The 922,746-nt window shown below is 40.9% G+C and carries 895 protein-coding genes, 5 tRNA genes, 8 pseudogenes, 2 riboswitches and 2 other annotated features (2 of these 912 cut by a window edge); of the genes and pseudogenes, 159 read left to right on the plus strand and 749 right to left on the minus strand.

The window, feature by feature from the left end; genetic code table 11:
- The 12 genes from rpoD to ACOAOT_RS11385 all read right to left on the minus strand — a co-directional run.
- Positions 1-81, minus strand: partial view of an RNA polymerase sigma factor RpoD gene (gene rpoD, locus ACOAOT_RS11330; protein ID WP_420217055.1) — the beginning only. 1,062 nt of this gene lie to the left of the window's left edge; only the first 81 of its 1,143 coding nucleotides appear in the window; the start codon lies at positions 79-81; its stop codon lies off the left edge, out of view.
- A gap of 111 nt (positions 82-192) precedes the next feature.
- Positions 193-1,089 (minus strand): diacylglycerol/lipid kinase family protein, encoded by an 897-nt coding sequence (locus ACOAOT_RS11335; protein ID WP_420217056.1) that lies wholly within the window; start codon positions 1,087-1,089, stop codon positions 193-195.
- Between the two features lie 5 nt (positions 1,090-1,094).
- The gene (gene mutY / locus ACOAOT_RS11340) at positions 1,095-2,189 is read right to left on the minus strand and encodes an A/G-specific adenine glycosylase (RefSeq protein WP_420217057.1); all 1,095 of its coding nucleotides are present in this window, start codon (positions 2,187-2,189) and stop codon (positions 1,095-1,097) included.
- Positions 2,189-3,166: a biotin--[acetyl-CoA-carboxylase] ligase gene (locus ACOAOT_RS11345; protein WP_420217058.1), complete on the minus strand. Its 978-nt coding sequence runs from the start codon at positions 3,164-3,166 to the stop codon at positions 2,189-2,191. The genes mutY and ACOAOT_RS11345 overlap by 1 nt, the downstream gene beginning before the upstream one ends.
- Before the next feature lie 4 nt (positions 3,167-3,170).
- Positions 3,171-3,479: a DUF6637 family protein gene (locus ACOAOT_RS11350; protein ID WP_420217059.1), complete on the minus strand. Its 309-nt coding sequence runs from the start codon at positions 3,477-3,479 to the stop codon at positions 3,171-3,173.
- A 2-nt stretch (positions 3,480-3,481) separates the two neighbouring features.
- Positions 3,482-4,417, minus strand: coding sequence for an ornithine carbamoyltransferase (gene argF / locus ACOAOT_RS11355; protein ID WP_420217060.1), 936 nt, complete (start codon positions 4,415-4,417; stop codon positions 3,482-3,484).
- Positions 4,418-4,506: 89 nt separating this feature from the next.
- Positions 4,507-5,661 (minus strand): patatin-like phospholipase family protein, encoded by a 1,155-nt coding sequence (locus ACOAOT_RS11360; protein ID WP_420217061.1) that lies wholly within the window; start codon positions 5,659-5,661, stop codon positions 4,507-4,509.
- A gap of 73 nt (positions 5,662-5,734) precedes the next feature.
- A complete protein-coding gene (locus ACOAOT_RS11365; protein ID WP_420217062.1) occupies positions 5,735-6,664 on the minus strand; it encodes an SPFH domain-containing protein in 930 nt (309 codons plus the stop codon).
- Position 6,665: 1 nt separating this feature from the next.
- On the minus strand, positions 6,666-7,106 hold the full coding sequence (locus tag ACOAOT_RS11370) for an NfeD family protein (protein WP_420217063.1): 441 nt from the start codon (positions 7,104-7,106) through the stop codon (positions 6,666-6,668).
- 128 nt (positions 7,107-7,234) lie between these two features.
- Positions 7,235-8,014 carry a TrmH family RNA methyltransferase gene (locus ACOAOT_RS11375; RefSeq protein WP_420217064.1) on the minus strand — a complete coding sequence of 260 codons (780 nt, stop codon included), beginning with the start codon at positions 8,012-8,014 and terminating at the stop codon, positions 7,235-7,237.
- Between the two features lie 13 nt (positions 8,015-8,027).
- A complete protein-coding gene (locus tag ACOAOT_RS11380) occupies positions 8,028-9,938 on the minus strand; it encodes an NAD(+) synthase (RefSeq protein WP_420217065.1) in 1,911 nt (636 codons plus the stop codon).
- Complete coding sequence (locus ACOAOT_RS11385) at positions 9,935-11,302, minus strand: MATE family efflux transporter (RefSeq protein WP_420219416.1); 1,368 nt, start codon at positions 11,300-11,302, stop codon at positions 9,935-9,937. The genes ACOAOT_RS11380 and ACOAOT_RS11385 overlap by 4 nt, the downstream gene beginning before the upstream one ends.
- Before the next feature lie 178 nt (positions 11,303-11,480).
- Here ACOAOT_RS11385 and ACOAOT_RS11390 point away from each other — a divergent pair, with 178 nt between their 5' ends.
- On the plus strand, positions 11,481-11,909 hold the full coding sequence (locus ACOAOT_RS11390; protein WP_104438406.1) for an RrF2 family transcriptional regulator: 429 nt from the start codon (positions 11,481-11,483) through the stop codon (positions 11,907-11,909).
- Between the two features lie 80 nt (positions 11,910-11,989).
- On the opposite strand, the gene ACOAOT_RS11395 is transcribed toward ACOAOT_RS11390, so the two are convergent.
- The 8 genes from ACOAOT_RS11395 to ACOAOT_RS11430 all read right to left on the minus strand — a co-directional run bounded on the left by ACOAOT_RS11395 (position 11,990) and on the right by ACOAOT_RS11430 (position 19,765).
- Entirely contained in the window at positions 11,990-12,259 is a 270-nt protein-coding gene (locus tag ACOAOT_RS11395) for a hypothetical protein (protein WP_420217066.1), read from the minus strand.
- A gap of 80 nt (positions 12,260-12,339) precedes the next feature.
- Positions 12,340-14,706 (minus strand): ribonucleoside triphosphate reductase, encoded by a 2,367-nt coding sequence (locus tag ACOAOT_RS11400; protein ID WP_420217067.1) that lies wholly within the window; start codon positions 14,704-14,706, stop codon positions 12,340-12,342.
- Positions 14,707-14,835: 129 nt separating this feature from the next.
- On the minus strand, positions 14,836-16,107 hold the full coding sequence (hflX, locus tag ACOAOT_RS11405; protein WP_420217068.1) for a GTPase HflX: 1,272 nt from the start codon (positions 16,105-16,107) through the stop codon (positions 14,836-14,838).
- 12 nt (positions 16,108-16,119) lie between these two features.
- Positions 16,120-16,896: a tetratricopeptide repeat protein gene (locus ACOAOT_RS11410; RefSeq protein ID WP_420217069.1), complete on the minus strand. Its 777-nt coding sequence runs from the start codon at positions 16,894-16,896 to the stop codon at positions 16,120-16,122.
- Between the two features lie 34 nt (positions 16,897-16,930).
- Positions 16,931-17,368 (minus strand): dUTP diphosphatase, encoded by a 438-nt coding sequence (locus tag ACOAOT_RS11415; protein WP_420217070.1) that lies wholly within the window; start codon positions 17,366-17,368, stop codon positions 16,931-16,933.
- A complete protein-coding gene (scpB, locus tag ACOAOT_RS11420; protein ID WP_420217071.1) occupies positions 17,365-18,027 on the minus strand; it encodes an SMC-Scp complex subunit ScpB in 663 nt (220 codons plus the stop codon). The genes ACOAOT_RS11415 and scpB overlap by 4 nt, the downstream gene beginning before the upstream one ends.
- On the minus strand, positions 18,020-18,826 hold the full coding sequence (locus ACOAOT_RS11425) for a segregation and condensation protein A (protein WP_420217072.1): 807 nt from the start codon (positions 18,824-18,826) through the stop codon (positions 18,020-18,022). The genes scpB and ACOAOT_RS11425 overlap by 8 nt, the downstream gene beginning before the upstream one ends.
- Before the next feature lie 78 nt (positions 18,827-18,904).
- On the minus strand, positions 18,905-19,765 hold the full coding sequence (locus tag ACOAOT_RS11430) for a metallophosphoesterase (protein ID WP_420219417.1): 861 nt from the start codon (positions 19,763-19,765) through the stop codon (positions 18,905-18,907).
- A 184-nt stretch (positions 19,766-19,949) separates the two neighbouring features.
- Here ACOAOT_RS11430 and ACOAOT_RS11435 point away from each other — a divergent pair, with 184 nt between their 5' ends.
- Positions 19,950-20,201 (plus strand): helix-turn-helix domain-containing protein, encoded by a 252-nt coding sequence (locus tag ACOAOT_RS11435; RefSeq protein WP_277408084.1) that lies wholly within the window; start codon positions 19,950-19,952, stop codon positions 20,199-20,201.
- 72 nt (positions 20,202-20,273) lie between these two features.
- Here ACOAOT_RS11435 and ACOAOT_RS11440 read toward each other — a convergent pair whose 3' ends face one another.
- The 3 genes from ACOAOT_RS11440 to ACOAOT_RS11450 form a co-directional block, all read right to left on the minus strand.
- Entirely contained in the window at positions 20,274-21,506 is a 1,233-nt protein-coding gene (locus ACOAOT_RS11440) for a D-alanyl-D-alanine carboxypeptidase family protein (RefSeq protein ID WP_420217073.1), read from the minus strand.
- Positions 21,507-21,646: 140 nt separating this feature from the next.
- Positions 21,647-22,318 (minus strand): NUDIX domain-containing protein, encoded by a 672-nt coding sequence (locus ACOAOT_RS11445; protein ID WP_420217074.1) that lies wholly within the window; start codon positions 22,316-22,318, stop codon positions 21,647-21,649.
- Positions 22,319-22,342: 24 nt separating this feature from the next.
- On the minus strand, positions 22,343-22,822 hold the full coding sequence (locus tag ACOAOT_RS11450; RefSeq protein ID WP_420219418.1) for a COG2426 family protein: 480 nt from the start codon (positions 22,820-22,822) through the stop codon (positions 22,343-22,345).
- A gap of 226 nt (positions 22,823-23,048) precedes the next feature.
- On the opposite strand from ACOAOT_RS11450, the gene ACOAOT_RS11455 reads away from it, so the two are divergent.
- Positions 23,049-23,711, plus strand: coding sequence for a phosphatase PAP2 family protein (locus ACOAOT_RS11455; protein ID WP_420217075.1), 663 nt, complete (start codon positions 23,049-23,051; stop codon positions 23,709-23,711).
- Positions 23,712-23,753: 42 nt separating this feature from the next.
- Here the strand turns inward: ACOAOT_RS11455 and ACOAOT_RS11460 are convergent, their stop codons facing one another.
- Together ACOAOT_RS11460 and ACOAOT_RS11465 are read right to left on the minus strand one after the other, a co-directional pair.
- Entirely contained in the window at positions 23,754-24,773 is a 1,020-nt protein-coding gene (locus tag ACOAOT_RS11460) for a glycosyltransferase family 2 protein (RefSeq protein WP_420217076.1), read from the minus strand.
- Entirely contained in the window at positions 24,770-25,540 is a 771-nt protein-coding gene (locus tag ACOAOT_RS11465; RefSeq protein ID WP_420217077.1) for a CPBP family intramembrane glutamic endopeptidase, read from the minus strand. The genes ACOAOT_RS11460 and ACOAOT_RS11465 overlap by 4 nt, the downstream gene beginning before the upstream one ends.
- A gap of 195 nt (positions 25,541-25,735) precedes the next feature.
- Between ACOAOT_RS11465 and arcC (ACOAOT_RS11470) the strand changes: the two genes are divergently transcribed.
- Positions 25,736-26,674 carry a carbamate kinase gene (arcC, locus tag ACOAOT_RS11470; protein ID WP_420217078.1) on the plus strand — a complete coding sequence of 313 codons (939 nt, stop codon included), beginning with the start codon at positions 25,736-25,738 and terminating at the stop codon, positions 26,672-26,674.
- Positions 26,675-26,735: 61 nt separating this feature from the next.
- Here arcC (ACOAOT_RS11470) and ACOAOT_RS11475 read toward each other — a convergent pair whose 3' ends face one another.
- Positions 26,736-27,638, minus strand: coding sequence for a PhzF family isomerase (locus tag ACOAOT_RS11475; RefSeq protein ID WP_420217079.1), 903 nt, complete (start codon positions 27,636-27,638; stop codon positions 26,736-26,738).
- A 172-nt stretch (positions 27,639-27,810) separates the two neighbouring features.
- Between ACOAOT_RS11475 and ACOAOT_RS11480 the strand changes: the two genes are divergently transcribed.
- Both ACOAOT_RS11480 and pdaA read left to right on the plus strand, forming a co-directional pair.
- Positions 27,811-28,101, plus strand: a complete 291-nt coding sequence (locus ACOAOT_RS11480) for a winged helix-turn-helix transcriptional regulator (protein ID WP_420217080.1) — start codon at positions 27,811-27,813, stop codon at positions 28,099-28,101.
- Between the two features lie 66 nt (positions 28,102-28,167).
- On the plus strand, positions 28,168-29,025 hold the full coding sequence (gene pdaA / locus ACOAOT_RS11485; RefSeq protein ID WP_420217081.1) for a delta-lactam-biosynthetic de-N-acetylase: 858 nt from the start codon (positions 28,168-28,170) through the stop codon (positions 29,023-29,025).
- A gap of 52 nt (positions 29,026-29,077) precedes the next feature.
- Here the strand turns inward: pdaA and ACOAOT_RS11490 are convergent, their stop codons facing one another.
- From ACOAOT_RS11490 to ACOAOT_RS11600, 23 genes are all read right to left on the minus strand, one after another.
- Positions 29,078-30,712, minus strand: coding sequence for a SulP family inorganic anion transporter (locus tag ACOAOT_RS11490; protein WP_420217082.1), 1,635 nt, complete (start codon positions 30,710-30,712; stop codon positions 29,078-29,080).
- A gap of 93 nt (positions 30,713-30,805) precedes the next feature.
- Positions 30,806-31,474: a Crp/Fnr family transcriptional regulator gene (locus ACOAOT_RS11495; RefSeq protein ID WP_170822938.1), complete on the minus strand. Its 669-nt coding sequence runs from the start codon at positions 31,472-31,474 to the stop codon at positions 30,806-30,808.
- Positions 31,471-33,225 (minus strand): restriction endonuclease FokI C-terminal domain-containing protein, encoded by a 1,755-nt coding sequence (locus tag ACOAOT_RS11500; RefSeq protein WP_420217083.1) that lies wholly within the window; start codon positions 33,223-33,225, stop codon positions 31,471-31,473. The genes ACOAOT_RS11495 and ACOAOT_RS11500 overlap by 4 nt, the downstream gene beginning before the upstream one ends.
- Before the next feature lie 69 nt (positions 33,226-33,294).
- The gene (locus ACOAOT_RS11505; protein ID WP_420217084.1) at positions 33,295-34,458 is read right to left on the minus strand and encodes a DUF4317 domain-containing protein; all 1,164 of its coding nucleotides are present in this window, start codon (positions 34,456-34,458) and stop codon (positions 33,295-33,297) included.
- A gap of 91 nt (positions 34,459-34,549) precedes the next feature.
- A complete protein-coding gene (locus tag ACOAOT_RS11510) occupies positions 34,550-34,924 on the minus strand; it encodes a desulfoferrodoxin family protein (RefSeq protein ID WP_117417856.1) in 375 nt (124 codons plus the stop codon).
- 87 nt (positions 34,925-35,011) lie between these two features.
- Positions 35,012-36,757, minus strand: a complete 1,746-nt coding sequence (locus ACOAOT_RS11515; RefSeq protein WP_420217085.1) for an ABC transporter ATP-binding protein — start codon at positions 36,755-36,757, stop codon at positions 35,012-35,014.
- Positions 36,750-38,543 carry an ABC transporter ATP-binding protein gene (locus tag ACOAOT_RS11520; RefSeq protein WP_420219419.1) on the minus strand — a complete coding sequence of 598 codons (1,794 nt, stop codon included), beginning with the start codon at positions 38,541-38,543 and terminating at the stop codon, positions 36,750-36,752. The genes ACOAOT_RS11515 and ACOAOT_RS11520 overlap by 8 nt, the downstream gene beginning before the upstream one ends.
- A gap of 99 nt (positions 38,544-38,642) precedes the next feature.
- Positions 38,643-39,266, minus strand: coding sequence for a TetR/AcrR family transcriptional regulator (locus tag ACOAOT_RS11525; protein WP_420217086.1), 624 nt, complete (start codon positions 39,264-39,266; stop codon positions 38,643-38,645).
- A 139-nt stretch (positions 39,267-39,405) separates the two neighbouring features.
- Positions 39,406-40,284, minus strand: a complete 879-nt coding sequence (locus ACOAOT_RS11530; protein WP_420217087.1) for a cysteine ABC transporter substrate-binding protein — start codon at positions 40,282-40,284, stop codon at positions 39,406-39,408.
- Positions 40,285-40,302: 18 nt separating this feature from the next.
- Positions 40,303-41,055, minus strand: coding sequence for an amino acid ABC transporter ATP-binding protein (locus tag ACOAOT_RS11535; protein WP_420217088.1), 753 nt, complete (start codon positions 41,053-41,055; stop codon positions 40,303-40,305).
- A 2-nt stretch (positions 41,056-41,057) separates the two neighbouring features.
- Entirely contained in the window at positions 41,058-41,735 is a 678-nt protein-coding gene (locus tag ACOAOT_RS11540; RefSeq protein WP_420217089.1) for an amino acid ABC transporter permease, read from the minus strand.
- Positions 41,716-42,375: an amino acid ABC transporter permease gene (locus ACOAOT_RS11545; RefSeq protein WP_420217090.1), complete on the minus strand. Its 660-nt coding sequence runs from the start codon at positions 42,373-42,375 to the stop codon at positions 41,716-41,718. Before ACOAOT_RS11545 ends, ACOAOT_RS11540 begins: the two co-directional genes overlap by 20 nt.
- Before the next feature lie 369 nt (positions 42,376-42,744).
- Complete coding sequence (locus tag ACOAOT_RS11550) at positions 42,745-44,700, minus strand: methyl-accepting chemotaxis protein (protein WP_420217091.1); 1,956 nt, start codon at positions 44,698-44,700, stop codon at positions 42,745-42,747.
- A 203-nt stretch (positions 44,701-44,903) separates the two neighbouring features.
- Positions 44,904-46,661 (minus strand): methyl-accepting chemotaxis protein, encoded by a 1,758-nt coding sequence (locus ACOAOT_RS11555; protein ID WP_420217092.1) that lies wholly within the window; start codon positions 46,659-46,661, stop codon positions 44,904-44,906.
- Between the two features lie 25 nt (positions 46,662-46,686).
- Positions 46,687-48,741, minus strand: coding sequence for a methyl-accepting chemotaxis protein (locus ACOAOT_RS11560; RefSeq protein WP_420217093.1), 2,055 nt, complete (start codon positions 48,739-48,741; stop codon positions 46,687-46,689).
- A gap of 613 nt (positions 48,742-49,354) precedes the next feature.
- Entirely contained in the window at positions 49,355-51,043 is a 1,689-nt protein-coding gene (locus tag ACOAOT_RS11565; RefSeq protein ID WP_420217094.1) for a sulfate adenylyltransferase subunit 1, read from the minus strand.
- Positions 51,043-51,945 (minus strand): sulfate adenylyltransferase subunit CysD, encoded by a 903-nt coding sequence (gene cysD, locus ACOAOT_RS11570; RefSeq protein WP_420217095.1) that lies wholly within the window; start codon positions 51,943-51,945, stop codon positions 51,043-51,045. The genes ACOAOT_RS11565 and cysD overlap by 1 nt, the downstream gene beginning before the upstream one ends.
- A 13-nt stretch (positions 51,946-51,958) precedes the next feature.
- On the minus strand, positions 51,959-52,270 hold the full coding sequence (locus ACOAOT_RS11575; RefSeq protein ID WP_349670457.1) for a ferredoxin family protein: 312 nt from the start codon (positions 52,268-52,270) through the stop codon (positions 51,959-51,961).
- The gene (locus ACOAOT_RS11580; protein WP_420217096.1) at positions 52,251-53,939 is read right to left on the minus strand and encodes an adenylyl-sulfate reductase subunit alpha; all 1,689 of its coding nucleotides are present in this window, start codon (positions 53,937-53,939) and stop codon (positions 52,251-52,253) included. The genes ACOAOT_RS11575 and ACOAOT_RS11580 overlap by 20 nt, the downstream gene beginning before the upstream one ends.
- A 35-nt stretch (positions 53,940-53,974) precedes the next feature.
- Positions 53,975-55,039 (minus strand): sulfate/molybdate ABC transporter ATP-binding protein, encoded by a 1,065-nt coding sequence (locus ACOAOT_RS11585; RefSeq protein WP_420217097.1) that lies wholly within the window; start codon positions 55,037-55,039, stop codon positions 53,975-53,977.
- Positions 55,040-55,059: 20 nt separating this feature from the next.
- Entirely contained in the window at positions 55,060-55,896 is an 837-nt protein-coding gene (locus ACOAOT_RS11590; RefSeq protein ID WP_420217098.1) for a sulfate ABC transporter permease, read from the minus strand.
- Between the two features lie 12 nt (positions 55,897-55,908).
- Positions 55,909-56,760, minus strand: coding sequence for a sulfate ABC transporter permease subunit CysT (gene cysT, locus ACOAOT_RS11595; protein ID WP_420217099.1), 852 nt, complete (start codon positions 56,758-56,760; stop codon positions 55,909-55,911).
- 15 nt (positions 56,761-56,775) lie between these two features.
- Positions 56,776-57,807: a sulfate ABC transporter substrate-binding protein gene (locus tag ACOAOT_RS11600; RefSeq protein ID WP_420217100.1), complete on the minus strand. Its 1,032-nt coding sequence runs from the start codon at positions 57,805-57,807 to the stop codon at positions 56,776-56,778.
- A 190-nt stretch (positions 57,808-57,997) separates the two neighbouring features.
- Between ACOAOT_RS11600 and ACOAOT_RS11605 the strand changes: the two genes are divergently transcribed.
- Positions 57,998-58,885, plus strand: coding sequence for a LysR family transcriptional regulator (locus ACOAOT_RS11605; RefSeq protein WP_420217101.1), 888 nt, complete (start codon positions 57,998-58,000; stop codon positions 58,883-58,885).
- Between the two features lie 67 nt (positions 58,886-58,952).
- On the opposite strand, the gene ACOAOT_RS11610 is transcribed toward ACOAOT_RS11605, so the two are convergent.
- Together ACOAOT_RS11610 and ACOAOT_RS11615 are read right to left on the minus strand one after the other, a co-directional pair.
- Positions 58,953-59,735, minus strand: coding sequence for a CAP domain-containing protein (locus tag ACOAOT_RS11610; RefSeq protein ID WP_420217102.1), 783 nt, complete (start codon positions 59,733-59,735; stop codon positions 58,953-58,955).
- A gap of 147 nt (positions 59,736-59,882) precedes the next feature.
- Positions 59,883-60,758, minus strand: coding sequence for a LysR family transcriptional regulator (locus ACOAOT_RS11615; protein ID WP_420217103.1), 876 nt, complete (start codon positions 60,756-60,758; stop codon positions 59,883-59,885).
- Between the two features lie 130 nt (positions 60,759-60,888).
- Here ACOAOT_RS11615 and ACOAOT_RS11620 point away from each other — a divergent pair, with 130 nt between their 5' ends.
- Both ACOAOT_RS11620 and ACOAOT_RS11625 read left to right on the plus strand, forming a co-directional pair.
- Positions 60,889-61,611, plus strand: a complete 723-nt coding sequence (locus tag ACOAOT_RS11620) for an AzlC family ABC transporter permease (RefSeq protein WP_420217104.1) — start codon at positions 60,889-60,891, stop codon at positions 61,609-61,611.
- Complete coding sequence (locus ACOAOT_RS11625; protein WP_420217105.1) at positions 61,604-61,918, plus strand: AzlD domain-containing protein; 315 nt, start codon at positions 61,604-61,606, stop codon at positions 61,916-61,918. The genes ACOAOT_RS11620 and ACOAOT_RS11625 overlap by 8 nt, the downstream gene beginning before the upstream one ends.
- Positions 61,919-62,031: 113 nt before the next feature.
- Here the strand turns inward: ACOAOT_RS11625 and ACOAOT_RS11630 are convergent, their stop codons facing one another.
- Positions 62,032-62,856 (minus strand): hypothetical protein, encoded by an 825-nt coding sequence (locus ACOAOT_RS11630; RefSeq protein ID WP_420217106.1) that lies wholly within the window; start codon positions 62,854-62,856, stop codon positions 62,032-62,034.
- 523 nt (positions 62,857-63,379) lie between these two features.
- On the opposite strand from ACOAOT_RS11630, the gene ACOAOT_RS11635 reads away from it, so the two are divergent.
- Positions 63,380-64,546, plus strand: a complete 1,167-nt coding sequence (locus ACOAOT_RS11635; protein ID WP_420215797.1) for an IS110 family RNA-guided transposase — start codon at positions 63,380-63,382, stop codon at positions 64,544-64,546.
- A gap of 275 nt (positions 64,547-64,821) precedes the next feature.
- On the opposite strand, the gene ACOAOT_RS11640 is transcribed toward ACOAOT_RS11635, so the two are convergent.
- The 7 genes from ACOAOT_RS11640 to ACOAOT_RS11670 form a co-directional block, all read right to left on the minus strand.
- Entirely contained in the window at positions 64,822-69,846 is a 5,025-nt protein-coding gene (locus ACOAOT_RS11640) for a DUF6531 domain-containing protein (protein ID WP_420217107.1), read from the minus strand.
- A gap of 492 nt (positions 69,847-70,338) precedes the next feature.
- On the minus strand, positions 70,339-71,022 hold the full coding sequence (locus ACOAOT_RS11645) for a flavin reductase family protein (RefSeq protein WP_420217108.1): 684 nt from the start codon (positions 71,020-71,022) through the stop codon (positions 70,339-70,341).
- A gap of 73 nt (positions 71,023-71,095) precedes the next feature.
- Positions 71,096-71,707 carry an HTH domain-containing protein gene (locus ACOAOT_RS11650; protein WP_420217109.1) on the minus strand — a complete coding sequence of 204 codons (612 nt, stop codon included), beginning with the start codon at positions 71,705-71,707 and terminating at the stop codon, positions 71,096-71,098.
- A 208-nt stretch (positions 71,708-71,915) separates the two neighbouring features.
- A complete protein-coding gene (locus ACOAOT_RS11655) occupies positions 71,916-72,983 on the minus strand; it encodes a rhamnose ABC transporter substrate-binding protein (protein ID WP_420217110.1) in 1,068 nt (355 codons plus the stop codon).
- 61 nt (positions 72,984-73,044) lie between these two features.
- Positions 73,045-74,040, minus strand: coding sequence for an ABC transporter permease (locus tag ACOAOT_RS11660; RefSeq protein ID WP_420217111.1), 996 nt, complete (start codon positions 74,038-74,040; stop codon positions 73,045-73,047).
- Between the two features lie 2 nt (positions 74,041-74,042).
- Positions 74,043-75,041, minus strand: a complete 999-nt coding sequence (locus tag ACOAOT_RS11665) for an ABC transporter permease (protein WP_420217112.1) — start codon at positions 75,039-75,041, stop codon at positions 74,043-74,045.
- The gene (locus tag ACOAOT_RS11670) at positions 75,041-76,555 is read right to left on the minus strand and encodes a sugar ABC transporter ATP-binding protein (RefSeq protein WP_420217113.1); all 1,515 of its coding nucleotides are present in this window, start codon (positions 76,553-76,555) and stop codon (positions 75,041-75,043) included. The genes ACOAOT_RS11665 and ACOAOT_RS11670 overlap by 1 nt, the downstream gene beginning before the upstream one ends.
- Positions 76,556-76,746: 191 nt before the next feature.
- Here ACOAOT_RS11670 and ACOAOT_RS11675 point away from each other — a divergent pair, with 191 nt between their 5' ends.
- Together ACOAOT_RS11675 and ACOAOT_RS11680 are read left to right on the plus strand one after the other, a co-directional pair.
- Positions 76,747-78,303 carry a response regulator transcription factor gene (locus tag ACOAOT_RS11675; protein WP_420217114.1) on the plus strand — a complete coding sequence of 519 codons (1,557 nt, stop codon included), beginning with the start codon at positions 76,747-76,749 and terminating at the stop codon, positions 78,301-78,303.
- Positions 78,300-80,117 (plus strand): sensor histidine kinase, encoded by a 1,818-nt coding sequence (locus ACOAOT_RS11680; RefSeq protein ID WP_420217115.1) that lies wholly within the window; start codon positions 78,300-78,302, stop codon positions 80,115-80,117. Before ACOAOT_RS11675 ends, ACOAOT_RS11680 begins: the two co-directional genes overlap by 4 nt.
- Positions 80,118-80,345: 228 nt before the next feature.
- Here ACOAOT_RS11680 and ACOAOT_RS11685 read toward each other — a convergent pair whose 3' ends face one another.
- The 5 genes from ACOAOT_RS11685 to ACOAOT_RS11705 all read right to left on the minus strand — a co-directional run bounded on the left by ACOAOT_RS11685 (position 80,346) and on the right by ACOAOT_RS11705 (position 84,008).
- On the minus strand, positions 80,346-80,750 hold the full coding sequence (locus ACOAOT_RS11685) for a hypothetical protein (protein WP_420217116.1): 405 nt from the start codon (positions 80,748-80,750) through the stop codon (positions 80,346-80,348).
- A 302-nt stretch (positions 80,751-81,052) separates the two neighbouring features.
- A complete protein-coding gene (locus ACOAOT_RS11690; RefSeq protein WP_104438582.1) occupies positions 81,053-81,484 on the minus strand; it encodes an RrF2 family transcriptional regulator in 432 nt (143 codons plus the stop codon).
- Between the two features lie 58 nt (positions 81,485-81,542).
- A complete protein-coding gene (locus tag ACOAOT_RS11695; RefSeq protein WP_420217117.1) occupies positions 81,543-82,745 on the minus strand; it encodes a rhodanese-like domain-containing protein in 1,203 nt (400 codons plus the stop codon).
- A gap of 20 nt (positions 82,746-82,765) precedes the next feature.
- A complete protein-coding gene (locus ACOAOT_RS11700; protein ID WP_104438583.1) occupies positions 82,766-83,533 on the minus strand; it encodes a tRNA threonylcarbamoyladenosine dehydratase in 768 nt (255 codons plus the stop codon).
- Between the two features lie 130 nt (positions 83,534-83,663).
- Positions 83,664-84,008, minus strand: coding sequence for a metal-sensing transcriptional repressor (locus tag ACOAOT_RS11705; RefSeq protein ID WP_104438584.1), 345 nt, complete (start codon positions 84,006-84,008; stop codon positions 83,664-83,666).
- Between the two features lie 233 nt (positions 84,009-84,241).
- Between ACOAOT_RS11705 and ACOAOT_RS11710 the strand changes: the two genes are divergently transcribed.
- Both ACOAOT_RS11710 and ACOAOT_RS11715 read left to right on the plus strand, forming a co-directional pair.
- A complete protein-coding gene (locus ACOAOT_RS11710; protein WP_349670476.1) occupies positions 84,242-84,790 on the plus strand; it encodes a GNAT family N-acetyltransferase in 549 nt (182 codons plus the stop codon).
- A gap of 479 nt (positions 84,791-85,269) precedes the next feature.
- Entirely contained in the window at positions 85,270-85,527 is a 258-nt protein-coding gene (locus tag ACOAOT_RS11715) for a GNAT family N-acetyltransferase (protein WP_420217118.1), read from the plus strand.
- Between the two features lie 46 nt (positions 85,528-85,573).
- Here the strand turns inward: ACOAOT_RS11715 and ACOAOT_RS11720 are convergent, their stop codons facing one another.
- The 3 genes from ACOAOT_RS11720 to ACOAOT_RS11730 form a co-directional block, all read right to left on the minus strand.
- Entirely contained in the window at positions 85,574-90,901 is a 5,328-nt protein-coding gene (locus tag ACOAOT_RS11720; protein ID WP_420217119.1) for an RHS repeat-associated core domain-containing protein, read from the minus strand.
- Between the two features lie 17 nt (positions 90,902-90,918).
- Complete coding sequence (locus tag ACOAOT_RS11725; protein ID WP_420217120.1) at positions 90,919-91,974, minus strand: hypothetical protein; 1,056 nt, start codon at positions 91,972-91,974, stop codon at positions 90,919-90,921.
- A 663-nt stretch (positions 91,975-92,637) separates the two neighbouring features.
- Positions 92,638-93,111 carry a pyocin knob domain-containing protein gene (locus tag ACOAOT_RS11730; RefSeq protein WP_420217121.1) on the minus strand — a complete coding sequence of 158 codons (474 nt, stop codon included), beginning with the start codon at positions 93,109-93,111 and terminating at the stop codon, positions 92,638-92,640.
- A 341-nt stretch (positions 93,112-93,452) separates the two neighbouring features.
- On the opposite strand from ACOAOT_RS11730, the gene ACOAOT_RS11735 reads away from it, so the two are divergent.
- Positions 93,453-94,052, plus strand: a complete 600-nt coding sequence (locus tag ACOAOT_RS11735) for a YdcF family protein (protein ID WP_420217122.1) — start codon at positions 93,453-93,455, stop codon at positions 94,050-94,052.
- 111 nt (positions 94,053-94,163) lie between these two features.
- Here ACOAOT_RS11735 and ACOAOT_RS11740 read toward each other — a convergent pair whose 3' ends face one another.
- Together ACOAOT_RS11740 and ACOAOT_RS11745 are read right to left on the minus strand one after the other, a co-directional pair.
- On the minus strand, positions 94,164-95,036 hold the full coding sequence (locus tag ACOAOT_RS11740; protein ID WP_420217123.1) for an NAD-dependent epimerase/dehydratase family protein: 873 nt from the start codon (positions 95,034-95,036) through the stop codon (positions 94,164-94,166).
- 129 nt (positions 95,037-95,165) lie between these two features.
- Complete coding sequence (locus ACOAOT_RS11745) at positions 95,166-95,675, minus strand: NUDIX hydrolase (RefSeq protein WP_420217124.1); 510 nt, start codon at positions 95,673-95,675, stop codon at positions 95,166-95,168.
- A 552-nt stretch (positions 95,676-96,227) separates the two neighbouring features.
- On the opposite strand from ACOAOT_RS11745, the gene ACOAOT_RS11750 reads away from it, so the two are divergent.
- Together ACOAOT_RS11750 and ACOAOT_RS11755 are read left to right on the plus strand one after the other, a co-directional pair.
- Positions 96,228-96,425 carry a UDP-N-acetylmuramoyl-tripeptide--D-alanyl-D-alanine ligase gene (locus ACOAOT_RS11750; RefSeq protein WP_420217125.1) on the plus strand — a complete coding sequence of 66 codons (198 nt, stop codon included), beginning with the start codon at positions 96,228-96,230 and terminating at the stop codon, positions 96,423-96,425.
- Between the two features lie 78 nt (positions 96,426-96,503).
- On the plus strand, positions 96,504-96,965 hold the full coding sequence (locus ACOAOT_RS11755; RefSeq protein WP_420217126.1) for a DUF4624 family lipoprotein: 462 nt from the start codon (positions 96,504-96,506) through the stop codon (positions 96,963-96,965).
- 297 nt (positions 96,966-97,262) lie between these two features.
- On the opposite strand, the gene ACOAOT_RS11760 is transcribed toward ACOAOT_RS11755, so the two are convergent.
- The 13 genes from ACOAOT_RS11760 to ACOAOT_RS11820 form a co-directional block, all read right to left on the minus strand.
- Entirely contained in the window at positions 97,263-98,066 is an 804-nt protein-coding gene (locus ACOAOT_RS11760) for a ChbG/HpnK family deacetylase (protein WP_420217127.1), read from the minus strand.
- Entirely contained in the window at positions 98,059-99,249 is a 1,191-nt protein-coding gene (locus ACOAOT_RS11765; protein WP_420217128.1) for an N-acetylglucosamine-6-phosphate deacetylase, read from the minus strand. The genes ACOAOT_RS11760 and ACOAOT_RS11765 overlap by 8 nt, the downstream gene beginning before the upstream one ends.
- Before the next feature lie 17 nt (positions 99,250-99,266).
- Positions 99,267-100,085: a PTS system mannose/fructose/sorbose family transporter subunit IID gene (locus ACOAOT_RS11770; RefSeq protein WP_420217129.1), complete on the minus strand. Its 819-nt coding sequence runs from the start codon at positions 100,083-100,085 to the stop codon at positions 99,267-99,269.
- A complete protein-coding gene (locus ACOAOT_RS11775; protein ID WP_420217130.1) occupies positions 100,085-100,891 on the minus strand; it encodes a PTS mannose/fructose/sorbose/N-acetylgalactosamine transporter subunit IIC in 807 nt (268 codons plus the stop codon). The genes ACOAOT_RS11770 and ACOAOT_RS11775 overlap by 1 nt, the downstream gene beginning before the upstream one ends.
- 13 nt (positions 100,892-100,904) lie before the next feature.
- Positions 100,905-101,396, minus strand: coding sequence for a PTS sugar transporter subunit IIB (locus tag ACOAOT_RS11780; protein ID WP_420217131.1), 492 nt, complete (start codon positions 101,394-101,396; stop codon positions 100,905-100,907).
- Positions 101,397-101,411: 15 nt separating this feature from the next.
- Positions 101,412-101,819 carry a PTS sugar transporter subunit IIA gene (locus ACOAOT_RS11785; RefSeq protein WP_420217132.1) on the minus strand — a complete coding sequence of 136 codons (408 nt, stop codon included), beginning with the start codon at positions 101,817-101,819 and terminating at the stop codon, positions 101,412-101,414.
- Between the two features lie 130 nt (positions 101,820-101,949).
- The gene (locus ACOAOT_RS11790; RefSeq protein WP_420217133.1) at positions 101,950-103,923 is read right to left on the minus strand and encodes a BglG family transcription antiterminator; all 1,974 of its coding nucleotides are present in this window, start codon (positions 103,921-103,923) and stop codon (positions 101,950-101,952) included.
- 121 nt (positions 103,924-104,044) lie between these two features.
- The gene (locus ACOAOT_RS11795) at positions 104,045-104,449 is read right to left on the minus strand and encodes a hemerythrin domain-containing protein (protein WP_420217134.1); all 405 of its coding nucleotides are present in this window, start codon (positions 104,447-104,449) and stop codon (positions 104,045-104,047) included.
- A gap of 42 nt (positions 104,450-104,491) precedes the next feature.
- A complete protein-coding gene (locus tag ACOAOT_RS11800) occupies positions 104,492-105,040 on the minus strand; it encodes a hemerythrin domain-containing protein (protein WP_420217135.1) in 549 nt (182 codons plus the stop codon).
- The gene (locus ACOAOT_RS11805) at positions 105,040-105,648 is read right to left on the minus strand and encodes a hypothetical protein (RefSeq protein ID WP_420217136.1); all 609 of its coding nucleotides are present in this window, start codon (positions 105,646-105,648) and stop codon (positions 105,040-105,042) included. The genes ACOAOT_RS11800 and ACOAOT_RS11805 overlap by 1 nt, the downstream gene beginning before the upstream one ends.
- A gap of 16 nt (positions 105,649-105,664) precedes the next feature.
- Positions 105,665-105,847 (minus strand): DUF1858 domain-containing protein, encoded by a 183-nt coding sequence (locus tag ACOAOT_RS11810; protein ID WP_170823777.1) that lies wholly within the window; start codon positions 105,845-105,847, stop codon positions 105,665-105,667.
- Between the two features lie 15 nt (positions 105,848-105,862).
- Complete coding sequence (locus ACOAOT_RS11815; RefSeq protein WP_420217137.1) at positions 105,863-106,528, minus strand: anaerobic carbon-monoxide dehydrogenase catalytic subunit; 666 nt, start codon at positions 106,526-106,528, stop codon at positions 105,863-105,865.
- A 19-nt stretch (positions 106,529-106,547) separates the two neighbouring features.
- Positions 106,548-106,883 carry a cupin domain-containing protein gene (locus ACOAOT_RS11820; RefSeq protein ID WP_420217138.1) on the minus strand — a complete coding sequence of 112 codons (336 nt, stop codon included), beginning with the start codon at positions 106,881-106,883 and terminating at the stop codon, positions 106,548-106,550.
- 158 nt (positions 106,884-107,041) lie between these two features.
- On the opposite strand from ACOAOT_RS11820, the gene ACOAOT_RS11825 reads away from it, so the two are divergent.
- Positions 107,042-107,725, plus strand: a complete 684-nt coding sequence (locus ACOAOT_RS11825; RefSeq protein WP_104438605.1) for a Crp/Fnr family transcriptional regulator — start codon at positions 107,042-107,044, stop codon at positions 107,723-107,725.
- A 1-nt stretch (position 107,726) separates the two neighbouring features.
- On the opposite strand, the gene ACOAOT_RS11830 is transcribed toward ACOAOT_RS11825, so the two are convergent.
- The 5 genes from ACOAOT_RS11830 to ACOAOT_RS11850 form a co-directional block, all read right to left on the minus strand.
- Positions 107,727-109,115 (minus strand): HAMP domain-containing sensor histidine kinase, encoded by a 1,389-nt coding sequence (locus ACOAOT_RS11830; protein ID WP_420217139.1) that lies wholly within the window; start codon positions 109,113-109,115, stop codon positions 107,727-107,729.
- A gap of 5 nt (positions 109,116-109,120) precedes the next feature.
- Complete coding sequence (locus ACOAOT_RS11835) at positions 109,121-109,819, minus strand: response regulator (protein ID WP_420217140.1); 699 nt, start codon at positions 109,817-109,819, stop codon at positions 109,121-109,123.
- A gap of 74 nt (positions 109,820-109,893) precedes the next feature.
- Complete coding sequence (locus ACOAOT_RS11840) at positions 109,894-110,103, minus strand: copper ion binding protein (RefSeq protein WP_277408183.1); 210 nt, start codon at positions 110,101-110,103, stop codon at positions 109,894-109,896.
- A 23-nt stretch (positions 110,104-110,126) separates the two neighbouring features.
- Positions 110,127-110,846 (minus strand): hypothetical protein, encoded by a 720-nt coding sequence (locus ACOAOT_RS11845; protein WP_420217141.1) that lies wholly within the window; start codon positions 110,844-110,846, stop codon positions 110,127-110,129.
- Between the two features lie 7 nt (positions 110,847-110,853).
- A complete protein-coding gene (locus ACOAOT_RS11850; protein ID WP_420217142.1) occupies positions 110,854-113,331 on the minus strand; it encodes a heavy metal translocating P-type ATPase in 2,478 nt (825 codons plus the stop codon).
- A gap of 141 nt (positions 113,332-113,472) precedes the next feature.
- On the opposite strand from ACOAOT_RS11850, the gene ACOAOT_RS11855 reads away from it, so the two are divergent.
- Positions 113,473-113,835: a winged helix-turn-helix transcriptional regulator gene (locus ACOAOT_RS11855; RefSeq protein ID WP_420217143.1), complete on the plus strand. Its 363-nt coding sequence runs from the start codon at positions 113,473-113,475 to the stop codon at positions 113,833-113,835.
- Between the two features lies 1 nt (position 113,836).
- On the opposite strand, the gene ACOAOT_RS11860 is transcribed toward ACOAOT_RS11855, so the two are convergent.
- From ACOAOT_RS11860 to ACOAOT_RS11875, 4 genes are all read right to left on the minus strand, one after another.
- Positions 113,837-114,358 carry a DUF2318 domain-containing protein gene (locus ACOAOT_RS11860; RefSeq protein ID WP_420217144.1) on the minus strand — a complete coding sequence of 174 codons (522 nt, stop codon included), beginning with the start codon at positions 114,356-114,358 and terminating at the stop codon, positions 113,837-113,839.
- Between the two features lie 163 nt (positions 114,359-114,521).
- On the minus strand, positions 114,522-116,393 hold the full coding sequence (locus ACOAOT_RS11865) for an urease accessory protein UreH domain-containing protein (protein ID WP_420217145.1): 1,872 nt from the start codon (positions 116,391-116,393) through the stop codon (positions 114,522-114,524).
- Positions 116,394-116,562: 169 nt separating this feature from the next.
- Positions 116,563-117,348 (minus strand): shikimate kinase, encoded by a 786-nt coding sequence (locus ACOAOT_RS11870; RefSeq protein WP_420217146.1) that lies wholly within the window; start codon positions 117,346-117,348, stop codon positions 116,563-116,565.
- A 77-nt stretch (positions 117,349-117,425) separates the two neighbouring features.
- Positions 117,426-117,764: a winged helix-turn-helix transcriptional regulator gene (locus ACOAOT_RS11875; RefSeq protein ID WP_420217147.1), complete on the minus strand. Its 339-nt coding sequence runs from the start codon at positions 117,762-117,764 to the stop codon at positions 117,426-117,428.
- Positions 117,765-117,882: 118 nt separating this feature from the next.
- Between ACOAOT_RS11875 and ACOAOT_RS11880 the strand changes: the two genes are divergently transcribed.
- Positions 117,883-118,278, plus strand: a complete 396-nt coding sequence (locus tag ACOAOT_RS11880; RefSeq protein WP_420217148.1) for a pyridoxamine 5'-phosphate oxidase family protein — start codon at positions 117,883-117,885, stop codon at positions 118,276-118,278.
- 55 nt (positions 118,279-118,333) lie between these two features.
- On the opposite strand, the gene ACOAOT_RS11885 is transcribed toward ACOAOT_RS11880, so the two are convergent.
- The 6 genes from ACOAOT_RS11885 to ACOAOT_RS11910 form a co-directional block, all read right to left on the minus strand.
- On the minus strand, positions 118,334-120,004 hold the full coding sequence (locus tag ACOAOT_RS11885) for a HAMP domain-containing methyl-accepting chemotaxis protein (RefSeq protein WP_420217149.1): 1,671 nt from the start codon (positions 120,002-120,004) through the stop codon (positions 118,334-118,336).
- 500 nt (positions 120,005-120,504) lie between these two features.
- The gene (locus ACOAOT_RS11890; protein WP_420217150.1) at positions 120,505-121,716 is read right to left on the minus strand and encodes a DUF438 domain-containing protein; all 1,212 of its coding nucleotides are present in this window, start codon (positions 121,714-121,716) and stop codon (positions 120,505-120,507) included.
- A gap of 89 nt (positions 121,717-121,805) precedes the next feature.
- Positions 121,806-121,997, minus strand: coding sequence for a ferredoxin (locus ACOAOT_RS11895; protein ID WP_104438620.1), 192 nt, complete (start codon positions 121,995-121,997; stop codon positions 121,806-121,808).
- 171 nt (positions 121,998-122,168) lie between these two features.
- On the minus strand, positions 122,169-123,266 hold the full coding sequence (locus ACOAOT_RS11900) for a glycerol dehydrogenase (protein ID WP_420217151.1): 1,098 nt from the start codon (positions 123,264-123,266) through the stop codon (positions 122,169-122,171).
- Positions 123,267-123,400: 134 nt separating this feature from the next.
- Entirely contained in the window at positions 123,401-123,742 is a 342-nt protein-coding gene (locus ACOAOT_RS11905) for a hydrogenase maturation nickel metallochaperone HypA/HybF (RefSeq protein ID WP_420217152.1), read from the minus strand.
- A gap of 23 nt (positions 123,743-123,765) precedes the next feature.
- Positions 123,766-124,764 carry a DUF5692 family protein gene (locus ACOAOT_RS11910; protein ID WP_420217153.1) on the minus strand — a complete coding sequence of 333 codons (999 nt, stop codon included), beginning with the start codon at positions 124,762-124,764 and terminating at the stop codon, positions 123,766-123,768.
- Positions 124,765-124,969: 205 nt separating this feature from the next.
- Here ACOAOT_RS11910 and ACOAOT_RS11915 point away from each other — a divergent pair, with 205 nt between their 5' ends.
- Positions 124,970-125,674 (plus strand): GntR family transcriptional regulator, encoded by a 705-nt coding sequence (locus ACOAOT_RS11915; protein WP_420217154.1) that lies wholly within the window; start codon positions 124,970-124,972, stop codon positions 125,672-125,674.
- Between the two features lie 73 nt (positions 125,675-125,747).
- Here ACOAOT_RS11915 and ACOAOT_RS11920 read toward each other — a convergent pair whose 3' ends face one another.
- The gene (locus ACOAOT_RS11920; RefSeq protein WP_420217155.1) at positions 125,748-125,969 is read right to left on the minus strand and encodes a permease of phosphate ABC transporter; all 222 of its coding nucleotides are present in this window, start codon (positions 125,967-125,969) and stop codon (positions 125,748-125,750) included.
- A gap of 58 nt (positions 125,970-126,027) precedes the next feature.
- Positions 126,028-126,987: a pyridoxamine 5'-phosphate oxidase family protein gene (locus ACOAOT_RS11925; RefSeq protein WP_420217156.1), complete on the minus strand. Its 960-nt coding sequence runs from the start codon at positions 126,985-126,987 to the stop codon at positions 126,028-126,030.
- A gap of 142 nt (positions 126,988-127,129) precedes the next feature.
- Between ACOAOT_RS11925 and ACOAOT_RS11930 the strand changes: the two genes are divergently transcribed.
- Positions 127,130-129,040: a sensor domain-containing diguanylate cyclase gene (locus ACOAOT_RS11930; RefSeq protein ID WP_420217157.1), complete on the plus strand. Its 1,911-nt coding sequence runs from the start codon at positions 127,130-127,132 to the stop codon at positions 129,038-129,040.
- 48 nt (positions 129,041-129,088) lie between these two features.
- Here the strand turns inward: ACOAOT_RS11930 and ACOAOT_RS11935 are convergent, their stop codons facing one another.
- From ACOAOT_RS11935 to ACOAOT_RS11945, 3 genes are read right to left on the minus strand one after another with little or no spacing between them, the layout of a single operon-like run.
- Positions 129,089-130,513: a 6-phospho-beta-glucosidase gene (locus ACOAOT_RS11935; RefSeq protein ID WP_420217158.1), complete on the minus strand. Its 1,425-nt coding sequence runs from the start codon at positions 130,511-130,513 to the stop codon at positions 129,089-129,091.
- Positions 130,514-130,552: 39 nt separating this feature from the next.
- Positions 130,553-131,989: a PTS transporter subunit EIIC gene (locus tag ACOAOT_RS11940; protein ID WP_420217159.1), complete on the minus strand. Its 1,437-nt coding sequence runs from the start codon at positions 131,987-131,989 to the stop codon at positions 130,553-130,555.
- A gap of 42 nt (positions 131,990-132,031) precedes the next feature.
- Positions 132,032-133,273: a carboxylesterase family protein gene (locus ACOAOT_RS11945; RefSeq protein WP_420217160.1), complete on the minus strand. Its 1,242-nt coding sequence runs from the start codon at positions 133,271-133,273 to the stop codon at positions 132,032-132,034.
- Between the two features lie 304 nt (positions 133,274-133,577).
- On the opposite strand from ACOAOT_RS11945, the gene ACOAOT_RS11950 reads away from it, so the two are divergent.
- Together ACOAOT_RS11950 and ACOAOT_RS11955 are read left to right on the plus strand one after the other, a co-directional pair.
- Positions 133,578-134,558, plus strand: a complete 981-nt coding sequence (locus ACOAOT_RS11950; RefSeq protein WP_420217161.1) for a LysR family transcriptional regulator — start codon at positions 133,578-133,580, stop codon at positions 134,556-134,558.
- Between the two features lie 112 nt (positions 134,559-134,670).
- Complete coding sequence (locus ACOAOT_RS11955) at positions 134,671-136,668, plus strand: oxidoreductase (protein WP_420217162.1); 1,998 nt, start codon at positions 134,671-134,673, stop codon at positions 136,666-136,668.
- A 47-nt stretch (positions 136,669-136,715) separates the two neighbouring features.
- Here ACOAOT_RS11955 and ACOAOT_RS11960 read toward each other — a convergent pair whose 3' ends face one another.
- The 18 genes from ACOAOT_RS11960 to ACOAOT_RS12045 all read right to left on the minus strand — a co-directional run bounded on the left by ACOAOT_RS11960 (position 136,716) and on the right by ACOAOT_RS12045 (position 156,981).
- The gene (locus tag ACOAOT_RS11960) at positions 136,716-138,065 is read right to left on the minus strand and encodes a hypothetical protein (protein ID WP_420217163.1); all 1,350 of its coding nucleotides are present in this window, start codon (positions 138,063-138,065) and stop codon (positions 136,716-136,718) included.
- A gap of 139 nt (positions 138,066-138,204) precedes the next feature.
- Positions 138,205-139,407: an MFS transporter gene (locus ACOAOT_RS11965; RefSeq protein ID WP_420217164.1), complete on the minus strand. Its 1,203-nt coding sequence runs from the start codon at positions 139,405-139,407 to the stop codon at positions 138,205-138,207.
- 17 nt (positions 139,408-139,424) lie between these two features.
- A complete protein-coding gene (gene aroE / locus ACOAOT_RS11970) occupies positions 139,425-140,294 on the minus strand; it encodes a shikimate dehydrogenase (RefSeq protein ID WP_420217165.1) in 870 nt (289 codons plus the stop codon).
- 17 nt (positions 140,295-140,311) lie between these two features.
- The gene (locus ACOAOT_RS11975; RefSeq protein ID WP_420217166.1) at positions 140,312-142,234 is read right to left on the minus strand and encodes an oxidoreductase; all 1,923 of its coding nucleotides are present in this window, start codon (positions 142,232-142,234) and stop codon (positions 140,312-140,314) included.
- Positions 142,235-142,248: 14 nt separating this feature from the next.
- Positions 142,249-143,085 carry a sugar phosphate isomerase/epimerase family protein gene (locus ACOAOT_RS11980; RefSeq protein WP_420217167.1) on the minus strand — a complete coding sequence of 279 codons (837 nt, stop codon included), beginning with the start codon at positions 143,083-143,085 and terminating at the stop codon, positions 142,249-142,251.
- A 173-nt stretch (positions 143,086-143,258) separates the two neighbouring features.
- Positions 143,259-143,624: a DUF4180 domain-containing protein gene (locus tag ACOAOT_RS11985; protein WP_420217168.1), complete on the minus strand. Its 366-nt coding sequence runs from the start codon at positions 143,622-143,624 to the stop codon at positions 143,259-143,261.
- A gap of 5 nt (positions 143,625-143,629) precedes the next feature.
- Positions 143,630-144,475, minus strand: coding sequence for an alpha/beta fold hydrolase (locus ACOAOT_RS11990; protein WP_420219420.1), 846 nt, complete (start codon positions 144,473-144,475; stop codon positions 143,630-143,632).
- Position 144,476: 1 nt separating this feature from the next.
- Entirely contained in the window at positions 144,477-144,959 is a 483-nt protein-coding gene (locus ACOAOT_RS11995; protein WP_420217169.1) for a helix-turn-helix domain-containing protein, read from the minus strand.
- A gap of 266 nt (positions 144,960-145,225) precedes the next feature.
- Complete coding sequence (locus ACOAOT_RS12000; protein WP_420217170.1) at positions 145,226-147,367, minus strand: glycoside hydrolase family 95 protein; 2,142 nt, start codon at positions 147,365-147,367, stop codon at positions 145,226-145,228.
- 31 nt (positions 147,368-147,398) lie between these two features.
- Entirely contained in the window at positions 147,399-148,571 is a 1,173-nt protein-coding gene (locus ACOAOT_RS12005) for an efflux RND transporter periplasmic adaptor subunit (protein WP_420217171.1), read from the minus strand.
- A gap of 22 nt (positions 148,572-148,593) precedes the next feature.
- Positions 148,594-149,274, minus strand: coding sequence for an efflux RND transporter periplasmic adaptor subunit (locus ACOAOT_RS12010; protein ID WP_420217172.1), 681 nt, complete (start codon positions 149,272-149,274; stop codon positions 148,594-148,596).
- A gap of 14 nt (positions 149,275-149,288) precedes the next feature.
- Entirely contained in the window at positions 149,289-151,130 is a 1,842-nt protein-coding gene (locus ACOAOT_RS12015; protein ID WP_420217173.1) for an ABC transporter ATP-binding protein, read from the minus strand.
- Positions 151,127-152,857 (minus strand): ABC transporter ATP-binding protein, encoded by a 1,731-nt coding sequence (locus tag ACOAOT_RS12020; protein WP_420217174.1) that lies wholly within the window; start codon positions 152,855-152,857, stop codon positions 151,127-151,129. Before ACOAOT_RS12020 ends, ACOAOT_RS12015 begins: the two co-directional genes overlap by 4 nt.
- Before the next feature lie 24 nt (positions 152,858-152,881).
- Positions 152,882-153,379 carry a MarR family winged helix-turn-helix transcriptional regulator gene (locus ACOAOT_RS12025; RefSeq protein ID WP_420217175.1) on the minus strand — a complete coding sequence of 166 codons (498 nt, stop codon included), beginning with the start codon at positions 153,377-153,379 and terminating at the stop codon, positions 152,882-152,884.
- 174 nt (positions 153,380-153,553) lie between these two features.
- A complete protein-coding gene (locus ACOAOT_RS12030) occupies positions 153,554-153,856 on the minus strand; it encodes a DUF3892 domain-containing protein (RefSeq protein WP_420217176.1) in 303 nt (100 codons plus the stop codon).
- Positions 153,857-153,930: 74 nt separating this feature from the next.
- Positions 153,931-154,752 (minus strand): carbohydrate ABC transporter permease, encoded by an 822-nt coding sequence (locus tag ACOAOT_RS12035; RefSeq protein ID WP_420217177.1) that lies wholly within the window; start codon positions 154,750-154,752, stop codon positions 153,931-153,933.
- The gene (locus tag ACOAOT_RS12040) at positions 154,749-155,630 is read right to left on the minus strand and encodes a carbohydrate ABC transporter permease (protein WP_420217178.1); all 882 of its coding nucleotides are present in this window, start codon (positions 155,628-155,630) and stop codon (positions 154,749-154,751) included. The genes ACOAOT_RS12035 and ACOAOT_RS12040 overlap by 4 nt, the downstream gene beginning before the upstream one ends.
- A gap of 10 nt (positions 155,631-155,640) precedes the next feature.
- Positions 155,641-156,981 (minus strand): ABC transporter substrate-binding protein, encoded by a 1,341-nt coding sequence (locus ACOAOT_RS12045; RefSeq protein WP_420217179.1) that lies wholly within the window; start codon positions 156,979-156,981, stop codon positions 155,641-155,643.
- A gap of 197 nt (positions 156,982-157,178) precedes the next feature.
- Here ACOAOT_RS12045 and ACOAOT_RS12050 point away from each other — a divergent pair, with 197 nt between their 5' ends.
- From ACOAOT_RS12050 to ACOAOT_RS12065, 4 genes are all read left to right on the plus strand, one after another.
- Positions 157,179-158,987, plus strand: a complete 1,809-nt coding sequence (locus ACOAOT_RS12050) for a sensor histidine kinase (RefSeq protein WP_420217180.1) — start codon at positions 157,179-157,181, stop codon at positions 158,985-158,987.
- On the plus strand, positions 158,965-160,572 hold the full coding sequence (locus ACOAOT_RS12055; RefSeq protein WP_420217181.1) for a response regulator: 1,608 nt from the start codon (positions 158,965-158,967) through the stop codon (positions 160,570-160,572). Before ACOAOT_RS12050 ends, ACOAOT_RS12055 begins: the two co-directional genes overlap by 23 nt.
- A gap of 74 nt (positions 160,573-160,646) precedes the next feature.
- On the plus strand, positions 160,647-161,978 hold the full coding sequence (locus ACOAOT_RS12060) for an esterase/lipase family protein (RefSeq protein ID WP_420217182.1): 1,332 nt from the start codon (positions 160,647-160,649) through the stop codon (positions 161,976-161,978).
- A gap of 26 nt (positions 161,979-162,004) precedes the next feature.
- Positions 162,005-162,967 (plus strand): aromatic acid exporter family protein, encoded by a 963-nt coding sequence (locus ACOAOT_RS12065; protein ID WP_420217183.1) that lies wholly within the window; start codon positions 162,005-162,007, stop codon positions 162,965-162,967.
- Between the two features lie 2 nt (positions 162,968-162,969).
- Here ACOAOT_RS12065 and queF read toward each other — a convergent pair whose 3' ends face one another.
- The 12 genes from queF to ACOAOT_RS12125 form a co-directional block, all read right to left on the minus strand.
- Positions 162,970-163,467 (minus strand): preQ(1) synthase, encoded by a 498-nt coding sequence (queF, locus tag ACOAOT_RS12070; RefSeq protein WP_420217184.1) that lies wholly within the window; start codon positions 163,465-163,467, stop codon positions 162,970-162,972.
- 1 nt (position 163,468) lies between these two features.
- Complete coding sequence (gene queC, locus ACOAOT_RS12075) at positions 163,469-164,158, minus strand: 7-cyano-7-deazaguanine synthase QueC (RefSeq protein ID WP_420217185.1); 690 nt, start codon at positions 164,156-164,158, stop codon at positions 163,469-163,471.
- Between the two features lie 33 nt (positions 164,159-164,191).
- Positions 164,192-164,758 carry a GTP cyclohydrolase I FolE gene (gene folE, locus ACOAOT_RS12080; protein WP_420217186.1) on the minus strand — a complete coding sequence of 189 codons (567 nt, stop codon included), beginning with the start codon at positions 164,756-164,758 and terminating at the stop codon, positions 164,192-164,194.
- Between the two features lie 20 nt (positions 164,759-164,778).
- Positions 164,779-165,447: a putative 7-carboxy-7-deazaguanine synthase QueE gene (queE, locus tag ACOAOT_RS12085; RefSeq protein ID WP_420217187.1), complete on the minus strand. Its 669-nt coding sequence runs from the start codon at positions 165,445-165,447 to the stop codon at positions 164,779-164,781.
- The gene (locus tag ACOAOT_RS12090) at positions 165,434-165,871 is read right to left on the minus strand and encodes a 6-pyruvoyl trahydropterin synthase family protein (RefSeq protein WP_420217188.1); all 438 of its coding nucleotides are present in this window, start codon (positions 165,869-165,871) and stop codon (positions 165,434-165,436) included. The genes queE and ACOAOT_RS12090 overlap by 14 nt, the downstream gene beginning before the upstream one ends.
- A 704-nt stretch (positions 165,872-166,575) precedes the next feature.
- On the minus strand, positions 166,576-167,916 hold the full coding sequence (locus ACOAOT_RS12095; protein ID WP_420217189.1) for an FAD-binding oxidoreductase: 1,341 nt from the start codon (positions 167,914-167,916) through the stop codon (positions 166,576-166,578).
- A gap of 88 nt (positions 167,917-168,004) precedes the next feature.
- Entirely contained in the window at positions 168,005-169,381 is a 1,377-nt protein-coding gene (locus ACOAOT_RS12100) for a 6-phospho-beta-glucosidase (protein ID WP_420217190.1), read from the minus strand.
- A 126-nt stretch (positions 169,382-169,507) separates the two neighbouring features.
- Entirely contained in the window at positions 169,508-170,251 is a 744-nt protein-coding gene (locus ACOAOT_RS12105; RefSeq protein ID WP_420217191.1) for a MurR/RpiR family transcriptional regulator, read from the minus strand.
- A gap of 27 nt (positions 170,252-170,278) precedes the next feature.
- Positions 170,279-171,220 (minus strand): homocysteine S-methyltransferase, encoded by a 942-nt coding sequence (gene mmuM / locus ACOAOT_RS12110; protein ID WP_420217192.1) that lies wholly within the window; start codon positions 171,218-171,220, stop codon positions 170,279-170,281.
- Positions 171,221-172,639, minus strand: coding sequence for an alanine/glycine:cation symporter family protein (locus ACOAOT_RS12115; RefSeq protein ID WP_420217193.1), 1,419 nt, complete (start codon positions 172,637-172,639; stop codon positions 171,221-171,223).
- Positions 172,640-172,815: 176 nt separating this feature from the next.
- Entirely contained in the window at positions 172,816-173,385 is a 570-nt protein-coding gene (locus ACOAOT_RS12120) for an N-acetylmuramoyl-L-alanine amidase family protein (RefSeq protein ID WP_420217194.1), read from the minus strand.
- Positions 173,386-173,481: 96 nt separating this feature from the next.
- Complete coding sequence (locus tag ACOAOT_RS12125) at positions 173,482-174,381, minus strand: MBL fold metallo-hydrolase (protein WP_420217195.1); 900 nt, start codon at positions 174,379-174,381, stop codon at positions 173,482-173,484.
- 303 nt (positions 174,382-174,684) lie between these two features.
- Here ACOAOT_RS12125 and ACOAOT_RS12130 point away from each other — a divergent pair, with 303 nt between their 5' ends.
- The 8 genes from ACOAOT_RS12130 to ACOAOT_RS12165 all read left to right on the plus strand — a co-directional run bounded on the left by ACOAOT_RS12130 (position 174,685) and on the right by ACOAOT_RS12165 (position 183,188).
- Positions 174,685-175,440: an AIM24 family protein gene (locus ACOAOT_RS12130; RefSeq protein ID WP_420217196.1), complete on the plus strand. Its 756-nt coding sequence runs from the start codon at positions 174,685-174,687 to the stop codon at positions 175,438-175,440.
- A gap of 216 nt (positions 175,441-175,656) precedes the next feature.
- On the plus strand, positions 175,657-176,370 hold the full coding sequence (locus ACOAOT_RS12135; RefSeq protein ID WP_420217197.1) for a response regulator transcription factor: 714 nt from the start codon (positions 175,657-175,659) through the stop codon (positions 176,368-176,370).
- Positions 176,360-177,697, plus strand: a complete 1,338-nt coding sequence (locus ACOAOT_RS12140) for a HAMP domain-containing sensor histidine kinase (protein WP_420217198.1) — start codon at positions 176,360-176,362, stop codon at positions 177,695-177,697. The genes ACOAOT_RS12135 and ACOAOT_RS12140 overlap by 11 nt, the downstream gene beginning before the upstream one ends.
- Positions 177,694-179,199, plus strand: a complete 1,506-nt coding sequence (locus tag ACOAOT_RS12145) for an amino acid adenylation domain-containing protein (protein WP_420217199.1) — start codon at positions 177,694-177,696, stop codon at positions 179,197-179,199. Before ACOAOT_RS12140 ends, ACOAOT_RS12145 begins: the two co-directional genes overlap by 4 nt.
- Complete coding sequence (locus ACOAOT_RS12150; protein WP_420217200.1) at positions 179,196-180,386, plus strand: diaminopimelate decarboxylase family protein; 1,191 nt, start codon at positions 179,196-179,198, stop codon at positions 180,384-180,386. The genes ACOAOT_RS12145 and ACOAOT_RS12150 overlap by 4 nt, the downstream gene beginning before the upstream one ends.
- A gap of 4 nt (positions 180,387-180,390) precedes the next feature.
- Entirely contained in the window at positions 180,391-180,618 is a 228-nt protein-coding gene (locus ACOAOT_RS12155; RefSeq protein ID WP_420217201.1) for an acyl carrier protein, read from the plus strand.
- 3 nt (positions 180,619-180,621) lie between these two features.
- Positions 180,622-182,205 carry an MBOAT family O-acyltransferase gene (locus ACOAOT_RS12160; RefSeq protein ID WP_420217202.1) on the plus strand — a complete coding sequence of 528 codons (1,584 nt, stop codon included), beginning with the start codon at positions 180,622-180,624 and terminating at the stop codon, positions 182,203-182,205.
- A gap of 11 nt (positions 182,206-182,216) precedes the next feature.
- Entirely contained in the window at positions 182,217-183,188 is a 972-nt protein-coding gene (locus ACOAOT_RS12165; RefSeq protein WP_420217203.1) for a hypothetical protein, read from the plus strand.
- A gap of 45 nt (positions 183,189-183,233) precedes the next feature.
- Here the strand turns inward: ACOAOT_RS12165 and ACOAOT_RS12170 are convergent, their stop codons facing one another.
- Together ACOAOT_RS12170 and ACOAOT_RS12175 are read right to left on the minus strand one after the other, a co-directional pair.
- Positions 183,234-184,451, minus strand: coding sequence for an aminotransferase class I/II-fold pyridoxal phosphate-dependent enzyme (locus ACOAOT_RS12170; RefSeq protein ID WP_420217204.1), 1,218 nt, complete (start codon positions 184,449-184,451; stop codon positions 183,234-183,236).
- A gap of 55 nt (positions 184,452-184,506) precedes the next feature.
- Positions 184,507-184,744, minus strand: a binding site (T-box leader).
- Between the two features lie 43 nt (positions 184,745-184,787).
- The gene (locus ACOAOT_RS12175; protein ID WP_420217205.1) at positions 184,788-185,321 is read right to left on the minus strand and encodes a PadR family transcriptional regulator; all 534 of its coding nucleotides are present in this window, start codon (positions 185,319-185,321) and stop codon (positions 184,788-184,790) included.
- Between the two features lie 171 nt (positions 185,322-185,492).
- Here ACOAOT_RS12175 and ACOAOT_RS12180 point away from each other — a divergent pair, with 171 nt between their 5' ends.
- Positions 185,493-186,725: an L-lactate MFS transporter gene (locus ACOAOT_RS12180; RefSeq protein WP_420217206.1), complete on the plus strand. Its 1,233-nt coding sequence runs from the start codon at positions 185,493-185,495 to the stop codon at positions 186,723-186,725.
- 83 nt (positions 186,726-186,808) lie between these two features.
- On the opposite strand, the gene ACOAOT_RS12185 is transcribed toward ACOAOT_RS12180, so the two are convergent.
- From ACOAOT_RS12185 to ACOAOT_RS12205, 5 genes are read right to left on the minus strand one after another with little or no spacing between them, the layout of a single operon-like run.
- Positions 186,809-187,804 carry a Gfo/Idh/MocA family protein gene (locus ACOAOT_RS12185; protein WP_420217207.1) on the minus strand — a complete coding sequence of 332 codons (996 nt, stop codon included), beginning with the start codon at positions 187,802-187,804 and terminating at the stop codon, positions 186,809-186,811.
- Complete coding sequence (locus ACOAOT_RS12190) at positions 187,801-188,355, minus strand: beta-class carbonic anhydrase (RefSeq protein ID WP_420217208.1); 555 nt, start codon at positions 188,353-188,355, stop codon at positions 187,801-187,803. The genes ACOAOT_RS12185 and ACOAOT_RS12190 overlap by 4 nt, the downstream gene beginning before the upstream one ends.
- Positions 188,356-188,379: 24 nt before the next feature.
- Positions 188,380-189,753: a PQQ-dependent sugar dehydrogenase gene (locus ACOAOT_RS12195; protein ID WP_420217209.1), complete on the minus strand. Its 1,374-nt coding sequence runs from the start codon at positions 189,751-189,753 to the stop codon at positions 188,380-188,382.
- 49 nt (positions 189,754-189,802) lie between these two features.
- Positions 189,803-190,777 carry a peptide-methionine (R)-S-oxide reductase MsrB gene (gene msrB, locus ACOAOT_RS12200; RefSeq protein WP_420217210.1) on the minus strand — a complete coding sequence of 325 codons (975 nt, stop codon included), beginning with the start codon at positions 190,775-190,777 and terminating at the stop codon, positions 189,803-189,805.
- 4 nt (positions 190,778-190,781) lie between these two features.
- Entirely contained in the window at positions 190,782-191,414 is a 633-nt protein-coding gene (locus ACOAOT_RS12205) for an NUDIX hydrolase (RefSeq protein ID WP_420217211.1), read from the minus strand.
- Positions 191,415-191,549: 135 nt separating this feature from the next.
- Between ACOAOT_RS12205 and ACOAOT_RS12210 the strand changes: the two genes are divergently transcribed.
- The gene (locus ACOAOT_RS12210) at positions 191,550-192,443 is read left to right on the plus strand and encodes a DUF2935 domain-containing protein (protein ID WP_420217212.1); all 894 of its coding nucleotides are present in this window, start codon (positions 191,550-191,552) and stop codon (positions 192,441-192,443) included.
- Between the two features lie 49 nt (positions 192,444-192,492).
- Here ACOAOT_RS12210 and ACOAOT_RS12215 read toward each other — a convergent pair whose 3' ends face one another.
- The 4 genes from ACOAOT_RS12215 to ACOAOT_RS12230 form a co-directional block, all read right to left on the minus strand.
- Positions 192,493-194,220, minus strand: coding sequence for a GMC family oxidoreductase N-terminal domain-containing protein (locus ACOAOT_RS12215; protein ID WP_420217213.1), 1,728 nt, complete (start codon positions 194,218-194,220; stop codon positions 192,493-192,495).
- Positions 194,221-194,246: 26 nt separating this feature from the next.
- Positions 194,247-194,870, minus strand: a complete 624-nt coding sequence (locus ACOAOT_RS12220) for a gluconate 2-dehydrogenase subunit 3 family protein (protein ID WP_420217214.1) — start codon at positions 194,868-194,870, stop codon at positions 194,247-194,249.
- Between the two features lie 144 nt (positions 194,871-195,014).
- Positions 195,015-195,617 (minus strand): DUF6273 domain-containing protein, encoded by a 603-nt coding sequence (locus ACOAOT_RS12225; RefSeq protein ID WP_420217215.1) that lies wholly within the window; start codon positions 195,615-195,617, stop codon positions 195,015-195,017.
- A 79-nt stretch (positions 195,618-195,696) separates the two neighbouring features.
- Positions 195,697-196,557, minus strand: a complete 861-nt coding sequence (locus tag ACOAOT_RS12230) for an EamA family transporter (RefSeq protein WP_420217216.1) — start codon at positions 196,555-196,557, stop codon at positions 195,697-195,699.
- Positions 196,558-196,737: 180 nt separating this feature from the next.
- On the opposite strand from ACOAOT_RS12230, the gene ACOAOT_RS12235 reads away from it, so the two are divergent.
- On the plus strand, positions 196,738-197,232 hold the full coding sequence (locus ACOAOT_RS12235) for a MarR family winged helix-turn-helix transcriptional regulator (protein WP_420217217.1): 495 nt from the start codon (positions 196,738-196,740) through the stop codon (positions 197,230-197,232).
- 16 nt (positions 197,233-197,248) lie between these two features.
- Here ACOAOT_RS12235 and ACOAOT_RS12240 read toward each other — a convergent pair whose 3' ends face one another.
- From ACOAOT_RS12240 to ACOAOT_RS12260, 5 genes are all read right to left on the minus strand, one after another.
- Positions 197,249-198,205: a hypothetical protein gene (locus tag ACOAOT_RS12240; RefSeq protein WP_420217218.1), complete on the minus strand. Its 957-nt coding sequence runs from the start codon at positions 198,203-198,205 to the stop codon at positions 197,249-197,251.
- A gap of 106 nt (positions 198,206-198,311) precedes the next feature.
- Positions 198,312-199,877, minus strand: coding sequence for a nitrite/sulfite reductase (locus ACOAOT_RS12245; RefSeq protein WP_420217219.1), 1,566 nt, complete (start codon positions 199,875-199,877; stop codon positions 198,312-198,314).
- Positions 199,878-199,953: 76 nt separating this feature from the next.
- Positions 199,954-200,388 carry an SRPBCC family protein gene (locus ACOAOT_RS12250; protein ID WP_420217220.1) on the minus strand — a complete coding sequence of 145 codons (435 nt, stop codon included), beginning with the start codon at positions 200,386-200,388 and terminating at the stop codon, positions 199,954-199,956.
- Positions 200,389-200,499: 111 nt separating this feature from the next.
- Positions 200,500-201,141 (minus strand): TetR/AcrR family transcriptional regulator, encoded by a 642-nt coding sequence (locus ACOAOT_RS12255; RefSeq protein ID WP_420217221.1) that lies wholly within the window; start codon positions 201,139-201,141, stop codon positions 200,500-200,502.
- A gap of 159 nt (positions 201,142-201,300) precedes the next feature.
- Positions 201,301-201,930, minus strand: coding sequence for a hypothetical protein (locus ACOAOT_RS12260; RefSeq protein WP_420217222.1), 630 nt, complete (start codon positions 201,928-201,930; stop codon positions 201,301-201,303).
- A gap of 130 nt (positions 201,931-202,060) precedes the next feature.
- Between ACOAOT_RS12260 and ACOAOT_RS12265 the strand changes: the two genes are divergently transcribed.
- Positions 202,061-202,954 (plus strand): LysR family transcriptional regulator, encoded by an 894-nt coding sequence (locus ACOAOT_RS12265; protein WP_420217223.1) that lies wholly within the window; start codon positions 202,061-202,063, stop codon positions 202,952-202,954.
- Between the two features lie 157 nt (positions 202,955-203,111).
- On the opposite strand, the gene ACOAOT_RS12270 is transcribed toward ACOAOT_RS12265, so the two are convergent.
- The 27 genes from ACOAOT_RS12270 to ACOAOT_RS12400 all read right to left on the minus strand — a co-directional run bounded on the left by ACOAOT_RS12270 (position 203,112) and on the right by ACOAOT_RS12400 (position 222,685).
- Positions 203,112-203,300, minus strand: a complete 189-nt coding sequence (locus ACOAOT_RS12270) for a hypothetical protein (RefSeq protein ID WP_420217224.1) — start codon at positions 203,298-203,300, stop codon at positions 203,112-203,114.
- Positions 203,300-203,839 carry a flavodoxin family protein gene (locus ACOAOT_RS12275; RefSeq protein WP_420217225.1) on the minus strand — a complete coding sequence of 180 codons (540 nt, stop codon included), beginning with the start codon at positions 203,837-203,839 and terminating at the stop codon, positions 203,300-203,302. Before ACOAOT_RS12275 ends, ACOAOT_RS12270 begins: the two co-directional genes overlap by 1 nt.
- Positions 203,840-203,891: 52 nt before the next feature.
- Entirely contained in the window at positions 203,892-204,746 is an 855-nt protein-coding gene (locus ACOAOT_RS12280; protein WP_420217226.1) for a CPBP family intramembrane glutamic endopeptidase, read from the minus strand.
- A gap of 37 nt (positions 204,747-204,783) precedes the next feature.
- Positions 204,784-205,308 carry a GyrI-like domain-containing protein gene (locus tag ACOAOT_RS12285; RefSeq protein ID WP_420217227.1) on the minus strand — a complete coding sequence of 175 codons (525 nt, stop codon included), beginning with the start codon at positions 205,306-205,308 and terminating at the stop codon, positions 204,784-204,786.
- A gap of 39 nt (positions 205,309-205,347) precedes the next feature.
- A complete protein-coding gene (locus tag ACOAOT_RS12290; protein WP_420217228.1) occupies positions 205,348-205,992 on the minus strand; it encodes a Type 1 glutamine amidotransferase-like domain-containing protein in 645 nt (214 codons plus the stop codon).
- Between the two features lie 225 nt (positions 205,993-206,217).
- A complete protein-coding gene (locus ACOAOT_RS12295) occupies positions 206,218-206,565 on the minus strand; it encodes a hypothetical protein (RefSeq protein WP_420217229.1) in 348 nt (115 codons plus the stop codon).
- A 50-nt stretch (positions 206,566-206,615) separates the two neighbouring features.
- Positions 206,616-207,389 carry a TraX family protein gene (locus ACOAOT_RS12300; protein WP_420217230.1) on the minus strand — a complete coding sequence of 258 codons (774 nt, stop codon included), beginning with the start codon at positions 207,387-207,389 and terminating at the stop codon, positions 206,616-206,618.
- Between the two features lie 19 nt (positions 207,390-207,408).
- The gene (locus ACOAOT_RS12305; protein ID WP_420217231.1) at positions 207,409-208,302 is read right to left on the minus strand and encodes a phosphotransferase; all 894 of its coding nucleotides are present in this window, start codon (positions 208,300-208,302) and stop codon (positions 207,409-207,411) included.
- A gap of 93 nt (positions 208,303-208,395) precedes the next feature.
- Positions 208,396-209,031: a stalk domain-containing protein gene (locus ACOAOT_RS12310; RefSeq protein WP_420217232.1), complete on the minus strand. Its 636-nt coding sequence runs from the start codon at positions 209,029-209,031 to the stop codon at positions 208,396-208,398.
- A gap of 185 nt (positions 209,032-209,216) precedes the next feature.
- On the minus strand, positions 209,217-209,729 hold the full coding sequence (locus ACOAOT_RS12315; RefSeq protein WP_420217233.1) for a GNAT family N-acetyltransferase: 513 nt from the start codon (positions 209,727-209,729) through the stop codon (positions 209,217-209,219).
- Between the two features lie 399 nt (positions 209,730-210,128).
- A complete protein-coding gene (locus ACOAOT_RS12320; protein ID WP_420217234.1) occupies positions 210,129-210,641 on the minus strand; it encodes a hypothetical protein in 513 nt (170 codons plus the stop codon).
- Positions 210,642-210,681: 40 nt separating this feature from the next.
- The gene (locus tag ACOAOT_RS12325) at positions 210,682-211,521 is read right to left on the minus strand and encodes a GNAT family N-acetyltransferase (RefSeq protein ID WP_420217235.1); all 840 of its coding nucleotides are present in this window, start codon (positions 211,519-211,521) and stop codon (positions 210,682-210,684) included.
- A gap of 74 nt (positions 211,522-211,595) precedes the next feature.
- Positions 211,596-211,916 carry a hypothetical protein gene (locus tag ACOAOT_RS12330; protein ID WP_420217236.1) on the minus strand — a complete coding sequence of 107 codons (321 nt, stop codon included), beginning with the start codon at positions 211,914-211,916 and terminating at the stop codon, positions 211,596-211,598.
- A gap of 14 nt (positions 211,917-211,930) precedes the next feature.
- Positions 211,931-213,184 (minus strand): HAD hydrolase-like protein, encoded by a 1,254-nt coding sequence (locus ACOAOT_RS12335; protein WP_420217237.1) that lies wholly within the window; start codon positions 213,182-213,184, stop codon positions 211,931-211,933.
- Between the two features lie 26 nt (positions 213,185-213,210).
- The gene (locus ACOAOT_RS12340) at positions 213,211-213,789 is read right to left on the minus strand and encodes a GNAT family N-acetyltransferase (protein ID WP_420217238.1); all 579 of its coding nucleotides are present in this window, start codon (positions 213,787-213,789) and stop codon (positions 213,211-213,213) included.
- Between the two features lie 5 nt (positions 213,790-213,794).
- Positions 213,795-214,547, minus strand: a complete 753-nt coding sequence (locus ACOAOT_RS12345) for a methyltransferase domain-containing protein (protein ID WP_420217239.1) — start codon at positions 214,545-214,547, stop codon at positions 213,795-213,797.
- A gap of 42 nt (positions 214,548-214,589) precedes the next feature.
- Positions 214,590-215,225 (minus strand): CatA-like O-acetyltransferase, encoded by a 636-nt coding sequence (locus tag ACOAOT_RS12350; protein ID WP_420217240.1) that lies wholly within the window; start codon positions 215,223-215,225, stop codon positions 214,590-214,592.
- 56 nt (positions 215,226-215,281) lie between these two features.
- The gene (locus ACOAOT_RS12355; RefSeq protein ID WP_420217241.1) at positions 215,282-216,220 is read right to left on the minus strand and encodes a GNAT family N-acetyltransferase; all 939 of its coding nucleotides are present in this window, start codon (positions 216,218-216,220) and stop codon (positions 215,282-215,284) included.
- A 58-nt stretch (positions 216,221-216,278) separates the two neighbouring features.
- Positions 216,279-217,085, minus strand: coding sequence for an Nmad3 family putative nucleotide modification protein (locus ACOAOT_RS12360; protein WP_420217242.1), 807 nt, complete (start codon positions 217,083-217,085; stop codon positions 216,279-216,281).
- A gap of 60 nt (positions 217,086-217,145) precedes the next feature.
- Positions 217,146-217,658 carry a GrpB family protein gene (locus ACOAOT_RS12365; RefSeq protein ID WP_420217243.1) on the minus strand — a complete coding sequence of 171 codons (513 nt, stop codon included), beginning with the start codon at positions 217,656-217,658 and terminating at the stop codon, positions 217,146-217,148.
- Positions 217,659-217,671: 13 nt separating this feature from the next.
- Positions 217,672-218,100, minus strand: a complete 429-nt coding sequence (locus ACOAOT_RS12370; protein ID WP_420217244.1) for a GNAT family N-acetyltransferase — start codon at positions 218,098-218,100, stop codon at positions 217,672-217,674.
- A 90-nt stretch (positions 218,101-218,190) separates the two neighbouring features.
- The gene (locus tag ACOAOT_RS12375) at positions 218,191-218,781 is read right to left on the minus strand and encodes a nitroreductase family protein (RefSeq protein ID WP_420217245.1); all 591 of its coding nucleotides are present in this window, start codon (positions 218,779-218,781) and stop codon (positions 218,191-218,193) included.
- Positions 218,782-219,258, minus strand: a complete 477-nt coding sequence (locus ACOAOT_RS12380) for a GNAT family N-acetyltransferase (protein ID WP_420217246.1) — start codon at positions 219,256-219,258, stop codon at positions 218,782-218,784.
- 25 nt (positions 219,259-219,283) lie between these two features.
- Positions 219,284-220,333, minus strand: a complete 1,050-nt coding sequence (locus ACOAOT_RS12385) for a hypothetical protein (protein ID WP_420217247.1) — start codon at positions 220,331-220,333, stop codon at positions 219,284-219,286.
- A gap of 46 nt (positions 220,334-220,379) precedes the next feature.
- Entirely contained in the window at positions 220,380-221,078 is a 699-nt protein-coding gene (locus ACOAOT_RS12390; RefSeq protein ID WP_420217248.1) for a carbon-nitrogen hydrolase family protein, read from the minus strand.
- Between the two features lie 44 nt (positions 221,079-221,122).
- Positions 221,123-222,046 (minus strand): alpha/beta hydrolase family protein, encoded by a 924-nt coding sequence (locus ACOAOT_RS12395; protein ID WP_420217249.1) that lies wholly within the window; start codon positions 222,044-222,046, stop codon positions 221,123-221,125.
- A 39-nt stretch (positions 222,047-222,085) separates the two neighbouring features.
- Complete coding sequence (locus ACOAOT_RS12400) at positions 222,086-222,685, minus strand: histidine phosphatase family protein (RefSeq protein WP_420217250.1); 600 nt, start codon at positions 222,683-222,685, stop codon at positions 222,086-222,088.
- 277 nt (positions 222,686-222,962) lie between these two features.
- Between ACOAOT_RS12400 and ACOAOT_RS12405 the strand changes: the two genes are divergently transcribed.
- Positions 222,963-224,129, plus strand: a complete 1,167-nt coding sequence (locus tag ACOAOT_RS12405; protein ID WP_420215797.1) for an IS110 family RNA-guided transposase — start codon at positions 222,963-222,965, stop codon at positions 224,127-224,129.
- A gap of 252 nt (positions 224,130-224,381) precedes the next feature.
- On the opposite strand, the gene ACOAOT_RS12410 is transcribed toward ACOAOT_RS12405, so the two are convergent.
- Positions 224,382-224,960, minus strand: coding sequence for an AAA family ATPase (locus ACOAOT_RS12410; protein WP_420217251.1), 579 nt, complete (start codon positions 224,958-224,960; stop codon positions 224,382-224,384).
- Positions 224,961-225,014: 54 nt separating this feature from the next.
- A complete protein-coding gene (locus ACOAOT_RS12415; protein ID WP_420217252.1) occupies positions 225,015-225,806 on the minus strand; it encodes an RDD family protein in 792 nt (263 codons plus the stop codon).
- Between the two features lie 358 nt (positions 225,807-226,164).
- On the opposite strand from ACOAOT_RS12415, the gene ACOAOT_RS12420 reads away from it, so the two are divergent.
- On the plus strand, positions 226,165-226,920 hold the full coding sequence (locus ACOAOT_RS12420; protein ID WP_420217253.1) for a ferric reductase-like transmembrane domain-containing protein: 756 nt from the start codon (positions 226,165-226,167) through the stop codon (positions 226,918-226,920).
- An 8-nt stretch (positions 226,921-226,928) separates the two neighbouring features.
- Here the strand turns inward: ACOAOT_RS12420 and ACOAOT_RS12425 are convergent, their stop codons facing one another.
- On the minus strand, positions 226,929-228,242 hold the full coding sequence (locus tag ACOAOT_RS12425; RefSeq protein WP_420217254.1) for a hypothetical protein: 1,314 nt from the start codon (positions 228,240-228,242) through the stop codon (positions 226,929-226,931).
- Positions 228,243-228,511: 269 nt separating this feature from the next.
- On the opposite strand from ACOAOT_RS12425, the gene ACOAOT_RS12430 reads away from it, so the two are divergent.
- The gene (locus ACOAOT_RS12430; RefSeq protein ID WP_420217255.1) at positions 228,512-229,507 is read left to right on the plus strand and encodes a lipocalin-like domain-containing protein; all 996 of its coding nucleotides are present in this window, start codon (positions 228,512-228,514) and stop codon (positions 229,505-229,507) included.
- A 67-nt stretch (positions 229,508-229,574) separates the two neighbouring features.
- Here ACOAOT_RS12430 and ACOAOT_RS12435 read toward each other — a convergent pair whose 3' ends face one another.
- The 3 genes from ACOAOT_RS12435 to ACOAOT_RS12445 all read right to left on the minus strand — a co-directional run bounded on the left by ACOAOT_RS12435 (position 229,575) and on the right by ACOAOT_RS12445 (position 231,848).
- Positions 229,575-230,147: a hypothetical protein gene (locus ACOAOT_RS12435; RefSeq protein WP_420217256.1), complete on the minus strand. Its 573-nt coding sequence runs from the start codon at positions 230,145-230,147 to the stop codon at positions 229,575-229,577.
- A 201-nt stretch (positions 230,148-230,348) separates the two neighbouring features.
- Positions 230,349-231,353 carry a lipocalin-like domain-containing protein gene (locus tag ACOAOT_RS12440; RefSeq protein WP_420217257.1) on the minus strand — a complete coding sequence of 335 codons (1,005 nt, stop codon included), beginning with the start codon at positions 231,351-231,353 and terminating at the stop codon, positions 230,349-230,351.
- Between the two features lie 231 nt (positions 231,354-231,584).
- Positions 231,585-231,848, minus strand: a complete 264-nt coding sequence (locus ACOAOT_RS12445) for a CD3324 family protein (protein ID WP_420217258.1) — start codon at positions 231,846-231,848, stop codon at positions 231,585-231,587.
- A 260-nt stretch (positions 231,849-232,108) separates the two neighbouring features.
- Between ACOAOT_RS12445 and ACOAOT_RS12450 the strand changes: the two genes are divergently transcribed.
- Positions 232,109-232,900, plus strand: a complete 792-nt coding sequence (locus ACOAOT_RS12450; RefSeq protein ID WP_420217259.1) for a GntR family transcriptional regulator — start codon at positions 232,109-232,111, stop codon at positions 232,898-232,900.
- 59 nt (positions 232,901-232,959) lie between these two features.
- On the opposite strand, the gene ACOAOT_RS12455 is transcribed toward ACOAOT_RS12450, so the two are convergent.
- From ACOAOT_RS12455 to ACOAOT_RS12615, 33 genes are all read right to left on the minus strand, one after another.
- Positions 232,960-235,608, minus strand: coding sequence for an NYN domain-containing protein (locus ACOAOT_RS12455; protein ID WP_420217260.1), 2,649 nt, complete (start codon positions 235,606-235,608; stop codon positions 232,960-232,962).
- A gap of 137 nt (positions 235,609-235,745) precedes the next feature.
- A complete protein-coding gene (gene ilvN / locus ACOAOT_RS12460) occupies positions 235,746-236,231 on the minus strand; it encodes an acetolactate synthase small subunit (RefSeq protein ID WP_420217261.1) in 486 nt (161 codons plus the stop codon).
- Between the two features lie 17 nt (positions 236,232-236,248).
- Positions 236,249-237,970 carry a biosynthetic-type acetolactate synthase large subunit gene (ilvB, locus tag ACOAOT_RS12465; RefSeq protein ID WP_420217262.1) on the minus strand — a complete coding sequence of 574 codons (1,722 nt, stop codon included), beginning with the start codon at positions 237,968-237,970 and terminating at the stop codon, positions 236,249-236,251.
- Between the two features lie 88 nt (positions 237,971-238,058).
- A complete protein-coding gene (locus ACOAOT_RS12470; RefSeq protein WP_420217263.1) occupies positions 238,059-238,637 on the minus strand; it encodes a TetR/AcrR family transcriptional regulator in 579 nt (192 codons plus the stop codon).
- A gap of 58 nt (positions 238,638-238,695) precedes the next feature.
- The gene (locus ACOAOT_RS12475) at positions 238,696-239,124 is read right to left on the minus strand and encodes an N-acetyltransferase (RefSeq protein WP_420217264.1); all 429 of its coding nucleotides are present in this window, start codon (positions 239,122-239,124) and stop codon (positions 238,696-238,698) included.
- Between the two features lie 104 nt (positions 239,125-239,228).
- Positions 239,229-239,852, minus strand: coding sequence for a DUF4397 domain-containing protein (locus tag ACOAOT_RS12480; RefSeq protein WP_420217265.1), 624 nt, complete (start codon positions 239,850-239,852; stop codon positions 239,229-239,231).
- Between the two features lie 71 nt (positions 239,853-239,923).
- The gene (locus ACOAOT_RS12485; RefSeq protein ID WP_420217266.1) at positions 239,924-240,862 is read right to left on the minus strand and encodes a sensor domain-containing diguanylate cyclase; all 939 of its coding nucleotides are present in this window, start codon (positions 240,860-240,862) and stop codon (positions 239,924-239,926) included.
- Positions 240,855-241,487: a chemotaxis protein CheC gene (locus ACOAOT_RS12490; RefSeq protein WP_420217267.1), complete on the minus strand. Its 633-nt coding sequence runs from the start codon at positions 241,485-241,487 to the stop codon at positions 240,855-240,857. Before ACOAOT_RS12490 ends, ACOAOT_RS12485 begins: the two co-directional genes overlap by 8 nt.
- Positions 241,480-241,854 carry a response regulator transcription factor gene (locus tag ACOAOT_RS12495; RefSeq protein ID WP_420217268.1) on the minus strand — a complete coding sequence of 125 codons (375 nt, stop codon included), beginning with the start codon at positions 241,852-241,854 and terminating at the stop codon, positions 241,480-241,482. The genes ACOAOT_RS12490 and ACOAOT_RS12495 overlap by 8 nt, the downstream gene beginning before the upstream one ends.
- Before the next feature lie 244 nt (positions 241,855-242,098).
- Positions 242,099-242,932 carry an undecaprenyl-diphosphate phosphatase gene (locus ACOAOT_RS12500; RefSeq protein ID WP_420217269.1) on the minus strand — a complete coding sequence of 278 codons (834 nt, stop codon included), beginning with the start codon at positions 242,930-242,932 and terminating at the stop codon, positions 242,099-242,101.
- Positions 242,933-243,080: 148 nt separating this feature from the next.
- On the minus strand, positions 243,081-243,692 hold the full coding sequence (locus tag ACOAOT_RS12505; protein ID WP_420217270.1) for a helix-turn-helix domain-containing protein: 612 nt from the start codon (positions 243,690-243,692) through the stop codon (positions 243,081-243,083).
- A gap of 20 nt (positions 243,693-243,712) precedes the next feature.
- Positions 243,713-245,674, minus strand: coding sequence for a methyl-accepting chemotaxis protein (locus tag ACOAOT_RS12510; RefSeq protein ID WP_420217271.1), 1,962 nt, complete (start codon positions 245,672-245,674; stop codon positions 243,713-243,715).
- Between the two features lie 98 nt (positions 245,675-245,772).
- Positions 245,773-246,951, minus strand: coding sequence for an Acg family FMN-binding oxidoreductase (locus ACOAOT_RS12515; protein ID WP_420217272.1), 1,179 nt, complete (start codon positions 246,949-246,951; stop codon positions 245,773-245,775).
- Between the two features lie 11 nt (positions 246,952-246,962).
- Positions 246,963-247,610: a TetR/AcrR family transcriptional regulator gene (locus ACOAOT_RS12520; RefSeq protein ID WP_420217273.1), complete on the minus strand. Its 648-nt coding sequence runs from the start codon at positions 247,608-247,610 to the stop codon at positions 246,963-246,965.
- 73 nt (positions 247,611-247,683) lie between these two features.
- The gene (gene thiD / locus ACOAOT_RS12525; protein ID WP_420217274.1) at positions 247,684-248,466 is read right to left on the minus strand and encodes a bifunctional hydroxymethylpyrimidine kinase/phosphomethylpyrimidine kinase; all 783 of its coding nucleotides are present in this window, start codon (positions 248,464-248,466) and stop codon (positions 247,684-247,686) included.
- Positions 248,463-249,101, minus strand: coding sequence for a thiamine phosphate synthase (gene thiE / locus ACOAOT_RS12530; RefSeq protein ID WP_420217275.1), 639 nt, complete (start codon positions 249,099-249,101; stop codon positions 248,463-248,465). Before thiE ends, thiD begins: the two co-directional genes overlap by 4 nt.
- Positions 249,088-249,912, minus strand: coding sequence for a hydroxyethylthiazole kinase (gene thiM / locus ACOAOT_RS12535; RefSeq protein WP_420217276.1), 825 nt, complete (start codon positions 249,910-249,912; stop codon positions 249,088-249,090). Before thiM ends, thiE begins: the two co-directional genes overlap by 14 nt.
- Before the next feature lie 68 nt (positions 249,913-249,980).
- Positions 249,981-250,088: riboswitch (TPP riboswitch) on the minus strand.
- A 35-nt stretch (positions 250,089-250,123) separates the two neighbouring features.
- Positions 250,124-252,730, minus strand: a complete 2,607-nt coding sequence (locus ACOAOT_RS12540) for an HD domain-containing phosphohydrolase (RefSeq protein WP_420217277.1) — start codon at positions 252,728-252,730, stop codon at positions 250,124-250,126.
- Positions 252,731-252,914: 184 nt separating this feature from the next.
- A complete protein-coding gene (locus ACOAOT_RS12545) occupies positions 252,915-254,084 on the minus strand; it encodes an aldo/keto reductase (protein WP_420217278.1) in 1,170 nt (389 codons plus the stop codon).
- Positions 254,085-254,218: 134 nt separating this feature from the next.
- Positions 254,219-254,413, minus strand: coding sequence for a hypothetical protein (locus tag ACOAOT_RS12550; protein WP_420217279.1), 195 nt, complete (start codon positions 254,411-254,413; stop codon positions 254,219-254,221).
- A 126-nt stretch (positions 254,414-254,539) separates the two neighbouring features.
- Positions 254,540-254,974 (minus strand): RbsD/FucU family protein, encoded by a 435-nt coding sequence (locus tag ACOAOT_RS12555; protein WP_349670638.1) that lies wholly within the window; start codon positions 254,972-254,974, stop codon positions 254,540-254,542.
- Between the two features lie 56 nt (positions 254,975-255,030).
- Entirely contained in the window at positions 255,031-256,176 is a 1,146-nt protein-coding gene (locus tag ACOAOT_RS12560) for a substrate-binding domain-containing protein (RefSeq protein ID WP_420217281.1), read from the minus strand.
- A gap of 52 nt (positions 256,177-256,228) precedes the next feature.
- Complete coding sequence (locus ACOAOT_RS12565; protein ID WP_104437958.1) at positions 256,229-257,215, minus strand: ABC transporter permease; 987 nt, start codon at positions 257,213-257,215, stop codon at positions 256,229-256,231.
- Positions 257,196-258,719 carry a sugar ABC transporter ATP-binding protein gene (locus ACOAOT_RS12570; RefSeq protein ID WP_420217282.1) on the minus strand — a complete coding sequence of 508 codons (1,524 nt, stop codon included), beginning with the start codon at positions 258,717-258,719 and terminating at the stop codon, positions 257,196-257,198. The genes ACOAOT_RS12565 and ACOAOT_RS12570 overlap by 20 nt, the downstream gene beginning before the upstream one ends.
- A 122-nt stretch (positions 258,720-258,841) precedes the next feature.
- Positions 258,842-259,816 carry a substrate-binding domain-containing protein gene (locus tag ACOAOT_RS12575; protein ID WP_420217283.1) on the minus strand — a complete coding sequence of 325 codons (975 nt, stop codon included), beginning with the start codon at positions 259,814-259,816 and terminating at the stop codon, positions 258,842-258,844.
- A complete protein-coding gene (locus tag ACOAOT_RS12580) occupies positions 259,803-261,569 on the minus strand; it encodes a sensor histidine kinase (protein ID WP_420217284.1) in 1,767 nt (588 codons plus the stop codon). The genes ACOAOT_RS12575 and ACOAOT_RS12580 overlap by 14 nt, the downstream gene beginning before the upstream one ends.
- Positions 261,559-263,151, minus strand: a complete 1,593-nt coding sequence (locus tag ACOAOT_RS12585; RefSeq protein WP_420217285.1) for a response regulator transcription factor — start codon at positions 263,149-263,151, stop codon at positions 261,559-261,561. Before ACOAOT_RS12585 ends, ACOAOT_RS12580 begins: the two co-directional genes overlap by 11 nt.
- Before the next feature lie 138 nt (positions 263,152-263,289).
- Positions 263,290-264,297, minus strand: a complete 1,008-nt coding sequence (locus ACOAOT_RS12590; RefSeq protein WP_420217286.1) for an aldo/keto reductase — start codon at positions 264,295-264,297, stop codon at positions 263,290-263,292.
- A 21-nt stretch (positions 264,298-264,318) separates the two neighbouring features.
- On the minus strand, positions 264,319-265,200 hold the full coding sequence (locus ACOAOT_RS12595; RefSeq protein ID WP_420217287.1) for an aldose 1-epimerase family protein: 882 nt from the start codon (positions 265,198-265,200) through the stop codon (positions 264,319-264,321).
- Positions 265,201-265,202: 2 nt separating this feature from the next.
- Complete coding sequence (gene pfkB / locus ACOAOT_RS12600) at positions 265,203-266,138, minus strand: 1-phosphofructokinase (protein ID WP_420217288.1); 936 nt, start codon at positions 266,136-266,138, stop codon at positions 265,203-265,205.
- Positions 266,139-266,147: 9 nt separating this feature from the next.
- Positions 266,148-267,194, minus strand: a complete 1,047-nt coding sequence (locus ACOAOT_RS12605) for a galactitol-1-phosphate 5-dehydrogenase (RefSeq protein ID WP_420217289.1) — start codon at positions 267,192-267,194, stop codon at positions 266,148-266,150.
- Positions 267,191-268,717, minus strand: a complete 1,527-nt coding sequence (locus ACOAOT_RS12610; protein ID WP_420217290.1) for a xylulokinase — start codon at positions 268,715-268,717, stop codon at positions 267,191-267,193. Before ACOAOT_RS12610 ends, ACOAOT_RS12605 begins: the two co-directional genes overlap by 4 nt.
- An 18-nt stretch (positions 268,718-268,735) precedes the next feature.
- Positions 268,736-269,587 (minus strand): class II fructose-bisphosphate aldolase, encoded by an 852-nt coding sequence (locus ACOAOT_RS12615; RefSeq protein WP_420217291.1) that lies wholly within the window; start codon positions 269,585-269,587, stop codon positions 268,736-268,738.
- Between the two features lie 189 nt (positions 269,588-269,776).
- Here ACOAOT_RS12615 and ACOAOT_RS12620 point away from each other — a divergent pair, with 189 nt between their 5' ends.
- Entirely contained in the window at positions 269,777-270,649 is an 873-nt protein-coding gene (locus ACOAOT_RS12620; RefSeq protein ID WP_420217292.1) for an AraC family transcriptional regulator, read from the plus strand.
- A gap of 330 nt (positions 270,650-270,979) precedes the next feature.
- Here ACOAOT_RS12620 and ACOAOT_RS12625 read toward each other — a convergent pair whose 3' ends face one another.
- Complete coding sequence (locus tag ACOAOT_RS12625) at positions 270,980-271,903, minus strand: hypothetical protein (RefSeq protein ID WP_420217293.1); 924 nt, start codon at positions 271,901-271,903, stop codon at positions 270,980-270,982.
- Between the two features lie 330 nt (positions 271,904-272,233).
- On the minus strand, positions 272,234-272,368 hold the full coding sequence (locus tag ACOAOT_RS12630) for a hypothetical protein (RefSeq protein ID WP_420217294.1): 135 nt from the start codon (positions 272,366-272,368) through the stop codon (positions 272,234-272,236).
- 345 nt (positions 272,369-272,713) lie between these two features.
- On the opposite strand from ACOAOT_RS12630, the pseudogene ACOAOT_RS12635 reads away from it, so the two are divergent.
- Positions 272,714-272,803, plus strand: a pseudogene (locus ACOAOT_RS12635) (IS3 family transposase); the annotation flags it as partial.
- Positions 272,804-272,931: 128 nt separating this feature from the next.
- Here the strand turns inward: ACOAOT_RS12635 and ACOAOT_RS12640 are convergent.
- From ACOAOT_RS12640 to ACOAOT_RS12690, 11 genes are all read right to left on the minus strand, one after another.
- Positions 272,932-273,759, minus strand: coding sequence for an alpha/beta hydrolase (locus ACOAOT_RS12640; RefSeq protein WP_420217295.1), 828 nt, complete (start codon positions 273,757-273,759; stop codon positions 272,932-272,934).
- Between the two features lie 97 nt (positions 273,760-273,856).
- Entirely contained in the window at positions 273,857-275,956 is a 2,100-nt protein-coding gene (locus tag ACOAOT_RS12645; protein WP_420217296.1) for an ADP-ribosylglycohydrolase family protein, read from the minus strand.
- An 85-nt stretch (positions 275,957-276,041) separates the two neighbouring features.
- Positions 276,042-276,959 carry an ABC transporter permease gene (locus tag ACOAOT_RS12650; RefSeq protein ID WP_420217297.1) on the minus strand — a complete coding sequence of 306 codons (918 nt, stop codon included), beginning with the start codon at positions 276,957-276,959 and terminating at the stop codon, positions 276,042-276,044.
- Positions 276,956-277,996, minus strand: a complete 1,041-nt coding sequence (locus tag ACOAOT_RS12655; protein ID WP_420217298.1) for an ABC transporter permease — start codon at positions 277,994-277,996, stop codon at positions 276,956-276,958. The genes ACOAOT_RS12650 and ACOAOT_RS12655 overlap by 4 nt, the downstream gene beginning before the upstream one ends.
- Positions 277,989-279,539 carry an ABC transporter ATP-binding protein gene (locus ACOAOT_RS12660; RefSeq protein WP_420217299.1) on the minus strand — a complete coding sequence of 517 codons (1,551 nt, stop codon included), beginning with the start codon at positions 279,537-279,539 and terminating at the stop codon, positions 277,989-277,991. Before ACOAOT_RS12660 ends, ACOAOT_RS12655 begins: the two co-directional genes overlap by 8 nt.
- Before the next feature lie 31 nt (positions 279,540-279,570).
- Positions 279,571-280,719, minus strand: a complete 1,149-nt coding sequence (locus ACOAOT_RS12665) for a BMP family ABC transporter substrate-binding protein (protein ID WP_420217300.1) — start codon at positions 280,717-280,719, stop codon at positions 279,571-279,573.
- A 91-nt stretch (positions 280,720-280,810) separates the two neighbouring features.
- Positions 280,811-281,698, minus strand: a complete 888-nt coding sequence (locus ACOAOT_RS12670) for a nucleoside hydrolase (protein ID WP_420217301.1) — start codon at positions 281,696-281,698, stop codon at positions 280,811-280,813.
- A 1-nt stretch (position 281,699) separates the two neighbouring features.
- Positions 281,700-282,620, minus strand: coding sequence for a ribokinase (gene rbsK, locus ACOAOT_RS12675; RefSeq protein WP_420217302.1), 921 nt, complete (start codon positions 282,618-282,620; stop codon positions 281,700-281,702).
- Positions 282,617-283,648 carry a LacI family DNA-binding transcriptional regulator gene (locus ACOAOT_RS12680; RefSeq protein ID WP_420217303.1) on the minus strand — a complete coding sequence of 344 codons (1,032 nt, stop codon included), beginning with the start codon at positions 283,646-283,648 and terminating at the stop codon, positions 282,617-282,619. The genes rbsK and ACOAOT_RS12680 overlap by 4 nt, the downstream gene beginning before the upstream one ends.
- A gap of 132 nt (positions 283,649-283,780) precedes the next feature.
- Entirely contained in the window at positions 283,781-285,238 is a 1,458-nt protein-coding gene (locus tag ACOAOT_RS12685) for a sensor histidine kinase (RefSeq protein ID WP_420217304.1), read from the minus strand.
- Positions 285,235-285,921: a response regulator gene (locus tag ACOAOT_RS12690; RefSeq protein ID WP_420217305.1), complete on the minus strand. Its 687-nt coding sequence runs from the start codon at positions 285,919-285,921 to the stop codon at positions 285,235-285,237. Before ACOAOT_RS12690 ends, ACOAOT_RS12685 begins: the two co-directional genes overlap by 4 nt.
- Positions 285,922-286,097: 176 nt before the next feature.
- Between ACOAOT_RS12690 and ACOAOT_RS12695 the strand changes: the two genes are divergently transcribed.
- Positions 286,098-286,550 (plus strand): hypothetical protein, encoded by a 453-nt coding sequence (locus tag ACOAOT_RS12695; RefSeq protein ID WP_420217306.1) that lies wholly within the window; start codon positions 286,098-286,100, stop codon positions 286,548-286,550.
- Positions 286,551-286,623: 73 nt separating this feature from the next.
- Here the strand turns inward: ACOAOT_RS12695 and ACOAOT_RS12700 are convergent, their stop codons facing one another.
- From ACOAOT_RS12700 to ACOAOT_RS12725, 6 genes are all read right to left on the minus strand, one after another.
- Positions 286,624-288,543 (minus strand): glycoside hydrolase family 127 protein, encoded by a 1,920-nt coding sequence (locus ACOAOT_RS12700; RefSeq protein WP_420217307.1) that lies wholly within the window; start codon positions 288,541-288,543, stop codon positions 286,624-286,626.
- Positions 288,544-288,620: 77 nt separating this feature from the next.
- Entirely contained in the window at positions 288,621-289,919 is a 1,299-nt protein-coding gene (locus ACOAOT_RS12705; RefSeq protein ID WP_420217308.1) for a sugar ABC transporter substrate-binding protein, read from the minus strand.
- Positions 289,920-290,015: 96 nt separating this feature from the next.
- Positions 290,016-291,797, minus strand: a complete 1,782-nt coding sequence (locus ACOAOT_RS12710) for a cache domain-containing sensor histidine kinase (RefSeq protein ID WP_420217309.1) — start codon at positions 291,795-291,797, stop codon at positions 290,016-290,018.
- 26 nt (positions 291,798-291,823) lie between these two features.
- Positions 291,824-292,669 (minus strand): carbohydrate ABC transporter permease, encoded by an 846-nt coding sequence (locus tag ACOAOT_RS12715; RefSeq protein WP_420217310.1) that lies wholly within the window; start codon positions 292,667-292,669, stop codon positions 291,824-291,826.
- The gene (locus tag ACOAOT_RS12720) at positions 292,669-293,568 is read right to left on the minus strand and encodes a carbohydrate ABC transporter permease (RefSeq protein ID WP_420217311.1); all 900 of its coding nucleotides are present in this window, start codon (positions 293,566-293,568) and stop codon (positions 292,669-292,671) included. Before ACOAOT_RS12720 ends, ACOAOT_RS12715 begins: the two co-directional genes overlap by 1 nt.
- Positions 293,569-293,677: 109 nt before the next feature.
- The gene (locus tag ACOAOT_RS12725; RefSeq protein ID WP_420217312.1) at positions 293,678-295,201 is read right to left on the minus strand and encodes a response regulator transcription factor; all 1,524 of its coding nucleotides are present in this window, start codon (positions 295,199-295,201) and stop codon (positions 293,678-293,680) included.
- 336 nt (positions 295,202-295,537) lie between these two features.
- Between ACOAOT_RS12725 and ACOAOT_RS12730 the strand changes: the two genes are divergently transcribed.
- Genes ACOAOT_RS12730 through ACOAOT_RS12740 form a run of 3 tightly spaced genes read left to right on the plus strand, consistent with a single transcriptional unit; the run spans position 295,538 to position 296,840 of the window.
- Positions 295,538-295,885: a GIY-YIG nuclease family protein gene (locus tag ACOAOT_RS12730; protein WP_420217313.1), complete on the plus strand. Its 348-nt coding sequence runs from the start codon at positions 295,538-295,540 to the stop codon at positions 295,883-295,885.
- Positions 295,882-296,154 (plus strand): DUF2087 domain-containing protein, encoded by a 273-nt coding sequence (locus ACOAOT_RS12735; RefSeq protein WP_277408330.1) that lies wholly within the window; start codon positions 295,882-295,884, stop codon positions 296,152-296,154. The genes ACOAOT_RS12730 and ACOAOT_RS12735 overlap by 4 nt, the downstream gene beginning before the upstream one ends.
- Positions 296,155-296,171: 17 nt before the next feature.
- Complete coding sequence (locus ACOAOT_RS12740; RefSeq protein WP_420217314.1) at positions 296,172-296,840, plus strand: CatA-like O-acetyltransferase; 669 nt, start codon at positions 296,172-296,174, stop codon at positions 296,838-296,840.
- Here ACOAOT_RS12740 and ACOAOT_RS12745 read toward each other — a convergent pair.
- The 4 genes from ACOAOT_RS12745 to ACOAOT_RS12760 all read right to left on the minus strand — a co-directional run bounded on the left by ACOAOT_RS12745 (position 296,837) and on the right by ACOAOT_RS12760 (position 300,377).
- Positions 296,837-297,718 carry an SGNH/GDSL hydrolase family protein gene (locus tag ACOAOT_RS12745; protein WP_420217315.1) on the minus strand — a complete coding sequence of 294 codons (882 nt, stop codon included), beginning with the start codon at positions 297,716-297,718 and terminating at the stop codon, positions 296,837-296,839. The genes ACOAOT_RS12740 and ACOAOT_RS12745 overlap by 4 nt on opposite strands.
- A gap of 178 nt (positions 297,719-297,896) precedes the next feature.
- The gene (locus tag ACOAOT_RS12750) at positions 297,897-298,205 is read right to left on the minus strand and encodes a hypothetical protein (RefSeq protein ID WP_420217316.1); all 309 of its coding nucleotides are present in this window, start codon (positions 298,203-298,205) and stop codon (positions 297,897-297,899) included.
- A gap of 140 nt (positions 298,206-298,345) precedes the next feature.
- Positions 298,346-299,683 (minus strand): sensor histidine kinase, encoded by a 1,338-nt coding sequence (locus tag ACOAOT_RS12755; RefSeq protein ID WP_420217317.1) that lies wholly within the window; start codon positions 299,681-299,683, stop codon positions 298,346-298,348.
- Positions 299,676-300,377: a response regulator transcription factor gene (locus ACOAOT_RS12760; protein WP_420217318.1), complete on the minus strand. Its 702-nt coding sequence runs from the start codon at positions 300,375-300,377 to the stop codon at positions 299,676-299,678. Before ACOAOT_RS12760 ends, ACOAOT_RS12755 begins: the two co-directional genes overlap by 8 nt.
- 202 nt (positions 300,378-300,579) lie before the next feature.
- On the opposite strand from ACOAOT_RS12760, the gene ACOAOT_RS12765 reads away from it, so the two are divergent.
- Complete coding sequence (locus ACOAOT_RS12765; protein WP_420217319.1) at positions 300,580-301,404, plus strand: phosphatidylserine decarboxylase; 825 nt, start codon at positions 300,580-300,582, stop codon at positions 301,402-301,404.
- A 19-nt stretch (positions 301,405-301,423) separates the two neighbouring features.
- Here ACOAOT_RS12765 and ACOAOT_RS12770 read toward each other — a convergent pair whose 3' ends face one another.
- Both ACOAOT_RS12770 and ACOAOT_RS12775 read right to left on the minus strand, forming a co-directional pair.
- Positions 301,424-303,193 carry an ABC transporter ATP-binding protein gene (locus ACOAOT_RS12770; RefSeq protein ID WP_420217320.1) on the minus strand — a complete coding sequence of 590 codons (1,770 nt, stop codon included), beginning with the start codon at positions 303,191-303,193 and terminating at the stop codon, positions 301,424-301,426.
- 2 nt (positions 303,194-303,195) lie between these two features.
- Complete coding sequence (locus ACOAOT_RS12775; RefSeq protein WP_420217321.1) at positions 303,196-304,953, minus strand: ABC transporter ATP-binding protein; 1,758 nt, start codon at positions 304,951-304,953, stop codon at positions 303,196-303,198.
- A gap of 117 nt (positions 304,954-305,070) precedes the next feature.
- On the opposite strand from ACOAOT_RS12775, the gene ACOAOT_RS12780 reads away from it, so the two are divergent.
- Positions 305,071-305,895: a MerR family transcriptional regulator gene (locus ACOAOT_RS12780; RefSeq protein WP_420217322.1), complete on the plus strand. Its 825-nt coding sequence runs from the start codon at positions 305,071-305,073 to the stop codon at positions 305,893-305,895.
- 81 nt (positions 305,896-305,976) lie between these two features.
- Here ACOAOT_RS12780 and ACOAOT_RS12785 read toward each other — a convergent pair whose 3' ends face one another.
- From ACOAOT_RS12785 to ACOAOT_RS12835, 11 genes are all read right to left on the minus strand, one after another.
- Complete coding sequence (locus tag ACOAOT_RS12785) at positions 305,977-306,468, minus strand: DUF4367 domain-containing protein (RefSeq protein WP_420217323.1); 492 nt, start codon at positions 306,466-306,468, stop codon at positions 305,977-305,979.
- A 320-nt stretch (positions 306,469-306,788) separates the two neighbouring features.
- A complete protein-coding gene (locus tag ACOAOT_RS12790; RefSeq protein ID WP_420217324.1) occupies positions 306,789-307,475 on the minus strand; it encodes a hypothetical protein in 687 nt (228 codons plus the stop codon).
- Positions 307,476-307,631: 156 nt separating this feature from the next.
- Positions 307,632-309,017, minus strand: a complete 1,386-nt coding sequence (locus tag ACOAOT_RS12795) for a family 43 glycosylhydrolase (RefSeq protein WP_420217325.1) — start codon at positions 309,015-309,017, stop codon at positions 307,632-307,634.
- Between the two features lie 29 nt (positions 309,018-309,046).
- Positions 309,047-310,561 carry a carboxylesterase/lipase family protein gene (locus ACOAOT_RS12800; RefSeq protein WP_420217326.1) on the minus strand — a complete coding sequence of 505 codons (1,515 nt, stop codon included), beginning with the start codon at positions 310,559-310,561 and terminating at the stop codon, positions 309,047-309,049.
- A gap of 20 nt (positions 310,562-310,581) precedes the next feature.
- On the minus strand, positions 310,582-312,534 hold the full coding sequence (locus ACOAOT_RS12805) for a right-handed parallel beta-helix repeat-containing protein (RefSeq protein ID WP_420217327.1): 1,953 nt from the start codon (positions 312,532-312,534) through the stop codon (positions 310,582-310,584).
- Between the two features lie 23 nt (positions 312,535-312,557).
- A complete protein-coding gene (locus tag ACOAOT_RS12810) occupies positions 312,558-314,279 on the minus strand; it encodes a type 2 periplasmic-binding domain-containing protein (protein WP_420217328.1) in 1,722 nt (573 codons plus the stop codon).
- Between the two features lie 31 nt (positions 314,280-314,310).
- Positions 314,311-315,255 carry a carbohydrate ABC transporter permease gene (locus tag ACOAOT_RS12815; protein ID WP_420217329.1) on the minus strand — a complete coding sequence of 315 codons (945 nt, stop codon included), beginning with the start codon at positions 315,253-315,255 and terminating at the stop codon, positions 314,311-314,313.
- Positions 315,255-316,175: an ABC transporter permease subunit gene (locus ACOAOT_RS12820; RefSeq protein ID WP_420217330.1), complete on the minus strand. Its 921-nt coding sequence runs from the start codon at positions 316,173-316,175 to the stop codon at positions 315,255-315,257. The genes ACOAOT_RS12815 and ACOAOT_RS12820 overlap by 1 nt, the downstream gene beginning before the upstream one ends.
- A gap of 298 nt (positions 316,176-316,473) precedes the next feature.
- Positions 316,474-317,520: a LacI family DNA-binding transcriptional regulator gene (locus ACOAOT_RS12825; protein ID WP_420217331.1), complete on the minus strand. Its 1,047-nt coding sequence runs from the start codon at positions 317,518-317,520 to the stop codon at positions 316,474-316,476.
- 19 nt (positions 317,521-317,539) lie between these two features.
- The gene (locus ACOAOT_RS12830; RefSeq protein WP_420217332.1) at positions 317,540-318,031 is read right to left on the minus strand and encodes a YehS family protein; all 492 of its coding nucleotides are present in this window, start codon (positions 318,029-318,031) and stop codon (positions 317,540-317,542) included.
- 52 nt (positions 318,032-318,083) lie between these two features.
- Positions 318,084-319,535, minus strand: a complete 1,452-nt coding sequence (locus tag ACOAOT_RS12835; protein WP_420217333.1) for a DEAD/DEAH box helicase — start codon at positions 319,533-319,535, stop codon at positions 318,084-318,086.
- Between the two features lie 180 nt (positions 319,536-319,715).
- Between ACOAOT_RS12835 and ACOAOT_RS12840 the strand changes: the two genes are divergently transcribed.
- Entirely contained in the window at positions 319,716-320,621 is a 906-nt protein-coding gene (locus ACOAOT_RS12840; protein ID WP_420217334.1) for a hypothetical protein, read from the plus strand.
- 67 nt (positions 320,622-320,688) lie between these two features.
- On the opposite strand, the gene ACOAOT_RS12845 is transcribed toward ACOAOT_RS12840, so the two are convergent.
- From ACOAOT_RS12845 to ACOAOT_RS12905, 13 genes are all read right to left on the minus strand, one after another.
- Positions 320,689-322,425: an RICIN domain-containing protein gene (locus ACOAOT_RS12845; protein WP_420217335.1), complete on the minus strand. Its 1,737-nt coding sequence runs from the start codon at positions 322,423-322,425 to the stop codon at positions 320,689-320,691.
- A gap of 85 nt (positions 322,426-322,510) precedes the next feature.
- Positions 322,511-323,611, minus strand: coding sequence for a GGDEF domain-containing protein (locus ACOAOT_RS12850; protein WP_420217336.1), 1,101 nt, complete (start codon positions 323,609-323,611; stop codon positions 322,511-322,513).
- Between the two features lie 155 nt (positions 323,612-323,766).
- The gene (gene ytvI / locus ACOAOT_RS12855; RefSeq protein WP_420217337.1) at positions 323,767-324,840 is read right to left on the minus strand and encodes a sporulation integral membrane protein YtvI; all 1,074 of its coding nucleotides are present in this window, start codon (positions 324,838-324,840) and stop codon (positions 323,767-323,769) included.
- A gap of 25 nt (positions 324,841-324,865) precedes the next feature.
- A complete protein-coding gene (locus ACOAOT_RS12860; RefSeq protein WP_420217338.1) occupies positions 324,866-326,134 on the minus strand; it encodes a hypothetical protein in 1,269 nt (422 codons plus the stop codon).
- Positions 326,135-326,233: 99 nt separating this feature from the next.
- Positions 326,234-327,835: an arginine--tRNA ligase gene (gene argS, locus ACOAOT_RS12865; protein ID WP_420217340.1), complete on the minus strand. Its 1,602-nt coding sequence runs from the start codon at positions 327,833-327,835 to the stop codon at positions 326,234-326,236.
- Positions 327,786-327,932 carry an SH3 domain-containing protein gene (locus tag ACOAOT_RS12870; RefSeq protein WP_420217341.1) on the minus strand — a complete coding sequence of 49 codons (147 nt, stop codon included), beginning with the start codon at positions 327,930-327,932 and terminating at the stop codon, positions 327,786-327,788. The genes argS and ACOAOT_RS12870 overlap by 50 nt, the downstream gene beginning before the upstream one ends.
- 287 nt (positions 327,933-328,219) lie before the next feature.
- Positions 328,220-330,724, minus strand: coding sequence for a winged helix-turn-helix domain-containing protein (locus tag ACOAOT_RS12875; RefSeq protein ID WP_420217342.1), 2,505 nt, complete (start codon positions 330,722-330,724; stop codon positions 328,220-328,222).
- A 200-nt stretch (positions 330,725-330,924) separates the two neighbouring features.
- Positions 330,925-331,905, minus strand: a complete 981-nt coding sequence (locus tag ACOAOT_RS12880) for an ABC transporter permease (protein ID WP_420217343.1) — start codon at positions 331,903-331,905, stop codon at positions 330,925-330,927.
- Complete coding sequence (locus ACOAOT_RS12885) at positions 331,902-332,642, minus strand: ABC transporter permease (RefSeq protein WP_420217344.1); 741 nt, start codon at positions 332,640-332,642, stop codon at positions 331,902-331,904. Before ACOAOT_RS12885 ends, ACOAOT_RS12880 begins: the two co-directional genes overlap by 4 nt.
- A 15-nt stretch (positions 332,643-332,657) precedes the next feature.
- A complete protein-coding gene (locus ACOAOT_RS12890) occupies positions 332,658-333,596 on the minus strand; it encodes an ABC transporter ATP-binding protein (protein ID WP_420217345.1) in 939 nt (312 codons plus the stop codon).
- 100 nt (positions 333,597-333,696) lie between these two features.
- The gene (locus tag ACOAOT_RS12895) at positions 333,697-334,632 is read right to left on the minus strand and encodes a phosphotriesterase family protein (RefSeq protein ID WP_420217346.1); all 936 of its coding nucleotides are present in this window, start codon (positions 334,630-334,632) and stop codon (positions 333,697-333,699) included.
- A gap of 112 nt (positions 334,633-334,744) precedes the next feature.
- Positions 334,745-335,707: an alpha/beta hydrolase gene (locus ACOAOT_RS12900; protein ID WP_420217347.1), complete on the minus strand. Its 963-nt coding sequence runs from the start codon at positions 335,705-335,707 to the stop codon at positions 334,745-334,747.
- Entirely contained in the window at positions 335,691-336,668 is a 978-nt protein-coding gene (locus ACOAOT_RS12905; protein ID WP_420217348.1) for a helix-turn-helix transcriptional regulator, read from the minus strand. Before ACOAOT_RS12905 ends, ACOAOT_RS12900 begins: the two co-directional genes overlap by 17 nt.
- Before the next feature lie 181 nt (positions 336,669-336,849).
- Here ACOAOT_RS12905 and ACOAOT_RS12910 point away from each other — a divergent pair, with 181 nt between their 5' ends.
- The 4 genes from ACOAOT_RS12910 to ACOAOT_RS12925 all read left to right on the plus strand — a co-directional run bounded on the left by ACOAOT_RS12910 (position 336,850) and on the right by ACOAOT_RS12925 (position 341,466).
- Positions 336,850-338,589: an ABC-F family ATP-binding cassette domain-containing protein gene (locus ACOAOT_RS12910; protein WP_420217349.1), complete on the plus strand. Its 1,740-nt coding sequence runs from the start codon at positions 336,850-336,852 to the stop codon at positions 338,587-338,589.
- A gap of 203 nt (positions 338,590-338,792) precedes the next feature.
- Positions 338,793-339,437 (plus strand): flavodoxin family protein, encoded by a 645-nt coding sequence (locus ACOAOT_RS12915; RefSeq protein ID WP_420217350.1) that lies wholly within the window; start codon positions 338,793-338,795, stop codon positions 339,435-339,437.
- 109 nt (positions 339,438-339,546) lie between these two features.
- The gene (locus ACOAOT_RS12920) at positions 339,547-340,827 is read left to right on the plus strand and encodes an acyl-CoA thioester hydrolase/BAAT C-terminal domain-containing protein (protein ID WP_420217351.1); all 1,281 of its coding nucleotides are present in this window, start codon (positions 339,547-339,549) and stop codon (positions 340,825-340,827) included.
- An 84-nt stretch (positions 340,828-340,911) separates the two neighbouring features.
- Positions 340,912-341,466, plus strand: coding sequence for a MarR family winged helix-turn-helix transcriptional regulator (locus ACOAOT_RS12925; RefSeq protein ID WP_420217352.1), 555 nt, complete (start codon positions 340,912-340,914; stop codon positions 341,464-341,466).
- A 280-nt stretch (positions 341,467-341,746) separates the two neighbouring features.
- Here the strand turns inward: ACOAOT_RS12925 and ACOAOT_RS12930 are convergent, their stop codons facing one another.
- The 3 genes from ACOAOT_RS12930 to ACOAOT_RS12940 all read right to left on the minus strand — a co-directional run bounded on the left by ACOAOT_RS12930 (position 341,747) and on the right by ACOAOT_RS12940 (position 344,923).
- Complete coding sequence (locus tag ACOAOT_RS12930) at positions 341,747-343,597, minus strand: glycoside hydrolase family 3 protein (protein ID WP_420217353.1); 1,851 nt, start codon at positions 343,595-343,597, stop codon at positions 341,747-341,749.
- A gap of 99 nt (positions 343,598-343,696) precedes the next feature.
- A complete protein-coding gene (locus tag ACOAOT_RS12935) occupies positions 343,697-344,161 on the minus strand; it encodes a YaiI/YqxD family protein (protein WP_420217354.1) in 465 nt (154 codons plus the stop codon).
- A gap of 6 nt (positions 344,162-344,167) precedes the next feature.
- On the minus strand, positions 344,168-344,923 hold the full coding sequence (locus ACOAOT_RS12940) for a hypothetical protein (protein ID WP_420217355.1): 756 nt from the start codon (positions 344,921-344,923) through the stop codon (positions 344,168-344,170).
- A gap of 131 nt (positions 344,924-345,054) precedes the next feature.
- Here ACOAOT_RS12940 and ACOAOT_RS12945 point away from each other — a divergent pair, with 131 nt between their 5' ends.
- Positions 345,055-345,651: a TetR/AcrR family transcriptional regulator gene (locus tag ACOAOT_RS12945; RefSeq protein ID WP_420217356.1), complete on the plus strand. Its 597-nt coding sequence runs from the start codon at positions 345,055-345,057 to the stop codon at positions 345,649-345,651.
- A 71-nt stretch (positions 345,652-345,722) separates the two neighbouring features.
- Here the strand turns inward: ACOAOT_RS12945 and ACOAOT_RS12950 are convergent, their stop codons facing one another.
- Together ACOAOT_RS12950 and ACOAOT_RS12955 are read right to left on the minus strand one after the other, a co-directional pair.
- The gene (locus tag ACOAOT_RS12950; protein WP_420217357.1) at positions 345,723-346,268 is read right to left on the minus strand and encodes a rubrerythrin; all 546 of its coding nucleotides are present in this window, start codon (positions 346,266-346,268) and stop codon (positions 345,723-345,725) included.
- A gap of 78 nt (positions 346,269-346,346) precedes the next feature.
- A complete protein-coding gene (locus ACOAOT_RS12955) occupies positions 346,347-346,943 on the minus strand; it encodes an acetate uptake transporter (RefSeq protein ID WP_420217358.1) in 597 nt (198 codons plus the stop codon).
- A 198-nt stretch (positions 346,944-347,141) separates the two neighbouring features.
- Here ACOAOT_RS12955 and ACOAOT_RS12960 point away from each other — a divergent pair, with 198 nt between their 5' ends.
- Positions 347,142-347,570 (plus strand): YcbK family protein, encoded by a 429-nt coding sequence (locus tag ACOAOT_RS12960; protein ID WP_420217359.1) that lies wholly within the window; start codon positions 347,142-347,144, stop codon positions 347,568-347,570.
- Positions 347,571-347,653: 83 nt separating this feature from the next.
- Here ACOAOT_RS12960 and ACOAOT_RS12965 read toward each other — a convergent pair whose 3' ends face one another.
- The 7 genes from ACOAOT_RS12965 to ACOAOT_RS12995 form a co-directional block, all read right to left on the minus strand.
- Positions 347,654-348,286, minus strand: coding sequence for a PsbP-related protein (locus tag ACOAOT_RS12965; RefSeq protein ID WP_420217360.1), 633 nt, complete (start codon positions 348,284-348,286; stop codon positions 347,654-347,656).
- Positions 348,287-348,329: 43 nt separating this feature from the next.
- Positions 348,330-349,202 (minus strand): phosphotransferase, encoded by an 873-nt coding sequence (locus ACOAOT_RS12970; RefSeq protein ID WP_420217361.1) that lies wholly within the window; start codon positions 349,200-349,202, stop codon positions 348,330-348,332.
- A gap of 19 nt (positions 349,203-349,221) precedes the next feature.
- Entirely contained in the window at positions 349,222-349,815 is a 594-nt protein-coding gene (locus ACOAOT_RS12975) for a hypothetical protein (RefSeq protein ID WP_420217362.1), read from the minus strand.
- 94 nt (positions 349,816-349,909) lie between these two features.
- On the minus strand, positions 349,910-350,416 hold the full coding sequence (locus ACOAOT_RS12980) for a hypothetical protein (protein ID WP_420217363.1): 507 nt from the start codon (positions 350,414-350,416) through the stop codon (positions 349,910-349,912).
- Positions 350,417-350,562: 146 nt separating this feature from the next.
- Positions 350,563-351,861: an alkaline phosphatase family protein gene (locus ACOAOT_RS12985; RefSeq protein ID WP_420217364.1), complete on the minus strand. Its 1,299-nt coding sequence runs from the start codon at positions 351,859-351,861 to the stop codon at positions 350,563-350,565.
- Positions 351,862-351,880: 19 nt separating this feature from the next.
- Positions 351,881-353,110, minus strand: a complete 1,230-nt coding sequence (locus tag ACOAOT_RS12990; RefSeq protein ID WP_420217365.1) for an MFS transporter — start codon at positions 353,108-353,110, stop codon at positions 351,881-351,883.
- A gap of 15 nt (positions 353,111-353,125) precedes the next feature.
- Positions 353,126-353,323, minus strand: coding sequence for a YwbE family protein (locus tag ACOAOT_RS12995; RefSeq protein WP_277408382.1), 198 nt, complete (start codon positions 353,321-353,323; stop codon positions 353,126-353,128).
- Between the two features lie 122 nt (positions 353,324-353,445).
- Here ACOAOT_RS12995 and ACOAOT_RS13000 point away from each other — a divergent pair, with 122 nt between their 5' ends.
- Positions 353,446-354,045, plus strand: coding sequence for a DUF421 domain-containing protein (locus tag ACOAOT_RS13000; RefSeq protein ID WP_420217366.1), 600 nt, complete (start codon positions 353,446-353,448; stop codon positions 354,043-354,045).
- Between the two features lie 4 nt (positions 354,046-354,049).
- On the opposite strand, the gene ACOAOT_RS13005 is transcribed toward ACOAOT_RS13000, so the two are convergent.
- The 41 genes from ACOAOT_RS13005 to ACOAOT_RS13205 all read right to left on the minus strand — a co-directional run bounded on the left by ACOAOT_RS13005 (position 354,050) and on the right by ACOAOT_RS13205 (position 395,702).
- Entirely contained in the window at positions 354,050-355,477 is a 1,428-nt protein-coding gene (locus tag ACOAOT_RS13005) for a serine hydrolase domain-containing protein (RefSeq protein WP_420217367.1), read from the minus strand.
- A gap of 74 nt (positions 355,478-355,551) precedes the next feature.
- Complete coding sequence (locus tag ACOAOT_RS13010) at positions 355,552-356,118, minus strand: flavodoxin family protein (protein ID WP_420217368.1); 567 nt, start codon at positions 356,116-356,118, stop codon at positions 355,552-355,554.
- 156 nt (positions 356,119-356,274) lie between these two features.
- Positions 356,275-356,763 carry a MarR family transcriptional regulator gene (locus ACOAOT_RS13015; RefSeq protein ID WP_420217369.1) on the minus strand — a complete coding sequence of 163 codons (489 nt, stop codon included), beginning with the start codon at positions 356,761-356,763 and terminating at the stop codon, positions 356,275-356,277.
- A gap of 19 nt (positions 356,764-356,782) precedes the next feature.
- Positions 356,783-357,250 carry a metallophosphoesterase family protein gene (locus tag ACOAOT_RS13020; protein WP_420217370.1) on the minus strand — a complete coding sequence of 156 codons (468 nt, stop codon included), beginning with the start codon at positions 357,248-357,250 and terminating at the stop codon, positions 356,783-356,785.
- Between the two features lie 9 nt (positions 357,251-357,259).
- Complete coding sequence (locus ACOAOT_RS13025) at positions 357,260-357,730, minus strand: flavodoxin domain-containing protein (protein WP_420217371.1); 471 nt, start codon at positions 357,728-357,730, stop codon at positions 357,260-357,262.
- Positions 357,731-357,767: 37 nt separating this feature from the next.
- Positions 357,768-358,373 (minus strand): TetR/AcrR family transcriptional regulator, encoded by a 606-nt coding sequence (locus ACOAOT_RS13030; protein ID WP_420217372.1) that lies wholly within the window; start codon positions 358,371-358,373, stop codon positions 357,768-357,770.
- A 46-nt stretch (positions 358,374-358,419) separates the two neighbouring features.
- Positions 358,420-359,190 carry a flavodoxin family protein gene (locus ACOAOT_RS13035; RefSeq protein ID WP_420217373.1) on the minus strand — a complete coding sequence of 257 codons (771 nt, stop codon included), beginning with the start codon at positions 359,188-359,190 and terminating at the stop codon, positions 358,420-358,422.
- 137 nt (positions 359,191-359,327) lie between these two features.
- Positions 359,328-360,452, minus strand: a complete 1,125-nt coding sequence (locus tag ACOAOT_RS13040; RefSeq protein ID WP_420217374.1) for a GGDEF domain-containing protein — start codon at positions 360,450-360,452, stop codon at positions 359,328-359,330.
- Positions 360,453-360,462: 10 nt separating this feature from the next.
- Positions 360,463-360,858 (minus strand): iron chaperone, encoded by a 396-nt coding sequence (locus tag ACOAOT_RS13045; RefSeq protein ID WP_420217375.1) that lies wholly within the window; start codon positions 360,856-360,858, stop codon positions 360,463-360,465.
- Positions 360,859-360,896: 38 nt separating this feature from the next.
- Entirely contained in the window at positions 360,897-361,790 is an 894-nt protein-coding gene (locus ACOAOT_RS13050) for an EamA family transporter (protein ID WP_420217376.1), read from the minus strand.
- 27 nt (positions 361,791-361,817) lie between these two features.
- Positions 361,818-362,357: a GNAT family N-acetyltransferase gene (locus tag ACOAOT_RS13055; RefSeq protein ID WP_420217377.1), complete on the minus strand. Its 540-nt coding sequence runs from the start codon at positions 362,355-362,357 to the stop codon at positions 361,818-361,820.
- 195 nt (positions 362,358-362,552) lie between these two features.
- Positions 362,553-363,323, minus strand: a complete 771-nt coding sequence (gene ygiD / locus ACOAOT_RS13060) for a 4,5-DOPA-extradiol-dioxygenase (RefSeq protein WP_420217378.1) — start codon at positions 363,321-363,323, stop codon at positions 362,553-362,555.
- Between the two features lie 58 nt (positions 363,324-363,381).
- Positions 363,382-363,624 (minus strand): hypothetical protein, encoded by a 243-nt coding sequence (locus ACOAOT_RS13065; protein ID WP_420217379.1) that lies wholly within the window; start codon positions 363,622-363,624, stop codon positions 363,382-363,384.
- 113 nt (positions 363,625-363,737) lie between these two features.
- Complete coding sequence (locus ACOAOT_RS13070) at positions 363,738-364,946, minus strand: Ada metal-binding domain-containing protein (protein WP_420217380.1); 1,209 nt, start codon at positions 364,944-364,946, stop codon at positions 363,738-363,740.
- Complete coding sequence (locus tag ACOAOT_RS13075; protein WP_420217381.1) at positions 364,939-365,403, minus strand: methylated-DNA--[protein]-cysteine S-methyltransferase; 465 nt, start codon at positions 365,401-365,403, stop codon at positions 364,939-364,941. Before ACOAOT_RS13075 ends, ACOAOT_RS13070 begins: the two co-directional genes overlap by 8 nt.
- Before the next feature lie 138 nt (positions 365,404-365,541).
- Positions 365,542-366,057, minus strand: a complete 516-nt coding sequence (locus tag ACOAOT_RS13080) for a dihydrofolate reductase family protein (protein WP_420217382.1) — start codon at positions 366,055-366,057, stop codon at positions 365,542-365,544.
- 71 nt (positions 366,058-366,128) lie between these two features.
- A complete protein-coding gene (locus ACOAOT_RS13085) occupies positions 366,129-366,998 on the minus strand; it encodes a PhzF family phenazine biosynthesis protein (RefSeq protein ID WP_420217383.1) in 870 nt (289 codons plus the stop codon).
- Positions 366,995-368,797 (minus strand): ABC transporter ATP-binding protein, encoded by a 1,803-nt coding sequence (locus ACOAOT_RS13090; protein ID WP_420217384.1) that lies wholly within the window; start codon positions 368,795-368,797, stop codon positions 366,995-366,997. The genes ACOAOT_RS13085 and ACOAOT_RS13090 overlap by 4 nt, the downstream gene beginning before the upstream one ends.
- Complete coding sequence (locus ACOAOT_RS13095; protein WP_420217385.1) at positions 368,794-370,575, minus strand: ABC transporter ATP-binding protein; 1,782 nt, start codon at positions 370,573-370,575, stop codon at positions 368,794-368,796. Before ACOAOT_RS13095 ends, ACOAOT_RS13090 begins: the two co-directional genes overlap by 4 nt.
- Positions 370,576-370,628: 53 nt before the next feature.
- A complete protein-coding gene (locus ACOAOT_RS13100; protein ID WP_420217386.1) occupies positions 370,629-372,035 on the minus strand; it encodes a zinc-binding metallopeptidase family protein in 1,407 nt (468 codons plus the stop codon).
- Positions 372,036-372,059: 24 nt separating this feature from the next.
- Positions 372,060-372,677, minus strand: coding sequence for an HD domain-containing protein (locus tag ACOAOT_RS13105; RefSeq protein ID WP_420217387.1), 618 nt, complete (start codon positions 372,675-372,677; stop codon positions 372,060-372,062).
- 36 nt (positions 372,678-372,713) lie between these two features.
- Complete coding sequence (locus ACOAOT_RS13110; protein ID WP_420217388.1) at positions 372,714-374,834, minus strand: glycoside hydrolase family 94 protein; 2,121 nt, start codon at positions 374,832-374,834, stop codon at positions 372,714-372,716.
- A gap of 49 nt (positions 374,835-374,883) precedes the next feature.
- Entirely contained in the window at positions 374,884-375,108 is a 225-nt protein-coding gene (locus ACOAOT_RS13115; protein ID WP_420217389.1) for a hypothetical protein, read from the minus strand.
- Positions 375,109-375,113: 5 nt separating this feature from the next.
- Positions 375,114-380,918, minus strand: a complete 5,805-nt coding sequence (locus ACOAOT_RS13120; RefSeq protein ID WP_420217390.1) for a glucoamylase family protein — start codon at positions 380,916-380,918, stop codon at positions 375,114-375,116.
- Positions 380,919-381,130: 212 nt separating this feature from the next.
- Positions 381,131-382,540, minus strand: coding sequence for an MDR family MFS transporter (locus ACOAOT_RS13125; protein WP_420217391.1), 1,410 nt, complete (start codon positions 382,538-382,540; stop codon positions 381,131-381,133).
- Between the two features lie 24 nt (positions 382,541-382,564).
- Positions 382,565-383,026: a MarR family winged helix-turn-helix transcriptional regulator gene (locus ACOAOT_RS13130; protein WP_420217392.1), complete on the minus strand. Its 462-nt coding sequence runs from the start codon at positions 383,024-383,026 to the stop codon at positions 382,565-382,567.
- A gap of 159 nt (positions 383,027-383,185) precedes the next feature.
- Positions 383,186-384,010 (minus strand): acyltransferase domain-containing protein, encoded by an 825-nt coding sequence (locus ACOAOT_RS13135; RefSeq protein WP_420217393.1) that lies wholly within the window; start codon positions 384,008-384,010, stop codon positions 383,186-383,188.
- Positions 384,011-384,111: 101 nt separating this feature from the next.
- On the minus strand, positions 384,112-384,765 hold the full coding sequence (gene phoU / locus ACOAOT_RS13140; protein ID WP_420217394.1) for a phosphate signaling complex protein PhoU: 654 nt from the start codon (positions 384,763-384,765) through the stop codon (positions 384,112-384,114).
- 16 nt (positions 384,766-384,781) lie between these two features.
- On the minus strand, positions 384,782-385,543 hold the full coding sequence (gene pstB, locus ACOAOT_RS13145; protein WP_420217395.1) for a phosphate ABC transporter ATP-binding protein PstB: 762 nt from the start codon (positions 385,541-385,543) through the stop codon (positions 384,782-384,784).
- 10 nt (positions 385,544-385,553) lie between these two features.
- Positions 385,554-386,390 (minus strand): phosphate ABC transporter permease PstA, encoded by an 837-nt coding sequence (gene pstA, locus ACOAOT_RS13150; protein ID WP_170822053.1) that lies wholly within the window; start codon positions 386,388-386,390, stop codon positions 385,554-385,556.
- Positions 386,391-386,397: 7 nt separating this feature from the next.
- The gene (gene pstC, locus ACOAOT_RS13155) at positions 386,398-387,243 is read right to left on the minus strand and encodes a phosphate ABC transporter permease subunit PstC (RefSeq protein ID WP_420217396.1); all 846 of its coding nucleotides are present in this window, start codon (positions 387,241-387,243) and stop codon (positions 386,398-386,400) included.
- Positions 387,240-388,088: a phosphate ABC transporter substrate-binding protein gene (locus tag ACOAOT_RS13160; RefSeq protein ID WP_420217397.1), complete on the minus strand. Its 849-nt coding sequence runs from the start codon at positions 388,086-388,088 to the stop codon at positions 387,240-387,242. The genes pstC and ACOAOT_RS13160 overlap by 4 nt, the downstream gene beginning before the upstream one ends.
- Positions 388,089-388,163: 75 nt before the next feature.
- Positions 388,164-388,961: a phosphate ABC transporter ATP-binding protein PstB gene (gene pstB, locus ACOAOT_RS13165; protein WP_420217398.1), complete on the minus strand. Its 798-nt coding sequence runs from the start codon at positions 388,959-388,961 to the stop codon at positions 388,164-388,166.
- 323 nt (positions 388,962-389,284) lie between these two features.
- Positions 389,285-389,746 carry a hypothetical protein gene (locus tag ACOAOT_RS13170; protein WP_420217399.1) on the minus strand — a complete coding sequence of 154 codons (462 nt, stop codon included), beginning with the start codon at positions 389,744-389,746 and terminating at the stop codon, positions 389,285-389,287.
- 42 nt (positions 389,747-389,788) lie between these two features.
- Complete coding sequence (locus ACOAOT_RS13175) at positions 389,789-390,184, minus strand: VOC family protein (protein ID WP_420217400.1); 396 nt, start codon at positions 390,182-390,184, stop codon at positions 389,789-389,791.
- Positions 390,185-390,210: 26 nt separating this feature from the next.
- The gene (locus ACOAOT_RS13180) at positions 390,211-391,050 is read right to left on the minus strand and encodes an AraC family transcriptional regulator (protein ID WP_420217401.1); all 840 of its coding nucleotides are present in this window, start codon (positions 391,048-391,050) and stop codon (positions 390,211-390,213) included.
- 150 nt (positions 391,051-391,200) lie between these two features.
- The gene (locus ACOAOT_RS13185) at positions 391,201-391,953 is read right to left on the minus strand and encodes a GNAT family N-acetyltransferase (protein ID WP_420217402.1); all 753 of its coding nucleotides are present in this window, start codon (positions 391,951-391,953) and stop codon (positions 391,201-391,203) included.
- Positions 391,943-393,730 carry an alanine--tRNA ligase gene (locus ACOAOT_RS13190; protein ID WP_420217403.1) on the minus strand — a complete coding sequence of 596 codons (1,788 nt, stop codon included), beginning with the start codon at positions 393,728-393,730 and terminating at the stop codon, positions 391,943-391,945. The genes ACOAOT_RS13185 and ACOAOT_RS13190 overlap by 11 nt, the downstream gene beginning before the upstream one ends.
- A gap of 60 nt (positions 393,731-393,790) precedes the next feature.
- Positions 393,791-394,034 (minus strand) — a binding site (T-box leader).
- A 136-nt stretch (positions 394,035-394,170) separates the two neighbouring features.
- On the minus strand, positions 394,171-394,596 hold the full coding sequence (locus ACOAOT_RS13195) for a hypothetical protein (RefSeq protein ID WP_420217404.1): 426 nt from the start codon (positions 394,594-394,596) through the stop codon (positions 394,171-394,173).
- The gene (locus tag ACOAOT_RS13200) at positions 394,593-395,024 is read right to left on the minus strand and encodes a GNAT family N-acetyltransferase (RefSeq protein WP_420217405.1); all 432 of its coding nucleotides are present in this window, start codon (positions 395,022-395,024) and stop codon (positions 394,593-394,595) included. Before ACOAOT_RS13200 ends, ACOAOT_RS13195 begins: the two co-directional genes overlap by 4 nt.
- A gap of 228 nt (positions 395,025-395,252) precedes the next feature.
- Positions 395,253-395,702 carry a MarR family winged helix-turn-helix transcriptional regulator gene (locus ACOAOT_RS13205; RefSeq protein ID WP_420217406.1) on the minus strand — a complete coding sequence of 150 codons (450 nt, stop codon included), beginning with the start codon at positions 395,700-395,702 and terminating at the stop codon, positions 395,253-395,255.
- Positions 395,703-396,058: 356 nt separating this feature from the next.
- Here ACOAOT_RS13205 and ACOAOT_RS13210 point away from each other — a divergent pair, with 356 nt between their 5' ends.
- From ACOAOT_RS13210 to ACOAOT_RS13220, 3 genes are all read left to right on the plus strand, one after another.
- Complete coding sequence (locus ACOAOT_RS13210; RefSeq protein ID WP_420217407.1) at positions 396,059-396,994, plus strand: alpha/beta hydrolase; 936 nt, start codon at positions 396,059-396,061, stop codon at positions 396,992-396,994.
- Positions 396,981-397,163 carry an EamA family transporter gene (locus ACOAOT_RS13215; RefSeq protein ID WP_420219421.1) on the plus strand — a complete coding sequence of 61 codons (183 nt, stop codon included), beginning with the start codon at positions 396,981-396,983 and terminating at the stop codon, positions 397,161-397,163. Before ACOAOT_RS13210 ends, ACOAOT_RS13215 begins: the two co-directional genes overlap by 14 nt.
- A gap of 109 nt (positions 397,164-397,272) precedes the next feature.
- A complete protein-coding gene (locus ACOAOT_RS13220; RefSeq protein WP_420217408.1) occupies positions 397,273-397,719 on the plus strand; it encodes a DUF6194 family protein in 447 nt (148 codons plus the stop codon).
- A 3-nt stretch (positions 397,720-397,722) separates the two neighbouring features.
- On the opposite strand, the gene ACOAOT_RS13225 is transcribed toward ACOAOT_RS13220, so the two are convergent.
- From ACOAOT_RS13225 to ACOAOT_RS13260, 8 genes are all read right to left on the minus strand, one after another.
- The gene (locus ACOAOT_RS13225) at positions 397,723-398,400 is read right to left on the minus strand and encodes a M15 family metallopeptidase (protein ID WP_420217409.1); all 678 of its coding nucleotides are present in this window, start codon (positions 398,398-398,400) and stop codon (positions 397,723-397,725) included.
- Between the two features lie 158 nt (positions 398,401-398,558).
- Entirely contained in the window at positions 398,559-399,437 is an 879-nt protein-coding gene (locus ACOAOT_RS13230; protein WP_420217410.1) for a carbohydrate ABC transporter permease, read from the minus strand.
- A 14-nt stretch (positions 399,438-399,451) separates the two neighbouring features.
- Positions 399,452-400,351 (minus strand): ABC transporter permease, encoded by a 900-nt coding sequence (locus tag ACOAOT_RS13235; RefSeq protein ID WP_277408436.1) that lies wholly within the window; start codon positions 400,349-400,351, stop codon positions 399,452-399,454.
- A gap of 76 nt (positions 400,352-400,427) precedes the next feature.
- Positions 400,428-402,155 (minus strand): extracellular solute-binding protein, encoded by a 1,728-nt coding sequence (locus ACOAOT_RS13240; protein ID WP_420217411.1) that lies wholly within the window; start codon positions 402,153-402,155, stop codon positions 400,428-400,430.
- Positions 402,156-402,302: 147 nt separating this feature from the next.
- Positions 402,303-404,006, minus strand: a complete 1,704-nt coding sequence (locus tag ACOAOT_RS13245; RefSeq protein ID WP_420217412.1) for a response regulator transcription factor — start codon at positions 404,004-404,006, stop codon at positions 402,303-402,305.
- 1 nt (position 404,007) lies between these two features.
- The gene (locus ACOAOT_RS13250; protein WP_420217413.1) at positions 404,008-405,750 is read right to left on the minus strand and encodes a sensor histidine kinase; all 1,743 of its coding nucleotides are present in this window, start codon (positions 405,748-405,750) and stop codon (positions 404,008-404,010) included.
- A gap of 248 nt (positions 405,751-405,998) precedes the next feature.
- Positions 405,999-406,874 (minus strand): AraC family transcriptional regulator, encoded by an 876-nt coding sequence (locus ACOAOT_RS13255; protein ID WP_420217414.1) that lies wholly within the window; start codon positions 406,872-406,874, stop codon positions 405,999-406,001.
- A 114-nt stretch (positions 406,875-406,988) separates the two neighbouring features.
- Positions 406,989-407,336 carry a cupin domain-containing protein gene (locus ACOAOT_RS13260; protein ID WP_420217415.1) on the minus strand — a complete coding sequence of 116 codons (348 nt, stop codon included), beginning with the start codon at positions 407,334-407,336 and terminating at the stop codon, positions 406,989-406,991.
- A 235-nt stretch (positions 407,337-407,571) separates the two neighbouring features.
- Between ACOAOT_RS13260 and ACOAOT_RS13265 the strand changes: the two genes are divergently transcribed.
- Positions 407,572-408,642 (plus strand): epoxyqueuosine reductase, encoded by a 1,071-nt coding sequence (locus ACOAOT_RS13265; RefSeq protein WP_420217416.1) that lies wholly within the window; start codon positions 407,572-407,574, stop codon positions 408,640-408,642.
- 75 nt (positions 408,643-408,717) lie between these two features.
- On the plus strand, positions 408,718-409,161 hold the full coding sequence (locus tag ACOAOT_RS13270) for a MarR family winged helix-turn-helix transcriptional regulator (protein WP_420217417.1): 444 nt from the start codon (positions 408,718-408,720) through the stop codon (positions 409,159-409,161).
- Here the strand turns inward: ACOAOT_RS13270 and ACOAOT_RS13275 are convergent.
- From ACOAOT_RS13275 to ACOAOT_RS13330, 12 genes and pseudogenes are all read right to left on the minus strand, one after another.
- Entirely contained in the window at positions 409,144-409,986 is an 843-nt protein-coding gene (locus ACOAOT_RS13275) for a hypothetical protein (RefSeq protein WP_420217418.1), read from the minus strand. The two genes, ACOAOT_RS13270 and ACOAOT_RS13275, sit on opposite strands and share 18 nt — an antisense overlap.
- A gap of 37 nt (positions 409,987-410,023) precedes the next feature.
- A complete protein-coding gene (locus ACOAOT_RS13280; protein WP_420217419.1) occupies positions 410,024-410,632 on the minus strand; it encodes a sugar O-acetyltransferase in 609 nt (202 codons plus the stop codon).
- Between the two features lie 286 nt (positions 410,633-410,918).
- Complete coding sequence (locus ACOAOT_RS13285; protein WP_420217420.1) at positions 410,919-412,574, minus strand: ABC transporter permease; 1,656 nt, start codon at positions 412,572-412,574, stop codon at positions 410,919-410,921.
- Complete coding sequence (locus ACOAOT_RS13290; RefSeq protein WP_420217421.1) at positions 412,561-413,649, minus strand: ABC transporter ATP-binding protein; 1,089 nt, start codon at positions 413,647-413,649, stop codon at positions 412,561-412,563. Before ACOAOT_RS13290 ends, ACOAOT_RS13285 begins: the two co-directional genes overlap by 14 nt.
- Positions 413,650-413,679: 30 nt before the next feature.
- A complete protein-coding gene (locus ACOAOT_RS13295) occupies positions 413,680-414,765 on the minus strand; it encodes an ABC transporter substrate-binding protein (protein ID WP_420217422.1) in 1,086 nt (361 codons plus the stop codon).
- A 122-nt stretch (positions 414,766-414,887) separates the two neighbouring features.
- A complete protein-coding gene (locus ACOAOT_RS13300) occupies positions 414,888-415,655 on the minus strand; it encodes a response regulator transcription factor (RefSeq protein WP_420217424.1) in 768 nt (255 codons plus the stop codon).
- Entirely contained in the window at positions 415,648-417,357 is a 1,710-nt protein-coding gene (locus tag ACOAOT_RS13305) for a sensor histidine kinase (protein WP_420217425.1), read from the minus strand. The genes ACOAOT_RS13300 and ACOAOT_RS13305 overlap by 8 nt, the downstream gene beginning before the upstream one ends.
- Before the next feature lie 303 nt (positions 417,358-417,660).
- Positions 417,661-418,632 (minus strand): nitronate monooxygenase, encoded by a 972-nt coding sequence (locus tag ACOAOT_RS13310; RefSeq protein WP_420217426.1) that lies wholly within the window; start codon positions 418,630-418,632, stop codon positions 417,661-417,663.
- An 88-nt stretch (positions 418,633-418,720) separates the two neighbouring features.
- Positions 418,721-419,311 carry a TetR/AcrR family transcriptional regulator gene (locus ACOAOT_RS13315; RefSeq protein WP_420217427.1) on the minus strand — a complete coding sequence of 197 codons (591 nt, stop codon included), beginning with the start codon at positions 419,309-419,311 and terminating at the stop codon, positions 418,721-418,723.
- A 50-nt stretch (positions 419,312-419,361) separates the two neighbouring features.
- Positions 419,362-419,520: pseudogene (locus tag ACOAOT_RS13320) on the minus strand (helix-turn-helix domain-containing protein); the annotation flags it as partial.
- A 76-nt stretch (positions 419,521-419,596) separates the two neighbouring features.
- The gene (locus ACOAOT_RS13325) at positions 419,597-420,634 is read right to left on the minus strand and encodes an NAD(P)H-dependent amine dehydrogenase family protein (RefSeq protein ID WP_420219422.1); all 1,038 of its coding nucleotides are present in this window, start codon (positions 420,632-420,634) and stop codon (positions 419,597-419,599) included.
- A gap of 100 nt (positions 420,635-420,734) precedes the next feature.
- Entirely contained in the window at positions 420,735-421,568 is an 834-nt protein-coding gene (locus ACOAOT_RS13330) for a MerR family transcriptional regulator (RefSeq protein ID WP_420219423.1), read from the minus strand.
- A gap of 217 nt (positions 421,569-421,785) precedes the next feature.
- On the opposite strand from ACOAOT_RS13330, the gene ACOAOT_RS13335 reads away from it, so the two are divergent.
- A complete protein-coding gene (locus ACOAOT_RS13335; protein ID WP_420217428.1) occupies positions 421,786-423,192 on the plus strand; it encodes a helix-turn-helix domain-containing protein in 1,407 nt (468 codons plus the stop codon).
- A gap of 46 nt (positions 423,193-423,238) precedes the next feature.
- Here ACOAOT_RS13335 and ACOAOT_RS13340 read toward each other — a convergent pair whose 3' ends face one another.
- From ACOAOT_RS13340 to ACOAOT_RS13365, 6 genes and pseudogenes are all read right to left on the minus strand, one after another.
- Entirely contained in the window at positions 423,239-423,730 is a 492-nt protein-coding gene (locus ACOAOT_RS13340; RefSeq protein ID WP_420217429.1) for a pyridoxamine 5'-phosphate oxidase family protein, read from the minus strand.
- A 31-nt stretch (positions 423,731-423,761) separates the two neighbouring features.
- Positions 423,762-424,667 carry an AraC family transcriptional regulator gene (locus ACOAOT_RS13345; RefSeq protein WP_420217430.1) on the minus strand — a complete coding sequence of 302 codons (906 nt, stop codon included), beginning with the start codon at positions 424,665-424,667 and terminating at the stop codon, positions 423,762-423,764.
- A gap of 84 nt (positions 424,668-424,751) precedes the next feature.
- Positions 424,752-425,303, minus strand: a complete 552-nt coding sequence (locus ACOAOT_RS13350; protein ID WP_420217431.1) for a cysteine hydrolase family protein — start codon at positions 425,301-425,303, stop codon at positions 424,752-424,754.
- 162 nt (positions 425,304-425,465) lie between these two features.
- Positions 425,466-425,642, minus strand: a pseudogene (locus tag ACOAOT_RS13355) (winged helix-turn-helix transcriptional regulator); the annotation flags it as partial.
- Between the two features lie 10 nt (positions 425,643-425,652).
- Positions 425,653-425,901: a hypothetical protein gene (locus tag ACOAOT_RS13360; RefSeq protein ID WP_420217432.1), complete on the minus strand. Its 249-nt coding sequence runs from the start codon at positions 425,899-425,901 to the stop codon at positions 425,653-425,655.
- A gap of 9 nt (positions 425,902-425,910) precedes the next feature.
- Complete coding sequence (locus ACOAOT_RS13365; protein WP_420217433.1) at positions 425,911-426,489, minus strand: TetR/AcrR family transcriptional regulator; 579 nt, start codon at positions 426,487-426,489, stop codon at positions 425,911-425,913.
- Between the two features lie 181 nt (positions 426,490-426,670).
- Here ACOAOT_RS13365 and ACOAOT_RS13370 point away from each other — a divergent pair, with 181 nt between their 5' ends.
- Positions 426,671-427,309 (plus strand): Vat family streptogramin A O-acetyltransferase, encoded by a 639-nt coding sequence (locus ACOAOT_RS13370; RefSeq protein ID WP_420217434.1) that lies wholly within the window; start codon positions 426,671-426,673, stop codon positions 427,307-427,309.
- A gap of 77 nt (positions 427,310-427,386) precedes the next feature.
- On the opposite strand, the gene ACOAOT_RS13375 is transcribed toward ACOAOT_RS13370, so the two are convergent.
- From ACOAOT_RS13375 to ACOAOT_RS13405, 7 genes are all read right to left on the minus strand, one after another.
- Positions 427,387-427,797, minus strand: coding sequence for a C-GCAxxG-C-C family protein (locus ACOAOT_RS13375; RefSeq protein ID WP_420217435.1), 411 nt, complete (start codon positions 427,795-427,797; stop codon positions 427,387-427,389).
- Between the two features lie 152 nt (positions 427,798-427,949).
- Positions 427,950-428,648 (minus strand): nuclear transport factor 2 family protein, encoded by a 699-nt coding sequence (locus ACOAOT_RS13380; RefSeq protein ID WP_420217436.1) that lies wholly within the window; start codon positions 428,646-428,648, stop codon positions 427,950-427,952.
- A gap of 15 nt (positions 428,649-428,663) precedes the next feature.
- A complete protein-coding gene (locus ACOAOT_RS13385; protein ID WP_420217437.1) occupies positions 428,664-429,467 on the minus strand; it encodes an SDR family oxidoreductase in 804 nt (267 codons plus the stop codon).
- An 82-nt stretch (positions 429,468-429,549) separates the two neighbouring features.
- Positions 429,550-430,458 (minus strand): helix-turn-helix transcriptional regulator, encoded by a 909-nt coding sequence (locus ACOAOT_RS13390; RefSeq protein WP_420217438.1) that lies wholly within the window; start codon positions 430,456-430,458, stop codon positions 429,550-429,552.
- Between the two features lie 79 nt (positions 430,459-430,537).
- Positions 430,538-431,287, minus strand: coding sequence for an NAD(+)--rifampin ADP-ribosyltransferase (arr, locus tag ACOAOT_RS13395; protein WP_420217439.1), 750 nt, complete (start codon positions 431,285-431,287; stop codon positions 430,538-430,540).
- Between the two features lie 34 nt (positions 431,288-431,321).
- Positions 431,322-433,034, minus strand: coding sequence for an ABC transporter ATP-binding protein (locus tag ACOAOT_RS13400; RefSeq protein WP_420217440.1), 1,713 nt, complete (start codon positions 433,032-433,034; stop codon positions 431,322-431,324).
- Positions 433,034-434,773, minus strand: a complete 1,740-nt coding sequence (locus ACOAOT_RS13405; protein ID WP_420217441.1) for an ABC transporter ATP-binding protein — start codon at positions 434,771-434,773, stop codon at positions 433,034-433,036. Before ACOAOT_RS13405 ends, ACOAOT_RS13400 begins: the two co-directional genes overlap by 1 nt.
- A gap of 211 nt (positions 434,774-434,984) precedes the next feature.
- Between ACOAOT_RS13405 and ACOAOT_RS13410 the strand changes: the two genes are divergently transcribed.
- Complete coding sequence (locus tag ACOAOT_RS13410) at positions 434,985-435,878, plus strand: polysaccharide deacetylase family protein (protein WP_420217442.1); 894 nt, start codon at positions 434,985-434,987, stop codon at positions 435,876-435,878.
- Positions 435,879-435,963: 85 nt separating this feature from the next.
- Here the strand turns inward: ACOAOT_RS13410 and ACOAOT_RS13415 are convergent, their stop codons facing one another.
- A complete protein-coding gene (locus ACOAOT_RS13415) occupies positions 435,964-436,188 on the minus strand; it encodes a hypothetical protein (RefSeq protein ID WP_420217443.1) in 225 nt (74 codons plus the stop codon).
- Between the two features lie 258 nt (positions 436,189-436,446).
- On the opposite strand from ACOAOT_RS13415, the gene ACOAOT_RS13420 reads away from it, so the two are divergent.
- Complete coding sequence (locus tag ACOAOT_RS13420) at positions 436,447-437,169, plus strand: DUF5131 family protein (protein WP_420217444.1); 723 nt, start codon at positions 436,447-436,449, stop codon at positions 437,167-437,169.
- An 86-nt stretch (positions 437,170-437,255) separates the two neighbouring features.
- Here ACOAOT_RS13420 and ACOAOT_RS13425 read toward each other — a convergent pair whose 3' ends face one another.
- From ACOAOT_RS13425 to ACOAOT_RS13490, 14 genes are all read right to left on the minus strand, one after another.
- The gene (locus ACOAOT_RS13425; RefSeq protein WP_420217445.1) at positions 437,256-437,555 is read right to left on the minus strand and encodes an MGMT family protein; all 300 of its coding nucleotides are present in this window, start codon (positions 437,553-437,555) and stop codon (positions 437,256-437,258) included.
- Positions 437,556-437,573: 18 nt separating this feature from the next.
- Positions 437,574-438,818, minus strand: coding sequence for a flavodoxin family protein (locus ACOAOT_RS13430; RefSeq protein ID WP_420217446.1), 1,245 nt, complete (start codon positions 438,816-438,818; stop codon positions 437,574-437,576).
- Entirely contained in the window at positions 438,818-439,372 is a 555-nt protein-coding gene (locus ACOAOT_RS13435) for a PadR family transcriptional regulator (RefSeq protein WP_420217447.1), read from the minus strand. Before ACOAOT_RS13435 ends, ACOAOT_RS13430 begins: the two co-directional genes overlap by 1 nt.
- Positions 439,373-439,643: 271 nt before the next feature.
- On the minus strand, positions 439,644-440,690 hold the full coding sequence (locus tag ACOAOT_RS13440) for a lysylphosphatidylglycerol synthase transmembrane domain-containing protein (protein ID WP_420217448.1): 1,047 nt from the start codon (positions 440,688-440,690) through the stop codon (positions 439,644-439,646).
- A gap of 56 nt (positions 440,691-440,746) precedes the next feature.
- Complete coding sequence (locus ACOAOT_RS13445) at positions 440,747-441,367, minus strand: LysE family translocator (RefSeq protein ID WP_420217450.1); 621 nt, start codon at positions 441,365-441,367, stop codon at positions 440,747-440,749.
- 12 nt (positions 441,368-441,379) lie between these two features.
- On the minus strand, positions 441,380-441,820 hold the full coding sequence (locus ACOAOT_RS13450) for an Lrp/AsnC family transcriptional regulator (protein ID WP_420217452.1): 441 nt from the start codon (positions 441,818-441,820) through the stop codon (positions 441,380-441,382).
- Between the two features lie 233 nt (positions 441,821-442,053).
- Positions 442,054-443,499: a glycoside hydrolase family 1 protein gene (locus ACOAOT_RS13455; RefSeq protein ID WP_420217454.1), complete on the minus strand. Its 1,446-nt coding sequence runs from the start codon at positions 443,497-443,499 to the stop codon at positions 442,054-442,056.
- Between the two features lie 15 nt (positions 443,500-443,514).
- Positions 443,515-444,903 (minus strand): PTS transporter subunit EIIC, encoded by a 1,389-nt coding sequence (locus ACOAOT_RS13460; protein WP_420217456.1) that lies wholly within the window; start codon positions 444,901-444,903, stop codon positions 443,515-443,517.
- A gap of 316 nt (positions 444,904-445,219) precedes the next feature.
- On the minus strand, positions 445,220-445,921 hold the full coding sequence (locus ACOAOT_RS13465; RefSeq protein WP_420217457.1) for an ABC transporter permease: 702 nt from the start codon (positions 445,919-445,921) through the stop codon (positions 445,220-445,222).
- Complete coding sequence (locus ACOAOT_RS13470) at positions 445,909-446,835, minus strand: ABC transporter ATP-binding protein (protein WP_420217458.1); 927 nt, start codon at positions 446,833-446,835, stop codon at positions 445,909-445,911. Before ACOAOT_RS13470 ends, ACOAOT_RS13465 begins: the two co-directional genes overlap by 13 nt.
- 84 nt (positions 446,836-446,919) lie before the next feature.
- Complete coding sequence (locus ACOAOT_RS13475; RefSeq protein ID WP_420217459.1) at positions 446,920-447,789, minus strand: sensor histidine kinase; 870 nt, start codon at positions 447,787-447,789, stop codon at positions 446,920-446,922.
- A 4-nt stretch (positions 447,790-447,793) separates the two neighbouring features.
- A complete protein-coding gene (locus tag ACOAOT_RS13480; RefSeq protein WP_420217460.1) occupies positions 447,794-448,489 on the minus strand; it encodes a response regulator transcription factor in 696 nt (231 codons plus the stop codon).
- Positions 448,490-448,608: 119 nt separating this feature from the next.
- Complete coding sequence (locus tag ACOAOT_RS13485; protein ID WP_420217461.1) at positions 448,609-448,956, minus strand: hypothetical protein; 348 nt, start codon at positions 448,954-448,956, stop codon at positions 448,609-448,611.
- Positions 448,957-449,006: 50 nt separating this feature from the next.
- Complete coding sequence (locus ACOAOT_RS13490; RefSeq protein WP_420217462.1) at positions 449,007-449,360, minus strand: ABC transporter permease; 354 nt, start codon at positions 449,358-449,360, stop codon at positions 449,007-449,009.
- A 185-nt stretch (positions 449,361-449,545) separates the two neighbouring features.
- Between ACOAOT_RS13490 and ACOAOT_RS13495 the strand changes: the two genes are divergently transcribed.
- Entirely contained in the window at positions 449,546-450,442 is an 897-nt protein-coding gene (locus ACOAOT_RS13495; protein WP_420217463.1) for a helix-turn-helix transcriptional regulator, read from the plus strand.
- A gap of 73 nt (positions 450,443-450,515) precedes the next feature.
- Entirely contained in the window at positions 450,516-451,058 is a 543-nt protein-coding gene (locus ACOAOT_RS13500) for a ClbS/DfsB family four-helix bundle protein (RefSeq protein WP_420217464.1), read from the plus strand.
- 119 nt (positions 451,059-451,177) lie between these two features.
- Here the strand turns inward: ACOAOT_RS13500 and ACOAOT_RS13505 are convergent, their stop codons facing one another.
- The gene (locus ACOAOT_RS13505; RefSeq protein WP_420217465.1) at positions 451,178-452,884 is read right to left on the minus strand and encodes a S8 family peptidase; all 1,707 of its coding nucleotides are present in this window, start codon (positions 452,882-452,884) and stop codon (positions 451,178-451,180) included.
- Positions 452,885-452,904: 20 nt separating this feature from the next.
- A complete protein-coding gene (locus ACOAOT_RS13510) occupies positions 452,905-454,599 on the minus strand; it encodes a S8 family peptidase (RefSeq protein WP_420217466.1) in 1,695 nt (564 codons plus the stop codon).
- Positions 454,600-454,735: 136 nt separating this feature from the next.
- Between ACOAOT_RS13510 and ACOAOT_RS13515 the strand changes: the two genes are divergently transcribed.
- Positions 454,736-455,275 carry a rubrerythrin family protein gene (locus ACOAOT_RS13515; protein WP_420217467.1) on the plus strand — a complete coding sequence of 180 codons (540 nt, stop codon included), beginning with the start codon at positions 454,736-454,738 and terminating at the stop codon, positions 455,273-455,275.
- Here the strand turns inward: ACOAOT_RS13515 and ACOAOT_RS13520 are convergent.
- Positions 455,272-455,853 carry a TetR/AcrR family transcriptional regulator gene (locus ACOAOT_RS13520; protein ID WP_420217468.1) on the minus strand — a complete coding sequence of 194 codons (582 nt, stop codon included), beginning with the start codon at positions 455,851-455,853 and terminating at the stop codon, positions 455,272-455,274. The genes ACOAOT_RS13515 and ACOAOT_RS13520 overlap by 4 nt on opposite strands.
- A 165-nt stretch (positions 455,854-456,018) precedes the next feature.
- Between ACOAOT_RS13520 and ACOAOT_RS13525 the strand changes: the two genes are divergently transcribed.
- Both ACOAOT_RS13525 and ACOAOT_RS13530 read left to right on the plus strand, forming a co-directional pair.
- The gene (locus ACOAOT_RS13525) at positions 456,019-457,755 is read left to right on the plus strand and encodes an ABC transporter ATP-binding protein (protein ID WP_420217469.1); all 1,737 of its coding nucleotides are present in this window, start codon (positions 456,019-456,021) and stop codon (positions 457,753-457,755) included.
- A 3-nt stretch (positions 457,756-457,758) separates the two neighbouring features.
- A complete protein-coding gene (locus ACOAOT_RS13530) occupies positions 457,759-459,648 on the plus strand; it encodes an ABC transporter ATP-binding protein (RefSeq protein WP_420217470.1) in 1,890 nt (629 codons plus the stop codon).
- Between the two features lie 115 nt (positions 459,649-459,763).
- Here ACOAOT_RS13530 and ACOAOT_RS13535 read toward each other — a convergent pair whose 3' ends face one another.
- From ACOAOT_RS13535 to ACOAOT_RS13650, 24 genes are all read right to left on the minus strand, one after another.
- Positions 459,764-461,374, minus strand: coding sequence for a nickel ABC transporter substrate-binding protein (locus tag ACOAOT_RS13535; RefSeq protein ID WP_420217472.1), 1,611 nt, complete (start codon positions 461,372-461,374; stop codon positions 459,764-459,766).
- A 16-nt stretch (positions 461,375-461,390) separates the two neighbouring features.
- Positions 461,391-462,113: an ATP-binding cassette domain-containing protein gene (locus ACOAOT_RS13540; RefSeq protein WP_420217473.1), complete on the minus strand. Its 723-nt coding sequence runs from the start codon at positions 462,111-462,113 to the stop codon at positions 461,391-461,393.
- Positions 462,092-462,886 carry an ATP-binding cassette domain-containing protein gene (locus ACOAOT_RS13545; RefSeq protein WP_420217474.1) on the minus strand — a complete coding sequence of 265 codons (795 nt, stop codon included), beginning with the start codon at positions 462,884-462,886 and terminating at the stop codon, positions 462,092-462,094. Before ACOAOT_RS13545 ends, ACOAOT_RS13540 begins: the two co-directional genes overlap by 22 nt.
- A complete protein-coding gene (locus ACOAOT_RS13550) occupies positions 462,883-463,683 on the minus strand; it encodes an ABC transporter permease (protein WP_420217475.1) in 801 nt (266 codons plus the stop codon). The genes ACOAOT_RS13545 and ACOAOT_RS13550 overlap by 4 nt, the downstream gene beginning before the upstream one ends.
- Positions 463,684-464,625 (minus strand): ABC transporter permease, encoded by a 942-nt coding sequence (locus ACOAOT_RS13555; RefSeq protein WP_420217476.1) that lies wholly within the window; start codon positions 464,623-464,625, stop codon positions 463,684-463,686.
- Positions 464,626-464,775: 150 nt separating this feature from the next.
- Complete coding sequence (locus ACOAOT_RS13560) at positions 464,776-465,747, minus strand: helix-turn-helix domain-containing protein (protein ID WP_420217477.1); 972 nt, start codon at positions 465,745-465,747, stop codon at positions 464,776-464,778.
- Between the two features lie 95 nt (positions 465,748-465,842).
- The gene (locus tag ACOAOT_RS13565; RefSeq protein WP_420217478.1) at positions 465,843-466,220 is read right to left on the minus strand and encodes a metal-dependent transcriptional regulator; all 378 of its coding nucleotides are present in this window, start codon (positions 466,218-466,220) and stop codon (positions 465,843-465,845) included.
- A 36-nt stretch (positions 466,221-466,256) separates the two neighbouring features.
- On the minus strand, positions 466,257-467,987 hold the full coding sequence (locus ACOAOT_RS13570) for an ABC transporter ATP-binding protein (protein ID WP_420217479.1): 1,731 nt from the start codon (positions 467,985-467,987) through the stop codon (positions 466,257-466,259).
- Entirely contained in the window at positions 467,984-469,735 is a 1,752-nt protein-coding gene (locus tag ACOAOT_RS13575; protein ID WP_420217480.1) for an ABC transporter ATP-binding protein, read from the minus strand. Before ACOAOT_RS13575 ends, ACOAOT_RS13570 begins: the two co-directional genes overlap by 4 nt.
- An 81-nt stretch (positions 469,736-469,816) precedes the next feature.
- A complete protein-coding gene (locus ACOAOT_RS13580) occupies positions 469,817-470,437 on the minus strand; it encodes a TetR/AcrR family transcriptional regulator (RefSeq protein WP_420217481.1) in 621 nt (206 codons plus the stop codon).
- Between the two features lie 58 nt (positions 470,438-470,495).
- Positions 470,496-470,618 carry a hypothetical protein gene (locus ACOAOT_RS13585; RefSeq protein ID WP_420217482.1) on the minus strand — a complete coding sequence of 41 codons (123 nt, stop codon included), beginning with the start codon at positions 470,616-470,618 and terminating at the stop codon, positions 470,496-470,498.
- Between the two features lie 57 nt (positions 470,619-470,675).
- Positions 470,676-471,440 (minus strand): 2,3-diphosphoglycerate-dependent phosphoglycerate mutase, encoded by a 765-nt coding sequence (gpmA, locus tag ACOAOT_RS13590; protein ID WP_420217483.1) that lies wholly within the window; start codon positions 471,438-471,440, stop codon positions 470,676-470,678.
- Positions 471,441-471,453: 13 nt separating this feature from the next.
- On the minus strand, positions 471,454-472,338 hold the full coding sequence (locus tag ACOAOT_RS13595) for a fructose bisphosphate aldolase (protein WP_420217484.1): 885 nt from the start codon (positions 472,336-472,338) through the stop codon (positions 471,454-471,456).
- A 229-nt stretch (positions 472,339-472,567) separates the two neighbouring features.
- Entirely contained in the window at positions 472,568-474,430 is a 1,863-nt protein-coding gene (locus ACOAOT_RS13600; protein WP_420217485.1) for a glycoside hydrolase family 9 protein, read from the minus strand.
- A 170-nt stretch (positions 474,431-474,600) separates the two neighbouring features.
- Entirely contained in the window at positions 474,601-476,040 is a 1,440-nt protein-coding gene (locus ACOAOT_RS13605) for a CotH kinase family protein (protein ID WP_420217486.1), read from the minus strand.
- A 10-nt stretch (positions 476,041-476,050) separates the two neighbouring features.
- The gene (locus ACOAOT_RS13610; protein WP_420217487.1) at positions 476,051-476,722 is read right to left on the minus strand and encodes a DUF4956 domain-containing protein; all 672 of its coding nucleotides are present in this window, start codon (positions 476,720-476,722) and stop codon (positions 476,051-476,053) included.
- 28 nt (positions 476,723-476,750) lie between these two features.
- Positions 476,751-477,431 (minus strand): polyphosphate polymerase domain-containing protein, encoded by a 681-nt coding sequence (locus ACOAOT_RS13615; RefSeq protein WP_420217488.1) that lies wholly within the window; start codon positions 477,429-477,431, stop codon positions 476,751-476,753.
- Positions 477,432-477,602: 171 nt separating this feature from the next.
- Positions 477,603-478,448: a nucleotidyltransferase domain-containing protein gene (locus ACOAOT_RS13620; protein WP_420217490.1), complete on the minus strand. Its 846-nt coding sequence runs from the start codon at positions 478,446-478,448 to the stop codon at positions 477,603-477,605.
- The gene (locus ACOAOT_RS13625) at positions 478,445-479,233 is read right to left on the minus strand and encodes a MerR family transcriptional regulator (protein WP_420217491.1); all 789 of its coding nucleotides are present in this window, start codon (positions 479,231-479,233) and stop codon (positions 478,445-478,447) included. Before ACOAOT_RS13625 ends, ACOAOT_RS13620 begins: the two co-directional genes overlap by 4 nt.
- A gap of 11 nt (positions 479,234-479,244) precedes the next feature.
- Complete coding sequence (locus ACOAOT_RS13630; protein ID WP_420217492.1) at positions 479,245-479,499, minus strand: hypothetical protein; 255 nt, start codon at positions 479,497-479,499, stop codon at positions 479,245-479,247.
- A gap of 65 nt (positions 479,500-479,564) precedes the next feature.
- Positions 479,565-481,577, minus strand: a complete 2,013-nt coding sequence (abc-f, locus tag ACOAOT_RS13635) for a ribosomal protection-like ABC-F family protein (protein ID WP_420217493.1) — start codon at positions 481,575-481,577, stop codon at positions 479,565-479,567.
- A 428-nt stretch (positions 481,578-482,005) separates the two neighbouring features.
- Positions 482,006-482,932 carry an acetylxylan esterase gene (locus ACOAOT_RS13640; RefSeq protein WP_420217494.1) on the minus strand — a complete coding sequence of 309 codons (927 nt, stop codon included), beginning with the start codon at positions 482,930-482,932 and terminating at the stop codon, positions 482,006-482,008.
- A gap of 21 nt (positions 482,933-482,953) precedes the next feature.
- Complete coding sequence (locus tag ACOAOT_RS13645; protein ID WP_420217495.1) at positions 482,954-483,652, minus strand: helix-turn-helix domain-containing protein; 699 nt, start codon at positions 483,650-483,652, stop codon at positions 482,954-482,956.
- A 71-nt stretch (positions 483,653-483,723) separates the two neighbouring features.
- Complete coding sequence (locus tag ACOAOT_RS13650; RefSeq protein ID WP_420217496.1) at positions 483,724-484,284, minus strand: TetR/AcrR family transcriptional regulator; 561 nt, start codon at positions 484,282-484,284, stop codon at positions 483,724-483,726.
- Positions 484,285-484,443: 159 nt separating this feature from the next.
- On the opposite strand from ACOAOT_RS13650, the gene ACOAOT_RS13655 reads away from it, so the two are divergent.
- Positions 484,444-485,406, plus strand: coding sequence for a carotenoid biosynthesis protein (locus ACOAOT_RS13655; protein WP_420217497.1), 963 nt, complete (start codon positions 484,444-484,446; stop codon positions 485,404-485,406).
- Positions 485,407-485,520: 114 nt separating this feature from the next.
- Here the strand turns inward: ACOAOT_RS13655 and ACOAOT_RS13660 are convergent, their stop codons facing one another.
- From ACOAOT_RS13660 to ACOAOT_RS13670, 3 genes are read right to left on the minus strand one after another with little or no spacing between them, the layout of a single operon-like run.
- The gene (locus ACOAOT_RS13660) at positions 485,521-485,913 is read right to left on the minus strand and encodes a VOC family protein (RefSeq protein ID WP_420217498.1); all 393 of its coding nucleotides are present in this window, start codon (positions 485,911-485,913) and stop codon (positions 485,521-485,523) included.
- A 40-nt stretch (positions 485,914-485,953) separates the two neighbouring features.
- Positions 485,954-486,733, minus strand: coding sequence for a GNAT family N-acetyltransferase (locus ACOAOT_RS13665; RefSeq protein WP_420217499.1), 780 nt, complete (start codon positions 486,731-486,733; stop codon positions 485,954-485,956).
- A gap of 21 nt (positions 486,734-486,754) precedes the next feature.
- The gene (locus ACOAOT_RS13670; protein ID WP_420217500.1) at positions 486,755-488,836 is read right to left on the minus strand and encodes a glycoside hydrolase family 31 protein; all 2,082 of its coding nucleotides are present in this window, start codon (positions 488,834-488,836) and stop codon (positions 486,755-486,757) included.
- 160 nt (positions 488,837-488,996) lie between these two features.
- Here ACOAOT_RS13670 and ACOAOT_RS13675 point away from each other — a divergent pair, with 160 nt between their 5' ends.
- Complete coding sequence (locus ACOAOT_RS13675; protein WP_420217501.1) at positions 488,997-489,875, plus strand: AraC family transcriptional regulator; 879 nt, start codon at positions 488,997-488,999, stop codon at positions 489,873-489,875.
- Positions 489,876-489,906: 31 nt separating this feature from the next.
- Here the strand turns inward: ACOAOT_RS13675 and ACOAOT_RS13680 are convergent, their stop codons facing one another.
- The 4 genes from ACOAOT_RS13680 to ACOAOT_RS13695 all read right to left on the minus strand — a co-directional run bounded on the left by ACOAOT_RS13680 (position 489,907) and on the right by ACOAOT_RS13695 (position 493,028).
- Complete coding sequence (locus tag ACOAOT_RS13680) at positions 489,907-490,683, minus strand: SDR family NAD(P)-dependent oxidoreductase (RefSeq protein WP_420217502.1); 777 nt, start codon at positions 490,681-490,683, stop codon at positions 489,907-489,909.
- A gap of 255 nt (positions 490,684-490,938) precedes the next feature.
- Positions 490,939-491,832: a GNAT family N-acetyltransferase gene (locus ACOAOT_RS13685; RefSeq protein ID WP_420217503.1), complete on the minus strand. Its 894-nt coding sequence runs from the start codon at positions 491,830-491,832 to the stop codon at positions 490,939-490,941.
- Positions 491,833-491,972: 140 nt separating this feature from the next.
- Positions 491,973-492,674: an epoxyqueuosine reductase gene (locus tag ACOAOT_RS13690; RefSeq protein WP_420217504.1), complete on the minus strand. Its 702-nt coding sequence runs from the start codon at positions 492,672-492,674 to the stop codon at positions 491,973-491,975.
- 12 nt (positions 492,675-492,686) lie between these two features.
- Positions 492,687-493,028, minus strand: a complete 342-nt coding sequence (locus ACOAOT_RS13695; protein WP_420217505.1) for a cupin domain-containing protein — start codon at positions 493,026-493,028, stop codon at positions 492,687-492,689.
- A 154-nt stretch (positions 493,029-493,182) separates the two neighbouring features.
- On the opposite strand from ACOAOT_RS13695, the gene ACOAOT_RS13700 reads away from it, so the two are divergent.
- Positions 493,183-494,061 carry a LysR family transcriptional regulator gene (locus ACOAOT_RS13700; protein WP_420217506.1) on the plus strand — a complete coding sequence of 293 codons (879 nt, stop codon included), beginning with the start codon at positions 493,183-493,185 and terminating at the stop codon, positions 494,059-494,061.
- Positions 494,062-494,129: 68 nt separating this feature from the next.
- Positions 494,130-494,996 carry a GNAT family N-acetyltransferase gene (locus tag ACOAOT_RS13705; RefSeq protein ID WP_420217507.1) on the plus strand — a complete coding sequence of 289 codons (867 nt, stop codon included), beginning with the start codon at positions 494,130-494,132 and terminating at the stop codon, positions 494,994-494,996.
- 151 nt (positions 494,997-495,147) lie between these two features.
- Here ACOAOT_RS13705 and ACOAOT_RS13710 read toward each other — a convergent pair whose 3' ends face one another.
- The 6 genes from ACOAOT_RS13710 to ACOAOT_RS13735 form a co-directional block, all read right to left on the minus strand.
- A complete protein-coding gene (locus tag ACOAOT_RS13710; RefSeq protein WP_420217508.1) occupies positions 495,148-495,648 on the minus strand; it encodes a hypothetical protein in 501 nt (166 codons plus the stop codon).
- Positions 495,624-497,162 carry a TrkH family potassium uptake protein gene (locus ACOAOT_RS13715; RefSeq protein ID WP_420217509.1) on the minus strand — a complete coding sequence of 513 codons (1,539 nt, stop codon included), beginning with the start codon at positions 497,160-497,162 and terminating at the stop codon, positions 495,624-495,626. The genes ACOAOT_RS13710 and ACOAOT_RS13715 overlap by 25 nt, the downstream gene beginning before the upstream one ends.
- A gap of 83 nt (positions 497,163-497,245) precedes the next feature.
- Entirely contained in the window at positions 497,246-497,938 is a 693-nt protein-coding gene (locus tag ACOAOT_RS13720; RefSeq protein ID WP_420217510.1) for a potassium channel family protein, read from the minus strand.
- On the minus strand, positions 497,935-498,588 hold the full coding sequence (locus tag ACOAOT_RS13725) for a potassium channel family protein (RefSeq protein WP_420217511.1): 654 nt from the start codon (positions 498,586-498,588) through the stop codon (positions 497,935-497,937). Before ACOAOT_RS13725 ends, ACOAOT_RS13720 begins: the two co-directional genes overlap by 4 nt.
- 47 nt (positions 498,589-498,635) lie before the next feature.
- Entirely contained in the window at positions 498,636-499,031 is a 396-nt protein-coding gene (locus ACOAOT_RS13730) for a hypothetical protein (RefSeq protein ID WP_420217512.1), read from the minus strand.
- A gap of 503 nt (positions 499,032-499,534) precedes the next feature.
- Positions 499,535-500,095 carry a hypothetical protein gene (locus ACOAOT_RS13735; RefSeq protein WP_420217513.1) on the minus strand — a complete coding sequence of 187 codons (561 nt, stop codon included), beginning with the start codon at positions 500,093-500,095 and terminating at the stop codon, positions 499,535-499,537.
- Between the two features lie 160 nt (positions 500,096-500,255).
- Here ACOAOT_RS13735 and ACOAOT_RS13740 point away from each other — a divergent pair, with 160 nt between their 5' ends.
- The 3 genes from ACOAOT_RS13740 (at position 500,256) to ACOAOT_RS13750 (ending at position 503,241) form a co-directional block, all read left to right on the plus strand.
- On the plus strand, positions 500,256-500,432 hold the full coding sequence (locus tag ACOAOT_RS13740) for a hypothetical protein (RefSeq protein ID WP_420217515.1): 177 nt from the start codon (positions 500,256-500,258) through the stop codon (positions 500,430-500,432).
- Between the two features lie 112 nt (positions 500,433-500,544).
- Positions 500,545-502,806 (plus strand): ATP-binding cassette domain-containing protein, encoded by a 2,262-nt coding sequence (locus tag ACOAOT_RS13745; RefSeq protein WP_420217516.1) that lies wholly within the window; start codon positions 500,545-500,547, stop codon positions 502,804-502,806.
- Positions 502,807-502,818: 12 nt separating this feature from the next.
- On the plus strand, positions 502,819-503,241 hold the full coding sequence (locus ACOAOT_RS13750) for a MarR family winged helix-turn-helix transcriptional regulator (RefSeq protein WP_256149514.1): 423 nt from the start codon (positions 502,819-502,821) through the stop codon (positions 503,239-503,241).
- Between the two features lie 233 nt (positions 503,242-503,474).
- Here the strand turns inward: ACOAOT_RS13750 and ACOAOT_RS13755 are convergent, their stop codons facing one another.
- From ACOAOT_RS13755 to ACOAOT_RS13800, 10 genes are all read right to left on the minus strand, one after another.
- Positions 503,475-504,062: a cyclase family protein gene (locus ACOAOT_RS13755; protein ID WP_420217517.1), complete on the minus strand. Its 588-nt coding sequence runs from the start codon at positions 504,060-504,062 to the stop codon at positions 503,475-503,477.
- Positions 504,059-504,511, minus strand: a complete 453-nt coding sequence (locus ACOAOT_RS13760) for a MarR family transcriptional regulator (protein WP_420217518.1) — start codon at positions 504,509-504,511, stop codon at positions 504,059-504,061. Before ACOAOT_RS13760 ends, ACOAOT_RS13755 begins: the two co-directional genes overlap by 4 nt.
- 185 nt (positions 504,512-504,696) lie before the next feature.
- Positions 504,697-505,194 (minus strand): hypothetical protein, encoded by a 498-nt coding sequence (locus ACOAOT_RS13765; RefSeq protein ID WP_420217519.1) that lies wholly within the window; start codon positions 505,192-505,194, stop codon positions 504,697-504,699.
- Between the two features lie 165 nt (positions 505,195-505,359).
- On the minus strand, positions 505,360-505,965 hold the full coding sequence (locus ACOAOT_RS13770) for a hypothetical protein (RefSeq protein ID WP_420217520.1): 606 nt from the start codon (positions 505,963-505,965) through the stop codon (positions 505,360-505,362).
- Positions 505,966-505,993: 28 nt separating this feature from the next.
- Positions 505,994-507,718 (minus strand): ABC transporter ATP-binding protein, encoded by a 1,725-nt coding sequence (locus ACOAOT_RS13775; protein ID WP_420217521.1) that lies wholly within the window; start codon positions 507,716-507,718, stop codon positions 505,994-505,996.
- Positions 507,719-507,791: 73 nt separating this feature from the next.
- Positions 507,792-509,165, minus strand: a complete 1,374-nt coding sequence (locus tag ACOAOT_RS13780) for a radical SAM protein (RefSeq protein ID WP_420217522.1) — start codon at positions 509,163-509,165, stop codon at positions 507,792-507,794.
- Positions 509,166-509,304: 139 nt separating this feature from the next.
- Entirely contained in the window at positions 509,305-509,442 is a 138-nt protein-coding gene (locus ACOAOT_RS13785) for a hypothetical protein (protein WP_420217523.1), read from the minus strand.
- Positions 509,443-509,538: 96 nt separating this feature from the next.
- Positions 509,539-509,688 carry a hypothetical protein gene (locus tag ACOAOT_RS13790; RefSeq protein WP_420217524.1) on the minus strand — a complete coding sequence of 50 codons (150 nt, stop codon included), beginning with the start codon at positions 509,686-509,688 and terminating at the stop codon, positions 509,539-509,541.
- 51 nt (positions 509,689-509,739) lie between these two features.
- Positions 509,740-509,862, minus strand: a complete 123-nt coding sequence (locus ACOAOT_RS13795; RefSeq protein WP_420217525.1) for a hypothetical protein — start codon at positions 509,860-509,862, stop codon at positions 509,740-509,742.
- Between the two features lie 19 nt (positions 509,863-509,881).
- Entirely contained in the window at positions 509,882-511,207 is a 1,326-nt protein-coding gene (locus ACOAOT_RS13800) for a radical SAM protein (protein ID WP_420217526.1), read from the minus strand.
- A 120-nt stretch (positions 511,208-511,327) separates the two neighbouring features.
- Between ACOAOT_RS13800 and ACOAOT_RS13805 the strand changes: the two genes are divergently transcribed.
- Positions 511,328-511,564 carry a hypothetical protein gene (locus ACOAOT_RS13805; RefSeq protein ID WP_420217527.1) on the plus strand — a complete coding sequence of 79 codons (237 nt, stop codon included), beginning with the start codon at positions 511,328-511,330 and terminating at the stop codon, positions 511,562-511,564.
- A gap of 309 nt (positions 511,565-511,873) precedes the next feature.
- Here the strand turns inward: ACOAOT_RS13805 and ACOAOT_RS13810 are convergent, their stop codons facing one another.
- On the minus strand, positions 511,874-513,619 hold the full coding sequence (locus ACOAOT_RS13810) for an ABC transporter ATP-binding protein (protein WP_420217528.1): 1,746 nt from the start codon (positions 513,617-513,619) through the stop codon (positions 511,874-511,876).
- Positions 513,616-515,409 (minus strand): ABC transporter ATP-binding protein, encoded by a 1,794-nt coding sequence (locus ACOAOT_RS13815; RefSeq protein WP_420217529.1) that lies wholly within the window; start codon positions 515,407-515,409, stop codon positions 513,616-513,618. The genes ACOAOT_RS13810 and ACOAOT_RS13815 overlap by 4 nt, the downstream gene beginning before the upstream one ends.
- A 171-nt stretch (positions 515,410-515,580) precedes the next feature.
- Between ACOAOT_RS13815 and ACOAOT_RS13820 the strand changes: the two genes are divergently transcribed.
- The 4 genes from ACOAOT_RS13820 to ACOAOT_RS13835 all read left to right on the plus strand — a co-directional run bounded on the left by ACOAOT_RS13820 (position 515,581) and on the right by ACOAOT_RS13835 (position 519,226).
- Entirely contained in the window at positions 515,581-516,495 is a 915-nt protein-coding gene (locus ACOAOT_RS13820) for a helix-turn-helix transcriptional regulator (protein WP_420217530.1), read from the plus strand.
- 235 nt (positions 516,496-516,730) lie between these two features.
- Entirely contained in the window at positions 516,731-517,111 is a 381-nt protein-coding gene (locus ACOAOT_RS13825) for an RrF2 family transcriptional regulator (protein ID WP_420217531.1), read from the plus strand.
- Between the two features lie 96 nt (positions 517,112-517,207).
- Entirely contained in the window at positions 517,208-517,810 is a 603-nt protein-coding gene (locus ACOAOT_RS13830) for a class I SAM-dependent methyltransferase (protein WP_420217532.1), read from the plus strand.
- Between the two features lie 3 nt (positions 517,811-517,813).
- The gene (locus ACOAOT_RS13835; protein ID WP_420217533.1) at positions 517,814-519,226 is read left to right on the plus strand and encodes an MATE family efflux transporter; all 1,413 of its coding nucleotides are present in this window, start codon (positions 517,814-517,816) and stop codon (positions 519,224-519,226) included.
- A gap of 453 nt (positions 519,227-519,679) precedes the next feature.
- On the opposite strand, the gene ACOAOT_RS13840 is transcribed toward ACOAOT_RS13835, so the two are convergent.
- The 3 genes from ACOAOT_RS13840 to ACOAOT_RS13850 all read right to left on the minus strand — a co-directional run bounded on the left by ACOAOT_RS13840 (position 519,680) and on the right by ACOAOT_RS13850 (position 522,586).
- The gene (locus tag ACOAOT_RS13840; protein WP_420217534.1) at positions 519,680-520,396 is read right to left on the minus strand and encodes an MBL fold metallo-hydrolase; all 717 of its coding nucleotides are present in this window, start codon (positions 520,394-520,396) and stop codon (positions 519,680-519,682) included.
- A gap of 651 nt (positions 520,397-521,047) precedes the next feature.
- Positions 521,048-521,626 (minus strand): Crp/Fnr family transcriptional regulator, encoded by a 579-nt coding sequence (locus ACOAOT_RS13845; protein WP_420217535.1) that lies wholly within the window; start codon positions 521,624-521,626, stop codon positions 521,048-521,050.
- 9 nt (positions 521,627-521,635) lie between these two features.
- Positions 521,636-522,586, minus strand: a complete 951-nt coding sequence (locus tag ACOAOT_RS13850) for an aldo/keto reductase (protein ID WP_420217536.1) — start codon at positions 522,584-522,586, stop codon at positions 521,636-521,638.
- Between the two features lie 301 nt (positions 522,587-522,887).
- On the opposite strand from ACOAOT_RS13850, the gene ACOAOT_RS13855 reads away from it, so the two are divergent.
- A complete protein-coding gene (locus ACOAOT_RS13855; RefSeq protein WP_420217537.1) occupies positions 522,888-523,802 on the plus strand; it encodes a class I SAM-dependent methyltransferase in 915 nt (304 codons plus the stop codon).
- A 102-nt stretch (positions 523,803-523,904) separates the two neighbouring features.
- Here ACOAOT_RS13855 and ACOAOT_RS13860 read toward each other — a convergent pair.
- Positions 523,905-523,976, minus strand: a tRNA-Pro gene (locus ACOAOT_RS13860).
- A gap of 214 nt (positions 523,977-524,190) precedes the next feature.
- A complete protein-coding gene (rlmD, locus tag ACOAOT_RS13865; RefSeq protein ID WP_420217538.1) occupies positions 524,191-525,729 on the minus strand; it encodes a 23S rRNA (uracil(1939)-C(5))-methyltransferase RlmD in 1,539 nt (512 codons plus the stop codon).
- Between the two features lie 154 nt (positions 525,730-525,883).
- Here rlmD and ACOAOT_RS13870 point away from each other — a divergent pair, with 154 nt between their 5' ends.
- Positions 525,884-526,477 (plus strand): prolyl-tRNA synthetase associated domain-containing protein, encoded by a 594-nt coding sequence (locus ACOAOT_RS13870; RefSeq protein WP_420217539.1) that lies wholly within the window; start codon positions 525,884-525,886, stop codon positions 526,475-526,477.
- 60 nt (positions 526,478-526,537) lie between these two features.
- Here ACOAOT_RS13870 and ACOAOT_RS13875 read toward each other — a convergent pair whose 3' ends face one another.
- Positions 526,538-527,437 (minus strand): GGDEF domain-containing protein, encoded by a 900-nt coding sequence (locus ACOAOT_RS13875; RefSeq protein ID WP_420217540.1) that lies wholly within the window; start codon positions 527,435-527,437, stop codon positions 526,538-526,540.
- Between the two features lie 171 nt (positions 527,438-527,608).
- Here ACOAOT_RS13875 and ACOAOT_RS13880 point away from each other — a divergent pair, with 171 nt between their 5' ends.
- Positions 527,609-527,950 carry a helix-turn-helix domain-containing protein gene (locus ACOAOT_RS13880; RefSeq protein ID WP_491711669.1) on the plus strand — a complete coding sequence of 114 codons (342 nt, stop codon included), beginning with the start codon at positions 527,609-527,611 and terminating at the stop codon, positions 527,948-527,950.
- 23 nt (positions 527,951-527,973) lie between these two features.
- Here the strand turns inward: ACOAOT_RS13880 and ACOAOT_RS13885 are convergent, their stop codons facing one another.
- Genes ACOAOT_RS13885 through ACOAOT_RS13895 form a run of 3 tightly spaced genes read right to left on the minus strand, consistent with a single transcriptional unit; the run spans position 527,974 to position 531,985 of the window.
- Entirely contained in the window at positions 527,974-529,761 is a 1,788-nt protein-coding gene (locus tag ACOAOT_RS13885) for an aminopeptidase P family protein (protein ID WP_420217541.1), read from the minus strand.
- The gene (gene lpdA, locus ACOAOT_RS13890) at positions 529,758-531,191 is read right to left on the minus strand and encodes a dihydrolipoyl dehydrogenase (protein ID WP_420217542.1); all 1,434 of its coding nucleotides are present in this window, start codon (positions 531,189-531,191) and stop codon (positions 529,758-529,760) included. The genes ACOAOT_RS13885 and lpdA overlap by 4 nt, the downstream gene beginning before the upstream one ends.
- Before the next feature lie 8 nt (positions 531,192-531,199).
- Entirely contained in the window at positions 531,200-531,985 is a 786-nt protein-coding gene (locus tag ACOAOT_RS13895) for a Cof-type HAD-IIB family hydrolase (protein WP_420217543.1), read from the minus strand.
- 127 nt (positions 531,986-532,112) lie between these two features.
- Here ACOAOT_RS13895 and ACOAOT_RS13900 point away from each other — a divergent pair.
- Together ACOAOT_RS13900 and ACOAOT_RS13905 are read left to right on the plus strand one after the other, a co-directional pair.
- Positions 532,113-532,186, plus strand: a tRNA-Pro gene (locus ACOAOT_RS13900).
- A gap of 75 nt (positions 532,187-532,261) precedes the next feature.
- Positions 532,262-532,334 (plus strand) — tRNA-Val (locus ACOAOT_RS13905).
- Between the two features lie 541 nt (positions 532,335-532,875).
- On the opposite strand, the gene ACOAOT_RS13910 is transcribed toward ACOAOT_RS13905, so the two are convergent.
- The 8 genes and pseudogenes from ACOAOT_RS13910 to ACOAOT_RS13945 all read right to left on the minus strand — a co-directional run bounded on the left by ACOAOT_RS13910 (position 532,876) and on the right by ACOAOT_RS13945 (position 537,058).
- The gene (locus ACOAOT_RS13910) at positions 532,876-534,702 is read right to left on the minus strand and encodes a Kelch repeat-containing protein (RefSeq protein ID WP_420217544.1); all 1,827 of its coding nucleotides are present in this window, start codon (positions 534,700-534,702) and stop codon (positions 532,876-532,878) included.
- Between the two features lie 291 nt (positions 534,703-534,993).
- Positions 534,994-535,578 (minus strand): annotated as a pseudogene (locus tag ACOAOT_RS13915) (terminase large subunit domain-containing protein); the annotation flags it as partial.
- Entirely contained in the window at positions 535,571-535,807 is a 237-nt protein-coding gene (locus tag ACOAOT_RS13920) for a hypothetical protein (RefSeq protein ID WP_420217545.1), read from the minus strand. The gene ACOAOT_RS13920 and the pseudogene ACOAOT_RS13915, both read right to left, overlap by 8 nt.
- Positions 535,786-536,001, minus strand: a complete 216-nt coding sequence (locus ACOAOT_RS13925; RefSeq protein WP_420217546.1) for a hypothetical protein — start codon at positions 535,999-536,001, stop codon at positions 535,786-535,788. The genes ACOAOT_RS13920 and ACOAOT_RS13925 overlap by 22 nt, the downstream gene beginning before the upstream one ends.
- A 2-nt stretch (positions 536,002-536,003) precedes the next feature.
- The gene (locus tag ACOAOT_RS13930; protein ID WP_420217547.1) at positions 536,004-536,318 is read right to left on the minus strand and encodes a phage terminase small subunit-related protein; all 315 of its coding nucleotides are present in this window, start codon (positions 536,316-536,318) and stop codon (positions 536,004-536,006) included.
- A 155-nt stretch (positions 536,319-536,473) separates the two neighbouring features.
- Complete coding sequence (locus tag ACOAOT_RS13935) at positions 536,474-536,659, minus strand: hypothetical protein (protein WP_420217548.1); 186 nt, start codon at positions 536,657-536,659, stop codon at positions 536,474-536,476.
- Between the two features lie 61 nt (positions 536,660-536,720).
- Positions 536,721-536,876, minus strand: coding sequence for a hypothetical protein (locus tag ACOAOT_RS13940; protein WP_420217549.1), 156 nt, complete (start codon positions 536,874-536,876; stop codon positions 536,721-536,723).
- Between the two features lie 111 nt (positions 536,877-536,987).
- Positions 536,988-537,058, minus strand: a tRNA-OTHER gene (locus ACOAOT_RS13945).
- Between the two features lie 172 nt (positions 537,059-537,230).
- Here ACOAOT_RS13945 and ACOAOT_RS13950 point away from each other — a divergent pair.
- The 3 genes from ACOAOT_RS13950 to ACOAOT_RS13960 all read left to right on the plus strand — a co-directional run bounded on the left by ACOAOT_RS13950 (position 537,231) and on the right by ACOAOT_RS13960 (position 538,632).
- Positions 537,231-537,410, plus strand: a complete 180-nt coding sequence (locus tag ACOAOT_RS13950; RefSeq protein ID WP_104436332.1) for a hypothetical protein — start codon at positions 537,231-537,233, stop codon at positions 537,408-537,410.
- Positions 537,411-537,481: 71 nt separating this feature from the next.
- The gene (locus ACOAOT_RS13955; protein WP_420217550.1) at positions 537,482-537,910 is read left to right on the plus strand and encodes a GNAT family N-acetyltransferase; all 429 of its coding nucleotides are present in this window, start codon (positions 537,482-537,484) and stop codon (positions 537,908-537,910) included.
- A gap of 116 nt (positions 537,911-538,026) precedes the next feature.
- Complete coding sequence (locus ACOAOT_RS13960; RefSeq protein ID WP_420217551.1) at positions 538,027-538,632, plus strand: DJ-1/PfpI family protein; 606 nt, start codon at positions 538,027-538,029, stop codon at positions 538,630-538,632.
- 166 nt (positions 538,633-538,798) lie between these two features.
- Here the strand turns inward: ACOAOT_RS13960 and ACOAOT_RS13965 are convergent, their stop codons facing one another.
- Together ACOAOT_RS13965 and ACOAOT_RS13970 are read right to left on the minus strand one after the other, a co-directional pair.
- Complete coding sequence (locus ACOAOT_RS13965) at positions 538,799-539,218, minus strand: HD domain-containing protein (RefSeq protein ID WP_420217552.1); 420 nt, start codon at positions 539,216-539,218, stop codon at positions 538,799-538,801.
- Positions 539,219-539,335: 117 nt separating this feature from the next.
- Entirely contained in the window at positions 539,336-539,833 is a 498-nt protein-coding gene (locus tag ACOAOT_RS13970; protein ID WP_420217554.1) for a GNAT family N-acetyltransferase, read from the minus strand.
- A gap of 362 nt (positions 539,834-540,195) precedes the next feature.
- On the opposite strand from ACOAOT_RS13970, the gene ACOAOT_RS13975 reads away from it, so the two are divergent.
- Positions 540,196-540,561, plus strand: a complete 366-nt coding sequence (locus ACOAOT_RS13975) for an ACT domain-containing protein (protein WP_420217555.1) — start codon at positions 540,196-540,198, stop codon at positions 540,559-540,561.
- Positions 540,562-540,646: 85 nt separating this feature from the next.
- Positions 540,647-542,317 carry a S8 family peptidase gene (locus ACOAOT_RS13980; RefSeq protein WP_420217556.1) on the plus strand — a complete coding sequence of 557 codons (1,671 nt, stop codon included), beginning with the start codon at positions 540,647-540,649 and terminating at the stop codon, positions 542,315-542,317.
- Here ACOAOT_RS13980 and ACOAOT_RS13985 read toward each other — a convergent pair.
- The gene (locus tag ACOAOT_RS13985; protein WP_420217557.1) at positions 542,304-544,676 is read right to left on the minus strand and encodes an HAD-IC family P-type ATPase; all 2,373 of its coding nucleotides are present in this window, start codon (positions 544,674-544,676) and stop codon (positions 542,304-542,306) included. The genes ACOAOT_RS13980 and ACOAOT_RS13985 overlap by 14 nt on opposite strands.
- Positions 544,677-544,952: 276 nt before the next feature.
- On the opposite strand from ACOAOT_RS13985, the gene ACOAOT_RS13990 reads away from it, so the two are divergent.
- Positions 544,953-545,153: a cold-shock protein gene (locus tag ACOAOT_RS13990; protein WP_104436338.1), complete on the plus strand. Its 201-nt coding sequence runs from the start codon at positions 544,953-544,955 to the stop codon at positions 545,151-545,153.
- Between the two features lie 182 nt (positions 545,154-545,335).
- Here ACOAOT_RS13990 and ACOAOT_RS13995 read toward each other — a convergent pair whose 3' ends face one another.
- Positions 545,336-545,590: a hypothetical protein gene (locus tag ACOAOT_RS13995; RefSeq protein ID WP_420217558.1), complete on the minus strand. Its 255-nt coding sequence runs from the start codon at positions 545,588-545,590 to the stop codon at positions 545,336-545,338.
- Positions 545,591-545,946: 356 nt separating this feature from the next.
- Positions 545,947-546,084: a hypothetical protein gene (locus ACOAOT_RS14000; protein WP_170072273.1), complete on the minus strand. Its 138-nt coding sequence runs from the start codon at positions 546,082-546,084 to the stop codon at positions 545,947-545,949.
- A gap of 107 nt (positions 546,085-546,191) precedes the next feature.
- Between ACOAOT_RS14000 and ACOAOT_RS14005 the strand changes: the two genes are divergently transcribed.
- Positions 546,192-546,338, plus strand: a complete 147-nt coding sequence (locus ACOAOT_RS14005; RefSeq protein ID WP_314466169.1) for a hypothetical protein — start codon at positions 546,192-546,194, stop codon at positions 546,336-546,338.
- Positions 546,339-546,460: 122 nt separating this feature from the next.
- Here the strand turns inward: ACOAOT_RS14005 and ACOAOT_RS14010 are convergent, their stop codons facing one another.
- From ACOAOT_RS14010 to ACOAOT_RS14060, 11 genes are all read right to left on the minus strand, one after another.
- On the minus strand, positions 546,461-546,769 hold the full coding sequence (locus ACOAOT_RS14010; RefSeq protein WP_420217559.1) for a hypothetical protein: 309 nt from the start codon (positions 546,767-546,769) through the stop codon (positions 546,461-546,463).
- Positions 546,770-546,868: 99 nt separating this feature from the next.
- Positions 546,869-547,753 (minus strand): ROK family protein, encoded by an 885-nt coding sequence (locus ACOAOT_RS14015; protein WP_420217560.1) that lies wholly within the window; start codon positions 547,751-547,753, stop codon positions 546,869-546,871.
- 16 nt (positions 547,754-547,769) lie between these two features.
- Positions 547,770-548,705 carry a type I phosphomannose isomerase catalytic subunit gene (locus tag ACOAOT_RS14020; RefSeq protein ID WP_420217561.1) on the minus strand — a complete coding sequence of 312 codons (936 nt, stop codon included), beginning with the start codon at positions 548,703-548,705 and terminating at the stop codon, positions 547,770-547,772.
- A gap of 83 nt (positions 548,706-548,788) precedes the next feature.
- Positions 548,789-549,583 carry a carbohydrate-binding protein gene (locus ACOAOT_RS14025; protein WP_420219425.1) on the minus strand — a complete coding sequence of 265 codons (795 nt, stop codon included), beginning with the start codon at positions 549,581-549,583 and terminating at the stop codon, positions 548,789-548,791.
- Complete coding sequence (locus ACOAOT_RS14030) at positions 549,583-550,287, minus strand: GntR family transcriptional regulator (protein ID WP_420217562.1); 705 nt, start codon at positions 550,285-550,287, stop codon at positions 549,583-549,585. Before ACOAOT_RS14030 ends, ACOAOT_RS14025 begins: the two co-directional genes overlap by 1 nt.
- A 126-nt stretch (positions 550,288-550,413) precedes the next feature.
- Positions 550,414-551,220, minus strand: a complete 807-nt coding sequence (locus ACOAOT_RS14035) for a gluconate 5-dehydrogenase (protein WP_277408580.1) — start codon at positions 551,218-551,220, stop codon at positions 550,414-550,416.
- A 255-nt stretch (positions 551,221-551,475) separates the two neighbouring features.
- The gene (locus ACOAOT_RS14040) at positions 551,476-551,760 is read right to left on the minus strand and encodes a hypothetical protein (protein WP_420217563.1); all 285 of its coding nucleotides are present in this window, start codon (positions 551,758-551,760) and stop codon (positions 551,476-551,478) included.
- 81 nt (positions 551,761-551,841) lie between these two features.
- Positions 551,842-553,911, minus strand: coding sequence for a ribonucleoside triphosphate reductase (locus ACOAOT_RS14045; protein WP_420219426.1), 2,070 nt, complete (start codon positions 553,909-553,911; stop codon positions 551,842-551,844).
- Between the two features lie 18 nt (positions 553,912-553,929).
- Positions 553,930-555,975 carry a cell division protein FtsA gene (locus ACOAOT_RS14050; RefSeq protein WP_420217564.1) on the minus strand — a complete coding sequence of 682 codons (2,046 nt, stop codon included), beginning with the start codon at positions 555,973-555,975 and terminating at the stop codon, positions 553,930-553,932.
- A gap of 200 nt (positions 555,976-556,175) precedes the next feature.
- Positions 556,176-556,694 (minus strand): GNAT family N-acetyltransferase, encoded by a 519-nt coding sequence (locus ACOAOT_RS14055; protein WP_420217565.1) that lies wholly within the window; start codon positions 556,692-556,694, stop codon positions 556,176-556,178.
- Between the two features lie 240 nt (positions 556,695-556,934).
- Positions 556,935-557,285, minus strand: coding sequence for a VOC family protein (locus tag ACOAOT_RS14060; protein WP_420217566.1), 351 nt, complete (start codon positions 557,283-557,285; stop codon positions 556,935-556,937).
- Positions 557,286-557,614: 329 nt separating this feature from the next.
- On the opposite strand from ACOAOT_RS14060, the gene ACOAOT_RS14065 reads away from it, so the two are divergent.
- Positions 557,615-558,088, plus strand: a complete 474-nt coding sequence (locus tag ACOAOT_RS14065; protein WP_420217567.1) for an HIT family protein — start codon at positions 557,615-557,617, stop codon at positions 558,086-558,088.
- Between the two features lie 67 nt (positions 558,089-558,155).
- Here the strand turns inward: ACOAOT_RS14065 and ACOAOT_RS14070 are convergent, their stop codons facing one another.
- The 6 genes and pseudogenes from ACOAOT_RS14070 to ACOAOT_RS14095 form a co-directional block, all read right to left on the minus strand.
- Positions 558,156-558,635 (minus strand): DUF6773 family protein, encoded by a 480-nt coding sequence (locus tag ACOAOT_RS14070; RefSeq protein WP_420217568.1) that lies wholly within the window; start codon positions 558,633-558,635, stop codon positions 558,156-558,158.
- Positions 558,628-558,837: a helix-turn-helix transcriptional regulator gene (locus ACOAOT_RS14075; protein WP_104436355.1), complete on the minus strand. Its 210-nt coding sequence runs from the start codon at positions 558,835-558,837 to the stop codon at positions 558,628-558,630. The genes ACOAOT_RS14070 and ACOAOT_RS14075 overlap by 8 nt, the downstream gene beginning before the upstream one ends.
- A 161-nt stretch (positions 558,838-558,998) precedes the next feature.
- Entirely contained in the window at positions 558,999-559,403 is a 405-nt protein-coding gene (locus tag ACOAOT_RS14080) for a DUF3788 domain-containing protein (protein WP_420217569.1), read from the minus strand.
- A 607-nt stretch (positions 559,404-560,010) separates the two neighbouring features.
- A complete protein-coding gene (locus tag ACOAOT_RS14085) occupies positions 560,011-560,496 on the minus strand; it encodes a hypothetical protein (RefSeq protein ID WP_420217570.1) in 486 nt (161 codons plus the stop codon).
- 228 nt (positions 560,497-560,724) lie between these two features.
- The gene (locus ACOAOT_RS14090) at positions 560,725-560,976 is read right to left on the minus strand and encodes a TIGR04076 family protein (protein WP_420217571.1); all 252 of its coding nucleotides are present in this window, start codon (positions 560,974-560,976) and stop codon (positions 560,725-560,727) included.
- Between the two features lie 172 nt (positions 560,977-561,148).
- A pseudogene (locus tag ACOAOT_RS14095) lies at positions 561,149-561,580 on the minus strand (manganese catalase family protein); the annotation flags it as partial.
- A 147-nt stretch (positions 561,581-561,727) separates the two neighbouring features.
- Here ACOAOT_RS14095 and ACOAOT_RS14100 point away from each other — a divergent pair.
- Positions 561,728-561,943, plus strand: coding sequence for a hypothetical protein (locus ACOAOT_RS14100; protein WP_420217572.1), 216 nt, complete (start codon positions 561,728-561,730; stop codon positions 561,941-561,943).
- A gap of 57 nt (positions 561,944-562,000) precedes the next feature.
- Here the strand turns inward: ACOAOT_RS14100 and ACOAOT_RS14105 are convergent, their stop codons facing one another.
- The 34 genes from ACOAOT_RS14105 to ACOAOT_RS14270 all read right to left on the minus strand — a co-directional run bounded on the left by ACOAOT_RS14105 (position 562,001) and on the right by ACOAOT_RS14270 (position 589,643).
- Positions 562,001-563,824, minus strand: coding sequence for a Kelch repeat-containing protein (locus ACOAOT_RS14105; protein ID WP_420217573.1), 1,824 nt, complete (start codon positions 563,822-563,824; stop codon positions 562,001-562,003).
- A 247-nt stretch (positions 563,825-564,071) separates the two neighbouring features.
- A complete protein-coding gene (locus tag ACOAOT_RS14110; protein ID WP_420217574.1) occupies positions 564,072-564,863 on the minus strand; it encodes a CHAP domain-containing protein in 792 nt (263 codons plus the stop codon).
- An 87-nt stretch (positions 564,864-564,950) separates the two neighbouring features.
- Complete coding sequence (locus ACOAOT_RS14115) at positions 564,951-565,379, minus strand: phage holin family protein (RefSeq protein WP_420217575.1); 429 nt, start codon at positions 565,377-565,379, stop codon at positions 564,951-564,953.
- Positions 565,380-565,390: 11 nt separating this feature from the next.
- The gene (locus tag ACOAOT_RS14120) at positions 565,391-565,531 is read right to left on the minus strand and encodes an XkdX family protein (RefSeq protein WP_420217576.1); all 141 of its coding nucleotides are present in this window, start codon (positions 565,529-565,531) and stop codon (positions 565,391-565,393) included.
- Between the two features lie 2 nt (positions 565,532-565,533).
- On the minus strand, positions 565,534-565,929 hold the full coding sequence (locus ACOAOT_RS14125) for a hypothetical protein (protein WP_420217577.1): 396 nt from the start codon (positions 565,927-565,929) through the stop codon (positions 565,534-565,536).
- A gap of 14 nt (positions 565,930-565,943) precedes the next feature.
- On the minus strand, positions 565,944-566,774 hold the full coding sequence (locus ACOAOT_RS14130; RefSeq protein WP_420217578.1) for a hypothetical protein: 831 nt from the start codon (positions 566,772-566,774) through the stop codon (positions 565,944-565,946).
- 4 nt (positions 566,775-566,778) lie between these two features.
- The gene (locus ACOAOT_RS14135) at positions 566,779-567,228 is read right to left on the minus strand and encodes a hypothetical protein (protein WP_420217579.1); all 450 of its coding nucleotides are present in this window, start codon (positions 567,226-567,228) and stop codon (positions 566,779-566,781) included.
- Positions 567,229-567,627, minus strand: a complete 399-nt coding sequence (locus ACOAOT_RS14140) for a hypothetical protein (protein ID WP_420217580.1) — start codon at positions 567,625-567,627, stop codon at positions 567,229-567,231.
- Entirely contained in the window at positions 567,605-569,851 is a 2,247-nt protein-coding gene (locus ACOAOT_RS14145; protein WP_420217581.1) for a hypothetical protein, read from the minus strand. Before ACOAOT_RS14145 ends, ACOAOT_RS14140 begins: the two co-directional genes overlap by 23 nt.
- Positions 569,851-570,228, minus strand: a complete 378-nt coding sequence (locus ACOAOT_RS14150; RefSeq protein ID WP_420217582.1) for a hypothetical protein — start codon at positions 570,226-570,228, stop codon at positions 569,851-569,853. The genes ACOAOT_RS14145 and ACOAOT_RS14150 overlap by 1 nt, the downstream gene beginning before the upstream one ends.
- Positions 570,229-570,243: 15 nt before the next feature.
- The gene (locus ACOAOT_RS14155; RefSeq protein WP_420217583.1) at positions 570,244-573,426 is read right to left on the minus strand and encodes a phage tail protein; all 3,183 of its coding nucleotides are present in this window, start codon (positions 573,424-573,426) and stop codon (positions 570,244-570,246) included.
- A gap of 207 nt (positions 573,427-573,633) precedes the next feature.
- Complete coding sequence (locus ACOAOT_RS14160) at positions 573,634-573,951, minus strand: Gp15 family bacteriophage protein (RefSeq protein ID WP_420219427.1); 318 nt, start codon at positions 573,949-573,951, stop codon at positions 573,634-573,636.
- Positions 573,952-573,964: 13 nt separating this feature from the next.
- The gene (locus tag ACOAOT_RS14165; RefSeq protein WP_420217584.1) at positions 573,965-574,264 is read right to left on the minus strand and encodes a hypothetical protein; all 300 of its coding nucleotides are present in this window, start codon (positions 574,262-574,264) and stop codon (positions 573,965-573,967) included.
- Positions 574,265-574,365: 101 nt separating this feature from the next.
- Positions 574,366-574,803: a phage tail tube protein gene (locus ACOAOT_RS14170; protein ID WP_420217585.1), complete on the minus strand. Its 438-nt coding sequence runs from the start codon at positions 574,801-574,803 to the stop codon at positions 574,366-574,368.
- On the minus strand, positions 574,775-575,215 hold the full coding sequence (locus ACOAOT_RS14175; RefSeq protein ID WP_420217586.1) for a phage tail terminator protein: 441 nt from the start codon (positions 575,213-575,215) through the stop codon (positions 574,775-574,777). The genes ACOAOT_RS14170 and ACOAOT_RS14175 overlap by 29 nt, the downstream gene beginning before the upstream one ends.
- Positions 575,215-575,595, minus strand: a complete 381-nt coding sequence (locus ACOAOT_RS14180) for a hypothetical protein (protein WP_420217587.1) — start codon at positions 575,593-575,595, stop codon at positions 575,215-575,217. The genes ACOAOT_RS14175 and ACOAOT_RS14180 overlap by 1 nt, the downstream gene beginning before the upstream one ends.
- Positions 575,595-575,933: a hypothetical protein gene (locus ACOAOT_RS14185; RefSeq protein WP_420217588.1), complete on the minus strand. Its 339-nt coding sequence runs from the start codon at positions 575,931-575,933 to the stop codon at positions 575,595-575,597. Before ACOAOT_RS14185 ends, ACOAOT_RS14180 begins: the two co-directional genes overlap by 1 nt.
- A gap of 4 nt (positions 575,934-575,937) precedes the next feature.
- A complete protein-coding gene (locus ACOAOT_RS14190; protein ID WP_420217590.1) occupies positions 575,938-576,324 on the minus strand; it encodes a head-tail connector protein in 387 nt (128 codons plus the stop codon).
- A complete protein-coding gene (locus tag ACOAOT_RS14195; RefSeq protein WP_420217591.1) occupies positions 576,325-576,651 on the minus strand; it encodes a hypothetical protein in 327 nt (108 codons plus the stop codon). It abuts the gene before it with no gap.
- 14 nt (positions 576,652-576,665) lie between these two features.
- Positions 576,666-577,553 carry a capsid protein gene (locus ACOAOT_RS14200; RefSeq protein ID WP_420217592.1) on the minus strand — a complete coding sequence of 296 codons (888 nt, stop codon included), beginning with the start codon at positions 577,551-577,553 and terminating at the stop codon, positions 576,666-576,668.
- Between the two features lie 19 nt (positions 577,554-577,572).
- Positions 577,573-578,193, minus strand: a complete 621-nt coding sequence (locus ACOAOT_RS14205) for a hypothetical protein (protein ID WP_420217593.1) — start codon at positions 578,191-578,193, stop codon at positions 577,573-577,575.
- A 236-nt stretch (positions 578,194-578,429) separates the two neighbouring features.
- Complete coding sequence (locus ACOAOT_RS14210; protein ID WP_420217594.1) at positions 578,430-578,561, minus strand: hypothetical protein; 132 nt, start codon at positions 578,559-578,561, stop codon at positions 578,430-578,432.
- Positions 578,558-580,198: a phage minor capsid protein gene (locus ACOAOT_RS14215; protein WP_420217595.1), complete on the minus strand. Its 1,641-nt coding sequence runs from the start codon at positions 580,196-580,198 to the stop codon at positions 578,558-578,560. The genes ACOAOT_RS14210 and ACOAOT_RS14215 overlap by 4 nt, the downstream gene beginning before the upstream one ends.
- A 4-nt stretch (positions 580,199-580,202) precedes the next feature.
- Positions 580,203-580,418: a hypothetical protein gene (locus tag ACOAOT_RS14220; protein ID WP_420219428.1), complete on the minus strand. Its 216-nt coding sequence runs from the start codon at positions 580,416-580,418 to the stop codon at positions 580,203-580,205.
- Positions 580,348-581,910, minus strand: a complete 1,563-nt coding sequence (locus ACOAOT_RS14225) for a capsid protein (RefSeq protein WP_420217596.1) — start codon at positions 581,908-581,910, stop codon at positions 580,348-580,350. Before ACOAOT_RS14225 ends, ACOAOT_RS14220 begins: the two co-directional genes overlap by 71 nt.
- A gap of 293 nt (positions 581,911-582,203) precedes the next feature.
- Positions 582,204-582,401, minus strand: a complete 198-nt coding sequence (locus ACOAOT_RS14230; RefSeq protein ID WP_420217597.1) for a hypothetical protein — start codon at positions 582,399-582,401, stop codon at positions 582,204-582,206.
- The gene (locus tag ACOAOT_RS14235; RefSeq protein ID WP_420217598.1) at positions 582,398-583,765 is read right to left on the minus strand and encodes a terminase; all 1,368 of its coding nucleotides are present in this window, start codon (positions 583,763-583,765) and stop codon (positions 582,398-582,400) included. Before ACOAOT_RS14235 ends, ACOAOT_RS14230 begins: the two co-directional genes overlap by 4 nt.
- Positions 583,765-584,292, minus strand: coding sequence for a terminase small subunit (locus ACOAOT_RS14240; protein WP_420217599.1), 528 nt, complete (start codon positions 584,290-584,292; stop codon positions 583,765-583,767). The genes ACOAOT_RS14235 and ACOAOT_RS14240 overlap by 1 nt, the downstream gene beginning before the upstream one ends.
- A 663-nt stretch (positions 584,293-584,955) precedes the next feature.
- Positions 584,956-585,843, minus strand: coding sequence for a hypothetical protein (locus ACOAOT_RS14245; RefSeq protein WP_420217600.1), 888 nt, complete (start codon positions 585,841-585,843; stop codon positions 584,956-584,958).
- A 331-nt stretch (positions 585,844-586,174) separates the two neighbouring features.
- Complete coding sequence (locus ACOAOT_RS14250) at positions 586,175-586,627, minus strand: hypothetical protein (RefSeq protein WP_420217601.1); 453 nt, start codon at positions 586,625-586,627, stop codon at positions 586,175-586,177.
- 6 nt (positions 586,628-586,633) lie between these two features.
- A complete protein-coding gene (locus ACOAOT_RS14255; RefSeq protein ID WP_420217602.1) occupies positions 586,634-587,098 on the minus strand; it encodes a hypothetical protein in 465 nt (154 codons plus the stop codon).
- A complete protein-coding gene (locus ACOAOT_RS14260; protein WP_420217603.1) occupies positions 587,088-587,444 on the minus strand; it encodes a hypothetical protein in 357 nt (118 codons plus the stop codon). The genes ACOAOT_RS14255 and ACOAOT_RS14260 overlap by 11 nt, the downstream gene beginning before the upstream one ends.
- Positions 587,445-587,505: 61 nt before the next feature.
- Positions 587,506-588,870 (minus strand): restriction endonuclease, encoded by a 1,365-nt coding sequence (locus ACOAOT_RS14265; RefSeq protein WP_420217604.1) that lies wholly within the window; start codon positions 588,868-588,870, stop codon positions 587,506-587,508.
- Between the two features lie 98 nt (positions 588,871-588,968).
- Entirely contained in the window at positions 588,969-589,643 is a 675-nt protein-coding gene (locus tag ACOAOT_RS14270; RefSeq protein WP_420217605.1) for a DNA cytosine methyltransferase, read from the minus strand.
- Between the two features lie 138 nt (positions 589,644-589,781).
- Here ACOAOT_RS14270 and ACOAOT_RS14275 point away from each other — a divergent pair, with 138 nt between their 5' ends.
- The gene (locus ACOAOT_RS14275; protein WP_420217606.1) at positions 589,782-589,931 is read left to right on the plus strand and encodes a hypothetical protein; all 150 of its coding nucleotides are present in this window, start codon (positions 589,782-589,784) and stop codon (positions 589,929-589,931) included.
- 32 nt (positions 589,932-589,963) lie between these two features.
- On the opposite strand, the gene ACOAOT_RS14280 is transcribed toward ACOAOT_RS14275, so the two are convergent.
- The 11 genes from ACOAOT_RS14280 to ACOAOT_RS14330 all read right to left on the minus strand — a co-directional run bounded on the left by ACOAOT_RS14280 (position 589,964) and on the right by ACOAOT_RS14330 (position 598,632).
- Entirely contained in the window at positions 589,964-590,194 is a 231-nt protein-coding gene (locus ACOAOT_RS14280; protein WP_420217607.1) for a hypothetical protein, read from the minus strand.
- Positions 590,191-590,589 (minus strand): RusA family crossover junction endodeoxyribonuclease, encoded by a 399-nt coding sequence (locus ACOAOT_RS14285; RefSeq protein WP_420217608.1) that lies wholly within the window; start codon positions 590,587-590,589, stop codon positions 590,191-590,193. The genes ACOAOT_RS14280 and ACOAOT_RS14285 overlap by 4 nt, the downstream gene beginning before the upstream one ends.
- A gap of 279 nt (positions 590,590-590,868) precedes the next feature.
- A complete protein-coding gene (locus ACOAOT_RS14290) occupies positions 590,869-593,100 on the minus strand; it encodes an AAA family ATPase (RefSeq protein WP_420217609.1) in 2,232 nt (743 codons plus the stop codon).
- A gap of 13 nt (positions 593,101-593,113) precedes the next feature.
- The gene (locus ACOAOT_RS14295) at positions 593,114-594,697 is read right to left on the minus strand and encodes a DEAD/DEAH box helicase (protein ID WP_420217610.1); all 1,584 of its coding nucleotides are present in this window, start codon (positions 594,695-594,697) and stop codon (positions 593,114-593,116) included.
- Between the two features lie 2 nt (positions 594,698-594,699).
- Positions 594,700-595,149: a hypothetical protein gene (locus ACOAOT_RS14300; protein ID WP_349669978.1), complete on the minus strand. Its 450-nt coding sequence runs from the start codon at positions 595,147-595,149 to the stop codon at positions 594,700-594,702.
- A gap of 15 nt (positions 595,150-595,164) precedes the next feature.
- A complete protein-coding gene (locus ACOAOT_RS14305) occupies positions 595,165-596,295 on the minus strand; it encodes an ATP-binding protein (RefSeq protein ID WP_420217611.1) in 1,131 nt (376 codons plus the stop codon).
- Positions 596,295-597,569 (minus strand): AAA family ATPase, encoded by a 1,275-nt coding sequence (locus ACOAOT_RS14310; RefSeq protein WP_420217612.1) that lies wholly within the window; start codon positions 597,567-597,569, stop codon positions 596,295-596,297. The genes ACOAOT_RS14305 and ACOAOT_RS14310 overlap by 1 nt, the downstream gene beginning before the upstream one ends.
- Positions 597,570-597,615: 46 nt before the next feature.
- Positions 597,616-597,867, minus strand: a complete 252-nt coding sequence (locus tag ACOAOT_RS14315) for a hypothetical protein (RefSeq protein WP_420217613.1) — start codon at positions 597,865-597,867, stop codon at positions 597,616-597,618.
- Positions 597,868-597,882: 15 nt separating this feature from the next.
- Positions 597,883-598,029: a hypothetical protein gene (locus tag ACOAOT_RS14320; protein WP_420217614.1), complete on the minus strand. Its 147-nt coding sequence runs from the start codon at positions 598,027-598,029 to the stop codon at positions 597,883-597,885.
- 40 nt (positions 598,030-598,069) lie between these two features.
- The gene (locus tag ACOAOT_RS14325; RefSeq protein WP_166432511.1) at positions 598,070-598,228 is read right to left on the minus strand and encodes a hypothetical protein; all 159 of its coding nucleotides are present in this window, start codon (positions 598,226-598,228) and stop codon (positions 598,070-598,072) included.
- A 197-nt stretch (positions 598,229-598,425) separates the two neighbouring features.
- On the minus strand, positions 598,426-598,632 hold the full coding sequence (locus ACOAOT_RS14330; RefSeq protein WP_420217615.1) for a hypothetical protein: 207 nt from the start codon (positions 598,630-598,632) through the stop codon (positions 598,426-598,428).
- Positions 598,633-598,801: 169 nt separating this feature from the next.
- On the opposite strand from ACOAOT_RS14330, the gene ACOAOT_RS14335 reads away from it, so the two are divergent.
- The 3 genes from ACOAOT_RS14335 (at position 598,802) to ACOAOT_RS25235 (ending at position 601,691) form a co-directional block, all read left to right on the plus strand.
- Entirely contained in the window at positions 598,802-599,278 is a 477-nt protein-coding gene (locus ACOAOT_RS14335; RefSeq protein ID WP_420217616.1) for a helix-turn-helix domain-containing protein, read from the plus strand.
- Positions 599,279-599,351: 73 nt separating this feature from the next.
- Positions 599,352-599,915, plus strand: coding sequence for an OB-fold protein (locus tag ACOAOT_RS14340; RefSeq protein WP_349669874.1), 564 nt, complete (start codon positions 599,352-599,354; stop codon positions 599,913-599,915).
- A 183-nt stretch (positions 599,916-600,098) separates the two neighbouring features.
- Entirely contained in the window at positions 600,099-601,691 is a 1,593-nt protein-coding gene (locus ACOAOT_RS25235) for a recombinase family protein (protein ID WP_491711670.1), read from the plus strand.
- Between the two features lie 24 nt (positions 601,692-601,715).
- Here ACOAOT_RS25235 and ACOAOT_RS14355 read toward each other — a convergent pair.
- A pseudogene (locus ACOAOT_RS14355) lies at positions 601,716-601,835 on the minus strand (manganese catalase family protein); the annotation flags it as partial.
- Positions 601,836-601,887: 52 nt separating this feature from the next.
- Positions 601,888-602,049, minus strand: coding sequence for a hypothetical protein (locus ACOAOT_RS14360; protein ID WP_420217617.1), 162 nt, complete (start codon positions 602,047-602,049; stop codon positions 601,888-601,890).
- Between the two features lie 142 nt (positions 602,050-602,191).
- Here ACOAOT_RS14360 and ACOAOT_RS14365 point away from each other — a divergent pair, with 142 nt between their 5' ends.
- The gene (locus ACOAOT_RS14365; RefSeq protein WP_420217618.1) at positions 602,192-602,872 is read left to right on the plus strand and encodes a DUF3298 and DUF4163 domain-containing protein; all 681 of its coding nucleotides are present in this window, start codon (positions 602,192-602,194) and stop codon (positions 602,870-602,872) included.
- 15 nt (positions 602,873-602,887) lie between these two features.
- Here ACOAOT_RS14365 and ACOAOT_RS14370 read toward each other — a convergent pair whose 3' ends face one another.
- Complete coding sequence (locus ACOAOT_RS14370) at positions 602,888-603,067, minus strand: hypothetical protein (protein ID WP_420217619.1); 180 nt, start codon at positions 603,065-603,067, stop codon at positions 602,888-602,890.
- A 96-nt stretch (positions 603,068-603,163) separates the two neighbouring features.
- Between ACOAOT_RS14370 and ACOAOT_RS14375 the strand changes: the two genes are divergently transcribed.
- Complete coding sequence (locus tag ACOAOT_RS14375) at positions 603,164-604,621, plus strand: recombinase family protein (RefSeq protein ID WP_420219430.1); 1,458 nt, start codon at positions 603,164-603,166, stop codon at positions 604,619-604,621.
- On the opposite strand, the pseudogene ACOAOT_RS14380 reads toward ACOAOT_RS14375, so the two are convergent.
- The 3 genes and pseudogenes from ACOAOT_RS14380 to ACOAOT_RS14390 form a co-directional block, all read right to left on the minus strand.
- A pseudogene (locus ACOAOT_RS14380) lies at positions 604,621-604,716 on the minus strand (manganese catalase family protein); the annotation flags it as partial. The gene ACOAOT_RS14375 and the pseudogene ACOAOT_RS14380 sit on opposite strands and share 1 nt — an antisense overlap.
- Complete coding sequence (locus ACOAOT_RS14385) at positions 604,716-604,991, minus strand: spore coat protein CotJB (RefSeq protein WP_349673049.1); 276 nt, start codon at positions 604,989-604,991, stop codon at positions 604,716-604,718. The gene ACOAOT_RS14385 and the pseudogene ACOAOT_RS14380, both read right to left, overlap by 1 nt.
- On the minus strand, positions 604,991-605,200 hold the full coding sequence (locus ACOAOT_RS14390; protein ID WP_420217620.1) for a spore coat associated protein CotJA: 210 nt from the start codon (positions 605,198-605,200) through the stop codon (positions 604,991-604,993). Before ACOAOT_RS14390 ends, ACOAOT_RS14385 begins: the two co-directional genes overlap by 1 nt.
- A gap of 92 nt (positions 605,201-605,292) precedes the next feature.
- On the opposite strand from ACOAOT_RS14390, the gene ACOAOT_RS14395 reads away from it, so the two are divergent.
- Entirely contained in the window at positions 605,293-606,114 is an 822-nt protein-coding gene (locus tag ACOAOT_RS14395) for a hypothetical protein (protein ID WP_420217621.1), read from the plus strand.
- Between the two features lie 83 nt (positions 606,115-606,197).
- On the opposite strand, the gene ACOAOT_RS14400 is transcribed toward ACOAOT_RS14395, so the two are convergent.
- Positions 606,198-607,532: an FAD-dependent oxidoreductase gene (locus ACOAOT_RS14400; RefSeq protein ID WP_420217622.1), complete on the minus strand. Its 1,335-nt coding sequence runs from the start codon at positions 607,530-607,532 to the stop codon at positions 606,198-606,200.
- Positions 607,533-607,706: 174 nt separating this feature from the next.
- Between ACOAOT_RS14400 and ACOAOT_RS14405 the strand changes: the two genes are divergently transcribed.
- Entirely contained in the window at positions 607,707-609,059 is a 1,353-nt protein-coding gene (locus ACOAOT_RS14405; RefSeq protein ID WP_420217623.1) for an EAL domain-containing protein, read from the plus strand.
- A gap of 58 nt (positions 609,060-609,117) precedes the next feature.
- On the opposite strand, the gene ACOAOT_RS14410 is transcribed toward ACOAOT_RS14405, so the two are convergent.
- The 11 genes from ACOAOT_RS14410 to ACOAOT_RS14460 form a co-directional block, all read right to left on the minus strand.
- A complete protein-coding gene (locus ACOAOT_RS14410; RefSeq protein WP_104436368.1) occupies positions 609,118-609,567 on the minus strand; it encodes a CBS domain-containing protein in 450 nt (149 codons plus the stop codon).
- Between the two features lie 110 nt (positions 609,568-609,677).
- Entirely contained in the window at positions 609,678-610,433 is a 756-nt protein-coding gene (locus ACOAOT_RS14415) for a peptidoglycan DD-metalloendopeptidase family protein (protein WP_420217624.1), read from the minus strand.
- Between the two features lie 40 nt (positions 610,434-610,473).
- Positions 610,474-611,394 carry a SpoIID/LytB domain-containing protein gene (locus tag ACOAOT_RS14420; protein WP_420217625.1) on the minus strand — a complete coding sequence of 307 codons (921 nt, stop codon included), beginning with the start codon at positions 611,392-611,394 and terminating at the stop codon, positions 610,474-610,476.
- Between the two features lie 101 nt (positions 611,395-611,495).
- Positions 611,496-613,949: a glycogen/starch/alpha-glucan phosphorylase gene (locus ACOAOT_RS14425; RefSeq protein WP_420217626.1), complete on the minus strand. Its 2,454-nt coding sequence runs from the start codon at positions 613,947-613,949 to the stop codon at positions 611,496-611,498.
- 21 nt (positions 613,950-613,970) lie between these two features.
- Positions 613,971-617,084, minus strand: a complete 3,114-nt coding sequence (gene ileS, locus ACOAOT_RS14430) for an isoleucine--tRNA ligase (RefSeq protein WP_420217627.1) — start codon at positions 617,082-617,084, stop codon at positions 613,971-613,973.
- A 376-nt stretch (positions 617,085-617,460) separates the two neighbouring features.
- A complete protein-coding gene (locus ACOAOT_RS14435) occupies positions 617,461-618,006 on the minus strand; it encodes an accessory gene regulator ArgB-like protein (protein WP_420217628.1) in 546 nt (181 codons plus the stop codon).
- 13 nt (positions 618,007-618,019) lie between these two features.
- Positions 618,020-618,166: a cyclic lactone autoinducer peptide gene (locus ACOAOT_RS14440; RefSeq protein ID WP_104436374.1), complete on the minus strand. Its 147-nt coding sequence runs from the start codon at positions 618,164-618,166 to the stop codon at positions 618,020-618,022.
- A gap of 86 nt (positions 618,167-618,252) precedes the next feature.
- Entirely contained in the window at positions 618,253-618,909 is a 657-nt protein-coding gene (locus tag ACOAOT_RS14445; protein ID WP_420217629.1) for a 3-oxoacid CoA-transferase subunit B, read from the minus strand.
- A gap of 3 nt (positions 618,910-618,912) precedes the next feature.
- Complete coding sequence (locus ACOAOT_RS14450; protein WP_420217630.1) at positions 618,913-619,569, minus strand: CoA transferase subunit A; 657 nt, start codon at positions 619,567-619,569, stop codon at positions 618,913-618,915.
- Positions 619,570-619,587: 18 nt separating this feature from the next.
- Entirely contained in the window at positions 619,588-620,331 is a 744-nt protein-coding gene (locus tag ACOAOT_RS14455) for an acetoacetate decarboxylase (protein WP_420217631.1), read from the minus strand.
- A 29-nt stretch (positions 620,332-620,360) separates the two neighbouring features.
- Positions 620,361-621,545, minus strand: coding sequence for an acetyl-CoA C-acetyltransferase (locus tag ACOAOT_RS14460; protein ID WP_420217632.1), 1,185 nt, complete (start codon positions 621,543-621,545; stop codon positions 620,361-620,363).
- 279 nt (positions 621,546-621,824) lie between these two features.
- On the opposite strand from ACOAOT_RS14460, the gene ACOAOT_RS14465 reads away from it, so the two are divergent.
- Positions 621,825-622,991 carry an IS110 family RNA-guided transposase gene (locus ACOAOT_RS14465; protein WP_420216021.1) on the plus strand — a complete coding sequence of 389 codons (1,167 nt, stop codon included), beginning with the start codon at positions 621,825-621,827 and terminating at the stop codon, positions 622,989-622,991.
- Between the two features lie 355 nt (positions 622,992-623,346).
- On the opposite strand, the gene ACOAOT_RS14470 is transcribed toward ACOAOT_RS14465, so the two are convergent.
- On the minus strand, positions 623,347-624,654 hold the full coding sequence (locus ACOAOT_RS14470; RefSeq protein WP_420217633.1) for a GHKL domain-containing protein: 1,308 nt from the start codon (positions 624,652-624,654) through the stop codon (positions 623,347-623,349).
- 8 nt (positions 624,655-624,662) lie between these two features.
- A complete protein-coding gene (locus ACOAOT_RS14475; RefSeq protein ID WP_420217634.1) occupies positions 624,663-625,406 on the minus strand; it encodes a LytR/AlgR family response regulator transcription factor in 744 nt (247 codons plus the stop codon).
- 879 nt (positions 625,407-626,285) lie between these two features.
- On the opposite strand from ACOAOT_RS14475, the gene ACOAOT_RS14480 reads away from it, so the two are divergent.
- On the plus strand, positions 626,286-627,749 hold the full coding sequence (locus ACOAOT_RS14480; RefSeq protein ID WP_420217636.1) for a nicotinate phosphoribosyltransferase: 1,464 nt from the start codon (positions 626,286-626,288) through the stop codon (positions 627,747-627,749).
- Positions 627,750-627,981: 232 nt separating this feature from the next.
- On the opposite strand, the gene ACOAOT_RS14485 is transcribed toward ACOAOT_RS14480, so the two are convergent.
- Entirely contained in the window at positions 627,982-628,164 is a 183-nt protein-coding gene (locus tag ACOAOT_RS14485; RefSeq protein ID WP_104436381.1) for a DUF6472 family protein, read from the minus strand.
- A gap of 12 nt (positions 628,165-628,176) precedes the next feature.
- Entirely contained in the window at positions 628,177-629,235 is a 1,059-nt protein-coding gene (locus tag ACOAOT_RS14490) for an acyltransferase (protein WP_420217637.1), read from the minus strand.
- A 146-nt stretch (positions 629,236-629,381) separates the two neighbouring features.
- Between ACOAOT_RS14490 and ACOAOT_RS14495 the strand changes: the two genes are divergently transcribed.
- Positions 629,382-629,453, plus strand: a tRNA-Glu gene (locus tag ACOAOT_RS14495).
- 120 nt (positions 629,454-629,573) lie between these two features.
- Here ACOAOT_RS14495 and ACOAOT_RS14500 read toward each other — a convergent pair.
- The 10 genes from ACOAOT_RS14500 to ACOAOT_RS14545 form a co-directional block, all read right to left on the minus strand.
- Positions 629,574-629,996: a flavodoxin gene (locus ACOAOT_RS14500; protein ID WP_420217638.1), complete on the minus strand. Its 423-nt coding sequence runs from the start codon at positions 629,994-629,996 to the stop codon at positions 629,574-629,576.
- Positions 629,997-630,029: 33 nt separating this feature from the next.
- Positions 630,030-630,584, minus strand: coding sequence for a DUF3793 family protein (locus tag ACOAOT_RS14505; protein ID WP_420217639.1), 555 nt, complete (start codon positions 630,582-630,584; stop codon positions 630,030-630,032).
- Between the two features lie 512 nt (positions 630,585-631,096).
- The gene (locus ACOAOT_RS14510; protein WP_420217640.1) at positions 631,097-631,861 is read right to left on the minus strand and encodes an SDR family NAD(P)-dependent oxidoreductase; all 765 of its coding nucleotides are present in this window, start codon (positions 631,859-631,861) and stop codon (positions 631,097-631,099) included.
- A 12-nt stretch (positions 631,862-631,873) separates the two neighbouring features.
- Positions 631,874-632,896 carry an alcohol dehydrogenase catalytic domain-containing protein gene (locus ACOAOT_RS14515; RefSeq protein ID WP_420217641.1) on the minus strand — a complete coding sequence of 341 codons (1,023 nt, stop codon included), beginning with the start codon at positions 632,894-632,896 and terminating at the stop codon, positions 631,874-631,876.
- Between the two features lie 32 nt (positions 632,897-632,928).
- On the minus strand, positions 632,929-634,179 hold the full coding sequence (locus ACOAOT_RS14520; protein ID WP_420217642.1) for an enolase C-terminal domain-like protein: 1,251 nt from the start codon (positions 634,177-634,179) through the stop codon (positions 632,929-632,931).
- Positions 634,176-635,177, minus strand: coding sequence for an ABC transporter ATP-binding protein (locus ACOAOT_RS14525; protein WP_420217643.1), 1,002 nt, complete (start codon positions 635,175-635,177; stop codon positions 634,176-634,178). Before ACOAOT_RS14525 ends, ACOAOT_RS14520 begins: the two co-directional genes overlap by 4 nt.
- Positions 635,177-636,145 carry an ABC transporter ATP-binding protein gene (locus tag ACOAOT_RS14530; protein WP_420217644.1) on the minus strand — a complete coding sequence of 323 codons (969 nt, stop codon included), beginning with the start codon at positions 636,143-636,145 and terminating at the stop codon, positions 635,177-635,179. The genes ACOAOT_RS14525 and ACOAOT_RS14530 overlap by 1 nt, the downstream gene beginning before the upstream one ends.
- Positions 636,146-636,161: 16 nt before the next feature.
- The gene (locus ACOAOT_RS14535) at positions 636,162-637,016 is read right to left on the minus strand and encodes an ABC transporter permease (protein WP_420217645.1); all 855 of its coding nucleotides are present in this window, start codon (positions 637,014-637,016) and stop codon (positions 636,162-636,164) included.
- A gap of 12 nt (positions 637,017-637,028) precedes the next feature.
- Positions 637,029-637,958 (minus strand): ABC transporter permease, encoded by a 930-nt coding sequence (locus ACOAOT_RS14540; RefSeq protein ID WP_104436391.1) that lies wholly within the window; start codon positions 637,956-637,958, stop codon positions 637,029-637,031.
- Between the two features lie 22 nt (positions 637,959-637,980).
- Positions 637,981-639,564, minus strand: a complete 1,584-nt coding sequence (locus ACOAOT_RS14545; protein WP_420217646.1) for an ABC transporter substrate-binding protein — start codon at positions 639,562-639,564, stop codon at positions 637,981-637,983.
- Positions 639,565-639,829: 265 nt separating this feature from the next.
- Here ACOAOT_RS14545 and ACOAOT_RS14550 point away from each other — a divergent pair, with 265 nt between their 5' ends.
- The 15 genes from ACOAOT_RS14550 to ACOAOT_RS14620 all read left to right on the plus strand — a co-directional run bounded on the left by ACOAOT_RS14550 (position 639,830) and on the right by ACOAOT_RS14620 (position 652,467).
- Complete coding sequence (locus ACOAOT_RS14550; RefSeq protein WP_420217647.1) at positions 639,830-642,133, plus strand: helix-turn-helix domain-containing protein; 2,304 nt, start codon at positions 639,830-639,832, stop codon at positions 642,131-642,133.
- Positions 642,134-642,235: 102 nt separating this feature from the next.
- Positions 642,236-642,520, plus strand: coding sequence for a hypothetical protein (locus tag ACOAOT_RS14555; RefSeq protein ID WP_420217648.1), 285 nt, complete (start codon positions 642,236-642,238; stop codon positions 642,518-642,520).
- Positions 642,521-642,585: 65 nt separating this feature from the next.
- The gene (locus ACOAOT_RS14560) at positions 642,586-642,876 is read left to right on the plus strand and encodes a hypothetical protein (protein ID WP_420217649.1); all 291 of its coding nucleotides are present in this window, start codon (positions 642,586-642,588) and stop codon (positions 642,874-642,876) included.
- Positions 642,877-642,913: 37 nt separating this feature from the next.
- Positions 642,914-644,632: a motility associated factor glycosyltransferase family protein gene (locus ACOAOT_RS14565; protein WP_420217650.1), complete on the plus strand. Its 1,719-nt coding sequence runs from the start codon at positions 642,914-642,916 to the stop codon at positions 644,630-644,632.
- A 41-nt stretch (positions 644,633-644,673) separates the two neighbouring features.
- Positions 644,674-644,838, plus strand: coding sequence for a hypothetical protein (locus tag ACOAOT_RS14570; RefSeq protein WP_420217651.1), 165 nt, complete (start codon positions 644,674-644,676; stop codon positions 644,836-644,838).
- A gap of 27 nt (positions 644,839-644,865) precedes the next feature.
- Complete coding sequence (locus ACOAOT_RS14575) at positions 644,866-645,192, plus strand: peptidase associated/transthyretin-like domain-containing protein (RefSeq protein ID WP_420217652.1); 327 nt, start codon at positions 644,866-644,868, stop codon at positions 645,190-645,192.
- Positions 645,189-645,485 (plus strand): hypothetical protein, encoded by a 297-nt coding sequence (locus ACOAOT_RS14580; protein WP_277408635.1) that lies wholly within the window; start codon positions 645,189-645,191, stop codon positions 645,483-645,485. Before ACOAOT_RS14575 ends, ACOAOT_RS14580 begins: the two co-directional genes overlap by 4 nt.
- Before the next feature lie 15 nt (positions 645,486-645,500).
- A complete protein-coding gene (locus ACOAOT_RS14585) occupies positions 645,501-645,737 on the plus strand; it encodes a hypothetical protein (RefSeq protein WP_420217653.1) in 237 nt (78 codons plus the stop codon).
- A gap of 11 nt (positions 645,738-645,748) precedes the next feature.
- Positions 645,749-646,729, plus strand: a complete 981-nt coding sequence (locus ACOAOT_RS14590) for an NAD-dependent 4,6-dehydratase LegB (RefSeq protein ID WP_420217655.1) — start codon at positions 645,749-645,751, stop codon at positions 646,727-646,729.
- 22 nt (positions 646,730-646,751) lie between these two features.
- Entirely contained in the window at positions 646,752-647,900 is a 1,149-nt protein-coding gene (locus ACOAOT_RS14595; protein ID WP_420217656.1) for a LegC family aminotransferase, read from the plus strand.
- 21 nt (positions 647,901-647,921) lie between these two features.
- Positions 647,922-648,968 (plus strand): nucleotidyltransferase family protein, encoded by a 1,047-nt coding sequence (locus tag ACOAOT_RS14600; RefSeq protein ID WP_420217657.1) that lies wholly within the window; start codon positions 647,922-647,924, stop codon positions 648,966-648,968.
- Positions 648,965-649,612: an acetyltransferase gene (locus tag ACOAOT_RS14605; protein WP_420217658.1), complete on the plus strand. Its 648-nt coding sequence runs from the start codon at positions 648,965-648,967 to the stop codon at positions 649,610-649,612. The genes ACOAOT_RS14600 and ACOAOT_RS14605 overlap by 4 nt, the downstream gene beginning before the upstream one ends.
- Entirely contained in the window at positions 649,605-650,600 is a 996-nt protein-coding gene (neuB, locus tag ACOAOT_RS14610; RefSeq protein WP_420217659.1) for an N-acetylneuraminate synthase, read from the plus strand. The genes ACOAOT_RS14605 and neuB overlap by 8 nt, the downstream gene beginning before the upstream one ends.
- Positions 650,597-651,760, plus strand: coding sequence for a UDP-N-acetylglucosamine 2-epimerase (gene neuC / locus ACOAOT_RS14615; protein WP_420217660.1), 1,164 nt, complete (start codon positions 650,597-650,599; stop codon positions 651,758-651,760). The genes neuB and neuC overlap by 4 nt, the downstream gene beginning before the upstream one ends.
- Positions 651,760-652,467, plus strand: a complete 708-nt coding sequence (locus ACOAOT_RS14620) for an acylneuraminate cytidylyltransferase family protein (RefSeq protein WP_420217661.1) — start codon at positions 651,760-651,762, stop codon at positions 652,465-652,467. The genes neuC and ACOAOT_RS14620 overlap by 1 nt, the downstream gene beginning before the upstream one ends.
- On the opposite strand, the gene ACOAOT_RS14625 is transcribed toward ACOAOT_RS14620, so the two are convergent.
- From ACOAOT_RS14625 to ACOAOT_RS14685, 13 genes are all read right to left on the minus strand, one after another.
- Positions 652,462-653,607 (minus strand): M20/M25/M40 family metallo-hydrolase, encoded by a 1,146-nt coding sequence (locus tag ACOAOT_RS14625; RefSeq protein ID WP_420217662.1) that lies wholly within the window; start codon positions 653,605-653,607, stop codon positions 652,462-652,464. The genes ACOAOT_RS14620 and ACOAOT_RS14625 overlap by 6 nt on opposite strands.
- 18 nt (positions 653,608-653,625) lie before the next feature.
- Positions 653,626-655,602 carry a glutathione S-transferase C-terminal domain-containing protein gene (locus ACOAOT_RS14630; RefSeq protein WP_420217663.1) on the minus strand — a complete coding sequence of 659 codons (1,977 nt, stop codon included), beginning with the start codon at positions 655,600-655,602 and terminating at the stop codon, positions 653,626-653,628.
- 50 nt (positions 655,603-655,652) lie between these two features.
- On the minus strand, positions 655,653-656,144 hold the full coding sequence (locus tag ACOAOT_RS14635) for a GNAT family N-acetyltransferase (RefSeq protein ID WP_420217664.1): 492 nt from the start codon (positions 656,142-656,144) through the stop codon (positions 655,653-655,655).
- Positions 656,145-656,157: 13 nt separating this feature from the next.
- Complete coding sequence (locus ACOAOT_RS14640; RefSeq protein ID WP_420219431.1) at positions 656,158-656,916, minus strand: amino acid ABC transporter ATP-binding protein; 759 nt, start codon at positions 656,914-656,916, stop codon at positions 656,158-656,160.
- 9 nt (positions 656,917-656,925) lie between these two features.
- Positions 656,926-657,651 carry an amino acid ABC transporter permease gene (locus ACOAOT_RS14645; RefSeq protein WP_420217665.1) on the minus strand — a complete coding sequence of 242 codons (726 nt, stop codon included), beginning with the start codon at positions 657,649-657,651 and terminating at the stop codon, positions 656,926-656,928.
- A 23-nt stretch (positions 657,652-657,674) separates the two neighbouring features.
- Complete coding sequence (locus ACOAOT_RS14650; RefSeq protein ID WP_420217666.1) at positions 657,675-658,613, minus strand: transporter substrate-binding domain-containing protein; 939 nt, start codon at positions 658,611-658,613, stop codon at positions 657,675-657,677.
- 31 nt (positions 658,614-658,644) lie between these two features.
- Positions 658,645-659,622, minus strand: coding sequence for a glutathione S-transferase family protein (locus ACOAOT_RS14655; protein WP_420217667.1), 978 nt, complete (start codon positions 659,620-659,622; stop codon positions 658,645-658,647).
- A 145-nt stretch (positions 659,623-659,767) separates the two neighbouring features.
- Positions 659,768-660,700 (minus strand): cysteine synthase A, encoded by a 933-nt coding sequence (cysK, locus tag ACOAOT_RS14660; RefSeq protein WP_420217668.1) that lies wholly within the window; start codon positions 660,698-660,700, stop codon positions 659,768-659,770.
- Between the two features lie 345 nt (positions 660,701-661,045).
- On the minus strand, positions 661,046-662,230 hold the full coding sequence (locus ACOAOT_RS14665) for a MalY/PatB family protein (protein ID WP_420217669.1): 1,185 nt from the start codon (positions 662,228-662,230) through the stop codon (positions 661,046-661,048).
- On the minus strand, positions 662,223-663,377 hold the full coding sequence (locus tag ACOAOT_RS14670) for a trans-sulfuration enzyme family protein (protein WP_420217670.1): 1,155 nt from the start codon (positions 663,375-663,377) through the stop codon (positions 662,223-662,225). The genes ACOAOT_RS14665 and ACOAOT_RS14670 overlap by 8 nt, the downstream gene beginning before the upstream one ends.
- Positions 663,378-663,515: 138 nt before the next feature.
- The gene (locus ACOAOT_RS14675) at positions 663,516-664,424 is read right to left on the minus strand and encodes a LysR family transcriptional regulator (RefSeq protein WP_420217671.1); all 909 of its coding nucleotides are present in this window, start codon (positions 664,422-664,424) and stop codon (positions 663,516-663,518) included.
- A 73-nt stretch (positions 664,425-664,497) separates the two neighbouring features.
- Positions 664,498-665,805: an O-acetylhomoserine aminocarboxypropyltransferase/cysteine synthase family protein gene (locus tag ACOAOT_RS14680; protein ID WP_170819897.1), complete on the minus strand. Its 1,308-nt coding sequence runs from the start codon at positions 665,803-665,805 to the stop codon at positions 664,498-664,500.
- Positions 665,806-665,947: 142 nt separating this feature from the next.
- Complete coding sequence (locus tag ACOAOT_RS14685) at positions 665,948-666,406, minus strand: HIT family protein (RefSeq protein WP_420217672.1); 459 nt, start codon at positions 666,404-666,406, stop codon at positions 665,948-665,950.
- A 160-nt stretch (positions 666,407-666,566) separates the two neighbouring features.
- On the opposite strand from ACOAOT_RS14685, the gene ACOAOT_RS14690 reads away from it, so the two are divergent.
- Positions 666,567-667,208, plus strand: a complete 642-nt coding sequence (locus ACOAOT_RS14690) for a superoxide dismutase (protein ID WP_420217673.1) — start codon at positions 666,567-666,569, stop codon at positions 667,206-667,208.
- A 159-nt stretch (positions 667,209-667,367) separates the two neighbouring features.
- Positions 667,368-667,859, plus strand: coding sequence for a hypothetical protein (locus ACOAOT_RS14695; RefSeq protein ID WP_420217674.1), 492 nt, complete (start codon positions 667,368-667,370; stop codon positions 667,857-667,859).
- Positions 667,860-667,927: 68 nt separating this feature from the next.
- Here the strand turns inward: ACOAOT_RS14695 and ACOAOT_RS14700 are convergent, their stop codons facing one another.
- Positions 667,928-668,305, minus strand: coding sequence for a hypothetical protein (locus tag ACOAOT_RS14700; protein WP_420217675.1), 378 nt, complete (start codon positions 668,303-668,305; stop codon positions 667,928-667,930).
- Between the two features lie 212 nt (positions 668,306-668,517).
- Between ACOAOT_RS14700 and ACOAOT_RS14705 the strand changes: the two genes are divergently transcribed.
- Together ACOAOT_RS14705 and ACOAOT_RS14710 are read left to right on the plus strand one after the other, a co-directional pair.
- Positions 668,518-669,240: a LytR/AlgR family response regulator transcription factor gene (locus ACOAOT_RS14705; RefSeq protein WP_420217676.1), complete on the plus strand. Its 723-nt coding sequence runs from the start codon at positions 668,518-668,520 to the stop codon at positions 669,238-669,240.
- Between the two features lie 102 nt (positions 669,241-669,342).
- Positions 669,343-669,519, plus strand: coding sequence for a hypothetical protein (locus ACOAOT_RS14710; protein WP_420217677.1), 177 nt, complete (start codon positions 669,343-669,345; stop codon positions 669,517-669,519).
- 83 nt (positions 669,520-669,602) lie between these two features.
- On the opposite strand, the gene ACOAOT_RS14715 is transcribed toward ACOAOT_RS14710, so the two are convergent.
- The 8 genes from ACOAOT_RS14715 to ACOAOT_RS14750 all read right to left on the minus strand — a co-directional run bounded on the left by ACOAOT_RS14715 (position 669,603) and on the right by ACOAOT_RS14750 (position 677,876).
- Complete coding sequence (locus ACOAOT_RS14715) at positions 669,603-670,613, minus strand: GGGtGRT protein (protein WP_349668091.1); 1,011 nt, start codon at positions 670,611-670,613, stop codon at positions 669,603-669,605.
- A 74-nt stretch (positions 670,614-670,687) separates the two neighbouring features.
- Entirely contained in the window at positions 670,688-671,380 is a 693-nt protein-coding gene (locus ACOAOT_RS14720) for an iron-sulfur cluster assembly scaffold protein (RefSeq protein WP_104436424.1), read from the minus strand.
- A 178-nt stretch (positions 671,381-671,558) separates the two neighbouring features.
- On the minus strand, positions 671,559-672,806 hold the full coding sequence (locus tag ACOAOT_RS14725; RefSeq protein WP_420217678.1) for a C40 family peptidase: 1,248 nt from the start codon (positions 672,804-672,806) through the stop codon (positions 671,559-671,561).
- Positions 672,807-672,892: 86 nt separating this feature from the next.
- Complete coding sequence (locus ACOAOT_RS14730; RefSeq protein ID WP_420217679.1) at positions 672,893-674,257, minus strand: MATE family efflux transporter; 1,365 nt, start codon at positions 674,255-674,257, stop codon at positions 672,893-672,895.
- Between the two features lie 61 nt (positions 674,258-674,318).
- The gene (gene gltA / locus ACOAOT_RS14735) at positions 674,319-675,707 is read right to left on the minus strand and encodes an NADPH-dependent glutamate synthase (RefSeq protein WP_104436427.1); all 1,389 of its coding nucleotides are present in this window, start codon (positions 675,705-675,707) and stop codon (positions 674,319-674,321) included.
- Complete coding sequence (locus ACOAOT_RS14740; protein ID WP_170819887.1) at positions 675,707-676,597, minus strand: sulfide/dihydroorotate dehydrogenase-like FAD/NAD-binding protein; 891 nt, start codon at positions 676,595-676,597, stop codon at positions 675,707-675,709. Before ACOAOT_RS14740 ends, gltA begins: the two co-directional genes overlap by 1 nt.
- Positions 676,598-676,739: 142 nt before the next feature.
- Positions 676,740-677,237, minus strand: coding sequence for a dihydrofolate reductase (locus ACOAOT_RS14745; protein ID WP_349668086.1), 498 nt, complete (start codon positions 677,235-677,237; stop codon positions 676,740-676,742).
- Positions 677,238-677,252: 15 nt separating this feature from the next.
- Complete coding sequence (locus tag ACOAOT_RS14750) at positions 677,253-677,876, minus strand: hypothetical protein (RefSeq protein WP_420217680.1); 624 nt, start codon at positions 677,874-677,876, stop codon at positions 677,253-677,255.
- Positions 677,877-678,102: 226 nt separating this feature from the next.
- Between ACOAOT_RS14750 and ACOAOT_RS14755 the strand changes: the two genes are divergently transcribed.
- A complete protein-coding gene (locus ACOAOT_RS14755; RefSeq protein WP_104436431.1) occupies positions 678,103-678,423 on the plus strand; it encodes a helix-turn-helix domain-containing protein in 321 nt (106 codons plus the stop codon).
- Between the two features lie 60 nt (positions 678,424-678,483).
- On the opposite strand, the gene ACOAOT_RS14760 is transcribed toward ACOAOT_RS14755, so the two are convergent.
- The 7 genes from ACOAOT_RS14760 to ACOAOT_RS14790 form a co-directional block, all read right to left on the minus strand.
- On the minus strand, positions 678,484-681,648 hold the full coding sequence (locus tag ACOAOT_RS14760; RefSeq protein ID WP_420217681.1) for an AAA family ATPase: 3,165 nt from the start codon (positions 681,646-681,648) through the stop codon (positions 678,484-678,486).
- Positions 681,645-682,814, minus strand: a complete 1,170-nt coding sequence (locus ACOAOT_RS14765) for an exonuclease SbcCD subunit D (protein ID WP_420217682.1) — start codon at positions 682,812-682,814, stop codon at positions 681,645-681,647. Before ACOAOT_RS14765 ends, ACOAOT_RS14760 begins: the two co-directional genes overlap by 4 nt.
- Positions 682,815-682,884: 70 nt before the next feature.
- On the minus strand, positions 682,885-684,168 hold the full coding sequence (locus ACOAOT_RS14770; protein ID WP_420217683.1) for a hypothetical protein: 1,284 nt from the start codon (positions 684,166-684,168) through the stop codon (positions 682,885-682,887).
- 128 nt (positions 684,169-684,296) lie between these two features.
- The gene (locus tag ACOAOT_RS14775) at positions 684,297-684,812 is read right to left on the minus strand and encodes a chemotaxis protein CheW (protein ID WP_420217684.1); all 516 of its coding nucleotides are present in this window, start codon (positions 684,810-684,812) and stop codon (positions 684,297-684,299) included.
- A gap of 28 nt (positions 684,813-684,840) precedes the next feature.
- A complete protein-coding gene (locus tag ACOAOT_RS14780; RefSeq protein WP_420217685.1) occupies positions 684,841-686,187 on the minus strand; it encodes a methyl-accepting chemotaxis protein in 1,347 nt (448 codons plus the stop codon).
- Between the two features lie 621 nt (positions 686,188-686,808).
- Positions 686,809-688,086: a 2-hydroxycarboxylate transporter family protein gene (locus ACOAOT_RS14785; protein WP_420217686.1), complete on the minus strand. Its 1,278-nt coding sequence runs from the start codon at positions 688,084-688,086 to the stop codon at positions 686,809-686,811.
- A gap of 1 nt (position 688,087) precedes the next feature.
- Complete coding sequence (locus ACOAOT_RS14790) at positions 688,088-689,257, minus strand: NAD(P)-dependent malic enzyme (RefSeq protein WP_420217687.1); 1,170 nt, start codon at positions 689,255-689,257, stop codon at positions 688,088-688,090.
- 188 nt (positions 689,258-689,445) lie between these two features.
- Here ACOAOT_RS14790 and ACOAOT_RS14795 point away from each other — a divergent pair, with 188 nt between their 5' ends.
- Positions 689,446-691,062, plus strand: a complete 1,617-nt coding sequence (locus ACOAOT_RS14795) for an ATP-binding protein (protein ID WP_420217688.1) — start codon at positions 689,446-689,448, stop codon at positions 691,060-691,062.
- On the plus strand, positions 691,034-691,714 hold the full coding sequence (locus ACOAOT_RS14800; protein WP_420217689.1) for a response regulator: 681 nt from the start codon (positions 691,034-691,036) through the stop codon (positions 691,712-691,714). Before ACOAOT_RS14795 ends, ACOAOT_RS14800 begins: the two co-directional genes overlap by 29 nt.
- 26 nt (positions 691,715-691,740) lie before the next feature.
- On the opposite strand, the gene ACOAOT_RS14805 is transcribed toward ACOAOT_RS14800, so the two are convergent.
- The 56 genes from ACOAOT_RS14805 to ssnA form a co-directional block, all read right to left on the minus strand.
- Positions 691,741-692,877, minus strand: a complete 1,137-nt coding sequence (locus tag ACOAOT_RS14805; RefSeq protein WP_420217690.1) for a TRAP transporter substrate-binding protein — start codon at positions 692,875-692,877, stop codon at positions 691,741-691,743.
- A 116-nt stretch (positions 692,878-692,993) separates the two neighbouring features.
- Positions 692,994-694,826 carry a DNA helicase RecQ gene (gene recQ, locus ACOAOT_RS14810; RefSeq protein WP_420217691.1) on the minus strand — a complete coding sequence of 611 codons (1,833 nt, stop codon included), beginning with the start codon at positions 694,824-694,826 and terminating at the stop codon, positions 692,994-692,996.
- A 48-nt stretch (positions 694,827-694,874) separates the two neighbouring features.
- The gene (locus ACOAOT_RS14815) at positions 694,875-695,045 is read right to left on the minus strand and encodes a hypothetical protein (protein ID WP_420217692.1); all 171 of its coding nucleotides are present in this window, start codon (positions 695,043-695,045) and stop codon (positions 694,875-694,877) included.
- A 393-nt stretch (positions 695,046-695,438) separates the two neighbouring features.
- Positions 695,439-697,439, minus strand: a complete 2,001-nt coding sequence (locus tag ACOAOT_RS14820) for a glycoside hydrolase family 31 protein (RefSeq protein ID WP_420217693.1) — start codon at positions 697,437-697,439, stop codon at positions 695,439-695,441.
- 180 nt (positions 697,440-697,619) lie between these two features.
- Positions 697,620-698,573 carry an AraC family transcriptional regulator gene (locus ACOAOT_RS14825; protein WP_420217694.1) on the minus strand — a complete coding sequence of 318 codons (954 nt, stop codon included), beginning with the start codon at positions 698,571-698,573 and terminating at the stop codon, positions 697,620-697,622.
- A 217-nt stretch (positions 698,574-698,790) separates the two neighbouring features.
- On the minus strand, positions 698,791-699,567 hold the full coding sequence (locus ACOAOT_RS14830) for a hypothetical protein (RefSeq protein ID WP_420217695.1): 777 nt from the start codon (positions 699,565-699,567) through the stop codon (positions 698,791-698,793).
- Positions 699,568-699,635: 68 nt separating this feature from the next.
- On the minus strand, positions 699,636-702,254 hold the full coding sequence (locus ACOAOT_RS14835; protein WP_420217696.1) for a molecular chaperone: 2,619 nt from the start codon (positions 702,252-702,254) through the stop codon (positions 699,636-699,638).
- 50 nt (positions 702,255-702,304) lie between these two features.
- Positions 702,305-702,856, minus strand: coding sequence for a hypothetical protein (locus ACOAOT_RS14840; protein ID WP_420217697.1), 552 nt, complete (start codon positions 702,854-702,856; stop codon positions 702,305-702,307).
- Complete coding sequence (locus ACOAOT_RS14845) at positions 702,841-703,374, minus strand: hypothetical protein (protein ID WP_420217698.1); 534 nt, start codon at positions 703,372-703,374, stop codon at positions 702,841-702,843. The genes ACOAOT_RS14840 and ACOAOT_RS14845 overlap by 16 nt, the downstream gene beginning before the upstream one ends.
- 12 nt (positions 703,375-703,386) lie before the next feature.
- Positions 703,387-704,631 (minus strand): tetratricopeptide repeat protein, encoded by a 1,245-nt coding sequence (locus ACOAOT_RS14850; RefSeq protein WP_420217699.1) that lies wholly within the window; start codon positions 704,629-704,631, stop codon positions 703,387-703,389.
- A gap of 432 nt (positions 704,632-705,063) precedes the next feature.
- Entirely contained in the window at positions 705,064-705,627 is a 564-nt protein-coding gene (locus ACOAOT_RS14855) for a hypothetical protein (RefSeq protein ID WP_420217700.1), read from the minus strand.
- A 294-nt stretch (positions 705,628-705,921) separates the two neighbouring features.
- A complete protein-coding gene (locus ACOAOT_RS14860) occupies positions 705,922-706,485 on the minus strand; it encodes a hypothetical protein (RefSeq protein ID WP_420217701.1) in 564 nt (187 codons plus the stop codon).
- A gap of 32 nt (positions 706,486-706,517) precedes the next feature.
- The gene (locus ACOAOT_RS14865; protein WP_420217702.1) at positions 706,518-707,036 is read right to left on the minus strand and encodes a hypothetical protein; all 519 of its coding nucleotides are present in this window, start codon (positions 707,034-707,036) and stop codon (positions 706,518-706,520) included.
- Between the two features lie 93 nt (positions 707,037-707,129).
- The gene (locus tag ACOAOT_RS14870) at positions 707,130-707,300 is read right to left on the minus strand and encodes a hypothetical protein (protein ID WP_420217703.1); all 171 of its coding nucleotides are present in this window, start codon (positions 707,298-707,300) and stop codon (positions 707,130-707,132) included.
- Between the two features lie 19 nt (positions 707,301-707,319).
- Entirely contained in the window at positions 707,320-707,868 is a 549-nt protein-coding gene (locus tag ACOAOT_RS14875; RefSeq protein ID WP_420217704.1) for a hypothetical protein, read from the minus strand.
- Between the two features lie 45 nt (positions 707,869-707,913).
- Positions 707,914-709,569 carry an N-acetylmuramoyl-L-alanine amidase family protein gene (locus ACOAOT_RS14880; protein WP_420217705.1) on the minus strand — a complete coding sequence of 552 codons (1,656 nt, stop codon included), beginning with the start codon at positions 709,567-709,569 and terminating at the stop codon, positions 707,914-707,916.
- A complete protein-coding gene (locus tag ACOAOT_RS14885) occupies positions 709,569-710,159 on the minus strand; it encodes a hypothetical protein (protein ID WP_420217706.1) in 591 nt (196 codons plus the stop codon). The genes ACOAOT_RS14880 and ACOAOT_RS14885 overlap by 1 nt, the downstream gene beginning before the upstream one ends.
- 161 nt (positions 710,160-710,320) lie before the next feature.
- Positions 710,321-711,313 (minus strand): hypothetical protein, encoded by a 993-nt coding sequence (locus tag ACOAOT_RS14890; RefSeq protein WP_420217707.1) that lies wholly within the window; start codon positions 711,311-711,313, stop codon positions 710,321-710,323.
- Between the two features lie 110 nt (positions 711,314-711,423).
- Entirely contained in the window at positions 711,424-711,759 is a 336-nt protein-coding gene (locus ACOAOT_RS14895) for a hypothetical protein (protein WP_420217708.1), read from the minus strand.
- Positions 711,760-712,060: 301 nt separating this feature from the next.
- On the minus strand, positions 712,061-712,633 hold the full coding sequence (locus ACOAOT_RS14900) for a hypothetical protein (protein ID WP_420217709.1): 573 nt from the start codon (positions 712,631-712,633) through the stop codon (positions 712,061-712,063).
- A 21-nt stretch (positions 712,634-712,654) separates the two neighbouring features.
- Positions 712,655-713,926, minus strand: coding sequence for a hypothetical protein (locus ACOAOT_RS14905; RefSeq protein ID WP_420217710.1), 1,272 nt, complete (start codon positions 713,924-713,926; stop codon positions 712,655-712,657).
- Positions 713,927-713,950: 24 nt separating this feature from the next.
- Positions 713,951-715,339, minus strand: coding sequence for a phage baseplate assembly protein V (locus ACOAOT_RS14910; RefSeq protein ID WP_420217711.1), 1,389 nt, complete (start codon positions 715,337-715,339; stop codon positions 713,951-713,953).
- Between the two features lie 54 nt (positions 715,340-715,393).
- Entirely contained in the window at positions 715,394-716,710 is a 1,317-nt protein-coding gene (locus tag ACOAOT_RS14915) for a PdaC/SigV domain-containing protein (protein ID WP_420217712.1), read from the minus strand.
- A 39-nt stretch (positions 716,711-716,749) separates the two neighbouring features.
- The gene (locus tag ACOAOT_RS14920) at positions 716,750-717,925 is read right to left on the minus strand and encodes a PAAR-like protein (protein ID WP_420217713.1); all 1,176 of its coding nucleotides are present in this window, start codon (positions 717,923-717,925) and stop codon (positions 716,750-716,752) included.
- A gap of 12 nt (positions 717,926-717,937) precedes the next feature.
- On the minus strand, positions 717,938-718,489 hold the full coding sequence (locus tag ACOAOT_RS14925; RefSeq protein ID WP_420217714.1) for a hypothetical protein: 552 nt from the start codon (positions 718,487-718,489) through the stop codon (positions 717,938-717,940).
- A gap of 32 nt (positions 718,490-718,521) precedes the next feature.
- The gene (locus ACOAOT_RS14930) at positions 718,522-719,214 is read right to left on the minus strand and encodes a hypothetical protein (RefSeq protein WP_420217715.1); all 693 of its coding nucleotides are present in this window, start codon (positions 719,212-719,214) and stop codon (positions 718,522-718,524) included.
- Entirely contained in the window at positions 719,211-720,524 is a 1,314-nt protein-coding gene (locus ACOAOT_RS14935; RefSeq protein WP_420217716.1) for a hypothetical protein, read from the minus strand. Before ACOAOT_RS14935 ends, ACOAOT_RS14930 begins: the two co-directional genes overlap by 4 nt.
- Before the next feature lie 62 nt (positions 720,525-720,586).
- Positions 720,587-721,162: a DUF2628 domain-containing protein gene (locus ACOAOT_RS14940; protein WP_420217717.1), complete on the minus strand. Its 576-nt coding sequence runs from the start codon at positions 721,160-721,162 to the stop codon at positions 720,587-720,589.
- 62 nt (positions 721,163-721,224) lie between these two features.
- Positions 721,225-721,689, minus strand: a complete 465-nt coding sequence (locus ACOAOT_RS14945; RefSeq protein ID WP_420217718.1) for a hypothetical protein — start codon at positions 721,687-721,689, stop codon at positions 721,225-721,227.
- Entirely contained in the window at positions 721,658-722,305 is a 648-nt protein-coding gene (locus ACOAOT_RS14950) for a hypothetical protein (RefSeq protein WP_420217719.1), read from the minus strand. The genes ACOAOT_RS14945 and ACOAOT_RS14950 overlap by 32 nt, the downstream gene beginning before the upstream one ends.
- A 36-nt stretch (positions 722,306-722,341) precedes the next feature.
- On the minus strand, positions 722,342-723,928 hold the full coding sequence (locus tag ACOAOT_RS14955) for a hypothetical protein (protein WP_420217720.1): 1,587 nt from the start codon (positions 723,926-723,928) through the stop codon (positions 722,342-722,344).
- 65 nt (positions 723,929-723,993) lie between these two features.
- Positions 723,994-725,262, minus strand: a complete 1,269-nt coding sequence (locus ACOAOT_RS14960) for a tetratricopeptide repeat protein (protein ID WP_420217721.1) — start codon at positions 725,260-725,262, stop codon at positions 723,994-723,996.
- A complete protein-coding gene (locus tag ACOAOT_RS14965; protein WP_420217722.1) occupies positions 725,168-726,901 on the minus strand; it encodes a PAAR-like protein in 1,734 nt (577 codons plus the stop codon). The genes ACOAOT_RS14960 and ACOAOT_RS14965 overlap by 95 nt, the downstream gene beginning before the upstream one ends.
- Before the next feature lie 10 nt (positions 726,902-726,911).
- A complete protein-coding gene (locus tag ACOAOT_RS14970) occupies positions 726,912-728,267 on the minus strand; it encodes a phage baseplate assembly protein V (RefSeq protein ID WP_420217723.1) in 1,356 nt (451 codons plus the stop codon).
- Entirely contained in the window at positions 728,254-728,844 is a 591-nt protein-coding gene (locus tag ACOAOT_RS14975) for a hypothetical protein (protein WP_420217724.1), read from the minus strand. The genes ACOAOT_RS14970 and ACOAOT_RS14975 overlap by 14 nt, the downstream gene beginning before the upstream one ends.
- 118 nt (positions 728,845-728,962) lie before the next feature.
- Entirely contained in the window at positions 728,963-730,849 is a 1,887-nt protein-coding gene (locus ACOAOT_RS14980) for a PP2C family protein-serine/threonine phosphatase (protein WP_420217725.1), read from the minus strand.
- Positions 730,850-730,878: 29 nt separating this feature from the next.
- Positions 730,879-731,724: a PP2C family protein-serine/threonine phosphatase gene (locus ACOAOT_RS14985; RefSeq protein ID WP_420217726.1), complete on the minus strand. Its 846-nt coding sequence runs from the start codon at positions 731,722-731,724 to the stop codon at positions 730,879-730,881.
- A 54-nt stretch (positions 731,725-731,778) separates the two neighbouring features.
- A complete protein-coding gene (locus tag ACOAOT_RS14990) occupies positions 731,779-732,309 on the minus strand; it encodes an FHA domain-containing protein (protein ID WP_420217727.1) in 531 nt (176 codons plus the stop codon).
- Positions 732,310-732,384: 75 nt separating this feature from the next.
- A complete protein-coding gene (locus ACOAOT_RS14995) occupies positions 732,385-732,939 on the minus strand; it encodes an FHA domain-containing protein (RefSeq protein ID WP_420217728.1) in 555 nt (184 codons plus the stop codon).
- Positions 732,940-732,958: 19 nt separating this feature from the next.
- Positions 732,959-733,399 carry a DnaJ domain-containing protein gene (locus tag ACOAOT_RS15000; RefSeq protein ID WP_420217729.1) on the minus strand — a complete coding sequence of 147 codons (441 nt, stop codon included), beginning with the start codon at positions 733,397-733,399 and terminating at the stop codon, positions 732,959-732,961.
- A gap of 125 nt (positions 733,400-733,524) precedes the next feature.
- Complete coding sequence (locus ACOAOT_RS15005; protein ID WP_104436486.1) at positions 733,525-733,953, minus strand: membrane-associated protease 1; 429 nt, start codon at positions 733,951-733,953, stop codon at positions 733,525-733,527.
- 27 nt (positions 733,954-733,980) lie between these two features.
- Positions 733,981-734,412, minus strand: coding sequence for a hypothetical protein (locus ACOAOT_RS15010; RefSeq protein WP_104436487.1), 432 nt, complete (start codon positions 734,410-734,412; stop codon positions 733,981-733,983).
- 46 nt (positions 734,413-734,458) lie between these two features.
- Positions 734,459-736,642, minus strand: a complete 2,184-nt coding sequence (locus tag ACOAOT_RS15015) for a transcriptional regulator (RefSeq protein WP_420217730.1) — start codon at positions 736,640-736,642, stop codon at positions 734,459-734,461.
- A 41-nt stretch (positions 736,643-736,683) separates the two neighbouring features.
- Positions 736,684-738,525, minus strand: a complete 1,842-nt coding sequence (locus ACOAOT_RS15020) for a vWA domain-containing protein (RefSeq protein WP_420217731.1) — start codon at positions 738,523-738,525, stop codon at positions 736,684-736,686.
- Between the two features lie 201 nt (positions 738,526-738,726).
- Positions 738,727-740,229, minus strand: coding sequence for a hypothetical protein (locus ACOAOT_RS15025; RefSeq protein ID WP_420217732.1), 1,503 nt, complete (start codon positions 740,227-740,229; stop codon positions 738,727-738,729).
- A gap of 226 nt (positions 740,230-740,455) precedes the next feature.
- Complete coding sequence (locus ACOAOT_RS15030; RefSeq protein ID WP_420217733.1) at positions 740,456-740,791, minus strand: hypothetical protein; 336 nt, start codon at positions 740,789-740,791, stop codon at positions 740,456-740,458.
- Positions 740,792-741,185: 394 nt separating this feature from the next.
- The gene (locus ACOAOT_RS15035; RefSeq protein WP_420217734.1) at positions 741,186-741,908 is read right to left on the minus strand and encodes a LytR/AlgR family response regulator transcription factor; all 723 of its coding nucleotides are present in this window, start codon (positions 741,906-741,908) and stop codon (positions 741,186-741,188) included.
- Positions 741,909-742,247: 339 nt separating this feature from the next.
- Positions 742,248-743,990: a sensor domain-containing diguanylate cyclase/phosphohydrolase gene (locus ACOAOT_RS15040; protein WP_420217735.1), complete on the minus strand. Its 1,743-nt coding sequence runs from the start codon at positions 743,988-743,990 to the stop codon at positions 742,248-742,250.
- 135 nt (positions 743,991-744,125) lie between these two features.
- On the minus strand, positions 744,126-744,701 hold the full coding sequence (locus ACOAOT_RS15045) for a nucleotidyltransferase family protein (protein ID WP_420217736.1): 576 nt from the start codon (positions 744,699-744,701) through the stop codon (positions 744,126-744,128).
- Positions 744,698-745,513: a selenium-dependent molybdenum cofactor biosynthesis protein YqeB gene (gene yqeB, locus ACOAOT_RS15050; protein WP_420217737.1), complete on the minus strand. Its 816-nt coding sequence runs from the start codon at positions 745,511-745,513 to the stop codon at positions 744,698-744,700. The genes ACOAOT_RS15045 and yqeB overlap by 4 nt, the downstream gene beginning before the upstream one ends.
- Before the next feature lies 1 nt (position 745,514).
- On the minus strand, positions 745,515-746,549 hold the full coding sequence (locus ACOAOT_RS15055; RefSeq protein WP_420217738.1) for a molybdopterin-binding protein: 1,035 nt from the start codon (positions 746,547-746,549) through the stop codon (positions 745,515-745,517).
- Positions 746,546-747,376 (minus strand): selenium cofactor biosynthesis protein YqeC, encoded by an 831-nt coding sequence (gene yqeC, locus ACOAOT_RS15060; RefSeq protein ID WP_420217739.1) that lies wholly within the window; start codon positions 747,374-747,376, stop codon positions 746,546-746,548. Before yqeC ends, ACOAOT_RS15055 begins: the two co-directional genes overlap by 4 nt.
- Positions 747,376-748,752, minus strand: a complete 1,377-nt coding sequence (gene hydA / locus ACOAOT_RS15065) for a dihydropyrimidinase (protein WP_420217740.1) — start codon at positions 748,750-748,752, stop codon at positions 747,376-747,378. The genes yqeC and hydA overlap by 1 nt, the downstream gene beginning before the upstream one ends.
- A gap of 137 nt (positions 748,753-748,889) precedes the next feature.
- Positions 748,890-751,457 carry a selenium-dependent xanthine dehydrogenase gene (xdh, locus tag ACOAOT_RS15070; RefSeq protein WP_420219432.1) on the minus strand — a complete coding sequence of 856 codons (2,568 nt, stop codon included), beginning with the start codon at positions 751,455-751,457 and terminating at the stop codon, positions 748,890-748,892.
- A gap of 16 nt (positions 751,458-751,473) precedes the next feature.
- Positions 751,474-754,464 carry a putative selenate reductase subunit YgfK gene (gene ygfK, locus ACOAOT_RS15075; RefSeq protein WP_420217741.1) on the minus strand — a complete coding sequence of 997 codons (2,991 nt, stop codon included), beginning with the start codon at positions 754,462-754,464 and terminating at the stop codon, positions 751,474-751,476.
- A 63-nt stretch (positions 754,465-754,527) separates the two neighbouring features.
- Positions 754,528-755,862, minus strand: a complete 1,335-nt coding sequence (ssnA, locus tag ACOAOT_RS15080; protein ID WP_420217742.1) for a putative aminohydrolase SsnA — start codon at positions 755,860-755,862, stop codon at positions 754,528-754,530.
- 321 nt (positions 755,863-756,183) lie between these two features.
- Between ssnA and ACOAOT_RS15085 the strand changes: the two genes are divergently transcribed.
- The 7 genes from ACOAOT_RS15085 to ACOAOT_RS15115 are packed head-to-tail and all read left to right on the plus strand — an operon-like array spanning position 756,184 to position 763,493.
- Positions 756,184-756,834 carry a helix-turn-helix transcriptional regulator gene (locus ACOAOT_RS15085; protein ID WP_420217743.1) on the plus strand — a complete coding sequence of 217 codons (651 nt, stop codon included), beginning with the start codon at positions 756,184-756,186 and terminating at the stop codon, positions 756,832-756,834.
- Between the two features lie 56 nt (positions 756,835-756,890).
- Positions 756,891-758,096 (plus strand): diaminopropionate ammonia-lyase, encoded by a 1,206-nt coding sequence (dpaL, locus tag ACOAOT_RS15090; protein WP_420217744.1) that lies wholly within the window; start codon positions 756,891-756,893, stop codon positions 758,094-758,096.
- 29 nt (positions 758,097-758,125) lie between these two features.
- A complete protein-coding gene (locus ACOAOT_RS15095) occupies positions 758,126-759,439 on the plus strand; it encodes a YgeY family selenium metabolism-linked hydrolase (RefSeq protein WP_420217745.1) in 1,314 nt (437 codons plus the stop codon).
- A 27-nt stretch (positions 759,440-759,466) separates the two neighbouring features.
- Positions 759,467-760,663: a knotted carbamoyltransferase YgeW gene (gene ygeW / locus ACOAOT_RS15100; RefSeq protein ID WP_420217746.1), complete on the plus strand. Its 1,197-nt coding sequence runs from the start codon at positions 759,467-759,469 to the stop codon at positions 760,661-760,663.
- Between the two features lie 17 nt (positions 760,664-760,680).
- Positions 760,681-761,625, plus strand: a complete 945-nt coding sequence (gene arcC / locus ACOAOT_RS15105) for a carbamate kinase (protein WP_420217747.1) — start codon at positions 760,681-760,683, stop codon at positions 761,623-761,625.
- Positions 761,626-761,651: 26 nt separating this feature from the next.
- Positions 761,652-762,977 (plus strand): uracil-xanthine permease family protein, encoded by a 1,326-nt coding sequence (locus ACOAOT_RS15110; RefSeq protein WP_420217749.1) that lies wholly within the window; start codon positions 761,652-761,654, stop codon positions 762,975-762,977.
- Between the two features lie 51 nt (positions 762,978-763,028).
- Positions 763,029-763,493 carry a TspO/MBR family protein gene (locus ACOAOT_RS15115; RefSeq protein WP_420217750.1) on the plus strand — a complete coding sequence of 155 codons (465 nt, stop codon included), beginning with the start codon at positions 763,029-763,031 and terminating at the stop codon, positions 763,491-763,493.
- An 89-nt stretch (positions 763,494-763,582) separates the two neighbouring features.
- On the opposite strand, the gene ACOAOT_RS15120 is transcribed toward ACOAOT_RS15115, so the two are convergent.
- From ACOAOT_RS15120 to addB, 7 genes are all read right to left on the minus strand, one after another.
- Entirely contained in the window at positions 763,583-764,977 is a 1,395-nt protein-coding gene (locus ACOAOT_RS15120) for an NCS2 family permease (RefSeq protein ID WP_420217751.1), read from the minus strand.
- Between the two features lie 21 nt (positions 764,978-764,998).
- Positions 764,999-766,279 (minus strand): amidohydrolase family protein, encoded by a 1,281-nt coding sequence (locus tag ACOAOT_RS15125; protein ID WP_420217752.1) that lies wholly within the window; start codon positions 766,277-766,279, stop codon positions 764,999-765,001.
- 135 nt (positions 766,280-766,414) lie between these two features.
- A riboswitch (purine riboswitch) is annotated at positions 766,415-766,510 on the minus strand.
- Between the two features lie 171 nt (positions 766,511-766,681).
- Entirely contained in the window at positions 766,682-766,918 is a 237-nt protein-coding gene (locus ACOAOT_RS15130; RefSeq protein ID WP_420217753.1) for a putative Se/S carrier protein, read from the minus strand.
- Positions 766,919-766,929: 11 nt separating this feature from the next.
- Entirely contained in the window at positions 766,930-768,075 is a 1,146-nt protein-coding gene (locus ACOAOT_RS15135; protein ID WP_420217754.1) for an aminotransferase class V-fold PLP-dependent enzyme, read from the minus strand.
- Positions 768,072-769,127 (minus strand): selenide, water dikinase SelD, encoded by a 1,056-nt coding sequence (selD, locus tag ACOAOT_RS15140; protein ID WP_420217755.1) that lies wholly within the window; start codon positions 769,125-769,127, stop codon positions 768,072-768,074. Before selD ends, ACOAOT_RS15135 begins: the two co-directional genes overlap by 4 nt.
- Positions 769,128-769,159: 32 nt before the next feature.
- Positions 769,160-772,849 carry a helicase-exonuclease AddAB subunit AddA gene (addA, locus tag ACOAOT_RS15145; protein ID WP_420217756.1) on the minus strand — a complete coding sequence of 1,230 codons (3,690 nt, stop codon included), beginning with the start codon at positions 772,847-772,849 and terminating at the stop codon, positions 769,160-769,162.
- Positions 772,809-776,276 (minus strand): helicase-exonuclease AddAB subunit AddB, encoded by a 3,468-nt coding sequence (gene addB, locus ACOAOT_RS15150; protein ID WP_420217757.1) that lies wholly within the window; start codon positions 776,274-776,276, stop codon positions 772,809-772,811. The genes addA and addB overlap by 41 nt, the downstream gene beginning before the upstream one ends.
- A 139-nt stretch (positions 776,277-776,415) precedes the next feature.
- Between addB and ACOAOT_RS15155 the strand changes: the two genes are divergently transcribed.
- Both ACOAOT_RS15155 and ACOAOT_RS15160 read left to right on the plus strand, forming a co-directional pair.
- On the plus strand, positions 776,416-776,856 hold the full coding sequence (locus ACOAOT_RS15155) for an FMN-binding protein (protein WP_104436514.1): 441 nt from the start codon (positions 776,416-776,418) through the stop codon (positions 776,854-776,856).
- Between the two features lie 76 nt (positions 776,857-776,932).
- Positions 776,933-778,312: an MATE family efflux transporter gene (locus tag ACOAOT_RS15160; protein ID WP_420217758.1), complete on the plus strand. Its 1,380-nt coding sequence runs from the start codon at positions 776,933-776,935 to the stop codon at positions 778,310-778,312.
- 115 nt (positions 778,313-778,427) lie between these two features.
- On the opposite strand, the gene ACOAOT_RS15165 is transcribed toward ACOAOT_RS15160, so the two are convergent.
- The 7 genes from ACOAOT_RS15165 to ACOAOT_RS15195 all read right to left on the minus strand — a co-directional run bounded on the left by ACOAOT_RS15165 (position 778,428) and on the right by ACOAOT_RS15195 (position 785,212).
- On the minus strand, positions 778,428-778,685 hold the full coding sequence (locus tag ACOAOT_RS15165) for an HPr family phosphocarrier protein (protein WP_420217759.1): 258 nt from the start codon (positions 778,683-778,685) through the stop codon (positions 778,428-778,430).
- Positions 778,686-778,698: 13 nt separating this feature from the next.
- Positions 778,699-780,624 carry a BglG family transcription antiterminator gene (locus ACOAOT_RS15170; RefSeq protein WP_420217760.1) on the minus strand — a complete coding sequence of 642 codons (1,926 nt, stop codon included), beginning with the start codon at positions 780,622-780,624 and terminating at the stop codon, positions 778,699-778,701.
- A gap of 92 nt (positions 780,625-780,716) precedes the next feature.
- Positions 780,717-782,159, minus strand: a complete 1,443-nt coding sequence (locus ACOAOT_RS15175) for a glycoside hydrolase family 1 protein (protein WP_420217761.1) — start codon at positions 782,157-782,159, stop codon at positions 780,717-780,719.
- A gap of 1 nt (position 782,160) precedes the next feature.
- Complete coding sequence (locus tag ACOAOT_RS15180; RefSeq protein ID WP_420217762.1) at positions 782,161-782,505, minus strand: PTS lactose/cellobiose transporter subunit IIA; 345 nt, start codon at positions 782,503-782,505, stop codon at positions 782,161-782,163.
- Positions 782,506-782,526: 21 nt separating this feature from the next.
- Positions 782,527-783,774, minus strand: a complete 1,248-nt coding sequence (locus tag ACOAOT_RS15185; protein ID WP_420217763.1) for a PTS sugar transporter subunit IIC — start codon at positions 783,772-783,774, stop codon at positions 782,527-782,529.
- 20 nt (positions 783,775-783,794) lie between these two features.
- Positions 783,795-784,106 (minus strand): PTS sugar transporter subunit IIB, encoded by a 312-nt coding sequence (locus tag ACOAOT_RS15190; protein WP_420217764.1) that lies wholly within the window; start codon positions 784,104-784,106, stop codon positions 783,795-783,797.
- Between the two features lie 233 nt (positions 784,107-784,339).
- Positions 784,340-785,212, minus strand: coding sequence for a YitT family protein (locus tag ACOAOT_RS15195; protein ID WP_420217765.1), 873 nt, complete (start codon positions 785,210-785,212; stop codon positions 784,340-784,342).
- A gap of 403 nt (positions 785,213-785,615) precedes the next feature.
- On the opposite strand from ACOAOT_RS15195, the gene ACOAOT_RS15200 reads away from it, so the two are divergent.
- The gene (locus ACOAOT_RS15200) at positions 785,616-787,025 is read left to right on the plus strand and encodes a spore germination protein (protein ID WP_420217766.1); all 1,410 of its coding nucleotides are present in this window, start codon (positions 785,616-785,618) and stop codon (positions 787,023-787,025) included.
- Between the two features lie 43 nt (positions 787,026-787,068).
- On the opposite strand, the gene guaB is transcribed toward ACOAOT_RS15200, so the two are convergent.
- From guaB to ACOAOT_RS15240, 8 genes are all read right to left on the minus strand, one after another.
- Positions 787,069-788,523 carry an IMP dehydrogenase gene (guaB, locus tag ACOAOT_RS15205; RefSeq protein WP_420217767.1) on the minus strand — a complete coding sequence of 485 codons (1,455 nt, stop codon included), beginning with the start codon at positions 788,521-788,523 and terminating at the stop codon, positions 787,069-787,071.
- 291 nt (positions 788,524-788,814) lie between these two features.
- The gene (treC, locus tag ACOAOT_RS15210) at positions 788,815-790,467 is read right to left on the minus strand and encodes an alpha,alpha-phosphotrehalase (protein WP_420217768.1); all 1,653 of its coding nucleotides are present in this window, start codon (positions 790,465-790,467) and stop codon (positions 788,815-788,817) included.
- A 3-nt stretch (positions 790,468-790,470) separates the two neighbouring features.
- Positions 790,471-791,877 (minus strand): PTS system trehalose-specific EIIBC component, encoded by a 1,407-nt coding sequence (treP, locus tag ACOAOT_RS15215; protein ID WP_420217769.1) that lies wholly within the window; start codon positions 791,875-791,877, stop codon positions 790,471-790,473.
- A 134-nt stretch (positions 791,878-792,011) separates the two neighbouring features.
- Positions 792,012-792,392, minus strand: coding sequence for a UTRA domain-containing protein (locus ACOAOT_RS15220; RefSeq protein ID WP_420219433.1), 381 nt, complete (start codon positions 792,390-792,392; stop codon positions 792,012-792,014).
- On the minus strand, positions 792,364-792,726 hold the full coding sequence (locus ACOAOT_RS15225) for a GntR family transcriptional regulator (protein ID WP_420217770.1): 363 nt from the start codon (positions 792,724-792,726) through the stop codon (positions 792,364-792,366). The genes ACOAOT_RS15220 and ACOAOT_RS15225 overlap by 29 nt, the downstream gene beginning before the upstream one ends.
- A 170-nt stretch (positions 792,727-792,896) precedes the next feature.
- Positions 792,897-793,406: a DUF6106 family protein gene (locus ACOAOT_RS15230; RefSeq protein WP_420217771.1), complete on the minus strand. Its 510-nt coding sequence runs from the start codon at positions 793,404-793,406 to the stop codon at positions 792,897-792,899.
- A gap of 52 nt (positions 793,407-793,458) precedes the next feature.
- Positions 793,459-795,078: a chaperonin GroEL gene (groL, locus tag ACOAOT_RS15235; protein WP_420217772.1), complete on the minus strand. Its 1,620-nt coding sequence runs from the start codon at positions 795,076-795,078 to the stop codon at positions 793,459-793,461.
- A gap of 97 nt (positions 795,079-795,175) precedes the next feature.
- The gene (locus ACOAOT_RS15240; RefSeq protein ID WP_097005136.1) at positions 795,176-795,466 is read right to left on the minus strand and encodes a co-chaperone GroES; all 291 of its coding nucleotides are present in this window, start codon (positions 795,464-795,466) and stop codon (positions 795,176-795,178) included.
- A 266-nt stretch (positions 795,467-795,732) separates the two neighbouring features.
- On the opposite strand from ACOAOT_RS15240, the gene ACOAOT_RS15245 reads away from it, so the two are divergent.
- Positions 795,733-796,287 (plus strand): hypothetical protein, encoded by a 555-nt coding sequence (locus tag ACOAOT_RS15245; RefSeq protein ID WP_420217773.1) that lies wholly within the window; start codon positions 795,733-795,735, stop codon positions 796,285-796,287.
- 87 nt (positions 796,288-796,374) lie between these two features.
- Here ACOAOT_RS15245 and bioB read toward each other — a convergent pair whose 3' ends face one another.
- The 6 genes from bioB to rhaB form a co-directional block, all read right to left on the minus strand.
- Positions 796,375-797,331: a biotin synthase BioB gene (bioB, locus tag ACOAOT_RS15250; RefSeq protein WP_420217774.1), complete on the minus strand. Its 957-nt coding sequence runs from the start codon at positions 797,329-797,331 to the stop codon at positions 796,375-796,377.
- Positions 797,332-797,355: 24 nt separating this feature from the next.
- Positions 797,356-797,898 carry a biotin transporter BioY gene (locus ACOAOT_RS15255; RefSeq protein WP_420217775.1) on the minus strand — a complete coding sequence of 181 codons (543 nt, stop codon included), beginning with the start codon at positions 797,896-797,898 and terminating at the stop codon, positions 797,356-797,358.
- 94 nt (positions 797,899-797,992) lie between these two features.
- Positions 797,993-798,820 carry a rhamnulose-1-phosphate aldolase gene (gene rhaD, locus ACOAOT_RS15260; RefSeq protein ID WP_420217776.1) on the minus strand — a complete coding sequence of 276 codons (828 nt, stop codon included), beginning with the start codon at positions 798,818-798,820 and terminating at the stop codon, positions 797,993-797,995.
- 12 nt (positions 798,821-798,832) lie between these two features.
- A complete protein-coding gene (locus tag ACOAOT_RS15265) occupies positions 798,833-800,083 on the minus strand; it encodes an L-rhamnose isomerase (RefSeq protein ID WP_420217777.1) in 1,251 nt (416 codons plus the stop codon).
- A gap of 23 nt (positions 800,084-800,106) precedes the next feature.
- Positions 800,107-800,421 (minus strand): L-rhamnose mutarotase, encoded by a 315-nt coding sequence (gene rhaM / locus ACOAOT_RS15270; RefSeq protein WP_104436530.1) that lies wholly within the window; start codon positions 800,419-800,421, stop codon positions 800,107-800,109.
- Positions 800,422-800,447: 26 nt separating this feature from the next.
- Positions 800,448-801,878: a rhamnulokinase gene (gene rhaB / locus ACOAOT_RS15275; RefSeq protein WP_420217778.1), complete on the minus strand. Its 1,431-nt coding sequence runs from the start codon at positions 801,876-801,878 to the stop codon at positions 800,448-800,450.
- Positions 801,879-802,418: 540 nt separating this feature from the next.
- Between rhaB and ACOAOT_RS15280 the strand changes: the two genes are divergently transcribed.
- On the plus strand, positions 802,419-802,913 hold the full coding sequence (locus ACOAOT_RS15280) for a CarD family transcriptional regulator (RefSeq protein ID WP_420217779.1): 495 nt from the start codon (positions 802,419-802,421) through the stop codon (positions 802,911-802,913).
- A gap of 338 nt (positions 802,914-803,251) precedes the next feature.
- Positions 803,252-803,452, plus strand: coding sequence for a cold-shock protein (locus ACOAOT_RS15285; RefSeq protein WP_349667102.1), 201 nt, complete (start codon positions 803,252-803,254; stop codon positions 803,450-803,452).
- Positions 803,453-803,764: 312 nt separating this feature from the next.
- Here ACOAOT_RS15285 and ACOAOT_RS15290 read toward each other — a convergent pair whose 3' ends face one another.
- The 12 genes from ACOAOT_RS15290 to ACOAOT_RS15345 form a co-directional block, all read right to left on the minus strand.
- Positions 803,765-803,998 (minus strand): hypothetical protein, encoded by a 234-nt coding sequence (locus ACOAOT_RS15290; protein ID WP_349672002.1) that lies wholly within the window; start codon positions 803,996-803,998, stop codon positions 803,765-803,767.
- A gap of 188 nt (positions 803,999-804,186) precedes the next feature.
- Positions 804,187-805,176, minus strand: a complete 990-nt coding sequence (locus ACOAOT_RS15295) for an AraC family transcriptional regulator (RefSeq protein ID WP_420217780.1) — start codon at positions 805,174-805,176, stop codon at positions 804,187-804,189.
- Positions 805,173-806,078, minus strand: a complete 906-nt coding sequence (locus ACOAOT_RS15300) for an MORN repeat-containing protein (RefSeq protein ID WP_420217781.1) — start codon at positions 806,076-806,078, stop codon at positions 805,173-805,175. Before ACOAOT_RS15300 ends, ACOAOT_RS15295 begins: the two co-directional genes overlap by 4 nt.
- On the minus strand, positions 806,075-807,517 hold the full coding sequence (gene pdxR, locus ACOAOT_RS15305; RefSeq protein ID WP_420217782.1) for a MocR-like pyridoxine biosynthesis transcription factor PdxR: 1,443 nt from the start codon (positions 807,515-807,517) through the stop codon (positions 806,075-806,077). Before pdxR ends, ACOAOT_RS15300 begins: the two co-directional genes overlap by 4 nt.
- Before the next feature lie 86 nt (positions 807,518-807,603).
- Complete coding sequence (locus tag ACOAOT_RS15310) at positions 807,604-809,277, minus strand: glutamine--tRNA ligase/YqeY domain fusion protein (protein ID WP_420217783.1); 1,674 nt, start codon at positions 809,275-809,277, stop codon at positions 807,604-807,606.
- Between the two features lie 84 nt (positions 809,278-809,361).
- Positions 809,362-809,880 carry a transcription repressor NadR gene (locus ACOAOT_RS15315; protein ID WP_420217784.1) on the minus strand — a complete coding sequence of 173 codons (519 nt, stop codon included), beginning with the start codon at positions 809,878-809,880 and terminating at the stop codon, positions 809,362-809,364.
- A gap of 6 nt (positions 809,881-809,886) precedes the next feature.
- Positions 809,887-811,578: an ABC transporter ATP-binding protein gene (locus tag ACOAOT_RS15320; protein ID WP_420217785.1), complete on the minus strand. Its 1,692-nt coding sequence runs from the start codon at positions 811,576-811,578 to the stop codon at positions 809,887-809,889.
- Positions 811,565-812,341 (minus strand): energy-coupling factor transporter transmembrane component T family protein, encoded by a 777-nt coding sequence (locus tag ACOAOT_RS15325; protein ID WP_420217786.1) that lies wholly within the window; start codon positions 812,339-812,341, stop codon positions 811,565-811,567. Before ACOAOT_RS15325 ends, ACOAOT_RS15320 begins: the two co-directional genes overlap by 14 nt.
- A gap of 16 nt (positions 812,342-812,357) precedes the next feature.
- Complete coding sequence (locus ACOAOT_RS15330) at positions 812,358-812,960, minus strand: ECF transporter S component (RefSeq protein WP_420217787.1); 603 nt, start codon at positions 812,958-812,960, stop codon at positions 812,358-812,360.
- A 14-nt stretch (positions 812,961-812,974) separates the two neighbouring features.
- Positions 812,975-813,721, minus strand: coding sequence for a nucleoside phosphorylase (locus ACOAOT_RS15335; RefSeq protein ID WP_420217788.1), 747 nt, complete (start codon positions 813,719-813,721; stop codon positions 812,975-812,977).
- Between the two features lie 112 nt (positions 813,722-813,833).
- A complete protein-coding gene (locus ACOAOT_RS15340; protein ID WP_349667113.1) occupies positions 813,834-814,109 on the minus strand; it encodes a GNAT family acetyltransferase in 276 nt (91 codons plus the stop codon).
- Positions 814,110-814,124: 15 nt separating this feature from the next.
- Positions 814,125-815,828, minus strand: coding sequence for a L,D-transpeptidase family protein (locus ACOAOT_RS15345; protein ID WP_420217789.1), 1,704 nt, complete (start codon positions 815,826-815,828; stop codon positions 814,125-814,127).
- Between the two features lie 191 nt (positions 815,829-816,019).
- Between ACOAOT_RS15345 and ACOAOT_RS15350 the strand changes: the two genes are divergently transcribed.
- Positions 816,020-816,523, plus strand: a complete 504-nt coding sequence (locus ACOAOT_RS15350) for a hypothetical protein (protein ID WP_420217790.1) — start codon at positions 816,020-816,022, stop codon at positions 816,521-816,523.
- Positions 816,524-816,581: 58 nt separating this feature from the next.
- Here the strand turns inward: ACOAOT_RS15350 and ACOAOT_RS15355 are convergent, their stop codons facing one another.
- The 14 genes from ACOAOT_RS15355 to ACOAOT_RS15420 all read right to left on the minus strand — a co-directional run bounded on the left by ACOAOT_RS15355 (position 816,582) and on the right by ACOAOT_RS15420 (position 831,136).
- Positions 816,582-817,991, minus strand: a complete 1,410-nt coding sequence (locus ACOAOT_RS15355; protein ID WP_420217791.1) for a L,D-transpeptidase family protein — start codon at positions 817,989-817,991, stop codon at positions 816,582-816,584.
- Positions 817,992-818,091: 100 nt separating this feature from the next.
- Positions 818,092-818,706, minus strand: coding sequence for an HD-GYP domain-containing protein (locus ACOAOT_RS15360; protein ID WP_420217792.1), 615 nt, complete (start codon positions 818,704-818,706; stop codon positions 818,092-818,094).
- A 45-nt stretch (positions 818,707-818,751) separates the two neighbouring features.
- The gene (locus tag ACOAOT_RS15365) at positions 818,752-819,243 is read right to left on the minus strand and encodes a transcriptional repressor (RefSeq protein WP_104436549.1); all 492 of its coding nucleotides are present in this window, start codon (positions 819,241-819,243) and stop codon (positions 818,752-818,754) included.
- A gap of 54 nt (positions 819,244-819,297) precedes the next feature.
- Positions 819,298-819,435, minus strand: coding sequence for a FeoB-associated Cys-rich membrane protein (locus ACOAOT_RS15370; protein WP_420217793.1), 138 nt, complete (start codon positions 819,433-819,435; stop codon positions 819,298-819,300).
- A gap of 59 nt (positions 819,436-819,494) precedes the next feature.
- Entirely contained in the window at positions 819,495-821,678 is a 2,184-nt protein-coding gene (feoB, locus tag ACOAOT_RS15375; RefSeq protein ID WP_420217794.1) for a ferrous iron transport protein B, read from the minus strand.
- A 72-nt stretch (positions 821,679-821,750) separates the two neighbouring features.
- The gene (locus ACOAOT_RS15380) at positions 821,751-821,969 is read right to left on the minus strand and encodes a FeoA family protein (protein ID WP_104436552.1); all 219 of its coding nucleotides are present in this window, start codon (positions 821,967-821,969) and stop codon (positions 821,751-821,753) included.
- A 16-nt stretch (positions 821,970-821,985) separates the two neighbouring features.
- Entirely contained in the window at positions 821,986-822,201 is a 216-nt protein-coding gene (locus tag ACOAOT_RS15385) for a FeoA family protein (protein WP_104436553.1), read from the minus strand.
- Between the two features lie 194 nt (positions 822,202-822,395).
- Positions 822,396-824,453 (minus strand): M13 family metallopeptidase, encoded by a 2,058-nt coding sequence (locus ACOAOT_RS15390; protein ID WP_420217795.1) that lies wholly within the window; start codon positions 824,451-824,453, stop codon positions 822,396-822,398.
- Between the two features lie 93 nt (positions 824,454-824,546).
- Positions 824,547-825,647: a 30S ribosomal protein S1 gene (gene rpsA, locus ACOAOT_RS15395; RefSeq protein WP_420217796.1), complete on the minus strand. Its 1,101-nt coding sequence runs from the start codon at positions 825,645-825,647 to the stop codon at positions 824,547-824,549.
- Complete coding sequence (ispH, locus tag ACOAOT_RS15400; protein WP_420217797.1) at positions 825,628-826,479, minus strand: 4-hydroxy-3-methylbut-2-enyl diphosphate reductase; 852 nt, start codon at positions 826,477-826,479, stop codon at positions 825,628-825,630. The genes rpsA and ispH overlap by 20 nt, the downstream gene beginning before the upstream one ends.
- 3 nt (positions 826,480-826,482) lie before the next feature.
- A complete protein-coding gene (cmk, locus tag ACOAOT_RS15405; protein ID WP_420217798.1) occupies positions 826,483-827,169 on the minus strand; it encodes a (d)CMP kinase in 687 nt (228 codons plus the stop codon).
- On the minus strand, positions 827,166-828,422 hold the full coding sequence (locus ACOAOT_RS15410) for a BaiN/RdsA family NAD(P)/FAD-dependent oxidoreductase (RefSeq protein WP_420217799.1): 1,257 nt from the start codon (positions 828,420-828,422) through the stop codon (positions 827,166-827,168). Before ACOAOT_RS15410 ends, cmk begins: the two co-directional genes overlap by 4 nt.
- 66 nt (positions 828,423-828,488) lie before the next feature.
- A complete protein-coding gene (gene pap / locus ACOAOT_RS15415) occupies positions 828,489-829,988 on the minus strand; it encodes a polyphosphate:AMP phosphotransferase (protein WP_420217800.1) in 1,500 nt (499 codons plus the stop codon).
- A 26-nt stretch (positions 829,989-830,014) separates the two neighbouring features.
- Positions 830,015-831,136, minus strand: a complete 1,122-nt coding sequence (locus tag ACOAOT_RS15420; protein WP_420217801.1) for an aldo/keto reductase — start codon at positions 831,134-831,136, stop codon at positions 830,015-830,017.
- Between the two features lie 176 nt (positions 831,137-831,312).
- On the opposite strand from ACOAOT_RS15420, the gene ACOAOT_RS15425 reads away from it, so the two are divergent.
- On the plus strand, positions 831,313-831,846 hold the full coding sequence (locus ACOAOT_RS15425) for a GNAT family N-acetyltransferase (protein ID WP_420217802.1): 534 nt from the start codon (positions 831,313-831,315) through the stop codon (positions 831,844-831,846).
- A 109-nt stretch (positions 831,847-831,955) separates the two neighbouring features.
- Here ACOAOT_RS15425 and ACOAOT_RS15430 read toward each other — a convergent pair whose 3' ends face one another.
- The 6 genes from ACOAOT_RS15430 to ACOAOT_RS15455 all read right to left on the minus strand — a co-directional run bounded on the left by ACOAOT_RS15430 (position 831,956) and on the right by ACOAOT_RS15455 (position 836,293).
- Complete coding sequence (locus tag ACOAOT_RS15430; RefSeq protein ID WP_420217803.1) at positions 831,956-833,275, minus strand: aspartate kinase; 1,320 nt, start codon at positions 833,273-833,275, stop codon at positions 831,956-831,958.
- A 111-nt stretch (positions 833,276-833,386) separates the two neighbouring features.
- Complete coding sequence (locus ACOAOT_RS15435) at positions 833,387-834,142, minus strand: arginase family protein (RefSeq protein ID WP_420219434.1); 756 nt, start codon at positions 834,140-834,142, stop codon at positions 833,387-833,389.
- A complete protein-coding gene (locus ACOAOT_RS15440) occupies positions 834,139-834,732 on the minus strand; it encodes a hydrolase (protein ID WP_420217804.1) in 594 nt (197 codons plus the stop codon). Before ACOAOT_RS15440 ends, ACOAOT_RS15435 begins: the two co-directional genes overlap by 4 nt.
- Before the next feature lie 26 nt (positions 834,733-834,758).
- Positions 834,759-835,220, minus strand: coding sequence for a 2-thiouracil desulfurase family protein (locus ACOAOT_RS15445; protein WP_420217805.1), 462 nt, complete (start codon positions 835,218-835,220; stop codon positions 834,759-834,761).
- Positions 835,221-835,307: 87 nt separating this feature from the next.
- On the minus strand, positions 835,308-835,898 hold the full coding sequence (locus tag ACOAOT_RS15450; RefSeq protein ID WP_420217806.1) for an ATP-dependent Clp protease proteolytic subunit: 591 nt from the start codon (positions 835,896-835,898) through the stop codon (positions 835,308-835,310).
- A complete protein-coding gene (locus tag ACOAOT_RS15455) occupies positions 835,895-836,293 on the minus strand; it encodes a helix-turn-helix transcriptional regulator (RefSeq protein WP_420217807.1) in 399 nt (132 codons plus the stop codon). The genes ACOAOT_RS15450 and ACOAOT_RS15455 overlap by 4 nt, the downstream gene beginning before the upstream one ends.
- 187 nt (positions 836,294-836,480) lie before the next feature.
- Between ACOAOT_RS15455 and ACOAOT_RS15460 the strand changes: the two genes are divergently transcribed.
- Complete coding sequence (locus ACOAOT_RS15460) at positions 836,481-837,686, plus strand: FprA family A-type flavoprotein (RefSeq protein WP_420217808.1); 1,206 nt, start codon at positions 836,481-836,483, stop codon at positions 837,684-837,686.
- 75 nt (positions 837,687-837,761) lie between these two features.
- On the opposite strand, the gene ACOAOT_RS15465 is transcribed toward ACOAOT_RS15460, so the two are convergent.
- From ACOAOT_RS15465 to ACOAOT_RS15550, 18 genes are all read right to left on the minus strand, one after another.
- On the minus strand, positions 837,762-838,517 hold the full coding sequence (locus ACOAOT_RS15465; protein WP_420217809.1) for a LamB/YcsF family protein: 756 nt from the start codon (positions 838,515-838,517) through the stop codon (positions 837,762-837,764).
- Positions 838,518-838,546: 29 nt separating this feature from the next.
- Entirely contained in the window at positions 838,547-839,356 is an 810-nt protein-coding gene (locus ACOAOT_RS15470; RefSeq protein ID WP_420217810.1) for a putative hydro-lyase, read from the minus strand.
- A 26-nt stretch (positions 839,357-839,382) separates the two neighbouring features.
- Positions 839,383-840,411 (minus strand): 5-oxoprolinase subunit C family protein, encoded by a 1,029-nt coding sequence (locus ACOAOT_RS15475; RefSeq protein ID WP_420217811.1) that lies wholly within the window; start codon positions 840,409-840,411, stop codon positions 839,383-839,385.
- A 4-nt stretch (positions 840,412-840,415) separates the two neighbouring features.
- A complete protein-coding gene (pxpB, locus tag ACOAOT_RS15480) occupies positions 840,416-841,102 on the minus strand; it encodes a 5-oxoprolinase subunit PxpB (RefSeq protein WP_420217812.1) in 687 nt (228 codons plus the stop codon).
- A complete protein-coding gene (locus ACOAOT_RS15485) occupies positions 841,080-842,180 on the minus strand; it encodes a DUF4392 domain-containing protein (RefSeq protein WP_420217813.1) in 1,101 nt (366 codons plus the stop codon). Before ACOAOT_RS15485 ends, pxpB begins: the two co-directional genes overlap by 23 nt.
- Positions 842,181-842,215: 35 nt before the next feature.
- Positions 842,216-843,082: an aminotransferase class IV gene (locus ACOAOT_RS15490; RefSeq protein WP_420217814.1), complete on the minus strand. Its 867-nt coding sequence runs from the start codon at positions 843,080-843,082 to the stop codon at positions 842,216-842,218.
- The gene (locus tag ACOAOT_RS15495; RefSeq protein ID WP_420217815.1) at positions 843,079-843,741 is read right to left on the minus strand and encodes a cytidylate kinase-like family protein; all 663 of its coding nucleotides are present in this window, start codon (positions 843,739-843,741) and stop codon (positions 843,079-843,081) included. Before ACOAOT_RS15495 ends, ACOAOT_RS15490 begins: the two co-directional genes overlap by 4 nt.
- Positions 843,742-843,752: 11 nt before the next feature.
- Entirely contained in the window at positions 843,753-844,451 is a 699-nt protein-coding gene (locus tag ACOAOT_RS15500; RefSeq protein WP_420217816.1) for an ABC transporter ATP-binding protein, read from the minus strand.
- Positions 844,435-845,250, minus strand: a complete 816-nt coding sequence (locus tag ACOAOT_RS15505; RefSeq protein ID WP_420217817.1) for an ABC transporter ATP-binding protein — start codon at positions 845,248-845,250, stop codon at positions 844,435-844,437. The genes ACOAOT_RS15500 and ACOAOT_RS15505 overlap by 17 nt, the downstream gene beginning before the upstream one ends.
- Positions 845,217-846,251 carry a branched-chain amino acid ABC transporter permease gene (locus tag ACOAOT_RS15510; RefSeq protein WP_420217818.1) on the minus strand — a complete coding sequence of 345 codons (1,035 nt, stop codon included), beginning with the start codon at positions 846,249-846,251 and terminating at the stop codon, positions 845,217-845,219. The genes ACOAOT_RS15505 and ACOAOT_RS15510 overlap by 34 nt, the downstream gene beginning before the upstream one ends.
- A gap of 10 nt (positions 846,252-846,261) precedes the next feature.
- Entirely contained in the window at positions 846,262-847,152 is an 891-nt protein-coding gene (locus tag ACOAOT_RS15515; protein ID WP_420217819.1) for a branched-chain amino acid ABC transporter permease, read from the minus strand.
- A gap of 88 nt (positions 847,153-847,240) precedes the next feature.
- The gene (locus ACOAOT_RS15520; protein ID WP_420217820.1) at positions 847,241-848,455 is read right to left on the minus strand and encodes an ABC transporter substrate-binding protein; all 1,215 of its coding nucleotides are present in this window, start codon (positions 848,453-848,455) and stop codon (positions 847,241-847,243) included.
- Positions 848,456-848,717: 262 nt separating this feature from the next.
- Complete coding sequence (locus tag ACOAOT_RS15525) at positions 848,718-849,929, minus strand: 4Fe-4S binding protein (protein ID WP_420217821.1); 1,212 nt, start codon at positions 849,927-849,929, stop codon at positions 848,718-848,720.
- Positions 849,922-850,866: an FAD:protein FMN transferase gene (locus ACOAOT_RS15530; protein WP_420217822.1), complete on the minus strand. Its 945-nt coding sequence runs from the start codon at positions 850,864-850,866 to the stop codon at positions 849,922-849,924. Before ACOAOT_RS15530 ends, ACOAOT_RS15525 begins: the two co-directional genes overlap by 8 nt.
- A 217-nt stretch (positions 850,867-851,083) precedes the next feature.
- The gene (locus tag ACOAOT_RS15535) at positions 851,084-851,779 is read right to left on the minus strand and encodes a CTP synthase C-terminal region-related (seleno)protein (protein ID WP_420217823.1); all 696 of its coding nucleotides are present in this window, start codon (positions 851,777-851,779) and stop codon (positions 851,084-851,086) included.
- Between the two features lie 68 nt (positions 851,780-851,847).
- Positions 851,848-853,197, minus strand: a complete 1,350-nt coding sequence (locus ACOAOT_RS15540; protein WP_420217824.1) for a HAMP domain-containing sensor histidine kinase — start codon at positions 853,195-853,197, stop codon at positions 851,848-851,850.
- A complete protein-coding gene (locus ACOAOT_RS15545) occupies positions 853,175-853,885 on the minus strand; it encodes a response regulator transcription factor (protein WP_420217825.1) in 711 nt (236 codons plus the stop codon). The genes ACOAOT_RS15540 and ACOAOT_RS15545 overlap by 23 nt, the downstream gene beginning before the upstream one ends.
- Positions 853,882-855,108 carry an APC family permease gene (locus ACOAOT_RS15550; RefSeq protein WP_420217827.1) on the minus strand — a complete coding sequence of 409 codons (1,227 nt, stop codon included), beginning with the start codon at positions 855,106-855,108 and terminating at the stop codon, positions 853,882-853,884. Before ACOAOT_RS15550 ends, ACOAOT_RS15545 begins: the two co-directional genes overlap by 4 nt.
- Before the next feature lie 153 nt (positions 855,109-855,261).
- Here ACOAOT_RS15550 and ACOAOT_RS15555 point away from each other — a divergent pair, with 153 nt between their 5' ends.
- Positions 855,262-856,143, plus strand: coding sequence for a LysR family transcriptional regulator (locus tag ACOAOT_RS15555; RefSeq protein WP_420217828.1), 882 nt, complete (start codon positions 855,262-855,264; stop codon positions 856,141-856,143).
- Between the two features lie 22 nt (positions 856,144-856,165).
- Here ACOAOT_RS15555 and ACOAOT_RS15560 read toward each other — a convergent pair whose 3' ends face one another.
- From ACOAOT_RS15560 to ACOAOT_RS15570, 3 genes are all read right to left on the minus strand, one after another.
- The gene (locus ACOAOT_RS15560; RefSeq protein WP_420217829.1) at positions 856,166-856,693 is read right to left on the minus strand and encodes a GNAT family N-acetyltransferase; all 528 of its coding nucleotides are present in this window, start codon (positions 856,691-856,693) and stop codon (positions 856,166-856,168) included.
- A 103-nt stretch (positions 856,694-856,796) separates the two neighbouring features.
- A complete protein-coding gene (locus ACOAOT_RS15565; RefSeq protein ID WP_420217830.1) occupies positions 856,797-857,579 on the minus strand; it encodes an EFR1 family ferrodoxin in 783 nt (260 codons plus the stop codon).
- Between the two features lie 38 nt (positions 857,580-857,617).
- Complete coding sequence (locus ACOAOT_RS15570; RefSeq protein ID WP_420217831.1) at positions 857,618-859,084, minus strand: MDR family MFS transporter; 1,467 nt, start codon at positions 859,082-859,084, stop codon at positions 857,618-857,620.
- Positions 859,085-859,222: 138 nt separating this feature from the next.
- On the opposite strand from ACOAOT_RS15570, the gene ACOAOT_RS15575 reads away from it, so the two are divergent.
- Positions 859,223-859,777 (plus strand): TetR/AcrR family transcriptional regulator, encoded by a 555-nt coding sequence (locus ACOAOT_RS15575; RefSeq protein WP_420217832.1) that lies wholly within the window; start codon positions 859,223-859,225, stop codon positions 859,775-859,777.
- A 52-nt stretch (positions 859,778-859,829) separates the two neighbouring features.
- Here ACOAOT_RS15575 and ACOAOT_RS15580 read toward each other — a convergent pair whose 3' ends face one another.
- The 5 genes from ACOAOT_RS15580 to ACOAOT_RS15600 form a co-directional block, all read right to left on the minus strand.
- Entirely contained in the window at positions 859,830-860,516 is a 687-nt protein-coding gene (locus ACOAOT_RS15580) for a response regulator transcription factor (RefSeq protein ID WP_420217833.1), read from the minus strand.
- A 72-nt stretch (positions 860,517-860,588) separates the two neighbouring features.
- Positions 860,589-860,738, minus strand: a complete 150-nt coding sequence (locus tag ACOAOT_RS15585) for a YIEGIA domain-containing protein (protein WP_420217834.1) — start codon at positions 860,736-860,738, stop codon at positions 860,589-860,591.
- Positions 860,739-861,005: 267 nt separating this feature from the next.
- Positions 861,006-861,257 carry a hypothetical protein gene (locus ACOAOT_RS15590; RefSeq protein ID WP_420217835.1) on the minus strand — a complete coding sequence of 84 codons (252 nt, stop codon included), beginning with the start codon at positions 861,255-861,257 and terminating at the stop codon, positions 861,006-861,008.
- A complete protein-coding gene (locus ACOAOT_RS15595; RefSeq protein ID WP_420217836.1) occupies positions 861,235-862,398 on the minus strand; it encodes a M56 family metallopeptidase in 1,164 nt (387 codons plus the stop codon). The genes ACOAOT_RS15590 and ACOAOT_RS15595 overlap by 23 nt, the downstream gene beginning before the upstream one ends.
- A 3-nt stretch (positions 862,399-862,401) precedes the next feature.
- Complete coding sequence (locus ACOAOT_RS15600; protein WP_420217837.1) at positions 862,402-862,809, minus strand: BlaI/MecI/CopY family transcriptional regulator; 408 nt, start codon at positions 862,807-862,809, stop codon at positions 862,402-862,404.
- Between the two features lie 335 nt (positions 862,810-863,144).
- Here ACOAOT_RS15600 and ACOAOT_RS15605 point away from each other — a divergent pair, with 335 nt between their 5' ends.
- Together ACOAOT_RS15605 and ACOAOT_RS15610 are read left to right on the plus strand one after the other, a co-directional pair.
- Positions 863,145-863,783 (plus strand): hypothetical protein, encoded by a 639-nt coding sequence (locus tag ACOAOT_RS15605; RefSeq protein ID WP_420217838.1) that lies wholly within the window; start codon positions 863,145-863,147, stop codon positions 863,781-863,783.
- 15 nt (positions 863,784-863,798) lie between these two features.
- Positions 863,799-864,074: a hypothetical protein gene (locus tag ACOAOT_RS15610; RefSeq protein ID WP_420219482.1), complete on the plus strand. Its 276-nt coding sequence runs from the start codon at positions 863,799-863,801 to the stop codon at positions 864,072-864,074.
- A gap of 54 nt (positions 864,075-864,128) precedes the next feature.
- Here the strand turns inward: ACOAOT_RS15610 and ACOAOT_RS15615 are convergent.
- Positions 864,129-864,346, minus strand: a pseudogene (locus tag ACOAOT_RS15615) (group II intron reverse transcriptase/maturase); the annotation flags it as partial.
- An 83-nt stretch (positions 864,347-864,429) separates the two neighbouring features.
- Here ACOAOT_RS15615 and ACOAOT_RS15620 point away from each other — a divergent pair.
- Complete coding sequence (locus ACOAOT_RS15620; RefSeq protein ID WP_420217839.1) at positions 864,430-865,323, plus strand: LysR family transcriptional regulator; 894 nt, start codon at positions 864,430-864,432, stop codon at positions 865,321-865,323.
- A gap of 62 nt (positions 865,324-865,385) precedes the next feature.
- Here ACOAOT_RS15620 and ACOAOT_RS15625 read toward each other — a convergent pair whose 3' ends face one another.
- The 6 genes from ACOAOT_RS15625 to ACOAOT_RS15650 all read right to left on the minus strand — a co-directional run bounded on the left by ACOAOT_RS15625 (position 865,386) and on the right by ACOAOT_RS15650 (position 873,409).
- Positions 865,386-866,444, minus strand: coding sequence for a tripartite tricarboxylate transporter substrate binding protein (locus ACOAOT_RS15625; protein ID WP_420217840.1), 1,059 nt, complete (start codon positions 866,442-866,444; stop codon positions 865,386-865,388).
- 17 nt (positions 866,445-866,461) lie between these two features.
- Entirely contained in the window at positions 866,462-867,982 is a 1,521-nt protein-coding gene (locus tag ACOAOT_RS15630) for a tripartite tricarboxylate transporter permease (protein ID WP_420217841.1), read from the minus strand.
- A gap of 11 nt (positions 867,983-867,993) precedes the next feature.
- The gene (locus tag ACOAOT_RS15635) at positions 867,994-868,491 is read right to left on the minus strand and encodes a tripartite tricarboxylate transporter TctB family protein (protein WP_420217842.1); all 498 of its coding nucleotides are present in this window, start codon (positions 868,489-868,491) and stop codon (positions 867,994-867,996) included.
- Between the two features lie 17 nt (positions 868,492-868,508).
- Positions 868,509-869,858, minus strand: a complete 1,350-nt coding sequence (locus ACOAOT_RS15640) for an enolase C-terminal domain-like protein (protein ID WP_420217843.1) — start codon at positions 869,856-869,858, stop codon at positions 868,509-868,511.
- A 144-nt stretch (positions 869,859-870,002) separates the two neighbouring features.
- Entirely contained in the window at positions 870,003-871,331 is a 1,329-nt protein-coding gene (locus ACOAOT_RS15645; RefSeq protein ID WP_420217844.1) for an enolase C-terminal domain-like protein, read from the minus strand.
- A 170-nt stretch (positions 871,332-871,501) separates the two neighbouring features.
- Complete coding sequence (locus ACOAOT_RS15650; RefSeq protein ID WP_420217845.1) at positions 871,502-873,409, minus strand: sigma-54-dependent Fis family transcriptional regulator; 1,908 nt, start codon at positions 873,407-873,409, stop codon at positions 871,502-871,504.
- A 147-nt stretch (positions 873,410-873,556) separates the two neighbouring features.
- Between ACOAOT_RS15650 and ACOAOT_RS15655 the strand changes: the two genes are divergently transcribed.
- Positions 873,557-874,477 carry a LysR family transcriptional regulator gene (locus tag ACOAOT_RS15655; RefSeq protein ID WP_420217846.1) on the plus strand — a complete coding sequence of 307 codons (921 nt, stop codon included), beginning with the start codon at positions 873,557-873,559 and terminating at the stop codon, positions 874,475-874,477.
- 9 nt (positions 874,478-874,486) lie between these two features.
- Here ACOAOT_RS15655 and ACOAOT_RS15660 read toward each other — a convergent pair whose 3' ends face one another.
- A complete protein-coding gene (locus tag ACOAOT_RS15660) occupies positions 874,487-875,377 on the minus strand; it encodes a LysR family transcriptional regulator (protein ID WP_420217847.1) in 891 nt (296 codons plus the stop codon).
- Positions 875,374-876,357 (minus strand): LysR family transcriptional regulator, encoded by a 984-nt coding sequence (locus ACOAOT_RS15665; RefSeq protein WP_420217848.1) that lies wholly within the window; start codon positions 876,355-876,357, stop codon positions 875,374-875,376. Before ACOAOT_RS15665 ends, ACOAOT_RS15660 begins: the two co-directional genes overlap by 4 nt.
- A gap of 199 nt (positions 876,358-876,556) precedes the next feature.
- Between ACOAOT_RS15665 and ACOAOT_RS15670 the strand changes: the two genes are divergently transcribed.
- On the plus strand, positions 876,557-877,840 hold the full coding sequence (locus ACOAOT_RS15670) for an SLC13 family permease (RefSeq protein ID WP_420217849.1): 1,284 nt from the start codon (positions 876,557-876,559) through the stop codon (positions 877,838-877,840).
- 16 nt (positions 877,841-877,856) lie between these two features.
- Entirely contained in the window at positions 877,857-878,780 is a 924-nt protein-coding gene (locus tag ACOAOT_RS15675) for an alpha/beta hydrolase fold domain-containing protein (RefSeq protein ID WP_420217850.1), read from the plus strand.
- Between the two features lie 54 nt (positions 878,781-878,834).
- Here ACOAOT_RS15675 and ACOAOT_RS15680 read toward each other — a convergent pair whose 3' ends face one another.
- The 29 genes from ACOAOT_RS15680 to ACOAOT_RS15820 all read right to left on the minus strand — a co-directional run bounded on the left by ACOAOT_RS15680 (position 878,835) and on the right by ACOAOT_RS15820 (position 909,401).
- Entirely contained in the window at positions 878,835-879,698 is an 864-nt protein-coding gene (locus tag ACOAOT_RS15680) for an aldo/keto reductase (protein WP_420217851.1), read from the minus strand.
- 47 nt (positions 879,699-879,745) lie between these two features.
- Positions 879,746-880,723: an AEC family transporter gene (locus ACOAOT_RS15685; protein WP_420217852.1), complete on the minus strand. Its 978-nt coding sequence runs from the start codon at positions 880,721-880,723 to the stop codon at positions 879,746-879,748.
- Positions 880,724-880,735: 12 nt separating this feature from the next.
- Positions 880,736-881,878, minus strand: coding sequence for a glycerate kinase family protein (locus tag ACOAOT_RS15690; protein ID WP_420217853.1), 1,143 nt, complete (start codon positions 881,876-881,878; stop codon positions 880,736-880,738).
- Between the two features lie 84 nt (positions 881,879-881,962).
- Complete coding sequence (locus ACOAOT_RS15695; RefSeq protein WP_420217854.1) at positions 881,963-882,862, minus strand: dihydrodipicolinate synthase family protein; 900 nt, start codon at positions 882,860-882,862, stop codon at positions 881,963-881,965.
- Positions 882,863-882,885: 23 nt separating this feature from the next.
- Complete coding sequence (gene garR, locus ACOAOT_RS15700; RefSeq protein WP_349670092.1) at positions 882,886-883,776, minus strand: 2-hydroxy-3-oxopropionate reductase; 891 nt, start codon at positions 883,774-883,776, stop codon at positions 882,886-882,888.
- 189 nt (positions 883,777-883,965) lie between these two features.
- On the minus strand, positions 883,966-885,846 hold the full coding sequence (locus tag ACOAOT_RS15705; protein WP_420217855.1) for a PrpR N-terminal domain-containing protein: 1,881 nt from the start codon (positions 885,844-885,846) through the stop codon (positions 883,966-883,968).
- A gap of 150 nt (positions 885,847-885,996) precedes the next feature.
- The gene (locus ACOAOT_RS15710) at positions 885,997-887,277 is read right to left on the minus strand and encodes an SLC13 family permease (protein ID WP_420217856.1); all 1,281 of its coding nucleotides are present in this window, start codon (positions 887,275-887,277) and stop codon (positions 885,997-885,999) included.
- Between the two features lie 28 nt (positions 887,278-887,305).
- On the minus strand, positions 887,306-888,142 hold the full coding sequence (locus ACOAOT_RS15715; RefSeq protein WP_420217857.1) for an MBL fold metallo-hydrolase: 837 nt from the start codon (positions 888,140-888,142) through the stop codon (positions 887,306-887,308).
- A gap of 262 nt (positions 888,143-888,404) precedes the next feature.
- Positions 888,405-890,444 (minus strand): beta-galactosidase, encoded by a 2,040-nt coding sequence (locus tag ACOAOT_RS15720; RefSeq protein ID WP_420217858.1) that lies wholly within the window; start codon positions 890,442-890,444, stop codon positions 888,405-888,407.
- An 81-nt stretch (positions 890,445-890,525) separates the two neighbouring features.
- Positions 890,526-891,332, minus strand: a complete 807-nt coding sequence (locus tag ACOAOT_RS15725; protein WP_420217859.1) for a carbohydrate ABC transporter permease — start codon at positions 891,330-891,332, stop codon at positions 890,526-890,528.
- Positions 891,325-892,218 (minus strand): carbohydrate ABC transporter permease, encoded by an 894-nt coding sequence (locus ACOAOT_RS15730; protein ID WP_420217860.1) that lies wholly within the window; start codon positions 892,216-892,218, stop codon positions 891,325-891,327. Before ACOAOT_RS15730 ends, ACOAOT_RS15725 begins: the two co-directional genes overlap by 8 nt.
- A 24-nt stretch (positions 892,219-892,242) precedes the next feature.
- Positions 892,243-893,559 (minus strand): ABC transporter substrate-binding protein, encoded by a 1,317-nt coding sequence (locus ACOAOT_RS15735; protein ID WP_420217861.1) that lies wholly within the window; start codon positions 893,557-893,559, stop codon positions 892,243-892,245.
- Between the two features lie 141 nt (positions 893,560-893,700).
- Positions 893,701-894,627 (minus strand): helix-turn-helix domain-containing protein, encoded by a 927-nt coding sequence (locus ACOAOT_RS15740; RefSeq protein WP_420217862.1) that lies wholly within the window; start codon positions 894,625-894,627, stop codon positions 893,701-893,703.
- A gap of 117 nt (positions 894,628-894,744) precedes the next feature.
- Positions 894,745-895,257, minus strand: a complete 513-nt coding sequence (locus ACOAOT_RS15745; RefSeq protein ID WP_420217863.1) for a ferritin — start codon at positions 895,255-895,257, stop codon at positions 894,745-894,747.
- A 320-nt stretch (positions 895,258-895,577) separates the two neighbouring features.
- Positions 895,578-895,667 (minus strand): putative holin-like toxin, encoded by a 90-nt coding sequence (locus ACOAOT_RS15750; protein ID WP_420217865.1) that lies wholly within the window; start codon positions 895,665-895,667, stop codon positions 895,578-895,580.
- Positions 895,668-895,857: 190 nt separating this feature from the next.
- The gene (fsa, locus tag ACOAOT_RS15755; RefSeq protein ID WP_420217866.1) at positions 895,858-896,511 is read right to left on the minus strand and encodes a fructose-6-phosphate aldolase; all 654 of its coding nucleotides are present in this window, start codon (positions 896,509-896,511) and stop codon (positions 895,858-895,860) included.
- A gap of 32 nt (positions 896,512-896,543) precedes the next feature.
- Entirely contained in the window at positions 896,544-896,921 is a 378-nt protein-coding gene (locus tag ACOAOT_RS15760; RefSeq protein ID WP_420217867.1) for a VOC family protein, read from the minus strand.
- Between the two features lie 10 nt (positions 896,922-896,931).
- Entirely contained in the window at positions 896,932-897,570 is a 639-nt protein-coding gene (locus ACOAOT_RS15765) for an RpiB/LacA/LacB family sugar-phosphate isomerase (protein ID WP_420217868.1), read from the minus strand.
- Positions 897,567-898,502, minus strand: coding sequence for a transketolase family protein (locus ACOAOT_RS15770; RefSeq protein WP_420217869.1), 936 nt, complete (start codon positions 898,500-898,502; stop codon positions 897,567-897,569). The genes ACOAOT_RS15765 and ACOAOT_RS15770 overlap by 4 nt, the downstream gene beginning before the upstream one ends.
- Before the next feature lie 2 nt (positions 898,503-898,504).
- On the minus strand, positions 898,505-899,317 hold the full coding sequence (locus tag ACOAOT_RS15775; protein WP_420219435.1) for a transketolase: 813 nt from the start codon (positions 899,315-899,317) through the stop codon (positions 898,505-898,507).
- A 36-nt stretch (positions 899,318-899,353) separates the two neighbouring features.
- A complete protein-coding gene (locus tag ACOAOT_RS15780; protein ID WP_420217870.1) occupies positions 899,354-900,361 on the minus strand; it encodes an ABC transporter permease in 1,008 nt (335 codons plus the stop codon).
- Positions 900,355-901,863, minus strand: coding sequence for a sugar ABC transporter ATP-binding protein (locus ACOAOT_RS15785; protein ID WP_420217871.1), 1,509 nt, complete (start codon positions 901,861-901,863; stop codon positions 900,355-900,357). The genes ACOAOT_RS15780 and ACOAOT_RS15785 overlap by 7 nt, the downstream gene beginning before the upstream one ends.
- A 51-nt stretch (positions 901,864-901,914) precedes the next feature.
- On the minus strand, positions 901,915-902,922 hold the full coding sequence (locus ACOAOT_RS15790; RefSeq protein WP_420217872.1) for a sugar ABC transporter substrate-binding protein: 1,008 nt from the start codon (positions 902,920-902,922) through the stop codon (positions 901,915-901,917).
- 297 nt (positions 902,923-903,219) lie between these two features.
- Positions 903,220-905,382, minus strand: coding sequence for a protein translocase subunit SecF (secF, locus tag ACOAOT_RS15795; protein ID WP_420217873.1), 2,163 nt, complete (start codon positions 905,380-905,382; stop codon positions 903,220-903,222).
- A 21-nt stretch (positions 905,383-905,403) separates the two neighbouring features.
- The gene (locus tag ACOAOT_RS15800; RefSeq protein WP_420217874.1) at positions 905,404-905,847 is read right to left on the minus strand and encodes a hypothetical protein; all 444 of its coding nucleotides are present in this window, start codon (positions 905,845-905,847) and stop codon (positions 905,404-905,406) included.
- A 141-nt stretch (positions 905,848-905,988) separates the two neighbouring features.
- On the minus strand, positions 905,989-906,684 hold the full coding sequence (locus tag ACOAOT_RS15805; protein ID WP_277408856.1) for a FadR/GntR family transcriptional regulator: 696 nt from the start codon (positions 906,682-906,684) through the stop codon (positions 905,989-905,991).
- A gap of 167 nt (positions 906,685-906,851) precedes the next feature.
- Complete coding sequence (locus tag ACOAOT_RS15810) at positions 906,852-907,385, minus strand: hypothetical protein (RefSeq protein WP_420217875.1); 534 nt, start codon at positions 907,383-907,385, stop codon at positions 906,852-906,854.
- Between the two features lie 119 nt (positions 907,386-907,504).
- A complete protein-coding gene (locus ACOAOT_RS15815) occupies positions 907,505-908,296 on the minus strand; it encodes an ABC transporter ATP-binding protein (RefSeq protein WP_420217876.1) in 792 nt (263 codons plus the stop codon).
- 1 nt (position 908,297) lies between these two features.
- The gene (locus ACOAOT_RS15820; RefSeq protein WP_420217877.1) at positions 908,298-909,401 is read right to left on the minus strand and encodes a FecCD family ABC transporter permease; all 1,104 of its coding nucleotides are present in this window, start codon (positions 909,399-909,401) and stop codon (positions 908,298-908,300) included.
- Between the two features lie 257 nt (positions 909,402-909,658).
- Between ACOAOT_RS15820 and ACOAOT_RS15825 the strand changes: the two genes are divergently transcribed.
- Positions 909,659-910,723: an ABC transporter substrate-binding protein gene (locus ACOAOT_RS15825; protein WP_420217878.1), complete on the plus strand. Its 1,065-nt coding sequence runs from the start codon at positions 909,659-909,661 to the stop codon at positions 910,721-910,723.
- A gap of 47 nt (positions 910,724-910,770) precedes the next feature.
- Here the strand turns inward: ACOAOT_RS15825 and ACOAOT_RS15830 are convergent, their stop codons facing one another.
- The 6 genes from ACOAOT_RS15830 to ACOAOT_RS15855 all read right to left on the minus strand — a co-directional run bounded on the left by ACOAOT_RS15830 (position 910,771) and on the right by ACOAOT_RS15855 (position 918,389).
- Positions 910,771-912,438, minus strand: coding sequence for an alpha-glucosidase (locus ACOAOT_RS15830; RefSeq protein ID WP_420217879.1), 1,668 nt, complete (start codon positions 912,436-912,438; stop codon positions 910,771-910,773).
- An 18-nt stretch (positions 912,439-912,456) separates the two neighbouring features.
- On the minus strand, positions 912,457-914,139 hold the full coding sequence (locus ACOAOT_RS15835; RefSeq protein WP_420217880.1) for a glycoside hydrolase family 13 protein: 1,683 nt from the start codon (positions 914,137-914,139) through the stop codon (positions 912,457-912,459).
- A gap of 16 nt (positions 914,140-914,155) precedes the next feature.
- Positions 914,156-915,046 (minus strand): carbohydrate ABC transporter permease, encoded by an 891-nt coding sequence (locus tag ACOAOT_RS15840; RefSeq protein ID WP_420217881.1) that lies wholly within the window; start codon positions 915,044-915,046, stop codon positions 914,156-914,158.
- A complete protein-coding gene (locus ACOAOT_RS15845; RefSeq protein ID WP_420217882.1) occupies positions 915,043-916,083 on the minus strand; it encodes a carbohydrate ABC transporter permease in 1,041 nt (346 codons plus the stop codon). The genes ACOAOT_RS15840 and ACOAOT_RS15845 overlap by 4 nt, the downstream gene beginning before the upstream one ends.
- A gap of 70 nt (positions 916,084-916,153) precedes the next feature.
- Positions 916,154-917,494 carry an ABC transporter substrate-binding protein gene (locus tag ACOAOT_RS15850; RefSeq protein ID WP_420217883.1) on the minus strand — a complete coding sequence of 447 codons (1,341 nt, stop codon included), beginning with the start codon at positions 917,492-917,494 and terminating at the stop codon, positions 916,154-916,156.
- 280 nt (positions 917,495-917,774) lie between these two features.
- Positions 917,775-918,389, minus strand: coding sequence for a peptidase E (locus ACOAOT_RS15855; RefSeq protein ID WP_420217884.1), 615 nt, complete (start codon positions 918,387-918,389; stop codon positions 917,775-917,777).
- Positions 918,390-918,482: 93 nt separating this feature from the next.
- On the opposite strand from ACOAOT_RS15855, the gene ACOAOT_RS15860 reads away from it, so the two are divergent.
- Positions 918,483-919,433 (plus strand): helix-turn-helix transcriptional regulator, encoded by a 951-nt coding sequence (locus ACOAOT_RS15860; RefSeq protein ID WP_420217885.1) that lies wholly within the window; start codon positions 918,483-918,485, stop codon positions 919,431-919,433.
- A gap of 92 nt (positions 919,434-919,525) precedes the next feature.
- Here the strand turns inward: ACOAOT_RS15860 and ACOAOT_RS15865 are convergent, their stop codons facing one another.
- Positions 919,526-920,539, minus strand: coding sequence for a LacI family DNA-binding transcriptional regulator (locus tag ACOAOT_RS15865; RefSeq protein WP_420217886.1), 1,014 nt, complete (start codon positions 920,537-920,539; stop codon positions 919,526-919,528).
- Positions 920,540-920,641: 102 nt separating this feature from the next.
- Positions 920,642-922,746: the 3' portion of an alpha-mannosidase gene (locus ACOAOT_RS15870; RefSeq protein ID WP_420217887.1), read on the minus strand. 1,045 nt of this gene lie beyond the right edge of the window; 2,105 of the gene's 3,150 nt are visible here — the last part of the coding sequence; the start codon falls outside the window, past its right edge; its stop codon occupies positions 920,642-920,644.

Consider the following 922,746-nt stretch of genomic DNA (forward strand, 5'->3'; position numbering starts at 1 on the left):
TGTAACGTCCAAAGCATTATGCTTTGTTTTTGCAAGTTCGACTAGTTTACCCAGCTTATCTAAAAAATTATCTTTTTCCACTTAATAACGTCCTTTCGCTAAGAAGTATACATAAAGCCCACACAACTTTTCATTATATACTACCAGACCCCATATTTCAACATATTTCTTCCGAAACAAGCAGTTTTATTGTTATTTCGTCTGTTTTCTCATAATATGGATTTTCTTTTCCAGGTTTGTGATAGAGACTTCTCTTTTCGCACCCCCGAATTCTCCGTCAAGCACCCAGTCTATCGGTTCATCGGAGATGAGTTTCAAGGACCGTGTCCGAAATTTATGGACATATTCGTTGGGTTCTTCTTTTAAAAACATATAATTTATGATATTGGTAAAATCAAGAGCAGTTTTAGGTGACCGTATTAAAAGAACTTCAAATTCACCATCGTCAAGAGCCACATCCTGAGTGACAAGACCTTTAAAGCCTCCTACACTGATGGTATTGGTAATCATGCCAAAAATGAATTCTCCTTCCAGCGTAAGCTCATCACATTCAACCCGCATGGAGTAGGATTTAATAGAGGTCAGGCTCTTCATTCCTTCCAGCATATAAGCCTGATGACCCAGAACATTTTTCTTATCCTGGGGAGTCAGATAGGACACCTCTGTAAAGGCTCCAAACGCAGCGATGTAAATAAAATACTGATCTTCACAAAAGCCACCGATATCAATGGGAAAGGATTGTCCACAAACAGCAGCATCCGCTGCTTTTAGCATATCCTTGGAGATCTTTAAACTTGAGGCAAAATCATTGGTGGAGCCTGCAGGAATATAGCCAAGCTCCGGATACTGAGGCAGCTTCATAAGGCCACTGATGGTCTCGTTTAAAGTACCATCTCCACCGCTGCATACCACCAGATCTTTGTTTTTCCCATAGCGGTAAGCTGCTTCCCTGGCATCTCCCTGACGCTGTGTTACATGAACTGTCAGTTCATAACCGGCTTTCGTAAAAATATCCAGAATATCCACCAGCTTATTTCTGATCTGACCTTTTCCGGAACGCGGATTAAATATAAAAAGCATCTTCTTCATTATTATCACCTAATTAACTTTGTATACGCCTTGAATGCCCCAGGCAGGGAATAAGTTTTTTTTATTTCTTCGGGAGTGACCCACAGATAGTCACCTTTTGGTACTTCAGTCAGTTCCACCCGATAACCAGTCATATGCCATTCCACATGGCTGAAAATATGCTTTGCCTCAGGAAGAGGTGTAATCTTTGCCTCTTTCACGCCAAGAATATCCTTTATCTGTTCCTGGGGAATCCTTCCTTCAAGTCCCGGCAGCTCATATAATGAAGCCAGAAGTCCTGTGTCATCTCTTTTGCGGATCGCCACGCGTTCGTCCTTCGTCAGAATAAGAATGGTTCTATGCTCTGTTCTTCGTTCCTTTTTAGGAGCTTTTACAGGTATGACTCCTGTAAGATCCTTCTGCCTGGCTACGCATAAGGAAAAAAGAGGACAACTGCCGCAAAGGGGAGCGCCATTGGGCACACATACAATGGCTCCAACCTCAATAAGCGCCTGATTATAGGATCCTGGGTCTTCTCTTGGCATAACGCCTTTTATCAGCTCTTCCATATCCTTTTTTACAGACTGCTTTGTAATATCCTCCATACTTCCGGTCAGCCTTGATATGACTCGAAGTACATTGCCATCTACGGCTGGAACCGGGATCTGAAAAGCGATGGAGGCAATGGCTCCGGCTGTATAGGAACCAATCCCCGGAAGTGCTTTAAGCTCCTCATAGGATGACGGAAGCTTTCCTCCGTACTTCTCTACAAGAAGCTCAGCCGCTTTTTTTAAATTCCTTGCCCTGCTGTAATAGCCCAAACCTTCCCAAAGCTTTAGAAGACGGTCTTCTGACACTTCCCCCAGCGCTTCCACTCCGGGTAACGCTTCCATAAAACGGTCGAAATACGGCTTCACGGCTTCCACTCTTGTCTGCTGAAGCATGATCTCCGATATCCAGACACGATATGGTTCTGGATTTTCCCGCCATGGAAGAATCCTTCTGTTTTGGTGATACCAGCTTAACAGGGGACGGCCGGCTGCACTCAGACGTTCTTCCTTATCCATAGCCTGACCAGCCGGCTCTAAAACCTGTAATTTATCATAGAGGGAATGATTCATTATACATATCCATAAATTCCCCGGACAGACACTTCACCTGAAATCACATGTCTGACCTCTCCATCTGGCATCTCTACAAGGAGTTCTCCTTTTTCATTAATTCCCAAAGCTCTCCCTTTGTATTCACCGGATGGTTCAAGAATTCTTACTTCCTTTCCTGCATTGACCATATTCTTATTATAGACACTTATCAGCCGGGATAAATCACCCTGGCTGATAAATTCTTCATAATAATGCTCAAATGCTTCTAAAACTGCTGCAATCAGCTGACTTCTGACCACTTTCCCTCCTGTTTCAAGAAGCAGGGAGGTTGCCATGTCATGGACTTCCTGGGGAAACTCTTCCAGGTTCACATTGATTCCAATTCCAACTACCACGTAATGGATTCCTTCCAGCTCCGCACTCATCTCAGTTAAGATACCACAGAGTTTTTTTCCATTTGAAACAATGTCGTTGGGCCACTTGATTACAGGAGAAAGTCCGGTTACGGACTCAATACCGTCTCGAACAGCCAATGCAGCTACAAGAGTCAGCATGGAAGCTTTTGTGGGAAGAATATCGGGTCTTAATATCAGACTCATAAATATATTCTTTCCCGGAGGAGATACCCAGCTTCTGCCTCTTCTGCCTCTCCCTGCTTCCTGGGCATCTGCAGCCACAAGAGTCCCGCTGCCTGCACCTTCCTCTGCCAGACGCCTGGCTCTTAGATTGGTAGAGTCAATGGATTCATGAAAATCCACAACCCGGCCAAATTGACCTCTGATGCAGCTTTCTATCTCCGTTTTCGTCATTATATCACAGGATTCGAGTAAATGGTATCCTTTATTTCGCACTGCTTCGATTTGATATCCTTCTTCCTGAAGCTGACGGATCACCTTCCATACAGCCGTCCTGGAAACATGAAAGCGCTGGCATATTTCCTGACCTGAGATATATTCGTCACTTTCCTTTAAAAGTTTTAAAATCTCGGTTTTCAATTAATCACCCCCACCAGATGCTTACTGCACTGATCACTGCAAGGGCAAACAGCAGACACCCTGCAATTATGGAGGCGATGCCAGCCGCTTTTTTCCTTTTTTCCCTGCCGCTGAGCCTGATTCTGTAAATTCCGTTTATAAAGTTCAAAGCTCCTGCCAGAAAAAATATGACCGGGAACATCAGCATATTGTCTTCCGGATTCAAAAAAGAAATAACCGCCAGTACCACAATTAAGATTCCTACCACAATGTGTACAAGATCCACCATCATGGAAGCATTTCTCAAATTTTTTCCTCGTTCCTGTAAATACATCTCTATTCTCCTAACGTCGCCACCATCACTGCCTTAATGGTATGCATTCTGTTTTCCGCTTCATCAAATACTACCGATACACCGGATTCAAAGACATCCTCTGTCACTTCGTTGCCTTTTACCGCCGGCAGGCAATGCATAAATATAGTAGTATCCTTGCCTGATTTATTCATCAGTTCCTGATTCACCTGATATGGTTTTAAGAGTGCAACACGCTCTGCCGCCTTTTCTTCCTCTCCCATAGAGCACCATACATCGGTGTAAATAACATCTGCATCTTTTACCTTTTCACAGTCTTCTGTTAAGGTAATGGTGCTTCCGCTTACATCTGCATACCCCTGGCAAAGTTCCACCAGTTCCTTGTTTGGCCACAGGCATTCCGGTGCAAGAATGGTAAAATGAACTCCCATCTTACTCATACCAATCATCAGGCTGTTGGCCATATTATTACGTCCGTCTCCTGCATAAACAAACTTCAGTCCTTTTAAGTATCCAAAGTGCTCCCTGATGGTCAGAAGATCTGCAAGAATCTGAGTGGGGTGATAATCCTCTGTCAGACCGTTCCAAACCGGAACACCTGCATATTCAGCCAGAGCTTCCACTGTTTTATGCTTAAAGCCCCTGAATTCAATGCCGTCAAACATCCGACCCAGAACCCTTGCTGTATCCTCCACGCTTTCCTTATGACCCAGCTGTATATCATCTTTCCCCAGATATTCCGGATGAGCTCCTTCATCTACGGCAGCTACTACAAATGCACACCTGGTACGGGTGGATGGCTTTTCAAAAATAAGTGCAATATTCTTCCCTTTTAAAGAGTCTCCGGTCATTCCCTGCTTTTTCTTAGCCTTTAAATCCGCAGACAGATCCAGTAAGTACTGAATCTCATCCGGTGTATAATCCTTTAATGTTATAAAATTTCTTCCCTTCAGATTCATATGATTTCCTCCGTTAACTGTATTTTTATTCATTATTATAGTATATCATGTATATTCATGCAAGCTATATTTTTAAAAATACAAATTTATTAAAAGGAAGCCCCGTCTCCCAGGGAATGGATCTTTTTTCGGATTTCAAAAAGAAGTGCTTCTACGGTATAGATCCGGAACCGTTTCACTTTTAGCCGCTTTGCCAGGTCTTCTAAAAGACCAAGATACATATCCTTGTAGTCCCAGCCTTCTTTCAGTTTAAAATCCAAAGCAAGCTTGGGAAAAAGCGTCTCTGTAAATACCCGGTATCCGCTGAGAGCCTCCAATCCATTCTCACCGATCATATCCTTCATATACAGTTTTAAAAGTTCCATCTCAGACATCATCTTATCAAAATAATAAGGTTCTGTCCTTGGTGCATCAATATAATAGATCCGTCCGGCAAGGTCATATAAGAACCGCATAGCATCAAAGTAGCCCAGTGTTAAATTCTTTCTGGCCTGTTTCTTATCAAATTCCAATATTCCGCCAAGATCCTGTCTGGGAGCGATATGGTAGACTTTGGTTCCATCGGGTATCTTCACCACCCGTTCCTTATCAGCCCCCCAGCCATAAATCCGGATTACAATAATATCTTCATAACCATGATCAATCAACACATCCAAGGGGACATTGTTAAAACCACCCCCATCCATATACCGTTTTCCACCAAGCTTTTCATTTTTAAAAGCGAGAAAATAAGCACTTGCCAGAAGCATATCCTTAACTGTGCCCATTTCTCCCTTTCTTAAATCAACTACCAGCTCTTTTCGGTCGGAAACGGAATAAGTTACGGAATAAAGTTCTCTGTCAGAATCAACAATTCTCGCTTCATCCCCAACCACATTGGCAATCAGATCCTTCAGGGGAGTAATGTCAAATCCGCCGTCTTTAACAAGCTGGAAACCTTTGGCAATTAATTCCTGTAAATTCAAAGATTTAAAATCCTTCTTTTTCAGAGCTTCCATGGTTTCGTTGCTGACCGACATTACCTGAGAGTAATCGATGTTCTTCCAGATTTCCTCTGCCCGGTCTAAGTCATCCATGCAGATTAAGGCACCGTTTAAAGATCCGACAGACGCACCTGCAATCCCTTTTATCTTTACTCCCGCTTCCCGAAGTGCTTTCCACGCCCCAATCTGGTACGCACCTTTGGCGCCTCCGCCTTCTAAAACAAGCCCATATTCCCGGTTCAAATCAAGTTTAAGCTCCATAAAGACCCCCAACTTCCCGTCTTTGTCTGCAAAAACCGCAGCAAGAAGTCATAAGACATCCGCTGCGGTTAACTCATTCTTTGGGTAATTCAGTAATAGAGGAAACAAGTCCTGCCAATCCCTGAATCTCAGACGGTATAATGATTTTAGTTGCCTTACCATCAGCTGCAGCCTTAAACGCTTCCAGACTTTTAATAACAAGGACAGCCTGATCCGCTCCAGCTTCTTTTAACATGCGGATACCATCGGCATTGGCCTGCTGAATCTTTAATGTTGCTTCTGCCTCACCCTCTGCCTCACGGATTCTCTTTTCTTTCTCGGCTTCTGCACGAAGAATCGCAGCCTGTTTTTCAGCTTGCGCATCAAGAATTACTGATTCTTTTTTACCTTCTGCCACAAGCACCGTAGCCGTCTTTTCTCCTTCTGCCCTTAAGATTGATTCCCGTCGTTCACGTTCCGCCTTCATCTGCTTTTCCATGGCATCCTGAATGGCTGCCGGTGGCATAATATTTTTCAGTTCTACACGGTTTACCTTGATCCCCCATGGATCTGTAGCGATATCCAGAGTTTCTCTCATCTTCGCATTAATGGTCTCTCTGGAAGTAAGAGTCTGGTCAAGCTCTAAATCACCGATAATATTACGGAGAGTAGTTGCCGTCAGATTCTCAATTGCCATAATCGGATTTTCTACACCATAAGCATAAAGCTTTGCATCTGTAATCTGAAAGAATACAACTGTATCAATCCTCATGGTAACGTTATCCTTAGTAATAACCGGCTGGGGCGGGAAATCCGCTACCTGTTCCTTTAAATTCACTCTCTTTGCCACCCGATCAAGAAAAGGCAGCTTAATGTGCACACCTACTGTCCACGCATCCAGGAATGCTCCAAGCCGTTCCACAACAAGCGCCTGGGCCTGCGGAACAATTCTGATACAGGATGACAATATTGCCAGAATAATAACCAAAATAATAATAACTGCTGAAAATCCAATTGCTCCCATCTTACATTTCCTCCTGTTTCCTGCTTACAATCAACTTGACACCTTTAATTTCCTTTACTTCTACCATGGCTCCAACCGGATAGATCTTATCATCATCCTGAGCCCTTGCAGTCCATTCCTGTCCGTTCAAAACTGCAGCGCCCTTCCCTTCCGAATTATTAATCTCTGCTGTAACTCTGGCATATTTACCAATCAGGCTGTCCGTATTGGTCTTCACAGTATACCGGTTTACATATCGTAAGGCAAAGGGTCTGGTAAAAAACAAAAGTATAAAAGATACAATAACAAATATTGCGAGCTGCACCTGTGTATTAACACCAAATAAGGCTAATACAAATGCTACCAGTGCTCCTCCTGCAAACCAGATGGTAGTGAGCGCCATCGTAGCTGCTTCAATTCCAAGGAGTACCACAAAACCTATAAGCCAATAGATCGCTGCCATTATCTCATTCCCCTTCCCTGCCATATCAGGCAAAGCACCACGGCAAATCTATCCGTTGACACTATCATACTATATGTTCAGGCATTTCTCAACATTCCCGCAGTAAAAAGCCTGATTTTTTGAAAAAACTAACCTCTGCGCTGTCTTGCGGTTTCAAACATCAGAACAGATGCAGCCACTGCCGCATTTAAAGACTCCACACTTCCCATCATAGGAATCTTAATGTAAGCATCTGCAAGCCCTGCAGTATCTTCCATAAGTCCATTGGCTTCATTGCCAATTAAAAACCCTGTATCAACAGTATAATCTTCTTTTTCATAATTATTCCTGCCATTTAAGTGTGCTGCATACAACTTAATCCCTTTATTCTTTAACTGAAGAATGGAGGCAGCCAGATCATCTGTATAGGCGAACGGAACCCTGAAAACAGAACCCATGGTAGATCTGATCACCTTGGGATTATAGATATCCGCAGTGGTGCTGTTCATAAGCACTCCGGTGATTCCTGCTCCTTCTCCTGCCCTTATAATCGTCCCTAAATTTCCCGGATCCTGTATGTTTTCCAGAATCATTAAAAAAGCAGGTCCGGGGACACGGGTAAGATCCTCCAGGGTATAAGCATGCTGTTTTACAAGGGCTAAAATCCCCTGGGGCGTCTTTGTATCTGACATCACCTGGAATACCTCATCGGTAAGAACTTCATACTTCATTCCGTCTATCAGGTGTTTTCTCTCTTCTTCCTTTAGAAAGCTTTCCGAGACAAAGATGCTGTCAATCTGTTCACGGGGGATTTCCTTAAATATGCGAAGCCCCTCTGCCACAAATAATCCGCTTTCATTTCTGGCTTTGGCCTTCTTTATCAGGTTCATCACCTGTTTCACTTTCCCATTGGCACTGCTTGTTATCATATGGTACCTCTCTTTATAAATTATCCAGTTCTAAAAGCCACAGGCTGCTGACTGCATCACTTGGCATACGCAGATCCCCTCTTGGAGAAACTGCTACAGAACCCACCTTGGGGCCATCAGGCATACAGGAGCGCTTAAACTGCTGGCTGAAAAATCGTTTGTAAAATACCTTCAGCCATTTTAAAATGACTTCCGGTTCGTATTGCTTGGCAAAGGCAGCAAGAGCCATTCGGTAAACTTTGGAAGGCCGGGTACCGAATCTTAAAATCTGATAGAGGAAAAAGTCATGAAGCTCGTATGGTCCTACAAGGTCTTCTGTCTTCTGGGCGATTTCTCCATCCTTTGGAGGCAGCAGCTCCGGACTTACAGGAGTATCAAGAACATCCATAAGCACTTCCTTTAACGCTTCCTCCTCACAGGTATCGGCATAGTAACGAACCAGATGGCGTACCAGCGTTTTTGGAACTGATGCATTGACTCCATACATGGACATATGGTCTCCATTGTAAGTGGCCCAGCCAAGTGCAAGTTCAGACATGTCTCCGGTACCGATGACAAGACCTCCAAAGCGGTTGGCCAGATCCATAAGAATCTGGGTTCGCTCCCTGGCCTGGGAGTTTTCATAGGTAACATCGTGTTGGTCCGGATCATGTCCGATATCACGGAAATGAATGGATACCGCTTCTCTGATATTGACCTCTGTTAATTCTGCCTCCAGCTTTTCTGTCAGTATGCAGGCATTCTGATAGGTCCGGTCTGTGGTTCCAAAGCAGGGCATGGTGATTGCATGAATACGATTTCTGGGGATTTCAAGCATGTCAAAAGCCCGGGCAGTCACTAAAAGGGCAAGTGTGGAATCAAGACCTCCAGATATACCAATTACCACATCCTGGCAACCTGTATGTGCCAGTCTCTTTTTTAAGCCCATGGCCTGTATAGACAGAATCTCTTCACATCTGCGGTTTCGCTCTGCTTCTCCATCGGGTACGAACGGCCTTGGATCAATCCTTCTTTTTAAATCCAGCTCCACCTGTTCCATTGCAAACGGAATTACCAGATAATTCTCCCTGTCAGCTGCCGGAAACGTGGTCATTCGTCTCCTCTCATGAATGAGCCGTTCCAGATCCATATCTGCATAAATGGTTTCATTGCCGAACCGTTTTGATTCTGCAAGCAAAAGCCCGTTCTCGGCAATTAAATTCTGTCCCCCGAATACCAGATCCTGTGTGGATTCTCCTTCACCAGCATTGGCATAGATATAACCGCAGACAAGACTGGCAGAATGTCCGGTAATCAGACTTCTCCGGTAAAGATCTTTTCCAGTGGTTTCATCACTTGCAGAGCAGTTTACAATGACAGTGGCTCCTGCAACTGCATGGCGTATGGAGGGAGGATTCGGCACCCATGCATCTTCGCAGATTTCTGTTCCGATTACCAGGCCGGGGATATCTTTACAGGCAAAAAGCAGATCTGTTCCCATGGGGATTTCATATCCCTCCCAGGAGACCATAACCGGCTTTTTGTTTCCTGGCTCAAAATACCGCAGTTCATAAAACTCAGAATAATTAGGGAGATTAGTCTTTGGTATGAGTCCAAGTATTCTGCCGTTTTGTACTGCAGCAGCCGTATTATATAGCTTTCCGTCTCTCTCCCATGGCAGTCCGATAAAAGCAAGTAAGTCGCTGCCCTGGGTCTCTTTCACAATCACCTTTAACTCTTCTTTCGCTTTGGTAAGCAGAGCATCCTGTCCAAAGAGATCTGCGCAGGTATAGGCAGTAAGACATAGTTCAGGAAATACCATGATTTTTGTATTGCTCTCAATTCCCTCCCGGATAAGTCTTACAATATTTTCTCTGTTAAACTGGGGGTCTGCAACTTTTACGTCTGGAGTGGCTGCTGCAACCCTGATATATCCATGTTTCATTGACTTTTTTCTCCTATCTGTTCTTCTTTCCCTTTTGGTATCCATTTTGCCTTCCATGAATAGATACAGTCCATTCCCATGGTAGTAAGCCATGTTATAGGATAACACCACATCACCGCTTCAAAACTGGGGAAAAATGGTACCAGTAAATTAATATAAATCATTCGGAGGATACACATGTTTCCAACTCCGATGAGCATGGTCACCATAGTTCTTCCGCTTCCCCGAATACTGCCCATTAAGATCTGATGAATTGCCATGGTCCAGTAAAATGGAAGCAGAATCAGCATGGAGGAATAACCATATGCGATTACGTCCTGATCCGGTGAAAATACTCTTAAAATACGTTCCGCATTCAGATAAAGAATAATGGAAATAAGAATGGTATAAATCATACTGATTACAAGACCCTGAAATACACCCTGCTTCACACGCCTGGACTTTCTGGCACCGATGTTCTGTCCGGTAAATGTGGTCGCTGCCATGCAGAAACTTTGTAGTGGCAGCATGGCAAATCCATCAATCTTACTATAAGAGCCAAAACCTGCCATGGCAGCAGCGCCAAAACTGTTGATATTAGCCTGAACGATTACGTTGGATAGGGATATAATTGACTGCTGTATTCCGCTTGGAATTCCTATTTTTAATATCCTCGCCATCATGCGCCGGTCTATTTTTATTTTACTCAGTTCCAACCGGTAACTGTCATCGGTCCGAACCAGTGCTCTGACTGTAAGAAAAGCGGATACTCCCTGTGCAGCCACAGTCGCATAACCAACGCCTGCAGTTCCCATATGAAAAACCACCACAAACAAAAGATCGAGAACAATATTAATGACAGAGGAAATGCATAGAAAAATCAAAGGCCTCTTTGAGTCTCCCACAGCCCTCAGTACACCTGACCCCATATTATATACCAGATTAAACAAAGACCCACAGAAAAAGATCCGCAGATATGCAACGGAACCTGGCATAACCGATTCCGGAGTTCCCATTAAAACAAGGATAAGCGGGGATAAAAATAATCCAAGTGCAATCAGTAAAAAGCCCCCTATCATGCTTAATGCCATGGTGGTATGTACGGCCCAATGCAGTTTTTGCTTTTCATCTGCACCGTAATACTGGGATATTATAACTCCTGCTCCTGTTCCGATACCCATAAACATACCGATAATTAAATTAATCAGTGAATTGCTGGATCCTACAGCTGCCAGCGCATCACTGCCGATAAAGTTGCCCACTACGACTGAGTCCACCGTATTATAGAGCTGCTGAAACAGATTTCCAACCAGGAGCGGCAGGGAAAAGGCAAGAAGCTGTTTCCAGATTACACCTTCTGTCATGATCACCTGATTCGCATGCATTTTTTTACTCACAAATAATCCTCCTACTTTTTTCCAATCTCCCAATGAGTATTAGTATACATCCTTTTTCGACAATTTGGAAGCCGGATAATTTAAGGTTTACTTTTTAATCCCAATCGTGTAAAATATTTTAATATCCTACTAAACAGATAAGAATAATCAGGGGGGATTTACAGTGATGAAATTTTCTACCAAGGGACGTTATGCGCTCCGCATGATGATTGAGTTTGCACTTCGTCCCGGTGAATGCACGAAGATCAACCATGTCGCAGAGCGGCAGGACATATCTGACAAGTACTTAGAGCAGATTGTCACCATTTTAAGCCGAGCCGGATATGTGAAAAGCCGCCGGGGCGCCCAGGGAGGCTATTATCTTGCAAAAGACCCTTCCGAATACACCGTGGGCATGATCCTCAGGCTTGCGGAAGGCAGTCTGGTACCGGTATCCTGTATGGAAGAAGAAATTAATTCCTGCAGCAAAGCTGATACATGCGCCAGCATGATGGTCTGGAAGAAACTGGACAAGGCAATCTCTGATGTGGTGGACAGTATCACACTTGCCGACCTTGTCACAGAACAGAAGCGGCTGGAAGGAATAGAAGACTGACTAGTCCGTGATCAACAACAAAATCCGTTGGATTACAGAAGCATCTTAGCTCTGCAATTCAACGGATTTTAATTTATCTGTCAGATCCGGTCTGCAATTTCTTCAAACAAACGGGCCTTTTCACGAAAATAATCTCTTGCAAATTCATCGGCTTCCTGTAAGGCTTCTTTCAGTGTTCCTGACTTAAGTTCTACGGACACCGCTTCTATTCCAGCCTCTATTACCAGTATATAAACACCGTCTCCATGCGTCTGCATCTGCAGGCTGATATAGTGATGTTCTGCTTCAATACTCTTTCTGGCTGCTGCTCCCCCATCGCCATACAGGACCCACGTATTCTCATATTCCATCTGCGATACCCCTTTCTGTCTGAAACGCCAAAAGATTCTGTATTATTATAACACAGAATCTTTTGACTGACTACTATTTATCAACAAGGGATGCTCTCTGCAAATTTACGAATATCAGAAGCATTGGTGATTTTCTGGATCAGACCATCCTTAACTACCACAAGTGTGGGTGCCTGCATAATTCCAAGCTTATGAGCCAGTTCAGCATTCTCCTCTGCGTCCACTGTTTCATAATCCACATTCTGAAGGAACTGTTTTGCCAGCTTGCAGTTGGGACAGGTTTTCGTAGTAAATAAATATGCGCCTGCCGGCATCTCCGGTTTCTTATCTATTCCTTTTTCAGACTTCTGCTCCTGAGTGGCATTTTTAAGAACGGAACCGGTAATGTTATAGGTTGTACGGTTTTTATACTCCTGGGTCTTTCCCTCATTCCAGTTTTGTACCGGGCGGTAATAGCCGGTGATACGGCTGTAAACTTCTGCTTTTCTGCCGCAGACCGGGCAGACATGATGCTCTCCTGCCAGATATCCATGATCTGCACAGATAGAATAGGTAGGAGACAGGGTGTAATATGGCAGCTTATAATGATCTGCAATGGTTTTAACCAGCTTTGCAGCCGCTGCCCAGTCAGGCAGCTTTTCACCCAGAAATGCATGAAATACAGTTCCTGAAGTATAAAGCGTCTGAAGCTCATCCTGAATATCCAGTGCATCAAAAATATCGGCTGTGTAATCTACAGGCAGATGGGAGCTGTTGGTGTAATAAGGGGTATCTCCCTCATGACCAGCAGTCTTAATGTCCGGATAGTACTTCCTGTCGTGCTTGGCAAGACGATAGGTGGTAGATTCCGCCGGAGTCGCCTCCAGATTATAAAGGTCTCCATACAGCTCCTGATAATCAGATAGCCGTTCCCGCATATAATTTAAAACTGTTTTTGTAAACTGCTGTGTCTTTGTATCGGTTAAATCTTTTCCAAGCCATTTTGCATTAAGACCGACCTCGTTCATACCAATCAGCCCGATGGTGGAAAAATGGTTTTCAAAGCTTCCCAGGTAGCGTTTGGTATATGGATAGAGTCCCTGATCCAAAAGCTTCGTAATCACTTCTCTCTTGGTCTTTAAGGATCTTGCCGACACATCCATCATACGGTTTAAGCGTTTATAAAAATCTGCTTCATCTTTTGCCAGATAAGCGATCCTTGGCATATTAATGGTAACTACGCCAACAGAACCTGTACTCTCTCCTGATCCGAAGAAGCCTCCGGTCTTTCTTCTTAATTCTCTTAGATCCAGTCTGAGACGGCAGCACATACTTCTTACATCGCTTGGTTCCATATCGCTGTTGATGTAATTGGAGAAATAAGGTGTTCCGTATTTGGAGGTCATCTCAAACAACAGGCGGTTGTTCTCTGTGTCACTCCAGTCAAAATCTCTGGTGATGGAATAAGTGGGAATCGGGTACTGAAAACCTCTTCCGTTGGCATCCCCTTCGATCATGGTTTCGATAAAAGCCTTATTGACCATATCCATCTCTTTTTTACAGTCTTTATATTTAAAAGCCATCTCTTTTCCGCCCACAATGGCATTTAATTCAGCCATATCAGAAGGAACGGTCCAGTCCAGAGTGATATTGGAAAATGGTGCCTGGGTGCCCCAGCGGCTGGGGGTATTCACACCATAAATAAAGGACTCAATGCACTTTTTTACTTCCGGATAGGATAACTGGTCACTCTTTACAAAGGGAGCCAGATAGGTATCAAAGGAAGAAAATGCCTGAGCACCTGCCCACTCATTCTGCATAATTCCAAGAAAGTTAACCATCTGGTTGCAGAGTACGGATAAATGCTTTGCAGGAGACGAAGTGATTTTTCCAGAAATTCCTCCCAGACCCTCTAAAAGCAGCTGTTTTAACGACCAGCCTGCACAGTAACCGGTTAGCATGGATAAATCATGGATATGAATGTCTGCATTCCTGTGGGCTTCTGCTATCTCATGATCATAGATCTCTGAAAGCCAGTAATTAGCCGTCACTGCACCGGAGTTGCTTAGGATCAGTCCTCCTACAGAGTACGTAACGGTTGAGTTCTCTTTTACACGCCAGTCCTCAACTTTTACATAGCTGTTCACCACATCTTTATAATCCAGAATGGTGTTCTTCATATTCCGTATCTTTTCCCGTTGTTTTCTATATAATATGTAGGCTTTTGCCACATCTGTATATCCTGCATGTTCCAGTACATGTTCCACACTGTCCTGGATCTGTTCCACTGTAATCATACCTTCATTCATTTTCTCCTGAAAATCTGCCGTCACACGCAGAGACAGAAGCTCTAAAATTTCGTTATTGTACTCCTTTCCGGTTGCCTTAAACGCTTTTTTAATGGCTTCCGTGATCTTCCCCAAACTAAATTCAGCTTCTTCCCCATCTCTTTTCACTACCTGGATCATTAAACCTTTACTCCTTTCACAAAAACCGTTATGACTTTTTTAGCACACAGATGTATTATAGCAGAACAAAAAAGAAAACACAATATCTAGATTTTGTTTTTGTCCAAAATTCTAGATATTGTGTTTTTGTCATTCGTCAATAAATTCCCGGTTTTCTGCCAGACCAGCAAATAATTCTGCGGGCACGTAAGCGTTGACCAGTATTCCATCTTCTAAGTATTCTTCTTTTAAAAGCTGACCGTATTTACGGATCTGCTGGATCTTACCTGCATCTTTGTAAGAGTAGACTTTTTCCAGATATATTCTTCTGCTTCTAAGAATGGATTCCAAAAGGTTCTCCAGCTCATCAATCCCTTCCCCTGTACGCGCAGAAATCCGCACCTGAAAATCCGAAGAGAAATCTTTAAGCGTGTTATCAGGTTCGGCAGCATCGATCTTATTAAATACCGTAACCATCACCTTGTCTGTAACCCCTAACTCCCGTAACGTCTCGTAAACCACATGCATCTGGATCTCCATCTGTGGGTTGGAACAGTCCACCACATGAAGAATAATATCACTGTATTTGGCTTCTTCCAGCGTACTTTTAAACGCTTCAATCAGATGATGAGGCAGTTTTCTTATAAATCCTACCGTATCGGTCAATAAAATCTGCTGACCACCTGGCAGGCTTAAATTCCTTGTGGTTGGATCCAGCGTAGCAAACAGCTTGTCCTCCGCCAAGATCCCGGCATCAGTCATACGGTTTAACAATGTGGATTTTCCAGCATTGGTATAACCCACAATTGCAGCTACTGGCATATGATTTTTATCTCTCTGCTGTCTGGCCACCTCTCTGTGACGCTTCACATCCTCTAAATCAGACTTTAAAACACTGATCCGGTCATGAATCAGTCTTCGGTCTATCTCAAGCTTCTTCTCGCCCGGTCCTCTGGTACCGATTCCTCCGCCCAGCCTTGATAAGGAACTTCTTAGTCCCACCAGCCTTGCAGAACGGTACTTTAACTGGGCAAGCTCCACCTGTATCTTACCTTCTCTTGTGGTAGCTCTTGCTGCAAATATATCAAGAATCACCATGGTGCGGTCCATCACCTTAATTTGCAGTGCATCCTCTAAATTGCGCATCTGGGCAGGGGAAAGTTCATCGTCACACACCACTCCCGTTGCTCCAAGTTGGAAGGCTCTCTCCCGGATCTCATCAATCTTACCTTTTCCCAGATAAGTTCCCGGATGAATCCTCTCCCTGTTCTGTATGACCTTATCCACAGTAACAGCCCCAGCTGTTTTAACCAGCTCTTCCAGCTCATCTAAGGAGGCACTTACATCTGTGCCGTCTCCCGTACTCACTGCTGTTAAAATAACCTTTTCTTCTATCTCTTTTAACTCGATCAGTTCTGCCATTCCCTCTCCAAACTATCTAGATTCCAAAAATGTAATTTCCCGTTGTGCTTCCTCATCTGGCCCATGCGCTGAAACATACTGTTCCATGGTATCCAGTGCTTTCTTAAACTCTCCCTTTCGTTCATAAACTACGGCAATGTTAAATAACAGCTCCGGTACACCATTGGCTTCAGGTGCTGACAGTCCTTTCTGGAAGGATTCCAGGGCTCCATCCCAGTCTTTTTGTGCCATTTTGCACAAGCCCATTCGGTTGTAGATCATGGGTCCGGCCTCTCCTCCAGCTGCAGCACTTTCATAGAGCGTCATGGCATCCGATGCTGATCCTGCTTTTTCCATAGCTGCACCAGCTGCCATAAGAGCATTCATTCTTCCCGGGGCCTTGCCATTGGGATCAAGTTCATTGCTTCGGTTATAATCAGCAATGGCTCCGTCATCATCTCCTGCACCAGCTTTTGAAGCACTCCGCATATTATAATACTCCGGTTTATCCCCATCTACCTTGATCAGGATGTCATAGGTTCCTACAGCCGCCTCATAATCACCGGATAAATACTCTGCTTCTGCCCTGTATTTTAATACATCCATATCAAATTTTCCTACCAGACCCTTTTTCGAATCAATTGCCTGGTCAAATGACTGTATGGCGTCTTTGTAATTACCTTCACCCAGAGCCTTAATTCCATCAGCCCGGTAAGTGTACCGATTCTCTTTTTTGCCGCAGCCCGCTGACATGGTAAGAATCAGGGTCAGAACAATTAAAAGTGTTCCATATCCGGTTTTTCTTTTCATTTTAATATCTCCAACTTTAACAAAACTATAAATGTTATTGTATTCCAGTGCTGCCGTGTCCGCCTCTGTCTTCATGATCTAACGAGTCAACAGCCTCAAAACAGATAGCTGGCTGATGCTCCATAATACGAAACTGGCAGATCCGGTCATTGACACGGATCACGGTATCCCGAAGTGCATAAGCCGGGAAAAACCACTGGTCATTGTCCCCGCAGTAAGTCTCATCAATAATTCCCATGCTGTTGGTCTGAATAATGCCATAATTTTTATAGGTACTGCTTCTTGGAACCACATGGGCTTCGTAGCCGGCAGGAAGTTCCATGGCAATGCCAAGAGGGATCAGTTTAAATTCACCTGCTTTTAACTCCACTTCCTTCGCCGCCCGCAAATCAATCCAGTCGGATTTGCCATCTATGTATCTCAGTCTTTCTATTTCGTCTGTAAAGTATTTAATTTTAATGTTTGCTGTCACTGTATGTCCTCCTGATGCCTGTCGTCGTTGTTTTCTTCCTCCGTAAGCAGTATTCCGCTTCCGGAAAGTTCTTCTTCCACTTCCATACGAATCTCCGCTGTTACCAAAGGATCTGCAGCCGGTAAATTCTGAGTGGAGCCAATGCCAAATCTTCTTAAAAATTCTTCTGTTGTTGCAAAAAGTGCCGGGCGTCCAGGTGCATCCAGCCTTCCAACCTCATACACCAGATTATATTCTACCAGTTTGTTTACCGCATGATCGGATTTTACTCCACGGATCTTTTCAATCTCAAGCTTTGTAACCGGCTGTTTGTATGCAATGATGGAAAGTGTCTCCAGAACCACTTCCGATAATACCTGCTTTTTCGGAGCGCAGGCAACACGGATTAAGTTCTCATAGTATTCCGAGCGGGTACACATCTGATAGCTGTTTTCCAGTGCAATGATCTGCATTCCCTTTTTCCCTGTCTCATACCGCTTCATCAGACGAAGAACTGCTTCCCTGGCAGTTTCCTCATCCTGCTCAATGGCTGCAGCCAGTCTGCTAAGTTCCACCGAATTACCCATGGTAAAAAGAACTGCCTCAATGACCGCTTCCCATTTCTTTTCTTCTTTCGCGCTCTTTGCTGACCCGTCTGCTGTCAGAGTTACTTTATCCATTAACTTTTTCTTCCTCTCCCAGATCCGAAAAATCCAGTTCCCCTTCCTCGCCTTCCGGCTCCAGGGTTTCAATCATCATATCATCAAATAAATGCTCCTGGGTCAGGGTGATCTTGCCGATCTTCATGAGTTCCAGAAGCGCTAAAAAAGTGACTACTACTTCTATCTTGTCAGGCTGTCCCTCAAGCATTCTGCGAAAGGAAAACCTCCGGTTTCGCCTGGCAAAATCCATCACTGATTTTATCTTATCTTCCAGGCTTACCGCTTCCTTACGGATATTACCAAACCGGCTTCTGATGGGATCCACCCTGTCTTCTGTCCGTTTTGTCACCGCACGGAAAATTTCCTGCAGCTTTGCCAGGGTAAGCCCGTCAAGGAGCTTGTCCAAATCTACTGGCGGCTCATATTTTGCCACCTCGGCAGGCACGGTAGGCGTCTTAAAAAACAGGCGGTCTGCTCCAACTTCCCTGTCTTTTAATTCCGATGCCATATATTTAAAATATTTGTACTCCAGAAGGCGGGCAACAAGTTCTGCCCTTGGATCTTCTTCCTCCCCTTCTTCATTGACCTCTTTGGGAAGAAGCATACGTGCCTTAATATCAATGAGAGTTGCCGCCATGACTAAAAATTCACTGACGATATTTAGATCCTCGGTCTCCATATGATTCATGTAATCTAAATACTGTTCCGTAATTATCACAATGGGAATGTCATAGATATTCACTTTATTTTTATCAATCAAGTGAAGAAGCAGATCAAGCGGTCCTTCAAAATTATCCAATTTATAAGAGATTCCCATATCTTCCTCCAAAGCAGATTAAAACATACCAAAAAGCAGTATACCAAATTGAGACCGATCTGTAAATATATGGAAGGTTCAATTTGAGGATTTGGGTTTTAAATCCACAACTACCAGCTGGGGTTTGTTATTCAGCCGGATATTAATGGAGTGGGTTCCAAGTCCTCTGCTTACTATCATATATTTTTCATCTTTTTGAAACGTCCCTCCACAGTAGGGATTAAAAAACTGGTACTGGGGAGTCATCACTCCTCCCAGAAACGGAAGGCGTATGGTTCCTCCGTGAAAATGACCGGAAAGGGTTAAATCAGCGCCCCAGTCCCGGTAAGTGTTAAAATAAAGGGGGGAATGGGACAATAGTATCTGAAACCGTTCATCTACTGCCTTCCCTGCTTTTTGCTCCAGTTCTTCGGGAAGAAGGCGCTCAGGAACAAAATCCTTATAACAGCCTTCTTTTAAATCCACACCTGTAATGGCAATATCCTTCCGGTATAATTCCGTCCGGTCACTTAATACAATCACTCCAAGCTTCTTTAAGCTGTTTTCATACGTATCATACTGATCACCATAGACCTCCCGTTCCCGGTTCATCCGATTTTCGTGATTTCCGTTTCCGTAAAAAACCGGATAACGATTTGTCAGCTTCTCCATCAGTTTTAAACTGACCCCGGTATCTGCTGTCTTCTTTACAACCATCATATCACCGCCGACAAGCACTACATCCGGATTCACATGGTCAATCGCCTTAAGAAGTCTTTTATTGTCTTCTCCGAAGCAATGACTGTGAAGATCCGAAAGGAATACAAGCCTCAAGTTTTTTCCGATCTTACTGCTTTTAATAACAGTTCTCTCAACGGAAAGCTGTTCTCTTTCGTATTCAGAACGCAGTAAGGATACTGCGCCTGCAGCAGCACAAAAAACTCCGGCAGCAAACCACATCTGTTTATACCTCATCTTCTCTCATTCCTTCTTTTGCTGTCCCTCCATCATACAATGAAGAACCTGTCCCCGTCAAGTAAAAGGCTTTCTCTTTTACCTTCCCCTTATGTATAATGAAAACCAATTATGGATAATATGCAATACTGGATAATCACGGTTTAATAAGAGTGTGAGGTGACTAACCATGATTGTTTATGACAGACTGTGGGAAACCATGAAAAAGAAAAACGTCAGCCAGTATCATCTGATCAAATATTGCAAGGTCAGCGCCGGGCAAATCGGACGGCTTAAGAAAAACAATTTCGTATCTACTCATACAATTGATATGCTGTGCAGAATTTTAGACTGCAGCGTAGATGAAATTATGGAATATCGGGCCGATATTTGCGAGGCAACAAGTGTGACCTGTAATACTGACCCTGAGGAAAATAAATAACAGGCTTTTCCTTCAGAGGATTTGGCATAGAAAAAGAGCCGCAAGGCTCTTTTTTTCTATGTTATGTTCCTCTTAGGATATCCAGACACCAGCTCCGTCCAGGCGGTAACCATCGGGTGTTACCGTATCCTTTAACATGGCGCCGTCACTGCCAAGATAATACCACTTCTCCTTGGTTTTCACCCAGTAATTACATGCCTTGGTTCCATCTTCCCGGTAATAAAACCACTGATCCCCTGACTGCACCCAGCCGGAGGAAGCATTGGCTTTTACACTGCTGCCGCCTGACCCCTTTAAGGCAAAACCATAATCCAAAAGCGCTTTGGTATCGTTATAATGGGTGGACTTGCTTTTCATAATCACTACAATTAAGCGTGATCCATTCTTCTCTGCATAAGTTACCAGGGTATTGCCAGCCGCAGAGGTAAAGCCGGTCTTTCCTCCTATCACTCCAGGGTAATAACGGGAGTCGGAAGAATTGATCATCTTATGCCCCATGGTTACCGTTCTGGCTCCCGCTTTCTTCGTGGCCGGAATCTGGTAGCGGACAGTAGAGCACACTTTTCTAACCACACCATTTTGAAAAGCTGCTTTTGCAATCAGCGCCATATCATGGGGTGTTGTATAATGATTGGAATTATTAAGACCGTTGGGATTGACAAAATTTGTATTGGTACAGCCAAGTTCTCTGGCTTTGGCATTCATCAGCTGGGCAAAGGAGCCGACGCTGCCGGATACATGCTCAGCAAGACCATTGGCCACATCATTGGCTGACTTAAGCATAAGACCATAGAGACTCTGCTCCACCGTCAGCTTATCACCTTCTGTCATATTTAAGGTAACCGCCCCTGCTTCCAGATTGGTAGTAGCTGCCTTGGAAAAGGTAACAGTATCTGAAAGGTTCGTCCGCTCTGCCACTAAAAGCGCAGTCATCAGTTTGGTAATGCTGGCCGGATAATACTTCGTCTCACTGTTTTTAGAATAAAGAAGTGCTCCGGTATCGGCATCCATTAGCACAGCTCCCTCAGAAGTGATCTGGGGCACGTTTACTGTAGTGGTGGCTGTGGAGGCTGCTGTAGTGCCCGCTGTGGTGGTAGCTGTGGAATCCGCTGCGGTTTTATTGCTGTCTTGGTTCTGATCTGCCTGTCCGCTTTTAGAAGCACCTGGACCAGCTGCCGCCCTGGTCTCCTGCGTGGAACCCGGGAAGGGCGAAACCGTAGGTATATCGGTTGCATAAGCAACAGTTGATGCCAACATGGAAAAGCCAATGATAAGACTGATTAATCTGCAAGTTTTTTTTGTCATAGCCAATTATCTCCTGTATTTTTCTACCAGTTCGTTCTTCCATCAGTATAACATAAAATCCAGTAATTACCGCTTAAAATTTTCTTACAAATCAAAAATGCACCACTCATAAAAGTGATGCATCGTCTAAAGTGACTGTATTAATCTTCTTTTTCCAGCTCTTCCAGCCTGTCCATGGCAATATTTAAAATTTCCGCATGGTCAAATGCCAGCTTCTCCTGGTCAAGCATGTCTATTGCAGGCAGAAGTTCAATGTCAATGTCTCTCTTCCACATCATGCCATCCCGTTCAAAGGTTTCCGTAATCCGATAGCTGATAAATATATGTTCTTCCTCGTTCTCAATGGTAAGTGCATATGTCGCTCCATTTTCAAGATCTGAAAGCTTCTTTTTCTTTACCTCAAACCAGCACGCTTTGCCGGCATCGTCACCAGCCTCTACGTTTAAATCTTCCTTTGGAACTGCCGCTAAATAAGAAACGGAAATCACTCTTGTTCTGGGATCTCTTTTTACATTTCCCCAGGTATAAAGCTGTTCCATATAGATTCCCTTTAATCCGGTTTCTTCAAACAGTTCTCTGGCTGCTGCCTCCTCCAGGGATTCATCCATGTTAACAAATCCTCCCGGAATCGCCCACTGACCGATGCAGGGGTGGTTTTTCCGTTTAATGAGAAGAATATCTGTCTTTGATTCTTCCTGGTCATATGCAAATATCAGCATATCCACCGTTACCGACGGGCGTTCGTAATCTCCCGGACGGTATTGTAAAAGAAATTCTTTTTCCGTCAGCCCTTCTTCATTCTTTCGTTCCATTCTGCCCTTCTTCCTACCAGTTTTTTAAAATACAATGGACTGAAGCGCTCCAAGAACACCTGCACTGGCAAGTCCCATAATGATTCCTGCCAATAAAACTCCACCCATCACAGCTAAAATACTGGATTTAAAATCAATATCAAGCAGGCTGGCTGCCAATGTGCCAGTCCAGGCACCGGTGCCTGGAAGTGGGATACCAACAAATATCAATAGAGCAATGAACAATCCCCTTCCGGCTTTCGCCTGCAGTTTTTCTCCGCCGCGTTTTCCTTTTTCCAGACACCAGGTAAAAAAACCGCCTATTACCGGCTTATCTACTCCCCACTCCAAAACTTTTCTGGCAAACAGATAGATAATGGGTACGGGAAGCATGTTTCCGATTATTGCAATTATATAAGACTGAACCAAAGGCAGTCCCATTACTGCAGAATAGGGAATCGCTCCCCTTAATTCAATAAGCGGAACCATGGAAATAAAAAACACTGTTATATATTTTTGTAACATCATCCATTCCTTTCATAATAAAAGTCTGCCTTTATACTATACACAAAGATGGACAGTCTATCAACTATTTTATAAAAAGATTATATTTACATACATGATTCCAAACCTTTCCTGAATAAAATATTAACATTTCTGAAATACTATTGTACTGACAAAACGAGTGTGATATAATCCTCAAAAGTTGATTATTATAATCCCACGCATTAGTTAAGAAGGGTGTCTTTTTATGAATATCAAACAGTTTCTAATCAAGTACAGGCATGCCTGGATCCTCAGCTACGCCTTCATTTACCTGCCATGGTTCGTGTACCTTGAAAAAACAGTGACGAGTAACTACCACATCATGCATATAGCCATTGATGACTATATCCCGTTTAATGAATATTTCATTATTCCCTACCTGATGTGGTTTGGTTATGTGGCAGTCTCTGTCGCCTATTTTTTCTTTCATGATGTGAAAGAATACTACAGGCTTTGCACCATGCTTTTTACAGGAATGACCATAAGCCTGGTGATCTGTACTGTCTTTCCTAACGGAACGGACTTTCGGCCTGTCGTTGATGCCAATAAGAATATTTGTGCTACAATTGTTAATCTTCTTTACTCTGCAGATACCTGCACCAATGTATTTCCAAGCATACACGTGTATAATTCCATTTGTGTCCACATTGCCGTATGCCGGAGTGAACGTCTTAAGAATCGCACACAGTTAAAAACAGCATCTCTTATTTTAATGGTTTTAATCTGTCTGGCTACTGTGTTCTTAAAACAGCATTCTGCTTTCGACGGACTTGGCTCATTAGCTATGGCATATATCATGTATCAGTTTGTTTATTCAGATTCTCTTGTTCCTAACAGAAAAAAGGTATCCGAAAAAGCAATCAGTTAAAAAAAGACCTTCCCTGCCGGGGAGGTCTTTTCACATCCGATTCTAATTAAATCCAAAAAATTTCTGAGTCATCTTATAAATGGCGATGGGGAATTTCATTCCACCCTTACCAGGCAGATTGACTCCCTGTCCTAAGAATCCGTAGCGAAGCCTTAAATAAAGCTTCAAATTCTGTTTTCTCAGACTCTGCCACAGTTCTTCCTTTTTCTCCATATTTTCCTCTGTACCGGACTTAATAGCCAGAATGGAGGAAATGACCATCATAATTTCTAAATACCGCACCATATAACGCCGTAGCTTACGCTGCTTAATCTTCATTACGTCATAATAGGAAAGCATCAGCTTTGTCACGCGAATCTGCTGGTCAATCCGTCCGATCATAACCTGTTCATTGACAGACTGATCGTCTCTGCCTATGAAATAGCGGTAAAAGTTTACATTTAAATAATACATGGTTTTCACATGAGGAAGAGGCTGATATACAAAAATATTATCCACATAGAAGGTATGCTTTGGCAATTCCAGACCGCATTGCCTTAAAAGCTCTGTCCTGTAAATAACAGAATGCATCAGAATGTATTGTCCCAGAATAAAAACCTTCACATCATCCCAGTCAATCAGCTGGTTCTCCGGAAGTGCAGTCCGGTAATTCATTACTTTCTTACGATTGGAGCCCTGTTTTTCATAAACAAAATTACTTACCAGCATATCAAGTGTCTTTTCGCCGTAAACGAAACGTCTGAGGGTATTAAGAATCTCCATATAAGCGGATTCATCCACCCAGTCATCACTGTCCACTACCTTAAAATAAATCCCGGACGCATTCCTTAATCCTGCATTAACTGCTTCTCCATGTCCGCCATTCTCCTGATGGATCGCCTTGCAGATTCCCGGATAATTCCGTTCATATTCATCTGCAATTTCGGCTGTACGGTCTTTTGTCGAACCGTCATCTACAATAAGGATCTCAACCTCATCTCCGCCTGGAAGCAGGGATTCGATGCAATGCCTCATATAGGATTCTGAATTATAACATGGAATTGCTACAGATAAGAGTTTCACACAATATCCTCCTTTAGGTTGTTTTTCCAATAAATCCGGATAATACAAATTACAGTTACAACGACTGATAACACTACCACAGATGCAGTCACTCCTGCATGTTCTCTTTGAAACAGAAGCCCGGACAGCTCCGTGTTGGTTATAAAAAGCGAAAGTAAATTAGCCGAGATGTGAAGCATGATAGGTGCCGACAGGGCTTTTGTTCTCTCATAAAGCCATGCTGCGGTAAGACCAATGATAAATGCATAAACCCCCTGGGGAAGATTTCCATGATAAAGACCAAACAAACCGGCTGATACAACTGCCGATAAAGCAAAAGAAAACTTGTCCCGGATGGAAGCAAAAATCATTCCTCGAAATATCAGTTCCTCCGCTACAGGTATGATAAGTCCGGAGGCCAGAAGCTGAAGCGCAAATGGCGGAGAATACAGTGCATTGGCCGCTTCCTGATACGTCTTTGAAATTCTGGTCAGTCCCATAACTTCCACAACTGAATTTCCCAGAATGCAAAGAGCGGCTCCAAGCAGCCAGATCGCAATCAGACTGTCAGCTGGTTTCAGACTCTCTGTCATGGAAGATCCTCTGTTTTTCTGATCGTAAGAATAAAACCACAGCAAAACCGGAATATTCAGTAATGCAGATACTCCCGTAGCCAGAAGTGGTTCAAGAGGCACCGCCAGATATAGGAACGTGGTGACTAACGTGTAGGTAAACAAAGGAAGAATCAGATGCAGAATCATTACTATCATAAGTACCTGTCCTTTCATTTTCTGTATCTTCCTAAACATTATACCACCTGAATTCAGGATATCCACTTAATTTTTTTAAAATTATTTCTAAAAACAAATGAAATCTTTTCTCATATCCCCCCATGCCCGAAAGCGGTTGCTTTTTTTATCTGCTGATAATATAATATCCTTATATTTTCTGATTAAAACTACATGAAACTGAGAGGAAATAATATGGCAAAAAAACGTATTGTGATAGCTTTGGGGCACCATGCTTTGGGAACAAACCTTCCGGAACAAAAGACGGCAGTAGCCAGAACTGCCAAAGTAATTGCAGATTTTATTCAGTCCGGCTGGCAGGTGGCCGTTACTCACAGCAACGCTCCCCAGGTTGGAATGATCCACACTGCAATGAATGAATTCGGAAAACAGCATGACGGTTATACCTCAGCTCCCATGTCTGTCTGTTCTGCCATGAGCCAGGGATACATCGGCTATGACTTACAAAACGGAATCCGTGCAGAACTTATGACACGGGGCATATATAAGTCCGTGGCTACGATTTTAACCCAGATGATGGTGAATCCATATGACGAGGCTTTCTATACCCCCATGAAGCCCATCGGCCGTTTCATGACTGCAGAGGAAGCAAAAGAAGAAGAGGATAAGGGGAACTATGTAGAAGAAGTTCCTGGCAAGGGATTTCGAAGAGTCGTCGCTTCTCCAAAGCCAGTTTCTATTGTTGAGATTGATATCATAAAAGCCGTTATGGATGCAGATCAGATTGTGATCGCCTGCGGAGGCGGCGGTATTCCTGTTATGGAGCAGGGCTGCTATTTAAAAGGAGCCAGCGCTGTAATTGAAAAGGACAGGGCTGCCGGGCTGCTGGCAAAGGAAATTGATGCCGATGTGCTGATGATTTTAACAAATGTGGATAACGTAACCTTAAACTTTGGAAAGCCGGATGCAAGACCGATCAGCCTTATGAGCAAAACGGAGGCGGCTTCTTATATTGAGGACAATCAGTTCGAATCCTCTTCCATGCTTCCAAAGATTGAAGCATCGCTTGATTTCATTGAACATGGACGGAATCGCAAGGCGATCATTACTTCCCTGGAAAAGGCGGAAGAAAGCCTTGAGGGAAAAGCCGGTACTATTATAACAGAAGCATAAGTATAAAAAGGATTTTTGTCCTGTCGTAAAAACAGAGGACAGAAATCCTTTTTTTCTATTATTATAGAACCAGTTCCGTTTTGAAAACTGTCACAGCTTCACCGGTGATTTTTACCTGAACCGGATTGCCGCCTGCAATTTTTACAGAAACCAGAATTTTTCCTTTACGCCCAATGGCCTCTCCCTGTACCGCTTCAAAAGAAAATTCCTCCATACCTTTCCCAAACAGTCCATAGGTGATAAAATAAGCGCCTAAAGGGCCGTTGGCATTCCCAGTTACGGGGTCTTCCGCAATTCCAATGGCTGGCGCGAACATTCTTCCATGAACCAGCGCTTTTCTTTCCGGATGAAGTGTAAATACATAATATCCGTTACAACCAATGCGACTACTTAATTCTGACAGCTTTGCAAGGTCCGGCTTTAAGCTGTGAAGCAGGTTCTCCTCTGTTATACCAACCATTACCTTGGAATGTCCCGTTGATGCTATGGCAATTGGACAGTCCCTTCTGTGTCTCTCTTTTGGAATCCCAAGAGCTGCTAAAATATCCTCCTGAACAGGTAAAGGCAAAGGCTCTCCCACTATCACTTCTCCCTGAGTCATGGTAATCGTATAATCTCCATTCTCAGACCGGATTTCAACCGGAAGGATTCCTGCCCCGGTTTTCTGAATGACCACCCCGGATGCCATATTTTGTTCCAATGCTCTGACATAGTGGGCTGCAATTGTGGCATGGCCACAGATGGGCACCTCGCACAGGGGTGTGAAAAACCGCACCTGAACGTCATACTCTCCTTCCGATCCGGGAAACAGGAATGCCGTTTCCGAATTATTTAACTCTCTTGCTATTTTAAGCATCATGCTGTCACTTAGCCCCTCCCCATTGGTCACTACTCCTGCCGGATTTCCGGTGAATTGCTCTCTGGTAAATGAATCAACCTGATAGACTCTATATGTTTTTTTCATGAATAATCCTCCTGTTTCTTGTTTTCTATATCTTAATACCATGAGTTTCTCTTGACAAGTAATTACATTTCCGTTATATAATTACACAAAAGATACTAACTATCAAAAGAATAGCTGTGAGGCAGAAAAACCATGAAAAATAAAGAAATAAAACCAAAAACCCTGGAATGCCATGTGGAAAAAATGTTTAACATTATCGGTGGGAAATCGGTCCTTTCTTATTGTAAAAAATCTTTTTGCAGGTACAAGGCGCTTTGGAGAGCTCCGAATGAGCTTACACGGAATCAGCCCCAAGACTTTAACCGCCTGCCTGCGTTCTTTAGAATCCCATGGCATATTAACAAGGGAAGTTATCCCCACCATACCGCCTGAAGTCCGTTACACGCTGACAGAGAAAGGTATGGATTTACAAAACGTGGTCAATCAGATGAAAATCTGGGGAGAAAAATGGTCTGAACGTTAATCCTACAGCATATATTCCCGAAACTCCGTCATATATTGAAACAAATGGACTCGACGGAGTATTACTATGAAATGGTTCAACCGATTAAGACTGGCGGAGAAAATCAGAACATTTTCCATATCGCCGGAAAATGGAAAGAAAGGCCTGAAGATATTTCTGTTCCTTTTATGTGCCTTTTTTGCCGGGCGTCTGGGAGCTATGCTGATGGAACATCATCGTGCTGTGGAAACTGCTGCAGAAGGAAACTGGGGATTAAGCTTCCAGCAGGAAGGGCAGCCTCCTGTTGCCAATGCCACCATGGATTATCTAAAGCAGTTTAATGCTTATTATGCACAAAAAACCCCGGATAAGGTCTTATATCTCACCTTTGATGCAGGATATGAAAACGGAAATACTGCTGCGATTTTAGATGCACTGAAAAAGCACCATGCACCTGCAACCTTTTTCGTTGTGGGCAACTACATAGAGACTGCACCAGAACTGGTTAAACGGATGATTGCGGAAGGTCACACAGTAGGTAACCACACCTATCATCATCCGGATATGTCAAAGATGAGTTCAAAGGAATCTTTTGAAAAAGAACTGGGAGACTTGGAAACTTTGTTTGAACAGACCACTGGGCAGAAAATGAGAAAGTATTACCGTCCACCGCAGGGCAAATACAGTGAATCCAATCTCCAGATGGCAAAGGATATGGGATATAAAACCTTTTTCTGGAGCCTGGCTTACGTGGACTGGTATCAGGATAAGCAGCCTTCAAAGGAAGAAGCCTTTAAAAAGCTGTTAGGCCGGATTCATCCCGGTGCTATCGTTCTTTTGCACAGTACTTCCAGTACCAATGCCCAGATTCTTGATGAACTGCTGACTAAATGGGAAGAGATGGGTTATCAGTTTAAATCCCTGGATGAATTAGTAAGCCAATAAAAAAAGAAACCGAAGCTCATGGATTGAACTTCGGTTCTTTTTTATTAATGGTTTAAAGATCTGCTGCAAAAGAAAGCGCTTCATCAATGCAACCCGCCAGGTTTTCTCTCCCCACGGACTCCAAAAAACCCGCCCTCTCCATCATGGACATGGGCTGGTCATTGACATGGGATAAAATAAGGGTCACATGCTTTTTCTTTAAATTGTGATACAGTTTTTCCAGACTTTTTAAAGCCGTTGCATCCATAGCCGGAACACTTCTCATTCTAAGAATCAGAACCCGTTTCCCCTCTTCTATAATCAGCTGGGAAATCTTTTCCGCTGCCCCAAAGAACATGGGACCGCTTACTTCAAAGACTGCAACATGCTTTGGCACAGGTTTTAAGTCTATGGATTCGCTGCTGTTTTCTTCATCCTCTAAGTACTTCCAGCTGCTTACTTCTGTCACGTCAGCCATACGTTTCATGAACAGCAGGGAAGCAAATAAAATTCCAACCGCAATAGCTGTCACAAGATCAAAGGCAACAGTAAATACAAAGGTCACAAGAAGCACAGACCAGTCACTTTTGGGAGCTGTCTTTATGATGGAAAGAAAGACTCTCCACTCACTCATGTTATAAGCTACCATAAAGAGAATAGCTGCTATAGCCGGCATGGGAATTAATGCGGCATAAGGCATTAAAAATACTAAAACCAGAAGAAGCATTACTGCATGAACCATGCCTGCTACAGGCGTTCTTCCGCCGTTTTTTATGTTTGCAGCAGTTCTTGCTATGGCTCCAGTGGCTGGAATTCCGCCAAAAAGAGCGGAACAGATATTACCGGCGCCCTGGGCAACCAGCTCCATATTGGAATTATGTCTGCTTCCTACCATTCCGTCTGCAACTACGCAGGACAATAAGGATTCTACCGCTGCCAGGACGGCTATGGTCACTGCATCCGGCATTACCTTTTGTACCATGGCAAGAGAAAATACAGGAAGATGAAAGGTGGGAAGATCCGATGATATGGTGTATAAATCCCCAATGGTATTTACCGGAAGATGAAACATTTTTACAAGACCCGCCGTAAAAATGACGGCAATCAGTGACGGCGGTATGGTTTTGAAAAATCTGGGCCATACAATTAAAATGAGGAGCGCTGTAAATCCCACTGCAAGAGCCATAGGATTGAGGGTACCAATGCTGTGTACCACCTCACTGACTTTTTCAAGAGTTTCGATTGGGGCATGTTCAAAGGTAAGTCCCATAAAATCCTTGATCTGGCCTATGAATATGGTAACAGCGATTCCTGTGGTAAATCCTGTGGTAATGGTATATGGAATGAAGCGAATCAGGCTTCCCATCCGCAAAAATCCCATGATAAGCAGAAAGATTCCCGCCATAATGGTTGCCATAACCAACCCATCAAAGCCGTTTTTCGCTGCAACCCCTGCCACGATAGATGCAAATGCAGCGGTGGGGCCTGCAATCTGAACCTTGCTTCCTCCCAGAAAAGAGATGACAAAACCAGCTGTAATGGCGGTGTAAAGCCCCTGCTCCGGTGTAACACCGCTTGCTAATGCCAGGGCTATGGAAAGCGGAAGGGCAATAATAGCTACAATGATTCCGGAAACGAAATCTTTTAAGAACTGCTCCTTCGTATAATGCTTCATTGATAAAAAAAACTGAGGTACCAAATCTTTCATTTCTTCATCCTTTGTCTATTATAAAATTTTTATAAACTTTTTATAATATAACGTTCCAGATAAAAGAAAGCAAGTTTATTTTTCCATACAAGTTCATCTTAAACTATGGGCAGCCAGCACCTCTAACCCCTTTTCATCAAGAAGTTCTACGGTCCCTCTTGTAATCTTCACCAGACTCTCGCCCTGAAACAGACGAAGCAGACGGGTTACCACCTCTCTGGCAGTGCCTAAGTGGCGGGCGATCTGCTCATGGGTAATGGAAAGTTCCATCGTATCATTGAGCCTGCACTCCTCCAGTAAGAATGCAGCCAGTCTTCCATCCATCTTTTTGTTCATCACCTGATCCATCAGCCACATTACATCAGAGAATCTGGATGCCATCAGTTCATTGGTGAAGTTTGAGACTACGGCTGATTCTTCCATTAAATCACGATAGATATCAGCTGGAATCTGGAACACTACCGTATCCTGTTCTGCTTCCACAGTTACATCAAACTGAATGTTCTTCACCATACAGGACCCGGAGAACAGACAGATATCCCGTTCAAACAACCGGTATAAAGTCAGTTCCCGGCCTTCATCCGATATGGTAAACACTCTTAACTGACCTTCCGTTACAAGAAGAAAACCGCTGCACTCATCGGATTCCCCATGTACCAGCATTCCCTTTTCAAATCTTATTTTTTTCGATTTGGAGGACAGCTTTTCTCTTTGTTTCTCTGTAAGTTTGTTCCAAAAAGGAAGATAATCTCCCAGTGTCATAGTATCAAACCTCCCTGTAATGATAGGTGTGGAAATATAATCTCATCGTTATGATCAAACAATTGGAAAAATTCCTCATAACTCATTGTACCTGATTTTAACTGTTCTGCCATGATAAGCAGATTTGCAGAATTCACTGCTGCCCCTTTGATACCGGAACGCATGGAGATATGATTTAATCTGTCCTTAAAACCTCCGGTAAATTCTCCTGACAGGAATGCGAAGTGAAATGTTTTCACGCCTTCATCAAAGATGTTCCACCAGCAGTTAGGATTAAGCAGCTCACTTCGTTCCTTATTCTCTTCTATATACCGGTACATCTCATCGGCTTGCTTGATGGGTAGGGAATATCCCTTTCCATAAGCCTTGTTGTCGATGATCAGACCGTTGTCTTCGTAGTAAATGCAGACATCCGGCTTTCTGGTATCTCCAAGTCTTCCTCCAAGAAAGGACAGCTCCGCAGTAAGAAGCTGGGCTGTCTGTATCTCGTAATCCCGGTCGGAGGTGCCGTCAAAGCCTAAATCCAGCAGAATTAAATACTTATGGTCCACATGTGACAAGTAGGATCGTAAATAATCCTTCAGTATGGATACCTGGGATTTTACTGGAAGGAAAGACTGGGTTTCCGGAAATAAAAGTCCCGTAATCTCATCTGTAATCCGGTATGTATCTCTGGTCTTTTGGACCTGCAGCCCGATATTTTCCAGACTCTTGATATCATCAAGTATGGTTTCTGCCTCTTCCTCTATCCCCTTCTGCCTTAAATATTCCTGAATCTGCAAAGGGGTGAGGGGCGACTTTTCCAGACACGTTATAATATGAGCCCGCCGGTTTCTTAAGTATTCCCGGTCTGCTGCCTTGGTGGCCAGCATATCCCACATCACCCGCTTTGGTACTTTTTTGTATCTGGATACTCCTGTTATATGATTGCATATGGTTCTTCCCTTTAGTGTCAGCTGATATGACTGGGGAATTACCTCTGTCTCTTCCTTGTGCCCGTAAAGACCGGGTATCTCTTTTGGAGCCTTCCTTACCCAGCCTACAGAAATCAGCCAGCTGCAAATGGTTCTGACGTACTTGTCGCTGGTTCCTTCCGTATCCTGAAGCAGCTTTGTCTTTTCTTCCTTTTCTTCCGCTGCTGCAAGTCCCTCTAAAATCATGGACTGGGGAATGGAGGTAAAACCGGCTTCTCCGATAAAACCAAGCCTGGCACCTATCTCAAATTTGGTCATATGCCCTTCCTTCATCAGAAGAGACAGCACTCTGCATACCGGAGGGTAGGAAAGAAGGGCATCTTTTAATACTTCTTCTTCCTCTTTGCTTCCCACCTCTGCTTTTGCATACTGTCTTCCTAAATCAGATAAAGAGCACTCATCTGACGTCCTGTCATAGTCCAGAAAACCAATACTGACTGCCCATCTTAAAAAGGAATCCGCCGGCCAGTCAGACTGATATTCTTTTCTCTGCCCAGGCAAAACCGCCTGTATAATGCCGGAGCAGGGGGCGTTGCTTCTGGTATAGCCTTTTGGTGTTCCTTTTCCTTTTAAATGGGTATAGGGAATGCGGATTTCCTCCTGGTCCAGTTCTTTTATAAACTCATCTCTTTTATCTTCTTCCTGAATGAGTCTTGGAATCTTATCCGTTTTCAGCAGCCGGTTTATACTGGAATCCGGTACAAATACGGATACCACATTTTTTAAATTGTCCAGGGTATAGGCCTCCTGTACCCAGCCAAATGTTCTCTCAGCCACGTTTCATTCCTCACTGTAGTTTTCTTACAGTATAGCATAGCCATAACAGATAGGCAAAATATTTTGTCCCTATTCTTCTGCCTCTTCTTCGTAAGAATGCTGGGCTGCGATTGGTCTTACTGTGATTCCATTGATTTCCACATGCTCACTGATGCCGATTACAATACAGGGACGCCCCTCGATCATCCGGTTTTCCACAAGATACGTTTTATCCGGCGCTACCTTAATACTCACATCTGTGGTCTTGATTTCAAAGCTCCTTGCATTGACAATATTGGAGGCGAGAAATCCCGGATTTTTCTCCTGTTCATCCTGAGTGAACCGCTGTTCTAATTCCTCAAGCTTTTCCTGGGATGCGCCATTGTTCTCCAGAAGCTTCTTCATCTGGTATTTATCAATGGTGAAGGGAGCTGGTTCATCTTTTGTCTCTTCCAGCATCTCATTGATGGTATCATGAATGTTCTTTACTGTCTCAAAATCACAGTTTTCTCCCAGAGTCTCCTCAATTATAGTCTGGAAGGTCTCCTTCTGGCTCTTTGCTGTCATTGGAATTACGCAGCCTAAGAGTTCGTCGATCAGACGTTCCGGCAGCAGTTCCGGATTCTTGGAATAATAGACAAGTCCATGAATATCCGTATTGCGGTCTGTAAATGCAGGAAATAAAAATCCGGTCTCCGGAGCTTCCACGATCCAGTCTCTGTTTCTGTTCTCAATTACATTGGCCTGGGAGTTGTAACAAAGACCTGCCTTTGACAGCTTCACCGGACAGATGGTGCACTGGATAAATTCATAGACAAAATCTGAGGCATCGTACATCTCCAGTCCATCGGAGGATCTTGCCGGTATGTCATAGGCACAGTGAATCAGGATTATGTAATAGTTCTCACCGTAATCATAACTTGCTATTACCTTATCGTAAAATTCTTCAATCAGGCCGTCATCCTTTAACTGGCTGTCCCTTAGTTTTAACAGAAAATTCTGTGTTCCCCCCTCTTCTTCTGTATGGAGAGGAAATTCCATATTTACCAGATTTTTTCCCAATGTACCGGAAAGGGCGCTTTTAAAAATGGTAAAATATTTAAATGCCTCCTCTTCCGGAAGAGAGAGGAAGGCCTCCTTTAGTTCTGTCCGCTTATTCTTTTCTGCGTCTACATAGCAGCCGCAGATCCGGCTGATGGCGCAGTTGGCCGGGGTAAAAAGCTTTTTTAATTCGCTTGCTTCTTTCTTGTTCATGAAAGGTACTCTCCTGTCTTAAAGCTGTCTGTTTCTTTGGATACGACCAAAAAGCCCACGGACCAAAGGTCTGTGAGCTTTTTAATTCTATTTATTTCTCTGCTTTCCACAATCCATGAAGATTGCAGTACTCATAGGCTGCCAGAACCTCGTCGCCTTCACACATCATGAATTTAGCAACTGGTTTGTCACCAGGATTTAAGATCTTTCTCTGGTTGCCCATCTTTGTCTCTAATACAATCCAGCCAATGAAATGTTCAGGCAGCATCGGATGCTCTACAGAACCAACCGTAACCGTAACGCTCTGGCCATCAATTTCGATAACCGGCACATGTTTCTCAGTGGCTGCATCTGTGGTATTGGCTTTCATCTCCTGCATGTTATCTCCGCAACAGGTAATTGTGCCGCCTTTTTCTTCTACAACCGCTACAATATTTCCGCAATGATTACACTTTAAAAACTTCATGTGAATACCCTCCTTTTTCTTATGACTGCTGTGATTTTGCATGGTAATTATACCATAAATCCCACAATCTTACAACACAATCCTCCTCTATCCAATTGACCAGTTCTGGCTCTGATTCTGTAAGTCCGTCATATGACGGTAGATTCCGCCTTTCTTATATAGAACCTCCGGACTCCCCTCTTCAGCCACTTTGCCGTCTTTTAATACCACAATTTTATCTGCCTGAGCAACCGTTCTCATCCGGTGGGCGATAATAAGAACGGTCTTATTCCGAATCAGATTTGATATGGCGCTCTGTATGAGAGATTCATTCTCTACGTCCAGGGAGGCTGTGGCTTCATCAAGTATAATAACTGGTGCATCCTTTAATAACGCCCTTGCAATGGACAGCCGCTGCCGCTCTCCACCAGAAAGTGCTGACCCGTTCTCACCGATCCTGGTCTGAAAACCTTCCGGCAGCCGTTGGATAAAATCCATGCACTGAGCCGCTTTCGCTGCTTCCATGACTTCTTTGTCAGTTGCATCCTTTCTGCCGATCCGGATATTTTCCATAACTGTATTGTTAAAAAGCATCACATCCTGAAATACCACAGAGATATGCTTTAAGAGATATTCCGGATCAATCCCCTTTACATCCATTCCCCCAATGGTAACGCTTCCTTTTTCCACATCCCAGAAACGGGCTGCCAGTCTTGCGGCCGTACTTTTTCCGCCGCCGGAAGGGCCAACCAGCGCGGTAACCTGCCCCTGTCTGGCGCAGAAAGAAATATCCTCCAGCACAGTTTCATTCTGATGATAGGAAAATCCCACATGATCATACACGATATCATATCCACTCAGTTTCCTGATTTCATCACCTTCCTGTACCGGTTCCTCTTCAATGGATCTCATACGTTCCACCTGCAGCAGGGTGGAATACACAGCCGATAAATTATTTAAGCAGCCGGTCAGGGGACCGTAGATACGGGTAGCCGCAACCATGAACATAAGAAATACCATAAGATCCAGCTTTCTCTCTGTCATGAGAAATGCACCCGTAAGAACGGTTGTTGCCATTCCAAGGCGTAATACCATCTGGGAAGCCGTTACAAAGCTGCCGTTTAATACCTCCATCCGGACAGTCCCTTTCTCAACCGCAATGATTTTTGAATCCAGATCCTTTAAATAAGTCTCCCGCTGGTTATTGGCTTTTATATCCTGAATATTTTCAATACACTCCTGAATTCCATCGGAAGCTGCCAGTTTCTTGGTCTTTTCCTTCCGTTCCATTCGGTCAATGAGAGGTCTGGTTCCCGCCGAAAGCATAAATGCCGCAGGAATCACCCATAAAAGTGCCAGAGCCATTTTCACATCCAGAAAAAACATTCCCAGTCCTACTAAGGCAGTGGAAAGCAGGGCGCCGATCAGTTCCGGTATGAAGTGGGAAAATGCAGTCTCCATCCAGGCGCAGTCCCCCATTATGGTAGTGGTTAAATCTGCCAGATCTCTTTTTCCAAAGAAGGAAAGAGGGATTTTTCTTAATTTTTCTGCCAGCCGAATGCGCAAATTGGCGCTTTCCTGATACGAAGCAAGAAAGGTTTTATTATACTGTAAATATTGAAGTATAAAAATAAGAATCAAAAAGAGAATGCTAAGCCCGATAAATCCAAAAAGTCCTATTTGTACTCCCTTTCCTCCTGTTACAGGCAGCAACAGTTTTTCAAGAAATAGAATTAAAAGTCCCATAGGAAAAATAAGTCCCAGATTTGCTGCCGTACAGGCAAGCACTGCCTTAGTCAGATCTTTTCCTCCCTGTTCACTAAGAGCAAAACGTCTCTGTAAATATTTACTCATGTTTTTCACCTACTTTCCATGATACCGAAGTCTGATAGTCCTTCCACATAGAAGCATACAGCCCCTGTTTTTGAATCAGTTCCTCATGATTTCCTTCCTCTTCGATCCGTCCCTGATTCATCACTAAAATCTTGTCTGCTCCGCGGACAGTGGAAAGACGGTGGGCAATCATTAAGACTGTTTTTCCTTTAACCAGGGTTTCAAATGCCTTCTGAATCTGATATTCATTGTCAGGATCAGCAAATGCCGTGGCTTCATCAAGAAGAACAATGGGGGCATCTTTTAACACCGCTCTTGCTATGGCGATTCTCTGGCATTCTCCCCCTGATAAGTAAACACCCTTGGTGCCCACCACAGTCTCATAACCATCCGGGAATTTATCAATAATGTCCTGGCAGCAGGCTGCTTTTACCGCCAGTTCCACTTCTTTTTTTGTTGCCTGAGGCCTTGCAGCCCGGATATTATTAAGAATGGTATCTTTAAAAAGATGGCTGTCCTGGAATACAAAGCTGATCTTCTCCATCAGTTTTTCCGTATTCATATCCCTGATATCGACTCCACCCACGCAGATGCTTCCGCTGTCAACGTCATAAAACCGGGGAATGAGACTGGCCGCTGTGGTCTTTCCTCCACCTGAGGGTCCCACAATCGCCACAGTGGCGCCCTGGGGTATTTGAAAAGATACATTATTCAAAGCGGCTTCCTTACCTTTTTCATAGGAAAAAGTAACATTCTTAAATTCCACAGATGAATCTTTTGGTATTCCCCCATGTTCCGGTTCATTTAAAGGCGGTTCTTCTATTATAAGCATCACCCTGTTTAAGGCATCCTTTGCTTTTAACGTATTCTCACTGGTCCACATGATTTTATCCATCATGGTAACGCAGACAGGGGTAAATAAGACATAAAACAGAATGTCCAGAACCACCTTAAGATAAGAAGTTCCATAGCTTAAATCTGCGGTCAGAATCAGGCCTGCCGGAATGAGAAAAGCAAAAATACCATTGATGCTTACGGTATAGGCACACATGGGAATCCGCAAAGAAACAGTATAGTTAACTGCCCAGTTTTTATAACGGAGTATGGACTCATGAAAGTTTTTAAAGGAAAAAATACTCTGTTGAAATGTTTTTACAACCGGAATTCCTCTCACATATTCTACGGCCTCATTGTTCATATCCTCCAGTGCATTCTGATACTGTGCCATGGAATTTTCCATATCTCCCATCAGCACACGGGTTAAGACAAAAAGCCCCACTGCCATAGGCAAAAGACTGATCAGTCCAAATCTCCAGTCAAAAAATAACAGGAGAAATAAAACAGCTACTGGGGTCACCATTGCACCCGCCAGATCGGGAAGCTGGTGAGCCAGATAGGTCTCGGTCTGCCCGGCTCCATCGTCAATGATCCGGCGCAGTTTCCCACTGCCCATACGTTTCACATACCCCACAGGCAGCTTTGTTAAATGATGAAGTGCGACTGTCTTCATGTTCCTGGCTGTACGGAACGCTGACAAATGAGTGCATAAAAGTGCGCCGAAATAAATCAGCATACTTCCAAGTGCTGCCCCAACAGCGTACCAGCCATAAGTAATCATCTCTTCTGCAGCCCGGACATCCGGCCAGGCGGTTACTGCAGCTTTTACCGCCTTCCACATAAATACATAGGGAAACAGCCCGATTACGGCACTGATTCCGGACAAAAGACATCCCAGCCACGTTAAATATTTGTAACTCCCTGCAAATGTAAGGAGCGTGACCTTCCCGGTAACCGGAAGTTCTGTCATCAGATTCTTTTTTTCTTCCACCTTTTTTTCCTCCTCTGGCTGAATTTAATCAGTCATTAGTTAGTTAATACTAATTTCAAATCAAAATAATATGGAGCATTAAAGCCCCATAATTTTTTTCCAGCCCGCATGCTGGAAGGTTCCAAGTACCAGCCCATAAGACAGAGCCTTCTCTCTGGGAACATCATGAGCTACAAACTCCCAGAGCTGTTGGAAAAACGACCGTGCTAAAATATGAATGATGGTGCTGTCAATCTCCATCACATCATGCCCCAGTTCCTTCATTGCCTCTACAAACTCCCAGGTTGAGGCTTCTTCAATCTCCGTCAGCTCACTTAAATAACTGTCACAGTATTCTTTGCTGCTTTTGCAGAAGATTAATTTAAACAGATCAAAGCGGTCATAAACATAATTCACCATCCATGGAACATTATCATCGGAGATCTCATCAAGGGCTGCCGCCTGTTTTTCCGGGGGCAGTGCGGCAAATTCCACATGTACTGCTCTGTATTTTTCCATCAATCCCTCTGCTGCATCTCCGGTCAATTCCTCGAAAAGCGCCTCCTTGCCTGGAAAATACCCATAAATCGCTCCTGTTGTCACACAAGCCTCTTTTGCAATCCGTCTTAAGGAAGCACCTTCATAACCATACTTTAAAAATTCCTGTTTGCCCGCTTCCAGGATAGCGAGGCGTGTATCATTTCCATTTACCTGAGTACTCATTTGTTCTCCTTTATAACACTGTTATATAACGATGTTATTATCATACAAAAAATGCAGGGCGTCAACACGCCCTGCCGGTTATTTTTTCTCAATAACGAATATTTCTTCTTTCATTGGTAAAAATTATCATCTGCCAGATCTAAACCTGACCGCCTTCCACTACCAGATTCTCCGGATCAATTTCATCTCCGTATACAGGTTCTAAGGTTTCTTTATAATCCTGATGGAAGAACTGCTCTCCTGCTAACGATTTAATTTCCCCATTGAGCCATTCTAAAAGTTCCGTATTGCCTTTCTGCACGGCGGGAGCGATGGTGTCAAGATTTCCAATGGATTCAATTCCTACTGTAAATCCCTTGTTTTGAATCGCCCATGCAAGTACTTCCGTATTATCTGTGGAGAATGCATCCCCTCTTCCGTCGGCAAGAGCATCATACGCTTCCTGGTACTCATCAAACTTTAACAGCTTTACTTCCGGGTGATTCTGGGAGAAATAAGTCTCTGCAGTCGTGCCTTTTACTACAATTAAGGTTTTATCTTTTAACTGGGAAACATCAGAAATCAGAGCCTTATCCGGTGATACCACTCCCAGCGCAACCTTCATGTAAGGAAGTGCAAAATCTACCTGTTCTTTTCTTTCATCAGTCACTGTAAAATTAGCAAGGATGACATCAACCTTGGCAGATTTTAAGTATTCCACACGGCTTGCAGCTTCCACATAGACAAATTCCACTTTATCTTCACTGCCAAACAAATCTTTTGCAATTCTTTTTCCAAAATAAACATCATATCCCTGGATCTTACCATTGGAATCCACATATCCAAATGGATTTTTATCGCTGAACACTCCAATGCGTATGGTACCGGCTTTCTTAATCTCATCAAGAGATCTGGCTTTTGCTGAGGGAGAAGCTTCCTGTGCCGGTGCTCCTGCCGGTGCTTTTGCCTGACTGCAGCCTGCTAAAAGCCCCGCTGCCATGGTAATTCCAAGTAATGCGCTTAATAATCCCTTTTTCATAAATAATATCCTCCTTTTCTATCGAGCTTCATAATGAAACATATTTAAAAATTGCTTTGCTCTCTCTGTTTGGGGTGAGTGAAAGAACTCCTCCGGACTTCCCTCTTCAACCACTACTCCCTGATCCATAAACAAAACCCGGTCTGCAACTGCTTTTGCAAATTCCATCTCATGGGTTACAATCACCATTGTCATTCCCTCTCTGGCAAGCTCCAGCACTACCTGCAGAACTTCCCGGACCATCTCCGGATCCAAAGCAGCCGTTATCTCATCGAGAAGAAGGATCTCCGGATGCATCATAAGCGCCCGCACAATGGCAACTCTCTGTTTCTGCCCGCCTGACAGCTGTCTTGGGTAGACATTTGTTTTATCTGACAGACCGACCCGTTTTAAGAGTTCCTCAGCTTCTTTTGTCACTTCTGATCTTTCCCTCTTTTGAACCTTAATGGGAGCCAGAAGTATATTATCCAGAATGGTCAGATGAGGAAATAAATCATAGCTTTGAAATACCATTCCAATTTTTTGCCTCAGCTCATAAACATCTTTATTCGCCCGGTCAATGACACGGTCTTTAAAACCAATGGTGCCGGAATCCACTGGCTCCAACATGTTTAAACATCGTAAAAAAGTGCTTTTTCCACAGCCGGAAGGGCCAATTATTACAACCACCTCTCCCTTTTTCAGAGAAAATGTAATGTCGTTTAAAACCTTTAATCCATTTTCATAGGATTTATTCAGCTGTTCCGTTTTTAAAATTTCTTCCACATTCATAATCAATCCCTCAATTTCTTATCTAACAGAGCCGCTGCCCTGGAAAATGGGTAACAGACTGCAAAATACATGATAAAGATAACGCCGTAAACCCAAAGAGCTGCATCCGGAACTGTATAGCGGGAAGCGTCAATAATCTGCTTTCCTACTTTGACCACTTCAATTACGCCGATCAGAACCACTAACGATGTGGTTTTCACCATTCTAGTCAGAAGATTCATCATGGACGGTAAAAGCCGGCGAATGGTCTGGGGTATGATGATATGCCGGTAAACGCCTATCTTACCAAAGCCAAGGGCATAACCGCTTTGATACTGATGAACAGGGATGGACTCCAGTGCACTTCGCACCAGATCCCCCATCTCGGCGGTTCCCCAGAAGGTGAATACCAGCACTGCGGCAGTTCCTCCTGTAAAATTCACATTTAAATGCTTTGCCGCTCCAAAATAAACCAGAAATAACAGTACCAGCTGGGGCATAATCCGTACTGTCTCAAGATACAATCGGCAGAGAAACCGTACAAGCTTATTTGTGCTGGTCATTACCATGCCAAACAGCATTCCAAGACAGATGGAAAAAAACATGGATATCACCGCAAGCTTTAGTGAAACCCATAAGCCTTCCCACAGCCTTAAAAAGTTATTTCCCTGAAACAGGATCTCAATTCCCAAATTCTGCATACCGCACCCTCCTTTCCAACAAGGTACAAAAAGCGGATACTGGCAGAAGAATCAGTAAATACGAGATGACCAGCATGAAAAGTGCCTCGTCTGTCTTATAGTAAATACCAATCAGATCCTTTGCCACAAACATAAGATCTGCAAGAGCAACTGCGCTAAATACAGAGGTTTCCTTAATCAGGAAAATAATATTTGCACAGAAGACCGGAACGCTGGTTGCGATTGCCTGGGGAAGTAGAATGAAACGGAATATCTGAAACCCCGTCATACCCAGGCTTAAACCGGAATCTGTCTGAATCTTTGGAATCTGTTCAATTCCCGTACGGAATGCCTCCGCCATATAACTTCCTCCCAGGAAAGCCAGACCTGTAATGGCACAAGTCTCAGAGCTTAGTACAATTCCAATCTTAGGCAGACCAAAATACAGGAAAAACAGCTGAATTAACAAGGGTGTATTTCTTGATATCTCTATGTACCCGTTCACAATGGCTGTTACTACCGGTATCTTAAAAATCTTTACCAGACTGCACAGCAGACCGATCACAACTGACAGCAAAATTCCAAAAAATGCTATGGTCAGTGTTAAGCCTGCGGCACTGGCGTAAAGCGGCGCATACGCTCGTATAAATTCAAAGTCCATATTGGTATCTCCTTTGATTTCATGAAAAAAGGAAGCAGATGAACGCCCATCTGCCCCCTTTTTTCCATGTCTGGTCTGTCACAGGAATTTGCAGGAAATCAGATATTCATATGCGCACTGGAAAAAACCGTATCTCTTCTTGCGAAGCATCTACAGCAAAAACAACACAGCCTCATATTTTCCCGTACGACCATAAATAAATGATTCATTTTTATTTCTCCTATAAACATACTATTTATATATGTATAATACTATGATGAAAACTATTTGTCAATTATTTTTTATCGGAAAATAACAGACACAAAAAAATACCCTGGTAAGCAGCTATTAACCGCTTATCAGGGCATATCTTATTCATTTAGAAAGAATTTAAAGCTGGTCACTTGTATCAGAAAGCTGGAATTGCATAATCAGCTCTTTTAACATCTGCATCTGGCTTAACAATTCTTCGCTGGTAGCAGCGCTTTCTTCTGCTGTCGCTGAGTTAGACTGGGTAACCATGGAAATCTTCTGCATACCTCCCTCTAACTGGGCTACACTGTCTGCCTGGCTCTTTAATGACTGTGATACCTTGGACACAAGGGTATCGATTGTATTGGTCTGCTCCACAATCTTTTTAAATACTTCAGCAGTGGACTCAGTATTTCGTTTTCCCTGTGCCACGGATTCCATGGTACTATGGATTAAATCGGTTGTCTGCTTTGCAGCATCCGCACTTTTTCCAGCCAGCTCTCTCACCTCATCTGCAACAACGGAAAATCCTTTTCCTGCTTCCCCTGCACGGGCTGCCTCTATGGCTGCATTCAATGCCAGGATATTGGTCTGAAATGCAATATCATCAATAATATGTATGATTTCCTGAATTTTCTTGGAAGAGGAATCAATGGTTGCCATGGATTCCTGAAGCTTTTTCATCTCTTCATCTCCCTGTCTGGTCTCGAGGATTGCGGATTCGGTCATATCCTTTATGGTAAGGGAATACTGGGCATTATCCTTTATGTGGCCGGAGACCGTCTCCAGAGAGGAAATCAGGCTCTCTGTTGTTGCCGCCTGCTCTGTGGAATTGGCAGCCAGATTTTGTCCTCCCAAAGCGACCTGGGCGGAGCTTGCACCTACCTGATCAGCAGAACAGGCGATGTTTTTTAATGTAATGTTAAGTGATGAAAGAATCTTTAAAAGTGCAGTCTGAATGGGAGCAAAATCCCCCATGTACTCCACAGAACTTGTAACAGTCAGATCATTATTGGCCACAGCATCCAGTACATGGGAAATGTCCATGATATAAGACCGAAGCTCTCTGATGGTATTGTGAAGCGCAAGTATCAGACGGGCGCTTTCATCTTTTCCTTTGGTAATCTCTACATCATCCTGTAAATCGCCATGAGCCAGACGTTCAATGCGCCTGGTTGCCTCAAGAATGGGCCTGGTTATCCGCTGTGCAAATACTCTTACTATTAAAATAGAGCCTAAAAGAAGAAGCAGACCAGTAATCACACTCATCAACAGGGTATTGCGGACATTTCCTTCAATCTGTGTCAGCGGAGTCGTCACTGCCACAGACCAGCCCTCGGGGCCGCTAAGAGGAATGTATCCCACCAGACGGCGGACCCCCTTGTAATAACTGAATCCCGTTCCTGTCTTTCCGTCCATCATAGCCTTAAAAATCTTAGCGGTAGGCTCAAAGGAAGAATCCTGCTTTGCCAGTTCAATGTAATCCTTTGGATTACTTACGTTGCCGGCATCTGGATGAATCACAGTTTTTCCTTCCTTATTTACCACAAATGCATATCCGCTTTCTCCAATTTTAATCTTTGTCAGTTCATCGCTGAACGCTTTATAAGGGAGAAGACCGTAAAGCACTTTTCCTGTGCTGCCAATGGGCGCTCCGATATAAAATACTAAATTATTATCTTCCTTGACAAACGGACTGGAAATATAAGCAGCTCCGTTAACCGCCTGCTTAAAAAACTCCTGATCCCCAATCTGGTCCCCTTTATCATTGTTTCCCTTGGAATCAGCGATTGTAATATAAGCAAACCCAGAGGCTTGAGCTTCTTCTTCCAGAAGACGCTTCTGTTCTGCTGCAGAAGTTTTTCCGTCTGTCAGAAAACTCTTTGATGCAGTGATCTTAATCTGGTTCCGGTAAATGTCAAGTACAGAATCAATTCCCTGCTGATAGGATGCCGCCAGATAGGATGAATTTAACTTTGCTTCTGTAAGAGAACTCTGATAATAAAAAATAGAAGTGATGGCAGTTAGAAATCCAACTGTTAAAACTAATAACAATGAAACAAAAACTATAAGCTTGCTTTTTAAGTATTTCATAAATACTTACGCCTCCTCCGTTAAATAATCCGGAAAGTAAACATCCTGGTGCTTTAAATCTCCGGAGCAAAAAAGAGGGAGATCACTCCCCCTTCTTTTTTACATCCAGTATATTCCTTTTTTTCAAATGTGTCAAAATGGTTTTACAATTTTCGACAAAATTATTGATAAGATCTATCAACAGAGGAGGACAAACATCTGGTTTAATACTTATCGCTGCTATAATCAATCTTTGCAGAGGTAACAAAAGCAGGGCTCTCATACCGTTTTATTACCGGTTCACCGTCACTAAGACTGAATTTTCCGACTGCCTGATTGAGCATTTCTGCCTGTGCTGCCATCTCTTCACTGGAAGCAGAACTCTCCTCAGCAGTTGCCGCGTTGGTCTGTACGACAGAGGACACCTGGGTAAGACCCTGGTTAATCTCTTCAATGGCCAGAACCTGACTGGATGAAGCCTCTGAGATCTCATGAATGGCAGAAACCGCTAAAGATGCTTTTTCGGATACTACTTTTAAAATCACAGCTGTTTCCGATGCATATTTTTCTCCATCTGTAATTCTGTTAACAGACTGTTCAATCAGTTCTGCCGTCTGTCTAGCAGCCTCAGAAGATTTGGTTGCAAGATTGCGGACTTCATCCGCCACCACTGCAAACCCCTTTCCTGCACTTCCCGCTCTTGCAGATTCAACTGCCGCATTGAGAGCAAGTATATTGGTCTGAAACGCAATATCTTCAATTACCTTTGTAATGCTGGAAATCTTATGAGAAGAAGCTCCGATCTCTTTCATCGTATCATTGAGCTTCTGCATATGTATGTTTCCTTCATTTACACCATCCCCTGCTTCCCGTACGTAAACAGTGGCTTTTTCCACATTTTCGGCATTCTGTTCCGCCTGTCTGGCCACACCTGTTACAGAGGCATTTAACTCTTCTATGGTAGCCGCCTGTTCCGTAGCACCGGAAGCTAACGCCTGGGCACCGGAAGATACCTGTTCGGCTCCGGTGTGAACCTGCTGGGCAGCTGTGCGAATAGTAAGCAGTGTCTGATTCAAATCATTTTTAATCCGTTCCAGTGCAAGCCCCAGGACATCACCTTCTGATCTTACGGGAACTTCCTGGGTAAAATCACCCCGGCTGATGTTCTCTGCTGCAGCGGTCTGGCTGCGGATGCTCTCTAACATACGGTTAAAAGAATCTGCAAGTTTTCCTGTCTCATCCTCTGAATCAATGTCACCCAGATTCACATCTGTATACCCCAGTGAGATTCTGTCTGCTGCTTCCACAACATGACCAATTGGTTCACTGATCATCTTGGAAATCCTCATTCCAAGATATATGGCTGCTGCGGCTCCCATGATTACAAAAGCAATCAGAATAAAAGAAGCAAATGCTGCAGTCCGGTCGTTGCTTTCACTGGTAGAACGGATTCCGTCCATACGATTGCTGATCAGGGTATTAAAGTTATCATAAATGGTCTGGATCTGGTCAGAACTCTCTGTAAGTGCGGCAGATGAGGTTTTCTGATTGCCTCCCTTAGCAGCCTCCAGGCATTTTAAGACTGCAGGATCGTAAGTATCCGTAAACAGCTTCACACCCTCGTCAATAATTCCGTGAGATTCTGAATCCGCCGGATCAATGGATTTTTTGTATGCTGCTGCATGATTCAAAAATTCTTCTTTTTGTGTTTTATAATTTTGCTCCAGTTCACTTAATTTCTGGCTGTCTCCTGTCTGGATCACCATATCTCTGGAATCAGTTTTTATCTGATATAAGTTCTCGATGGCAAGAATCAGATCATTCATGGGAGCAGTTTTTACTTGATACATGTAGGTATCCATTGCATCAATGCGCGCCATACCAAGGAGCCCCACTGCACCAACTAAAAGCATGATAAAAGTGACGGTCAGGAATGCGGTAATGAGTTTTTTTGAAATACTGTAGTTTTTAAATTTTTTCATTTGTATCCTCACATTAGTAATATTCTCAGCTAAGTTTAAATCTTCCCACTTCATCCCGAAGTGTCTGTGCCTGAGCTGCCAGTTCCTCACTGGAAGCAGAGCTTTCCTCTGCAGTTGCAGCATTGGATTGTACCACTGATGATACCTGGCTGAGGGCCTGGTGCATCTGGATTGCTGCTTCCGCCTGTGATTTGGCGGAAGCAGCAATTTCTCCAATAACCGTTTCTACAAAACCAGAGTTTACCGCAACTTCATTTAATGTTTCTGCAGTAATACCCACCAGTTTCTCTCCCTTTGATACGGTTTCTGAAGAATGTACAATAATGGCTGCCGTCTGTCCGGCTGCTTCGGCCGACTTTTCAGCAAGACTGCGGACTTCATCCGCCACTACTGCAAATCCCTTTCCTGCGTCTCCTGCCCTTGCAGCTTCCACCGCTGCATTCAGCGCCAGAATATTGGTCTGGAAAGCAATGTCTTCAATTACTTTTGTAATGCTGTTTATTTTATCGGAAGAACTGCTGATCTCCCTCATAGCTGAGCTTAACTGTTCCATAAATTCATTACTCTTTAAAAGTCCCTGTGAAGATACTAAAACAGAACCCGCAGCTTTCTTTACCTGCTCTAAATTCTGTTGCGCCTGATCAGACATCGATTCAATGGAAGCGCTTAATTCTTCAATGGTTGCCGCCTGCTCCGCGGAACCAGATGCCAGAGTCTGGGCTCCCTGAGATACCTGATCTGCTCCAATTCCCACCTCATCTGCACTGGCCTGTATGAGCTTTAATGTCCTGTTCAAAGACTGGGAAATGGTTAAAAGCGCTTCTTTTACCGGAGCAAACTCACCTTTATAATCCTGATGAAGTTCTATCTGCATAGTTCCGTCCGCCATTACCTGAAGCACCTGAGTGATCTCATGGATATATCCGATATACCTGTTTAACTGAATCACTGTGCGGTTAAGTGCAAGAGCCATCTGCCCTGTTTCATCATTGGATCTTACATCTGCCGATATATCCAGTCTGCCGTCTGCAATCAGATTGGCAGTTTTCGTCAGCTTTTTAAGAGGTGCAACAATCATATTTGAAATAATCAGAATCATGACAATTACCACAAGTAATGCAACGGCAAAAACTCCGATCATCGATGCCGTAATCGCCCTGTAGCCCTCATAAAACTCTTTTACCGGAAGACCTGCGGCTACTGTCCAGCCGGTATCCCCTACCTTACGTACATAACCTTCTGCTTCCGACTGATTGGAAGTAAAGGAAAGAAATCCTTCTGTGGAAGAAGAAAGGGCCTCTTTCATGTTCTGGGAAATATTAAGATCTGCAATCTTTTTATTTACCATGTCTTTGTCCGGATGAAAGATTACCTGTCCCTCTTTTGATGTCAATATGTAAAATCCTGTTTCTCCAAGCTGGTATGAACCAATGGTTTTTACCAGTCCATCAAGAGAAAAGTCAATTCCCACTGCTCCGATAAGTTCTTTCCCATCTGCTGCAAAGACAGGCGCTATAATACTTACAATCTGAGCCTTGGTGGCAAAATCCTCAAAAGGCTCCGTCATAATCGTACTCCCGGAATTCACCAGTAGCTGATACCACGGACGTTCCTTCACACGATATGTCTGATCTGATACAAAGCCATCTGACTGGGCCAGCTGGCTGGAATCAATATCTGCTACCCAGAATGCTACCACGGATTCTTTATCTTTCTCATATGACCGTACCATAGTCTGCTTGATATCATCAAACCCAGGCGCTGAAGATATGTTTGTGCCAGGCTTTAAATCCTGAAAGAACTTTTGAAATGCGACTGTGTCTGACAGCTGTCCGGCTTTATGTTTATATTGATTAAAGTAACCTTCCATCTCCTCAGCCGCTGCCTGGGTTCTTGCAGTCAGTTCTTTTTCTGTCATTTCTTCCACACTGGATTTAACCAGAAACAAGATGACAGCACCTACGATGCAAAAAGATAAAATGACAGGGATTCCAACAAAAAAAAGTATTTTAGTCAGCAGGCTTTTCAAACCATATTTGTGAACCTTTTTCCCGCTTTTTTCAGAAGTATGCTCCGACATAGTTTTCTCCTTTTTTTCAACTTATTTCTGGGTGCTCAGGCTTAGACTAATCCGGTTTTTTTTAGAAAATTACTGCATAACCATGATTGGAGTCGATGTATAAAATGCACGCCTGTAATATTCGCAGTATACTTGATACTGCGTAATCTCAGAGAAACCCCTTATATAATCAGCGTATTTCGTTAGCCGGACGCGCAGAATGACGGAATTAAAATTTATTACTATGTATAGATATAAATTTTTTTAATATATTTATTCTCTATTTGAAGCATATAACTTTTAATTAAAATGACCAATGTTTTGACGGCTTAACTCAATGTTATTAATAAAACACCCCAGCTCAGGCTTGAAATCGCTGCAATAATTTTGATAATATACATATTTCTACATAATATACTATTATTTGACAAATAATTTCGTGTGATGTATAATAAAAATATATTATATTTTTACAAATTTTTACCGCGCAGTATCAAGTATACTGCGCCATTTTTGTACAATATGTCCAATTAAACTATTAAAAAAATATGTAATTAATGCTTTCATATTTAGATATAAAAATAGCCTGCAAACTGTAATTTTTAAGTTTGCAGGCTATTTTAATTACTCCAATTTAAATAATCCAGAAATTTTCGTTACATACAATCCGTCTGTATGTTTCGAATTTAGACCATTTATTATGAAAAGCGATTTTATTATCAGCTCCCGGATCATGAAATTCATGCAGACAGTTTGAAAGATCTTCTTTGGAACTGATTTTTAAAGCAAAGCCTCTTTCATCGAGAATTGGCAATCCCGAATAACTATAATCATCAAGGCTTATGATATCCTGGATTGTTTGGTTTCGCACAAGAACTGCAACGGAGTCATCCAAAGATATTACATCAAAAAAGTCGGGATAATGGAAGCTGTCTCCTGAAACAGAAACGACGTCCCCCTGACGATAGGTGGTCTCTTTTGTCTTCTGTCTGGAGAGGAACGCATTTTCCAGGTTAAAATAGAATTCCTCAAAAATATATCCGCCAGCCCGTAATCCTCCTTTTTCAAAATATGGTTTTTCGTCCCCGTTTTCCACCTGATCCACCACTCCGCAGGCTGATGTCATATGGCTGACACGGTCTATTAAAATCAGCTCTCCAAGGGTTTTATTTCTTTTAAATTCATCAACCGGTATCCGTTGGGAAAATTCAAGCAGACAGGACGCAATTTCATTTTTACCAATCTCACAGGCAGGTAAATGCTCCCCTGTATTAATATCCACCTGGTACTCAATGCGTTTGACCACTGCAGGAAGCATTCTTGTTCCCAGTTTCAGCAGATAATCGTTTCCTTCCTTAAGCGGAGCTTCATCCATCCATAAGATGGATGCCTTCACTTCTTTGCTTACAGGCAGCTGTTCCTGATCCGTCAGAACGTTTCCACGGCTCACATCTACTTCTCTGTCAAGCTGTATGGTAACTGCCTGGCCAACGGTTGCCTGGTCAGCGGAACGGTCTCCCACCAGAATGCTCTTTACTTTTGCAGTTTCATTTCCTGGAAGTACCGTAAGGCTTTGTCCAACCGTGACGGTTCCTGATTCCACCTGGCCCTGAAATCCGCGAAATTCATGGTCAGGCCGGCAAACTCTCTGGACTGGCATATAAAAACCGCTTCCTTCATCCTCGGTAACCTCTGTCTGTTCCAGACAGGAAAGGAGGGTTTCTCCCTGATACCAGGGCATATGATCTGATTTTACAGTTACATTATCTCCTTCTGTAGCGCTGACAGGAATAATCGTCACATGGTTTAAAGACAGATCCTCAGTAAGGGCCTTAATGCTCCTGCTGATCTCTTCAAATCGCTCCTGACTATAATCTGCCAAATCCATCTTATTCACTGCAAAGATGAAATGACGGATTCCCATAAGGGAACAGATTCTTAAGTGGCGCCTGGTCTGTACCAGAACCCCCTGCTTCGCATCCACCAGAATGATTGCCAGCTGGGCGAAAGAAGCTCCTACCGCCATGTTTCTTGTATATTCTTCGTGTCCCGGTGTATCCGCAACAATAAAGCTTCGCTTCTCCGTTGTAAAATACCGGTATGCCACATCAATGGTAATTCCCTGCTCCCGCTCTGCCATCAGACCGTCTAAAAGAAGAGAATAATCAATCTCACCGCCTCTGGACCCCACCTTACTGTCAAGCAGCAGCGCTTTTTCCTGATCTGCATACAGCAGCTTGGAATCGTAGAGTATATGACCGATCAAAGTGGATTTTCCATCGTCCACACTTCCGCAGGTAATAAATTTCAGCAATCCGTTCATCAGAAATAGCCCTCCCTTTTTCTCTTTTCCATACTGGCGGCTCCGCCGTCTTTGTCAATCACCCGGCTGGTTCGTTCTGATTCCACAGAGCTTAATGTTTCATCAATGATCTGATCAATGGTAACCGCATCGGAAAGAACACCGCCAGATAGGGGATAACAGCCAAGCGTCCGGAAACGAACCTTTTTCATCTGGGGAACCTCTCCGGGATATAGCCGCATACGGTCATCGTCCACCATAATAATATCATCATCCCGATAAACCACTGGCCTTTCCGCTGCAAAATACAATGGAACAATGGGGATATTCTCCTGTTTTATGTACTGCCAGATGTCCTTTTCCGTCCAGTTGGAGATAGGAAATACCCGGATGCTCTCTCCTTTATAAATCTCTGTGTTGTAAAGCTTCCACATCTCCGGTCTCTGATTTTTAGGATCCCAGGCATGGGCAGCATTCCGGAAGGAGAAGATCCGTTCCTTTGCCCTGCTTTTTTCCTCATCCCGTCTTCCTCCCCCAAAGGCTGCTGTAAATCCATACTTATTTAATGCCTGCTTCAACGCCTGTGTTTTCATGATATCCGTATAGGATGAACCGTGGTCAAATGGATTGATTCCCCGTGCAACGCCGTCTTCATTGATATATTCCAGCAACTCGATTCCCAGTTCCCTGGCTGTTCTGTCCCGGAATTCAATCATTTCTTTAAACTTCCAGGTGGTGTTCACATGGAGAAATGGGAAAGGCGGTTTTTCCGGATAAAAAGCCTTTAACGCCAGATGAAGCATGACGGAACTGTCCTTTCCAATGGAATAGAGCATAACCGGCTTCTCACACTGGGCGGCTACCTCTCTGATAATATATATTGCCTCTGCTTCCAATTCATCCAGATGGGTTAATCTGCTCATAATCATCTCTCCTCTAATACTTATTCGAATTCTTACCGTTTACCTCAATGATGCGGACGGTACCATCGGGTCTTGTGACTTTCCAAAGAAGGAGATCACCATGTTCTGAAACGTTCATCACAGTACCATTTCCTCCCATATCAGCTCCTAAGTAAAAATCAATGGCTCCAAACCCACACTCCTTTACACAGGAAGCGCATCCCCAGCAGTCTCTGGAATATTTTATAAATGCTTTCCCGTCCTTTTCCTTAATCAGACTCCCCGGACACACTCTGGTGCATGCCAGACAACCCACACATGCTTCTTTAGATATCCGTATGCTCATAACCGGTCTCCTTTCCTATGTCACGGAGCTTTAAAACCAGCGTTCCGTCTTTCATCGTGGAGTTAACAAATTTATGATAAGCCTCATCTGACCTGGGAAAATCCAGGTTTTCCTGGAAGGAGTGCCACCTGGTCTCCTTTCTGAAACCTAAATGGGCAATCACTGACCGGCATACAACCAGGCGTTCCAGCAGCTCATAGACAAACATCAGCTCATGCATGTCAGAGGCATTTAAATATCTGGTCAGCTTCGTGAGTTCCAGTATTTTTTCTTCCCCAAGCTTCAGCTGCTTTTCATTATACTGATAATTGACCGAAATCCCTCCTGCGTACTCATCCATCACCTTCTGCATGGCTTCTTCCAGTTCCTCTGCTGTAAAAACAGCCTCTGAGCCATTTAAAATGCGTTCATACTCCCGGAAGGTTTCCTCAGCAAAGGATAAAGCCTCATAGGAAGAATCCATTTTCCGGCCTTTTTTAATAATATCAAGTGCTGCGATTTCCCCTTCTGCCAGAGCGCCTGTCACATACTTCTGAGGACAGCCGCCTGCTACATCACCTGCTGCATACAGGCCAGTTACAGTGGTTTCCCTGTTGGTATTAATCCAGTAACCGCTTGCAGTGTGCCCTCCAACGATATAAGGCTCGGTTCCGGTTATTTCCACATCCTCTTTTCCAGGGGTCCTGTCGCTTTGCAGCCACCGGAGAGTCTGGCTGGGAGCCATATTTAAGTACGCTTTCAGCAAATCCTCCTCTGTATCTTTGTCAATTCCCTCTGTGTGAAGATAGCAGGGACCATTACCCAGCTGATTCTCCCTTACAGTTCCATAGACCCGTTCACTGGTGGTGATTCCATATTTTTCTTCGTAAATCTCACCTTTTGAATTGATCTGTTTAGCCCTGACTCCCTGAGCGATGGTTCCGGTAGGTGCTATGGTATCCTTACAGCGGAGTGCAATAAACCGCATTTCAAAGGAGGTCATTTCTGCACCCGCCTTAATTCCCATGGCATAACCTGCACCTGTATTAAAGGGAGGATACCACATCTTATGGCGGGAAAAACCCGGATTATTGGGTTTATAAAGCCCAGCCGCACCTCCGGTAGTCACAATAACGGCAGCTGCCCGGATCTCATAAGCGGTGGTATCTTCCATATGAAACCCTACCGCTCCTTTTACTTCATTGTCAGTTACAAGAAGATCGGTCATATTTACGTGCTCTAAAACCGTGACATTTGGTACCTGCAATACGGCATCGGCAAGAATGGGCTTTATATTTTCTCCATTAATCTTAATATTGCGTTTTCCTCTGGTCACATAATTACCCGTTTCATCCTTTAGAATCACAAGCCCCAGCCGTTCTAAATCGGCTGTCACTTTATTAAATCTCCTGGCTGCCGTTAACAGAAGATCTTCTCTGGCTATGCCCGCCGCATCTTTCATTGCATAGTCCACATAATCCTCAGGGGTCTGCCCGTCAGTAATGTAGGCATTAATGGCATTTACTCCTGCTGCCAAACAACCGCTCCTTCGGATCCCAGCTTTTTCGGCAACGATAACCTTTAAATCAGAATGCTTTGAAAGAGTCAGCGCCGCATAACAGCCAGCCGTCCCTCCCCCTATAATCAGGACATCCGCCGTCATAACTTCCCGTTTTAACCTTATACTCATTTTTGACTCCTCTGTAAGATCTTTATTTTCTAACGTCAGAATGTGACAATATTGGCTCCGTTTAACAGTGAATTTTCCAGCAGATACGCTTTCTTGTCATCGTAAGCATAAATCCGGTAAACAATCACATGCATCTTTTCTCCAACGGAAACAGGACGCCTTTCTAAGGATCTGCGGGTTGTTAAGGAAACCCCGTTTACATTCAGACGAACCTCCAGATAATTTCCGCGGAATGAAATATCTTCGATGATTCCCTCTTCCGAACATCTCATCACATCCTGAAATTTCAGATTGTCACTTTTAAATGCTTCCACAAACTCCGGCCGTATGATTGCCCCTTTAAAATTACCCTTTTCAAATCCCTTCAGCTTATGATATCCATCCATTCTGGCGGACTGCCCGATAAACTCAGCGACGAAAGGAGTTGCCGGATTTTTATAGATCTCAAACGGATTTGCAATCTGTTCGATTCTCCCCTGATTGGTGACAATGATTTCATCTGCTACTTCCACCGCCTCATCCTGATCGTGGGTGACAAAAATGCTGGTAATCCCCACCTTATGAATCATCTCCTTTAGCCAGCTGCGAAGTTCCTGTCGTACCTTTGCATCAATCGCCGCAAATGGCTCATCAAGGAGCAATAGCCCCGGGCTTGGCGCCAGTGCTCTGGCAAATGCAACCCTCTGACGCTGTCCGCCGGAGAGCTGATTGGGATAGCGTTTTTCTAGCCCCTCCAGTCCGGTTAAGGAAAGCAGTTCCATGACACGCTCTTTTATCAGCTTTTTATTAATCTTTTTCACTTCCAGACCAAAAGCGATATTTTCATAGACCGTCATATACCGAAACAGTGCATAATTTTGAAATACAAAACCGATTCCTCTGTCTGCAGCAGGAAGATCATTGACTCGTTTCTCACCGATCATGATATCACCGGTATCCGGTGTTTCAAAACCGGCAATCATCCGCAGAATTGTTGTTTTCCCGCTTCCGCTAGGTCCAAGAAGGGCTGCCAGTGTTCCTTTTTCCAGTCCAAAATTCACCTCTTTGGAAGCCTTAAAATCTCCGTATGATTTCTCAATATTTCTCATTTCTATGTACATAAGACCCTCCTGACTTCACGTTAATGGTTTTCCTCATTCTTTTTTGCCTGATGCTCTGCTATGTTTCGTATGATCAGCACTGCTACTGCCATAAGAACCAGAATGGAAGAAACAGCAAATGCCGAAGTAATGGACTCCGATGAATTGGAAAGATAGAGGGCATCGATTTCCAGAGGAAGGGTAAACGTCTCCCCTCTGGTTTTTGACAAGGCATGGACAGCACCAAACTCACCAAGTGCTCTTGCCGTACAGAGAATTACCCCATAAAGAAGGGCCCAGCGGATATGAGGAAAGGTTATTTTCCGGAATATGGTAAAGCCATCTGCCCCCATAAGTGCCGCCGCCTCTTCCTCTTCTTTTCCTACAGACAGAAGTACCGGTATAATCTCCCTTGATACAAATGGAAATGTGACAAATACAGTGGCAAGCACCACTCCTGGAACGGCAAATACGATCTGAATATTCGTTCCAAGAGCCTCATTTAATCTGGCAATCAGACCACCTGCCCAGCCCATTCTTCCAAATGTCATTAAAAAAGCAAGCCCTGCAATGACTGGAGAAATGGAAAATGGAATGTCAATGACTGCTGAGAGAATCTGTTTTCCTTTAAAAGAAAATCTGGTGATCAGCCATGCTGCTGCAATTCCGAAAATGGTATTGACGACGACCGCAATCACAGCTGCCAGCACAGTAACACCAAACGCCGATTTTACAGTAGGGGTAGCCAATGATTGAAAGTAAAAGCCTATTCCCTCTTTCAGAGAATTAATAATTACGGAGGTCAGAGGCAGAACCAGCATGAAAAAAAGAAATACCCCACTGATTCCTATGAGAATCCACTTACTTTTTATCTTCATACATGTTCCCTCCTATAAGCAGCTGGTACGTTTCGCCTGATGTACCTGAACCATATTTACTAACAGTAAAACCAGAAAGGATAAAAAAAGCATCACAAGAGCGATTGCCGTTGCACCTGGATAATCCACATAATTGAGTTTCTGCATGATCACATAGGAAACCACCTGTGTCTGATTTCTGGCATTGTTGCCTGATATGTAGATCACGCTGCCGTATTCCCCCACCCCTCTTGCAAAGGCAAGACCAAACCCAGTTAAAAGTGCAGGTCCAAGCTCCGGCAGAATCACCTTTCGAAAGGTGTGGAACTTCCCGGCTCCAAGAATTGCTGCTGCCTCTTCATACCGTGGATCAAGTGTCTCAAGAACCGGCTGAATGGACCGGACTACAAATGGGATTCCGATAAAAATCAGGGCAATGGTCAGCCCGACCTTGGTATATGACGCTTTTATTCCCAACAGTCCAAGGAATCCGCCCATAACCCCGGTATCGGAGTACAGCTTAGACAGTGTAATTCCTGCTACTGCAGTGGGAAGGGCAAAGGGAAGTTCGATGATTCCGTCCATAATCCGTTTGCCGGGAAACTCATACCGGACAAGGACCCAGGCGAGAATCAGACCGAACACACTGTTGACTAATGCGGCAAAAAAGGAACATAGCAAGCTGGTCTTAAACGCATTTACCACATTGGTCTTTGTAATCAGTTCTATAAATTCCCGGGGTGATAACTGGAAGGAATATACCAGGACTGAAGCAAGGGGAATGAGTATAATCACCGAAAGCATGAAAAGAGTGATCCCCATACTCAGTCCGAATCCTGGTATGACACGCTGGCTTTTTCCTGCCCGAACTAACTGTTTCGTCATGTGTGGTTCCTCCCTCTAATTATCGTAAATCTCATCAAAGATTCCTCCGTCTGCAAAAAAGGTCTCATAAGCAGCATCCCAGCCGCCAAAATCGTCAATGGTGCAAAGATTTACATTAAGATCAAATTTTCCAGAGAATTCAGATAAAATCTTTTTATTTGAGGGTCTGTATCCATATTCCCCGATCAGCCTCTGGGCTTTATCGGAATAAAGGTATTTTAAGTATTCCTCTGAGGCTTTCTCTGTTCCGTCTTTGCGGGCGTTTTCATCCACTACCGCCACACTGGGTTCTGCAAGAATACTGATACTGGGGGTGATGATTTCATACTGATCCGGGTATTCTTTCACGGTATTGATAGCCTCGTTCTCCCAGGCAATCAGCACATCTCCCTGCCCATTTTCCACAAATGTGGTGGTGGCTCCTCTGGCTCCTGAATCCATGACAGAAACATTTTTATAAAGGTCTGCCACAAAGGCTTTCATCTTCTCCTCATCTCCCTGATATGAGACCTTTGCATACTGCCATGCAGCCAGAAAATTCCAGCAGGCACCGCCGCTGCTCTTGGGATCCGGGGTAATAACCTCAACACCTGGTTTGATTAAATCAGACCAGTCTTTTATGTTTTTTTCATTTCCCTTTCTCACCAGAAATACGATTGCTGAAGTATAAGGTGATGAATTACCCTCAAATTCCTTAATCCACCCGGAATCGATCAGACCAGACTTTTCAATCATGGTAATATCATGAGCCAGAGCCAGAGTCACCACATCCGCTTTTGCTCCTTCAATGACGGAACGTGCCTGGCCCCCTGATCCTCCGTGGGACTGGACCACAGTTATTCCGTTTTTATAGGTGTCCCTGTAATAGTCTTCAAAGATTTTGTTGTACTCCTGATAAAACTCTCTGGTGGGATCGTAAGAAACGTTGGTAATTGTAAGTGTTCCGTCTTTTCCGGAATCCGTCTGCTTTGCACATCCTGCCAGTATTCCTGCTGCCATTATCATCAGCACAAGGGCTGCTGCCCGCTTTTTTCCTCGTTTTCTCATTCATGAACCTCCGCATGCTCCGTGTGTTATCTGGAAGTTTAATCCCCATTTACATATTTGTAAAGTATGTTATTGTTTTTTCTTTATCTATATGGTAGAATTTCCTTATCTATTCCCCTAGAACCATATTTTTTTACTTATATATCATATATTACCAGTATGTAAATATGATATTAGTCAGGAGGAAGTCATGTCCATTAAAACCTTGATGATCTTTGTCACCGTCTATAAGGAAGAAAGCATTACTGCTGCCGCTAATAAGCTGAATATCAGTCAGCCTGCCGTAAGCCTTGCAATCCGGGAACTGGAAAATGAGTATTCCATCCAGTTATTTGAGCGGGTTGGAAGGGGCATTCAAAAAACCAGCGCAGCCCGTCATCTGTACGAATTCGCGTCTCACATTACCTCTCTTTATCTGGAAATGGATCTGGAATTTAAAAAGCAGAATCAAACCACCCCGCTGCGCATCGGATTTTCAAGCACCATCGGAGCCTGCCTGATGCCTGAACTCATTCATTGTTTCACAAAAGACAATCAGATTCCCATGCCTTACTTAAAAGTTGACACCTCAGAAAAAATAGAAGCTGCCATTCTGGAAAACCAGCTGGATCTGGCTCTCACAGAAGGAGTCAGCAGCTCGGATAAAATTCTGACGGAACCATTTGCCAAAGAACAGTTAGTGCTGGTGTGCAGCCCTTCTCACTCCTTTGCCAAAAAGGAGAACGTTACACTGGAGGAATTAAGAGAAGAACGTTTTCTTTTGAGAGAAAATGGAAGTCAGACCAGAAAGCTGGCTGAAGCTGCCTTTCACCTCCTTGATTTCGTTCTCCGCCCTGTCCTTGAGAGCACCAGCAATGAAGCAATCATATTGGGAGTTCATACCAATCTTGGAATCGCCATACTGCCGGAACGCCAGGTGGCTGAATACTTAGAAAAAGGAACACTTCTTGCCCTGGCCCTTAAGGGGATTGAACTGAAGCGGGAATACCAGATAATTTATCATCAGAATAAATATTTAAACCCGGAAATGCTGCGTTTTATGGAGCTGGTAAAAAGTAAATTTCTATCCGCAAATTAAAAAACTCCCCCAAACCGAAAGTCTGGAGGGGAGCCTAATGTATGGAGTCCGGTGAGGACTTATTTTATTAGTATGTAAACAACTGTACCCAGTACTGTGTACCTGCACTGTTTTGTAAATTACCAACACCGATATGTGTAAAGTTCTTATTTAAGATGTTAGCACGGTGTCCGGCACTGTTCATCCAGGCATTCATAACTTCTTCTGGTGTTTTCTGTCCCCAGGCAATGTTCTCACCTGCGCCCTGGAAGTTAACGCTCTGCTCTTTTAATGCAGTGGAGAAGGAGCTGCCGTTAGGACGTACATGCTCGAAAGAAGACTGAATTTCATTGGCTCTAACATTAGCTGCTTTTTCTACGTTAGCATCAATGGTAAGAGGTGCAAGTCCAGCTTTTGCTCTTTCTGCATTTACCAGATCAACAACCTGCTGAGTGTAGGTCTTGTTGGTAGTGGAACCGTTGTTTGTGTTGCCATTGTTTGTGTTACCGTTGTTGGTATTACCATTGTTGGTATTGCCATTGTTGGTATTACCGTTATTGGTATTACCGTTATTGGTATTACCGTTGTTTGTATTTCCATTATTGGTATTGCTTCCGTTACCATTGTTGCAATTTCCATTATTATTACCATTGCCGTTGATTAAACTTGACCAGTCAAAATTATTTGAGTTGATCCCAAGCTGCTGAAGCTTCGCCTTTAAATCACTGGCATTGCAGGAGCCATAAATTGCAGTCACGTTTCTTCCGCCATAGCACTGTCTGTATGAGTTATTCACCGCTGCGTTTGCTGTTAATGGAAGCATGCTTGTTAAGGTTAACGTAATCAATCCAATTGCCTTTAGTTTCTTCAATGTTATTTCCTCCTTTTGGGTTTGTTACAAATTTATTACATTTGTGTTACAAGAATATGATAGCACTCTCACTTCCATTTTTCCAGTGGTAATACATGGTAATTATTTTTCCAGATATCCAGAACCGGAAAAAGGTATTTTCCATACTCATTCCAATTCTTTGTATGCATCTGTTAAATAATCCAGAAAATGCCTGCTTGCAGCAGGTAAAATCCTCTGATCCTTAAATACAACTCCAATGGTTCTGCTTAGGGTTGGTTCCATATTTCTTACAGCATTTTTATAATCCACCCTGTTTAAAATTAATTGGGAAAGAATGCCCACACCAAGTCCTTTTTCAATCATCGCCATAATTGTATAATCATCATGAACAATATATTGAATGTTGGGCTTGATTCCATGCTGCTGGAAATATTCCATAGGCTCATTTAAACTTCCCTCTTCCAGCAATATAAATGGCTCCTGCGCCAATTCCTCAATAAGAATATTATCTTTCGCCGCCAGGGGATGGTTGATAGGAAGAACTGCAAGCATGGGATCTTTTTTTAAGGGAATGGTTTTCAGTTCCTGATCCGTTACTGCCTGGGGATTAACGAAACCAAAGTCCACGCTCCCTTCCTTCACCAGCTCCTCGATTGCCGTGTAGTCTCCCTGATAAAGCTGAAAGCTGACAGAGGGATATTTTTCTTTGAATCCTTTCATCAGTCCCGGAAGCCAGTGACAGGATACACTGGCAAATGTTCCAATACGGATGGATGCATTCTGAATCCCTTCTATCTCACTTCGTTTTTCCATCAATTCCCTGTATGCATGGCAGATGTTTTTTATGTAAGGCATAAGTTCTGCACCGTCCGGAGTCAGTGTTACACCTTTTTTTGACCGTACAAAAAGGACCGTATCAAGTTCCTCTTCAAGAGACTGAACCATCTGACTGACAGCAGACTGTGTATAACCCAGCTCCCTTGCCGCTTTTGTAAATCCCCCGCATTCCGCAATTTTAACCACTGCCCGGTACCGGTTCATTCATCTGCCCCCTTATCCATCAGTTTTCCTAATGTTTCCATTATAAACATTTGTTTTACTGATGTAAAGAACCGTGGTATATTTTTCTTAGTTTACCAAAGGGCTACTGGCCATTTTACGGAGGATTTTTATGAATCAGCGCAGCTTACAATATACTACCGGAATAAAGGACGGGATTCCAATTGGGCTTGGGTATTTTGCAGTATCCTTTACCTTTGGCATTATGGCGGCTAACACGGGTCTTACACCATGGCAGGCCATCGTGATGTCACTTACTAACTTAACCTCAGCAGGACAGTTTGCCGGACTTGGGATTATTAAAGCAGGGGCATCCCTTGGAGAACTGGCACTTGCCCAGTTTGTGATCAATTTAAGGTATAGCTTAATGTCCTGTTCCCTGTCCCAGAAATTTAAAGAAGATACTCCTTTTATCCATCGTCTTCTTATTGGATACGGCGTAACAGATGAAGTTTTTGGTGTTTCAGTGTGCAAATCCGGAAAAATAGATCCACTGTACTGTTATGGACTTCTATCTGCAGCTGTACCTGGCTGGACACTTGGAACTGCTTTCGGTGCAGTGTCCGGAAGCCTGCTTCCAGACCGGATTATTAGTGCATTAAGTGTGGGGTTATATGGCATGTTTGTGGCGATTATTGTACCGCCGGCAAGGGATAACCGGACTTTGGCGTGGGTGGTAGCTGCTTCCATGATTCTCAGTTTCCTGTTTTCCTGGCTACCATGGCTGCGTATGATTTCTTCTGGTATGAGGCTCATTCTTTTGACAGTCGTAATTGCAGGAGCCGCTGCATTTTTATTTCCATTTCCAACCAACGAGGAGGATTGTTATGAATGACCGTATCTATGTATACATTTTGGTAATGGCAATTGTGACTTACGCCATCCGAGTACTTCCTCTGACTCTGGTCCGGCGGGATATAAAAAATACATGGGTACGGTCTTTTCTCTTCTACGTTCCTTATGTAACCTTGTCCGTGATGACGTTTCCGGCAATTTTGTCAGCTACCAGGAGTATCTGGTCTGCAGCGGCAGCATTGGCGGCGGCTGTGATTATGGCTTATAGGGGGAAGTCGTTGATTTTTGTATCATTGACGGCTTGCGGGGTTGTATTGATAATGGAATTACTGCTAGGAATTAAATAGCAATAGACGGCATACAAAAATGTGGGGGGGTTATTGATGCTGAACCGTCCCTCTCTGCTATATGCTTCACATATTCTTATTACTTTTAAAACTCATTACTTATTCTTTTAAATTTACTCCTGTTCTATTTTGACATTATTTTTTATTAATGCTTCTTTCAAATATTGGTATCCCTCGTAATATTCAGCTAAATCTATTATTTTTTTCCCATCCACATATATATCTATTTTTTCAGAAATCTCTGTTTCAATTATGTAATCAGTTTTTAAGACCATTTTTTCTACAGAGTTAAAAGGCACTATGCGTTTAGATCTAAAAGACCGTATTATAATAATATTATTGGAGTTTATGATGATTTTCCAACGATTCATTAGATATATCCACAAAAGACTTATCAAAAGTATTGGTATTCCAATCATTACGAAGTGCATCTTTGAAGCATGTCCTAACCCAAAAAACAAATTTATAGCTATAGCAGTTCCTAAGCAAAATATACCTATATTTTTAAATGCAACAGGCATTGTGACAATATTATTTTTATTATAATTTTTATTTTTTTGCTTACGGAGTGACTTAACCCATACATTAATTATTGTAATTAAGATTATTACTCCTAATAAAGAGGTCAAAATTGGTGCTACCCAGTTCAGAAAGTTCTCTTTCGAATTTAGCTTGGGTACACTTACAGTTAAATTTTGCCGACTGGTTTTATATCTATTTTCCTCCTTTTGTACCCTGCTTCCAAAACCAGAATTAGGTAGATAGACTACAGTTAAAATTTCCCCTGCTTTCACATATTTATCAAGTATTATTACATGAATTTTTTTGTTGGTGCCATTTTCTATTATTTGTAGATATCTCTTTCTAATTGTGTCATTTCGTCTATCATCGCCATATTTTGATATACCTGTTACTGTCTTAAATTCCTTATTTCTCATATATTGAATATCCTTAAAATATGGCATAAGGGATTTAATAAGAAATACTACAATAAAAAGCATACACGTTCTAAAAACTATTTCAAAGTAAATTTGTTTTTTTCCTCCTTTTGTCCATCTTTTATTCTTAGATACAAAGTAATCTGATATTTTTTTCTTTCTTATAACGAAATAAAAAAAGATAAAAACTACAATGCAATCAAATATTATATTAAAATAGAAATACAAAATATCCGAATTATTCATTATATCCTTGTATGATAATTAGGAAGTTAATTATCACACGTTCCTTTCTTTTTAATATCGTGGTTATAATACATTCAGATACTGTGGACTTTTGATTTTTTCCTGTAGCTTTGACTACTCAACTGGAGTGTATTGCCGCTACCTTTATCTGAATTGTTTATATGCTGGATGTACCGGAGCACTTTGTTCCAATGAGTACTTATTTCAATCAAGTCTACGATGATAATCGCTGGTGGATATCACGGTATCAGATCTTACGAAAGGGAGGTACAACCTCATGATTTACGTTGGTATTGATATTGCCAAACTTAACCATTTCGCCGCTGCCGTTTCTTCGGAGGGCGAGATACTCATTGAGCCGTTCAAATTCACAAATGACGCTGATGGCTTCCAACTGCTGATTTCCAAAATCGAATCATTCGATAAGGACAGCACCATCATCGGTCTTGAGTCGACGGCACACTACGGTGACAACCTTGTTCGATACCTTGTTGCCAGTCTTTACAGAGTGTGTGTTCTCAACCCTATTAAGACGTCTCAGATGCGAAAGAACAACATTCGCAAAACTAAGACAGATAAGGTCGACACTTACGTTATTGCTAAAACTCTAATGATGCAGGATTCCTTACGGTTCGTCAGCTTCTATGATCTTGATCTGATGGACTTAAAAGCTCTTGGGCGCTTTCGCCAGAAAACGATAAAACAGCGAACCCGCCTTAAAATCCAACTGACGACCTATGTTGATCAGGTCTTCCCCGAATTGCAATACTTCTTTAAATCCGGTCTGCATCAGAATGCTGTCTATGCCCTTCTTAATGAAGCACCTTCTCCTAACGAGATTGCTTCCATGCATATGACTCATCTGGCAAATCTGCTCAAAGTGAAGTCTCATGGTCACTTTACAAAGGAGCAGGCCAAAGAATTAAGAGTTCTGGCACAGAAGTCTGTCGGTGCAAACGACAGCGCTATATCTATTCAGATAACCCAGACCATTCAACAAATCGAGTTACTGGATAGCCAATTAAATAAGATTGAAGCAGAAATGACGGACATCATGAATTTCAATGAATCAGTCATCATGACCATTCCTGGTATCGGATACATAAATGGCGGAATGATTCTTGGTGAAATAGGTGATATTCACCGTTTCTTAAGTCCTAACAAGCTGCTTGCTTTTGCTGGTTTAGATCCGTCCGTATATCAGTCTGGTAATTTTCAGGCTAAACGAACTCGTATGTCCAAACGTGGCTCTCGTGTACTGCGATATGCCCTAGTAAATGCAGCTTGGAACGTTGTAAGAAACAACGACACCTTCAAGGCTTATTATGATGCCAAGAGGGCAGAAGGCCGAACTCACTATAATGCCCTTGGGCACTGTTCCGGCAAGTTAGTCAGAATCATCTGGAAGATGCTTACTGACGAAGTTGAATTTAACCTCGAATAAGAGGTCTGTATACCAATATCGATAGATTTTGAAAAAGCACCCTCAGGGAGCTTTATTAAAGTTACCCTATTTTACCTTTGATACGAAAAAGAAATTTTTTGCTGATTTATGCTTGACTTTTCATAGCTGGTCTCCAATATCTATATAAATTCGTGTACATTATTTCATTTAACTTACTTAAACCTAAATATTTTTTAATTATACTATTTTATATTGTAGCTAGAGATTCTTTTTATACTAAAATAACAGTATAAAAAGCTATAGGCTTTACTCTATCATTGAATGCAACCAGGATAAGATGTACCATAAATTTGTCTAAAATAAGCATTATAAAACTCAGAAAGTTTGTTTGCGCCCCATTGCACTAACTCTTGGTGTTTCCCCTCTACTAAATCACCTATCGCACCTGTTTTTCCTTTTATGTAATCTGTTACAGAGGCCATTAAGTTTTCTCCAGTATCAGAAGTTATTTTTCCTATAAGCATTTTATATACTGTTTTGTAACTCAGATTACAAAAGTTACCATTGGCAAATCTTGTCATATATCCTTTAAACATAGCATAATAATTACCTCGGCCTTTTGTAATGCCTGGGATTTTTATAAGTTTATCTAATCCTAAAATCTCTCCTAGATTTGATACTAAACCAGCTACTGCCCCAGATGCCACTGCATCAAAAACTATATCACTTCCAATCTTATCCTCTTTTTCACCATTTGTTACATTTGTTAATATATCAGTTGTTAAAGATGATGATGATCCACTTACAAAACCTATAACAGAAGGAGCCAAAGGTCCACAACTTAATGCTGGTAAAGCAACTGCCCCTCCTATTGCACCGCCAACAAATGCACCAACATAACTTTGCCATGATGATATTTTAATTTCACCATCCAATGCACTAGTAACTGCATCAGAAATTCCTTGTCCAATAAGACCTGCAGCTCCTCCTATAAGTGCAGCTGCAGCAATGATAGGTATAAGCCCTGTTTTATCCGTTATATTTTCCGGATTATCATTGCAGTAGATATATTTATTGCAAGTTAATGGATATAAATTTATACCGGGAAGCGGATCTTCACTAATAAATCTACCATGTTGAGACATATACTCTCTTCCTTGTGCAAAATAAGTATTGCTATAAATGTCTTCCATAAAACCATTGTAGCAAAAATCCTGCTGATAACCTACTTTTTTGTTTAAAACATTACCAAAAGGTCCATAGCAAGTCACATTTCCGCACGTTGCATTATGCTCAAACTGGCGTATCGTACTTCCCAACTCATCCGTCAAATAATTCAGCACCCTTGATTCTGTTTTTTCAAACATAATCTCTTTATCCCAAACATATTCATGTACAGTATTGTTTTCAATCTTTTGCAGCAAATTATTATACATTTTTGTCTGATCAGTAACATACTCTATATGCTTTATACTATTTGCTTTAGATTCTTCTGTTTTAGCAACCCTTATTCCTAACCCATTATATTGATATATAGCTTTTCCGACTGCGTTTGAACATTGTTCTAGTCTATTTGTTGTTCCAAACAGATATGTTTGCACAAGGTTTTGCCCCTCCTTTATTGTTGATAGATTCCCTCGTGGATCATAAGTATACTTCTTTACTTTTTCTGCTTGTCTTTCTTCGATAAGTTTATTAGTGGAATCATATAAATATCTGGTCTCAACTCCAGCTTCATCTTTACAAACAACATTCCCATAAGAATCATACTTATATAGACAAATCGACCTATTGTCTTGTGTAACATCTACAAGCCTATCTAACTCATCGTAACCATATACAAATGTTCCACTTTCCTCTGGAAAATTTTTGCGATACTTCTTCACCTTTGTTTTATTTCCTTTTAAATCATAATCATATTCATATTTATCTAAAACCTCATTAGAATCGTAATAACTTAAACTCGTTAATCTGTTCTGGGAATCGTATTGATAAAGCGCATTTGTTCTGTTAGAATAATCTTTTTTAACCAATCTACCATTCTCATCATAACTATATTGGACACTGCCCATTGGACTCACTAGCTTTATAATTTCTTTATTCTGGTTATAGTAATAATTTATAGAGTCGCCATTGGGATAATTAATTGCTTTTTGCAGTCCCAAATCATCCCAACAATATCCTATTTTTCTGCCTTTATGATCAGTAATAGACTCTAGCCTTCCAAAATTATCATAGTTCAACTTTGTGATTCCCAACCAATCTTTAACTTCTGTTAATTGCTTTATAGGATTATAAGTGTAGTTAATCTCCCGTCCATCATCATAAACTATGGATTGCAAGTTCCCATCACCTGTATAAGATAATCTTGTTTGATATCCCTCTCTGTCCCTTCGTCTTATTAAGTTACCCGCATTATCATATTCAAATAAATCTGATTCTCCTGATGCATTTATCGATTTTATGATTTGCCCCATTTGATTTCGCTCATATTTATTAAAATGCAATTTCATATTAATAGCTTCCTCAAGATCAATTTCCATCAGATTAAGATCTTTATTTTCACAAACCAGCATATCGGTAATATTACCATAATAATCATAAGAATATTTTGTAGAATTTCCAGATGGATCTATTACTTGAACAATATCTCCAGTAGTGGAATATCTATACTCTGTTTTATTTCTATTAGCATCTATAATTGAAATAATGTTACCTACTGCATCATAAGCGATGTTATTTTCTGCTCCTTCATTTGTATTTATCCTTACAACTTGGTTCAATTTATCATAATCATATGTTATCTTGTATCCATTTTCATTCTCCAGACCAATTATATTTTCTTCATAATCATAATTATATTTTAAGATTTTTCCATTTAAATATGTAATTCTATCGAGTAATCCACCACTATAGTAGCTAAAATTAATTTTCTCTCCTACCGAATTTGATACCTCCGATAATATATTCAAACTATTATATGTGAAGTGCGATTCTTTCCCCAATGAATCAATTTTCTTAATTAAATTACCGCAGTTATCATACTCATACTTTACTATTCTATTAAGTCCATCAATAATTTCACTAATTTTTCCTACCTTATTATAACTATATTGAGTCAAATTACCATCTGCATCTTTTTCGCTTATAAGCCTGTTAAGCGCATCGTATGAAAATAGTGACTTCCCCCCTATTGCATTTACAAATTCAATTATATTACCATTGGGATCATATTTATATTTTATTTTTCCACCGCATGGGTTAATAACGCATTCTAGTAAATTCAATTTATTATATTTATACTGGACAACCCCCTGATCTGGTCTAACTTCTTTAATTAAATTTCCCATTAGATCATATTCATAAAACCAAATATCTCCATTGGCATTTATATATTGACTTACACGGTTCATCTTATTATAGACAAACTCATTTATCGCTCCATTATAATCAATTATTTTAGTTAGCAGATCGCCTTCATAATAAAACGTACGTTTATTACCTAAAGCATTCTCGATTTCGCAAATATTATCTTTTGAGTCATAACGGTATCTGGTTATATTACCGTTAGCATTTGTATACTTTATTATACGATTTAATTCATCATATTCATAAGATATTTGATTACCTAATGGACCTCTCAATAAGACCATATTTCCTTTTTCATCATATTTCATGCTAATTTCAGATCTATCTGGTAAGACAATTGTACTAGGCATTGCTTTTTCATTGTAATCAATTTTTGTAGAATTTTCATTTGCATCAACTAACTCTATTAAATTGCCTCTTTTATAGTAATGTCTTTTTATATAAGTTCCATCTGCTTGCTTTATAGAAATCAAATTTCCATTGCTGTCGTATGTCATGTTAATCTTCTGACCCAAGGCATCAATCACTTGCGTCAGGTTACTCCGATTATCATATGAGTATCTAGTAATATTTCCACTTTTATCTACATAACGAACTTTCTGATTCCTGTCATTATATTCAAATATTTCTTCTCCATCCTCATAAATGGTACGGACATTACGCATCAGTTTATCACATTCATAAATAACCAGATTCCCATTCTGCTCCAGCATGTAGGTGCGGCTATTTTCATCATCATACCGGAACTCTGTCACACCCCCATCAGGCATGATCTGCTTTCTAACCCTGTCCACTCCGTCATATTCATTCTCCACTCCCAGTATATCACGAGGAGTAATAATTCCGTTTACCTTTCCATTCTCATTGTATTCATAGGTATAGGTGTATCCCATGGAATTGGTAAACCACCGTAGCTTCCCATACTGGTATCTCAGACTGATCTTTCTTCCGGTATGATCCTCTACATAGATCAGTTTCCTTTCCTTGTTATAGGTATAATTCAGCTTGCCTCCGGTTCCATTATCCACACATTCTAAAAGTCCGTCACTGTTGTAAGTAAATTTACGCTTGTTTCCAATCCTGTCTTTCTGACTGTATAGCTTCCCCTCCTGGTCGAACTCATAAACAGTGCCATTTTCCCGTTCAAACTGGTAGCCGTTTTCTGATTTGCTCAGTATTTCTCCGTCTCCCATAACCGGAGCATAACTATCCCCCAGCTTCCGGCAGTAAGGCAGTTCCCGGCCGTCTTCCAGAACGATTCCTAACAGTTCTTCCTCTTTGATTTTTATCAGACGAACCCCATAATTATGATTCCATCCTTCTCCAAGTACCTGTTGGTCTCCGCAATCCATAGCATTATAGAACAGTTGAAAACTTAACGGCATATTCCCATTTATGATAAGATCCTCTTTTTCATAAATATAATTTCCTGTGTTCATATTGATGGGATCTTTGCCATAAACCTGACAAAGCATATTCTTCCCTGCTACCCAGCGGAATACATTCTGGTAACGCTTTAAAAATGCAGCCCAGTTTATCTTCCCGTCATATCCCTGACCTGAAGACACCGGAATAATAACTCCTCCCTTTTTGCAGAGCAGGACAGAGCTCATGCTGATAGCCTCTTCTCCCCCTACGGTTTCTGCCTTTCCGGTTCCTACTGCCGTATTTTCCCATTTATCAACCAGATCCATGAAACCTTCGCACTTGTGGTCCTTTTCATTCTTTCGGCACTCTCCAAAGTACGGGATATTCTCACAGGCCTTGCAATCCTTACAGTTCACCTTTTTCTTTCCACCGCTGGTATATCCATGACCGGTTGGAAGTTTAAGCTGGGTAATATTGCTTCCGTTCACACAGAAAAGCTTTACTCCCTCCACCAGATACTCCTTACTGTCTGCTGCTTTTTGCGCCTGATTAAGCAGCGATCCCGCTCCCTGACCAAAATTAATTTTACCCGCATCACTCATTACTTTTTCTCCTCTCTTTTCCCTTGTTCAACATTTTATTTGGGTGCTGCTATCATATAAGTGTAAATCTAAAAAGATCTATCCCTAAAATCACCTATAATTACATTATACATTAAATATTTTCGTATTTTTGTTAGATGTAACAATTAACTCGCTACATGTAATTTTTGGTAATTTTACATAGGCTAAATTATAGTTATGGGTCAATAGCATTTCGAGTTTTCCGTTTTTCACTCGCTTTCAATGGCATAATCTCTGGTAACAGGATAATTTTGGCACACAAAAAACAGACGTCACTTTTGGCTTACAAATTTTGTACTCCAAAATTCACGTCTGCTGGTATCTGCTTTTTCATCCCAGCAGGTGGCTTCATGTTCAGACTATATTGCTACTTTTTCAATAGTAAAACAGAGTGATGATTACATTGACGTTTTTCTGATCACGTAGTACTCATCTCTCCTCTTTTAGAGAAAACTCACCTGATGCTAATGTTTATTTCGTAATCCACTCAATGGGAGCGCCTGGTTCCACTGTTCCGTAATTTATTGGCGTTGTTTCTCCTGTTTCTGGATTGGTTGGCTGGTCAATTTGATATAAATATCCGTTTTTTCCGTATCTTCCAAACGCACTTTGGTCGTAGTGTTCGCGATCCATACAAATGTTTATGGCTTTCAACCCAACTACCACTTCTTTGCTTCCCTCGAAAAGCTCATGTTCCCATAGAAATTCGCATTCGATATTCAAAAAGCATTCTTTGATTCGCGGCGCATTAACCTTTGAGGCTTTCTCTGCCGTTAAACCAGATGCGGTGATTTCATCTGTTTCAAACTCATTATTACCAATTGTTTTAATACAGCGGTCATAAATGTTTTTTGAAGGAAAATTCAACACGCAAACCCGGGTTTCTTTTAATGATTGATACATATGCCCGCCTTTATCAACTTTTCCCATGATACAGATGAAGTTATCAGCTCCGCTGCCCGCAAAGGATGACCAGGAATGCAGACAAGCGTTTTCTTTACCGTTGGATTTCCAACCTGTAACGACGAATACCAGTGACGGCATGGCTGTCACTAAATCATACCAGGACAAATTGCCGCAGGCTTCCAGGTATTGCTTTGTATCATACCCAGAAAGACTCTCCGGCCTTCCAAAAATAGAGATTTCCTTTTTCATACTTAATTCCTCCCTTTTATTTGATCTAGTTATAGATTAACAAATATAATACGACAACTGCATGTCGTATTACTTATATTGATTTAATATTTTTTTTTGCATTCAGGCAAATTTCATCCATTAAATCAAGAGGTTCTATGACCTTTACGGCATCGCCGTAACTTAGTATCCATTGCAGTAAGTAATTACGATTTGTAAAATTGTTTTCAAATATTAATTTGCCGGATTGATTATCAAATGTTATACATTCCGGTTCCCTATTATTAATGGCCTGTTTTATCAACTCTATTTTTTCAATCAGGCTCACTTGATAAAATGTGGCTAAATCAATAATAATTCTATTATGGCAAGAAAGGACAGCACGCTTTTTATAAGCGAATTTCTCCATAAGACTTTGAGTATAAGTATATTTTGAAACGCTGTCTACGCTCTTGAGTCCCATAAAAATTACACTCAGTTCTTCTTGTGTCAGTATTGTCTGATTGATTTTATACCCTTCGGCAATGGAAAGCCCCCCACCATATCCCTGCATAGACACAATCGGGATTCCAGCTTTACATATATGATCAATATCACGCTGGATCGTCCTGCCTGAAACTTCAAACCGCTCTGCCAACTGAGCTATTGTTGTTTTCTCCTTCTGCAAAAGAATTGTAATAATACCGATTAAACGATCTATTTTCACATGCTCACCCCTATCCCACTATAACATAAGAATGGGAAATTAACCTCTTGTACAGGTTAGTTTTCTAAATTCGGCAAAGACAAGTCAGCATGGCTTTGTTTATATGAACATAATAAAACATGGCAACATCCCCCCCAATGTCACCATGTCCTCTGGCCTTACTTATAAAACTCTTCTTAGAAACGGGATAACCGGTTTTATGGCAATACTAATAAACAGACTTCCATTCCGCAATATTAGAGCTGTCGAATTTAAACGGAGGTCCGAGAATTATTTCTGTACCGCCGTCGGATGCTTCTATTACCTGGTAATCTCCCATTTCTCCTGCCTTAAACTTGTCGCCAGCTTTTCCTGTGATTTTTCCTTCTACCAGAGCCATAGAGGTATATGCTCCCAAAGAACCTACGTCAAGAGGATTCCACAGATACATATATGGACAGGAATGTGCTTCATCATCCCCTATGTATTCTGCCATTTCAGAAGGAAGTCCAAGACCGGTCAGCTTTACCTTTGATTTTTCGTCCTGAAGGACCTTGGCTGCTGCATTGATCCCCACGGTAGTAGGAGCGCAGATCACCTTTAAATCCGGATATTTAGATAAAAGAGCCTGTGTCTGATCTGTTGATTTCTGAGGTTCATCATCTCCATATGCCACTTCAACCAGATTGAGTTTGGAATACTTTTCTTCCTTCATAACCTCTTTCATGGATTCAATCCATGCATTTTGATTGGTAGCCTGAGAGGTAGCGGAAAGAATGGCCCAATCTCCCTCACCGCCGGAGATATCATAGACCGCGTCCATCAATGCCTGACCGATTTCTTTGATTCCTGCCTGATTGACAAACGTCTGCCTGCTGTCTTTATTGACCTTGGAATCCAGACAGGAAACCTTGATTCCTGCTGCCATTGCGTCCTCTAAAGCCGCCTGGAGGGCATTTTCATCATTTCCAGCGATGCAGATGGAATCCACACCCTGGGAAATCAGCGACTGGATAACGGAAACCTGCGCATCGGCCGTAGCAGACTCGGGATGCTTTACAATACAAGTTCCTCCTTCCGCTTCAATAACCTTTTGAAATCCCTGAGCAATCTTTTCATTGTAGGGATTTCCTGCTGATTTTGTGATGACTGCATACGTCTTTCCAGAGGAACTTCCCCCTCCGTCCTGAGCCACCGATGACTGATTTCCCCCAGTCTCTGTTTTCCCCGAACAGCCGGTAAGAGTTACAAGCACCATTGCCGCACACAGGGCTCCGCAAACCAATTGTTTTCTCATCTTACGATTACCTCCCTTTATTAATCATAGTTTTATACTAAAACACCCCCGGTGTCTTGTATCACAGTTGTTTCCTTTTCACATTTTTACCTATTTCCGGTATCATGACTGCCAGAATCAGCAGTGTTCCCAGGATCACCAGAATGACCTGAGGATTCATATTGATCTGACCTAATCCGATTCTTAAACAGATGATGATAAATGCGGATATGATGGCACCGGTCAGCTTTCCTTTTCCCCCGGCCGTTGAGATTCCTCCAAACACAGCCATGGCGATTGCATCCAGTTCAAAGCCGCTTCCCGTGGTGGTATTGGCACCATACAGCACGGATACAAGAAACATGGCACTGACGCCGGCCATCATTCCTGCAACGGAGTACACCAGAAGACGTATTTTCTGAACATGAATTCCGGAATAATAAGAAGCTTTCCGGTTGCTGCCAATGGCATACAGCTTCCTCCCAAATGTTGTTTTACTCAACAGAAAGGTAAAAATGATCGCTGCAATTATAACAACAAAGAAAATATAAGGAACGGAAAAGATTTTTCCTGCCATGGCGCGAAAGCCCTGATTGTTTTTAAGAGAGACAGAACCTCCGCTGCCCAAAGCAATCTCTGCAGCTCCACGGAAAATAATCATGGTGGCTAAGGTAACAATCATGGACGGCAGTTCTGTAAACAGGGTCACGGCAATACCGTTAAAGAGCCCGCAGGCGGTTCCTGTTAAGATTCCAATCAACAACACCACGGGAAACGGTATTCCCGCATTGCCTGCAAGACAGGCGGTAGTTGCGGACAGACAGACCGTCGCTCCAACCGACAAATCAATTTCACCCAAGATCAGAATATACGCCATAGGAAGCAAAAGGAAGACTTCCGTTAAATACTTTGGCATCTCTCGAAGTACATTCACCGGTTTGTAGCTTGGTGAGATAACCATACAAAACAGATTTACCATGAGAAACAGAAGGACAAGTACACCTTCCCAGCTTAAAATCCTTTTTTTCCAGTTTTGATCTGACTGCGCAGATATGCTTCTGCCTGATTTTCCCGCCATTGCTACATCTCCCTTCTTTTTAGATTTTTCTTCTGCATCATACGCTGAGCCACTACATTTAAAATAATAACAGCTAAGATTATAACGCCCTTTACCGTATTCTGTACGATGGAATCAATTCCCACCAGAGGCAGGGCCTTTGCTATGACCGCTAAGATTAAAGATCCCAGTAAAGCACCGGCTACGGTTCCCCGGCCGCCAGACATGCTAACCCCGCCAATGACACAGGCAGCGATCACATCCATTTCTTTTCCGTACAGCATATTTGGCTGAGCAGAGGAATACACAGCAACCGACAGAGCGCCGCACAAACCGGAAAGCATGCCCATAACCGTATAGACGATCAGTTTAATTTTCATGGTATTGATCCCGGATATGGCCGCTGCCTCGGGATTGCTTCCCACTGCATAGATCTTTCTTCCTGTTCTCGACCATTTCATCACCGCAAAAAAGATGATATAACATAGAAGTACAATGACGATCACGTTATTTAAAAGTCCAAGACCCAGTTCTTTTTCCAGGGCAAAATTTTTAAAGTCTCCCAGATTCTCTGCACTTGCCCACTGGCTTTTGGCTATGAGATAAGCAAAGCCTCTGTAGATATACATAAATCCCATGGTCGCTATGATTGGAAGCACTTTACCTCTTGATACCACAAGCCCGATTGCGGCTCCGCACACGGCACCGATTAATATGGCGATGAGAAACAGCAGGAATGTATTATGTACCACATTATACTTTAAAAGCATGCCCACAGCCATACCGGAAACCGCCAGGGTTGAGGTAATGGAAATATCAATGCCACCGATGAGCAAAACGCACAGCATTCCTAATGCCATGATCATAATAACCGCGTTATTCTTCACCATATCCTGAAGGGATTTGGCGGACAGAAATGAAGGGCTTAAAATCTGTATGATGATGCATAAACCCATGAGAACAAGGAGCAGGCTGGCCTCTCTGGAGCCTGTAATCCTTTTTATCAAGCTGTTTTTTCCCATTAGTCCAAACTCCTTTCCCTATCTTTTTCGGATTTTTCCATGGCATACTGAAGAATGGATTCCTGAGTCGCTTCCTCACGGGATAATTCTCCGGAAATTTTGCCGTTGCACATCACAAGGATCCGGTCACTCATACCGAGAATCTCCGGCATTTCAGAAGAGATTAAAAGAATGCCGTAGCCTTTTTTTGCCAAATCACCCATGATCTGATATATCTCCGCTTTTGCCCCTACGTCCACCCCCTTGGTCGGTTCATCCATAATGACCACCTTCATCTCCTGGCTCAGGGCTTTTGCCACAACCACCTTTTGCTGATTTCCTCCGGAAAGAGAGCTTGCCGGATCAAAGATAGAAACTGCCTTGGTATCCACTTCTTCCAGAAGCCCTTTTGCGGTTTCATCTTCCATCTTTTCATTGATCACACCACGCCTGGAATACTTCTTTAAACCAGGAAGAGTTACATTGCGCCCAAGCCCCCAGCTAAGGATCAATCCCTCCTTTTGACGGTCTTCCGGAAGCAGCACAATTCCTTCCTTCATGGCATCAGCCGGTTTTTTTATGAGCAGTCGTCTTCCTTCTAAGTAAATGTTGCCTGAGTCCGGTTTTGTGATTCCGCAGATGCTTTCCACCACCTCTGTCCGGCCTGCTCCCACCAATCCGGTAAGTCCCAGGATCTCCCCCTGATGCAGCTTAAAACTGATGTTCTTAAAATATCCGGTCCTTGAGAGCTGTTCAATGCGTAAGACTTCCGGACCTCTCCGGATCTCCGTCTTTGGAAAAAGATCGTTGATTTCACGCCCAACCATGGCTCTGATCAGATCAGAATTGGTTATCTCATCGGTCTGGTAAGTGCCGATGTACTTAGAGTCACGAAATACGGTTACCCGGTCAGCCAGCCGGTACATATCCTCAAACCGGTGGGAAATAAAGATAATCGAAACTTTGGAAGCCTTTAGCTTATCAACAATCCGGTATAATTCTTCTGATTCATTTCTTGTCAATGCTGCGGTTGGCTCATCAAGAATAATGATTCTCGCCTGTGTGGAGAGCGCCTTTGCAATTTCCACCATCTGCTGCTGGGCAACACTTAGGTTTCCCATCTCATCGGAACACTTAAAATCTGCATTCAGTTCCTTTAACAGCTTATCTGCTTCCTGATTCATAAACTTCCACTGAATGATTCCTTTTTTTATCATTTCATGGCCCATAAAAATATTTTCCGTTACGGAAAGATCGGGATAAGAAGTGGGGTGCTGGTAAACTGCCGCGATTCCGGCTGCCTGGGCATCTTTCGGCCCCTTAAAATCCACCTCAGCACCGTCCAGAAAGATCGTTCCCTCTTCGGCTTTATGGACTCCTGTAATCACTTTGATGAATGTGGATTTTCCTGCCCCATTCTCTCCCATCAATGCATGGACCTCACCTTTTCTCAGATTAAAATGAACCTGATTCAAGGCTTTTACCCCAGGAAATATTTTTGTAACCCCTTTTAATTCCAATACATAATCGGACACCGTTTTTTCCTCCCTTCTCAACTGTTATCAGTTTATCATCGGCAGGCTGGAAGGCAAACGGTATTATTTTTTGATATGGGTAATTTCTTTTTGTGTTTTTATTTAACAAGTTTTATTTTTCTATTTTTCCTTGTTTTCTTTCTTTATTTAGTTAAAATAGAACTATATTATCGCTGGTTGGGGGTACTGCAATGAAATTACTGATTGTTGATGATGAAGAGCTTACACGAATCGGTCTGATCAATTCCATTGATTGGGAGTCTTTGGGAATCTTTACGCTGTTCCAGGCCGAAGACGGCGTAAGCGGACTTCGGATTGCCAGAGAAGTCAGACCGGAAATCGTTTTATGCGATGTGAGAATGCCCAGAATGAACGGGATTGAGCTGGTGGAACGGCTGGAGAAGCTTCTCCCCAATTCCGCTTTTATCTTTATGAGCGGCTATTCCGACAAAGAATATCTAAAGGCCGCCATACGCCTGAAAGCCATAAACTACGTAGAAAAACCTCTGGATCCCGCAGAAGTGACCGCTACCATAAAAGAGGCTTATCACTGCGTCAGACAAAACATGAAAACCGTAAAAAATGAGTTGTTTTATTCCAGAGAAGCAGACTCATCTTTTGCCGCTGCCCTGACTCAGCCATATAAAGACAGCAGAGAAACCATTGCTGTTTTGGCAAAGGAACTGAAAATTAAACTGACGCCTTCCTTAAGCGTTACCTCCTTTGTTGTAAAAGTGGAGCAAAGCCAGGCAGATTTAAACCACATGAATCAGATACTGACTGATTTAGAAATATTTCTTTCCTATTCCTGTAACAGAGTTTACTATATTTCAAAATACATCCAATACCACATTTTTCACATCTTGTCTCCTACACCGCCTTCTTCCCCGTCCATGGATCGGATCGGTGCATTTTTAAAAAAATGCTTTCAGCAGACATGTGCATTTTATATCAGCAAAGGGGAGACATACATCGGCATCTCGAAAGCCTACGACTCCTATGCCAGCGCAGTTTCCCTTATGCAAAGCAGTTTTTTCTTTGATTCAGGCACCTATTTTACCCCTGAAAAAAAGATTGCTGTTAACACAGAAAAGCCAGGTAATGGTTCTTACAACCGTTATGTCCCTCTCCTTTCAGAAGCTGTCTTAACAAAGGATTTAAACACGGTTAGAGATTTGCTATTACAGCTTCATCATGAATTTTATCAGCAAAAAAATATATTCCCACATGAGGCAAGAGACCTGTATTATAAGCTTTTCATGGTATTAGAAGACTGCCGCCAGCAGCTTCGGCTGGCTCCGGCCACAGAACCGGAAAATGCCATGAAGCTTCTTGAAAACTGTTTTAGTTTTAATGAGCTTCATGAAAAGCTGACACAAAAGACAGAGTTGTTCTTTGAAGCAGCCAGGTCCTATATGCCGGATAATTCCACTATATTTCTGATAAAAGATTACATTCACACTCACTATCATAATGATTCTCTATCGGTTCGCGATATCGGCAATGAGGTTTTCTTATCTGCCTCTTATGTATGTACCTATTTTAAAAATGAAACCGGGCAGACCATCAATCAGTATCTTACGGAATACCGGCTGAAAAAAGCAAAGGAACTTTTGGCTGATCCTGGTTATCAGATTGCCGATATCTCTTTAAAAGTAGGTTACAGCAACGGAAATTATTTTAGTAAAAGTTTCAAAAAGCTGACTGGCTTATCACCATCTGATTACAGGGAGAAAATGCTGAAATGAGACATCTGATACGAAGGGCAAAGACTTATTACAACAATATGATGTTGCAAACAAAATTTACCATTACCCATCTGCTCATAACCACCATTCCCATGCTGGTTATGTTTCTCTTTTTTTACGGAAAACTCTACAATATGGTTTTAGCTTATACCGTCCGCTCAGAACAGACAGCCTCTGCTATGACCATACCACAGATCGATCTGCTCATTGATACTATTCTTACCGCACAAAAAGACCTGGAAGGGCATCCCTATTACCGAAATCTGTTTCATTCCAGGGACTACCAGAACGCTGACCCGCTCACAGATTCTGCTGATGCCATAGACTTTTGCAGACTGGCGAAAAAAACCATTGATGGAGAATACATAACCGACATTCGCATTTACATGGATCTGCCAGATTCCCAGCCCATCTTTTACAAGAAAGACACCAGACGAATCTTCCGTCCTATGAGCGAAGCCAGAGGTGCGTACTGGCATGGTATTTTTCAGGGAAACCGTACTTATAGCTCTCTTTTCTGCCCTGAGTTTTATTTAAGTCCCATAGAGGTAAAGGAATCCGGAGATATGGCCTTTATAACAAAAGCTTCCATTCCTTATAATGAGGAATTGCGAACCTGTTATATTGCCATTTACTATTCCAAGACCCCTTTTACAAGTCTTCTGAAAAACAATTTATCCAAGGATACCAGTGTAGCCTATATTATCAATGACCGGGACAGCACGGTGGCTACCTCCAATCATGGACTTGCCGGCATTTATCATTTCAGTTATGGCAAGGTCCGGGATTATTTTATGTCATCTGATAACTTTATCATGAAGAAGATTCTGGGAGAAGATGTTTATGCAGGTTTTTATCACATACAGAAAACAAACTGGTTTATGGTTGCCGTCATTCCTACCAAATCCATCATCCAGAAAAGTGTCCTTATTGTGATAGGTTTCTTCTTCATCTATCTGGTTTGTATCATAACTGCATTTTTAATTGCAACCAAACTATCCCATTCCATCACCAACCGTATTTCCTCCGTCATTCTTCAGATGTCCAGAGTCCGCTCCGGTCCTCCCACTCCTCTGCCTGATTCTGTGTATCACGATGAGATCGGTGGATTAATTGATACCTACAACTATATGACCAGAGCCATGAATCAATTGATTGCGGAACAGAACAAGGCCGCTGAAGATTTAAGGCTTGCCGAGTTTCACTCGCTCCAGGCTCAAATCAATCCCCATTTTCTCTATAACACCATGGACATGATCAACTGGCTGGCAAAACAGGGGCGAACCGATGAGGTATCGGAAGCAATTGTGGATCTTTCCCGTTTTTACAAACTGACGCTGAGCAGGAAAGAGACTCTTAGCACCATTGCAGATGAACTGGAGCATGCAAATATCTATGTCCGTCTCCAGAATATGCGGTATCATCAGGTCATTGATCTGGTCAACGATATGCCTGATTATATGATGGACTGCACCATTCCAAAGCTGACCTTTCAGCCAGTGGTGGAAAATGCAATTCTCCACGGCCTTTTGGAAAAAGTTCCAAAAGGAGGAACCATTGTTATCACCGGATGGCTGGAAGAGAATGCAGCTGTAATCCTGATTTCCGATGACGGGGTGGGAATCCCTGAGGATATGCTTTCCGGCCTTTTATCCGGAAAGGGGACCAGTAAAACCGGAACAAACATCGCCGTCTTTAACACCCACCGCCGTCTTCAGATCCTTTACGGTCCGGAGTATGGCCTAACCTATCATAGTGTGCCTGGAAAAGGGACGGAAGTGGAATTAAGGGTCCGTGCTGCCGGAATTCCATAAAGCTGTGAATCACTGGCGATTACCTTGACCGGACTTTCACCGGCAAGCTGATGATAGCTTTCAAAAAACACGACTCCCCCTCCTTAGAGCGCGCCCATGGCGCAAAAACCTTAAGATGTCAGGCTTGAGTATACAAGCCTGACATCTTCTCATCATATAAATCATAATAAATATGTAATAGTCCTTTACTTCAATATCAGATTTTGCCAGCTAATATTTGAACACAGATCAAAAAAATCTTTTATATATTTCTAATAAGGCAAATGAAGTTACTATAAAAATATCTTTAAAAGCAATTAATCGCCATGCGTTTTTCTTATCTCCAGGAAAAAAGTTTCTTGGTTCATTCTCATCATATTGAATATTTTTTTCCTGATCAATCTGTAATAGACCATCTTTTTTCTCATATAAATTAAATTCTACTTCGTAAACAATTCCATTCACAATATATCGATAAGTAGGATAATACTCCATATCTTTTAAGAAATAACCTCGTTTGTGATATTCCCTTATACTAACGATTGTACCTGTCGTTTCACCTTTATATTTTTTATAATTATAATGTTTCATAATAGCTCTTGTAAGATCCGCACAACCAACAATAACTATAATTAATATTAATACTGTTCGCATAAATTCATTCCTTCCTTAAAAAAAAATTTAGATATCTATTACCTGGCTGTCTTTCTTTTAACAATATGTTAACATTTTTTACTTAAAATACAATACAAGTGCTAAAATTGTACATGTTAGCTTCCAAAATTTGACAAAAACAGATTAGCATCGCTTTGTGGAATTGCACAAGAGCCTTAATATTGTTTTAACTGGCTTTAACTGTAACAATACCATTTTTCCTGAATGCATAAAAAACAGACACCTTTCGATGCCTGTTTTCCGCTATCTCATATATAGCAATAATTGAATTTCCAATTCTCCTATATCACATAATTATTCATATAATCATTCTTATGAATCAAATCTGCAATGGTTATCCCGTCAAAGTAATCATTAATCAGCTTATTAAGTCCTTCCCACATCTCCAGAGTCTGGCACTGACCCGCTCTGTTGCAGTTATTGGTCTCCCCTTCCAGGCAGGATACAGGCGCAAGTGATCCTTCCGTTAACCGTAAAATGCTCCCCACGGTATAAAGCTCCGGATCCTTGGCAAGCTTATAGCCGCCGCCTTTTCCCCGTAAAGAGATAAGGAGATTATTCTTACTTAAAATAGAGACTATGGATTCCAAATACTTCTCTGATATCTCCTGCCTTTGGGCAATGTCCATCAGCGTGATAAATTCTCCGTTATTGTGCTCTGCCAGATCAATCATGAGTCTGATAGCATAACGGCCTTTCGTTGAAATTTTCATATGCATAACCTCCTATTCATAATTTACCACAAGGTTAATATGTTTTTCAAGCCTAATTCTAATATTCTTGTTGATTTTCTTTTTTATCAGTCTTTTTCTCATCATAGTCATCCAGGAAATGATGAACAGCCCCATCCTTTTTATAAGCAATAATGGTGCTTAAATTTACATTCTCCACGCTTTTAAATAAATTGCCTTCAATGTAGGGGTTGGTCTCCTTCAGCTGACTGATCAGATTCTTAATCTCCACCCGCTTGGAACCGGTATTTCCATCTGTCCTGCAAGTGGTGCAGGTATCAGTAAACCGGCATGCGCACTGGATAAAATGAAGGTCATTGTAATCCCGCCACCGTTTGATGTCATCTTCTCTGATGAGATAAAGCGGGCGAATGAGCTCCATACCTTCAAAATTGGTACTGTGCAGCTTTGGCATCATAGTCTGGATCTGACCTCCGTACATCATTCCCATGAGAATGGTCTCAATCACATCATCATAGTGATGACCAAGTGCAATCTTATTGCAGCCCAGTTCCTTCGCCTTGCTGTATAAATGCCCCCTTCTCATTCTTGCACACAGATAGCAGGGGGATTTCTCCACTTCATAGACTGCATCAAAAATCTGTGTTTCAAATACGGTAATGGGAATATTTAAAAGTCTGGCATTGTTTTCAATTACCTGACGGTTTGTTTCATGATACCCCGGATCCATAACAAGAAATACCAGTTCAAAAGGAAACTTGTTGTGGCGCCGGATCTCCTGAAACAGCTTCGCCATCAGCATGGAGTCCTTGCCTCCTGAGATACACACGGCTATCTTGTCATTTTCCTTTACAAGCTCGTATTCATTGATTGCTTTGGCAAATTTACTGAATAGTTCCTTGTGAAATTTCTTTCTGATACTCTTTTCAATCTCTTCCAGCCTGCCCTGACCCTGCTCTTCTTTCTTCATGGTCTGAATGAGCCATGCTCCATAGCCTCCTGCCAGACTGTAGGCCTTATATCCTTTTTCTCTTAAAGTCTCTGCCGCTTGCTCGCTGATTACACCCTTTAAGCAATACAAAACAATCTTTTTCCCTTTAGGAAGGGTGCAATCTTCTACTGAGACTGCTTCCATATCCATGTGAATGGCACCTGGAATAAATCCGTGCTGATAGGCTCTTTCCTCTCTGATATCCACCAGAACATATTCTGACTGATCCATCTGTTCCAGCTGTTGTAATGACAGACTGCATCCACAATTATCCATGTATTCTGAATCCATATCCTTATCTCCTATTCCTTTTACGCTTTCTGCTGCCCGCCTGCAAGGTCTTTAATGACCTCTCCAGCGATGATCAGACCTGCAACAGACGGCACAAATGCCAGACTTCCGGGAATATCCCTTCTCTCTGTGCACTTATGGGCAGCTCCGGGAGGGCAGATACAGTTTGTCCGGCAGCTGATGGACATATCCTCGATGGGCCTGGTTGGGATTTCCTTTGAATAAACCACCTTAAGCTTTTTCACTCCCCGCTTCTTTAACTCTCTTCTCATAACCTTTGCAAGGGGACAAACCGATGTTTTATAAATGTCAGCGACCTCAAACTTGGTGGGGTCTAATTTGTTTCCTGCTCCCATGCAGCTGATGACTGGAACGCCCGCCTCTTTTGCCTGCATCACAAGCTGAAGCTTGGCTGTTACCGTGTCCACCGCATCCACTACATAATCATAGTCCTGAAAGGAAAAATCTCCTGCATTCTCCGGTAAAAAGAAGCATTTATGCATCTCCACCTCAGCATCAGGATTGATCTCTAAGATCCGCTCTTTCATTACTTCTACCTTATATTTGCCAACCGTTTTTCTGGTGGCTATAATCTGCCTGTTAATATTGGTCAGACATACCTTATCATCATCAACAAGAACAAAGGAACGGACTCCGCTTCTTACCAGAGCTTCCACAACATATCCGCCCACTCCGCCAATCCCAAATACTGCAACTTTCGCTTCTGACAGACGCTTCATAGCGTCTTCCCCCAGTAACAGCTGGGTTCTGGAAAACTGATTTAACAAATGAATCTACCTCTTTCTACATTTTCTGCCTGTTGGTATAAAAAAACACACTTCAAGTAATTATACTTCGAAAAGTGTGTTTGGGCAATTCATTTTTACTGGATAAGGTTTCCTGTAGAAAGGAATTTGTTTATTTAATGAAACGGTCAATTGCCTTGTTCAAATCCTCAATTGCCTGCTTGTCTCCTGATTCCACCGCGTCCACAATACAATGTTCAATATGATCCTTGATAATCACCTTTCCAGTCTGATTTAACGCTGATATAACAGCTGATAACTGGATCAGTACCTCACTGCAGTCCCGTTCCTCACTGACCATACGTTTCACAGATTCCAAATGTCCGATCGCACGGGACAGCCGGTTCATAACCACCTTTGTATTGGTATGCTTATGAGGGTGTCCGGGTAAATGGGAATGGGTGTATTCCGTTCCATCCTCTGCCTTATGTGTGTGAAAATCCATGTTCTCGTTCATATTTGCTACTCTCCTCCATACTTTTCTATTGTACTCTAAATTTTTTATTTTCACAATATGGAAGGGGAATTCTTGTAAAGATTATACAGTTGTATTATTTTCTTCTATTAATAATTTAAGATATCAGGTCCTCTTTTAAATTTTATATCAGGTCCTCTTTTAAATTTTATTGACATGTCCTCCCAAGCATGCTATACTTTTACTCCAATTTTTTAATACAACAGGAGGAAAACATGTCAACATTTTATGAAACCCAACGGCTTTTACTAAGAACACCGGAACTGTCATTTGCCCCCATGATCACGGACTATTATATAAAAAACCGGGAATTTTTATCGGAATGGGAACCTGTAAGACCCGAGGAATATTACACCACGGAATATCAGGAGAAACAGCTGGAAAACCAAATTGCAGACAGCAATGCATTAAAACTGTGGATCTCCAAAAAAGGCGAAGAAGACAAGGTGATCGGCGCCCTGACATTCAGCAATATTGTAAAAGGAGTATTCCTCTCCTGCTTTCTTGGATATAACCTGGATAAAGATGAAATAAATATGGGCTATATGACAGAAGCTGTGAAAAAAGGAATTGAAATAATGTTTCAGGACTACGGTCTTCACCGGATTGAAGCCAGTATTATGCCACGGAATATCAGATCCCTGAAGGTGACACAAAAGCTTGGCTTCCAGGAAGAAGGTCTTTCCCCACAGTACTTAAAAATTAACGGAAAATGGGAAGATCACCTTCATATGGTATTATTAAACCATGATATGAATGAATAAAGGGGCGTTAGCAAAATGGCTGACTTTCAGTCATTGGGAAGCGCAGATGGAAACCGCCGAAAGCAATGCCTGGGGCGGTTTCTTGTTAAATATAAGATCAAATCATTAGTTGGCTCTTAACAACCTTGAGCTCTTTGCTAGTTATGAGTGACTGCTTATAGCATTTTCAAATCCATAAGTGCATTTCTTCACCATATAATATATTGTTAACATTATTGACTGCTTTAAATACTGCAATGAGTAAGTCTGTATGGTTACATTGAATCGTTTGTTATATCAGTTCCTTATATCTGAAATTAATACAACGAATTGTTACCAATAGGTAGTAATCGGTGTATTCTTAATTAATAGATTAGTATTGGAAGAGGAGATATTTATATAAAATGAACAAAAGTTTTCTTCATCATATTTGTATTCAAACTAACCACTATGAGCAGTCTTTGAATTTTTATTGTAAGATGCTGATATGGAAATAATAGGTGATCGGTGCCCTGGCATTCAGTAATATTGTAAAAAGAGTATTCCTTTCCTGCTATCTCGGGTATAACCTGGTTAAAGATGAAATAAATATGGGTTATATGACACAAGCTGTGAAACAAAGAATTGAAATTATGTTTCGGGATTACGGCTTTTACCGGATTGAAGCCAATATTATGCCACGAAATATCATGTCTCTGAAGGTATTAAAAAATTATATGAAAATGGCCGCCAAGAGATTATTCCCAAGGCGGCTGTAGTTTTAAATCAGATAGGATTTCGCTGTTTACAAAATAATAATACCGTTTAATAAGTTGTATTAATTGCTGCCTCCACTACATTTAAGTCTTCAATTATGCTATCAATATCTTTACTTTTGTAAGAGTAGTCAATAATATATCCATTCCAATCAGCTGTATACGACACTTTACCACTATCTACCAATTCCTTGACTTTACCCATAGCATATGAATATTTAGCAATTACAGCTACTCTATTACTTGCAATCAAATAATTCCCTATAAGACTATTAACCAAATTATTCATTGTGCAATCTTTCTTATCAACAAACTGTTTCGCTACATCAATCAAGGTAATAGCATTAGAGATGATAGATGCTTTTTTGCCAATCGATACTCCTAATTCTTTAAGATTCCCTGGTAATTTGCTAATATTACCTAACTTTTCAGCCTGAGATAAAATTTCTGAAGCAAGTGAAAGCTTATCTTTTACATTTCCATAGAGATCATCCTTTGTAATAGTCTCAAATTTAAATGTATTATGAATTTTTTCTACAACACTTCCACCAATAAAAGGTATAAGTCCGCCAGCGACAACATCTAATTCATTTTCAAGTACACTGTCAGGATAAAAACCATATAAATTATCACTATATTTAATTGTACACGGGGCATGTCCATCTGGGTCATAAAAGTTAACAGGATTGTTATAACAATAGGTGTACAAATTCAAACTTAGCGGATCTCTAATGTCTCCTTTATAACTATCCTCAGTTAACATGCGAGAAGAATCTGGATCATAATTTCTTGCCCGTAAGTAGTATATTTTCATCTCTAAATCATAGTATTCGCCACAATACCGGAACGGATTTTGGTCCTCATCATCTGGTTTTCTCTCAATTCCAAAAGCATCATACTCATACGAAGCCCTACAAGTTCCATTTTGTTTCCACAGTTGGATTACATCCCCATGTTCATTAAATACATAGTAGTATACAACACGATCAATTTCTCTGGCAATCAAATTGATTCCCCTTAAATAAGTTTTAATCTTTCCGCCATCTGCCTGTTCTGCCACAATATTACTCCCATCCCAGCAATACGAATTTGTTTTCCCTTGGCTTTCGGTTAATCTCCTTACCTGAATGCTGTAACGCAGGCCATCTACACGATACTGATATATAATCTCTTTGTCATCCTGATTGATCTGTATCAATTGGTTGAACCCATCATAATGTCTCCACTCATAAACAGTCGGAGTCTCCTTTTGATAGGTACCTGATAGCTTGACATTTCCCGGGTAATCAGGTGTTGGCGCCGTTTTCTCCCAAATCCGAAAGGTTTCATTCCCGTTATCATCATAGCGGTAGCGATAAATTTCAGTTGTATTTCCCTGCTTTCTTGTCTCCTTTTCCAATCGGTTGTTCAAACCATACTCATAGCTAGTAACACTTACCAACTCATCCTTAGTTCTTCCTTCTACCATCATTTTTATACGGTTGGAATAGGAGTCATAAGTATAAAGTGTCCGCTTCCATCCGGAATAGTCTTCTTCTGTAAGACGACCCAGACGGTCATAACAATAGGAAACTGTAACTGGGATAGAGCCGACTTTATTAATCTTAGTTAATATATTACCGTCTACATCATAGCTATATTCCCATGCAGAAATCACGGTTCCCTGTCGTTTGTTTTCCAAGACCGTAACCCGATTGTCATCATTATACTGATAACTTGTTTCCATACCAGTCTGCGGATAACGGAGAGTTTTACGGTTGCCTTTTACGTCATATTCATATTCCGCCAGTACTATTCCTGTTGCACTCTCTTTTCTAACTTTCTTTAAACGATATAAGTCATCATACAGATAATACAAACTGATATTTGCTTTTCCTTGGCAGGTCAGTTTAAAAGATTGACGATTTCCATATATATCATAAGTATAATCCTTCACCGTATTACCCGGATCTTCCTGGTGGATAAGCTGGCCTTTATTGTTATAGCGGTACGTTGTCTCAAGGAGACTGATTTGCTTTCCTTCTACATTTTCCCTAATAGATTCCCGGATTTTTCCTCCATTTTTGCCATAGACATATTCCCGTTGGCTGACTAACAGTCCATCAGGAGTTCTTTTTTGTACAGTTTCTTTTATCACACGTTCCAGTGCATCATGCTGATAAATGGTCTGGTCTTTGTTCCTGTCTATTTTCTTCTGCAGCCTTCCAGCCTTGTCATACTCATAATATTCTGTAAAGCCGCGGGCATCCGTCATTGTCTTAACATTTCCAAAGCGATCATAGGTGTGTGTTATCACCTCTCGCCCTTTGCCCAACGGGGTATCACCGGTTCTCCTTTGAATGACTTGATTCATCGCATCATACTGGCAAGTTGTCTTAATCCAGTTGCCTGGGCCTAAATACTGATAAATGTCGGTTAATCGATTCCTGGCATCAAAAACATACTGTACTTCCTGCCACCCATCTTTTTGTGCTTTCTTTTCCCCTATGATATTACCCGCTCCATCATAGAAATATTTCATAATCTGACTGCGGTAATCAAATGGGGCTGTTACTTTAACCAAACGTCCTGCCTTATCGTATTGGAATTCGGTTCTTTTTCCTGCTTCATCCCATTGGAACCGTTTATTGCCTAACCCATCATATTGAATGCTTGCAATTCGTTCCTGACCAGAATCCATGCGTATGGATTTGACTATACGGCCAGCATAATCATACTCCCAGCGTTCTGCTTTATTACCGGAATCAATTTTTCGGATCTTGTTGCCTGCATTGTCATTTTCGTAGGTGAACACCCTTTCTCCCGCTAAAATCTCCTTCCGAACCTGACCTTTTTGATCTTTATAACATTCCGTCACAATATCAGGAGTATAGGCATCTCCTATGATTATTTTCATTTCCCGATCGTATTTTCTTCCATCCGCCGGATCGGTAAAAACCTCATAGTATTCATACTTCTCCTCGTAGCCTACTTGGGCAATTCCACGAGACAGTACCCTGCCAAAAGAGTCGTAGGTATAACGTTCCGTCTTTCTTATATGGTCCGCAGACCGACCGTTCCCATCATAATTGATCGCTTCTGTCAGCTCTCCCCATGTATTATACTTAAAATCCTGAAGCACAATATCGCCAGCAGCCGGTTCATTAGATATAGCCAGGCATACCTGCCTGATCTGTCCAAAGGGTGTGTATTGAATTCTTTTCTTATTGTGGTTTGCATCTGCTGTTGTGATAAAATTTAAACGGTCATTATAATAGGTTGCATTAATTGCCGGCTGTCCATCTACCGAAGGTAGCGTTTCTGTTATAATGCGTCCAATCTCGTCATAGCGATAGGTAGTAACCTGATTTCTGGAATCCTTTTTGGAAATGAGCCGTCCCCAATTATCATATTGGAATTCTTCCCGGATTGAATTGCAGAGATTGCCGTCTGCATCCAAAATACCAATCTGTTCTTTTAATATAACGTTATGTGTATAACTGCTGGTAATACTGGAAAAAGAGCTGTATTTATAAATGATTTCTGCGTACTCACCTGACTGCTTCAAGTTCCCACCATCTGCAAGGAAATACTTTTTTTCGTTAGTCACACAGTAGGGATTCTCCCCATCCTTATAATCATATCCAGTCTTTTCTTTTAAAACTCCATTTAAGTATATGCGACGAAACTTAATTACTTTATTACCCAATTCCTTGTAAAGTTCATTTGTTTCTCTTATCTGATCAGAACCTTTTTTTCTTTCTGTTTCAAGAATGATGCTGTAGTCACCATAGCTTGTATGAATCTCCTGATTACAGGAAGGATCAGCCGGATATTCTTCAATAAACTGAATAACATTAGCCTTTTGATCTGAGGAATATATCCAAGAACTCTTCTTTTCCAGGAAGATAGATTCATTTTTCCTATCAAATTTCTGCTCAACGGCTGACACCATTAGTTCATTGTTATATCGGTAAACACCTTTTGAAATAAGAGATTTTTGAAGCCGGACCTCCTTAACTAATAGCTGGCCTTCTTTATTAAACTGATGGTTTTCCAGAATGTCCTGGTGATTTGTTACTTCTGCATATTTGATATATTCACCATTACTGGCATATTCCGGTTCAAGTGTGTATTTGTATTCCCCCCGGTTGTATTCGACTTCTTCAAAAATATCCCTTTTCATTGTTAACGCAAAATGGGTAATATATCCACCAGCATTATTTTCAATGCTAATACTCCTATCATATGTAAACTGTGTAAAGGAATTATTAGGATACGTAACATTCTTTAGCAACAAATACTTACGCGCTTGAGTTTTAGTGTTATTTCCTGCTACTCCCGGGGAAGCGCATTTCATAGAACCGTTGTAATCTTCAGGATTATAGTAGTTATACTGAGTCACACAGCCTACAGAGTTTGTGACTGCATTGAGTTTATGAGTACTGCGCCTATCAATATTGTAGGAAATTTCGCATACTTTTCCATCTGTACTTTCTGGTAGTTTCCAGACAAGTCCATAATCGGTCTTCTCTAGATTTATTACACGTCCCCAGGTGTCCACAATACTCATCCCACCGTTTTTCCTTAGATCATAGAAGATAGTATTACCAAATTTATCCTGGCGGGCTACCAGTGTGAAATCGATAGGATACGGCATATCCCGATCGTCATCATCTTCATATGAGCTTTGAAAATAGTTCTTATTTCCATTCTTGTATTCAATTATGATGTTATATCGTTTTGTGATATTCCCTGCATAGGGGTGCTGAATCGTACCCGATCTGGTGACAATGCCCACATCTTTTAAGCTATAGTCCTCAAATCTGTCTGAGATTCGGCTTATTTGTAAATTTCTACCATCTTCAAGATGCAGTATATAATCATAACTGCGGGTTCCGACTAAATATGGTCGCCAGGCCCATCTAAGGTTCTGCACAGTCTCAATGGACGGTAAAACAAATGACCACCCATGCCCCAGTCCATAAGTCCTTGTATAAAAACTATTATCTATAGAACCTGTTAATAGCATTGAATTTATTACATATGGAGCCATGTCCACTAAATTAGCACAGCCAGAATCATAGCGTCTGGCAATGATTAGATCAAAACCATCTCTACCAGGCAGGACAGAATCTGTTGTCTCATATTGGACATTGCCGGTGTTTAACTGAACATTTACCCGATTTGATTCAAAGTAGGTAAATGGGGATTCCGGATACTGTTTAATATTGGTAAAACCGTCCTCCTCTGATGACAGCATTGTCCGACTCAACTGTGTTTTCAGAATTTTTTCTTCACTTTCTTCTGCATTTGTTACTTCCTCACCCGTATCTGTATCGAGTGTATAACTTTCATCTTTCTCTAGATTTTCCTTTATAATTTTTTTATCGTCCATCTATTCCCTTCTCATCTTTAATGTAATGATACTTCTGCGCTTCCGGTTTCTTTGGCGACAAATTCTACCAGTGCAATGGAACCGCTAAAGCATTCATTCTTACTCAGCTGTCTGGTTGACTGAAACCACAGTTTTCCCGGAATACTGGAATATATTTTTAAATTTTCTTCTGGATAATTTCCTGGTTCTGTTATCCTTTTTACACTGCCGGCTGCGAAACTGGCTAATTCGAGTAAATATGGATTATACCGGAGATTCATGCAGATTTTTTCCAGATTGCTGACCTCATGGGCTTTTAGCAGTACTACATAGCGTTTACCAGCCTTAACAGGATATTTCATTGTACTACTGCGGTAAAAAATAGGAATAACTGGCAATTGTCCGGTTAATAAATAATCAGACTCATCACCTTTTATGTCATATGCTTTGATCCTATACGTTGCATTAGACACCCCCATTGGAATAGAATCTGTCATTCCTCGGTGTTCTTGTATCTGTTTCTGTGTATCCAATTCACGGAAGGTACACCCTTTTTCTTCCCATTCGTTAAATGTCAGCCATCTGGAATCAATACTCTCCCAAGAAATACCAGGCAGCGTCATATTCTCCCATTCCTCACATGTATATTCAGTATTTTCCAAGCTGGTCCAATCTTTGTTCAACTCGTCCAATTCCAGCCACGTACTACCCAGTTCAATTCCGTAGCATTTGTCACCGAGACCTTTAAATATTTCAAAACTGATTTCCATGCTTTCTAACTGCTGCCAGGTATATGAATGATTCTCTAGCTGTAACCAGTTTAATTGTTCATAATCAAGGCGTTCCCAGTTCTGACCTTTACCTTTTCTGGTCTCGAGTTGATGCCAGTTTAGATCAAGCTGATCGTTTCTGCTCCATAGTTCATTGGTACTGTCAAAATTGTCCCAAGTGAATTCGGACAGTGCTTGTAAAAAAGATTCATTAAATACTCGTTCCACAATATAATTTGTATCTTCGTTTACCAATTCCCAACTTATTTGTGCTTGTTCACCCTCGTGAAGGGTGGGTATATGTAAACATTCCGGTCGGTTCATAATTATAGGTTTCTCCTTTCATTATTATTGATTATCTTGATTTTTATTAATTGATTGTATTAAGTGTTCTTCATCTGTTGCTTTCACCTGAATCATGTCACAATTATGATGTATCCCATTTTTGTAATATGTAATTACTTACCGTATTTCTCTAACCGGTAGTAAACTTTATGATAATAGAATAATTTATTATGCTGATACTCACTCTGCGATATTAAATATAAGAAGGAGTATCAGCGATTCCATAAACTTAAGTAAATAGCAATTTAAACAAGATAAAATCTGCTTATACTGTGAGGAAAACAATAACATCCAATAAAATATTTAATACTACCAATTGGGAGCCAATAACTGAGCTGAGCTATACAGTACCTCAAAAATCTATTGTAGTAGCATTAGGATCTATGGAATTTTCCAGAAATACAAACGGGGCTGTTGAGTTTTTCTTTGATAACTGTCATTTTGCTTTCGTGGATTTAGTTTCAGATGTCCGTCGTCTGTTTACTCCACAGTTGGTAAAAATTGCCGATGCAGGTAAACAATTTACCGTCACGGTGGGATCAAATAGCAACTGGACTACGACGATACACGCTAGTTCTGACAACAGATACGCTTACATAGATTACTTAGTTATTCCACTTGAATAAATGATCATTTTAAAGTTTAAACACTTGTCATACTTAAACTATACCAAGAACTCCAAACCCAACCATTAGAATAATAACGGCATCTTGTATAAATATTTATATCATAGCCTCCGATATAAATTTGTCTTGTATAATTTATAATTTCATTTTCAATAACAAGGAGTTTTCCTCCTGTTAGTGTTGGTGGCGCATTACTGCAAGTAGCACCTATAGAATAAACTCCTCCATTTATGTAATCGTTCAAATTTACATTTGATAGTTGAGTTGTTGGTTGCTTTAAAATTTGTGAATAAAAATCTAAGTCACTACTTATGTTGCTTAAATTGCTATTTACGTTATTTAAACTGCTACTTACATTATTTATATTGCTATTTAACTGTGTTATCTTCTCATCAATAATAGTATTATCATTGACAAAATCTTGTCTCACCGGCTTATCCGATGCCTCCCACATATTTAATCCTAATGATGTTTTGTTTGTACTTGACATATTATTTCTCCTCTTTTAATTTTATTTTGCTTGAAATTAATTCTAATCATTTAAACATGACATACACATTGCCACAGATTAATCTCTTTTTTCGAACACATGTTCTGTTTGTCGACACAAAGATCATAATACACTATATTCCTATTGTCAATGTTTTTTTCGAACATATGTTCTGTTTTAATATAAAATCTATTAAGAAAAGCATAAATTCTAATCAATAAACTGACAAATAAATAAATGTTTAAATTCCGTTAATTTTATAATCAAAAAATTAATATTGATTGTTAGCAAACAGGGTGGTATTTTAAAAGAAGTGATTTTATTATAAGATGAGGTAAAAAATGCATAGTATAACAAAAGATATTAGTGATTTTATATTTGTTGAAGATAAGCCAGAGAAAGCAGATGCAATAATGGTAGTGGGAGGTTCTTTTCCAGAATCGGGGGAATTAGCTTCTTATTTATGGAAAAATGAGTATGCACCTTATATTTTTATTGGAGGTGGCGTAAGTATAAAAACAGGAAAATTTCTTGGTCCTCGAACTAAAGGAGAAATATATAATAAAAAATACCCAACCGAATATGACTTTTATAAAGATGTATTGCTATCAAATGAGGTGCCAGAAGATGCAATTTTGGGAGAAAATCGTTCTTCTTATACCCGTGAAAATGCTTTATTTGCAAAACAAGTAGCAGATGAAAATAAAATTAAATTAGAAAAGGTTTTATTAATTTGTAAAGCTTTTCATGCAAGGAGATGTTTAATGTTTTATCAATCTGCTTTTCCACAGGTTGAATTTTTGGTGGTTCCATTTGAAGGCTATGATATATTAAAATCAAACTGGTTTCAATCAGAATATGGAATTAAAAGAGTGCTAGGCGAATTAAAAAGGTGCGGGGATCAATTTACACTAGATGATATAAATAACTACGAAAAATAAGCACGCTTCAAGGCTATCAAAAATAATATGTTGCTAAATTTTTGAGAAATACTTAGTTTAACACTGATAGTTAGTAATTTTTGCGAATTCAATTTTTTGTTCTTGTAACGATCATAATAAACAATTCGCTTTGTCAATATAGGTGTCTAGTAAATCAAATATCCAATTATTCAAAGATGAAAAGTGATATCCTAAATGATTTGCTTTGTCAGTGTTTATACTGTGTTTATTTTCACCGTTATATGGTGCTTCATCCCCAGAATTATTAACAATTAACACTTTTCCTGTTTGATCATAGACATAATCAGCAATTTGCCTAATTGATATCGTTCCAACACTTGCTCCATTGATTGCTCCAGTAAATTTATTTTGCGCTAAAAATGCAAGAAACTCTCCAGCTTCGTCAGCACGTATAAAAGCCAGTTGCTCTTCATAATTATCTATAAACATTGGTTTTTGTTTCATAATATGCTCAACATAAAAATACAATCTGTTTGTGTAATCATCATTTCCAATGACAAAAGGAAATCTTGCCGCCACAATATTTTTTTGAGGAAAAGCTTGTACAGATGCCCTTTCTGCTTGTCGCTTAGTTTCGTCATAGGGATAATCCTGCCTATTACACCAAATCAATGCTCCCACATATGGGTTAAACTCTTCTTCTTTTATGTTCATATGTTTCCTATAAACTGCTGTACTAGAAATAAATATGTATCGCTCACAGGAAACATTATTCAATAGTATTCTTACATCATTTGAACAGTATGCTAAGCTGTCAAAAATCATATCAAACGATAGTGAAGACAATTTCTCCTTTATGCTACTTTCAATTGTTCTTTCAAAAATGATCCTATTCACTCTATTTCCGAACTTGTCTGCAGCTTGACCTCTTGTTGCAATTGTCACTTTATGATGGTTTGAGAGTAAATTTTCAACCAAATGTACTCCTATAAAACGTGTACCACCTATAATTAATATGTTCATTAGAGATTCTCCTCCATAGTTGAAAATAATCATAATCTATTTACTCAAAATCTTTCCAACTATCACTGATAAGTTTACAATGTGCAGTAATCCATAAAATGCGAATGTTAGCTATTCTAATTATCCTCTTCAATCCTGTCCATTCCCAACACTTATGCTAATATACTTCTTTAAAGTATCTATATGCATTGGATAAAAAATTTCTGGTGAATCTTCTAATAATCTCCTTATTACAGATACAGGTGTCCATTTGTAATTTTTTGACTCATCTGAAAAAGGAAGCATCTCTCCCTCTGCCTTACAAATAAACACAAAGACCATTATAGGATAGTTTCCAACTAAATTCTGAGAGCAAGAAAAAGGCATAAAATTTATGACCATATATGAATTGCTTTTATAGACTGTCGATAAATTTTCCCCTTGTATTTCAGTAATATCAAGCCCTGTTTCTTCTTTAACCTCTCTTCTCAGCGTATCAAAAATGCTCTCAAAAGCCCGTATTTTTCCGGCGGGTATTTCTATAAGCCCATCTTCATATAAAGCCTCTGGTTTGACACGAGTTTGCATAAGTATATTATCTTCACCATTAATCTCTCTAACTATTATCCCGCCTGCTCCAGGAATAGAAAATTGTTCCATGAAAAGCACCCCCATTATTATTAATCTACAAATACATTTTTTCGATAAACTCTATTTAATAATACACCGAACATTACTAACTATCAATAATTTGTTCTCAATGTAAACTGCAACCGCATATTATTTGAAATAAAAAATGAATAAAATAGTTGCTTCCATTTCATTATAACAATGTCAGCTCTATTTCATCTATCAATATTAAGTTTTTGATGTTTTAAAATTCGTTAAATACTGATTGTAAAAGAATCTTAATACTTGACCTGCTATTATTTTAAACAATTTGTTATATAATTAAAAAAAGGAGACTTTAAAATGTATAACTTATTCGATATAGTCATAGATATAATTGGCTTTTTTGTCGATCTCTGGATAATACTCGTACCTCCAAAGAAAAAATAAATAAATTGTACTATTTAGTCAGCCTAATCTGCTACACCGGTACGTTACGAATTCTTTTTATATTAATTTTTAACGCTTTTATAGCTAGGAATAAAGCATATATCCCTACTCCTATAAAGATTAATATTAAAGATCTATATAATGGAGGCGTTTATGAAAAGATCACAATCTGGCAGTATTACACTTATTGGGGAAGGAATCCTTCCAGTAAAGGTATGCGACATCAAAAACGGTAAACCTATAGTGAAACAAATTGAAACAGACAAATATTTCGAATTTATTCTTACCTACTCACTATTTCACAAGGTTCATAAAAAATACGATAAAATTACATTCAAAGAGATATTTTAATGTCTACCTCTATGCTCCAGATTGATATGGTTGAAATTGTTGTATTCTATATATATATAACAAATTGGAGAAGTATTTATGAAAAAAATGAAGGGTATAATGAGAAATAGAGTATTTACGCTATTGTTTTGTATAGTGTTACTTTTATCAGGGTGTAGTAAACATAATAAGACGTCTACAAATTATAAAACTGAAATGGAAATTTTAGAAGACTACGATGATACAGATCCTTTTATTGATGAACGATTATTTTATGTAACGGATAACACTGACATTCTAAAACTGGATATTTCTTTTCAAATAGAAGGTGAAAGTAGCGTTTTAGAAATACTTGACAATGAAACTGATGCAGTTCTTTGGAGGGAAGAATTGCAGCAGAATGAAACTGATAAGGTTATAGTTTCTCTAAAGTCTCTCAAGAAAGATAAAGAATATATTATAAAGTTTACTGGTACTAAAATTGAATTTGCAAAAATTATTATTTCATCAGATAATAAACTAATAAAAGAAAGAGTTAAACCAGAAGCAAAAAATAAATAATTTTTAATTTATATATATAAGAGCGATAAACTAACTATGAAAATATTAAGTTAGTAGTTTTTTATTGCAGTTTAACTGACATTTACCAAATAAATCTACATTTATAAAAATAGAGCGTTGCACAATGACTAAAAAACAGTCATTGGGCAACAGCAACCTTCTATCCTTAGTATACTCCGGTTTATTGAAATAAATTTTAAAAGCTGTTCGTTAAATAAATTAAGACCACCTGCAAACAGAGGTTTCCCCATTGATTCAGGAAACCTCTGTCTGCAGATAATCTTTCTTCGTTCTTTTTTACTTATATACAGCCGTAAAATCCACCAGCTCCACATCATGATCCCTCAGCCACTGTCTCACAGCAGGATCACAGGCTGTCTCTAAATCCCTGCATCTTGCTGTTGTCAGGGAAGAATGATCCAGAATGTATGCATCCACATATCCCGGGTGGAGATGAATAATATTAAATTCAAAGGGGCTGGTCAGAATCCCAAACCGGTCTTCAATAAAATCCTGGGGCGTACAGCCTCTGTTTAAAATTTCCATAGCCATAGGATTGCCCGTCATAATCTCATGAACCGGATACCACCGGTCTGTCTCCACCTCCGGTTCTGTCATGCAATGGATCTGAAACTCTTCGGCCGCCTGATGAAATCCCTTGCAGACGTTTTTATTAATGACTGAATGACCTTCAAAATGATTGGGCAGATGTCCGGTCAGTTCTTTAAACCGTCTTATCTGGGCAGCTGTTTCCTTATAACAATCCTCTGCGGTTACCACAATATCTCCCACACATTTCTGGTCTGATTCATCCTCCCCTTTCCATTTGTAGGAGCGGTAAAACTCCCCGTTTTGATCCACAAGTGATGGAATCAAATCCGGATTACTCACCGGCTTTCCCTGAACAAAATTGGTATGGACAACCAGATTTGCCTCCGGTACCTCCTTCTTTGCAAGTTCCACTCCGTGAGGAGCTGCTTCCATATTGCTCATAAGAGAGAGTACCGTAACGATCCCTTCCCGGTAAGCATTCACTGCCCCGTAGTTATAGCCTTTGCTGAAGCCGAAATCATCGGCAGATACAATCAGTTTTTTACTCATGCGGTATCTCCTCCCGTCCCCATTCCTTTAAGAAATCCGGATTAAAAACAGGCCCTTCAGCCATATCGTATACCTTTCTGCCCATGACAAATGTTGCAGCAGCCCGGTAATCATCGGTTATGACTGTAAAATCTGCATCTTTCCCTGCTCGTATGGAACCTTTCTCTTTGTCAAAGCCATACTTTCTGCAGGGATTTAAGGAAAACATGGGCCAAACGGTTTCCATAGGCATCCCCAATTTTTCTGTCAGCACACTCACCCCGTAGAGCACAGGCTGGCTGGAACCCATCAGACGTCCGCTATCGGTTAACACAAACCCATCTTTTGATACATTGATCGTCATCCCTTGTTCCAATCCACGATAACTACCTTCCGGAGCACCGGAAAACGGCGTACAGTCCGATATCATCATGAAATGTTCCGGTTTCTTAATCCTGAAATAAATCTGAAGCATCTCCGGACAGATATGCATTCCGTCACAGATCACCTCGCTTGACACCTCATTATCCAAAAGCGCCGCTCCCAGCCCTCCCACATCTCTGTGGTGCATGCCAGTCATTACATTACCCGTATGAGTCGATACGGAAAATCCCTTTTTATATGCCCTTTTTGCCTCTTCATAATTGGCGTCACTATGTGCAAGAGCAAGGGTAATTCCTTCTGATAAAAAATATTCGATCACCGGCTCAATTCCTGGAATCTCGGGAGCCAGGGCCACCAGCTTTAACAGTCCCTTTCCATCAGAAACCATCTTCTTTGCAGTATCAATTGACACCTCCGGCCATCCTGTCTTTATCCCCTTTTCTCCCGTGCGGTTTAACCACGGTCCTTCACTGTGTATCCCCAGTATCTGTGCTCCTTCTAAATTCTCTGCCGCCGCATCGGCGACAGCAGAGATCATGGAAAGACCGGCGGTGGGGAATACACCGGTGATACCCTGGGAGGCACAGCCTTTTAAATATCCGGCTATTGTTTCCCTTGTTCCTTTATCCATCAGCCCGTAGCCACAGGTTCCGTGATTGTGGGTGTCAAAAATCCCCGGTATAATCCTCATGTTACCATAATCAATCACGTCCTCTGCGTCAGTGCTTTTTATAAATTCTTTTATTTTTCCTTCCTCAATTACAAGGAAGCCATCTTTTAAGCCATCCTCCATATAGATTCGTTTTGATTTAATTATCATTGGCTGTCCTTTCTGGATTAGAAAATCCCAATAAAGGCTCCGATAAAAGCAATGGCGAAGATTCCAACGATCAACTGTACCGGACGTCTTCCCTTTTTAATGAGACTCATCAAAAACAGTACCAGAATGATGCTTAAAATACCTGGAAAGATGGAGTTTAACACATCTGCCACCACTACGGAAGTCTGGCCCATGTGAATCGTCCAGTTAAGTGGAACATTGACAATTCCCGCTGTCATGGCTCCGACCATCATGACTCCTAAAATAGAAGCTGACTTTCTAAGAGCCGGCATTAATCCGGAGCTGAAAACCTTGTCTATAAATGAGGTTCCATAGATATATCCGAATTTCACACAGAAATATTTTAATACAGACTGGGTCACTCCATAAAGGAGAATGAAAATCGGAACTCCCAGGAAATTCCCCTGTGAACAAAGTCCAATGGCTACTCCGGCTGCAATAATTCTAAGACAGTTAAAAAACAGGGAATCGAACATACCAGCCGTTGGTCCCATCAAAGCCGCCTTGATGCTTTCAATGGTTTTACCGTCAACGGAACTCTTTTCTTTGTGCTCTTTCTCCATGGCATAGGATAATCCTGCGATAAAGGAGAACGGAACTGCGTGGGTGTTAAAAAAGTTCTGATGGCGTGCATATGCCTCTTTTTTCCCATCCGGATCGTCCTTATAAACCTCTTCAATGGCTGGCTGCATGGTGGTCGTAAAGCCATTGGCCTCCATCTTTGTCATATTGAAAGACAGGAAGGTTAAGTGAGAACGGATAAACATGGATTTTAATACTTTCTTTTCTGTATTGTCCAATAATCTCTTTTCCATTAGAAGAAATCCTCCTCTTCCTCAGATGGCTTCTGTTCGGCAGCCACCCTCATATTTTTCATATCGATCAGCTGCTTTTCATAGAAGAACATGGTGATTGCGATGGCAGCTCCGATAATGGCAATTGATAAGGAATCCATTTTTAAAATTTTCGCCATAATATATCCTACAAAGAAGAAGCTGGCTACCTCTTTTGACCAGATCATGGAAATCAGGATTGCAAATCCCACTGCAACCATCATACTGGAGGCAGCTGTAAGGCCTGTCATAAAGAATGCAGGAAGTGCATTTAAAGCCTGGTTTAAACCGGTTACTCCATAAGCAATGCCAAGGAAAATGATGATGACATTGGGCAGCGGATAAATAAGTCCGGAAAATACAAGGTTCTGGGCAAGAAACTTGCCTGGTTTCCCGGATACTGCAAGTCTTTCCCAATATGGTGCCAATGCGGAACTGACAGATAGGAAAATACTTGATAAGGAAGCCATAACAGTTCCGATGGGGAGGGCAATAGCAAGTCCTGTTTCCACATCAGAGCCGGTTAATACGGTATAGCAAACGGCAACAATACTGGCGGACAGCGCATCTGCCGGAACGGAACCTCCGATGGCTGAGATCCCCATAAATATAGACTCTAAGGATGCCCCCATGATAATGCCGGTATGAAAATCACCCAGTAAAAGTCCCAGGATCGGAGCCACCACAATGGGACGGTTCAAACACTGCCATGATAAAATATAAGGATCCATAACATAGAAAAACCAATACGTAAGAGTACCAATGATTGCAACTGTCATAACGGACATAATACTTCCCTCCTTAGCTGATTACTTTTGATAGTTCCTCCGGAGTGTCATCCGGAACTGTCTGGTAATTACATTTGATGCCTGTTTCCACCACCTTCTTTAAATCCATAATCTCATTGTCATATGCATATAAATTCTTCCGGTAGGTTTTCCTCTGCTCTCCGTCCGCTTTCGGTGCAACCCTTCCGTAATTTCCTACATTTACAAGGGGAATATCAGCAACCTGTGCCACTACTTTCAGAAGTGCCGAGGGATTGCTTACAATTACAAGAATCTTATGATCTGCTGCCTTGGGATTCTTTAACAGTTCTATGGCTGCATCCACATCCTTAATTGCGGTTTTCGCTGTGGGCGGAGCCGCCATCATCAGGGATTTTTGAATCAGGGGATTGGCTGCTGCCTCATCGTCCGCCACCACAATCCTGTCCACTCCCGTATGCTGGGACCATTTAATTGCTACCTGTCCATGAATCAGTCTCTCATCCAGTCTAATCATTACGATCATAATTTCACGCTCCTTTTAAAAAAAATCTTCCTCCTGGGAAATCGTTTCTTTTTCCAGATCTACAATACAAAGCATTTCTCTGCTCTGTGTTATCAATTCATTCAGTTCTTCTCTTGAAATACACTCTCTGCCAGCCAGCCCGATCATCAGCGCCAGATTTGCGCCGGCGATTAACGTGGTATCCGGCCGGTCAAGGAACAGGCTCATGGCCTGGTTCACACTGCTTCCGTAAAGATCAGAGATAAGTAAAACCTGTTCTCCTTCATTAACCGTTTCAAAAAACTTCTCCAGTTGTTCCTGAACGGAACGTTCATCCACATATGCGTCAAAAACAGTAATGTTGTCACATCTGCCATACAATATCTCCATGGAACTTTTTAAACCGCTAGCCAGATGACCATGTGACGATACGAATAGTTTCATCTTCTCTCTCCTCCTTTGATAGCTTTATTATAATACTTAAACTTCCTTTTTTCTATGCTCACATTTGTCCTTAATAAGTGAAAAGCACTAATTCCGGATTAGAATTAGTGCAATTTTCAGCATGGATTTGTCATTCATATTTGATGCATTTTTCAATCATCTCAAACAATACAGGCCTTCCCCGTTCAGAAAAGGCTTTCATATTAGATTTCTCAGAAAACAGCTTTCTAAAACTGTTCTCATACGCCTTCACTCTCTTCCAGTCACCCTTCCAGTCTGCAGAAAGAAACAGCAGATACTCCACTTCTTTTCCTCTCCAGGTACCCGATTCAGTCAGACAGTACAGTTCCATACACTCTTTTTCACATAGGGAGGAAGGAAGATAAAGCATCACAGACTTTGCCGATATATATCCAGTATCGTAAAGGCTTGCTTTTTCTAAATATTCCTGAATCCTCTCCCGATCCAAAACAGTTTTTCCATGGCGGAATGCAAGAAACTGAAGGAACTGCAATTCATCGGTATAACGGTAATTTTTGTTGATTTCAATTTGCTTTTCAGGCGGAATCAGTGCTTCTGTCTGGTATGCCCTGATTAACTGCCGGTTAAAGAGCAGATCCATTTCCTTTTCGCTGCTTAAGGTATGGATGACACAGCAGGGAAGATCATAGTGATAGGCTATCTCGCTGGTATCCGTTAATACAGCATCATACTCCTCCTGATTCATCCCACGTATCTCATAGAGTTCTGCGATTGTAAAGGACTCTACCAGATGCTGGTATCTTTTTACGATTCTTTTTTGAATAATTTCATTCAGGCCTAATCCATTGGAATTGACTAAAAGCAGTCTCTGGGGTCTTATGTCATATTCGGTGAGAGATGCCATTTTAAATATCAGGGAAGCCATCTGGGAATAAAATGATACCGAAATAGTAACATTCAGACGATCCTGCAAAAAACCTGCTGCTGTATAGGCCAGTGCGGCTGATACAGGGCTGTTAAACGCCTGATTTTCGTAATCATACCAGAAACGGTACTGCCCCTCCAGACCAAAGTGTATATTGATGAAAAGGGAAATCAAAAGGTTTAACAGTTCTTTTTCTGCCCAGGGAAAATGAAGAAGATCAATTCCGCAGGTATGCTTCATATAATCCTCAAGTTCTGTCATCGTATTCAGAGCATCTTCATAAAAGAGGGCGTATTCCTCCCGGGGCTGCTTAACATTCCACATATCCCTGCAGGACATCAGATATATTGCCAGAAATACAGTCTCTTCTTCCGGTAAATCAAAACCTGGAAAGCTGCTTTTTAATTTGTTGTATATCTCACTGGCTACTGCAAACTCGTCTGATCCTTTCACCTCTTCTTTCCAGACATCCGGCAGCTTTAAACGGTAACCCGCATTGCAGCGGTTCCTGACAATAATAAAATAAATGGCGAGACGCTGGGTGTTGGTGTCTGTCACTTTGATCCGGGACTCTCTTAATACTTTAAGAAAAACATGCCGGATATCCTGCCGTTCCTCGTATCCGCATTCCGTCCACTTGGCATACTCCATTCCAGCATTGTCTAACAATACCTTATGAAAATGGACAGCAAACAGCTCTGTCATGGCAATCCGCATGTGATATTCTGTACCAAAAGCACGTATTCCAAGGCCAGGCTTGCTTTCCGTCTCAAGGTGATAGCTTTTCAGAAAATTCATTACATTGTTAACCGCTTCTCTTATGGCACTTCTTGATAAATAAAGCTCATCTGCAATGTCCTCAAGCTTTGCAAAGCGGGAGGAAGAAACCAGCTTTCTTGCAATATAAAGAAATCTTGCATTGTCATCGGAACCGAAGTTATTGGTCAGACTGGACTGAAGCGAGAGAGGTTCAAAATACCGGTCAAACAATTCCCGGTCCTTCACCAGAATGGAATATCCTTCATTGCGCTTGGCAAAAAGTTCTGCTCCATACTTTGGCAAAATGGATTTTACTTCTATCATCTCATACTTTACAGTGCGGGCACTGACAGACAGTCTTTTGGCCAGTTCATCCGTGGTTAACGGACCTTCACTGACTGCCAGCTGGTAGATGATGCTTTCCTGTCTCCGTTTCATTTCGTTACCTCCTGTATCAATCCATTATATCAAAAATAATCCATTGCAGCATGAATTTTTAAACACAAAAAAGGAATGGAGTAAAACAACTGATCCCAGTTATTTTACCCCACTCCGCTTTTTATACCAGCCGGTACAGATCTTTTTCTTCTTTCTCCATACGCTGCTCGATGGACTGTATGATTCCTTTTGAATCATTTAAAAATCGATCTTTGTCAGATAGTATTTTTATTTTTGTATTAAAGCTGTTTTTAAAATCTGTGAAAACAGCCAGAAGATTTCCCATTTCATTTTGGTATTCATGGGCTTTTCTTACCAATACTTCATCGCTTCCCCGGAAAAAGGAAGGGTATAGATACTGATCTTCGGAAGTCAGATGAATATTTAACTTACCGGCAAGGCCACTGATGTGGAATGCCAGCTCTGTGGCATTCTGCTCCAGATCCTGCTTTGCCAGAAGTTTTTTCAGTTCTGCCAGCTCTTCTCTGATTCTGTCATGCTGCTCTAAATAATGCTTTAATTCCATGGGTAACATTCCCCTCTTTTGTATGATAGAAGCCGGGTACTATTATGCCAGCTTGCTGCGAAGCCAGTTCTCGTAGTGGTCCTGTACTCCGTCTTTTCTGGCCTGAATTTCAAAGTTCTCTGTCTCTATATCCACATCATTCATTTTATCTGCGGGAAGAGCGCGGGCAGCAAAGGCATAGGCAGCCTGATCTTCTTTTTCTATATGACGCTGTAACAATGCGCCGTATCCTACAGCATTGGAAATGATATCCAGCTTATGGTCTGTGACGGGATCTTTTTCATATTCTTCGATTGCCGCTTCCAGCTGGGTAAGATGCAGTCTGCCCAGATCGTGTTCCACCAGCATTCCGTTACGGATCAGCTTATCGGCAACAGGACCCATATTCTCCATCATAATACGGAACAGGATCTTTTCTTCCTTTCCATGATGATGCTTGTCTGCATAATTTCTGCCAAAGTCGATGCATTCTCTAAGCAGAGCTCCGTCTACTTCTCCGCCCTCTACAATACCTGCACAGATCTTTCTTAAAAAACCGTTGAAAGCCAGAATATTTTCATGTTCCTTCATTAAAATATCAATTCCATTCATTAGCGGCTCCTTAATTCATACTCCTTATTTCCAGTATGATGAAATTGTACACTTGAACCTTCAAACATTCCCTGGATCAGGGCTTCTCTCAGTTCATAGTAGTTGCTTACATCTCCGTGGATCATATCCCAGTATGGCTGGTGTATTTCCACTGCCTGACGATAGGTCAGAAGATCCGGTTCTTCCTTTACAAGCTGATTCACTCTGTCACAGGGCATACCGTTTAATAACGTATTTTCCAGATGATCATAGGCCTGTTTTACAGATAAATTTCCACTTGCGCTGTGGTTCTTTCCGAATTCCTTTACTGCCTGTTTTATTTCATCAAGACGTGTGGAATCTTCTTCTAAAAGAGTTGTAACAGCATAAGCAAGGCGGTTTTCCACCAGGCTTACCCGCTCCTGAAGCCAACCGTGAATGTTATCTGTATTGATGTTATCCTCTAAATTACCTGTTTCCAGAGTTCCGTATCTGGAAGCCAGCTTCTCGTTTAATCCCTTTGTCCAGCCCTTTTCTTCTGCGTAAGCGGCTATAGCATCGGTCATTGCATTCTGAAGCAGGATTTTATTATATAACCAGATGTGAATCGGTCCTAAAAATGCACTCATTTTATTCCTCTTTTCTCTATTTGTTTAATTGTTCCAGCACTTCGTCCGCATCAAGTCCGTGAACCATGCAGGCATCCTCTAAGGATTCCATCTGGGAAGACGGGCAGCCAAGGCAGTGCATTCCGCAACCCATTAAAATTTCTGCTGCTTCCGGTTTGCTTCTTAAAATTTCTCCAATATACATTTCTTTCGTTATCATTATTTCTTCCTCCTGTTAATTGAATGTGGTTAATTTCTCAGTTATTTTTCTTAAATCTTCCTCTGGCATGGGAATCAGGGAAATTTTATGATCTTCTCCCAGGATTGCCAGTATATCAGGTGTAATAAGCTTCATCATGGATTCATAATCCGGTATTATAATAAAAGGACTTTCGGTGCTTATATCTGCTTCTTTACAGATCAGATTCATCTCTGCCGCTTCCTCCGCAACCGGAAGAAGATCTTCCATTGTTAAGTCATAGCTTATGATAGACAAAGCTTTGTAAAAGAATTCATTTATTTTTTCATTTTGATCACCCTTTACCAAGGCAGGAAGGGCATAAACTGCAATTCCTTTGATAGAGGATAAAATCAGGTGCTTTAAAAAACGAATGTCTTCATCAGCTGCCCAGATATTATTTATGTTATAATCAGAAGTATTACCGCAGACACTCTTACAAACGGCACAGCCAGGTGCAATCCTGTCTTTTTCCCTTCTGACCCTTAAAAGCATGTCTGACAGGGCCTGATCATCAAAGCCTGCATTGGCAATTGTTGTGATTAAACCTTCCATCAGAAGTCTGGTTACGGCTGTCTGGCGGATATTCATCTTACACGCTTTCGCCAGACCAATGAGCGATCCAGTCAGCTCATCTGATACATCGGACATTTGATTTTCCATTTCTTTGTACTGCCTTTCCTTAAAATATAACTACCAAAGACATCTTAAAACTTTCCTGCCCATACACAGCATGAGGCTTTTTCGCCGGCATGACCAGGGTTTCCCCTTCGTTTAAAATAAACTCAGTTCCGTCTACCGTAAACTTTCCTGTTCCTTCCAAGACTGTAACCATGGCATCTCCATTGGATTCATGGGTACTGATCTCTTCCCCTTTATCAAAGGCAAACAAGGTGACGCTGACTGACTGATTCTGTACCAGAGTCTTACTTACAATCTGGCCCGTTTGAATCTCAACTAAATCTGCTAACTTTAGAACTTCTTCCTGTGCTATATTTTTTAAGAGTTTCTCTGACATTTGTCTCCCTCCTTATTTTGTTCTTGTCTTTCTATAGCGATTATAATATAATATTATCATCATTTCCGTTGTTTTAACAACATTTTGAAGATATTATTTAAAAATGGAAAAATGGATATATGGAAAATACCATTCACATACTTAGGAGGGACAATCATATGGAAGAATTTCTGCCTGTTTTAAAAAAATCAAGCTTGTTTTCAGGTGTCTCGCCTGATGAAATCAGAAGCATGTTAAAATGCTTATCTGCACGAATGAAGTGTTATAAAAAAGATGAATTTATTATAAGAAGCGGTGATTACATTCATTCCGTGGGAATGGTTCTTTCCGGAACCGCTCTTATTATACAGGAAGATTTCTGGGGAAAGAGAAGTATTATCTCAGAAGTGATGCCTGGAACGCTTTTTGCAGAAACCTATGCCTGCATCTCATCCGTTCCCATAGAAATGAGCGTAGTTGCAGATTCTGACTGTGAGATTATGTTTCTGGATTTTAATAAGATTTTGACTGTATGCACCTCTGCCTGCGGTTTTCACACCCGGCTGATCCAGAACTTTTTATCGGCGATTGCCGGCAGAAATCTGGTTCTGACGAAAAAGATGCAGCACATGTCAAAAAAGACAATCAGGGAAAAATTGCTCTCCTACCTCTCCGCAGAGTCTTTAAAGAGCAATTCTTCCACATTTGATATTCCGTTTAACAGACAACAGCTGGCTGATTATCTTTCCGTAGACCGGAGTGCCCTGTCCAATGAGCTGAGTAAACTCCAGGCAGAAGAAATACTGAATTTTAATAAGAACCGGTTTACTTTAAAAGAACAGGGACCGGAAGGATATTTATAGACTATGATCCTGACTTAGGAATCGAGACTGTAAAACAGCTTCCCGATTCCTCTTTACTATCTGCCACTATGGTACCGCCATGGGCTTCCACAATGGATTTGACAATGGTCAGACCGATTCCGGCACCTCCGGTTTTCCGGTTTCTGGATTGATCCGTCCGGTAAAAGCGTTCAAAGATAAGAGGAAGCTCTTCTTTCCTGATTCCGATTCCTGTATCCTCTATGGTTACGACTCCACTCTCCTTTGTTTCAGATACGCCAATCCGGATACTGCCGCCTTCCGGCGTGTATTTGACGGCATTGGAAATTAAGTTGGAAAATACCTGTCCCATTCGGTTTTTATCTCCATCCACAAAAACCGGTTCTCCTTTTATACTGAGAGCCAGCTTTTTCTTGTTGATTTCTCCCGTCATATTCTCTGCTGCCTGACAGACTGCCGTATACAAATCCATGGAACCTTTCTTCAGACAAAAGCTATCCCCTTCGATCCTTGCCAGCTGTTCTAAATCAGCTACCAGAGTTCCAAGCCGTTTTACCTCTTCAAGACAGCTTTTTAAGCGTTCCGGTGTGGCATCCCACAGCCCCTCTGTCATCGCTTCCAGATGAGAACCAAGTGCAGTGAGAGGAGTCCGCAGTTCATGGGCTACATCGGCAGTGAGCCGTTTGCGCAGCCGCTCCTGCTCACTTAATGCTCCGGATAAATGGTTTATGGCTATGCCCAGATCATCAAGCTCTTTTATCCTGGTACCTGGTTCAAATTTAAGTTCGTAATTTCCTGTGGAAATCTGCTTGGCAATATAGGCAGTTTTGGTGACTGGGCGGGATATCCTGCTTCCTAATACACAGCCAACCACAACAGCACAGATGCTGGATAAAACTCCAATGACAAGCAAAACGATGTTCATCACACGGATAAAATTAAAATCGGCTTCATTCATGAAAAAGGGTCCGTAATATTTAATGGAAACGGAACCAGTCTTTTTCCCATTCTGAGTCAGCTCATAGGTGTGATCCACAAAACCGCCTTTTGCCCCCCGTTCTTTCATGCGTGCGGAAATATCATTCATGATCTGCCCGCAAAGCCTCATATCGTGATTCTCTGCATCCCACACCATGTTCCCATCTGCATCATAAAGCTTTATGATATATCCGTCATATAAGGAATTCATTCCAATTGCATGCACGTAATCCAGTTTCCAGCTTCTTTTGAACTCATCATACTGGCTTTCCAGTTCATCTGCAATATTATCCCGCCGCTCCTGGCCGGTTTTAGCAATGTATTTTTCAAATTCCCGGTTAATGAGCAGGTTGGAGGCAAGTCCGATTAATGCAATGGTAATGAGGAGGGTTAAAAGTATGGTCAGGGAAAGCTGTTTTCTTAAGGTCTTCATATGCATCAGCCTCCGAACTTATAGCCCAGCCCGGGAATCGTTAAGACATAGTCGGGATTTTTAGGATCATCCTCTATTTTCTTTCTGATATTTTTAATGTGGCTGTCAATGGCTCTGTCATAACCGGCAAAGTCCCTGCCAAGAGCAGTATCAATCAGTTCCTCCCTGGTAAATACCTTACCGGGATATTTAATGAGGGCAGATAATATCTTCAGTTCGCTTGGTGTGAGTGTCAGACCTGATCCTTTTTTTCTTACCTCATTTTTTTCAAAATCAACTACCAGATCTCCGTCTCTCCAAGAATTTCGTTTAACAAGAGGTACCAGATCCCCTTCTGTGCGTCTTAATACCGCTTCCACTCTGGCATACAGTTCCTTTAAACCAAAGGGTTTCATGATATAGTCGTCGGCTCCCAGCTCCAGCCCGCTTACCACATCCTCTTCCTCTACTCTGGCAGTCAGCATAATAACTGGAATCCGTGATTTTTTACGGATGGCGGAGCAGACCTCTTCTCCTGAGATATCAGGCAGCATTAAATCCAGTATGACAAGGGAGAGATTCTCCGTGTCAAATATTTCCAGTGCCTTCTTCCCAGTTTCGGCGGGGAATGTCTTAAATCCTTTGCTTTCCATGAGCATGCATACTACTTCCAGAATTTTAGGCTCATCATCCACTACCAGCACTTGCCTGCAGTTATTGTTCATTTCCTGTCACCTCAACTTTAAAAACTTTCAGTATGAAAAGAGGGAACCGGTCAGATTCCGGTTCCCGTCTTTCTTTATTCTACTACATCATATCCCTGGTCTTCAATCTCAGCTTTGATTTTTTCTACCGATGCTTCATCGGGATTGTGATCCACAGTTACAGTTTTTGCAGCTAAATCAACCGCTACTCCTGATACGCCGGATAACCCGCTTACTGCTCCTGTTATTGCTTTTACACAATGCTCACATGCCATTCCATCTACGTTTATTACTGTCTTTGCCATTTCAATTTCCTCCATGATTATAATTATTTAATATTAAAAGGCTTTAAAAACTTATTGACCTGCATTTTCTTTCCGTTTTCCATGACAGGAACCGGTGCGTAGAGCCAGCCTTCCACTTTTTCAGGGTCAACGCCAGCCGCAATCAACGGTTCTGGCGACAGAACAAACACAATATCCTTATCCTGTACCTGTTTTGTTGCGGCACTGATCTCTAAGTCTTTTGCCCATTCAAACATATTTCCGCCGCCCAGCTTTACTCCAAAATGATCCATATCCATATGGTAATTAATCAGGTTACGGCCATTTTTCACCAGTCCCTCATAGGAGGAAAGGGCGGATTCTTCTGTACCAGTGAAGCTTCCATCATTGAGCTTCACACCTACAGTTATAACATTGTCGTTTATCTCATAATTCTCAGGAAGCTTTCCGGTATCCAGACCTGCCTGGATAAATGGAGCTGCATCTGCCTGAAGCTTTACGTCAAAACGGGCACTTTCATTCGTTTCTCCGCTCCAGATAAAACGGGCTCCCCCGTCAGGAGCAGTCAGGGAAAAGCCTTTGCCCCCATCTTCCTTACTCACCTGATCAGGAATGGCATTTAATACCATATCAAAGGACTGTACCGACTTTTTACCAACTACATCAAGGGTACCTCCGGCACTTTCTACTGTCAGAAATATAATTGCTGCAACCACCAGTACACCGGCGGTAATTGCGGTTATTGTTTTCTTGTTCTTTAACATGGATCTGTCACCTCTTTCCTGTGTCTGGCCTAAACCTCTTTAACCGCAGCGCATTGGTCAGCACCGATACAGAGCTTAAACTCATGGCAGCTGCTGCAAACATAGGGTTTAAAAGAGGGCCGTTAAATAGTAAATGTAACACACCTGCTGCAATGGGAATTCCGATTACATTATAACCGAATGCCCAGAAAAGGTTTTGTTTAATATTACGAATGGTATGCTTGCTTAAATCAATGGCTGCCGGCACATCCATCAGGTCAGACCGCATTAATACGATATCTGCTGATTCCATTGCCACATCCGTACCGGAACCGATGGCGATTCCGATATCTGCCTGAGCCAGCGCAGGTGCATCGTTGATTCCGTCTCCCACCATGGCTACTTTCCGGTTCTCTGACTGAAGCTTTTTCACTTCATTGGACTTATCCTGGGGAAGAACCTCAGCAAGAACCCGGTCAATTCCTACCTGTTTTGCAATGGCTGCAGCCGTCTTTTTGTTATCACCGGTAATCATGGCGACTTCGATTCCCATCTTATGAAGCCGCTCAATGGCTGCACGGCTGGATTCCTTCACAACATCGGCAACCGCTACAATTCCTGCCAGTTCCCCATTGATTGCTACATACATAGGAGTTTTGCCTTCTTCTGCCAGCCTGTCTGAAATCTCTTCCATACCTGCAAGGGAGATGTTCTGTTCATCCATCAGTTTTCTGTTTCCTGCAAGGATATCTTCTCCCTCCAGACGAGCCTTAATTCCACGTCCGGTCAGTGAATCAAACTGCTCCGCATCCAAAAGGGTAAGTCCTGATTCCTTAGCTCCAAGGACAATTGCCTGACCAAGGGGATGCTCCGAACCTCTCTCAGCCGATGCGGTAAGCTGTAAGAGACGGTCTTTTGAAACACTGCCTGCCACAAGTACATCTGTCACTTTTGGTTTACCTTCTGTAATGGTTCCTGTCTTATCAAATACAATGGTATTTATTTTGTGAGCGGTCTCCAAAGCTTCTCCGCCCTTAATTAAGATTCCGTTCTCCGCTCCTTTTCCCGTACCTACCATGATGGCAGTGGGTGTAGCAAGACCCAGTGCACAGGGACATGCAATAACCAGTACGGAAATAAAGATGGTAAGTGCAAATTTTAAATCTCCTGCTGTACCGAAGTACCAGCCAATTCCTGCAAGCAGGGCAATGACACAGACAACTGGTACAAAGTATCCGGAAACGATATCTGCCATCTGGGCAATGGGTGCTTTTGACCCCTGGGCATCTTCTACCAGTTTAATAATCTGGGCAAGGGCTGTATCACTTCCGATTTTTTCAGCTTTAAACTGGATCACACCGGTAGTGTTTAAGGAAGCGGCGTAAACCGGATCTCCTTCTTTTTTGTCTACCGGCATACTTTCTCCGGTGAGCATGGATTCATCAATGGAAGTGTGTCCGCCTGTAACAGTTCCGTCTACCGGAATCTTATCACCTGGCTTTACCAGAATTACATCGCCGATTTCCACTTCGTCAATGGGGATTTCCTTTTCCTGCCCATTTTCCAGAATTACGGCTGTTTTTGGTGCAAGACCCATAAGCTTTTTAATGGCTTCACTGGTTCTTCCTTTGGATACAGCCTCTAAGGATTTGCCCAGTAAAATCAGAGTAATAATTACACCGGCTGATTCAAAATAAAGAGCATCTACTGCCATAAAATGTCCGGCAGCGATCTGGAATGTATTATAAATGCTGTATAAAACAGCTGCTGTTGTTCCGATTGCAATGAGTGAATCCATATTAGGACTTCTCTGAAAAAGTGCTTTAAAACCAATGGTGTAAAATTTATATCCAACCCCAATGACAGGGGCTGTTAATACCAGTTCCGTCAGAGCATAGGCAAGGGGATAGTTCATAGGGTCAATGGCTGATGGGAACGGAAGGCGGATAAAGCTGATCATGGGTGCCATCGCAATATATAATAATGGAAGGGAGAATACTGCTGAAGTAATAAACTTCGTCCACAGTGTTTTGATCTCCTGCTGCTTTCTTAATCGGTCTTCGTCCGCAGCATCTGCTTTGTTCACTTCCAGTGCCTGATATCCTGCCTTTTCAATGGCTGCCTTAATGGCGGATAATCTTACTTTCCGGGGATCATAGGCGATGGTTGCTTTCTCTGTTGCAAAATTGACTGAGGAGCTTTCCACACCCTCCAGCTTTCCGACTGCTTTTTCCACCCGTCTGGCACAGGCCGCACAGGTCATTCCGCCAATGGGAATGGTTACGTCCGAATATTCCGTTTTTTCTGCTGCTTCATATCCAATCTTCGAAACGGCGGCTTTAATATCAGATAAATCCAGGCTGCTGTCATATTCTACAAAAAGCTTTTCACTTGCAAGGTTCACCGATGCCTGACTGATTCCCGGAAGCTTCTTTACTGTTTTTTCAATTCTCTGGGCACAGGCCGCGCAGGTCATGCCTCTTATATCTAAAGTTTTATTTTCCATATATTTCACCTCTTTTAATTGGCTGATGCCTCTTGAAGTTTTTGAGTACTCATGATATTATTATGGCAGATATCGCAATTATTGCAAGTATGCACTTTTTAGTGATATAGTACCCAAAAAGATACTAAAGGAGGATTCACTATGCCCCCAATTGATTGTGCCGGCTACAACTGTCCGGTGGATGCAACCCTGGATATGATCGGAGGAAAATACAAAGCCCTGATTCTCTGGCATCTGATCGACAACACCTTACGATTTGGAGAACTGAGAAAACTGATTCCCCAGGCCACACCCAAGATGCTGACCCAGCAGTTAAGAGAGCTGGAAGAGAATAATTTGATTATAAGGACCGTTTATCCAGTTGTCCCTCCAAAGGTGGAATACACTCTTTCCGATCTGGGAATCAGCATACGCCCCATTCTTGAGGCCATGTATAAATGGGGAGCAGATTACTTAACACAAAATGGTGTTACCGTAAACTGCTCCATGAAATGTCCTGATTAATTTAATATGTTCTTTTCCAGTTAGCAAATATCTGTTTGGATTCCTTTAAAAAGTCAGAAGAGATCGTGATTGATTCATCCGTCACGGTCTTATTCTGATCGAATATAGGCCATGGATTACAGCCTCCGGCTTCCACTTCCACCCGGCTCATAGGGAACCTGTTACCACAATTCTGGCACACCAGCTCATTTCCATCCTGCTTATAGTATCCCCGCCCGGAATCGTAACATACCTGACAGGTATTAAATGCAGTTCGTATGGTACCGTCAGGCGCTTTTACTGCCAGAACCTCCATCTTGGTTCCATCTGCTTCTACCGGATAAAAGCTCACCTTTTCTGAGATATCTGAAACCGGAATTACAAGATCTGTGTCTGTCTGTGCACTTTTACTGTTGTTTTCCGATTTTAAAGCTGTGGTTTCCTGTGTTTTGGTTGCAGCATTGGAGCTGCAGCCAGTAAGTACCAGCAATGACATTGCAGCCACCATCGCTGTTTTAAGTATTGATATTCCTTTGGCCTTCATCGTTATTCTCCTTGTTATTCACTTTTATTTTCATTTCTTCTCATAAAAAATAATCCTGCGATCAGAGCCGCTGCCGGCAGTATGCAGTGCCAGTGACTGTATAATAATCCCATAAATCAATCTCCTTTCCATTCCTGTCAGAACCTGATTATTCATAGCATGATTATCCGCAGCATGATCCTCCGGACCCCTGAAACGTGTCCTCAGGCCATATCATAGTCTGAAATTTACTCACTTCATCCTTTACTGCATTTAGATCTACGTTCTCCAAATCATCTACCACCTTTATATATCCATAAAAGGAATTGTCCCCGGTAGAGAAGTCAAAGCTTTTATCTGGTACAAAATAAAGGGTGTTTTCTCCCTTTTCAAGGTAAAGCTCCGTAGCAAAATAAGGGATCAGAAGATTGGTTCCATAGTCCATATCCTGACGGTTATCAATAAATGTCCACTCCGTATCCACTCCGGCTTTTACCACCGCAACCGCCGGCTTAAATCCCTGACTGGTGAGTTCAAGAGTGATTTTTTGTACAGGTTTTCCATTCTCGTCCGTAGATTCCTGAGCAACAACCACATCATCAACTGGTATTTTATAACCGGCTGGAACCGGTTTTTGAGGTGTATATTCTTTTAATACTCCCTGACTTTCTGATTGCTGTCCGCCATCAGTCTCTCCCTCTTTTGAAACATTTATAGAACCACGTATCATACCCATCCAGCAGCTATATGGGATTTTTCCGGTTTTATCCGGCGTAAATTCCACCACGTTTTCTCCTGTATGAAAGGAATATTCGATGCCGTATTCCCTTATAATCATCCGGTTATTGCAGCCGTTTATACTTCCTGCAGGCGCATCTATAATCCACTTTACAGGAATTCCTGCCTGGACCTTAATATTTGGATACCGCCCTGGACTTAAGGTGCTGTTAATCACCTGCACACCGTCTTCTATTTTTATCTGGTCTGAACTTTCCTGCTGATTTCCACTGATGCCTTCCAGCCCGGGTAAGATTGCAGATGGACTGATTCCTGCCAGACTGACTCCCTGTGTAAACATGGACAGCCCCAGTACCACCACTAAAACTGCACCAGCAGTCATAACTCTGTTTGAAAATTTCTTTGAAAGAACCGTTGATAAAGCTCCCAGAAAAAACATCAGGGGAACGGTGCCAAGGCTGAATAAGAACATGGAAAGTGCACCGGAAAACGGATTTCCGGTTGACAGTGCATAGATCTGCATGGCCTGAAGTGGTCCGCAGGGCATCAGTCCATTTAACAGGCCTACCAAAAACGGACTGCTGCTTTTTGCTTTTTGTTTCTGGATTCTTACTGCAATAAACTTTGGCATTCTGGGATTTAGTCTTCGAAGCCAGGGAAAGATTCCCAGCATGTTGATGCCCATAATTACCATAAATATCCCTGCTGCCAGTTTTAAAACACCCTGAAAGGTGTTAGAAAAGGTTACGGCTGCTCCCAGACCTCCTGCCAGGAAACCCACGGCTGTATAAGAAATAACACGCCCGAGGTTGTAAAGAAATGCAGGCCGAAACGCTGCAAGCCGTCCCTGGCTTAATTCTTCCTGTCCGCTTTTCGGAATACACTGGGAAAGGTTAATGCCGCCGCACATTGCAACACAGTGAACGGATGTAATAAGGCCAATTAAAAAGAGCATTCCGTATCCCATTGTCTTATCCGCCAGCTGGCTGGGTACCAGGAGATTTAACAGACCGGATTGTTCTAAAAAAAGATACAGGGAAGCAATAATCATTAAAATACCTACAGTCCTGGATGTATCTTTTCTTTCCTGCCCCTGATCCGTTATTACGCTATACCCTAAATTTTCAATGATTCCCGTTATGCTCTGATAGGAAATAATATCCGTATCAAACGTAACCAGAGCGGTTCCGGCGTTATAGCTCACCTCCGCTTTTTCGATTCCAGCTGTATTACGTAATTTTTTTTCAATTTTATTCTGGCAGCTGATACAGGTCATCCCGCCGATACGCAATTTTTTCGTTCTGATTGCATTTCCCATTACGCATCCTCCTTTTTCATTTCTGATAGAAGAATAACAGGAGCATATGTAGAAGTTGTGTAGATGGTTTTTGGACACAAAAAAAACACGTATATCTCATTGGTTCAGTGAGATACACGTGCAGAATATGCAGTGATTCATTATTTAGCCGGTTTTAGTCTGATATCTCCTACTTTGTTTCCAGTTTCATCAGTGACTGGATAAGTTCCTCACAGATATCTACAATATCTTTTCCGTCTGTTTCTATTATTATATCAGCCGCGCTCTGGTAGAGGCTGGCCCGTCTCTCCATCAGTCCCTTGATATACTCAACATTCATATTTCCATTTAAAATAGGGCGCTCATCACTATCCTTCACTCTTTCCAGGATCGTCTCCGGACTGGCAGTTAAAAGCACGATTCTGCTGTTTTTCTTTAGGTTCTTCACATTCTCTTCTCTGATTACCGCACCGCCGCCGCAGGAAATAATCGTCTGCTGACAGTCCTTTAAACTAATGATGGCGTTGCTCTCACAGTTACGAAAATACTCTTCTCCGTACTTTGCAAAAATATCCTTTATAGGCATCTTCTGATCTTCCACGATTTTTGTATCTACATCCACTTCATTCATAGCCAGCATGTCTTTTAAATATTTGGACACTGTACTTTTGCCCGCTCCCATAAAACCAATGAGGGCGATGTTATAATGAAACAGACTCTTACTCTGCACACTTTTACTTTCTTCCACAATCTGACGGAAAATTCCAAGGAGCTCCTCTTTATAACCATGTTCACCAATAGCCCGGATAAGAGTCTCCTGCTGAACCTCTTCCTGTTCCGGCTGAAAAATGGGAAGGCCGTATGCTTTCTTGTACTCTATGATCTCCTCGATGCAGGAAAGCCGATTCATTAAAAGTTCCAGAATCTGAAGGTCACATTGATTTAAATCGTTTCTAATTTCTTTCAGTTCTCTCATTTTGCTTCTCCCTAAAATATCCGTTAGTATAATTTTTTACATTATACATACAGCTAAGGGTGATTGTAAAGCAATTCTTACGCCTTTTCTTTTATAAATTCAATATATTCATCTCCCCATTCTCCCAGTGCCAGAAGAACTTTATCAAATTTATTGCCGATTTCACTTAAAAAGTATTCTACCTTTGGGGGAATCTGGGAATACTCTTTTCTGACAATCAGTCCCTCTTCTTCCAGGGATTTTAACTGTCTGGAAAGAGTTGTATGGGTAATCTCCTCTGGCATCATTCGCTTCAGTTCATTAAAACGCACCGGTCCATCCTTTAATAAATAGAGAAGATAAATGGACCATTTTCCAGAGAGGATCTTCTGAGAAGTTACGTAAGGACACAGTCCAAATAAGTCTTTTTTATCCATATAGGTATCCTCCTTGATACTAGGTATCATAAAATATCGTAGTTTACAAAAATCTCATACTCGATATAATAATCTCGTAAACAAATTATATCATGGTCACACGAAAGGAGCAAGAGCGATGAACGAAATCCTCAATTACTTAAAAGAATGCGGAACATTTTACCTGGCAACCACAGAGGGAGATCAGCCCCGTGTTCGTCCCTTTGGTGCTGTATGCGAATTTGAAGGCAGACTTTACATCACAACCAACAATCAGAAAAAAGTTTTTGATCAGATGCAGAAAAATCCTAAAATTGAAATTTCCGCTATGAATAAGGGAACATGGATCAGACTGGAAGCTGAAGCAGTATGGGACGACCGCAGAGAAGCAAGAGCTGCCATGATGGAGGACAATGAGGCTGCACTCAGCCGCATGTATTCCGTAGACGATGGAATCTTTGCTGTTTTATATTTGAAAAATGCAACTGCTACCATTTGTTCTTTCACTTCTGAGCCAAAAGTTGTTACGTTCTAAACCATAACGGAAAACGGCAGCTGTTAAACTGCCGTTTCCTAAAAAAATTTTTCTGCTACTGTAACCGGAATTTCTCCACTTCCTGGGTAAGTAAGTGAGCCTGTGCCGCCAGTTCCTCGCTGGAAGAAGAACTTTCCTCCGCAGTTGCTGCATTGGTCTGAATGACAGCAGATACCTGGGACAGTCCCTGGTTAATTTCATCAATCATCAGTGCCTGTTTGGCTGAAGCTCGCTCAATTTCTCCAACAGAACGTCCTACAAGTTCTGATTTTTCTCCCACTCCAAGAAGCAGTCTGGCTGTTTCTTCTGCCAGTTTTTCTCCCTCTGATACGATTCTCACAGAATTTTGAATTAATTCTGCAGTCTGCTTTGCAGCCTCTGCTGATTTGCCTGCCAGGTTTCTTACCTCATCAGCTACAACGGCAAAGCCCTTTCCTGCCTCTCCTGCCCGGGCTGATTCCACTGCCGCATTTAACGCCAGAATATTAGTCTGGAATGCAATATCTTCAATGACTTTCGTGATACTGGATATCTTTTCTGAAGAAGTTCCGATATCTTTCATTGCAGAGTTTAACTTCTGCATGTATACATTTCCTTCTTTTAGACCTTCTCCGGTATCTGCAATATGAATCGTAGCTTTCTTTACATTCTCTGCATTCTGTTCTGCTTCCTTTGCTATGCTGTTTACTGATGCGCTTAATTCTTCTACCGTAGCGGCCTGTTCCGTGGTTCCTGATGCAAGTGCCTGAGCTGCAGATGCCACCTGGGCAGAACCTTCATTTACCTGGTCTGCTGCCACACTGATGGAAAGCAGCGTCCGGCTTAAATCCTTTCTTATTTTCTGTAATGCAAGGCCAAGAACGTCTTTATCAGAACGAAGAGGAACTTCTATGGTGAAGTCACCATTGCTGATGTCTTCTGCTGCATTAACCTGTTTTTTAATACTTCCTGTCATCTTTGTAAATGCATCTGCAAGCTGCCCGGTCTCATCTTTTGAATCGATATTTCCCAGATCAACATCGATATGACCGAGTGCAATACGCCCCGCCGCTTCCACAACCTGGGTGATGGGACGGCTGATCATTGCCGAGATTCTGTTTCCTAAAAACATTCCGAAGCCTGCACCAAATATAACGGTAAGGATCAAAACCACAATTAGCACATCAGCAGTTACACGATTGTCATTGTTTGTTTTATGTGCTTCTGCCATGCGGTTATCAATGAGTAAATCAAAATTATCAAACATTTTCTGGATATTGTCGGTTTCCTTTAAAAGTTCGGCATATGCTTCCTTACTATTTCCATTTCTTGCTTCTTTCAGGCAATTCTGGATAGCCGGCTCAAAAGAATTATTAAAAAGATCTACTGATTCATCAAGAAGTGCAAAAGATGCCGGATTGGTAATTGTCTTCCTGTACTCTTTTATATTTGTCAGAAATTTTTCCTTATCGCTATTAAATTCCTGTTCCAGCTTGTCCAGTTCCCCATTGTCACCTGCTACAATAACCATGGTTCTTGAATCAATTCGAAACTGATACAGTCCCTCTACGGCTTCCATCAGGTTCTCAATTGGCGCCGTCTGCTTTTCATACAAATATGTATCCATTGCGCTGATTCTGAAAAGTCCGGCAACTCCCGCCCCTCCCACAATAAGCATAATCAGAGTCAGACATAAAAAACCGGTCCGCAGTTTTCGGGAAATGCTGTAATCCTTAAAATTCTTCATTTAATTTCCTCCCTGTTTTATCTTTTGCAGCTAGTACCAGACTACTGATCGCAGTATATTTGGTACTGCGGTTTTCTATGGAAATTACAGAGTATACATACATTTAGCAGCTTGATGACGGATATAGAGACGGCGATCCCTCCAAATGATCCTTGAATCCCCGCACGTCAGAAGCTTAATTAGAGAGATGGGAGGCAGTTTTTTATAATTTTTTATGACGTAATTTATGACGGCTTTCTTATGTATATTAGCTAAATTAAAGAACGATTATTTTGTCAATTATTTTACATTATATTCTTAAATATTTAATTTATAAAATTACATCCTATTTGACAAACAATATATATTAGTTATATAATATATATTGTCGAAAAATACATATTTTTGTAACCGCAGTACCAAATATACTGTGGCATTTTTTCCTAATTAATTGATAAAAGAGCACAAGCATCTCGCAATTTTCATATGAAATATGGCCTGTACTCTTTTATTTTTATCATTTATTCAGACATCAATCTTTTCTCTCCCGTAATTTTCTGAATTTGGTCAATATCCTGAGTGACTTCCGCTACTCCAAGATATTCACCATCTATACTGCGAACCGCATAATAACGAATCAGGATATATTTTTCTCCCATTCTGATCCAGAAATCCTCCTGATCCTTCACCCCATTTTTAAAATCTTCTACGATTTTTTCAACAATGTGGACACTTGCAGGCGGGTGGCAGTTGGATACATTTCTTCCAATAATTGTTCTGGTTCTTGGAAATGCCCTGTCCTTTCCTTCCGAAAAATACTTCACTTTGTCCTCTTTATCAACAAATGTGATATCAAAAGGAAGTGTGTTAAGCAAAGCAGTCAGCTCTTGGGTGTTCATTTCCCCGGAAGGCAGCTTTACGATTCCATCTTCGCTAGAGACAGATACTTTTTCTTCCTTTTTCACTTCACCTGGCTCCCACTTTGGCACATGTTCAATTATATAGCCGATTTCTCCGCTTCCATCTGCTATGGTTTTCCACTCTTCCTGTGTAAGGGTCTCCATTAGCATGGGGATCATGATATTTTCTTCTTTAAATATCATCTCTTCAATCTTATCAGCCATATCCTGTGCTTTTTGTATCAGAGTTTCTTTTTGTATGGAATCATTGTTAAGAAGGGCTGAAACTTCTTTCACCTGGGCTCTGATTTCGTCATCCACTCCCCACATGACTTTGGGAGGCGCTGTAATTCCATATTTCTCCATATAGGGAAAGTAAAGATTCTCCTTCTTTTTGTAGTGGACATCCAAATCCTTCAGCTGTTCCACGCCTGCCTTTAACTGGTCTGCTGCTCCTGATCCCTCCAGTGCTGTCAGGGACAGATATGGCCGGACTTCCTTTTCCAGTATATGAGAGATTTTCTTGTTTTCCCGGACCAGTACCTGGAGAGGGTGACCGGGAATCAGTACCGGCTCTTCTGGTTGATGAATTTCCTCAATCGATCCCTTAAATACTGCCGCATGGACATCGCATAGTTTTTGCACTTCTTCCACGGGAAGCCCCTCCGCAATTAAAGCCCCCTCCGCTTCCGAAATCTCTGTGGCAGATACTCCATGAAATACGTGTTCAAACTGGGATTTCACCTGATCTACAGTCTTTCCCTCATGAAGCTGCCGGATAATGTCTTTGATTGTCTTTTGTCTCATCTGGCGGTTATTAATGTATTCACTCATTGCAGTTCTCCTTTTCATTTTATAATAGAGTAATAAAAACACCTCAGTCTGATTCTTTGCATCGTTTCAGAGAGAGGTGCCTTCAGTGATTATTCTTCTACTTTAATTACAGAGACCGGACAGCCTTCCTGTGCCTCAACCGCCGATGATTCTGATGACTCTGGGACGGTATCAACGTATACCTCTGCCGGACCATCATCACCCATACGAAATACTTCCGGACATACGGAAGCACAGAGCCCGCATTCGATGCAGCCCTCTCTATCTACTTCTGCTACCATTTTTATAACTCCTTTCTGTTCTGTCCCGGGGACAGCTTTCATTCTTTGACCCTGAATGCACTTTTATTGTTGGTAATTTTTATCGAAAATATTCAAATAAAAAGAAGATCCAAAGCCAGCCCTTTACTTGTGGGACTGACTGAGGATCTTCTTTTTAATCTATCTGATTTTTTAATTTCTTTTCGCCAGATATTCCTGACCAAGTACATCGGCAGCAATGAGAGCATCATAAAGCTGCCCAGGAGTTACATCTCCGATCATATTATGAATGCTTTCGCCTTGGGCACATGCATTTTTAGCAGCGATGTGAACTCTCTCTTTATCTGTTACACCAATTTCTTTTAAGGTCACCGGAAGACCTACACTGACACAAAATTCCAGCACCTGATCAAACTCTGCTTTCGGGGCATCTTCCAGCACCAGCTGAGCCAGCGTACCGAACGCTACCACACTGCCGTGCATTGTGGCTTCACATTCCTCCAATGCTGTAAATCCATTGTATACGGAATGAGATACTGCCAGACCGCCATTATCTGCGCCTACACCACTTAAATAAGTGTTGGCCTCAATAATTGCTTCCAGAGCAGGTGTTACAATCTGATTTTCACACGCCTTCAGTGCCTTATATCCGTCTTCTAAAAGAGTCTCATAACAAAGTTTGCAAAGAGCCATGGCGGATTTTGTAATTCCCCCATTTTCCAGGCTGGGTGCTTTTGCCTTCTCACAGGCTCTTGCTTCAAAATAAGTTCCCAGTGCATCTCCCATTCCTGCAACCAGGAATTTAACAGGTGCATGCGCAATAATATCAGAATCTACAATTACTGCATCAGGATTTTTGGGATAAAATATGTAATGGGAAAAGCTTCCGTCATTGTTATAGATTACGGACAAACCGGTACAGGGTGCATCTGTTGCTACCACGGTAGGTATGATTACTACCGGTAGCTTCTCATAATGAGCCGTTGCTTTTGCGGTATCAATGGCAGAACCGCCTCCAACTGCAACCACACAGTCAATCTGATTTTCTCTGACTATTTTTTGCATCCGCTCTACTTCGCCGATGGAACTGATTCCGCCGAATATCTCAAATTTCAATTCAGCTTCTTTTCCCTCAAAGCTTTTTTCAATTTTTTCATGGCAGTTTTTATATCCGCTGTTGCTGCAGATAAACAGAAATGATGTTCCAAGGTTCTTTGTTTCTTCATAAACCGCTGACAAAGCCCCCTGTCCCTGTACGTATTTTAAAGGTGATCTCATTAATTTCAGCATAGTAGTCTCCTCTCATCAATCAGTAAAATTTTATCGTTTATGCTACGTCAAATATACGCCTGTCGCAACGAAATGTCAATATTTTAACAAGGTATAAATTCCGATACAATCTTACTGATGTGAACCATATGGAGTTAAAATGCCACAATCTCCTTTATCAGAAATTCCCTTCCTTCTAACAGTTCCCAGGAAAAACTCTGGCAAAATGGACACTTGAAATAACCTTCTGTAACATGAAACATTTTATGGCACTCATTGCATCTGCCACTGGCAGGGAGAATTTCAATGTCAAGACGGGTGTTTTCAAGTATCGTCCCATTTACAGCGGCAGGATAACACTGTTCTACATAATAGGGGATCACAGAAGCCATCTCGCCAATTTGCAGCACAAGGCTTTCAACCTGTGTCAGCTTCTGCTCCCTGACTACATTTTCCACTATCCGGACCACTTCCGTCATGACTCCCAGTTCATGCATGCCAATCCTCCCGCCAGATTCTGTTATATGGTTGCTTTCGTTTCCGCTAACGCTTTCACTTCCTGATACGATTTCAAATCTGTATAAAGCTCAGGTCCATAAGGGCTTCGGTGCTTTTTCCAGATATTAATTCCCATATAAACTGCCACTGCTGCATTGCTTAACAACGCAATCAGGCTGACTGCAAAGTAGATACCTGGTTTATAAGATGAGTCCACCCGGAATTGTCCCACATCCTGAAATCCTGGGAAGGTCTGAGCAAACATACACCAAAGTGCAAGAGTCTGGGCACGATGCTGCAGCCATGCTCCCTTTCCCACCGTAAAAGCACAGAGAGTGGGTGCCAGTAAAAGTGCCAGACCGCAGTACCAGGCATGGTGAGGCAGACAGTTATAGGTATAAGCAAAGTTCCAGATATCGTAGGCCGCGATCCAGAACCAGAGCATGTCAGGCCAAAGCATATCCTTACTCTTATCTTTCTCAGTCACTTTCCTGAGACAGATACCAAACCAACCGGTTATGGTAATGATATTTAAGATTCCTGCCGCTGCATTCATAAAATTCCAGGGGCCTCCCATTAAAAGCACGGAGACATCCGCTGTTGCATCCTGGGCTATGGTACGGTATGTCATTCCAACTTCTATATCTCTTGTCACTGCCTCCATAATATTAACCGCAAGGATTAACGGAGGAAAACAAAGAGCAATCCGGCTGTCACACAGGCGGAATACGGTTTTGTCTTTTCTTGTTTTTTCATAATGCCTGATTAACCAGAAACCAATGCAGCCTGCCGTAGCAGAATAGACCTTTGCAAGATGAAACCAGTCCGTATATGTACTCTTTTTCAGCACTGTAAACCAGAGGACGGATAATACGGCGGGCATGACGAAAAAGAAAAGCAGGCCAATCATTTTATAACGCCGTGACACCTCATTTAATAAGAATAGCGAAGCAAATACCAAAAACCACATGAGAAGATAAGTGACAGGGATTCCACCCTTCGCTGATTGAAATACAAACATGTTTCTACCCCCAATTAATTTTATTTCTTTGTTACTATTTTAACACTTTATTTTATCTTTTGTCAAAATCTTCCTAATATTTAACTGAAAACTAGAGGTTTTCACAGTAATTTTCATTGCTTTTTATACAAAATTGCCATATAATTAGAATTGTGGTTACTGGCTGAACCAGGAACAATCACATACAAACAGGGGGAACTATGATATGGAATTTAAAAAGCTGAATGCGCCTACATTAAAAGAACTGTTCGTAAAGGAACTGGAATCTCAAATCCTGTCCGGACAGCTTCCAATTGGAACCAGATTGCCTCCGGAACGGGAGCTGGCGGCCTCCATGCAGATCAGCAGATCCGTAGTCAACGAAGGAGTAATCGCTTTGGCAGAAAAAGGGTTTCTTGACATTCGCCAGAGACAGGGGATTTTTATAGCGGACTACCGAAAAGAAGGAACTATGGATACCTTTCTTTCTATTGTCAATTACAATGGAGGGGTACTGCGAAAAGAAGAAATCCGGTCTATTTTAGAGCTTAGAATTGCCCTTGATACCCTTGCTATCGATCTTGGGTCAAAAGACATCACAGATGCAGAGCTTTCAGAGCTGCGGAGTCTCACGGAAGCCATTGGCAGAGCCTCCTGCGCACAGGACGCGGCAGAATCCGCATTTGACTTTCATCATCATCTGGCACTGTTTTCCGGGAATACTCTTCTTCCATTGATAATCCGCTCATTCAAATCCCTGACCTGCACGCTCTGGCTTCGTTTCTGTGCCTTATATGGAATTCCAGCTCTTTATGAAAACACAAATGAGCTGTGTACCATGATAGAGGAACGGAACTTTAAAGGGGCTGAGGACTATTTAAAACGTTCCCTGTCAGAAAGCATAGATGGTCATCGGGAAATTTATTACTGAATATGTACAGAAAATGCCGGTTACATCAGCTTTCCTAAGAACTAATATAACCGGCTTTTCAGTCTGATTCCTTTCACCTTTCATCCATATAGATCTTTATGAATTCTGCCATAAGCATGACATAACTGAAGACGAATACAAAACCCGCCGCTGCAAGAGGCCACTTCCTCTTTTTTTCCGGAATGGAAAGACCAATTATTATGCCCACTGCACAAAGACAAATTTTTAATAATGCAAAATCCCTGATTCTGCACTGCCTGATATACTGGTCTGCACAGTCAATTAACTGTTTCATCTTTTTTGCCTCCTTTTTTCTTACTCGTTTGTACTTAGTATATACTTATTACTTATTTTTATTTAGATGGATCAGGAAAGGTTAAAATCTGTTTTACATCAACACCCATTTCCCGGAAGCCAGACCACAAAAATTCAATCTTTCTTATTTTAATTTTTACTAAATGAAGAGAGGAAGGAAGTTTCATCACATTTTCATACTTTAACTTTCTCATCGTGAGAAAATCACAGTACTCTTCGCTTCCCGTTTCTATTATTTCCGCCGTGCCTTTGATTTGCATCCCTCTTAACTGGTTCATTCCCTGAAACTCATTAAAAACTGCCACAGAGACATTGGGACTTAAAAGGATATTAGCAAACTTTTCTCCGCCCTCACTTAAAATATATAAAAATCCATTTTTATACCGATACTCGATGGGTGTAGCGCGAACCCTTTTCCCATATCCGGTTGATAATGAGCAGGTATTATGATTTAACAGGAATTCTTCACAGAATTCAAGAATTTTTTTTTCATCCATTGGCTCTGTGGGATTGTCCTTCCACTCCTTTATGCCAAGCAGTGTATCAACATACCAGTTCTGATCAAAGCAAAGATAATCCTGCTCTTTAAGTCCTGCAGTTTTAAAAAATGATGCAGTCCGGACCCGATCTTCCTGATCCAGCTGTTTCAAAATCAGATTCCCTGGGATTCCTTCCTGAAATACAACGCTGCTTCCAAGGAGGTCGCTCACCGGCTGCAGATATTTTTTTGCATATTCTTTCACCAGACAGGTACAAAAAAGTACTATTTTTCCTCTTTTTAGCCGGTCAAGATTGTTTTTTATGCTTTCTACTGCTTCCTCATCCAGTTTTTCATAATAGACCGGAATCAGTAAAACAACAAGATCCCATTCCTGTTTATTATTGCTAAATTCAGAAAACCGCATACATTTCCCGGGACCCAGTACCAGAGCCGCCTGCCAGGCGGCCATTTTGGTAAATCCATATTTGCTTTCATATAGAACTAAAGTATTTTTCATTACTCCACCTCCCCTTCTCCATTCATATGCGTGAACTTGAAATTTTAGAATTTAAGAACTTCTTATTAACATACATCCAGTTGCTTTTTATAATAAAACATATTAAAATTGGTTTAGTTAAACTAGAATGGAGGCAGCAGCTATGATACTGGATATCCCTACGATCGCCATTGTTTATTTTTATATCAGCTTCATACAAGTTCTGATTATGCTGTTTGTTTTCCGCATTATTAAAATTTACCCCGGAATGAATTACTTACTTTTCAGCTGTATTTTTTCAGCCGTCTGCGGACTGCTTTATGCATACCAGTACGTTTCCCACTATGGAAATTTATTGGTATTCTTTTCCAATATTTCTTTCTATTTTTCCATATTATCATTGAACATTGGCTTTTCCAGATTTTTAGATTTACCTGTAGCAAGAAAGAAACTGCTGTTAATTTCGATTTTATTTTTTGCTGGTTATTTCTGCTTTTCCTTTCTCTATGAAAATAAAAGCTATCGGATGGTTGTATTTTGCCTCACTTTCGCTATTGTTTCCTTTCATAATGGGAAGATATTAAGCAGTCATGCCATTGATCCTGTCCGTCCTGCCACCAGTCTTATCGCAGCAGCATGTGTTCCTTATGGTACCTTTTTTGTCATCCGCGCTTTTCTTACCTTTTTTAATGAGACAAGAAACTATAACTTCTCTTCCTTCTTTTCCTTTATGAGCTACTTTCTTTCGATTGCCGGTATCCTTTTATGGACTTATTGCTTTATTGTCATGACTGTCCAGAGGGAACATGCAGACAGGACGTATGCAGAGGAACGTTTTGAACTTATATTTAAAACAATTCCTGATACCGTATTTATTTCTGAGCTTCCCACCGGAAAAATAATCGATGTAAATGAAACCTATACATTATTAACTGGATATACGAAAGAGGAGTCTTTGGGAAAAACGACACTTGATTTAAAATTCTGGAAAACCCTTAGCGACAGAGACCGCTTTTTTGATATCATTAATAAGAATGGCAGCTGTAAGAACCTGGAGATTACAATTATTACTAAAGAAAGAAAAGAATTAAATGCACTGATTTCATCACAGATTGCCAGATTTCAAAATAGTACATACATCATCAGTGTGATCCGTGATATCACCTCTAATAAAGAATTAAGACAGAAGCTAAAAAAAAGTGAGGATACGTTTCAGGCAATTATGGAACAGAGTCCCATGTCTTTTATTCTTACCAATACATCAGGTAAAATTGAATATGCAAATCCGACTTTTTTACGGCTTATGGGATATGAGTTAGAGGAAGTTTTAGGGAAAAACCCGAGAATCTTGAAATCCGGGTATCACAACCGGGAGTTTTATCATAATTTATGGAATACAATTCTTTCAGGGAAACAATGGAGCAGTGAAATTGTAAATAAGAAAAAGAATGGGGAATTTATCTGGGAAAATATAATTCTTACTCCTATTCTAAATGAAGACGGAGAAATCGTTCAGTTTCTTTCCACTTTAGAAGATATCTCCGATCGCAAAAGAACGGAACAGGAACTTAAAATTCAGGCAAGAACCGATATGTTAACGGGTATTATGAACCGAAGGAGCTTTCTGGAGACAGCCCATAAAAGGCTTTTAACGATCAAAGAACACGGTCAGAAAGCTGCATTTCTCATGATCGACATCGACCGTTTTAAATCCATTAACGACTCTTTTGGACATAACGTAGGGGACCGGGCAATCTGCATGGTAACAGAAGAATGCCAAAAACTTATGAAAGGGCAGGATTTACTGGGACGGATTGGCGGAGAGGAATTTGCCGCACTGGTTCTTGGCTTCAGTGACAGGGATATTGTGCTGGCAGCTGAACTATTATGCAAACGAATTGAAGAGCTGGAATTTTATACGGATAATCAGGAACGGATTCCTCTTCGTATCAGTGTAGGCGTCACTTTTTTCCATATGGATACCGATACCCTGGAGAGTCTGATGGAACGTTCCGACGTTGCCCTTTATCAGGCAAAGAATGCAGGAAGAAATCAGATATCCGTGATTTACTGAATAAAAAACATGCCTGGGCTCAGATCAGTTTCTGCCCAGGCATGTTTTTTACTCTAATGAAGTACCGTTTGTTTCAATTACTTTCTGATACCAGTAAAATGATTTTTTTCTGCTGCGTTTTAAGGTTCCCTTCCCCTCATTGTCTTTATCTACGTAGATAAATCCATACCGCTTTTTCATCTCTCCCGTAGACGCACTTACCAGATCAATGCACCCCCATGGAGTATATCCCAGTAAATCCACTCCATCTATATCCACCGCATCCATCATGGCTTTTATGTGCTCCCGCAAATAATCAATGCGGTAATCATCCGACACACTGCCGTCCGCTTCCACCAGATCAGCCGCGCCAAGTCCGTTCTCCACGATAAAAAGTGGTTTCTGATAACGGTCATACAGCGTATTTAAGGTAATACGAAGTCCCAGGGGATCGATCTGCCACCCCCAGTCAGATGCTTTCAGATAGGGGTTCTTAATACTCTTCATTACATTTCCTGCTGTGGACTTTTTAAGGACTTCAGGGTCTGCTGAGGCACAGCGGGAAGAATAGTAGCTAAATGAGATATAATCAACGGTATTTTCTCTTAGTATCCGGTAATCTTCCTCCTCTGCATTCAGGGTAATTCCTTCTCTTTCAAAAAATTTCATAGCATAGGCAGGATACTGGCCTCTGGCCTGAACATCGATAAAGAAATAATTATCCCGGTCCTTTTCCATGGCCTTCCACACATCATCCGGATTGCAGCTGTAGGGATAAAAATTTCCTGCTGCCAGCATACAGCCAACCTTACACTCCGGATCAATCTCATGAGCAAGTCTGGTTGCCATAGCCGATGCCACCAATTCGTTATGAGCCGCCTGATATTTGACCTGGTTTATATTCTCCCCTTCCTCAAAGAGTATTCCCGCGCCCATAAATGGCAGGTGCAAAAGCATATTAATCTCATTGAAGGTGATCCAGTATTTGACTTTCCCTTTGAATCTGCGGAAAATCGCATCACAGTAATGAACAAAACAGTCGATCAGTTTTCGATTTTTCCAGGAGCCATATTTATCTGCCAAAGCTAAGGGCACATCAAAATGACAGATGGTGATAACCGGCTCGATGTTATATTTTAACAGCTCATCAATTACTTCCTCATAAAATTTAAGACCTTCCTCATTTGGCATTTCCTCTTCCCCAGTGGGGAAAATTCTGGACCAGGAAAGAGAAAAACGATAACATTTAAAGCCCATCTCTGCAAAAAGCGCAATGTCTTCCTTATAGTGATGATACATGTCAATGGCTTCTCTCGATGGATAATAGGAGTCGTCAGGAAGATCCTTATAATTCATCTCACCTAACATAATGGGAAAACGGTTTTCACCCCATGGCACAACGTCCACTGTACCCATACCTTTTCCACCTTCCAAATAACCGCCCTCACACTGGTTGGCTGCGGTTGCGCCTCCCCACAAAAAATCTTTTCTCATCGTTTTTATCTTTCCTTTCTTTCTGTTATATTACGGAACTCAGTTAGAAACCTTCTTTGTATCTTCATCCCGGTATAGAATGTAACAAGCTGCAAATGCAATCACCATTGCAACGACTACACCAGCTGCTACCCAGGGTATACTGGATGTATCATTGTTTGCAGGATTGATATAAGCAGGAAAGCCAAAAATTCCCAAAGCACCAGACATATACTTTTTAACATTCCCGGCTCCGATAATTGCACCGCCAATGGAAGCTGCCACGCAGGAAATAATAAATGGCTTTTTCTTTGGCAGAGAGATTCCATAAATAGCAGGCTCCGTCACACCGAAAATACCGGAAATTGTTGCCGGAATACAAAGACTCTTTAAATTCTTATCCTTTGTTTTAAACATAACTGCCATTACTACTGCTGTCTGTGCAAAGGAAGCTGCAAAATAGGGCTGCATAAAGCTGTCAAATCCCTGTGTATTAAGATTCATAATATAGACAGGAACCAGTCCCCAGTGAAGTCCGAAAATTACCAGTACCTGCCAGAACGCACCTACAATGGCACCTTCTAAAACAGGGCTTGCATTGTAAGCAGCCTGGGTCAGATAACCAATGACTGCTGCAATGGAATTTGCAAGAGGTCCAACCACAACAAAGGTTAAAGGTGCTGCGACCATCAAAGTCAGAGTTGGAACCAGGAAGTTCTTAACTACATCCGGAATCACCCGTTTCCAGAACTTTTCAATCTTAGAAGCTACATATACAGCAAGAATGATCGGTACTACGGAAGACGGATAACCGCTTTTTGGCATAATCACAGGAATCTTCATAAATGTAGCATAAATATTGGATTCAAACATGGATCCGGCAAACAATACTTCCATTACATCCTTGGAAGTAAGTGCCACTACCTTAGGATAAACCAGGGCACAGCCAAGTGCAATCCCTGTAAATGGATTTAAACCGAATTTTTTTGAAGCGGTATATCCCAGAATTACCGGAAGGTAATAAAAGAAGCCGTCTGCTACTGCATAAAGGAGCTGATACGTTCCGCTTTCTGCTGTGAGCACTCCGGTAAAGGTTAGTATTGCCAGAATACCCTTAATAAGTCCGGTTGCGCAGAACACGCCCAGGATTGGCTGAAATACTCCTGATATGGTATCAATCAGGGCAGAAAACAGCTTCTGGTGCTTTTCCGGTTTCTCTTCGTCTGATCCCTGGGAGTCTTCCCCAAACCCGCCGATTTTGCAGACTACCTCATAAACATCTGGCACATGATTGCCGATGACAACCTGATACTGTCCCCCGCTTTTCATGACTGTAACAATTCCATCGGTGTTTTTTAGGATCTCCGTGTTTGCTTTTGACTCATCCTTTAGTTTGAAACGCAGTCTGGTAATGCAATGGGTCAGACTGATTACATTGGACTTTCCTCCAACGTTCTGAATAATGATTCTTGCTAATCCATCGTACTTGCTTGCCATATTTTCCTTCTCCTTTTTATAGTTAGTAAGGTTTCATCCTTACTACTTTTTCTGCTTGTAAACCCAGTCCATGATTTCTCTGCTTTTTAATGCAGGTACCCAGGAACTATGGTATATCATCTGCCCCGCCTGTTTCATTTCTTCATCACTGTACATGGTAATTCTATTATTTTGGGCTCCTTTATCCTTTAATACCTGATACAAAATTTTGGAAGTATAGCTGGTGCATACCGGATCATTTTCCGCCTGTACAAACCACATGGGAACATTGGTTATATCAGAATGGCTCATTAGATCAGAGATATCCTGATAGCATTTCTGATAATCCTGCTCCGTAAGTGCCAGACTGCCTTCAAACTTATATGCAAGGCCATAGGGCCTGGATATAGGTATTAAGGTATCCTTTGCACAAATGGGAAGGGCTGCTGCGAAAAAGTCAGGATACTGCATAAGAAAACGCAAAACTGCACCACCTCCCGACGAGGCTCCGCTGATATAAATCCGGTTAGAGTCAATCTTTCCCTTCTTGATCAGATCCTGAATAAACTCGTGTATCACATCATTATAATCCTGCATTTTCTTAAGCTGGTCTGGTTCTTCTGAGATCCCAAAACTGTAGTTTTCCGGAAACTGAAAGGAAAGAACCGCTGTCTGGTATCTGTCCTCTATCCAGGAAACAGCTCCCCTGTTATTTAAAATATTAGCTCCTTCAAAGGAGGATGAAAGGACTTCCCCACCCCCATGTTCCCACAGCATAAGCGGCACTTTTGAAGAGCCGGCAGGCATATAAAGCCAATATGGAAGTTCCACTCCGTTGCTGCCTTTAAAGGTTCCTTTCACAAAATCATCTGCTGTTCTTGTTTTAATCTGAAAGGAATCTCCCTTTTTTAAGTCCAGCCCATCAATGGTACTGTTAATGGAAAAGTCATAATGGGTCGGCTGCATTTTTTCATCGTATACCGTTTTACCAAGATACCGGAACGGATCCACGTAAAGTTTTACATTGTTACCCATTATCTTAATATCATTGACCTGATAGCGTTCACTCCCAATTGTTATGTTAAAATCATCGGGTGCAATGCTGCCTAACGCCGAAATATCCCTGAGCTGATAGGTAATGGACTGTACCTCCTGACCATCATCTCCCACATATGTATGGAGAGTGACATTCTCCACCGTAACTGCCTTATCAGATGCACTTGCAACAGTTATAAATGCAGTACTACTCAGCATCAGCACCATAGATAAAAGCAGACATCTTCTGGTGAACTTGATCTTTTTCATTTATTTCCTCCTTTTAAAATCTGTTTATACTCATTACGGGATTGGCCTTCTCCCCAATGGTTCCTTGTTTAATAACCCATAAAAATAAAAAAACTGATCATACTTACACGTTGCCAAAGCAAACATGTAAATATCACCAGTCATGCCTGTATCTGCTGATACAGTAACACCTAGTTATTAATTTGTTTTTACATCAATACAATCTTTATTTATTAAGTGAATATTACCATATATATCCAATTATGTAAATACTTTTTGTGTATTTTTATATTTTAAATCCTGACTCAGGAAGAAATGCCCGGTTTTGTCAATTTTATGTTATAATTTCATTAATATTACTATTTTGAGACACGGGCCGGCAATGGCCAGAAAAGGAATTACGGATGCCATGAACCTTTATCATTTACGCTATTTTGTTACACTTGCCCACCTGGAACACTATACAAAGGCTGCTGCACAGCTAAACACCACCCAGCCCAACTTAAGCTATGCCATTTCATCATTGGAAGCCGAACTTGGGGTTTCTCTCTTTGAGAAAGACGGACGCAATATTGTCCTTACCAAATGCGGAAAGGATTTTTTATCTGATGTGGAACACTCCTTATCCATTCTGGATTCCGGAGTATTAAAAATGCAGCTGATCGGACGGGGAGAGGGTCTGATTGAGATCGGATTTTTAAGAACTCTGGGAATCAATTACATTCCCCTTACCCTTTCCAGCTACTTAAAAACGGAGGATGGGAAAAATGCCGCCTTTCATTTTCATGACGGCATCACTGCAGATTTAATCCCCATGCTGAAAGATAAAACCTGTGATGTGGTTTTTTGTTCTTATGCCAAGGATGAACCGGATATTGAATTTGTTCCAGTGGCTGCCCAGGATCTGGTTCTTATCGTTCCCACAGACCACCCGCTGGCAGACCGAACGGAAGCAGATCTTTCTGAAACACTGCCCTATCCTCAGATTTTTTTCCACTCAAGAAGCGGACTTCGTTCTATTGTGGACAACCTGTTTCAAAAAATAGACGCCACACCCAATATTGCATTGGAGATTGAGGAAGATCAGGTAATTGCAGGTTTTGTTGCTGCAGGATTTGGAATTGCCATTGTCCCGGATATGTTTGAATTAAACCAGTTGTCTGTTAAAAAAATATCCATTAAAAATCCCAGTTGGGAACGCCGCTTTTATATGGCTTATTTAAAAAATCAGTATCAGACACCAGTTGTCTCCCGCTTTATCCAATTTATAAAGGAAAACAGAGAAAATTCTATCAGGAATCCATAAATATTTTTTATATATACTCACAAATTCATCAATTAGTTTTTTCATTCCCCAGCGCTTATAATAGAAGGAGAATCTAAAATCACTTTTATTTATATGAAAAGGGAGAAATTATATGAAATCAAAATATTCACAGCTTTTTAGTCCTTTAACTGTTAAAAATATGACAATCAGAAACCGAATTGCCATGATGCCCATGGGAACCAACTATGGCGAGCAGAATGGAGAAATGAGTTTTCTGCATATTAATTACTACAGGCAGAGAGCAATGGGCGGAACAGGGTTGATTATCGTGGAAAATGCCAACGTAGATTACCCGTCAGGCTCCAATGGAACCACCCAGATCCGGATTGATCATGACAATTATATTCCCCGTTATTATAAGCTCTGTGAAGAACTTCATAAGCAGGGAGCCTGTGCTGCCATACAGATCAATCATGCGGGAGCTTCCGCACAGTCTGCAAGAACCAGCATGCAGCCAGTGTCTGCATCTGATATCCCTTCTAAGACAGGTGGTGAATTACCACGCCCCCTAAGCAGGGAAGAGATTAATGATATCGTGATCAAATTCGGACAGGCAGCCAGACGGGCTCAGATTGCCGGATTTGATGCGGTTGAAATTCATGCAGGCCACTCCTACTTACTCAGTCAGTTTCTCTCCCCTCTCACCAATAACCGGACAGATGAATTCGGCGGCTCTGCAGAAAACCGGGCACGCCTTCCACGGATGGTATTTGAGGAAGTCCGCAGACAAGTGGGATCTATGTATCCCATCTTCGCAAGAATCAGTGCTGATGAACTTTTAGAGGGCGGAAATACGTTGGAAGACACACTGGATTACTTACAGTACTTTGATGAATTTGTAGACGTATATGATGTATCCTGCGGATTAAACGGTTCCATTCAGTTTCAGATTGATGCCAATTACCTAAAGGATGGGTGGCGCTCCTATATGTCAAGAGCAGTAAAGGACCGGTATCACAAGCCGTGTATTACCATGGGAAACATACGAAATCCCCAGATTGCTGAAGAAATCCTTCTAAAAGGAGATGCCGATTTAATTGGAATTGGAAGAGGTCTGATTGCTGATCCCTCCTGGGCAAACAAAGCCTATGCCGGCAGAGAAGAGTTTATTAATAAGTGTATCTCCTGTAACATCGGCTGTGCAGGAAACCGTATCGGCATCAACCGCCCCATCCGCTGTACTGTTAATCCCAGTGTGAATGAAGGGGAATCCTATGAGAAAAACAAAGTAAAGAAACCCTGCAATGTGGTTGTTATCGGAGGTGGAACGGCAGGTCTTGAGGCCGCCTGCACTGCAGCAGAGGTGGGCTGTAATGTGTTTCTTATTGAAAAAAAGGATTATCTGGGTGGACTGGCAGCCGAAATCTCCAGAATTCCTGATAAAGTGAGATTAAATGATTTCCCAACTTACTTAATTAACCGTGCAAAAAATCTTCATAACCTGTATCTTTTTACTGGAGAAGATGCTGTAGTGGATCGGGTGAAGCGTCTGAATCCGGACATTATCGTAAACGCCACCGGCTCCAACCCTCTTCTTCCACCCATTAAGGGACTCTTTGATTACATAGACAAAGAGGACAGCCGCATTTCTTCCATAACCGGTATGATCGGACACATTCCTGATTATCCCAATGATCTGACTGGAAAACAGGTAGTGGTGGTGGGCGGAGGTGCCGTTGGTCTTGATGTGGTGGAATATATGGCACCAAGAGGTGCAAAGGTGTCCATCGTGGAAATGATGCCGGATATCGGAAAAGACTTAGATCCCGTTTCCAAAAGCGGAATCAATGCAATGATGAAAAAATATGAAGTGGCCCAGTTAACAGGAGCTACACTGACTGAAGTCAGAGAGTCTTCTTTCCTCATCAGCCAGAATGGGACTGAAACAGAGCTTCCCTTTGACTATGGCTTTGTTTGCCTTGGCATGAGAGCCAATACTCCAGTTATCAATGATCTGCATCAGGCCTTTGATGATACCGATGCAGAGATCATCAACATTGGAGACAGCGTCCGGGCGCGAAGAATCATAGACGGAATTCAGGAAGGACGCAATTTATTAAACACACTGGAGCGCAAAGAGTTCCTGTAAAAAACGAAGATGCCGGTTGGGGAAAACCAACCGGCATCTTCGTTTATCTATTCAATTACCGTTCTTTTTTTCACTCCCGGAATGCTCCAGTTGCTCAGGACAATGTTCAGCCCAAATCCCACCAAAAGCGCCCAGGCAGAACCCTGCATGGCGAGAACCACTGCCATGATGGCTGCGATGCTTTTATCAAGATCTGTCTCACAGTATTCCATTCCAATTCTTCCGCAGACAAATGCCTGAAAGATCAGAGTGATTCCTGCACCAACCGGAAATACCGGTTTTAACAGTGTAACTACAGGAATGCAGATAACACTGATTAACGTTCCAAGGCGGAAGGAGCCCATTGCACCAAGAAGTGATTTCATTGCCTCTTTTCCCTCCTTATAACGGATACTTACAGAAACGGTCATTCCCACCCACAAAGGTCCTGCCAGCGGAGGGAAGGGAGCAAAGATAGCAAGAATTATATTTCTGATTCCGCTGATTAAATTGGATCTGCTGGAATTAAAATCGATGATTTCATCGTCCCGTTCTGCCTTTGCCTCTTGAATCAGACTCTCAGACGTTACAAAATCTCCGAACGCGATTACATAGCAGATCAGTGCAAGAGGAAGTGCACTTAGAAACATCCGGATTCCCGGAAAACCTACTCCAAACACCCCTACCTGTTGAAGCATTTCCTTAAACATGGGTATTTTGATAAATGTGCCGATTTCCACATGAGGCATGGCAAGCTCACCTGCTACGATTCCGATTACCATGGCTATCAGATAGGGAAATAAGTTTCCGTACTGGGCAATGATATCAAGGACTTTGTATTTTTTCCGTTTCTCCTGATAAGAGGAGGAGAAGCTAATGATTGCAAGAAGTAAAGCACCCGCCCCAACTGCTATTGGAAAATTTCTAAGCTGCCCATTAGGAGATAGCTGCCCCTGTAAAACTGTGATGGGAGTTGCCATTAAGATTCCCCCTTTGATAGACGGAGGAATGTTTTTAATAAAGCCTTCAGCCAGTTTTGTCACTCCCATAAATATAAATACCAGCCCAACCAGCAGCTGCAGGGCAATCATTGCCTGAATCCTCTCCGCCCCCATTTCGTATGAAGTTAAATAAGCCAGTGTCAGAGGCAACGTTGCTGTTATCCAGCCAGGAATCACAGGATCGCCCAGGTTTGCATGGAGTATGTATAAAAATGCCTCCAAAATAATGCAGCTCCACGCCAGTTCATATGGAAGCCCTAAATATTCTGTCATATATGGTATCGCGCTGAGAGCGGTTGCACCTACAATCAGTCCCTGAATAAATTCTACCTTTTCCAGTTTATAATGGATAAAAGGAATTCTGAGTTTAAAAATCCCCATTGGAATAAATGCCAGTTCTTTCTTCTCCGAATTCATATTACCTCCTGTATTTTGTTATTTTTTTAACATTTAAGATTAAAAAAAGAATGTGTCTGAGATTGACCACATACTTTTCATTTTTCAGGTTCTGTCAGGAACTGCTATCCTGCTGTTCCTGACAGAGTCTTTATTATTACTATCTTGCTTTTTGTTTTTTCTCCATTACCTTTACAAAAACCGCAAGCATAACGCCCAGGAATGTAACACCTGCATTCAGAAGAAGAATCATTCTGGGTCCTTCGCTTCCTCCGATTCTAGTCAGATATCCTGCCAGAGACAAGATGGTGTAATTAGCCACGGAAGAGGCAATCATCACAAAGGAGGTTGCAGTTGCCTTGTTCTCAGGGAAGAACTGAATGGTAGTTGCCACAGCCAGCTGAAGAACACCGCCTGCTCCTGCATATCCGATTACAAAGCCTCCGATAATACAAATCTGAGGTGTTCTGATCCAATAGCATAAAAGCAGCATGACGGTTGAAACAGCCGGATATAGAATCAGAACCGTTTTCTCGCCTAACCCCTTTTTAATCAGAAATGCAGTTACAATAATTGCTACAGCTGTACCAGCCGCATAATAGGACTGAATCAGAGATGGATTGGTCATTCCATACAGCTGCCCCAGCTCTTTATTGCAGTTTAACCACAGCATAAATGTGGAGGAGCTGGTAAAGCCGATTAAGATTGCAGCTATGGAAACGGGCGTAAATTTCATCCGCTCCTTCCTGGTCTTTACACCATTTACCGCTTTCTTATCCCTTTCCGGGAATGGGAGTAACAGGATTAAGAATCCGTCTGCCAGAATCGCCGCGCCGCAGATGATAAACAGAGTCGTGTATGGCAGTCCTGCATTTCCTACAAAAAGAATAAAAAAAGGAAGGAGAAACTGGCTGACACACATAGAAAATTTTGTAAACATATTGGCTATGGAACCGTTATTTACAAAGATCTCCATACAGGTTGGGCTGACGCAGGTATCTAAAAATGAATTTGCTGCTCCTCCCAGAACAGCGAAGCAGTAGGCTGCTGCCATATTAGGTGACAGAATAATTCCTGCAAAGAATATGACATATAATCCCACCCCGATCAGTCCGCTTAACTTTCTTCCATACCGGTCTGAAAATGGTCCGGCCACAAAATGTGCCATCAGCCTTCCAAGACCAAGAGCTGCAATAACGGTCACAACCGTGCTTACATCATAGCTTCCGTCAGCCAGCTGCCTGGCACCCCAGGCTTTGGCAAAATTCGTCTTATACTGGCTCAGTATGGAAGCCCCGATTCCATGGATGAAAAAAGAAAAGTATAAGGCAAATGCAGTCGGATAATATCTTTTGTTATTCATTTATAACTCTCTTTCTGTCAGCGAAAGAGCAGATCCTTTACACCTTCCACAGGCATTTCCTGTCCTGTATAAAGCTTAAAGGCTGCCGCCCCCTGCCAGACAAGCATTCCCTGTCCGTCAATGCAGGTACAGCCTGCTTCTTTGGCTTCTCTAAGCATTTTCGTTTCTTTTGGATTATAAACCGCATCTGTCACTACCAGACCCGGGTAAAACATGGTTACATCCTTTACCACGCTCTCATTATCCATAGGCTTCATACCTACAATCGTCGCATTGGCAAAAATGTCACTGGTTTTCATTTCTTCTCTCATGGTTTCCATATCAGCTATGTCAAATACGTTGACTGTACAGCCAGGTCTTTCCTGTCTGATTTTTTCTGCTGTTTCCAGAGTTCTCTCAAAAAATGCATCCTTAATATTAAAAATGGAGATTTCCCTTGCTCCTTCTAAGGCACACTGCACCTGTATGGCAGTGGCAGCGCCACCGCCTCCGCATATGGTAATCTTCTTATCTTTTATTTCAACGCCGTGATCTCTTAAATTATCTACAAATCCCTGTCCGTCTGTTATATGCCCGATCAGCTTTCCGTCTTCATTTACGATGGTGTTGACAGCGCCGATAATACGGGCTGCATCAGACAGCTCATCCATGTATTTTAATGCTTCCGTTTTGCAGGGCATGGTCACGTTACAGCCTCTCATTTTTAAGGTTTTTACGGCCTCAACTGCCTTTTCTACCTCTTCTACCTTGATGTCAAAAGCAAGATATGCATAGTCCAGTCCCAGCTTTTCAAAGCTGTAATTGTACATAGCGGGGGAACCGGAATGTCCTACCGGTGAGCCAATTAATCCCATTAAACCTGTTCTTCCAGAAATTCTCTTTTCCATATTTGCTCTCCTTATTATCAGATATTTTTTGCTGCCTCGTATGCTTCTCTTGTTGCATCCAGCGCTCTTCTTGCTTTCACTGCATCACCGATAACATACACTTCTTTTGCCAGCTTGTCAACATCTTCTCCAAATGGATTATAATTCCGGTATCCCATGGCAAGAACCACTGAGTCAAATCCGTTTATGCAATTCTGGGTGCCGTCTTCTAGTGTATAGGACACTCCGTCTTTATGAAATTCACTGACTTTTGCACCAGTTATGGTAGTAATATTGTAATCACTGAAATCCTTCATTAGATATTTCCGGTGTTCACTGATTACATCTGCTCCTATCTTATCCCTCAGTTCAATTACAGTGACCTCATGCTCTGCCTCTCCAAGGAACGCTGCCAGCTCTGATCCTACCATTCCGCCGCCTACCACCAGTACCTTTTGGCCGCACTGCGCTTCCCCTGAAAGCACATCATCTCCTGAGAGAATGGAAAGATCCCTGATTCCTGGTATGGGAAGAATAAGAGGGCTGGCACCGGTTGCAACAATGACAGCGTCTGGAGCATTTTCTTCTATATACTCCTTTGTCACCTCTATACCGGTTAAAAGTTTAACATTTGCCTTTTGACAGAGTACGATGTAATTTCGCACCATACCCACGATGTCACCTTTTCCAGGAGGATAGGCTGCAAGGCGCATATTGCCTCCTAACACTTCTTTCTTTTCGCAGAGAGTCACCTCATGGCCTCTTAGTGCGGCAATGTATGCAGCATAAAGCCCACCAACTCCTCCGCCGATTACCAGAACCTTTTTCTTAACCTCCGCAGCTTCCAGCTCTGATTCTCTGCCTGTTCTGGGATTTACCAGACATTCGATGGGTTTTCCCTGAAACATATTGGCAACACAGCCCTGAAGACAGGCAATACACGGTGTCAGACTTTCCATTTCTCCCTTAAATGCTTTTACCGGCAGCTCCGGATCAGCAATACTCTGACGTCCGAATGCCACAAGGTCGGTCCTTCCCTCTTTCACCATAAGTTCTGCATAGTAAGGCTCTGTAAAACGTCCTACCATAATAACCGGAATCTGAACTGCCTTTTTAATTTCAGTAACATATTCCGCATTAAAGCCTCCATGGATACAGGTTGGTGCCCACATAAACTCATCACGGATATGGACTGCTCTGGATACATGAATGGCATCAGCGCCACAGTTTTCTAAATATGAAGCTACTGTTGCCGCATCCTGTAAGGATATTCCGCCAAGTGTATCATCACTGCAGTTAATTCTGCAGATAATGCCCAGGCTGTCCCCTGTTTTTTTCCTGATATTTTCCAAAATCAGCCGGGACAGACGCATGCGGTTTTCAAAGTTTCCACCGAATTCATCCACCCGTTTATTGGTTCTCTGGGATATAAAGCTGCTGACCAGATAGCCATGTGCCATATGTACTTCCACGCAGTCAAAGCCTGCCGTTTTAGCCCGAAGCGCAGCATCTCCGTACTCCTCAATGAGAGCGTAGATTTCCTTAGCTGTTATCTCTTTTGGAACATCTTTTCCTGTATGGCTGGCAATGGCGGTTGGTGCTTTTATGGGATATCCTGCCAGCTTTGCATTCCCTTCCGGACCTGCGTGCTGAAGCTGAACGGATATCTTTGCCCCCCAGGCGTGAACGGCATCTGCCACCAGTTTAAAACTGGGTATTACACTGTCATCATAGAGACAGGGCTTTCTTGGTCCCCCTTTTGCCGTCTTATCAATAACGGTTGCCTCTACGGTAACAAGACCAAACCCTCCTTTTGCACGGGCTTCATAATAATCTCTGGAGCGGTCACTGAGAGTTCCGTCCCCATTTGCAAAATTATTTCCCATGGGCGGGACCACAAAACGGTTTTTAACCGTAACAGGACCGATGGTAACCGGTGTGAACATATTTTCAAATTTCACTGTATCTCTCCCCTTTAGTTGTCAAGTAGTTCAGGCCATACCTCTTTTAAGACATTGACTGCGCCGGTATATGTCTCCTCAGCAGCAGCTTTTGCCCCCTTTGCAATATAGAAATCTGAAATAACTTCTACACCAACAGCCTTTGGCAGTACGCCGGCATCCTTTACCATCTTTACAAAACCGGCTGTATCGCCAAAACCGGTTCCGGGTGCCAGTCTGTCATGCATGGATTCGTCCCTTAAGATGGAAGGAGCATATGCTCTGTCATGAACATCATTAATCTGAATGGATACAATGGCATCCCCTGGAACGCCGCAAAGATCAAAGGGCTGGTTTGCCCTCACCCAGTGCCAGGTGTCCAGTATGATTTTAGCGTTATCACAACCGCACATCTTAACCACTGCCCAGGCCTTTTTCAAATCAGGAATCCCGCTGTAAGGCATAGGTTCCACGCCGATGATCCGTTCCCCTGCCCTCTGGCAAAGTTCTTTTAACTTCTGTGCGGTATGTTCCACAGAGTAATTCTCCATGAGACCGCAGTTAATATGACTGACCTGAAATAAATCACACATGTGGAAACAGATCTGCTCCTTATACATCTGCTCGTAGCTTCTGTTTTCTTCCGCCCACAAGGTAATGTATTCCACTTCCGTACAGGCAATCTGATACTTTTTAAGAATTCCCAGGATGTCCTTGTCGTGCAATCCCTCTGCCAATGCATCCACATAGGTTTCTGCCCGAAGTCCAATTCCTTCATACCCCGCCTCTTTGGCAGCTTTCACACGTTCTTCAAACGAAATCTGATCTCCTAATGTCCAGGAACTGATTGTTATTGGGTGTTTCGCTGACATGATCCGCTCTCCTTTTACATTTCAAAATGATTGTTAATTTCATAACATATTTTCATTATATATTGTTTTCTATTAGAAAACAAATTGATTGTTTTGCCTGAATCTATAAATATTTTATATGGATTACGCAATAAAAAAGGATCCGTGCATCGTTCGCATTGATCCTTTCCTTTTTACATTGCTGCCAGTTTATCAATTCCCTTTTGCAGATCTGAAACAAAGCAAAAATCTGAACCGTGATTGCTTTCATAGATAAAATCCTTAAGAGGCTTGCTGGTATAACCGGAAAAATCCCCGATCACTGCCATCTTCACACCGTAATTTACAAACTTCTGTAAGACCTCTCCGGCAAGCCGGGTACTAAGGCAAAAGAAATCTTCTGTAATGGCTTCCTTTGAAATCACGAATCTGCTGCTTCCGGACTCATATTTTACCTGCGCCATTAAATCAAGGGCTGAACCAACATCTTGAATTAACAGCTCTTCACCTGAAATCACTGCAATGGGAATTCCATTCTGGGTAACGATATCAATCTTCATAACTCTTAATCTCCTTTTAAAAAACTCATGATCTCCGGGGATAACCTGGTAATAGAATGACCCTCCATGGGTAAAACGTTAATTTGTGAATGGGGAAGCAGTTTATGAAGCCTGTCCGCAGTTTTATAAGAAGGAAGCATGATGTCTTTTCCTCCCACAAATAAAGCTACAGGCATGGATAATCTCTTAATTTCATCATCACGAAAAATCGGAATCTCTTCCTTTCGATAGCGGAAGCCTTTCTTTATTAACTTCTGAAGTGCCAGCATTCTCTCAGGCAGTTTCCTGCCTCCGTTTATTTTTATATAAAGTTTCTCTGTTCCTTTTTCTCCAAAGAATCCATAATACAGGGCAGTAAAGAGAAAGGATTTTTTAGCCGGACTAATTCCGGACGGAGCGATTAAAACAAGCTTATCCACATATTCGGGGTAATGAATGGAAAACTTCACCGCCAGCCAGGCTCCCAGTGAGATACCGATTAAAATTACCTTCTCTATCTGAAGGGAGTCTAAAACATCAGAAAGCCAGAGCGCATAGGCCTTGCCCTTCAGCGACTGCTGTCTCTCATCACTTTTACCCGGTTCTCCTGGAATATCTGCGGCATATACCCGATATTCCTTTGCATAGCTTTTTATTTCTTCCAGCCACATTGCCGAATTCATCCCTGTACCATGAAGCAGAATCAAAGGCGGACATTCCTTATCACCTGCTGTAATAAGATGAGTCTTACCAAAACGGGTCTCTACGACCTGCTCTTCATGGGGAAATTTCCACTGTTCTATAAAAGAATCATATAAATCTAAAATCTCTTTCTTCCCCTCCTGGTTACGAAATCCGCTTTTCGCTTTCATATTATTCACCGTTCCCTTTCTCCTCCTCAGTCAGCATACCCACTGTATTCAACATCTCTTGCATAAACTTCAGACCACCCCAGAGAAATATCCTCATTCTCTGCTCTTCTTCGTAATATTTCATATTAATGGTGGCGTCCTGAAAATCCGGATCCCTGCCGTTCATAACTGCCAAAAGTAAATTTGATATTCTCATATACTGATTCTTTGCAATCGCATCCAAATCGATAACAGAGGATACACGGCATCTGCCCCCTCTTAAAATCTCCGGCTGCTTAAGTACTGTAAAAGAATCCGATGATTCATTCTGCTCTGTTGATTCCCTGCTCTGTACAAATGAATCAAGATCCTCCTGTGTTACCCTATATTGCTTTCCCACTCTCGTTGCATTCAGTCTGCCGCTGCTTATAAAAGTCCGTATGGTTTTATGATGCAGATTCAGCTTTTCTGCCACCTGGGCGATGGTATAATATCTCTCTTCCATGGTATCTTCCTCTTTCATGAAATACTTATTGCATAAACATTTTCTTCATTATACTTTATTGAATTTTATTGTACTTTGTTATAATTTACTTTACTTTATTGTATTTTATTATAATGTATTTGTCAATACACCTGGAACAGATAGCAATGGAAATTTGTTCCTTCCATAAAAAAGTGTTCCCAGAAAGAAAAATGAAAATCCGTTATGCAACAAAAAAAGCAGTCGTCACCGGAATAAACCGGCAATGACTGCGTTCATGAATCATTTTAATATATTTTATAATCTTCTAATTTTCCATTGCTCCATTTGATATCTACTGTCTTACCATTTTTGATTCTGAGGCCTCTTACGTAGCCATTCTCAAACTCAGCAGGAAGAGCCGGAAGTATTTTTACCTTGCCGCCCCGCTCCTGTACCAGCATGTTGGCGATTCCGGCAGTACCTCCGAAATTACCATCAATCTGGAATGGCGGATGAGCACACCAGAGATTGTCATAAGAAGATCTGGTCAGAAGAGTCTTTAAATACTCATAGGCATGTTCGGAATCTTCCAGTGCAGCGAAGAGGTTGATAATCCAGGCACAACTCCAGCCGGTATATCCGCCGCCGTTTGCCAGACGCAGGAGCAGAGAGGTTTTACATGCCTCTGTCAATTCCTCGTCTCCTTCAAACAGCTCAGACGGAAACAATCCATACAAATGGGAAACATGACGGTGGCCGGGCTCTGGCTCCTCAAATTCCTTATGCCACTCTAAAAGCTGGCCTTTGCTTCCGATCTTAAAAGGAGTGAGCTTGCTTAGTCTTTCTGCAATTTCCGGTAATACTTCATCGTCTAATCCTAAAATCTCACAGGTTTTTTCAAAGTTTCCAAAGACTTCCCTGATAATTTCCAGATCCATTGCTGTTGACATTGCCACTGCCACTGTGCTGTCTTCGCTGCCTGGAACTTTATATTTATTCTCAGGCGATGTGGATGGACAGGTTACATACTGATCGTTATACAGATACAGCCAGTCAACTAGGAACAGAGCCGCTTCTTTTAAAATTGGATACACTGTCTCCTTAAGGAATTCACCATCCGGATTGTATTCATAATGCTTAAACAGCTCATTGGTTAACCATGCGCCGCCCATGGGCCACATAGACCAGGTAACGCTTTCCGGTTCTCCCTCTTTTTCTCCATGAGCCATTCCTACAGGGTTGGTGTTGCACCAGTAATCAGCGTTATGGTGATGCACAAAACCGCGGCACTGATAATGGACTTTGGCTGTTTTCTTTCCTTCCTCACAAATCCGTTTTACAAATTCAAAATAAGGCTGCAGGCACTCCTGTAAATTACAGCTTTGTGCAAGCCAGTAATTCATCTGCGCGTTGATGTTGGTCGTCCAGTTACAGCTCCAGGGAGCTCTTAACTGCCAGCTCCAGATTCCCTGCAGGTTAGCGGGAAGACTGCCCTCTCTGGAGGAACTGATCAGTAAGTATCTTCCATATTGGAAATAGAGACTGTAAAGTGCATTGTCCTTTTCCCCGTCACGAAGCCGTTTCAGTCTTTCATTGGTGGGAACCTCTAACTGCTCTCCAAGGTAGAGCTCTGCTTTATCATAAATGGATTTATAATCACTGACATGCTGCTCTTTTAAGGTTTCATATGATGCCAAATGGTCGAATGCAGGCTCTTTCACTGCATAAAGTGCCAGTATTACCGTAGAAGCGCCCTTAATGCGAAGCCCTTCTTTTTCACCGGATACTTCTCCGTCACAGGAAAGAAGATGTAAGCCAGCATGAAACTCCATTCCTTTTTCTCCCTGGATTACAGGATTTTTGCTGTAATCGATATAGGAAGGGTCTACATGCTCCGGACATTTTCCGCTGATTTTAATTCCCTCTTTCTCATAATCCGCTTTAAATGGTACCTGGGATTCGAAAGAAATCAGCGTATTTATTGCCTTTTTGTCACAATCAAGCTTTATAAACACAGCTTTGGCAGGATAGCTTGCAAAGTATTCTCTGGAATAACTTGCTCCGTTTGCCTTGTAACTTACATTGCTTACTGATTGATCCAGATTCAGAACACGATTGTAGTCCGAAGTCTCCCCATCATGATCAAAGTCCATGTACAGATTTCCCAGAGGAAGATAGGATTCATTATATTCTCCCAGCATATGACTGCGGATTAATTCCTCTGCCTGTACGTACTCCTCCTGCTCCACCAGTCTGCGGCACTGTTCCAGATAAGGAAATGCATTATGATTGTTTTTGTCATGGCGGTAACCTGACCAGAGACTCTCCTCATTGAGCCCAAGACACTCTCTCTTAATACTTCCCCAAATCATGGCACCCAGACTTCCGTTGCCGATTGGTAGGGTTTCTTCCCACTTAGTCGCCGGTTCAGCGTAGAATAGCTTCATATTAAATTTCCCCTTTTCCAGTTTTACCCTGTTACTTCACAGTCAATATACTGATTTTTTCTCCATCTGTCAATGGTTTACTGCTCTGTAAAATAACAAGGTCACCGGTGGAAAGTCCCTGGGTCACTTCTATATATGCATTCTTTTTCTTTCCCAGTGTAACCGGAACTTTCACCGCACTGGTGTCTTCCGCCTTATACACATAGGTTCCCGAATCATCGGACTGAACGGACTTAGCTGGAATATAGACGGAATTTTCTTCCTTATTATCGGAAAGCCGGATATCTGCCATAAGACCGATTGCGCTGTTTGTACTCTCCTCCCCCAAAGTGACCGTCACAAGAAACATCCCGGTGCTGGAATCACTGACTGCAGAGATATCGCTGATACTGCCCTTTAAATTCTCCCCAAGAGTCTGAAGATTTACCTGTACCTCTGTTCCTGTTTTAATCTGGTCAATATCCATGTCAGCAACTTTTATTACCACTTTTTTACCGCTGTCATCGATAACAGTGGCGGCCTTGATCTGAGGTGAAACCGTCTGGCCTGCTTCCACGTTTATTTTTGTCACAAGGCCTTTTATTGGTGATGATACCATACAGTCATCATATCTTTTCTGGGCAATATTAAGGGTTGCCCTGGCACTTTCAAGCTGGGCTTTTGTCACCTCAGTGGTGGTCGTCTGGCTGTTCTGTGCTGCCTGAAGCTGAACCTGAGCCACATCCACCTGGGCCTTAGCTGCCTCATAGTCTGCCTGGGACACGTCACCGCTTTCATAAAGGACTTTTATCCGGTTAAAATTATTACTTGCTGTGGTGAATGTGATCTGGGCCGGCTTAACCACACTGTTTAACTGATTTGCTTTTTGTGCGCTGTCATAAGAAGCCTGGGCTGACTGGAAGCTGGCTTTTGCCTGCTCTAACTGCAGACTGGCATCCTGATTGTCGATCTGAAACAAGGGAGCACCCGCTTCCACATGGTCGCCTTCTTTGGCTAAGATCTGGGTCACCTTACCGCTTGCAACGGGAATGATATCAACGCTGCTTAAAGCCTCTACTGTTCCCTGCCATACCATAGCAGATAAATCTTTTCCTTCTTTTGCTGCAGCAACCGTTACTTCTGTCTGTTTTCCAGCTCCCGCACAGCCTGCAAGAGCCGACGAAAGCATTGCTGTTACCATTAAAACTGCTGTTATCTTCTTCATCCGTTTTCTCCTTCTCAGACTTTTATTTTAAATGAATTTTCACAGAAGCATTCATTCCAAAAACAAGAGGAAGATTCTGCTGATTTTCAATCGCTACCTTAATCGGTATCAGCTGTGTCACCTTTGTATAGTCGCCACTGGTGGTAAAACTGGTTCCTCCTGAAAAATAAGTCTGGGTTGCAGGATCGATCTCGATTACCTGCCCCTTAAACAGTTTTCCGGGATAGGCATCCAGCTTAATATCCACTTTCTGTCCCAGCTTTATCTTCATAATGTCTGTCTCTTCTACATTTACCCCGATATAAAGATCTGAGGTGTCTGCCACCACTGCCAGTTCAGAGCCCATGGCAACTGCCTGATTGGCAGCTCCCTCATTTTTTACTACGGTTCCGGTTATGGGGGATGTGATATAAGGAAGGGTTTCCTCACGTCCAAGTACCTGATCCTGTTCCACCAGATCTCCATTTTCTACTTCCCAGGATAAAAGCTTTCCATTTGCTACGGCTTTTACCGAATACAGCTTTGCTGTCACTCTGGCATTGTCAGTTTTAAAATAATTTGTGCTTACGTAATAGAAATATCCTGCAGCTGCTCCTCCCAAAAGAATGACTGCCAGCAAAAGCGGGATGAGTACTTTTTTCAGTTTTCCTGTTCCCTTACTGATCTCCTGATCTTCAATATTGATGTGTTTGTTTTCCTGCATATCATTATCCTCCGCTATGATTGTTCTGCAAACTGGCTGTGATACAGATCGGAATAGAATCCTTTCTTTTCAAGCAATGTTTCGTGATTTCCCTGTTCTATGATATCGCCATCCTTCATAACCAGAATCATATCCGCATCCCGGATGGTGGAAAGACGATGGGCAATGACAAAGCTGGTTCTGTTATTCATTAATTTATCCATGGCTCTCTGGATAAAGACCTCGGTCCTTGTATCAATGGAACTGGTTGCTTCATCAAGAATCAGGATTTTGGGGTCTGCCAGAATGGTTCTTGCAATGGTTAGCAGCTGTTTCTGCCCCTGGGATAAGTTACTGGATTCTTCATTAATCACCATATGATAACCTCCCGGCAGAGTTCGTATAAATTCATCGCAATGAGCCGCTTTTGCCGCCGCTATCACTTCTTCATCTGTCTTATCAAAATTTCCGTAGCGGATGTTATCCATTACCGTGGCGTTGTAAAGCCAGGTATCCTGAAGCACCATGCCGAACATGGCACGTAAATCTCTTCTGGTAAATGTAAGACTGTCATGGCCGTCAATCAGGATCTGACCGGAATTAAGCTCGTAAAAGCGCATGAGAAGCTTGACTATGGTAGTTTTTCCGGCTCCTGTAGGACCTACAATGGCAACCGTCTGCCCTGCCTCTACATTGGAAGAAAAATGATTGATAATCATGGTGTCCGGCTGATAACCAAAACAGACATTTTTAAATTCCACATTTCCATGAACCTCAGACAGTACGATAGGGCTTTCTGTCTCACTGACTTCATCTTCTTCATCTAAGAACTCAAATACACGCTCTGCCGCCGCAGCTGTTGACTGCAGAGTATTGGAAACGTTGGCAATCTGGGAGATTGGCTGCATGAAGGATCTCATGTACTGGATAAACGCCTGAACATCACCGATCTCAATTACCTTTTTCACCGTTAAATATCCGCCTAACAGACAGACACACACAAATCCAAGATTACCCACAAAAGACATGATGGGCATCATCATTCCCGATAAAAACTGGGATTTCCACGCAGATCCATAGAGTTTATCGTTGATCAGCCGGAATTTCTCAATGGCTTCTTTCTCTCCGTTAAAAATCTGGACCACGTTATGACCTGCATATATTTCTTCAATATGACCATTTAAATTTCCAAGGCTTTTCTGCTGCTGGGAAAAATATTTCTGGGACTTTTTCACTACGGTAACGATTAATCCCATGGATATAAACAATACCAAAACTGCCACCAGAGTCATTCGTACGCTGATGGAAAGCATCATGGCTACGATACCGATTAAGGTGGTCACCGATGTAATCATCTGGGTCAGAGACTGATTTAATGTCTGGCTTACCGTATCCACATCGTTGGTAATTCTTGAAAGAATCTCTCCATGAGTTCTGGTATCGTAATAATTTAACGGAAGGCGGTTCATCTTTTCCGATATGTTTTTTCTCAGCTCATAGGTGATCTTCATACTGACCCCTGACATAATGTAACTCTGCAGATAAGAAAAGAGAGCCGATACAAGATACAGGACAACTAAGAGCAGCAGCCGGTTTCTGATATAACGGAAATCTGTAAGTAATCCGGTTCCCATGGCCCATGCCATCAGGCCTTCAAACAGCTTGGTGGTCGCTTTTCCTAATACCTTAGGTCCTACAATGGAAAATATAGAGGAACAGCACGCAAACAGGATTACAACAATGACGGAAACCTTGTAGTGTTTCAGATACCCGGCAAGGTGGAGCATAGTGCCTTTAAAATTCTTTGCTTTTTCAGTCTTCTGGCCAAGTCCGCCGCCCCGGCCCATGGGTCCGCCTGAGGATTTTTCTTCACTCATTTCAGTTCCTCCTCACTCAGCTGTGACAGCGCGATTTCCCGGTATACTTCACAGGTTTTCATCAGCTCCCGGTGTGGCCCTTTTCCGGCAATTCTGCCCTGATCCAGAACAATAATCTGATCCGCATTCATAATGGTACTGATTCGCTGTGCCACTAAAATGGTGACGCTGTCTTTTGTTTTATCTTTCAGCGCAGCCCGGAGCTTTGCATCTGTCTTAAAGTCCAGAGCGGAAAAGCTGTCGTCAAATACATTAACCGGCGCTCGTTTAACCAGTGCTCTTGCAATGGAAAGACGCTGCTTCTGACCGCCTGATACGTTCTGGCCTCCCTGGGCAATTTCTGTTAAAAAGCCCTCGGGCTTGGAGTCTATAAATTCCTCTGCCTGAGCAGTTTTGGCGGCTTCCTCCACCACTTCTTTGCTGGCCTCTCTGTCACCATATTTTAAATTGCTCTCGATTGTTCCGGAAAATAAGATTCCCTTCTGAGGCACAAATCCAATCATGTCTCTCAGCTTTTTTAACGGCCAGTTTCTGATATCAATGCCGTCAATTAAGATTTCTCCCCCTGTCACATCGTAAAAACGGGGAAGTAAGTTGACCAGTGTGCTTTTTCCGCTTCCGGTTGCTCCGATAAAAGCAGTTGTCTGACCTGGCAGTGCCGTAAACGTAATATCGTGAAGAACCGCTTCATCGGCATCGGGATACTGAAAGGATACTCCCCGGTATTCCACAGTCCCTTTGGGTGTTTCTAAGATAACTGCAGCTTCCTTGGGATCTGTGATGGTTGAATCAGTCGTCAGTATTTCAACCACTCTCTTTATGGATACAATGGCTCTTGGAATCATGATAAACATCATTGCCATCATTAAAAAAGCCATAATGATCTGCATGGCATACTGCATATATGCCATCATGTCTCCTACCTTCATCTTAAAGCTGGATACTGCCTTTGATCCAACCCAGACGATTAATAAGTTGGTCAGATTCATGATAAGCATCATGGCCGGCATCATGCCAGAGGTGACTCTGTTAACAAATAAATTTGTGTCTGTCAGCCTGGCATTTACCTTATCAAACCGCTTTTCCTCAAATCTCTGGGTATTAAATGCACGAATGACCAGAGTTCCGTCAAGGCTTTCCCTGACTACGAGGTTCAGCCGGTCGATTAACTTCTGAACATACTGAAACCTGGGCATCACCACCATCATCATGGAAAAAATCATCACAAGCAGTAATCCCACAGATAAGGCGATAATCCAGGACATTGATTTATCCTTTTCCAGGGCATGAATGACACCACCGACTCCAAGTATGGGTGCATAAAACACGATACGGATCAGCATAACAATCAGCTGCTGGATCTGGGTAATATCATTGGTGGTTCTGGTGATTAACGAAGAAGTGGAATATTTCTCCATCTCCGCACTGGAAAAACTCTCAATTCTGGTAAATACATCCTGCCTTAAATTACGGCAGATGCCTGCTGCCATTCTCGCACCGATCAGTCCCACGATTACGGTGCAGAACGCGCTTAAAAAGGCGATTCCCATCATTTGAAATCCGGCTTTGACTATGTACATCGTGTCTCCCGAAGTGATACCTTTGTTTACGATATCAGACATATAATCCGGAAGGGATAAATCACAGGCAGCCTGCCCGAATAGCAGCAGCATGACCGCTGCTAAGGATATCAGATGGGGTTTGAAATATCGGAAAAATACCTTCAAGTCAGTTCCCTCTTTTCTGTTTCATCAATCTGTCGTTTCGTCAATTTCTTCCGTCATATCATTCACTGCACGTTCCATCTGATCAATAAAGCGGTTCCACAATGTGATCAGCTGATCCATATCTTCCATTCCCATGCCTTCCACAACTCTTCCCACCAGCAGATTCACTTTCTCCAGGCACTTTTTTCTTACGATATATCCCTTTTCCGTAAGCATGACACAAATATTCCTTCTGTTATCGGGATCAATCTCCCTGGATATCAGTCCCCGCTTTTCCAGAGAATTTAAAGTACGTGATGCGGAAGGTAAGACAATATCCATTTTTTTAGCCAGTGCCGATACATAAATGCCCTTTTGTTCCTGATCTGTGTTAGTTGCTTCATATATCTGCTGAATCGCAAACAGTTCAAGACGGGTCAGTCCCTGGGACAGCAGGATTTTATCCACTTTTCTCCCTTTCCCCATCATGACAGCCAGGTGGGTTTTTACCTTTTTTATGTATTTTTCTTTTTCATCCAACAAAATTTTCTATCCCCTTTTAATTACTTAATACTATTAACATTTACCAACGTTCATCATTCTACTCTTCTATAGTTCCTGTGTCAATATGTATTTTGTTTCCTTTCAGATTTTTAACACCCAAACGAAAAAAGGTCCAAGCCCCCATGAGGACTGAACCTTTTTTCTAACTTTCATTTAATTTTTTACAGATGGCAGATTACTTAAATTATTATTCTCTGTTCCGTCAGGAAGTGATTTTAAATACTCGTTACCGTTTCTGGAAGCCACACCGACACCCTTTATCTCACCCTGTCTGGCAAGCATGACACCTTCTTCTTTATTCAGTGTTCTGCCATCAGATAACTGGTATCCGGTTACCCGGCCGCTTTCTTTTACCAGCGCAACAATTTCCTTTGCATCTGCCTTGGGTGATGGGATATCATCAAGAGCCATCATGGCCAGATCAGCTCCAGCACCTTTTGTCTTATTTTCTAACATTGTTATTCGCCTCCTTCTAAACATGACCGTTCGTTTTTAGTGTTTCAATATTCTCCCGGATTATTCAGTACTAATTAGCCTTTCACAGCTCCGGAGGTCATGCCTGGTATAATATATTTTTGAAGAAGTAAATAAACTGCTGCCACAGGAAGGGTGGATAACACTACATTCGCAAAGACCAGCTGCCAGTCTGAACTGTGATTTCCAAAGAAATTATAAACGGTTAAAGGCAATGTGTAATTTTTTGCACTATTTAAGAAGTAAATGGATATTCCAAAATCATTCCACACAGCCATAAAATTAATGATGACTGCCGTAATGGTAACAGGCTGAAGCAGTGGAAATATAATTCTGAAAAAAAGCTCTGTCTGACCTGCTCCGTCGATCCAGGCAGATTCATCAATCTCCTGTGGAATACTTTTTATAAACCCTGTGTATAAAAAAACAGTAAAAGACATATTGGCTGCAATCAGTACAAAGACTGCTGCTGTCTCGTGTGTCAGGTGAAGAAAATTACAAACAAAATAAGTAGGTATGATCTGAAGAGGGAGTACCAGCCCGAAAATCACCGTCATATTCACCATGCGTGATAATACTGTTTTTCTTCTCTCCAATACAAATGCCATCGTAGAGCATATAAAGATCAGAAATAAAACACAGATTACGGTTATCACGGTGCTGTTGACAAATCCCCGCAATATTCCTCCCTCTTTTATCATGTCGTGATAGTTTTTTAAAATCTGCCACTGGGTGGGAAGCATCATATTCATCTTAGCCGCTTCTGACTGATTTTTAAAGGAATTCATAATCACCATGTATACCGGAATCAGAATGAGAAATGCACACAGCCACAGCACCAGATTGAGAATACTTGTAAACAATCTGTTTTTTTTCACATCTCCACCTCCTTACCCGCTATATAACGGTAAGTTGGAAGTGCAATTCCTGCTATCACCAAAGCCAGAATCATACTGGCTGCACACCCTTCTCCAAATCTTCCCGCACCAAAGGACTTATAGATCAGGGTTCCAAATACTTCCGTTGCTGAGCCAGGGCCTCCCTGAGTGGTTGCCTGAATCAGATCAAACACTTTTAAGCCTCCGATAATACTTAAGATCAGAGCGTTGTTAAATGCCGGTAAGAGAAGAGGAAAGGTGATATAACGAAATTTAGTGAACTCTCCAGCTCCATCAATCTCAGCCGCCTCGTAAAAATCCTTTCCTATGGTCTGCATACCTGAGAGCAGTATCACCATGGTGAAGCCGGACCATTTCCATATCTCAATAGCGCATACAGAAAAGATTGCAATATGTGGGTCTGCCAGCCAGGATTTTGTTAAGGCAGAAAGACCGGCGGCACGAAGGGAGGCGTTAATTAGACCATTTGACGGATGCATCAGAGAGGAAAAAATCAGTCCTACTGCAACCGTGTTAATCACAGCCGGTAAGAAAAATATGGTTCTCAGTGCATTGGTAAACGCCAGCCTGCGGTTTAATGCGACTGCAAGTGACAATCCGATTCCCATTTTAAAAACAGTAGTAATTACTGCAAAAATAAACGAATTTGCAATTGCCCTTCTCATATTGGGCTGGGTAAAAACATCAATATAATTTTCCAGTCCGCCGAAACGGGCTGAGGACAAATCAAATCCCAGTATTCTGACAAACGACAGAACAAGGCCCAGTACGGCGGGAATAATAAAGAAGATCAGATAAAGGACCAGTCCCGGAATCGCCAGGGTATAGGAGTATCTCCTGCATTTTAATGAATTCATAATTTCATCCTTATTTCCAGTTGGCATCACCCTGTGCCTTTGCGTTACGCTCTGTCTCAGCATCAAGGGCCTTTGCCACATCCTTAGCTTCTTTTAATGTACCGGTATAGTAATTTAACAGTGGTTCACTTAAATTTCCGTAGGAATACTGATTAATTTCTTCCCAGTCCGTCATGGATTTTCCACTGTCCATAATCTTTTTTAAGTCTGCTGTTGCCTTAGGTATCTCACTGGTTACGTTTTTATTTAAATAAACGCCAGGCTGTGCATCGGCATAAATCTGCTGTGCCTGTTTGGAAGCAATGAAATTTAAGGCTTTCTTTCCCAACTCCTGATCCTTGCAGTTGGTTGTCAGGGCAAGGGAATAGGGAGTAAACATATTGATGTAGTTGTCTCCGGTTGGTGTGGGAATTGCAAATGCTCCGATGTCATCAATTTTGTCAGCAAACTTCTTATTAATGTTATCTGCACACCAGGTTCCGTTGATGTACATACCGCACTCCCCGTTTGCCAGTGCCTGATGGGCATTGTCAACGGTATCTGATAAATAGGTTTCATTCACGTATCCAAGATCAATTAAGTCTTTTGTCCGCTGAATGGACGCAACAAAGTTCTCACAGTCGGCAAATTTCAGTTTATTTGTATTGATCTGCTCCATTAAACCAAACGTATCGGTTCCCTGTTTTGCTGCATCATTTAAGATTCCGCTGATTGCAGGCGGCTGGACACTCCACGCATCTTTTGCGGAATAATAAACCGGAGTGATTCCTGCTTTTTTCAGCTTTTCACATACGGCAAGAAACTCATCCCAGGTCTTTGGAATTTCTGCTCCTGCTTTCTCAAATGCTTTTTTATTGTAAAAGATTCCGGATAATACCACCGAATCAATGGGAACCGCATATAATTTGCCGTCGTAGACAAATGTTCCGTTTAAAGCTGCCTGATCGTATTCCGATACACATTCCAGTCCGGTTAAATCCACCAGCTTATCAAGACCGTTGGCGTAGGATTTTACCCACTGGGGTTTATATACCTGAATGAGATCAGGAAGATCATTGGTGGCAAATTTAGTCTGTAAAACCTGGTCTCCCTGAGATCCTCCCTGAATCTTTGATATCTCCAGCTTAAATCCCAGTTCCGCAGAATTGTCATTGATGTACTGCTCCAGTGCCTGCCAGCCCGCCTTGTACCAGTCTGTGTACATTAAAACAGTGAGGGTTTTCACATCTCCACCCGTCTTAGCCGCTTGTTTACTGGAGACAGAATCCGTATTGGTTTTGGCGCACCCTGCCATACTGGCAGTCAGCAGAATGGAAAGTCCCATGGCAATCCATCTTTTACTCTTTTTCATATTATATATCCTTCCTCTCATTTTCACTTGAATTAACCGGTTATTTCTTATCCTTATCATACCATTAATCTCCAGGTAACGGCATTGGACTTTTTTCCACTTCATATGATTTTTTTACACTTTTTCTATATAACTTGACATATATTCCCTGAAAAACTATGATGATTTTATCACAGATTACCAAATACGGAGGCATCATGAAGAAACGGTTTCGAAGTATCCGATATAAATTTATTTTATCCATGACAGCTGTCTTTTTGCTTTTTTCCTTCCTTGTACTGGGAATCTGGTATCAGGCGTTAAAGCAGGAGGCGGCTTCCACTGCCATACACAATTCCGAACACCTGTTAGAAGTTTCCAATACTATATTTGAAAACCAGGTACAGGATATTATTAATGTGGCCGCCTTAACTTCAGTCCGTTCCAGCAACTCCCTTTCCGCCAATATCCTGACCATATTATCAAGAAACGATTTGACGGGAGCAGAGATTGTCAGCTATCGGAAAATCGCTTCTGATTATTTAATCAGCTTATGCAGCTTCAAAAGTAATTTAAATGGTCTGATGCTCAGTGATTTCAACGGAAATACCATTACTTACGGTATTCCCACTTCCTATGAAACCATGGCCCGGAACAACTGGATCTCTTTAATCAAAGACAGCCAAGAATCTCTTGTACTGATACCGCCCCATTTCCCAAGCCAATGGTATAACACCCAGAAGGACATGGCTTTTTCGGTTTTGAAACCGGTTTTCGATTATAACAATAAGAAAATTGGGTTTGTGATTGCGGACATCAACTCCGATTTGTTTCAGGAGTGCTTTGATACCAGTTCTCCATCCCCCTCGTCCTTGTATGTAATCAACCGAAATGACGGCAGGGTGCTTTTTTGTCCCTCTTTTAATCTGCTGAATATGGAACTGAACAAAGAGGTTCTTCCTGAAATTACTAATCATATCTCGTCTTCGTCAGGCCATTTTCTTATGATGAGCCCGGAACAGGAAAAGATGCTTGTGGTGTACCACACCTCCTCCCTGACAAACTGGACCACATTAAGTGTGATTCCGGAAAAGGAGATCGTTACCGCATTTACCAGTACTCTGCACAATATAATCCTGATTACACTGATTCTTCTATTCCTGTTAATCGGAACCGTTTTTTTCATTACCACCTTACTCACCAGGCAGATCCGTATTCTTGCCAACGCCGTAAAGCAGATTGATGGGGATTATCTGGATTTTAATGTTTCCATTCAGACGAAAGATGAAATCGGCGCACTGTCCAGTCAGTTCCAGGCTATGCTTAAGCGGATAAAGCTTCTGCTTCTGGAGGTGAAAAAGGAGGAAGAAGGCAAACGCAGGGCAGAGATTTCGGCACTTCAGTTCCAGATGAATCCTCATTTCCTGTATAACACGTTAAACACCATCAAATTTCTTTCCTCTCTTCAGGGAGCAGAAAACATAGGAAACGTTGCACAGTCCCTGTCATCTCTCATGCATATTAACATGGATGGACGTTCTTTTCTGAAAGCAGAGGAAGATGGGGAATTTGTAACATCCTATCTGGAAATACAAAATTATCGTTATACCAATGCGTTTCAATCCCGCATCCGTGTTTCAGAAGAAGCCAGAAGCTGTATGGTCCCAAAACTGCTGGTTCAGCCGCTGGTTGAGAATTCCTTAAAGCATGGTTTAAAAGATAAGGCATCCGGCGGAATTCTGCTTGTAGATTATTTGCTTGATGAGGAGTTTTTGAAGATTATTGTAGAGGACAACGGTCTTGGAATGGATGATGAACGAATTCATGAAATCATGAATCACAACCAGAACGAGAATGCAGGACATATTGGAATCCACAACATCAGAGAACGCTTACATATGTACTTCGGCAATAATTATGAAATGGAAATTATCAGTCAGCCGGGAGTTTTTACCCGGTTTGAAATACTGCTCCCCATTATTACAGAAAATGAGGTATCCCACTATGTTCCGAATTTTAATCGTTGATGATGAACTGCTGGTACGCAACCATTTAAAGCTGCTGTTTACAGATTTATCCAGTGATTTTACCATATGCGCAGAAGCCGGGGATGGCATAACTGCTCTCGATAAAATCCATGAGACGAAACCCCACATTATTATTTCAGATATGAAAATGCCGGATATGGATGGACTGATGCTATGCCAACGGGTGAGGGAACAGTATCCGGACATTATCTTCATAGCACTGAGTAATTATGACGATTATACCTATGTGCGTGGCGCTTTAAAAAATGGAGCCCTGGATTATATGCTAAAACATAAGCTGAGCAAAGAATCACTTTTGTCTCTGTTGGAAGATTTAAAGAAAACTCTCAATATAAAAAATGATACAAAGGCATTTCCTGACCGCAGCTTATCTGCTTTAAGAGAAAAGTTTGTGGCAGATTTACTGGGTCAGCTTTTCCTGTCGGAAGAAGAAATTGAAGCCAATTTAAAAATCCTTGGTATCCGCCTGGATATGACGCAGGTCATTCCCATTATTCTTTCCATTGATGATTATGTGAAACTGGAACAGGAAAGCAATATGAAGAAACGAAACATTTTAAGTTTTTCCATCTGTAACATCGGCAATGAAATTTTAAGTAACTACCCAACAGGTATCCTCACTCATATGGAACAGGGAATCTACTGCATTCTCCTTTCCTTTGCCCACGAAGCAAGCGAGGCAAAGAGACAGGAAACCATTCATAGCCTTCTGCATCAGCTTTCATCCAATTACAAAAACTATTTAAACATTTCCGTTAGTTTCTGTGTAGGGGAACTTTCCCCCCAGATTTCGGGAATCGGACATTCCTATGCAAAAGCACTGGAGACTACAGAGCTTATTTTCTACTCCGGAAATCAGTCCATTCTTCATTCCAGTCACTTGATTCCCCAGCCATCAGAATTAACCGGGCTTGATTATTCTATGGAAAAGACTCTCCTTACCCTGGTTTTAAAGGGAGAGACTATAAAAACGGAGACACTTATTAAAGATTTGTTTCAAACTATGATTGACCAGAAAGAGACCCGCTCCAACGTGCAGATGAAATGCACGGATCTGCTCAGCATTATCACCCGGATTTCCAAAAAGAATCAACTGGATCTGGGAAAAATCATTGCCGGAAAAGCAGCTCCTGATCAGATTTTTATTCAGCTTAATACTCTGCCCCAGCTTTGTCAGTGGTTCCTTGACTGCTTTATAAACATGTGCGGGGAACTTAAGCGTCAGATGCCAGGTGATTCCTCCTATGTAAAAGCTGCAATCGGATACATCAACCGGGATTATGGGGGATCTGTCTCATTGCAAAGTGTGGCAGAGGAAATCGGAATCAGTGCCGGATATTTAAGCACTATATTTAAAAACGAAACAGGTCAGGGTTTTACTGAATATTTAAACTCCATCCGGATCGCATCCGCCGTAGATATGCTGGAGCTTGGCGAACGGGACTTTCATAAAATCGCAGCGGAATCCGGTTTCTGGGATTACGCATATTTCTTTAAAGTATTCAAAAAACGAATGGGCACTACGCCGAAAACCTATTTAGAAACGGTAATCGGACGGCGGTGACAGGCTGGAACATACTCCTCTATCCAGATCAGGGAAAATGTGGTACAATCTAAGTCAAAAAAGGAGGAAATGCTTTGACTTACATAGAACGAACAATCCGTTATTTTTTCCTCATGCTTTTATATAATCTGGTGCTGCTGTCTCCCATGATGCCAGACAAACAGATACGTGTACTCTCCTGTACTGGTTTGATGTTTTTTTATCTTTACTGCCATATTATACCTGCGAATGCCAGCTGCAAGGGGCAAAAACTTAGAATTCTCCATGGCGGTTATGAGCTGGTGCTTGCATCAATCGTGACTTTTGTGATTGAAACAGCAATTTATCTATTTCTGATTTTTAGGACAGCTACACCGGCACGCCTTCTTATTATGAATGGAATCATATGCGCCATTCTACTTTATTTATTGTTTATGAATGGTATTATACGAATCTTTACCTGTTCCGGACAGCTTGGATTTTTCAAAAGGATTGCACTCTTGCTGTTTTGGTGGGTTCCGGGATTGAATCTGTTTCTGCTTCACAGTTTCATAGAAGTATCGCGGAAAGAATATGATTTCTCAATGGAAAAGCAGCAGTTCTACGAAAAATGGAAAGATGAAGAATTATGCAAAACCAAATACCCCATATTAATGGTTCACGGTATATTTTTCAGAGACTGGAAAAACTTTAACTATTGGGGACGAATTCCTGACGAACTAATCCGGCACGGTGCCACCATATTTTACAGCAACCATCAGTCTTCCGCTTCTGTGGAACAATGTGCAGCAGAAATCAAAGCCTGCATTTTAAAGATTGTTAAAGATACTGGCTGTGAGAAAGTAAATATTATCGCCCATTCAAAAGGAGGGCTGGACAGCCGGTATGCCGTCAGCTGTCTTGGCATGGACCGGTATGTCGCATCCATCACAACCATCAATACCCCTCACTACGGCTGCAATTATGTATGCCGGATTCTTGACCGTATCTCTCCTGAATTTGTTAAATTCATCGGGAAAAAATATGAATCCCTGTTTACTCTTCTTGGTGATGACAATCCAGACTTTTTAAGCGGATTAAGAGATTTAACTGACAGGGAATGTGCCCGGCTTAACAGGATTATGACTGATGCTCCCGGTGTATACTGTCAAAGTACAGGATCACAGATGGGTTCTGCAAAAAGTGCCATGTTTCCTTTGAATCTGGGTTATCTGATCATCCGGATTCTTGGGGGCGGTAAAAACGACGGCCTGGTTTCTACCAGTTCCATGGTTTGGGGAAAGGATTTAGGTGTACTGAAACCAAAAGGAAAACAAGGAATCTCTCATGGAGATGTCATTGACTTAACACGTAAGAACATAGAAGGCTTTGATGTGATGGGATTCTATACAGATCTGATACATAAGCTGAAAGAACGGGGATATTAACGGAAGGAATCCAGAAAGGAGGAGCCATGAAAAAGGATACCATTATAAAAAGTTTAAAAATTGCAGTAGCCGCCGTGCTCTCCATCGCGATTGCCGGAGAACTGGGGCTTCGTTATTCCGCTACTGCCGGAATCATTACAGTACTCAGCATTCAGAATACAAAGAAAGAAACCATAAAAAGTGCCAGAAACCGGACACTGGCTTTTGTGTGTGCTCTCCTGATCGCCCGTTTCCTTTTTGGAATTCTGGGCTTCACCCTTCCTGCATTTGCGGGATATTTATTTCTCTTCGCTCTTTTGTGCTTCTATGCGGACTGGGGCGAAGCAATAGCCATGGATTCCGTACTCATCACACATTTTCTCACTGAGCGGTCTATGACTGCTGCACTGGTCGCCAACGAGGCAGCTCTCTTTCTGATCGGTACAACAGTTGGAATTTTAGTGAATCTGCACCTGCGAAGAAGGAAAGATGAATTTAAAAGACTTTCTGACGAAGTGGATACCCGCATAAAAGATACCTTAAGCCAGATGTCCTGTTTTCTTGATACGGAGGACAAAGACAGCTGCAGACCGGCGGACCTTCTGTCTCTGCAAAAGGCCCTCCGCTCAGCCAAAGCCTGTGCCTTAACGAATTATAACAATGCTCTGTTCAAAAAAGATACCTATGAAGTTGATTATATTGAAATGCGCAGGCAGCAAAGCCTCCTGCTTTATGAAATTTATGAAAATATCCGGTCAATTTCCTGTCTTCCAAAAGAAGCAATGGAGATTTCTGAGCTGTTAGCAAGAATCGAGCAGGGCTACCACAGAGATAACACCGTGGAGGGACTGTTAAAGGATTTAAATCTACTACTGCTGGAATTAAAAGATCATGAGCTCCCCATAAGCAGAGAAGAATTTGAAGCAAGAGCCATACTCTTTTACATCTTAAAGCAATTGCACAGACTCCTTTTAATCAAACGGGAATTTATCTTAAACCACAGCAGTTAATCCTATCGGTTGTCCACCCGTTCCGGATAAAGATCGTGGGACTTAAGCCGCTCCCATGCCACCTCTTCCCATCTGGTTCCCGGCTTTCCATAGTTACAATAGGGATCAATGGAAATGCCGCCTCTGGGAGTGAATTTTCCCCACACTTCAATATATTTGGGGTGCATTAATGCAATCAAATCTTTCATAATGATATTCATACAGTCCTCATGGAAATCTCCGTGATTTCTGAAGCTGAATAAATAAAGTTTTAAGGACTTACTCTCCACCATCTGTTCCCCTGGAACGTAAGAGATGGTTATGGAGGCGAAATCCGGCTGTCCGGTAATAGGGCAAAGGCTGGTAAATTCCGGACAGTTGAATTTTACAAAGTAATCGTTATTGGGGTGCTTGTTTAAAAAGGTCTCTAAAACGCCTTTATTATAATCCGTTTCATAAACAGTTCCCTGGCTTCCCAAATGGGTCAGTCCCTTAGTTTCTTCTGAATTTCTTCCTGACATCTTATTCTCCTCTCTTTAAAGCAGGATCTTTCATTCCATTCTTTGCAAAGGCCTCTGCACGGTCTATGCAGGTACCGCATTTTCCGCATGGTTCCTCTCCGCCTTCATAGCAGCTCCATGTCAGTTCATAAGGAACATGAAGCATCAATCCCCGCTCCACAACTTCTGCTTTGGTCCATAACACAAAAGGTGCTTTTATGGTAAGCTGATTTCCGCTTCCAATGTAGACGGCGCGGCTCATTGCTTTCTGAAAAGAACTGCTGCAGTCCGGATAGGCATTCCCTGCCGCATCATCGCTATGAGCTCCGTAATAGATCACGCTGCAGCCTTTTGACAGGGCGATACTGGCTGCTGAGGAAAGAAACAATCCGTTGCGGAAGGGAACGTAGGTAGATACCGGTTTTCCTTCGCTGCTTTCAAGCTGCTTTGCATAGCTTTCTCTTGGTATCTCTTGTTGAGACTGGGTTAATAAGGAACAGTCACTGTAAGCAAATATTGTGCTTAAATCCAGACTTATAAATTCTATCTCATAATAATCTGCAATCTTTTTTGCCGCTTCCAGCTCTTTTGCATGCTTTTGCCCGTAGGAAATGGACAAACCACATACATTCTTTCTGCCATATTCTTCAATTGCCATACCAAGGCAGGTGGCGCTGTCAACGCCCCCGCTTAATAATACCAGTGCTTTCATGATTCTCTCCGTTTCTTTTTTCTTATACAATTTTCATATCCGTAATTCCGGCTCCGTCTTAAAACGTCCTCTTAACGTGACTGTTTTCGTCCTGGCCGAAGAACTTTTAATTCCTCTGGCAGTCATACAGCTGTGGCTGCCTTCTATCACAACTTCTATATCCTCTGAGCCGGTAACTTCTGCCATGATTTCTGCTATATCTGAACCAATTCTCTCCTGAAGCTGAAGTCTCCTGGCTGCCATATCGGCAATTCTGGCAATTTTACTTAATCCAATCACTTTCCCATTTGGTATATAGGCCACAGCAACTTTCATATCGTACATCAGCGCCATATGGTGTTCACAGTAACTGAACACTTCTATGTCCTTTACTACCACCATGTCATCTCCTACACCGTTTGTATCCATATCCTCTTCAAAGGTTTTTCCAAACATCAGTGCAATTTCATGGTTGGAATAATTGATGCCTTCAAAAACTTCCCCGTACATCTTCGCAACCCTGGACGGCGTTTCTTTTAAGCCTTCCCTGTCCGGGTCCTCGCCCAATGCCTTTAATATTCCTCTCACATGGGTCTGAATTGCGTCTGTATCAATCGCCACTGCACATCTCTCCCTTCTGATTAAACGCCCACTGCATCGGATCCCCAGATGATTTTATGCATCTGCAGCTGAAGAGTCACATCATTTAACTGGTTCTGTTTCATAAATTCCACTACATCAGGCAATGAAAGGCTGCCAAAAACAGTGCTAAAATACAGATGACACCGGCCGGAAAGCTGATAGCGGTCTATCACCTCCACAGCTCTTCTCAGATCCGTTATACTTTCTGCAACAAATTTTACCGTATCCTTCTGTTTTAAATAATCAAAGTTAGAAAGCTTCATAGCAGTTTCCATTCCGCTTCCCGGAAGTTTATAATCCATGGTAAAGGTAAGTGCATTTGTTTCTCTCTGATAGGTTGAAATGTCTGCACTTCCGTTTGTTTCAACCTCCACACGAAGTTTTTCGTCTAATAAAAGAAGAGAAAGAAGATCTCCGATGCCAGGCTGGATCAGGGGCTCGCCTCCCGTGAGAGTTACATTTTTTATACCCGTTTCTTTTATGTATTCATAAATATCAAGCTCACTCATTATTTTTCCAGGTGTCACGGCTTCTTTGGCCCAGGCGGTATCGCAATAAGAGCAGGAAAGATTGCATCCATAAAAACGGATAAATACAGCCAGCTGACCGGCATATACCCCCTCTCCGTTGATGCTTACAAAGGTTTCTGCTACATTATAATCTGCCATGGCTATCCTCCCCATAAGAAGCACAGTTTGCAGGAGTCTCATACACTTTGGCAGATTTCACGTCATAACCTCTCTGGCTCATTCTTTCATAAAAGTATCTTGAAAATTCTTCTGCTGTGGGGCGAAAATTCACTTCCACCAGTAAAAATCCCTCTTCTTTAAGAGCCGTAAGTGTATCAGGCTTTAACGAGCCTGTTTCCATGATCAGAGAATGGTCAAAATAATCGGTTTCTTCTTTCAAACCCTGCTTCAGCCTGGAGAAATCAACGATCATCCCCTGTGTCTGTCCTTCTTTTTGAAGTGTGGGGCTTTTAATTTCAATTACAACCCGCCATCTGTGACCGTGGATATTTTTGCATTTTCCATCATAGCCCTTTAAAAAATGAGCGGAGTCAAAACTTTGTTCTGTTTCCAGATAATACATTGTCTCTTTGTCCTTTCGAAATTCAGAGGCAGAATTTTAACTTTGCCGTATTATTGCAAAAAAAGCAGACATATGACTATGTCTGCTTTCTCTATCTGCACGAAAAAAAAGCTATAATAACTGCAATAACTTTTCGTTCTAACAATATTAAAATCAGCCCTAGTTTTGTTTATAGACAGGATGGTACTAATGAACTGTCTTCTATGCGGTTAAAAGTATAACACCGTTTTCTACTTGCGTCAAGTTAAGGAGCGTGTTACATGTTTGACCGTGATCGAGGGAGATTTTAAAGACTTATATAAAGTTTTTTTCCTACACCTGCCCCAGTTCTCTAATTCTATGATTTCTTTAATACCATTTGAGGCATGGCAGCTGATTGCGCTTCGCCTTTACCCCGCCGTTTTGCATTTGCGTGGCATAGATAAGTCTTTTTCCTACACCTGCCCCAGTTCTACAATTCTATGATTCATTTTTATACCATTTGAGGCATGGTAGCTGATTGCGCTTCGCCTTTGCCCCGCCGTTTCGCATTTGCGTGGCACAGATTAAATCTTTTCCCTACACCTGTCTCATTTCTTCAATTTCATAATTCCTTCCATAACATTTGAGGCATAGCCAAAGATAGCTCTTTACCTATGCCTCAAATAAAAACACCCAAGTCCAAAGCTACCCTGTAACAGCAAAAATCCTTACCCCTTTACCTGCTACCGGATCGCCTGAGGAAAACTGAATACATGAAGAGGATCATACCGACTCTCTGTCTGTCTTAATCTGCAGACATTCTCGCCGTAATACTCCTCTTCATAATCCGGCAGCCGGTTATAGGGGAAATTGACATAGGATCCCTCTGTCAATCCCTTTATATATTGAAACCTGGGATAAAGCCACTGCCTGTTAATCTCTCCATAGCAATCATCTTCCCACACGGACTGAATGCCCATGATATAAGACGCATCCCTGAAAAAATAAGCGGTGCTGACAGGGCTTACCTCCCGGATCTTACCGCCAAGTGCATAGACGGTAACTGCCGCATAAACCGAGCCTTCCGCCCGTTCTGCTATCAGACCCGCAATCTGCATCCGCTCTTTTGCCCCGTACATTCTTTGAACAAAACGTCCAGTGGACTGAAACTTTTCAGAATCCGGATAGGAAGACTGTATTTTTTCCATAGCCTGAAAAAACGACAATTCCTCATAAGATAAAACCGCTCCGTCCCTTTCAAAAGGGTTCAATAGGAACGCGGCTTCCTCCGCTGATCCATAAAACAAACCTCTCCCGAAAATCCCAAGTCCGTCTTGGGGCGAATTATACATACTGATATTTATGGTAATCCGTGGATCTAAACCCACCAGCCATTTCTGCCAGACTCCTAAAAATCCGGCCATTTCTTCAAGTCCGGGGCTGATATACTCAAGATCCACCAGAGTTACTGCTGTTATTCTTGGTGGCAGCTTATACTTTAAAGAGGTAACAACACCAAAATTTCCTCCGCCTGCTCCTCTTAAAGCCCAGAACAGATCTGGGTTACAGGTTTCATCCGCAGTTAAGACCTTACCTTCATAATTAACTATTTCTGCAGCTTTTAAGCTGTCACAGCCAAGCCCCAGGAAACGGCTTGAATATCCCCAGCCGCCTCCCAGCGTATAACCAGCTGCTCCCACAGTAGGGCAGGTCCCTCCCGGAAATGGATATCCCTTTTCTCCTACAAAATTGTACACTTCCCGGTTTTGAACACCACTTTCCATGACAATACACTGCCCGGAACCAGAAAGACGGATGCCCTTCATCGGACTCACATCAATCACCAGTACCCCATTTCCGGTGGAATAACCCTGATAATGATGACCGCCTGACCGGATTCGTATTCCCATCTCATTCCGTCTTGCATAATGTACTGCATTTTGTATATCAGAAACCTGGCTGCAATAAACAATTACCTCCGGGAATTTCTGAACTGCCCGGTTCCACTCCTGCCTTGCTTTTTCATATTCTTTCTGACAGGGAGTAATAATTACTCCCGTTAAACCATCTTTATACAGACTCACTTTTATCACCAGCATTTCTCAATTAATCAGATTCATACTGTATGATATGAGTTTGTCTATCAACAGGGTACTCTGTCTGTCCCGCTGATTATTTCCCTTCTGCTTCTAACTGGGCAATCTTTTCCTGAAACTGGGGAAGATGCTTTTTGTGAGCCACTAGAAGTTCATCAAGGATAGTTCCCGCGATCTTACCGCTGGGTACCAGTGGATTTAAGGTAAATGCCTGCTGTGCAGTTCCGTAATCACCAGTTACCGCTGCTTTTATGGTAGTCAGTTCCATGTCCTTCATCAGCTGCAGCAGCCCTCTGGTGGAAGAATCGAAGCTCCCCCATGAGATGGGAACCGGACCGCCTGCTGTAATAATGCTGCTGACTTCAACAACCACGTCATCTGGCAGATCGGAGATTGCGCCGTTGTTTCTGGTGCTGACAACCATGGTGGTCTTCTTGTCATTATAAATGGATGCGATCAACTCACAGGCAGCATCGGAATAGAACGCTCCGCCTCGCTTTTCCAGCTGAACGGGCTTAATATTTAAATCAGGATCCTTATAAAGTTCAAATAGCTCTGCTTCCGTCTTCTTTACAAGCTCTGCTCTTGTTTCCCCTTTTGCATACGCCTCCAGTTCTTCCTTCAGCATATCATCCGTAATGTAGTAATACCGGTGATACATACATGGAATGATTCCAAGATCTCTGATCTGATCAGCTAAAAAGGCAATATTGGGAATGTTTTGAACTCCGGAACTTTTCAGCCCCTGCATGGCATTTTTAAGGCCATCCGGTTTTGTATATACCAACTCAAGAACTTCTCCTGTTTTTTCCACGCCCTCATGATTCCATACTCTGTGCCAGTGGAAATGGTTTAAGCCGCCGAAACGAAAAAACAAATCCTCTTCCTTTTCCTGTAAGGCTCCTGCCACAATCTTTCTGCACATAATGGGAACGTTGCACAGCCCCACTACCTTATCCCATTTGCCGTAACGCATCACTGCTTCTGTTACCATGCCGGAGGGGTTTGTAAAGTTTACAAGCCATGCATCCGGACAGAGTTCCTTCATATCCTCCACAATTTCCAGAATGACTGGAACTGTACGAAACGCCTTAAACATGCCGCCTGCACCGTTGGTCTCCTGCCCGATTACACCGTGTGACAATGGAATCCGTTCGTCCTTAATCCGTGCATCCAAAAGTCCTACCCGAAACTGGGTGGAAACAAAATCCGCATCCTTTAAAGCCGCTCTCCGATCCAGAGTTAAATGAACCTCCCAGTCAAGACCTGCTGCTTTCACCATACGTTTTGCAAGGTTCCCTACAATTTCCAGCTTTTCTTTTCCCTCTTCAATATCCACCAGCCAGATTTCTCCAATGGGAAGTTCTTCTTTCCGTTTGATAAAGCCTTCTATCAGTTCGGGAGTATAACTGGACCCGCCTCCAATGGTTACTATTTTAATTTTCCCTTTCATCTGCTTACCTCCTGGTATTTGATAAAAAAAGCATACTCCAAAAATCTGGGAAAGGGAACGGATTTGCCTTCTTTGGGAACAAGCATGGGCGTTTTGGCATTTGTTCCACAAAAAAAACAGGGTGTTTTATCCCTGTTTCTTTTCCATGGTCAGCCTTGCCAGGGCTTCTACAATATAAACTGCCGGTATCTGAGAAGTGATATCCACCTTCATCTCTTCCAACTCTTTTCTTTCTTTTTGAATGTAATAGGAGATGTTGTAATCGGAGATTCTTGCCAGAGTGCTGTTCCTGCTGTTTGTAATGGATACCAGAGTGCTGCTCTCCTTCAATATAGAAGAATTCTCTATAATAATATTGGTCTCCCCTTCCACAGACAAAACAATAATGATACTTTCCTCTGGAAACTCCAGATTAATGGGAAACATGGGACCGTTAATCCCGGTTGAAAATATTCCGATATTGCAAAAATACCGGCTTGCATATTCAGCCATGATTCCCGAATTACCGGTTCCAATGAAAATAATCTGCCGTTTTCCTGCAATCACTCCGGCGATTGTATCCAGCTGTTTTTGAAACGCATCTGAGTTGACCCGCTCAAAAAAATCTGTGATGGAGGATAGATCAAACCGTTTCTTCACAGATCCCTTCTTTTCCTTTTCCAGCTTAAACCGCACCTTAAATTCAGAAAAACCGCTACACATGGCTTTCCTGCAAAACCGGGTAATGGTAGTGGTAGACACATGAGCTTCCTTCGCCACCTCCCGGATTGTCATATACGGTATTTTCTCACTGTTTTTTAATATATAATTGTAAACCTCGTAGTCCAGTTCCCCAAATTGCTCCATCACCTGACGGGAAAACAATGTCATTGCCAGTCACCTCTTACTAATCCTGCTTCATCTGTTTTTCTGGTACCAGGTAAAAATCTCATGAATATCCGCTGGCGTAGTCCGGCAGCATCCGCCGATCAGACCTGCGCCTGCCTCATACCACTTTGCTGCCCACTGTCCGTACTGCCCCGGCTCCTTCACTCCATGCCAGGTCTTACAGCAGGCATCATAAGTCTCACCGCTGTTTGGATATGCAACAATGGGAAGGCTTGTATGTGATTGATATGTCTTTATAATATCTGTCACCAGATGGGGCTGGGTGCAGTTAACGCCAATCGCCTTTAGATGTTTGAATCCCCCTAAAGCCTTCACGCACGATTCAATGGTATCTCCCCCATTGATCTGATTGCTGTTTTTAAATGAAAAGCTGATGTAATAATCGGCGTTTAACTGTTCCATAATTCTGGCGCAGACAACTGCCTCATAAAGACACGGGAATGTCTCCAGTGCAAACAGCTCTGCCCCTGCCTCTTTTAATATGTCCATCCGGTCTTTGTGAAATGCTTCCAGTTCCGCCTCTGATACCTGATAATTGCCGGTGTATTCCGATCCGTCCGCCAGATAAGCGCCGTAAGGACCGATTGACCCCACAGCAAGAGGCAGACATCTTCCCGTACTTCTGCCCTCTTCCTCCCACCAGCGGCTTCTGGTTTCAAGAAGAAGTTCCATGGAGCGGGCGATAAAATCTTTTGCTTCCTGCTCCGAATAGCCTTTCTTTAAAAACCCGGCTATACTTGCCTGATAGCTGGCAGAGGTTCCTGCATCTGCTCCATTTTTAAAATAATCATAATGGACATCATTGATTGCCTGTGGCTGGCTCTCCAGCACTTTTGCACTCCAAAGCTCATCGTTTAAATCAAGCCCTTTCTTTTCAAGCTCTGTAGCCATGGCTCCGTCCAGAATAATTAAATCTTTCTCTTTTCTTATTTCATCAAAACTTGTTCTCATCTATTCTTCTCCTCCTTTTAAAACCACCGGCGGCGGATTTTCTCCCCTGTTTTTAGCTGGTAAAAACCGGTACCAGAAATCATCAAACAACCTGAAAATTTCTTTCTGCTTTGCATAAATAAAGATCAGCGTGATTACTACATAGGATGCCGTTAAAATGTCAGTAAATGCCCATAATACATCGGCTTTGATATTATAAAAAATCAGGCATGGAATCAGATAGTAAACCATATATACGGGCATGGCAAGCTTATTAAGCTTAGTGTCTCCCAGAGCGTAGTTTACAGACTTTTCACAGGCATAATACATACCGATAATGGTTGTCCATGCAAAAACGGCAATTGCGAGAGAAATGATCACTCCGCCTCCGCTTCCGTATGCCTTCTTAAAGGCTATGGTGGTAAGCGCACCAGAAGTTGCATCTGCCGTAATATAGGCATCTGTGGATAGTATGGAAAATGCCGTGATGCTGCAGATTACAATGGTATCTAAAAAAATCTCGCCCCAGCCCCAGGAAGACTGTCTTACGGGATCATCCGTCTTTGCAGATGCGTGGGCAATAATCCCGTAACCGGTTCCTGCATCGTTGGAATACAGCCCTCTTGCCACACCGTATTGAATGGCGTCCCGGACAGTCGCCCCGGCAAATCCACCGGCAGCCGCTGTGGGAGTAAATGCAGAACGGAAAACAAGCAGAACGATCTCTGGAACTCTCTGATAATTTAAAATCATAATGCCAATTCCGGCCGCCACATAAAAAAGAGCCATGATGGGAATCACTTTTTCCATAAAGCTGGATATTCTCTTTAACCCACCGGCGATTGTGACAAAGCAGGTAATGCCAATGAGTATTACTGTGATCCATGGGGCGATTCCCAGCCCTTCTTTTATGGAGCTGGTGACTGCCTCTGTCTGAACACAGCAGGTCCATGGTCCGAACACCAGGCAGAACACGGCCAGTATAACGGCGCCTTTCTTCCAGCCAAATGCATTCTTCATAACAAAGGAACGGTCGCATACATATTCATCCATGGATTTCTCATATTTCTGGCGGTACCTTTGACCAATCATAATTTCACTTGCCTTAATTGACATTCCAAAAAAGGCGGAAACCCACATCCAGAACAGTGCTCCCGGTCCGCCGCTGACGATGGCAGTGGCCACACCGCTGATATTGCCTGTACCTATGGTGTTGGCAAGTGCCGTACATGCAGCTGCAAAGCCGGAAACCGTTCCCTCTCCTTCCGCTTTATGAAACATCTTTCCGTAGGTGTTTTTAAAATGAAAAAGCACTTTTCTCTGGTAAATGAAACGGAAACGAACCGTTAAATAGATCCCGGTTCCCACCAGGATAAGAATCATTGGCAGTCCCCAGATCAGATCATCCAGCCAGTATAGTATATCTGACAGCGATTTCATGACGATGGTCCTCTCTCTTCTTTTGTTTATTGACTCATTTGCAGTTAATATCAGTATTATAAGTCACATTCCCTGGATTGAGCAACCTGTTTTGTATTTTCACAACAATTCCATGAAAAAATGCTTTCTTTGAAGAATTTACCTCAAAGAAAGCATCACTTAAAAGCTTTTCTGACCTATGCAAATCCAAAATACCGTAAAAGCCCCAGATAGATTCCGTAAGCAAATCCATACTGATCGTTACGAAGCTTTTCTGCATCCGATGGATTGCTTATATATCCCAGTTCTACTAAATTAGCGGGCATATCTGCATTCCTAAGTACGTACAAAGAAGGGTTTTCCCGGATTCCGTTGTTTTTGGTACCAACCATATCGTTAATTCCGCCCATAATCTGTTCCGCCAGCCACTGTCCCTGAGTAAAATACTGATAAATGTATACTTCCGTTCCGTTTATTTCGGGATTAGGATTTAAATTGCAGTGGATGCTGATAAAATAATCTGCCGGCCACTGGTTTGCCATGGCAACCCTGGCAGCCAGGCTGGTAGTATTGTTGGTACCCAGAACGGTATCCGGCTGTGGCCTTGAGACTCTTGCCTCAAACCGGGGGTCACTGTTTAAGAGGTTTTGAAGGTAAATTCCCACCTGGTAATTAATTTCTGATTCCTGTAATCCATTGGCCTCTGCACCGCTGTTAAAATATCCGCTGGGATTATGCCCCTGATCAATAAATATTTTAATTGCCATCTCGCATTTCCTTTCCTGCTTCACTATAATAAATATATTCAGGGAAATGGTAAATGCTACATATTTTGGACTTTTTTGTATATTTTTGAATGTATCTTATTTGATTTGTGAATAAAGAACCTTTTCCCCATGCCTTCCAAGCCAGTATGGCAAACCGGGATATTTAATGGTTATATAATCTTCAAAACGGTCGGGGTCCTCCTGATTGCTGGAAAACATCTCATAATGACCGGGAACCGTAAGCCCCGGTTTCATTGCTCCTGCCAGATCCACTGCTTCCTGATACGTCATGTTTCCGATGATACTGGAGCGGTAGCGTACCCCATCCCTTCCATTAATAGGAAGAAACATCACATCCATATCTCCAAAACTTCTTAATTTGCCGTACAGTCCTTCATAAATACAGGTATCTCCTGAATGATACAGCTTAACGCCCATCCCTTCTATCACAACTCCTGTGTAAGGATATTGGCCAGTTACCGGATCCTGATCCAGAAACTCGTGAGCAGATGCAATCCCTGTTATTTTAATACCACCTTTTAATATCTGGGTTTTTCCATCATTAAGCCCCAGAAAGCGGCTTTTATCAATCATAAGATCCTCACTGAGTACAGGGATCAGCTTCTCCGGCACAAGAAACAATGCATTTGGCGAGCTGACTGAAAGCCGATGCCAGACATTCCGGTCAATGTGATCCAAATGATCATGAGTTCCTATTATGTAATCTGCATTGGTTATTTCACTGGGATCAAAGAGCGGTGCGATTCTTCTGTCAGGACGTTCCGAGAGAAATGCATCGATATAGATTGTAACTGTGCCCAGCTTCGCGGCATACCCCAGCTGCCCAAGCCACCAGAACGCGGCTTGTCCTTCCCCTGGTATTGTCTCATTTATTTCTGCAATTAAGTCTTTCCCGCTTTTCGCGGTTTCCATGTACTGCTGTTTCATTTTAAATCCGCCTCCGGTTCCATGTTTTTTACTTTCATGATTTATCATACCACAGATTCTTTTGGATGCAACCTGCCCATATCAGAAAACTGCCGGGCTGAATCATACAGCCCGGCAGTACTATGTGCATGCTTAAGATAAATTTCTGGCTTCTGCAAAAACCTTCGTCAGCATATTTATAACTTTGCTATATTAATTGTTCTGAAATACCTCTTCTCATATTTTATCCTATGTATCATAGCTTTTCCCCGTGATGAAAAAACTTATTTTTACTAATCTTTTCCCTTTTTTCTTATTACATAAAGCAATTCTGACGACATTCTAAGGAGTAATAATAAAAGGAGAAAACATATGATAACCTACAAAAATCTTTATGACAACGGGAACATGCTTAAGATTAATGAACGTGGCTGTGTTAAGGTATTTGAGCATCAAAAAGATTTAAGTGTTGAAGCCGGCTCTGCCATCGCTTCCTATTATGCATCCAAGATGAATATCCGTAAAAGGCAGGTTTTAATTGAACTCAATGGCAATTCCTTTACCGTCCAGGCTGGTGCCATGCAGTGGACTTCCGGCTCCGTTGCCATGACTTCCGGAATAAAGGGTGTAGGCGATTTTCTAGGTAAGGCACTTGCTTCCAAGGTGACAAAAGAATCATCTGCAAAGCCGGAATTTAAAGGCAGCGGCCTTTTAATGCTGGAACCCACTTACAGGCACATTCTTCTGGAGGAGGTCTCCGAATGGGGAAGCATGGTGCTGGAAGACGGATTATTCCTGGCCTGTGATTCCGACATCAAACAGAATGTAGTTGCAAGAACCACACTGACCTCAGCAGTTGCCGGTAAGGAAGGGTTCTTTAACCTATGCCTGACCGGACAGGGAATTGCTGTTTTAGAAAGCCCGGTACCCAGAGAAGAGCTAATTGAATTTGAATTAAAAGACGATGAAATTAAAATTGACGGAAACATGGCAATCGCCTGGTCTAATTCCTTAAAATTCACGGTAGAACGTTCCTCCAAATCCCTAATTGGTTCCGCAGTTTCAGGGGAAGGTCTTGTCAATGTTTACCGGGGAACTGGAAAGATTCTCATGGCGCCAGTGGGTTAATCATCCTGTTAATCAGTACTCCCAAAGCGGATATGTCACATAACCAATGACATATCCGGTTTTTTTAATTATAAATGTCTAAATAATTCTTAAAACAATTACGGAAATAATGTCTCACTATTTCTTAATAATTCTTAAATCAGGCTATATTGCCTTGTTATTGCATCTATTAGTGATATAATTCACTTGATTAAACAATCAAGGAGGCATCTGTCCATGAGTTCCACACAGCAGATATTGGTGGTAGATGACGACGCAGATATCCGTGAAGTAATCCGTATACAGCTGGAGAACAAAGGCTATCTCGTTTTAGAAGCCGCAAACGGAAACGATGCGGTAAAAGCAGTTAGAGAAAATTCTGATATCGACCTGATTATACTGGATATCATGATGCCAGGTATGTCCGGGATTGAAGCATGTTCACAAATCAGAACCTTTCATTCCGCACCGGTATTATTTTTAACTGCCAAATCAAAAGAGACAGATAAAAACGATGCTTACGAAAACGGCGGCGATGATTATCTGGTGAAACCATTTTCCCAGGCAGAACTTTTTATGAAAATCCAGTCTCTCTTAAGAAGATACGTTGTCTACAAAGGGAAATCGGAATCTTCTGTTAATCTTTCAGAAGTCCATGTTCAGGATATTGTGATTGATACGGTAAACCACTGGGTATACCGGGAAAATCAGAAAATAGAGCTTACCGATACGGAATATCTGGTTTTAATGTATCTGGTAAAAAACAAAGGAACCGCAAAAGATGCTCAGGCCATCTATGAGGGGGTATGGAATGAAAAGTTTCTTCCTTCCTCCACCAATACCATTATGGTTCATATCTTAAAGCTGAGAAAGAAACTGGAACTGGATTTTAATAATCCACTAATTATCCGAACCGTCTGGGGAAAGGGCTATCAGATTGATGAAGGGTAAAACATTATCCTCACTGCGTTATAAGCAGATACTTGTACTCCTGCTTGGAGCATTTTTAAGCTTCACCGTATATCTGATTGTGGATAACCTGGGAGATTACATGGTTTCAAAGAAGCACATGGATGAAGACTCGGTACAGAATCGGTTAAACATCTATCAGGATTCCTTTGAAAATTACGTAAGAAAAAATAAAGTATCGGTAAAAAATGTAAGAGCTATCTCCAGATGGGTCAAGAATCATAAATATGTCTATCTGACCATATATAACGGAGACGAAATTCTATATGAATCCGGTTACTGGAATGATTCTTATTCCTCCTATGAGACTGCAACAACCATTGTGGAAAGCTGCAACCAGCAGGAACGTGATATTGTATTTTCAGACGGTACCTACTCCGTTTCCATCATCGATTCTTCCCAGATTAAATGGCTGGATGTAGTGCTTTACTGTTCCTGGATTATGTTCTTTATTGTATTTTTTATTGTTATTATCCTTTATAACCGACGGATCATTGACCGGATTGTTCTTTTGTCAAAAGAAGTATCTTTAATTGAACAGGGTAATTTGGAACAGCCGATTTTTCATAAAGGAAATGATGAAATTTCACTTCTGGCTAAAAACGCAGACAATATGCGTAATTCCATTATCACAAGATATAAAAGTGAAAAGGATGCCTGGGAAGCAAACAGCGAGCTGATTACCTCCATGTCCCACGATATCCGCACACCCTTAACTTCATTAATCGGATATCTTGAGATTTTAGATTCCAAAGACTACCATTCTGAAGAGCAACTGGAGAAATACATTAAAAACTGTAAGGAAAAATCAATTCAGCTGAAAGATTTATCTGATAAACTGTTTCAGTACTTCCTTGTATTTGGTAAGGATACCATCCTTATGAATATGGAAACCTTTGATGCAAGAATTCTGCTTCAACAGCTGTTAAGCGAGCATGTATTTAACTTAAACAGCCTTGGTTTTGAAGTACAGACTGAATTTATGAATGAACCCTGCAGCATTTTAATTGATATTCAGTATTTAAAACGCCTCTTTGATAACCTTTTTTCCAACGTGAGAAAATATGCTGGTCACGGCACTCCTGTTGTCGTAAAAGGTGGCAGAGACGGTGACAATTTAATCATCAGCATTACCAATGAAATCCGGACTGACCTGGTCTTTCAGGAAAGTACGAATATCGGATTGAAAACATGCAGAAAAATTGCCCAGCAGATGGATGGGAGTTTAGAAATTCTCACTACGGAAACACTTTTTACAGCCTGCGCCACTTTTCCCATTAAACCGGCAGGAAAGGAAACACAAACATGAATAATATTTTAGAATATCTGGAACATTCTGCAAAAGAATTTCCTCAAAAAAAGGCAGTTATTGATCCGGAAACCAGCTGTACCTACGAAGAGCTCTATGACCGGGCAAAACGAATCGGCAGTTTTTTATCCGAGCATACTAAAACAGGAAAGCCTGTTGTGGTCTTTATGGATAAATGTGTGGAAGCGGTGACCTCATTTATGGGAATCGTCTATGCCGGCTGTTTTTATACCTTCATAAGTCCCGACCAGCCAGTTGCACGTATCGGCCAGATTCTTGATGTACTAAAAACAGACTGCATTATCACTCTTTCGGAGACAGACGAAAAACTGAAACAGATTTCTTTTAAAGGCACCATTTTGGAATACCATAAACTTATTTCTGCCCCCGCTGATCCGGAACGATTAAAAGCGGTCAGGGAGAAATCACTGGATACTCAGCCATTGTATTGTAACTTTACTTCCGGATCTACCGGAGTTCCAAAGGGCGTTTTAGTAAGCCACCGTTCTGTGATTGATTTTATGGAATATTTCCCTGATCTGTTTGGGATTACAACAGATGATATACTTGGCAATCAGGCGCCTCTGGACTTTGACGTATCGGTAAAAGACCTCTATTCTGCCTTTAAAACCGGCGCTTCCATTGTTCTGATACCAAAAAAATATTTTTCTATTCCCACCATGCTTTTGGATTGCCTTTGCGAGTATCAGATTACAACACTGATCTGGGCTGTGTCAGCTCTTTGTATGGTGACTCAGTTAAAAGGCTTCACTTACAAAGTGCCAGACCATGTAAATAAGGTTTTATTCAGCGGTGAGGCCATGCCTGCAAGCCACCTGGCTATCTGGCAAAAGAACCTTCCAAATGCCAGATTCGTTAATCTTTACGGGCCTACTGAAATCACCTGCAACTGTACGTATTATCCTGTTTTAAGAGTATTTGAACCGGAAGAGAAAATACCCATTGGAACGTCATTTCCCAATGAACATGTATTTCTCCTGGGATCAGATGATGAACTTATTACATCCGAAGGGGAAATCGGAGAAATCTGCGTGGCAGGAACCGCTCTTGCCCTGGGTTATTATAACAATCCGGAGCAGACAAAAAAAGCATTTGTTCAAAATCCCTTGAATGATCTCTATCCTGAGACCATTTACCGGACTGGAGATCTTGCTTTTTATAATAGTCACGGTGAACTTTGTTTCTCCGGACGCAAGGATTTTCAGATTAAGCACATGGGACACCGGATTGAACTGGAGGAGATTGAACTGATTTTGAACAGCTATCCGGAAATCAGCCGCGCCTGCTGTGCATTTGACAGTGAAAAAAACCGCCTTGCTGCATTTTACTGCGGGGATTTAGATAAAAAGGAATTGCTAAAACGCATGCGGGAAACACTCCCTTCCTATATGATTCCCAACCTGTGCATTCCCGTACTTCACATCCCCGTTACTGCAAACGGTAAGATGGACAGAAAAAAATTATTGGAGATGTGTTTATGAAATCAGAAGTAAATGAATCAAAACTCAAGACTGCACTTAAAAATTATAAAACACCATTTTATCTGTTTGACACAGACATTCTTGCAGACAGAATAGCGGACATACGATCAGCACTCCCGCCCAAAACCCAGATCTGTTTTGCTATGAAGGCAAATCCGTTTTTAGTAAAGGATATGGAGATGCATGTGGATTATTTTGAAGTTTGCTCTCCAGGAGAATTTCACATCTGTGAACGGGCCGGGATTGATGAAAAACGGATTGTGATGTCAGGTGTATATAAGAAACAGGAGGATATGGAATATGCCATATCCAAATATAAAGATATCATCTTTACCGTGGAATCCAGGGAACACTGGAAGATTCTTACCTCCTGTGCTCTGAAAGAAAAACGAAAAATCAGGGTGCTTTTACGTCTCACCAGCGGAAATCAGTTTGGAATGGATGAGTCATCCATACGCCGCATTATTATGGAAAATACCTGTGAGTACGTGGAGATTTTAGGTCTCCAGTATTTTTCAGGCACCCAGAAAAAATCAGGTGCAAAGCTTGAAAGTGAATTAATGATGCTGGACCAGCTTTGTGCAGATTTACAGAATCAGTATCAGTTTACAGTACAAAAACTGGAATACGGACCCGGCCTTCCGGTGTGCTACTTTGAAGGGGAAAAAGATGAGGAAGAAGCCATGCTTTTAGCCCTGTCAAAAGCCATAGGGCATCTGTCCTTCCAAGGGCAGGTTACACTGGAAATGGGGCGTTTCATCGCCGCATCCTGCGGCGTTTATGCAACCAGCGTAGTAGACTTAAAAACTAACAATGACCAGTCTTACTGCATCGTTGACGGAGGTATTCATCAACTGAACTATTACGGACAGATGCTGGCTATGAAAAAACCTTTTATTAAACATTACGGCAGCCAGGATGGTGAAGTGGGAGAATGGACCGTCTGTGGTTCTCTCTGCACTTCCAGTGATGTACTGGTTAGGCAGTACCCGTTTAAAAGCTTAAAACAGGGTGACCACCTGATTTTTGGAAAAACAGGTGCTTACTCCGCTACGGAAGGAATGTCCATGTTCTTAAGCCGTGATCTTCCTTTGGTACTTCTTTATTCAGAACATGAGCAGTACCGGATTGCAAGAGATTCTTTTGCAACCGACCAGTTAAATTTTTTTCATTCAGAAAGGGGATAAATATATGAACAAATTATTAGAGATTTTAAATGAGATTAACCCGGGGATTGACTATGAGACAGAAACAAGACTGATTGACGATGCACTTTTGGATTCTTTTTCCATTCTCTCACTGATTCCTGAGCTTGAGGATGCATTTGACATTTCCATTACTCCGGCTGATATGATACCTGTTAACTTTAATTCAGCAAATGCGATTTGGAGCATGATTAACCGGCTGAAAGAGGATTAATCTATGACCTATACATCTATCCTTTACCTGTTCATCTTTCTTCCCGGTGTCATGCTTCTTTACCAGCTAGCACCGGGACGCCACCGGTATAAAGTTTTACTGGCGGCCAGCTGGCTGTTTTTCCTTTCCCTTAGCGGAAAATTAATTGTTTACCTCCTGATCTCCACTGTTTCCATTCATCATATTGGTCTGTGGCTTTCTTCCTGTAAAAGGGATCTGGATTTAACAGGAGTAACTGGGGAAGAGAAAAAATCTCTGAAAGCAGCCTGTGCCGTCAAACGGCGGAGAATCTTGTGGCTGGGTTTGGGAATTCAGCTTGGCATGCTGGTAATCCTGAAATACTCCGGATTTTTCAGTGATAATGTCAATCATCTGTTAAAGGCAGTCTCTTATCCTAACCTGCTGCCTGCCATGAAGTTTGCTCTACCCATAGGAATATCCTTCTATACCTTACAGGCTGTTTCCTATCTGGCAGATGTATATTATGAAAAAATTCCGGCTGACGACCATCTGGGCCGACTGGCTCTTTATCTGACCTTCTTTCCAATATTAATGGAAGGTCCTATATGCCGCTATTCCCAGACAGCAAACGCTCTGACTGAGGGTAAACCTCTGGAATATAAAAATGTTACTTACGGCTTTCAGAGAATATTATGGGGACTGTTCAAAAAAATGATTATTGCAGACCGGTTGAATCTGCTTGTAGAGACAGTCTTTGGATCTTATAAACAATACGGAGGCATTGTGGTAATTCTCAGTGCCATCCTCTATACCTTTCAGCTTTACGCAGATTTCTCCGGCTGTATTGACATGACCATCGGAACCGGGGAAATCTTTGGAATTAAGATTCCGGAAAATTTCAGGCAGCCATTTTTTTCCAAAAGCCCTTCCGAATTCTGGAGGCGCTGGCATATTACACTTGGTACCTGGCTGAAAGACTATATCTTTTATCCCATATCTTTAACCGCTCCGGTAAAGAAATTCGGAAAAAATTCCAGAGCAAAATTAGGAAAGCATATGGGTCAGGTGGTTGCTTCCGCTCCGGCACTTTTTGGTGTATGGATCTGCAATGGTTTCTGGCATGGCACAGGCTGGCATTATCTGTTTTTCGGTATGTATTACTTTGTTCTGATTTTACTGGAAAACCTTTCGGAACCTTATGTAATAAAAGCCGCTGAACGCTTAAAGATCAACCGGAATAATCTGTTATACCGGATTTTCCAGTCTGTGAAGCTTTTAATCATCGTCTTCATCGGTGAGTTGTTTTTCCGGGCGGAAACCATGACCGCCGGTTTATCCATGTTTCAGTCTATATTTACTGACTTTAACACAAAGGTACTGACCAACGGCTCTCTGTTGCAGCTTGGGCTTTCTTTAGCAGATTATACAGCCGTATTTTTAGGCTTTCTGGCAGTACTGACAGTTGGTATCATTCACGAACGTGGAATTTCCATAAGAGATAAAATATCCGGATATAAAATTCCGGTACGATGGACTCTGTATTATGGTGCGATTCTACTTGTAATCGTCCTCGGTGCATACGGCGACGGATATATACCGGCAAAACTGATCTATGCCGGATTTTAAGAGGTGACGGAATGCATGCAGGAAACAAAATAAGAACATTAGCCTTTATTACCGGACTTACGCTTCTTTTATATATCATGTCCTTTCTGTTCCTTCCAGCAAACACCGGAGCAGGAGGACTTTATAAAAAAGCCGGAGGAATCTATAAAGAACCCAAAAATACCATCGGATACTTATCCATCGGAGACAGTGAAAGTTCCACCAGCATCTCTCCTTTGGAGATCTGGAATACTTACGGATATACTGGTTTTAACTTAGGCGTACCCGCACAAAGACTTCAGGATACCTATTATCTTCTGGAAAAGGTGTTAAATAAACAGTCTCCAAAGGTTGTGCTGTTGGAGACCAATGCCTGTTTTCGGGATTTTAAATACATCAATGCTCTGGAAACAATTGTTGATGATAAAACGAAAAAGATATTCCCTATTTACCAGTATCATAATAACTGGAGATATTTCCATTTCTATATGTTAAAAAATTTAAGCGCTGATATGGCAGAAAAACCATCTCCTGCATATAAGGGCTATCAATATAATAGTAACAGCAAACCTTATATAGGAGGTCCTTATACAGAAGAGACGGATGAGGTTGAGGTAATACAGGATCAGCCCTATCTGTATCTGACAAAAATCAGCCAGTTATGTAAGGAAAAAGGAATCCGGCTGGTCTTATACAGCTCTCCTTCTCCAAAATGCTGGACTTATGCAAAACATAATGCAGTGAAACAATTTGCTGATAAAAATGACCTGGATTATATCGATCTTAACCTGTCTTTAGACCAGTTATCCATTGACTGGAACACGGATACCAGAGACGGCGGAGATCATATCAACTATTACGGAGCAAAAAAAGTTTCTGCCTATATGGGCAGTTACTTATCTGGTTTAAACCTCCTGACCGATCACCGCCAGGATCCCCGGTTTGTGTCCTGGAATAATGAGTTTAAAACCTATGAGACACAGACCATGAGAAGTTCTAAGTAAATACCGGTCCTGCAGGCTAAGATGCTGCAGGACCTTTTTCTATTCCTATTGCTGTCTGTAATAAGTAAGAAAATCCATTAATCTGCTGCATGCAGATTTTAACTGTTCCATCTCCGGCAGATAAACTACCCTGAAATGATCTGGTTTCTCCCAGTGGAAGCCGCCGCCGTGGGTAAGAAGAATCTTTTTATCTCTTAAGAAATCCAGAACAAACTTTTCATCATCATAAATTCCAAACCGTTTTATATCAATCTTAGGAAATACATAAAAAGCCGCTTTGGGTTTCGTTGCTGAAATACCTGGAATCTGGTTTAATGCCTCATATATGTATTCTCTCTGCTCGTAAATACGGCCGCCGGGAACCAGAAGTTTCTTTGTCTCCTCTTCCATCTCAAGAGCTGTAGCTATAACAGACTGGGCTGGAACATTGGAACACAGCCTCATGGAAGACAGCAGATTGATTCCCTCCACATATCCCCTTGCAGAAGATTTGTCGCCGCAAAGACTCATCCAGCCGCAGCGGTATCCAGCGATTAAATGGGACTTGGACAGACCGTTAAACGTAATCGTAAGGAGATCCGGAGCAAGTGAAGCAATGGATGTATGGACAAGGCCGTCAAGAACCAGTCTGTCATAGATCTCATCCGCGAAAATTATGAGACCATTTTCCCGGCAGAGCTTAACGATTTCTTCCAGCAGTTCTTTGGAATAAAGGGTTCCTGTAGGATTATTGGGATTAATTACAACAATTCCCTTTGTTCGTTCTGTGATCTTACTTTTAATATCATTGATATCCGGATACCAGTCTGCCGCTTCATCGCAGATGTAATGAACTGCTGTACCTCCTGCCAGTGTAACGGAGGCGGTCCACAGGGGGTAATCCGGTGAAGGTACCAGGATTTCATCACCAGAGTCCAAAAGGCCCTGCATGGAAAGTGTAATTAATTCACTGACCCCATTTCCTGTATAAACATCATCTGTTCCCACTTCCTCAATTCCTTTTTTCCTGCAATACTTTACTATTGCTTCTCTGGCAGAGAGTAACCCTCTTGAATCGGAGTAGCCCTCTGTATGGACCAGATTACTGTTCATTTTCATTAAAAGCTCTTCTGGGGCGCGAAAACCAAATGGAGCAGGATTTCCTATATTCAGCTTTAAGATCTCGACTCCCTGGGCGATCATTCGGTTTGCTTCGTCCATAACCGGTCCCCTGATGTCGTAACACACATAATCCAGTTTTTTTGATTTTTCAAATTTCCTCATGATAATTTCCTTCTTTCTTGATTTTTGCATAAAAAAAGGCCCCAAGCGTTCATACGCTTAGGGCGAATATACAATCCGTGTTACCACCTAAATTCAGAGAATCCTCTGCACTCCATACGGTACTGACATACCGCGTCCCTGTAACGTGGGAATTCCGTTGAAGCCTACTAGGGAATCCTCCCGTTGGGTTCAAAGCTCCGAGACTGCTTCCATATACTTCAATAAAGGTTCACACCAGCCACCTTCTCTCTGAAATTCTCCGTATACGTACTATTCCTCTTCATTGCCTTTTCACTATTTCCGAAATAATAACACAACAAAATTAAGTTGTCAATACTATTTGCAATAACTGATACATTTATCAATCCAGGCTATAATATTCTCCTGCCTCATGATTGCGCCCTGAAGCACAAGAAAATCCCCGAACCTGTCTGATTCACAAGGCGGAACTTCGGTGTAGGGTTCGTTTTTCTTTTTTAATGTATTTAATCGTTTCACATGCTGGGTTCGCTGACTCTCCAAAAGACGGACTCTTGTTTCCACATTCATATTACCTGAAAAATACATCCGGAGGCGAAATATATCTTTGGGAGTCTTTTGCATCTTTTCATCCTTATTCAGCCAGTTTGTAAAATCATCGTAACCATCTTCTGTTATGGTATAACGTTTCGCCTCCAGGATTTCTCCGCTTATTTCAATGTCATAGCTGACAAGTCCCTCATCATTTAACCTTTTCAGCTCCGGATAAATCTGGCTATGATTGGCATACCAAAATTCTGCCAGCTCATTATTAAATTCTTTTGCTATTTCATAACCAGTCATAGGGTGGCGGCATAATAGCCCTAATATGGCATATTTCAAACTTCTCATTTCATTTTCCCCGATTTTCTTAATTTCTTGTTATAACTATAGCAAATATGGAAAATATGTCAATATAACAGTATTGTATAAAATAATAGAATGATATACATGTTTATATTGACATGTTTCATTGATCATGATATAAACATTGTTATAATAATAACAATTAGGAGGAGTAGCATGAACTACAACAAGAAAAGATGGTTGATTCTCATCGCCAGCTGTCTCATTAACCTATGCATCGGTTCCTTATATGCATGGAGCGTTCTTTCTGTACCAATGGCAGAGCATCTGGGCCAGATCACGGGAATGAAACTGACCGCCAGAGACTTATCCATTGTATTCGTCATTGCCAATGCAGTAGGTCCTATTACCATGATTACCGGAGGTACCATCAACGACACTCTGGGCCCGAAATTAGCAGTCTTAATCGGAGGTATCATGTTTGGCGGCGGTATGTTTCTGTCCGGTTATGCCAACAGCGTTAACTTTTTAATCGGAACATACAGTATTTTACTGGGGTTAGGTCTTGGAATGGTTTACGGTGCCACCATCAGTACATCCATTAAGTTTTTCCCTGACAAGAGAGGTCTTGTAGGAGGACTTACCACAGCAACGTTTGGAATCAGCTCTGTTATTATTCCACCCATTGCTGCCATGATTATATCAACAACAGGTGTTACTTCTGCGTTTAAAATTATTGGTGCTGTTTTTACAGTGATTATCTGTCTTGGCGCTTTCTTTATGGAAAAATGCCCTGCCGACTTCGTTCCGGAAGGATATACACCTCCTTCTGCCGGAAAACAGGCTGCCATGAATAAAAACTGGAAAGAGATGTTACAGACACCAGTTTTCTACGTTATGATTGTACTGCTTACCTGCGGTGCATTTGCTGCCCTGATGTTTATTCCAATGGCTTCCCCTCTGGCACAGAACATCGTGGGAATGTCTGTTGTTTCAGCAACGGCCGCCGTTTCTACCCTTGCCTTATTTAATGTACTTGGCAGAATCCTGGCCGGATCTATCTCCGACAAAATCGGACGGATCAACACCCTGGCACTTGCCTGTGTAATGTCTGTCATCGGTCTGATCATGCTTTATTTCTGCAACAAGGGAGATGTGGTTTTATTCTATATTGCCATCTCTGTCATTGGAATCTGTTTCGGTGCTTTCATGGGTGTTTTCCCAGGCTTTACTGCGGATCAGTTCGGACCGAAAAACAACAGTGTCAATTACGGAATCATGTTTATCGGATTCGCTCTGGCTGGTACCGTAGGACCAATTATTTTAAACAAAATTTTTGCTGCTACCGGAAGCTATAAAAATGCATTCCTGACAGCCATGGTCATCTCTTTAGTCGGACTTGGACTCACATTCGTCTATAGAAGCATTCACAAATCAAAAGCAGCATAAATTGGGGAACACAAAATAAATAAAACGCGTCTTCACCAGGTAACTTAACGGAACCTGACAGACGCGTTTTTTTATACTCATAATTACTGCACTTCTTGTCCATCTGCCGGAAATACAATTCCGGCCATTCTCCTTGCCTGAGTCAGAATTTCGCATACGCAAAGAGTATGATCCAGATAGCGGTAACAGGTGGTAAGATCACCGGAAAGAATCATTTTTTCAAATTCCAGGAACTCGCTGATCATTCGATGACTGCAGGAATGACTCGTTACTGTCTCTTCCGATCCGTCATTTAAAATCACACGGCCCCCCTCACAGATATTGGCCGGACTGTCCTGTATCAGATAACCTTTGTCCCCCTGAATAATACAGGAATTTGGCGCACTGCAGTCCTTGGCTCCGGTCAGGGTGCAAAGAAAGGTTCCGTAATCCAGTAAAAGCACTCCGGAGGTATCAATTCCCCTTTCTATATTCGCAAAATAATGAACCGATTCAGGCATTCCAAAAAGACCCGCAGCATAATGGAGGTTATAAATATTAATATCCATCAAAGCACCTCCGGCGCACCCAGGATCAAAGGCAGGAAGCACCTCCCCATTTTTAAAGCTGTCATACCGCCTGGAATATTGGGAATAGCTGCACCGGACCAGTCTGACGCTTCCAAGAGAAGGAATCAGTTCCTTTACTCTCCTGTAATCCGGCTGGTATAAAGTGGTTACAGCTTCAAACAGAAATAATTGTTTCTCTCTGGCTGTCCGGCTTAAAACCGTGGCCTGCTCTATGGTAGGAGTAAATGGCTTTTCCACAATTACATTTTTTCCTGCCAGCAATGCCTGATATGCGTAGGTAAAATGAAGATGATTGGGTAATCCCAAATATACCGTATCCGCTTCGCTCCTTAAAAAATCTTCATAATCCGTAAATACCTGCCCGATTAAATAATCCTTTGCAAGGGCTCTGGCATCCGCTTCGCTCCTTTTGGTGCAACAAAGAGATAAAACTGAGGTATGCTTCAGATGATGGGAAATGGATAAAAAATCTTTTACAATGATTCCTGAACCGACAATTCCAAGCTTCATAGGCCCTTCTCCTCAACTTGACTTAACTCACCTGTAACAGAATCAATCACAAGTCCATAGACCCGGATCTCTTCCGGAACCAATGGATGGTTTCGGATCAGTTCCACTGATTTTTTAATGGATTGGTCTAAGTCTTTAAATCCACCCAGCCAGGATTCAAAATCAATTCCATAATACTTAATTAAATCAATATCCTTCTGCCTGATTCCCCGTTCCTTCATCAGCTCTATCAATTTGCTGCTGTCTGTATATCTGGCTCCGCAGTCCGTATGGCCTATTACCAGAATTTCCCTGACATCCAGCTCATAGATCCCAATCAGCAGGCTTCTCATCACGCTTCCAAAGGGATGGGAAATAACCCCTCCTGCGTTTTTAATGATCTTTGCATCTCCATTTTTAAAACCAAGTGCAGCCGGAAGCAGCTCTGTCAGCCTTGTATCCATACAGGACACGATTGCCGTTTTCTTTTCCGGATATTTATTAGTGATATATTTTTCATAATTTTTATTTTTAACAAATTCTTTATTATATTCCAGTATCTCTTCTAACATATTTTGTCCTTCTCCTTACATGAGTCATTCATCATTGGTACGAAAGATTCTCCAGATCACACCTGTTCCGGGAACAAAGAGATTAGGGTCGCCTTCGATATTTAGACCCATATCAACGATATACATGGATTCATTGGGTCCAAACATCAGATAACTTGGCCTCTCAAGTCCGCCTCCCTTGGAAAGAGACGCAGGAAATCCACTCATATTGATGGCAAATGTACTGATGGTTCTTGCCCTCATATCAATTTTGGATATCCGGTGACCGGCACCGGCATAGGATAATCCGTCACCAACTGCCGTTTTTATGGTACTGCCATACTCTGCCACATAAACATCTCCGTATGCTCCGAATTTCTGATTATAATTAAAATCAAAACTCATCAGAGTGGAATTAGGAGGAAAGGTTACATAGGGTCTTGGAGGAATGTTTGGCTGATTTTTTAACAGCAGCGTAGGCTGATAACCGCCTGTAGGTGTAAATCTTGGAGAATTTACCGGTTCTCCTCCTGAATAATCAGGCCAGCCATACCATACATCCGGGGTTATGTAATAGAAATCATCGGTTGCATTCTCTATGGGTCTGCTTCCTACGGGATTAAACCCGTTATTCACAGCATACAACTGACCGCTGTTATTAAACTTTAAAAACGTGGGATTACGAAATCCCCAGGCTACCTGCTCCAAATTAGAACCGTCAAGGTTTGCCCGTAAGATACTCCCCGACGCTTTGATATATCTTTTTCTTATTTCAAACTCAATATTAGGAATCCCATAGGGAGAAAAGGCACCAGTATAGGCAGGATCATCGGTAACTGCTTCCGTAAGAATATTATCTGTTGTAAAATTCTGACCATTCAGTATGACATAATCTCCAGTGTAATCACATAGCAATGGAGAAACCGGTACCCACTCGTTATCATTCCCTACAACGCCACTATTGGTAACGGTTCCCTGCCCAAAATAGATCTTATAGTCCGGCGAAAAAGCAACCGGGCCATTGTAATGATCACCGTTGCTTGGCAGACCCATAATAATGTTCTGTCTTTTCCCATCCCGGAATATTCTGGTGACGAAACCTCTGTGGGATACATAAAGAACACCATTTAAATAATTAATTCCCGAAATAGGAGTAACAAAATCTTCCGCTATCAATTCAAGCTCCCCATTCACCAGCTTCAAAACCTGGGGAATGCCTGTAGACAGGCCGGAGTCAGCAATATAAAGACTTCCCTCCTCGTCAAAAACAATGCCTGCCGGTGAATTGAGATTTTCTAAAAACACTTCTATCCCATACCCTTTTACAATATAAATATCAGCAGGGTTTAAATAACGTCTGGGAGCAGGATCGACGTCGTTACAAGTGTGAATCCTGCTGCCGTTATTCTCACGAAACATTCACTTCACCTGGTATTTTTTACTATTATATTCACCGCACCGGAAAATATCAATCCTGATTGGCTGCATCTGTATGGAGTAATGGCAGATATGCTTCGTAGCCTTCCGTTTTCATCTGCTCTTTGGGAATAAATCTCAAAGCTGCACTGTTGATGCAATAGCGCAGTCCACCCATCTCTTTCGGACCATCTGTAAAAACATGACCAAGATGGGCATCCCCTAATGTGCTTCGCACTTCTGTGCGGTGTCTGCCAAGAGTGTTATCATCAAGCTCCTGCAGCAGATCCTGTGTCAGCGGCCTGGAAAAGCTTGGCCAGCCGCAGCCGGATTCAAATTTATCACAGGATAAGAAAAGAGGCTCTCCGGTTGTCACATCCACATAGATTCCCTCTCTGAATTCATCAAAGTACTCATTCTGAAAAGGAGCTTCTGTTGCATTGTTCTGGGTGACCTGATACTGAGTTGTAGTAAGTTCATTTTTAAGTTCATCCTGGGATTTTGGCGGAAATTTTTTGCTTTTATCCACTGCCAGCTTTGCCTTTTCAAATTTATCCCCGGATATATGGCAGTAGCCCTGGGGATTCTTATTCAGATACTTCTGGTGATACTCTTCTGCTCTGTAGTAGTTGGTAAGAGGCAGCCGCTCAATTGCAATCTTCTCTTTGTAATTCCTTTGAAGTTCTTCCACTGATTTTTCAATTACCGGCTTATCCCCTTCGTTGGTATAATAAATGCCGGTTCTGTACTGTATACCGGTATCACCGCCCTGACGGTTTACACTGACTGGATTGATGACATCGTAATAGAGGTTGAGAATATAGGGAAGACCTATGACTGTATCCTCGTATTCCACTTTAACGGTTTCCGCATGACCGGTATTGTTATGACATACCTCCTCGTAAGTGGGATTTTTCGTTGTTCCGTTGGCGTATCCCACTTCTGTACTTAAAATTCCAGGAATATTTTCCAGATATTTTTCTGTTCCCCAAAAACAGCCGCCTGCTAAATAAATCTCTTTTTTCATAGTATCACCTTTCTTCTTTCATAGAATCAAATAAATGATATTGCTTCATCAGTTCCAGACAGGACTGAAGAATCTGTGCCGTCATCCCCCAGATCACCCAGTTCTCATACCGGTAAAACAAAATATCCCTGGTTCCCTTCGTCCATGAATACTGATTGCCTCCTGGAATCCATTCATAGGGAAAATCTTCAGGAGGCTCCGTAATCAGCATGCTTTCGTATGTTTCCGGTGTTATGCTTTTTAAATAATCAAGAGGCACCTTTATGATTTCTTCCACTTCATCGGTGCTGAAGGTATCATTATAATCTCTAAGTTCACCAATATAGGAGTGAATAATCAGCCGGAAGGGAGAAATATAGATATCTCCAGGCCCAAGCACCTTAATCTGCCTGGAAGTGATGTTTAACTCCTCCATGGTTTCCCTGACTGCACATTTTTTCAATGTCTCTCCCGGCTCCAGCTTCCCTCCTGGAAAGCAAATCTCCCCGGGCTGATGCTTTAAGTTGCTGGAGCGTTTTTCAAACAAAAGATACTTTTCTCCATCAATTGTCAGAACGGGGATTAAAACCGCATACTTCCTGTATTTTTCTTCCTCAACCATTCCGGGTTTTCTGCGGGAAAATGTCTGCCTGTCCAAAACGCCACCTCCTTTTTGCTATGAGCAATTATAGCATTTTTTTTTGCGTCTCACAATATGAGGAATGGATATGGACGAATAGTTCTTATCCAGTAAGCATAGAATGCAGTAATTTAAAATAATGGAGCAACCCTTATGATCTCGAAAGAATCCTATATACAATGCTCACTCCAGTACCATCTTTTCTGGATCCGCATATTAAAAGAGCATGCCATATTTATTGAGGCTACTATGCCCCCGCCTGGAAAAGAATATGCAGATCAGGCAGATACATACAAACAGCAATATGACCAGCTGTTAGAAGTAGCCATTAAGCTGTCAAACGGAGTCATCCCTTTAAGTGTTCTTGAATCCGGCCAGTTTTATACCCAGTATACGGAAGAAGCAGAGAGACTTGCACAGCTTAACACCGGAATCACAATCAATTCCCAGCTGACCCGCATGGCTTATGACATTGTCCCCTGCACCGCTGACTATACCGCAACCAATAAAAACGAACAGGATGTATTCATGTTGAACCAGAATCTTTTAAACCTGACTACTTCCTTCGTCCAGTTTCAGGCAGATCTCTTAAACAAACGTGTATCCTGCGGTCTTTTCACCATGATGTATACAGCAGACATCTTACATATTCTCATGGAAGCCAAACGTTACCTTGAAATTCTCAAACGGCTTCAAAACCGGGATGATTCACTCCTGTCTGATTATAAATCTTTCTGGTCACAGAATATGGCTGATCATGCAAAGGTAATGCGCGGACAGTTAGATCCTACGGAAACTTCATATTTTAATGCTGCCAATCAGTTTGCCAATACCTTTGATCTGCTCAGCACAGCCGAAATGAATCCGGATACATTCCCTTCTGACCGGGAAATTCTTTCCGATGCCATTGCGATCAGTGATTTTAAGTCAGATACCACGAACGGACTGATTACCTGCAAAATTCAGGCAATCATGCTAGCACTTTATACCGATCACCTTCTGAGGGAGGCAAATCATTTTATCTATCTGATGTATGCAGGAAGCTGAGTAAAACCATAAAAATGCGCCTTGGTCTAAGGCGCATTTTTATGGTTCTTCAGACTTTCTTTGCTGATGGAAAATATTTCTCCGCAATTTTTTCTGCAGTCCTTACAGCAAGAGCCTGGGTGGTAAGGGTAGGATTTGGACCGCCCAGTCCGTTGCATAGTACACTGTTATCTGCTATAAACAGCCTCTTTACCTGGAATGCTTCGCAATTTTTATCTGTAACAAACCCAATCCTCATGGTGCTCATAATATGAGCGCACACATCTGGGGGCCAGTTAGCCCGGCTGACGGTCTTCGCTCCTGCTTTCTTTAACAGTTCCGCCGCAAGTCCCACAAGCTGATCTCTTCTCTCTCTGTCAGCATCACTGATCTCATAGCTGATCACCGGTATATAGCCATTTTCATCCTTGCGCTCCGGATCCAGTGTGACCCCGTTTTTCTGACTTACATCGTCGTCGGAAAACACTACAATACTAAGAGTTTTGTTATAATTTCGCATAAATTGTTTTAAAAGTTCTCCTGCAATAATGCCTTCTCTGTCCCAGGGTTCTTCTTCCCTGGTCTGATTCTGGAAATAGTACCCCTTCTGGCTTGTTCCGTATATCATGGTGGAATTGATACCGGGACTGGTTCCAAAGGGTTCAAAAGCTCCAAGTCCGGGATAATCCATTCTGGCAGCCGAATTCTGTCCTACATAAGGCTTTACTTCAGACATTCCCAGAATATTCATCAAATCCTCTTCTTCAAAAATTCCAGATACACAGTCAATCATATGAGTGGTCAGTCCTTTTCCCACCCATTCATTTTCAGGAAGACCGGAATTTAACCAAAGTCTGGGGGATTCGATGGAACCGGCAGACAAAACAATCACTTTGGCCTTAAACTCCCTGGTTTCTCCAGTCCATGTATTTCTAACCGTTACGCTGTTGGCAAACAAGCCTTCTTCTTCATTTTGGCCGGTGTGAATAGCAGTCACAAATGAATTTGGCATAATGTCTACATTTCCCGTCGCCAACGCATAGGGGATATAGCTGACAAGGGTGGAACGCTTTGCCACACTTTCCACATTTGGCCCAATGCAGCAGCCGTTAACACAGTGGCCGCGAAGAGTACAGCCCACCGCCTGATTGTTTTCCAGATCGAAATCCGGATTATTTAGCATGGGATTAATACCAAGAATTCCATTGGGCTGAAGGCGAAATCCGGGTTTGGTTAAATTTATTTCATTGGTATAGGCAAATCCCATCTTTCTGGCGCCATAGAGAAAAAGATCTTCTTTTGACGTTGCTGTGGCTTCACGGACTGGAAGAGTCTGCTCCACCTCTTCATAATAGGGAATCATTTCCTCATAACTGATTGGCCAGTCACGTTCAAATGCAGCAGGGTAAGCACGAGGGCAGTTGGCAAAATACAAAAGTGTGGTTCCTCCCACTCCTGCACTCTGCCAGACAAAACCGCCCTTCTCCATGATTCTGCGCCACGGACTTGTATTCCTGTCCGCTGGTCCCCATCTGAATTTTCCTGTAATGAGATCATTCATGTCATCCTCTAAATCAGTAAAGTTAGTTTTAAGCAGCTGTATATCCAGATCTTCGTTGCTTGAACTTTCCTGTGCACCTGCACTGGTGTTGGGCTCCGGCCACTTCCGGTTGCCATACCAGGGTCCGGCCTCAAGAATCAGCACCTTTAATCCCTTTTCCCCCAGCTCTTTTGCTGCAACCGCGCCTCCGCCACCTGCACCTATCACAATTACATCCGCATCAAATCCGTTATCCATACGCACCTCCAGTCAATATTGATTCCTCACTTTTTCTGTGCAAAATTAAATGCTCCTGCTATCCGGTATCCCTTAGAGGGTCCCGGATACCCCACCTGTTCCCATCCGATTGGCCGATATTCCAGCATTCGTTTATCCGGAGACATAAATCTTGTGGATCCGTATCCGGACCACTCAGAATAATATCCCATCATAGTAAGCCGGTTTAATGCCGACATGACTGGAACGATGTCTTCCTGTTTCATGGTAAGGCCTGCAGGGATATAAATGATGCCACCAGGGCTGCTGACCCGGTCAACAATTTTCAGCCTGTCTTCCTGAGATAATTTAGAGAAATAAAGCCCTCCTGAATCTTTTGGCACATCCGGGTCCTCTCCCTTTTCCATCAGATACTGTTTTGCTGCCATATTTAATAGTTCCGCTGCAGCAACTGCAAACGGCGTAGGATAGCTGTCAAGAGACATGATTAAATACTCCGCCGTATAGGATTCCACTGCTCCGTAAAACTGAATCCTTCCATATAGCTCCGCCAGATCCGGTGAATGGGGCACCATGGAATCTGCATAGGCTTTCATTGTATTAACCACATAATCGTAAACTGAATTCTCATCCCATAATCCATCTTTTAAAACATCACTGTTTTCAGCCAATGTTCCACCTGATTCCTTCCAAAATGCATGTTCATAAAATACTATGAATACCTTTGAAAAAGTATCACATATCCTTTCATCCTTTTTGGTACAAAAAAACCGGCCTATGCCGGTTTTTTATTAGCCTGGAGCTTATTAGCAGTATTACAGCTTTAGCCACAGAGCGGGACGAACGCCGCCTCTGCATTCGCCATCGCTTAAATTTCCAATTAATATATTGTTGCCCTGAATCCCTATATTACCATCACCATGGATATATACTGCCTTAACACCAATACGGCCTGGAGAACGCAGCCACCACCAGTCACTGCCCTTTTCCCCCTCACGTCTGGCAATTCTCCTACTGTTGTTCTTATCTTTTCGTTCAAACCAATACCTTTGGTTTCTTCCAGGATTATAAAGCTTTAAGCTGCTGTCGCCGAAATACCGGCACGCTGCTTCTTCCATGCTTAATAAAAAGATGGTATCCTGAGTTTCGTCTCCGCCTTTGCAGCCATACCACTCATTATCAGGATTTTTATTTAGGACAGGAATCATCCTTGATTGTTCATCCACACTGAATCTGTCATGGAATTCCCCATTCAAATACGCTCTTATTGCGCAGTCAGCCCATGTTGTCTCTTTATAAACATTATGGTAAGGACGTCGTTCTATGATGTATTCGGTTATAATCAAAGCCCTGTCTTCCAGTAGTTCCAGTACCCGCCATTGGTAGTTCCCAAAGGAAATTTTATCTCCAGTCTGCATGTTACCCCCTGTACAAATCTTATTTGCATAATTTTGCAATCTTTATCTGCATTGTAACATGACTTATTTTAAAAGGCAATCATCCTGCTTTTGCTGTCTTTTTCTGTGAGACAAAAATACTGGCTATAATAATTGCAACACCTACAAGCTGAATGGGGCTGATGCTTTGCCCCAACACCACATAGCCTAAAATAAATGCAGTTAAGGGATTCACAGGACTTAAGAGTGATACCCGGACAGGAGAAAGGATTTCGATTCCCCGAAACCATAAATAATAGGCAAGTCCGGTATTAACCACTCCAAGTATGGCAAGTCCTGCAATATTAACAGGAGTGAGGGGGGGTATGCTGCCCTCCATAATAAACACAGCCGGAATCAGAATCAAACTGCCAAAAAACAACTGCCAGGAAGTAAACACCATCTGGCTGATTCCTTCCGGTTTCCCCCAGTACTTGGTCAGTACCACGCCGAGAGCCATTACCACTGCACCGCATAAAGCAGCTAACACGCCCCATACGTCAATTGCCATCTGCTGCTTAAACAGAAGTAAAATGACTCCCGTCACCATCATGACAATTGCAGCATAAGACCGCATGGTTGGTTTTTCTTTTAAAAGAACCCAGCTGAAAAATATTACAAATACCGGTTGTACGCTTCCTATGATCGATGCGATTCCTCCAGGCAGCCGGTAAGCCGCAATAAACAAAAACAGAAAGAATATTCCGATGTTCAAACTTCCAAGTATCAATGATTTTAAAATCCAGATTCCCTTGGGCAGTTTCCTGTACCATAAAAGCAAAATGAGTCCTATGGGAAATGCTCTCATAAATGCAACAAACACCGGGCGCTGTATGGGGATCAATACAGAGGCAATGATATATGTGGATCCCCATAACATGGGGGTCAGCATTGTAAGTAATGTATCTTTCGTCTGCTTCATTTTTTTATCCTCTTTTCCTTATTTTTTATCTCACGTTTAAGTATCTTAACTTTAAGATATATTAAGTGTATCGCTTGTTGTCTTGGTTGTCAAGTATTTTAATGTTAAGATATTTAATACTAAGAAACTTCACATTAAAATTACCTTGTACTTTTTGATTACAGGTGTTACACTAAAAATATGAAAAAAGATAATGTTGATAAAATAATCGATCAATGGGCACATGAGCTTCCGGATCTTGATGCGTCACCGATGGCGGTTTGGGGAAGACTTAAAAGAACTGTCAAGCATTCAGAAAGGAGATTGGCAGAGAATTTCTCCCTCTATCAGTTAAACAGCGGTGAATTTGACGTGTTGGCAACACTGCGTCGTTCCGGTGGAGAATTCAAATTAAAACCCACGGATCTGTATCAGTCACTTATGATCACTTCGGGAGCCATCACAAACCGGATTGATACACTGGAGAAAAAAGATTTGGTTAAAAGAGTTCATGACAATGAAGACAGAAGAACGATCTACGTTCAGCTGACCAACGCAGGTTATGAATTAATATCCCAGGCAGTCATATCCCATACCCAGACAGAAGAATCCCTGTTAAAAGGGCTGACAAAAGAAGAACTGGCCCAGCTGGACCAGTTATTGAAGAAACTTCTTTCATCCTTGGAAGAACAGTAAGACCGGCAATGTCAGATTATGACTTTAGCCGGTCATATTTCTGATGAATCCTCATACAGTCATCAAGCAGTTCAAGGAGAGTATAAAGCTGGGAAAGCTTTTTTCTCCCTTGGGTAAAGCCCTGAGTATCCTCTGCTTTCCTTAATGCTTTTTTGTTTTCCGTAGTCAGCCTGTTAATTGCAGTTCTTACCCCTTCTGCGGCAGACCGGGATACCTCTTTAAAGACATTAAATATCTGGATCGCTGTTTTCTGCACTGCCTCCATATAGGCATTCAACTCTTTTTCGCTAGCTGTGAGATTCTTCTTTCTGATAACCAGCGCCTTGCCTTTCTCCGATAATTGTGTGGATTGCTTCAGATCTGCAGCTTCCCCTATTTTTTTTAACTCTTCTGCATCTCTTTGAAAGCTTTTGATTTCATCTTCCAGTTTCGACTTCTTTTCTTTTTGATTCCTGATCTCAGGGACCATGGTAAGCAGTGTCTGCTCTAAGTTAAATATGCTGCTTTGCAGAATCTCTGACTGAAGAACAAGCTGTGATTCCAGCTGCAGGGCTTCTTTTTCCCCAAGCACCTGAGTGATGGCATGGTGCATCCGGGGAATCTCCTCCACCGCTTTTGAATGGACAAACGTATCGATGTCCGTCACCTCATCCTGGTAGGAATAATCCCAGGTCAATTCATTTAGAATTTCATTCCATAAGTTAAGATTTGCCTGTACTCGTTTCGCCTTTTCTGTGACAACCACAAAGGTTTCCACTTCATCTTTCAGTTGATCAATCTCGGTTCTTACTAAGACAGCCAGTTCAGCAATATCCTTTAAATTAAGATTGCTCTTAGAGGCAAGAGCTGTCAGCTCTTGCGCATATGGAGGTACTTCTCCGGCAGGTATGTATTCTTCTACAATTTTATCCAGGGTAAAATGAAGCGGCTTTTTTAAGCTGCCTTTTTCAAGCAGTCTGACCAGAAATCCCATTTTAACATCCCTTCAGGAATATGCACGCGGCGGCATCTTACCTTACTTTATGCATCCTGGGTCTTATTATTGCAAAGTACACTGACTAAGAACCCGCGGGGGCAGTTTAGCCAATCAGATATGGTTTTGCCAAATCCTCAAACTCTTCCTGGTATTCCTTCAGATATTCCATAAAATACATTCCTTTTGTATCTAATACCTGGGACAGCTTCACCATAAAATCCGGAATATCTTCCTTTCTTAATGCACCCATGCAGTTCCCCATATGGGTGCCATCTTTCTCCACTGCTCCACCTACATGAAGTTCAAAGGCCTCTGCCGGAGCATCGGAAATACGTTTTTTGCAGCCAGCAAATCCAAGTTCGCTTACCTGGTGCCTGGAACAGGAATTAAAACATCCTGATATAGAAACACAAGGCAGATAATCCGTGTTTATATTATTTTCCATCAGTGCCCTGCTTATTTCTTTTAATAATGTCTGGCTCTCTAAAACGCCTATCTGGCAGGTCGGCACTCCCACACAGCTCACACTCATGCCAATTCTGGTAACCTGATTAATCTCTGCCATTCTTGTAAGAAGCTTTTCTCCTTCTTCTCTTGACAGGTTGCGGATGTACATGCTTTCCGTCATACTAAGGCGAATGTCCTGCTGTTTATCCATCAAAAATGAAATGATTTCTTCAAGGGCTTTTACAGGCAGCTGTCCGCATAGGGGATGAATGACAGTTGTATAAAATCCCGGTTGTTTTTGGGCGATCAGATTGCTGCTGCCTGTATGAATGTCTGCAGACTGCTGCTTATCTGCTGTTTTACATATTTCGGCTGCCTCTACATTAATAGTTAAGTCCATGGATTCCTTCGTCTGGGCGAGATGCTTTTTGTAACACTCCATGAACGCCTCTTCTCCCATCCTTTTTGGGATGTATCTCAGTCTTGCTTTTCCCTTGTTCTCATAATCTCCTTCTGCCGCAAATATTCTTGTAACAGCTTCCACATGATACAGAACCTGATTTGGGGGAATCAATTCATCATATGGTAAAGCTACTGCAGGATTATTGCCTAATCCACCTGCCAGGTACATTTTAAAGTAAGGGGTTCCCTGATCCATGACTGCCATAAAGCCCAGATCATTGATGGTACAGTTGGCTGTATCCGCTTCATTGTTGGAAAATGCTATTTTCAGTTTACGAGGCAAATGATATTCCATAATCCGCTCCATGACGTACCGGTTCACCTGCAACGCATAGGGAGTGGGATCAAAAGCTTCCGTTTTATCCACACCAGACAGGGGAGACAAGGCGACATTACGGGGATAATTGCCGCCGCCTCCTCTTGTGTACAAACCATGGTCAATAGCCGTCTCCATGATATCACAGACAGAATCAATATCCAGATCATGAAGTTGAATAGCCTGCCTGGTTGTAAGATGAATTCTCTCTAAACCATATTGCACGGCAAATTTATGGATTAATTGCAAATGGGAAAATGATAAGATCCCGCAGGGTATCCTCAAACGAATCATAAAAGCTTTGCCGCCCCTTTGTGCATAAACACCCATGCCTCCGGATTTTCCCTTAAATTCAGCGGCCGTAATTTCCTTATTCACGAACTTATGACCGGCTTCTCTGAATTCCGCTATTTCCTCTTTTAGTTTTTCATTGTATTCCTTCAATGTTTTTCTCCTATTAACCTATATGATTTAATAGTTTTATATTACCATAAAACAGGAATAGAATAAAATATTTTTTTTATTTTGTTTCACAAATCTGTTTTAATTTTTTATTCATCGCTTCAAATCCCGCTTTTGTTCCATTATCCAAAGACTTTTTTAGCATAGGCAATAAGATACCATTGAATTTCTCTCTTTGGATGAATGTGGTGGTGCCATCCGAATTCTCGATTAATTCTAATATATGCTCGCCATCAAATAATCCCGGAAAACCGGTATGCCCAAGCCAGCGAAATTCTTTGTCTCTTTGAAATTTTAGGACTGTTGGTTTAAAAACCATCCCTTTTGAACCCGGCGGAACCATCTTAACTTCTATTCTCTCACCTATTGCCGGTTTTCCCTTTAAATATACCATAAATGGATTCCAGTCGGGAAAAGCACGAAAATCAGTTAAAACATTCCATACTACACTTGCAGATGCATTAATTCGTATCTCTGTTCTTATTTCTTTCATTAGCATTTCCTCCTGAGATCTGACTATTGTTTTTACAAGTTTCCCTCTTCAATGTTTTCACTGAACATACGGTGAATTAATTTATTTATTGAATACCTGGAATCTATATTACTATAGTTCCCAGGTTAAAAGTGTGTATTCAACGACCTGAATCAAATAGTGTTCCCGGTCACTGTGATAAAAGCTGTGATTACCAAAAAACACATCCTGTAAAATGTAGGAATAAATCGCGCTCCAAAACTGATTAACCATCATAAAGATATCAAAAGAACGAATTTCTTTTCTGTCAACAAATACCTGAACCCGCTTCATGGTTTGTCCCAGAAGTAAACTCACATGCTGGCTGAAACGCTCTGTATATTCATCTGAGAATACGCTTTTTTCTTTTAAAAGAATTTGAAGAACATATTTATCCTTTGCAATATAAGCAAAGAATATATTCCCAAGTGAAATCAGCAGTTCCTTAAGTGACAGCGTATCTTCTAATCCGGCAATCTCTGCTTCAACTAATAAATAACGGTCATCTAAAAACTCCTTCAGGATGATGTCTAACATCTGCTTCTTTCCTTCCGGAAAATAATGATAGATTAATCCGTCTGCCATTCCAATGTTTCTTGTAATCTCTCTGGTTGTAGTCGCGTGGAAGCCCTTTAATGCAAATAATTCTTTTGCTGACTCCAAAAGCTGTTCTCTTCTCTCAATTGCCTGAAGATCGCGGCTGGTAAGACTTGTTGCATCTTTTATTGATTTCATTTCATTCACCACCTGTTCAATGAACATTATATACTTATCTTTTAAAAAATGCAATGATAATTTCTGTTTTTTACTTTTTTCCTAAATTTGAGGAATTCATCTATTTGGGACATAGGGTAGACAGGTTTTGCCTATGCCCCCAAATAAGGATACACAAAATCAGTATTCACCTGGTGTTAACCATATGTACATAGTATCCTGTCTGATACCAGATTCATATATTGCTGCACTGCCATTTTTATACGTCACCTGACTTCCGTTATGAACAAATCCATAACGTGTTTCATCTGCACCGCCATCTAATAAGTCTCCAGTAAGCTGCCATAATGACTTTCCCATGTCTTCTCCGCACATGAAAGTGAAAAATGTTAATACGGCTTTCATATATTTACTTTCATCCGAATCTGGATTATAGTCAAATTTCCAGGTAGATGTATCAATCCCCACTCTCTTATCTTTTAAAACAATTGTCCAGTCAGACGGCTCTCCCTTTTCATAGTCTTCTAAAGCTGATATTTTGAAGCTCTTTCCATATTTTTTTTCCAGCACGGTATTCAGAATACGAATATTTTCTTCTAATTCTTTTGTTTTGTCATAATACAATTGTTCGCCATTACCTGCATCATTTTCAGTTTGCTCCATATTATTGATCACTAATACACCGGTGTTATCCCCATTATCAGAGCTTGATCCATTTGATTCTGTATGCCTGCTGTTACATGCAAATGTATTAATTATAATCATTACTAAAACAACTGTTGCCAAACCCTTTTTTAAATATTTTATCATCTCGTCTCCTTTTAATTTATCTGCAATGAAATTTGCTTTTCTATTCTTTTATGATAAAATATTTTTATACTTCTGAAAATATAAAGTTATTAGGGTTTTTGTTCATTTAAAATGAATAATAGGAGAACATATGGAATTAAAACAGCTTCAAACTATTAAAAATATACTGAATGAGGGAAGTTACTTAAAAGCGGCAGAAAAGATGGGATATGTGCCCTCCACCGTTACGCTTCATATTCAGCAGCTGGAGGAAGAGTTGGGGATTAAATTATTTGAAAAAAGAGGCCGGAGAATGATTCTTTCAAAAGAAGGGGATTTCTTTTGGGCCAATGCCAAACCTCTTCTTGAACACGCAGACTTTTTTAAACAGACAATGAACAATTTTGTTACTGGTCAGATGGGGCATATCCGATTGGGGACAATCAGTACCATTGGAAGATCTCTGTTAATCCCAAAAGTAATTACTTTCTGCAAGAAGTACCCCGATATGAAGCTGACCTTTGAACTTAACAGTTCGGAAATCATTACACAAAAAATAGTCAATAACCAACTGGATATTGCAATAGGATTTGCTCCTCCATCTAACCTTAACCTTTACTTTGAACCCATTTGCCTGGAACCAATGGATTTGCTGCTGCCTGTTGGACATCCACTTGCCAATCAGGAAGAGATCACCCTTAAGGATTTAAGTAATGTAAATTTACTTCTTACCGAATCTTACTGTTCTTATCGGAATGAAGTAGATAAGCAGTTCAGCGCTTTTGGAATACCGCTTAAATCCATGATACAAATAAACGATGGAAAAACAATTATTCAGTTCGTTCAGGCTGGTGTTGGCTGTTCAATCTTACCAGTTGCCGCTATAGATCCAGTACCAGATCTGACTGTCAGGCGAAAACTATCAAATATAGAATTCGGACTGATGATTGGTGTTATACGAAGAAAGGAACAACTGGAAAAAGCATCGGAAAGGCTTTATAATGAGCTTCTTTATGATTTAAAAAAACAGGGAACAAGATCATGACTTAAGTAACAAAATTTTCTCAGTTTGCAAACTTCCCTCTGCACTTTTTCGTTCTAATAATGCACATAAATGACGAAAGAATTCTCTTGCATCCTGAAAATCCTCGTGACACATACGAAGCATGACGCGTCCGTGACATGTTAAGAGTTTTTGTTTATTAAATTCTTCCAATATTTTTACCGGCACTCCAGTCATCAATAAATTCCAGCCATTCCGTATAGTTTCCGGTAAAGTGTCTAAGTAGTCCCGGATTCATTCTGCCGCCAAACAACCGCCATTTATCAGTCAAAAGTCTTACGGCCTCTTCATCAGAATTACAGGGTTTTTCCAAATAATATTCTTCCATCAAATCTTTTCTCCAAGTTTACGTGCCTCCAAAAGTGCCGCATGTCCTAAAACATCTCCCTTTCCGGCTACGCCCGGAACTGTGATTACTCCCCCATTTTCCAGTGAAAAATAGCTTAGTACAGAATGATACATCGTGATCAGAGAATCAAAAACACTTGGTATTTCATCTGCACAAACAGCTAACAACACAAGCTTTTTCACCCTAAACGTATTGCGTATAGGATTATGCAGCCGATCAATCATACACTTTAATTGGGAACTGACACCGTAAAAATAAACGGGAGTCGCTATTACAATAACATCCGCATCAGCAAGTCTCTCGTAGATTTCCTGCATATCATCTTTTTGTACGCAATTATGACTGCCGTCTCTGTAGCAAAAATCGCAGCCTGTGCATCCGTTAACCTTTTTTCCAATTACAGAAACAACTTCTACGCTGTTCTCCTGTTTATTAATTCCATCAATAAACGTATTTGCAAGAATTTCTGTATTACCATTTTTTCTTGGACTGCCTATTAATACTGCAATCTTTGCCATCTTAGTACCTCCATTATTAAATCTGTACCGCTTACTGGAAACTTATCTATATTTAATTACGAAATGTCGTTTTTTTGCCAGCACCACTTTTAAAGTATATAAAGAGAACAATCAAAAATGAAAGAGTCTGAGCAACGGAAATGCGAATTCCCTGTAATTGATCTGCACCTGATATTGTAGTGATATGTAAAAGATTAATGATGGTATTATTAAAAAAATGATCTGCCATGGACATCCAAAGCGACCCGGTAATTTTAGTCAGCAAACAAAATTTTGCGCCAGTGATTCCTGTGGTTAGAACAAGAATAATGGCAGTCAGCAGCATCCCCTTGGGGCTTATTTCTCCATCCAGCAAACTCCGCACAGGTGCTGCAATATGCCAGAAGCCAAAGAGGACAGAAGAAACTACCATTGCTTTTATAAACGAGTTCTTTGCTTCCAGAAGTCTGACGAACAGTCCACGGAAGATTCCCTCTTCCATAACCACATTTATAATGTTCCCAACAATGCAAAACAGGAAAAACAGGATACCGGTCTGCATACCCTGATTACCATCAATAGCATAGCTGGTCACATATATTTTCAAAGAAGGATTGCCATTTCTACATATTTGCATAAAAAATTCGGTACCATAGGCGATGAGATACACAGTCGCTCCAAGCAGTAACCCATAGAGTATGTTTTTTACAACCGCATGTTTTGTGAATCCAATTTCTGACCATTTAAATGATACATATTGTAATGCTATCCCAAGCACAAGAATCCCCAGCAGTTTATGGATAAATGCTTCTCCAAACATTGACTGGTCCGTTCGGAAAAGCAGATATTCAAGAGCCCTGAACGAGAAGCATATTAAATAAATAATTAAAACAAATAACACAGGATGAATATAATTATCTTTCTTCATGTAAATCCTCCAATAATGAAATGTTTGGGTCAAAATCCTAGTCTGCTAAATAGATGCCATAATCCAATATTATATTTCCCTCAGCATCTTGTTCTGTAAAACGTGGACAATTATATCGTTCAAAGAAACTGGCTCTGTTTTCATAATCACTTCTGAAGTAGCCCATACCTTCCTCCTGGAATTTGGATATACAATCCCCATGCATATCGTAGATTCCGTCATTTTCCTTACCGCTTATCCAGCAAACGGCAACATCACTTTCCGGGAGGTCTATAAAAGCAAATCCATCTGGGGCTTCTGTGTTTAACGGGAGGAACATACCAATCCAGTATTCAAAAGTATCTTCAATACTGGAAAAGTTGCAGCGCATGAAACCAATATAACCATTTTCAATATCTTTAAGTTCCCCCAGCTTCTCAAGGGAAGCAAACCAGCCATTTTCAAACCATTCACCCCATTTGTGTCCGAATCCACCGATTCTGTCCGCACTTGTATATCGCTTTCCGATAAAACGAAGGGATGGTAAGTGCTCCTTGGCAACCTTTGTTATTTTTGCTGACATATTTTGTTCCTCCTTCATATGCTCTTTTATTATTCGCTCCTAAGATGATATCTGCTTAACTGTTTGCTTATCTAATATAAAAATATCACCCAGAAGTTCAACATCTCCATCTTTACATATTATTGCCGCATCATCACATAATCCATAAATACAATAGTCATTAGATAGTTCTAGTAATTCATCAGTTACATGAATACAATCAAAATGCGGCTCTACTGAAATATCCACAAGACCTAGTGCTCTATATTTTTTCTGCTCGTGATGTTCACAGGTAACGGTACAAATAGCAATTTTAGCCATGTTAATTGCACCTGCACTCATACCTATAATTACCCCATTGTGATTAGTAAGGACCTTGTCCAACCCATATTCTTTAAGATATTTGAACTGAGTCGGTGTGTCTCCACCGGAAATCCAAATAACATCCCCAGCTTTAACCGCTTGCTGTGATTCCTCTTTTGTCATTCTGTCATCAACAATACAGCAGTCAGTAAACCTTATACCTGCATTATGAAACTTACTTAAAAACATCTTGAAATATCTATCATTAATCTCCTGAAAATCATTAAATTCAGATGCGATAAATACAAAATTCTTCCGATTCACAATAATTTCATTTAGACGCTCTGCAAACTTTATGGGAAAATCATTATGGAACATACTTGTCAAAATACTGATTGCCATAAACGTACCACTTACCTCTCTACTCTATTTTGAAAGAGCTCGGTAATAATTAATTTGAGGAAAAAGCTCACTACGTACCTTTTTCCGATATTCCATCTCTTCTGATGTGCGACCACTTACTAAAGATTTGTTGACCACAGTATTGTCTGAAACACTAAAGAGCGCTGCCATTGGTATGTTTCGTTGACCCATACCTTTCCATACTTCCTATTAAATCCTGATAATTCATATGTACTCTCCCCGTTCCAAAGATTGTCTCTCACGACCTTCCAGGTAATCAATATTCTTACCTTGACTTTTTGCATATTCAATTTCGGATTCTGTACTTTTACCAATATATCCATCTTTATTAATCACAAAAATAGTATCTGCCATATCAATTTTTCTTTTATGCATATCATCAAGCAATTCTTTTGTTTCCTTTGTCATAACCTCATCTTTTTCACTGAATTCAAAGAATCCCACAGAAATCACGATACACCCTTTTAAGGTAAGTTCCTTCTGTATTTTTTGAAATTCATCTTTAAACTTTGTACTTCCACAAAGAGTTACTACTTTGTATTTCCCTACCATATTCCCCCCTAAACTTATTTTTTATTTCCCTTATCCTCTGTTATAGTTTTCTAAAAACATAAATTTCCTATCCAGAATAAAGCCACAATATGGATTGGATAGAATAAATAGAACAGATATTTATACCCCTTCCCTTTTTTACCATTATACAAGTACATGAATGGTAGAGTTCCAATCATCATCCATTGATAATTTTCATAAAATAATCCTTCGATACTAAAGTTATTTAATGATGTCAATGCAAAAAAGATTAAACAAAATATTATGTAAGCAGTTGCCAGACTCTTTTTATTTTCTTTCGTGAAATACATTAATACACCCAGAAATACAAACAAAATACTTCCTTCCGTAAAAATGATATTTCCCATTAAAGCCCCTGCCAGTTCAAAAGCTCCATAACCACCTATGATCTGTTTTGTAAGAATACAGATTATCGTACTAAAAATCTGATACAGGCAAAAGAAAATTATGTACCTATTTCCTTTCTTTTTATCATTCTTACGAATTTCTAATATCCATGAAATAACACCGATCAAAAATAAAGTGACAAATATATTATTACTTATATAGCAATAAGGATCCTGATATATATTATTACATATGTAATTTATTAACGCCATTATAGCTCCAAATCCGTACATTCTGGATAAATAGACTCTCCTGTTAGAAGTATAGTAAAATCCCCATGCCATGCAAAAAAAGAAAATTGGGGCAGAGATCCTTCCTATCCAGTGTAACCAGATTGGAGCTCCCGGAATGAATTCCGCAACATGATCCAAAAACATAAATAGGAGTGCCAGTATTTTTAGCATTGTACTTGTCATGAGTTTATTCTTCTTTCATTTATTTTAATAATATCTGTTTTTCTTTTTCATAATCTAATTTTTTAAAAGAAAGAAATGTAAAATAATCCAAAGTATTAAGTATTTCCGCGCATTGATATTCATGACTATCTATTTGCACTGGACAAATAATTTCCTGATTGTAAAAACAATCCGTTCCATAGAGGAAGCCACCATTCAGGCGAAAATACCCCATATATTCTGGTGTAAATAAAGAACTTCCAAAATCAAAAATACCCTTTATCTGCCTGGTGCTTTTGTCAATAAAAATATTATTCCAATGTAAATCGAGGTGTGCAAACACTGCAGTAGTTTGCTTTTTCTGGTTTAAGTTTTTGCAATTTTCGTTCACTTTATCCGTTATGGCTCTGCGTTCAATCTCTGTTATGCTTCCATAACGGCAACAGTCACCCAATGCCGTTTCTACTATATTCTTGTAAGAATCGGTCCAATGACTAAACTGTTTTATCCTGCCATTCTTATATATTCCTCCAAATGAATCAGACTTTATGTGATTCATCTTTTCAAGCATACGCAACGCCTGTTTTTTTATATCCTTGCGCTCGACATCATCTAAGAATCTCCATAAGTCTCCCAATAACTTGTAATCCATAAATTCTGTTATTATAAATTTCTCTTCCAGATTATAATCAAAGACCCGTGGACAGGGGAGCCCCTTCTTTTCACATAAGGCAGTACCTATGATCTCCCGTTCTATCTGATTTTCATACAGTTCCGGAAGATTTTTCTTGTTCTGAATTTTAATGAAATATTTTTGTTCTTTGTAGCTTGCTATGTAAGATGAGTTAACATCTCCTTTACTGCAAAGGTTCATACTTATATTTTTAATGTTTGTATGAAATAATTTTTCCAGGGATCTATTTAGCAATTCCATTTGTTGATACCTTATCTTTCTTTACTGTCTTAATGAAAAATGCATCAAAAAACTACTAACAAAATTGATAGTTAGTAGTTTAGATCAACATTATTAATTGAATTTGGAGGAGTTTGACTTAATTTGACCTAAGACTTTTATGTTCCCTCCATCCTTAAACACACCGGAACAATTATACTTCCAAACTCCCTTTTCCAAGGCTATCTCTTTTGTTATATTAGATGAGCCGATAGTGATTTTCTGTTCTTTACCATTTGGGTCAAATAAGAATAAATCTACCAATCCACCTTTAATATCGGAGGTAATATTTATGGTTAATGTTTGATTATTTTCCGCGCGGAATGCGCCAGATTCAGCTATGTTTGTCTGATTAGCATTATTGGTAAAATTCATAGCGACATTTCCCTCCGTAACGATGTCACCAATAATTTCTTGTGAACGTTTTTTATCGAGTATTAAATTAACCGAATTATTCGCGCCGTCATAATTAACGGTATATCCAAGTTTTTCAAATAATTCATTTGCCGGTATATATAAACTCTCGTTTTGTTCATTGTCCATTGTTACTGAGATTAGTGACTTACTAAGCGGCAACGATTCCCCGTTCAGCGTAATTTTTATATTGCTTAAAGCCGCTGACTTAATACCCGTCGCAGCATAAACCGTTGTTATACCCAGGGTTCCAATAATTATCCCTGCTACTAAACTTTTTACATCAAACTTTTTCATATATACTTCTCCTCATTTTTAGAAGTTAAAATGCTCCTGGGCGACTATAACCAATACCCTGGCGGCATATTCATATTCTTATCCCCTGGCAAAACCCATGCAAATCTTATAATTTAATCTTACACCGGTAACTACTTAATATCAATATCAAGTTGTCAATTTGCGTCAATTCATCAAATTCTATTTTAGCTGATACTGATCCAATATCTTTGCTCCATAATACCCTCAACCAAAATTTCATTTTCAAGTACACCACCATTGTTCACTATACTTTTTGCAGAACCTATATTCTTTTTATCACATACCATTAAAACTTTATCCAGTCCAATTTTTTTGCACTCTTCAAGGGCAAGAGCAATCATCCTGGTAGCAACTCCTTTTCTTCTTTCCGAAGGCCGTACTCCATCCCCGATGTGTCCACCATTTAGTAACAAAGATTCATTTAAATAATGCCTGATATTAACTGATCCAACAAACAAATCTCTTTCTTCGTCCAGGCAAAACAACGTAGAATATGGTACATATCCATCTTTCTCTGCATTATTATCTAAACAGTTAATATAATTATCAAAATCTTGATAATCATATCTTGCAATTGCACTAGGAACGATTTTTTCACCTGAAGCATACCATTCTTCCATCATATCATTTAAATGCAATTTGTAGCTCTCATTTAATTTTACTAATCGCAATCTCATTTTCAAAACCTCTCATTTTAAATTTTCAAATAATAATACATCAAAATCTGCTTAACAGCAATATCATTGTAATAAAACATTAATAATCGATCTACTATGATTGTGAAACAAAGTATTTTATACTTATTTTAAAAAAGGAGGTTTCTGTAAAGATGATTAACTACTTTCGTTGGTCTTCATTGACGTGTGTATATACTACAGATGATAAAAATCGGATTCAGGAAACGCTTTACGAAAACAAGATTCCCTTTAAATTAAGTGTAAAGGACTTATCCATTAGAAATAAGTTCGATCTACCTTATGGGAGTATCGGTACTAACAGACTAAAATTATCCTATGAATTTTATGTAAAGAAAAAAGATATTGAATTTGCACTGCACCTGATAAAGTAATTTTTATTTATGAACCTTCTGGCTCATTATAGGCATACCAATCCGATTCCGGCAAGCCCAATTCACGCAAAATGCCATTCAGGTAGCCAATATTATACATGATATGTCTTATTTGCCCAATAATTACATCTGCATAGGTGTATTGCGGGTTGTTGCCAAAAACGGAAGTCCCTAATTTTTCATCATTCAGATGATCAAATACTCCTGTGGATTTTATTTGAATTGCATCAAGATACTGTCGCATTTTTTCTTTTGATATAAACAATCCATCATAACTGGCTGCGTATAAGTCTGTCGTGTAGGCATCATCAAAAACCATTGTACGCCATTCACTGTCGTCATACTCCTCACGCATCCAGAAATCAATATAATAAACATAATGAAAAACCTGCTGCCAAAAGGGCACTTCATTATATGATGAAGCCCATATTTTTTCCGGACAAATGTCCACAAGAATAACAGCCATATGAAATGTTGAATCGAACTGATTTCGCAAAGCCTCTGTTATTAACTTACTCATTGTATTCCCCCCTATATGATATATATAATAGATTACCTTTTTAGGCACGTGACAACATTGGAAACATCACCTGATTGTCCCTAAATATATTCTCTTTACCATTTAGCACAAATAAGTGATTGTCTTCCTCTTGTGATTCTTCAATTGTATACCCATGTTTTAATTCCGGTGTAAATCCCAGACACACATGATCTGTATCATCATTAGCCACAATACCTAAAATATCATCCAGCCGGTTATTGGCATCGGTAAAAATATCATAACAAATGATCTTGTTCTTCTCATGTTTAACCACTGCAACAGCATCATATTGTGGGATATAATAAATATCATTCTCCCTAAATTGTATACAATGAAATACAAACTGACTCAGATTATCCACTTTTAGTTCGGAATATGGATTTCCTTTCCCATAACTTTTAATTAATAATTCCCAGTCTTTCGGATCTTCTATATTAAGCTTTCTATATGTCCCCTCTGATTTTAAAATGGGCTTGCTATATTCAAATTCTTTGTATTCCTCAAAATTAAACTTAGGATAAAAATCAACAACGGAATCATTTGATAGTAAATAAACTGCATCGCATTTATTCACCCAATCGGCTAAAACGTTTTCCATCAGATAGCGATTTAATCCTTTTTTTCTATACTCAGGCAGAGTCATAACAGTGCTGATTTGTACATATCTCTTTTGTTGGCCTTTCCAGTTTATATCATTCACACATACTGCAACACTTGAAACTGCCGTATCCCCATGCATAATAACATAGGGGATATAACGGTTATCCATATAACCGGATTGATACCACTTTTCATATTTTAGTTTGTATATATCTTTTGAAAGCTGAAAGTAACGGTTCCTTGTAAATTCATCTTCCATAACACGATCAATATAATTATATGCTTGTCCTTTTATAATACATTGCATTACCAATCCTCCCCCGCATCACTGTATTACTCCTTAAATGGATTCTCACTATCCGTTACCTCTTGTATAATCACAATAGGATCAGATATTAATCCATATTTGTCATCCTCTGGATAAGTGACAGCAATTCTGGGATTATCTCCAGCAAATGCGATCATGCTATCCATTGAATCCCATTTAGTACACAAGAAAAAATGAGCATATTGATCCTGTTCAATTATCTCTAAATAGGCTCCCTGATTGCCTTTTATCGCAAGAGATTCTTTTACACCTGTTTCGTATTCATATTTTTCAAATTCATCTTTCATGTTTAAAGGAACCATTCCATGCCAAGTTCTTGAAATCATGGTTTATATCACTCCTAACCTATTTTATCTTCACCTTTTATTATGAAAGGCATATGGTAATTGTTGTTATCTACCAATATATCACAATTTTCTTTTGGTTTACACTGTTCCAGGTACTTCTTTTGAATAGGAATATACTTATTTATATATCGATTGAGAAATTCTGGTCCATATTTTGGTATATCCCTTATTTGGGCTCTTTTAAGCACCTCATCAAAATTTATATCTATAAATATTTTCAGATCAAAATAAGACAGTAATGGTTCCCGAAACAATAATACTCCCTCCAGGATTACAACGGTATCTTTGTCAATGGAATAAGTGATCTCATTTATGTATTCATCTTTGTCCAAATCCAGACATTGCACTGTTTTATTTATATGCCCAAATTGTTTTAGTGGAAAAAGTACTTCAGAAAGTAACTGGTCATAATTGAACGCGTTATAATAATAAGCGTCTATATCGTTTTCCCCCGCACTTCTCACTGCTCTTGTATTATGGAAATCATCAATGTGAATTACTGTATTCTTAATCCCAACGGCTTGCAGATATGTTGATAGTTCTTTTGAAAAACTCGTTTTTCCTGACGTATCAACGCCATTTACACCGATAATTCTTATTAGTTCCCTTTGTATATTCTTTTTAATAGTTTCGTATATTCGGCATCTGTGAACAATAAGCAGTATATCTGCTGGCCTGTCTGCAGTAAAATAGATCTCATTCCATGTACCTTCTGCACCATATCCATATCTGCAAAATATAAATGATGACCTGACCTGTTTGGAAGCAGCATAATCCGTTTCTGTATCACCAACAACAATAACAGAATCTTCATCTTCATTTATTTTCCTTATTGCCTCGGCCTTACCCGAATAGGTTCTGGAACTGAACTTTTTTTCAAAGAAATGATCTATGCCTAACGTTTCTGTCACTACATTAATATATTCCAGACTGCCCGATGAACAAATATATAGTTTATCTCCTTCTGCTCTCAGTGTGCTCAATAGCTCTTTTATCCCTTCATAACACACCCCGTCACTTTTCACAGCTTCCCGTTCACATTTTCTAAAATACTCCAGTATTTCAACCGTCGTCTGCACACCAAATACTGACTGTAAAAACTGTTCAGACGGCAGACCAATCATATGCATTATGTCTTCCCTGTTTCTATATGACAATCCGAATCTGGCAGAAGTTTTTTTCACGGCAACAAGGATAGATTTTTCTGTCATATATAAAGTACCATCTAAATCAAAAATGACTTTCACTTTATTTATGCAACCTCCATGACTTTTTATATATGGGATTCACCGGTATAAAATTCTGTTCTGGTAATGGAATATACGCTTGTTTTTATGTTAATCTGATCGGTATATTCCTCACGTAATGACATCCCCATCTTTTCCGCTACTTTTCTTGATGGAATATTGGTCGACTTCTGATACGAGAAGACCTCGTTAAAATTAGTGTTCTTAAAAACATACCCCAAACATGCTCTTGATGCCTGGGAAGCATATCCTTTATTCCAAAAATTCTTATTAATATGATAGCCGATTTCTGGAAACAAATTTCCATCACCATAGATATTTTGCATGGTAATACCGCAATCACCAATAAATTCATTGGTCTCCTTTAAAATAACCGCCCATAATCCAAAACCGTATTTGTTATAATTATCAAGATTCCAGTTGATCCACCTTCTTGTCTGGTCCTCATCAAATTCACTTGTATAATACTGCATGGTCTCTTTATCGGATAATATCTGATGCCAGGCATCAAAGTCAGCCATTGTCAGCTCTCTTAATGCAATCTGATCTGTTTCTATAATATATTTCGTCACCCTGTTTTGCTTATTAATCGCTATATATTCCATAAAAATCACCGCCTTGCTACCAGTGTAAATTCTCCTGGTACACTTTTATTTTTCCATGCAGGGTGCTCATCAAATCGGGACAACGTGAATCCTGTCGTTATAACTGAATTAATTATTTCACTGATCGTGTATTTTCTATAACTGCATAAAGGCATCTGTTTCCGAATTTCATCTGGGAAAAATCTTGCATGAGCCATCTCACCTTCAAATACATCACCTGAAAAATAATTCATTGCGGGCAGCTCTAGCCCTAACATATCCGCTATCTTTTGAAAAGGGTGGAAATCACTGCATATAAGCCTTCCATTTGGCTTAAGGAGCTGATACATTACTTTCATAAATTGGTCAAGATCATGAAAATAGTGAAGGATTCCGCCCTCCATGAATACCACATCAAAAGAATCTCCGTATTTCTTCATGTCAATTTCCAAAACATCCCCAACAACAAAATCAATTTTTACATTTGCAGCATCTGCTACCTCAAGTGCGTATCTTTTATTGTCTTCTGATATATCAAAAATTGTTACTTCTGAGCCCAGAATTGCAAGAGGGATTGCTTTCTTCCCACATGACCCACATATATTGGCCACTTTTATATCTTTATAAGTTTCAAAATAATCCGCATACCGTTTCAGCATACCCCTTGGGTCTTCCAAGTCCTTTTTTGCCCTGTCTTTCGGTTCACCTGAATTATTTATCCAAAAATCATATGCATTATATTCCCATGCTTTCTTATTTTGTTGACAATAATCTTCCATGTAACCCTTTCCCGTCTCCTCTTCGTTTAATTAATTTAAGGTTCAATCCTGAATTCCGTTTAAATAATTTTGTAACGAATCCACCAATTTCCCAATATGTATTCCGTCTACAAATGAGTGATGAACCTGAACAGAAAAGGGAAGTATCTTTTTTCCATCTCTGTCAAAATATTTTCCCCAATCAAACAATGGAGTGGCATTATCCTTTTTACCGGAGTTTGTATGTGAAATATGAGTGTACGATACCCATGGCATTGGAGAAAACTGAAATACATCATTTCCAAGGGGTCCGGTGAAATAGTCCTTCTGATCTTCAGCTTTCCTGGCTGCTACTGAATTATATTGTTCCAGTGTGTCCTGCATCTCAACATTGACAACTTTAAATAGCTCTGTTTCTTTATTCAAATAGGTAAAGGCTGTGTTAATTTTGTCATATAGCACTATTTTGCCATCAAGAAAGCGATATCGAAATTCTACAATGTCATTTGCACATCTAGAAACGATATAGATGAGGGATAGGGTAAAGGATAGATCTTCTTTCCGAACTTTCTTTAAGAAATTTGTAATATCCAATTCACAGGTGACACAATACGATGGTTCTATACTGTTTCTAAATACCTGGCAATGGAAAGCTCTTTTCCAATTGGTTTCATCAATAATCTTATATGGATTTGACATAATATCTATACCCCTTTCTTTTTACCTATTATATAATTGTTTGGTTTTTCAAGAAATCAGAGGATACTATTCTTCCAATGCGTCCATACAATTCCGTCAGAGTAACCAATTTTCTTATAAAATTTGTTCCCTCCGCCAGTCATATGAGTTGCACCAAGCTTCTTCATTCTTTCATAATGTTTCGATAATGCAACCGCTGCCAATCCCCTGTTTCTATATTCTGGTATAGTGCATAAGGGCTCCATATAAGCCAGTTTATTTTCCTTAACCCACCACATTCCAGAGTAACAAACATATTCTTCTTCCTCGTTCGCAATAATTATATCAAATTGGGGAGTTGCATGAGGCGCCGGACACATGACACCTTTCCTCACACCATTATATCCCTTCTGTGGATTCCAGCTGGTTCCGCAATCAGCCTCTTCCCAATTTTCAAACGGACCTTTATCCTGCTCATGGTCAAATCCTTTCCAGCAACACCTTGCCAGTTTTACGGGATCAACCTCACTCTCCTTTACGAAATGGAAACCTTCCGGCAGCTGATAGGAAAGTTCATTTTGAAAGTCGAAAATAAAGTCGTGCTCTTCATGAACCTTATGATATCCTCTCTTTGCCACTGCATCAATCAGAGATTCCTGTCCTTTAAATAAAATGAATTGTCTCTGATTATCAAAATTCGGCATATATTCTTCAGCGTAATCTAATAGTTCTTCCACTAATTCTTCATAGCCCGGACGAAGATTAAAAAATATATTAGTAACAGGCGATTCTGTGAAAACAAATGCTACAACTTTGTCTCCATCAAACCAGATACGATTTAAGTACTGATATGAAATGTCCATCCATGTTGATGTGATGGCATATTCATAAAAAGGAGCTGCCACACCATTGCTGAAATTGCGTCCATAGATTTCCACCATGAAATCCCAAATTATATTAATGTCTGTTAATATCTGAAATTGTTTTGTCTTTATATTTCTATTATATTCTTCCATACCTGCTTTCTCCTGTACAATATTATATTTTCACGATTCACTCCCATAATATTACTTATTATTGTATCAGATCAGTTACCCATATTAATGCATCATTACTTGCGTTAAAAACGAGTTCCTGCCAGATCCCTTGATAATATAAACCATTTGTTTTTGAAGAATTTTTTCTTTTGCTGCCAATTATATGTTGTGGTTGCAGAAAAGCTTTGTCCTGCCAATCCGCTGCAGTAGTTCCATCTTTTGTTAGAACTCTTTTATTGCTATAATTCAAAACACCATACCCCTTCTTTTCTGGTATTAATGACAAGTTTTTGGTAGGTAAGTATAGTGCATTATTTGGATTACCAATCCTTTGGCTACATGCATGTGGATGCCAATAATAACTTTTAATTTGGTCACTACTATTTAATATCTCACCAACTTGCATATACCCAAATATAACATGAAGTATACTGCCCTGATAAAAATTAACCTTATTTTTCTTCTCATATTTAAATTTACCATCGGACAAATTGACACTACGGAACCGTCCAAAGAATAGAAAAATATCCCCTATCTCCACTTTTGAATTTCTTAAATAGCCCTGTGAAGCATCTATTTGTCCAAAAGCCGGCTTCCAATCCTTCACCTCTCCTCCTCTAACATATTCCCTAATATCAGGATCTACATGGCATGAATTTACTCCCTTATAGCCCAGATCATTTAATATCTTTTTATATGTATAATTATTATATATTAATCCATCATATGTATCTGAATCATCTGATGGTATCGGTAATGATAATAATGTTCCATCTGGCATTATAGGACTTGGGATTCCACCATTGCTTCCATCGAAACCTTTTCTAGATAATATAAATTTCATAATATTCCTTTCTTCTGAACTGACTCATAAAACTTTACTGCTAAATTCTTTGCTAACTTCCTAAATTTTGCATTTTTGATATATTCTCTCTATAATCGAATTTTTATATTGAATATAGCCTTCAATATCATCTGGATACAACGCTGCTCCTTCACGCTTAACTTTACTATATTCCTGAACAGCATCATAATGCATACGAAGATAATCCCGGAAAGCAAGATGCCGTTTTAGTTCTTTTGAATTTTGTGGACAAACATACAGATGATGAAGCATGAATTCTGGTTTATTTTCATAACGAAAAGCCTCTCGCCCTTCAATACCAAGGTTTCCTTCATATTTATAGCCTATATTCTCCAGTTTATTGATGACTTGAGGCAGGAGTTTATTATCGGAAATAACAACATCAATATCAATAATAGGTTTTGCCCATAATCCTTGTACCGAGGTACTTCCTACATGTTCAACTGATACTGTCAGTTGACCTAAGACCTGGATAATTTCCGTTTTGATTTTTTCAAATTCTTTTGGCCATTCTTCATTATAGGGAATAACTAAAACTTTTTTTGTTTTCATATTTAATCTCCGTTTATAACTGTTTCTTTAATGTATAAAGTCTGATATCATCCGGAAAACCGTCGACTTCCCCACAAATAACATATCCTTGCTTTTGATAAAAAAGTGGAGCTTGAAAAGAGTATGTTGTCAGATGGGCAATCTGGCATCCAGCGGCTATTGCTTGATGTTCAATCTCTTCCAATAAACGTGATGCTATTTTTTGACCTCTATATGATTCCTGCACCCAAAGAACTTCTATTTCTAAGGAGGATAGATAAGTAGATCCGGATACACCTCCCACAATAACTCCCTTTTCATTTCGTGCTATATTCGTAAACTCTAAATCTGGTACTTTTAATTTACCGTTTGTTCTTTTCATATTGTGCTCAAGCAAACCATTTATACGAACTGAATCTAAAAACTCCTGTTCATCACAATTATTGTAAATAGTTATAGACATTTTCGTCACCTCCATTATACCTATGTAATACATCAAATCTGCGCCTCACTGATAAAACTCTGGTAATAGCACCTTATTTTATAATCAAATTCAATCACGCCATTCAAGAATATCATCTAACCTTTTTCTGGGTCTCGCATGAGGATCTTCATCTGCATATCCTACTGTCATTGCAGCAAAAAGCTCTCCTTCAACATTTAGCCAATCGCTTATTTCCTTGTATGCAAAATATGTATCGCAAATCCATAAGCTCCCCAGTCCAAGTTCAGAAGCTGTGAGCGCCATATTCTCAACTGCTGCACCGATCGACTGAGCATTACAGATTTCGTAAATACGTTCTTCAGGTTTTAATGAAGAATAAATATCTAAACCAAGCGAATTAATAATAAAAATGACAACAGGTGCCTGTTCCATTATTTTCAAAGTATATTCTGCACTATTGAGATACTGCGCGCTTTCTGGAAGTAGGGGAAACTCCTTCTCTCTTATTAATCCTTTCCCCATAGCTGCAAGCATATCCTTCTTGGCATTGCCAGTTACTACAATAAATTTCCATGGCTGTCGGTTTTTAGACGATGGTGCAAGGATCCCTGACTGTAAAATTTCCTCTATCATGTGTCTGGGTACATCTACTCTTTTATAATTTCGTATACTACGTCTGTTTATAATAGCTGATAACATTTAACGCTCCCTCTTAAGATAAACCATATCAACCAGTTGTTTTCCATCTTCAAACATTGGGTGATCGTAGTTATCTACAAAAAAGTTTATTATTCGGTGTGATTCTGTAAAGCCACATTTTTTATAAAAAGTAAGCGAAGAGGGAACATCTCCTGTCCCAACAAGCATCATGTTACAATCCGTATAAGCGGAAAACAGGAACTCTATCAGACTTTTTCCATAGCCTTTTCGTTGACAATCAGGTGAAACAGCTATGTTTTTAAGCTCATAAACACCATCATCTTCTTTTGTAATCACACATTCAGCTTTTATGCCATTATCCTCCAAAACGAACATTTCACCACGCTCAAGATATTTATCTATCATATCTTCCTGCTCGTCGGCCAGCAATAACAAGTCTATATATTCCTTTTTGTTGTTTGTAATTTTCCTTATCCTTCTATTGTCAGTATAAATTTCTGCGTGATCCCATGCCATATTAAGCTCCTCCTCAATTTCTTATTCATTTCTTTTGTAAGCATGACACTTCTTTATCAAACCATGTTACAATGTCATTTCGCAACGATAGAACAGAATCATTTAGCGATATGGGAATACCACGACAACCTCCGTCACAATGACCGATAATTTCTCTTTTTCTGCCGCAGCCATACCCCTTTGCAATCAGTTCCTGCAATATTGGAGAAAATGTTTTTATGGTGTCTGTGTATTCATCTGTCTTTGTGGGTTTCACATTAATATGATATCCGTTGTTCAGAGAAGCGTTGATCCCCCATAAATCTTTGCGTTTATAACAATACTTTATGTAGATATGAAACCCTTTTATTTCCACAATGCAGGTAAATCCTTTATCTATATAACGCTGATGCAATTGCAGAATAAAATCCCGTACATCTGCGGATAAAGGCTTTATCGTATCCTGCACGATGGTAAGCTCATTAGTTTCTTCTTTTTTCAATATTCTGTAATCACAGCGTAAAAAAATATCCTGATTTACAAGAGTGCCGTAGTCAGTTTCGGCAATTGCCATAACCTTTAGGCCTGTCAGCATAAGGGGATCTTTTGGATATGTAATCTTTATAGTTTTGATGTTTGAGATGTTCTGTTTTTTATTGTTTAAATCTATACCGTTAATACAAATACCACAATCAGTAAGAAAGCGAAGACATTCAAAGTTTTTGGTAACGGACAGTTTATCAACTAATATGTTGTTTTCACAAATAAGGGAATTGGAGCTATCAACTGACTTGCCATAATAACCTATGTTCATAAGTATAGTTCTTACATCGTGCAAAAATGGATAATACACGGAGAGAGTAGTTCGATTTTCATATTCATGGGCAACTTTTTTGCTATTGTCATAATCATTGCCTTTGACGTATAAAGAATCGTAAAGCTGCACCAAAAAGGCTCTAAACGCGAGAACCCCTTCATATAGGTTTTCATCCATTGTAACATTTTTAAACACAGGATTAATCGCATATGCTTCGTTGGTTCCAGGCACCATTATTTCTTTTAAATAGTTTGCCACATCCGGAAGCGTTTTTCTCATGTGGTTACCTCATAATCGTAATTCCTTGTATTTTTAAATAATGATTCTATATACTACCTAAATTTGTAAATAATTCTGGTACTCTGTCTTCCCAATATCCAATGGTCTTTTTACCACATTCTTTTAGATCAATTTCTACAATAATATTTCCAGGAAGATTTTTCTTTTGACTAATGCACTGCCCTGACGGAGAAAATGCAAATGCTAATGGAATTTGTCCACAAAAATGGGAGCACCCTAATACAAATGTTTCATTCTCAATTGCTCTTGTTTTTGCAATTGTAACCCACTGTTCATATTGTAGCTCATTATACATACCGGTTCCAATTATGTTTAATAGAAATAATGGTTTATCAATCATCATCACTCTTGAAACTTCGGGGAAATGTATTTCATAACAAATGGGAATTCCAATTACACCAAATTTTGTTTTTACACAATGTATGCTGGCACCACGTACTTTTCCTTTTTGTTTTTCACCTTTTGTAAGGATACATTTAGTATATGTATCAGTAATAACACCACCTTCAATTACAAGTGCCTTTTGCTGCCCATTTTTATGATTGTCCTTAAATCCTGTGATCACACAGCTATGGGTATCTTTAAACATATTCAATGCGGCATAAATTGTATCGTTATTAAGAAATCCTTCAGGAAATACATAGAGGTCAGCATCACTTTTTAGCATTTTCGAAATTTGACTTAAAGTATTTTCTTTCTCAGGAAGAGCTAACATTATTCGCATATGAATCCTTTACAGATTAAGTTTTATTTATTCAATTATTAGTTTTATGTATCCATCAGTTTCGCATTTGAATCTATCCACTCTATAATAAAATCGAAACGCTCTTTCGTCAATTCATGACCACCTGGATATCTCTTGTGATACAGGTTTTTTAAAGCATCATATTCTAAATAGGCTTGGCTGGCTTTTTCAACAATATACGACGCATCTTTTGAATATTTATCATCTTCCGCCGAAACAATCAGCAATTGTCTTGGTGCAATACAAGATACTAAATCATATATATCATATTTACCATGAAAGTTCGGAATTACGCTTGCCATTTCAATTCCAATATTATTAATCATGCGATACTCATAAGTACAAGCACTACCACTTGCACAACTATAAGCAATTCGTTCATCTAACGCAGAAAGAAATAAGACAGTATTACCCCCGTAAGAATGTCCCAGAGTGCCAATTTTTTTGTTATTAACATATGTAAGATTAGAGAGCAATGTAATCCCATTCATGGCATCATTCAGCACTTTTTTTATCAAACATTCGCCTTTTATTATACGATAGCACATTTCATTAAAATGCTGCCAAAAGTCAAACCCCTCCACTTCTGGATCCTGACGTCTATCCTCAAAACATATCGAGTCAGGAGCTAACACAACAAATCCCTTTTTTGCCAATTCTGGTCCAAAAGCTTGCAAAGGATTTCCGGCCAGTCCACAAACTTCACTCTTTCCCAAATGATGTTCCCTGTTATGCTGGTGATTAATGAGAATAGCTGGATTTTTTTCAATTATTTCCGGAATTAAAAGAAAAGCAATGACTTTGTCTCCGAAAGAATCATACTCAATCAATTGTCTTGTATATCCATCTGCCTTAGTGGAATCCAACAGTTTATACTCAACACGAGGTATTGTAGTTGGAAATGAGATACCAATTGATTTTGCTATTTCATTTTTCAAATTTACCATATTACTTACCTCACTTATTAGGGCTCCACTCAATTTCCATTAGGATTTATCAGCTCGCTTTTTTCCTTTAAAATCTTTATGAATATAAATATGCTCTTTTAAATTAATAAGTTCCATTTTATCAAATTGAAGTTCAATAATGTATGGCATCCAATCAATTATTCGGAGAAAATCATCACAACCAAACTTTGGGTTGTAATAATTAAGAATTGAGCTAAGTGCTGTGCCATGAGTTCCAACCACAATAGTCTTACCCTCATTTTTACTGATTATCTCTTCTAATGCCGATATATTTCTTATCTGTACCATATTGATGGATTCCCCACCATCTTCGTGGAAATCCTTGTCAAGCCAACGTTTCTGAAACATTCCATAATTGTTACCGTCAATGCCTTTTTTTCTTTCACGAAGCCGTTCATCCAATATAATCTCTTTTTTGTGAAACGCTGCTGATTCTTTAATAGTTTCAACACTTCTTTTATATGGACTACAGTAAAAGACATTTATATTCTTTTCTTTTAAAAACTCATATACAATTTCTGAATCTTGCTGACCTTCTATTGTCAAAGGTCTGGTGCTGTCACCATCATTCCAGGTATGGTCTGGTTGCGCATGTCGTACAAAATAAACAATTGTCATAATTACCTTGTATGATAATTAGGAAGTTAATTATCACACGTTCCTTTCTTTTTAATATCGTGGTTATAATACATTCAGATACTGTGGACTTTTGATTTTTTCCTGTAGCTTTGACTACTCAACTGGAGTGTATTGCCGCTACCTTTATCTGAATTGTTTATATGCTGGATGTACCGGAGCACTTTGTTCCAATGAGTACTTATTTCAATCAAGTCTACGATGATAATCGCTGGTGGATATCACGGTATCAGATCTTACGAAAGGGAGGTACAACCTCATGATTTACGTTGGTATTGATATTGCCAAACTTAACCATTTCGCCGCTGCCGTTTCTTCGGAGGGCGAGATACTCATTGAGCCGTTCAAATTCACAAATGACGCTGATGGCTTCCAACTGCTGATTTCCAAAATCGAATCATTCGATAAGGACAGCACCATCATCGGTCTTGAGTCGACGGCACACTACGGTGACAACCTTGTTCGATACCTTGTTGCCAGTCTTTACAGAGTGTGTGTTCTCAACCCTATTAAGACGTCTCAGATGCGAAAGAACAACATTCGCAAAACTAAGACAGATAAGGTCGACACTTACGTTATTGCTAAAACTCTAATGATGCAGGATTCCTTACGGTTCGTCAGCTTCTATGATCTTGATCTGATGGACTTAAAAGCTCTTGGGCGCTTTCGCCAGAAAACGATAAAACAGCGAACCCGCCTTAAAATCCAACTGACGACCTATGTTGATCAGGTCTTCCCCGAATTGCAATACTTCTTTAAATCCGGTCTGCATCAGAATGCTGTCTATGCCCTTCTTAATGAAGCACCTTCTCCTAACGAGATTGCTTCCATGCATATGACTCATCTGGCAAATCTGCTCAAAGTGAAGTCTCATGGTCACTTTACAAAGGAGCAGGCCAAAGAATTAAGAGTTCTGGCACAGAAGTCTGTCGGTGCAAACGACAGCGCTATATCTATTCAGATAACCCAGACCATTCAACAAATCGAGTTACTGGATAGCCAATTAAATAAGATTGAAGCAGAAATGACGGACATCATGAATTTCAATGAATCAGTCATCATGACCATTCCTGGTATCGGATACATAAATGGCGGAATGATTCTTGGTGAAATAGGTGATATTCACCGTTTCTTAAGTCCTAACAAGCTGCTTGCTTTTGCTGGTTTAGATCCGTCCGTATATCAGTCTGGTAATTTTCAGGCTAAACGAACTCGTATGTCCAAACGTGGCTCTCGTGTACTGCGATATGCCCTAGTAAATGCAGCTTGGAACGTTGTAAGAAACAACGACACCTTCAAGGCTTATTATGATGCCAAGAGGGCAGAAGGCCGAACTCACTATAATGCCCTTGGGCACTGTTCCGGCAAGTTAGTCAGAATCATCTGGAAGATGCTTACTGACGAAGTTGAATTTAACCTCGAATAAGAGGTCTGTATACCAATATCGATAGATTTTGAAAAAGCACCCTCAGGGAGCTCTATTAAAGTTACCCTATTTTACCATCGATACGAAAAAGAAATTTTTTGCTGATTTATGATTGACTTTTCATAGCTGGTCTCCAATTCAAGAATATAATTTTAAGGCAGTTTCTGTTCCGTTTTTATATCGTAATATAATTCTATTGCATATTGCATATAACGTACCTCCATAAATTATCGAGATCACTTATATCTATTTTTAACTATTAATACTATCTGTTATTTTCTTCAGATTGTGTATCACAGATAATGTTCCATCAATTACAATGACAGGACAACCAAGCTTCATTGCAAAATCTTCAACTTCTTTTGAATCGCGATTTTTTACCATTTCCACAAATTCCATTTGCTTTGCGTTCATATCACCACCATCAAGGACTCTTGTTCCGAACCTTCTTTCTTCCCTGGTCTGAATTCTCTTTAATCTTTCTTCAAGTGGTGTTTGAATCCAGAAAGCAATATCAATGCGAGAAAGAATTTCATCACACCAATTTATTGTAACTCCAGAAATAATAAACCTTGGATGAGTCTTTATATTCTCCATAATTGCAGTTTGTACTTCATTCTTTGTTCTAGGGTTAGAAAAAGGCAATTCATCTAACTGGTCATTCTCAATTACATTGTTATTTTCTAACGCCAATCTTCTTGAATCTCTTTGCTGAGGAAAATAATAATCTTCCACATCCATCTCAAAATAACCTGTCTGTTTTGATAATGCATGTGTCAGAGTAGACTTTCCGCTCCCATTCAGCCCGAAAATAGCAATCCCTTTAACCATCCTTTTCCCCCCTCACACACATACCTGGGAAATAAAAACTTTAAAGATAAACGCTTATTTACTAAAATCCAGGTAAACTATTTCCCAATTACTATTAAGTTTTTTTTCCAATTTTATATGAACATGAGCAGTGTTCTCACTGCCTATGACCTTAATCGAGTAAATCGCTTTTCCGTAATCTCCGGAATAAGTAAGACTTCCACTAGGCATATAACCATAGCCTTCAATGTTTCCGACTATATTTGTAACTTCGGGACTTGCTTCTATGTAGCTTACTGCCGTTTTATAAGAGTCGTCATTTTTAAATATTGATGATATTCCAATTAAAAGTGAAGTTGCGAAAATTATTATGGTCAAAACCACTGGGACAACAATAATAACTATTTGGGGTTTCTTAGATACCCTGTAAACATTTGTACCGACTATCTGGTCGCCTAGTTTCGTTTTCTTCGCACCGCATACAAGAACCAGAAATTCAATAGGCCATGCAAACGTAAGAATATTTCTCAAAAAAAGCTTTGAAACAGATGGTATATCCGATGTATCCACATTACTTCTTACCGCCAATCCCAATGCACGTTTTCCAAGGCTTCTCCCTTTAATAATATCTTTTATACAGTAAACTAAAAATGCCATTAACATTAAAATCGGAAACATAGTCCATTCTTTTGCAGGATCGCTTTGAATATGGCTAAACACAAATAATATTAATGGATACACTAAAACCCCAACTATTATTAGATGATCAATTATAAATGCACCAATCCTTATTCCAATACCTGCTATTTCAAGCTCTACTTGACCAGATTCATAATTATTTGTCTCTATTTGATTGAAATTACTCATAAACATTTTTCTCCAATTCGTAATCTGACAATAAAAAATCCTTAACTAGTTTAGATTTCAATTGTTTTCAAATACCTATTCCCATTTTATGACAAATGGTAAGATAATTCAATCAACTAATATAATTTTATTTAAATTGATACAACATGCAAGAATCTTAATCACTTTTCTCCGTTAAACGCAATTATTTATCATTAACTCCTCCAATCAAAACTATGAGAAAAAAATGCCATTAACCAATCTTGACACCCCAATATTTCCCATGATATAGTTCGTGTTGATTAGTTTTCGCTAACCTCCGTGCAGCCATTTGCACCCACCTCCAACACTACCAAGAAAGGTTAAACGGCACATTTACATGATTTTCTTAATTGCGTTACTGGAAGCCATCTTATTTGTATTCTTTTTCAAAAATGCCATTCGCAAACACCCGGCAGTATTCTATGTACTATCTGTAGCAGTCATTGGATTTATCGTATGTTATACGAAACTTAACTTATACGAAGTCTTTCCGGAATGGACCTACCTCTATATCATTTCTGTCTTTTACAGAGGTGCCTTCTCCACTGCACTATTCGTCATTGTTATGTATATTGGCGCTTTAAATCCAAAAGGAAAAATAGTACGGACGCTGATGCCCATCAGAGGTTATTTGTCCATTATCGCCTGCCTGATTACATTAGCACATTCCTTTGCTTACGGGATCTATTACATAGCAGCTATTTTCAAAACCCCAGAAGAACTGGATTTTAGACAGATCCTTGCATTAATTCTGACAGTACCGCTCTTTTTAATTATGATTGTTTTAATGGTCACATCTTTTAAGGCAGTTAGAAAAAAGATGAAACCCAGGGTTTGGAAAAATGTACAGCGACTTTCCTACCCCTGGTTTGCCATCCTTTACGTTTACTTGATGGTGCTATTAATTCCAGGCATGCTGGAATCCCTGAACCCCGCTTCTGGTGTGGAAATGCTCTATCAGGTGAACTATGTTTTATCCGTATTGGTATACACGGTTGTGTTTGGTGCATATCTGATTCTAAGAATTAGGAAATATAAAAAAGACCAGCTTAGACGAAGACAGAATCTGCAAAAGTCTGCAGCTGCTGTCTGATCAGACTCCTAAAACTCCTTCCAAGCCTTTACCACCTCATCCTCCAGCCGGTTTGCAGTATCCCGGTTTAAGGGCATCACTCTGCCATGGTACTGATAGTAAAGGAGGTTTGACCAGAGAACTTCAAACCCACCCTTGTCATATTCAGTAGCTGTCGGTAGATAACTGGAACATCCATTTGTATAACCATTGAAAAATAACATGGGATTATTGCTTTTCTTCCAGATATTAACTGCAATATCAGACATGGCTTCATTTGGAACACCGCAGAGGCAGCCGTCATTGACTGGGAAAAACTGTATTTCAATTTCGGCCCTCTGCTTTTTCTCTCCCTTGTTCAGTAATCTCTCCACTTCCATTAACCACCCTTTACCATTAATCCTTCCCATTTCCCATGCTTCGGCAGCGATTTCCCCTGCCCTTTTCAATTCCGGAACATCAGCACAAAAAGAGGATTTTACCGAAAACATGGATATTCTGGAGACAGGCTCTGGTTTTATCAGGTTTACCACTGGATGAAGAGATTCACAGATGGCTTCTGCCATATCCTTCAATGCCTTCTGGCTCTGTGCTACAGATCTTTCTTTCATCTGAACACTGTTGTTCATTAAATGTTCCTCTGCTGGATGGATTTCCAAATAATCTGCATTTTCCTGACGGTATCTGGGTCTTACATCTCCGGAAGCCCCCTGCACCATTATTACATTACAGCCATAACTTCTCTCCAGAGCTTCTCTTGCCTCTCCAAAATAATCCGGTGAAATCAGGTAATTATCAGGCATTAGAACATTACAATGAGCAGTTACCCTGACTACAAGAACTTTTATTTTTTCCTGATTCTCTTCGCATATCTTTAGGATTCCAATTCGTGGATCAATTGGCTGATCACTCTCTCTTCGGTTAGTTCCAACCGTGTTTTCTGCTACTCCCCATCCTGCGTATACAGGCACCATGGATTCATCCGCTTTCTTAACCCCTGAAAGAACTGACTGGCACACAAAATCATAATATTCTTTTTCCACTGCAGCATTGGGAGCAGCGTGTGTATGGGAAAAACAAATCATGACCTGCTCCATTTTAGCTGACAGAATCTCTGCTGCCTTTATTCTTAAAAAACTGGTCAGCTCAACGGTAAAACCCAGGCTGTCAATTGTTATAAGGCAGAATCGTTCCTCATTTTTTTTAATTACAAGAATCTGGGCCTTTAAATCCTTCAAAACTCCCCTTGAGCAGTTGTCAATCCGTGCGTCATATCCTGCCATCTGTACCGGTTTTTCCGGCGTTATGATTCGTTCTTCATATCCCATATATGTCGGATCCATTTTTATTTCCTCCCCTTACGGCTTTTAGAGTTATTTTATCCCCGTCTTCTGAAAAATTCAATGTACCGTTTGTTTCTGTATTATTCTATATAAATAATTGTCTTCAACCAATAGCAAACAACGGCAGCCAGATTTCAACAAAAAACAATATTTGTAGTAATTACTACAGGCTTGCCTATCTGTTTCTTGATTTTATTTTCTTTATCAAATAAGATATGTTCATAGTCAAGCGCTTACTAAATAAAGAAACAAATGAGAGGAAGAGCCAAATGGATCATACAACAAAACAATCTCTTATAGAAAATATGCAGAAACCTACAAAAGGATTAACTCCACTGGTCAATCCAGTAAAAGATCTTATCTATAAAAAGGAGTACAATGTCAACTCCTGGTTTGCAATCGGACATTTTGAAACAGAGGGACATAAAATAAATTACCTTTTTCATTTGATGACACTTGAAAATACCGGATCTGAACCAATTATCGCGTCTATTATCTCATTCACAGATGAGACTACTGGCTGGTATTACGGAGAAGATAAAGTGTATCCGCTTTACTCTGTTACAATATCAGAATCAGAATTTAATATTGAGGTTCCCAATGGGTTTATGCGCGGTAATTTAGAAGAAATGCAGATTTATGCCACAGCTCCCAACATGGAACTGAATGTGAAACTAAAGCCGGTTGGATTCCCGATTTACAATGGCGGCACAGGCTGTTTCCCACTGAATGATATGACTGTATATCAATACTCCATTCCTACGATGGATACTGACGGAACCCTGACTATTGAAGGTAAAACCTACCATCTTGACGGTCTTACCTGGTTTGACCGCCAATGGGAAATGATGCAGAATAATAATAACAGCAATATTAAATGGAGCTGGATGGACTTAAATTTAAGCAACGGCGAGATCATCAGCCTGTGGTGTGCAGTTAACAACGGAGTTGAAACTTCATGGGCAACTGTCATGCATCCAGACGGAACCCAGACTGTTACCTATGCTGAGCCATTCTCCAAAGGAGAATCCGATTATTGGCTGAGTGAGAAATCCGGGCAATATTACCCCACGAAGTGGGTCATTGAACTGCCGGAATTTGAGGCACGCCTGGAAGTGACGCCTTCTCCAAGGCATCAGGAGATCGTATCTGTGATTCCGGCACTGCACAAATATGAGGGTGCAAGCGCAGTCACAGGCAGCTATCGCAAAGAAGAAGTAACAGGATATGGATATGTTGAACTTGTAGGAAACTGGTCAAAATAATAGATTAAGAAAGCAGCACCACCAATTCCTGATGAATTGGCAATGCTGCTTTTCTTAATTTGTCACCTCAATTGATACAACTCTTTTTTATTAACTGTATAATCTCATCAACCTGGCTTTTTAATTCTTCTTCACTCATTTCCCGGTTGCTGACCCACCAGAATAGTAATTGGGATAAGCCGGCGCAATAGAATTTAGCTATCACATGAATGGGAATCTTCAAAGAATAGGCTTCTTTTGCTGCTGCTATTGTTTTATATAAATATTTCTCAAATGCATTATCTGTTATTGTAAATAATTCATCTTTAAATCCTGTTTTTGTTATATTTGCAAGTACATTTCGATACCTGCTAATATAATGAATAATATTAGCAGACATGGCATCTGTATTAAAATCAAGAATATCATCCGGAATTAATCCTGAAACCATCTGCTCTGTGCCATAGCCCAATAAATCATAAATATCATAAAAATGATTATAGAAAGTAGTTCTGTGCACCTTCGCTATATCACAGATATTCTGTATGGAAATTTTTTCTATTGGTTTGTTTTCCAATAAAAAAACAAGTGCATTCCATATTTGATCTCTTTTTAATTGTTGATTATGCTTTCTTTTCACTGAACTGTCTTCTTTTGGCATAAATTATCCCATCCATCGTTTATTAATAAAATGAGTTTCTCAAATACTATAATTAAGATAATACCAGCAAGGATTGAAACTGTTGCTGCCTGAACCCTGGAAAAATCCATTATATCTCCATGTAATTATTTGGAAATAGCAGTAAATCAAAGAGATTGAGGCAACTTATATACCTCAATCTCTTTTCTGGCAGAAACAATTTCAATCCTCTCCACAAAGGTCTCCAATGGTTTCCACATCACATACATGGTTAATAGAACTTCCTTTATAAGTTCCCATGGCCTGGAACAGGCACTGGCATCCGGAAAGACCTTTATTTTCGCCTTCAACCACAAATTCAACATCCTCTGTACCCAGACTGGTTAAGGTTACATTAAAGTCTTCTTCCGGGACATTGATAACAATAGTACCGGGATATGAGAATCCGGTTTTCTTACTGGTCCAAATATTATCGTAGGTAATGTCAGCCTCAACATTTGCCTCTGTGCCATCCTCATGCAAAAATGTCGCAAAGCAGATACGCTCGCCTGGATTGTAAATATCTCCAAAAGAAGCGGCACCACGACCGTTCTTCAGATTGTCAATACCCAGCCACAACCAGGAAGCCCTTCCCGGAAGGAACTTAGGCGGTTCATCCTTTTTGTTAATATGACCATACTGACGGTCAAACCATGCATGACCATCTGTAATTTCATATGATGTATTATCGATTGTTACAATACCCTCCACCTGCATGTTCACAAATCCATATTCATACGATTGTATTGAACCAAAATCCAGAAGACCAGTAACACCCTGATGTTCGATTTCACCACTTGGTGTACAATGAACATCTATCTTCTGACCTTCGAATTCAAACTTCAAATCCATTCCTGTGTGATCACCTTTTATACCTCCATAGGGTGTATAAACATGAAATTTATCAGTATCTGCACCAGCAGTCTCAGAAAGCGGCAGCATAACATTCTTATGGATCCATTTGTTATCTGTTGCGTTCATAAATAAACTCTCCAGACTGTTCATATAAGTACCATCCGGCATTAAATTGATCATCTGATGCCATGTAAAACCAAGCTGTTTGTCTCCTGACTGAAACTCACATTTCAAATACCATGAATCATTGACCGACCATTCAATTCTGACAAGATCCTTTGTCGGATCAACTGCTTTGGGAAATCCACTGTTTATTAACAAATTTTTCCTCATATTATTGACCTCTTTCTGCAGACTCTGTTAGATATGCTATATTACAAGATTAATATTATGTTAATGTCAGTTTATAATATAGCAAAAAACGATGTTTAGCAATCTTCAATTATAGATATTTTGTCGTATTTTCACTTATTCGTGCTACATCACATTGCCTCTTAAAAAAAAAACAGGAGCCGGACTTCGAAAAGCCCTTCTCCTGTTGTAAAATAGATATACCCCGTCCATTTATTTATTATATATAATTTTTCTGATTGCGGAAAGAGAAAGGCAGTACTGCATTGCCAGGACTTCCATGGAACTGCCCGTCTGGTACTGGATCCTGATTTCACTATTTCTCTGTTTTAACTCGTTTCTGTATCCGGTCTTCTCTCCCCATTGTTTTCTCTCTTCACAAAGAGCAGGGATATAGAGATACTCTCCCTGAATATACTGCTGCAATTCCCTGACCAGTTTGTCGGGGAGAATTGTTTTTGCATTGATATATTTCATGCTGGCTTCCTCCTATTTTTTAAGTCAGAAGGCAAAACCGGCATTGTTTCAGTGACGGAACTCTCTCCATGCAATTGTCACTGAAACTGCCGTTTTTGCATGGAGCCAACCATCGTTTTTTCTTTTCTTATTGATACACATAAATTCTCCTTCAAAATATAATCAATTACTTTTTATTCATAAAATAGTAATTAATATACTAAATTTTTTTACATTTATTTCCTATAGATGAAACATATGATATAATTAGGATCAGTTAAATGAATATGTTAAAAGAAAGGAGGAATTATGAAAATCAATTACTGCCCTGTGATTTTCATAATTACTTTACTATGGGGAAAGTTCCGGCTTATATGGTTGTTCATGATTTAATTAAATTGAAGATTAAAGATGGAACCTATCCTGTTTCAGAATTCCTTCCTACAGAACCAGAGCTTGAAAAGATATACAAAGTGAGCCGCACTACTATTAGAACTGCCATGGAAATCCTGAAGGATGAAGGTCTTGTTGAAATCAGGCAGGGGAGAGGTACAATCGTACTGGACTCCAGAGCTATTCAATCTTTAAACAAAGTCACCTCAGTTACTGAATGTCTTCGCAACAGGGGATTTGATGTCCGAACCAAAAGCATGTATATTGATATTATTCACGCCACAGAAAGGCTGGGGAAGGAGCTTAATCAGCCTATTGGTACCCCCATAGCCAGAATACAGCGAATTCAACTGATTAATGAAAAACCAATAGCCATCATTAAAGATTACTTACCCTATGCTCTTGTTCCCAATATAGAGCAGTTTACAAACAAATTCAACGGTCTCTATGAATTTCTGGAGCATCAATATCATCTTGAGATCGAATCTGCCGACGACAAAATCTTTGCAAAATCTGCCGACTTTGCAGAATCAGAGATGCTGGCGGTCTTGCCGGGAACTGCTCTTTTGTGCATCCAGCGGATCTGCTACAAGGGAGCGGAACCAATCTTTTCTGATGATGTATGCATTCTGGGCGATCAATATGAACTTTCCATTTCATCCAAAGGTCGAAATAAATGAATTTCTTTGGGTCCTTTCTGCAACAATCAATTTATCATCTGCAGAAGGGACCTATGAAATTACGATTCTTCACTGCCCGCTTCTTTTAACTGTTCTTTTGTTTCATCTGACAAGGAATCAAGCAGATAATTACGCTGACTTGGTCTGGAATCCTGAAATTCTTCTGCCACTCTCTTATTTGCCGCTTCCATCTCAATCTTTAATTCTCTGGCAGATAGCAGGGCACACCCGGCTCCCCTTACGATCATCTGTTGCAGACCATCGGAAGTGGCTACCGTGATCCGGTATTTTCCATTGTTATCATGAGCAAATCTTTCAATATAATGATCGGCTGTCTGTGCCTCTTTCGTATACACCAGATGGATATTGTGATAGGCAATCATTTCTTCCCTGTGTTCTTTTACCCGGTATGCATCAAATACGGCTATGATTCGGCATTTTCGGATCGCCTGATAATTACACAGCTGATCCAGAAGCTTCATTCTTGCACCATCCATATTATCGTTTGCCAGTTCAGCAAGTTCCGGCCAGGCAAATACAATGTTATAACCATCTACAAGGAGGTATTCTTCCCGATGCTCTGCCTGCCTTGGTTCATGATAGACAGGCTCCCGGCGCACCTCATACACAGGCCTTTTTCTCTTCCATTCTGTCCGCTTCCCTTTGTTTGCATAGAAGGTGCTTTCAATAATCCGATCGATTTCTTCCAGACTCATAAGTGGTGCTTCCCGTCTGGCTGTATGACTGTCTCTTGTCTCCTCATTCACAGCTGACTGGGTCAGTTTTAAAAATGGTTCCAGATGCATGTGGTTTTTCACCTGATCCCAGGGAACTACAAATCCAGCACCGTGGGAGCAGAATACGGACCCTGTGGGATTGTCCGGATCGGTTTCTGAATTATAACCGGATTCCTTTATTACAGTTTCCGGATTATGACATGGCTCATAGCCTTTTAACGTACAAAACAGCCTTCCCATACCTCTGGAATATGCAGATACCTCTTTCTGGTAGTTTCTCATGGTAAATACCGGAGCACTGCCGGTAAGAACTGCGGTTACACCGTCTGTATGGGTGATCTCACAGGTTCCTGACATCTTTTCGATGTCTGTCATGGCTCTTCCAACCAGATTTTCCGGTAGTTCCAGGTTAAAACCATAATAGGGCTCCAGCAGTACTGACTGTGCTTCTTTTAAGCCCTGCCGCACCGCCCGGTATGTGGCTTCCCTGAAATCTCCGCCTTCTGTATGTTTTTGGTGGGCTTTCCCTGACACAAGGGTAATTCGTATATCTGTAATTGCAGATCCGGTGAGAACTCCTTTATGACTTTTTTCCTCCAGATGTGTCAGTACAAGTTTCTGGTAGTTTTTGGCCAGCAGATCCTCACTGCAGGCTAAACAAAACTCCATACCACTGCCTTGTTCCCCAGGTTCAAGTAAAAGATGAACCTCTGCATAATGTCTCAGGGGTTCAAAATGTCCCACACCTTCCACAGGGTTTTCAATGGTCTCTTTGTATACAATCCTTCCCGTGTCAAAGGAAACCTCCACTCCGAACCGTTCTAAGATCAGGGTTTTTAATATCTCAATCTGTATTTCCCCCATGATCTGTGCCTGAATCTCCTGTACGTGTTCATCCCATACAATATGAAGCTCCGGCTCCTCTTCTTCCAACTGGCGAAGCTTTGGAAGCATCTGTCTTGGGTCACAGCCTTCTGGTAATGCAATCTGATAAGACAGAACCGGTTCCAACACCGGTGATTCATAAGCTGCTTCAAAACCAAGCCCCTCGCCTGGTCTGGTCTGGGTAAGTCCGGTTACTGTGCAGATACTGCCGGGAGTAACTTCATTCACTGCCTCATATTTTTCTCCGGAATAAATGCGGATCTGGTTGATTTTTTCCTCCCAGACTCCATTGGTCAGAGTATTCTTTACACAGAGGGATCCGCCGGTAAGCTTTAAGTGCGTCAGCCGGTTTCCCTGGTCATCTCTTGTTATTTTAAATATTTTTGCTCCGAAATCCGGGGGATACTCCGGTATCAGGGCGTAATCGCTGATTCCTTTCAGCAGTGCTTCTATTCCCTGTAATTTGAGAGCAGAACCGAAAAAGCAGGGAAATATAGTCCGGCTTTTAATTCCTTGCCGGATCTGCTCCCCGCTTACCAGACCGGTCTCTAAATATTCATCCATCATGCTTTCACTGCACATGGCAAGCTGATCATAAAAGCCATCTGTATCATACAGAGAAAAATCGATACAGCTGTCATGAAGCTGCTTTTTGACCTCACTCATCAATCTGTCCCGATCGGCAGCTGCCTGATCCATCTTATTAATAAAAAGGTAAACAGGAATCTGGTACATGGATAAAAGACGCCATAAAGTTCTGGTGTGTCCCTGTACCCCGTCTGCGCCACTGATTACCAGTATGGCATAGTCCAGCACGCGAAGGGTCCGCTCCATCTCCGCACTGAAATCCACATGCCCCGGAGTATCTAAAAGGGTGATTTTAAGATCTCCCATTTCAAAAACTGCCTGTTTGGAAAATATGGTGATCCCTCTTGCTTTTTCCAGCTCGTAGGTATCTAAAAATGTATCTTTATTGTCAACTCTTCCTGGCTTTCCGATCTTCCCGCTTGCATAAAGTATTCCTTCTGAAAGCGTGGTCTTGCCTGCATCGACATGAGCCAGTATTCCTATGGTTAATTGTTTCATAATATTTTACGAATCCTTTGTGCCATTTATTTCTTGTCTGATTTGTCTTTCTTATCATACCAGTTTCCCATAATTTTGTATACGGGAAGATCATAATTCAATCAGACTATGACACATAGTTTTTTATCAGCCATGTCTTAAACAGCTTCCACTGCTACACTTCCACCTCTGACAATTTCAAACGTATTATCCAGCTTTTTGTATAATAACTGCAGCATACAATTATTTTCTTCTTCCGCTTTTATGCTTTCCATCAATACAGAATCTTTGTTAAAATCAAGAATTCTGGTTCCATATATTTCAGAAAACTGAAAGAGGAAAGCGCGGTCATGTTCTGTGCATTTCAAGATTTTTAAAAACATAATCTCTTTTCTGAAAATATCAATATCCGTATAATCGATTACTTTAATCACTTCCACCATGCGGTTTAACTGTTTTTTTATTTGTTCGAATATCTGATCATCACTAAACAGGCTGATGGTTATCCGAGACACCGTCTCATCCTGTGTAGTCCCTACCGTAAGACTATTAAGATTATAAGCTTTCCCAGAAAAAAGCCCGGTAATTCTTGCCAATACGCCCACTTCATTTTCTACAAACAGACAAAGCCATCTTTTTTTCATACCTTTACCTTCCTTATTTAGTATTCCATAATCATTTCACTTAACTGGCTTCCAGGCGGAACAATAGGAAGAACGTTTTCTTCCGGTTCAATAATAAACTCTATTAATGTTGGAGCAAGTTCATTTTGGGCGGCATAATGAAATGCTGCCTCAACTTCTTCCCTGCTGGTGACACGAATCCCCAGTGCCCCATAGCTTTCCGCCAGCTTCACAAAATCCGGAATATAGGCAGGGCACGTTTTTCCAGGACCGGCGCAGCCCTTCTTGCACCGTTTTCTATACTTCAGGCAGGTGGAAGAATACCGGTTATTATAAAACATCTGCTGCCACTGCCTTACATTACCAAGATATCCATTATTCAGAACACAGACAATTACTGGCAGTTCCTGTACGACTGCTGTTGCCAGCTCCTGAATATTCATCTGAATCCCGCCATCTCCACAGATAGCAACTACGTATTTCTCCGGATTGCCAAGCTTTGCCCCCAGTGCAGCGGGGAGACCATATCCCATGGTTCCAAGACCACCTGATGTGAGCAGTTGTTTCTCTTTATTTAACTCCAGAAACTGTGTCGTCCAAAGCTGATTCTGCCCCACGTCCGTCACTACAATAAGTTTGTCAAACATTTTATTAATCTTTTCAATGATATACTGGGGTGTCAGACCGGTCTGCTTCATTGCAAGAGGATACGACTTTTTTAAATCATCCAGCTGTTTTTTCCAGTCATGGCAATTACAGGACTCTGTCTTTTCAAGCAGACAACAGATTGCTTTTTTTGCATCTGCCACAATGGGGATATCAACTGCGATATTCCTTGATATGGAAGCCGGGTCTATATCAATATGGATCAGTATTGCCTTACTGGCAAAAGTGCCCGCTTTTCCTGTTATTCGATCGTTAAACCTTGTTCCAATGGAACAAAGTACATCGCATTCACTGATCGCCTTATTGGCTGCATAACTGGCATGGATTCCTATGTTTCCTATGTAAAGTGGATGACTTGTAGGTATCGCACCTTTCCCCATTATAGTTGATACAACCGGAATACCGGTAATATCCACAAGCTTTTCCATTTCTTTCCCTGCTCCTGCTGCCAGTACACCTCCCCCTGCCAGGAACAAAGGTTTTTCTGCCTGTTTTAGCGCAGCCAGAGCTTTTTTAATCTGTCCCTCATGGACTGATACACTGGGTTTATATCCCCTGATTTCCACTGTATCCGGATACGTGTCATTGCCATATTCCTGCTGAATATCTTTTGGAATATCCACCACTACTACTCCGGGTTTTCCGGTGGCAGCGATATAAAATGCTTTCTTTATAATTGATCCAAGTTCCTGCCTGCTTCTGACTGTCACCGCATATTTACAGATATTTCTTGTGATACCTACGATATCGACTTCCTGAAATGCATCATTACCAATGAGATGGGTGGGCACCTGTCCGGTAAAACAAACAAGCGGAACACTGTCATAATTGGCGGTTGCTATGCCTGTTACCAGATTGGTTGCACCAGGTCCGCTGGTCACCAGGCAGACCCCGGTCTTTTTTAATGACCGTGCGTATCCATCTGCAGCGTGTATTAATCCCTGTTCATGGCGGGGTAAAATTACCTCAATATCACTCTGACCATACAACGCATCAAAAAGGTCAATTGCCTGACCTCCAGGGTATCCAAACAGAATATCTACTCCTTCCTTTCTTAAGGCTTTAACAAAAAGCTGGGCACCTGTTATCTCCATAACTGAACCTCCTTTTTATGCAAGTATTCACTTGCATATTGTTTATTATAAATGGCATCACCAATCAATGATGATACCATCTAATCTGTCATCGCTGCTCAATTCCTTTCACAAACAAAGACACGCTGTTTTTAATATATTCTTCCTGCCTGACCGTTGTAAGCTGGTCATCAAAAGAAGCTTTTAAAAAGGTAAAACCAAATGTTGAGGAAAAAACAGTCATTGCCAGGCATTCGTAATCCAGAAGTGGCAGTTTACCCATCTCATGCATTTTCTCAAAATACTGGATTAAGGTCTCAAGAAATACTTTTGGTATTTTTAATATCTGAGGTCTGGTATCCTGGTAAATCTGGGGCGCACGCAGACCAATCGACAATTTAACAAAATCTGGCGTGATACGGTCCAGATAATTGCGCATAAACATCTCCAGATCCGGTTGAAGCTGCCATGTTATATTTTGAAAAATGGCTGGCGATATATTTCCCCGCCACTTTTCCTGCTCCATTCCTGTAAGAACAATCTCTTTTTTTCCCTTAAATTTTCGAAATATGGTACACTCATTGATATTGGCCCGGCCTGCTATGTCTTTCGTGGTAGTAGCAACATACCCCTTCTCTTTAATCAGTTCCATGGCAGCATCAATGATTTTCTGACTTGTCTCGTCCAATCAGGATTCCTCCATATGCAAGTATATGCTTGCATTCTAACGTATCAGACCGTTTTTGTCAACAGGTCCTGTTCCAGACCATCTCATACTCCACTTCCCCGTTCTCTCTGTCCTCTTGTTTTTCAGTCACAAGAAAACCTTCTCTTAAATAAAAATTCACTGCACGTTGATTTTTCTCATAAACCTTTAACGATAATTCATTGTGATTTCCTTTTACATGATGAAGCAGCTGCCTTCCAATTCCCCTGGACTGGTTGTCCTTTGAAATAAAAATACCAGCAATGTAATTGTTCATCAGACCAATAAATCCCTCTATGATTCCATTGTCTTCATACACATAAACAGAAGCGTTTGGGAGTATCTCCTTTACTTCATCAAAATGATCCTGCCAATAGCTTTTTTTAATAAAATCATGGGCCTGAATGTTTGTCTCAAGCCATAATTCCATAATCCGGTTTAAATCTTCCGCCTGAAAGTCTCTTACCATTTTCCTGACTCCTTTGTTCTCCGATTTATTTAAAAAAACAGATAACTCTGATGTGTGTCTCACAAAGAGCTATCTGTTTTTCATTACTTATTCAAAGTTATACCTTAAATTTCATCCATTGTCAAGAGAACCTCCAGCTGAGGATCTCCCTGAAGCAGGCCGACTGCATAAATTGTATTAAGACTGTTTTCCGTTAATGGGACATTGGGGATTTCCAACACTATGTCTGATGCCCCTGCCGGTCTGACCTGCAAAGTAAGTTCCATAGGATCTGCAGCGATGTAGGGGGTGATCTGTTTAAATGCGACATTGGGGAAGATTACAGTTCCGTCCTGGAGTGTGATATCTACGGCTGGCGCATCTGGAGAAAGATGTATAAAACGTACCATGGCTTTTCCTGGAATGATATCAGTGCCCCCATCTGTGATAGAAAGCAGGCTGATATTGTCAGGAGTTCCCACTGCTGCCACAGTGAGCATGACGTCCGGCTCTACAGGAAGCATATTGGCGATAATTGGATTATCCTGAGTTCCCGCCACATAAAGAGTGACTTTATAGGTTCCTTCCTGTACGGTTAAGTAATCTGTAAAATCTCCATAAGCAAGATTATCAATTATCATCTCATCATCCACGTATATGTCAACATTGGGTGCATTAGGAACTGTGTGCATGACGCGCACATAGCCTACTTGTACTTCATCTGACGGTCTGGTTGTGTACTGATCCATATGATACCTCTCAATTTATATATACGGTATAATATATGCTCACAGGAGAGGAAGTGACCGGATTTTCCTTTTTATTCCATTCGGTAAAAATATGTTTCTGTTCCCTTCTGTTGCTTTGCCGCATACATGGCGGCATCCGCTTTTACAAGCAGCTGGTCTATGGTTTCTGCATCAATTGGATAAAAGCTGATTCCTCCGCTTATGGACAGAGAGATGGTTATGTTCTGGATCTTTACCGGTTTTTTGGTAAATTTCACAATTCTGGAAGCAACAACTTTGTAATTGTCAACATCTTTCATTTCAGGCAGAAGAATAACAAATTCATCTCCCCCATACCGGCATACCATATCACTTTCTCGTGCCGATTTTTCAAGCAGCTGGGAAATATGAATCAGTACCTTATCCCCAAACTCATGACCATAGGTATCATTAATGGATTTAAATTTATTGACATCACAAAAAATCAGCCCTAAAAGAGTCTTATTCCTTTTGGCCTGGAGAAGCAGGCTGGATGAGACTTCATAGAATAAACTGCGGTTTGCAGCGCCCGTTAACTTATCATGATATGCCAGCTTTTGTATTATCTTTTCTTTTTCCTTCAGTTCCCTGTTAGTATCCCATAATTTGTTTACGTAGGATTTTAACTGTTTAATCTGATTAAACTGGCTGGTAACATTCATAAATTCCAACTGTATAAAATGTTTATCTTCATTTTCAATTCTGCTCATTTTTAAATTAAAATGATCGGAATTATTTAACATCTGCTTATGGATTGCACCGGAAAAGAATCGGATCGTTCCCTGTTCAATCACATCATAAAAAGCATCCAGATAATAACTCATACTAAAATTAGGCAGGATATCAACAATTGGCTGATTGAGAATATCATACCGTTTTAGATTTGTAATATCTTCCATGTAATAATTCCAGTAAATAATCTGTAATTCCTCATTTAACAGAACAATCCCCTCATTAAGGTTGTCCAGTACCTGATATAATAATTTATTCATATAGTGATTCCTCTAGCTTGTGAATCCTCGTTAATAAATCATTGATTGAATGAAGGGATAAATCAACGATAATAGCTCCTTCAATCTCTGTATCCCCAATAACAAAGGTTATATATAAAATCAGCACATATACATTGTCTGTATTTTGATAGTCATACTTAAAATCCATGGCATTAAAAAGCCTGACCTCCGGCAGAGTATATTTAAAGCTGATATTTAAAAGATTTCCCGTCTCTCCTATAATACAGTTTAATATAATATTGCCAATTTCTTTAATAATATCAAAATCAACATCATTAAAATCCATATCGTCACTGTTGCTTTGCTCTTCCTGCAGGCAGAGACTGATAAATGTTTTCATTTTTTCCGCAGAAAAAATAAGGCTTGCTTTTCCTGTATAATTTTCTTTAAATGAAAGAGTGGATACCATAAGTGTACCGTTTTTCTTCATGGAAATATACTCGTCAATTGCATAGGATTCGGAAGAAGCTTTCAAAATTTTAACATTAGGTACGTTTAGATGTATTTTTTGTCCGACTATATCCGATAAAATACCAGCTGCACGACCGACACTGATGTTAAACAGCTCCTTTAAAATATCCTGTGTCATATCACTGCTACCCATTGTCCTTCTCCTTCATTATATTGCAGATAATCCGGGCTTTTTCATCTGTAAATGGTTTATTAATAAATGACATGATATGAAGATTTTCAATTTCTTCCCTGACATGATTCTGAACATCAGCGGTAACTACAATGATATTTGCAGTGGAATCAGACTCTTTAATCAGTTTGATCAGGCTCTGCCCATCCAGTCCAGGCATCAGAAGATCCACAAAAACATAATCTGGCTTCAGCTCCTGATACTTCTTAAGTCCCTCCCAGCCGTCAGCAGAAAAATAGATCTCAGACTGTTCTACGTGCTTTCTTAAAATATTGGCAGTGATTTTCTGTGAAAAAACAGAATCATCTACAATTAGTATTTTAATCATATAATCCCTTCTTTCCAGACAAACTGGTTTTGACAGCGTGTCCCATTCGTACTTTGTACAGATTTATGTATTTTGTACTCAATACTATTTTTTCTCCTTCCATTTTAATAAATGAATGCAACAATTACAAGGAATTCTTTTAAAAAATAAAAAGGTGTAATCGTTATTGATTTCAAACCGGCAAAAACCCCTGACACAATGCCAGGGGCTGCAGAAAATATATACTAATTAGTTAATATATTATTTATTTTAGGAAGAAATAAAGAAGAACTACCATACCCATTATAATGCGATACCACCCAAAAGCTTTAAAATCATGTTTCTTTATATAACTCATCAGAAATTTTATAACAAGTATGGAAACGGCAAACGCAACAACCATTCCTGTTACCAGAATAAATAGTTCTTCCCCGGAAAAGGTCAATCCGAATTTGAGTATCTTAATCGCACTTAAGCCAAACATCACAGGAACTGCCATAAAAAACGTAAACTCAGCTGCGGCCGTTCGGGATACTCCGATGAGCAAAGCACCGATTATGGTTGCCCCGGAACGTGAGGTGCCAGGAACAATGGAAAGCACCTGAAATAAACCAATAATAAATGCTGTCTGGTAAGTAATATCTGCTATTTTAGTTATCGCTGGTGTTCGTCTTTTATTCCAGTTTTCAATCAGGATAAAAGCAACTCCATAAAAAATCAAAGCTGCTGCAATTACCTGTGGTGTCTGAAACCGGGCGTCAATATAATCATCGAAAAGAATGGTTACAATTGCTCCCGGCACACAGGCAATTACTACCTTAATCCAGATAAAAAATGTTTCTTTTATAAGAAAAGGGCTGTTTTTATCACTCCACTGAAATGGAAACATTTTATTCCAGAACAGGATCACTACAGCAAGGATTGCCCCCAGCTGAATTACAACAAAAAACATTTCCTTAAACCCCTCACTCCCACCGATCTGCAAAAACTGATCCACAAGGAGCATATGTCCGGTACTGCTGATCGGCAGCCATTCCGTAATTCCTTCTACAATTCCCAAAAATACAACCTTTAAAAACTCTGTTACTATGGAACCCATTGGTTTCATTCCTCCTGCTTTACCTTTTTTATTTCTATCACCAATCTTCCTCTTTTATGCAGAAAAAAGCAAGACACCTGACGTAACTGAAAAGAAAAAGCCTGTGACACGAATGGTGTCACAGGCCTGAAACCTCGTATAAACTACTTTATCTCGTAGGACCTTTTATTAACAGCACCACTTTCCCCATGAGTAAGAGGAAGAGAAATGCCGCTACATAAAGCTGGCGGAATGCGATAAAAAAGAGAACTGCCATGGAATGGACCAACAGGGAAAACTGGTTCATCCTCTTTCTTAATGTCTCGTGGTCCTTCATCTGTACAATCAGTTCTATCACGCCAATCAATGTCAGGCATAGAATAAAACCGCCAGACAGCAATATCCCCCATATAGGTTTATCTGTAAATTTAAAGAATGGCACTGAGAGAAAATGTCCCCCCTCTTCCTGGGTAAAAAGTGGAAGTACCAGGAAAGACACTGCTATGAAATCAAAAATTCCATAGGCCAGATTAAAAATCTGCTCCAGATTTCTGCGGTTCTCATCCTCAGCAAGGATAATGAGCTCCTCTCCCATTAACAGCTCATCAATGGATACACCAAACAGTTTCGATATGCATTTAAGGGAGTCAATATTGGGATAGCCCTTGCCGCTTTCCCATTTTGATACCGCAGTCCTTGAAACATACAGCTGGGCTGCAAGCTGTTCCTGGGTCAGATTGTTCTGTTTTCTCAGTAACTGCAGTTTTTCACCAAACTCCAAACCCTTACCCCCTGATCATTTTATTTATTTCTCCTGGCCAATTTAAATTTGGAAACCAGACTGGTCATAATTAAGGATTGCCCGGACAGCTCCTGTGCATACGCTGCACTTTCTTCTGCTGTGGCAGCATTGGACTGAACCACTCCGGAAACCTGCTCTATGCCAATTTTTAATTGGGAGACGGCTTCCGACTGCTCTAAGGAACGATTGGAGATCTGGTTGACCAACTGGGAAACCTCTCTTGTGCTTGTCACAATCTGTTCCAGAGAACGGGATGTTTCTATGGCAATTTCATTTCCGTTTTTCACCGCCTCAATGGATTTTTGTATCAAAGCAGCCGTATCCCTGGCTGCATCTGCACTTTTTCCGGCCAGATTGCGTACTTCGTCTGCCACTACAGCAAACCCTTTTCCGGCCTCACCAACTCTTGCAGCTTCCACAGCTGCATTCAGTGCCAGAATATTGGTCTGAAAAGCAATGTCTTCCACAACTTTTATAATCTTTCCGATTTCCGTTGATGTTTCATTGATCTCATTCATTGCGCTTACCAGTTTATCCATCTCCTGCTGCCCGCTGCTGACCTGATCTACCGCCTGCAGGGATTTGGTTCCGGCCAGTTCCGCATTGTCGGCATTGGAACTGATGTGATGTGAAATATCGGAGATGGTTGCTGCTATTTCTTCCACAGAACTTGCCTGCCTTGTAGCGCCCTGGGATAACTGCTGGGAGGATTCCGCTACCTGTTCTGAACTGCTGTTTACCTGTCTGGCTGAGATTATAATTTCACCAAATGCTTTGTTTAACTGATCTGTGATCTGGTTTAATGATGTCTGTATTTCTATAAATTCGCCCTTATATTCAATATCCGATGACACACTTAAGTTCCCTGCCGATACTTGCTGCAAGATATAGGCAATATCCTGAATATAGGATTTAAGGGAACTTACCATATCAGCAATACTTCTTGTCAATATACCAATCTCATCCTTGCTGTTATGGATATAAACTTCACTTTCCAAATCTCCGTCAGCCAGAAGTTCCATACGTCTGGTGATTTTCTTAATTGGGTTCGACAGGCGGTTTGCCAGCATAAAGCTTGCAGCAATACCAATAATGATTAATACACAAGAGGAAACCAGGAGCAATACAATTGTGTATATAATGGAGGAAGTCATTTCCTTAACAGGCGCCACCACTCCGTAGGACCAGCCATCGGAATTACTCACAGGGCCAAAGGCACAGATTCTGGCACCTGTCTCATATTCATATCTGTCTACTCCCTTTTCCCCTTTTATCATCTTGCCATATACCTTTGACGCATTTACAAGGGAAGGATCTGTTTTCGCTTTTTCAATAAAGTTCTGTCGTTCTTCCACCAGATTGGGTCTCTTGTTGGCTACGAAGGTACCGGTACTGTCAAGCATAAATACATTGCCTGTCTTACCAATTACAATCTTTTCAATAATCCTGCTGAAGTAAAGGCTGTCCAGAACACCGATCACCACACCTGATTGAGAAGGCAGAGGAGAACAGACATAAAATACCATCTGATTGTCCAATGCTTCCGTTGAGGAGATTGTAGTATTTCCTTTTAAGCTGTCTGAGAAGAACGTTTTGGTTGAAAAATCCTGCCCATTAAGGGCCTGATCCGTACTGGACAGCTTTCCGTCCGGACCAGCAACTGCCAGTGCTTTAAATTTCGTATTTTTCATTGCCACATCCAGAGCATTCAGCTTCTTACCCATATCACCTGACTGCATCGTTCCCAGCTGACTGGCAAGACTTTCTGCCTGTTCCTTTAACAGACTGATCTCCGCAGCCAATGCGGTGTTGGCAATCTCTCCCATAGCATTCATATCACTTTTGGTGTTCTCGGTAATACTGTAATAACTGGCGCTGATACCTGTAATCACGTTGACCGCTGAGGTCGTAAATAACAAAAGAAATATAACAAAAAACAGTTTGCTTTTTATTGTCTTCATAAAAACATATCCCCCTTGTCATAGTAGTTAATTCTATTATACATTGGGATTGTTTATTTTACAAATATCTATTTCAAAAATCGACTAAATTTTACAATTTATTCCATAATGAAACTCATAACATCTCTTCTCATGGAATTTGGAGCAGATGTTTCCGGTTTCCCAATTCGTAAAAGCATCTGTATGGTCTGGCCCTGGCCGGCATAATCGTTTCTGAAACTATCATAGGGCTGTTTCATCTCCGGATATTCCTCCAGCACCTGGCTGAGAGGCTGCATGGCAAGACCCATGGTATGACCCGTAAGAATCATCCTGCTGTATAGCATACCGCTGAGCACCTGATCTGTCCGTGAGTTGGCGCTGGTTGTTATGACTGCATAGGCGGCAGTATGATCGACTGCTGTTTTCGTATAATGAATGAAGTTTTCAGATGCACCTTTTCCTTCATTAATAGATGGAAACATGGTGATTAATCCCTGGAGCAGATACCGTTTAAAGCCGGAAGCTCCCTGTCCTTCCACCGAATATCCCCATCGGTATTTGTTTTTTTCCTTTTCGTTTGCACGGAAGATTGCATTGGATTCCTCCATTGCCCTGGTAACCCCGGCTTCGATTGTTGCACTTTCCATAACGTAATTGCCGATTTTATTAAGATCAGCCTGATCGGTATAAATCTTTATGGACAGACTGTCCCGATCCGGTAATTTTAATAATTGGGAGATCTGGGAAGAATCAGGAGCTTCCATCTTATAATTTCCCCGGTTTGTATCTGCCAGATATATCCCACTGTAAAGAGGACTTTCTTCCTGCTTGGAAGGTATAAGAGTAATCTTAGCTACCGGTTTTTTATCCATGCTGCCTAAAATATCATTTTCCTCATATTCACCCTCTGGAAAGATGGCAATCTCAGTTTGAAATCCTTCCTTTTCTCCGGCCACTCTTACATACTCTAAGAATGTCCCCTGAGTAATCATCAGCTGCCGGTAAAGAGGATCTACCTCATTGGTAGTCCTCAGGCTGTCCGCATATAAGTAAAATACCATGGAATCTTCTTTGTCCAGTTTCACTTTCCACGGCTGCATATTGTGGTTGTTTGCTGCCAGCAGTCCGACCGCAGTCAGACGCACCCGGGGATCTGCAAACTTTGATGCATAATTTTTATTCCACGGTTCTAGATATGACTGCTTCATAAATCCTCCGCCCAGTATAAATAATACAAAAAACAGGAAAATAATGGAACTGGCCATACAGGCAATTATCTTTAAAAATACTTTCATACATCAGTCTCCTATGCCAAAACCAGCTGTATCATCAACTGAAAGGACTCCTCTAAGAAATCCTCCACGGAAGTATGGTGATAATTATCCAGATATTCCTTTTTCCTTCCACCTGCATTAAAAACTCCGATTGTAAATGCCCATAAAATCAGCGCAGTTTTCTCACAGTTCATATCCCGTTTAAAGCTTCCATCGTTTTTCCCTTTTTTCAGCGCCTCTAACAGAAAAGAAAGAACTTCCTCCCCCAGGCGGTAACACTCTTCTTTCGAGTCATCTGTGACGCCGCATTGATACCCATCATCCTTGGTTTCATACTCCATGATTGCCTTGAAGTAATCTGTATACTTCTGACGAAAAGAGAATAAGGTGAAAAAAATGCAGTGAAGCTCATCCAGCGCACTGGCTGGTTTTTCTTTTCCAAACCCTTCCTCCATCATTCTTAACAGCTGTCTGTAACCTCTGATCATAATTTCAAAATAGATCTGTTCCTTACTGTTAAAATATACATAAACGGTTCGTTTGCTGAATTCTGCTTTTTTTGCAACAGCATCCATGGAAGAATTCTCATAACCGTTTGCAAAGAATACTTTTTCCGCTGCGTCAATGATATCCTTTCTCTTAATTTCCTTTTCCTGTTGTTTCCGTTCTTCCGCTCCCAATAGTAATACCTCCTGTGTCCCATCATTTTAATAAGTAAACTGGTAGTTTACTTATTTTATAACAGTTTACAGATTATGTCAATCCCCACATATGATTTAATGGACCGCTGCCTTTCCCGATGTTTAACTGGTCATTTAAAGCTCCTGTAATATACGCTTTGGCATTTTTTACGCTCTCTTCCAGTGTGCAGCCGTTGGCAAGACTGCAGGCAATGGCAGAGGACAGCGTACAGCCGGTTCCATGGGTATTTGGATTGTCAATGCGTTTTCCTGTAATCCATACCATGTTTTCTTTGGTATAAAGTAAATCGTCAGATGTCTCCGTCAGGTGACCTCCTTTGATTAAAACTGCGCAGCCTAACTTTTGAAAGATTGCCTCTGCCGCTTTTTCCATGTGGTCTTTGCTGGTGATTTTTATATTGCAAAGGGACTCTGCTTCCGGAATATTGGGCGTGGCAAGAAGTGCTGCAGGCAGCAGTCTGCCAATCAGCGCATCCATTGCTGTTTCAGAAAGCAGCTTAGAACCGCTGGTTGATATCATAACCGGATCGACAACCAGATTTTTCACCTTATATTCTTTCAGTTTCGTGGCAATCATCTCGATAATTCCGCTGTTTGATACCATGCCGATTTTCACCGCATCAGGATAAATGTCGGTAAAAATACAATCCATCTGCTGTCCTACAAATTCAGGTGTCACATCCATAATCGATGTGACACCTGTGGTATTCTGGGCTGTAAGAGCTGTAATTACACTCATTCCATATACCTTGTGTGCAGTCATTGTCTTCAAATCTGCCTGAATACCAGCGCCGCCGCTGCAATCAGAGCCTGCAATCGTCAATACTTTTTTCATGAAACCGCCTCCTTCACCAATGATAAAAGAGTTTTTACTGCTTTTTCCTTCTCTTTGGCAGCAAAAACTGCAGAAATAACTGCTACTCCGTCAATACCGCTTCCTTTTAGTTTTAAAATATTGTTCTCATTGATTCCGCCTATGGCTATTACAGGAATGGATACGCAGTTACAGATTTCTTTTAAAGTCTCAAAGGTAACAGGATTGGCATCGGTTTTGGTGGAGGTCTCAAAGACTGCACCCACCCCGATATAATCTGCTCCGTTTTTCTCAGCCAGAAGTGCCTGCTCTTTCGTCTGAGCTGATACTCCCAGTATTTTGTCTTCTCCGATCAGCTCCCTGCATTTTTTTGCCTCCAGGTCTTTCTGCCCTACGTGAACACCATCTGCCCCTACCGCAAGAGCCACCTGAATATTATCGTTTATCACAAAAGGTATTTTATATTTTTCAGTGATTCTTCTAATCTCTTTTCCCTCTGCAACAAAGCTGTCATAATCAAGATTTTTTTCCCGAAGCTGAACAAACGAAGCCCCTGATTTAATAATTTCCTCCACCTGTTCGTGAAGTTTGTTCCCGTCAAGCCAGGTCCGGTCGGTCACCACATATAAAAGCATATTTTCTTTAGATACATTCATATTTTCCACCTTCTTCCAGCATCTGTTCATTCAGTCTGCTCATCTCATCAATCAGCAGCATACGGTATGTACCGGTGCCTCCGTGAAGCTGGCAAAGCTTTTCATATGCTAATTCCCCACACAGTCCCATCCCGCATACGGCAGCTGCAGAGGCCTTTAAAATACTGCCTGGATTGGCTCCCACAAAGCTTCCGGTAACAGCAGCAAGCATGCAACCGGTTCCAGTGATACTGCTCATCATGAAATGACCGTTTCTGATTGCATAAACATGATTTTCATCAGCAACCACATCAATGGCTCCTGTAATTGCGATGACGGAACCGGTTCTTTTTGAGAACTCTTTTGCAAAGTCTGCCACACTTTTTAAATTGTCCTCCGTCACTTTATCCCCTTCACAGGCATCCACACCTGACGTTCTTCCTTCTCCTGCTGCCAGAAATTTAATTTCCGATATATTACCTTTTATAACGGAAAACTGGATCTCTTCCAAAAGCTGATATGCTATTTTTTTCCGAAATGCCGATGCACCGGCTCCCACAGGATCAAAAACAACTGGCAGACCGCACTGATTTGCCTTCCTTCCTGCTGCCAGCATGGATATGGCGGTACGTTCATTCAGGGTTCCCATATTAAGTACAAGAGCGGAAGAAATAGCGGTGATATCGGTAACTTCATTGATATCATCTGCCATAATGGGAGATCCTCCACTTGCTAAAATGATGTTGGCGCAGTCGTTTACAGTTACATAATTTGTAATTGCATGAACCATTGGAACATTGTTTCTTACATTGGTAATAATTTGTTCAAACATTTTCCTTACTCCTTTTCCTGTTTTGAGGGAAAAAAATGAGATATGCCAATAAAGACATATCTCATGATAGTTAGTAAGAGTGGCTGTCCCTACGTTGGCATTACCCAAATCAGGTTATAAGGGTCGAAGTTCTTTACTTCCTCTCAGCCGGGTCACCAGCTCCCCAAAACATATTGAATTTTCTCGATTTTAACACAAGGGACAGATGCTGTCAATTCAATCCCTTCATATGGTTCACAAAAAACTCAACCAGCTCCGGATCAAACTGTTTACCTGAACCCTTAATCAGCTCGCTTTTTGCATAGGAGGCAGGCAGTGCCTTCCGGTAGCTTCTGTCACTTGTCATGGCGTCGTATGCATCAGCTATGGTGATGATTCTTGCAAACAGCGGAATATCTGTTTTGCTTCTTCCTTTGGGATACCCCTTGCCATCCCACCGCTCATGATGGCATAAAACAATCTCCGCTATCTCCGACATATTAGGGGAAGTATTTAGGATACGGTATCCGATCTCTGAATGTTTTTTGACCTCCTGATATTCATCCTCTGTTAAAATTCCGGGTTTATTTAAAACCTCTTCCTGAATTCCGATTTTCCCAATATCATGAAGGAGACCGGCCGCCTTAATCTTATTTATATCACTGTCAGGCAACCCCATCTGTTTTGCCATTGTCTCACAAATTTCTGCCACTCTCTGGGAATGCTGCTCCTCTCTTGGATTCTTTTCATGAAGGGTGTTTAATATAATATCAATGGTTTTGCTTCTTCTGCTACTGGCCTCATATAATTTATTCTGATACATCTCATCTTCTGCCAGCTTTACCGCTTTTTGAATCGACATCCCGAATTCCTCAATAATGTGATATCCGAACGAAACCGAAAGTTCGATTCCGTTGATGGTCTCCCTTGCACATTTTTCTTTTAATTCTCGGATATACCGGTCTGTCTCCCCTCTTTCTGTCCTTCTTAGAATAATCGCAAACTCGTCTCCGCCTACACGGCTGATTAATTCCCCTTTCTTTCCTGAATCCGCCAGGATTTCGGCGAAACGCTTCAGCATATAATCTCCATATTTGTGACCGAAGGAATCGTTTACCATCTTTAGTCCATTGAGATCTGCAAAAATAACACTGATGGGATGATTTTCGGAAAGATTCAGTTCCTTTGATGCCTGGTCAAAATACCTTCTGTTGTGCAGTCCTGTTATATGATCATGATAACTGATCTCTTCGATTTCTTTAATATAATTATGGGTTTCTGTAATGTTTCTGGCAATTGCAATGGCTTTGTCATCAAACCATTTTACAATCCGCAGTTCATGATATTCTGTAATCCGTGCAGTAGTCCACTCATACTCAATTTTCTGGTTTTCTCCAGTGAGAAAAACCTGATCGATCAGCTCCCTGCCTTTTGCAGCAATGGATTGTGGCATTACATCTGTAATATTTTTACCAATAAAACGCTCTCTCTTAAAAAACAGATGATCCAGATCTCCAATACAGTCTAAAAATACACCTTCCTGGGAAATGACAAATACGGTGTCAGGAATCGCTTCCATCAGCGAGTGGGCATATTTAAGGCTGTGATACATCTGTGTTTCCCGCTCAGTTAAAATCTGATTCTGCAAGATTAATTGTTTCTGGGATTCCACATTCTCTTTGAGAGAATGCTCCAGCTTCTCATTGCTTTGTTTTAACTGCTGCTTCATTTCATCGAGAGATTTTCCAATTAATCCAAATTCATCGGTTCTTTTTACCAGTTCCCTGCTGACTTCCTGATCAAAGCTGCGATCTCCTATCTCTTTTATTTCTCTTAAAATAGCTTTAACCGGATGGTCAATGATCCTGCCGGTGAGAATAAAAACGGTGAGGGACATAAACATAAGGGAAAGTCCGAATATCCATATGAATGTATTAGACAGCTGCACTATGGGTTTATTAATGGAGCTCTCCGGTACTTCGAAGACAATTTTCCAGCCCAGATCATTCAGTGTCTTATAAAACACAGTGATCTCCTGTTTATTTTTAATATAAGATGTTCTTCCATTCTCATTTGAAATAACTTCTGAAACAGCAGCAAGATAGGACTGATTATTGGAATCGTATACACTGCCTTTTGCTTTCACCGCAGCTTCACTTTCTGCAGCAAGATAGGCTCCTTCCCTATTTATAATATAGGTTGTGCCATCATGACTGGCAATGTAATCGGAGATAAATTTCTGCATGGAAGACAGTCCTACGTCCACAGTTACGCAACCTATAAATTTACCGTTACCATCATAGGCAGGCTGGGAACATGTAATCATATACAGATTACTGGTCTGATCATAGTACATATCCGTCCAAACAATGTTATTTGTTTTCTTCGCAAGAGCATAGTAATCCTGGGAAAAGTAATCATAGTCAGCGTTACTGTAATCAAATGTTGGTATGATCCGGTCGCCATCCCGGTACACATAGGGTCCCATATATTTTTGAGACTTGTCATATGCATATGGTTCATACCAGAACCCAGCCCCCAGTATAAACTGATTATCCTGGACAATGGGTTTCAAAATATTAATAAAATAATCGGGTGAATAATCTTTACAGCCATTTCCTGCAAATACAGCCAGAGCCTTGGATATTTCAGCTGCATCATTCATGTTCTTTTCGATGATGTTTTTCTGTATCTCTTTCTCTGCAGATATTCGTTCGCTGGTTTCATGATCAACCAGCGTTTTTGCTGTCTTTACACTGGCATTATAACTCAGCATGAGGACCACACATAATACGGGAATAACGATCAGAAGCATTTTCATTCGAATATGGCTAAGCATACCATCACCTCTATCATACGTATTCTTTCATTGAACTATTTCAAATAGTTTAATTATATTATCGACAGATTGTCAAGCTGAATTAAAGTTGTGTGCAATAAAAAAAAGTAAGGCATAAATGATGGTTCTTCATCTATGGCTTACTTTTAACAGGAATCAGACTATATGCTGAACCCTGACTGATTTATTTATCAAATCTCATAACCTTTTTAATCAGGAACCGCAGCGGTTTGTAGCTGACCCCTTCCAGGGACTTTGCTACCCGGGTCATCTCCTCGCTGATCTTAATATGCTGGGGACAATGGGATTCGCACTTTTTACACTTTACACAAAGCGATGCGTTGCGGGGTTCATTCTTAATGCTGGTCTGCATGATGTATTTGGCTTTGGAAGCTAATTTTCCCTCTATCTCCATGTCATTAAAACAGGAAAAACAGGTTGGGATATCCACTCCCATAGGACACGGCATACAATAATTACAACCGGTGCATGGAACCTTTATGGTCTGGTCAAGAATTTCCTTAACCCGTTTAAATAAATGAAAGTCCTCATCAGTAAAAGCGTTAACCTCCGTTTCAGAAGCCACTCTGATATTTTCCTTTAACATCTCCATAGAATTCATTCCGGAAAGCACAACCGTTACCTCTGGCTGATTCCAAAGCCATTTAAATGCCCACTCTGCAGGGGAACGCTTCACAGGAGCGTTGTCCCAGATGGACTTCACCTCTTTTGGGAGATTTGTCACCAGCTTTCCGCCCCGCAGTGGTTCCATAACCATGACTGGGAGGCCTTTACTGGAAGCATACCGGATTCCCTCTATGCCAGCCTGTTTGTTCTCATCTAAATAGTTATACTGAAGCAGACAGAATTCCCATGGATAAATGTCTACCAGCCGGAAAAACTCATCTCTCCCTCCGTGGTAGGAAAAACCAATGTTCCTAATCTGACCTTTATTCTTCTTTTCCTCGATCCATTCATGAATCCCCAGCTTTATCAGCCGGTTCCACACCGTTATATCAGGCAGCATATGGATTAAGTAATAGTCGATATAATCGGTCTGAAGCCGCTCTAATTCAGTTAAAAAGATCCGGTCAAAGTCCTCGTATTTTTTAATGGTGTGAGGAGGCATTTTAGTAGCTATCTTCACCCGTTCTCTGTATCCCTTAGAAAGCACCCTTCCTAAAACCACTTCGCTGTTTGGATAGATATATGCAGTATCAAAATAATTAACGCCATGCTCGATGGCATAAATGATCTGCTTTTCCACTTCCTTTTCATCCCTGCTAAACCTCATACAGCCAAAACCCAGGGTGGAAAGTTCGTCCTGATTTTTGGGATTGATCCGATATCTCATGCCTCATCCTCCTGAATTGGGATTTTTATTCTTATTATAACCGTTTCTGTTGTAATAGCAAATGGTTATCTTCCACAGATTTATACGACCCATATTCTCCATATTCACAGCCTGCATTTTTTATTTCAATCTGATCAATCAAATGCCTCCAGTATGGCCTGATTTCCACCTATAAGTGGGTTGCATATGAAATATTCAATAAAGAAAGACCTTTGCTCTCCTGTAATCCGGTGGTAACCGGTAAAGCTATGCCACCACCAGTCGTAACCGTTTTTCCCCAGGTAACCGTTCAGCATATAACTGTCCCTGTTCAAATCACTTTTGTTCATAGATTTAAGCTCCTTTTGTCATTTATCCATAGTCTTACCAGACCTTTAACAATCATGTAATTGCGGTTATCATAACAAAATTATCCCATGAACAAAAGAAACCGAACGGAAAAAGTACAGGAGATATTATTTTACTACTCCCTTTTTTAAAATAATATTTGCATACAGTTCTTTTTCTCCCGTCATGATAACGACAGATGAGTGATTCTTTGTCCGGTCATAAAATTCCCACTTGTCAATTTCTTCAAAGCAGGCAGCCCCTCTCTCATCATGCTTTGCCACAATTTCCTTATATTTGTCCCAGATGGGAGTCTTAACGTCATCCCCTGGAACCACTCCCATCAGCGTAACCGGATGATCCACATAGGTATCAAGGGGAAACAGCTGTAAAATTGCGTCCAGTATTTCCGGCACACCGTGCCCATCCAGACGGATCACCTTTTTGCCGTAAGTATGGCCCGGAAAGTTCCCGTCTCCAATGGTAAGCTCATCGGTATGACCCATTTCGCATAAAATCTTTAATAACTCGGGGCTGATAATTGATGGAATTCCTTTTAACATAATATTTTTCTCCTTTTCTCAAAGAGCGCTCTCCTGTCAAGGAGAGCGCTTCATAATTAATCGTATAAGTTTTGTGAAATATCATTGCTGTCCATATTGTCTTTGTTGTACCACTGGCTTCCTGTATCAACATCTGCAACGGATTCTCCCTTTGCAGCTGCAACTGCCAGTTTTACGGTCTGATAACCAATTTCTACTGGAGCCTGGGTAACAGCGCCTGCCAGTTTTCCTGATTTGATTGCATCTTTAATCATGGTTCCTGAATCAAATGCAACTCCGATCACATCTTTTCCTAATCTTCCTAAATTTTCGTCACCGGTAATCAGACCTTCACCAGTCTTTTGGTTAGAAGCAAAGATACAGATGGTATCTTCCTTGTTTAAAATGGTCTGTGCATCGGTAGTCATTAAAGACGCTTCTACCTTTGAAGGAACGGCAACATCAAGTATGACATCTGCTGAGTTTCCTTTGTCTGTCTTAGAATCCGTTACGAACTTGTCATTGCCGGTGATACATACGGTTTTTCCGTCTGCCTTGATTAATTCTGTTATTTTATCAATAAATCCAAGACCACGGCTGATAATAGACTCAGAGGTTGCATCCTGGTTCAGTACGCCGATGCGGACGCTTTTTGATGACTTGGCTATTAAATCTTTAATGAGCGGATAGGTGTTTTCTGCCGCAACTTCACCTGCCTTGTAATTATCTGTAGCTGCATTGGCAACAACAGCACCTTTTGGTGCATCCGGAACACCGGAGTCAAATCCGATAATCGGTATTTTTGCATCCTGGGAAGATTTAATGCTGTCGTTAAGGGCTGAAACATCAAGAGCTGCCAGTCCGATTGCCGCCGGTTTCATCTGAACTGCATTGTTCATCATCTGAACCTGTTGTGCTATATCTGATTCGGAATCCGGTCCCTGAAACTCCAGATGAACGCCCAGTTCCCCAGATGCCTTCTGTGCTCCCTTATAAACCGCCTGCCAGTACTGGGACTGAAAGCCCTTTGCCACCATGTAAACGGTCATGTCTTCCTTGCCTTTTGCTGCTTCAGCAGCCGCCTGGGTACCTGCCTCTTTTGTTTTGCTTTCTGCCGCTGCTGTGGTTTTCACATCTTTGGTAGAAGAATTGCTTGCGCAGCCGGCAGTCAGTGATGCCATCATAGCTGCTGTGATTAAAACGCCCCATACATTTTTCTTCATTGTTTGCTTCCTCCTGGTTTTTTTATGTAAATTCTTGCGAATTACACTGCGCTCAGCTCTTTCTCCTGTTACGATACACATCGGCAAATACAGCAACGATGATGACCAGACCTGTGGCAACCTGCTGGTAGTGGGTCTGAAGTCCCACAAAGGGCAGCCCTGTCTTTAATACAGAAATAATAAATACACCGATCATGGTTCCGGCTATGGTTCCGATTCCGCCTGACATGGAAGTTCCGCCAATTACCACACCGGCTATGGCATCCATTTCAAATCCGGCTCCGCCTCCTGGCAGCAGCGTGGAATAAATGGTGGAATAGGCTAAACCTGCAATTCCTGCAAAGGTACCGCTGATGATATAGGCAATGATTAAATACTTATCCACATTGACTCCGGATAACCGGGTTGCTTCTTTGTTGCTTCCAAGGGATAAGATATAGCGTCCTGCTTTGGTTTTGTTCATTACCACTGCCATGACAATGGCAGCTGCAATCAGGAATAAAAATCCGGTTGGAATTAAGAGTCCGCTCTCTGTTTTAATTTTAAATATGGCGCGGTACCAGCCTTCCGGATCAGAACCTGATTTCCAGGTGACCGACTGGGCTCCTGTGATAATGGAGCCGATTCCTTTTGAAAGCATCATGGTTCCAAGGGTTGCAATAAAGGGCGGAAGACCCATTTTTGCCACCAGCAGGCCATTTACAACACCAAAGGCAGTTCCGATTAAAATACAGATAATAATCACCAGCCATATGGGAAATCCCATATTTACGCTTAAGTATCCTGCCACCAGACCGGACATGGTAAGCACGGTTCCGATGGACAAATCGATTCCGCCGGTTGCAATAACAAAACAGATGCCGATTGCCATAAATCCAATATAATAGGAGGCATCAAAAATGTTTACCATGGTGTTATAGGTTGCAAATCTGGGATTCATAATTCCGAATGCCAGGTAGATTACGATGAGCGCCAGCAATGCTACCAGCCTCTGGGTTCCTATCGCCTTGATTAGCGGGTTATTTTTCAGTTTTTCCATTGCTGACCTCCTGATTTCTCATGGTTGCAGAAGCCATGATCCGCTCCTGCGACACCTCCTCGATTGGGATTTCATCGGTAATGCGTCCTTCACACATAACGATAACCCTGTCACTCATACGCAAAATTTCAGTCATTTCCGACGAAATCATAATGATGGATTTCCCCTGCTTTACCAGTTCATTCATCAGTTGATAGATCTCGCTTTTTGCTCCGACGTCAATTCCTCTTGTGGGTTCGTCAAAAATAAGAATATCGCAGTTTTTAATCAGCCATTTGGCAATTACCACCTTCTGCTGGTTTCCTCCCGACAGATTTACCACCATCTGGTCTACGCTTGGAGTCCTGGTATTTAACAAGTGTACATAATGCTCTGCCTGCTGATGCTCTTTCTTCTTATCGATGAATGCGCCTTTCATGAATGACGAGAGGGAAGCCATGGTGGAGTTTTCCGCAACGGATTTAAATACCACAAGTCCAAAGCGCTTCCGGTCCTCTGACAGATATCCGATTCCCTGATTGACCGCATCCTCTGTAGTCTTTATTTCTGCTTTTCTGCCATTGATGAAGATCTCTCCCCCATCTTTTCTATCCGCTCCGAAAATAGCTCTGGCTGTTTCTGTTCTGCCCGCTCCCATTAATCCGGAAAAGCCCAGGATTTCACCTTTTCTCAGTTCAAAGCTCACATCTTTCACCATTTTACCTGCGCTTAGATGTTCCACTTTTAAAACCACCGGGGCATCCCCTTTTACACTGCCAGCCTGTTTCGGCTCTTCGTAAATCACCCGGCCTACCATCATATTGATGATGTCATCCTTGGTACAGTCTTTTGTTGTCAATGTGCCCACATAGGTTCCGTCACGCATGACAGTCACCCGGTCTGTAATTACTTTAATTTCATCCATTCGGTGGGATATGTAGATGATTCCCATCCCCTTGGACCGCAGATCCCGGATGATTTTAAACAGCTCTTCTATCTCTGTTTCCGTCAGCGCTGCGGACGGCTCGTCAAATACAATCAACCTGGCATCTCTGGAAATTGCTTTCGCTATTTCACACATCTGCTGCCGCCCTACGGTTAAATTCCCCATTACCTCAGAGGGGTCGATCTCAATATTGAGACGCCCAAATAACTTCTTTGCTTCTTTATTCATCATGGAATCGCTGATAAATCCACTTTTCATTATTTCCCGGCCAATAAACAGATTCTGGGCCACTGTTAAGTGATTCATCATATTCAGTTCCTGATGGACGATGGCAATTCCGGCTTCCTGGGCCTTGGCTGGAGTGGTAAAATTCACTTCCTGGCCCTCAAATTCAATGGTACCGGAATCTTTCGAATAGATGCCTGTAAGGATTTTCATCAGAGTGGATTTTCCTGCTCCGTTCTCCCCCATCAGTGCATGAACCTCTCCTGCTTCTACCTCCAGATCTACGTGATCCAAAGCATGTACCCCTGGAAAGGACTTGTCAATCCCCTTCATTCTCAGCATAACCCTGCCCACATTCTCACTCTCCGCTTCTTTTTGTCTGGAACACTTTGTTTTGTTCTCATGAGTCCATTATATCGGAATAGAAATTTTCTAATATAGAGGATCTTACAAAAAAAGAAGAAGATTTTACTTTCTTAAAATGGGAAGAGCAGCTTCTGGTTCTCATCGGTATAAATGTTGTCTGCAGTAATCACCTCCGTATCGCAGTATATATTTTTATCAGGCTTTTTCCCCCGCACGGATTCTACCGCAGTCTGAATCCCGATATATCCCATATTAAAGGGCTTTTGCACAATCAGGGTATCAATGATCCCCTCTTCTAAATACTGAATTCCTTCAATATCATTATCGAAGCCTACTACATGCACCTTCCTGCTTAAATTCATCTCCCGGATGGCTCTTGCAACTCCAACTGTAGAGTACAGGTTAAGCCCGGCGATCAGCGTAATGTCCGGATTTGTCTTCATCAGTTCCCTTGTTTTTTCATATGCCTGGTTGTAGTCGGAATTGCTGTACAGGACCATTTTGATCTTGCTCTGATCCTCTCCCAGCCCTTCCCGTAGCCCTTCCTCTCGTTCTATGGCTGTGGAAGAACCTTTTACATGGGAAACAACGGCGATTTTTGTATCCGGTCCCACATAATCCCGCATCTTCTGCCCCATTTGTAGACCTGCGTTACGATTGTCTGTACCAATATAGGTTTCCTCAAGATTCTGATCCAGTTTGGAATCGATAAGAATCAGTTTAATTCCCGCATCTGTCACCTGTTTTACACAGTCCGTCATCTCCGAATACCGTATGGGAGCAAGTGCGATGGCATCGGGCTTCATCTTCACAGCCTCTTCAATATACCTTTTCTGGGTTTCATAATCATTTTCCTCATCTGGAGCCAGAATCACCAGATTGGCCTGATATTCCTTTCCTGCACTTTTTGCACCGGAAATCATGGACATCCAGAAGTCATTTGTCTTGTCCTGGACCTTGGGTATAAAGACGATTTTAACCGTTTTCTTTTCACCGTACTCATCCAGTAAAAAAACGCCAGAAAGGAAGGAAACAGCCAGAGTTAAGAACAGAATTCCTAATAATGCATTTTTATGTTTCTTCATTCACATCCTCCATCCGCTGGTAAGGGATGGTGATGGTCACAGTCGTTCCCTCTCCTTCCCTGCTGTCCACGCTTAAACCATATCCGGGCCCATAATACATGTTAAGGCGATCCTGAATATTTTTCATTCCCACACCATTATGCTTCTGATCTGTTTTCTTTTGAAAAATGCAGTTGAGAGCATCTTTTGTCATACCGACCCCATCATCCATAACCTTTAAAATTACAGTTTCATCCTGCCTGTATCCGAAGATGAGAATATTGCCCTGCTCTGTTTTGTACTTCAATCCATGGTACAGGGCGTTTTCTACCAGTGGCTGTAAAACCAGCTTGACGATGGCGCACTCCATAACCTCTGTGTCAACCCGGATATCAAAAGCCACTTTATCCTTGTATCTCATCTGCTGGATCAGCAGATAATTTCTGGTATATTCAAGCTCCTGCCACACCGTCACATAGATGTTGGAATTGCCGATTGCCTGACGGAAAAATCTGGCAAGAACAGAGGTCATATTGATCGCCTGCTCCGAATCCTCCGTTTCGATCAGCCAGATAATGGAATCTAATGTATTGTAGAGGAAATGGGGATTGATCTGAGACTGCAGCGCTTTTAATTCGCTCTTTCTTTTTTCTGCCTGCTCCTTGCTGTTTTTCTTCATCAGCTCATCGATCCGTTCCGTCATGCTGTTAAAGGAATGGGTCAGACTGGAGATCTCATCCTCTCCTGCCGTTTCGATACTCACCGGTTGGAATTTTCCTTCCTGCACCTCCTTCATGGCTGCCTGAAGCTGTTTGATGGGCTTCGTTATTTTGGCCGACAGAAAGACTGCAAACAGACATGCCAGCAATATCAGCAGAAATGCGGCTCCCGTATACATGGTTCTCATGGCCACTTCGTTGCCTGCCAGCTCTGAGGTGTAATTAACACCCACGATGGTCCAGCCTGTTTTCTTCGAATGAAACGGGGTATAAATCTTATTCTCCCCGTTTTCATCAATGTGGGTAAGACTGGTTTTGCTGGCCGATACTTCTTTTAAAAGTTCTTTTTTCACCCCGCTTAGAATCAGCTGCTGCTGAGGGTGATAGACGATTTCACCTTTCCTGTCGAGAATATACACATACCCCTTATTACCCAGGCTGATGGACTCGCATAAATCATTGATTACGTCATAATTTAAATCAATCACCAGCAATCCTTCCACACGTCCCGTAGCGGGATTGGTTATCCCCCGGCTTAGGGTTACCACCCATTTATAATCGTTCTTTACCAGATTCTGCACATGTGAGGAGGAAATAAGGATTTTGCTTTCCGCCATTTTGGCATCCTGATACCACTCTTTGTCCTTAAGCCGTGCCCGTAAGTTTAAACTGTCACTTCCATTGTTGATAAAATATTTCCCATTGTCCCCAAGGACAGCAATGTTATAGATGTCTGTCCTGGCATGGAGAATGGTCTGAAAGGCTTCTTTTAAGTCTTCTCCTGTTTCTGTCCCGTCATCGAACAAATATCCGGTTATATCCCGGTTGTTCATAATCACCTGGGAGATGTTTTCCATGTAATCAATGTAGTTTTCAATGTTAAAGTTCACCTGTTCAATCAGCTGCCTGCTGTTTTTTTCCGAATTATCCATCAGATTGCTTTTGGTAAACCGTATGGAGAAGAACAGGAATACCGTTACGGTTAAAAGAACCAGAAGAGAGAAATAAATGATCATATTGGTCCGTATACTTTTAAACCTGACTTCAAATCTCATAGCTGCCTTTCCGGTTCCTTCTTAAGCCCGCATATTCTTTCGGTGTCTTTTCCGTTGCCTTTTTAAAAATGGCACTGAAATAATTGGCATCGTTGTATCCGCATTTTTCCGCAACCTCGTAAGTCTTTAAGGATGTATTTTCCAAAAGCTCCATGGCTTTTTCCATCCGCTTCTTTGTCAATGCTTCCACAAAGGTCATCCCAGTATAATTTTTAAAGGCGGAGCTGAAATAGCTGACACTGATGGCCAGTTTTTCACATATCTCCTGGAGAGACAGGCTGCAGTCCGAATAATGGCTGTTGATGTATTCCAGCGCGGCTACCGCCTGATGATCCCCGTAATTTCCCCGGTTGCTGTTTACAATCTCCAGTGCTGTATGAAAAAAGTCCAGCACTTTTTCTTCCATCTGGGAAATATAAGTGCATCCAAACAAGCCGGATATAATCTCCTGCTCTTTTAAGAAGAATTGGTCTTCCACAAGATTGAGCCGCTCCAGAAAATTCATGACTGCAAGGATCAGACTCTGGTAGATCACTACAACTTTATTTCTGGTAACCCAGTTGACCTGGCATTCCGTTCTGATCTGTGCAATCTCCATTTTAATTTCTTCTTCCAGATTGCTTCTGACTGCAAGTACAATCTGTTTTTCCCGTTCTCCTTCACTTAGTAACCCCTGGGCGCTGAGCCTGTACTTTTGAAACCTGTCCCATTCATAGATTCCCGGATCCCGTTCCAGATAAAGATACTCTTTCATCTCCATGGCCTTTTCATAAGAAAAGCTGAGTCCGCTTAAATTAAATACACACGTTCCCACCAGGCAGTAAACCGTTTTTCCCATTTTCTTAAAAATGAGGTCTGCAGATTCAGTTAAGATCACTGCAATCTCCTTTTTCATCTGGGAGCTGTTTTTCTTCTTCACATAAAGAAGAAGCTGACCGTCGTCATCTTCGGTCACCAGTACATCTTCATTCCATTTTTCCCGGACCAGGTCCGCCATCTGGGAAATTTCCTTTTTTTCTGCCTGATCCCTGGGACAAAGGAGCGCTGCACAGTAACATTCACCGGTAAAATCAATATGAAATTCTTTGAGTTTTTCCCCGATCTGATCCTCATGAATCCGTCCCTGCCCAAGCTGAAGCAGAAACTGGTTTTTTAAAAGGGGGTAACTCCCTTCATAATAGGTCCTGACCTGAAGATTCTCCGCTTCTCCATCCAGAATCTTTTTTGCTTCCTTCAGCTTTTCAATCAGCTCCCCTGCAGTAACCGGCTTTAACACATAGGAAAGTACATGGTATTCCACCGCTCTTTTGGCATATTCAAATTCGTCGTATCCGGTTATAATTACCGCTTTTGTACATTTCCTGCTTTCATATAAATACTTCGCAAGTTCAAGACCATCTACATAAGGCATGCAGATATCCGTGAGCACAAGGTCCACCGGTTCTTTCTCCATAAAGCCGATGGCTTCTTTTCCGTTTTCGCAGGTTCCTGCCAGTTCAAACCCCAGTGATCCCCATGGTATTCTCTGTGAAATCCGTTCTCTTATCAAAATTTCATCGTCAACCAACAATACCTTATACATATAACTATCCCCTCATATCTCCAATAAGCACTACAGTCAGTATGCGCAGTTTCCAGAAAAGAAAATAGCAATAAGGCCGGAATTTCTGAAGTTATTTGCCTGTGCTTCAAAAATTCCGGCTGTTTCATAAGTACCCGGTTATTTTACAATAAACCCATCCTCGTCCCAGAGATCATGCCAGTCATTTGCGCCTTCCCAAAGGAATACCTGACCTTTTACCAGACGGTTATTTCTCTCTAAGGTTGCGATCCGGCTCATTTCCTCTTCTGTAAGCGGATCTTCTGTCATTGCCTTTAAGTTGCTTACGTATTCCATTTCATGAATGGAGAAAGGAATGGGGATCTGTCCTCTCTGACGGGCCCATTTAAGAGCGATAACTGCAGGGTGAACGCCGTGAGCCGCTGCGATTTCCTTCATTTCAGGCGTCTGTAAATCTGCCACATCCTCCGGACACATATCTCTTTCCGGTCTCTGGGGTGAGCCTAATGGCATGAAACCGATTGGCTGAATATTGTGGGCAACCAGATAATCAAACAGCTCCTGCTGCTGGAAACATGGGTGAAGCTCCATCTCACAGGCAGCCGGCTTTATGTTCATATGAGGCAGAACTGCTTCCAGCTTTGGAATGGTCATATTGGAAATACCGATGTTGCGGATCAGTCCTTTTTCCACCAGTCCCTCGCACTGACGGTATGTTTTTAAAAATTCTTCCGGAGAAAATGGTCTGGAATCCGGATTGCGGGAATCTACATCGCAGTGAGGTGCATGGTAATTTGGAAATGGCCAGTGAATGAAGAACATATCCATATATTCGCACTGTAAGTCAGCAATGCTCTTTTGGCAGGATTCCTCTACTCTGTCATGCATGTCATTCCATACCTTTGTCATGATGAAAAGGTCTTTCCGCTCTACGACTCCTTCTTCAAATGCATGATGGAATACTTCTCCGATCTGATCCTCATTACCATAGCAGGCCGCACAGTCGAACATGCGGTATCCACAGCGGATTGCACCTCCTACAGCAGCCGATACTTCATCAGGAGTAAAGCGGTCGGAACCAAAGGTTCCCATGCCCACACAGGGAATTTCCTCTCCTGTGTATAATTTCACTTTTGGCACCAATGCCGGATTTACAAATTCATTCATTGTCATATTCTCCTTCTCTTTTTATAGGATTGTGATTTGATAGCTCAGCCGTTTTTCTTCCCCAGGCTTTACAATTGCTGCATTTCGTTTCTCTTCAAATATATCGTTCTCATCGCTGCAGGTGGACAGCCCGGTCCATGGCTCCAAAGCAAGAAATGGTCCGTCATTGGCCGCTGACCAGATGACAAGATAGGGAAATGATCCCATCTCCAGTTCTACTCCGTGTTCCGTTTCTTTGTGGCAGAGTGTTACCTTTTTTGATCTCAGCCGGTCGAAGATAATTCCGTCTTGATAAAACAGGGAGTGGGCAAGGGGTAAAACAGTACCTTCCAGTGAATTTTCTTTCCGGTGTTCCATATCCACCAGTCCTGTTTTCAGATCCGGTGTGGGCGCAGTTTTTTCTTCTTCTGCATCAAAGATAACCTGATAATCTTCAAAGTTCTCTGCTGGTAAAAGTGGACACCGAAACGCCGGATGACCTCCTATGAAGAAAGGCATATCCTCTGTGCCTGTATTTTTAACTCCATAAGTTACAAGAATGCTGTTCTCTTTCAGGCTGTATTCCATGGTGAGGGTAAATGGATAAGGATATTTTCCCATCATCTCTTCATTTTCAGAAATGGAAAAACAGATGCTGTCCTCTTTTTCTGACTCCAGCTTAAATTCTTCCTTTCGGACAATCCCATGTCTTGGCATCTGGATCTGCTTTCCATCTTTTGTCACAGCCTTGTTGTTCCTTAAACTTCCGCAGATGGGGAACAGAACAGGTGCCTGCCCGCTCCAGTACTCAGGATCTCCCTGCCATAGATATTCCGTACCAGCTTCATTTTTTATGGATGTGAGAGCGCCGCCAAGGGAGGTAAACCCCACTTCCATCCGGTCATTCTTTAATAAATAGTTCATGTTCAACCCCCGATTCTTGTGATTTCTATCTGCGGCTGCAGTCTTTGCATGTCTTCCATCAGGAAAAAGCCTGTTTCCTCTCTTAATGCGGAAGCTGCTGAGACAGCACTTGCATTTCTTAATATTTCTTCCATGGGAAGCTGTCTGGAAAGGCCAAGAGCAAAACCAGCTATCATGGAGTCACCGCATCCTACTGTGTTCACTGCATCTATTTTAGGTACTCTGGCTCTGTAAATACCGGAGCTGCATACCGCGAAGGAACCTTCTGAACCAAGGGAAACTGCTACGATCTCCACACCCCGTTTATGAATGTCCTCTGCGGCTTCGATCATCTCTTCCAGGCTGTCGCAGCTTTTTCCTGTCAGCATACGGATCTCATCTAAATTAGGCTTAATCATGGAAGGAGCGGCTTCGATGCCCATCTTAAGCAGATTACCGCTGGTGTCTAAAATCACCTTTTTCCCTGCTTCCTTTCCGATCTTCACCATTCTCTGGTAAGCTGTTCCATCAAGTCCCCTTGGCACGCTTCCTGATATGGCAATGACTTCTGCCTCATTTGCAAGCTTTTTATAATGTTCCAGGAACGAAAGAAAGTCTTCTTCCCCTACTTCAAAGCCAGGTTCCAGGAATTCTGTCTGGATCTTATTTTTTTCATCCCAGATATTAATGCAGGAACGGCTCTCTCCTTTTAAATAGTAAAATGCGCTGGTGATCCCAAAGGTGCTTAAGGCTTCTTCAATATAATTACCTGCGTGGCCTCCCACAAAACCGGTTGCCACTACGCTGCCTCCTGCAATGACTGCTGGCTTTGAGACATTTAACCCTTTTCCGCCCGGCGTATAGGAACATGATTTCACACGGTTAACTTCTCCCTGTGAAAACCCATCTACTACATACCGTTTGTCAATGGCAGCATTTAATGTTACGGTCAGTATCATAGGTACCTCCTATTCGTTTACCAAAAGGATCTTTCCCTTTACCAGCCCCGGTGTCTTAAACAGCTGGAACGCCTCCTGCGCCTGGCTCATGGGCATCTTTTTATAGACGAATCCGGGATCAAATTTCAGCTGTCCTGTTGCAAAGTAATGGGCGGTCAGTTTCCATTCTTTTCCCGGAAATGGGGAACTGTAAGACATCCAGGATCCGGTTAACTTAAATTCTTTCCGGTTCATATTTTCCCACATGGAAGGGGTAAAGGATAAATCAACATGGGGAGTTCCGATAAAGCAGACGCTGGCTTTATTGGCTGCCAGTTCAAATGCCATCTGCATGGTCGGCACCTGTCCCGCTGTCTCAAATACATAGGAAAAGCCTTTTCCTTCTGTCAGAGCCATTGCTTTTTCCTGAAAGCCTTCCTCGGTGGTATTAATGGCTTCATCTGCGCCCAGACGTTTTGCCAGCTCCAGACGTTCTTCGCTGATATCAAATACAACCACTTTTTTTGCTCCGAAGATCTTCGCCCACTGCATGGTGAACATGCCGATGGTTCCGCCTCCTAAAACTGCTGTATACTCACCGCCCCGGTAGTCATTCTGGAACAGACCGTGAAGAGCAACGGTAGAAGGTTCAAACATAGCACCCTGCTCGTAGGAAATGCTTTTATCAAATACAACCGCATTCTGCTCCGGAATCACTACATAGTCTGCGTTGCTTCCCTGCTGCCTGGAACCGATAAAGCTATAGTGTCTGCAAAGAGAAAAGTTTCCATTCTGACAGTCATCGCATTTCATACATGGGATCAAAGGTGCTCCGGAAACCCGGTCTCCCGGTTTTACTGAAGTAACTCCCTCTCCCACTTCCACTACATCTCCGGAAAATTCATGTCCCAGTACAATGGGATAAAAATGTACTCCGTTATGCAGTACTCTTGGAATATCAGATCCGCATATACCAGATGCCTTTACTCTGATTTTCACCAGTCCGGGACCTGCTTTCGGCTCCTCATAATCCATATACCTTACGTCCTCATTTGCACAAACAACTGCTGCTTTCATGACTCATTTTCTCCTTCCTGAACCATCATATCTTTCAAATGCTCATATAAGCTTAAATATTTCCGGTAATTCCGGTCATAGATGTTACGGTCTGCCTGATTGGGAACGTGATACCGCTTATTTTCCACAGTCAGTTTAACTGCCTCTTCAAAATCTTCATAAATGCCAACTCCCACTCCTGCAAGAATTGCTGCGCCTAAGGTTGTGGCTGTATCGGAAGATGGAACGATCACGGGCTTACCTGTCACATCGGATTTAATCTGGGTCCATAAAAGAGAATTTGCAGATCCTCCCATGGCCCTTAACACATCCACGGATGCGCCTGCCTCTGCCGCCACTTCCAGATTATGCCTTAAAGACATGGCAACCCCCTCCATGGCCGCACGTATGAAATGACCTTTGGTCTTTCCAAAATCCATTCCGTAATATACGCCTTTGGCATAGGGATTCCATAAAGGAGAACGCTCCCCTGCCATGTAGGGAAGGAAGATCAGTCCGTCACTGCCTGGAGCAACGCTCCCAGCCTCTTCATTGAACAGATCCAGGGAGCTTTTCCCGGTTCTTCTGCCTTCTTCTCTTTCAAATGCGCCAAACTCCTTCTCAAGCCACCTCATGGCTCCGCCGCCTCCGGTAGTTCCGCCTTGTAAAAGCCATTTGCCAGGTACTACATGACAGCTTAAAATCAGCCTTGGATCGGCTTTGTAGCTGTCAATGCAGATACTCATTCCGCCAGCCTGACCGCCCTGCTCCTGGGTTTCCCCGGCATGGATTACTCCGGCGCCAAGTGTCCCGCAGGCTGCGTCAAGACCACCGGCTACTACAGGGGTTCCCTCAGCCAGTCCGGACTGGGCAGCTGCCGCTTTCGTCACTGTGCCAATCACTTCATGACAGGGGTGAATATCCGGAAGAATGTGGGCTGGAATTCCAAGCGCTTCGCACATCGCCTGATCCCAGGTTCCGGTATGCATGTCAAAGCAATGAAAACCATATCCCTGGGAAAGATCCTGGGTCATCTGACCGGTAAGTCTGTACGCAATGTAGCTGTTGGATTGCAGTACCTTATCAATATTCTCATACACCTGGGGCATATTTCTTTGATACCAGATGATCTTAGCCGTGCTGTAGGAGGGCTGCAGGGAATTGCCTGCCACTTCAAATATCCTCTGTTCTCCCACTTTCTCACTGAGTTCTCTGCAAATGTCATCGGCTCTGGTATCCATCCAGATGGGCGTGTTGGTTAACACGCTGCCCTCTTTGTCTACCGCTATGGCAGACCAGCTCTGTCCGTCGATTCCGATTCCTGCGATTTCTTCCGGCTTTATCTGGGATTTGGAAAATATGTATTTCATGGTGCTGCAGATCACCCGCCACCACTCGTTCGGATCCTGCTCTGCCCAGCCTGTCTGGGGATAATAAACCTCATATTCCCCGGTTGCAGTCTCTAATACGGTTCCATTTCTATCAAAAACGGCGATCTTACAGGCGCTGGTCCCTACGTCAATCCCTAATAAATATGGTTTCATGTTTTCCTCCTGAACCAATCAGTCCGCTTTATGGTCACATCCGCAGACCAGAATACGGTTCTTAACGAACTGCTTCACTGCTTCCATTCCCACTGTGCCTAATTTCTTTGGATCAAAGGTGTCCGGATGATCTTTTAAAAGCTTTTTTCCTGCATCGGTATAAGCTACTCTTAACTCTGTCGCAAAATTAACCTTACACATTCCTCTGCTTACACATTCTCTTACATCTTCGTCGCTTAAACCGGAAGCGCCGTGAAGAACAAGGGGTGCTGACACCAGCTTTTTGACTTCGCTGATCCGCTCTTTGTCTAAAACAGGAGTGGTTGCATAAAAGCCGTGAGCAGTTCCGATTCCGATTGCCAGGGAGTGAACTCCTGTCCGTTCTACGAATTCCTTTGCCTGCATGGGATCTGTGTTGTTGTCCGCTTCTGCTTCCAGATCATCTTCTTTGCCGCCAACCTTACCAAGCTCGCCTTCTACTGTGATATTGCAGGCTCTTGCCGCATCTGCAGCCCGTTTGGTCAATGCGATGTTACTTTCAAAGTCTAAGTGGGAGCCATCAATCATTACAGATGTATATCCAGCACGGATTGCCTGGAGAACAAGCTCGTAGCTGCTGCCGTGATCTAAGTGGAGACATACCGGTACGGTTGCTTTCTCAGCCTCGGCTGCTGCCATGGCGTAATATGTTTCCAGTGTTCCGTATTTTACCGTTGACGGTGTGGTCTGAAGCATAACCGGAGCCCGAAGCTCCTCAGCTGCAGCCACCACAGCCTTCAGCATTTCCATATTTTCAACATTAAAAGCTCCTACTGCGTATCCGCCTTTTTGAGCATCCAAAAGCATTTGTTCCGATGTAACCAGTGACATAATAGTTTCCTCCTAACAATTTTACGATCATTTGGTTCTTTACACTTACCATTATACCGTTTCTGTTTCGGAAAATTAGAGGGGAACCAGACAGAAGCCAGGGCTGTATGTCGTGTTATCGAACATTCCTTGACTTGCATCAATTATGCTGATAAAGTAAAATATAGGATAGAGATTGGAGGGGAAATCATGAGGACGGGATATAAAGATTTAAATATAAAAATAGGGATCGATGATACCACGTTTTTGGTCTTAAATATCGTATTTGAGCGGTTTCTCCGTTCCATGCCAAGACACAGCCACGGGAATAACAGTTATGAAATCCACTATATTCCCTACGGTCATGGCAAAGTAAATATTGATGACCAGATTTATAATATTACTCCCAATACCCTGTACATGACAGGCCCTCATGTGGAGCATGAACAGATACCTTTAAAGAATGATCCCATGGCGGAATATTGTATTTATTTTAAGCTGCAAAAAAATAATACTCACCTCCAGCCTGAGGTGGATACGGTGGCTTATAAGTTCGAGAAAACCCATTTCTGGTTCGGACAGGATACCCAGGAGCTGTATCCGCTGATGCAGCAGATCTTTTTTGAACTGGAACACCGCTATACGGGATACATGATTTTAGTGGAGGCCCTTCTCCAGCAATGTGTAGTTAAAATTGTACGGAATTACGAATATAAGGCTCAGTCCAAGGTTCATTTTTCGCCATCCAATCTGGTGGATAGTAAATACATCATCGTGGAAGAGTGCTTTCTTTATGAATATGAAACCATTACACTGGAAAATCTGGCGGAGAGGCTTGGTTTAAGTGTACGACAGACGGAACGGTTTTTAAAGGATTATTACGGCAGAACCTTTCTTCAGAAAAAAACAGAGGCCAAGATGTCTATGGCGAAGATTTATTTAAATGATGAAACGATTAATATATCGGAGATTTCTGACAGGCTGAACTACTCTTCCATTCAGCACTTTTCCTATGCATTTAAGCAGTATTACGGGATCTCGCCGAGTAATTATAGGAAGAAGAATATGATATTAGAAAAATAAGGTAGAAAACAAGAATCTGGGGAATCGGGAGTGGAATTCACGAACATAAAGAACATTTATTCAAAAAAAACATAAAATATGTTATATTAGATTTATAAAGAGCAACCGCCACACAAGGTGGAAACTCCCATGATTGACTAAATGCTCATGGACTCATGAGCATGCCTATCCTTTTCGCTGCAGGGTAGGCTATTTTTTTAACTTATGCCCGATGAAGCGGGGCACGCTGTCTATGTAAGTCAGCAATACCAAGATAAAAGTTGCAAATAGAAGCACGTCTGCAACCAATTGGTACGGTCAAGCATACCCCTTTTGCTTCACATATGGATTTTAGTTTTTTTCATCACGCAATGTTTGTATAAGTTCCTGTGTCTTCACCTGTTTGCCATAACCGAGTTTATTATAATAATCAACATGCTGTTGACATGCGTCAAGTGCCTTAAAAAACGACTCTTTGCCGTAATCCGCCTTGATTGATTTCAAAAAGTACTCCGTAGCATATAAATTTAAAGTCCGAGTATATCTTTCACCGTTCATCATTGCTAAGAAGTCAGTGATATAATCCTGTGCTGACCCTGCAACCATGCCAGTTTTCTCTGCTATAAGTAATTTACCTTTTGTCCTGCTTGTTTTTCCATGATAGACCATTTTACTGATTTCATATGCTTCCTTACACATATCAGCGGTAATAGTCCTTCTTGCATTGTCTTGGTGTTCATTATTATCCATCAAAGTCATAGTCCCATCCCCCTTAAACCTCTCTACATACTCATTTAGTACAGTTTCAACTTCCGACCATATCCTCACTTCATCATTTTCAACCACAAATACCTTACCATGCGAGTTGCCTGCATCCGTTTTCATCTGTGCAAAGTTACCCTTAAAGTCAGTTACAAATGTGTCAGGGTAATTTTCTTTGTCCGTACACCTGATAATTAGTTCTTCAAGCGGTACTTTACCCTGTTCCTCCTGAATAAGCAGGAATGCTTTTATCAGCCTATGATTGTTCTGCTTTGGCTTAAATGCCCATGTTGGGATTTTTCTGATAGCCTTACCAAAGTCAATATTATTCATATATTCCATCTGTATTGGTTCTTTTTTAACCACAAGTGACTTTGCTGCCTTTGAAAAAGTGTCGCTTGCATATTCAGATAGAAGTTTCTCTACTACTTCGTTTTCGCTCTCATTACCTAATTGAACAGCCAGCATGAATTTTTTATAAATATCATCGTCTATGTAGAAATTGAATGTCATACAACGGCCTCCTTGTTTTTTTTAAGTATAACAGACTGTTAAGAGTATGTAAATACATATTTTCTAATTTTCTAACTTGCATAATAGAGTAGAGAAAGAGCAACCTTACCCACCTCATCACCTTATCAAGTTTCTGTTCGTAGTATCAAGAACTTTGCTATGCGCTTCCTTAATCTATGCCATTACTGACACCAACTTGCACTCCACTACACTTGGCGGTAAATACCCGTGGTCAGACTTTCACTGACTAGATTAGTGCCATGCTTGGCACACTCAAAAGGGCAGTACCACAACCGATACTGCCCTTCATAATCATATGCAATTGATAGCCTACAGCGGCGTTTCTCTTAGCAATTCCTTGATCTTATCAATTACTACCCGTTTATTCTTTTTTTCATTGGCACTCTCAACATCTTTTGACAATACCCAATGTAATAGTTTTGTAAGCATTTCTTCGTCAGACATATCTTCTTCATAATAAAGAACTAGAAGAAATAATGATGGAGATTCATTTATGGATTTATGTAATAGAGAAATTTTAAGCTATTGCATTTTACCAAAGCCATCTACAAAAAACACAATAGATCCTCTGAACGCTGCAATAGAAATCACATCTGATTGCCCGTATCGCAGAACATTTCATTCAGATTAAGGTTGGGACTATCAGATGAAGGCATATGTTTATGCATTGCAAGAGCATTGAATCTTTCAAAGTATGTCTCGAAAAGGGAATTATCATAATAATTCAGTGATGGAAAACTTCTTTAGGATAATGAAACAAGAAATGTACTATGGAAAGTTTACTATAGCTATGATGAACTGAAAAAAGCGATAGAAAAATACATAAAGTATTACAATGAACAAAGGATAAAAAAAACTAGGCTGGATGAGCACTGTTGAATACAGACTCAGCCTGTTGGCAGCGTAAAGAAAAAGGCGAAGTGGAAAAATCCACTCCGCCATAAAGTGTAACTTTTAGGGGTCAGTTCAATAGGGTGCTTTTTTATATAAATGTATCTTCAAATCTATCAAATATGTTTACTAAGCCAATGTAAAATATCCGCAATAATCTCATCTCTGCAAGGCTCATTTAAAATTTCATGAAAGAGATTTGCATAGACATGCAGGCTCTTATCCTTTGAACTAATCTCTTCAAAGAGATCCAAGGAATCTTTTGCTGCCACCAGACCATCATCAGCTCCATGAAGAATCAGAACCGGATCGGAGAAGCTTTTTATATTGGCCTTCAGCCACTGTACGCCAGCATATATCTGGTTGATCAGGCCGGTGCTGATCTCCTTTTCCACCAGCGGATCCGAAACATACGCTTCAATCACCTTTTTATCGCTACACACTCCATCTCCAAGTTCATTTGGCAGATAAGTATCATCCGGTGCCTCAATTGGGAACTGATCTCCCATAACGGGATGATTGTAATGAGTCAGCGCACCAGAAGTAATTATTCCATCTGCCATTCCAGGATTCTTTGCACCAAACAGTGTTACTGTCTCCCCGCCCATGCTGTGCCCGAACAGGAAAACTTTTTTCCCTTCGCTCTCCTCTCTGGCAAGAGCAAGAACCTGTTCCAGATCGTCAGGCATCTCATTAAAATCTTTAAAATAAATCTTTTTCCCCTCTGATTTCCCATGCCCCCTCTGATCATACCGGTAAACGCTGTAGCCATTCTCGTTAAGCTTTTCCGTGAAATAATCGTACCGGTTTAAATGCTCACACAAACCGTGGGCAATGACGATCAGTGCTTTTGGATTTTCCACTGCATCTTTTTTAAATCTCAGTTTCGTGCCGTCGAAGGAAATAATCATTCTTTCCTCCTGCATTCTGTTTTCCCCATTCATAATACCTTCTCCTTTCAAATTTCCATGAATTTTGACGGTTGTATATCAGTAATTTCATCATACTACAAGGTCTTCTTCATGGCAAGATCATTCGATTTTACCCTTCCAGCCCCGTGAATTTTATATCACTAAAACAGGTTCGTCCATAGCTCAGAGAGCCAAATCCAAACATTCCCGATTCAAAAGAGGAATCCTCTGCTTCCAGTATCCTTACACCATTTACGGATAAAATTATGTTTTGTCCTCTTACTTCTATTACAAATAAATAGGTGCTTTCCATATCCCATGGGTAGTCAGTTTCCGCCAAAATATAATATCCATACTCATTTTTATAAAGTGCCAGTCTGTTCTGCCCGGAAAAACCCGCCGCATAACCAAGCATCGCACCTTTTGCACGGACTGTCATTAAGTGGTTTTCTCCAAACAATGGTTTTACAAGAGCACTCACCCGGTAGTCTTTGCTGTAATAATTCCCTGTATAAGCAAATGCTGGTTCGGCACGGTGGAAATGAAGAAATTCTCCCTGTATCGTCCAGTTCCCTCCGTCTGTGGAAAATGGAGTAACGGTTCCAAATTCTTCTTTCTGCTTCGCTATATCAATTTCATAATCTGCAAGTCCTGTTACCTGGAATCTTTTCATACGAATATAACCGGTTGTAGTTCCTTCCGGAAAACTGCTTCCTCTGACAATAAATCCAACTTCCTCTACAAGATCCCCTTTTGTATCAGGTATTGTAAATTCCACCTGAAACCATTCATTTTCAGGATAGTCAGCAAAACTAATTTCTACGATATCCTGCTTCCCAAACGTCTTTATATATGGCACCAGATCCAGCTTCTGCCCTTTCAGCCATTGTACAGACAGTTCCATGGTGACCTTCTGCCCTGAATAAACCTTTGGGGAGAAAACCGGAGAATAGCGCTCATCAGAAAAATCTTCTCTTCCATAAAAACTTTTATAATAAATTCGGCAGGAATCATATCCAATATCATCTATGAGAATGCACACTCCATTGCCTTCCGCATGACTTTCACTTCCAGAAGGATTGATCGTACCATAGAAGGGATTGGATACTCTCATGTTGTGTGTCATGCCAGGAAGAAGAAAGTCAAAGTTTATTTCTTCCGGATTCATTCGAAGTTCATCTTCCAACTCCTCTCCCATTCCAGCATATCCATGTGCAGCGATCTCCTTGGCGTAGGTCGGAATGTCAAGAATATTGAGATAGCCGGATATTCCTGATAAAACCACCGAATCGTTGATGGGTCTGCGGTATTTGTCCGGAATCTGGGAAAGACCGCAATAAACGCCCGCTATTGTTCCCACATTGCCTGCGTTGCAATCCGTATCCCAGCCGCACATACAGGCGATTTCCACTGTCCTGGAAAAATCACCATTTCCATAAAATAATGCAAGGGCGCACACACCTGCATTGGGAATAATATGGCATGCACCAGGGTATTTGTCATATCCCCAGTCCTGTTCCAGCATATGAAAACACCCTCTGAAATCACCGGGATTACTGCGGTAGAATCTTTCCACGCTTTTAACCACCTGATAATAAAGGCTTTCTTCCGGTATCTGATTTAAACCCGCCTCCACACTCTCATCTATTGATTGTGCCGTAAATGCCTGTGCAATACAGGCGCAGATAAATCTGGCTCCGTTTACCCCCTCCCCGTCATGGGAAACACTGGCTGCCGCCGCTCCGTCATCTGCTGCTTTTTTCGGATCCCCGGGATGAATCAGCCCCCAGGTATCAATAAAGATCTGTCCGCCAATCTGCTCCGCCACCGTACTTCCGTTACATTCAACAGACCCTGATAAAGGCGCCGGTATTCCCATCTTTAAATTCATATAGGCCGTATGTTCAGTGCTGACTCCATATCCGCCCCACCAGAACATCCCCTTTAAATACCTGGTATAATTTAACCATGCTTTTGCCACATCTTCCGGAGTTACCGGTGTCCCCGTCTCCTTCCTGTCATCCAGTGCTCTTAAGAAATAAACCGGGCCGTTTACATCATCATCTGCAGCAAAATTAATATAATCTTTCACATAACCGTTTAAATCACCGTAAGTCTGAAATATCCGTTCCTCTGTCCAGACATCCGGCTCTATGGGCGCACCTAATCGGATTCCGATATTCATGCCTAAAAATCCCGCATATACTTTTTCATAATAGCGTTCCACCATACCAATAACCTGCTTTCTGCATATTTTATTCCAACTGATATGCTATTTCAGGCGGCGAAGAACATATACTTCGCCGCCTGAATCATTATCTCTTTTTCAGCTTTAAATACTCTTTATAGGAAAATGCAAACAGTCCGATGAGTGTTGAAACATAAGGAATTGTCTGCACCAGACTGGATGCCCAGCCCACCGTGGAGGCCGCTGTGGCAATGGCATTGAAAAAACCAAAGGCAATGGATGCCGCTGCTGTCCCAATGGGATTGGACCGTCCGATGGCTTCCGCTGCCACTGCAATCCATCCTCTTCCCGATACCATATCTCTTGTAAACGATGACAGATAGCCCATTGACATAAAAGCACCTCCGCATGCACAGAGTAAACCACTTAAAAGGAGGGCGATCGTCTGGGTAAGCTTCACATTAATTCCTACGGATTCTGCTGCTTTTAAGTTTTCCCCAACTGCCCTGATATGATAACCCAGCGTGGTTTTTCCCAGAAAAACAGCCACAACTAAAATCATGATAAATGCCAGATAAGTCATGACATTCTGTCCGGAAAGAATATCACCCAGAAACGGAATATCCTTTAACACGGGAATTGCAATCTCCGGCAGTGTTTTACTGGCAACAGAGGTGGAACTTCCTTTATCTCCGGTAAACAGGTAAAGCAAAAATACCGTACCTCCTGATGCTAAGGAGTTAATTGCAATACCGCCTAAAATAACATTAGCCCGGTAATATAAAGTAAATAACGCCAGTATTCCGGAACAGATTAACCCGGATAAAAGAGCGATCAGAAATCCGCCCAGAGCACTTCCCGTTGCTGCACTTCCAAATACCCCAAAGAAAGCTGATATCAGCATAATTCCTTCCAGAGCAATGTTGGCCACACCTGCACGGTTAGCGATCACTGCCCCAAGGGACGCGAACAGGATGGGAGTTGTCACCCGGAATACGGAATGCAGGAATTGTGCTGTGAAAATGATATTTATCAATTCTCTCATTTGGCAATCCCCCTTTCCATCCACCGCTGCTTAAAGGAATGAAGGAAACGTTCCGAAGCGATCAGCAGAATAATCAGACTCTGAAGGATGGTTGACATCTCAGCTGGAACATCAGATAGCCTTGCGACGATATCCGCTCCTGTAGATAAATACGCCACAAACAGGGCTGCATAGATCACGCTTACCGGATTATTATTGGCCAGCATGGCAATTAACGCACCTGTGAATCCATATCCCGGAAGACCATTCCATTCAAAGCGGGTATGCATGGCAATGGATTCCACCGAACCGCCGATACCTGCAATTGCTCCTGATACCAGATGAGCGATAATAATGGTTTTAACAATATTGATTCCGGAATAGGATGCAAACTTGGCATTAATACCTACCATGCGAATCTCATATCCCCATTTGGTCTTATATAGAAAAACAGAGACTGCCGCAACACAAAGCAGTGCGATAAACAGTCCATAATGTACTTTAAATGCCGGTATGATCACCGGTATTTTGGCTGTGTCCAGATAGGGATAGGAACCATTTGATGCCATGGGATCCTGAAGCACCCTGGTCATAAGATAGGAACCAAGCCCCAGCAAAATGCTGTTCATCATCAGGGAGGTAACAAGTTCGCTGGCTCCGTACTTTGCTTTTAAATATCCTGGAATCAGCATGATTAAGGCACCGATTACAGCAGCAGCAAGAATGATGACCACCTGGTGAACACCAGCGGGGAGGGGGACCCAGATCGCAATCAGGGAAATAACAGCTCCGCTGAAATAAAAGATACCTTCCGCTCCCATATTAAACTGGCTGGCCTGGAAAACAACTGCCATGGACAGACCTGAAAATATAAGGGGAATTGCCGTATTAATTATGTTTCCAATATATCTTGGTTTACTGAAAGGACCCAGTATAAATAAACGTATGGACTCTATGGGTGTTTTGCTTACCATAAAGATGACTGCAAAGGCTGCAAGCATTGCAATGACCAGAGCCACAGTTGTTCTTAAGACATGAAAGGATTTTTCCCTACTCATAGCGCATCCTCCTGATCTGACTCTCATCCTGCTTTTTAATACCCAGCATATAAAGTCCAAGTTCTTCTTCGGTAATATCAGACAGATTCTCATAATAAGCCACAAACCTGCCTTCATACATGACTGCCAGCACATCTGACAGCTTAATCAGTTCTGCCATATCTGCCGAAAAAAGCAATACGGCACAGCCATTATCACGTAGCTTTACAATGTTCTGATGAATGATATGGGCTGCTCCGATGTCAACACCTCTGGTAGGCTGCTCGGCAATCAACACCTTTGTCTCTTCCATACATTCTCTTGCTACAACTACTTTTTGCATATTTCCGCCGGACAGGCCGTCGATTCTGCCGTTTTCTCCCGAACATTTCACGGAATATTCTGCAATCATCTGTCTGGCATACTCACTGATTTTTTTCTTTTTCAGAATTCCCTTATTGCAGAATTCTTCCGTATCATATTTATTGGAGATCAGATTTTCATTGACAGCGGCAGTCAGGGCCACGCCCTGACGCTGTCTGTCTTCCGGGATATAGCCAAACCCTTTGTCCCGCATCTCCTTAATGGTCATGGACTGAATATCAGCCTGGTTAATCTCAACGCTGCCTGATTCCACACGTCTGCTTTTGGTTAAAATCTCAGCCAGTTCTACCTGCCCATTGCCCTGGACACCGGCAATTCCCATAATCATACCGGATTTTACCTGGAAGTTTATATCCTGTAAAATGGGAACTTTCTCTCCTCCATAGTAGGACAGACCGGTTACACTGATTCTGGCTTCACCAAAGGCATGCTCCTTTTTATGAATGGAGGTATCAATTTTCCAGCCTACAATTTTATTGGATATCTCCTGTTCCGAGATTTCACTGGTATTAAAAACTCCTTCGGAGCAGCCCGCCCGCATTATAGTCACTCTGTCGCTGATCGCCTTAATCTCTTTAATTTTGTGAGAAATAAAAACAATGGTATAACCCTGTTTTTTCAGCTTCACAAGTTCCTCAAATAACTGTTCTGTTTCCTGAGGAGTCAGTACGGCAGTGGGCTCATCTAAAATCAGAATTTTTGCTCCTCTGGCCAGTGCTTTTAATATCTCAATCTTCTGCTTGATTCCTACAGGCAGAGTACCGGTAACTGCTCTTGGATCTACTGCAAAATTATATTGACTGCTTAATTGCTCGGTAAATGCAACCGCAGCATTTTCATCCACAAAATGATGGTTTGCAGGCTCGATCCCCAGCGTAATATTCTGAGCTACAGTAAAGGAATCTAACAGCATGAAATGCTGATGCACCATACCGATCCCATGCTTTATGGCATCGTTGGAGGAATTGATATCCAATTCCTTGTCCCTTAGATACAGTTTGCCTGAAGAGGGTTTTTCCATGCCGAAGAGAATTTTCATCAGGGTCGTTTTTCCCGCTCCGTTTTCTCCCACTAAGGCATGGATTTCCCCTTCTTTTAAGGAAAAGCTGACATCCTTATTTGCCACAATACCATTGCCGTATATTTTGGAAACATTCTCCATTCTCAAAAGGTATTCCATTGTTATCCTCCAGGCATTAAGCTTTTACATACTAGTTTGGAGCAGCTTTACTTCTGATTGCAGCAATGTCATCGGTAGACATAGACTGTACATCGGATAATTTCACTTCACCAGATATGATTTTCTGCTCTAACTCCTTAACGCTATTCTTTTGTTCATCAGACATCAAAGCATCATAATATTTGTTTTCTGCCAGGCCAACTCCACCGTCTTTCAGTCCGAGAGCAAGAGATTTACCGCCGAAGGTAAGAGTTCCATCTGCATACTGGTTTACTAAATCTACTGCGTAAACGGATACCTTTTTCATTGCCGAAGTAATAATGTGCTTTGCCTGATCGGGGTTACTGGCTTCCAGACTTGCAGCCTGGTCTGAATCAACACCTATGGCTAGCTTATCAAGACTTGTGGCTGCTTCAAACACACCTAAACCAGCACCGCCTGCTGCCTGATAAATAATGGGAACTCCGGAGTTGTACATAATCAGTGCCAGTTCCTTTGCGGTTGCACTGTCTGTAAAATCACCGACATAGGAAGCCTTAACTTTCACATCAGGATTTACACTCTGAGCGCCTTCAATATATCCAACGAGGAAATAGTTGATACCTGGTATATCCATACCTCCAATAAAACCAATGGTATTGCTTCCTGCCTCTTTTGCCTTTAAAGCTGCCACTGCACCTGCCAGAGCGCTCATTTCATTGCTCTTTGTAACTACGGCAAGAACATTGTCCCCAAAACCAACGCTGTCTGTATCCAGGTTAATAAACTTCTGATCCGGATACTGTGCGGAAACCTGTTTTAATACATCATCGCCGGCTGTGGAAACAGTCATGATTAAATCATAGCCGTCTTCGCAGTAATCTTCATAAGTTGCAAGATATTTGGTGGTATCAGTTCCCATCTCTACAACATCTGTCTGGGCACCCAGTTTTTCCTTAATGGTATCCATAGCAGCTTTGGAACCGTCAAAAAATGATTTGTCTCCTAAATTACCTGGAATTAATAAAGCTATTTTTAATTTCTTAGCTTCTGCTTTTGTTTCACCAGTTGTTGTTGCTGCCGCACTGCCGGCAGTTGTTTCTTTCCCTGCGTTGCCACCACTTTTTCCGCATCCAGCCACACTGACAGCCAGCAGACAGCATGCGAACAATACGCTTGTGATTCTTTTAATTTTTTTCATTTGATCTCCTCCTAAAAATAAATGATGTGTATTTATGCCAATCACAATGTCTGATTAAAAGACATTGAATAATTGCCCTGCTTCTGTGCTACTAACGGAAAACCCGTTCCATCACTATATTCTTAAACCTCTGTAAATCTAAATCAACTGCGTAATAAAAATCTTTCTCTGTTTCACATACTGCATCGTAATAATTGGTTTTGTGAACAATGGTTCCTCTTGTCAGCTCACCTTTTAATTCAACTGTATAATCACCCTTTTTCAGTGTTACGGTTTCCCTGTCAATCAGGCTGGCAATCAGAAGCGCATCGTGAAGGGTGATGGGAAATCCTGTTTTATCCATGAATATCTCCATGCCTTTATAAAGATATTGAACGGCAGGATTAACGGAGTTTTTAACAACCTCCATCTCTTGTGTGGTAAGCTTTGTATACTTTGTAACATCCAGTCCCAACATGGTTAAGTTTTCAGCAAAATCAGTAACGATCCGGGCAGCTTCCGGATCACAGATGATATTCCATTCCGGATAAGAGTTTAAAAAAGCTCCGCCCATACCGATGATTTCTACCCGTTTCATAATCTCAGGTGCCTTTAAAAATGCCAGTCCCAGGTTGGTCAGAGGCCCCATGGCAACGATACAGACATTATCATTTTCCGCTGCTGTCTTAATCATAAAATCAACCGCATTAAGGCTCTGTTCTGGCTCATATTCATTTCTTAAAATGCTGTACTGAATGGGTTTTTCCATCTTTGGCCGTTCTATTACCGGCAGCCCCTGTCCGATATAAACAGGAATCCTGCCCATCTGGTAAAATTCCAGCAGATCCTTCACCATCTCTGCCCGTGCTTTCGTATCTTTAAATACGGTGGTAATCCCTGCCACTTCGATTTCTGGAGATAAAACTGCAAGAGCTATGGCAACGGCATCATCCACGTCATCACCCAGGTCTGTATCAATGATTACTTTCTTTGGTTTCATGTCATTCCTCCTGCATCAGACTTAAGACTTCCTCTTTGAGAGGCATAGACGCCTGGGCGCCTTTTCGTGTAACGCTGACGGCTGCCGCTGCATTGGCAAAACCAATGGCTTCTTCCATGGATTTTCCCTCTGCCAGCTTTACAGCCAGTGCTCCGTTAAAGCAGTCTCCTGCACCGGTAGTATCCAGTGCATCCACCCTGGTTCCTTCAAACATGCGACAGCCTTCCTGACTGACCCATAAGGCTCCCTTGTCTCCCATTGTCACAATGACATGTCCCACTCCCTGGGACAACAGCTTTCCAGCACCTTCCATAATTCCGTCCAGGCTGTCAGTCTTATGGCGGCTCAGTCTTGCCAGTTCACTTTCATTGGGAGTTATAATATCAATTTTCCTCATGATCTCTTCCGGCAGACCATCTGGAGCCGGTGCCGGGTTACATATAATGGTTCTTCCCGCTTCCTTTGCATGGTCAATGGCATAAAAAACTGCATCTGCAGGAATCTCCATCTGTACAAGCAGATATTCATAATCCATGATTTGGGGCTCTGTCTTCTCTAAATATGGAATATCACAGCTTCCATTGGCTCCTGCAATGGTCACTATGCTGTTATTTGCCAGAGAATCAACTAAAATCACTGCTGTTCCCGTATCCTTACCTTCACGTGCAGAAATATAATCCGTACAGACACCGTTATCCTTTAACCCCCGGATCAAAGTTCTTCCAAACTCATCTTGTCCTACACAGCCAAGCATAACCACGTCTGCGCCCAGCCTTCCTGCTGCAAATGCCTGATTGGCTCCCTTTCCGCCGCAGTTGTAGGAGTAATCCGTTCCAAGTACAGTTTCTCCCACACCCGGCAGACGGTCTGCAGTCACCTGTATATCCATGTTTAAACTTCCGATTACCAGTATTTTTTTCATATCTCTTCCCTTACCTGTTTTTTTCTGGTGCTCTCTCTGATCATCAGATCTGTCTCCAGATACTGATCTGCCTGATGTATGGTTTTATCCTGTATGGACGCCAGCAGCATTCTGGCCGCCTGATAGCCCATATCATACATAGGCTGAGATACTGTGGTGATAGGCGGTACCATCTCTCCGCTCATGGTGATGTTATCAAACCCCAGCAGCTGGATATCGTCTGGAACCTTTTTGTTTAATTCTCTCAAAGCCTTTAAAACACCAATTGCTATGGTATCGCATCCGGCAAAGATCCCGTCTATTTCCGGATTGTCAGAAAGCATCTCCCTGGTTCTTTCGTATCCGGAGTGTATATTGTAACCGCCATAGCTTAAATATCGTTTGTTTATTATAATGCCCGCATCTTCAAGGGCCATGCAATAACCCTTCAGCCGTTCTTCCACTGTATAAACGTCTTTTACACCAGCAATATATGCGATATTGGAAGCGCCATTCTCAATGAGATAAGACACTCCTTCTCTGGCGGCCCTGGCATTATCAACATAGACGCCGGGATACCTTGACAGTTCTTTTATTTTTCGGTCCAGTATGACAATGGGGATATTGCTTTTGTGTATCAGTGCAGTCAGCTTTTTGTCATTTAAATCGCCGCTGGTATTGATGATAATTCCGTCCACTCTTTTTTCTAAAAAGGTATATAAATACTTCTGCTCTTTTTTTATATCTGAATCTGAATTACACAAAAATACTGTATATCCATTTTCCATGGCACAATCCTCTACCCCTCTGATTACCTGGGGGAAAAAAGGATTCTGGACATCGGGTATTATGAGACCAATGGTCTTTGTCTCAGCAACCGTTATGCTCCTTGCCATCTTATTTGGTACGTAACCTACCTCATCAATCAGCTTCAGAATCTTCTCTCTCGTTTCTTCTGAAACACCTTCCGGATTGTTATTGATGACTCTTGAAACAGTCCCTTTTGATACTCCTGCCATACTGGCGATATCCTTAATTGTCAGTGCCATAAATGTCCCCCACGTTTACTAAACCGGTTTAGTATTGTTGATAATAATGCTATCACACGTAAGTTTTTTTGTCAATAAAATAAGCCCTGATAAAACTGGTAATTTTACCGGTTTTTCAGAGCTATTTCATGTTTAAAACTTAACAAAAAAAGTTGTTACTTCATTTCTGCTTTCCACACGGATCTGCGCATGATGCCTGTCTGCTATCTGCTTTGCTATTGCCAGCCCAAGCCCTGTGCCGGAACGGTTTTGAAGGCTGTTTGTTTTATAAAACCGGTCAAAAAGATGAGGTATTGTTTCAGCCGGAATCTCCTCACCGTCATTGGTTACCATGATCAGGCAGCCTTCCTTTTTCTTTTCAAGAGTAAGTTCCACAGTTCCCTGCTGTTTGCAGAATTTAACAGCATTATCAAGAAGGATTAAAATAAGCTGGCGGAGGCGTCCGTAATCTCCGTTCACAATGCATTCCTCTCCGGGACAGTTTACCAGAAGCTGAAGTCCTTTTTCTTTCGCAGAGCGGCGGATTGATCGCTGTGTATCCCGTAATACATCGCAGAGATTTACCTCGTCCATATTCAGGGAAAACTGGTCATCCTGAAGACGGGATAAATCCAGAAGATCATTTACCAGCCGTTCCAAATGTCTGCTTTCTGCTAACATCTGATCATAATACTCTCTTATTTCTTCCGGAGTATTGATGGTTTCATCCCGTAGCACTTCTAACGAACCACGCAAAACTGCCACCGGGGTACGAAGTTCGTGAGAAACATTGGCCACAAAATCCTGTTTCATCTTATCAAGTGCCTCCTGCTGCTTTCTGGCTTCCCACAGGCGTTCAGAAAGCAAATCGATGGTCTGGGCAAGCTGGCCAAACTCGTCAGCCTGGTTCACACCGGTTTTAGCCGTATAATCGCCCTCAGCCAGGCATCCCGCTGTATTATTCATGCGACGCAGGGGATTGGTAAAACGGTAAGACAGCCACACGGCTGCCATACCTGCAAGAACAAGAGCTATGATTGCACCTGCTCCCAGAGCGAGCAATCCCTGAAGCACTGCTTCGTTTACGCCGCTGACCGGAGAATGAAGAAGTACTGCACCAGAAATTCCGTCTGCTGTGCGGATGGGGACGCCAACGGTCAGTGTGGGTGCATTTAATAATCCGGAAAATTCCTCTCCGTAAGTAATTTCGCCATCCAGAACCCGACTTATGATTTTCTCAGCAGTTTCAGGCAGTTTCCCTCCAGAAGTAATCCCATCATGACTGGCTGATATTAAATTCCTGTCATTATCTACAATCCAGACCGTTGCCATAGCCACCTGATCCAAAAAACGGAGATATGCCCCATAACCTCCCATCCCGTGGTGACCCATTCCCATTCCCATACCAAACTGCTGGGCTGTCCCTTCTCCGTTTTCATAGAGTGCCAGGGTTTCTGCTATGGAAACTGCCCGGGTTTCCATGGAAGAACGGTTGATCGCAATGGTATGCTTACGGAACATAGACACAAATACAGTGCCCAATATGGCAGTAAATAACAGGAGCACTGCGGCGAAAGAGGCAACCAGTTTCCAGACAATTTTTTTATTCATGATAGCACCTCGAATTTATAGCCCACATTCCGAATAGTGCGGATCTCCCAGGCAGGGTGAGGCTCCTGTTCAAGCTTGGCTCTCAGCCGTTTCATATGGGAATCCACAGTGCGGGGATCGCCGTAATAATCATACCCCCACAAAAGATCCAGAAGCATCTCACGGGTATAGGCCCGGTTCTTTCCACTTGCAAGTGTCCACAACATATCTGTTTCCCGCTTTGTCAAAAGTATGGGTCTGCCATCAACCGTGACGCTGTAATTCTCCAGGTTTATGACCAGATTTTCAATAGAAAGTAGTTTCCCCGTATCTCCGGTACCTTTATCAATACGCCGCAGCACAGCTCTCACCCGTGCCATTACTTCTCCTGGTGAAAATGGTTTCACGATATAATCATCTGCACCAATGTCCAGTCCCATGATTTTTTCAAAATCCTCTCCTCTTGCCGTCACCATGATAACCGGAACATCGGACTGTCTGCGAATCTCCCGGCACACCTGGAAACCGTCCAGTTTGGGCATCATCACATCAAGCAGTACGACCTGGGGTTTCTTTGAATAAAATTCCTCTAACGCCTGCTGCCCATCCTGAGCAAGTACCGTTTCAAAGCCTTCTTTCCTGGCAGCGCTGTTTAAGATATTTAATAACTGGGGACTGTCGTCCGCAATCAGCATAATAGACATATGACATACCTCCTGTGATTTTATTATAAATATAACAGGGAAATAAGGCAACTTTATGGCACAAAAAATAAAATGACAAATGAAAAAACCATTTCTGACACATTCGTGCCATATTGAAACGTTATTATGAACTTACCGAAAGGAAAATAATAGAAACGAAAAGGAGATAATAAACTATGATGAACAAGAAAAAAGTAATGACAGGATGTGCCCTTGCACTTGCACTTTCAGCTGCAACCATGACCTCATTTGCAGCTGCCGCTTACAAGACACCTGCGGAAGCAGTATCAGGGCTTACAGGGAAAACATTAGATGAGGTAACAGCAGAACGAAAATCTGGAAAAAGTTATGGATCAATTGCATCTGAAGCAGGAAAATTAAATGAATTCCAGCAGGCAGTGGCTGATATTCATGAAGACAGGCTGAATGAGGCAGTGGCTGACGGAACCCTGACCCAGGAACAGGCAGATGCTCAGCTTGCCGCAATCCGTGAAAGACAGGCTGCATGTGATGGTAACGGCAGCGGTGACAACGCAGGTACAGGTTGTGGTGCAGGCGGCTGCAACGGAACCGGGATGGGGTATCACCACAGAGGTAACGGGTATGGACTTGGGTACAGGAACAACTAGCCAGACAATTTCAGATATCTAAACAGCCGCCCCCTGTCGGATTCAATCCGGCATGGGGCGGCTGTGCTTCCTTTTAACACTGATTGTCTTCTCTGACCCACACACGCATTTCATTTTCACCTCTGTTGGCCCAGCTGTAATAAGGAATCCATTTTATTTTCGTCTTTATTTTCTTTTCTGTGGCAGTATTCTTTCTGTAAAGCCATTCTGCCCCACTGTCTGCTTCTGTCTTCCAACCCGAGGCAGTAATTACTCCCACCCCTCCAAGCATGGCTTCGTCAAATTCGTACTTAAGCTCCTCCTGTTTTTCCACTGACAAAAGATGCAGATTCTTTCCATTATCCACTTCTTCCAGACAATACACAAGGGAACCTCTGGAAACTGCAAATTTCCCCAGATCGTTTTCCACCAGGGGATTGGAATACCAGCGCTTTGCCTGCATATCCAGTTTCAGCCGTATTGTATCATCAGAAAAGACCTGATTCACATAGATAAATCCGTCTTTTTCCTCAAAATCTGCACGTTCCTGATTAAGCTCCACATCAAAGGTATCGGACCATGACGGTATGCGGATTCCCAGACAGACACTGGCGGTTCCGTTGTAATTTAACTTTATGTCCACACAGCCAGCCCATGGATATCCGGTCTTTAATTCTATCTCCAGAATGCCATCCCCTATTTCAAATTTTCCCTTGCATTCCACAAAGAGATTGACTAAAAGCTTATCCTTCTTTTGTACAAACACATACTGCTCCACAGAAGCTAACAGTCTTGCTAGATTGGGAGGACAGCACGCACAGCCAAGCCACTGGGGGCGAACGCATTTAACATGGCTCTTTCCAGGATCCTTTGATGATTTACCAGGAACCACCTCTAAAGGATTCACGTAAAAGAAATGTTTTCCATCAAGAGCCACTCCGCCCAGCACTGTATTATAAAGTGCACGCTCCATCACATCACCGTATTCTCCCTTTTCTTCTGACATCAGCATCCGGTATGCAAAGAACACCAGACCTACTGACGCACAGGTTTCACAGTACATGGTATCATTGGGCAAATCGTAATCCAGCGTAAATGCTTCTCCTGAAACAGTGGAACCGATTCCCCCTGTAATATACATACGCCGCGTTACAATACTCTTCCATAACCGCCTGCACGCCAAAAGAAGCTTTTCATCTCCTGTCTCGCCAGCAGCATCCGCCATTGCAGTGCAAAGATAGACCAGCCTTACTGCGTGTCCCTCAGCAGTATCCTGCTTAAGCACAGGAAGATGAGCCTGATAATAGGTCAGAGGGAGATGTTTGGAATTCATCCCTTCACATTCTGTCCCCCGCACCAGTAAAAAGTACTGAGCCAGTTTTAGATATCTTTCATTTTGTGTCAGCCTGTATAACCGCATCAGACCAATCTCAACCTCTTCATGACCGTCATACCCATGAATCTTTCCTTCCTCATCTCCAAATACAGCATCGATGTGGTCAGCCAGTTTACATGCGGTTTCTAAAACTTTTTTATTTCCCACTGCTTCATAATAAGCCACAGCTGCCTCCATAAAATGTCCGGCACAATATAACTCGTGGCTCTCCCACAGGCGCTTGTATTTCTGATCATGCTCCTCGATGGTGAAGTATGTATCCAGATATCCGTCTTCTTCCTGGGCATCACTGATTAAGTCCACAACATCATCAGCCAGACATTTTAATTCTTTATCCATCTTCTCCCGTAAGCAATAGGCAGCCGCCTCCAGCCATTTATAAAGATCGCTGTCCTGAAATACCCAGCCATAGTGATTTCCTTTTTTTCTTCCGGCCGCAATCCGGAAATTTTCAATCACATGGCTCTTTTCATTGGGAATGGAATCGTCGTTGCGCTCCCGCTCAATGTTGATTTCAATTTCATCATTTAAAACACTCCATTGATACGGGATCATCTCTGTTCTGATTAATTCTTTGTATCTGCTGAAAAATCTGTCCTGAATTTCTACCTGATTCATACTGCACCTCCTGATTTACCCTGCAAAGTGACGTCGGCATTGTCAGCCGGCGCCACTTCTTTTTATTATATGTATTTTTATTTTTTAATAATACCATCAATCACAGCCTGGGCTTTTGCTGCTGCTTCCTCTGGCGTACTTGTATCTGTCATCACCTCATTAAATGCCAGGGATATGGCATCCGAGATATCCGGCCACTCCGGTAACGGCCCCCTTGCATTTGCATACTGCATTTCTTCAACAAAAGCGTCATATACCGGATCTCCCTTAAACTGCTTTTTAGCAATAACGGAATCAGAAGAGATATATCCCATTGCATTCATCATATAGAGGCAGGTCTCTTCGCTAGTTGCATATTTGAGGAACTTAACAGCGCCTTCTTCATTGCCGCCTTTAATTACTGCGTAGTTTTCTCCGCCCAGACCGGAAGCCTGTTTTTTATCCATTGGGATCGGAGCAACGTTCCATTTCAGATCAGGAGCTTCCTGCCGCATGGTAGGAACCTGCCAGGTTCCGTTAATCATCATGGCTAAGTTTCCGGAGATAAACTGATTCATGGTATCTCCCTGTGTCCAGTTGATGGCTTCCTTTGTCATGGCCCCGGAATCAACCAGTTTTTTCACCATGGTCAGTGCTTTGATTCCGCCTTCTGAGTTGATTTCGTAGGATGTTGCACCGGTTGACCATACCCAGGGAAGGAAGTTAAAGGTTCCCTCCTCGTTTTGCAGGCTGCAGTGTGCAAATCCGGAAACCTGGCCGGTTGTGCAGGCTTTTGCCGTGGTTAGCAGTTCATCCCATGTGGTGGGAACCTTGCAGCCTGCTGCCTTTAACATATCCTCATTATAGAAAAGGAGCAGACAGTTGCTTCCGAAGGGAACTCCATACAATTTGCCGTCTAACGTACAGGAATTGACAGGACCGGGATAATAGGTACTTACATCAAATCTTCCGGTTAAATCTGCAAAGATCCCCATGGCTGCATAAGAAGCGTGATCCGGATTATCAAGAATTACCAGATCCGGAAGTTCATCAGCCGATGCACCGATGGATAGCTGCTTTTTAAAATCGGCAAATGGGACGTACTTTGCCTGTACCTTGACTTCTTTTTGTGATCCGTTAAATTCTTCAATGATATGATTCAGTGCTTTTTGATGGCCTTCTGTCTCCCAGTAGTACCAGATTGTCACATCACCTGCTGCTTCGCTCTTTTCTGTCTCCGAAGCTTTTTCACTTGCAGTTGTTGCCGCTTTCTCACTGCTTTTTGCTGTTTCCGTTTTGCTTTCTGTCGCTGACACCGCTCCGCTGCCAGAACTGCATCCCGTCACCGCTCCCCCAAGCATCGCCGCAAAAAGTAAGGCTGTCATTAACTTTTTCATGTTTTTCCTCCTTTTATTTTTTTGTTTCAACGACTTCATTATAACGGCAATGAAACCGGGAAAAAACTCAACAAATCTTAGAAAGGGTAAATTTTCTTAAGTAGGAATTCGTAAAACAACTTCAGTTCCTAAACCTTCGGTGCTGTTAATCTCAATTTTCACATCATCTCCGTAATACATCTGAAGTCTGGTAATTGCATTTTCCATACCAATGTGAGACGCTGCATCTGACTCCCCAAAGATCCCCCTTCTGATTAGTTCCAGTTTATGACGTTCCATACCTTTTCCATTGTCACGAATGAGAATCCGTAATTCTTTCCCCTCCCTGCACATACTTACCTCCAGAACGTGATTGTTTTTTGTTCCTTCAAAGCCATGAAGAATGGAGTTTTCAACAAATGGCTGAAGCAACAGTTTGTGAATCCGCAGATCCATCACATCAGGATCTACATTGATGCTGCAGGTAAAATTATTTTTAAGCCGGAACTGCTGTAAATAAATGTACTTTTTCAGCCAGTCAATCTCATCCCGCACAAAAACCTCCCCGCTGCTGTCCGCAATGGCGTAGCGGAGTATGGTAGCGAGGGAGTTAATGGCATTGCTGATATCGAATTCATCCTGATCGATTGCCATCCAGTTGATGGTGTCCAGTGTGTTATAGAGAAAATGAGGATTAATCTGCGCTTCCATTGCCTTAAGTTCCGCCTGGCGCTGCATCTGCCCTGCCTTCTTTTCTTTTTTAAGTGCAGTTTCCAGCTTCTCCAGCATGTCATTAAACTGAACCGCTATGGTTTCGATTTCCACAGGCATTTTTTTGTCTGTTTCCACCCGGACCTTTAAATCTCCCTCCCGTGCTTTCTGCATAGAGGCGACCACCATCTTCACTGAGTCCACCAGGCGGTCCAGTACCCCCAGTGTCAGCAGCACAGTGACCATAAGAAGGAGAAGACTTAAGGCTATAATCAGATAAATCTGATTGTTTAAGTTCTTCATTAAGCTGCTCTGATCCATCACATTCACCAGATCCCAGCCCAGGGAATCATCGTGGTAAAGCCAGACCGAGGTATATCGTTCCTCGTATAAGTTCTCTTCCCGGATAAACTCTTTGCAGGCTTCCACTTTTGTCTCCAAGGACGTCCCCTTCCCATAAAGAACTTTTCCTATCTTTTCTGGCTGGCGGTAAGCAATAATACGCCCCGCCTCATCAATGATGAAATTAAAACTTTTCTCCTGATCCTGTGCCTGGACTTTGCATACGCTTTGAAGAAATTCCTTATCAAGACTGACAATCACAATTCCATTTTCTTTATTTAAATTTCTGTAATCGATAATCCGGTGAGCCAGATGCAGGAGATAGTAATCCTCATTTGCAAATCTGGTTCCGTATTCCGTGGGGAAAATATGGGTCTGATTATCCGAAGAGACCTTCCCATACAGTTCCTCCTGGGAAAGACTGAAGCTGTTCATCCACGAATTCTCATAAGTAGATGCAGACAGCTGGTTGTAAGTAATGCTAAGTCCCTTAGGGGTAATGATTGTTATGGACTTTATGTACTCTTTTGTATTGAGAAGTCCCCTTAAATATCTTCGAAGCTGGTTTTTTGCCACCGATGCATTCTGTTTCTGATCCAGCCGGTCCACCCATGCCACCACATCATCATTGGTATAAATCTGGAACAACAGATCCTCATAGGATTTCAGCCTGATGGTCAGATTATTATCCATCTGCATCAGGCTTACACTGGTCAGCTCCTGGGTATTCTTCTTTAAAGTAACTGAGATGTTGTAAAAATAGTAAAAACTTAATACAAGAATGGGGATTGTAGAGGTCGCCCAGAAAAGACGGATTAATTTTTTCTTCAGACTCACTTTTTTCATAAGGCTCCCTCTCAATAAAAAACAGATTATCCCTTCACTGCACCGCTTGTCATTCCCGATATAATGTACTTTTGCATAAACAAAAAAATCAGTGCCACGGGTATAATCGTAACGATGGCAAAGGCTGTTAAATAGCTCCACTTTGTGCCGTACTGTCCCATAAAATTAAAGATTCCCGCTGTGATGGGCCGTTTCTTCTGATCCAGAATAAATGTCATTCCATAGGCTAAATCCCCCCAGCCGTACAGGAACGAAAAGATGGCACAAACCACCACTCCGGGCTTGGCAACCGGAAGCAGAATTCTTAAAAACGCCAGAAAACGGGTGCATCCATCTATGTAGGCGGCTTCCTCCAGATCTCTTGGAACGGAAGCAAAATAATTTTTCAAAATAAGAACGGAAAATGGGATGCCAAGGGTTGCATCGGATAAAATGGCAGACACCCTGGTATTGTATATATGCATTCCCTTAAACATAATAAACATAGGTGTTAAGAGGACGGAAACCGGAAGCATCTGGGTAACCAGAAAGCATAAAAGCATACCGTTTCTCCCTTTAAAACGATACCTGGCTACTGCATAGGAAGCCGGAACAGCCAGAATTACTGCGATTGCCATTGCGCCGGCGGAGATAAGCAGGCTGTTTGCAAAGGAACGGAACATATTAAAATCTCCGTTTCCAACCTGGGCGGCATAGGATTTTGTATTTAAAACATGAGGATAAAAGGTGGGTGGAATCTGAAAGATTTCCTTTTCCGTTTTCAATGAGGTGATAAAAATCCAGAAAAGAGGAAACAGAAGCAGACACAGGATCACCACCGATACCAGACATAACAGGAATTCCTTTTTTCCCTTTTTATTTCCTTTCTCCATCACTCCATCTCCCCTTTCATCGTAATTTTCAAATAGACTACGCCTACCAGAAGTAAAATAACAAGCAGTACATTGGCAGCGGAAGATCCAAGGCTGTACTGGAACATCTCAAAGGATAACTTATAGGAATAGGTGGACAGTAAATGAGTGGAATTTACCGGTCCTCCCCCAGTCATTACATAGACCATATCATACACCTTAAAGGTATAGATAAATCCTAGAACAAGAAGTGACTCAATGGTTGTTCTCATCAAAGGAAGAGTGATTTTAAAGAATTTCTGCCTTCCGTTTGCACCGTCCATGGCTGCGCTTTCATAAAGCTCCAGGGGAATGGTGGTAAGTCCTGTTGAAATCAGAATTGTATTAAATGGAATTCCAATCCAGATATTGGCTGTAATCACTGCGGTCATCGCAGTTGACGGGCTGGTAAGCCACTGAATATTCTCTGTAATCAATCCTGCGCTTTTCAGGAAATAATTAATAATTCCCACATCAGTGGAAAACATGAACTTAAAAATCAAAGCAGTCACTGTCATGGGAATCATCCACGGTATCATAAGAAGTCCTCTTACCGGTCTGGCAAAGGAAAAATCTTTTTGAAACAGAAGTGCCAGGGCAAAGCCAATGACAAATTGAACAACCAGGCAGCTGACTGTAAACAGCATCGTGTTGAACATTGCCCTTAGAAATACGGGATCGTGCATCAGTTTTATGTAATTATCAAAACCAATAAAGTCTCTGGATCCACGGACCAGATTCCTGACCGTAACATTCTGAAGACTTAAAATAAGATTGCTGACAATGGGATATCCCACAAAAAACAGCATATAAAGAAACGCCGGAAGCGCATACAGCAGCCCGATATTCTCATATCGGAAAAAGCTTTTGATTTGTTTCACTGAAAATAGTCCTCCTTTTATTTATTTCCACTGAAATTATCTTACACTGTATCACCGCTTCTCAAAATACGGGAAACCTTGAAAAGGAGGAAAAACCTAAACGCTTTCCCTATTTTAAAGTCTTCCTGTAATCTGCCGGAAGCTGGCCTGTCATCTCCTTAAATACCTTGCTAAAGTATTTTGGATCGGAATAGCCTACCTTCGCTGCTATTTCATACAGCTTCATATGGGTCCCGCAAAGCAGTTCCTTGGCTTTATTAATTCTGAAATTTTTCATATATGTACTGAAGGTCAGTCCCATCTCTTTATGAAACTGGGTTCCCAGATACTCAGGAGTGACATTGAGCTTGGACGCAATCTCATCCAGTGTAATACCGCTTTGATAGAATTCCCGGATCATGCTTCTGACCCGCCGTACAGTCAGATGTGTAACCTCTTTTTCTTCCTCCCGTGGTTTTATATAGTCAAACAGGAAATCCGCCGCTCCCTCCAGCTCTTCTCTCCTCTTTGCCTCCATAATCATCTCCAGGAGCTTTTGCTGCTTCAATGACTCAAAATTAATACAGCCCAGTTCCTTGGCAATCCCCATGACCGCCCATAAAAAGCGGACATAACATTCCTTAATCTCCTTGGGGGCATAAATCTTACCGTCAAGAAAACTGTTATGAAATTCTGCCATAAGGGCTTTTGCCTTATCCCAGTTATCAGAACAGATCGCAACTTTTATTCTTGTTTCCAATTCAATCGGATAGATGCAGGGCACCGTCTGAACATGGGTAATCTTCGGGTATGAAATGAGTATTTCCTCATCAAAGGACAGATTCCAGTCCATGTAGGGGTTCAGACTGTCGAGCCCTTTTTTTAATTGTGCCACTCCCCCAACCTCTGTCCAGCCAAAGGTCATATACCTGGGTCTTTGTTTTAAAATCTGCTGCTGCAGCCACCGCTCCAGGTCATGGGCATCCTTGTAATGATAAAGAACCACAACCAGGGATTTTCTGTATACCAGATCAAGAATGCAAAATGACAGATCCGGATACATGGAGAAAACATGCCGTAACTGTTTCACCGCGCTTTCCCGCTCTTTTTCATAGCGACTCCCCAGATACACATAAATTAAAATCAGCTTCTCAGTTTCTTCCATCTGATAACTGCGTTGCAGATAAGTGTTGATATCTGCGTCCATCTCCATGCGTCCGTTCATAAAATCATAAAGTATCTGCTCCAGTGTTCCGATCTTTGCCGGCTTTTCCTGCCTGTCCTTTTCCACCTGCAGTTCCACATGCTCCAGTGCCTGTGAGAAATCATTGAGGGATATGGGTTTTAGCAAATATTCTGTCACTCCAAGCTTCATCGCCTGACGGGCATATTCAAACTCGGAGTAGGCGCTTAAAACAATGGCTTTTGAAGTGATTCCCTCTTTCACCGCATTGGTCATCATTTCCAGACCATCCATCTTTGGCATTCTGATATCTGTTATTACAATATCAGGCTTTAACTCTTTTAACAGCCGAAGTCCTTCTTCTCCGTTCTCCGCTTCTCCCACGATTTCGTAATCCTGTCTCATTTTACCCAGAAGCTTCTGAATTCCTTCTCTGATCCTTATCTCATCCTCAACAATCAGTAACCTCATGCTTCATTCCCCTTTTTAAAACTGCTTCCAGTTTTTCCCATTAATCTTCTGTTTTCATATTACTTTAATCCAATAAAACTGTCAATCCTCCCCCTTTTCTGTAATGCTTTTTAATGCAGAATATCCGATCTGCTTGATATTTTGTGTATCTCCCGTATCCAGAACGGAATACAGTGCATTGACAAAATGATAGGCCGATTATTTCATTAGTATTTGTCTCTGTTTCCATTTTATGCTTGTAACTCTACGAAGCGTTTATTGAAAAGATGATAACCAGGAGCTACAATGATGTGGAAAAAGCATCTGGCAGCCTGACACAAAAAGGAGGTGAGTAAAATGGAGAGTTCAGCGAAAAAAGCATTAAAAGACCAGTACAAAAACAGAATTATGACTGGAGGAATCTACCGCATACAATGCAGCAAAGACGGGTCCTACTGGTTACGAACCAGTTTAGATATGCAGGGTTCAAAAAACCGGTTTGCGTTTTCCAAGTCAACCGATTCCTGTCCCGAAATATGTATGCTAAAAACCTGGAAGCAATATGGGGCAGATTCCTTTTCCTTTGAAATCGTGGAGGAAATTGAGAAAAAAGAGACGCAGACACAACGACAGTTTTCAGATGATTTAAACACACTACTGGAGCTGTGGAATGAAAAGAGAATGGAAGGAGAACAAGGAACATGAAAGAAAAAACAGATATCAGCAACTTTCTTGATGATTCCGGAAAGATAACCAGGCTGTCCCAAAAGAATCGCTTAAGAACGGAAATCCTTCGATATCTGGCGGGAAAATTCCTAAATGACCGCAGCTATACAGAAAAAGAAGTAAACTCCATCTGTGAGGAATGGCATACGTTTGGAGATTACTTCCTGCTTCGAAGAGAACTGATTGACAGCGGCTTTCTATGCCGGGAACCAGATGGTTCAAGGTATTGGAAGCCCGAATCAGAATAAAACAAAGGAGATTACAAATGTCAGACATAAACACTGCCTTTACTCCCATTGATTTCGACAGCTGGGACAGAAAACAGTATTTTTACTATTTTACAAAAATGCTGCCTACCGGATTTTCCATTACCATTGAGGCAGACATTACCAATACCTACAACATGGTAAAAGAGCAAAACAAAAAGTTTTTCCCTGCTTATTTGTATCTGGCTTCTAAGCTGATAACAGAGCAGCAGGAGTTTCGGGTTGCCTCCATAGACGGAACGCTTGGTTGTTATGAGGTCTTACACCCTTCTTATGCATGCTTCCATCCAGATGACAAGACCATGTCTAATATGTGGACGGAGTATGATTCTGATTTTCATACTTTTTATAATAATTACATTGCAGACCAGGATCGTTTTGCCCATAACCATGGGATCTTAGCAAAGCCGGATATGCCTCCTCAGAACAGTTTTATGATAGGAATGCTTCCATGGATCGAGTTTACAAGTTATACACCGGTTCCTTATGGAAACAGCAGCTTTTTTTTCCCGGTTCTGGAAGCAGGGAAATTTATTGACAGAGACGGCAGAAAACGTATGCCGCTATCCATTACCGTTCACCATGCTGTGGCAGATGGGTATCATGTGGGCTTATTTCTGGATAAATTTCAATCAGGTATGGCTGCCCCTGAAAAGTGGATGGATTAACTGGAAGCTTCCTTCTCAGATATTTTGATTAAGTATTGCTCCAGTTCCTTGTTCCACTCACTGTAGTTCTTATCATTTCGATGGTCTGTAAGTGGATAGTGGGCAGCCAGATAAGTGCCTAAATACTTGCTTAACTTTTCGGCTCCGCTTGTATTTAAGTGATCACCTCCGTCTCTGCTGTCCTTATTCCAGTCTATCTTTATGTCCTTGGTAAAGAGATTTAAATCAAGAAACGGAACGTTATTTTTTACGGCATAATCATTGACTGTATTATGGCGGCTATAGTCCCAGTTTTTCGGGGAAGTGACCCCTACTAACAGTAAACTGATGTTTTTTTCTCTGCACAGATTTACAATTCTATCTGTCCAAAATGTCACGGTCTGGTCTACTGACTCCCGCCCCTCTGATTGATTCATATATTCACCGCCCTGATAAGGCGTTACTTTCTTACTATGATAATACCCTTTCATAACATCTTTTTGGTCAAAATCCTGCTTCGGACTGAAGTCACGTGCTGTAAGTGATTTCCACCTGTCATGATATTTAAAAACTGGCAGATAATACTGTGACATATATTCTAATGCGTGATTAATTTCCGTTGGAACGTTCCGGTTGTGATAAAATAAATCTGTTTCCAAAATTACAAGCTTGGGATTTTGCCGTTTTAACGCCTTCTTAAGCATATAATAGGCTTCCGCAGAACGCTGCCCGGACTGGCTGCAGACAAAGGATGTAATTCCACGCTCTTTCCACATTACCATGGGCGAGATCCCGGAATATCCCTCACTATCGCCCACAACAATCACATCCAGCGAATTTGCAGGTTCTGCCAGGACACCATATGCATGACTATCCCTGTTTGCAATTCCATCTTTCACTGTATTTCGCTTCGGTACAAACAAAATTGAACACAAAATTAATAGTAGGAGAAGAATCCCCAAGAATCCCACAATTTTTCCAAAGTTTCTCATTTTGACTCCACTTTTCTATAACGTCTTAAACAGGCAGCTCCCTCTATCAGAATTCTGCCTGTTTAAAATCTCTTAATATTTTTATTTATTTCTTTTTAGCAGCGCTTGTGCTCTCCTGGCTTTTGCTGTCTGTTTTCTTATTATCTGCGCTTTTTGCCGCCTCTGTCTTTTTAACCGCCTGTGTTGTTTCCTGCTCTTTCTTCACTGCAGCTGTTGTTGTTTCCTTTTTCTGTTCGGGAGCCTTTTTCTTCTCTTTTGTAACCTTTGAAGAAACGGTCGTCTCAGTCTGCTGTTTTGCGTCAGCTTTCTTATCCTTGTTACCACATGCAGCTACTGATACCGACATCACAGCCACCATCATAAAAACTGTCATCTTTGTTAATAATTGTTTCATTGTTATCCTCCTGATTATATGCTTTTTCAAAGTTGTTTTGCTTTGATAATACATATTCTAACAGCCCTTCCTTAAATATTTATGATTCATATCTTAACATTTCTGAACCTGTCTTCGAAATAACATGACTTTAAACTCGACTAGGTTTGAATTGGAAATAAAAGCTGAAGCCTGTATATCTCTTCATCTATATCTTCCCGGCATTCTCCGTTCATTGCTTCCATCATATAGCGTACATTTTCCATGCCGATTTTCGAAGTTTCCATAGGTTCTTCCTGATGCCGTATTTTGTTACAAATTTCTATTCCAATTGCAGTATCTTCATATACAGTGCGGATTCTGATCATCTCTTCCCGTTTGGCATACCGTACAAGATTCACGCTTAGATTATCTATAATCCGCGCTATATAATCCATTCTGATTACAACAGAGGCTACCTTCCAATCCAGCTCGGTCACGATATGTAATCCCTGGCTTTCCAGAAACAAAACCATCTCTGATAAGTAATCACTGAATACACTTTGAAATGTCCTGGTTTCTTCCAGATTTTCTTCTTTGTTTTTATCCATGACCTGACAGTATTCAAACAGGCGGTCTGATAATTCCTTCATCTGCACGGCTTTCAGCATGACTTTATCCAGATAATACTGATTCATTTTTTTATCCTTACTAACCTCTGACATAAGAATCTGCACATACATAGTCAACGCAGTAAGGGGGGTTCTTAAATCATGGGCAACGCCTATAATCAGATTCTGATTCGCCTGCCGCAGTTCATTCTCTCTCTCAAAATTATACTTAAGAGAACACCGAAGTTGATTTAAATCTTCTGCCAATTCTGCTAATTCATCTTTTCCTGTCACAGTAACTGGATGTTCCAGATATCCCCCCTGCATGATCCCAACTTCATTCTGCAGGCTTTGTATATATCGAATCCGTTTTCTGACTCCGCTGGTAAACAATATCATAAATGCAAGGAAACTGATTAAAAGTTCCGTGACAAGAGCATACATATGATACCGATAAGCAAATGCGCCCTGCAGAAATACTTCAGCCTTACCATCTGCAAAGATAAGCTGATAATAACTATCTCTATAATAAGGGACTTCCATTTCATTATACTCATCTTCGTCATTGACCAGGTCTGACACGTACAGCAAAGAATCATTACGGTATATCTCCAGATAAATAACGGATTGATTTTTTACCCATTCCGACAATTTGCGGCTGTCAGAAGGACTAATATTATTTTGTGTTACATAATCCTGCAATTTCTGAACTGTTTTTTCTTCAACCTTTTCCAGATAAGATGTTCTGGTAAAAAAAGAATTAATTCCTGCTCCCACAGCTATATTCAGTATAAAAAAAAGGAAACATGCAACAACTGCACTTGAAAAAAGCAGAAGAATCAGTTCTCCGACGAGGCTCCTCACAAAACAGCCCATTTTATCTTTTGCGAATATTAAAATATTACCCAATCCGATACCCCTTTCCCCACACGGTACAAATTCGTTTTGGTTCCTGAGGATTTTTCTCGATTTTCAGTCTTAGTTTTCGAATATGAACCATAATCGTATTGTTAGAGCCATAAAAATACGGTTCCTTCCAAACGCTCTCATATATATTCTGGGTAGAGAATATTTTGTTGGGATACTGTACCAAAAGTTTTAGAATTTGATATTCAATCTCAGACAGTTCCACATTTTGCCCTTCAATCAATACTTCATTATAAGCAAGATATACACGTATTCCCTTCCATTCCGCAAAAGATTCTTCTTCCATCTTTTCATGGTTTTTCCCCTGATATACATGATACCTGCGCAGCAATGCCTTAACTCTTCCCAAAAGTTCTGCATAAGAAAATGGTTTAGGCAGATAATCGTCTCCTCCTGCCATTAATCCCAGCAATTTATCTGATTCTCTGGCTTTTGCTGTTAAGAAAAGTATGGGAACATTGGAAATTTTACGTATTTCCTCGCATGTCCGGATACCAGATATCCCCGGCATCATAATATCTAAAATAACCAGATCATAGTCCTCATTAAGCATATCCAATGCTATGTTTCCTGATTCCGCTTCCGTAACCACATATCCTTCACTGCCCAGTAATACCCTTACTCCTTCTCTGATATCTGAATCATCTTCTACCATTAATATATTTCCGCTATTCATATTTTTCACCACCACCTGCATTATACTTTTTTTTGCCACAAAAATCTGCTAAATAATTCTTAAAATTTCTGAAGATCCTGCATTTTACTTTTCACATTTGGATGCGCTTCAGAATTGTTAAGAATTATTTCAGAATGGATTAATATATCAATGTGATAATTTTTACAGTGGAGAGGAAATAAATTCTGTTGGAGGTACCTGGATGAAAGAATCATTTTACATAAGATTTCTTTATAAGACGGCATTAGGACGCAGCATTCTCAAATGGCTGACACAGCCTGGTTTTTCCAGACTGGCAGCTAGATATTTAAATTCACCAGCATCAGGATGGCTGATTCCACTGTATATCAAAAAGTATCATATAACAGCAGAAGCCTGTGTAAACCAAAATTATCCCAGCTTTAACAGTTTTTTTACCAGAGAGAGAAACATTGTTCCACAGGACATTGAGCAGGCGTCGTCCCGGCTTGTAAGCCCCTGCGATGGCTTCCTGAGTGTTAATTCTATACAAACCGGGATCACATTCCGGATTAAGAATATATCCTATTCAATCGAACAATTACTTCAGAATCAGAAATTAGCCGCTGAATACCAAAATGGGATCTGTCTGATTTTTCGCCTGGCTCCTCAAAACTATCATAGATACTGCTTTGTAGATAATGGTCTGGCAGTGAAGCAGGTATCCATACCTGGTATTCTTCACTGCATGCACCCCATAGCTCTGAATACCTACCCTGTATATATTGAGAATTCCAGGGAGTATACAATTATTAATACCAGGAACTTTGATACTATTGTACAAATGGAAATCGGAGCGCTTATTGTGGGGAAGATTCACAATCACAATAACCACATCTATACGGAACGTGGTGCCGAAAAAGGATATTTTGAATTTGGTGGCTCAACAATTATTCTTCTTATTAAAAACGACATTGTTCAAATGGAAGAATATATTATTGACAACATGCAAAAAGGAATAGAAACAGCGGTAAAATACGGTGAGTTCATTGCATTGAGGCAACAATAAATCTATTATGCAGTTCTCATTATTGGCCGGCAAACTGGCTGTTATACAGCTGTTCATAGAACCCTCTTTTTAATAACAATTCTTCATGAGTCCCCTGTTCAATTATTGTTCCCTCATTCATTACCAGTATACAGTCTGCATCCCGAATTGTGGAAAGCCGGTGTGCAATGATAAAACTGGTTCTTCCTCTCATCAGATGATCCATTGCTTTTTGTATCTCCAGTTCTGTCAGGGTATCAACACTGGAAGTGGCTTCATCCAGGATAAGAAGTGGGGGATTGGCCAGAATCACTCTGGCTATGGTTAAAAGCTGTCTCTGCCCCTGAGATAAATTACTTCCCTCTTCTTCCAGAATCGTATCATATCCCTCCGGCATAGTCCGGATAAAATGATCCACTCTGGCCGCTTTGGCAGCAGCGATTATTTCTTCTTTATCAGCATCAAGAACACTGTAGGCAATGTTATCCCTGATTGTACCGCCAAACAGCCAGGTATCCTGAAGCACCATACCGAACTGTTTTCTTAATTCTGAACGGTTTAAGTCCTTTATATTGATCCCATCCAGTGTGATCGAACCGCCATTGGTCTCATAGAAACGCATGAGAAGATTGACCAGAGTCGTCTTACCCGCACCAGTCGGGCCCACAATTGCCACCTTATCTCCCGCCTTTAAGTGAAGATTTACATCCTGCATCAGAATTGAATCTTCCTGATAGCCGAATCTCACATGGTTAAAATCAATGTCACCCTTAATATTCTCTGTTTTTTCCTGTCCTGCTTTATCAGGAATTTCTTCTTCCATGTCCATGATCTCAAAAAAACGTTCTGAGGAAGCAATGGCGGACTGCATCACATTCATGATATGGGCACATTCAATAATGGGCTCAGAGGAACGATCAAAATACTGGACAAATGCCTGTACAGTACCAATGGAAAGCTTTCCCTGAATAATATACAGGCCACTCATTACCGCAATGAAAATATATCCGAAGCTGCTGATAAAACGTACCACAGGTGCCACAATATAGGTGGATACCTGAGCCTTATGACTATCCTCACACAATTCGCTGTTTATGATATCAAAATCCCCAATTGCTGTTTTCTCATGTCCAAACGCCTTAATAACCAGCTGACCTGTAAAAGACTCTTCTATGTTGGCGTTCATATGCCCAAGTGATGCCTGATATTTTGAAAAATTATTTCTGGATCTGGTAGTGATCCAGGATGTCAGAATTGCTGCAGCTCCTGCAACGGCAAGGGAGACAACGGTAAGCAGAGGACTGATCAGAAGCATCATAATCACTGCACCTGCGACGGTCAAAAGCGCGGTGATTAACTGCCCGGCTCCCTCCCTGAGTACTTCCACCACCTTTTCAATATCATTGGTCGTCCGGCTTAGCACCTCTCCCTTTTCGGTGGCATCATAAAACCCCAGAGGAACACGGCCAAGCTTTCTGCTTAAATCATTTCTCATCTGAAGTCCTGCAGTCTCAGATACGGAGGACATAATGTACTGCTCCACATATTTCAATATAAAATTTATGAGATAAAGAACCATTAAACAGCCAACATAACTGCCCACTGTCTGAACATTGACGTGAAATCGTGTTCCATGTGCAGCCGCTTCCTGGATACCCATAAAAATATGGTCAATTGCTTTTGCCAGCACAAACGGTGCAGCCAGGGCGGCCAGCGTACTGAGAAGGATGGAAGCCAGTACAGCACTCATTCTTCCTTTCTGTCCCCCAAATAAATACAATATCAACCGTTTTCCAGTATTCTTTTTCATAATTATACCACTTCCTTTTTAAGCTGCGACTCACTTAACTGGGATGCCGCAATCTGTTTATATGCAAGGCATTTCTTCATCAGCTCCTGATGGGTACCAATTCCTGCAATTTCTCCCTGATCAAGAACAATAATTCTGTCTGCATCAAGAATGGTGCTGATCCGTTGTGCAACAATGATAAGTGAAGCCTCTTTATTTTTAATTTCCTGCCGCAGAGCTTTCCTGAGTAATGCATCCGTTTTATAGTCAAGAGCAGAAAAACTGTCGTCAAACACATAAATTTCCGGCTTTCGTACCAGCGCTCTGGCAATTGCAATACGCTGCTTCTGGCCTCCTGAGAGGTTGGTTCCTCCCTGGGCTACGAAAGAATCATATCCCTTTTCCATGGAAGATATGAAGGTATGAGCCTGGGCTGTTTTTGCAGCCTGAATTATTTCCGTATCAGAGGCATCTTCTTTTCCGTAACGGATATTACTTGCAATTGTTCCACGGAAAAGAAAGGTTTTCTGAGGAATAAAACCAATCCTGGATCTTAACTCCTTTTGAGACAGGTTTCTGATATCAACACCGTCAATTAAGATCTCACCCTCCTCTACATCAAAAAACCGGGGAATTAAATTTGCAATGGTGGATTTTCCCGATCCTGTGCCTCCGATAATGGCAGTGGTTTCTCCTGCCTTTGAGGCAAAGGAAATCTTATTTAATACAGCCTCTTCTGCATTGGCGTAACGAAATGATACATTACGGAATTCAAGCTGTGCACGAATGGGAGTCTGGGCACTACCTTGCGCCAAAGCGTTCTCCTTATCCTGTATCTCCGGTTCTAAATCCAATACTTCACTAAGTCTTTCTCCACAGGACTGTGCCCGCGGTATTTCCATAAATACCAGTATTGCCATTGTCACTGTAAACAGAATGATGGTGAGATATTCAATCAGCGCGAAAATACTGCCGATTTGCATCATCCCCTCAGAGACCTTCACTCCTCCGAATAACAGAATACAGATAATCCCAAGGTTTGTTAACAATGTAAGTGTGGGTAAAAGAACAGCAAAAATTTTATTGGTCTCAATTGCAATATCACAATACTCCTTACAGGAACTGCCAAAACGATCTTCTTCATATTTCTCCCTGTGGAATGCCCGAATCACCCGGACACCAGAAATTATTTCCCGAAGAATCCTTGTCAGATTATCCATTTTTACCTGCAGCTGGCGAAACAGAGGGATCGCCTTACTTCCTATGGAAAAAGCAATTCCGCCTGTTATTCCAATGATTGCCGCCATTACCAATCCCATAGTTGCATTGGTGCGAAACGCCAGTACCAGACCTACCACAGCCATGATGGGAGCAGGAAGAAGCATCTGCAATATCATCATGAAAGACCGCTGAATTATGGTAATATCGTTGGTACAGCGGGTGATCAGGGAAGCTGATCCAAATTTCTGATAATCGCTCATGGAATACTCCTGGGCCTTTACAAAAACTGCCCGGCGTAAGTCTCTGGCAAAACTTGAGGCAACTTTTGATGCAAATACCGCCGATGCAATATAAGTCACACCACTTAAGACGGCAATTAGCAGCATCAGCCCTCCCATTTTGTAAACATAGGGCATATCACCCTTTAAAGCTCCCTTATTTATAATCTTTGCAAATACTCCCGGCAGATACAATACACAGATATTGTTCATTAACGTAAAAAGTACAGCACACACCGCTATCCACTTATAAGGCTTCATCAAATGTAATAATTTTTTCATATAAACTCCTGCTTTCCCTTAAACTTTCATCATCTAACGCTCACGTCATTGACAAATTCCTTATCGTGTGACATTATAACGTATAGTGTAACCCGATAGTCAAGAGGAGAAATAAAAATGATTCATGAGCAATATCTTACGACCAGTGAATTCGCCAAAGCCTGCGGAGTAACGAAACATACGCTGTTTCACTATGATGAAATCGGCATTTTGAAACCGGAATATGTAAATGAGAAAGGCTACCGTTTCTATTCTTTAAAACAATTTGCAACATTTGACATTATTGAAGTACTGCAAAAAGCAGGGACGCCCCTGAGCGAAATTAAAGAATATTTAGAACATAAAAGTCCGGCACGGTTTCTTTCGGTTGTGGAAGAAAAAAGGAAACAACTGATACTTGAACAAAAGAAGCTGAAAAGAATGGAGAAGCTGCTTCAAACCACCTACGATATGACGAAAAATGCGTTAAGTGTTATCTGCAATGTTCCTTATACGGAAAACCAGGAAGAGGATTATTATATTGTAGCACCTTTGTCCAGTAACGGTGCCGAAAATGAAGATGTGAAAAAAATGGGAGAGCATTATGATTATTGCGCCGCTCATCAGATTGAGCTCACTTATCCATTTGGTACAATTACCGTAAAATCTGATTTAGAAAAACAGATATATGACAGGCCCGCATACTTTTATAACAAATTAGGGAAAAAATGTACCGGAGAAAAAGTACACATAAAACCCAGAGGCAAATATGCTGTTATTAATCATAAGGGCCCATATGACACGCTGCCTAAATCCTATGAAACTCTGGCAGACTATATTAACAATTCGAATCTGCAGATTGCAGGAAATGCCTACGAACAGGAAATACTCAGTTATCTGGCTGCGGAAGATCCTTCCGAATATATCATACAGATTGCCATTGAAGTTATATCACAGGACTAAAAGGAAAGGTGCCGCTCAATTGTTATTTTTGCGGCACCACCTTCTTTAATTATTCCCTCTGTGTAACAATCACTTATTTTATTAACTGATATTTTCAATCATATGAATCATATCCGTTTTATCAATACCGTTTTCTCCAGGAGTTACCGTAATGGAAAATATAAAATCCCCGTTGGTCCAGAGTGCATTGCTTACCTTGCCACCATTTCCCTTAATTACAACCTCCAGGTCTCCAATCATGATTGTGTCTTTTTCGTCGTATACGTTGTAGTCACCGCTGATGTCTTCGATTTTTTTGCCTTTCTTCGCCTGTCGGAAGGTTATTTCATTCTCACCATTCTTATATATAATCTGAACCAGATCGCCCTGAATCGCCTGAATCACGCTCTCTGTATAGCCTTCTGGAATTTTATCCGGTGCTGTGACTTTAAATCCTGCAATTTTTTCTGCATCTTTTAATGTTTTGCAATCCAAAAAGGGATTCGGGATCTGGGTGTTATCAGATTGCCTGGAACACCCGGTAAAAGACAAAACCATAATTGCACAAAACATAATAGCACATAACTTTTTCATAATAGATTCTTCCTTTCTTGTCCGGGACACTCGTCCTCACAGTAAAAATAAATTTCAGCAAAATATTCGTGTTCCATATCTTTATGAAGCAAGGCAAATTTATATTTGATATGAATAACAGTATCACTCAGATGAAAATGGCTGCAGAGCAAGGGTGCAAGCCAGGCCGGCTGGGCAATTCCCACTGCCGATCATTCCATGCTGAGAGCTCCACTGGTTCATTCAGAGTCTCTGACTGTTTTAACTGCGCTCTTCGCTCCAAGAAAGCTTGCGGATAAAGAATATTATGAAGAAATACGACAATTTCTAAAAACAATCAATTAATCAATGAGAGAATAGATTTGGATACTTGCCACTTTTTTATTCTTAATATGAAAGTTCATTACATTTGCGTAATCTTCTTCCTCAAAGCGGAAATCGTCTTCCTCATTGCTTAATTCACCGCCTATTAAATTGCCTTCCGGATAAGCTTCTTTCAACGTTTCAAAGCTGTCTCCCACCTTTACGTTTCTCACGGTCGAATATTGGGAGCCGATTATTTCAATCTGATAAATATATGACTTGTTATTTTCTCCTGCATCAATGGTTTTAATTACAAGACCTGGATAAAGGTACTGCTTCTCTGTCTTACCTGTTAGTTGATCCATATTTAATCCATCTGAAGAAGAATACGTATGGGTTTTTGTGTCTTCCGCTTTTCCAAGTATGGCTTCCATCTTTTGGTCATCTGTAAAGTCCAGAAGGGTAATTGTTTTTCCATTGTAAATGAAACCAAGCTCCTTTAACGATTCTTTTGTTTCATTTTCAGAATCACTGATAACAGTGGATTGGGCTGCTGTGGAGGGAGCTTTTGTGGTTTCGATTTCGTTTTCGGTACTAACTGATACTTTTGCGGGAGCAGTTGTCTCATCTGGTGATTTTACTCTGTTCTTTCCGCAGCCGCCCAATGCACCCACACATAATACCAAAAAACCGGTAACAATGGCTATTTTTATTAATGATTTCATCCCTACTCCTTTCAATCAGTTAAGTTCTTTTTCCACTTATTGTACCCGTTATTCCTACTAATTAACAAAGTTTTTATGAACAGCTTTATAGAAAAAAAACTGCTGCAGTTAAGAATCGTTCTGCAGCAATTTTTGTTATTTAATTAATGATTTAAATCACTCTAATGAGAAGGATAATAAACTTGCATTTCCACTTCCTCTGTAAGTCAGATAAATTGCCTGTTTCCCTTCTTCCAGTTCTAAATCAGCAGAGTAGTCTTCCCACACATTGGTATACTTTATCTGTATCGTGGCAAGAATTTTTCCATCCCATGCATGTTTCACTTCGAAATACCCGGCTGCATAACCTCTCGTTGTAATGGTGATACGCTTACTATCCCCACATTCAAAATATTTAAATCCCGCCGTGACACCATCTGTTATATTGGCAATGTATCCTGGCTCTTCGTCTCCATCTCTGCCATCCTGCATGATCTTCGGAATTGGAACTTCCGATTTTTGCTCCGTCTGAAATAAATTACACGCCAGATAGGCACCATATGTTCCTTTCCCCGGCAGAACACCTCCCATACCGCTGGTTGTGATCTCCACCTGGGGGATCTTTCCGTCTTCCAGAATCGTAACAGGCTCTGCGCAGCCCTGGCGGCTGTACCAGGTTCCATTGGTATGCCTGTGATAAAAAATATACCATTTCCCCAGAATTTCTACCATGCTTCCGTGATTATTGGCTGCAAAAGCTGTGTGCATCCTGGCTGGTTTATATGTATCAATTCCCTCATCACAATTGCTGACAATCACTCCACCATAAGTAAATCCACCTACCGGGCTGTCACTGACAGCGTAGCAAAGTTCATGCATAGCTATTGAAGAATAGATAAAATAATAGGTATTGCCTTTTTTCCTGATGGAAGGTGCTTCAAAGAATTCATGCCCCTCAAAACCAGTACCTGCACTATATGGCTTACTTGGTGCAATCACAACAGGTTCTTCTAAAATGGTTACCATATCATCTGCAAGCACCGTCACCATAGCGCCATATCTGGTGTCATCCTGGGGGCCGCAGAAACCGCAGTAGAGATAGATTTTATTATCTTCTCTTAATACTCCAGGGTCGAACTGGGGCTGGTCACCCGGCCGCTCTCCCAGACGCCCTCCACTGTGATCCTTTACATATCCGTAAAACTCATATCTGCCTGCCGGAGTATCACAAACTGCAACCGATACCACCGGGACCTTGTCAAGGACGTAGTAAAGATAATATCTGCCGTCGGATCCCATGACCACATCCGGCGCATAAAGACACATCTTTCCCTCTTTGTTCATGGGATCACTTGTTTTTGGATAAATCACGCCTTCATACCGCCAGTTTCCAAGATCATCCACTGGTGCTGACCAGCAGACGTAATCTCCCAGGCAGAAAACGTAACCATTAAAAAAATCATGGGAACCATAGACATACACTCTGTCCCCAAACACATATGGTTCCCCGTCTGGAATATATTCCCATGAGGGCAAATAGGGATTCACTGCATTTTTTTTCATCTTATCTCCATTTCTGCAATCACCTGTTGCTATACGAATTTTTCCTTCAGCCTGTCTAATAAAAATTTCATCAGTTCCTGCTCATTCTGCTGATTCATAGCAATTTTTTCTGTGGAAAACAAAATTCCATCCGGATTTTCATTTGTAAACGGCTGCCATACCGGCATTGGTGTTCCATCTGCATCATCTCCGTTTGGATCGCCTGTCTTAACAAAATTCGTCCAGTAATTTGCCATGCATCTGGCCAGATCGTAATGCTTTCCTTTAAAAGGCCTCCAGCATTTTGCAAGTGTTTCAAAAAAGAACCATAAATCCACGGAATGAAAGTTCCCCGGTTGATCCCAGCCTGGAATATCTGCATCAAAGGTATAATAATAGCAATTAACCGGATTGCCACTTTGGGCATTTTTATGAAATAATCCCCTTACGGCAAACTCTATGCTGCTTACGGAACCGGAATTTCCTTCTTCATCCCTCTTTTCGCTTCCCAGTAGACGAAGAAATTCCTCTTCCCGCCCAGGAAACAGCGTCTTTATCTTATCCATTAACTCCTCATGGGAATCTGAATGGATGGAATCAAAAAATTCATCCGAAGTATTACCCGCCATAACGGGAACCATGGCTCTCTTATTTTCCATAAAGCGTTGAAAAGAATTACCAAAACAAAACACTTTGTCTATGACAGTTCCCATAAAGCCGCCAAACTGCTCATATTTTTCATGCAGCAGCTTTCCGTCCATGGCTCTTGCCTGAGCCAGATCTTTTGCGCCGATAAATTCAAAGAATTTCTCACCTGTTTTTTCTGCATCCGCAAGTATATGGCTGAATGGATCGGAATTTTGGTCGTATGGGCGGCAGAAAACTCCGCTTAACACGATTGCTTTTTGAAACAGACCCTCACTTTTTGGCGTGGTCAGATGGGTCATTACACTGCCGCCCCCCGCTGACTGCCCTGCAATGGTTATATTTTTAGGATCGCCTCCAAATGCCTCTATATTTCTCACAACCCATTTTAATCCCTCCAGCTGATCCAGATGGCCAAAATTAGACGGAGCCTCAGGCTGTGTGGCAGTCAGTTCCGGATGGGACAGAAATCCAAACAAATTCACCCGGTAATTAACGGAAACCACAATGACCCCTCTCCTGGCCAACCGCTCTCCGTCAAATTCCATCTCGGCAGTATATCCACATTGCAGTCCGCCTCCAAAATACCATACCAGAACAGGCAGTTTCTCATCCGCTTTCTTTGCTCCGGTCCAGATATTCAGATAAAGACAGTCTTCACTCATTGCTATCTCCGGATCCACATGCCATTCCCTGTCATAGATATTATCACTCAGCCCCGGCACTCCCTGCATGGATATGGGCGCAAACCGGAAACAGTCCCGGACTCCCTCCCAGTTCTCACATGGCTTAGGCTCCCGCCATCTGTTTTCTCCTACCGGCGGTGCTGCAAATGGAATTCCTTTAAATGCAGTGATTCTGGGATCTGCGGCCTCAATTCCTCTTACCAGACCATTTTCCGTCTCTGCTATACGAATCATAATAGCCCCCCTTTCTTACTTTACAGTTTTCTTGGATCAATGTGATAGATCTTTTCAGGTGCCAGATCTCCAAAGGGACCAGGATTGCATTGATCACCCTCCAGCAGCATTCCGAAGAAATCACTGGAAACCTGGGGATCTTTTTTCACCGTTTTAACATCCTCTATTTTCATCACGTACTGATGCCGTTGTCTTCCCCTCATAGTATCCCATGGATACTTATCTGCAGAATGGAACTGAAGTGTATACTGCTTCGTATCCACATCGATCTGAAAGATTCCCTCCTGCCCCTCTTTATCAAACCCATAAAAATCCTGCCATGCAGGAAGGTCAAGACAGCAGGGAGGAGCCGGATATAGAATTCTTAAATACCCCCCATTCATGGAAACATAGAGATTTCCCTCCGCCTCATTCTTTTCCGTGGGCATTTTTATAGCTGCTTCTCCGCATTCATAAAAGATGTTATTTATGAAATGAGCGTCTCTTGACGTACCTCCCCTGAGATTGCCATGCATGCGAAAGGCAACTGCCTTGGCAAAATATCCGGCACTCCGGCATTTCCCGATTAAATTGTTGGCAATGTATAAATGATCCGTTCCCTCGGCGTAAATTGCATATCCATTCACAATTCCGTCTTCTTCCATCTTATACCATCCCGAAGAACCAGCCTCTTCCTGGACTTTCCCCGCATCAAACCTGCCTTCTACGTTCCAGAATATATTATTATCAATTAAATTAACGCCGTCTCTGGTGCACTCTATAAAAACAGCTTCCCGCTGTTCAATTCCGTCCAAGAATAAATTTTGTGTAATCCGGTTGTTTTCATTGTTACAGTCCAGCCACAAATGATCTGCCCGAAATGTCCTGGTGAAAATGTTTCTTCTGATCAGACTGTTGGTACAATTATGTATTTTCATGCCTCCGGCTTCCCAGGACAGCTCCATCTTCTGCCATCCTGTTCCTTCAATCACATTGTCTTCGATCAGAAGATTCTGGGCAAATAATCCGGCAATGCCGCATACGCCTGCATCTTTAATCCTGCAGCGGCGTATGATGGTGTTTCCGATGATCTGATCTTCTGGCACACAGTGATGCCAGCATTCATTTCCCATGTCAATTCCCACACCATTAGCCCAGTCCACTTCGCAGTCTTCAATGATCCAGTGATGCCCTCTGAAACAGGAGATCGAACCTCTCTGGGGAACCGGCGCACCGCCAGCTGCATGTGCACAGGTAATTCCCTTCACCTTTATATAGGATAAAAATGGAATCTCTGGTGCAAAACACTGCTCCCGGCATGTGATCTCTATCAGATGTTTACCCGGATCCTGGTCACCACTTAACCGGAAATGAACAGTCTGGCCATTGGCCTCCACCCAATACCCATTCTCCTGTGTTCCCAGCTGGCCATAAAGCTGCACCTGTAACAGAGGCTTTCCGTCACAAAATACCATTCCCCGCCTGTTTAAATACGTGGTCATATCGGTTTTATCATATTCCAGAAACAGTCTGTCATGAAGAATATTTACTGCACAGAACGGATTGTATCCCTTAAAATCCTCGGGATTCAGTTTTAACTCCCAGATGGCAATCCCTTCCGCTAATGCATCCGTGGAAAAATGGTTTAGTCTCCAGCCCTGGCTCCGGGTAAAATCCCTTACCTCCACAGAAGCTTTAATCCATACCGGTTCCTTCTGCCACGCCTCGTAGCAGATCATCTGATCCGGCCCGGTTCCGCCCATGGCAGGGTGTACACATTCTCTGTACACACCGCCATGAATCCATACCCTGGTTCCCGGAACCGCAACAGATGCCGCTTCATTTATGGTCAGAAAGGGTTTCTGGATACTTCCGTCACGTTCCCCCGACTCCCCAGCCTGATTGCAGTCGACATGCAGCTCCTGCTCATATCTTTGTTCCTGCTCCCAGAACGCGAAGCTATTGCCCTCCGGAAGTATTGACGTAATATCCATAATTTCTCCTCTTTCATGAGTCTTTATTTTTTATTGACTGCCAGTTTAGCGTCTAACTCAATCTGGTACTTATCTTTGTCAAACTTAGACAGTTCCTGGAATCCCATTCCGTCCATCTGGGTACACATCTCACTCCACAGGGAATCAAACTCTCCATCATCCTTTGCATAAATCATTCTCCAGGAATAATCACTGAATACATCGCTGCACTGTTTGCGGATAATCGATATATCAGCCGAATCACTTGGAAGGGATACGCTGACATTGGGGCTGATTAACAGAATATTATTCTTCTTCATATAATCAACAGGTTCTGCTGCACCGAATTTAGCTGCCCAGTCTTTCTTCATCTGCGTCATTGTGGCTGCCTTATAGGTACTCCAGTAATCTTTGTTATAGGGTTCTCCTGTAGCCGGATTTGTACTGATGGCATCCACCATCCACTGATTAATTGCATTATTTCCGTCGTTGAATCCGCCGCCGCCGAATTCGTCTGGTACGGTGACATTATCCATTAACGCATTGTCATTGATGTATGTATATTTTCCGTCACCGCCTACCGTATAGTTAAATCCTTTCAGGCCAATGTGCTGATAATTTAATCCCTCCGGACTGGCATACCAATTGAGGAAATCCATAATTCTCTGATACTTGGCATCATCCACCTGGGAACCGACGGCAAAAACACGTCCGCTGCCGTAATAGGTATCTGCATCTGCATAATAGATCTGATCCTTAATGGGTGTATAAATAAATGCTGTGCCATCCTTTAACCGGTCCTGTGTATTCCAGAATCCAACCTGCCAGTTATACCACATGAGATAAACTCTTCCGGTCTTCATCTTATCGCAGGCCGTATTCCAGTCCTGGGTACCGGAATCAGGATCTACGATACCTCTTCTGTTCGCGTCATTTAAGAAATGAAGCATTTTATAATAGGCACCATCTTTGCTGTTTACAGGGATAAATGTATTATCTGGTTTTAAAATATTGGAGCCTTTTATTATTTCTCCATACCAGGTTGTCAGCTGTGCAACATTGGCGATTCCCAGCATCCCGTCTCCGCCATCCCAGTCTTTCCACAAAGACAGGGGATAGGCCGGATCTCCGGCACTGTTGGTGGGGTGAGCCTTCATCATCTTTTCCAGGATATCTAAGAGATCATCCGTATTCTTTATATCCGGGCGCCCCAGTTCTGAGTAAAGATCCCATCTTAAAAGGGGGCTTGATTTAATTACATCCTGAGAATAGGAAGTGGGGGATGTATTGGTCATCTGGCATGGAATTCCATAAATTTTACCATCTTTATTTTCCGGCAGAGCCTTATTTAATACAGTAATCTGATCGTTATATGTCATTAAATCAGGATAATTTTTGATATCTGCCGAGATATCTTTAATTAATCCTGCTTTTACACAGTCTGTAAAATCCGTGCGTTCCAGCACAACAATATCACCTAAATTTCCCGTACTGCAGCGGGTCTGGTAAATTCCGTTACCGGCCACCTGAGGCGATATCATATTCAGTTCGATGTTAAACTTATCCTTTACTACCTTTGCAAACCACCCAGCCTGGGTTCCCTGATAATTTGCAGCAACATCATAAAAATCAAATGTCATTGGTTCATCATAGTTCCCCGCTGCTGTTTTTGTTGCCTCCGTTGCTGTCTGCCCCGCACATCCTGCCACCATAACTGCCGCCATAGCTGCTGACAGCACCTGAAACGCCCTCTTTTTTACTCTCATACACTGCTCCCTTCTTTTATTTGCATTGTTATTATCCTTTTACAGCTCCGATCATAATTCCTTTTACAAAAAATTTCTGGAAAATTGGATAAATTAATATAATCGGTGCCACTACTACAATTGTAACGGTCATACGAATGGAGGTTGAAGTCTGGGAGTGAGCCAGGCTTGCCGCCATCTGTGCCGAGGAAGCATTACTATTGGCAAGTGACTTCAAAGAACTTGCCTGATTAATGTACTGGTAAAGGGTAAACTGAAGCGTATACAGGCGTTTATCCGTTACCAGAAGCAGTGTATCCTGAAATGCATTCCATTGGTTAACTGCGGTAAAGATTGCCACGGTTGCAAGAATGGGTTTTATTAATGGGGTAATAATCTGGAAGAATATTTTAAGTGTGCCAGCCCCGTCTATCTCCGCCGCATCCTGCAATTCCCCGGGTATGGATTCCACAAAGGTCTTGCATAAGACAATGTAAAAGGGTGATACTGCAAGCGGCAGAATATAACCCCAGAAATTATTGGTTAAGTGAAGATTCCGCATCGTAATATACCAGGGGATAATACCTGCATTAAAATACATGGTTGCTACCACAAAGCGATACCAGAATTTCCTTTTCCACATGGATTCCTTTGTAAACATATATCCCAGAAAAGCTGCGATAAATACGGTGACAATTGTCCCAATCACCGTCCTGGCAACGGAAATCTTAAGAGCCGAAAACAAACCGGGAATCTTAAGAACAGAAATATAATTGTTAAAATGAATTCCAATGGGCCAGAAAAGTACCTTCCCTCTTTCGCTTAAATTATTGGCACTGATGGTATTAATGAATATGTAGTAAAAGGGATAAACGCATATAAATGTAAAAAATAAATAGACAATACAGGTAATGGTATCAATCACATAATCTTCTAAACTTCGTTTTCTTTTATGCTTTTTAACGATTTCTCTCATTTCTTCCCCTTTCTGCTTCATTAAACAAACCCTTCCCCTCTTACCATCTTGGAAATCTGGTTTGTCGCACACAGCAGCAATACACTTACAATACTTTTAAACATGCTGATGGCAGTTGACAGGGAATAACCCCCGCTTCCCATCGCAATATTGTAAACATACAAATCCAATACCTGAATGTAATCTTTATTAAAGGCATTTTGAAAAACGAAGTACTGTTCCAATCCATTTGTCAGAAAATTAGCGAGATTAAGCATCACAAGCACAAAAAATGTGGGAATTAAACCAGGGATTGTGATATGCCAGATCACCTGCATTCTGCTGGCTCCATCTACTCTGGCAGCTTCCTTCAGCTGTTCATCGATTCCGGATATGGCTGCAATGTACATAATCGCTGCCCACCCTGCGTTTTTCCAGGTAAGCCACAGCCACATTTTAAACCAGATATGATTTGCAGACTGGAGAAACAGCTGGGGCGTCTCTAATATTCCCAGATTCAACAGCAGGCTGTTTATAACACCGGTACTGCTAAATACGCAGTATGCAATGGAATACACCAGAACCCAGCTGATGAAATTGGGCAATGTCGTCGCAGTCTGGACAAATACTTTAAATGGCTTCCATTTAATTTCATTGAGAAAGACTGCAAAAATCATGGGGAACCAGGAAAACAAAAGGCTGAGTCCGCTGATGGCAAAGGTGTTTCTTAAAACAGCCAGCAGCTGTTTTAGCTTAACGTCATTGGTTAAAAGAGACGTAAACCATTTGAAGCCCACAAACTGTTTCATACTAAGAGGAAATGGCGGCTTATAATCAAAAAATGCATAGATCCAGCCATATAACGGATAATACGAAAACACAGCAACTAAAATAAGAAACGGTAACACGTACATAAACTCTCTGAATGCCCTTGCTTTCTTCCTGTCATTAAACATTCTCATGAAATCATCCTTTCCTGTTCTTACAGTTTCTTAACATGTTAAGGATTTGTATCCCCCTTTGTAAAACGTTTTACCTATTGAATAAAATTATATTCCAACCTATGTATATAGTCAACTAATATTGTTTTTATTTTGTATCATTTGTATGTTTTAAACAACTATTAATTCATATAATTATACTTAATTACTATGTTTTTTCTTTTTTATTTATGTATAAAACGTTTTACATTAAACCAAAAAAGCAGATGCCGTCTGAGTGTCATGGCATCTGCTTTTTATCTGTGCTGCTGTTGATCTCTTATATTAATTTTTTTACTGATTTTCGGAGAACCATAGTACATGGCAGCGCTATCTGATTCATCTGCTGCTCTACCTCTCCCTCTTCTTTGTCTAATGTCCGGATTAATAACTCCGCCGCCTTTTTCCCAATCTCTTTTAAGGGAAGGGCCGCCGTGGTCAGCGAAGGGCGGAAATATTCGGCTATCACCTGATCATCAAATCCAACCACGGATACATCCTCCGGTGCTTCCAGTCCATTCTCTTCCAGATAATCATAGACTCCGCCTGCGATCACATCCGAAAAGCAGAATATGGCTGTAACGTTCTTCCTGATCAGTGTGTCAGCTCCTTCATAACCACTCTCCCGGTCCCAGTTTCCATAGCATACAAGATCTGGATTGTAAAATATTTTTCTGTCATACAAGGCTCTCTGGTATCCAAGAAGCCGTTTATCCATATGGATGTTATCTTTTCTTCCACCGATCACTCCGATCTTTTCGTGGCCCATTTTCAGAAGATAATCTGTCATATCATATCCACCCTTCTCATCGTCAATTACCACGGAAGGGAACTGGGGCGTATGGGGATACCCGTAGGTCATGACTACCGGAATACTAAAATCGTCATCAAAACATCGCATATTTCTAGCGTGCCCCGGTACATAAATAATCCCATCCACTTTAATCGACAAAAGCTCCTGAATCGCTGGATTTAAGACAGAATAATATTCCTCTTCATCCTGATACCATTGTTCATTCCATCTGGCATACAGACGAAGATTCACCATAATTGTTCTGTAATTTTTAGTTTCACAATAAGACATGATGCTTTCAATGATAATAGGAGCAGAAAAAAGCGAGATATCTTCGGCAATGATCCCAATTAATTTGGTCTTTTTCTTTCGCAGACCCTGAGCAATATAGTTGGGTTGATAACCGGTTTCCTTTATCACCTGTAATACTCTCTGCCTTGTATCCTCACTTACTTTTGGTATCCCATTTAAAATGTTGGATACCGTGGATACGGATACGCCACATCTTTTTGCTATTTCCTTTAATGTCACCATGGCATTTTACCTTCTATTATTACTTCCTGGAGCGTTCTGCAAGACCCTTTAAGAAAACTCTGACATAACGGTCCCCACAAACCTTATAATTGCGTTGGCCTTCTCTCCTTAACAGAGCGCTTAATTCTCCGTTTGACAGTTCTGCTCCCCCGGCTTTAAAAATTGCAAGCATATCATCGCCGGTCAAAGCCAGAGCTATTTTAACCTTCTTCAGAAAAATATTGTTTACATTTCTATAATCATTGATCATGAAATTCTTATTATCCCCGGATTCCCCTGGCTTTTCTTCCTTTGCTCCCCGTTTAAAGATAATGAAGCCATTTAAAAATGATTCCAGCATACGATAATTACATATCTGATTATTCCCATCACTGCCCTCATTGGCTTTCAGCATATCCTGTACATTGGTTTTTGTAAGAACTACTCCGCCCAGTTTGAAAATTTCCACCATATCACTATCCTTGATATCCAGTGCATATCTTAATCTCTTCAATATATCAATATTTTCCATAGGAACCCCTTTTGTGTTTGATTTTATATTTTAGCTTTACTATAACACGCTGCTAATATTTATCCAATGCTTTTGTTACCTTTAATTGTTTCCCATTGATCGGGGTGTGACTCATAATTTCCAGCACCATAGGGCCTTTTCCATTTAATATCTCCACATAGGTAAGGGTATCCTGAATTGTTATGATTCCGATATCTTCCGCCGACATGTTTTCTAAATTGGACAGTACTCCTACGAAGTTGGTTGCCCTTAATTTCTTTTTCTTCCCACCATTAAACCTCAGTTTCATAATGCCTTTGTTTAACTGATCGCTTTTTAACTGTTTTATCTCAGGAGCTGCTTTTAATTTTTTATCAAAATTAAGCCTTGCCTGGGATACCTCTGCTTTTTCATATCCTGCCCGCTGCCGAATGGGAAATCCGATGAATTCTTCAATCTGCCGTACGAAACGCGCCTGTGAGGAAGTCGCCAGCGAAACCGCGTTTCCTTTCCGCCCAGCCCGGCCTGTTCTCCCTGTCCGGTGAACATAGGTTTCTGCTTCCAAAGGAATATCATAGTTAATTACAAGGGAGATGTCATCCACATCAATCCCCCTGGCTGCAACATCCGTAGCCACCAGATACCGGTACTGCCCTCTTTTAAACCGCTTTATTGCAGAGATCCGGTCTGCCTGTTCCATGCCGCCGTGAAGCTTCTGGGGGTGGTAATTCATCTGTTTTAGCCGTTCCCATACAAGATCTACCCGGTCTTTTGTGCTGCAAAAGATGATACAGCTATCCGGATTTTCCATAATTGTAATATCCGTAAGCAGTTCAAACTTTTCTTCCTCAGACGTCAGAAAAAGAGAATGATCGATATCTGCTGCCCCGTTACTGTCCTCGTGAATATCGATCTGAACCGGCACCTTGTGCTCACTTAGTGATAACTCTTTTATCTTCTGAGGCATTGTGGCTGAAAACAGCATGGTCACTCTGTCTTTAGGCAGTTCATTTATAATTTCTTCCACCTGATCGATGAATCCCATATCTAACATCCGGTCAGCCTCATCGATGACCAGACAGCTGATCTGGCTTAATGGCAGAGTCCCTTTTCTGATGTGATCCATCACCCGGCCGGGAGTTCCCACTGCCACGTGGGTCTTCTGCTTTAATTCTGTCTTTTCAATGGAAATTGGGTGACCGCCATAAATTGCTGCTGCCTTTATTCGTTTAAACCTGCCAATATTAGTAAAATCCTCCTTCACCTGAACCGCCAGCTCCCTGGTAGGTGTGAGAATCAGTGCCTGGGGTTTATTTTCCAGCCAGTCAATCATCTCACAGATGGGAATTGCATAGGCAGCGGTTTTCCCGCTGCCTGTCTTTGCTTTCACAATAAGGTCTTTTTTTTCTAATGCCTGTGGAATCACACGTTCCTGAACTTCTGTGGGTATTTTATAATCCAAAACGCAAAGTGCCTTTTGAATATCGTCGCTCAAAGAAAAACTGCTGAAATTGTTATGAATCATTATTGTTCCTCTCATTTCATTCATACGGTGCAGTCACATAGTTTTAGTACCGCATGTAACATTCTATCATTTCACAGGGAAACTAACAACTGTAACTTAAGCCTTTATAAAAAATCTGTATTTACAGCCTTTTATATGGTACAATTCCTATAGAATAAAAATGAAAGCAGGAATCTAAATTTGAAATCATATAAAAAGATGTTTATTATTGTACCTTTGTTGGTTTTATGTCTTATTTGCGCCAGTTACGTCGTAACAACAAAATTTATAACTTCCAATAATCATACTGTACCTGCAGAAGAATCTGTCAGCACAACAACGAAACAAGAAGAGGTTTCTACTGCTCCTGTATCCACTACTGGAACACCTGTAAATTCTACCGAAGAAACCACTGGCGATGCGTCAAAGATTCAAGATATCATTAGTGACCAGACTACAAGCGTATTTGACGGAGCGGTTGGCGAACGCAATATTGGGATGGCAATCTATAGAAGCGGCAGTGAATTAACAGCTTCTTTGTTTACAGCGAATGAAAAAGATCCTGAAACCAAATTACTTGGTACACTGAATAAGGATACTTCCTCTTTTGTATTGACCAGCGAGGATGGCAGTATCACGTTTGAAGGGACTTTAAGCCCAGATACGTCAAACGGCGACCGATTGACAGGAACATTTAAAAATACTAAGGATCAATCAGAAACTGAATTCCATTTAACCCTGTCTCATTCAGTTGGCAGCCCCCTGGAGGGACGTTATCCCCTGGTTGATGCAGATGCAGCAGACGTTGAAAATTTTGCAAGACAAATAAAGTTAAACATTATGGAAGATAAAAGACAGGAGTTTGCAGATCTCATTAATTATCCAATCAACGTAACCATAAATAATAAGAAGATAAGCATTCAATCTTCTGAGGAATTTATTCAACACTATAACGATATTATTACATCCGATTTTAAAAACAAGTTATCAGACAGCTATACGAAATATCTTTTTAGCAATAGTATGGGAGTAATGCTTGGAGATGGTGAAATATGGTTTGATAAGTTTCATGATCAGGGATTTAGAATTTATGCCATCAATAATTAAATAGGAACGCCATAAGAAATGAGCACCCTGCCATCATCTGGAACAGGGTGCTTATTAAATTTGTCTCTTATGGAGCTGTAATCTGCCACTGCTGATTATACCCGTTGTTGCTGCTCCACTGAATTACATTTCCACCATCATCTACAGAGCCCTTCTCCACATCCAGAAGCTTTCCGCTGTTAATATTTACAACATTGTAATAGCCATTTCCCAGATCGATTAAATTCCATCTCTGGTTATTCTGCCCGTTATCCGTCCACTGGATCACGTCTGCTCCGTCTGCAGTAGAACTCTTATAAACGTCCAGTACTTTACTGCTCTTAGCATTGCTCAGCTTATATCCATTTCCTGTATTGGTTATAAGCCATTTCTGATTACTCTGACCGCTATAACCCCACTGAATCACATCTGCTCCGTCAGCGGTTGATCCGTTGGTCACATCCAGGGCTTTCCCGCTGCCCCTGTTGACCAGTTTATAAGTCTCACCGGAAACTATTCCAGTATTGGCTCCAGTGCCAGGAGTAATAAAGATCCGATAACCCGAGCTATTGTTACAGCCAGATACAGTAACGGAAATCTGCCCGTTTACTACCGGATAATTGGTTGTAGACACAACCACCGGTCCTCTGGATACAGTATCTTTGCTCACCCAGTCGATCTTCTCTACTTTTACAGATGCAGTGGAACCGATAAAGGAAGGAATGTTTTTAAAGGTTGTATTAACGGTTCCGTCATTAGGACCTCCAAAAATAAAGCTTACGTATTTTCCATTAGAATCAACGCAGGCTGCTCCATCCACCAGATCGCTGTCATCATTTGGGGGCGTAACAGAAACAATGTTTCCGGTCATATCCCCGTACCATTTATAAAAATACCAGCCCGCTCCTTTTTCCGTATTGGTCGCAAGAAGACTGCCAAGTCTTCCGGGAGTGGGTACAAACCACCAGGTAATACAGGCACTTTCAATCTTATGACGCTCGAATTTTGCGATAAAACGGGCAGAAGAACCCGGCTGACCTTCCAGATTATGATCCGGATCGCAGTATTCATTAATGCTGATTGGCAGCGGCGCGATACCAAGGGAAGACTCTAATGCCCGGTATGTTCTGATATTGGGTGCAATTGTCTTCGGTCCACCAGACAGTTCATGCCAGCTCATAATATCCGGAATACAATTATTTGCTTTACAGTAGGTCAGGAACTCTTTCATGCGGGTATTGTTGTAATAACTCTCGCAGGGGCCTATAATTTTGGCGCCTGGATCATTGGCACGGATTACATCATAGGTCTGCTTCCACATGTCGTTAAAACTGCCGTTAGACGAATTCCAGGTTCCTCCCGGCTCATTCCAGATTTCATAACCATAATAATTATTGCGGCCAGATGCTTTCTTATCCTTAATAAATGATTTCACCTGATTGAGCCAGCTGGTCATTCCCGGCCACTGGTAAGGCCAGCCCGGAAGCATGTCTGCCAGATCAATGGATACTCTGGCGCTGGGCACAGATGAAAGCTTCTGGGAAACCAGAATTGCATCTCCAAAGGGATGCTGGTTCCCGTTTCCGCCTCTGGCGGGATTTCGTAAAACATAGGGATTTAATGGTGCTACAAGACCATTTACATCTGCTGGAATACTCTCTGTCATCCCATACAGAGAGCCATTGGCACAATGAGTTACTTCTCTGAGTACATTGGCACAGTCTACTGTCATTGAATTTGCTGCCAATGCCGGTATTTCCAGCATCATGGATAATACCAGCATAACACTGAGTACAAAGGCCAACACTCTTTTCATTTTCAACATAAATACTCCTCCTTCATTTTCTGCTTGAATGCATTCGCTCTATAGAAAGTGAAATAAGTTGAAAATGTAAACTGAAATTATTTTTTTACATACCATCTCCATAAATAACTGTTTTGTTCTTACCGGTAGACTTGGCCTGATACATTGCCTGGTCAGCGATATGAAATAAATCTCTGGGCTGGCATTCGCGCTGAGATGTCTCTGCAATGCCACAGCTAAACGTAATGCTTCCATGTTCAAAAAACTCAAACTGATGGGTTTCGAATATACGCTGTATATCCTCCACTAAAAGCTTGGCCTCATTCGATGATTTATTTGGAAAAATAATAGAAAATTCCTCTCCGCCATAGCGGCATACCTGTCCCATGGCCGAGCAGTGAGACCGAAGAAGCTGGGATAAATAAATCAGTACTATATTTCCATTGTCATGCCCCCAGGTGTCATTGACCCTTTTGAAATTATCAATATCAATCACTGCCACTGCCAGTGGAAATTGTTCTTTTTCGATTGCCATAGATAAGAGATTGAAAAAAGTACTCATGTTATATAAATTTGTCAACGGATCATATTTTAACTGTTCCTCAAGCTGGGACTGTTTGATAAAACTTTCTTTTATCAGCATGTTTTTTTCATATTCCAGCCGGAAGAGATATCTTGCTATAAAATAAGAGCTTATTAGCAGATCCAGGGTGATGAATAAATCAACATATAGCAGTTTATCATCTGCTCTGCCGTCGATAGAGCCGAAATAAGTACTGATGCATATGAGGAAAAAAGATATGATCGTAATATTTCTTGTCATTTTTTTATCCGAAAACATGATGGTTATGTAAACAGGGAAACAAAGACTGCAGGAAAGAACTGCGTAAACATTATGCACACTGGACATGACAAAGCAAATTCCAGTAAGCGTCAAAACAGAAATATAGTTTTTAGACTGTTCCGAAATATGATCGGATTCTACTTTTAATTTGCCAAATATACATATGGCAAAGTTCAGGGAAGAGGGCAATACAATATACAGCAGCAGGTATGGTACAGAATCCAGTTTTATCATTCCTGGATACTTTATCATAAGTAGATACGACATAACGATTTCTATTACCAGATTTACAAAAGTAATAAAAAAAGCTATCTGAATAAATGACTTTCTCCATTTTTCATACAATGTGCCAAATTTGTCCATAAGTGTTCCCCTCAGATGTTTTGCTTATTATTGTATGTCGGCAACGGAAATGTTTCAACATAAATTTCTAAAATATGACCATTTTCGTAAAATATTTTCGTAATAAATAAAAGACAGGAAAAAAACGTATGCTGCCATACGCTTTTTCCTGTCTTTTATTTGTACAACTTAATTGTATTAGTATCATTTAAATGGCAAAGCAGAGAAAAAAATACAGGAAAGCTGATCATTCCTACAATACCAAAAAGCTGCGCACCTACGAACATGCTTACCAGGTCAACAATTGGGTGCAAACCAATTTGACTGCCCACAATCTTAGGTTCCAGAATGTTACGGATCACTGTAATAAACAGATACACCAGGAGCAGCCCCAGGGCTAACGGACCATTTCCCTGAATAGCTTCGATCACCATCCATGGAAGCATAATCCCGCCGGTTCCAAGCACTGGAAGAATATCAAAAACAGAGATAGCGATAGCAATTAATATTGCATTTGACACACCGATGATGGTAAGCCCAACGGACAACTCCACAAATGTAATAGTCATAATAAGGGCGTAGGATCTGATATATACAAACAGGATATCTACCACATATTCCTTTATTTGCAACAACAATCCGACTGCCTTATCAGATAACTGGCGGGCCATAAATTCAACCATAAGATCGTAATCTCCTGCAATAAAGAAGGTTGAAATAATCATCAGCAGGATTTTGACAAGTATTCCAGGCAGCAGGGAGGCGTATCCGGTAAGTGTCTCCACAATCCGGACAGATAAGCTGGTAACAAGTTCGCCCACAGACTGAACAAACTGGGCAAACAAGTCATTAAGAGTTTTTACAAGAGCAACATCCATACGGGAAACCGTATGCTCAATCCCTTTAAAAAGGTAACCAAGAGCAGGTTCCATCTGGTTCGTATAGATGGACGGCAATGCCATAACCATATCTACTGTGACCGAAACCAGCTTAATTCCAACCAGAGCGATCAGGATACCTGCCGTGCTGTAAAATACCAGAACCAAAACCATGGCAATCAGCTTATAAGGAAGCTTTGTTTTCCCAGCAATCCATTTTGCCGGTATTTTTAAGATATAAGCGATTAAAAATGCTGCTAAAAATGGAGAAACCAGCCCCAATGCATATCGGATGGTAATGGTCACTAACAAAATAATCAATCCACAGTAAATCAGGTTCACTATAAATCGTTTTTGTTTTTCGTAGTCCATATGTTTCCTTTTCCCATTGCATTAATTAATTATAGTTACCATTCAATTTCAGAACAACCTTATCAAGAAAAGAAGATATCATATCCCGGTCAGCCTGGGAACCAAAAAGATTGACACTCAGAACAGGATTATTATCAAACGTAGATACCGCAAGCTGAAAATAGGGGCTGTATTTAATGGAGCCGGTCATATAAGCTTTTGTAATCTGCAGCTCATCAAAATAAAACTGTGATTTATCAATGATTCCAATATTTGTAAAGGCAATCAACGCATTATCAAAGCTTTTATTTACAATGCTTTCTGCCAGCTTATAGGGCAATACATCATATACTTTTTCCATCACCAGCATACTTTTTATACAGGCGATACTGGATTTTTCTTTTTTCATACTATCTCTGACTTTTAAAAGAGTATCTTCAAAAGATGTTCCTATATCAGACCCGATGTCGCAGGTAAGATTGGTACAGAGATTACAAATACTTTCTGCTTTATGATCAGGTAAATATTTTCTTAAGTCAACCGTACTGGGTATTGCAAATACATAACCAAATGTTTCATATAGAGTGTGGATATATGCTGTAAGTATCATATCATTTATGGTAGCAACATGCTTCCTGGCATATTCTTTCAGGCTTAGAAAGACTTCTTCAGGGATGCTTCTGATTTCAATAAAGGGGGTGCTTAAATCTCCCTCCAGTTTTAACTTGGCGGGATCATGAGTGGACATGTCGTTCTTACTCAATAAAATTTTTATTTTGTCTTTCCATGAAAACCTAACAGTGATCTGTGATAATCTTCTGCTTCCCAATGCAGATGGATGATAATCTGCATTTTCCCTGATTTTGTTGTAAATGCTGCTTAGCAGATACAGATAGTCTTTAAATCCTGCCGCATCACACAGCATGTGGTTCATTATTATGATAAGGGTATCCGCGTTTGTATCTCGGATCACCTTCAGCTTTATCTGAGGTCCTGTTGGTGTAATAATTTCTGAAACAAGGAACTGATTCACGGCCGTCTCAACGTCTTCTGTTTCAATCAAAGTCAGCATTTCAGTGGTGGTATTGCTGCAATACTCCCAATATGGACGTTCTTTGCCCTCATTAAAACCACATTTGAGCAAAGGGTACGCTTCTGCTGACAGATCAACCGATTTTTGCAGCCGGATCATATCTAATTTACCATCAAATGATGCAAGGAAATGTAAGGTATGATCATTTATCTCTTTAATCTGAAACAGATGCTGTAAGCTGTCCCACGCTTCCACTTTATACCGGACATGCGATTCCCTCATTGTCGTCACCTTATAATTTTCCTTCCATCGGACTTCCTATATTTGTATATGCTCTTTTTCCTGATTATACCACGTAATTTGAGTTCTGCCCCTATATTCTTACATTTCTTCGGGACATGCCATACCAAGCAGACCGCAGGCATCCAAAATGACCTTTTGAGCCAGATCTGTCAGAACAATCCTTGCCTGCTTTGTGCTCTCTTCCGCCTGTAAAATTGGGCATTCGTGATAAAACTTATTAAATGCTACAGCGACAGTTACTAAAAACCTCGCAATAACAGAAGGTTCATAGCGCTCAGCCGCCTTCTTTACGGCTTCCTCATAACCGGAAAGCGCTTTGATCAGTGCGTACCCCATATCTTCCGTCAATGCATGAAAATCAATGTTTTCATAATCAGCTTCCTTACTATTCTTTCTCATTATGCTTTTGGCACGTGCATAGGTATACTGAACGTAAGGGCCGGTAGTTCCATCAAAGCTTAATACAGCTTCCCAGCAAAAATCCACGTTTTTAATTCTCTGATTAAACAAATCATGAAAAATAACTGCGCCAATTCCTATTTTTTCAGCCGTCTGTTCTTTCTCTTTTAAATCCGGATTTTTATCCTGAATTGCTTGAAATGCACGTTCAATAGATTCATTTAGGATATCCTCTGCATAAATTATATTGCCGCTGCGGGTAGACAATTTCGCTCCTTCCAGGCTTACTAAGCCATAAGGAACATGAATCAGAGTATCCGCCCAGTTGTATCCCATTACTTCAATTGCTTTAAATACCTGTTTAAAATGTAAACTCTGCTCCAATCCTGTTACATAGATACAACGATCAAAGTGATACGTTTCCTTCCGATATAAAACTGCAGCTATATCCCTGGAATGATAGATGGAACTGCCATCGCTTTTGGTGATAAGACATGGCGGCATATCATATTCTGACAAATCAACAATATCTGCTCCCTGGCTCTTCTTTAACAACCCTTTGCTTTTCAGTTCTTCTACTAAAGCAGGTACTTTATCCCGATAAAAGCTTTCGCCGGCATAAGAATCAAAGGTGATCCCCAGCAGATCGTACACACGGGAATATTCCTTTAAACTAATCTCCTTAAACCAGTTCCATATCTCAATGGCCTCCTCATCGTTTTGCTCCATCTTTACAAACCAGTTTCTAGCCTGGCAAAGCAATTCAGGATCTTTTTCTGCCTCTGTATTAAATTTTACATAAATCCTAAGTAATTCCTCTATTCCCTTTTCTTTTACGGCGTCTTCACCACTCCATTTTTTATATGCCACAATCAGCTTTCCAAACTGGGTACCCCAATCGCCCAAATGATTGATGCGTACAACATGAAATCCCAGTTTTTCATAGATGTGGTACAGGGAATTGCCAATGACTGTAGTACGTAAATGTCCCACATGAAAATTTTTTGCAATATTAGGGGAAGAATAATCCATACAGATGGTTTTACCTGTTCCAGTCTTTTTAAGCCCAAAATCAGGACTATTGATTTTTTTAATCCAGTACTCCACGTATTTATCACGTTTCATAAAGATATTCAAATACCCATTCACCGCCTCTGATTTTTCAATTCCCAGTTCTTCCTGTACTTCCTTCAAAGAAGCGTTCAGTTCTTGTGCAATTCCGGCAGGATTCTTATGCAATACTTTTGCAAAAGAAAAACATGGAAGTGCGAAATCCCCCATATCGTCCGTCCGGAGGAATTTCCATAACCGTTATCACATCCTGTTCACTTACATTTACCAGTTTTTTTGCAATCCATTTACAAATTTCTTCCTTCATATCTGACCTCCATTTTTTCATTTTCTATAAAAGAATAAAAAAAGAACCGCAAAAGATCAGCGAATGCTGAAACAATTACGGTTCTGCTATAAACTATGAACCGCACAGAAACAAGACGTATCAATCCTGCAACCGTGCGAATGTACTTTGCATCAGTTACAAGAGTTTACGTCTATCTCTGCGTCTTAAGCTGTTCATGTAAAATGGTTTCATAGTTTAATTCCTCTCAAAAATGTTGTTTTCATTCTACTTTAAAAAAACTGTTTTTGCAAGTACTAATATAGCGATTATAAAAGTCCGTCTTTCCTAGCCTTTTCTACAGCCATCATACGGGAGGAAACACCAAGCTTTCCAAAGATACTAAGTACATGGGTCTTCACCGTGGCCTGGGATATACAGAGATTCTCTGCAATTTCCCGGTTTGTAATGCCAAGAGACAGCTGGCTTAATACTTCCTGTTCACGGGCTGACAGCATCTCTATACTGTTTTCCTTAACTGTCTGACCCCCGCAGATCATTATAATGTCACTTAAAAATGAGATTTCCTCTGAACTCATTAATTGTTTGCCAGATGATTTCTGATATAATTCCTTCAGGAAAGGCAACAGAGTGACACGGTCAAGATAAAACGGCATAAGTATCCGGTCTTTGTATGAGTAATGAATTGCTTCAACCAGCAGATTGGTGATCTCCCGCTGACTCCCCCCTCCTGGCATATGGGAAAGCATCACTATTTTAAGAATACCAGCTTCTGTCAGACGAAGCATATTATGATGCAGACGGGAAGCAGCCAGTATGTCCTCGGTTTCTTTCAAGGCCTCTTCTGCCTTACCCCGCTGAAACAGAATTCGGGCACGAAGGAGTTTCATAAACGGCTGCTGCTTATATTTGGCTGCAGTTTTAAGCTCATTCAAAAAGCGTTCTGACAGGCTCTCTGACAGCCTGTTAATACAGGCAAGCTCATAGAGCAGACGTCCCAGCGAGAGTACACTGTAATTGGGATACTCCGATAAAATCCCCTCTACATAAGAAACCGCTGTATCATTCTCACCGCTTAGAAACTTCATTTCAGCCAGATGATAGGCTAATGTCATGTCCGTAATATCTGCATGAATATGACGCTCAGTAAGCATCTGCCTGGTTTGTTCCAATACGCCCTTTGCCTGATCCAGTTCCATTCTGCGCATATAAACTCCTGCTAAACCAAAATAATAGTTGGTATCGATACCCATCAATCCGCTGACTGTTTTCAGTATCTCTTTCGATTTGGTGTAGCAGGAAAAGCAGTCAGTTAGCCGTCCCATTTCTTCGTAAACCTGGCTCAGCTGATTATAAGCGAAAAAGCCGATAAACGAATTTAATCCGGAAGCAATCTTAATTCCTTTTAAGATACAGGCTTCCGCTTCCTCATAATTCATTCGATCTAACAAAGCCCCGGCATTTTCAATGAGCAGTACCGCTTTCATAACGGGTCCAAACGGAATTTGTTCCATTTGCTCATCCGTCAGTGCAGGACATTGAGGCAATATCCCATCTTTGCTGGTAAAATAGATTTGAGCGAAGTCAACAAAACGAAATAAATCAGTGTCCTGATATAGTTCTTTGAATTTTTCGTAAATAACATGGCATCGTTCTGTGTTTATATTGCCCAGATTATAAAGAAAGCACTGGGCAGCAAGATCCGCATCCTGGAATAAAAGCTCTATGGGAACCCGGTCAAGATAGTTCCAGGCTTCTATTCTGCCTTCCATTAATTTGGTGATACGCAAAACCTCATTATAATTACCGGCCTCACAATGTTCCTGTAAAGCTTCCTCATAATCACCTTTATTCTCAAATGCCTCTGCTGTTATTTTGTAACATTCTGATTTTTCCTCATCCGGAAGGCATAGAAACTGCTGTTTTAAATATTCGGATAAAATGTTATGGTAGCGATAGATTCCGTTCTGCTCGTCCAGACAGATAATGAACAGATTTTTCTCCATAAATCGTTCCATCATCTGGTTAAAATCCTGTTTTGTTAAGCTATGAAACAGGTTTTGGCAGATCTCCCCATCAAAATAAGAAAGATATCCGGTTTTAATCAAAAAATCCTGCTCCGGTTCAGTCAGAGCATCGATAATCTCACGGGTGAGATACTGGGACGCAATCCCCCCTCCAGCACGCAGCAGCTGACCGGAATATTTACCCGCTGCTTTTGCTGCTGCCGCAAGCTGCAGGCCTCCGATCCAGCCTTCCGCATAATCATTTAACTGATAGAGTTCCTCTTCACTTCCCACCAGCTTCATCGTATCTTTTAAAAAAGCAATTCCTTCTTCCGTGGTCAGCTGCATTTGTTTTCCATCAATAAACATCAAGCGGCCGGATACTGCCATTGGTCCCAAATATACAGGCGGGTCTTCCCGTGACAGCATGAAAAAATGAAAATTAGAAGGCATTGCTTCAATGAAAAACTCAAAGGTTCTGACAAGGGCTTCATCACGAATACATTGAACATCATCCAGTACCATGTAATATTCCTCGTCTCCCCACAGCTGGTTAATCAGGGTGATCAGCAAATTCTCCATGTGTTTGGTATCCGGATTTGTTCTTAGCAGATTAAAAAGACTGCCCTCATCCTTCAAAAAAGGACTGACTGCTGCTGTAAAATAAAGCCAGAAGGAATACACATTGGTGTTGGAAGAATCCAGAGACAGCCAGCATACATTTTTCAGTTCCTTCTTCTGGATAAATGATGAGAGCAGGGTTGTTTTGCCGGTGCCGGCACCGCCGCTTAAAAATATTATACTCATATCCCCACACTTAGTAAGCTGTTCAAATAACCCCTGACGCACAATATAATTTTTCCTGGGTGCCGGTATTTTTAATTTTGTTGTAAGAAGTAATATGTCTGAGGAGTGCTCCATTGTTCATTCACCTGTCATGTATTTGTCCCTATTTATTTCTATCATTGTAATCCAGTTCATTCGCTTTGACAAGAAATGTCTCATTTTTAAACCCTTTTTATATATTTCCTCTGTAAGCAGGCACAGGAAATCACAAATAAAACCATAGAAAAAGCAATTACATATACAATGCTAAAACTATGATGCCATGCCTCTCCCCGTTCTAAATATTCCACAAAATCCATCAGCTGCTTTTGAGGAAGTATTTTAATCACTGTATCCAACACAATGTTTCCTTTACTAAATAAATAAAAAGTTCCCGCAAGCATGGAAGATAAAACAATAATGGACCTGCCAAGCATGGATGCATTATCCGGTTTACTGATTAATGTATTTAATAGCAGGGCAAAAGAAATGCCAAAAAAGCCCATTACTAAAATCAGACCAGCATACTGTAAAAGGGTAAAGCCTATGTTAAATCCCAAGAATTTTAATAAAACAAGCAACATATATTCGGGCAAAAACATGGACAGGCAGAAAATACAGTGAGCGGCCAGATAAGCGCTAAATGAAACCGGCGCTACTGTAATACGCCTCAATAGTCCCTGCTCTTTATCATCTGCAAAAGCAAACAGATTGGCAAAAACCTCCATCAAAAGAAACATCATCATAAATCCAATCATATTTGAACCGACCCCACGGGCATTTTTACGATCCTTAAGGACAGCATCGGGATTACGAAGCATTGTATCAACCATGTTTTTATAATCATCACTGCGAAGTGTTTCGATCTGATAATCACCATCTTTGCCAATTGTCACATAAGCATCATATTTCTTCTCTACCAAGGCAGAAACCGGCGGCTTTACTGTTGAAACAACAATATCAAATTCTTTGGAATTGTAAGGTAATATCCCCTCAGATTTGTCCGTTACCAGAACTATATGGCCTCTCACCTGTTGTACATCTGTCAAATGAACAGCCAGAACCATGGAGGTAAGGGTGAATGCTGTTAATAAAATAAACATAGACAGGCGTGGGATTGTCCGCTCATAGATATTTTTTATAATCGTTAAAAAGGTTCTCATAAATAATCCTCCGTTCTGAAATAAAACCCGCATCCCAATGTCAGCAGGACAGAAAGCACCAACGCAGTAGTAAATACCGGCCAGAAATATCTCAGACTGTCATCACAGGATAAGGTAAAGAAGGCTTCATTAAGCCATCTCACAGGTGATATTTTTGTAATCAGAGACATCAGGCTTCCCATTCCATCAAGAGAGAAAAACGTACCTCCCAAAAAGCAAAGCAGATTAATTACTGTATTTAACAATGTACTGGTTGTTTCTTCACAATGGAACACACAGCAAAAAAAGATTCCAAAAGCAGATGCCACTAATTCTACCGGAGCCATTAAGAGAATAAAAAATACCGGATTACTTCCAAGGCTTACATGGAGAAGCGGGCACAAAATAAGCAGCAGCATTGTATGCAGAATATAATTAAAAAGAAAGGAGGCTGCCAACTTAGAAAAATAAACAAAGAAGCTTCCAACAGGGGAATAAATAATACGAAGGTTAGCCCTTTTGATATCCCGTTCCATAAAACAGTTAGAGGCGGTCATCGCCCCATTTAACATTCCATATACAATAAGAGAAACTGTATAATACTGATATGCGGTGTTACTGTCAGCATAATCCCCTCCGCATAAATAACCCAGAATCAATATTAACAAACCTGCAAATGCAGTATTATACCCTACCAAAACCGGGTTTTTAAATAAATTGACCAGATCCATTTTTAAAATTACCATAAAACGACGCATAAATATCTCCCTTTCTCAGTCACGCAGTTTGCGTCCTGTCAGCTTTAAGAAAACTGTCTCAAGACTTGCTGCTTCGCTTGTAATATTGCGTATTTTTTCGCCATGATCACTTAACAAGGCGATGATCCGGTCAAGATTTTCCACCCCTTTCAGAGACGTGATTTCAAAGGTATTACCATCTATTTTTACAGATTTAACACCTTCCACAGCAAAAAACTCATCATGCCCAATTGTCCCATTTTCCTCAACTTCTATGATATACCTTTTTTCGTTCTCAATATCCTCTTTCAGACTCTCTTTGGTTCCTTCTGCCAGAATTGTTCCATGATCCATTATGATAATACGTGACGAGATTACTTCCACTTCTTCCATGTAATGAGTCGTATAAATAACTGTCATTCCCTGATTCTGAAGCTTTTTAATGGAGGAAAGAATATGATTTCGGCTTTGGGGATCGATTCCAACTGTAGGCTCATCCATAATCACCAGTTCCGGGTGGTGGGCAATGGCGCATGCAATATTAAGCCGCCGCTTCATTCCGCCTGAAAAGGTCTTAACTTTATCCTTTCTGCGGTCTTGTAATCCAGCAAAGATAAGTGCCTCCTCTACCGCGTCATCCAGTCGGCTGCCGTAAAGTCCATAAAGAGAAGCAAAAAACCTCAAATTGCTTTCTGCGCTTAACTCTTCGTAAAGGGCTATATCCTGTGGTACAATTCCAATCGACTGTTTGTAGCTGCGCAGTCTTTCACTGATTTTATTACCTTTGAAGCGAATCTCTCCTTCGTCACTTCCAAGTACAGCGGTGAGAATATTAATGGTAGTACTTTTGCCCGCTCCGTTAGGTCCTAAAAAACACAGTACCTCTCCCTTTCGGATCTCAAAGCTGATTCCCTTCAGAACAATATTTTCTTTAAAACTCTTTTTTAGATTACTGACTGTCATTAGATTATCCATGGCAATTGTCTCCTTTTCGTTTACTATGGATATCATACGGTATTACAGAAATAAAAAAATCAACCGTTTGGCTGATTGTAACGGTTGATTTATTTTTTATCTAATCCACATCATAGAAATTTGCTGGATTTTCTGTCATGATGTGAATTATTTCCTGCCTGCTTATTCCGTTGGCAGAACAATAAGGAATAAATTCGTCAAATATGGTTGTACAGGGATGATCAGCCATGGATTCTTTCCCCTCTGAATAGAAGTCGTAATCCTGGGATAGCAGTACCTTATGGCCGTAATTAAGTGAAATAATATAGTTCAGCAGTTCAAACTCCCAGGCACTTTTCCCCTTCCTTATGGTATCAATACCAATCCACATCCCCTTTTTCGCTGCCAGTTCTACCGTATCCCTGTTAGCCTCGTGATCTGCGTGGGCCCAAAGAAATTTGTTATAGTCTGCATTAACCCCATCCAGTACCTGTATCACTTCATGAACCATTTCTGCCTCTATGATATGGCAATGCACAGGGATACCTGTCTCTTTGCTGGCTCTCACCGCCGCAATCAGCATAGCCTTATCTACGCCTGACAGTCTGCCCTTGTCAAGCAGCAGTTTGATATGTCCCGGCCGAATAACAATGCCATCAATTGTGTCCAGACCTTCTTTAAAATCCTTTATCCAGCGGTTTGCCAGCTGTTCTTCAAAATGATCGGGAAATACGTCGTAAAGCTGTTTTGTCATGTTCCAGCCAGTGCAGGCAATGATATGCAGATCTGTCTGTTCTGATAAAGCTTTTAACATTCTGACGTTTTGCCCACCCATTGGAGGCGACGCTTCTACTATACTCTTTCCGCCTCTTTCCTTTATATCAAGCATGACCGGTATAATATAGTTCATGTCGGACTCCAGGTTTTTCAACTGATACTTTTTGTCAAAATACATGCTGTTTGCTATATATTCATCTGTCTCCCACTTAATATGCTCATGGCCTAACGTAATTCCAAGTTCTTCTTTATGAATAGTTCCTCTCACCGTATAAATCATATGGATTCCTCCCACTTGCCTGTATTGGCATTTTTTAATAACATCAGCATAACAAATAAACTCTGACATAAGAATGTCAGAGTTTAGAGTGTAATTTATTTTTATATCTGCGTTAATTCTTTAAATTTGCTGAAATAAATTCTTTTGCCAGTTCAGCTATTTTATCCGCATTCGTCCAGTGCAGATAATGCTCCCCCGCAAGCGTTTCAACTTTTTGGATGGAAGGGTTGGTTATTAACTGTTGGTGAAGGGGTAACCAGTAATTATCGGTATCTACTGAATCCTTAGCTAAAATTGCAAGAACAGGGAGATTATCGGGATATTTCACATCATATAATTCTTCTGTATTTTTATTTACCGTGTTAAATTCATTGATTACTGATTTATTCAGACTGTTCCATGCTGTAGCCATTTTTTTAACCTTAATCTGCTCTTGCGTATAATTATTATTTTCGTTCTTACTATCCCAGGCATCCGGCAAAAGATATGAGACATCTCTTATGATCCCCAATGTGTTAAGCAACGTTAAGCCGTGAGACATATCAGGATCTTTACTGATTTTTGTCTGATTGGGCACTGATTCATCAATTCCGATGATTGCTTCCACTTCATCCGGGTATTTCATTGCATAATACAGGGAATATACCCCGGATATTGAATGAGGCATTAAAATATACGGTCCCTTTATTTCTAACTGGTTCAGTGCGGTTCGTATTTCATTTACTATATTTTCATTGGAGCGCTCTGCATTTGTTGTATCGCTGAAACCATAACCAAAGGACTCAAGAATAACAACTTTATAATCTGCACTTAATTGATCTGCCAGGGGCATGAAATCTGTTATTGGTGATGCGGTTCCTAAGCCGCTCAATAAAACAATTGTCTTCTCTCCCTGCCCGGTCACATATGCCTGCATTTGCTTTCCATTAATATCGATGGTTTTTCCGATTTTATATTTGTTTTTTTCCATTGACGTAAGAATTTTGTGAGCCAATGCTGAGATTATTAAAAGAACAACGATTATCACAAAGAACCAAAGTATTATTTTCCCGATTATTCTAATTACTTTTTTCATCTGCTAAGCTCCCTGGTGTTATAGTTTGATATTTCCCGGATAGTGTATTACTTAACTGTTTTATTTCTTCCAAAAATTCTTCCGGCTTTAAAGCGGTCACCTTTTCCGGATGGCATAATACCAGTTTACATATTTCATCCTTATAAGGAGTCCTGACAGTAAGATGTATTTTATTGTCTATGGATCGGGTCACGGCATTTTGGAGATATACATCATCCTTGATAATCCTGTATAGAGACGGATCTAACATCAGTTCATAAGTATTCCACCGAAACTTATCATGCTCTGCCACAGGCAATTCCCTGTTTATAAAATGATTTTTTTCATCCAGACATGTAACTGACTCAATCCGGTCAAGGCGGAATGTTCGCTTTTCTTTCCTCAAATGACAGTATCCACTGATATACCAGCCTCCATCTCCGAACTGTAGCTCTAAGGGAGAAAAACGCCTGATTTCTGTGTCATTCCGCTCTGGGTGGTAATAACTAATCTGCAAATCCCAGGATTTCCACAGTGCCTCTAATATTGGTTTTAAAACATCCTCCGCGTAACCCATGGGTATTATCCGCAATATGTCAAAATTTATGTGTGACAAGACCTGGGATGCCTTTTGTCTTTCTTCATCCGGTAAAACATTAAGCAGTTTGCTGCTTAGAAGGTTATAATCGGCTGCCATGTTTGGGATGCGAAATTCTTCTCCTGCTTTTAACACCATTAAAAGCATTAATATTTCCTGCTCACTCAGTTTAATGCTTGGCATAAAATAGGAGGAATCTATTTCGTACCCCCCTCCCAGTCCCTCATAGGAAATAATGGGAACACGAAGCTGACTGAGTGCATCAATATCTCTGTAAATAGTCCGCTCACTCACCTCAAAATAATCAGCCAGCTCTTTGGCCGTCATTTTTCTACGTATTCGTAACAAATGAATGATTCCATTCTGTCTTTCCGTTTTTTTCATTCCATTTACTCTCTATTCATTTTCATTTGATATACAATCAATATCATACCATTCCAATGAAATAATTGAAATAATTATTAAAAGATGGTATGCTACCAGAGGTAATCTCGAAAACTGTTATTAGTGGAAACAACATTGACAATACAGTGATGGGATGCCGCATATTACATGGAGGACTTACATGATAAAATTTGATAACCTGTCTTACTCATTTCCGCAGAAGGATTTATATCATAACATTTCGTTCACTTTAGAAGACGGCCAGCACTGCGCCTTTATAGGAACCAGCGGAAGCGGAAAAAGTACGCTGATTCATATCCTTATGGATCCCGATAAATATATGTTTGATGGAAAACTGGAGATATCCCCTAATTGCAGAATTGGATATGTAAGCCAGTTCTATGAGCGAGACGACGCAGAAGATATAACGGTTGCCCAATATATCGGTGCAGAATTTACAAAGCTGCAAAACGAAATAACATCCATCTGTACTGAGATGGAAACTTCATCAGACATTGATAATCTCCTGGAAAAATACCAGCAGGCTCTGGATGCATTCCAGGCAATTGACGGAGATAATTTTGAAACCAACATGAATAAACAGTTAGGTCTGGCAGACCTTGGAAAGCTGGAAAATCTTCCTGTCTCCCAGCTCAGTGGCGGCGAGTTCAAGCTGGTCCAGGTAATCAAGGAGATGCTGACCCAGCCTAATTTAATTATTATGGATGAACCTGATGTCTTTCTGGATTTCGAGAATTTAAATTCTCTTAAAAACCTGATTAATTCACATAAGGGCACGATGCTGGTTATTACACATAACCGGTATTTATTAAATCATTGTTTTAACAAAATTATTCATCTGGAAAATAAACTGCTTCAGGAGTTTGATGGACGGTATATTGATTATAACTTCACTTTGCTGCAAAAGAAAATCGAATTACAGGAACTGGCTGTTGCTGACACAGAAGAAATCCAGAGAAATCAGATGATCATTAACAATTTAAGATCACTGGCTACCACGCATACAGAAGCGGCCAGAGGAAAATCATTAAAAGCGAGAAAGAAAATCCAGGAACGGTTAATCGCCCGAAGAATTCAGGCACCATTTGTGGAAATCAAACAGCCGGATATTCACTTTACCGTTGCCAATGAGTTGGAAGATACTATCGTATTAACTGTCAAAGATTACAGTGCGGCATTTGATGAAATACTTTTAAATGATGTTAACTTTGAAATAAAATCCACAGATAAAGTTGCCCTGATCGGCCCCAACGGAACCGGTAAAACTACATTACTCCGTGATATCTATAAAAACAGCAAAGATTCCATAGAGATCAATGAAACCATTCAGACAGCCTTTTTATCCCAGCTTCAGGGTGAAATGCTTGATGAGTCTGAAACAGTATTGGATTATTTCTTCCGCCTTGGGTTTCAAACATACGATGAAATCAGCTCCTATCTTTCCAGCTATACCTTTGATGAATCGGTTCTTCATCAAAAAATAGGAGCCCTGTCCGGCGGCGAAAAAAATATACTTCAATTAGCCAAAATTTCTGCTGGTAAAGCAGACCTGCTGCTGCTTGATGAGCCTACCAGCCATCTGGACACCTACTCACAGATCGCATTGGAACAAGCCATTGCAAACTACAAGGGTGCAGTTTTAATGATCTCCCACGATTTTTATACCATCGTAAACTGTGCGGACTATGTCTTAATCATTGATGATAAGACAATCCGGAAAATGAGCATGCGTAAATTCAGACAAATGATTTATGCCAGACATTTTGATAAAGACTATTTAGAATTAGAGCAAAAGAAAAAGGCAGTGGAAACAAAAATCGAACTGGCCTTAAAAAACACCGATTTTGAACTTGCGAAGGGCTTATCCGAAGAATTGGAAGCTATCATTGAGCTCCTTTAAATTACTGTCATACATTCTCCACACGGAGCGGTACTTCGTTGTATTGCTCCCTGTGGATTTAACTGCCAGATTACAGTTCTTTTAACATCCACTCATCCCCCCTGCTAACAAAAAAGTTAGTATCTAACAACAATGTTCATACTTCTCCTGTTGATTATAAGGATATATAATGGATCTATAAAATCATGCAGGAGGATATCACTATGAAAGTAATCGCAATCAACGGAAGTCCCCGGAAAAATCACAATACGGCTGTTCTTTTAAAAAAAGCTCTGGAGGGTGCCCAGGAACATGGTGCCGAAACGGAGCTCATCCATTTGTACGATCTTGACTATAAGGGCTGTACCAGCTGTTTTGCCTGTAAGAGAAAAGATGGGCCATGCTATGGAACCTGTGCCTGGAAGGATGATTTAAGTCCCATTCTTTCAAAAATCAAAGAGGCTGACGCCACTATTCTGGGTTCCCCCATCTATTTATGTGATGTTACCGGACAAATGCATGCTTTTCTGGAACGCCTGATTTTCCCTTATGTTACATACACAGAGGGATACAAAAGCCTCTTTGAGCGAAAGATTAAAACCGGTTTTATTTATACCATGAATGTGACTGCCCAACAGATGGAGGAACGGGGCTTTCGTTCAACATTAGGCGGAATCGAAAGTTTCCTTGAAAGGACCTTTGGGTATAGTGAAGCACTGTTCTCCTATGATACTTATCAGTTTGATAATTATGAAAAATATGTTGTGACCGTATTTGATGAGCACCATAAAGCTCTGGTCAGGGAAAAACAATTTCCAAAGGACTGTCTCATGGCTTATGATATGGGAACACGTTTTACCATGCAGTAAAAATTGGGTGATCTCTTAGATATTTAGACAATACATTGACTTTATTTCGTAATGGGAGTATTCTATTATTAGACAGTATATTGTCTTTTTATCATAAGGAGGATTTATCATGAAAGTAGAAGTAGAGAATCAGGAAGCATTGGCAGATGAAAAAATCAGAATCAGAATTTTCGATTTACTCCCATACAGTCAGTTACGGGTAAGTTTAAAAATGGAACTCCCCTGGTGCAGTGGGGAAGGATTTTCTTCTTATGCTGTTTTTATTGCTGGCGAATCCGGAGAAATTGACCTGGATACTGCGATTCCTATAGAAGGAACCTACAAGACAGCAGACAGTATGGGACTTATCTATTCATTAGAACAAACTAAATCCGAAGGGAAGAATATTGGTGAACATATCTCGGTAGACAATCCCATTCTTATGAACCTGCTATTTGAAACTTCTGATGACAAGAAAGAGGTACAGTTAAAAAGGTGTTTTAAAACCGACGATATTCAGATTAAACCGATTCATGGCGATTTTACCGGTCAGCTTTTTTATAAAAAGGACTCGGGAAATAAAACTATTTTAATGCTTGGCGGATCTGACGGGCATATGGAAAGCCTGTTTCTTATGGCGGCACCCCTTGCCTCAAGAGGATTTAATGTACTGACTGTATCCTATTTTAATTCTGAGGGACTGCCGGAAAAGCTGGAGGAAATTCCGCTGGAATATTTCGAGAAGATTTTTAACTGGTTAGAGACCAGTAAAATTACTGATACAAAAGATATTTATATTCACGGTACTTCCAAGGGAGGAGAACTGGCTCTTCTATTGGCTTCCAGATATAAACAGATTAAGAAAGTGGTTGCTGTGGAACCACACACCTATTGTTTCCAGGCTCTTGACGGTTTAACGAACGGAAAAAATGTATCTTCCTGGTCCTACCACGGAAAATCAATTCCATTTATTCAGGTAGATAATAATATTTTCTTTGAGGACCGAAAAAAGCACATGGAAAAAGGAGTTCCGTTCGGTTTTACCAGCACTTACAGAAAAAGTATTGAAAATGCAAAAAACCGATGGGAAGCACGTATTAAAGTGGAAAATTCACAGGCAGATATTCTTTTGATCTGCGGAGAAAAAGATAATATCTGGAACAGCCATGAAGCATGCAGGGAAATTATCAATCATTTAGAAAGCTGTGATTACTCTCATCATTACGAAATAATGTCCTTTGAGAATATGGGGCATCCTCTGCCCATCCCTTATATCATTCCATTAAACTTCACTTTAAATATACCAATGGATGACGGTGTTTTTACTTCTGGCGGAACTCTCGAAGGAAATGCCAAAGGCCAATATGAGTCCTTTCAAAGAACAATTGAGTTCTTTCAACAGAATTCTTGACCGCTGTCTCCCATGGCTATATAATAATAGACAACATATTGATTATATACCATAAAAAATGTTAGTGAGGTTATGATAACTGCCATGGATTACGATAAAGAATTCAATCTATTATATCTGATGGAACAGGTTTATTCCTGTTTGATTTCTGTTTCAAACAAGCTGCAGACAACCGGTGATAAATATTGCGAGCCGCTAACATCCAGACAATATATGACTGCGCTTGCTATCCTTCATTTGCCGGAGGATGAAACAACAATCAATAATATTGCCGGTAAATTAGGGGCGACCAAACAAAATATGACCCAGCTGGTAAACAGCCTTTGTAAAAAGGGCTTTGCTGAGATTATCCCCAGTCCCAAAGACAAAAGAGCCGTGAACGTACATTTAACTGAATCAGGCCTCAAAACCTTAACAGACTGTGGCGTCAGTGTATCCATTGATTTTATGGCAGACACGTTTAAAGCTTTTGATGAAGAAGAACTTAAGACCCTATGGAAGCTGCTGAAAAAATTATACCGTTTTGACGGCGTGGAACTTGATGGGCTGGAAGAGAATGTAAATGTACCAAATGCGTTTAGCGATGAGGAGATAAAAGCCGCAATAAGCAGATTCTCAAACAGAAGAAATACTCTTTAATACACGGAGATTTCCTCCAACACCATTTTGTCCCTGTTTCATATACTATATTGAGGCTTGTTTATTTATGAGCAGGCCCATTCGTATTTTTAAATAAATGCTCACATCATCGCGTCGAATCCGCCTACCCTCCTTAACTCCAAAAGCATCTACCCCCTCATCACCCACAGGACATGCAAATTGGAGAACAAGGGTTTCGTATGCTTCACTGTAAAAGCTGTCTCAGAATAAGAAAAGCTCTCCTGATTGGTGATCTGTATCAGGAAGAGCTTTTTCGCTACTAATATTTTAATCCATAACCCACTGGATACAGAACCTGATCTGTTCTGATATCCTCGACCCTTGAGTAGTAAGGCATTGGGAGAGTCCCTTTAAAGGTTTTCTTTCCTGTCAGCACATTAGCAATACCATCTCCTTCACTTCCCGGAAGATAACACATAACGATACCGTCCCACTGGTTCATATAGTCGCTGATTATAACATTTCTACCGGACACAATTAACGCTATTGTGGGATTCCCCAGACTTTTGGCCTGGTCAATTGCTTTTTTATTGCCGGTGAGGGCGAGGCTGCCGGTTATATTGATATCTGCACTGTCACCCTTCCATTCTGTATAGGTCTTTTCTCCCAGACACAATAAGGTCAGATCGGCTTCAGCCGCTTTCGCCGGATCGGTGATAATCGTCAGATTATATTCACCTGCAAGTTGTTTCAGCCCATCCATTATGGTTTTTCCTTCCGGGATCCATTTGCGTCCATGATTGTCTGCATCTGTACTTCCCAGCCAGGTAAACGTCCAGCCACCGCACTGAGCTCCTACATCATTTGCGGCAGGCCCCGTAACATATATTTTGGTTCCCTTCTTAATTGGAAGTATGTTATTGTCATTTTTTATTAATACAAGACTCTCTTCTACCAATGTTCTGGCTAAATCTCTGTATTCTTGTGATCCCAAACTGCTCTCTTTCGTAGTTACCTTCTCCATCATAGGATCATCTATAATTCCCATTTCCTTTTTAACCGTAAGAATCCGGCTGACTGCATCATTTACACGGTCCATTGAAATTTTGCCTTCATTGACTGCTTCAACAATATATTTCCGGCAATTTTCAAAATTGGAGTCTTCCATCAGCATATCGATCCCTGCATTGACTGCTGTAATTGTCTGATCTTTTAAGTTGTCACCCGGTATGTTATGTATGGAATTCCAATCGCTTACTATGAAACCCTGAAAGCCCATATCTTTTTTTAGTATGGATATGTATTTTTCATTGGCATGCATTTTTATACCATTCAAGCTGCTGTGACTGATCATAATCGTCTTAACACCAGCATCGATTTGTGCCTGATAAACTTTTAATAAATCTTGAATTTCTGCCTCTGAAAGCCTGGCATCACCACGGTCAATCAACCGCTTTTCTCCCTCTGAATTTTCACCTGTTCCGTATAGAACATTACCGTCTGCAAAAAAATGCTTTGCACAAGGGAGAAGCCCTCCATCAATCAATCCCCTGGTATACGATGCTCCCAGTTCTGCAACCATACCTGTTTCAGAGGAAAAGCTCTCATAGGTACGTCCCCATCTGGGATCCTGTGCTGCAGATAAACACGGAGAAAAGCTCCAAAGCATCCCTGTGAATTTTGCTTCGTCTGCCACTGCCAATCCCATCTGATAAGTCAGCTCTTTATCATTGGCGGCTCCGATTCCTATATTATGGGGAAATATCACGGCACCTCTACAGCCGGCAAGACCATGAACCTGATCATTTCCATAGATATAGGGCACGCCTGCCTCAGAACTTATGGCTTCCTTCTGGTATTTCAGGATCATATTCTTCCACTGTGATGCACTTAAGAAATTCTCACCAAATGTGGATAGAATGCTTCCGTAGCATTTCTCCTTCATCAGATTATCCGGCATATTATATACTGCTCCCTGTACCATCTGAGCCGCCTTTTGATCAAGTGTCAGTCTGGCCATAATGTTCTCCACTGATGTACTGTCAGTCTTGTGTTCCGTTTCAGCAGTAGTACTTACTTCCGTTCGACATACGTTACTCGTCTGAGTACCCGCGCATCCTGATAATACCATCATGAAAACCAGACATGCCCCTGTCACGCTACTTCTCATCACTAAATCCCCCTTATAATAAATTTGCATACCGTTATCAACAAGTTTACTCTTGTTAATTACGATATGCAATATTTATCTATCCCCGGGGCATAGAACTTACTTTTTCAAATTGGCCCTTTCGCTGACATAAGTAATCAGCTTCCGAAAGGATTCTTCAAAATGTTTGTCATCTTCTTTTGTTCTTTTTGAAGGTCCACTAAGATGATTTTTTGCCTTCGCTCTCCTTGCTTCTTTTGCAATATGCCGTTCCATCAGGAGCTGATCAATATTATCATTGGTATACCACTTTCCTGACTGATGAATTCCATATGCACCTTTTGAAAGTGCCATAGCCGCCACTCCATAATCCTGCGTTACCACAATATCACCGGCTTTGCACAGGTTTATTAACGCAAAATCCACGGCATCCGCTCCTGCGCCAATGATCCTGATCTCACTGTAATCAGACTGTAATACATGATTGGTATCACAGAGGAGGCAAACAGCTGTTTTATTATCTTTGGCTGTTTTTTCCACAATCCGAACCACCGGGCAGGCATCTGCATCTACATAAATTGTCATCGGTTTCTACCTCATTTTTTGATAGGTATTTAGTAACTCATCGTTAATTATATATGCCTTACCATCTGCAGTCAATTTGGAATCTTCGTCTAATACCCGTGCCCCATAGGTCCAGCCAGCAGGAAGATCCAGTTTATCACCTAAGGTTTCCAGATCAGCCATAGTTAAGCCTGGATCGATCTGTTGGGAATAGGACTGCATTCTGTACACATCACCAGTGGGGGAGGTTAATTCATATACCATATTTCCTTTCAGATAATAGTAAGTTGTTTCTCTGTTTACTACATTCTCGGTGTATTTTTTATCTCCAAGGTTACCATGAAATATTGTTGTATGAAGCTTTGCCCTCTGAGTCATCTCAATACCACCAAAGTTTGCAATTTTCCCATCCTTTGACATGGAACCCGCCTCTATCTTATTTACCACCCAATACCTTGGTCCATTTGCCAGTACTGCCATTGCACCATACTCTTTTGCCAGGGCATCCGTATCAATCTTCTCCCATAGATCCTGGGGAAGTTCATTGGAATTGACGGTATTGTACACTTCCATAGAAAGCTTGGCCCCTTTTCGGTAAACAGCTATAATTTCCCCGTAGCGGAGATTTCTCCAATCATCACCATGATCAATGAACTGTGTTTTTTCCACAGAAGGTATTCTGTTCTCAAATTCCTTCATGTTGCCGCAAAACAAGTAAATCAATACAATGGCAATTATAAGTAATATTAATGTTAATATTTTCCATATCTTTGATTGTATCATTATTTTTCCTCCTTTTAGGATACATTATTTTTATAAATTTATTTTAATATACATTTGTATCGTAATTAATTATATGATATAATCAAATGAAAGTAAATAATGTTCAGAGATAAGAGACAGGAGGCCTGATTTTGTATCATATAAAAGAAGACAAACGTTCCAAACAATCATCAAACCTGATTTTCAATGCATTTCAATCTTTGCTTTATGAAAAAAACTACTCCGATATTAAAATAACAGAGGTTATAGAGCGGGCTCAAGTCAGCCGGGCTACCTTTTACAGAAATTACGATACACTGGAGGATATTTTAAGATACGAATGTGATCAAAGGTTTATTGCATTAAAAGAATATATTGCTGGATATTATCTTAATCAAAATTCGGAAAGAAATACCCATCCACTGGACCTGCTAAAACCCTTTTTAAGATTCTGGTATTTGGATTCAGGTATCATTGAATTATTAATCAGGATCAATAATAAAGAAATATTATATAGTAATATATCAGACATGGTTAAGAAATTAATAGACAGAGTAAAATCCAGTCCTGACAAAGACCCATTTTATGAATACAGTTTAACCATACGTTCCAATATCATTATGGGAATCCTGGAGGTCTGGATATTAAACAATAAAAATATGGCTCCCGATACATTAAGCATTCAGGTAATGAAGCATCTTTCAGAGTCTTTGAAATACAAAGTTGATATCAGCAACGGTGATAATTAGCACTGATCAGACAAAAAATGAGGCGGCTGTTTTTCTTAGAAATATAAGAAAAATCAACCGCCTGTTTTTGATTAACCTCTACAACCATTTTTGGTATAAAGATAATTATATAAAATCCCATGTCTGAGTTCATCTGTTATGATTTCAATCATCATATTAATATGCTCACGAAATTCCATAGCATAGAGAATGTTACGATATCTTATCACAGCATTCTGCTCTCCTAAAAGAGCACGTGATAACCCCGCACAATAGCTTTCCGGTGTAACGAACTGCTCTCCCTGAACCTGTCGAGGCATTACTCCGGTAATTTCGTTATATAGCTGCTTAAACAAAGCATAATGACCAATCTCATTATCACGAATTCCAGATATAATTTGTTTGTCTTCATCCGATGGCGCATTTTCTATTAACCAAGAATAAAATAGTCTGTCTTCGGTTTCACCTGCAAGTGCCTGCTGAATCAAATCCAGTGCGTTGGGCAGGTTTTGGGGAAATGTAAATATATCAGCAGTTTGTTGTCCTCCCTGCATGTTTGATGCGTTCATTACGGACGTATATGGAGTTGCATAACCATAATTATAGGGAACGTAGCCGCCGTATTCATAATTACTCATTAATTCTCTCCTGAGAATATACTCTGAATAGTATATGAAGTATTACGAAACTGGTGTTTGTACTCTGTCTATTTTTAATTATAAAGGTAATACTGTCTTTTTAAATTCCTGGTTCAAGACCTGTCCCACTGAATTATAGATAGCAGATATACCACAGAAAATCCCCACGTATCCGGCAATTGTATGTATGGATTCCGCTCCTGTAAAGTTAGCCAGTGACAGCAGGAAGAATAAAACGGTAAGAGAGCCAAAAACAACCTGGCTGGCGCGGTTATGTTTTAACGTTCCGATAAACATAAAAAGTGTGAACACGCACCATAAGCCTAAATAAAATCCCATGCTTTTGGGATCAGCAGCTTCGATTCCTTTAAACGGGTTAATCCAGATTAAAATCAAGGACCACCAAAAGAAACCATAGGCTGTAAATGCTGTTGCACCAAACGTGTTATTTTTCTTGAATTCCATGATACCAGCTATGATCTGAGCGGCACCACCTAATCCAAATCCCATTGCTACAATCACAATGGATAAAGGAATCAATCCTGCATTATGGATATTTAGCAGGCAGGTAGTCATTCCAAATCCTAAAAGTCCAAGAGGAGCTGGATTGGCAATGGAAGGAGTGGATGGGGCTGTTGGTGTTGATTGAGTTACTGAAGCTGTGTTGGTTGACATTAGTTGAAAATCCTTTCGTTATTGTATATGCGAAAACGCACCTGGCATATAATATCATCTATTTTAGAAAAACACAACATAAATCTTTTCTTCCGTTTACAAAATGGAGGAATATCACTTTTTTATATTCAGAGGCGCACATAAGGTGGCCGCGGAATCTTGTAAACGCCTCAAAAATATAAGAAAGAAGGATGAAATATGGCAGTGAAAACCTATTCGCTTTCCAAAGACGGCGAGACTCGTCTGAGCACCAATTTTAAGGTTAAGGAATTTGCATGTAAGGATGGAAGTGATAAAATTCTGATTGACGGAGATTTGGTTGCTTATTTACAGAAGATCAGAGACTGGGCCGGAGCAGCAGTAACAATTAACAGCGGCTACCGGACAAAAAGTTACAACGAATCCATTGGCGGAGCAACCAATTCTTATCATGTGAAAGGACAGGCTGCTGATATTGTAGTCAGCGGTAAAACCACTTTAAATGTAGCCAGAAAAGCAGAAGATCTTGGTATGAAGGGAATCATGCAGTATATTACAAGCGGTTTTGTGCATGTAGATACAAGAACATCGAAATATTTTGCTAAAGTAGAAAACGGGAAAACCACTTCTGTATCCACCTTTGATTAAGATTGATACAAACACAATTAAAGCGCCCTGTTTCATATTCCTGAACCAGGGCGCTATATAACGTAAAGTACTGTCAGATTACATCAGCCGGTAAATTCAATGGATGATATAATTGAATTTAATATGCTTTCATAATCATTGCTTGAATCGGATTTATAGGTGCAGTTGAATTGAAAAGAAACAGGACCAACTACCGTTTCATACTGTGTCATAGTATATTCCACATCATCGGCCTTATATTGAAATACAAGCTTAATCGCTTCATTGCCATCAATGGTTGTTTTTGTTAAATCTGTTATAACCACGTCTGAATAGCTTTCTGACAAAAGTGCTTTGTAATCTTCCTTTGTTCGATTGAAATCAGTGAGCCAGGCTTCCCCTCTGGAATACCAAAAAACAGGGTTACTCCCTGATTTTGAATCAAAAAAATTAACATAAGATATATCTTCCCCAGGGTTTTCCTCAGATGTCCAATCTGCCGGATAATTGAATTTTATTACTTTATTGGAATAACTGTTTATCTGGGGTAATGACTGTGCTGTTGCAGATGAGGATGTTTCTGCTTGTATTGATGTCTCATTTGCTGGAGATGACGATTCTGCTTTCAGATATTCTGACTGTGTTTTATTTTGACAGGCGGATAACAATAACATTGTTCCTGCTGCAAGTGCAAATAAACACGAAGTTTTCTTATGCTTCTCTTTTAGAATATTCATTCTTATAAATCTCTTTAACACAATTCACCATTTTCTTTCTATTTTATTCCTGACTATATACATGCTCCATAAATTTAAAAATCCGTAACGTTTCTGCCACTGCTTCCTGATTTGCCTGCTGCTGCCAGAACGCGATAAATAAAAGTTCAATACACTGCATCATAAGGGGCAGCGCTTTCCTTTCATTATTTTCTAAAACAATCATAGATTCATAACCGCTTAGAAACTGACTGATAAACCTGATCCACTTATGTTTAATTGCCATAAGATCTTTGGTACCCAGTAATTGCCCTGACAGAAAATAAGCGATGTCAAATAAGCGGGCATCCTGTTTACCTAAGTCAAAATCCAGTACACCGGTTAATGATGTTCCTTCAAACAGTAAATTACCGTAATGCAGATCCCGGTGAATCTGCTGTCTGGGTAGCTGCGGATAAATACTGCATAGTGCTTCCATTGGTCCTGACCATTCTTCCTTTGTCAACAGGCTGCTGCTGGAAAGCTCCCTGCTGATCCAGCCCATGAGTTCCTGATGAAAGGGAGTAACTCCAGTCTTATTATCTGATACTGTCATAAAGGCACAATGAATTTTTCCAATGACAATGCCCGTTTCATAGGCTATTGCTTCATAGTCCTGTTCAAACACCTCTTTTATATGACTGCCTGCAAGTTTTTCCAGAAGCAGATAACACCCCTCTTCTGTCACTATATAATCCCTGCCATCTGTAGCTTTCATAATATGAGGCACTGGAACCCCATGGGAGCGAAGGGCTGCAGTCAGCCTTATATTATTAAGTGCAGCATTTTCTGTACTGACCGACTTTAAAATATACTTTCCCGCTACTTCCCAGGTTGTGGGCGTAGTGGCAACTGGCTTTTCATTAATCCCCCAATATGCAGTTATACCTGCCGTCATACATACACCTCTGTATTTTTTAACCTGTAACATCAATGGCAGATGAAGTTCCTGCATTTACTGCCCCTTGATTTCCCTTGCTGGCTCTTGCCGCGCTGTTCCATGCCTGATTGTATATTCCCCACAGCTGGGATTCTCTGGCATCTTCCGCCTTCGTTCCATAGGAGATCCATCTGCCATTGGAAAAAGAAGCCACCATCTCTCCATTGCTGTCGTAAAATTCAGCATAAGATACATCATCTGCTTCCTTGCTATATTTCACAGAACCAAACATATAATCCAACAGATTAAAGGTTTTGGGTTCCTGTCTGGTATTTTTATAAATCGCTCTTAAGCCCTGTGAAATAATATTTTTCCTGTCAGGGGAGACCGCAGAAACATAACTTTTTACCAGACTTCTAAATCCGGCTGAATCGGATTGAAATTTACCGGCCGCCTGATCTTTTTTTGCCTGCTCGATGATAGCTGTCTTATACTTTTCATCACTCATCGCCGGCGCTGTCTTTGTATTAAAATGAAAATCGGTATAATCCGGGGAAGGTACACTTCCCCGTTTTTGTGTACCGGAAAGCTGGTGGCTTTGCACCAGTGATTTATCATTTCCTACGCGCATTTTTTGCTCCTTATCTTTTTCAGGAAAGACTTCCATATGGGCTGGTCATATGAAAATCTATCCCGTAATTTATACTTCGATATCTGGTTAGAAATTAAAAGGAGTCATCCCAATAAATCGTAATATAAGGATTAGAATATGTCTTAGATCCAATGTCTAATATCATACCATGGGAAATCGCGCCGCTGATGCAGGTAGCGTTAAAGGAAATTGTATACGTTCCATTGGCTTTGGAAGCCAAAAAACCGCTTGTTCTCAAAGTTGTATTTTCCTTACCGTTCCAAGTCACTTTCTCTGCTGAACTTCTGTTACTGCTGGCCACTGTCAGGTAATTGGTAAGTACAGCTCCTGAATAGTTTTTAAGCGAACCCGGATTTACCTCAAGCTTTGTAATAACAGCATTGGCCGGAAGACCGGAAACACGGAATGTAACTTCACTGGAATTGCCGGTTTGACCCTTTTTTAAGGCAAGACTCATGGTACCGGAGGAAGTCACTTTCTTGGTTCCTGTTGCAGCATATGCTGAAGTTGTTGCTGTAAATGCCATCGTTATAATTAATAAAGCACTGAAAAGTAATTTTAAAAACTTATTTCTACTCATAAAAATGCCCCCTGTTCTAAATTAGTAAGAGAATCCCAGCAACCAGCCTGCCGCATCCCTTATTATACTTATCGGTTTCTTTGGGGCATTTCTAAGATTTTACTCATGATTTGATATTCCATTTCAGCATAACTGTCAATATAGCCTTATTCTCTTATATTGAGAAATGCATCTTCCAGTACTTTACCATCACAAGGTCCGAAGTCAACCCCAAGAATGGAAGCTATGGTTGGAGCAATATCTACCATATGGATTTCTTCCAGCTGATATCCTTTTTTAATCCCTTTTCCTGATAAGACAAAGCAGCAGCCATATTCTGGTTTCTCCGGAGAATATCCATGGGTTGCATACGTTTTATTCTCTTTTTTTAAATCCGTTACAAGGGGACCCGTAATTCTGTCCTCAAAGCTATAACCCGGTTTTGCTTCCAGCATACAACCAGAAACCGGGAAGGCATGGAATCGTTCCAGTTCTTCCCCCGTATAGATTTTCTCTATACCTAAGGTTTCCTCTTCTGCCGCTTTTTGAAGAATCTGCAGAGCGCGCTGCTTCGCTTCGTCATCATTTTCCTTTACGTGCAAATAAGCCGACCCGCCTGTGGACTGCAGATATGCCCTCCAATGCATGCTCCCATTTTCTTCATAAATAAGACCGTCTTCTTTTAGCAGTTGATTCAGCCTCACCTTATATCTTACATTTTTCTGACCATGATCACCCAGTACCATGAAGACCGTTTCCTCTGAAATACCTGCCAAAGCAACCGCCTCCATCATCTTTCCGATTCGTTCATCCATGCGAAGGAGAACCTGGTCAACCTCACTACTGTCTGTCCCATAATGATGTTTTGCATCGTCCAGATCAATGAAATGTATCATTAAAAGCTCCGGTTTCTTTGATAATATCGTGTCTGTGCCGCACATAACCGTAAAATCATCCAGGTAGGGCTGATCAATTCCTTTTCTTATTTTTCCGTATTTTCTCTCAAGCCCCATACAATAAAGAGGATTTCCGTTTTTTAGTATTTTAAGAGCCTGATTTTCACGTCCGATTGCTTTTATCTCAGGCATATTATAACGAATGGAAGCCTTTCCTGTGACAGGCCATAAAATAGCAGCTGATTTCATCCTGTGCTTTTTTAATGCTTCATACACGGTGGGTACCCTGATATCTTTTCTGAACCAGAACCATGCCTGCTCTTCTTCTTCAACAAAAGGCTGGAGCGGGTTATTATGATAAATTCCATGTTTATTCGGATAAACTCCGGTCATCATAGTGGTATGGACAACATAGGTAAGAGTCGGATACACACTTTTTAATTTTGTACTAAAAACCCCGTTTTCTATTAAACGGGAAAGATTGGGAAGCCGGCTTGCTTTCTCCCAGTTATCTTCAGAAAATGCATCATAAGAGATTACGATCAGATGCTTTGCTTTTCCACTGCTCATTTTCATCCCATCCTTTATCTTATTTTTCTTCCACAGGAAGCCTGATAAATATAATAAATCCCACTAAAAAGAGGGGTATAATTCCAATAATACTCCATCTTGCATTGCCTGTAACTGCTGTTGTAAGGGACATCAGCGTGGGGCCCATTATCGCTGAAAATTTACCAAAAATATTATAAAACCCAAAGAATTCGTTGGATTTTTCCTTTGGAATAATTTTAGCAAAATAAGATCGGCTCAGTGCCTGAATTCCTCCTTGGGCAGAACCAATCATTGCACCAAGAATGAAGATGTGCCAGACGGAAGATATAAAAAATGCAGCAATGCAGGAAATAATATAAGTGAATATTCCTATGATAATCATGGTTCTGGCAGAGAAACGTTTTGCCATATTTCCATAAAATATTGCACATGGAAAAGCAATGATCTGAATAATCAGCAGAATCGCCAGCAGGGAGAAGGTATCCAGTGCATCGTTTCCCATAACTGCGGTGGCATAAGGAATTACCATCTTAATAATGGTATCCACACCATCAATATAAAAGAAATAGGCACCAAGAAAAATAAATACAGTCTGATACTGTTTCATTTGTTTAAATGTTTCTGCCAGCCTTTTAAAACTATTCTTTATGGTATCCTTACCGGGTTCCACATAATGAATCTGTTTTACATCTCTTATCATGGGAACGGTAAATAGTCCCCACCATAAAGCTGTAATAATAAATCCAATCTGATATCCGATGGATTTTTCCATTCCAAGAAGAAAGATCAGTATCAGACTAATACCAAAAGGGATGACACTGGATATGTAGCCGAATGCAAAACCAAGGGAGGATATCTTATCCATTCTTTCATCACTGGTGACATCAACAATAAATGCATCGTAAAAAATATTAGATCCTGCAAAGCCAATTGCTGACAGAATAAAAAACAGAATTAAAAGCTGCCATTGCCCGCTGGAAGGAGGGATAAACGCCAGTGATGCAGTTGACAGGACTCCCAGACAGGTGAAGAATACAAAAAAACGCTTCTTTTTGTCCTTATAATCGGCTGCAGCGCCTAAAATGGGACTTAAAGCCGCAACCAGGATACTGGCAATGGAGTTAAAATATCCCAGATCCATGCTGCGTTTCACATTATCAAACATTCCGAACATAATCGGCAGCAGCGCGGTTGTTACAGCCATGGAATAAGCTGAATTACCGCAGTCAACCAGTATCCATGATTTCTCTTCCCTGCTTAAATTCATGATTGAATCCTCCTGTTACTGGTCCACGCCTCCCTGCACTCTCCCTACAATTCCACCTTCCAGCATTACTTTAATGCCTCTTGGATGATTGGGAGAATTGGTCAGTATTCTCTGGACCACACCCTCTGTGAGTTTGCCTGTTCTCTGATCCTGTTTTTGCACCACCATAACGCGGTCCCCAATTTTAATGTTTTTTCTTACTGTTCCGTCCATTTCATTCCTTTCATTCTCTAAATACGCCGGTACTCCCCACACCTTAATATTTAATATTTACATAATTATTATAAATCAATCAATACTAACAGAAACTGAATAATCCTGAGAGGAGATAAAGTATGGATTACAGCTTAATATGGAAAACAATTATTATATTTTTTGCAGGTAAACTTATTCTGCGATTGGGGGGCCGTAAATCAATCTCGCAGATGACAATTACGCAAACCATTGTCATGGTTGGCATTGGCTCCCTTTTAATCCAACCGATCGCTGAAAAAGGAATCTGGGGCACACTGCTGATTGCATTTCTATTCACTATGCTTATGGTATTGTCGGAGTATCTGGAAATAAAGTTTGATCTCCTTGAATCTCTCTTTTCGGGCAAAGCAGTGGTTGTCATAGAAAATGGAGAGATTATTTTGAAAAATCTAAAAAAATTACGGCTTACAGTTGACCGACTGGAAACTCGTCTGCGCCAAAACGGTGTGAGTTCAATAAAAGATGTAAAAACAGCTACCATAGAGGTAAGCGGCCAAATAGGCTATGAACTAAAAGATGATAAAAAACCGCTGACAAAAGAAGATTTTATTACCATAATGGCGGAAATATCACAGCATAATCAATTAATGGCAGGTTACCAGAAGACACAAAAAAGCAATTCAGACAGTATATTCCAGGAGGTTATTCTTAAAAACAAAGAAGGGAAAAACGAGCCTTAGTTTTTTAAATTCTAACGTAATTAAGTATTACTTCCTTTTCTGCTGCTACCTTTAAAACCAGATTTTTCCGCTCCTCTCCAAACGTAAACGTAAGCTTTGTATTTAATGGTGTCTCATAATGCCAGATACAGGCTTTAAACTCATCCTGTTTCCACTCTCCGTAGCAGACAGCCCTGTAAAAGGATTGGTTTTCCCAGAATGGCTTAGCAGTCTCCACCCATTTTTTCTCTATGAAACGGATCACATATAAGGGCTGCGAGTTTTCACCGTTATAAAGAGCAAGCAGACATTCACCGTTTTCGAAATCAAATCTTATCTTTTTTATATTAAGCTCTATCTCTACTTCCGAATCAGAAGAAAGCTGGTAGGAAGCCCGGAATACAGGATAAGGATCTGCATTTTCATTCACCTTCAGATGTGTCTGGTTTGCCCCAAACTCAACCAGTTTACTGTAATCATCACTTTGGGGCAGAACCCCTTCCCCTCCAAGTGCCGGAAGAAGGTCACTCCAGATCAATTTCATAAATTTACCCATGTCTGCATTACTTGTTACAGCGATAACGCAGTTATATTCAGGCATAACGATACAGTATTGTCCATACATACCATCTCCGCGGTACACTCCTTCGGGGACACATCTCCAGAACTGGTATCCATAACCCTGAGCCCAGTCATTATCAGCTTCGTCGCCGTTGTTAATCTGTTTGGATGTTGCCTCCTCTATCCATGCTGCAGGTACCAGCTGCCGCCCATTGTATTCACCTTTTTGCAGAAGCATCTGTCCAAACACGGCGATATCCTCTGTTTTGATATTCAACCCAAAGCCGCCAAAACTGATCCCTAAATTATCTTCCTCCCAGACCGGATCAATTCCCAGCGGCTCAAACAGCCTGGGCATAAGATAGTCCACAAGCTTCTGCCCGGTTAATCTTGTAATAATTGCAGAACACATATAGGTAGCCATGGTATTATAAAAAAATGCGCTTCCAGGCTCATTCTTCACATGGGAGCTTAAGAATCCCAGAATGTTATTAAAGTTCTCATCATCCCAGTTCCAGTTCTCATATGTCATTCCCGTTCCCATTGTGAGGAGATTTTTTACCGTCATTTTTTTAATTTTCTCGTCAGTCTTTTCCCCCAGTTCTTTCATTTCAGCTGCAAAAATATCAGCAATCAGCGTATCTGTTGTTAACAGACCCTCGTCTACTGCCAGTCCAATTGCGATTGAAGTAAAGCTTTTGCTTAAGGAAAACAACTGATGTCTGTACTGGGGCGCATACGGCTTCCACCAGCAATCAGCAATATTTTTACCGTTCTTAAGCAGCATAAATGAATGAAGCTCAAATCCCTGTTCGTTTACCTTGTTTAAAAAATCCAGTATCGCCAGGGATGAGACTCCCTGTGATTCTGGTGTCGCTTTTTCAAGTCTCATACACTACCTCCCAATTTATAATCATATCTATTTGCATTTAACATCATTGTATGACAAATTGTAAGATAATACAATTAAATCATTGCTAAACTGGAGCCAAAATGCGTTAAGTCCCTGCATAAGTCTTCTCTATCATTTATGAAACCGCTACGCAAATCAGTAACAACAGGGACCTCTTTTACATCAAAATCCAGAGTTCTAAACATTTGGCTGGTATAATTTATATAGGGCTTAAATAAATCTGCATCGGGGTTTCCCTGGTTAAAGGAAAGAACCATTTGTTTCTTAACAGTATTGTCTTTAAAGAATGGAGAGAACCGTGGTGAAAAACGTGCAAACAGCCTGTCTGTGAATATCTTTCCCTGAGCGCTCATCTGACCCATATAGATTGGCAAACCTAAAATGATAACATCTGTAGATTCCAATGTATCATAAATTTTCTGCATATCATCGTTGATCACGCAGCCCTGATCCCCCTTATGGCAAGCCCAACAGCCCCTGCACGGTTTAATATCAAGGTCGCTGAAACTAAATGACTGGGTGTTGGCACCCTGTTCCCTTGCTCCTTCCAGCAATTTGTTTACTATAAAAGCAGTATTGCCTTCTCTTCGCTGACTTGCGATAATTCCAATTATATTCATTTGTCTTCCTCCTCTTGAGTTTGTAATATATTTTTTTATTTTTTTGTGTCCCGGGACCCATATTGGTATGATAATACTTTTTTGAGTCTTTGTCAACAATAATTGCATTGCAAAAAGCAGCCCACTCTTTCAGAATTTGGGCTGCCTCTCCATCTGTTATAATTTATCACACCAACCAGACGTAATATCTACACCCAGCTTTTTTATCTCTGCATCTAAATGTTGATTAAACTTTTTCGCAAAACCAAGCATACTATCATACTGTTCTTCTGTTATTCCATCAAATACAATTTTATCCCGCTCTTTATATTCTTTATGCAACTCCTCATGAACTTTGTATATCTTATCTCCCTGTTTTGTAAGTCTAAAATATACCTCTTTCCTGTTTTCTGGTTTCTGATAACTTTCAATAAGGCCTTTCCCAATGAGCTTCTTTGTCAGCTTACTGATCGCGCTTCTTGTCATATAAAACGACTCAGCAAGTTTTGTGACATTGGAATCTTCGTTTTCACCAATGTATTCGATACAATGTACTTCTGAAGGATTATACTCCTTAAGCCTTGTTTTCATTTTAAAGCTGTCAAGCCACATCTTCTTATTAAATAAATCCCAAAGTTCTGACATGACCTGTTCTTCTTTCTTCACGGTCTGCCCTCCGATTTCTCTAATTTTCCCGATTGTCATAGGGAATTATCACCTTTTCATATTGATACTGCCCTGCCTCCACAGTCATTCGGCTCATCGTGATCTCTAAATGAAAGCGCCGCTTACCGCAGCTGCCAGGATTAAGATACAATATTCCATCTATAACTTCAGAGGAGTATTTGTGAGAATGCCCATAGATCACTACATCCACGTCCGGCAAGCGTTTGGGAACATCTTTCCTGTTATGAACAATAAAAAATCTCACACCTTCAATGGTGACAGCAATACTGGCGGGCAGATCTTTGGCCCAATCCATGTCGTTATTGCCCCGCACCATATAAGTCTCCCCTGACTGCCGCACATAGTCAGCGATGTAAGGGGTGTTAATGTCTCCTGCGTGTATGATACAATCTGCTGCATCCAGTTCAGCCATGACCTGCTCTCTCAGAAGACCATGGGTATCTGATATGATTGCAATATGTTTCATTGGTTTCACTCACCTCATCAGACCAGCAAAGCGTGTTATATTCTCCTCAGCGATTCGAGACTGACTCTGATCAGAGCCAGTTATCTTTTTCATGATAAATTTCTCTATGAAATTCATTTTGTCATAATTGCATTCCCCGCCAAAAAATCCCTTTGCGGCGGCGGTAGCCAATAGTTCCTTTGGAAAAGAGGATTCAAGCTGCTTTTGTGCATCATCTTCTTTTGCCATTCCGCAGATAAAGAACCCTGTTTTTTTATCTTTCAGGGTGTTTTGATTGTCTGAACAGAAACTCATAACTGGCTTTCTGATTTTCCCGGCATAGATTGAACCGCCAATGATGACTTTATCATATTTTGTCAGATCGGGGTGATTGCTTCTTAAATCACAGATATCCACCTTTCCCTCAAGCTTTTTCCCAAGAATCTCTGCGCACGTTTTCGTAAATCCGTATTTAGATGCAAATGCGATTAATGTACTCATATTAATACCTCCCATAGATTTATTTCGTCAGCATGTTTCATTTACTTTCATTCTTCCCTTCCTCTTTGGATACCGCCGTCAGGCCTTTCATTGTAAATTCTATGAGATAATCCAATACCTGAGGAAAATACGGAAGGCCGATTTCCTCTTTATGGGTCTCAACTGTAATGATTGCTGTGAATATAGCCATGATCATTTCACTGTCAATATCATTCCTCAGCCTTCCGTCCGCCTGCCATTTTTTAATGACATTAAAAAGATCCTGATACATGAAGTCAAGGCGATTAAGCCCCTTCTGTTCGCGGAAATACTGCTCCATTTTGTAAGACACGTCCTTATTATACCACTCTTTCAGGATTGGATTTGACTTCATGCCTTTTAGATTTATTAACATCAATTCTTTAACCAGACTTAGCGGTTCCTGATCCATGTCGATTGATTTCAGTATTTTTTTCTTCAGCTTTTCGTTTTCTTCCAGATATATTACCATGAAAAGCTCCTCTTTTGAGGTATAGTAATTATAAAATGTACCTGTTCCAATATTTGCAGCTTTCGTAATATCTGACACACTGGTATCCTTAAACCCATTCCGGCTGAACAGTTCCTTTCCACATTTAAATAATATTGTTTTCGTATCTTTCAATGTGTAGTCCTCCAACATATTTTATATATCAGACATCGACAAATTCCTACTTCTGCTTCGCCAGCCGATGTCCTGTCAAATCAAAAATCCACCCCATCAGCTTTTTAAACGGTTTTAAGGTAACATCGTAATAATAATCCGATTCAAACCATCCCTTTGACTTGTAATACCGATAGTCATAATATTCATCGCTAAGCATATCCTTCATTCTTGTTCTTGAAATTCGAAACATCATCAAGCGGAACAAAGACGGGGACTGAGCCCCTTGACGCATAAGCACACGATAAAACCTTGCAGCAGCCTTTTTTATTTCCAGTGAGTTATTTTCCTGTGCAGATTTTGTCTTCGGCTCCAGGGTATTTAATACACAGCCTTTTGTAACACGATACCCCAAATTTTCTCCCATATCGCCAAGATACTTGATAATAGAGTTTCCCCCGAACATACCCTGAGTAACAATAGATGTAAACGCTTTTCCAAAAAAGCACGGCCGATGTAATAAAAATGCTGTCCGGTCCAATAAATTTTTCATGGGTGCTGAGACATGAAAGGAATAATTAGGGGTGGCAAATATAACACCGTCTGAATTATTCATCTTATCAATCAGCAAATCCCGATCGTCCAGTAAGGGACAGAGTTCTTCTCCTTTATTGAAACACAGCTTGCAGCCCCTGCAAAACTCAATTCGATAATCCTTTAAGAAAACATATTCAAACTCAATTTCAGGATACGATTTTAAATTACTCTCAAATTCACGAACTGCTTCGTATGTTGCCTTCTTCTGGGCACTTCCTATAAAAGCGGTGACTTTTTTCATTTAATACCTTTCTGCAAAAGCGCTATTATGTGAATGAATTAAATATTATTCATTCACATAATAGCGCTTTTTTAGTTACACGTCAAGTACAAAGTAGTGATGTTCAATCTGCAGGATAAACTGCACCTCCCAGGTTTTCATCTATGAGACTGTTTGTTTTCGTATAATAATGTATCAATCTTTTTTTGAAATTCTTCTAATTTTAAATGTGAATGGTAGTCATATATTGCATACCCCATACTAAAGTCGATTTTATAGGGCAGATTGCTGACGGCATTATATCTTTTCGTGCTTTCATTCACTCTGCGTATAATCTCTTCCAGATCAGCTCTGTCAGATGTCTCCAAAACAATACAAAACTCATCCCCGCCATAGCGGGCAATAAAATCATTGGAACTGATACAGTTTTTAAGAATTGTTGAAATATTTTGCAATGCCCTGTCACCTTCGTCATGACCATAGTTATCGTTAATATTTTTAAAGTTATCCAAATCTATCATAATAGCCGAAAAAGTCTTTTCTCCGGTACTTTCACTGATTTTTTTCATTAAATGGAGATCAAGCATCTTGCGATTGTTAACCCCGGTAAGATAATCTATATAAATATCCCGATTTTGAATATTTATAAAAATTACCAGCTGGGATAATACAACACTATTGAGCATCAGTGATACCCCATAAAAGAATACTTGTAAAATGATACACATAAGAGGAGGTACACAAAAAAACATAAGTGAAAAAAAATGTTTTTTCTTGATTTTCCTGGGATTAGCGATAATTATAATTAATGCAATTAGAATCAAGACAACGGTAAAGGACCCCGCAAGAAGAAAAAGGGGACCTCTATGGTAAATATTATTGGAATCAATATAATAATACCAGTCATAAAATTGCGATAATACTACCAAAGCTGCATTAACAGCATTATAAACAAATAGAGGAAATACTAACCGTCTTGTTTTTTTCTCATCCTGAAATATATTGACATGGACATATAGTAACCAAAGGGAGGGTAGTATTGGATTCAGGAAGAAAACCAGGAAATTTCCCAAATAATTTATTACTGCATACATTGTATCTGACTTACCATCAAATCTGCTGAATATATCTACAACCAGCATAAAAATGGTGATTTTCAGCATCATCGTATAAAGCTTATACTGCAAAGATTCTTTTTCTTTCTCTCTGGAAGAATGATAGCAGATTACAACCAGCAATGATACCGAATAAATATTTAATATTATAACGTTCACTAACCCCATGCTCTACCTCTTATTTAAGCAGCCATTTAGCGATTTCTGCGATCAAAGTCAGCGGAAGCTGCTTTTCATATGGCAGCTGTATTGCGCCTTTACTTGTTTTGTATTCTGTCAGCCGATTTGCGAAATGCACCATTGCAGCCTCACCGGGATACACCCCTATATGTTTTTTAAATGCGGCAAAATGAATGATGTTATGTCCGTTCCAGTAAGTCGGCATCTTCCACGAAATGCGTTCCTCTGCGCCCGGCAATGCAGTTCGGAGCGTATTGCGAACCTGATGTAAAAGCGGCTGAATCTCCTTATCCTGAGCTTCAATATAGGCATCGATTGTATTCGGTGCCTCACTGCAAAAATGATTTTGATCCTGATTTTTAAATTCCCGTCCACATTTTGGGCATTGCCACATATCAGATACACCTTGTCCTTTCCAAATTCACCCGAATCTTATCCTTCCATACCAAGTATCACAATACCAATAGCTGCTATGGCAATGACAAGATACTGTTTCCATGATAGCTTTTCTTTCAATACAATTCTTGCCCAGACAAGGGAAAAAATGCAGTAAGACGAAATCATTGGTGCTGCAACAATTGGGTTATCTCCCAATGCATAAATATAAGCAAATTGTCCTGCAGTCTCAAATACACCTGCAAGTACCTTTGGTTTTTCTGCGGAGAGTCTGATTTTCTGCTTTTTAACAATCACCACATAGATAAAAGCAAAAACAGCCATCAGCAAAAATGTAAATTCGTATGCAATATTGGCTGATCCCTCTCCAATATACCGGTCTAGAACCAACGCATCTGCAAACGTACCAAGTCCGTCAATGATACAGTAAAAGATCGGAAAAAAAACAGCAATAAAGCTGTGGGTATATTTCCGATCCGGAACTATACCGGCCTGCATACGCTCTGCATCCTCCTGTCTTTTCTCAAAAACAGAAAGAAAGAAAATACCGATACATACCAATGCGACTGCAAAAAACTGTAACCAGCTCATTTTCTCTTTCAAAATAAAGAAACACAAAAGAGCCGCAACTGCACCTGATGAATTACAAATCGGTGTGGAGACTGAAAGGACTACATACCGCAGACCCACATAACCAAGTATCATTGCGAGAATATATAGAAATGATACAGGCAAATAGGTGAGAATATCTGATATCTGAAACTCTGCACCTCTGCATAGTTCAATCACAGCGTGTATTCCCATGACCGTACCAACTGCCATAATCATTTTCCAATGACTGTATTTATCATCTGGCCTGGAACCTATTTTTGAAAAAAGGTCAGAACCACTCCAGAATAATATTGCTATCAGTGAAAGTATAAACCACATTTTATTTCTCCTGTCTTTACCACTTATTTACTTTATCATTAATCCCATAACTACAGAATCAAAATAAACTCCATCAATAAACGTTTCATTTTTCAAGATACCTTCTGTTTCAAAACCAAACTTTTCATATAATGCAATTGCTCTGGGATTATCTTTTCTTACGGTCAAGCTTATTTTAGCAGTTTCTCCGTTGTTTTTACACCATTTAATTAAATAATCCATCATGATAGTTCCAAGGCCTGCATTACAATATTCTTCACTTATAACAATCCCCAGCACTCCAACGTGCTTGATTTTTATCCGTTTATTATTTGATGATATGGTTCCAATCCCTGCTATTTTAGAATTTATCATTGCAAGTATCATCATATTATTTCCTGATGCATTGATTTCTTTAATAATCGCTGACTGCTGATCTTCTGATACCTGGTATTCTCCATCACTGAATCCCAGATATGTTGTTTCTTTTCCAACCTGCTTATAAAACTCTATTATTTCTTTCGCGTCTGCCTCCTGGGGAAGTTTTAGCATTACCTCGATTCCATTCTTTGTCTTATCAATTGTCATTTTCTTTTCCTTTCATTATCCAGAATAAGATATCTGATATTATACCAGATGCTTTAAGAAGTGGATATGGTTTCTTTCGGTATTCTGCCAAAATAAAACTCAGGGTGCCTGGCCCACGTTCCGCCTGACACACTGAGTATTTTAACTGTTTATTTGTTGACGCTGGGGTTCCATTGTGGCGTAGATGCTATAAAATCATTCAAATAAATAGCTTGTCATGGATAAGGAACCAAGCATGCAGCTGTTGTTATATACGGTTATCTTATCTTCTTCATCCGATGCTCCCAGTAAATATAAGATTGGATTAAAGTGGTCCGGCGCAGGTACCGACAATTTAGCCGCCTCACCCTGACTCATATAGTGAATGATATTTTCGTGATTTTTATTACCAATATTTTCTTTCACATAATCATCAAACTTATAAGCCCATTCAAAACCATCGTCTTCCATCCCCCAGTCAAGCATTCGCAGGTTATGGACGATATTCCCGGTACCAAACAAAAGAACCCCCTGATTTCTTAAGGCCTTTAACTCTTTGCCTATCTGATAATGAACCTGCGGCGGTGCAAAGGCATCGATACTGACCTGGAAAACGGGAATATCCCTTTCCGGGTACATATGAGTCAGAACTGACCAGGTGCCATGATCAATGCCCCAGGTATTATCATATACACTGGGTTTGCTGATTAAATTTTTTACAGTACCTGCAAGCTCCGGATTGCCCGGAGCATTATATACAACCTTATATAAGTCTTCGGGAAATCCGTACATATCATATACTGTCTTTGGATTTTCCTCATTCATAATCTTTGTACCCTGGGTGTACCAATGTGCCGAGATTGATACGATTGATTCAGGTCTGGGGATTTTCTTTCCCATCTCCTTCCAGCCTCTTGTGTATCGGTTATCTTCAATTGCATTCATTGGTGAACCATGGCCTGCAAATATCATGGGCATTTTAGACATATCATTTACTCCTCCTTTATATTTATTGACTACCATTTGTTTTACGGCTCTATTTTAATTAATACCCAGTAATTTCTTCACGCATTTGACTGATTGCCAGTTTAAATGCATTATTCATATAAATAAGCCTTGAACTGCGGAACCATCTTGCCATGTAGGGGAGTCTATATATTTTATCACTATCAGGTTCTCCTGCTGTAAGCACCATTTTATAGATATTATTTACTTTCATGTAACGAACCGTATCACTTGCATTTAAAAACATCCCACATGCATGGGCATGTCCATCTATAATTTTCATAGTCCTTCCTGTTCTCTAACACTGATATATTATTATTTGCCATAATCTTCTTATGTTTTAATATATCCAGTCGATCCCAGATAGTCAAGCATTATTCTCTCGGTATTTTCCAATCAGACTTGGTATCCGCGGTATTCTTTGGGCGACATACCTGTCACCTTCTTAAACTGTGCATAAAATGTGGAAAGATTATCAAAACCACTCTGCAGGGAAATTTGCAATATACTATTTTGTGTATGGGAAAGCAGTTCTATTGCACGGTCAATGCGTAGCTGGTTTAAGTATTCCGATGGTGTTTTCTTATATTCCTCTTTAAAAAGCTGTATCATACGATTCTTACTCAAACCAAGCCCCATGAGTTCTTCATTCAAACGGTTGCGATCAGCGAAATACAAATCACAGACAGCCTTGATTTTATCTGCCGATTCCTTAAGTGGCTGAAATTCCAGAAGATCCGGCCGGCAGCGTTTGCATGGACGCAGACCGCTATCCTCTGCCTGTCTCGCTGTGTCAAAAAAGACAACGTTTTCCCGTTTCGGACTTTTCGACTTGCAGGAGGGACGGCAGAAAATTCCGGTTGTTTTCACACCATAAAAAAATCTTCCGTCATAATCGGAATTGCAGGAACAAGAAGCCTGCCATTTTTCTTCATCAGTTATTTTCATATCAGACACGCTATTACCTCCTGCTTCTGCAATTGTCTGCATTGGTATTGAGGAAATCGCCCATAAATAAATGGAAGCAACGGATCCATAGGGCGAATATCTGTTTTTATATGATTCAAATTGTTTCTTCGTCAGATTGGGAGTGCCATAGAGTTTTTCCATTCCACGGCGGATCGCAATATCACCCCAGCTGACTATGTCAGGGCGTTCCATATTAATAAGAAGCATTTCTGCAGTCCACTGTCCTATACCCCTGAAAGAGGTCAGGCGGCGGATAATCTCTATGTCAGGCAGTTTTCCCAAACTGTCCAGGGATAAATCACCTCCAACGATCGCTTTTGCCAGATCACTGATACAGATGGCTTTTTTCATCGTCATTCCACATTGCTTCACATCATCAGGAGTGAAATCCCAAAAATTTTCCGGGGTAATTTCACCGATTTTCTCCTGCAAACGTTTCCATACTGTATTTGCAGAGTTGGTTGAAATCAGTTGGCCGATAATGGCATATACCAGCGCTGAAAACGGGTCAGGTATCACCTCTCGCTCTACCCGCCCAAGCCGGGCTATCACATCACCCAATACAGGATCTGCCAGGGAAAGATACTCCATTTCTTTCGTACCGTAATCAAAAAACTTATATTTGACATCACACATAATTTTTTTCCAGCTCCAACAGTCTTTTCTTTCTTTCCAAACCACCTGCATACCCCACTAATTTGCCATCTGTACCGAGGATACGGTGACAGGGCGTCAAAATAAGGATTGGGTTTTTGCTGTTGGCCATACCCACGGCGCGAGAGGCCTCCGGTCTGCCAATTATTTCTGCAACTTGTTTATAGCTGCGTGTTTCTCCATATGGGATCCTATGCAAGGTGCTCCAGACTGTCTTCTGGAATTCCGTTCCTTGGGGGGCAATCTTTAAATCAAAGGTTTTTCGGATACCTGACAGATATTCTAAAAGCTGTTTTTCAGCTTCTTTTAACAAGGGTGTTATCCGGTTAACGGCATTTAGCTGTGTATCCTCAGCAAAGAAAAGTTCCGTGATGAAACCATCTTGTTCCGATATAATAACCGGACCAAGGAATGTCTGTACAATAGCTGTATTTTTCATAAATTTAACCTCCTTTGTTCTTATGGTTCCAGTTTACTATATTTTTTTCATTCTATCATCCGATTTTGCACCATGTAATTTTCAGAATCTCATATGAAAAAGCAGGTATGAAAAAAACACTGCTTTCTCATACCTGTTTCATTCTATTTTAACATAATTCAATTCTGCAAACTGCCCGTATTGTTTCACTTCTTTCAAATGAAACCGCTTTAATCCTTCTTTCTGGGTAAACAACGGGATTCCTTCTCCCAATAACACCGGGGCAATCTGTATGATCATATTATCAATCATGTCATTATCTAACAGAGGAGCCACGATTGTGTTACCCCCAACAATCCAGATATTTTTATCCGTTTCAATCTGTTTAACAAATTCAACTACATCACAACTTACAGGAATAAATTCCCTGGATGATAAGCTTTCTGCATGGGTAATCACGTAGTTTTCAGTTGTGGGATAGATACTGTCTATGTTATCCAGTTTTTCTATTTCATTAAATGTCCGTTTGCCCATAATCGTCACATCCATGCGATTGTAGAAACTTTCATATTCTGTTTCTTCTGCATCTCCAGTCTGATAAAGCCAGTCCAGATTGTGGTTTTTATCAGCCAGAAAGCCATCCAAAGTGATACAGCCATAAAAAAATACACTCATTTTAGCTCCTCCATAATTAATTAAATTGATATAGATTTTACTATATGAAACCTGGTTTTACAATCTGATCACTATATATCCACCTCAGTTAAAACCAGATTCTTCGCATTGCCTCCGACCTTGACCTCATAGATTGCATCTTCTTTTACTGACAGCGATACCAGGATTTCAGAGGGCCGGTTCATGGAATACCCCTGTTCGAATACCAGGTCCGTTTTCTGTCCGCTACCCGTTTTTTTGTAGTTATAAAGATAGCAGGCAAGTGCACCATTGGAAGTCCCTGTCGCTGCTTCTTCCGGGATATCATACAATGGAGCGAAATTTCTGCAGTTGGCATTTGCACCATATAAGGATTCCAGCGTAAACACATGATACCCCACTACATGATGTTTCTGGCTGATCGCTTTTATCTTTTCCATGTCAGGTTTCATTCCATTGAGTATTTCCATACTTTTTACAGGAATCATAATATCCCGAAGTCCTGTTGATACTATCTGAGCTGGCAAATCTTCCGGCATTTGAGTAACCGAAATATTCAGCGAATCAGCAAGCTCCTTTTTTTCTATTATATCTGAAAATACCGGAATCGTCTGATTCATCATAACAGAATTATCTTCCTTTATTTCAATACCGAGAATACCAGCATTTGTCTCCTGCTTATACATGCCTGGATTTAACAATCCCAATTGTCCCATGGTATGAAAAGCTGCGATTGTTGCATGACCGCATAAATCAACTTCATCCTTTGGTGTAAAAAATCTTACTCTGAAATCTGCCACGCTGGAAGGTAATATAAACGCAGTTTCACTAAATCCCAGTACGGCAGCTACTTTTCTCATCTCTTTTTCCGTTAATAAATCTGCATCAATTACAACACCAGCCGGATTACCACCTCCATTTGTTTTGGCAAATGAATTTAATTGATATACGTTTACTTTCATAATTGTATCTCCTGTTTTTCTTCCCTTTCATACCACTGTGCCTGCGCCGCCCACATATCTGCGTATTTGCCTGGGCGGGAAAGCAGCTCGTCATGTGTCCCCATGTCTACAATCTCTCCAGACTCCAGCACTACGACGCGGTCAGCCAGCTTTGCAGAACCGAGACGGTGGGTCACCACGACAGCGCATTTACCTTCTGCCAGCCGTTGAAATTGTTTGTAAATTCTGGTCTCCTCAATTGGATCAATGGCGGAGGTGGGTTCATCCAGTACAATAAAGTCATTCACCCGGTATAACCCTCTGGCAATGGCAATCCTCTGCCATTGTCCACCTGATAGATCAATGCCGCCAAACTCTGGTGAAAGCATATCCTCCATCCGGATACCGCCCTTTTCAAAACCCGATTCACGAAGGGCCGATTCCGCCTGATCCAAACCGGCGTTGGCCAGACTGTCACTGATTGTAACATTCTCTATTAGTGTCATTTTGTACCGCTGATATTTCTGAAATACGCCAGACATTCCCTTATATAAAGAGGAAGGAGCAATGTTTGCGGTATCAAGGCCGCCGATGATAACCCTGCCTTCCAACGGGCGGTAAATCCCGGTCAGCAAACGTACAAGGGTACTCTTCCCCGCGCCGTTTTCCCCCACAATGGCAATGGTCTCCCCCTCTGCCAGGTTCAGTGATATGTTTTTCACCGCCGGATTCTCCCTTCCTGGATAGGTATAACTGATTCCGTAAGCTGCCACTCCTTTGGTAAAATCCGGTGTGCTTAAAGAACCGGTGCGATCCGGCATGTCAAGCAAATGCAGGAAGTTGTTAATCTTGCCGATATCCCTGTTCATACTGCCTATGTGTTTGCTTACTATTTCATTCATAATATCGAATATCTGCCCCAGAGCCGCAAACACAGCGGCAAACATACCAACCGTAATTTCCCCATTCATGGTTGCAGTAAAGAGCAGATAAGCCGATGTTCCCATGCCTGCAAATGTGGTTATATTTAATACCAGCTGCAGCAGTGCAATTTTCCGCTCTGCCCTCCATATCTTACTGGTAAGCAGCTCCAATGTGTCTGTAAAGAGCTGATTGAAAAATGAAAATGCTCCCAGTATACGGGTTTCTTTAAAATACTCTCTGTCACAGATTGCCTTCTGGTAATATTCATGCTCCCTGCGCAATGGTGCGCTCTGTTCTTCCAGCCTTGTGAACACCCGGATATTTATGGTCTGTGCCATTATCGCAGGTATAAAAGCTAACAGAAGTGTAATTAACAACATGGGCTTTAATGTAAACAGATAGGTTCCGATTGACAGGAAATACACTCCATAAAAAGAGACACACAAAAACAAAACCATGCAGCATAAAGGAATCGCCTGGATTCCCTCCCTTGCTTTATTCAGATCATCTAAAAAATCTGTGTTTTCAAATTGGGCAGGATCGATATCTTTTAATTTCCTGTGAAGCAAAAAAGTCAGTTTTCCTGATGATTTAGGAAATAGAATGCCGGTACCGTGAAAGTTATGAATCCCGTTTAAAAGCTGCTGCCCGAACGTTGCTCCAGTTAATAAGAACAGAGAAACCATACAATCCGAAAAGCCCCCTTCGCTGGCAGATGCTTTGGAAATCGTATCAAAAAGATGCTGGGTTGCCACAACTGTCAGGGAAAATGACAGCCCGTGTATGACAGCCAGTATATTTTCAAGGATACAATTAAATGGTGCTGCCTGAAACTGCATTGGTATAATACGGGTAATGACTTGAAAAAACGTATCATTCTTCTTTTCTGTGTTCATAGATACCACCCCCTCTGAGCCTCAAACATCCCTGCATACGTCCCGTTTGCTGCCATCAGCTCATCATGGGTTCCTCGCTCTATAATCCTCCCGCTGCCAATGACCAGTATTTCGTCGGCCAGCTTCGTAGAACCAAGACGGTGACTGACAAATACTGTAGTCTTGCCCAGCATTAGTCTCTCAAAATCTCTGTATAACAGACTCTCGCTGATGGGATCAAGCGCAGAGGTGGGTTCATCCAGGATTTTAACGGGAGCACGGCTGTTCAGTGAACGGGCAATGGCCACTCTCTGCCACTGACCGCCGGAAAGATCCTGTCCGCCTGCCATAATTTTCCCCAGCGGCGTATCCAGTCCATGGTTCAGACTGTTCACCGTTTCATCTAACCCAGCCAGATGCGCTGCCTCCATCTCATTCCCTTTTCTATGTAAATCCCCAAGAGCTATGTTATCCTTCAATCGTATATAATACCTGGCAAAATCCTGATATACCACAGAAAACAAAGCCTTGACCGCACTGGCAGAATATTCCCTTAGTTCCTTCCCATTGATCAGTATCTCACCCTGGTATTGTGGGAACAAACCTGTTAACAACTTGGTAATTGTTGTTTTGCCTGCACCATTTTTACCAACAAAGGCATAATGACGCCCTGCCTCCATCTTAAAAGACATTCCATCCAATACCAGCCGTTCACTTCCCGGATATCGAAAGCAGACATTGCGAAATTCCAGTGATTTAAATTCCATAGGTACGGCATCCGGCTCAGTTAATGAGTCTTTCGTCTGACTCATTGCCGCAAATGCAGTTAAATCCTTCATATACTCCCCGACACGTGATATGCTTTCAAGGGAGCGGGACATCTGGAAGCCAAGTTTCTGAATCATTCCAAATACTGCGCTTACGATACCCATAAACCAACCCGCTGTCATCTGACCAGTTAACACAGGTCCGATCAGTGTCAATGCCACCAACAGAGAAATCAGAACCAGAAGCAGACTGGACCCCTTAATAAAAAGGAACATTCTGGCCGTCACCCTGAGCTGTAATTTCCGCCCGGCTTCATACTGATTCTGCCATTTACCATTGATCTCATCGCTATAGCCGAACAGAGTACGCTCGTCCACATTATCCCGCCCCGTCAGCACTTCTCCCAGATACTCCGTTCGCCGGTTGAATTTCTCAGCTTCACGCCCAGCCTGGTAGACCTTTCTCCCTGCTCGCACCGACAGCCAGAACATGGGAGCTGAGAAAATTAAGATAATTATTGCTGCCCACCACACCCGGGTTACAATCAATATCAGAACGGAAGCCAGGGATATGATAATCTTCAAAGACTGAATATACGCCTCCACACCTTCCATAATGGAATTAACCGGGTCTCTGGATACCCGTGAGATCAACTCCCAACTGGTATTATTTTCTATGTGCCTGTAGTCCAATGCTGCATAAATCTTAACCACAGACGGGATCAGTCTGCGTTTAAGATTTAAACGGATACGAGAGCTGGCAAGCTGGATCAGCGCACCAATGATGGTAGTCACCCCTAGCGTCACTAACAGCAGTACCAATGGCAGATAAATATCATTACGTGGACGGACGCCCTTTAATATAGCAGATGCCGTGTCCACAAAATCAGCTGTGACCAGAGCCAGAGCCCCCGTCTGCATAATGGATTGGGTAACAGACAAGAGTATATCTGTAACCATACAGACAGGAGAAGCTGCCAATGCCAGCTTCAGTGCGTCAAATGAACGATAATTTTTATTGATTTCAATCATACCCAACTCCCCCAGTTTCAGATCAAATCTTTACTTCATCACTACGATACCTTTCACCATGTTCTTCCATAAAAAAATGAATACCCGTCAGATTTTCCAAGTTGTTTATTCGGCGTTTTATCCACCATGATTGTTGCTTTTAACAGTGATTTTACCTGTTCCCTCATTAAGCTGACGTTAAACTTGTCTATCTCTCTGTCCTTGCTGTTCGCCATCAGATAATCCGGCATCTGGATCAGTCCAATGACCGGAATTCCTGCTTCAAACAGAGGCTGGCTTTCCCCAAATTCAAACTTGTTGTGGCCTCTGAGTGTGACAGTACGGGTTAATCTTCTGTCTTTGACCGCCTTTTCCCAGATCTTTCCCAGCCGGGCATTTCCCACATATGTGTACTCTGTCTGGATGTTTCCAGTTGCCTTATATTGTCCCTCCTCATTCTCTTTCCACTCCATGCTGCCCAGATGTTCTACCGTAATTCCTGCAACGGCTTTTTTATTACCGTTTTTCCCATCCCATAGTTCCCGGTGACCCATTAACCAGGTTGAGGTGGCCTGTGAGGTTCCTTTAAATACCGGTAAACGAAAATGTCCGGTAACAAACGAAAATACCATGGTACGATTCAGCTGTTTGTTTTTAAGATACCGGATCATGGAAAGCATACCAATTGCACCATTCTCCTCCACCACATTAATTCCGTCCGTATGTGTATTAATGAGAATGGTCTCATCTTTATTTTTCCCTTCCAGTATTACATGAAAGCTTTCGGTTGGAGCATTGACCTGTTTGTCTGCTTCTAATATCACAGTTCCCTGTTCCTGTCTTTTCGCAGCCGCAATTACCTTTTTCCCCTCCGTCTCATTCACCCAAACGGCCGGAATTCCCATATATTCATCGGTAAATGGCAGATACTGATCTTTCACCTTTTCATCTGCCACTCCCTTCCAGATTAATATAACCGCTTTAGCTCCCTTCTCCTTTGCCTTCTTTAAACCGGGATTTCTTAACACAGAGGTAAGTACCAGATCACCGTCACCTGAGGCAATCCTGGTGCCGTCCGGAAATGCCTTCCGTTTGTTCATAATCAGACCAAGAGGAAGTTTTTTAATCATTTTAATTTCCACAACCGCAATTTTACCTTTTGCCTTGCTGTAATCACCGCTTTTTACATGAATCAGTTCTGCTGTTATTCCATTTTCATCTGTTTCTCCAGAATATGGATAGGCTGAGGATACAGGAATATCTTCCTGGTTTACTTTTAAAGCACTTCTCTTTTCTTCCCATCGCTCAAACGTATAGGTGTCGCTATCAATCGGAAGCCCCATCTCTTCCAGCTGCTGCTTTAACCATGTAATAAACTCCTGATGACCTTTTGAGCCGGTTGCCCGGCTGCCAAACCCATTCATTATTTCTATTTCTTTCCTCATAATTTCTTCTGAATCTAATCTGCTCTTTTGTATCATGGCTTGCTCCTTATATAATAGCTTTTATCTCAACATCATTTTCTGAAATTTACTTACTATTTCCTTTTCATAATCCGGATCACTATTTCCCCTGCCAATGCGGTCACAAAGCCCCAGCAGGGCAACTTCATTGACATCCGTCTCCTGTTTCATTCTGCCGGCATCTCCAAATGGAAGTTTCTCCGTAATATACAAAATGTGCATATGATACCTGACCAGTTTAGCCACGGACTTAATCCAGGAAACATCACCGGTAAAACAGGATAAAAAATCTTCTGTCAGCTGTTCTCCCTCAAAATCATGATTATAGGAGGTGATTTTTTCTTTCTTTATTTTTGTGGTCCCCGGTTTGCCAATATCATGAAGCAGCGCTGCCCACATCAGGGTTCGTTCCGATTGACTCTCCCGTTTCCGCTTTGCCGCCTCATCTACCACCATCATCGTATGAGCCCAGACACTGCCTTCCGGATGGTAACGTTTTGACTGAGGTGTATCCTTTAGTTTTAACAGCATGGAAAAAGGATACTCAGAAAACCACGGCTCCCCGCTGATTTGTTCCAGATATTCGGATGGACAGTTATCATGGAGCAGGTGATCGTCTATTTTAAGAAACTGCTCTTTCCCATATTCTTTGTCTGACATAAAATTTGCCTTTCTTTCTATTAACTGCCTTTCTAATCATACCATAATATGATGCTTTTCTCCATCATCTTCCAGTATAATTCTGTTCCCCTGAATCGGCTTATGGTCTAAAATAATGGATTCCGTTGTCATTTTCCCCTTACTTCTGCTCTCAACCCTGATCTCATAATAAGAACTGCCATACTTATATTCAATGGTAAAATCCCCAAAATCTGCAGGCGTTGCCGGATCAATCACCAGTTCATTCCCTTCTTTGCGTATTCCCAGAAACCAGTTTAACAGCCCCTGATACATCCAGCCTGCGGAACCGGTATACCAGCTCCACCCGCCCCTTCCAGTATAAGGGGGGCTTAATGATATATCAGCTGTCATCACGTAAGGTTCTTTTTCGTAACGAAGAACCTCTTTCTTTTTTTGTGTAATATAAATGGGGTTAAGAATGGTGAACAGGGTCTGTGCCATGTCATAATCGTGCTCCATAGCTGTTGCAATCGCAAGCCACACCGCTGCATGAGTATACTGGCCTCCATTTTCCCGGATGCCTGGAATATAATTTTTGATATAGCCAGGATTTTTATTTGTTTTATGAAAAGGAGGTGCAAGAAGTAAGGAAAGGGCATCCTCCTCCCGTACCAGATAACGCCATGCTGACTGCATTGCGGTGCTGGCACGGTCTTTGCGGGCTCCTTTTGAGATTACGCTCCAGGACTGGCTGATGGAATCAATTCTGCATTCATCATTTTCCTTTGATCCAAGCTTGGAACCATCGTCATAAAAGGCCCGCAGATACCATTCCCCATCCCAGGCATGTTCTTCGATGCTTTGCAGCAGAGTTTCCCGTTTCTGTTCCAGTTCCTGTCCGTATGCCTCTTCCCCTTCCTGTTTGCATAAAGGAATGAAATCCCCTAATACGGTATACAAAAACCAGGCAAGCCATACACTTTCACCCTTCCCCTGTATTCCCACCTCATTCATACCGTCATTCCAGTCGCCTCCGCCCATAAGAGGAAGTCCATGCTCTCCGAAAAATGTTCGGTCAATGGTTTTTTTGCAATGTTCATAAACGCTTCCTGATTGCTGGGATACTTCAGGAGTAAACATTACATCATGTTGTCCCTCCTTTAGTACCGGACCTTTAATGTAAGGCACTGATTCCTTTAAAATTGAATAATCTCCAGTGTTTTGAATATAGGCAGCGGTACAATAAGGCAGCCAGAGCAAATCATCGGAGATTCGTGTCCTCACCCCGATTCCCATGGGAGGATGCCACCAATGCTGGACATCTCCTTCCTCAAACTGTCTGCTGCAGGCAGTGAGTATCTGACTGCGCAAAATACCCGGATCGGTAAAAAGCAGAGAAAGAGTATCCTGAAGCTGATCCCGGTAGCCATAAGCTCCCCCGCATTGATAAAATCCGGCTCTTGCCTGAATCCGGCAGGATAATGTCTGATAGAGAAGCCAGCCATTAACCAGAATATCAACTGCCCGGTCCTTTGTTTTTACCTGAATGGTTCCTAATAATTTGTCCCAGTGGGCTGTGACCTCTTCCAGTTCTTTTTCTGACGCAGTCACATCTCTGAATCTGTTTCTGATCTGATTGATCTCATTTAAGCTGCTGCTCTGTCCCAGTCCAAATACCACCGTTTTACTTTCCTGAGGCTGAATTGCTATGGATACCTGTATTGCGCCGCAGGAGTCATAGCACACTCCTGTATTGCAGGTGAGCTTGACTTCCGCCCCTCTGGGTTCTCTGATACTGCCTTTTTGTCCCAGAAACTCCTGTCTGTCTCCGGTGTAACCCACAATTGTCTCATTGGAAAACAGGTAGGCATAGTTGTTTTGAAAGTTCATGGTGTAAATATTTTTTGCGTACAAATATTCATGTTCATTATCATAGGAAGTGAGAATATAGGGATCGGTCTGCTCTCTCTGGGTTCCCAGCACCCATTCCACATAATAGGTCAGGCTTAGATACTTCACTTTATCTGACTGATTCTTAAGGGTTAAGTTCCATAGTTTTAATGATTCATGGAGAGGGCAAAACACAGTCAGCTCCTGCTCAAGCATTGATTCCTCATGAAGGAACCGGCTGTATCCAAACCCATGCCTTACCCGGTATATGCCTTTGTCAGATCTGCCCAGAGACATGGGTGTCATTACCTCTCCGGTTATTTCATCCAGAATATAGATTGCCTCCCCCGCCCTGTCACTGACCGGGTCGTTCGGACCAGGGGGTAAGCTTATTCTCCCGGCTGTTAATGCTCCAGGTAAAGCCTGCCCCCGACTCTGATATCTGGAAACCAAAGTCCTTGTTTGAAATCACATTAATCCAGGGTGCCGGCGGCCTGTTATTTCCGTCCAGCAGAATTTCATATTCTCTGCCATCACAGACAAATCCTCCAAAGCCATTAAAAAACTCATAATTCTCCATAAGTCCTAATATTCCTCCAGCAGCTCCAATTGATTTTCTTTCCGTTTTGTAAAATAAATACCTGTTTTCTCCGAAAACACCACCCGTGCAACCGTATACAGCAAATCAATCTCTGCCGGCAGAAGCTCATACGTATGCAGGGTAAAGAAGCTGGTCTTACCGCTTCCGGAATCATAGATACGCAGAGAACTGGTCAGATCATTGATTAATTGATCCACCTCCTGAAGATAACCATATTTGGAATCCACCAGGATAACCAGATCTACCATTACAAGATTTACTCTTAAATATTCGTAAGCCTTTAATACATCCTTGATTATTCGCTCTTCTTCAATGGACCGGACGACAAAAAGCAGAATGGGATTATCTCCGGAAATACCGAATTTCCACAAGAAACTCTGATTCTTAAAATTTCTCCGGATATTCTCATGAGGTCCCCGGAAAATACCGCAAGGATAAAATATGGGACTGATCATATCCTGAAAGGAGTTAAGCTGTGTTTTGGTAATCTCAAGGTACTTTAACTCCAGATTGCTTTGTAGCCGGAACTTCTCCAGAAGATCATCAATCCGGTAACTTACATTTAATTCCTCCGCAATTTTTACTGCCTCTTCTCTCCCGCTGCATACACCGGTAATAAAAGTCAAACTGGCTGATTCACCTGCACCGATACATATCTGTACCCGAATGCTCATAATGGGATCGTTGCAAAAACCAGGATCATTAAAAAAGGCAATGCTGTTTACCACACAATCCGGATTTTCCAGCGTATTGTTTCTGCCGATAAATCGTTTTCTGTCATTTTCAAATTCAACCTTTTTGCACCGTTTTTCATCGGTTTTTACCATATGCATGACGTATGGATTGTCGGACTCATTCTTTTGACGTCTTTTCGCCAGGAAGATATTCTGTTCTTTTACATACTCGCTTTCAAGAAAGAGTTTATTAAACGCCGGATGGCTGATTTCTGCCATATGAGTATCGTCTACTACTTCCATATAACTGGTCACCTCCAGCTGCTTTTCCTCATTTCCATGATTGGTCAGTATGACCTTGCGAATCTCAAAATTGCGATCTGCATTCAGGCTGACTATCATATGAGTGGAAATGTCCCCGTCCTTTCGTTTAAATTCCGCCTGGTGGGGGCTGAAAATCACATGATACTCTTCCGGCTCCATCCGGGTGGGGTGATAGGCAGCACTCCAGTATTTTCCCTGCTTCTTGTCCTTGATATAGATATAGTTCCCTGTATTTGCATAGACATCGGATCTCCAGCGGTAAAGCATGCGGTCCTCATATTGACTGAACCCATCCCCGTCTGAGGTAATCATCAGAGAATACTTCCCATTTGATAAATAATTTACAATGGGTGTGGTTAAACCTGTACGATTGATATACCGGTTATTGTAACGATCTTCTGTAAAAAGTGGTTTTCCGATTTTTATGGTATACCCCTGTTTAGCAATGGAGATCAAATATGACTGGCGTTTTTCTTCCAGCAAAACTTCCGTTGCCTTTATCATCATTTCCGCGTGAAACCGTTCTTTCAGAATTCCTTCGTTCAGGTAATTATTAATTGCGGCCAGATTCATCCCCTGATGATGTGCCATATAGGATTTCACAATGCAATAAGGTTTTAAATCCACGGAACTGGGCACATCAAAATCAATGGATTCATAGAAACCATATTTACCGTAAGCACCTAATTCTTTCAGCCTCTTTAAATTGCTGATACATTCCTTTTCCGCTGTATTTAGTGCCAGTATTGTCGCATATGGTGCCACTACCAGAGAATCCTTACGGACTGGCTGAAGCCTTATCTTTGGAACTCCAAATGCCTTATACTGGTAATTGGCATTTAAATCAAAACGGTAATATTGGGATTCTGATATTCCCCATGGGATGTCTGCTTCTTTTGCATACTTCATCTGCTGGAGCACTGCTGCTTTAGAGGTCTGTTCATAGACTGAGCCTTCATATTCCTTCAGTACAAGATTGGGCATCAGATACTCAAACATGGTACCGCTCCAGGATACGAAACATGGAATACCCTTTACTACGGTTAACGGCCTTCCCAGTTTATACCAGTGTTTTAATGGTACTTCTCCCATGGCCACGGCAAGCAGACTTGTAAGTGATGATTCTGATGCCATCAGGTCGTAGCAGCCATCGTCTAACGTATGGGAGGATACATGATATCCGATATGAAACAGCATTCTCTTTTTATCAAATAAAAATCGAAAATCAACATCTGCCAACATGTTGTCTATTTTACTGCATAGGGTTCTGATTCTGGCTGTCAGCATTTCATCCGGGCTTACCGGCTTGTCAAGCTGCTCTAACAGACCATTTTTCAGTGCGATCATATGCCCCCAGAAATTACCGCTGTCTACCGTTGATATATAGGCAGGGTTAAGCACCTCCAAGGTTTCAATGTGATACCAGTTATAGAGGTGTCCCTTCCATTTCTCCATTTTCTGCACTGTCTCCATCAGGTTTTCGATTGCTCCCACTGTGGAGTTTAACGTCTCAAATCCAAGATCCATGGCTGAAAGAATTGACAGAAACTGAAGCCCGATATTGGTGGGAGATGTTTTATCACTGATTCTTTCAGCTTTTGAGGCTTTATAGTTATCCGGACAGAGCCAGTTGGTCTCCTTTGTGGAAAAATCCTTAAAAAACTGCCAGGTTCTGCGTGCAGTATCCATGAGAAGTTCCTGATTCTCCGCCTGATCTTTTTGATGGTGTATGATTTTTTGCTGGCTGATCCGATAAGCAGTTTCAAAAGCCAGAAACCAGTCTGCCATGACAATTGCTGCCAGACATATTCCTGCCAGGGACAGATTGCCAGATAACAAAAGTAATAAAAGGCAAAATGCCGGGAGAAGAGAACTCCACATTGTAAGAAAATATCCTTTTCTGGTATTGATCACGGAGGCATCCACGGATTCAGCCGTATTCCAGCGGAGCAGATTTTTCTTACTGATCATCAACCGGTACAGGGTTCTGACAATTGCATCCAGCGCCACATAAGCGCGGTAAGGCATAATTGTAAATTCAAGAAATGCTCTGACAAACATCACAGACAGTTCTTTTAAAAATCCTTTATACACAAACGCAAGCTTTGGCCGGATGAGCTTTTGAGTGATCACAGCCAATAATAAAATGATCAGATTAAACAGATCATTGAAGAAAACAAGGGGCAGCCAAAGATAATAGGCTTCTGGCAGCCACAAAAAGTTCAGAAGTATAAACAAGGTTTTACTAAAGGGAACCAGACTTCTTCTTAAGTTGTCAAAAATTTTCCACCTGGATAGAGGGCTTAAGCTTCTGCCATCCGCGGTTTTACTAATAAACAGCCAAGGCACCAGCTGCCAGTCTCCCCTCAGCCATCGGTGTTCTCTTTTTGTAAATGATAAAACGCTGTTTGGAAAATTATCCATAATCCTGGCTGTACTGGAAAAAGCTGTTCTAGCATAACAGCTTTCAAAAAGGTCATGGCTGAGAATCCTGTTCTCCGGTACCTTGTTATGAAGTACCGTACGGAAGGCTTTTCTGTCATAGATCCCTTTCCCGATATAGATTCCCTGGTTGAAGATATCCTGATAGATATCTGATATCACAGTTCCGTAATGAGCAAGTCCGGTTTCTCCGCCGAATATTTTTGTAAACCAGCTGGCATTCTTATCCGCAATATGGTTTCTGACGGAGGGCTGAATGATGACATAGCCTTCCTCTACCTTCCTACCTGACGAGTCAAGAACCGGTCTGTTTAACGGATGATCAATCAAACCCACCAGTTTTGCCGCATTGTCACGAATCAGATTGGTATCTGCATCCAGTGTAATCACATATTGAAAGGTGGTGAGTAGATTTTCATCACAATAAACGTCTGTAAATGTGGTACTGTCTTTTCCAGCCCCGTCTAAAAGGTTATTAAACTCTTCCAGTTTTCCTCGTTTTCGCTCCCAGCCCATATAGCAGTTCTCTGCCTGATTCCATTTACGGCACCGGAAAAACAGGGAAAAGCGCTGGTCCTTTGACGGGTAGAGCTCATTTAACTCTTTCATTCGCTCCACAAGGGCACTTCGGATTGTGTCATCCTTTGGCAAGGACTGATCCTTAGAGTCTTCAAAATCAAGGAGTAACGCAAAAAAAAGATTTGGCTGCCGGTTTGCAAGATAATGCTTCTGCAGACGTTCCATATATTGAATTCCCTGCTCCTTTGAGGATACAATAACCGGCATGACTACAAAGGTTCTTGCATCTTCCGGAATTTCTTCCAGATAATCAAGAGCAGGTATCTTTCTCACCGTTATTCTTCTGGTGAATATAAAATTAATAATTTCCATGGAGATGCCCATTAACAGTGGCATAGCCGTCAAAGCGATAATCAGAGACCTTCCGGCAGACCGGATACCGCTAATATTACTGAACAGATACAGCAAACAGGCTTCCAGTCCCAAAAACAGAAGAATCAGGCATAAGAAATAAAGAAACCCTACTGCATTCCATTTTTTCCTGATCTTTCGCGGAATTGGTTTTCCCAATGCCTTTGCTTTTAAAAGGGGATACCCTTTCCCCAGGAGATAGGCCCCCACGTGATGAGAACAATGGAGACCCTCCTGCCCCCGAACAGCCAGCTCCAGACAGTCTTTTGCAATCTTTTCTTCCAGAAGCCGGTAACGGAGAGATAATTTAACGATTATCCCGCGGTACATTCCTCTTGACTCCAGATCCATTTTTGAATAAACACCTGCCGGATCCTGGGATAAAATCTGTTCCAGAGCAGAATAGGTTTCAAAAAACTTTTCCTCATCAACTTCATTGATATCTCGTAAGCTGACGATTAAGGTCCTTATATTTGTTTCAAGAAAGGATTGTATTCTTCCTTCTTCCTGGTATACAGAAGAAGTCTTCATCTGTTTGTCCTTTGAAGCAAAATGGTATTTTAAATATTTTTGAATGGAAACCTCATCAAAGGACATATTTTTCATCAGATAGATCACGTGAGCATGAAATGAATAGTTATGCTTTAAGTTATCCTCTGTTTTGCAAAGCAGTGCTGATAAATCGTCGGATCCCCGTTTGCGTTCCAGCTTTTCAGTGAGAAATTTTTCTGCCTTTGATTTTACATCAATCATATGGAGAATTTCATCCGCAACTGCAATGATTTCTTCCAGAATGCAAAAGCCCAGCATTTCCGGTAAAACCCAGATCTCTTTATCCGTAAGCGCAATCTTTTGCTGATAGGCATTTAACATGACTGAAATGTTCTCTTCGCTTAGATGCCCGCCGGAAAGAGCAACCATCTTTTTTGCTACAATATAGATCCTTGGAAAGTTATGGTATTCTTTTGCCCTCAGAATTGGCAGCACGGCATAGCTGGTTCCGGAAGTACGTACTTTTTTCATCTCCCTGTACATCAGCTGGAAATTGTCATACAGCCAGCGTGCAGCTGGAATGAGGGAAATGATACCTGGAGACAAGGCAGAAATACTGTCTCTGATCCCATTCAGTTTTTTATAGGCGGTCTGATTATAATCATTAAGAACAAAGCTGTTTCCGGTGAGTCGGACCTGGCTGTGACCATCTGCCAGTTCAAGCATCTGTTTTTCCCATTCCCCGGGTCCCGGCTTATCTTCTGTTAATTGAAAACAGGACGGAAAACGTACATTTTTATCAAAGTGATAGAACTGGTAATATAACATAAATAGAATCAGGCAGATTAATAAACTCAGTATTACTAAAGCCACCGGAAGAAACGGTGAATTTATATTAAAAATATTTTTTTCCAATAAGATCTGCAATAGAAGCGTTCCTCCTTATTTAAGAATCCTTCCCAAAGATAACATTTCTTTTTACATAGTTTGCCTGTTTTTACAAAAAAAATGTCACATTATAATATTGTGACATTTTTTACGGATTTTATAATAATCTTAGGATTATATTTATTTGAAATTTTACCTGAGGATAAAATGTAAGCGCCCTGCTTTTACTTAGAGTGCCTTATTTCCACGGATCAGCGTTCCCTGTTACCGTCTCTATATGAAAAACTCCTGATAGACAATAAAATAATTAAAAGCGCAAGTAAAAATAGTAATATAAATGCATTATGACTGCCCGACCCGGTAGCTGCGGCTATGTTATCAGGCATTTTTGCCTGTGCAGTCGATACGATCGTCGATACAATGGATGTTGCGATTGCACCTGCCAGCTGCTGTAAGGTAGTAAACACCGCATTACCATCGGAATTTAACTTTTCCGGTAATTGCTTTAATCCATTTGTCATTGTGTTTCCTGATGAGAAGCTTTGTCCGGCTCCGAAAAACAGATAGAACACAGCAAAGTAAAGTGAGGTTACGTTTTCAGCAAAAATACTGAAACATAAAGTCGATACTATAATCAAAATATTTCCTGCAATAATTGGCTTTTTTGCTCCGAGTTTATCGAACAGGCGCCCACTGAAAGGGGTAAAGACCGCTCCCAAAATACAGCCAGGTAATAAAACACAGCCAGCAATCAATGCACTTTCACCAGATACAATCTGTGAATAGTTAGGAATCAGGAAACCTAAGCCCAAACAAATAAATTGAATTAACAGGAATGCAGCAACACTATATGAAAAAGGTTTATAATTGAATACCTTTAGATTGATCACTGGTGCATCGATATTTATGGAATGCCTGCAAAAAATGATCAGTGTAACAACACTCAATATAAATAAACCAACAACCGGTATGCTGATCCACCCTGCAGTTCCGGCTAAGCTTGTAGCAAAAATGAAACTCACAAAGCATAAAACTAAAAATAGATATCCAAACAAGTCAAATTTTACCGTTTCAATTGGTTTCACTTGTCTGATGGAAAACAGTCCCGCAAAAAAGGACAAAATTAAAACTGGCAATAAAACCACAAATATCATCCGCCATCCAAAAGAATTAACTATGGCTCCCCCCAATGAGGGACCTACTGCCGGAGCAATAGCAGTAATTACGGTAGCGATTCCCATCATAAGACCTAACTTATCCAATGGGGATTGTTCTAATACAATATTAAACATAAGCGGCAATGCGATTCCTGTACCGATTCCCTGTAATAGTCGTCCTGCCAGCAATAGTTGAAACGACGGCGCCACCGCACAGAGTACCGTCCCTGCAAAAAAGACAAGATTGGCAAATAAAAATAAACTTTTTGTCTTAAACCGTTTCTTTAAGAATGATGATACCGGAATCACAACTGCCAAAACTAATAAATAGCCCGTAGTAATCCACTGTACAGCTGAAATTCCTATTTGAAATTCCTGCATTAATGTAGGAAAGGTAATGTTCATAGCTGTTTCAACAACAACACCTGTAAATGACATTAAACCTGTTGCCAGAATCGATAATATTAATTTTAAATCTATGTTTCTCTCATATTCAATTTCCATCTTTGATGTCCCTTTTTAATTATTCTATAATATAAATTTTTCGCTTTCTTTTTTATGAGACTCCATAATCCTGTAAGCTTTGCTTATGGTCTGTATTGTTATTAAAAGATCCTCTTCATCAATATCTGCAAACTGCTCTGCCAGCCAATTATGATACTTATCCACATAAATCTCATAGTATCTCTCACCTAACGGTGTCAGCTTCAGAACAATAATACGCTTATCAAATGGAATAGAATTCTTAACAATTATATCCAGACTTTCTAATTCATTAATTAACTTTGTAATACTTGGCTTCGTTACCCGTAAAGTTTCACTCACATCACTTACTCTTACAAACTCCTTTTGCATACTAAGACAATGCACTGTATCAATGACCTGAATATGCTTCGGTTTCATTCCTTCTGGTAACTGGAGCAAAAGCTCAACTACCTTTTTCGCCTCATGGCAGGTCTCTAAAAATTGTTTGGTTAATTCTACATTCATAGCTCCTCCTTGGTTACTATTAGTAATTACTATTAGTAACTACTTTTAGTAAGTATATTGCCGTACAAACTATTTGTCAAGCGGAAAGCATTGAAAAACACTTATAAAATGAGCAGGCAAAACCTTATAACAGAAATAAGGTTCAACCTGCTCATTCTTTTAACTCTCTATGAATGGATTAGAAACCAGCTTTCCGGTAGTCCATTCAATCTTCCCATTATTACGTAAATAGGGCTTAAGCCTTCGCTGTAAGGAAGTATTTTCCGGCAATTCTTCTAAGGGAATATCTCTGCTTCCATATACCCAATCCATGAATCCCAGACTATCCTTGTCCATATCCTGAATTTCAAACGCTTTCTGAAAGTTCAATATTCTGGAGTTCTCAGGCAAAACGTTTTTTAAAGATGGTGCAAGCAGCCATGAGCTGCACACCATATCAGCTCTAGAAAATTCAGGATAATATTTTTCAAAAAATTCTTTCGCTTGCAGGTAGGATTCCCTTAAACTGCTTCTTTCCATATCAGCATCTGCCGGAATATGTATATCAATTAAATTCTTATCATTATCCACTCTCATCTCATATTCAAGCACGCCAATTCGATATTCCACCATTGAAATCTGACGAACTGCCCACCATGACCAAATATAACGATAGCTTCCGTTTCTATCCTTATAATCCTGCAAAAATCTAGTGAAAAATTTCATAGTATCAATAAAAATTTTTTTAGATATTCCAAGCTTTATGTACTCATCATAAACATCACACACACATTGGAGTTGACAGGTTAAAATTTTCAATCCATCTTCATCAGGATCCAGCATGTTTTTTAAATCCCGAAGTCCACTTTCCCAAGATTCCTTATGCTTCATCTGCTCTGTAACCTGTTTTATAGCATTCTGATCGATCTCTTTCTCAAACTCAATTAATTTTTCCTGTACCTCATTTTGTATCTCCAAAATGCTGCATAGTTCAAGTAAGTCCATTTATTCTCCTTCCTTTTATGGGGATATTTGCCAAACTCAACTGCTTTTTTAGGGAAAGACCAAAAGAATGATCTTTCCCCACGGAAACCAAACACACGCTTCTAATTTATTTCCTTTAACTCACCTGTAATCATATATATGGTTCTTTCACAGATATTGGTGGAATGATCTGCGATTCTCTCAAGATAACGTCCTAAGAACAAAAGTTTCGTTCCCTGTTTTGTAAGTTCCCTTTTTTCTGTAATAATATTTAAGATATCATTGATCACGGATTCATAGAGGCTGTCAACTTCTTCGTCTCTCTCAGCCGCCTTCTGAGCCAGGGAAATATCCTCATTTACAAATGCATCAAGACTCATCTTAAGCATGTTTCTTCCTATTTCTGCCATCCTTGGAATATCAATAATGGATTGAATGATTGGTTCTTTTCCTATCTCAAGTGTGACCTTTGCAATATTTACTGCGTTGTCGCCCATTCTTTCCAGATCCGTTATAATCTTTAAAACCGATGCAATTGTTCTTAAATCCTTGGCAAGAGGCTGCTGAAGGGCAAGAAGCATAATACATTCCTTTTCAATTTCCATTTCTAACTGATCGATTTCATCATCCTGTTCATTCACTTTCCTTGCAAGCTCAAGATCCTGTGTCTGTATGGAAGTCACTGCCGAATCAATAATATTATCAACGAGAGCTCCCATTGCTAATACTTTTTGCTTCACTTCGGTCATCTTCTGTGTAAAATGTTCTCTAACCAAAATTTTCGTCTCCTTTTTAACCGAATCTACCGGTGAGGTAGTCGTTAGTTCTCTTATCCTTAGGGAATGAAAAAACTTCCTGGGTGTAACCTTGTTCTATTAAATCACCCATCAGCATAAACCCTACCCGGTCTGCTATACGTCCCGCCTGCTGAACCGTGTGGGGAGCAATGACAATGGTGTACTGCTCTTTCAGCTGGACTAAAGATTCTTCGATCTTGGCTGTTGATATGGGGTCAAGAGCCGAACATGGCCGGTCAAGTAAAATTACCTCTGGTTCAAGTGCCAGAACTCTGGCAATGCACAGACGCTGCTGCTGACCGCCGGATAATCTGGCTGCAGGCGTATCCAGTCTGTCTTTTACATCATCCCATAAAGCCGACATCCGAAGTGACGTTTCCACCTTTTCTTCCAGATCTGTCCTGGATTTCATTCCTCCCATACGGGGTCCCAAAGCCACATTGTCAAAAATGGACATAGGCAGAGGTGTTGGAACATCAAATACCATACCTACCCTGCGGCGCAGTTCTGTCACATTCACATCTGTATCAAAGATATTCTTCCCGTCTAACAGAATTTCACCCTCCTGACGGGCTCCTGCAGTTAAATCACTGAGACGGTTTAATGTGCGAAGCAGTGTAGTAATACCACTGCCTGCCGGACCGAAAACACCCAGAATCCGGTTTTCAGGAATTTCTAAGTTTAATTCTTTAATGACCTGTTTTTGTTCAAAAAAGAAATTTAATCCCTTTATATCTATTTTAGCTTTCTGCGTCATTTTTCACCTCTTATCGGCCCTTCGCTATAAATCGATTGACCAGCATATTAAATCCTACATTAAGCAGAAGAATCAGAATAATGAGTAGCGCTGCTGTTCCGTAAGCGTTATCCATGGATATTCCCTCCCTCGCCAGTATATAAAAATGTACTGCCATCGTCCGGGTCGGTGAAAACAGTGATTCAGGCATACGAAGTGCGGAACCAGCCGTTAAAATGACAGCTGCTGTTTCAGCAACACATCTGCCGATACTTAATATTACTCCATTTACAATACCAGGAAGGGCTGATGGAAGTACCGTCCTGGTTATTGTCTGTAATTTCGTCAATCCCAGAGAGAAGCCTACCTCCCTGTATAACTGGGGAACCGTACGGATGGACTCTTCCGATGTACGTATAATCGTTGGCAGAATCATAATCGCCATAGTTAATCCACCTGACAAAATTGACCAGCCCATATTTAAGTATATCACAAAAAAGATAAATCCGAAAAGTCCATATACGATAGAAGGAATCCCCGCAAGAGATTCCGCGCTAAAACGGATAATACGGGTAATTCTTCCCTCTCTTGTGTATTCTGTAAGATAAATTGCTGTTCCAATTCCAAATGGTGTTGCCACAATCACTGCCACCGCAGTTACAACCAGTGTTCCCACAATGGAAGAGGAAATACCGCCGGAACGTCCCATGTCTCTGGGAATATCCGTCAAAAACTCCCAGCTGAGCATAGGGATGCCCTTTACCAGAATATATGCAATAATGGAAAAAAGAATGGCAATAACAAAAAGAGCTGCCGCCCAAATCGTAAACTTGGCTATCTTTTGAGAAGTGTTTGCATTCATTTTCATAGTGACCTCACCTCTTTCGTGTAATGTACTGGGCAGTGGCATTTAAAATCATGATAATAACAAATAATACAATACCCGTGGCAAAAAGCGCCTGCTGATGTTCCCCGGATGCATATCCCATTTCAATACCGATATTGGTAGTCAGTGTTCTGACCGGGTCAAGAACGGAATGGGGAAGTGCAACCGCATTGCCCAGAACCATTATTACTGCCATTGTTTCACCAATTGCTCTTCCTAAACCTAAAATAACAGCGGCCACTATACCAGACTTGGCTGCTGGCAGTAACAGGGATCGGATTGTCTGCCATTGTGTCAGTCCCAGTGCAAGGGCCCCGTCTTTATAATGGCGCGGCAGTGCAAGAAGGGATACTTCAGTAATGCTTATTATGGTGGGCAGAATCATAATGCCCAGAATGATGGAACCTGCCAGTATGCTAAGGCCCGGTCCTCCCAGATATTTACGGATCGCAGGCACAACGAATAAAACTCCCCAGAATCCATAAACAACGGAAGGAATGGCAGCCAGTAACTGAATGGCAGGCCGGAATACATTCCGAAGCTTTGCCGGAGCAAACTCAGCCAAAAATATACTGCAGCATATGGCGATGGGTACTCCTACAATGGCTGCTCCTATGGTAACTGATACTGATCCAACGATCATGGGGAAAATACCGTAGTAGCCCTGGCTGGGTGCCCATTTCATCCCAAAAACAAAGTTGATGATACCTACCTTGGCAATAATGGGCATACCTTTTATAAATATAAAAACAGTGATGAGCGCCAATACCGATAAAGTCGAAAGAGCGATTAAGAGAAACGCACGCTCCGTTAATTTTTCCTTAAAACTTTTCATTTTGATGCCCCCTCTGCTGACGGGATAAGTCCCTCTTTGCTCAGTAATTTCTGCCCTTCTAAAGAAAGGGTAAAATCAATAAAACTTTTTTGTATTCCTGTTGGCTCACCATCGGTGACAAACAAAAACTGTCTGGATAGTTTATAACTGTTATTCATGATGTTATCCCGTGTGGCTTCAACGCCGTCTAAGTTAAGCGCTTTTACTTCATTAGAAACCAGTCCTAAGGATATAAATCCTATGGCATTGGGGTCATCTGCAACCAATTGGCGTACTGCGCCATTGGAGTCCTGAACAATGGATTTGGGAGTTATCTCCTTCTTCCCCATCAGCAGTTCTGTAAACGCACTTCGTGTGCCGGATCCTTCTTCTCTTGCAATAATATTGATCTTGGCTTTTGTGCCACCCACCTGACTCCAGTCGGTAATTTCAGCTGCATAAATATCGCGGATCTGATCTGAAGTAAGGTTTTTTATGGGATTTTCCGGATTCACGATGATTGCCAGACCATCCTTGGCAATTTCCACGCTCCAAAGGTCTTTTTCACCCTCTTCCAGAGAACGGGAAGACATACCAATATCTGCACTATGAGTCTGGGTTGCCGTTATACCAGCGGAGGATCCGCCTCCCTGAATATCAATCACAGCCTCCGGATCTTTGGCCATAAATGCTTCAGCCAGAATTTCAGCATATGGCTGTACCGAAGTCGATCCTGCAACGATGGTGTCTGACTCCGTCTCCTGGGTGCAGCCAGACAGCAGACCCATAGAAAGGGTCAGCATCACTGCACAGGCAGATATTTTTATTCTTTTTAATAATTTGCTTGTATTAATCCTTTTTTTCATATCTTCGCAAAAATCAAACATTCAATTCCAATGCCTGATTTCCTCCATTTCTCTGAATATAGAAATAACCAGTTTTCAACCAAACCTGCCTGTAATATAATCTTCGGTGCGTTTATCCTTGGGATTTGCAAAAATCTGTTCTGTAGGAGCATATTCCACCAGGGTTCCTGCTCTGTCCTCGTCCATCATCATAAACGCAGTCATATGAGACACTCTCGCTGCCTGTTCCATGCTGTGAGTTACGATAAGAATTGTATATTTTTTAGCAAGCTCTTCCATTAATCCCTCAACCTGCATGGTGGATTCCGGATCCAGCGCACTGCATGACTCATCCATTAACAAAACTTCTGGCTCTACAGCCAGCGCACGGGCAATGCAAAGCCGCTGCTGCTGTCCTGGGGAGAGATCAAAAGCGGGTCCCTTCAGTTTGTCCTTCAGTTCGTCCCATAAAGCCACCTGACTTAAGTAGTTCTCCACAATCTCATCAAGACGGGCTTTTTGCTTTATCCCATGATGTCTGGGGCCAAAAACCATATTATCATAGACTGACATGGGAAATGGATTCGGCTTCTGGAAAACCATGCCCACTCTTTTTTTCAGCGCAACAACATCCATACTTTTATCATAGATTGAAGTATCATCAAGCAGAATTTTACCTTCTACCCTGACGCCCGGTATCGGGTCATTCATACGGTTAAACAGACGCAGAAGTGAAGATTTACCGCAGCCTGAAGGACCTATGATTGCTGTAATAGCGCATTCCTGAATATCCATTGTGACATTTTTAAGAGCCTGGAAGCTGCCATAAAAAAGGTTTACTGCATCTGTCTTTATCTTGGTTCTCTGCCCAGACTTTAATATAAGATCATCCATACGTTTGTCCTTTACTATACTTTGATTTTACAACTTCTTTACACCGATTATTAATTATACATGAATTAAGAAAAGTTAAAGCATTATCTATGTGAATTATACGTAAAATTTCTGTAAAATTTTTTCTGTATCAAAATACCATAAATTTACCAATAGAATGCCTACTGATGTATATACTGCCCAATTTCCTGATTTTTTTATGTTTTGCAATCCGTTTTTAGAGATTAAAATTCATTTTCTTAATTTTCTTTCGTTTTTTATAAAGTATGAAATGAGTAGAATGTAAAAAAAGAGAAGCATTGAGTGCCCCTCTTTCTTCATAATTAGTTTGTTGAATTATTTAACCTGTATTCCTGCAGGTAATATTGATTTCTAAAATGTCCATAGTAATATTCTTTCATTAAGTCCAAATCCATTTTGTATTTCTCAACCTCCATGGCACATACTCTCATCCATAGAAGCCTGTCTAAGGATACAACTAAAACATTTCCTTCATCTACAGCATCCTTAAGAAAAAAATCATAGTCAATCAGTGCAATGCTTCGCCAGATCTCAAATTTATTTATGATAAAGCCTAAATCACCATAAATATCTTTTTTGTTATCCGGATACTTTTTAGAAAGTACTCGATAATCATCTTGTGAAATGATTAAATCAATATCCCTGCCTGCCTTACGCATTCCATAATATTCCATAGCCATGCCGCCTATTATGATCGGTTTTTTTATAAAAGACAAAGGAATCTCATTCAGACTTTCATTTACCTCTATAATCACTTGATTCATCAATATTTTTCACCTCATATCCCACAATACTCCTGACCGACATTACTCTTTTCTTACACCGGTTACATTACCATCTTCGTCAGTGACATATCTACCCTTTGTCATGTCCAGTATCACATATTTGTTATCCCATTTATCAAGGATTACTGCACATCGTCCGATAGGAACGTCAAACGGGCCGTATTCCACTGTTCCGCCTGCTTCTTTGATTTTTTCTATGGATTCATCCACAGACTCCACTTTTATATCAACAAGAACCTGTTTTCTCTGGGATTGTAAAACGATCTCGGTAATATCATTCTCCATTCCCAGTCCGACCATATCCTCATTCCGCCAGAGAAGTTTTAACCCCATGCTGTCACAATAATACTGTATTCCTTCATTTAAATCAGAAACATAAAGCTCAATGCAGTCAATATTTTTAAATATCTTTGCCATGGCAACACTCTCCTTTCCATTTTTTATTACATAATTGGAATCAATAATCGAAACCTGTTCACATCCGGATCCTGAAAGATTCCATCATAAACCTCAATCATGTCGTTGTCTTCTAAGGTATATCCCAGACTTCTTGCGTAACCAATCGCACCAGCATAAGCATCCGGTGTGCTGATACGATCAGGAACACTTGCCTGAAAAAAGTTTTGGGGTGATATGAATTTCTTAGTCATACCAGGCGGTATATCAGTTCCAGAATCAATACCAATGGCAGCCATATAGGTAAAACCTCCATTCCTGCAGGTTTCATGTTCGCAAATACCATACATGGTCACTTTATCCTGTATCAGTTGGATTTTTTCCAGATATGCTAAAAATTCACTCCACAATCCGCCTATGGCTCCGTCACTATCCCACTGTACAGCCCTGCACTCCAGTCCGGCAACTACAAAGCCTTCGGTATGCAGCAGGCTGAACTTCATTTGATTTTCATCCTCCTCAGATGGATCGCGTATGGCTGTCAATCTTTTTAGAGGCACTAAAGTACTACTTTTACGGTACTTGCTTGGAGACATTCCATACACTCTTTTAAATGCCCTGGTAAATACATCGTGGGATTCGAAGCCATATTCTAATGCTATACTTACAATAGATTTATTACTGTCCACCAAATCATTTGCAGCCAGGGATATCCTTCGCCTTAATAGGTAAGCTCCCACGGTATCCCCCGTCAATCTTTTAAACAGCCGGTAAAAATGAGGTACTGAAATACCAACTTCCCGTGCTATATCATAGTAGCTGATATCTTTGGTTAAATTTTTCTCAATATAATCCATAGCTTTTTGAAGAGACTGTTCCTTTGGCATACTGACACCTCCTTTTATAATAATAGCATTTATTTGAATTTTTTCTCGACTATTCTTATCAATTTTTGTCCGCATGCACAGAACTGTACGTCCATATATTTAAAAAGGCAAAAACCGTCTTTCGTGGGTTTTTGCCTTTTATTATTTCAATTACTGTTTTTTCAGTATTCGTGCTAAGCTAGTCTCATCTAATAAGTTTACGGTCTGAAATTTACCTTTATAGAACACACCCCAGTTATTGAAAACGCAGGGCAGTTCTTTTGCTTTTTGCAGCGTATCCACCGGAATGAAAGAAACCGAAATTTCATTTATATCGCAATACTTCTTTACCGTCTCAAGATTTTGAAAGATATAGGGGCATTGCATATCATAATAAATGGTGAGCTCTTCCTTTTTAATTTCCTTGTTTTTTACACTTTGAGCAAACCTGGGAGATGTTCCGTCAAATGAAAGGGCAAGTAATTCATATCCCTGTTCAGTAGTATCAACAACTTCAAAACCAAACTTTTTCGCGAAGGTCTGGTCAGAAAGCCAGGCTTTCTGCTTATTTGCTCCAAGCATACAAATACCAGATTTTCCATTTTCCCTGGCATCTGCAATGCAATACTCCATCAGCGCTCTCCCATACCCCTTTCCTTTGCAGCTTCCTGATACCCATAAGCAATACACATAATAATAGTTGTCACCAGTTATGGGAACCCAGGCGGTTTCCAGAGGAGCGTATTCAATAAATACAGTTGCCTTTTCATTTAACTTTCTAAAAACGTGTCCTTCCTTTAGCCGTTCTGAAAGCCATTGCCTCTTTGCTTCAATTCCGGGATGTGTCTTTTTACTTCGGATAATGCAGCATAAATGCTCTTTTTCAAGGTTTTCTGCTGTCAGATTTACAAAATCATTGCTCATGTTTACCCTCCTTTAAAACCGCCTTTATTCTTCTTACGCCTGCCGAAGAAGCCTCTTCTTTAACAATTTTAAATAAGCCTAACTCCCCGGTATTGCCCGCGTGAGGACCACCACAGATTTCCAATGAATAACCAGGGATGGAGTACACTTTGACAGTTTCTTCGTATTTATTTGTGAATACTCCCACCGCATTTAATGCATAAGCTTCATTAAGATTCATTTCCTTCATGGATATTTCTATTTGTTTATCAATTGCTTCATTAACAATCTTTTCTACTTCACTCAGTTCTTCTGGTGTCACTTTCCGATGAAAAGAAAAATCAAACCGAAGTCGTTCAGGGGTTATATTACTGCCACGCTGGGAAACCTCATCACCAAGTACTTTTCTTAACGCAGCGTTCAACAAATGGGTTGCTGTATGAAGTCTGGCAGTTTCCATACTATGATCCGCCAGCCCTCCTTTGAATTTTTCTGCGGCCCCTTCTCTGGACTTGTTTTGATGGGCTGTAAACTTTTCCTGAAATGATTCCATATCAACTGAACGCCCTCTTTCCCGGGCTAATTCACAGGTAAACTCGATTGGAAAACCGTATGTGTCATATAACTTAAATGCTAACTCTCCGCTTAAAGCGGTGTTTTCATCTGTTTTTTCCAAATATTGATCCGCTTTTTTTAATCCCACATCCAGGGTTTTTAAAAACAAATCAGTTTCATTTTGTAATTGCTCTTTAATAAATGTTTCGTTATCGGATAATTCAGGATATGCATCCTGATATTGCCGGATAATCACTTCTGCCAGATCACATAAATAATTCTGATTAATTCCCGCTTTTTTAAACAGCCGGATCATTCTTCGGATCAGACGTCTTAGTATATAGCCCTGTTCTGTATTGGATGGGCATATCTTTTGAGGATCACCCAATATGAAACAGGCCGCTCTGATATGCTCGCAGATAATCCGTTTATCTCTTATAGACATTTTCGCATCTAATACTCCAATAATGTTGTTTAACTGCGTCATAACCGGAATAAACAGCTCTGTATCGTAAACATTGGTTTTTCCGTTAAATATTGTCAGGACCCGTTCCAGCCCCATGCCTGTATCCACGTTTTTCTGCTTAAGTTCTGTGAAACTTCCATCTGCCTCTTTATTAAATTTCATAAATACATTGTTCCATATCTCAACGTATTTTCCGCATTTGCATGCAGGTCCGCAATGATCACTGCATTTTGGTTTCCCCATATCATAAAATATTTCCGTATCGGGACCGCATGGTCCTGTCTGTCCAGGGGGCCCCCACCAGTTCTCTTCCCGGCCATAAGCGTATATCTGAGTCTGCTTTAATCCTTTGCTCTTCCAAATGTCTTCCGCTTCGTTATCCCGAGGCACTGTCATGTCTCCTTCGAATACAGTTACTGCAATTCTCTCAATAGGTATATTTAAACTATTTGTTAAAAAATCAAAGCTCATGGAGATTGCTTCCTCTTTAAAATAATCTCCAAGGGACCAATTTCCCATCATTTCAAAGAATGTTAAATGGGTATCATCACCCACCTCATCAATATCCCCTGTCCTCAAACATTTTTGAATGGCAGTAAGACGTCTTCCCTGTGGGTGGCTTTCCCCTAATAAATATGGTACCAGGGGATGCATTCCCGCTGTGGTAAATAAAACTGTCGGATCATTTTCTGGCAAAAGTGAAGCAGACGCGATTAATTTGTGCCCCTTTTCTTTAAAAAAATCCACATACATCTTCCTTAACTCACTTGCTGTCATAAATATTACTCCTTTCATTTATTTACCCAAAACAAAAAGCCCTAAGCCGACTTGTTGTCAACTTAGGGCGAACGATTATGTCCGTGTTACCACCTAATTTCAGATTTCTCTGCACTCTGTCAATACGGGTTATTTCCTATATTGCTTCCCAAATAACGGTGGAACTCCGTTGAAGCCTACTTAGGTCTTTCCGTTCGGTTCACAGCTCCGTGACTGCTTCCATATTAGATCAATGAAGATTCGCACCAACCATCTTCTCTCTGTAAGATCCCTAATACTTACTATTTCACATCATAGCCTTTTTGTTTTAAGTTTTATTAATGCTAACATACGGTGTCTGCAATGTCAACTAAAATAGTTAATTATCACTGATGCGCTCTTTTGGGATTGGAAAGTTTAATAAACTAAAATGCACTATATCCTCATATTCTCTTGCCTGTCTATTTATTAATTAAAAAAAAACCCATAATGTATAGAACAACACCCATTAACTTCTTTATTGTGATTCCCTCTTTAAATACTGATACACCAATAATCAGAAGAATGATTGCTATACACATGTTTGATATCAATGAACCTTTGCTGATTTCCCAACCACTGCGGTACATAAGAATATAACCGCCTTCAATACCAACTACAACCAGTCCTAATAGAATATTGGATATACTTACTTTTGTAACTTCCTCAATAAAACAGTTTTTTGAAGTAATAAAAAATGCAAGAGCACTTATTAAGCAAGCAACTCCATATGTTATAATCAGACCCATATATGTATTTGTAGTACTTGAAATATTCTTACTAATCAAGTGATAGCAAACATTACATATGATTACAACAAGAAGTGGCATGAGATAATTTATATTCATTTATCCATACCCCCCACATTCTTTTTCATCCAAATATGTGGACAATCCTCGTCCAAATAGGATTTTCCTTGCTTTTTGTACCCTTGCTTTTCATAGAATTCTGCAACTCGTACTTGTGCTGACAACATTGCACTTTTTCCACCATCTGTTTTTATATAATCTTCTGCAATATTTATTATATTAGTCCCAATGTTTTTCCCCCTCCATTCCTTTACGACAGCGATTCTTCCTATGACAAATGATTGTATTTCACTATTGAAGTAAATTCTGCATGTTGAGATTGGCTGTTCTTTTTCATACAAAACTATATGCTTGGCTATGCCGTCAATTTCATCAAACTCTTCAACAAATCCTTGCTCTTTTACAAACACTTCATTTCTTATTTTTATAGCTTCTTCTGGTAAGTAGTTATACTCTTTGATAATCATTTTGACCTCCTTAAAAATAAAAGACACCCAAAAGCTAACCTTATAGTGTGATAACACACCGTACCTACGGTTGGCTTTTGGATGCCTTATAATGCAATCATCCGGTGATGAAAGCATAAGCTCTTATTTATTTTTGTTAAATTATATCTAATAAAATATTAGAAGTCAACAATAAATTACGCGACTGCATACACAACTAAAATAATTAACAATATTAAATTTAACTCATCAGTTATTAGATACCAATTCATCAAAATCAGCATCTCTGGCTCTTTCCGCCATAATACGAAGCTTATTAAGTACAAAATCCCGAGTTTCTTTATCTATTCCATCTGAAATATAATCAATCCAGTTTTCTATCAGGCTAAAAATATACTCTTTGTGTTCCTTTCCTTTATCTGATATATAAAGGTTTTTAGCTCTTTTATCGGTTTCACAAGCTTTTCTGATTACAAAGCCTTTGTTCACCAGTGAATTGATCGTTTTTGCTGTAATCGATTTATCTATTAGAAGGTTGGAAGAAAGCTTCTCTTGATTAATTCCCTCGTTCTCATATAAATTTACAATTAGTATGCACTCCCAGTAATCTAAATCCAATGCTTTGAAAGCTACATTAATATAATTATGAAGTTGTCTGTTTATAATCCCGAAATATCTTACATCATGTCTTACATTCATATCTTTTTCATATAACCCAATGACCCATTTATAAGTTGACTGAATTATATATTCCTTTCTTTTTTACAATTTATACCGCTTAGTCTTATACTTCATTATAATTTATACTGATAAATATTAGCGAAACATGTAGTTTATTTTTTCAACTATATTATATGCATTGGAATCCGTATTGTCAACCTATTGTCGTAATATTAATTAATAATTTCCTAAGTATCCTCTAGTTTTATTGAATTATTTAATAAAACTTTAATTTAATTTCAAATTATAATAGTAGTATTTTTCAACTATTATTGTTATAATAGCATCAACCATTAATAATATAAGTTTATAACAAAGAAAGAAGGTTTTTAATTATGCCACTAAATTCAATATTTAAAAAATTATTGGAAACCGATTTTGAAAGTATTTATTCCCTTAGCCTTGAGGAGCTGAGAGACTATTACGAAAAAAGCTGGGATGATTTTAAAGGAGATATTATTGATGTAGGAACTGTAATCAATCGCACCCTTAAAACGGCTAAAAGAGATACTCCAATCAGAATTTATAATCCAAAAACCAAGGGAATCCACCCTGCATTTATATGGATACATGGAGGTGGATTTATTTTTGGAAGTATGGAAGTTTACGATTCTATATGCCGCAAAATAACAAATAATGTAAACTGCACTGTAATATCCATCGATTACGGTCTGTCTCCTGAGCACAAATTTCCCGATCCTGGGGAAGAATGTTATTCCGTAATTAAATGGGTATATGAAAATGCAAAGGAATTAAATATTCAGCCAGATAAACTTGCAGTTGGCGGTGACAGTGTCGGTGGAACTCTCACTGCAGCAGTTACTCAGATGGCAAGAGAAAGAAAAGAATTCTCAATTACATATCAGATATTAATTAATACCATGTTTGATTTACTTGGAGTAACAAAACCATTATCCAGAGTGGAAAACGCAAAGGGATATAGACTGGAAACACATGCAATTGAAGGATGGTATGTCCCTAAATATTTAAATAATTTAAATGAAGCTAAAAATCCCCTTGCTTCGCCCTTGCTCGCAGAGAATTTTAAAGATCTTCCGAATGCATGCATCATTACGTGCGAATATGATCCATTAAGAGATGAAGGGGAGCATTATGCAAAAAACTTATCAGAAGCTGGTGCTGACGTATGCCTTAAGAGGTATGATGGGATTATCCATGGCTTTTTCAATATGCAGGGAACGGTTGAGGAAGCCCGGGATGCTCTTGACCTTGTATGCACAAAATTAATTGAAGTCTTTGAATCTATATGATGAAAGGATCACACAGGTTGGCGGATACTTTTCAATTAATTATGCTCTTGGCTACATTGATTCATCTACCGTATCAATACTTACATTACTTCTACCCATACTTACTGCTGTATTTGCCATAATTGTACTGGGTGAGGCTTTTACTGTCCACCATAATATAGGACGATGATCTATAATAAAAAAGTGATACTTCCTTTATACTATGACATAAGGCTGTCATGTTTTATTTGATAGAATTGATTCATGAAAGAAAAATACTATTAATAGGACGGTTAAAAATGGAACAAAATGAAATTTTGAATTACTGCTTAAGTAATCTTGACGGAACAGTACTTGTAGAGAGTTGGGGTGAAAAAGGTATTTTCTATAATCCAGGGCATACCTTAAAACGTGGCGTATACACTCTCACAATTAAGGAAAAGGATGGTGAGAACGATAAAAGTTCAAATTTAAATCGAAAAGATGTTTATCGGGTGAATTTGGGAATAAGAAAAGATACTTTTAAAAGTATGTTTTCCTATATCCCCAAACGTCCGCCTGCTGGAGGGGTTATCCATATGGATTACGATTTTACCGCCCTTGATATCATCATGCCACACCCTGTTTATGGATGGATGGGATGGATTAGCGTGTTAAGTCCCACAGAGGAAACATTTGAAAAACTAAAGCCTCTGATTGAAGAATCCTATGATTTTGCAATTGAAAAATTCACTAAACGAAAATAACTTTTATATTTGCTCACCAGACATTACTATATCCTCTTCCCTGACACCGGAATATATGGCATCACAATGATTTAAGCAAGCCCAATAACAATCCCCATATGACCAGTGCCACCATTCGGTTGGGTAATTGATAAATCCTGCTTCCTCCATACATTTAATCAGAATATTACGATTCGCTTTTGCATCCTCGCTAATAAATTGAGAATATAAATAAGTTAAGTTTTCCGGTTCATAAGGAATATCATTAAACGCTGTTCCCATGTCCACTTCTATCCCATCTTTTAATAATGTTATATCGATTGCCCCTCCCGTAGGGTGCCCTGCCACTTCAATTGGAGCAACATATTGGCAGGTTAAACCATAGATTTCATCCTGGCTCTTTAATGGATATTCAGATTTATAGCCTTCAAACGCTTCTTCAAAAGACTTTTTTTGACGGGAAAGAGGCCTGTATGCCTCTTTCACCAAAAACTGATAACCGGCTGGTAAACTGTCAGCTGCCATTTTCAGTCTGTTTATTACTTCTTCCCGTGCATAGCAAAATAAGTCGGACTTGCTTGATATCTGACTTCTTGACTCATCAATGAATATATCTTTATGTATATTTCTCAGGGTAACCATTTCTTCTTTGTTGTCTACGCAGGTAACATTCATAACTCTTTCATCATTTAAAAGTATCATGGTCTCTATCCTTACTCCATCTTTTCTCTATATTTACAATTTCATTTATTACCATAATTTCATACATATATTATCACATTTTCTTCCATTTATTATTATTTATTTTTTATCTTTACAAAAAATAGAGGTACTCCCATCAGAGTACCTCAAAAATAAAATCACCCTTTCACTCCTCCTAACACAATACCTTTCACAAAGTATTTCTGCAGAAACGGATAAACCACTACAATGGGAAGGGAACCTAAAAATATCTGTGCAGATCGAAGCGTACGGTCTGATATTGCTGCCATCTGCTGAATTTCCTCTCTCGTCATCATACTGAAGGAACGCTGAACTGCAATGGTTTGTATATATGTCTGCAACGGATAATTATCTGGATTATTCATAAGAATCAAACCATCAAACCAATTGTTCCAATTTGTTACCAGGGAAAAAAGAAGCAGGGTTGCCAGAGCTGGTTTTGACAAAGGTACATAGATTGTTAGTAGCGTACGCCAATGCCCTGCACCGTCAATAAATGCCGCCTCTGCAAGTTCCTTGGGCACCTCACGGAAAAAGTTAAGTAAGAGTATCACACTGAAAACAGGTACCGCACCCGGAAGGATCAAAGCCCAGATACTGTCCAGCAGGCCAAATTGCCGGATTACCATATACCAGGGGATCATTCCTGCATTAAAAATCATTGTAATAAAGAAGAACCACGCATAAACAGTCCGAAACCGAAAACTTTCCTTTGGTTGTGACAACGGATACGCTGCCGTAATCGTAAGCAGGATGCTTAAACCACCGCCGAGGATAATTCGTATGATTGAGACCCTCATCGCACGCCAGAATGCAGGACGCTTCGCTACAAAGGCATAAGAATTTGTTGTAAATTCCTTGGGCCATAAGGAAACACTTCCTGCAGAAGCCGCCGCACTGGAGCTAAAGGAAACAGCAGCTACATGAATAAGCGGTATAATGCAGATCAATGCCAGCGTGAGCAGTATGGCAGTGTTGATTATTGGAAACCACTTGATTTTCTTATTCCTTTTCATATACAATTCCTTTCTTAAAACAACTGATAATCTGCGAATTTATATGCAAACCAGTAGGAGACTGAAATCAAGGTCAGGGAGATCACAGATTTAAACAGACCTACTGCAGTGGCAACTCCAAACTGAGCTTCTAACATACCAATCCGGTAAACAAACGTATCAATAATATCTCCGCTTGCATACACAGGTGGGCTGTATAAGTTAAATACCTGGTCAAATCCGGCATTTAATACATTTCCAAGACTTAATACCATTAACAGAACAATTACCATTCGCATCCCCGGAAGGGTAATATGCCATATCTGATTCCACCGGTTTGCCCCGTCAACCTGCGCAGCCTCATATAAGCTTAAATCAATGCCTGTGATTGCCGCTAAATACACAATTGTACCGTATCCAAAGGATTTCCAGCTTTCTGTTACGATTAAGGTTAGAGGAAACCATTTATTATCACCTAAAAAGAAAATGGGCTGACCCCCAAATGCTTTTATAATCTGATTAATCAATCCGTCGCCTGGAGCAAGTATATCGATAAAGATACCTCCTAATACTACCCAGGATAAAAAATGTGGCAGATAGATTGCTGTCTGAATGCTTCTCTTTAACCCACTGTTTCTCACTTCATTAATAAGAATCGCAACTACAATTGGGATTAAAAGTCCTAATATTATTTTCATGATTGCAATGAAAAGAGTATTCCAAAGAACACTTACGAAATTCGGCAGCTGAAACAGATAAATAAAATTATCAAAGCCAATCCATTTCTGTTTTCCAAATAATCCTTTTGCCGGTATAAACTTCTGAAACGCAATGATAATTCCTCCCATTGGTAAATAGCTAAAGCACAGCAGCAAGATCATGCTGGGCAAAATCATCAGATGCAATGGCAGTTCCCGCTTACGTCTATGTTTCATAAACAGACCCCTTTCTTCTATGAATAAAAATGAGAGGATTAGTTTCTGTCAAACCTCTCCTCTCATAAATCATTTTCTATTTTTTAACAGACTGATACCATTCGTTTACTTCCTTTGTCATCTGGGCTCCGCCTAAAGCATTCCAGTTATCAACGAACTTATCAAACTCATCTACGGGCACATCACCCATAATAATCCGCACGAACATCTCAAGCTCCATGGTGCGAAGAGAGGACTGTTTATCTACCATGGTAGGCGTAGGCGCACCTACAAATTCTTCTCTCATGACCTGACCATTTTCAATATATCCGTTTAAGGCATTGAAAACTCCATCAGGCCCGTATATCTTTTCCCAACCCCACTGCGTCGTGTCACCGGCATAAAACGCTTCCAGATTCTTTTGGATAATAGCCGGTTCTCCTTTTAAAATACTCATATCTCCCAGTTTTCGGGCTTTTTGTATTTCATTAAACGCCTCAAGGTTTTTATTGGTAGGAGCCGGGGTAACCGGTGAGAATTTCCACACACCTTTGCCTTCATTTTCAGCAGGCATATAATAATGATCAAATTCGTTGTTTTCACCCCAGTTTTTCTCCAGGTGAAGATTGATTAATTTAACCACGGCTTCGGGATTGGCATAATCTTTACGAACGGCATAATACCACTGTGTACGGAATTTCTGGGGAACTTTGGGTAATGTATCATCGGCAGATACAATCGGATAGCCTACCCAGTCAGCTGTGGGATCATTTTGATAATTACTGATGAGAGGATACATGGGATTCCACTGTTCACCAAAGTCGATTCCCAGTTTTCCTGCTGCAACCAGTTCTGCCATCTTGGCGCCGTCTTTAATTCCGAATTCCGGATCGATTTCCCCTGCTTTATACATTTCAGCCAGTGCGCGTAAGGCATCTTTTGTTTCTGGGAGTACACTGCCCCAGGCCAGAGTACCATCGTCCTTTTTCACCCACATATTGGGATAAGAATGGTATCCTGCGAAGAAACCTTCTACACCCATGGCTCCGTTATATAGATTTTTAGTAATCGCCATGGCATAAGTATCATTTTTGCCGTTTCCATCTGGATCAAGGGTAGTGAATGCAGTAGCTATTTTCCTTAAATCCTGCATTGTTTTAGGTGGTTCCAGCTTCAGTTTATCCAGCCAGTCCTTACGAAGCCACAGATACTGGGTGCTTTCAACCGATGCATCTGCATAAGGGACTGCCATTAAACGCCCGTCAAATGTAGCTGATTCCAGAATACCAGGGCCCTCAGAATTATAAACCTCCTTTGTAAGCTTACTGGCATATTGATCAAAATAATCTGTCATATCTACTATCATATCTGATTCAGCTAACTGCTTTAGCTGGGTACGGTTTACAATCAGTACGTCTGGCAAATCTCCAGAGGCAATTGTAACGTTTAACTTCTGTGTATAAGCATCGTCATTGAGTCCGCCCCTTACAGTCCAGGCATAGCTGATATCAATTCCTAAATCCTTTGAATACAAATCCAGCCACCGGTTTTTGTCAATTGTTTCACCCGGTGTTTTCGGCAGTATGTTGTCGTTTAAATCATTATCTACCGTTCGGGCAAACGTCATCTTAACAGATGGTTCGTATTTGCCGAATGGATCAGCATTTTCTGCCCCCGCAGAATTGCTTGTTTCAACAGCAGTGCCTTTTTCACCTGTACTGCTTACCGTTGATGACGAACCCCCTGTCTGACTGCTGCATGCAGTGAGCAGCAGGCCCCCAATCAGTATGGCAGATAAACCAGTGGGAATAATACGTTTTTCCATAAGATCCTCCTTGTTTTATGCTTTATAACCAACTCCTTCTCATATTATACCGGTGTTTTTCGTCATTTTCCATAAACATCTTTTGATTTTCTTGGCATTTATTTACCATTATCAAATACTGTCTTATCCTTTATTTACATTGACAGATCATGTATGACTAATCCGCCTTTTTTCAGCAATTGATACATCACGATATTCCTGGGGCGATATTCCCTCTGCTTTTTTAAAGAAACGGGTAAATGAGGCTGCTGTATCGTATCCTACCTTTTTTGCGATTTCATATATCTTTTCATTGGGATTTTCAAGTAGCTCCTTTGCTTTTCTGATTCTTGAACTCTCGATAAAACTGGAGAGCTTGTGTCCGGTGGTCTGATGATATAGCCTGGAAAGGTAGGAGGGGTTTAAATAAGTTTTTTCCGACAGACTGGTCAATGATAAATCCTCAGACAAATGAGTTTCAATATACTGCTGGACAAAATCGATGGTATCATTTGTCCTCTTGCTCTCTTCTTCTTTTTTTAATTCAATCAGCATCTGAGACAATTGGAACAGATGCCTGGCTGCCTCTTTCCAGGTACTGTAATTTCCGCTATGATACAGATCATTGATGTGATTGGATTGTGTAAACCTCCCCCTCAGCTGAAACCGGTTGATACAGGAAAGAAAAAAAGTAAGGACCGTCTGATATGCCTCCAAAGCAATTACATTGTTTTTGTCCTGTATCTCCCCAAGCGGATCCAGCCAGTCTTTCAGGGAATCATAAAAATCCTGCTCCTCTCCAGTCTCAATGGAATGCTGGAGATTGCTTAAATCCTTCCGGTACAGAAGTCCCTGCAATAAAGTAGTGGCATTGTCCGAACTAACGGCAGAAGACTGAATAAATGTCTGTCTTTGTTTCCGAAAATCTCTTTCATCAATAATTGTTTCCATGTCATTGCTGACATGATAATTGAGCAGATCGATGAGGGATACATACTTATCTGCAATTTCTCCCCAGCTACACGGTTTTTCTGCCAGAGCGAAACTGACTGGGGCCTGAAGTCTGTCCCGGCAGGCGGACTGAACGATTTCCAAAGTCCCTTTTAAAAATACATTCATGCTTCCATATGGATTTTCGGAATAAGTTTGTGTCTTTTGGGGTTGAACAAATACTGCCAGTCTTTCATCCTTAAGGGGAACCACCAGGCTATTGATATGAATTGCAAAATACCTGACGATCAGCTGCTTTATGGAATACATGATCTGATTCTTCTCCCAAAAATCCACTGACTTAGGCAAAATCAATATCTCACCTAAAATAAGCATCACCGGTTCATCTGCGTTTAAATGGATAAAAAGCCGTTCAAATTCTTCCCCATTTATTTTTAACGAATGGTCATTATTAAGCAGTGCATAGAAATATTTCTGGCAAAACAAATCCTGGGCAATATTAATCTGATTCTTGGCATTTTGTATTAATTCATTTGTCTGATTTTCATCCACCAGCTCCTGTATCACATTTTCAACTGATTTAATAATCTTACCGTATCCTTCTGTCTTCAATATGTATCTGACATTGCTAAACTGAATTGCTTTATATGCATAGTTAAACTCACTATGTCCTGTGAGGAAAATTACACGGCACCATGGCCATCGTTTTTTTATCTCCTCAAGCAGATACAGGCCATCTATTTCCGGCATATTAATATCAGTCAATACAATATCCATTCTTGTGCGCCCCAGCCACTGGATTGCCTCTTCTCCTGAATACGCTTTATACACATCCAGATCCAGATTCTCCATGCTGGAAAAAATATCATATAACCCATTTACGATGATCTCCTCATCATCAACAATTAAAAGTCGATACATATTACTCCCTTCTGGGGCCTAAAATCAGTTCAACCCCAAGTCCTCCCAACGGACTTCTATCTAGTACTACCCCGCTGTTCTCATCATATTGGAGCTTTAAACGTCTGTTGATATTAAGCAATGCTGTAACTTCTCCATCATCTGGCTGTGATACCAATGTTTTCTGCAGTTTAATCAGTTCCTCATCTGACAGGCTGGTTCCATTATCTTCAACTGTTATATGTAGTCTCTCCTCCTGTATTTCAAATGAAATGGAAATAATCCGGTCCTTCATCCTTTTTTCCGCTGCATGCTCAAACGCATTCTCAATTAAAGGCTGTATTATGAGCCGGGGAACGGGATATTGTTCATATTCCTTTGGGCAGGAACCAAATTCCACCGTCAGATTCTTAGTAAAACGCATGGATAAAATGCTGGTGTAAGTACGTGCGTGTTTAATTTCCTCGTGTAGAGGAATAATATCTGCAGCATTCCTGGTAAGGTAGCGGTAGTATTCACCCAAGTGATTAGTAAACTCGATTAAATTATCATCTCCTGTCTGTGCCATGGTATTAATGATAAAAAAGCTGTTATAAAGGAAATGAGGTTTAATTTGTGCCTGTAGTTGTTTAAGCTCTGCACGCTGAGTCAGGATCTTCTGTTTATAAGCCTGATCGATCAGCATATTCAGACTGTCAACCATTTTGTTGAATCTGGCATACAGATAGGCAAATTCTTTTGATTCTACGTCATCGGTGTTTAAACTAATCTGCAGATTTCCATTTTCCACCTGGCGGAAAACTTCAACCAGTTTTTTTATTGGTTTGTTTATAAATCGGTTCATGGTTAATGTAAAAATTGCAATTACCAGAATTGATACCATAACAAATATCCAGATCCAATTGGTAAAATTACGCATGGGGGTAAAGATCAGATTTTCCGGCAGATATCGGAGCAAAAGCATATTTAAATAGTCGGACCGGGCGTACACGGAGTAATAACGGAACGAATCTATTTTTCTCAAGCTGGTGCCGCTTTGTTGAGTGGTGCCGAAATCCTCCAAAATTGAATCGGACTGCAGAATTTTCCCTGTATTGGCCATTGCGATTTCTTTTCGGTTGGTTAAATCAATCAGGTAGGATCCGCTGTCCGGATAAATATTAAATTGTTCCATATCCTCATTAAATGCATCCTGATTTAACTCAATTTCTATGACATAGCTGCTGTTTAAGCCTGTTTTATCCGAAGGATAAACGGTCGTCAGATATAACTGATCTTTGTATCTGATAATCTGGGCACCTGTTAAGCCGGCTGCATCCTTAGTGCGCTCATAAGCCTTGGGATCCAATGGATCAACCCCTCTTGTAGAGGAAACTGTTTTATGAATGGAAAATATATGGGCGCTGACATTTTTGACATAGCTGCTGCTATAAGCAATTGTTATGAGACGAGACTGCAGCTGTTTTAAATTACTCACTATTTCATAATCACTCATGATACTATACTGGACTGCGAGACGGTTTAGAGATTCATCATTTAAGCATGTGTACTGCAATATTTTAAGACGTTCAATTTCCTTTTCCAGCTGGTTTAAGTAAAATTCAATCTGAGCAGTTGATGATTTCGACAGCTCTTCCCGTACTGTACTGGCTCCCCAGTTACGGATATAGATTCCAAGTATAAAAATGGGTGCTATGACGATTAAAAAAACACTGATTATTTTCTTGAACAGACTGATGTTCAGTTTATGAATTAATGAATACATACTTCCCCCCCTGATTTGTTATTACTTGTAATGAGTGCATAAGAAATTAAAAGAAGCGGTTAAATACAAAACAATTTGTTGCAGTAAATATCTGTCAGTTAGCAATTATGTGTGGGAATTGGAGGTTAGTTTCTCTAATTATTTATACTATTTTTTATAACACTTATCAAGTGAAACTGATTTACAATGCCAAAAAAATAGAGGCGCTCCTTATGGGAGCGCCTGGTAAATGTTATATTCCATATATTCTATTTTTTCTTCTTTACCGGAATCCAAATTTCACTTTTGTATTTGGGGTTCTCCGTATCCTTACTTTCATTCCATAGAATCTCCGGTCCCTCTACTGCTTCATAACCAGAAGACGGAAACCATTCTGAGTAAATCCTTCCCCACACATTTTGAAGTGTTTGGGGGAATGGTCCAACTGAATCAAAAATGGCCCAGGTGCCAGCGCCAACCCTTAATTCATCAAATCCGGTAGTTTCACTGCTTGTAGTTGCTACGCCAATATAATGATCTAGTTCTCCACTTTCTTCCATTCTTTCTTCGGAAAAATTTGTTGATGCACTGATAATACCTGCCGGATCAATATTTGACAGGGCCTTTAGCCGTTCTATCACTTCAGGTGTCATAAGCTGATACATTTTTGCGATCTCAGGATTTACACCATTGAAAATAATTGGAACTCTTTTCTTAAATCCCACTAATTGAAACGGTCCTTTCTCCACGATTCTATAATTCATCTCGCATCCTCCATTAATTGATAATTGAAAGGTCATTCTGGGATAAGCCTTTCGTTTTGTCTGCTCATCTCTTGCCTCAGAAGGCAGAATACCATGCATGTTTTGAAACGCGCGGGAGAAAGAATCAGCTGCATTATAACCGTATTTTACCGCAACATCAATGATTCTGGAGTTTTTATCCTTCAAATCAAGGGCAGCTAATGTTAATCTCCTTCTCCTGACATATTCTGATAAACTGATACCTGCCAGAAGTGAAAACATACGTTTAAAATGATATTCGGAACAGTGGGCAATTTTAGCTACCTCACCATAATCCATATCTTCTGTCAGGTGATCTTCCACATATGACAATGCTTCATTCATACTACTGATTGAATCCATAATACGACCTCCTTTCATCAAACATAATAACATAGGATACATTTATAGATCCGATAATCCGTGCATAATTTAGTCGTACGAAAACCCCCAGCGCACTGAGGGTTTTCAAAGTGATTAAACATTTGCATCTGTTGCAAATGCCTCGGAGCCCATGGGTGAAATCGTGACAAAAAGGCGTAAGACATCGCTGCCAATATTGATAACCTGTAAGCTTTCCTTCCCGTCAACCTGCATTAATTCACCAATCTGAAGCAGAGTCTCATTTCCATCCGTTACAACTTTCGCCTCCCCCTCTAAGACCTGTAGGAGAAGGGTTGATTCCATATGTGTATGCCCTGGCAGTATTTCCCCTTTTGCAATATTTAGAACAAAAGCAATTACATTATCACTTTTGAAAAGCATACGCTTCGCAATTTTTCCCTGAGGTACATGAAAATAGTCATTGAAAATAAATTTGTTCACAGATAAACGCTCCTTTCTTTATGCTTGAACTTAATATACCCCAATTGAGCCTCCTTACTACAAGCAGAATTCATATCTGATTCTTGACAAGCGATTCAGCCCCTGATATTATATGTATATACATATATACATTTTACAATCATTGCATCTTAATGAGAATTAATAGAAAATTCAGTGAATGGCGGCAAAGCAGTATCCACGCCGCGTGCAAAGACAAAAAATCCGAGGTATCGATATGATGAGTAAAAAAAGTGATTCAGACAATTCCATCGCTAAGCTGATCCAAAAAAAAGCACTTGATTTCGGTTATGAAAAATGCGGCATTATTCCCGTTGAAATGATGACCGGCTATGAGGAGAAATTTAATGAACGGACTCAAAAAGTACCGGAATCCCAGCCCTTTTATCAAAATCAGCAACGTCTTATCCGTTTCCAGGAAGATTTTGATTGGGCAAAGTCCATTGTAGTTTTGGTCAAGCGATATTCAAAGTACCATATTCCGGAATCATTAAAGGGGCACATTGCAAAGCATTATTTAACGGATTCCCGCACAAATGAAAATACGAAAGAATTTCAAAACAGTACCGCTCTGGAACAATATATGCAAGAGCTGGGTTTACGCACTGCGACCAATCGTAAGTTCGGAATTGTGGGAGTGCGCTGGGCTGCATTGCAGGCAGGTCTTGGCATAATAAGGCGGAACAACTTTTTTTATACAGAATCCGGTTCCTGGATCAGCCTGGAAGCATTTTTAACTGATTGTGAGATGGAATTGATAGAAAAACCAAATCTTTCTCCTTGTCCGCCTAATTGCAACCGCTGCATGAAAGCCTGTTCCACTGCTTCTCTGTCCGACGCTTATACCATGAACCCCCTTCGCTGCATTTCCTTTTTAACAACCTTTGGAGGACGAAACTTACCCAATGAACCTCTGGCTTCTGATTTCGGTGACTGGATTTATGGCTGCGATATGTGCCAGGATGCCTGTCCAATGAATCATAACAAATGGTCTGCACAGAACGAATTTCCTGGACTTTCAGAACTTGAACCTTACCTGACTATGGAGAATATTTTAGAAATGGATGAAGACTTTTATCATCAGAACATTCAGCCTAAATTTTTTTACCTGTCACCAGACGAATTATGGAAATGGCAGGTAAATGTATTAAACTTTATGGATAACCGGTATGAAGATCATTTCGCCCCATCTATTATAAAGGCTCAGGAAAGCAAATATGAACAGGTTCGTGAGATGGCAGACATAATCTCCACAAAACATGGTCTGGGATCCATATACTCAAATTAAATCCTGGCATACTTGACAAAGTTTCTTTTTACAACTATCTTATATGCATATACATCAGCATGGGAGAAATGAAAAATGGAACAACAAAACGAACAAAACTTAAATCTGTCAGTATGTGCATGCCGAAGTCTTCGAATGACCACCCGGGTAATCACACAGTATTACGATAAAGCCTTACGTATTTCCGGACTTAAATCCCCACAGTTTGCTCTGTTAACTGACATCTGCTCAAGGGAAAATGGAATCTCCGTTAATGAGCTGGCAAATCAGGCAATGATGGATCAGACAACGGTGACAAGAAATGTGGAGATTTTGCGCAAAAAAGGCTACGTCGATGTGAAAACGGAGGATGCCGATTCCAGAAAAAAGTGTATTACAGTCAGCGAAACAGGGAAGAAAAAACTTGCACTTGCCATGCCACATTGGCAGGAGGCACAATCCAAATTAGAACAGATTGTGGGGAAGGAGCAGTATGATGAACTCCTGAAAACACTTTCCGTCTTAAGGAGTATTGATTAAGTTAAAATACCAGGTTAGTGATAAATAGTAGCCGACTATCGGTGATATTCCATATCCCATCAGAGGAACCGGAAAATTCCCAAATAAAGTGGATAACAGTATGACTATATAGTAACAACCAATATATCTTGAAACTGACACTGCATTTTTCGGTGGAAGCAATATGAATGGAGCTGGTAATATTGCTAAAGAAATAATGCCCAGAACGAACCAAATCCCTCCCATATCTGCCACCATCATGAGAATTCTCTCTACATAATTAACTGGTGGCAAATGATCCAGACGTATCCATGATAAAACTATGAACAAAACAGATACGCCTGTAATTAAGAAACGTATCTTTTTACTACGCGTATTCTGGCTTAGCATAATCATCACAGGAATGGCAAATCCGGTTAATTGTGAGGCATCCGGCTGAAAAAACAGTACCAGTAATATGATGAATGCGCTGACACCTGCATACGTTAAGCCTCTGATTTTTAATACTTGATATAGTTCTAAAAGAATTATGGGCAGTACAATTATGGCAACATTTAATTTTACTGCCCCTATGGATATCCATCGGTGAACCCCCTCCATCCCCTGGTTTGCAAACGTAAGAATTAAAGCAATTATGGCGGCGGGTAATAATAATTGATTGTATCTGTTTTCTGTATTATTAAATTTGCGCGTAATCATGAGTAAGGAAATAACGCTCATTAAAACAAGACAACCAATATTCTGACCCCAGATAGCAAATGGAACATGGTTTTGGTACATTGCAAACACACCTATTGCAATGGAAGGTATCGTAAGTGTAAAGGTAATAAGTTTTCGAAGTGGCATTCATTTTCCTTTCTGATCATACTGCCATTGCCTCTGGCTATTCGATCGGTACATCAAATTTATTTTTTTTATAGTAATAACTTCTGTCTTCTTCTGTAATTTCTCTCACTATTTTACAGGGATTCCCCATTGCAATTACATGATCTGGTATATCCTTTGTCACAACACTGCCTGCACCAATAACAACATTATCCCCTATTTTTACACCAGGAAGAATTACCACATTACCCCCAATCCAGACATTGTCTCCTATCGTAATGGGAATCCCGTACTCATAGCCAGTATTTCTGGTATCCGGATGAATGGGATGGCCAGCTGTATAGATTGATACATTAGGAGCTATCTGAACATTTTTTCCGATCGTAACTTTTGCCACATCCAGAATCGTTAGATTATAATTAGCAAAGAAATTCTCTCCTACTTCTATATTCCAGCCGTAGTCACAATGAAAAGGGGCTTCAATCCAAATGTTTTCACCTGTTTTACCTAAAATATTTTTCAACAGGGAAGGGGCTGATTCATTTAAACTCGGTGAAAGATTATTAAAGTCATAGATTTTCTGCTTACACGCAAATCTTTCTTCTTCTAATCCATCTAGCCATGCTTTGTATGGTAATCCCGCTAACATTCGTTCCCTCTGGTTCATGATTTATTCTCCTTTTACAATTGATGGTAAATTAATTCGGTTTTTTATCATAATAACGCCTCCTTCCAGAATGTCAAGTAGAAGTGAGTTGGTTATATTAAAATTCCACATGCTGATGGTTCTGTTGAAGAATTTCAGTTAAGCAAATTCCCCGCCTTATCAGACGGGGAATTTGTTTATATTTCTTTTCTATACAATTAAGTCAGATGAATTAGAAAGATAATCTTTGGTCAGTGAACTCCATTCTTCTTCAGAAACTTCTTTATCTTCCATCATAAATACAAATTTACAAACTTAAATCTTTTCCTCTATTAAATCTATTAAATACCAGTAACGATATAACGGTCAGAGCAGTCAGTATGGTAGACAGCGCAGCGGCCGTTCCATAATTTCCTCTGACCACTTCTGTATATACTGCAACTGTTAATGTTTTTGTTTTCCCGGTATACAGAATTATTGCGGTAGACAATTCACTAATCATGGTCACCCAGCTTAAAATTGCTCCGGCTAGAATTCCTGCAGACATCATGGGAACTGTAATGCGGAAAAATGCCTTCATCTTAGAAGCACCAAGTGAAATGGCTGCCTCTTCAATGCTCATGGGTATCTGCTGCAAAATTGCAACGGATGAACGAATCGTATACGGAAGTCTTCGTATAATCAAAGCAATTACCATAATTAACATGGTCCCGCTGATTAACAAAGGCTTTTTATTAAATCCATTTAATAATGCAATACCAAGCACAGTACCTGGCACTATGTATGGGATCATGGATAAAATGTCAACTGCGTTTGTCAGAGTATTTCTTCTGCGTACCACCAGATATGCAATCACAACTGCCAGTATTACAATCACAATTAATGCAAGCACCGGGATAATAATCGTATTCTGAATACTTTTACCCAGTTTTCCAAATGCCGTCACATAGCTTTTTAAAGAATATCCCGATGTAAATACTTTTCCCTCCGTTTTCTTAAATGATGTATAAATTACATAACATTGGGGTAAAACAGCAATTCCAACAATCAGATAGGAAAATAAATGAATGATCCATGAAATACCCTTGGGTGCTTTCTTTTCTTCCATTGGGTGCAAAGCATTTAAAGAAAATGACTTCTTATTGGATACATACTTCTGTGCCAGAAATACGACAGTTGTAACTACAATGGCAATCACCGCAATTGCTGCTGCAAAACCATCATTTCCACTTACCTCATTGATGAACTCTGTGTATAGAACTACCGGGAACGTACGATACCCCTCTCCAATCAGCATTGGTGTACCAAAATCTGCAAAGGATCTCATAAATACCAAAAGTCCTGCTGCCAGTAATGTAGGTGTAATTAACGGCACTACAACCTTGAAGAAGCACCGAATGCCTGAGCATCCTAAATTTTCTGATGCTTCAATCAAAGAATTATCTATATTTTTCAAAGCTCCCTTGGCATATAAAAATACAAGTGGGAATAACTGCAATGTCATAACAAGCACAATACCTGTAAAACCATAAATAGGCGGTATGCTAATTCCTATGCCTTTGAAAAATTTTGTAACAACACCACTTCTTCCCAGCAACAAAATCCATGAATACGCGCCTATAAATGGTGCAGACATAGAAGCTACAATAATCAGAATATTTAATAATGATTTTCCTTTTATCTTAAATACGGAGAACAGATATGCCAGCGGTGTTCCAATTGCCAGCGATAATAATGTTGCAGCGATGGATACCTTAAAACTGTTAAACAGGGTATCAAAATAGTAACTCTTTGATACGAACTTTGCAAAATTAGCCATTGTAATGGCCCCTGTCTCACTGTCTATTACAGACTGTTTTATTAAGTAAGCCATAGGGTAAATCAGAAACAGCAGATACAATGCAATTGTAGCAAGCGTAATGAATCCCCATACATCCAAACGGAATTTGTTATTGTTCTTCATAAAGCCCGCTCCTTATCAGATTCGTATCACCTTGTTTATTAAATACATTGATTTTTTCTTTCTTCACCTGCAGCATCACCTTCTGACCCGGCTGCAGTTCTTCTTTTATGGAAGATTCCTCTACGATCTCCACCGTATCCCCGTCCTCCAGCTCAATGCTGTAATGTGTATTCAATCCTAAATAGGTGAATTCCTTAACCGTTCCTCTGATACCCATCTCATGATCTTTACAGATCACAAATTCTTCCGGTCGTATGGAACACAAAACCTCTTGATTTTCTTCATTTTTTAAACCAGGAAGTTCTACCTGATACCCATCCTTAAATACAATCTTACCGGCAGCTGCCTTTGCCTCTATAATATTTGTTCTTCCGATAAAGGTTGCCACAAAAACGTTACATGGTCTTTGATAGATGTCTCTGGGGGTTCCTATATGCTGAATCACCCCATCTTTCATAACAGCAATGGTATCACTGATCGCCATTGCTTCCTCCTGATCATGAGTTACATAAACGGTAGTAATCCCAACGTTTTTCTGTGTATGGCGAATGACGCTCCGCATCTCCAGACGCAGTTTTGCATCCAGATTTGATAAAGGCTCATCCATCAGTAATACGTCGGGGGATATAACCAGCGCTCTTGCAAGGGCAATACGCTGTTGCTGCCCGCCGGATAACTGATTTGGCATGCGGTTTGCATATTGCATAATCTGCATCAGGTTTAGATACTTATCTGTTTCTTTCTTTACTGTGTCTTTTTCCACTTTTCGGTTTTTTAATCCGAATGCTACATTATCCCGCACTGACAGATTGGGGAAGATGGCATAATTTTGAAACACCATACCAATATTTCTTTTACTTGGATCCATCTCATTGATACGGGTATCATTAAACAAAATATCTCCCCCCTCAATGGAATTAAATCCTGCAATCATTCTGAGTAATGTTGTCTTTCCACAACCAGAAGGACCAAGGAGCGTAAATAATTCCCCATCTTTTATCTCAGCATTCAGCTGGGGAATTACAGTAGTATCTCCATATTTTTTGACCGCATTTTTAATTGAAATTTTGCTCATTTATCCAACCTTACCCTCTCCAAAAAAGCTTTATTTACTCTGTAAATCAGTGAAAATTTCTGTATATCTGTCAACAATTTTCTGTTTGTTTCCGCTTACATATGGAATATCCTCTTCTATTACTTTTATTTCAGAAATAGGTTTCATAAAGTCACTTGTCTTTGCATCTTTGATAACCGGTCTGTTTGTTAAAGTACTTCCCCATATATTCTGTACTTCATTACTTAAGATAAAATCGATAAATAATTTGGCGTTATCCATGTTTTTTGCACCTTTGATGATAGTTGCTGATGCTGGAAGATATACGGTTCCCTCTTTTGGATATACGATTTTAACGGGTGCGCCATCTCTTACAAGCTGTGCACACGGATCTTCATAGGAAAGCCCCACTACATATTCACCATCTGCAACTCCTTTGTAAACTGCGGAGGAGCTTTCACAGATTTTTCCATCTACATTGGTAAACAGGTCTTCTACGTATTTCCACGCTGCATCATCCTCATAGCCTCCCATTGCCAGCAGCATATTGGTAAGCTGTGCGAAAGCGGAGGAGGAATTGGCCGGATCGGCGGTGGCAATCTTCCCTTTTAACTCAGGATTTAACAGGTCTTCGTAGCCATTGATTTCTATATCTCCAATCAGGTCTGTATTCACAATTAATACGCTGCCGTCTAATACGTTACCTGCTATAAAACCACAGGTATTTTTGTAGGCATCTATGACATTGTCATTATTGGAGGATACATATGGTTCCCAAAGATTCTTATTGTCATATGCCAGTGACCAGGAACCGCCAAAGAGGATATCTGCGTATGGATCGTTCATCTCTGACTGAATTCTCTTTACCAATTCACCGGTGCCAGCCTGGATTACTTCTACATTGACTCCATATTTTTCTTCAAACAGTGGAATGGTGGCGTTCATAAGTCCTTCGGAGTTAGGGGAATAAATAACCAGATTTCCGCCTCCCGGTGCCGCTTTTGCTGCGGTTGTTTCTTCTGCCGCTTTTGTTGTTTCAGTTTGTGCAGCAGTCGTTGAATCAGCCCCTGTGCTTGCGCAGCCTGTAAGAGAGACTGCCGTTATCAAACCCATTAGTAACCCAATACCTTTTTTCATTATTTTGTTCCTCCCATAAAATATTGTTTTTTAGATAGCTTTATCATATAAGATCTGCAACCTGTTTCACACTCTTTATCCCGAACAAATGGAAAAAATACCGAACAGTTTCGTCCGGTATTTTATAACACTCTATTCTGATATTCTTTGGCAGAGCACCCGATATATTTTTTAAATACGTGGTTAAAATATTTGTAGTCACCAATTCCACAGAGGAACCCCACCTCTGATATGACTGTATTCTTGTTTTTTAACATTGCCAGTGCTTTCTGTATCCGAAACCGGTTCAGGTATTCAATCACGGTTGTTCCTAACGCTTTTCGAAATTTCTGGTTAATGTATCGTTCTGAGTAATGAAGTACCTCTTCTAAATCAGATAATACAATTTTTTCCTGATAATGTTCTTCTATGTATTGTAAAATCTGCTGTATGACCGGATCCAGACTTGTCTTTTCTTCTATTAGAGAAATGCTCTCCAGTTCTTTTGTTTTTTCATTGCGCTCCCGTAAATAGTGTATATTTTTAGATTCTAACACTGCCTGCTCTAAAGCTTCCTTCATTTCCTCCATATTTAAGGGCTTTAAGACGTAAGTAGATACCCCATTCCGAATCGCCTCCTTGGCATACTCAAAATCTGAATAACCGGTAAGAATGATTGCAACATAATCAAACACAGTCTTTGTATTGGCAATCATCTGCAGGCCATCCATAACCGGCATATTAATATCTGTGATTACAATATCCGGTTTTAACTCTTCGATCAGCTTTTTCCCCTCTATTCCATTGGAAGCTTCCCCAACAACGTAGCTGTCACAGCTCTCCCATGGAACGGAAGCACGAATTCCTTTTCTGATAATGTCCTCATCTTCCACTAACAACACACTATACACAATTTTCTCCCATCCACAATTTTAATACTACCCGGAAATATTCATTTTCCTGACTCTCAATTATCATTCCGCTTTCTTTTCCATATTCCAGTGAAATTCTTCGGTTAATATTCTGTAAGCCATTATGTTTTGTATCTATTTTCTCTCTGTTTGTGATGCTTTTTAACATCTCCATCGTCGCTTTTGGCTGTCCAGCTCCATCGTCTTCTACCACCAGATACAGATATTCCTTCTGCATATAACCGCCTATCTTAATATGTATGTCTGTTTTCTTCTGGAACCCATATTTAATCGAATTTTCTAATAGTGGCTGTAGCAGGAGCTTGGGAATAAAGAACTGTTCACACTCATTTTCAATCTCTATTGTATAATCAAACCGGTTTCCGAAACGAATCTTTTGGATATACAGATAATCCTCAATATAAACCTTGTCCTCCTGAAGAAGTACCTTCTTTTTCGTATTGTTGATACTGTATCTTAAAATATGCGTAAAGCGTTCAATCATGTTCTCCGCTTTGACTGGATCTGACATAATCAGATATTTAATATTATCCAGAGTGTTATAGATAAAATGAGGATTCATTCTCTCTTGAAGATTCTGCATCTCCATTTGTCCGTTTATCTGTATTAATTCAACATTTTTATGATTCAATTCATTAATGCTCTTTACCATTTTATTAATCTGCTCTGCAATCTCTTCAAACTCATCGCCAGTGCGCAGTGTAATCTCATGATTGGTATCTTTTTTTCGAATAATGCGGATTTCTTTTACTAGAAGTTCAACCGATTCCGAAGTCTTCTTTGACATCACACCCAGCATATGAAAAAACATAATGGTCCAGACAGCACCTAATCCAAGGATTGTAATAACACCGATTAACAGATAAGCAGAATTTTCAGGTGAGTAAATAAAAGAATAAATACAAATATTCTCATTCTCCTGATTTTTGCTTCTTCTGAAATAACGATTTCCATTTATTGTTACATAGTTTCTGCCATCTGTTCCAATGTATTTATTTGCAGTGTTTTTTCCGATCAGACTGTTGTTGGAGCAATAGATAATATCACTCCTTTCATTGGTAATAATCGTATCATACTGCCCCTGTGACAGGCAATTATTCCAATCTGTATTTTTTAAGTACGCTGCCACTGTTCCGCGGTAGGTTTCCTGATCGTATATGGGCAGCATCATCAGATATTCTGATGCGTCAGCTTTGAAAAAATAAACTGTGGTATAGATACCGGTTCCATTTTCTCTTGCATTCTTAGCTGCAATCCGATTAAACTCTCTCCTGTGAAGATTCATTTCCTCTTCAGAAAAGTTCGTCATAACAACTTGATCTTCCTGATTAATCAGGATTAAATTAATACCTACCTTTGCCTCTACATTATATTTGCTGATTAAATAATTAATATCTCTTGGGTTTTTCTCTTTTTTAATACAATCCAGGAAGCTCTGCATATTTTCTTTCTCTTCTAAGAAATTCACAGTTGAATGATATACATCGAAAAAATTCGTGCTGATTTCCTCCAGATGTCTCTCACTATTCACTTCCTGACTCAAGGTATTAATGATTATGATAGCAACCGAAAAAAACAGACAGCCAATAAGAATGATAACGACAATTCTTGTTGATACCATTTTCTCCAGTTCTTTTTGAAATTTACTTTTTTCTGTTTTCATTGCTCTTTTATAATCCATGAGTTCTTCCTTAACATTTCTTCTGACAGGCAATATTACAATCTGCCCGTTTCTGATGATCCAATCATTGCATAATTATTTTATCATAACTTTAATGGAAAATAAATTAATTCTGCTGTGAGATTGATACTGTATTTATCGTTTTTCCGATACAGCCGCTGTCAAAAGTATCTCCCCTAATCATTAAAACAAAAAAACGGATAGAAAAAATGATTGCATTTTTTCTATCCGTTTTTTTGCCTGTACATTTCATGATCAGATTATCCAGATTCCTCAGGATACAACAATTAATCCTCCATCGGATTACTGAAATTCAAACTTTGTGATCGCAGCAAAACAAGCCTTTGCACCTGCGATTGTATCATCGATAATATCTATAACTGCTTTTTCTTCTTTGATAAGTGGTGCAATTTGTCCAGCCATAACTGCTCCATGTTCCATATCCCCCTCAGCCATTGCTCTCTTAAGAGAACTTTCTGCAACGGGGCGAAGTATTTCTGCCGCTGCGACTTTTGTATTCTCAGCCTCGATCTTCTCCATCTCATCAGAAAGTGCATTTTTAAACTGTCTGCAAGGCTCACCGGTTGAATATCCCGTAATTACTGTTGACATATCTCCAGCTTCTATCACACTTCTTTTTACATTAGGATGTACGGTTGTCTCCTTTGATGCCATAAAAACAGTTCCCATCTCAATTCCCTCTGCACCAAGAGCAATTGCTGCTGCCATCCCGCGGCCATCAGCAATTCCACCAGAAGCTACAACCGGAATAGAAAGTTTATCCGCTGCCTGAGGAACAAGTACAGTTGTTGCTTCAACAGTTGTATGTCCGCCGCCTTCCCAACCCTTTACGATTACAAGATCGGCTCCTCCTATCTCTGCATTCACTGCATCCGCTATATCAGAAGCCTTTACAATAATCTTGCATCCAGCTTCATGCCATTGTGAGAAATATTTCTTACAAAGATCCACATCCAGTCCAAGTAATGTATCTGCATAAACTACAGGTGGCTTTAGATTTTTAATATGTGTGGTCAGACGATCCAGATTTTCAGGAATCATAACTGTATTAATTCCAAATGGTTTATTCGTCAGTTTCTTTGTCTCCTCAACCTGTGAAATTAAAAACTCATCTGGCGCAAATCCGACACCTAATACTCCAAGTCCTCCTGCATTCGATACAGCCGCAACAAGTGGCGCTGTTGAAATCCATGCCATTGGTCCCTGAATGACCGGCTTTTCAATTCCTAAAACGTCGCAAACTCTGTTTCCCATCTGTAATATCCTCCTTTGGTATTGATTATTATTATTTTAACAAGCATAAACACAACCCAAAAGACAGAATTACAAAATGTGTCGACCTTTAAAATTTCTTATTTTCAAGTAAAGAAAGCAAACCTTTCTCCTGGCAGTCTTTGATTACTCCATATACGTAACTAATCGTGAAATCCTGATAATTATAGATCCACCATTTTACGGTTGCCATTACATTAGCTGCGTATAAATCTGCAAAAAAGTTTGTCTGACCACCATTTTTCATTTGAATATTCTCTTTTTCCAAAAAATGACAAACTGTCTTAGCAACAGATTTCTCCATAATTTTATAAGGATGAAACTTCTCCTCCTGGATATTCCATAATGCTTTTATCACTTTCTCATGTTTACTTAAGTTTTCGAACGCTTTCTGAAAACCCTTTACTTCGTCCTCTTTTCCATTTTTATCTAACGAATCCATAAAAATTTCAATATATTCATCTAAAAAAGTATCGCATATATCATATATCAATTCTTCCTTAGAACTATAGAACAGATAGAAAGTGGTCCGGTTTAAATCTGCTTCTTTTGCTATTCCTGCCACTGAAATTTTTTCATACTCCTGATTTTCCAATAGTCGAATCATCGCCTGATGCAGTTTCTGTACTGTTACAATTGAAGACTTTAATTTTCGTTCCATGACTGATTCCTCCTGTATCATATCATAACTGATCTGATCTCAAAAAGAAATTATCTTTTTCTGAACTCCCCTGGCAGCAGACCTGTGTTTTTATGGAACAGCTGCGCAAACCGTCCTGCATTGGAATAGCCAACAGTCCGAGCAATCTGCCCGATGGTCAGGTCTGTGTCAGACAGCAGTTGCTCCGCATGACTTATTCGCCGCTGCTGTTCCATAAGGTATCAATAAATGTACAAAAACCTCCTGTCTGCTATACTTTGAGCAAGCAAACAAGAGGTTTTAATCCTATTTTACATAAAGTTGCATTGGGTACGACAGGTATTCCAACTCATCTAATTTATCAACGGTAACATACCCGGTTGGGGCATTTAAAACACTGGGAATGCGATTTACAATCGTGGCACAGGTATGCTCAACAGTTGCGGGTTTTGATACATAGAATGTGGTATCCGGTTCCCCTATGATCTTCCAGTCACACATGTCGCCATCTTCTGGTCCGTATACTTTGCCAATACACTGTGTTTCGATCACAGGACCCTGAAATGTTTCTGTTGTTACTACAGCACTCATACCAATACAATGCCCCTTTGGAATGGTTCTTCCTAATGTTTCGGAATATAAGTCGGTGTCATAAAAATAAGGTACACATTTCTGTGATTGTGACTTAATGGTCCAGCCCATCTTGGAACAGAGAGCTTCATTGGAGTTCCATACATAGCTTGGTTCCAACGTTTCCGGATGTGCAATCTGCGCTTCAAATTCATCCGGTGTTAGTCCGGCTCCATGAGCTTTTGCAAGTGCAAGTCCATAATCTTCCACATTGTAGCTTACAGCTCCTTCAATCCGCTCAATATTATGTACACCACCAGCCACGCAGCCAATCATATTAATCCAATAAATATCCTGCATACCGGCACCTACTACTGTACAGTTGTGTTCTTTAGCCAGTTTATCTAATTTGTTAGTAAGGGCAGCCGATGTAGTCCATGGATAAATTGCTTCTTCACAGGTGGTGATTACATTTATACCACGTTTTACACATTTCTCAAAATATGGGTAGACATCTTTCATGAAACTGAATAATGTAACCACTGCAATATCAGCGTCACATTCATCCAGCACTGCGTCTGCATCGCTGCGAATGGGTACGCCAAGCTTAACACCCAGTCCGGCCCAATCACCTGCATCCATACCCACAACATCTGGATTTACATCAATTGCGCCCACAATTTCTGCACCCTTTTCGTACAAATACCGCAGGATGTACTTTGACATTTTTCCACAGCCATACTGAACAACACGAACTTTTTCATGATACATAATGATAACCTCTTTCCTATGATTTTTTGAGGATTATATGAATCCCATATCAAAAGTATAGAGGTTATAATTACTATAATGTCAAGAAGTAATTGACACTTTATTAACAAAATTTTATGGGGATCTGCAGTCGTAAATACATCCCTCTCTCATCATGGCTTATGATGGGAAGTTCCGTAATCACTTCACATAAATAATCACCGTTTATCTGGTAGCCTTTTGATTCAATCTGCTCTAAAAGACGCTTTGCATACTCTTTCTCTTTTTGAAAGGAATCGCAGTAAATACAAAGGTAATTATTAGCTGGGATTTTTGTAGTGAGTTCATCTGCCAAAACATCATGATCCACGAAGACAAATACCTCGGTTGAAATAAACCGGCTCTGAATCAGATTTTCCTGCCTTAATATTGTACCAGCATTACAGAAATAGATCTGAGGCAGGTGAACCGCAATAAGACTTTCTTTAAATTCCCGCAATATCTTTTCATATGTATCAATATCATAATCGTAGATATTTACTTTGGAATCAATAAAATACATGGTTCTGCTTCCGATATATTCTAAAAGTATGGTCCCATCCTTGGGAGCGCTTTCGTATCGCTCCAGGCTCTCGATGGTACGTTCCACCGCCCTCTTCTGATATTTAAGTTTTTCAGTTTCTTCCTCTATCTGGCGCTGTTTCTGTCTCAGAATATTCTTAATGTTTGGAATGTACAGGTTATCAAGCTGTTCCTTAATATCTTTCAGCTGCATCCCCAGTGATTTCATATATTGAATCATATCAAGCTGGGCACTTTGCTTAATATCATAAAATCGATAACCGTTTTCATCATCCCGGCTTACAGGAACCAAAAGCCCCATTTTATCGTATAGCCGAAGTGTCTGTTCTGTAACATTGTTTAGTTTTGCCATCTGTCCGATTGTTAGCTGCATGATTTACCTCCCCTCCATGAATTCAATTATATTTCAAAAACCTTATTGTAACAATAAACTTTTATGCTGTTTGGGTATAAATTTATTTTATATTATGGTACAGTTATTCTAAGATATTTTTATCGGAACCAATGTTTGGAAAAAAAGTCGGGTAATGTTCTTATCCAAAAGCTATAATACAAATATAACTTGCAAGTTATAGGAACAGGAGTAAACAGATATGAATTATTACCAAAGGATCCAAAAGGCAATTGACTTTATAGAAGATCATTTAGACCAGGCGATTACCATAGAATTATGTGCAAAGGAAGCATGCATGAGTATTTCAGGATTTTACCGCATGTTCCTGTCAGTGGTTGGCTACAATGCCAAAGAATATATTCGGATGCGAAGATTGACAGCTGCATATTACGACTTATTGCAGACAGAGGAAGGGGTTCTTTCAGTCGCCATTAAGTATGAATACAATTCTGCTGACAGCTTTACCAGAGCATTTAAAAAACAATTTGGAATGTTGCCTTCCAAGGTAAAATCTGTTTCTTCACAACATGGCATCAATGAATTTGTGAGGTTAAATATAATGGAGAAATATTTTGAGACAGGGAATAAAGAGTTAGAAGAAAAATATCCGGATATTAAGGTAATCAAAGAACTGGAAGATATGAATGTCGCTTGCTTTACTTATTACGGGAAAGATCCCGAACATCATGCGTTTGAGACAATGAAAAAATGGGCGAATGAAAATGATGTATACTTCCATGATGTGTCCTATCGAATCTTTGGATACAATCATCCAGATCCGTCTAATGTCGATGATTCTGAAGAGATATACGGCTATGAAGTCTGTGTGACCATATCGGAGGAACAGTTCTTAAAACTTAAGGATGTTCCTGCCGATTTTGTAAAGGGTACATATGATGAAGTAAAACGCCGGATATTACGGGGTGGTAAGTATGCTGTCATGTCAGTGAAGCGTGATGATACGGGTGATATTGGCAGTAATATTATTGCTGCCTGGAAACGGTTTGTTTTATGGATTGGGGAAAGCAAATATTTATGGGACGGAAGTCAGTATCTGGAAGAGCATCTTGGTTTTTCTGAAAAAGATGATCACATTGGCGGCGTAGATTTATATATTTCAATAAAAGATGCTCCAAAAGATAATAACTCAGAAAAGATCAAGGAGGTAATTCCTGCCTGCAGAGTTGCCGTTTTTCGATCAGATGGAACAGACAGCGAGAAAATTGCCCATGAATGTTGGGGAAAAGCATTATCTTTCGCCAATGAAAACCATTTAGATGATAATACATGTAAAATATATCAATACAACAAGGGTTTTGATAACCGACCGCCCTTTTTTCATATTATTATGATTACATTACCTGAAGATTTTGATGAAGTTAATTGCAGATCAGCGGATTCCGTTATATTTGATGTGTTTCCTGGGGGTGCTTATATGGCGACTGATACATCACTTGAACACCTTAGAGAAACCTGGATGCTGATGGAAAAATGGCGTAAAGAAACAAAAACAAAACCAGCGAAACATCAGTGGGTTGAGGAGTGGTATCTGGAGAATTGGAGTTTTCCTTATAAAAAAATAAAAGTACTTTACCCAATTCCTTAACAGATCCAGAAACAGGGGCGAACCGTTCGCCCCTGTCTCTAACTGCTTAATTAATTCCCCCGTTTTCCATATCAGTCTCATTAACAAAATCCATGTGGTATAATTTCTCCCAATGATTAATGTTTAATGTTCCCTTGGTGAGATGGATTGCTAAATAGCAGCAATTCTCGTCCTTTTCATTATTTGCCATGTCATACCACTCAGAAAAGGCCTTGCGTAATTTCGTTCTCAATTCAGCATTTTTCGGGTCAAGCACCCAGCCAAGGTTTTCAGCGACTCCATTGGCAGTAAACATCTCCAGGCATCCCGCAACCGAAACCTCCTGGTTTTCAGCGATCTGCTGCATTTTATGTGACTGTCCATTGGTAACAACATAGAATGTACGGTCTTCATAATAAGCGTCCACACTGCGGACAACAGGACGTGGTTTTCCATCAGCGCCAGGCTCCCGTGCAATGGTGGCCAGCGATATCACATTGTCTTTCCCGCTTCCAAATTTTTCTTCCAGCAGCTTTAGTCCTTCCTGGTACATACTCATTTTCTTTTCCTCCATAATAAAAAATTATATATCATCCTCGTTTTTTAAACGGAATCCATAACTCCGTATAAACGATATCAGATTTGCTTTTATAATACATTTCAGGAAAGAAACCATCGGCAGTTAAACCGTGCTTTTTCAGCCAGAACCGGGTGTATTTCATTGCTTTCCCCATATCAGCCACCATCTGATCCTTGTTTTCTGATTCAAATCCACATACCACATATTCCCGTGATGGAAGCTGCCAGCGAATAAAATTATGGTCGGTCTCTTCCTTATTAATTTCCGTACCTATGAAATAGCTGGAATAGCCTTCCGGCGCATCTCCCTTAAACGAAACACCAATGTGACGCCCCTCAGGGAGACGGGGAATATTGGAAAGTTCTTTGTAAAATCGGTGCCAAATATCGCCAACCATATCAACACCGGTCTTTTCGCCAAGCATTTTACCAGAACGAAATGCATAATAGCCTATTACTCCCAGAAAATCTATTGGTTGATCAAGAAATTTACGATTCATTTCAAGAACTAATCCATCGCTGATCAGCGGTACCCCTTCATTGATTACAAGATAACTAAGTAATAGATCAGGTTTTTCAAAGTTTTGCAGACTAATACGGTTGCTTCGATACTGGGATGGGGTAATCCCATAGGTCTTTGTAAAAGCACGGGTATAGGTTACATGACTTCCAAAACCGTAATACAACGCAATGTCTATAATGCGATTTTCCCTGCTGCGCAGCATCACTGTAGATTTTGCCAAACGGCGCAGCTTAATATAATCCCGAACCGAAGTTTTTACCAATCGTGTGAATAATCTCTGATAATAAAATGGTGACAGCCCGGCAATCTCAGCCAGAGTATCGATTTCAATTTCTTCCCCAAGATTTTCTTCAATATGATTCAGCGTTTTTTGAATGGATTCCCATGCGTGCATATTGATTACCTCTCTCCAAACAATTTACCACAGACTGAAAAAAATTGCTTAACCGTGTCTGCCCTTTTTTAAATGTTCTTAGTTTTACTTTTGATCTTTGATCCAGGCATCTGCCTTTTGTACCTTGGCAAACGTCCCGTCCAGTGCTGCCATATATGCACACTGAGCCAATTCTGCCGGTACTGTAGTTTCACGCCATACCAAATCTCTCGTTGCACAGGCATCTTCAATTAATTCAACAGAGTATCCGTAATTATTGGCAGATCTGACGGTTGTATCAATGCACATATGCGTCATCATACCGCACACAACCAACGTATCAATCCCTTTTTCCCCCAGCTTATCGTTAAGGCCCGTACCCTGGAAACTATCAGGTCTATGCTTAATTATGATTTCTTCTCCGCTCAATGGACTGCACTCTTTATAAAATTCAGTACCAGCAGTCTCTGGTATAAAAAATACTGCACCCGGGTTTATACTTATGTGTTTCACATGGTAAATCGGCAAATTGTGCTCTCTAAAAAATGTTAGAACTTTACTCGCCTGTAATGCCGCTTGTTCTGGGTTAACCAGTTCATACTTTCCACCCTTAAAATAATCATTTTGAATATCTACCAGAATCAGACCAACGTTCATAATAACTACCTCTTTTCTCATAATTATATAGTTTCTTACTGAAAGTTTACGGCTGATAAAATAAAAAGTAAATTACTTACTTTTTGGTAGGTATCTGATTAGCACAGATAATACCTTTTTGCTCAAGCTGCTCTGTCTGTCCGTGTTCTATCATATAAGCCACAACTCCTTCAATTGCTGAATTAACATTTTTTCTGAAATACCCTGGATTCCATGCTTTAATTCCGAAAATGTCTGTGTCCCTTTCCTTAGTTGAAATATTAATATGGTTTTCCATTTTCCTTTTACAAAATCATGGACTAACTCCAGTGGGCAAGTATAATTCTCCCTGATTTTCATACACGTTTCCTCATTTTATACACTTCAGATTTAACATATTGGAAATCACAGTAGTAACACCCGCAATCAAGCTTCCAATCCCCCATACACTGCCCCATAATGAACCTGCCATTCCAATCAGCACCAATCCAATACCTATAACAAAACCAATAACAGAACCTGCCTTTGCTACCCGTTTCGACGGATAGACTCCTCTCGCAGCATTTTTCGAAAACTCAAATACTTTCGCGTTATGTTCCTTTAAATTAAATTTTTTCATCGTATTCTCCTATTCAAATATATCGTCAATTAAATGATCCAGCATAAAATCAAAGACATCAAAATGATTGCATACCAGCTTATCCTTACCCGTAATTAAGAATAGCAATGAAGCCATGACAGACAAAGCTTTCTCTTCACTGATACGAAGTTTCAAAAAGGGCTTCTCAATCATTTGCTTCGCTCCATAAAGACTATCAAAAAATATACTTTGCTTTTCTTCCTCAGAAAGTTTGTTGATAAAACTTGTAAAGTCTGCTTGTGAAGTGTCATATAAAAAAGGGCTTTTATCATATTCCGCATAAACTGCTTTTAATGCCCTTGCTACTCCATATTTATTTTGTTCTTTTAATAAAATTGATTCAATCAGTTCATATAATTTATTTTGTATCGCACTTAAAGTTTCCAAAAAAAGAGCTTCCTTTGATCCAAAAAAGAGATAGAATGCACCTTTTGAGATACCGACTTTTAAACACAATTCATCAATGCTGGTTTTTTTATAGCCATACTTTTCCCAATTTTCTTTGCATGCCTCAATCAGCTTTTCACGTATATTATTTTTTTCCTGCTCACTAAATCCTTTTGGCATATTCCCTCCTTCTTGTGACTATATTTATTTTTATAGTCATATGTATTTATACCTGATATTAAATTATTTGTCAATGGGGCAAGTTGGCATTACGCTGTATAGGCACTGGAAATATACAGCAGACTATGGTATGCTGATATTTTATTAATACTATTTCTATCAAATACAGGAGGGTTTTTATATGCAGTATGGACCAGATCCCAATGCCATATATCCAAATGAGGCGATCAAGAGTGTCTGCTATATTAAAAATGTGGTTACACGCCCCAATATAATCATTGGAGATTACACATATTATGACGACAAAAACGGTGCTGAATCCTTTGAAGAACACGTGACTCACCACTATGATTTTATAGGAGACAAGCTCATCATCGGGAAATTTTGTGCCATAGCAAAGGGCATTGAATTTATAATGAATGGTGCGAATCACAGAATGAACAGCGTTACCACCTACCCCTTTAATATTATGGGAGGCGGCTGGGAAAAAGCAACCCCAGCACTGGCAGACCTGCCGTTAAAAGGCGATACTGTGATTGGCAATGATGTATGGATCGGACAGAATGTAACCATAATGCCTGGTATTCACATTGGAGACGGAGCAATTATCGGCGCTAATTCTGTTGTAACAAAAGATGTTCCTGCTTATCACATTGCAGGTGGAAACCCGTGTAAAATACTGAAAAAAAGGTTTGACGATGAACTTATTAAGCATCTTCTCACAATTAAATGGTGGGATTGGTCTGCGGAAAAAATATTTGAACATCTTGATGTTCTATGCAGCGGAGATCTGAAAAAGATTATGGAGATAAAACTTTAAACGTATGAGTATAACTATAAAACTTAAAGAAACAGCCTTATAAACCTGGGCTGTTTCTTTGAACTATTGCGTTCTTTTTAGATGCGCTTAATAAATTCACTTGAAAATTCAATCGTTTCAGCAGTCAATTTCTCACATGCATGGGGTGGATCATTTTCACTAAAGCCGTTGGGACGTAAATCGAAGCATTTCAGTGAATGATATCTATCTGTAAACTCTTCAGCAAATTGATAGCAAATCCCGGCTATCTCAGAATCAGATTTTCCGTTCTGACTGAAATAAATTCCTATAAACATCAAAGCACCTTCAACCAATCCGCATTGAGCTCTATAACCTCCAGCTCCATGCAATCCTATGGCAGCGTTTAACGTCTGTTTTTCCAGACTAACATGAAATAATTCACATAAGCAGGTTAAAGCCGTTCTTGCGCAGTTAATATCATATTTCCAATACAATTCATGTACCCTTTCCTTTATCGTTGCTTCCATTTAGCCACCTCGGGTTTTAATTTTTATCTAGTATACCACCAGATTAAGGATTTGTATTATATTAACGACTAAAAAGGAGGATTATTTTTTCTCTTAAGCCACCTGGCAGTACAATCAGCAAATTATAAATCTTCGGTACTGCTAGTGAAACGTTATTCACCGGATACTGTGATATTTAAGTTTTTAATTTTTCCATTATAAAGTGTAAAACAGAAATCTAAAGGAATGGGGCTTCCTGAAAAATCACCTGAAATGGCAGCAGTGACAACCGTTTCACCATTTTTTTCTGCATAATTGGTGACTTCGGTCATAACCTTTGCGTCCCTGTTTGCCTCCAGAATATGTCTGCTGACCGCTACTGGTCCATGATATGTCTCACCTTCATCTACCAGCATTGAATCCTCTGCAAAGCATCCGGCAAGCAGGTTTTCATCAAAAATATCTGAGGCATGATAATAGGCGGCAATCGGCTGCGGCAATGGAATTGCCCTGCTGTTAGAGGAAAGTACATTGCATAGCCGTGTGATTTTATCCCCTTCCATTGTAAAATGAAAATCAAGGAATAATGGATCAGGCAGACCAGCCTTGTTGTATTCACCATCACATTTTGCAGTAACAACAATTTCTTTGGCATCTTGAACGGCATTTATGACATCCAGTCTTAAATGTACACCAAAATAATCGTGGTCACTCCACTCTTTAATGTCTGGTTTTCCATGATATTCTTTTCCTGCGTCCATTACAACGGCATTCTCATCAAAAATAGAAAGAAAGGCGGCTGGGTCACCCGCGTTCGTTGCCTGAAAATGTGTCTCAACTGCTTTTGGTAATTGAAATTTATTGTTTGTCATAGTCATCCTTCTCCTTTATACTGTGCGGACAATTCCGCCATCAATTGTATGTTCTGCACCCACAATGTAGGACGCACGATCTGACACAAGAAACGCAGCAAGTTCAGCTACTTCCTCCGGACGTGCTGTTCGCCCTATGGGGATTCCTCCCAACGAATCCATTAAAATCTGCCTTGCATCATTATAATCACAGCTACGTTCCTGTGCCATTCGCTCAATGAGTCTTTCTGCTGCCTTTGTTTCCGTAAAACCTGGCGCTATGCTGTTAACACGGATTCCCTTTGGTGCAAGTTCTGTCGCAAGTGCCTTGCTGTAATTACCAAGCGCTGCTTTTGCTGCCGAGTACGCCATAGTGTTTTCACCTGGAAACCGACGCTGTATGGATGTGATATGAAGGATTACGCCACTACCTTGTTTCAGCATTGGCGGCAACAATCCGCGATCCAACCGAACCGCTGCAAAAAGATTGGTATCGAATGTGCGCTGCCAGTCCTCATCTGATTGCCTGAGCGCGCCGCCGGTGGGAGTGGAAGAACCGCCCACATTGTTGACGAGAATATCCACACCTCCAAAACGTTCCAGAATATATTCCACAATTTTTGCAGTGCCATCAGGTGTGCTGATATCAGCCTGTATAAATAACTCCGGTTTCTTTAATTCTTCCGGAGTGGTTCGCGCTGTTGTAATGACAATCGCCCCAGCTTTTGTAAGGCGTTTAACAATAGCCTCACCCATTCCGCCCTTCGTACCTCCAGTTACAAGAATGCGCTTTCCCTCAAGTTCTTTGGGATCAATTGATATATGGCTAAAACTCTCCATGAATGAACCTCCTTTGATTGATTTATAAGAATTTATCAACACTTTGATTATATAAAACATAACCTGACAGCACCGTGTCAGGTTATGTTTTATATTTCATGGTAATTTTATTTAATTCAAACTGAAGCATATCACGTATATACTGTGGGCTTTTTACTTCAGCTTCGGAGCCAAAAGACAGAATATACCGGATCAGCCAATCACTTTCAGGCAAAGTGGTCATAATGGTGAACGAGCCATCTGTATTTTTAGTAATTTCTTTCTCCTTAAATTCATCATATACGCGGTAGGCTCCATCAGCAGAAATATTGAAACATAGTTCAATCCACTTCTGAGTTTCCTGCTCCTGACCGCCGCCTGGCAATGGTTCGGGGATCATTTGGGTGAAAGGATCCTCTGTTATCCGGACATCTGCCATTCTTACTATTTTAAACATTCTTAATTCATTCCTAGTCAGGCAGAACGCCTGTAAATACCAGGCATTTATTTTAAATATGAGTTTCATTGGCTCAACTCTTCGGGCAGTTTTCTCACCTGATGAACCGAAATAATTAAATTCAATAATTTTATGACTCAGGATGGCATCCTTTATCAGCGTAAATTGACTAAATCCCTTATCATCACTTCCCCATGGACTAAAATCCACTTCAATCCAATTTGTTCTACTCTTCTTAAACAGACTGCTTAGTTTGGCAAGAACTTTATCTGCCTCAGGAACCTGTGTGACGTTCAGGCTTTGCAGCGCATATAATATCTCATTTTGTTCTCTCTCTGATAGAACCGATTTATCAAGAACATAGTGTTCAAGTAGGGAAATGCCTCCGCCCTTTCCCTGAAGAGCATAGATTGGTATCCCTGCTAAAGACAGCGTATCAATATCACGATATATAGTTCTGACGGATACCTCAAAATGCTCTGCCAGTTCATTGGCAGTCATAAACTTTTTGTTCAGTAAAAGATATATTATTTCGAAAAGTCTGTTTATCTGCATATTCCTTACTCCAATCTTACTTTATTATAGACGAATAACCCGACAACTGCATGTCAGGTTATTTAATAAATTTTATTGCTCAGTTGATAATTTCCCCTTTGCTTTTTTCTAAATTTTCACGCCATTTACTTAATTCCGTAGTAGTAATTTTGTTCCACTCGGTCTCCTCACCAATAATTTTCAAAGGTTCTTTTGAACGGTAGGAACGTGTTAAGTTACCCGGGAATTTTTTGTCAGTAACATTGGGGTCATTTTCAAATTCACCCGTTGGTTCTATCATATAAACCCGTTCTCTTCCTTCTCCTTTTGCCAATGCCGCTGCAAGTCCCGCACCATTGATATTAGCAGTAAAATATATATGATTCATTTGAAGCTCCGGCTTGTAATTTGATATTCCACCCGCTGTTAGCAAATCGCCAACTTTTAAATCTGCTCTAGTTCCATGATAAAATGGGCCTTTATCAGAAGGGGCTCCTTTACATGATTCACTTAATTCAGTATATTTTTTTGCATTATCAGAATCATGCAACTCCTCATAACACCCGGAAATATCTGAATATAATGTTGTGTATGCACTCTTTACATTCTCATCATCTATATTTCGTGCACACTGTAAGGATGTTTCCAGCCATTTCAATTTATCTGTGATATCCTTTTGCCGATGAGCAAAATGATACGCCGCAATAAATTTTTCATATTCATCTGAAGCCACTTCCCATGCTTGCAGAAACATCTTGTCAGCTTCTTCAATATTTCCACTATCTTCTATACTCATCCCTATTACACAGAGTTTAATGACGTTGTTGTTTGGATCAAATTTTATATTCATTTAATTTTACCTCCAAATTAATAATACTGCGGCATCATATTATTTCTGTCTGGGCATGTACAAGGCTGGTATACACGGAACCATTTTTCATCAGCTCCACATGTGATCCTGCTTCTGCCACCTTTCCATTCTCAAAAACATAGATCCTGTCTGCGTTCTGAACTGTGGACAGACGGTGGGCAATAATAATTGTGGTTTTCCCCTGGCGTAATTCGTCCATATTTCGTTGGATCTGTCGCTCTGTCTCAAGATCCAATGCAGATGTTGCCTCATCAAGAATTAATACATCGGGGTCTGCTGCCAGAGCTCTTGCAAGGGAAAGTCGCTGTTTCTGACCACCCGACAGGCTGATTCCCCGTTCCCCTATCATAGCATCATACCCAAACTCCAGGTTCATAATATCATCATGAATCTGTACCAGCTTACAGATTTTCATCATTTTTTCATCGGTAATCCCACTTCTTCCAAACAATATGTTGTTTCGAATGGTATCCGGAAAAAAGTAAGGCTCCTGAAAAGCGATATTGTAACAGGAATCGTAGTCATGTTCCTTTATCTCTTTCAATTCCAACCCATTGATTCGAATTGCTCCGTTTGAAGGCTCATAGAACCGAAGAAGCAGTCTTGCGACGGTTGACTTTCCACTTCCGCTGGACCCAACAATTGCGACTTTTTTACCAATTGGGATTGAGAATGTTAATTCATCCAGTACCTTTTGAGAACTTTCTGAATATTGAAAGGAAACTTTATCAAAGGCAATTTCATCAATCTGTTTCAGGCGTTTTTCTCCGGTCTCCTCTTTGGCACTTTCGATTACCGATCTGACACGCTCAATGCTGACTTCAAAAGAGGTCCAGCGAACATGAAATTCATAAACTGCCTGCAAAGAGGTGGTCATATTTAATGAATACTGATATAAAATCAAATATGTACCAAGAGTCATCTGATTATGCAATACCAGATATCCCCCGTATAACAATACTACAAGATTGGTTCCCCATCGCAGCGGAGCCGTCAGAAACAATTGCTCATTTATAATTCTTACTTCTTCCATTATTTTTGTATAATACTTTTTAAATAACCGATGGTAAATCTTCTCTTCCCATCCCATACGGTCATATGCAATTACTTCTCTTGTGGAAGAGATCCCTTCCTCAATATGAACCAGAAGATTGGTTCTGCTTTCTTTCACCTCTTTTGACTTGGACTTCATGCGCTCTTTGTAGCTTTTCCCTATGATAAAATATAAAATTATCATGACAGTCAGTATGATTAGTACCGAAGGACTTAAATATGCCATAACACCGATTAAAACAATTAGTTTAATCAGATCCTGAAGGGTAAGGGGCAAGCGGTAAACATTCTCGCCGATGGATTCCACATCATTTGTGAAGTAGTCTACATATCTTGTAATTCTCTCATTTTGGAACTGTGAAATGGGCATTCGGTACAATGCCTTCATTAATACTTCTCCAACATTAACCCTCACTCCATATCCGATCTTATGAAGTATCCACTCTGACCAATATGGAGTAACTGCTCCTAACAAATAGGCTATTGTAATAAATATAAGCAGCTTAGGAAGAAACTGATAATTTCCCTGAGTAAAAACCGAGTCGATTAACCATTTCTGAAGTCCGATCTTTGACATTTGAGCTATGATTTCTAAAACCATTATGATACAGGCACCCAGGAATGCCCACTTGCTTTTCTTAATAAATTTCCAGTACCAACGTATATGATTCATCAGCTGACTCCTTCTACGAGTTCGTAAAATAACCCTTTTCTATGTATCAGTTCTTCGTATGTGCCAATCTCAGCAGCTTTTCCATCCTGAACATAAACAATTTTATCATAATCCATAATCGTAGAAATACGATGGGCTATGGCTATGGTGGTCCTGTCTTTGCTTAACTGATCAAGGGCTTTCTTAATATAGGCTTCACTTACATTATCCAGTGCAGAAGTTGCTTCATCAAGCAGCAGAATGGCAGGATTTTTAATAAACATCCTTGCAATTGCAATTCTTTGTTTTTGTCCTCCGGATAATTTAATACCCCGCTCTCCCACAAGCGTTTCATACTGCTGTTCCGTTTCCATAATAAACTCATGGGCGTAAGCTGCTTTTGCTGCCTGAATCACCTCTTCATCCGTGGCATCAGGGTTGCCAAACCGAATATTTTCTTTAATGGAAGACCCAAACAGATACGTCTCCTGAAATACATACCCAATGCTGTTTCTAAGCTGGGATAAGGATAGATTTTTTAAGGAGACTCCCTCCAGAGTAATGTCCCCCTCCTGGGGATCATAAAACCGGTCCAGCAATTTTAATACCGTTGATTTTCCATTTCCGCTCGCTCCCACAAAAGCGACACGCTCTCCAGATTTTATTTCCAGATTAAACTCCTTTAACAGATCGGTTCGATCCTGATAATGAAACGAAACATTTTGCAAGGAGAAATTTCCAGATATCTGCGGAAGAATACATGGCTTTGCAGGTTCGGCTATATCTGGCTCAACTTTAATAAAGTCAAATAGTTTCTCTGCCTGTCCCAATAAATGCATCTGTTCCGTGAATACATAGGATAATCCATTGATCTGACGCATAACCATCATAAAATAAAAGATATATGCGCTAAATTCACCTACTGTCATTTCTCCATGCTTTACCAGATAAGAGCCATATACAAAAAAACCGATATTTCCAACACTGGTGGTAGCTACGCACAAGGCAGGCCGCAAAAGCCGAAAGAAAAGAGAACCAAGCCGGGCATCTTTGTAAGCCCTGAATGACTCTACAAACCTCCCTGTTTCCCACTCTCTTGCATGATACGCACGGACCTCCTGTATGGCACTTATGCTGTCATATGTCTTTTTATCCAGTGCCGTTTTTGTATCCGTCTGCTTTTTCAAAAATTCCACTACTTTTTTATCAATGTAAGGACCATAGGTAAAAAACAGCAGGTAGCTTCCTATGATAATCAAGGTAAAGCGATAGTCCTTAATGGAAATGACGGCTAAGGGAAAAATAATAGATAAAATCATATAAACCGTACCTGGAAAAAAGTCTCTGTAAATGCTTTGTACTGCAAGAACTTCTGTATTTAACAAGGATAAAGTCTCACCCACAGGTTTGCGTTCAAAATAGGAGAAACCAAGTTTTCGCAAATGGCGATACACCGAATACTGCAAATCTCTTGCCGTTTTTTCAGGCAAAGCCCTCTGCATTACATTGTTTATGGCAATAAACATAAGCATAACTACGATTGCAATAACCAGATATATAATTTGCCCGGTAAATGCCTCCGCATTTTGCTGCATTACCACCTTGTCAATAAAGACCTGGATAAAATATGGAATCGACATCTCACATAGGATGATTCCCGATCCTGATAGAATAAACAAAAACAAAAGCCCTGTATAAGGCTTAAAAAATGATAATACCCACAGATAGATTGAAAGTCTTTTTTTATTATGCTGCTTCATATTCCCCTCTCCATTTCTGTACCGGATTTTTCCTAAACATTTTAACAGAGATGTGAAAAAATTGCTTAACTCAGTCTGCTCTTTTTTCAATTTAAGTTACCCCTCATTCTATATTTCTTCTCTGCTTAATCTACCCGGTTATTAATTTCTATATAGTATACCATTAGTTTGATGAGCATACAATTATTATAAATAAGTGGAAGGAAGAAATATGGAGTCCTCAAAAAAATATAGATGTTATCTTAAAAAATTGCTTCTAATCATAACTTACAGCTTGTTATCCATCTCTATCATCAAAAGTATTTATAAAATCAACGCGGTTTCTTCCGTACAAACCGTTGATGGAATTATAGTTCCAATCATTATGTATCATCAGGTAAAAGACAGTGGTTTGGGCAATGATGTCATTAGTCCCTCTGAATTTAAAAGTGATTTAAAGTATTTAAAAGATAATAATTACAATACTATCACGATGGCACAATTAATTGATTATGTTTATAATAAGAAAGATTTACCCCAAAATCCAGTCATTCTGGCCTTTGATGATGGGTATCTTAGTACCTATTTAAATGTTTATCCACTGTTAAAAGAATACAATATGAAAATAGTTCTATCTATCATTGGAAAAAGTGTGGATGAGTTTTCGAAGGTAAAGGATGAAAATATTGAATATTCTCATGTTACATGGGATGAAGTAAAAGAAATGCAGGAATCCGGACTGGTTGAAATGCAAAACCACTCCTATGGTTTGCATAAAATTTCAAAAGCACGTTATGGATGCGGTCAAATGGCAAATGAAACTCAGGAGCACTATGAAGAATTTATAGCGAATGATCTGAATATGTTGCAGGAAAAGTTAATGGAAGTAACAGGAAGCTGTCCAACTACATTTACTTATCCATATGGCAAATATAACGATAATCTGGAAAATATAATGAAAAAACTTGGTTTTAAAGCAACTGTAACTTGTAAATTTGGAGTAAATATAATTAATAATAATCCCGATACGTTGTTCAGTCTGAAAAGAATACGCAGGGCACATAATCAAAGTATTGGAAAAATGTTAAAACAGGGAATGGCTACCGTGAAAATCCCTCATAACTAAAAATCCTCCTCCCTATAGCAGGAGGAGGATTTTTAGTGTCATATGTTATCATAATGTGTTGGATAACAGAAACCTTTGTCCATGATCAGGAGTCCTGCTCCTCTTTGGTCTCTTCCTCTGATGAAGCTAACACAGATTCCAGAGCTTGCTGGTATTCCTTTATTTTTGGCAATTGTTCCTTCAATATCCCCAGTACAAGCTCCTCTATCTGTTTCTGTTTTTCAGGATCAGCATACTTAGCTTCTGCTTGGGCAATCAGGTCTTTTTTTGCCTCAATCTCTTTTCTGATCAAATCAGCTATATAATCCATACTTGTGGCCACCTTTCCTAATTTTGTATCAATTGCGCCTATTTATTGCACACCAGGATGTTTCGATGTGCCAGATTGGAACTGACATCTGTATCGGTCCCCAGCCCATAGTTCTGGTTGTTCGATATCATTCAGGCGTATAACCATTATATGCTGGGGCTTATCCAACGGTGAAATGCAAGCTGTCTCATTGTTTGTACTTGTCAATTATGCTATAATCAAAAACAGATTTATAGGGGGTAAAAGAGGAGGAAGCTTATGAATTGGGAGCCGTGGACTGGTTGCTATAAAGCAAGTGAGGGTTGTACAAATTGTTATTTTTACGGACCGTATGGGAAACGCTATGGTCAAAATACCATACAAAAAACAGATGAATTCGATTGGCCCATAAGAAGAAATGCGAAAGGAGAATATAACATTAAAGGGGATAAAATCCTTGCAACCTGTTTTGCAACTGATTTTTTTCTTCCAGAAGCAGATGAATGGCGTAAAGCTGTTTGGGCTGTCATTAAAGAAAGAACTGATATAGAATTTTTAATTTTGACAAAGCGGATTGACCGTTTCCCTGTATCCCTTCCATCTGATTGGGGCACAGGGTATGATAATGTGAATATCGGTTGTACTGTGGAAAATCAGGAATTAGCCGATTACCGGCTTCCGTTATTTTTGTCCTTTCCGATAAAGCGGCGTTTTATCGCATGTGCTCCGCTTTTAGAACCCATAGATCTAACGCCGTATCTTCACGGAGTGGAGCATGTGACCGTTGGTGGTGAATCCGGGCGGGAAGCTCGTGAATGTGACTATGAATGGGTTCTTAATATCCGTGAACAATGCGTGAAAGCGAATAAAACATTTTGGTTCAAAAATACTGGCTCGCTTTTTAAGCGTGAGGGCATAGTAGAAAAAATAAATCCGTTTAAACAAACAGCGAAAGCGAAAGAATTTGGTATTAATATTTTAAATGGTCAAAAATTATTTTAACAGTAAAGATCGGCAGGTGGATTACCTGCCGATCTTTACCATTAAGCATCTGATTTATTGAATAAAATTTAACATACGGGAAAAGCTCATATTCCATATATAGAAATATCTATGTATCCTCCCTCAGATACTTCTACACCTTCCGATATAAGAAGTTCTCTTTGAATCGCTGCATATCTGGCATCCGTGATTGATATCCTGCCCTTGGAGTTAATAATCCGGTGCCATGGGAGATCATACTTCTCAGTCATAGAATGGAGTATCCTGGCTACCTGCCTGGCACCTCTATTATTTCCTGCAAATCTTGCGACCTGTCCATAACTCATGACTCTCCCGTATGGTATTCTCTTTATTATTACAAGAACTTCCTCAGTGAACTGTGTCATATCACTTCTCCTTAAAACTTATTCTATGTATGGTTTTGCGAATCTTTTTTCATAAGCTCCATTTTTCCTGAGATTTAGATCCCAATAAAAGTTTGTTAATCCGGTTAATGATAATATAGAATATAAGATTTGTATACCTTTAGACAGGTATTCCGATTTTTCATATTCTTTTTTCAAGCTTAAATCCATAATTCCTTTGCCAGCATACGTTCTCCCTATTTGCTCCATCTGATCAAATAACCTTTTATTGGCTTTTTCGGGTTTCATTTGAATACCTTCTACACCGCCTTTTATGATTGTTCCATCAAAGGATACTCCCAGCCTTTTTGTAATTAACTCAAGATAGGGTCTCAAATAGTACGACTGACTGGTCTCAGGAAATCCAGACTGAACGAAAAATGCCATATGTACTTCTTTGTTGTGAATTGGCTTCAGCAGTTCAAAAAATTTCATTACCGAACCTGGCATAGCATGAACATAGAGTGGGAAAACAAATAAATTATTTTCAGCAGAGCTAAAATTCTCTGCCCACATTTTATGCTCTTTTGTATTGATCAGGTTCCTTACCACGATATTTTCAACCCCTTGTTCTCTCATTCCCATTATTATCTTTTCTATGATCAACTTACTGTTGGAATGATTCCCTCTTGGAGAGCCGTTATAAATCACCCATTTACCGGTTGGCTTTCTTTCAATAACTTCCTTTGCCAGAACCTCATCTGTTGGTTTTGCAATTTCTACGTCAGCTGTTTTTATGCTGTTGCTTTCATATAACAATTCTTTACAGGGGCTTTGAAAATGGTATGCCATCCGAGCAAGATAATTATTAATGACCATTACTTCCTCTTTACTTAATCCTTCTTTTTCAAAATAGAAGTTAATAATTGGATATTTATCATATCTTTTTAAGTGTCCGCATTCACCATTTCTTAACTTGATGTAGGGTAAGTAATGTTGTATTAATCGATCCAGAAATGTTTTTCCTTTGCCGTTAATAAAACCATTCTCCGTATGAAAAAGAATGACCACTTCATCACTGTTTATATAGTCTTTATATAAATTATCAGCTCCATCGTTTAAAGCACATGTTCCGGGAGTCCTCCACCAACAGCTCCAGCAACCAATGCAATCCATTATTTCAGTATCCATTGAATCATGGACAACTATCTCCGCTTCATTTTTTGTTTCCATATAATATTTTTTAATTTCCTGAGCCAGTAATTCATTATTCTTACCTAACCCCAAATCAAATACAGATACCATTATGACTCCTCCTCAATTCTTTTGATGTAATCTTCAAACCACTTTGTAACAAAATCAGAATAAGCCAGACCGAACTCCAAAGCATCATTTTCATATTTAGACGGCTTATGGCTTTCTATCGTTAGCCCCATTCCTTCAAGCCGTAAATTCCCCTCATCTCTTATATTTACCAGGTCTCTACCCATATTCTTAAAGTTATTAATATGAATTTTTATGGATTCCAACCGTTCCTCTTTGGTTAACTCATGAAAGAAAAACATTTTTAATAATTGTGTGGACTTATACTTATCTGAACCCCAATCCTGCCTCATTAACATGCTAAATCGTTCTCTTCCGGAATCTGTAATGCTATATAACTTTTTTGTCCTGTTATTTTTGACTTCTTCCTTTGAAGATATATATCCATTCTTTTCAAGCTTCACTAATGCAGGATGGATTGCTCCCTGACTTGTGCTTGCGAAATATTCGGTGCTTCTTTCCATTCCCTTTTTTATGTCGTATAAGGTGAGAGGATGATAATTAGTTAAAAATCCTAATATGATCAGTTCTATCATGCAATTACTCCTTTGTTGGATCAAGTCTTATATGTCGTTTAGACATATATTATTTGTACAGTACTCTTATTTTAGTATTTTGTCAAGTTATTTTATTCATTACTTAAATATTATATATCATTAAATTACATGCGATATAAATCATGAAAATACAGATAGAAATAATGTGAATTAGAGTTATAAAACAATAAATCAGATAGTCCCTTTCATTGATAATAATGAACGACTATCTGATTCGTATTTAGAGTTAGATAGGTTATTAAGGGGCACTTTAACCAATACGCCTTTGTTCTTTCATCATTCTATGATGTGCAAAAGCATATACAACATAGCTGATTAATAGAGGAAAATAAAAATTAATAATTCTGCTTAAGATCATAGCAGAAGGGAGCTGATCCCCCTGATAAAACTGACCAAACACATTTAAATATGCTTTTTCCGCAATTCCTACTGAACCTGGAAGGGGGACTGCAGCAACTGCAATATTAATAAATGACTGACCTGCCATCAGATCAAAGCAATCATTCTTCCTGTAACCAAAGCTTAAGTATACCAGAAACGATACAAAACAGTATGCAATCCATTGAAATACTGTGATTATAAATACCTTTAAAAACAAATCCGGGTTTTTTATAATCAATCTGGACTTTTCACGGTAAGAAATAATTAAAAGATCAAACTTTTCTTTTATCTCCTTTGGTTTTTTAAACAGATGGAGTTTATTGCCAAGTTTTAAAACAAGATCAAAGAGAAAAGGGATAACAATTCTGGAAAACATCAATGCTGATAAAACCGCCGTCAGGGAAAGCATAACACCTGTTCCTGCAAGTAACAGCCAAAAAAACCAGCGTGCTGACTTCTCTAATATATTAAATCTCAGTAACGCAAACACTCCTCCCATTAAGACAATCACAATCTGGCTGACGAAAACCATTAAAAATATTGTGATGGCAGAGATATCAACATAAATTTTATCTTTATTCATGTAATACATCTGGGCGGGCTGCCCTCCGCACGCTCCAGGAGTTATTGCGCTAAAGTAATTTCCAATATACGAATAATCAATGCAATTTTTATAGGAGACCTCCTGTTTTAATCGATGCATAATCATATAGAAATTCGTAGCCTGACACCCTGCATAATAAAACATCAATGCAATTCCGGTAATAAGATATAAAAAATGCACACTTCCAGCCACTTTTACTAATTCTTTAATGGAATACTCTTTTAAAAGAACTGAAATAGTGACAGCCATTAAAGAGGTCATAACCAAGATACTTCTTATCTGGGTTTTTTTACTGATTATTTTATCCCGCATAATTAATTCCTCATGTTGAAGTTGATACTTTTTATTATTACCAGAGGTGGCTAATCCTATGTTAAATGTCTTAAATAGATTAATAACGGCTTTATTCCAAAAAACACCACAACAATACCAACCGCCACATTCATAACTTGTATGATAATCTGCGGTAAAAATCCGCCTAATACACTTCCCACTAACGCGACAGCTGTCAAAAAAATTATGGTAGCCATAATACAACCAGAAGCAAAGAAAAAAAGTTGTTTTTTATTCCACTGGTTTTCTACCATTTGTGCGGAAAACATTCCACTCCAAAAAATAATGGTCAATGGATTGGATGCCGTAAGCAGCAATCCCTGAACAAAGAGGTTCTCAACTGATACATTAAAAAAAAGTGGGATATGAGGCATAAAAGACAGATCAAATACACCTGCTATTGTGTTTACGCCAAATAAAACCAGCACCAGACATCCAATCACTTTTATAACTTCATTTATTTTCCCCTTTTTGATAATAGCACCAACTCCAACACAGGATAACGCTATATATAAAGCATCAATAAGAGCAATTGCAAGAACAAGGTGCAAGCCATAAATAGCCCCGTATGTTGTAGATGTGTGAAACACCATTAAACAGATTGGCCCAACGGCTAATTGCAATAACATACCAAATCTAAATCCTTTTAGAATCAAATCGCTACCTCTTTAAAAATTTATTTCTTCTTTCAGAGTGATAAGTGAAATAATAGTGTTGGAGCCTGAGACACCTTTTATTTTCTTAAGTATCTTTGATAAAAATTCTTCCAGCTCCTGCGTATCTTCAACAATAACTTTCAACAAATAATCATAATTGCCCGCAACGTGATGGCATTCTAAAACACAATTATATTGCACAATGGCATTTCTGAAGCTATCAATATTCTCTGTTTCATCTATATTAACAAAGATGAACGCTAAAAGACGTTTTTCTATTTTGTCTCTATTTATTTTAATCGTGTATTGCTGAATCACCTCTGCCTGTTCCAGTTTTCTAATTCGTTCGGCAACTGCTGGAATAGACAAATTCACTTTTCTACTGATCTCAGATGCAGAGGCCCTTCCGTTTTCTTTAAGCTCATTAAGTATGGCATAATCAATTCCATCCATTATTATTCCTCCTCCTTTAATTAATCTTATCATATTCTTTATTATCAGTAAATAAATGTCATAAATACGATAATATATTAAGTTTTAATCACATAAACTTAAAATTTCGAAATAAAACATTAACTTTTTTTACTCTCACTTACATATCTGCAATTTTACTTTTAATCTATAGAAAAAAGCGACCACTAGATTGTGATCGCTCTTCGTAAGAATCCGGAAGGTTTTTTTAAAGCTTATTCAAGATCTTCTCCATTGGATGCAATTACTTTTTTATACCAGTAAAAAGAATCTTTCCGCAATCGTTCAAGACTTCCATTGCCCTCGTTGTCTTTGTCAACATAGATAAAACCATATCTTTTCTTCATTTCTCCAGTTGAAATACTAACTAAATCAATACAGCCCCAGGGAGTGAATCCGATTAAGTCAACGCCATCCCTGATTGCCTCTTCCATCTGTCTGATGTGTTCTCTGAGATAATCGATTCGATAGGAATCATGAATGGTGTTGTCTTCTTCTAATACATCAACTGCACCCAGTCCGTTTTCAACTACCATCATGGGAATCTGATAGCGGCCATATAAATCATTAAGGAGGTAACGGAGACCCTGTGGGTCAATCTGCCAACCCCAGTCGCTTGCTTTTAAGTATGGGTTTTTTACCCCCATAATGACATTGCCTGATGTTTTCTTAGCTTCTTCATCTGCTGTTGTACAAGTACTCATATAATAACTAAAGCTATAAAAATCAACAGTTCCCTGTTTTAATACTTCTAGATCATTGTCTTTTATTTCAATTGAGATTCCCATTTCCTCAAATATACGATTTGTGTAATATGGGTATTCGCCTCTTACCTGCACATCACCGCAGAAGTAGTTCATTCTCATTTCCTTCTGGGCTAATACAACATCGTCCGGATTACAGGTATAGGGATAAATTGCTCCTCCTGCAACCATACAGCCGATTTTAAATGCAGGATTAATTTCATGACCTAGAATAACTGCCTTAGCACTGGCAACAAACTGATGATGAGTTGCCTGGAATCTTTTTTGCTTCTGTTCTTTTGTAGGAACAGCCGAAAAATCCTGCAATGGGCCGTCTTCGCTTTTGATTCCCCCGGACAGAATATCACCGACACCCATCATCATACAGTTTATTTCGTTAAAAGTAAGCCAGTACGTAACCAGATCCTTATATTCTTTAAATACTGTCTCGCAGAAATTCAGGTAAAAATCAATACAGTCACGGCTTAGCCAGCCACCATATCTGTCCATTAAATAATATGGTATTTCGTAATGAGAAATCGTTACCAATGGCTCTATTCCATATTTTTTGCATTCTTTAAAAACATCTCTGTAGAAATCCAGACCTTTTTGGTTTGGTTCTGCTTCATCACCTTTTGGAAAGATTCTGGTCCAGTTAAGAGATAATCGAAATACCCGAAAGCCCATTTCTGCAAATAATGCGATGTCTTCTTTATATCTATGATAAAAATCAATCGCCTCGTGAGAAGGATAATTGTTTTCGCTCTTAATTTCATTGGTGAAATAACGTGGTGTGCTTACAGTTCCTGCTGTAATATGGTCGCAAACGCTATCCCCTTTCCCATCTTCCAGCCAGCCTCCCTCAAACTGGTTAGCTGCCGTGGCTCCACCCCACAAAAAATTCTTTGGAAAACTCATTGTGATTCCTCCTAATTATTGATATATACTCTCGCCTTTATAAATAACAAGAGTAGTTACAAAAGTTACAATAATGCCCAGAATAATACTAATCACCATAAATATAAAGTTAGAGCTATTTGGTCCCACAAAGCCAGTGATACCAAGAATTCCTGCACTTCCGCCTAAACTGTACATATATACTTTCATTAAACCTGCAAAAGCTGCTGAACAAAAATTACCAAACATGGAAGCATATAACGGCTTCTTCAATTTCATATTAATACCAAACATAGCCGGTTCTGTTACACCGCCAAAAATTGCAGTGATTGCACTGGATCCTGCGGTTGATTTTGTTGATTTATCTTTACATTTAAATGCCACTGCGGCTGCGGCTGCACCCTGATTAATATTTGATAAAACATTTGCAGTCGCAACAATTGGTTCATAACCAAAGGTAACTAATGAATTGAACATATATGGAAATAATGCACCATGCATACCTGTAAGAATTAATAGTGGATAAATGGTTGCCAATACTGCCACACCAAAGAAACCGGTTGTTTTATACAGCCACATAATTGCTATTGCTAGATAATTTCCAAGGAAAGCACCAGCGGGGCCTATTAATCCTAAGGTTAATGGGAGCATAACTAATATGGTTCCAAGAGGTACGACAATTGCCTTTATAGATTCTGGTGCTATTTTTTTGAAAAACCGTTCCACATGGGACATTACATAGACTGCCATAATAATGGGGAAAATGGTGCTGGTATAGCTAGCTGCGTATACAGGAATTCCAAAAATGCTCATAGGTATGGAACCTGCTACATTTGCTACCATAGTAGGATGGATCATAATTGCTCCAAGAAGCATACCAAGTCCCATATTTGCTTTGAACTTATTAGCAGACGTTGCACCTAAAAATATGGGGAGGAAATAAAAACCTGCATCTGATGCAAAAGTAAGTACTGCATGAGTTGGCATATCCGCAGTTAATAATCCAGTCAGCTCACCTAAGATAATAACAACTTTCAGCATACCTGCACCAATAATGGCGGGAAGCAGAGGAATTAAACTGCCTGTAATTCCATCGATAATAGCAGCAAAGCTGATTTTTTTCTTCTTACCTTTATCTAAATTTTCATCAATGGCTTTTTCCGTCTGAAGGCCAGCTTTTGCAGCGACAATGCTGTAAACCTCACCAACAGATTGTCCGATAATAATCTGTAACTGCTCGTTTGACCACTGTGCCCCGACAACACCCTGAAGCTTTTGTATTTCAGACAGATTTATAATGCTTTTATCCTTTACTTGAAATCTAAGACGTGTCATACAATGTCCTAAATAGCTGATGTTATCCTTTCCACCAACTAACTCTAACACGTTTACAGCCAGTTCATCATATTTTTCTTTTTTTGACATATCCGTTCTCCTTTTTTTACAGTAATTTTTGTGTAATGTTTTACATGTTTCTTTACAAACTCCGAGGAAATAAAAAAACCGAGGGAACGCACAATATTAGTGCGTTTACCCTCGGTTATGCCTCCATTACGAGTGACAATCCTTAGATTAATCCATTATTTAATTAATACAGGTGTTCTTGTTACTATCTTGTGATTAGTATAGGGGAAAAGAGTTATTATGTCAATGTAATATATTTCATAAAATTACAAACACTTATTTGTACAATATATACAATTCTCAGAACAGTTTTCACTGCTGTAAAATTAAACTTCATTTACATCACATCTTCTTTTTCAACGTTATGGACAGTAAGAAATCCGCAAATCAGGGAGACACCAAATAAAAATACCGGAAGAATTATATTTGTCCTTAAAGTCAGATCTCCTATGTTTCCATTCATCACAGAAAACAATAAAAATGAAGTAATAATAACCGCTCTCGATGACATCATCAATTTCCCTATATATAAAGGAATAAACGCCAGAGTCACAGTAAGTACCGTCTTTAAAATAATCTGTAAGTAGAAATTTGCACTTAGCATATCATAGCCCAGCGGTAAGCCGGTTCCCACCTCAGAGGATAAGGCCAAAAGCAGGCAAATAAACAGTTTCCCAAGAAAAAGAGCCACCGTACAGAAAATCCATACTGCCATCATCTGAGATAGTATTATTTTTTTTCTGGAGATGGGATAGCAAAACATCAGACTCTGAGTTTTATTGTTATACGCCTTTATGATGAAGGAAGACAACATGGAAGAGGTAAAAACTAAAAACACGAGATTGGTAAGCAATTCAATTTGCTCTTTCATATTAGCAGCCTCAGGTGCAGATTCCGATATTCCTAATTCAGCATCAATGGGAACATAATAACACATTGCAAAGAAAAGAATTCCAAGGACTACAAATACAACTGCCTGTTTGATTATATATTTTTTTGTATGATACTTTTTCCATTCCAGTCTGATTAATTTCCACATTCGCTCTCACCTCCTGTGACTTTCAGGAAATACTCCTCCAGAGATTCTGTCTGGGAATGAAATCCCTGAATTTCTACCTGATTTTCCGTTAACGCCTTCATAATATCCCGTGACGTAGCTTCTTTTGTATAGACTCGGATCACATTGTTATTTAAAACTTTGAAATTGGAAATATTAAGGCACTCTGTAAATACGTAGGAGGCCCTGGTTATTTCCGATGTTTTGATTTCCAGATACTCAAGTCCCTTATCCGTAAGCTCTTTCATAGAAACTTCTTTTACCAGTCTGCCTTTATGAATGATACCTATGGTATGTGCAAGGCTTTCAATTTCAGAGAGCAGGTGACTTGAAATAAGAATAGTCATCTCATACTCTTTACACAGCATTCGGAACAGATCCCGGAACTGTTTCATACCTGCCGGATCCAGACCATTTGTTGGTTCATCTAACACCAAAAATTCCGGCTTTGTGAGTACAGCTCTTGCAATACCCAGCCGCTGCTTCATTCCCAGTGAAAATTCCTTTACTTTTTTTCCTCTGTTATCTGACAAAGACAGCAGGGACATTGCTTTTTCTACACTGTCAGGACTGTAATACCCCATGTATTCACAGTGCAGCTTTAAATTCTCTTCCGCCGTCAGTTCGTTGTAAAACACTGGAAACTCAATCATGCTGCCCATACGTTTTAAAAACAAATAGGAATCAGGGAGTAATTTCTCACCAAATAAAACAATATCACCTGAAGTTGGTTTCCATTGATTGGTGATCATCTTCATCACCGTAGTTTTTCCCGCACCGTTGGGTCCAAGAAAGCCATAAATTTCTCCTTTGGCAATATGCATGTTCAAGTCGGATACAATGGTCTCTGCGCCGATTTGTTTGGTTAAGTGATTGGTTGTTAAAATCGTCTGCATTTTGTCACTTCCTTTCATACCCATAATTCTAGCAAGTGATTTCTTCAAAACTCTTGAATAAATCTTACAAATTTCTTTCTTGAATTAATAATCCAGCTGCTGGAGTTTTAAAGTAAATACGGTTTCCTCATTGGGAATACTCCTTAATGTCAGGGTACCATTGATTTTTTCTGCCAGACTTTTTGCTATGGTAAGACCTAATCCATTGCCCTGGATCTCCCGGTTCCGGGAATCTTCTAACGTATAGAGACGGTCAAATACCCGGGGAATTTCCGTATAAGCAATTCCCTTTCCATGATCAACCACATCCACAAACACAAAGTTGTCTTCCCTGCGAAGGGTCAGTCCCAGGTAATGCCCTGCATCCCCATAACGGATTGCATTGCTGATCAGATTATTAAGAATGCGTCCCAACGCTTCCCGGTCTGCATAAACGAAAACAGAGGACTCAGGAATATCAATGTTCACATTAAATTCTTTCTCTGTTAAGATATTATAAAAATCAACAATGATCTCCCGGCAGAATTCATTTAAATCTATTTTGGACATCGTCAGCATTGTATCACCGGCTTCCAGCTTTGCCAGTGTGAAAAACTGGTCAATCTGCTCTTTTAATTCATTGGCTTTATGAGAAACCTTTTTTATCATACTCTTTTCAAGTGTCTCCTGCATTAAAAGCATTTCCAGATAACCGATAATAACAGTCAATGGTGTTTTCAGATCATGAGAAATATTGGATAGCATCCGTTTGATATTCAGTTCTGATCTGCGATAACCGGCATTTGCATTCTGCCTGTCTTCCAGGATACGGTTAATCTGTTCCAATAGATGTTTGATTTCCTTATCTTCTGTAAATAACATCACTTTTTCATTGGTATCCTCATCTAAAATACGTTCCAGTTCATCACTGACCGTCTGAATTTGTTTTAACGTTCTTCTATTTAACAGAGACATGGTTTTACTCCTTTGCACTTCCCAGCTTGTACCCGATTCCCCAAACGGTCAGGATATACTTCGGCTTGCGGGGATCATCCTCGATTTTTGTACGAAGGCGGCTGATGTGAACATTGACGGCGTTTTCATCACCTAAATAATCATCCTGCCATATAAAAGAATAAAGCTGTGCCTTAGTATAAACCTTTTTGGGATTAGAAAGAAGCAGACGAAGGATTTCATATTCCTTTGCTGTCAGATCCACTGCCAGCCCGTTTTTGTGCACCGTGTGATTTTCCAGATTCATTTCCAGATCTCCCAAGACCAAACAAGCCTGAGGGGTTTCCATTCCGGATGAATACTGGGTGGTACGCCGCAGATTTGCCTTCACTCTTGCAAGCACCTCGGTAAGGGAAAATGGTTTTGTAATATAATCATCCGCTCCCAGTCCCAATCCAAAAATCTTATCTGATTCGGTATCTTTAGCGGACAGAATTATAATAGGAACCACACTTTCCTTTCTAATCCGTTTCATAACCTCCAGTCCGCTGATTTTAGGCAGCATCAGATCTAAAATCACCAGATCATAGGAACCACTGAAAAATGTCTTTACCGCCTGTTCTCCATCAAAAGAGCCCTGGACTTCAAAGCCCTCCATCTGAAGAAAATCGTTAAGCATCTCACTGATTTCCTTGTCATCTTCTACCAATAATATCTTCATCTTTCAATTTTCCTCTCTTCATAGAGCAAAAAAGGTGTTCCCAATGTCCTCTACACCAACATCTTATCATAACTCTAATAGAAAGATAAATTAATTTTACAAAAAAGTGAATTTGAGTTTTACCCCATGACGTTATTTGATACTGGTACCCTGCCATTTTCCATCTCAGGCCATTTACGCCATACAATTAACAAGAGGATCAAGGAGGATGTGATCAGTATTGCCAGTAACCGAATCTCAAAAAGAAACATGGGTCCTCCATACAATATGCCAAAGTTGATTTGGGTATTGGGGTACATAGGGGTAAAATAGCTGATCACTTTAAATGGATCCGGCATGATCTGCAGTGGCATGGTTCCACCGCCCGCGATTGTCTGGGCAAGCACCAGTGGTATATTGATAAAGATACCGTTTTGCCCAAAGAATAATGAGAATATTAAAGTAAACTGGAACGCTGTTATCTGCATAAAAATCTGCTGTAAATATATGATTATCAACTTTTGAATAGAAATTAAAATTAAGATTCTTGCCATAAATAGGATTTTCCTGTTTCCAAGTTACTCACAAAATTTTCAGGGATAACAATAATCATTTGTATTTGCCGGCTATCCAGTTCCTCCTTGCTCTCGGTTAACTCCTTATCAGTAATCACTTTACTGAATGATTTGGACAAAGTGGGCACAAGTTCTTTTTCAATTGCTTCCCCTTTGTCACCATCTTGATTTACCACATTAATCGCAAGTTGTTTCACCCCATTTGGCAAAACGTGATAGCCGTAAATATAAAGTCCCACCATGACTATCTGATAAAAAACTGCCAGAATAATGGCATAGATAACACCTTTAGTTAACAAAAATTTAGTAAGCTTCATTTTAACCTCTCCTGTTTTCTTTTTTATATTTTCATACTATCACGTGACGTTACGTCGTCAGCAAGTATTTTTTTAACATTTTATAATTTTATTAAAAACCACCTTACACCCAATTGTATACTCGCAAACCTTGACATACATTGTCACGGTTTATATACTATAATCATGACATAGGAGGTGGTTGTTTGAAAGAAAGTCGACTGTTTAAGATTATCTACTTTATTTTAGAGAAAGGGCGGGTTACTGCTCCGGAACTGGCTGAAAAATTTGAGGTATCTGTCAGAACAATTTACCGTGATGTAGATGTGATTAGTAGTGCTGGTATACCCATTTATGTTACAACCGGCAGAAGTGGTGGAATACAAATTCTTGACAACTATGTTTTGGATAAAGCCTTTTTTTCGGATAAAGAAAAGCTCGATATTTTATCTGCCTTGCAAAGTTTGTCCGTTATTGACAACACCTATGAACAAGAGCTGTTGACGAAACTCTCTGCACTTTTTAACACTCAGCCAGAAAACTGGGTTGAAGTGGATTTTAGCCGCTGGGGCAGCAAAACCCAGGATAATGCTAAGTTTGAGCAATTGAAAAATGCAACGATCAACCACAAAGTCGCGACGATTGTTTATGTAAGCTCCTACTTCAAAAAAACAAGGAGAAATATCCATCCTCTAAAACTCTACTACAAATCAAAGGAATGGTATGTAAAAGCCTATTGTACAGAAAAAAACGATTTTCGTCTTTTTAAAATAAATCGTATTATCCACTGCGAAATTTTGGATGAGGATTTTATTCCTGTTGAATTTCCTGAATTACAAGATACAGAGCAGAATGGCTATAACAAAATTGTACTTCGCTTCCCAAAGGAAATGGCTTACCGTGTCTATGACGAATTTAATGAGGATGAAATTACAGAACAGGAAAACGGCGATTTTATTGCAGCTGCCTATATGCCGGAGGATACATGGCTGATTGGATATCTTCTTTCCTATGGTATGTATGTAGAAGTGATTGAGCCTGCTTATTTACGTAAGGTTTTGTCTGATGAAGCAAAGAAAATCTACGAAAAATATAAACCCTGACAGATGGTGTCAGAGTTTATGTGCTATTATTTGATTATAGCGATACAAACTATAATATTAGGAGGATTATTACATGGGCAGAGCAACAACAAAATCAGATATGATAACAGCAGCAACTAGCAATTTCGAAAAACTCAACATGCTTATTACCGGATTGACAGAGGAAGAATTGTCAACTCCATTTGATTTTACAGCAGACATTAAAAAGAAAGAAGCTCATTGGGGCAGGGATAAAAACCTTCGAGATGTTCTGATTCATCTCTATGAATGGCATCAGCTGCTGCTTAATTGGGTTAAGTCAAATAAAAACGGCGAGGACAAACCATTTATTCCAGAGCCTTATAACTGGAAGACTTACGGTATTATGAATGTGGAGTTTTGGAAAAAGCATCAAGATACATCATTAGACGATGCCAAGATTATGTTAAAAAAATCCCATGCCGAAGTGATGGAGTTAGCTGAAACATTTTCAAATGAAGAACTGTTTTCTAAAGATATTTATAAATGGGTTGGCGGAAGCACGTTAGGTTCGTATTTTGTCAGCGCTACAGCAAGTCATTACGATTGGGCCATGAAAAAACTTAAGGCGCATAAAAAAAGGTGTTTAGATCTATAGGGATTCGTAATTTCACTTCGTGACAGAGGCGCTTTAGGCCCCCATGTAAGCTGCCATCTGTCCGAAGTTAACACCCTTTATCACCATAGTTTTGGAATCAGGGGTATAGAGCCAGTTTTCTATAAAATAGTTCTGAAGATATTATAAGAATTATAAACATCCACAATTCCATAGCCCCAATTCTGATTGGGATATTGAAGTTTATTATTCCTTTTTGCTCCCCGCAGAAGAAATTTCTTAATCCCTATGGTATCCATATTGGGGTAATTATTATCTACGATCCCCCATTCAAATATCATGGCTGCGATACCAGCCATATGTGCAGCGGCCGCCCCCGTTCCCGTTACGGTAGTGAATTCGTTGTTTAATGTCGGGCATACTACGTCAACACCTGGAGCAGCCAGATCCGGGTTTATGATATTTGATGTTGAAAATCCTCTTCCTGAATCTGGATATAACGCTCCTGTTGCAGCATTATAAGCTGTGACGGTGATTGGTAATAAACCGTTCCCAGGTGATGTTATGGTAGTGTAGGAGTCTGAATTAAGAAAAAATGTATTATTGGAGATAAAATTACCAGAGGGTAGCCATATGTGAAAATCTCCAGGCAAATCACCGATTCCGGATACCTGAAACCTCCAGATACCCTGTGACGGATTTTTTAAACGCAGGACAATGACTTGTTTCCCGCTGTCCCGCTCGATCATGTTATAATCAATAGAAAGGATTGACTGGTCAAATACAAAACGTATCTGCTTTGTCTCAAACAACCCCCGGGAAATTGCAGGAACGTATTCACCGGAAGGTGATAAAATATCCATTACATAGATCATTGGAGGACTTCCCCAAAGCTCCATAGTAAAACCATATTCATCCTGTGCAACATTCAAATCTACCGTCACCTTTTCAGCTGGTCTGAGAATGCTGTAAAAATGTCTTCTGGCTTGAGCCTCATTTCCTGTAGCAACAGTAATTCCCACTCCGGGGCAGTCACCTACAATGGTTAATAAGGTGTTCAGCAGCCCATTATTTCCATGTGCACCCTGAGAAGTTCCTACCCCTATACAGACTATCAGCGGCCGTTTTAACTTATCTGCTGTATTGATCAGATACTGACCCCCCCAGTTTATATCAGTTTCCTGGTAACAGGTCACATCGGGAGGGATTAAAAAGTAATCGGTGAGATTTTTTTTTGCCTGTCTTAGTTTAACGATTAATAATTCTGCATCAGGAACAACGCCCATGAATTGATTACTCTTATTTTCCGAACCGGCTGCAATTCCAGCCAGCATTGTGCCATGACCATTTACATCCATGCTGGGAACAACCGACAGAGGATCTGTGCTTTTCAATGCCTGATTAATTTGTTCAGCCGTATATTCTGTTCCATAATATGCCGTATATCTTAATTCCGGGTACGGACCGCTATCTATGGTCTGGTCCCAGATTGCTGCTATTTTTGTTGTTCCGTCTTCTTTAAGAAAGGCAGGATTTCTATAATCAATGCCTGTATCAACGAACCCTACCAACACCCCATTTCCCCTCAAATTTAAGGCTGATGTACTCCGTAATACTGTAACTCCAGATGCAGCCAGACTTTCATAACTTAGTAAAGTGTAGCACTTGGGTATTCCTGAATAACCAAAATCCCTGATTAGCTGGGACGTGTCCTGGGAAACTGGATAATAAATACCTGCATAACCCGGATTCATAATATGCACAGAATATTTTTCATACCGCTTCAGTATATTAAGATTTCCGTTGTATTGAATAATTAAATCCATATAGTCATTGCTGGTTATCTTAAACCTGTCTTCTGGCATCATCCCCTTTACCTCCAATCACATCAGACAATAAGTGCACGGAAGATATTAAATACATCAAGTCTTCCATATCCCCATTCATAGTTGGGATATACCAGGTCCGCTTCTCTTTTGGCGCCGCGGATCATGAAGACTTTAAGATCCTCCGTGCTCATTTCTGGATAATTGCCTTTCACAATCCCCCATTCAAACATGAGGGCCGCCGCTCCTGCCGCGTGGGCTGCTGCTGCACTTGTTCCTGTCACTGAAACAAATCCATGGTTTAAGGAAGGACTTAATAGATCCACTCCCGGTGCCGCAATCTCCGGCTTTACTATATTAACGCGTGTGTACCCTCTACCGGAGTTTATATAAAGACTGTTATTAGCTGTATTATAAGCCGTTACGGATATAGGTGTAATGGCACAAGATAAGGAAAGAAGTGTGATATTGGGATCAGAATTGATAAAATACGTATCCGGTCCTATAAAATTGCCCATTGGAAGCCACATGTTAAAATTAATGGGGATAATTCCTTTGCTGTATACATTGAATTTCCATCTGCCCTGTGTAGGCTTTGTAAATCGAAGCAGGATCAGTTGATCCCCACTCTGGGATTCCACAAGCTGAGAATCTACAAAAATAGTTGTGGGCTCAAAAATAAACGAAATCTCTCTTGTTTCGTCAAACCGAAGATCAAGAATTGGTATATATTCGCCGGAAGGAGATGTAATATCAATAAAAAAAGTATTTGGTACTGTTCCCCATAATTCCAGGGAAAATCCGCTTTCATTCAGGCCAACATTCAATTCCACTGTTTTATGATTACTCTCTTCAGTAATAAATCCCCCAAAATGTCTCCTTGCAATTCCTTCATTTCCAACTGGAATTAATATACCCAGTCTCGGCCTGGTTGAATGAAACGACAGCCAGTTGCTTGTGCTGCCTCTTCCATCATGCGCATACTGTGCGGTATTCACAGCAATACACATAACAATTGGCTGATCTCTTAAGGCTGCATAATCCATTAAATACTGGATTCCATAAATAAGATCCGTTTCCTGATAGGCGATTGCATCCTCTGGTACCCGGAAAAATTCTTTTAAATAGGGTTTTGCTGGTTTCAGTTTTACAATCACTAATTCAGCTTCAGGAGCTACGCCCGAGAATCCGTTTTCTATATCTTCGTTACCTGCTGCAATACCAGCAATCATGGTACCGTGACCTATCTCATCCCTTGATGGTACAACCCTAAATGGATCATCGGTCTGCAGAGCTTCGTTGATCTGTTCTCTGGTATACTCAGTACCATAAGGCACATGCTCCTGGTTATTTTCCGTTATAATCGTCTGGTCCCAGATACTGGATATCCTTGTTGTTTTATCATTGTACTGAAAAACAGGATTTGTATAATCAATACCAGTATCCACAAAGCCAATCAATACTCCCCTTCCTCTTAAATTCAAATTGGGATTATTGCGGATAGCAGGTATTCCGGATGCCTCCAGGCTCGTCTGGCTGACTAAGCCAAATAAAGATGGTAAGGATGCATATCCCATTCTTGATATTACATTTTCTGTCATAATACTGACTGGAAGATGGGCAACCGCATAAAAATAATTTATTATGTTAACGGAACCTGTTTCGTATTGTTCCAGGATAGATACGTCAGAGCAAAAACTAATAAGAAAATCTGCATAATCATTGCTGTAAATTCTTTCAATATCTATAGAGTTCATGGTTTCTCTTATTTATTATCTTTTACTTATTATATTAATACCCTTTTAAATAATAGTACTGATTTGTAATCAGTAATAATATAGAATCAAAAATAATATCTTTGATATATACCATATACATGGCAAAGGAGTACAAATGGATTTTACAGAAAGCAGAACGTACAAAAATTTAGGTATTGCTTTTAATGCGGAAGCTATTGCCAGTACAAGAGACAGAATCTTTGCTGATGTGGCAAGACAGGAAGGCTATATAGAAATAGGAAATATCTATGAGATAAACGCTCAAAACAATCTGGAACATGCCAGAATCTGGTTCAGGCAGTTAAATCAAGGCATTCTTCCCAATACGGAGGAAGCACTTATGCAATCCAGAGATAATGAATTAAACCTGGCAAATAAACTATATCAGGATTTTGCGAGAACCGCACGAGAAGAGGGCTTTTTGGATATTGCAGCACTATTTGCAGGCATTGCCAATATTGATTATAATCAGGGTACAAGATTTTCCGGATTATTAAGAAACGTAGTACAGAAAGAAGTGTTTTGTAAACCGTCTGAAGCACTTTGGATCTGTATGCAGTGCGGTAATATCATGTCTGGAGAATGCGCACCTCTAATATGCCCTGTATGCGATTATCCTCAGGGATACTACCGCTTATATAATGATAACTTTTAACATTGCTCTATGATACAAGCCCCGCCCCCTTTAGCCACCTTTTCTACATCAAATATAGAATGAATCATCTTACTTGCAACCTTCACAATAATGTTATTATACGACTCATCAAAATGAGACTTTGAGGCTGTAACGGCAGTAATACAGCATTGCACTCTTACACGATTTTCAATGGTATTTTCCACATAGTTAACAGACATAAGTCTGTCTAAAAGTAATTCAGTTACATAATACGGTAAAAAAAGACTATGAGTTCCTTCATTAAAGAATGGAAAAGTTTTTTTGATATCATTTTCCCTGAAATCATGAAGAAATTTTTGTAAAAAACTTTCAGGTTCAGTAAAGAACTCTTCATAATAATTCAGGGAACCAATGGTGTTCTCAATAAAATCCGACACAAGTTCCTGATATAAATCGTAAATATCGGAGTAATGGTGGTAAAATGTTCCTTTGTTTATCAATGCATGGGAGGCAAGTTCCGTAACCGTAATTTTTTCTATGGGCTTCTTCTTAAGCAATTCCATCATAACACTTTTAATATTTCTTTTTGTCTTAACAACTCTCAAATCTTCTTTCATAAAAACCTCATCTTCTATTCAACAGATTCTTTTCCCATGAGTTAATCAACGAATTCTAAAAATCGTTTATTATTGAACCAAATATAATCATTGATGATTGACTAATCAACTATAGTTCAATAAAATAATACTCGCTCACAAAACAAAAGTAAAGGAGAAAGTAATATGATAAAAACCCTGATGAAGAGTATTAGAGAATATAAAAAAGCCTCTGTTTTAACTCCATTCTATATCACTTTGGAAATAATATTAGAATGCTTGTTACCATTGGTGATGGCTAATTTAATTGACAAAATGACCGGTTCATCATTAATACCTATCATACATTATGGAGTTCTATTAATTATTATGGCAATGTTATCCCTATTCTTTGGATATATGTCAGGAAGGATTGGTGCTACAGCATCCTGCGGGTTCGCCAAGAACTTAAGGCAGGATGTTTTTTATAAGATACAGAGTTTTTCTTTTGCTGATATCGATAAATTCTCCACATCATCTTTGGTCACAAGAATGACAACGGATGTGACCAATGTGCAGAATGCTTATCAAATGATTATCAGAATTGCAGTAAGAACACCACTTATGCTTATTTTTTCAGTCATTATAAGTCTGACCATCAGTGTGAAAATGTCCCTTATCTTTCTAATTATGATTCCTATTGTAGCAGCTGCATTATTCTCAATTGTATTTATAGTATCCCCTATATTTAAACGTATTTTTGAAAAATATGATGCTATGAACAATTCTGTTCAGGAAAATATACAAGGAATCCGTGTAGTGAAATCTTTCGTAAGAGAGGACTATGAACAGGAGAACTTTCATAAATCAGCCGCTGATGTGTGCAAAGAATTTACAAAAGCAGAGAAAATAATTGCTCTGAACAATCCAATCCTGATGTTTTGTATTTCCCTTGCAATCTTTCTTGTAAGCCTTATTGGAGCTAAGACAATTATTAACAGCGGTGCAACCGAATTAACTACGGGACAGCTATCTTCACTAATTAACTACGGGGTACAGATTCTTTCCTCTCTTATGATGTTGTCCATGGTTTTTGTTATTTGCTCCATGGCTACAGAATCTGCCAATCGTATCTGTGAGGTTTTAAATCATGAAAGTACGCTAACCTCCCCTGATAATGGTGTGACGGAAGTAAAAAACGGAAGCATACAGTTTGAAAATGTTTCATTCAGATACTCAAAGAAAAGTAAGAAACCCGCTTTGATGAATATCAATCTTGAAATAAAATCGGGGCAAACCATTGGTATTCTTGGTGGAACAGGTTCCTCGAAAACATCATTAATCCAGCTGATCTCCAGACTTTACGATGTAACAGAGGGAAAGGTGTCTGTCAGCGGAATAGATGTAAGAAATTATGATCTGGAATCCCTTCGCGATGAAGTCGCAGTCGTATTACAGAAAAATATCTTATTCTCCGGAACAATTAAGGACAATCTGCGCTGGGGGAAAAAAGACGCCAGTGATGAAGAGCTTGTGAGAGTGTGTAAGCTGGCTCAGGCAGATGAATTCATTCAGCAGTTCCCTGAGAAATATGATACCTATATAGAACAGGGCGGAACCAATGTTTCGGGAGGGCAAAAACAGAGGCTCTGTATTGCAAGAGCTCTGCTGAAAAAACCTAAGATTCTGATTCTGGACGATTCTACCTCAGCAGTGGATACAAAGACAGATGCCATGATTCGAAAGGCTCTTCGCGAGGAGATTCCAGATACAACTAAAATCATTATTGCACAGAGAACATCATCTTTGGAAGATGCAGATCAGATCATTGTATTAGATGGCGGCAGGATCACGGAGCAGGGAACTCATGAAGAATTGCTGGCTTACAACGGAATCTATCAGGAAGTTTATCAGTCACAGACTAATGGAAATAAGGAGGACTAACCCATGAATCAGAATAAACAACACAGCTTCGGCCGCCTGGTCCGCTATTTATTTTCACATTACAAAATCCAGTTAATTGTAACTTTAATCTGTATTGTGATCAGTTCATTCTCCTCTTCCATTGCAACGATTTTTATTCAAAGGTTAATTGATGAATGTATCACTCCTGGAGTGAATCAGGGATTTGAAGCGATAGCAGGCAAATTTACATCAATACTGTTAACCATGGGCTTCATCTATATCTGCGGTACAATTGCATCAATCATCTACAATCAGATCATGGCAATTGTCACACAGGGAACGCTAAAAAATTTAAGAAAAGATATGTTTGATAAAATGCAAACACTTCCAGTTAAGTATTTTGATACCCATGCACATGGAGATATCATGAGTACTTATACCAACGATACCGATGCCATAAGACAGCTCATCGGACAGAGCCTTCCAACACTTTTTCAGTCTGCTTTGACTATAACGGTAATGTTCCTTACCATGTTATACTACAGTATCTGGCTTACCCTGGTAGTGATGATCGTAGTCTTCCTGATGCTGAAAATTACAAAAAAACTGGGTAGTATCACTGCAACCTTCATGATTCAGCAACAAAAATCTTTAGCAAAAGAAGAAGGGTTTATCGAAGAAATGATGCAGGGTCAGAAAGTTGTTAAAGTATTCTGCCATGAAGAAGAGAATAAAGAAGCATTTAAAAAACTGAATGAACAGCTTTTTAAAGACGGAGAAAAAGCAAACCAGAACGGAAATGTTCTGATGCCGATTCTGGGTAATGTAGGAAACCTTATGTATGTTCTTCTTGCAGTCATTGGTGGACTTATGGTCTATTTAAAGGCACCGAACCTTAGTCTTACTGGTGTCAGCATTGTTTCAATTGGTATTATTGTTTCGTTTTTAGGCATGTCAAGACAGCTTTCCCAGACCATTGGTCAAGCATCTATGCAGGTCTCTATGATTGCAATGGGACTTGCCGGTGCAACCCGTGTATTTGAGTTAATGGATGAACAGCCCGAGGAGGACCATGGCTATGTGACTCTGGTAAATGTGAAAAAGGATGCCGAAGGCAACTTAATAGAGACGAAAGAAAACACAGAAATGTGGGCTTGGAAACATCCTCATGAGGATGGAACGATTACTCTTACTGAGCTTACTGGAGACGTCAGACTGGAAGATGTTGACTTCGGTTATGTGCCTGAAAAACTGGTACTAAACCATGTATCCCTGTTTGCAAAGCCAGGACAAAAAATTGCATTTGTGGGCGCAACCGGTGCTGGAAAAACTACCATTACAAATCTGATCAATCATTTCTACGATATTTCAGAAGGTAAGATTCGTTACGACGGAATTAATATTTCTAAAATCAAAAAACCAGCTCTTAGAAGCTCGCTGGGCGTAGTATTACAGGATGTGAATTTATTTACCGGTTCTGTTATGGATAACATTCGTTATGGCCGCCTGGATGCCACAGATGAGGAATGTATTGCTGCTGCAAAATTAGCAAATGCGGATGATTTTATAACAAGACTTCCCGACGGCTATGAAACAATTCTGACAGGTAATGGTTCCAGTCTCTCCCAGGGACAGAGACAGTTGATTTCCATTGCCCGTGCAGCCGTCGCTGATCCCCCAGCCATGATCTTAGATGAAGCAACTTCATCTATTGATACAAGAACAGAAGCCCTGGTTCAGGCAGGTATGGATAACCTGATGAAAGGAAGAACTGTATTTGTCATTGCACACAGGCTTTCAACTGTAAAAAATAGTGATGCGATTATGGTTCTGGATCATGGAAAAATAATTGAAAGGGGTTCCCATGAAAGCCTGATTGAACAAAAAGGAACCTATTACCAGCTTTATACGGGGGCGTTTGAACTGGAATAAAGTTTAAACTAGAATAAATACTAATAACAAAAAGCCTTGAACGAATGATCGCTCAAAGGCTTTATTGTTATCAACATACCACTGGTTTCTGGGGTGAACTGTTGAGGGAGAAATATTATTGAACAGGAAGAACATTATTGATATCAAAAAACTGCGGAACGCTGGAAAAAGTGTATCCTGCAATTTTAGAACTATTATACACTACCAGATCTTTTGAATATGAGACAGGCAGGTCAATCACGTTGTCATTTGATATGTTTAATGCTGTGGCAATGGAATCCTTAACTGCATTAAGATCCGCAGTTGTAGAAAACTGCTTAACTGCAGCAGAATAATCAGTAAAATCATCTAATGCCTGCAGAGAAACTGCATGAGGATCAGCGCCCAGAGTTTCCTGAAGGAATTTGTGGGGTTCCGTATAGGAACCTTCCGTGTTCCAAGTAGTAATGTCATAGTTGCCAGCAACACCTTCCGTCCACCAGGTCATCTGATCTTGTCCGGTGGTCACAACATTGATACCTGTTTTAGCAAGCTGGGTTTTGATTGCCAAAGCCATTTCCTGAGCCAGAGAGATGTCTGCCCAATAAGTGTAATTAAGCGTCAGCGCTTTCCCATCTTTCTCCCTGAACCCTGTTTTTTCGTTTAACACCCAGCCCGCTTCATCAAGCAGTGCATTTGCCTTGTCTAAATCAAATTTTCGTATGGTGTTGTAATTAATATCTGTATAAGGTGCGCCTTCACTGAATAAGGTTGTGGCCGGAGTTTCATATCCGTAAGTCAGTCCCTCAGTGATCTCCTGCTTATTAATTGCATACGCAATTGCTTCACGAACCTTAACATCACTCAACTCCTGACGGGCAGCATTTAGCACCAGATTGCGGGTCAGCGTATTGCCTTCATTTATTTCACCACGAATCCCTTTTAACGTAATTGCCTGATTATAATCATCGTATGTAATTAGTTCTGCACCATAAATCATATCTACTTCTCCCGTCTGTAATGCCTGTAGTCGGGAAGAAGCCTCCGGAATATATTTTACAATTACCTCATCATAATACGGTGCTTTCCCCCAATATTTTTCGTTGCGAACAAAGCGGGTGCAGTCTCCAGAAATCATCTCTTTTCTTACATAAGGGCCTGTTCCTACAACATTCTTAAATGTCTGGAAATTACCTGCTTCAAAGGCATTTGGTGACATCATGCCAGCAACATTCTGAAAGCAGAAATCATTTAAATAGGAGAAGCATGGAGCTTCATAATGAACAGCAACCGTATATTTATCAATTGCCTTAACACTCTGGATATTATAAATACCCTTAATGCCACTAAAATTGGAGTTAGAACGATCAAATTCCAAAATTGCTTTTACACTATCCGCATTAAATTCCGTTCCATCGGTAAAAGAGACTCCCTGTTGCAGATTGAATGTGAGTACCGTATTGGATTCGTCCCAGCTCCATTCTTTTGCCAGTTTGGGAACAATCTTACCGTTTTCATATGCCACCAGCGTTTCATATACGAGACCGCAGGCAATATTATTTTCTTTATTCATGGTTAGAGTTGTAAGGTTGTCCAGCTCCTTTGCGGTACAAATAGTTAATACCTTTGTGGATAATGACTGGCCTGCTTCAGGCGTTTTTGTATTTTGCCCGCAGCCAGCCAGGCAAAATGTGAGGAGAACGCCGCTTAAGATCGTCGAAAGTGTTTTTTTCCAAGTTTTTTTCATGTTATTTCTATCCTTTCTATGTTGAGGTTTCTTTTATCAGATGCCCTTGCTCCACAATCCTTCCTTTTTGCATAATTGCAATCTTATCAGAAATTCGCATAGCATCTTTCCGGCTATGCGTTACAAAAATGCAGGAACAGCGGTGCAGTTTTGAAGCGTTCTCTACTAAGGTAAGTACGGCATCGGTTGAAATCAAATCGAGACCGCTTGTCACTTCGTCCATAATTAAATAATCAGGCTCTATAGCCATAGCCCGAAGCAACGACAGGCGGCGCTGTTCTCCGCCTGAGAGACGTCGCACTGGGGTATCCAGCATCTTATGATCCATGTGGACAGCATCCATCAAATCATAGATACGTTGTTTTCGTTCTTTTCGGTTATAGGAGGTCAAATTAATCAGTGCTTCTTCAACATTAGAAAATGCTGATCTTGCTGGATTTAGTGTACCGGAAGAATCCTGAAATACGGCTTGTATCTTTTTACGATGGCTTTTCCATGTACGATAATTCCACTGTGTAATATCTTCACCATCTAATAAAATGGTTCCGGATGTGGGTTTTTCCATACCAACCAGCAATCTTGCCAACGTACTTTTACCAGAACCACTTTCCCCTTCTATTGCCAGATTTTCACCTTTTTCCAAGTGGATGTTAATATCACAAAGCGCATGAAACGTACCTTGTTTTTCACTGCGATAAATCTGATTGACATGTTGTATTACAATTTCTCCCACTCCCATCTACCTCTGCTTTCAATCCTGCTTAAACTAGCGAATCGGTTCATCCAATTCGTTTGCGGTTTCGTTAATAGTTGATCCATACTGCCTTGTTCGATTACCCTTCCTGCTCCAAGCACATAAACATTGTTACAAAATTTTTGGAGTGCGTCCACATCATGGGAAACAAACAGAATGCCCTGATCCTGCATTTTCTTTCCCAACACATCTAACAGCAGATTACGGTTTTCTTCATCCAGTGCAGCCGTTGGCTCGTCCGCAAGAATATAATTGGGTGACATTCCTAATAACATGGCTGCAGCCACTCGTTGCAGCATCCCTCCAGAAAGTTCACCAGGATATGCATTCAGCACTCTTTGTGTATCCTTTAAATTGACCAAATCCAGTTTTTCAATTGCCAGTGCAATTGCATTGGATTGATTCAATTCTAACCGTCTTTGAAAAGTCTCCTGAATTTGATAGCCTATTTTCAATCGGCTGTCAAAAGCAGTCATTGGGTTCTGGGGTATAAAACCAATCTTTTTCCCACACAAGCCACGATGCTCCCTGCGGGACAGGCAAAGTAAATCTGTGTCATCCATGAAAATTTTACCATCTTTTATTTGACAGTCCGAGTGCAGCATTCCAAATATACTTCGCAGCAATGTGGTTTTTCCTGAACCACTATGGCCGGTAAGTCCAATGATTCCCCCGGAAGGTATCTCCAATGACACTTGATCCAACAGGAGACGGCCTGATTTTTCCTTTACACTTAGTTGGTTGATTTTCAACATCATGTCACCTCCATTTCTGTCAAGCGCCTGCCCAGAATATTAAAACAAAGCGTGGATAAAATAACGGCACCGATCGGGTACAGAATCATGGCAGGATGGAGAACCAGTGCACCACGTGCATCCAGAATCATGCTGCCCCAATCTACAACACTATCTCCCAATCCTAATCCAATAAAGGAAAAAGCAGTAATTGCCAGTATCATATCTGCACAAGATAAACAGAGAAAGCGTATCATTTCTGCAATTAAATTAGGAAGGATATGAATCATCAATATTCGTAATTTTGAAGCTCCTGAAGCAATAGCACACATAACATAGGCTTTTCCTGTTTCCATATCAACGCGGGTTCGCACCAGTTTAATATAGCGAAGAATATAGGATACAGTCAGCGCAAATAACGTGGTTTTCGCTCCACTCCCCCATGCGCCTATAAATACAATCAGGTATGCAATCGGCGGTATTGCTGTGACTGCATTGATGAGTCCGTCAATTAAAGTATTGCCTTTCATTACTGCACGGCTTGTTGCCATACCGATGATTGTCCCCAGCAAAAAGACCATCATCGATCCGCCCAGCACGATTCCAAGTGTTGTCCATCCTCCATAAAGAATTCGTGAGAAAATACATCGTCCTAATTGATCGGTACCAAACGGGTACGTAATGGACGGTTTTTGAAATCTTGTCAAAAGATTAGATTCCATCGGATTATTAGGTGCAAATAGATATCCGATTAAAAATAACACAAGCACAAGCATGGGAATTAAAATGGAAAGACTGTGTGCTGCTCTCTTCTTTTTCACTTATGCCACCTCCTTTTTTCTTTGAATTGCCCACTGTATCAAATCTGCAACAATATTGCATAAGGCAATTGCCAGAGCAAGGAAAAACACCTCTGCATGAATCATAGGCGTATCTCGATCCAACACATGATTGACAATCAGATAACCAAATCCCGGTATGGAAAAAATCTGCTCAATTACAGTTGCATTTGCCAGCGCCAGACCTATACTCTGCAGGAAGTTAGGAATCAGCCCAACTGCGGCTCTGGGGAGAAAATGGTAAAATAAAAGTCTGCCCTCCGACAACCCACGGCAACGGGCATAGAATGCATAGTCTTCCCTGCTTTCATGCACCAGTGCATCCATTAACATTGGAGTATAGAAGGAAGCCCCAAATATCCCCATGCAAAGTGCCGGCGATATGTAACTGAGAAAACTGGTATTCCCTGTCACAGAAATCAGTGATTTTTTTACTGCAAAGAAATCCAAATATACCGTTGCCAGGTAAAAAGAAGGGACAGACACACCTAAAATACAAATGATCTGCAGGGCTTTTTGGGGAATCTTCCAGGGTAACAAATATGTGGTACAGCTCAACACAATAATAGTAATAATTTGAAATATGGATGCCAGGAAAACAATTCCAAGTGTTTTGGGAAAAGCTGTTGCAATATCCTTCCAGACCTCATGTCCATTTGCCAGTGATGTCCCAAGATCAAAGTGAAGTAAATCAATTACCCAGGATCCGTATTGAATCAGTAAAGGTTTATCAAATCCCAACTGTATCCGTATTGCTTCGATTTGTTCTGTTGTTGGGCTTCCTATCATTCGCTTCGCATATGCAGTTGCTGGATCAACGGATGAGAGGCGCATCAATAGAAACGAAAGCAGCGTCACAAAAAATAATGTAAATATCAACTCAATCAGTTTTTTTAGAATATATATTTTCATACTCTGTTTCATGTACATTCACCTCCTTCGCTTTAGTTAGGTTAAGCTAACCTGCATTCAAAAAAAGGAGCGCATTATAGCGCTCGAAAGTCATCCGCTCTCGCAGATAAAAGTTTAAACAATTATAGGTTAATTCGCCACTCTGAACGGACCATTATCCCACTATTTAGACAACTTCTTTCTATATTCGGACGGCAATTCTCCAAATTCTTTTTTAAACGCCTCTGAAAACTTACTTGGGTTATCATAGCCCATTTTCATGGCAATTTCTGTAATGCTTTGTGTGGTGCTGCGCAATAAAAGTATGCTCGCCTGCATACGATATGATTTCATATAAGAGTAGATAGAACACCCAAAAACACCTTTAAAACACACTTTCATGGAAGTAAGAGAAATATCAAATTTATTGGAAAGTTCTTTCAATGTGTAATGCCTATGTAAGTCCGAAATCATGTATGCTTGCATTTGTTTTATCACTTGTACCTGATTCTTTGAAAAATATCGACGTTCCTCCTCATATTCACAAACCTGGACATCATTCAAAAACATAAGCAGCTCTAATACTTTAACTTTCAAATAGTGGGCTATCATTTTTGGAGTTACTCGATAAAACTCAGAAAATATATGTTCAATATAGTTATGACTTCGCAAAACCATACAAGTATTTTTTTTACAAAGCCGCTCCCCGATCTGACACAAATCAATGTGCAGTCCACCCAGCACATTTTCAACCTGCTTTAATGTGGTTACTGCTTCATTCAAGTCAATTGTAATAGAAATTCCATGATAATGAGAGAATGGAAATGTGGTAGATATGGTTTCATTTGTCAGTCGATTGATTGCAAGGTCACCTGCTCCAACATATTGACAATCACCATTACTAAAAACACACTCAAATCTTCCTTCTCTGCAATGATTGATTTCAAGCACATCAGGGTGTGGAAGTTTATTTTCATTTTGTCCGTCTTTCATATGAAAATCATTATAGAATAGTTCAATGCCATGAAATATTTCGTATCGTGTAATTACGCCCTCACCAGTTTCATTTTGCATCTTATATACAGAACAGCCGTCTTCACGCACTGTCTTTTGTACCTCTGAATTAAAAAAATCCGTTATCTGTCTTTCATTCATCTTTTGCCTTATCCTTTAATAAAAATACAAAGTCCACTGATCATCATTACAAACAGGTGCACTCGTCCATAGCGACGTATGCACCTGTGTATTTATTACCTACTTTTTTCGTTCCAATACTCTTTCAATTTTTGAAAGCTATCATCACATAAAACATGTTCCATAAAGCAACCTTCTTTTTCAGCTATCTCTTGCTGCACCCCTGCTTCGATGAGTATTTTTTTAAAGAATTCATGACGTTCATAAATCTTTTCTGCCAGCACTCTTCCTTTTTCTGACAATTCAAGACTTGCATTCCTATTCATTTGCACGAATTCCTTCTTTCGAAGCTCTTTTATAGCATAGGACACACTTGGTCTGGAAAACTTCATAAAATCTGCTATATCAGAGCAATGTACTTCGCCTTTTCTCATTTTTAAAATCAGGATTGCTTCTAAATAGTCTTCTTGGGATCTGCCTAACTCCGCCACCATCACCTCATATCTTTATATTTATCTGAATGTAACTCTTTAAACACTCCAGGATACCGCTTCTTTTCTTTCCCCAACAAAGCGACTGTATATTCCATTCTGTTCAATTAGTTCCGCATGCTTTCCTTTTTGGACAATTCTTCCTCCATCTACTACAAGAATCTGATCTGCATGCCGGACTGTTTTTAATCGGTGTGCGATCATAATGATTGTTTTATTTCTGGTCAGTTCTTCAAAAGCTCTTTGTAAATGCGCTTCATTCTCCGGGTCTACATTGGCTGTCGCCTCATCGAAAATGATAATTGGGGCATCCTTTAAAATAGCTCTTGCTATAGATATTCTCTGCTTTTCTCCTCCGGAAAGTGCAAACCCCTTATCTCCGACTAACGTATCATACCCTTTGGGAAGACTGCTGATGAATTCATGACAGCACGCTTTTTTTGCTGCCTTTATAACCTCTTCCCTGGTTGCTTCTGGCCTTCCAAAGCGAATATTATTTTCAATGGTATCACCAAAAAGATATACATTTTGAAACACCATGCTGATTTGGTCCATTAAGGACTCCAAAGTATAATCCTTTATGTTTTTTCCGCCAATCATGATTTTTCCATTATCTACATCCCAAAATCTTGCAATTAAATTACAAATTGTAGATTTTCCAGAGCCACTTGGCCCAATGATGGCAGTCATTGTTTTGTTCTTAATCTGAAGATTCATATCTTTTAAAATCTGCCTCTTCTCATAGGAAAAATCTACATGTTCAAATGTGATTTCATGATTTTCCGGCTTTATGATTTCCCCTATTTCGTCCATTAATGGTACATCATCCATCTGATTTGCCTGCTCGATAGAACTGCCGCAAACACGTAGAATTGACACACCATGTCCTGCTGATTCTATCTGTTCAAAAATAATAAAAGAAACAACGATAAACATCAGGGAATAAGTAAGCTGCATGGTTCCATTAAAATAGAAATATAATGCTGCTGCCATCATGATCACGCTGAATATCCGTAATATCCCTTCCTGCATAATGGTATAAGGTATAATCAGCTGTTCCATAGCCAGATTGGTGTTTTTACTGTTTTCGATTGCTTTATCTACCTTCTTATCATCGATTTTACTAAGGTTGAAGGATTTTACGATTCCCATTCCCTGAATCGTTTCTAATATGTTTTCTACAAGTACCGCCTGCGCTTTTTGTCTTTTTGGTGCTGTATCTCTTGATTTTTTTTCCATAGCAGAAGTAATCATGCAGAACAAAAGAATACCCGCCGCTACAATCATTCCCATTCTCCAGTCAAAGACCAGCATGTAAATGGTAAATACAATGGTAGTGATAAACCCACCTAAAGTCAGAACCATGACCATTGGTGCAGTCGTTTCCACATCTCCCAAAACCGTAGTACTGATTCCTGTAATAATCCCAAGACTACTTTGGTTAAAAATTCCCATTGGTATTAATTTCATTCTGTTTCCAATGAATATTCTTTTATTAGCGGCCATAAAATATCCTGCATGTGTCTGTTGAAGCTGGGAAAAATAATTTGTGACAATTTTACCTGCAATACTAACAATCATAAGTCCCAGCACATACCATATGATAGTATTCTTTGTATCTTTTTCAACCAGTGCCTGAATGGTTAAAAAAATCGCTCCAATCTGTAACATATGAAAGATAGCATTTAAAAATCCCACAAGGATAGAGTTGCGAATATTTTTTTGCTCTTCGCCAGCAAACAGCCATATTTTACGAAAAATTTCTATCATACCAATTCACCATCCTTTGCTCCGATATGGGCATTCCACATCTTCTGATATAATTCTGATTTTTGTAGTAATTGTTGGTGGGTTCCCGTATCTTGTATTTTTCCCTGATCCACCAGAAGAATCTGATCTGCATCAACAATCGTCGATAATCGATGTGCAATCATAATCAATGTTTTTCCCTGTACCAACTTTGAGATTGCTTTTTGAAGAATAGCTTCATTCTCCGGGTCAATATAAGCAGTTGCTTCATCCAGTATGACAATAGGGGCATCTTTTAACATAGCTCTTGCAATGGCAATTCTTTGCCGTTCTCCACCGGAAAGATGGGCTCCACCACCACCAACTCTTGTTTCATACCCATGTTCAAGCCCTCGTATAAAAGCATCGCAACCTGCTTTTTTTGCCACCGCTTCCACTTCTTTATCCGTTGCATGTTCTTTCCCCATTCTGATATTTTCCCGGATGGTATCATCAAACAGGAAATTATCCTGAGATACATATGCAATCTGATCTGCAATCTGTGTCAGTGGAATTTCACTGATTTCTTTTCCACCAATTCGGATACTGCCTGTTTCAATATCCCAGAAACCAGCAATCAGCTTTGTAATCGTTGATTTTCCACTTCCGCTGGGCCCTACAAAAGCATTAACCGTTCCTTCGCGGATTTTTAAAGTAATATCAGTTAATATATTTCCCTGTTCTTTTTCGTAAGCAAAAGAAACATGATTCATTTCAATATCCATTCCTGCAAGTGCAGCAGGTTCCTTGGGGTGATGTTGTTCTGGTGCATTTAAAATAGTTTCAATGGACTCGATTATGGTACCGGCCTGTGCCAGGGAGTCGATAAAATTTGTAGCAGCAATAATCGGGCCAACAATTCCCATGGATAATATTATGACCATGATTAAATCAGTAGAGGTAATGTTTCCGCTTAAGTAAAACGCTAATCCCACAGGCAATACCCCGATCAAAACAGCAGGACTGAAGTTCCGATAGCACGCCATACCAAACTGTGTACTTTTCATCCAGTTATAAAAAAATGACGCATTTGCATTCACAGCTTCCTCATAACCAGCATACGCTTCATTCCCCTGATTATAAGCCTTGATTACCTCTATTCCATTGATATACTCTACAATGGAATCATTCATTTTCTTACCAATCTGAACTGATTCCCGATATTTTGCAGGATAAGTTTTCATCGTAGCCATCATAAATATCATGCCAATTGGAATCGTTGCAATCGATAGCAATGCCAGTCTCCAATCAACAAAGAACAGTGTAATGATTAGCAGTAACGGTGATAACACATTGGAAGTCATTTCTGGAAACAGATGTGCAAGTGTTGTTTCCATGCTCTCAATCTGGTCAACCAAAATACTTTTCCATCTTCCAACCGATTGATTCTGCAATGTTCCCATGGACAGTTTTGCCAGTTTATGTACGCAATTATTTCGTACTTCTGCCAGTACTGCAAAAGTCGCCTTATGAGACAAGGCAGTTGAAAATGTAGTAAGCAGTACTTTTCCTATGCTGCCAACTAAGGCGAGCGCAAGCCAGGGAATGCAGTCAGACATATTGGCAGTCTGATTAAGTAACTTGATAATAATCATTCCAGCACAAAAATAAGGAATAAAACCGGACAATACCCCTAAAACTGCCATGACAATTGCAAACTCAAGTTTTTTATGTTCTGTTTCTGCCAATGCCCATATTCGTCTTAGCGGGCTTTGATTTTTTTGTTCCATAAGTCCTCCTTTTGGTTAGTTTTATCTAACCTTATGTTTTAAAAAATTGCGGGTAACCCCGCATTTCAGGCATGGATTCACTTATTTCCAATTGTAAATTTTAGCAAACCCGGCATAATAAAATTCTCTTAGCTGTTTTGCATACCGCATGCCATCTTCTCGTTTCATATCATGACGCACCATTTCAAATATTCCAGAAAAATATGCACTTGTTACAATATGGAGAAATTCTGATGTAACCGTACCATTTTTGAGCGCATCATCCTTAGTGGCTTCCATGTATTTCTCGGTATACTCCATTTCAATTTCCACCAGTTGATTTAAAAAATCAGAAAATTCTGTTCCTTCCGCACATTCTAATAATAGTTTAAATTCATCATAGTGGTCATAAATATAAGCAACCAATGTTTCAGCTTCCATACTACTATAATGGAACATATTATTCTTCTGATACTGGGAATCCTTATTATGAAATGACTCCTGAACATCTAAGAACCATAATTTTAATTCATCCACAACCGTAAATACGATGGCGTGGAACAATCCTTCTTTATTATGAAAACGTGTATATATGGACCCTGTACTGGTACCCGCCTCCTGTGCAATGGTCCGAAGAGAGGCATCCTTGAATCCTTTGTTTAAGAATTCCTTCTTCGCACATTCATACACTTTTTCATAAACGCCTTCGATTTGCTTTGCCATTAATTATCCTCCTGTATTCAAAACAGTGTTTCATAACACCGTTATAAATATAGTGCTTTTATTCTTTATTGTCAAGTGAATTTTGTATATTCTCGTTGATTTCCAGAGATTTTTGGGCCAGCTCGTTGTCCTCCGCCAATGCATCAAGAAAGGAATATCCTCCGTCGATATGATGTGACAAACAAAAAGCCACCAAGATCAGAGTGACCTTTAGGTGACTTTCTATGTTTTTTATCAATCAGAGTCTTTCTATTGTTTTTGTTTTTCCCTGATTTGCTACCATCTTCATTTTTGCGGCTATCACATCAGGATTTCCTAAAAACTGCTTTCCTATAACCGAGAGAGTATCATCTAGACTATACACAAGTGGTATGCCCGTAGCCAGATTAAGTTCCACGATTTCCTGCTGGGAAAGATGCTCCAGATACATAACCAGCGCCCTCAGAGAATTTCCATGAGCTGTAATCAGTACCCTTTTTCCAGCCATAAGCTGTGGTCTGATCTGCTTCTCAAAGTAAGGAATAACCCGTGCGATGGTATCTTTCAGACTTTCTGCCAACGGTAATTGGTTTTCCGCCACATCTTGATATGCTTTCTGATGAGCCGGATTCCTTTCATCCTGCGGCTCTAAAGACGGGGGCTGTACATCAAAAGAACGCCGCCAGATTCTCACCTGTTCTTCTCCGTATTTTTCAGCCGTCTGGGACTTATTTAATCCCTGTAATGTCCCGTAATGGCGCTCATTAAGCTGCCACGCCTTTATTACAGGCAGCCATTCTGAATCCATTTCCTCTAAGGCAAAATTCAGCGTATGGATTGCACGTTTCAAATAGGAGGTATAGCAGACGTCAAACTCATATCCCTGCTCCTTAAACAACCGGCCAGCTTCTCTCGCTTCCTCTTTTCCGGCTTCTGATAAGTCAACATCCGTCCAGCCAGTAAACAGATTTTCTAAATTCCAGATACTTTCTCCATGACGGAGCAATACTAATTGATGGCTCATATTCGATCCCTCCCTATAAGGATGCTTCGTAAATTTCAGTAATTGCTTTCAATAATGCCACATCAAATTCCTGCTGTGTCTGCTTTACTGAAAGGTCAGATAGAAGTGCTCTGGAAAAGCTGGCTATCAGTTTTGGATTCTGCTTTAACAGTTCATCTGCCTCTTTGCGGCTGTAACCACCGGATAGTGCCACAATCCGCACAATCCCCGGATCACTCATTAGATCATTGTAAGCTCCAGCCACAGAAGGGATAGACACCTTCAGCATAATGTTCATTGAACCATCCAGTTTTTTCAGATGGCTTATAATTTCCTCAATCAGCATTTCCTCTGCTTCTTGTTTGCTGCTGCTATGAATATCTACCTCCGGTTCCACAATTGGTATAAATCCTGCATCATAAATTTTCTGACCTAATTCAAACTGTTGTTCTACAATCGCATGAATACCCGCCCTGTTCGCTTCATGAATAACGGAACGCATCTTTGTTCCAAAAATATTTCTGGCGGCCGCTCTATCTAAAAGCTCATACAGTTTAGGAATCGGCTTCATCAACTGAACCCCGTCCTTTTGTTCATCCAGTCCATTGTCAATTTTCAGAAATGGGACAATCCCTTTTTTCTCCCATAGATAATCTGCAGTATACAGGTTGTCAATTTTACGTTCCATTGTTTTTTCAAACAGGATTGACCCTAAAATATGATTGGACGAAAATGCCTTGCTTGCAATAATCCGGCTTCTCATCTGCTGAATCAGATCATACATCTCATCCTCTGTATGGTATTGTGACGACTCAATTCCATAATCTCTCAAAGCTTTCGGTGTACTTCCTCCGCTCTGATCCAATGCTGCAATGAATCCTGCACCATGCTTCATTCGTTCTAATTGTTCTGATTTCATGTTATACATAACCTCCTTTATCTTCTACGCCATCTACTTCTGACTGATACACTGTTTCGCTTCCTTTAACAGGTTAGTTTTTACTAACTTGATTTTATATATCAAGTATGCATCCTTTTTATTTGTATGTCAAGAATGCAGTTGAAATAATTTAAATAATCCCCAAACCAACTGGTTTGGGGATTTAATGAGCCGAATAGCAGAACACTCTATTAGAATTATACTGGAACTATACGGAAACGCCTGGTTCATTGCCAAATACTTTTACTCCTGCATCATATACCGGAATATATGGGGTTTTTACGGTATTTCCATAATTTACTCCTGAAAGATCCTTATAGGAAAAATCATTAGCATTGTTCCAGGTTACTCCTGCTGGGGCTGCAATCCGAAACTGTACTTCTTTTCTGTAAGCAGACTGTCCGCCTGGATAAATTCTGGTTCCGGTAAAATCTGCATTGACATAATAGATATTGGCCTCTTTATTCCAGGGCAGTAATTTGGATACAACAGCACCGTTATTGTAGTTGGTGGTTACTGTAATATCTGTAGCCTTATATCCTAACTTTGTTATTTCAGAAATATCGATGAAGTATTTAAAGGACAGCTTATCTCCCATTCTTGCCGGCCATCCGGATTGGTTGTTTAAGAGTGCCTTAATTTCTATAAAATTGCTGCCGGAAGCATTGATTCCAGCTTCAACAAAAAACTCATCATTGGTTACCGGTTCAATTGCTTTAAAATCAGCAATAGGCATTCCGCCGTACCTGCCATATAGCTTAGCAAGGGCACCTACAAATCCTGCATTGTAATCACAGGCAATTTCATTATTTACATAATTACCTATCTCATCGGTGTAGCTGTCATCTCTTCCTGGACCGCCAACTAAAGCACCGTAGATTGTGTGTCTGTGATAAGTGGGAACGGTCTGACTGTCAGCCCAGGAACTGTGAGCAGTTCTGTGGTGAGGTCTCTTTGGAGGATTCACTCCAAAGCCAACTACAAAACTGTGTCCTGCGCTGCCCAGTGCATAGTCCACCTGCTGCTTGGCAAAGGCAATATAAGCTGCTGCCCTGGAAGCTGTACAGCCGGACCAGTCTGCATAAACACTTGCTAAGAAGGCGGTGGTAGTGGCATATCGCAAAGCTCCCCAGGAATCCAGCCAGGCAAGACCTTTGGGCGTATAGGAAATACGTTCTCCGTTATAACCGGTGGACCAGTAATCCAAATGCATTTCTGCGGCAGTCTTATAGATTGCCTTGTTTGTGATTCTGGCAAGAAGGATTTCTGTACCATAATGTACATCGTCCCAGTTATGAGCCCATTTGTAAGCAATGGTATTGGTCTGGGATTGTGTCCCCCAGTTTCCCACATAGGATTCTGCTTTGTTTAAATAAGTGGTTTCACCTGTTGCAAGATAAAGCCAGGTGCCTGCCCAGCTAAGCTCATCATAAAAGCCGCTGTATGAGGTGTAAAAACCATTGGCTGCGGTATAACCTGCATCACTCTTGGTGGTATCTGCAAAAGTAAAAAGTTCTTTGGCATGACGGATGCATTCTGCGGCATAAGTTGGATTACTTTCTGCAAATATAGCTCCTGCTGCGGCTAAAGCTGCTGCTGCCCCGCCTGCTACGGAAGAACCAGGCCTTGATAAATCCACCTTAAAGGACGGGCGTACCATCTGCATCACCTCTGCAGGACCCCACCAGGAATGATCAGCATTGCCGTCACCTACCTGATAGTAGAATACATTGGCAGATGGATGGCATTTTATCAGATAGTCGGTTGCCCACTTAATCTCCTCTAACAAATAATCAAGCTGACCACTCTGCTCTAATGCATCCCTTGATTCATAAACACTCCAGGCTAGCATCGCCGCCGTGTACGCCATCGGCAGGTTGAATTTTGGGTGATCTCCTGCATCGTACCAGCCACCGGTCAGATCAAGTCCGGCGTCTGCACCGTCTGTCAGACCGGAATCCCCTCTCCAGTTGTTCCGGATGGTGTCTGGCAGTTTTCCTGAACGCTGGAACTCATAAAACATGATTGCTTTTTGTAATGCTTCTCCGTAGTTATAATTCGTCACATTCATTTTTATTTCCTCCTTGTTATAACTGAATTAATATGTTGCCGGCGTTTTATATTGTTTCGTTACATACTCTATAAAGGAATAAAAAATGATATTGTAAACTGACTTATAATTATGGCGGATATAAAAAAGCAGAAGTACCTTCATCATTTTGAAAATACTCCTGCAATCCATTATTTACCAGCTACAGTATTTAGCTCATTATCCCCCGCGCCACCGCCGCCTGGTATTTTCTTGTCCTGCATATCAGATATATTAATACTAGATGCATCAATCAGTGAAGTACGATCCATCTTCTGCCCTTCACTTGTTGAAGGTATGGTTCCATTCAACTGACCTTGAATACTTTTTACTCTTAAATTGCAAAAACTATTCAATACACGGACTGCTTTCTGATACTCTTCATAGGTACAAAACTTACTTGGGTCCTTTTCAACATAAGATTCTATGAGTTCTTTCGTGTCTTCAATTCTTTTTATGATGTCTGTAGAATCAAGAAATTCGTTGTAATACTTATGATATATTTTAGTATATTTTTCATTTTGAAAAATCCAGCTCTGCATAGGACGATTGTTCAGTGCATCATTTATTGGTGTATTAACAGCTGTCGTAGAGTCGCCCACATCAAATGTACCAAAGGACATATTATAGTCCCAGGGTATCATGGTTAATTTACCACCCTTTTCATAGAGATAATAATTGTGTGCAGATTCGCCTGTGTAGCTATCACCATTTACCACAAAATTATGAACAACAAAATAACGAATCACTTTTTCTACATCTATAACATTTTCCAGATTAGTTCCATTATTTAAATCCTTTATAGATGAAATAAATCGCTTCTTGTCTTTTGCCTTAATTTTCATTTTGGCATTGTTAAAAAAAAGAGAATAGCTGTCGGGATTTTCATCAATATATTGTAAATTAGCATCTGCAAAGTTACTTTCATCAGATTCATCCTGATTCACTGTATTTTCTGCATTTTCTACTTCAACAGCTGAACTTTCTGGCTTATAAAGATTACCATGATTACTTCCATAATTTCTCTTTAAAAATGATTTTTCCAAACCCTCAACAGCCAGATAAAACCCCCACTTTTTTCCATTAACTGTAATAGTAGTATAGCTGCACAAAGGACCGCTGACACCGAAATCCCTCATCATCTGATAGGTCAGGTAATCCATCATATAGGTGTTATCATAAATGATATTGTTCAATGATAATTTATCAAGGCCATAATAGTTTGTCGCCTTTTCATATTGATTGAATTTAATCTTAAAGCTATATCTGGAACTGCCTGTTTCCGTTACTCCTTCAAGAGAAGAGGAACCTTTTGCACGTATACCCACATTCGCATACTTCTTACCATCAATTACAGCAGTACAGGGGGAATATTTTTTATCTGTGCAGGATGTGATGAATTTATCCCAATCCTGCATAACAATATCAATATTGTGAACACGGGAATTATCAAACAGTCGGTCTTCATACCCCGATGTCTTTGTTGCTGATACAATTCCAATATTTTTCCCATTCATAAATATTACTGTAACAATCAGAGCAAGAAGTATAGCAGCAATACATATTTTATCCATCCACTTGTGGGTTGACATCTCTTTCCTCCTATCCCATGTAATCTCCATTATAGCTCACTAATACAGCACTATTAACACCTTCTATTTCCGATAATTCATTAATAAAGTCGGTATTATCATTTTTTAATCGGATTTCCATATTCAGATCAATCAACCCTTTACTGACCGATTTATTTTTCACAACACATCGTAATGCTTTTGCTTCCAGATATTCCTTTGCCTTAATTTCAACATTATGGCTATTACACTGAAGAATTACTATATACGGATTACTATAAGTTTTTCTATTAACAAAAACTAAGAGTGTAATACCTATCACAAGACAGCCAATGACCGCTAAAGGTATCATACCCGCAGCCAATATTATTCCTTCTGCAATCGACCAAAATAAAAATGCTATATCCAGTGGTTCCTTAATGGCCGTTCGAAAACGTACAATTGATAACGCACCTACCATACCAAGAGAAAGAACAACATTGGAGGTTACAGCCAGTATTACAATTGTAGTAATCATAGTCAATGCCAATAGGGACACCGAAAAACTGGAAGAATACATAACTCCATTATAAGTTTTTTTGTATATGTAGCAAATAAACAGTCCTAAACAAAAAGATAGCAGTAATGCCAGCATCATATCCAAAATACTTACACTGGTTACCCTCTCCAGAAAGCTTGATTTAAAAATATCATTAAATTTCATAATTTTTATTTCTCCTTAAAATATAATTTTATCCATAGATACGGCAAGCTGCATATTTAGAAAATGCTGTTACACGTCGTCCAGTAAGCTGAACCACATCTCGTATAATGGAAGGCAGGAATTCATCCCATTTAACCTCCATAATTATACCGGAATCTCCCGCAGGAATCATAAGACAGTCAGCGTTTAGAAAGTCTATGCATTGAAGACCCGTACGAATATCATAATCAAGTGTAACACGGACATTTCCCGGTTCATAGACAAAGGGTTCTCTTATGTAGTCCACAATGGTTTTTGGCCGTAAACCTTGCATTGTCATTTTCAGATATAATTCCTGTATCAATGCATCCTCTTTCATTTTCATCCATTGGGTTTGCCCCTCCACGATATACTGAGCTTCCTGAATAGAAAGGACTGTGCTTTTTTTATTACATAGCCCGTTAATTTTACTTTTCTTTTCAAGATGAATTAGCCCGGTATTGTCATTGTAATAGCGAATTCGAAATTTTTCTCTTCTGTCTACGCCATCAAGCTTTTCACGCAAAACCTTATCCGTCATATTATCAAAATATAAACTTCGGATTTTATATTTTCCTTCTACTGCATGAGAATCCTGCCTGGCAACAGCAATTAATCTTTGTCGAACCGTTATCATATCGCTGTAAGTTATTACATGTTTCCATTCATGACGAAATTTAATAAAAATCACCCCCCTAAATTTTTAATACAAAATAATTGTAATAAAGAGATCTTAACGGTTTCTTACCATATCTTAACAATTCTAAAACAGTTCGACATCAAGTCCTTCTGTTCTCCACAGTAAAAAAGCAGGAGTATCTTCATTTAGAAAATACTCCTGCTAAGTTTATTTGATATATATCTATAATATTTGCCTGCTGTAACTAGATATTTCATTATATTGAACCTGAATTCTGTCAAAACAATCTTGTATTGTATTTTTACTTAATCCAGATAATGCTGCTTCCACGTCACTGGCAAAATCTTTAGGGATAAATGCTTCTTTTTGCATTAGTAATCGCCCCAAACTTCCTTTCTCATTAATAATATACATCCCGTTTATGGCATACAGAACTTGCAGTAAGCTGATTGCACACCGAAACAATGAACCGGCAGCATATAGAACATCTCCTTTTCCGATTGCCTTCGTACCGCACTGTTTTGAAAACTCACATTCCCATAAGAATTTTTCTATTACTGCTTTCTGGTAGCTTTTAGGTAATTCTAACAGTCTTTTTTTCTGTTCTGAGATAAGGCTGTTATTGCTGCTCAAAATTTTGCAATATGCGACCTCTCCCATATAAATAGAACTCACAAACCCAAACGGATGACCGCATTGATAGTCAATGGAGATTTTTCCATCAATACAATCATCAATTACAGTAATCACTTTTCGGGTATTCCTGAAAAGAATATCTACAGCAATACCATCAATTTTCAACCAGCCTCCGCCGTTAATCCACGGGCCCCATAGGCCGGGATCGGTTATAATATTTATTCGGTGTTCATCATCAAGTGAGACTGCCTTTTGTCTGAATGATGTAAGGTCAAATGACGCCTCATCATAGTATATTCCTATATCTATATCAGAATCTTTATTTGCCGTACCCGTAGCCCGGGAACCACCCAAAACGATGGCATCAATCCCGGCAACTCCATCTAAGGCGTGTATGATCTGCGTTAATATGTTTTCTATTTTATTAGTCATATAAATTTCTCCAACTCTGTATTTTCTATCCCTAATTGAAAGCCGTTATTATGGATATAAAAATTCAGTGCCTTTACAAGGAAGTTTTTTATAGGCTCTTGAATATCCCTGGCTTCATATGGCCAGTTTGATATATCCAGACCTGCGTTGATCAGTGACATCAATAAATTAGTATCTCCAGATGAAAATTCATTCACCATGCTCCACCAGCGTTTTGCAAGTTCCTGGCCTTCTTCGCCTTTCGGATCAGCACCTTTTTCATAAAGCTCTTTCAATTTGTCAAATACTTCTTTTACTTTCATATTATCAGGTGTGGTAAATAGTTGAATTGCGAAGCTTTTCAGCTGATCATCATTAAAATATCGTATTACAAACGCATAAGGATTGCCACGTTTCATAGATTCCATAATCGTGATCAGACGATCCATATTGATCTCTTGATCGGTATTTGTTTCAGCTATGGCAGTATCAAGCATCCCTACGATATTATTTAGTTGTTCGATTTGTCCAGTGAGTGCATTTCGCTGCATTGTAAATATATTTTTCAAATCGGCTGATGTATTTAATATTTTTTCATTAATTTCTTCTAATGAAAATCCCAATGATTTAAGGAAAAGAATCTGTTCAAGGCGCAAAACATCTTCTCGGGTATACTTTCTTCTTCCGCCTTCGGTAATAATTGGTTTTAGCAAATGCTGTTCATCATAATACTGAAGTGTCCGTACAGTAACACCACCTATACGTGCTAATTCTCCGATTGTAAACAAATTTTCCTGATTCACCATGGGATTCCACCTTAATTTATGCCTCTCGGCGTTTTTAGTATAACTTCCCGAACTGGTATTGCCTGATGGCAATATGGGCACTCGCCGATCTTGCCAGCCTCAATATCTGAATCGTCTTCCTCAGAATCTCCATTTTCTATCTTGATACTAATAGAGTTAAAAGGAACACATTTGTGACAATTAGGGCAGAATCCGGGCTGTTCATTTCGGGGCCAGGTAATTTCAGCCTCTCCTTGTTTTGTCTTAATAACAAATTTATCTCTCATATAATGCACCTCCCTTTCATGTTATCCTAATTCTAATACATGACGTTACGTAACATGCAAGAGGTTTACTGATATTTCTCCCATTTATCATATACGCAATTCAGTTCATTTTCCATAGTTTCTTTTTTCAAAAATAGTTCCTGTAAATATGCAAAATTGGTACTATTATCATTTATTTCTTGTTCCAGCGATTTTAATGCGGCTTCTATGGCTTCAATTTCGCTCTCAAGAATATCTAACTTTTTCGTATTTAACTTTCTTGTTCTGTTTTCTGTTATGCTGTCTTGATTCACTGCAGTTCCTAAGGACGGTTTTTTTTCATTAGAGAATACTTTGGTCTTTTCGTTTGACAGGTCCACACATTTTCCCGCCTTTTGCAATTCTTCCTGATAATAAGTATAGTCACCCGGATAAGTGATAAGACGGTTATTTTCAAATGACATGATTTTACCTGCGACTTTATTGATAAAATACCGGTCATGGGATACAAATAACAGGGTACCTTCAAATGCGGATAAGGTTTCCTCCAGCACTTCTCTGGAATCAATATCCAGGTGATTGGTGGGCTCATCAAGAATCATAAAATTTACTTTTTCAAAGGTTAATGAACATAACCTTAACCTGCTCTTTTCCCCACCGGACAAGAATCTTATTTTCTTATGAACATCGTCTTTAAAGAATAATACTCTTGCCAGCTGGTTTCTTGCATCTTCATAAGTAATATTGTGAAATCCTGAAAAGTACTCGAGTATGGTCTGGTCCTCATCTTCAAAAACAACCTGTTGGGGCAGATAACCGATTTTTACCTGTGCGCCGATTTTTACTGTACCGTAATCTGGTTTTAATTCTCCTAATATCAGCTTAAGCAGAGTAGATTTGCCGCAACCATTTTTCCCAATAATGCAGGCGCTGTCCTGATAATAAACTTTCATATCAATATCTTTTAATAATACGATATCACTAAAGCTTTTACTTAAATGTTCGGTCTCTAATACCATTTTTCCGGAACGTTTCGCACTATCCTGATTAAGGCGCACCTTCCTGCTTTCAAGGACCGGTTTTTCCAACACTTCAATCTTTTCCAATCGTTTTTCCAATTCCTTTGCCCGCTTAAACATCGCTTCACTGTCTCTCATATTACCCCAGATACGGTATCGTTCAATCTGTTTTTCCATCTGTTCGATCTTTTTCTGCTGATTGATATAATTCCTGTAGTCAATTAAGAACCGTCTCTCTTTTTCCAGTACATAATAGCTATAATTTCCCAGATAAATATTGGCCCGGCTAAACTCTAACTCCACGATTTTCATAGCAACATGATCCAGAAAATACCTGTCATGGGATATAATCAGGACAGAACCTTTATAATCCTTTAAGAAATTTTCCAGCCATTCTGTGGTCTCTAAGTCCAGATGATTGGTCGGTTCATCAAGAAGCAAAATGTCTGGCTCCTCAAGAAGTATTTTCGCCAGAATCACTCTGGTTTTTTCTCCACCGCTTAAACTGTGAAATGGCAGCTGTTTCAAATTATCATTAATCTTAAGTCCTTCTGTTATCTTGTTTATCTTCGTCTCCAGCTCATATCCTCCGGCTATCTCATACTCCTGGGTGAGCCGTCCGTAACTTAACAGTGCTTTTTCAAGTTTCTCACCTGAAAAAGTCTGAAGCATTTCTTCAAGCGCTGACAACTGTCTCTTTAAATCAAAAACTTTTTGAAATGCCATGCGGATTACTTCAATCGCTTTGGTATCCTCACTGTAAACAGGTATCTGGTTTAAATACCCTACCTTAACCCCTTTACGAAGATTTACCTCACCAGCCTGATAATCTTCCAAAGCCTCCTCCCCGTACAAAGTTTCGCCGGCCTTCACCTGCTCCGTATCCTCAATTGATCCCTGGAAATTTAAGTTACTTTCCTTAAACTTACCCATAATAATCTTCATAATTGTGGTTTTCCCACACCCATTTTTGCCAATTAATCCAATCCTCTCCCCTGTTTTCACTTCAAAACTTATTGTTTCAAATATCTTATTTGCTCCATAAAATTTCGTTAAATTATTAATACTTAACTCTATCATGACTTTGCCTGACCTTTCTTTTAATTAAAACCGGTTTCTGCCTTTTCTTAAAAATGAACGCAAAAAACCCAAAGCCAATAAGCTTTGGGTCGCAATTCTTATAATTATCATCGTAATAACAAATGAAATTAATCTGAATACTCCAAAAATCTTATCTGGTTAACTTTAAATCTATTAAATTTGGACGCACTTCTAGCCTTAACCTGAAATAATGCGATCATAATAGATTCCAATTTTGCCCATTTAAGTATGGAGTTCATGTTTGTTATTACCTTTCCTCGTTTAGAAATACTATATTTCTTTTATAATAAGCCAGAAAATATATCCCGTCAAGTGTTTTGGGAATTTTAGCAGATATGGATTATTATAGGAAAGCCTAAGGGGAGGTCCTGATCTGTTGTAGGGAGATGTAACCTGGGCACAGCATGTCAAGCATACATACGTACCCATGATTGTAAAAGAGTTGCAAACTCTCTTGAACATCTATGCTCTAAGTTATCAAAATAATTATAAGAACAAGTACCAGAATATAATTGAGAAAAAGATTTTACAGCTTCAGCAGGACAGATATTATCTTTTCCACCTGCAGTTAGTAATACAGGACAATTTAATCTATTAACATGAGAGATGGTATCTACAAATCCCAAAGCTTGCCAGCCACCATCTATATTATCAATTGAACAAAGTGGTTCGTAATTATAAGTAATAGCTCCCACACACTTTGCCATAGGCAAATTAGTAAGGAAAGGTACATCTGCCGCTACACATCTTACTCCCTTATTTTTAAAAATGGAACCTAATAACAAAGAGCAGCCTCCGCCTTGACTTGTTCCAAAAAATGAAACTCTATTCTCTATTACTTCACTTTGCTCCATTGCCCACTTTATTGCCAAAATACAGTTAACAAGCCATAGTTTATATCCTTTTTCGGCATGGCTTGTTATTGTGTCAGCCAATACAGGCCATGTATGATCCCGTTGTTTGCTTTCATCTGGTCCATTTGGTGTGGCATATCCCAGTGGTGATATGTGAAGAACATTATATCCTTGTGACACAAGTTCTGGGTGAGTGCTGATTTCTGCACTATATCCAGGAGTATGGATCAGTAATGGTGCTGGTCCGGACATTGCTGGTTGCCAGTACCCATAAAACTCATCCATACCTTCTGGTTTGAATTTTACATATGTAAACTCATTTTTTACATGTCTGATTCCAAAACTAAAGGAAAATCCATTATCAGAAAGAATTTCAACATCACATTTTATTGAATTAGCCATTTTCCATATTGACTCTACCCATTTATCTACATCTTCAGATATTGGATATTTCTTAAATTCATTTAATTCTGAATACATCGTATATCTCTCCTTATTTCATTACTTTGCAATATTCAATCTATCACTTTCAGATTCATAATCTCTTAGAATATGAAGCGCATTTTTATTAAGGACGCCATATAAAACTGCAGCTTCAACCTGAGGATAGATATATTCTGCGTACGGTAGCATAATCCTGATTAATCTATAATCAAGTTCACCTTTAAGAATTTTTTGAAAAATAATAGAAATTGAATTGCTGTCAAGAAACGGAATTAATCGCTCAAGCAAATTTTCATTGATTGTGTCATACATTGCGTTTTCCAGCAGTTTAACAACTGCATCATCATTTATGTATTCCGCAAGCGATACAATGCTTGAAATATCGATTCCATGTTTTGCAAGACCTTTAGCCATTTTGTCAAGCAGACTTGGCTTTAACAATGGTGCAATATTAACAATGTCAGTTATGCATTGCTTATCCAATTCACAACATAAATCCTGCCCTTCCAGTGCACTTTCAAGAATGGCGACTTCCTTTTCAGTTGGATTGCCAGAGCTTATAAGTTCATCAAGAGTGATGTCGAAAACATTTGCAACTTCAATTAAAATAGATATATCGGGGAAACTATCTCCGCATTCATATTTTGATATTGCCTGACGTGTCAGGTTGAGTTGTTCCGCAAGTTCCGATTGTGTCATGTCTGCTTTCTTACGAAGCCTTGATATATATGCACCAAATTTTTTTATATCAAACATAAAAGATACCTCCTTTTATTCAGAATATCGTGAATGCAAAGGCAAATCAAGCAAAGGATAGTTGCTATTTATTATAAATACGGTACCGCTTCTGTGGCTTTATCAATAAAGGCGGCTATTTTACTTGGACTTTCCTTCATACCACTATTGACCCACTTTTCTATTATGGCTATACTGCCATATGCGGTAAATGTATACCAATCATCGAATAACTTTTGATCTATCTGTTTTGCTTCATTCTTCCATTTTTCAATATTAAAATCATGGCTGATATAAAGAATACGTTTTAATAAATCTTTATTCTCATTCTCTGAGAATAATACTTTGCAAATATTGCAATTTGCTTTTATATACTTGCAAATTTCATATGATAGTTTTCCAGAACCTTCCAGGTTCATAGTACGCCCCACTACCTGTCTGATATCTTCATATAACTCATCTTCAATACTTGATAAAAGCTCAAACTGATTTGCATAATGTGAGTAAAAAGTATTGCGGTTTATATCCGCTTTCCTGCATATATTTGTCACTGTAACTTTGCTGATAGGACGTTCTCTCATAAGTTCCAGTAAACTGTTTTTTATGACCATCCTTGTATATCTTACCCGTTGGTCCGCTTTTTCGTATGCCATAATATTCTCCTTAAATAAATCAGTAAACGAACAATAATTATAAAATTTGTAAGATATCGAACGCTTTGTTATTGTACTGACCGTTGATTAAGTAACACTGTATCAGTATAATATAATTGAACGTTCAACTCAAATATAATTTTAGCTGGAGGTAAAACAATGGGAAATATAACAATAGTTCCTGTATGGATAATTCAAGATATTTTAGTTTTAATTATTGCCACTTTAATGATTTTTTATATAATAGATAACGAAGAGCGCCCAAAGGTTGTGTTAATGCAATTTGTATGCTTTGTCTTTTTTTACGCCTCAGCCTTTGAAAATGTTGCTGTTTTTATGGGATCTATAGGAAAAGAAGGTTTTTACTCCTATGGGCGCAGTATCCTGATGATATTCAATGTCCCATTAACTGTTCCAATTATCGAGTTTCTAATCGTTTACTCAACGTTACGTGTTTTAAAAACCATAAATATACCGTCATGGACTAAACCATTCATTGCAGGACTTAGTGCTATGATTTTTGACTTTTCACTGGATCCGGTCGCAGTAAAACAGATTTTTCAAACTTCGGAAGGAATCATTGGCAGATGGAGTTATTACCCGCTCCCTGGGGAACCTGTCATATATGGGGAACCCGTAATGAATTTTACTGGATGGATCTATATAGCAGGATACTGGACTGCATTTATTTTAATCGGTGAATGGTTGCATAAAAAGAGTGGTTATAGTAAGCTGATTGGTTATATCTATCCGGTTTTGGCTTCCATTCTTTCTCTGGTATGTTTGGTTTCACCTATATCCAATTTCTTTAATTTTATGGGACCATTTTTCACCAGAACTTCTGATATGCAATGGGTGATGTTGATTGCTCTTTCAATAATTTCAGTAGGGATTTTGGTTTTAGCCTTAGTCAAGTACTGGGATGGCAGGTTTGTTGGCTCCTTAGATTACAGAAAGGATTTTCCTATCATGTTTACTTTCCTGGGTTTTCCTTTCGTTAATACCCTGTTTTGTATTATTGGTGGATACATGGAAATATTGTGGCTTGTTGTTCTGGCAGAATTGTTATTATTACTAGGCTGGATTGGAATTTATATTTTGAATAAAAAGTATGTAAACTAACCCCCTTTAACCATCAATAAGCCCTGGGCACAGCCCAGGGCTTATAATTTATAACATCAAATCAGGCACATCTTTCACTAGATGAGACCAGTGCTAAGCAGCACTCTCTTTTTTCTATACTGAGAGATACCAGTATACGCCGTACTTATCAACAACATCAGCACAGCAGGAACTCCATGGAAGGGACCCCAACTCTAATAGCACCGTTCCATCCTCCGATAACATCTCATATGCCCTTTTTACTTCTTCTTCACTCTCAAAGTTAATACCATAGCTCATAGTTGGGCGAGATCCTTCTAATGATGATGTGAGCATGATATTAACAAAGTTATCATTATGTGATTCACTGACAGCAAATATCTCTTGTCCGTTTCTAAGTAATGACGCATGCATAAATGTGCCATCCGGAAATTTCTCATGGTATCCCAAGGTTAGTCCAAATGCTTCTGTGTAAAGTGCTACAGCTTCAATGGTATTTTTTATATATAAGGTTGCTCCTAGTTTCATCCTGTACACCCCTTCAGTAATCAGATATATTTGTACAAGTTTATAAATCAAACCAATAAAAAGGTCTCTTTTTAAACAATTGAAAACCACACTTCTCTGCAATAACCTGCGACTTAACATTTGATTCAACGCAATCCCATTGCACAATGCATCCGATACGAGAACAAGCATTCACAAATTCAGCAGTAAGTGCGGTTGCAATTCCTTTATTTCTATGGTCTTCTAAAACTTCAATATCAACATCAATTATGTTTAAAAATCTTGCGGAACCAAAAATAATACCAACAATTTTTACCCCTTGAAGTGCAACAAAGCATTTACTATATTTTAAGTAATCCTCGTAGCAGTGCCATGAATTATGTAAACGTTCAAAGAGCATATCTTCATTTTCATAATTCTCTCTTTTTTCCAAAAAACTTCTATCTACTTCTAAAATTTTATACGATGGCAAAGTATAACTATAATTACATTTATCTAATTTCCTATATGAATATTCTTCTTCTGAATATAGTTTCTTATCTGAAAAAATATCCAACATTGCTACGCGTAATTCAACATCCTCTGTAGAAAATTCGAATTCAAAGATATTCTTTTTCTTTAATGAAGAAAACACTGTTTCAAAGAATATTCTTGCCTGTTTCTTTTTTTCATCAGGAATTCTACCAACAACTCCACAGCCCCCCACACAATAAGAGTACATTATATCCAAGGTCAGAAGTTCATCCTTAAAAGACCATGTTTCGCCTTTGCATATGCCGGCTAAAATACTATACATGCTAGGATTTTTATCATCTATCACAATTTGATTACCGTCATTCATTCTACATGCTCTCCACATATTCTAGTTTATATTATTGTACTTCTTTTCTTTTACTTTACCATATAAAGGATATAACGTACATAACTGTTTTCCAAATACCGGAGTGTATTCAATTGGCGCATCAACTGCTACCGTTATGCCGCCAGTATACTTTTCACCGGTAGAGGTCAAGATCCATTCACCGGCAGGGAGATATACGTCTCTCTTGAATTCATTTAGATGAAGAATCGGCGCTACAAGATATTTGTCACCAAACATATACTGATCCTGAAGTTCCCAACATTTTTCATCTTCCGGAAATTCATAGAACATAGTACGAATCAAGGGTGAGCCATTCCTATGAGCTTCTTCATAAAGTTTTTTGATATATTCATGCATACTGATACGGATATCGTAGTATTTCTTCATAATCTTATAATTATCTTCTCCATAACTCCAAAGCTCATTTGGCTGGCCTGTATGAAGGTAGCCGCCACCCCAGTCTCTGTTATCCAGCGGTGGAATGTTATAAGGGCCTCTGTCCCCGTGCATACGCAATACGGCTGAATATACAGCGAACTGATACCAACGTATCAGGAGATTTCTGAAATCAGGATCATTAACATCCTCTGTCATAAAACCGCCGATATCTGTCGTCCACCAGGGAATGCCTGCAAGTCCCATGTTCAGTCCGCACTGTAACTGGTCTGCAAAGGCCTCAAAAGTACTTGGCACGTCACCGGACCAAACCACATTGCCGTACTTTTGGGAGCCGGCCCATGCACAACGAAGCAGATTTACAACAGGCTTATTTTCCTTACTCATTTCGTCATAGAATAAACGGCTGTACATCTGCGGATACATATTACTGATACTAAGTGCAGGTCCATCACAATATCTGTAATTTTCAAAATCATATACACCATAATCCGGTTCGGAGTTATCCAGCCAGAAAGCATCAATACCAAAATCGTAGTAATTTTTCTTGCACACTTCCCATACATACCTACGTGTCTCGGGATTGAAAGGGTCTATTTCCACACAGTCTCCCTGATAATCATAGGTTTGAGCGGCCCCACGCTCTGTCTTAATCAGAAGTCCTCTCTCCATCATCGGACCAAAGTTTTCACTCTTGCGGTCCACAGAAGGCCATACAGATACGATAACCTTGATACCCATAGCATGAAGTTCATCTACCATAGCCTTAGGATTGGGCCAGTACTTCGTATCGAATTTCCAATCCCCCTGTACGGTCCAATGGAAAAAGTCAATGACAATCTGGTCAATCTTTATGCCTTCCTTCTGATACTGCCTGGCAACTGTAAGAACCTCATCCTGGGTTCTATAGCGCAGCTTGCATTGCCAAAGCCCCATCAGATCTTCCGGAAACATATCCGCATGGCCGGTAACTGCGGTATAGTTTGCCAGAATCTGCTTCGGTGTATCTGCTACAGTGATCCAGTAATCCATCTCCTTTGTAGAGCTGGCAATCCACTCGGTATAGTTCTTACCAAAGGTTACACGGCCAACAGCCGGATTGTTCCAAAGGAAGCCATAGCCTAAGGAAGATACAGCAAACGGAACCGAGATCTGGGAATTACGCTGTGCCAGTTCCAGGACACAGCCCTTTAAGTCCATATCATTTTGCTGATATTGGCCCATACCAAAGATTTTTTCACCTTTATTACTTTCAAATTTTACATTTAAGGAATAATCGGTTCCACCAATAATTCCCTTCCACTGGCGGTTAATCACCTTTAAGCAACGGCTCTCTTTGGAAATGGTTCCGTCATACATACGGAAATATTCACGAAGGAACAGCTTGTCGTCTTTATAAAAAGAAATGATGCCCACAAAATTCACAGCTACTTTAATATGACCATTGGTAATGGAAGCAAATTCCCTCTGATCGATCGTTCCATCTCCTACCCAATGATTTTCCTTTTCAATTTTTACACTGCTATGTACAGTCTCAGTATTTTCTGTCAATGCCCAGTTATTTCCATTAAACTTGCCAAGCATGGTGGTACGTATTCTGACAGAATCCATACCCCAGGCTTCAATTCGCCCCATTTCCCCATTATGGTAAAATACCAATGCCCCATTATCATCTAAAAATTTCATAGTACACCCTCCTGCAGATCAATTGATTTCTGGGATTACAATGATATAATACTCTATAGATGATTACATTTCTTCTGAAATACTACCTAATTTTGATACTATTCAACTACTTATTAAACCAGTACCGCAGGCAAGCCTGCGATATGCACGGGGTATAAATATGAAGTATAAAATTAAAGCATCTCAAGGTAATAAAGAACAGCGCCAGCACAGTTCGTCACTGATTCCCTACAGTATTTATGATTGCCTTATACCGGATTTTTTTCCTAACGTACCCATGCACTGGCACAACGAATTTGAAATTGATTATGTATTGCAAGGAAAGGGGGATTTTATCTGTGGAGACAAACACTTTTCTGTAAACTGCGGGGATGTGGTTATGATTTCTCCCAATATGCTGCATGCCGCCTATCCTTCTTCCAATATAAATCTGCATTATATTGCCTTTGTATTTCATGCCAGTATGCTTGGGCTGGAAAGCAATGATCGCAGCAGTACCCATTGTATACGACCGCTAATTACTGGACAACTGCAGGTAAATATGAAATATGACTTAAGCCACCCGGATTACTCGGTGATCCGTTCCCTGACAGAGTCCCTCATAAGTTGTGCAAACAAAAGCAATCCTTATGATGATCTTTTACTAAAAAGTAATTTATTGCAGCTTTACTGGTATTTCGAAAAAAAAGAAAATCTATCTTCCTCCCGGGATGATAACATGAGTTATTCCGCTCTAATCCGTCCCGCTCTGGAGTATATGACCTATTACTATATGAACTCCATTACGATTAATGAGCTCGCAGCTCAATGTGCTATTAGTTCAAGTCACTTCATGAACTCCTTTAAAAAAGCGGTTGGCTGCAGTGCAATTGAATTTCTGACCCATCTAAGGATTAAAGCTGCATGCACAGCACTTACAGAAACAGAAGATGACATATCAACAATCTCCTACAACTGCGGCTTTAACAACCTTTCTAATTTTAATAAGCAATTCAAGCAACTTACAGGATGTTCGCCTCGGGAATACCGTAAACGATAAAATTCCTCACCACACTTTTCACAAGCCCTAATTATACAAGAGCTCCACCGCCATCTACGATTATGAACTGGCCTTGTACATAACTGGAACTATCACTGGAAAGATAGAGAACTGTACCATTTAATTCCCCTTTTCTTCCCGGACGTCCTGCCGGATTCAATGTATTATATTGGTTGAGAAAATTCTCCGACTTAAATAAAGTTTCACTCGTCATTTCACTTTCAAAAAGAGCCGGTCCAATAGCATTCACAGTAATACCATATTTGGCATAAGAAGCTGCCATACCTCTTGTTAATCCAACCACCGCAGCTTTGGAAGAATTATAGGAATGTCTGATAAATACATCTAATTTATCTGCAACAACTGCATTTACGGATGCAATATTAACAATTTTACCATAACCTCTTTCCTTCATCTGTGGAAGTACATATTTGCTTGCTAAAAAGATTCCCTTCACATTCGTATCAAAGGATTTATCCCAATCTTCCACAGACATGCTGTCTACGCCGCCACCAACAGCAACTCCTGCATTATTTAACAAAATGTCTATGTACCCGAAGGTATCAAGCACAGATTGCATTGCTGTTTTTACACTTTCCTCATTTGCAACATCGCATCCAACGGCGATTGCCTTTCTGCCTGTTTTCTCAATTTCTGCTTTTACTACGTTTAATTTTTCAATTCGTCTTGCCAGTAATGCAACGTCCGCTCCTGCTTTTGCATAGGCTAATGCCGCATCTGCACCAAGACCTGAACTTGCTCCTGTTACTACAGCTACTTTTCCAGTTAAGTCAAAAAATTTTTCCATTTTAATTCATCCTTTCTTTTTCTATTCTAATATTTTGACTAAATTTATATTATGTAATAACAGACCTTTCTATGAATAAGCAAGGCGAAGAATAAGCTCTCCGCCTCGTTTACCAGTTACTCCCACCAATGTTTTATTTTTGCGATGCCAACATCCCATACTTTAGCGTTTCCAGTGACTATAATTTTCATTTCTTTTAATTCTGCATGATAAACTTTTCGTGTACCTTTAATTATAGCCACCTTACGGCGGCCATTAGAGCCTTTTCAAATGTTCATCAAACAATTCTTTGTTTAATAATATTGGTGTTATGGGTTCGCCATAAAAATCTTCTGTTTCTCCAATAACTTTACATCCAAATTTTAATAACATATTTACAGTTGCTTCTCTTGCTTCAATATATAACTCATCTGTATATTGTCTAAAAATTTCTTTTAATGATTGAATAGCCATTTTTTGACCGATACCTAAACCTCTCAGTCTTTTATCAATAGCAAATCTTCCCCATTTCCATTTATCTTTTTCTTTCCATGTTGCGACAACCCCAATAATATCTCCACCTACTCTTGCACACCACCAGATTGGTTTTAAATTAGCATCAATTGCAATTGATTCTGCCGGAATCCCCTGCTCATTAGCAAACACTTCTGTTGCTAATTTTATTGAATCCTCCATATAATTTTCTGTGATTTTTTCAATCAAAATTCTAGAATCATTCTTTCTAAGATTGTTTTTTAATGCAAGAATACGAAATACTCTAAATGCTCTAACAATATTGTCTGCGTCCTGGCTATCTCCTAAATCTAAAATTTCATTTATAAATATATTTGCTTTATGATCCCCATCATTAATAGTTGTCAGACCTAATGGTAAAAGGCAAATATCTTTCATTCTCTTATCATCTTCGGACTTTTTTAATTCTAAATATTTCTTTGCTTCCAAATTACTAACTATTCTACTAAGTGAAGCCTTATCAATACCCAGGTTTATCAACAATTCATTAAAAGGAGTCTTTCCGTTTTGCCTTAGGTAATTTAATATATGTGCTTGTGCAAGTGTCAAGCCTGAATTAAAGCAATTGTGATTTAATAAACCTAATTCCCTCACAATTAATCTTATCTCGCTTCTAATCATTTCCTCTTTATTCATACCACGCCTCCGAATTGATTGATATTATCAACCATATTATCTCATTCTTATTTTTTTGTCAAGGCGACTTACAAAAATGGGTATGCTCCTAGAAAGGGATGTTAAGATTATCAGATTGTAGGGGTGTCAAGGTAGCAGTTTCATTTAGCTTTACAATGGGCTTGAAACTCATGCAACCCAAAGCACATCGGGCAAGCAGTTCTGCAGCGATTGCACTCTACAGTATCAAAGCCACGTTTTGTCTTACCATAACTGTTCATTCGACACATTTTCTGCTCAACTCCACTTTCGTTGATTGCCCCTACCGGACAGTTTCGGATACATAAATCACAATGTTCAAGGCATATTCCGGAAGCAAATTCATCGGATTCTATTTCCAGATTGGTCAAAACACATCCGATAACCAGGCGGTTCCCATACTCACTGTTGAGCAGAAGCGTACTCTTGCCAAACGTACCGATTCCGGAAAGATATGCAACGTGCTTCATTGACAGCAAGCCACGACCTTCCATTTTTTCTTCATCCCAATAGTCATAAGGTCCATCACTGGGTAACGGCACTCCCAGTCCGTGATATGTATTTTCTAAAACAACTGCAGTATGATAAGCAATACTATCGACTTGTGGACAAGCAAAATTGTTAAAGTAGGAATATATCAGTCTGGAATCAGCTACATATATTCCTTTGGGAAGGGCTATTCCAAAAGCAACCACACTTTTGCAATCCGGAAATATGTCACATGGATGAAATCCTTTGGGTGCTCCCACAAATCGCTCTATTCCTGCAAATCCACAAAGATTCGCTCCTAAGCCGAGAACTTTTTCCCTCAATTCCTCTTTCATAGCAGTTACCCCCTATTTCCTCTTGCATCCATATCGGTCTTTTTGATCAAAATACGTCATATCGGCATATCCTGCAAATATCTTGCCTGAGTGCCTGACTCCTTTTGGAATAAAATATCGGTCGCCTTTCACGTACAAACGTTTCTCCCCATTGATTACCAACTCTATTTTACCCTCAAGAACGACACCCCATTGGCTTTCGTGCTCATGTTCTGGTAAGTCAGCATCTTGAGAAAATGCCATAAAAATGATTTGATGATTATCCGCCTGTGACAGGTAAGCCTTCACACCTTTTATCGGAATATCTGCCTCGGTCAGACTCAAGACCGGTTCTGGAAAAATATCTGCGTTCATATTTGCTCCTTAAACTCGAATTCAGTTAGACACTGGAATTATTTATTGCGCCTGCTGTATGTTTATGTTACTATACATTTATCAATCTGTAAAACTATACATTTCTATTATAATTATCGATTATTTCGATCGTTAAAGAAGGGAGTAAATTGTTGTGGATTTAAAGCAGCTGAAGACTTTTGTTGTTCTCTCAAAAAATAAAAACTATACCAAAACAGCCGATGAGCTGGGCTACGCACAATCCAGTATCTCTGCACAAATTCAGCAATTGGAGCAGGAACTGAACACAAAACTCCTTGATCGTATTGGAAAGAGGATTTTTCTTACCGCCAACGGAGAAATGTTATTGCCATGTGCAATAGAAATGTTGGCTCTTGCTTCAAATATCAAAGATAGAATCGACAGTAGCCTTTCATCTAGTGGACAGCTCATTATCGGGGTCTCTGAATCACTTTGTATTTTTAAGCTACCGGAAATCGTAGACATATTTAAAAAATCCCATCCGAACATTCTACTTCAGTTAAAACTAATTGAAAACGATCAGGTCGTGCAGCAGTTGACCGATAACACAATCGATATCGCTTTAACGATAGGAAACCCCATCGAGCATCCATCAATAACTTCTTTATTGAAAAAGCGGGAGGAAATACTGGTCCTTTCCGCACCAACACATCCGTTAGCATCAAAAAATGTGCTGGATATAAAGGATTTTACCGATCAAAGGTTGATACTGACAGGCTTAGGCTGCAATTACCGTACAGCGTTTGAATATGATTTAAAATCACATGGGATTCCTTATCAAATTGTTTTGGAAGCAGGAAGTGTTCAGGCAATAAAAGAAATGGCCGCGAGTGGTCTGGGCCTGTGTGTACTTCCTAATCTGGCGGTCAGGAAAGAACTATCCGCTAATTTATTAGGCGCTCTTCCGTATAAAAATGATTACAAAATATACATTCAGCTCTTCTGCCATAATTCAAAATGGATATCACCCTATTTAGTGGACTTTATTGAACTTGTTAAAAAATCAATTTAACGAAAATCAATGTTGAGATACACACAGCCTTGACAGACAGTGTTAGTTTAGATAAGGGAGGTAGTAAAATGCAATATAAATTATATACAGATGTGCATGAGTTTTATAAAGACACATATGAAGTTCTAATGCGTGATGAGACACAAAATATGATTCTTCTAGGCAATATTATAATTGGTAATGAAGGAAAAGATAAAACGGATTGGCGAGATCCTGCAAAGTGGTTAATGGCAACTGTTTCTGATATTAGCGGTATTTGCCTTATTGCTTTAATGACGCCTCCACATAATATCACACTTTATTCAATAGGAAATGTAATTAATCAACAAGCTATAAAATGTTTAATAGATGGGTTGGATGAATACAATATTCCGGGTGTAACAACCGAAAAAGAACTAGCCAACATATTTGCTAAAGAATATACGGCTCAAAAGGGTTTATCATTTAAGACAACAATGAGTCAGAGAATATATGAGCTTACTGCCGTAAATCCTGATATTCAGCAATTTGGAGTTGTTCGATTATTGGAAGAAAAAGATATGCATTTTTTCCCTTATTGGCTGGAAGCGTTTAATGCGGCAGCTGTATATGGAAATACTGAAATGTCTATTCCACAAGGTGCTAACCCCTATCATTACAGATTGTCGACAAAGAAACTATATGTTTTAGAAATTGATGGCTCACCGGTTTCTATGGCAGGATTTACGAGAGAGATGCAAACAGCTATTGGTGTAGCATTTGTATATACACCTCCATATTTTCGTGGCAAAGGATATGCCTCATCATGTGTGGCACAATTAAGTCAGATAGCATTAGATAAAGGTTTTACTAAATGTGTATTATACACGGATTTGTTGAATCCAACATCCAATAGTATATATCAGAAAATCGGATATAAACCGGTTTGTGATTCGCTTATGCTAAAATATGAGTAGCCTTGTACTGCCTGACTGTTTGCACTGGCTCAGTTACTCTATAGCAATATAACCAGAAAGAACATGTATTGAATTAAAAAAACAGAGCTAAATCGCTCTGTTTTTTATTCCTTAGACAAAGGGGAAAATTTGATGGAGATAAACTTCTTTTTTATAATCTCCTATTTTTAATTAACTTAACAAGTATTAACATTAGTCCTAAAGTAAATATAGTTAAAACAACTGCAATTATTATTTTTACAGGCGATATTTGCTCATTTACTTCATATCCATTTTTTACTATTTCCAATGAACTACTATGTAAATCAGTTTCACCGCCATGCTCTTTACAAGCTCTATTAAATATACCAGTTATTTTTACGGTATCACCTTTGCATTTATAATTTCCATAAAATAATATTTCTTTAGTAATGTCACTATCCAGCCAAATTCCAATTGCATTTGTTCCGTCATTTATATTGATCCATGAATAATTACCTCTCTTCATGCTTTCACCAATGACTTCTCCCTGAATCGTAACCTCCTCCCCGTTATACTCCTTTGCCTTCTCAATTAATTCATTTATATCTGTAAAAGACTGTGCATTTACCTGGAACGTTAGTGCGGAAGTGAAAAGTAATACCCATATTAATGTTTTAATATATTTTTGCATGCTTTTTTAACACCTCCTAAGAAATAACCGATTAATGCAAATACAGATAAAAATTCAAGTCTGCCTAAATACATTGCAATAATGTAAAACAATTTCATTGCTGTAGGCATGGAAGAGGTGGTTACTCCTATGGATAATCCTACATTACCAGTAACAGAAGCTGATTCAAATGCAGAAGCTGAGATCGGATATCCATAGAAAGTGCCAAGTATTGTGCCAGTAGCAAAGGTAACTATATAACAGATGATAATAATTGCAGATGATTTTATTACAGTATCATCTAATACCCGGTCTTTCAAATGATGATATTTATATACATTCATACTTCTTTCTGGCAAAAGCAGCTTTTTTACATCCATGATTAATCCTTTAAATACAATTCCAACTCTTAATCCTTTGAAACCTCCTGCTGTTGAACACGCAGAACCACCGATCAGCATAGCCACCACCATAATTAAGATGCCAAAATCTCCCCATTCCAAAGCAAACTGCCTTGCATAGATGCTTCCGAATCCTGTCGTTGTATGTGCTGAAATTACGTTAAAAATAACTCTTCTAAATCCGGCTATGGCATCCGGATATACGTTTAATTTTGCCAATCCGGCAAGTGCAAGCATACAGGCTACAAAGGATGTAACCAAAAAGCTCTGTATTTCTATATTTTTTACTATCTCTTTTCTTTTTCCCTGCCATATTGCATAATGAATTCCGAAATTCAGGGATCCAAGGATAAAGATGACCATGGAAACTGTTTCAAACATGATACTGTGATAATACATAATATTTTGTGAATTGGGTGCAAATCCTCCCGTACTCCATGAGGATGCAAAGATAAAGAGTGCATGCAAAAATGCAGATACCGGCTTTAATCCAATGGATATTCCCACAATCCATAATATAATTGTTCCAATAATAAGGTAAATCATGCTAATTTTCCAGATCTGTCTGGCAGTACCTTTTACATTGGGAACTAACTCGATATCTTTCCCTTCTCCAACATACATTTTGAATGCACCGCCCATTTCCTTACCTAAAAAGGTAAGCGTTAAAACAACCATTCCCTGACCACCAATAAAGGTTAAGATATGTCTCCACATATTTAAGCCAATGGAAATATGGTCCAAATCCTGAGTCAGGGCTAACCCAGTTGTAGTAAATCCACTCATTACATCAAAGCATGCATCCACAAAAGATAATGAATGACCACTTAGCATATATGGAATTGCGCATAATACAGTTAAAACAATCCATGACAGTGAAGCAATTACAAATCCATGTTTCCACTGTATATCATGATTCCTTTCCTTTGATCTCATTCCATACATGATCATTAATATTCCTAAAATAAAGGCTATTGCATCACTGATTATAAAATCCAGCATTGGATTCCATTCAAAAAAAAGAAGTGATGTTATGATAGGTATCGTCATTAAAGAAGCTACAATTAATACAATATATCCAGTATAATAGCTGATAATTTCAATACCATTTTGTCTATGTTTTAAACCAGCCATTTTTCACCTCATTATAATTACGGTTGCTGCAAATAATACTGCAACGTAAAATATTGTGAACAATGATTCATAAATCATTCCTTTTATTTCTTTTTTCCTAACATCCATTTTTTATTGCCTCCATCATATAATTCACAAACCAAGCTTGCTAAAACGGACTTATTTGTAATAACGATTACTTTATCACCCTCCAAAATCTGAATATTTCCTCTTGGATAAATAACCGTCTCTCCACGTATAATAGAAACCAAAACACATTCTTTTGGTAAAATTAAATCCTTTACAAATTGATTGCTCCAGATGTTATTTTCTCTGATTGATAATTCTGTAATTATCATTAACCCACGTTCTAATGTACTGATGACCCTGTAATCCTCCTGATCAAATGCATATTCAATTAAGTTAGCAATTACCTCTGTACTGCAAACCGCATTATCAATTCCTAACTTTTTAAACATAACGATGTTTTGTGGATTATTGATACGGGAAATTGTTCTCTTCGAATGAAAGCTTACTTTCGCAATTTGGCAAATCACTAAATTCACTTCATCCGACCCTGTTACAGCAGCTATAATTTCTGCCTCCTCAATACCTGCATCTTTTAAAACATCTAAATTAGTACCATCCCCCCATATAACATCACTAGTAAAATCTTCCGCTATTTTTTTGCAGGTTTCTTTATCTCTTTCAATCAGCGTAACTTCATAATCTCTTCCTTTTAACGTTTTTAAAAGGTTATATCCTACTTTTCCTCCGCCTACTATTATTGTTTTCATAAAAACATCTCCTTGCAAAAATAATTAATTAATCTTCCTTTATCATTGATATGTACCGTGCAAATCACTCTGTCTCCTTTATATATCTTTTCATTTCTTTTCATAAGTTTTACTGTCCCATCCTTCACAGTACCAGATATGATACAGTGAAATTTAGCTTCAATATCTCCTACCGTCATTGATTTTTCTTTACTAACAAGAAATTCAATTATTTCATGATTATTGTCCAACGTTGATATTACATCTAAACTATAGATAGGCAGCTTACTCTTTACTATTTCAATTTCATACTGTATTGGGTTAATTGTATTGATTCCAAGCGTATGATAAAAAGAATGCTTATCAGGATCATTTACCCTCGCAATAATTTTAGGTACGTTATATATTTTGCCTGCAATCAGTGATACCGTTATGTTGACGTTATCGTTTGCTGTAACTGCAACCAGGGCGTCTGCCTGTTCTATTCCTGCGTCGATAAGATTATCACTGTCATATTCTACTCCTTTTATTCGACGTCCATTAAAACCACTTCCTAAAGCATTTAATTTATCTGCATTGTTATCAATAATACTCACATCATTGCCATCATCTGATAATCCCTTAGCCAAATTACTGCCAAATCTACCGCAGCCAATAATGATTATAAACATAATTCCCCTCCAGCATATTTATTCTATGATTATCTTCTTTACTCATTTCATTGCTTTTCCTTCCTGATAATACGACCCAGTCCATTATTATCATACTCAACTTGATATTCTGTTTTTTCTATCAACGGCGGACAATCTGACTCATCAAAAGCGCCTCTTCCCTCTTGTACTATTGCACCAAAATTTTCAAGATTATATTTTGCTGGTAAATACGTTGGGTCAAGTGCCCATGCAGCCCGAAAGTGCTTCATTGCTAAAAGATGTTCCCCCTCTTTTTCTAAAATCAAACCAAACAGGTTGTGAGGTTCTGGTGCATGTGGGTATTCACTAATCATATTTTTAAGAAGTATTTTACTTTCTTCAGTATCATCGTTAATAACTAATACACGCACTTTATCGCAAATTAATGTCATATTTTGCTTATCATCATTAATTTCTTTCATACCATTGACCTCCTGTAGATCTCTCGTTGTATTAATTATTGTAATATAAATGATGTGAAGTTAGTGTGAGAATTGAAAGATGGGTGTGAGAATTCTGTGAGATATAGATTAACATATGAAAATCAGCACTGCCAAGGCAGAAGGAATATTTAGACCGCGGTGTAGCAGAAAACATTGCCGTACCCAGCAATTACTATTATAATCACTCTTTTTCAATTTTTCCTCATCTCATTCGTAGAAGAGCAAAAAAATGGGGCTAAAAATTGTATTTTTTAGTCCCATTTATGTGTTGATGCTGTATTGTATGGAGGATTAGTACAATGCCGGACGCCTCTATGGTAAATAACATGTTGGATGATGCAATTTGTATTCTGAGTGATAAGGAGCCTCCGTTGGCCCACACAGACCGAGGCTGCCATTATCGATGGTGTCCCTTTTCGATGCCCAGACTACAGTGCCTAACCAATAATAGTGATATGTATTATATTATAGCAAATGAATGCTCACTTTTTCAGCTTGTTTATGTAATCAAATAACATCTTTCTATTCCACACTTGTGCCTCAATATAGTGACAATCTGTTTTATATTTTGAGATTACTTGTTCAAGTTCATGATACAAATACATATCTGGAGTATTTGTTCTTTCCCCTCCCACAATACTTCCATTAGTATCTAGAACAAAACGATACATACTATCTGGAAATGTAAACGAAATTGCAGACAAATCCAAACAATTTAAAGGGATTTTTATTTCCTCTGCATTCTTTTGTATATCTTCACGTATATCAAATTCGCCAAGAGGAGATTCACCTAACGCCATATATATCGGAACTGTATTTTGCGGATTGCCACCTTTGGAAATCAGTTGGTTATAGAGCCATTTTTCGATTTCCTTTCTGTGAATTAAATAATCATCTTCGGCATAGAACCCGCCAATATTATTTCTTTTGCAGTGATTTTTCTTAATTTCGTTAGCCTCTTTAAATGGATAATCGTTTAGAGAAGTAAACGGATTTTCGCCATGTACATAATACCGAGTTAAAAAATCAGGAACAGTTTTCATCACATTTAATTTTAATATAGTTATCTTTAAAAAGTTGGTAGCTATATTATTTCCTCTCTTTATTTAATATGAGTCTTTTGTAATAAAATTCTATAGTAATTGAATCAAAGCGTCAACATCTTCTTTTGTAGCCCAGCTTATTGCAAACCTTACTACGGTTATGCCCGAAACCACAGAACTGGCGATAAACACCGCACAGGTCATTGACAGCTCCAAAGTCAGCGACCACCATGCCATTATCCTTACCAACAATCAGCCAACCGTGGCACAGCTTGAGGAAGAAGCCAAAAGCGGTACACCTATCTCTCTTATGGATTTGGATATTAAATCTAATTAATACTTTTCGCAAAATTCTATTCTAGTCATTGTAAAGAAATAAAAATGGTGATAAAATATAGTTAACCAACTCATATATTAACCATGTCACATAAATAAAAGCGAGGAAAAAAATGTCTGATAATTATATTCAGGTATCAGGTGCAAGGGAACGAAATCTAAAAAACATAAATGTTCTGATACCAAAAAAAAAAATTACGGTTTTTACAGGTGTTTCCGGTTCAGGAAAATCATCTTTGGTATTTGATACAATAGCGGCAGAATCGCAAAGACAATTAAATGAAACCTACACCAGTTTTATCCGCCACCGTATGCCACATTACGGAAAACCCGATGTGGACACCATTGAAAATTTGTCCGTAGCGTTTATTATCAATCAAAAACGATTAGGCGGTAATGCTCGTTCAACAGTTGGGACAATTACAGATATTTATTCTGTATTACGTTTATTGTTTTCCAGAATTGGAGAGCCATTTGTAGGTTATTCAGACGTTTTTTCATTCAACAATCCGGCTGGAATGTGTGAATATTGCGAGGGCTTGGGCAAAATTGAAACCATTGATATTGAAAGGCTGTTAGATAAAAATAAATCCTTAAATGAGGGGGCTATCCGTTTTCCAACTTTTGAACCCGGCGGTTGGCGATTAACCCGCTATATTCATTCAGGCTTTTTTGATAATGACAAAACAATTAAGGACTATTCTGCCGAAGAACTGGAGCTGTTACTTTACGCTGATGGAATTAAGGTTAAAAATCCTACCCCCGAATGGCATAAAACCTCATTGTATGAGGGTTTGATTCTACGTATTGAACGGAGTTTTCTTAAAAAAGAAGATGGCGAAAAGGTTAGATATGGAAAAGAAATTGAGCGGTTTGTTGTAAAACAGGATTGTCCCCACTGTCATGGAACACGCTTGAATGATAAGGTACTATCTTGCAAAGTGAACGAAAAAAATATTGCGGAATGCGCAGATATGCAAATAAATGAGCTTTTGGATTTTGTTCAATCTATTCATGCTCCCGTAGCCGCTACAATCGTTTCGGAACTTGTGAATCGGATTCAGCACATGATATCCATAGGACTGGGCTATTTAAGTTTAAGCAGAGAAACATCTACACTTTCAGGCGGCGAGTCTCAAAGAATTAAAATGGTTAGCCAGCTTGGCAGTAGCTTGACTGACCTTACTTACATATTTGACGAACCAAGTATAGGGCTTCACCCTCATGACATAAGCAAGATTAACGAACTTATGAGGTTATTGCGTGATAAAGGGAATACTGTTCTAATCGTAGAGCATGACCCTGACATGATAAAAATTGCAGACCATATTATTGATATGGGACCGGGTGCTGGAACCCACGGAGGGGAAGTTGTATATCAAGGAAATTTAGATGGGCTGAAAACAGCGGGTACTCTCACGGGAAAATACTTATCCTACTGCCCCAAACTAAAATCTGATATTCGTGCCCCAAAAGGTTGGCTTTCTATTCAAAATGCAACCATGCATAATTTGAAGAACATTTCGGTTAATATACCAAAAGGGGTAATGACTGTTGTCACCGGGGTTGCCGGTTCAGGAAAAAGTACGCTTATTAATGGGGTATTGCCTCGGTTATATCCAGAAACTGTTTTTATTAATCAGAAAGGGATTCAGGCATCAAAACGTTCCAACATTGCCACCTTTACAGGTATCTTTGACATTATCAGAAAATTATTTGCGAAAAGGAACGGTGTAAGCGCCTCCCTATTCAGTTTCAATTCCCAAGGTGCTTGTCCTGCCTGCAAAGGTCTAGGAGTTACTTATACAGATTTGGCGTTTATGGATACAATTGTTACGGTATGTGAGGAATGTCACGGAAACCGTTATTCGGACGAAGTACTTGCCTATCAGCTAAGAGGAAAAAGTATTGCCGATGTTCTTAAAATGACGGTCACAGAAGCCTTAGAATTTTTTCAGGAAAAAGAAATCGTAACGGTACTAAAACGGCTTTCAGACGTTGGTATCACTTATGTTTCTTTAGGACAACCATTAAGCACGCTTTCAGGTGGTGAATTACAGCGAATTAAACTTGCTTCCGAACTTGAAAACAATGGTCAGATTTATGTTTTGGACGAACCGTCAACAGGTTTGCATATGGCTGATATAAAACAATTGATTGGTGTAATGAATCGCCTTGTAGAACAAAATTCCACTCTTATTGTTATAGAACACAATTTGGATATTATTTGTCAAGCAGATTGGATTATTGACATAGGCCCCTATGCAGGACAGAATGGTGGTAAGATTATGTTTACAGGATTACCGAAAGATTTAATCAACTGTCCAGATTCTTTAACTGGAAAGCACCTGAAAAAGTATATTAATGAAAAATAGGAGGTTGACTTAATGGCTATAAAAGAATTAGAGGAAAGTTATGTTCCCTTTCAATGCATGATTGTATCAGATTCAAATCGGTTCAACGTTGAGGGTGTTTCAACGGCACAATACTATATACTCGATACATTGAATAAGCAGGGGGCGAAAACCACGAAAGAACTTGCTGAAATGAGAGGTATTTCACAATCTGGTATTTCAAAATTAACAAAGCGTTTGCTGGAAAAAAAGTATATTATTCAGGAAAGGCAGACGAATGACCGCCGCTCTTACAATATTGTTCTTACCAAAGAGGGGAAAGCTTTTTTAAATCGTGTTGAGGATTTTGGAAATGAAATTATGAACCTAATTGAAGAAGCATTAACAGAGGAAGAAGTACATGCTTTTTCAATGATGTGCAAAAGGATTACGAACTTATACGCAGAAAAGCAATAGACATACTTAGTCGAATACAAGAAATTATCTGCCCTACGGTAAATAAAAAAACCGTAGTTATGGCAGATGTTTCGTTGTGCTGTAATTGCATAAAGTAGCCAGACGGCTGTTTTGAGAGCCTTGAGTAGACAAAAATGATGTCGTAGGTAGCTGGTAGTTTCTTGGCGTAAAAGTAGTATTTTTACAAGCAGCAAAGCCAAGCCACCTTTTATCGTTTACCTGATGATAGATAATTAATTAAGTTGTTTTGAACTTACAATATCCACCACCACCTTACATGGCAATCCTGTGGCGACAGGATCATCAAACCAAAGAGTATAAACCTGAAAGACATCAGTGTTTCGTAATTGATTAAGATTACTAAGATTCTCAATAACAAAGATACCATTCTTCTCTAGCATTCTGTCGGCAGGCTCATGCTCTTTTCCGCGGCGTATTCCAGCGCAGTCAATTCCCAAAAAACAAAGTGGTTGATTAGAAAGCCACTGTATCAACTCGTTAGATAACTGCGGGTGCTCTCGAAAATAATCAACTGTACCGTACTTCTCTTTTTCACTTCGACCAGTATATATTAGAAGAAATGCATTTTCTGGTATGTATAAATTTTCAATATCTGAGAGAGAAATCTCACGGTTTTCTGCAATATTTGATACATCCCAAAGTATCCCTTGGCATATAATGTAATCTAATGGGATATCACTTTTTTCATAGGTATCTAAATGTGTACCCACATGTCCAGTAGCTAGATGGCGATTCTCTTTGGTAGAGAGCCATTGCTCCATTAAGCCCACATCCACTTGTGTTGTCAAGTCATATTTCATAGAGATTCCTCCTGTATTTTTGCTTGTAGATAGTTATTAAATTTTTGTAGAAATTCGAGTACTACTTGTTGTTCCTTTATTGGAACAGAGGATAAAAAAGCAATATCTCGTTCTTCCCATTTCGTATGAGCAACCTCATGTTCCTTAAACAGAACTTCGCCTATAGAGGTCAATCGATAGTAGATTTCTTTTTTATTATCAGAAAGAGTATAACGTTCTATAAGACCATCCTGTAGTAAGCGCTTAGCTAGCTTTGTAACTGCACCTCTAGTCATCGATAGAAGCGTAGCGAGTTGCACTCCATTTGGGCGTTCAAGCTTTCCGATCGCTTCAATACAGTGCAATTCTGAATTACTATATCGTGAATTTAAACCACTGTTTATAAGATTGCTAAGTATATCTTGATTGTTATAAAGCTGCGTAAACTGCCGAAGCATTTCTCGTTCCATTTTGCACCTCCTTATTGTTTCCCAGTAAACAATATTATAGTAGCATGTTTCATTATTGTTGTCAAGCAAACAAAAACGGGGCCGTCCACACCCGACCATAAAACTTTTACGCATATCCTCAAATACGCCAAAATGCCGAGCATTTTATTAATGCACGGCATAAATTTTTTATTATATATTTAGAACTACATTTTTACAATCTTAAAAGTCTCCAAATAACATGCATAACTGTTACCATCATCATCTTTAAAAAGAATAACCTCGTCAAAACTATTTTTATCTATATCGACCAGCTGAGCTCGTGATGCCACAGTTGACGATAAATCAAGTTCTGTTTCACTTAGTTTATCCTTAATTTCGTCAATGCTTGATTTTAGATCATAATAATATGGAGTTTCACTATATCTTATTTTCCCAAGACCTCCGTTATTTCTGCCATCATAACGTAACACCATATAATAATATTTGCCATTGTCGGCTGTAAAAGTGCAATAGAACAGGTCTTGACCTTCATATTTTGTAAAGCTTTCATAATTCCATACTGGATTTACAATATCATCATCTGTCCATTGATTTAGAAAACGTTTTAATGCATTAGATTTAATAAGCCTATAAGCATCTGTTTCATTGTAAGAATAATAAGATTTAAAAATAGATTCAAAATTGTCCTTTACTGATTTCATACTATCCTCCTCTGTTACTGGAAATTGATGGTTATCAAAACCACTTAAAAATTGCTGCCCTGCTGAAGCACACGCAGTGCATAATAGCATTATAACCAGACAAAGGATAGAAATTATTTTTTTAATGATACCAACTCCTTTATATTCTGAAAAGATTATCACTGATTAGATTCTCACGATTTTTGAAGTATCAAAATAGAATGCATATTTTTTGCCACTATTATCTTTAAAAATGATAACTTCAGCCCCCTTCAATTGCGCCCGATAGGCCACTGTTGATGATAAATCAAGCTGAGTTTCACTTAACTTAGCAGAAATCACATCAATGTTTGCTCGTAGATCATAATTATAAGAAGTCTCACCATATCTCACTTTCCCCAGACCACCGCCATCTGATGCATCATAACGTAATACCATATAATAGTTCCTACCATTGTCAGCAGTGAAGGTACAATAATATAGATTCTGACCTTCATATTTTGTAAAACTATTGTAATTCCATACTGGGTTTACAATAGAAGCGGCTGTCCATTGATTAAGAAAACGCTTTAATGCATTAGATTTAATGAGCCTATAAGCATCTGTTCCATTATAAGAGTAATATGAATTGAGAATTGATGTTACATTAACATGAGATGCTGCAAGAGAAGCTATATCAGCAGATGTAGCAGCAAGTATATCATAATCCTGAGCTGCTGCTGAAAAACTATTTGTGGAAATTAAAGTAAATATTCCCATAGTCGCAATAAATTTCTTCATAATATGTTTCATTTAATTTTTCCTTTCAGTTTTGTATGAATCACGATACTATACGAGCATTGACTAAAGTGCATAATTCACCATCTTGTTCTAGCAGTTCATCATATGACCCCATTTCAGCAATCGTACCATTTTTCATAACTACTATTTTGGATGCAAGGTTTAGAGTTGCTAAACGATGATCTATAACAATAGTCGTTCGCTGTTCAAATATAGTTTTCATATCATTAAGTATCCGTTGTTCAGTGCTTAAATCCAATGCCGATGTTGGTTCATCCATAATTACAATTTTATTTAGACCGCAGATTAGCATCCGGGTGATAGAGAGCCTTTGTTTTTCTCCTCCCGACAAGGTAATTCCTCTTTCACCTATAATAGTATCAATTTTATCAGGAAGGCTTTCGATATATTCTTTTAATTGTGTCATTTGTATAGCTTTATCAATCTGAGCATCTGTAATTGTTTCATTAGCGAGAAGGAGGTTATCTCTTAATGAACCTTTAATCAAATACATATCTTGTTGGAGAAAGCCGAAACAACTTCGCAGATCTGATATGTCATATTCATTAATGTTGACACCATTAATTAATATTTCACCACTATCAACGTCATATAAACGAACCAATAGTTTCAATAGCGTAGATTTTCCTGATCCTGTATGACCTACAATAGTAACAAACTCATTATTATGAATGGTTAGATTAATATCCTTAATAGAAAAGCCAGTATCTTGGTACTTAAAACAGACATTTTTAAATTCAATGCATATCTCTTTCTCGAAACTAAGTAATTTTTTTCCTCCTTGTTCTATAGGATGATCAAATATTTTTTGAATTCTATCCAAACTAGCAACTCCGCTTGCCATTTGAGATATAGCACTTATAAAAGTCAGAACATTCGGCACTAACACACCAACTAAATTGACAAACACCAGCATAATACCAATGCTAGGTTCATTATATTTTATATACCAGTAACCACCAATAAGATAAAATACGGCTTGATAAGGTGTTAATATACTCTCCCACAATGAATTATTAAATACCATACTCATTCGGAGTTTAATAATACTATTTGACAAGCTTTTACATAGTTTAGTGAGTCTTTTGGTGAAATAAGGATTACCAACTATTTTTATAATCTCAATTGATGATATTGCTTCTTGAAAAAAACCTGTTAATCGTCCAGTATCCTCTGCTGCTTTATGGCTTAATTTACTAATTTTTTTCCATAATGCTTTTGTGACACCACAAAAAATAGGAACGATTACCAAAAACAAAATTGCCAACTTCCAGTTAACAACTAATAACCACGTTGTAATTAATACTGATGTTATAAAGGATGTTATTAGTGATACTATATGATCTGAGAATGTATCCTGTGTGTTTTTTACATCATTAACTAATCTGTTAACAATTTCGCCATCTTCAGTTTTCACAAAAAAATCATACGGTAATTTCAAAATATGCTGAAACAAATCCATTCTAATATTGACGATTGACTTTTGTGATACATAATTAAAGCATAGTTCCTTTATAAAAGAAAAAATAGAACAGGTGACAACAAGCAAAAAAAATGTAACACAAAGTTTAAAGAGTAAATCAAAATTTTTGGGGAGTAATGCATTATCAATTAAATCTCGTATTAGCCAAGCATACCTAATTTGAAGAAAACTTGATACAATAGTAAACAAAATCCCTAAAGTCCAAATCCCAATATATGGTTTTGTGTATGAATAGATAAATTTTATATTACGCTTGTTCATGTTACACCTGCTCATTCTTTTCACTTAGTATCAAGGTAGACAGATACTGTGGCTTACTATTTGTGAGTAGCAATCAGCTATAAGCTTCGGCATACTCGTCCATAGCTTTATATATAAGGTCTTTATCCCAAAAACATGCTTTTCCTTTATTATCCATTCTGGTACGAACGCAGCCTCCCATACATACTGGTAACAATTTGCACTTAATGCATTCTTCAACACTTTCAGCATCATCCTCACCGTCACGCTCAAAAATACTTTTTCTCCAGCATTCAACTTTTTTATTCAATTCTATACTTCCATCTTCTTTTAGAATGCCTACAGCGTCTTTGCAATCTGTTATAAGGGTATCACAAATATATATTGAACCATCGTAACCAACTATATATGCATATTGCTGCACAGAATCGCACCATGAAATCAGTGGCTCTGGTAACGGGTTAGATATCTTGTACTCATGCTTAATATCTTGACCAGAACTGAACAGCAGATCATTTTGCATACTAACTCCTTCAGCCATATTATAATAATCAGATTCTGCAATATCTTCTGTATCATGGTCTGTCTCAAAATTATATACTGGTCTGAAATAAATATGGAACCTACTGTCATGTCCAAAATCTTTTTTAAATTTATCTAATAAGCGCCTACTACTAGGCACACTAGATTTCAAAAAGTTACATCTTATGGCAAAGCTAAAATCTTCATTCTCGGAAACATTTTGAAGTATCTCCAGGAGATTTGAATAGATTGTATCGAAAGTAGGTTTTTTATTTGGTAGCGTTCGCATTTTATCATGGTTTTCTGCATCACCATCAAGCGTTACCTGCAAGCTACGAACATTTACATCACATAACTTTTGAAATGTTGCGTAATTAAGTAGATATCCATTTGTTACAATGTTGCTATTCAAAGTTCCGTTTGGATAAACGCTTAAAAGTTTGTTGATTCTCGCCATAAAAGATAATATTTTATCACTTGCAATTAATGGTTCTCCACCATACCACACAATGTTCAAGAGGAATCCGTTTTCACTTTTGTTTTTTTCACAGAAATTTTTAACCAGTTTATAAAGAGCCTCCCATGTTTCCGCAACCATGTGATGATTGCGCAGCGTATATATGAAGCAATATGGACATGTAAAATTACATGTTTCTGTTGGTAATATAGTTAGCCTGAGTACATTTGACGGCATACTCGCCATTTTACTCAATTCTTTTAAATCATCAATCTCATTTTTTCCACTCTCAACAATATACCCCTCTTCAAGCATGCTATGAAACAACTCATCTGTTTCATTCTCGGATCCTGGGGCTTCGAGCATATCCATAAATTTACTGGATGATTGATTATCAATTATGCTAATCGAGCCAGTCTTTGTATTATAAATAATTTTGCTGCCCTTGTAATCTTTTACAAAATTATAATAACTTGGTTTGTAAGCCATCATTATCACCTTTCATATTATTTAGATAGATGAAAGCCAAACAAAAGTTCGGCCTTCATCTCGATCTTCAGTGTGTGGCACCAGAATTGCTGAGAACTGAGCATAACAGCCTTGTTTAGCCCTCCACATTCTTTAGTCATTAACTATTGCAGCAATGACCAGGATTACTCTTGTTACAACAAAATCCAACACCCTGTGGAGTTGCGACAAAATTGCCGCACTCAGTAGCCTTCTTCAACTCCTTTGTGATATCATGACCCTTACGTATGATTTTCATTTTATTATCCTCCTTTCTTCCGGTTTTTTATGTAAAAACCTCAATCGAGGAATACATAACTGATAATTCCTGAATAGCTTCCGTATCGTTCATTATTTAAGAATTACAACAATAACCTGTTTTTCCTTTGTTACAACACCAACCACTGCCAAAGTTTCCGCATTCACCAACTTTTTTAATCTGTTTTTTCAGATCAATTCCGTTGCGAATTTTTTTCATCTGCAAGTTATCATTCTTAACTTCCACCTTTCACCTCTCCTCTCGTATTTTCTAAAATTCAATATCCATGGTTGCCTGTTACTTATTGCAGCAATATCCAATTGGTTCTTTTACACAACACCAACCGCTACCGAAGTTGCCACATTCCACTGATTTCTTTATTTGTTTTGTCAGATCAATGCCTTTTCGTATGGTCTTCATATTATTACCCCCCCTCCTTTTATATAGATAAGAGCAGATTATTCAATATATTATTGATATATGTATCTGTCCAATGGCACGGGACTTTGCCAAATTCAATACGCTCTTTTGCACACCCCCCCATGCAAACAGGTAATTTTTTACACTTTAAACAAGAAGAAGATAGGTCTTTAAACGGACTACTATCCCACTGATTTACTGAATCTTCATTAATTGTCATCCTACCATCTGATTCAAGATATCCCACGCAGTGGTTGCTGTTGGTCATTGCTGAATTACAACAATATACACTACCATCATAATTAATAACATACCTGTATATTTCGCTTGATTTACACCAATGTGATACTGGCATGGGTAATAGTGTAAACATACGATTATTTTCATCTATATCTACATCTTGACTCTTCATGTAGTTAATCATACTTGCTTCCATCTTTCTAGCTTCAAATTTTGAAGCTACATCTTTTTTAAAATCTCCAGTAAAATCAAGAATTGGCCTAAAACATACCGAAAATCTTTTATCATCATTGAAATCTTTACTATATGATTCCAAAAGTGATTGCATTGATATTATATTATCTTTAAAGAAATTTGCTCTTATTTGTATCAGAAATTCATAATCTCGTGGCATCAATCGTTTTATAGCCAAAAGATTATTGTAAATTGTCTGGAATGTTTTTGTACCGTCAACTAAAACTCTATATCTATCATGATTATCTTCCTCACCGTCGAGTGTAATCTGGAATATACGCACATAACTTTTGTATAAACGTTCAAATACTTCAGGCGTTAATAAATATCCATTTGTTACAATAGTTGTTGTTGTAGTGAATCCTGTTGTATCGTCTGATAAAGTTGTTAGATTACTCATAAATTCTTCAATGAAATCCAATGATAATGTTGGTTCTCCACCAAACCAAGTCAATTGAATAGAATTAATAGGATTGTTAAGGCATTTTTCTCTAATGAACTTCAAAACCCCTTGAGTTAATTCACTTGTCATATAATAATTACTATGTGTGCCCTTTTGGTAGCAATAAGGACAAGCAAAATTACAGTCTAGAGTGGGTACTAATGTCACATGCAGAGTATGAATATCTTTGTTTTTGTTCAATTCTTTTAGTTGATACAATTCATTAGTATCTTCACTAACAATGAATCCATTTTGAAGAAAAAAAGGAAAAAATGTATGATCTACCAATTTATTAGCATCTTCATCAATGCATTTAGAATCAAATAATTTGGTTTCCCCAAAAGATACAGCACCCGATTTTGTGTTATAACAGACAAAATTATTGTCGTTGAAAACAAAATAATTGTAATTGCTCCATTTGTATCTCATTTTTACCCCCTATCTGTAATTTTTTAGCTATAGGATTTCCGTTTATATGAAGCATAATAATATTGACTAGGTACTTTTCATAAAGTTACTATGATACGAGAGAAAGGGGGTGTTCTTACCATGAAAAAAATGTTTAGAGTCTTTGCTGCTATGCTTATAAGTACTGTAATATCAGGAGGTATTGGAATACAGGCATATGCATATTTTCCAGTATCTAATGATTCAACTACCACAATCGTTTGGCCTCAATCTGATATAATTGAATGGAGATACAAAACAGAAAATGGAAAATTATATAAGCGGCAATATAATTGTACTAAGACCAAATGGATTGGAAGCTGGCAATTAGTTACTTAATAGAAAGGTCGATAGAATCACCTTTCCATGTATTAGAGGTAGGAACAATCACCTCCTTCTACATGGACATTGTAAGACTTATGTGACATGTCACATAAAGATGGCTATGTGCCAAAAATAATATGGGACAAAGTGGGATAGAGATGGTGTAGATACACGGATTTCTCAAAAACTTCGTCCCATATTTTATATAATATTAACTTCCATTACAATATAATAGGAGCTTTATAAAATGAATAAATGCTAATCAACATCAGAATACACAGCTTGCTGCATGGATCAAGCCTCCTATGGTTCTTTTCTTCAAAGCTATTTGAATTTCCATTGCTTTGCTCTTGTTTGCTCTTTCCACATATGATTGTAGATTCCGTTGTTATGAACAAGTTCTTCATGTCTCCCTCTTTCCATAATTCTGCCGTCTTCTAACACAATGATCTGATTAGCCTGTCGAATGGAATTTAATCTGTGTGCGATTACCACAATGGTTTTATTTTGAACTAAATTAGATAGTGCTCTTTGTACATAGACTTCATTTTCAGGGTCTAACGATGCCGTAGCCTCATCCAAAAGGATGATAGGAGCATCTTTTAAGATTGCCCTCGCTATGGAAATACGCTGCTTTTCACCTCCTGATAAGGTACTTCCTCTTTCACCAATTACGGTATCATACCCCTTTGGCATTTTCATAATAAAGTCGTGGCAGGCAGCAAGCTTAGCCGCACATATAATTTCCTCCATAGAAGCTTTAGGCTTTCCCATTGCTATATTTTCACGAACTGTGTCATGAAACAGATACACATCTTGAAAAACCATTGCAATAGAATCAAATATGTCCTCACTATTCATTTGGGAGATAGGCAGGTTTCCAATGAATATACTCCCCTTTGTAACATCCCAAAATCGTGCAATCAACTTTGTTATGGTTGATTTTCCACAACCCGAAGGTCCTACCAACGCTGTCATTGTGTGTTCTGGTACTTGAAAACTGATTCCATGTAGGACTGGTTCCTTTTGTTCCCCATAAGCAAATTCAACCCCCTCCAATGTCACTTCATGGTGTCCTAGCTTGGACTCTTTCATTGATTCTGGCAAAGGTTCTGTTTCTAACACCTTTTGAATCCGATCTGCTGATAGGTTATAGAAAGCAATTTCTGCAAGAAAGGAATATGCCATTAATAACGGATCTCCCATTCTCATTCCTAAAATGAGGAAAATCAGAAACTCCTCCACCGATATTCTTCCATTTATCAGATAATTACTTCCCACTAACATTATAACAGGCAATACTCCATGTAATACAATGGAAGAAAGTGAGATACTTGGACCTGACAGTGCCTCTTGCAATATACTTGCTTTGCGAAGCTTTTCAAAAGCCTCGGTTAACTTTTTAAATTGTTTTCCCCCCAGATTATAGGCTTTGATTTCCCGAATTCCTCCAATATACTCCAGCATACGAAAAGTCGCATCATTCATTGCTTTTGCCTGTACTCTCCCAAAGTAGCCTACCAGATACCTGGCAAGAAAGATAAAGGGGACGGACAACAGAAACGTCACTATCATAGCAAATGCCATGGGTGCATTTACAAAAACAAGAAATACAATACCAAGGATTGGGAATAGAAAACCTGCTACCATTTTAGGCAATAGCCTGGCAATCATTGTGTTTAGATTACTCGTATCATGTACAACCAGATTTGATAAATCCCCAGAATCTCTGGTGGCAAAAAAACCCATGGATAGCTTTTTCATATGTTGCACCAATTTATGCTGTGCCTCTCTTTGTACCCCACAGCCCACATCAGAGGCTACGGTATAAGCTTTTTTATTCACTAGATATAAAGCTCCTGTGGATAATATAATTCCGATACATTGTCCAACGAGAAGAGGAAGATTTAACGCTCTCTGCTCCTTTAATGCACCCATATACTCTAGGACAACCATAAGTGAAAATCCATATGGCATGGCCTCCAGTATTGTTGCTAAAATTTGCCACAATATAGGAGCTACTAATCTTTCCGACTCGCCTACTGCTATATTTTGTAACCATTTTTTCATATCTTTTCACCCATGCTCCCTTTTAGATTCCAGTTCTGTGCACCTGTATATGCTTCATACAAATGAGCGTACAACCCTTTTTGTTCCAATAGTTCCTTATGCGTTCCAACTTCTCTTAGATATCCCTCATCTAGGACAAATATTTTATCAGCACCTGTAATGGTTGAAAGACGATGTGCGATTACCAGTACTGTTTTATTTTGGGTGAGTTCTACAAAGGCATCCTGAATTTTTGATTCATTTTCTGCATCTGCATAAGCAGTTGCTTCATCTAGTATGACAATGGGGGCATTTTTCAGGATTGCTCTTGCAATGGATAAGCGTTGCTGCTCTCCCCCCGATAGAACAATCCCCTCCTCACCAAGTACGGTTTCATACCCCTTTGGAAGTTTACGAATAAATTCATCTGCCTGTGCTGCTTTTGCAGCATTTACCACTTCTTCGTAGGTGACATCTCTTCCCATCCTTATGTTGTTCTCTATGGTATCACAAAACATATATACTTCCTGAAACACAAAGGAAATACTTTCCATCAGTTCATGTATCGTAATATTCCTTATATCCACATCTCCAATTTGTATGCTCCCTTGGTTTACATCAAAGAATCGGGCTATAAGCTGAGCTATGGTACTCTTCCCGCCTCCAGAAGGGCCAACGATACCAACTGTCTCCCCGGGTTTTATGGTAAAGGAAATATCATGAAGAACGTCTTTCTCTTCATAAGCAAAGCTAACATGCTCAAAACAAATTCCATTATGGGCAGGTGTCTTAGGATTCCCTGGCTCTTCCATTTCCTCTATATAAAGCAGGTTATCAATATGCCGAATCCCCTCTGTGATTTTAGACATCATAGACACGAGAAATAGAAGTTTGCTAAGAGGTAAATTCATACTAACACCAACCAAAAGAAAGAAAAAAAACCTTGGCAAAAAAGTGGTTAAATCCGGTTCCAAAAGTGAGAGCAAAATTCCTATTGGCAAGATGAATGCCAGTGGAGAAGCAATTGCTGTTGAAAATCCAGCAATCGGCTTGGCAAAGGAGCGACTCCAGGATTTTAGTGCCCTTTCATGGCGAACAATCTGTTCTTCCAATCGTTTCAGTGATCTGCCTGTACCACCGAAGATCTTTAGTACTGGCATCCCATTTACATATTCCACGGTCGTCCCACTGATTTCAGTTATCTCCCTATAGTACTGCTCTGTTAATTGCTTATTTCCCTCCGTACTGTAACTTTTTATATAACTGATAATACCAAGCACAGTGGGAAGAAATGCCGCTATTGCAAGCCTCCAATCTACCATAATCATAGATACTGCGCTTATAAGCAGTACAGCAAAGGCAGATACCATATCTACCAGATGATGGGCAATGAACTTTTCTATATTTTCTACGTCGTCACTCATAACCTGTTTAATCTTACCTGATGATGTGTTCTGAAAATATCCCATACCAAGCCTCGATAGCTTCCTTGCGAGATTTAAGCGCAACGAATACAAAATGTCAAATGCTGCAATATGCGTACACATACTTGCCACATAAAATAGTAGACCATAGGTAAGAAAGCAGGTAAATGCCACCCATGCAAGCTTTTTAACATATATCACTTCTATGCCTGTGGCGGTTGATATAGAATTCATAACACTCATCATTGCAAGATAAGAAAGTATTGCGGGAATAAATTGTAATACGGTAGCTACCGCCCCTAACAAGCATCCTAATATCAGCAGATATTTTTTCTGCCCCGACAACTCTAAGAGTCTTGCAACACCATTTTTTCTTTTTTCTTTCACTTTATGCACCTCGATTCTAACTTGTATGTAGCAAAAAAATATGCTATAGTTAGCATTAGCTAACCTGAACATATCATATACAATAGAATCCTAACGGTCAATGTTCTCCTCTATCTTATGGAAAATAGCCTTATCTGTTTGGATTTTTGCATTAGAAATGGTGGTGATTTGATGATGAAACAAATTAAAAATCAGTTATTCACAAACCAATTATCAGGCTGTGGATTTTATCTGTCAGAGTGTATTGCCGGTCATAATATCTATGGACTTGATCCAGATCTTGGTGAAGGTTTCTATCAAGTTTTTGAAAACAAAAATAGATTTTTAATTACTAGCAAAAATTTTACTTATAAAAAGAATACGCAAATTAGCTGGAACGATTATGAATTTCTGCATGCCGATTGTTCTCTTTCTGAACAGATTCCATTACTTGGACATATTGGGCAATATGGGGAATATAAATTTGAAGTAATAAAAGATAAGCCTATTCGCTCGATTGGCATAACAATCATGCCAGGCTTTTACAATGAAATTCTAAGGACAATTCCTGATATCAATCAAGAATTCTTTTTTCATGCTTTCCAGAATCTAAGCAACTGTACGGCATTTATAGAAGGTGTAGCAATTATGCAGCAAATTGGAAATGTTTCTTTTTCCAGAACAAATACTCTTTATTATGAAGCAAAACTTAGGGAGTTTATATGTTATCTGATTGACTATCAGACACGAATTTTTTCTTATACCGAAGGTGGCAAACTATGTACTTCTGACTACGAATCCATTCAAGCTGTCATACAATATTTAAAGCAAAATTATAACAAGCCTCTCACCATATCTGTATGTGAAAAAACCGCTTGTATGAGTAAGAGTAAATTATCTGTATTATTTAAGCAAGTTACTGGTATGACCATGTCTACCTATTTAACAGCAATAAGAATGGAGCAGGCAAAGAACTTGCTGCTCCATTCAAATGATACGATACAAGAAATTGCACTTGAGGTAGGACTTGAAAACCATTCCAGCTTCACTGCTTTGTTTAAGTCTTATACCGGATATACACCAAAGGATTATCGAATGCATGGATAAACTTCATCGAAGAATGAAGCATCTGAAAAGTTCTCCAGAAAGAAAAAAAACGAAGCCGCCAATCGACCATTACTGTCGAAATCAATCCGTAAGTGGCCAAGCGACAACAGGAGGGGAAGGCTTCTATTAAACAAAACACTCATTAACGCTGAAAAAATTGTTATTGACACAGGAGAATCTATCATGTATAATCGCAGATAAATACAGTCTGTATTATCTTCAAGGAGGATCTACTATGAAGTATACGAAAGCAACAAATTATGCTTTGCATATAATGGCCTATTTCGTTAAGCAAGAGGGCAAAGACAATTTAAGTCTTCAGCCTTTAGCTAGTCACATGGATATATCACCTACCTACCTATCCAAGATACTAACTCAATTGGTCAAAGCAAACCTTATTCAGTCTACACCTGGAGTAAATGGAGGTTATAGTCTTAGGAAACCTAAGACTGACATAAGCTTTTATGACGTCATACAAGCCATTGAAGGCAGTGGAGCTCTTTTCACTTGTGAAATGGAAGATAATCGTGCTTGCCACATAGAAAAGGTTATGAGAGACGCCGAAGAGAAAATGGTTAATCACCTGAAAGAAAAACATATTTATGATATTGTGTAAAAAATAATTTTGAAAAATAAGCAGTTGCAACTGTTTATTTTTCGACTTAATTATAGATATTTACAGTCTGCATTATATTTTATAGGAGGTAATATTATGAATCACATGCATCATTACAACGATACAGATCAAAAATTTTTAAACAAAATTGCCTTTTTAGATAACAGGCAAAGGGAGCATCTCATTCCACCTGAAACACTTATTAGGCAAATGCCAATCCAAACAGAACATACTTTGCTGGATGTCGGAGCCGGCACTGGTTATTTTACAATTCCTATGGCAGAAAACACATCTAGCAAAGTGTACGCAATGGATCCTGACAGACGTATGCTCAGCGTTATAGAAGAAAAGGCTAAGGAAAAAGGACTTACTAATATTGAACTGATTCAAGATTATATTGAAAACTTAAGCATTCAAAATAACAGTATTGATTTTGTTATGGCATCCTTAATACTCCACGAAGTAAGTTCACTGACAAAAGCACTCTCTAATATATTTGAGGTACTAAAAACAGGAGGGCACTTGTTATGTCTGGAGTACGAAAAGGACGACAAGATAATAGAAGGTCCACCAATGTCCATTCGTATTGGATCAGAGGACCTAGAAAAAGCATTGGCATTAATTGGCTTTGAAATTGTGAAGTATACTAAAATTAATGATGCCATATATACTGTTTTAGCAATTAAGAAGGAGAAGTAAATTATGGAAGCAAATAAAGATACACTCATTACTATGCCCGTCAGTAGACTTTTACTTAAATTCTCACTTCCCGCTATTGCTGGTATGATTTTAAATTCCTTATATAATATGGTTGACAGAATATTTGTTGGCAGGATTGGTGGTCTTGCCATGACTGGAATAGGATTGAGTTTACCGTTTATGATGATGCTATCCGCCGTAAGTTCGTTGGTTGGAATAGGAGCCTCAGCACTCATTTCTATTAAGTTAGGAGAAAATAATAAGGATGAAGCCAAAGGGTTACTCGGTAATGCCATAACATTGCTTATTGGTTTAATGCTTATAATGACACTTCTAGGACTAATTTTTAGGACTCCTATACTTGAAGCATTTGGTGCCAGTGAAGCAACTATGCCTTATGCAAAGGATTATATGACTGTCATTCTTTATGGTTCTGTATTCCAGGGCATTGGAACAGGACTCGTAAATGTGGTAAGAGCTGCGGGACATCCTGTCAAATCAATGGTGATAGTATTTGTTGGAACACTCATTAATATTATTTTAGATCCAATCCTTATTTTCACATTTGATATGGGCATTTCCGGTGCAGCATGGGCAACAATTATCGCACAACTCGTAACATCCATCATGGTTATACAACACTTCCTCACTGAAAAGAGCCAAATAAAAATTGAAATGAATAAACTAAAGCTCCACTTAGTGACTATTAAGTCGATACTCAGCATTGGATTTGCAGCATTCGCAATGCAGTTATCTTCCGTTGTTGTCAGCATCATATCTAACAACGCACTTAAAACATACGGCGGAGACGTTGCTATAGGGGCAATGACTATAATCAACTCTGTGATGGTCCTATTTCTTATGTCTGCTATGGGAGTTACACAAGGTGCTGCACCGATTATAGGCTTTAATTTTGGTGCTAAACGCTTTGACAGAGTCCAACAGGTATTAAAACTTGAACTGGTTGCTGTTTCATCAATCTGCACAATAACATTTATACTTGTTCAAGCTTTTCCTGTAATACTTTCAAGTGTCTTTACCAGTGAACCAGATCTTATTTCTAAGGCAAGTACTGGAATGCGTCTGTTTTTACTAATGCTTCCTCTTATAAGTGCTCAAATAGTAGGAGCAAGCTACTTTCAAGCTATTGGTGAAGCAAGGAAGGCAACATTTTTAGGGCTTTTAAGACAAGTACTTTTACTGATACCTCTACTGCTTATTTTACCTGATTTCTTTGGATTAAATGGTGTATGGGGAGCAGGTGCTCTGTCTGACCTTATCTCTAGCCTTATTGCTATCATCTCTTTAAAATTGGCATTCAACACCTTGAAGAGACTCCAAAATGAGTATCGTTCAGAAGAAACAGAAAATTTATCATTTGTAGAAGAAGAAATTACTTCAAGGATTGATTCTTAACTTTTACATCAATATTTGTTAGTCCATCATCAGACTGATATATAAGAATTTCACCATAATTATCCACTATCTCGTTCTCCTCTGGTCTGATTATATTTCTTTTTATTCGCATTCTTCATATGCACATCGTATTCTCCACACATTATCCTTAAAGAATACATTGCAATACTCTAAATTAAACCGCTGAGGAAATGCTGCTTCTTCAATGCCGTTGCCTCCTGGGAGAGCAAGGGCATTGTAGCGGCAGGAAGCCGAAAATGACAGTCCGATTTCATATGATAATTATTAATCTGTTTTATTACTTTAGATACTCCCTTTTTCATTTTATATTCAAAGAAAATTTCACTGATATGCGCTTTCTAATTTACAAACCTCTAGATCATGTGTCGTAATAATCCCACTTTATAATAACATGGGCTTAAAGCACCGTTTGGGGATTTTGTCATCATTATATCACGCCTTTAAAATGATTTCCTCAAAACTAAACGAGCTGCCGTGGCCAGGATAAACAGTTTCTATAGTTAAGTTTTTTAGTCTATTGATACTATCGGCTAATTGTAGGAAATCGCTGGCGTTAGGGGATGGGCTTGGCTTATCGATATTTGCAAACGTGTCACCGGCAATCAATTCACCGTTTTTTGTAAGAATTGCAACAGACCCTTTAGTATGACCGGGTACATGGATAACCGTTGCGTCAAAACCATATGGCAACAAATCAAATCCATCTTCCAACAAAACGTCCGGGGAAAACCTTTCGAACTCGTCAAGCATTTTCTGTGTGACTTTTGTTATAACATCCTTGTATTGCAAAAACATTTGTCGCAATTCCAAAGAGTCATATTGATAACTCTCCATCCATTTTTGTAATGTCGGATTCTCAACCAATTCTCTGTCGCAATCGCTCATGGCGATTTTGGTTTTAAAATGTTCTCGTAGATATGCGGCATTACATGAATGGTCGATATCACCGTGAGTTAATACAATTAGGTTCAGATTGTCCTCTGTACACCCGGCGGCTTCAAGCTCTTTTAACAAAAGTTCGCGTCGGTTTGTGAACTGCTGATCCATGACGATATGGCCTCCAGTATCAAACAAAATAAAACTGTCCACACACCTGACAAGATAACTATTTACACCGTTCAAATCAATTCGGCTAATCTCTGACATCATTTATTCCTCCCCTTGAATCAGCTCTGATAATGGTTTTCCAGCCCGGATGTGTTGACACCATCGAATGGCCTCTTGTGTAACGCAAATACCGTAATATAACGTTGATAGTTTATAGTAAAAGCAATCTTTCCTTGTTTTGTTAAAATCTTTTTCAAGTGCTTGCAGCTTCCTACCATACCGAGAATAATATAGTTTAACATCAAATCTCTCCAATCAATATATCTATTCGATATATTGTACTGCTATATAATGAATTTGTAAAGTGTCTAACTGTGTACCTGACTTTTATATATTGCGATTAATATTGCTTTCCATGTTCATTTAAAATCCTTTTGCATCATTTTAGTCAAGGGAAAATAGTTTTTCATATCCGATTATTGAGGGTTACCATAAACACCAAATTACAGTGGTGGTATTTTATATTTCGTTTCCGGAGGTTGCCAGTCTTCTCCATATAACGCCCTGCACTGCCTTACCCAAAAGAGCAAAAAAGATGCCGCTTGAACCTGGTAGGACCTTGGCGGTAGAAATATTATTTTAAAAGTTATTTTGTTTCATATTATGAACGTACCTGTTTCTCACTGCCAGATCTACAAATGCTTTTGTAAATAAATGCTGTAAGCTTGAAGTTTTTAGTTCAGGTTGATTTGATTATCTTTTTTCTTTAATTGTTCTGCGAATTCTGCTAAGCGATACAGGTGTAATACCTAAATATGATGCTATATATGCCTGATTCACTTGTTTTTCCAGTTCGGGGTACATACGCTTGAAATCAATGTATCGCTCAGTAGCGCTTTCAGTTAAGAAACTGCTCTCTCTATATATTTTGTAACGCATGCTTTTTTGCAGCAATTGATTCCATATCTTTATCCAATAAATATCCTCGCTTGCGAACCTTTTGAATTTTTTCCATTCTACCGAGAAAAACTCGCAATCTTCTAATGCTTCAACCGCATAGGGTTGGCGTTCGTCCAATCCTATGCTGATATTCCCTTTCGTTCCGAAAAATCTTGTAATGTCATTTCCGTTTGCATCGATATAATATAATCTTAATATTCCGGAAATAAGCACATTCATATTACTGTTAATATCCCCTATCTGCGATACTATTTGATTTTTTTCTTTTTTGTAATAGGTCATTTGTTCGAATATTGGCTTAACTTTTTCTTTTAATAATTGTATTTTATTAGCACTTTGGACTATCTCTATTACTTCATCTAATGTTTGCATAAAACCTCATTATCGCTCCCATCCTGCTTTTGTATTTATTCCAGTTTTTTTTGCTTCCTGTTCCAATAATTCCATCTCTTCTTTTGTTAAATTAATTTCGTCAGCCTTGCTTATACTTTCAATCTGATAGACTTTAGTAGCTCCCACTAAAGGTACGGTCCCCTTTTTAATTGCCCAGGCTATTGCTATCTGTGACACGTCAGCATTGTAATTCTTAGCTATATCTTGCATACAGCTGACTAAAGGTTCTATTTTTTTAAGCACCTCAGCCGGATATGCATCAGACCTTCTTGTTCCAGAATTAAACGGATTGATAGCATTATATTTGCCTGTCAAGGTGCCTTGCTCCAAAACCATATAAGAAAAAAAACAAGTATGATTCCTTTTACACCAATCTAGTATGCCTTCCTCTTCAGACTTTCTATAAAGAAGGCTGTAGTGATTCTGAACTGCGTCTAAATGTATGCCGTATGATTCAAGGATTCCAGAGGCTTGCTGAACTTGTTTTAAATTATGATTCGATACACCAATATGCTTTACTTTACCGGATTTGAATAATTGAGCCGCTTGTTTTGTCCATTTTTCAATATTTGACGCATTATGTATCCAATAGATCGTAATACTTTCTCGGTTTAGCCGATCTATGCTTTTATTAAAAGATTTTATCATTTCTTTTTTGTTCTGTATACCAAACGGCGTAAATTTTGTTGAAACGTCAATATTTTTATATTGTTCAATACATTTTCCTAAAATCGTTTCAGATGCTCCCATACCGTATACTGCAGCCGTATCCCACAAGGTCAAACCTTTTTCTACACCGTTTTTGAAAACGGGATATAATTCATCAAAGCCATATGAATTACCGAAAACTTTATCCCCACCATTAATTCCCGTACCCCATGACCATGTTCCAATTGCTATGGGGGGTATTCTATCATTTCCTAATTCTACTGTTCTCATTTTAACAACCTCCTTTTCCACATTCTATCTTTTTTATAGGAGTTTGTAATTAACAAATGATAATTTACAACATTTCTCCTACATTCCAAGTATCTGCCAGGGTATCTTTACATATAGTAGGTAAAAAGTTTTTAGCAGAGTTATTCATTTTGAATTTAATTAAAAAACCGCCACAAAATATGTGACGGAATTGTAAATTTATTCTCTTTTTCTATACTTACTATACCACAAAATGGACAAAATTTCAAGTCTTGTACTTGGTGTGCCGAGGGTGTATTAAGTATATAGGAGGTGATTTATAATGGAACAAAAAAGTATGACTGCACTGGTAAGTGCATTTTCAAGAGCATATCATTCATTAAATAACGAGGTCACAATTTTTAATGACAGCGTTGCAAGGCAACTATTAACTGATGAGGAATACCGCCAAATAGCAAAAAATATGTCAGACGGCATTGGATTTTTTAATCCCTTATTCGTAGGAGAACCAGAGCAAGCACTGAGATATATTGTGGATAACCAATTATCCCCATCGCCACTTGGAAGGGCTGCTTTTGCAGAAAAGTCTCTTGAACAAGCTGTTCAAGTTGGTGCAAAGCAGTATATGATTTTTGGTGCTGGATATGATACCTTTGCGTATCGTCAGCCATCTTGGGCAGACACATTGGAAATTTTCGAAATAGACCAGCCAGCTACAGCAAGGGATAAACAAGAACGCTTGAAAAACGCCAATCTTGTAATTCCTAATAATGTCCACTATATTGAAGCGGATTTTACAAAAGAAGCATGGGAAGATGCATTGCTGAATCACGAGGCATTTGATAGTAATAAAATAAGCTGCAGCACAATTCTCGGAGTTACATATTATCTTTCAAAGCAAACTTTTGAGACTTTGATTTCTGCCATCAGTAATCTTTTCCCAAAAGGAAGCTCAATCATATTTGATTACCCGGACGAGAAGAATTATACCGAAAAAGCAGGAGAACGAGCAAAAAAACTATCCATGTTGGCAAGTGCTGCAAACGAAAAAATGTTGGCAAGCTATTCCCATTGTGATATGGAATTCTTACTTTCCGCCCATGATTTTCTGATATATGAACACTTAACTCCACAGGAAATGACGAAGGGATACTTTGAGACTTATAATAAGGCAAATTCATTGCATAGGATGACTGCTTTCGATAACGTCAATTATTGCCTTGCGATTAGGAAATGAGTACACCTTATACCAAAAACCTATTCCATCAACTATAGAAATTTTGACTTGTTACAAGATTGAGCCGTAGCATCACTTTCATGCCTGCGGCTTATAATTTAATGGAGATAATGGGACTCGAACCCACAACCTCTTGAAGCCATTCAAGCGCTCCCCCAACTGAACTATATCCCCATATGCCAGAAACCACTTTATCTATGCAGTTTTCTATTTTCTTCTTTTCTAAAACTTCTTCTTTTTCATGGGGGGGCGATTACCGGACAACTCACACTCCCATCTAAGTTATACCCTAGTCTTTTTTCCTCTTTTAATAGCAATCTATAAGGATTATACCTTTAACTCCCCTATGTCATCCGTGGAAGAGCCAAAAACCACTATATCTTGTGGTCTAACCCCTTCTTTTCTTGTCCAAACCACAATACGTCATCATTATCACCGCTTCAACATGGTTTGTCCAGGGAAACATATCCACTCCCCACGCCTTCTTCGCCTCATAACCCTTTTTCTTAAAATACTCCAAATCCCGAGCCAGTGTCTCCGGCCCGCAAGACACATACACCACTTTATCCGGCCGCATTTTAGATACAGCGTCAATAAACTCCTCAGTGCTTCCGCTTCTTGGGGGATCCATAAACACCACGTCCACATGCTCTCCGGATTCTGCCATATTGACCATGAATTTTCCTGCATCATTACAATAAAAGCTTGCATTCTTTATATGATTCAATTTTGCATTTTCAATTGCATCACGTACTGCATCTTTATTCAATTCCACGCCAATCACTTCTTTTACATGGCTGCTGGCAACAATTCCGATTGTACCGATTCCACAATAAGCATCAATAATTCTTTCTTTTCCAGTCAGCCCCGCCGCTTCAATGGCCTTCTTATAAAGAACCTCTGTCTGCACTGGATTTACCTGATAAAAGGATTTGGAGGATATGCGGAAACGGCATTCGCAGAGAACATCTTCTATATAGCCCTTGCCATAGAGTACATTCTCCTTATCTCCAAGCACCATGCTGGTTCCCCTGTTGTTTAAATTTTGTATCACTGTGGTAATTTCCGGATGGCGTTCTCTCAGTGCCTTAATAAAATTGTTTTTTGATGGAAATACCGGGGAAGCTGTTACAAGCACAACCATAATCTCACCAGTCGTAAAACCCCGGCGGATCAAAACATGGCGCAGCAGACCATATCCTGTATCCTCATCGTAAGTACGGATTTTAAAGGATTTGAGCATTCCCCTGATAGTTCCGATAATCTCATCTGATTTCTGATCCTCAATGAGGCAGCTTTCCACAGGAACAACAATATGAGAATTGGCTTCATAAACACCAGAAATAGGATTTCCCTTTCTGTCATGGTCAAATACGGCATGTACCTTATTGCGATAATGATAAGGATCACTCATCCCAATCATAGATTCCAGACGGCAGAAGGGCTTTAATAGCGTTTCAAGATCTTTTTGTTTCTGCTCCAGCTGTTTCTTATAAGGCAGATGAAGGAGCTGACAGCTTCCACATCTTCTATAAACAGGACACTGAGACGAATTTCCCTGGCCACGTTCTTTGTGGAATTTATTACCTGGTCTCTCATCATTTCTTATCTTATCATTTTGAGTCTTATCATTCCGAGTTTTATCATTTCGAGTCTTTCCATCTTGTCTCTTATCACTTTGTTGGGTTCTGGAAAATGTTTTTTCATTCTGCACTTTTCCATTCTGCCCCTTCCCATTCTCTCCCTTCCGGTTATACATCTTCTCACTCCGAGTCTCCACTCTTGGTTTCTTCCCGCTTATGGCTTTTCCTCCTTGTGTCCCCACTCTCCCCTTATTATCACTTGCAAACTCTTTCTTCTCGGTTTTTGCCGCAGGCTTTTTACCTTCTATACGAAACTTTTCTTTCTTCAAACGATTATCTATCATTTCATTAATCCGCCTTTTCTTCTCTGTTATCAAAAGCTATTATAGTATATTCTTCCCCATAAAACCACCGAATTCCGTTGTTTATTGAAAAACTATTGCATTTTTGCCATCGGCGTTTATAATAATTCAAAAAGAGAAAAGGAAGAATTGACAAATGACTGATGCAGACAACAGCTTCTATATAGATAAAACACTTTATAATGGACGTCCCGCATATTCTTTGGACCGATTGGAAAAGGAGACTCGCACCTATGATCTCTTAGACCGGCTTGAAATCCCTTATCAACGTCTTGACCACCAACCGCTTCCCACCATTGATGCCTGCCGAGAAGTCGATACCCTGTTAAACATTGATATCTGCAAAAACTTATTTCTCTGCAATGCAAAAAAAACGGAATTTTATTTGCTCCTGCTGCCAGGAAAAAAGAAATTCCGTACTGCCTGCCTTTCTAAACAAATCGGCTCTTCCAGGCTTTCATTCGCTGATCCGGAGTTTATGATTCAGTTTCTTGATATCACACCTGGCTCTGTTTCTGTTCTTGGACTCATGAATGATAAAGACAACAAAGTTCAGCTCCTTATTGACAAAGATGTGCTCTCCTTTGAGTTCTTCGGATGCCATCCCTGCATCAATACCAGCAGCCTGAAAATGAAAACAGCCGACTTAATTGACCGGATACTTCCTGCCATAAACCACAATTATATTCTGGTGGATCTTCCTGATGAACCGGATTCTACAACGCATTGAAAAACTAAAAAAGGGCAGGATTACTATCTCCTGCCTGATCTTTATTTATCTTAATATATCTTACTTTACCTGCCAGATATTGTCATGATAAGAGGCAATCCGGTTCTTGCCTGCCTGCTTGGCATAATACATGGCACGGTCCGCCTGTGAAAAAAGCCTCTGGTAGTTCTCTTCCTTCTTCCCAGTACTGGAAACGATTCCGATGCTGACGGAAAGGCGTCCTTCCCCTTCCGGTACCGATTTCTTTGCCCGCTTTAACAGCTTTTCCGCCCGCTTGTACACATCGGGTTCGGAAGTAAATACTACGAATTCATCGCCGCCGACCCGGCCTACCAGATCCGGCTCCGGGAAAAGATCACAGAGCATTCCGCCGACTTTCATAAGAATGCGGTCTCCTGTGGGGTGGCCGTAGGAATCGTTAATTTCTTTGAAATTATCAATGTCAATCATGCACAGCCAGCTTTCTGAGTCGCCTTTTAACAGCTCATCGACCCGGTATTCGAAAGCTGATTTGTTGTAAACTCCTGTCAATCCGTCTTTTAAAGACTTTAAAAGCAGTTGCTCTTCTCGCGCTTTTGATCCGCTGATATCCTGAAGCTTGCCGATCATCTTAAGCGGAGCCGTCTTTTTGTCTTCCCAGATAGCGGTTAAATTACAGCAGCACCAGTGAAATGGTTCCCCTTTCTTTGACATACTGAATTCGAAGGACCGCATCTCCCCTTCATTGGGTGCATTATCTCTGTGCTTAATAAAAAAGCGCTCAAATGCCTGTAAATTAATTTGGCCTTTTGCATTAGCTGAAAGATACAGCCGCTTCTCTGGATAGGAATACTCGAACAATACAGTGTCAGTAAAAAAACTCATGTTTCCGTACAGCTGCTCTGCCTGGCTGAAGCGGAAAGACTCCTGTATGATTCCCTTACTCTCACTTTCTAATTGTCTTTCTGAATTTCCTGTCATGATACTTCCCCCTGTACCTCACGGAATCCTTTATTACCCGTCTTTTCTATATGTATATCATACATGATAACGCTTTTTACCCGTATATGCAACTTGTTTTTGGAGCATTATTACGCATATAATACGTAATGTCTGGTTAAAATATCCTTTATGATAAACCAAGAGGTGATAATGTTGAATGAACAATTTGTCAGGAACCGAATCACAGAACTCCGCCTGAAGAAAAATATTTCGGAATATCAGATGAGCTTAGATCTGGGGAAGAATAAAAGCTATATTCAAGGTATTTCTTCAGGACGTTCTATGCCATCCATGAAACAGTTTTTCGAAATCTGTGATTATCTTGAACTTACTCCCATTGAGTTTTTTAATACAGAAAAAAAAGAGCAGACTCTTTACAGGGAGGCCGCCGCAATTTTAAATGAATTAAGCCTCGAAGATCTGGAAGCGGTTTTTCCAATTTTACTGCGGCTCAGGGCGAAGACGGACAGAGAAAAACAGGCAGAACCTTAAATCACTAAGGTCCTGCCTGTTTTTTATATTGCTCTGGTCTGCTCTTTCAGCCAGATAGCTTCTTCCTCTGTCAGATGAGGGGCTACCGCATTATAAACTTTTTTATGATAATCATTTAAAAGTGTTTTATCCCGTTCTGTCATCAGTGACGTATCTAGCGCCTCTAAGTCAATTGGTACCATAGTCAGAGGTTCAAATTCCATAAACTGACCGTATTCATTCAATTCTGCTTTTTTACATACAATCATGTTTTCGGTTCTTACTCCGTGGCTTCCCTCGATATAAACTCCAGGTTCATCAGAAGTAATCATACCTTCTTCCAGAACGCAGTTGTCCTGACGCTCGGCAACCATACGCCAGCGGAAACCATTGGGACGCTCATGAACATTGAGAAGATATCCAACTCCATGCCCTGTACCGTGGTCAAAGTTGATTCCACGGCTCCAGAATGGTTCTCTGGCAACATAGTCAAGTGTCAGACCTCTGCAACCATACAGGAACTTTACAGCTGCCAGACGGAGCATGCTGATGACTGTAAGGGTAAAATGCTCCCGTTCCCCATCGGTAAGGGGGCCTACCGCTATGGTTCTTGTTACGTCAGTGGTTCCCTCATAGTACTGACCGCCGGAATCCACCAGGTAAAGTCCTCTTGGTTCAATGGCAGCATTGCTTTCTGAGGTTGCCTTATAATGACACATGGCGGCATTGGATCCATAAGCTGAGATGGTGTCAAAGCTGATTCCTAAATTACCTTCCTGCTCAGAACGAAGCTTATCTAAGTATTCCTGAGCACTGATCTCGGTGATTTCCTGCTTACCAACATTCTGCTTCAGCCAGTAAATAAATTTCACCATGGCTGTTCCGTCTTTTATATGACCCTTTTTCATATTTTCCACTTCAACAGGGTTTTTAATTGCCTTCGCCAGTACAGAAGGATTCATACGATCAATGATCCGGTTGGAAGAATCAATTCCTTTTACAATGGCGTAATTGGTTCTGCCTGTCTCAAGGAGAATTCTCTGATCTCTTAACTGGCTGACAGAAGCATAGATGTCATTATAAGGACGCACCGTTACGGAAAGAACTTTTAAATATGCCTTTACCTGGTCATTTAAGGTTTCTTCATTTATAAACAGGTAGAAACGCTCCATTGTCACCATTGCATAGGAAAGAACAACCGGATTGCAGCTTACGTCATTTCCCCTGATATTCAAAAGCCATACAATATCATCCAGTGAGGTGAGAATATGAGCGGTTGCTTTTTCTTTTTTCATTTCTTCTCTTAAATCACTGATTTTTTCAGCTGCTGATTTACCGGCAAACTTTTCGTCAAGAATCCAGACCGGCTCTTTTGACAATTGGGGACGATGCTTCCAGATCTGATCCACAAGATCCTCTTCATATGCCAGCGTCACATGTTTATCTGCCAGCTTTTCTTCAAAATCCAGTCCCTGACGGCAATTTACAACCCGTCCGTCAAAGCCCAGCTTTCCGCCTTCTGGCAGAACTGCTTCTAAATATTCCAGAATTTCAGGTACTCCCGGATTACCCATCTTTCTCAGTTCTACACCAGTGCCGGAAAGCTGCTTTCCTGCCTGAACAAAATATCTGCCGTCTGTCCACAGACCTGCTTCATCTTTTGTGATTACAGCAGTTCCTGCGGAACCGGTAAAGCCTGTCATAAATTCTCTGGCTTTAAAATATTCACCTACGTATTCTGATTCATGAAAATCAGAGGTTGGAATCATATAAGCGTCCATATGGCGCTCTGCCATTAAGTCTCTTAACTGTTGCAGTCTTTCACTTATCATTGCTTTGCTTCTCCTTTGGTTTCAAAATAATTTTCTATTGCCTCCGTAATGCCCTCGCTATATGTGGGGTGGGCGCGCATGGCCAGCCGGAGCTGTTTGGCCGTTAACCCGTTTGCAATTGCGGTTGCCATCTCACTAATCATATCCGTTGCTCTGGGACAGACAATCTGGGCTCCCACCAGAGTTCCGGAGTATTCCTCAAATACCAGATGAATAAATCCGTTCTGCCTGCTGGTAATAATGGATTTTCCATTGGAACGCATGGAATAACGGCCACATCGCACATTCATATTGTTTGCAATGGCCAATTCTCTGGTAATTCCCACCGATGCGATCTCAGGCTCTGTATAAATGCAGCTGGGAACCACCGGAAGTTTCACAAACATTCCGTTTGGTACAACGCTAAGGCGGATGGTATGTTCGATCCCTGCGATCTTTTCCACTACATAAGTTCCCTGTGCAGCAGCAACGTGAGCCAGCAAAATATCTGATGCCACATCTCCGATGGCATAAATTCCGGGCTCACTGGTCTGAAATTCTGAATTTACTTTTAAACGGCCATTCTCCACCTCTAAGCTTACATCTTCTCCCAGAAGTTCGTCAATGCAGGGAATCCGCCCTGCTGCTATCAATATCTGGCTGGTACGAATGGTCTGTTCCTGCCCGTTCATTTCAAAGACACAGGCAAGTCCGTGTTCTTCCTCTTCTTTAATTTCCTTAACATTTGCCAGGCAGTGAACCGTAATTCCTCTCTGCTTCAGCTCTTCTTCCAGTGCCTGTGACACTTCTAAATCCATGGGTCCCAATAGATGGTCTTTCTGTTCAAGAATTGTTACATTGGAACAAAGCGCGCTGAAAATGGTGGCAAACTCCACTCCGATCACACCTCCCCCAATCACGAGAAGGCGGTCATAATTCCAGGTATCTGAAGCAAGCAGCCTCTCACTGGTTAACACTCCCGGCAAATCCACTCCCGGGATATCGGGTATGGCACATTTTGCTCCTGTGGCTATTATGAGATGATCTGCAGAATAAAAATCTTTTCCTTCCGGACCACTCACTTCCACCGTTTTATTTCTACGTATCACAGCCGTACCGGTGATGACTGTAATATTCTCAGCTTCAATCAAATCTGAAATGCCTCTTCGGTATGATTTCACCGAGTTTTTTTTGTAATGCTGCATCTTCTTAAAATCAAAGGAAATAAAATCCGTAGATACACCAAATTCATCGCAGTTTTGAAGCTCTTTAAATTTGCTGGCGGCATGGAGAAGGGATTTTGTTGGAATGCAACCTTTATTCACACAGGTTCCTCCAAGCTTTTCTTTTTCCACAATGGCCGTCTTTAACCCCAAAGAAGCAGCCTTTAACGCGGCAGTATAACCGCCCGGCCCTCCTCCAATGATAATGATGTCATAATGTATTGCCATGAAACCTCCTACTGCCGGATCAGTCCAAAATGAAGGCAGGCATTCTTAATTCCATCCTGATCGATGGCATCTGTAATATAATCTGCTGCCCGCTTCAGCTCATCCATGGCATTGCCCATTGCAATTCCGATTCCTGCAGCCTTCACAATATCATAATCATTCATGCTGTCCCCAAATGCAATCGTCTGGGAAAGAGGAATCTTATAAAAGTCGCAAAGTCTTGCAAGCCCTACCGCCTTAGATGCCTTTCGCTCTACTACATCTGCCCCTTTCTTGTCCGCAAACATATGAACGTGGATTTCCGGGAACTCCTCTTCCATGGTTCTTGCACCAGCTTCGTCTCCGATATAAGCCATGGTTCTTACATCAAGATGTACCAGCTTATCGGCATCTGCAAAATTTCTTCTGCATTCTCCCCATAGCTTCCTGTCATGCTCTGCAACTGTCTCCGGGTTTACATAATAGTCATATTCCCCTACCGTGGTGCCAACACTGTATGGTGTGGTCTTTGCATAGGCCAGAATCTGCTTTAAAAGATTTTTATCAAAGAAATGTTCATAAATTACGGTCTCTCCCACAGTGACCTTGGTTCCATTGAGGTGAATAATTGCATCCGGCCGAATCTGATCCCTTATTGCAGTACTGAATATGGAATCCATGTCTCTTCCAGTTGCCACCACTATGGTATAATTCTCCCTCAGTTTTTCGATTGTCTCCATCGCACTTGCCGGAATCGACCAGTCTTTATGATCAAGCAGCGTCATATCTATATCAAAGCTTACGATTGGTTTCATCTATTTTCACCTTTTTTTCTTCCTGATTAGTCTTGTCTATTCCATCATATATTAAATTTTGAAATATTTCAACAAATATACTTTACCAATTGGAAATTTTCTGCTATAATGTCTGAGTGTCAGGAAACGGAGTATGGCGTAGCTTGGTAGCGCGCTCGGCTGGGGGCCGAGAGGTCGCAGGTTCAAATCCTGTTACTCCGATTGACGATTGCAATATTAGTACCGGATTTCCCATTAGATAGGAAACCGGTGCTTTTGGTTTACCGATAAATGTATGGAGACATAGCTCAGCTGGGAGAGCATTTGCTTGACGTGTAAAGGGTCGCAGGTTCGAATCCTGTTGTCTCCATTAAATATGAACCCTGGTAAATACAAGGATTCCTTGTGTTTACTGGGGTTTTTGTGTTTTAAACCTTACAGTAAACTACCTAATAAAGCACGGATATACCCATAAATACAACACGATATCACACGAAATATCACACGAAATCACATTATGGAAATGATATAATTCACTACATTAAAGGCGGATCCATGTATTTGGATTTCCGCCTTTTGTAATGTAGAATCTCTCAGAGTCCTAAAAAGCCTAATTAACTTGGTAATATGTGGATTCGCTTGACATTTCGAACAAACGTTCTTATGATTATCTCCAGGATGTGATCATAAATGAAAGCAAAATGTGAGTTTGAACCAGTCTTAAATAAGTGTCCCTACTTTGTCCAGTGGAACAGGAGTGTAACTCTGATAATAGCTGTTGTGGGTTTTACAGAATACCCAGTACAGAAAGTATCCCTCAGTATTTTAGGCAGCCATGCTGGTACGAGCAATACTATAAAAAGCGATAATATAAGGCGGGTCCGGAATACCGGATACCCGCCTTATATTAACTATTCTCTTACTCTTACATATACACGGCCAATTATATTACCGTCTGTATCTTTTGCACTGATTAAAACCAATCCTTTGCTCAGTGCTGTGACTTTTCCTTTTGTAGTTACATTGGCTATTGATGAATCCATAGGAGCCCAAGTGATATTTGCTGTGTTAGTAAAATCATCTGCTGTTAGTCTAGCTGTCTCTCCAACTTTTAAATCAATTGCAAGTCTGTAATCGTCTGCGTTCTCTACAACTAATACGTTTATGTAGTCCGTGTAGGAGCCGTCCGCACTCTTAACTGTTATAATAGTATTACCAGGGGCCAGAGCTGTAACGATTCCCTTTTCATTTACTGTGGCAACCGTTGGTTCTGAAGAAGTCCAGGCCATCTGTGTATTAATATTTAAGTCATCATCTACACTTAATCGGAGTGCTTCGGATACCTCTAATACCACTTTTAATTTAGAGTCGGATGCAGGAGGTGTTTGAGATGCCTCTGGAGTAGCCGAGGCTTCATTAGAATTACCACTTTCCCTGCCATCGACGATTGCAGTTATAATATAATAGTATGTAGTTCCATTTGTGACATCAGTATCTGTATATGAAGTTTCTGTTATATCGGTTGCAATGGTTGTATATGGACCTCCGGCAGTTGTGGATCGCTTAACGGTATAACTTGTCGCGTCGGTTATTGCGTCCCAAACTAAGTTTACTTTGGAATCTCCACCGGTAGCCTTTAATTGGTTATCCGAACTAATAGTTACAGTATAGCCTTCCATTGAAGATGAATTTAAACCACCAATAGCGTAAATTTTTCCATTTATTTCTTCTGATTGGAAATAACTCCGTTCTGCAGCCATAGGTGCTAACGCCGTCCATGCATTAGTTGTTGGATCATATACCTCTGCTGAAGATAAATTTCCCCTGCCACTATTTCCACCAATTGCATATATTTTCCCATCAATTACCTCTGATTGTAAATAACCCCGTCCTGCAACCATAGGTGCTAATGTCGTCCATTTATTAGTTGTTGGATCATATACCTCTGCTGAAGATATACCATAATTGATTCTAATTCCACCAATTGCATATATCTTTCCATTAATTACTTCTGTTTGAAATAAAGCTCTGTATTCAGACATATTAGCTAATCTTGTCCATTTATTAGTTGTTGGATTATATACCTCTGCTGAATTGCTGCCATTACCATTACCTCCACCCATTGCATATAACTTCCCGTCAATTACCTCTGTTTGAAAATTTTTTCGGGCTTCAGACATAGGTGCTAATCTTGTCCATTTATTAGTTGTTGGATCATATACCTCTGCTGTCGATAGAACTCTATTATCATTATATCCACCAATTGCATATAACTTTCCGTCAATTACTTTTGTTTGAAAATCAATTCTGGCTTCAGACATATTAGCTAATGTCGTCCAACTATTAGTTGTTGGATCATATACCTCTGCTGAAGATAAATTTCCCCTGCCATTATTTCCACCAATTGCATATATCTTCCCGTCAATTACCTCTGTTTGAAAACGATACCTAGTTTCAGACATAGGTGCTAATGTTGTCCAACTATTAGTTGTTGGATCATATACCTCCGCTGTCGAACCGCCACCAGATCCACCAATTGCATAAATTTTTTCATCAATTACTTCTGTTTGAAAATAATACCTAGTTTTTGACATAGGAGCTAAGGTAGTCCATCCCATTTTAACATTATCAGTTTCTGGATTAACTTCATCAGCAAATACAGTAACCTGCCCTAAAAATAATACACAAAGTATAAAACAAATGCACGTTGCCAATCTTTGCAATACTTTCTTACTCATACATGTACCTCCAAAATTTATCTTTTGTAATTATTGTTGTTAAAAACATTCTAAATCAATAAATAAAGTTACAGAAAAGAAAGCCATCTGAGTTTAAATGATGGCCTATAAATTTTTAATATAATCGATTATAGTATTCTGGGATTTCAGCACTTGATTTATGTTTTAGAATGCATTTATATTATCATCTTGTATCGATCTGGGCAATTGGTAACCTTGCCAAACAAATATAGCACTATTTCACTAATCTCAAAATTTTCCAATGTACTGCACCCCTTCCAGATCGGATACATACAGTGCACCAGGATTGCAGTTGAACCAGTATTTTGATCCATCAACAGAGCAACGGCCGGTTGCCTGATTGACAAAGGATTCCGGCATCAGCGCTACTTCATCAAAGAAGACACCGGCCAGCGTGATACCCTGAATGAGATCCTGGGATCGTTCGTCCTTTCCACCAAATATATAAAAGTAGTTTGTAACCTTTCCCCTGCTGATCTCCACCAGGTTGTCAGATCTGTGATCCACCACGTGATATCCACGGCTCTTAAGCATCAGCTTTAACCAGAAGAGAACGTTTCTCCGGAAGGATCCAATCGTCTTACCGCACATGGCGAAGTTCTGACCTTTAAACCGCTGCATTGCCCACATGATGAAAGACAATGACATACAGACCGTCTTTCCTGATCGGATCGCACCGTCTGCTATGATCCCATCTTTATCCTTGACCGGAGAGGTATCGCACCACCATGTAAGAACCTTCTTCTGCTTGAGAGAAAACGGCTGAAACTTAAACACCTGCAGTTTAGTAGATAGGCTGCACTTTTGTTTTAGCTTCTCAATCCTGGCTTTAAGTGCCTGTATTCTTTCATTCATCAGTATCACCCCAAATCTCGGCAGCTACGCTGTTCATGGCATCCATATAGCCATCGTCTTCAAGATCCTGATCTGACGGATTCCGCTTCAAAGCTTCCAGTTCAACCTTCATGATCTCCAGTTCCAGACGGGCATCATCAAAGCCATACCGGTGCAGGGAGTCAATGGCTTTCTGCTTCCTGGCCTGGACCCTGGTGAGAGCATCTTCTACCGCTTGGATCTGTCCCAAGGCTCCAGTGTACTTGTGGAGTCTTCTTCTGTGCTGGACTTAAACTTAACAGCGGTCATGCCTGGAGCTTTACTTTCTACCTGATCGGCAGCTGACTGTTTTATATCCTCAATCCGTTTGAGCATTCTCCATTCACGGACTGTGAGAAGTTGGATCTCTTGCAGAAGAAGCTGCTCCTTGTCAAGCTGAACCAAACTTATAAACTTCTTCTCATCTTCCTCCAGGGCATCAAAAAAGAGAGTTTCGAACTCTCCCGTTTTAACCGAATTCTTATTCTCTTTTGGGGCTCCACCATCATTACCGAGGGCATTCTTATTTCTATTGGTTGTCCCTTCCTATGCGAACGCTCACTATTTTTATCCGAACGTTCGTTATCCCATTTATGAGTAGACTTCCAACGCCTGACAGTCCCCTCCGGGAGATTTAGTTGACTTGCAATCTTAACTAATTTCATACCTTTTAGATATAAGGCCTTTGCCTGTTTAATTCTTTCGTCTGGAGCTCTTGCCAAGCCTCACCACCTTACTTGTGTTGTTTTTATATTAAAAAAGAGACGGGGTTGGCCGCCTCTGAAGAGTGTCTATCTTTACTTAAACTATTTGACTTGTATCATAGCTTTTAATCTCAAATGCCTTTAACAAATCATTTATTTCAGAAACCATTCTATCATTCTCTAAACTCAACAACCTTTTGCTCTGTAGAATGATTACCCTGACCAGCTGCTTCCTCCGAAGTAGAGTTAATTTCATCCAATACAATACCATCAACTTCATGAACCCTTAATTCATGTCTAATCTCTCTTGAAATAAGCCTATCCGCTAGTTGTACTAAGTTGTATGATGAATCTTCCAAATCTTTTACTCTATTTGATATAATATTATCTGTTATTTCTCTATTTTGCGAATAAAAAACCTTATCCTCTTTTCTCTTTAAGGCGTATTATCTTTTCATAAATTGAGTTATAACGCTCATTTTCAGTTTTGTATTTTTTATTTTTGCTATACTTATCTGGATTCTTCCACTCATACATTTGTCGTAATTCTATCTTACATTTTTTAATATCTGTCATAATAAATCCCTCCTCTTTTATTTTATACTAAATTTTACCAAAAGAAAACACTCATCGTCCTAAAATCAACAGGCGTTTTCAAAAAGGAGAATACGCATAAATGGAAACCAATTGGAGCAAACGGGAATCGGAACCGTTATCTCCCTTTAAGTAGGGCGTTCTTCCAGTTGAACTATACTCCACCCATGATCAAGCTATTTTACTGCTAAATTACTTTAAATTTCTTGTGTTTACCAGGGTTTTTGTATTTTAAAGATTACGGACCCGTTAGACTTTATTAAACAAAAAAATAAATGAAAACGCTTGACTAATCGAACATACGTTCTTATAATTATCTCCAGGAGGTGATTATAGATGAAGGCAAAATGTGAACTTGAGCCAGTCTTGAACAAATGTCCCCATTTTGATCCAGTGGAGCAGGAATGTAACTCTGATAATAGCTGCTGCGGATTTTATAGGATTCCCAGCGCAGAAAGTATTCCTCAGTATTTTAGACAGCCACGGTGGTATGAACAGTACTATAAAAAACGATAGTACAATGCGGGCTCACAAAACCGGACTCGCCTTTAAATAATTATTTATACTCTGTGACGGAGGTTGTAATTATGAAAATAACACGTTTAGAAGTTATTTCCGAAGAGGTTATTAAACTCTTTTCCGATCAAGATGACTTTATGATGGACTTTCTCGGTACTGATGGTGCTTATTATACCCGTTATAGCAAAAATGAAAATATAAAAATTGTTTGGTTAGCCTACTTGGATGACTTACCAATAGGATGTGTTGCTTATCGAAAAAAATCTGATAATGTGGGTGAAGTTAAACGTATGTTTATAAAGAATGAATATCGCGGACGTGGAATTTCTAAATTATTGCTTAATATGGTAGAGCAATATGCAAAACAGTGTGGTGATAATAAACTACATCTAAGTACGCGTATTACACTTGAGCCAGCTGTTACATCATACAGACATTCTGGATTTTTTGAAACATTTCGCAATGGTCTTTATATAGAGATGGAAAAGAAACTGTGATTACAATTGTTGGAAACTTAATATTGATAGTTAGTAAGATGTGTAGTAGTCTATTCATTAAGATTATTTATATAATGGAACCCATTCCTGGAGCACATGAGATTGGAGAAATAGATATGAAAAAGCATTGGAAGGTTGGTATACTTCTTTTTAACGAGGTTGAATTGCTGGATTTTGCCGGGCCATATGAGGTTTTTTCAATTGCTTCATATCCAAATTGTAAACAGAAGCCTTTTACAGTAAAGACTGTCGCTCAAACAACAGATTTAATCAGCGCTCGAAATGGTCTAAAAGTTCAACCAGATTTTGATTTTAGTAATAGTCCTCATTTTGATATATTAATTGTACCCGGGGGGTATGGAGCAGAAGAAATAGAAATCCAAAATGAAGTTCTAAAAAAATGGATTAAGATCAGAGCGGGTGAATTCGATATTATCGCATCTGTGTGTACAGGCTCATTTTTATTGGCTGAGACTGGATTATTGGATGGGAAAAAAGCAACAACACACTGGCTGGATATAGATAGACTGGAAAGTGAGTATAAGGAAATAAAGGTTCAAAGAGGAGTTAAATATGTTGATGAAAACGATATAATCACATCTGGTGGTATTTCAGCCGGAATCGATATGTCTTTTTATCTTCTTAATAGACTTGTTGGAAGAGAAATTGCCATTACGACGGCTAAAAGAATGGAGTATGATATAGACCTCCATAATATTTAGGGATAATTTTAATTTATCAGTTCCTAATTTAAGACGTTCATAACTTGATCAAATTTGGCTTTGTATAATATTTTACTCTTGTCAGAGAGTTTTTCATAACTCCTTATCAATGTATTTATTACAAATTCGCTACCTTCATTAATATCCAGCTTCTTATTTACATAAGCTAAATATAATAAACTTGGGACATTATCAAAATGAGATATAGCATCTGCTTCTGTAACACATAATTCCTCCAGAGTAACTCTTGAATTCGATATACTCCCCTGTGATTTCTGATACATTGCTGTATAAGTTTAATTTTATCAGGGGAATAGTTAAATTTGTGCAGAATATCCTCAGCCATTTCTGCACCATGAATATGATGATCCTCGTAAAAGCCATAATCTGTTATAGAAGCAATATCATGTAACCATGCAGAAATTAATACAACTTCCTTATCCGCATTACAGCTATCGGCCAGAATTTCAGCATTTTTAACTACAGCCTGGATATGATAATAGCATCCCATTCCAAAATGATTAGTCGGTAATTTACACCTTTGTTCAACTTCTTCACATAAGTAATTTAAAATATCTTCTCGCATATTGACCTCACTTAATACAGCCATAAATTCTTGTATTATTCTCTCCATTTTCTGAAATCATATAGAAAACAATGGAATTCCTCTCAGCACAAGGTTTGCCGGTGTTTCTAGTGATACCTATCTTTTTATTGAATAATAAATACAATGCTGCAATCTATCCTGATAGACCAGATCTTCCTCCCGGTCAATTCGTTTCATACCACATTTCTCCATCACCCGGATACTTGCTTTATTTGTGTCAAAAGTAGCTGTGATAACTTCATTATATCCCCTTACAAATAAATCTTCTATAACCGCTTTTAATACCTCTGTTGCAAAACCATTATTATGATACTTGGGATTAATAACATAACCCAGTTCTATTGTATCCGTGTCCATAGATACATCATTAACCCAGCCGATTAATTGGTTATCCTTATAAATACCAAATTCGTAATGGTCATCTGAATAAGAAAACTTCTGAATTTTCTTAAACAGAGAATACGCTTCTTCTTTTGAATTAAAATCAGGAATAATATAGGTTTTTTTAACAATTTCATTCATTAACAATGCGGCCATATCCCCTTGGTCTCCATCAGAATAAGGTCTTATTACTAATCTTTTTGTTGTAATCATAAAATCCCCCTCAGTTTGCATTCTATTTTCTGATATCAATAGTTCACACCTTATCTACTTTTTTAAGCATCCTTTCATTACAGATTATAGAAATTAATACTAAGTGTCAATATCCAAATTCTAAAGTACGATAAATGCTAAATATTAATTTACTGGCTCAAAATCCAACCACAATAGCCCTGTTTCCCTTTTTTTAAAATCACTTGACCTAAAACATAAATAGTGGTAAATTATACACAATCGTTTATAATTATTCACGCAGACTTTGCCGCCGGGTAAAGTATCACACCAGCGTTCAGATTTCATACCATTAGGCCATTGAAGGTATGATATTCTGGACTTTTTTAATAGGAGGAAATGAAATGGATTTGCAGATTATTGACAGGAAGTTTTCAATATGTAAGCTGAAAGAAATTAGTACTGAGCTTTTAAATCATGACTTTACATTTATCAGTAAGACCGATAACGAATTATCGTTGATATGCGAAACCGATCATATGCCAGAAATAAATCTGACTGCAGAACATGGATGGCGCTGTTTTCGGATTGCAGAGGATGCGTCTTTTGAGAAGTATGGCATGATTGCGTTCTTATCTAAAATTATTGCTGATGAGAAGACCTGCATTTTAGTTGTGGCCACTTATGACACGGATTACATATTTTTAAAAGAAGATCGATTAGAAGACGTCAAAAAAGCCTTGCTGGCAAATGGGTGCCAATTTATCTAATTACCCAGTTCGCCCTACTTAGAAAGAATACATAACAGGCATCCGCATACTATATACCATAAGTAAAACAGATTGGATGCCGGTTATGCAAAAAATATTGGATGAGAATTATTACGATTTTATCATTGATAACTCCATGATACCCAGATATAGTGCCGGAGATAACATCACATTATTAAATGATGCTCATTCATTGCTGCATATCTCCAGAAGTGTGATGGACGTTTGCGATATTGGACGCACTCCCTATTACGCCTTCCCATCAGTTTATACCCTTGCCTCTTCTTCCAGCGATGAAAATTCCCCCAGTAAAACCGTGGAGTACAATACCAATTACAATCTCCTTGGGCAATGTACACTGGTTGGCATTGTAGACACGGGGATTGATTATCAGCATCCGGCTTTCCGAAATGCAGATGGTTCCACCCGCATCGTATCCCTATGGGATCAGACTGATCAGAGCGGGGTATCTCCAAAAGACTTTACCTTTGGTACAGAATACAGCAAGCAGCAGATCAATGCCGCACTGCTTACCAATAATACGCTGTCACTGGTCCCTACAGTTGATACGATCGGCCATGGAACCGCCATAGCCAGTATAATATCAGGCAGTATTGATACCAAAAATTCATTTAGTGGAATTGTTCCCTATAGCGAACTTGTTGTGGTGAAATTAAAAGAGGCAAAGAAAAATCTGAAAAATGTTTTTTTAATACCAGAGGATGAACTGTGTTTCCAGGAATCTGATATTATTCTTGGTATCCGTTATCTGGTTGAAGAAGCAAAAAAAATGGAACGCCCCCTTGTCATTTGTATTGCACTGGGAACCAGCCAGGGAATACATGACGGGCAGAGCGTAATGAGCCAGTATCTGGAAAATCTTCTGCTCTTATCAGGTGTTAATGCTTCCATTGCTGCAGGTGATGAAGGCAATCGTGGCCGACACTTTTTTGGAAACATTGATTCGGCACCCTATAGCACCGAATTTCAGTTAAACATAGGTAATGAAGATAAAAAATTATCCATGGAAATATGGCCCAACATTCCTGGCAGACCGACTATCCAGATTATTTCTCCGGATCGAATGATTACATATAAAATTGAACCTTCCTTTAACGAATGTATAAAATTTGCTTTTGGTCAGGGTCTGGTATGGGTCAATAACATTGTTTTTGAGGAAGAAACCGGGCTGCAGCTGATCTTAATACGCTTTGACCAGGCTGAACCAGGACTTTGGACTTTCCGCCTGGACAGCACAGAAAACCAGCCTTTTTATTTTAATTCCTGGCTTCCGTCTGGTAATCTCATATCGGATTATACCTACTTTATAAATGCAAGTCCTGATACTACCATAACCAATCCAGGAAATTCAATTAATACGCTGACTACCTCCGCCTACAACCAGATTGACGGCACAATATTAGATCAGTCCGGCAGAGGCTATACCAGCAACGGAATGGTTAAACCAGACATTGCAGCTCCCGGTTACCAGATCCCATGCGCACTTCCCCAAAACCGGTACGGAACTATGAGCGGGACAGGAGCTGCGGCTGCCCAGGCGGCAGGAGGAATTGCCATGGTCATGGAATGGACTCTGTGCAAAGGGAATTTTACCTCTATTACCGGAAAACAAATTAACCGCATGATTGCCCGTGGAGCAAAACGCAGCAGCTCCTATCTCTATCCCAATAATGTATGGGGTTACGGACAGTTAGATATTGATGGGTTAATTTCCCGACTGATTAATGTTTTATAACCAGCTTCTCAATAACAATGGTCAGATACCGGAAAAGAGACTCTGCAGCAAAGGAAAAAACAATCAATAATAACACACATATATTAGACATTTCACTTATGGCAAACAGCTGATGAAGAAAGATTCCGCAAAATACCAACCCCAGTATATTAAATATTATAATGCCGTTTTTCAAAGGATTGAGAGGCGCACTGATCTTCGTGAGTATCATAAAGCCAACCACAGACAATAGCATGGTAGACGCAGTAGCGATGTCATTCTTAGGAAGAGAAAATACTTCTCCACAAACAACCAGGGCTCCCACTGCCAGTACGTCTGTCAATCCAGCAGGAAGTGCTTTAATCAGCACATTTTTCAGGAAATGGCCTTTGATGCGGTTTTTATTTGGTTCCAAGGCAAGCAAAAATCCAGGAAAACCTATGGTAAACATACTGATCAGCGATATCTGGGAAGGTTCCAGTGGGTAGGTAAATGAAATTACCAGTGAAAGCAGGGCGAGCAATATGGAGAAGATGTTCTTCACCAAAAATAAGACCGCCGAACGCTGTACGTTATTTACTACTCGTCTACCTTCTATTACTACGCTTGGCATATGAGCAAAATCGGAATCCAGTAAAACCACCTGAGCCGCCTGTGCAGCAGCTTCACTTCCCGATGCCATTGCCACACTGCAATCTGCATCCTTCATTGCAAGAATATCATTTACTCCGTCTCCAGTCATAGCAACCGTATGACCGGCCTTTTGAAGTGCCTGTACCAGTTTTTGTTTCTGTTTTGGCGTAACACGCCCGAATACCGTATATTCTTCTAAAGCACTTGCAAGCTTACTGTCTGTATCCAGAGTCCCTGCATCTATAAACTGATCTGCATGCTCTATTCCTGCACGTCTGGCAACCTCCGATACTGTCTCTGGATTGTCTCCCGATATGACTTTGACGCATACCCCCTGCTCTTTGAAATAAGAAAAGGTCTCTCTTGCATTTTCCCGGATGGGATTTGTTAAAATAATATATCCCAACGGCACTACCTTTTCTGTCAGTCCAGCCTTCAGACTGCTTCCTTCATATTTCCCAAGCAAAAGGACTCTGTGACCATTTTTAATATAAGTGCTGATTTCAGGAAGAATAAGATGATACTCTTCCCCCATTATAAATTCAGGTGCTCCAAGTAAGAAGCTGCCATCTGAAAATGATACTCCGCTGTATTTTGTAGTAGATGAAAATGGAATCACCTCAATGCTTTCCCTTTTTTTTGAATTGGGATCGAATGCTGCGACATACTTCCGGATTGCATGCATTGTTGCATTATCATCGGGAATGGACATAGCATAATCCGTTAAAAGCAGCTCAAGTTCCTCTTTCGTCTTAATCATCTGGGAATTTACTTTGCTTGGGAGTATTTCTAAAACCTCCATACCCGGTTCCGTTATTGTCCCTGTCTTATCAACGCACAGTACGTCTACCCTCGCAAGGGCTTCGATACTTTTCATATCATGGAGAATGACCTGATTTTTTGCTAATCGCATGGTACTTAAAGCGAGGGCTATGGTAGTCAGTAAATAAAGTCCCTCCGGTATCATACCGATAATAGCGGCTACCATGGAAACAATGCTTTTTTGCATGGTTTCATGATTCAGATAATATCCCTGGGAAAATAAAAGGATACCGATGGGGATAATTCCTATACCAATCCATTTTACCAGCTGATTGATGGAGCGGATCATTTCTGACTGCTCTCCGCTTCCCATGGCTTTTGCTTCAGCCGTGAGTTTAGTTATATAGGAGTCATTTCCTACATGTTCCAGCTTTGCATAACATTGCCCGGAAACCACAAAACTTCCTGATAAAAGACTGCTTCCGCTTATCTTTTCAATTTCGTCTGCCTCACCTGTTAAAAGAGCTTCATTGACCTGTATATTACCCTCAATCACAATTGCATCTGCACAAATCTGATTTCCGGCTGACAGTAAGACTATATCGTCTTTTACTAATTGCTGGGACAGGATTTGCTTCTGTACTCCGTTTCTGAACACAATCGAATGGGGGGCGTTAATTAAATTCATCTTATCCAGTATTTGTTTGGCACGAAGTTCCTGTACAATTCCTATTATGATGTTTCCTATAATAACAGGTAAAAATGTCAGGTTGCGGTAGGAAACAACGTAAATCAGCAGTATGGCTATAATTAGAAATATCAGGTTAAAATAGGTCAGTATATTGGACAGAATTATATTTTTAACGGACTTTCCAGTTGAAATGTCGCTCTGATTTACCAGCCCCTGTTCTACTCTTTCATTTACCTCATCTTCCGTAAGTCCTCTCCAGCCAGTGTTTTGCGCATCATTTGTCATATCACTCATCTTACACCTCATAATCATTTTATAAGTTTCTATTGTAACAATAATATCTTAAACAACTGCTAAAACTTTATTAATTATTCTAAAGCAGAATGAAAATTTTTTATTACTATAATTTATATTGACTATTGTTATCTTCTGTGGTATATTAAATTAGTATTTTAATAAAGTTTTGATTTCGCATATATTTGTAAGTCATTATTCTATTGATGATTTACAAGTATATGCGATTTTTAGTTTTAAGCAGAATACACAATAATTTTAAGGAGGTATCTTTTCATGAAAAAAGGTACAGTAAAATGGTTTAATGCACAAAAGGGTTTTGGTTTCATCTGTGACGAAGAAGGCAACGATATTTTCGTTCATTTCTCCGGTCTTGCTATGGAAGGTTTCAAATCTTTAGAAGATGGCCAGTCTGTTGTTTTCGAAACAATCAACGGTAACCGTGGTCTTCAGGCAGTTAACGTTCACGTAGCATAATTTCATACAGATGTACGAATCACGTCTATTTATCCATTTTCTTCAAATACCCATTTGATAAAGTGAATTTGTTAAAGTGAAAATGTACCAACTATCTGTATTTTAAAAAGTCAGAGTAATTTTTATTTATTACAGCTAAGCCAGCAAGGTTTATTTTATATTCCCTGCTGGCTCAAACTAATTTAAATGGCGGGCACGATATAATTCGTATGCCCGCCATTTAAATTTACAGTATTAATCACAGCCACAGTCATCGTGATCGTCATGATGATGATGGCACCGAGGATCATTACAGCCTGCTCTATATCCAGCCCAGTAAGCTCTTCTAACTTCCTCTGAGCAGTCAACTTCATCATCGTCATTGCAGTTACAATTATTATTACAATTGCTATTACAATTGCTATTGCAATTTCTATTACAATTATTATTGCAACCATATCCACAACCCCAGAAGCATCCCATTGTTTACTACCCCCTTTTCGAATTATAATGTATTATATGGTTCTTAAAGACAACATGTGAATGGAGTAGCGCAGGCTTGTCCGGCTTGTTCACACAATAAAAGAACATGCATATATTATTATTACAGAACGAGATATCAAAACATTACCGGGGAGCACAAAAACGAGCGCAAGCCGCCGCAAATCCGCCTTACCAATGTAAAATAACTCATTTTCCGCGCTGTCAGACTTTGTATCTTCGGTTGATAATGAGTTCTGTAAACTGCCCGATCATAAGTATGAAACCTCAGCAGGGCGAAAACCAACGCATCCTGGTTTTCGCCCTTTTCTAATTAATCTGATCTTCGTTTGGTATTCGGTCCCATACCTTCTCTGCGGGAATTATGGGTATGGTTCTGATTCTCAACTTTCCCTTTTTCTTCCCTGTATTGATTGGCTGAATTTGTTTTCTTTGTATCATCCTTAGACATAATTATCACCTCATAATTAATATGTCTGCCAGTTCCATATTTTATGCAAATCTGGTTTTACGCATAAATTATTCCGCCTGGTGCATTCTAATTGTGAGGTGATAATTATGTCATATATAGCTCCTGCGGTCCAGGCAAAATTTGAAACGCTTTCCATTGATTTAAAAAATCAGATCCTGGAACGAAATGTGCAGATCAACAACATTTACGACCTGATCCGCGTTCTGGAAGATATCGTAAATGAGGGGAAATGATCCTTGTGTTAACAGCCATAGGTCTATGAAGACCTGTGGCTGTTTTCATCTGCCCCACAGGCCTAAAAAAGAAATAAGGGCCGAACCACTGAGGAACGACCCATGAAAAAATAAATATTCAATTATCTGCAGCTTCTTAAGAATGAGGAAAGCTGACGAGTATTGCAGGAACTTCCGGTATTGCAGGTCTTGCCTGTACAGGATGCACCTTTCTTGCCAGTTGAAGTATTGCAGTTAGAGCTGTTGGTGTTACATCCATACTTGCTTAACAGACTGTTTAAAGACTGTCCATTGCAGGATGAAGTATAGCAGTTAGAAGAAAAACAGTTAGGCACTGAACTGGAACAGGTTGCTGCCTGTGCTGTAATTGGTGTTCCTGCTACGGTTAATACAGCTGCTGCTGCTAATACAAATGCTGGTAATTTTCTCATGGTAATATCCTCCTTATTTGTTACACAAATGTTACATTTCCTTTACGAAACATATCATAACATACATAAAATGGAATTACACTAGGAGAAAAATGGCAATTAACCTATCTTTTCCAGTTGATATTCATCCACTGCCAGCTTCAGGGCACCCATGATCCCCTGGTTGTCGCTAAGGCTTGGTAAAACAATATAATGCTCCATATCTTCCAGTTCTTTTGTTTTGATATAACCGCCCAGCTGACGGGTTACTTCCTCTCTCACCAATGGAATCAAATGCTCCTGATGCATCACACCGCCTCCCAGAATAATACGCTGGGGAGAAAGTACCATAATATAATCAACAAGTGCCTGAGCGATATAATAAGCTTCCAGCTCCCAGACTTCTTTTCTGTCTGCCAGCTGTGCTCCCTTCATTCCCCAACGAGCCTCTATGGCAGGACCTGCTGCCATGCCTTCCAGGCAGTTTTTGTGGTATGGACACGCTCCCTCAAAGGAATCTTCGGGATGTCTGGATAAAAGCAGATGTCCGCCCTCCGGATGAAGCATTCCGTGAAGCAGCTTTCCATTGGTTATAATACCAGCTCCCACGCCAGTTCCAATGGTAATATACATACTGTTCTCAAGCCCCTTTGTAATCCCCCAGGTAGCCTCACCAAGGGCAGAGCCATTCACATCCGTATCAAACCCCACCGGTACTTTTAAAGCCTCTTTAAATGCTCCCACAATATCATAGTTCAGCCACGCAAGCTTGGGAGTGGTGGTAATATAGCCATACGTATCTGAATTCCTGTTAAGATCAATGGGACCGAAGCAACCGATTCCCAATGCTTCAATTTCCTTATCCAAAAAATATGCAATCAGTTTGGGCATGGTAATCTCCGGTGTCTCCGTCGGTATGGAAACCCGCTCTAAAATCTCGCCGTTCTCATTGCCTATGGCACAAACCATCTTTGTGCCTCCTGCTTCTAATGCTCCCAGTCTCATAACTTCTCCTCCTGCTTTATTCGGGATTGGAACAGATGACAGACATCTTCCCCTCAAATCTGCACTCTTTACTCTTTGCCGGTATAATAAAATTCTGACCTGCTTCCAATGGAATTCCATTAATGGAACCTTTTCCGCTTATCACGCTGACATTGGTAAAAAACTTAGAAAAATCTTTTGCAAATACCCCATCAATATCATACTTGTCCACGGAGTAGTACTTACAGGTGATTAAATGTGTATGCACAGCCCCGGATAGCTTCTCTGTTACAGCTGTTGCCTGATTTTCCTTAAATGGTGCTCTGATGGTGGCAATACTCTGTTCCACATGCAGCTGTCTTGGTTTTCCATCCGAAAGACGGTCATAGTCATAGACACGGTAAGTGATGTCACTGCTCTGCTGGGTCTCAAGAATTAAAGTTCCGCCCTTAATCGCATGGACGCAGCCCGGATTAATCTGGAAAAAATCTCCCTTCTTAACGGGAACAGTCCGTATAAATTCCTCCCACTGATGGTTTCGTATCATGAATTCCATCTCGTCCCGGTCTTTGGCATAATGACCGATTACAATTTCTGTATCCGGTTCACAGTCCAGAATGTACCAGCATTCTGTTTTTCCAAGAGAACCATTCTCATGAATCTTTGCGTAACTGTCGTCAGGATGTACCTGAATGCTTAAATCATTCTTTGCATCGATGATTTTAACCAGAAGAGGAAACTGGTCTCCGGGATAAAAACCAAATATCTCCGGTTTTTCCTTCCATAAACGGCTTAGAAGCTTTCCGTCATAAATTCCACCGGCAATCTGGCATTCCCCATTCTTATGAGCACTGATTGCCCAGCATTCCCCTGTAGTATCGCTTGGTATGTCATATCCAAATACTGTCCGAAGCTTATTGCCGCCCCAGATGGCTTCCTTAAAAACAGGTTCCAGAAATAAAAACTCCATCACTCTTCCTCCTTATGTGTCAACCCTGTATGCTTACTGCCTATATTTTACATGAATATCAGTAAAAGGAAAAGAGGTATTTCAAGTTAAAGAGAATCTTTTCCATATACTTCAATCTGAGTAAGGGCAGGGAACGGAGAAGGATCATCTGCTTTTATTAAATTACTCAGCTTTAACCAGGTAATCTTACTCTTTTTTATTGAGAATATATGAGGTTTTATGCTTTTTTCCATTTTCACAACCTGACTCGATCCATCTGAAAATGTAAAGGTTACTTCCACCCACCAGTTATCGTGGGGGAAATCGGCACGGGTATATAATACAATCTGGTCAAAATCCACTTCCCGTCCAAAATCCAGAGTGATTTCTGCATCATCCTGACGGTTAATTCCCCATGATTCATAGGGCCACTCACCATGGGATTCATTGGCAAGAACGCCATCGATGGCATTGCGTGCTGCAAATACAGCCTCACCTCTGGTTTCCACATTGGCAAATGCATGAGGGAAACAACCGGTATCACCATGCTGGTCCATTACATTGACTGCAAGATTGCGGTACTGTTTTACTTCTGTTTCCACAGCTTTCCGAATGGTAAGGTAATGCTTTGTTCCGGTAAATGCCTTGGGATTGTAGGATACTTTTTTATCTCCAAATGGTATGGTAAACATCACTTCCGGTTTTGTTATATAGACTAAGGATTCATCCATACAGTCATCAATCCGGATTACGTAATGTCCGCCGGGTTCATCTGTTTTGCATACAATGGCATCTCCTTCTTCATAACTGCCTTCATACACCAGGACTGCCTGCTCCTCTCCTGATGCAAACGCTTTTATGGTATCACTTAACCCCTTTACAGTAATTGATACACTGGTCATCATTCGTCCTCCCGCTCTTCCTGTTCAAAATAGTCTTTGTATTCTACCTCAATCTGGTGTTTCATACGTTTCATGCTGTAAGTCAAGTGTTCTCTAAGAGATTGTTCCAGACCTTCAATGTCCTTTTTTTCCAGCAATTCAAATAGCTCTGTATGCTCTCTGATGATTCTTGTAAAATCGGTTTCTGTTACAAAATCCAGCATTCTGAATCTGGTGTAATGAAGCTGCTGTGCCTGTATCATATCCCAGAGTTTCCGTTTACCCGTAGCACGATACCAGATGGCGTGCATCTGTGCGTCCATGCGGTAAAACTGCTCTGGTTCAAATCCTTTTTCCAGTATAAGCGCCTGCTGCCTGCGGATCATATACCGGACTTCCTCCATCCAGAGTGGAGTCGCCATATTGGCAAAATCACGCATAACCATGGTTTCCACGGCAACGCGCATGTAAATCATCTGTTTGATGGTATCCAGATTAAGAAGTGTCACCTGCGTACCGGAATAAGGTACGGATATGACGAATCCCTGCTCCTGCAGCTTTCTTACCGCTTCTCTTACAGGAGTCCGCGATACACCAAACCGTTCGCAAATCTCATTTTCACTTATGATCTGTCCGGGCTTTAATTCCAGATCCAGAATCTCCTGCTTTAAAGTTTCAAACACCAGGTCGCCACGGTTTTTATAGGTCTTGGTCTTTCCTTCCATTGAACCCTCTCCGTCCTTAAAATTAAACATAATAGTTAAATAAAATATGCCATGACTCCCGCCTGTTAAGGGCGGGCATCATGGCCATGTTTATCCCACTGGGGACTTCCCTGTAAGGGCATGCAATTACTGTGGCTGTTTACCGATGTAAGCTAAAATACCGCCGTCAACGTAAAGAATATGTCCATTGACAAAGTTAGAAGCATCAGAAGAGAGGAATACTGCAGGACCTGAAAGATCCTCAGCTTCACCCCAGCGTCCTGCCGGTGTCTTAGCAATGATAAACTGATCAAAGGGATGTCTGGAACCATCTGCCTGTACCTCACGTAAAGGTGCAGTCTGTGGTGTTGCAATGTAGCCAGGTCCGATACCGTTACACTGAATGTTGAATTCACCGTACTCAGAAGCAATGTTCTTTGTCAGCATCTTCAGTCCGCCCTTTGCAGCTGCATAAGCAGATACAGTCTCACGTCCAAGCTCAGACATCATGGAACAGATATTAATAATCTTTCCGTGACCTTTTTTAATCATTGACGGAATCACTGCCTTTGCTACGATAAACGGAGCATTTAAGTCAACATCAATTACCTGTCTGAACTGTTCTGCTGTCATATCGCACATAGGAATACGTTTGATAATACCTGCATTATTAAACAGGATATCGATTACGCCTACTTCTTTTTCTATCTGAGCAACCATGGCATTAACAGCCTCTTCGCTGGTAACATCGCAAACATATCCGTGAGCAGTAATGCCCTCTTCTTTGTATGCTGCAATTCCTTTGTCTACTAATTCCTGCTTAATATCGTTAAAAACAATGGTAGCGCCAGCTTCTGCAAGAGACTTAGCAATCGCAAAGCCAATACCATAAGATGCGCCTGTTACAAGTGCAACTTTTCCTTCAAGAGAAAACTGTTTTGTAAAGTTATCCATATTCGTGATTCTCCTTTGCTTTTATTCTGGTCAGTTATTTCGTCATTAGAAAATTAGTTTGTATTCAAATATTAAAGTTTGTATACAAATTCTATGACTTGTATTTATGCTAACACAATGCTAATCTTTTTTCAATATACATATTAGACAAAGTAGGCATTTTTTATTTAGTTAAAATTTTCCAAATTCTGAATCTGCCCAAAACAAAAAAGTTCCGGCATTCAAAATGAAAGTCGGAACTTTTTGTTCACCGAATTATTTGCATCCACATCCGGAATCCGTAGATCCCATTACTGACCCGCTGTAGGTTCTTCCACAGCCATTTGCGCTCCAGAATCCATCACGGAATCCGGTCTCATAACCATCTTTAAAGCCGCATGCATATCCCTGACGATAGCACATGTTCATGCTTCCGTTTCCAGTTGTTGCATCACTGACATCACTGCATTTGTCATTGCATTTGGTATTACAATTATTTGCATTGCTATTTCCGCTTGGGCAGTTGCAATTGCATCCGTTATTCCAATTATTACAACTCATTTTCATTTACTCCTGTTTAATCAGTTCGTAATATATCTTATGCCCAAGTCTTTCATATGTGAGTTAAAATGGTGAAATTTTTCACTCTAAAGTCATCATTTTTCTATTTTTAAACTCCTGAGCTTTTCCTTCATTCCAGTCATTTACAGGTCGGTAGTATCCCGCTATTCTGCTGTAAATATCCGTCTCTTTTCCGCACTTGGGACAGATCTTTTGCTCACCCGGCAGATAGCCGCAGCTCTGACAGACAGAGTATACTGGTGTAAATGTCAGGTAGGGAATCTCATACTGATTAGTCATGCGCCTTAAGGCATCTCTGACAGTCCGATAATCCTCTTCCTCCTTCTTCATGAATACAGAAAATACAGTACCTGCCGTATACAAAGGCTGAACGCGATTCTGAATCATCAATGCCTGAGAAAGGCTGCCTCCCCAGTCTGCCGCCAGCTTGGTGCTGTTGGTATAATAGGGTACAGGTGAATGATCACCTGCAGATCTTATGCCGGGATATTCTTCTCTGTCAATTAGTGCCAGCCGGTATGCCGCCGATTCAGCCGGAGTGGCCTCAAGGCTATACAGACTTTTATACTGTTGCTGATAAACAATGAGTTTCTTCTTCAAATGCTCCATCACATTAACTGCAAATGCCTGAGTATCTTCTGATTCCATTCCCCTTCCCAGCCATTTTGCATTCTTTCCGGCTTCATCCATACCCACAATACCAATTGATGAGAAATGATTGGAGAAATTCTCCAGATAGCAGGCTGTATAAGGGTAAAGTCCATTTTTCAAAAGTCTGGTTATTACGTTCCGCTTGATATCAAGAGATCTGGCGGCAAGATCTGCCACGTTGTCCAGACGTTCATAAAAGTCGGCTTCATCAGAGGCCAGAAATGCGATTCTCGGCAGATTAAGAGTTACCACACCGATGGAACCTGTATGTTCTCCATATCCGAAAAATCCCCCGGCTTTATGGCGCAGCTTTGTAAAATCAGGGATACTTTTGGGAGTAAATGCCCGTACATCTCCTGGAGTAAGACCGCTATTGATGTAATTGGAAAAGTAAGGAGTTCCGTAATGAGATGCCAGTGTAAACAACAGGCGGTTTCTCTCCGAATCGGACCAGTCAAATTCCTTTGTTATTCCAAATACCGGAATTGGATACTGAAATCCCATTCCTCCGGCATCTCCTTCCAGCATTGTCTCTAAAAAGGCACGGTTCACCATATCCATCTCTGCCTGACAGTCTCCGTAGGTAAAATCCATAAACTTCCCGCCTACAATGGCCCTTTGGGATTTCATATCCTCTGGTACCGTCAAATCAAGGGATATATGGGAAAATGGAGCCTGGGTTCCCCAGCGGCTTGGGGTATTTACTCCAAACACAAAGGCCTCCATGCATTTTTTCACTTTATCATAAGCCAGTCCATCTGCTTTGATAAAAGGCGCCAGATAGGTATCAAAGGATGAAAATGACTGGGAGGCAGCCCATTCATTTTGCATAATACCAAGAAAATTTACCATCTGATTGCACAATGTGGCCAGATGTTTTGCCGGTGAAGCGGTGATTTTTCCGCTGATTCCGCCCAGTCCGTCTAATAAAAGCTGCTTTAAAGACCAGCCGCAGCTGTATCCTGTCAGCATGGAAAGATCATGGATATGGATCTCTCCATGATTATGAGCGTCTGCGATCTCCCTGTCATAAATTTCAGACAGCCAGTAATTTGTAGTAACTGCCCCGGAGTTGTTAAGAATAAGACCTCCAACTGAATAGGTTACCGTAGAATTTTCTTTCACATGCCAGTCTTCAACTTTTACATACTGGTCTACCACATCTTTGTAATCCAGGGTGGTACTCCCTAAGTTTCTGATCTTTTCCCGCTGTTTCCGATAGAGAATATAAGCCTTTGCCACTTCCGTATAGCCGGTTTCTTCCAGAACCTTTTCCACACTGTCCTGAATATCTTCCACCGGAATACTCTCCGTATGAATCTTATTTTTAAAATCAGAAGCTACTCTTAATGCCAGAAGCTCAACAATACTGTCCGTATAATACTTACCCGTTGCCTCAAAGGCTTTCTTAACTGCTTCTTTGATCTTGGATAATTCAAATCCTGTGACTGTTCCATCCCTTTTTACTACATTCAACACGCCCATACGCACCCCTTTTTATTCATTTACCTGATAAATCATGATACGGTCTCTGCTTTTTAATTCCTGTTGAAAATAACTGCTTTCCCCGTTGACCTCCAATACTACTTTCCCGGTAAGATTTTTAAAATCAAGTCCGGAATATTCCAGCATGTCCATAAGATAATAAGGACGCTGATCCGGTTTAATAGGAAAAGTCATAGGTTTGTCATTTAAGAAAAATGTGATTTTTCCATCGCTTTTATGAAACGCTGCGTCGGAAGAAGCAGATGCATCCGTATGCCCTTCCAGTTTTAATCGCTGTTCTTTATCAATCTGTATGCCGGTAGACGTCATCTGTGCCGGAGGAGTCAAAATCCCCGGAATATTCTGAGGAGCAGAAACCGGTTCCTGATACGGGGCTTGTTCCTCTTCCTCTGCTTCCTCATACCAGTCTTCCTCTGGAAGAATTTCCTTTTCCCGTACTATTTCTATTACAATGCTGTCTCCGGTTTTTAAGGAAATATCTTCTTTTGCCTCTATTCCATTGACCAGAATCTTCTTTCCGGCTCCCGGCTTCTCAATATCCGAAAGCATGGCAGAAGCGCTCTTTCCGTGACTGGCAGATACAAATACGATCCAGTCCTCTGCGCTTACCTGATCAGAAAGCTGCGCTTCCTCTCCGTTCAGTGTGAGGACAGACGGTTCTGCCTTCTCACCATAAAAAACAGTCCGCTTACCGTTAACACTTACAACCAGATTCTGACCGGAACGCCCGATCATATCCTGATAGTTATATCCATTCATCATTAAAACGTCCATAACGGTAAAGGTTCCGCCTCGGAAAAGCTTTGCCGGGCGTTCGTTTAATATTACCCGGAAACCATCATTGACAATATTAAATCCGGCTGATATCACGATTCCAAGAGGAGTGGCATATTCCGGATTCTCCAGATCATATTCATCGGAATAAGCGTTAATCTTAAAATTATTTCCTGCAATTGCAACACGCTTGGAATCAATTTTTAAATGTTCTACAATTCCCTCTTTCAGTCCGGACAGCCTGCTGCCACCGCCTGCCAGAAAGACTGCTGACGGCATACCGCCATTCACCTCCAGTATTTTTTCAGAGATCTCCTGACAAAGCCTGGAAGATGCCTCTTTAATGCTGGAAAAAATGGCTTCCCTGGTGATTGTCTGCTCAAAACCAAGGATATCTGTAAAGTTAAGTTCCTCTGTTTCATCAATCTGAGATTTGATTTTTTCCGCAGTTTCAAAATCCACTAAATATTCCTTCATAATGGATTCCGTTATCTCATCTCCTGCAAGTATGGCCATGGTATAACCTGTCACACTTCCATCCCGGCATACAGCGATATCAGAGGTACCTGCACCGATATCCACCATGGCAAGGTTAAGAAGGCGGATATTCTGGGGGATGGCCGCATTGATGGCAGCAATCGGCTCCAAAGTCAGGCTTGCTACCTCAAGACCAATTTTATGCATGGCAGAGTATAAGCTTTCTACAACCTCGGTGGGAAGAAATGTGGCAATGATATCTGCCTTTAAAACCCGTCCATGATGATCAATTAAGTTGGAGATCATATAATTATCCAGGAAATATCTGCTTACGGTATAACCAACCAGATAAAACTGACGGTCAGTATCCCTTCCCTCCCGGTTCATAAACTGCTTCTCCGCTTCACTGATGGCTCCCGCTTCCAGTCTGCTGACGGATTCTGCATCAATCTTCTGAGCTCTGGCAAGCTCCATCTCATAGGTCACACTTTCTGTTCTCAATGCTCTTCCCGCGGCTGCTACACAAACCTTTTGCAGCTTGCAGCCCAGCTTTTTTTCCAGTCTCTCTTTCACCTGTCCGGCAATTTTGGCAACCTGATCAATATCCTCGATCTGTCCGTCAATCATCGCCCGCTTGGTGTGCTCGGCTCTCTCTATGGCAACGATATGTATTCTGTCCCCATCCGGCATTCCTACCATGCCAATGATGCTTCTGGTTCCAATATCCAGAGCGAAAATAGCCTGATCCGGGAGTGTATCTGTCAAAATGCTATTTCTGTTATCCATAAATAATGCCCCATCCTCTTTCATATTTGTCTTTATTTTACTAGTATCAGGGGTCTCCGTCAATCGAATAACGGAAACTTTTGTTGAAACAGAACGATTTTTGATACAAAAGAACTGGTTCATGTATTAAAAACATTAAGTTTGTCACCATAAACAACTTCCTTTTTCTGTATATGGGTTGTGATTTCTTTCCCGTAATATTAACGGTTCACCATCTCATATAACGGGTGAGACAACCCTGTCGGTATATAAAATTCTTTGCCAATGGATTGAAAGCCCAATTTCTTCAGCAACTTTTCTGATGCCTTGTTTTCAGGATGATGGCCTGCATATAGTTTATTAGCATTTAATATGTGAAAACTATAATCGATAGCGGCTTTCGCTGCCTCTAAGGCATACCCCTGTCCCCAGTATTTTTTCCGTAAATGAAAACCTAGCTCGTAAGAATGCTTTTCGCTTTTATAAGGGCGGAGCCCGCAGCATCCAATGAGTTCTTCTGTCGACAGTTCAAAAATCGGCCAGTATTGTATATGGTACAATTCATCATTACGAATTTCCGTATTCAGGCGGTTTGCAATCTCTTCCTTTGTAAACTTACCTGTGGAACAGATAAACCGGGTGACTTCCTCTTCTCCCCATAGCTGGGATGCAAGATTTAAATCAGCATTATTCCAATTGGAAAATCCAATTCTTTTTGTTTTGATAAAATATTCACGCATGTTAAATCCTCCTTTCTTTGGTAGTCTGTTTCCTTAAATCAACCCTTCAGCTCAGCCAGTTTCACAAACTCTTCACAAATCCTTCAAATTCCTGTCACACTTTCACAGTATATTAGTAAATGTAAAGAGGCCAATAACTTTTTAAATAAGACTTTTTTTCATACAGCCGACAGGATCCCCCATCTTGTCGGCTCCTCCCTTTTTGGGGGGTAAGCAGGGTGGATTACTAACATTTCCATACTATTTTATAAGAAAACTTCTAAATACAATTAAGTTATTATCAGGATCCAGAAAGCTCATGTTTTTTGCTCCCCACGGTCTTATTGTTGGAGGTTCCAGGATCTTGACACCAAGGGTTGTTAATCTTTCATACTGAAAATCCACATCATCTACTGTAAACGCTAAACAAATATTTTGAGCATTCATCTCACGCTCCACTCCATCATTATAAACACTCAAGGATGTTTCCTCGGAGATGATAAACTGATGAATATTATCATCACTTCCATTATCAATATCAAATATGGACTTATAGAAATTAGCTAATCGAACAACATCTTTTGTGAACAAACATACTTCTCCCACCTTCACTGATTCTCACCTCATTTTCTTATTATATATTCTGCCACTCTGATGTAACTTTTCACAATCTCTTCACAAATCTATCAATTTCCCGTCACATTTTTTCGCTATATTAATAATTGTAAAGAGGTCAATAACCTTTTAAATAAAACTTTTTTTCATACAGCCGACAGGATCCCCCCATCTTGTCGGCTTCCTCCAACTCTAAGGACGTAACTTTAAGTATAATTTTATCTCATATTTTTTCAGATTAAAAGATAATAATTGATATTTTCATAGTAATTATATATACTTATATAGTAATTATTAATATTTATATCAGTTTAGGGGGAAAAGATATGTACAATCATGCACCTACAGGCTATGTATGCCCTTTTTGCCTAATTGCTAAGGGAATTGAAAATGAAAATATAAGTACAAAGCAGAACGATATTATATTTCAAGATGATTATGTTACTGCATTTATATCATCTTGCTGGTGGAAAAATAATAAGGGTCACGTTATCATAATTCCTAATAAACATATTGAGAACTTATACGATTTACCATCTGAAATATCTTACCGAATTCATGATTTAGAAAAAGATATCGCAATAGCCTTAAAGGAAACTTACAGATGTGACGGAGTATCTTCCAGACAGCATAATGAACCATGTGGTAATCAAGATGTTTGGCATTATCATCTTCATATATTTCCAAGATATAAAAATGATCATCTGTATAATTCAGAAAGAGAAAACACCAAGCCAGAAGAGCGTTTAGAATATGCAATAAAGTTGAAGGATTATTTTGCCAAGATGAAGCATAATTAATTAGGACGTTGATTCACAAAAAACAAACCAACGTCCTGCTTTAATTATATTGCGCTTCACTTCATCATTATTTATTCGAATCTGATTCACTCTCTGCTTCAAGTTTTTGTACCCTTTTTTTATAAATAAATACAGAAAGCATTAATGCACCAAGGGTTAATATAAATACCTGTGCAAATATAAATCCCCCTGTGGCAACTGCACCTGCTAATTTACCATATTTATAATAAGATGTTGCAGAGAAAAGAATTCCACACAATACTCCTGAAATCAGACTGAGTATGACGTTTGTTTTAAAATTCGGTTTCAGTCTCCTGTCCCATATGCCATTAATCATGCATGCTATAAGCAGGTATATGGAAACAAGCATAAATACCACCCATTCACCAGCAATATTACGGAATAAGTTTTCGGAATCTGTAGACAAGGTTACCTGTAGCAGAATTGCAGCTAACAGTCCCCAATACACAATCCAGAATCCGTAGTGTTCGATCTTTAATAACTTTTGCTCCTGCATTTCATCCAGATTATTCTTTTTTCTATTCATTATTATCATCCTCCCAAAATAAATCATCAAGACTTTTTCCTAATACCCGGCAAATAGCCCGGCATAATTTTATCGTTGGGTTGTATTCACCTTGCTCTATGGCATTCATGGTCTGCCGTGAAATTCCCACTTTCTCAGCCAGCTCTTTTTGAGTCAGATCCAGTTGGGCACGGGCAACTTTTATTGGTATATTTCGACCCACTGCAATCACCTCCACATGACTATATTACTATATGATGTACTTAATGTCAAGTATATACGACATATAATATTCTATTTTAGACATAACAGATCAGTCTAATAGTCAATTGATCTGATTGCTTTTGAAAAAACATTAATCAACTATAAGCTCGTAAAATGTTTTTATTTTAATTCCAACAATTTCATAATATCATCTAAATGCTCTTTGTTTGTAATTCGGTAATGAATCCATCCGCCGCTGCCACAAGGATATTTGGCATCTATTTGCTCCTGTGTATACTGTGTAAGGGAAGGATATGCCTTTTGGAATGAATCATCGGATAACCTCAGCATAACATTAAAAGCTCCACATTCGGGAAAAATATCACAAAGCAGCTTTTTATTTCTACGGTAGGTAACGCACCAGCCATAGCTATTTCCATAAGGAAAACGTATCTCACTTTGAGCATGTTTCACCTCTTTCATGAACTGCTCTAATTCAATAAATAGTATTCCACTCGCTCCACACCATTCAATCATATTAGATATGTTAGGGCGAATTGACTTGTCAAGCAATCTCTCATACATAGATTTACCTCCATTCACTTTCAGCTTCTATTCCAGCTAATATTACATGATAATCATTAGACTTTAGATATTACCATATTTAACTATATCAACAATAACATATATAATGTGTACTATTAAAATAAGCAATGAAATAACTTTTTATGGGTTGGGGTAATATAAGACCCCTGATTGATAAAGTAGCATTTTACAAACAGAATACCATTGTATTTATAAATCATCAATGATTTCCTGTTAACTCTTCTCTCACAAAATCTTCACATACTCTACAACTTTTCTACATAACAAAAGAGTATAGTAACAATTGTTACAGGTAATATCCTTTACATTTATATAAGCCGGCAGGATCCTTTGATCTTACCGGCTCCTTCCTTTCGTCTGGGCAGTTTATTTCTGAACTAACGCTTCTGTGCGTTTGACAATGTCCATGTAAAATTTTTTAATGCTGATACAGGAAAGGCGATTTCGGTCACAAATTCTAAGGACATGAAAGAATGATTTTATACTCTAAGTAACTCAAAAAGGAATCAATGAAAGCGCCAACTCACACAACGTGAATCGGCGCTTATTATAGCCAGTGTAGGCCAAATGCAACTAATGTTATCTTTTATTTTTTCATAATTCCATATGCATTAAAATTATAAGTCACTCCATCTATCCGGCGTTCTCCCGTCACCATAACTCCTGTATCATCAGTATAGTACCAGTTGCTTCGTACTTGAATCCAACCTGTTTTCATATATCCGTTTTCATCAAAATAATAACGCTTTCCGTCAATTCTGACCCAACCATTTTTATAATAATTCCCATTTTCCAACTCATACCATTTTCCACTATCATTACTCTTCCAGCTTCCTGGCTTTGCTTTTACATAAATATCTTCATAGTAAGAATCCGTATTCTCATCATATTCTATAGATGGCTGATTAGATAAATAATTCCGTTCTGCCAAATCTGCATCCATATTTTGTATGTCTTCTTCTGTCAACGGTCCAATTTGAGTTTCTGGATTATAACGATTTGCAAATGATGTTATGGTAATACTAGCTGATAGTATTGCTGTCATATAGAATATTCTTCTTATTTGTTTCATACAATGCCCCTCCATGTAGTTTTTATTGTTATTAAATCCCATATTTTTCCAGCATACCACAAGAATTGATAAAAGAAAAGTCCCTCTTCTGGTTACTATTAAATATTAAATATTTCCATACATGGATAACGTAATAATGACTTTAATCTGTTAACTCTTCTCATTATAACAACAAAAAAACTACCAGCTCAATACTGTTAGTTGATAATTTAAAATATTTTTACTATATTAATTTTCAACCAATTCTCCATGTAGTATTACCCGTCCTCCATCTGGACATTTAATATCAAACTGAGTGTCTTTACCTTCACCATAATCTAATACAGCGCCATTTTGTAGTGCATATATCATAGGATATGCACTATTCCATAGCTCATGGCATATTGGTGGGCACAGATCTTTAACATAAAAACTTTCACCTGCTTTATGATATCCGCCACGACATTTACTTTCCATTATTGTTATTTTAATTTTAAGCATGTCTTCTCTCCTGACTTTACTTTTAATAATTTCATAATAACTAAAAGCCTACTAACTATCAATATTAATTTTTCAATGGCTGCTACCGATTTATAGAATTATAGAAAGAAAGCGCCGACCCACGAAAATTGAATCGGCACTCTCTTTCATTATGTCTGGGTAATCATTACCCCTATTTACATTTTGTTTTAACATCAAAGCTGGGATTAAATGCATAAAAGTTTTTGCTGTCCAGATTATCCTGGGTGATTCTAAGTGCCTCACCAAATCTCTGGAAATGGACAATTTCACGTTCCCTTAAAAACCGGATTGGATCACATATATCAGGATCAGTAATAACACGCAAAATGTTGTCGTAAGTACTCCTTGCTTTTTGTTCTGCTGCCATATCTTCTACCAAGTCAGTGATTGGGTCTCCTTTGGACTGGAATTCACATGCATTAAATGGAACTCCGCCCGCTGCCTGAGGCCAGATTCCAGTGGTATGGTCAATATAATATGGACCAAATCCGGATTCTACTACCTGCTCCGGGGTTAGGTTTCTGGTGAGCTGATGAACAATGGTTGCTACAATTTCAAGATGGGCCAGTTCGTCTGGACTTAGTGGGTATCTGTGATAGAATACTTCGTATCAGCCACGTTTTATGCATACAGATAATACCTTTGACATACAAAACCTTGTGATTTATAATAATTTAATCTAATAAAAAACAGTTTTATTACAGAATTGCTATAGGAAAGGAAAATTACAATGGGAAAATTCGAAAACGCATCAGCAATTGGATTAAGGAACAAAGAAACAGATAAATTAATCGCAGTATATCCTTTTAAAGCAGAAGGAAGCGATGAAGAAATTACAAAAAAAGTTACAGATTGGTATTATATGCAGGATTGCTCCGCAGAGGAAGAACTTAAAAATGCGTATGTAGATGTATTGACTGAAGCTGAAGCTAAATCTAGAAAATAGAGGATATCGAATGCAAAAGGCGGGGTCCGGAATACCGGATACCCGCCTTTAATCAAACTATTCTCTTACTCTTACATATACACGGCCAATAATATTTCCGTCTGCATCTTTTGCACTAATTAAAACCAATCCTTTGCTCAGTGCTGTGACTTTTCCTTTTGTAGTTACATTGGCTATTGATGAATCCATAGGTGCCCATGTCACATTTGCTGTGTTAGTAAAATCATCTGCTGTTAGTCGAGCTGTCTCTCCAACTCTTAAATCAATTGCAAGCCTGTAATCGTCTGCATTCTCTACTACTAATACATTTATGTAGTCCGTATAGGATCCGTCCGCACTCTTAACTGTTATAACTGTATTACCAGGAGCCAGAGCTGTCACGATTCCTTTTTCATTTACTGTAGCAACCGTAGGATCTGAAGAAGTCCAAGCCATTTGTGTATTAACATTTAAATCATCATCTACACTTAATCGGAGTGATTCGGCAACCTCTAAAACTACTTTTAATTTAGCTTCGGTTGTTGGAGGTGTTTGAGACTCAGTAGGCTGTGCCGATGCTTCGTTTGAATTGCCTATTTCGGTACCATTATTAGTGGCGATTACAACATAATAATACATAATTCCATTTGTTACATTAGTATCTGTATAGGAAGTTTCAGTTAAATCGGTTGCAACAGATGTATAAGGTCCTCCTGCAGTTGTGGAGCGCTTAACAGTATAGCTTGTAGCTTTGTCTATTGCGCCCCAAGTTAGGTCTACTTTGGAGTTTCCGCCGGTGGCTGATAGTTGATTTTCTAAATTGTTATTTATTGCATAAACTTCCAAGGTTGAATTATTACCCCCTATAGCATATATTTTCCCATCAATTACTTCTGATTGGAAATAGCTATGGTCATCAGACATAGGTGCTGACGTCGTCCATGTATTAGTAGTTGGATCGTATACCTCTGTTGTTTTTAACCATTTACCACCTAAAAATCCACCAATTGCATATAATTTTCCATCAATTACTTCTGATTGCAAATAACCCCGTCCTGCAGACATAGGTGCTAATGTTGTCCAACTATTAGTTGTTGGATCATATACCTCTGCTGAAGATATACAATAATTGATTTTATTTCCGCCAATTGCATATATCTTTCCATTAATTACTTCTGTTTGAAAATAAGCTCTGTATTCAGACATATTAGCTAATCTTGTCCATTTATTAGTTGTTGGATCATATACCTCTGCTGAAATACTGCCATTACCATTACCTCCACCCATTGCATATATCTTTCCGTCAATTACCTCTGTTTGAAAAACTTTTCGGGCTTCAGACATAGGTGCTAATGTTGTCCATTTATTAGTTGTTGGATCATATACCTCTGCTGTCGATAGAGCTCTAATATCATTATATCCACCAATTGCATATATCTTTCCGTCAATTACTTTAGTTTGAAAATCAATTCTGGCTTCAGACATATTAGCTAATGTCGTCCAACTATTAGTTGCTGGATTATATACCTCTGCTGAAGATAAATTCCCCTTGCCATTATTTCCACCAATTGCATATATCTTACCGTCAATTACCTCTGTTTGAAAACGATACCTAGTATCAGACATAGGTGCTAATGTCGTCCAACTATTAGTTGTTGGATCATATACCTCTGCTGTCGAAGCACCTCCTCCTCCTCCAATTGCATATAATTTTCCATCAATTACTTCTGTTTGGAAACAATCCCTAGATTTTGACATAGGAGCTAAGGTAGTCCATCCCATTTTAACATTATCAGTTTCCGGATTAACTTCATCAGCAAATACAGTAACCTGCCCTAAAAATAATACACAAAGCATAAAACAAATGTACGTTGCCAATCTTTTCAATGCTCTTTTACTCATACATGTACCTCCAAATTTATCTTTTGTAATTATTGTTGTTATAAACATTCTAAACCAATAAATAAAGCGCACAAAACAAAGCCATCTGAGTGTAACAAATGACATATAAATTTTTATTATAATCGATTATAGTATTCTGGGATTTCGGCATTTGATTTATGTTTTAGAATGCATTTATATTATCATCTTGCATCGATCTGGGCAATTGGTAACCTTGCCAAACAAATTTAGTACTATTTCACTAATCTCAAAACTCTCCAATGTGCTGCGCTCCATCCTGGTCGGATACGTATAGTGCGCACTCCAGATCATGCCCGGCTCTGGGCTCAAAGTAATACCATTTACCTTCTATCTCCTGCCAACCGGTAAGAGCATAACCATCTGAATTAAACCGGTACTTATGCCCATTGATAACCTGCCAGCAGGATTTATGGTAAGTGGTTTTCGTGTCTGCATACCACCAGCCATTTTCATCATGGTTCCAGCCCGGAGTATATTCCGGCTGCGTTACAATGCTCCAATCTGGTCGACCATATCCCATAATCCTCTCATAAGATAAGCTATATGACTTCTGGCAAACTCCCCCGCCATTTTCGATCACGCCACTTGCCCCGGAAGTGTTTCCCTCTATAGTCTTAACCTTGGTGCTCGTAACTTCTGTGACAATACCGGTATGATACGCCCTGGTGCCGTTTGTGAAGAAGATCACGTCTCCCGGCTCCGGCTTTGTGTGCCATCTGCCAGCCGCTTTAAACTGATTTACACCTGTAGGACAGTAATGGTACAACTTACCGGCCAGGAGCTTTTTGGCGACTTCCAAGCCAAACATCTGGACAAATACCTCCGATACGTACATAGCGCACCAGGCTTGCCCCTGCAGGTTATAACCGGTATGTACCTTGTAATCCCTGGCAAAGCAGGTAAAATTGTTATTTCCTGCATTGGCTGTAAAGTCATCCAGATTGGCGTTGCTTTTCTTTTCCAGATATCCGGTCCAGGTTTTTGCCTTGTTAATTAAATCATTCACTGCATTACTCATTATAATTTCCTCCAATCGAAAAGGACCCAGGATTATCCCAGGTCCATAAAGTTGTGACATTACAACTGTTGCGACGGTCGCAACAGCTTAAGTGTTATCCGGCAGCTCGTCCGTATACTGTGTAAGGAATTTCTTCACTGTCTCCCATAACCGCTTCACCGGCAGACCGCACAGAGTCATGTTTTTAAGAATACTCACCAGCTCATAGGCTATGTACAGAAGTCCGAAGAACTCCGCCACTCCAATGCCATTAACCGGCAGATATGACCGGATCGCTTCCGGAATGAAGCCGATTAGGTTTAAGTGTACGATCCGATCAAGTATCAGTAGAAACGCCAGGGACGCCACCATGGAGATTTTGCGGATCGCTCCATCAATACCGAAACAGCTGTTAAATTCATGCTCCTTAATTGCCCTGATGCAGCCGAAACAGGTATCCATCACTACTGCTAAAATAACCAGTTTAATAATCGGGCTTCCCCATGCCAGGGCAAGCAGTTCTGTAATCCTATCCATTTTCATTTTCCTCACTCTTTCTCATATTCTTTTCCGGTGATCTCTTGGTACTCAGCTGCCGTGATCCACCGGTCTACGGCATTACGTGTCATACCTAAAGTCCATAAACCTGCAACATAAAACAATTTTACCTTTTCATAGTTTTTACTCATAATCACACCTCTTCCGCTATGCCGGACATCATCTGTATGTAACCTACCTGGGCACTTAATACCTGAACCTGCTTTTGTGAATCTTCATACTGTTTCTGTATCAACATAAGAGTTTTATGATCTACAAAGGGATAACAGACATAGCCGTTAAAAATCTTGTCTCCATTCTCATCAAATCTGTAAAGCAGATCTCCTGTTTTTTCGTCTCTGGCATTACTCCCATCTTCGTTGAAAATTAATTCATACTGAGGTTCGTATTTATAGCCTTTTATAACTGCATCACACAAATTACCGAACATCTCAGATCTTGTTTGCTCTGTCACAAAAACATGCCCATAATCTTCCTGTACTGTATCTAAGGCAATAATTTCATAATTCTCATTTACATATATCTTCATATCAACCTTCCCTTTCACAATAACCAGATTCTGGTTATATAAGTTGTAACCGATCCTGCACCAGCATGACTTACTGATATAGTTGGAGTGCCTGTTACATTGGCATTAACCAACGGAATATATACTGTTGTAGTTCCAGTAAAAGGACCAACGGAACCGGAAAAGCCACTGACAGATAAACTAATACTTATTTGGCGTGCACCACTAGTACTTACAGTAATAGCAAGATTAGAATAACCTGTTAGATTATACGACCTGTTTGCTACAATGCTATTTGTAACAGTGTATCCATCACTATAACGCGCTATTCTAATTTGATTAGACTCAAATGCTGTTGTTCCATTACTGGTAGCAGCGGTAAAACCAGCGGGGTTCGCTCCGAGGTAATACCAATCGGTGGGGTTGGCAACATAACCCTCCCATGCACCAATCACTCCTCCAATGTTGACTCCTTTTTTAATATTACCAGCATAGAAATTGGGTATATTTCCCTGAATCCAGTTCACACCATTAAAATAGTGTGCATTCCTGACTCCCAGGCAAGCTACTCCTTCCCAGCATGAAACATTCGTGGCCCATGCTCTATCAGTACCAGAAACGTCTGCACCTTGTATGGGAATGTTTTGTGTAACCTTTCCTGATCCATTATGATACCCTTCAGGTATGGTATATGTGCCATTAACTCCTAAGGCCTGACTCACCGCACCTCGATTTACCATTGTTCCGGTCAATGGTTCACCATCTTTATCAACGATTACTTTTCCGGCCAGCACATCAGGCTTTCCCGCAGTCACCACATCCAAATCTGCTCCCCCGCCACCTCCAGGCATCCATATCTTTCCCATGTATTTACACCCCTTTCAGTCCAATTTTTATATCTGTGACTGGCTTTTTGTAGACTTTAAAAATAGCTGTCCCTTCACCTAAAGAAGCTGTCCCACTTGTCACAATACCAAAGGCTTTACTGTAGGACTTCTGGGCTGCCACTGCGGCTCCGTCTTCCAAGGCACTCACCACCATAGCTTCAATATCTGCTGTTGCTCCTAAAACTGCAATTGTTTGTGCGTAAGGAGCTGCGCTCCCGGTCCAGCCCGTAGCAGTTAAGGTAACCTCTGCCACATGATTGATTTGATTAACCGCTTTATTCGTGGCGTTTATATCATTGGCCCCAAACTTATCGCCTTTCTGGGTGTAAGTTGTTTCATCCGGGAGACTGTAAGTTCCGTCCTCATTTGGGATCAGGCGGTACCGGCGCTGGCCATCAAACATAGCATCCTTATAATCTGTTTTTAGTTCCATTTAAAAAGTACCTCCATTCAATGTAAAAGATAATATTTTTCTGCCGTGATATCGACTTTGTATATTGCTGTAGATCAACCGGCAGGCTTCCTCAATCCGGTTCAATTCCTTCCAGTCTATAAAAGGCTGATTATCATAGAAGGTCTGACGGTTTCCCACTTTAAACGGATACGTCCCTGCACAGATATGTTCCACATTAGCCTCAAACCTGTTGATCTCATCCGCATAGAACCCATGGTCCTGATAGGTTTTATCAGTTCCCATTTCCTCAAACTCGAAATCCGGCCAGAGCAGAAGCGCCTGTGACCGGATCTCGTTAATGTTTCCTTTTATGCGGTTGTAGTCCTCTATGTTAAAAAAGTCATTTTCCTTCCAGTTAGTCTTTGGCGGCTGCCACATTGCTCATATCCCTCCTTGCCTTTATAGTACCGCTTAAAGCTCCATTGAATTTTAAAATGTGTTCATATACTCGCAGGTGAAGATCAGGTACATACTTATTCTCCAGAAATGCGATATCGTTCGCTTCAATCCTGGGTTCTCCGCGATACTGAAGATCATACTGTCGATCCGACTTTAAATAGTCACCGATCCAGTCCGCAATATTGGCGGCATGAACCGCATCAGACACCAGAGGATTTTCCCATGTTTCCATACCGCCAGTTGGGTTTAACTGCCGGCTTACTTTAGTTTTAGCAGTTGTATACTCTCTACCAAATACGGAAACCTCAACAGTTCCCGTAACCCCTGTAAGTTCCACTGTGGCAAAATAATTACTGCTATCTATAATAGTTGCCGTCTGTCCCTCACCTGGCTCTATCAACGCACAGGTTAAGTCATACGATGGATTGGTAAAGTAAAAGGTATACCGGTTATCTGCAGCCGTTACTACAATCGTTTCTTTCGCCAGTTCCTTTTTCTCTCCTGCCTGAGTGTAAAGCGTTCTGATTACCTGCAACTCTCTAACCTTGGCAAGCTGTGTCCCCTTCGGCGTTTTAGTCAATTCATGACCGTACTCAAAAACATAATCGGTTCTGTCCCCAAAAGTGATATTATTTAAGACTATCCTGTTATTCGAATATCCCTTAGTAAACTCCAAGATCAGCCTGTCAAACTCCTCAAATTCATGACTAATGACCGTTGTTGCAGTCAAATTTGTTACGGTATAATCTTCTACCATTTTCCCATCATGATAGGCATGGAAGACCATTTCCAAAGGATTATTACTGCCAAACTCCAAAGTCAATCCAAAGCATTTGAATGAGGCTTCCAAGTTAATTTCTATAGTTGGATTGACTGCAAAGGATCCATCACTTCCTGCTACTGCTTCTGAGACATATCCGGCATTTATATAGATCGCCCCTTCTTTCTTCCTTGGCAGAAAATACTGCGTAGGTGTTACGCTTGTATAATTTTGTGTAGTCATTGCATACGGCTTCTTAGACGATTTATCTAGAACGGATCCTGCACGGCTGTAATAAGTCTGGTTATCTGAACTGGCTTCCATAGCTGGTATAAAGCTGGATTTCAGAAAGATGTTCCCCTCCCGGTCCTGGTAGAGAATACACCGGCCAGCATTAGCAATCAACTGCAGGGCTTCTTTGTGCGCAACAACCGGCATTGGATTTACCACTTTCACAGACTTTAAATAACTATCAATCCAATAAGTTCGATTATCAATTCCCGCATCGGAAAGCACGTCAAGTGCCAGGTCATACAGACTGATTCCGTCCGGGCGATACAAACCTCTATGATAAGTTCCGTCCATATAGTCAAACCGATCAGAGGCGGAAAAAGTCATTTCCTCATCGTCGGCAGACCATTCCTTTAATTGCACTTTTGCTCCTGGCAGCCACTCCACGGATCCGTCTTCAAGCTCCTGCCCGTATAGAACAGTTATATTCTGGCCAATCTCTAAGAAGTTTACGGAGCTTTCCTCATTCTCAATATCAAATGCTCTGTCTTTATTATTCACGGACAGATTAAAGTCAATGGTCGGCAGCTCCTCCATGATCGGACTGATATGCTCCTTTTTGGTAGCAGACAGGATCCGCTGATTATCAAAGTAGATTCCGATTCCCATTGTGATCTTATGGATCCGGAAGCGACTCTGACCAATTACCATGCGGGATGGCGTAAAGCGCAGGAATGTTGCACCTGCAAAAATCTCCTCTGTTACAAAATACCCGGCTGCGTTCCCAGTAATCTCCACCGAGTTATTATCCGATTCTATAATAAAATCCACCGGAAAGGCTTTCCCAAATTCTACAGTCAGACCCTTAATATCGTGCTGGACTGGGAACCGGATTTCCACCGGTCCCATAAGTTCCTTTGACACAATCCCTTGATTTAATACCACATCCGCCCTGGCTCTTGGAAGGAAGCACATGCTCCCATCTACAGGTGTATAGTCCTGATCGCAGGTGGCATAAAGCTCCTGGACCTCATAATTATCTAAAGGCATTTTAAAACTGCTGTAATAGGTATAGTTTTCTTTGTTGGGGACATAAGCGCTGGCCTGGGCTTGCTGGTTGATCAGACCAATGGTAACCCTGATATAGGTCTGGTTGCGCAGGCGGTCTTTTGACTTCATGTGGTCCTTATATTGGGTGCTCGCTGCCTGCATTACTCAATCACCCCGCAATCAATAATATTTACTTTGCAATCCTGATACATGGTGGGAAGCCCTTCCTTATCAAACTCTATTGGTGTGGCCGTCCGGTTACCTGGGTACATTCGAATTGTCATCATACGGTTATGTACCATATCTGGAATTCTGGCTGTGACCACAAACTTATCAAACTCCTGCAGCATAGCCGACCAGGTGGCAGCATCTAAAAACTTCCACTGTAATCCCTCAAATTTATGCTGATCCCTTCCCACTCTCTGGCCAATAAACTCGCCTTTTGCATTTTTACCATCACTTACATTTGTAGCAACAATTAAATTTCCACCAATGTCGGGAGACGGAAACTCCCGACCATTGATTGTTATTACTGCCATACAGTACCGCCTCCTTTACGTTGTTCTCATTGTAAAACCACTCCTCTTATCCAGATCGGCAAGTTTGCTTCTAATCTCTCGAATATCAATATTTACAGTCAGATCCATTGCTTCGATCAGCTCTATGATCTTGCGCAGTAATTCCACCATAAGGGACAGATAATGATCGGACATGGATTCTGTTGGCATTGACATGACCTGATTTGCCATATTCTGAACCTGATCTGCTGTTTCTGCACTGCGTCCTGTGGTTCCGATCAGGGATAGCTGCGGGGTGGCGTTGTTAACCATGGCACTTATGCTGGAGGTTAACGGAGCAATGGCAGATCTCATGCCATACTGCACTGCCCTTGTAATACCTTCTGTGATCTGCATGTTATTGGCAACGGCTGCTTTACCGCCCCAGTTACCAACCATTTCCGGATTACCGTTTTCATTGGCAACAAATAAACTGCCGGAAGTCGGGAATCCTCCGGTTGCATGACCTTTTACTCCGGGACCACTGCTTACATGACCTTTCGTACTACCTGGCCCAGAGGAATCTTTCTCCTCTTTCTCTTCTGCGTCGTCTTTAGCCTTACTAAATACGTTTTTCGCTCCATCAATAACTTTGTCGAAAGCATCGCCAACCGCTCGCGCGATTCCACCAAGCCAGTCGGTAATATCGTTCCATACTCCCTTCATTCCGTCCCAGAATTTATCCATCATGTTTTTGCCGATCTGTGTCATTTCATCAAGCTTAAATACATCTTTAATTTTCTGCCAGATCTGATCAAACCACTCTTTGATGGCACCCCATTTCTCTTCAATGGTACGTTTTACACTGTCCCAGATCTCTGATAATTTATCTCTTATGGCTTCAGAAACTCTTGTGACAATGTCCTGCATTAAGGTCCAGGTATTTGATAGAGACGTTTTAATTAGATTCCACTTAAGTTCCCATTCGGCTTTTATTGCATCGATAATGGTTTTAATAATAGATGCAATGGCATTAATTACAACCCATAACGCATCCTTCATCGAATCCCAGGTGCCTTTAAAGAATGTATGGATTCCTTCCCAGGCAAGTTCCCAATCACCTGTGAAAACTCCCACAATGAAATCCATAAAGCCGCCTAAAGCTGTTAAAATATCGCCTACAACTTTACTCACACCTTCAAAGAACCGAAAGAATCCGTCTATCACATTCTGGACAAATTCTGCGATAATTGGAGCTGCCGCCTCCATGAACCAAATAATAAAGGGCTTTAACACGTTTTCCCAGAGCACAGTTATTGAATCTGCCACTTTACCCGTAAACTCCATGAATTTATCAATCAGAGGGGATAAATATTCCTCTCGAAACGCCTGAAACTGTACGGATAGATTTGTGAGTATCGGAAGGAAATATGTATTGTAAAGCTCCAGGAACTTTGTTGCTATTTCTGTAAAACCCTGCTTAAACGAATCAAGCATTGGCTTGATATGAGTATCATAGGTTTCATTGATTTTTGTAAATGCTTCATCAACAATTGATTTTATTTCGGAGAAAATAGGCTCTACTGCAGAAAATGTATCTTCAAGAGTCTGTTTAATAAAATCCCTGTTTTGAATAAATGGGGCCGTTAAAGCATCCAAAACATCTCTTCCTATTTTTGTGGTCAGCTCCGTCACACCCATAAAGGCACTTGAAAAAATGCCTATAACATCCGCTGTGATCTGCTTTGCATTGTCACTACGAAAAGCGGAAAAAATCGTTGCAAATGCGACACTGAAATTACCCACAATGTCGGCAATCTCTGTGCTGATATCAAACATGGATACCAGATAATCTTTAATCCTCTGACCGTTTTGCTCTAAGAACTTATTAATTCCACCAAGCAAATTATCTGCAAGTGTAGCCCCTATAGAAGCCATGCTACCTGCAGCTTTTCCCAGATTTACTGCTATCTGGTTTCCCAATTCCTCAGCCGAAGCTAAAACCGCCGGATCCGTAAAGATCCCTTTGAGGTTCTGTCCGATACCTTGTATGGAATTCTGAATGCTGTCAATAACTGATGTGTCTCCAAAACCGATACTAAAACCGGTCTTAAATAGATCTTTCAGTTCTCGCGCTCTATCAATTAATACCTGGTACTTGTTACTGGCTTCCTCAACTCCGGAAGTATCCATTTCACCCATGTCAAACTCATCCGCAGCATAACCGCCAGCCCCTCCAGCGTCACCAGAGCTGTCGGATCCAGTATCCGGACTTATGACATTCAATTCATCAATACCGGTGGACATTCCCTTAATGTCCTTGGCCGCTTTCTTGGCAGCTGCACCGGTTCCGCTCACTGCACCAGAAGCGTTGTCTGCCGCATCCGCAACAGCTTGTACGCTGGCGGTTGTGTCACTCTTTTTCCCCGTAACCAGTTCAGTAAAGGATTTAAACGCATTGGCAAGGCTCATCAGCTTACCGATTATGGTATTGATCACCTGAATAACCGGAGTTAATACATTAATAAGTCCCTGACCTATGGTGGCTTTCAGGGAATCAAACTGCAAGCTTAAGATACGCACCTGATTGGCCCATTGGTCACTGGTTCGGCTAAAGTCACCCGTGGCAAGTGCCAGCTGATCCTGCACAAACTGATATCGCAAGGCTACCTTTTCAGCCTCGGACATTTTAGCCGTGACCTTGCCATATCCGTTTGCCATAGCGTAGGCATCAAGGGCATTCTGAGTCATTACAATACCCAGGTCCTTAAGTGTCTCTGTCTCACCAGTAAATACGGATTTTAGCTTTGTATAAGCCTCGTCCTGTGACAAATTGTAAAAGGATGCCACATCTCCGGCCAGACCGGTCAGAGTGGTTGACATATCATAAGCAGCGCCTTCTGAGAATCCGAAAGCTTTCGCCATGGCTCCAAAAGTACCCGTGAATTTCTTGGCCATTGTTTCAGAAAGACCAAAAGAAAGCGCTGCATTCTTGGCAAAGGCATCAATCTGTTTCGACATCTTAGGAAATGTCACATCAACAACGTTCTGAACCTCTGTAAGATCTGACCCCAGTTCAATTGCACTCTTACCAAAATCAATGATCTTTTTAACAGCAAAAGCGGCCGCCAGTGCCGCTCCTGCCTTTTTGGCCAGTCCCTGGATACCGGCCATCTGCCTATTGAAATTATTTTGATTAACGACAAGATCAAGCCCGATCTGCCCTACACTGTCAGCCAACTATACCACCTACCTTTATCTGCATCAGACAGACATCGGCACAGTGGCACTACTTGTCTTTGTTAATTATCAGTTCAAAATCTCTCTTACAGTGCCTTGCTTTGCACCGTATAAAAACACCTTTGCAGGATGCGTACTTTTTATCGTATAAGATATTTTGCTCGTATCCACAATGGGGACATTTTACTTTAGTCTTTTCAATTATAATCACCTCCCGCACAATTGCGAAAACATCTGCTCCAGAGCCTTCATTTCCTGATCATAGGTTTCCGGTGGCATTGTTTCTGCTTTTCGGTTTCTCCATGCATCATGTATGCGTTTCTGGTCTTTGTTAAAGTTCTTGATAACATTCTTGTCTGTCTCTGATCGGATCGCTACCATACGCCCCAGAGGGGTTTCCGGATCGATTCCGGAAAGAAGAGACTTAAATTCATCCCAACTTACAGACTCAAACTCTTTTGTGCGAATACGTAACCCGTACTGCGAAAGGAAACTGGAAATGATAAGATCCCAGTCCTCAAACAGATCGTAGTACGGGTCACTGCTCTCCCTGGCCGCTTACTCCTCCTACAATCAGACCAACGGCCTCTTGGACGACCACAATCAAATCGTTAAAACCAAGACCCAGTTTTTCGATTTCCTTTTTCGATTTTTCAGGAAACATCATGTCATAGGTCTTTAATATCTCACTTACTCCCGGATCATCAGACCCCATAAGTCCCATAACCTTTAACATGGTGGGCGCATCAGCGTTTACTTCCAGCTTTTTTCCTTTAATCAGTAAAGAGGGATTTCCCTCAAATGTAAGTTTCTCAGTAATATCAATCATTTTTGCCATAATCTTATCTCCTTTTAAAAAGAGCCAGGCTTATTCTCCTGGCTCTACATCTGGTTCTTTATTTTCTTCTGGTTCTTCTGGATCCGCGGGCGGCGCAGAATCTACGCCCCCGCCGGGGTAAAATTTGGCTTGCCCTTGCACTTCACTTCAAACTCCAGAGCATCAACCGCCGTGCTATCGCCGCCAGCCGGAGTGGTCACATTAATGATCGCATCGAAAGCCACCTTTGAACCAGAAGGCATATCCCACTCAAATGGAGCTACCACATCATTACCGGATTTCCATGCAAGACCGGCAACATAATCATTACCAGGATCTCCATAAGTACGCTTGCCCTGGAAAGAGAATGACAGTTTCTTGCTGGTCATCATAGCGTCTCCCCAACCTTCATGCTCCATTGCGTTCCACTCTTCCACGCCACCTTCAATGCTTGGGGCAAAGTTTGTCAGGTTGGCAATCATGGTCATTGTATCCTTAAGCCCATTTAAACCAACTTTAAATTTATTATTATTAACTGGGTATACCTTTGCGTCTCCCATTAATATCACCTGTCCTTTCATAAATAAAATCCAGCCATATCACATATTCATACACTCCGCTATCATCTGTCCCAATGTCCTGCGGTTCAGGAACCATCAGACGCAGATAATTGATCGGGGTATCTCCCATGGTAAGGCTGGTTACACTTCTTAGTTTCTCAAACAACTTAAAAGCCGCTCTCTCTGTCTCGTCCTTGCTTTTATTCCAATGGACCAGTAGAGAAACCGGCTTGGTATCATAGGTGGTGCATTCCAGTCCGCCAATGGCGATATTTGCAGGTCCGGACGACGGCCGGCTATAAACTCCAATGGATTTCTGACTTTTATTATCCAGCTTTCCCATATAGACGTTATCATCTTCTGCAATGCCTAGATCGGAAATATACTGACGTACATCTTTTAAGAATAGCATCACACACCACCTACTTTCTTATATAATTTCTTAAATTCCTTTGGCGCAAAATCTGCCTTGCTTCCTCCAGGTAACCAATCTTCGTACCATCGTCCTTTTGCATTTGGATTCTCATGAGTCTGGAAGTTATATTCTGGGTGGTAATAGAGTCGCCTCACATATGGGGTGCTGGTTACCAACTGTACTTTACCTTTTGAGGATTCCACGTAATCAGGGGCAAAACTCTCATTCTGCATATTACCAATTTTAAACGGCATAACCTGCGCCTGAACAACCTCCGTGTGTAATGCATCGGCGGTCATTTCTAATGCCGTTACGGCGGCCTGCGTTAGCTGCCGGATCCGTGGCATATTCATTTTCACTGTAGATTTGACCTGCATCAAATTACCTCCAAGGTGCAAAAATTCACTGTCCCGTCCGGATTCCGGTTCTTAGTTCCCTGCTCAATCCGCCTCTCTTCCCCAAATATAATAACGGTACCTCCGCTTAAGGTTGGGAAGTCTGGCGCTATATCACCAGGGAACATAGCCGTACCGGTTATCTGGATCAGCTTCTTTTCTGCTGTGAGAATGGTCTTTGCCCGATCCTGAAAGTTGCACTTCAAATCCAGATCAGCCTTGTATTTTGGCTCACCTAAATTGTTTGTTTCCTCACTTTCCAAGTGGACTTTGATATCTATCTTACAGAGCCTTTTCGGCACTAAACATGGGTATTTCATAGCCTCACCTCGCTAACCGGCAACACAGGTCCGTCTGAGATAGTAGAGCGTATACTTCACGCATCATGGCAATGCCTTTGTCAGTAAATACATTCCATGAACTACCAAAAGAAACCGATGCTCCATTAAGGCTGTAATTGGATAAGATCGTGCTGATCTCGTCAGCGTTTTCATATTCAAAGTCAGCCTGCAGGCATATCACTTCCTGAATGACTTCCTGCTGAAACTCGGTCAAATTGGAAAATCCCCGACCAACAATTCGATTGTAGGTCAGGGAATCAATATGACGGCTGGCTTGTCGGAGTGCTTTTTCCAGATCATCATCAGGAACCATGCTGCCTTTATATGTTTCTTTGTAGTATTCCGGTGTCACATAAGGAACATAAGGCATTTACTCACCACCTTTTGCCCCGAAATCCTTAAACTTCTTTAATATTCCAGATACGGTTGCCGCCTTTCCCAGATCAATGCCCTTTTCAGCCGCAATTTCTTTCAACATGTCAATGACTTCCTGATTATCTGCTTCTTCCACGCTATTTGCTTTTAGTTCTTCCAGTTCCTCTTTCACAGCCATGTAATCCCCGTAAGAGACTGTCTTTCCTCGTCCGTAAGCGATTACGCTCCCGTCATCGTCCTTGATATCAAAGCCGCCATCCTGATAGGCCTTCTGCTGGCTTTCATCAATGGTGTACTCTTTATTTCCTTTTGCTGCTTTCATGCTCCATTCCCTCCTTATACGGTTGCAATATTCATGGAACAGCCTTCTACCTTCTTTTCAAGCAGGAATAAGTCCCCGTAGTTACGATTCTGGTATAAGTATCCATCCGCCGTCCGGCTGTCAGTTCCCGGAGTAAACAGTTTAATATAGCTGTATTTATCTCTGGCTACCACACAGGAAGTATGAATCAGGATCCAGTTAATCTGCTTTGCATCAGAAGCGGGCACGCAACCATCTGTAAAATCATACTTGGTTTTCATTCTGGCAGCCGGTACCATCTTAATTGTGACATCATCAAGGGAATGCACCTTACGGTTAATGGTGGAAGGAGTAGTAACGGTCATCATACGCTGAATGCCTTCTGCTTCTTTCACGATCTTACGCATGGAAGGGGTCACATACAGGATTCTTCCTTCTTCCGGTACTCCGGCTTCGTCCATGATTGCCATTTCTGTGTCAAACGCCTCCAGGAAGTTTGCGGTTGTAATTACAGTTGTGTCAATACGTCCAGAGAGTGAAGTCAGCTCTGCATGGAGCTTAGAGTACCGATAGGAATCCTTTTCTGGGATAGCCTGCTCTGTCTCAAAGGTGTTCTGGATATTGGCTACCGATAAGGTCAGGTTTGTTTCGTCAATATCCATGGGATCTACGAAGAACTCAATATCGCGGTCATGCTCTAATTTCTTAGGTTCCCAGTCATTGGAAAGGGTACCGGAATTGAATCCTGCGCTCCTGGTGTGATCCTTATATCCAGATACGGTCATTCTGGGTAATTTAATTGTCTGTGCGTTTAAAAACTTTACCTGCGGATTGCTCTGCGTCAGTGCATCGGAACAAAGTTCTTTTGCATATTTCTGCTGAAGAAGATCCGTAAAGGTTGTTGCGTAATCATATACTGCCATGTGTTAATTCCTCTCTTTCTTAAAGTCCAAATGCTTTCTTTAAAGCATCATCAGTTGTGGTCTGCTGCTGTCCGGATCCGCCTGCTCCTACCTGAACAAACCCGGAAGCCTGCCCTTGCTGCGGTTTCAATGCTGGCACATCTTCCAACACTTTGTTTAAAGCATTTTTCATTGTTTCGTCATTGATCTTTCCATCTTGATTTAAGACCTGACTCAAGTCAGCCATTTTAAGAACGTACGGTATTGACTTAACATCAAGTCCTAGGCCGATTGCTGCCATAGTCGCTGCATTTTCAACCATTGCTTTCTGAGCTGCCGCCTGAGCCTGTGCAAGCTGTGTCTGCATAGCGCTTACGTCTGGTTGGGAAGCGGCTTTCTGCTGCTTGAATGTTGCAATTGCCTGATTCATTTCTTCCTGACTGAGTCCCTGCTGTTTGAAATAACCTTTCAGGACGCTGTCTTCCGTGGCTGTCTGCTTTCCGGATACCAGCTGAGCGATCTTGTCATAATCAATAGCCGGAGCTGCTGTCTGCTGAGCAGTACTGGTCTGCTGGGTCTGGCCTGCTCCTGTGGCAGCGCTTCCGGATCCTCCTTGACCTCCATCAGCTTCAAACATTGGTGTTAATCTTCCAAATCTCATAGTAAAATCTCCTTTCACAGTTGAATGGTGTCTCCATATCACAGTTTTTCATGTGCTGTCTGCACTGGACAGTTGGTAACAGTGTGTCTCACCGTAGTTTATAGCGCCTTCGGGCATAAAAATAAGACGCATAACCCTGCGCCCCAAAGGGAGATAATCGGATCACCGCCTTTCTATTGCGATATCGCAACTTTTGGATATAAAAATACCACCGGCCATTTTACTGACTGATGGTATTAGATCCTTCCTTGTTTTTTCAACTTTTCTATTTCTTCTTCTGTAAGTTTTCTTGGTTTTAATGGCTCTGTCATTTTTTCTTCCCAGTTTATTCTTTCTTCTTCATTCATTTTGTCCGGATGTGAACTCATGGCAATACCTCCAATTCAATTTTGTTATCTTGATTTAATATTACTCTGTATATACAGTCTTTGTCAAGGAGCAGCTCCCTTTGTTTGGGAAATTCACTGATTTTTTCAATATATGCTCCTGCTGTTCCTTTTGGCGCAAATATAGCAATTTGATACTTCTTTTTTAATGCCCTTCCCGGTATCACTGAAGTACTAACAAATTGTTGCCACGTAAATATATCTCCTGCTTTAAATTCCGTCAAAGGATTAATGTCCATGTTTCTATAGCAAATTACATCTTGTTTAAGTTTATGCTTCTTCAATGCTCTCGATATCACATCTGAGTACTTCATGATTTCATGATTTTTTTCCATATCTCCCCTTAGCATTGCATTAAGCTTTAAATAAAATTTGTTATCATCAGGCTCAAAGGAATTATAGGTATACTTACTTATTGCATGGGATTCCTCATCTGTAAGTAGTCTTATCCACTCGTCATATTCTTCTCTAAGTACCTTTACTACCTCCCGTTGTGGGACAGCCCTAAAATTAGCCAGCGGCTTCTTTGATTCCATATACGCATTACTATCTATATCCCCGGTTTTAAACCTGATATGATTCCACTGTTTAGCTTTTCTTTTATAGTGCTGCTGATTTACTTCATCTAAGGAATATTCCGCAAGCCTGCCATACTTATCCGCCTGTCTCTGATTGTATTGCTGATCCTGCTCCTGCTTATAAGATTTTTCAATTGATTTTAGTTCTTCTCTGGTCCAGGTGTCATCTGCTGTAGAAACGCCCGGGAAGTATGTACTGTGACTATCCTTGCACCTTGGGTGATATAAGCCTCTTGCAATAGCTGTACTCATAAGGGGATACGGGCCATCAGAAGCTTTGCCTCCACTCCACACATTATCAATCAAGACTTTTCCTACAAAGGGGAGGCACTTGGGACAGGGGTTTCCACGCTTACCCACTATAACGGTGCTGATTCCCCATTCCTGACGCTTCTCCCCTTCTCCCTGCAAATATGCCCGCTTACTGGCTGTCCTGATTGCCATGTCTGCATAATCTGACAGAGCATGGCGCGCACCATTCTTATACTCCACGCAGTTGAGTCCACGGGAAAGCATATTCTTTGTAGCCATATCCACTGCTTTTTCATAAGTACCGGCTCCGGAGTTGGCATATACTTGGGCATTAAAAATAGCCTTACGATACTGGTCATTGGCCATTCGTAAGACCGCTGTTTCTGCTTTCTGTATATCGTTACCGGTTGCCTTGATTAGAGCCTCCAGCTTCCGAGTATTCAGTTTAAAGAACTCTGCCTGCATAGCTGCCGAAGCAGGCTTATAGCCTTTAAAGCCATTCTTTATAGCCCGCAGGATCTGCGCCTCCTGCTTCATACCTCCCTGTTGTCTAGCCTGCCAGATAAGTTCTCCGATCTGGGCATTTATGTTTTTAAACTGCTTGCTGTACTTCTTCTGATTTTCCAGCTTATATTTCTCCAGAGCCTTAAGCTGCTCTACCTGCCACATTGACCAGTCGTAGCCTTCCTTAAGTTCCTCCGCTCTATGCCGATTCATATTCTGGATCATGGATGCGATAAGTTCCTGTTCGATAGCTTCAAACGCAGCAGAGATATCATACTCATTCATATGATCACCTGCCGTTTGCTAAAACTTTATATCCCTGTGCCTTAAACTGCCGGGTAAGATCTTTCAGCTGGGTAATGCTTATACAATTATCACACCGGAGCTCTGCATAATCCTTTTTTTCAACGGCGTAAATGCCAAACGGAACCTGCTCACTTGCTACTTTCAGGAGCCCCTGGTACTCCAGCTGGCTCATTTTGTAAAGCTGGTTCATTACCTTCACTTTCAAATATCTTCACCCCTTCCGTATTTAGTCCAGGCTCTTCTGTTTCCATGATACCAAGCTCAGCCTTTAACCGGCTAACCTCTTCGGCTTTCCATTTATCGTCCTTGCTATCCCCCCACATTTCTTCCACCTGCGCATCAATACTCATAACCGGTGATCCTGGCCGGGCTTTTGCAAGTGTCTCCACCTGACTTTCAAAGGACGGATTCGCATACTCTCCGAAAGGTATTTCTACTTTTACTTCTTCCACCGGCTGCTTAAGTAGAATGTGATACGCATTAATACACGCTGTAACAATATCCGGTAGAGTCTCCTGTAATGCTTCCACTACTGCATTTCTGGTGTAAAGGGTCGCCTTTTCTTTCTCCCTCTGAGCTTCGGCGTTATCCAGCTTCTTCACATCAATACCAAGAGTACTGGGAGAAATGATCCCCTGCAGACAGAGATCCAGAGCTGTCACATAACTGGCGATGTAGCTTTCATGGGGTATGGACGGCTGTTCTGTGTTAATCATGTTCTTTCCATCTTCGCCCATGTTATCATCACCGGAAATGAAACGATTATCAAATGGACTGGGTTTCATCAATTCACCTGTTTCTGGATTTCTTGGTATATATGACTCAGGTATAAATGTTCTAGCCCTACCCGCTCGAAGTGCGTCCATCCATTGACTCCAAGCCTCGTCAAAGGCATCGAAGCTGTCCAGTTTTCCATCAAAGATAGAACCTCCACGACCTTCCCACTTTGTACTTTCGTATACCTTCAGTGGGACGGCCAGAATAACTGACTTATCAAATACCCAATCCGAAATATTCTTAGTAGCTTCGATGGTTTCAATATCCACGGGAATTTCTCCACGGTACAGCTCGTTCTTTATGTACCCCTTGCCGTAATGCTCATATAACACATACTGCTGTCTGTGATCCATATAAGGTGTCTTGAATACCACTTCTTTAAGGCGGCCATGTTCTTCTATGACCTCGATCCGCTCCCCTGGATACCATTCCAAAATCGGATACTGACTTAAATCGGTATTGATCGTTACTTTGTAAGCCCCATCACCAATGTACAATACTTCTTTTAGGGACCTTTCCAGAGCCTTTCGGAATTTATTCTCCTTTTCGATCTCTTTCCATATCCCCTCCTGTGCCGGTACCGTAAATTCGAAGTCATTCATATCCGACAAGACTATACTAGAAAGAATGCGAACAATCAGCCCGGGCAGGCCAGTATGGATCTTCCTCATTTCCATTCCAGGTGTACACTTAGAAGCCCAGAATTTATGTTTGTCAGCGTATTCATTCACGCTATGATAGAGCTGTTCCAGTTCGTTACTATCTCCCCTATACCAGATACGGTTACGAATCGCATTTAATTCAAAGTCTATTGTTTCCTGGATCTGAATACTATAGGGACTTGATGGCTGGATCTGAAGCCAGCTGCGAATTCCCCGCTTTATATTGTCACTCAATGCTGTTACCCACCTCATTTCTTGCCTCCTTAATTGCTATTTTCTTCCAATTCTCCTATACTGTACTTACAGGCTCCCGACAGAGCTGAGTACGAAAGAAAGGAGTTTTTTATGCGCAGATATAAATCACCTTATAACGGGAATCAGTATGTACTTAACAAATCCACTGGTGAAATACATGATCTGGATAATGAAACTGATCGCTGCCAAATTGATGAAATAAAGTCAGAACATGTATTAAATTGTGCGAGCTACGAAGATGCTCAATTACGTGCAATTTTTCTAGGCACACCAAATCCAAATGGTTGTTTTTACTGCTTACGTTCTAAGGATAATGGATAACCTCTTTGGGCTATGGATTTCAACGTCTGTAGCCCCTCCTCTGTGATTTCTTCCGATAAAAATTCTTTAATTTCAGCAGATGTTCTTTTCTCTCCCAAAGCATCAATAATTAATTCTGAGAATTTTTCAATATCTGTAATTCCTTTTAATACTTCAAACTTTGTCATTTCTTCTCTTCCTCCTCAAATCCTATTAAATTCCGGTAAGGGATCCAGCCGTACTGGCTGGCATTGATCGTATGATCGTTTCGGTCCTCTGGCTCATCCTTATCCTCTTTCCATGAATACCGATCCAGTTCTCCCATGTGCTCTGCGCAGGTGTCGACAACCAGATAACAGCCCTGTGTGATCCAGCCCAGCATGAAGTTAATACGGTCTATGATCTCAACTTTCTTGTAAGAGTCATGGAAGTTATACAAGCAGCCTTTAAGCCGTTTATACTTTTTAAGCTCCGTTATGGTTGCCTGATCCGCACAGTCTATGAATACATCTTTTGCAAGACCCCACTCCCTCCGGTTTCTTTCCAGAAAGTCCATGAACTTTATTACTGTATCTGATGGAGCCAATGGCACGGAAAGATCAGCGTTACTATACACCTTCTCATCAAGGACGATCACCTTCCGATCCATAGTAATCAACTGATAGATCATTGCAATGGTATCCGGGCTTTTACTGGAATAAGAGGTGTCCAGGGCAGCTGAGAACTTTTTAACCTTTATCTTTCCGGAATCATTCTGTTGCTTTACCCAGGCCTTGCTGACCACATGCTTTTTCCGGTCAAAGTTTGGGAAGATCAGGCCGGTTGCCTTACCTCGTAACCCCTGGATCTTATTCTTCCAGATCTTCGTACCTTTTGGCGTATTCCGAATAATGTTTTCCAGCTTCTCCTTTGACAGACCCAAATTATGGGTAAAAGAAAAGAACCAATGCACCCAGCCGGGCTTTGGTTCCTCGCGTAATTCTTCCAGTATTTCTTTGGGTGTCTCTTCCTCCCAATCAGGAAGCGGACGGGAGCAGTTAATATACTCTTTATAGACCGGTAAGTTCGGATCATCAGGGTTAAGCGTCCCCATTAGGTAATCACACCGCATTGCTGACTCTCTTACAAACTCGATATCAGCTGTGTTGATCTCGTCGATGTATAAGCAGCCGTACTGACCGCCCAGGGCTTTCTGCCACTTCTTCTTGTCGCCGTATCCCAGGACGTATATGACCTTATCTCCTCCTGAAGTATGAAAGAGAATGTGCGGGATCTTATCGTCTTTGGTTCCGTTGCCGTTGTATTCAGTCAGGATCCCGAAGTCGTCTATAATCCCCAGATCCTTATTGATGATGTTCTTCTCAGCGGTACCAGTATCCTTTGCAGCTATGATGTGCAGCTTCTTGGGACTCTCTGCAACCTTAAGCATGAACTTAAAAAGACCGACCGTCGTCTTACCCGCAGCCGTTGTCCCTTCCAGAAATTCCACTGGAGCATCATGTTTAAGAAAGGCTTTGTACTTCTCTGACAGAAGCAGGCATTCATTGCTCATTATCCATCACCGCCACGCATTTGCTTGATCAGATCGTCAAGCTTTGTTTTCTCTGTTTCCAGAGTGCCGGAGACTTCCAGTTTATCCTTAAACATACCCAAATGCCTGCCGATCAGCTCCAGCGCCTTCCCCTTGTCGTTCAGCTTAATCTCAATGCCGTTTGCCCCTTCCTTAATTCCGGCAATGGCTCCAAGCTTATCTCCTGGCATTTCATCTGTGGTCTTAACCTGCACCGCTTTGTAGGTTCCTTTATCTTCAATCGATACGAAATCAGTCACATCCGCAAAGCCGATCTTCGCCAGCTCCTTTAAAACCATGTCCTGGGTGATCTCAGTGCGTTTTTCCCGGTCTTTCATGCGCTTTTTAATATAACTTGCAACGTTAGCATTTGTTAGCATTCGGCTGCTGTTCGCTCTGGCTGTTTCGTCCTTTTTGATCTTCGGATAAGCCACCTTGTAAGCTCTGGTAGCATTAAGATCAATCAGGTATTCATCTGCAAATATTCTCTGCTTGGCTGTTAATGCCATCAGTCTCACCTCACCTTCCAATCTGGCTAATTTTTATAACAAAAAAAGAGACGGGGTTGGCCGCCTCTTTTTTAAGCTGATTTATACTAACACAATCATTTTTCTATTATGGTTTCCAAAAAGAATAATATATATCTTTAACTGTAACTAACATTATTATTAATACGTGAACAAAAAATGCTATATCTATTGCTATAATAAATTTTATCAATATATCTGTAGATAGAAGTATTATAAATTTTTGAAAAAAAACAAATACCAGAAAAAAAATTTCAATTATTAAGGTATAAGTTATTTCGCAAATCAGGACGTGATATAAAGAACAATTTCTTTTATTCCTTTTAAATTCATAGGATTCAGAAATAGTTTTTTTTAAATTTTCAACGTTTACACTACTACTTGTTATTAATATAGATAAGTATGCCATACTAAAACTTATAAATAACGTTAACATTGTTATTATTTGATTTAACAAATCCTGTGTAAAATCATCTAAAGAGAATATTCTACATGTACTAAGTTTTGAATCCATTATCAGAAATAGTACCCCTAGTAAAGAAGGTAAAAGTAAAAAAATCCCAACCTCCAATCTACGTTTATATCTCATAAGATAGAAATCCTTTACTGGATCAAATATCTCTGTTAAATTGTTTAATTGTTTTCTTAATAGTAGCGACATAATGTGCGCATCTCCCTAAATATATCAAATGACTTTACTTCTCCATTTGATTCTTCTAAGACTTCAACGGGGTACTTTTGTTTCATTCTTTCAGTATCAAACACCAAAGGATCTTTTGTTTCACGATCTCCCTCAACAGTAATTCTCTTTATTTTAAGACTTTTATCATTATATTTGTTATAAAAATCTTTGACTGTATTTTGTCGAATACCTTTCCCTCGTCCAGTAGGCTTCAGCACTATATCTACATCACCAGATATATCATTTATTCCAGCAAATGCTTTAGTTTCTGAAACACCTACATCTTCTTGATCCATTGTCAATGTAACAACTTTTATTCGATCAAGCATCTCCAACGACTTTAAAAAATCTTCTGAAACCATATTTTTATGCTTTATTGTGTAATAATACATATCTTTTTTACTTTTATGGTATTTATCGACAAACATGTTTATATAATAAATAATTTTTCCCCAGCCAATACCATCTCTGTTTGATTCGACCAATCCCAATGCATGATTATCTTCTAAAAACTTAAGTGTAACATGGGTTTTTTCAAGATCTCCGTCGGGTCTGTTTTTTAAAGGGCCTCTATTGAAAAATGTTTTAGTATTCATAACACTTCTCACTAGACCATATCGTGCAGATATAAAAACCAATTCTAAAACCTTTTGTGTTTTATCATATGTTACATTATTGATATACATGATTTTTTTTTCCGCTAAAAAATCTTCTTTTTTCCGACTTTTTTTATACTTACACACCTGTTCCATTACATCTGCTAAATCATCTAAAAAATTAGTTGGTACTTTAACCCCTTTTCCTCTACTTGAATTGAATTCCACATCGTATGCGTATATCATTCTTTGCATTTTCATACTCTCCCATTCGACATTTTTCTTTATTATATCACATGTCTTATGGGTAAATATTCCAAAAATTTACAATTGGTTTTGTATATTCAGTATAGAACACTTGTTCGATTGTGTCAACAGGATTTTATAATAAATGGCCCTCAGCTATAACTAAGAGTTAACACCCGGAAAATGTCTTGGGAGAGTTTAAACCGGGTAAATTAGTCACCGGGCTGTTACACCCGGCAACCGTAGGGGGATTACCTAAATGAAGGGATGCAAGGCTTTCTCGTCTGGCTCCTGCATGGTATCATGCTAACATATTTTATTCCAACACGAACCTACATTTCTAAATTTCTCCAAAAAATCTTTTATTCCTCTGCCAGCAGCTATCTTCCGTAAACTTTACCCTCCGCTTTGGAAACATGCGATTCATGGACTGCGCTACCTTCCACCATGGAAGTCCATCTATGTAATACAGCCGAAACATCGTCCTTACCTCACTCTTGGGGATAGACTCAATATATTCCTCTGCCTGCGTCATAAATTCCAGTAACTCCGTCTCTTTAATATCCAGCACTTTCTGAAGTCTTTCGATAGCTGCCTTTTTCCGGTAATGTTCCGGTGCTGGATAACCTGTGATTCTGATACTGCCATAAGTTCCGTCAGATCTGGTCCCTTTCACGGAATCAGAAACGATACCCAGATTTCTGATCTGCTTTTCAAGCTGCTCCTTGCGCCGGCGAATATCTTTGATTTCCTCTCTCATCTCACAATACTGGACCAGTATTTCTTTGTCCAAATTCGGTCACCTCCCTGTTGTCAGTTTCTTCTTAGCTCTATTCTTTTTCTGCTTATACAGCTCTGCATAAGTCATGGTAGCGGTCTTACTCGGATCTGCAACACTTGCCACCTGAACAAGATGAAAAAACTTCCTGACCACAATCATCTTCTCCAATTCAATCTGGACTCCACGGACGAAGTCTTTCCGGTAACTCTTGTAAGTGAACTTGTCCCCGACTTTCACAGACCGCTTAAACTCTGTCAGCTCACGCATTGTAATGCCTGGATCTTTCTGATCTGACTCTGGCTTTTCAGATGTAATCGTTCCCACGATCTTGAATTTATACCGCTTTCCGTAGGTTCTTCCCTCACGGGCGTAATCTCTTATAGCCTGCCGTGGTATAGAAAGCAGTTTCTCCCACTCCTTAGAAGTATGTTCTCCTATCAGATTTCCTTTATCATATACTGCAAATATTATTTCAGGTGTCAACCACACCGCCTCCCTTCTTCGGCTGATAGTAAAGTCCTGTTCTGAATAAATGTCCCTTACTTTCACAATCGCAGGTCGTGCGCTTGCAATCAGACGACCAGTGTTTCCTACAAATAAGGCATATCATTTCGGTTGTTGCAGGCTGCATTCCTTCTGGGTGTTCCGGTTTCGCTCCTGGTCTTTTCCTTAACTTCGGATCCGGACACAGGCTTGTATATGTATAAGCTGGCATCTGTGCACTGAAGCTCAAAACCGGCGGCGCCTTTATAGCTGCATCCGCCTCGGCCTGTATGCGACTGTTTACACTGGCTCTGTCTGCTCTATAGTCTTTTGATGATTTTCTCAATGTATCCCTCCTTTTGGGCAATAAAAAACCAACTACCGAATATTGATAGTTGGTAAGCGATTTATATACCAAAATATTTTTTTGAAATTTGAGGATGTTTATTTAATAATGCCTTTATTTGATTTTTATCCCAAGTTTCTACTTTCTTTGATTTTCTGTATATTCTATCCAAAGTATCTGGTGAAAAAAGTCCTGTATAAAAAATCCCAAACATGTCAGCTTCAAACTCTTTTAAAAGATCATCTATTTCAGAGATATCTTTTCTATTAATCTGTGATTTTGTATGCTTGCACTGAAACAACCAACGCCTTTCTTCTCTTCTAAATATCGTTTCAAATTCCTCTAATGCCTCAATGTCAACACCTCCATCTGGAGCATTTGTATTACCTCTTAGTTTAACATTTTTGAAACCAATGCAAACAAGGATATCACAGCACATCTGCTCAAACTGTGAATATGTTATTTTAGTAAGATCAAATATATCAGTTTTATTATCTTCTGGCATTATATCTTTTAATTTATCCAAACAATATATTAATGCATCTCTTTCCTTTAACAGTTTCACATCTACATTTTCAATAGAATTTAAAACCACCCCCCAAATATCGCCGCATTGCACTATCCAGTTTCCGCTTTCATTTACGTAGTAGTCAATACCATAATATGATTCTGCATCTGTTTCATTAATAAGCGATAAAAACTCATTTAATAACAATTTATCACATAAATACACTTTATCATGGTTCCGACCAACACTATATAACATACCGGTATATACCCCATGCAAGTCCTGGAGTGACAAATCAATTAAATCACCTAATTTTTTTAGTGCCTTTTCACCAATACCGCAGATGATAGATAAATCCGTTTTTACATATATATTATCATCTGCTTCCAATATAAGATTCTGTGAAACCTTCGTAACTTTTTTAGCATCCACCCAACTCTCATCAAGATTATCTGTAAAATTCTCTATGAATAGATTTTTATAAAATTCAAAAGTTGAGTAAATCTCAGGATATTTTTCTCTTATTAAGCTATTATTTATATTATTAAAATCCATGTCCCCATCAATATCCAGAATATTAATTGCTCTAAAAACTAATTCTTCACTGCTGTCTATACCAAAATAGCCAAATTTTATTGTAGAATAATCATCTTTACAACTTGGTGCAATATCAATATCGGCTCTTTTTAAAACGCTATCTATATATGCCATTTTTATAAACCCAACTCCATATTCTGCAGTAGGATGATATACTTCTATGAGCAAGTCAGCATATATATTAAATTTACCATGATCATATTCAATTACAATATCCATACCTTCATCATATGATTTGAAAATTCTAATTGTATCTTCTGACTCTATTTCATACTCACAATATATTTCCTTGATTTTATTAGCTAATTCTTCAAATTTCACAAAATCTCTCCTTTATATTGGTATGAATATATAGTATACTGTTTATTTCCAACTATCAATATTTAATTTTCAATGTGCTATATTCATTAGCAACAAAATTATATATTTGGTCCTGCCCATTGTTCTGCCATAGCCTTGGCTATTCCTGGGAATGTTTTCGCTCTATTTTTAGCACGATCCATTCCACCCTTAACTTGCATTTCCCAACATGTATTTCTTGTTTTTCCGCTTCTTTGCATAAATGATTCATATTCTGGTTTTCCCACATCATCTGTTGGCTCCAAAAGCGGAACACCTTTTAACCATAAACATGTTTTTTTGGTAAACGGATGCCCAAATTCATATGGTTGTATTGTTTGCGTATATGCTGGCATCTCGAACACCGAACTTGCAACCGGATTTTCAATAGCTATTTTTTCGCAATCGGCATTGTAAAATTCCATAAAAAACGTTTTGCCATCAATCCCTTTTTGGTAACGTTCTTGATTTAGTTCACCGCCTGCATATAACCATCTCGCACCTGCATTTGTAAGGTAAGTGCATGGTGGAAAAGCTATAATCATATCCCATTTACCATGTATTTCATGAATTATGTAATCGCTTGTAAAAAATTCACAATTACCGCTTAACAAAGGTATAACGTTTTGCCTTATATGCCATTCCGGGTGTCTGCCTGAGCACGGCTCAATGTCGCAGCTATAGGCTTCATGCCCCAACTTCCTTAACTCTATTGTTACTGCTTGGCTTTCCTCGCAGGCTACTAATATTTTCATCTTTTTGAAAGGAGCCAGGATATCCTGTCACGGTGGCCACCGCTCCAGCCTCCTTTCAGTTGTTAATAACTATTCTTTATGCTATAATTCACTCATCATTTGTTTAGGCGGACAGGTGTCCGGGTGAGAGGAAAATGGTTGGCAGTCATAATACTTGTAATTAAAATCTTTGCAACCATTATTGATGTTTCGGAAGCAACGGAGGCATATATGACTAATACCCAACTTACATTTACACAAAACGAAACTACCCAGGTCGGCACTACTGCCGGCCACCCCTCTCCTTAAGCAAATGATACTCGTTTCTCTATCAAATACTCTCACATACTTCCAGCACTTCCATTCTCACCCCTCCGCATTCTCTGCCCAAGTTCTGCTATCATTTCAGCCACCACCTGCTCCATGAAAGGATACTTTTTCATGAGCACTACTGCCCAGGTATTCATCCGCTCCCATTCGTCTGATTGCTTCGGGAGAACCTTTCCACGATAATTGAGCCAGAACTTGTTATAAACCTCCTCAAAGCCTTTCTGTACGTCCTGATCTGTCATAAGCTTTCCACCTTCACATAAATCCCAGGAAGATCCGACCAGAACTTTTCCGTTATCTCGGACGCCACCTGCGCATCATCTTTCCAGAAGTGCAGCTCCGTCATAACGTCCTTAAGGAGCTTGACCAGATTGTCAGTATCGGGCTTGCTGGTCTTATACTCCCCGTTACTGTGTTTTCCCGAAACGGGGAAGCACCACTTTGTTATTAACCGCACCGGACCAATATACCTCTCTTTCGGTACGTGTTGCCCTAAGTGAGCCAACAGCTTCGCCCTGGCTGCCTTTAATTCTTCAGGTTCGTAAAAGACCGGCTTACCATTCACCACATGCACTTGCTTTTCCTGATGGGTTACGGTAGGGACCTTTTTCATTGGCATAAAGAATTCAGATACCATTCGATTCACCTCTCTAAATATTTAACGTGTAAAATTTTTCTTGCTTTTGAAATTCGCCCTGTCATGGGAAGGGGAAGGGAGGGGACGGGTGTCAACTTAGACCCGTCCTTTCCTACCCCATGACCACGTGCAACGGGGAAAAAATATATATTTATATATGTGTCTTCCCCGCACTAAGGGGATTCCTGATTTTAAGACTTCCCCGCACTCATACCACTTTGACGGGGAGGACTGTTTTCAAGTGTTCCCCGTAAATTACCGCCTGACGGGGATTCCTTATCATTCAGGCTTTCCCGTTCCTTGCTTATCATCATTTTTCAGAATAAAACCATCTTCAATTATGTAACCACCATGCTCTTTTACCCGATCCCGGATCGTTCTATCCGATACACCCAGGTACTCCGCTACATCATTTACAGTCGGTTTCTCTCCAAAATTGCTGCCCTCGATTGCCTCTTCCAGGGCTGTCTTACGGTCCATTTTTCGGCTCTTGGCATTCTTTTTATTCTTTGCACTGCCCCTTTGCCACGGCGCCTGCTCCGCTTCTGGCTGAATATCTCCCAGTACTCCGGACTGATCCACCACATGAATCGGATAATTAAACCATAGATTTTGCGGTTCAAACTTAGAAAACTCTCGCAAGGTTCCTTCAATTCTCCATGCCGTCATTGCTTTTACTTTTGCTTTGGCAGATTCGATATTACGCTCCAAGGCTATCATCTGCCACTTATCCAGTTTCTCTTTGCAGTAATTAAGTATCTGGAAGCTACTGCATAAATCGTCCTGAGAGAGATCATCTTCCCATTTAAAGTGCGCATCAAGGTACTGTATGCAGGCATCACACACCGCTTTATTTTCCTGCTGTTTCATCAGTTCTTCGGTTGTTTCAAGTTCTATTAAATCAATGAGTGCATCCGGATCCCTGGCAAATACTCCGGATCCACTGGCCCGGTCCATGGACTTCTTTCCACCCTGGCTTCCCTTGCTGTGATGGTGGCAATAGATCACCGCCACGCCCAGCTCCGTACACACCTTATCAAACTGATTACAGAAATTAGACATCTGGTCTGCGCTGTTTTCATCACCGGTAATGACCTTATAGATCGGATCAATGACAATGGCTATGTAATTCTTTTTCGCCGCCCTGCGGATCAGCATGGGCGCCAGTTTATCCATAGGACGAGACTTTCCTCTTAAGTTCCAGATATCTATGTTTTTTAGATTGTTTGGCTGCCACCCAAGAGCCTGATACACATCCTTAAAACGGTGGAGGCAGCTGGCGCGGTCAAGCTCTAAGTTTACATACATGATTTTTCCTTGCGTACAATCCCAGTTAAGCCACTTTTTTCCCTCAGCTATGGCGATACACATTTCTATCTGAAGAAAGGACTTACCTGCCTTTGACGGTCCTGCAATCAGCATCTTATGCCCCTGACGTAGCATTCCATCAATCAGGGTGGGTGCCAGCTCCGGAAGATTGTTCCATACATCGTCCAAGCTTTCCGGATCCGGCAGATCGTCATTGATAGACTCGATCCATTCCTTCCACTCTGCCCAGCTTTCTTTTCCTATGTTGGTATCAACAATAAATTGTTTCTGACCGCCACGCATAACGCCGGGCATTCTGGACAGTCTGGACGGGTTGCGGTTCTGCTGATCTATGGCAAGCCCGTTCTTTTTGCAGATATCGTATAGATAATCCACGCGCTTTCGATACTCACCGTAATCTGCAGCGTCGACCCTTACAATAGCATGGAGACTCTTTCCGCCGCTGTGTACAAGACAGGCAACCGGTAATTCGAGTTCCCGGATAATGGCGTGCTGCTTCTCAATCTCCATAGAGTCTGATTCCACCAGGGCGTATTTAAAATCAGTGACATTTTCATTCTTAGCGCCTTTTCCGTCCATCGGGTTAAAGCGAATCCAGGCACCACCCTCCGGATCATAGTCACCTAATACGCTGCCAATATCTCCATTACACTGTGTTAGAAGCTCAATTAACTGCCCTGCTGTCCTGCCGTAAGCTCCTTTATCTGCAGGAAGGTATTTCTCAACCTTCTTCCAGCTCTTTACTACATAACCGACATTTTCCCCAGCCTCAAACAGGGTTTCTAAATACTTGATAAGTTCCCCGGCTGGATCCCACTGCCTAGGCTCAATGACTTCCCTTTCCTCTACCCAGTTTTTATCAACAACAACTCCTTCTGCTGAAACGGTATCGTTCCAGTCAAGTGCTTTGCCGGGATCATAAGTTGGGGTCCACCCCTGATCCCTGGCATATTGGACAATGGTCCCACCTGTCACCGGAGTACCGGCCCCGTGGAAGCCCCGCCATTTCTTTTCACACTCCCCTGCGTGATACCGCTGGTCGTTCATGCTCCATCGGTCCCACACATCAACGGAATACCCTTCATGCTGCAGAGCCATGCCGACATTAATCCAGTCCTGGTAATTAAGCTCTGATGGGTCTATATGATTTAGGACCTCCATGAGGTCGTATGTACTATCCATGTTTCAAGTCTCCTTATTCCGGTATATACTCACGCGGATTTACGCCCGAAGGTGCACCCCGCCAGCCTGCCGCTGCAATGCGGTCAATCATGTTTTTAGCTGAGTCAAAGTTCCATGTTCCCACATGCTGAAAGCCATACTTTTCTAAGCAGCGGATCTGCTTTGGTGTAGCCAGATTAGCTTTTATTCTCTGATGAAGACTGTTCAAAAGCATATCAGCCTTACCAGTGGTTTCAATCTCACTGGGATCGATCTGCAGCTTTTCCAGTTCTTTCTTCTGTTTATCAGTAGGTGGGGACATTTCCCAACCAAAGGAAGGAACGTATCCGGATAAATCCTCCGCCTGAATACTCATTTCAAACTGCAAAGGATCCACCAGTGCTTTCTTACGCTTCTTCATTTCTTCCAGCTTCTTTGCAAGGGCTTCTTCCCTCTGTGCAACAACATCTTCTGCCGCTTGTTTTTCTGCTACTTCGATATCAACGGGGCAGCCTGCCTGCTCGATGTTCACCGTCATTTTCCGGGCTACTTCCTCATCCTGGCAGATCAGACTGGCAGGGTGGCAAAGCTCGTGTCGCTCGGTATGCCATAAGAAATCCAGTAAGAGTAAGTGGTCTTTTCCGGGGAACAAGCGCGTTCCACGTCCTACCATCTGGCTGTAAAGGCTACGCACCTTTGTGGGACGAAGCACCACAATACAGTCAACACTGGGGCAGTCCCATCCTTCCGTAAGCAACATAGAATTACACAGAACGTTATAATCTCCCCGCTCATAGGCTGCCAACACTTCTGCGCGGTCTTTACTGTCTCCGTTTACCTCTGCAGCCTTAAATCCTTTGCTATTTAGAATGTCTCGGAATTTCTGGCTTGTTTTGACAAGAGGAAGGAACACGACCGTTTTCCGATCCTTGCAGTGCTTTTCCATTTCATCGGCAATCTGATACAGATATGGATCCAGAGCGGTTGCGATATCTCCGGATTTAAAGTCTCCAGACTGCATTCCCACTGCTGATAAATCCAGCTTAAGGGGAAGGGTCAGGGCTTTGATCGGGGAAAGATAGCCGGCTTTAATTGCCTTTGGAAGTGTATACTCATAAGCCAGACTGTCAAAGCATTCCCCCAGGTTTCGCATATCACCACGATCCGGTGTCGCTGTTACGCCTAAAATATTGGCTTCTTTAAAATAATCTAAGATCTTTTGATAACTGTCAGATAGGCAGTGATGTGCTTCATCAATGATAATGGTGTCAAAGTAATCTACCGGGAACTGCTTTAATCGCTTTTCTCTTGTAAGGCTCTGAACAGATCCGACTACAACACGGAACCAGCTCCCCAGGCAGGTTTCTTCCGCCTTTTCCGTAGCGCACCCAAGCCCCGTGGCTTTCCCGATCTTATCGGCAGCCTGATCCAAGAGCTCCCCACGGTGCGCCATAATAAGCACCCTGTTTCCCCTACGTACACAATCCTCTGTTACTTTTGCAAATACAATCGTCTTACCACACCCCGTAGGGAGGACCAGGAGCGTACGCTTGACGCCCTTGTCCCATTCTTCAAAGATTGCAGCCTTTGCCTCTGACTGATATGGTCTAAGTTCCATAATTAAAACTTCCCTGCCTCAAATTTTTTCGGTTCATACGGAAGATACTTCTTCACATGATTAAACTTCTTATTTGGATCATCTCTTCCAGGCGTTACCTCGATTGTAGCTTTTCCCTTTGCTCCCGGGACTGCCGGCCAGTTCATTCTGACTTTGCCCTCAATTTCTTTTTCACCGATACATAGGAAGAACTGTGCAATTTTCCACTGCATCTTATCATAAAGAAGTAAGTTCTCTGTAAGGAGAGTGGTTCCCTCCTGGGTGTCGATTCTCAGCTTTAAGATTGCTTTGTTACACTCCGGAGATTTGTCACCGCCTGGGTGTCTGGCCCGTTCGAATGATTCCACTGTAAACTCATAATCTCCAGGAGGAAGGAGGACAAAGTCCCCGCCTCCTTCGCCTTTTTCTACTTCATCGTCCCATCCTAATTCTTTTGCTTCGTAATCTGCCATCTACTATATCCTCCTCTAATTAAATACCAAGCTGTCGGTCTTTTTCATTTCTTTAATTTCTGCATATACTTGATCCCATGCGGCCACCAAAACTCCGTCAGTAAAACCCGGATTAACCTCTTCATACTTCCAAACTGGAATATCTGCTGTGAGGTATCCTTTTGCAGCAACTGCATTCTGGATATCCCACTCATCCACCCCATTACGAATCATTAGATCGCGAAGGGCTTTCGGAATCCGTTCATCTACCTTCACTTCTGGTGGGTTCATAGGCTCTGACTTTGTATCCACCGGTGGAGCTGCTTTCTCTTCTTTTGGAGACTCTTCTCGGCTCTGATTGATACTCCCAGAGTCCTCCTGCTTCGGCTGAGTAACCGGTGGAGTGGTCTTCTTTTCTTCCGAAATGGGATTTCCCACAACGGAACTTTCTATGATGTGGCGAATCGAATCGTATTCAAATGGTACTTCGTCAGGAAGCCCATAGCGGTTTTTAGCATCCCAGCAGGAGTGATGGGTTGTGTACATAACTCGTCTGCCGCCCTGAGCTTTGTTCTTGCCCTTCTGAGCACCCTGACCGTCAACGTTAACAACCATCGTCTTATAGTTGCAGAACAGGACCATATCCGCCCATTCCTTCACCATAGGCGCTACACCTTTACTTAGCTTCATTTCCCACCGATCATAAGCTCCCATTTCATCCGGTTGTTCAAACTTCCGCATTTTTGCATGAGCTGTTAATACCACATTGATTCCGACTTTCGTCACATCGGTAAGAAGATTTAGAAGCTTTCCGAATTCCTCCTGAATATATGTATAACCTTTTCCATAGCCAAAATCTTCAATGCTGCTTTTCTGATTCTTCGTGCAAACACTGGTAGTGCAAAGCGTTTCCGCCCAGTCTGCCGTGTCGACGATTAAAGTTTTGCAGACATTGGGTGTCTTGATCACATCTGAAACCTGATTCAGAATCATGGTCCAGCTGCTAGGCTCCGGAAGCCTTGCTACATCCATATCCTTGGTACTTCCCTCAGTATCAATAAATACTGGGTCCGGGAACCGTGCTGCAAAAGTTGACTTTCCAATTCCCTCGGGACCGTACACAACGGTCTTCTTCGCCCCTGGCAGCTTTCCTTTAATAATTTGCATTAAAATACTCCTTCCTTCCATCCTGTCTTCTTATCTTCCATGAGTGGGTGCTCCTGACCCGCCACGTATCCATCTTCAATTACAATACTGCACTCTTCTCCGGTGCTTACCCTGGTTGCAATGGCCTGCAGTCCTTCTGCTTCTAGCCATTCACCAAACTCCTTAAGGACTTCTAAATCCATCTGCTCTAACTTGTCCAGGAGAACAAAACCACACTCCGGATTTAACTTCCGGACAATGGCGGTGGATACCTTAAGCCGATCGGAGCCTGACATGTTGTCCCACTGCTGACCTTTATAAACCAGCTCTCCTTCTTTAATAGAAAGTTCCGGAAGTGGAAGTTCAGCAGATTTAAGAAGCTCATTTTTAGCATCACGGGTTTCATCAAGCTGTTTCGAAAGCTGGTCATACTGCCTGCGGTATTCCCTGGCATCGTCTTCTGCTTTCTCTTTGTCAAGGTTCGCTCGCACCTTCCGATTAATCTCCTCAATATCAGAAATGCTGCGCTCCAGTTCTGCGGTGGACTGATCCTCCAGATCCTTCGCATTCATTCTGGCAATGGAAAGATCTGCCCGGACCGCCTCTTGTTTTTTTAGAAGTTCCTGGATCTGCTCCATGAGTCGCTGGTCTTCCTGTTCTAACTGGTGGAGTCGCTCACGCTTTCTTTGGTTCTCACCATTCTGTGCCAGGATATCCTGTTGCTTTTTAATGAGGTCAGAGGCAGATACTAATTCCACCGGAGCGTCATTATAAGCCGGTTGTTCCTTTGCATACTTTTCTTTTTGATCTGTAATACGCCCAATAGTAAGCCGCTCATTATATTTCTCCTGTTCTTCCCGTTCCAAAGTCAGGAGCTTGTCCCCTACGCCAATAATTTTAAGTAGGATCTGAGCCTTCTCTTTTGATGTTGATTCCATGAACTTCGGAAGGTTTAACGCGAACTGCTCCACAAAATCATTAAGAAGCTGCTGTCCGCCCTTCTCTCCGTTCGGATCCGTTACCTTCAGGGCGCTGTTCTTGCCTTTCCGTTCAACCACAAGACCGTTGCTCATGGTGATCTTAAGATTTGGCGGAATCACTGACTGGTCACGCTGGGCCTGTGAGGGGCGGAACTTGTCCCCACCAAGCACCCAGGCGATAGAATCCAGTACTGAGGTTTTTCCCTGGTTGTTTCTGCCTCCGATAATGGTCAGACCGTTTGCTGACGGTTCGATCTTTACGGCCTTAATTCTCTTTACATTCTCAATCTCCAATTGATTGATTTTCATAGACATTGTTGCAATCCTCCTGTTTCCTATGTATAATAGGAATGAATAGTATTTACGTGTTACCTTGATTCCCTGGGAGTTGCCGCTCCTGGGGTTTCTGTTTCTTGGGAAATGATTCCTCTATTCCCTCTCCATCATTAAGTCCTTTGGCTACCGCGTAGGCTGCATCTTGATTATAAATAATTTCGCCTGCATACTCCCGGTTGCCAGAATGATCTATCTTGCTAATATCTCGTAACCGGTAGACTTGAAATACCCTTTCATCATCTATAAACTGTGACGATACTTTCCACTTGCTGTGCATATATTCCACCTCCTTTCACAACACTTCCAGCGCACCGACTAATAAAAACATCAAAGCCATTGCACTGATGAAGATCACTGTTGGCGCGATCCTTTTCATAATTTGCTTTATTTTTGAAGGACCAGCGTCAGTGTAATCGGCTAATTTGTCATAGTATCTCATTCGTTCTCCTTTCCTTGTGGCTTGTCCATACCGACCGGCATCAGCCGGTTTCATCTTTCTTCTCTTTATCTCTGTAGATACTGGAGGCGATTCGGCCCACATTATCAAGAATCTCCTGTTTTTCTTCCTCAGTTTTAACAAAACAATCATCGTGAGCGCGAATAAGTGTATTACCGATTTTCATTTCCATGATTTGCATATGTAACACCTCTCTTTCTCTTAAGCCTATGCGTTATTGGTTGTACTTGTTGCGTACTTGTAACTCTTCTCTCATAATCTTTACAGGTATACCGTCGACTTTGATCTGGGCAGCGGTTACGATACTTACAGGACTTGCACGATAATTTGAATTCTATATGTATCACCAATCCTTTCTCTTCTCCTTTTATCCAGCTATTAACCTGTTTTTCTATCCAGTTCACTCTCAAAGAGATAGTCGAACTTGCTATCAAAGAGCCTACATAATAGCTTTATTTCAAATGTAGTAAATTTCCCGGTTTTTTTCTTATTTTCATAAGATGTCCTTGAAATTCCTAAATGAGTTGCAACATCCTGATTTGTAAAAGCATTTCTGGCCTGTTCTGCTTCTAAGTTTCTAAACATTAAATCACCTCTCTTTATTTTTGTTTGCTAAATGCAAACTTTAATTATACTATAATTGCATATAGCAAACTTGTCAAGCCCCTATTCTTTAAAATGTTTTCAAAATGCAAACTTTTCTATTGACAAACAACTTTGCGAATTTTATAATCAACATAATGGAGGTATCCAAATGGAAAATAGTTTTAACGGAAATTTAAAAGAAGCTCGCACGTCTAGAAAAATGACTCAGAAGGATGTTGCAGAAAAAATAGGTGTTGCTAAATCCACTTATTCTTTATATGAAAGTGGTAATCGAGAACCCGGAGTTGCAATAATAAAAAAAATTGCAAAAGTACTAAATGTAAGCGCTGATGAACTACTGGGTACAAACGAAAAAGAGGATCCCCAAAATCAATCGTTTATTACGGAACCAGAGCAGAATCTTTTAGATAAATATAATTTCATAGATGATAAAGGTAGACATACGGTAGATACGGTTCTAGAAATGGAATATAATCGCTGCAATACTTCAGATATATCGAAATTAATAAAGAAAAAGTCAGCAGGAGATAAGTCACATCTAATGTCAAATGCTGCCCACGAACGTACAGATATAGAAGTGACCGAAGAAATGAAACAATATGATGATGCTTTCTTTGATGAATAAATCATATGTAACGAAAGATTAAAATAGCCAATGGCTTTTTAATAAAAAAATCTTACGAAAAGAGGATATGAGTATGGGAAAAGAAAAACCAACAACAAAAATTTGCAAGCACTGCAAAACAGAAATTCCTTATGGAGCAAAGGTATGCCCTCAATGCCGTAAAAAACAGGGGGGTTCAGGATGCCTAACTGCCATTATTGTCTTCTTTGCACTTGGCTTACTTGGCTCTTGCCTAGGAAGCAAAAGCAGTGAAACCTCTACTTCTGGAAAGAAAGATTCTGCAAAAACAGCAGTGGAAACAACAACGGAAGCCCCGAAAACATACACAGCATATAATGTTGATGATATGATGAGTGATCTTAAAGCAAATGCTCTCAATGCAAGTGAGAAATACAAAGATCAATATGTGGAAATCACCGGGAAACTTAGTGTAATTGATTCTAGCGGTAAATATATATCATTAAATCCCATAAATGATGATTTTGCTATCATTGGAGTTCAGTGCTACATTAAAAATGATGATCAGAAAAATAAGATAATGGGGATGTCAAAAGGCAATACAGTTACACTCAAAGGAAAGATAACAAGAGTTGGTGAAGTTTTAGGCTACTCGCTTGATATTGATGAAATAAATTAATATAGAATACAAAAACCGTCCAGCACTCGCAATGCTGAACGGCTTCACATAGATTTTGTCTTGCCGGATTTCCGGAAAGATATATCCATCTAGACAATGGAATTATATCATTTTCGGAAACAGCTTGCAATAGCTGTTATTTTTGTACCCAAAATTAAGTAAACTATACAAGGAGATGATATAATGCTTGACCCATCAGGAATCTATTACATGTACTTACGTAAATCCAGAGAGGATCGGGAAGCCGAAGCCCATGGTGAAGGTGAGACTCTGGCCAGACACGAAAAGCGCCTTAACGAACTGGCCGAACAATTAAAAATCACAATCTCCCACATCTACCGGGAGGTAGTATCTGGAGAAACCATCGCCGCCCGGCCAGAAATGATGCGTATGCTTTCCGACATTGAAAACGAGCAGCCTGATGGTGTATTAGTAGTGGAGCTGGAACGTCTCGCCCGTGGAGATACCAGAGATCAGGGTCTGATCATGGAAACCTTTAAATATGGAAACACCAAGATCATCACCCCCATGAAAACCTATGACCCCAATGATGAATTTGACGAAGAATACGCCGAATTCGGGCTTTTCATGAGCAGACGAGAATACAAAATCATCAACCGCCGTCTACAAAACGGCCGGCGTGCTTCCACCAAGGAAGGAAAATGGATTTCCAACGTGGCTCCTTACGGATATGAACGGGAAAAACTGCCCCACGAAAAAGGATTCACCCTGACTCCACAGCCTGAAGAAGCAAAGATCGTTCAGTTCGTATTCCAGCTATTCACCGAAGGAACACCGGAATCTGACGGACTCCCCCTGGGTCCCACTCAGATCGCCCACCTCCTCGACGACATGAAAGTTTCCCCCCGCAAATCCGATCACTGGGAAACCGGAGTAATCAAAGGCATCCTAAAAAATTACGTATATATCGGAAAACTGGAGGTCGGCAAGCGCAAGCAGCTTAAAGTCATAGAAAACGGAACAGTCAAACGCTCCCGCCCCATCAACAATGACTCAGAGATCTTCGATGCCATTCACCCTCCGATCATCGACGAACATGTTTTTTACGCCGCCAGAAAAAAGCTGGAAGCAAACTTCCGCCCCACCAATTTCTCCACAATTAAATCCACACTGGCCGGGCTTTTATACTGTAGCGAATGCCAGAAAGCAATGTACCGCCGCCCCGCAGGTGCAAGGAACCCCAATGATACCGTATTATGTAAAACACACGGCTGCCCTACCGTTGGCTCTTTCTACTATCTGGTAGAAGAACGCCTGCTACAGTTCCTCGAAAAAACACTAAAAGAATATAAGATCCGGATCCAGGGAGAAAACACCGGTGACTGGACCGAAGTCCTCGAACGTAAAAAAGCCGTTCTAACAGAATACAAAAATGAAACGGATATTCTAAACAAGCAGCTCGAATCCGTATACGATTACTTTGAGCAACAAGTCTACTCCCTCGACCTCTTCCGCAAACGATCCGGAGACTTAAACAAAAAGCTGGAAGACAATGAAAAACTAATAAAAACCATAGAACGGGAAATGGAAGAAATCAAAGAACGCATCATCAGAAAAGAACAGTTCATCCCCTATTTTGAAAACGTCCTGAAATCCTATTCAAAAACAGACGACCCCCTACGCAAAAACGCCCTGTTAAAACAAATCGTCGATCACATTTACTACACCAAAACAAAAAAAGGCACACGCCTTGGGAGCGGAGTTGACTCCTTCACCCTCGACGTATACCTAAAACTCCCTTTCCGCGACTTATAACGCCCATTACCGATACCTATTAAGCGCCAGTTCTTCCGTTCCAATATCTGTCAAAATTGCTTTCCCCTCTTTATAAGGCATAGCATAACGCTGGGAAAGATAACGCATGGAAGCGCCCATTTCTCCATCTGGTCCGCCAAATTTCAAAAACATATAATCAATAACCACTCCCTAAAAAAGGAAGAGAAGTGTTTTATCACTCCTCTTCCTTTTTTTCATACACTTTAATGCTTTCCTCATGCCTCAACGTATTGGGACCTAAGAATTTGCCAGTCTCCCAATGATTCTGAAATGTTTCGGGCTTTTGGTTCTCATCCTTTGCACTGGAGCTGCAATTATCCTTGTTTTTATTTTTCATATTTGATCACCTCAAAGATAGTATGGTAAAAACGGTCCCGATTATACATATTGGATCTCAGATTCAGCCCGTTTCTCATTTTTCCGCAATAAACCTGCTGAGCATTCATATAATATAAAAAACTTTCTTTCCTGAGGTTCTCATGCAGACAATCACCCAAAAAACGAAGACAGATGTAATGAAACATAACAATGTTCCTGTCCTTACTTATACTATCAACTATCCTTATTTTACATCAACCTGCAGCACTGCCGCGGCAAACTCCATTAATCAGTTCTATGAAATTCAGTCCCAGCAGTCGGAAAAATACTGCCGCGAGGTTTTATACCCTCAGGCTGTGGAAGATGCCATGTATGCAAAAGACAATGAATTTCCCTTTCATAGCTATGAATTCCTTTCCAATTATGTAATCACCTATAATGAGGATTGCTTTACAAGCCTCTATACTGACCAATATTCTTATTTGGGCGGGGCTCACGGAAATACGTTGAGGCAGTCCCAGACCTGGAACTTCAAGACAGGAAAGCAGATGCATATAACCGACTTTTTTCTAGACGTAAAAGATGTAAATGATATTTTTAAAGTAATTGAAAATGAGATTGTTATCCGCCAGAAAGAAAATCCGGGCATCTACTTTGATGATTATGCAAATCTGATCCGGGGAAATTTTGATATGAACGCATTTTACTTAAAGCCCTGCGGCGTGGTCATCTACTATCAGCAATACGATATCGCTCCATATGCCTCCGGAATTCCGGAATTTTTCTTTCCCTTTAAAAACTACACGGATGATACAGATTGCCAATCCACATCACAGTCATAGAAAAAATGCCGGTCATCATGATAACAGATGACCGGCATTTTTTTTGTTTTCTGTCTTAATATAGCCTGCCTGCCTCATCATCAGATCAAGAATTTTTTCAGCGGTCTTCTTTTTTTCCTCTTCTGGCAGGGTGTCAAACAAAACCATTTCTCCAGTAAACTCTATGTAATTTACAATCTTGATTGTTTTACTCATAATTTTATACCCCTTCCTGTAAAATGTATGTGACACAGATTGTACCTGTTTCCAGGTATCTTCTCTTTTAATTATCGGAAAGAAGGGAACTCATTGATTAAAAATGAGACAAAACCCATTGGGGCGGCTTATGTACGGGTTAGTACAAACGATCAGACCGAGCTCTCTCCAGCTGCACAGCTTCGGGAGATTAAAAATTCGGCCAATGCCGACGGTGTGCTGATTCCGGACGAATACATTTTTATAGAAGAAAAGGGAGTAAGCGGGCGCAGAGCTGATAACCGGAAAGAATTTCAGCGGATGATCTCTATTGCTAAATCCCATCCCTCCCCTTTTCAGTATCTGTATTTATGGAAATTCTCCCGCTTTGCACGTAATCAGGAAGAAAGCATGTTTTATAAAAGCGTACTTCGAAAAAAATGCGGCGTTTCGATAAAAAGTGTTTCTGAACCAATTATGGAAGGCATGTTTGGACGGCTGATCGAAAGCATTATTGAATGGTTTGATGAATATTATTCCATTAACTTATCTGGTGAGGTTACACGGGGAATGACGGAAAAAGCCCTGAGAAACGGGTATCAGGCCGCTCCATGCCTGGGATACCGTGCTGTAGGTGAGGGAAAGCCTTTTGTTATAGAAGAAAAGGAATATGAGGCCGTGGTATTGATACATCAGTCCTTTTTTAATGGAATGGATCTTACATCAATTGCCAGAGATGCCAATAGCCAGGGATATTGTACCAAACGGGGGAATCCGTTTGACAGAAGATCGGTAGAGCGGATATTAAAAAACAGATTCTATGAAGGCACAGTTACGTGGAATAACATCTCCTTTCAAGGCTCACACGAAACAAGAAATGAGGTCACCTCTGTCTTTCAAGCCAACCAGCAGCGACTGAAACAGGAATACAGGCCTCGGAACAGAAGAGAAGTTTCCTCATGCAGACATTGGGCCAGCGGACTTTTGGTCTGCGGTTACTGCGGCGCCAGCCTGGGATATAACTCGGGAGGAAAATCGGGTCATCAGTCCGGCTATTTTCAATGCTGGCGCTATACCAAAGGACTTCATAAGGAATCCTGCTGTATTTCTGACAAAAAAGCGGAGTCTCTCATTATTGAATCCTTACAGCAGGTCACCGTAAATGCAGAGAAACATAATGATTACATCAAACAACCAGATTCAGGACGATTATTAGAAAAGCAGCGGTTAGAATCCGCATTGGAAAAGCTTGGTACAAAGAAAAATAAACTAAAATCAGCATATGTAAATGGAATTGACACTCTGGAAGAATACCGTGCCGGAAAAGAACGCCTTATGAAAGTTGAATCAGAACTGGAAAGCAAAATAAAATCCATAGAAGCCTGGGAACGTCATGAACATACCAAAGCTAAGGATCCATGTAACGATAAAATCAGAGGTGTCTGCGACATATTAACAAATCAATCAGTTAGTAGCGAAGTGAAAGGAAAAGCGCTGCGCAGTGTGGTGAAAAAAATAGTTTATGATAAAAAGTCAGGGGAAATGAAGTTTATTTATTATATGCATTTACAATAGGGTCCGCCATACTGGCTCATAATGAAGGTAGCGATTTTAGGATTGGGCGTTTTAATATTTACAGGATACTGCAACCTCTTTTCATATCTCCACATTAGCCGCACACTCCTTCCCATGGCCATGGATCATTTACCCAGGTCCAGTAGTTTTCGTCCATAACTCCATCTGCCATCAGTGGACCACAATATTGCTCATAGGTTTGCATAGCCTGATTACGCATATTTACTACATAATAGTAATAATTCAAAGCATCTTGGTCACATGGGTGGGTATCAAGATACAGGACTACATCGTCCATTGCGAAACTGGCTTTAAATATCTGCATTAATAACATATCGCAATCAACAACATTATTACAATTATTTCCCATTACTTGCACCCCCCCATCAAAAATGGTTTAAATAAATCTGGGAAAATCGTTCCCATTTCAATTGCAGTATCTACAGAATAAAGTTCCTGCCATCTCTGCCACGGAACATAGGCCATACCTACCGGATACCGGTCAATACATTCCGCACCGGAACAATCAGCTGGCTTGGCACCAGCACACATACCGGGGGCTACTCCCATTGGGGGCATATTGGGTCTCATGTGACATGGAGGCATATCCGGATACATCATTGGACATGGGGGCATTTCCGGACATTTTGTTACTGCAGGAGAGACTCCCTGTGACGGACATTTTGCTGGTTTGGGAGGCATTTCCGGACATCTCATGCGGCAAGGGGGCATCTCTGGACATTTTGTTACTGCTGGAGAAACTCCCTGAGACGGACATTTTGCTGGTTTGGGAGGCATTTCTGGACATCTCATGCGACACGGGGGCATCTCTGGACATTTTGTTACTGCTGGAGAAACTCCCTGAGGTGGACATTTTACCGGCATTGGACATGGGGGCATTTCCGGACATTTCATTACTGCTGGCGATACTCCCTGTGACGGACATTTCATTGGCATTGGGCATGGGGGCATTTCCGGACATTTCATTACTGCTGGCGATACTCCCTGTGACGGACATTTCATTGGCATTGGGCATGGGGGCATTTCCGGACATTTCATTACTGCTGGCGATACTCCCTGTGACGGACATTTCATTGGCATCGGGCACGGAGGCATTTCCCGACATTTCATTACTGCTGGCGATACTCCCTGTGACGGACATTTCATTGGCATCGGGCACAGGGGCATTTCCCGACATTTCATTACTGCTGGCGATACTCCCTGTGACGGACATTTCATTGGCATTGGGCACGGGGGCATTTCCGGACATTTCATCACTGCCGGGGACACTCCCTGGTCCGGACATTTCATTGGCTTGGGGGGCATTTCCGGACATTTCATGGATCCAAAGTAAGAGGGACATCTGGATAAATCCTGTTGTCTCATTGGAATGGGTGCTGACGGGTTTTTTAAGTTCTTTGCCGGACCGGATCCCAGAGGCATATCTGGACGAATCACTGTACCCGGACATACGGACATATCAAGTTCCATAGGCGAAGACCAGTCGGAACACCGTTGTTTCGTATTACCATCCATAGGATGTTTGACTCCTTTCATACTTGAAAAGTTTCTAATATCAATCTATGAATGGAATACTCTGTTGTGCAGGATTAGAAGATATTTTTCCGTTTATTTCAAAAGAAGATCCATGACATGGACATTCCCATCTCTTATCGTATCGGTTCCAGACCAGACGGCAGCCCAAATGAGGACAGTTGACAGCGCCTTTTAATACTCCGCCGGAAAGTCCCTTTACGGACTTAAGTCCATGGGAAACCAGAGTGCCGGCTCCCGCTCTTATATGATGCCTTCTGGGTGTAAATACCTCATCAAATGGTGTTTTCTTTCCCAGAATCTGCATGCTTAACATCTTAGCTGCAACCATGGACGTACTCATACCCCATTTGCCGAATCCTGTTGCCACATACCAGTCAGGTTTGAAGACAGAGTAAGTGCCGATATAAGGAATTCCGTCCAGCGTCATACAATCCTGTGCAGACCATTTACCAATCTCCTGTGCACCTGGAAACAGATGCTTTGCTGTCTGCTTCATAACTACATACGGGTTCTCTTTGGGAATGCTTCCCGTTCTGTGGCTTCCATATCCCATAAGCAGCTTGTCTCCTGCATTTCTGAAAGAATAGGCTTTGGAATCCACGCCCAGATACATTCCGTCAATGGAGGGAACGCCATCAAACTCTGTGACATAACTTTTTTCCTGATACATCTTTGCAAAATAGAATCCGGGAATATTGATAAATGGATAATGGGTTGCAAATACTACCTTCTCCGCTTTAATTACTCCCCGGTCCGTGATAACCTCATGCCCCTCTACTTTTAACACTCTGGTCCTTTCATAAATTGTCAGACCAGTGGAGATGTCTCTTAAAAATTCCAGAGGGTGAAACTGTGCCTGGCCGGAAAACCGGACTGCTCCGAAAATGGGAAAAGGAAGTTTAATCTCCCGCTCAAAAGAGGCCGGAAGACCAAGTCTTTTGGCACATTCTGCTTCTTTTAAAAGCTTTTCCGATTCCTGTACAGAATAAAGATAAGCATCTTTTTCTTCATAATGGCACCGGATCCCATATCGTCTGATCAGCTTTCCATATTCCTCTACTGCCAGCTGATTGGCTCTTCCGTACAGTCTGGCCGTATCCTCTCCTACGGATTTCGCCAGTTTATTATAGATTAAATTATGCTGGGACGTAATTTTTGCAGTGGTATATCCGGACTGACCGCTTCCGATCCGGTCTGCTTCCAATACCACCACATGAACACCGTGCCGCTGTAAATAAAAGGCAGTCAGTATTCCTGCCATTCCTGCCCCAATCACTACCACCTCTGTCCGCCTGTTTCCAGGAAGAGGGTTTCTACCCGGAATCCGGACTGTTTCTGTCCATATTGAATTCATTTATTTTCACCTCTGCTGTTTGTCTTTTTCGACGCTGTATTAATATGCATATTTCCTATTATTCTCACTTTTAACAGAAGTAATGCCTTTTTTACCGTTTCCAATTATTTCTTGCTTTCCTCTCTTTTCTATACTAAAATAAGAACAGACAACCAAGAACAGGAGGCAATCCCAATGCACTGGTTTCAAAAAAAAGAGAATCTTATTTCTGACGATAAACAGATAAGAGAAACCGAACAAGGCAGTGATTCTTCGGTTAAACTGGAACGTGATGCCTGCTTACATCATCTTACCCACGCACTCAGTTCCAATGAACGGGGCGTTGTTTTAAAACTATACATAGAGAATTTTAAGCAGCTCAATCAATTACTTGGTTACGAATACTGTGAAAATCTGCTGAGTCAGATCCTTGCCTATTTAAAGGAATCATGCGGAAACAATGTCTATCATTATATTGGTGTGGAATATATGATCTTTTTGGATCATTATACCCAGGGACAGGCCATGAATCTTGCAGATGAAATCGCCCAGAGATTTGACCATGCCTGGAAGATTGGCAGCACGGACTGCATCTGTTCTGTACAGATGGGGCTTTGTGCCTATCCCGGTCATGCTGAAACCACGGAACAGATGTTAAAATGCCTGGATCTGGCGGTGACCAGAGCGGGTGAGGGCGGCCCCAATCAGGCAGTCATGTTTGACAGTACTTTACAAAATCAGCTTAGGCGGCGGCAGACCATCGCCCTTTATTTAAAGACGGCTCTGGAAAAAGATGAAGTGGAGATTCTTTACCGTCCTTCCTATTGTGTTGAAACAGGGACATTTTTAAGAGCCGAATTATCCATGCGCATATTTATAAAAGGCCTGGGGTTAATGGGAGCTGGAGAATTCATGACTGTGGCAGAGGATTCCGGGCAGATCCGTGCATTGCTTTATTATGCTCTGGAAAAGGTCTGCCAGTGCATCAGACAGGCACTAGATGATGGCTGTGAATTCGAATCCATAGCACTTCCTGTTTCTCCTGTGCTATTTTTGCAGGAGGACTTTATTGACGAAGTTGCACGGGTTATGAAGGCATATGAGGTTCCACAGGGTAAGCTTGCACTGGAACTGAAAGAAAGTGCGCTGACTATGGGATATTTAAACTTTAACATCATTCTTCAAAAGCTTTCAGATATGGGAGTGGAACTGATACTCAATGAATTCGGCTCTGGTTATTCCAGTGTCTCTGCCAGCCTGGATCTTCCCGTTCACACTGTAAAGTTGGAACGGCTCTTTATCTGGCAGCTTGAGACCAATGAAAAATCCAGGTACATCATACAAGGTTTAATTTCCATGGCAAAGGATCTTCACCTGTCCATAATCGCAGAAGGCGTAGAAACAGAAAATCAGGTGTCCGTTTTAACAGAAGCAGGCTGCGGCTATCAGCAGGGATTTTATTATTCTACTCCCTTAAAGCAGGAGAATCTGTTGAAAATTTTAGGAAAGAACCGGGATGAATCCGCTTCCTATCTGTCTGAGGATTAAAAAATATGGGATGAAAAAAGCGCTTTCGGCTAAAAACCGAAAACGCTTTTCTATCTTCTTAATTACTTACAATTGTCCTGACCTTGATCTCGTCGGACTTTTTTACTTCCTGGGACTTCTTGTAAAAGTAGCGTATGATATCCTTACGGGTTACTAACCCGATGAAATTCTTCTGATCATCCACCACCGGTACAAAATTCTGGTTCAAAGCCATATCAACCAGGTCTTCCATTGTGGAATCTGCAAAAACGGGGCGGTTATCCGATCTTCTGTCAATGGCGGCTACCGTCACATTCTCCGCTTCCTTCAGACTTAAATTGAATTTATTCTTTATTCCCCAGAGCATGTCCCCTTCTGTTATTGTTCCAACATATTTGCCGTTCCTGTTAATGACAGGTATGGCGGAGTACTTATGATACTCCATCTTCTCCAGCGCCTGACGCAGAGAATCATCTTCATAAATATAAGCCACTTCATTCTTAGGTGTTAAAAAAAACAATATGTTCATAGCCACACTCCCCGTTTGATGTACGGACTAAGTATAGCAGATGAGTCTTAATCACGTATGAACAAATTATTATTTTTTTATAACTTTTTCCTAATATTTCCTGAGCCTGATTATTGCATATGGTCAAGAGGATCAATGGCTTTGTCTTCATGGGTCACTTCAAAGAATAGGTTGGCGCCTTCTACGGAATAATACTTTGTGGGTTCTGCAATATAACCCAGCACCTGGCCTTCCTTCACATATTCATTTGCTTTTACCTTCAGTTCTTTTAACTGACCGCAAACAGCCGTATACTTGTTGCCCATGTTTAAAACAACGTAGTTACCAATTTCTTCATTGGAACCGATTTCCTGTACTTTTGCATTGGCGGGTGCGACTACCGGAGTGCTCACATCTCCCTGAATTACCACGCCTGGATTGCATTTATACTGATCCAGGGTTGGGAAGTAGATGGTCTTATCCATACTGTAGTCCAAAATAACATTTCCGCGTACCGGCCAGGTCATTCTGGTGGAGTCGTTAAAATTAAGTACCAGTGACTTGGCGGCATTTTTGTCTGTTGCGGCTTTTGCTGCCTGTGTTTCTTTTTCGGCTGTGGCTTTGGCTGAATCAACAGCCTTCATTTCCTCTTCCGCATTTTTTGTTGCATTTGAATCTCCTGCAACAGCTACCTGCGTATTCTGGGGGACTGATTCTTCAACAATCATGTTGCTCTGATCCGGTACTTTCAGATAAGGGCTGTTTTCTCCACCATTTCCTCTTTGAACGGTAATGACTCCTGCTGCAGCTACTATAGTCAGCAGGCCTAGAACCAACAGGACAAGGAATACTTTATCCTTGAACAATTGACTTATTTTCTCCTTCACGTTTATCACCTCGATAATATTCTTACCAAGAGTGAAAGAGTTATTCAGATTTCAAAACAATATTTTTATAAAAATAAGCAAGAATTTTTTCTGCCGTCCATCCTTCCTCACTTTTGCATTTTGCACCGTACTGGCTAAAGCCATATCCATGTCCGATCCCCCGGCAGACAGCTCTCACACCGCCCTCATAATCCTCAAATTCAAAGGAAGGCGATGGCAGGGAAAGTGCATACTGAACCTGATCTCCTGTGAGGGTATGGGTACCGATCTGAATCTGTACCACGTAACCGGAATCATCCCGCTGAACAATCTGAATGCTTTGGGGGATCTGATCTGCCGTTACAGAACCATCGCCTGAGATCTTGTTGATCTTATCCGCAAAGTCATCTTTGCTGAACTGAAGAATTGTTAAAAAACCCTCTGCCTCCACATCCTTTTTGCATTCCACCGGCTGTAAGTATGGGTGGTTTGAATCTCCCGCTCTTGTCATTCCGTTGCTGGCACGATGAAACAACGGTTCAATTAAATTATCGTTACAGGTGATCACTGTACCTGTGGTAGAGCGTACCGCATCTTCAATTGCCTGATAGCTGGTGACAAAAGCCTCGCTTCCCCACATCTTTTCCATCTGCTTCTGCTCTAAATAATCCATATGGAGCTCCGATTCCTTTACTTCTTTCTGACCATTCATTTTACCATAAATATAGGTCCGGGCGATGATTGCCTGGGCCCGGAGCGCTTCTTTCCCGTAATCTGCCGGCATCTGCTTTGCTACCACTCCGGGAAGATATTCCTCCACATCCATGGAGGTTTCCCCGCCTTTTCTGTCTAAGATCACACGTTTTCCACTGAGTGTAATGGGCATATCTTTTTTCTCCTCAATTTTTCCGGTCCACGCCAGAGTTATAATATATGGAAACAAAAATGCCAGTATACATGCCATTAAAATCTTCTTCCCCATCTTCCCGCCGCCTTTCTTTCAGTCTGAACCCTTGTTCAATATATGCGAAAAAGCGCCCCGGAATCACTTCCGGAACGCTTTTTCAAAAACCTTCATATGGATCAGAGTTCTACATTTACCTTTTCCAAATGCCAGATGTCTCTGACATATTCAAGAATGGTACGGTCTGATGTAAATTTACCGCTGTTTGCTACATTTAAAATGGCAGCTTTCGCCCACCATGATTCATCTGCGTACGCCTGATCGATCCGCTTTTGTGCCTCCCCATAAGAAGGAAGATCCTTTAAAATAAAATACGTATCGGCCCTGTCACTGCTCAAGGTGTTAAGCAGGGAATTATAAATATCACGGAACAGCTCCGGATCCTGTGGGGAATAATAGCCATTAATCAGCTGCATCAAAACTCTGCGGATCTCATAATTATTGTTGAAAATCTCCATGGGATCGTATCCGCCTTCCCGCTCATAACGGATTACCTCATCGGATGTCAGGCCGAAAATAAATGCATTCTCTGCTCCCACTTCCTCTACGATCTCCACATTGGCACCATCCATGGTTCCAAGAGTCAGGGCACCGTTTAACATGAATTTCATATTTCCGGTTCCGGAAGCTTCCTTGCTGGCAGTGGATATCTGTTCACTGACATCTGCCGCAGCGAAAATGATTTCTGCATTAGACACTTTGTAGTCTTCAATAAATACAACTTTTATTTTACCGCCGATGCTTCTGTCGTTGTTTATCACCTCTGCCACAGAATTGATCAGCTTGATGGTAAGCTTCGCCCTGCGGTAACCAGCAGCAGCCTTGGCTCCGAAAATAAAGGTCCGTGGAACCATATCCAGATTAGGATTATCCTTCAGCTGGTTATACAGATACATTACATGAAGAATATTCATCAGCTGCCGTTTATACTCGTGAAGACGTTTTACCTGCACATCAAATATGGATCTGGGATCTACCTCTATGCCGTTATGTTCCTTAATATATCTTGCCAGCCGGACCTTGTTCTGGTATTTGATATCCATAAACTCCTGCTGACATTTGGGATCATCTGCGTAAACAGCCAGGCGGTGAATATGAGGCAGATTGGTAATCCATTCATTTCCGATTTTCTTCGTCACCCACTCAGATAAAAGAGGATTTCCATGTAAGAGAAAACGTCTCTGGGTGATGCCATTGGTTTTATTATTGAATTTTTCCGGCATCATCTCATAGAAATCTTTCAGCTCCTGATTCTTTAAAATCTCCGTATGAAGTCTGGCTACACCGTTAACGGAAAAGCCACCAACAATGGCAAGATTGGCCATTCGTACCTGACCGTCATAAACAATGGCCATTTTACGTACCTTATCCTGGTTTCCCGGATACATCTGGCTGATCTTCTGCTGAAAACGGCGGTTGATTTCTTCCACAATCTGATAAATTCTTGGAAGGAGTCTGGAAAACAGCTCAATGGGCCATTTTTCCAGCGCCTCTGACATAATGGTGTGGTTGGTATAGGCACAGGTTTTGGTAGTAATCTCCCATGCCTCATCCCAGCTCAATCCGTAGTCATCAAGTAGAATCCGCATCAGCTCCGGTACCGCCACTGTGGGGTGGGTATCGTTTAGCTGAAATACGTTCTTCTCGTAGAATTTATGGATATCATCATGGTTTTCCATATATTTTTTGACTGCTCTCTGCACGCTGGCAGAGATAAAGAAGTACTGCTGCTTTAAGCGCAGCTCCTTGCCTGCATAGTGGTTGTCATTGGGATAGAGGACTTCAACAATGGTTTTCGCCAGGTTCTCCTGCTCCACTGCCTTTTGGTAGTCCCCCTTGTCAAAGGAATCCAGGCTGAAGGTGTTAATGGCCTGGGCATCCCAGATACGCAGAGTATTTACTACGTTATTGCCATATCCTATGATGGGCATGTCGTAAGGAACCGCCAGGACGGACTGATAGCCCTCCTGAACAAACTGCTCCTTACCATTTTCCCGTACCACCTTTACATATCCCCCGAATTTAACTTCAGTAGCATATTCTGCCCTGCGGATCTCAAAGGGATATCCGTTTTTCAGCCAGTCATCCGGGATTTCCACCTGGTAACCGTTCTCGATTTTCTGTTTGAACATGCCGTAACGATATCGGATTCCGCAGCCGTAAGCCGGATATCCCAGTGTTGCCAGTGAATCAAGAAAGCATGCCGCAAGCCGGCCAAGCCCTCCGTTTCCAAGAGCCGGATCCGGCTCCTGGTCTTCAATTGCATTTAAGTCAAACCCAAGTTCCTCTAACACTTCCTTTACATCCGACTGTGCCATGAAACTTATGATGCTGTTGCCAAGAGCACGGCCCATTAAAAACTCCATGGACAGGTAATACAGGGTTTTTACATCCTGCTTTTCGTACTCTTTGTGGGTTGCGATCCATTCATCTATGATCACATCTTTTACTGCATAGGCGACTGCCTGGTACATCTGCTCTTTGGTTGCCTCATCTACTGTTTTACGAAACACGTTCTTCATATTAAACAAGACACTTTTTTTAAAGGTTTCCTTATCAAATCCCATGCTCATTCCACAAGACCTCCTGACTGTTTACTGGATCTTCTCCACGCCTAAGGTTACATTCTCGCCATTAATATTCCATTCCTTTACATAACCTGCAGCTTCATTTAATATGATATCGTCTGCAAGGACCTCGTTCTTAACGTCATTTTCATGAGCCTTTAAAATACTCTCGATTTTTTCATTGTCTTTGCTGTATACCCGGATGTGGTCTACCACCTCAAAACCAGCTTCTTTCCGCATCGTCTGGATCTTACTGATCAACTCACGTACAAATCCTTCTGCTAAAAGCTCCGGAGTTAAATTGGTATCCAGAACAACGGTAATGCCGTTGTCTCCCTCTGATACATATCCTTCCATCTGGGCGGTATCAATGAGTAAATCTTCTTTTGTAAGCACTACTTCCGTTCCATCAAAATCAAAGGTAAGAGCACCTTTTTCATTGAGGGTATCCATAGCCTCATTGCCGTTTATCTCTGTAAGCGCATTTTTAATGCTGCCTAACTGCTTGCCGTACTTTGGACCAACAGTCTTTAACTGTGGTTTAAAGCTGTAAGAAGTGAAGTCTCTTACATCATCTTTAAATACAACTGTTTTCACATTCAGCTCTTCTTCAATAATCTCCTGATAGAAGACAGGAAGTGTATGAGGCGCCTTTACAAACATCTGGCCAATCGGCTGACGATTTTTGATATTTGCAGTATTTCTGGCTGCACGGCCCAGAACTACAATTTTTAAAACCTCATCCATATTATCTTCCAGCTGTTTGTCGATGAAGTTTTCATTAGCTGCCGGATAATCGCATAAGTGAATACTTTCCGGAGCGGAACTGTCCACACTGCAAACCAGATTCTGATAAATCTGTTCTGTCATAAATGGAATAAGAGGAGCAGCAATCTTGCTCACGTCAACCAGGGCGGTATAAAGGGTCATATAGGCATTGATCTTATCCTGCTCCATACCCTTTGCCCAGAAACGCTCTCTGCTTCTGCGTACATACCAGTTACTCATATCATCCACAAATTCCTGCAGTGCTCTTGCTGATTCCGGAATCTGGTAATTGCCAAGGTAAGAATCTACCTGTTTGATTAAGGTATTTAACTTGGATAAAAGCCATTTATCCATAACCGGCAGCTTCTCATAATCCAGTTTGTATTTGGTAGGGTCAAATTCATCAATATTCCCGTAGAGCACAAAGAATGCATAGGTGTTCCACAAAGTTCCCATGAATTTACGCTGTCCTTCCATAACTGCTTTACCATGGAACCGGTTTGGAAGCCATGGTGCACTGTTTACATAGAAATACCAGCGGATTGCATCGGCTCCATAGGTCTCCAGTGCATCAAACGGATCTACCGCATTGCCCTTGGATTTACTCATCTTCTGACCGTTTTCATCCTGAACATGGCCAAGTACGATTACATTTTTATATGGTGCCTGATTGAAAATCAGGGTTGAGATGGCAAGAAGGGAGTAAAACCATCCTCTTGTCTGATCCACTGCTTCTGAAATGAAGTCTGCAGGGAACTGTTTCTCAAATAAATCCTTATTCTCAAATGGATAATGATGCTGTGCAAATGGCATGGAACCGGAATCGAACCAACAGTCAATTACCTCTGGCACACGCTTCATCTGCTTGCCGCACTGAGGACAGGTAATGGTAACCCCATCGATATATGGACGGTGAAGCTCGATCTCATCCGGGCAGTTGTCAGACATGCTCTTTAATTCCTCGATGCTGCCGATGGAATGCTGATGTCCGCACTCACATTCCCATACATTTAAAGGAGTTCCCCAATAACGGTTTCTGCTGACACCCCAGTCCTGAACATTCTCCAGCCAGTCACCGAAACGGCCTTTTCCAATGCTCTCAGGGATCCAGTTAATGGTATTGTTATTGCGGATTAAATCGTCTTTTACCGCTGTCATCTTAATAAACCAGGATTCTCTTGCATAGTAGATAAGAGGAGTGTCACATCTCCAGCAGTGTGGGTAGCTGTGCTCAAATACCGGAGCGTCAAATAAAAGACCTCTCTCTTCCAAATCTGTTAAAATAAGCGGATCCGCTTTCTTACAGAACGTGCCAGCCCATTTGGTTTCTTCTGTCATCTCTCCTGCACCATTTACCAGCTGCACGAAAGGAAGATCGTATTTTCTTCCAACCTTGGAATCGTCCTCACCGAAGGCAGGTGCAATATGAACCACACCGGTACCATCTGTTAAGGTAACGTAATTGTCACAGGTAACATAGAACGCCTTTTTGTTTGGTTTTACAAAATCAAAGAGCGGCTCATATTCCTTAAATTCCAGATCTTTACCTGTAAATTTCTCTAATACCTGAAACTCTTCTCCCAGTACCTTTTCACAGAGTGCCTCTGCCATATAATAGGTATAGTCACCGCTTTGTACCTTTACATAGGTCTCAGACGGATTCACACAAAGTCCCACGTTGGAAGGCAGGGTCCATGGAGTTGTGGTCCATGCAAGGATAAATGCATCCTCGTTTTTCACCTTAAATCTTACAATTGCAGAGCGCTCTTTTACATCTTTATAGCCCTGGGCAACCTCATGGCTGGATAAAGGAGTTCCACAGCGGGGGCAATAGGGAACGATCTTAAAGCCTTTATATAAAAGCCCTTTTTCCCAGATCTGTTTTAAAGCCCACCATTCAGATTCAATGAAATTATTATCATAGGTAACATAGGGATCGTCCATATCTGCCCAGAAACCCACAGTCTTTGAAAAATCTTCCCACATTCCTTTGTACTGCCATACACTTTCCTTGCAGTATTTGATAAATGGTTCCAGACCGTATTCCTCAATCTGCTCCTTGCCATCAAGTCCCAGCTTCTTCTCAACCTCAAGCTCTACCGGCAGTCCGTGAGTATCCCAGCCAGCTTTACGGGGAACGTCATATCCTTTCATGGTCCGGTATCTGGGGATCATATCCTTAATAACCCTGGTTAAAACGTGACCGATGTGGGGCTTTCCATTGGCAGTAGGCGGGCCATCATAGAAGGTATAAGTTTCTGCGTCCTTCCGGTTATCCATACTCTTCTGAAACACGTCATGTTCTTCCCAAAACTTTTCAATTTCCTTTTCTCTCTCCACAAAGTTTAAATCTGTAGGGACTTTTCTGTACATCTTTATAACCTCCATTATAATTTTTAATCAAAAAAACCTCCATCCTGTAATCAGGACGAAGGCTGCATTCATTCTTCGTTATACCACCTAATACCGCATACTGACATATGCTATTCTTTAACGCAGAAACTACGTCCTGACCTACTAAATGTATTCAGCCGGCAACTCCGGAGTGATGTTCGAATCCATAATACTCTCACCAGGTTTCCACCCTCCCCGGCTCTCTGTAGATTTCACACGGTTCTACTGTCTCCATCAAAGTCTTTCTATGTCTACTAATTATAGGGAGCGAAAAAAGAAATGTCAAGGTTATTTTTGTATTCAGCTGCTGCAGCTTAACAAAAAGGAGGGCATCCCCTCCCTTTTGCATCCTGCATTATGAAATTACCAGTAAAAATGCCGCTGCAGTGATACCGCATATGAAAAGATTTCCTGCATAGCAGAAATGAAACGCAGTCAGTACCAGACAGCCTGCATTGGCCAAGATCAGAATCAATCTTGCTTTTCTTCTGTAGTGTACCACTTCTTTCTCATCCAGTCTTTTATTCTCATTATCTGCCGGACTCTTAAAAAATATAACTGCATCAGACAGGACCAGTGCACCCCACCAGAGAACCTGATCGATTTGAGCGTTTGACAGAAAAAGAATTATGGCTATATAGCAACAGGAAAATATGTAACACCCCATTTTAGTCTTCGCATGATAACCGCCTGCATTTCTTCTAAGCGGTATAAGAACACACCCAATAACAATTAATTGCGGCACCATCTGAAAGCAGGCAGCAATGCATAAATAGGAAATACAATGGATGAGTTTTAAAACCAGACACTCTATTCCAAACTGATACAGATCTGCCTCTTTTTCGTTGATAATTTCATTGGATACCAGTTTTTCTACAACTGTTTCTTCCCATCTTATCATCTGGATTTTCATCCTAGAATTTTCTTAATTTTTTCGCGTTATCCGGTAATTTAGGCTGATAGCCGATAAAAAAGCAGGAACTGTTTACCTCTGTTTTTGCTGAATTTAAAATGGCTTTTGATGCAATTTTTAATGTTACTTTCTTTAATTCGGATTTCATAGGAATGCCTTCTTTCTACTTTTAATTTTTATTACTATATGACTTATTATCCTGTATTATACGGTTAATTGAACCATTACAGGATTTTATACATGAATCACCTTTAAATCCGGTGATACGTTAAGGTGGGCTTCTGTTGCATTCTGGACATCTTCCACAGTCAGACCCGGAGCAATTTCCTTTAACATAAGCCCCTTGTCCGGAACCACATCAATCACAGCCATATCAGTGACAATGGTCTTTACTACATTTACCGCAGTCAGAGGAAGCTTACATTTCTTCAGTATTTTCGGAGCCCCCTCTTTGCTTACATGCTCCATGGCTAAAATCACCTTTTTCGCTCCAACCACCAGGTCCATGGCGCCTCCCATTCCAGGTACTTTTTTGCCTGGAATCATCCAATTGGCCACGTTACCTTTTTCATCAACCTCCAGTGCCCCAAGGACTGTAACATCCACGTGGCCTCCGCGGATAATGCAAAATGAAAACGAACTGTCAAAATAGCTGGCCCCCTTTACGGTTGTTACGTAGTTTCCTCCTGCATCGATGCAGTCCAGAGTTTTATCCTCCTGATCTGCATTGGGGCCCACACCCAATATTCCATTTTCGGCCTGCAGCATAATATGTACATCGTCTGGTATGTAGTTTGCTACCATTGTCGGCATTCCCACTCCAAGGTTCACAACATCTCCGTCTTTTAGTTCTTTTGCAATTCTCCTTACAATCGATTCTCTTTTATTCATAATTTACTGGCCCACCTTTACAATATTATCTATAAAAATTCCGGGAACAGTTACATCATTGGGATCAATTTCCCCTGCTTTTACGTATTCATCCACCTCCGCCACCACATAATCCGCGGCAGTGGCCATAACAACATTAAAGTTGCGGGAGGAGCCGTTGATAATCAGATTTCCTGTCTCATCTGCCTTTTGGGCTTTAATAAATGCCACATTTGCCTTGAGCGGCATTTCAAGCAGATAATTTTTCTCTTCGATCTCTATTTTCCTCTTTCCTTCTTCTACAACTGTACCCAGCCCCACTGGTGTCAAAACTCCTCCCAGACCAGCTCCGCCTGCACGTATTTTTTCAGCAAGGGTCCCCTGGGGAAACAGCTGGACTTTGGCTTCTCCAGTCATAAGAAGTCTTCCGGTTTCCGGATTTGAGCCAATGTAGGAGGCAAAGATCCGCTTCACTCTTCCGCTTTTTATCAGTTGATAGATGGAAAGCTCCGTTGTTCCGGTATCATTGGATATAATGGCCAGGTCACTGGCTGTACTGGTATTTAAAAGTGCATTTACCAGTTTTTCAGGATGACCTCCTGCCAGAAATCCCCCGATCATAATGGCATCTCCATCTTTGACTTTTTTCACCGCTTCCCCGGCTGATATTAATTTGTTCATATAAAATGGCCTCCTTTTTTATTCACTTAGGTAATCATGGATCACGCGTCCATAAGGTAAGGTTAAATCTGACACGATATGCGTTCCGCCCATGCAGGCTTTTACAGGCAGATCTGCCACCGGCGCATTCACATGGGGAACTAAATGAAGTCTTGCAGGTCCGGACCATGCCTCCTTTATCTGAATATCTTCCAGATTGTAACCCACCAGCTGGGCAATCTTTGGACTTCCGTCTGCATCCGGAATCAGTTTTAAATTAACCTGCATTTTCCCAAGGTTCTTAGCAACTGCTTTTTTATCGAGAGTATGATATTTAAAAGGCATGGTTCCCATTGCCACAAGAATATTATTGTAAATCAAGGTACCGGTTAATGTCTCGGTATCTTCAACTCTAAGGTGGGGCTGTCCCCACTTCTTTGGAAATCCCCAGATTTCACGTCCTGCAAGAATGGCAGGACCATTATTTAAATACATTTGTGCTGTAAAATTACAGGCTTCTCCATGGTATGTACATGGAATTACAATTCCGCTTTCTTCGTAGGTTCCAAGACCTGAGGAATCTGGCATCTTGATCCATTCATACAAAACAAGATTGCTTCCATCCGGTTCCAGCGGTTCCGGAACCGCCTCTTTAATCAGATCCGGGTCTGATTCATAGCTGACTGTAAAATATTCCCTGTTTACAAAACGGCACGGAGGGCGTCCATAGCTGGCGCTTGCTGCAGGCATGGACTGCAGGGAGATAATTGTTTCTGATTTCATAAACATGTTCCTTTCTATGTAAAAGTTGTTTATAAGTTAGCATTTTCAACCAGCATGGCAATTCCCATTCCTCCGCCGATACATAATGATGCCACACCGTAACGGGCAGATCTGCGCACCATTTCATGCACCAGAGTAACCAGTATCCGGGCACCGCTTGCTCCAAGAGGGTGTCCGATTGCAATTGCCCCGCCGTTGACATTTACCTTTGACATGTCAACTCCAAGTTCCTTTGTTACTGCCACTGACTGTGCCGCAAATGCCTCATTTAACTCCAGTAAATCGATATCATGAATCGTTAATCCCTGTTTTTTCAAAAGTGTAGAAACTGCCTTTACCGGTCCGATGCCCATATATGCAGGGTCAACACCTACCAGCGAATAACCTTTGATATAAGCCATTGGTTTTAAATCATACTCTCTGCATTTATCTTCGGAAGCCACAAGCATGGCTGCTGCACCATCACTGATTGGGGAAGCATTTCCGGCTGTGACTGTCCCGTCGGTTTTAAATACAGTTCTTAATCCAGAAAGCTTTTCTAATGTGGTATCAGCTTTGATATGTTCATCTTCTGAGAAGCAGATTTCTTCTTTCTTCTTTTTTACCGTTATTGGGACAATCTGATTATCAAAGATCTTTGCTCCTCTTGCTATTGCTGCCTTCATATGGCTGTTATAGGAAAACTCATCCTGTTCTTTCCTGGTTACCTTATATTTTTCTGCAACATTTTCTGCTGTAATTCCCATATGATAATGATTTATGGCACAGGTAAGAGCATCGGTAACCAGACTGTCTACCAGTTCTCCATTTCCCAATCGGTAACCGTTTCTTGCTTTTTTCAAAAGATAAGGTGCATTTGACATGCTTTCCATTCCACCAGCCAGAATAATATTGTTTTGTTCCGCCAGTATTGAATCATAAGCCAGCGCAACTGTATGCAGCCCGGAGCCGCAGACCGTATTTACGGTGGAGGCAGGAATTTCAACTGGAATACCTGCATTTACTGCAGCCTGTCTGGCAGGGCTTTGACCAATTCCTGCCTGAAGCACATTTCCCAGATATACTGCATCAATAAGTGAATTTTCTAATTTACTTTGTTCCAGGCAGGACTGAATGACCGCGGTTCCCAGTTCTGATGCATTTAAGGTTGAAAGAGTACCGTTAAAGGAACCAACAGCAGTTCTTACGGGGCTTATTAAAGCTATTTTTTTCATTTTATTTGCTTGTATGATAATTAGGAAGTTAATTATCACACGTTCCTTTCTTTTTAATATCGTGGTTATAATACATTCAGATACTGTGGACTTTTGATTTTTTCCTGTAGCTTTGACTACTCAACTGGAGTGTATTGCCGCTACCTTTATCTGAATTGTTTATATGCTGGATGTACCGGAGCACTTTGTTCCAATGAGTACTTATTTCAATCAAGTCTACGATGATAATCGCTGGTGGATATCACGGTATCAGATCTTACGAAAGGGAGGTACAACCTCATGATTTACGTTGGTATTGATATTGCCAAACTTAACCATTTCGCCGCTGCCGTTTCTTCGGAGGGCGAGATACTCATTGAGCCGTTCAAATTCACAAATGACGCTGATGGCTTCCAACTGCTGATTTCCAAAATCGAATCATTCGATAAGGACAGCACCATCATCGGTCTTGAGTCGACGGCACACTACGGTGACAACCTTGTTCGATACCTTGTTGCCAGTCTTTACAAAGTGTGTGTTCTCAACCCTATTAAGACGTCTCAGATGCGAAAGAACAACATTCGCAAAACTAAGACAGATAAGGTCGACACTTACGTTATTGCTAAAACTCTAATGATGCAGGATTCCTTACGGTTCGTCAGCTTCTATGATCTTGATCTGATGGACTTAAAAGCTCTTGGGCGCTTTCGCCAGAAAACGATAAAACAGCGAACCCGCCTTAAAATCCAACTGACGACCTATGTTGATCAGGTCTTCCCCGAATTGCAATACTTCTTTAAATCCGGTCTGCATCAGAATGCTGTCTATGCCCTTCTTAATGAAGCACCTTCTCCTAACGAGATTGCTTCCATGCATATGACTCATCTGGCAAATCTGCTCAAAGTGAAGTCTCATGGTCACTTTACAAAGGAGCAGGCCAAAGAATTAAGAGTTCTGGCACAGAAGTCTGTCGGTGCAAACGACAGCGCTATATCTATTCAGATAACCCAGACCATTCAACAAATCGAGTTACTGGATAGCCAATTAAATAAGATTGAAGCAGAAATGACGGACATCATGAATTTCAATGAATCAGTCATCATGACCATTCCTGGTATCGGATACATAAATGGCGGAATGATTCTTGGTGAAATAGGTGATATTCACCGTTTCTTAAGTCCTAACAAGCTGCTTGCTTTTGCTGGTTTAGATCCGTCCGTATATCAGTCTGGTAATTTTCAGGCTAAACGAACTCGTATGTCCAAACGTGGCTCTCGTGTACTGCGATATGCCCTAGTAAATGCAGCTTGGAACGTTGTAAGAAACAACGACACCTTCAAGGCTTATTATGATGCCAAGAGGGCAGAAGGCCGAACTCACTATAATGCCCTTGGGCACTGTTCCGGCAAGTTAGTCAGAATCATCTGGAAGATGCTCACTGACGAAGTTGAATTTAACCTCGAATAAGAGGTCTGTATACCAATATCGATAGATTTTGAAAAAGCACCCTCAGGGAGCTCTATTAAAGTTACCCTATTTTACCATCGATACGAAAAAGAAATTTTTTGCTGATTTATGATTGACTTTTCATAGCTGGTCTCCTTTCTATTCTCATTTCTTGTTTACAGCCACATTCTCCTACTTCTTATTGTGGTTTTCAACAAAAGTCGTACAACTTACAGTTTTTATGTATAATCTACAACTTTTTGAATGTTTCAATCATGAAACATCTGGTGTAAATAATGATCAGAAAGCAAAAAGAGAGCACTCCGAACTTTTTTTATTCCAGTCCGTGTGCTCTCTTTTCAGCAAATGTTATATCTTAATTAAATATAATTTTACAGGAAAACACCCTGTTTTCTTCTTCCAAAACCATACTTCCATTATACTTTTTAATAATATTTTCCACATTCAAAAGACCTATTCCATGATTTTTCCCTTTCTTTGAAACTGGCTTGCCACGATGCCATTTTTCTATGGGAGCTGTGCTGTTGGTAATATTTATAACCGTAAAATCATTATATTTATCAAGCTTAACTTTGATAAATCTGTCCTGCGGCACCTGGTCACATGCATCAATTGCATTGTCCAGCAGATTTCCAAATATTGTTGTAACTTCAATTGGCTCCATAAAGGAAAGATCAACAATGCCTATTTCCAGATTGAACTTTATTTTATGAAAAATGGCAATTCGTTTCTTATCATTTAATATCACGTTTAAAATAGGATTATTGGTATAGTCCTCCAAAGACAGCGGAATTAGTAATCTTCCTATTTCTTTGGCATAAGTAAGCGCTGCCTTATGTTCATTTATCCGATACATCTCCTCGATCAGATTCAGACGTTTATATACATCATGTAGTATTATAATGGACTCATTATACTTTTCTTTCTGATCTTCATAAAATTCATACTGCAGTGAAGACTGCTGCTCCAACAATTTTAATTTCACTTTTAGCTGGTTGTTTTCTTCTACAAATCTTGCCAGATATAAAAAATAAAGATCAGCAAATAAGATGCATCCCATATTAATGAGGATCAGTATATATTCTGATATATTTGTAATTTTCGGAATAACCACAATGATTACGGCTATATTGGTCATACTGAACAATATAATTATAACTTGTATCAGGCATTGGGTAATTGTATACTTTACAGCGAAATCCTCCCGCCAGAGTCTGGTGATAATCAGATAATAAACAATAAGTACAACTAACTTGGAAAAAGTTAGTTCCATACTTTTGATCATAACAGGCTGAATCCCATGAATCTGAAATTTCACAAGTATGTATTCCAGTATTACCACGCCAACTGTTTCGCAGACAGTTAATATTAAAATCAAAACCGGGACTTCAAAGATCCGGTATATTAATTTTTTATTGGCATTGCCATAGAAAGTATTATTTATTAAACTAAAAAGCACAATCCAGATTACTATATTAAGGACTGGGTGTCCCAATTCGTTTATCATTACAACAATAAAAAATGCGACTGTTTTTAATAATATGTTAAAAAACCGGTTATTTGTTTTCCGTTCATTTCTTTCTTCTATGAATTGAAATAGAATAATGATATTAATCATACATGAAATGAAGGTTCCGAATGTAAGAATCATACAATTTTCCATTTTTTCTCCTATACATTACTCTGTATGAAATTATTTAGTTTTCTCCTGAAATCCGCTGATTTTTTCTGGGAAACAGGAAGCTTATCATTATTATTTAACAGAACCTCGTAACCTTTTATATTTTTAATATGTCTTAGATTTATCAGAATGCTTTGATGACAGGCTTCAAAATTGTACTTTTGCATCCTTTCTGTTAAATTTTTCATTTTATCTATAAAAAAATATTCTTCATTTTCAAGTTTAATTTTAATTTTTCTATTTATATATTCAAAGTAAAAAATATCTTTGACTTCAAAACTTTTTATTCTGCTTTCTAATTCACCAGCCTCTGTGACTTCTAAAATTTCAAAATTAACAATCTCTAATTTACCAGATTCTTCCTGAATGTAATTTATGATTTCCTGAAGCTGACGTTCCACATTGTTCTTTGCAACAGGTTTTTCCAAAAAGGCAAATGCATGGACATAATTGACAGCCTGTCTGCAAAATTGTTTATAACTGGTGGTATAGATGACTTTAACATTCCGGTTCATTTCCCATATTGTTTTACCAATCTGAATCCCATTCATTCCGGTTAAGGCAATATCAAGAAATATCAGATCAAACTTTCCATGAAACTCAAGCAGCTCTTCTCCTGACTTAAAAGTTATAATCTGAAATGGAACAGATACAGATTTCATATAACCTTTCACAAATTTTGCTATTCTGACTGAATCACTTTTGTTATCATCACAAATGGCAATAAGAAGCATTAATACCCTCCTCTTCTGATTTTTTATATTGTAGTAATAAAACGCTTACATTCTATATCCTTTTTATGTACATTTCAACCCAACCGCCAAAATTGTACATTTTGAGTGCTAATATTTACATATTTGCCTCTAAATTGTGATGACGTCTATGAAACAAAATCAGAGCGGGTACCGAATTCTTTCCTCAATTCGATACCCGCTCTACACGTTTTCATCCATCAGTTAATTCATGCCTCTCTTTAGATTTTTGATAATGCTTTTCTGGATGATTCTCTATATGAACTTGTTTTCGCTTCCCTTACTGATCCCTTATGCAATCTCAATTATTCTGCTTCTTATTTTCATTCTTCTATCTTGTCAGGGAACCATTGGGTTTGGATCGCTGGAAATCACCAGCGAAATTACTTTAATATAGTTCTGACCAATCATAGGCACGTCAATGAATTGCCGGACCCTTCTGCCATCTTCCATGTCAGCTTAACTGCTGGAATCCACTGGCTTTTATAAAGTGGGGAAACGTCTTATCTTTTGCCTGAGCACTTTGTCAGTCAACAGGCCTTACAACTGTTTTTGGTGGAATCGACCTCCTTTGGCTCTGTCTTATGAATTATTTAGAAAAAAGGGTGTAACTGTTAATCTTTTGTAGATGATATTATTATAATGCATAGCGTCTTATTTTGCAAGTTATTTTATAAAATTTTAATCATTTATTTTTCTATTTACTAATTGTGTATGTTTATTCTGATAATTAGTTTTATTTATACACTTTAATAGTTTATTTATACTTTATTAAGATTGTTACTTTTTTATCAATGTAATTGTTTTTTTGTAAACATATGGTATAATGTGCGAAAAGGATTTGTAAAAAGGAGAAAAACTATGAGCCAGCGCAATTTAACTTTATTAACAGATCTCTATGAGTTAACCATGATGCAGGGTTACTTCAAAGAGAAAGATGCCAACGAGACCGTAATATTCGATGCCTTTTACCGCAGCAACCCAGGCGGAAACGGGTACGCGATCTGCGCTGGTCTGGAACAGGCGATTGAATATATAAAAGAACTGGAATTTAACAGTGAGGATGTGGACTATTTAAGAACCACCGGACTGTTTGAGGAAGACTTTTTAGAATACCTGCTTCATTTTAAATTTTCCGGAGATATTTACGCCATACCGGAAGGAACCGTCATATTTCCCAGAGAACCTCTGGTAAAAGTAATCGCCCCCATTATGGAAGCCCAGCTGGTAGAGACCGCGCTGCTCACCATTATTAATCATCAAAGCCTGATTGCCACAAAGACCGCCCGTGTGGTATTTGCAGCGGAAGGTGACGGAGTAATGGAATTTGGTCTGCGCCGTGCCCAGGGACCTGATGCCGGTATCTACGGTGCACGCGCTGCCATGATCGGAGGCTGTGTGGGAACCTCCAATGTCCTGGCGGGAAAGATGTTTAACGTTCCGGTTAAGGGGACTCATGCACACAGCTGGATCATGAGCTTTCCTGACGAGCTTACTGCATTTCGCAGTTACGCAAAGCTTTATCCAAAAGCCTGCATTCTGCTGGTAGACACATACGATACGCTGAAATCTGGTGTTCCCAATGCTATTCAGGTTTTCAAGGAGATGAAAGAAGCGAATATTCCACTGACCAGTTATGGAATCCGGTTAGACAGCGGAGACCTTGCCTATCTTTCCAAAAAAGCCAAGAAAATGCTAACGGAAGCAGGATTTCCTGATGCCATTATTTCTGCCTCCAATGACCTTGATGAGACTCTGATCAACAGCTTAAAGATCCAGGGCGCAACCATAAACTCCTGGGGAGTTGGTACTAATTTAATCACCTCCAAGGATTGTCCTTCATTTGGAGGAGTGTATAAACTGGCAGCTGTTCTGGACCGGAAGACCGGAGAATTTAATCCCAAGATTAAGCTTTCAGAGAATGCAGAAAAGATCACCAATCCTGGCAATAAAGAGATCAAACGAATTTACAGCAGGGAAACCGGCAAGATTATTGCCGATTTAATATGTCTGGAAGGGGAAGTATATGACGAAAACCATTCACTCCTTCTCTTTGATCCAATTGAGACATGGAAAAAGACACATCTCGCCCCAAACACTTATACCATGAGGGATTTACTGATTCCTGTATTCCAGAAAGGCGAATGCGTTTATGAATCTCCTGCAGTAATGGATATCCAGGCTTATTGTAAAAAAGAGCTTGATACCCTGTGGGATGAGTCAAGGCGTCTTGTTAATCCTCATGAGGTTCACGTTGACCTGTCTAAGCCGCTTTGGAACATGAAAAACCAGCTGCTGGACAACTATCATTTTCAGGAATCCTGATTCTATTAAGGCACAAAAAACGGCAGTCCTTTTACAGGCTGCCGTTTTCCTGTTATTGTTCACATTCTGGTCACAATATTGTTACATGCCGGACAAACTCTCTTCATATTTTACTCATATACTTAAATCATCAGAAAAAGATGTTGCCAACATACTTTGAGATAAGAATTTTTTTCATAATTGCCGGTATTCCTCGTAGGGGATACCGGCTCCTCCCTTTTTATGGGGCTTTTTACATCTGCTTCTTTACAATTGAATAATCATCGCCGTATTTAAAGTGAGGGCAGCTTTGATGGGATTCACTTAAAAAACGCATCATCTCATCCTCATCTAAATTAATCCCGCACTCATAATATTCATAGTCTTCGTTGTATTGATAATACATACAATATTCACAACTGCTTTTCTTTGCCATTATTGTTCTCCTTTATCTGTCATTTCCCCGTTTCCATATCAGTTTCGGAATCCTTTTTAACAGTTTTATTACCGTTTCATCCAATAACCAGGCTATTACCAGAGAAATGAAAAATGTCAGTGCCGTCAGGCAGATAATTTTAGGAACGTAAAAATGTCTGATCCATGTTTTCTCTATGATTGCAGCGGAGAACTGTCCCAACACCAGATAATGGATTAAATACATACCGTAGCTGTGTCTGCTGATCAATCCGCATGCGTTTGTAAATACAGGAATTGATACCGTCCCATATCGTTCAAAAAACAAAAAGACAGCTGATGCCATGGCGATCATAGTGGGTGCCAGATCATGAATACCAGGCGTAAATCCAGGTGTAAAGAACTTCTGAATCATGGTCAGCGCAAAACCTCCAACTCCTGCTGCCAGGAAAGGAAAATAACTGGTATTTTGATATAAACGCTTTAATGTATAGCCAAGCACAAAGTAAATCAGCCAGCCTTTAAATATCATATATTGAAAAAACTCTCCTGGTAAAAAACCAAGTGGCTGAAGATAAACGAACAGTGTCTGAATAATAAGAATCATGGCCAGAAAAATCTTTAGCTCATGATCTGTCAAAGCCTTTAGCATTCGTGATAAAAAGGGCGCACACAAATACAACCCCAGAATCACATACATAAACCACATGTGTGGGGCCATGGGCGTAGTTTCTGTCAGCCACCCCAAAAGCCATGCTTTGATATGGAGGAAAAAACCAAGCTTATCCTGTCCCAGGTATACATCGTAATAGAAATAATAAATTCCGGTATAGATACCAAATGGGATCACAATGGTGTCAAACCGTTTTTTATAAAATGCCAGGATGTTCTCTGTACCATGATCAAGAATAAACAAACCACTGAGCATAAAATAGATTCCTACAAAAGACAAAAGCACAGGCATAAGCATTGCACTAAAAAGCTGCTGGGTATCATTGGCTGCCTTGGCAGGAATGGAATGCACCATAATAATTGCAATAACTGCAATTACCCGCAGATAATCATATTGAATTTCCCGATTTTTCCGTTCCATACGTTATCTTAAGCCTCCTTTTTTCTATTGCAAAGTATAACATAAAAAATCTGCTTTTGACAATTTTTTTATTTTTTTCAAAAAACAGTAGACAAACCAGAATACCTGTGATATTATAATGGAGCTGTCAGAGATGACAGGGAAACGGCCTATTGGTCAAGCGGTCAAGACGCCGCCCTCTCACGGCGGAAACCCGGGTTCGATTCCCGGATAGGTCATAGGTAAAAAACTGAGTTTTCAATTAGAAAACTCAGTTTTTTTATTGGGATATTACTATAATTTGCATAATAGAAAAGACATGGGCAGGACGTTAACGTCTTGTACCCATGTCTTTTCTATTATGCAAGTGCCTTTCCAAGCTCCACACACTGGGCTGCCCCATCATCGTCAGGTTCATTGTTACAAATCACACTGTCATGAACCAGAACTGCTCCAAGAGACTTCACGGAATCTTCCCAGTTGCGCATCCACTCACCGTCTCCCCAGCCATAAGAACCAAATAAAGCAATCTTCTTTCCACTGAGCTTTGCCTCACAGCTTTTAAACATCGGTTCAAATTCACCATCCTCTAATTCTTCACTTCCCATGGAAGGACAGCCAAAGGATACGGCATCGTAATCATCCATCTGATCCGCTCCAAAATCAGAAGCGGTAAACAAAGAAGCATCTGCACCTGCAGCTTTTGCACCTTCCAGTACTTTATTTGCCATAGCTTCCGTATTACCGGTTCCGCTCCAATATACAACTGCGACTTTACTCATCTTATCCTACCTCTTTCTTTCCTTTTTATATGCTTAAGCAGCTACTGTAAGCTGCCAGACTGATCTTCCATCTCTCCAGAGCCGGGAATAAATAGTTCTGCATTTTTGATATCTGGCAAAGGTTTTCACCGCTTCACATTCATTGCAATATACTTTCCAACAGCCTAAGCACTTACAGTTCTTTCCTGAATTTTTAATAAAACCTATTACGTCTCCCAGGGGATATCCTAAGAATAATCCGATCTCATGAGGAAAGCCACCCTCTTCTTTCAGGCGGATTCTTAATCTGTCCAGGGCATGATCCACATCCATTTCCTGGTAACCGTAATTTTTTAAAAATCTGCTTACTCCCGGCCTGTTTAGATCCTTCATTAAATGAGACTTGCGATATACATAAATCAGAGCCTTATTCCCGCGTCTGTATAATTCAATTAATGATATGCCTTTTTCTCCCAGCTGCAGGTTTAAATATTCCAGCTGGCAGCGCAGTTCTTCTTCCGAAGTAAAAGAATGATTAAACAGATTTGCGGTTTTCAAAGAAGCCAGGGTTGGGGAACAATATTCAATTAAATGCCTTTCCAGTAACATATTTATACCTCCATCATGAAATTTGTTTCCCATTTATCATTCAAAAACTGTAACAGCCTATTTTTATGGGTTGTCGTTTGGTTAGTTTTAACTAACAATATATAAATACCATATTTTTCATTGTCAGGCAATACTGTTTTTGCTTAATGGGAATTTTTCTACTATATGATAGTATCTGCAGAGAGGATTCTGTTACTGTACCAAATTCTGTCATAATTTCTTCATTGTTTTCATACTATTTTTAGATCCTGGTCAAAATTCCTTCACATTTTCCATGTATGATAATATCATAAACATGAAAGATCCCACAGAGTGGTCAGAGCGCTTTCATACATATGTTTTCTAAGTCGGCAGAGTTGCTCTGAAAAGCTTCTTTGCCGGCTCAACCTAAAAAATGTTGATAAATTTGTCAATATTGCATTCCTGAATCCAGGGATTTCATATATATATATAACAAAGAGGAAGCTGCAGCCGTTAACGGTCTGCAGCTTCCTCTTTATTATGTAATCACACTATTTTACAAGATATCCGCCATCTACCGGAATAGCAGTTCCGTTTAAATAATCAGATGCGGAAGATGCAAGGAAAAGTACCGGTCCCTTTAAATCTTCCGGCGTTCCCCATCTGCCGGCCGGTATTCTTACGGTACATTCATCTTTTCTCGCCTGGGTCATATTGGCACACATCTCAGTATCCATATAACCAGGACAGATACAGTTAATGTTAATGTTCCGTCCTGCACAGTCTACAGCAAGACTCTTTGTCAGCTGGGAGACAGCACCTTTTGTAGCAGTATAGGCAGGTACGGTAGTGCCACCAAACCAGGTGACCATGGAGCCAATGGTGATAATCTTACCGCCAGTTGACTGTGTAAGCATAACCTTTAACGCTTTCTGTATCATGATAAACACATGGTTTAAATTAATATTCAATACCAGATCCCATTCTTCCATGGGAAATTCCTCAGGCAGATGTCTTCTTTGAACTCCGGCAGCCGGAATCAACACATCAAGCTTTCCTTCTAAAATATCCATGGATTCTGCAAAGATTCGGTTTATATCCTGGCGGTCTGCTAAATTACCCGCTACGCCGTAGGCTTCATAACCTTTATCCTGGTATTCCTTTACCACCTGTTTCAGTTTTTCTTCCTGCACATCGACCAGCACTACTTTACATCCGGCTTCCAAAAGACCTTCGGCCATTCCTCTGGATAATCCCTGAGCGCCTCCTGTTACAATACAATGCTTTCCTGTCACATCAAATTTACTGGATATCATGTCTGTTCCTCCCTAGTCAAATAATATTACGGTTTTTTTCACTGCCGGATCCGGATTTTCCATGTTGTTAAATACCTGATCGATTTCACTGAATTTCACAAAAGTCGTGGCGAGACCTTCCAATTGGTATTTCCCCTCTGCCATGTTCTTTGCCACAGGCTGAAACTGATAGGCGCTCATTCTGCTTCCGATAATGTCAAGTTCCCGCTTGTTTATATCTGCCTGACTGAAACTCTCTGGTTTATCTGAAAATCCCATGGGAATCACTCTGCCTGCGTTGCATACGATTCCCGGTTGTAAGAGAAGTGTGAGACTTCCTGGAAAACATGCGGAGTCAAATGCAGCCGTACAGCCATGTCCGCCGGTAATCTGGGCTATCCTTTCAGCAATATCCTCTGTTTTGCTGTTTATTGTTTCATCTGCTCCAAAGGATTTTGCACGGATTAAAGAATCATCGTCAATATCACAGCAGATCACTTTTGCTCCAATTACTTTGCAGGCCTGAAGAATAATAGTTCCAATGGTTCCCGTTCCAAGAATAAATACCGTATCATCAGGTTGGATTCTGCCCCGTTTGGTACAGTGGGCTCCAATGGCAACCGGCTCGATTAGGGCAGCGTCTTTCCATGGAATGGAATCTTCTATCTTATATACATCATCTTCGGGTGCTGTGAAATATTCTCTCCACCCTCCGTCAGTACCGCTGCCTCTCACCAGCACATGTTCGCATACTTCTTCTCTTCCATGGGTGCACTGATAGCATTCACCGCAGGTGATGATTAAGTCCACTACTACGTGGTCTCCTACTTTGACATTTGTAACATTTTTACCTGTTTTTGCTACAATTCCAGCATTTTCATGACCAGGTACCAGAGGATAGGTGGAACAGGGATTTTCTCCTCTGTAGATATGTAAATCGCTGCCGCATACACCGGCTGATTTCATTTGAATTAACACTTCATTATCACCTGGCTCCGGTATGGGAATTTCACGGATCTCATAGTGAAACGGGCTGGTAATTACACAAGATTTCATTGTTGTTTCCTCCTTGTTTCTTCTACTATTATTTAAGGGGTCTGAAGCGCACCATCTCTGCGCCTGGTCTGAGTCCAGGTGACAACGGTATTTTCGCATGGATATTTTGCAGCTTCTTTTTCATTGATATCAACTCCAAGACCTGGCTTATCATTGGCATACACATAGCCATCAACAAATTCCGGAAGTCCGGGGAATACCTCTAAAAGCGCTCCTCTTGGACCTTTTAAATCCTGAATTACAAAGTTTGGCGGTTCAATTCCCGACCACTCCTGTACACCGAAATTTGGGGCGGAAAGATCTAAATGAATATTGGCTGCATGGGCAATGGGTGACATATCACCCGGTCCGTGCCACGCCGTTCTTACCCCATACTGCTCAGCAAAAATCTGAAGCTTTCTGGCCTGAGTAATGCCTCCGATCTGACTTAAATGAACCCGGATAAAGTCAATTAAGTGTTCTGCGATTATCTGCTTCCATTCCACAGAATTATTAAACAGTTCTCCCTCTGCAATGGGAATACTTGTCTGCTCCCGTAAATTTCTAAGCCAGGGAAGCTGCTCAATGGAAACCGGATCCTCCAGAAAGAATAAGTCATAAGGTTCCAGCGCTTTTGCCAGCTTAATGGCATCGACTGGAGCAATTCGTTCATGAACGTCGTGAACCAGATTCATATCGTATCCAATCTGATTCCTGATGTCTTCAAATAGTTTGACCGTATTGCGGATATAATCTCTGGAATCCAGATACACACCGCTTAAAGCTCCCTTAGGAGCGGTAGCCGGAACAGTTCCATAGCTGTCTCCTCCATAACCGCCGCACTGGCACCTGATATTGGTAATACCCATTTCTTTATAACGCAGGATATTTTCACAGACTTCCTGTGCATCCTTTCCGTCTGCATGACGGTAAACAGGAATTCCCTCCCTGCATTTCCCGCCAAACAGCTGGTATACAGGCATGCCCGCCATCTTTCCTTTAATATCCCATAATGCCATATCCACCCCGGAAATTGCATTGTTTTCTATTGGTCCGTTTCTCCAATATCCGTTCTGGTGCATGAGCTGCCAGATATCTTCAATCCGGTCCACCTCTCTGCCTGTAAGAAGGGGCTTTAGATACTCCTCCACTACCGTCTTTACTGCCAGATGGCGGTAGGCAAAAGTCCCACAGCCTAGCCCGTATAGCCCTGGCTGATTGGTTATTACCTTTACAACCACCAGATTAATTCCTTCCGGTGCCGTGAGTATTACCTGAATGTCACTGATTTTTGTATCCATCATTTCCTCCCTGCTTCCAGTTCTCTGGCTTTTTCCCTTGATTCTTCATAGAAATGACAGGCTGCATAGTGGCCTGGTTCCACTTCTTTTAAATCCGGCTTCTGGGCTTTACAGATATCTCTGCATAAAAAGCACCTGGGTGCAAATCTGCAGCCTTCTCCCGGATTAATGGGGCTGGGCACATCTCCGGTCAGTACAATCCTGTTTGTTTTCTCTTCAAAATTGATTTTTGGAACTGCTGACAGCAAGGCGATGGTATAGGGGTGAAGCGCATTGGCAAATATTTCGTCCGTCTGCGCCATCTCTATAATCTGCCCTAAATACATCACTGCCACTTTCTGGGAGATATGCCTTACCACACTTAAATCATGAGAAATAAACAGGAAGGATAAATTCATCTTTTTCTGCAGATCCATGAGCAGATTAATAATTGTAGCCTGAATTGATACATCCAGAGAGGAAACCGGTTCATCACAGACGATAAATTCCGGTCCTAAAGATAATGCTCTGGCGATCCCAACCAGCTGACGCTTTCCTCCATCCAGCTCATGGGGATATTTATCCAGTACGTATTTCTCCAGTCCGCAAAGCTCAATGATCTCTTCAATCTTCTGCCGCCGTTCATTTCCTGAACAGAGGTTATGGATCCGGTAGGACTCCTCCATAATACTTTGGATGGTTTTTTTGGGATTTAAAGAGGAATAGGGATCCTGGAAAATGATCTGGATTTTCTTTCTGAAATCCATGCTTTCGCTGCCTTTTGAGTCCAGGACACTGCTTCCCTTATAAAGGACCTCTCCGTCAGTTGCTTTATGAAGCCTCATAATTACATTTCCTACTGTCGACTTTCCGCAGCCGGATTCACCCACCAGTCCCAGAGTTTCTCCTGGCATGACTGAAAAGCTGATACCGTCAACAGCATGAAGGACTCCTTTGTTTTTAACTTTAAAATGTTTCTTTAAATTCCGGACTTCAATCACCGGAAGATTCTGCTTCTCCATTAATTTGCTTCCTCCCTCTCAAAACAGGCCACCAGATGACCTGACCCGTATTCCTGAAGCGGCGGCACTTCCTTCCTGCAGCGGTCAGTACAGGAGTCACAGCGGGGATGGAATTTACAGCCGTCAGGCAGTAAACAGGCATTTGCCACATTTCCCGGAATAAAAGCCAGACGGTTTCTGGGTCCGCTTAAGTTTGGAATGGCACCTAAAAGCCCTTTTGTATACCAATGCCTGGGGTTTGTAAAGACTTCTTCCACAGTGCCGTATTCGATAATGGTTCCGGCATAAATGACCGCAACCTTCTGGCAGAGTTCTGCAATAATTCCAAGATTATGGGTAATCATCAGCAGGGAGCTGGAACGTTTTCTCTGCAGTTCCTTCATCAGCTCTAAAATCTGTGCCTGTATGGTCACATCAAGGGCTGTGGTGGGTTCATCCGCAATCAGAAGCTCTGGATTACAGGCAAGAGCTGCTGCAATGCCCACTCTCTGTCTCATACCGCCGGAAAACTGATGGGGAAAATCATCTAAACGGTACTTTGCAATGCCCACCAGTTCTAAAAGCTCCTGGGCTCTTTTTGCGGCCTCTTTTTTACTAAGCTTTTCATGCTTTCTGATTACCATGGAAATCTGCTCTCCAACCGTAAATAATGGATTTAAGGAGCTTAGGGGATTCTGAAATATCATGGATATTTTATTTCCTCTCATTTCCTCTAAGCTTTTGTGATTCATATCCAGAACCGATTTTCCATCAAAAAGTATGGAACCCCCGGTTATGTTGCCCACTTCTCTTGGAAGAAGCTTTAAGGCGGATAAGGCGATGGTTGTCTTACCGGCTCCAGTCTCCCCCACAAGTCCCAGTGCTTCTCCCCGCTCAATGGTTAAATTAATTCCATTCAGCGCCTTTGCGGTTGCCCGCCCGGTTTTATATTCTACATGCAAATCTTTTATTTCCAACAATGGTGCCATGTTGTCGCCTCCAGCCTTAATCTTTGTTTTTGGGATCCAGTATGTCGCGTACTCCGTCACCAAGGAAGTTAAATGCCAGTACAATGATCATTAATGTGACTCCCGGAACAACTACCGTCCAGGGTGCAGTGGCAATATATTCTCTGCCATCTGCAATCATGGAGCCCAGAGACGGATTGGGAAGGGGAACTCCCATGCCCAGGAAGCTTAAATTTGCCTCCGTCAGAATGACAAATCCGATCTGCTGACTCATTAAGATAATGAGCGGAGTCAGTACACAGGGAAGAATCTGGGTGATCAGTATCCTGGCATTGGAAGCGCCAAGCACTCTTGATGCCTGGATAAATTCGCTGTTGCGGATTCCCATTACACTTCCCCGCACCACCCTTGTATAAGAGGTCCAGCCCACAATGGCAAGAACCAGTAAAAGATTGGGTACGCTGTTGCCGAAGATTGCCATTACGGTAATTGCCAGTACCATGGTGGGAATGGAGAGCTGTATATCACAGATACGCATGATAACATTGTCGATGGTGCCTCCGAAAAATCCGGCAATCGCTCCCAGCGCCGTTCCGATTAAAGCAGGAATCAGCACTCCTGCTGCTGCAATTAACAAAGAAATGCGGCAGCCTGTAACCAGCCTTGTAAAAATATCCTGTCCAAGGGCATCTGTGCCCAATATGTATCCGTTTATTCCGTTTGCAAGGAATTCCGGTGAAATCAAACGTTTCCTTAAATCCGACTGTATGGGATCATGAACCACAAACAGCGGAGAAGTGAAAGCTGCCAGAGTAACAAAAACTGCGATAACCAGCCCGATGACAAAGAACTTCGATTTTTTCATTCTTCGAAGCAATTCACTTTTTTTCATGTTGTTCCCTCCCTAATTCAGACTCATCCGCGGATCAACAGCCACGTAGATGATGTCCACTAAAATATTAATGATTACGAACAGGGAAGCCGTCACAAGCAAAATGGACTGAATCAGTGGAAAATCTCTCATGTTAATGGCCTTTACAGTCAGACTTCCAAGCCCCGGCCAGCCAAATACCTGTTCCACTATAATCGCCCCTGCAAGAAGCTGTCCGATCTGCATCCCAATGATGGTAATGGTAGGAAGCAGCGCATTTTTTAAAGCATATCTGGTATAGATCTTAAAATTACCGATTCCTCTTGCCTTTGTGGCCGTGATGTAATCCTCTTCCAGTACCTCATACATACCGGATCGGAGCATTCTTGTGACTAACGCAGCCAGGGGAAGCCCAAGGGTCAGTGCCGGAAGAATCAGATTCCGGAAGGAACCGTACCCCTGTGTGGGAAGCACTCCCATAAAAACTCCGAAAAACAGGATAAAGAGAAGCCCAAGCCAGACCTGGGACATGGACATTCCTAAAAGAGCAAATACCATGGAGAAAAAATCAATTGCTGATCCCTTCTTAATTCCCGATATAATACCCATGGGAAAACTGACTAAAATGGATACAACCACTGCAGCAAAGGTCAGTAAACCAGTTGCCGGAAGGCGTCCGAATATCAGTTCTCCGCAAGAACGGTTAAAAAAAATAGATGTACCCAGATTTCCGTGGAGAACATCCCCAATGTAGATTAAGTATTGCTGAATAAGCGGTTTATTCAATCCCATTTTCGCTTCTACGGCTGCAATCTGCTCCACTGTAGCATTATCCGGCAGCATAAGAGCTGCCGGATTGCCCGGGGCGAGACGCATAAGTCCAAAGGCTACAATGGATACGCCAAACAGCACGATAACCGCTGACAACAGTCTTTTTACCATAAACTGCATGAAATTCTGCATTTCATTACCCCCTGGTTATAGATTAGTTTTTCATGACTCTTGAAAGGTCAATAATAGTGTCGTTGTAAAGCCTGACTCCACTCAGCTTATTGGAATAGGCATTGATGGTGTCCAGATTGATGAAGTAGCACATACGGCCTCCGTCTTCCATCATTAATGTAAACGCCTGCTTTAACAACTCATCCTGCCTGTTTCTGTCAATGGTCTGTCTGGCCTCTGTTAACAGGGAAGTGATCTCAGGATTTTCAAGCTGGGTATTACAGGAATCGGACAGCCAGTGTGTTATCATATGTCTCCATGGAGAGCCGTTGTTGTAAAATACATTGGAGAATGCAATATCATAATCTCCGGCAGAACGCTTTGTTACAAACGTAGCACCTTCCATGATTTCCAGTTTTACATTAAATCCTGCTTCTGTCATCATGGACATGACTGCCTGAAGCACCTCTTTTGTACGGGGTACCTTTCCGTCAATAGCCATGAAATAGATTTCTTCTCCCTTGTAGCTGCTTTCTTTTAGAAGTTTCTTAGCAAGCTCTGGATCATACTGGTTGTATTTGCTTTCCAAATCCTTATCGTATCCCGTAACGCCTTCCATTACAGGCCAGTAAGCAGGAGAACCGGAACCAAGAATACTTTCCACAATTAATTTACGGTCAATGGCGTGGGTCAGAGCAAGGCGCACATTTTTATCTGCAAAGGGTTTACCCTGTCCGGACTGAAGAGCCATCCAGCTGATGGTTGTACCTGGCTTGGAATCCACCGTGACTCCATCTGTTCCGGAAAGTACATCTACCTGATCCGGGGGTATATTGGATATCAAATCAAATTCACCGGTTCTCATACTGGATACACGGGTGGTGTCTTCCGATATTGGCTTATAGATGATTTTATCCACATTGGATTTCTGATTGCCCCAATCCCAGTAATCATCGTTTCTTACGAATACGGCTTCATTACCCGGATCCCAGCTGACAAACTTCCATGGACCTGTACCAGGGCTTGTCTTAAACATATCCTCTCCCTGCTCTGCCAGAGCCTTTGCCGGCAGCATAGGCATATAGGTAAGCTGGTTCAGCATATCGCCGATTGGCTTCTTACAATGTACAACAGCTGTATATTCGTCTGTTGCTTCCACAGATTCAATATCAGACCAGAGGAAATTCATATTTAAGGTATTGTTAAACGCACCTCGTTCCAGAGTTGCCTTTACTGAGTCTGCATTGAAGTCTTCTCCATTATGGAATTTGACTCCCTGTCTTAATTTAAATGTCCAGTCCAGACCGTCATCGGATACACTCCATTCTGTGGCAAGACCTGGTTCATAATTACCTGCGTGGTCCGTACGAACCAGCATATCGTAAATCAGAAGCTGAATGCTGTAAAACGGAACAACTGGCTGTCCCATGGGATCCCATGTGTAGACATCTTCAGACATGGAAAATGTCACAACATTCTCTCCGCCTTCTTTTTTACCTGCAGAGGTTTCCGTACCGCCCGCCGCGTTCGTTCCCGGGGTACTGTTTTTTGTGCCGCCCCCGCAGCCTGACAGTGTGCCAATCCCCAGGACAGCCGCCAGCAGACAGCAAATAATTCTTTTTCTCATAATGTTCTTTCCCTTTCTCCATACAAATTCACACCAAACCGAGCTCGTTGCTGTATGGTGAGTATAGCCTACTGGTATGCAGACTGTAAATACAACATTCTTCAACTGGTTTCCATTATTTGCCCTGAAAAGATAATATTTGTTAATAGAACAAAATTTATCAAAAGATAGACTTCTTTCAGCACTTGTTATCAATCTTTAAATCTTATATACTTATTTTTGTTACATTTACATAATTTTCTACACCTGGGAGGGGCCATTAAACATGAATCATAATTTAAAAGACATCTTACGTAAATTCCGGAACAAAAAACTTCTGACACAGCTTTTTACTGTTATGGTTGCTTTCAGCGGAATTTTAATGGCAGTGGTATCCATGGTAGTCAACCACCAGACTACGGCCACCTTTCTGAAAAACAATAACCTGATCTACTCCAACACTCTGGAAGTCTCCATTAAGACACTGGATACGCTATTTTCCGGTTTTCACAACTCCCTGACTCATATTACCTATGATGCAAGCATTGTGGATTCCGTAGTGACGCCAAAGCCCTTAGACTCTGTAGCCAATTATCAGGTATGGTCAGTTTTAAACGGTTACTGCCAGGAAACAGAAGGAATGGAAGAAATTTATCTCTACATAAGAAAAACCGATCAGGTTCTTACATCTACCTATGAAAAATGTTCCCTTGACTTTTTTCGGGAGAGAGATCTGGTATACAGGCACTTTGCCTCCCGCCCCTCAACTGTTCTGCTAAAAAGCGGACGTACCACCTCCATTGAAATTTATAAGGACAAAGTTTATATGGTGAGGGACTTCCCCTTAAATGGGGAAAAAGGACTGGGAACTCTGTTTATGAAGATGAAATCTTCTGTTCTTTCTGATGCACTGGAAGCAGCCCAGACATCCTATAGCCACCTTCTTGCCTATGATAATAATTTTAATCCGCTCTTCCCCGGCATGCTGGATTATGGCAGGGTGCCAGAAGATTTGATTGATCTGATACCGGGGTATATAAAAGAGGGTAGAAATACCATATATTCCGACAATCAGCACTATTATTTCTGTCAGTCTGATCAGACCGGAATTAATCTGGTTCTGTTGGTTGATGATACGGCTTTCATGCCTTCCACACGCATGGTATTCATGAATTCTCTCCCTTATTTTGCCCTGATTTTAATTTTAAGCAGTCTTTTGTCGGTGTGCGTTCTTTACTTAAGCTATATGCCTGTTCAGAAATTAAAGAAAATGATCTCATTGGAGGAAAGCAGTGGTAACAATGCTGACAGCAAGAATGAATGGGACTATTTAACAGAAAGTTTTTTAAAGATCTCCAATCATAAATATCAGCTGGATTATATTTTAAGTAATATGATTCCAAAAATTTCCAAGGAATTTTATTTTGATCTGTTGAACGGAAAACCAATGGACCTCCCTTATATTAAAAGCATACTTACAAATATAGGCAGTCCTTTAAATACAGAGGATCCCTGCAAAGTGATTACAGTTACTTTTCTGGATTTTGTTGATCCAATTTCGAAAAACCATTTCACTGACAGTTTAAAGCAGATTCTTAAACGGAATTCAGATGGTATCTGCAGATATGTACTGCAGCAGATCGATGAATCCCTTTATGCAGTGATTATTCAGTTTATAGCAGACCTTGGATATAGTAAAATTACGGATTTTGAAATTAAGCTGGAGCAAGCCTTTTTTCAATCCAATAATGACTGGAGTAACGGTGTATTACTGGAAATCGGTCCGAAATGCAGTTCTATTCAGAATGTATCCTTTTCTTATCAGGAAAGCCTGGAAAGACTGGCCAGGCAGAAATACCCTTCCAAAAAAAACAATGAAAAAACTGTGCGCAGTGAGGAAGACTCTGTAAAGTTCAACCATCATTTCTTCCAGCTGCAGATGAAATCAATCTCAGAGTTAATTATGACAGGGGATACTGACACAGCTTTAAAAAAGGCACTCCATATCTGCCATACCCTAACTCACGACGGTAATCCCGAGGAGATATGCAAGGCTTATGAATTTTACCGTCTCGCTTTTTTAAATACACTTGCCTCCTATCGCATTACGGAAGCCGAAGAAAAAGAATACGCATTCCTCTTTGATCCGGACCCCTATTCCTCCCAATGCGCAGAAAATCCTGCCTGTATGCAGGAGTATATGGTTCCGTTTTGTACGGCTGCCGTAAACCTTCTGTCAGAAAAATATCGAAAGCAACAGCATAAGTATTTAATTCGGGCAAAACGCTGCATTGAAAAGAGTTATGCAGACCCAAATCTTTCCCTGAACCTGCTGGCAGAACAGTGCAAGACCACCACCAGTTATTTAAGCAGGCTTTTTAAAGAAAGCTTTGGAATTAATTTTGTGGACTATTTAAACCAGTACCGGATAGAAAAGGCCAAAGAACTGCTTATGACTACCAGTAAACCGGTAAAAGAGATTGCTTCCACTACAGGATTTAATTCCCAGCAGAACTTCATCCGGGTATTTAAAAAGCATGCAGGCATGACGCCTGGACAGTTTAAGTCTGAAAAAGAAAGTACGAAATAAAAGACTGGAAGCCTGCAGGGGGCGACAATTTCACCGTTTTGTAATTAGTACATACTATATATAAGAAATACGTATTTCTACAAAACAAAAGGGGGCGTTATCATGGCAAACTATAAACCTATTGGTAAGGTAATTGGCGCAGCATCCGCTGCCTCAGGTACTACTGTTCATGCAAAAATTTCAACAACAAGCTGGGGACTTATGTTAATTAGAGCTACTGCTACCTTTAGCAATACAATCTTAAAAAGTGCTGCTGTCGCTATCTGGACAGCTGCAGCTCTGACAACCGGGGTTCCAACCTATACAACATTTACAGACACAAGTGGAATTTACGGCATTTCAACCAAGGCCGGTGCTCAAATCAAACTCAAAGTCTACTCGAAGTAGTAGCACTCCGTGGGTGTCCTTAAATCTCTTCTTTTTGGGGACACCCTCAATAAAGGAGGCATGGTATGTTATCTAAATTATGTTTTACAGGCTGCCAGTTAATTTGCTCCGGAGTTGTGACTGCTGATGTGAATTTAACATGTGATTCATATCTTTTTCTAACAGGAACGGTATACACCCCTACCGGAGATACTTTGTCAAATGCTGCCATCGAAGTGCGCATCCTTGATGACGCTGACCCCTCCCAGGTAATAAGGAGTGGTGTCACGTTTTCTCTTGCAGATGGCACTTATGGGGTCTCTCTGCCCAAAATACCCGGCAGACAATATCAGCTGCTGGCATTTTCGCCTTTATAGACACTGGCTTAAGGCCACCATTCTTGTGGAGGAAGCTATGAAAATAATTAAAACTTCTGACGGATATAAAGTCTGCCGTATAAAAAAAAATAAGAAATATGAATATCTGGCAGACATTGCACATTACGACCAGGAGATTCGCAATCTTATAAATACTTTGGATGGATTAAAATTTGATTCTCTTGTTTTTATATTCGGCATTGACACAGGAGCTTATTTAGAGCAATTGAGAAAATGTCTCTGCAGCAAAAATAATGTCATTATCTTTGAACCAAACCCTTCCGTTTTCAAACAGTTTCCGGTGGCCTTAAGCGACAATATCCATCTGGTTTTTTATGAAGAAAAACTGGTGAAGCAGATATTTGAGCAGATCATTACTCTTAAGAATATCAATAATATCTATTTTCATGCTTTTGGAAATTATCAGAAAATCTATCAAAAAGAATATGACCGGCTTATCGAACACCTGGATTGGACTATTATGAACGCTGCCTCCCAGGTATATTTAGCAAAGCGATTTAAAACCGTTTTCATTCAAAACATGATTGCAAACATGAAAATAATTAATCAGGCTACTCCTGTCAATAACTATTTATTTTCCAATAAGGATGTTCCCGCCATTGTAGTATCTGGCGGATCTTCTCTTGATCAGAATATAAAAGATATGGTGAGGCTGAAAGACAGGCTGAAAGATTACTTTATCATCACAGGAAGCAGGACAGTAAAAGCACTTGTTCAGAACGGAATTGTTCCGGATATGGTTGTTTCCATTGATCCGGTAGATGTCAATTACGAAATGATGAAAGATTATCTGGATTTAGACGTGCCGCTGGTATTTTATGAATACAGCAACCGTTATCTTCTCAGGGATTATAAAGGCGGGAAAATTCTGATTTCTCTTCTGTTTTCACATACGATGAAAGGAATGGAACATCTAAAAGCGGTCTATTGCGGCGGATCTGTATCCCATGCCTGTATTGACATGGCCAACATGCTGGGCTGTTCTCCCATTCTTCTTACCGGTCAGGATTTTGCACTTACAAATAAAAAACATCATGCAGACAGCGCACTGTTTTCCTTTGACAGCAGTAGCCAGTATGATGCTCAGATCCTGATTAAAGATATATACGGGAATTTGACGGAAACAACTATAACCCTGGATTCCTTCAGACGAAATCTGGAATATTATATCAGCTGTTATAAAGATCAGCCCCGTGTCCAATTTATTAACTGTTCTTATGGCGCTGAAATTGAAGGTGCTCCACACAGGGAACTGAGTGAGATACTGGAAAAAGGTACCTTTTCCGGTCAAAAAACTCCCTGCAGACCAAATCCTGAGCTGAATCTGAATGCTGAAGAGACAATTAAAACCATATTGGAGTTTTTGGATAATTATCTGACTAAAACCAGTCAGGGATTGGATTTGTGCCAGATTATCCTATCTGAAAATAAGACTAAATCTCTTTTGGATGTTGATGAAGACGATATTGATCTTCAAAGAATCCTATATATCTTACAAATTGTAAATAGCTTTGAGAATGACCCATACAGCCAGTATTTAGGAGGATATTTTACAGAATTCCTCTATGATATGAAAGAAAGAAACAATAATATGCCAGCAAAAGATTTTGACAAGTTAACTTCCGACCTTCAATATCAGACACGTTTTTTTAAAGAATACTTAGAAAGCCTTATTAATATACTGGCAGAGGTTAAGGATACCATTGTCTCAACGGTATCAGAATTCTACCAATAGCATATATTTTAATAAATCCTATAAGAATTGAGGGTATGCATATGGATGACGACAAACAATTTGAATTAATTAAGAACAACTACAAGGAAATGAAAATTTCCAAAATGATTGTAAACGGGAAAGAACAGGAAGGAAATATTATCAGTTCTGAGGTTACGAAAGACAACCAGCAGTTAAATGTGACCGTTTTTACCGAAAATAAGTAAAAAAAAGAAAGGGGGCGAAACGAAACCATGGACTGTCATAAACATTCCTCTTTCACCATAAGAGGCTCCAGGCTTCTGCCCTGCAGAGAAAATCATTTTGATTTTCATCTTGGCCGAATCAACTTTCAAATTATTAAGGGAACTGTTTATTGCCTGAACCAGACCCCCAGCGCCGGAGCCGCCGTACAGATCACCCAAATTAATATGGTGAATCATACTTCAGCTGTACTTGGTTACACAATTACAGATGAAGCTGGGCGCTATGTCTTTTCCCTGGAGGCACATCCTGACATGAAATATGAGATTTCGGTCTTCGCCCCATTAATCACTGAGGGAAAGGGGGATTTTTGTTGAGCTGCTATACAGAACTTTTAATATCACCAAAGAATTTTAATAACAGAAATATAGCTTCGGCAGTCATTACCATGGATTACGTTCCTGAAGTACTGCTGACCGGAACCGTTTATAATAACCGGTGCGAAGCTGTGGAAGGCGCAGTCGTCCGTGTTATCGCTGTGGCCTCTCTTATTAAAAAGGATCTTGGTTATGTCATGACCAATCAATTCGGAGAGTTTGCCATTGTGGTAGAAAAGAATCCGCAAATCAACTACCAGTTCGATATCTACGAACCGGTCCTTACCAGTTAATTAAGGGGGAATGCCATGGCACGTGGATTAATCAGAGGGATGGTCCGCTACAAAAATCGTGTTCCAGTAAGAGGGGCCATCATTATTTTGGAACGAATGGTAAATGTATTTAATGAAGAACTGAAAGAAGAAGACTGGGAAGGTGTCTATCTGGGTTTCACTCAGACTAACATACATGGGGAGTTTTGCTTTTCTGTCCCGGACAATACTGTTACATACCGGGTAAAAGTATTTGACAATCGTCATGAGTGAGGAGGAACATCATGAAAAAGGTACTGGTCACAGGGGCAGACGGCTTTATTGGCAGCCATCTGACAGAGGAACTTGTCAATCGGGGATATCAGGTAAAAGCATTTGTCTACTATAACTCCTTTGGTACCTACGGCTGGCTTGATACCCTTCCCACACATATCAAGGATGAAATTGAAATACATAGCGGAGACATCCGGGATCCCAATGGAGTAAGGGCTGCTGTCTCCGGTGTGGATTCCATTTTTCACCTGGCAGCGTTGATTGCCATTCCATACAGCTATGAGTCTCCTGATTCTTATGTGGATACCAATATAAAAGGTACTCTGAATATCCTTCAGGCTGCAAGAGCCCTTAAAACCGGCAAAGTGTTAATTACATCCACTTCAGAAGTCTACGGCAGTGCCGACTATGTTCCCATTGATGAATCCCACCCGTTTAAAGCCCAGTCCCCTTATTCTGCCACAAAGATAGGCGGGGACCGGCTGGCAGAATCATTTTACAGGAGTTTTTCTCTTCCGGTTTCGATTGTACGGCCTTTTAATACGTATGGCCCAAGACAGTCTGCCAGGGCCGTCATTCCCACAATTATCAGTCAGCTTCTTGCCGGAAAGGAAGACATTCATCTGGGAAGTCTCACCCCTACCAGAGATTTTAATTATGTAAAGGATACCGTTAACGGCTTTATTGAAATCGAATCATCGGAACATACCGTAGGAGAAGAAATCAATATAGCCAGCGGAATAGAAATTTCTATCGGGGAACTTGCCAGGGAGCTGATCCGTCAGATTAATCCAAAGGCAGAAATCATCTGTGAAAATGAAAGACTGCGCCCGGAAAAAAGCGAAGTCACCAGACTTCTTGGATCAAATAAAAAGCTGAAAGCCCTGACAGACTGGAAACAGCAATATACCTTGTCTCAGGGTCTGGAAGAAACCATACACTGGATGGAAAACAATTTAAACCATTACCGGACAGACCGGTATAACATTTAATAGAAACTGCAGGAGGCATCCCATGATTCCCCTATCTGTGCCTGTAATCAAAGGCAATGAAAAAAAATATGTAGACGAGGCAATTTCAAATGGCTGGGTCTCTGCTTCGGGCAGTTATGTAACCAGATTTGAACATGAAATGGCTGATTATTTAAAGGTAAAGCAAACAGCTGCGGTCCAAAGCGGCACAGCTGCTCTTCATCTGTCTTATCTTCTTTCCGGGGTAAAACCAGGTCAGGAAGTAATCGTACCTGCACTGACTTTTATTGCCGCGGTGAATCCTGTAAAATATCTGGGTGCAGAGCCAGTCTTTATGGATTGTGATGATTCATTAAATTTGGACTGCCAGAAACTGGAAGATTTTCTAAAAAAGGAATGCACAAAAACCACTTTGGGTCTTAGAAATAACAAATCCAAACGGATTATCACGGCTATCACAGTGGTTCATATTTTTGGAAATATGGCAGATATGGAGACCCTTGTCCGTCTGGCTGATGAGTATGGCTTAAAACTGATTGAAGATGCCACGGAAGCACTTGGAACCAGATATACAGACGGGATATATAAGGGAAAATTTGCAGGTACCATGGGCGATTTCGGTGCCTATTCCTTTAACGGCAATAAAATTATCACAACCGGCGGCGGTGGAATGGTGACTGCAAAGAAAGCGGCTGATGTGGAACGGTGTGCCTATCTGGCAGCCCAGGCAAAGGATGATTTACTCTTTTATATCCACAATCACATTGGCTACAATTACCGGATGACCAATTTGCAGGCAGCCCTTGGTGTCGGGCAGCTGGAATGTCTGGAAGATTATATCCACATTAAGGAACAAAATTATAATTATTACAGGAAAGGGCTTGAGAATTTTGAGGATGTAAAGCTGATGCCATTTAACGAAAAAGCCAGAAGCAATCACTGGTTTTACTCTCTTCTTTTAAAGAACAAGGCCTTAAAAAGAGATTCTCTTATGAGACAGCTAAAAGAAGCAGGGATTGAGACCAGGCCCATCTGGAAACTCAATCACACCCAGACCATGTATCAGAGCTGCCAGGCCTATCATATTGAAAAAGCGCCTTACTATCAAAGCAGAATCATAAATCTTCCCTGCAGTGTGAATATAACGGAAGCAGACATAAACTATGTTATAGAAGCTTTAAGGAAAAGCTGACAACCGGAAGGAGGGATTGGCATGGACGTGGAAAAATTCTTTGTTACGCCGGACATTCCAATCAGAGATGCAATCCGGCAATTAGATGAGACGGCAAAGAAAATGCTGCTGGTTGTAAAAGATCATAAGCTGACAGGTGTTATAACAGATGGAGATATCCGACGGTGGATTCTGCAAAACAAGGATTTGTCCATGCCAGTATATCATATTATGAACCCCTCCCCCATTGCCATAAAAGAGGAGGAACTTTCTGAAGCACTGAATATCATGAAGGAAAAGCGAATTGAAGGGCTTCCTGTGGTAAATGACAACGGTCAGGTCCTTGATCTGGTCTTTTGGAATGAACTGCAGCACGAAAAAAAGCGGCCTGTAAGGAAAAGGAAAACTCCGGTAGTAATCATGGCAGGAGGGAAAGGTTCCAGGCTTTACCCTTATACAAAGATTATTCCAAAACCACTGATTCCCATCGGAGATACCCCAATTGTGGAACGAATCATGAATCAGATGATCTCCTATGGATTTACAGAGTTCTATTTAACAGTCAACTACAGAAAAGAGCTGATTAAAGCATATTTTAACGGGGATCGGCGTTATCATCTTCACTTTGTAGAGGAAAAGGAAGCCCTTGGAACAGCAGGATCCCTGACTCTTTTAAAGGATCAGATTCCGGGAAGTTTTTTTGTCAGCAACTGCGATATCCTGGTTGATATTAATTATGCAAAGCTCCTTCTTTATCATCAAAAAAGCAAAAATCGGATTACAGTTGTGACAGCCATGAAAAACTATGAGATTCCTTATGGAGTGATCTCCTTAGACCAAAATGGCTGTATTCAATCCATGAGTGAAAAACCAAAGTATGAATTTCTGGTTAGTACAGGGCTTTATGTACTGGAAAGTGATATTTTAAAATATATTCCCGTGAACACACCTTTTGACATGCCGGATTTAATCCGCCTGTGCATGAAGAATGACGAAAAAGTGGGCGCTTACCCGGTTATGGACAGCACATGGCTTGACATGGGGGAATTCAGTGAAATGAAAAAGATGGCTGAGAGAATGAAACTATGAAAAAGAAACTCATCCTCCTTGGCGGAGGGGGTCATGCGGAAAGTGTAATTGATACTATTCGTTCAAAAAAAGAATACCAGATTGAAGGGATCTTAGACAACGGCAAAAGCCGTGGAATAACAGTCTCCGGTATTATGGTGCTTGGGTCTGATGAACTTCTTGCAGATATTTACGGCAGAGGGATCCGATATGCGGTAATTGCAATCGGTAGCGTAGGAAATCCACAGACAAGAATCCGGCTTTTTGAAGAGTGTAAGGCGATCGGCTACCAACTCCCTTGCATTATTGATAAAAGTGCTGTACTATCCGCAGATCTTCATATGGGGGAAGGGATCTTTATAGGAAAAGGGGCAGTCATAGGAGCGGGCGTGAGCCTTGGTAATGGCTGTATCATTAACAGCGGCACGATTCTGGAACATGGCTGTACAGTTGGAAGTTTTGCTCACGCAGCACCTGGCTGTACACTCTGCGGCAACGTAAAAATAGGGGATAATACCCATATAGGTGCTGGAAGTACTGTAATCCAGAATCTGACCATTGGGAGTAATTCCATGATCGGTGCAGGCAGCCTGGTCCTGTCTGACATTTCCTCAAACAAGCTGGTATATGGGAGTCCTTCAAGGGAGGTTGGTCGTTTTGAGTAAAGTTATGATAATAGCCGAGGCTGGAGTTAACCATAATGGGGATTTAAACATCGCCAGGCAGTTAATTGATGCCGCTTGTGCAGCAGGCGCAGATGCGGTGAAATTCCAGACCTTCCGTACAGAGCTATTAGCTACTCCCAAAGCAAAAAAAGCTGATTATCAGTTTCATAATACAGGAACGGATAATTCTCAATTTGAAATGTTAAAGGATCTGGAATTATCCTGGAAGGATTTTAAGCTTCTCTCCGACTACTGCACGTTCCGTGGCATCCGGTTTCTGTCCTCTCCTTTTGATGAGGACAGCATGGAGTATCTGGACAGCATAGGTATGGAGATTATTAAAATTCCATCCGGAGAGATCACAAATTACTGCTATTTAAAAAAAGCAGCAACATTAAAAAAACCAATTATCCTTTCTACAGGAATGTCAACGCCCGCAGAAATCCGGGATGCTTTGAAACTTTTGGAACTGAGCGGACAGGATATCACACTTCTCCACTGTTCCAGTATTTATCCAACGCCCATGGAAGATGTAAATTTAAACGCCATGATTACCTTGAGAGAGACGTTTCATAAAAAAACAGGATATTCTGATCACACTGCCGGAATCGAGGTAGCGGTGGCTGCGGCTGCACTTGGAGCCTGCGTTATTGAAAAGCATATGACTCTTGATAAAACCATGCCCGGGCCAGATCACCGGATGAGTCTGGAACCAGACGAATTTAAGCACATGGCTGATAGTGTGCGAAATATTGAAAAAGCAATGGGAAACGGAATAAAAGCTCCTGCAGGAGACGAACTGAAAAACCGGGATCACGTAAGAAAGTTTCTGGTAGCTGCAAAGGACATTCAGATAGGAGAACCATTTACCATGGAAAATCTCTGTGCCAAACGCTGCTGTACCGGAATATCGCCTATGAAGCTTCCTCAGATTCTTGGTACTCTTGCAGACAGAAACTATGGAAAGGATGACAAAATAGGGGAATGATCAGACTATGTGTAGTAACTGGCAGCCGGGCAGAATACGGTCTGCTGACTCCATTAATCCGGAATATAATGAAAGACCAGGACTTGAAACTACAGCTTTTGGTTACAGGAACCCATCTGGATACCCGGTTCGGACTTGATTATCAGGAAATGGAACAGGACGGAATTGTGATTGACGAAATGGTGGAAATGAACCTGGCCAGTGACACTTCCTATGGCATCTGCAAATCCATGGGACTGGAGCTGATTGGTATCTCCGGGGCCTTTGAGCGGTTAACCCCCCATATGATACTGCTTCTTGGAGACCGTTATGAGATTTTTACGGCAGCAAGTGCCGCAGTGATCTGTAAAATTCCAATCGCCCATATACATGGAGGTGAGCTGACTCAGGGGGCTTATGACGACTGCATGCGTCATGGAATTACAAAGATGAGTTATCTTCATTTTACCAGCACGGAAGAATACAGAAAGCGGGTGATCCAGCTGGGAGAATCGCCTGACAGAGTTTTTAACGTAGGTGCACTGGGCATAGAACGGATTAAGGGTCTTACTCTTCTGACAAGAGAGCAGCTGGAAGAATCACTTGATACAGCTCTGCCCTCCCCTCTTTCCCTGGTCACATACCATCCGGCTACACTGGATCCTTACAGTGCAAAAAATCAGTTTCAGCCGCTTTTAGATGCTCTGGATTCCTTTCCAGAGCTATTTACGGTGTTTACGGGGAGCAACGCAGACACTGGTGGAAATCAGGTCAATGAAATGGCGTTATCCTATTCCAGACAACATCCGGAGCGGACGGTATACATTTCTTCTTTAGGTTCCCTTCGGTATTTAAGTCTGATGAGTCTGAGCCAGCTTGTAATCGGCAACTCTTCCAGCGGAATTCTGGAAGCTCCCGCCTTCCATATTCCCACAGTGGATATCGGGCTCCGGCAGCAAGGCAGAATAAAGCCGGATTCTGTTATCAGCTGCGGTACAACCTACGAAAACATACGTAATGCAATTACTCAGGCAATGAATCTGGATCTCAAGAACCATACTTTCGAAAATCCCTATGATTGTCCGGGAACCAGCAAAAAAATCCTGACATGCATAAAAGAGGCGTTTCACAAGGGAATTCATTTAGAAAAAGAATTTTATGATATTGATTGGAGACTGTAATGATTCAGAATAAAAGAGTTCTTGCAATAATACCAGCCAGAAGCGGCTCAAAGGGCATCAGGGATAAAAATATCAGAGAAATGAATGGGAAGCCATTAATGGGATATACCATTGATGCCTGTATAAAAGCAGGATTTTTTGACGATATCCTTGTATCTACCGATTCAAAGCTCTATCAGCAGACAGCGGTAGAACTTGGTGCCTCAGCTCCATTTCTAAGACCACCTCACCTCTCTGGTGATAAAGCAGCCTCTGGTGATGTGATTCTTCACGCAATAAATGAAATGAAAAAGCTTGGGAAGGAGTATGACTATTTTATGCTGCTTCAGCCTACCTCTCCCCTGAGAAATGAAGAACATATCCTGGAAAGTATGAATTTGCTGTTTGAAAAACATGCTGATTCCGTAATCAGTGTCTGTCCTTATGACTGTAAATGTTATCTGTCAGTGGAAATTGCTGAAACTGGTGAAATTAAAATGCCAGACTCTTTAAAAAAACAAATAAGGAGACAGGATGTAAAATCCGGCTTCCGGATCAACGGCGCCATCTATCTTACATCTGTCCCCAATTTTCTTAACTATGGCAATTTTTACAGCGGAAAAACTTATCCCTATTTTATGAATCCTTTAGACTCTGTCGACATCGATGACAGCGATCAGTTCTATCTGGCGAAACTCATACTTCATGACAGGGCTGGTACGTCATGAGGGCTGGTACGTCATAAGCCCCAGAGCCAGAAGAGCGCTTTTCTCCAACTGATCTGCTGTTGTGTATTCGCTTGTGGTATGCACTTCATTCATACCGCAGGCGACCACAATGCCCCTGATTCCATTGCGTACAAAATGGTTGTTATCGCTGCCGCCCAGTGTCTTGTGAGTGACTGCCTCTACGCCAATGTCATCGCAGACTCTTTTAAAGCGCTTTACCACTTCTTCATCCTCATGGATTTCATAGGCCTCAATCTGCTTTTCAAAGGAAAATTCTATGCTTCCCCCCCGGCAGCCCCCAGCTTCTTCAAAGACTTTTTTCAGTTTTTCCCATTCTTCCATAGCACGGTCATCCTTCAGGCTGCGTATCTCACCAATTAAAATACACTCATCAGATACAATATTTCCCTGCTTTCCTCCGCTTATCTTTCCGATGTTAACCGTAGTCTCTTCGTCAGCCCACCCCTGCCTGATGCGGGATATTGCGGTTGCTGCAATCTCTATGGCATTGATTCCAAGCTGGGGGCAGAAACCGGCGTGGGCGTTTTTCCCTTTTACTTTGATTTCAAAGGACAAAAGGGTGGGCGCTGCCAGTGCGGCATTACCAATCTCACCGCTTAAGTCAAATACATATGCCTGTTTGGAATGGATGGTAGAATAGTCTGCAAGCTGGCTGCCTTTTCCGTAATTTTCTTCTGCCACAGGGAACAAAACTTCAATATCCGGATGGGGAATATCTTGTTCCTTCATGCTGCGGACTGCCTCCAATATCGCTGCAATTCCGGAAAGATCGTCTGCTCCCAGAACCGTCTCTCCTTCAGAAGTAATCACACCGTTTTCATCCTCTGCGGCATGCTTCCCGATTCCGGGTCTCACCGTATCCATATGAGCGGATAAAAGAACTGGTTCTCCAGCAGTATTCCCTTTTAAATAACCGTAAAGATTACCTGTTGGGACTGCATCTCCATAACCTGCTATCCGTTCTTTCAGACGAATGCCAGCATCATCTTCTTTCACGGCAAACCCCAGCTGTTTCATCTCTTCAATCAGATAATCTGCAATTTCTCTCTCATGATACGTCTCTGAATCAAATTCCACCATTCGTTTAAACTGGCTGACCAGCCTGCTTCTGTTAATCATTCAATCACCTGCCTGGAATTATTTAGTCACTGATTCCTGTCTTTTAAACTTTTCTTCTGGAGTTTTACTTAACTGTTTTCTGTTTTGCGGGGCCGACCAGATGCCTTCGTAATCAATCTGATCCACAAAGCGGGTATTAAAATCCTGGAAAAGGGATTTGTTATCCGATCTCGATGCTGCAATATCGCGGAAATAGGTATTATTCCGAAATGCAGGAATCACATATAAATCTCTTAAGTATCCCCATATGTTTTCATAGTCCACCACTCTGCGTTTAATGGGACCAAGGTTTCTGTAGTAATGGGTATCAAACCTTGCCAGCGTTACAAAAAGTCTGACATCACTGTCTGTTACATAATCTCCGAATAAAAACCGGCTGGCAGACAGCCGTTCCTCAATCTGATCTAGGGCACGGTAAAAATCGTCAAAAGCCTCTTCATAGGCTGTGAGGGACTGAGCAAACATCATGCGGTAAGTAGCATTATTGACATTCGGAAACAGCCAGTCATTATAGGCATCGATCTCACTTCTTAACTCAACTGGATAAAGATCCGGTGCGTCAACCGCCTGAAACGGACGGAATGCTGTTTCGAAATAATTCGTCAGCCTGTGATAATCATTATTTACTACCTTTTTTGTGGTAATATCTACCAGAGCCGGAACGGTGCAGCGCCCTTTGTAATCAGGATCAGCATTGTAATAAAACTCGCTTAAAAACTGTGCTTTTAAAACAGGATCTTTTCTGTCCTCATTATACACGAATTCCCATCCATATGCACTATTTTCTTTGCTGTGTCCCACAAGATTAATCCCTATCGATTCTTCCAGCCCCAGCAGCTCTCTTACGATAGACGCCCGGTTAGACCAGTGGCACCCTTTTGCCCAAAACAGCCGGTACCGTCCCCTCGCTGCCTTTAACTCTCCTTCTGCCTCTCCAAATGGTGTTGTAAAGTGATTGGGCTGGCGGATAAAGGCTCCTCTTTCATCGATTTCATTCTCGATCTCTTTTGGCCGGGGACTTGGTGCTGTGGTGCTTCCTGTTTGAAATTGGATTTTGTCTCTTCCATGAGGCAAATTCCATGAGGTAAGATCCGGACCCTTTGGTACGATTTTATATGGATTACCAGCAACAGCACATAAATGATAATGCTTTTTAATTGCTTCAAAATCAGTAGTCTCCTTAAATTCAGGTAACGAATACAGATCTCTGACATAACCCCATAGATTTTTAAAATCAGTAATACGGTTACGGTTTAACTGAAAGCCATTAAAATAAGCACTGTCAAAGCGGGCCAGCGTTACGTAAAGGCGCACATCGGATTCTGTAATGCTGTCTCCAAAAAGATAACGGCTTTTACCAAGCCTTTCTTCCAGCCAGTCCAGGCGGGAAAATACCAGATTATAAGCCTCGTTATATGCTTCCTGACTTCTTGCAAAACCTGCCTTATAGACTCCGTTATTAATTTCATGGTATAGAATCTCATTTAATTCGTCGATTTCCCTGCGCAGATTTTCCGGATATAAATCAGGCGCACCTGATTTATGATACTTCTTCCATTCCACTTCCCAGTATTTTGTCAGGTTAAAATAATCGTTATTTACTACCTGTCTTGTTGTTAAATCAACCACTGCAGGTACGGTAAATCTTCCGCTGTAATTTTCATCCGCTTTTAAATAAGCCTCACTTAAATACTGAATTCCCAGCACCGGATCTATTCCATCCTCATCTAACGTAAACGCCCAGTCCGTTCTCCCTACATCCGGTCTGACCGGATCAAGGGTTCCAAGGCTTATGACATCTTCCAGTCCAAGAAGCCTTCTTACGATGACAGACCGGTGTGCCCATGGGCAGGCAGGAGACCAGATCAGACGGTATCGTCCCGCTTCCACCGGAAGATTTCCCTCCTCTGTACCAAATGGAGTTGTAAAACGATTTTTCTGGCGTTTAAATGTTCCATCCTGTTGGACTTCTTCTTTAATAAACTTTTCTGACATTCCGATTCCCTCTTTCTCTTATTCTTCCCTTAAATCCCATCAATCAGGATTTATTTATGTTTCATATCTTCTCTGCCATACTCATCTGCAAACCGGAATGTCTGAGGCAGCATAAATCCCTGATTTTCCATCCAGTTTAAAGAATCTTCGGTTCCGCTGAAGATGCACATCGCAGTCTTATTTCTTCTGAATCCCATTTTTTCATAAAGGGCTACTGTTCTTGGATGGGTATAGAGAATAATATTCTGACCCCTGACCTGATCAAGCAGCTTTGTAATCAGGGTTCTTCCTATTCCCTGTCCCTGGAACTCATTATCAAGTGCGATATTATAAATAGCTGCCTGACAGACACCGTCAGACAGCGCTCTTCCGACGCCTATTATCTTTTCTTCGTGATAGACAAAGACCACTGCATAGCTGTTTGTGAAAATAGTCTCCTGTTCCTCTGCGGTGTGATTGGATAAACCAGAACGGCGCAGAACATCGGATACCTCCTGCCAGTTGATATTTTCTTTTGTTGTTTTAAATGTAATCTCAGACATGCTGTCCGCCTCCTTATATTGCATATTCCGTGTTTTCCAGCATATGGATTTTCACCAGAAATTCCTTTAGCCGCTCATTGTCCGGATTGTCAAAAATCTGTTTTGGAGTGCCATCTGCCACAATTTTTCCGTTTTCTAAAAAGATAATACGGTTAGCCACATTCTTTACGAAATTCATTTCATGGGTTACTAAAAGAATGGTATTGCCTTCGTTGGCCGCCTTTTTAATTGTGACCAGAACTTCACTGACCAGCTCCGGATCTAATGCTGATGTAGGTTCATCCATCAAAAGCAGTTTTGGCTCCATAGCAAGAGCTCTTGCAATTGCCACCCGCTGTTGCTGACCCCCTGATAAATGCCTGGGATAATGGGAAAGCCGGTCGCCCATTCCCACTTTTTCAAGCTGTTTCTCAGCAATTCTCTTTGCTTCGCTCTTCTTTATCTTTTTTACCACAGTTAAGCCTTCCATCACATTTTCCAGTGCGGTCCTGTTTTTAAAAAGGTTGAACTGCTGAAACACCATCTCTGTATAACGCCTTAACTCCAGCTTTTCTTTGGCGGACCGGGTAGTTAAATTAATTTCTTTATTATTGATCCGTATCGTTCCCTCCTCCGGCTTCTCCAGCAGATTAATGGAGCGCAGAAGCGTGGATTTACCAGTTCCGGAAGGCCCGATAATTGCCACAACGTCACCTTCTTCAATATCCAGATCCACATGATCTAAAACCACATTGCTGCCATACTTTTTGCACAGTCCGCGAATTTCAACCACACTCATCTTCTATACCTCCTTTTTCTCTGCAATCTGTTCCGGAACACTCATCTTCTTTTCTATGTAAGTAAAGAGGCGTTCAATAAAAATGGTAATAACCCAGTAAATAATAGCGAGGGAACAGTATACTTCAAAGTAACGATAGCTGTTTCCTGCCAGGATTTTGCCTTGTGCCGTGATTTCCACCACCGAACAGGTAAAGGCCAGCGAAGTGCCCTTTACAAGTCCGATGAGGGAGTTCCCAAGAGAAGGGATTGCCACCGTCACAGCCTGAGGAAGCAGAACACGAAAGAAAATCTGCAGCCCATTCATTCCTAAAGACTTGGCTGCCTCCACCTGACCTTTTTCTACAGACTGTATGGCGGCACGAATGGTTTCTGAATCAAATGCTGACTGGTTTAACCCAAGTGCTACAATTGCAAAAATAATTGGCGGGATCCCATTGACGTTATAGGAAGTTCCATTATAGAAATTGTAGTATTTTAAGAAAATGGGAATTCCAAAGTACGTTAAGTACAGCTGAACGATAATAGGAGTTCCCCTGACCACTGAAACAAACAGGGTACATAGCTGCTGTAATACCGGTATGCGATGTATCTTTACAATTGCAATGAAGAGTCCTGCCACCCAGCCAATGATTAACGCAATCAGCGTCAGCTGTATGGTTACCGGTAAATATTTTAATAATAAGGGGATCTCTGTAAATACCAGCTGCCAATCAAATATTTTGCTCATCTTGTGCCTCCAGCCATCGATTTTTATTTATAAGAAGGAGAATAGTCGGAACCGAACCATTTTAAGTTGATTTCCTTAGAGGTACCGTCCTCAATCACTTCTTTTAATGCCTGATTAAGATCCTCAACCAGCTTTTCATTTCCTTTGCTCAGGATTAAGTAGCTGTAAGGCTCCTCCATTAAATCCTTTGCTACATCACTGCTGATGGATACGCCTGTCACATTAAAATTAAATTCTTTCTCGTAATATTCAAACATAGGTTTATCCATTAATACGAAATCATATTTTCCAGCTTCCACATCCTGAATCTGAAGGACCAGATCCTCTTCGCTATACTCAATGTTAATGGCTTTCTGAGGATTTGCTGCATTGTAGTTCTCCAAAGCAGTTGTAATGTTAATTCCGGATTGTGAAATGGTTTTTAATCCGGAAAGATCTTCCCAGGTGTTGATACTCTCTGCCTTTTTATTATCTTTTGCAAAAATCGCCACGTACTCATTAGCGAAAATAGGATCTGTAAATAAATATTTTTCTTTCCTCTTTTCATTTTTTGCAAAATTATTTACTCCGATCTGATAACGATCCGAATCAAGTCCTGCAAAAATCGATGGAAAATCCGTTACTTCTATTTCCAGTTTATACTGGGGAAGACGGTCAAATATAGCTTTAATCAGTTCAATGTTATGACCAGTCAGCTGATTACTGCTGTCTACAAAGGTAAATGGTTTAGGGGAGCCGCCTGTTGCCGCATAAATTGTGACAGGTTCTGCCACTGCAGTGGTTTCACTTCCTGACTGGGCAGCCACAGAACTGGTTTCCTCTTTGTTTGATTCTTCTGATGCTTTTGCCGTGGTGGTTTCAGCTGGTTTCTGTGAATTGCTGCTGCATCCAGATAATGCTCCTAATATGGTGGCTGCTCCCAATACTCCAACTATCGCCTTTTTTAATCGATCTCTTTTCATAATTTTTTCTCCTCTTTTTTAATTCTATTATTTACTTTGCTTTAAATTTTTCTTTCCTGTTATGAGGTTCATCCCAGATCGACACATCCGGTCCTAAGGGAAGAATACCATATGGGTTATGTGCATGATTTCCAAGTAAGTAGCCTTTTTTAATGGAATTAAAATCCGTGGCTTCCTTAAACGCTGGTATGGAATATAAATCCTTTGCATAATTCCACAGATTATCAAATTCTGATAACCGGTTTCTGTTGGTTTTAAATGCAAAATAGTAAGCTGTATCAAATCTGGCAAGTGTTACAAAAAGCCGGATATCGGAATCGGTAATCTGATCTCCAAATAAATATCTGCTTTTTGAGAGCCGCTCTTCCAGCCAGTCGAGTCTCTGAAACAAAACATCATACGCTTTTTCGTATTCCGTCTGGGACTTGGCGAACCCGGCTTTGTAAACTCCGTTATTAATTTCGTGAAATAGTATTACATTCAGTTCATCAATTTCTTTTCTTAAATGTTCGGGATAAAGATCTGGTGCGTTCTGCTTATGATACGGTTTCCACACAGTCTCCCAGTAATTAGTCAGATGGTGATAATCGTTGTTTACCACCTTCCGTGTTTTTAAATCTACAACTGCAGGAACGGTTGCTCTTCCTTCGTAGTCCGGATCGGTTGCTGCATAGATCTCAGGCAGATAACGAATTTTAAGCACTGGATCCACATTTTTCTCATCTAACGAAAATTCCCAACCGTTCTCTGTCCTGACCGGACTGACGGTACCAACACTGATTACATCTTCCAGACCCAAAAGTTTCAGTGCAATGATCTGTCTTGTGGCCCAGGGACAAAGGGGGGTCCAGATCAGCCGGTATCTGCCGGCCTCAACCGGAAGTTCACCCTCACCACTGCCAAAAGGAGTGATAAAATAATTATCCTGTCTTACAAAAGCTCCTGTTTCCGATACTTCATGTGCATCCTCACTGGTTGCTACCTTACCGAATTTATCTTCTATCGCCATACTTTTTCCCTCTTTCCATCTCTGTCTTGCTTTCGTGTTATTATCATACCACATACGTATGTTAATAGGTAATATGTATAAAAAACAACTGGCAATAAGAATATCTTATAACCAGCCGTTTTTTAATATAGTATTTTATTTAATTTTATGCGAATAATGGTGTTGATAAATACCGGTCACCGGAATCAGGAAGTAATACAACAATGGTCTTTCCCTTGTTTTCAGGTCTTTCTGCAACAAGCTTCGCTGCCTTTAATGCAGCTCCGGAGGAAATACCAACCAGAATTCCTTCTGTAACTGCAAATGATTTGCCTTCTTTAAATGCATCATCATTTTCAACAGTAATTACTTCATCATAGATTGCGGTATTTAATACCTCTGGTACAAATCCGGCACCAATTCCCTGAATTTTATGAGGACCTGGTTTGCCTCCGCTAAGCACCGGGCTGCTTGCCGGTTCCACGGCAACGATCTGCACATCAGGATTCTTTTCCTTTAAATATGCACCAACACCTGTTACAGTTCCGCCTGTTCCCACGCCTGCAACAAAGATATCAACGGTTCCGTCAGTCTGTTCCCAGATCTCCGGTCCGGTTGTCTCTTTATGCACTTTTGGGTTGGCTGGATTTACAAACTGTCCTAATATAACGGAGCCTTCAATGGTATCCTTTAATTCATCTGCTTTTTCTATAGCACCTCTCATACCCTTGGCACCTTCTGTGAGAACCAGCTCTGCGCCATAGGCCTTTAAGAGATTTCTTCGTTCCACGCTCATGGTATCAGGAAGAGTCAGGATTGTTTTGTATCCCTTTGCCGCTGCTACAGCTGCAAGACCGATTCCAGTGTTACCGGAAGTTGGTTCGATGATTGTCGCTCCTGGTTTTAAAATTCCTTTTTCCTCTGCATCTTCAATCATGGCTAAAGCGATACGATCCTTTACGGATCCGGCTGGATTTAAATATTCCAGCTTTGCCAGAAGCGTAACCCCTTCTACACCCTCTGCTGCACTGTAGCGGCTAATTTTCAGTATCGGTGTTCCTCCAATAAGTTCTACTGCGCTTTCTTTAATTGATCCCATATCCTTATCCTCCATATTATCATTTTATTGTTTCATTATTATTGTTTTTAAATTATAAAGAAGCAGCTGCTCCTAAGGCACCTGCTTTCATCTTTTATGGGATAAATAAATATCCCCATATCCGATGCTGCCAGGCATTAGAAAGAGCAATCCAATAAAACTGTTTTTTTTCTATGACAAACAGCCTGGCAACAACATATATACTGATTCCACTTACGGTTAATCTGATCTCTGTTATTTTTCATATTGAGCCGCCACCTTTCTACCTACAACATTAATATGTTTATATGTTATAATTATATTAATGCAGAATGCGAAATGTGTCAATACCTTTTTTCAGAGATTCTATAAATTTTTAACCGCTATTTTTAATTTATCCAATGCTTCCATGATAATCGATCTGGGACATGCTATGTTAATCCGTTCAAAACCTTCTCCTATGGAACCGAACATTGCGCCACTGTCCAACCACAAACCAGCCTTTTTCACAATCAGCTCTTCCCGTTCCTGTTCACTTAAGCCTAATGCCCTGAAATCCAGCCATATGAGATAAGTCCCGTCTGGTTCAATCAGTTTAATCTGCGGCAAATTGTCTTCTAAATAAGTACGGACAAACCGGATATTTTCTTTTAAATATTCCATCAGCTGGTCATGCCAGTCTTCTCCATACCGGTATGCGGCCTCGCAGGCAGTTAATCCTAATGCATTTAACTGGCTGTATCCGGCAGCTGCAATTTCTTTTTTGAACTTATGCTTTAGTTCCGGATTGGAAATAAAAATATTGGAAATCTGCAGCCCCGCCACATTAAACGTCTTACTGGGGGCGGTGCAGGTAATGGTTCTGTTCTTAAGCTTCTCATTAATCGCTGCAAACACCTGATGCTCACCCTTAAACACAAAGTCCTGATGTATCTCATCGCTTACAACAATGATATCAAGGCGCTCACAGATCTCACCAAGCTGAGTCAGCTCTTCTCTTGTCCATACTCTTCCCACCGGATTATGGGGACTGCAAAGGAAATACAGTTTTACCTGATTTTCCACCGCCTTTTTTTCAAAATCTTTAAGATCCATATGATAGATCCCGTCTTCACCTAGATATAAGGTATTATCAATGATCTTTCTGCCGTTATCTTCTATCACTTCACTAAAGGGATAATAAACAGGCTGCTGTATCATGACACCGTCTCCCGGTTTTGTGTATGCTTTCACTGCCATGGCAAGTGCGAAAACCACACCTGGTGTTTTTACCAGCCAGTTTCTCTCAACACTCCAGCCATGACGGCGTTTCATCCAGTCCTGTACTGCCTCAAAGTACTCCTCTTTCCCCTCACTGTAGCCGAAAATCCCATGTTCCACACGGTCTTTTAATGCATCAAGCACAGGCTGGGGTGCTTTGAAATCCATATCTGCTACCCAGAGCGGCAGGATTCCTTCTGGTTTACCCCTCTGAACTGCAAAGTCGTATTTGATACAGCTTGTATTTTTTCTGTCTATCCGTTCATCAAAATCAATTCGTTCTTTACTCATGAAATACCCGCTCCAATTCATTTATTAAATCCTGTACATCCTCTATTCCCACCGAAAGTCTTAAGATCCGGTCTGTGATTCCATTGGCAGCCAGTATATCTGCCGGCACATCTGCATGTGTCTGAGTAATAGGATATGTGATCAGAGTTTCCACACCTCCAAGGCTCTCTGCAAACCGGATCAGTCGTACATTCTTTAGTATACTATGGGCAAGCTCCTTTGATTCCACCTCAAAGGTCACCATACAGCCAAAGCCTCTCGCCTGCTTTTTACAGACTTCGTGTCCGGGATGATCTGTAAGACCAGGATAATAGATTTTCTTAACTTTTTTCTCATTCTTAAGCCAGTCCACCAGATTTTTGGCATTCTTCTCTGCCTGGTTCATACGAATCGCCAATGTCTTGATTCCCCGTAAAATGAGCCAGCTGTCGAAGGGAGCCAGACCTGAGCCCACTGTTTTTATGATAAACCGCAGTCTTTCTGCTATTTCCGCTGATGAAGTAACAAGAAATCCGGCTATGGTATCGTTATGTCCGCCCAGGTATTTGGTTCCGCTGTGTACCACCAGGTCTGCGCCCAGTTTTAACGGATTTTGGAAGTAGGGAGACATAAATGTATTATCCACAATCAGAAGAATCCCATGCTTTTTGGTAATTTTAGCAAGCTCTTCAATGTCGGTTACATTCATCATGGGATTGGTAGGGGTTTCAACAAAAACAGCTTTTGTGTTTTCCCTGATCAGTTCTTCTACTTTCTCATAGGAGGAACCGGAGCAATCTACGGAATCAATTAAGATACCGTTTTTCTTGCTGATATTGTCAAACAATCGGATGCTGCCTCCGTACAAATCGCAGTCTGTAATAATGTGGTCACCCGGTGCAAACAGTTCCATAAGTGCTGTAATTGCTGCCATTCCGCTGGAAAAAGCCAGAGCATCGACACCGCCTTCCAAAGAGGCTACTATATTTTCCAAATGCTCTCTGGTTGGGTTCTGCAGACGGCTGTAATCGTATCCGGTCCCTTCTCCTACTCCTTTATGGGCAAATGTGGCAGTCTGATAAATGGGGAAGCTGATCGCTCCTGATTGATCCACCGTAATTTCTTTCCCGTCACCATATAAACATTTTGTTGAAATTCCATATTCCATGTTAAGTCACCGCTTTCTATTCTTTATCGTGATTCTTATATAACAGTATATCAGCCCCACAGACAGTAGCGGTATGATTGAAAAACAATAGCCTGCTATTTATTATTTCTATAACAACAGCAAACTTATTTCTTATTCTTACAGAACCTGTTTCTCGAATTTTTTTAATTCCGCTATATATTTTTCTCCCAGAATACTGAGGGGCATTTTTCTCTTTTTAATGTAACCAATCCGCATCCGGTCGCTGGTATTAAGAGGAATAGCACAGTATTCATCTCCATTTAAATCCTCGCATATAATACCGGAACAAAGGGTATAGCCATTTAATCCCACCATTAAATTAAGCAGTGTAGCTCTGTCATCTGCCTTAATGATCTGCTTGTATTCATAGGTACTGAATACTTCTTCCGCAAGATAAAACGCATTGTTCGTTCCCTGTTCAAAAGAAAGACAGGGATAATTTTTTAAATCCTCAAATTCAATCAGATTCTTTTGTGCCAAAGGGCTTCCTTTCCACAGATATACATAAATCTTGCACTGGAACAGCTCTGTAAATTCAAGATCACTGTCATGAATCAGCTTTTCCATTGATTTCTGATTAAATTCATTGAGATAAAGAATCCCCAGTTCACTCTTCTGATTCTTCACATACTCAATTACGTCGTATGTTCTGGTTTCGTGAACCGCAAATTCATAATCATCCATTCCGAATTCTTTTGCCATATGAATAAATGCCTGCACTGCAAAGGTATAATGCTGCATGGAGACACTAAATTTTTTCTTGAATTTTTCTTTTTTCACAAACCGTTCTTCCATCTGACGGTACTGCTCCAGCATCTGTCTTGCATATCCTAAAAATTCTTCCCCTTCCGGCGTAATTACAATTCCCCGGTTAGACCGCAAAAACAGCTGAAGCCCTATTTCTTCTTCTAAATCCCTTATTGTACTGGATAGACTGGGCTGGGTAATAAATAACTCCGCCGCCGCTTTATTCATGGATTTCTGGTTTGCGATGCAGATGGCATAACGAAGCTGTTGTAATGTCATAAGTCCTCCTTTTATTCTGCCTGCACAAAAGCTGCCATAGAACCTATGGCAGCCTGCATATACTCTGATTCAGTTATTTAACCGCCTGAAATGCTTCTTCCAGATCTTCAATAATGTCAGATGCATGTTCTGTTCCGATAGAAAGACGGATGGTATTGGGCTTAATTCCGGAATTTTCAAGTTCCTCTTCTGTCATCTGTGAATGAGTGGTTGATGCAGGATGAATCACCAGAGACTTCACATCTGCAACATTGGCAAGAAGAGAGAATAATTCCAGCTGGTCAATAAAGTCCTTTGCTTTTCTTGCATCTCCCTTGATTTCGAAGGTGAAGATGGAACCACCTCCATTGGGGAAATATTTGGCATATAATTCCTTCTGACTCTCATCATCGGAAATAGATGGGTGATGAACCTTTTCAACCTGAGGGTGATTTTTCAAATATTCCACAACTTTCAGCGCATTTTCCACATGGCGCTCCACTCTTAAGGATAAGGTCTCAAGTCCCTGTAAGAAGACAAATGCATGAATTGGAGATAAGCATGCTCCTGTATCACGAAGTAAAATCGCCCGGATCTTTGTCACATAAGCCGCAGGACCGGCTGCCTTTGTGAAGCTGACCCCATGGTAACTTGGGTTTGGATCTGTGAGTGAAGGGAATTTTCCAGATGCCTCCCAGTCAAATTTACCGCCGTCAACAATTACACCGCCAATGCTGGTTCCATGTCCGCCAATGAATTTTGTAGCAGAATGTACCACAATATCAGCACCGTATTCGATGGGTCTTACCAGATAAGGGGTTGCAAATGTATTGTCTACAACAAGCGGAATTTTATGTGCGTGTGCAATCTTTGCAAACTGTTCAATATCAACCACATCGGAATTAGGATTACCCAGAGTTTCGATGAAAATCAGCTTGGTATTTTCCTGAATGGCATTCTCCACTTCTTCATAATTGAATGGATCCACAAAGGTAGTGGTAATTCCATAATCAGGAAGAGTATGCTCCAGCAGGTTGTAAGTGCCTCCATAGATATTCTTTGCTGCGACTACGTGATCTCCGTTCTTTGCAAGGTTTTCGATGGAATAAGTTACTGCTGCCGCTCCGGAAGCCGTAGCCAGTGCTGCCACACCGCCTTCTAATGCTGCAATTCTCCGTTCAAACACATCCTGGGTGGGATTGGTCAGTCTGCCATAAATATTTCCTGCATCTGTTAAATTAAACCTTGCAGCAGCATGATCGCTGTTATGGAACACATAGGAAGAACTCTGATAAATAGGTACTGCTCTGGCATCTGTCACGGAATCTGCCTGCTCCTGGCCAACGTGTAACTGCAATGTCTCAAATTTAAGATTTCTTTCTCCTCTGGTCTTCTTGCTCATATTCGTATCCTCCTGTGGGGTAAAATGCTGTTTCGCATGTTCTTGTTAAGTGGTATTATACCGGATTTTCTAATCCTGTGTTAATATTTATAACTATGATCTGGTTATAGGCAAAATCTATAACGGATTCTCAATGATAAGATTAGTCCTGTTGGGCCAGAAGTTTCTCCAGTTCCTCATTCAGTTTTTCTTTCATAAGGAAGAGAGTTTCATCTCCCGGCAGATACTTATCATTATAAAGTTCTTCCACTGGCAGCTTCCAGACAGGACCAGGAGATGGTGTATCACCAATGGTTCTGGGATAAAAATGCCAGTGCATATGTGTAAAATTACCGCTTCCCAATAATTCATAATTCAGTTTATCCGGTCCAAAAGCCCGGTAAACTGCCTCTGCAGTCAAAGCCATCTCCTGCAAAAACCGGTTTTTAAATTCCTTTTCCAGAAAATGAAGCTCCGACGCATGTTCCTTACATAAAAAAACAGTATAACCCTGAAATCTCTGGTGATCCCCCAGCACCACATATCCTGTCTCCAATTCCTTTACAAAATAAGGATTTCTGCCTTCTTTAATAAGCTGTATCCGGTCACACACTCCACACATAGCTGCACCTCTCCTTTTCCCACTTTTTCTGCTTCTCATCTTTTGTTATTATACAACAGATTTTCCACCTGCACACTATTTTTTTATTCCTTGCTTATCCATCATATCTCATTGGCTTTGGAATATATATATACAAAAATGCAAAAGGAAAAATCTGCCCATGAACGAACATTATCCATTTGTGAATCCACCGCTTCCCTATGCATACGACTCACTTGAACCTTATATCGACACTCAGACCATGTACATTCACCACGACAGGCAGCTTCAACGATATGTAGTGGAACTAAACACCATCCTGCGGGATTATCCGGAGCTGCAGAATCTTTCTTTGGAAGAGCTTCTTACAAATACGGAAAGCCTTCCCGAGGAGATCCGACAATCTATCATCAACTACGGCGGCGGCGTTTACAATCATATTATCTACTTTAATGGCATGATTAATTCCCAGGAGCGTTCACAGGCCGAAACACTATATCCCATTATATTAAGAGATTTTGGAACAATAGAGAATTTTTTTAATGAATATAAAAGAAAAGCACTTTCTGTTTTCGGATCGGGATATGCATGGCTGGTTGTTGACCAGAATGGAACACTATCAATCGTAACCACTCCCAACCAGAATACTCCTATCTCCTTTGGCTTTTGTGTGATCTCTGCCATGGACGTCTGGGAGCATGCTTATTTTCTGCAGCGTTATAATGACCGGGCTGCATACATCGAAGACTGGTTCCATGTGGTTAACTGGCAGGAGGCTGATGCACGGTATAAACGGTGTATGGGGATTGACGAGGAGCAATAAGTGTAAAAGGGAGAACCAGGTGATCACTTGGTTACTCCTTATAAATGCGCTCAAAACCTCACTGATGAGCCCTAAATGTCTTGTTTTTTTCCCATTAATGCACTAGAATAATATTAAAATAAATAATTACTGAGCATTACGATTGGGGAGAAAATGAATATGAAGATTTTGTGTAGAACTTTGGCTTACATTGAACTAATTTTTGGATCCATTGGAAGTATCATATTGGCATATTCACTAGGTGTAAAATTTGATTATCCAACTCTAGAATTGAAACGGGATGGTACCGCAACTTTTGCTATTTTTGCTACGGCAATACTTTGTGTTATAACTATATGGGCAATCTTGTATGCTATTTCTGAAATTTTAGAAAATCAAGAAAAAATAATCAAGATATTAGGAGAAAACAGCAATACAAATTTAAAGGATGGTAACACTCTTACCAGCCTTTCATTTACCCCACCTCACTCGCCATTACCTTTAACTCCAAAGATTAAGACTCCCATTACCATGCAGGAATCTATTAATATCAATGTTAACACTGAATCAGATGAATGGAATTTATACGATGCCTGGAAGTGTCCTATTTGCAAAAGAATAAATGAAGGTCATGAAAAGACATGTGTTTGCGGCTTAGAAAGAACCATATAATTAGTTTTACCATGAAAAAAACGCTCTCTATCGATCAGAGAGCGTTGTAATTTTGTGTTTATATTATCTTATTTTTCTGCTTTTTCATCTTTTACGAAATACATTTTAGTGCCTTCTAACTCGAAAAGCAGTTTTGAATCTGTGATCGGACATTCAATGACTTCTCCATCAGATTTTATAGTAATAACATTGTCTTTTTCTGACCAGGTACCCTCTCCATTCTCAGTACCAAAATTAAGTGTTACTTTTTTTGCGTCAAATTTAATGGTAGCTGCATCCATAGCACTGGCTAACAGTTCCCCTTCAAGTACGATTCCCTCAGCTTCCACTGAATTTAAAGTCCAGGTGGTTCCTACGTAGACAGAATCATTTTTTGCTCCACAGCCTACCAGCATAGCCCCAAGCATCATTAAAATTGCAAGTAAAATTGATAACCTCTTTTTCATAACTTCCACTCCCTTTTTTTTGTAATTAATTTGATTCACTCAGTACTACTTTTATATTAATACCGAGTCCTGGTAAAGTTTATTATAATATATAATTCCAGTCAATGGTTTTGTCGCATAATGCATGTTTATGGTGTAAAAATCAATAAAACATTTGCAATTCAACACGATTATGGTATATTTGTTACATCAGGGTAGAAAAATAGGGGATTATGATGAAACTTGTAATTTTAGATTCAAATACTACAGACAGAAATCAATTGATCGTTTCTTTAGAAAGATATTTTCAAAATCGACTGATTAATTTTTCACTAAGTGAGTTTTCATTTCATCAAAAAATGTTTGAACGTGTAAATTTCCAATGTGAAAAACTCCCATGTTGTTTTATTAACTTATCAGAAAGTGAGCAAAATGGTTTAGAAATAGGACTTAAAATTCGCGAAATGAATCGGGATAGTATTATATTTTTTACTTCCACCAGTCCCCAGTATGCAGCAGAAGCTTATAAAATGCAAGCGGATGGATATTTTCTTAAGCCTATTCAAACCAAAGAATTAGAAGCATCTCTTGATAAAAGTTTAAAAAATATAAATTATATTTACAAGAAAATTCAAATCCGTTCAGATTATATGACACTGAATATACCTCTTAAGGATATTATCTATATTGAAGTGTTTAATAAAACCTGTATTATTTATACAAGACAAAAAACAATTACAAGTTCAATATCATTAAGTGAATTGGAAGAGAGATTAAAAAAAGAAGGATTTATCCGGTGTCATAAAAGCTATCTGGTTAATATGAATTTTATCGAAGAGTATAACAATTTTGGTTTCTTTCTAACAACCAAACAATTTATTCCCATATCAAAGCGAGAACGTTTGAAGCATCGTGAAACACATCTAAATTGGTTAATGAAATCGATACCTGATTAATGACTGTTGCTCCCATATGTTATTGTAAAAATTTCTCATATACATTATACTACATATATAGGTTCAATCAGAGCCAAATACATTCAAAGGGGAACTGTTAGTATGTCAGAGACTAAATGTAGCAATTACAATTTATGCAAACAATATGGTACTTATGGTGAGAGTTGTGAAGAGGATCCTTATTCAGGCATCTACACCGATTGTGATAATAGTGAGAAGCAGATAATAAAAATTCTGGCAAGTATTGATCAGAAACTCTCAAAACTTCTGGATAAATAGATGCAAAAAGAGGAGCCGCCCAAAGCGATCTCCTCTTTTCTATATCAAATGGTATTTTCCCTTGAAAAATCAAGGTTTTATCATTAGAATTTACCTGCGTTAGCAGCCTCTTCAATACCAACAGCCACAGCCACGGTAGCTCCAACCATAGGGTTGTTACCCATACCGATCAGACCCATCATCTCTACATGAGCTGGAACGGAAGAAGAACCTGCGAACTGAGCGTCAGAGTGCATACGTCCCATAGTATCTGTCATACCATAGGAAGCTGGACCTGCTGCCATGTTATCTGGGTGAAGGGTACGTCCTGTACCGCCGCCGGAAGCGACTGAGAAGTACTTTTTGCCTTTTTCTGTACATTCCTTTTTGTAGGTTCCTGCTACTGGATGCTGGAATCTGGTTGGGTTGGTGGAGTTACCAGTGATGGAAACGTCAACGCCTTCCTTCCACATGATAGCAACGCCTTCTGTTACGTCGTTAGCGCCGTAGCAGTTAACTTTTGCTCTTAAACCTTCTGAATAGGATTTTCTGAACAGTTCTTTTACTTCGCCTGTGTAATAATCCATCTCAGTTTCTACATATGTAAATCCATTGATTCTGGAAATGATCTGAGCCGCGTCTTTTCCTAAACCGTTTAAGATTACTCTTAATGGTTTCTGACGTACTTTGTTTGCCTTCTCAGCAATACCGATAGCGCCTTCTGCTGCTGCAAAGGACTCGTGACCAGCAAGGAAACAGAAGCAGTCTGTGCCCTCTTCCAGAAGCATCTTTCCAAGATTACCATGACCGATACCAACATTACGCTGATCAGCTACGGAACCTGGAATACAGAAAGCCTGAAGACCTTCACCAATTGCTGCTGCTGCATCTGCTGCTTTTCTGCAACCTTTTTTGATTGCGATCGCTGCGCCTACTGTATAAGCCCAACAAGCATTTTCAAAACAGATAGGCTGGATCTTCTTCACCTGTTCGTAAACATCCAGACCTGCATCTTTTGTAATCTTTTCCGCTTCTTCAATAGAAGCGATGCCATAGCTGTTTAAAACAGAATTGATTTTGTCAATTCTTCTCTCATATGATTCAAATAAAGCCATTATCTTGTCCTCCTTATTATTGGCCAAATCTCTTCGCTTTCATAACCGGATACCGGCAGGCTTTCGCCGACCGATTATTCGTGTCTTGGGTCAATGATCTTTGCAGCTTCCGCTACACGGCCGTACTGTCCTTTTGCTTTCTCCCAAGCAGTGTTGGGATCATCACCCTTTTTGATGAAATCAGTCATCTTACCAAGACTTACGAACTGATATCCGATGATCTGATCTTCTGCATCAAGAGCAATGCCGGTTACATAGCCTTCAGCCATTTCCAAATAGCGAGGACCTTTCTTTAAGGTTCCATACATGGTTCCAACCTGAGAACGAAGACCTTTTCCTAAGTCTTCCAGTCCCGCACCAACTGGAAGTCCGTCTTCTGAGAATGCACTCTGAGTTCTTCCGTATGCGATCTGTAAGAATAATTCTCTCATCGCTGTATTGATGGCATCACAAACAAGGTCTGTATTCAATGCCTCTAAAACGGTTAATCCTGGCAGAATCTCAGCTGCCATAGCAGCGGAGTGTGTCATACCGGAGCATCCGATTGTTTCTACTAATGCTTCCTGAATAATACCCTCTTTTACGTTAAGAGTCAGCTTGCATGCGCCCTGCTGGGGAGCACACCAGCCAACACCATGTGTCAGACCGGAGATATCTTTAACTTCTTTTGATTTTACCCATTTTGCTTCTTCTGGGATTGGAGCAGCGCCGTGATGAACGCCCTGTGCTACTGTGCACATCTCTTCTACTTCATGTGAATAAATCATGTTAAAACTCCTTTCAAATAAGTAATCATCATGAAAAGTACTTTGTTAATTATATCACATCATACTTGATACCATTTTCTCATATTCTGTCGAATTCCGCAAGTCTTTTTTAGGGCTTGCAAAACAGCCGGAGGAAGAATCTGACCCTTTTCTTCTCTCCGGCCGGCTGTTGTACGCACTATTGTATCACTCTTCTGACCGACAAGATGGTACGATAAGTGGCTGTACCAACCTTGATACCGGTAGCTGGAGAGCTTGCATGAACAATCTGACCATTCCCGATGTAAATTCCAATATGACCTGCATAACAGATTAAATCTCCAGGCTGGGCATCGGAATAAGGGACTTCTGCTCCGACAGAACGCTGCTCGGAGGAACTTCTTGGCAGGGAATATCCAAAATGCCTGTATACGCCCTGTACAAATCCGGAGCAGTCCGTTCCGTTTGTCAGACTGGTTCCGCCAAACACATAGGGGTTCCCCACAAACTGCAGACCGTAATCCGCAACGGATCTTCCCTGAGCCGTTCCCCCTGTACTTTTCGATGCAGAAGGTCCGGAATACTTGTTATTATTATTGGTGCTTCGGCTGCCGGTGTTAGAGGCAGCTTTTTTCCTTGCATCCTCTTCCGCCTTTTTTCTTGCCTGCTCTGCTGCTTTTTTTCTGGCTTCTTCTTCCTTGGTCTTACGGATTTCCTCATTCTTTTTTGCTACCGTCTGAGCATAAAGATCCGCATCCTTCTTGGCCTGTGCCAGCTGGCTGTCAAAATTAGATACTTCTTTTTTCTTTGTTGCAATGAGAGTTTCCAGCTGTTTCTTCTGATCCTTATACTCCAGCTCCATTACTTCCATCTCATTCTTGTCTTCTTCCAGATCATCCTTATAATCAGCAACCTGCTGCTTGGTCTCCTGGAATTTTACAAGCATCTTCCGGTCATATGTATAGATTCCTTCCACATATTCCGCTTTATTAAGCAGATCCGACATATCCTTTACCTGAAGAAAAATATCCATGTATTCTGTATCACCCTTCTCATACATATACTGAATTCTTTTTTTCATGGCAAGATACTGCTTTTCTTCTTCTTTCTTCGCTTCCTGGTAATCCGATTCAGCCTGTTTAATTTCTTTTTCTTTATTGGCCATATCGTTTTCTAACACTTTAATATCTGATAAAAGAGCAGTTAAATCAGTGGTAAGCTTAGAGACCTGATTCTGAGCCGCATTTTTCTTGTTGGCAGCATCCTGTGCCTGTTTATTGGCCTCATTCAGTTTTTTCTGAGCTTCCTGCTTTTCTTTTTCCGCCTTGGAAGTCGCAAAGACCGGAACAGTCTGTGTGCAGACCATGGCACTTATCATGATACCGCAGAACAGTCTTCGAAATACCCCTGCATTTTTATGATACATAATCTGTACTTTTCGTTTCATCGTCAGTTCCTTTGCATTTTTTCTATCTTTATCCCTCCTATATGTTAACGTAAAACGAGGGTAAAATTCAAGTCCAAAATGAAATTTTATAAAAAAGTTTTCTCCTGCTGTCTCCCAATCTTTCTGGACACCACAATAAAACACAGGAAAAAGAGAATTCCCTTTATAATACTGGATATGGAAAAGGCCCACCAGATTCCGTCAAGTCCCAAAGAGGTACTTCCAAGGAACATGGCAAGAGGAATTCTTGCCGTGGTAAACACAATACTGATTACAGAACTGAGCAGGGTTTTTCCAAGCCCCGAGAGCGCACCTACCGTAGTAAGCTCCACACACATAAACATCTGGCTGACACCTAAAATAACAAGATAGCGCACGCCCATAGGAATTACATCTGCCTCATGTATGAATAGTCCGAATATCTGCTTCGGAAAAACAATCAGCAAAAAGGTACAGAATAATCCCCATAAAAACATAACTGCCACTGCCGTAAAATATCCTTTTTTTACTCTCCCATACTGCTTTGCTCCATAATTCTGACCCACAAAGGAGTTAATCGCAGCTGCAAAACCATCTGCAGTCATCCATGAGATGGATTCAATCTGCCCGCCTACCCGGAGTACAGCAACTGCTGTATCGCCAAATTCAGCTACAAACCGGGTTAAAATCATGGAAATACTGGTGTATATTAAATTCTGGACAGAAGCAGGGAATCCGATTCTGATCATAGAGCTCATATAGTCCCATGGAACTCTCTGGGTCAGCCGTACTTTATCAAATACCAGTTTGTCTTTACGAATTGCTATTATAAATACAAGTGTTACAACTGCCTGGGCAAATACCGTAGCTGCTGCTGCACCAGCCACGCCAAAACCTTTTACCGGCCCCACTCCGAAAATTAAGATGGGATCTAAAATCATATTTAAAACAAGTCCCACCACATTCGCCTTTAAAGGAGTTCTGCTGTCTCCCATGGCTGTGAGGATACCTGTCAGAATCACATTCATATAAGAAAATACAATCAGCCCGCAGGTTATTTTCAAATATATCTGGGCATTCTCCACGATTCCTTTGCTGCTCAGTCCGAAAAATCCAATCAGCGGCTTAGCCCCAAATATGCATAGAGCACCGTAAAGAATAGAAAACAGAATGCCAAGCTGAAGTGCCCCTGATGCATATTGAGCGGCTTCTTCTTTCCTGCCTCCCCCAAGAGCATGGGCAACTTTAACCTGTCCGCCCATTTTAGCCAGTGCAACAACTCCCTGGGAAAGCCACACATACATACCTCCTGCCCCCACCGCAGCAACCGATGAAGCGCCAGCAATACCGATCCACGCCATATCTGTCAAGTTATAAGCCATCTGGACCAGTGCGGTGACCATAATAGGAAGTGCCAGCTCTGTCAGCGAAGTAAAGATGTGTCCCTTTAGTAAATCTACTTTTTTATTCATAAAAAATTTTTCTCCGTTTCAAAAGGGCTGCCAAATTAGCGGCAGCCCTGATCTGTCCGGATTAATTCCTGGCAGAAAGATATTCGTCAATTCCTCTTGCGCCAGCACGTCCGGCTTCCATAGCCAGGATTACAGTTGCAGCACCTGTCACTGCATCTCCTCCGGCATATACGCCTTCCTTGCTTGTCTTTCCTGTAGATTCCTCTGCAATAATACATCTGCGCTTATTAATATCCAGTCCCTTGGTGGTATTGGATATTAAAGGATTGGGGGATGTTCCCAGTGACATGATGACAGTATCTACATCAATGACAAATTCAGATCCTTTGACCTCTACAGGTCTTCTTCTGCCGGAAGCATCCGGTTCTCCAAGTTCCATTCTGATACATTTCATTCCGTTAACCCAGCCCTTCTCATCGGTGAGAATTTCAATGGGGTTTGACAGAAGATCAAATATAATTCCTTCTTCTTTTGCATGATGGACTTCTTCCGCTCTTGCAGGAAGTTCCGCCTCGCTTCGTCTGTAAACAACATGCACCTCAGCACCAAGACGAAGAGCCGTTCTGGCTGCGTCCATGGCAACGTTGCCTCCGCCGACAACCGCTACCTTATTACCTGCTACAATCGGGGTATCGTAGTCGTCACGGAATGCTTTCATTAAATTACTTCTTGTTAAGTATTCATTGGCGGAGAATACACCGTTGGCATTCTCTCCCGGAATTCCCATAAACATCGGAAGTCCGGCTCCTGAACCGATGAATACAGCCTGGAACCCTTCTTCATCAAGAAGTTCATCAATGGTCACAGACTTTCCAACGATTACATTGGTCTCAATCTTAACGCCCAGCTTTCTGACATTGTCGATCTCCGGCTGTACGACACCGTCTTTTGGAAGACGGAACTCCGGAATACCATAAGTAAGTACACCGCCGGGCTCATGAAGTGCTTCAAATATTGTAACTTCGTATCCCAGCTTTGCAAGATCCCCTGCACAGGTAAGACCTGAAGGACCGGAACCGATGACTGCCACTTTCTTTCCATTGGTTTTTTCAGGTGCTTCCGGTACAATTCCATGCTCTCTGGACCAGTCTGCTACAAACCGCTCAAGCTTGCCGATAGAAACCGGCTCTCCCTTAATTCCGCGGATGCACTGACCTTCACACTGGCTCTCCTGAGGACATACACGTCCGCATACTGCCGGAAGTGCTGAGGATAGCGCGATCACTTTTGCAGCTTCCTCAATATTGCCCTCTTCCACCTCTTTAATAAAACCAGGTATATTAATAGATACAGGACAGCCCTTTACGCACTTGGGATTCTTGCACTGAATGCAGCGGCTGGCCTCTTCTCTTGCTTCTTCTTCATTATATCCAAGACATACTTCTTCAAAGTTTGTTGCTCTTACTTTTGGATCCTGTTCTCTGACTGGTACTTTCTTTAAAACGTCCATTAGTTGTCACCTCCACACTGTCCGCAGCCGCCATGATGAGTATCGCCTTCCCGGGTTTTTAAAATTGCACGCCCTTCTTCGCTCTTATACATCATCTGACGCTTCATGGCCTCGTCAAAATTCACTTTATGGCCGTCAAATTCCGGTCCATCCACGCAGGCAAATTTGACTTCGTCCCCAACAGTGATACGGCAGGCTCCGCACATTCCTGTACCGTCTACCATGACTGGGTTTAAGCTGACAACGGTTGGAATTCCTAATTCCTTTGTTAAAAGACAGGTAAACTTCATCATAATCATAGGGCCGATAGCAACACAAACATCGTACTGCTTTCCCTGATTATTTACAAGATCCTTAATTACTTCAGTAACCATTCCTTTTCTCTCATAGGAACCGTCATCTGTGGTAACATATAAGTTGCCGGCCTGTTCTCTCATGGCATCTTCTAAGATCAGCAGATCCTTTGTCTTTGCGCCTACGATTACATCAACCGATATTCCGTGCTCCCTCATCCATTTTACCTGAGGATAAACAGGAGCAGTTCCAACACCACCGGCTACAAATAAATATTTGCGTTTCTTTACTTCTTCTAAATCTTCTTCTACAAATTCAGATGCATTACCTAAAGGTCCTACTACATCCTCAAAGCTGTCCCCTGTTTTTAAATCAGCCATCTTTTCCGTGCTGGCGCCCACTGTCTGAAATACAATGGTAATTGTCCCTTTGTCACGGTTATAATCACAGATCGTGAGCGGAATACGCTCCCCTCTGTCATCCATCTTTACGATAACAAATTCTCCAGGCTGGCAGGCTTTGGCAATCCGGGGTGCTTCCACATCCATCAGATAGATCTTGTCAGCTAACATCTCTGCTTTTAAAATCCTGTACATCTTCATCCTCCTAATGTCTTCGTGAATATACCTTTGCACCGTTCCTGATAGCCATCCTGACAATCAGGTGAAATGGTACTCGTTCCATATTATCATTTTTAAATATCAAAGACAATACGAAATAAAAAATATCATTATTTTTTTATCGATTACCAGTCCTTTGGTACATGCGGAACGTATAGCACAAATTAAAGTATGTCTGTTCTTCACTTTCAGCACACATCTCCCATCCGGTATCCTGATCCAGATTTGGGAAATGGGTATCTGCACTGTATGCATAGTCTATATATGTCACATGAGCTGTATGGCAGTACGGAAGGAACTGTTCATAGATACTCTGTCCGCCTATAACAAAACACTCTTTACCAGGATGCTTTTCAAGCTCTTTCATCACTTCTTCTATACTATGGCAGATGGTAGCGCCTTTCACTTTATAATTGGTATTTCTGGTGAGCACAATATTGGTTCTTCCATATAATGGCTGTTTCCCCGGAAAACTCTCCAATGTCTTGCGGCCCATGATAATAACTTTTCCAAGAGTTTCCTCACGGAACATCCGCTTGTCCTCTGGTATGTTTACCAGAAGCTGTCCCTGATTCCCAATGGACCAGTTTTTATCCACTGCTACTATTAAATTCATAAGCATGTCCACCTTTTATTCTTCCTCTGCAAGAATCAGCTCCTTTGCATAAGGCAGGCTTTCGATCCAACTGCAGAATGTGTGCCATTCTTTTAATTTGTGGCTTTTTCTTGCAAAATAAATGTTGATTAAAGTTTCATAATTTAATGTACAGGTGCGCATCTGATTGTAGCTGGAAGGGAGAAGCTGGATCATATCATACCAGTCTTCCTTGTTCTTCGTTTCTATATAACGCAGACGAATCTTCTCTAATTCTTCCACAACACTTCCCATAAAGGCAAGGGTTTTCTCTGTCATATGATCATGGCTGAAATCGTCCATATCAAATGGTTTTGAATGCATCTTATGCATGGTACTTGTAGAATTCGCTACAGTAGATACCTTATAGGTATCGTATTCCTTCCACCAGTATATAGGAGCGGTCACATCCACTGAAACAAAAATCTGCCGGATAAATTTTCTATGATCACTGCCAGCTTTTCTTAACCGTCTGGCAAGTCCCAGATCATTTGGTCCCAGTATGTATTCCCCTTCCTCATTATACTGGCTGTCCATACGGTCCCAGCTGTTCATTGGGTTTCTTGCACCACGTATGGCGTTTTCTATGTTCATAACACTGGTTCTTTCACACTTTAACATGGTATCTTCCTTTCTAACTGCGGATTCTCTCTTGCATGATCCTATCCATTATAAAACAAAACATGTGTTACGTCTATTCCTTTATTACCCGATTTGTCCTTAATAAACATACATTATTTTTGCAAAAATTTACATAATAAAAAAAATAATATCTGTTTTCTATTGAATCATAGCCAATAGTCTTCTATAATTATAATATTAAGTTTTTGGAAGGAGAATGATACCAATGGATGAAAATTACATACCGTTAAGGCTGGCACAGCTTCGGACAAAAAAAGGCATATCTGCCAGAGAAATGAGTCTTTCACTGGGACAGGCGGAAGATTACATCAGCGATATAGAATCCAAAAACAACACACCATCAATGGACCACTTTTTATTGATTTGTGAATACTTAGGGATATCGCCAAGGGAATTTTTTGATGAAGAAAATCCAAATCCCATCCTGCTTCATGAACTGATCACAGAACTGGAACCACTAGGGGACCAGGACTTCGATAATCTGCTGAACCTGCTCTTTGAAGGCCAGAAAAAAATAAGAGAATAGCGAAAAATGCAAGCGGGAAAACTGACTTTTAAGTTCCCAGTCTCCCGCTTCCACCACTTATCAAAGGCAGGACAGGTGATCCAGTTCCCACCGGATTTTACTGCCGCTCTCATTTTTTAAAACAATCAGTTTCTTATCAATCTGTTCTTTTAATTCACTTACATGGGATATAATTCCTATGAGTCTGTGTTCTCCCGCAAGTTCCAAAAGGATCCGCACTGCTCTTAATCTGGATTCCTCATCTAAGGATCCGAAGCCTTCATCAATAAACATGGCATCCATCCGCACATTTCCTGCTGTCCTCTGAATAATATCTGCCATCCCAAGAGCCATGGCAAGTGCTGCCATGAAAGATTCTCCACCAGACAATGTTTTCACATCACGCAGCTGCCCGGTCGACAGACTGTAAACGTCAAGATCCAGTCCAACCTCTCCCTGTCTTCCCAGTGCATTTAAATCCCGGCACTGCAGTAAAAACTCACCATCAGACATAATCTTTAACCGCTTATTGGCGGCATGTACCATCTGATTAAAATACTGACGCTGTACATAAGTCTGAAAATCCAGACTGACGGAAAGCTTTCCATTGGCTGTCTGATTTAAACTGTGATACAGCTGGTATTGCTTTTCAAGTTCTTTCCGTTCCTTAAAAAGCTTTTTTAAATTACTCTCTGTCCGCTCTGTCCGGCTTTTGATCCCTGCTATTTCTGCCAATTTTAACTGGATTAGTTTTTGTTCTTCCCTTAAAACGGCAGCCTCTTCCTCCCAGTGTGATGTATCGATTCTTTCCCGGCCTTTTGTCTCTTCTTTGTACTGGTTATAAATCGTCCTGGCAGTGAGACACGCCTCCTCATAGCCGCGTATTTCCTGCTGCCAGGCTGTCCGCTGTTCCGATGACATCTTTGCCTTCTGATAGTCTGCTTCATCAGAAAATCCCAGTTCGCGAAGCATGGAATCATAAGCCTTTTTTGAACTCTCCTGCGCCCTTAGAAGGGTCTCTCTGTTCTCTTTTAATGAAGCAAGACGGCCTCTTTTCTCCTGTTCCTCTTCTGATAACAGAAGAAACTTTTCATTTGCCTGCTTCTCCTGGGATAGCAGGAGTTCTCTCCTGTTTTTTAATTGTTCCAGCTGAATTTTGGCCTGCTTCTCGTCTGGGTAAGGAAGATTCTTTTCTAATTGTTCCAGCTGTGCAAATAAAGCTGAATTCTCCACTTTCTTATCCTGCCACTCACTTCTAAGCTTCTCTCTTATCTGCTCCAGCTCTGCCATACGAAGCGCGTCTGTTTGCCTGTTTTCAATCAGTTCCTTTAAACCGGCTTCTGCTTCTTTTGCTTTCTTTTCTTCTTCCCATGCTTTCATTAACAGGTCTTTTGTTTCCTTCTCTTCCAAAAAGAAACGTTCCTCCATTAAATCCAGATCAATGCATGGATCAAACCATAAACTGGCTTCTTTCTTAATCCATTCTTCCTGGTGCCGGCAGCTTTCATATCTTCGTATCGTAAGAAGTGCCGCTTCAGATCGTCGTTCATTTGCCTGGTCTCTTTTAATCCTGGCTTCATCTACCATTTCAGCTGTGATGCTGTCATCATAGAACTTCGCTTTCTGTGGGTGGTGAACGGAACCGCATACAGGACACGCAGTCCCTTCATTTAAATCCTTTGCCAGAAGACCTGCCTGATGATCAAAAAAGCTTTGGTAGAGAATGGCATATCTGGACTGTGCTTCTTCGTATTCGGTCTGTGCCTCCTTCTCAGAAAGCCTTAATTGGGATACTTCCTGCTGAACCTCCCTGTACTGTTTTAATGCCTGCAGAAGGTTCTTTAAAGCTTCTTCCTTTCTCGTATACTGGCCCGTAAGCTCCTTTAAGTCAGAAAGTTTTGCAGCAGCTTCTGTCAGAGACTCCTGTCTTTTTTCATATTCTTTTAAACGCAGGCTGACCCTTTCCAGTTCTTTTTCTGCTTCCAAAAACCGTTTCCGGGATTCCTCCTCAACACTTTTTTTACTCCGGCACAGTTCTTCCATCCTCTTCCAGTCCTGATACAGAGGCATGGAAGAATTAAGCCTGTCTAATAAAATAGTAAGCTTTGGAACTTCTTTTTCTGAAGCTTCCTGGCTTTCCACTGCAGCTTTCTTTACTAAGGCAAGTTTTTCCCCTGTGTTTTTAAGCTCTTCTTCAAGCTCTGCTTCCCGTTTCCCGGCTGCTTCCCAGTCTTTTTTTCTGTCCTTATACTGCATCTCTGCTGTATATGCTTTCTCTGCCCGTTCCCCTATGGCAAGGCGTTCTTTTTTAAGCTCCCAGCCTTCACTCTGAAGTCTCAGTGCCTCCATGCGGTCAGCTGCCTCATTTAATTTATCAAACAGCCGGTTCTGTTCCATAGCCTGATTTCGTTTACGTTCCACGCTGGAAAGAGTTTCGCTGCTTTTTTCCCTCTCCTCAGAAAACTGCTTTTCTTTTCCGTAGATTTCATCAAGGATAACAGATACCTGGTTTATGATCTCCTCCATTTTCGTCTCTGGAAATTCCAGCAGCTGTAACCACTCTTCCTTATGTATGCTGTCATGCAAAAGCTCCAGATTTTCAGTCTCATGAGCGCAAAGCTTCCTGTTGTCCTCCAGCTTTCCTGCATAGAAATTATTTTTTTCCTTTAACTTATATTGAATCCGGCTGTAAATTCCAGTATTGAAAATTCTGGAAAAGATTTCTTTTCTTTCTTTGGAAGTGGCCAGAAGAAGCTTTAAATAGTCTCCCTGTGCTATCATTGCAATTTGGGAAAACTGACTTAAATCCACTCCTATAATCTCTTCTATCTTTTGGTTAATATCCCTGATATTTCCGGCAAATTCAAGTCCGGTAGGAAGAATCAGGGAAGCTTTTGCAGGAACTGAGATTTTTGTATATTCTCCGTCTTTGTTTTTCCTCTTACTGCTTCTTAAATAGGAAGGACTTCTTGTAATTTCATAGGTTTCCCCCTGTTCTAAAAAGCGGAAGGTAACGAAAGTCTCCCTGTCATCGTCTGCATACTGGCTGCGCATCATAGAGGGTTCTCGTCTCTGTCCGCTGGTTTCTCCAAAAAGAGCATAGGAAAGAGCATCAAAAATTGTAGTTTTTCCAGAGCCGGTGTCTCCCGTAATGAGAAAAATCCCATGACCTGCAATCTGAAAATCCACCGTTTCCAGATCTTTGTAGGAGCCGAATGCCGACATGGTCAGTTTCAGCGGTTTCATAATCCTTCCTCCTCCTTTGCTTCCTGCACAATTTTTTCCATGGCCTCATAAGCTTCCTTCGTCATCTCTTCCCCGCTTACAGCCTTATAAAACTGCTGGAAAGCTTCCAGTGGATTTAATACCGATACACGATCCTCTTCCTCCATCATCTTTTCCCTGGTGCGCACATTATCCACTTTCAGCTCCAGCAGATAATCATAAACTTCCTTTAACTGTTCCCTGATCCTGTATGGCTCATCCTCATCGGTCAGCGTAACACTGACAAAATCATGGCGGTTTTTTTCATCTGCACGGCTTAGAACCTCCTTCAGTGTTCCTCTCTCACGCCTTACATCCTGAATTCCGCCAAGAGGAAGAACTTCTAAAACAGGTAATTCCCCTTTTGCACCCATTTCTATGACAGTGATCCCTTTCCTGTGGTGTTCCTCACTGATGGAATATTTAAAAGGAGTCCCGCAGTAACGGATCCAGTCTGTTGAAACCTTTTGGGGACCGTGAAGATGTCCCAGTGCCACATAGTCAAAGGGAGGAAGCACGGAAACATTTACCCGGTCCAGACCGCCTGCAATTATGACCGCCTGTTCGGATTCACAGGTTTCCGGGTCTGTGCTTCCTCCAGTATAGAACTGATGGGACAAAAGAATATTCCGCTCCCTGGTGTCTATGGCTTCTCTTGCCAGAACCTCTTTAATGGCATTTTCATATCCTTCCGGCTGACTGTCGGGAAATAAATTTCTTACGTAACCGGGCTTTAGAAAAGGCAGAAGATAGAAATTAACCGGACCATATTGATCAGAAAGCACCACCTTTTTTAAGTATTCATCCTGATTTTGGGGCGGCATTACCGACAAATGAATGGAATGCTTCTCCAGAAAGGAACCTGCATAAGCAAGTCGTTCCGGAGAATCGTGGTTTCCTGCAATAATCAGAACGGAAGGCTGCGGCTGGATCATGGAAAGGGCATTTAAAAATCCCCCAAACAGGGTGTAAGCTTCTGCCGAAGGAGCTGTCTTATCATAGATATCACCGCAGATTAATATTACATCGGGTTTTTCGGTAACTGCGTAATTAACAATCTGGTTTAATACAGCCTCCTGATTTTCTTTCAGGCTGTAACCATTTAACTGTTTGCCAATATGTAAATCGGACAAATGAAAGAATTTCATCCTTCAGCCCCCTTTCTCTTTTTATCTATCATTCCATAAGGTCTACGAACTGATGCCTGCTTTATAACCTTTATGGGTTTAACGGTTCCATGGAAGACACACAGTAAACATTTACATTCTGATTCCAGCGGCTGTTAAAAAATATACGGTCACCAGAGTGACTGTATATCGGATGGGGATGGGCATCCTGCCCCAGCCAGTCACTTTCATGCTTACAAAGGGGAATCCATCTCAGTTCTCCATTATCCCAGTCGACCAGTACCCGGCAGATATATTCCGCATCTTTTTTGTGAGGATCCGGCCCGTTATCTGTACTGTTTTCTCTATTTTTTTTAACTTCCCAGGGATATTTGAAATATCCGTCACACACCAGATTTCCGGCATGATCCATGGTGAAATGTCCGTAAGCATTATAACTGTCAGGAAGGGCGATCTCCCAGTATTTCCCGGTACCTGGCTCATATTTGCCAACCATGGCGGGGCCACCTTCATAGCCTCCATGATAGATAATACTTGCCCCGTCATCACTCCACATCTCGTGGCAGACCCAGTCATTTCTGCTTCTTAAATAGCCTCCGGGCCTCCCCAGCGTATCATTTCCTTCCCTTCTGACAGGAGTCAGCGTGTCCCGGCTATGATCATAAATCCAGATCCTGCGGATTCCACAGTCAAAAGAGGCCCATTCGTGATTATACATAATCAGATCCGAATTTTGCGGGTGAAACTGTACATGGGTAATCCAGCACTTTTCTACCACTTTCTCATACACCATATCACCGGTATGAGTATCATAGACACATAAGTAACTATTTAAATTCTCTTCCTGAACGCGGCCGTCAATATCATAAACTGGTCTTTTGTCCAGTCCGGAGCCCTCTGTTTCCGGATCAAAATCCAGGCATCTGCCATCCGTCATGGGAACACAGAGATATTTTCCATCTGAACTGGCATGGGTAAATGCGGTCATTCTTCCTCCCGGCACCGTATTTAAAACAGTAACAGTACCGGTTAAATCTGCCTTGCAGATCTTATCATCCTGGATAAAGTAAACGATATCCCTTTTACTGTCCAGACAGACACTGGCTTTTCCCAGCCCCTGACCCGATGTGCCATCAAAATACACATAGCTCTTTAAAATTCCCTTTTTATTCTCCGTCAGAAACCGTTCCTCACCTGTCAGTAAATCTTTAACCATAACATTGGGGTTTCCTCCTTTGTCACAGATCATATAGATCCTCTCGTCATTCTCGCTGATGGACGATGAGGTGAAATACAAAAGCTGGGTATTATAAAGCTTCCTGTCTCCCGCACCTCCGGTCAGCATGCGGCCATTTAGCATTGATTGTTCCATCATGTTATTACAGTCCCTCCCTTTTATCTGTACCAAGTATAGCATAGCTTTTGTTATTTGTTCCAGATAAATAACATAAAATCAGGGTTAAAAACCACCAGTCGGTTTTCAGCCCTGATTCACTTCTCCGTTTATCTTTCTGCCAAAGCCAGTACTTCAAACTCTTCTTTACTAAGAAGCTTTTGAACATTTAAAAGAAAAATTATTTTTTCCACACTGCTTTCCGTTGGTACTTTTACAACTCCTGAGAAACAGCCGTTTAAAGATTGATTATTAAAATAGGGAACCGGTAAAATTTCTTCCTGCAGCACCTGGCATACCGTTTCAACTCCATCAACAATAAATCCATATAAACTGTTAAAGATCTTTATAATAATGATACAATTCCTGTCATTATACTCTTTTGCGTCTCCTCCAAGTTTTTGCCGTAAATCCACAACTGGAAAAACATCGCCTCTCAAACTAACCACGCCTTTTACGTAAGCGGGAGAGTCTGGAAAATGTGTAATCCTTTGTAATCCAACAATCTGCACAACAAAGGTAATGGAAAGACCGAGCAACCGGTTATCTGCCCAAAATGTCAGGTATCTGTCTTTTAAGGTATCCGGATTTTCCTGCTGGCGAATCCGCAATTCCTGCCTTTTCAACCTTCATTTCCCCCTTATTTCTCAAACATCAATACTTTACATGGGCACCTGCTGATACATGCCTGGTATCGTTAAAGATCCTTCCTGACTCTGCCCTGCCAAGACTGGTATATTCCTCATGCAGCTTGAATTTTCTTACTTCCTGCTGCAGTATTTCTGCCTGGGCAGCAAGTTCTTCACTGGCTGCAGAGCTTTCTTCCGCAGTAGCCGCATTGGTCTGAACAACTGCAGACACCTGGGACAGACCCTGATTGATCTGTTCAATTGCTCCTGCCTGTTCGGTGGACGCTGATTCAATTTCATTAATTGCCTGTTCCACCATCTGAGCCTTATCTTTCACCGTAAATAACAGCTTTAGTGTATCATCAGCCAGACGCTCCCCATGAGATACCATTGATACCGATTTTTGAATCAGATCAGCTGTCTGCTTTGCAGCATCCGCCGATTTCGCTGCTAAATTACGGACTTCATCAGCAACTACTGCAAAACCTTTTCCTGCATCACCGGCACGGGCAGCTTCTACAGCAGCATTGAGTGCAAGAATGTTGGTCTGAAATGCAATATCCTCCACAAGCTTGGTAATCTTTGATATTTCCTGGGAAGACTCCCCAATCTCTTTCATGGCAGTATTTAACTCCTGCATATATTGGTTGCTTTCCATAACACCCTGACCTGCCTGATTTACATAATCAGCTGCTTTCTCAACACTTCTGGCATTTTTTGTTGCCTGATCAGCTACATTTCCAATGGAAGCATTTAACTCTTCCAGAGTTGCTGCCTGTTCTGTTGTTCCGCTGGACAGAGCCTGGGCACCGTCTGAAACCTGCCCTGATCCGGAATTAACCTGTTCTGCTATGGTAGTAATGGAAGAAGCCAGATTGTGAAATTTTTCAACTAATTCTGCAAGCGCTTTCCCAAGAATATCCTCTTCGGATCGAATGGCCACAACAGTTGTTAAATCACCGTCTGCAATTGCCCTTGTCGTCCGGGCCAGTTCAATATTGTTAATAATCATCTTATCAAAGGCACTGGCGAGGCCGCCGACCTCATCTTTCCTGGAAGCCCAGCCTCTTTCTTTTTCCCCTGTGATTTTATCTACTCCAAAATCTCCCACAGCCACCATACTGGCAAATGACTCAAATATATAAAGGGGATAGGCAATAATATCTGACATATAACTGGAAAGATATAAGGAAAAAATCACAGAAACAATGGAAATTAATGCAATTACAATTATGATAGCTGCCACATTCCTGGTAAAATGCAGCAATGTAAAAATACCTGCACCTGCTGTAATCATAGTAAATGCAACAATTAGCAGATAGCTGATTAACAGTTTCTTTGCAACTTTCAAATCCTCAAACCACTTTTTCACTTTAACATTCCCTCTTTCATTTATTCCGGATGACTGGATCCGGTCTCCTCTTGTGTATCCGCCTGCATTAATTAATTATTATAGAACACCTCCTTTTCTCTGTCTTTTTAAGCCTTTACAGACTTGGAAACAATCTTCGCAGTATATCTCATACTGTGTCTCATGCCGAGAAACATAAGATTAATGGCAGTTTCCTGGGATACTGACGGTTTTAAAGACGGCGTATGGAATCTATGACTATTTAATTAATAAGGGAACAAAAAAGGAGGAGAAATCAACCCAAAAGCGATATTGAGCCATCCTGTGATAAAGTATGACGGGGTCTCTGACGGCGTTCTGCTATTATCAAAAAAATATTATGTAATATTTTAATTAAATTTTTAACATTTTCTTGCAATTATCGTTTATTTCACTGTATAAACTGTTGTTTGACAAAGAAAAGTAATTACTTTATAATGAGAAATGTCGAAATATATATAATTTTGCAACCGCAGTATGAGATATACTGCGCAATTTTTTATATTTATGCACTACTTTCTGAATATAATTTACAAAAAAGCCTTCGATGAAGATTGTCATTTCTCTTCATCGAAGGCTAATCTTATTTCTCTATCATTCTATTTAAAATAATATCTGAATCAGTAAACTGGCGACGATCAGGATAAGTGCACCGCAGATTCTGGTGGCAATCTGCGCAAATGGCAGAAGTTCCATTCTCTTTGCTGCTGAAAGAACTGCGATATCCCCTGTTCCGCCCATGTTGGTTGTGCAAAGTCCGGCAGTAATTGCAGACTCTACCGGGTAGAAGCCAACCAGATGACCACCGATTCCTGCACCTAAGGATACACTTCCAACTACTACAAATACAAGAAGCAGATACATAGGGCTTACTGCCTGGGCAACTGCACCTAAATCAATCATTGATATTCCAATTCCCACTAAAAGTGCGCTGGTCCAGTTTTTCATAACAAACTGGGACCACTGGCGGGCGGAATCTTCAAATTTTACCGGAATAATACCGCATGCCTTACTGACAGCCACAAGAATAATCATCCATGCATAGGAATGAACTGCAGGAACAAATTTACTAATAATAACACCCATTAAGAAGAAAAGCATAGCGGTAATCATACCGATTCCCAGTTCTTCCAGAGTGACAGATGAGTTGTTTTTTTCATTCATGTCAGAATTGTGGTTTCTCATAAGACGGCCATTGCCAGTCAGAGCAGGTTTTACTTCACCAAGCTTTGCCAGAAGACCAGCACCTACAATTGCCATGACATTACCAAGAGTGGAGGCTGGTATCATTCGTGATATAATAGCAGCTTTATCTGTCTGCAGCGCTTCTGCATACATACCGGATAAAGGAACGACTCCGGCACCCATTCCGCCTCCCATCATAGGTATTGCCACATACATGATGGCATCTACAAAACCATATCCAACCAATGCTCCCACTGCGCCAACACTTAAGATTGCCACAGTCATGGCGCAAAGTGCAACCGGGAGAAAACGTACAGCCGCTTTTAATAAAAGAGTGCGGTCCATACCAAGAATACTTCCAGTAATTAAGGCTGCTATGTAGAAATTTAAAAATCCAGTCTTATTCATAAACTGATCTACATTCTCCACTACATCCGTTGGAATCAGACCCGCATACACCAAAGCTGCAGAGGCAAAGATGCACACAATTGCACCGCCACCCAAAAAGGTTTTTACGATTGGAAGATTATTACCAATAATATTAAACAATCCACCAAAAACCATCATAACCAGTAAGGCGCCGATCATGCCGGAAGGAAGCCACTTCATGGCAATAGAAACTGCGGTAATAACGGTAAATCCCAGATAAATGGGTAGTGGTATGCCGGATATTTTAATGCTTTTTATTTTATCCATTTTATTTTACAACCCCCTGCTCCACTGCTTTTTGTTTCACCGCTTCAGCAACTTCTTTTGCAACACGTTCATCAAATGCACCTGGTATGATGTATTCCTCTGTCAGTTCTTCTTCCTTTATAATGTCTGCAATTGCATAAGCAGCCGCTATCTTCATCTCTTCCGTGATATCCGTTGCTTTTGCGTCGAGGGCTCCCCGGAATATTCCCGGAAATACCAGTACATTGTTGATCTGATTTGGAAAATCGGAACGTCCTGTTGCAATTATTCTTGCTCCGCCTTCCTTTGCCTCATCGGGCATGATCTCTGGTGTTGGATTTGCCATTGCAAATACAATTGCATCCTTTGCCATAGAAGCCACCATTTGTGTAGTCACGATTCCTGGAGCGGAAACACCGATAAAGATATCTCTTCCTTCCATAATATCTTTTAATTCACCATGTTTGTTTTCCGGATTGGTAACCTGAGCCATCATCTTCTGAGCGTCATTCATCCACTCTTCGCCTTCTGCCAGAGCACCCTTTTTATCAACCAGAATCACATCTTTCATTCCAATGGATAATAAGAGCTTGCAGATTGAAATACCGGCGGATCCTGCTCCGTTGATCACAGCTTTTACCTCATCGATTTTCTTTCCAACAACCTTTAATGCATTGATGATACCCGCAGATACCACAATGGCTGTTCCATGCTGATCGTCATGGAATACCGGAATATCCAGTTCTTCTTTTAAGCGGCGTTCTATCTCAAAACATCTGGGTGCGGAAATATCTTCTAAATTGATGCCACCAAAACCTGGCGCAAGATAGCGGACTGTTTTGATAATTTCCTCTGTATCTTTTGTATCAAGGCAGATAGGGAATGCATCCACTCCGCCAAATTCTTTAAAAAGAATGGATTTGCCTTCCATTACTGGCATTGCTGCTTCAGGGCCGATATCTCCAAGTCCCAGTACAGCCGTTCCGTCTGTAACCACAGCAACCAGATTTCCTTTTGCTGTATAGCGGTATACTTCTGATTTATCATCTCTTATTTTTCTGCATGGCTCTGCTACCCCTGGTGTATAAGCAGTGCTTAAATCTTCTCTGCATTTTACTGATACCTTTGATATTACTTCGATTTTTCCTTTGTTTTTTTCGTGGAGCTCCAGTGCAAGTTTGTTATAATCCATAACTTTTCACCCTTCCCTTTCGTTGACTTTATATTATAACCGTATGTTATCACCGATACTGGTCTTTTGAAATCTTGTGAACGTTATTAAAACCTTATGTAAGTAAAGAAAACCAACTTCATAATCCCGATAACCGTTGATTTTCCAGCCTGTTTCTAATACAATAGATTCATTGGAGGAAGTACTACATGAAAGAAAAACCATTGGAACACCAGATCTACGTCTCTCAGATTTTCAGCATAACGCTTGCTATTTTACTGACTTTAGGCGTGTCACTTCATTATAATCTGGTCACAAAAAGAAATTCTCTGGATATGAACATAAAAAATGCTGGTATTTTTATATCCGGTATGCCTGAAGTTGCTGATATATTAAAAAAGGGACAACCCTCTATGGCCTTTAATAAACGCATGGATCTGCTGGTTAAAGAACTGGACTATATTGATGTGGTTACCATCTGTAATAAAGACAGCATCCGCTTTTATCATAATAACAAGGCACTGATCGGAAAAACCTTTGTAGGAGATGACGAGGCTGCCATATTAAACGGCGCTGCCCCATACATCACAAACGGAAAAGGTACTTTAGGTAACCAGCGCCGTGCTTTTTTTTCCGTAAAAAATGAACAGGGTGAAATCATTGGTTTTGTTATGGTTTCTGTACTGACTGCCAGCATTTCCCAGCTGACCAGAAATATCCTGCTTGTTTTTCTGCTTCTGGCTCTGATGCTGCTTTCCATTGGCTTTATTGTTTCCGAGTTGCTGTATAGCCGTCTGAAAAAAATACTGCTGGGTTATAAACCAGAAGAATTCCGTAAAATTCATATTGAAAGGAAGGAAGTTCTGGATGCCCTGGAAGAGGGAATCTTTGCCATCAATACCGAAGGCGAACTGATCCTTATTAATGAATCTGCAAAGAAAATACTTGATCTTGACACTATGCCGGAGTACGGAACAAAGCTGACGGAGCTATATCCGGAAACAAAACTTCCCAATGTCCTGAAGACAGGCTTGCCAGAATATAATATCAGTCTTATGATAAATGGCAAACACATCATGTCAAACCGGATTCCCATTATGGAAAATGGAAAAACTGCCGGAGCTGTATCCATTTTCCGCAACAAGACGGAATACACCCGTCTGGCAGAAGAACTGACCGGAGCCCGTTACATGGTGGAGACACTCCGCGCTTTAAACCATGAATTTAAAAATAAGCTTCACATCATACTGGGTTTTATTGAGATGGGGCAGCCAAAAAAAGTGACGGATTTTATCATCAATACAAGCATGGCATCTACTCTGGCAGTCAGTGAGGTAACCAAGCAGATCCAGGTTTCCAGCATTGCAGCACTTTTAATTGGTAAGATTATCCGTGCAGGGGAACTTGGTATCCGTCTCACCATTAAACCAGACAGTTCCTGTGTGGAATCAGAGCTTCACCTGCCAGTAGATTTATACATTACCATTCTGGGTAATCTGATTGAAAATGCAATTGAAGAGTTAAATGACATAAGCTGTGATATTAAGGAAATTGAAGTAGGAATTAATATATGGCAATCGGGAAGTATCCTTTCAGTTGATGACACAGGAAGGGGAATCCCTGCCGATCTTCAGGATCATATATTTGAAAAAGGATTTTCCACCAAAGGAGACGGACGTGGGTCTGGTATGTTCCTGATTAAGGAACTGGTGGACCAGCATCACGGTATCATTGAGATGGAATCGGAAGAAAATACAGGTACTTCATTTACAATCACCTTTACAGAGGAGGAGCATCATGTATCAGGTAATAATTATAGAGGATGACCCCATGGTAGCTTCTATTAACAGACAATATGTAGAATTAAACAAATATCTAAAGGTAACCGGCCAGTTTTCCAACGGGAAAGATGCTCTTAATTATTTAAAGGACCATACCGCAGATCTGGCAATTATGGATGTCTACATGCCGGTTATGGGAGGAGTAGAACTTCTGACTGAGATACGAAAGCTGCATAAGCACATCGATGTCATCATGGTTACTGCTGCTACTGATGCTTCCCACGTAAAGAAGCTGCTGGGTCTTGGAGTCATTGATTATCTGGTGAAGCCTTTTGAATATGTTCGTTTTAATCACGCATTGGCACGTTTTATGGAACATCAGGAACTGCTTAAGCAGGAGACTTTCTCTCAGGAGCAGCTGGATTCCCTGTTTGAGGTTTCTGCAGGCACTGCTTCCCAGCAGGAGGTTCTTCGAAAGGGTCTTCAGGAAAAAACTCTGGATACCATTTTATCCTTTATGAGAGAACATCCTGCAGATTCACTCACCAGCGAAACCGTTGCAGAGGAGGTTCATTTATCAAGGGTAACCGTACGCAGATACATGAATTATTTATTGGACAAAAAGCAAATTGTCAGTGACATCGATTATACCACTGGTGGGCGGCCATCGATTATTTACCGGTATGTAAAAGAGTAACAGGTGAATTTTTTCACCTGTTACTCTTATTTCTGAATATCAATGATTTTATATAACCATTTTTCAAGCCCCGGTGTAAAGCTGACCCGGACGATTTCTTCATCTTTTCTGGCTTCCTCTTCTTCTTTCTGAGTCATGGGAATCACCGTTACTCCTTTATCCACCATCTCTTTTTTCAGTTTCTCTTCTACAGAAACAATTTCTTTCTTGTTCCATTCCGAAGCCATTTTACCGGCCTCCCTTAAGAGATTCTGGTCTTCTTTGCTTAATGTGTTCCATTTTCGTTCTGACATCATGATGATTCCAGGGCTGAAAACGTGTCCACTTAGAAGATAATAAGGTGCAACCTCATAAAAACGGTTGGATAGATACGCAGGAATGGGATTTTCAGCCCCTTCCACATCACCGTTTGCCAATGCATTATATAAATCTTCATAACGCATGGGAATGGGCTGTGCTCCCAGCGCAGAAATGGTGTCCATCATAAGAACGGATTCCGGCACTCTGATTCTTTTATTCTTCAAATCAGCAAGACCTTTAATGGGCTCCGTTGTAAAAATATTTCTGGCACCTTCATCTGTATAGAAAAGACCTACCATATTGGCGCCAATTTCCTGTCCTTCATTTAGAAATGCTCTGCCAAGCTCCTTATTGTCTAAAACCTTCCACATCCCTTCCCTGCTTTTGAAAATGTAGGGAAGACCAAACAGATTCAGCTTTTTAAACCCATACCCAGTCAGTACATTGGTATTAACACGGTATAAATCAAGCAAACCATTCCCAGTCTTTAATGAATTAAGAGACGTTTTCTCATCTCCCAGAACTGCCCCTGGAAATATATCAACTTTAATTCTTCCATCAGACAATTCATATACGTATTCTGCAAACTTTTCTGCAACCTTGGTATCAATATTCCCCTCAGGGTTTACTTCTCCATACTTTAAGATCAGTTCCGGCACTGATGGAGTTGCCCTCACTGCTTTTGTGGCTGCAGTGGATGTAGTGGCAGTGGCTGCCTTTGCTGTGGCCTGCGCTGCCTCTGCTTCTTCCGCCTTTGTTTCTGCGGAAGCTTTGCTGCTTTCTTTTACAGCGATACCGGAACCACAACCATACAGACACAGGATCATTGCAGTAATAAATAGGAAAGCCAGTGGTTTCTTCATAATCGCTCCTCCTGTTTGTTTCAAAAAACTTTTCTGTTTCATTATGCCCAGAAGTTTGTATTTCAATTAAAAAAATTCCGCCAGGAAGCAGATCAAATTGTTCCTGGCAGAATTTATTATTTTAAAATTTCTAAAAATCGTTCTCCATATTTGTCATATTTAAATGTTCCCACACCGGACACCAGAAGCATCTCTTCCCGGTTCTTTGGTTTTTGCACCGACATATGGATCAGGGTTTTATCAGAAAATACAATATAGGGCGGTACTTTTTCCTCTTTGGCTATTTTTAGCCGAAGTGTTCTTAATTTTTCAAACAGTTCTTCCTCTGCCTTAGAAAGATCCAGTGCCGATGAACTGCTCTTCTTTGTCTTACGGTTTTCTTTTGCCTCTGAAACAGCGGCTTCCTCTTTTGCCATCTTCATGAGAATAGTTTCTTCTTCATTTAAAACAGCAGCTGCCTTTTGTGTCAGCTTTACAATGGCATATTCATCGTTGGTAACAGACAGATACTCCTTTAAAAGAAGATGATTCATGACCTGCCTCAGCTTGTATACAGGAACTTTTGATAATACTGCATAATGGGGGTTTTCATTCATACCGTAATTCCTGATCTTAGCCGTATTGGCGCCATGCAAAGTATCCATAATTACGTTGGCACCATACCGCTGTCTGCTGGTTTCCGTACATCCAATCACGGCTTTTGCAATATCCGTCACATCTACAGTCTCAAATCCGGTTAAGCAGTTGGAACAATTCCCGCAGTAATTTTCCTTATACTCTCCAAAATAGCGAAGTATGTAATCCCTGAGGCAATCGTTGGTAAAACAGTAATAGGTCATTTTTTTCAGCCGTTCTCTGTCCCGTTCTTCCACAAGCTTTCGGGTGATGGGATCAAGCTCCTGATTATCCTGATTGCTTTCAATAAACATCTGATTGGTGATTACATCCTGACCACCATAAAGAAGCAGGCATTCTCCCGGTTCCCCGTCTCTGGAGCATCGTCCCACTTCCTGATAATAGGACTCCAGATTTTTTGGCATATTATAATGAATGACATAGCGGACATTGGACTTATCAATGCCCATTCCAAAGGCATTGGTAGCCACCATAATAAGGCTCTTGTCATAAATAAAATCATCCTGATTGGTTCTGCGTTCTGCATCACTTAGTCCTGCATGGTACCTGGTTGCAGAAAATCCCTCTTTGTTTAATTTCCCACAAACTTCCTCCACCATCTTTCTGGTGAGACAATAGATGATTCCACACTGCCCCGGATGTCTCTCCACAAAATTTATCATAGTGGCATACTTATCCTTCGGAGACTGCACACTTAAATAAAGATTCGGTCTGTCATAACCAGTTGATACAACAGCCGGATCCTGAAGCATTAAAATGTCAATAATATCTTCACGAACCTCCTTTGTGGCTGTAGCAGTAAAAGCACTGATAACCGGTCGTTTTGGAAGTTTTTCAATAAAATCAACAATCTTTAAATAGCTGGGTCTGAAGTCCTGTCCCCACTGGGATACACAATGAGCTTCGTCCACAGCCACCATGGAAATCTGGACGTTTAAGCAAAAATCTAAAAATTCTTCGGTCAAAAGCCGTTCCGGTGCAACGTAAATAATGGGATAGCGCCCTTCCCGTGCATAAGCGAGGGCTTTAATATACTGACTTGAACTTAAAGAGCTGTTAAGATATGCGGCGTGAATGCCTGCCTGATTGAGTGAAGCGACCTGATCTTTCATCAGGGAAATCAAAGGGGAAATAACTAAAGTAATTCCTTCTGTCATAAGAGCCGGAACCTGAAAGCAAAGAGACTTACCTGAACCAGTCGGCATAATCCCCATGGCATCTCTCCCTGCCAGAATGCTGTTAATCAGTATTTCCTGCCCTTCCCGGAAACTGTCGTAACCGAAATAGTGCCTGAGTACTTGATGTTTATCCATGTATCGTATTTTTGTGCTCCTTTTTCTATATTTGTTTCATTTTTTTCATTATAACATCATACGCCTGATTTTTCCAGTTAACAGGTTCTTAAATTTTAAATATTCCATATCTTCATAAGAAAAAAGCGGGGAAATCGTTCCGCCGCTTCTTTCTTTTGTGTTTTTCCGATCATTTATAATGATTGAAATCACAGTTTTTTCATACTTGTCTGATTGCATATGATATTGATATTCCAAAACTGAACTGTAAAAATTGTATCTTACACGAACAGCGCCAGTAATATGTAACCAAAACCAAAAATCAGAAAAAAGCCCCCTAAAACTTTAATCATTATTTTGGATTTGGCTGCCGGAAAAATTTTAAGAAATTTTTCATATGGCATAAATACCAGAAGCAACCCAATTACGATAAATGCAATTGCTGTAAAAATCGTATCTCCTCCCTTCCTGTTTCCATTGAGGTGATTATACTACAAAAGTCTGCATTTTTTTCGTTCATGTAATATTTAGCGCTCTACATGTAATTTTTGGTAAATAAAGGGCCTGTTTGGGGGCGGATTTGGGATGGATTGGGGGCGGATTGGAGGCAAGTTGACCGGATTTGGACCCGATTTATATTTTTCCAATCAATTCTTTATGACTTCCGGAACGAAGAAAAACAGGAATTTGATCAATACCGGCTGTCTGATGAACGATTTGTCCTCCCTCGTATTTTGTTCCATCATAAATCAGGGTCCAGCTTGCTCCATGAGGCAGATATACATCTCTTTCGTATGTATTCTCGTAAAGAATCGGTGCTACCAGAATATCAGAACCAAACATATACTGGTCGGTGAGATCCCAGCACGTCTCATCCTGGGGGAATTCATAGAACATGGTACGCATAACTGGTTTACCAAATTCATGAGCTTCATTCATTAGTTTCCGTAAATAAGGCCGCATTGCTTCTCTGAACCGTATGTATTTTTCTAAAATAGGTGTGTTTTCTTCTCCGTAGCTCCATATTTCATTATCTGCCCCAGTTGGCATTGATGGGGAACCGTCTGCGTGATTAACCGGCTTTGATGGACTCCGGTCACCATGAAGCCGCATAACCGGACAGAACGTTCCCCACTGGAACCAGCGAACGAACAGCTGTCTAAAGGAAGGATCTGTGGGATCTCCACCCATGAATCCTCCGATGTCAGTTGTCCACCAGGGAATTCCTGCTATTCCCATATTCAGACCGGCACAAAGCTGTTCTCTCAAGGTCTTCCAATCGCTGTGGATATCCCCGGACCATACCAGTGCGCCATAGCGCTGGCTGCCGGCCCAGGCACAGCGCAGCAGATTAACCGCTGTATCCATACCGGCAGAAATCTGACCGTCATAGAAGGTTTTTGCATAGAGCTGGGGATAGATGTTTCCAATCTGGTTAACCGGTCCCATATAGTAACGGTAATTGTCATACTCATATGTGGAAAATTCCGGCTCGGCCTCATCAAGCCAGAAGGTTTTAATCCCATAGTCATAATAATTCTTTCTGCATAACTTCCATACATATTCTCTGGCTTTTGGATTGGTCGCATCAAAGAATGCATTCTCCCCCTGGAACCGCATTGCAATGGGAACTCCACGTTCTGATTTTACAAGCAGCCCTTTCTGTTTCATTTCCTCATAATTTTCACTGGTCAGATTCACCTGTGGCCAGATGGAAACCATTAGTTCCATTCCATAACTGTTTAGTTCCTCTACCATCGCTTTGGGATCGGGGAAATCATTTTCATCAAAACGGTAGTCACCGCACTTCGGCCAGTGGTAGAAATCAACCACGATCACGTCTACCGGAATTCCTCTTTTATGATATTCTCTGGCAACGTTTAAAAGTTCTTCCTGATTCCAGTATCTTAACTTGCACTGCCAGAATCCAAGGCCATGTTCCGGCATGGGAGGAGGTGTTCCGGTGGCTTTGGCATAAGCTCCCACGATTTCTTCGGGGGTATCCCCTGCGGTGATCCAGTAATCCATCTGCCTGGTGCTTTCCCCATACCACTGAGTAATGTTCTTTCCAAAGGAAGCAGTTCCTACTGCAGGGTTATGCCAGAAAAAGCCATATCCTTTATTGGAAAGTACAAACGGAACAGAAGCCTGGGAGTTTCTATGGGCAAGCTCTAAAATGCAGTTCTTAACGTTTAAGACTTCCTGCTGATACTGCCCCATTCCGTACAGCCGTTCTGACTGATTGGAGGCAAATGTGACCGTCAACTCATAGTCACCTCCCAGTCTGGGTTTAAAATTTCTAGTCTTTTTATTAAGGGCTCCCCCCGCTTTTTCTTCCTCCAGAAGAAGTTCTCCCTTCTGGTTAAAAAAGCTTATCCTGCATCTTTTGTGCCAGTCGTCTACTGATAAAACTGCGGTGATTGTTCCGTTGGTAATTGAGCCGTTAAACTCATCTTTTATTATGGTTGAGGCTGTTGTAAATGGTGCTGGAAGAAGTGCGTAATCCGTATCTTTGATATCCCCCATCATCACGGCTCGCACTCGCAGGGAATTTGTTCCCCACGGCTCGATACGGAGGGTTTCCCCGTCATTTTCAAAAATAATAGCTCCCTGGTCTTCTCTAATATAATTCATGCCTTTTATACCCCTTTCTTTCGGATTCATACTATTATTTTAGTTGTATGCACATGAAGTTACCCTGTTTTTATTGACCTCTTTTATTAAAAAAGTGACTTTATAGGGGAGGGGATAAGAAAGGAGAGGGGCTCCGTAAATAATTGGGGCTCCTCTCCTTGTGGGATGGGTGCAGTGTGATTAAATATTGACTTCGTTCCGGTATTTTGTAGGAATCATATGATAATGCTTCTTAAAACTGACTGTAAAGTAATTGGAATTGGAAAAGCCCGTGCGGATTGCAATCTCTTCCATACCAAGGTGTGTGGTGCGAACCAGATTCTCAGCTTCCCGCAGCCGCACATGAGTCAGGTACTCATGAAAGGTCATGTGAAATGCATGTTTAAAGTAACGGCAAAAATATCCCTTGCTCATGGAAACGTGCTTTGCTGCGTCACTTAGTTCGATTCTGTTTGTGTAATTTTCTGTTATGTAATGATTGATGTTTTTCATAAACAGGCCGATTCCTGCATCAGTCTGTTCCTGGGTTTGTGTTATTTTTCCGCTTTTTACTACTTCATAGAAGAATTCCAGTACTTTGGCTTTTAAAAGCAGCTCAAATCCTTTTTGGCCATTTTCATATATGGCGTATGCTTCATTTAAAAGCTGGTACTGTCTTTCACTCTCCTGCTGCTCGGATGACAGAAAGATATAAGGTCCGGTTGTTACAGAAAATAGGGGATCAATGTAATTTTGCCTGATGACGTCATTTTCCATACTGCCTACAAACTCATAGCTGAATAAGATTGTCCGGTAGATGAGGTCTTCTTTTAGAAAATCATTGGAGCCGTGGATTCTGTCTGGGCGTATTAACAGAACGTCTCCTGCAGAGACTTGAATCTCTTCATTTTCTATGCTGATTCTGGCAGTTCCTTTGCATACCCAGAATAACTCCAGTTCCCTGTGACAGTGGAAATATAGGGGAGGCTCCTGACCTAAACCAACCAGACCTCCAAAGTTCTCTCCGTTCATAATATAGGTGTGAAAGGTTTTTCCTTCCATTAGCCTGATATCAGTTTCGTGGGTGCTGAATGGGAAGAAGGCGTTTCCGTGCTGAATTGGCTCTTTGTATTTTAATCTTCTGGTTGATTCCACTGGTTTTCAGGCCTCCTTTCATCTACATCAATTAACTGTTATTAACGGAATATAGTCCTTTTGATTTCACTTTTTCATCGACAATAATCGTGTAAGACATAAGCCTGTTTGTAATGCGAAAGCAAAGAATTGTTCATTATAAAACTAAATTAATTACTTAATAAATCTGCATAGCTTACTTTTTATCAAAAGGCAGGCAAGTATTGGACAAGGTAAATCAATCCACAAGTATTCGATGCCTTTCCTTCCTAATGCCTGCACTTTTTTCTCCTCCCTTTTGAATTTCTTCAATTATGCTGCGCATGGATCGGTAAATTAATTGATTATTTTCTTCTATCTCCATCCTTATTCCACTCCGCTTACTAATATAAGAGATTAATACATGAGCTGGAATTGTCCCAGGCTGTGCCAGGCAAAGATACGCAAATGATCGGTCCTCTAACTGGCTGTTTTCGCTTTCCAAAACAATTTTTGCAAAATATTTTATAATTGCAGGAGAAAGTGTTTTTCCACCTAAACCTCCCCAATCTGAATAAATGAGGCTGACTGTATCATATTCTGTTTCCATATCTCCAAAATCCCTGTATTGATCCCTGAGCCGTGCGCCGCTCCGCAAATGAAAGCGGCAAAGTTCAAATTCATACTCTTCCTTCTTTTCATCTGTTGTCACATAATACTCCATTTTGTAAGCAATATAATCCGGAGAAGTCCTGTCCACTTCCACTTTCATTCTTAAATACTGCAGTTGTTCCTTGGGTGAATAAGGTATCCGTTCCTCCTCTGTCTGAAGACATACAAAATTTCCATATTTAAAGATTCCGGGACCAATAACCAAATCATTTTCCCTGACCTTTATTTCATATCCCCTCAGAATGCCTTGGTCATATTCCTGATATTCCAGTTGAATATGGGCAAAGGAATAATCTCTTAATGACCATAGCAATTCCTTCTTTAATATTCGGTTTCGCTCAAATAACGGGTACAAATTCTGCATCTTATGATTCCTCCCTGATCTTGTATCTGCTTTCCCATTCTTCTAAATGCATTTTTTATTTCATTCCATCATTTCAATCCATCAAAAAAGCTTTGAACCCAACCGTCATTTTCAAAAGAAAAATTTTCCTCATTTCCAAGATACAGTTTTTTCTCCTTCCGGTACACCGGCACCACAGTAAAGGCCCCTTCCATAGGGCTGGCCCATACAAAAAACTTTACTTCCTGTTCAATGATATTATCTGTATCTGCCTGTAAAATGTGTTCTCCATACAGCTTTCGAATCTCCTCATATTCTTTCTCTTTAAAATCCCGAGGATTACTGTAAGATGTGTATTGATACCTTTCCTTTCCTGATAAATCTTTTAAATGAAGCTTCAGGGTTAAATCCTCCATATTCCTGGATATCATTCCACTGGGACTATTCCGCTTTAGGGGGTGGATTAACACCACCTCATCTCCATTGTGAGTAACAGCGGTGATCTGATACGGCAGTGCTGGCTCTTCTGTGCGGATGGTCACATCTGCAAATCCGTATTTTTTGTCCTTTAAATATTGCAGTGCTCCATCCACACACGCCATCTTCAGTTCGAAATCTTTAGTCATATCTCCGCTTCTGCGCTTAAACCGAATTGCCTTTCCAGGAACAAACTCCTTTAGGGCATCCCGGAAGAGTTCAATTTTGCAGGATTGTCCAGTAAGTCTGATAATGGAATAATCCTCTAACACATCTTCCTCATACATTCCTTCTACGAATTTACGGATAACTCCGTAAATATCCGCCTTTAATAACATTTCAATCTCATAGATACTGAAATAAACAACTGGAAATTCTTTTATAGTCTCAAGCCCTGATTGCTTCCGGCAGGACATCTTCCATTTGTCTGCGGGGATCCAGCGGGTAGCACTCTCCCTCACTTCCTGAGAAGACAATGCCACCCGGAGAATTCCCACATGATTATAAAACTCCTTTTTTACCACCTCTGCCAGATGATATAAAAAGTAGAAATTATTTTTTACCTTGTAATAATCTGCACGGCTCCGGTTCTCATACTCCCTGAAACGGGTGGGCAGAAATTCCTCCGCTTTATTGTACTCCAGTTCTAATTCACGGTATAATTCTGACGCCCCACTTTGATCCACACAGCGAAACACATCTACATCGTACCCTGCAAGAATCTGTTCTGTTGAAAGCAGAGTACCGGGAAATAACTGGTTTACTATGGAGATTTTTAGCAGCTGCATAATCCGGAAGGTTAAGTTATTTCCTCCAAAGTCCGTATCTCCATTTTCGTAGGAAGTGTCAATTTCAATCCGGTAGGATACACGATTGTCCCAAATACGGAAACGGCAGGAGCAAAGATCTGTGGTACCGCCACCGCAGTCTATAATAAGTGCCTTGTATTGTTCGCCTTCTTTTGCGGTCCCTCTCTGTATCATACCTGATATTGTACTGTATAGAACAGAGACACCTTCATCCAACATATCTCCCTTTTCTATTGCATATCCGGAAAGGATTTCGGAAAACAGTTTTTGGAACTGGGTTTTCTGCTTTACCGGGCAGGAGACGTGGACACTCTTAATGTCACATTTAAAACGGTTTTTGACCTGGTCTAAAACGAATTCAAAATATTCCCTAAGGATTTCCTTTCTTGAAATAAATCCCCGCCTTCCCTGGCGATCCGTTATTTCTTCCAGCTTTTCAAAATCTCCAACCCAGCGTTTCATATCATAGAACACGCAAAATCCCTCATCAATATAGCTGGAATCAGCCAGGCGAATAGCATCATAACCGAATAGAAACGCAGGTCTCCCGGATTCTACCGCCTGAACTCCTGCCACACTTGGAAACAAAGTTGTCTCTTCCCAGTCTGATGAAGTGTCGTAAAACAGTGCATAATTGACTTCGTTGGCCTTCAGGCCTTTTTCCCCATCATGAAGACCAGACTTTTCAAAGTAAAGACTGTCTAAATAAACGCCTGCGGTGGTATTGGATGTCCCAAAATCCATGGCGACTGGCATGGATAAGGGAACTGGCTTTCTGATCTCAAAGTCCAGAAGAGGCATCCGGTAGACGTTAAGATTTTCTGGTATGTAATCATATTTTCCATTATAGATCTGATATAAGAGCTCTGACTCTTTACGTCCCACGCAAAACAAGCTGTAATTTTTTATGCTGGACTCCCTACAGGAAATCTCAGCCGCCTTTGTCAGATATAAACAGTCCTTTTGCGACCCCATAGGCATAACATTTAGAATTGCGCACAAGGTCATGTCGCCCCCCACCACAAAGGCATTGGTTCCTGCCAGCCGTTCTTCATAGGGTATGGTAAGCCCGTCATAATAGCCAATGGCCAGTCCGTCATATGCTACAATTTTGGAGCCACACTGAAGGTTCATATCCTGCCGTTCCTGAAGTTTACTTCCTTTCAGTACATTTTCTATGGACTGGAAACCGGCTTCGTCCGGACTATCTATTAAAAAATACTCTTCCGCACCTTTGAAGCGGAGAATTACACGGATAAGTTCTTCCTTATCCATGGGATTGATAATACCATGAAGGATCTTTTCTTTCCTGCATATTTCACGCAGTTGGAAAGTAGTCATTAATTCTAAATCATTTTTGTGGTAACGATTGTCCGTGACCTTTTCTTCCTGACGCTTTAATACATACCCATACTTGTCCATTTCATTCCCCTTTATCTCTTGTCTGAATTATTACAATGTAAATGAGATTTTTATAAATCCCTTGTATGAAATATTTGGTAAATATCTTTATTTTGGAAATCCCACGATCCAATTATTAACTCCTGTGCAGCTAGATACATTCCTGAAATCCACATCTCATCTTCGTGTGATTTTGCCTCTTGTAAACACTTCTCCATAACGGATACAACATCTCTTTTATCAAAGGACATTAAGGCATGAATTACATTTTGATATACCGGCCAATTAACGTCCTTCAGCAATTCGAAAAGCCACGGCAGACATTTTAACTTTTGTGGATATTTCATTACATTAATGATAAGGATTGCATTCAACCAACAGAATTTAGTAGAAAATTTATTATAAGAGAAGTATTCAAGTATATCTATATCTTCTTTAGAAAAACATTCCGCTAACTGGCACAAATTGTCTGGATTTATGGATTCATTATTATATATGTCATATTCGTGTAATTTTAATAATCTATCAGCATCCGTGATGATCTCACCCACCTTATGTATTATATTAAGTGTTTTTATCCCTATCCTTATCCTTATTAGCTTCTCCTTTAATATACTATCCAATCAACAATTGCATACATAGCATTATCTGATAATATTAATAATAATATCTCACTTGTGACAACAGCAATCCCACGAAATACCACTATTTTTTCAGATGATGTCATCCAGGTAATTAAATTTACAGTACCTTTTCGATTATCTTTGATTCTCTTTTTTATACTTCTATATAAAAGTCTATCACCAAAGCATCCTAATAATATAAATTTTATGACCCAGAAGAAAAAGAAAATTTTTAATCCGCTTAAAACCACACTTACTGTATTATCCTTTTGAAATTGTAACAAGATTGACAGTAAAAGATTTAGAAAAAGACCTGAAAAACAAATAATCACCCAATCCAAAAACATAAAATGGTACGCCAGCCACAAGTGCTGAAAAAAAGCAGCCGAAAAGTTAAATCTGTTTTTTCCTTTTTCTATCTGGTCAAAACGTTCGAGGTAATCTTCCAAATTAGTAGATAGATTATAACTTATTTCCCTTACATCTGCACTGCTGACACCTTGATTATTTTGTTCCATTACAACCTCCTTTCAATTACTTCCCCATTGGTTTTCCAAATCATTTTTTGCTTTTTCAATTTTTTGTTTAAACCAAATATCATAACTTTCATTTTCAACATTTTGTCGTGTATATTCCTCCCTTAATTCACTTTCTATATCCTGATTTAGATCTGACCAGCCCTCAAGTTGCCAAAGGTAATACGCTTTAGCATATAAATCTGTAATTAAAGATGCATTTTCATAATAAAAATACGTCTTAGCTAGATTATAATATGATGCTGCTGCTAACTCATGATAGGGGGGACAATGATCCAAAACATACTGAAAATCTTTAATTGCTAAATCTCTATCCGGCAGAATCATATTCGTATAAAAGGTCCCTCTTATTTCATAAGAAGCCAATAAATCATAATGGTCTGGATTCTGCCAATCCTCTAAAAGGTCAATGGCTTTACTTATATAATCAATGGCTTTATCTGACCCATCCTTGAAATCCTCATACATTAATGCCATTCTTTTAAACAAATAGGCGTCTACGTAGACATACTGATATGTGTTTTTATTTAGAGCCACTGCTTTCTTTATGTAATATTCACATCTATTAATATTATTCTCGTAATAGCAAGCATAAGCTAATGTCTCATAATTGAAAATTCCCACAAACTGATTAGAGCCTAATAATTTTCTTTCTTTTTTTAATAATGCCTTAATCTTTGCTATCTCCTCAATAGGCTTTGTTTTATGAGATAAACTGATTGAAGTAAGATTTGATTCTAAAACCAGGTTTTTTAAAGGATTATCTTTACTTAATTTCAATGCTTCTTCAGTATAATTTTCTGCAGATACTGTATCATCTTCAAATAACATAACTTCAGCTAAATTAGTTATAATACACACCTTATCTTTATCACTTTCAGCCATGTTAAGAGCTTCTAAAAGTTCCTTTTCAGCTTCATTAGAATTCCTTAAACGTAAATATGCAACACCGAGAGCATTTTTTACAGCAGGAGTCTGCTCCATTTTTTTTAACATATTTATCGCTTCATCTAAAGTATCTCCATTCCCTTTTAACTTTACCATTAGATCTTTAAAAGAATCCTGCTCTGGCCTTTCGCAGAGCATTAAAATAGTATATTCACCTAATATATACCATGTATCATCTACCAATCTTCTGTTTTGTTTCTTGTATCCAATAATGATAACAATAGCAAAAGTAATTAATAGAAAATATATTGTAAAACGCATCCTGACTATTTTCTTCTTTTCATATTTCATTTGGCCCACTATTCCTACTTTAAATAAAAATCAAACTACTTACGACTTAACTTCAATTAACTCTTCATAATTAAAGGGCTTTGGCGCATTTTTTTTTCATTGAAAATGCATAATTGCTTCATTATAAGTACTCTCCCTGCCAGATTAATATCAAACATTTCTGAAATTTCTCTTGAAAATGGTACAAATGGTTTATTTCCACTCTTTTTTCTTCCAGGTACTTGCTGTTAATTGTCTCCAGTCCATCTGGTAAAATATTATCTCCCATATAATCTTCAAAAAATGCAATGGTATTAATACGATTTCCGGAAATTTCAATGACCTTATAAAAATCCTGTACTCGAAGAGGAACTCGATGCCATCATAACTTTCCCATTACCTAAAATTTCAGTATAGATATGATGCCCAAACGCTGGCCTTAGAATAATAAACTTACCGCAGATAATCTGATAAATAATATATTTTACCTGTATAGCTATTTTTCCACATTTGCTCTTTTTGATTTTCCTCAGTAAACCAGTCTGAATGTTGATAACGCTCCGAGTAAAAACTACCTTGTTCTGATCCATAGAATAAAATATATAAAGTTGTCCAATTTTTATATCTATTATTAGTACTACCCTTTAAATAACTTGACATAGGCTCAAGGTTGAATTCTTTTAACATTTCGATAAATATATCTTCTACTTTTTCATTATCAACCCCTTTTTCTATGTAAACATCTATTGTACAGGAATTTCGACCATGTCCAACTTGTAATTCTATATTTTTGATTTCTGGATGAATACTGCACATTTTATCTTTAAAATCATAAAATACTGAATTTATTATACGATCATGAATCTTAATACCTCCTATTATAACTAAGCTAATAGTTAGAAGTAAAATCCATCCTCCCTTAACTTTTTTTATAAATTTATATAATACATAGCAAATAACTAATAAAGTAATTAGCAATAAAAAAATTATAAAAGGGAGTCGATTAAAAGATTCCATAAATTCACCTCACTAACTTTATTAATATTGTCAATCAAAATAACGCAATCGTTGATAAAGCCATTCACCTTGAATGCACTCATCTAGATCTACTTCACCCCCCTTTTTTATGTAAACAACTATTGTATAGGAATTTCAACCTCCCCCAATTTATAACTCTATATTTTTAATTTCTGGTTGAATACTGCACATTTTATTTTTAAAATCATAATATACAGAATTTATTATATGATCTTAAATCTTAATACACCTATTATAAGCATGAACTTCATAGGTTTTCATTTCTAATATTTTCTATTTTATATAATCTGAATAACGGTATTTTTTACCTGTATCACTATTTTCCCAAGTCTGCTCCTGTTTATTACCATCTGTAAACCAGTCTGAATGTTGATAAGGTCCTGAAGAATATCTACTATACTTTTGTCCATAAAAAAAAATGTTTAAATTGACCCAGCTCTTATTTTTATAGTTTGAATCACCTTTCAAGTAACTAGACATTGGTTCATTATTAATTTTATTTAATATATCAAGGAAAATATTTTCTATAACTTTATCATCAGCCCCATTTTTCATATAAACATTTATTGATCCAGATCGTGTTCCATAGGACATATATAATTTTATTGTATCTATCTCTTGATATGATTCGCACATTTCTGCTTTAAAATCATAAAACGTCAGATTTACGATTCGATTATATATCTTAATACCTCCCATTATAATAATTAAAATAGTTAATATCCAAAGCCATCCCCATCTTAGCCTTTTTATAACAGTGAATAAAATAAAACAAGATAATATTAATACCAACAATAATATAATAATTATTAAAGGGATTAGATTAAACGATTCCATAGTTTATCCTCTTCCTATCTATAAAATATAAATTATTCGAAATACAATAACCCCTGATAAAGTGGTTCGTTTTGTATATAATCATCTAAATCAACTTCTCCCCAACCTCCCCAGGACGATACCTTTACTTTTTCATAATTTTGGGATTCATCTATTTCTAATTCTGTAATAGTTACCCAGTGTAGCTTAAATGAATTACCTGTAAACTCGTCTCCATTAGGTTTTGTGATGGTAACGTCACTACTTCCTCCTGTTCCTATTAGCATTGCAACAGGCAAATCTTTTTCTAAACCTTCTTTAATATAATCTATTATATTCTCACGATTAAATGATTTGAATTTTTTTACTGCATGCAGTTTAACTCCTTTATCTTTAGCAAATTTTTCTACTCCATTCTCTAATAAACTAACAGGCCACACACCCAAAGGTTGGTCTCCAAAATGACGAGGTGTGACATATTTAAACATTTCTTTCATATGTAATATAAAATTATGTTTTGTGTAATCTGGAAAAGTATAAAGTCCTGAATACCTTTTCTGATGCTTAGCCATATATGCCACTATATTTGCAGAGGCCACGGTACCACACCCCACTTTATTAGCAACATTTGTCCTTTCATCATCATCCTTCCATTCATACCATTCCTAATCTCCACCATAATACTTTGTACTTCCATCTTTAATCTCGACAAATCTCTTTGAGTCACTTAATGTAATCTTAATAACACCATTTTTTATCTCTCTACACACACCATTTTCATCTACTTTATAAGTTTTTTTAGTGGCTGGATCTATAATTGTTTCATTAACAGCCATAATACCATTCTCTTATTATCTAGTTTATATAATCTGAATAACGATATGTTTTTCCGGTATAGCTGTTTTTCCATGTTTGATCTTTTTTATTTTCATTGGTAAACCATTCATTATGTTGGTATCGTTCGGAATAAAAACTGCCTTGTTCTGAACCATAAAATAATATATACAATGATACCCAACTTTTATTTTTAAGATTAGTATCCCCTAATAAATAACTAGACATTGGTTCTTGATTGAATCCTTTCATCATTTCAATAAATATATCTTCTACTTTTTCATTGTCAATCTCTTTTTGTATATAAACTTCTATTATACAGGAAGTTCCACCGCTGCCAATTTGTAACTTTATTTTTTTGATCTCTGGATAGATATTACACATTTTATCTTTAAAATCATAAAATACAGAATTCACTACCCGATCATGTATCTTAATACCACCTACCATAATCATAATGATAGTTAAAAGCCAAATCCATCCTCTCTTTACCTTTTTTATAGATTTATATAATGCAAAACAAAGTATTAATAAAATAATTACAAATGCTAAAATAATTAAAGGGATCATATTAAAAGACTCCACAGATTTACCTCGCTAACTTTATTAATATTATCATTCAAAATAACGCAATCCTTGATAAAGCCATTCACCTTGAATATACTCATCTAAATCTACTTCACCCCAACCTCCCCATGAGGACACCTTTACTTTTGCTTTATCATTGGTTTCATCTAATTCTAACTCTGTTATTGTCACCCAGTGTAATTTAAATGAGTTACCGTCTGCTTCATCATCATTAGGATATGTTATAGTTACATTCCTGCTACCACCGGCTCCTATCAACATTGCCACAGGTGAGTCTTTTTCTAAACCTTCTTTGATATAATCAATAATATTTTCACGAGTAAAATAATCGTATTTTTTCACCGCATTAAGTTCTACTCCTTTGTCACTTGCAAATCTTTCAATCCCATCCACTAGAACGCTGACAGGCCACACACCAAAAGTTTTTTCTCCGATATGGTGTGGTGTAACATATTCATACATTTCTTTCATATGTAATAAAAAATTAGTTTTTTTATAATCCGGATACTTATATAAATCTGCATAACTTGATTTATGTTTAGCCAAATATGCCACTATATTAGCAGATGCTACCGTTCCACAGCCTCCATATTTGGCATTATTCCTCTTTTCATCATCTAGCCAGTCAAACCAAGATTGATCCCCACCATAAAACTTTGTACTTCCATCTGTAATTTCAACAAATCTCTTTGAGTCTCTTAATGTGATCTTAATAACGCCATTTTTTATCTCCCTACACACTCCATTTTCATCTACTTTATAAGTTTTTTTAGTATCTGGATCTATAATTGTTTCATTAACAGCCATAACGCCATTCTGTTTTAAAAAATATTTCTTACCTTTCCAATTTACTAATTTTGATGTAGCCATTTCTCCATTTGGATTAAAATAGTACCATTTCCCTTTATATTTCAACCATTTATCACTATACATATATCCATAGTCATTACCATTTGTGGCTTCTGCCTTACTTTTAAAATAGTACCATTTTCCATCAATTTCTCTCCAACCAGTTACCATATTACCAGCAAATTCTTCTTCATTAAAATAATACCATAATCCTTTAATTTTCTTCCAACCAAGCGTCATATGACCCGCTGTCTCGCGACCAGCTTCCGTATTTGACACAAAATAATACCATTGCTTTTTTATTTCTTTCCAGCCTGTCACCATATATTCATCAGATTCTAAATAATACCAGGCCTTATCTTTATCTATAAATACCCAGTCTTTTTTTACGTAATGTCCATTTTTGTAATATTTCCACCTGGCACCTTCCGGTGATCCATATGGTACCCATTGTTTTTGTATTCCCATTTCAACAGGTACTGCGTTGTTTATTATTTCAGAGTAGTACGGGTAAGCTCCATCTGTAAAATTTTTACTTGCCACATTAAATTGAACAACATAATTACCAGCTGCATCTTTTGTCATTATTGCTTGATTTACACTGGCGATTGATCCTATTATGGAATTCAAAATAGGATTTATGCTTGCCGGGTCCAATATCACAGGCATACTGCCTAACATTATTAGTGAATACTTACTAAAATCTTGCGAAAGCTGAACATTTTCCTGAGGTAGCGGAGGATTGATTCCACACTGGCTGGCTTTCAAATAAGTCATTCTACCATACCCATTAAATTCATTCCCTAAATGAAAAGAACTTTGATTTTTCCCCATTACTCTTCTCTCCCTTCCGTATTCACATGTCCGACTATTCTTAAATTGTCCATATAATCTCCACATAATAATAATATTTCGTCTGCTAAATGCAGCGAACTATCTAACAATATACTAATAGACAGATTTAACAAAGTCCTAAAACACTCCTGAAATAAAATCCAATCATCATTTAGTATTTTTTGCTTCAAAGTTAATAATTCAAACTTCTCCAGACGTACAAATTTTTTTCGTAATAATTTTTCTATTGAATCCATATCCCGTACTAAATTTTCATATATCAGTTCGGGGTACCAGTAAGCCTGACTTCTCTTTTCGTCAAGATATAACATAGTATTGCTGAATCCAAGTATTGCTTTATAGCTTTCAGTGTAGTCACTACTCTTTAAGTGGCATAGATAAATGTAATTTAATTTAGCTGCTGAATCGTCTTCTTGCCTATTCAGCTGTTTAGATATTAATAGATCGAGCTTTTTATGAAACTCTGGTTCTATCCTGCATATGTTATTTGTTAGATAGATTCTTTTTTGTTTCAACCTTTCATCTCTATATTCTTTTAAATATTCTTCTATATCCTTACTTCGATCCACCTTATCGTTCCCCCCTCGTTTTTTTATCTGATGAGCTAACTTACCATTAATGGCTTCAATAATGGTAAAAAATTACAGATATCCAATATGATATCATGACATAAAACAACATATAATAGTAATTAGTTGGTGTGACTGTTTTAATGAACAAAAATATTTAGTTATTTTAGATTCAGTTCGCTAATTGGTATTTTTAATATTAAAAATCCGTCCAGTGCATCATCGTACAATAAATTTATATACAGGTAATCTTTATCCATACCAAAATTATTTATATTTGTTACCCCCAGATCTACACCATATATCCATTCTTTATTGGCATATCTTTTCTTTGATTCTTGATAAGCAGCCAATATTTCTTTATTAAATTCATCTTTTTGATCTCTCATAAAATTAGCTAATTCGGAAGTTTCTCCAGATAGTATTTGATATTTGTAATTCTTTATAGCTAATTCAATATATTCCATGTCTACTATATCATTAAGCTTCTTAATGTCTCCTGAATTAGTATCTATTGTCATGACATATTCATCATAAAAAATATTTACTCCTTCATACCAATCTGTATATACGTGAACACTTATTTGCTTATTGTCCATACTTAAAATTTTGTATTTACCATTGACAGCAAGCATACTCTCACTACTTTTATTTATGTTCCAATCTATAATTGATTTATACTTTATTAAAATTTCTTCATAATCAGTAGATATTATATTTAAAGATAACATTTTTAATTTTTTATTTAGATTAGTTTCCACTCCTTTATCTTTTAACCCAACTACTTGAGGGTAATGCACATCTACATCTAAGAAATTTCTGATAGTATAGTTATTTTTCTTATAATTATCGCCATTAAATTGAATAGAATGGTGATAATCATATACTATTAAACCATCTTCTTTAAACGCTTCTTCTGAAGTGACTTTTAATTCTTTCAATTTACTTTCACTATCTAAATCTTTACTTGTATATATATATTCGTTTTGTTTATTTAAACTTGTCGATCCCTTAATAGCGTGACTATTATTATAGCTATCAGTTCTATACAAAAGCAGCAAAACCATTAATAATATAATAACGAATTTAAAAGAAATTATTTTTTTTAACAAACTAACCATATAGATTCCCCCAACTATTCTTAATCGTCCCATTTCTTTTGCTCTTCTCGGCGAATCATAATGTAAATTACCGAGTTAAGAGAATCTCTTAAATTATTGTTTGATTTCAAGAAATCATTCACTGCATTAACATAATCTTTCAATTAGTTATTATAAATTACTGTTTCTTCTTTAACTGGCATATAGGAAGAACCCTTTACTTTATATGATAGACCATTTGGTGGAATATAAGATGGTTTAAACGACGCCCCATAAGCATATTTATCTATTAGTTTCTTAGCTTCCTTATTAGTCTCATAGAAACTCTTACTAACATAATATCCATGCCCTAATGTAATACCCCCATCACTCACCCAATTCCCATTCACCAATTTAAATACATAATGTGGATAAATTCCTATCAAATTTCCTTGTTTATCAAATTCCCCTATACCTGTAGCTTTTGCTGTACCTATAGATAATTCAAAATTAGCTATCAATGTAATTCCCTTAGGACCTACATAAAAAATGGGAATTTCGAATTTATAGTCGGAATTTCTAGTGGTCTTTCAGGGTATCCTGACGGCGTAGGCTTATTACAGCCCCCAAAAGAATAGATATTATGATCTGTTTTACAATCAGAGCATATGCCAATTGGTCCACCCCCCAATTCCATTACCCCGTGATCTTTTAGAAGATCAAATTTAAGCTTCTTCCGTAACAGTAACTCCGTCTTTTACTTTTACTTCTTTACCAGCCATTATACTCCTCTCCTCCTTAGCTCAATATCACCAGATACTATTACAAAATCTCTTCAACTGCCAGGAATATTTTATTTACTATATCCAACCAGTGATCTTTGTCTTTTAACTTACAGCTAAATGTTCCATGTAACACTGTTTTTCTCAAACGAATCAGGTAACATCGGTTATAACTCTGTCCATCCAAATGATATCCTTTATACTCAAACCAACTCATTTCGTTACCCTGCTCTGTATTTGTATCCGTCTGGTTCTTAATTGCAATAGAGGGATTCATGTTTTGCAAGGCATTCTGGAATTGAACACTCATAGACCTGATTTCTTCATCGGCCAGCACCACAGGTAAAGAATTAAAGCAAATATTTACTGTGCTGCTTAAGTCTGTCAAAATAAGCGCAGGAGCATCTAAAGAAGGATACTTTGCAGTTTTCATATCCTCTGGCATAACTACCATCAGGTCCGGCAGGGGTAATTTTATTCCAAAGTCTACCAATGTTGTATATGTAAACGTAATCAACTCTTCTCCGGCATACATGCCAGTTTCTAATGATGTATGTTTTTGAAACTCCAGCTTTCTTTTCGTCTCCAACAGCTCTTCGTCAAAATATTCCATCGTATTCTCATTTCCTTTCTGCTACCCTTGACATATATTGAGTTCATCCTGTGTGCTTACAGTAATTCGTTTTGCTTTTAATCGTATCTTACCCTCTGCCACTATTTTTAGATCCTTTGATGTCTTTATGGTAACAGAATCATCATCAAGAGTTAGTCTATGTTTTTGACCTCTGCAGACGCTCACCACTTCTTTTGACAAGCTGAGGGAGTTTCCATCCTCTATATCCAGAGCTCTGTCTTTATAATATTGTTCCTCATTTTGATTCCCATTTAAACAGTGTATAACAGTTCCATTCCGCTCAGTCCCCCCAAAGAAATACAAAAGTGCTCTTGCTCCCTTTTCTGGCATTGCATAGAGAGAATTTCCCGTTTCAGGGCAATATGGGTAAAAATAATCTCCGGTATTTTTCCCATCATCAATATCAAGTGCCAGTTTCACAGTTTCCCCCTTAACATCCTGTACGGTTCCCCAAAGTCCCAGCCCGGCATGATTGCTCTCATAACGGGAACCCGGTTGATGGACAGACATATCCTCCAGTACATAAGTAAAAGCAAGTTCCCCACGTTCATATCGTCCTTGAACTTCTAGAATTGTTGTTTTCTGACCCAAATATGTCATCCGATCTCCAATTTTGTAAAAAGATCTTCCTTCCGCCTCTATAAATATTCCCGTCTTTCTGCCAATGGTACACATTTTCACATTATACTGATCTTCCTGAAGTGCTGGAACTTCTTTCCCTTTTCTCATTCCAAACCAGATATTGGGATTTCCAGTTTCTATATCCGGAATAATATAATTTCCCATAGGTCTACCAAGGCGTTTTGCAAATTCCCAGGCTGTCTCTTCATACCGAATGACTGGATTCTTAATCTCTTTATCATTTTCCCGATCACGTATTACCTGGCCGCCTTCAGTCTGAACCTCTTCTCTAACCACTTCTCCAAAGGTTCTGGCCGGATCCTGGAATGACGAGCTTAAAACACGCCTGTCCAACAGGCAGGAAGCGGACAAAGCCTCCAGGTTGATCTGACTTGTCCCTCCCATATTTTTTATCCCCACTTTCACAATATAACCATGATAAATAATCTGATCGCCTGTATTGTTTTCAACCCATATTTTTATACGGCTATTATAGGACTGCTCCGGATTCCACCTGATATTTCTGTCTAAATAACCTTCCAGCTTAAGTAAAGCATGGCAGTCTGGCTTCCATAAATAACAGAACTGTTCCACATGCAGAATAGGAATATTGGTTTCTATCTTTAAATTACCAGCAAGTTTTATCTCCATTTCTTACCCTCCTCACGATAAAAATTACAGCATGATTTTTGCTCCCTGCATACCAATGTCACCACCTAAATTCATTTCGGTATCCCCTTGCTTTAATCGGATTTTCTTTGGTGCACTCATTTCAATGGAAGAGTTAGAACTGGTTATGCTGAGACTCCCTCCAGACTTTACTGTCACGGAACTTTCGCTTACTATTTCAATACCATTTTCATCGGACAGTTCAATATAAGTACCATCATTATTTGTTAATAGAATACGTTCCGGGGACAGCTGGATTTCTTTGCCTTCTTTATTTCTCCAGAATTTACATTCCGGATGTTTCCTGAGTGCTGCGCCACTCTCGTGATACGCGCTGACCACATATGCCTCTTGTTCCTTTGATGTAGGGAAATAGAGTCTTACCGTATCTCCAATCTCCGGCATGCAATACCAACCCGTCCCATCTGCGGAAGAATATACAGTGGAGAAGGAGTACCAGCATGATCCCGAGTTTTCCATATTTTCATCATCAAATATTTTAATCTGAACCAACTCATTTTTAACCTTCGTTACACTTCCAGATAGGGAAACGCCTGTAATATGGTGATTTTTTACCGTCGGTACTTTTAAACCTGATTTGGATTTCATGTAACACGTATGGTATAATTCATTTCCCTTTAAATGGGATTCCAGCTTCCAAATGAACATTTCCTTTCCAGCAACTGTTCTTCTTTCCCCTAATTTATGTATTTCCCGACTTTCCCATATATAAGACATGGTATCTTCAGGCTGAACAGACAGACGAAGATTCTTCTTATGCCAGTATTCCTGCATATCATATTGAGACTGGTATTCGCTGGAGGTATCCTCTGAAACCGCCTCTCTCTCAGGTATTCCAAAATGATATTTTTCTCCCTTGGTGGAACAGTCCGCAAAAACTACCGTTTGATTCATGGCAGCAAGCCGTTTTATAAATTCCCAATCTGTTTCACCATATTGCATGATAAAATGACCGATGCTCTTTCCTTTTCCCTCTGTCATAATTTTGGCGGCGCCATCATACCCTTGATCACAAATATCCAAAAGGCTACTGAATGATAGATCTTTCTCTTGAAAACTTCTTATATGTTCCTGACAATCCATGAGCTGGGTACCGGAACGCAGACTTAAACTCACAATGCAGGTTCCATCTTTTATTTCCAGGTTAAGCTGACTGATTACTCCGTAAAACAGAATGGATTCTTCCTCCCCGGATATTGCAACTACCTGTGCCCACGTCTGGCGCTTTCCTACTTTCATATAGTCTTCTTTTCTGTCAAACGGAATACGGCCTCTTAATTCCGCCTGCGCGTGTTCATTTACTTTCTGGATTGACTCATATTCCAGAATCTGAAGATCTTCAAACGGACGAATAACCAGCTTTTCTTCTCTCATTGTTTTCTCTCCCTCTTAATTCTTACTGTATAGTAGTCTTGTATATTTATATTTCTAATCTAATCTTTTTAATAAATAAGTGATTATCCCATTAGAAGCATAAATAGTTTCATTGTCCTTTATATATAAATAACATAAATCATCAATTCTTATTTCATGTATATATTTTGCACTTTGGTCAACTTGATAATTATCAGGTAACAGAAAGTATACTATTGAATAATACTCACCTGTAATCCCTAAACTCTTAGCAAAATTATAGCCAATTTGTTCCTGTTCAGATTGTAAAGCATGCGTATAAGTTACCGGGCCATATGCAAATTGATACTTATTCCCCTGATATTCCGCGTAATCTTCTTCAAATGATAGTTCCTTACCTATTATCTTTGTGACATCCGGTCCTTTTAAATTCCCCGCTTCATCTAATCCCGAATAAGTGGACGGCAGTGATAAATCCGCAGGTATATAATCAACTATTTTCCATTTTCCATAAAATAATTGATTATATGAAATTGCATTCTTTAACTCATACGCATCTAATTTTTGATTTTTAGCTGTATTTAATCCGATATTATTCTCTTTTCGATTTTCATATTGTGAGATACCATAACCGGCAAATATGGATTTCCATATTATATTATCTTCCCTCATAGTACTTAACAAGTCGGCATAATCCGAAGCAAATCTATAATAATTGTCGATGGGTAAAATTATAATAAATTTATCTTTTGTAAAATAGAAATTATCATCACTATTATCGAAATCATTTTTATGATAATTAAATAATTCATCTAAAGCGGATTGTTCAGCATCTTGGGGATCTGTGTCTATACTTTTAAAGTGATTAAAATTTAATTTATCTTTGAATGTATTGTAAAAAATATCAGACATTGTTATTTTTTTTCCAGAAATAAGATTAATATTCGTAGAATAAATCCAATTAATTCCATTAGCATTATCTTGTACGTATAGGTATCCTTCAAAAATAATACTAATAACAGTATCCGTAACATATACAATATTATAGTCTACAGACCAACTGGTGCCTTTTGCTATTCCTTGATCATAATTCGAAATTTTATTATATGGATTTAATGCAGATTCTTTTATTAAATCATTAATATTTTGCTGCTTTGTCTTATCTGGAAAATTATTAAACTCAGGATATGAAATATCAATATTAATATGCTTTGTCTTATCATATTGACAATACTTTTTTGTTATAAACTTCAAGTCTTTTTCCTGTAAATTTTCATTTTTGTTATTTTGCATAATTGTTGTATTATTACTATAATTTATAAAAATACCGACAATACAAATAAAAAATAAAAATACAAAAATTAGTACTATGATATACTTATTTTTTTTCATATCTAGTCTCCATTATTTAATAAAAGTTTTAAAATTAAATCATTTTATATTTGGTACAACCTTGTTATAATAGATATCTGCTCTTTTCGGGAAAGAGTTTATATCATATTTATTCACAATCTGGGACAATTTATCAGGATTAACATCTTTATGACTTGCAACTTCATTTGCATTACTAAGTACACTCCAAAAATATGCTGCACTCTCCCATGCATATGTACTTGCTATACGTTTGGGACCCTCTGACATAATTAATGGATCATTAACATTTTTATTATTTTTTAGATAATCACTAAATTTTTTATAATTATACTCCCAAGTTAAATGTATATATCCAGCACCTATATATGGCCAATATTTCTTCCCTTCCAGATATGACTTTGAACCAATTTCAATCAAACCATCACCATATCCCTTATGATTCCAATCGTCTGATTCATGACTAGCTTGCGCAATGAAATGCCTTATACTGTTTATGTCTGTAATATCATATTCTTTTAAAACCCTATTTAATTCTTTAACCATTGCAGCAGTAACTACATCTTCTCTCCAACCAATTGCTATAAGTTGCTCGGCAGTAACATATTCTTTAACCAAATCATTATTTTCAGGCACCTCAACTACGCTAATAATACCTCCATAAAAACATGTAAGAAAATCTCCAGTCGAAATAGCTTCCTCATACTTACCAGTCGATTCATTCCATATTTTAATTTTAGAACTTTTTGTCTTGCTCCAGCTACTATTCAGCACAGGGATGCATTTTTGCATAGCAGTCTTCGGCTTTGATTTTACGGTTATAACTGGTCTATCCGGATACCCAACTGGTGCCGGCATTGCACAGCCTTCAAAAGAATATATATTTTCATTCGCTTTGCAATCACTGCAAATTCCTATTGGACTTCCATCCTTGTGCTTCACACCATGGTCTTTCAAAATATCAAATGCAGTCAATTTGCTTCCTCCACTACACCACAAAACAGATCCGCTTTTAACATATTTACTCTCTTTTTGAAATTGGCCATAAAAAGCATAATGCATTGCCATAAGTTCCTTGACCTTTTGCTCGTACCCTGACACATCACCATGACAGGCATCTTTCCATTCCTTATATTTTTTAATAAGATTACCCTGATAATTGAATTTAAAATCCCCTATAAACACGGCTTCACTGGTAACTTTGACTCCTGGTTTAACTTCCTTTTCATCACCCATAATTTTCTCCTTCTACTTTCCATCATTACTTTTGCAGTATAACTCCACCTCACATAGACCAAGTCCGGTTATTTCCCGTCGTATAAGACTCTCTGCCATATCCATCGATAAAATAATATGCCTTTTTCCAGAATCCCTTATCCAGAAAAGATTCCTGTTCAAATCAAGCACCTCTTCTTCTGACTCATCATTTCCAGAAATACAAACTCCATCTTTATATTCTTTTTTTCGCATTTGAATATTTGTCGCCTCATCGAGAACCGGCAAATAATACATTTTTGATTCTCTTTTAACCTGGTCTGTTAACAGGACATTGCAAAAAAAACAGCGTTCACGATATAGCTTAATAACATCCTTAAATATTGGAGACACCAACAAAAAAGGAAATAATATTACATCTGTAAATGTAGTATTATCTGATTGCTCAATAGCAAATTGCTGTATATTAGGCAATTTGGGAAAACCATCTAAACAGATATCTCTCACATCAAATTTTCCATACCAATTCTTTAATCTGGGCGCATATTTTAACTCTGGCGTATCCTGCATTACAAAATATTTCATCGCTACCTCCACCACTTAACAATTGTCTGTCGTCAAAACAAAACAACCTGATCAAACTCCATTGTCTCCTCCACATCAATAATACCAAAATGATGCTCCCAGAACAAAAACACCTGATAATTGATAGGAAGAAACATATCCTGCAAAAATTCCAGCCGCTCCCGTTCTGCTTCCGTCTCCTTAAGCCCTACATACACCAGCACCTGCCGTGCAGCTTCGTTATTGGCATAAACCATGGAATCCGGATACATGTACCGCATAACTTCCCGAAACAGATAGATCGAGCTTCCGCACTGATATAATTTTAAAATCAGTCTCAGCAGCTGCCGAAGTTTTTCCTTTTCAAACTGCTCAGCCACCCGGGCTGCCTGGCTTCCACAGACTCCCTCTAACAAATCCCGTAGCAGAAAGCGCAAGGCATATTCCTGTTTGGAAAGTCCCTGGCGTAAATCCAGTTGTACCAGGTATTGCATAGCAGCATCAAAAAAAATGTTTCTTGCCGTTTCAAAACCTGCCAGATTGATATCAAACATTTCTGAAAATTCTCTTGAAAATCGGTACAGAGGGTTTATTTCCACTCTTTTTTCTTCCAGGCACTTGCTGTTAATTGTCTCCAGCGTCACCTCTGTATACGGACTTCCGTTACTTACCGGTACATACCGGACATCTTCCCGCTTTATCCCTGCCCGATCTGCAGCAAGTGCGGCTTCCCATGCATAATTCATTCCATCACTCCCTCACAGCGGTATTCGCTGATTTCTAACTGAATCTGAGAGATTACAAACCGGACCATGCTGTCATTCAAATAATGTCCAGGTTCCTTTTCCTTAAATTTCAAGAGCAATACCTTCCGACTTTCCAAGGGAAAAAGTTCATCCCGTACAAACCAGTTCATGCCCTCCTTATTTGGAAAATCCTTTACATTGGAGCAGATTTCATAACCCACAACTTCAATGTAATCACGGATATCCAACTCCATGATCCTTCTAAAAAGATCTGTTTTCGTCATCAGCTGTGCCCGGCTGTTTTCTGCATAACGGCGGATAAATGAATCATTTTTATGGTTGGTTACAAAGGGTTCCTTGTAATCCAAAGAGCGTATTGTTTCCTTTTGTATAATATGAAGAGCTTTCCAATTTTCAAATGTTTCCATTTCAGACTTAATTACAATCTTATTTTTCTCATGCCGTATTTCCAGGATATCTTCACTGGATTCAATTAGGTATCCGTCTCCTTCCTCTTTGTCTTCCAGAGTGAATTCATGCTCATAATAGATTCCATTAACGCTGGGAACCATGAAGTCTGCACTGTCAAACTTTACCCATTCCATATTCCAGAGAGGAATCAGATCATAACAGACAAACTCCTTAAACTCTCCAAAGTCAATCTCTATATTTGAGGGAAAAATTGGAATATTTTCTTTTTCTAATCCTTCTACACAGATAAAAACGTCATAAAACTTATCTAAATATGCTGTATTGATGGTTTCCCATGGAATATGATTATCCTGAAATACCTGATATAACCGTTCCATAATATTTCGATAACGCTTAGCTGGCTGTATATAAAATCTGGCTTCTTCATTTGCGCCATCTTCATTTAAAATACCGGTAAAGATTTCAGAACCTTCAAATCTTCTTCGTTGCTGTTCGTTTATCTCTAAGTAAATACTCCCGATCCATACATAATTTTCATTGGAAAGGTCTTCAGATAGTTTGTCCTTTTTTAAGTCTGTTTCATCAACTGGATACAGGGTATTGTTTGTCGGATCATAATGATTCCGATTTACAATAGTCATAACCGTCTCATACTGGTTCGCTCCGATTTCCAGTTCTTCATAAATTCGTTTTTCCAGTTGAAGGTACTTGTCCTCTGTACAACGAATAAGTTTACCCAGCCCCTGGGCGAGTATTTTTTTTGCATATTGCCGCTCATCTAAATTATCAATTTCCCTTAGCCGTTCCTCTATGTACCTTTCAAAATCAAAGGGATATTCCAATATGGCGGATAAATTATTGTCTTTCCAGCGTTCCAAGAAATGCCTCCTCTACTCTCTTTTTTAGCAGAACTTTATCAATATATGCCCACCATAACCGCTCACAAACTAACCGCCCATAATATGGTGGGACACATTATATATTTATAAACCATATTAGTAGCTATCCCCCATAATACGGAGACGAAAATAGCACTCTTTATGGAAACCCCTGTCCACTCTTTCATTTTATCTATTTCTTCTTTACTGGCCGGCTCGTTACTGTCTTTCCGCCCAAAAGCAGTCAGTTCTCTTTTTAGCTTTTTCCAATATATTTGATCAGCTATAAATCCCTGAATGAAAAAGAAGATCATATATACCAGAGCCATGCCTATTATAATTAATTTCCGTATACTATCCGGATTCATCATTTTTTTTAATCCAAAAATTGTTAAGAGAGTACCGACGAACGTAGTTACCAACAAATCTAACCCCCAAAGTAATACTCCTTCTCTTAACATTAAACGGTAAACAAACCATTTGCTTCCGAAAAAGGCCGCGCTAAAGTTAAATTTCCTATGTGGCAGAATCATGAAGCGCTCTATGTAGTCATCCTGATTTTTTTCAAGGCATATTCGTATATCTCTCTTTATAAAACCATCGATTTTTTCGAAGTCCATTTTCCATTTTTCACACATATAATACCTCTTTTAATTAATTTTTTCCTTTGTGATTTCAATATTCTATACTTGCCATGATCCTATAAACCAAAATCAACTGGCAAGCTTGATAAAAGAATACCATCTATATTTCGTCTTAAAAGACTTTCTGCCACATCCAAGCGTACAACCAACGCTTCTTTTTGCTGCAATTTTACTCTCGCAATGCAATTTTCTCCTATCGTGTCCGTTGTATCTATAATAGGCGCATAATAAATGCCATAGTCACCAACTTTATTATTTAAAATGCAGAACTGTTTGTACTGAATATTCTTTGCATACATAGAGAAAACTTTTTTCATGTTTTTACTAATTAGAATAATTGGTGATTCCAAATAATCGATGAATTTTAAGTGATCCGGTGAATCTGAAAATACTACGTTTCTATCTGATATTTTATATGCACTCTCAGTTGTAAAATCCTTTTTATGAAATTTCTCATTAAAATCCTGTATATGCGGTACCGGATTATATCTAATGTCCTGTTTCATTATAAAGTATTCCATTGGCACCTCCGATAATTTCATCTGACTTATCTAAGAATTCTCCTATCATAATTACAGGCAATTTATCTTCCCATAAATATTCATCCTCTGCTAACTGTTTTATTGCATCAATAATAAATGGTTTAGCAATTTCATTCATTGTTTCTCCCAGTTCTATCAGTCTTTTATCTAATACGTATTCATTAATTTTCATCTGCTTTCGAAACCTTGTCTCAATATTTCTTTTTAAGTTGTAAAAACCTTGAAAAATCTCAATGCAATCCCATCTGCATACACACTCAACTGTACTGGAACGCCCCTTTCTATCATACACATTAAGCTGGTAGACATCGCTATTAGTCAAAATTGCAGAACGAAGAAAAGATAAATAAATAAATTCCATATCTCCAACCAAGTCCTGTTTTTGTAAATTTATGTATAATAAATTTAATTTAAAAAAAATGTTTTTCAAAGAGTTTTTCATACCATTTACAATATTTTTGTGATTACAGGTACATTCATACTCAAACTCACCAAATCCTGTTTCAATCTGTGCTTCCAATTCCTCCAAAAAATTCTCTGCTACTTTTCGCCCTATAAAAATCTGGCTCAATTCTTTTTCGTATATTAATTTCATTATTCCTCCACACAAAAACAGCATTCAGCCAGCATACTAATCCCTATTAATTTTTAGTCCTATCCTATTTGCCGTGTTTATATTTCTTTTTGAATATCCAATATCGGGAATAGATCCTAACATCTGACCTGATAATTCATCCATTTTTCCCCTTGTCATCATGCCACAAAAATCAGCATACAAATCTGGGAAAGATTCTTCAGTGATTTCATTGTTTAACAACACAACTTCCTTACTTTTATGTACTGAGGCGGAAGAAGTAAATCGTTCTGATTTAAGAATGATTTGTTCCCCGCAAATTTCAATGTAATTCTGTGTATTAGATTGTAATAATGTTATTAAGCTTTGTGCCTGTACCATACTTGAAAAGCCAGATTTGATATTTACTTTTTTTCCAGCCGCCAGCCGAACTGATTTTGTGGAAAAGAATTCAATTCCTTTATGATCTCCCATTTCCAAAAGTGCTTTTTCCTTATCATTTTCACTGATAACACGGAAGTAATTTGGAGTCATTTGAATCATTTTATTCTCTGGTGTTGAAAATTCTTTTATATGATAATTCCATTGTTTTCTATGTTCTTCACTATTATTCTCACAATGTGTCACAATTCCATTATCTTCCCTGTCGTCGGGAAAATAAAGAAAAGCAACACTCCCCGGCTCCGGCATTGCATACATAAGATTTCCAGTTTCCGGCAGGTATGGATACCAGACTGTATTATTATTCATTTTTTTATCATCTAAGTCCAACCTGATTTTTAAAAGCTCGTCATGGGCGTCCGTCACAACACCACGTATTGATATCCCGTGAATGAGCGGATTATTCTTTAATGGTACACACCAGCCATTTATCGTGCCCAATTGATACTCTGACTCCAGCCTTCCATTCTTAAAACATATACTTTTTTTAACAATGATCCACTTTTTGTCCTTGAACAGTATTTTGTCTCCCAGCTGCATATTGGCTGGTCCTTTAATTGTATAATCTGTCTCCATTATCTTTCCGGAACTTACCTGCAGATGTAACTGATATTCATCAGCGTCTGTTAAATTATATGTATTTCCATCAGGAACGCCAAAAGCAAGACTGATATTTCCTGATACACAATCTGGGATTACAACAGTATGAAAATGTCCTGCCATGCGGAGGATAAGCTCCCAATCCGTCTCCATATATTGCAGGACAAGACCATTAACCGTTTTATTTTTATCACACAAATATAATATGTTTCTGCCATCACCTACCACTCTTTTAAGAAGGTTTTTGTATGTCATAGAGGCACCCTGAAATGATCGTTTCTGCTTCTTATTGTCAAATTCCTTCGTAGCAGATATTCCATTTATATTGATATAGTAAATTCCATGATCAACACTTATTTCAATTTTAGTAATAAGGCCACAGCATAAAATATTTTCTTCTTCATTCGAGTATTCATATATGTGAATTTTCTCACCATTCATACATTTTCGCGAATAATACTCTGCGTCAGTTGAGCTAATGATGCCCCTGATTGAAAAAACAGCGTGCTCATTTACCTGAGCAGTCATAGAAAACTGTTCTATAGCCTTTAATTTCACAGGTCCGCTGATTTTTAATTCTGTCGTCTTATATGTATCAATCATTTATCTTTCCCCCTTGTTATAATTGATGAGTACACGTTAATCTACTGGTGTCATATTCAGTATACCTACTGACTATTGTCCACCCCCTCTAATCCATCAGACATTTTATCCTGGTACCATTTTTCAAAATTCTCCTCTGCTTTATCCTTTGTAAGCGCTTGATAATACGTTTTTAAGTTATGTTTATAATCCCTTTTATCTTTCTCAATCAGCTCATTATCTGCTGAAGTATTTTCAATGATTTTACAGGAAATTATTAATTTTTCTACAGCCATGTTTAAATTTCTATTCATTGCATAAGCATATCCCAAATTATTACAAACTTGTGCAACACTTAATTTATACTGTTCATCTGAACAAAAAACTTTTAATGCTTCCTCATATTCATTAATTGCATTTTCGTAATCTCCTTTTGTGACATACATTGATCCCTTTAATTTATTTAGATTTCCCTTTAAAAATATTTCCTTATTTTCTATAATTATTAATTCTGCCTTTTTATAGCTATCCTCAGCTTTCTCAAAATCATTTTCATGGGTATAAATTTGCCCAATTAGCAAATAAATCACAGCATCCTTCTGACCGTTTTTTTGATAAATATCTAGTGCATTCTCATAATTTTTTAATGCCTCCTCATATTTATTCATATTTTTATATATGTTTCCTTTATTAATTAAAACATCTGCCATTTCCAAAGTATACTTCCAAAAAAAGTTAGAATATATTGTCTCGGCGTCTTCTAGATATGACAGTCCCTCTTCAACATCCCCACCAATATAACTATAAATTTTCCCCTTTACCAGATAATTACCAGCTAATGATAATTGATCATTATAGTCAGTATTTATTTTAACTGCTTTATCTATATATTTTAGTGCTTCATTTTGATTTTCTTGGTAAATATAAATTTCTGCAATATAATTATAAATTTGCGCTGCTGCACTGCTGTTCTCTCCCTCTTTCTCTATTACCGGTTTTAGTAATAGTTTATAATAATCCAGTGCTTCATTATATTTTCCTTCTCTAACATATGATTCACCAATATTATTTTCCAAAGGTCCTGAATATATTGTAATATTGGATTTTTTTTGACAAGCACATAAATTAAATATTAGTAAAAATGCTAATATTGAAATTACAATTCTTATTTTTTCAAATTTATTAAAATTATTGGGTCTGATAATACTTTTTCTTTCTACCATAATTATCCTCTCTAATCCTAACATCAAAACTTTTATACTAATCAACTGGAATATTATCTGCAATAAAGTTATCATCGTTAATTTTTGAACTAATGTTCCCTTTATCCCCCATATGTTCTCTCCTCCCAGCATATGCCCCTGGATCCTCTTTCCACTGCAGCCCTCTCCCCTGACAATTAGTTATATAGTCCGCCTTACTATAAATATGAGCATCATTCAAGCCACTACGACATCGCCCTTCTTTATCCATATACTGTTCTTTAACATGTGCATGTGTATCTGTAAATACGGTAATTCTTACACACTCTATCCATGTTTCATAAGATGTATAAAGAGCACCTTCTATATTCGATATGTTTCCATATAGCTTATTTAAATTAGAAAGTCCCTTACCCCCATATGTTTCAATTATACCAAATATATCTAGCAGATCGGCATAAGCAGATATACCACTGGCAATATCCTTAGGACTTGAATTTTCTTCATTTAGCTCTTTGACGGTTATTGTTGAACATATCCACGTTATTGCACTACATTGGCTACTAAGTACTGCCACTGCAGTCAGTATCCGCTGCTTTATCTCATCATTATAAGAGTGTGAAATTAGTTCCATATAAATTGATACTTGTGGCGATTCTAACATCTCATCAGTAGGTGGCCCTACTATCTTTTCAAATATCTCCAATCCTTCTGCTGCATGTTTGTAGGATTCATATACATCATTTTCTATTTCCCTAATACAATAATCTGTCTGTCCTTTTACACAATGGTTTTTAAATCTTGTAACCGTATCAAGGATTGATTTGAGTAAAGTTTTTGCTCTCAGCATATGTTCCTGGCCAGATGTTAAAAATGAAATAATTCCACCACAACGGCAGACCAAAAAGGAATTGGTTAATATAAGATGATATTCTTTTTCCTTCCAGTCTATAAGTGTGCTTTTTATTTTTTTTGTTTTGCTGGCCAATTCCTGAAACTCCGTTTTTAGCGTTTTATATCCTTCCAGTTTAGAATAGATTTCATGAGCATCATCCATATCTTTTATTATTTTATTTATTTTATCTTCAATATTTCTCAGATTTTTAATTGTTCCATGAAATTTATTATCACCCATATCAATACTAATGGCAAACAAGTCAAACTCTGGATAGATTTTCTCCAGTTCCTCATTGATTTTCTTTAAGCTTTGCCAGTGATTCATGCATTCTTTATAAACTTCTGCTGGTAAAGTATATAATGCAATTGCATACAAATCATGTGTATTTTTAATTGCCTTATTTAAAGATTTATTCAGTTTTTTCTGAAGATCTTTTATATCTAATAATATTTCCCTTCCAAATTTCATTGAATCAGTTACAATATTTTTTTCATCAGCATCAAACCATCGATCTAAAAGCGCCAGTACACATGGTACTATTTTCTGGTCAAAATGTGTCTCATTGTATTTTATTGCATTTAATGCCTCATTATATCTTTTTTGTTCGTCCGCCGAAGCTTTAGGAAGAAGTGCCATTATTGCCTGCTTTGCATAAAGTGATTGGCAATAATGGAACGGTTTAATATTTTTAATAGGAATGCAGTCCTCATCATGAGCACAATTTCTTTCACCTTCCATAATTCCATGTCCATCAGGTATGTACAGATAATCGGGCGTTTTGTTTTTTCCAGCATAAGAACAAGTGATTTTCGCACCATGGACCACTATCTCATTCTTAGGTACGAGATAACGCATATTTTCCTTATCACCCTTTTGGATTTTATCGTTTCCCATGTGAGTCCTCCTATCTATGCTCAATATTCACAGCTTGTTCTTTGATTCCATCTCTTACCATTAGAAGATTTGGACCCTCCATGAAGTAAACCCCCTGTTTTCCCTCCATTACAACCTCCTCTCCTTTTACTTCAATACCTTCTTCTGAGAGTATATTTATATTTTTATTACTTTTTATAGTAATACCATTTCTATCATCTAACGTCATCGACATTCCTTTATGATTGGTAATAAGAATCTTCTCAGGAGTAAGGCGGATTTCCTTGTTGTATTTGGTTCTTATTGATTTCTCATCAGGATTATTTCTTAAGTTCTGCTCGTCATCCACATAAAAGGCGCTTATCACATACGCATGATCTTCTTTTTCATCTGGTATATACAACCGGATTCTATCACCTATTTCCGGCATACAATACCATCCCGTTCCATCCGGGGAAGCATAAACGGAGGAAAACGGAAACCAGATTGGATTCCCATAACTTTCATCAACTTCACAGGACAATGATACCTGTACACTAGTATCTTCCACATTAATTACAGTTCCTATAATGGATATGCCAGCAATTGCATTATGGCTATAAGGCTGAACCTGAAATCCAGATAATGGGCGCAGTATGTATTCAAAAACCATTTCTTCTTTACACATACTTCCAATGATTGAATAAACGTAATATTGACTTCCTTCAATCATTATACTCTCACATAACTTTAATATTTCTCTTGAATTTACTAGATATTCTACGGCTTGCCCCTTTACGCAATCCCTATACCACCTGATACCATACTTGGAGAAATCCAATTGAGTTTTCCCCTTTTTTTCAGGATTACCAACATAATAGCAAGTATGATCATTTGTGCAATCTGCAACAAGTACTGTATTCATCTGCGCTGAAAGACGTTTTAAAAACTCCCAGTCCGTCTCCATATACTGTACCACCAGACCGTTTGTAGTAATTCCTTTTCCTTTTGCATATATAACAGCCGTATTCTCATGATGGGATTTAATTCTATCCATAATCTGGCGGTATGTCTGCCCCACGCCCTGAAAAGTTCTTGTATGCTTTTCCTTATCAAGCTCTATTGTATTCGATACAGCCAGTATTTTTAATTTTCTTAATCCACCTTCTGTGCTTAAGTACATGTCCCGTATCTGACCACGGAATAAAGAGATCTCTTCCTGCTCATCTGTGATTACTTTAATGACAAACGGAGAATTTAACAGGCTGTATAATCTTTTTTCATCATCTTCTCCATAAATATAACCTGTAACAGATGCTGTAAAATGTTCATTCACCGTTTTATTTATGGTACATTCCTTGATATCCAATGTATTGTATGACTCTAGAAAAATATTAATTGGTCGCATTTTTATCCTCCTCGTTGTATATAACAATACCTCTTCTTATCTGATGAAGGCAATTAATCCATTCCATACGATTTTGGAATGGACAGTTAAACATAGCAAGCAACAGCCTGTCTCCAATTGAATATACGGTCAGCATATTGTAAAGATTCTCATCAATAGCAGTACTAATAAATTCCATCCATGCACAAGGAACAGGAATATCCTGATCAAATCCTGTCTCCAGGCATACACTCATAGGCTGAAGCCGCTTTAAGACACGATGAAAATCTTGTATAACTGCTTCCAGCTGGTCTTCTCCTACCTTTGTTTCAACCATACTGAATGAAAAATTAACAGATTCATCCCTATTGGTTTTTATTATTTGCGGACGCTGCTCGGAGAAATATTTTTTTCTGGCATTTTCCTGTGTCATATCCTGAAATAAAACAGGCAGCAAAATTCCAACTTTATTGTTAAATAGCATGGTTTCGTGAAACTGTATCAGTTCGCCTTCTACATAAATGCCCGTATTAACACTCGTATATTGACTAATTTCTTCTCGATACCTGGCTTCTATAATCCTCTCATCTTCAAACATGTGTTATACCTCATCAAATCTCTCACTTTCGTCTGATATAAATATTTCAAAATTGTATATCCATAACAGGTACAGCCAATAACCAAAACACCTGATATATAACACTGTATCCCCTCAACTATTGCTCTCCCGGCCCAACAGCCTTAGCTTCCTTATCCGCAATCTTCTCTTTTTCTGTATTCTCCTCTTCCGACTGCTTTTTCTGAGTTTTCTCCTCTTTAAGCTCTGCTTCCAGGCTTTCTTTTTCCGCTTTATCCTGATCCATTGCAGTCTCCAGAATCTCAATCAGACCGTCTACTTCCTCAACCTTATCATCCATTTTCAGTTCTTTATAAATACTCTTTGCAAACAGGTACTGTTTTTTTGCCTCCAGTCGGTTTCCAGCAGTTTCTTCCTCCCTGCCAGCATCCACATATTCCTGCGCCTGGGCCTTTTTCTGTTCATTTTCTTCTGCCTTGCTGTCACTGGAAGCGATCTTCACCTGTATTAATTCACCATGAACATCATCTTTCAACTGCTGATATTTCTCCAATGCCATAGCATAGTAAGCTTTTGCACCCTGGTAATCTCCGTCGGCAAATGCCTTATCACCCTCTGCAGCAAGCTGGGCAGCTCCGGTTTCATCCGAAGCTTTATCTTTTGCCTGTTTTGTATCTGCTTCCTCTGCCTTATCCCGTTTAGTGTACATAGCTTCCAGCGCATCCATGGCTTCCTTACGCCCTTTTTCGAAATAGGACCGTGTAGCCAGACTCTTTGCCTGTAAATATTTTTCTTCTGCCCTTTTATAATCTCCCTGGGAGACCAGAGTATCTCCTAATTGAATATAATCAAATACCGATAGATAATCCGTAATTCTTCCCAACTGTTTGTCTATGTACTCATCTGCTATCCTGTCTGCATACCTGGACCGCTCTTTTGCCTTTACATAGGCTGCCTGAGCATCCTCGTATTTCTCACCGCTGTAAGCGTCTTCCGCAGTGTTGATTGCTTCAATCAGCTTCTGATAATCAGTAAATTCCCGAACCTGCTTCTTATCCCGAAGCTTTTCTGCCAGTTTCACTGCCTCTTTACACTCTTCTTCTGCTTTTACAAAATTATTATCCTGTATGTATTCGATGGTATTCGTGTACCTTCGCTCCATATCTTCTTTATACTTCTGCTTCATATAATGAAACAGCCATAATGCCAGACTGATCACTAAAATAATAACAATGGATATAATTGCGATAGTTATAATCTTTTTTGTACGGCTTTTTTTATCAGGATCTAAAAATACCTTGTCTATAAAAATGGCAGCGAATGTATAGTTATCCAGATTCTCGGGCTGTCTGGACAGCAAAAGATCCTCTACATTGTTCAGGCACTCCTGCGGATCCCCTTTCGCCTCAGAGAATACGTCATCTAATTCACCGCTGTCTAGATTTTCCCAAATTCCTCTAGTATAGAATGCCAGGATATCTCCGTTAATCAACTTTTTCTTCTTTGATACAAATGATTTTAAACCTTTTCCAATTCCTAAATAGGAATATAAATTATTTCGTTCTTCATGACGGGAGAGAACATCCTCCGTAAGCTTCTTCTCCTTTACCAGCTCTGTACCCAGAGACATATCCTGGGTGGATTCAAGCACAGAACCATCCCGGTAAAGGCGCAGTCTGGTGTTGCCCACATGACCATAACGTACCTTTGCATAGTCGGTAACAATTACCGTAACAGAAGCTTTTAGACGCTCCCGGCAATCTGCCGTAAAGAGCGCCTGATTTGCTTCTTCCAGGTAGGATAGTACTGCTCGCTTTGTCATAGACGGGTGCGCCTGGAAAGCCAGGATAATGCTCTGTGTTGCCAGCCTGGCACTCTCTGCATCAGGCAGGTCATTCAATCCATCCGCTATCACATAACAGGCATACTGTTCCAGCTCCACAAAAGCGAAATAATCATTATTTTTTAATTCAGAACCCGCTTCTGATATAAATGCCGTCTTGAATGTACTGTTTTGTTTTCTCATCCCATAGTCTCCTTCTGGTCCTTTCTCCGTCAGCGTATCTGCAACACTACCACCGCTGCATTATCCTTATCTTCTTCCTGACTTTTATTAACCAGTTCAATTATTTTATAAGCTTTTTCCTGACAGCTTCCTCCCTGCTCCAGACAATCTTCGATATCTTTCCATCTGGCTGTTTCATAGAGACCATCTGTCATGAGAAGCACATATTCACCGCCGTAAAGGGTAATGGGCGTATCAAAAAATTCCACAGCCCGAAATCCATCCTGCCCCACGTAATTATACAGCCTGTGATGATCCAGAAGACTGACTGCTTCCTGCCTTGTCAGCTTACCTTCCTCGTACTTCTGCTTTGCCAGAACATTAATCGTATGTCCCGATGTCACAGGAACCAGCTCTTTGTTCCGATAAACCGCAGCTTTTACATTGCCAACAGCGGCATAATAAAGCTTACGCTCTTTTATCATGACTGCTGCCACAGAAGCGCAGCCCTGGTTTTCCTCTAATTGATTTAATATTTCGCGGTTAGCTCCATGAAATGCCTTGCGAAAGGAATACTGGGGATTATAGAAAGCATTTTTATCCTCAAACATATCCAAAAATGTCTGAACAGATGTCCGTGCGGCAATTTTGCCACCAAAATGTTTACCCATGCCGTCTGCAAGAACCGCCATGGACCCCTCTGTTGTTTCGGTCATTCCGTATTCATCTTCCTGTACCTCCCGGTCACCGATGGTTTTGGAAGCTCCGCTTTCACAGCTTAACCGCCTTCTTCCGGATCTGCTCCGGAAATTAATAACTTCCAGTCTGATGCGCAGAATTATTAGTACTGTTCCTGCAAGCCCCAGAAAAAGAAGAATTGATTCGGGAATTGTCATGATTTCCCTCCATTCTGTTATATTCAAATTCAGGAATCTTTTTCACCTGCACCCCTATTGCTTTGATTCCGGATTGCTTTCCTTATCTTCCCACATAAAGTTTTCTCCGCAGAATGGCTGGAATGCAAACTTGCTCTCTCCCATCTCAATTACGTCATAAGCACTTAGTACTGTCGGGGTATAAACTGCTGCATCATTATGATATACAAGGCCATTGCTATCACCTGGTAGTAATACCGTCTCTTTTTTCTTTGGATCAAAGACGATGACACCGTGATTACGCCGGGATATCTTGTTGTCTCCCAGCACCTGGATATCCATATCATCTGCACGTCCAACAAAATTTTTGCCAGATTTTATCTTATAATCCTTTCCCTGCCTTGGACCGGAAATACAGACCAGCCAGCCACATACAGGAGATGTTTCCTGTGCAAATAAAAGTTCCTCTAATTCTTCCTCATTTTTTCCGCCTGCCTCTTTTTTCTCCTTTGTAGCTGTTTCAATGTTGCAATAAGGACATACTGTCCCATATCTTCTAGATGAAAATAAATGCCCATTCTGGCACCGAATTAGATTACCGCTCATATTTTTAAGCTCCTTTTCTTCATATCGTATTATTTTAATAGAAAACCGGCCGAACCGTAATTGGATCGCCCACTATTACCTTAAAAGAAGTCTGTTTAACCCCACGTACAGATAATCTCCTTTTTCAATCCGGCAAGGAGTATCTGCAGAAAGCTTATAAACTCTCCCGTCTTCCGCCTTTTTTACGCTGATTCCATTTGCGCTTCCAAGATCTTCCACATACCAGTTTCCAGTGGAATAATTTAATACTGCATGTTCAATGTCTACCATACTGGCATAAGAACTCTTTCCAAGATCAATGTCTACCTGATTTTCTCTCACATCACGGCCAATAACCATGGCCATCTTTCCGTACAAATCCCATGCCATTAACTCTGTCTCTTCTTCACTGAGAAGCACAATTTCTGTAATTAATTCTGATTCTGTCGGCAGACCAAGCCTTAAATGTCCCACTGCATGCTTGTTTTCTTCTGTATCACTTACAGCCAGAACCAGAAATAAAATCAGCAAAATAACTGCTGCTGCCATAATGATTCCTCTTCCCCGTATCTGATCCGGATAGATTAAAACAATTCCCAGAACAGTCGTACAAACAGCGGCAATAATTAAATCAATTCCCCGCTTTTTCATTCTTTCATTCCCTCCCCTTCTATTTCTTAATACCCATATATCTTTCAAACATATCCGTCGCATCCAGCGGATTTGTCCTTTTTTTCTTATTTGGATTCATCTTATCTTCATCAACCTTCCCGTCCTTGGGATTAAAACCAAAAAATTGAGCAAACTGTTCCTCCATATTGGAAAAATTGATGTCAGCAGGAGATGCGGTATTTCCGCGTGAAGCTTTGTTTGCTTTTCCTGCTTTTTCTCCCTGAACATCTTTTTCAAGGGTTTTGTCATATGCTTTCCGTTTTTCCTGATCTTCCAGGGTGGCATATGCTTCCGATACCTCTATAAACCGTTCCTCTGCTTCTTTATTTCCCGGATTTGCATCCGGATGATATTTTTTAGACAATTTTCTATATGCTTTCTTTATCTCATCCTCTGACGCAGACTGGGAGACTCCCAGCACACTGTATAAATCCTTCATCTGCTCCGCCTTGTCTCCCGGCACAGTTAACGTTTACCGGGGGTGTTTTCTTTATTTTCTAGCTTTCCTCTTTATCTGGAAAAAGGGCGCGCCCGGATTTCTCCGGACACACCCTGCGCTCCTGCTTATGCGGCCGGATAGCCACCTTCCACTGTAATGAGGCCTAACTTATCTTTCTTCTGCTTAATCGTTAATGTGAATGTTCCTGTTCCTTCCACATCTCCGAATTCTTCCTTATAATCAATGACAAAGGAATTGGGGAAATAATATTTTCTTTCCATGATTCCAGCTGCTACATGCTCGATGGTTACCTTGCGGTAGCAATCTGCTTTCTCTGCCGGAACGGCTGACCATAAAGCCAGCTTTCTGGTACTGTCAAAGGGATCTCCGTCAACTGCGGTTAAGATCCTTCCGGTGATAACCAGGGTGCTTCCCACATCCTTGGTTCTTGCGTTGGAATCCAGCGGAATATCTGTGGTAAATTTCACGCTGCGTACGCATTCTTTTGCAATCTCAAAGCTTTCCATTCCTTCTACTGTTACTCTGTATGACATGTCTTAAATCCTCCTTTCATTCCTCCGTTATTCGCCGCCGAAGCCGCCTTCAATCTTAGTAACTGCGTTCTCATCCTTCTTCTGCTTCATGTGAATATAGAAGGTTCCTACGCCGCTCTCATCATCAACTTCCTCGCTGTACTCCATAACAAATGCATTGGGAAGGGTGAACTGGCGTACTACCTGACTGGCAGATACAACTGTAATCTCTGCACTACGGTAGCAGTCTGACTTCTCAGATGGTACCTGGGCCCACTGGGCAAGTCCTAAAGTCGGATCATTTCCTTCTCCTCCCAGTTTGTACAGCATCTTTCCCCATACCTTAACTGTAAGGCCATAATCTGTTGCTCTTGCGTTAGAGTCCGCTGAGGAAATGGAGTCAAAATCTACTTTTGAAATGCTCCGCTCGTCAAAAACGATATCCTCTGGTCCTCCGGTGATTTTCATACGAAATCCCATGCTTACTTCCTCCTTTTCTTTTGAAAAATATATGCTTCAAAGGCATTTATGCCTTATTCGCCGATAATCGGTTAATCTCTACTTCTAAGTTCTTCACATTACCATTGAAGGTAATGTCCAACGTACAGTAGCCTGTTTCTTCGTTAATACTGCAGCTGATGTCATCTCCTGCTCCGAGAACTCCGTTAAGATATTCTCTTCTGGACAGCCACTGACTCTTCTGGCTGTTTGGATTATTGGAAAAGAACTGGACAATAGAATCTTCTTTAAAGTCTCCTGTTCCGTGCCGCATAACCCGTTCGATATAGGTAGTAACCTGTGTTTTATAGATAGGCTCAAACATGGAACCATCAGACATTAAGTTCCTTGCTTTATAAACCATAATTTTTGTGATGTTAGTTCCTTTGTAAGAAGCATTTTCTGAACTGAAAATGAATCCAAAATTTTTCCGGTTGATATCATTCTTAATGGAATTGGTAAATCCGGTGATTTCCTTTGCCATGGTGGTGCAGGCAATCAGGGAATGGTCATCTGCTTCAATATCAAATCTGACTCCCGGCAGTTCCATATCTAATCTGACACTAGGTCCGAATTTTGATTTTAAATATTCCGGACACTGACAGGCAGCTACTACTCCTGCAGCTACATACGCTGCTCCAACGTAAACACCATCGATCCAAAGTTTCATGATGTCTTCTTTTTCCTTGGAAAGCTCTGCTGTCTGGTTTTCACTCACAACCATACGGCTGTCTAAAACAACCCCTGATTTGTCCTTGGGAATGATTGTGTAGTTTGGCAGACATGGGATTGCAAATTCACTGAATTCTTTTCCCATAAGTGCCGCACAGCGGTCCTCGTATCTGGTGATACCTTCCGTTGCCAAAGCATTAAACGTGGTGCTGTCATCTGCCTCGTAGGAGAAGAAGCACTGAACCTTATAATCCTTGAACACATCCAGCAGACGGATTAATGATTCCACACTGTTGGTATCATTCTTCTCTGCCTTGGAATTTCCTTTAAATCGTTCTCTGGTCAGCTTCATCTTACTGTTCTGATCCAGGGATACGTTTGGTACTACTGCGTACCAGACTGTATTGGTAAAGTCATTTTTTGCGTTAACAGTGGTTAAATAGGTAATCAGCCTTGGGATATTGCTGCTCTTTGCCAGCATCTCATTGGATACGTTGGTTACAAGCATGGAAGGACGCATTCCTTTTAACTTTTTGGGATACTGTTCGAAATAACACCAGATACCAAGCAGTCTTTCAATAAGAGGTTTTACCGTTTTGATAAAGGCATCCTTTGATTCCTTATAGAATTCCAGATAGGAATTGTAGTTGGAAACCTCTGTTGCTATGTCAATACTGCTCTCCATGGTAGAGGACAGCGGGCAGAAGGTTCTTGCAACAAGTGCACCAACATAATCATTGCTCTCCTCATTTAAAGCCTGGTAATCATCCTTTAACGCTTCGATCAGACCGGTATTTACATTGTCATCAATCGTGGTTAAAGCCGTTGTTTCAACCTTGGGAGCCTCCAAGACACGAAGTTCTCCCTGATCACCCATGCTTAATACACCTAATGCAAGAGGGGTATTGTCCTTTTTATCTCCTCCGTCTCCTAACAGGAGTCTGGTTTTGATATCTTCGATTGCCAGGGGGAGGAGCGCCATGACGTTGTTATAATTGGCGCTTGCCTCCTCAAACATAACATTTAATTTGTCGCCTAAATCTCTCTTCTTAGGATCCTCTTCATCCAGCTTTGCGTATTCCCCATATGTATACTGCAGTTCTTTTCGGTTCTGCTTGATTGCATCCATGACTTTTTTGGGAGAAATCATATCTGTAAGTTTCTCAAATTTGAAATCTACATTAATGGTCCCCTCGGAACGCTTTGTCTCCACCATAGACATAAGCATTCCCATAAATTCATTCTGGCGGTTTAACGGTATTTCTGTAAGCATTTCATCAGGCACCTGTTCCGGCTTATCCAGCTGATAAGCAACCCTCTGATTATTGGCATTGTAGTAACAATAGACTGTCGGTGCGAATTTTTCCAAAAGTTCATCGAAACTGCGGACCATTAAGTGATCGTTAATTTCCTTGATCTTGTCATCAGATAAACTCTCCACTCCCCTGACATCTCCAACAAGGGTTAACAAATCCAGTTTTTCCGGATTAATGACCTCCATTAACAGAGTCCGGTTGGTCTGCTTTATTACATTTCCCATATTGCTTATTCCTCCTTTGTTATCTATCTGAAAGGATGTTGCTATGATTTCCTCTCACTTGGCTTTAGGTTTTTATAATGAATTTCCATCTCAGTGGATTCATCTTCAAAAGTAATTGTGATTTTCTCGTTGTAAAACACAGGATATCCCATGCCCTTTTTTAAAATTTCCATTCCTCTCAGTACTGTGCACCGTTCGGACTGATCCATAATAATTACAGAATGATCGGGTCCTGGGTAGATAATGATGTCCTCTTCCCCGATTCTTCCAAGTTTTATTTTGCAGGAAGCAAGAATCTGTCCAAGTGTCATTCGGCCGCTGTTTCTTCCAAACAGATGATAAGTCTGAGGCGGTACATCTCGCCCGTCTGCAGTTCTTACCACGTAAATACTGAATTTACCGGAGTAGGTACAGGCCTTGGTCTTCATCTTGACTGGTTCTTTTGAAGAAGGGGACTGGGACACATAGATCACTGCTGCATTCTTTTTCCTGTACCACCAAAGCAGGATTAAAACGACTACCAGTGCAAGCGCTCCCAGTATTGCCCATAAAGGGCGGTAATCCGGTTCGGGCTCTGGTATGGGATCTGGTGGTGGCGCCAGCTGTTCCGTCAATGGTTGTTCCATCACATATCGCTCCGAAAACATACTGGTATCGACCTCAACTGATACTTCATTAATCCCATCAATAGGTAAAGAATAAGGTATAAGACCTCCGCTTATAGTACCGGTTTCCCAAACGCCATTGATACAAAAAGGTACCGACTGTCCTTCATAATAAGGAGTGTTCCAGAGGTTTTGATTTTTACCTCCAGTATCTGTAAGAGATAATTCTAAGTCTGCATAGTGCCTGTAGACCAGTGGTAATTTTGTTTTATTTTTCTCTTCGCTTGCTGCATCAGGTAAAACTTCTTCTCTTCTGTAATTAATATTGACCACTGGTCTGGCTGTGTATTCCACAGTCAGATAGGCTTCCACACCAGAAAGCTCCGGTGTCTGGAAACGGACATCAACCGCGTCAGATGCTGGTCTGGTCATCTCAATAACTGCAAAGTTCCGGCCGCTTGTAATCTGTCCTTGATCAGCCGTGTAATCTGCTGTCACGTTCTGAATTCCCTGTCCGGAGGTCAGCACTACTTTTACACGCTCTGCTCCCTGAGAAGGAAGTTCAACATGAAGGCTTCCGCCATTCCCATCTGTAACTCCTACCGACCTTTTTGGAAGATTCATTCGATCATAAAGGATACGGTTCATGATCTGTACCAGATTTCCGGATTGACCCTGCCAGTAAATGGCACCATCGGTCATCTCAGCGCCATCGAAAATATGCATATTGGGATCATTTAATTCACTGCCTACTGCAACAATATAAATCTTTATTCCCGCATCTTTTGCTTTTTTAATAGTTTCAGAATATAAGGCGCGTGATGATTCCTTTGCCTGTTTATCTGGCATATCGATTTCTCCGTCAGTCACCATGACAATACTGCGATCAACATTCTCCTCTGCGGAAAAGAGGCCTACTGCCTGATTCAGTCCTTCTCCTGCATTGGTATAGCCTTTATATATAACAGAGGAAAGCTGTGTACCCATGGGGTCTGCCCCACCACTTAAAGGAACAATCGTCTGAATTCCTGTATTGTAGGCTACAAGTCCAGACTTATAATTTGATGGAAGACTGCAGACTGCCTGACGTATTGCATCAATAGCAAAGCGGCTTTTATCATTAGAGTTCATAGAACCACTGGTATCCAGAAGAAATACTATTTCACCATTCTTTGCAGGCTGCCCATGGTATTCTTCAGCTGCCAGAGTATCCTGTCTGATCGGCAGCAACAGCATCATAACCCCGATAAACAGAAAAATCCTTTTTAAATTCTTCATCTCACCCCTCCTGACAAAGATTTGGTTAACATTTTGAACCTCCATACCTTTGTCTCATTTTTGTTAGTTACATTATAATACAAAAATCACCAAAAAAACCGTTCATGTAATTTTTAGCGCGCTACATGTAATATTTGGTAAAATGCTGTCGTATTTTTCCCTCGATTCGACATATTTCGACACGAATCACCTGGTCTTTCATCAACTCAGAGGCGAAATCAGACTATCAATATCTGGATTTTTCATATAATCAGCAGGCATGATTCCTGCACACCTGTAATCAAAACCAAGTAGCGAAGAAAGCTCACCGCCAAGCTCCCTGATAAACCATCTGTTCTCATATTTCACGGTATCAATACAAATAATATAGCGGGCACCATTTAGTTCAAACACAGCCGCGATGCTTTCTGTGTCATCTGCACCATAAGCTTTCATCCTCCTGCGTCTTATATCCTGAAAATTACTTGATCCATAAGTCTCTGATAATTTTTCCGGACTAATATATCCCAGAATTTTTAAGGAACTGGTATTCAAACGTTTCTGCAATTCTGACAACGCGAAAGATACATCCAAGTCTTCCTTCTGAACCAGATCAGCTGTATCTATTTCCGAAAAGACACCCAATGCATTGTATTGTTCTAATAAGTTCCACCGAATGTCATTTTTTCTGCTTTCAATATTCAAATCCCTGGTAAAATCAGTTACGGCTGGAAAATTGAATTCCTGCTGCATAAAAATATATCCCCCGCTGCTTTCCAGTCTGGTCCGAAAATCAAAATGATCCACGTAGCTCTCCACTGCAAATGTTCCAATCATCTTGTCCTGTTCATTGGCTGCAAGATATTCCAGGTATCTTCTGACCGCCATCTGAGACGAATCAAAGCCTCCGGCTTCCTCGTTAGTGACAGCAGACCCTAATGCCCCATGCTCCGTTTCTGCCTCTAATAAGTTTTTTGAAAAATCAGGCACCATTTGTTTCAGAATCTGCTCATCCGCTGTTTCTAACGAGAGTGTCCCTACCTCATTTCTATCCATTCCTGACATATTGGCAAAGATTCCGCCTAACTGGCGATTAAACCACCGGCCCTCCTTTCTTATTACATCAAAAATCAAAAGGAATTTTCTGCCGTCCACCTCAACAGCGGCAACACAGCTTACCATCTTATCCCCACCATACCGTTTCGCTATTTTGATTAAATTTTCCTGATGTTTTTGATTCGTGTAAGCATCATCTAAATCTCCGGGGTCAACAAATCCCGCCAGCTTCACTGATTTAAGATCCACAGCCTTTATACCGCTCTCCAGATTATCTACAAATACTTTTACCTCCGCTGGGTTTTTTAGACTCACAGGTCCTTCCTCACCCAAATCAAACCCGCAAAGAATTGCATATTGACGCATAATATCATCTATTTCCATACTTTCTGAAAAGGTATCTGTCATGTACTTTAAATTACTCTCCCTAAGCCCTGTTAAATAACCCTTTACTGCACCCTCCGGTGAATCAAATCCAGGCTGTACAGTTGCCTGGGATGTATTTGTAAACCCCCCCTGCAAAGGTAATTGAGGCTGCATCTGTGAAATAACCTTTTTCCCTTCTAAAAGCTCAGAACTCTCCTGCGTAGAACAGGCACACACAGATCCAGATACCAGTATTGCTGCTGCAACAGCTAAAACAAATCTGCCACGTTTAATTATTTTCATACGCCCCCCTTAAATTTATGACTTTCGGTTACATTATAATACATTAATTGACAAAAAAATCATTCATGTAATTTTTAGCGCCCTACATGTAATTTTTGGTAATTAAAGGGCCTGTTTTGAGTCGGATTAGGGTCGGTTTGAGTCTGATTAGGGTCGGATTAGGTCGGATTATAAGAATACAAAAATACAAAAAAAGAAAAGCAGCTATTAACTGCTCTTCTCTGCACTAGACCTTATCCTGCTTTCCATTCCACATAAACAATAACACGGCACAGATCCTGACCATATAAGGCACCATCCATTTATTAAAAATGGTAAATGCAGGTGTTGGTGCGGTCATCTGGCTGAAAAATCCATAGGAATCCATATCCGACATAAAGATTTGATAGCCCTGCCACTCTTTAAAAGAGTAAAAACCAGCTAAACCAATTGTTATGACCGCTCCTGCAGCAAAGTGCATGAAACTGCATTGATCTACGCATATAGCATGGTTTTTGTTTTTAACAGACATTCTCATTACAATTATTACCGTAGAAAATATGATAACTATTCTAATCGCCATTATCATCGTGATAGCTACGGGATATGATTCAATATAGGTTGAAAAAAGGATATTAAAAATATATATTATTATTTTCTCCAGAATGACTCCTATAATAAGATATAAATATAGAGCCTTTTTATATCCCTGCCACTCACCGTCTCTTTTTGATCTCCAGTCTGATAAAATTAATAACAGGATAAGCACTTCTCCATATATAACAGCTATCTACAAAAGAGACTGAATCAAATAGTGAACAGGGGGAGGAAGCGGCGGAAATAATATAATAACATCCCAAAATATGCGGCTAATAAACCTGCATTTTCCTTCCAACCAGACAATTCCCCCCATTAACATCATAATTAAGTAATATTTTAATCTTTTTGTCATCTTCCCCCCATTTACCTGGCAATTTTTAAACCTGACACCACCCCATGGTTTCAAACATAATCTCTTCCACTTCCTTACGCCTGCTGCGGCTGACTGGGAGACAGGTTCCATCCATTAATTCCACTACGTCATTGGAGATTCTGGCAATCTGGGTGAAACTCACCAGATAAGACTGGTGTATTCTGATAAAGCGAATCTTACGGTCTTTTAATTCGTGTTCAATCTCCTCCAGACTTTTGTATAGTCTGTGACGGCCCTCTTCACAGGCAATCTCAGTCAGTCGGAGCTTGCTTTCAAAATACAGTACTTTCTTTAAATATACCTGACTCTCTGTTCTGCCATATTTGAAGTGGTAATATAAGTCTTTTGTCTCAATCAGATTTAATATGTGGCTGAAATTATTATTGAATTCAGGATCCCTTACGGGCTTAACAAGGTATCCGATTGGCGCTGAGCGAAAGGCCTGATTGATGTACCTCTGATGAGATGTCATAAATACAATTTGTACCATGCGGTCGTATTCACGGATTCGTTCTGCTGCCATCAATCCATTCATACGTCTCATCTCAATATCCATATAAATGATGTCGAAACGCTTTCCTAAATAAACAGCTCTGACAATTTCATCACCGTCACAGAAGGTCTCCACATCCAGATTCATTTCTCTCTCAATCCCAATCCTGCGCAAACGCGTTTCTGCTTCCAACAGCAGCAGATGGTCATCATCACATACTCCTATTTTTAACATGGCCTCTCCTCCTATTATCCAGCAATCTCCGAAATTAGTTTTTCTACAGATTTGCTTCTTCATCAAATGTTAATGGTATGCTAATTATGTATCTTAACGGTCTCAGCATATAACTATTTTCGACAACTTTCAACCCAAGTGCCAAAATTATACACGTTGAGTTCCAAAATTGACACATTCTATTTTTAAAAAGTTACTTTTTTTACATCAAAACGATATTTTTTCATGAATTTATAATTGTAAATTTTAACATATTCTTTATAAAAAAGCAAAAAAAGAATGAGCGGTATGCTTCTAAAATAGAAGGATACTGCTCATTTCTGATAATTTTATAACAATCTAGGCACCGGTTCCGGATTTATTAATTACTTTATCAATGAATATAGATACATACTCTTTACAAAACTGGGTTCCTGCTCCCTTTAAAAGCTCACTGACTGCTATTTCCTTTGGCAGAGCGTGGCGGTAGCTTCGTTCACTGATCATGGCGTCATAAGCATCTGCTATGGCGATAATTCTGGACTGTATGGGAATCTCCTTTCCCTTCAGTCCTTTGGGGTATCCGCTTCCATCCCAGCGTTCATGATGAGCAAGCACGTAATCTGCCATTTCTGAAAGCTCATTCACTGTACTTAAAATACGGTATCCGATTTCGGGATGCTTTTTTATCTCTCCCCATTCATCTAAATCAAGCTTTCCGTTCTTATTAAGAATACCTTCTTCAATTGCTACCTTGCCAATATCGTGAAGAAGGCCAACTGTTTTTAATTCCTTGATGTCATCTTCCTGAAGTTCAAGTGCTTCCCCCATCTTTTCACATAATTCTGATACACGAAGGGAATGCTGTTCCTCTCGGAAGTTCTTTTCATGAAGTGCCGCCATGATGGTGTAAATGGTCTTACCCCTCATGCTGGGACTTTCCATCAGCTTTTTCCGATACATAAAATCTTCCGCTTTCTTTAAAACTTCAGTAATGGAATCATCACTGCTGCACTTTATGCTGTATCCGAAAGAGATGGAAAGCATGATTTTATTCACAGCCTGAACTTTTGCCATGTCACTCATGGATGAAATTATCTTTTTAATCTCTTTTTCACCTGTGCCAGGTGAAAAGATAACAAATTCATCTCCACCCAGCCGGCATATGATATCATGGCTGCGGGTGTTGTTCATGAGAACTGCTGCCGCTTTTCGTATGTATTCATCTCCTGCTGCATGACCAAAGGAATCATTGATCAGTTTCAGACCATTGATATCTGCCATGGTGATTACCAGCGGATAGTTAAACTCCTGGTCCAAAACCTTCAGCTGCTCTTCAAAATACCTTCTGTTGTACAAACCAGTAAGGGGATCATGAAAGCTTAAATAATTCAGTCTTTCCTGAGCCTGCCTGCGCTCGGTTATATTATTGACTATCAGAGCCAGCTGGTTTTTGCCAGGGCAGAAAACAATCACCTCATAATATGTGCTTGTCCTGTTCCGGAACCGTTCATAGCGGGCTGGCTCCCCTGTTCTCACAGTTTTTGCAAGCAGATCCCATATATCAGGATCCAGAGTGTCATGTATGTCACAAAAATATCCTCCCAGCACAGAAACTCCCTTGTCACAGGCCAGTTCCTCATAGCAGGGATTTACATCAATCAGCCTGTAGTGCCTGATGTCGGTTTCATTCTCTCCCTCAAACAGTGCCATCCCAAGCTGCATATGAGCTATAATTGTCCGGTATTTCTCTTCACTTTCCATAAGCATCTGATCATAAAGACCAATCTTTTTATACTGCATCTTCAGTTCTTTATAACTTTTGCTCAGTTCCTCTTCTGCGGCACCGGCTTTGTTAAGCAGCCTTAACATCACATAGTATAAAAATGCGGAAGTACAAAATACAAATAAGACTCCCTTCCCCATGCTAAAAAGCATGACTGAACGGGAATTACTGACAATGGCAGGAACCAATCTGTCAGAACACAAAATCCAGAACAAACCAAGCAGAAAATAAGCCACGCAGATCTTAAGTCCTTCCTGCTTTAATTCCTTTCTGCTCTTATTTAACATAAGGAAATGTTCCCTCAGCCTTTTCCACATACCGCCCCTCCTTTGATGTTTTTATTATACACGATTTTCATTCTTCTGAAAACCAATAAGTGATATTTTTCTATAGTTGGATAAAACTGGTAACAAAAAAACACGGTCTGAAAGTAGCCGTGTTTTTCTAACAATTTATTCTAATTGATCGGACATGTTGTCAATGTCCTTTAATTCAGCAGCGCTTTCTGCTTCTAAAAGAAAAACATCAGACGGGTGGGCTCTGATTATCTTCTTTCCGCCTTTGTCTCCTGTAAGCTCCATCAGCTCTTTTCTGTATCTGCCTGCAAATATGGCAGGATTGCCGGGCTCTCCTTTAAAACATAAACAGGCAAGTCCTTTTTTGCTTTCATAAAATCCTTTTACCAGCGCCTCTATGGTAGAAGATTTTAAGTAAGGCTGATCACAGACTGCAAATAAAAAATCCGTGTTTTCATGTTCCAATTCCTTTAATGCCAGATGAATGGAATGAGAAATCCCCAGTCTGCTGTCCCTGTTTACTATGATTTTATACCCGGAGTCTTTCATGTAATCCATAATCTCATCGTATTGGGTAACGATCAGTTTTCTGGAAAACAAATCTTTGGGAAGCTGGTCCGTTTCTTCTATAATATAACGGTACATAGGTTTTCCATTGATTTCATAAAGCAGTTTATTACCATTGAACCTTACGCTGTCCCCCGCTGCCAGAAGAATCAGTGTCATATTCATGTCGAAATCCTTTCCTTCTGCGCAAGATGCTTTTTTTGAAGACCTAATACAGCTTCCAGCACTCCCCCTCCAATGGCAGATGCCTTGTCTGAGATCGTATAGCAGTGCCCGGTCACTCCTCTGGGATCTATGTCTCCTGATTTCATTCCACAAAAAACAGTCACCCCATCCTGAAGCAGTCCTCTTACAACTCCCCCAACCTGAGCAAACACAGGGGCATCATTCACATACCCAACCACATCATTTAACTCCACAACTGTTCCTATGGTTACAGCCGGGTGAAATACGCCGTTATCCACAGCACGTATGATTCGTTCTTTATCATAGCCACCTATCATTCCTGGAACTCCTGTATTTGGGATGGCACTGCTGTTCCAGATGCACCGGCCCAGATCATGGCCCCGCTTTGTTTCCACCACGCAGTGGCAGTCCTTGCCTGCAGTAAAACCAGGTCCCACTCCAACTACAATGTCTGCATCCGTAATCCTGGTACCCAGATTCTTCTTTGCTATAATCGCATCTACAACTGCATCCGGATTCCACTTTTCACGAATGACACACTCCTCATCAACCACCACTGCCACCTGGTCTTTGGACAATGCTACCTCTACTTCTTCCATGCTGCGGCATAATACTCCGGTAATGTCCTCTACTTTTGTCCTGTTTTCATAAACAGCTCTTGAAAATGCCACAGTGCGCCTTACGGTAGTGGGTACGGGTATCTCAGTCATAACCACTAAAAAGCCGCATCGGTGAAGGCGGCAGGCAATTCCGGAGGCCAGATCACCTGCTCCTTTGATCAATATCTTCATCCTACCAGCCCTTTCCGAATCCGCAGTTTGGATAATGACATTCCTCACAGGAGAGGCACAGCCCCCCTTTTCCAAGCTTATCAAGTTCTTCTTTTGTTATTGGATCATCTGCCATCAGTCTTGGCAGCACTAAGTCAAATACCGTTCTTTTGGAATACATCACACAACCCGGAAGTCCAGCTACCGGAATGTTCTTTCCATCTTTCCGGTAATAAGATAGAAGAAACATGGCTCCCGGCAGAACCGGAGCGCCATAGGATACTACTTCGGCTCCCGTATTTCGGATTGCCAGCGGAGTTTTGTCATCCGGATCCACGCTCATGCCGCCGCTGACCAGTACCATGTCCGCTCCCTGTCTGATAAATTCAAGTATGGCCTCTGAGGTATGCTCCGGCTTATCATCGGTTACAGTCTGTCCCAGTATTTCTCCACCAAACTCTTCTGCCTTCGCTCTTAGAACCGGGCCGAATGCATCCTTGACCTTTCCACAATATACTTCACTTCCTGTTGTAACAATACCCACTTTTTTATTTTTATAAGGCAGTATGGAAAATATCCTTTTTCCACCGCAGAGTTTTTTTACTGCCTCCATCTTGTCCTTTTTAATTACGAGAGGAATAATCCTGGTTCCGCAAAGCTTATCACCTGGTTCTACAGGAGTATTGGGATGCCTGGAAGCAATCATCATATCTCCGGCACTGTTTATTATGTCAAGCAGACCGGTGTCTATTTTTAAAAGCCCGCGAATGGTGGATTTTAATTCTATTTTTCCTTCTTTTACATCGCCCCTGTCCATATGGTCGTTTCTGCATAATTCACAAAGTATTTCAGCAGCCTCATTCTCATGATACATGGTATCATCCTTTTCCCATATATACAGATGCTCTTTTCCCATTGAAAGCAGTACAGGGATATCTTCCTCTGTTACCACATGACCTTTTCGGAATCTTGCATCCTTTGAAACTCCAGGTATGATCTGGGTCATGTCATGGCAAAGAACATGACCTGCTGCGTCTTCCGTTCTGATCTCTTTCATTTTGGTGATCCCTTTCCCATGTTTCTAATCTGATCCTTTTCTATAAAACTGGTTACTGCTGTGTACTTCGCCCATTCTTTTCCAATCGCATCTGCTACTGCCTGGGCACTGGACAGCCGCCTTTTATCATCTGCTTTGTTTATTAAAATCCGGTATTCCAAGGATTCAGCTCCCTTACGGGTTCCATTGGTGCTAGTCAGTATCTTTGCTGCATCAGAAGGCGTAATTCGTCCGTTCTTTTTCTGACCGTCAAATACCTGTGGTGTCAGTTCATAACGAAAGCACATTTCTTCCCACGGCTCACCGATACAGTTAAGCCCCATACAGCCAATTACCGCATGAGTTCCGCCAGGTAAAACCGGTTCATTTATTTTAGGTATCTTCAATGGAAGGCGCTTTGCACCATCTGCTTCCACAAGAAGAACATCACATAGTTGCGTCAGCCGTTCCAGTTCAGAAAGTTCCATTCCCTTTAGCTTTCCCTCTTCGGCAGGCAGGCCGGTGACCAGCACCCAGCCTGCCAAAGGAAAAAGCTCCTTATGATTTGTTATAAAATGACTCACGGCTTTCCAGTCACCTGCCTCTGTGACAATTCTGTCAGCCGGCCGTAAAATATGGGTACTGGTAGTTACAATTACCCGCTTTCCCTGAGCTGCCAGCTCATCGGCCAGGCAGTACATGGAGGTTGTCTTACCGCCCCCGCCGGTAAAAGCCAAAATCATCGGTTCTTTTAAAGGAATACGAAGAGCCTCCCATAGAGAATCCTTTTCTTCCAGCTGTAACATTCCATCTGACACATCAATAGCATATGCGCTTTTTAATATCATCAGGAAATCACCATAGGCTTGTTTCTGGCTACATAGGTACCTGTCTTTTCCAATAAGACTTTACCATTTTCAGCCGCCAGTCTGCCCCCTAAAAATACAAGCTCCGCTTTTCCTTCAACGGAAATTCCTTCAAAGGGACAGTAATCTGCGCGGGCAACCTGGTTGTCAACAGACATGGTCCATTTTGAATCAGGGTTAAAAACCACAAGATCAGCGTCACTTCCAGGCGCTATTACGCCTTTTCTTGGATAAACTCCGTAAAGCTTTGCCGGATTTTCCGAGAGCAGCCGGCACATCTGTTCCACAGTCAGACCATTTTGTTTAACACCAAAGCTGTAAACCAGGGCAGGACGGGCTTCCACTCCGGGCATACCGTTTGGTATCTTCGTAAAATCTTCTCTGCCTGCTGCTTTCTGATCAGTAGTGAAACTACAGTGATCAGTGGATACTGTCTGAATCTGGTCCGTCTTTAAAAGCTCCCACAGCTTCTGTCTGTCTGATTCCTTCTTAATTGTAGGCGAGATTACATATTTACTTCCCTCAAAACCTGGGAGATCATAAACATCTTCATTGAAAATCAGATATTGGGGACAGGTTTCCACATATACTTCCTGCCCTCTTTCTCTTGCATAAGCAATCTCTTTATAACCGGCTTCCGAGCTTAGATGTACGATGATAACCGGGCAATCCGCTACCTGGGCTATCTTAAGAAGACGGCCTGCTGCCTCTGCCTCTACTGCCGCAGGTCTTGTCTTTTTATGGGCATTCACCGAAAAATTACCCTTTGCTTTTTCTTCCTCAATCAACGCCTCGATGATTCCCTTGTTTTCACAGTGTACACCTGCAATTCCTCCGGCTTCTTTTAAACGTTTTAAAATCTGGTATATCTTTTTGTCAGCCATATACATCTCATCATAAGTCATATACAGCTTAAAGGAAGTCACACCTTCTGAAACGATGGTGTCAAGCTCTTCGCTTACGGAATGATTCCAGTCTGAGACTGCCAGGTGAAAGCCATAATCACAGGATGCGTTGCCATCCGCTTTTTTATGCCAGTTATTCAGTGCCTGATGCAGACTCTCTCCCTGGTACTGGGTGGCAAAATCAATAATCATGGTGGTTCCTCCGGCTAAAGCTGCCTTGGTTCCTGACTCAAAATCATCTGCTGTTACGGTACCTGCCACATGAAGATCAAAATGAGTATGGGCATCAATAAATCCCGGGAACAAAAGTCTGCCGGTTACATCAATAACATCTGCTGTTTCCTCTTCAATTTCCGGTTTCACAGCCAGAATGGTTCCATTCTCCATGAGAACATCCGCTGCAACCGCCTTGGTTCCCGATACTACGGTTCCGCCTTTCAACAACGTCTTCACAGCAAATCCACTTCCTTTCTTCTAATCCGGTTTGCTTTTTGCATACCGGTCTATGTCATCTATTTTCCCTTTTTCATGGTTCTTTGTCAATCCTAAAAAGACGCAGAGAATGTTTTTTCTCCTGCGCCTTTTTCCGGTTATTTTTTCTTTTTCCGATAAGCCGTCTCTTCCAAAGGCAGGGAGGTGCGAAATACTCCGTCATACTTATAATAAGCGCCCTGCACGGCTGGTGCAGTAGGAATTGAGGTAATCTCTCCGATTCCAATTGCCCCGTAGGCCAGCGGATCGTGATTTCGTTCTACAATAATGCTCTCGACATCCGGTGTCTTATCTGCCCGGAATAATCCAAGCGTACCGAATTTTGCAAGTGGAACTCCCTGGTTTAAAGGAAATTCTTCCGTCAGGGCATATCCCAGTGACATGACCACACCGCCTTCAATCTGTCCTTCTACGGACAGAGGATTAATGGCCTTTCCTACATCGTGGGCAGCCAGTATCTTTTCCACGGTACCGTCTTCTTTTAAACAGGCTACCTGGGTGGCAAAGCCGTATGCCACATGAGAGACGGGATTTTTCTTCTCGCTTCCCATAGGATCAGTGGCAGCCAGATATTCTCCATAGTATTCTTTTCCATTAAGAGCTGACAGTTCTTTTTTACCATCTAAATCCTGAAGGATCTTTACACATGCCCTCCTTGCCGCTTCCCCTGTTACCAGAGTCTGGCGGGAGCCTGAGGTGGTACCGGAATCAGGCGCCAGATTGGTCTCTGCAGCAACGTAGACTACCTGATCACCTGTGATACCAAGGGTTTCGCATACAATCTGCTCCAGAACAGTCCCCAGCCCCTGACCAATGCAGGATGCACCAGATCTGATATGAACTTTTCCATCTTCCACCGTCAGCCTGCACCTTCCCCAGTCAGGAAGTCCCACTCCTACACCGGCATTTTTCATGGCACAGGCGATTCCTGCATAAGGGTGGCTTTCATAAATATCCTTTACTGCAAGCAGGGTTTCCACAAGGGCAGTTCCTTCTGCAGCAATCTGACCATTTGGAAGCTCCTGTCCCGGCCGGATGGCATTCCGAAAACGGATTTCCCATGGACTGATGCCAACTTTCTCTGCCAGCAGGTTTAAGTTGCACTCGATGGCGAAACAGCTTTGTGTGACACCGAATCCCCGAAAAGCGCCTGCAGGCGGATTGTTGGTGTATACGGCTGTTCCTTCAATGTCAATATTCTGATAGTTATAAGGTCCTGCTGCATGGGTACAAAGGCGCTGAAGTACAGGACCTCCCAGGGAAGCGTAAGCTCCTGTATCCGTAATTACAACAGCTGTCATGCCGGTAAGATAACCATTCTCATCGCAGGCAGTGGTAAAATCCATAGAGGCCGGATGGCGTTTGGGGTGAACCATAATGCTTTCTTTCCTGGTCAGCTTTACTTTGACTGGTTTACCGGTATGATAGGCTAAAAGTGCAGCGTGATGCTGAACAGACATATCCTCTTTTCCGCCGAATCCGCCTCCTACCAGCTTATTGATGACATGGACCTTTGAAAGCTCGAAGCCAAGCATTCCCGCACATTCCTTTTGGGTATCATAAGTTCCCTGGTCAGAGGAATAGATCACAGCGTCTTCCTTTTCCCGGTCTACTATGGCTATGGCGCACTCCGGTTCCAGAAATGCATGCTCTGTAAACGGAGTTTCATAGTGCATGGTTACCGAATAGGCAGAGTTTTCTATGGCTTTCTTTGCATCTCCCCTGATCAGATGCTCATGGGCTAAAATATTACCAGTATCATGAACAAGAGGTGCATCCGGCTGTAAGGCTTCCTGGGGTGAAAAGACTCCTTTTAACTCCTGATATTCAATCTCAATCAGCTTTTTCGCCTCTTCCAGAATCTCAGGAGTATCCGCTGCCACAAGACAGACGGCATCTCCCACATATCTGGTAATCTCACCTACCTCAATCATGGTATCCCAGTCTTTTTTTAAATGTCCCACTTTATTCTTACCCGGAACATCTTTAGCAGTTAAGACTGCACGGACTCCAGGAAGTGCTTTGGCTTTGGAATCATCAATGGACAGAACCCGTGCCCGGGGGTATTTACTACGTACTGCACTGCCATAGATTAAACCCTCCACTTCCATATCGTCTACGTATTCCCCGTAACCCAGCACTTTTTCCGGTACATCCAGGCGATGAACCCGCTGCCCCACAGACGTCACCTCTGGAACCTTTAAATCTCTGACATCTTCACGAAACAGTCTGGCTGCAAGAAGAATGGCATCAATGATTTTTTTATATCCGGTACAACGACAGACATTTCCCCGAACTGCAAATGCAGCCTCTTCCCTTGTAGGATCGGGGTTTTCATCAATAAGGGCTTTTGCACAGATTACCATACCCGGAATGCAAAAACCGCACTGAACAGCTCCCGCTTCCCCAAAGGCATAGACAAACACTTCTTTTTCCCTGTCAGACAGTCCCTCAACTGTCATGACAGATTTCCCTTCCATTCTGGCAGCTTTCTGAACACAGGCTTTTACAGCCTTTCCGTCTATCAGGACCGTACATGTTCCGCAGGCTCCTTCGCTGCATCCATCTTTCACAGACTTAAGCCCCAGATCGGTTCTTAAAACATCAATCAGCTTCCGTTCTTCCGGTACCGTAACAGTCTCCCCGTTTACCAGGAAACGAACCATTGCTCCACCCACTTTCTTATCCTAAAAGATAATCGTAGTCATTGATAACGGTTTCCACAATCTTTAAAAGCCCCTCCGGAACTGCGTCAACCGCTTCCCCTGCTTTTCCTGTATACAGACTTCCCATATACTTTAGAAGGAATGTACCATTTTTTCTGTCTGTCACAACAAAGCCCTGATTTTTACTGTTGTTTAAATCTGCTTCATTGGCAAATAATGTAAATTTATCTAAGTACGGAGCACTGTCATAGGGACAAAAACTTCGGCAGTTTCCGCATTCATTGCATAAATAATCCACATGAAGGATCTGATGCTTTGTGAAACCTGGAACAAAGAGTGCTAAATTTGCGCGGTTTGGACAGACCTCTGCGCAGTTTTCGCAGATACTTTTACAGCCAAGACATCTTGTACTTTCTTCCTGGTCACTCAGCGTTTCTTTTAAAATTCCTCTTCTGCCATATAGCTTTTGCGGATCGGATGATGTGATGTCAAAATCCCTGGCAGCTTTTCTGCCCAGAATTGATTCTGCCGCCATCCTGGCATCTCTTATGGCTTCAACCACAGTTCCGGGACCAAACAGACCGTCACCCACTGCATAAACTCCGGGCACACTTGTTTCCAAAGTTTCCTCATTAACAAGCACTCTTCCCCGGCTTGTCAGCTCAATGCCGTTCTTTCTATAAAACTCTTGGGGAATTCCTTCTCCAACTGCGGCTATAACCGTATCTGCAGGTATGGAAACGGTCTCCTCTGTTTCTGTAACAGCTCTTCTTCCGCTTTCATCTGCAGCGGCAAGCTTCATTACATTGCAGATTAACTGGCCATTCACCAGTTCTGCAGGAGATAAAAGTTCCATGAATTTAACGCCATCCTGCATGGCAAGCAGCAATTCTTCCTCATCTGCAGGCATGTATCGTTTTGTTCTGCGGTAAACGAGAGAAACCTCTTTTACACCGTTGGTTCTGACAGCTGCTCTTGCCGTATCCATGGCAGTATTTCCTCCGCCGATCACAACAACTGCCTTACCGACATTCACATTTTTATTCGTTTCCTTGTATTCATTTAGAAAATGAAGGGCATTCATGGTCTCGCCAGTTTTCAGATCTAAAATTCCGGGTTCACTTGCACCTGCCGCCAGAATAATAAATTCAAAACCTTCTTCTTTTAATGCAGCCAGATCCCTTATTTCCGTATTCAGCCTTACTTCTGCTCCGTAAGAAAGACATAAATCGATGTCATGACCAATCACGTCCTCTGAGATTCTGAAATCGGGAATAATGTTTTGAACCACGCCCCCAAGCTTACCGCTTTTTTCAAAAATAGTAGCTGGCATACCGCACTTTGTCAGGAAATACGCGGCAGAAAGACCAGCCGGTCCGCCTCCGATAATTGCTGTCTTTTTACCGGTCAGTTCCCCTTTTTCAATGGTTTTCCGATATTCCTCATAGCCTTTTTCTGCACAAAGAAGCTTTGCCCCCCGTATATTTACCGGAGATTCGTAATGATTTCTGGTGCACATGTTCATACAGTTATGGGCACATATGGAACCGGTTATAAAAGGAAGGGGGTTTTTCTCAGCAATCACTTCCATGGCTTCCTCATAGTTTCCCTGACCGGAGAGCTTTAAGTATGTGGTAATATCCTGATGAATGGGACAGGCTTCCTGACAGGGAGCCGTATAACAGTCAAGTAACGGAACTGTTTTCTTCATCTTTCTGTCCGGCAAAAGTTTTAATGCTTTTTTATAATGAGAATCTGAAATGGAGTCCTGGGCAAGGGTGAAAGCCTTATCTGCATCTACACTCTGAAAGGAGACACCAGTTTCCTTGGTCTTTTCTGCCATCTGAAGAAGTCTCTGATATCCGCCTGGCTTTAAAAGAGTAGTAGCAACAGTTACCGGCCAGATTCCTGCATCAGTAATGTCTTTGATGTTATGGTAATCAGCCCCGCCTGAGAATGAAATCCGAAGTGCTCCGTCAAATTCTTTGGAAAGTCTGGCTGCCAGTGCCATGGACAGGGGGAACAGCGATTTTCCAGACATGTACATCTCCTGGCTGGGGAGCTCTTTATTTTTCACATCAACCGGGAACGTGTTAGTAAGCTTCACACCGAACTCCAAACCGCGTTGGATTGCCACTGCCATCAGCCGTTTCAACATGGGGATGGCATCCTCATACTGAAGATCGTCAAGGAAATGGAACTCACCAAAGGAAATGTAATCATATCCCATCTGATCCAGCGTGTTTCTGGCAAATTCATAGCCAAGCAGTGTGGGGTTACATTTAATAAAGGTATTCAGACCCTTTTCTTCTATTAAATAGACTGCAATCCGCTCAATCTCCTGAGGCGGACATCCGTGTAAGGTGGAAAGAGTCACACTGTTGCAGATCCGGGACGAGATTGACTCAATATCCTCTTTTGTCACATTCTCAAACTGCTCCACATGCTCCAGAAGATACTGCCTGCAGGAATGAAACGTGTCCGTGTCTTTTGCATCCATCATGGAGTCGATGAATAAATTGACTTTAGGAGATTTAATTCCCTCCAGATCGTATCCCACACTCATGTTAAACTGAAACCCATCCATCTGACCTAATCCGTATTCCTTTGCCATAAAAGAAAGCAAAAACCATGCCTTAATATATTCTTCCTGGGCCTGGGGAACATAAAGCTCCGTAGACCACTCGCAGTTGTAGCACTCATCTTCTGCCCTGATACAGGGCTTTTCAACCGGCAGATCATCTCCATCCAAAATCTGTACGGTCTTCAGCTCAAAGAAACGGCTGCCTGCATAGTAAGCTGCCACAATGTTTTGCGCCAGCTGGGTATGAGGACCTGCCGCCGGTCCAATCGGAGTTTCTAACGTTCTTCCAAACAGCTCCCTGTTATGTGACTCATCCGCCCGGTAGGGACGGTATACTCCAAAAACTGATTCCTGTTTTCCCTGCTCTTTCCTTACCCAGTTCATTAATTGTGAAAAAGGCATCGGTGTCATTTTGTCTCCCATTGATATCCTCCTGCATCCGGGCTCTCCCTGTGTTTGTTAAGCCCTGTATGAATATTCTGATTTTTATCGTCCGTTAATTCTTGCAGCAAGCGCTCCCGCCGCTTCCCTGCAGTCTGCCATCAGCTTCTCTTCGTCAACTCCCATCAGGATTCTGTCTTTCATGAGAACCTTACCGTTGCAGACAGTTGTAACTACACTGCGGCCTGTCATTCCAAACAGAATGTGGCTGTTGGCATTATCCCCATTCATGGGGGTTAATGGATTGTAATCCGTAACAATCACATCTGCTGCTGCACCCTCTTTTAAAATTCCCAGAGGTTTCTTAAAATATCTGCCTGCAATTGCTGCATTCCCTTCAAAGAGCATCTTCGGAACCTCGCTCCATGCCGCATTGGGATCGCACAAATGATGTTTATGAAGAACGTTGGCTGTCTTATAGGATTCTAACATATCGTGGGTATAGCCGTCCGTTCCAAGACCGGTTAAAATCCCCCGCTTCACCAGTTCCATGGTGGGAGGACACCCACAGGCATTTCCCATATTGGACTGTGGATTGTGAACTACCATGGTGTTTGTATCAAGTATTAAGTCCATCTCATGAGGATTAATGTAGATACAGTGCCCAAGAAGCGTCTTTTCCCCAAGAATCTGAAAGTCCATCAGGCGGTCCACAATCCGCTTGCCGTACTTCTTAAGACAATCATGGAGATCTTCAATCCCTTCTGCTACATGAATGTGGTAGCCTGTTCCGTCAGGCTTATGAGCTGCTGCAAACTCCATGGTCCGATCCGATATGGTAAACTGGGCATGCATTCCCATCATTCCTGCAATCATATCGCTTTCATCGGAAAGAGCATGGCGGATAAATGCCTCATTTTCAAGAATTCCTTCCTTTGCCTTTTCCTCTCCCCCACGGTCGGAAACCTCATAGCATAAGCAGGTTCTCACCCCGGTTTTGCCAGCGGCTTCCTCAATCCTAAATAAAGAATCTGTAATCTGCCCAAAACTGGCATGGTGGTCAAAGACCGTTGTCACTCCGTTTTTAATGGAATCCACATAAGTAGCCATAGCACTTAAATAAACATCATTTAATGTGAGATTCTTATCGATGGTCCACCAAAGGCCGTCAAGAATCTCCAAAAAACCATGGGGATCATACCCGTCAATGGCCAGTCCTCTGGCAAAAGAGCTATAGATATGCTCATGGGTATTGATAAAGGCCGGCATGATTACCCCACCCCTGGCATCGATGTATTCCGCCTGCGGATATTCCTTTTTCATCTCAGCCGTGGTGCCAATCCTTTTTATGACCCCGTCTTCTATCCCGACTGCACCGTCATTAATAAACGGATTCTCCGGATCTCTGGTGATCATTCTTCCATTACCGATTATCAGCATGTCTCCATCTCCTTTTCATTTTTCTAAGATACGAAAGCAAATTGCTAATTTTCTTATGTATACAAACCTCACAGAAGTATTTTTATGGTCTTATACTTTATTTTTACAATTTGCTTACATTTCATCAGTTTCAATTCTATTTTTTATGCACATTATACCATGGTTCTCTGTTAAAAACAGTGTATCATTTCATTTTCAGAAAATCAAGCATGAATTACAAAAAAAATTAGTAAACCTAAAAATTTTTTAGAAAACCACTTGTAATTAAATTTTTTTATGCTATGATGAATTTATTAATGATCCTGCAAGGAGGATAAAAGAATGGATTCAAAGCTTCAGTTACTGACACAGATTGCACAGGGAGTCGCTGTTCACTTCGGCAGCCAATGTGAGGTGGTCATTCACGATCTTCGGGGCGAAAGCATGGAAAGTTCCATTGTTTTTATAGAAAACGGCCAGGTCAGCAACCGTAAAATCGGAGACGGACCTTCTGAAATTGTTCTGGAGACGTTAAAAAAGGATCCTGACCTTTTAAAGGACCGCCTTTCCTACCTGACAAGAACCGAGGATGGACGAATCTTAAAATCCAGTACCATGTATATCAGAGGCAACGATAATGCGGTTGACTACATCCTTGGCTTAAATTATGACATCACGGGACTTCTTACAATAGAAAATGCAGTAAAGTCTCTGATTTCCACCGGAGAGACTGCCACGGATCACAACAGGGAGCCCAAAAAAATCACGCATAACGTCAACGATCTGTTAGATACCTTAATCGAACAATCCGTCGCTTTAGTGGGAAAACCAGTTGCTTTAATGAGCAAGGATGACAAGGTTTTAGCGATCCAGTATTTAAATGACGCCGGTGCATTTCTCATTACCAAATCAGGCGACAAGGTCTCCAGTTATTTTGGTATCTCAAAGTTTACTTTATACAGCTATATGGATGCCAACAAAGAAAAGACTTAACATCTGGCAAATGATACCCGTTGATTTTAATTTATTATAAAGGAGAATGTGCAGACATGAAACCAATCGAATGGGCTGTAAACACCATGCCAAAGACCGATGACAGACATCTGCCTGTTATGTCACCAGAGGAGATAAAAAAGGCAAGAAGCTTTCACGAAAGCTTTCCCCAGTACAAAGAGACTCCTCTGACAAAACTACCCCATATGGCAGACCATCTGGGATTAGGTGAGATTTACATAAAGGATGAATCTTACCGGTTCGGCTTAAATGCATTTAAGGTTTTAGGCGGATCTTATGCCATGGCCAAGTATGTGGCGAAGCAGACAAAAAAGGAAGTCTCTGATCTTCCCTATCAGGTGCTGACCTCACAGGCTTTAAAGGAAGAATTCGGTCAGGCTACCTTTTTTACCGCCACCGACGGCAACCACGGAAGAGGCGTTGCCTGGGCTGCCAGACAGCTTGGACAAAAGGCTGTTGTCTTCATGCCAAAAGGCACTACATTAAACCGTTTTAATAATATTAAGGCGGAGGGAGCCGATGTAACCATTGAGGAATCCAATTACGATGAATGCGTCCGCATGGCCGCAGATGCCGCTTCCAAGGTAAAAAACGGCGTGGTGGTTCAGGATACAGCATGGGATGGATACGAGGAAATCCCGGCATGGATCATGCAGGGCTATGGTACCATGGTTATGGAAGCAGACGAACAGCTTAAGGAATATGGCTGCGAAAGACCTACCCATGTCTTTGTTCAGGCAGGTGTGGGATCTCTGGCCGGAGCAGTCATCGGTTATTTTAAAAACCGTTATCCTGAGAATCCGCCCGTCTGTGTGGTGGTAGAAGCAGATGTGGCAGCCTGTCTCTATGAAGGCGCAAAAGCCGGCGACGGCAACATCCGGATCGTGGATGGGGATATGCAGACCATTATGGCAGGCCTTGCCTGCGGAGAGCCCAATACCATATCCTGGGATATTTTAAAGAATCATACCGATACCTTTATTTCAGCACCTGACTGGGCAGCTGCCGAAGGCATGAGAATGCTGGCTGCACCCATAAAGGGAGATACACCTGTCACATCAGGGGAATCGGGAGCAGCACCCTTTGGAGTTTTAGCTTCTATCATGAAAGATGATTGCTGCCAGGCTTTAAGAGAGCATCTGGGACTTAATAAAGATTCCAAAGTTCTTCTTTTCTCAACAGAAGGAGATACCGATCCTGACCGCTATAAATCCATTGTATGGGAAGGGAAAGATCGTTAATCATTTCATAAAAACCGGAGGTAAAAAACATGGATTACGCGAAAATCAAAGAAGCAGCAAAAAGCTACGAAGCAGACATGACAAAATTTCTGCGTGACATCGTAAAATTTCCTGGGGAAAGTTGCGATGAAAAAGCTCATATTGACCGGATTGCACAGGAGATGCGGGCACTTGAGTTTGACAAGGTAGAGATTGATCCCATGGGCAATGTGCTCGGATTTATGGGAACTGGAAAAACTCTGATCGGCTTCGATGCCCACATTGATACCGTAGGAATCGGCAACAAATCCAACTGGAATTTTGACCCCTACGAAGGCTACGAAACCGATGTGGAAATTGGAGGAAGAGGTGTTTCCGACCAGTGCGGCGGTTTGGTGTCTGCTGTTTACGGTGCCAGAATCATGAAGGATTTAGGTCTCTTAAATGACAAGTACACCGTTCTGGTTACCGGTACTGTACAGGAGGAAGACTGCGACGGTCTTTGCTGGCAGTACATTATCAATGAAGATAAGATCCGCCCGGAATTTGTGGTCTCCACAGAGCCCACTGACGGAGGCATCTACCGCGGTCAGAGAGGCCGTATGGAAATCCGTGTAGACGTAAAGGGAGTTTCCTGCCACGGCTCTGCACCGGAACGTGGTGATAACGCAATCTATAAGATGGCTGATATTCTTCAGGATGTCCGCTCTCTTAATGAGAATGATGCAGCTGATGATAAGGAAATCAAAGGACTTGTAAAAATGCTTGATGAATCCCATAATCCGCAGTGGAAAGAAGCAAACTTTTTAGGAAAGGGTACCATTACCGTCTCAGAAATTTTCTTCACTTCACCAAGCCGCTGCGCCGTAGCTGATTCCTGTTCTGTATCCTTAGACCGCCGTATGACAGCAGGGGAAACCTGGGAAAGCTGTCTTGACGAGATCCGCAATCTGCCAAATGTTAAGAAATACGGAGATGATGTTATAGTTTCCATGTATGAGTATTCCCGTCCTTCCTATAAAGGCCTTACCTATCCTATCGAATGTTACTTCCCTACCTGGGTCATTCCTGAGGATCATAAAGTAACCAGATCATTAGAGGAAGCTTATAAATCCTTATACGGGGATACCAGAATCGGTGCCGAAGAGACTGTTTCCATGCGCCTTGCACGTCCTCTCACCGACAAATGGACCTTTTCCACCAACGGCGTATCCATTATGGGACGCAACCAGATCCCATGCATCGGCTTTGGACCGGGAGCAGAAGCCCAGGCTCATGCGCCAAACGAAAAGACCTGGAAACAGGATCTTGTTACCTGTGCTGCTGTATATGCCGCACTTCCCACTGTTTACTGCAAAGAATAAAACTAAAATCAGGAGGCTTACCACATTATGAAAACCTTACAGGATTATATTGACAAACTGAATTCCTTAAATTTTAAGGAGATGTATGAAAATGACTTCTTTTTAACCTGGGAAAAGACAGATGACGAGCTGGAAGCAGTATGGACCGTCGCAGACGCTCTCCGCTTCATGAGAGAAAACAACATCTCCACAAAGGTTTTTGAAAGCGGACTTGGAATTTCCTTATTCCGCGACAACTCCACCCGTACCCGTTTCTCCTTTGCTTCTGCCTGCAATCTTCTTGGACTGGAAGTACAGGACTTAGACGAAGGGAAATCTCAGATCGCCCACGGAGAGACTGTTCGTGAAACAGCCAATATGATCTCCTTCATGGCAGATGTCATCGGTATCCGTGACGATATGTATATCGGAAAAGGAAACACCTATATGCACCATGTATCCGATGCGGTTACAGAAGGATATAAGGATGGAATCCTGGAACAGAAGCCGGCTTTAGTAAACTTACAGTGTGATATCGACCACCCCACACAGACCATGGCTGACATGCTTCATATCATTCATGAAATGGGCGGCATGGAAAATTTAAAGGGCAAGAAGCTGGCCATGACCTGGGCTTACTCTCCTTCCTATGGAAAGCCTTTATCCGTTCCTCAGGGTGTTATCGGATTAATGACACGTATGGGAATGGAAGTAGTTCTGGCTCATCCGGAAGGTTACGAGGTAATGCCTGAGGTTTTAGAAGTAGCAAAGAACAATGCAGAAAAATCCGGCGGATCCTTCCGTGTATCCAATGATATGGCTGATGCATTTAAGGATGCCGACATCGTTTATCCTAAGAGCTGGGCACCATTTGCAGCCATGGAGAAAAGAACCGATCTTTACGGCAACGGTGATATGGAGGGAATCAGAGCCCTTGAGAAGGAACTTCTTGCTCAGAATGCCAATCATAAGGACTGGTGCTGTACAGAAGAACTGATGAAGACGACTAAGGATGGAAAAGCCCTCTATCTTCACTGTCTCCCGGCAGATATCAACGATATCAGCTGCAAGGATGGAGAAGTGGAAGCTTCCGTATTTGACCGTTACAGAAATCCGCTTTATAAAGAAGCCAGCTATAAGCCATATGTAATCGCCGCCATGATCTTTTTAAGCAAATTTGAAAATCCCCAGGAAGTCTTTAAAAAGCTGGAGGAGAAGAAAACACCTCGTAAGTTCTCAATCTAACCAAGGGGATCATTTATATGGAGAAAAAAAAGAGAATTGTAATTGCCCTGGGCGGAAACGCCCTCGGCAATACCCTGCCAGAGCAGATGGCCGCAGTTAAAATCACTTCAAAAGCGATTGTAGATCTGATTGAAGAAGGCTGTGAAGTGGTGGTCGCCCATGGTAACGGTCCCCAGGTGGGAATGATCAACAACGCTATGAGTGCATTATGCAGAGAAGATCCGAATCAGCCTAATACTCCTCTCTCCGTCTGCGTTGCCATGAGCCAGGCATATATTGGTTATGATTTACAAAATGCATTGAGAGAAGAACTGGTGAACCGGAATATGAGAAACATTCCGGTGACCACCATGATTACCCAGATCCGTGTGGACGAAAACGATCCCGCATTTTCAAATCCTTCCAAGCCCATTGGACATTTTATGACGGAAGAACAGGCAAAGGAAGCATCGGAAAAATACGGGTACTTAATGAAAGAGGATGCAGGCAGGGGATACCGGCGAATGGTTGCCTCTCCAAAACCTCAGGAAATCATCGAAATTGAAGCCATCCGTTCCCTGGTGGACAGCGGACAGCTGGTGATCGCCTGCGGTGGCGGTGGAATACCTGTGACCTTAAACGGAAATCACTTAAAGGGAGCCAGCGCAGTCATTGATAAAGACTTTGCCAGCGAACTCCTGGCTGAGGAACTGAACGCAGATCTTCTTATTATACTGACAGCCGTGGAAAAAATCGCCTTAAATTACGGCAGACCCAATGAAACATGGCTGAACGATATAACCGTAAAAGAGGCACGTCAGTATATCAATGAGGGACACTTTGCACCTGGTTCCATGCTTCCCAAGGTGGAAGCAGCCGTAAAATTCGCCGAATCCAGGAAAGGTCGGACGGCCCTTATCACTCTGTTAGAAAAAGCAAAAGAAGGAATACTTGGAAGTACGGGAACTCATATTCAACAGTAAAACATCTTAAAGGAGAACATTTTACTATGAGACAAACTGACAGGAAGTATGCATCTATTTTTGAACTCGATGGTATCCCCAGGTTTTCTCACGCACTCCCCCTTGCAATACAACATCTGGTTGCAATGATTGTCGGCTGCGTCACACCACCCATCATTGTATCCAATATCGTAGGACTGGAAGGTTCCGAACGGGTCATCCTCATACAGGCTGCCCTGGTGGTATCTGCCCTGTCCACCCTCCTCCAGCTTTTTCCCATTGGGAAAAAGAATGGATTCCACCTTGGAGCCTCCCTCCCTGTTATCCTGGGTATCAGTTTTGCATACGTCCCAAGTATGCAGTCCATTGCCGCGGATTATGGCATATCTGCCATTCTGGGAGCTCAGATCGTTGGCGGTATCGTGGCATTCCTGGTAGGTATCTCTGTTATGCGGATCCGGAAATTCTTCCCCCCATTAATTACCGGAACTGTAGTTTTTACCATAGGACTTTCTCTTTACCCAACTGCCATTAACTATATGGCAGGCGGTGTTTCAAATCCCTCATACGGATCGTGGCAGAACTGGACTGTTGCATTTATTACTCTGACAGTCGTCACAGTTCTCAATCATTTCGGTAAAGGAATTTATAAACTGGCTTCCATTCTCATCGGCATTATTGTGGGATATTTGACTGCATTATTTTTTGGAATGGTGAGTTTTTCCAATATCGCTGCTGCTTCCCTGTTTTCCATTCCAAGGCCCCTTCATTTTGGGATCGTATTTGAACCCTCTTCCTGTATTGCCATCGGACTCTTATTTGCCATTAACTCCGTTCAGGCAATCGGAGACTTTACCGCCACCACCAGCGGCTCCATTGACAGAGAGCCTACGGATAAGGAATTACAGGGCGGAATTATGGGTTACGGTGTAACAAATATCCTGGGAGCACTTTTGGGCGGTCTGCCGACCGCTACCTACAGCCAGAACGTAGGTATTGTGACCACGACTAAGGTGGTCAACCGCTGTGTAATGGGATTAACTGCAGTCTTTTTGCTGGCTGCCGGTCTGATTCCCAAGTTTTCTGCTTTGCTTACCACCATTCCCCAGTGTGTGTTAGGAGGTGCCACTGTATCTGTATTTGCCTCCATTGCCATGACGGGTATGAAACTGGTCACTTCCGAAGAGATGAACTATCGGAATTCTTCCATCGTAGGACTTGCTGCTGCACTTGGAATGGGAATATCCCAGGCTACAGCTGCTCTTTCTACATTTCCAGCCTGGGTAGTCACTATCTTTGGTCGTTCTCCTGTTGTTGTTGCAACATTAGTAGCAATCTTTTTAAATATTATTTTACCTAAAAACGGGAAATAATTAATATAATCGTGGAATAGATTATATTAATGATTGGAACAGGAGATTCCTATGAATGCAAATAGAAAAAAATTAATTTTTTTCCTGGTACTACCTCTGGCAGTTGGCGCATTGGCTGGATTTTTAACAAAAAACAGTATGATGGTATACAAAAATTTAAACCAGCCACCGCTTTCCCCTCCAGGGTGGATCTTCCCTATAGTGTGGACCATCTTGTATCTTCTTATGGGGTTTGGATCTTATTTAATTGCACAGTCATCCTCTCCGAAAAAAAAGGAAGCACTGCAGATTTATGGAATCCAGCTGGCACTTAATTTTATCTGGAGTATTGTTTTCTTTAACCTGCAGAATTATCTTCTGGCATTTCTGATTCTTCTGATTTTGTGGTACTTTATTATTCGTATGATCAGGGCTTTTGGGAGTGTGAATCAGACAGCTGCCCTTATGCAGATTCCTTATCTTTTATGGGTTACATTTGCTGGATATTTAAATCTGGCTATTGTTTTATTAAACTGATTTACACAAAAATAAAAATGGCGGTGACTATCATTCAATCAGGCTATATGCCTGGTGAACGACTTGTCACCGCCATTTTTATGAATCTATCAGATCAGTACATATTTTAACACGAATAATATGGCTAAAATATACATGAGCAAACTTATTTTCTTTTTCTTTGCATTGCCTGTAATAACGTTAATAAACACATATGAGATTACGCCCATGGCGATACCCTCAGAAATGCTGTACATAAACGGCATGGCAATAATTGCAATGTAACTTGGAAGCGCTTCCGTAAAGTCAGAAAAGTCAACCTTGGTAACAGATGTCATCATAAGAAATCCTACAACAACCAAAGCGGGCGCAGTTGCAAAAGATGGAATTGCAAGGAAAATCGGGGATAAAAACAGGGATAAGCCAAACAGTATGGCTGCTACCACTGCTGTTAATCCGGTTCTTCCGCCTTCTGCTACTCCTGCAGCACTTTCTACAAATGTTGTAGTTGTAGAAGTACCAAATATTGCACCTAATGAAGTTCCCACAGCATCGGCTAACAGTGCGCCCCTGATCTGTGGAAGCTTTCCATCTTTATCAAGCATATCTGCTTTTGAAGCTACTCCGATTAAGGTTCCCAGTGTATCAAACATATCAACAAAGAGAAATGCAAACATTACCACCAGGAAATCCACTGACAGAATTTTGGTAAAATCCAGTTTCAAAAAGGTTGGTGCCATGCTTGGAACTCCAAATCCTCTTGAAAAATCCGGGAATACACTATACATGCCAAGTTCCGGATTTGGCTGATATAAGCCCACAGCCTGACAAATCATGCCAAGTGCCCAGGTTGCCAGAATACCCCATAAAATATTACCTTTCACATTCTTTACAACCAGTACTGCTGTAAGAAGAATGCCGATTATTGCAAGTAAAACTGTAATTCCTACAGAATGGAACGTTCCATCAGCAAGAGAACCCTTAAAAGAATACATGGTTACGAGAGTCGCTCCGTCAACCACTACCTTTGCATTCTGAAGTCCGATAAATGCAATGAATAAACCGATACCAACGGATACCGCATGTTTTAAATTCATGGGAATTGCATTGAATATCGCCTCCCGGACACTGGTCAGGGAAAGAAGAATAAAGATAATACCTTCAATAAATACAGCTGCTAAAGCCATCTCCCAGGTATAACCCATATTCAGTACTACGGTATAGGCAAAGTAAGCATTAAGACCCATTCCCGGTGCGAGAACAAACGGGTAATTTGCCAGACCTGCCATTAAAAGAGTTGCAACTAAAGATGCCAGCGCTGTTGCGGTGAAAACTGCACCGCTGTCCATTCCTGCTGCTCCAAGAATACTTGGGTTCACTGCCAGAATGTAAGCCATCGTCATAAATGTGGTGATTCCGGCTACCACCTCTGTTTTCACATCTGTGTGATTCTTAGATAAATGAAAAACTTTTTCAAAAAATCCATCATTGGTGTTTCGTTCCATACTTCTACCTCCTTAGGTGCTCTAAAAAATTCGTTTCCCTTCCACATACTTCCCCGCGATGTGTCTGTCGTCAGACAGATAGATAAAACGTTCCAGCCTTTCCCTCGTATTAAGAGGCTGGGGATGACTTAAACTGCTGTCATCCAGAATCAGAGCATCAAACTCATAACCTTCCAGAAAGCTGCCTGCTTTTCCAAAGAAAGAGCCTCCTCCCATGGTACCTAAGTAGAATGCCTCCTCAATTGTAACAGGCTTTAATGAGGAATCCACAAGGCGCCACCGAAGCTTTGATACCGATATGGCATCTGCCATGGCACGGAATATGGACTCACTGCTCCCTCCCGCTACGTCGGTACCCAGGCCTGTCTTTAATCCCAGGTCCAGATAGGTACGGATCGGCGCAATGCCGGAAGCAAGATTGGTGTTGGACTGGGGACAATGTGCAACATAAACTCCCCGCTTTTTCATCAGTTCAATCTCCTGTTCAGACGAATAGACGCAATGTGCCATCACAGTCTTTTCCTCCCCACCGAACATGCCAAACTGATCATAAGCTTCGCCGTAACACCCGGTACTGGGACATAAGCTCTTCACCCATTCAATCTCACTTAAATTCTCCGACAAATGGGACTGAACCGGAAGTCTGTATTTCCTCTTAAGCCTTCCCAGCCGTTCCATGAGATCATCGGTGCAGGACGGAATAAATCTGGGTGTCAGAATAGGAGTTACATTCTTATACTTTTCTCTTGTATGGGTAAGCCATAAAAGAGTCTCCGCTTCTGACGCCTGTGCACTGGACTCACATAGATAATCCGGCGCATTCCGGTCCATATTGACCTTTCCAACCATCGTCTTTAAACCAGTATCTTCCATGAGATCCATTAACAGCTCTGTTGCCGGTCCATGAATGGTAGCAAAGATACAGGCTCTCGTAGTCCCGCTTTTCTTCATCGTTTCTGCAAAAATCTGGTAGGCCTTTTTTGCATATTCCAAATCGCCATATCTGGCTTCCTCTGGAAACGTATTGGTATTCAGCCAGTCTAACAACTCTAAATCCATGGACAGACCGCGGAATGAATATTGCGGCGCATGGATATGAAGATCAACTAGTCCCGGTATAATCAGCTTATCGTCACAGTCAATCAGCAAAAATTCCTGAAACTGTTCCGGTATGCAGTGAAATACTCCGGCTGACTTCCCATTCTGGCATATTAAAAAACCCTGTTCCACCGTTTTTAACGTGTGGACATCCTCACTGTAGCAAATGTTTCCTTTTAGTATAAAATTTCCATCACCGGTCATAGAACCTCCTGTTCCGCACAAACAAAAATACGGCAGCCAAATTGCAACGTTCCTAAAAACCAAGCAATAAAAAACTACCGTCTCATTCTGTCGTTCCAAACGTGAACACAAATAGCACAGCTAAATAAGCCGTCTTCCCATCACGAGGAAACTTATAGACAACTATTACGGTAGTTGGTAGAAACACTCATCCAATTATGAGCATATATAAGTTTCTTTGAATACTGATACTTAACAAATTTTTGTGACCTCTGACAGGTTGACTATAACATATTGTAAAACTATTTGTCAATGCCATTTTTGTTTTAAATCATTTGTCTTTAAATGCTGTCTTTTCTATATTAATACAGCATTTTTCCGACTATTTTTCTTCTGTTAATAGTATATCCAGAATTTCAAACTTTAAATAAAATACTCCCCAACAGATTCCCAGGAAAGATGGTTCTTTTCCATCCATTGGCTGATGTTTCCCACCCAATCAGCAGGCATTGCCCAGGAAAGTCCGCAGCCTGCCTTAATTTCTCTTGGTACCGGAATAATTCTTCCTGGAATCTCTTCTTTCATACACGCCTTCTCCATGGCAATCGCTTCCGTAACGGTATGAAATGTCACTACAGTCTTTAACTCTTTCTGCCTCATCCTGTCTCCTGTCAATGCCTGCTCAATTCTCTGACTGCTTTTACTGCCTGATCAATTTCTTCTTCTGTATTAAAGTGAGACATGGAAAACCGTACTGCCCCCTGCTTTTCGGTTCCCAGCGCCTGATGCATCAGAGGCGCACAATGTGCACCTGCCCTTGCATAGATCTCATAAGAAACTGCCAGTTCGTCTGCCACCTCTCCGGAATCGTAATCCCCTATATTTAAAGCGACAACAGGTGCCCGTTTATGAAGGCTCTCTAAGGAAAAATCCCCGTAAACCGTGACGCCCGGAATATCCTTCACCCCTTCATAAAACTGTCTCATCAGACACTGTTCCCGATTACGGATATACTCCATTCCCGTCTGCCCGATATAGAGAAGTGCTGCATGAAGCCCTGCCAGGCCATGACAGTTTAATGTACCTGCTTCCAGTCGCTCCGGCATCTGCTCCGGCTGTGTTCGAAGGAAGCTTTGCACTCCGCTTCCGCCAACAATCAGCGGTTGAATATCAAGCCCTTCCCGAACGCAGATTCCTCCAGTTCCCTGAGGACCTAATAATCCCTTATGTCCCGTAAAGCAAACAACATCAATTCCCATTTTTCCCATATCAATATCAAATACTCCGGCTGTCTGTGAAGCATCTAGAAGGAATAGGATTCCAAGCTTTTTACAAATTCTTCCAATCGTCTCCAGGTCATTGATGTTACCAGTTAAATTAGAAGCATGGGTACATATTACGGCTCTTGTATTACTCTTACATGCACTCTCAAAATCCTGGTAATTGATGCAGCCTTGTTTATCTGCAGGCAATATAGTAAGCTCCACCCCTTTTTCTTCCATACGGTATAGTGGACGAAGCACGGAATTGTGTTCCATCATGGTGGTAATCACATGATCTCCCGGACGGAAAATCCCTTCCACTGCCAGGTTCAGACTCTCTGTAGAATTTGCTGTAAATGCCACCTGGCTGGGGCTTTTTGCATGAAATAACCGGGATATCAGACTTCGGGTATCATAAATCATCCTGGCTGCATCAAGGGAAGCGCCGTGAATTCCTCTCCCCGGATTGCCCAAATGAATTATGGCGTCGGCTACTGCCTTTCCTACTTCCTCAGGCTTTTGCAGGGAAGTAGCTGCATTATCCAGATAAATCATAAATGGTTCCTCAGTTTTACTGATTTTTCCTGCTTCTTCGTAACTTCACCGATAATCCGGCACGTTGTCTCCATGTCCGCCTGTGCAAAATCTTTCATAATCTGCTCTCCGTCTTCCCTCGATACGCTGATCAAAAGCCCTCCCGAAGTCTGGGGATCGCAGAATATATCAATCATACATTCCTCTGTGTCTGCGTAATCCACATGGTCACTGGTATAGGTGCGGTTTTTATACGCCCCTTCCGGCACCAGTCCCATTCTTGCAAGTTCAAAGGCCTCCTTTTGTACAGGAAGATCTTTGACGGAAATAACCAGGGTCACCCCGCTGCCCTCAGCCATCTCAACGGCATGCCCAGCCAGTCCAAACCCCGTCACATCGGTGCAACTGTGTACATCATACCGTTCAATCACCTGCTTTGCCTTACGGTTTAAGGAAGTCATAACCTTTATCACTTCTTCTTTTGCCTCCTGTGAAGCAAAATCAGCTTTTACCGCAGTATTTACAATACCGGTACCAAGGGGTTTTGTAAGAATTAAAATGTCTCCCGGCCTGGCTTCACAGTTTTTAAAAACCTTATCCGGGTGGACAAATCCCGTCACACTAAGCCCATACTTTGGTTCATCATCCTGAATGGAATGACCTCCTGCCAGTACAGCACCTGCCTCTAAAACTTTTGATGCACCGCCTTCTAATATCCTCCCCAGAATTTCCGGATTTAAGCAGTTGGGCCACGCCACAATGTTTAAAGCAACTTTGGGTTCTCCCCCCATGGCATAAATATCACTGAGGGCATTGGCAGCGGCGATCTGGCCGAAGATATAGGGATCATCAACCACTGGTGTGAAAAAATCCAGGGTCTGAATCAGCGCCAGTTCCTCACTTACCTTATAAATTGCGCCATCGTCAGAGGTTTCAATTCCAACCAGAAGACTGGGGTCATGAAACTTGGGTAAATGTTCCAGAATTCCAGCCAGAGTTCCCGGGCCGATCTTCGCGGCACAACCGGCTGTTTTGGTCATCTGGGTTAATCTTACTTCACTGTCAGGTATCATATAGCACCATCTCCATTCTACTCATTTTGTGGTCAGTTTATGACAACTTCTTTCTTCAGCGCAAAGGAATAGATAATTCTCTCCTTCACCTTTTTGCCTGTAATCTGCTCCAGAGCCCGCCTGTAATATTCCATCTGGATTCCATAACGGTCAGAAAGAACGGATTCCTGCCCTTCTTTCAAAAAGTCTGTTTTATAATCCACTAAAACCAGCTGCCCCTCTTCTTCCATATAAGCGTCAATGATTCCCTGTATGAGGATACGTTCATCGGAATCGGCCACATCCATCTCCCGGGCCGGTATCCCGATTACAAACTGCTGCTCCCGCTTTAACAGACCTTTCTCCTGAGCTGCTGCCAGACGCTTTCCTAAGGTTGATTTTATAAATGCCAGGAGCTGGGAAATGGAAAGCAAAGTAAAGCTTTCTTCACTTAGCCGGCCATCGCTTTTCAGATTCTCCAATGCCTGGGTTAAGTCCTGTGCCGTCTTCACCTTTGAAAAATCCAGAAGTTCCAGAGCACGGTGATAGGCTGTACCCCGGCGGACGCCTCCCGTCTTTTCTTCTTCTATTCCCTCTCTTAAAAAGACAGGAATTGTTGGAAGAAAATCACTTTCTTCTTCGTCTAAGAACTGTCCCTGTTTTTTCAGTTCAGAAACAGTGAGCTTGGTATGGAGTCTTATGTCCTCTTCATAAGGATAAAAGTAGGAAAGCGCCTCCTTTAAGCCTGTTTCAAATTCCTGGTCATAGCTTATTTTTGTATCCAGTCTCAGGAAACTTTCTTTCGTCAGTTTCTTGCTTACCTGCCGGTTCATTTCCCCCATAACAAGACCGGAAACGGTCAGCTCCTTCATAATTAAATTCCCTGTATCCTGCCCGTCTTCAGACAAGATACCTGTAGGAGAATATTTACCAGACAGGCTCATTAAAAGCCAGTCTAAATAAGAATCCGCACCAGAGAGGAAGGAAAAGGGGATCTGCCCCTGAGCTCTCATTACGGTTGCATAACGCTCAAACTTTTTATCCAGATACCGGTCTAACCCAGTCATGATAAGCTTTTCCTTGGCCCTTGTCATGGCAACATAAAGGACTCGAAGTTCTTCTCCAAGTGCGCTTAGTTCCGTTTTTCTCTTTAAAACGTGCTTCTTTAAGGTAGGTGCCTTGATTCGTCTTTCCAGATCCATGTAATCGGTACCAATTCCCAGATCAGGATCGATGAGAAGCTTTCCATAAGCATCCTGTTTGTTGAATTTTTTCCCCATTCCCGCCAGAAATACAACTGGAAACTCCAGACCCTTGCTCTTATGAATACTCATGACACGAACCGTATTCTCTTCTCCCAGAAGAGAGGCTTCGCCAAAATCCGTATCATATTTTTTCAGATTTTCAATATACCGGATAAAGTGGAACAGCCCCCTGTAACTGGTCTGTTCATAGGCAGCCGCCTTTTCCACCAGCATGGCAAGGTTGGCTCTTCGCACCTCTCCCCCAGGCATGGCTGAAACGTAGTCGAAATAACCGGTTCCTTCATATATATCATAAAGCAGCTCATGTATGGACAGGTAGGCGGCTTTTTCCCTGTACTGAGAAAGCTCCCGGGTGAATCTTAGCAGCTTCTCATAAAGCTCAGGTGCACTTTCATCTTCCCTGTCTTCATACTCCTTTAAATAGTTCTGCCACGCTCCGTAAATTCCACGGTCCTGTCCCTTCTTTGCAGCATTTTTCCATACAGCCAGCAGATGGGCCATCTCCTGGTCGGCAATTCCTGCAATGGGAGATTTAAAGACTGCAGCCAGGGGAATATCCTGCATGGGATTATCAATAATATTCAGCATGGAAAGGACTGTCTCCACTTCTGACGCGGAAAAATATCCTGTTTTACGCTCTGCATGGGCAGGAATCCCCTCATTCATCAAAATATTGACAAATTCCTCTGCCCAGCCGCTTAAACTTCTTAATAAGATAACAATATCAGAGTATTGGCAGATCCGGTATCCTCCTGTCTGATCCAGATTTTTATCAAAGACAAGAAGTCCGCTGTCCGGATCTGTCAGTTCCCTGATTTTTGAAGCAATTACCTTTGCTTCTGCTTCCCTGGCAGTATAATCTGCACTATCTTCGTCAAGCTGTTTTAACTGTTCGGAAGAACCATGAATCAGAAGCAGCTCCGTCTTCTCTCCTGCGCGACCGTCTGTTTCCTGAAAAACAGCTCCAGGATGAAGTGCCGTCTCCTTCGTATAACGGATATTTCCCAGATTTTTCGTCATAATCTGATAAAATACCTCGTTGATGCTGGTAAGCACGGACTCTCTGCTTCGGAAATTCTGATGCAGCTCAATCTTCTGATAGCTTCCTTCCTCAATGGAATACCTCTGATACTTGTCTAAAAACAACTGTGGCCTTGCCAGACGGAACTGGTAGATACTCTGCTTCACATCTCCTACCATGAAAACATTGGGACTGCCAAACCGTTCTCTTGAAATGCTGTTAATCAGCGCTTCCTGTACCTCATTGCTGTCCTGATATTCATCTACCAGGATTTCCTCAAACTGGCGGCTGAATTCGTCAGCGGCTTCTGTGGGAACCCTGATTCCGTCTTCTTCCTTTAAAAGAATCTCCAGGGCATAATGTTCCAGATCATTGAAATCTACCAGGTTGCGTTCTTTCTTTTTCTCCTGGTACCTGCGGGAATATTCTTCTGCCAGATGAAGAAGCATGAAAACAGCTTCTTTGGTCCCTTCCATATCGGCTCCCACTTCTTCGGGTGATTCAAAGCAGTACAAATCGCAGAGCTTTCCAATCCCCTTTTTCACTCTGTCTCTGACTGCTGTTACAGCTGCCTTTTTTTCCTGATCGATATCCTTGCTTCGTATAGAGGCAAGTCTTACAAAGGCTACCTCTTTCAGCCGGCTGTTTAAACTCTCGTAATCCTCTGCTTCTCCAAGAGATTTAAGCATCGCTGCATCACTTGCCAGCATGGGAAGATATGCTTCCGGTCCATTTTCCTCCTGACAGATCTCCATAGCAGCCTCTGTCTGGATTAACAGCTCCTCAAGCAGCAGAGAAGCATCCTCCATCAGAAACCTCATCCAGGCGGTATCCTTCATGTGTTTCATATCACAGGCTGTAAGCTCCTGCCTGCAGTTATTAAGCCACTCCTCCGGCCAGGGATTACTTTGGGAAAAACGGTATACCTGCATGATAAAATCTTCAATTCCCCGATCTGTCTTACCGGAAGCATAGGTCTCTACAAAGCATTCAAAGGAAGGATCCTTTGCTTCGTAAAATTCCTCCAGCATCTCCTTCATTACATCTCCCCGAAGGAGAATCAGTTCTCCCTCATCTCCCACACGAAAAGCCGGGTCAATGTCTAACCGGCTGTAATGCTCTCTGATGATCCCCAGGCAGAAGCTGTCTATGGTGGTAATCTGTGCATATGGAATCATGGCTGCCTGCATCTGAAGGTGCTCGTTATCCGGCTGCTCCATCAGTTTTTCATCCACCGCCTTTAAGACACGCTCCCGCATCTCATCGGCTGCTGCTTTTGTAAATGTCATAACAAGAAGCTGATCGATTTTAAGGGGATTCTCTCCCTCCGTAATCATACGGATAATGCGTTCCACCAGAACAGCTGTTTTACCGCTGCCGGCCGCTGCCGATACCAGAAGATTTCTATTTCTGCTTTCAATGACTGCTTTCTGTTCCTCTGTCCAGGTGATTGCCATGTTCTTCTCCTTCCTCTGCTTCTCCTTCGATAACCGGCCATATTTCCTCGGATTTTAAAGCCTTAAATTTCCTGAAACCGTATCCCTGTGTCTTTAAATCAAACCCGCAGACTGCATGGTAGGGGCAGTAATCGCAAGCCGTTTTATTTCCCTGTTTATAGGGATTTACATCAATGACTCCCTCTAAAATCTCCCGGCCTTCCGTCTTTAGTGTCTCCTGAACGTACTGCCTCAAGGCTGAAAAACGGTTTCCTCCGGCTACCGAAGACCGTGCCTCCTGAATGATTCCATTCTTCATTGCAACCGGAATTACGTCAGATTCTGATTCAATCTCATGATCCAGATGAGCAATTGCATTTAAATCGGTGTTAACCAGACCATTCATGCGAAGCTGCTTTAAAATTCTGCCTGATATCTCTTCCTGTGTCATCTCACCGTCTTTATCCACAACAGGATCGTTGATGTTGTAATAAAAGATTCCGGCGGGAATCACCTGCTTATCCGGCCGTTTCCTCTCTTCCATCTCCAGAGCCGCATCCATATAGACCACAAGCTGAAGCTGAAGTCCATAATAAAGGGAAGTTAAATCAAAGGCTGTGCTTCCCGATTTGTAATCAATAATCTTTACGTAAACTGCCTCTTCATCCTCGCATAAGTCCATGCGGTCAATCCGTCCCCTTAAATGCACGGCCTCATCCCCTGACAAAGGCAGTCTCATGGCTTTTAAATGATCGTCTGCAGAAAAGGATACTTCAAATCCAACAGGAGTAAAATCCCCTTTTTTCAGCTGCTCGGACAGCGCCCACACCGTTCTGTCTGTGATCCGCTCCACCTTTCCTGCAAGGTACGCATTTCTTGCAGAACTTTTTAAAACGGTGTTTCCATATTCCTCTGTCACTTTGGTTACACATTCGTGTACCATGGTCTTTCGTTCTTCTTCTGTCAGTGTTTTAAAATCCCTGCCTTCTTCCTTCATCCGCGCAAACCACAAATCTATGGAATCATGAAAGAGATTACCGATATCCATGGCAGCCAGCTCATATTCCTGACGTTCCATCAGCTCCAGACCGTAACTTAGGAAATGGGCATATGCACAGGAAGCATACTGCTCCATTCTGGTCACACTTCCATTAATAACGGAGCCGTAAAGAGCCTTGGCAGCCGCTTTACCAATGCCTTTTTGCTGATATACATAAAAAGCCGCCTCCACCAGCTGTCTGGCTTCCTCCTTATGATCTGGCGAGGAAAGAAACGCTTTTAACAGTTCCAGAAGCCTTAAATCCCCTCCGTTTTTACCACATTCCCTCATACCATCTGCCAGCTGGCTCTTTGCCTCACGATAGTTTAAAGGAACACCAGCCTCCCCCGGCGCCTGTTCCTTTAATCCCGGAAACAGCTTCTTTAATTCTCCGATTAAGGTAGAAGGACGCATGCTCTTTCCGCCTCCGTCCATGGCTGCATAGGATAACACCAGCTCTTTCTCCGGCTTTGTCAGTGCCAGATAGAGATAAAACCTCTGCCGGAACCCTTCTTCCATGGAGGTGGGAGCCAGCTCTATCTCATGATCAGATAAAAATTCTCTCTCCCTGTCTGTAAATAAGCTGCCTTTCTCTTTTTTTACCGGAACCAGTCCATCATTAACTCCTACAAAATAAAGAACCTTAATATGATCCAGACGGGTTCTCGTAATATCTCCCACTACAACCCGGTCCACTGCAGCTGGAATTACGCCAACTTTAATCTCAGCAAAACCGGCATCTAAGATTTCCCCGTATTCTTTTCTGCTAACATGTTCGTCTCCTAACAGTCCCGCGAGGCGGTCAAATAAATCCATTACCAGCCCATAAACCTGACCGTATTCCTTGGCAAGGGCGAATTCCCCCATGTCCTGAAACTTTTTCTCAAAACCAAGCATCTTTTCTTCAATACCTGTCTCCATTAAAAGTGCAGTCACTGCTGCAGTCATGGTTTTGACTGTAGAATCTTCTCTTTTAAATTCTTCACGCAGATGGTGAAGAGGCTCCATCACTTCTGATTTAAACTGATTTAATTCCTGAAGATTTAACTCTCTGGCTCCCTTATACCAGCCCTCAAACTCAGCATTCCATTTTTTAAATCCTCTGATTCCCATGGCTATGACATAATTTTCCAGCCTGTCCGCCTGATCCATCTGATCCTGTGATACAACAAGACCGGTTCTTATGTAGCGAAACACGGATTCATAGGAGAAATCCTTTTGAACAATCTCGATGGCGGCACGAATCAGTTCCACCATGGGATTTTTTAATATACTCTTTTTATCATCCAGAAAAAATGGCACATGGTTTAACTGAAACTGATGAATCATCTCGTTTGCATAGCTGGATAAGCTTCCGGTTATAACCGCCATATCCCTGTATCGAAGCCCGTTTTTTCTAATGTTTTCTTCCATGGAGCGTATGACAAATGCAATCTCTTCCGAGGGATTGCGGGTCTGATACAAATGGATGGATTCCGGCTGACCTTCGAAAGATCTTCCCGTATAGCGATAGAGATTCTGTTCCAGAAAATCCAGACAACAGGGGGCGTTAATCCCGGCCGCTGAAAAACGAATCGCCGGATGATCCGTAAGCAGGATATCCTTATCCCGGCTTATTCCTGTCTCCATGGCCAGATCGTTTAGTTTTTTAATCATCTGGCGGCTCATGTAAAACAGCTCCTGAATCCCGGTCTTTCGGCTCATATTCACCGCCGGATCCATGGTCACTGTAATCATTACTTTCTTACTATAACGGAAAAACAGTTCTAAAATCCGATACTGGACAGGGGTGAATCCTGTATATCCATCTAAGGTGATCACACTGTTTTTGATCAGTTCAGACTTAGGAAGGATGTTGCAGAGAACGTCTAATATCTCTTCTGAAGTAATAAACTTACCTTCAATATAATCTTTAAATCCTTCATAAACGACAGTAATATCCGACAGTTTCTGAGCCAGTACAGGACTTAAATTTTCCGGAATCTTCTCCTTTAGCATATCGGGAGTAATTCCATACTGGTAAAGCTCGGAAAGCATGGACTTTAACTGGGATATAAACCCTGCTTTCGACAAATGCTCTTTATAAAATACAAGACTTTTTTTCTTGTCTGCGGCTACCTTTCGAAGCACCATTGATTTCCCCATATCATCAAGAACCTGGGGATTTACAACTGCCAGTTCCTCAAAGATGCGGTAGGCAAGACGTTTAAAGCTGACAATATCAATATTCATCACTCCGAAGCTTGGGTGCAGGGAGACAATCTCCTTCTGGGTCTGCATGGTAAACTGCTCCGGCACGATGGCAAAATACTGGGTATCCGGTTCATTCACCGACTGACGGATCAATTCCGTGTAAAGACGGCGGGTTTTGCCGGAACCGGATCCACCCAGAATAAATTGAAGGGACATACTTTTTCTTCCTTTCCCAAAACACATGTTTGTCTATTATCTTAGCACAGATTTCCTGTTACAACAATGAAATCTTAGGAATGAAATCCCCCAATCCGTTCATACATTATAACAAAACTATACGGAGGGCTTCTGTCTTATGAGCTCAAAAACAAAAATTGTTGTTTTACGAATGAAAGAGATCATCTATACTGCGATCTTCGTTGGCCTTGGAATCCTCCTCATTACCCTGTTTCTAGTCATGTTCCGCCCGAAAAAGGATACTGTTCCCACTTCCGGCGATGCTGTGGCCTATGTACCGGGTGTATATTCCTCTGCCATTACGCTGAATAGCCAGGATATCAATGTTGAGGTCACAGTTGATTCAAAGAAAATCACTTCTGTTACACTGGTTCCTTTAAGCGAGGCGGTTACCACCATGTATCCACTGATGCAGCCCGCCATGGATAATTTATCTCCGCAGATTTTAAAGAATCAGTCAACCAAAAACATTTCCTATCCGTCTGAGTCCCGCTACACCTCCAGTGTTCTGTTAAAAGCAGTGGATCAGGCACTTACCAAAGCTCAAAAAACCGACTGAGACAGGGGATTGTGTTTTTTATTTCCAGACGGTATAATGAAAAATGACTACATAATTACTTAAACGAGGAAATTTTATGAAAAAGAATACAAGAAATAAAGACGAAGGAACGTCGAATCAGATTACAGAGGGAGTGATATGGAAGCAGCTTCTTCTGTTTTTCTTTCCAATTTTATTCGGAACTTTTTTTCAGCAACTTTATAATACGGCCGATGCCGTCATAGTTGGCCGGTTCGTGGGAAAGGAAGCACTGGCTGCCGTTGGAGGCCCTACTGGAACCTTAATCAACCTTTTTATCGGTTTTTTTATTGGGCTTTCCTCCGGCGCAGGCGTAATCATATCCCAGTTTTTCGGGGCTGGTCAGAAAAAGCAGTTAAGCCAGGCGGTGCATACAGCCATGGCTTTTTCTGCTGTCTGCGGCTTTTTTATTATGATCATTGGAATCGTTCTTGCTCCATTTGCCCTGGAAGCCATGGATACTCCGGCGGATATTCTTCCCTACGGTGTTCTATACATGCGGATCTATTTTCTTGGGGTGATTCCAAATCTTATTTACAATATGGGAGCGGGGATTTTAAGGGCCGTGGGAGATTCCAGGCGTCCCCTTTATTTTCTGATTGCCAGCTGTTTTACCAATATCATTCTAGATATTATCTTCGTGGTTTTCTGGAATATGGGCGTCATGGGGGCAGCCGTTGCAACCATCCTGTCCCAGCTTCTCAGTGCCGTACTGGTTCTGATCGTTTTAATGCGTACCAGACAGCCATACCAGCTGATGCTATCTTCTTTAACGTTTCATAAGGACATGCTGGTGCGGATTATCAGGATCGGCTTTCCGGCAGGACTGCAATCAGTGATGTACACTTCGTCAAATATTATTATTCAGTCAAGCGTCAATGCACTTGGAACTGATACAGTGGCTGCCTGGACTGCATATGGCAAGATAGACACTCTGTTCTGGATGATGATCAGTGCCTTTGGAATCTCTATAACCACATTTGTGGGACAGAATTACGGTGCAAAGAAACTGGACAGGGTATACAAGGGCATACGGGTCTGCCTTTTTATGTGCTTTCTTTCAGCTATTGCATTAAGCTTCCTGCTTTACACATTCGGAAGTCTGGTATTCCTCCTGTTTACAACTGACGCAGCAGTTATTGACAAGGGTACACAGATTCTCCGGTATCTGGTTCCCACATTTTTCACTTACGTCTGTGTGGAAATTTATTCCGGGTCTCTGCGGGGAACCGGCGACTGCTGGATCCCCATGATCCTTACCAGCCTTGGAGTCTGCGTACTCAGGATCGTGTGGATCTGTACTGCAGTGCCAATTCATCCGGCTATTGAGACAGTGGTATTTTGTTACCCTCTGACGTGGACAGTTACATCCATTTTATTTCTTATTTATTTTCACTGTTTCAGCCGTCTGAAGAGAAAAAGACCTGTTCTGCTATAAATTATAATATCTACAACCGAAAATAGACGTATCTTCCTGACAGCCATTCGCATAATAACTGCTCCTGCTGGAAAATACGTCTATTTTTAATTAATAATTTTATTTACTGAATACATTATAAATTTTTTCTGCAAAATGCTTCTAATTTTATTGCAGCCATATCTTCATCTGTTCCTTCGATAATAAAAGTCACATTTTCCCCGCACCTTACCCCAAGCGCCATGATTGCCATAAGTCTTTTCCCATCAGCTTTCTTACCATTTCTTTCTATTGTAATCGAACTTTTATAAACAGAGACTTCCTTAACCAGTAAGCCTGCCGGTATCGCATGAATTCCAGCTGGTTCTGTTATAATATATTCAAATTTTTTCATCTCTATTTCCTTTCTAACTGAAACAGCTGATTACTGATTCTATAAAATCTATATAACCAGCGCTCTCCAATACTTTCACTGCATTTGGTTTATCAATCAGCAAGACGATTAAATTATCATATACATCATGAAAGATTGCTCTTTCCTCTCTGCTGATAGCAAACATCATCACAATACTGACAAAATTATCGTTCCAGTTTATGGGTTTTTTTTCATTTAATAACACAAACATTCCAGTTTTATTTGCATTCATGTACATAGAATGGGGAACCGCAATATGCTCAAATGCGGTGGAAGACTGTTTTTCCCGCTCAAAAATCTCTTGTTCAAAATTTGAATTTACATAGCCCTCTTTTTGCATAATATCGACCATAAAAGAAATTGCTTCTTCTTTTCCCTCAAATTCCTTATTCTTATAGAAAAACAATGGATTTGAGATTTGCATCAAATGCTGCTTTAATCTGGCTTTCTTTTTTCTTAAAATTATTTTCTCAATAACACCGCTAATATTTTTATAATCTTTTTCATTTAAGAAAGGGGTGACAATTACCGCTTCCATCCGTATAAGTTCCGTTATTGGAATGGTAGAAATAATCAAATCTGTCTTGTCCAGATTCTTAATCTCATTTAATGATGTAATAACTGTCTTTATTTCCAGTTGTTTTTGATAATGATTATTTATCTCTTCCATCATTTTATTAGAAAAATCATAATATTGTGGATACAGAATCACACAGCTGATTACTTTTCTTTTGGATTTCTGAGTTTCCAGATTACCTCCTATGTGTAATGCAATATAACCAATCTCATCCTCTGATAAATCAAAATCTGTCAGTTCATGAATTTTATTGGAAACTTCTACGGCACATTCAAAAATCAATGGGCATGTGTTTTTTATATGATTCACTAAAGGATTTTTTATACGATACCCATTTCGTAATCTGACTAACATATTTTTAATATGCAATGTAAATTTAATAATGAAATCCACATTGTCTATATCCACAAAATAAGTGTTTTTCAGTATATCGCTTAATTGTTTCACAATATTTACACATTCGCTTCCAACCATAAGTTCCAGATTTTCTTTGTTAATTGCATTAAAATCCATTTTCATCAAATGGCTTAGTAAAATTATAGTTAATTCTTCAAATTCTGTGATGCTGTAAGTGACGCCAAAATGATGTTCAATCTCTGTAGCAATATTTCTGGCAAGTTCCTGTTCACGAATACCAATACGCTTATCATCCTTTTTTTCTTTTTCAAAGGTCTTTTCCTTTTTCATACGGTCTATCCCGATAATAATATCCAGAATTAAATTAATAAGAGCATATTCATTAATGAAATAATGGTATTCCTCACATTTTGTTTCAATAATTTTCTGCAGTAATTCCAGATCATACAACGGATATATATTTTTAATAACATCAATACTCATAACATGATCCGTAAATTCTTCATAAAGTATACTGCTTAGTGCTTTTCTTTTATCTAATTCATTCCCTTCAACAGCCACAAACGAGTTTGTGGCTGTTAAGTATAAATCATGCTCCATAAATTTCTTACGTACTTTATACATATCTTTTTTTATGGTTTCAAAACTAACATATATTTCATCTGCAATACTATATAAATCCGTTTTACTCCCCTGATCTGTATCATTTGATAAAATGCGTATTATAATATAATTGATTCGTTCGTGAGCATTTTGCGGAATATTCCTCCCCTTACTTTGAATAAAAGCTTTTCCTCTTTTCGAATCAATCTGATATCCTTTCCTGGAGGAAAGAATCAAATCCTTCTCAAAGCTATTAATTTCTGAAATGTAATTTTTTATACTTCGTTCAGAGACTCCCATTACATTGGCCAAATAACCGGCATTGAACCATTCTTCATCTGACAGCATAATTTTAATAAGTCTCTTGCAATTGTCCTTCATTCTTATTACCTTTCTTCCATTAATTTTGCTTTATATTCAATATTCCAATGGCTACCAGAACACAGTCTATTGCAATTGGTGTCTTATGTGGATTAAAGGATCTCACCGTTAGATTCTATCACTCTTTGATACCACTCAAAGCTATCTTTTCTTATTCTCCTACCTGAGCCTTTCCCATAATCATCCAGATCAACATAGATGAATCCATATCGTTTGCTCATTTCCGAAGAGGAGCAGCTTACGATATCAAGGGGGCCCCACGCGTAATACCCTCTTAAGTCTACGCCGTCTTTAATCGCTTCCTTCATCTGCTCAATATGGGCTTTGTAATATTCCGTTCTATAGGAATCGTGAATCTGCCCATCTTCACCCAGCTCATCGTATAGTCCTATACCATTTTCTGTAATGTAAATTGGTTTTTGATAACGATCATAGAATTCGTTTAACAGAATCCTAAGACCAATCGGATCAATTGACCAACCCCAGGGATTGGCCGGTAATTCCGGATTTCGGTATACGCTATTCCCATTATCAAAACTCTCTTTGCTGCAAAGTCTTGTATAATAGTAGGAGAAAGAAAAGAAATCGCAGGTATTTTTTAATACATCTTCTTCATCCGCTGTCAGCTCAATATTGAGGTTTAAATCTGCAAAATATCGGATTGCATATCCTGGGATATGACCTCTTAACAGTACGTCACCATAAAAATATTCCATTTGATTATGCCGCATGGCTGCTAATACGTCTTCTGGTTTACATGTCGCAGCATATGCAGGCCCACCGCACAGCATCATACCAACCTGCACATCAGGATATTTTTCATGAGAATATTTTGTGATTTGCGCACAGGAAACCATCTCATTTATAACTGCCTGATATTTGGCTTCTGTAACATGGTCAACTGCATCTTCTGGTACTCCAAGATGGTTGAAGCTTTCGTGAAGAATTAAATTGATTTGGTTTACAATGATCCAGTATTTTACTTTTTCATGATATCGATCCAGGATTACTTTCCCATATCTTGTAAAGAAACCAATCACTTCTTTTGAATACCAGCCTTTGTAATGCTGGGTTAAGTACAATGGCATTTCGTAATGAGACATTGTTACCATAGGAACCATACCGTTTTTAATTACTTCATCAAATAAGGCTTCGTAAAATTCAAGTCCTGCTTCATTTGGTTGTGTTTCGTCACCATTTGGGAATATTCTCGCCCAGTTAATGGACGTGCGATATGTCTTCATCCCAAGACCATCTTTTCCTAATAATTTCAAATCTTCCTTATAGGTATGGTAAAAATCAATCCCTCTGCGTTTTGGAAAAATTCTGTTTTTGCTTTCCAGCGCTTCTTTAATATAGGCAGATGTTACCTCCTCGTTGTACTTCTTCTGTATATCAATATCGTTTCTAAATTCATTAATGTCTGCTACACATAATCCTTTTCCGTCTTCTAAATAGGCGCCTTCCATTTGATTTGCTGCAAATGCACCACCCCACAGAAAATTCTCGGGAAATACGTCAGCTACCTTTTTCATTTCATACTCCTTTATTTTCAAGTGCATCTAATCGTTTATTAACTGCCTCCATAACTTTAATCATTTGCTTTGCTATATTAATTTCGCTATAGATGGTCATGAGAGTATCCTGAGCATGAGCAAACAATAAGGTATATTCCGTCTTGTCTCCTCTTGTTTCGCCTTGTATCGCATCCGTCTGTACCTTATGTGCTTCTGTAATATACTTACTTGCTTCTTTCATAAGTTCTTTTGCTTTTTCCACATCGAATTCTGCCAAGGCATCCAGGGCTTTTTTATTACAGACTCTTGCATCTCCGGCATTCATAATAATTTTCATAGCATTTTCTAAAATCTGTTCATTCATGTTTTTGTTTATCTCCATTCATTATTCTACGCTATTTACTTCTGCTTCTGTCTCCTGCTTATCGTATGCCCGGAAGAATGGATACCAGATTAAAGATGCTGCAGCAACTGAAATAATAAAGAATATAATTGCCTTTAATGAGCCTGTTGATATCCATGTAGAAATCGGATATGGGCAATACCATAATTCAAATTGAATTCTTGGAATCGGTGCAAATGCAAGGACTTTTACGAAAAACCATGTTAACAGTGGAATTATAAGACCTATGATCCACATTGGAAGCATTAAAAGGGGGTTCCATGCAATACAACCGAATACAACCGGCTCATTGATATTGAAAATACCGGGCAGCAAACAAGCCTTTCCTAAAGCGCTTAGCCTTTTTGATTTTGCACGAATCAACATAATTACTAGGGGCAATGTACAGCCCACGCCGCCTACCCACATATAGGTACAATAAACTAATCCCTCTGTATAAATGTTCATGGATGAAACTGTTGCTGTTCCTGCTGCTACCATTGCCAGGTTAGCGGTAATACCAGCAAGCCTGACGGGTTGTCCTACTGGTGTTAATACCCATGTTGAAATACCCATTGAATAGATAAAGCAGCTTATGAAACACATGAAAGTAAAACCATACCAGGTGTTTAAAAAACCTTGCAGAGGCATAAATATATTTACAATAATCTGATACAGGTTAACATTTTTAGTTAACACTACGATCCAGCCAAAGCAGACTATAACTGCAATTGGTAACATCTGATCAAACCAAGTTCTTACAAAATCCGGTATAGCCGAATCCTGCTTAAAGAAACTTAATTTAGCGAATAGTGCAAAAACAAGTGATGTAATCACGCCTGTAATCATTGCCACAAACATGCCGCCTGCACCAAGTGCCGATGATCCAAAACCCACTGTTCCTTCCGCTTCAACTACCGGAGTCACACAGATCAAGAAGAAAATCAAACCTGTTAAACCAGCTATCAGCCTTTGTTTTCGCAGTTTCTTCTTCTCACAATAATTGAATGGTACTAAGAAAGCTACAAAGAGTGACAGTTTACTCATAGTCCAGCCAAATGGAGTCCAAAAACTGGGTAACCCGGGGATATAATCATTTAAAATTGCTAAACAGCAGAATACAGAACCAAGTAAGATAAATGGCAATGTCTGCATAATGGAATCTTTTAAAATAACAACCCAGCTGTTATGACTTATTTTGTTCATTTTAGGTGCAAAGCTGCTCTCCAGCCAATTAATTAACTTATCCATCATCCATTCCTCCGCTCATTTTATTCGTATAGTGATAAAATGTGTTCTATTGCTTTTGTACCGTCTAACCTGGAATAATATTCTGGTATCATCAGTGCAATTTTTACTGGATATTCATGAGTATATTCCTCCAGATCCTCCATAACATACTCAAGATGTGGTCCCACCATAATTAAGTCAACATCTTCAATATAATTATCAATTTCAGAATCACTTCTTGCCTGTACTTCCATTTCCACTCCCTTTTCTTTGGCAGCCTTTCTGATATTAGCTGCCATGAACCCACTGGAAGCGCCTGAACCACATACTAAAAGAACTCTTAATTTTTTCATTTCTTAATTCCTCCTTCCTGTAAATTAAGTTTATTATATCTGACTGCCCAACCAATTTCGAATAAATATTTGCACCCTGACTGTGCAAATATTTACTTGTTTTTCTGGCAGTAAACGGACAGTGCCGTTTTCCTGCTTCCTAAAGGTTACACATATAAATAGCGAGACTTTCATTGCATAACTATGTGCAATAAAAATCCCGCTATCTTTTTTAAAGAACTGCTAAAGCAATCTTACTCCATAGGAGCACGGTAAAATCTTCCGTAAAACTGCTGAGTCTTAAACATATTCACAATCACCTGATCATCGACTTCGTGGAACAGCGCAATAATATCCTCTACTTCATAAGAGGACACCACTGTGTGGAGAAGATACATCTTCTTCCTGCTATAACCGCCCACTGCATCCACACAGGAAATTCCGTGCCGGAAGTCTTCCACATACTTCCCTGCCAGCTCCGGTCCCTTTGCTGTTGTAATCTGAAGTGTCACACGTTCATATCGGTGATGGAAGGTAGATATGACTTTTGTGGACACAAATTGAAACAGAATGGAATAACCGGCGTAATCCCAGCCAAATATTGCCCCGAAAATACAGAGCAGGATTACATTTCCCACAAACACATGAGTCCAGATGGAGTTGCCGGTTTTATTGGAAACATAAAGGGCAATGAAATCTGTACCGCCTGTTGATGCATTCCCCCGAAGTGCCAGTACAATGGCAAATCCGTAAAGCACACCGCCATAAATCACATTTAATATACCGTCATCAAAGATGGGCGTAAAATGAAATACTCTTAAAAATGTACTGGCCAACAGTACCTGCAGCAGGGAAAAAAAAGTAAACCGTCTGCTGATACTCTTACTGCATGCCCATGCAACTGGAAGATTGAGTACAATCATACCCAGAGAGGTTGATATATTAAATCCAAACAGAGAGGTAATCCGGTCTATTAAAATAGCAATACCTGTAAATCCTCCCGACAATAATCCAGCAGGCCTGATAAAAGCCTGAATCACATACGTCTGTAATAATGCTGATCCTATGACTGCCAATGCTGTCATGATATTACGGACCCGCTTATCTCTCCTCAGTTCTTTCCACATAGTATTCCTCCTTATCACATCTCATATTATATGTAAAATTTTCCTGCCTATCAATGCAAATATAAAAAAATTAGAGGACTGCCCTTCCCCCACAGAAGGCAATCCTCCGTCACGATCTGAAACCGTCACACTATGTAGTTTTGTGCTTTGACATCCCCACATCAAAACACCGCACGCAAGGCACCCCTTGTGCTTCTCACATGGACGATAATACCATCTTTTGGCTCATAAGTCAATATTTTTAGTGTATTTTGCCAAAAAACAACAGGATTCGACCAAATACCACTGCATATTTTCCAATAAAATAGATAAAAAAAATCCTTTCTCACCATGCATAATTAATAAAACATATTTTTCATGAAAATGCACATACTTTCCATAACCAATGCAAGGAGATTATACCATGGAATTTACGACGAAACTTTCTGATACTATGAATTATTTAGATAAAAAGCTGGATGTTGCGGGAAACTTTGATCTGGTTTACCGAACGTTCTATGTGGCCGGCAAAGAAGCGTGTATTTATTATATTGAAGGCTTTACAAAAGGAGAGGTTTGGCAAAAATTAATGGAGGACTTTGCTTCCATTAAGCCCGAAGACCTGCCTCCTGACGCTCATGAATTTTCAAAAAAATATCTGCCATACAGTCAGGTAGGACTGGTGAAAGAGGAAGAAGCAATGATTAAGCAGCTTCTTGCCGGAATCTCCTGCCTGTTTATTGACGGATATGATAAATGCTTTACTCTGGATTGCAGAAGCTATCCTGTAAGAAGTGTTTCAGAACCGGAAAAAGATAAAGTTCTTCGGGGATCCAGAGACGGATTTGTTGAAACCCTTACGTTTAACACCGCTTTGATCCGAAGAAGAATCCGGGACCCCAAATTAACGATGGAAATCATGAATACGGGTGAAAGCTCCCATACAGACATAGCCATATGCTATTTTAAGGGACGGGTAGATGAAAAACTTCTTGCCACCATAAAGGAACGGATTACTAAGCTCCATGTGGATGCCCTGACCATGAACCAGGAAAGCCTGGCAGAATGTATCTATCCCTACAAATGGTTCAACCCCTTTCCAAAATTCAGATATTCGGAACGTCCGGATACTGCTGCTGCCTCCCTGCTGGAGGGAAATATTATTATTCTGGTTGATAACTCTCCTTCCGCCATGATTCTTCCCTCATCTGTTTTTGATATCATAGAGGAGGCCGATGATTATTATTTTCCTCCCATCACCGGAACTTACCTGCGGCTGTCACGGCTTATTATATCCATTTTCACATTGTATTTAACGCCCCTTTGGCTGCTGTTTATGCAAAATCCGGAAATGATACCCAATTGGCTGCGCTTCATCCGTTTATCGGAAGAACCTCAGGTCCCGCTTTTTTTCCAGCTTATGATTCTGGAATTTGCCATAGACGGACTGCGGCTGGCTGCTGTGAACACGCCCAGCATGCTGACCACTCCCTTAAGTGTGATCGCCGGTATTGTAATGGGAGAATACTCTGTTAAATCAGGGTGGTTTAACAGTGAAACCATGTTATATATGGCTTTTGTAACAGTGGCAAACTATTCCCAGTCAAGCTTTGAACTGGGCTACGCATTTAAGTTTATCCGTATGATGCTCTTAGTTTTAACCGCTCTTTTTAATGTGTGGGGCTTCATCACTGGCTTTATTTTGTCCATATGTGCCGTTGTATTTAATAAAACAATTGCAGGTAAGAGCTATATTTATCCCCTGATTCCACTTCACCTCAAAGAGCTGAAAAAAAGGTTATTCCGGGGGCGACTTCCTCATAAAGAAAAATAGAGTTAAAAAGAGCAGGCGGAACATGAATTCCGCCTGCTTTGTATTATTCGTCAATGCTGTAGTTTGGTGCTTCTTTTGTAATATGAATGTCATGAGGATGACTTTCCTTTAAGGAAGCAGCTGAGATCTTAACAAATCTGCCTGTTTCCTGAAGGGTTTTAATATCCTTTGCTCCGCAGTATCCCATACCGGAACGGAGACCGCCAAGCATCTGGAATACTGTATCCTCAACCATGCCTTTATATGCAACCCGGCCTTCCACGCCTTCCGGAACCAGCTTTTTCGCATCTGTCTGGAAATAACGATCCTTGCTTCCGTTCTCCATGGCAGCGATAGAGCCCATGCCACGGTAAACCTTATACTTTCTTCCCTGATACAGTTCGAATGTTCCCGGGCTTTCATCACAGCCAGCAAACATGCTTCCCATCATACATACGCTTCCGCCTGCTGCAATGGCCTTTGTTAAGTCTCCTGAGTATTTGATTCCTCCGTCTGCAATGATAGGAACCCCATGTTCCTTTGCTACGTTGTAGCAGTCCATAACTGCTGAAATCTGGGGTACACCGATTCCTGCAACCACACGGGTGGTACAGATGGAACCAGGTCCGATTCCCACCTTAACTGCATCAACTCCTGCTTCTATAAGAGCCTTAGTTGCTTCACCTGTCGCTACATTACCGGCAATGACGGAAAGGGCTGGATAGGCTTCCTTGATCATTCTGACGCAGTTGATTACATTCTCTGAATGTCCGTGGGCAGAGTCAAGAACCACAGCATCTACCTTCGCTTCCACAAGGGCTGCCACACGATCCAGAACGTTAGCGGTAATTCCAACAGCTGCTCCGCATAAAAGCCTTCCCTGTCCATCTTTTGCAGACAATGGATATTTGATCTGCTTTTCTATATCTTTGATGGTAATAAGACCTTTTAAGTTAAATTCTTCATCTACGATCGGCAGTTTCTCGACTCTTGCCTTTGCAAGAATCTTCTTCGCTTCCATAAGAGTAATTCCTTCTCTTGCTGTCACCAGATTCTCAGAAGTCATGCTTTCTTTGATTTTTCTGCTGAAGTCCTCTTCGAACTTTAAATCACGGTTGGTGATAATACCGACTAATTTTTTTCCCTCTGTGATCGGTACACCGGAAATACGGAACTTGGCCATCAGCTCGTCCGCATCTTTTAATGTATGTTCCGGGGAAAGATAGAATGGATCCGTTATGACGCCGTTTTCTGACCTCTTAACCTTATCAACCTCTTCTGCCTGCTCTTCAATCGACATGTTCTTGTGAATAATGCCGATTCCACCCTGTCTTGCCATGGCAATTGCCATGCGGTGTTCGGTAACGGTGTCCATTCCTGCACTCATAAGTGGAATGTTCAGCTTGATGGTTTTTGTAAGGTTGGTCGATAAATCAACCTGATTGGGTATTACGTTTGAATAAGCTGGAACTAACAGCACATCATCAAATGTAATGCCTTCGCCAATAATTGTACCCATTATTTTCCTCTCCTTCACTTAATTTTATACTTTTTAAAATAAACATTTTTGCTTATTAGTTAAATAGTTTAGCAAACTTTGCTTTGGTTGTCAACGGACATTTTCCTGTTTTTTTCCGCCCTCTGTGGACAGTAAAATGAACATTTCTAATAAATAATTACTTAACCAGGTCCACCGCTGCGGCTTTAAGCCTGGCAGTTTTCAGGCGCATAAAAAAAGACCGCAGGAATTCACTTCTTCTGATTAAAGCAATGAATTCTGTACGATCTTTTATTCATCGGCAGCCTGGGATCATCCTCTCCGGTACAGCATCAAGGCGCCGAAGGGGCTCAGCATCACACTGTCCTCATAGATTTTTACATTTTCATAATTAGACAGTAATACATTCCAGTCATCCAGTACCTCTTTTAGTTTCACTGTCTGCTCCTGCCCGGTGAAGTTGGCTAATACCAGCAGCTTTTCTTCATCCAAGGCCCTTTTATAGGACATGATGCCCTGATTATCCACAAAAACCGGTTCATAGCTCCCGTCGCTGATGATATCATACTGCTTTCTTAATTCCACCAGCTTCTGATAATAGGTAAAAATGGAATCAGGATCAGAAAGGCTCTCTTTTACATTGATCTCCCGGCAGTTTTTGTTGACAATCAGCCACGGCGTTCCGGATGTAAATCCGCCATGATCCTCTCCATTCCACTGCATAGGGGTCCTGGCATTATCCCTGGACCGTTCCTTAAGTATCCGGTAGATATCCTCTTCCTTTTGTCCCTGCTTCTTTAAAATATCAAAATAGTTCAGACTTTCCACATCCCGGTACTGGGAAATATCCGTGAAATAAGCATTTGTCATACCGATTTCCTCTCCCTGGTAAATAAAGGGCGTTCCTCTCATCCCGTGAATCACCGTAGCCAGCATCTTGGCGGACTGTTTCCTGTAGATACCGTCGTCACCGAACCGTGATACTGCTCTGGGCTGGTCATGGTTGCACCAGAATACCGCATTCCACCCGTTTCCCCCGGCGATTCCCTCCTGCCATGTGTGGAAGATCTTTTTCAGCCGCCCAAAGTCATAGGGCATTAAGGACCATTTATCCCCGTCCTTATAATCCACTTTCAAGTGATGGAAGTTAAAGCACATCTTCAGCTGCTTTTCTTCCGGGTTTGTATAACGAATACAATGATCTATGGTGGTGGAAGACATTTCCCCTACTGTGACCACATCTTCCCCATCAAGCCCTGTATCCTCCACGATTTCCCGCAGCAACTCATGAATCCGGGGACCATCGGTGTAGAAACGGCGTCCATCCCCCTCCTCGTCATCTTCAAAGACAGTTGGCTTGGAAACCAGATTGATGACATCAAACCGGAATCCACGGATCCCCTTCTCTTTCCAGAAGCGAATTACATTTTTTATTTCTTCCCGCACGTCCCGGTTCTCCCAGTTTAAATCCGCCTGGGTCACATCATATAAGTGCAGATAATACTTTCCAAGCTCTTTTACGTATTCCCATGCATTTCCCCCGAACTTGGACTGCCAGTTGGTGGGCGGACTGCCCGCCGTTCCATCCTGAAAGAAATAGTAATCCTGATATTTCTTCTCACCGGCAAGAGCCCTCTGAAACCACTCATGTCTCGTAGAAGTGTGGTTGAAAACCATGTCAAGCATGAGCCTCATGTCCCGGTCTTTTGCCTCGGATATCAGGCGATCCAGATCCTCCATGGTTCCGAATAAGGGATCGATCCGGCAGTAATCCTCAATATCATAGCCATTATCATTCTGAGGCGATAGGAAAAATGGAGTGAGCCAGAGGTAATCCACACCCAGCTTTTTTAGATAATCCAGCTTTTCGATAATGCCCTTTAAATCACCGATTCCGTCTCCATCTGTATCCATAAAGGATTTTGGATAAATCTGATAAACACATGATTTTTTAAAATTCTGCATTTACTAAATTCCTTTCTTTTTGCCCACAGCAACAGTCAGCCCAAAAGGTACTGCAATAGCAATCAGCATGCAGATGGCAAAGATTCCCATATACTGAGGCTGAATGGACAGAATTCCTGGAATACCGCCAACTCCGATGGAATTAGCCATAACATTCATTCCAACGGAAACGGTTGCCGCAATGGCAGAGCCGATCATAGCGGAAAGGAAAGGGAAACCTCTCTTTAAGTTCACACCGAACATAGCTGGCTCGGTCACCCCTAAATAACAGGAGATGCAGGCTGGAATGGAAATCTGCTTTGATTCCTCATCCTTTTTCTGTAAATAAATCATACCCAGTACTGCAGAGCCCTGGGCAATGTTGGACAAAGCAATCATTGGCCACAGCATGGTTCCGCCGAACTCCGCCATGAGCTGGAGATCGATGGCATTGGTCATATGGTGCAGCCCTGTGATGACAAGGGGCGCATATACAAAGCCGAATAAGGTGGCAAACAACCAGCGTAAGTTAGAAGTAAGCCCTGCATAAACCACCTTTGATATAGCGGAGCCAATGGCCCAGCCGATGGGTCCAACTACTGCATGGGCGGCAATCACTGCCAGAAGCAGGGAACAGAAAGGAACAACAATCATTGAAATAGCCTGAGGAGTGATCTTCTTAAAGAACCTCTCCAGATAAACCAGTACAAAGCCTGCTAAAATTGCTGGAATAACCTGGGCCTGATAACCAATCATTCTCATCTTTACAAAACCAAAATCCCAGACCGGTATCTCTACGCCCGGTGCCATGGCATAGGCATTTAAAAGCTGGGGAGATACTAAGGTCAGACCGAGAACGATTCCCAGGATCTGAGTGGTTCCCATCTTTCTAGTAACGGACCATGTAATCCCCACCGGGAGGAAATGGAAGATAGCCTCACCTAAGAGCCAGAGGAAGCTGTAAACGCCGGACCAGAACTGGGATACGGCCACCAAAGTCTCTGTCCCGCCGTTCATGAATTTAATTTCACCGATAATATTTCGAAAGCCCAGGATGAGACCGCCTACGATAATGGCGGGAATCAGGGGAGCAAATATTTCCGCTATATCTGCTACCGCTCTCTGCAGTGCGTTCATGTTGCCCTTTGCTTCCTTTTTCACTTCGTCCTTTGATACGCCTTCTATTCCTGAAATTGCTGCAAATTCATTGTAAAAAGTCTGTACGTCATTTCCAATGATGACCTGAAACTGTCCAGCCTGTGTAAAAGTGCCCTTAACGCTTTTCAATGCTTCGATCTTCTGCGGATCAGCCTTTGACGGATCTGACAGCACGAAACGCATTCTGGTCATACAGTGAGTCACAGCTCCTATATTCCCCTTACCTCCGACGAGGTCCAAAAGCTGCCTGGAATCATCTTCATATTTCCCCATATCCATACTCCTTTTCCATATGTTTTTAAAATAGTTGCAACTTATATGTTATTATTGTATTTTGAATATAACATATACGTATATCTTTGTCAACATATATGAAGAAATATATTACTGTCTCTGGATATATCTTCTTACAGCTTCCTTCGGGCGAAATCCACAAACTTGAACTTGTCCGGCCTGTGGCGGGATTCTGTAAACTGAAACAGGGTGGAATCCTCCAGATAAGTATAACTCTTCACCACCACGATCATATCGTAGCTTCCCATATCCAGCAGGCGGTAATCCTCATCTGTAGCCATGTGTACTGTGATTTCCTTCATGGCAAATCCGATTTTCAGGCCCAGCTCCTTTTCCAGATATTCGTAAACAGAATCCTGAGCCGCGCGGAGAGGCAGATTTTCCACCACCTTCCGTGAAAAATAATCCTTGTCAATGATGATCTTCTCTCCCTCGATCTCCCTGACTCGCTCAAGGGAAAATGCCTCATCCTCCGGTTCCGATCTGCAGAGCAGCCATCAGCTTTTTATCTCCCTTTACGATTTCTAAATTTTCCACAATCGTATTGGGCTTAGAATCAGAAAAACGGTAGATTTCCTTAAAGCTTGCGATTTCTGATACAGGGAAATTGAACTTGTTCTTGTCCAGGACCTCCGCCGCCTTTCCTCTGGCTTTTTGGATATAACCGTCCTGAACCAGAAGTTCCAGAGCCTTGCGCACCGTATCCCTGGAAGCACCGTAAGCCTCCATCAGCTCGCCCTCCGCCGGAAGCTTATCACCCGGCTCATATTCACGCCTGTCAATCTTATCTAAAAGCAGCTTATAAAGATGCCTGTATTTACTTTCCATAATTGTTTAACCTCCATTTTACAGGGTTTATTATTTATTTCTGATAAGTATTGATTTCATTGTAACATATACGTATATGTCAGTCAAATAAAACAATCTACTAAACAGGCACTATCCCATAAAGCAAAAAAAGAATCAGGCGGTCTGGTTAAACCGTCTGATTCCTGTTATTACATCTGAGTTACAACTTTGCGTGGTGCAGTCATCTTCATACAGCGGAGCAGCTTGTCGTTTGGTTCAAAAATAATCTTCGTCCGTTCTGAACCAGACTGGCTAATCAGTGTATAAGTCTTAGCATCAGGTGTTTTGGAAGAGAAATCCAGTACTTTCATGTTGCCTGATTCGTGATCTCTGGCTTCTGTAGAACCGGTAGGCGCTACAATCTGAATTTCCTCCATCGATCCTTCCCAGGCTTTCTTACGCTTGCTTTTGCCGTAAATTCTGTCTATGGACAAGGTATTGGTCACAAACAGATACTCATATTCCACATCACTGTTTCGGAATACGACGTAGGTTGCCGCTCCGGCAGCAAACAAAATTATCACTCCAAAGATACCGAAAACCGGAGAGATGGACAGGAAAAATGCGATTACACATAGAATTCCCATCACAATTTTCAGTAACATGGTATAAGCCGGAGACTTCCTCTTTACAAGCCATTCTGCATACATTTCATTCATAATAATACTGGATCCTTTCTCATACCTGCAAGGCGTCTCTTCTGTACAAATCTTACATCATATCCATTCCGCCGGGAGCTGGCATTGCGGGTGCTTTTTCCTTAATATTAGCAACAACAGACTCTGTTGTCAATAAGGTAGATGCAACACTGGTCGCATTCTGAAGTGCGCTTCTTGTTACCTTGGTAGGATCAAGAATACCTGCATCAACCATGTCTACATAAGCTTCTTTGTATGCATCAAAGCCAGTGCCTACTTTTGCTTCTTTGACTTTATTGATGATAACGCTTCCTTCCAGTCCTGCATTAGCTGCAATGTGGTATAACGGAGCTTCAAGAGCCTTTAAGATGATCTTTCCGCCGGTCTTCTCATCGCCTTCCAGACCATTTACAAGACCTTCAATTTCAGTGATTGCATGGATATAAGCAGAACCGCCGCCTGCGATTACGCCTTCCTCAACAGCTGCTCTGGCTGCAGATAAAGCATCTTCCATACGAAGCTTTGCTTCCTTCATCTCTGTCTCTGTTGCAGCACCAACACGGATTACTGCTACGCCGCCAGATAATTTTGCAAGTCTTTCCTGTAATTTTTCTTTATCAAATTCAGAAGTTGTTTCTTCGATCTGGCTCTTAATCTGACCAATTCTTGCATCAATGGCAGCTTTGTCACCATATCCGTCAACAACAACGGTATTCTCTTTCTGGATCTTCACTGATTTTGCACGGCCTAACATATCAAGAGTTGCGCTCTTTAATTCGTAACCCAGTTCTTCTGAAATAACTGTACCGCCTGTTAATACTGCGATATCCTGTAACATCTCTTTTCTTCTGTCGCCATAGCCTGGAGCCTTCACACCAACTACATTAAAGGTTCCTCTTAATTTATTAACAATCAGAGTTGTTAATGCTTCGCCTTCAATATCCTCTGCAATGATAAGAAGTCTTGCGCCGGACTGAACAACCTGCTCTAATAAAGGAAGAATCTCCTGAATGCTGGTAATCTTCTTGTCAGTAATAAGAATATATGGATCGTCAAGATTAGCTTCCATCTTCTCCATATCGGTGCACATGTAAGCGGAAATGTATCCTCTGTCGAACTGCATACCTTCTACAAGGTCCAGCTCTGTCTTCATGGTCTTGGATTCTTCAATGGTGATAACGCCGTTATTGGAAACCTTCTCCATAGCGTCAGCTACCATCTCGCCAACTTCATCATCTGCTGCAGAAATAGCTGCAACTCTTGCGATGGAGGCTTTTCCTTTGATCGGCTCGCTCATCTTTGCAATAGCATCAATGGCTGCCTGGGTAGCTTTTCTCATACCTTTTCTTAAAACGATTGGGTTGGCACCAGCTGCCAGGTTCTTCATACCTTCATTAATCATAGCCTGAGCCAGTACAGTTGCTGTTGTGGTACCGTCACCGGCAACATCATTGGTTTTGGTAGCAACTTCCTTTACAAGCTGTGCGCCCATGTTCTCAAATGCATCTTCCAGCTCAATCTCTTTTGCAATGGTAACACCATCGTTGGTGATTAACGGTGCTCCAAATGATTTATCAAGTACAACGTTTCTTCCTTTCGGACCTAAGGTTACACGAACGGTGTCTGCTAACTGATTCACTCCTGATTCAAGTGCTTTTCTGGCTTCTACGCCATATTTAATCTGCTTTGCCATGATTCATTCCTCCAGTTTAAAGTTTAATTTGTGATCTTATATAAGGAAATCACACCTTTTTATCAAAATCTGCTGTTACCTGCCGGTACTGCGTTTATTATTCAATTACTGCCAGAATATCGCTCTGTTTTACAATTACATACTTCTCGTCGTCTTCTCCGGTTTCGATCTCTGTTCCTGAGTATTTGGAGAAGATTACTTTATCGCCTGTTTTCACCTGCATGGAAACTTCCTTACCATCTACAAGACCGCCAGGTCCTACTGCGATGACTTCCGCCTGCTGTGGCTTTTCTTTTGCCTGACCCGGCAGAACAATACCGGACTTTGTTGTCTCCTCTGCAACCAATGGTTTTAACACAACTTTGTCAAATAATGGTACTAATTTCATTGCAATTCCTCCTCATAACCTTCTTATTATTTCTTTCTGATTGGCCTTTAGAAAGAAGTTATATTTTATTCACATAATATGTTATATCACTCATTATTAGCACTGTCAATAGTTGAGTGCTAACTTTATATTTTTTTTACAAATTTACCATATTTAAACGGATTGAGCCGTTACTTACATAGTTTATAGAAATTTTCTTATTATATACCTTTATTTTTTTCCGGGTAAGTATTACAATAGGTAAGAGAATGAAAGGAGTGTTTAAAATGGCAAAAAGAGGTAATGGTTTTGGGAAATTCGTGGCACTTGCCACTATCGCCGGTGCTGTTGCCGCCGGCATCTCTTATTTTACAAAATACAAATCCTTCCATAAGGAGCTGGAAGAAAACTTCCATGATTTTGAAGATGACGGGAATGATGACATTTCCAAAATTGACAGTACGATGAACCGCAACTATGTTTCCCTTCATGCAAACAAGGATGAGCTGAAGACAGCAGCCTCCGATATGGCAGATGCAGCAAAAGACGCAGCGAATGCGGCGAAAAACATGATGAAGGATGCGGCTACCATCGTCAGTGATACAGCGAAGGAAGCAGCTTCTGCAGTGGCTGACACAGCCAGGGATATGTTTGATTCTGCAATGGAAAAGGAAGATATGGAAGAGGATGATATGGATATTACTGAAGACGGCGGTCTTGACTATTCCGCTTCTGAATCCGGACAACCTGCTGCAGATGAGGCACCAGAAGATAACACAGATTCCAAAGCTTTAGAATCTTCAGATGATACCACCACCATTGTGGAAGAAGAATTACAATAAATATTCTGCAAAATGCAGGAAAGAGGAGCAGATCCCGGAAGATACGTTTCGGAATCAGCTCCTTTATTTGTATTTCTTACATAAACGTCAAGACTCAATACAATATTCAAACCCGGCTTCTTCAATCATTTTTATGGTGCTGTCAATGCTTTCTCCGCCTGCAGTAAGATACCCGGAAGCAAATACAGAATCAACCGCATGAAACATCCATTTTTCTTTTCCTTTTAAATAAAGTTCCCTTCCTGCTGCACACCGGATATCTGATTGGGGATTTAAAAGTCTGGCAAGACAAAGTATTTTCAAGCAGTATTCAGAGGTTAGAATGGCTGTACTCTGATGTTCCAGCGCCGTACCTTTTATGGGTATGAGAAAATTAATGGGGACTGCTTTTGGACTTAAATCCCGAATCTCAAACAGCATGTCCACCACATCTTCCGGCTTCTCTCCCAATCCCACGATTCCCCCGCAGCAAAGTTCAAATCCCATCTCTTTCAGCATCTGAATATTGGCAACCCGCTGCTCATAGGTGTGGGTTGTGCAGATATGGGGATAATAGTTTCTGCCTGTATTTAAATTATGATTGATTCTGTCCACACCGGCTTCTTTTAAGATCATCGCCTGCTCTTTTGTAAGAAATCCGATGGAACAGCAGACCGGAGTATCGCTTTCTTTCTTCAGTTTCTGAATCTCACTGGCAAATGCCTCAATCTCCTGATCCGAAAAACGGATACCGCTTAATCCGATGCAGTGTCTTGCCAGCTTCTTTTCTTTAATCAGATAACCGTCTTGTAAAAGCTTCTCACTGGTGATCAGTTCATAGGTAGCAATGTCCGTTTTCGCTTGTCCGGACTGGGCGCAGTAAGCGCAGTTCTGGGAACAGTTACCGCTGCGGGCATTGGTAAGCAGATGTATACTCACCATATTTCCTTTATGCTTCTTTCGTAATGTATATGCTGCTTCAAGAAGTTTGGGAAGTTCTTCATCCGGCATCAGAAGAATGGATCTGGCATCTTCCTTTGTAAGATTTATGTACGGATCTGTCATTTTCTGTCCTCCTCTTATTCTTCATTACCACTGCATAGTTCTTTGAAATACAGAATATAAACGTCGGACCAGAACGATGGTGATGCATGTCTTTAATAAATCACCCGGCAGAAACGGGATTACGCAAAGACTGAGCGCTGCTGTAAAAGAGGTGTGGGTAATATAGGAAAACCACAGGGTTCCAAATGTGTAAGTAACCAGCCAGCCGGCCAGAATGGACAAAGCAAGGGTTTTAACCGTGCGTTTCCCAAAACGCTCCAAAACCCATCCTGTCACATAAGCTGATACTACATAACCGATGATATAACCTCCCGTAGGACCCGCTATCCTGGTCAGCCCTCCGTTAAATCCGGAAAATACCGGAAGACCTGCTGCTCCCATCAAAACAAAGGTAAGCTGGCTTAATGCCCCCAGCCTTGATCCCAGTAACCCCGCCGCTAGAAAGGTAGAAAGATGAGCGAAATTAACGGGTACCGGTCCGATGGGGATGGTAATTTGAGACAGGATTGCAGTCAGAGATGCAAACAAAGCACATAACGTAATTTCTTTTGTTTTTAAATTTTTCATGAAAAATCCCCCTGTAGAATGATGTCATTTTTCATCATTATACAAAGGGATTTTTGCATTGTCAACCATATTATTATTTTAGGTTAACATTTCATTATTTTTCGTAAAGAAACTCTTCCGGAAGGGTAACTTTAAAATCACGGGCAAGATCTTTAAAGTTCTGTGGTGTGATTGTCTGCAGTTTATCCGGACGTATGGATAAAACCTTTACCAGAATCTCTGCCGATTTTTCAACCGTATGCATTAATCCAAAGGTCAGGTCAAAGTCTTCACCGGAAGCAAAGAGACCATGATGGGCCCATACTGCCACGTCATATTTCTTCATTAACTCACTGGTGGCAACTGCGATATCCCGTCCGCCTGGCACCATCCAGCCGACCACACCAACACCGCTTGGGAAAACAACGGGACATTCGGTAGCCATCTCCCATAACTCTCTTGTAAATACACGATCTTCCAAAGGCAGCACAAAGGTTAATGCAATTACATTAGCCGGATGAGCATGGTAAATAACCCGGTGCACACCATTGGTTGCAATCTTCTTCACTTCATGATTCATTAAATGGGAAGGCAGCTCACTGGTAGGGCGTCCTCCGTTTACAAGTCCCCAGCAGATCCGGTAATTTTCTCCGGATTCGTCGATTTCTATAATACAGGTGTTGGCAGCTGGATCTAAAATCACGTTGCGAAAATATTTTCCGCTTCCTGTCACCATAAAAAATTCTCCTGCCAGATCCTTAACCGTTGTACCAATGGGCTGCCAGGAAGTGTTTTGATCTAATTCTTCCTTTACAGACTCCACTTCTTCTGCCTTAATCCGGTAGCTTAAATTGCCTCCGTTTCTTTCATGCCAGTTCTGTTTAAAACCATCGTCACACATACGGATAAAGCCTTTTACAAATTCTGCATCTAATATCTTCATGTTTCTTCTCCTCTATTTGCGGTCTGCCAGCACTTCTTTTTCATATGCGGTAATCTGGCTGAACCAGTCTTCTTTTGCAGGTACTCCGTTTATCTCACAGAAATAATTCCATACATCACCGATTGGATAGAGTTTTAACTCTTCCTGAAGCATCATAAGCTCTGTGAAATTACGGGATTCCTGTAAAGCAGCCAGTTTCTCATTGGGAAGCAGAAGGGCGTTTAATAGAGCTTTCTGCATATTTCTCATTCCTACTACCCAGGCGCTTAAACGGTTGATGCTGGCATCAAAAAAGTCCAGTGCCAAAAGTACACGATCTGCTCCCCCACGTACAACCTCTTTTGCGATCTCTTTCGTCTCATCGTCAAACAGTACCACATGGTCACTGTCCCAGCGAACTGGTCTGGTTACATGAAGTGCTACTTTATCAAAAAACAGAAGCATGGAAGAGATCTTATCAGAAACTACCTCCGTCGGATGATAATGTCCGCTGTCTAACAGGCAGAGAATATCATTCTTTGATGCATAGTTCATATAAAATTCATGAGAGCCTACGGTACAGCTTTCCATACCAATGCCAAATACCTTTGATTCCACTGCAACGAATACCTTAGACTTATCGTAATCCACAGAAAGAATCTGGTCAAGGGAATCTTTTAATCTTGCTCTTGGTGAGGTACGGTCGGCGGGAATGTCCTTAAATCCGTCCGGAATCCAGATATTCATGGTACAGGGTGTACCTAACTCTTCGGCAAAATACTGGGAAATACGGATGCACGCCTGTACATGGCGGATCCAGAATGTCCTTATTTCAGGATCTTCGCTTGATAAGGTGGCATTCTCTGCCTTTGAATGGGAAAATAAAGTAGGATTAAAATCAATGCCGATTCCTCTCTCTTTCGCAAATTCCACCCATTTTGCAAAATGCTTTGGCTCCAGCTCATCCCGGTCAACCCATTCTCCCTTTTCAAAGACTGCGTAGCTTGCATGAAGATTGATTCTGTGTTTTCCAGGAATCAGGCTCAGCGCCTTATCCATATCTGCCATCAGTTCTTTGGGATTGCGTGCCCGTCCCGGATAATTTCCGGTGGTCTGGATTCCTCCTGATAACGCACCGGCTCCATCAAACCCAGTTACGTCATCTCCCTGCCAGCAGTGCATGGAGATCGGGATCTGTTTCAGTGCAAGAAGTACCTGGTCTGTATCAACGCCTACTGCTTTATATGATTCCCTTGCTGCTTCATATCTTTCTTTGATTGTCATATTTATTTCTTCCTTTCTTTTTTTCAATCTAAATGGAATACCGGTTTTAACCCGTCTGAAACAGGGCTGTTGTCAGGATTAGTTTTCATAATGTCCGCCATATAATCCCACCATTTCCGGTTAATAGGGGTATCTGCAGATTTCGCCCATTTCTCTTCCTCTTCTATTTCGATATATCCGTAAAGCACATTGGTTTCTTCATCTAAAAATATGGAATAATTATGTCCGCCGCATTCATGTATCATTTCTTTCATTTCCGGCCAAAGCAGATTGTGGCGTCTCTCATATTCCTCCGCCATTCCTTCATTTAAATACATTTTAAATGATTTTCTGATCATATCGTTCCTCTCCCATCCACAGCCGTTTACAGCGGCTTATATTCTTTTACAGCAAATGACTGGTATACTGATTCTCTTGCTGTTTTTAAATCTTTAAATTCTCCGTAAGAAATCATCTGAGCCAGCAGATTTCCAATTGCAGTGGCTTCTCCCGGTCCGGCATATACAGTTTTCCCCGTCTGTTTGGCAGTTAATTCATTTAGGTAAGCTGCATTGGAACCGCCTCCCACCACGTGAAGACTGGAATATGTTTTTCCTGTAATGGATTGAAGCTCTTTTGCTGTATCTCTATAGCATGCAGCAAGACTGTTATAAATCACTGCCGCAATTTCTCCTGCACTTTTTGGTACAGGCTGGTTATTTCTCTGACAGAACTCTGCAACCGCATTTATCATACTCTCTGGAGCCAGAAAACCGTTATCATTACAGTCAACCAGAGATGGGATATTTTCCTTTGATGCAAGCTCACACAGTTCTGCAAAGGAATAGATCTCGCCTCTCCCGGCCAGCTCTTTTTTCACTGACTGTATCATCCAAAGTCCCATAATATTTTTTAAATACCGATAACGGAAATCGTACCCGCCTTCGTTGGTAAAATTAGCTTCCATACTTTTGATGGAACAGTCGGCAACCGGAAGTTCGGTTCCCATAAGCGACCAGGTTCCTGAGCTGATGTATAGTATGTCCTCCTGAAGTTCTTCTTTTCCCGGAACTTTAGGAACAGCCATTACCGCAGAACCAGTATCATGAGTGGCAGGTAACACCACAGTACAGGAAAATCCTACCTCTTTTACGATTTCTTCAGTGAACTGGCCCACCTTTGTTCCAGGCATGGAAAGCGGTCTAAATAACTTCTCCGGATAGGAAAGCATACGAATCAGTTCATAATCCCAATCCTCAGTTACAGGGCTGACCAGCTGGGTAGTGGTAGCATTGGTATACTCCTGTTTCTTTTCTCCCGTAAGCAGAAAATGAAAGTAATCCGGTATCATAAGGAGCGATTCGGCTCTCTTAAGAAGATCTGGTTCTTTCTCTTTAACAGCCATCAGCTGATAAATCGTGTTAAAGATCTGTTTTTGAATTCCGGTTCTCTTATATAGATCATTCTGGGAAATGATTTCATATACCTTTTCATCCATTCCCGTTGTTCTGTCATCCCGGTATCCTGCTGCCCTTCCAAGAATTTTATTCTCCTCATCAAGAAGGACAAAGTCAACTGCCCAGGTGTCAATGCCCATGCTGACGGGTATCTTACCAAGTTTTTTACACTGCTTCAGTCCCTCTTTTATTTCAGCGAATAAGGACTCCACATCCCAGGATAAATGACCATTCTCCTGCTTCATGCCGTTGTCAAAACGGTAAATCTCTTCCAGAATTATCTTGTTGTCCTTCACAGTGCCGAGTATATGACGGCCACTGGAGGCTCCAATGTCAACGGCAAGATAATATTTTTCCATACGCACCACACTCTTTCATTATTATTGCCCATGCTCTCTGGGCATAAAGGGATACCCGCAGGGTGTTTCATTATTATTGCCCATGCTCTCTGGGCATAAAGGGATACCCGCAGGGTGTTTCATTATTATTGCCCACCCGCATTTCTATTTATATCATAACGGATATTTAAATAAAAAATAAGGACGCTGTTTATTTAAAACTGCGTCCTTATTTGCATTTTACTTTAAAGTCTTGTATTTACTGCATTTTATAAGATGCGTTTTTATTATAATTACCATTGCCCCATATTTGACCTATTAAAATATTCAGCTCAATCGACTTACAATCGATATATCTACTCCCCTACGTTCGCGGTACTCTGGAAAATATCAAATAGATTAATCCATAATATAGTCGTAAGTTTGGGTAAAATCGCCGTATACACCTCGTCTGTTATTGTGCTATAATATAAATATCAAACGTGTGGTTTGCTTTACGGGTACGTGAGTCCGGTTTTAGTGAACTGCACTTTTTATTTTATTAGAAAGAGGTGAAATATTATGAACATAGGTGATGTCTTTATATACGGAAGTCATGGTATTTGTGAGGTTACCGGATTACAGGATATGTGTATGGATGAAAAAATCCGCCAATATTATGTACTCAAACCTATTTACCATGCTACCGCTACAGTATACATTTCAGCTATAAGCAGCAGAAGAAAAACCGAAATTCGCCACATTCTCTCTGCCGATGAAATTTTCTCTCTACTAAAAAAAATGCCGGATAAAGATCACATCTGGAATAAAGATAATCGTAAGCGAAAAGAATTATATGGCCAGATTCTTGCAGATGGTAACCGTTTTGAACTTTTAAAAATGGTAAAAACTTTACGTTGGCACAAACAGGAGATAAAAAACACAAATAAAAATAATAAACTACAGATTTCTGATGAAGACTTTCTTAAGGATGCTGAAATAGCTCTTTGCGAGGAGTTTGCTTATGTATTGAACATTAAGCGTGAAGAGGTTATTCCGTTTATTTATGAACAGTGATGCCACGCAAAACGAACCTGAATTTATAGTAAAATATAAAAAGCTGAAATAATCACCAGTGAGAAGTCTCTTATAAGGTATTTAGTGGTTGGCTGAAACCTAACTAATCACTAGATTATCTTTTTGGCACTTGAACACCCATAAACTCCCGACTATACAATTTATTATTTATTCATTTTTTCTTGACATACTCAAATTATCGTGTTATACTACGGATAGTATTTTAATAAAGTCTTGATTTCGCATGTATACGTAAGTCATTATTCTATTGATGATTTACGCATATGTGCGATTTTTAGTTTTATCAAATATAATTTTAATTTAAGGAGGTATCTTTCATGAATAAAGGTACAGTAAAATGGTTTAATGCACAAAAGGGATTTGGTTTTATCAGCGACGAGAAGGGTAACGAAATTTTCGTTCATTTCTCAGGTCTCGCTATGGACGGTTATAAGTCATTAGATGACGGACAGTCTGTAACATTTGATGTTACAGAGGGTAATCGTGGGTTACAAGCTGTAAACGTTAACCTCGCATAAACATTAAAAAGACTGCTTTCGAGTGGTCTTTTTTTTTGCGCTTCAGATCCATCAACTATTCATTCGCACCACCTCCTATCTATGTAAAGATAGAAGGCCAACGCCCTTGCTGCCGTTTCTCAACTTCTTATCGGCTTCAATATCCACCATGCCCACACAAAGACAAATCTTAATAATCAACGTCAATTCAAAACGTCACGGCATACTGAAATTCAGTATTTCCGTGACGCTTGATTGTTATGTTGACACTTGAAATAATTTAATTAAAACTGCGTCCTTATTCGCATTCTCACCCAATTGCTTTTAATCTACCTACTCAGCCTTGGAAGAAATAAGTAATTCTTTTAAATCCATAATAGACATTTCGTGCTCGTCCAGTATTGTGGATACTTCCTTAAACTGTTCCAGCTTTATTTTATCCTGAATTTCTTTTTCCTTTTCATCCAGTGTAACAAGACTTTCCTTATACTGCTTGATGGATTCCTGCACTTCCGTTAACTCTTCCTGAAGTTTTTCAAGCGCTGTTTTTCTGACTCCTCTTGGCATATTGGTCCTCTCCTTTACAGATATTATTTAATTAACCATATATAACCAAGTATATGCAGAAATGATTTTCAATATTACAAAAATACAAGTTATTAATAAATTATATTTGTTTTCTTTTTTTCATTTTAAAGCATCACTTCCGTTTTTTCATCCGTTATAAAGAAGAGAAGAGATACTGCTTAATACTGTTATCTCTTCCCATCGGGGAATGGCAGCGTTACATTCTTATCCCTGTATTCTTTTGGAGACATGCCATAGTAATTCCGGAAAATACGATGAAAATAACTGGTATTGTCATATCCTACTGCAATCGATATATCCGTGATAGAAAGTCTGGTATTCAGAAGAAGAAAAGAAGCCTGATTCAGCCGCTTAATCTGAATGAGTTCCTTAAACGTCCGGCCGGTGAGACGTTTTACGGCTTTGCTCAGCCAGTAAATATTGTAGTTTAAGCTGGCTGCAAGTTCTGTCAGTTCCCCATCTTTATAATTTTCATCGATGAATTTTAAAACCTGAAAAGTCAGCTTCTGGTCAAAACTTTCTGTTGTATGGCTGATCTTATCGGTGTAGTGCATGAGTTGAAGAAATAAAAGCCCCATTGTAACCTGATTGATGCTTCTTTTATTTGGCTGGTCATTGAGCAGAGTCCATACCATATTTTCCACCAGATTCTGTACTGGAAGAACGTCAGCCACCTGAAAATGCAGGTAACTGGCATAGCGTGGATCAAAGCAAAGACTGCCTACCAGAAAATCTCTTAAAAGGTTCTTCTCCTCTCCCATCATCTGAAAAGCAGTATCAAAAAACTCCGGAAGAATGATAAAATTAACAGCAATATCTCCCTCACCTGCAGGAAGTATTTCCTGGGTTGCATGCTGATTTAAAAACAGCAGTTCCCCGGTTTTTAATACCACCTCTTCTCCGTCAATCCGATGGGTGGTCTCTCCCTGGCACATATAAATCACTTCTATATAATTATGTTTATGTCTTGGGAAATGGACAAATCTGGTATGAGGTCTGATGCGAATCATTTTACCATGCTCTAACATCTTTCTGCTGTCGATCACCAGCTCCTGCCCCTCTGTATACCGCTTCCGATCGATTTCCGTCCGGCCGTTTATGATCTCCCGTTCCTCATCGGTAATCACTGCAAGACGGTTTATAATCTCCTGATTCACTGACTGGTGCCTCCTCCTTCCATTTGGGAGAACAAAATTAAGTTTCTCCATCGATCCTCACCTATGGCCCGTTCACCAAGAGCATAGGCGTGGTCCTTTTCTCCATTGGCAAGGAGTTTATAAATCACTGCCCCCTTTGCATCTGTTTCCTTGATCCACCGGTCATTTAATACAATCACTCCGTCTTTCGTCTGAAACTGCCACACAGCGGTCTCTCCCTGCCTGTTGGTACTGGAATAGGTGATGTCTCCCTGCATGAGATCCTCCTGAAACATCCCGTTTTTAGAGGTTTTAACAGTAATATCCTGAGTCACTCCATCATAATAGCGGTAACCGCATTCACCGCTGCCGTTCATCTTTCCATTCTTCCAGCTTCCATAGGAATAATCATACCGTTTGCCTTCTTCCAGACTAAGGACTGAGATGGCCGAAACAGTTCCATCCGGCATTCCATTCTTAAAATCTCCATAAAATACAACAGTGGGCTTTAGAAATACGATTCCAGTTCCATCCTTGATTTCACGCTTTAACATCTCTTCTGAATACATACAGGGAAATTGGGCAATAGAATCACCATTTGCTTCTATTAACCTTGCAGCTCCTTCCAGATCCCCGTCTTTCAATCTGCCGCTCAGCCCTTCTAGAAATTCACGATTGGCCGCAGTGAGAGAAATTCCCGCATCCTTCATTTCTGTAACCGCCGTTTCTGGCGGTGGTACATCTTTTTCCTGAATCTGAGACAACTCTGACTTCTTAAGCTGTTTATCCTTATTCTGTACTTCCTTACTGTTTCTTATGGTTCCTGCCACACTTAAAAGAAGCATCAACAGAGATACCAGGGCAATGGTGACGCCAATTCTTATATTTTCTTCTCTTCTGGCTTTGTTTCCATCATAATTCACGAACTTCCCCCCTTACTGCCGTCAACCGACCAGGCTTCTTTTAAAAGAGCAATCCCTTTTTGTATTTCCGTCTCAGTCAAATTTGCAAATCCAAGAATGACCGTAGGTGGATATTTGTTATGTTCCTTATGAATAAAGGATCCGGACAAACCATATACTTTTACGTTTTTCTTCTCTGCCCTTAAAACCAGTTCTTCCTCGCTTCTTCCCTTCTGGTCTGTCAGCAGCAGATGAAGTCCTGCATGCTCTCCCCCAATTAAAAACTGATCTTCAAAGGACTTTAAACCGGCAGTTAACACATCATGCTTGGATTTATAAACGGCTCTCATTCGGTTTAAATGGCGCTCATAATGTCCCTCAGACAGGAACTGATACAATATGTTCTGATCAATTCTTGATACTGTGGAAGCATAGAAACTGATCTGTTTCTGATAAATCTGGTACAGGGGAATGGGTAATACCACGTAACTGACACGGATGGCTGGAGCAATGGATTTGGAAAAGGTTCCGCAGTAAATCACCCGCTCCCTGTCATCCATACCCTGCAGGGCAGGAATCGGCTTTCCCTTATAACGGAACTCACTGTCGTAATCATCCTCAATTAAATACCGGTTCTCCTGTTCATACGCCCATGCAAGCAGCTCCTGTCTTCGTTTTACCGGCATAATGATTCCAGTGGGATACTGATGAGAGGGCATGACATAGGCAATATCTGCACCGCTTTTTTCAAGCAGCGAGACATCCATTCCCGACTGATCCATATCAACAGGTACCACCTGATACTTAAGACTATCAAACACCCGGTATGCCTGTCTGTAAGTGGGATTTTCCATGGCGATGGTTCTGTCCCTTCCCAGAATCTGGGACAGGAGCATCAGAAGATATTCGCTTCCTGCACCTACAATGATCTGTTCCGGGAGACAGTTAACGCCTCTGGCAGAATGAAGATAGGAACGGATTGCTTCCCGAAACAGATATTCTCCCTGGGGATCTCCCGCTGCGAAGATCTCTCTGTTATCATCGATCAGCGTATTTTTTGATATCCGCCTCCATGTATTAAAGGGAAAATTACAAAGATCAATTCCTCTTGGGGAAAAATCCACAGCCCAGTTCTTTTTCTCCCCTTCCTCTTTTGCAGCAGTAAAAAAAGAGGGCTGGCTTTTTAAAGTCTCCTGTCCGGTATGAATGAGTCCGTCAATTTTCAATACAAAATAACCACGGCAGGGAACCGACTCAATATAGCCTTCTGATAAAAGCTGCTCGTAGGCCATCTGGGTAGTACTTCTGCTGACTTTTAAATGCTCCGCCAAAAGTCTGGTGGAGGGGAGGCGGACCGCAGGCTTTAGATTGCCTTTTACAATTTCATTCTTAATGTAACTGTAAATCTGGCTGTAATAAGGCCAGCCTGGCTGGTTCTTTAAAGGTATCATCAGTTCCATGGTAACAACAATCCTCCTTTACCGGATAGGAAAAAATGCCGCACGTCCCTTATCTTGCGGTCATGCGGCATTTTTGTTCAGCTGTACTATTTTCCAATTTTAAAAGAACTCTTTAAGGATACAATCCGGTTGAATACCAGATGCTCCGGTGTGCTGTCCTTGCAGTCAACACAGAAGAAGCCGTTTCTTACAAACTGGTAGCTGTCATATGCCCTGGCTCCTTCAAAGCTGGGCTCCACATAACAGTTCTTTAAAACAGTCAGGGAATTGGGATTTATGTTTAAGCTTCCGTCTTCGTTTAACTTTCCTTTTTCTTCGTCCACGATGTTCTCATATAAGCGGCACTCCACTTTCTGTGCAGTTGAAGCAGCTACCCAGTGAATGGTTCCTTTCACCTTTCTGCCCTCAAATCCGGAACCACTCTTTGTCTCCGGGTCATAAGTGCAGTGAACAACGGTTACATTGCCGTTCTCATCTTTTTCGCAGCCGGTACAGGTCACAAAATAAGCGTTCATGAGGCGGACTTCATTGCCTGGGAATAGACGGAAGTACTTTTTAATGGGCTCTTCCATAAAATCTTCCCGTTCGATGTAAAGTTCTTTTCCAAATGGAACTTTTCTCTCACCCAGTTCCGGATTCTCCAGGTTATTGGCTACATCAAGATACTCCGTGGTATCTTCCGGATAATTATCAATAACCAGCTTGATTGGGTCTAAAATCGCCATCATTCTGGGTCTTTTCAGTTTTAAATCTTCCCTGATGCAGTACTCTAACATCGCGTAGTCAACAGAGCTGTTTGCCTTGGAAACACCTACTAAATCAACAAACATACGAAGGGATTCCGGCGTATAGCCTCTTCTTCTTAATGCTGCGATGGATACCAGTCTTGGATCTTCCCAACCGTCAACGATGTTATCTTCAACAAGCTTTTTGATGTAACGCTTTCCAGTTACCACATTGGTCAGATAAAGCTTTGCAAATTCTATCTGTCGGGGAGGGTTTTCAAATTCACACTCTTTTACTACCCAGTCATAAAGCGGTCTGTGATCTTCAAATTCCAGTGTACAGATGGAGTGGGTAATATGTTCAATGGCATCTTCAATTGGATGTGCAAAATCATACATAGGGTAGATACACCATGTATCCCCGGTGTTATGATGGGTCATACGTGCCACACGGTAGATAACCGGATCACGCATGTTGATGTTGGGAGATGACATATCAATTCTGGCTCTTAAAACCTTTTCGCCGTCCTTGTATTTACCGTCCTTCATCTCTTCAAACATCTTTAAGTTCTCTTCCACACTCCGGTTTCTGTAAGGGCTCTCCTTACCAGGAGTTTTAAAATCTCCACGGTACTCCCTTATTTCATCTGCAGTTAAATCACAGACAAACGCCTTTCCCTTCTTAATTAAAAGAACGGCACAGTCGTACATCTCCTGAAAGTAGTTGGAAGCAAAGTAAAGTCTGTCATCAAATTCTGCTCCCAGCCATTTCACATCTTCAATAATAGATTCCACGAATTCCGTCTTTTCTTTTGTCGGGTTTGTATCATCAAAACGGAGGTTGAATTTTCCGCCATACTTTTTCGCCAGGCCATAGTTTAACAGGATGGATTTGGCATGTCCAATATGCAGATAACCGTTTGGCTCCGGTGGAAATCTGGTCTGCACATGGTTATAAACGCCTTCTGAAAGATCCTTGTCTATCTCCTGTTCAATAAAGTTTTTAGAAATTATTTCTTCTTTGTTATCTTCCATCTTTCTTCCTCCATATCAGTCACTTCAATAATACAATATCATATCATACTTCAAACGATTCGAAAAGGGGGAAAACGTCTTATCCTATAACAGATAGCCTTTCTTTTTCAGCTCCGCCTCAATAAAATCCAGATTCTTCTCCGAGTCTGCCTCTACCGTATGATAATGGCAGCCTCCTGTCAGTACATTTAAGGGCTGGTCTTTGGAGGAATTTAAATGCTGCATAAACTCCGCTGCATCCAGACGGTTGTTAATAATTAAATCCACTTCAATCTGTCCATATAACTGGTGTTCGATGAACACGTTCCTGATTCTCCCGCCATAATCAACAATGGTATTCAGTTCCTCCAGGGTATCTTCTGTCTTATGACTGGTTCTGAAAATCCTTACAAAAGAAGGTTCCTCTTCTCTCTTTTCCATATTAAGAAGGTAGCCTTTATTGGTGGACAGAATCATTTTATTCTCTGCACGCAACAGTGCAATATCCTGTACCACCACCTGTCTGCTGACGCCAAGTCTCTGGGCTAAATCTCCTCCGGATATGGGCTTTCCTTCTTCCATTAACAGTTCCACTATTTTCTTTCTTCTGCTGCTGCCTTCCACGTTTTATTACTCCTGCCTTATTTTTCTGATGTCCTCTGTTGTCAAAAATGTGCCTTCGTATCCAAGGATCTCACAAAGCCTTGTGATGTGAGGCGGTTCCAGCCGGGCTTTTGTAAGAGTGTCTTTCTCATAGAATATCTTCTCTCCCGGTCCGTCTGAAATCACCTTTCCTCCTGCCATAACAATAACCCGTTCAAAATACCGGGCAACGAAATCCATATCATGAAGAATTGCCAGTACGAATTTTCCTCTCTCTGTCATGGTACGAATCAGCTGCCCCAGTACCTCCCGCCCCCTGGCATCCTGGGCGATGGTGGGTTCATCTAATATCAGCACCTTAGGATCCATTGCCACCACAGATGCAATTGCTACCATCTTTCGTTCAGACAAATCCAGATCATAAGGGTTTTCTTTCTCAGCATGGAGGAGACCTACCATCTCAAGAGCTTCCCTGGCACGCTGTTCCCCTTCTTTTCTTGTCATACCGATGTTTAAGGGGCCTACCATCACCTCTTCTAAAACCTGATTCTTAAAAATCTGGTCATCGGGATTTTGAAATACATATCCCACTTTTTTTGCAAGCTGGGCTACGGTACGCCCGGATATATCCTCCCCTTCCAGAAGTACGGTTCCTGCCTTGGGTTTTAAAAGTCCCTTAAGCAGCTTAACCAGTGTGGTTTTTCCGGCACCGTTCTGACCAATCACTGCAGTTGGCCTTATATCCAGGGAAAGGGTGAGGTTTTCAATGATCGGAGCGCCGGGTATATAATGAAAGCCCAGATCCTTTATGGTAAATATATCCTGACCCAGTTTATCAAGAGATCCCTCTCTTCCTGATTTTGAAATAGTAACTGGAAACTGATCCTTGTGGTTTTGTATCTGTTTTAAGGTTACGGGATAAAGTAACTCATCTCCCTCTTTTCTGTATACGGAAAGAGCTTTCGAAACCTGAGTATAGACGGGAGGCTCCACTCCAAGCTCCCTTAAATCGTCTCTGGAAAAAATACGTTCCGGAACATCATAAGCCACCTGTACTCCCCGGTGCAGCAGGAGTATCTTATCACAATAAGCCGCCAGCTTTTCCATCTTCTGCTCTACCATAATAATGGTAATTCCTGTTTTCGCCAGTTTTTCAACCACCAGGAACACATCTTCGCTGCCTTGAGGATCCAGCTGGGATGTGGGCTCATCCAGGACTAAAACCTCAGGTTCCATGGCAAGAATACTGGCAATTGCCACTCTCTGAATCTGACCCCCTGATAAATCAAAGGGATTCCTGTCCTTATATTTAATAATATCCAGGAGCTTCAGCGATTTATCCACTCTTTTTCCGATCTCTTCTCTTGGAATTCCCAGATTCTGAAGTCCAAAGGCAATTTCCTCAAAAACCGTATCTTTCGCACCGGACAGCTGATTAAAGGGATTCTGAAACACAAGGCCCACTTTCTGGCAGAGAACTGCAATTGGTACCTTTGATGCTTCTGCACCGTCAATGATCACCTTTCCCCCATACGCCCCACGGAACATGGTTGGAACAAGCCCTGCAAATGCCTGGCAGAGTGTACTTTTCCCCGCCTGATTTTCACCGATAATGCCGATAAACTGTCCCTTATCCGCTTCAAAATTAATTCCATCAAGAACCAGCTTACTGGTATGGGGATACTTATATTTTAATCCTTTTACTTCAATGAATGCCATATACGATCCTCCAGACAGCCGAGGCAGCAATCAGAAGAGCCATAAGAATCATAAATCCTTTGTCCCCTCCTGATAGCCGGTGCTCTCTTAAAAATGTTTTTTTATTCTTAGAGCCAAACCCTCTGACCTCAAGAGCAATCGCCCGTTCTCTTGTATTGATGAGAGAACTACTGACCACTGGAGAAATGAGGGGAATAAATGCCTTAGCCCTGGTAAACAAACTTCCTTCGGTTTCCATTCCCCGGCTTCTCTGGGCATCTAAAATAGTATTCATGGTTCCCATCATCTGAGGAATGATTTGAAAAACAGAGGTGATCATATATCCGAATCTGGGAGAAAATCCCATCTGTTCCAAATCGTCTACCAGATCTGCCGGTCTGGTTGTAAGAACAAACGCAGCAAAAGCCAGAAGCATATTTAAAATATTCAGACCGATCCGGCATGCATAAAGAAGACCTTCCCGGTAAAATGTCAGGGCTCCCACTCGAAACAGAATGGTTTCATTCTCTTTATTAAACAGACCGTGGATCAAAAAAATAGTAATGAGAATGGTAAATGAAAATGCAATCAGCGGAAAAACCTTTTTAAGGATTCCTCCGCTGATCAAAAGGCCCAGACTGATCGCCAGAAACAGCCCATACATCCACAGCGCGCCTCCAATGAGAGGCACGCTAATGGCTGCCAGGATATACACCATCTTGGCAAAGGGGTGAAGTCTGGTTAAATAGCTGTCCTTATCTACGTAGAGACTGATGCTTTTCATAGGAATAAACCCTTTCTTAATCCAGACTTTCTACCTCGTCATTCACATCATAAAGAGAGGTGAGTTTTTTAGGAAGTCCCTTCATAATCGCAAAGACAATGAGGACTGTAATTAACTTGTCCGGCACATCGACAACCAGTTCATCCAGAAATGATCCAAAAAATACACGCAGTCCAGCAGACTGGGACCAGCCAAATAAAAGGTCTCCCCAAACGTTGCCGGTTGCCCCGCCCCAGAAGATTACATTTAGAGGAGTGGAGATAACAACTGCTGTCAGTCCTGCAGCCACTGCGGTAAGAATTGCTCCTGTAAGCTTTTCCATATGACCCAGCCTTGCCATAATACCCACTGCAGCTCCAATTAAAAGACTGGTGAGGGCATAGATCAAAGTAATGGAATCACCGGTGGTAAAGCCAAAAATCAGATTATTGGCTGCCCCGCAGACAGCTCCGATTATGGGACCCCCCAGCACACCTCCAATACAGGTACCGATGGAATCCAGCCAAAGGGGAAGTTTTAGAACAGATGCAAATAGTTTTCCTAAATAATTGATTCCGATACAAGCCGGTATCAAAACAAAAGTAGCCGCGTTTAACCTGGTTTTAAATAAATGATTCATCTTCAATCCTCCGTTCATAATTCTGACTGATCCATTCGAACAAACGCTTCCAGCGCAGTCAGGATCTCCATTTGTTCCCCTCTCATCATAGCAGATTCGCCGTCGGTATAGCTGTTAATCTGTTCCGTCAGCTCCTCCTGAAATTCCACCACCGTATTCAGTATGGAGGCAGTCTTTACTCCACGTAAGCCTCCGGTTACAAATACAGCCGCCGTTTCCATGTCTGATCCAAGAACCCCTTTTCCCGACCAGTAAGCGCAGATTTTTTCTTCCTCATCGATGTAGAAGCTGTCATGACTTCTGGCAATTCCCACGTGAGCCGTTGCCCCCAGTGCCTTTGCACTCTCCATACAGGCGATCAAAAGACCTGTATCCGGAATTGCAGGGTACTTGGAGTCAACGTAGGAGGACGATGCACCATCATCTCTGACAGCTCCATTTACCAGAATTAAATCTCCAAGGCGGATTCCTTTTTTAAGAGCTCCGCAGCTGCCGATTCGGATCATTCCACGTACCCCGATTCTGGATAGCTCTTCCACAGCGATTGCAGCAGAGGCTCCTCCTATTCCCGTAGAAACCGCCATCACAGGTACTCCTTGATAGAACCCTTTTATGCTTCGGTATTCCCTGTTGTAAGCAAGCTGCTCCACATTTGTAAGGTGGGAAGCAATCCGGTCTAATCGGGCAGGATCTCCCGGCAGCAGAGCATAGGGAGCTGCCTGACTGTCTGACAGCCTGATATGGGGCATAATTTCTGCCAAAACTACCATCTCCTTCCTTTTCTATTCTCTGAATTTAACACAAAGAAGCTGCCTTGTCAACCAATTGTCAGGTGACAAGACAGCTCTCTTTTCTATCCTTTTATAACTCTGTTTATTTTCTCTCTGCAGCGGCCCACAGATCCTGTTTCTCCACAAACTGTTGATTAATCCATTCCAGTGCCTGCTGCCTTCCTTCCTCTGAAAAAGGAAACACTGCTTTCGTCTTTTTTTCATCGGCAGTTGCTTCGTAACAGTATGGCTGGGGGTAAACGGTGGCTTCAAGTCCTTCTTCTTCCTTTTTAATCCGATACCGCATCCCATTCATGCTTCCCGTATATGCCTCTTTTTTAAAAAACTGGATTGGAACAAAGGTTTCTTTCTTTAGCATCGATCAATCATCTCCTTATTTAACGCCCGGACCTGTTTTTTTCTTTCCTGTGGAATTGGAAACACCTGGTCCCACTTCCTGTTGTGGATTGTTTGTAACAGGCGCTTCCTGAGTGGCTGGAGTGGTTACTGCTGGTGTGGTAGGTGCCGCTGTGGTAGGCGCTGGTGTAGTGGGCGCAGCCGTTGTTGCAGCTGTGGTAGGCGCTGCTGTTGTTGGAGCTGTTGTCGGTGTGGTTCCGGCGGTTTCCGTCTTTGTTGTTCCATTAGAAGTCGTCTTTGTTTCTGTACCAGGTAAGTTGTAGCAAAGCACCGGTACTTTAGATGGAATGTTTTCGAAGAGAGTTTTGGCCATTGCCGGGGGAAGGTTTACACAACCATGGGATCCGCTTGTTTTAAAAATACTGCCTCCAAACTGCTTCCGCCAGGTTGCATCATGAAACCCGATATTACCGTTAAATGGCATCCAGTAAGCAACCGGAGTTCTGTAATCCTCACCTTTTAAAGTTGCATCTTTCTGCTTATATGTAAGGGAGTAAACGCCAGCCGGCGTTGACCAGCCTTTGGATTCATTCCCTGATACAAAATCCGTATCCAGTACCAGTTTACCGTCTTTATAAAAATACAAATGCTGTGCGGTAAGGTTTACTTCCACATAGGTGTTGCCATAATCATTCTCTCCGTAGCTTGCCGCCTCCTGTTTATATTCAGGCACCCTTTCCTGACTTTCTCCGGATCGGATAATTTCTGCCAGCGCATCGGCTTCCGCACTCTGATTGATCTTCCACCCATAGCTTCCTCCGGTTATTTTTACCGGTTTTCCGTAAGAAGTATTAAGAGTCTTTGCCTTTGATACAGTGTCATACTTGGAGGCCAGACCTTTTACATAGGCAGTTACTTCAGAACTGCTTAAATATGCTTTTCCGTCTTCCCCGATTCCCACCCATTTGGAAATGGTATCACCGTTTAATACTTCTCTCTTATCTCCAAATTTATAGGTTACCTTTACGTTGGTATATCGGTTTAAGGTCTGGACCTGATTGATTAAATCCGGATTATCTGCCGTAATCTTTGGTTTTGTATAAACATCACCATCCTCTAAGGACACTTCTGTCTTAAAGTCCGAAACAGCTGCTGCAATCAGTGATTTTACCTTCTCCGGATCCGGGCGGTTTCCATCTACTGCTGCAACAATATGATATCCTTTTCCAGACTCATACTGAGAAATAGTGGCATCCTGGGGTTCTTTTATCTTATCTTCCTGAAAACAGGCCAGCTTTGAAACTACCTCATCAAACTGCTCCTGATTGTATTTTACCAGTGTTCCAATATCAAAATTCTGAAATTTGCTATTATGCTCTCCCCATTTCAGAGGATTCTGCTCTTCTAGAAGTTTTTCGACGCTTCCGTCAAACACTGCTTCCATACCGATATCAGTACCTTTTATGATCTCGGTATTATCCCCCCGTTCCTTAATTGTAATCTGGTAACCGTCAATACCGGCTGCTACCATCTTCTTAACCTCATCAATGGATTTTTTAGATGCATCCATACCGTTAATAATCGTGTTGGGGAAAAACACCTCTTTGTACTGTCTGCCCATCTGTAAATATGTAAGCGCCGCAATTAATGCGACTACGGCTACTGATCCGCCTCCGATTACAGCCAGACCCCCGATTCCCAATGACTTTTTCTTCCTGCTGTGGGGCATTTGCTTTTCCATTTATTTCCTACCTCTTTACTAGCCTTTTTATTCAGGTATAATTATATCGTAAAACAACGAAATATGTCTAAATATTTATGGTATATTTCTTGACTTTTTTATTACGATTTGACCTGATATCTCCAGAAAATTCATATTGACTTCCTGCCTTTCATAAGATATGGGTAAGAACAATCGGAAAGAACCAATTTATGGCTAATTATTCAACCGTATACGGAATTGTCGGTTCCGTTACTCCCTTTTACACCACGGTATCTGACCACAGCTGCTCCCTACTTATTTCTGTCAATACTCAAGGCATGGGGCAGATTAATTTTGTAGTTTCTCCCCAAACCTTTGTTTTGGAACAGCACACCTTTGGTCAGGGTGAGCCCATTATCGGCATATATGACACCAGTGTTCCGGTTCCTTTGATCTATCCTCCCCAGTACCAGGCTGTAGTTCTGGCACAAAACAGCTTCGGCTACCGGGCCGCACTGAATTATTTTGATGAAGATCTGCTAAGCGTGGATCAGACAATGAAACTAAACATTCCGTCAGATGGAAGCACTCAGGTCCTTCTGATCAATGGACAAAATTTTATTTATAATCCTGGAGATCACTATCTTTTTATTCTATACATGTCTGATTCCATGAATCCTTCCGTGGAAGTGACTCCCCAGAAGATTATCGTATTCTGTAATTCTGATGAGTAAATGCATGAAAAAAGCCGTCTTATCCGCCCATCTATCAGGCTGTAAGACAGCTTTTTTATTAATAATGGCAAATAACAGGGATTCCCGTATTAATTAACCCATAAAGAGCCTTTGCCTTCTGGGGCGGAAGGTTAATGCAGCCATGACTTCCAGCTGTCTGGTAAATGGTTCCTCCAAATTTGCTTCTCCAGCTGGCATCATGAAAACCGATACCTCCGTTAAAAGGCATCCAGTAATCCACATGGCTCTCATATTCGTAAGTGCCATCCGGCTTTTTATCTCCCCGCAGTACGCGGTCTGTCTGCTTATAAGCAAGAGTATAGATGCCTTCCGGTGTGGTAAGCTTCTTTGACACATTCCCTGTTACACAGGGAGAATCCCATACCACACTCCCATTCTGATACAGGTACACATGCTGGGCTGCCATATCCGCTTCCACATAAGTACTACCCCAGTCCACATTACGGTCAGCCGCTGCCAGACTGTACTGGGGCGTCCTCTCCTGGCTCTGGCCTGTTTTAATAATAGCCATAAGAGCCTGTGTCTCCGCTTCCTGGTTTATTCGCCATCCATATGCACCGGAAAGAGACAGATCTCTTCCATCGGTTGCTTTAAAGGCTCTGGCTTTTCCAGCCGTATCATATTTGCCAGCCAGTGATTGAATGTACTGCGCAGCTTTTGTTCCGTTTATATGGATTCCTGTCTGATCTGCACCATCGATCCAGGTACAAAGCTGTTCTCCGGTCAGTACTTCCGACTGACTGCCAAATAAATATGTGACTTTCATATCTCTGATCTGATTTAAGGCAGCGCATCTTGCCACCAGCTCTGAATCGGTGGATGTGACGGTCACCGTATCATAACAGTTTTTTTCTTCCAGACTAAGCTGTCTGTTCTCCTGAGTTAATGCAGCTTTCACCGCCTCATCAAGCTTCTGTCTGTTTACGCTGTTCCCCTGTACCTCAGCAATGACAGAGAAGGGCTGTCCCTCCTGCCAGGCTGAAATTCTTGCGTTCTGAGTAACCACAATATCCTTGCTGCTGACACAGGCAAGAGAATCCAGCCGTTCTTTCAGCTTCTCTTCCTGGTAGGTCACCGTACTTTTAAGGACACTGCTGTTGTCGATATCAGGACCTGCCACACGTCCGTTGCTATTTTGTTGCGCCAGTATATTCTGAAGTCCATCGGTAATCACCACCTGATACTGGATATCTGATCCCTTAATCACTTCAGAGGCTCCTCCTTTTGCCTTTATGGTAAGCTGATACTCTCTTCCATAAAAGCCTTCAATCTGTACCTTTGCCTCCTCTACAGTCATACCTCCCACCAAAACTCCGTTGATCTTTGTTCCGGGCACAAACTTAGAAGCATCATCTGCCAGTGCAACCACACTTCCTGCCAGCATAAAAACCGCTGTCAGAAAAGCAATTATCCCTACGGTACCTGCATGACTCTGTCTCCTGCTCATTCATTCAAATCCTTTGCTGATTAGTTATTATGGAAAAATATCCCACTTCCTCCTAGGTTAGCACGATTTTATCAGAATAACAAGTATCAAAATCCACAAATCATTCCGCCACATATTTCGTCAGATCAGCCCAATGTTCCAATGCAACAGCTCCGATTTCAGGATCGTATAGAATGCCCAGATTCCTTTTTATTTCTTCATAACAATACTTCAGCGAATATGCACCCCTGTATCCTCTGTCTGAGGTCATGGCATCAATGGAATCGCAGATTGAGATAATCCTGGAACCAACAGGAATTTCATTACCCCTCAGTCCGTAAGGATAACCCTTTCCATCATATCGTTCATGGTGGTGAAGAACAATGTCTTTCAACTCATTCAAATGACGGGATTTACTTAAAATCTGGGCACCGGTCTGAGGGTGTTTTTTCATGGCTGCCCATTCGTCCGGAGAAAGCCTGTCCGGTTTGTTTAATACTGCATCAGGAACTCCGATTTTACCAATATCATGAAGATGAGCGGCAATATGAATTCGCTCCGTCTCTTCCCGATCAAGCTTTAAAAACCCGGAAAGGGCCAGCGCCATATCGCTGACCCTTTGAGAATGCCCCGCCGTATAGGGATCTTTGGCATCTAATGCGCTGACGATGCATTCAATAATTTCATGATAATCAATGCCGTTCCTGCATAACTCAAATCCTGATTCATTTTTCATGCTCTTTTCTACCTGCCTTGCTGGTTAGCAATAGCTAACTTGTAATTAATAGCAACCGGCATTCTCACATCCGCAAGGTTTAATCGAAATTGAAGCGATCTTCTGATCTTCCAGATAGCCGCAAGCGGTTAAACCTGCCCTCACAACGGAATTCCAGTTTTTTGCAGAGAGATGATAAGTCGTTTCATCATCCAGCACTACCGTGCAGGCATCTTCCATGGAGCAGGTGTCAGAGTAAGCGATTTTATACATGTTCTTCCTGCTGATGGCTCCGATTTCCTCTAAAACATTAACCATACGATAAACAGTAGCAGCTCCGATGCTCTCATCCACCCTGGAAGCTTTGTAATAGATCTCTTTACAGCTGGAACATTCATGTTCCAGAATAATATCTAAAAGTGTGAGGCGCTGCTTTGTAATTCTGCACCCCTTACCCTTCAGCCGTTCAATAATAAGATCCTTCTGCATCCTGGTTCTATGATAACTTCTGGAATCAGCTACTTTTCTTTTTTCAATCATGTTTGTGTGCATTTCCATTTTGGCACCTCCATTAAGACGTATAATATAGTACGAAAAACAGATACCAGTCTCTTAGTGGCAATGTCCGCCACAATCCTTGCACTGTCCGCCGCACTGAATGGATTTTCCGTTTTTCTTATCCCGAATCATGCTTCTGATAATCAGTGCCACCACTCCGATGACAACTGCTGATACTGCTAATGTTCCCATATGATACCTCCTGATATCTTGAGCCTGCATAAACCATGCAGGCTCATATGATTACCGGATTATTTTGCTCCGGCTATACTTGTTAATTTTACTTTAGATTCACTTTTTGCTTTTTCAGGTCTGACAAGCAGATAGATAAAGCCTGCAATCAGTGCAAATGCCACTACAGTAAAGAATCCAAAGGATCCTGTGGTGATTAAAGTTCCCACCTGATAGACACAAAGCGCTACTATATATGCCAGAAGTGTCTGATATCCAACTGCAAACCAAAACCATCTGGTGTTATTCATCTCACGTTTAATGGCTCCCATTGCTGCAAAGCAAGGTGCGCAGAGAAGATTAAATACAAGGAAAGAATACGCAGCAACTGCTGTCATACTGCCTGCAAGAGTACCCCAGATCTCAGAACCATCTTCTGCAACTTCAGCAAAGCCGTAGAGAATACCAAAGGTTCCAACTACGTTTTCTTTTGCTACCAGTCCTGTGATGGCTGCTACTGCAGATTTCCAGTTTCCCCAGCCAAGAGGAACGAAGATCCAGCTGATTGTACTTCCCAGCTTAGCCAGGATGCTGTGGTCAAGTTCCATTGCTTCCAGCATTCTAAACTGACCGTCTACCCAGCCAAAATAGGAAGCAAACCATACAACGATAGTAGATAATAAAATGATTGTTCCTGCTTTCTTAATAAAGGACCAGCCGCGTTCCCACATACTTCTTAAAACATTTATAACTGTTGGCATATGGTAAGCGGGGAGCTCCATAACGAAAGGCGCCGGATCACCAGCAAACATTTTAGTCTTTTTTAAAATGATACCGGAACAGATAATTGCTGCAATTCCTACGAAATATGCACTTGGTGCAACCCAGGAAGCTCCATCAAAAAGTGCGCCAGCAATCAGTGCAATAATTGGAAGCTTGGCTCCACAGGGAATAAAGGTTGTTGTCATAATTGTCATCTTACGGTCACGATCATTTTCAATAGTACGTGATGCCATAATACCAGGTACGCCGCAGCCACTGCCGATCAGCATGGGAATAAAAGACTTACCGGAAAGACCGAATTTACGGAATACGCGGTCCATAATAAACGCAACGCGTGCCATATAACCGCAGCTCTCCAAAAATGCAAGGAAGATAAAAAGTACCAGCATCTGAGGTACAAAACCAAGAACTGCACCCACACCTGCAATAATTCCGTTTACTAACAGACCCTGGAGCCAGTCTGCGCAGCCAATTGCAGTTAAAAAGCTCTCAGCAATGACTGGTATGCCAGGAAGCTGAAGACCGAAAAGATTCATCTCGTCACCGAAAAGACTGTCATTCACCCAATCAGTTGCCCAGGAACCCACTGTTGTAACAGAAGCATAATAGACAATAAACATCACGGCTGCAAAGATGGGCAGAGCCAGAAACCGGTTAGTAACGATCCGGTCGATTTTATCGGAAATCGTTAGTTTATTTTTCATGCTTCTTGTTAAACACTGATCGATGATAGAAGAGATATATACATAACGCTCATTAGTAATAATACTCTCTGTATCGTCATCCAGTTCCCGTTCAATCTTTGTGATCTCTTCCGTTACATCAGGTACACGCTTCATCTGAGACTGGATCTTTTCATCCTTTTCCAGAAGCTTAATGGCAAAGAAACGTCTCTGTTCCTCGGGAACATCATTTCCAAGTTTGTCTTCGATGGAATCCAGAACTGACTCCACTTCTGCTGCAAATTTATGTACTGGTGGTCTGTTATTTTTCTGGTTAGCAATCGCTACTGCTTTTTCAGCAGCCTTCTGGATTCCAGTGCCCTTCAGTGCAGAAATTTCCACAACCTCACAGCCAAGCTTTTCGCTTAATTTATTTATATGAATTTTATCCCCGCTCTTTTCCACGATATCCATCATGTTTACTGCCATGATAACGGGAATTCCAAGTTCCATAAGCTGGGTGGATAAATATAAATTACGTTCTATGTTGGTACCGTCTACGATATTTAAAATCGCATCAGGCCGTTCTCCGATCAGATAATTTCTCGCTACCACTTCTTCCAGTGTGTAAGGAGAGAGGGAATAGATGCCTGGAAGGTCCATGATAATGACGTCTTTATGACCTTTTAACTTTCCTTCTTTTTTCTCTACGGTAACGCCTGGCCAGTTCCCCACAAACTGATTTGATCCCGTCAGTGCATTAAACAACGTCGTCTTTCCGCAGTTGGGATTACCTGCTAATGCAATTTTAATTGACATACTCTACCTCTTTCTGCCTGTCAGCAATTGATTTGTCTGGTATTAGTCTCACCTAACTAATATGTAAAAAAATTACTCCACAATGATCATTTCTGCATCCGCTTTTCGTAAAGACAGCTCATACCCTCTGACTGTTACTTCCACCGGATCTCCAAGAGGAGCTACTTTCCTCACAAAAATATCAACACCTTTTGTGATTCCCATATCCATAATCCTTCTCTTAACAGGACCTTCTCCGCTTAGCTTGGTTACCTTGACAGTTTTACCGCATGGAATTTCCTTTAATGTCATCGTCTTTTCTCCTTTTCTATCCCACCATGATTTTATTAGCCATATCTTTTCCTATGGCAACTCTGGAATCTTTTACATTCACGATCATGTTTCCGCTTATTTCAGAAACAACAGTCACAATTCCGCCGGTAACAAAACCCAGGTTTTCCAGAAAACGTCTTGTCTCTTCTTTGCCGCCGATTTTACGAATTACGTTAGGCTCTCCTGCTTTCACCATTGTTAAAGGCATCATTCATCATCTTCTTTCATTTTATTATTGATAATCATTCCCATTTCTCATCAGTTAGTATATTCTAACTTTCGTCAGTTGTCAATATTTTTATTGAAAAATTTTCTCATATTTGAAATGTATTTTTTTACATACACATTTCATCATAAAAAGCTGCGACATATAAAACCTGTTGCCGCAGCCTTTCTATCTTGTTTTTACCAGATTTTCACTCTTTTATCAGGAGCCACATACATAGCATCTCCTTCTTTTATATCAGGATAAGCCTTGTAAAATGCATCTGTGGCGCTAAGCACTCCATTGACTCTGACTTTAGCTGGGGAATGGGAATCCGTATTCAGACGGTCAATCATCGCTTCCGGAGTATACTTGGACGCCCAGATTATTGCATACTGGCGGAACAATAAATTTAAATCACTGTTCTTTTCACCTGCAATTGCTGTAATGCATGCCATGGACCCCAGATCTGCGATATTTTCATTCAATGTCTGCGCACCATTTACTTTTCTTCCCTGAAATCCATCCATTCCGCTGTAGTATTCTTCCACCTGTTTGGCCAGTTCATCAAATTTTTCCCGGTCTTCCTTTGTCCACCATACATGATAATTTCCATTTTCATCGTAAAGGGAACCGGAAGAATCAAATGCATGGCTCACCTCATGAGCCATTACCATTCCGATTCCGCCTAAATTAGAGGCAAAGTCTGCTTTTGGGTCATAAAACGGAGGCTGGAGAATTGCAGCCGGAAACACAATCTCATTGGCAGTGGGGTTATAATATGCGTTTACAGTCTGGGGAGTCATGCCCCACTCTCCTTTGTCCACAGGTTCCCTATATTTCTTTTTATTCACCTCATTGACTGCTTTCAGGAGAGAGAGGCTATTATCAATTAAGTTTCCCCCCTCTTCTGCTGATAACACCTTGGCATCTTTATAATCATTGGGCCATTTATCCGGATAACCCACCTTTAGATTCATATGCTCCAGCTTTCTTATGGCAGAAGCCTTGGTTTCATCACTCATCCAGGTGAGATTTTCAATCTGTTTTTTATAGGAGGCAAGAATCAGTCGGATCATGGACTCAATGTCCTTCTTATCCGACTTGGAAAAGCATTTTTCAACATAAAGCTTTCCGAATTCAAACCCCAGGGTGTTCTGTGTCAATTCACTTGCCAGTTTTTCGTCTGTTTTTCTTTCTTTGATTCCTTTTCTTAAATTATTCCATTCCAGATTGGTGTCTCTGATTTCGGGTGTCAGACTGGGAGCAAAATCATTTACCAGACAAAATAACGTATACTGTTTTAAAAGAGGGAGGGATTCCTGATTTAAATATCCGCCGATTTTTTTCATCTGATCTACCTGAACCACAATGTATTGATCCTGTTCATTTAAGTCTGCTGCTTTTAAAAAGGTCTCCATGGTTCCATCTGGAAACAGTTTCTTTAATTCGTCACCGGTATACGGATTATATATAACCTCAGGGTCTCCCTGTTTGCTAAGAGGAAGTGCACTTCCCGCCAGATCCTTCTGTAATTTTAAAATGCCATCTGCAGCCTGATCCGCTTCTTCTTTCTTCAGCCCTGTATATTCCATAATCCGGGATATATAATTGCGGTAATGGTTCATTAGTTCTTCCTGGTCGGAATCCTCTAAAGTCTCTTTTCCAGGTCCAAGATCTGCGCCGTCAAAATACAGGGCGTAGCGGGTAGAATTACTCATATCCTCAGACCACTGGGGCAGAATAATGCTGCTAACCCCCAGATCATTGTAGATTTTCCCTGCCTGTTCCAGATACTCCTCAATGGTGGAGGCACGGCTGATCCCGTCCATATATACAGCAAGTCCACCAAATCCGGCAGCCCTTCTCCCATCCATATCCATAGCGGTCAGATAGAGATCGGCAATTTTCTGTTCCAGAGATCCTTCTTTTTCATTTTTCCTGTTATTCACAGATTCACGGAGTACTTCATTTAGGATTTCATAAGCCTCTCTGTCCAGCTTGTAAAACTGGCTCCAGCCACTTGCATCTCCCGGAATCTCGGTATTATTAAGCATCTCCCCGTTGACAAAGTCATAATAATCATCTTCCAGGCGTATATGGTTTGCTTCCCCTGCAGAGGCCTTTCCCGCTCCACTGGCGGGCTTTGCCTGGGTCTGCTCTTCTTCCGGTTTCGGGTCTGTTTTACTTTTACATCCGGTAAACGCCAGTGTCATAATTATTATCGCCGATAGTATTGTGAAAAAAACTTTTTTCATGAAATCTACTTCTCCTTGCCATTACATAATATTTTTTGTACGAAAAAAGGAAGCGGATTTCTCCACTTCCCATCTGCTCATTCTTTATTATGCTTAAACTTCGTCAGAATATACAGGTGCATCTTCTGCAGCTGCTTCGTCCTGACCCTGAAGTGCTTTGATGCTTAAGCTGATCTTCTTGTCGTCTTCGTTAAAATCAACTACCTTTGCTTCAATTTCCTGTCCAATTGCCAGAACATCTGCAGGTTTTTCCACATGCTCTCTGGAAATCTGGGATACATGAAGCAGAGCATCAACGCCTGGCTCCAGCTCAACAAATGCGCCGAAATCAGTCATACGTGCTACTTTACCGATTACTACATTGCCCACTGCATACTTTTCAGATGCATCTTTCCATGGGTTTGTCTCTGGGAATTTTAAGCTGAGTGCAATCTTGTCGCCGTTGATATCTTTGATTAAAACTTTTACTTTCTCACCAGCTTTGAATGCTTTTTTCGGGCTTTCTACTCTGCCCCAGCTCATCTCTGATATATGAAGTAAACCATCGGCTCCGCCAAGGTCAATAAATGCACCGAAATCGGTTACGTTCTTAATTGTACCTTCAACAACATCGCCTGCATGGATCTTGTCAAATAATTCTTTCTGAAGCTCGGCTCTCTTAGCAACCATAATCTGCTTTCTGTCACCGATAATTCTTCTTCTCTTTGGATTGAATTCAGTAATGATGAATTCGATCTCCTTATCTGCATACTTGGTTAAATCCTTCTCATAAGTATCGGATACCAGGCTTGCAGGAATGAATACTCTTGCGCCTTCTACAACCACGCTTAAACCACCGTCAAGCACCTGTGCAACTTTTGCGGTAAGTACTTCGTGGTTTTCAAATGCTTCTTCTAACTTCTTATTGCCTCTGTCTGCTGCTAATCGCTTATAGGATAAAGCAACCTGACCCTCACCGTCATTAACCTTAGTGACTTTGGCTTCCATCTCTTCGCCAACCTGTACAACGGTTGTAAGATTTAAATTCTGGTCATCCGTGTACTCGCTACGCGGGATGATGCCGTCAGACTTGTACCCTATATTCAAGACGATTTCATCTTCTTTTACGTCGATGACTTTACCAGTGACGATCTCTCCTGTACGTATGGTTTTCAATGATTCCTCTAACATTTGTTCAAAACTTAACTCTGACATTAGTATGAACCTCCTCGATAATATGATTCGGGGTTGAAGCCCCGGCTGTAATACCTACGCTGCGCACAGAATTTACACAATCAGGATCTAAATCACCTAGTGTCTGGATATAGTAAGTATTCTTACATTCCCTTCGGCATATCTCGTACAGCTTCTGGGTATTGGAACTGCTTTTTCCGCCAATGACTATCATGGCATCCACTTCTGAAGCTATCCGCTTTGCTTCCACCTGTCTTTCCTGTGTTGCATTGCAAATCGTATTTAAAACAAGTATATCATACCGCGTTTCAGAAATTTTTTCAACTAAATCTTGAAATTTCTTGTAATTAAATGTCGTCTGTGATACAATACACAGCCTCTCTCCTTCTGTGAGCGGCAAAGTTTCCACTTGCTCGGGTGTTTCCACCACTAAAGTATTGTCATTTCCCCAGCCTTTAATACCTTCCACTTCCGGGTGTGAATCATTACCAATTATGATCAGGCGTCTGCCCTCTTTATTCTGCTCCTGCGCAATTTTATGGATCTTTCTTACATAAGGGCAGGTTGCATCAATAATCTCTATTCCGTTCTCTTCCATGATATCATAAACCCGTTTTCCGGCTCCATGGGAACGGATTACCACAACGGCGTCGTGAATCTTTTTTAATTCTTCTTCACTTTCAATTACTTTTACGCCTTTTTCCTCTAAATCTTTTACAACCTCTTCATTGTGGATGATGGGACCATACGTATAAATTGGCTTATCGTTTCGTTTCAGCTGTTCATATACCTGATCAACGGCACGTTTCACACCAAAGCAGAATCCGGCGGATTTTGCTACTACTACTTCCATACATTAGCTCCTCTCTTCCAGTTTTCTTTCCTCAAACAGCATTAAAATCCGTTCTATTACCTCTCTGGCACTCATCTCAGAAGAATCTAAAAGCACCGCATCCTCTGCCTGTTTTAAGGGAGAATGTTCCCGGTTCATATCCTGGTGGTCCCGTTTGATAATATCTTTTTCGATTTCTTCCAGGCTGCAGTCCTGTCCTTTTCCCTTCAGTTCCAGATACCTTCTTTCGGCACGAACCCGGCTGCTGGCGGTTAAATAGATCTTAAGATCGGCATCAGGAAGAACGCAGGTACCGATATCTCTGCCATCCATAATGACATTCTCCCGGGCTGCAAGACCTTTTTGCAGTTCTACCAGTTTTTCTCTCACAGGTAAGTGCACAGAAGTGGCAGAAGCCATGGCTCCCACTTCCTCAGAACGGATCAGTCCTGATACATTCTCTCCGTTTAAAATCACCTGCTGCACGCCGTTTTCATAGGCCAGGGTTACATCCGCAGTCTTAACAGCTTCCGAAATGGCGGCCTCATCCTGTGGAGAGATCCCTTTTCTTAAAAAATGCAATGCCATGGCACGGTACATGGCTCCAGTATCCACATAAACAAAATTAAGTTTACTGGCTGCTGCACGGGCAATGGTGCTTTTTCCCGCTCCAGCTGGTCCGTCAATTGCGATATTATAAACCTTTGTCATCTTTCGTCCTTCTCCTCTCCTGCCGCACTTCCTGCTGCGAAACCCGTGGACCAGGCAATCTGAAGATTAAAGCCCCCGGTCACCGCATCCAGATCCAGCACCTCTCCTGCAAAATACAGGCCGTTTACAAGTTTGGATTCCAGAGTGGAGGGATTTACCTCTTTTACAGAAACACCTCCCTGGGTGATAATGGCCTCATTGTATCCTCTCAGTGCAGTGAGAGTCATGGTAAATGACTTGGTTACGTGAATCAGCGCCTGACGTTCTTCTCTTGTAATCTCATTAACCTTCTTTTCCGGAGAAATTCCGCTTGCATCAATGATAACAGGAATCAGCTTGGCAGGATATAGATTGCCCAGAGCATTTTTAAACTGCTTATTCATGGATTCCTCAAAATCTCTTAGAATCCTGGCATCCAGCTGTTCTTCTGTCAAAGCAGGCTTCAAATCAATGGAAAGAGTAAGTGGACCTTTCTTTAGTTCCTTTGCCGCATAGCTGCTGGCACTTAAAAGAACTGGACCGCTGACTCCGTAGTGGGTAAAAAGCATCTCTCCGAATTCCCTGTAAATAACCTTGCTGCCTTTCATCACTGTCGCTTCTACGTTTCTAAGAGAAAGACCCTGCAGCTCCTTAATCATGGGCTCTTCCACAACGAAAGGAACCAGTGCCGGAGATAACGTGCTTACGGTGTGTCCGGCTTCTTTCGCCAGTTCATAGCCGTCTCCCGTGGAACCGGTAGTCTGATAGGAATAACCGCCGCAGGCAATGATTACGCTGTCTCCATAGAAAGATTTTTTTCCGGTACTGTCACTGACCACAATTCCTTTTACAGTACCATTTTCAATCATCAGCTTTTCTGCTTTTTTCCGGTAATGAATCATAACACCCAGTTCCAAAAGCCGGTTGTTCAGGGCCTTAATTACATCGGAAGCTTTATCCGAAGCCGGAAATACCCGGTTTCCCCGTTCCGTCTTTAACTGGCAGCCAAGGGTCTCTAAAAGTTCCATCATATCGAAATTGGTAAAACCGTAAAAGCTGCTGTATAAGAATTTGGAATTGGTTACAACATTCCCGAACAGCTCCTCCGTATCACAGGCATTGGTTACATTGCACCGTCCTTTTCCCGTAATATATACTTTTTTACCAAGCTTCTCGTTTTTCTCAAAAATGTGGACGGTACTGCCCTTCATGGCTGCTGCTATTCCAGCCAGCATCCCTGCAGCGCCCCCGCCCACGATTAAAACCGTATTCATGCCCTATCCTCCTGCCTTTGTTCACTTCCTCCTACTTTACACGAAAAGAGAGGAAAACACAAGTGGTCAGGGACGATTATTCACTTCTTTTATCTTGTTTTCCAGAGCTTCCACCACAGTTTTTAAGATCTTGATCCTTGCATAATACTTGCAGTTTCCTTCCACTACCACCCATGGTGCATAGGTTGTGGAGGTACGAACCAGCATCTCATTGACTGCCGATTCATACTGATCCCATTTTTCTCTGTTTCGCCAGTCTTCTTCTGTAATCTTCCACTGCTTTAAGGGATCTTCCTGCCGTTCTTTAAAGCGTTTTTCCTGTTCGTCTTTATCGATATGAAGCCAGAATTTAAGGACGACAGCACCGGCATTTGCCAGGTGGCTTTCCATCTCATTGATTTCCTGATAAGCCTGCTTCCACTGGCTTTCCCTGCAAAAGCCCTCTACCCGCTCTACAAGCACTCTCCCGTACCAGGTGCGGTCGAATATGGCGATATGGCCTGCTTTTGGCATATTGATCCAGAAACGCCAGAGATAGTGATGAACCCGTTCAAGATCGTTGGGGGCTGCAGTCGGGTATACCTTATACCCTCTTGGATCCAGGTGGCTGGTAAGCCGCTTGATGGCTCCGCCTTTTCCTGCTGCATCCCAGCCTTCAAATCCCAGTACAACCGGAATCCGCATGCGGTAAATCTGGCTGTGGAGGAATTCCAGCTTTTTCTGTAAACGGTCGATTTCCTTTTTGTAATCTTCCTTTGAAATGGACTTGGTTAAGTCCACTCCGGACAGAACACCTGATTTAAAGCTTTCTGAACGGACTGGCACTTCTTTCTCCTTGGGCACTCCGTTTAAGCTCTTTTTATTTAAGGCATCCGAAAGGCAGTCTGCCACACAGGACATGATCTTGGCTGCTGCATATTCTTTATCGTTTGCTTCGATTATGGTCCATGGGGCATAATCCATGTCCGTATTCTGAAGCATCTCTTCGCAAATTTGCAGAAAACGGTCATATTCGGTGTTCCTCTTCCAGTCGTCCTTTGTTACCCTCCAGCTGGTTTCCTTTGAACTTTCCAGCTTTTTAAACCGCTTCTTCTGTTCTTCTCTGGAAATATAAAGGAAAAGCTTGATGATAACCATTCCGTCATCGGTGAGCTGACGTTCAAAGGATTGTATGTCATGAAATGCTCCAGGCAGGTCTTCATCAGGAAGCTTTCCGGAAAAACGTTCCATAGTTACCTGGCGGTACCAGCTTCTGTCAAAAACAGCGATTCTTCCCTGGGCAGGCAGTTTTGTATAAAAACGCCACAGGAAGGGACGCATACGCTCTTCGTCTGTCGATTTATCATTGGCATAGACATCAAAGCCTCTGGGATCAAGGGCCTGAATCAGGTGATTGATCTGAGTGCCTTTTCCTGAGGCTCCCATTCCTTCAAATACGATCATAACCGGAACCCCGGCTTCCTTTAACTGGCGCTGCAAAAGCCCCAGCTTTTCACTTTGTTCTTTCTCTGTCTTTTTGTAAGTTTCCTTATCAATTTTCTTTGATAAATCAATTTTCTCCAGCATAAACAGTCCCTCCTTACTGGTTTCCGTTAAGCCTGTATCTTTTCAAACACCTTTGCTACCTCTGGCATAACCTGGCTGATTTTAATCATCTGAGGGCATTCCTTTTCACATCTGTGGCAGGTCTTGCAGCTGTCTGCTTTTATCGAAAGAGCCTCATACCCTGCTTTGGCTTCGCCCTCTTTGTGGGCTGCCGTCATATTATAGTAGGAGAATATCTCCGGGATCTCCAGTCCGAATGGGCAGGGAACACAGTAACGACAGCCGGTACAGCCAACCAGCGCCATGGAATCAAAAATTTCCTTTGCTTTCTTGTACATGGCATGTTCTTCTTCGGATACCATTCCAATATAGCTTCTGTCAGCATACAAAAGATTATCTTCCAGCTGCTGTTCATCACTCATACCGCTTAAAAGCAGGCTGACTTCCGGCTGATCCCATAAAAAGTCAAGGGCATATTCCACGCTGGATTTTTCACTTCCTAACGCTTCTTTTACATGAGCTGCAGGATTGGCCAGTCTTCCGCCTAATAACGGTTCCATAATGACTACGGCAAGTCCTTTTCCAGCAGCCTCTTTCAGTCCTTTTAAGCCTGCCTGATGTGTCAGATCCACATAGTTATACTGAATCTGGCAGAAATCCCATCCATCATAATAATCTAGGATATCCTGAAACACGTCATATGAATCATGGAAGGAAAAACCAATATACTTAATTTTTCCATCTGCTCTCGCTTTTTCCATCTTCTCTACCAGTTTCAGTTTTTTTATCTTCTCTTCAAACCGGTCTCTGCTTAAGGCATGGAGCAGATAAAAATCCACATGATCTGTTTTTAATTTTGTTAACTGTTCATCTAAAATTTCTTCAAAATCTTCTTCTTTTTCAAGCTTCCAAACAGGACATTTGGTAGCCAGATAAGTCTTCTCCCTGTAACCTTCCTGCAGCGCTTCCCCTACGATCCGCTCGCTTTCCCCCTCATGATAGGGATAAGCAGTGTCAATGTAGTTGACTCCCTGATCAATGGCATGACGGATCATGGCCACCGCCCTCTTCTCATCTACCTGATTTTCTCCCGAAAGAGGAAGCCGCATGGCTCCGAACCCGAGTGCTGAAACTTTTATTCCTGTCTTTCCAAAATCACGATATTGCATATTTTTCCTCCGCATGATAAGATTCGCAATTGAACTATAAGCTGCTTTAATCATTATTGTATCATATTTGTTTCCTGTCCAATAGTTTTTTTAAGATTGATTTAATAATTGCAGTGCTTCATTACAAGTCCCCTCTCTGCTATAATTGTATATATTTAAATTTAGGAGATGATGAAATGAATTTTGAAATGATACCGTTACGAGATAGTCATTTAGTAAATTTTAAAAAGGATATGCAAGCTGCTTTTCAACAAAGTGCGGATGCATTTGGAGACATGGAAGAAGAAATTCTTCCAGAAAGTCATATAGACCGTTCTCTTTCAGCAAAAGGTTCTATCGCTTATGAAGCGTTGGCAGATGGAGAAATGGTTGGAGGCGCTATCGTTGTGATTGACGAGAAAACACAGCATAATCATCTAGACTTCCTGTATGTGAAAAATGGAGTACATAACAAAGGTATCGGTCAGGCAATATGGAATCATATTGAAAGACTTCATCCGGAGACAAAGGTATGGGAAACCTGTACACCTTATTTTCAAAAACGAAACATCCACTTTTATATCAATCGCTGTGGATTTAGTGCGGTTGAATTCTATAATAAATATCATCCGGATCCCAATGAACCGGATTCTAATGAATGGAATTCTGATGATAAACCAGAAAAAGATTATCTTGAAGGAATGTTTAGATTTGAGAAAGTGATGAAATAGCAGGCACTTACATAAAAATCGACAGCTGCAAAACAGCAGCTGCCTTTATATTATACATTATCCATTGCCACTTTTCTCTGTTTGGCCATCTATAAATATTCCTAAGCTTTTAAACTTCGGTTGTTATAAAGATATCATATATCGCCTTAATCGCTTCTTCAAAATCACTGTTTCTAACACCAATTATAATATTTAATTCACTGGAGCCCTGATCAATCATTTTAACATTGACTCTGGAATGGGCGAGCGCGGAAAAAATCCTGCCGGCAGTCCCTCTGGTGGCCTTCATCCCTCTGCCTACAACCGCAACAAGCGCAAGATCAGATTCCATCTCCACAAAATCAGGCTCAACGGCTCTGTGAATTCCGGCAATGACAGACTGCTCATATTCCTCAAACTCTGACTGGTGAACAAATACCGTCATGGTATCGATTCCGGAAGGCATATGTTCAAAGGAGATTCCGTATTTTTCAAATACCTCCAGCACTTTTCTCCCAAAACCAACTTCAGCATTCATCATGGCTTTTTCAATATTAATGGAACAAAAGCCTTTCTTTCCTGCAATTCCCGTAATGGTATAGCGGGGCTGTCTGCAGGTGCTTTCCACAATTAAGGTTCCCTTGTCCTCAGGCTTATTGGTGTTACGGATATTAATGGGAATTCCCTCTTTTCTTACAGGGAAGATTGCATCCTCATGGAGTACGCTGGCACCCATATACGCCAGCTCTCTTAATTCTCTGTATGTAATGGTTTCAATGACTTCCGGATCTTTAATGATTCTGGGGTCTGCCACCAGAACACCGGAAACATCCGTCCAGTTTTCATACATATCTGCATGAATTGCTTTCGCCACTACGGAACCTGTCACATCGGAGCCGCCTCTTGAAAAAGTCTTAATGGTGCCATCGTGCTTTGAGCCATAAAATCCAGGAATAACTGCTGTTTCAGCCTTGCTTAAACGCTCAGATAGCACCTGATCTGTAAGATCTGCTTCAAAGTTGCCCTCTTCATCAAAAAAGATCACCTCAGCGGCATCAATAAATTCAAATCCCAGATACTCAGCCATGATCAGACTGTTTAAATATTCACCTCTGGAAGCAGCATAGTCCCTGCCTGCCTTTTCTAAGAAATTCTTTTCAATCACATTAAATTCCTCATCAAGACTCATGTTCAGTGAAAGTCCGCTGATAATTTCCATATAGCGCTCTTTGATTTTTTCCAGAATGCTTTTGTAGCTTTTTCCCGCTTCCGCCGCATCGTAACACTGATACAGCAGATCTGTTACTTTTTCATCCTTGTCATTACGCTTTCCCGGCGCGGATGGAACTACATATTTTCTGCTCTTGTCTGCGCGAATGATATTACCAACCTTTTCAAACTGCATGGCGCTGGCTAAAGAGCTTCCTCCGAATTTCACAACTTTTTTCATGGCGTCTTTCTCCTCTGATACAGGTTAATATCTACATATTTAACGGAAATAATATCTTAATTGTCACCAGCTGTCAAGTGGTTTTCTCTAATTATGTATAATTTTCCATCATCATGCATAAATTCTCTTTTCCAGGAACATGTTTAAGATCTTTTCATTTGCCAGGCTGTTTCGTTTATCCGATTCTTCAATCCGTCTGTTTCCTCCGCTGATGCTGTTATATTCCCCGCAGATATCAACTGCCAGAACTGGTTCCTTTTTGCAGATAATATCCCATGCCTTGGAAAGCTGGGCCAGTGTCATACTTCCCTGATCCCAGTCAGTAAGGAGTTCACTGGAAGAAAATACATCTTTATCCACAGATAAATACACCGGCTCCTTAAGCTGTCCGGCAAAATCCGAAACCCAGTCTTTCCCTGACAATTCCGATTCCGTATAAATTTTCACTCTGTCTTTAAAATCTTCCCTGACTGCACAGGCCAGCTCATCCGACACGCCAATTAAAATAACCCTCTTTAAAAACTTCTGCTCTTCCAAAATCTGGCGGATCCAGTTTCCACAGGAAAGGATTCCCTGAAAACTGGAAACCATAAGGTCTGCATGATGGTCAAATACAACCAGATCATAGGGCTCTTTGTAATCCTTTTGTAAAACATAACTGACATAATGAAAATTTCCACAGTCCAGGAACCGGAAGCTGCCCCCTGCCCTTTTTGCCCGCCGCTCAATCTCCGTTAAAGAAGCGCCATCGCAAAAACCATGGACACCGGTTAAATCTGTACAGTCAACCCAGTCATATGGGACCTTCCTGTAAAAATCCTGTCTTTTGTAGACATCTGTGAAATTAAATATGGTGACCGGTCTTATTTTCCTTTCAAAGCTTCCACCTCCTGATTTACGCTTTCCTCACAGGAACGCATGGCAAGTATGGTCTTTTCAAGCAGCTCTTCTAATGTCCAGCCCAGATTCCCGGCACCGGTGTCGATGATGTCCCTGGAACAGCCTGCTGCAAATTTTTTATCCTTATACTTTTTCTTTAAGCTGGATACTTCCATATCCATCACACTTTTGGAAGGACGCATTCTGGCAGCTGCACCGATTAATCCAGTCAGTTCATCTGAGGCAAAAAGGACCTTTTCCATCTCATGCTCTGGTTTTACCTCTGAGCAGATTCCATAGCCATGACTGCAAACGGCGTGAATCAGCTCCTCCTCTGCATGGATTTCTTTTAAAAGCTCCGGCGCCTTTGTACAATGTTCCTCTGGAAACTGCTCAAAATCCACATCATGGAGAAGTCCTGCCAATCCCCAGAAATCTTCTTCCGCTCCATAGCCAAGTTCTCTGGCATACCAGCGCATCACGCCTTCCACGGTCAGCCCGTGAAGGAGATGAAAGGGCTCCTGATTATATTTTATGAGTAGGTCAAGTGCCTGTTGTCTGGTTATCTCTGTTTTCATACTGATATTCTCCTTACTGTACTTAATTAATTGTCCGTTCCGGTTATGAGAGAATGAATTTTGCTTTCTCCAATCACTTCAATTCCGTTCTCTCTAAGCAAAGCCGCGGTGACACCGCTTCCAGGAATTTTATTTCCGGAAAATGTCCCGTCATAGATCATTCCATGGCCGCAGGAGGGACTGCGTTCCTTTAAGACAGCCTTTTTGCAGCCAAAGATTTTTGCCAGCTTTAAGGTCTCACTGGCACCTTTTTCAAAAAAGGCAGTAACATCCTGACCAGACTGGTTGATGACTGTATGTTCACCTCTACGCTCAGACGCAGATCTTGGTGTTTCCATTCCTCCCAGCTGTTCCGGACAGACTGGCACCACATGATACCCATCAAGCAGTGCCAGAACATCTTCATTTTCTCCATGATTGCCATCATATCGACAGTTCACACCCAAAAGACAGGCACTCACCAGAATTGTCTCTTTTTGATCCTTCATTCCTTTCGCCTCCTTTCATACGTCCTACTGTAGCAAAAAATGAAAAGGGGTTCAATCCCTTTTTCAGATTAACCCCTTAAACGTTCTCTATTTTCTTTTTTCCAGAATTGCATCTATGATTCCGTAATCCCTGGCTTCTGATGCTGTCATAAAATGATCCCTGTCCGTATCCCGTTCAATCTCTTCTTCGGAATGACCGGTATTTTCCCCCAGTATCCGGTTTAACCGCCTCTTATCCTTCTGAAGCTTTTCTGAGTAAATCCATATGTCAGCTGCCTTTCCCCCGATTCCTCCTGATACTCCGGGCTGATGAATCATAATTTCAGCATTGGGAAGGGCAAACCGCTTTCCTTTTGTTCCTCCTGCCAGAAGAAACGCCCCAAAACTGGCCGCAAAGCCAAGGCAGATGGTGGAAACATCGCAGCGGATGTACTTCATGGTATCATAAATCCCCAGTCCTGCAGTTATGGAACCGCCCGGGCTGTTAATGTAAAAGGATATGTCTTTCTCCGGATCCTGGGATTCCAGAAATAAAAGCTGTGCGATAATCAGCTTGGCAGACTCATCGCTTACCTCTTCCCCGAGAAAAATAATCCGGTCCTTTAACAGGCGTGAAAACAGATCATAGCTTCGTTCCCCTGATCCAGTCTGTTCAATCACATATGGTACCATATTCATGCCGCACACCTCCAGGCTTTGGAGTGGTTCACTATCACTTCTTTTCGCCTTAATTCTTTGTTAATTCTTGCTTTTCTGTATGTCATTGGCGTACAGCCATATACTTTTTTAAATTCCAGTGTAAATGCCTGCTGGGACTGATACAATGCATCCTGAGCAATTCTGGCGATGGATTCTTCTTCCATAATAAGCTTACCAGCCGCTTCACTGAGCCTGCGCTCCTTAATATAACGGTGGATGGTACAGCCTGTGACATCAGAAAACATCCGGTTGATATGAAATTTAGAATAACCGGCATGACGGGCGATCTCCTCCACATTCAGTCTTTCCGGCGCAGATAAATTTACTTCAATATAATCAATGATCTGACTAACTGTTTTTTTCTTTTCATCCATGCTTTCTACCTCCGTAATCTGACCTTATTATAGCAGGTTTCATTTTTCCCGTATTCATAAAAAGTGCGGTTTCAAAAAAATACCGAATTCCTACTATGTTTATAGAAAAAGGTCATGACATTTTGTTAAAAATATAGTATACTTTATACAAGATACTAGAACGAGCAATAGAAAGGAAGGCTGCAACATGTACTGTATCAAAAAAATAATAGATGATCTGTTCTGGGTTGGCGGAAGTGACCGCCGTCTGGCCCTGTTTGAAAATGCATACCCTATTCCCAGAGGAATTGCTTATAATTCCTACGTTTTGCTGGATGAAAAAACCGTACTGTTTGATACGGTTGACAGAGCCATCAGCGGGCAGTTTATCGAGAATGTGGAAGCAGTTTTAGGCGGACGGAATCTGGATTATATTTTTGTTAATCATATGGAACCAGATCACTGCGCAACGTTAGGAGAGATGGTAAGCAGATACCCTGATGTCAAAGTGGTTTGCAATGCAAAAACTGTTCCCATCATCAATCAGTTTTATGAATTTGGAGTGGATGACAGAGCTGTCATTGTAAAAGAAGGAGATACATTCTCAACCGGTAAGCACAATTTCTCCTTCTACATGGCTCCCATGGTACACTGGCCGGAAGTTATGGTAACCTATGATGCCACTGATAAGATTTTATTTTCCGCAGATGCATTTGGTACCTTTGGCGCCATGAACGGGAATATATTTGCTGATGAGCTGAATTTTGAGCGTGAATGGCTTGATGATTCCAGAAGATATTATTCTAACATCGTGGGCAAATACGGAGTCAACACCCAGGCTTTATTAAAAAAGGTAGCGGACTTAGACATACAGCTTCTCTGCCCGCTTCACGGACCGGTATGGCGTTCCAATATCTGCTGGTACATGGACAAGTACTGCACCTGGAGCAGTTACGAACCGGAAGAACAGGCTGTTATGATCGCCTACGGCTCCATATACGGCAACACAGAGAATGCTGCCAATATTCTAGCCTGCCGGCTTGCAGAACGAGGCATCCGCAATATAGTGATGTATGACGTATCCGTAACCCACCATTCCTACATTATCTCAGAGGCATTCCGATGCAGCCATCTGGTTTTTGCATCTGCTACCTATAATGCAGGAATCTTCAGCAATATGGAGCATTTACTCATGGATATGAAGGCTCACAACGTGCAGAACCGTACCGTTGCACTCATCGAGAACGGCTCCTGGGGCGTTATGGCAGCCAAAAAGATGACCGAAATCATCACAGGCATGAAAAACATGACCATTCTGGATCAGACCATTACAGTGAAATCATCCGTGAAAGAAGATCAGCTGTCTGAAATTGCTGCTTTGGCCAATACCATTGCGGATTCCATTTCCAAATAATAAAATAATCCCCCGGAAGAAACGGCGTACTTGATATGTACCGTTTTCCGGGGGTATTTTTTATCCCTCTGTCACTTAGAATCCCTTTATTACAATTCCTTCCTCCATAAGACCTTCCCGTATCTTTTTCACAAATGCCAGAGCTTTGGCTCCATCCCCATGAACACACACGGAATCCGCCTGTATGGTAATGTCCCGTCCGTCCACAGCTTCCACCTTCCGATCACGCACCATGCGGATCACCCGCCTTACCGCCTCTTCTTCATCCTTTATCAGTGCACCCTTCTGATTTCTGGGAACAAGGGTTCCGTCACTTTGGTATCCCCGGTCTGCAAATACCTCGCTCGCACAGAATACGCCGGTTGCTTTTGCTGCACGGATCATCTCACTGCCGCTTAGCCCAAGGAGCACCAGACTTTCATCCACCTCCTTCACAGCCAGGCAGACAGCCCTCGCCAGCTGATAATCCTCTGCTGCCATATTATAAAGGGCACCATGGGGTTTTACATGCCAGAGCCGTACTCCTGCTCCCGTACAAAATGCTTTTAACGCTCCTATCTGATATTTCACAGACGCCTTCACCTCATCCGGAGACAGCGCCATATTTCTTCTTCCGAATCCTGCCAGATCCGGAAATCCCGGATGAGCGCCGATTCTCACTCCATGCTCCTTACAAAGTGCTACTGTCCGCTCCATCACCAGGGGATCACCTCCGTGAAATCCACAGGCAATGTTTGCAGAAGTAACGTATGGAATCACTTCTTCATCCATTCCGATCTTATAAGCTCCGTAACTTTCCCCCAAATCACAGTTCAAATCAATGACCGCCATAATCACGCTTCCTTTCTCTAAAACCGTTTTCAGTATTTCAGCTTCGCATTCTTCATATCTGTAATAAACATATGACCGGGAGCATGGGTAATTACAAAGGGAGGACGGCTGTTCATCACCACTGCCTGGGGCGTGACTCCGCAGGGCCAGAAGACCGGGACTTCCCCTTCCTTTATGGTAACCCGGTCTCCGAAATCCGGGGTCTCAATATCCCTGATCCCGATTGCCTCCGGGTATCCGATCTGAACCGGAGCCCCGTGTACCCTGGGCATGGCTGCAGTGATAGCCGTTGCAGCTGGTACCAGGCTGTGAGGAATCGGTCTCATGCTTACTACCATGTTTCCGGAAAATATTCCTGCAGGGATGCAGGGAATGGTTGTCTGGTACATGGGAACATTAACGCCTTCTTCGATCTGCCTTACGGGAATACCAGCTTCCAGCAGCTCCGCTTCAAATGAAAAACTGCAGCCAATTAAAAAACTCACCAGCTTTCCCTTATGTAACTGATACTCCTCAAAAATATCGGTCACAGCCGTGTACTCCCCGGTACAGATGCCGTCTTTGTAAACCCGGTATTTTGGAAGATCCGTGGTAATATCACTGCCTGGTGCTGTAAAGGCAAATGTCCGGCTGCCTGCATCGGAAACTTCAAGAAGCGGGCAGGATTTGGGATTTCTCTGGCAGAATAAAAGGAAATCCCATGCAAGCTCCTGTGGGAGCATTACTAAATTTCCCTGGGCATAGCCTGCACACAGTCCGGCAGTGGGAGTATCAATCAGTCCCTTTCTGATCATGGTTCTTACTTCCACAGGCGTTAATCGGCTTAAATCAGTTCCCATTATTTTCCTTCTTTCCTGTTGATATTTTACCATTTTCCCATGGCAGTCTCAATTATTTTTTTCAGCTCCAGAAGCTTTTTATTCTCTTTCCTGGCAATCTTCACCGCTTCCATGGCAGTCACATACTGAAAAGTCGCCCACTCTCCCGGACGCAGCTGAGCAAGTGCAGGAATATCCGTGCTTATAACGGTGGCAAGCTTTGCATAACCTCCCGTTGTCTGATGATCTGCCAGCATGACAATGGGAAGTCCCGAAGAGGTGATCTGAACCGATCCCTCCATGACTGCATCGGAAATAATATCTGACCCCTTCCCAATCTCTATGGTAGGACCGTTAAGCCTGCATGCCATGCGGTCACAGTCTGCAGTCAGCTGATAAGGATTTCTGACAAAGGTATTTCTTCCTTCCTCTGTAAAAGCCTCTGCCTGGGGTCCGGGAACAGTACGAAGAAGCACATATCGTTTATCTGCGCTGTAACGGAATGGATTGGAGGGATTTATGAACCAGGGTTCATTTTCCCCAGCCAGGGATGTAAAATCCATTTCATACACCGCAGCTGCAAACCGCTTTATCTCTTCCCCGCTTTTACCTGTTTGGAGGAGATCACCAGCTTTTAACGACCTGCCATCAAGACCTCCCAAGCAGCTTTTTAAGTCAGTGGATCTGCTTCCAAGTACCGGTAAAACCGCTACTCCCCCGTATACTGCCAGATAGGTTCTAAGGCCCTTTGAGGCCATTCCAAGACTCAGACAGTCACCCTCCCTCATAACCACAGGACGATACATGGAAATGGGAACTCCGTTTTTCAGTGGCTTCATATCTGCACCAGCCAGGGCGATCACTTCATCGGAAGTAAAAGTAATCTCTCCCCCTTTTAAAGTAAACTCCAAAACTGCCAGTTCCGGCTCTGATAAATTACCCGCAAATAAATTGGCGACAGCCATGGAATATTTATCACAGGCTCCGCTTTCCATAAACCCCTGGCTTAAATATCCCCGCCTCCCTTTATCCTGAATAGATGTAAATGCACCCGGCAGTTTTATTTCCAGCCCCATACGGTCACCCCTTCTCCTGTTCCAGTCTGATTTTATGGTATTCCTCTAATGTGATGGGAATGAACCGTATGGTATCCCCAGCTTCATAGAGAGGATGCTCTGCCCGTTTTACATCAAAAAGTTTCAACGGAGTCCTTCCGATCAGCTGCCACCCACCAGGCGATTCCATGGGGTAAATTCCGGTCTGTTCTCCTCCGATTCCAACAGACCCTGGGGGTATCTTTGTTCTGGGTGTAGTAAGTCTGGGAGTATGAATTCTCTTATCCAGCCCTCCCAGGTAAGGAAAACCGGGTAGAAAACCAAGCATATAGATCCGGTAATCTCTGCTGCTGTGAATGCGGATCACCTCCCGCTCCTTCCTCCCTGCATGTTCTGCCACAAAGGATAGATCCGGCCCTGACTCTCCGCCATAGCACACCGGAATCTCTACAAGCCTCCCACCTGACTTTTTTCCCAGGGTAACCGTTTTTGACAATTTCTCCAGTCTGCTGCTTAGTAAAGCATAATCCGTGATCAGGGGATCATAGCATACCAGAACAGAACAAAAGGCAGGAACTGTCTCTGTAATTCCTTCTATTGAGGCAGCCATTATGCTCCGGTTCAGTTCCATAACCTGGCGGTTTACCGTTTCGTCAATGGTTTCTCCCAGTTCAAGCAGCACTCCCCGGTCACCCACAGCTTTGATTTTCAACTTCCTTCCCCCCTTTTTGGAAAAAGCCCTTCCCGATAACCGGTTCAAACCATTGATCTGAATTATGGGAATACCGGACTGCATATGCCGTGCACTGACGCATCAGGCTTACAATCCCCGTATTCATCCGGGTATTAAACCCATCAATACCAGGCAGCAGCGATCCAGTCATATCGATCAGCCCGCTTCTTGACGCCACGCGCATCACCTCTGCCTCCATCTCTTCCCTGTGAAGAATCTCCATATCCCGCTTTAAGTAGGCAAGTGCTGCCATAAGTCCATAGCAGCCCCAGTCGGAACAGGTGGCAGTAATAATATGATCTGCACTGCTGGCTGCCAGAGTGCCTCCTTTGCAGCCGCAGATACATTCTCCCGGTCCGGTAAAAGGGACATACTGTCTGATATGCATTCCTATGGTTCCCATCCCGATTTCATTTCCCAGATCGCCTATGGCAATGTTTAAAACGCCTTTCTGTTTTAAAAGTTCCCACAAAACATCACTTTTTGCTTCCAGCTCAGAAACATCCTTACCAACCGCATTGTGATAAACCCCCAGATGGTTGGCTCCCGGGGCTTCCACAGAAATTACTGCAGAAGGCAGGATATCTTTAATCAGCCATTCCGCTTCCATTGACGCTCTGTTGGAGTTCTTTGTAAATGCATGAACTCCCATGCTGTAGGGAAGCTCCTGTACGGTCTTTAAATCTTCGTAGATATGAAGACCAACTACGGATGCACACTTTTTTACAGCCTTCACGCAATCCTCCGGACAGATGATGACTGGTTTTGCACCAAAAGCCAGCACCAGAGATCTGGCTAAAAGCATGGAACTTACCATGCCATCCATCTCCGGTTTTCTGTGGGGCAGAAGGACAAAACCGGTGAGAATAAAGACCAGATCCTGTTCCTTTACCGTCCCGCACAATCTCTCGGCGGCTCTCATGGCTAACGGCTCTCCCATTGCCTTTCTGCTTCCTTCATAAAGAATCCGGCAGACGCCATAGCCCCTTGGATCCAGATTCATCAGCGCATCTAAATTTTCTCCTACGTTCCATTTTTCCAGCTCTCCCCGTTCCATTTCATACTCCCTTTTCAAACAGCTGTCCTGCATGTTCAGACTACATCATCAAACAAGCTACTCTTTCCTGTATATCTTAAATATTCTTCGATCACTTCCTTCTGAATCTGACTTAACCTCACCGGATCCTTCCCTCCTACTGGGATTCCATCGATCTCCTTTGCGTGAAGGCAGAAATTAGAAGAGGAGGTCACCAACACCTCATCCGCCTCCATCAGCTCCGTTAGGGTAAAGGGGCGTTCTAACACCTGGATACCAAGGCGGTAGCAGGCTTCAATCATATGAGTCTTGGATATCCCCCGCAGAATGTACTGATCATTGGGATGGGATAAAAAAATACCATTTTTCAGTATGGAAACGTTACTATGGGCGCACTCCGTTACGATATCCCCTCTGTGAAACACGGTTTCCTGTGCACCCAGCTGCTCTGCCTTCTGGGATGCCATGACGGAAGGCAGAAGATTTAAGGTTTTAATATTGCAGTGAAGGAAACGGGTATCCTCTGCTGTGACCAGACTGATGGGAACTTCGGGACTGCGCAGCCGGTTGGGGCGGATCATAACCCAGAGCTTACCGGTCATCTCACTGTCATATGCGTGGTTTCTTGGAGCTGCTCCTCTTGTGACCTGCCAATAGACAAAATGAGTCTCTCCCTCCACCTTTTTAAGAAGATCCGATAAAAGCTCTCCAAGCTCCTTCTTTTCCATGGGAATCCGGATATCCAGAGCATTTGCACTGGAATAGAAACGATCCAGATGATCTTCCAGTAGATAAACCCGGTGATTTCCACCCACTGACGCATCATAAACCCCGTCACCGAAAAAATGCACTCTGTCATTAAAAGGAATCATCAGCTCCTCTGGTGCAGCAATTGTTCCATCATAATAAGCAAGTTCTTTCATAACCTCTCCTTTTTTTTCGGGCAAATGCCAAATTTCATCCTGATATACTCTTTAATCAGTTCCGCGCAGTTATCAAGTCCCAGGCTTTCTGTATCCAGACACAGGTCATAATTTCGGGGGTTTTTCCACTGTCTTCCGGTATGATACAGGTAATAGGCATTGCGGTACCGGTCCAGCTGGTCGATGTAGCGCTGCGCTTCCCCTTCCCCAATTCCCTGCCGTTCCATTTCCCTTTTTACCCGAAACTCATAGGGTGCATCTAAATAGACTGACACCACATTGGGCTCCCCCTTTAATACAAAATCAGCAGCTCTTCCCACACACACATAGGATTCCTGGGTCAGCAGCTCTTTTAACACCTTTGCCTGATAATTAAATAAATTCTGGTCTGATAAGAAATTCCCGCTTTCTGGTGGGATGATCTCTCCATTATAAACCCTTTTAAATGCCCCATACAACAACGTCTTTTTTGTATTTTCATCTGCCTGTGCAAATATGGTTTCGTTAATTCCACTGTCCTCTGCTGCCAGCCGTAAAAGCTTCCTGTCATAATAGTCAATTTCGTAATCCGCAGCCAGTTTTTTCCCTATATGGCTTCCGCCTCCGCTTCCGCAGGTGCGGGTTATGGCAATTGCAAAAAATTGATTCTGTTTGTTCATGTGTCTTCCTCCTACTGTCCCAGATATGCCTTTCTTACACGGTCATCCCTTAATAATTCTCCGGCATCTCCGGATATAGTGATCTTCCCCGTTTCCATTACATAGGCACGGCTTGAAATCGACAAAGCCATTTTTGCATTCTGCTCCACTAAAAGGACGGTAATCCCTTTCCTGTTCACTTCTTTTATAATTGAAAATATCTCCTTTACCAATAGAGGGGACAACCCCATGGAGGGTTCATCCATCAGGATCATGCTGGGTTTTGCCATAAGAGCCCTTCCCACTGCAAGCATTTGCTGCTCTCCTCCTGACAAGGTACCTGCAAGCTGTCTGCGCCGTTCCTTTAGGCGCGAAAAGCGATCAAATACCTCTTCCATATTTGCTTCCAGATCCTTTTTATCGGTAAATGCCCCCATCTCCAAATTTTCTTCTACGGTCATCTGAGGAAAGATGTGCCTGCCTTCCGGTACATGAGCCAGCTTTAAGGTGATGATTTTGCTGGGCTCCATCTTTCTTAAATCAGTTCCGTTAAAAAGGATCTCACCGTCATCCGCCTTTTTTAAACCGGATATGGTTCTTAAAATAGTGGTTTTCCCAGCCCCGTTTGCCCCGATTAAGGACACCACCTCACCGTCATGAACTTCCATGGAAACACCGTGTATGGCTTTGATGGCTCCGTAAGAAACTGCCAGATTATTCACTTTTAGCATCCGCTTCCACCTCCTCATCTTCTTTCCCTAAGTATGCTTCAATGACCCTGGTGTCGTTTGCAATTACTTCCGGTGTTCCTATGGCAATTGTGGTTCCGAAATCCAGCACCAGAATCCGTTCGCAGATTTTCATAACCAGGCTCATATCATGCTCGATTAGAAGGACCGATATTTTAAATTCATTGCGTATGAAGTGTATGATTTCTAAAAGCTCTTCTGTTTCCGTTGGGTTCATTCCTGCTGCCGGTTCATCTAAAAGAAGCAGCTTCATATCTGTAGCCAGAGCCCTTGCAATTTCCAGACGGCGCTGCTGTCCATAGGGAAGATTCCCCGCCTCATAATCCTCCATTCCGCTTAAATGAACAATTTTAAGAAGCTCTTTTGCTCTTTCTGTTAATGCCTTTTCTTCCTTCCAGTAGACCGGCGTTCGGAAAACTGCGTGGAACAGCCCGTAGGACAGTTTGCTTTCCATTGCTGTCTTTACATTGTCAATGACGGACATTTTCTTAAACAGACGGATATTCTGAAAGGTTCTTGCAATTCCGGCATCTACAATCTGATGGGTTTTCTTCCCGTTCATCCGCTGTCCATTTAAGTAAAAAGAGCCTTCTGTAGGTTTATAGACACCGGTAATCAAATTAAATACCGTGGTTTTTCCTGCACCGTTTGGTCCAATCAGCCCCACAAGCTCAGATTCTCCGATCTCCATATTAAAGCTGTCAACCGCTTTTAAGCCTCCAAACTGAATTCCTAAATTCTGAACCTTTAATACCGGCTCTTTCTTTCCAGCTGTTTCCATGGTTGCACCCCTCCTTCTGCTTTCTCATGCCCCTTTTTTTCTGGCCTGTGTAATATTCTGACAAGGGAGAATTCCCAATTGCCGAAAATTCCGCCGGGTTTAAAGATCATAACAATAATAAGAACCACAGAATAAGCCAGCATGCGGTACTGAGAGAACTGACGCATCATCTCAGGAAGGGAAGAAAGAAAAGCAGCCCCGATAATGGAACCGGTTAAGGACCCGATTCCTCCAATGATTACTTCAGAAAGAAGCTCCGCAGAGTACATGAAATTAAAATTGGTGGGGATCATGGCAGTCATGTAATGGGCATAGATTCCACCACCTACACCTGCAAAAAAAGCGGCTACGGTAAAGGTCAGAACTTTATAATAGGTTACATTAATTCCAGAGGCTGAAGCCGCAATATAATCCTCCCGTATGGCCTTTACCGTTCTGCCGAAGCGGCTGCGGATATATAAATACATGACTGCCACGCAGGCTGCCATAATCCAATAGCACCAGTAAAAGTCTGACAGCTTTAAAATGCCGCTCATGGTCTTTCCGCCTCCGGTTATGGCGAAATTACAAAAGCAGACCCGGATAATTTCTGCAAATGCCACAGTTACAATGGCCAGATAATCCCCCCTCAAACGAAGAGCCGGAATTCCAACCATTACGCCTGTAATCCCAGCGGCGCCCCCGCCTGCCAGGAGGGCAATGAGAAAGAGTGCCAGATCAGGCAGACCCTTTCCAGTCAGAGCACCGGATACAATGGCAGATGCATAGGCACCGACCGAAACAAATCCTGCATGCCCCAAGGAAAATTCTCCCATACAGCCTACCACCAGGTTTAAGGAAGCTACCATTATAATTGTATAACAGGCCGTGGTACATATTCCTTTGATATACTGGGTGGCTGCTCCAAATATCCTTGACTCAAAAAGCAGAACAAAGAGAAGAAATACCGCTAAAACACCCAGGAAGTTAATCACATATGAAATCTTAACCCGTCTTTCCATGGTTCACCCCCTAAACTTTCTCGCCCGCATTCTTACCCAGAATGCCAGACGGTTTAACCAGCAGTATAATGATTAGAATGGCATAGGTAATGGCTTCATACCACCCTGGAGCAAACAGCTTTACAAATATTTCAATAAGACCGACTAAAATTCCTCCCAGCATGGCGCCGGGGATGACTCCGATTCCACCCAGTACAGCGGCAATAAAGGCTTTCAGTCCCATCATGGACCCCATGTCATTGGTTACACGGGGATATTTGGCGCAGTACATCAGGGCGGCAACTGCTGCCAGTCCGGAACCAATGGCAAAGGTGACGGTAATGACTTTATTGACATTAATTCCTGCAAGAACAGAGGCATCCCGGTCCTGGGGAACTGCCCGCATTGCTTTTCCCATTCTGGTTTTTTTGATAAAAAGCTGCAGCGCTGCCATCATAAATATACCAATACCAATGGTCAGCACAACATTCAAAGGGAGACTTGTTCCAAACACACTGACAGAAGGAAGGTCAAAAATTTTCTGTACATTTCGAGGCTTTGCTCCAAAAAGAACCATGGCAAGATTCTCCAGAAACAGGCTCATGGCAAGTGCCGTAATAAGTGCGGACATGGCGCCTGCTTTCCGTACCGGCTTATATGCCACAACCTCCACAACCACACCGGTTCCGGCACAGATTACAATGGCCAGAAATACGGACAGCCATGGGGGCATTCCGGCATTGATCATAAGGGGAATGGTATAAAACAGGGTATAGGAACCGATCATGATAAAATCTCCGTGGGCAAAATTAATCATACGGATAATTCCGTATACCATCGTATAGCCCAGCGCAATCAGGGCGTAAATCGCGCCCTGGTTCAGTCCGTTTATCAGGCTTTGAATAAATAATGAAAATGTCATAGGCCGTTTCCTTTCTCCTTCAAATGGAAAATGTGCACCAAAGACATTTTCATGCTTTCATGCACATCTCCTGATTGTCTTTTTAATACTATTTTTTTGTTCCTTCCGGTGACAAGGTCATCAGCCATTTTACCTTGCCGCCCTCAAAGGTATTGATGGCAACCGATTTTTCAGGATCCCCGTTTTCATCAAGAGTGAAGGTTCCCCCTACGCCGGTAAAGGTCATTTTCGTCATTCCCTTAATTAAGGAAGGGGTGTCTGTTGCCTTACCGTTTTTCGCCGCTTCGGCAATCATATAGACGGCGTCATAATAAAGCGCCGCACAGGCATTTAAGCTTTCTGTCCCGTATTTTTCCTTATATTTTGATACGAAATTAGAAACAGCAGGAGCGGTATCTTCCGATGAATAGTGGTTGGTGAAATAGCAGTTGTCAAACTTGTCTTCCACGCCTTTCGTATCTGCACCGTCCCAACCGTCACCCCCCATAATGGCACCGGTAAAGCCTGCATCTCTGGCTGCCCCTACTAACAGAGGAACCGTATCTAAGAAACAGGGATAAAACAGGAAGTCTGCTCCCTTTGCCACCACCTGGGAGGCCTGGGAGGAGAAGTCCGTATCTTTTGTGGTACATTCTCCAGTATAGACAACCTCAATTCCATTTGCTTTGGCATTCTCTATAAATGCATCTTTTAATCCATTGGAATAATCATCGTCCTTTGCATAGATAACTGCTGCTTTTTTCCAGCCCTTTTCTTTCGCAAACTGAGCTGCCATTTTTCCCTGATAGGGATCGATGAAGCAGTCGCGGAAGATGCTGGGACCTTTTAATGTAACATCTTTATTGGTAGCTCCAGTTGCAAGAAGGAGCATATTATCCTTGGAAGCCTGTTCTGCAATGGGGAGGGTTACTGATGAGAAAAAGCATCCTACTATGGCGTTTGGGCTTTCCTTCATCAGACTGTTATAGGCATTAATTGCCTGTTTTGCATCACTGGCATCATCCACTACTTTTCCGCCGTTTACAATCTCAATTTTGTATTCCGAATCGCTGGAATTGATTTCTTCTGCCGCCATGGTAATGGCATTCTGTGCCCCTTCTCCATAGATGGCGGAACCACCTGTCAGAGAGCAGATCGCACCGATTTTAATGGTTTTCGACCCATCGCCTGCTGCTTTTGTCTCCCCCGAAACCGCTTTTGTCCCTGCCCCTGCCGCACTTTGCTGTGCAGATGATCCGCACCCGTTCAGAAGACTGCTGGCCATAACCCCAATTAGCACAGCTGATAATAACTTTTTCCTCATAATCCGATCCTCCTCATGCTTTTTTTGTTATATAAAACGGTTTTTTGTCAAACAAAAAGAGGCTCTCCCGCTAAATACTGGGGAAAACCTCCTTGTTCTCCAAAAAGAAACTGGGATGCTTTAAGAGGACACCATGTCTCAAAAAGCAAAAGAAGCCGCAACTGCATTCCTGCAGTTGAGACTCCATTGTTCTCACGCTTTATATGTTGGGAGCATTATACCACTTGCAGGTAAAAAGCACAAGTGGTATTTTGGGTTTTAACTATTTTTTCCCGTGATGGCCATGCCCCTCTGATTTTAAAGTGTTATTGGGGTTTGTGTAGGAAACATTCAGTGCATTGGCTACTGATTCTATAATGCCATTACTGCTGAAGGTAGCACCAGAAACTGCATCTACCTCAGTGCTCTGACTGTTAATAATCTCAGCTGTCACCTTTTCAACTGCCCTGCTAAAATATGGCTTATCATCTTCATAGGACAAAACTGTTATGTCGGTAATATTTCCATTCTCCACGGTAACGCTTGTCTTTGTCTCTCCACGGAAGCCCTGCCCGGTTCCTGTATAAGTACCGTCTATATAGTTTCCGGTATTGGACTGAACCTGGACTGTTACCGGAGTCTGGCCGCTCACCATCTGAGCCTGGGTATTCCCGGCATAAACCAGCCCAAACATGGCTGCTGCCGAAACAGCTGAGACTGCCACTGGTGCTCCGTTGGCTCTGGCATTGTGTCTTGGACAAACCGATGTACACTCAAAACAGTCAATACATTCTCCTGATGTAACTGTATCGTACTGATAAAGAGGAATTCCCATACTGCACTTACTGGTACAAAGCCGGCAGCTTCCACATTTACTCCTCTCCTTTTTAATGCGGAACAGCCGGAATCTGGACAAAATAGCAAAAACTGCTCCAAGAGGGCATAAATAGCGGCAGAAAAATCGTTCTATGAGGAAAGAGCCGACAATAATAAGAAGCAGAAGGAAACCTCCAATGGTAAATAAATACCGGACGGAAGGCAAGCTTCCGATTTTAGAATACATGCCAAAAACTGCCCAGGGGCCCGTCATGCTGTCAAGATTTCCCAGATGAAATGTCCAAATTCCCAATATAATAAATACCAGAATCAGGTATTTTAAATTCTTCAGCCATGCATCAACCTTTTCATTTACCTTTAAACCCTTTTTCCCTGTTTTCTTTGTCAGGTACCACAAAAAGTCTCCCATTGCCCCGAAGCTGCATAAGAATCCACAGAAAAATCTGCCTGTAAGTATGGTAATAATCATGCTTCCTGAGAACAGAAGCAGCTGGGGAAACATTGCGGACAGGGAAAATGATCCTGCAATAACTGCACTGTAGATTTCTTTCATTGCATAGAAAATACTGGTGAACAGACCGGGCAGAGCCAGAAAAGATATGACCTGAATGATTCTTCTCCATACTCTCACTGAACCTGTTTTCTTTTTATTATCCATAGTAATTAATCTCCTTTTTACCCATGATGAATTTATCTTTCAATCCGGGGGTTACATAAGTAGCACCTGACCCCTCCATAAAAATCCCCTCTATACGATATTGGTTTAAAAGCCGCATCCCTGATTTCAGACCCATGACAAAAACAGCGGTAGATAACCCATCCAGTTCACATGCTAAATCACCAATCAAAGTCACTCCTGCTAATCCGCTGGTGGAAGGAAATCCGGTTGCAGGATCCAGAATATGATGATATCTCTGCCCGTCTTTCTCAAAATACCGTTCATAGTTTCCGGAAGTCACAACAGCCTGATTTGAGACTATTACAGTACCTGCTGACACTCCTGTTTTAGCAAATGGATTCTGAATCCCGATCTGTTTTGGGCTTCCAAATGCTATGACTGACCCTCCAAAGTTAATAAAGCCATCTGATATTCCCTCATCAAGTAACATCTGTTTTGCCACGTCCGCCGCATAACCTTTGGCGATTCCTCCCAGATCCAGCTCCTGACCTATTTGGGACAATCCCACCTTTTCGTGGTCAATTACAATATTTTTGTAGTTGATTAAATCCATGGTTCGTTTCAACTCTTCCATGCATGGCAGCCTGTTTTCCCTCTTAGCCTCTCTCCAGATTCTTAAAACACTTCCTGATGTAATATCAAAGGTACCCTGGGAATCTTTAGAAATCTCAACAGCCTTTTCAATCACATCGATTGTCTCTTTACTGACTGTTACCAGTTTTTTTCCTGCTGCACGGTTAATCTCAGCAATCTCACTATCCTCTCTAAAAGCGGAAAACATATGGTCAAAACGAAGGGTTTGCATCTTAATATGGTCCAGAACCTTTATAATTCGCTCCTCAGAAAGTTCCTGGTCAAAAACAGTCACAGTGTTGGCTGTACCCAGTGCAAAAAAAGTTTTCTGTATCTGTCTCATCTTTATGACTCCTTTCTTCTTCGTTTCTGCTGTTATCATAATCTGGAAAAATTAAAACCAGATTAAAAATAAGCGAAATTGTGTGAACTTCCTGTGAAATAAAAAAACTGCCCGGCTATATTTACAAACCGGGCAGTTTTTACTACATCCATATTCAATTTTAGAGAACTTAAGTTGATTCACAATTTATAAAGAATATAAAGTAACCGTTATGCTATCAAAAAAGGCAAGCCTTTAAAAATTCATGAACTAAAGGGTGTGGTACTTCAAACGTTGAATTTGTTTGCGGTACAAAAAGAGTAGCAATAAAGAATTTATTTTCTGGAATTTCGATGATTCGGATCTCATCATCTTGGTCTACGCCAGAAATTAGTAAACCTGGATGATTAAGTTCATTCCTAAATTGAGGGTTAATACCAAAATTACAATAATAATTCTCGGAAATCTCCTTTTGATTATAACACGAAAAGGCTTTTGAATTTTCTTGCAAGAATATTTTCATTTTTTTACCTGCTAATGAGCAAGTAAGTTTACTTATAAAGAGAGAAGATGCGTTTGCATCATATTCTTCATGTTGTGCTTCTTTAACACCGAGTACATTCCTGGCAAATTCAATAATCGTATGTTGAAAACCTCCACATGTCCCTAAGTGGGGGATATTATTAATACGAGCAAATCTGATTGCATACAATGATCCTTCAAGACTTAAAAATGGACTACCAGGTGCACTCCATATGCCACAATATTTTTTTAGCACTTTATCTTTATGTTGCGCAACCGTTAATGTATTAATCCATTCATAATCAAAATCGTATCCAAACTTTTCTTTCACATGCTCAAGAGAATCTTTCAATTTTTCATGTGTCTCATAACCCTCGCGATATTCTCCGACTATTGCAATTGTGTTCTTCATTTTACTAATCTCCTCCCTAACAATTCTTACTTATCAATATCACATTGTAGCTTTAGCCTGATGATTCATTAAGGGGAGGCAGGCAGATTTATAGTAAATACCGTCCCCTCACCGGGCTGGCTTTGTACCGTAATCACTCCTTTATGAGCAGACACAATCCATTTTACCATGGCAAGTCCAAGTCCTGTGTTACTTCGTCCGCTGCTTCTGGACGGATCAACCTGATAAAAGCGTTCCCATATACGCTTTAGATGTTCCGGTGCAATCCCGATGCCATTGTCTGCCACCATTAATTCCAGATGATCCTCTTTCTTTTCCAGGGAAACCTTTACCCAGCCTTCTTCTTTTCCATACTGGATCGCATTTTCAATTAAATTAATCAGCATCCTGATCATCATCGTCTCGTCTGCCATGAGAAAAACGTCTGACTGTACCTTAGTAATAACACGGATCTTCTTATCCCTTGCCATCTCATTTTGCTGTTCCCCGATAATTTCCACCAGTTCACTAAAATTAATCCGTTCCAGATTCTCCAGTTGAAACTGACCATTGTCCATTCGTGCAAGAGTAAGAAGATTGGAGATCAGGGCAGACATCTTTACTGCCTGCTGTCTGATTTTATAAAGGGACTCTTTTGTTTCTTCCATACTGGAAGCATGTTCCAGGCCATAATCACACTGAGCCAGAATGACAGCAGCCGGGGTCCTGAGCTCATGGGAAGCATCTGCAGTAAAACGCTTCTCATTTTCAAAATAGCCCTCCAGCTTGTCAAACATACCATTAAAGGTCTTGGCCAGGGTATGAATTTCATCTGTTCCCTCTTCCATCTGAATCCGCCGGGACAAATCTCCCGCCTCACCAATGGCGTTTGCCGTTTGAATCATATCCTGAATGGGACGAAGCCCTCTGTCAATGACCAGATACCCCATTAATGCAACTCCCAGAACCAGAAAGGGAAGTGCCAGCACTAGAAGACGAAGGAGTATGTCTTCTGAGTGAACGGTATCGTGAATCGGCAGGATACCTCGAATCCACAAATAAGTTCCATGTTCTTTTTTCATCGTGGTGTCATATAAAAACCATTCCTGACCGCCAGATTTCAGCTTTCTGGAAATGTCCTTTGCAAAGGCCTCCTTATTTTCACAATCAGTTGGTACAATTCCCGCCAGCCGTGATCCATCCATGTCATACACGGAGATATAGATATCATTTACAGGAACCGAGATCTTTTCCTCTAACTGATTCCGGTTTAGATCTTCGATTTCATCCACAGTTTCCATTAATTTTTTCTGTAAGGTGAGGCTGTTAAATTTTCTTTGTGAGAACACTAAAAAAACAGATACCACGAAAACCAGAAGCATCATAAATAAAGTAAACCACAGAGTTACCCGCATTTTAATGGAAAGTTTTTTCATCATTATCTCTTCCTGAAAAGTCTTCTGTACGCAGAACGTATCCTGCACCTCTGACTGTGTGAATCAGTTTCTCCGTATATCCTTCATCTATTTTTTTTCTTAAATACCGGATATATACATCAACCAGATTGGATTCTCCTTCATATTCGTAATTCCAGATATGCTGGCTGATTTTATCACGGGAAAGCACGATCCCGGCATTCCGGATTAAATATTCTAATATGGAAAATTCCTTTGAAGATAAGGGAATGTTTTTCTGATCCCTTGTCACTAACCTTGTATCGCAGTTCACTGTCAGATTCCCCAACTCAAAAATATTGCTGGTATTACCAGATGACCGTCTTAACATAACACGGATTCTTGCCAGAAGTTCCGTAAAAGCAAAGGGTTTTACCAGATAATCATCCGCTCCTGCATCAAGACCGGTCACCCGGTCCTCGATACTGTCCCTCGCTGTCAGCAAAAGCACCGGAGTCTTTTTTCCCAGTTTCCGAACTTTTTTTAATATTTCAAGGCCACTCATCCCGGGAATCATAATATCAAGAATCACCGCGTCATAATCAGTCATCTGGAAATACTCCAGACCATCCAGTCCATTAAAACAGCTGTCAACCGTATAATGTTCCAGCCGAAGTTTTTTTACAATCAGTTGATTCAAATCCGGCTCATCTTCCACCAATAAAATTCTCATTGCCTCTGTTTTTCCCTTTCCTTCTTTTTGTTTATTATATCACAAGAGTAAGGAATGAAACATAAAAATGTAATCAGCAGAAACAGCACAATAGCATAGACAGAGGAGAACAGAAAAATAATCGCAAGTAAAAACAGCAAAATACCGATTCCAATCCGTATCATAATATGAGGAATGAGTTTAAAACCACTTGCCAGTCCCAGAACGGCGTTTCCGATAAACATGGTATTTGCAATTCCTACAATGTTCTGAAATGACAGAATTCCAGAGGCATGGAGAAATAGAACCAAACAATTCACCGTCAGAAGCATCAGGGCTGTCAGCCATCTATAGTGAAATATTTTCGGTAATCCAACGTTTTTAAACCGAGTCGCAGTCTGGCGTACAACCGCCCCAGTAAAAGTTGACACTGTACAGATACAAAGACCTGCAGCCAGCCCGGAAAAGACTGCTCCTGAAAATCTGCCCGCCACTGGTATTAAAAGATCAGGCATGGAATGACTGGGGCTGTTTTGAAATGCGAAAGCTGTCAGCAGGTATACCAAAATAATTGCTGTCAGACTGATCTGCATGGCACGCATCATGGTACGTTTGGGATTTTCCACATCCTCCACATAATTTCCCAGTATCTCCCATCCCACAATCGCCCAGAATATAAGAAGAAGTGTCTGCCCCAGGACCTCCGGTGCCGGCAGGCTGTGGGGAATGGACAGATCCGGTAAACGAACCAGAGTCGCACCGCTTCCAGCAAGCAGCAGGCAGGCTGTGATACTGGATAATACCAGCATAAATTTCCCCATGAAGGAAACATCCGATATAACAATCATGGCACAAATAAAAAGTACCCCACCGGCTGTAACCCATGGACTCACGTGAAAGACAGAGGTAACTGCCGGCCCAATAAACTCTGCCGCAGTAATTGCCACTGCAACAGGACCAAAAAAGACCGCAACCGTAAGGTAATTGGCTGCAAGCGTTCCAAATCTGCTGCCAAACATATCCCCCACAATCGTACTGATTCCCCGGTTATCCGATGCAGTTATAGTCATCTTTGCAAAGACATAGGCAAATAAAATATTAAGTGCCATAATGATGATCCATGCAAAAATTGCATGCTCACCCAGCATTTCATAAGCCAGGGATGGCAGAAAGATAATACCGGAGCCCAGAATCGGCCCGGTCATCAGCCCACTTACCGTAAAAACATTTAATTTTTTCTTCATACAAACACATCTCCCTTCCATCACATTAATCATAATAAAAAATCAACCATTTGTATAATTGAAGTTATTAAAGATTGACTTCAGAATAATTGATGATAAAATAATGATAACAGGAATTTGAAATGAATCAGAACCGGAAGGGGTGAATGAGATATGATTGAGATACGTAATTTAAGAACCTTGGTTAAAATAGCAGAGCTGGGCAGTTACACAAAGGCGGCTCAGGCTCTGGGATATGCCCAGTCTACTCTGACCTTCCAGGTGGGTGCCATTGAATCCTACTATAATTGTCCTGTCTTTGACCGGACTGGTAAGACACTGAAGCTTACTGCATTTGGAGAGCAGTTGCTGGAATATTCTAATTCGGTGTTACGGGAGTACGATAATCTGGAACAGTTGGGAAAAAGCGATGCCATTCCCCAGGGCTGTTTACGGATCGGAGCCCCCGAATCCCTGACACTATATCGTTTGTACCCGCTTATCATTGCCTATAAATCGGCTTATCCACAGGTGGAGGTTCGTATGATCAACAGCCCCTGTGAGCTGCTGATAAAAGATTTATCTGCCGGACAGCTGGACATCAGCTTTGTACTTCAGCCCGAGTGTATGGATGAGAATCTGCATACAGAACTTCTTCTAGAGGAAAAAATGTGCCTTGTTGCACCCGCCGGGCATACACAGCCAGACTTTTTGCCCGAATCCGGGGAAATGGTGTTCTTTACAGAAAAGGAATGCAGCTATCGCCAGGAATTTGAACGATACCTGCAAAAGCACCACTATGTCCCTGCCAATGTACTGGAAACAGCCAATGTGGAGGCAATCAAAAAATATGTAACCAACGGTCTTGGAGTTTCCTATCTTCCCTATTACACCGTGAAATCAGAAAGTGAAAGCGGATTGCTCCGCACAAAATTCATTGAGACAGACCCTGTTTTTTTCACCCAGATTGTATATCATAAAAAGAAATGGATTTCTCCAGCCATAAAGGCACTGATAAATCTCAGCCGCGAATATGGCCGGAAATGGTCCGTCTGACTGTCATTGATTATTGAAACTCTTATAATTGAAACTCCGATCTCAAAATCCCATATTCATAAGTATCTTTCCATATGGGATTGCCGTCCTCATCGGTAAAAAAATATACATTTTTAAGCAGGGTCCCCTCTCTTCTCATCCCTACTCGCTCAAGCAGTTTCCAGGAATGAGGATTCTGGGGATCACACATTGCAATCATTCTTCTTACACCAAGCTCATGAAAACCATATTTCATCAGTGCCAGAAGTCCTTCTGTGGCATACCCCTTCCCCCAGTACTGATCATTGAAAACATAACCTACTTCCCATGTTTCAAATTCTTCTTTTGCAAAATAGAAGTTACCAATGAGTTTTCCGCTTTTTAAGCATACAGCAAGAAACCGCTCGTCATCAGCCCGCCTTTTTGCTTCTATAAAAGATTTTTCTCTTGAATATGGCTTGTATGGTTCAAATTCCAACACCTTGGGATTTGAAAAATACTCATACAAATCTTCCCCGTCATGTTCTGTAAACTTACGTATCACCAATCGGTCTGTTATTATTTCCTTCATATAAATCCCCCCTGTTTTTCAGTTAATGTTACAAATATATATTATACAACAACATTCCTGAAATTCAAAAGACTTTGTGGCATCGCTACGTACAATGGCACGTTTACCGGCGCATAAGATCTTTTACTTCAACATAAGGGTTCTTGTACCTTTGTTTTCCTTCCGACATGTTTCCATATTGAACCGCCTGCCTTGGGCATAGGTTTAAGCAGGAAAGACACATCTCACACTGATGATTCCAGGTCGGTATTCCATTCTTAATTTTAATGTTATGTACAGGGCAGACCTGGCTGCACAATCCGCAGCCAATGCACCCCTGATCTACCTTGAACTTATGGTCCATTAGCTTAATAAACGGCGAAACTGACCGATACAGCATACCGGTTCTTAAAATTCTGTCTTTCATGCTACCCATTTCTACTGTATGGTACTCTTGGGATTTAACTGCCGAGACGATCTCCCTGATTTTCTTCTCCATTGAGCTGAAAAGTTTTTTCTTTTTTTCCTCGTTTGTTTCATGCAATAATATCATGTTGGTCGGCATAATTACAGAATAACCTGCTGAAAGTTTAAGACCTCTTGTCTCCAGCATTCTGCGTGTAAGTACCAAAGCTCCGGCTACCCTGCCACCATTGGTAGCAACGGCAAAAAAATATTTCCCTTTATTATCAGATGACAGGTGTTTTATAAATTGCTTAACCACGTTTGGCAGGCCAAAAGCATATACAGGAAATACAAGACCGATATTGTCAGCTTTCAAAAGTGCAATGTTCTCACCTTCAGACTCAATGGGAACTATTGTGGTATCCCCAAGCAGATCTCCAATCCTTCTGGCACAATATAAAGAATTTCCTGTCCCTGTAAAATAGTAAATAATCGTTGACATTTAATCACTCTCCTTTTTCAAATCTGATATCCGTCCGCTTATTTCCCATCAGCCTGTAGATTTTCCAGCAATGCCGGTTCCGGTTTTTTATACACAGTCAGGAGCAGGGTAGGAATCACTGACAAGATTGTAAAGCCAACTGACCACCAAAAAGCAACATTGTACGCACTTATAACATTCTGTATTCCCGACGCAGAGTGACCGGCTAACTGATGCTCTACAATTGTTGCAAGGACTGCAGATCCGAACGCTCCTCCAATTGTCTGCAGTATTCTTGTGGCAATGCTGGCATGAGGAATCTGCTCACTGCTCAGTCCCACATAGGCAGAAACCATAAGCGGAATGAATACTCCGCCCAGGCCAGCCCCCCGTATCAGCAGTGCTGCACCTAACAAAATTGCATTTGTTCCGGAATCAGCAAAAGCAAATGGCAAAGTACCCACCGCTGTGATGATAAGACTTACCATAACAATGGGACGCGCTCCTATCCGGTCGGTCAGTTTCCCAATCTGGGTTCTTGTAAGCAGCATGCCAACTCCCTGAGGAATCAGCATAAGACCGGCGTAGAGAACACTTTCGCCACGCACCTGCTGATAAAATAACGGAAGAAGAAGCATACCGCCATTGGTGATAATGCCTGACATAAAAAGCAACACAGACGTAGCGGAAAAATTGCGTGATTGAAACAAATGCAGATCAAGAACTGGAGATATCCTTGTATTTAAGGCGTAGAAAATAAAAGCAGCCATTACAAGCAGCCCTGTTACTGTCGGGACAATAACTGCAGTGCTGTTTAATCCACCATGTGAAGCAATCTGCGCTATGCCATAAATGAGCAGGGCAAATGCAGGGGACAGCAGCAAAATACCAATGATATCAAGAGGCTGTTTTTCCTCTGCGGTACTGCCCTCAGGGATTCCCCAAAAAGCCAGTAATAAGGCGATGACGGTCACCGGAATGTTAACATAAAAGATCCAGCGCCAGCCCAGACTGTTGACTATAATTCCGCCAAGTACCGGTCCCAGAATTGGTGCTAACAGCATGGGCAGGCTGACAATTGACGCCATATGGCCTATATTTTGGCCTCCGGATATTTGAACCAGCATGTTTGTCATAGTTGGCATCAGTAAACCTGCGCCAATTCCCTGGAGGAGCCGAAACCCGATCAAAGTACCTATATTCCATGACAGTGATGATAGAACCGAGCCTGCAAAAAATAAAATCAGGGAAAATTCATACAGCCGTTTACCTCCAAAGCGATTAATCGCCCATCCGGAAACGGGAACCGCAATTGCCATTGCAAGCACATATCCCGTAATCACCCACTGTATAATGGAAACCGTACTATTAAATTCACCTGTAATTGTTTTTATGGCCACATTGACCATTGTAGAATCCAATAGTGGTGCAAGAGAACCAAATACCAGGATTATTGATACTTTTAGCATCATCGGATCAAGCGTTTCTTTTTGCTGCCCGAAATCATTTGCTATATTTTCTGCCATATTGAGACCTCCTTAAGATTAAAACTTTACTTTATCCAACAATCTGTTGTATTATCATATTGTAATGAGATCACGGTTCTTCATCAACCGACAATCATGATTTATTTGTTGGATTTAAAATGGAATGGAGGAATTCTTTTGATAAAGCAGCCTGAAATCACGATGCAGACCAGAAAAAACTTAGCAGATGCGTTCTGGCAGATCTACTGTGAAAAACGAATTGAAAAGATTACGGTTAAAGAAATTACAGCAAAGGCAGGTTATAACAGAAGCACATTTTATGAATATTATACGGATGTCTACGATGTGCTGGAGCAAATTGAAGCTTCTGTATTACCAGATATTGAAAAACACAAAAAAATGATACCCAATGGGAGCATGCAATTTCCACTGAAACACCTTGTGGAAGTGTACAATAAAAACAAACAATATTTTATTGTCCTCTTAGGAAAAAATGGGGATCCGGCCTTTCAGGAAAAGATGAAAAACACCTACAAAGACCTGGTACGTCCCATGGTACAATCGTATGAATCAGATAATTACAAATTAGAATGCAGTTTGGAATATGCCATGTCCGCTATTATTGGAGTGATGACGTATTGCTTTACAAGGGAAGAACAACCTGATATAGAAAAAACGGTTGTGCTTCTCAATGACTTTATGAACAATGGTGTAATAGGGCTGCTAAAGTGAATCAGAAAAATGGGCAAAACCAGTCCAAAAAACCCTGATCTCTGCCCATTTTTTATTTTCTCGCAACGCCTGGAGCCCTCAACACATAACCCACACCTCTGACCGTATGAATCAGCTTTACCGGATGGCTTTCATCGATTTTCTTTCTCAAATACCGAATGTACACATCAACCATATTGGATTCTCCTTCATAGTCGTAGTTCCATATATGCTTACTGATTTTTTCCCGGGTAAGCACCACGCCCGTATTACGGATTAAATACTCCAATATGGAGAATTCTTTGGAGGAAAGGGAAATGATTTTCTGATTTCTCATCACTCTCCGTGCATCACAGTTTACAATCAGATCGCCAACCTCAAAAATATTGCTGATATTGCCGTAATACCGCCTTAACATTGCCCTTACTTTTCTAAGAAGTTCTTGTAAGGCAAAGGGTTTCAGCAAATATTCGTCCACCTGTAATTCCGGATTGGTGCCACGGTCCAAAGTGGTGTCATCTGAAGTCATCAAAAGCACCGGAGTCTTCTTACCCTGACTTCGTACCTTTTTTAGCAGTTCTATCCCGCTGACCCCCGGAATCATAGTATCCAGAATGACAGCATCATAATATTCCGTTTCCAGATAATCCAATGCGTCAAGACCATTAAGACAGGAATCAACGGTATAATGTTCCAGTTTTAGTTTTCTTACGATCAGCCCATTTAAATCCGGTTCATCCTCCACCAATAAGATTCTCATTGTATGTGTCTTTCCTCTCATTCTTCTGTGCTTTCATTTATGTGTGTATCTTATAAATATTATATCACAAGATTAATGAAAGGAATATGAAGGAAATAACAAATAATCTGAAATAATAAAACATCCGGTGGGGTTGCTTGGATTTTGCCTTGTATCTACCCGAAGTGTAATGATTCTTGCTATGGTTCCCATTACGATCCCGCATAAAATGACTTTTTCCATATATTAAGCAGATTAATTTCAATCAGAACCTCCATCTGTTTATAGTTACTATCACCAATTTTTTCACATTATATTCTGACAAAGAGCCACAAAAACAGGGCAGAAATCAGACCAAAGTCTCTGATTTCTACCCTGTTTTATCTTTTTACAACTCCTTCTATCAGTTACTATCTTTTCTACCACAATACTAACACGGCAAGTGATAGAAAGCATTACCAGATGATAAATCGCGCCATGAGAATTAAAAAAATAAATAACCCTATGTTTTTATGATATTAAAATCCAATTCTTATCAATCCATCTCGCATATGTATATGACCAGCGCCTTTTATACAGTTTGCCATCTATAATTTTGTACTTATAACCAGTTTCTTCTGCCAGAATGTGTATTTCAGAATATTCAATATCCTGCAATTGTTCATTTGAGTACCCAGATGCATAAATGTTGGTTGGAAAAAATTCAAAAAACGTAGTCACTGCCAATAGGCAGGAAAGATTAATTATGGAAAACTTTTTCATGGTTTACCCCCTCGTTAATTATTTTCAGATGCTTTAAACTATCATCAATTACTGAAATAGTAGCTATTATCTCACCTTGCTCGTTGTAAAGATCATAACCTGAATCTGTCTTTACAAAATAATTTTCACTTGATATTTCAGTCATATTTCCGTAATTTTGTATACTTGGCTCGCTATAAGGTTGAATAACAAAGGAATATGACAGCATAAGCAAAAAAAATGTAATTGGAATAAGCATTTCACTTCTTTGTTTCTTAATTTTTGAATAATTACTTTCAAGTAACATTTTAAATCGTTGTTCTAAACGATCGCTTTTCGCTTCTTCAACTAAGCAACAAGTTAATATAGATTTCTTTTGATTTTTCTCCTGATTTTGAATGACTTTGATTATTGCATTTAAATAACACCTTTGTTGCTGCCTATTTAAGTAATAACTAACTTTTTCATCAGAATGCATTTCTAAAGTGTGTTCCACTTCTGTGTTAAAATATCTAAAAAACGGATTCCACCAAAATATGGTCTGAATAATATCACAAATGCTTTTGATTATTACATGTCTCTGATGGTAATGCTGCAACTCATGTAATAAAATTCCAAATAATTCGTCGTCAGTGAAATTTATATCTGGAAGAATTATAACTTGTGATTGAAAGCCGACTATTGCCGGTGTCCTTATGCTTTTATCCACTACTATTTTGATATCTTTTCTTATTCCAGTAAGGTTTTGTATTTTTTCTAAGGTTGATTTCACGCGTTGATCTTTACAAGCTGGAAAAATACTTAATATATTATTTAATCTTCTATACTCACTTATCTTAGTGTAGAATTTATATAATGCAATTCCCCCACTTACAAGAATAAGAATTGCTAATACATTAATAGTAATACCTTTAACGGGAATAAGAGGATAAGTTAGTACATATTGTAAAGAAGGCAATAAATTTTTAGATCTGATAATTTGAGTATAGAATAGTTCTGTTGGTAAAAAGAACCTTATTAAACATAAACAAATCAAAAAAAACAAAGGATAAATTGAGAAAGTTCTTAAAAGAATCATTTGCCTGCTTAATATTTTAATAACTATTGCAAATATACTTACCCAAATAAGTGAAGTCAAGAATGAGAACAAAGTTATGCCCATAAACTAGTCCTCCTTATATTGGTCTAATAGTTCCTGTAAAGCTTCTGCAATTTCCTTTTTACATTTTTTTTTGCCTAAAAGCGTAGATATAAAAGATAAACTATCTTTTTCATCTCCCTGATAATATCTATCAAACTGCATAACTGCATATTCATTGGCGGATATTGTTGGTCGAAATAGACGACCATAGGACTTTCCGATTTTAGTTATTTCAGCTACTTCGATAGCTTTCTTTTTTTCAAGCGTTCGCAAAGTACTTTGTATAGAACTTGAAGGCCAAGTTCTGTTAGGAATTCTTTCTGCAATTTCGGTAGCAGATAAAGGAGTATCTGATGTCCATAGTGCTTTCATAGCAGCTTCTTCTTTACCTGTAAGAAAAAAACATGGATTCATGCTGTTTCCGGCTTGCATCTTATTCACCTCATGTGATTTTTATAAAATTATAATTTAAAATTATAGAAAAGTCAATTAGTTTTAAAATGATAAATAATTTTAAAACGATTTTAATTATTAAAATCATTATTGACAAAATAAGTTTACCCTATTAATATATAAACTATAATATCATAAGTACTAAAACCATATGAAAGTTGGGGGATTTGAAGGCGAGTCTGGTTTTTAATTGATGTCCAAAACCGTGAGCGTAAAATAGTACTTAGATAGGGGGGGATTCCATTGTTTTTATAAGAATATTACTATAATGTAACTTTACATTTGGATTTAAGAAAAAAGGAGATTAAATTATAATGGGATTATTCATTTCAAAAAAGAAGTACACGACTTTAACTGCCATGCTTATGGCTTTTGCACTTATGTTTAGTTTTAATGTTAATGCCCAAACCACTACACAGAGGGATCAAGTTTGCGTAGAATCCCGTGATAACAAGGCGATCGCGAAGGCTTTAGGTCTTAATCCTGATGAAATTAAAAGTATAGAAATCTATGATATTGTTAATCCAGTTGAAATCGAGAAAATATCAGGTAATGGCAACCACTTAATGGCTTGGTATGATACCGGAGCAACTATAAAGCGTACAAACGGGCCACGGGAAAGTTGGAGTTCACTTCCTATGGCTTCTGACTATATCTCACCCGGAGGAAGTATCTCACATACTTATACAAAACAAGTTTCAAAATCAGCATCCTTCACGGTCGGGGTTGCACCAATAAAGGAAATATCAGCACAGTTAGGATATGGTTCAACAAATACTTCTACAGTCTCAAAAACTATATCTCAAAATAACAATACATCGAAAGGAATGTATGTCGATGTATATATCATTTATCAATCATATGATTATTCAGTATATGGCAAACCTTCTGGTGATTATTACGGAAAAGGAGGTTTTACTGTTGCTACAGGCCTGGGAGTAATAACCAGATAATGGAAGTAGGTAAATATGAATAAAATTCCTTTCTACTATATTATTACATTTATTTTTGAAGCAATTGGATTCACTTTAATATTAAACTGCTATAATATAGCAGAGTATAAGTTGGATTTAAAGATATTAACAATGCAGAAACTAGATATTCCACTTGAGTTTAATTATAATTATTTAAATATCATATCAAACAATTATAGAACAACAGGTATTTTGTTAGCGTTATTAGGAGGTATTTTTCTAATCAAGGCTCTCTTTAGTGGGAATAATCGAGTAGGAAGCGGTGACTAACCGCCGTCCTCTCACAGCATTGTGCGTACCGTTCGGTACACGGTGCTTTAAATAGTTGACGTGAACTGACTGATATGCATTGGCTAAATCATAGAAGCCACTGCATATCAGTCTTTCTTTTGTTAAAGCTATATTGACCCCCATTGTGTGTGTGTCACAAACCAATAACCTCTTCGGCTATTAGCTGTTACATATGCCAAATCTTTGGATACTCCTAGTTTTACAGGGTTTCTCATCTTTGTCTTAGGCTTCTTAAAAGCTATGCAAATACAGCCCAACTATGATATGATAAATAAATAATAATAACCACACTTCCTATCCCAAAACACACCCGCATAAACAAGGAGGCACTATTATGGACACCCGCTATCTGACCTACATCCTGACAATCGCCAAAAAAGAGAACATGACCAAAGCAGCAGAAGAACTTTTTGTCTCCCAATCCACCTTAAGCCAGTACCTTTCAAAGCTGGAAAGTGAACTGGGCACCCCATTGTTTTATCGGAGCAAAGGCAGGTTAACTCTCACACCGGCAGGCTCTCTTTATATAGAAGCTGCCGAAAAAGTCATGTCCATAAAAAATGTCCTCTATCAGAATATTCAGAACATTGAAAACCGCGGTCATATAACCGTAGGCGTGACCTCACAGTTCGGGCTTACCATGCTGACCGATATCATTCCGGCTTTCAAAGTCCAATACCCGGATATTATCATTGAAATTTCAGAAACCAATCTTCCCGGACTTACCAGATTGATATCAGAAGAAAGCATCGACTGTGGAATCATGGCGATCAATGAAATTGATCCTTTTTCTCCTGATCAGGTGACCATACTCCGGGAGGAAGAAGTTCTGTTTTCCATTCCTGTTAATCACCCATATCGGAAGAAAAATCCGGACAGACCGATCCGAATTGGGGAATTTGCAAAGAGTTTTGGGGAAGAAAATATTTTACTGTCTAAAAAAGGCTCTACTCTGCGCCGGCTCACCGATATGGTGCTGGAAAATGCCGGCTGGATCCCCAGTACTGTTTGTGAAACCAACAGCATATCCACAACCAGAAGTATGGTTGCCATGGGAATTGGAGTCACATTTATCAGCGATTCCTGTGCAGCGGACCGGGAACACGTGGCATATTATCATGTGGAGCCAAAGCTTACCAGACTAAACGCTTTGGTAACAAGAAAAAACTGGATTCAAAGCCAGGCGAGCCAATGCTTTTGTAATGCTATAAGGAACTATTTTAATTAATAACAGCCCTGGGTGCCATTTTGAAAACCGGCTTCCAGGGCTGTTAATTTCAATTAATTTAATTATTTTGCAAGATCATCAGCGATCTGTTTAATCTCATTGTAAATCTTTTCGTCATTGGCCTCAGAATCAACAGAACTTAAATAGTAAGGCATCATCTCAACTTTGGCAATTGCCTCTTTTACTTCCGGATCTTCGGTCATTTTCTTAACCAGCTGATCGTACCATGCAATCACATCATCAGATGTATCTTTGGGGAAATAAAAGGAAAACTCACAGTTTGGATATACTAAATCTACGCCCTGCTCGGTTAAAGTTGGAATATCCTTGATTAATTCATAGCGCTCTTTCGTTGGAGCTCCCAGGCATACAAATTGTCCTGCTTCCAGATAATCCTTACAGTTAATATAAGCACCTGGCATTAAATCCACCTGGCCGGAAAGCATGGCTGCTACCTTATCAGAGTTGGAACCTACGTCAACCAGGTCCAGATCAATTCCTGCTACCTTTTCAAATGCAAGCAGCTCATAGTAAGTATATGCTCCTACTTCGGTACATGCTTTTAACTTGCCTGGATTTGCTTTTGCTGCCTTAATGAAATCATCAAGTGTCTTATACTTTTCCGGATTTGCGTAGAACTGCTGTGCCGGATCAAGTGCAAATGTTGGTCCTAATTTAAAAGCGGTATAATTATAATCGGTTACACCAGCAATATTTGCCACATTTACCAGGTTGTGACCGTAAAGGAAGGTATGTCCGTCTGCTGCTGCGGAGCGTACCTGATTTGCTGCTACGGAACCTGCAGCCCCGTTGGCATTTACCACAATAAAATCAGCACCTGTCATTCTCTTTGCATACTCCGCAAATACACGGGCAGAAAGATCTGTGTTGCCGCCTGCTCCTGCTGGAACTACGATGGAAACAGTGGTGGTTGGCTTCCAGGTGGAGGCTGCTGCCTCAGTACCTGCTGCTTCTGATCCTTTTGTAGTGGCTGCCTCAGAACTGGCTGCCGCTTTTGTTGTTTCTGCTGCTGTTGTTGCCTGTGTCTGGCTGCTGCCACATGCTGTCATGCTAAGAACCAACCCCGCCGCCAATACTGTTGCTAATAATCTTTTTTTCATAGTTTTGCTCTCCTTTTTTATGATTGTTCAGATGCCTTCCCCGCTTTTTTGTTTATGTACATCTTGTATTCTTTATAAACTGACCAAACCACCACACCGATTGCCACAAAAAAGAATGCGTCAAAAATCGGTCTCTGGAAAAACGCTCCAAATGATTTGTACTGCATGATTCCTCTTCGGAGATATGTCTCCAGCATTTTTCCTATAAGGAAGCATAATACAAACGGTGTAGTTGGCAGTCTGAACTTATGATATAAGTATCCCACCAGTCCAAATAACAGTATGGACTGTACGTCGAAAATCCGGTTGTTGGTGGCATAAGCGCCCACGCAGCACAAAACCAGGATCAGAGGCATCAGGATGTGTTTCGGTATTTTTAAAAGCTGTACAAATGCTTTGATTCCAAAAAATTCAATTAACAGCATCATAGTAATACAGATCATACAGGCTGCAAAAATTCCATATACTACATCTGCATTTTTAACAAAGAGAAGGGGACCTGCCGATAAGCCGTGAATCAAAAATCCTCCAAGCATCATAGCCGTTACACCGTCCCCTGGTATTCCAAGAACCAGAAGCGGAATCATTGCTCCTCCGATGGTGGCGTTGTTAGCTGTTTCCGTGGCCACAATTCCATCAGGGCAGCCCTTTCCAAATTCTTCCGGATGTTTTGACATGTTTTTGGCAGTTACGTAGGCAAGCATTCCTGAAGTACTTCCACCGATTCCGGGTAAGATACCGATTCCGGTTCCGATAAGAGCAGAACGAATGGCATTTGGAATCTGATAAACAAATTCCTTCCAGGTAAAACCGAACCCTTTAATTGGTTTCATTTTGATCACATCCATCTTCCCATGTCCCATGGATTCCGCTGTTATAAGAATCTCTGAAATGGCGAAAATACCAATTAACGTGGGAAGTGTATCATATCCTGCCATCAATGAGCTGGATCCAAATGTAAAACGGGCTGTTCCGTCAATTGGAGCCATACCCACCAGGGAGAATATCAGTCCCAGCATACCCGCCAGGACACCTTTTAACATGGAACCGGACGCCAGTACTGCAACCATGGTTAATGCAAAAAAGGAAATTCCAAAGTTCTCAGCCGGAGTAAACTTAAGTGCAACATTAGCAAGTAACGGAGCACAAAACGTTAAAATAATAAAGGAAAAAATAGATCCTAAAAAGGAAAATACGATTCCATATCCTAGCGCTTTACCAGCGTCTCCATTTTTTGCCATTGGATAACCGTCAAAACAGGTTGCTATGGAAGATGCCGTACCCGGCATATTAAGAAGAATTGCAGAGATCAGACCACCTGAAATACCTCCGATGTAAACAGCAACCAGTACATTCATCCCCATAGATGGGGACATACTGAACGTAAGCGGCAAAAACAATGCTACTGCCATAGAAGCTGACAAACCTGGTATGGAACCAAATATAATTCCAACAACCACTCCTGCTGCCATAAGCAGAAGAGAAGACGGAGTAAAAATTCTTACATAAGCGTTACCTAACGAAATTAATGCATTCATAGCTTCTCCTCCTATAAATTAATGGTAAATATACCAGCAGGCAATATGATCTTAAATCCATACCGGAACAGAAAAAATACAACAAAGGTAAATATGACAGAAGTTACTGCCAGCTGTATGATATCCTTTTTCGTTTTTTTCTCATCGGGAGCCAGAACATACATCTGAAATGGCAAATAAAGAATTGTTGTTACAATAAAGCCAACGGGCTGAAGTAAGTAAACATAGACCAGGATCAGCATAAAGCTGGTAAGCATACGTTTGTAATCCAGATCTTCCTTTTCCATTTTTTCTGCTTCTGCCGTTCTCATTTTTAAATTTTTCAAATTTAAGAATGCCAGGGCTGCCGCCAGAACAAAGGTCACGATACCGATGCACATTGGCATGAAATCCGGACCGATATCCATAATTGTTGATTTTGGCAGCATCTTTGCCATTATCATCATTCCGGCGGATAAAATCATAAAAAATCCGCCGACAATCATATCCCCATATTTTTTAATAAACATTGACTGGCCTCCTCCTTTTATCTTACCAGTGCCGGCTTTTTACAGTCATATTTCCAGCCTGGTATTAAATACTGCATTGCAAGAGCATCGTCTCTGTCATGAGAGGTAAGGCTGTTATATAATGCATTGGCCTCCATAACCCGCTCCATATTAATGGTTACTCCAAGCCCGGGTCTGTCAGGTACCTCCAAATACCCGTTTTTAATAGACGGAGTATCGTTTAACAGATTCTGACCATCCTGCCAGATCCAGTGAGTGTCAAGTGCAGTTGGATTTCCCGGTGCTGCAGCTGCCACGTGGGCAAACGCGGTCAGGGTAATATCAAAATGATTGTTGGAATGACTCCCCCATGTCAGACCCCAGTCATTTAAAATCTGTGCCATTCTCACACTTCCTTCGAATCCCCAGAAATGAGGATCTGCCAGAACAATATCCACCGCTTTTAATGTTGCGGAATGATAAAACTGTCTCCAGTCTGTGGCAATCATGTTGGTTGCTACTGGCAGATTAACGGCATTTTTAAATTCTGCCATGATTTCTCTGCTGGAAAAACCGGATTCCGGACCGCAGGGATCTTCGATGTAAGATAAAATTCCCTCCATTGGCTTACAAAGGTCAATAGCTTCCTTTAAACTCCAGGCCCCGTTGGGATCTATATTAATACGGCCATTGGGAAATGCCTTCTTCAGTGCCCGAACCGCTTCCATCTCTTCGGAACCGGAAAGCACACCACCTTTTAATTTAAAGTTGTTAAATCCATATTTTTCATGAAGAACCTCTGCCTGTTCTACAATACGTTCCGGCGTAAGCATCTCCATGCGGCGAAGGCGAAACCAGGGATCCTCACTGCTGCTCTCATCCAGATACCCAAGCTTAAGGGCTTTTTCCTTTTCGCTGACGTAGAATAAATATCCCAGTGTTTCTACCTGATTTCTCTGCTTTCCCTCTCCTAACAGTTCACACATGGGAAGCCCTAAGTGCTGTCCCAGAAGATCAAGGAGTGCGCATTCTATCGCCCATTCTGCTTTCACAACAAATTTCAGTTTGCTGATATCAAGGGTCTGTATTCCCTCTCCATCATCTCCTTCTGCTCTCGTTCCCGCTCTATGGATTGAATTTAAAATTCCACGGTATTTTCCAATCTGCTGTCCTACCACCAGAGGAGTACAGCTTCTTAATGCTTCACAGGTGTAATCCCCTCCATGTATCTCGCCGATTCCGGTATTCCCCGCACTATCCTTTAAAATCACCAGATTTCTGGTAAACCACGGTGCATGAGCTCCGCTTAATGTCATAAGCATGCTGTCATAACCAGCAACTGGAATGACCTGCATTTCTGTTACCACCGGCGTTCCTGAGTGCTTCATATGTTTTATTTCCTTTCTTTGGTCAAATTGCACATTTTTTTATTTGTCAATTCTTGTTTTCACATGCATTATACCAACGAATTTTCCATAAATCCAATAATTAATACCGATTGCAGCAATAAGAAATGTTAATAATCCTTAAAATCAACGAACAAGACAGGGTTTTTTTGGATTAAATTTCCATCCTGGGATCAAATACTGCATACCCATGGCATCATCCCTGCCGCCCAGGCAGTAATCCAGATACAGCTGGTGAGCCTTTTTAATCTGATCCAGATCTGCCTCTATACCAAGTCCAGGCTTCTTTGGAACTTCCACACAGCCGTTTACGATTTGAAGGGGTTCTTTCGTCAGGCGCTCGATTCCCTCCTGCCAGATCCAGTGGGTATCTAGTGCATTGTACTCTCCTGGTACAGCAGCACCTACCTGGGTAAACATGGCAAGTGATATGTCAAAATGGTTGTTGGAATGAGAACCCCATGTATATCCAAAATCATGGCACATCTGTGCTACACGGACAGATCCGTTCATCGTCCAGAAATGGGGATCAGCCAGTATGATGTCCACAGCCTGGGATTCCAGGGAATGACCTACCTCTCTCCAATCGGTTGCAATCATATTAGTAGCCGTTGGAAAACCGGTACGACGGCGGAATTCGCTGACAATCTCTCTTCCGGAATAAACACCTTCTGCTCCGCAGGGATCTTCGCAGTACGTTAAAATCCCCTGCATTCCTTTGACATATTCCACAGCCTCTTCAAGAAGCCAGCCACCGTTAGGATCTAAATCAATCCGTGCATCAGGAAATGCTTTCTTTAATTCCCGGATTACATCCATCTCTTCATTTCCGGGAAGCACGCCGCCTTTCAGCTTAAAGTCCTGGAATCCGTATTTTTCTCTTGTAGCTTTTGCGAATGCCACGATCTGCTCCGCAGTAAGAGCTTCCTCGTGACGAATCCGGTACCAGTCACAGTCTGCATCTGGTTCAGAATCGTAGGGTAGATCTGTTTTGTTTCTGTCTCCCACAAAGAATAGATAACCCAGCATACGTACACTGTCTCTCTGTTTTCCTTCGCCTAACAGTTCACATACAGGAACCTCTAAATATTTTCCCAGAAGATCCAGACAGGGGGCTTCAATGGCGGTTATCACATGTACTCCTGTACGTAAATCAAACGTCTGGTTCCCTCTGACATCTGTTTCTCCTTTGGAATCCAGATATTCCTTCACCTTTAAAAGAGTGCTTTTGTATTCACTGATTTTAGTACCAGTTACAAGGGGAACGCACTCTAAAAGTGCATCGGTGATCTTTTTTCCTCCAGGTACTTCTCCTACTCCCATTTCGCCGTTATTCGCATACAGGATGACAATATTTCTTGTAAAAAACGGTGCATGAGCTCCGCTTAAATTTAATTCCATGCAATCTTTTCCTGCTACTGGATACACTTCCATTTCAGTAATCACTGGTGTCATGTTTAATCTCCTTTACCAAAAGCCATCATAGGCTTACATATTCTGATTATAACTTTCTTTTGTTTCTCATTCTATTGACAGACGCAACAAGCATTTTGTCTTTTTTTGTCATCTTTCTTATTCTTTCAAATAATGAAATGGGGATTGCAATTATTTGCAATCCCCTGCTTTTATATGTCATAGCTGTTTCCAATCCCGTAACGTTTCATCTTCCTCCACAGAGTGGTGGTACTGATCTTCATTGCTTTTGCCACCTCAGTTCTTCTTCCGTTAAAACGTTCCATCAGCATCTCAATACGGAGTGCTTCCGGATTCTGGTTTTTTACGATCTGCCCGCTTCCATTGTCTTCACTGGTAATTGGATAGAGCTGCTGTAACAGATTCTGTACCATCCCCTCTTCCACTTTTCTTCTATGGGCAGTGAGAACCAGCCGCTCGCAGAAGCTCTCCAGCTGCAACAGATTTCCTTCCCAGAAATACTCTTCCATCACACCCAGGGCAGCCTCACTGATTTCCACATATCTGGAATAGGCAGTATTGTATTTTTCAAGAAATATGCCGGTAAAACGGCGGATTTCTTCCGGCTCCTTCCTGATCGGGGGAAGGGAAATCTCTAAAGCAGAAAGATAGAAATATAAATCCTCCCGGAACTTACCTTGTTTTACAAGTACTGCCAGCTCTTTTCCGGCGCATGCAATAAGTCGTACCGGCAGAACACGCTTTACCATAGAATCACGGTCCCAGAAAAGCCTGTCGCGAACGGCTTTAAAAAGCAGGTACTGACATTCCAGAGACAACCGGTCCACCTCTTCTAAAAATACGGTTCCAAAAGCCGCGGCTTCCAGAGCACTGACCGGCTTTTTCCTGTTTTCCTCTCCAAAACCGAACAGAACCTGTTTCTGTTCCTCCGGCGAAAGTGTGCTGCAGTTGATATGAATAAACGGTCCTCCTTTTTGAGGGCTGTTATTGTGAATTGCTTCGGCAAAGATTTCTTTTTCCGTGCCAGTCTCTCCGTATATAAAAACCGGGTTTTTAGAAATTCCATACGCTCTTGCCAGCTTAATGCACCGTTTTATCTCCACGGACTCTCTGAGGATATGATGATAATTATGAACTGCAAGATGACTGCCTGCCAGCTTAGCCCCTGATTCTGACCCTTCCTCCCGCACTGCCATACGAACCTTATGGCAGGTCAATATGGCTCCGCTGTAATGTCCGTCGTACTGAATGGGGGCCCCGATTACCATCAGCAGCTGGCTTTTTATGGAAAAAGAGGTAGAATAAAGTTCTTCTCTTCCGCTTAAGATCCCATTGATACTTTCTGTATCGATTCCATCAAATACCTTGTCAATGGGAAAACCGATCACCTCACTGGTTGGTCTCCCCAACAACTGCTCAATGACCCGGTTTACTGCCACAATTTCCTGATAAGCATTTATTTTAATGATCCCGCTAAAGGATGTGTCAAGAAGGGTATCGATCTGCGCCTTATTGTGTTTTTCCTGCTCTGCCAGTTCAAGCATGTGAACAGCCAGTTGAAGTGCTTTCTTAATGGACTCTTCTCCCGTTTCCATAAACAAACTGGGAAAACCAATTTCAAATGCTATCTGATTGGTTTTTACTCCGCCGATAATTAAGTCCACACCGTCAATAATAGCCTGACTGACTAAGTTTCTCGTATCTTCCAGTTCATTCAGTTTATAAAAATGCAGTTCAAAACCAAACAGCTCGTCCAGTTCATCCAGACTTTCAAACATGTTTTCAAATGCCACAATCCCGATGGAAGGGTGATCCTTTTTCAGCATATTTTTTGCTTTTAAAATCATAAAACCAATTTCACGTACCGTTATGGGCATTTCCACAACCGGAATGTTTAAACTTTCTTTAATCAACGTAGCTTGCAGTCCTCTGGCTATGATAACCCGGGCGCCTGCCTGAACAGCCTCTTTCGCTTCCACGACTGCATTTGAATTATCCACTACCTTTAAAAGCTGAACTTCAGTTTTTTCTTTTTCCAGCACGTTCTGAGCATATTTTAAAATGGTCTGCCTTGGTAGAAGAATCGCTATCTGCTTCATATGTGTCCTCATTTCACAAAATTTCAATGTTGCATATTTTTATATTGATAAATCCTATCACTTTTATTATAATTGCATCATAAAATTATTTCAATTTATTGTTTTGTAACCTTTACTAATTTTTTCTAATAGATTCAGGAGGGTATCATGGACTTACGCCAGATTGATAACATCATTGCCATTGAACAGGAAAAAAGTATATCAAAAGCAGCACAAAAATTATTCCTCACCCAGTCAGCCTTAAATCAGCAGCTACTCCGTCTTGAAAAGGAGCTTGGCACCCAGCTGTTTGAGCGGAAAAGCCACTCCATGGTCCCAACTGTTGCAGGACGAATCTATTTAAACACAGCCCGACAGATGGTAGATTTAAAGCAGGAGACTTATAAAATCATCCATGATATCTCAGGCGAGCGGCGGGGGGAGATCTCCCTGGCCTATTCACCGGAACAGGGATCTCTTATGTTTTCCAATGTCTATCCCATCTTTCATGCTGCCTATCCGGAAATCACCTTCCGGATCGCAGAAGCACGGGTAAAAAAGATGGAACAGCTCCTTCTGCAAAAAGAGGTAACACTTGCATGCCTGGCATATTTTGGAAACCACAAAAATCCTGCCATTGAATATAACGAGATGGAGGAAGAATTTATTGTGCTTGGACTGCCCATCAGCCATCCTCTTGCCTGTCTTGCAGGAGAACGAAGTTATGATACTTTGCCGTCTATTGACTTAACTCTTTTAAAAGATGACAGCTTTGCATTGATTGCCCGCGACTCCAGAATGAGAGATCTGGTAGATGAGTTGTTTGAACGGGCAGGCTTCATTCCCAATATCCTGTTTGAATCCGCCTCTACCCAGACGGTTTATAACATGGTAAAGCAGCAGATCTGCCCCGCATTCTTCCCCCAGTCTTATGTGGACGCGAATGCCCCCATCGCCTACTTTACAGTTCCTCCAAGGTATACCTGGATGCGTACCATTGCATATTTAAAAGGCAGTTATTTAACAAAACCGGAAAAATATTTCATGTCTCTTGCAATTAATTATGTAAAAGGAACACTGGAAATTTAACTTCTGCCTCTATGTATGATCATAAGCTTTTAAAAGCAGTTTGATAAGATCTTTCACAGGCTTTGATAGAATACTGCTTTTACGGTAAGCAATTACCAGATAAAAAGCTGCCGGATGAGTTAAGGGCAGGCAGACGTAATTGCCTTCTCCTTTTCTCATGGACTCCGGTAAAAAGGCAATCCCCTTCCGGCAGCCCACCATATGTCTGGTTACTGTCAGATCATTGGATTCGCAAAGGATGGACGGAGTAAACTGCCAGCTGGAAAATATTTCATTTTCGCAAGTGCGGAAGGTGCTTTTAGCCGGGTTTAAAATAAATGAATCGTCGGAAAAAAAGGAAAAGTCTAATCCATTTTTATAAATCTGGTTCAGGCAATGGTGATTGTCCGGCACTGCCAGTACCAGATTTTCTCTCCGCAGGGGTATGTATTCCAGCATACTATGAGAAAGCTCCCTGGTCACCATGACTGCTAAATCTGCCATACCGTTAATCACATAATCCTTAGCAATATACCCGTCTGCATCTATGGTATCTATAAAGATATTCTCATGTAATTCAGCCAGTGAAGGAAGCACCTCCTTTGAAACTGCAGGAAGCAGATCATTGCGGTAAATGACTGTAAATTTCTTTTTTCCCGAACAATTTAAATTTTCAATTTCTTTTAATGCGCTGCTATAGAGACTGAGGATATATTGTGCTCCATTTACATAGATTCTCCCTGCATCTGTTAGGAGATAATCATTTTTATCTTTATAAAACAGCTTTGTCTGAAGCTCTTCTTCCAGTTTTTTTAACTGCTGGCTGATTGCCGGCTGGGTAACAAACAGCTTTTCTGCTGCTTTTGATAAATTCTTCTCCTCTGCAATTGCAATCACATATTCTAACTGCTGAGTATTCACGGGTTCTCCCTCCCATTCTCAAATTCATGGCAAATCTCTCTTATATACCCACTATATGCAGGAGTATAGGTTGGATTATTCATATCCTGTTTCATAACCAGATAAATAAAATACCGTTCCGCTTCTGACAAAGCTTTCCCCTTTTTAACAATCGCTCCAAGGCCCAGATAATATCTGGGTGAAAGCGAAAAATAAATAATCTTATGATCTGACGGTGCCATGGATGACCGGGGAATCAGCCCCACTCCTGCTCCCTGGCGTATCATATTGCTTAGTACCAGGTTATTATTGGTTTCAAAAACAACTGTAGGTTTCATTTTAGCAGTAAGAAAGATGCTGTCAGATATTGCCCTGATAGAGGTTCCCTGGCACATAAGGACAAAAGGCGAATCGGAAAACTGGCCGATTTCGATTTGAGTCAGCCTGTTGCCACATTTGCCTGCCAGACTGGCCAATTTATGAAAAGACGGTGCGCTTAAAATGACTTCCTCTTTATACATCATAACAAAATCCACATCTTCTTCTTCGCTATCATAACAAGAACCTAATGCAATATCCACATCTCCCGCTATCACATGCTTTCTCAAATCTTTCATATAACATTCTTTTATTTCTATTTTCACATTAGGAAATCGTTTGTTGAACTGAGTAAATATCTGTGCTACCAGAACAGCTCCCCGAAGGGGTGTGGCGCCTATGACAATTGTTTGATTTAATTCATGAGACAGAGTACGAATTGCCAGGTACGTCTGATCCTTTGCCTCAAGAATCTGGTTTGCAGTATCTATATAGATCTTTCCTGCGGGTGTGGGAATCAGCCACTTTTTATCCCTGATAAACAGATCTGTTCCAAGGCTTCTCTCCAGTCTTGATAAATAAACACTTAACGTAGGCTGGGAGATCCCCAGTTTTCTACCTGCTGCTGAAATGCTTTTCTCTTTTGCTAACGTCGTTATATAAAGCAGGCTTTTTGTATTCATCCTGATCAGCTCCTTAAAACTTCTATAGCTTTTACTTATAACTTTTATAGATATTACTGAATTGAACCTTATTAAATATTACTATATAATCCGATCTGTAGCCAACTTACAAAAGATAATATGCACAATCCAGGCGCCCATTTTCATGAAGGATACGGTACATTATACTTTTGCACAAAAGTATTGGAGGATTTTAGTAATGACGTATGAAATGATAGTTGTATTGTTAATTCTGGTATTTATGGTTGTTATGCTGCTGTCTCATGCAATTCCCTATGGCGTAACAGGAATGATCTGCTGCGTGGCTCTTGTACTGACAGGGGTCAGCGATATCCCCACTGCATTTTCCGGTTTTTCCAACAGCACAACCATTATGGTGGCAAATATGCTGGTAGTTGCCAGCGCCCTTGGAAAGACCAGCCTGATTCACAGACTTCGTCAGGCAATGAACCGTCTGCAGGGCAAAAGCGGTATTGTCCTGGTACTTGCAATACTTCTTATTACCATTGGCTTATCCCAGTTAATGGGACAGATGGCCTGCCTTTCCATGATGCTTCTGTTTGTTCAGACCCTTGACGACGATAGCGACATCTCTCCGGCCCGCATGCTTTTTATTGTCGCTTGTGTAAATACAATCTGGACCGCAAAAATTCCCATTGGTATGGGTGCAACCATGCCTGGAACCATTAACTCTTTTTATCAGGGCATGGTGGAAGCAAAAGACTTACTTGGCATCACGGATTATCTGAAAGCAGGATTTTTCCCCGCTATAGCAGGTACTATTTATTGTCTTTTTATGTATAAAATAATTCCCAACAGTAAAATTGACAGTTCTCAGGTCAGGGAAGTAAAAGAAACAGATACTATTTCTAAGAAACACGAAGCAATTATCTTCCTGGTATTTGCTGGCGTTATTATGGGATTTATGTTTGGCAACCAGTTGGGCAGCAATATCAGTAATATTTTACCGGCAGTTGGTGTGCTGATCTTAATTGTCACCGGAGTTCTTTCTGTAAAAGAAACTGTTACAACTCTTACCGGTGACATGATATGGATGATCGCAGGTATGTCAGTCATTTCTTCTGTACTTGGAAAAACCGGCGTGGGAGAACTGATTGGACAGACTGTCCTCAGCCTTCTTGGGGAAAATCCCAGCGGTATATACGTTACAATTGTTTTCTGTGTAGTCACAACCATTATGACAAACTTTCTTTCCAATCTTGGAACAATGGCTCTCATGTGCCCCATTGCGGCGGCTACAGCGTTAGCAGGAGGAATGAATGTAAAGGCAATTGTACTGGTTACGGCTGTATCCTGCTGGTTTGCAGTTGCTATGCCCACCGGCTGTTCTGCTGCCATGATGGCTTTCGGAATAGGAAACTTCAATGCATTTAAGCTGATGAAGTTCACTCTTCCCCTTGTACTTATTTTAATGGCAGCATTAATTTTAGGCGTCAATCTGTTTTTCCCAATCTTTGTCTAGAAAGGAATTATATCAAATGAAAAAATATATTAACCCTGGAAATCAACGAAAATCATTAACTTTGATTGATAACATCGTTTATTCACACCAGAAAGACTTACAGGTAAATTCAATGGAACTTAAGATGTCCATCCTGCTTCAAAACGGCAACAGTGAGATGAAACTTGCAGTCGGTGAAGATGACCCAAAAGAAAACCATGATCCAAAACCAGCCCTTCTGTGGATACCCGGAGGGGGCTGGAGAGGGGTGGATAAAAACCTGATGCTTGGTGAGATGAGTCAATTTACCGATGCCGGCTACGTAGTGGCATCCATGTATTACAGAAGCAGTGATGAGGCACATTTCCCAGCGCAGATAATCGATGTAAAAACTGCTATCCGTTTTCTTCGTGCAAATGCTTCAAAATATGAAATTGATCCTGATCGGATCGGCATACTGGGACGATCTGCAGGCGGACACCTTGCAGCTTTTGCAGCAATGAACACAGATACATTTGAAAGTGAAGAATGGTCCGGCTGGTCATCAAAAGTAAACGCCTGCTGCAATATGTTTGGTCCTACCGACGTAGTGGCACTCATGAGTGAGGAAGAAAAAAGTTTCAATAACCCCAGCAGCCGCTGGCACCGGATTGAGGATACCCATGGCGGAAAACTCATAGGCGGAGATCCTTCTACTATAATGGAACGTGCCAAATCAGCAAGTCCGGTTAATTATGTTAATCCTGACATGTGTCCAATGCTGATACTTCACGGCGACAATGATCCACTGGTTCCCCTGGAATTAAGCAGCGACATTCTATACAGCAGAATCAAAGAAGCCGGTATGGAAGAGAAAGCAGATTACTATATTCTGAAAGGAGCCGGACACGGTTCCAGAGAATTTTTCCAGGACGAGGTCAAACAGCTTATGATCTCATTCTTTGATCAGTATTTAAAATAACATGACAAAAATATGCTCCTTCTGAAACAGATAAAAAGAAGGAGCATATTTTTATTATACTATATCCAGAAAGGTCTTTCTTACCGGCGCAGGAAATGCCTGATTTATTTCCATAAGCTCGTCTGCCGTCAGCACTACTTCCCACGCCTTTGCATTGTCCAGTGCGTGATCCTTGTTTCCTGTGCGGGGGATTGCCACCACATTGTTATTTCGCATCACAAAAGCCAGAAGAACATTATAAACCGTACAATGATGGGCATCTGCAATGCGAACCAGCACAGGATTCTCATAGAGACCCTGTTTTAAACCACCCGCCTGTGCCAGAGGACAGTATGCCATGACAGGGACTTTGTGATCTTCCAGCCACGGGATTAAATCGTACTCAATTCCTCTGGAAGCCACGTGATAAAGAACCTGATTGATCTGGCAGTTACTTCCTCCTTTCACACTCCATAGTTCCTTCATATCGGCAGTATCAAAATTTGATACTCCCCAACGCCGTATTTTCCCTTCTTTTTTCAGCTGCTCCATACATTCCACCGTCTCACTTAAAGGAATACTCCCCCTCCAATGTAAAAGATACAAATCCAGATAGTCCGTATTCAGCCGTTCCAGAGTTTTGTCACAGCTTTTAAATATATTCTTTCTTCCGGCATTATGAGGATACACCTTAGATACCAGAAACAGGCTGCTGCGGTCAAAGCCCTGTATTGCCTCCGAAAGAAGCTCCTCTGCCCTTCCATCCCCATACATCTCAGCCGTGTCTAAAAGGGTCATCCCGGTAGAAATTCCAGCCCTTAAACTATCCAGTTCTTCTTTCCGCCTGTTTTTTTGTTCCCCAAGAAACCAGGTTCCCTGGCCCAGAGAAGGTACAGCTGTTCCATCGGGAAGTATTACACATTGACTCTTATTTTCCATTTTCTCCTCCTGTTCTTCTTCTCCAACCATGACAATTTATAATTATTTTATGAAAAGCCCATGGACCAGATAGGAATTGTAAGCATGGATAAAAGTGTGGATATCACCACACATTTGGTTGCAAATACATAATCACATTCATATTTCGCTGCAAGGATAGCTGATGTACTCCCGGCCGGCATTCCGGTCATCAGTACACAGATTGCCGTAAGATAGGTCTCCATCTTAAGTATTCTGCACAATGCCAGGGTTAAGACAGGCAGAACGATTAATCGCATAAGGGATATATAAAGAGCATCCCGGTGAAAGAGACTTTTTAAGCTCACCTCAGAAATCATCATACCGATTAAAAGCATTGTCAATGCCGTTGTACAGCTTCCTGCCGATCGGACTGCTCTGTCTAATGCCAGTCCCATTATGTTCAGTATGGTTTGGACAGCAAAAGGCAGATGAGACATAAAACCTGAATGTAAGGTTTCTATGGGTGCCTGAAACAATAGCAGAAACAGGCCGATATAAACGGCTACAATACAGGGATGAATTGCTATTTTTTTCACTACTGACTTAAAATCCGGACTTTCCGTAAAGCATGCAATTCCGGCTGACCACATCATGATCCGCATGGGAATAATGAATATAGAAGCATACATCATACCTTCCGCACCATAAATTCCTTCTGCAATAGGCAGGCCTAAGAACCCGGAGTTTGAGACTATGGTTGCGTACTGAAGAACCCGTTTTACTGCATGGGGCCTTTTATTATACAATACCCGGCTTAAAACATAACTTACGATCTGTACAAGAACAGACAGGAAAAGGACTGCCCCGAACCGGAGCAGTATTTTACTGTCAAATTTCATACGGAAAGAATTGATGATATTGCAGGGCAGAAAAAAATACAGCACGGCGTCTGTAAGCACCGTCTTACCTGATTCCTTTAAAATACCTTTTCTCTTTAATATGGCACCTGCCCCAGCCAGCAAAAACATCATGCACTGAAGAGACCATAATCCGGTTATATCCATTTTCTCCCCTTTTTACCCGTTCAGACTCATTCCGGCTCTCAGCATACGAAAGGTGCGCTGTGCCGCTCCCCGATATAGTTCTACCGACCGTTCCATTGCTTCCTCTATGGGCATTGCTCCCTGAATGGTTGTGGTAATACTTTCAATTCCGTATTCATAGATTTTTTCGGCCCCATCACCCATACCGCCTACGATAGCAACCGCTGAAATTCCTTTTTCCTTACACCGCATGCCGATTCCGCTTGGAACCTTTCCAAAGGCAGACTGCCAGTCCATTCTGCCTTCTCCTGTGACGACTAAATCCACTCCCTCCAGCAGAGTATCAAAGTGAATCAGATCAAGGACAGTTTCAATTCCTGATTTCATATTGGCATTTAAAAATACGTTTAAAGCAGCTCCAAGTCCTCCTGCTGCTCCTGTGCCCTTTATCTGGTCTACGTCAATACCTGTCAGCTCCAAAAGCTTTCCAGCATAGGATTTCATATTTTTTTCCAGCTGTTCCAGTATTTCCGGCGTCCCTCCTTTTTGTTTCCCAAAGGTATAGGTTGCACCGTTTTGTCCAGTCAGCGGATTGGTTACGTCACACATGACAGTAAACTCAGTCTCTTTTACCGCCGGATGAAGTCCGCTTACATCAATGCTGTCCACTTCTCCTAAGTCTTTTCCATAACCAGTCAGCTGATTTCCTGCTTTATCAAGGAATTTTACCCCAAGAGCAGTCATGGCTCCCATTCCGCCGTCATTGGTTGCGCTTCCGCCAATTGCAATGGCAATCTTTCGATAGCCTTCATCCAAAGCAGCTTTGATCAGTTCCCCTGTCCCATAGGTTGTGGTATAGAGAGGATTTCTCTTTTCTGCCGGAACCATGGGAAGCCCGGAAGCTTTTGCCATCTCAATAACCGCATGGCTGCCATGGAACACTCCATAATCTGCAGTTGTCTCTTCCATCAGCGGGCCGTGTACCAAAACCCTGCGGATCTGTCCATTCATAGCATCAATTACTGCCTCTATGGTTCCTTCCCCTCCGTCTGCCACAGATACTCCGTTGCACTCACAATCCGGAAAAATACGTTTTGCTTCTTCTGTCAGGATTCCTACTATCTCTACCGATGATAACGATCCTTTAAATGAATCAGATGCAAATAAAAATTTCATCGCCTGCCCCTTTCCTCTCACGCCTGAAACGAAAAACAGGCCGGCAGCCTATCAACAGCCACCAGCCTGCCCTCTTTCTACTTATTATATCAATCCAGCTGTTTCCATCTCTTTTCTGATCTGACTAAGAACAGGACCTTCCGGAGTGGCAACATTGGGTTTATAGGGAAGTCCAACGTCTCTTCCTCTTAAATTGGCCATATCCTTTGCAGCTACCGGGAAGCTTGCCGGATCCATGGAAAGACGGACCGGATTTAATTTAAACTGAGCTTCCAGAGAGCCTTGTAAATCACCTGCTACAAACTTATTGTAAACATCAGTAATCAGCTCAGGCATAAAGTTGGCAGCTGTGCAGACTCCGCCTACTGCGCCATGGCACATGGATGCATATAACAGCGTATCCTTTCCGCCGAATACTTTAAAGTCTGTTCCCCGGGTTCTGCGAATGAACTCTGCGGTCTGGGTGATATCACCGCTGGTATCCTTCATTCCCACAATGTTATCAAATTCCTTTGCCAGACGCTCAACCAGCCCCGCAGACATGGTATATCCCACACGTCCTGGATTGTTGTAAAGCAGCATTGGAGTTTCTGGTACAGATTCTGCAATAGTTTTAAAATGGTTATAAAGTTCTGTTTCTGTTGGCTTTAAAAACATAGGCTGAAGAACAGATATCCCTGCCGCCCCGTTCTCTACTGCCATTTTAGCCAGACGGCAGCATTTTTTCGTGCTGATGGCGCCGATCCCAAAGTAAACCGGAACTCTTTCAGCTGCCTGATCCACCATAATCTTTAATCCGCGCTCCATCTCTTCATCTTCCACTGCGTAGAACTCACCGTTGCTTCCAAATGCAAGAATTCCAAGAACGCCGCCGTTAATTACATAATCAACCTGATCTCTTAATTTTGCTTCATGGATCAGTTCATTTTCATCTATTGGCGTAAGGATTGGCACGATAACGCCTTTAATAAAATCTGTATTCATTATGATTGTCCTCTCCGCCCGGCTTATTTTAGTGGTTCTACCGTGGTATTAGCAATTTTCTCGTAATATTTCACGATGCTGGAATGATCCTCTTTATCAAAGCCGTCTGCTTTCAGTCCCTGCATAATCTCCATTAACTGACCTGTTAAAGGAACGGGAGAGCTTACATTATGAGCTGCATTCAGTGCATTATTTAAATCCTTGATGTGAAGTTCAATGCGGAAACCCGGTTTGAAGTTTCGATTCAGCATCATAGGAGCTTTTGCATCCATAACGGTAGAACCAGCGAGGCCTCCCCGGATCGCCTGATATACAAGCTCCGGATCTGTTCCTGCTTTTTTTGCAAAGGTAAGTGCTTCTGATACAGCTGCAATATTTACTGCAACAACAATCTGGTTTGCCAGCTTAGCCACATTTCCTGCGCCAAGCTCACCTACATAAACAACAGAGCCGGCCATGACCATAAGCATATCGTAATACTTGTCAAACAAATCTTTCTTACCGCCTACCATTACAGATAAGGTTCCGTCAATTGCCTTTGGCTCTCCGCCAGATACAGGAGCATCAAGCATATCAATACCAAGCTTTTCAAGCTCTGCACCGATGGCTCTGCTCTCGGTTGGATCAATGGAGCTCATATCAATGATTACAGTTCCTGGCTTAGCACCTTCTGCAACGCCGTTCTCGCCTAATACTGCGGCTCTTACATGAGGAGAGTTTGGCACCATGGTGATCACAACGTCACACTGGGAAGCTAATTCTTTACCAGTTTCAGCAGAAGCGGCACCGTTTGAAACCAGATCTGCAACCGCTTCTTTATTAAAATCAAATACAACTAATTCATGACCTGCTTTTAACAGGTTTTTTGCCATAGGTCTTCCCATGATTCCCAAACCGATAAATCCAATTTTCATATGCTTATCCTCACTTTTTCATTCTGTCTTCTGTGACCGATGGGTTCTTACCATCTCTGCTGTGATTATAGATAATTAATAGTGGTTTCGCTATGGGCGGAATCAACGAATGGGCAGGATACATTTATACAAACTCTCTATTGTTTCATTATCGTTTCATTTTTATATCATTATATTTTCATTTTTATTTCATTCCAGATGATATTTTTTCATCTTTCTCCATAATGTGGCCTTACTGATCCCCAGTTCTTTTGCAGTCTTTTCCCGGTTTCCCCCCTGCATGAAAAGAGTATCTTTTATTTTTACCGCTTCCATAGGGAATGGAATTTCTTCCTTTCCTGTGAAGGTAAGTTCTGATTCCTCCTCTTTTTCGCCCGGATACAGTCTGTCGAGAAGATTTTCCACCGCAGCTTCATCAAGACTCCTCTTTTCTGCTGTCAATATCAGGCGTTCGCAGAAATTCTCCACCTGAATTAAATTCCCTTTCCAGGGGAAATGAAGTAATACCTGATAAGCTCCTTTTGTCAGTACATGAAATCTGGAATAATGCTCACAGCAGTCTCTGATTGTTTCCCTGATCTTGAACTCTAAATCTTCTTTCCGGTCTTTTAAGGGTGGAATGGTAACTGCCAGTCCCTCAAGAAGATAGCAGAGTTCTTTGCGAAACCCGCCCTCTTTTAAAAGCCCGGTTAAAGAAACCATGGAAGTTACCATCACCCGCACCTCTGCTCCGGGATACCGCTGTCCTTCTCTTCCCATCCTGTGCTTATGCCTTATGAGCTGGTAAAGTCTGTACTGGTTTGCCTTTGTTAAAGCATGGACATCTTCAATGAGGAGAGATCCGCCTTTTGCCTGGGCGACTACACCCTTATCTCCAAATAACAGATCATACTGCGCCTCTTCCCCCAACCCGTCACAGGAAACATTAACAAAAGGGCCATCTTTATGAAGTCCTGCATTATGAATGCATTGTGCCAGAAGCTGCTTCTCCGTTCCCGGTTCTCCTGCTATGAATACTGCCTTTTCTGAGAGGGCATACAGCTTTGCAAGGCGTACACAGTCCTGCATACTCTTTGATTCCTGTAAAAGATCTCCAAATTCCCCCAGCGCCCCGACTCCCCGTAACGAACTTTTTCCTTTTAACTCCTGCCCCTTATGGTGTTTTCGTTTCATGCGGTGACAGGTAAGTATGGCTCCCTCCACCTTTTTCTCAATCACCACAGGCGCCACAATGGCAAATACAGAGGTGCGGTTAATCTCCATAAACAGAGAATAAGATTCTTTTCCGTATTCCAGTACCTGATTGAAAGACTCACCCAAAAGCTCAGGGAATACCTCTCCTGCCGCTTTTAAAAGTATTTCCTCCTTTTTCTTTTCCAGAATATCTTCCATGGTTGCGTTAATATCCACAATAATTCCACAGGCATCAAGCCTGGCCACACCGTTAAACGAATAATCTAAAAGCGTCTCAATCTGGGCAGCACTACGTTTCTCCACACCCATGGCATAATCAACGCTTTCCGCCATAGACAGGGCATTTCTCATGGAATCTTCCGTATTGGATAAAAACAGAGATGGGATACCTGCCTCTCCTGCAATCCCCACAGCCGTATCTCCTCCAATAATTAAATCCACTCCGTCACAAACTGCCTGTCTTGCCATATCCTCCAGAAGATCTCCCTTTTCTGCAAAATATGTCCGCATTTCAATTCCGTAAATAAGATCAAAATAAGACATGTCACAAAACATGTTTTTAAATCCCACGACTCCAAGAACCGGATTGTCTTTATTAAGAATCTGTTTTGCCTTACTGACTAACAGCGCCATTTCCTGGGCAGTTATAACGATTTCCACTACAGGAATGTCTGTGTACTGCTTAATGAGAGAAGCCTGGAGACCTCTTGCAATAATGATTGAGGCACCGTTTGCAATGGACTGGCGGGCTTCAGAAACAGTATCCTCTGTTTTAATTACCCGCATTTCCCCAATCTCATGTTTTTTCTCCTGAAGTATGTTATGTGCCTGATAGATCATCTCTTCTCTCGAAACAAGTAACGCAATCTTTCCCATATGGATTCCCTTCTTTCCGTTTATCCTGTCTGGTTCATTTTACTATAAGAAAAAGATGGTGTCCAGCATGTTAAAAGTGCGGCCTCCAACCTGGAAGCCGCACTTTTTAAACCATTTTATCCTTAGGAGATAGCAAAGTATCATTATTTTCTAGCCGTAAATGGGAAACATGAGGTTTGCTGCAACTGCCGATGAAATAATTCCAAGTATTATGTAAGGAATTGTAAATTTCATCACCCTGGCCGGATTGTAACCGCCTGCTGCAAAGCAGACTGCAGCCTCTCCTGAACCGGATGGGAATCCAATTGCCAGCATATTGGCAGTTCCGATTGCAAGTATGATTCCACGGGGATCCCATCCTCCTGCCAGAGCAACCGAAGCTGCAATGGGGATTAAAACTGTCTGGGTCGCCATATTGGACAGGAATGTAGTCATAATAACTGTAGCAGCAGAGAAAATCAGCATAACTGCTATGGAACTTGGGTTTTCACCCAGAATTGCAAGAATAAACTGGCCAATTAAGTTTCCTGCACCGGATTTCCCCAGTGCATCTGCAACAACAAGAACACCTGCAATCATCCATACCATATCTGATGTCATGTTTTTCACTACATCTTCCACTTTTGCAATCTTTGTATAGATCAGAACGAGGATGCCGATTCCAGGTGCCAGATATAATAGATTACCTGTCCACTGGTTTAAAAGCATCATCAGCATTACCATTGCAAAAACGCCGTATACAATCAATTCCTGATTACGGGATAACATTTCCACACCTTTTCCATGTTTAAACGCGGACTTGTCGATCTGGTCATCCTTTGGCATCAGTTTCCATGCAAACAGGCAGTAAATTGTAAGTACGATAGTTGGAATCAGGCTATATATAAATGGATCCAGCATTTTTAAAGCAAACTTTGGATCTGTGATAATTCCTTCATACATACCGTTTAAAGTTGCAAAGTTTGCTGCTCCGATTCCAATGGGAACACGAAATTTCCATGCACACAGAACTCCCAGCAGAGGAAGAAGCAGACGGTTTGCTGTAATATCTCCTGAATCATCCAGAGTAGATAAAAATACAATCAGGATGGTGATTGCTGCAGTGGAAGGAATGAACTGAACAAATACAGCGCCTACCAGAAAGAAAAATCCAACCAGAAGCATCCCTTTTTTACCCTTAAGGGTGTTTAAGGTTGTACTGATTTTAGCTATCATGCTGGTTCTTGGAAGTACTGCGCTGAGAGCCAGAATTGGCGCAATTAAAACCACGATCTTATTTCCGAAACCACTGAATGCTGTCTGTAAATCTACCACACCTGTTACTGCTAAAATTGCGCAGCAGGTCATGGTTGTTACTCCAAAAGGAACCTTATGAAGGACAAACGATACCATCATAAATAAAGTCACACCCAAAACAATGTACATTTCCATACGTTTTCTCCTGTCTAATCTAAATCTATTATTTCATCAGTGTCTTAACCTGCCGTACCCTTTCATGAATAAACTCGGCCCAAATGGTATCATCAAGATATGGCTGGCTTTCGTGAGTGTATTGTCCTGCACGATCAATAATTTCAATCTGGTTTGGATGACTTGGCAGTGCAATATCCACATGGATCTCTTTCAGCTTTTCCTCATCTGAAAAGAAACGCTCCCTAAGATCCGGAGTTAAATATTTACTTATGTTATAATAATCATCATTCATGGTATTAGCCCCCACTCCACCATGCATGGCAACCTGATAAGTTTCTCCATTGACCGGATTACGTTCTTCCCAGAAAAAACTGGTACATCCAATGGTATGTCCAGGTGTGAGCATTGTCCGTATGGATACATTGCCAAGAACGATTGGCTGGTCATCATCATAAAAACAATCTGCCTCAAACATCTGAGGATGGGAATCCGGATCCAGCACCATGGTCTCCTCGGGACAGGCTTTATAAAATTCATAATCCTCCCTGGAAATATAAAGCTCTGCCTTTGTGAGGGCTTTCATAGCTGCTGCAGCGCCGCAATGGTCAAAATGAGCATGACTGATCAGTATTTTTTTAATATCCTCTGGCTTATAACCCAGGCGATAGATGGAATCCACAAGCATATACATGCTTTCCGGAATTGCAGTGTCAATCAGAATCAGACCCTCACCCGTATCAATGAGGTAACATCCAACCCAGCTCTGACCTGCTACGAAATATGTCTGGGGTGATACCTGAAACGGTTTTACTTCCAATTTCCATGGCTCATAAGCCAGATCCTTAACAGGATGAGGAATTGGTTTCGTACAGCGTAATGGCATAGTCGTCTCTCCTTTGTGTAAATTAAATAATTTTTTGTTTGTAAATTTACTTTTTTTGTTCTTGTTGATTATATGAGATAACTTTACCCAGTTCAACTTATTAGATTTTATACAATAACTTAATATCTTTAAGTTTCGATTGGTCATTTTTGAAACATTTTCACTATTTTTGTGAAAAGAGCATAAAAAAAAGATGTCTTATCCGGCATATTGCTGCCAAAACTTAGACATCTTTTTTTCTTTTAACTGCTCATGAAACCTGTTATCGGACATCCTTCCTTATAATCACCGTTTCATAACCATCTATTTTACCATCTTCAAATATTTTTCCAGCCAAAATCGTACCTTCTTTTATACAGGAAATCGTCTTTTCTACCAGCTTTACCGCCTTTTTGCTGTAGTTCTGAATAAACAGGTATTCATAACGTTCTGATTCCCTGGAAGAAACCTCAAGTTCCTCCGGTAACCGCCCCTCAAGAAGCGGCTTTATCCCCGCTTCACTGGTCAGATTACGAAAGAAATCATCATAGAAATCCTGACCTGCGTCTGCACATACATAATAAGCCGTTCCTTTTCCATAAGAATTTTTTGTAAGTGCCGGATATCCCTTATAAAAATCCTTCTCATAAATAAGAAGGGGAGCAGCACCGGAAAGACTGACCAACTCGCAGAGATTTCTGCATTCAAACCGTTTTTCCTCACCAGTTCCATGCAACGAAACCATATAGTTACAGTCTCCGTCATAGAGACCATCAATCTCTGTACTGCGAAGCCCCAGCACATCCATCAGTCCATGGGGAACACCTCCCAGAAAGCACTTGTCCTCTTCATCCACAATTCCTGACCAGTAGGTGACCATCAGCTGGCCTCCGTCTTGAACAAATCTTTTTAATTTCTCATGAATATGACTTCTGTATAAGTAGATCATGGGAGCTGCTACCATCTGGTAACCACTTAAATCACTGTCCATGGTAACGACATCCACATTAAAACCCAGTTTTTTAATGGCGCTGTAGATTTTTACACAGGTTTCATGATAAAACAGCCCATTATTTCTTGGTCCCTGGGCATCTTCCATTGCCCACCTGTTTTCTACATCATAGATCACCGCTGCTTTTGACTTCACACCTGTACCAGCTAATTCCTCCAGACAGGAAAGTTCCTTTCCAATCTGGCTGATCTCTCCAAACACCCGTGTGTCGGATCCCCCATAATGATCAATCACTGCACCGTGAAATTTCTCTGAACAGCCTCTGCTCTGCCGTATCTGGAAATACAGAACGCTGTCCGAACCATGTGCCACTGCCTGCCAGGAAGCCAGCGAAAGAATACCAGGCTTCTTCAGCTTACTCACCCCCTGCCAGTTAGTGCTGCTGGGACAGGATTCCATGAGGAGAAACGGTTTCCGTTTTAAGCTTCTCATAAAATCATGCTGCATCCCATTGTCCCTTGCTGTCAGAACTTCTTTTTCTTTGTGCCACAACGGATAGGAATCCCATGATATCACATCCACGGTCTGGGCCAGTCTCTGGTAGTTAAGTCCCTTGAAATCATACATCAGATTTGTGGTAGTCGGCTGCAGGGCTCCTGCCGCTCTCAGAGAATTCACTTCCCACGTTGCAAAGTCAGCCGTCTGATCGGTTACAAATCGTTTCCAGTCCAGATTCAGACCATGTACCATGGTCTCACCAATGGAGGATGGGCTTTCAATCTGGTCAAAAGACTGGTAGATATGGCTCCAGAATGCCGTGCACCATCTGCGGTTTAAATCTTCTATGGAATCATATTTCTTTTTCAGCCAGAGACGAAAGGCCTTCTGACATAAGGAGCAGTGACACTCCCCCCCATACTCATTGGAAATATGCCACATAATAACGCCAGGGTGAGAAGCAAATTCCTCTGCTAATTTTTTATTGATTTTTTTCACTTTCTCCCTGTATACCGGAGAAGTAAAACAGTGATTATGTCTTCCCGAAAACAGCTGCCGCCGTCCCGTATCATCCACCCGAAGCACCTCGGGATATTTATCAGACAACCACTTTGGACGGGCTCCGGAAGGAGTGCCCATAATGGTATAAATCCCATTCTGATAAAGTTCATCTACCCGTTTCTTCAGCCAGCCAAGGTCATATCTCCCCTCTTCCGGTTCCAGAAACGACCAGGCGAACATTCCCATGGTTACTGTATTGATTCCTGCTTTTTTCATATAATCCATATCCTGCTTCAGTATGTCCGGATGATTTAGCCATTGCTCCGGATAATAATCTCCGCCATACCAGATACCAGCATGTTTCATATCCATCTGTTCCTTTCTTAAAAACAGGCGCAGCCACCGAATTTCCGTATCGGATTCCGGTCACTTCGCCTGTTTGTTTTCTATTACTTATTTTACAGCTCCCGTAATACCTTCTGCAAAGCTCTTTTGCAGGAGGAAGAAAACGATTACTGTAGGAATGGTACACAACAATACAGCCAGCATTAAGGTCCCATAATCGGTCACATAACCTGATTTTAAGTTAGCCACCATCATCGGCATGGTGATGCTGTTTGCATCAGACATGATTACCTTGGGCCATAAGTAACTGTTCCATGCATTCATAAAAGTAATCGTCATGGCTGCTGCATAAGTGGATCGCATGGTGGGTATGAACATCCGACAGAAAATCTGGAATTCATTTAAACCATCAAGCCTTGCTGCCTCCATAATGTCTACCGGAAACGATCTTGCACTCTGGCGGAACATCATGATTAAAAATGGGGTGGAAATACTGGGAAGGATAAATCCAAGTGTGCTGTTTAACAGATTCGCCTTTGAAAACATCTGATACAGCGGTATCATAATAGCTGCAAACGGAACCATCATCGCCAGTAATATTATACTCATCACCCGGTCTTTCGCCTTATCATGAAAGATTTCAAAACCGTATCCTGCTATGGAGCAGATAAACAGGGAAACCAGTGTCATCACAATGGAATATTTAAAGGAATTCCCAAGTGCTGCATAAACATTCTGGGAAGCAAACAGCTTTTTCGTATTGTTTAATAATTCCGTCCCAAACATCAGAGTTCCCCGTGATACAGCAACACTTTTGTTAGTAGCGGCCACCATCATCCAGTACAGCGGAAAAACAGAAAGCAGAGAGACAACCGTTAGAAAACTATATGCAAGAAACTTCTTTCCTTTAGTCACGTTTATCACCTACTTTCATCTGCAAAAATGCCAGAACTGCTACCAGGAACAGAATTAAGTAAGACATTGCTGCTGCATACCCAAAGTTGGGCACATATTTAAACGATACATTGTAAATATAATGTGACATGGTGATTGTAGCATTGGAAGGACCGCCATAAGTTAAGTTTACAGATTCATCAAACAGCTGAAGTGTACCATTGGTCGACATAATTGCTGTCAATAAAATCGTTGGCTTTAAAAGTGGTACGGTGATCCCCCAGAAAGACTGAATGGGAGAAGCTCCGTCAATCTTTGCTGATTCATAAATAGAATACTCAATATTTTGCAGACCGGACAGATAAAAGACCATGTTATAGCCGGTCCATCTCCAGATCAGTGCCAGAATAATGACAATTCTGGCACTGTTTGGATGTCCGAGAAAGTTATATCCTGTGGACAAAACTCCAAGTTTTATGAGGACAATATTAACAAGACCATCCACAGCAAACAGGGAACGGAAGATTACCGCATAGGATACCAGGGAAGTAGCACATGGCAGGAATATCGCCGTACGGAACAACCCCTTAAACCGCAGATCTTTATTATTGAGCAAAGAGGCCAGGATCAGGGCCAGAATCAGCATAATCGGAACCTGAATGATCAGATAAATAAAATTGTTTTTTAATGCCTGCATAAAGACAGGATCCTGAAACATTCTCACATAATTCGTCACACCGGTCCAGCTTAAATTGGCACCCTTTCCTGATTTAAAGGAAAGAAACAACGCCTGAATCATGGGCAGAAAGCTCATGACTGCGATAAATAAAACCGCCGGAGTTAAAAATGCCCAGCCTGCCAGGCTCTGCTTCTGGCCTAATGACAACTTTTTCTTTGAATTGTCCACTGGTAATTCCTCCTTACTGACTTACTATTTACCCATTGCGAAATTAACGGTATCCTCTGCTGTCTTAATCTCAGCATCAATATCTGCTCCGGCAACTACGTTGGTAATTGCAGTGGCAACTGCATCACGGGCTTCATAATAATAAACACCGGTGTTGTTGGAAGGAATCTTTGATGCAAAGTCGGTAATGGTAGCATAAACCGGAGCATCGCCGAAAAACTTCTGGGGCTCTGCATAAACCTTACTCTGTGCAGCCGGTAAATAGGTAGAAAGTGCACCGGACTTTGGAAGAATGGTCTCATAGAAGGAAGTGCTTCCTGCAAATGTTTTTGCCATGAAATCATAAGCCAGATCCGGATTCTTGCATGCAGAAGTAATTGCCCAGCTGGAACCACCATTGTTGGAATAGTTGGTTGCTCCATCAACACCCTCTAACTTAGGCATGTTGGTAATTGCCCATTTTCCGGACTGATCTTCAGCGGTCTGAATGCTTGCCATGATCCAGCAGCCGTTAATGGTTCCGCCTACTGTGCTGTTGGTAAGAGTTCCCACGTACTGATCCCAGTCATTCACTTCAATCAGAACACCGCTTTTTACAAGAGAAGCATAGGTTTCCATAACCTTTTTCAGTTTATCGTTTCCAACCATGCTTGGTTTTCCATCTTTATCAAACAAGCTGCCGCCTGCTGACTGAAGCATCATCATGATCAAATCTGATTCTCCTGCCTGACAGGATAAAAGTGGTTTTCCGGTTTTTGCCAGAATTTCTTCTCCCATCTGCTGATACTTGCTCCAGGTAATATCCTTAAAATCATCTGCCTTATAACCTGCCTGTTCCAGAATATCGGTTCGGTAGCAGGCAACAACGGCTCCGTTATCAAATGGTACTCCGTAATTTTTTCCGTTAACGACTGAATACGCTGTTTTTGCTTTTGCAAACTGGGTAAAGTCGATTCCGCTTGCTGTGATATCTTTAAATGCATCCGGATAAGTTAAAACATTCTTCTGAAATGCATTATCCTGCAAAAGGATAATATCAGGCAGAGTATCCAGCTTACCAGAGGTAGCAGCTGTGGTCAGCTTTGTCTGAACATCAGCCCAGGGTGTTTCCACTACGTTCAATTTAAAATCGGGGTGATCTTTCTGGTATACTTTAGCAGCCTCATTCATGGAATAAATATTAAATGCCGGGTCCCAGCACCAGACAGTCAGTTCATTCCCGCCTTTGGCTCCCCCATCTTTTCCTCCTGAAGCCTGTCCTCCTGAACCTGAATTTCCGCAAGCGGTTAAGGAAGCAACCATGGCTCCTGCAAGTAAGAGTGATACGATTTTTTTCTTCATAGCAAAACTCCTCCTCTTTCATTAAAAAATTGGCATATGAGATCAATTTCTTTTGAATATAATCCCATTATACCAATTCTTTTTTTGAAAACTTTTTATATTCAATTATAAAATGCGCAAATTCAATCATATCATACTGTTTTACCAACCTTTTTGCGCACTAATTCTGCAATACAGCAGCTTGCTCTCGTAATTTTCAGCCGATCGCTTCCATTGATAAGGAGAAATACTGAGTATTTTTTTAAAATTCCGGTTAAATGAAGAAATTGAGGAAAATCCCGAAGCGACAGCCACCTCTTCCATGGATTTTTCCGTCTTTTTTAACAGTTCGCAGGCGCACTGAATCCGGATTAAGTTGATATAATCAACCGGCTTCATATCCATGCTCTCTTCAAACACCCGGCGAAAATGGCTTTCACTCATACTGGAGGCCTCTGCCAGCTGACATATTTTAATCTCATGGGCATAGTGATCTGCCACATAGTCCAGTGCCCCCGATATCACCGCCCTGTGTGTCTTATTTCTCATGATCCGTTCTTCGTCATCAGACAGCCTTAAAAATTCTGCCAGACAGGCCCGAAGCAGGCCGCTGATACAGTCTTTGTAATAAGGTTTTTTCTGGCGTGCTTCCTCCATGACGCCTAAAATCAGTCTGGTAAGTCCTGGATTTTCCTCTCCTGGCAAAAGATATCCCACCCGCTGAATCCTTTTTAAAAGCCGTTTCTGAAACATGGGATCATAGCGGTTCAGCTCTGAAACAATCTTTTCCAGATCCACATACATCCACTCCCAGTAGCTTAGAGTCCCCTTTTCACTGTTGGTGGTATGGGGAAGCCTTGGAGGTACAATCATGATAGTCCCCGGTGAGTAGCAGACATGTTCCTGGCCAAGAATCACTTCACCAGTTCCCCAGTGGCAGTAACCGATTTCCATCAGATTGTGAAAGTGGAGGCACTTAATTTCCTTTCCATACTCCCGGATCCAGCCTTCCCCAAGGAGTGCTAAAACCGGCTCATCTTCCCCGATTTCATAGTAACGAAACTCTACCTTTTCCCTTTGTTTTGCCACTTGCTCATTCTCCCCTTTACTGAAACAAAAATGAAAAACAGCCCCTGCCGGAAAATATTACTTATTTCCCGGCAGAGACTGCTCTTTAATTAAATCCTGACGCCTTTTTAAGCGATATTAAATCACCAGTGTAGGCGGAGTATAGACTCTGGCTGCCAGCTCCGTATCCAGGAGATAAAGTCCCTTTGCATCATTACCGAACAAATCATATCTCTTAATGATCTCATCCGTATTCTTCTCTTCTTCACTCTGTTCCTTTACGAACCAGTCAAGAAACTGCATGGTACGGAAATCCTTTATTTCATAAGCAGCTCCGTAAATGTCATGAATGGAAGCTGTTACCTTGATCTCATGTTCATAGGCTTCCATAGCCGGCTGACGGAAATCAGTGAAATCGAAGGACGGAGCCTTAATATCCGAAAGAACAATCTTTTCTCCATTCTGAAGAAGGTAATCCATGAACAGCATTGCATGGTCCCGCTCCTCCTGAGTCTGTATTTTAAACCAGTTTGCAAACCCGTTTAAATTCTGGTCTGCATAATAGTTTGATATATCCAGATATACATATGCGGAGTAAAGTTCAAAATTAATCTGTTTGTTTATCTTAGCAACAATCTCTTTGTTAAGCATAATCGAATCCTCCTTTATAATATAAAAATCATTTTAATAAACAAGGTTGTCCAATATTTTATATTAATTTAGTTACTATCAAATATTTTAACTTGTTTATTGCTATATTCTAACATCTTTGATGAAATTTTTCAATATGATATACATAAAATATTGACGTGTTTTAAAGCTAAACATATTAATTACACTTTACAACTCTACCTCTAATGTGGTATATTTGAATTACAAAAGAGTAACCGCCACACAAGGTGGAAGCTCCCATGAATGACTAACTGCTCATGTAGCCATGAGCCAGCCTATCCTGGTCGCGTCAGGGTAGGCTATTTTTTTGCTATATATGTAAGCAATGCAATCAGGAATGTACCACCTAAAAACAATGTGCTTAAAGTCTGGTATATATCCATTTGCATCACCTCCCATCTTATTACGACATAAAGACATAAAATCTGGAAGGTTCCACCCTGTATTCGGTTACTCCTGATAGCATATTACCATACATTTCCAATACCTACAATATTTAATTATGATACAAAAAAACGCCAGAGATTAATAAGATATGAAAAAGAACGAAACTATCACAGTCCCGTTCTTTTTTCTAAGCTATTCTCCAAATACAGCCTTATAATCAGCAACAAATTTATCAATTCCCTGATCAGTCAGTGGATGGCGGATCATCTGTGCCAGTACACCGTAAGGTACCGTAGCAATATCCGCCCCTGCTTTTGCACAGTCAATCACATGAATGGGATTTCGGATACTTGCTGCAATAATCTCCGTCTCAATTCCATGCTGGGTGAAAATCTCCATAATGTCACGGATTAAATCAATGCCTGGCATGGAGATATCATCGAGGCGGCCTAAAAACGGCGATACATAGGTTGCTCCTGCACGGGCAGCCAGCAGAGCCTGGGCAGCCGAAAATACAAGAGTCACATTTGTTTTAATACCTTCTCCATTTAAAACCTTTACTGCTTTTAATCCCTCTGCTGTCATAGGGATTTTCACTACCATGTTGGGGTGAATGGAAGCAATTTCCCTTCCCTCGCTGATCATGTTACTCGCATCCGTTGTGGTTGCTTTTACTTCACCGCTTATGGGACCATCTACAATGGAAGCTATCTCTTTAATTACTTCTGAAAAATCTCTTCCTTCTTTGGCAATCAGAGACGGGTTGGTCGTTACTCCGCAGATAATTCCCATATCATTTGCCTTTTTTACATCTTCCGTATTTGCCGTATCAACAAAAAATCTCATGACAGTTCTCCTTTTCGCTCCGGTCTTCTCATCTATTCGTCAATTTTGCAAAATTCAATCTTTTCACCATTTGGGCCTTTAAAAAGGAAGAAACGGTTGGTTCGTGGAGCAAACATCTCATTGGATTCGATTCCATTTGAAATCATCTGGTGGCCCTGCGACAGAATTTCCTCATAGGCTTCGTCCAGATGTTCACAGGTCAGGGCGATGTGATCGATACAGCCAGCTGGTTTTTCCTCCTGACGTCTGGGATAATATTCAATCACACAGGTCTGACACTGAAGCATTCCTCTGACGCCATGGTCAACCAGTCGGATAAAGCCCAGATTTTCATAAAAGGAAACGGTTAATTCCGGATCATCGGTGGGAATTGCCACATGGGCAATTCCTGACGGTATATTCTTTATCATCACTCAGCTCCTAAGCAAGCAGACTTTTTACATATTCAAGTATTGATGCATCTTTGCAGTTTGCAAAAAACAGTTCTTTAAACTTCTCACCGCCCAGTGCACCCTTTACCAGATCCTGGTCCAGTCCTTTTAAGCAGGTAATAAGATCCTTTAAATTGTTCTCTCTCACTCCGTCCAAAATCTTTTTATTACGCTGTTCCGGAACTGCCCGCTCCCTTGGATAGCCCTGTCCGCTCTCTTCAGAGAACAGTTTTTCAAACGCGTATTCCAGATTCAGCTCTGCCCCCCAGCCAAAGCCCTTTGCAAATGGCATGGCAATGGCATTTCCATCATTGATCTGGGCAAACATGTAGCCGTCACTTGGATCCGTTACCAGACCGCAGATCACTCCCGGGAAACTGTTTAATGCCAGCATGGCTCCCTGTCCGGTTCCGCAGCCGGTCACTACGTAATCCGCTGCTTTGGAATTTAACAGGATTGCTGCCAGGATTCCGTTCTGCACATAGGTAAGGGAGCAGCCATCTTCAGGAGAATACATACCGTAGTTATCCACTTCATAGCCCTTTGTATCAGCCACTTTCTTTAAGCTGGCGTAAATGATTCCGTTTTTAGCAGCCTGGCTGTTTTCATTAATCAATGCAATTTTCATCTGTTTAACACTCCTTTTATCTGATTATATACCTGTTTTTCACTGAGTCCGTACTCTTCTAAGAGATCTTCCGGTTTTCCTGACTGTCCGAAGCGGTCCTCTACTCCGATCTTTTTAAAGGACACATTACACTTATTATTTAACAGAACTTCTCCTACTGCATCTCCCAGTCCGCCAATGGTGCTGTGCTCTTCTACTGTAATGACATGGTTGCAGCCGGAAGCATATTTTAAAATGCAGTCCTGATCAATTGGTTTGATGGTATGCATGTTAACTACTGTAATACTGATTCCTTCTGACTCCAGGCGTTTTGCACATTCAAGGGCAGTCGCTACCATAATTCCGCACGCAAATACAACTGCTTCCGTTCCTTCTTTCAACACATTTGCCTTACCGATTTCAAAAGGCATATCCTCTTCAAATACCGGACTTGGAAGTCTTGCCAGCCTTAAATATGCCGGGCCTTTCATATCAGCAACAGCCTTTACGGCACGACGAGTCTCATTGGCATCACAGGGAACCACTACGGTCATACCTGGAATTACACGCATCAGAGCCATATCTTCAATTGCCTGATGGCTTCCGCCATCCTCACCCAGAGTGATTCCAGAATGAGTCATACCAAGCTTTACGTTAAAATTAGGGTAAGCAACTCCGTTACGCACCTGCTCATAAGCACGTCCTGCCCCAAATATGGCAAAGGTACTGCAAAAAGGAATATATCCCATGGTAGACAGTCCTGCACTCATATCCACCATATTGGCTTCTGCAATTCCTGCATTGAAAAAACGCTCCGGAAATTTTGATCCAAAAGTTGCTGTCATGGTTGCATGAGCCAGATCCGCATCCAGTACAACCACCTTTTCATTTTCTTCTCCAAGACTGGCAAGGGCTTCGCCGTATGCCACTCTGATTGCTTTTAATTCACTCATGTCTATGCCTCCAGTTCCTTTAATGCCTGCTGTCTTTCTTCTTCATTTGGTGCTTTTCCATGCCAGCCAACCTGATTTTCCATAAAGGAAATGCCTTTTCCTTTAACCGTGTGAGCCAGAATGCATTTTGGTTTTCCTTCCATGGTACTGATGGAGTATGCTGCCAGTACCTCTTCTAAATTATTTCCATCTGGAAGCTCCAGTACCTGAAAACCAAATGCTTTGAATTTAGAAGATAAATCTCCCAAAGACATGACCTGATCATTGGCTCCGTCAATCTGAAGTCCGTTGTTATCAATAATAATGGTCAGATTGTCAAGATGATAGTTGGCAGCTGCCATACATGCCTCCCAAACCTGGCCTTCCTGCAACTCCCCGTCCCCTAAAAGGGCATAAACCTTAATATCCTTTTTCTGAGCCTTTGCGCCCAGAGCCATGCCCACTGCTATGGAAATTCCCTGTCCCAGGGAACCTGTGGAGGCGTCAATACCAGGTACTTTTTTCGCATCCGGATGACCCTGAAGAATGCTGTGAAGCTGGCGGAAGTTCTTAAACTCTGCCTTATCAAAAAATCCCATCTCTCCAAGCACTGCGTAATAGCAGGGTGCTGCATGACCCTTGCTTAACACAAACCGGTCACGATCTTCCATATCCGGGTTCTCAGGATCTACTTTCATCTGAGTATAAAAGAGCCCTGCCATCAATTCTACCGCAGATAAAGAGCCTCCCGGATGACCGCTGGCTGCATCGGCAGTCATATTAATAATATCCTTACGGATTTCCCTGCATATCTTCTTTAATTCATCTATGTCCATCATGTCCTTATGCCTCCGTCTTTTCTATGTAAATACTTATTTTCTCATAGAACCTTTCTTCTTTAAATAATCCACGTATACTGCACCCAGAATTACAAATCCTTTTACCACAAACTGCCAGTAGCTGTTGATTTTAAGAAGATTCATTCCATTGTTTAGAACACCAATGATGAGAACACCAACTACCGTACCCCCTAAGGTACCAATTCCTCCGTTAAAACTGGTTCCGCCAAGTACAGAAGCTGCTATGGCATCACGCTCAAATCCTTCTCCCACTGACGGCTGTCCGGAGTAAAGTCTTGCTGCCAGAACCACTCCGGCAAGTGCAGCCATAACCGCACTCATGACATAGACTCTTACCTGAATCCATCTGGTATCTACACCTGCATATTTGGCCGCCTCTTTGTTACCGCCTGTGGCATAGACATGGCGCCCAAAGGAGGTGCGGTTCATAATAAAATACAGAATTACAAAAGCTACACCTACAAAGATAACAGGGATGGGCACTCCCAGAAAGCTTCCAACTCCCATGTTGTTAAATGTTTCGTTATTGGACTGTGCAGGCTGTCCGCCGGTTAAAATATAGCTGACACCACGGACGATAATCTGCATGGACAGTGTGACAATAAAGGGAGGCAGTGTTGTATGGGATATTACAAATCCGTTCATAAAGCCGATAACTGCTCCAAATAACAGAGGAATTAAAAATACTGCGATCAGGGGAAGTCCTCCATTCCCGCATCGTACAGCGATTACTCCGGCTGCTGCCACAACAGAACCGACTGACAAATCAATGCCACCACAGATTAAGACACAGGTAATTCCAAAAGCGATAAAGCAGTTCACACACACCTGGCGTAAAACACTGAATAAATTATTTTTCACAAGAAAAGTATCGGTTGTGAATGATAATAAGACGCATAAGAAAACCAGGGCGATCATGGCTGCCATATTCCGTTTCAGCCAGATCAGAAAGGGATTGGTATTCCAGAGGCCCGGTGCTTTTAACTGGACTGTCTCCGGTTGATTCTTCTTGCTTAGCATGTTGTATGTTCTCCTCCCACTGCATATGACATGATCATTTCCTGCGAGCTTTCCGTTACTGTCTGATCGATGATTCCCGCCAGGCAGCCTTCCCTCATAACGGCGATTCGGCTGGAATTGTTAATAATTTCAGGAAGCTCCGAAGAAATCATAATGATGGAAACCCCTTCCTGAGCCAGGGTATGCATCAGTTTATAAATCTCAGCCTTTGCCCCCACATCAATTCCCCTTGTAGGCTCGTCCAGAATAAGGACCTTGGGCTTTGCAGCCAGCCACTTTGATATGACGATTTTTTGCTGGTTTCCGCCGGATAGTTCTCCCGCTGTCTGTTCAGTCGAAGCCATCTTAATAGAAAGCTTCTGTTTAAACTCATCAACAATACTCTTCTCTTTCTTCTTATCTACCTGTAACCGCTGTATATATTCAGAAAGTACCTGAAAAGTCAGGTTGGTTGCAATGCTGTGCCCCAGAAAAAGCCCCTGCTCCTTGCGCTCTTCCGGTACAAGGGCAATGCCTGCTGAAATGGCATCCTTCGGTTTTTTGATTGTAAGCTGTTTTCCCTCCAGCCAGACTTCGCCTGACTGTATGCTGTCAATTCCGAATATTGCCAGTGCCAGCTCTGTACGCCCAGCTCCCACCAGTCCGGAAAATCCAAGTATTTCCCCTTTTTTCAATGTAAAGCTGATATCAGTAACTTTATCGGTTGTCAAATGTTTTACTTCCAGGATTACATCGCCCCCAATGACGCGCTCATTCCCGTACATATTGTTAAACTCACGTCCGACCATCATGCTGATCAGTTCGTTTTCTGTTGTTTCACTGGTCTGCCTGGTTCCGATGAATTTACCATCCCGAAGCACAGTAACGGAATCACATACCTTAAAAGTTTCTTCCATACGGTGGGAAATGTAAATCATGGCAACTCCGGCCTTTTTTAAACGGGCAATCTGGGAAAACAGATTGTCAGTCTCACTTTTTGATAAAGAAGCAGTTGGTTCATCAAGAATTAAAATTTTCGCCCCTTCGCTGACAGCTCTTGCAATCTCTATCATCTGCTGCTGGGCTACGGACAAGCCACGAATGAGCATTCCGGAATCCAGTTTAAGCCCCAGGGCATCAAGAGCCTTTTGAGCCTCTTTTTTCATTTTCCGGTAATCCACCATTTTTAAATGATTTTTCGGTTCTCTACCAAGAAAAATATTCTCAGCAATGGTCATCTCCGGAATATTGGTGATCTCCTGATGGATAAAGCTGACGCCGAAGGCTCTGGCATCTTCTACATGCTTGATGGAAGCCTCTTTTCCGTTCATGAAAATCGTACCGGAATCTGCACTGATAATGCCGCCTAAAATTTTCATCAGAGTTGACTTTCCTGCACCATTCTCCCCCATAAGAGCCCGGACTTCTCCGGGCTTTATGGAAATACTGACTCCGTCAAGCACAACATTGCGGCCAAATGCTTTTGTAATATCTTTCATCTCAAAAACATATGCGTCTGACATGTTTTTCTACTCCTGTTCTGCATTCATCGCTTCGGGTCAAAAGTTTACGGATTACTTGCCAACGTTTTCTTCCGTAATAATAGACATAGGTACCACTACCTTCTCTTCGATTGTCTTACCAGACAGAAGTCTGTATGCACTTTCCATACAGGTAGCTCCGATTCCAGCAGGATCCTGTGCAGCAGATGCTACCATCTCACCAGACCGGATAAATCCTTTTCCTTCATCTGATCCATCCACAGATACAACTTTTGTCTTGTCCAGACGTCCAGCTTCTTTTAATGCTGCAATTGCTCCTCTGGCAGTGGGATCGTTGATTGTAAATACGCCGTCAATCACTGGATTGGCGTTGATAAAATCAACCATAATGGGCTGGGAATAATCGGACTTTGGTTTCTCTACGTCTTTTGTCTGAATGATTTCAATTCCAGGATAATTTTTCATTTCTTCTTCAAAACCCAACTGGCGGTTATAACAAACTTCTGTTGTACTGTATGTAATTTCAACTACTTTGCCTTTTCCATCTAATGCTTTAGCCAGTGCCTGTGCACAAAGCTTTCCTGCTTCCAGATTATCGGAAACAACGGTACACTGAACCAGTTCCGGATTTTTTACCGCGGTATTAAATGCAATTACCGGAATACCGGCTTCCTTACATGCTTCCAGTGTTGCCCTTACGCCTTCGGAGTTAATTGCTGAGATACAGATTACATCACACCCCTGATTGATCATATCCATAACGTCATTCATCTGCTTATTCTGATCTCCGCCTGCATCCTGTATGATGAGTTCATCTTCCGGATTCTGAAGGGATTTCTGCATTGCCTCTTTAATCTGAATGAAGAAAACATTGGTTAAATCCGGTGCAGAAACTCCGATTTTAACTGGTTTCTGCTTTTCTTCTGTTCCTTTTGCTTCCGTCCCCTTTGCTTCTGATGTTACAGCTGCAGTCGTCTGCGACTCACTTTGAGTCTGGGCTGTATTGTCTGCAGTCGAACTGCAGGCAGTCAAAGAGATTGCCATCATAGCTGATAATACAATTCCAATTACTTTTTTCATAATAATCCACCTCTCAACACGTTTAGTCGTTAAATTCCATACATTTTTTGTTACTTTTGTTGATAACATTGTATGATATCATTCTTTTAAGCTTCCCGGGCTCGCTTTTATTGTATGCTGTCATACAATATTGTAAATTCATAATACATCTTTACTCGAAATTTGTCAAGATTAATTTTAAAATTATGCAAAACAGACAAAAGGTAGTCATACACCATCATGCAATTTTGTCTTACAATCAAAAAAAAGGCCAGGCAGTCAAATTAACTGACTACCCGGCCTTCGCCTGATATCTTATTATTTACCTTTCTTTTTCTCCCACATTGCCCACAGGGTACCTGCCACACAAATTGATGAATAGCAGCCAGTCAGGATACCAAAGAACATAGGAAGTGAGAATTCCATGATGGACTCAATATGGAAATACACAGAAGCCACCATAAGAATTAATACGCAAATTCCAGTTGTTGCTGACGTATTAATGGATCTTCCCAGTGTCTGGGATGTACTTACGTTAACCAGAGTGTCCACCGGCATCTTGGAATCATGTTTTCTGTTTTCACGAATTCTGTCGTAAATTACGATAGTATCGTTAATGGAGTAACCGATGATCGTTAGTACTACCGCAACGAAAGCATCATTTAACGGAATCTGGAACAATACAAATGCAAAGAATACTACAAAAACATCATGAACCAGAGCAATCATCGCTGTTATTCCGGCAGAAAGACCAGATATAACGGAAAAACGGATCCAGACATATACAACAATAAAGATCAGTGACAGGATAATGGCAGCAGCGGCGTTTTTAAGCGCTTTTGCACCAATATATGGTTCTACGACAAATGTCTCAGACAGCTTTGCATCATTTTTGCCAATGGTACTGTTAATTGTATCCGTAATGGCTTTCTGTTCCTCTGGTGACATACCTGCATTTCCGGCAAGGGTAACAGACAGCCGCTTTAATCCGGTCATATTATCTTCTTTAATCTGAACGGTTACGGGACGCTTTGTCTCTTTTTCAATGGCTTCCTGTATTTTACCGGTATCTGCCTGTTCAGAAACGGAATAAGACAGAACTGCACCGCCTGTAAACTGGGTATCCAGTTTCACTCCATAGAAGAAGCAGCCCGCGATACCAGACAGGATAACAAATCCTGAAATAATGGCAAATATATATTTTTTCTGATAGAAAGGAATGATTTTTTTATCTTTTCTGATTCGGAACCGTTTTTCATTTCTCCAGAAATCAGACTGAATCAGTGACAGTATCAGGTGTTTGGATACAGATACACCAATCAGAAGATTTACCACCATACCAACCAGCAGGGTATAACCAAAACTCAGCATGGTTCCTGATCCAAAGATCATTAAGATCACTGCTACAATCGCAGTTGTCACATTACCGTCCAGTACCGATGAAAACGCATTCTTATAGCCGGAAACAACAGCTCCCTTTACCGATGAACCCTTCTTTAGTTCATCTGAAATACGCTCTGATATAATAATGTTGGTATCCACTGCCATACCAAGTGTCAGGATAATACCTGCAATTCCCGGAAGGGTCAGGGTATACTGGGGTATGGAAACTGCCAGCATCTGAATCACCATCTGTAAAAGCAGTGTAATACATGCAACGATACCCGGCATTTTATAGAACACGATCATAAAGAGACAGATCACGATGAATGCAGCCAGTCCGGCATAGACCATAATTGTCAGAGCATTGCTTCCCAGGGAGGGGCTAATGGTAGAGAAGTTGGTTGTTTTTAAGGAGAAAGGAAGAGCACCGGCATTAATTTTCTCAGCCAGAGCCTTGGCCTCCTCGTAATTCTTCATACCAGTGATTACCGCCTGTCCTCCTGATATCTGATTCTGCACCGTAGGATTGGAAATCAGATTATTATCCATATAAATTCCCATTCTTTTTCCAATCAGTTTTCCGGTGGCATCTTCAAACAGCTTTGATCCATTGCTGTTAAAGCTGAGAGCTACTACGTATGTCTTAATTCCATTGGATGTATTCGTCTGAGGAGTGGCCTTCTCAACATCTTTACCCTGAATTAAAACAGTTCCATCTGGATCCTTAAATGTCAGTTCTGCCATCTCACCTAACTCAGATATTGCATCTTCCGGGTTAAAATCTGTTTCCCCTGATTTCCATGGGAACTGTACTATGATATAACCAGCCTCTTTATCCACAGTTACTTCACGGTCAGCAATGTTCTGGCTGTCCATACGGCTTTCAATTACTCCCCTTGCCGATTCCAGTTCCTGAGGCGTAGGCTTACGGTCTAAATTCTGAGGCTCAAAAATAGCTTCTACGCCTCCTCGTATATCGATACCAAACCGCATATCGAAGATTCCTTTAACACTATCTCCTGCTCCAAATATTGCAATGCAAACAATGGCTGCAATTCCTAAAAATATCGCAGCAAGCATTTTCTTTCCTGGCTTCATAAGTTTTCCTCATTTTCTATATTAATTTTCAATCTGCCATAGCCTGCCTGCTGCTTCTTTTTCTCCGTCGGAATTATGAATATAACGTATCACAAACATCCGGCTTATATATCCCTCCCGCATAAGAACGGTGCGAAGTGACCATAACGCAAACGGTATAAATAAGAAGAATGTTTTTAAACATATATAATCAAGGATTACGCTCTTTAGATTTGAGCGGCTTACAATATTAAGAAATACATCACTTACCGCTTCCTCTTCCAGCACATCCTTTGATTCAATCATTGCATCATATCTTTTATGGCGCAGGTTATCACAAGAAAAACTGCTCACGGAAAAAAAGCCAGGATGTCCCAGGCTCTTGACCACATCAACCGTATTCAGTTGTGTCATTAATACTGCCATGCAAAAAAAACATGCCAGTATCAGACGATGTATCCCAGACTTTTTCCTCCTGGTGTCCAATGTAGGTCCTCCCGCTGCAGGTGTTTTTCCATCTCCTGCATACTTCTTTATACATGTTGCATTGTATCACATATTGATGAAAATGCAACGTTAATATACTGACAAAATTCCACAATTTTGGCAGGAATTTTGTCAGTTCTATTAGCGTTTTATAATTACATTCATATCTGTGTTAATCAATGAAATATGGCGTTTGGCATAAAGTTCTGCCACTTCTTCATCCCGTGCCTTTAACGCTTCCACAATGTTATGGTGTGCCCGGATTGCGTTCTGGGCATTCTGAGGAACCTGAAACGTTCTCAGCCGGAAATCACGAATGCACTCATCAATTTTTTTACTCATAAAAATGAGCATTTTGTTTTTACTGGCCTCCACAATCTGGCGGTGCAGCCGTTCATCATACTTTGCCATCCCCGCAAAATCATTCTCTTCCACAGCCCGGATAAACCGGAAATGGGTTCGTTCAATCTGCTCCAGTTCCCCATCCGTCGCCCGTTTGGCGATAATTCTGGCACACAGGGGCTCCACCGCACTTCTAACCTCAATATAATCTTTTAATTCAACTTCATTTTTAAGAAACCATTCAGCCAGTTCTTCCTGACCCAATTCCTTTTTGCTGACCAGAAATGCTCCCCGACCAGGCTTAATCTCTACCAGCCCCCTGGCCTCCAGAATGCGGAATGCTTCTCTGACTGTTCCTCTGCCAACGGTCAGTTTCTCACACCACTCCTTTTCTGTAGGCAATTTCTGCCCAACCAAAATTCCATCTGCTGCAATATAATCCTTCATGCTGTTTACTACCTGCTGTACAATGGGAATTCTGGAAAGTTCTTCCATTTAATTCACTCCTTTAATTTATGTTTTTAGTCTAAATCTTTCATGTTGTCATACAATCATTGTATCACATCTGATGAAAACTGCAAACATAAACGTGTTTTTTTACATTTCTTGTGCACATGTCGGACAATTATTGAATTAAATGGTGAAGTCTATATAGATTTTTTCTATGGTAATAATTTCCTTAATAATCCTTCCAGCTGGTCTCTTTCTTCTTTTTCCAGGCGGCTCAGCACCTCTTTGTCTCCACCCGTTATAAACTCTTCTGCCGCTTTTGTTCCTTTATCCGAAAGGGTATACTGACGTAATCCCTCTGGCTGGGTTTTCTTTTTCACATATTCCTTTTTTTCCAGTTTTTCCAGGCACTCCTTCAGCTTCTCATCTTTAATTCCCGTTTCTGATTCCAGTTCTGCTGCAGTCTTTCCATCTGTCTGGAACAATGCTCCCATTACCAGTGCTCTTAATTTCTTACCACTTAATTCTTTCTCCTTCTGACCAAACAATCGGTGAAATCCAAATTTATAATAAAGAAGAATTCTGTTAAATGAAGGTTCATAGTTTTCTGTTTGCTGTTTGCTGGTCTCTTCTTTCCGTTTTAATGATTTTGCATAGACCTTACCTTTGCTGCAGTGAAGATCATCAATGGGGCAGTGACGCTTGCAGCAGGGACAATGAAGATTATCCGTTTTTTTATCACTCATGATTATTTTCCTCCTTTGTCATAATATACAAAAGGGCATATACCAACGTATATACCCCTGAATTCATTATATTCCTCCATAGAATCCATGTCAACGTCCCTATGGAGAATATTTCTATTTTATTTTCTATCTTCCCCGCAATGCATGGATACCGGCAGATAAGCAATGCTCAACTCCCCTGTAATGGGATTGGTATAAATTTCGCACTCCACATCATAAACCTCTCCGATCAGCTGCCTGGTCAGTACCTCCATTGGAGTTCCATGTGAAATCACTTTTCCCTGCTTCATCACGTAAAGATAATCACAGTATTCAGCAGCCAGCTCCAGATCATGCAGAGCAGCCAGGGTGCCAACATTCATTCCCTTTACAATGGATAAAATCTGCAGCTGGTATTTAATGTCCAGATGATTGGTGGGCTCATCCATAACCAGGAAGGAGGGCTGCTGTGCCAGGGCACGTGCCAGTATGACTCGCTGTTTTTCACCTCCCGACAAGGTAAGGTAGCTGCGATTTTCATATCCGGACAAGCTGACCTGTTTCAGTGCAGCACTGACAATTTTATAATCCTCCTCCGAATCGCCCTCCATAAATTTTTTGTGGGGAGTCCTTCCCATAAGAACCATTTCCTGAACGGTAAAATCAAAGCTAAGATCATTAAACTGACCAACAACACCCATAATACGGGAAACCGACTTGGGATCTGATTTCACCACATCCAGATCACCCAGATAAATACTGCCCTGCCTGGGCTTTATCACCTTATAAATACTCTTAAGCAGCGTGGACTTTCCACAGCCATTAGGTCCTATTAATCCAACGAACTGTTTATCTTTTACTTTAATTGAAATATCCTTTACAATATCAGTATTGGATAACGTAACGATCATATTATTTGCCTGAAGATCCACCTTATTTTCCTCCAAATCCATAACCTTTTTTCATTAGCATATACATAAACATGGGAGCTCCGATCATGGAAGTAATAATGCCAATGGGCAATTCACTCTGATGGATCAAGGTACGTGAAAATACATCAGCCCAAATGAGAAAGGCAGCTCCAAACAAAGCAGAAGCCGGAATCAGTCTTTTATGATCTGTTCCCACCACCCCCCTGACAATATGAGGAATAATTAATCCAACAAAACCGATGGTTCCACAGCTGGAAACTATAATTCCCGTAACGAATGCACAAACCATCATATAAATGCGAAGATAACGGTTTAAGGAAATGCCCAGCGTGACAGCTGCTTCATTCCCTAATAGCATGGTGTTGAGCACCCGAAACTGGGTTAAGAAAAACACAACCGCAATTCCTATACTGATTGCTGCCAAAGGAAGCTTCTCCCATGTTGCTGACGCAATACTTCCCATGGTCCAGAAAGTTACTGTCTTAATTCCTTCTGCATTATTTGCAAAATAGATAATAAAATTGGAAAACGCACTGCACAGCGCATTGATTACCATGCCTGTTAGCACCAGCTTGGCAGAAGTAATCTTCCCTCCCATATGAGCAATAACCATCACCAGAACAGCAGCTCCAAATGCCCCTGCAAATGCCCAGGCGGCAACACCCATCTGCCCCAGCACTCCTGGAAAACCAAATCCCAGCAAAATAGCAAAGGTAGCTCCTAAGGCACCTCCTGAGGAAATGCCCAATATGTAAGGGTCTGCCAGCGGATTTTGTACGGTAGCCTGCATTACTGCACCGCATAGCGAAAGCCCGATTCCAACCAGCATCGACATCAGCGCCCTGGGCAGACGGATGTGCCATATAATATCCGCAAAAGAGGCCGTGGAAAGCCCTTCTAATGAGCCAAATCTCATTCCGGAAATCTTATAAAGCAGAATCTGAAACGTATCATCAAGAGAGATAGGCACTTGCCCGATGGACACCGAACAACCGACTGAAAATACAATAAAAACCATCAGGGCGAAAACCAACGGTACAAATGTCTTATGCTGGATGCTTTCTTTTTTTCTATTCTTTGCAGTTATGCTGCCTTGTGTCTTCATGCTGATGCTCCTTAGTAATTAACATATTAGTGTAAATGAACCCTTATGTTTCTATTAGTTAGTTGTTTCTAACCGCATTTCAATATATCATACCTCAATATAACTGTCAACACTATCGTCATTCATGAATCAGGTGAATATCGTCATTCATGAATCAGGTGAAACCTTATAAAACAGGTTGACAAATCCACTGTTTTTACAGTATACTCTTTTGAGTTAGCTTTCACTAACTAATAATTTAAAAAGGAGAAACACGTTTGAATATCACTTGGAAAAAGCATTTTGCCGGCGTATCGCTGTCAGTTCTTATGGTTGCAGGATTAGTTGGATGTACCTCCAGCTCTGCCTCTTCCACCCCTGAAAAGACAACTCAAAAAACGGAGACTGTGGATTCTCAGACTAACCAACAGTCCAGTTCCGTCTCCTATCCCTTAACCGTGTCCAATTACAGCATCAATGATGGCAATTGGACATCCAGGCAGCAGGTTTTTGAAGCAGCTCCCACACGTGTGGTCGCCAACAACCAGTCTACAGCGGAACTGCTGATTCGTTTGGGTCTGACAGACACCATGGCAGGTGTTGCCGCTCTTTATGGTGAGACCTCTGAAGATATTGCCGAAGAATTCTTAAAAATCCCCGTACTGGCCGAAGGTTATGTTGGAAAAGAAGTAGCTCTGGGAGCCAATCCCGATTTGATTATTGGTCGTGGTGACTTGTTTGCGGATGCAGAATGGGGTGTGGGAAGCGTTGATGAATTAAATTCTTTGGGCATTCGTACTTACATTTTTAACACCTGCAAACGAGGCGCAACCGTTGACGCTTTGTTTCAGGATATAGAAGAGCTTGGCAGAATATTTAGTGTACAGGATCATGCTTCCGCATTTTCGGACAGCCTTCATTCCAGGATTAATCACTTGACTGATACGCTCTCAGGAGTTGCACCGCAGCTTACTTATGCCTATGTATCCTACAGCGATGGAGACCTTTCCGTCTATTCCGCAACCTCTGATACCTTTCAGAATGATGCGTTGAATATGATAAATCTGGACAATGCTTTTAAAAATGCAGCCGGTGAGATCACATTGGAGCAGCTTGTCTCAACCAATCCTGATGTTCTATTGATATCTCGTTACGCAGGGGGCCCGGAGGCAGAAAAATCCGTTGAAGAAATTTATAAGATGCCTGCACTACAGTCACTTTCTGCTGTTCTGAATAAGCAGATATACATTATAGACTTTAGTCAGTTCTGGGGTTATAGTTATCAGATTCTGGACGGAGTGGAACAGCTTGCATCGGATATGTACCCGGATCTTATCAACTGACGCCTGTATGGCAGTCAGTTGATAAAAATCGGGGAGGTTCTAATTGGCTAAAATAACAGTACCAGCACCTGATATTCCTTTAGTAATAGCTTCTTCCCTTCTTCTCTTACCGTCTCGTAATTATTAAGCAAGATTTTCCGGTAGGGTTCCACCAGATCTATTTCCTGTTCTTCCATTTTAAAGTTTCCTATGACAAGAATCCTCTCATGTTCCCCGTTTCTATAGTAGGCCATCAGCCGTTTCATTTCTAAATATGCCGGTGTCAGCTGGCCGTAAACAAGGGTATCTTTATATTCCTCATTCTTTCTTAGGGCAATCAGCTTTTTATAAAAGTGAAAAACGGAATCAGGATCTGCAGACTGATGATCCAGATTAATGGAGGCGTAGTCCTTACTGACTGGAAGCCAGGCCGTTCCTGTGGTAAATCCGGCATTCTCACTATCGTCCCATTGGAAGGGTACCCTTGCATTATCCCGGCTGTAGCGTTTTACAGCCTCCAAAGCCTGTTCCTTTGACAAACCGTTTTCGATTGCCACCTGATATTCTTCTAATGTGGAAATGTCGTCATACTGGTCAATGCTTTCAAAGGCCACATTCTCCATACCTATTTCCTGCCCCTGATAGATGAAGGGCATTCCTTTTAACAGAAAATACAAAGCTGCCAGCATCTTTTTCGCAGCATCGGAGCACTCTCCCTCAGGAATATATCTGCTTACTCCCCTTGGTTCATCGTGATTTTCAATGATATTAGAAAGAAAACCGATCCCTTCCGCTCTTTCCTGGCTGTCAAAGCAGCACTTCCTGTAATCGTCGGGAGTAACAGGACCATTGTCATACCAGCCTTTTTCACTTGCCCCGAATACAGTCTGGCTGAAATCAAAGATGCTGGAAAAGCATCCGTCTTCCCCTATAAAATCACACAGCTCTTCCTTTTTCTCATTAAAAACTTCACCCACGGTAAAGGCATCATATTTATGAAAGGTGGCGTCCCGCATTTCCTTTAAAAAATCCATAATGCCCTCATTTTCTTTTAGCATTAGCCTGCAGTCCGCCAGTCCGTCTTCCCGGTCAGGCTCATAATTATGAAAAGGAAGGGCCTTTTTAATATTCATAATGGCATCAATCCGAAATCCTGCAATCCCTTTTTCCAGCCACCAGTTTATCATGTCGTAGATTTCTTTTCGCACTACCGGATTTTCCCAGTTTAAATCCGGCTGCTTTTTGTGGAAAAGGTGAAGGTAATAAAGGCCGGTATCCCCTATTTGTTCCCATGCACTTCCTCCGAAATAGGACCGGATATTGGAAGGCTCTTTCCCATCTCTTCCTTCCCTGATGTAAAAATAATCACCATATTCGCCTTTCGGATCTTTCAGGGCTTTCTGAAACCATTCATGTTCATCGGAGCAATGGTTCACCACTAAATCAAGAAGAACGTAGAGATTCCTTTTTTTTGCTTCATCAATCAGTTCCTGCAAATCCTCCATGGTGCCGAACCGGGGATCAATCTCATAGTAATTGGAAATATCATATCCCTGATCTGCAAAGGGAGACTGATAGATCGGTGATAGCCAGATAATATCGATACCAAGCTCCTTTAAGTAATCCAGTTTTGAAATTACGCCTCTTAAATCTCCTATACCATCTCCGTTGGTATCGCGAAAGCTTTTCGGATAGATCTGATAGGCAACCTTATCATGCCACCATTGTTTTTTCATTTAATTTCTCCATTCAGGTTATTTCTTTTGCAGGTAATAGGCTGCCGCTTCATAGGGTAGCAGCCGGCTATGTCTTTGTTGCAAAGAGTCATTGTAGTTATGGATCAGGCACGTTGCATCCTCTCTAAAAAATTCTTCGGGTAAGGATACGGCTGCCTCCTCATCAGAAAAATTACAAACCACCAGCAGTCGTTCATTTCCCATACTTCGCACATAGGCAAATACCCGGGTGTCCTCTTTCAGAATCAGCTCATAGTTTCCATAAACAATAATCTCATAATTCTTCCGAAGCTCAATCAGCTTCCTGTAATAATGAAACACAGAGTTTTCATCTGCCAGTTCTTTTTCCGCATTAATTTCTATATAATTAGGATTTACGGATATCCAGGGAACTGCATCGGTAAATCCAGCCTCCGGTCCATCATTCCACTGCATGGGAGTCCTTGCATGATCCCTGCTTTTGCACCGTAAATACCTCATCATGGTTTCATGGTTTACAAGGCCTTTTCCAGTAAGCTCTTTATAAGCATTGAGGCTCTCAATATCCCGAAACTGGGACAATTCTGTAAATGGATAATTGGTCATCCCCAATTCCTCTCCCTGATAAATATAAGGAGTCCCTCTCATCATATGAAGGCAGGTTGCCAGCATCTTGGCGGAAACCTCTCTGTAACGGCTGCTGTCGTCGCCAAATCGGGAAACGGCTCTTGGCTGGTCATGATTATCCCAGTATAAACTGTTCCAGGCATCGTCTCCCAGCTCCTCCTGCCATCTGGAGAGTATGCGTTTTAACCGCAGCAGATCCGGCTTTTTATCTGTCCACTTTAACAGTTCTCCGTCTCCCTCCACATGTTCAAAGTGGAAAACCATATTTAATTCCTGTTCACCGGAGCCTGCATATTTTCTGGCTTCCTCCACCGTAACCCCTGCAGTCTCACCCACTGTCATCAAATCGTATTTCGACAAAACCTTTTCATTCATTTCTTTCAGATAGGTATGAACCTTTGGTCCATGGACTGCGTAGGGTGAAAAATCCCCATAAAGCCCTCCCCTCACATCTCCGTCTGGAAACGAGGGAGTTTTGGATATCATACTGATTACATCCATTCGAAAACCATCAATCCCTTTTCTGCACCACCAGTCCATCATTTCAAAAACTTCATTTCTGACAGCCTCATTCTCCCAGTTTAAATCCGGCTGCTTTGGGGAAAACAAATGAAGGTAATACATGCCGGTTTTCTCATCCTTTTCCCACGCAGAGCCTCCAAAGCAGGAACCCCAGTTATTGGGAGGATCTTTCTCTCCTTTTCCCTCTCTCCAGATGTAATAATCCCGGTAAGGATTCTCCGTGCTGCTCCGGCTCTCCAGAAACCACGGGTGCTCATCAGAGGTATGATTTACAACCAGGTCCATAATAATTCTGATTCCGTTTTCATGGGCCTCTTTTAACAAATCATCAAAATCATTCATGGTTCCGAACTCATCCATAACCTTTTTGTAATCACTGATGTCATATCCATTATCATCGTTAGGGGATTGATAGACAGGTGACAGCCAGATTACATCAATTCCTAATAGTTTCAAATAGGAAAGCTTCTGCCTGATCCCGTTTAAGTCGCCAATCCCATCTCCGTTGCTGTCTTTAAAACTCCTGGGATAAATCTGATATACAATTGCCTCTTTCCACCATTTTCGTTCCATCTCAGTCTCCTTTCCATTATTTTATTGCCCCTTCTACCATTCCCTGTATAATCTGCCTCTGGGCACATAAAAACAGAATTACAATGGGAATCATGGCTAGAAATGCGGCTGCCAGGATTAAATCCCACTGTTTGACATAGGAACCTACAAAGCTGCTCACTGCAACAGGCAGGGTTTTAATTCTTCCATTGAGCCCCAGCATCAGGGAAGGAAGAAGGTAATCGTTCCAGATCCAGATTCCGTTTAGAATCAGCACAGTCATCTGCACAGGCTTTAACAGAGGAAAAACGATCTGGAAAAATGTATTTTCCGGGCTGCAGCCATCAATCCATGCTGCTTCTTCCAGTTCTTCTGGAATTCCCTTTATAAATCCATGAAGAATAAACACAGATAAAGAGCCACCAAATCCCAGATAGGCAGTAATGATACCGGTATAGCTGCTTAGCAAAGGAATTCCTGTAAATTCAGATACCCTGCGAAACGTAGACAAAAGAGGAAGCATGACTACCTGAAACGGGATAACCATGGATGCCACAAACATCATGAAAATCAACTGGGACCATTTTGTCTTATTCCGAACCAGTACCCACGCCGCCATGCTGGAAAATAAGGTCAGTAAAATAAGACTGACTGCAGTGATGTACAAGGAACTTCCAAAGGATTTCCAATAGCTGAAATTCTGGTTTCCAATGACATTTTTTAAGTTAATAAACAGTTGTCCCCAGTCAGATGGAGGTGCGATGGGACTGATTACAATATCTGCACTTTTTTTCGCTGCATTAAATACTACAAGAATGAAAGGAGACAGCACAGTCAGTGACAGTATGAGACCAATCAGCTCAGGAATCAAATGTTTTGACTGCCTTGCATCCCATGTCATTTTGTTCCTCCCGCTAATTTCTTTCATAGTTCCACCTCCCTTTTCTTACTGATGGAAACCTGGGTAAGAGATACGGCTGCCAGAATGAGAAAGAAAACCACTGCCTTTGTCTGCCCTTCCGCATATCTGTTTCTTGCAATTGCCGTATTATAAATATTAAGAGCCAGAAACTCTGTGGAAGCCACTGCCTTTGCTCCCAGAATCCGGCTGGGCGCACCGTTTGTAATGGCATAGTTTAAATCGAACTGCTTAAAGGAATTGACCAGGGTAAGAAAGATACAAACCGTAAAAGTATTGGCAATCATAGGCAGCTTAATATGTAAGAGCGTTTTTAACGCTCCTGCCCCGTCTACAGCCGACGCTTCCAGAATATCTCTTGGAACTCCCTGAAGACCGGTAACATAAATCATCATAATATAGCCGGCGTACTGCCATGTACTGACAATAAGAATTGCAAAAAATGCCAGATTGGGACTGGTCAGCATGGAAACACTTCCTGTCACCAGGCTTGTGAACACCTTATTAAAGATAAACTGCCATACATATCCCAGTACGATTCCTCCGATTAAATTAGGGAGAAAAAAGGAAGCTCTGTAGAAATTTCTTCCCTTTACCCCTGAGGTACATAAAATTGCCAGGAAAAACGCAGCTATATTGACAGATACCATATTAAAGACCGTAAATAAGAATGTAATTAACAGCGAATATAAATAATCAGGAGCATGAAACATCTGTCCATAATTCTTAAGACCAACAAACTGGGTAAACTTAATTCCATTCCAGTCCGTAAATGAATAAAAAATGCCAAATATAAAAGGGATCAGCACGGTTATGAAAAAAGCGCCTATGAGAGGCAGCAGAAATAAACCATTAACAATCACCCTGTGCTTTTTTCCAGGAACCAGATAGAGACTAATCACAAGCAGAAGCAGCCCGCCCGCAAGTAATGGACCCCTTCCCCAAAAATCCCTGTTGTAAAAATCAAAATACAGCCCGCAGCAGACCATTGCTGCACCTATCGCTGCCGGCAGATATGTCGTTATCTTTTTTGCTTTTCCCTCCATACGATTTCTCCTTTATCTCTGCTTTGACGTTACCATATGGATACGGGCGGCTTTTGGCCGCCCAACCCGGTTATTTTTTTACATAGTCTGCAATCGCCGTCTGCATCATGTTTACAAATCCGTCCTTGTCAATCTCTCCTTTTGCATACAGTTCAAACACTTTACCTGTGGCATTCATGGAGATTCCTTCCGGCATCTTCGTCCATTCCCAGGAATAGGTGTTTCCTGCATCCACATAGGTCTTTAAACTCATGGCCAAAGGTGTCTTAGGGCTCACTTTGCAGGTGGTATAAGGAGAAATCATACCGCAGTCGCTTACCAGACATTCCTGTCCTTCTTCTGTCAGGGCAAGTTCTTTTAAGAAAGCCTTGCATGCATCGATGTTCGTGCCTTTATTATAAACAGCCCACCAGGATGGACAGTCTGCAAGAACCCCCTTCATCTCTTCCTTTGTAAATGCCAGAGGAGCGATTCCACATTCAAACTTCACACTATAATCAGGAAGAGAGGGATCAATCCAGTTCCCCTGGGTGATAAATGCAGTTTTTCCCTGTGCCCACAAAGCCAGCTGATCGTCATATGTACCGGAAATCAGAGTATTCTTATCCGAATAATCAAACAGAAGCTTCATAAAATCTGCAAACTGTCCCAGTCGCTCTGTGTCCGTCTTCCCGGATTTTAACTGATCAATATAAGTGGTGTCCCCTCTCTTTAACCCGCCTGATAAATAGTAGCCAAACAGATGGTTTCCTGTTGACCAGTACATCTGTCCGGATTCAGCCGCAACCGAACATACAGCGGACAGTCCCAGTTCTCCCTTTTTTTGATCGATGGCCTCAAAAGCCTTCTTAAACCCATCATAATTGGTAAGAGAAGCCGGATCAATTCCTGCTGCTTTCAAAACGTCTTTATTATATGTAATGCCATACCCTTCTACTGCATAAGGAAATCCTACGGTTTTTCCATCCTCTGACTTAAAACCAAACTCTGTCTGGGAAGCCCACTCCTCCCCGCTTAAGTCGGTCATATAATCCTTCCAGGTCTGATAATCTCCTTCGCCGCCAAATACAAATAAGTCCGGCATATTGCCTGCAGCCAAGTATCCCTTCATGGTTCCATTGATGTCAACTCCGCCTCCAAGGGACTCAATTACAACCTCCTGACCGGTCTTCTCCTGATACTTTTTGGCAAACGCCTTTAAGGGCTCGTCAATTTCGATTTTTCCGTTTACAATCCGAATCGCCTGTCCCCCAGACTTAGCCTGGCTCTGGCTCTCGCTCTTGCTGTCTGCAGACTGGCTTCCAGCGGAGGAGGCCACAGTTCCACCTGACTGTGAGCTTGTTCCACAACCTGCAAGTGACAAAACTGCCGCTGCTCCCGCCATTGCCATAACCCATAAGTATTTCTTCATAATATACCCTCCATTATAAAATATGCTGTCAAAAAGTGATATTTTAATAATTATATTGTAACTTATGCGCATAAGTTCTATATAAAGTATATTATCACTTTATGGAGGATATAACAAGAGTTTTTTGATTCATTTTCCAAGTTATTTTTATAACAAAAAAAAAGCTGCTTTTGGCTGTACTCTATAAAAAAGATGTACAATACCAAGCACCTGAATAGAGAAAACGGCGATTTTAAAAACCGCCGTTCATTAATAATACATTACCCGGTTGACCCGGAGTTCAGTTCTTTTTAATTGCTATCTCATCACCGCTGACTGCAATCGCTTCATGATTGCTTATGGGAGACAGGTTTAATACAGATGAATAGGTGTCCACTATTTTCTGACCGATTTTCTTAAAAGGTGAATTGTTATAGTGGGGAACTGTATAAAAATCCACCAGGCCTAAAGCATCATAATTTTCTAAGTCAGGCGCTTTTTCTGCTGAATCCATACCTTTCGCATATTCAATGTTTGCAGATGCGACCATTGCCCCGGCAGATTCACCGATATACAGTTTTCCGGCATTCACTTCATCACTAATTATCTGATCTGCACCGCTTCTTTTCAATTCCTGCAACAAGAAAAATGTGTTGCCCCCTGTCACATAAATAAAATCGTTGTTTTTTATTTTGGCGCTAATTTCAGCAGTTGGAGTGGCTGATATATCCAACTCCTCAATAATCATCCCCAACTTTTCAAGGGCCTTTCTTCCTTCCTTCACATAAAATACAACCTTTTCCGTTTTGCTTGCTGTAGGAATAAAGGTGACGGTTTTTCCCTTTAAATCTTTCTCAAAATCTGCAAATATGTCAGCTACATCACTAAAGGATGACGACAAAAATAATTTTTTCATAAACCAATTAATCCTTTCTTTCTGTTCTTGAATCCAGTATAATCTATAATGGTGTCAATTAGTGAAACCATTTAATCGAGAAGAGGAAATGCCATGAATAAATCCCAGCGGCTTAATGATATGATGATATACCTCAATGATAAAAAGTCATTTAACCTCAAAAACATCATGGATCGATACTCTATATCCAAAAGTACAGCACTTCGGGATATTCAGTCCTTAGAAGAATTAGGTATGCCAATTTACTCCACATCTGGACGAAATGGCTACTATGGTATTCTTCCCAACCGTCTGCTATCGCCCATTGTCTTTACCATTGATGAGGTTCATGCCTTGTACTTTGCCATGCAGACTCTAAACGCTTATCAGTCCACCCCGTTTCACCTGAATGTAAAAAAACTAAAGCAAAAGTTTGAAGGGTGCATATCAGAAGAACGAATACAAAAGCTGCGAAGAATGGAATTGATTTTTAGCCTGGGAAGTTACCAAAACAAAAATGAATGCAGCTGTTTAGAGGACATTTTAAACATGGCCGTTGAGGAAAGAGTGTGCGAAGTAACCTACCAAAAGAAAGATATTATAAATCAGTATTACGTTCAGTTTTTTGACATAACATCTGCCTATGGACAATGGTATGCTACCGCCTACAATTTTCAGACAAAAAGACCGCAAGTATTCCGATGCGATAAAATTCATTCTGTAAATTCCTGTGATCGATATTTGCCCAAGCCGCTTTCCGAATTGCTTATTCCAGTGAAAGAGATGTTCAGAGAGAAAGGTGCTGTTGATTTTGAAGTTGGGATCTCTGCAAGAGGTACGGATATATTCTATAAGGAACATTATCCGTCTATGGAGCTGTTCCATGAAAATGGGAAGAATTATATAAGAGGCTTTTATAACAAAGGGGAAGAAACTTTTATCGCAAATTATTTGATTGCCTACGGTGAGAATATTTTATCGATTCAGCCAAATCACTTGAAGATGCTGGTTTTGGAACAATTGGAAACGATAAAAAGCCACCTGCAAAAGAATTCCCCTGAATAAGGCGTGAAAGAAAGAGGGATCGGTCAATTTGATCGATCCCCCTTATTCCACAGCTCAGCCTTTCAGTACTCATCTGTCAGATACATAAAACCCTACATTTTTCTCACAGAAGAACGCTCCACGATAAAGACAGGAAGCTGTTCTAAATTTGCTCCATAATCCTCTTCGTTAATGATATGAAACAGCTTTTCCACGGTAATCCGGCTTTTTTCCGTTACATCCTGATGAACGGTTGTCAGTGCAGGCCTTACCAGACGGCTGCAGACATTATCATCAAATCCCACGATAGAAAGCTCCTGGGGGATTTTCATCCCCCGGTCCTTTAAATCATTTAAAATAAAAGCAGCATAATAATCCGATGCGCAGATAAAGGCGGTAAAGTCCCTTGCCCTCTCATAAGCCTGGGATAAAATAAGGGACAAATCAGCACCGCTTGGTTTCAGCCTGATAAAATTGTCTTCCTTCCATGGAAGTCCGGCACTGGCCAGTGCATCCCGGTATCCCATAAACCGCTGATAGTCTACTCCCATACAGTTGTCCGCCAGAAATGCGATTTTCTGGTGGCCGGACTGTATGAGATATTCTGTAATCTCTCTGCCGCCTTTTCTGTCATCGATTCCAACATTTACGTACTCAAAAGGGACATCTTCAAAATAGGCATCGACGAAAACCATGGGCTTTTTCATCTTCTGATTTAACAGTTCCCCATCTTCTTTCTGCATTCCAAGAAGAATGAGACCATCTACATTCCAGCTGGATACCGAGCTGATAATCTCTCCTATATCGCTGGATACATAAAGCATGGTAAAATATCCCTTAGCGCGTACAAACCGTTCCACTGCTCCGATCAGTTCCCCTGCAAACGGATCCTTTACAAAGTTATCGTACTTATTTTCGCTGGCTTTCATTGCAAGCCCGATGATTCCGGACCGGTTACTGGCCAGATTTCTGGCATTTCTGTTTGGAACATAGTCGTATTCTTCAATCAGCTTCTTCACCTTTTCCACCATAACAGGAGATACTTCCCCCTCTTTTCCATGTATCACATTGGAAACGGTAGTTGTGCTGGTGCCGAGCAATTCCGCCATTTTTTTAATTGTAATCATTCCATGCACCTTCCTCTCCCTGCAAACCCAATAGAAATTCTCTTATCCATTCTATTACGGCTTGTTCATTTATGCAAGCAGGAAGGAGCATGATCAGACTGCCTATTTCAGTTTTATTTTCCAGGTTTTAATTTCATAAGGCTTTATAGTGTAGGATGGGATGGCGTCTGTAAATGGGATTTCCTGTTCCTCCTCCTCCAGCATGCTGCATTCCCAAATACCAAGAATCTCAGTTCCAAAGATCATCTTTCCCGTGGTTCGCTGGTTTGCAGTCTCATAGAAGCGGATGATCATGTCATCACCGTTTCGTTCTTCTTTTACCACTTCAATAATTACATTGTCTGCATCCGTTTTAACAAGAGAAAACACACCTGGCAGACTGCCTTCATCCGTTTCCTTTATTCTTGCAGTCATTGGATTATTAAGAAGATAAGCCCTCTTTGGAGTACCTGCCTCTTTCCAGTCCCCCTTATGTGGATAGATGGAAAATACAAAGCTGTGATGTTCCTTGTCTGCATCAGGATTTGGATATACCGCTGATTTTAACATGGAAATTCCAATCTCTCCATTGTGAACGTGACAGCCATACTTACAGTCATTTAATACACTGACTCCGTAATCACCCTCGGAAACATCAAGCCATTTATGCATGCAAACCTCAAATCTGGCATAATCCCACATGGTGTTATAATGGGTTTTCCGCTTTACATTTCCATACTGAATATCAAAGACAGCCTCGTCTGTATGGACGTCAACGGGTATGATGGATTTCATAAAGATATTTTTTTCTTTCCAGTCAATCTCATTGCGGATGAAAATTTCAGGGCTGTCAAAGTTAAGGGAAATAAACTGGCAGATAACAGAATCCAGGTATTTTCTCTTTACACAGACCGTGGCACGGACCGGGCCGTTTTCCACCAGTTCCATGGAGGAGACATCGGTAATTTCCCAGGATTTTTCCACGTAATAATTATTTACATCCCAGGCATCGTAATTGTGGGGACGGTCTTCATAGGTCATCAGCACATTGGCGCATTTCTGATCCGGAAGGACTTCACGTTCCATAACCTTATCAAAGATAGAGGATATCTGTCCTTTCTCATTTAAAATAACACGGAGGTATTGGTTCTCCAGACGCTTCACGTCTGCTGTGAGGGTGGTTTCAGCCCCATTTCCATTATCTTCAGTCAGAACAAAGGTGCGATAGCCCTTTGAGGGTACCCCGGATACACCAAATAGCAGAGTTCCATCTTCCGTGATCTGAACCGGCAGCCTGTTTTCTCCATCTGTGACTCCAGGGTTTTTCATGCCTTCCGGCAGCTTTACGGTTACCAGTCCTTCCCCTGAGACACTGTTGGGATTAAAGACAGCCAGAGTGTTTTTAGTCCCGGCTATCTGTTTCGTCACTTCAGCCAACGCCAGATCCACTAATTCTTTCCCGGTCTTTGTAATCTTCTCATACTCGTTTCTGGAATCCTCATATACCTCTTTGATGGATGAGCCTGGGAGAATATCGTGGAATTGATTTCTTAAAATAACTTCCCAGCTTTCATCTATGGTTTTTTTCGGATAGGAGCTGTTTGTCAGTATCCGGTTCAGCATTCCGAAGCATTCCGCATTTTCAAAAAGGAACTCAGACTTGCGGTTGTATTTTTTATTTCTCGCCATAGAGGTATAGGTTCCCCTGTGATATTCCAGGTAAAGCTCTCCTACCCAGGATGGCAGATACTTTTGTCCCTTTATGTCCTGTTCCAGATTTTCAAAAAATTGTCTTGAGGTTGTCATTTGGGTTTTGGGACAGCCTGGAATTCCTTTTTCGAGCCTTCTCTGGTTTTCCAGCATATCTTTTGTAGGACCACCGCCTCCGTCCCCATACCCAAAGGACATCAGCACTTCATCATTTAAGTATTTCTGACTATACCGTTCCCAGGCACCTTTTACATAGGTGGGATTTAAATACGCGTTATAGGTGGTAAAATGCTCTGTCTCCGTTCCCCCTGAAACTGCCGCCTTATTATATTCCCTGCTGGGGCTGAAATGAGTCAGGATTTTAGTTCCGTCAATTCCCTCCCAGTAGAAGGTGTCATAGGGCATTTTATTAAATTCATTCCAGCTGATTTTGGTTGTCATAAAATACCGGATTCCACATTTTTTCATAATCTGGGGCAGCGCTGCAGAATATCCGAATACATCTGGAAGCCACAAAA

The organism is Lacrimispora struthionigena, from assembly GCF_048627165.1.
In the GTDB taxonomy this organism is placed as follows: domain Bacteria; phylum Bacillota; class Clostridia; order Lachnospirales; family Lachnospiraceae; genus Lacrimispora.

What these genes read in the sequence shown, in the direction of transcription:
- ACOAOT_RS11335 (WP_420217056.1), bottom strand. Translation starts at nt 1,089, where the DNA reads ATGAAGAAGATGCTTTTTATATTTAATCCGCGTTCCGGAAAAGGTCAG.
- mutY (WP_420217057.1), bottom strand. Translation starts at nt 2,189, where the DNA reads ATGAATCATTCCCTCTATGATAAATTACAGGTTTTAGAGCCGGCTGGT.
- ACOAOT_RS11350 (WP_420217059.1), bottom strand. Translation starts at nt 3,479, where the DNA reads ATGTATTTACAGGAACGAGGAAAAAATTTGAGAAATGCTTCCATGATG.
- argF (WP_420217060.1), bottom strand. Translation starts at nt 4,417, where the DNA reads ATGAATCTGAAGGGAAGAAATTTTATAACATTAAAGGATTATACACCG.
- ACOAOT_RS11360 (WP_420217061.1), bottom strand. Translation starts at nt 5,661, where the DNA reads ATGGAGCTTAAACTTGATTTGAACCGGGAATATGGGCTTGTTTTAGAA.
- ACOAOT_RS11365 (WP_420217062.1), bottom strand. Translation starts at nt 6,664, where the DNA reads ATGGGAGCAATTGGATTTTCAGCAGTTATTATTATTTTGGTTATTATT.
- ACOAOT_RS11370 (WP_420217063.1), bottom strand. Translation starts at nt 7,106, where the DNA reads ATGGCAGCGATCTATTGGCTTATAGGTTTTGTGGTACTCCTTGGAATT.
- ACOAOT_RS11375 (WP_420217064.1), bottom strand. Translation starts at nt 8,014, where the DNA reads ATGATAACAAGCAGTGCCAATGGGAAAGTGAAACAGGTGATGAACCTG.
- ACOAOT_RS11380 (WP_420217065.1), bottom strand. Translation starts at nt 9,938, where the DNA reads ATGAAACATGGATATATCAGGGTTGCAGCAGCCACTCCAGACGTAAAA.
- ACOAOT_RS11385 (WP_420219416.1), bottom strand. Translation starts at nt 11,302, where the DNA reads ATGCATGCGAATCAGGTGATCATGACAGAAGGTGTAATCTGGAAACAG.
- ACOAOT_RS11390 (WP_104438406.1), top strand. Translation starts at nt 11,481, where the DNA reads ATGAAATTTTCTACCAAGGGACGTTATGCGCTCCGCATGATGATTGAG.
- ACOAOT_RS11395 (WP_420217066.1), bottom strand. Translation starts at nt 12,259, where the DNA reads ATGGAATATGAGAATACGTGGGTCCTGTATGGCGATGGGGGAGCAGCA.
- ACOAOT_RS11400 (WP_420217067.1), bottom strand. Translation starts at nt 14,706, where the DNA reads ATGATCCAGGTAGTGAAAAGAGATGGGGAAGAAGCTGAATTTAGTTTG.
- hflX (WP_420217068.1), bottom strand. Translation starts at nt 16,107, where the DNA reads ATGGCAGAACTGATCGAGTTAAAAGAGATAGAAGAAAAGGTTATTTTA.
- ACOAOT_RS11410 (WP_420217069.1), bottom strand. Translation starts at nt 16,896, where the DNA reads ATGAAAAGAAAAACCGGATATGGAACACTTTTAATTGTTCTGACCCTG.
- scpB (WP_420217071.1), bottom strand. Translation starts at nt 18,027, where the DNA reads ATGGATAAAGTAACTCTGACAGCAGACGGGTCAGCAAAGAGCGCGAAA.
- ACOAOT_RS11425 (WP_420217072.1), bottom strand. Translation starts at nt 18,826, where the DNA reads ATGGGAATCTCTTATAAATTGGATAATTTTGAAGGACCGCTTGATCTG.
- ACOAOT_RS11430 (WP_420219417.1), bottom strand. Translation starts at nt 19,765, where the DNA reads ATGTGGTTTGCTGCCGGAGTTTTTTGTGCTGCTGCAGGCGCAGTATCC.
- ACOAOT_RS11435 (WP_277408084.1), top strand. Translation starts at nt 19,950, where the DNA reads ATGATTGTTTATGACAGACTGTGGGAAACCATGAAAAAGAAAAACGTC.
- ACOAOT_RS11440 (WP_420217073.1), bottom strand. Translation starts at nt 21,506, where the DNA reads ATGACAAAAAAAACTTGCAGATTAATCAGTCTTATCATTGGCTTTTCC.
- ACOAOT_RS11445 (WP_420217074.1), bottom strand. Translation starts at nt 22,318, where the DNA reads ATGGAACGAAAGAATGAAGAAGGGCTGACGGAAAAAGAATTTCTTTTA.
- ACOAOT_RS11450 (WP_420219418.1), bottom strand. Translation starts at nt 22,822, where the DNA reads ATGTTACAAAAATATATAACAGTGTTTTTTATTTCCATGGTTCCGCTT.
- ACOAOT_RS11455 (WP_420217075.1), top strand. Translation starts at nt 23,049, where the DNA reads ATGAATATCAAACAGTTTCTAATCAAGTACAGGCATGCCTGGATCCTC.
- ACOAOT_RS11465 (WP_420217077.1), bottom strand. Translation starts at nt 25,540, where the DNA reads ATGAAAGGACAGGTACTTATGATAGTAATGATTCTGCATCTGATTCTT.
- arcC (WP_420217078.1), top strand. Translation starts at nt 25,736, where the DNA reads ATGGCAAAAAAACGTATTGTGATAGCTTTGGGGCACCATGCTTTGGGA.
- ACOAOT_RS11475 (WP_420217079.1), bottom strand. Translation starts at nt 27,638, where the DNA reads ATGAAAAAAACATATAGAGTCTATCAGGTTGATTCATTTACCAGAGAG.
- ACOAOT_RS11480 (WP_420217080.1), top strand. Translation starts at nt 27,811, where the DNA reads ATGTGGAAAAAATGTTTAACATTATCGGTGGGAAATCGGTCCTTTCTT.
- pdaA (WP_420217081.1), top strand. Translation starts at nt 28,168, where the DNA reads ATGAAATGGTTCAACCGATTAAGACTGGCGGAGAAAATCAGAACATTT.
- ACOAOT_RS11490 (WP_420217082.1), bottom strand. Translation starts at nt 30,712, where the DNA reads ATGAAAGATTTGGTACCTCAGTTTTTTTTATCAATGAAGCATTATACG.
- ACOAOT_RS11495 (WP_170822938.1), bottom strand. Translation starts at nt 31,474, where the DNA reads ATGACACTGGGAGATTATCTTCCTTTTTGGAACAAACTTACAGAGAAA.
- ACOAOT_RS11505 (WP_420217084.1), bottom strand. Translation starts at nt 34,458, where the DNA reads ATGAACAAGAAAGAAGCAAGCGAATTAAAAAAGCTTTTTACCCCGGCC.
- ACOAOT_RS11510 (WP_117417856.1), bottom strand. Translation starts at nt 34,924, where the DNA reads ATGAAGTTTTTAAAGTGTAATCATTGCGGAAATATTGTAGCGGTTGTA.
- ACOAOT_RS11515 (WP_420217085.1), bottom strand. Translation starts at nt 36,757, where the DNA reads ATGAGTAAATATTTACAGAGACGTTTTGCTCTTAGTGAACAGGGAGGA.
- ACOAOT_RS11520 (WP_420219419.1), bottom strand. Translation starts at nt 38,543, where the DNA reads ATGACAGAACTTCCGGTTACCGGGAAGGTCACGCTCCTTACATTTGCA.
- ACOAOT_RS11525 (WP_420217086.1), bottom strand. Translation starts at nt 39,266, where the DNA reads ATGAGTACTCAGGTAAATGGAAATGATACACGCCTCGCTATCCTGGAA.
- ACOAOT_RS11530 (WP_420217087.1), bottom strand. Translation starts at nt 40,284, where the DNA reads ATGAAAAAGGGATTATTAAGCGCATTACTTGGAATTACCATGGCAGCG.
- ACOAOT_RS11535 (WP_420217088.1), bottom strand. Translation starts at nt 41,055, where the DNA reads ATGAATGTGGAAGAAATTTTAAAAACGGAACAGCTGAATAAATCCTAT.
- ACOAOT_RS11540 (WP_420217089.1), bottom strand. Translation starts at nt 41,735, where the DNA reads ATGCAGAATTTGGGAATTGAGATCCTGTTTCAGGGAAATAACTTTTTA.
- ACOAOT_RS11545 (WP_420217090.1), bottom strand. Translation starts at nt 42,375, where the DNA reads ATGGACTTTGAATTTATACGAGCGTATGCGCCGCTTTACGCCAGTGCC.
- ACOAOT_RS11550 (WP_420217091.1), bottom strand. Translation starts at nt 44,700, where the DNA reads ATGAAATACTTAAAAAGCAAGCTTATAGTTTTTGTTTCATTGTTATTA.
- ACOAOT_RS11555 (WP_420217092.1), bottom strand. Translation starts at nt 46,661, where the DNA reads ATGAAAAAATTTAAAAACTACAGTATTTCAAAAAAACTCATTACCGCA.
- ACOAOT_RS11560 (WP_420217093.1), bottom strand. Translation starts at nt 48,741, where the DNA reads ATGTCGGAGCATACTTCTGAAAAAAGCGGGAAAAAGGTTCACAAATAT.
- ACOAOT_RS11565 (WP_420217094.1), bottom strand. Translation starts at nt 51,043, where the DNA reads ATGAACGGATTGCTGAAATTTATTACCTGCGGAAGTGTGGACGATGGA.
- cysD (WP_420217095.1), bottom strand. Translation starts at nt 51,945, where the DNA reads ATGAGCAGATTAACCCATCTGGATGAATTGGAAGCAGAGGCAATATAT.
- ACOAOT_RS11575 (WP_349670457.1), bottom strand. Translation starts at nt 52,270, where the DNA reads ATGAGCATACGGATATCTAAAGAAGCATGTGTGGGTTGTCTGGCATGC.
- ACOAOT_RS11580 (WP_420217096.1), bottom strand. Translation starts at nt 53,939, where the DNA reads ATGAGTATAAGGTTAAAACGGGAAGTTATGACGGCGGATGTCCTGATT.
- ACOAOT_RS11585 (WP_420217097.1), bottom strand. Translation starts at nt 55,039, where the DNA reads ATGTACATAGAAATGAGAAATATTGAGAAATCATACGGAGATTTTAAG.
- ACOAOT_RS11590 (WP_420217098.1), bottom strand. Translation starts at nt 55,896, where the DNA reads ATGAAGATAAAAAGTAAGTGGATTCTCATAGGAATCAGTGGGGTATTT.
- cysT (WP_420217099.1), bottom strand. Translation starts at nt 56,760, where the DNA reads ATGACGAAACAGTTAGTTCGGGCAGGAAAAAGCCAGCGTGTCATACCA.
- ACOAOT_RS11600 (WP_420217100.1), bottom strand. Translation starts at nt 57,807, where the DNA reads ATGAGAAAACGAGGAAAAAAGCGGGCAGCAGCCCTTGTGCTGATGATA.
- ACOAOT_RS11605 (WP_420217101.1), top strand. Translation starts at nt 57,998, where the DNA reads ATGTCCATTAAAACCTTGATGATCTTTGTCACCGTCTATAAGGAAGAA.
- ACOAOT_RS11615 (WP_420217103.1), bottom strand. Translation starts at nt 60,758, where the DNA reads ATGAACCGGTACCGGGCAGTGGTTAAAATTGCGGAATGCGGGGGATTT.
- ACOAOT_RS11620 (WP_420217104.1), top strand. Translation starts at nt 60,889, where the DNA reads ATGAATCAGCGCAGCTTACAATATACTACCGGAATAAAGGACGGGATT.
- ACOAOT_RS11625 (WP_420217105.1), top strand. Translation starts at nt 61,604, where the DNA reads ATGAATGACCGTATCTATGTATACATTTTGGTAATGGCAATTGTGACT.
- ACOAOT_RS11630 (WP_420217106.1), bottom strand. Translation starts at nt 62,856, where the DNA reads ATGAGAAATAAGGAATTTAAGACAGTAACAGGTATATCAAAATATGGC.
- ACOAOT_RS11635 (WP_420215797.1), top strand. Translation starts at nt 63,380, where the DNA reads ATGATTTACGTTGGTATTGATATTGCCAAACTTAACCATTTCGCCGCT.
- ACOAOT_RS11640 (WP_420217107.1), bottom strand. Translation starts at nt 69,846, where the DNA reads ATGAGTGATGCGGGTAAAATTAATTTTGGTCAGGGAGCGGGATCGCTG.
- ACOAOT_RS11645 (WP_420217108.1), bottom strand. Translation starts at nt 71,022, where the DNA reads ATGAAAAAGGAAATCTCTATTTTTGGAAGGCCGGAGAGTCTTTCTGGG.
- ACOAOT_RS11655 (WP_420217110.1), bottom strand. Translation starts at nt 72,983, where the DNA reads ATGAGAAAACAATTGGTTTGCGGAGCCCTGTGTGCGGCAATGGTGCTT.
- ACOAOT_RS11660 (WP_420217111.1), bottom strand. Translation starts at nt 74,040, where the DNA reads ATGGCGGGAAAATCAGGCAGAAGCATATCTGCGCAGTCAGATCAAAAC.
- ACOAOT_RS11665 (WP_420217112.1), bottom strand. Translation starts at nt 75,041, where the DNA reads ATGGGAAAAAACAGCTTGATAAAAAGGATTACAGGCTCCAGAGAGGCC.
- ACOAOT_RS11675 (WP_420217114.1), top strand. Translation starts at nt 76,747, where the DNA reads ATGAAATTACTGATTGTTGATGATGAAGAGCTTACACGAATCGGTCTG.
- ACOAOT_RS11680 (WP_420217115.1), top strand. Translation starts at nt 78,300, where the DNA reads ATGAGACATCTGATACGAAGGGCAAAGACTTATTACAACAATATGATG.
- ACOAOT_RS11685 (WP_420217116.1), bottom strand. Translation starts at nt 80,750, where the DNA reads ATGCGAACAGTATTAATATTAATTATAGTTATTGTTGGTTGTGCGGAT.
- ACOAOT_RS11690 (WP_104438582.1), bottom strand. Translation starts at nt 81,484, where the DNA reads ATGAAAATTTCAACGAAAGGCCGTTATGCTATCAGACTCATGATTGAT.
- ACOAOT_RS11695 (WP_420217117.1), bottom strand. Translation starts at nt 82,745, where the DNA reads ATGGATTCAGAATACATGGATAATTGTGGATGCAGTCTGTCATTACAA.
- ACOAOT_RS11705 (WP_104438584.1), bottom strand. Translation starts at nt 84,008, where the DNA reads ATGAACGAGAACATGGATTTTCACACACATAAGGCAGAGGATGGAACG.
- ACOAOT_RS11710 (WP_349670476.1), top strand. Translation starts at nt 84,242, where the DNA reads ATGTCAACATTTTATGAAACCCAACGGCTTTTACTAAGAACACCGGAA.
- ACOAOT_RS11720 (WP_420217119.1), bottom strand. Translation starts at nt 90,901, where the DNA reads ATGGACGATAAAAAAATTATAAAGGAAAATCTAGAGAAAGATGAAAGT.
- ACOAOT_RS11725 (WP_420217120.1), bottom strand. Translation starts at nt 91,974, where the DNA reads ATGAACCGACCGGAATGTTTACATATACCCACCCTTCACGAGGGTGAA.
- ACOAOT_RS11730 (WP_420217121.1), bottom strand. Translation starts at nt 93,111, where the DNA reads ATGTCAAGTACAAACAAAACATCATTAGGATTAAATATGTGGGAGGCA.
- ACOAOT_RS11735 (WP_420217122.1), top strand. Translation starts at nt 93,453, where the DNA reads ATGCATAGTATAACAAAAGATATTAGTGATTTTATATTTGTTGAAGAT.
- ACOAOT_RS11740 (WP_420217123.1), bottom strand. Translation starts at nt 95,036, where the DNA reads ATGAACATATTAATTATAGGTGGTACACGTTTTATAGGAGTACATTTG.
- ACOAOT_RS11745 (WP_420217124.1), bottom strand. Translation starts at nt 95,675, where the DNA reads ATGGAACAATTTTCTATTCCTGGAGCAGGCGGGATAATAGTTAGAGAG.
- ACOAOT_RS11750 (WP_420217125.1), top strand. Translation starts at nt 96,228, where the DNA reads ATGAAAAGATCACAATCTGGCAGTATTACACTTATTGGGGAAGGAATC.
- ACOAOT_RS11755 (WP_420217126.1), top strand. Translation starts at nt 96,504, where the DNA reads ATGAAAAAAATGAAGGGTATAATGAGAAATAGAGTATTTACGCTATTG.
- ACOAOT_RS11760 (WP_420217127.1), bottom strand. Translation starts at nt 98,066, where the DNA reads ATGAGTAAAAAACTGATTGTATCTGCCGATGATTTCGGCTTCAGCAAA.
- ACOAOT_RS11765 (WP_420217128.1), bottom strand. Translation starts at nt 99,249, where the DNA reads ATGATAATTAAATCAAAACGAATCTATATGGAGGATGGCTTAAAAGAT.
- ACOAOT_RS11770 (WP_420217129.1), bottom strand. Translation starts at nt 100,085, where the DNA reads ATGGAAAAGAGATTATTGGACAATACAGAAAAGAAAGTATTAAAATCC.
- ACOAOT_RS11775 (WP_420217130.1), bottom strand. Translation starts at nt 100,891, where the DNA reads ATGTCCGTTATGACAGTTGCAATCATTGGTACTCTTACGTATTGGTTT.
- ACOAOT_RS11780 (WP_420217131.1), bottom strand. Translation starts at nt 101,396, where the DNA reads ATGATCGTAATGATTAGACTGGATGAGAGACTGATTCATGGACAGGTA.
- ACOAOT_RS11785 (WP_420217132.1), bottom strand. Translation starts at nt 101,819, where the DNA reads ATGAAACTATTCGTATCGTCACATGGTCATCTGGCTAGCGGTTTAAAA.
- ACOAOT_RS11790 (WP_420217133.1), bottom strand. Translation starts at nt 103,923, where the DNA reads ATGAAACGGAGACAGGAAAGCATCATCTACCAGCTGGCAGTCAGTGAA.
- ACOAOT_RS11795 (WP_420217134.1), bottom strand. Translation starts at nt 104,449, where the DNA reads ATGGAATTAAAGCATTATTTAGAGCAGCATGACAGAATCAGAGAAGAG.
- ACOAOT_RS11800 (WP_420217135.1), bottom strand. Translation starts at nt 105,040, where the DNA reads ATGAATGGAATTGATATTTTAATGAAGGAACATGAAAATATTCTGGCT.
- ACOAOT_RS11805 (WP_420217136.1), bottom strand. Translation starts at nt 105,648, where the DNA reads ATGAGTGCATTTTTAGGACCGATTCACATCTGGTTATATAATAAAATC.
- ACOAOT_RS11810 (WP_170823777.1), bottom strand. Translation starts at nt 105,847, where the DNA reads ATGATAACGAAAGAAATGTATATTGGAGAAATTTTAAGAAGCAAACCG.
- ACOAOT_RS11815 (WP_420217137.1), bottom strand. Translation starts at nt 106,528, where the DNA reads ATGGAAAATCAAATGTCCGATGTATCAGATGAGCTGACTGGATCGCTC.
- ACOAOT_RS11820 (WP_420217138.1), bottom strand. Translation starts at nt 106,883, where the DNA reads ATGTCAGAGAAACTCTTAAAAAATATAGCACAGGAAGAAGTTCTAAAG.
- ACOAOT_RS11825 (WP_104438605.1), top strand. Translation starts at nt 107,042, where the DNA reads ATGGAAGAATTTCTGCCTGTTTTAAAAAAATCAAGCTTGTTTTCAGGT.
- ACOAOT_RS11830 (WP_420217139.1), bottom strand. Translation starts at nt 109,115, where the DNA reads ATGAAGACCTTAAGAAAACAGCTTTCCCTGACCATACTTTTAACCCTC.
- ACOAOT_RS11835 (WP_420217140.1), bottom strand. Translation starts at nt 109,819, where the DNA reads ATGAACAATAACTGCAGGCAAGTGCTGGTAGTGGATGATGAGCCTAAA.
- ACOAOT_RS11840 (WP_277408183.1), bottom strand. Translation starts at nt 110,103, where the DNA reads ATGGCAAAGACAGTAATAAACGTAGATGGAATGGCATGTGAGCATTGT.
- ACOAOT_RS11845 (WP_420217141.1), bottom strand. Translation starts at nt 110,846, where the DNA reads ATGTTAAAGAACAAGAAAACAATAACCGCAATTACCGCCGGTGTACTG.
- ACOAOT_RS11850 (WP_420217142.1), bottom strand. Translation starts at nt 113,331, where the DNA reads ATGGAAAATAAAACTTTAGATATAAGAGGCATGACCTGCGCGGCCTGT.
- ACOAOT_RS11855 (WP_420217143.1), top strand. Translation starts at nt 113,473, where the DNA reads ATGCCCCCAATTGATTGTGCCGGCTACAACTGTCCGGTGGATGCAACC.
- ACOAOT_RS11860 (WP_420217144.1), bottom strand. Translation starts at nt 114,358, where the DNA reads ATGAAGGCCAAAGGAATATCAATACTTAAAACAGCGATGGTGGCTGCA.
- ACOAOT_RS11865 (WP_420217145.1), bottom strand. Translation starts at nt 116,393, where the DNA reads ATGGGAAATGCAATCAGAACGAAAAAATTGCGTATCGGCGGGATGACC.
- ACOAOT_RS11870 (WP_420217146.1), bottom strand. Translation starts at nt 117,348, where the DNA reads ATGAGAGAACTGAAAGAAATTAGAAACGATTTAAATCAATGTGACCTT.
- ACOAOT_RS11875 (WP_420217147.1), bottom strand. Translation starts at nt 117,764, where the DNA reads ATGGATAAAAAAGACTTATTTGGACTGTGTCCTTACGTAACTTCTCAG.
- ACOAOT_RS11880 (WP_420217148.1), top strand. Translation starts at nt 117,883, where the DNA reads ATGAACGAAATCCTCAATTACTTAAAAGAATGCGGAACATTTTACCTG.
- ACOAOT_RS11885 (WP_420217149.1), bottom strand. Translation starts at nt 120,004, where the DNA reads ATGAAGAATTTTAAGGATTACAGCATTTCCCGAAAACTGCGGACCGGT.
- ACOAOT_RS11890 (WP_420217150.1), bottom strand. Translation starts at nt 121,716, where the DNA reads ATGAGTGAATACATTAATAACCGCCAGATGAGACAAAAGACAATCAAA.
- ACOAOT_RS11895 (WP_104438620.1), bottom strand. Translation starts at nt 121,997, where the DNA reads ATGGTAGCAGAAGTAGATAGAGAGGGCTGCATCGAATGCGGGCTCTGT.
- ACOAOT_RS11900 (WP_420217151.1), bottom strand. Translation starts at nt 123,266, where the DNA reads ATGCTGAAATTAATGAGATCACCTTTAAAATACGTACAGGGACAGGGG.
- ACOAOT_RS11905 (WP_420217152.1), bottom strand. Translation starts at nt 123,742, where the DNA reads ATGCATGAACTGGGAGTCATGACGGAAGTGGTCCGGATAGTGGAAAAT.
- ACOAOT_RS11910 (WP_420217153.1), bottom strand. Translation starts at nt 124,764, where the DNA reads ATGTTTGTATTTCAATCAGCGAAGGGTGGAATCCCTGTCACTTATCTT.
- ACOAOT_RS11915 (WP_420217154.1), top strand. Translation starts at nt 124,970, where the DNA reads ATGGAATTTAAAAAGCTGAATGCGCCTACATTAAAAGAACTGTTCGTA.
- ACOAOT_RS11920 (WP_420217155.1), bottom strand. Translation starts at nt 125,969, where the DNA reads ATGAAACAGTTAATTGACTGTGCAGACCAGTATATCAGGCAGTGCAGA.
- ACOAOT_RS11925 (WP_420217156.1), bottom strand. Translation starts at nt 126,987, where the DNA reads ATGAAAAATACTTTAGTTCTATATGAAAGCAAATATGGATTTACCAAA.
- ACOAOT_RS11930 (WP_420217157.1), top strand. Translation starts at nt 127,130, where the DNA reads ATGATACTGGATATCCCTACGATCGCCATTGTTTATTTTTATATCAGC.
- ACOAOT_RS11935 (WP_420217158.1), bottom strand. Translation starts at nt 130,513, where the DNA reads ATGAGAAAAGATTTTTTGTGGGGAGGCGCAACCGCAGCCAACCAGTGT.
- ACOAOT_RS11940 (WP_420217159.1), bottom strand. Translation starts at nt 131,989, where the DNA reads ATGGCAAGCAAGTACGATGGATTAGCAAGAATCATTATTCAGAACGTT.
- ACOAOT_RS11945 (WP_420217160.1), bottom strand. Translation starts at nt 133,273, where the DNA reads ATGAAAAAGATCAAGTTCACCAGAAGATGTCTGCTTTTATCTATGGTG.
- ACOAOT_RS11955 (WP_420217162.1), top strand. Translation starts at nt 134,671, where the DNA reads ATGAAATCAAAATATTCACAGCTTTTTAGTCCTTTAACTGTTAAAAAT.
- ACOAOT_RS11960 (WP_420217163.1), bottom strand. Translation starts at nt 138,065, where the DNA reads ATGAATTCGGAGAAGAAAGAACTGGCATTTATTCCAATGGGGATTTTT.
- ACOAOT_RS11965 (WP_420217164.1), bottom strand. Translation starts at nt 139,407, where the DNA reads ATGAATAACAAAAGATATTATCCGACTGCATTTGCCTTATACTTTTCT.
- aroE (WP_420217165.1), bottom strand. Translation starts at nt 140,294, where the DNA reads ATGGAAAAGAGAATTTCTGGAAGAACAGGTTTAATGGGATTAATTGGC.
- ACOAOT_RS11980 (WP_420217167.1), bottom strand. Translation starts at nt 143,085, where the DNA reads ATGTCAGCGAAACACCCAATAACAATCAGTTCCTGGACATTAGGAGAT.
- ACOAOT_RS11985 (WP_420217168.1), bottom strand. Translation starts at nt 143,624, where the DNA reads ATGAAGATTGATATCGTTACCCAGAATGGAATTCCCATTGCAGTGATT.
- ACOAOT_RS11990 (WP_420219420.1), bottom strand. Translation starts at nt 144,475, where the DNA reads ATGAAAGCGAAAAGCGGATTTCGTAACCAGGAGGGGAAGAAAGAGATT.
- ACOAOT_RS11995 (WP_420217169.1), bottom strand. Translation starts at nt 144,959, where the DNA reads ATGGAAGAGAGATATTATACCATCGCCCAGGTGGCAGAAAAGCTGAAT.
- ACOAOT_RS12000 (WP_420217170.1), bottom strand. Translation starts at nt 147,367, where the DNA reads ATGAAGCTATTCTACGCTGAACCGGCGACTAAGTGGGAAGAAACCCTA.
- ACOAOT_RS12005 (WP_420217171.1), bottom strand. Translation starts at nt 148,571, where the DNA reads ATGAAGAAGATAACAGCAGTTTTAATGGTAACAGCAATGCTTTCGTCG.
- ACOAOT_RS12010 (WP_420217172.1), bottom strand. Translation starts at nt 149,274, where the DNA reads ATGCAGGAAAACAAACACATCAATATTGAAGATCAGGAGATCAGTAAG.
- ACOAOT_RS12015 (WP_420217173.1), bottom strand. Translation starts at nt 151,130, where the DNA reads ATGAGTGAAGAAAAATCCTCAGGCGGACCCATGGGCCGGGGCGGCGGA.
- ACOAOT_RS12030 (WP_420217176.1), bottom strand. Translation starts at nt 153,856, where the DNA reads ATGTTAGAAAATAAGACAAAAGGTGCTGGAGCTGATCTGGCCATGATG.
- ACOAOT_RS12040 (WP_420217178.1), bottom strand. Translation starts at nt 155,630, where the DNA reads ATGAATTCATTAAAATGCAGGAGATACTCCTATACCCTGGCGATTCCG.
- ACOAOT_RS12045 (WP_420217179.1), bottom strand. Translation starts at nt 156,981, where the DNA reads ATGAAAAAGAGTAAAAGATGGATTGCCATGGGACTTTCCATTCTGCTG.
- ACOAOT_RS12050 (WP_420217180.1), top strand. Translation starts at nt 157,179, where the DNA reads ATGAAGAAACGGTTTCGAAGTATCCGATATAAATTTATTTTATCCATG.
- ACOAOT_RS12055 (WP_420217181.1), top strand. Translation starts at nt 158,965, where the DNA reads ATGTTCCGAATTTTAATCGTTGATGATGAACTGCTGGTACGCAACCAT.
- ACOAOT_RS12065 (WP_420217183.1), top strand. Translation starts at nt 162,005, where the DNA reads ATGAAAAAGGATACCATTATAAAAAGTTTAAAAATTGCAGTAGCCGCC.
- queF (WP_420217184.1), bottom strand. Translation starts at nt 163,467, where the DNA reads ATGTCAGGAAGAAATTCAGAAGAAACTAAGGGACTGACCCATTTGGGA.
- queC (WP_420217185.1), bottom strand. Translation starts at nt 164,158, where the DNA reads ATGAAAGCACTGGTATTATTAAGCGGGGGCGTTGACAGCGCCACCTGC.
- queE (WP_420217187.1), bottom strand. Translation starts at nt 165,447, where the DNA reads ATGGCAGATTATAATGTAGCAGAAACCTTTGTAAGCATCAACGGAGAG.
- ACOAOT_RS12090 (WP_420217188.1), bottom strand. Translation starts at nt 165,871, where the DNA reads ATGTATTATCTGGAAACAGAACAAAGTTTTGACTCCGCTCATTTTTTA.
- ACOAOT_RS12100 (WP_420217190.1), bottom strand. Translation starts at nt 169,381, where the DNA reads ATGAAAGGGAAAATTAAAATAGTAACCATTGGAGGCGGGTCCAGTTAT.
- ACOAOT_RS12105 (WP_420217191.1), bottom strand. Translation starts at nt 170,251, where the DNA reads ATGACATTGTTTTCCCGTCAGGTGATGGAGCAATTTGGGGAACTGGAC.
- mmuM (WP_420217192.1), bottom strand. Translation starts at nt 171,220, where the DNA reads ATGAGAACAAGTTTTGATGAAATAAGAAAAGAGAAAGATTTAATTATT.
- ACOAOT_RS12115 (WP_420217193.1), bottom strand. Translation starts at nt 172,639, where the DNA reads ATGAAATCGCTGTCAGATATACTATACTGGCTGGATGATCTGATCTGG.
- ACOAOT_RS12120 (WP_420217194.1), bottom strand. Translation starts at nt 173,385, where the DNA reads ATGGCAATTAAAATATTTATTGATCAGGGGCATAATCCCAGCGGATAT.
- ACOAOT_RS12125 (WP_420217195.1), bottom strand. Translation starts at nt 174,381, where the DNA reads ATGATAAATCATGAAAGTAAAAAACATGGAACCGGAGGCGGATTTAAA.
- ACOAOT_RS12130 (WP_420217196.1), top strand. Translation starts at nt 174,685, where the DNA reads ATGATAACCTACAAAAATCTTTATGACAACGGGAACATGCTTAAGATT.
- ACOAOT_RS12135 (WP_420217197.1), top strand. Translation starts at nt 175,657, where the DNA reads ATGAGTTCCACACAGCAGATATTGGTGGTAGATGACGACGCAGATATC.
- ACOAOT_RS12140 (WP_420217198.1), top strand. Translation starts at nt 176,360, where the DNA reads ATGAAGGGTAAAACATTATCCTCACTGCGTTATAAGCAGATACTTGTA.
- ACOAOT_RS12145 (WP_420217199.1), top strand. Translation starts at nt 177,694, where the DNA reads ATGAATAATATTTTAGAATATCTGGAACATTCTGCAAAAGAATTTCCT.
- ACOAOT_RS12150 (WP_420217200.1), top strand. Translation starts at nt 179,196, where the DNA reads ATGAAATCAGAAGTAAATGAATCAAAACTCAAGACTGCACTTAAAAAT.
- ACOAOT_RS12155 (WP_420217201.1), top strand. Translation starts at nt 180,391, where the DNA reads ATGAACAAATTATTAGAGATTTTAAATGAGATTAACCCGGGGATTGAC.
- ACOAOT_RS12160 (WP_420217202.1), top strand. Translation starts at nt 180,622, where the DNA reads ATGACCTATACATCTATCCTTTACCTGTTCATCTTTCTTCCCGGTGTC.
- ACOAOT_RS12165 (WP_420217203.1), top strand. Translation starts at nt 182,217, where the DNA reads ATGCATGCAGGAAACAAAATAAGAACATTAGCCTTTATTACCGGACTT.
- ACOAOT_RS12170 (WP_420217204.1), bottom strand. Translation starts at nt 184,451, where the DNA reads ATGAGGAAATTTGAAAAATCAAAAAAACTGGATTATGTGTGTTACGAC.
- ACOAOT_RS12175 (WP_420217205.1), bottom strand. Translation starts at nt 185,321, where the DNA reads ATGAGAAGTTTGAAATATGCCATATTAGGGCTATTATGCCGCCACCCT.
- ACOAOT_RS12180 (WP_420217206.1), top strand. Translation starts at nt 185,493, where the DNA reads ATGAACTACAACAAGAAAAGATGGTTGATTCTCATCGCCAGCTGTCTC.
- ACOAOT_RS12185 (WP_420217207.1), bottom strand. Translation starts at nt 187,804, where the DNA reads ATGAAGCTTGGAATTGTCGGTTCAGGAATCATTGTAAAAGATTTTTTA.
- ACOAOT_RS12190 (WP_420217208.1), bottom strand. Translation starts at nt 188,355, where the DNA reads ATGTTAGAAGAGATACTGGAATATAATAAAGAATTTGTTAAAAATAAA.
- ACOAOT_RS12195 (WP_420217209.1), bottom strand. Translation starts at nt 189,753, where the DNA reads ATGTTTCGTGAGAATAACGGCAGCAGGATTCACACTTGTAACGACGTC.
- msrB (WP_420217210.1), bottom strand. Translation starts at nt 190,777, where the DNA reads ATGAAAAAAGAGATTTATTTAGCAGGCGGCTGTTTTTGGGGAACAGAA.
- ACOAOT_RS12210 (WP_420217212.1), top strand. Translation starts at nt 191,550, where the DNA reads ATGATCTCGAAAGAATCCTATATACAATGCTCACTCCAGTACCATCTT.
- ACOAOT_RS12215 (WP_420217213.1), bottom strand. Translation starts at nt 194,220, where the DNA reads ATGGATAACGGATTTGATGCGGATGTAATTGTGATAGGTGCAGGTGGC.
- ACOAOT_RS12225 (WP_420217215.1), bottom strand. Translation starts at nt 195,617, where the DNA reads ATGCAGACTGGAGATAAAATTTCCTTTGGGAACTACCAATGGCGGGTA.
- ACOAOT_RS12230 (WP_420217216.1), bottom strand. Translation starts at nt 196,557, where the DNA reads ATGAAGCAGACGAAAGATACATTACTTACAATGCTGACCCCCATGTTA.
- ACOAOT_RS12235 (WP_420217217.1), top strand. Translation starts at nt 196,738, where the DNA reads ATGAAAAAAGATAATGTTGATAAAATAATCGATCAATGGGCACATGAG.
- ACOAOT_RS12240 (WP_420217218.1), bottom strand. Translation starts at nt 198,205, where the DNA reads ATGGGATTTCTGGTCAGACTGCTTGAAAAAGGCAGCTTAAAAAAGCCG.
- ACOAOT_RS12250 (WP_420217220.1), bottom strand. Translation starts at nt 200,388, where the DNA reads ATGAAAGAAATAAGAACAGAGATACGAATTAATGCATCTGCAAGTGTA.
- ACOAOT_RS12255 (WP_420217221.1), bottom strand. Translation starts at nt 201,141, where the DNA reads ATGAAATCAATAAAAGATGCAACAAGTCTTACCAGCCGCGATCTTCAG.
- ACOAOT_RS12260 (WP_420217222.1), bottom strand. Translation starts at nt 201,930, where the DNA reads ATGATAAAATATTTAAAAAAGGGTTTGGCAACAGTTGTTTTAGTAATG.
- ACOAOT_RS12265 (WP_420217223.1), top strand. Translation starts at nt 202,061, where the DNA reads ATGGAATTAAAACAGCTTCAAACTATTAAAAATATACTGAATGAGGGA.
- ACOAOT_RS12270 (WP_420217224.1), bottom strand. Translation starts at nt 203,300, where the DNA reads ATGGAAGAATATTATTTGGAAAAACCCTGTAATTCTGATGAAGAGGCC.
- ACOAOT_RS12275 (WP_420217225.1), bottom strand. Translation starts at nt 203,839, where the DNA reads ATGGCAAAGATTGCAGTATTAATAGGCAGTCCAAGAAAAAATGGTAAT.
- ACOAOT_RS12280 (WP_420217226.1), bottom strand. Translation starts at nt 204,746, where the DNA reads ATGAAGAAAGATAATTATATTCATCCTGTGTTATTTGTTTTAATTATT.
- ACOAOT_RS12285 (WP_420217227.1), bottom strand. Translation starts at nt 205,308, where the DNA reads ATGTCAGCAAAAATAACAAAGGTTGCCAAGGAGCACTTACCATCCCTT.
- ACOAOT_RS12290 (WP_420217228.1), bottom strand. Translation starts at nt 205,992, where the DNA reads ATGGCAATCAGTATTTTGACAAGTATGTTCCATAATGATTTTCCCATA.
- ACOAOT_RS12295 (WP_420217229.1), bottom strand. Translation starts at nt 206,565, where the DNA reads ATGGTAGGGAAATACAAAGTAGTAACTCTTTGTGGAAGTACAAAGTTT.
- ACOAOT_RS12300 (WP_420217230.1), bottom strand. Translation starts at nt 207,389, where the DNA reads ATGACAAGTACAATGCTAAAAATACTGGCACTCCTATTTATGTTTTTG.
- ACOAOT_RS12305 (WP_420217231.1), bottom strand. Translation starts at nt 208,302, where the DNA reads ATGGAATTGCTAAATAGATCCCTGGAAAAATTATTTCATACAAACATT.
- ACOAOT_RS12310 (WP_420217232.1), bottom strand. Translation starts at nt 209,031, where the DNA reads ATGAAAAAGTTTGATGTAAAAAGTTTAGTAGCAGGGATAATTATTGGA.
- ACOAOT_RS12315 (WP_420217233.1), bottom strand. Translation starts at nt 209,729, where the DNA reads ATGAGATTGCGATTAGTAAAATTAAATGAGAGCTACAAATTGCATTTA.
- ACOAOT_RS12320 (WP_420217234.1), bottom strand. Translation starts at nt 210,641, where the DNA reads ATGAGTAAGTTAATAACAGAGGCTTTGCGAAATCAGTTCGATTCAACA.
- ACOAOT_RS12325 (WP_420217235.1), bottom strand. Translation starts at nt 211,521, where the DNA reads ATGGAAGATGAATTTACAAGGAACCGTTACTTTCAGCTTTCAAAAGAT.
- ACOAOT_RS12330 (WP_420217236.1), bottom strand. Translation starts at nt 211,916, where the DNA reads ATGATTTCAAGAACTTGGCATGGAATGGTTCCTTTAAACATGAAAGAT.
- ACOAOT_RS12340 (WP_420217238.1), bottom strand. Translation starts at nt 213,789, where the DNA reads ATGGAATATATAGCGATTAATAAGCAAAACAGGGTGACGAAATATATT.
- ACOAOT_RS12345 (WP_420217239.1), bottom strand. Translation starts at nt 214,547, where the DNA reads ATGGAAGATTATTGTCAACAAAATAAGAAAGCATGGGAATATAATGCA.
- ACOAOT_RS12350 (WP_420217240.1), bottom strand. Translation starts at nt 215,225, where the DNA reads ATGTCAAATCCATATAAGATTATTGATGAAACCAATTGGAAAAGAGCT.
- ACOAOT_RS12355 (WP_420217241.1), bottom strand. Translation starts at nt 216,220, where the DNA reads ATGGAAGAATATAATAGAAATATAAAGACAAAACAATTTCAGATATTA.
- ACOAOT_RS12360 (WP_420217242.1), bottom strand. Translation starts at nt 217,085, where the DNA reads ATGAAATTTATATTATCTAGAAAAGGTTTCGATGGAAGCAATGGTGGA.
- ACOAOT_RS12365 (WP_420217243.1), bottom strand. Translation starts at nt 217,658, where the DNA reads ATGAAAACAAAAAAAGTTTTAGTTATTCCCTATAATGAAGAATGGCCA.
- ACOAOT_RS12370 (WP_420217244.1), bottom strand. Translation starts at nt 218,100, where the DNA reads ATGTCTATAACTATTTACAATAATTGTGATGAACAGGAGTTTTTAGAT.
- ACOAOT_RS12375 (WP_420217245.1), bottom strand. Translation starts at nt 218,781, where the DNA reads ATGTTATCAGCTATTATAAACAGACGTAGTATACGAAATTATAAAAGA.
- ACOAOT_RS12380 (WP_420217246.1), bottom strand. Translation starts at nt 219,258, where the DNA reads ATGGCATGGGATCACGCAGAAATTTATACTGACAATAGAAGGATAAGG.
- ACOAOT_RS12385 (WP_420217247.1), bottom strand. Translation starts at nt 220,333, where the DNA reads ATGAGAAAAACGCTTCCGGATGTGGCAAACTATTTAAAAGAAATAATG.
- ACOAOT_RS12390 (WP_420217248.1), bottom strand. Translation starts at nt 221,078, where the DNA reads ATGCGAATAATGTTAGCTCTTCCTGAGAAAGAAAATACTTTAAGTCAA.
- ACOAOT_RS12395 (WP_420217249.1), bottom strand. Translation starts at nt 222,046, where the DNA reads ATGGTAAATTTGAAAAATGAAATAGCAAAATCAATTGGTATCTCATTT.
- ACOAOT_RS12400 (WP_420217250.1), bottom strand. Translation starts at nt 222,685, where the DNA reads ATGACAATTGTTTATTTTGTACGACATGCGCAACCAGACCATACCTGG.
- ACOAOT_RS12405 (WP_420215797.1), top strand. Translation starts at nt 222,963, where the DNA reads ATGATTTACGTTGGTATTGATATTGCCAAACTTAACCATTTCGCCGCT.
- ACOAOT_RS12410 (WP_420217251.1), bottom strand. Translation starts at nt 224,960, where the DNA reads ATGGTTAAAGGGATTGCTATTTTCGGGCTGAATGGGAGCGGAAAGTCT.
- ACOAOT_RS12415 (WP_420217252.1), bottom strand. Translation starts at nt 225,806, where the DNA reads ATGAGTAATTTCAATCAAATAGAGACAAATAATTATGAATCTGGTCAA.
- ACOAOT_RS12420 (WP_420217253.1), top strand. Translation starts at nt 226,165, where the DNA reads ATGATTTTCTTAATTGCGTTACTGGAAGCCATCTTATTTGTATTCTTT.
- ACOAOT_RS12425 (WP_420217254.1), bottom strand. Translation starts at nt 228,242, where the DNA reads ATGGATCCGACATATATGGGATATGAAGAACGAATCATAACGCCGGAA.
- ACOAOT_RS12430 (WP_420217255.1), top strand. Translation starts at nt 228,512, where the DNA reads ATGGATCATACAACAAAACAATCTCTTATAGAAAATATGCAGAAACCT.
- ACOAOT_RS12435 (WP_420217256.1), bottom strand. Translation starts at nt 230,147, where the DNA reads ATGCCAAAAGAAGACAGTTCAGTGAAAAGAAAGCATAATCAACAATTA.
- ACOAOT_RS12440 (WP_420217257.1), bottom strand. Translation starts at nt 231,353, where the DNA reads ATGAGGAAAAATTTGTTAATAAACAGTGGATTTCCCAAAGCAGTTGAT.
- ACOAOT_RS12445 (WP_420217258.1), bottom strand. Translation starts at nt 231,848, where the DNA reads ATGAAATATATCAATGCAAAAACAATTCTCCCCGACAAACTGGTCAGG.
- ACOAOT_RS12450 (WP_420217259.1), top strand. Translation starts at nt 232,109, where the DNA reads ATGAATATGTTAAAAGAAAGGAGGAATTATGAAAATCAATTACTGCCC.
- ACOAOT_RS12455 (WP_420217260.1), bottom strand. Translation starts at nt 235,608, where the DNA reads ATGAAACAATTAACCATAGGAATACTGGCTCATGTCGATGCAGGCAAG.
- ilvN (WP_420217261.1), bottom strand. Translation starts at nt 236,231, where the DNA reads ATGAAAAAAAGATGGCTTTGTCTGTTTGTAGAAAATGAAGTGGGCGTA.
- ilvB (WP_420217262.1), bottom strand. Translation starts at nt 237,970, where the DNA reads ATGGAGATAACAGGTGCCCAGCTTTTTGTTAAAGCCTTAAGAAAGGAA.
- ACOAOT_RS12475 (WP_420217264.1), bottom strand. Translation starts at nt 239,124, where the DNA reads ATGGTAAGAGACTTTCAGGCGGAAGATTTAAACCGGATTATGGAATTA.
- ACOAOT_RS12480 (WP_420217265.1), bottom strand. Translation starts at nt 239,852, where the DNA reads ATGGATCAGTACACAACCAGACCGTCAGATGAAGTACAAGTAGGCTAT.
- ACOAOT_RS12485 (WP_420217266.1), bottom strand. Translation starts at nt 240,862, where the DNA reads ATGAATAAATTATTATATCAGGTACTGGACAACCTTAATGAGGGGATT.
- ACOAOT_RS12490 (WP_420217267.1), bottom strand. Translation starts at nt 241,487, where the DNA reads ATGGGTAGCAGTGATATGACACAGGATATTTTAAAGGAGCTGTTTAAC.
- ACOAOT_RS12495 (WP_420217268.1), bottom strand. Translation starts at nt 241,854, where the DNA reads ATGATTAAAATACTAATTGTAGATGATTCTGTTTTTTCACAGAAAATC.
- ACOAOT_RS12500 (WP_420217269.1), bottom strand. Translation starts at nt 242,932, where the DNA reads ATGGGTTCCATAGTAACAGAGTTTTTAAAGGTTGTATTTTTGGGAATT.
- ACOAOT_RS12510 (WP_420217271.1), bottom strand. Translation starts at nt 245,674, where the DNA reads ATGAAGACAATAAAAAGCAAACTGTTTTTTGTTATATTTCTTTTGTTA.
- ACOAOT_RS12515 (WP_420217272.1), bottom strand. Translation starts at nt 246,951, where the DNA reads ATGAAAGTATTTTTAAAGATAATTGCCTGTATGGCCAGTTCCATTATT.
- thiD (WP_420217274.1), bottom strand. Translation starts at nt 248,466, where the DNA reads ATGAAAAAAGTATTGACGATTGCAGGCTCTGATTGCAGCGGCGGCGCT.
- thiE (WP_420217275.1), bottom strand. Translation starts at nt 249,101, where the DNA reads ATGAATGTATCTAAAGAAAATATGCTTTTATATGTGGTGACCGACCGG.
- thiM (WP_420217276.1), bottom strand. Translation starts at nt 249,912, where the DNA reads ATGTTTGAACAAATTATTACCAATGTAAGAAACAATGTTCCAATGGTT.
- ACOAOT_RS12540 (WP_420217277.1), bottom strand. Translation starts at nt 252,730, where the DNA reads ATGCTTAGCCATATTCGAATGAAAATGCTTCTGATCGTTATTCCCGTA.
- ACOAOT_RS12545 (WP_420217278.1), bottom strand. Translation starts at nt 254,084, where the DNA reads ATGAGATATCGGATCAATCCCAAAAATCAGGACGAACTTTCCACCCTG.
- ACOAOT_RS12550 (WP_420217279.1), bottom strand. Translation starts at nt 254,413, where the DNA reads ATGAACAAAAGTGATTTGAACAGGGACAGTTATATGCTGAACGGTTAC.
- ACOAOT_RS12555 (WP_349670638.1), bottom strand. Translation starts at nt 254,974, where the DNA reads ATGTTAAAAGGAATTCCATCAATTATCAGCCCCGAGTTATTAAAGATT.
- ACOAOT_RS12560 (WP_420217281.1), bottom strand. Translation starts at nt 256,176, where the DNA reads ATGAAGAAAAATGTATGGGGCGTTTTAATCACAGCAGCTATGATGGCA.
- ACOAOT_RS12565 (WP_104437958.1), bottom strand. Translation starts at nt 257,215, where the DNA reads ATGGAAAAACTGAAAAATAACCCGCTAATCAAGGCGATAGGAACCCAG.
- ACOAOT_RS12575 (WP_420217283.1), bottom strand. Translation starts at nt 259,816, where the DNA reads ATGAAGAAACATAAAAATGCATTATTAGGAATTCTGTTCTTAACTCTG.
- ACOAOT_RS12580 (WP_420217284.1), bottom strand. Translation starts at nt 261,569, where the DNA reads ATGAGATTTGAAGTCAGGTTTAAAAGTATACGGACCAATATGATCATT.
- ACOAOT_RS12585 (WP_420217285.1), bottom strand. Translation starts at nt 263,151, where the DNA reads ATGTATAAGGTATTGTTGGTTGACGATGAAATTTTGATAAGAGAACGG.
- ACOAOT_RS12590 (WP_420217286.1), bottom strand. Translation starts at nt 264,297, where the DNA reads ATGAATGAATTTGTAAATCCGGCATTGGTGCCAAAAGTGAAATTATAC.
- ACOAOT_RS12595 (WP_420217287.1), bottom strand. Translation starts at nt 265,200, where the DNA reads ATGAACTATTTATTAAAGAATGACCGGATGGAAGTGGGGTTTACCTCC.
- pfkB (WP_420217288.1), bottom strand. Translation starts at nt 266,138, where the DNA reads ATGATACTGACCGTAACATTAAATGCTGCCATTGACAAACGGTATGTA.
- ACOAOT_RS12605 (WP_420217289.1), bottom strand. Translation starts at nt 267,194, where the DNA reads ATGAAAGCAGCAGTTGTTTGTGCAAATGAGGACGTAAGGTATATGGAT.
- ACOAOT_RS12610 (WP_420217290.1), bottom strand. Translation starts at nt 268,717, where the DNA reads ATGAAACCATATTTATTAGGGATTGACGTAGGGACCAGCGCCTGTAAG.
- ACOAOT_RS12615 (WP_420217291.1), bottom strand. Translation starts at nt 269,587, where the DNA reads ATGTCACTGGTTACATCGGAACAAATGCTTTTGGATGCTCAAAAAGGC.
- ACOAOT_RS12620 (WP_420217292.1), top strand. Translation starts at nt 269,777, where the DNA reads ATGAGGACGGGATATAAAGATTTAAATATAAAAATAGGGATCGATGAT.
- ACOAOT_RS12625 (WP_420217293.1), bottom strand. Translation starts at nt 271,903, where the DNA reads ATGACATTCAATTTCTACATAGACGATGATATTTATAAAAAATTCATG.
- ACOAOT_RS12630 (WP_420217294.1), bottom strand. Translation starts at nt 272,368, where the DNA reads ATGTCTGACGAAGAAATGCTTACAAAACTATTACATTGGGTATTGTCA.
- ACOAOT_RS12640 (WP_420217295.1), bottom strand. Translation starts at nt 273,759, where the DNA reads ATGAATGGGGAAAACAGAATGCAGGAGGAAAGAATGATTATTTCCTTC.
- ACOAOT_RS12645 (WP_420217296.1), bottom strand. Translation starts at nt 275,956, where the DNA reads ATGGTGGAACGCTATTATGAAAAAGTATATGCGGGATTTTTAGGCATG.
- ACOAOT_RS12650 (WP_420217297.1), bottom strand. Translation starts at nt 276,959, where the DNA reads ATGAGAGAATTGATAAATATCATTTTCACAGCACAATTCCTGCATTCC.
- ACOAOT_RS12655 (WP_420217298.1), bottom strand. Translation starts at nt 277,996, where the DNA reads ATGAGTAGGGAAAAATCCTTTCATGTCTTAAGAACAACTGTGGCTCTG.
- ACOAOT_RS12660 (WP_420217299.1), bottom strand. Translation starts at nt 279,539, where the DNA reads ATGGAATACCTTTTGAGAATGGAGAATGTTTCCAAAATATACGGCAAT.
- ACOAOT_RS12665 (WP_420217300.1), bottom strand. Translation starts at nt 280,719, where the DNA reads ATGAAAAAAATTAAAAGAATCACAAGCGTATTGTTCGCATGCTGTCTG.
- ACOAOT_RS12670 (WP_420217301.1), bottom strand. Translation starts at nt 281,698, where the DNA reads ATGAAACCAAAGAAAGTAATCATTGATACAGACCTGGGTGATGACGTG.
- rbsK (WP_420217302.1), bottom strand. Translation starts at nt 282,620, where the DNA reads ATGAAAAAAATACTGGTAATCGGAAGTTTAAACATGGATATACAGGTG.
- ACOAOT_RS12680 (WP_420217303.1), bottom strand. Translation starts at nt 283,648, where the DNA reads ATGGCACTGACAATTAAGGATATCGCCAGTATGGCAGGAGTATCAAAA.
- ACOAOT_RS12685 (WP_420217304.1), bottom strand. Translation starts at nt 285,238, where the DNA reads ATGAATAAAAAAATTGTCTGGAAACTGGTTGCCTCTTTCGCCGCAGTG.
- ACOAOT_RS12690 (WP_420217305.1), bottom strand. Translation starts at nt 285,921, where the DNA reads ATGTCTATTATGCTGATTGCGGACGACAGTCCCCAGTTATTAAATATC.
- ACOAOT_RS12695 (WP_420217306.1), top strand. Translation starts at nt 286,098, where the DNA reads ATGATGAACAAGAAAAAAGTAATGACAGGATGTGCCCTTGCACTTGCA.
- ACOAOT_RS12700 (WP_420217307.1), bottom strand. Translation starts at nt 288,543, where the DNA reads ATGAATCAGGTAGAAATTCAGGACAGATTTTTCAGCAGATACAAAGAA.
- ACOAOT_RS12705 (WP_420217308.1), bottom strand. Translation starts at nt 289,919, where the DNA reads ATGAAAAAGTTAATGACAGCCTTACTTTTTGCGGCGATGCTTGGGGGA.
- ACOAOT_RS12710 (WP_420217309.1), bottom strand. Translation starts at nt 291,797, where the DNA reads ATGAAAAAAGTGAGTCTGAAGAAAAAATTAATCCGTCTTTTCTGGGCG.
- ACOAOT_RS12715 (WP_420217310.1), bottom strand. Translation starts at nt 292,669, where the DNA reads ATGGAGAAAGGAAATAAAAAGGGAAAAAAGGAATTCCTGTTATGTCTG.
- ACOAOT_RS12725 (WP_420217312.1), bottom strand. Translation starts at nt 295,201, where the DNA reads ATGAGGTTACTGATTGTTGAGGATGAGATAAGGATCAGAGAAGGAATT.
- ACOAOT_RS12730 (WP_420217313.1), top strand. Translation starts at nt 295,538, where the DNA reads ATGGAGAGTTCAGCGAAAAAAGCATTAAAAGACCAGTACAAAAACAGA.
- ACOAOT_RS12735 (WP_277408330.1), top strand. Translation starts at nt 295,882, where the DNA reads ATGAAAGAAAAAACAGATATCAGCAACTTTCTTGATGATTCCGGAAAG.
- ACOAOT_RS12740 (WP_420217314.1), top strand. Translation starts at nt 296,172, where the DNA reads ATGTCAGACATAAACACTGCCTTTACTCCCATTGATTTCGACAGCTGG.
- ACOAOT_RS12750 (WP_420217316.1), bottom strand. Translation starts at nt 298,205, where the DNA reads ATGAAACAATTATTAACAAAGATGACAGTTTTTATGATGGTGGCTGTG.
- ACOAOT_RS12760 (WP_420217318.1), bottom strand. Translation starts at nt 300,377, where the DNA reads ATGAATAGCGGAAATATATTAATGGTAGAAGATGATTCAGATATCAGA.
- ACOAOT_RS12765 (WP_420217319.1), top strand. Translation starts at nt 300,580, where the DNA reads ATGAAAGAATCATTTTACATAAGATTTCTTTATAAGACGGCATTAGGA.
- ACOAOT_RS12770 (WP_420217320.1), bottom strand. Translation starts at nt 303,193, where the DNA reads ATGAAAAAGAATACTGGAAAACGGTTGATATTGTATTTATTTGGGGGA.
- ACOAOT_RS12775 (WP_420217321.1), bottom strand. Translation starts at nt 304,953, where the DNA reads ATGAAAAAATTATTACATTTGATGAAGCCTTATAAGTGGATAGCGGTG.
- ACOAOT_RS12780 (WP_420217322.1), top strand. Translation starts at nt 305,071, where the DNA reads ATGATTCATGAGCAATATCTTACGACCAGTGAATTCGCCAAAGCCTGC.
- ACOAOT_RS12785 (WP_420217323.1), bottom strand. Translation starts at nt 306,468, where the DNA reads ATGAAAAAGTTATGTGCTATTATGTTTTGTGCAATTATGGTTTTGTCT.
- ACOAOT_RS12790 (WP_420217324.1), bottom strand. Translation starts at nt 307,475, where the DNA reads ATGAAATCATTAATAAAAATAGCCATTGTTACCGGTTTTTTGGTATTA.
- ACOAOT_RS12795 (WP_420217325.1), bottom strand. Translation starts at nt 309,017, where the DNA reads ATGAAAAAAAATGCAGTGAATCCCTATTTGCCCTCATGGGAATATATT.
- ACOAOT_RS12800 (WP_420217326.1), bottom strand. Translation starts at nt 310,561, where the DNA reads ATGATTCGTATAGCAGAGACGGAAAATGGTCTGGTAAGAGGAATTGAG.
- ACOAOT_RS12805 (WP_420217327.1), bottom strand. Translation starts at nt 312,534, where the DNA reads ATGGATATTACGTCAATACTTCCGGAGGGCAATAGCTTCGCGTTCTGG.
- ACOAOT_RS12810 (WP_420217328.1), bottom strand. Translation starts at nt 314,279, where the DNA reads ATGAGAGTAAAAAAGAGGGCGTTTCAGGTGCTGTCAGCAGCTATGGCG.
- ACOAOT_RS12815 (WP_420217329.1), bottom strand. Translation starts at nt 315,255, where the DNA reads ATGAAGCAGAAAGGGGAAGAAATGAGAGAAATCGTTAAAAAGCATAAA.
- ACOAOT_RS12820 (WP_420217330.1), bottom strand. Translation starts at nt 316,175, where the DNA reads ATGAGAATGTTTAATGACAGGAAGAAAGCAAGGGCATTCAGAGAGTTT.
- ACOAOT_RS12825 (WP_420217331.1), bottom strand. Translation starts at nt 317,520, where the DNA reads ATGGTGACATTAAAGGAAATAGCAAAAAGATGTGGCGTATCCGTATCC.
- ACOAOT_RS12830 (WP_420217332.1), bottom strand. Translation starts at nt 318,031, where the DNA reads ATGGAAAATATTGATATATTGAAGAGATTAAGATATGCACTGGATATC.
- ACOAOT_RS12835 (WP_420217333.1), bottom strand. Translation starts at nt 319,535, where the DNA reads ATGATTCATAACAATTTCAGCAGTTTTTCTTTGAGCGACGATATTCAA.
- ACOAOT_RS12845 (WP_420217335.1), bottom strand. Translation starts at nt 322,425, where the DNA reads ATGTTGAAAATGAAAAGAGTGTTGGCCTTTGTACTCAGTGTTATGCTG.
- ACOAOT_RS12850 (WP_420217336.1), bottom strand. Translation starts at nt 323,611, where the DNA reads ATGGACAAATTTGGCACATTGTATGAAAAATGGAGAAAGTCATTTATT.
- ytvI (WP_420217337.1), bottom strand. Translation starts at nt 324,840, where the DNA reads ATGGACTACGAAAAACAAAAACGATTTATAGTGAACCTGATTTACTGT.
- ACOAOT_RS12860 (WP_420217338.1), bottom strand. Translation starts at nt 326,134, where the DNA reads ATGAGGGAATCGCATGTCCGGTATAAAGTGGAAGCGTGGGACAGCTTA.
- argS (WP_420217340.1), bottom strand. Translation starts at nt 327,835, where the DNA reads ATGGGGGATTTCGCACTTCCATGTTTTTCTTTTGCAAAAGTATTGCAT.
- ACOAOT_RS12870 (WP_420217341.1), bottom strand. Translation starts at nt 327,932, where the DNA reads ATGAAGGAAGAAATTTGTAAATGGATTGCAAAAAAACTGGTAAATGTA.
- ACOAOT_RS12875 (WP_420217342.1), bottom strand. Translation starts at nt 330,724, where the DNA reads ATGAGTATAATATTTTTAAGCGGCGGTGCCGGCACCGGCAAAACAACC.
- ACOAOT_RS12880 (WP_420217343.1), bottom strand. Translation starts at nt 331,905, where the DNA reads ATGAGAACCTTTTTAACGATTATAAAAAATATCTATGAGCGGACAATC.
- ACOAOT_RS12885 (WP_420217344.1), bottom strand. Translation starts at nt 332,642, where the DNA reads ATGCGTCGTTTTATGGTAATTTTAAAAATGGATCTGGTCAATTTATTT.
- ACOAOT_RS12890 (WP_420217345.1), bottom strand. Translation starts at nt 333,596, where the DNA reads ATGGATAATCTAATGACAGTCAGTAATCTAAAAAAGAGTTTTAAAGAA.
- ACOAOT_RS12895 (WP_420217346.1), bottom strand. Translation starts at nt 334,632, where the DNA reads ATGATTTATACGGTGAGAGGAACTATTCATAAAGAAGAACTTGGAATT.
- ACOAOT_RS12900 (WP_420217347.1), bottom strand. Translation starts at nt 335,707, where the DNA reads ATGAAAAAAGTAATTAGAATAATCGGGAAAATAATACTTTGGTTCTTT.
- ACOAOT_RS12905 (WP_420217348.1), bottom strand. Translation starts at nt 336,668, where the DNA reads ATGAAAAAAACGGAAAGACAGAATGGAATCATTCATTTGTTACGAATA.
- ACOAOT_RS12910 (WP_420217349.1), top strand. Translation starts at nt 336,850, where the DNA reads ATGATAAAATTTGATAACCTGTCTTACTCATTTCCGCAGAAGGATTTA.
- ACOAOT_RS12915 (WP_420217350.1), top strand. Translation starts at nt 338,793, where the DNA reads ATGAAAGTAATCGCAATCAACGGAAGTCCCCGGAAAAATCACAATACG.
- ACOAOT_RS12920 (WP_420217351.1), top strand. Translation starts at nt 339,547, where the DNA reads ATGAAAGTAGAAGTAGAGAATCAGGAAGCATTGGCAGATGAAAAAATC.
- ACOAOT_RS12925 (WP_420217352.1), top strand. Translation starts at nt 340,912, where the DNA reads ATGGATTACGATAAAGAATTCAATCTATTATATCTGATGGAACAGGTT.
- ACOAOT_RS12930 (WP_420217353.1), bottom strand. Translation starts at nt 343,597, where the DNA reads ATGAGAAGTAGCGTGACAGGGGCATGTCTGGTTTTCATGATGGTATTA.
- ACOAOT_RS12935 (WP_420217354.1), bottom strand. Translation starts at nt 344,161, where the DNA reads ATGACAATTTATGTAGATGCAGATGCCTGCCCGGTGGTTCGGATTGTG.
- ACOAOT_RS12940 (WP_420217355.1), bottom strand. Translation starts at nt 344,923, where the DNA reads ATGATACAATCAAAGATATGGAAAATATTAACATTAATATTACTTATA.
- ACOAOT_RS12950 (WP_420217357.1), bottom strand. Translation starts at nt 346,268, where the DNA reads ATGAGTAATTATGAATACGGCGGCTACGTTCCCTATAATTATGGTTAT.
- ACOAOT_RS12955 (WP_420217358.1), bottom strand. Translation starts at nt 346,943, where the DNA reads ATGTCAACCAACACAGCTTCAGTAACTCAATCAACACCAACAGCCCCA.
- ACOAOT_RS12960 (WP_420217359.1), top strand. Translation starts at nt 347,142, where the DNA reads ATGGCAGTGAAAACCTATTCGCTTTCCAAAGACGGCGAGACTCGTCTG.
- ACOAOT_RS12965 (WP_420217360.1), bottom strand. Translation starts at nt 348,286, where the DNA reads ATGAATATTCTAAAAGAGAAGCATAAGAAAACTTCGTGTTTATTTGCA.
- ACOAOT_RS12970 (WP_420217361.1), bottom strand. Translation starts at nt 349,202, where the DNA reads ATGACGGCAGGTATAACTGCATATTGGGGGATTAATGAAAAGCCAGTT.
- ACOAOT_RS12975 (WP_420217362.1), bottom strand. Translation starts at nt 349,815, where the DNA reads ATGCGCGTAGGAAATGATAAATCACTGGTGCAAAGCCACCAGCTTTCC.
- ACOAOT_RS12980 (WP_420217363.1), bottom strand. Translation starts at nt 350,416, where the DNA reads ATGAGTAGAAATAAGTTTTTAAAATTACTTTTCAGTGCTTTATTAATT.
- ACOAOT_RS12985 (WP_420217364.1), bottom strand. Translation starts at nt 351,861, where the DNA reads ATGAGCAGTGGAAAAGCAAAGCATCTGATCGTAATCTCTTATGATGCA.
- ACOAOT_RS12990 (WP_420217365.1), bottom strand. Translation starts at nt 353,110, where the DNA reads ATGAATTTAAGCAGGGAAGAGAAATCATGGATACTGGTTGACTGCGGT.
- ACOAOT_RS12995 (WP_277408382.1), bottom strand. Translation starts at nt 353,323, where the DNA reads ATGGACGGAACAGTAAGAAAAAACATTAAAATTGGGGACCGCGTTATG.
- ACOAOT_RS13000 (WP_420217366.1), top strand. Translation starts at nt 353,446, where the DNA reads ATGGATTACAGCTTAATATGGAAAACAATTATTATATTTTTTGCAGGT.
- ACOAOT_RS13005 (WP_420217367.1), bottom strand. Translation starts at nt 355,477, where the DNA reads ATGAGACTTGAAAAAGCGACACCAGAATCACAGGGAGTCTCATCCCTG.
- ACOAOT_RS13010 (WP_420217368.1), bottom strand. Translation starts at nt 356,118, where the DNA reads ATGAATATAATTGGAATTATCGCAAGTCAGCGAAGAGAAGGCAATACT.
- ACOAOT_RS13020 (WP_420217370.1), bottom strand. Translation starts at nt 357,250, where the DNA reads ATGAAACATATTGCAATCATATCAGATACCCATGGTCTTCTGAGAGAG.
- ACOAOT_RS13025 (WP_420217371.1), bottom strand. Translation starts at nt 357,730, where the DNA reads ATGAGTACATTAATCGCATTTGCATCTAAATACGGATTTACGAAAACG.
- ACOAOT_RS13035 (WP_420217373.1), bottom strand. Translation starts at nt 359,190, where the DNA reads ATGAAAAAAGTCACCGCTTTTATAGGAAGTGCCCAGAAGAAGGCAACA.
- ACOAOT_RS13040 (WP_420217374.1), bottom strand. Translation starts at nt 360,452, where the DNA reads ATGGGGTTAGTGAACGTTATAATATTAAATATTTATTCGGTATCATTG.
- ACOAOT_RS13045 (WP_420217375.1), bottom strand. Translation starts at nt 360,858, where the DNA reads ATGTGGCAATGCCCAAAATGTGGACGGGAATTTAAAAATCAGGATCAA.
- ACOAOT_RS13050 (WP_420217376.1), bottom strand. Translation starts at nt 361,790, where the DNA reads ATGTGGTTTATACTTTCACTGATAGCAATATTATTCTGGAGTGGTTCT.
- ACOAOT_RS13055 (WP_420217377.1), bottom strand. Translation starts at nt 362,357, where the DNA reads ATGACAATTGATAAGACAAAGAATGGAATCGAGGTAATGCTAAAACTT.
- ygiD (WP_420217378.1), bottom strand. Translation starts at nt 363,323, where the DNA reads ATGTCTAAAATGCCCATGATATTTGCAGGCCATGGTTCACCAATGAAT.
- ACOAOT_RS13065 (WP_420217379.1), bottom strand. Translation starts at nt 363,624, where the DNA reads ATGAAAATTATAGATGGACATGCCCATGCATGTGGGATGTTTTTAAAT.
- ACOAOT_RS13070 (WP_420217380.1), bottom strand. Translation starts at nt 364,946, where the DNA reads ATGTGTGATGTCAAATATAAGTTTTTTGATTACGGTACGAAAGAAATG.
- ACOAOT_RS13075 (WP_420217381.1), bottom strand. Translation starts at nt 365,403, where the DNA reads ATGAAAAATACAGCTATTGTACAGACATTCCTTGGTCCGGTTATTATA.
- ACOAOT_RS13080 (WP_420217382.1), bottom strand. Translation starts at nt 366,057, where the DNA reads ATGAGTGTATTTTTTTATGGCTGTATCACTTTGGATGGCTTTCTGGCT.
- ACOAOT_RS13085 (WP_420217383.1), bottom strand. Translation starts at nt 366,998, where the DNA reads ATGAAAGTAAACGTATATCAATTAAATTCATTTGCCAAAACAAATGGA.
- ACOAOT_RS13090 (WP_420217384.1), bottom strand. Translation starts at nt 368,797, where the DNA reads ATGAACACAGAAAAGAAGAATGATACGTTTTTTCAAGTCATTACCCGT.
- ACOAOT_RS13095 (WP_420217385.1), bottom strand. Translation starts at nt 370,575, where the DNA reads ATGATTGAAATCAATAAAAATTATCGTTCATTTGACGCACTGAAGCTG.
- ACOAOT_RS13100 (WP_420217386.1), bottom strand. Translation starts at nt 372,035, where the DNA reads ATGATACAAAAGAGCAGATTAGATTCAGAAGAAATTATGAGGAAAGAA.
- ACOAOT_RS13105 (WP_420217387.1), bottom strand. Translation starts at nt 372,677, where the DNA reads ATGTCAGACAAAGAATATGGGAAAGAGCAGTTTCTTAAAATAGACGAT.
- ACOAOT_RS13110 (WP_420217388.1), bottom strand. Translation starts at nt 374,834, where the DNA reads ATGACACCCATGTCTCTGGGCAGATCTGACAAAGGCATATACCGGGTA.
- ACOAOT_RS13115 (WP_420217389.1), bottom strand. Translation starts at nt 375,108, where the DNA reads ATGGAGAATTATGAGTTTTTTAATGGCTTTGGAGGATTTGTCTGTGAT.
- ACOAOT_RS13125 (WP_420217391.1), bottom strand. Translation starts at nt 382,540, where the DNA reads ATGGAAATTGAATATGAGAGAAACATAGATTTAAAATTAATATTATCG.
- ACOAOT_RS13130 (WP_420217392.1), bottom strand. Translation starts at nt 383,026, where the DNA reads ATGAATGTAGAATTAACCAAACAATTTTTAGAGACCTGCCATGAGGCG.
- ACOAOT_RS13135 (WP_420217393.1), bottom strand. Translation starts at nt 384,010, where the DNA reads ATGGACTTACTTGAACTATGCAGCATTTTGGAGATACAAAATGAGGTA.
- pstB (WP_420217395.1), bottom strand. Translation starts at nt 385,543, where the DNA reads ATGACGCAGAAAGCTAAAATAGATATAAAGGGATTAAATTTCTTTTTT.
- pstA (WP_170822053.1), bottom strand. Translation starts at nt 386,390, where the DNA reads ATGAAAATGAATGCAAACACTTCTCAAAAGATAGCCAAGTTTACGATT.
- pstC (WP_420217396.1), bottom strand. Translation starts at nt 387,243, where the DNA reads ATGAAAAGTTTTAAGGAAAAATTAACGGAGCGTGCGTTTCTCTTAATC.
- ACOAOT_RS13160 (WP_420217397.1), bottom strand. Translation starts at nt 388,088, where the DNA reads ATGAAAAAAAGGATTAATACAAGCAAATTATTAAAAAGAATAAAAATA.
- pstB (WP_420217398.1), bottom strand. Translation starts at nt 388,961, where the DNA reads ATGGATGATCTTATATTAAAGTCTGGGCAGAGAACCAAGATAAAGACA.
- ACOAOT_RS13170 (WP_420217399.1), bottom strand. Translation starts at nt 389,746, where the DNA reads ATGAATCAAGTGATTATAGAGGTAAATGAAAGTCTGAATGAGATTCCT.
- ACOAOT_RS13175 (WP_420217400.1), bottom strand. Translation starts at nt 390,184, where the DNA reads ATGGCAAAGATATTTAAAAATATTGACTGCATTGAGCTTTATGTTTCT.
- ACOAOT_RS13180 (WP_420217401.1), bottom strand. Translation starts at nt 391,050, where the DNA reads ATGCCAAAGGAACAGTCTCTTCAAAAAGCTATGGATTATATTGAGAAA.
- ACOAOT_RS13185 (WP_420217402.1), bottom strand. Translation starts at nt 391,953, where the DNA reads ATGAGCAATGATTTTGTAAATCTGACAGCAGAAAACCTTGAAAAAGAG.
- ACOAOT_RS13190 (WP_420217403.1), bottom strand. Translation starts at nt 393,730, where the DNA reads ATGACAGCAAGTGAGTTAAGGAAGATGTATGTGGATTTTTTTAAAGAA.
- ACOAOT_RS13195 (WP_420217404.1), bottom strand. Translation starts at nt 394,596, where the DNA reads ATGAATATAAATTATCTCATGCCACTTCTTGTTGTAATCATATGTAAT.
- ACOAOT_RS13200 (WP_420217405.1), bottom strand. Translation starts at nt 395,024, where the DNA reads ATGATTATCAAAGAGTATAACTACTTACCAGAAGAAGCTATAAAAATA.
- ACOAOT_RS13205 (WP_420217406.1), bottom strand. Translation starts at nt 395,702, where the DNA reads ATGAATGTAAGACATGATGTAAGATATTTCGGGATTATAAACAGACAA.
- ACOAOT_RS13210 (WP_420217407.1), top strand. Translation starts at nt 396,059, where the DNA reads ATGCCACTAAATTCAATATTTAAAAAATTATTGGAAACCGATTTTGAA.
- ACOAOT_RS13220 (WP_420217408.1), top strand. Translation starts at nt 397,273, where the DNA reads ATGGAACAAAATGAAATTTTGAATTACTGCTTAAGTAATCTTGACGGA.
- ACOAOT_RS13225 (WP_420217409.1), bottom strand. Translation starts at nt 398,400, where the DNA reads ATGATACTTTTAAATGATGAAAGAGTTATGAATGTTACCTGCGTAGAC.
- ACOAOT_RS13230 (WP_420217410.1), bottom strand. Translation starts at nt 399,437, where the DNA reads ATGAAAAGGAATAAGAAAATCAAGTGGTTTCCAATAATCAACACTGCC.
- ACOAOT_RS13235 (WP_277408436.1), bottom strand. Translation starts at nt 400,351, where the DNA reads ATGAAACATAGACGTAAGCGGGAACTGCCATTGCATCTGATGATTTTG.
- ACOAOT_RS13240 (WP_420217411.1), bottom strand. Translation starts at nt 402,155, where the DNA reads ATGGAAAAACGTATTATTCCCACTGGTTTATCTGCCATACTGATTGGG.
- ACOAOT_RS13245 (WP_420217412.1), bottom strand. Translation starts at nt 404,006, where the DNA reads ATGTATCGACTTTTAATTGTTGATGATGAGGAGATCATCGTAAATGGG.
- ACOAOT_RS13250 (WP_420217413.1), bottom strand. Translation starts at nt 405,750, where the DNA reads ATGTATTCATTAATTCATAAACTGAACATCAGTCTGTTCAAGAAAATA.
- ACOAOT_RS13255 (WP_420217414.1), bottom strand. Translation starts at nt 406,874, where the DNA reads ATGGATTCAATCAGTAGTATGAATGAAGCATTGTCATATGTGGAAGAT.
- ACOAOT_RS13265 (WP_420217416.1), top strand. Translation starts at nt 407,572, where the DNA reads ATGATGAGTAAAAAAAGTGATTCAGACAATTCCATCGCTAAGCTGATC.
- ACOAOT_RS13270 (WP_420217417.1), top strand. Translation starts at nt 408,718, where the DNA reads ATGGAACAACAAAACGAACAAAACTTAAATCTGTCAGTATGTGCATGC.
- ACOAOT_RS13275 (WP_420217418.1), bottom strand. Translation starts at nt 409,986, where the DNA reads ATGCCACTTCGAAAACTTATTACCTTTACACTTACGATACCTTCCATT.
- ACOAOT_RS13280 (WP_420217419.1), bottom strand. Translation starts at nt 410,632, where the DNA reads ATGAACCAGAGGGAACGAATGTTAGCGGGATTACCATACAAAGCATGG.
- ACOAOT_RS13285 (WP_420217420.1), bottom strand. Translation starts at nt 412,574, where the DNA reads ATGAAGAACAATAACAAATTCCGTTTGGATGTATGGGGATTCATTACG.
- ACOAOT_RS13290 (WP_420217421.1), bottom strand. Translation starts at nt 413,649, where the DNA reads ATGAGCAAAATTTCAATTAAAAATGCGGTCAAAAAATATGGAGATACT.
- ACOAOT_RS13295 (WP_420217422.1), bottom strand. Translation starts at nt 414,765, where the DNA reads ATGAAAAAAGGTATTGGGTTACTAATGGGTTTGATAACGGCAGTCTCT.
- ACOAOT_RS13305 (WP_420217425.1), bottom strand. Translation starts at nt 417,357, where the DNA reads ATGGATTATAAAAGAGCAATGAAAACAGAAAAAAGTAAATTTCAAAAA.
- ACOAOT_RS13310 (WP_420217426.1), bottom strand. Translation starts at nt 418,632, where the DNA reads ATGGGAAACAGAGTTTGCGACGTTTTAGGAATTGAAAAGCCGGTCATT.
- ACOAOT_RS13315 (WP_420217427.1), bottom strand. Translation starts at nt 419,311, where the DNA reads ATGGAACGAAAATTAAAGTCTTCAATTGTAACAGTACAGAAACTGCAT.
- ACOAOT_RS13335 (WP_420217428.1), top strand. Translation starts at nt 421,786, where the DNA reads ATGAATTATTACCAAAGGATCCAAAAGGCAATTGACTTTATAGAAGAT.
- ACOAOT_RS13340 (WP_420217429.1), bottom strand. Translation starts at nt 423,730, where the DNA reads ATGAGTATGTACCAGGAAGGACTAAAGCTGCTGGAAGAAAAATTTGGA.
- ACOAOT_RS13345 (WP_420217430.1), bottom strand. Translation starts at nt 424,667, where the DNA reads ATGCACGCATGGGAATCCATTCAAAAAACGCTGAATCATATTGAAGAA.
- ACOAOT_RS13350 (WP_420217431.1), bottom strand. Translation starts at nt 425,303, where the DNA reads ATGAACGTTGGTCTGATTCTGGTAGATATTCAAAATGATTATTTTAAG.
- ACOAOT_RS13360 (WP_420217432.1), bottom strand. Translation starts at nt 425,901, where the DNA reads ATGAAAAAATTTAATTTAAAGGAACATAACGCGAAAGTATTTGAGTTT.
- ACOAOT_RS13365 (WP_420217433.1), bottom strand. Translation starts at nt 426,489, where the DNA reads ATGCCAAAAGGATTTAGTGAGCAGGAAAAAAATAATATACGTGAAAAG.
- ACOAOT_RS13370 (WP_420217434.1), top strand. Translation starts at nt 426,671, where the DNA reads ATGCAGTATGGACCAGATCCCAATGCCATATATCCAAATGAGGCGATC.
- ACOAOT_RS13375 (WP_420217435.1), bottom strand. Translation starts at nt 427,797, where the DNA reads ATGGAAGCAACGATAAAGGAAAGGGTACATGAATTGTATTGGAAATAT.
- ACOAOT_RS13380 (WP_420217436.1), bottom strand. Translation starts at nt 428,648, where the DNA reads ATGACAAACAATAAATTTCAATTACCAAAAGCAGTTGAGACACATTTT.
- ACOAOT_RS13385 (WP_420217437.1), bottom strand. Translation starts at nt 429,467, where the DNA reads ATGGAGAGTTTTAGCCATATATCAATTGATCCCAAAGAACTTGAGGGA.
- ACOAOT_RS13390 (WP_420217438.1), bottom strand. Translation starts at nt 430,458, where the DNA reads ATGCAGATAAACAGACTTTTCGAAATAATATATCTTTTACTGAACAAA.
- arr (WP_420217439.1), bottom strand. Translation starts at nt 431,287, where the DNA reads ATGAATATAAAATTTGATCCAAACAACAACGTCATTAAACTCTGTGTA.
- ACOAOT_RS13400 (WP_420217440.1), bottom strand. Translation starts at nt 433,034, where the DNA reads ATGAATCATATACGTTGGTACTGGAAATTTATTAAGAAAAGCAAGTGG.
- ACOAOT_RS13405 (WP_420217441.1), bottom strand. Translation starts at nt 434,773, where the DNA reads ATGAAGCAGCATAATAAAAAAAGACTTTCAATCTATCTGTGGGTATTA.
- ACOAOT_RS13410 (WP_420217442.1), top strand. Translation starts at nt 434,985, where the DNA reads ATGGAGTCCTCAAAAAAATATAGATGTTATCTTAAAAAATTGCTTCTA.
- ACOAOT_RS13415 (WP_420217443.1), bottom strand. Translation starts at nt 436,188, where the DNA reads ATGGATTATATAGCTGATTTGATCAGAAAAGAGATTGAGGCAAAAAAA.
- ACOAOT_RS13420 (WP_420217444.1), top strand. Translation starts at nt 436,447, where the DNA reads ATGAATTGGGAGCCGTGGACTGGTTGCTATAAAGCAAGTGAGGGTTGT.
- ACOAOT_RS13425 (WP_420217445.1), bottom strand. Translation starts at nt 437,555, where the DNA reads ATGACACAGTTCACTGAGGAAGTTCTTGTAATAATAAAGAGAATACCA.
- ACOAOT_RS13430 (WP_420217446.1), bottom strand. Translation starts at nt 438,818, where the DNA reads ATGGTATCTGTATTTGATTTGGGGTTAGGTAAGAATAATGAATTACTG.
- ACOAOT_RS13435 (WP_420217447.1), bottom strand. Translation starts at nt 439,372, where the DNA reads ATGATAGAACTGATCATATTAGGATTTTTAACTAATTATCATCCTCTC.
- ACOAOT_RS13440 (WP_420217448.1), bottom strand. Translation starts at nt 440,690, where the DNA reads ATGCGGGATAAAATAATCAGTAAAAAAACCCAGATAAGAAGTATCTTG.
- ACOAOT_RS13450 (WP_420217452.1), bottom strand. Translation starts at nt 441,820, where the DNA reads ATGGATGGAATTGATTATGCCATACTTAATGAGCTTAAAGAAAACGGA.
- ACOAOT_RS13455 (WP_420217454.1), bottom strand. Translation starts at nt 443,499, where the DNA reads ATGAGTTTTCCAAAGAATTTTTTGTGGGGTGGAGCCACGGCAGCTAAC.
- ACOAOT_RS13460 (WP_420217456.1), bottom strand. Translation starts at nt 444,903, where the DNA reads ATGTCAAAAAAAGAAAAATATGATGAACTGGCTGTAAACGTGTTAGAG.
- ACOAOT_RS13465 (WP_420217457.1), bottom strand. Translation starts at nt 445,921, where the DNA reads ATGTGGAAATTAATCAGACTGGAATGGAAAAAGTATCATACAAAAAAA.
- ACOAOT_RS13470 (WP_420217458.1), bottom strand. Translation starts at nt 446,835, where the DNA reads ATGCAGACGATTTTAACAACCAATCACTTAACCAAACAAATCGGCGCA.
- ACOAOT_RS13475 (WP_420217459.1), bottom strand. Translation starts at nt 447,789, where the DNA reads ATGTCTCTGTTAAATAGAAGAACGTTAAAACAAATTCAGACGGTCAGT.
- ACOAOT_RS13480 (WP_420217460.1), bottom strand. Translation starts at nt 448,489, where the DNA reads ATGAAGATATTATTGGTAGAAGATGACAAGGAAATCAGTGAGATGCTT.
- ACOAOT_RS13485 (WP_420217461.1), bottom strand. Translation starts at nt 448,956, where the DNA reads ATGCAGATAACAGCGTTCCAGTTTACTTTAATATTCTCATTATTCTTT.
- ACOAOT_RS13490 (WP_420217462.1), bottom strand. Translation starts at nt 449,360, where the DNA reads ATGAAGCTTACTAAATTTTTGTTAACTAAAGGTGTTATCTATGCCATT.
- ACOAOT_RS13500 (WP_420217464.1), top strand. Translation starts at nt 450,516, where the DNA reads ATGGGCAGAGCAACAACAAAATCAGATATGATAACAGCAGCAACTAGC.
- ACOAOT_RS13505 (WP_420217465.1), bottom strand. Translation starts at nt 452,884, where the DNA reads ATGATGCCAGAAGACAGGTTTAAGATAACCAGCAATGACTATATGGAT.
- ACOAOT_RS13510 (WP_420217466.1), bottom strand. Translation starts at nt 454,599, where the DNA reads ATGAACTCTATAGATATTGAAAGAATTTACAGCAATGATTATGCAGAT.
- ACOAOT_RS13515 (WP_420217467.1), top strand. Translation starts at nt 454,736, where the DNA reads ATGGATTTTACAGAAAGCAGAACGTACAAAAATTTAGGTATTGCTTTT.
- ACOAOT_RS13520 (WP_420217468.1), bottom strand. Translation starts at nt 455,853, where the DNA reads ATGAAAGAAGATTTGAGAGTTGTTAAGACAAAAAGAAATATTAAAAGT.
- ACOAOT_RS13525 (WP_420217469.1), top strand. Translation starts at nt 456,019, where the DNA reads ATGATAAAAACCCTGATGAAGAGTATTAGAGAATATAAAAAAGCCTCT.
- ACOAOT_RS13530 (WP_420217470.1), top strand. Translation starts at nt 457,759, where the DNA reads ATGAATCAGAATAAACAACACAGCTTCGGCCGCCTGGTCCGCTATTTA.
- ACOAOT_RS13535 (WP_420217472.1), bottom strand. Translation starts at nt 461,374, where the DNA reads ATGAAAAAAACTTGGAAAAAAACACTTTCGACGATCTTAAGCGGCGTT.
- ACOAOT_RS13540 (WP_420217473.1), bottom strand. Translation starts at nt 462,113, where the DNA reads ATGGGAGTGGGAGAAATTGTAATACAACATGTCAATCAGATTTATCGC.
- ACOAOT_RS13545 (WP_420217474.1), bottom strand. Translation starts at nt 462,886, where the DNA reads ATGATGTTGAAAATCAACCAACTAAGTGTAAAGGAAAAATCAGGCCGT.
- ACOAOT_RS13555 (WP_420217476.1), bottom strand. Translation starts at nt 464,625, where the DNA reads ATGAAACAGAGTATGAAAATATATATTCTAAAAAAACTGATTGAGTTG.
- ACOAOT_RS13560 (WP_420217477.1), bottom strand. Translation starts at nt 465,747, where the DNA reads ATGAATGAAAGACAGATAACGGATTTTTTTAATTCAGAGGTACAAAAG.
- ACOAOT_RS13565 (WP_420217478.1), bottom strand. Translation starts at nt 466,220, where the DNA reads ATGGTGGCGGAGTTAGGCAGATCCCAAGAAGACTATTTAGAAGCAATC.
- ACOAOT_RS13570 (WP_420217479.1), bottom strand. Translation starts at nt 467,987, where the DNA reads ATGATAGAAATTTTTCGTAAAATATGGCTGTTTGCTGGCGAAGAGCAA.
- ACOAOT_RS13575 (WP_420217480.1), bottom strand. Translation starts at nt 469,735, where the DNA reads ATGGAACAAAAAAATCAAAGCCCGCTAAGACGAATATGGGCATTGGCA.
- ACOAOT_RS13580 (WP_420217481.1), bottom strand. Translation starts at nt 470,437, where the DNA reads ATGGCAAAGCAAATCGAAGGCGTTTATGAAAAAGTGTATGAATGTGCG.
- gpmA (WP_420217483.1), bottom strand. Translation starts at nt 471,440, where the DNA reads ATGAGCCATCAATTAGTATTGCTCCGTCATGGAGAAAGTATCTGGAAT.
- ACOAOT_RS13595 (WP_420217484.1), bottom strand. Translation starts at nt 472,338, where the DNA reads ATGAAATCAGAACAATTAGAACGAATGAAGCATGGTGCAGGATTCATT.
- ACOAOT_RS13600 (WP_420217485.1), bottom strand. Translation starts at nt 474,430, where the DNA reads ATGAATGTGACGAATTATAACTACGGAGAAGCATTACAAAAAGCAATC.
- ACOAOT_RS13605 (WP_420217486.1), bottom strand. Translation starts at nt 476,040, where the DNA reads ATGTCAACCCACAAGTGGATGGATAAAATATGTATTGCTGCTATACTT.
- ACOAOT_RS13610 (WP_420217487.1), bottom strand. Translation starts at nt 476,722, where the DNA reads ATGAAATTTAATGATATTTTTAAATCAAGCTTTCTGGAGAGGGTAACC.
- ACOAOT_RS13620 (WP_420217490.1), bottom strand. Translation starts at nt 478,448, where the DNA reads ATGACTAATAAAATAGAAAACATATTAACGCAGATCATACACGCCTTA.
- ACOAOT_RS13625 (WP_420217491.1), bottom strand. Translation starts at nt 479,233, where the DNA reads ATGGTGAATCAGGAAAATTTGTTTACAATCGGAGAATTAGCACGTATA.
- ACOAOT_RS13630 (WP_420217492.1), bottom strand. Translation starts at nt 479,499, where the DNA reads ATGAGAGATAAATTTGTTATTAAGACAAAACAAGGAGAGGCTGAAATT.
- abc-f (WP_420217493.1), bottom strand. Translation starts at nt 481,577, where the DNA reads ATGATAGAGTTAAGTATTAATAATTTAACGAAATTTTATGGAGCAAAT.
- ACOAOT_RS13640 (WP_420217494.1), bottom strand. Translation starts at nt 482,932, where the DNA reads ATGTATTCAGAATTAAATGAATTTAAGAAATATCCAATATCTGAAGAT.
- ACOAOT_RS13645 (WP_420217495.1), bottom strand. Translation starts at nt 483,652, where the DNA reads ATGTTTGATATAAAAAAATTTGGTGCATATATATCAAGGCTTCGTAAG.
- ACOAOT_RS13650 (WP_420217496.1), bottom strand. Translation starts at nt 484,284, where the DNA reads ATGGCATACGAAAAAGCGGACCAACGGGTAAGATATACAAGGATGGTC.
- ACOAOT_RS13655 (WP_420217497.1), top strand. Translation starts at nt 484,444, where the DNA reads ATGGGAAATATAACAATAGTTCCTGTATGGATAATTCAAGATATTTTA.
- ACOAOT_RS13660 (WP_420217498.1), bottom strand. Translation starts at nt 485,913, where the DNA reads ATGAAACTAGGAGCAACCTTATATATAAAAAATACCATTGAAGCTGTA.
- ACOAOT_RS13665 (WP_420217499.1), bottom strand. Translation starts at nt 486,733, where the DNA reads ATGAATGACGGTAATCAAATTGTGATAGATGATAAAAATCCTAGCATG.
- ACOAOT_RS13670 (WP_420217500.1), bottom strand. Translation starts at nt 488,836, where the DNA reads ATGAAATTTTTAGATGATAATGGGGCATTGGTATTTTACCATAATGGG.
- ACOAOT_RS13675 (WP_420217501.1), top strand. Translation starts at nt 488,997, where the DNA reads ATGAAGTATAAAATTAAAGCATCTCAAGGTAATAAAGAACAGCGCCAG.
- ACOAOT_RS13680 (WP_420217502.1), bottom strand. Translation starts at nt 490,683, where the DNA reads ATGGAAAAATTTTTTGACTTAACTGGAAAAGTAGCTGTAGTAACAGGA.
- ACOAOT_RS13685 (WP_420217503.1), bottom strand. Translation starts at nt 491,832, where the DNA reads ATGAATAAAGAGGAAATGATTAGAAGCGAGATAAGATTAATTGTGAGG.
- ACOAOT_RS13690 (WP_420217504.1), bottom strand. Translation starts at nt 492,674, where the DNA reads ATGAAAGAGGAATTGAGGGAAAAAGTTCTCGGCTTAGGAGCGAATCTT.
- ACOAOT_RS13695 (WP_420217505.1), bottom strand. Translation starts at nt 493,028, where the DNA reads ATGAACGCAGATATTTTTCCAGAACCGGTCTTGAGTCTGACCGAGGCA.
- ACOAOT_RS13705 (WP_420217507.1), top strand. Translation starts at nt 494,130, where the DNA reads ATGCAATATAAATTATATACAGATGTGCATGAGTTTTATAAAGACACA.
- ACOAOT_RS13710 (WP_420217508.1), bottom strand. Translation starts at nt 495,648, where the DNA reads ATGCAAAAATATATTAAAACATTAATATGGGTATTACTTTTCACTTCC.
- ACOAOT_RS13715 (WP_420217509.1), bottom strand. Translation starts at nt 497,162, where the DNA reads ATGGCTGGTTTAAAACATAGACAAAATGGTATTGAAATTATCAGCTAT.
- ACOAOT_RS13720 (WP_420217510.1), bottom strand. Translation starts at nt 497,938, where the DNA reads ATGAAAACAATAATAGTAGGCGGAGGAAAAGTAGGATATAACCTTTTA.
- ACOAOT_RS13725 (WP_420217511.1), bottom strand. Translation starts at nt 498,588, where the DNA reads ATGTTTATAATCATTATTGGCTGCGGTAGATTTGGCAGTAATTTGGCT.
- ACOAOT_RS13730 (WP_420217512.1), bottom strand. Translation starts at nt 499,031, where the DNA reads ATGAAAGAAATTAATGATGATAAGCAAAATATGACATTAATTTGCGAT.
- ACOAOT_RS13735 (WP_420217513.1), bottom strand. Translation starts at nt 500,095, where the DNA reads ATGAAAACTGTTCCTGATTTTTTAACTCGGTATTATGTACATGGCGAA.
- ACOAOT_RS13740 (WP_420217515.1), top strand. Translation starts at nt 500,256, where the DNA reads ATGCCCGAAACCACAGAACTGGCGATAAACACCGCACAGGTCATTGAC.
- ACOAOT_RS13745 (WP_420217516.1), top strand. Translation starts at nt 500,545, where the DNA reads ATGTCTGATAATTATATTCAGGTATCAGGTGCAAGGGAACGAAATCTA.
- ACOAOT_RS13750 (WP_256149514.1), top strand. Translation starts at nt 502,819, where the DNA reads ATGGCTATAAAAGAATTAGAGGAAAGTTATGTTCCCTTTCAATGCATG.
- ACOAOT_RS13755 (WP_420217517.1), bottom strand. Translation starts at nt 504,062, where the DNA reads ATGAAATATGACTTGACAACACAAGTGGATGTGGGCTTAATGGAGCAA.
- ACOAOT_RS13760 (WP_420217518.1), bottom strand. Translation starts at nt 504,511, where the DNA reads ATGGAACGAGAAATGCTTCGGCAGTTTACGCAGCTTTATAACAATCAA.
- ACOAOT_RS13765 (WP_420217519.1), bottom strand. Translation starts at nt 505,194, where the DNA reads ATGAAATCAGTAAAGGACAATTTTGAATCTATTTTTAAATCTTATTAT.
- ACOAOT_RS13770 (WP_420217520.1), bottom strand. Translation starts at nt 505,965, where the DNA reads ATGAAACATATTATGAAGAAATTTATTGCGACTATGGGAATATTTACT.
- ACOAOT_RS13775 (WP_420217521.1), bottom strand. Translation starts at nt 507,718, where the DNA reads ATGAACAAGCGTAATATAAAATTTATCTATTCATACACAAAACCATAT.
- ACOAOT_RS13780 (WP_420217522.1), bottom strand. Translation starts at nt 509,165, where the DNA reads ATGGCTTACAAACCAAGTTATTATAATTTTGTAAAAGATTACAAGGGC.
- ACOAOT_RS13785 (WP_420217523.1), bottom strand. Translation starts at nt 509,442, where the DNA reads ATGAAAATCATACGTAAGGGTCATGATATCACAAAGGAGTTGAAGAAG.
- ACOAOT_RS13795 (WP_420217525.1), bottom strand. Translation starts at nt 509,862, where the DNA reads ATGAAGACCATACGAAAAGGCATTGATCTGACAAAACAAATAAAGAAA.
- ACOAOT_RS13800 (WP_420217526.1), bottom strand. Translation starts at nt 511,207, where the DNA reads ATGAGATACAAATGGAGCAATTACAATTATTTTGTTTTCAACGACAAT.
- ACOAOT_RS13805 (WP_420217527.1), top strand. Translation starts at nt 511,328, where the DNA reads ATGAAAAAAATGTTTAGAGTCTTTGCTGCTATGCTTATAAGTACTGTA.
- ACOAOT_RS13810 (WP_420217528.1), bottom strand. Translation starts at nt 513,619, where the DNA reads ATGAAAAAATGGTTACAAAATATAGCAGTAGGCGAGTCGGAAAGATTA.
- ACOAOT_RS13820 (WP_420217530.1), top strand. Translation starts at nt 515,581, where the DNA reads ATGATGAAACAAATTAAAAATCAGTTATTCACAAACCAATTATCAGGC.
- ACOAOT_RS13825 (WP_420217531.1), top strand. Translation starts at nt 516,731, where the DNA reads ATGAAGTATACGAAAGCAACAAATTATGCTTTGCATATAATGGCCTAT.
- ACOAOT_RS13830 (WP_420217532.1), top strand. Translation starts at nt 517,208, where the DNA reads ATGAATCACATGCATCATTACAACGATACAGATCAAAAATTTTTAAAC.
- ACOAOT_RS13835 (WP_420217533.1), top strand. Translation starts at nt 517,814, where the DNA reads ATGGAAGCAAATAAAGATACACTCATTACTATGCCCGTCAGTAGACTT.
- ACOAOT_RS13840 (WP_420217534.1), bottom strand. Translation starts at nt 520,396, where the DNA reads ATGATGTCAGAGATTAGCCGAATTGATTTGAACGGTGTAAATAGTTAT.
- ACOAOT_RS13845 (WP_420217535.1), bottom strand. Translation starts at nt 521,626, where the DNA reads ATGCAAACATTAGATGAAGTAATAGAGATAGTCCAAAGTGCTAATAAA.
- ACOAOT_RS13850 (WP_420217536.1), bottom strand. Translation starts at nt 522,586, where the DNA reads ATGAGAACAGTAGAATTAGGAAATGATAGAATACCCCCCATAGCAATT.
- ACOAOT_RS13855 (WP_420217537.1), top strand. Translation starts at nt 522,888, where the DNA reads ATGGAACAAAAAAGTATGACTGCACTGGTAAGTGCATTTTCAAGAGCA.
- rlmD (WP_420217538.1), bottom strand. Translation starts at nt 525,729, where the DNA reads ATGATAGATAATCGTTTGAAGAAAGAAAAGTTTCGTATAGAAGGTAAA.
- ACOAOT_RS13870 (WP_420217539.1), top strand. Translation starts at nt 525,884, where the DNA reads ATGACTGATGCAGACAACAGCTTCTATATAGATAAAACACTTTATAAT.
- ACOAOT_RS13875 (WP_420217540.1), bottom strand. Translation starts at nt 527,437, where the DNA reads ATGACAGGAAATTCAGAAAGACAATTAGAAAGTGAGAGTAAGGGAATC.
- ACOAOT_RS13880 (WP_491711669.1), top strand. Translation starts at nt 527,609, where the DNA reads ATGTTGAATGAACAATTTGTCAGGAACCGAATCACAGAACTCCGCCTG.
- ACOAOT_RS13885 (WP_420217541.1), bottom strand. Translation starts at nt 529,761, where the DNA reads ATGATAAGTGAAAGACTGCAACAGTTAAGAGACTTAATGGCAGAGCGC.
- lpdA (WP_420217542.1), bottom strand. Translation starts at nt 531,191, where the DNA reads ATGGCAATACATTATGACATCATTATCATTGGAGGAGGGCCGGGCGGT.
- ACOAOT_RS13895 (WP_420217543.1), bottom strand. Translation starts at nt 531,985, where the DNA reads ATGAAACCAATCGTAAGCTTTGATATAGATATGACGCTGCTTGATCAT.
- ACOAOT_RS13910 (WP_420217544.1), bottom strand. Translation starts at nt 534,702, where the DNA reads ATGAGTAAGAAAGTATTGCAAAGATTGGCAACGTGCATTTGTTTTATA.
- ACOAOT_RS13940 (WP_420217549.1), bottom strand. Translation starts at nt 536,876, where the DNA reads ATGACAGATATTAAAAAATGTAAGATAGAATTACGACAAATGTATGAG.
- ACOAOT_RS13950 (WP_104436332.1), top strand. Translation starts at nt 537,231, where the DNA reads ATGAAGGCAAAATGTGAACTTGAGCCAGTCTTGAACAAATGTCCCCAT.
- ACOAOT_RS13955 (WP_420217550.1), top strand. Translation starts at nt 537,482, where the DNA reads ATGAAAATAACACGTTTAGAAGTTATTTCCGAAGAGGTTATTAAACTC.
- ACOAOT_RS13960 (WP_420217551.1), top strand. Translation starts at nt 538,027, where the DNA reads ATGAAAAAGCATTGGAAGGTTGGTATACTTCTTTTTAACGAGGTTGAA.
- ACOAOT_RS13965 (WP_420217552.1), bottom strand. Translation starts at nt 539,218, where the DNA reads ATGCGAGAAGATATTTTAAATTACTTATGTGAAGAAGTTGAACAAAGG.
- ACOAOT_RS13970 (WP_420217554.1), bottom strand. Translation starts at nt 539,833, where the DNA reads ATGATTACAACAAAAAGATTAGTAATAAGACCTTATTCTGATGGAGAC.
- ACOAOT_RS13975 (WP_420217555.1), top strand. Translation starts at nt 540,196, where the DNA reads ATGGATTTGCAGATTATTGACAGGAAGTTTTCAATATGTAAGCTGAAA.
- ACOAOT_RS13980 (WP_420217556.1), top strand. Translation starts at nt 540,647, where the DNA reads ATGCAAAAAATATTGGATGAGAATTATTACGATTTTATCATTGATAAC.
- ACOAOT_RS13985 (WP_420217557.1), bottom strand. Translation starts at nt 544,676, where the DNA reads ATGAGTGATATGACAAATGATGCGCAAAACACTGGCTGGAGAGGACTT.
- ACOAOT_RS13990 (WP_104436338.1), top strand. Translation starts at nt 544,953, where the DNA reads ATGAAAAAAGGTACAGTAAAATGGTTTAATGCACAAAAGGGTTTTGGT.
- ACOAOT_RS13995 (WP_420217558.1), bottom strand. Translation starts at nt 545,590, where the DNA reads ATGGTTGCAATAATAATTGTAATAGAAATTGCAATAGCAATTGTAATA.
- ACOAOT_RS14000 (WP_170072273.1), bottom strand. Translation starts at nt 546,084, where the DNA reads ATGTCTAAGGATGATACAAAGAAAACAAATTCAGCCAATCAATACAGG.
- ACOAOT_RS14005 (WP_314466169.1), top strand. Translation starts at nt 546,192, where the DNA reads ATGTCATATATAGCTCCTGCGGTCCAGGCAAAATTTGAAACGCTTTCC.
- ACOAOT_RS14010 (WP_420217559.1), bottom strand. Translation starts at nt 546,769, where the DNA reads ATGAGAAAATTACCAGCATTTGTATTAGCAGCAGCAGCTGTATTAACC.
- ACOAOT_RS14015 (WP_420217560.1), bottom strand. Translation starts at nt 547,753, where the DNA reads ATGAGACTGGGAGCATTAGAAGCAGGAGGCACAAAGATGGTTTGTGCC.
- ACOAOT_RS14025 (WP_420219425.1), bottom strand. Translation starts at nt 549,583, where the DNA reads ATGACCAGTGTATCAATTACTGTAAAGGGGTTAAGTGATACCATAAAA.
- ACOAOT_RS14030 (WP_420217562.1), bottom strand. Translation starts at nt 550,287, where the DNA reads ATGGAAGGAAAGACCAAGACCTATAAAAACCGTGGCGACCTGGTGTTT.
- ACOAOT_RS14035 (WP_277408580.1), bottom strand. Translation starts at nt 551,220, where the DNA reads ATGGATAACTTTACAAAACAGTTTTCTCTTGAAGGAAAAGTTGCACTT.
- ACOAOT_RS14040 (WP_420217563.1), bottom strand. Translation starts at nt 551,760, where the DNA reads ATGAGTTGTAATAATTGGAATAACGGATGCAATTGCAACTGCCCAAGC.
- ACOAOT_RS14050 (WP_420217564.1), bottom strand. Translation starts at nt 555,975, where the DNA reads ATGGATAACAGAAATAGCATTTTGACAGATACACTCCCGGATCAGGCT.
- ACOAOT_RS14055 (WP_420217565.1), bottom strand. Translation starts at nt 556,694, where the DNA reads ATGCGTGAATATTTTATCAAAACAAAAAGAATTGGATTTTCCAATTGG.
- ACOAOT_RS14065 (WP_420217567.1), top strand. Translation starts at nt 557,615, where the DNA reads ATGTACAATCATGCACCTACAGGCTATGTATGCCCTTTTTGCCTAATT.
- ACOAOT_RS14070 (WP_420217568.1), bottom strand. Translation starts at nt 558,635, where the DNA reads ATGAATAGAAAAAAGAATAATCTGGATGAAATGCAGGAGCAAAAGTTA.
- ACOAOT_RS14080 (WP_420217569.1), bottom strand. Translation starts at nt 559,403, where the DNA reads ATGTATGAGAGATTGCTTGACAAGTCAATTCGCCCTAACATATCTAAT.
- ACOAOT_RS14085 (WP_420217570.1), bottom strand. Translation starts at nt 560,496, where the DNA reads ATGAAACAAATAAGAAGAATATTCTATATGACAGCAATACTATCAGCT.
- ACOAOT_RS14090 (WP_420217571.1), bottom strand. Translation starts at nt 560,976, where the DNA reads ATGCTTAAAATTAAAATAACAATAATGGAAAGTAAATGTCGTGGCGGA.
- ACOAOT_RS14100 (WP_420217572.1), top strand. Translation starts at nt 561,728, where the DNA reads ATGGGAAAATTCGAAAACGCATCAGCAATTGGATTAAGGAACAAAGAA.
- ACOAOT_RS14105 (WP_420217573.1), bottom strand. Translation starts at nt 563,824, where the DNA reads ATGAGTAAAAGAGCATTGAAAAGATTGGCAACGTACATTTGTTTTATG.
- ACOAOT_RS14110 (WP_420217574.1), bottom strand. Translation starts at nt 564,863, where the DNA reads ATGAGTAATGCAGTGAATGATTTAATTAACAAGGCAAAAACCTGGACC.
- ACOAOT_RS14115 (WP_420217575.1), bottom strand. Translation starts at nt 565,379, where the DNA reads ATGGATAGGATTACAGAACTGCTTGCCCTGGCATGGGGAAGCCCGATT.
- ACOAOT_RS14120 (WP_420217576.1), bottom strand. Translation starts at nt 565,531, where the DNA reads ATGAGTAAAAACTATGAAAAGGTAAAATTGTTTTATGTTGCAGGTTTA.
- ACOAOT_RS14125 (WP_420217577.1), bottom strand. Translation starts at nt 565,929, where the DNA reads ATGAAGATATATGTAAATGAGAATTATGAAATTATTGCCTTAGATACA.
- ACOAOT_RS14130 (WP_420217578.1), bottom strand. Translation starts at nt 566,774, where the DNA reads ATGGGAAAGATATGGATGCCTGGAGGTGGCGGGGGAGCAGATTTGGAT.
- ACOAOT_RS14135 (WP_420217579.1), bottom strand. Translation starts at nt 567,228, where the DNA reads ATGGAACTAAAAACAGATTATAAGGATGCTATGTTTGATGGCCAGCGC.
- ACOAOT_RS14140 (WP_420217580.1), bottom strand. Translation starts at nt 567,627, where the DNA reads ATGTGGCAGCCGCCAAAGACTAACTGGAAGGAAAATGACTTTTTTAAC.
- ACOAOT_RS14145 (WP_420217581.1), bottom strand. Translation starts at nt 569,851, where the DNA reads ATGCAGGCAGCGAGCACCCAATATAAGGACCACATGAAGTCAAAAGAC.
- ACOAOT_RS14150 (WP_420217582.1), bottom strand. Translation starts at nt 570,228, where the DNA reads ATGGCAGTAATAACAATCAATGGTCGGGAGTTTCCGTCTCCCGACATT.
- ACOAOT_RS14165 (WP_420217584.1), bottom strand. Translation starts at nt 574,264, where the DNA reads ATGGCAAAAATGATTGATATTACTGAGAAACTTACATTTGAGGGAAAT.
- ACOAOT_RS14170 (WP_420217585.1), bottom strand. Translation starts at nt 574,803, where the DNA reads ATGGGAGACGCAAAGGTATACCCAGTTAATAATAATAAATTTAAAGTT.
- ACOAOT_RS14175 (WP_420217586.1), bottom strand. Translation starts at nt 575,215, where the DNA reads ATGCTATTCTTAAAAGATGTACGTCAGTATATTTCCGATCTAGGCATT.
- ACOAOT_RS14180 (WP_420217587.1), bottom strand. Translation starts at nt 575,595, where the DNA reads ATGCAGGTCAAATCTACAGTGAAAATGAATATGCCACGGATCCGGCAG.
- ACOAOT_RS14185 (WP_420217588.1), bottom strand. Translation starts at nt 575,933, where the DNA reads ATGAAATACCCATGTTTAGTGCCGAAAAGGCTCTGTAAGATAGATATC.
- ACOAOT_RS14190 (WP_420217590.1), bottom strand. Translation starts at nt 576,324, where the DNA reads ATGCCTTATGTTCCTTATGTGACACCGGAATACTACAAAGAAACATAT.
- ACOAOT_RS14195 (WP_420217591.1), bottom strand. Translation starts at nt 576,651, where the DNA reads ATGAAAGCAGCAAAAGGAAATAAAGAGTACACCATTGATGAAAGCCAG.
- ACOAOT_RS14200 (WP_420217592.1), bottom strand. Translation starts at nt 577,553, where the DNA reads ATGGCAGTATATGATTACGCAACAACCTTTACGGATCTTCTTCAGCAG.
- ACOAOT_RS14205 (WP_420217593.1), bottom strand. Translation starts at nt 578,193, where the DNA reads ATGAGATTTGGAAGATTAACACCAATGTTTGAAGCTGATGGAGGTCAA.
- ACOAOT_RS14210 (WP_420217594.1), bottom strand. Translation starts at nt 578,561, where the DNA reads ATGAGTTCACATCCGGACAAAATGAATGAAGAAGAAAGAATAAACTGG.
- ACOAOT_RS14215 (WP_420217595.1), bottom strand. Translation starts at nt 580,198, where the DNA reads ATGAATGAGTATGATATCTCTGCTGCGTTTGAAGCTATCGAACAGGAA.
- ACOAOT_RS14225 (WP_420217596.1), bottom strand. Translation starts at nt 581,910, where the DNA reads ATGAGGTGGGTAACAGCATTGAGTGACAATATAAAGCGGGGAATTCGC.
- ACOAOT_RS14230 (WP_420217597.1), bottom strand. Translation starts at nt 582,401, where the DNA reads ATGACAAAGTTTGAAGTATTAAAAGGAATTACAGATATTGAAAAATTC.
- ACOAOT_RS14235 (WP_420217598.1), bottom strand. Translation starts at nt 583,765, where the DNA reads ATGAGCAATGAATGCCTGCTTCTGTCAGAGAAGTACAAAGCCTTTCTT.
- ACOAOT_RS14240 (WP_420217599.1), bottom strand. Translation starts at nt 584,292, where the DNA reads ATGGCATTAACAGCCAAGCAGAGAATATTTGCAGATGAATACCTGATT.
- ACOAOT_RS14245 (WP_420217600.1), bottom strand. Translation starts at nt 585,843, where the DNA reads ATGCAAAGAATGATATACGCATACGATGTGGAATTCAATTCAAGTAGA.
- ACOAOT_RS14270 (WP_420217605.1), bottom strand. Translation starts at nt 589,643, where the DNA reads ATGAAAATATTAGTAGCCTGCGAGGAAAGCCAAGCAGTAACAATAGAG.
- ACOAOT_RS14280 (WP_420217607.1), bottom strand. Translation starts at nt 590,194, where the DNA reads ATGACAGATCAGGACGTACAGAAAGGCTTTGAGGAGGTTTATAACAAG.
- ACOAOT_RS14285 (WP_420217608.1), bottom strand. Translation starts at nt 590,589, where the DNA reads ATGGTATCTGAATTCTTTATGCCAATGAAAAAGGTCCCTACCGTAACC.
- ACOAOT_RS14290 (WP_420217609.1), bottom strand. Translation starts at nt 593,100, where the DNA reads ATGGATAGTACATACGACCTCATGGAGGTCCTAAATCATATAGACCCA.
- ACOAOT_RS14295 (WP_420217610.1), bottom strand. Translation starts at nt 594,697, where the DNA reads ATGGAACTTAGACCATATCAGTCAGAGGCAAAGGCTGCAATCTTTGAA.
- ACOAOT_RS14300 (WP_349669978.1), bottom strand. Translation starts at nt 595,149, where the DNA reads ATGGCAGATTACGAAGCAAAAGAATTAGGATGGGACGATGAAGTAGAA.
- ACOAOT_RS14305 (WP_420217611.1), bottom strand. Translation starts at nt 596,295, where the DNA reads ATGCAAATTATTAAAGGAAAGCTGCCAGGGGCGAAGAAGACCGTTGTG.
- ACOAOT_RS14310 (WP_420217612.1), bottom strand. Translation starts at nt 597,569, where the DNA reads ATGTCTATGAAAATCAATCAATTGGAGATTGAGAATGTAAAGAGAATT.
- ACOAOT_RS14315 (WP_420217613.1), bottom strand. Translation starts at nt 597,867, where the DNA reads ATGCACAGCAAGTGGAAAGTATCGTCACAGTTTATAGATGATGAAAGG.
- ACOAOT_RS14320 (WP_420217614.1), bottom strand. Translation starts at nt 598,029, where the DNA reads ATGAGATACTATGACAAATTAGCCGATTACACTGACGCTGGTCCTTCA.
- ACOAOT_RS14325 (WP_166432511.1), bottom strand. Translation starts at nt 598,228, where the DNA reads ATGCAAATCATGGAAATGAAAATCGGTAATACACTTATTCGCGCTCAC.
- ACOAOT_RS14330 (WP_420217615.1), bottom strand. Translation starts at nt 598,632, where the DNA reads ATGTTTAGAAACTTAGAAGCAGAACAGGCCAGAAATGCTTTTACAAAT.
- ACOAOT_RS14335 (WP_420217616.1), top strand. Translation starts at nt 598,802, where the DNA reads ATGGAAAATAGTTTTAACGGAAATTTAAAAGAAGCTCGCACGTCTAGA.
- ACOAOT_RS14340 (WP_349669874.1), top strand. Translation starts at nt 599,352, where the DNA reads ATGGGAAAAGAAAAACCAACAACAAAAATTTGCAAGCACTGCAAAACA.
- ACOAOT_RS25235 (WP_491711670.1), top strand. Translation starts at nt 600,099, where the DNA reads ATGCTTGACCCATCAGGAATCTATTACATGTACTTACGTAAATCCAGA.
- ACOAOT_RS14360 (WP_420217617.1), bottom strand. Translation starts at nt 602,049, where the DNA reads ATGAAAAATAAAAACAAGGATAATTGCAGCTCCAGTGCAAAGGATGAG.
- ACOAOT_RS14365 (WP_420217618.1), top strand. Translation starts at nt 602,192, where the DNA reads ATGCAGACAATCACCCAAAAAACGAAGACAGATGTAATGAAACATAAC.
- ACOAOT_RS14370 (WP_420217619.1), bottom strand. Translation starts at nt 603,067, where the DNA reads ATGAGTAAAACAATCAAGATTGTAAATTACATAGAGTTTACTGGAGAA.
- ACOAOT_RS14385 (WP_349673049.1), bottom strand. Translation starts at nt 604,991, where the DNA reads ATGGGAAATAATTGTAATAATGTTGTTGATTGCGATATGTTATTAATG.
- ACOAOT_RS14390 (WP_420217620.1), bottom strand. Translation starts at nt 605,200, where the DNA reads ATGCCCCCAATGGGAGTAGCCCCCGGTATGTGTGCTGGTGCCAAGCCA.
- ACOAOT_RS14400 (WP_420217622.1), bottom strand. Translation starts at nt 607,532, where the DNA reads ATGAATTCAATATGGACAGAAACAGTCCGGATTCCGGGTAGAAACCCT.
- ACOAOT_RS14405 (WP_420217623.1), top strand. Translation starts at nt 607,707, where the DNA reads ATGCACTGGTTTCAAAAAAAAGAGAATCTTATTTCTGACGATAAACAG.
- ACOAOT_RS14410 (WP_104436368.1), bottom strand. Translation starts at nt 609,567, where the DNA reads ATGAACATATTGTTTTTTTTAACACCTAAGAATGAAGTGGCTTATATT.
- ACOAOT_RS14420 (WP_420217625.1), bottom strand. Translation starts at nt 611,394, where the DNA reads ATGGGGAAGAAGATTTTAATGGCATGTATACTGGCATTTTTGTTTCCA.
- ACOAOT_RS14425 (WP_420217626.1), bottom strand. Translation starts at nt 613,949, where the DNA reads ATGAGCATGGGATTTGATAAGGAAACCTTTAAAAAAAGTGTCTTGTTT.
- ileS (WP_420217627.1), bottom strand. Translation starts at nt 617,084, where the DNA reads ATGTACAGAAAAGTCCCTACAGATTTAAACTTTGTGGAGAGAGAAAAG.
- ACOAOT_RS14435 (WP_420217628.1), bottom strand. Translation starts at nt 618,006, where the DNA reads ATGATAAGATGGGAAGAAACAGTTGTAGAAAAACTGGTATCCAATGAA.
- ACOAOT_RS14440 (WP_104436374.1), bottom strand. Translation starts at nt 618,166, where the DNA reads ATGAAATCCGAATTAAAGAAAGTAACATTAAAAATTGCATCAAAAGCC.
- ACOAOT_RS14445 (WP_420217629.1), bottom strand. Translation starts at nt 618,909, where the DNA reads ATGAATAAAAGAGAATCGATTGTAAGGAGAATTGCAAAAGAACTAAAA.
- ACOAOT_RS14450 (WP_420217630.1), bottom strand. Translation starts at nt 619,569, where the DNA reads ATGAACAAATTAATATCAGCCGGGGAAGCGGTGAAAAAAGTCAAAGAT.
- ACOAOT_RS14455 (WP_420217631.1), bottom strand. Translation starts at nt 620,331, where the DNA reads ATGAAATCAGAAACAATTATCTCCCTGCAGTCCATGCCTGCAGCAAGC.
- ACOAOT_RS14460 (WP_420217632.1), bottom strand. Translation starts at nt 621,545, where the DNA reads ATGAAAAAAATAGCTTTAATAAGCCCCGTAAGAACTGCTGTTGGTTCC.
- ACOAOT_RS14465 (WP_420216021.1), top strand. Translation starts at nt 621,825, where the DNA reads ATGATTTACGTTGGTATTGATATTGCCAAACTTAACCATTTCGCCGCT.
- ACOAOT_RS14470 (WP_420217633.1), bottom strand. Translation starts at nt 624,654, where the DNA reads ATGGAAAATTGTATGATTCTTACATTCGGAACCTTCATTTCATGTATG.
- ACOAOT_RS14475 (WP_420217634.1), bottom strand. Translation starts at nt 625,406, where the DNA reads ATGCTTCTTATTGCCATTTGTGATGATAACAAAAGTGATTCAGTCAGA.
- ACOAOT_RS14480 (WP_420217636.1), top strand. Translation starts at nt 626,286, where the DNA reads ATGAGCCAGCGCAATTTAACTTTATTAACAGATCTCTATGAGTTAACC.
- ACOAOT_RS14485 (WP_104436381.1), bottom strand. Translation starts at nt 628,164, where the DNA reads ATGGCAAAGAAAAGCAGTTGTGAATATTGTATGTATTATCAATACAAC.
- ACOAOT_RS14490 (WP_420217637.1), bottom strand. Translation starts at nt 629,235, where the DNA reads ATGGAACGGAAAAATCGGGAAATTCAATATGATTATCTGCGGGTAATT.
- ACOAOT_RS14500 (WP_420217638.1), bottom strand. Translation starts at nt 629,996, where the DNA reads ATGAGTAAAGTCGCAGTTGTATATTGGAGCGGAACCGGTAATACGGAA.
- ACOAOT_RS14505 (WP_420217639.1), bottom strand. Translation starts at nt 630,584, where the DNA reads ATGTTACTGGAAAGGCATTTAATTGAATATTGTTCCCCAACCCTGGCT.
- ACOAOT_RS14510 (WP_420217640.1), bottom strand. Translation starts at nt 631,861, where the DNA reads ATGATATCCAGTAAATTTGATGTGACAGGAAAGCATTGTATTGTAACA.
- ACOAOT_RS14515 (WP_420217641.1), bottom strand. Translation starts at nt 632,896, where the DNA reads ATGAAATCTTGTGTAATTACCAGCCCGTTTCACTATGAGATCCGTGAA.
- ACOAOT_RS14520 (WP_420217642.1), bottom strand. Translation starts at nt 634,179, where the DNA reads ATGATGGATACAAAAATCAGTGACATTCAGGTAATACTCACGGCACCG.
- ACOAOT_RS14525 (WP_420217643.1), bottom strand. Translation starts at nt 635,177, where the DNA reads ATGGAGAAGCAGAATCTTCCGGTGATTGAAGTCCGGAATTTAAAGAAA.
- ACOAOT_RS14530 (WP_420217644.1), bottom strand. Translation starts at nt 636,145, where the DNA reads ATGGCACCATTGTTGGAAATAAAAGATTTGCATGTAGAATATAAAACC.
- ACOAOT_RS14535 (WP_420217645.1), bottom strand. Translation starts at nt 637,016, where the DNA reads ATGAAAAAAAGTGAATTGCTTCGAAGAATGAAAAAATCGAAGTTCTTT.
- ACOAOT_RS14540 (WP_104436391.1), bottom strand. Translation starts at nt 637,958, where the DNA reads ATGCAGAATTTCATGCAGTTTATGGTAAAAAGACTGTTGTCAGCGGTT.
- ACOAOT_RS14545 (WP_420217646.1), bottom strand. Translation starts at nt 639,564, where the DNA reads ATGAGAAAAAGAATTATTTGCTGTCTGCTGGCGGCTGTCCTGGGGATT.
- ACOAOT_RS14550 (WP_420217647.1), top strand. Translation starts at nt 639,830, where the DNA reads ATGAATCATAATTTAAAAGACATCTTACGTAAATTCCGGAACAAAAAA.
- ACOAOT_RS14555 (WP_420217648.1), top strand. Translation starts at nt 642,236, where the DNA reads ATGGCAAACTATAAACCTATTGGTAAGGTAATTGGCGCAGCATCCGCT.
- ACOAOT_RS14560 (WP_420217649.1), top strand. Translation starts at nt 642,586, where the DNA reads ATGTTATCTAAATTATGTTTTACAGGCTGCCAGTTAATTTGCTCCGGA.
- ACOAOT_RS14565 (WP_420217650.1), top strand. Translation starts at nt 642,914, where the DNA reads ATGAAAATAATTAAAACTTCTGACGGATATAAAGTCTGCCGTATAAAA.
- ACOAOT_RS14570 (WP_420217651.1), top strand. Translation starts at nt 644,674, where the DNA reads ATGGATGACGACAAACAATTTGAATTAATTAAGAACAACTACAAGGAA.
- ACOAOT_RS14575 (WP_420217652.1), top strand. Translation starts at nt 644,866, where the DNA reads ATGGACTGTCATAAACATTCCTCTTTCACCATAAGAGGCTCCAGGCTT.
- ACOAOT_RS14585 (WP_420217653.1), top strand. Translation starts at nt 645,501, where the DNA reads ATGGCACGTGGATTAATCAGAGGGATGGTCCGCTACAAAAATCGTGTT.
- ACOAOT_RS14590 (WP_420217655.1), top strand. Translation starts at nt 645,749, where the DNA reads ATGAAAAAGGTACTGGTCACAGGGGCAGACGGCTTTATTGGCAGCCAT.
- ACOAOT_RS14595 (WP_420217656.1), top strand. Translation starts at nt 646,752, where the DNA reads ATGATTCCCCTATCTGTGCCTGTAATCAAAGGCAATGAAAAAAAATAT.
- ACOAOT_RS14600 (WP_420217657.1), top strand. Translation starts at nt 647,922, where the DNA reads ATGGACGTGGAAAAATTCTTTGTTACGCCGGACATTCCAATCAGAGAT.
- ACOAOT_RS14605 (WP_420217658.1), top strand. Translation starts at nt 648,965, where the DNA reads ATGAAAAAGAAACTCATCCTCCTTGGCGGAGGGGGTCATGCGGAAAGT.
- neuC (WP_420217660.1), top strand. Translation starts at nt 650,597, where the DNA reads ATGATCAGACTATGTGTAGTAACTGGCAGCCGGGCAGAATACGGTCTG.
- ACOAOT_RS14620 (WP_420217661.1), top strand. Translation starts at nt 651,760, where the DNA reads ATGATTCAGAATAAAAGAGTTCTTGCAATAATACCAGCCAGAAGCGGC.
- ACOAOT_RS14625 (WP_420217662.1), bottom strand. Translation starts at nt 653,607, where the DNA reads ATGATTAACAGAAGCAGGCTGGTCAGCCAGTTTAAACGAATGGTGGAA.
- ACOAOT_RS14630 (WP_420217663.1), bottom strand. Translation starts at nt 655,602, where the DNA reads ATGTCAGAAAAGTTTATTAAAGAAGAAGTCCAACAGGATGGAACATTT.
- ACOAOT_RS14635 (WP_420217664.1), bottom strand. Translation starts at nt 656,144, where the DNA reads ATGTCTGAGATTACATTTAAAACAACAAAAGAAAATATCAACTGGCAG.
- ACOAOT_RS14645 (WP_420217665.1), bottom strand. Translation starts at nt 657,651, where the DNA reads ATGAGCAAAATATTTGATTGGCAGCTGGTATTTACAGAGATCCCCTTA.
- ACOAOT_RS14650 (WP_420217666.1), bottom strand. Translation starts at nt 658,613, where the DNA reads ATGAAAAGAGATCGATTAAAAAAGGCGATAGTTGGAGTATTGGGAGCA.
- ACOAOT_RS14655 (WP_420217667.1), bottom strand. Translation starts at nt 659,622, where the DNA reads ATGGCGATAGAAGATAAATTCGGTAAGGTAGCAACCAGTGAGGATGCA.
- cysK (WP_420217668.1), bottom strand. Translation starts at nt 660,700, where the DNA reads ATGGGATCAATTAAAGAAAGCGCAGTAGAACTTATTGGAGGAACACCG.
- ACOAOT_RS14665 (WP_420217669.1), bottom strand. Translation starts at nt 662,230, where the DNA reads ATGAGTAAAGAACGAATTGATTTTGATGAACGGATAGACAGAAAAAAT.
- ACOAOT_RS14670 (WP_420217670.1), bottom strand. Translation starts at nt 663,377, where the DNA reads ATGGAATATGGAATTTCAACAAAATGTTTATATGGTGACGGGAAAGAA.
- ACOAOT_RS14675 (WP_420217671.1), bottom strand. Translation starts at nt 664,424, where the DNA reads ATGACATTACAACAGCTTCGTTATGCCATCTGCATCGCAAACCAGAAA.
- ACOAOT_RS14680 (WP_170819897.1), bottom strand. Translation starts at nt 665,805, where the DNA reads ATGAGCAAGAAGACCAGAGGAGAAAGAAATCTTAAATTTGAGACATTG.
- ACOAOT_RS14685 (WP_420217672.1), bottom strand. Translation starts at nt 666,406, where the DNA reads ATGTGTGGAGTGTGTGACCGGATACAGCTTATTAAAGAAGGCAGAAAT.
- ACOAOT_RS14690 (WP_420217673.1), top strand. Translation starts at nt 666,567, where the DNA reads ATGAACGAACATTATCCATTTGTGAATCCACCGCTTCCCTATGCATAC.
- ACOAOT_RS14695 (WP_420217674.1), top strand. Translation starts at nt 667,368, where the DNA reads ATGAAGATTTTGTGTAGAACTTTGGCTTACATTGAACTAATTTTTGGA.
- ACOAOT_RS14700 (WP_420217675.1), bottom strand. Translation starts at nt 668,305, where the DNA reads ATGAAAAAGAGGTTATCAATTTTACTTGCAATTTTAATGATGCTTGGG.
- ACOAOT_RS14705 (WP_420217676.1), top strand. Translation starts at nt 668,518, where the DNA reads ATGATGAAACTTGTAATTTTAGATTCAAATACTACAGACAGAAATCAA.
- ACOAOT_RS14710 (WP_420217677.1), top strand. Translation starts at nt 669,343, where the DNA reads ATGTCAGAGACTAAATGTAGCAATTACAATTTATGCAAACAATATGGT.
- ACOAOT_RS14715 (WP_349668091.1), bottom strand. Translation starts at nt 670,613, where the DNA reads ATGGCTTTATTTGAATCATATGAGAGAAGAATTGACAAAATCAATTCT.
- ACOAOT_RS14720 (WP_104436424.1), bottom strand. Translation starts at nt 671,380, where the DNA reads ATGATTTATTCACATGAAGTAGAAGAGATGTGCACAGTAGCACAGGGC.
- ACOAOT_RS14725 (WP_420217678.1), bottom strand. Translation starts at nt 672,806, where the DNA reads ATGAAACGAAAAGTACAGATTATGTATCATAAAAATGCAGGGGTATTT.
- ACOAOT_RS14730 (WP_420217679.1), bottom strand. Translation starts at nt 674,257, where the DNA reads ATGAATAAAAAAGTAGATTTACTAAAGGGACACATCTTTACTTCGCTG.
- gltA (WP_104436427.1), bottom strand. Translation starts at nt 675,707, where the DNA reads ATGGACGTTTTAAAGAAAGTACCAGTCAGAGAACAGGATCCAAAAGTA.
- ACOAOT_RS14740 (WP_170819887.1), bottom strand. Translation starts at nt 676,597, where the DNA reads ATGTACAGGATTTTAAAAGCAGAGATGTTAGCTGACAAGATCTATCTG.
- ACOAOT_RS14745 (WP_349668086.1), bottom strand. Translation starts at nt 677,237, where the DNA reads ATGAATTTAATAGTAGCAGTGGATAAAAACTGGTCCATTGGGAATCAG.
- ACOAOT_RS14750 (WP_420217680.1), bottom strand. Translation starts at nt 677,876, where the DNA reads ATGTTAAAGTGTGAAAGAACCAGTGTTATGAACATAGAAAACGCCATA.
- ACOAOT_RS14755 (WP_104436431.1), top strand. Translation starts at nt 678,103, where the DNA reads ATGGATGAAAATTACATACCGTTAAGGCTGGCACAGCTTCGGACAAAA.
- ACOAOT_RS14760 (WP_420217681.1), bottom strand. Translation starts at nt 681,648, where the DNA reads ATGAAACCGCTGAAACTGACCATGTCGGCATTCGGCTCCTACAAAGAT.
- ACOAOT_RS14765 (WP_420217682.1), bottom strand. Translation starts at nt 682,814, where the DNA reads ATGAAATTCTTTCATTTGTCCGATTTACATATTGGCAAACAGTTAAAT.
- ACOAOT_RS14770 (WP_420217683.1), bottom strand. Translation starts at nt 684,168, where the DNA reads ATGATGGAACAATCAATGCTAAATGGCCGCATGCTGACCGGAGGTGCG.
- ACOAOT_RS14785 (WP_420217686.1), bottom strand. Translation starts at nt 688,086, where the DNA reads ATGGATAAAATAAAAAGCATTAAAATATCCGGCATACCACTACCCATT.
- ACOAOT_RS14790 (WP_420217687.1), bottom strand. Translation starts at nt 689,257, where the DNA reads ATGGATTATAACAAACTTGCACTGGAGCTCCACGAAAAAAACAAAGGA.
- ACOAOT_RS14795 (WP_420217688.1), top strand. Translation starts at nt 689,446, where the DNA reads ATGAAAGAAAAACCATTGGAACACCAGATCTACGTCTCTCAGATTTTC.
- ACOAOT_RS14800 (WP_420217689.1), top strand. Translation starts at nt 691,034, where the DNA reads ATGTATCAGGTAATAATTATAGAGGATGACCCCATGGTAGCTTCTATT.
- ACOAOT_RS14805 (WP_420217690.1), bottom strand. Translation starts at nt 692,877, where the DNA reads ATGAAGAAACCACTGGCTTTCCTATTTATTACTGCAATGATCCTGTGT.
- recQ (WP_420217691.1), bottom strand. Translation starts at nt 694,826, where the DNA reads ATGGATAAACATCAAGTACTCAGGCACTATTTCGGTTACGACAGTTTC.
- ACOAOT_RS14815 (WP_420217692.1), bottom strand. Translation starts at nt 695,045, where the DNA reads ATGCAATCAGACAAGTATGAAAAAACTGTGATTTCAATCATTATAAAT.
- ACOAOT_RS14820 (WP_420217693.1), bottom strand. Translation starts at nt 697,439, where the DNA reads ATGAATTATATTAGAGAAGACCAGGGAGCTATTATTTTTGAAAATGAC.
- ACOAOT_RS14830 (WP_420217695.1), bottom strand. Translation starts at nt 699,567, where the DNA reads ATGCAGAATTTGTACCCGTTATTTGAGCGAAACCGAATATTAAAGAAG.
- ACOAOT_RS14835 (WP_420217696.1), bottom strand. Translation starts at nt 702,254, where the DNA reads ATGGACAAGTATGGGTATGTATTAAAGCGTCAGGAAGAAAAGGTCACG.
- ACOAOT_RS14845 (WP_420217698.1), bottom strand. Translation starts at nt 703,374, where the DNA reads ATGGAACAAAATAATCAAGGTGTCAGCAGTGCAGATGTAAGGGAAATA.
- ACOAOT_RS14850 (WP_420217699.1), bottom strand. Translation starts at nt 704,631, where the DNA reads ATGAAATATGAAAAGAAGAAAATAGTCAGGATGCGTTTTACAATATAT.
- ACOAOT_RS14855 (WP_420217700.1), bottom strand. Translation starts at nt 705,627, where the DNA reads ATGGAATCTTTTAATCGACTCCCTTTTATAATTTTTTTATTGCTAATT.
- ACOAOT_RS14860 (WP_420217701.1), bottom strand. Translation starts at nt 706,485, where the DNA reads ATGGAATCGTTTAATCTAATCCCTTTAATAATTATTATATTATTGTTG.
- ACOAOT_RS14865 (WP_420217702.1), bottom strand. Translation starts at nt 707,036, where the DNA reads ATGGCTAAGCATCAGAAAAGGTATTCAGGACTTTATACTTTTCCAGAT.
- ACOAOT_RS14870 (WP_420217703.1), bottom strand. Translation starts at nt 707,300, where the DNA reads ATGGCTGTTAATGAAACAATTATAGATCCAGCCACTAAAAAAACTTAT.
- ACOAOT_RS14875 (WP_420217704.1), bottom strand. Translation starts at nt 707,868, where the DNA reads ATGATCCCTTTAATTATTTTAGCATTTGTAATTATTTTATTAATACTT.
- ACOAOT_RS14880 (WP_420217705.1), bottom strand. Translation starts at nt 709,569, where the DNA reads ATGGGGAAAAATCAAAGTTCTTTTCATTTAGGGAATGAATTTAATGGG.
- ACOAOT_RS14890 (WP_420217707.1), bottom strand. Translation starts at nt 711,313, where the DNA reads ATGGGACGATTAAGAATAGTTGGGGGAATCTATATGGTTAGTTTGTTA.
- ACOAOT_RS14900 (WP_420217709.1), bottom strand. Translation starts at nt 712,633, where the DNA reads ATGGAATATTTTGACGAAGAGCTGTTGGAGACGAAAAGAAAGCTGGAG.
- ACOAOT_RS14905 (WP_420217710.1), bottom strand. Translation starts at nt 713,926, where the DNA reads ATGGAGATAAAACTTGCTGGTAATTTAAAGATAGAAACCAATATTCCT.
- ACOAOT_RS14910 (WP_420217711.1), bottom strand. Translation starts at nt 715,339, where the DNA reads ATGAGAGAAGAAAAGCTGGTTATTCGTCCGTTTGAAGATCTTCAGATT.
- ACOAOT_RS14915 (WP_420217712.1), bottom strand. Translation starts at nt 716,710, where the DNA reads ATGAAAAAAAATAAGTATATCATAGTACTAATTTTTGTATTTTTATTT.
- ACOAOT_RS14920 (WP_420217713.1), bottom strand. Translation starts at nt 717,925, where the DNA reads ATGGGTGATGAAAAGGAAGTTAAACCAGGAGTCAAAGTTACCAGTGAA.
- ACOAOT_RS14925 (WP_420217714.1), bottom strand. Translation starts at nt 718,489, where the DNA reads ATGAAATATTTTGTAATGCAGGATACGCCAGAGTTAAAATATGCGCCC.
- ACOAOT_RS14930 (WP_420217715.1), bottom strand. Translation starts at nt 719,214, where the DNA reads ATGAATTATGCATGGGAAGCCGCACTTGCTGCAGATCGGGCAGGGATA.
- ACOAOT_RS14940 (WP_420217717.1), bottom strand. Translation starts at nt 721,162, where the DNA reads ATGTGTGAAAAATGGAAAATGGACTTCGAAAAAATCGATGGTTTTATA.
- ACOAOT_RS14945 (WP_420217718.1), bottom strand. Translation starts at nt 721,689, where the DNA reads ATGGAATACTTTATAATGAAACAGGACATTAGATATAATCCGGTACCG.
- ACOAOT_RS14950 (WP_420217719.1), bottom strand. Translation starts at nt 722,305, where the DNA reads ATGAAATTAATATACGAAAAAGAATTGAGCCAGATTTTTATAGGGCGA.
- ACOAOT_RS14955 (WP_420217720.1), bottom strand. Translation starts at nt 723,928, where the DNA reads ATGATTGATACATATAAGACGACAGAATTAAAAATCAGCGGACCTGTG.
- ACOAOT_RS14960 (WP_420217721.1), bottom strand. Translation starts at nt 725,262, where the DNA reads ATGCTGGGAGGAGAGAACATATGGGGGATAAAGGGAACATTAGTTCAA.
- ACOAOT_RS14965 (WP_420217722.1), bottom strand. Translation starts at nt 726,901, where the DNA reads ATGGGAAACGATAAAATCCAAAAGGGTGATAAGGAAAATATGCGTTAT.
- ACOAOT_RS14970 (WP_420217723.1), bottom strand. Translation starts at nt 728,267, where the DNA reads ATGCGACCAATTAATATTTTTCTAGAGTCATACAATACATTGGATATC.
- ACOAOT_RS14975 (WP_420217724.1), bottom strand. Translation starts at nt 728,844, where the DNA reads ATGTTTGAAGATGAGAGGATTATAGAAGCCAGGTATCGAGAAGAAATT.
- ACOAOT_RS14980 (WP_420217725.1), bottom strand. Translation starts at nt 730,849, where the DNA reads ATGAGAAAACAAAACAGTACATTCAAGACGGCATTTATATCAGAAGCG.
- ACOAOT_RS14985 (WP_420217726.1), bottom strand. Translation starts at nt 731,724, where the DNA reads ATGACAATTCCCGAATCAATTCTTCTTTTTCTGGGGCTTGCAGGAACA.
- ACOAOT_RS14990 (WP_420217727.1), bottom strand. Translation starts at nt 732,309, where the DNA reads ATGAGCGGTAATCTAATTCGGTGCCAGAATGGGCATTTATTTTCATCT.
- ACOAOT_RS14995 (WP_420217728.1), bottom strand. Translation starts at nt 732,939, where the DNA reads ATGAAAAAGCGGGGAATTGATTTAATTATTGCCGCTGTTTGTACGACT.
- ACOAOT_RS15000 (WP_420217729.1), bottom strand. Translation starts at nt 733,399, where the DNA reads ATGAAGGATTTATACAGTGTGCTGGGAGTCTCCCAGTCTGCGTCAGAG.
- ACOAOT_RS15005 (WP_104436486.1), bottom strand. Translation starts at nt 733,953, where the DNA reads ATGTCATACAGAGTAACAGTAGAAGGAATGGAAAGCTTTGAGATTGCA.
- ACOAOT_RS15010 (WP_104436487.1), bottom strand. Translation starts at nt 734,412, where the DNA reads ATGGGATTTCGTATGAAAATCACCGGAGGACCAGAGGATATCGTTTTT.
- ACOAOT_RS15015 (WP_420217730.1), bottom strand. Translation starts at nt 736,642, where the DNA reads ATGGGAAATGTAATAAAGCAGACCAACCGGACTCTGTTAATGGAGGTC.
- ACOAOT_RS15020 (WP_420217731.1), bottom strand. Translation starts at nt 738,525, where the DNA reads ATGAAGAATTTAAAAAGGATTTTTCTGTTTATCGGGGTTATGATGCTG.
- ACOAOT_RS15025 (WP_420217732.1), bottom strand. Translation starts at nt 740,229, where the DNA reads ATGAAAATAATTAAACGTGGCAGATTTGTTTTAGCTGTTGCAGCAGCA.
- ACOAOT_RS15030 (WP_420217733.1), bottom strand. Translation starts at nt 740,791, where the DNA reads ATGGCGATTAGAATAGTTATCATATTTTCTACGGTAATAATTGTAATG.
- ACOAOT_RS15035 (WP_420217734.1), bottom strand. Translation starts at nt 741,908, where the DNA reads ATGTTAAAAATAGGAGTATGTGATGATGACCATCTGCTGCTGTTGGAA.
- ACOAOT_RS15040 (WP_420217735.1), bottom strand. Translation starts at nt 743,990, where the DNA reads ATGTGGAAAAGGCTGAGGGAACATTTCCTTATGTTAAATAAGAGCAGA.
- ACOAOT_RS15045 (WP_420217736.1), bottom strand. Translation starts at nt 744,701, where the DNA reads ATGAATATGACACTGATTCTTCTGGCAGCGGGGGACAGCGTAAGGTTC.
- yqeB (WP_420217737.1), bottom strand. Translation starts at nt 745,513, where the DNA reads ATGAAGATATTGATCAAAGGAGCAGGTGATCTGGCCTCCGGAATTGCC.
- ACOAOT_RS15055 (WP_420217738.1), bottom strand. Translation starts at nt 746,549, where the DNA reads ATGAAAGAGATCAGAACGGAAGACGCAGCAGGTCATGTTCTTTGCCAT.
- yqeC (WP_420217739.1), bottom strand. Translation starts at nt 747,376, where the DNA reads ATGATATTAAAAAGCGCATATGCTATTGATGTGTCAGATGGAATGTTA.
- xdh (WP_420219432.1), bottom strand. Translation starts at nt 751,457, where the DNA reads ATGGTTCGTTTCCTGGTAAACGGGGAGACTGTTACGGTACCGGAAGAA.
- ygfK (WP_420217741.1), bottom strand. Translation starts at nt 754,464, where the DNA reads ATGGGAGACAAAATGACACCGATGCCTTTTTCACAATTAATGAACTGG.
- ssnA (WP_420217742.1), bottom strand. Translation starts at nt 755,862, where the DNA reads ATGCTGATAATCGGTAATGGAAGAATGATCACCAGAGATCCGGAGAAT.
- ACOAOT_RS15085 (WP_420217743.1), top strand. Translation starts at nt 756,184, where the DNA reads ATGGATTCAAAGCTTCAGTTACTGACACAGATTGCACAGGGAGTCGCT.
- dpaL (WP_420217744.1), top strand. Translation starts at nt 756,891, where the DNA reads ATGAAACCAATCGAATGGGCTGTAAACACCATGCCAAAGACCGATGAC.
- ACOAOT_RS15095 (WP_420217745.1), top strand. Translation starts at nt 758,126, where the DNA reads ATGGATTACGCGAAAATCAAAGAAGCAGCAAAAAGCTACGAAGCAGAC.
- ygeW (WP_420217746.1), top strand. Translation starts at nt 759,467, where the DNA reads ATGAAAACCTTACAGGATTATATTGACAAACTGAATTCCTTAAATTTT.
- arcC (WP_420217747.1), top strand. Translation starts at nt 760,681, where the DNA reads ATGGAGAAAAAAAAGAGAATTGTAATTGCCCTGGGCGGAAACGCCCTC.
- ACOAOT_RS15110 (WP_420217749.1), top strand. Translation starts at nt 761,652, where the DNA reads ATGAGACAAACTGACAGGAAGTATGCATCTATTTTTGAACTCGATGGT.
- ACOAOT_RS15115 (WP_420217750.1), top strand. Translation starts at nt 763,029, where the DNA reads ATGAATGCAAATAGAAAAAAATTAATTTTTTTCCTGGTACTACCTCTG.
- ACOAOT_RS15120 (WP_420217751.1), bottom strand. Translation starts at nt 764,977, where the DNA reads ATGGAACGAAACACCAATGATGGATTTTTTGAAAAAGTTTTTCATTTA.
- ACOAOT_RS15125 (WP_420217752.1), bottom strand. Translation starts at nt 766,279, where the DNA reads ATGACCGGTGATGGAAATTTTATACTAAAAGGAAACATTTGCTACAGT.
- ACOAOT_RS15130 (WP_420217753.1), bottom strand. Translation starts at nt 766,918, where the DNA reads ATGAGGCAGAAAGAGTTAAAGACTGTAGTGACATTTCATACCGTTACG.
- ACOAOT_RS15135 (WP_420217754.1), bottom strand. Translation starts at nt 768,075, where the DNA reads ATGATTTATCTGGATAATGCAGCTACTTCCCTGCAAAAGCCTGAGGAA.
- selD (WP_420217755.1), bottom strand. Translation starts at nt 769,127, where the DNA reads ATGATACCTGACAGTGAAGTAAGATTAACCCAGATGACCAAAACAGCC.
- addA (WP_420217756.1), bottom strand. Translation starts at nt 772,849, where the DNA reads ATGGCAATCACCTGGACAGAGGAACAGAAAGCAGTCATTGAAAGCAGA.
- addB (WP_420217757.1), bottom strand. Translation starts at nt 776,276, where the DNA reads ATGTCCCTTCAATTTATTCTGGGTGGATCCGGTTCCGGCAAAACCCGC.
- ACOAOT_RS15155 (WP_104436514.1), top strand. Translation starts at nt 776,416, where the DNA reads ATGAGCTCAAAAACAAAAATTGTTGTTTTACGAATGAAAGAGATCATC.
- ACOAOT_RS15160 (WP_420217758.1), top strand. Translation starts at nt 776,933, where the DNA reads ATGAAAAAGAATACAAGAAATAAAGACGAAGGAACGTCGAATCAGATT.
- ACOAOT_RS15165 (WP_420217759.1), bottom strand. Translation starts at nt 778,685, where the DNA reads ATGAAAAAATTTGAATATATTATAACAGAACCAGCTGGAATTCATGCG.
- ACOAOT_RS15170 (WP_420217760.1), bottom strand. Translation starts at nt 780,624, where the DNA reads ATGAAGGACAATTGCAAGAGACTTATTAAAATTATGCTGTCAGATGAA.
- ACOAOT_RS15175 (WP_420217761.1), bottom strand. Translation starts at nt 782,159, where the DNA reads ATGAAAAAGGTAGCTGACGTATTTCCCGAGAATTTTCTGTGGGGTGGT.
- ACOAOT_RS15180 (WP_420217762.1), bottom strand. Translation starts at nt 782,505, where the DNA reads ATGAATGAACAGATTTTAGAAAATGCTATGAAAATTATTATGAATGCC.
- ACOAOT_RS15185 (WP_420217763.1), bottom strand. Translation starts at nt 783,774, where the DNA reads ATGGATAAGTTAATTAATTGGCTGGAGAGCAGCTTTGCACCTAAAATG.
- ACOAOT_RS15190 (WP_420217764.1), bottom strand. Translation starts at nt 784,106, where the DNA reads ATGAAAAAATTAAGAGTTCTTTTAGTATGTGGTTCAGGCGCTTCCAGT.
- ACOAOT_RS15195 (WP_420217765.1), bottom strand. Translation starts at nt 785,212, where the DNA reads ATGTGGAAAGAACTGAGGAGAGATAAGCGGGTCCGTAATATCATGACA.
- ACOAOT_RS15200 (WP_420217766.1), top strand. Translation starts at nt 785,616, where the DNA reads ATGGAATTTACGACGAAACTTTCTGATACTATGAATTATTTAGATAAA.
- guaB (WP_420217767.1), bottom strand. Translation starts at nt 788,523, where the DNA reads ATGGGTACAATTATTGGCGAAGGCATTACATTTGATGATGTGCTGTTA.
- treC (WP_420217768.1), bottom strand. Translation starts at nt 790,467, where the DNA reads ATGCAGAATTTTAAAAAATCATGTGTTTATCAGATTTATCCAAAATCC.
- treP (WP_420217769.1), bottom strand. Translation starts at nt 791,877, where the DNA reads ATGGGGAAATATGAAGATGATTCCAGGCAGCTTTTGGACCTCGTCGGA.
- ACOAOT_RS15225 (WP_420217770.1), bottom strand. Translation starts at nt 792,726, where the DNA reads ATGGAAAGTAAATACAGGCATCTTTATAAGCTGCTTTTAGATAAGATT.
- ACOAOT_RS15230 (WP_420217771.1), bottom strand. Translation starts at nt 793,406, where the DNA reads ATGAATGAAATGTATGCAGAATGGCTTGTAAAGAGGAAGTCTCCGGCT.
- groL (WP_420217772.1), bottom strand. Translation starts at nt 795,078, where the DNA reads ATGGCAAAGCAGATTAAATATGGCGTAGAAGCCAGAAAAGCACTTGAA.
- ACOAOT_RS15240 (WP_097005136.1), bottom strand. Translation starts at nt 795,466, where the DNA reads ATGAAATTAGTACCATTATTTGACAAAGTTGTGTTAAAACCATTGGTT.
- ACOAOT_RS15245 (WP_420217773.1), top strand. Translation starts at nt 795,733, where the DNA reads ATGGCAAAAAGAGGTAATGGTTTTGGGAAATTCGTGGCACTTGCCACT.
- bioB (WP_420217774.1), bottom strand. Translation starts at nt 797,331, where the DNA reads ATGACAGATCCGTACATAAATCTTACAAAGGAAGATGCCAGATCCATT.
- ACOAOT_RS15255 (WP_420217775.1), bottom strand. Translation starts at nt 797,898, where the DNA reads ATGAAAAATTTAAAAACAAAAGAAATTACGTTATGTGCTTTGTTTGCA.
- rhaD (WP_420217776.1), bottom strand. Translation starts at nt 798,820, where the DNA reads ATGAAGATATTAGATGCAGAATTTGTAAAAGGCTTTATCCGTATGTGT.
- ACOAOT_RS15265 (WP_420217777.1), bottom strand. Translation starts at nt 800,083, where the DNA reads ATGACAATCAAAGAAAGATATGAAGCAGCAAGGGAATCATATAAAGCA.
- rhaM (WP_104436530.1), bottom strand. Translation starts at nt 800,421, where the DNA reads ATGATCAGAAAATCATTTAAAATGTATTTAAATGAAGGAATGGCGGAG.
- rhaB (WP_420217778.1), bottom strand. Translation starts at nt 801,878, where the DNA reads ATGGAAAAATATTATCTTGCCGTTGACATTGGAGCCTCCAGTGGCCGT.
- ACOAOT_RS15280 (WP_420217779.1), top strand. Translation starts at nt 802,419, where the DNA reads ATGAACATAGGTGATGTCTTTATATACGGAAGTCATGGTATTTGTGAG.
- ACOAOT_RS15285 (WP_349667102.1), top strand. Translation starts at nt 803,252, where the DNA reads ATGAATAAAGGTACAGTAAAATGGTTTAATGCACAAAAGGGATTTGGT.
- ACOAOT_RS15290 (WP_349672002.1), bottom strand. Translation starts at nt 803,998, where the DNA reads ATGCCAAGAGGAGTCAGAAAAACAGCGCTTGAAAAACTTCAGGAAGAG.
- pdxR (WP_420217782.1), bottom strand. Translation starts at nt 807,517, where the DNA reads ATGGAACTGATGATACCTTTAAAGAACCAGCCAGGCTGGCCTTATTAC.
- ACOAOT_RS15310 (WP_420217783.1), bottom strand. Translation starts at nt 809,277, where the DNA reads ATGGAAGATAACAAAGAAGAAATAATTTCTAAAAACTTTATTGAACAG.
- ACOAOT_RS15320 (WP_420217785.1), bottom strand. Translation starts at nt 811,578, where the DNA reads ATGGCATTCATTGAAGTAAAAGGATTAAAATATAAGTATCCCCATACC.
- ACOAOT_RS15325 (WP_420217786.1), bottom strand. Translation starts at nt 812,341, where the DNA reads ATGAAAAGCATCAGTCTCTACGTAGATAAGGACAGCTATTTAACCAGA.
- ACOAOT_RS15330 (WP_420217787.1), bottom strand. Translation starts at nt 812,960, where the DNA reads ATGAATCATTTATTTAAAACCAGGTTAAACGCGGCTACTTTTGTTTTG.
- ACOAOT_RS15340 (WP_349667113.1), bottom strand. Translation starts at nt 814,109, where the DNA reads ATGCTAAAGAAAGAAACCTTTGTTCCAATCCAGTTTTTTAAAAAAGAG.
- ACOAOT_RS15345 (WP_420217789.1), bottom strand. Translation starts at nt 815,828, where the DNA reads ATGGAAAAGCAAATGCCCCACAGCAGGAAGAAAAAGTCATTGGGAATC.
- ACOAOT_RS15350 (WP_420217790.1), top strand. Translation starts at nt 816,020, where the DNA reads ATGGCTAATTATTCAACCGTATACGGAATTGTCGGTTCCGTTACTCCC.
- ACOAOT_RS15355 (WP_420217791.1), bottom strand. Translation starts at nt 817,991, where the DNA reads ATGAGCAGGAGACAGAGTCATGCAGGTACCGTAGGGATAATTGCTTTT.
- ACOAOT_RS15360 (WP_420217792.1), bottom strand. Translation starts at nt 818,706, where the DNA reads ATGAAAAATGAATCAGGATTTGAGTTATGCAGGAACGGCATTGATTAT.
- ACOAOT_RS15365 (WP_104436549.1), bottom strand. Translation starts at nt 819,243, where the DNA reads ATGGAAATGCACACAAACATGATTGAAAAAAGAAAAGTAGCTGATTCC.
- ACOAOT_RS15370 (WP_420217793.1), bottom strand. Translation starts at nt 819,435, where the DNA reads ATGGGAACATTAGCAGTATCAGCAGTTGTCATCGGAGTGGTGGCACTG.
- feoB (WP_420217794.1), bottom strand. Translation starts at nt 821,678, where the DNA reads ATGTCAATTAAAATTGCATTAGCAGGTAATCCCAACTGCGGAAAGACG.
- ACOAOT_RS15380 (WP_104436552.1), bottom strand. Translation starts at nt 821,969, where the DNA reads ATGACATTAAAGGAAATTCCATGCGGTAAAACTGTCAAGGTAACCAAG.
- ACOAOT_RS15385 (WP_104436553.1), bottom strand. Translation starts at nt 822,201, where the DNA reads ATGATGCCTTTAACAATGGTGAAAGCAGGAGAGCCTAACGTAATTCGT.
- ACOAOT_RS15390 (WP_420217795.1), bottom strand. Translation starts at nt 824,453, where the DNA reads ATGAAAAAAGTTTTTTTCACAATACTATCGGCGATAATAATTATGACA.
- rpsA (WP_420217796.1), bottom strand. Translation starts at nt 825,647, where the DNA reads ATGTCAGAGTTAAGTTTTGAACAAATGTTAGAGGAATCATTGAAAACC.
- ispH (WP_420217797.1), bottom strand. Translation starts at nt 826,479, where the DNA reads ATGGAAGTAGTAGTAGCAAAATCCGCCGGATTCTGCTTTGGTGTGAAA.
- cmk (WP_420217798.1), bottom strand. Translation starts at nt 827,169, where the DNA reads ATGACAAAGGTTTATAATATCGCAATTGACGGACCAGCTGGAGCGGGA.
- ACOAOT_RS15410 (WP_420217799.1), bottom strand. Translation starts at nt 828,422, where the DNA reads ATGAATACGGTTTTAATCGTGGGCGGGGGCGCTGCAGGGATGCTGGCT.
- pap (WP_420217800.1), bottom strand. Translation starts at nt 829,988, where the DNA reads ATGCTGGAGAAAATTGATTTATCAAAGAAAATTGATAAGGAAACTTAC.
- ACOAOT_RS15420 (WP_420217801.1), bottom strand. Translation starts at nt 831,136, where the DNA reads ATGCAATATCGTGATTTTGGAAAGACAGGAATAAAAGTTTCAGCACTC.
- ACOAOT_RS15425 (WP_420217802.1), top strand. Translation starts at nt 831,313, where the DNA reads ATGAATTTTGAAATGATACCGTTACGAGATAGTCATTTAGTAAATTTT.
- ACOAOT_RS15430 (WP_420217803.1), bottom strand. Translation starts at nt 833,275, where the DNA reads ATGAAAAAAGTTGTGAAATTCGGAGGAAGCTCTTTAGCCAGCGCCATG.
- ACOAOT_RS15440 (WP_420217804.1), bottom strand. Translation starts at nt 834,732, where the DNA reads ATGAAAACAGAGATAACCAGACAACAGGCACTTGACCTACTCATAAAA.
- ACOAOT_RS15445 (WP_420217805.1), bottom strand. Translation starts at nt 835,220, where the DNA reads ATGAAGGATCAAAAAGAGACAATTCTGGTGAGTGCCTGTCTTTTGGGT.
- ACOAOT_RS15450 (WP_420217806.1), bottom strand. Translation starts at nt 835,898, where the DNA reads ATGAATATGGTACCATATGTGATTGAACAGACTGGATCAGGGGAACGA.
- ACOAOT_RS15455 (WP_420217807.1), bottom strand. Translation starts at nt 836,293, where the DNA reads ATGGATGAAAAGAAAAAAACAGTTAGTCAGATCATTGATTATATTGAA.
- ACOAOT_RS15460 (WP_420217808.1), top strand. Translation starts at nt 836,481, where the DNA reads ATGTACTGTATCAAAAAAATAATAGATGATCTGTTCTGGGTTGGCGGA.
- ACOAOT_RS15465 (WP_420217809.1), bottom strand. Translation starts at nt 838,517, where the DNA reads ATGGCGGTCATTGATTTGAACTGTGATTTGGGGGAAAGTTACGGAGCT.
- ACOAOT_RS15470 (WP_420217810.1), bottom strand. Translation starts at nt 839,356, where the DNA reads ATGGGAACTGATTTAAGCCGATTAACGCCTGTGGAAGTAAGAACCATG.
- ACOAOT_RS15475 (WP_420217811.1), bottom strand. Translation starts at nt 840,411, where the DNA reads ATGGGGCTGGAAATAAAACTGCCGGGTGCATTTACATCTATTCAGGAT.
- ACOAOT_RS15485 (WP_420217813.1), bottom strand. Translation starts at nt 842,180, where the DNA reads ATGGAACGGGGAGAGCTGGAAAAATGGAACGTAGGAGAAAATTTAGAT.
- ACOAOT_RS15490 (WP_420217814.1), bottom strand. Translation starts at nt 843,082, where the DNA reads ATGAAAGAACTTGCTTATTATGATGGAACAATTGCTGCACCAGAGGAG.
- ACOAOT_RS15495 (WP_420217815.1), bottom strand. Translation starts at nt 843,741, where the DNA reads ATGAACAAACAGAATCAATTTTTTGCAATTGCCATAACCCGCACCTGC.
- ACOAOT_RS15500 (WP_420217816.1), bottom strand. Translation starts at nt 844,451, where the DNA reads ATGCTAAAAGTGAATAATCTGGCAGTTTCTTACGGAGCCATCAAAGCC.
- ACOAOT_RS15505 (WP_420217817.1), bottom strand. Translation starts at nt 845,250, where the DNA reads ATGGAAACAGCTGGAAAGAAAGAGCCGGTATTAAAGGTTCAGAATTTA.
- ACOAOT_RS15510 (WP_420217818.1), bottom strand. Translation starts at nt 846,251, where the DNA reads ATGGAAAGACGGGTTAAGATTTCATATGTGATTAACTTCCTGGGTGTT.
- ACOAOT_RS15515 (WP_420217819.1), bottom strand. Translation starts at nt 847,152, where the DNA reads ATGACATTTTCATTATTTATTCAAAGCCTGATAAACGGACTGAACCAG.
- ACOAOT_RS15520 (WP_420217820.1), bottom strand. Translation starts at nt 848,455, where the DNA reads ATGAGGAAAAAGTTATTATCAGCTGTGCTAATTGGGGTTATGGCCAGC.
- ACOAOT_RS15525 (WP_420217821.1), bottom strand. Translation starts at nt 849,929, where the DNA reads ATGGATAATAAAAAGAAAACAGGTTCAGTGAGAGTATGGAGAAGAATC.
- ACOAOT_RS15530 (WP_420217822.1), bottom strand. Translation starts at nt 850,866, where the DNA reads ATGAGACAGATACAGAAAACTTTTTTTGCACTGGGTACAGCCAACACT.
- ACOAOT_RS15535 (WP_420217823.1), bottom strand. Translation starts at nt 851,779, where the DNA reads ATGAAGAACACAATTGCAATAGTCGGAGAATATCGCGAGGGTTATGAG.
- ACOAOT_RS15540 (WP_420217824.1), bottom strand. Translation starts at nt 853,197, where the DNA reads ATGATGAAAAAACTTTCCATTAAAATGCGGGTAACTCTGTGGTTTACT.
- ACOAOT_RS15545 (WP_420217825.1), bottom strand. Translation starts at nt 853,885, where the DNA reads ATGAGAATTTTATTGGTGGAAGATGAGCCGGATTTGAATCAACTGATT.
- ACOAOT_RS15550 (WP_420217827.1), bottom strand. Translation starts at nt 855,108, where the DNA reads ATGAAGAAAAAATTAAATGTTTTTACGGTAAGTGGGCTGATGACCGGG.
- ACOAOT_RS15555 (WP_420217828.1), top strand. Translation starts at nt 855,262, where the DNA reads ATGATTGAGATACGTAATTTAAGAACCTTGGTTAAAATAGCAGAGCTG.
- ACOAOT_RS15560 (WP_420217829.1), bottom strand. Translation starts at nt 856,693, where the DNA reads ATGAAGGAAATAATAACAGACCGATTGGTGATACGTAAGTTTACAGAA.
- ACOAOT_RS15565 (WP_420217830.1), bottom strand. Translation starts at nt 857,579, where the DNA reads ATGTCAACGATTATTTACTATTTTACAGGGACAGGAAATTCTTTATAT.
- ACOAOT_RS15570 (WP_420217831.1), bottom strand. Translation starts at nt 859,084, where the DNA reads ATGGCAGAAAATATAGCAAATGATTTCGGGCAGCAAAAAGAAACGCTT.
- ACOAOT_RS15580 (WP_420217833.1), bottom strand. Translation starts at nt 860,516, where the DNA reads ATGAGAATCTTATTGGTGGAGGATGAACCGGATTTAAATGGGCTGATC.
- ACOAOT_RS15585 (WP_420217834.1), bottom strand. Translation starts at nt 860,738, where the DNA reads ATGGAAAAAGTCATTTTATGCGGGATCGTAATGGGAACCATAGCAAGA.
- ACOAOT_RS15590 (WP_420217835.1), bottom strand. Translation starts at nt 861,257, where the DNA reads ATGAAAAAGTTTTCCATAATTAATCTTTCCTGCCTATTGGCAGTGACT.
- ACOAOT_RS15595 (WP_420217836.1), bottom strand. Translation starts at nt 862,398, where the DNA reads ATGGGCATAACTTTGTTCTCATTCTTGACTTCACTTATTTGGGTAAGT.
- ACOAOT_RS15600 (WP_420217837.1), bottom strand. Translation starts at nt 862,809, where the DNA reads ATGCAAGCCGGAAACAGCATGAATCCATGTTTTTTTCTTACAGGTAAA.
- ACOAOT_RS15605 (WP_420217838.1), top strand. Translation starts at nt 863,145, where the DNA reads ATGGGATTATTCATTTCAAAAAAGAAGTACACGACTTTAACTGCCATG.
- ACOAOT_RS15610 (WP_420219482.1), top strand. Translation starts at nt 863,799, where the DNA reads ATGAATAAAATTCCTTTCTACTATATTATTACATTTATTTTTGAAGCA.
- ACOAOT_RS15620 (WP_420217839.1), top strand. Translation starts at nt 864,430, where the DNA reads ATGGACACCCGCTATCTGACCTACATCCTGACAATCGCCAAAAAAGAG.
- ACOAOT_RS15625 (WP_420217840.1), bottom strand. Translation starts at nt 866,444, where the DNA reads ATGAAAAAAAGATTATTAGCAACAGTATTGGCGGCGGGGTTGGTTCTT.
- ACOAOT_RS15630 (WP_420217841.1), bottom strand. Translation starts at nt 867,982, where the DNA reads ATGAATGCATTAATTTCGTTAGGTAACGCTTATGTAAGAATTTTTACT.
- ACOAOT_RS15635 (WP_420217842.1), bottom strand. Translation starts at nt 868,491, where the DNA reads ATGTTTATTAAAAAATATGGGGATATGATTGTCGGCGGATTTTTTATG.
- ACOAOT_RS15640 (WP_420217843.1), bottom strand. Translation starts at nt 869,858, where the DNA reads ATGAAGCACTCAGGAACGCCGGTGGTAACAGAAATGCAGGTCATTCCA.
- ACOAOT_RS15645 (WP_420217844.1), bottom strand. Translation starts at nt 871,331, where the DNA reads ATGACACCAGTGATTACTGAAATGGAAGTGTATCCAGTAGCAGGAAAA.
- ACOAOT_RS15650 (WP_420217845.1), bottom strand. Translation starts at nt 873,409, where the DNA reads ATGAAGCAGATAGCGATTCTTCTACCAAGGCAGACCATTTTAAAATAT.
- ACOAOT_RS15655 (WP_420217846.1), top strand. Translation starts at nt 873,557, where the DNA reads ATGGACTTACGCCAGATTGATAACATCATTGCCATTGAACAGGAAAAA.
- ACOAOT_RS15665 (WP_420217848.1), bottom strand. Translation starts at nt 876,357, where the DNA reads ATGAATACAAAAAGCCTGCTTTATATAACGACGTTAGCAAAAGAGAAA.
- ACOAOT_RS15670 (WP_420217849.1), top strand. Translation starts at nt 876,557, where the DNA reads ATGACGTATGAAATGATAGTTGTATTGTTAATTCTGGTATTTATGGTT.
- ACOAOT_RS15675 (WP_420217850.1), top strand. Translation starts at nt 877,857, where the DNA reads ATGAAAAAATATATTAACCCTGGAAATCAACGAAAATCATTAACTTTG.
- ACOAOT_RS15680 (WP_420217851.1), bottom strand. Translation starts at nt 879,698, where the DNA reads ATGGAAAATAAGAGTCAATGTGTAATACTTCCCGATGGAACAGCTGTA.
- ACOAOT_RS15685 (WP_420217852.1), bottom strand. Translation starts at nt 880,723, where the DNA reads ATGGATATAACCGGATTATGGTCTCTTCAGTGCATGATGTTTTTGCTG.
- ACOAOT_RS15690 (WP_420217853.1), bottom strand. Translation starts at nt 881,878, where the DNA reads ATGAAATTTTTATTTGCATCTGATTCATTTAAAGGATCGTTATCATCG.
- ACOAOT_RS15695 (WP_420217854.1), bottom strand. Translation starts at nt 882,862, where the DNA reads ATGAATACAGATTTTATTAAAGGCGTTATCGTGCCAATCCTTACGCCA.
- garR (WP_349670092.1), bottom strand. Translation starts at nt 883,776, where the DNA reads ATGAAAATTGGATTTATCGGTTTGGGAATCATGGGAAGACCTATGGCA.
- ACOAOT_RS15705 (WP_420217855.1), bottom strand. Translation starts at nt 885,846, where the DNA reads ATGGGAAAGATTGCGTTACTTGTTTCGAGAGAAGAGATGATCTATCAG.
- ACOAOT_RS15710 (WP_420217856.1), bottom strand. Translation starts at nt 887,277, where the DNA reads ATGGAAATGTACATTGTTTTGGGTGTGACTTTATTTATGATGGTATCG.
- ACOAOT_RS15715 (WP_420217857.1), bottom strand. Translation starts at nt 888,142, where the DNA reads ATGCCATTACGCTGTACGAAACCAATTCCTCATCCTGTTAAGGATCTG.
- ACOAOT_RS15720 (WP_420217858.1), bottom strand. Translation starts at nt 890,444, where the DNA reads ATGGATATGAAACATGCTGGTATCTGGTATGGCGGAGATTATTATCCG.
- ACOAOT_RS15735 (WP_420217861.1), bottom strand. Translation starts at nt 893,559, where the DNA reads ATGAAGAAAAAAATCGTATCACTCTTACTTGCAGGAGCCATGGTTGCT.
- ACOAOT_RS15745 (WP_420217863.1), bottom strand. Translation starts at nt 895,257, where the DNA reads ATGCTTAACAAAGAGATTGTTGCTAAGATAAACAAACAGATTAATTTT.
- ACOAOT_RS15750 (WP_420217865.1), bottom strand. Translation starts at nt 895,667, where the DNA reads ATGCAAATGGATATATACCAGACTTTAAGCACATTGTTTTTAGGTGGT.
- fsa (WP_420217866.1), bottom strand. Translation starts at nt 896,511, where the DNA reads ATGAGATTTTTTGTTGATACGGCAAATACGGAAGATGTAAAAAAGGCA.
- ACOAOT_RS15760 (WP_420217867.1), bottom strand. Translation starts at nt 896,921, where the DNA reads ATGATAAAGAATATACCGTCAGGAATTGCCCATGTGGCAATTCCCACC.
- ACOAOT_RS15765 (WP_420217868.1), bottom strand. Translation starts at nt 897,570, where the DNA reads ATGAAAATTGCATTGATTAATGAAAACAGCCAGGCTGCTAAAAACGGA.
- ACOAOT_RS15770 (WP_420217869.1), bottom strand. Translation starts at nt 898,502, where the DNA reads ATGAGTGAATTAAAAGCAATCAGAGTGGCATACGGCGAAGCCCTTGCC.
- ACOAOT_RS15775 (WP_420219435.1), bottom strand. Translation starts at nt 899,317, where the DNA reads ATGGACATAGATGAATTAAAGAAGATATGCAGGGAAATCCGTAAGGAT.
- ACOAOT_RS15780 (WP_420217870.1), bottom strand. Translation starts at nt 900,361, where the DNA reads ATGCTAAGCAAGAAGAATCAACCGGAGACAGTCCAGTTAAAAGCACCG.
- ACOAOT_RS15785 (WP_420217871.1), bottom strand. Translation starts at nt 901,863, where the DNA reads ATGTCAGACGCATATGTTTTTGAGATGAAAGATATTACAAAAGCATTT.
- ACOAOT_RS15790 (WP_420217872.1), bottom strand. Translation starts at nt 902,922, where the DNA reads ATGAAAAAAGTAATTGGAATTGTATTATCAGCTATGATGGCAATCTCT.
- secF (WP_420217873.1), bottom strand. Translation starts at nt 905,382, where the DNA reads ATGAAGCCAGGAAAGAAAATGCTTGCTGCGATATTTTTAGGAATTGCA.
- ACOAOT_RS15805 (WP_277408856.1), bottom strand. Translation starts at nt 906,684, where the DNA reads ATGGAAGAACTTTCCAGAATTCCCATTGTACAGCAGGTAGTAAACAGC.
- ACOAOT_RS15810 (WP_420217875.1), bottom strand. Translation starts at nt 907,385, where the DNA reads ATGAGTGATAAAAAAACGGATAATCTTCATTGTCCCTGCTGCAAGCGT.
- ACOAOT_RS15820 (WP_420217877.1), bottom strand. Translation starts at nt 909,401, where the DNA reads ATGAAGACACAAGGCAGCATAACTGCAAAGAATAGAAAAAAAGAAAGC.
- ACOAOT_RS15830 (WP_420217879.1), bottom strand. Translation starts at nt 912,438, where the DNA reads ATGAAAAAACAATGGTGGCATGATAAGGTTGCCTATCAGATCTATCCG.
- ACOAOT_RS15835 (WP_420217880.1), bottom strand. Translation starts at nt 914,139, where the DNA reads ATGGAACGAAAATGGTGGAAAGAGGCAATTGTATATCAGATTTATCCC.
- ACOAOT_RS15840 (WP_420217881.1), bottom strand. Translation starts at nt 915,046, where the DNA reads ATGAAAGAAATTAGCGGGAGGAACAAAATGACATGGGATGCAAGGCAG.
- ACOAOT_RS15845 (WP_420217882.1), bottom strand. Translation starts at nt 916,083, where the DNA reads ATGGAGGGAAAAGCAAAAAAGATAACGACATATCTGCCGGCAGCGATA.
- ACOAOT_RS15850 (WP_420217883.1), bottom strand. Translation starts at nt 917,494, where the DNA reads ATGAAGAAATACTTATGGGTTATGGCAATGGCGGGAGCAGCGGCAGTT.
- ACOAOT_RS15855 (WP_420217884.1), bottom strand. Translation starts at nt 918,389, where the DNA reads ATGAAAAAATTATTTTTGTCGTCATCCTTTAGTGATGTAGCTGACATA.
- ACOAOT_RS15860 (WP_420217885.1), top strand. Translation starts at nt 918,483, where the DNA reads ATGAATAAATCCCAGCGGCTTAATGATATGATGATATACCTCAATGAT.
- ACOAOT_RS15865 (WP_420217886.1), bottom strand. Translation starts at nt 920,539, where the DNA reads ATGATTACAATTAAAAAAATGGCGGAATTGCTCGGCACCAGCACAACT.